Origin of the sequence: Paenibacillus sp. DRB1-1, assembly GCF_052119485.1 — a bacterium.
GTDB lineage: Bacteria > Bacillota > Bacilli > Paenibacillales > Paenibacillaceae > Paenibacillus > Paenibacillus polymyxa_B.
Genome location: NZ_JBODQH010000001.1, coordinates 4,258,358 through 5,181,103 on the forward strand (window position 1 = coordinate 4,258,358; position 922,746 = coordinate 5,181,103).

Here is a 922,746-nt window from a genome sequence, read left to right on the forward strand (position 1 = left end):
CCATAACAAATCATTTGCTAAAGAAAGTTTAACTTCAAATATCCAAATGAATGCATACACAGATATTGATCCAAAAGCATGGATTGTTCAAAATCGTACAGGTTCACATATCTGTTTGAAAGAATATTCGAGAACGGACAGATCTTCTGGTAGTACTATGACTCTTCTCAAAGTAGATTTTTTGTAATTGGATATTCCCGAATGGCGCCTTAGAATGAGGAAAACAACACAGCTATACATTCAAGTACTTTCCGAACAAACTAACAGCAATGGTTAACAGTGGAAGGTGGGAATCCTTGTTCGCTGAAAAGCTTAACGATCTGAAAGAAATCTTGGATTACTAGCCCTTACTTTAGCAGATCCATGGATGGAAGGAAGCGTTCAGTGAGGTGTCCACTGCGAAATGTTGAGTTTAGAGGTTATGGACAAATAGCTGAGGATAACTATTCTAGTTCTTCCATCTCAACCAAATCAATAATCTCCCGAATATCTTCTATTCCCATAGCTTCGGCAATTCTTTCAATATGATTAAAATTGATGCTTTCACGTTTACCTGATTGAAGTTCGCTTAGAGCAGCGTGTCGTACATCAGATAAACGTGATAGTTCTCTCAAGGAGATATTGTGTTTTCTCGTAATTTCGTTTATTTTCACAATTACTTTCTTTGCCATTAGGTTCCCCACCTTATTTTACAAATTTTTCTTGACGATACGCATAAACGTAACATATAATTTTTGTAAAACTGGTACTCATATACGTACCAAAAGGTGGGGGATATTTTGACTTCTCAGAGTGACATGGTAGCGGAGTATGAAAAGTTAGTAGAACTTGAAGAGCAATACACAGAGAGGATTCAAACTTGTATTAAATTACTTGGAGATGCGTTTAACATTATCGCTGCCAAAGCAGGAGCGTTGAGCATGGATGCGGTTAAGGAAGCGGCTTATTATTTACACTCAACGGAGATTGAACTAAACCATGTTTTGTATTATATCCGTTTAGAGAAAAGTATTTTAACTAACAAGTTAGAGATTGAAACAAAATGAAGCAAACCCAAGCATAGCAGCGAAGGGGACGGAATCGTTCTGAAGAAGCGGAGCGTTCGCCTTTGAACCCGGATTTTTACCGTTAAAATATAATCAAAAAAATCTGGGGGCAACAGCGATCGGAAGAATGATCCGTCTACGTAGCGACCTCATATGCACGTACTTGCTCAATCCACCCAGTAATCAAGCAACTCAAGCTAACCCGACAGGGCCCTTCACGGTCTAATCGGGTTTTCTCATTTCAATCCCCACCCATAAATCTTCACGCCCCTCCCAACACCGCCACCCAAATAGTTACACCCACTCCCAACATCATGTATAGTAAAGTTATGGGAAATAAACATGAACCCGCATATTATCTTGAACGTTTAACCGTACAATAAGAAACATGGCAAAAACGAGGAGGAACGTGATGATACATCCAACACAGATTCAGGATATGCTGCAAGCCGCGCTGGAGACGGGCGGAGATTTTGCAGAGGTGTTCGTCGAGGACCGCACCAATGGACAACTGGGCATGACCGGAGGCGTCGTGGATACGGCGCTGTCAGGCCGGGATTTTGGAATTGGTATTCGGATCATGAAGGAGCATTTTTCGGTGTATGCCTACACCAGTGATACGAGCGACCAGAGCCTGATCCGACTGGCCAAATCGGCCGCCAAGGCCATTCGCGGAGGTGGAGCGCCAGGTACACACACCATTACACTCCATCCTCATGCTATACCTAATCACCATCCAATTGCGATCATTCCTGACGGTTCACAGAAACGCGCCAAGATCGACATGATGAGACGGGCGCATGAGGCGGCAAGCCAATACGATCCTTCCATCACGCAAACTTCCATTGGGATTAGTAACTCAATCCAGAACGTGCTGATCGCCAATAGCAACGGGCTACTGGTGGAGGATACTCGTACGTATACACGTATGAGAATAAGCGCGATTGCGACTGATGGGGAGCATAGACAATCTGGTTTTCGCGGGCCGGGAGCGTATGCGGGAACTGAATTCCTGGAGAATCTGAATATCGAAGAAAATGCCAGACACGCCGCCCGTATTGCGACCACGATGGTCAAAGCGGGATATGCGCCTAGCGGCAGACTACCCGTCGTAATTGAGAATGGGTTCGGCGGCGTTCTTTTTCACGAGGCATGTGGACACGGGCTGGAATCTACGGCGGTGGCCCATGGAACCTCCGTGTTTGCGAATAAGATCGGGCAGCAGGTGGCTTCACCGCTTGTCACGGCTATAGATGATGGAACGATTCAGAACGCGTGGGGCTCGCTCAATATCGATGATGAAGGAGCACCGACACAGCGCAACGTACTGATCGAGAACGGCATTTTAAAAGGATACCTGATCGACCGCATGGGCTCGCGCCAGATGGGTGTACCTGCGACAGGATCGGGACGAAGACAGTCCTATAAATTCGCGCCTGCATCCCGTATGAACAATACGTTTATTGCAAACGGGGATTCGACCCGTGAAGAGATCATTGCGAATACGGAGTACGGGATCTATGCCAAATCGCTGGGCGGGGGTTCGGTGAACACCTCGACGAGCGAGTTTAATTTTGCAGTCGAAGAGGCGTATATGATTCGCAACGGTAAAATTGCAGAGCCGGTCAAAGGCGCAACGTTGATCGGCAAAGGCATTGAAACCCTACAAAATATTGATATGGTCGGCAACAATCTGGATCATGGTCAGGGGATGTGCGGCTCGGTCAGTGGAAGTCTTCCGGTGAACTGCGGACAGCCGACAATTCGTGTGTCCGAAATGACCGTCGGTGGACGGAAGGGGGAATAGGCGATGAATATTCAGCAATTTCAGGAAGCGTTGTTCACAAAAGGTCGGGAAATCGGCTACGCGGATATGGAAATCTACTATGTAAATGGACGTTCTACCTCAGTGAAGGTGCTAAAGGGAGAAATTGATCAATATACCATCGTGGAGAACGGTGGACTTTCCTTCCGGGGCGTCATTAACGGGAAAATGGGTTATGCCTCTACGGAGAAACTGGAACCCGACGTGATCGACTTTTTATTGGATGAAGCACGCAGCAATGCGGACATATTGGAGAGCGAGGAACAGGATGAGCTGTTCGCAGGCTCTGAGAGTTACCCTGAGCAGCCTGCCTATGCCGCAGCGTTGGCTGACACGGCTCCTGAGATTCTGATCGAGGCGGCGCTAGAAATGGAACGTACAGCGCTTGCCGCAGATCCACGGATTGTGATGGCTCGGCATTGCTCGGTCAGCATTCGTGAAAATGAGGTCCTGATTGTGAATACCAAAGGACTGCACTGCCATCGTCGCAAAAGTCTGGCGAGCGCTTATGTGTATGTGATTGCAGCAGATCATGACGAGACCGTTACCGGGGGTTGGCATGATTATTCGCTGCGAAGTGTGGAGGAAATCGATATTGCGGATGTGGCGCGTAAAGCCGTACAAGAGGCTGTTTCCAAGCTGGGTGCGCACACGATCCAATCGGATAACTATCCGGTCATTTTCCGTCATGATGCAGCAGCGCAATTGCTGGCTGCGTATACGTCGGTATTTTCAGCGGAGTCGGTGGATAAAGGCTTTTCGCGATTAGCTGGGAAACTGGGGCAAAAGGTGGCAAGCGAGCGCATTACGCTGATTGATGATCCGCTGATGGAGAACGTTCCCGCAGGCAGTACGTTTGATGCCGAAGGCAGCGCAACGCATCGTAATGAGATCATCAAGGACGGAGAACTACGGACGTATTTCCATAACCGCAAGACGGCCCGTAAGGCTGGGGTGGAAAGTACCTCTAATGCTTCCAAGGGAAGCTATAACGGTAAAATCGGTGTGTCGTATCATAATCTGTATGTGGAACCAGGCACGTCTACGTTGGAGGACATGATTCGCGAGACGGATCGCGGGCTGATGATCGTAGAGCTGCAAGGGCTGCATGCGGGTACGAATACGGCGTCCGGTAATTTTTCGCTGGCTTGTCTGGGATACTGGATTGAGCAGGGGCAAGTGGTCAGAGCAGTCAATCAGATCACCGTATCGGGCAACTTCTTTGATGTGTTGCAGCAGGTAGAGGAAGTTGGCAACGATTTGCGTTTTACGGGAAGCTGCACATCGCCTTCGCTCAGGCTGGCTGCACTCTCGATTTCAGGTTCCTAATGACTGAAGTAGCCTTCTTTTTTCAGACTCACGGCCTGTTTCTGACGTTCCGATTGCCCAGCGATTACAGATGCCTGATGCATCAGGGTATGGTAAAGTAGGAGAAAGTCTTTGAAATATGAAAAAAAGGCTTGGTTACAGCACCGCGACAGGGTATTATAGACAATAATATATTCGAAAAAAGGTTCGAATTGAATTTTTATTGGGGGATGTATATGAGATATATAAGCACTAGAGGTCGAGTAGAAGCCAAGGGATTTATTGATACCGTGCTCATGGGATTAGCTGACGATGGAGGTCTGATGGTACCTGAGCAGATTCCGACCGTGTCGGCAGCTACGCTGGAGCAATGGGCTACATTGAGCTACAGAGAGCTGCTGCTGGAAGTTTTTGCACTGTATATCAATGATGAGATTCCTCGTGAAGATTTGGAGCAGCTGGTGGAGCGCAGTTACGCGAGCTTTCGTCACCCGGAAGTTACGCCAGTGAAGAAGATCAATGATTCCCTGTCTATTTTGGAGCTGTTCCACGGGCCTACGTTCGCGTTCAAGGATGTGGCGCTGCAATTTATGGGTGAGTTTTATTCCTATGTGTCCAAAAAGCAGAATGAGATTATCCACATTTTGGGTGCAACCTCGGGCGATACTGGGGCGGCAGCGATTCAGGGCGTGCGTGGCAAGGAAGGCATTAAAATCTGTATTTTGCATCCACACCAAAAGGTGAGCAAGGTACAAGAGCTGCAAATGACGACGGTTGACGATCAAAATGTATTGAATCTGTCCGTAAAAGGGAACTTTGACGATTGTCAGAAGGTCATTAAGGACCTGTTTGCCGATCTGGATTTCAAAGCTAAACATCATTTGCGGGCGATTAACTCGATTAACTTTGTGCGTATTTTGGCGCAAACCGTATATTACTTTTATGCTTATTTCCGGGCGCAGGAGTCTGCGGGTACGAAAAAAATCAATATCAGTGTGCCATCTGGCAACTTCGGCAATATTTTTTCCGGCTTTCTTGCGAAGAAAATGGGCCTGCCGATCCATAAGCTGATCATTGCAACCAATGAAAATAATATTTTGGAGCGCTTCGTGAAGACAGGCGAATACAAGCCAGGCGACTTCAAAAGCACATACAGTCCTTCGATGGACATTCAGGTGGCGAGCAATTTCGAAAGATACCTGTATTACTTCCTCGGAGAAGATGCAGCCAAGGTATCTGAATACATGAATAACCTCAAAACCGAGGGACGGATTGTGATCAGTGCAGAGGATTTGAAACGGGTACAGCAGGATTTTGAAGCGCTCGGTGCTTCGAATGAGCAGTGTCTGGAGCTAATCAAGAAATATAAGGCCGAATACGATTATTTGCTGGACCCCCATACGGCATGCGGTATTGCCGCGTATGAGGCGTATAATGGTGGGGACGAAGTATGTGTGACCTTTGCGACAGCACATCCGGCCAAATTTGATGAAGCCATCCGTCTGGTGGACATCAAGCAGGAGTTCCCGGCGCAAATTGAGCAATTGTTCTCCAAATCGCAGCATCAGCAGGTGGTAGAGCATGACGAGGCAGAAATTGTGCGTCAGCTTGAAGCCTTTTATGTGTAAAAGATCATTTCTGCATGGTGAGTTATTGCACCTTTATAAGATGGGAAAAGAGGCTACGCCCTGCGCGCAGCCTCTTTTCCTTATTTCCATATTCCAGACATAATGTATGTTTTAGTTTCAATTTGTTCACATTATAATGCCATGTAGGGTAAGGTGTTAGGGCCTTAGAAATCGTGAAAAAAGCCCGTGAATCAAGGGATTTAGCTTTAGGAAACTAACAGACAATGAGAGGTTCATAGAGTTATTTAATGAAGGATACAAAAATTTTTTATAGGCGAATTAGATGTATTATTATAAAAAATCATGTATAGTTAACTAAATTTTATGAATACATAAAGTTCCACTCTCGAAGGTGCAGAATAAAGTCGTCGTTCCGTCATTTAACAGAGGGGCTAATTATAAAAGGGGTGTATTAAAAAAATGACCATGATCCGTCCAGAGCAGAGTCAACAAGCAGCAGCCGAATATGTGCAGTCCGTTTTTGAGAAGGTTATCGCGCGCAATCCTCATGAGAATGAATTCCATCAGGCCGTCAAGGAAATATTGGATTCGCTAATTCCGGTATTGGCTAAGCACCCTAAGTATATGCAGCAGGGGCTTCTGGAACGGCTAGTGGAGCCGGAGCGAGTCATTACCTTCCGTGTACCTTGGGTGGATGATGCGGGAGTTGTACAGGTCAACCGTGGCTTCCGTGTGCAGTTTAACAGTGCGATAGGGCCTTATAAAGGTGGACTTCGCTTCCATCCGTCTGTATATCTGGGAATCGTCAAGTTTTTGGGTTTTGAGCAGATTTTCAAAAATGCATTGACGGGTCTTCCCATCGGTGGTGGTAAAGGCGGCTCGGATTTTGATCCCAAAGGGAAATCAGATAACGAAGTGATGCGTTTTACACAAAGCTTCATGACTGAGTTGTACAAATATATTGGTCCAGATGCCGACGTTCCGGCAGGGGATATTGGAGTAGGTGGCCGCGAGATCGGTTACATGTTCGGACAATACAAGCGGATTCGCGGAGGACATGAAGGTGGTGTCCTGACGGGTAAAGGGATTCATTACGGAGGCAGTCTCACACGTACGGAAGCGACTGGATATGGCTGTGTGTATTTTGTAAACGAGATGTTGCAGGCTCAGGGATCGTCCTTTGAAGGAAAACGCGTCGTCGTGTCGGGCACGGGGAACGTATCCATTTATGCGATTGAAAAAGCACAGCAGCTTGGCGCTACCGTCGTGGCATGTAGTGACTCGAATGGCTACATCTATGATCCAGACGGTATCGATCTGAAGCTGGTGAAGCAGCTGAAAGAAGTGAATCGTCTGCGGATTAGTGAGTATACTCAAGAGCGTCCAGGCGCAATCTATACAGAAGGCTGTTCAGGGATCTGGTCGATCCCATGCGACATCGCACTGCCATGCGCCACACAGAATGAAATTGACGAGCAAGCAGCCCAGCTGCTGGTAAGTAATGGCGTAAAAGCTATAGGCGAAGGTGCCAATATGCCATCCTCGCTACAGGCCATTGAAGTGTTTTTGGGCAATGGAGTTCTGTTTGGACCAGCTAAGGCAGCCAATGCAGGCGGAGTAGCGGTCTCGGCGCTTGAAATGTCGCAGAACAGCATGCGTCTGTCATGGACCTTTGAGGAAGTGGATGCCAAGCTGCATGATATTATGAAAAATATCTATGCTAACAGCGTGAAGGCGGCTGAGGAATACGGTGTGCCGGGCAATCTGGTTGTCGGAGCCAATATCGCAGGATTTGTGCGTGTGGCCGACGCAATGCTGTCCCACGGGATTATTTAGCACAACGGAACAGAATAAAGTTAAATTGAAGCTGAGCGGCTCTTGTGCGAGTCGCTCAGCTTTTATTTGCAAAGAGCACTTTATTTTTCTCAGGGACTTGATTTATTTTTAAAGAGGATGTATATTACTTGATAGATCAATAATTGATGGATCAAAGGTTGTATCACGAAGCCCAGCGATATGCTTAAGGGAGGAGAGATTGATATCACCCAGACACCATCCGAGCCTGAGTATATTTTTGACATGCTGTTGTTGCTGAACAAGCAGATTAGCTCTAAGTTTGAGCGTTGCGCAGGAGTCAGCGCATCCAGATTGCAGCTATTGTGCAAGTTGTATCAAGTGGAGGAGATTAGTCAAACTCTGCTGCAAAAAGAGGTTGGCATTGACGCTGCAGCCGTAACGCGCCATTTGAAACAACTGGAAGCGACAGCAATGGTCACACGACGCACGAAGCCAGAGGACAACAGGGTTACCTTGGTAAGCCTGACCGATTATGGGCGTGCACGCATTGTCATCTTTAAGCAGGAGCGCTCACAGTTTGTAGCTCAGCTGCTACAGAGCTTCGACGAAACCCAGCGGCACCAGCTAGCTGATATGCTGCAAGTGATGAATAGTCATATATCCGATATGGACTGACAACATTTTTTTAACAATATTATACCCACAGAGGGACAAGGAGAGATTGGAATGAATAATACGAACACATCCAGTACTGTAAAAACGAATGATTTTAAAGAAATCGCCCTGGGACGCCGTTCTGTAAAAGTATACGATCCGTCCGTGAAGATCAGCCGTGAGGAAATGACTGAGATTTTGACAGAAGCTACACGCGCACCATCTTCCATTAACCTGCAACCTTGGCGTTTCCTCGTCATTGACAGCCCTGAAGGTAAAGCTACACTGGCACCATTGGCACGTTTCAACCAACGTCAAGTAGAAACATCTTCAGCAGTGATCGCTGTGTTTGGAGATTTGAACAACTTTGATAATTTTGAACAAATTTTCGGAGAAGCTGTAGAACTGGGCTATATGCCAAAAGACATTAAAGAAATGCAACAGGAAAAAGTGGCAGCTCATTTTGCAGCGCTTGATCCAGTTGTGAACAAAGAAACGGTCCTGATTGACGGTGGTTTGGTATCCATGCAGCTTATGCTGGTAGCGCGCGCTCATGGTTATGATACTAACGCTATTGGCGGTTTTGAAAAGGATCAAATTGCTGAAGCCTTTGGACTGGAAAAAGACCGTTATGTCCCTGTTATGCTCATTTCCATGGGTAAAGGAATCAACGATGGTCATCCATCCACACGTTTGCCTATTGATCAAATCGCACAGTGGAAATAAGGGAAACGAACTAACATCTTTACGCAACATAAAAAACAGGCGGACAAAGGAAATCCCTTTGCTTCGCCTGTTTTTTTATTTGCTTAGATGCAACGTAGATCACGGGTGCTTATCACGTTCTCAGTCTTTCAGTTATCATTTCAAGGTATTCGCTCCCGATGTTTCTGCCGGGTCAGCGGTGTCATTTTGAGGATGATGATAGTGCTTGGGCCATATAATTTGATGTGAAGTATGGCTAAGCTCTTCATAAAATAACGGGGCTTTCTTGAATAGGCGTATGACCAGATGGAAAAAGAACCATCCGTTGATCACCAACAACAAAAGGCTGATCAGAACACTTACCCATGGAGAGACTTGAGACCACAGCACGGGTCCACCCAGTACGTAATTAAGTCCAAAATACACCCAGTACAAGAGACTGTAACGCTTTATGAGCTCCCATAGGGAAATCCGTTGTCCTGTCCCTGTAAGATGAATACGCACCAGCCATTTCCCTGGCGTTCGTCCATTCGTCAGGTAAGGGACTACCATAAAGTAGACCCCACTGGAAAACCAGAAAGCAGCAGACACATGCAGAGACTCCATGATGCCGAGTAGCCCGATCCATATGATAGAATCCACGAAAAAGGCTACGCCCCGTCGGGTATAGGACACTCGCTTCGTTGCCATGTCCACATGCTTGTCCAGATGTTCCAAGCGGGGCAGGAAGCGTGAAAACCATTCGCCCAATAGAAAGCCTAGCATACCGCCTAATGTATTAGCCATTAGATCGTCTACATCGAACACGCGATAGGCATGGTCAAAAAATCCATACAGTCCTGTCAGCTGCGTCACCTCGAAGAAGAGGGAGAGGATAAAGGACAGAATCAGACACCATCCCCATCGTGCACGGAAATAATAACGTAAGAACATACCGAAAGGCACGGTCATCACAACGTTAAAAACGACTTGCAGAAAAGCGCGCTCCTTCAGCAAATGAACATAGCTGGAGGGATGGGCGGGTGAGACGGATGTTTCTCTTATAATGTCATGAACGAACTGCAAGGGCATCAACTGCAACGCTCCCCCGGCTAATGCAGCATTATGACGCGATGACGGAAGCGGTAGTATGACCAGAAAGAAGGCGTTCATTAAGTATAAAAGCATCAAGTAAAGCAGCCATGCTCTAGCCTTGTGAATATAGCCATGCCTTCGATATTGCACGATTAGGAAAGGCAGTGTGAACAATAACGCAGCAAAAGGAAACGCAAGAAAGGCATACGAAACAGGAAACAGGTAAGATTGAATCATGTGCTGCTTACGCCTGCTTTCTCCGGAACTTCACCAAAGACCAGATGACCAGAAATGCCATGAAAGCCACGCACACGCTAATGCTAATGCGATTTTGCGGGTCAAGCAAGAATAGGAACGCAATTACCCATAGACATCCCACTGTAACCGCCGTTACATAAGGGAATCCCCATATCTTGAAAGTAGGCTCCACTGGATAAGATTTGCGCAATTTCAATTGGGACAGACAAATGCAGCTCCAGACGAGCAGCACAACGAAGCCAGGCACAGCCATCAAAATACGGAACAGCCCGTCCTGAGCGACATAAGCAACCATGGAACCGACAATCAGGACTACAGCACACAATTTGAGACTATTTACCGGAACCCCGTTTGAAGATAAGCGAGCGAGTGATTTGGGACCTTCTCCATTGATAGCCAGCGAATGCAGCATACGTGTAGCTCCGTAAATCCCCGAATTGGCGGCAGACAGTACGGCAGTGATCAGAATAAAGTTCATAACATGAGCCGAGCCTTGAAGCCCTACAGAAGACAATACCTGTACAAACGGGCTGGTATTCGCATCCAGTTGGTTCCAAGGAATCAAGCCACAAATGATGAGAATGGGCAACGTATAGAACAAAACAACGCGAAGAATAAAGCTTTTAACCACTCTAGGCAGTACCTTTTCCGGATTTTCTGTCTCCGTCAACGTCAGTCCAATCAGCTCGGACCCTCCGTATGAAAAGGTAACGACCAGCAGCGCTGAAAAGATAGCCAACCAGCCATTGGGTAGAAATCCGCCGTGCTGCACGTAGTTGCTTAGATAAGGTGGAGTTTCAGTGGGAATAATCCCGAACAGTATACAGCCACCCAAGGCGATGAAGATAATAATCATGGCAATCTTAATACCCGCAAGCCAAAATTCCAGCTCCCCAAAACCGCCGACACTCAGCATGTTGACGACAATAATGAAAGCCGCACTCACTAAACTGAGTACCCATAGAGGCACATCTGGCAACCAATATTGCAGGAAGCTCCCCGCAGCAATGACCTCAATGATACAGACAGCCAGCCACATGAAGCAATACAACCAGCCGATAATAAAGGACAATCGTTCTCCAAAAGCTTTGCGAATAAAATCCTTCATATTCATGTTGGGGTAGACGGTAGCCATCTCGGCAATTGCGCCCATAACGACTAAGAGCAAGAGTCCTGCGAAGACATAGGATAAAATAACTCCAGGTCCCGCCAAGCTAATCGTTTCGGTACTTCCTTTAAAAATTCCCGTTCCGATAACTCCACCCATAGCCATAAAGGTAATGTGCCGTGGGAGCAGCTTTTTGTGCAAATTTGCTTCATTTGATTTCAAAATGAAATCCTCCTTCATATAGTGTATAGCTTCAGCATGGCCCAACAGGGTTACTTCAATTAGACTTATACTACATGAAAATATCCAATTAGGAAATGAAATAAATAGGATCTGGTAGGGAGATTGAAAACGCTAGAGGATAAACTGAAGAAAACCGAGGAAAACAGAGGCAAAATGCTGGCGCTGATGATTGCTCTATCTGCGGTCATTCTGCCTTTATTGTTCTGCTCGGCGGATATTTAAGTGATCATGTAGGAGTATCGCATTGCGGTGAAGAATTAGCTCCGCAATATTCCTTTAGCCCGCACTTGCTTGAGCCAACCAGGAAACTCATTCAGCAGACGGTCGTACAATTCTGCGTCTGTCACGGACTCAATGTCATCCAAGGCAAAGAAATCTGCATTATCCACTACGCGACCGCGCAGATTATCCAACTTTTGAAGGACTCCAAAATCAGCATTACCAAGACCGATAAATTGCCAGAAAATAGGAGTTTTCGAGCACTTGATCAGCAACTTTGATATTTTTTTCGTTTCATATACGCCACCGTCACTGAAAAAGATAATGTAGGTCGGGATTGTTTCATTGGGTACCTCTTTTGTATATTTTAAAATAATATCCTCTATCACTTCAGGCTCATTGTTACCAAATCCAATATTTCCGTATCCGATTTCTGGGAAATTTCGTTTTACGTAATTCTCGTAATCTCGTTCCGTGACGCTTGGAGCACGTTTGGCTTTGTCCGCAAAAAGCCATACATCCATTTCACCGTCATCATCCATGCAGGCCGATACAGCCAGAACACGTTCAAAGGCTTTTTGCACGGTTCCCTTAGAGTACAGTTTCGCCATGGAAGCAGAAGCGTCTAATACAACCGCTACTCGTGCTTTTTCCCGGTCTATCTTCTTCTTTTGGAGTGAAATTTGTACCTTCTGTTTAAGCAGATTAATTCTTCCATTCACAGGAGAAGGCTGCTTCACGCCGGCTTTATCCGCTGACGGTGCTGCTGGCGATTCCGTTTCCTCTACGGTGACACCATGAGCTTCGGCGAGCGGCTTTAGTCCTCCATTGAAACCACGCCCAACTGCGCGAAGCTTGAAGCCAGACGTATGGCGGTATATTTCAGCGAATACGAGTGACGTTTCTTTGGTAGCTTCGGTGATGCTGTAGGTGATATGGGATTGCTTGCCTTGAGAAGTAAGTGAGCAGCCGACCACATCGGCAAAAGTACCCGGGCCGTCCAGTGTGGCCGCAAACACACATTTTTCCACTCCGGTTCGTTCCAGTTCCTGGAGCGCTACAGTAAACTCAGTGGTTCTGTCATTTGGACGCTGTAACCGTACATGGCCGTGCGGGTCAGCGGGTTGATTGTAAAAAATGAAATAGTCATCTGAGGAAACCTTTCCGTCTGCTCCTACCATAAAACAGCTAACATCCAGTTCGGCAGGTGCATGCTTCCATGTAATGGTGACCCGCACCGTATCTTCCTTACCGAATGGTGCATTAGCTCCTGTACTCAATGCAATGTTGGGACCGCTCATGCTGTCAAACCCCCTATGTATTTTAAATCTTATATTTATACAAATTGTACCATGGAAATGGTATATTCACCTTGTTTCGTGCAGGAATATTTGTCTCATGGTAGACGCAGTAAAAGATGATATATAATAAGGTTGGTTTGAAAAAAAGTATGATATTTATGAAGCGGAGGCTTTGATACGTGAAGCAGGATCGACAAAAGCAGGCAGGTTCCCATACCGGGATGAGCAAGGGACATGAAGCTGATGAGTTAAACAAACTGCTGTCCCTATGGCTTCATTCGTCGATCCGTGTCATGGATGTCCGGCATATTCGACTGGAGCCGGAAGAGTTGCTTCAACCGTATCGTCTTCCTGCGCAGGCTTTTGTATTTGTATTGCAGGGTAGCGTGCGTTTGGATGGTGATTGGAGGGATACGCCACATTCAGGGTACGTACTGCATGGCAGCAAAGGCTTTGAACTGAATATGAAACCCTCGCAATACGGGATAGAATATATCCTTGTACTATATAAAGCGACTTCTCTATCGGGACACACGATGTATAATCATCCTTCGATAGCTCATGGTTTTGTACCGCCTTATCCGGTTATACTGTACCAAAAGCTGCAACTACTGGAGTACGCATGGCAGGATCATGAGGCGCTATCCAAGATTCAGGCTCAGGCTCGGTTCTATGATTTTGCATATGAATGTATGCGGCAATTGCAGGAACCGAAGGCTCGAACTTCTGCGCGGGATATCGTGACACAGGCGATTCGATTTATGCAGGATCATTACGCGGAGTCCGTAACGCTGGAACGTTTGGCCGTATTATTGGAATGCAGTCCGAGACATCTGACTCGGTTATTTAAAAAACAAACGGATTGTAGCCCGATTATGTACTTGATTCAACTGCGAATGGACAAGGCGAAGGAGCTTTTGCGGAAGACGGATGCGACTTTACAGGATATCGCTGTCAGTGTGGGGTACCCGGATGTCTATTTCTTTAGCCGGGCATTCAAAAAATATACGGGTGTATCTCCGGTTCATTACCGGGACAGCCTATATTCATCTGCTTTTGTGAGAGATACCAGTCTGGATAATCCATTAAGCATGTCCGAATGTTCCATTGATTCGATAAGTGGCGCCCTGCATACTGTTATTGAGGATAATAATCATTATCAAAATCATGATGAAGGGATTTTACGAATGAATAGAAACGCAAAGCATTCCATGGCATTTATTTTATTGCTTAGTTTTACCCTGCTGCTCAGCGCGTGCTCAGGCACATCCAGTCCTACGGCAACCGATGGCGCTTCGCAAGGGACCAATAATACATCAGCGGAACCAACATCACAGGAAAGGGTGCTGAAGGATGCACTTGGGCATGAGGTGAAAATTCCGGCTCAGCCTCAGCGTGTGATCGCTTCTTATCTGGAGGATCATCTGGTTGCGCTGGGGGTCAAACCTGTAGCCCAATGGTCGGTAGGTAAAAATTCAGTTCAAGGTTACCTGCAAAAAGAACTGAAGGACGTTCCTACCATTGCTTCAGATCTTCCGTTTGAGGCGGTTCTGAACTTCAAGCCTGATTTGATCATTATGGACAGTGCGAGCATGGTGGAAGGCGACAAATATAATCAATACTCTAAAATTGCTCCAACCTACGTGGTAGGCAGTAATATGAACAATGATTGGCGTGAAGAGCTGCTGACCGTGGGTGAGGTGCTGAATAAGAGCAATGAAGCGAAGCAGGCATTGAGCAACTACGACAAAAAAGCAGCAGAGGCTAAAGCCAAGCTGAGTCAGACGGTGGGACAAAAAACTGCGGCGGCTTTATGGGTAACGGATAAAAACGTGTATGTCGTAAACCAGAATCTATCCAGCGGTGATGTATTGTATAAGGATTTGGGATTCAAGATTCCACAAGTCGTACAGGAGATTTCCAAAACGGCTAAGGCGAACTGGAGTAATTTATCGCTGGAGAAGCTGGCCGAGCTGGATGCGGATTATATCTTTATCGTGAACAGCAAAAACGTAAGTAAAGAAGATATTGTAAAAGATCCTGTATGGGCGGGAATTCCAGCCGTTAAAGAAGGCCACGTATACGATTTTGGTAAGGATTCCAGCTGGTTGTATACAGGTACAATTGCAAACAGTCAAATGATTGACGATGTTCTGAAAAATGTAACTAAGTAATCCAAATGGTAATCAAAAAACGCTACTCATCTTGACGACAGCATGTCGCAGGAAGGAGAGCGTTTTTTTATAAAAAGATGTCTGCATAGAACAGACATCTGGTTTATTTTCTAAATTAGGCTTGCGGAGATACCAGGATTTTAACCTGATTTTTCTCTTTCAGGAGACCTTCAAAACCTTGCTCAATCACTTCTTCGAGCTTAATACGTTTGGTAACCAGCTTGTCGGCAGGGAAATAACCTTTTTCCATCAGGCTGATGACAGCTGGGAATACATCACGGTAGCCGATAATACCAGTAAGATTGCGTTCCTTCATAACGATATTGTTAGGCTTGATCGGAGCTTCTTTTTCAAAAATGCTGACGATCATGATTTGTCCGCTAATTTTAGTGGATTCAATAGCTTGAGTCAGTACAGGAGGTACTCCAGTGACTTCATAGGCTACATCTACACCGCCGTTAGTCCGTTTGTGCAGTTCTTCCACTACATCATAAGTCTTAGGATCAAGCACAATAGCACCCAGCTCTTCAGCTTTAGCTTTGCGTTCCTCGGAAAGCTCTACTGCATAAATCTCAGATGCACCCGAAGCTTTCAACGCTTCAATAACTAGCAAGCCGATAGGACCAGCGCCAAATACTACAGCTTTGTCGCCGACTTTCAGTTGGCTTTGGCGAACAGCATACAAAGCAACGGCCGAAGGCTCTACCAATGCGCCTTGCTCGAAAGATACGCTTTCTGGAATTTTGTGAACCATGTGCTCGTCAGCTGCGACATATTCAGAAAATCCACCGCCACCGCCTGCGAGACCGAGGAAGCCCATTTTATCGCAAAGATTATATTTGCCTTGTTTACATGCATCACATTTTCCACATGCAAAAACCGGTTCTACAACGACACGGTCGCCAACCTGAATCTTGGTTACACCTTCACCGATTTCGACGACTTGTCCAGAGAATTCATGTCCCATTACGATCGGCGCTTTTTCGCCAGTCAATGGATGCTGAGCATCTTGGGGAATGAAGATCGGTCCAGCTACATATTCGTGAAGATCACTTCCGCAAATGCCACACCATTCTACTTTGATTTTTACTTTTCCTGCCAGAGCAGCGGGCTGCTCAATATTTTCCAATCTTAAGTCTTTTACTCCATGCCATCTCAATGCTTGCATGTCTGTCATCTCCTTGACGAATATATGATCATTGCCTCTATGAAAGTGAATGAATTAGGAAACGTTTCCGAAAAATAATATGTCACAATTTTTACACATTGTCAAACCAATTTCATACAAAAAGCACTTGATTTTTTTGTGAATATAATCACTTGTGACTACAGTGCTATATTTGGCTCGTTACTTTTATACAAAGAGATTTTGTGAATTTTTCAGGTGAAGCAAAGACAAGAAGAAAACGACTTCAATTTTTAGACACTCATTCTGTGGTATAATATCAACATTAAGACTTTATTTTAGAAAGTCAGAAAACGATTCCGTTCTTGAAAGGATTTTGGGCGTGACAGATCAAAAGAAAGTAACCATAGAGGATGTAGCCAAGCGGGCAGGAGTCGGTATAGCGACTGTCTCCAGAGCTATTAATGATAGTGAGGGCATCAGCCCGAGAACGAAAGCCTTAATTTTGCAAGTGATTGAAGAGATGGGGTTTACGCCCAACACCTCGGCTCAGAGCTTGAAAGTTCGTCAGACACGACAAATCGCACTGGCCGTGCCAGACATTCGTAACGCGATTATTCCAGAGATCGCTTGGTCCGTAGAGCAGGCCGCCAAGCAGCATGGTTACCGGGTCGTGCAAATCAATACCGCCGGGAATGCCAGAATGGAGCTTGAAACAGTTCGTGAGGTCAAGAAGCTGCATGTCGACGGGCTCATCATTATGCCGCTAGCGTATCCCAAAATGTTGGTAGATCTGATTAACAAAGCCAGCGTTCCCGTGTCCATTATTAACTATGGCAAGAAGCTGGGCGAAGATGTCAAAGCGGATATCGTCAGTCTGGCCCGGCAAGAGGGAAGACTCGTGATGGAGCATTTGCTTAAAATCGGCAGAACAAGAATTGCCTATGCAGGTGCTGCGAAGGACAAAATCGAGGAAAGATACTTCGCTTATGAGCAGTCTCTCCAGCATGTGGACCCTTCACTCGTTTATTTTGGCGATGATTTCTCCTTTGAGACAGGGCTGCGCGCAGCCGATTATTTTTACAGCTTGAAACATATGCCGGATGCTATTTATGCGGTTAACGATATGGTGGCGATAGGGATCGTCAATCGATTTAAGGATTTGGGCGTAAAAGTGCCAGATGAGGTTGCTGTAGTCGGTATTGATAACAATCTGTGGGCTATGGTAACGACCCCTCAGATCAGCTCAGTTTCCATCATGGGGGAAGAGGTGGCACGGTTGGCTGCGGAGTTGCTGCTCAAGCGGATTCAGGAACAGACACCTGGGGACTATGAGCGTGTGCAATTCGAGCCTCGCCTGATCGTGAGGGAATCGAGCGTCTCTGTGATCCGTAAGCCTACGGTGGGACGTGACGCGTAGAAGTCTAGATGAAATCTTCCTATCGTTATAACGATAGATGAACGAGGTTATGAGTGGATTTTGGGCAATTATAACGACCACTGTTTGTTCAGACAGGAGAGTGGATTCATGTTAAAAGGTAATGGGTTTGTATCTGTAGCTTGTACTGCACTATTGCTGGTTGTAACCATAGGGTGCACTCCCCATCCAGTGGGACAGGATACTGAAACTGCGGCGCCGTCCGGGGCAAACAATGGAGAGTCCAAGCAAACTGCAGTCAATACGCAGCATACCCAGCAAAGTAAAGAGGAGCTAGTGCTGTCCTTTTATAAGGATTCATCCCTCAGTGATGAAGTAAAAGTCCGTCATATGACGGACCATTTAGCAGGAATTCAATGGGGAAAGATGAACAAAATCAATGAACATCAAAGCCTGGAAATTATCGAATATCTGTATAGGCAGCGTGCTTTTATTCCATCGGAAAGCTTTGCAAATGTGATCCAGGCTTCTGACGGATTGGATGGAGCTTTAAGCGAAAGCTATGCTGGTCTTATGGGAGATTTGTTTACAAGAGATAGAACTGCGATGACTCGAGCATTGGCAAATATGGACAAAACCAACCGCACACAAGGTATAGGAAGCATCGGGTATGCTCTCAGCTATAGAGAACCAAAGGAAGTCAAGAAAGAGATTCAACAATGGCAGGCAGGACAAAAGCTTACTACGGCAGAGAAGGATGTTATCCGAGCCTTGTTCGTCAAGTTGGATAATCCATATTGATGCTCAAATAGTGATGACCACATGCATAGAGGGATATATTGAACAGCCGCGTCTCTACCGGAGGAGCGGCTGTTTTGTGCTGTTTTTTTACATCCTGGCATTTATGGTTGGGATAAACGTTAGTAGAACCATTGGTTTCAGATGTTCATCTAACAATGGGTTCAAGTGGTCGGGTGATCCTGATCTGAGAGCAAGCGTTTGATATCACTAATTGGAGGCAGGCCGAACAAGCGGGCGTATTCGCGGCTGAATTGTGAGGGACTCTCGTAACCTACCTGAAAACCGACATCCGCCGCATCCGCTGATTCGGATAACAACAGGCGGCGGGACTCTTGTAGACGTAATTGTTTTTGATATTGCATTGGGCTCATAGCCGTAACCTCTTTAAAATGACGATGTAGTGACGAAGGACTCATATTCGCTAGTTTGGACAATTCCTCAATACGTAACGGCTTATCATAATCCTGCTTAATCCGCTTTATGACTTCTGCGATTCGGTTGGAATGGCTGCCGGTCATGACCAGTTGTTTTAAGGATTCCCCCTGATTACCCTGTAAAATCCTATACAGTATCTCACGAATGACTAATGGAGCTAGCACCGGAACATCCTGTGGGCTTTGCAAAAGATGCACTAGCCTTACCACGGCATCCAGCAGTAGAGAGTTGGTTTGGCTTACATATAAGCCTCGTCTGGAATCAGGCATTGGGCTTGTGGGAAAAGCAGATTCCTTCATCAGGTCCAAAACCTGATGCGGATCAAAATTGAGCCGGAGGCACAAATAAGGAGCTTCTGCTGACGCTTGGATAACCTGCCCCGAGATCGGCAAATCCACCGACACAACAAGGTAGTCGGATGTGCCGTAATGGTAACTTTCCTCTGCGAGCATCACGACTTTTTTGCCTTGTGCCACAATACATAAAGCAGGTTCATGAACTTGATGTATCGGAACGGTTGTATTTGAACTTCGGACGAAATGAAGCGAAGGTATGGCTGTAGTGAGAACTCCGTCCTGATTTGAAAATCGTTCTATGAGCCTTGCCAACTCGGCTTGTTTTTCCATGGTAGAACCCTCTATTTTGGTTGCCCCCATCATGACACATCCCTTCTTTGCAACGTAGTCCGTTTTCATTTTCAGTAGTTTATTACATATTAAGGGGCTTTGGAGGATTAGGCAATAATTTGCTCTGATTCTTCTACCGGGCTGATGGACATTCCTCTCATAATAAGATGCAGATACAACACCTAATGAGAAATTGAGAAAAAAATAGAAGTGCAAAGGAGTGAGAGTCATGGAGAGTAACAAAGCGGGAAAAAGTGTACACGCTTCGCAGCATCCCTATATAGGGATGTGGGTAACTGAAGACGGAAATATCCGTCACGAACTCTTGCTTAATGACCGTTATGATGAAGCACGGGGTCAGAGACAAAGTGCCTATACAGGCAGCTATATCTTAGAAGATGACTATATCGAATATGTAGACGACACCGGATTTACGGCAGATGGTGTATTCAAAAATGGTGTTTTGTATCATGCAGGGATGGTTTTTTACAGGGAAGTAAAAAAGTAATCTGTTTCAGTGATATTTTTAACTAGAGGAGGAATAAGAATGTTGGATATTAAAGGGAAAGTCGTAGCTATTACGGGGGCAAGTAGTGGGATCGGTGAAGCTACTGCCCGTTTACTTGCTCACCATGGGGCTCATGTAATATTAGGGGCCAGACGCACAGAGCGACTGGAGGCTCTGACATCCGAGATTCGTTCTAAAGGTGGAGCGGCTGAATATCAGCAACTGGATGTGACTAAGAGGGACCAGATGGAAGCGTTCATTAAGTACGCGGAAAAAACATTTGGGCGTGTGGATGTAATTTTGAACAATGCGGGAGTGATGCCTCTTTCAAAATTAGAAGCCCTGAAGGTAGAGGAATGGGATCGCATGATTGATGTAAATATACGGGGCGTTCTGCATGGGATTGCGGCAGGGCTTCCGATTATGAAAAAGCAAGGATTTGGTCAGTTTATCAATATCGCCTCTATTGGCGCGTATAGTGTAACCCCGACTGCAGCGGTGTATTGCGCAACGAAGTATGCGGTTCGGGCGATTTCTGAAGGATTGCGTTTGGAGGTGGGGGGAGATATTCGTGTGACGCTGGTATCGCCGGGAGTAACCGAATCTGAGCTTGCTGACAGTATTTCAGATGAAGAGGCCCGGCAAGGAATGAAAGAGTACCGTCGTATTTCGATTTCGCCTGATGCCATTGCCCGTTCCATTCTGTATGCCATGGAGCAGCCAGCAGATGTAGATGTTAATGAAATTATTGTCAGACCCACGGCAAGCCCGAATTAACGCCATGGCATCCATGATTCTCCCTCTCTACTCAGATCATTTTCCCTCCATCCTTTATGGATGGGGGGTTATTCATCGGATGAGAAAGAACATTATTCACACCACAGAGTGTGAAATAGCTGTACCTTTATAATAAACGGGTTTACTTTTACAAATGTTTGTGATAACTTTATTTCGACAAACATCGAAATTAAGACTGGAACAGAAGGGAGCCGAACAGGGTGAAAGATACAACAGAGATGCAGCAAGCTGTAAAAATATATAAAGCACTTGGAGAACCCACTCGTCTCAAGATAGCACTTCTGCTAAAAGAGGAAAGTGACCAATGCTGCTCTGTGCTGGGCGAGAAGCTGAACAGTGTAGCTATTTCAACACTATCGCACCATCTGAAGCAAATGGCAGAGTCGGGGCTGCTCACATACCGTAAAGAGGGGACGTTTATTTATTACAGCTTGGATGTGGAAGCAGCGCAGAAATATGCCCCGTTCCTGATAACATAAATTTTTTTTAGTCTTAATTTCGATATTTGTAAAAATATGAAAATATAAGAATACCAAAAGAAAAGAGGCGTTATTTAAAAATGCAGAGCACGTGGAAAGTGTATATTTTGGCAATTGTTAGTTTTTTGGTAGGCACATCCGAATACATTATCTCAGGCGTTTTGGATCAGATTGCAACAACCATGGGGATTACGGTGTCCGCAGCGGGTCAGCTGATTACAGTCTTTTCCCTTGCTTACGCGATTGGCACGCCGATTCTGATGGCAGTAACCGCTAAATGGGACAGACGCAAGCTGCTCTTGAGTTCGCTCGGATTATTTGCAGTAGCCAATGTCCTCTCCTTTATTCTGCCGGGTTTTGGAATGTTTATCGCCGCGCGTATTCTTATGGCCCTCGGGGCGGGGATGGTCGTGGTTACAGCACTGAGCATTGCAGCAAAAATTGCCCCAGCCGGCAAGCAGGCCAGTTCTATTGCTACAGTCACTATGGGTTTTACAGCTTCGCTGATTATCGGGGTGCCGCTTGGGAGAATGATATCTTCTGCATATGGCTGGAAAACCGTATTTCTCGGCATCGCGTTGACAGGGATTATTGCCCTAATTGTTATATCTATGACAATTCCCCGCTTAAAAGGAGATCGACCAGTCCCCTTACTACAACAGTTTGCTCTTCTGAAAAAGCCTGAAGTTGCTTTGGGATTAGGTATTACCTTCTTTTGGCTAGGAGGTTATTCACTCGCGTATACGTACATCTCACCGTACTTGCTGAATGTATCAGGTGTAGGAGAGGATATGCTAAGCTCAGTATTGCTCGCCTTCGGAATTGCCAGTCTAATCGGATCAAAAATTGGTGGGTACAGTGCGGATAAAAAGGGTATACCCTTTACATTATTAGGAGGCATGGTGTTGCACGGTATTTCCTTACTCTTACTTCCTTTTGCCGCTCATTCCCTGATCGCAGTATTTGCTTTATTGATCCTTTGGTCGTTCGCAGCCTGGACAACTGGACCTACTCAACAATATAATCTGGTCACACTTGTGCCTGAATCTTCCGGTGTGATGCTGAGTCTCAATCAGTCTACGATGCAGCTTGCTATGGCAGCCGGAGCCGGAATCGGCGGTGTAGTTGTTGGTCAGGTTTCGCTGGCTTCCATCACTTGGTTTGGAGCAGCAGGGGTCGGTATCGCTATTGTGGCTACGTATTTACTTACACGAAGATCCTCAGTTCAAACACAAGTGGGTGTTACGGAGTAAAGTGTATAGATAAGTGAAGAGGAGGCCCAGTGATGAAGGTGACATTGGGGCCTTCTTTGATTTGTATGAGCAATAATATGCTCTCTTGCAGTAGGAGGGCTTATTCAAACGCAATATCAGTGATTTTGCCGCCTTCCTCAAAGCCGATATTTTTATAAACTTGATTGGAAACCGAATTTTTTAAATCTGCATATAGCATGGGTACTAAATGCTCATTTTCCAAAATGAAACATAGCTCGGATACCATTGCGCTGGCAAAACCTTTCTTTCGCAAATTAGGCGGAGTATAGGGTGGTTCCTTTTAAATAACGTAAGAGTTCTTCTATATGGGTCAATTTATGATTATCTGTGATTTGTTGTGAGATCCATAGCCAAGCCTTATGTCCGGGTGATTGAGCAAAGATCATATTTTTATCGGACGTTTTGAGGCATGTTGACCCTTCTGATTCACAAATTAGATGGATCAAATTGTATCGAACTTCATCAGCTAAAAATTGATTTTGATTTGATATATCGTCGTTTGGGACTAGTAGCTCAATCATGACTCTGCCTCCTAAATATGAGTTATGACCAGAACAAAAAGTAGAAATCTATGAAGATTCAGTTGTTATATCTACTAGGATTTAAACTTCCGCGCTATAAGCTTCTTATTTTTTTGTCGCCAAATCCATCTTTCGATAAAGTTTTTTTCTTTTCTTTCCTGAAGTGTTTCTTTCATACCCTTAATAAGAAACTCGGATCTTCGCTTGTCGTTTCTGCTAATTTCACGTAGTTCCTCAATAAATTTATCGTCCATGTCCGCATCTCCGTTAGTTCAAGATTTTCCAAATTGCTTAGCTAGATTATACAGAACATATGTTCCTTTTTCAAGTCTGCATCTGCTCTATTCAATCACATAACTATTTTTAGATGGATGCTGCGAGGCCCGCGCCAATCGGATGGTGAAGCATAAGATGAAGTTGAAAGGAGGAATTACAACATGGACAACAAAGCATATGTATCTCAAACTTATCCACGTCTTACAGTCTACAACGAAGAAAATTTTCGGGGTTCCAGGAGAGTATTCAGAGGAAACCTAGGCATTCGTAATACCGATAACATTCTCAACGGCATCGAAAGTCTGCGTTTCTTTTCTACTAGCAGTAATGCTACACTTGTACTCTTTACTGGCACGCGGTTTAGAGGTAACTTCCGTGTGTTTAGAGGCAATCGCAACATCGCCGACCTGGATGATCTGATTCGCGGGAATGATGTGGAATCTATTATTTCTACCAATCAACGTCTGACGTTGCAGCAAATCCGTAATATCCGCAGTAGCGGTAGACTTCCATCGGGCTATCGAATCATCTAACGGCCTTATTTCGACTTCATAAACCATTTTACAAGACTGTTTCAGGAGCTTGCAACTTTCGGGCTTCCGGGGCAGTCTCTCTATTTGTACACGCGACTTACATACTCGAATGATGAGAGGAACTGTATGGGAGAATGGGACGTTGTCAGCAGTCAACATCAGCTCAATGTTCATGAAAATAGATAAAGGAGGGCATACGATATGTCCTCCTCATGACGTATATTGTATTTACTTCAGTTCCCAATTAGTTGCTTTGATCACAGCTGCATCTGCGTTTTTAAGATCTGTTTCGCCAGAAGCTAAGAGAGAACTCCATTGTTTCACACGATTCTTACCATTGGGAGGTTGGTTATAATCGTTGGTATCGACAACCAATGTACGCTTAGCATAGAAGTTAGTCATGAACTTCTTCTCATTCGTACTACTGCCTGAACGTGAGAGGATTCCTTCAAGACTACCTGAATCACCAGTAGCGCCTTGATTGAGTGCTGTGTCGACAAATGATCCAATCGTCAGAGCAGTATTAAATCCGCGTTTCTGTGCTTGCTGTACACTATACTCGATATAGGTGTCATAGAACGTACGCCACATGGCTTCTCTCCAAGCTTCATTGTTTTGGAGAGCGTTGATTTTCTTCTTGATTACACTATCGCTATCGCTGAGCTTTAGAATCGAACCACTCATTTTTCCCTTCAGACCAGCACGTGTTAATCCACCTGCAATGGAAGGGTTACCAGCTCCACTAGCAGCATCAAAAGCTTTGAATAAGTCCGGACCATCGGGTCCCGTATCATTTGAACCGCCGGTTGTTGCTCCAAATATACCAATGGTGTATCCGCGATTATCGCCGATATCTTCAGCATAGCCATAAAATTCAGTCCATTTCAAAGAATCTTGCTCTGGTTTGTTCACTAGCTTCATAATATTATCCCATTGCTCACCGTCGAGTCCTGTATTAGCCTTCAGAAACTGAAGTGTTGAAGGTGAGAAATTAGCATCATGATCAATAGCTGTAACCGATGCTTGGCTAGTAGCTTCTTCGCTGGTAAGGGATAATGGCTCTATACTAGCTTCATTTGAGTTGTCGAAGCCCTCATTTAAATCGATCGTTTTCTGTACCGGAGTTCCATTCTCTTCAGCAAAAGCCTTGGCAGGTGAAGGGCCGGTCAAGCTAGAGAAAGAAGCGATTACAGTAAAGCTTAGCAAGATCATAAGGAACTTTGTTTTATACATATAACTCCTCCTATAATAATGTAATTGTGAAAGGCTAAAAGCTAAAAGTGTAGATTTGAATCTAACTCGAATTGATTTAGCAAGAGTATAGATAAGAAGGAAATGTTTGAATAGAGCTTAAATAACCGTTTTTTCAGAAATTATGTTTTATATGTGAATAAATGGACCTAGTTGTTCCTAGATTCCTATAGACCATAAGTGCAAGAATGAGGACGAAACAAAGATAGCCTCTTGATAAAATGAGTTACATCACATACCAGGAGGCTATATTTATGAACAAAATTCATCAGTTTCATGCACTTCACACATCAGAGGAACTTTTATTTTTAGGGAACGCCTGGGATATGCTATCTGCGGTGGCTCTGGAGAAGGCAGGCTTTAAGGCGATAGGTACGACGAGCTGGGGAATTGCCAATACGCTTGGATTCTCAGATGGAGAGCTTATTGATTTTGACCAGCATGTAAGCATTATTCGGACGATTGCTGAGCATGTTCAGATTCCAGTGTCGGCAGATATTGAAGCAGGATATGGGGAGGATACGGCAACGATTGTTGAGCATGTTTTAAGGATAGCCGATGTGGGAGTTGCAGGGATTAATATTGAGGATTCTTTGAAAACGAAAAAGGGACTTCGAGAAGTGGGCCTGCACAGTAACCTGTTGTCCAAAATAAGAACAGCATTGGATACGCGTGGGTTTAAAAAGTTTTTTATAAACGCAAGAACGGATACATATTTGCAGATGGATGCCCCACTTTCAGAGACCATAGAGCGGGCCAAAGCGTATGTGGATAGTGGTGCGAACGGAATTTTTGTTCCAGGATTAAAGCGTGATGAAGAGATCAGGGAAGTTGTGTTTCATATACATGCCCCGCTTAATGTTTTATCCCTGCCGGGTCTGACGAATGTCCACCAGCTTCAGCAGTTAGGAGTTAAACGGTTTAGCTTTGGAAATGCATTTTCTGATAAGATAATAGTTGCTTTGCAAAAGAATGCAGAACAGTTGATAGAGCTTCAAGATACATCACATTTGTATGAGGATTTTGCAAAATCCTTGAGCTAGATGAATATGAACTATAGAAAGGACAGAGCATTCGATCATGGCTAACCTTAGTCTTTCTTTTGAAGAAATGTGGGAGAAAATTATAGCGTGTGATCGTAAGTATGACGGGTTGTTTTTTACCGCTGTGAAAACAACCCGCATATACTGCCGACCTTCCTGTCGATCCAAAAAGCCGAAGAAAATAAATGTGGAGTTTTACTTTGATTTGGACAAAGTGGAAAAGGCGGGTTTTCGTGCTTGCAAAAGATGCCAGCCCCATACAGACCATTCGCCGTATATCAGACTTGTGCAGAATGTGGTAACCTTCTTGGTTAATCATTACAAGGAAAAACTTGTATTGCAGGATATTGCGGACCATATCGGAATAAGCTCCTTTTACTTGGATCGGATCTTTAAACAGGAAACCGCCGAAACCCCGCGCACGTATTTGGAAAAAATAAGAGTAGATAAGGCAGCCTATCTTCTTAAAAGTACAAATCTTACGAATCTTGAGATTTGCTATGAGACGGGCTTCCAAAGTCCCTCCCATTTCTATAAGGCGTTTCGTAGCTTGAACCATTGTTCTCCTAGTGAGTATAGAAAGTTGAGTAGGGAATAGAAAAGGAAGGAGGTTGTATCCTTTTATGAGCGAACTATACGTAATGAAGTATGTATCGCCGATTGGAGAGATAGAGATACAGGGCACAAATGAGGCTGTCTATTCTATTATGTTCTCTAATCGGAATGAGCTCTTAACGAGGGCTATAGAAGAGGTTCCAATCCAAGTATTAGCGGAATGCGCTATCCAGCTTGACGAGTATTTTAAAGGTGAGCGCTTTGAGTTTACGTTTCCTTATGCCTTTGAAGGTACGGATTTTCAGCAAAAAGTATGGAATGCTCTGGTGTCCGTGGGGTACGGTAAAACGACAGCTTATAAAGATATTGCTCTTGCTATTGGAAATGAAAAAGCGATCCGAGCCGTAGGCAGTGCTAATGGAAAAAATAAGCTGAGCATTGTGATTCCATGTCACCGAATTATCGGTTCCAATCAGAAACTAACGGGCTATGCAGGAGGGCTATGGAGAAAAGAATGGTTGCTCCAGCATGAAAAGCGTTGTCTGAGGCCCTAAGGAGGGTTCGTAGATGAGAGACATATATTTGAAAGAGTTTAAGCCGGAGAACTGGGCCAACATGGTTCAGGTCTATCAGGAGCAATATGATCAGGTAGATCCGGCTATAAGAGCAAAAGTGGCCGAAAGTAAAATTCCCAAGGAGATTCAGATTGTGCTGCTGCCCGATATGGGGGAGTATTTGCTGACTTGGATGGATCGAGAAGTCCCCGCACTCGGCAACGAAACACCGTCGGATTATTTGAAAAGCGAAGAAGGGACTAAAGCACTGAAGGCGGCCATATTACGTATGCCACGTTGAAGAAGCGGGCCAAGGAGATACATATGAACATTGAACAGATGAACAGAGCGCGAATGATGGAAAAAGTGAGTTCGCATATCCATAACTGTAATCAGATGGCATGAACTTCATCTAACCCTATGCTATGATTTACCGACAAGAATATAGATTCAAAAGGGGAAATAAGAATGAAGCTCAAAAGAATGATGTTCCTACTTTCGTTTTTAACGATACTCGTAGGGTTGTTCACTTTGTGTACAGAAAGTGTTCATGCTGCCAATTCGACAGTATTCAGAGATGGAGATAAGCTTAAGCTTACCCTTGATGATGGTAATGGAGTAAACAGAGTGTTTAAATTCGATCTCCCGTTTACGATTAAGCCTGATACGCCAATTCGCCTGTATAGCAACTATATTGAAATTCCTCCTGGTGACTTTACAATCGATTATGCCAACTCCACAATTTCGATTGCTGATTCACGACCAGCACCTGGGCCAGGATCAGAAAATCATATAGAGTTTCCTATAGCTACAACTATGGAAGGGACTGTGCAGTCAGTCGATGAATCTACAGTAACTCCACTTGCTGAGGAGCCAAAAGTAACGCAGCCTGAGGTAGATACCAATATAAAAGAGACTCCCACTCCAAGTGAACCCGAGGTTGCTCAACCTGTGGGTGAACCGAAAGTAATTGAACCTCAAGTAACCCAGCCCGTCGTGGAGTCTAAAGTGGACCAAGAGGTAGATGAGTCACCGGAAATCCCTTTGTCTATTCCGTCTGGAGAAAGTTTTCCGGGTACACTTACAATTAACTCTTCAGGTACGTCATTTTCGGTTCGTTTGAAAATGAAAAATATTCAACCCACGTACACTTCATACGTTATGGTCAAAAATACGGATGCTCAATTAATTAAACGGATTCAGTTCGATCCGGAAACAACATTTAGCTACCCATTAAGTAACCTGAATTTATCTACGGGTGGATACTACTTTTATATCAAAATGATCGATCAGTCGGGAAATTCAGCAGCGTCTGTCCCCCAATTTGTTCCCATAAATAATAACAAGGCTCAGCAGGTTGAGGTGTTTATAGACGGGAAACTGCAACAATATGAGCAGCCTGCGACCTCTATTAGCGGAAGTATGCTGGTGCCATTTCGTGCCGTGTTTGAGGCGCTTGGGGCGAAAGTGAAATGGGATGGAGCTACCAAGACCGTTACTGCAACCAAGGGAAATACAACGATTAAGTTAACTGTAGGCTCCAGAGATGCCTATATCAACGGTAAATTAGTGCGTCTCAATGCGGCGCCGAGACTCATTAACGGCAAAGTAATGGTTCCTATTCGCTTTGTAAGTGAGGCGCTGGGTGCGAAGGTAAAATGGAATATTGCAGCTCAGAGCGTTGTGATTTTTCATGCTCCACCGCAGGTTTTGACAACCAGTGAAAGTGAACAATTAATGGAGGGAAATGAAGATGCTTCCGAATCACATTCCAATCCAACGATTCTAAAAAAGATATCCACTACCTTCTCCAAATCTACGGATATTGTATTCGTCATAGATGTTACGAGTAGTATGACAGGGACGCTGGATTATGTGAGACAGAAGGTGAAAGGCTTTGTTGATTCCGTTCCAGCAGGCTCCCAATTTGCTGTCGTTGCATTTCGGGATATCAATCTGAAGGCAGATAAAGATTTAGAATTTTTGGAGTTTACGACCGATAAAAACAAGTTAAAAGGTAATTTGAATATGCTGCGCCCTTCCGCTGGCGGGGATTTGAAGGAATCGGGATTAGAGGCTATTCAGTTAGCTATAAGTAAATTTCCCAAAAATTCTAATTCTAAAACAATCATATTCATTACAGATGCACCAGTTCATGATAAAAATACAGCTCTAGGTAAAGCACGTTTTTCAGTAGATGAAATCAACGAGCAATTACAGAAAAATGGTGTTATTTTTAATGCAATCGTGCCTGCAAATGGACTAGCCAACAAACAAATGAAAAAGCTTGTAGATACCAACGAAGGGACTTTGTATGACATCAAGGATGCCAAGCTGAATTTAGCGAAGTAGGTTTGTCTAAACCCAAATAAAGCCGTATAAAGGGAGCCGATGTAAGGCTCCCTTTTGCTATCATAAGCGCCTGTGTTGTAAGAGTTCTAATGAGCTGAAAGCTCACTCTCCGTCACCCATTTATGATTTTTGACAGGCTCTCCTCCTGTAGTAGGCGTATAATCTACCATATATACGGTCGTTGGCTCGGCGGAATCAATGGTAGCCTTAGCCCCATCCATCCCCTTCATATGATCTGCTGCAAGGATAACCTCTGTGCCCGGTGCATAGGGCTCACTACTTGCATCCTTAATTTCTTCATGAATAACCCACTTATGATTATTCACTTTTTCTTCTCCAGTGGTTGGAGTATATGAGACTGTATAAGCAGTAGTCGTATAAGCACCCACAATCGTGGCAGTAGCTCCATTCATGCCTGCCATATGGTCAGCTCGTATAGTCGCTTGACTACCAACTTTGAAGGCTGGATTTTCAGCTTCTTTTAGTCCGGCAGGAAGCTCACTGGAAGTGGAATGGTTCATACCCGATGTGTCGTGCTGTTGACTGCTGTTTGTCGTGTGCTCCTGGTTCGGCATGTTACTGTTCCCGCACCCACTCAAAATAATCATGACTGCACCAGCGAGCAAAGCCCATTGCATTCTCATATTTACAGCTCCTTTAGGGTTTTAATTACATATTTTAAATACCCCTATGGGGTATTTTTAAAACGGAAGTATATGACAAACTTGTGAAGTGTTTTGCTTTCAAGGGGATCTCCTGTTGTGCCCCCTTTTTTGTTATGCAGAAGATGCGTAATTAAATGTTGTTGACAGTGAATAAAAAACCATTGTAATATCTATAAAACGCATCAAATTACTTGGTATTTTGAGCGATTGTAACATTCTAACTCACCAAAAGTAGATGATATCAAGGAGCAGGGGGAGACATTAAAATGAAGAAACCATGGATTTCGTTTATATTGCTGCTAGGAGCAGTCGTGCTTTTTATTTCAGGTTGCGGCAGCAAGAATACGTCGGGCAATGCTGCGGGTGAAGAAAAGAAAACACTGCATATCAGCTTTAATCCCGGTCCATATAGCGATCAGTTTAAGAATGGTGTGGCTCCATATTTGGAGAAGAAAGGCTATAAGATTACATATAAAGAGTTTACAGACGGTGTTCAGCCCAATGTAGCCGTGGCTAATGGGGATATTGATGCTAATGTGTTCCAGCATTCGCTCTACCTGGATTCTATGAATAAGCGGGAGAATATTGATCTGATTGGTGCTGTGCAGGTCCCGACTCCTCCAATGGGATTGTACTCCAGCAAGCACACTAGCCTTGACGAAATCAGCGATGGAGCCCAAATCAACCTGCCCAACGAGCCAGTCAATATGTTGCGTGCGCTGAATATTTTGAAGGAAGTAGGCTGGATTACGTTAAAGGACAAAATCGATCCACTGCAAACCTCGGTGAATGACATCACCTCTAACCCGCATCATCTGCAATTTGTGGCTACCGACCCGGCACAGGGGCCACGTGCACTGGAGGATGTTGATTTTGCGGCTATACAAGGGAACTTTGCTGTATCGAATGGAATAAAGCTGACCTCGGCATTAAAGCTTGAAAATATGACAGATCCGTTCACGAACGTGGTAGCTGTGGACAGCAAGAACAAGGATAAACCCTTCGTCAAAGACATTATTGAAGGATATCATTCAGATGAATTCCAAAAGTACATCCAATCGAATCCTGATTATGAAGGCTACAAGCTGCCAAGCTATTTCAAATAATATGGGGTATTATCTTCTGCGGGCTGACGTTGTCAGCCTGTATCTTATGGATAGAAGGTGGATATGAACGTGATTTTTTCATCCTCTGATCTCGTCAAGGCTCTGCCTGACAACTATTTTAGCGCAATGGATGACAAAGTGAATCTGTATAAAAGCAAAGGAATAGATGTAATCAATTTGGCAGCCGGCAACCCGGATCAGCCAACACCAGCACATATCATCAGCGCTTTGAAAGAAGCGGTCGATCAACCGATCAATCAGGGCTATCCACCTTTTCATGGGAAAAAAAGCACGCTGGAGGCTGTCGCTGCGTTCTATAAACGGGAGTATCAGGTGGAGCTGGATCCTGACCGGGAGATTGCCATATTCAACGGCTCAGCCATAGGTGTAATGGGGATTCCACAGGCGCTGCTGAATCCTGGTGATTGGTTATTGACCACCGATCCGGCATATCCCCAATATTATTCCGCTGCTGGGCTGGCAAGAGCCCATATTCATACGATTCCGCTTGATGAGAAGCATGGCTTCTTGCCTGATTATACAACCGTGCCGGAAGAAATTGCAGAGCAGGTCAAATTGCTCATGATTAATTATCCGAACAATCCGACTGGAGCAGTAGCTACTTCAGATTTTCTGACAAAGACGCTGGATTATGCCGCTCGGTATCAGTTTCCGGTTATGAATGATTTTGCTTACGGTGCTCTTGGGTTTGAAGGACATAAGCCGATTAGTTTACTGCAAATCCCCGGCGGCAAGGAGTATGGCGTCGAGACGTATACGGCTTCCAAAACGTATAACATGGCTGGATGGCGCTTCGGCTTTGCAGTGGGAAATTCGTCCATCATTGGTGCGCTCAAGCATTATCATACGCATGCCTACAGCACTGTTTTTGGAGCGGTACAGGATGCGGGAGCTGTGGCATTGCTGGGCACGCAGGAACCGGTACAGGAGCTCGCGGCGTTATATGAGCGGCGCCGTGATGTTCTCATTGCAGCGTTACGAGGTATTGGCTGGGATGTAGCTGCTCCCCAAGGGTCTTTTTTTGCCTGGTTCAAGGTGCCAGAGGGGTATACATCTGCTTCCTTTGCAGACTTTTTATTGGACGAGGCGCATGTTGCGGTCGCTCCTGGAGAAGGCTTTGGTCGTGCAGGAGCTTCTCATGTGCGGGTCAGTATGGTAAACAGTGAGGAAAGGCTGCTGGAGGCGGTGCAGCGCATCGCAGCAACGGGTATTTTTCAAGTATAAGCTGGAATACAAGGAATTCATGGAGGGAGCGGGAAAAGAACTTTGAGTATAGCGATTATCGGAGCCATGGAGGAAGAAATAGCAGATTTGAAAGCGCAGATCGAAGGGATAAAGATGACCCAGATTGCGAACGGGATTTTTTATACAGGCCAGCTTGAGGGGAAGGAAGTGGTTCTGCTGCAATCAGGAATTGGCAAAGCGAACGCAGCCTCGACTACGGCGCTGCTGATTGAGCGATTTAGCCCGGAGCTTGTCATTAATACCGGGTCTGCGGGTGGGCTTGATCCAGCTCTGCATGTTGGCGATGTCGTAGTGGCGACCGAGCTGGCTTACAGCGATGTGGACGGAACGGCGTTCGGCTATACCTACGGACAGGTACCACAGATGCCGGCAAGTTATCCTGTCGATCCAGCGCTGCTTGCTTTTGCGACAGAAGCGCTGGCGGAGACCAGGATTGAGGGGCAGATCGTCAAGGGTTTGATTACGACGGCAGACTCTTTTATCTCCCAGGCTGAGCGCGCCCATTTTATCCGTAGACAGTTTCCTGAAGCGAAAGTGACGGATATGGAAGGGGCCGCGGTCGTTCAGACTGCGTACCAGTTTGGTGTTCCATTTTTGGCTGTTCGTTCTTTGTCAGATCTTGCCGGTGTAGAAGCGGCGGATTCTTTTGACTCCAATCTTGATTTGGCTGCGGCCAACTCGGCAGCAGTGGTTGTGGCTCTTGTAGCCGCATATGATAGAGACAAGCTTTGATATATTCAATGGCAATATTCAGGAACGTTTTTTCTTCGACTTGCCATGCTGGCTAATGAGAGTTCGAAGTTGTTTCCCGGCATGGTTCAGCTCCATATCGTTTAACACATAATCGGTGCTGACTTCCCAGGTGCTGCGGTCATTCAGATGAAAAATAAAGGCGGGAAAGCGAGGGCGCAGCCATTTGCGGATGGAGGCTCCTTCGAATTCGACTTTAGTGATTGCAGACCATGGGACAGTTCGAATACCATCGGAAATGCTATGCTCGTCAAAGATGAACAGGTAGGTATCCTTACGAAGCGTTCTGCTCAAACAAACCACAAGATAGCTGCCGAAAAAAGGAAGTCCGACAATGGCGGACGTAATAAAGAAGAAGATTTGTAGAGCTGAGATATCTTCGTCGATAAAAATGAGCAGCAGCAAAAACAGACAAATCAGCACAAACATCAAGCTGCCCATGGCCTTCCAAAATGCCAAAGATCTGCGATATACAATTTTATCCACGGAATACCGCCTCGTCGCGTACAAATTCCTGAATGAAATAAGTTATTCGTTCTCTCCAGTCAGATTCGGTTACACTTTCAATACGCAGACATGGGGTGGCCTGCATATCCAGTTCTGTATTTCTTACGATCCACACATCATTCGTTCCTTTAAGAACAAATAGTAGATTTGTAACGGAAGGTCCATCTTCATCCGTATCCGCGTATATCATCTGGCTCAAATTATCTAGGCTACACTGATTACGATCAAAATCCTCTCGCCAGTCTTGTATCATTTGTTGAGCCGACTCATGAAGCTTCCACGTTGTCATTTGCTGCATGCTGAAGCTGGAAGAGGTTAACTCATTCCACCGTTCTTCTGTCAGATCGACGTATCGGCTGTGCGCATTGAAGTTCGAAGCAAGCAGGCCGAACAATTGATCAATGTCGTGATGCCAGTCTTCTCGGGAAGACCAGCGAAAGAAATGGAGTTCATTGTGGCTGGAAAAATGATATAGAAAACGTTCATTTCCATGGTGTATCGTTAATGTATTTTGCTTGTCCTGTTGCTCCTTGTAGCCACGTAGCATCTGACGACTTTGTACCAGATGAGCTAGCATTTCAACAATGAACGCATCAATTTCGAGCTGTTGTTGCCCTTCATCCCGTTGTTCCATCAAACCCTTGGATATCAGGCTATGCGTTGCGGCATGAAAAAGCAGTTCCCAGCGATCTTCGGTCAGTTCCCCGTAATAAGATTGGAGCAGACCAGAAGCCATATCTTCTGCGCCCAGTGCGGTCAAGGCAAAGCCTAGTTCCTCAAGCGTTAAAATTACCGTTTGTTTGTCCATAGTCAGGCTCCTTCTCCATCTGTTAGGTGTATGTCATTTAAATAGTTTGCTGGCCCAACGTATCCCTTTTTCGGCGAATTTGGCGACCTTTCCACCTGCCCAGCTTCCCACCGTACCGCCGACGTAAGCACCGACGGCTGCACCGACCGGACCACCGATAGCGCCGCCTACGGCTCCCAAAGCAACAGCACCGCCATAAGTTGCAGCGGTTTTAATCGCTACGTTAGAAGCAGATACAGCCACATCCGTTCCGGTAAGCTTCCCGCTTTTCCATTTTCCAGCCAGACTGATACCCTCGCCCACAATATTCATGGTGGCATTAATAGGGTATAGCTTTTTGGCAATCATGCCGGGAATTTGGCGGGTGGCTATGCCGTAACGGCCTTTTTCCACCCCGGCGATGACGTTCCGCGTCCACTTAGGAAAGCTATTGGCTTTGTTGAATCCGAGGCCGAGCTTACCCATTTGAAGCTTTCCAGCTAAACGATCAAAGCCCTTTAAACCTTTCATCACAATACCGGGTTTAGCGAATTGGCGGTTTAGGCTTTTGCCCAAATTACGCATAAACGCATTGTTACCCTTGCCATTCACCCATGCCGCATTATGTATAACCGCTCGAGTGGGATTCTTCAGACTTTTCTTGAATTCTACTGTTTTGGTGAGCACAAGTGTGGAAGCCAGACCGCTATAGATAGCTGTTCCGGCAAATCCCAGTTGCCCGCGCCATTTATTGGCTTCTGAAATGCTGTTAATGGCTATATCTGCTGGATCGGGTCCTTTTTTCCCGGAAGTTGCCCCTTCACTGCTGCCGATCTGTCCGCTGTGATCTTCTTTGTTAATACCGGTGTCTGTTTGTGTATCTGTTTCCTTGAATTTTACTGCAATGGAACGCAACTCTGTGCTGACAGAACCGACAGTTTGAGTGAAAGCATCCATTTGTCCACGCGCTTTATGAAAATCCTGATAAAAGCGCTGCTGTGTTGTTCCTGCCCAGCTATTTTCCAACATCTGAATATGCTGTGACAGTTGTCCGCAAATTTGTGCCCCCAGCTCACGGGCCTGTGCGAACTGCCTGGAAACCGCCTCTAGTTTCTCAGGAGGAACCATAATTTTAGCCATGATGTCCACCTCGGATGATTAAAATAATTACTTATATTTTAGTGAATCTAGTGGGGGTTAGCAAAAAAAGGAGGGGATTTAAGTGAAAAATAAGTCATTTGTATGAGTTCATGAGGGTGCATAAGGGAGAATAGTAGGAGGTGTTATGATCCGAAGTTCTTATATGTCATTCATAACGAAACAAAAAAAGCCCCTCTTTTCAAATGGAGCTTTCCATTAGAAAGAGAGGCCTTCTTGCGTAGAGGCTAATACATATTTCGCGTCGTTTTAATTATTTTAGCGGAAGCTGCTTGGACAGCTTTTCAAACTGCTGCAAATAAGGAGTGACCTTGGCAGTAATTCCTTTGAGATACTTGATGGACGCTTGTCTTTGACGTTCTTTGGTAGCAGCCTCTTCAGGGAACATAGAGTATTCCTTTTGGACAGAGCCATTTTTATAATTTACGGAGAAGAGATCTCCTTTTTGCCACCTTTGGACCAGATCTTGATTACTGTGCAAGATATTTAGCATTTCTTTGCTGTTTTTATAAGTGAAGCTGTAGTCTGGATCTGCCACAGCGTGTATCACTTGGTAGCCACTCTGTAATCCATTGTTCTGAAAGGTACCTACTTGGATCTCGTTCGAACGTACGGTTCCGTCCATTTGGGTCACTTTTTCAGTCTGCGTACCCTTGCCACTCATCGTGTCATTGTTCCATGTGCCGTTGTATACGACTTTATGATTTTGTCCATCTGCATCGGTGTATTGATTTATATATTTTCCGGTACCTGAGCGCTTGCCATTCACAAAATCACCCGAATACTGCTTATATTCGCTCCATTTGATCGTACCACGTCCGTTGGGCTGCCCATTCTCGACCTCTCCATAGTAAGTCGTCTGACCGGATAGCTGAAGCAATTCCTTGGTTGCAGCCGCATTCGCCGCAGGTGTACTTACAGACAGCGCTCCAGATATTAGCGATGCGGACACCATAATAGGCAGAGACAGAGCCTTTCCTTTTTGCCAAAGTTTTTGCATCACGAGTTCTCCCCTTTCGAAGCTTTGAATTTCTAAAAGTTAAGTTCAACGACCCAGCACCGTTTTTATACTATTTTGTGCTTGGTGAGTTATAGTTTAATATAGATTGAGAATTATAGGAAACTGTAAAGTGAAAACAGCTAGTTAGGAGAGAGATTCATGAATTTACCTGAACATGGGAGTGAGGATGTATCTATCATCCTTGCCGTGGAGATAGAACATGAGCCTGTGAAGACCATAAAAGGAATCCATCAAGTGGAGCCTGACTCTAATATCTATTGGCTGATTGACGTGGAATTCAGCGGTTTTACGTTATCAGATGAGGATATTTTGCAATTGCTTAAGGGGTATATCGTGTATGGACATGTGCATGATTTGCAGATATGGACTAGTGTGGGGCGCAGACCGGCAGGCGAATGCCATTTTGATAAAATCTGTATTTGTATGGATATATTCGATAATGTAGAGATGCAGGTTCGTTTAGATGAAGCCAAGGTTGCAGACTTTATGAACACACTGCCAGCACGTTTTCAGGAGAAGGGCACTGTTCATGTGCTTCCTCGGGAGGATGCTGCCCATGCACGTGCAAAAGGGGAAAAGCTTAAAGCATTTACAGATCAGGAAGGTGAAAGGGAACATGCTGTCCTGCTTAGGCTGGTAGCGGATCAAGGCCAATCTTACCGTGGAGCGGATATCTGGGATGTCATGCTGAGTCTCGGAATGGAGTGGGGAGATATGGATATTTTCCATGCACACCATCACGGGCCGGGAGGCTATGATGAACTATTTAGCGTACATACGGGAACCGAGCTAGGCTTTTTTTGGTTGAGTACACTCGCTGAGGATCGCTTTGCCGATTTGATTTTCAGTATGGATGGGGTACGAACCGTGCAGCCGCAAACTGTGTTTGAGGCGATGTGGAAAAGTGCCGAATATGCACGCGCCAGACTTGGCGGGACATTAGTGAATGAACAGGGTCTGCCAGCTGTACCGGAAGATTATCTGCGCCAGATTCAAGAGATGGAAGACCGCTTAAGTGAGTTTGGTTTTAAAGCAGGCGAGGATGTTGTTGCGTTTCTATTCTAGATTAGAAAGGAGTGGTTTCGTTGTCCAGCAACGCTATTGAGAAGCTAAGAACGATTCTAAAACGTAAAGCTACTATTTTTCATACAGGGGGTCGTAGACCGTCCGGTTCCCTTGATCAGAGCTGGATTGGTAGAGTTACAGTGGCTTTGCCAACGGAGGAGCAACCCATTGATGTACAGGGGAATGTTATGGCTCCGATCATGCAATTGTATTTGCCTGCCTTGCCCTTTGTTCCTCCGGCTATGCACAGTGTCAAGCTGTTGACGGTCTTTCTGTCTCCCGATGTACTAGATCATGAGGACATGGAAGGATATATGTGTATTCGTGAGTATACGTCGGTAGAGGATTTGGTCGAAAAAGATTTTGGTCCGGCATTTATGCAAATCAAGGCGTCCCCGCTATTCCCTGAGCTCAAAGAGAATGACTATCCGGTCTGGGACGGTGAAGACATTCCTGAGGAATATGGCGATGCCCTCAACCATATGGACGAGGAGGAACCCGACTATTTTGAGGACATTGTAGAGGAAATATATGCGGTTCACAAAATCGGTGGCTATCCCAGCTTTATTCAATCGGGCATTGACTTTGGCGAGGGCTATGAATTTGTGTTTCAGATTACGTCAGACGCCAAAGCCCAATTGAATATTGTGGATGGAGGCAGTTTTTATTTTGCGAAGCATCAGAATGAAGGAGCCTGGCGGGGTTACTTTGATTTTTACTGATAAGCTCACTTAGAGAGCAGTCTGGAACCGATCGTTTTGTAGAGCATGGTTCGAATACTTTTGAGCCTATCAAAGTTTTCCTGAAAAGTAACTCCGGCATGCCGCTGTAAGCCTTCTTCGAAATCCTTTTTATAACGGAGCATGGCTTCCGGGTAAAGGCCAATAAGATTTGATTCCATGTCGGAAAGGCTTCATGATGGGACCACACCTCCAATGTTTCCAAGGCAATCATCATGTAGCACCACTGGATGGCTTGGGAATATGATGGCTTTCAGCCAGGTAGAGTTGGTGATCAACAGACTGCATGCCCAATCCTCCTTCTGTTTAATAATAATAGACCATTATACCTGATTATTGGTTTATAGTCTTCCATACATTGCCATGTTCGGTATGACCCTATATACTCATAAACTAGATACTATTGAAGTGGAGTGAAAAGATATGAATGTTTTAGGTCAGCTGGGATCTGCTATCCAGAGTAGTTTATTTATTCAATCCGAATTGAAGAAAGCTCATGCATTTATTCAGAAGCACGATCTGCCTGTAGAGCAGGTGGAAAATGATTTTCACAAGCAGATCATCGCGCTGGAGCAATATGCTGGAACTCGCGTTTTTCAGCGAGGGCTTGCCAAATACAAAGTAATCAATGCAATGCTTATGATCATATCTGTGATTATATTGCTGGCAGCAGGCATCGTTGCGGCGGTAGAATATTTACAACCCGAACGACATTTGCTGCAAGTGGTGGCGAATGCCATGTTTGACTATTGGGTTCCCTCTATCACTTTGCTCAGTGTTGTATTTGTGGCTGTGATCGTTCTTGCCATCGTTAGAACTGTTTATGCCAAACAATTACATACGCGGGTGCTAGATCGGGCCTGGCAGGCCATTTTCAATCATGTGAACAAATGAGGGCAGAGAGCAACTGTAGGAGATTGGCATACTAGCTGAAGGAGTGGCAGCAATGAATGACTGGGAATCGGGAATCATTCAGGTCGATGGTGATCGTGCGATTTACTCATCTTTAACAGAAGATCAGTTGTTAGAGGCCGATTGGTATTCGAAATATTTTCATTCTGTAAGAAAGCTAGGAAATGAGTATATCTGGTATCATTTCGATCAGGTTTCTTTGCTGCGTCGGCATTTTTTTGTGTCTGTATGCTTTAAGGATACAAGCCTAGTTGTCGTGGAGATTTCGCTCCAGGGCGATGAATTTCCAACTTCGTGGGATAATTGGTCTGAGGAAGGGGAGAGAAAGCGGCAAAGGGAGCATGATCGTTTGTTACAGCAACATTTGTCCGTGAAGCCAAGCTATCGTCAAACCAAACCTTACCCCTATATGGAATATGAACTGAGCTGGGGGAAAATCTCTTCTTATTTTGACCCCCGGTCAGGAAATACGGCCATTGCTTTTAAGTATAAAGATGAATAGCAATCTTACATAAAATGCACTACAACCCTGCGCTTTGTATTGGAGGTGAAGGGGTTGAGATGAGTAAGGGAGATGTTTTGTGGATAAAAAGGCAAAAAAAATACTGATGAACACATTCTGGTCCTCCAGCGGCTGGAAGCAGGAGCGGGGATCTTTTTCGGGTGAGGATTTTGAATATGCCAAAAGTAAGGGCTTGATGTTCGATCCGATCACCATTACACATAACGAGATTATAAACAGGTTACATGAGCTACACCAGCAAAAGGCTACAAAAGAACGAGTGGCAGCAGCATTTTTGCATAGTCTTTCCACGAAAAAGGTTCATTTACGAAGCGCCTTATCGAGCTGGGCATTAACCGCAGGGCTTCCTTTGCACAGCTATGGTGAGCGGCCTGTTGTCTTGCCCAATTACAGTAGCTGTGGGGATTGTAATTTTAATAAAATGATGTCCGATCAGGAATACGTCAATGAAGATTTGAATGTACTGAATTTTGAACGAATCAAATGGGGCGGTATTCGTCTGAACCACCTTCTGTATTGCTGGATGGACCTTGAATTGTTCAGTCAAGAAGAGGATGCTCAGGTTTCCGATGAGGATCTAGCTATACTCCATAACATGCTCGAAGCTGTTCAGAACTGTGATGCTCAAAGTAGTGCGCGTCAATTGGAAAAGCGCTGGAAGGATGTGTTTCCATCCAGCAAAAACGAGCGTGATGTAGTCATGGAGGTGTGGGGATATGCCGGACTGCTGGTCCCACAGGACACGCCTCGTAAACGACAGAACGGCAATCATGATTTTTATTCCGTAGCAGCTTGGCAAGGAGATGACGGATACTCACAAGAGGCGTTGGACTATTTCTTTGGAACGTTTTTATAGAGAAAGTGAATCGTTATGTCCCATCTTGATCATGACGGTTCCTCAAACAACAAACGTTCTTCTTCCCGACTATGAATAGCATTGACAACCAGAAGTGCATGGAACTGCTGTAGAACTTCAGGCGTAAGCCCTTCTTCACGGATCCCGGCTTTGAGCTCTTTTACAATGATTCGGAGCAGGTCATGATCCCGTGTAAGTTTGACGACAGCCTCCTGCAGTTCCGGTTTTTTCTCGACCTTTTCCTGATAGAATCCTTCCTCTTCTGCATCAGCATGGCTGAGAATGCGGGTTTCCCAATATTCGATCAAGTGGTCGGCAGCCTGGCGCGCCACCTTGAATTCTTTTGCTTCGAGTAATTCTTCTACTTCTCTCGTCTTATCTAGAGCGCCAGTTAGCCCGCCTTGATGAATGGCATGATGAGCATGCAGTTGACGTAAAGAAGGTCCTCCCATAATAGTTCATCCTTTCTTTGAGCCCTTTTTTAGTACAGTATAGCATAAGAAAATAGCGTTATTTTTCCGGTTAGGATTTTCCCCCCTAAGGAAAAGGGAACTCCCTAATTGGTTCAATTTCATATAATACTTAGAATGAAGGTAGAAGATAAAACTCAATCTTGGGGGAATGGATGATGAATCGATTAACCAAAATAATAGACATAAAAAAGATTGTGAAAAAAGGATCAAGGGTTTGAAGGGTATGAGCAGATACATACCTAATCAACATGGAGCCTGGGCCATGCTCATTCTTCCATTTTTATTCGGTTTAGCTGCTTCTCGAGGGGAACTCATTCATATACCCCTATTTGTGTGCTGGTTTTTTATCTACTTATTCAGTTTTCCTGTCCTCCAATGGATCAAAACAGGCAGCAGTGCAAGATACCGCAAACCTGCCGTTGTATACGGGGTGATATTACTTCCTTTGTTAATTTCACTGATATGGTTTGAGCCTGGCTTAATCTGGTATGGAGTTCTTCTATTGCTCTTTTTTATGGCTAATATTTATTTTGCAAAAACGAAAAATGAACGGGCTTTACTCAATGATATTGTTGCAATTCTACTCTTTTGTTCTTTTATATACCCCGTTATTTATATGGGGGGAGGAGAGGATTGGGGAGTAGCAACAGAGCTATTCTTGCTTTTGGTGCTTTACTTTATCGGAACTGCTTTGTATGTCAAAACGATCATTCGTGAAAGAAAAAATATACGTTACCATTATGCTTCCATCATCTATCATTTGGTGATTTTGTTGTTTGCTACTTGGTTAAAGTTACCTCTGGTTATTCCTTTTTTGATTTTTTTGATACGAGCCATATGGCTTCCTAAACTCGGATTAAAGGCAAAACAAGTTGGCATGGCGGAAATTGGATTTTCAATGATGCTCTATGTTTTTGTGTTGTTTTTATACTTCTAAAAGGAGAGACATCAATGATATCTTTGAAAACGCCGCGTGATTATCATATAGATCCGTTTATAGTCATCTGGGAGGTTACACGAGCTTGTGCTTTAAAGTGCCTTCACTGTAGAGCGGAAGCTCAGTACAAACCTGATCCTCGCCAGCTGACATTAGAAGAGGGTAAGAAACTGATAGATCAAATTGCTGAAATGAATCATCCGTTGGTTGTATTCACAGGCGGAGATCCTTTAATGCGACCTGATCTGTTTGAACTGGCTCGATATGCAATTGAAGAGAAAAATCTGTCGGTTTCAATGACCCCCAGCGCCACCCCTAAAGTGACACGAGCAGCGGTAGAGAAAGCAAAGCAAGTTGGGTTATCGCGATGGGCGTTTAGTCTGGACGGTTCATGTGCAGACATTCACGATCATTTTCGGGGTACAGCGGGTTCTTACGATACGACCATGCGAGGAATTGGTTATTTAAAGGAACTGAATATCCCTATTCAAGTGAACACTACGGTGTCCCGGTACAATCTTCATGATCTGGAGCAAATTGCAGAAAGGGTAAAGGAAATGCAGGCCGTGTTATGGAGTTTATTTTTCCTTGTTCCAACCGGACGTGGCATGGAGAAAGATATGATTACTCCTGATGAGCATGAAGCCGTAATGAAATGGTTGTATCAAATACAGCAACAGATGCCGTACGGTGTGAAGGCTACGGAAGCTCCTCATTACCGGAGGGTCGTACTGCAGCAAAAGCACAGAGCAGGTGAGAGCAGTGTAGCAGACGGACAAAAGAGGGCAGATGTTTTAGGACGTGCTCCTAAAGGCGTAAATGATGGAGATGGATTTGTTTTTATTAGTCATATCGGCGAAGTATACCCGAGTGGTTTCCTACCTCTTAAGTGTGGGAATGTACGAAAGGATAGCCTGGCAGATATTTATCGCAACTCTCCGATCATGATGAATCTTAGAGATAAGTCCCTACTTAAAGGTAAATGTGGAGTCTGTGAATTCAAGGCCGTCTGTGGGGGCTCCAGAGCAAGAGCTTTTGCAATAACAGGAGACTATTTGGAGAGTGACCCTTATTGTGCTTATATACCCGGGGTTGGAGAGGAAAAGTGTTTTCATGAAAAAAAGTTCTAAAAAAGTCGTTATTCTCGGTGGAGGAATAAGCGGTTTAAGTGCTGCCTTTTATGTGAAAAAGCTGGCTGAGGATCGGCAGCTTGAAGTGGAGATTACACTGGTGGAGAAAAGTGAACGTCTGGGAGGAAAGCTACAAACCGTTCGCCAAAACGATTTTATGATCGAAAAAGGACCGGATGCTTTCTTGGCCAGAAAGACGGCAATATTGGATTTGACTATGGAGTTGGGGCTGGAAGCAGAGCTGGTATCGACAAACCCGAAAGCCAAATCTGCTAGCATTTTGCATAAGGGCAAACTTCATACGATGCCGATGGGCTTCATTCTGGGCATTCCAACAAAGCTCACTCCCTTCATTCGGACAGGACTTATTTCTCCGCTGGGAAAAGCACGGGCGGCCCTGGATTTAATCATTCCGGCAAAGAAAGGTGATGCAGACGAATCTCTAGGTGATTTTATCAAACGGCGTCTCGGCAAAGAAGTTCTGGATCAGATTACAGAACCTCTATTGTCTGGAATTTACGCTGGAGATACACATTCTCTGAGCCTCATGTCAACCTTCCCCCAATTTAAACTAATGGAACAAAAGCATGGAAGTCTGATTAAGGGTATGTCTAAAGGGGCGGGAAGAAAGCCAGCAGTACAAGACAACCTGCCTGATATCGCTAAGAAAAGTATGTTTCTTTCTTATCGGCTAGGATTATCTACAATCGTGGAGCGGCTAAAGGAAAGGCTGGATACCGTACGTTTTGTTATGGGGCAAGGTGTAGTTGAAGTAAGGAAAGAAAACGGTTATCAGGTCATTTTAGAACATGGACAAAAAATAGATGCGGATGCGGTGATTTGCGCTGTTCCAGCTTTTGAAGCGGCTGCATTATTTTCCGGCGTTGCAAGCGCTAGCTGGTTACACAAGATTCATTATGTTTCCGTAGCCAATATTGCCCTTGCTTATAAAAACACAGATCTTAATTTTGCTTTTGAAGGAACGGGATTTCTAGTCCCCCGCAAAGAAGGCAAAAAGATTACAGCATGTACTTGTTCTTCGACGAAATGGAGCCATACTGCTCCTGAAGGATATACACTTTTACGGACCTATATCGGACATGCAGGCGCACAGGAGTGGATTCAGATGACAGACAATCAACTTGTGGATGCCGTGCGCAAAGACTTGAAAGATTTAATGGGCCTGGAAGCGGAACCGGAATTCGCCGAAGTCAGTAGGTGTGATCGATCGATGCCGCAATATCCGATTGGACACAAAGAGCATATGGCGAAGGTGAGGCAGGACTTCGCACAGGATTTACCGGGTGTTTTTCTATGCGGAGCTGGCTATGGGGGCGTTGGAATTCCAGATTGCATCGCTCAAGGGAAAGAAGCGGCTGAACAGTTGCTTTCTGATTTTTTATAATCAGGCTCTTTCCACTAGTGAAAGAGGGAACCCCCTGATTGGTTCAGCTTTAAGGGAGACGTAGAATGAAAGTTGAGCATAAAATCGAAGTAAGATGGAGGAATGGAAGATGAGCCAGTTAACGGAAGAAACATGGGTGGCGGACATTGTGAAAGCAGTACCCAAAACGGGAGATCTGTTCCGCAAACTGAGGATTGATTTCTGCTGTGGAGGGAAAATATCGCTCCGTGAAGCAGCAGCCAATCGAGGCCTCCACGCTGGTGAACTGCTGACGCAGATACATGAAGTGGAAGAAAAGCAGGCACAGCATAAGCAAATGCAACCTCCTTCACTCGAACCGAAAGAACTAATCGCCTATATTCAAAATGAGTATCATACGAAGCTTCGGGAAGAACTATCGGCGTTAACGCCGTATGTAACCAAACTAACGCGGGTTCACGGCGAACGTTATCCGCATCTAAAGCGGGTTAATGAACTGTTCACCTTGCTTAAACAGGAATTATCGGAACATATTCAAAATGAGGAGGACCTTGTGTTTCCGATGATTGAAGCATTTTTACAAGAATCAACAGTGGAACGAGCAGATGCATTAAATCCCACTTTATCCAAGTTGCAAGACGAACATCAAACAGTGGTGGAATTCCTGAAGGAAATGCGTTTGATCACAAACGGCTTTGAGCCAATGCAGGAAGCTTGTGGTACGCACCGACTCGTATTGAAGCGGTTAGAAGACCTGGAAGCAGATATTTTTAATCATATTCTTCTTGAAAATTGTACACTAATCGAACGTACAAGACAGGCACAGCTAATAGCGAAACCCATTAATTGATGATGAACGAACATGAGGAGCCGAACCAAATGCATAAATTAATTAAAAGTAGCACTGTTTTCGTTTTGGTTATTTCCATCATTTTATTATTATCAGGATGCGGTACGAAACAACAACTAGATTCAAATGTTGACAGCGCTGGTAAGAATGGATCTTCCAGCCAGACATCTTCGAAAACGGCTGAAACTATTGAGCTTACCATATCCGCAGCAGCAAGTTTAACGGATGCGCTCAAAGAAATTCAGCATTCATACGAATCAACCCATACAGGCATCAAATTGAATTTTAACTTCGGCGGCTCTGGTGCGCTGGAAAAACAAATTGAGCAAGGAGCGCCGTCGGATTTGTTTCTGTCCGCTTCGACCAAAAACATGAAGTCCCTTGTTGATCAGCAGCTAATAGATACGAAAAAACAAAAAACGTGGCTGACGAACGAATTGGTCGCGGTTATCCCTGCAGACGGGACGATGAACATCGCGAGTGTAACCGATTTAACAAAAAAAGAAGTAAAGAAAGTTGCGATCGGAATTCCTGAAAGTGTCCCTGCGGGCAACTACGCACAGGAAGCGCTGACGAAAGCGAAGCTTTGGGACACGTTACAGAGCAAGCTGGTTCAAGCAAAAGACGTTAGACAAGTGCTGCAATATGTGGAAACTGGGAATGCTGATGTCGGATTTGTATATAAAACAGATGCGTTGACTTCACAGAAGGCAAAAATCGCCTTTGAGGTGGATTCCAAAACCTATTCACCTGTTCAGTATCCAATCGGGATTGTCAAAGCTTCAAAGCACATTCAAGAAGCCGAAGACTTTTATGCATACCTACAATCGCAAGAATCTCTGAATATTATGGCTAAGTATGGATTTACCATACCGAAGTGAGCGTGCAAGATATAGATTGGAATGAATATTGGCCTCCTATCCGATTATCGTTGCAGGTTGCACTGTTATCCAGCGTTCTGGTAATCATATTAGGCTTGCTTGTGGCATGGTCAATGTCGCGGTTAAGATTATTTAAAGGGAAAACGGTCGTTGAAACCGTACTTATGCTGCCTTTGGTACTCCCACCAACGGTTGTTGGTTTTTTACTGCTCATATTACTTGGACGAAAAAGCGGGTTCGGACGTTTTGTGGAGCAATGGTTTGGAGAACCTATTATATTCTCGTGGTGGGCTGGGGTTATAGCAGCGGTGGTAGTGGCTTTTCCTCTTGTCTATCGGACGCTGGGAATGGGATTGTCTTCTGTTGACCGGGACTTGGAAAACGCGGGACGTTCGATGGGTGCAAGTGAATGGCAGGTTTTTCGATATATCACCTTCCCTTTAATTTTCCCTTCTTTTAAGGCTGCCTTTATACTCGGTTTTGCCCGCGGCCTGGGCGAATTTGGTGCTACGCTGATGATTGCCGGAAATATTCCGGGTAAAACACAAACAATTCCGACGGCCATTTATATTGCGGTGGATGCTGGTCATCTTCCTATGGCCTGGGCGTGGACATGCTCTATCATACTCATTTCTTTTATCATGCTCCTGTTAACGAACCAAAAGAACAATTAACTACTTCATACAAGCTTCCCTTTAGCAGAGGGAGGCTTTTTTGTATCTTTCCATAGAACGAGGGATTTCCTGTAGCGCTATAGGACATTCCCTAATGGGAACAGAGATGAATGAATTACATAATGAGAGTAAGCGAATGAGTCTTCCCTTGGAACTTGCGTTGGGATGATTCCTTCTAAAAAGGAGTGTTGGTCATCGATGAAAAAAAAATACAACCTCAACTTTTTTAAACCGATCGAAAGCTATTCGGGAAATTGGTCAATCCTTGAGGAAAAAAATAGAGAATGGGAAAACGTGTACCGTCAGCGTTGGTCTCACGACAAAGTGGTTCGGACGACTCACGGAGTGAACTGCACCGGTTCCTGTAGTTGGAAGGTTTTTGTAAAAAACGGCATCATTACCTGGGAAAATCAACAGATCGATTATCCCTCCTGCGGTGTAGATATGCCAGAATTTGAACCGCGCGGATGCCCGCGTGGGGCTACATTTTCCTGGTATGAATACAGTCCATTACGCGTGAAATATCCTTATATGCGCGGCAAGCTGTTGCGGCTTTGGCAGGCAGCCATCCAGGAACATGCCAATCCGGTGGAAGCATGGGCAAGCATTGTGGAAGATCCGGAGAAAGCCAAGCTCTACAAAGCAGCTCGCGGAAAAGGCGGTCATGTCCGTGTCGCTTGGGACGATGTCCTACGTTTGATCTCGGCGCAACTCATCTATACCATTCGTAAGTATGGTCCCGACCGGATCGCGGGCTTTACGCCAATTCCGGCGATGTCAATGATAAGCTACGCTTCAGGAGCACGATTCATTTCGCTTCTCGGTGGACAGATGTTGAGTTTTTATGACTGGTATGCCGACCTTCCGCCTTCATCTCCTCAAATTTGGGGTGAGCAAACGGATGTACCTGAATCTTCTGATTGGTACAATGCGGGTTACCTGATTATGTGGGGATCGAACGTACCGCTTACCCGGACGCCAGACGCTCATTTTATGACGGAAGTACGATATAAGGGAACAAAAGTCGTATCAGTGGCTCCCGACTTGGCGGAGAATGTGAAGTTCGCTGACAACTGGCTTGCACCACATCCGGGTACAGATGCTGCCATAGCCCAGGCTATGACGCATGTTATTTTGGATGAGTTTTACAGAGAGCGCCAAGAACCGATGTTCATTAACTATGCCAAACAATATACGGATATGCCGTTTATGATTCTGCTTGATCCGCACGAGGGAGCTTGGAAAGGTGGACGTTTTCTACGGGCGAGTGACCTGGGCGATGTTTCGCCGCATGCGGACTGGAAGCCAGTCATATATGACGAAGCGGCGGGGGAAATGCTGGTCCCGAACGGTACGATGGGACAGCGCTGGGAGCAGGATAAGAAATGGAACCTGATTCTGGAACGGGAAGACGGAACAAAGGTTGAGCCCGCGCTCACTGTGGAAGGCCATGGCGAGCAATGGGAAGAAGTCGTATTCCCTTACTTTGATAACGCGGGTAATGGAACGTTCAAACGTGTAATTCCAGCCAAAAAAGTACGCTTGGCAGATGGCTCGGAACGTTACGTAGCAACCGTGTACGATTTGATGATGAGCCAGTACGGTGTCGCACGCAATGACAGCTCTCATAACGCCAAAAATTATTACGACGAAGCTTCGCATTATACCCCTGCCTGGCAGGAGAAGATCACAGGCGTGAAGGCGTCTGTTGTGGTACAGATTGCTCGGGAATTTGCCCAAAATGCTATCGATACTAAAGGGCGCTCCATGATTATTATGGGTGCGGGTATCAACCACTGGTTCAACAGTGACACGATCTATCGGTCCATCTTGAATCTTGTCGTGTTGACTGCTTCCCAAGGCGTAAACGGTGGAGGCTGGGCGCATTATGTTGGTCAAGAAAAGCTTCGCCCAATCGAAGGCTGGTCAACGATTGCCTTTGCAAAAGACTGGCAAGGGGCGGCTCGACAGCAAAATGCTACATCGTTTTTCTACTTTGCAACAGAGCAGTGGCGTTACGAAGAAAGTGGAACAGACACCTTGAAGTCACCGATTGGCGGGGATGTCAGTTACAGACATCCAGCAGACTACAACGTGCTCGCAGCGCGTCTGGGTTGGTTGCCTTCTTATCCACAGTTTAATAAAAACAGTCTACTGTTCGCCGAAGAGGCTGCGCAATTAGGCAAGAAGTCCAACGAGGACATCATTAATCATTCTGTGGAAGAGATTAAATCACGTAAGACACGCTTCGCTGTAGAAGATCCTGGGGCAGCCGAGAACTTCCCGCGTTCACTCTTTGTTTGGCGGTCAAATCTGATTTCCAGTTCGGCAAAGGGACAAGAGTATTTCATGAAACATTTACTTGGAGCATCTGATGCCCTGCTTGCCCGGCCGAATGAAGAACAGAAGCCTGAGGAAATCGTCTGGAGAGAAGATGTAGAAGGAAAGCTTGATTTGATGGTTGCACTTGATTTTCGGATGACAACAACTCCATTGTACGCGGACATCGTGCTTCCGGCGGCAACCTGGTACGAAAAAACAGACTTGTCGTCAACAGACATGCATCCTTTCGTGCATCCGTTTAATCCGGCTGTTAATCCACTGTGGGAATCCCGCGCGGACTGGGATATTTACCGCCAGCTTTCCGAAGTCTTTTCGGATATGGCAAAAGAGTACCTGCCAGGAATATATAAAGACCTTGTGACTGCGCCGCTCGCACACGATAGTATAGGCGAAATTTCACAGCCGATGGGTCTTGTAAAGGATTGGACGAAGGGCGAGATTGAAGCGACTCCGGGTAAAACCATGCCGAATTTCAGCATCATCGAACGCGATTATACTAAAATTCACGATAAATTTATCTCACTCGGTCCTAATTTGACTACTGGGAAAGCAGGTGCGCATGGCGTCAGCTTCTCCGTAGCGGACGAATACGAGGAAATGAAAAAGTTGAACGGAGTTTATTACGATGAGTCCATTAAAGATGGACTGCCCAAAATCCAGACAGCTCGCCAAGTGGCCAATGCAATTCTTCACCTTTCATCCGCGACTAATGGACGGGTGTCGCAAAAGGCTTATGAGCAGGCAGAAGAGCTTCACGGTGTGGAACTCAAAGACATCTCGGCCGATCGGGCAGCGGAAAGGATCACTTTCCAAAGTATCACGGCACAGCCGCGTGAAGTTATACCGACACCGGTATTCACTGGATCGAACAAGAAGGGACGCCGCTATTCACCATTTACAACGAATATTGAACGTCTCGTTCCGTTTCGTACTTTGACGGGAAGACAGCATTTCTATATTGATCATGAGATTTTCCAACAATTTGGGGAATCATTGCCGATCTACAAACCGACGCTGCCGCCGATGGTGTTCGGCCCTCGCGACCGGGAAATAAAAGGCGGGCAAGATTCACTTGTGCTTCGTTATCTGACACCGCACGGTAAATGGAATATTCACTCCACCTATCAGGACAACCAGCACATGCTGACACTGTTTCGCGGAGGTCCTACGGTGTGGATCAACAACGAAGACGCAGAGGCACATGATCTGGCTGACAATGACTGGGTAGAGGTATACAACCGTAATGGCGTCGTAACCGCCAGGGCCGTTGTCAGCCATCGGATGCCGAGAGGAACTATGTTCATGTACCATGCTCAGGATAAGCACATTCAAGTGCCAGGCTCTGAAATCACGGATACACGCGGCGGTAGTCATAACGCACCAACAAGAATTCATCTCAAACCAACCCAGATGGTCGGTGGATATGCTCAGCTTAGTTATGGATTCAACTATTATGGTCCGATCGGCAACCAGCGTGATGTGTACGTTGCGGTACGTAAAATGAAGGAGGTTAACTGGCTTGAAGATTAAAGCTCAAATTGCCATGGTCATGAATCTGGATAAATGTATTGGCTGTCATACGTGCAGCGTGACATGTAAAACAACCTGGACGAACCGCAAAGGTGCGGAATATATGTGGTTTAACAATGTGGAAACCAAACCTGGTATCGGTTATCCGAAGCGCTGGGAAGACCAGGAATTATATAAAGGGGGCTGGCAGCTCCGCAAAGGGAAACTGGAACTGAAGTCAGGCAACAAGCTGTCCAAGATAGCACTGGGTAAGATTTTTTACAATCCAGACATGCCGGAAATGAAAGATTATTATGAGCCCTGGACTTACAATTACGAGCAACTGACCAACGCCGGAGAACAGAAGCATTCACCTGTGGCACGCGCGCATTCTGCGGTAACAGGTGAAAAAATGGATTTGGAGTGGGGTCCAAACTGGGAAGATGACCTGGCGGGTGCTCATGTAACCGGTCCGCTTGATCCAAATATTCAGAAAATCGAAGAAGAGATTAAATTTAACTTTGAGAAGTCGTTCATGGTGTATCTCCCACGGCTTTGCGAACATTGCCTAAATCCAAGCTGTGTCGCGTCATGTCCTTCGGGCGCCATGTACAAACGGGACGAGGACGGAATCGTGCTCGTCGATCAGGAAGCCTGCCGCGGATGGCGATATTGCATGACGGGCTGTCCATACAAAAAAGTGTACTTCAACTGGCAGACGAACAAAGCGGAAAAATGTACCTTCTGTTTCCCACGTGTGGAAGCTGGCCTGCCGACAGTCTGCTCCGAGACATGTACAGGACGAATTCGCTACCTCGGCGTTATGCTGTATGACGCGGATCGGGTGCTTGAGGCCGCTTCTACGCAGGATGAGAAAGAACTTTACAAAGCGCAGTGCGACCTGTTCATGGATCCAAGTGATCCGGCAGTGATTGCTCAAGCGAGAAAAGACGGTATCTCGGAGGACTGGATCGAAGCAGCGCAGAACTCGCCGGTCTACAAGCTTGCCATTGAGCACAAGCTGGCGTTCCCGCTTCATCCGGAATACCGCACATTACCTATGGTCTGGTATGTGCCACCACTTAGTCCGATCATGAATTACTTTGAAGGGAAAGACTCGATTGAGAATCCCGATATGATCTTTCCGGCTATCGAAGAGATGCGTACCCCCATTCAGTACCTTGCCAATATGCTGACGGCGGGCGATACGCAAACCGTGAAGGAATCCTTGCAGCGAATGGCTATGATGCGCTCCTATATGCGTGCCCAGTCCACAGGACAATCTTTCGATGAAAGCCGTCTTGAGCGCATCGGCATGACACCTCGGCAGACCGAGCAAATGTATCGACTTCTGGCGATTGCCAAATATGAGGACCGTTTCGTCATTCCGACATCGCATAAAGAAGGATATTCGAACCCGTACCGAGCTCAAGGATCTGCTGGTTACGGCGATACCATGGGAAACATGGGTTCAGGCTCTGGATGTGACGGCTGTAGTCTGGCAAGTTCAATGGGGATGGAAGAGCCCTTGAAAACGGGCAAAGAAATGTATGAAGAAAACTTCTACGGGGGTATTTGGCGTGATTAATGTAGCGAAGCTGTATGAATGCAAGCCATCATTCGGGTTTTTCGCCCAGCAACTCATGTACCCGGAAAAGCTGGATTTTCATCCGGCTTTTCTGGAAGCATCGTTTGATGCAAACCATCCGGCATATACGTATGCGAACACCTACTGGTCCCTTATGCAAGAGTTCAGTATGGAAGAGATTCAGGAAATGTATACAGAAACCTTTGATTTTCAAAAAAATTGTGCACTATATATGACTTACTTTAAATTCGAAGATGCAAAAGAACGCGGACAAATGTTGGTCAAGTTAAAGGTGCTATACGAGATGTATGGTCTTGAAATGCCAGATGGAGAGCTGCCAGACTACCTTCCGCTCATGTGTGAATTTTTGTATGCCGCCGAATGGTCGCAAGATCCGAAGACGACAGAAAACTTCCGCATGCCAATCGCGATCTTGGAAGACGGCACATATCATTTGCTTAAAGCGCTGGAAAAAATGGAAAGCCCGTATTTTCATTTGGTGAAGGGACTGCGCGAAACGCTTAAAGTTTGCGTAGAACAGGAGGCAGCCGCGCAATGATGATGCTAGAGCAGTTTTTATGGGTTATTTTCCCTTATATGTGCGTGGTGGTCTTTATTGTAGGGCATATTTTCCGCTATAGAAACGACCAGTTCAATTGGACAGCAAAATCAAGTGAGTTTATTGAAAAAAAACAATTGATGATCGGAAGTCTCTTATTCCACCTGGGTATTATCCCGGTTATTATGGGTCATGTATCCGGTCTGGGCATACCAAAAACCTGGATGCATGCACTGGGTGTAAACGATCATCTGTATCATATTGGAGCAGTTTATGTTGGTGGAATATTTGGAGCGATGACATTCCTCGGTATGTTGATTCTTACCTCTCGTCGTTTTACAATGCGCAATGTGCGCCGTTTAAGTACAGCGTCTGATTTGATTGTAAACGTATTGCTTTTGGCCATTGTATGCATGGGGATGTTCGCGACTCTCGTAACGAATGCGGTACAGCCGGAATTCGATTATCGGGAGACGATCTCGATCTGGTTCCGCGGTTTATTCATATTCCGTGTTGACCCGACTCTGATGAGAGACGTACCGATGTCTTTCAGGCTTCATATACTTATGGGCTTTGCGATTTTTGCATTCTGGCCGTTTACCCGGCTTGTACATGTGTGGAGTGTTCCGTTGAATTATGTGCGCAGAAGTTATATCCTTTACAGAAGACATAAATCGAATTAGGAAAGCGGGCTCTGCCTTCTTTCCTAATTCTATTAGGAGAGAGCGATGAATAATAGGATGGATTATCAAAGGGAGCTTGAGCGAATACGCGAACATTTCGGTTATGATTTCATGGCGCTTGCTCTGGTTGAACCGGCCGAATATCAATACGTTATTAAATGGAAAAATGCAGCCGGTAATTTAAATGATCGCTTTAAGCGGATTGTGCTGCAATCCGGTAAGGGCATAGCAGGAATCGTGTTTAAAACCGGGAAATCCGTTTTCATTCCATCTATTTATCAATATGTGGGGGCAGACAACCTGTTTAACTATCCGATCGTTCAATCCGAGAAGCTCAAGAGTCTCGGGGCTGTTCCCCTATGGAATGATGCTCGCGTCGCGGGCGTACTGCTTGGTGGATTTCGGGAAGAACAGCTCATGACCGAAGCCATGATGCGTGATTTGGAAGCCTTGGCGCATAGGGGAATTGGAGAGTTGAACGGGAAGGAAGTGATGTGAATTGACATTGTCTTTAGGGACTGGCTCTTTGAGTGCGCTAATGGTGAAGTTGTTTGAGAACAGTACGGAAGCCATTTTCTTTTTTGATAGGCAAGGGAATACCCTAGCCATGAACCCGGCAGCAGAGGAGATTGTGGGCGATGACGTCCTCATTCAACTCTATGAAGGGAAGGAAAGAGCTTTATGTGGAACATGCAGGGGCTATACAAGCGAAACGGAGCCCCGTACCTGCCTTGACTGTTATTTCAATATGCCAGAATCCAAGGATTTCGCTTCTTTTCAGGTGTATCTGGAAACGAAGAGCAACGGAATGGTTCCCTATGCCGCTTCTTTTCACACCATTGATTCTGAACATGGAACACGGGTGTTGATGTTGAGAGACTTGACTCCGCAATTTCAGACGCAGGAAAAATTGTATCAAAACAAAATGATGAAGCATGTCATTGAAGCGCAGGAAAATGAGCGCAAACGGCTTTCCAGGGAACTGCACGACAGTGTGGCCCAGGAATTGATGAGCGCGGTTGTTGAACTACGGGTGTTAAAATACATGACGAATGATGAACAGCTCATCAAAAACATGAAGCAGACTGAAGCATCCATGACGCGATTGTTGGATGATATCCGCAATCTGTCTGTGGAACTACGCCCCGCCACACTTGATGATTTTGGGCTTGAAGCGGCATTTCGTTCCCACTTTAAGAGGGTTGAACAAAGCTTTGGTCTGGTAGTTGAATTTGTGTCGGATCTTTCCCAAAAGCGATATGGAAGTGAAAAGGAAACGGTCATTTACCGTGTCTGCCAGGAGGCTGTTCTCAATGCCTTGAAGTACGCCCAGGTAGATATGGTTAAAGTTTCTTTGACTGAGCACGATCATACACTTCGTTTGACTGTAGAGGACGATGGAATTGGCTTTGAAAAGGGGAGCAAGCCTATTGGAACGGGATTAGGTTTATATGGCATGCAGGAGCGAGCAGAGCTGGTAGGCGGAAGTTTTGGCGTCCTTTCAAATGTTGGTCAGGGAACCAAAGTCTTTTTACAAATTCCGATTGGCCAAGAGGAGGAATAGAGACTTGATCAAAATTGTGTTAGCGGATGACCATGCTATTGTACGAAGCGGATTTTCCATGATTTTGAACTTCCAATCGGATATGGAGGTTGTCGGAACGGCTGCGGATGGCATTGAAGCGTATACGATGGTAGCTAAATATCGTCCGGATATTCTAATCATGGATCTCAGCATGCCCCCAGGCGAAAGTGGATTGATCGCTACAGGCAAAATTAAAGAGGACCACCCTGATACTAAAATTCTGATTCTGACCATGCATGACGATGAAGAATATCTTTTTCATATTTTAAAGAATGGTGCTTCAGGATACGTTTTGAAAAATGCTCCAGATGAGGAGCTATTGCTTGCTATACGAACCATTCATGGGGGTGGGACTTATATCCATCCTAAAATGGCTACTTCTCTCGTTCGTGAGTTCATCAAAAAAGATACGACGTCACAATCAGAAGATCCTTATGAGATCCTGTCCAAGCGGGAACTGGAGATTCTGCCTCTGGTCGCAAAAGGTTACGGTAACAAGGAAGTTGCGGAAAAGCTGTTCATCTCTGTCAAGACGGTGGAAGCGAACAAAGCGAAAATCATGGAGAAATTGAACTTAAGAAGCCGGCCTGAACTGGTCCAATATGCATTAAAGAAAAAGATGCTGGATTTTTAGCCGATGAATGGAGGAAATCCGCGTGCTGGAAAATGAGAAACTGCGCTTTTCCAAACCTGCCATGCGTATTCTTGAAAATGAGCATCGCTATCTAACCTATCTGATGGATGAATGGCATGTCATTGTATTGTGGTTTGAGCAGCACAGAATACTAGATTTGGAAGAAGGCCGCAAGCAACTGGAAAAGCTGAGAATGCAGATTAACGATTTTAGGGTACCCCTCAAGAAACATACCGAAAAGGAAGAAGAACACTTCTTTTCTCTGCTAGGAGCCTACATTGGTTTTGAACAGGGACCGCTCGTCGGTATACAGGAGGAGCACCGTGAAATAGAGGGCTATATCGATCATTTTCTTTATCAGACGGAGGGCGATCTGAGTTTGCTCACGCTTGATGAGATTCAGGAGGCGACCAAGAACGCGGGGGAGGCCTTCGAAGTCCTGACTGTACATTTTATAAAAGAAGAAGCCGTACTTTTTCCTATGGCAGAGCAACAGATCAATCGGAATGATCTGACCAAGTTATGTGACAAATTAAATACGCTTATCTCTTGAATTGACCAAGCCGCTTCCTATAGAAGCGGCTTTTTATATTTTCAGGGAGTCCCCTGTCAGGTAAAGGGGAGTCCCCTATATTCGAATGGATGGGCTAGCGGCTACAATGGGGACAGAAAATTCAAATCAATAATTCGACAGAAAAAACGTTGAAAAGGTGAGTTAAATGATTAGAAAAATGCAGTTGCCGTTACAAACATTGAACTTGATTCTTGGATTCATGGTATGGGTTATCATTTCTTCTCTTATGCCGTTCATTACGGAGGATATTGCTATTCCACCCGGAAAATTGGCCATGGTCACGGCAATTCCAGTCGTGCTTGGTTCGATTCTGCGCATTCCGCTTGGTTATTATGCCAACATCTTCGGAGCAAGAATCGTTTTTCTCGTTAGCTTTATTTTGCTTTTGTTTCCCGTCTACTATATCAGTGAAGCTTCTACGATGATGGATTTAATTATCGGTGGCTTGTTCCTTGGGATTGGGGGAGCTGTGTTCTCGGTTGGGGTGACTTCGCTGCCGAAGTATTATCCAAAGGAAAAGCATGGGTTTGTAAATGGGATGTATGGCATAGGAAATTTGGGAACAGCCGTCACTACCTTCTCGGCCCCTATTGTGGCTACTCAAATTGGCTGGGCCCCTACAGTGAAGCTGTATCTCATTCTGCTGCTTGTTTTTATCGTTTTGAATTTCTTCTTAGGGGACCGTCATGAAGCTAAAGTAAAGACGCCCATTATGGAACAGATTAAAGGGGTTTACAAAAATGAAAAGCTTTGGTTTTTCTCGCTCTTTTATTTTATTACATTTGGCTCATTTGTAGCGTTCACGGTGTACTTGCCGAATTTCCTGGTATCGAATTTTGAGCTGAGTAAAGTGGATGCAGGGATGCGTACAGCAGGCTTCATAGCGATTGCCACTTTCTTCCGCCCTATCGGTGGCTGGCTGGCAGATCGGTTTCAGCCCCTTTTCCTGCTGGTAGGTACGTTCTCTGTTTATACAGTCGCTGCGATTCTTTTGGCTTTTTCACCAGGGATTACCCTTTATACAGTAGGCTGCTTGGCGATCGCTGTATGTGCTGGAATGGGGAACGGCGTTATTTTCAAGCTAGTTCCATTTTATTTTAATAAACAGGCAGGCATAGTTAACGGAATTGTATCCATGATGGGCGGTCTCGGTGGCTTTTTCCCTCCGATCTTGTTGTCGACGATTCATGCCGCTACTGGCCAATATTCCATTGGATTCATGCTACTCTCCCAAGTGGCGCTGGCTAGCCTGATCCTCGTTATATGGCTGTATTATCAAGGGACACAATCTAATGAATGAACGTTATTCTAGACAGATCTTATTTAGACCTATTGGTGGCGAAGGGCAGCGTAATTTATCCGCTGCTGTCGTCACCATTATCGGTTGCGGGGCACTGGGTTCCGCCATTGCCGAAACACTGGTAAGAGCGGGCGTTGGGGAGCTTCATCTTGTTGACAGGGATTATGTAGAGGTGTCGAATCTGCAACGGCAGCAACTGTTTACGGAGCAGGACGCCGCGGAAATGCAGCCTAAGGTCATGGCAGCCGAAAAAAGGCTGAAAGCCATACGAGAAGACGTGAGGTTGCACACATATCTCGATAACTTGGATGCCGAGCTTGTTCAAGAACTTGCCAGCAAAAGTATATTGCTGATGGATGCTACGGACAATTTCGAAACTCGTCTGCTTATCAACGATGCTGCACTGAAGGCAGGAATTCCATGGATTTACGGAGCCTGTGTTGGAAGCACAGGCGTTGTTTTTCCATTCGTGCCGGGCGAGTCAGCTTGTTTACGCTGCCTTCTGCCATCGCTGCCTGCGATCAATCAGACCTGCGATACGGCTGGAATCATCTCGCCTGCAGTCCAGGTGACAGCAGCCCTCCAATGTGCAGAAGCCATGAAGTGGCTGAGCGGCAGGCGTGATAAGATGCGCCACAAGGTTCATCTATTTGATCTATGGGAGAACACGCAGATGGACATAGGGATTTCCCGCATCCGTAACCAAGAATGTCCAACCTGTGGAGAGCATCCTACGTTTCCTGCACTGACAGCATCACGTCGCTCGGCGTATGCGGCTCTGTGCGGACGGAACGTGGTACAGGTTCTTCCAGACCCACATCGTCCAATCACGCTTGATGATGCAGAGAAAATGGGCAGGCTTATAGCAGATCGTGTAAAAAGAACCCCTTATTTCGTTGAATTTTATGCTTTTAAGCATCGAATGATTTTATTCAAAAACGGAAGGCTTCTCATACACGGTGTACGGAGTGTTGCCAACGGTCAAAAACTATATCATCAGCTGTTCGGTTAAATGAGATGTAGATACAAAAAGCAGAAACATTTAAAAGAGTCTGTCACCGGAGAGTGGTTTGTCCGGTGGCTGGAAGGTGGAAAAGATGAGTGTATTTGAAATCGTAACGGAGCCCATTATCCCGCAGGCTTATGCGGATTATGTCCTAAGGCCGGAAGCAGGAGCGGTGACTATTTTTACAGGGCACGTACGAGAATGGACTCAAGGCGTACGGACCTTATACCTTGCTTATGAGGCCTATGTCCCTATGGCTCAAAAAAAACTCGCAGAGATTGGTCGCGAAATCGAACAGAAGTGGGAAGGAACGCGAGTGGCGATCGCGCACCGCATTGGCGAGCTTCAAATCGGTGATATCGCCGTTGTCATTGCTGTTTCTTCACCTCACCGTTCGGATGCGTATAAGGCGAATGAATACGCGATCGAGCGAATCAAAGAAATAGTTCCTATTTGGAAACGAGAGATTTGGGAAGATGGAACGCAGTGGGTCGGAGATCAAAAGAAAAAGCCAAGGGGAGATCAGTCATGATTAAGCTGTACTATTTTGCGGGACTCTGTGAGGTGACGGGAAAAGCAGAAGAATTGGCAGATTTGGCGGGCCAAACGGTAGGCGATTTATCCAATTGGATAACAGATCAATATCCAGATATGCCGATCAAGTCTGTGCGAATTGCGATAAACGAGGAGTATGCGTTGTCTACGGATGTATTACAGGATGGAGACATTGCAGCTTTCATTCCCCCAGTCAGCGGCGGCTAATGATAACGATGCTAAACAACTAGAAAGGAGGGGGCGTATGAATTTTCATCCACTGAAAGACAAGTTGCAGCGGCCGATTCGTGACCTGCGTATATCGGTTACAGACCGCTGCAATTTCCGCTGTTCCTATTGCATGCCTAAAGAAATTTTCGGTGACGATTACGCCTTTCTTCCCCAAAATGAATGTCTGTCGTTTGAAGAGATTCACCGGCTGACGAAGCTCTTTGTATCCCTGGGTGTAAAAAAGATCCGACTCACGGGCGGCGAACCATTAATGCGCAGGAATCTACCCGACCTGGTCTCCCAAATCCTGTCCATTGACGGAGTGGAAGATGTCGGCTTGACCACCAACGGTGTGCTGCTAGGACAGCAGGCTAAGCCTCTCTATGACGCGGGGCTACGACGGCTTAATGTCAGTCTGGACGCTCTGGACCCCGAGCTATTTGGACGGTTGAATGGGAGGGGGATTAAGCCTGATGTTATTTTGAAGCAGATCGAATATGCAAGAGAAATCGGCTTTGAAATCAAGGTCAATATGGTAGTTCAAAAAGGCGTTAATGACTCGCAGATTTTGCCAATGGCCGCTTATTTTAAGGAGCAGGGAATAACCCTTCGCTTTATCGAGTTTATGGATGTAGGTAATGACAACGGATGGAGCTTCAACAAGGTACTAACCAAAAAACAAATCGTTGAACGGCTTAAGAATGCTTACGAGCTGGAGCCGATGGATCGAGAATACTTTGGAGAAGTGGCAAAGCGTTATCGATATAAAGACAGCGACGCACAGATTGGTTTTATTACTTCGGTTTCTGAATCGTTTTGTTCGTCTTGTACACGTGCCCGCTTATCGTGCGATGGCAAGTTTTATACATGTTTGTTTGCTTCAGGCGGATTTGATCTACGTCAGATGCTTCGTAATGGAGCGAATGACCAGGAATTACTCGATGTGATTACTTCAGTATGGGAGCAACGCACAGACCGGTATTCCGATGAACGTACGGAGCAGACAGCCAACAACAAAAAAAAGATTAACATGTCCTACATTGGTGGCTGACATTTTATACCATGAGAATGTGTTGTATTTGATGTGGTTGCCTCGAAAAAGAAAGCGTAAACATTTTTGTTGGCAAAACTTAAATTCGATGTTATTATGATCTTGGGATTGTTACTGAAAAGGCAAAACCCGAGGCATGGAATTAGATTTCCATGTGTTGGGTTTTGCCTTTTCTTTTTAGAATACAAGCTTTACGATATCCTGCATGATATGAATATCTGGCCAGCCATAACGCAGAAAGGTGAGTGATATAAAGCCTTACAAGTGCTGAACAACAAAGATGATGACGTCGACCAACGAATCGACATCCAAAAAATGATGTCATAGGACGTGGTTAACCGACTATATTCATTTTCAAAACGGAATATCAGATCGGTTTGGAAGCACTCAAGATCATTCAGGGAAAACGTAAGGCTTTGTCTCTTATTATGAATGCGTTTTCATAACACGAAATTGTAAATCAATACATTTGAATTTGATTTACGACGAAGGTTTGATCGGCTATTACCGTCTTGTGACCTATCTGAAATTTCGCCCAGCAACTAAATCCTTTTTTAAATTTGATGGGATAAGGGGGGCAGTTAGATGATCATAACGAAGATATTTAATAACAACGCCATAATAGCCAAAGATCAAAAAAGAGATGAATTTGTTGTTATGGGTCGTGGTATTGCATTCAAAAAGAGTGCAGGTGAACAAGTAGAAGAGCATCTAATTGAAAAGGTCTTTGTGCTTAAACATAAAGATGCTTCAGAGAAATTCAAGTTATTGTTAGAGGATGTTCCATCAGAATATGTTTCGTTATGCTATGACATCATTGAATATGGAAAAAGCATATTAGAAGCACAATTGAGCGATTATATATATGTTTCGCTTACGGATCACATGAACAATGCATTTAAAATGTTTGATGAAGGGTTTAAAAATGCAAATCCATTAATTTGGGAGATTAAAAAATTTTATCCCAAAGAATTTGCGGTTGGATTAAAAGCACTGGAGTTCATTGAAGACGAAACAGGCAAACGATTGTCAGAAGATGAAGCAGGTAATATTGCTCTTCATTTAATAAATGCTCAAGTAAACAGCTCCTACAACAAGGTAGCAGATGTTGCTCAGCAAACTCAAAAAATACACGACATCTTGAATATTATTAAATACTCTTATAATACCACCATAGATGAACACTCGATCAGTTATGAGCGATTTATTACACATTTAAGATTCTTCTTTCAGCGATTAAATAAAAAAGAAAAAGTAGAACTGGAAGACGATTTTTTGTGGAGGCAAGTGAAAACAAAGTACAAAAAGGCTTATGGCTGCATGCTGAAGATTGAGAAATACTTGGATATGGTATTGTCAGATGAGGAAAAGCTGTATATAACGATTCATATTCAGCGTGTGACCCAAAGACAAAATTGAATAACTCTTGGATTGTTACTGGTAATGCAGGCGAAACCAACCTAGATCGAATTTGATCTATTTTGGTTTTGCCTTTTTTTATAAATACAATTAAAGGGGAAGTTACAATGAAGTATGAGACATTAGCAAAAGACATCATCAGAAATGTCGGCGGCAAAGAAAATGTGAATAGTCTAACTCATTGTATTACACGCTTGCGCTTCAAACTAAAAGATGAAAGTAAAGCCAATACAGAGGTTTTGAAAAATATGGATGGTGTTGTCACTGTGGTAAAGAGTGGCGGGCAATACCAGGTTGTTATAGGTAACCATGTACCTGAGGTTTATGCTGATGTTACTGCTGTAGGCGGTTTTCAGACAGGAGATTCAGAAGAAGCATCAGGTGAAAAAATGAGTTTGTTCAATAGGTTCATTGATACCATTTCAGGTGTATTTACACCCACGCTGGGTGTCTTAAGTGCCACAGGTATGATTAAGGGCTTCACCGCCTTATTTGTAGCTTTGGGCTGGCTGGCCACTACATCGGGCACCTATCAAATTCTTAATGCTTTAGGTGATTGTTTGTTTTACTTCTTTCCTATTTTCCTGGGGTATACGTCAGCTAAAAAGTTCAATGCCAACATTTTTATAGGTATGGCTATAGGTGCATCGCTTGTGTACCCAACATTTAGCACGATAACAGCCTCGGGCAAACCACTATACACTCTATTTAGCGGTACTATATTTGAGTCACCGGTATATATCACCTTCTTAGGTATTCCGGTCATTCTGATGAGTTATGCGTCAACCGTTCTTCCGATTATCATATCCACCTATGTAGGCTCAAAAATAGAAAACTTCTTTAAAAAGGTAATCCCTAGCGTAGTGAGAACATTTTTGGTTCCGTTTTTCACATTGTTAGTTATTGTACCCTTAGCGTTGATTGTGATTGGACCTCTCTCGACTTGGGCAGGTCAACTGCTTGGCGCTGGAACCCTCTTTGTGTATAACTTAAGTCCGATTATTGAAGGTATGCTCATGGGCGCTTTCTGGCAAGTGTTTGTTATCTTTGGATTACACTGGGGACTTGTTCCTATCGCTATGAACAATTTAGCAGTGCTTAAATTCGATCCGATTCTTGCGGCTACGCTGGGAGCTTCCTTTGCTCAGACGGGCGTCGTACTGGCGATTTTGTTTAAAACCAAAAATGTAAAGCTGAGATCACTTTCCATTCCAGCTGTCATCTCTGGGATTTTTGGTGTGACAGAACCAGCAATTTACGGGATTACATTACCACGTAAGAAACCATTTATTTTAAGCTGTATAGCATCCGCAGTAGGCGGCGGTATTATAGGAATGATGGGAACTAAAGGTTACATTATTGGTGGATTGGGTATTTTCGCTATCCCGAGCTATATCAGTCCGGCAGGAATAGACAACGGATTTTATGGGGCTGTTATCGGTATCCTGGTAAGCTTTGTATTAGGTTTCTTGCTTATGTTCTTTGGCGGATTTAAAGATGACGAAGTGAAAGAAGCAAAAAAGGAAGATAGTACACTAGGAGCGGCAAAAGGAGAAGTTTTAGTAAAACAAGAGACGGTGATGAGTCCATTAAAAGGTGAAGTGAAGTCTTTATCTGAAGTAACAGATGAAGCCTTTTCGACAGGTGCTCTTGGTAAAGGGATTGCCATTGAACCTTCTGAAGGTAAGGTCGTTTCACCTGTAGATGGTGTATTAACATCATTATTTTCTTCAGGTCATGCGATTGGGATTACAAGTGATCACGGTGTTGAGGTCCTCATCCATGTAGGCAAAGATACGGTCAAATTAAAAGGCAAACATTTTTATCCTAAAGTAAAACAGGGAGATGCTGTTAAAAAAGGCCAGCTGCTTATGGAGTTTGATATGGAAGCTATAAAAGAGGCTGGTTATGTCTTGACCACACCTGTTATCGTTGCCAATACTACGAATTACCTGGATGTCATTGAAACAGAGAAGAAGGCGATTGAGTATCAAGAGGATTTATTGACCGTCGTAGTCTAATCTTAATTAAATGTTGAGGAGGAATTAAACAATGAAAAATACAACTAAATTGGAATTTCCACAAGGATTTTTATGGGGAGGTGCAACGGCTGCCAACCAATTTGAAGGTGGATATAATGAAGAAGGTAAAGGCTTAAGCACTGCTGATGTGATTACGGCTGGAACGCATACGACTTCCCGAAGAATTACACCTATACTGGAAGAAGGAGTGAACTATCCGAGTCACGAGGCTATTGATTTTTTCCACCGCTATCAAGAGGATATCCGCTTATTTGCAGAGATGGGATTCAAGGTCTTTAGAATGTCCATTGCGTGGTCAAGAATATTTCCTAACGGAGATGATGCAGAGCCGAATGAGCAAGGCTTGCAGTTCTATGATCGTGTATTCGCAGAATTGAAAAAGTATAATATTGAGCCTTTGGTTACAATCTCACATTATGAAGCACCGTTTCATTTGACCCAAAAATATAATGGTTGGTCAGATCGCAGAGTCGTAGATTTTTATGTGAGATATTGTGAAGTGCTTTTTAACAGATACAAAGATGTCGTGAAATACTGGTTAACCTTTAATGAAATCAATATTTTAACCTTGTCATTTGGAGCATTCATGGCTGGAGCTATGATGCCGGAGGGGAATGGAGAGCTTGCCCATGCTACAGTGAAGGATGAGCAGGTTCTGTATCAGGCGTTGCATCATCAATTTATTGCCAGTGCAAAGGCTGTAAAGCTGGGTCATGAAATCAATAAGGACTTTAAAATCGGTTGTATGATTGCTTATATGTGTTCCTACCCACTTACATGCCATCCTGATGATATTCTGCTAGCTCAACAAAAGGATAACTTAAGTAATTTCCTATGCTCAGATGTTCAAGTAAGAGGAGCTTATCCGGGATTTGCCAAACGCTATTTTAGAGATCATAACATTCAGATCAAAATGCAAGAAGAGGATGAGGACATCTTAAAGGAAGGTTGCGTAGATTTCTATACTTTCAGCTATTATTCCTCTACTTGTGTCAGTGCCGATCCCAACCAGGAGAAGGTGGGAGGAAATTTATCTATGGGCTTAAAGAATCCTCATTTGAAAGCAAGTGCCTGGGATTGGCAGATCGATCCACAGGGATTGAGATGGTCCCTCAATAACATTTACAACCGATATGAAATCCCGTTAATGGTTGTTGAAAATGGCCTTGGCGCCGTAGATACAGTGGAAGAAGACGGCTCCATTCACGATGATTATCGAATTGATTATCTAAAGCAACACATTGAGCAGATGAAAGAAGCGATTGCTGATGGAGTAGACCTAATAGGGTATACGCCTTGGGGATGTATTGATCTGGTAAGTGCGGGAACCGGTGAAATGAAAAAGCGTTATGGGTTTATATATGTCGATAAGGATAATGAAGGCAAAGGAACACTTGCCAGATCCAGAAAAAAGAGCTTTTATTGGTATAAGAATGTGATTGAAACCAATGGAGAGCAGTTGAATTAAATCTTAGTGCCTGTTTCATAAAAGTCATACCGTCAGCGCGTGCCCATTTTAATCGGTACGCGCTGTTTGAATTTACATTATGAAACGAAAATAATACCTTACATGGATATGCATCCCGGCCGTAACAATGGATTCCCTTCAGGAAACTACGGAGATTGTTTATAGGTAGGGGCTCAACATCATCCATAGTATTTTTAAATTCACTAAACACATGGGATGAAAATGTCGAAATAGAGGATAGGACTTATATCAAAATATAAGGAAGTGGATACATATTATGAATCAAGTAGAAGCTGTTTTGACCGCCATGCCATTTATCAAAGAAGCTGCACGACAAGATGTTTCAATTTCCGTAATGGACAGGGAAAAATTTCTGTTCTTTCAGTCGGGTAAAAGCTTAGTTTGTGACTTCAAAGCTGGCGATCCTCTTCCTGATGTGCACAGAGACTTCAAAATGCTAGTAGGCGGTAAAAAGACCAGAGAGCGTTACGCTGCTGAAGTTTTCGGCATCGCTGCTGATTCTTACTTTCATCCGATTAAGAATGAACAGAATGAAATCGAGGCCGTAATATGTATCACCTATAGTATGGATAATCAAGATCAACTGAAGAAGTTGATGACTCAAGCCGAGGATGTTACAAGCAAGCTAGTTGAAGGGATTCAGCATGTGGCGGCCCATTCGGAGGAGCTTAGTGCGACAGCCGAAGAAATTCTAAGCAATACTAAACAGGCGGTTGAGGACTCCGGTAACGTGACTGAGGTGGCCGGCTACATTAAGGAAATTTCAGAGCAGACGAACTTGCTTGGATTAAATGCAGCAATTGAAGCAGCCCGAGTGGGTGAGGCAGGAGCTGGTTTTGGGGTTGTGGCTACAGAAATCCGAAAAATGTCTACGGGCACCAAGGAAGCAACCGGACGGATTGAACAGTCCTTGCAAGCCGTCAGACAATCGGTTTATAACATGGAACAAGAAATCACACAGATTGCGGTTTCCTCCCAAGAGCAAGCCAAGCTTGTAACGGAATTTATGAATATTATTGATCAATTAAATGTAACCAACCACGGCTTGAGAGGGTTAGTAGAAAAAATTACGGATGATGTTGAAGCAGAATAAAGAATGAAAAAAAGTCTCGGTCTGTGAATTTGTACATTCTGTAATGGAAATGTAGATTACAGGCCGAGACTTTTTCTAATAGTAAATTTTTGCTATAAGATTTAACGCTTATGGAGGAGTGAATGTGACTAAGGACTGGCTTGAGAATGGCATGAAGGAATCTCCAGAGCAATTAGGCGAATTAATATTCTCTGCGATGCCCTTGCCTATAAAAAAACATTTTCATTTAGATGAATAAATGCCGCGTAGAGGATACAGATATGAATTTGAATGAGTTACATGAACAGAGTTACTCCGAACTAGAAGAATATGGAGTACTTGTATTTCTGAAAGAGATTCATTATCCATAATCAAATCTTTTCCGATATAATAATGAAAAGAAGCTAATAGAAGATACTACCTCAGAGAGGTGATTTATAATGGCCGTTAACATCCTCGTACGTAATAATGTAAAAGTGCTGGGCTCAGGCAGCCAAACGATCGTATTTGCTCATGGCTTTGGATGCGATCAGGATATGTGGCGTTATATCGTCCCTAGCTTTATCGACAACTACCAAATCGTCTTATTTGATTACGTAGGTTCTGGAGATTCTCAAATTAAATACTATGATTCAGAAAAATACAGCGACTTACAAGGGTATGCCCAAGATGTGCTAGATATTATGGAAGCGCTAGAATTAAGAAATGTCATATTCGTCGGACACTCCGTTAGTAGTATGATCGGAATGCTTGCTTCTATCCGCAATCCCCAATATTTTGGGCGCATCGTCATGCTCGGTCCCTCTCCTCGTTATGTGAATGACCTCCCCTATTATTATGGAGGCTTCGATAAGAGTGACATCGATGAATTGCTTGATATGATGCAAATGAACTTTATCGGCTGGGCTAGTTACCTGGCACCCATTGTTATGCAGAATCCTGAACGACAGGAATTAACCGAAGAGTTGGAGAAAACCTTTTGCTCAAGAGACCCTCATATTGCACGACAATTTGCGGAAGTGACTTTTTTTTCGGATTGCCGTGTCGATCTCCAGCATGCTTCGGTTCCTACACTGATTCTCCAGTGCTCGGACGATAGCATTGCTCCGATTGAAGTAGGGAATTATTTACATACTCATCTTAAAAACAGCAGGCTTCAACAGATGAGGGCGAAGGGGCATTATCCTCACTTAAGTCAACCTGGAGAAACAAGCGATCTGATTAAAGAGTATTTAGCCAGTGTGTAATATCAGAAGAAAGGCAGTCATGAAATGGATATTCAATTAGATAAAGCTCCCTGTGGATATTTCTCAATCTCAGATTCTGGCTTCATTCAATCGGTGAATCAAACTTTATTGGATATGCTACTTTATGATCGTAATGAATTGCTCGGACGGCCGATTGAATCCACAATGTCTGTTACCAACAAGCTATTTTTTCACACTTATTTTTATCCCTATATTCAGTTGTACGGGCATGTCGATGAGATGTACTTCTCGTTTCGGACAAGTGATCGACAGGATGTGCCTGTACTTCTAAACGGGGTACGCCAGGAACGCAACGGAGAAACTGTTATTGATTGTGTAGTGCTTATGATGCGTAAGCGAATTGAACATGAGAGAGATATTCTGCAGACCAAAACCAAGCTTCAGGAATTATATCAGGCTACGAATGAAGCGAACCAGAAGCTTGAACGGTTGCACGAAGAATATGAAATCAAACAGCAGGAGCTAGAAAGGATTAATCTCCAGCTTGAAACGATGGCATCAACGGACCCGTTAACCGGTCTTAAAAATAGAAGGTATTTCCAAGATCAATTACTAGCTAGCCTCGCGTCCTTTCGTGAGAGTGGAATATCTTTTTCGCTGCTTATCATTGATATTGATCGTTTCAAAAGTATTAACGATACTTATGGTCATCCAGTGGGTGACCTAGTGCTTACGAATCTGGCAGAATTACTGCAATCCATGTCACGGGACAGGGACATTGTCGCTCGGTATGGCGGCGAGGAGTTCGTAATTATTCTTCCGGGCAACGATCAAGAAGAAGCTATTCTTACAGCGGAAAGATACCGCTCCACGACGGCCTCGATGGATTGGGGAGAATATGCTATTACTGTGAGTATTGGTGTGGCAACGGTTATGCAAGAGGATACGGAACAAACGATTGTTCATCAAGCGGATTTAGCTCTGTATGCTTCCAAAAGTGGCGGGAGAAATCGGGTCACTCATTCAGCAAATCTCGTAAAGAGATAGATAAAGTCTTAATAAAGGGAATTAAGAGCTGACGCGCCTTAGAGCTAATTAGCCGAGCCTACCTCTTACGGCGGGCTTTTTATTATAAAAGCCCCGGAATGTCTCCACAGCTTACTCCAATAGGTCTGGTCAAACCATACAAATTCAGCTACTATTATTGATAACGATTCTCATTCGAAGGATCAGGATGAATGAAAACATTTGAGGTGGACGCTTGTGAATTCAAATTCGTTATCATTAATATATCAGCATTATTTGGAAAAGACCCCGTTCAGACAACAGAATGAGCATACGTATATGATTTTACCGGAAGCGGGCCATGGACATATCTACCGAGTTACAACTTATAGCGGAATTGAGATCGTGTATTCGCATATTCAATATCACGAGCCGTATCCGACGAACTTTGCTTCCAGTGGACAAATGATTGAACTCCAATTTGCGCTTTCGGGTCAACGTCATGTGAATGTGGCTGGGTTGGATTATACACTCCCGATGGGACAGGGGGCACTTATTTTTTTACAGGATTTTAAAGCGTGCTTTCATCCTCCGGTTAACGAGCAATACAAATCATTTGCACTTGGCATTCCGATTTCGTTGTTTAATTATGCGGCTTCACAGTTAGCGGCTCGTCGGCAGGTAGCTATTGAATTTAATCAAATTCTTAAGGGAGCTACATTCCATCACTTTAGTTTTGAACTGGATCACAGAAGTATAGTGATGATTGAACATTTGATCAAAGACTTGAAAAGTGTGCATAAATCGCCTTTGTTAATGGAAGCAGCGGCACTTGAGATTTTAAATCGATTTATGATTCAATTATTTGATTTAACACCTATGCCCGAAGGTTTGTCTAAAGAAGATGTCAGAAAGCTGCATATGGCTCGGGAGATACTTGAATCCAGCATGATTGATCCCCCCTCACTGATCACATTATCCAAAAAGGTTGGATTAAACGATTTTAAATTAAAAAAAGGATTCAAAGCCTGCTTTGGAACTACTGTATATGAATATTTGCGCCAAGTTCGCCTCGATTATGCGATGAAACTGCTCCGAAGCCAAGAAAGCAATGTGACTGAAGCTGCGATGGCTGTAGGATATAGCAATGTGAGTGCATTTTCAGAGCAATTTTTCCGGGAATACGGAGTGAAGCCATCGTCCTTAAAGAAGGTATTTTAAAATAAAAATCCGTTTAACCGTAGAATAATCCGTATATAGGCAGTAGAGTGGTGCTGTGACTCGTATACTTCTGCATAGAGAGAATCTATAACAGAGGAGTGTGCGAGGATGAACAGAATAAAAGGGAGCATCTTTTTCAGTGTATTTGTGGCTATGCTAGGGCTCATGCTCATTGCTCCAATTATGCCGCCCCTTATTCGTGAGTTGGGGTTAAGAGAAAGTCATTCTGGGTTAATTATATCGCTTGGCTCCATAACGATGGCCTTAATGGCCCCAATATGGGGAAATCTGAGTGATGCAAAGGGACGCAAGCCTGTGATTCTGCTTGGATTCATAGGGATGTGTGTAAGCTGCTTGCTGTTTACGCTTACTCTTTTTGCAGGATTAAATGGTTGGCTCAGCGGGGGGCTGCTGTTAGTCCTGTTAATTGTTACACGCGGTTTGATCGGCGGGTTTATCCCGGCGGTATTGTCATCCTCCCAAGCTTATATGGGAGATGTGACCGAGGGAGAAGATCGAGGCAGTGGGATGGCTATCATTAGCGCGGCCAATGGACTTGGATTAGTATTTGGGCCTGCTATTGCAGGTGCCTTTACTTTAATAGGCTTGCTGTGGCCTCTATATTTTGGGATTGTGATTGCCGCTGTAGCATTTGTAGTGGCCTTGCTGGCAATTCCGTCTGCCAAACCCGTTATTCAGCAAAAGCCAGCTCGGATTAACCCGTTTCAACTCGGTCTACGAATGTATTTGTTTGCAGGTTTGGTTACGATGATTAGTATTGTGACCATCCAGGTTATAGGCGGATTTTATTTTCAAGATCAATTAGGCCTTTCATCCGAAGAAACAGCAAGAGTGGTTTCCTTTGGACTTATGTTTTCCGGGGCAGCGATGTTGATTGTACAGATCGTTCAGATGAAATGGCTTAAATGGCAGCCCAAGCCGATGATTTTGCTCGGTTCTCTGTTCCTTATTGCTGGTATGCTGATATTCCTCATGTCAGCCAGCATGGTCGTTTACTATTTAGCGTTCTTTATGTTTGGTATAGGTACAGGCTTGCTTATGCCTGGATTTATGGCTGGGGCTTCTCTTTCTGTTAGTAAAGAACAGCAAGGGGGAGCCGCTGGTCTGGTGGCCACTGTCCAAGGCATTTCTGCGATTATTGCTCCTATTTTGACAACGACGCTATATCGGGTGGACAAATATATTCCTTTTGCTCTTATAGCAGCTCTGGTAGCTGTTATGGCCATCATTATGTTGGGGGTAAGAAAGAGAAAAGGGAATAGTGAGCTGGTATCTCAGAAGGCCAAATAAATAATAGAATTGTTTGATAAACCCATAGGCTTCCGTGCTATATTCAAGAGAAGCCTATTTTGTTTGCTGGTTTGAATGATAGTCAAAAGGTCTCAATTTGCTAATTCATAAGCTACATAGTTTAGATATCTATTATAATAAGTTTTAAGAAATAATATGTTTTAAGAAAATTAAGGAAAAGCAGAAGGAAAATGGGAGGATCATGGGAATCCAGCAAAAATGGGTGGTTTTAAACAAAAAAGTACCTCTTATATTCGGACTACGACTGAACTCCTGAGGTGAATGAGAAGGTGAAATCCGATTTAGGGGGGGGCTAGTTAAGGAGGAGTTCATGAAATTGGAGGGATGCAAATGGGTTGGGAGTATGGAATTAAAGTCGCAGATGTTAAGGATATTCAAGTGCTAATGGATCGTTTAGCTGAAGCATTGCCTAGGATTGACGGATATCGGATGCAAAGGGATGAGGATGGCTTTGCCCTGCTTCAGAATGATCTCGATTGGCCTGAGGCGCTCCAAGTTTCAGTGGAAGAGGCAAGGAATATTGAAGGGTTAGAAGATGATGAACCTTATATCTATTGTCTATTTCATATCGGCGGCGGAGATGCTGTGAGGTTGAGGGAAGGAATGTGCAAGGTGCTGGAAGAAGAGAAATGCGCTGCGGATTGGTTCGAGTTGTAGCCGAAGAAAGGAGTGGTGAGATTGAGTAAGAAGGACAAAAAAGAGATTCAGACACTAATCTATCGCTATAGTGGTCCACGAGCCAATATTGGGTATACTTTTGAACCGCTGCGTTATGGGGATACGGATGAACCAAAGCTGGAGGAGATAATCTTTATCTACGCAGATGACTTTGATATCGTGTTGTCTGCGTTAAAGTCCAAATATCCACTTGACGATCCTGATACGGGGGAAACGTATGAGGCTTTTGATCCCTGTTGGGATAATCCGATTCCGGAGTCGATATGGCATGAGATATTAACAGAATTGGATGCTTGGCCTGCCAAGGAGCCGGAATTGCGCATATTTATCGATTCCTTTATAGCTTGGGTCAGAGCACACCTGAAGCGAGCAAATGGTATTATCGTGACTGGAAATCTATAGAGAAAGACAAAGCAATACGTATTTTCGCTCCCCCTCGCTTCAAGGTGCGACCGGACAGCAAGCTGCTGAGTCGAACACCTCGTTCTTTGCAGTGCTCGCGATTATTTCTCCTTTCCTGATCGGCCTAATACTACAATCTATATATAAAAAACAAGCGATTTCCTTTTGAAAGGGGACCGCTTTTTTTGGCATCATGCTGATTTTGATTTCTATATTCAAATAAAACACGACATTTAAATAACATGATGAGTAACTTTAGTGCGCAAACGACAAAATTCGTCATTATTTTTAGTTGTTCAGGACGTGGAAACCGTTCTTGTTCCTTAGTACAATGAATAAAAATAACAAGTGATGAAAAGAAAGGTGACAAAGACACGAGGAATTACGGATAAGGGGGGACAGGCTGTGGCCGTATACACACTACGTAGATTGATACAAATGATTCCGGCACTGCTTGGTATTGTCGTCATTACATTCATGATCTCAAGAGTGCTTCCGGGTGATCCTGCCGTGATGCTTGCGGGGGAACAGGCTACACCCGAGACGATTGAAAATATTCGAAGCAGCATGGGACTGGATCAACCGAAGTACATTCAATTTTTTCACTATGTAGTTGGATTGTTCCAAGGTAATCTGGGTCAGGCTTATCACACCGGACAGTCAGTGGCAAGCGACTTTGCTACCCGGTTTCCAGCAACCATCGAGTTGGCGCTGGCAAGCTTGGTTATTGCGATTCTGGTGGCAATCCCAATCGGCATCCTGGCAGCAACCCGTAAAGAATCGATTGTTGATCACATTTCACGTGTGTTTTCCTTGATCGGTGCATGTATGCCCATTTTCTGGATTGGCCTGTTATTCATTTATATCTTCTATGCTAAATGGGGCATCGCTCCTGCGCCCATGGGTCGAATTAGCGGTGACATCAATCCGCCGACGCACGTTACGGGACTTTATGTACTCGATAGTTTGATGACCGGTGATTTTGTAGCTTTAAAAAGCAGTTTATCCCATTTGGTTCTGCCAGCAGTCTGTCTCAGTACAGGCACTATGGCGATTGTGGCACGGATGATGCGTTCCAGCATGCTGGAAGTGATCGGTCAGGATTTTGTTCGCACAGCCAGAGCCAAAGGTCTGCGCGAAGGAATTGTTATTTATAAGCACGCACTCATTAACGCCTTTATTCCAACACTTACCGTACTTGGTTTGCAGGTCGGTTACCTGATTGGTGGAGCGGTTATTACCGAAACCATTTTTACCTGGCCAGGAGTGGGCAGCTATGTGACGGACTCCATTTTGGCGGCTGACTACGCACCGATTCAAGCATTTACCCTCGTAAGTGCGCTGATTTACAGCTTTATCAATCTTGGAGTCGACTTGGTTTACGGATTGATTGATCCACGTATCCGGTACGAATAATGAACGAAGCACAAAAGTAGGGGGAGGTACTCGGATGAGCACTGCAAGTGATTTGGTGGCAAAAGCGGCTGTACCTCAGCCTAATGCAGCCGCTATACCGAAACGAAAAACCTTTTGGCGATTGTTGTTTGGCAATAAACTCGCTTTAATCGGATTCATCTTTATCGTTGGCTGGACGCTCATTGCCATCCTCTCATCATGGATCGTTCCACATGATCCTTATGTAACCGACCCGGCGAACAAGCTGCTGCCGCCAAGTGCAGAACATTGGTTTGGGACCGATAATTACGGACGTGACATTCTCAGCCGTGTCATTTACGGAGCCAGAATCAGCATATGGACCGGGATGATTGCCGTGTCGATCTCATTTATCATCGGCGTACCGCTTGGAGCCATCGCAGGTTTCTATGGCGGTCGAATGGGCAGCATTATTATGCGCTGTATGGATATTCTGTTGGCTTTCCCGTCGCTGGTACTCGCCATGGCCATTGCTGCAGCGATGGGACCAGGACTGATGAGTGCACTCATCGCCGTGGGCATTGTAGGCATACCCGAATTCGCCAGACTGACTCACGGACAAACCATCTCTCTCCGGGAAAAGGAGTTTGTTGAGGCCAGCCGGGCGATTGGTGTAACGAACGGAACGATCCTGTTTCGCCACATCTTGCCTAATGCACTTGCCCCACTGCTTGTGAATGCAACGCTTGGAATGGGCTTCGCCATCCTCACCTCAGCCAGTCTCAGCTTCCTGGGACTCGGTGTGAAACCCCCGATTGCTGAATGGGGTGCAATGATTTCAGAAGGGCGAGCGTATATCATTTCCGGGGAGTGGTGGATTGTAACCTTCCCGGGTCTTGGAATTGCGACAGCTATTTTGGGCTTCAATTTGCTTGGAGACGGTTTGCGGGATGTTCTTGATCCTAGACTGCGCTCTAGCAAATAAAAATAAATAGATCATTAAAGGGGAGAACGTAAGCCATGTTGAAAAAAAGTCTTTCTCTAATTGTCGTCTTGTCTACGTTGCTATGGACGGCAGGCTGTGCGAGCAATGCTAACAGCCCGTCCGCTTCATCTGGAGAGAAAGGCGCAGATGCCCCATCCCCACCAAAGACGATTACACTTGCTTACTCGGAGGGAGGGTCAACCATGGACCCTGCTGAAGCAAGTGATCTTACATCGGATACCCTTGTACTTGCGCTCTATGATCAGCTTGTGACCTATGGCAAAAAGTCTACGGATAGCGGTGAAGTGGCAGATACGGAAGCAATTAAGCCCATGCTGGCTGAGAAATGGGATGTGTCCGCTGATAACATGACTTATACGCTCCATCTGCGTAAAGACGTTAAATTCCAAAGCGGCAACCCGCTGACCGCCAATTCTGTGTTGTATTCCTTTGAGCGGCTTAAAAATTCCGATTCCGGTAGCTTCCTGTATGGTATGAGCTCCATTAAAACCGCTACAGCGCCTGATGAGCACACCGTTGTCGTTACATTGTCCCAACCCAATCATATGTTTCTGCAAATCCTGTCATTGTACAACTTCTCCATTGTGGATGATGTGCTTGTCAAAGAAAATGGCGATGGCGACTATTTGAAAACACATGCGGCAGGTTCAGGTCCGTTCAAGCTTGAAAAATGGGACCCTGCGACAGAAGCTGTCTTTAATGCTAATGCCAGCTACTGGCAAGGAGCGCCAAATCTGAGCAAAGTAACGATGAAGTTTACCAAGGAAGCTTCCAACCGTGTACTTCTGCTGGATAAAGGCGATGTGGACATGGCGATTGAGATTCCTGCAAAGGACGTTTCGAAGCTGGAAACCAACGCTGATCTGAAGGTTCAATCCAATGCAAGTAACCGGATTCTGTATTTCGCCATGAATAACAAAGTCAAACCTTTTAATGATCCAAAAGTGCGTCAAGCAATTGCTTATGCTATTCCTTACGACCAATTAATCGACGATGTCATGTACGGTCAAGCAAAGCAAATGAAGAGTTCTGTAGCGAGTAACACGCCTGGCTACACCGATGCGGGCTACAGCTACAAGCACGACCTGGACAAAGCAAAACAGCTGCTTACAGAAGCGGGTTATCCTAATGGGTTTAATTTTGACCTGACACTGGGTTCCGGCTTCCAGGACTGGGCAGATGATGCTGTATTGATTCAAGCTGAACTTGCCAAGATTGGCGTAAAGATGAATGTTGTCAATGTAGCCCGTGCACAGTTCCTTGAACAGCAACGAGAAGGCAACCTGACAGCATACATTTCCAAATGGACTTCCTTCGTCAACGACCCTGGTTACCATCTCGGGTTTCTGATGTACAGCGGCGGTTCCTCGAATTATATGCATTATGCTAATGCAGAAGTGGATAAGCTTTGGGAACAAGCAGGCAAAGAGCAAGATGAAAATAAACGTAAAGAGCTGTATGGCAAAGCACAAGAGCTTATAAATCAAGATTCGCCATGGGCGTACCTGTATGAATACAATCGCGTTGTTGGTATGAGCAAAGACGTCACTGGATATGTTTACTACCCAGATGAGGTTATCCGATTCTATTCATTGAATAAAGAGTAAGTTGTGATCTTACCTTATGCCTTCGGTTTTTACAGCCGAAGGCTATCATTTTACACCTGAAGTATGAAGCTGATCCCGATGGATCGTAAAAAATTTAGTTGGCTAAATGAAAAACGTGAAGGGACTGAATGGAAATGACAGATTGGAAAACGTTGGTTCTTGATGAAATAGATAAACGGCAGGACGAATTGCTTGAGCTATGCTCGCGGTTAATTCAGTTTCCTTCGGAAAATCCTCCAGGTGATTCACGCGAAATTAGTCAGTTCATTATGGACTATCTTAAAGAAGCAGGTATAGAAACAACGGTGCATGAATCCGGGCCGAATATGTGGAATCTCATTTCTGATTATGGCGCTGAAACGGCGGACGGAAAAAAACTGATTTTCTGTGGACATACGGACGTTGTGCCAGCAGGGGATCGTACTCGTTGGGATTTTGATCCGTTCTGTGGTGAAATTCGTGATGGCTATCTCCTGGGCCGCGGTGCTTCGGACATGAAAGCAGGACTGGGCGGATTAATATTTACCGTTGCGCTGTTCTCCAAACTAGGCGTACCACTCGAAGGTGCGTTGTCGTTGCTTGTAGTTCCAGACGAGGAAACCGGGGGACATCTTGGAGTACCTTGGGTGCTGGAAAGAAAACTGATTGAAGGAACAGCTGCTGTGATTGCAGAGCCTTCCGGCCCGCAAAACCCGACCATCGGGCAAAAGGGAAGTTGCTGGTTTGAATTTACCGTTGAAGGCACACCGGGTCATGGCAGTTTGCAGCCGATAGCAGGTGAAAGTGCTATTTTGAAGGCAGCAAAAGGGATTGAAGCGCTGCAACAACTGTGGGACATCAAGCCGGACATCCCGGAAGAAGTCAAAGAGATCATTGAAATTTCCAAGCGTTATGCAAGCGAACGGGAGAACCCAAGCTATGGACAAGCGTTTGATCATGTAACAGTGAACATTGGTACGATTCAGGGAGGCACCAAAGTCAATGTGGTTGCAGACCGTTGCACAGTGCAAGTGGATTCCCGTGTTCCATTTGGCGTAGACCACCGCGATGTACTGGCGAAGGCCAAAGAATTGCTTGCAAGTGTTGGCATTGACGCGGAGCCCAAACAATTCGGATTTTATGGGAATGCCAACTGGACCCCTCCAACCGAGCCGATTGTACAGGAGCTTGTGGAATCTATCGCTGAGGTCAGCGGTAAAGAGGCCTATGGCGTATTGCAATGGGCAACCAGCGATGCACGTGCATTCCGCAAATACAACATCCCGGTATTGCAATACGGGCCTGCCGAACTGTCGACCATTCACAATTTTAATGAAAAAGCTCCGGTATGGCAGATCATTCAATCTGCGAAAGTATACGTCTTAACGGCGCTTAAATATCTGAAAACAACACAAAAAGAAGCATAAGGGGATCTGCCGTATGATGAAACAAGTTTTTGAAGTCTATGACCTTTTGGATAGTCCGTTTGCCAGTGGGGCAGAAGTCAAAGCTTATTTGGAACAACTGGGTCAAGCGGAGATTACGGTCTCCACCGTGAAAGGTGAAAAGGGCTCTACGGATTTTATTAAAATTGTTATTGCCGGTAAAACGGGTCGCATTCAGGGAGGCGATTCTCCAACCTTGGGTGTAGTAGGGCGACTTGGTGGACTTGGAGCACGACCGGAGATGATCGGATTTGTATCCGATGGTGACGGTGCAGCAGCGGCAATTTCGGCGGCGGCTAAACTATTGAGCATGGAGTCCAAAGGAGATGTGCTTGATGGAGACGTGATCATCTGTACACATATTTGTCCAGATGCACCCACTCAGCCCCATGATCCGGTTCCATTTATGGATTCACCCGTAGATATTTTGACGATGAACAAATATGAAGTGACACCCGAAATGGAAGCGATCCTGTCCATTGATACGACCAAAGGGAATCGGGTCATTAACCATAAAGGTATTGCCATTTCCCCGACGGTACGTGAAGGCTATGTGCTACGAATTAGTGAAGACCTCGTCGATATTGTTCAGACCGTTACTGGCGAACCGTGTGTCACGTTTGCTGTAACTACGCAGGACATCACACCTTATGGTAACGACCTGTATCACATTAATAGCATTTTGCAGCCAGCAGTAGCAACTTCCGCCCCAGTGGTTGGTGTAGCCATCACGGCTGCTGCTCCTGTCCCAGGCAGTGCAACGGGAGCCAGCCACGAAAGCGATATTGCGCTGGCGGCCAAATTGGCTGTAGAAACAGCCAAAGCTTATGGACGTGGGCAATGCTCTTTTCATTCGGAAAAGGAGTTTCAACATATTACTAAACTGTACGGTACGATGAAGCATCTGCAAACGATGGGCAAGTCTGAATAAGCTTTATTCCCTAAGTTAAAAAGAACATGAAGGTTCAATGATGGACAAGGAGGAGGAAGAGGGCATGGCACAACTGCTTGAAGTAACCAACCTCCGGACGGAGTTCAAGACTGCGGCTGGCACCATCCGGGCTGTGGACGGCGTCGATCTATCGGTTGGCAAAGGCGAAACACTCGGAATCGTTGGAGAATCCGGGTGCGGCAAGAGCATTACCTCCCTTTCCATTATGCAGCTCCTCCCCAAGGGACTTGGGAAAGTAGCCGCTGGTGAAGTCCGGTTTAACGGTGAAAACATGCTGGATTTTTCGGAGCGGAAAATGCGCTCGATTCGTGGCAACGAGATGGCCATGATTTTTCAGGAGCCGATGACTTCGCTAAATCCTGTGTTCAAAATCGGCAAGCAAATTGCGGAGTCTGCCCGATACCACCACGGTGTAAGCAAACACAAAGCGAAAGACATGGCTGTGGAAATGCTGACGAAAGTGGGAATTCCACGTCCAGAAAAAGTAGCCGCTTCTTATCCGCATGAACTCTCGGGCGGGATGCGCCAACGGGTGATGATTGCGATGGCGATGGTGTGCAATCCGAAACTGTTGATCGCCGATGAACCGACAACGGCACTAGATGTAACCATTCAAGCACAGATTCTTGACTTGATGCGTGAGCTGCAGAAGTCCGAAGGAACTTCCATTCTGATGATTACTCATGACCTTGGTGTCGTTGCTGAAATGTGCGATCGGGTCGTGATTATGTACGCCGGACAAGTGGTAGAAGAAACCGATGTAAAAACGCTTTTTAAAGATCCCAAGCATCCGTATACACAAAGTTTGCTTGCCTCACTACCACAGTTGAATAGTGATCAGGAGCGTCTGGCTTCCATTCCGGGCCAGGTTCCCAACCCACTTGATATGCCAAAAGGCTGCCGCTTTGCACCACGTTGTCAGTTTGCCAAGGAAATTTGCCATGCAGAGGCCCCGGAGCTTACAGAAGTGGAACCCGGACACAAAAGCCGCTGCTTGCTACAGCAGGAGGGATATCATGAGTACACTGCTTGAAATACGTAATTTGAAAAAACACTACCCGATCAAAAAAGGACTTTTTTCCAAACAAGTGGGAGCAGTCAAAGCGGTGGATGGTATTAACCTGACTGTACAGCAGGGTGAAACCCTGGCGATCGTGGGAGAATCCGGCTGCGGCAAATCCACAACTGGACGGGCAATTCTCAGATTGATCGAACCGACGGATGGAGAGATTCTGTTTAATGGCACGGATATACGTAAGCTAAACACAGAGCAGCTGCGCAAATTCAGAACGGATATGCAGATGGTGTTTCAAGATCCGTTTGCTTCGCTTGATCCCAGATGGACAGTACAGCAGGTGCTGGAAGAACCGCTCATCACACATGAAAAGCTAAGCAAAACGCAGCTCAAAGAGCGGGTGGAAGAGCTGCTCGAAGTGGTCGGATTGTCTCCTTATCATGCGCATCGTTATCCGCATGAGTTCTCGGGTGGTCAACGCCAGCGGATCGGGATCGCACGGGCACTGGCGCTTCATCCCAAATTTATCGTGTGTGACGAGCCGGTCTCGGCCCTCGATGTGTCGATTCAGGCACAAGTGCTCAATCTGATGAAGGACCTGCAAAAACAATATGACCTGACGTATATGTTCATTTCTCATGATCTGTCGGTCGTTAAATTTATCAGCGACCGCGTGGGTGTGATGTACCTGGGCAAGCTGGTCGAACTCGCACCGACCCAAGAAGTGTTCAGAGAGCCGCTGCATCCGTATACAAAGGCGCTAATGTCTGCGGTACCTGTAGCTGATCCGGAAGCGGAGCGTGATCGGATTGTACTTAAAGGGGATGTGCCCAGTCCAGAAAATCCGCCAAGTGGCTGTGCGTTTCATAATCGCTGCCCGGCAGCCATGGAGATATGCAGCAAAGTACAGCCCATCTTTGCCGAAGCTGCACCAGGGCGGCAGGTAGCCTGTCACTTGTATCCAGCTTCCACGCCCGAACAAGCGCTAGCTGGACAGGCATAGGCTAGCTGAAAAAGAATAGATAAACCTTCTAGCAAGAATCAAGCCTGAATCCATTCAATCGGATTCAGGCTTTTTTATAAGTGTAGCTACTCTACAATCGTACATATTTTTCTAATAGTTCCATTTTAAGATTCAATATAAGGGGTGGAATTTCAACACCTGTAAATCAAGCATATAACATGCAGGGATACAACATTGCGAACAATCAATGGAAGCGTTTTAATTTGAATATAGAAACACAAAAGAAGACCTCAGGGAGGACATAAGAATGCTAAAAGTGAAAGCGCTTAGATGCGAGCATTTAAATAATCCGATTGGATTGGGTTGTCTAAAACCGCGGTTAAGCTGGCAGATCGAATCTGAAAAAATGTATGTTTCTCAAAAACGTTTCCAATTGCAAGTATCCGTTCATCCCACTTTTGAACCGCTGATTTGGAATCATTTTACCTATTCGGACCAATCCATTTTGTTTCCCTATGAAGGCCCCCCACTGGAATCAGGACAAAGATATTATTATCGGGTAAAAGTGTGGGCTCAGGGAGCGGGTGACACAGAACCGGAAGAATCGGAATGGAGTGAGTCCGGCTTTTGGGAGATGGGGCTGCTCCATGAGCAGGACTGGAAGGCACAATGGATCACAGTGAAGGAGCGGAGAATCCATGAACAGTTTCAGACAAGAGCTCCTTTTGCCGCTTCCAAATATTTTTCGGTTGAGGGTAAAGTGAAAAAAGCAGTCATTTATGCTACAAGCCTTGGGCTGTATGAACTGGAGTTCAATGGACAAAGAGTGGGCGACGCCTACTTTACCCCGGGATGGACGGATTATAACGATCGTGTCCAGGTGCAAGCATATGACGTGACTTCTACCATTCGAGAACAACATAATCGAATTACAGCCACGGTGGGAGAAGGCTGGTACAGCGGTTATCTGGGCTGGCAAAAGCGCAAGGACACCTACGGGAACACGAATGCATTGTTATTTCAAATGAAGATTAGTTATGAAGATGGCCGTTCTGAAGTCATTTGCTCTGATTCTTCATGGGAGGAAACGAGCTGTGCCATTTTAATGTCGGATATTTATAACGGCGAAATCTATGATGCCCGACTTGAGCAGCAGGCAGCGGAACATAGCTCCTTAACCGAACGAAAAATGATGCAGGTCGTCTCGTTCCCGTTAAGTCATCTGATTGCTCAGGAGAACGAGCCTGTCCGTGTAATGAACCGATTGAAGCCTGTTGAACTCATTCGAACTCCTAAAGGTGAGCTGGTGCTTAACTTGGGTCAAAATATGGTAGGCTGGCTGGAATTTCAAGTGGAAGCTCCCGAAGGTACGGTTCTGAATCTGGTTCATGGTGAAGTGCTGGATCAGCAAGGGAACTTTTACAGAGATAATATTCGTGATGCAGCGCAGCAGATTACGTACATTTGTAGCGGGAAGGGGACGGAGATATTTAGGCCGCATTTCACTTTTCAAGGCTTTCAATATGTGAAGCTTGAGGGCTTTCCTGATGGCGTTACGATTGAAGATTTTACGGGTGTTGTTCTGCATTCGGACATGGAGACGATCGGGGTGTTTGAGACATCTGATCCAAAGCTGAATCAACTTCAACACAATATCGTGTGGGGGCAGAAGGGGAACTTCCTGGATGTGCCAACCGATTGTCCGCAGCGTGATGAGCGATTAGGCTGGACCGGCGATGCACAGATTTTTGCTAGAACGGCCAGCTTCAATATGAACGCGGCTTCCTTCTTCCGAAAGTGGCTTAGGGATTTGGCTTACAACCAGCTGGAAAATGGGGCAGTGCCTTTTGTAGTGCCGGATGTCCTCAAAGGAACCTTTGCCGATAATATGGACAAAACGACGGCAGCATGGGGAGACGCGGCGGTTATATGTCCGTGGACCCTATATCAATGCTATGGGGATAAGCAAATCTTAGTGCAGCAGTATGACAGTATGAAAGCATGGGTGGATTATATTCGCGCCCAGGGGGACGAAGAATGTCTTTGGGATACCGGTTTGCAGCTGGGAGACTGGCTGGCGCTGGATAGCGAGGAAGGAAGCTATTTTGGGGCGACGGACGGAACGCTGGTGGCTACTGCTTATTTTGCGTATTCGACTCATATATTGGCACAGACGGCCAAACTGCTGAATCGTTATACCGATTACAACACATATAAAAGCTTACATGAGGGGATTAAAACGGCTTTTGCGAACCGCTACTTCGATGACGCGGGCAAACTAACCTCCAATACCCAGACTGCACAGGTTGTGGCTTTGCACTTCGGATTGGTACCAGAAAAGTATAAAACGCAAGTGATCCAAGAGCTCGTACGGCTCATAGAAAAAAATGATATGCATCTGGATACCGGCTTTGTGGGCACCCCCTATCTATGTCTGGTTTTATCCGACCATGGCTATACGGATGTCGCTTATAACATTTTATTTCAAAATGATTATCCTTCATGGCTCTATCAGGTTGAACGGGGAGCAACGACCATGTGGGAGCATTGGGATAGCATCAAAGTGGACGGCTCATTCTGGAGCACCGATATGAACTCGTTCAATCACTATTCGTACGGTTCAGTAGGAGACTTTATGTACCAAAATATTGCCGGAATCGATGTGCTTGAAGCGGGCTATAAAAAATCACGTTTAGCCCCTAAACTGCCTGCCAATCTTACTTCGGCCCATGGCAAGCTGGAGACGCCATATGGCACGCTTGAAGTCCAATGGGAAATCGTGAATAAAGAAATGAAGATGACGGTTCGCGTGCCACATAATACGACGGCTGAGATTACACTTCCGAGCGTTATGGAACCGGATGCACTACAGCAGACCATTGCTATGCAATATCCGTCGATTCAGTATCCTCCTGGAGATGTACCAAAGGAGCTGGCCGGAAAATTAGGTTCTACAGGGGAACAGGCGATTTTCCAAAGGGGCGGAGATCATGAAATGACGTTTACGGTCGGTTCTGGACAGTATACATTCCAATACAGATGCAACTAGAGGCTAAATAACATAGACTAGAGGTGAGAGCTTAATGAATATAAAAAACAAAGTTTTGTTTAAAACGGCGTTGCTATCCATTTCCTTAGTCCTGACGTCAGCGAGTGCCATTTCGGCTGTCATACCGATGATGCTGAACCAATTATCAGGCGTTTCCAGTTCGCTGATTGAAAGCGTAGTCACGATTCCATCTTTCTCGATGATGCTGTTTGTGCTGTTGAGTGGCCCGATTTCTTCCCGATTGGGTAAAAAAAATACAGTCCTGCTAGGGCTTTTGCTTGTAGTCATCGGCGGAATACTTCCCATGTTCACGACGAACATTACATGGATTCTTGCGCTGCGTTTGGTACTAGGTGCAGGTCTCGGGATGTTCAATTCACTGGCCGTCAGTTTAATTAGTGATTTTTTTGAAGGGGATGAACGTGCTCAATTAGTAGGCTTTCAAAGCGCCGTTCAAGGACTCGGAAGCAGCTTGGCTACCTTTGTGGCAGGGCAGCTCGCCCTAATTGACTGGCAGTTCGCTTTTTTATGCTATGGAATCACCATTCCTATTGCGCTATTATTCTTTCTGATCATTCCCGAACCAGAGCGCGGGGAGCCTACAGTAGAGGATTTGACAGAAAAGGGTCACAAGAGCGGGGGAATATCCATACCTGTACTTGGATTAGGGGCTGCACTTTTTCTGTTTATGACTTTTATCATGATTGTATATACCAAAACAGGCATTATGATTGCTGAAAAGAGCATGCCCAATGCTGGTTTTTTAGGAACTGCGTTAACGCTGTTTTCCTTGTCCACCATGATTGCAGGCTTCTTGTTTGGTAGAATCTATAAATGGTTTAGAAATTACGCTCCCTTTATCTCCAGTCTATTAACAGCAAGTGGTTTTGTACTACTATGGTTTGCTCAGAATGTTACCATGGTTACCGTTGCCATGTTGATCATTGGCTTTAGTTTTGCGCTGTTTATTCCTTATATTTTTACCATACTAACTAAAATCGTACCTAAAGGCAGTGAGACGATATCTATTTCAATTGCAATGGTAGGCTCCAATTTGGGAGCGTTTGCTTCGCCTTATGTGATCAAGTTAGTTGGCGTGTTGTCTGGAAATGAAACGGCTTCATTTTCCTTCCTTGTCTCTGCGATTGTATTTACGATTGCAGCACTCCTTTGTCTGGGAATTGCTATTAGAGGAAAGGGAAGCAAAACTCAAGCGGCAGTCCACAGTTAATGGGGAGTCTGAAGGAGGAGTCAGTGTTTATGAACCTTCATGAGTTGGATCAGTTGCTGAGAAACAAAACGGAAATTGAACTTTTACAACAGCAAAACAATCAGGTGATTAATGATCTCTCCAAGGATTCGGAAAATGAGCGATTTTTTGATATGAATCAGAAAATGTATCGAATGCCCGCTTTATTTTTCTTCGGAGAACATGATATTTATATTAGCAAGCACAATAGATTTGCTCCGATGCTGGAGCACATGCATGAATTTATTGAATTAAACTATGTTTACTCAGGTAAGTGCAACCAAATCATAGCAGGCAAAGAAATTCAGCTTTGTGAAGGCCAAGTATGTGTCCTGGATAAGGATGTGCCTCACAGCATCGCTCCTTTGGGAGAAGACGATATACTTATTAATATCTTGCTACAAAGAGAAACGATTTCATCCCTATTTCTGCAGCGGCTATCTAAGAAAAAAAGCCTGATTGGCGAATTTCTAGCCAATTCTGTCCTCCAGCATCAGCACCATAATCACTTTATTATTTTTGAGTCGCAGCATAATGAAAACCTTCAATATATACTGCGTAGGATCTTAATCGAATATTATTCCAGACAAGAGGATTCGATGGAATTGGTGAAGGCTTATTTGCAAATTGTATTTGGAGAATTGGTCCGTGTATTGGAAAGCGAGCATAATATTCACTTAAACCAGCAGGAAAATAATATTACCTCTATTCTGAATTACATGGAAGAGCACTATCAGCATTTAAGCCTACAGCAATTATCTAACCATTTTAATTACAATAGTACGTATTTAAGTAATAAGTTGAAAAAAGTAACCGGTCTTACTTACACTCAGCTTATTGCCAACATTAAACTCAATGCAGCCTATTCTTTGGTAGTGAATACCAATCTGCCGTTCGAAATGATATTTAAGCAGGTGGGATATAACAGCATGAGTTTTTTCTATAAAAAGTTTAAAACAGCGTATGGTTCCACCCCGCAAAATATCCGAAACAAACAGTTGAGGAAATGAAGGATTACAAGGACGTCCAATTCTATTGGACGTCTATATTTGTTATAATATCTGCAAATTCATAAGCTTATGTTTATAAGGGAGGATACATCCTTGGAAGCGATACTACGACGGCATTGGCCGGAGTGGAACGGTACGCTGCAAAAACGAACCGGAGGTTGGAATAATACAACGTATTTTGTTAAGAGTGGTGGGCGAAACGGAGTGCTGCGCGTCTACGATACACACAAGGATCGGGACAAAATTGAATTTGAGCATGCTGTTTTGCAGGAGCTGAGTAAGCATTCACTATCGTTCAGGACACCCATGCCTATTCCGACGGTCACGGGAGAGACGCTCGCTCAACTGGAGCAGGAAAGCGGTAAATATGTGTGTCTGTTCGAATACATAGAAGGCATATCACCCCTGGAGCAGGATTCAAGCTTTGCCTATTCTTTTGGTGAGACTACAGGGGAATTATCGGCAGTGCTTGCGACATTCAATCTTGATATGACTCCAGTCTATCGACCGTATTATGCTTTGCAGCAATCCTATCCATTGTGTAACCGGGAAACGGTTCAAGGCTTTTGTTTACATCCGCCTGAGCCTCTAAAGGATTTGCATGAAGAGCTGCGATTAATAGGAGAAGCTTATGAAGAGATTACAGATTCGCTTCATGCATTGGAAGAGTTGCCGCATCAGCTTGTACATGGAGACTTGAACGCTTCCAATTTGTTAGTAAAGGATTCGGATCGTAGTCTAGTAACTGCACTGCTTGATTTTGAATTTTGCACGCTAGACGTTCGGGTCATGGAGCCGGCGGTCATCTTATCAGGATTTTTAGGACAACCGGAGGAGACGACAGCCATTCGGGATTTTTGCCGGGGCTTCAGCCGCCAGGTTCGTTTAAGCCACAACGAGATTGATGCTTTGCCTATTTTGATGCTACTTAGGAAGGTAGACGTATTTCTTCATTTTTTGAGTCGCTTTCTGGAAGGAACGGATCAGTCACACGTGTTGCAAGAGCAGGTCAAACAGGTCTCTGCCGACTTGCCCCAGCTTTCTACCAGCAGTAGCTGGATTCAGGAGGAGTTGGTCAAAGCTGGAACAGTGTAGGAATAAACGAGCTACATGCTACGTTATGTTATAATCTTTGGGAAAATTGAACCCAGGTGCATTGAGATGTACTTGGAACTGGAGGAACAGATGAATAGTTGGCTAACGAACGCGTTACGACCGTACTTCGGGCTGGAGGTGCTGGAAGAGCATTGGGATGTGGTAGAAATTAAAGAAGGATACTATATTTGTGTGGATGGAGACGTAATTCGCAAGCGAATTTCTTCCACTGAGGATACTTATGGAGAAACCGATGTAGAGATTTTTACTCGTGATCGGGCATTTGTTTTGCCTAAAACGGCTCGTGGCAAAGAGAAAAAGCTGAATTACACAAGTGTTTCGAGTATCAAGGCAGAAGGCGTGACCTTTTCAGCAGGCATTCGAAGGGATCGTCCTCTTAGTTATGTTACTGCTGTGAATAGCAAAACGGGTGTGAAACTCCCTATTACGGGATGTGAGCATTTACATAGTAAAGAAGAAATCATCGATTGGCTTCAGCAATATCCGTCACTTGTGCCCAAGGATTACGATCGCAGGTTGCACCGACTGAAGCATATGAAAAATCAGCGTTATAAAACAATCCCAGGAGATATCTTTCGTGTGGAAATAGACCTATTCACAGATGGATATGTACTGGTTGTTGGAGATTTGCGCCAAATGCAAAAGGATCAGTTGTTTGCAGAGGAGAGCATTTGGAACAGTGTCATGACCATGCCTTTATTTGTGCGTCCATATTTGTTTACGTGTCGTGACCGTTCAACAGCTTTGGAATCTATCACATCCGCCCCGTTATCCGAAACAACCTGGATTGTTATGGATGATTCCTTTATGCGGGGTGCCTACGAGCGGGTTGGACATAAGCTGTTAGTGGAAGAGGATATTGTGTTCCCCATCGGCTATGGCTGTAGTACGGATAGTAGAAAAGAAAAAACATATAGTCTGTCATGGGGAACGGGCACGGTTTTCAAACCGGAAGGGGAGACCGTGTTCAAGTCCTCGCGAAAATTTTCAAATAACGGTGCTTATTCAGGTATCGTTGCCGACTGTTTTGGCTCCTGGGAAGAGCGGGCGTGGCACAAAACGCTGGATAATCCGTTACATCGGGATGAACGTCGAAAAGCACTGGCCGAATTCGGATTCCCGGAAGACATTTCGTATGATGAGTTCAACCGTCAAATGGGAGGACTGACGCGTTCGGAATATCTCGCATATTTGGCAAGAACCTATGGAGGGAAAAAGTGATACAAACGAATTGAATTTTTAATAGGAGGGGCCCATGAAATATCTTAAGGATTGCCCGGAACCAGGCTTGGGAACCTGGTATTTTGAAATAGATTCGGATGGAATAGCTTATCGACAAATTGTTATCCAGGATGACGGCACGTATATCGCCTCTAATCGCAAGCACGAGCAGTATCATTTCTTATTAGCTGAGAAAGCGATTGATGACACGGAGCCCTATTATACGCAAATTACAAAAAAAGAGTTTGAAGAAGTCTGGTCCAATCATCTTCACACCTTCAACCAGGAATGGCATCAAATCAAAAATGCACTGCCCGTTGGGACTAAGGTAAAAGGTTATATTGAAGCATTTTTCCCACATGGCACACTTATTCATATTTTCCAGCACAATGCAGTCGGATTGTCAGACACTCGTACATATGAGGAAAAGACACCATCCGAGTGGATGTATCCGAAGCATGAGGTCACGGCCATTGTAAAAGGATACGACGAAGTGAATCAGTGGGTGATTCTAGAGCAAACGCAAGTTTTCGAAAATCAGTTCACAGGTTGAAAGATGGATATTGGAATACAGGAAGGGGAATGAACAACATGCATACATTAACGGTTGATGAGCTGGTGGATCAGGATAACCATGCATGGGAAGAGGTCAGTAATATCCTGCAAGAAGGGAATAATCCCTATCGCATTATATCGGCAGGATCGGAATCTGCTAGGGGAGATACGCTATACCGTCTGCAGGTGAGTACTAAATCGTACTTGGGAACGGTTGCCTATGAAACAGGCGGGATCATGTTTGATCACGGATGGATCACCTTACTCGGTGCGGGTGGGACTGGAATTTACGGTAGTTTGACTTCGTGGAACGGACTGCAAGAGCCAGCAAGCGTTTCTGCACTTGGAGGAATGCTGATTGTGGCCTATGATGCAGCAGGCGGCTTTTTTGGATTGGATACAGGGAAATTTGGACGCAGCGGCCAAATCTATTATTTTGCACCGGATGCATTGGAATGGGAATCCACAGAGCTGGCCTATTCCGGTTTCTTGAGCTGGTTGGCTGAGGGAGATTTGGGCTTGTTCTACCAGACATTCCGCTGGAATGGTTGGCAGACGGATATGGAGCAACTTCAGCCAGGAGAGGTGTTTTCTTATTATCCGCCGCTATGGACTCAGGAAGGTGGCGGAGAGACCAGCCAAAAATCGCCTATAGCTGTAACAGAAGCGTGGCAGGCGGTAATAGATAGGGGCTAGCCCCGCTAATGGGGAGGAGGAGTAGATCATGAATCATTCCATTCAATCCAAACTGATGCAACTGAATGAAATACTTTCGCGAAATAACATTGACCATTATTACATTTATGATTATACAAGTCGCCCCAAGCTGGTACTAGCAGGTAGTTTTGACTTTAGCTATTATCACAACATAGAGATCACATTTTACGAGGTCTCATTTCTTTCCTGTCCGGGCGGTGTATTTTCAATTGAGTGCTTTAGAATGGCGAATGACAAGGAATTGGAAATATTAAAAACCGTCTCCTATGGATTTGATGAGGGGCCTGTGATTTGTATGGAAGACCAGACGTTTGGCACCCGATTTTTTATCGCTGCTGAAAGCTTGGATTATGAGCTCAAGACCGTTTATTACTATAAGCGTGAAAACCTTCAACCCAACGAAAGCGTGGCTGAATGGGTCGGAGAAGATTGAAAAGGCAGAAACAACAACTCTTAGAGGCATCGAGGGATGGAGGGGCTTGCACATATGTGGAGTATTCAATTTGACCAGCCGTTTGTAAAAAGTCCAGAAGCAACTGAAGACCAAATCACGAATTTTTCAAAAACATGGAACATAAAGCTATCCGAGCAAGAGATTCACGAAATCAAGCAAAGACAAGTGAACCCTTTTCCAAAATCGTCTCCATTGCATGATCAATATAAACCTTTAGATCCTGTGGGCTGGCTTCTGCCCCAAGGGCAATTTCCTGACAGCTATATGGATTTTTTGAAATACTCTAACGGCGGGGAGTTTCAAAATGGTGAACGCTATTTTCAGTTTTTTAATACCGAAGATTTGAGAGAAATGAACCTTGCCTACGAGCTACCGCATTATATGCCGGGTGCCGTGTCATTTGCGATGGATGGGTGCGGTAATCACTATATGTTTGATATGAGAGAGGAACAAAGAAACAACGAGTATCCTGTTCTTTTTGCTCATTCTGGCAGTTTGGGGTATGACGAATGTGAACAGGTTGCCCATTCATTTATAGAGCTGTGTACGGAAAAATCAGCATTGTATTGATACCTGCATGATTTTCCAATATATAACCAATAGGAGATGCCCACTACATTGGACATCTCCTATTGTGCTGTATGCGTGTGTCACGTTTGTAGCGGATATGCGATAAACCATCAGAATCATGGAATTCTTGCATAAAGCTATCTTACATATGTTGTGGCCTGATTGCCGGCATAATCCTCAAGCACGATCTTTAGCGAGCTGGTACGAGAAGTAGGGGTAAAAGTCAGTTCACTTAATTTTGTTCTTCCCCGGACAATGTAAGGAAACTTTTTTGATACATAAGTTACGCCAAATTGTTTGGGCACATCGTTTTCGTATACATATAAACGATGCCAGTCCTTCAAGGTTGGTAGAGCCAGCGTATACGTTGACCCGGTGACTGTCACGTTCTCTTTTGCATAAGGCTCTATCGTCGTGTCTGCGAGATGCCCGGTGTATGCTACAGGCTCATGATTGCCGATGGCGATACGTAGTGTGTAGCGATCACCGTTTGTGGGCAGATCGGTAAACGTAGCCGTTTCAGCGCCAATGTCCGCAGTAATGGTTTTATGGAATACGGTGTCCGTATAGTCGGTGACCAAGGTCAATTTAACCGTTCCGTCCGCTTCTGAGGGATTTTTCCACGTTACTGTAGCCTCACCGTTTTCTTGGGTCTCCACCTTAATGTGACGGACGGCAGCATTCAAATCGTAGCTTAATCGAGCCGGTTCGCTTTCCGTTCCATCAGCCCCAACTGCGGTAAGAATTAATTCACCGGATTTATGGTTTAGGGATTTAATATAATAGGATGAGTCATAAATTCCGCCGATATAGGAGCCGTTCTCATATAGATTGTATTGTTTAACTTTGGCGTAATCCTCAAGATTCCAGCTTACGAGCATTTCGTTCGTATCGGTCAGTGCCTTGGTGATTTTGAAGCCTGTCGGCGCGGCTGGTTTCCGAGCAGAACCGTCCGTTATCTTGATTTGACCGATATTCATCTGATAGTTTTTGATTGTTTTATTCGTGCTATCAAAAGATAAACCGAAAGTTGCAATCTTTTTTCCTTTATAGGCACTCAAATCCAAATTGTGGCTTACCCAGCCCGTGGTTTGTTTGCCAGAGTTAGGGATGCTGAGTTTTACAACTTGGCCGGGGTTATCTTTGAAAATAAGTCCGATACTCAGCACAGAGCTGTCATCGGAGGAAGGCTTATTGTACGTGATGGATAAGTTTGAATTTTTATTTACCGACAGATCCGTTTTATACAGGCGTAAAAAGTTATCTGAATTCAGCTCTCCGTTAACGATGAGGGAGCTGCCACCCTGATAGGCGCCCACAGGCTGATAGGTAAACCGAGTACCTTTGGTGTAATTCGGGCCATAGTCGTAGTCAACCGAGAGCGGTTTACCTTTGGTATCGAGCCACCATTGCCAAGTCACCGGGATATCTTGAATGTTAATGTTGGACCATTCCTTCGGATTGGACACAACTCCATTCACCACATACTGCAAGCCATGCCCGGTATTGAAGCTGCTATTAAAATGGGGGCCACGGATGACAGAACGTTCGGCGATATATGCCGCGATACCGTCCCAGTTTGCGCCCGAAGCTTTTACATCAGACAAATCTACACTTGAGTTTCTTTGTGCACGGACGGGATTCTGATTTGGACCAGACCACCAGACACGGTCGCGGATAAAGGTCATCCATTGATACGCATTGTCAGCTCTGCGATTGGTATCCTGCCCGCCAAACTCTTCATCTAGCGCATTATGTGTGAAATCTGCTCCCAACGTTGCGATACTGTTCATCGGCTGCCCGTTATCACCGATATTCAGACGAAGATCGTATTTTTGCTTCCATCTGCCGAAGTCACCGTTCCCGCCCTCAATACCGGCAAAAACGGTTTTAAGAGGGTCCAGACCCAATTGCTTGGCATGGTCGCGGGAACTTTTCAGCTTCGCTTTGTCCCACCAATAATTCAGAAAAATAGAATCGGATACCTGTCCGTATTGCTTGTCTTTGACAAACGGACTATTCACAGCATTAAACTCATTTTGATAAGCGATTTTACCGGTTTCGTTTACGGTGGAGTCGTACCATTGCACATACATGCCCTGATCCCGTAAATATTTCATAAACTGCTTGTAACGCGGGATGTCCTCCTTAGCTACGCCTTTTGAGGCTTCTTCCTGGTTAATGAAGTAGCCGTCATAGCCATAATATTTCGCCATTTCGATCAATTTTTTGGCTACCGGAAATCCGCCCTGAGCATCCTGCACGAGCATGTGCTTATACGTTTGTGGTCCACGGTCATTATCCGAGAAAAAAATACAGGCGATGGAGAGAACACCGTTTTTGTGCGCCGCATTCGTATAACCCGGATTTGGAATGTTCAGAATGCCAAACTCAAACCACTTTTCCGTCCAATCCTTTTGGGGATCGTATAACTCTTCGGGGACATGGGCGGTAGGCATGCCATGCCAGTAGCCATAATAGTCGGTATACTGCCAATAGTTAAACAAGTATTGACTGAATTTATTGGTATAAGGATAGCTATCGAAAAAAGCGTTTCCATAATCGCCGCTGAGTGTAAACATTTGCGTGTCAGGGCTTAAAGCAGGCTGAGCTTGTGTGGCTGCAAAGGGGCTGTTTCGTTGTTGTAGTGGGACACGGGCGCGAAGCATATCTCCATAGACATCTTGGGTAGGAGTCCAGTCCAAAATATGTGAGCTGGCGTATCCATGCTGATAAGGTTGATTCGGCCCTTTGGCGCTTTCTCCTTCATACGGGAGGGTATCGCCTGCATACACGGATGGAGAGAGGGTTTGACTTAACAGGACAGAAGTCAAAACCAGAGCAGTCCATTTTAAAGCGAACTTGTGAACCTTGTTACGTTTCATAGCTCATCCCCCTAACGAGTATTTATCCCCCTAAAGATAATCAATAAAACGGTTTTAAAATAGAGGCTAAATTAAAGATATGGCGTTTAAATTAAAGAAAATCGCGCTTTTCATGAATGCGCTTACTTTTCTCCTGCGAAGGAATGGTATACTTTATTTACGCATCAATGATTCCGGAGGGCTTATACCATGAAAAGGGGTACTAGATACACTGCTTATTTTAAAAACAACATGTTCCTGAGGATACTAGTGTTGTTCTCCTGTATTGCGATTTTGTCCATAATTACAATTGCATATGTCACGTATTTATCCATTTCGCAATCCATTGTTCGGCGGGAACTGGATACCCAGAAAGCAGCTATGGAAAGTGTTGACCGCTATATCCATCTCCGGCATGAATCCGTCCAGAACATGGTGCGAGATATGTACCGGAATGAGGTTCTCTCGATGAATGTTTCCTTTTTTATGGACCACGCGTATTCCGAATATGTACAGCACCGCATGGACGAAATGTACATGGAGAGCCATGATTATTCAACAGATGTACTCACCTATTTTAAAAATTGGTTGGATGAAAATAGCGATATCAGCAATTTGATTTTGTACAGTGCCGACCAGCAATATCTCTCTACCTTCAATGAAAGCAAGCAATTCAAGCAATTCCCGGTGCATGCGGCGCGTTCCTTTGTACCGGATGTGATGGCTGCCGAAAGCAAAAGCGTCTCTGCTCCGAATTACTGGATTCGGAAGGCGGTCGATCAGTGGAGCCCCTCGTTATATTCGTTACAAGTCCCCATTAACAATAAGCAAACACTCAAAAATACCGGTCAGCTTCTAGTATTTCTAAATTCCAAAAGTATCTCCAATGCACTTGCCAGCTACGGGAACAACCTGAAGGGAGAAATTATCGTTCTGTCCACCCATGGAACCGTTCTGTTCGATTCAAGGAATAACTATTACGGAAAAACGTACCCATATGTGGAAGTGACCCGATCATTATATGACGATGTGGATTCCGATGCCGGGATCATTCAGGCGAAGCAAAATATGTATATTAACAAGCTGATTTCTCCGGACGAAGGGTATGTCGTGATTGGCGCTGTCCCTAATGAGGAAATGGCGGAATCGTATCGGGGTATCCGTAATACGATTTTGACAATCAGTGCCGTTTGTATTCTATTTGCTGTGTTGTTCCCTGCCTTTTTCGTCATTAACTTTGCTAGACGAACGAATCGAATTATTAAATTCACCCGTCAGGTGAAAAATGGCGATCTCACGGCCCGCATCCATGACCCCCAAGAGGATGAGCTGGGACAAATCTCTCGAAGCTTCAACGATATGCTGGACGATCTTAATCTATATATTGAACGGGTGTATAAAGCAGAGATCAAGCAAAAGCAAACGGAGCTTGTTGCCTTGCAGGCACGTATTCATCCACATTTTTTGTATAACACGCTTGAAGTGATACGTATGAGGGCGATTTCCCAGGGAGCCAAGGATGTAGGAGAAATGATCTATAGCTTATCGGTATTGTTCAAAAGCCTGGTTCAGCAGAAAAAAATATACACGCTTAAAGATGAATTGGAGGCTTGCAGATTATATCTTGAGTTGTTCAGAATACGCTACAAGGAAAGGTTCAATTACACGATTACGGTCGACCCCGAGTTGTATACTCGTTCTGTCATGAAGCTGATGCTTCAACCCATTATTGAGAATTATATTGTTCATGGTATCCAAAGCGACCGGAATGATAATGTGCTGACCATTGATGTGTGTGAAATGGGGGAGGTTCTGCTGGTTGAGATCCGTGACAATGGGAAGGGCATTGAAGGGGAGCGTTTGAAACAGATTCTGGAGGAACTGGAACGCCAGGAGGAAGACGGACAAATGTTTGGACTACGCAGTGTGCACACCCGACTTCGGTTTTTACACGGAGCCGATTCCGGGATTGAACTGGAGAGCCGCAGCGGCGAGGGAACGACGATTCGGGTACGATGCCCTAACAGAGAAGGGATGGATGCCATATATGTATAAAGTATTTATTGTAGACGATGAGCCTTTTATCATTGAGGGATTATACGATATTGTGGATTGGACCTCTTTTGGGCTAGAAATTGTCGGACATGCGGAAAATGGATCTTTGGCGCTGGAAGCGCTGGCCTCCAGACCCGTGGACGTACTGATTACGGACATTTCTATGCCGACGATGGATGGTCTCAGGCTGATTCATGAGGCGAGAAAGCTGCATGCCGACTTGAAGGCGATTGTGTTGAGCGGATTTAATGAATTTGACTACTTGAAGGAAGGCATGAAGCTGGGCATCGAAAATTACCTTTTGAAGCCGATTAATGTGGAGGAACTGGAATCCACTTTATGCAATACAACGGAGAAGTTGGACAGGTCCCGGTTGGATCAACAATATGAGACGTTTGGGGTGCAGGTTCTCAAGGAAAATACGTTGTACCGTTGGCTGACAGGACAAATTGCGCCTACAGAATTCAGGGAACGTGCTGAATTGATAGGTTTTTCGTTAAATATCCCCTTCATGGAGGTAGCCGTGTTACGGACGGAAGGGGATTCGGCAGGAATGCATCAACAGTTAAGGCAGTACATTCAACACCAGCCCGATTTAACATTGTTTCGCGATGTTGATGCGGTTAGTGTAATCATTGCCGCACTACCGAATTATGATGAGGGCAGACAGGACTTGTTAACGTTGTTGGAGGATTTTTCTGTTCAGTGGTCGACGGACGGGGAAGAAACGGTGTATATCGGGATAGGCAGCGCCGGTTCGCTTTCTGCAGCTCCACGCAGCTATAATGAAGCTAAAAAATCTTTGGAATATTTTATGATATATAATGACCGCCGGATCATTGACTATACAATGCTGGAGGAGAGCGAGGGCAACGTTGGTGAGACTTGTTCCATCGACTGGAAGGATTATGTGAAGCTGATTATAGCAAGAGACCTAGATGCGCTTACCGCACGAATTCAGAGTGATTTTGAGCAGCTTCAGCATCTTGAAAGTGTTACCCCGGATGAATTGCGGAATATGGCGCTGGAGCTGGTGATCCGGTTCAAGATGGAGCTGGAGAGCATCAAGCATTCCAATGAGTCGGAACGGTTTCAGCAGGGGCTTCACCAGATAAAATGCTGTACGACATTGGCAGAGCTGGTGAGTGCGCTTCAGCATGTGGCGACAGAGACGGTGAATTCACTGCTGCAAGATATGAAAAACCCTATCGTAAGTCAGGTGCTGTCCTATATCCATGTTCATTATGCCAAGGAGCTATCATTAAAAATATTAGGATACCAGTACCACCTTCATCCCGTTTATCTCGGTAAGTTGTTTCATAAGGAAACGGGCGAAACCTTTGCTGAATATATCAATCAGTACCGGATTAAAAAAGCCAAGGAACAGCTTAAAAACACCAATCTCAAGGTACACGAAATTGCGCGGAACGTGGGGTATTGGGAGACGGGATATTTTTATAAGCAGTTCAGAAAATATGTGGGCATTTCCCCGACAGACTATAAAGGATTGGGATAAATACCAGGTGTACATGGATTTCTTTAATTTGTACCTTGGTTTATTAAGTTTATCTTCTTTATGAAAGTGCTTACATTAGTTAAGGTTAACGTAGTTGCTTCATAAATGAGGATTTTGCAAAAATCCCATAAGCGACTTCCAATGAACAAGATAGGGTCAAATTCCAATTCATAAGGGAGGATCATACATGGGTAAAAGCAAAAGAAGCTACTCGCTTGTTCTAGTGATGTGTATGGTGTTGACGCTCATTCTCAGTGCTTGTGGAGGAAGCAGCGGTGGCGGGGAAACGACGAATGGAGGAGCGGAAAAACCGGTAGAACTGATCTGGTACACCATTGGTACGCCTCAAAAAGATGTCGATCGGGTGATGGAAGAGGTTAGCAAGTATACCCAAAAGAAAATAAACGCCACGATCAGAATGAAAATGGTCGATTGGGGCGACTACCCGCAAAAAATGCAGGTGAACGTAGCTTCGGGAGAGCCAATGGATATTGTATTTACGGCTTCCGGTGGCTTTGATTATGTGCAAAATGCCAGAAAGGGCGCATTCATGGAACTGGACGACTTGCTTGACAAGTACGGTCAGGATCTTAAAAAGACAATTGATCCTGCGTTTCTGGAAGGCTCTAAGGTGGATGGACATCATTATGGCATTCCTGCCAACAAGGAGCTTCCGCAGCAAGAGGTATGGCGGTTCAATAACAAATTGCTGATGCAATACAAGCTGGGCCTTTCAAATGTCCGCTCATTGGATAGCCTGGAGCCTCTGCTCAAAACGATTAAAGGAAATGAGCCTGGCGTAACTGCATTCGGCATGGACAAAAACTATGTTCCATATGTTCCATATGACTATATCATTCAAAACCTGCCGATGGCTGTCAAACTGGATACCAAGGATTATAAGATCGTAAACATCTTGGAAACGCCTGAAATGAAGCAGGCGCTGAAGACGATGCATAAGTATTACAAGGCCGGATACGTATCACCGGAAGCTGCAACCACAGGCTCGACCAATGATTTAACTACGTCCGGGAAATGGTTTCTGGATCGTGCGCAAACTCAACCGCTGGCCGATAACCTGTGGTCTGCAAGCTACGGCTATCCGGTGATATCGACACCTGCCAGCGATCCAATTGTGACCAATACGTCTGTACAGGGCTCCATTATGGCGATCTCGGCAAACTCGGCAAACCCTGAAAAGGCGATGCAGTTCCTGAACCTGCTGAATACAGATCCGGTATTACGTAATATGGTTGATTCCGGTATTGAAGGAGTGCATTACAAACAAACAGATGGCCAGTATATCGAAAATCTGGCTAATTCCAAAAACTATGATATGCCTTCGTATTCACTAGGCAACAATATGCTGTTGTATCTGAATCCGAATGATCCGGCTGATAAATGGGAGCAATTCAAGAAGTTCAATTCGGAAGGAAAAAACTCTCCAATCCTAAGCTTCAACTTTGACAGCAGTAAAGTATCTGCGGAGATGGCAGCCATTCAGAACGTCAAAGAGCAATTTTGGGCTTCGCTGATGACAGGCACGCTGGACCCGGACACGAATCTCCCGAAAGTGATTGAGAAATTCAAGCAGGCTGGTCTGGATAAGGTGATGGTGGAAGCGCAATCCCAGCTTGATGCCTGGAAGGAAAAAAACAGCAAATAATACTTTAATTCGTGAAATATAGAAGAGATCGGGCGGGTGTAAGTTACGCCCGGTCTTTTTCCAATAGCTATTTTAGCTGCTTTTCTCTTAACAGATTGGGGGGGATACCTATGGCCGCATTTTTCAAAAATGTGATGAGAAACAAAGTTATGCTGTTCATGGTGCTGCCCGGCGCTATCTGGTTCTTCTTCTTTTCATATCTGCCGCTGGTCGGGACAGTGGCTGCTTTCAAGCAATATCGTTTTAACAGGGAAGGATTCTGGGCCAGTATTTATACGAGCAAGTGGGTGGGTTGGGATAACTTCAAGTTTCTGTTCAATAACAACGATGCCTATGTCATCACGCGAAATACCCTTTTGTATAACCTGGTCTTTATTATTCTCGGACTTGTGTTTTCGGTAGCTATGGCTATTCTGCTCTCCGAACTGATTAATAAACGATTGGCGAAGCTGTACCAGACAGGGATGTTTCTCCCGTATTTCCTGTCATGGGTCATTGTGGGCTACTTTGCCTTCAGCTTTCTGAGCATGGATCGGGGGATGCTGAATCAAATTCTCGCAGGGTTCGGCATCCAGCCGGTTCAGTGGTATTCGGAGGCCGCTTATTGGCCGTACATCTTGATTCTAGTCAGTCTATGGAAGGCGATCGGATATAACAGTGTCGTTTATCTGGCTTCGATTTTGGGGATCGACAAATCCTTGTATGAAGCAGCCATGATAGATGGAGCCAGCAAGTGGCAGCAAATTCGTAATGTGACGCTCCCTTTGCTCTCGCCAATCATTATCATAATGACACTGCTTGCGGTTGGTCGGATTTTTTATGCTGATTTTGGTTTGTTCTATCAGGTTCCAAGAGATTCGGGCACCTTGTATTCGGTAACGAACGTCATCGACACCTATGTATATCGCGGGTTGAAAACGACAGGGGAAATTGGGATGAGCACAGCCGCAGGTTTGTATCAGTCGGTGGTTGGCTTCGTTCTCGTCATCCTATCCAATTATGTTGTGCGAAAAATAGATAAAGATAGCGCTTTGTTCTAAAAAAGAGGAGAGGGGTGTGGACTATGGCTTCCGGAAAAGAAAGAAAAAAACGAGATTTCCATCATATTTCACGGGGCTGGAATGTTGTTCTGAATGTGGTAGCAGGGTTGTTCGCGTTCTTGTGTGTATTTCCCTTTTTGTTCGTCGTCATTATTTCCCTAACCGATGAGAAAACGCTGGCGCGGGACGGATATCGGTTACTCCCAGCCCAATGGAGTCTGGAGGCTTATCGTTTCATATTTCGTACCAGTGATACGCTACTGCGCTCCTATGGGGTGACGATTGCTGTAACGGTCATCGGTACGGTGATCAGTCTCATTCTTATTTCATTATATGCGTATGCTATTTCACGAAAGAGCTTCCGTTATAGAAGATTTTTTTCGATTTTTGCAATTTTAACTATGCTCTTTAATGGCGGAATGATCCCGACCTATATGGTCGTTTCCCAATTGCTCGGGCTTAAGGATACGATTTGGGCTTTGATTTTACCGCTGGCTATGAATGCCTTTTATATTATGATCCTACGCACATTCTATAGCACCAGCGTGCCAGATGCCATCGTCGAATCAGCCAAAATAGATGGAGCAGGCGAGTTTTATACCTTTTTAAAAATTGTGCTTCCGCTCTCTCTGCCTGGACTTGCGACCATTGGTTTATTCAGCACGCTTGGTTACTGGAACGATTGGTTTAATGCCCTGTTGTATATTGACAATCCCAATCTGGTGCCACTTCAGTCCATGCTGATGCGGATTGAATCCAGCATTCAGTTCATCCAGCAAAATTCGCAGAATAGCTCTATGAGCCTGGCTGCGCTTCAATCCATTCCGCAGGATACTTCACGAATGGCGATGGTAGTACTGGCGACGCTACCTATTATATTCGCTTATCCATTTTTCCAGCGTTATTTTGTGCAGGGGCTTACGGTTGGGGCTGTGAAGGAATAACAGGGGAGGAGAGGGCATGACCATGTTGATTTATAAAGATAAAAGCAAACCGATCGAAGAACGGGTGGAGCACTTAATCGGTTTGATGACCATAGAGGAAAAGGTGGGACAGCTTGTGCAGCCCTTTGGCTGGCAAGTGTATGAGCACATAGATGGGGAATTGTCCCTACATCATGATTTCAAGCAGCAGGTGCAAAATGGGGGAGTTGGTTCCTTATACGGGGTACTTCGCGCTGATCCGTGGACCGGGGTGACCTTGGAGAATGGCTTATCTGCCAAGCAAGGGGCGGAGGCTGTGAACTTGATCCAACGCTATGCGGTAGAGCATTCCCGGCTGGGCATCCCGATACTGATCGGTGAGGAATGCTCTCATGGGCATATGGCGATTGACGGCACTGTGTTTCCGGTTCCGCTGTCCATTGGCAGCACATGGAATGTCGATCTGTACCGCGATATGTGCCGTGCGGTTGCGAGTGAAACTCGCGCTCAGGGTGGGGCGGTCACGTACTCGCCCGTGCTTGATGTTGTACGTGATCCGCGCTGGGGACGCACAGAGGAATGCTTCGGCGAAGATCCTTATCTCATCGGTGAATTTGCTGTTGCCGCAGTGGAGGGGCTTCAGGGGAAAAGCTTACTCAGCGAACATAGCGTAGCTGCTACATTAAAGCATTTTGCAGGCTATGGCAGCTCGGAAGGCGGACGTAACGCCGGACCTGTGCACATGGGCTGGCGCGAGCTTTTGGAGGTGGATCTGTATCCATTTCAAAAAGCGGTGGAAGCAGGGGCGCAATCTGTTATGCCAGCCTATAACGAAATCGATGGGGTCCCGTGTACAGTGAATGCTGAGCTATTGGACGATATTCTTCGTCAGGCGTGGGGATTTGACGGTGTGATCATTACGGACTGTGGCGCGATTGAAATGTTGGCGAGCGGGCACGATGTGGCCGAGGATGGATCGGATGCCGCTGTGAGGGCGATTCGCACAGGGATTGATATGGAAATGTCCGGCGAAATGTTCGGAAGTCATTTGGCCGAGGCGGTTCGCATTGGCAAGCTGGAGACGAGTGTGCTGGATCGGGCGGTTCGCAGGGTGCTCACGCTAAAATTCAGGCTGGGTCTGTTTGACAAACCGTATGTGGATGCGAAACGAGCGGAGCAGGTGATTGGTCAGGCGGAGCATATTCGCCTGGCTCGTCAGCTTGCGACCGAAGGGCTCGTGCTGCTTAAAAACGTCGATGGAACTCTCCCGCTGTCAAAAACCTCCAAGCGTATTGCGATCATCGGGCCGAATGCGGATCAGATCTACAATCAGCTGGGAGATTATACATCACCGCAGCCGAGATCCCGCGTGATAACTGTACTTGATGGTATCCGTAGCAAGCTAGGCAAGGATCAGTCTAACGTTCTGTATGCACCTGGCTGCCGGATCAAGGGAGAGTCCCGGGAAGGTTTTGAAAACGCTCTAGCATGTGCCGCTGAGGTCGATACAGTAGTGATGGTGGTTGGAGGGTCCAGCGCCCGTGATTTTGGGGAAGGGACGATTGATCTCAAAACAGGGGCATCGAAAGTATCGGAGCATGACTGGAACGATATGGAATGCGGTGAAGGCATCGACCGGATGACCTTGGGGCTTGCGGGCGTACAGCTCCAACTCATGCAGGAGATCTACAGTCTTGGAAAGGAACTGGTCGTCATTTATATGAACGGTCGACCGATTGCTGAGCCGTGGGTGGAGGAACATGCGCACGCCATTATGGAAGCATGGTATCCCGGTCAGGAGGGGGGGCATGCAATCGCGGATATTTTATTTGGGGATGTAAATCCTTCGGGACGTTTGACCCTCTCCATCCCTAAGCAGGTCGGTCAGTTGCCGGTATATTACAATGGCAAACGTTCCCGGGGCAAGCGGTATCTGGAGGACGATTCCGAGCCGTGCTATCCGTTCGGCTACGGTCTCAGCTACACGACATTTAGCTATGAAAGGCTTACATTAAGCACCAATTCGATCCGAGCGGACGAATCCGTTACGGTTACAGTCGATGTAACCAACACGGGTGAACGGGAAGGGGCTGAGGTGGTACAGCTTTATATCTCGGACATGGTGAGTTTGGTGACCCGCCCAATCAGGGAGCTCAAGGGCTTTTGCAAAGTTGTATTAAAGCCGGGAGAAACACGGACGGTTGAGTTTATTGTAGGCTCCGACAAGCTGCAATATATAGGGTGTGATCTACAGCCAGTCGTTGAGGCAGGGCGATTTTCTATTCAAGTAGGCAGGCACTCCAAAGATACCCTGTGTGCCGAATTGATCGTACGGGAGGATGAATAATGGAGCGTATCAAACGCCTGATTCGGGAATTGTCGGAATGCCAATGGCTGGAGAAGCTGGATTTGCGAAGCTGGAACATTACACGCTCCACTTACCAAACACCAGGTCAATACGAAGACGCCGCACCTTTATCGGAAGGACTGGACCTCAAGCGATTCCCCAGCAGTCAGGGGACGACTTATTTTTTTCAAACGCAGTTGGATGTACCGACAGCGTGGTTGAGAGAGCCTTTTGGATTGGTGTTTGAGTCCGGGGGAGAAGGATTGCTGCGAGTCAATGGTGCTTCCCATCACGGGCTTGATCGCAACCATACCTATGTCACGCTTAATCCGCAGACCATCGGGCCTTCACCGGTATTGGATATAGAACTGTTTGATCCTGTACCCGAACCCGTTGATCCACTTAATCGGCAGGCTGTCATTCAACCTCCGATTTCTTCTATTACAAGCTATCTTGTACGGCCAAACAAGCCTGTGCAGAGTCTGATGTATACCATTACCGTTATTAGCGAAGCCGCTCTACTGCTACCTGAGGGCGATATCCGCAAAATGCGCCTGCTGAAAGCTCTGTATGGGGTGATGGATTGCTTTGCGAATTTGGAGGAAGACGCCATTCGAGAAGGGGGAGCGATCTCAGCGACAGAAAAGGAGCTCATTCAGCAAGTTCAGGAGATCGGCGGAAATGCGCAAGGTTTGGAGCACATGGTAGGACAGTCGCACATTGACATTGCCTGGCTGTGGCCGATGCGCGAGACCGTACGGAAAACAAGCCGAACCTTCTCAACGGTGGATGCGCTGATGGATGAATACCCGGCATATCAATATGCACAGAGCCAGCCGCTGCTGTTCTCTTTTGTAAAGGAAAATGATCCAGAGCTGTATGAACGGGTCAAAGGGAGAGTCGCCGAAGGACGGTGGGAGCTGGTTGGGGGAATGTGGGTAGAGCCTGATTTGAACCTGCCCAGTGGCGAATCACTCATCCGCCAAATGCTGTATGGTCAGCGTTTTTACCAACAGGAATTCGGCAAAACCTCTCATATTGAATGGCTACCGGATACGTTCGGCTACTGTGCGTCCCTGCCGCAGATTTTAAAGCATGGGAAGATAGACTATTTTATGACGACCAAGCTCGGCTGGAATGATACAAATGTGTTTCCTTACGATTTGTTCCACTGGGTGGGCATCGATGGTACTTCGATGTTGTCCTACCTCAATCATGGCGTGAATGAAAATACACGGCCACAGGACATTCATGACCATTGGCAGTCCTATCGTGAAAAATCCGCTCATCCTGAGCACATGTTGCTCTATGGACATGGAGACGGCGGCGGTGGAGTTACGCGTGAAATGCTGGAATATATAGAGCGTTCTCCGCTAATGGTGGGACTACCTGCGAGTCGGTTCAGCACGGCGGGGCAGTTTTTCGCAGGCATAGATCAGGCGCATCCGAAGCTTCCCCAATGGCATGGTGACTTGTACCTTGAGTTGCACCGGGGAACCTACACGACCCATGCTCGCAACAAACGTAATAACCGGAAAGCGGAGGGAGTCTACCGCGAGGCAGAGCTATGGAGCACGTTGGCATTACCAAAGCTGGAGCCGAAGCAGGTGCAGGACATCTGTTCGGCATTGCATGAGGGCTGGAAGTTGATTTTGTTGAATCAGTTCCACGATATTATCCCCGGCTCTGCGATTACCGAGGTTTACGGCACTTCGGATAAGGAGTATCAGCAAATTTTCGAATGGGGACATGTCGGACTTCAACAGGGGATTACGACGCTGGCGGCTCAAGTGAGCACGGAAGGCTCGAGAACAGGAATGCCGTATCTTGTGTTTAACAGCCTGGGCTGGAGCCGTACTGCCGTGATCCATATCGCTATGGAATCGGCAAAGGGATTGTATGCCTACCACTACGCTAATGATGAAGCCGAGCGGCTGGACACCGATGTGGAGGAAGGCGGCATTTCGGTGCGTATTCCGGATATTCCTGCACTGGGCTACAAAACGATTTGGTTGGAGCGAGAACAGGCTCAAACAGGTGAGAAGCCCGAGATAGCTGTGATATCTGGATCGCTGGGGGATATCTGGGAGACGGGATTTTATAAGGTGCAATTTAATGAACGGGGCGAAATGATTCGTCTGCTGGATAAAGCGGCAAACCGTGAAATCTTGAAGCAAGGGGAACGGGCAAACCGTTATTATTTCTTCCATGACCGTCCAACGCTGTGGGATGCATGGGATTTGGATGACCGCTATGAGGAACAGGTAGCAGGAGAAGCCGAGTTGCTGGAAAAACAAGTAGTGCTCCAAGGGAAAACGAAGGATGTGCTGCGCTTCCGATGGCGAATCCATCAATCTGAAATGACACAGGATGTGATCTTTTATCATCATGAACGGCGAATTGATTTCAAGACGCATGTGAGCTGGAATGAAGCGCACAAGTTGCTAAAGGTAGGCTTTCCTATAGATGTGGTTACGGACAAGGCGACATATGAAATTCCTTTTGGTGCTTTGGAGCGGCCGACCCATCGGAATACGAGCTGGGAGCAGGCGCAGTATGAAGTGTGTGGACACCGATTTGCGGATGTTTCCGAGCACGGGTATGGCGTGAGTTTGCTCAATGATTGCAAATATGGCTACGACATTCAAGACAGCACCATGCGTCTGTCTCTGCTGCGTGCACCCAAATGGCCGGATAAAGATGCCGATCTGGGCGAGCACGATTTTACGTATTCGCTATATCCGCATGTGGGAGACTGGCGCAGCGCCCATACTTTGCGTCATGCGGCTGAGCTGAACCAAGATATGCCTGTTGTGCAACAGCAAAAGCACAGCATGGGAGTGCTGCCGAGCAGCGGATCGTTCATTAACTTTGATAGCCGTCACGTTGTGCTGGATACGATCAAGCCGGCCGAAGATGGACTGGGGACGATTCTTCGTTTGTACGAATCTTCTGGAGGACGGGAAACGATCAAGCTGATCTGGCCTTACACGTTCAACGTAGCCTACGTGTCGAATGCGCTGGAGGAACCCCTTCAGCCGCTTGAGCTGGAAGGCAGCTGTCTCAAGCTGTCTTTTACACCTTATGAAATTAAAACGATACGCTTGCAATAGATATGATAAAGGAGCGAAAAAGCTATTGGAACAATTCAGACTTCCCAAAATACCGATGCCCGACCTTGACTTGCCGCAGGCTGTTCAGGACGTACTTAAGGAAGCGGAGCAAGCACTGGCTCACAGGCCGAAGCTGCTGAAGCTGTTTAAAAACTGTTTTCCGAATTCGCTGGAGACGACGACCAAACTAATGGATGATGGGACAACGTTTCTCATTACAGGTGATATTCCGGCTCTTTGGTTGCGGGATTCCGTAGAGCAGGTCATTCATTATGTGCCGTTAGCCAGGGAGGATGCTGATTTACAGCGTATCATTGGTGGTCTGATCAAACGCCATATTCACTATGTCCTCATAGACCCGTATGCGAATGCGTTCAATGAGACGGCGAATGACTGGCACTGGAACGCGTCCGATGAGACGGAAATGTCGCCATGGGTGTGGGAACGAAAATTTGAAATCGACTCGCTTTGCTTTGTCATTCGGCTGACTTATATGTACTGGAAGGAAACAGAGCTTACCGATATTTTTGATTCAAAATTCAAGATGGCTCTGCACAAAATGGTGGATGTGTTCAAAACGGAGCAGCGTCACCAAGAGCAATCTGCGTATCGATTTACGCGTAATAACGGCATTTTCACCGATTCCTTGCGCAATCAGGGACTCGGTATGCCTGTAAATTATACAGGGATGATTTGGTCGGGCTTCCGTTCCAGTGATGATGCTTGCGATTTCCACTACAATATACCCGGTAATATGTTTGCGGTAGTTGCTTTACGGCAGATGCAGGAGTTTGCGGAGTGGGTATTTCGTGATCTGGACTTTCTGAACGAGCTGAAGGAGCTGGAGGCTGAGGTGGAGCACGGCATCCGCTTGTACGGCATTTACCGCCACCCGGTATTCGGGCCTATATATGCTTATGAAACGGACGGATTTGGCAACTACTGCCTGATGGATGACGCAGGTACGCCGGGATTGATGTCCATTCCGTATTTGGGCTATACGACGGCGGACGATCCTATCTATCAAAATACGAGACTCTTCGCTTTAAGCCAGGAGAATCCGTTTTACTATGAAGGCAACGCGGCTAAAGGCATCGGAAGTCCGCACACTCTGCCGGGTTACATCTGGCATATGTCCCTGTCTATGCAAGGGTTAACGGCCCAGACTACAGAAGAAAAGCTGGAGATGATCCGGATGCTGGAAGCGACAGATGGGGACACCGGATATATGCATGAAGGCTTTCATGCAGATGATCCCACGGTTTATACGAGAAAATGGTTCGCCTGGTCCAACAGTCTGTTTGCCCAGCTTGTGTATAAGGCCATGAAGGATGGCTTGTTATGATTGAATCCATAGTAAACCCATCCATCGTTGTTTTCAGTGAGCAAGGCTTTCCCACTATAGGGAGCCTGTTGCCAGACGAGGCATTTCAGGGAGTTGCAGACGTGGTGGTCGTACGAGCCGATGAACTGGCTGAAACGCTAAAGCATATGGACAACGGCTGCTTTGTCAATCTTCATGCACCGTACTTCCCCAAGTCCGCCTGGACCGAAATCGTGGCATTTCTCCACAGGGGAGGGGGGCTGCTTAACGTCGGGGGAGCACCCTTTAAGAATCCGGTCCGCGATCCTGCTGATGAGCATGGAGACTGGGTCATTGAGACTGAGCAGACTGCATATCATCAGGAATTGCATATTCATGAGGTGCTGAGAGTAGACGCGTCGAAGGTGACTTCCCTGGTCGCATCAGAGGATATTCCTGTGCTGTGTGGTCAGGAGTCTCTGTTCCAGGTGGCGGATACGTGGAATCTCGTTCCACATACGACCAAAAGCAGCGATCTGCCGCACCAGATGGGCTCTGCCGGGCCGATGAATACGCGAATTTATCCTTTGCTCAAGGGAGTAAGTAAGGACGGACGGGACATTGCCGCCCCGATGGTGCTATGGGAGCATGCCCGAGGTCTGTTTGCCGGCGCACGCTGGATGTTTGTCCAATTGCCGTTGATAGCTTCCTTTTGGGAACAGGATGGGGAGCAGTTGCTTGCCCAATGGGCACGTTTTTGCGCCAAGGGGATGACGGAGCTATCTATCAAGCCAAACTACGCTACTTATGAGCCTGGGGAACGAGCCGTACTAACACTTCAAACCCAAAGATTGCAGCGAGGAGGAGCCACGCCCAGATATCACGAGATATGGAGCTTTGACCTGACGGTGGAGCAAATATTGGATGATCACAGTCAGCAGGTATGGAGGAAGCGTTTGCAGATTGAAGTTAGCAGAGAACAGGACTTTGTACGTATTCCCCTTTCCTTTTCCAGCCTAAGCGGTTTATATCGGGTCATTTGCCGAGCCGAGTCATCGGATGGTGAAGTGCGTATATTGCGACAGGGCTTTTGGGGGCAGGATGCCGAACTGCTGGCTGAAGGACAGTTCATCATGCGCAGTCGGGACTATTTTATAAAGGATGGACGCCCGTTGCCTGTTGTCGGCATGACCTATATGACCTCAGATGTAGCACGGAAGTTTCTGTTTTTGCCCAATGCAGCAATTTGGGACCGGGATATGGCCCAGATGGCCAAAGCGGGCATCAACTGGATTCGTACAGGGGTATGGACGGCTTATCGCAACATGATGCAGATAGACGGGCACGCCTCGGAAGAGGTGCTTCGCGCAATTGATGCTTTTTTGCTGACAGCCAAAAGGCATGGATTGCAGGTGACGTTCACGTTCTTTTCTTTTACACCGGAAACATGGGAAGGGGTTAACCCTTATCTCGATCCGCAAAGCGTGGAAGCACAAAAGCGGTTCATTCGCAGTATTGTCAGCCGTCACACGGCTACAACCCATGTAGACTGGGATCTGATTAACGAGCCTTCCATGTTTGATCCGTCGCGCATTTTCACGGATGGTCCGCGTTCTGCAAGGAACTTATGGGAACAGGAGGCATTCAGCACATGGCTGGAGCAACGGCACGGCAGCATTGAGGGTTTGCAGGAAGCATGGAATATGACACCACAGCAGCTTCCCTGTTTTGCTTCTGCCACAACTCCCGAGCCGGAGGAGATAAACTTCGACGTTCAGGATATGCATCAGGCTAAAAAGGGAGCCAAGTGGCTGGATTACTGTCTGTTTTCAATGGATATGCACAATCTGTGGGCCGAGCAATTGGCGACTACGATTCGGGAGCTTTGTCCCGGGCATTTGGTAACTGTAGGACAGGACGAGGCACTGGGCGCGCAGCGGCCGTCTCCGTTTTTTTATGAGGCTGTGGTGGATTATACGACGGTGCATTCATGGTGGTTGAATGACCATTTGGTGTGGGACGGTATCTTTGCCAAAACACCAGACAAACCGAATCTCGTGCAGGAAACCGGAATAATGTATGTTGAGACGCCGGATGGTCGAGCCAAGCGTTCAGAGGCGGAGCTGCGCGACATGCTGGAGCGCAAGTATGCGTATGCCTTTTCGACTGGCGGAGCGGGTGCCATTCATTGGATATGGAATACGAACTTTTATATGGATAATGCCAATGAATCTCACATCGGAGCGTTGCGTGCGGATGGGACCGAGAAGCCGGAAGCAGAAGTGTCTTACGATTTTGGGCGTTTTATGAATGATATTCGCGATCTGTTTACAGACCGAAAGCTGGAGGAAACGGCTGTTGTATTCCCGTACTCGAATGATTTCTCCAACCGATCGCTTGCCTTTCATGCCACGACACGGCTTACCCGGGTGATGTCCTATGATCTCAAGCAGCCATTCCGTGCCGTCTCCGAGTATCATCTGGACTCGCTCAAGCGGCAGTTACCGAAACTGATTATGATTCCTAGCGCGCACAATTTCGACAGTACATCGCTGGAACATCTTCTGGAAATGGTACGATCCTTCGGTGTGACTTTACTAGTCACCGGACCGTTGGGCCTTGATCCTTACTGGAAAGTGAGCGACCGAGTCGATGATATTATTGGGCAGCGTACGCTGGGGAACGTCCAACGGGAGGAAGTGATGAGTCTGGAGGGTCAAACCTTCCCTGTCTCATTCGGTCAGCGGCGAATTGCTGAGGTGGCTAAGGAGGAACAACTGTCACCAAAAGTGGACGGAGCGATGGGTGATGAAGTCGTGAACCTGCCGCTTGGCAAGGGGCGCTTGATCTGGAGTCCGCTTCCACTGGAGTTGAATGGCAGGGATGAGCCGATTGCTGAGCTATATCGCTACGCCCTCACTGCCGCCGGGGTGGAGCGAGAACTGGAGTGGATAGACGGTGGCGATCAGCCGGGACTATATGGACGTAAGCTGAATTTCGAGAATGGAGGCTTGTATATTTTCGTATCGGAGTTTTCCCGGGATACCCAAGTGCGTGTTCGAGATAAGGCGACTGGATTATCCTACGCTTTTCTGTTGCCAAGGAGCCGCTCTGTCTTGTTTGCTGTGGATCGAGAAGGTCAGTTGCTAGCGGTATATCGTCCCGAGGAAGTGAATATTGAAGTGATGCAGTGAACAATGGCAGGTCAAGACACACGGTGAGGGGGTATACAATGAGCGAGCAAAGGGATGAATCAACCAACAATCAAGCGATAAGCAGGGAAGTAGACACATACACGGATAGCAAGACGACAGCACATATTATTTCGCATACCCACTGGGATCGGGAGTGGTATTTACCTTATGAGAAGCACCATATGCGCCTGATTAGCCTGATGGATTCTCTGCTGGACAAACTGGAGCAGGACCCGGATTATAAAAGCTTTTATCTGGACGGGCAGACGATCATTCTGGAGGATTATCTACAGGTTCGCCCCGAGCATAAGGAACGGCTGGAGCAGCATATTCGCAATGGTCGTATTTTTATCGGACCCTGGTACATTTTGCAGGATGCTTTTCTGACCAGCGGCGAAGCCAATGTACGTAATATGCAGATCGGGCACCGCGATGCCGAACGTTACGGCAATCCGTCCAAGATTGGATACTTCCCCGATACGTTTGGTCTGGTTGGGCAGACTCCGCAGTTAATGCTACAGTCGAGGATTACGAATGTGTTCTTCGGAAGGGGCGTAAAGCCCACAGGGTTTAACAATACAGTGTCGGATAGAGGCTACGAGTCCTCCTTTTCGGAACTGTTATGGACGGGGCCAGACGGATCGGAGGTACTCGGTATTTTATTCGCCAACTGGTATTCCAACGGCAATGAGGTTCCGGTAGATGAGGCGGAAGCCAAGGTTTATTGGAAGCGTAAACTGGATGATGCACAAAAATATGCTTCAACTGGCGAGCTGCTGTTCATGAACGGATGCGATCATCAGCCTTTACAGCTTGATTTACCGGAAGCAATCCGTACGGCACAGAAGCTTTATCCGGATATCGAGTTTATTCATTCCAATTTCAACGATTATCTGACCTCTCTGAAACGGGCTTCCCAAAGGCAGCTCTCGTCAGTGAAGGGAGAGTTTCGCAGTCAGCGCACGGACGGCTGGGGAACGCTGGTGAATACGGCTTCTGCCCGGGTGTATTTGAAACAGATGAACCAGTTGGGACAAGTGATGCTGGAAAAAGTGGCTGAGCCGCTTGCAACCTTCGCGCATCTGTTGGGGCAGGCTTACCCTCATCATTTGTTCACCTATGCCTGGAAAACACTGATGCAGAACCATCCGCATGACAGTATTTGCGGTTGTAGTGTGGACGAGGTGCACCGTGAGATGGTGACCCGGTTTGATAAGAGCCGTCATGTAGCCGAGAGCATTGTGGATGAAAGCATTGAGGTCATTGCGCAAGCAGTGGATACGACGGGCTTCAGTCGCTTTGGAGAAGATGCGTTGCCACTCGTGATTTTTAATACGTCAGGCTGGGAACGCAGTGGTATAGTGTCGGCAGAACTGGAAGTGGTGCGTCTATACTTCCGTGAAGGATACACGCTTGAGGAGGCCTCTTATCGAGCGAAGAAAGTGGATCTTTCCGGGCGCGTACTGGTGGACAGTGAAGGGTGTCCGGTGGCATGCAAGGTGGAGGACCTCGGGCTACAGTTCGGTTATGATTTGCCGGATGACCGATTCCGCCAGCCTTACATGTCTCGTCGGGTTCGCCTTACCTTTGAGGGAGAACGTGTGCCCCTGCTAGGCTTAAAAACCTATGCTTGGCTGAGAAGCAATGTCGAGACTGACTCCTCTTCACTTTTTCAAGGCAGTCGAAGTATGGAAAATGATCTGCTTCACGTCGAAATTGCGGATAACGGCTCTTTTACCCTGACGGATAAGCGTACAGGCCGCAGCTACAAAGACCTTGGCGTATATGAAAATGTGGGTGATATCGGCAACGAGTATATGTTCAGACAGCCCGAGGGAGAGCAGGCGCTGACCACCGAAGATTTGATCGCTGACATCCATGTGCTTGAAGATACACCTTTTCTCGCATCCATGGAGATTATCCATCATTGGGAAATACCGGCCTCTGCGGATGAAACGCTGGGGCAGGAGCAGCGAGAGCTAGTTTATTATCCGTATCGTCAGGCTCAGCGCTCCCGACAGACCGTTCCGCTGACGATACGGACTGTCATTTCTTTATCTCGGAACAGCAGGGGTGTTTCCATGGAAACCACCTTTAACAACCAAGCCAAGGATCACCGACTACGCGCGCTGTTTCCGACAGAAATAGACTCTGTTGAGCATCGGGTGGACTCCATGTTTGAAATTGCAATCCGGGACAATGAACCCTCACCTGAGTGGGAAAACCCAAGCAACACACAGCATCAGCAGGCGTTTGTGGATGTAAGCGGGGAACAAACCGGTCTGACCGTGGCCAATCTCGGGTTGAATGAATATGAAGTGCTGCGTGATGGACGCAACACGATTGCAGTAACGTTGCTTCGCTCAGTTGGCGAGCTGGGTGATTGGGGATGGTTCCCGACGCCGGAAGCGCAATGTCCAGGTGAGCATAGCACCCGTCTGGAGATCATTCCACATGATGGCGACGGTATTCAGTCCGGCGTGTATGCAGAAGCCTATCAATACCAAATTCCTTGGATTGTAAAACAAACGGGGATTCATGCGGGTACAGTTGCTCCAGATTATGCGCCGTTTGATTGGAAAAGCACGGAGCTTGCCTTTTCCTCTATGAAAATGAATGAGCTGTCGGGGGATGTGCTGTTACGCTGGTACAATATGAGTCATAGTATAGCCGAATTAATTATCAAGCCCCGGCCGCAGCAGTACGATTTTTATAAAAGTAATATCCTCGAAGAACAAGGAGAAGACATCGTAATGGATTCTTCTAATGAGTTACTTCAGTCTGTAAAGCCGCATGAAATTATTACACTAGGTTTTAAATTGAACACTTAACAATAAAGAGAAGAAGGCCATAGCCATATGATAATATACCCCGATGGAATAACTTATCATCGGGGCTTGTTATCATATGGCTAAAAGTAAATAGTAGATAGGTTTAGCAAATTCTTCAAGCCCATGAGTATCTAAAATTTTGAGTTACATAGCAAGTCCGCATATGAATTTGGCTATCAGAGTATTCTTTATTTTTGCATCACTGTTATCTTACTTATAAATTTAAGCGCTTTCTACCGATATATATAAATATATATATCATCACGTTCTGTGATCTGCTTCATTGTGTTGTTTGGAGGGCAATGTCAAGGAGACCGAGCGGAAACTCGTGAAAGTTGAGAGCAGCGTGAACTATTATCCATAGACGATCTGGAGGGGTTTGGATGAGTAACAAGCTATTAGACAGGACTAAAAAAAGGAAGGGTTTTAGAGATTTTAAGGTTACGACAACGATGATCTCCATGATTATGATCAGCTTAGTGGGTTTGCTCATTGTATCGCTGGTTGGGGTTATCGGTATGTATCAAGCTAAAGAGGGTCAAGGTATTTTGTATGTGGATCGCTTTCAACACCAAACGAATATTCTTGAAGTCAAAAGTGATTTCTATAATATGCGGGCTAATTATACAAAAATACTCGACAATAAGGAGTACACAGATAAACAGTATAAGCAGGTGCAGAAAGGAAAAGATAGCGTTACAACCGGACTAAATGAATTCTCACAAAGGAATTTGGATGCTAAGGAACAGAAATTGTACGAGGAACTACGGGGGAGTATAGACACATATTATCAGGATATTGAGCAAATCATGGCAGTCAAAAAAAATAGCGGAACGTATGACACGGAAGAGAGAGGCCGGATTAATAAATCCAGTACGGCAATTGTTACGATGCTGACTACGATTTCAGATTATAACAATGAACAATCCGCCAACTTATATCAAAATACCCAAAATGAGATTAAAATGCGTACAATTGTTTTGATCACAGTTCTGGCCCTCGTGCTGGCTATTCTTATCACCATCTCCTTTGCGGCCATTCGAAATATCCGTTTCCGGATGAGTACAATTACGAAATACTGTGAGGAGATTACCCAAGGAAATTTAACGGCAGCACTTGATCCTGCCTTGCTCAAAGGAAATAATGAGATCGCTGTCATTGCGCGTGCCATTCAACAAATGACAGATTCAACCTCAATGGTCATTACGGGGGTTATCAATGAGTCACGCCAAATTAACCAAGTGAGCGACCAGACGAATCATAATATGACAGATCTCAATGAGCGGATTAGAGATGTATCTGCCACGGTCGAACAGCTGTCAGCAGCTATGGAAGAGACTTCAGCATACACCGAGAACATGAATCATTCTGCGGAAGAAATGCAGCGGGCAGCAGAGTACATTTCGGTTAAAACTCAAGAAAGAGCTCAGTCTGCCAATGATACAAGTGTAAAAGCCGAAACATTGAAGCATGCGGCTAGTGAATCCAATAAAGCGGCCAAGGAGATTTACCGGAAGGCCAATGAAAAGATGAAGGAAGCGCTAGAACGAGCCAAGGCCGTAGACCAAATTCGTTTACTTTCTCAGTCTATCTTAGAAATCACGGCACAAACCAACTTGCTGGCTCTAAATGCATCCATTGAAGCGGCTCGTGCGGGTGAGTCAGGTCGAGGGTTTGCGGTTGTGGCTAACGAGATTCGCAAGTTGGCAGACGGCTCCAAACACGCGGTAGACCAAATTCAGAGTGTTACTCAAGAAGTTGTGCAATCTGTAGAGAATTTAACTACTAATGCCGAAGAATTACTACACTTCCTGCAAGCCCAAGTGGGCAAGGATTATCAGTTGCTTGAGGATACAGCAGGACAATATTACATGGATGCCGTGGAGCACACAAACACGGTCAATGATTTGAACGCCACCTCTAAGCAGGTGAATGCAACCATCCAAACCATGGTTAGGGCGATTCATGAGATTGCAACAGCCAGCGAACAGTCCGCTATATCCACTCAGCACATTGCAGAGAATATGGTTTCATCGACGGAGAAATCTCTTGAAGTGGCACACCAGTCTGATCAGGTGAAGGAAAGTGCGGCCCGACTGAATGAACTGGTCGAAGGTTTTAAAATATAACGAGGCAACACACAAAGACTAGGGAAAACATTACATCGAAGAAAAACAGTTGGGGAGCCGTAAAAAGGCTCCCTTTTTGAGTTTACCCTTCTAAGGTTGCTTTTGGATTACAGTCAAGAACTCGTATCCTGCAACTCTTCCTGTTCAGCCATTTGCATCAGCTTATAAATCTGACGAGTTGTGTTCACATTCCGCACCGTCATTTGCTGATACAGCTTGGTGCCGACTAATTTCGTTAACCCGCTTTTTGTGACCTGTTCTTTGCTGACAGAAAACAGAACGGCCCCGGTCGTATATATTACATGGCCTATTCCCGGTTTCAAAGGAAGCTTGTCCAGAACGGAAATATCGTTAATTTCATCCCACAGAAACATTACATCACTTTTCATCTGTGTATCATTAGACCATTCATTCGGCAGTGCATCTATAATGGTCTGAATCTCCTTCATATTACGAACGATGACACGGATGGGTAAGCTAAAATCCTCCAGAATCGCCTGTTCCAATATGAGTGAAAGCTCCTGGTTAGACTGGGTCTGACTAGAAAAAATAATGTTTCCAGAATTAATGTAAGTCGTCACATGCCCCATACCTGCATTTTCAAACGTTTGCTTGAGCTTCTTCATCTCGATCTTGTTGTTGCCGCCAACATTGATGCCCCGCAGTAATGCGATATAGATCATATAAGCTCCACCTCTCTTCAAAAAAAGGATTTCTAACAAAGGGATAGGTATTCCATTAAATACGTGGTTTGATTTTCGCTCAACAGCGGATGCAGCAATGGTTTTACGTGCTCGATATATTCTGCTTTGGTTTCGTATGTGTCCTCATCTTTCAATTCTCCCTTAAAGGTACAGGCACCTTCGATCAGAATGGAAAGAGCCGTAAAGAAGTTAGCTAAAGAGTCGGCAACCTGCTGCGCTGCCCCACCTTCAAAAGCAGCATATACAGGGGAACCGAGTGCGCTAGTATCGACAATGACTGGATCGTCATTAAAATTGGCAATCACGACATGATGGGGCGGCCACGAAGGAGATTCTTGGACAAGTTCACCAGATGTAATCCAGCGATAGCCCAGCTGTTGGCGATACAGATGTTCTGGTGCGGCAAAAAAGAGAACCGCGGCATCCCCGATTTCAACTGCTGCATTTTTTAATTTGTGTGTTCCCGCTGCCTTGGCATCGATCATTTCATAATGGCTATACAGGTACTCAAGCTCAGGGGATACGGGAATCCGTCTGTCCCAGCAATCTGTTAGGTTCTCCGTCCGGGGCTGGATGTCGTGGTCTTGGAACAGCCCGTAGGCATCATTATATAAGTTTTGCTGTTGTACAAAACGGGCCAAAGCTTCGCTTAACTGTTTCATAGGTGTTCATTCCTTTCTAATTGTAGGCTATGACCTTTGACATCACGTTTTACTTCTATCGTAAAGATATCATAATATAGACATGGAGAACATATGTTTCTGTAATTGTGCCGCCTTGCCAGTCTATCCAGATTAATTTTACAATATAGGAGTTCGAAAATGTTTTGTACTTAGTTTAATATGCTCAGGCTTACTTGTAAGGAGGATAAGCATGTCATTTTCTAAAATATACGATTACAAATTAAGAGCTTATTTTAATGAGCGTATTTCTGATTTAAGTCATGAATATCTATTTTATTCTTATCCCGATCAAGAGCAAAATTTAAGAATATTAACCCTGAATATAAACGAACAGGATTATGTTTCTCTAGTGCGATGGCATGATCTGTTTGACAGGTCGCTATTTACAAAAATGGATGATGTCATTCGAAGCGAACGGGATACTGAACGCCTGATTCGATTGCTTTCGTTCATTTTTAATGTTTTTGATATACATAAAGATGTTGCTTATAGGAGAAAAAACTTATTTTGTTTTTATTATCAATATCAAGTTTCACATCTAAGAGAGAGAGGGAATGAATTCTCGCTTACTCAGGACAGACTATTTTTCCTTCACCATCTCTTATTTGAACTGGGTTTAGGTGACGACATTTATGATCGTCTAACGATTGAAAATAATAGGATTATGTACAGAATGGAAGACGCACAATATTATGATCTGCACATTCTTATTAACATTTTGCATGAGCATATTAACAAAAGTAGGATGGATATGGATACACAAGCAGCACTGGAAAAAATAAAATTTTTACAAGGCCAATGGGTCAACTTTATGCTGGGTAGTCATGATGTATATGATTTTCCATTCGATGATTTCAACGAGCCGTTTGTAGAAGCAACGATGTTTATGCAAGCCTACAAATCTAATAAAAATGGGGTATTAGAGGTGCTGATAGACTGTATCAATGGGCATCAATCTCCAACAGAGCAGTTCATCTCCCATTTGATCCTGATGAATTATTCCTATTTTGTTCTCAAAAGTGATCCTAGCGAAATTACATATCTTAAGTTGTTTTGCAAGAAAAAACCGGGAGTTTTTATGAAAGTATTGACTGTATTGCTTGATATCAGATTTTTTGTTGATAAATCCAGCTTCACAAATGTGGGTATAAATTATTATTTATCAAGAATAAAAGGGGTTTAATGATGCCATTCCACCACGTTTCTTTACCTGATTTACCACCGTCTATCGGACGCCTTACAGCCATTCATCCACTAAAGGGCGACTCTCAGGAAAGCATAACCCTGCTGGCACTAAACACACAAGCAGAACTGTGGAGACTAGAACTTCGCTCAGGCAGCGCAGAATTGTGCACACGTATTTGTATTCCTGATTTTAATCCCATGCAACCTGTCCAAATGGTTACCAGTTCTGACGGCAGATACGTAGCTATCTCCAATCGTTTTGGACGGCATGCGGCAGTGTATGATTTAGTCCATGCTCAAGAAAAAATGAAATTATCACGGGACGAATATCACTACGATAAAAGTATGTTTCCCCTGGCATTTGTACACCAAGACGGTGCATGCATTCTTGTCCATGGGACGGAATGGAACCGGCTTGATCTGACGGATGTAGAAACAGGCATGCTTTTGACAGCAAGACCTACTCCTGTTTATAACAGCGAAAGCAAAAATGAGCACTATCTAGATTATTTTCATGGGAGGCTGCTGATTTCACCAGGGGGAAAGTGGATTGCGGATACGGGATGGGTATGGGCTCCATTAGGAGTGGTCCGAACTTGGTCCTTATCCGATTGGCTGATGAACCCATGGGAATCGGAGAATGGTCCGTCAGTTCGCCATCTTTGGCAAACCATAGATTGGGATGGGCCGGTGTACTGGACAGGACCCGATATATTGGCGGTTTGGGGACAGATGGATGCCGATTTGCTGGAGGAGGAAGATTGGGGAGAGGAAGGAGTTGAACCGGCTGTTGTCCTATTCGATATGACCCAGCCCGGGTACCGGCGTGTGCTTCCAGCGATCCCCTCCCTAAATTGTAAGCCACTTGTAGACGGGACTTTTCCTTACCCCCAAGCGGATATGGCCATTTGCGGTGACCAATTATTCTTATGGGGAAAAGGAGTCCCGCTTCAGGTATGGCGGCTTTCAAGCGGTGTGCGGGAATATGTAGATACGGAGCGGTTTCCACTCGTTTACCATCAAGAGGCAGGAATTTTCATTGAATTGAAAGCGGATAGCCGTTGTAAAGCCTTAAGCTACGAATAAATGGCAGTGTCGGGCTTCCTTCCTGGCAAGATGGGAAAATATGCATTAGTTATTAGATTTGAAAAGGGGCGTAAAACCAAAATGGCACTTATCAAGGATCGTTTTTTGGGATGCCTGGTTGGGCTGGCAGTGGGTGATGCTTTGGGAACCACTGTGGAATTCAGTAGTCCAGGTACATTTGAACCTGTAACGGATATCGTGGGCGGCGGTGTCTTTGGGTTAAAGCCGGGCCAGTGGACGGACGATACGTCGATGGCGCTCTGCTTGGCCGAGAGTATGGTGCGAAAAGATGGCTTTGATCCGGCAGATCAAATGCGCCGATACACCAATTGGTACCACTTGGGGTATATGAGCAGCACAGGAACGTGCTTTGATATCGGTGGTGCAACGAGAGCAGCACTGCATCGCTTCGAAGCTACCGGAGATCCGTACAGTGGGTCCGTCGACCCCATGACTGCCGGCAATGGCTCTATTATGAGGCTTGCACCTGTGGCTATGGCCTATGCGAACCGTCCGAAAGAGGCGGTGATGTACGCTGAGATGAGCTCGCGAACCACCCATGGAGCAGTCGAAAGTGTGGAGGCCTGTGCTGTGCTTGCTTCAATCCTTGTGGCAGGTTTGCGGGGAGCGGACAAAGAATCCATGTTATCGGTGGACGTCTGTTATAAGTGGCGGGTGGACGAGCCCGCTTATTCGGCAGCCATTGAAGAAATAATTCGGGGATCTTACCGGTATAAAGAACCGCCCGAAATACAAGGAACCGGGTATGTCATTCGTTCCCTTGAGGCTGCGTTGTGGGCATTCCACCATTCGACTTCATTTGAAGAGGGAGCACTGTTGGCAGTGAATCTGGGGGATGATGCCGATACGACCGGGGCGGTGTACGGGCAGATTGCAGGAGCTTATTATGGACTAAGCGGGATCCCGAGTCGTTGGCGCGAGAAGCTGGCGATGAAGGAGACGATAGATGAACTGACTGAGGCTTTATGGCAGAAGGTTGAGAAGGACCAAACACTCCAAGGGGAACATCTATAAAGATCAAGCTGGGCTGCTTTTCTTATAAAGCAGAGCCCAGCTTGTTTTTTTTGTTTGCTATATCGCCATACTTCCGCCCTACTCAGCAACATGCCGTTATGACAAAATGAGTTCAATACAAATAACACTTCACTTTATTGACCTTTCAGAGGAGGAACTACCTTGTCACATCCACATAAACAGCTTCATTCATTTGTTGATATTTCCAACGATATGAAAGGATTTGAGATCGTTTCGACCCAATTTGGCCCTGATGGGCGCGTGTATATTTTGCTGATTGATAAAGTCCCAGAACGAGTGCGGGGAATGTTCACGCCTGCCTCATTGAAAGACAGACATACTTACAAGGTACTCATCCTAGACAATCACATCGAAGAAGTGTGTATGGAGGGGCAGCAGTTCAACTATCATTATGTACAGCCTCTAAAAAATCATTTGTTACTCGTCGGAGCACGGTGCCATTATTACGGACCTGGTCAATACGATCTAAATGGTAAAATTATTGATTATGAAGGTCGTACCGTGAATGAACTACTGCTTGGAGACGGTATCCAGAGTGTTCAGGTTACAGAAGAAGGTACGATCTGGACCAGTTATTTTGACGAAGGTATATTCGGGAATTATGGTTGGAATGAGCCTGTGGGGTCCTCCGGCCTTGTCGCCTGGAATAAAGAGGGACACAAAATATATGAGAACCAAGCGGCAGACATTCATGATTGCTATGCTTTGAACGTGGTTAGCGAACAGGAAATCTGGTTTTATTACTATTCAGACTTTTCATTAGGGTGCATTTCCGGTAGCGACCGTACGAATATTACGTTTATGAATCCGAGGATTTCCGGCTGCTCCGGGGTGGCTACAGATGGGTATCACTTTTTGTTCGACGGCGGGTATGGAAGGAATGGACAATATGTCTTGAAAAAGAATGTGAAGCCAGGTAACTTGAGCAAAGGCCAACACATTCGTTTTTTAAATGACGATCAAGAGTTTCTTCAGCCGCACGAACAGGATTTTAGAAAAAACCGCCTGCTGCTCCGTGAAGGTTCTCTGCTGTACCAGGTGGCTGTTGAAGAGTTAGCGTAAAAACCCACGTCAGACGTGGGCTTTTTTGTTGATTGAAAGTAATTTGAGCCTATATTCTTGTTTTAAATTCATGGATATTGCCAAAGAGGGGGTATCGATAAGCAGCATGATAATTTCGTAACCTTACAGTTTTTTTTCCGTATAAAGATAAAAACATGATCCAAGTTCGTTCCCTCAGGGAGAAATACAACCATGTTTAACAAAATGAGAAGTTGAGGTAATGCACCATATGAATGAAAAATTACAAGCCAATACAGGATATCAGCTGGCTGAGCGGCAGGCGATCCAGTATTTTGCATTACTGTATGATCAGGTCTTAGACAAATCTTATGTGACTACCCTGACAGAAGACATTCAAAAGTGGAAAAAAAATCATCTTCAACATTCCTCATGGTTATCCTTTTTTTCGCGGAGAAAGAGAAAACCTGATACTCAGGACTATAATAGATACATTCAATGGCTGAATTATACAGGCAAATTGGATGATTATCTGGACCGAAGTGTCTCCTATATTTATAGTAGGGACCTAGGCAAAGCTCTGGATTCTCCTGACACACATACCCGGATTCAGCGTGTCATTGCAGACGTAAAAGAACACTTGATCCAATCCACCAGTGCAAACGGGGGAGACCAACCGGAATTTATGAATTTGGCCGGGGTGTATCGGTGGGCCCAGAGGGAAGGTATAGAAACCGCGATAATTTGGGTGATCAACAAACTTAGGTCCGTATCCTCCCATATTCCCAAGGAGATGGATGCCGAGCAAGCCCAGCGCAAACTGATTAAGATCATTATCGGGGTTATTCTGCATGTGATGGAAGAAATGGACGATACAGTGTTGTCTGTGGAACGTGCTCGCAGACTTGATGAAGCCATCAGGCTTGGATACTCCTATGGTCTAACCTATCCTTTCATTGATGATCTTCTCGATTCCCAGATTTTGACCGTTCAAGAGAAAGAACAATATTCCCGTATGATACGTGTCGCGCTTCTTAGTGGATCTGTGCCTGAGTTGGGCGATTGGACCGGAAATCATATGGAGTTGATTCAATACATACATTCGGAGCTCTCGGATGCATTTGAGTATATTAAGGAACATCAGCGGCCAGACACACAGCAAACATTTTTCGAGCAGTCCTATGTCTTTTTTCATGCTCAAGATATTGACCGTGTTAAGGACCTAACGCGAGCTACTTATACCAATGAAGAGCTTTATATACCCGTTATTTTGAAGTCTTCTTCATCCCGATTGATTGTCCGTTCCGTGATTAGTGCTCCTGCGGATGAGGGTTTTGAGCAACGAACATTCTTTTATGGTATATATAACCAGCTTGCTGATGATTTTGCGGATATGGTTGACGATATGAGAGACGGTGCGGTAACACCCTATACCTACTATTTAAAATATCATCATCAGAGATCGGATCTTATCAATCCCTTCGAATTATACTGGGCGGTTATTTCCTATTTGATCCATAACGTATATGACTCCGATGCCATGGCTCGTGAGGTGATACTGGATCGGGCAATGAATGGACTCAAACGTTATAAAGAACGTGTAGGTATTGAAAAATATAATGAAACGATGGAGATCTTTGCATCCGGAAATCCGGAATTTAATAATCTCATTCAGAAGATGGTACAAAAAGCTGATGATGTAGATTTCTTAGATAAGCTGCTTCGGGACCAGATGATTACCCATCTGAAAAACGATGCGAGGGAAAAGGAAGACTTTTTCAATACGGTCAAAATGGTCCGTGAGCAGATTAACAACCAATTGAAAATTACCAAGCCCCAAGGGATTCCGGCCATGAAAGAACAGCTTATTGAGGCTGCAAATTACAGTCTCGAAGGGGACGGGAAGCGGATACGGCCTATATTGACTTGGGTCATGGGCGTGAACGAATATGGATTAGATGCATCGGCAATCGTGCCTCTTCTGAGATCACTGGAATATATGCATACCGCATCCCTGATCTTTGATGATTTGCCTTCTCAGGATAATGCGTCTACCCGTAGAGGGCGTCAGACCTTGCATCAGGTGCACAATAGCGCCACCGCGGAACTAACTGGTCTATATCTGATCCAGAAGGCGATTGGGGAACAATCGTCACTTGACCAATTCAATGCTGAGACTGTACTTGCCTTGATTCAATACTCGGCCCAGAAAGCAGAAGATATGTGTATGGGTCAGGCGATGGATCTGGATTCCAAAGGAAAGGCACTGACCTTGGAACAGCTGAATATGGTATGCTTTTACAAAACAGGAGTTGCGTTTGAGGCTTGTCTGGTTATGCCAGCCATGCTTGCACAGGTCAAGGAGTCGGAAATTACTGTTTTGAAGAAATTTGCCTATCATATGGGGATTGCTTTTCAGATTAAAGATGATTTGCTTGATGTGGAAGGAGATATGCTCTTACTCGGAAAACCTGTTGGCCAAGATTCTGATAATAACAATTCGAATTTCGTGTCCATCCTCGGTCTTGAAGGTGCCAGTAAAGAGATGTGGAAACACTATTGCCTCGCGATGGAAGCATTGGAAGAGATCCCACGTAATATTGCTTTTCTGAAGCACTTAATACATTATGTCGTGAACAGGGACCGTTAAAAAACGAGTGTACCCCATTGCTCCACAAGAGTAATGGGGTATTTTTACGTTGAATGTGAATATCTGGTGACTTCAGCACCCCATTTTTCCCATTATGGTGCATTCTCCCTTATAATAATACAAAACAGACGAGGAGATGAACTCCAAATGAAAAAAGGAATCTTAGTCGCTTCAGGGTTGGTTGTTGCCGCATTGGGGACATACCTAATTGCAGGAAATATTCAGAAAGAAGGGGCGGAAAACCACGAGACGACAGACATCAAGCAATTGGTGCATGATATCAGTGCAGGCAAGGCAACACCCCAGTCCGCTTCCATTAATTCCAGTCAGTTGATTGTCACAGGGGATGATACTCAGACCGTGAATTATGATTTGCCTGACAACGAGTTTTTTGTTTCGATTGCGCCATATGTGGAACAGACCCACCCTTGTGCAACTCATAGTCTAACGGGCTGCCAAGGCGAAATAAAAAACGGAGCGTTCAATGTGACCGTTCACGACTCCGAAGGGAATGTCATCATGGAGAATGCCGCCATGAAATCACAATCCAATGGTTTTATTGATCTATGGCTACCGAGGGATAAAACATACCGTATTAGCGTGAATCATGAAGGTAAAACGGCTGAAACTGAATTCTCTACATATGAGAAAAACGATACGTGTATCACAACGATGCAGTTGGGTTAACGACGGAGGATGAGGGGTGAGCTTACGGATTGCTGAAACGCCCTAAATCCGCAAAACCCTGCGTTCTCATATATAGCTTTTAGTAAAGAGCCTACGTCTGACGGAGGCTCTTTGTGCTGCCCTAATCTTTTGCTGGAGTTACCGAACAGGTTGGGAGGGAATCTATGAGGAATCAGATAGCGAAACTTTAAATTGTGTATACTAAAAACCTATTAAAACAGCTGCAAACTTCCGACATATTATCTAAGAGCTTTTCGCTCAATATTCCTCGGGGAGATGGCAGCATGTCACAAAATATTAAGAAGCGCGTATTCAGATCATCTAGCATCGCCAACACATTGGCCATGGTCTTGTTAGTCATTATCGTTGTCGTCTTTGCAACCTTGGGGACGTTCATGTTTGCAAGCACGCAAAGCATACTTGTCAAGCAGCAAGAGGCCATGCTCCAGACCAAGACGCAGGCCGTCGTCACTCAATTCGATGCGTTGTTTAAGGAAAAGGGATCACTTGTCAAACAAATGTCAACGAACAATCTTTTTAAGCAATATTTAGAAACCACCCCATCGGCAGAAATGGTGAAAACTTCTCCTTATGCTGCGGAAACAGTAGCGACTCTGGCAGCCATTGTAAAGGCAGAGCCATCTTTTGCCGACGCCTGGATTGCAGGAATATCTGGTAAAGGCTTCTTTCTTCAGAATGATGGTGTTGCTTCTAAACCGGATTTTGATATCCATACACGCCCATACTTCAAGCCAGCTGTTGAAGCAGACGGTTTATACTACTCAGAACCCTATAAGGACGTCAATTCGGGTAATGTGCTCATGGGCATTTTCTATCCGATTAAAGATAGCAGTAACCAATTAATCGGATTTGCTGCTGTCGATATTGCTTTCAAAGACATCCCTGCCGTTATGCAAAGCTATTCGCTTGGAAGCACAGGTTATTCGATTCTTGCATCCAAAACAGGTGATATTTTGTATCACCCCGATCAAAATAAAGTGCTGAAAGAAAAGATTAACGAAAGCACAGGTGATCTTGGGGAGATCGGAAAGAAAATGATTGCTGGTGAGTCTGGAGTACAGCTAATTAATGATAATGGGGAACCTCGTTATATTGGGTATGCAACCAGTAAAGATACGGGGTGGTCTGTAGGCTTAACCATTTCTGAAGATGAGGTGCTCACAGAATTAAAAACCTTTACCTGGCTTACCATTGGCGGTTTTGCGGCAGCCACCATCCTGCTCGTTGTGATTTGTTATATAACGCTCCGTTATCTGTTGAGATCAATCCCGAAATTGCTTGCAAAAATCAAGCTGATTGAAAATGGAGATTTGACCGTTCAGTTTGATACGCAATCCAACAATGAAATCGGGCAAATTTCTCAAGGAATTTACAATATGGTTCAAAAAATTCAAGGCATGCTCCAAATGGTGGGTGGCTCAGCTCAAGTGTTGAATCAGTCTTCTCATGATTTGCAATCCATTTCTTCCAGAACGGCGATCACGATGAACGATACGGCGACAGCAATTAATGAGATTGCCAATGCAACGAACTACCAATCTATTGAAACGGATAACATTTTACAAAAAACCGGAGCATTATCCGGCCAAATTGACGAAATTGCCAATGATGCCAAAGCCATCGAAACAATGGTGCAAATCTCTGCTGAGCAAAGCGGACAGGGGCTTGCTGTAGTAGATCAGTTATCCAGATGGGCGGAAGAAAATCACAATTCCACACAAGCGATGTCGTCTATTATTCAGGATATTGATCTGAGCCGTCATGAGATTTCCAGCATCGTGGATACGGTCAACCAAATTGCAACGCAGACCAACCTGCTGGCGCTCAATGCTTCCATTGAAGCTGCACGTGCGGGAGAACAGGGCAAAGGGTTTGCTGTTGTTGCCGGGGAGGTTCGCAAGCTGGCTGAGCAGACGGCGCTAGCGACACAGGAAATCTACAAGAAGGTACGTGTCATTGAAGAAAAAACCAGTGTATCGGTTGAGCATACAGTTCATGGGCTGAAAATTGCAGAAGAAAATGCCAGATCGGTGGAGGACACGAAGCAAGTATTCTTTAGCATTAACAAGGATTTGGAAGATTTGAAATTGCGAATGATCCAGATCAGCACCAACACCTCCAAAGTCCACAAGCACAAAGATGAGATTTTGCAGGCGCTAGAGATCATCTCTTCCACCACCGAAGAGAATTCCGCTTCAACCGAAGAGGTCAGCGCCAGCACGCAGGAACAATTGGAGAGCTTCGAACAAGTTGCTGAACTATCCAAACAATTAAACCAATTGTCCAATAAGCTTCAAGACGAATTAAAACAGTTCAAGGTCGAGTAACATGGTAGGTGGCGGCGATGCTATGGGATGAAGTGACGGAGGAACTGGAAAAATAAAGGTAAGACATTTTATGATAATGTAAATTGGACTTAATGGATCAATAATTTACTCTGAAAGAATCAGGGACTTAAGATGAATATCCATCTTAAGTCCCTTTTTTTGTGTAAAATTAGATTTCCAATTTTTTGAACGGTTGATATACTAAGGAGGCAAGTGAGATGAAGATAAACCTACTCTATCGGGATGAAAAAACGATCGGCGGGACGCGCAGGCTGATGCGGTTCCCTCTTCTTCGGAACGAGGTGAATGGAACCCGGATCAGCGGCAAGAAATGCGCGATGCATTGGTGGCAAGGGGACAGCAGCAAGACGATTAAAGCATACATATCGCAAACGGAACGCTTTTTTTGCCGGATTGCAAGGGACCGAAGCAAGCATAAATGATGCGGTGGTGCAAAAATATGCGCTGGTGCTGCTCGAAAAAGGTCTTTCGCACGCTTATGTTAATCAAGCGATCAGTGCGTTGAAATTTTATTTTCGCCATGTGCTAAAGCAGCCCAAATCCTCCGCCTATGTTCGTCCGAAAAAGGAGAGTAAACTACCGGATGTGCTGTCCCTGAATGAGGTCATGCGTCTGTTGGAAGTAGTGAAAAATCTAAAGCATAAGGCTATTCTGTACCTGCGTATACATCCGGGCTGCGGGTAAGCGAAGTGGTGAGGTTGCGTCTTGAAGACTGCGACCGTGAACGGAAAGTACTGAAAGTTCGTCAGGGAAAGGGCAGGAAGGATCGGCAAACGCTGCTATCCGAAGCGGCTTTTGCGGTGGTCGAGCAGTATATAGGGGTGGGGCAGCCAGCAGACTGGCTGTTTCCTGGGCAGAGGGAAGGCCGCCACCTGACGGAACGTTCAGCGCAGAAAGTGTTTGAAAAAGCGCTGGCTGAAGCGGGCATTCGCAAACAGGTGAGTATCCATTCGCTAAGGCATTCCTTTGCGACCCACTTGCTGGAGAATGGGATTGATCTTCGCTATATTCAGGAACTGCTAGGGCATCAGAGTGTGCGAACGACGGAGCGGTATACACATGTGAGCAGACGGGACATTGGGCGGATTCAAAGTCCGTTGGATCGGATGAGCGGGCTGGAGGATTGAAACGCAGAAAGTGCCGGAATAAGGAGAAAAGTGCAGGATTCACGAAGTTCGTGAATATGACGAAGAGAGCAATCTTTCGGAAGTTCGTAAATAATACGTTATGTGAAATCAGCATAAATAAAAGATAGAAAGAGTGGCATGAATGATTAGAAGTAGATATTTATTTCTGTCTAGTGGAGATAGGATTATAAAGATTGCTCGATCCAAGGATCACAAATATAAGTCTGTACCTAAACTGGCAAATGAGGATGTACTTGAGGTGATCTTATATTACAAAAATAAAGATAGGAAGCCACACCAATTGCTTATGGTTGGATTTGATAGATTTCATTTGGATTCCAATGGTAACTATGAAGAGACAGAGGCAGATAGGAAGAGAGCTTTTCATAATTTTTTTCTTTTGGAATACCTAGTATATTCGAAGAAGAAAATGATAGACCGTTATCTATACCTGTTGCTCCAATAATCCCAACCGATGATGAGAAAAGACTGTTATACAGTTACATAAATGAAAAGCTGCCTAACTTAGCAGCTGATGCCCCACATGTAGTAGAAAGTAAAATTAAAGCATCGAAAGAGAAGTATGAAGAGTTTAAAAAAATGGCAAAGAAATCAAAGAACAAGCGTAAGTAACTCGAAGAAGATGCTGACGTCACATAACATAATATTCAAGCTGCGGCTCCTAACGGAGCCTTGGTCTGCTGGTTGGATTTCGAGGAGGTGTTTCAGCAGACACATCCGACTTTGTCGGACGTCATGAATACAAGAACGTTATGTGAAATCAGCTAGGAATAAAAAAATTATATTTAGGAGCAAGTACTATGAAGCGAATTTACAAGCATATTGAAGAATACACAGATCAGGAAATAAAAGATATTTTAACTCGTCAAGAAGTAGAAGAACTTATATATTTACCACTTTCAGTTGGAATGTATCATCACAATTGGAAGTTTGCTCAAGATATATGTCTTAAATCAGCGCAACATGATAATCCAAATGTAAGAGCGAATTCTGTATTGGGATTAGCACATATAGCAAGAACTAAAAAACAGTTAGATAAAAGACTAGTAAAACCAATCATTTTGAAAGAATTAAAAAATAATATAGAACATAAAGGAATAATATTAGATGCTATAAGTGATATAAATTTATTTATGAAGTGGAAACTAGCAAGGAAGCATAATTATTAGTTGACTCGAAGAAGAGCTGACCTCACATAACATCGCATCTACGCTGCGGGCGTTGCCCTTGGTTCGCTAGAAGTGGAAAGCAGAGAAGCCGGGATCAGCTCACAACCCTGCGAGGCTAAGTCCGTTGGACCCGGCGCTTTGCGCCTTAAGCCTCTCGGATTCGTAGATACAAGAACGTTATCTGTAATGCTAAATACAAGAATAGGGAGTGAATGGATTTTGGAAAGTAATTTAGACGAAATTAAAGGAAAAGTTAATAAGGCGCTACTGAAGTTATACGAGAAAGATAAGTACTTAATTAAAAATGATTTGAATGAACGAACAATCGCGCATAAATTTTCTAATTATATTCAAGAAGAATTTAATGAATTTGATGTTGACTGTGAATATAACAAAAATGTTGATGAAGCCGAGGGAAACAAGAATATTTATTTTTTAAAACAGGAGTATTTAGAATTGAATAAAAATTTCAAAGAAACTGTTAGCATAGATAATATAGAATATGTAAGGATGTCAATTTATCCAGATATCATAATACATAAAAGAGGAAGTAACCTACAAAACCTGTTAATCATTGGAATCAAAAAATCTACAAATAGAGAGGATAGAAATTTCGATTTCAGTAAATTAAAGTGTTATACGGATACCTCACGACATAACAAATTGGGTTATGCTTGGGGGTTATTTGTTGAATTCAAAACCAAGTGCTCTACGCCTCCAATGCCTGAACTAATATGGTATAAAAATGGGGAAATAATTTAAGAGGAGGCACTACAGATAACATAATATTCACGCTGCGGACATTCGTCCTTGGTCCAGCGTTCGCCGGACACCCAGCATACGCTGGGTCGTGAATACAGAAACGTTATAGGAAATCAGCGAGTTTGAATAAAAGATGGAGGAATATTTATGAATTCATGGGCAACTCAATATGCTGCTACAATCAGCCTTGTTAATACTTTAGGGATGATTATATTAACAGCTGTATATGTTTTCTTTACAATTAAAATTCAAAGGGCAAATATGAAAGTAGTTGAACAAAATGAAATAGTCAGAAAAGAAAATAATATGCCAGTCATTATTGTTTATTTTGAGATGACTATTTTCAATATGCTAGATCTTCACATTAAGAACATCGGGAAAAGTCCTGCTAAAAATATACTAGTAAAATTAGTATCCCTCAATGACACAAGTAAAGTTAAGTACTTAGATAAGGCTGCATTTATTGATAAAGAAATAGCGTTATTGGCTCCTGAGCAGTATTTAAGATCATCTGTTGGATCATTAATTGAGTTGAAAAATGAAAATGGCGATTATCCAAAATATAGAGTAAGCATTATATATAAAGATTTGGAAAACAATGAATATGAGCAACATTATATAATTGATGCAAATATGTATAAAGGAACAACACAAGCTGTTGTTAAAAACCTACATGATTTAACAAAAGAAGTTGAAAAAATTGAGTCGCATATTGAAAAGATGACTAGATTATAATTAATGAGGTTTTGAATGCAAATTCAAGAAGGTGCTGACATCCTATAACATTATATTCACGCATCGGGCATATGCCCTCGGTCCGGTAGAGGAATTTTGGGAAGGCAGAGGCAACCGGACACACCCAGCATTCGCTGGGCGTCGTGAATACGGGAACGTTAGCTGAAACCATTAAATAAGAGGTGAGTACATGAAAGTTTATAATTATAGCTTTGAGAAAGAGCTGAATAATTTCAAGATGTATTGTAAATTGACTGAAAATCAATTAGAAAATTTAAAACATGAATTGAAGAAAAACAATGTGAGAGAAGAAAACTTTCTAAATTGGTTATTGCTTAATAATAAATATTCAGATGAATTTCCTCAAATATTAAGAAACTCGCTACTTGTTTCATTGTATGCATTCTTTGAGAACCAACTTGCATTAATTTGTGATTACTATAAACAACAAAAAAACATTGTAATTTCAGTTGCTGATTTAAAAGGGGCTGGTATTGAAAGAGCGAAAAATTATATGAAAAAAGTTATTCAGAGTAATTTTCCGGAAACTACTGATGAATGGAAAACAATAAAGAACTGTGCTCTTGTTAGAAATTGCATAGTTCATTGTGGCGGAGATGTTGAACTATTTTCTCGAACCATAGATTTGAGAAAATCAATTAATAGCTTGGGGAAGAGTATTTTCGAAACGGGAAGAAACAAAATATATATATGCAAAGAATTCATAAGTGAAATAATAATTGCAATGGAAAAGATACTAACAGACTTACATATTGACTTAAAGAAGTTTAAGGAAGCTTAGTTAATTCAATAAATAAAATGGCATCAGCTAACATAATATTCACGCATCGGACATTCATCCTTGGTCCGGCAGGAGCCGGACAACCTAGCATTCGCTAGGTTCGTGAATACAGGAACGTTAGGTAAAATTCACAAGAAAACTATATGTTGGAGGCAATTTCATGGGAGAATTATTTAAAAGAAATTCGGACATTAACAAAAATGCTTATCCTAACTGGAGAAGAAGCGATTATTCAAGTTGGGAATTCAAAACTTATTCTGAGATGTATAAAAAATGTGGTGATCTACTAATAAGTTCTATTGGAAGTAATATTACAAAGCAAGCTGATGAAGCGATTATTCCAAGCATTTTTCTGTATCGTCATTCAACGGAGTTGATTTTGAAGGCTATTCTTTTGACACATTATTTAATGGATCAGAGTATGAAAAGAGAGAAAATTCAAGAAAAATTAAAAGGACACAGTTTAAAATCTTTGTGGAATAAAACAGAAAACATACTTCATGAATATTTGAGTAAAGCTATTAAAAAAGATAAATCCCCACTTGTATTGATGAAGACTGTTATTGAAGACTTGGACAGCATTGATTCGTCTTCTATGATGTTTAGATACCCTTTTGATGATAAATATGAGAAAGCACAAATGATAGGAGATAAAGAACACAATTACGGTATTGATTATGAACATCTAAAACTAACTTTTAATGAAGCATATAATTATTATGAAAGCTGTTTTTATACTATTTTTAACAAGTATGAAAATTTAGATACTATACCAATCTTGTAAGTATACCCGTTGGGGGGTGAACATCACCTAACATAATATTCACGCTGCGGGCATACGCCCTTGGCCCGGCATTCGCCGGACACTCAGCATACGCTGAGTCGTGAATACAGGAACGTTATACGACAGAATCACAAAAAAATATAAGATTACTTACAAAATGAACGGAGTAACACAATGAAATTAACAATGTATAATTTACTTAAATGCGGTTTTTTTTCAGATAATCTGCCATCTAAGATATTCACAAGTATAGAGTTAGCAGATTTTATAAAAAGTCATCCAGCTACAGTAAGTTCAAACTTAACTAATTTAAAATCTAAAAAGATTGATTTCACCCCTTGTTTGTTTATTTCAAGTTATAAAAGCGATCTTGAAAGAAGAATCATAGCTCTTCCCCATATAGATTTGTATTCTATATTGTGTGAAAACATTGAAAAGCACAGATTAGTTATAGAAAATAAGTTTAAACAAAATGAACACTCATATTCCAATATTATTTTGCCAAATCAGGTAAAAGGCTACAATGTTTTTTCAAGATTTATGAAAAATTATTATGATAGAACAATTTATTCTGCTGGTTATAAGTATCTTTTGAATATTGATCTAAGCAAATGCTATGAGAATATTTATACACATAGTTTAACTTGGGCCTTGTATGGTAAGGAAGATTCGAAAAACGAACTAAAAAAATCACCGAAACAAAGAGATACTAAGTATTTGGGCTATGATGAATTTGATAAATTAATCAGGTCTATAAATAACAATGAAACTAAGGGCATCCCGACAGGTCCTCTGAGTTCCCGAATAGTGTCGGAGATTATCTTGTCATCTATTGATGAAATATTGGATCAGGAAGGATATCATTTCAAACGTTATGTAGATGATTATAATTTTTATTTTCGTAATGAAAGCGAGATTAATGAGTTTATACCTCATTTTCAGAATATCCTGTATGATTATAAACTGCATATAAATACAGAAAAAACTGAAATTAATAAGTATCCATATCAACTGAATCAGGACTTTGTCAAAGTTTTAAGAGAGCATGATTTCTCTAAAGATGGATATTTGAAATATATTGAAAAAATGATAGAACTACATCAGAATAATAACAAAGGAGTTTTAAAGTATGGACTAAAAATCTTGAGTAGCCATAATATTGCTAATAAAGAGAAAGGACTTGTTTTTTCTCATTTAGTGAATATAATTCTTACATTTCCTAACATGGCGGAATATGTACATAATATAATTCTAAAAAATAATTTTGCTTTTGATAAAAGTATACAACGTAATATAAATGATATATTGGAAAGTTGTCTTAAGTACAAGCATGAACTTGAAACTATATGGTTAATTGCGGTCATGTGTTCTCTCGATATGAATATTGAAATCAATAATCTTGTAAGTATTATCAATTATTCCGAGCCGCTCTCTACGATAATGGCTCTAGATTATATTGAAAAGAAAAAATTAAACAGAGAAAGTAAAATTCAGACTTGTATCAATGATTTGAAAAGAAGATTAAGTAATGAATCTATTTATGGGGATAAGTGGTTATTGATATACGAAATTAATAGAAACAATTGGATTAAAGGGTTGAAGCAGATACTAAATCAAAGTTTACTGTTGAAAGATGCCTTAAATAATGATGTGCGCTTTTACTTAAGTCCTATTAATTGAATAGATCTTATACACGACGTAAGCTCAGTATAGAATAATTCTAAACAACGTACTTATAAGTGTATCTTCTGATGATTTTAATGTATTAATCATATGTTGTTCCTCCACTGGTTAACTATATAGAGTTATTGTATAACCCTATATAGTTAATTTTAAGGTGCATATTTGACTTGATAAAGTTAAAACTTCGCTTTTCGTTGATGATTGCTGGTATGCAAGATAAGATAGAATTATGGAGGGGAAAAGATGAACGTAATCAAGTGCAATATACGAGAACTCATGGCAGAGCATCGAATAGATGATATAACAGAATTGATGGCTAAATCGGGCTTAAGTCGGAATTCAATCAACAAGCTGTATAGGGAAACGAATATAGAAACAACAAAATTGGAAACCTTATTCAAGCTATGCGATACATTTAACTGCAAATTATCAGATTTAATTGAATATGTACCTGAAGAAAACCAATAGTTAAGGCAGATTAGAGAAGCGATGTACAGCGGTAGTAAAGGCGGAACTACTGGTTGTGGAACGAATACCAATGAACATTCTGATTATTGTGTAAACATTAGTGCTAAAAATGGTTGTAAGAACTAGAATAGTTAAAACATCAACTGTCCTTTGGAGAATCTTAGGGCAGTTAATGTTTTTTGAATAATTTTAGATTTGTTTTGTAAGATTTTAAAGTTCTCATGTGTTTAATAGCTTAGTAATAACAAGAGGATCTTACGACCCTCTACATACCAAAATTTTGAAATTCACTAAAGAGTTGCAGAGCATCTTTGAAACCTTGTATGTAGATACTTCGTTCTAGGATGGATTGAAGAGAAATTTGAGCGTCTTCGTAAAGAAAAACCGTATGTTGAAGTTGATCGGGTAAAGCTTCACGAAGTTTTTTAAAATATTGATCTGTCTCCGAAGAAAGCTGATTGTACTCCTTATGATACTCTAGAAGCTCAGTATAGAGTAATTCTAAACGTATTCTTATAAGTGGCTCTGCTAATGATTCTAATGTATTAATCATATGTTATTCCTCCTCTTGTTAACTTTATAGAGTTATTATATAACTCTATAAAGTTAAATGCAAGGTAAATATTTGACTTGATAGAGTTAAAACTTCGCCTTTCGTTGATGATTGCTGGTATGGAAGATAAGATAGAATTATGGAGGGGCAAAAGATGAACGTAATCAAGTGTAATATAAGAGAACTCATGGCAGAATATCGAATAGATGATATAACAGAATTGATGGCTAAATCGGGATTGAGTCGGAATTCAATCAACAAGCTATATAGGGAAACGAATATAGAAACAACAAAGCTGGAAACCTTATTTAAGCTATGCGATACATTTAATTGCAAATTATCTGATTTGATCGAATATGTACCTGAAGAAAACCAATAGTGAAGGCAGATTCGAGAAGTGATACCGTCGTATAACATAATATTCAAGCTGCGGCTCCGTTGGAGCCTGGGTCTGTTGGATAGATTTCGAAGATGAATTTCCGCAGACAACCCCTTTGGGGTTCATGAATACAGAAACGTTATACGACAGTACGGAGAAATTAATAAAACAGGAGGTCATAATGATGGGAATCTTTAAAGAATTTGAGGCGAAGAAGGCTGCAGGAGAAGAATTATCTTTAGACGATCTTACGCAAGAAGATCTCAAAACGATGTTTATAGATGAGCAGAAACCAGATTATATGATATCTCAGCTATTTGATGTAAAAGAATCGAAAATTACATATAGACGAAGAAAATATGGAATTACTATTAGGAACTCGATACTTGATGATTATTTACTTGTTAAAACCGAACATGCAAAAGAAATGAATGATAGAGTAAAAGCTGAACTTTTAGTTGAAGAAAACTTAACAATGATTGCCAAAGCACTTACACATTTTGCTTTTAGAAATGGTCCTGTTGAAGATATGCATGCAAATCCAAATAATCAACTCTCTGAAACTGATATGGAGACTTTAAATAAATTCATGGTGAATAGAATAGCGTACATTTTTAAATTAATTATTGAAGAGCGATGGATTGAACTTGATTTTTTGATAAGGAATACAGATCGATGGTACGGTCACGGGTGGGATAATGCTATACCTGATGACGGGGATACAAGAAAAATAATTGAGTCAATGTTAAAGAAGTAATAAAAGACTTGTGGGTGATTGAAGGCACCGTCGTATAACATAACATTCAAGCTACGGCTCCTACGGAGCCTGGGTCTGCAAGATGGATCTCGGAGAGGCATATCAGCAGACAACCCCTTAGGGGTTCGTGAATACGAGAACGTTAGATGAAAGATCGGCAGTATCCTAAAAACATAAAATGAAATGAAAGAGGAACAAGTATGACATTGATAGGACTTATAAGACATGGAGTAACAGATTGGAATTATGAATACAGGGCACAGGGACAAGTCGATATACCTTTAAATGATGAGGGACGAAGACAAGCTGAATTACTATCTAAGAGAATGGAGAACGAGGAGTGGGATTATATTTATTCAAGTGACTTATCAAGAGCACTCGAAACAGCAGAAATTATAGGAAGGATTAAGAATGTTGAAGTGAAAACTGACCCACGATTAAGAGAAATGAACTGCGGTCTTATTGAGGGAACAACTGAACAAGATAGAGTTAGTAAGTGGGGATACGGATGGTCCAAACTAGATCTTGGTATAGAACCAAACGCTGAGATAATCACAAGAGGAATGAAATGCCTAATGGACATTTCTGAAAGACATCACGACAAAAAAATATTGATAATAAGTCATGGAGCACTAATTGGACTGACTTTAAAGAAACTAATTCCGCACATCGATACAGAAGAACACCTCCATAATACATCGGTAACAATTTTAAATAAAGACCAATTCAGATGGGATTGTGAACTATATAATTGTATTACTCACTTAAACGTTGAATATTATGAATAGCAAATTCGAAGAAGGCCAATCAATCATCTAACATTGTATTCACGCAGCGGGGCTATCGGCCCTTGGTTGACAGATGTATAATCATGGAGGAAGCTCAGTCAACAAACGCCCAAGCCTAAGATAAGAGTTATCTAAGGATTGGGCGTTTCGTGAATATCAGAACGTTAGTCGAAATTATTCTTAAGGAGTGTGAAATATGTATATCAAAGAAGTCGTGAATGAAATGGAGATACGTCACTCAAAATCATTGGAAGCTCACAAATTAATGGTTTAGAGCTAGATAAGTATTTATTAGGTGGTGAAGTGCCAAATAACTTGCTCTCGCATGTATCACTTTATTTTCTTGCGAAATTTCATAAATCAATGCTTTCGTTTCGTCTATTAGTAGTTTCAGGATTTAATGAGGACGCAAGCATCATTTTTAGAACAATGGTCGAAATTGCAATTATTATTACCTACATATCAAACGACCCAGACAAAAGAATAAACAGATTCATTGAATACAAACATATAGCAGAGTATCGGTTACTTCAAACGATTGAGAAACACTATACCAATTCTAATATAGATGAACAACGTCGTAATAAAATTAAAGAGGACTATGAAGCGAATAAAAGCAATTACAAGAATAAAGCTCAATGGTCTGAACTTTCTATTGCAGATATGGCTAAGGACGTAGGGATGGATTTTTGGTATGAAGCAGTTTATAAACTTGATTCAAGTTATGTCCACTCTAATATAACTGCGACTAAAGGTTTTATGTTTGATGACAATGATGAATTGTTGGTGGCCGTAGGACCTTTGAGCTTTTCAGCAACTGATATTTTGTCTAAATCATGTGAACTTTCAAGGATAGTTTTATACATTTCATTAAAAAACATGAATTTAAGTACAGACAGATTGTTGGAACAATGGGAAGAATGCCAAAGATTAATTCGAGAAGAATTTGAAAGTGTACGCAAAGAAGCAGAATAACTTCGACTAACATAATATTCACGCTGCGGGCATACGCCCTGGGTCCGGCATTCGCCGGACACCCAACATTCGTTGGGTCGTGAATACAGGAACGTTATCAGAAAGTCGGGTAAATACTTAATAGTAGGAGTGAGAAGGTATTCAGACGTTTTTATTATACGCCCCATTAATTTCGATGTTTATTACTTTTGCATCCGGTTTTTTAGGAATTATTTATGGATATCAAAGTTATAAAATTCAACGTAGATTTAACTATAAAGAAAGACAATTAAATGAATTATATTCGCCAATCCTAGCTAGTATAAAAGAAATTAACGCAAAATTCTCAGCTATCATTAATGTGCTTGATATTCTTGAAGAAGAAAATAAAGATAAAATTAAAGAATGGAAAAGAACTGGTTCAATTGAAGGTCTTTTGAATGGTATAAAGGGTCAGTATTGTATAATGCAAAAATCGTTGAGGAAGAAATATTACCGATTTATAGGAAAATATTGGATATATTAACGACAAATTATTCTTTAGCTGATGATGATACTATTGAATTCTATGATAAATTGATTGATTACATAGAATTTGAATATAGATGTATTAACACAGAAATACCAAAAGAATTATATATCAAGCTAAAAACTCAAAGTGAAAGGTTACATGTTTTCTCAAGATTTGAATTGCATGTTGAGCAAAAGGTCTCATTACTTAAAAGAAATATTCTAAATAAAAGATAAATTTAAGTGATGCATTTCAGAGAAGACTCGACCTTCTGAAACAAAATATTCCTGCATCGTCGCATTCGCTCCTTGGTCGCCAGAGGAATTTCGAAGAAGTGGAATCAGGCAACACAGTCAACCGGCTAAGTCTGATGACTCGTTCCCTTCGGTCACTTAAGCCGCTTGAACGTCAGGAATGCGCGAACGTTATATGAAATCGGCGGCATATGTTAAAAATGATAAAAAGAAGATTTGGGACGAATTTGTTGGAGGTAGAACACATGAAATGGCAAGAAGTTAGAGAACTGTTCCCTGACCAATTTGTTCTGGTTTCTATAATTAATTATCATGAGGAAGATAACAAAAAAATAGTAGATGAAGTTGCACCGATTCGAATAATATCAAAACAAGATGCGAATAAAGAGGTTTTGCAAGTAAAGCCTGGAAATATGGTGTACCATACATCAAATCAAGACTTTGTGATTCACCTCCGCAGAGATCCATTAATGAGAGTGAGACGTAATACTAATGAAAATTAACTATGATGGTCAGTTAATTACAACGTCACTTACCATTACATTTAGAGGGAGAGCATTGAGAATAGATGATGTAATTATAGATACAGGATCTTCACATACTATAATTAGTCCTGATATTTTAGAGGAAATCGGTGTGACTTGCGAAACAGGGGATTCTTTTGAAAAAGAATAAGTGAAGTAAAATTGAGGATATCGCCGAATCATATAGCAATGCATATAAGCTATGGGCTTTTGCCTCTTGGTTAAAGGTGTCAAGCACAGAAGCATATCCAGATAACATACGACCTGACCTATGATAAGAGCTATCTAAGGTCAGGTCACGTCATAGATGCTGAAACGTTAGATGAAAGCACCCAAATAAATAAAACCATCTAAAAAGGATGCAAAGAAAAAATGATAAAATCTATTAGTATTGATGAATGGAATGGGACCACATTCAATGAAGAAATGGTTATGAATCCTACATGGGCAGACACTTTAAGTTTTTTAAGAAAACTCGACGGAGATAAATTTACATTAGTTTTTTTTGAGGTATCAGACACAGATTCAGCATTAGTTGGAGGCGGACCGCAATATTTCATAGTGTCTATTACAATTGATGATAATATATATACTCTTATGAACGATAAACAGGGAAACAGTGAAATTCTTCTGGTTGCTGGTGGTCAGTTAGGCAATTATTGTGATAACATTTGTATAGAATTAATCCCCATGCTTGAAGTAATAAAGTATTATTATGAAACTGGAAAACTACTCGAAACACATAAATGGAAACAAGAATAATAAATACTTTGAATGTAACTCGAAAAAGTAAGTGACATACATCATCTAACATCGCATTCAACTCAGTGGGCCGGGACAAGCCCGACCCTTGGTCCAAAAAGAGGCATTGGGAGGAGTGGATTCACCGGACACATTTAACCGGCTAAGTGGCAGAGCCATCCAGCATTACGTGCCTTGTCCATTGCCGAAAGTAGATTCTAGAAGTGATTCCGTCGTATAACATAATATTCAAGTGGAGGCTCCGTTGGATGGATTTCGAGGAGGAATTTCAGCAGACAACCCCTGAAAAAATAAAAAGACAATGGAGGTATGTTGGGTGCTGACATTAGAAAAAGCTAGAAAAAATGATGCACAAAGACTTGCTGAAATACAAAAGGCCAGTTTTGAGGATGAATCAAAGCATTTTAAGAATAACGAAACCGTTGGGCCAATAGGATATGACTCCATAAGTTGGCAAGAAGAGATGATGCAAAATTGCGAATATTTCAAGGTACTCTTTAATGGAGAAATAATCGGGGGAGCTATGATATTTGTAGAATGTAATCAAGTGCATAATCTAGGAAGAATCTTTATTGATCCAAATTTTAAAAATCAAGGAATCGGAACGAAGGTGATGGAGAAAATTGAAAGTAAATTTCCAGACAGCACTGAATGGTGGCTGGATACTCCTAGCTGGAGTGTGAAGAATCATCACTTCTATTCAAAGTGTGGGTTTACTAAAGTTAGAGAAGAAGGTGGCTTATACATTTTTAAAAAGACTTTATAAACTTATGTAATGTACAAACGCTATGAGACATCAGTGCTAAGTGTTACCAAGAAGATATTCAATGAAAAGAGTGAAAGGGAGGATTTACAATGAAGATTGATTTTGCGATTGAATCAGATTATGAGTATATCTCGTTAAGAGACAAACACATACATAAGACACTTATAAGACCAAAAATAAAAGAAAATGAAATTCTAATCATTAGAGAATCCAATCAAGAAATAGGTTGGATGAGATACGGATTTTTTTGGGACAACACACCATTTATGAATATGATATGGATAGATGAGGAGTATAGAGGAACAGGTATTGGTAAAAAAGTTGTCCACTATTGGGAAGAATTAATGAAACAAAAAGGATTTGAAATGGTCATGACCTCAACACAGTCAAATGAAGGAGCCCAACATTTTTATAGAAAGCTTGGATATAGAGATGCTGGATGTTTAATGCTTGAGAACGAACCTCTGGAAATAATACTGACAAAGAAGTTGAACCAAAATTAACGTTGAGGAAATCAATGAAGGAAGTGACATTTAAAAAATATAATATTCAAGCTGCGTCTCTAATGGAGCCTTTGCAGACAACCCCTTTGGGTTCAGGAATACAGAAACGTTAGATGAAAACATGCAAAACTAAAACTATGAAATCAAGGTGAATATGATGAGTACCCTAAATCATGTTGTAAAGCTACTAATTCCGCCCCATAACAACTTTTCGGCTACAGATCTTGTGGAACACATGGGTAGTGTTATCTACGGAGAAGAGGCTAGCTCAATAAGAGACATGATTTATGAGGTACCTGAATCTTTGAGGACTATTATTTTATTAATAGATTTTGATACAGAATTATCAATGAATGGAGTCTTCGGGTTTATGGAAAATTCCACTGGAAAGTACTTGAATGAAACAATTGCTGCTTTAAAGCTAATTAAAGCGGAAAAAGATTCGTCTATTATGGAGGAGATAAAAGAGCTTATTGAAGGTGTTAATTTTAATGGGCAAATAAAATTAGAACCATATCAAGTTACAACATTTGAAGAGAGACATGACATTAATGAAAGGCTACTTGAAAGAATTGAAGAGTTGGCTGATGGACTGTATATATATTCAATAGATAGAGATATTTTTGCCTACTTAATTGGTTATCTTTCTGACAACTGGATTGTATTGTTGAAAAAGCTTAAGGATGTCTGTAAGTAACTCGCAGAAGTGCGTGGTATCATCTAACCCGGCATGCGCTGGGCGTCTTGAATACATCCTCGGTCCGGTAAGAAAATAAACAGTTGATAGGAAGATGCGGATTTCATTTAAATTAAATACGGTATGGAAGTGAATTGATGGAGGGACCAATCATAACTTGTATGAGTATAGGCGTTTATGCTCATGCACTTACAAGAGGTAATAAATACATCGTAAAAAAAGAAGATGGGGACAAGTATAGAATTATTGGAAACCATGGAAAAGCAGTTTGGATATCAAAAGCTCATTTTATTGAAGGAAATATAGAAGTGCCCTTTTTAGAAAGATGGAAGTTTGATGATGATCCAAAGGAGTTTGATTTGGTGGAGGTGACCCTTACTTTTTCGGATGGAAGTGAACGATGGAGTTTGGTGACAACCCCTCAAAAATTAGTAAATCACTTTGGAAAAGAAATGGAAATACCAGGATTTAATATTAAACATCTAATTATAACGAAAACAATAGACCACGACGATATTGAAAAAATATTAAAATATTTAGAGGCCAATGATGAATTAACAGAAGCAAGCAGAGCGTTGGAATGTTGATTTGGAGAGAGCAGAGGAACCGCATAACACAATATTCATGCTTCGGCTCTTATGGAAAATATAGAAACGTTAGGTGAAACCTTTGAGAATCTAGAAATGAGGTAACTTCAATGATGCAATACAGAATCCGACCAATAATAGAAGATGATGTATTTTTTTTATGGGAGATGTTATATGAATCATTATTTGTCCCAGAAGGTCAAGAGCCATTCGATAAAGCGATAATAAAAGACCCTTATATATCAAAGTATATTGAAGGTTGGGGAAGAGAGGGGGATTTTGGATTTATAGCAATGAACCATGAGGGTGAACCCGTCGGATCAATAACAGTTCGATATTTTAACGAGGATAATAAGGGATTTGGATTTATTGATAATGATGTACCCGAACTAGGAATGGCTTTGTTAAAAGAATACAGGGGAAGAAAAATCGGAATGGCCTTAATGGATGAATTATTTAAAGAAGCTAGGAAGAGGAATATAAAAAAATTATCCCTCAGTGTTGATCCGAGCAATGCAGCGGCAATGAAACTCTACGAGAGATTCGGATTTAAAGAAGTTGGGAAAGTTGATTCATCAATCACGATGGTTGTCGATTTAAGAAGTTAAAATACAGTAGTAATAGGGATTATTTTAAGGAACTCAAAAGAAATCAAGGGTATCGCCTAACATCATATTCAAGCAGCGGCTCCTTAAGGATTCTGAGTGCACCCAAACAATCTAAAACTCGGGAGTCAAGGGTTGAAAAATGTATGCAGAAAATTCTCAATGGAGAGGGTTTAAATGATCGTTAAAAGTAATTCAGGCAAAGGCTAAATAAACGTATCAGAGGCGATAATTATGATAGATTTAGAGTCAGAAAGATTACTTATAAGAAATTTTCGATCTGATGATTGGAATGATCTACATGATTACTTATCAATAGAAGAAGTATTGAAGTATGAACCTGGGGAAGTTTGTAATGAGGAAGATTGTAAGCAGATGACATTGGAACGATCGCAAAGCAATATTTTTATGGCAGTTGTATTAAGAGAAAACAATAAAATGATAGGACACATTTATTTTAATCAAACCGTACCGTTTGAGTTTTTAACATGGGAAATAGGATACATATTCAACCCAAGATACTATGGAAATGGATATGCTACTGAGGCAAGTAGAAGAGTATTGCAATATGGATTTGAAGAGTTAAAGGCTCATCGGATTATTGCGATGTGTAATCCAGAAAACGCTTCATCGTGGAGATTATTGGAGCGCTTGTTGATGCGAAAAGAAGGTCACCATATGAAGAAAGCATTTTTTTATAAAACGGAAGAAGCACAACCCATTTGGCATAATGCATATCAATATGCGATTTTAGCAGATGAATGGCAAAGGAACAATGAATAATTTGAAAAAAAGGGGTGTGATACCATGAATGAGAAGTCACGGTTACTAGAGGAGTTCAAAGAATGGATCCGTTTTGTTTCTGAGATTCGTGAAATGGATTGGCAAATAACGATTGCTGAAGGTAAATGGTCAGTTCAGGATATCGTAAGTCATATACTACTGTGGGATAAATACTTTTTTGAAGCAGCAATAAGTCCCATATTGAACAATAAACCTTTGACATTAACACATATGGATTTTGTACAATTTAATCAGGATGCTATTGAATATGGAAAAACAAAAACGAAAGAAGAATTAATTAAAATGACTATTCAGTACCGTAACATGATATTGGAGAGTATAGAGAGTTTTGAAGACGACAAGTTTACTAAAGAATATGCTGACGGGAAGTTTACTGTAATATCATATTTAAGAGATTTTATCTGGCATGATCAACATCATATCAGACAGATTGATGAACTTAAAAGAAAAGCTATGTGAGTATATAGGCGGGTGAATCATATGGGGGATTATTGGAACAAAAGATTTACTGAAGAAGGGATGATTTGGGGTTGTGAACCAAGTCAAACTGTAACCCAAGCTATAGATTTGTTCAAAAAGAATCATGTACATGATATTTTGGTTCCTGGTGCTGGATATGGAAGAAATACGAAGGCGTTCTCTTCTTATTTTCAGGTTGATGGAATTGAGATATCTAGTTCAGCTATAGATCTAGCAAAAGAATGGGACTTAAAAACGAATTTTATTCAAGAATCGGTATTAGAGTTTAGTACATGCCAAAGGTATGATGGAATATATTGTTATGATTTATTGCATTTATTTTTGTTAGAAGACCGAAAAAAACTGATACAGAATTGCGTGAAGCATTTGAAGGAATTGGGAGTAATGTATTTCACATGCTTTTCTGATTGTGATTTTAATAATGGTGTGGGTAGGGAAATTGAAGAAGGAACATATGAATACAAGAAAGGTAAATATGCTCACTTCTTTACTGAAGAAGATTTAAAAGGACATTTTAATGATTTGAATATATTAGAAACGGGTTCCATAAGAGAGACTCTGATATATGCAGAAAAACAACAGAAAAAATATGAATTAAGATATATATTTGTTCAAAAGATTGGATAGCTATTCAAAAAAGCAAGCAACTTCAACTACATCGTTTTATTGCTTCACTCAGCTCAAGTTGTTTTTTTAAACAAAGCAAATACACCGCCGTAAGCCTAATCGCTAGGACGGTGTATCTGTCTTTAGAACCACTGTATATCCGTTGAAAACTTTTTATTCCTCTCCGGTCGCCACCGGATTTTCCTCATAACTGATCCAGTCGCTCCAGCTTCCCGGATATAAACGGACCTTACTAAATCCAGCTTCATTTAGGGCCAGTACATTGGGACAGGCGGATACGCCAGAACCGCAATACACGATAATTTCTGCGTTTGGATCAAGGTCGGCAAAGTGCTGCTGCAATTGTTCCGCATTTTTAAAGCTGCCTTTTTCGTCCAATACTTCTTTCCAAAAGTAATTCACCGCACCGGGGATATGCCCCGCAGCTTGATCTATGGGCTCTTCCAGTCCCAGGTAGCGCGGCCGCTCTCTGGAGTCGATCAATATAGGTGAAAAACCGATATAGGAGCCAACAGGAACAGAACCTTCGGATACACGTTGCACTTCTTGCATATTCGTGAGCATTTGTGGCTGTACATTCGGTGTGAATGTACTTGGAATGCGAATTGGCTGGTCTGCCGTAACCGGGAACTTCGCTTCCTTCCAAGCGCTGTAGCCCTCTTCCAGCACATATACCTGCTTATGCCCGAGATAGCGCAGGAGCCACCAGAAGCGGGAAGCCATCATACCGCCTTGGTCATCATAAGCGACGATGCGTGAAGATGCGTTGATCCCGGCACGACTCAGACGTGCGGCAAGTGTATCCGCATCAGGTAATGGATGGCGACCACCATGCTCATCAAGAGGAGCAGTAAGGTCTTCTTCCAAATCGAAGTGAACCGCCCCTGGAATATGGTCTTCATTAAATTGAGTCCGTCCAGCCCCGGCTTGTCCGAGCAGGGAACGGCAGTCGGCAATGATCATGTCCGGCTCATACAATCGGGCCAGCAGCCAGCGTTTGGATACGATGGATTTCATAGAGGATTCCGCCTTCCTTTATTTAACAGTAAATTTAATCCATTGAGTATGGTTTATGAAAATGGGGTAAATAAGTTAAGAGCTGGCCTTCAGGGGATGCTCAGTGTCGGGCAACTCACTTTGGTGGATGACTTTCTTTTTAAAATCCGCTCCGTATCGGATAAAAATCCATACCCCGAACAGGATGAAAAAGCCTGCACCAAATTGTAAAGTAGACAGCCTTTCCCCGAGCAGCATCCAAGCTAGCAGGGAAGAAATAACGGGTTCGCCGAGTACCGCCATTGACACCGCGGTGGCGTTAATGTATTTGAGTAGCCAGTTAAACAGGTAATGTCCGAACAGCGTAGGCACAATGGCAAGCAGCAGGAATAGTCCCCATTCCCGTGGAGCGTATCCGGTAAAAGGAATGGCATTGACCACATTATACAGCGCAAGTGAGGTGGCTGCGATGGCGGAAACCCAAAAATTATACACAAACGCGCTCAAATGCTCGCGCAGATGCTTGCCCATCAGCATATGGATGGACACGGCTACCATACCCAAGAAGGACAGTGCATCCCCGAGCAGGGCTTGTCCCGATACGTGGAAGTCTCCAGCTCCGATGGCCAGTGAGCCGATAAAAGCCATACCCATTCCAATGAGCATAGCGCGGTTCGTGCCCGTCCGGAAAAACAAAAAAGAACCGAGCATGACAAGGATCGGCTCCAATGTCATAATAACGGTAGAGCTTGCAACGGTGGTTAGTCGCAGTGAGCCCATCCAGAGCAAGAAATGTAGCCCTAGCGCAATGCCGGACCAGAGGATCAGCATCCACTGCTTGCGGGTCAGGCTAAACAGCTCAGTGCGGTATTTCCAGACTAAGGGCAGCATGATCAGATTGGTTAGGTACAAACGGTACATAGCGATGACGGACACCTCGGCTTCAGACCATCTTACGAAGATCGAGGAGAACGAAATAGCGATAATACCTATGATGTACAATAATTCAAAGGAAAACGACGGTTTGTGTGCTTGATTCATGTGGCAGCTCCATCCGTATGGAAGAAAGTAAATACGTCTATGTTCCTTCCATCGGTATCTCAAAAAATTAGGTTTAATACTGCCCATTATACCGTACCTGACATTCCCGTGGTATTAGGATTTTGCAAAATCCTGAGAATATTATAAATGGGAGCAGGAGGTAGGATTTTAAGTGAGATGCTGCGTAGAACTTTTGCTACACAAGCTCGTCTATCATAGTGGAGGTGGATTTTATGAAAAAACAAAACACATTTTCAATCATACTACTGACTGTAGTGGCAGTGCTGGCTCTGTCAGCCTGTGGAACGAAACCGCAAACCAATAACAACGCACCTCAAGGGGCAGACCAACCGCAAACGCAACAGCAGCCGCAAGTTAAACCGGAGCCAGTCGCTGAGCCGGAGGTTAAAAAAGGCACAGGTGTATACAATGGAGCTGCTGACCCGCATACGGTAGAGATTGAAACCAATGGCGAAGCCCAATCCTTCCAATTGGGGGAGGGAATGGACACGGTAATAGCTGGACTTAAAGAAGGCGATACAGTAGCGTTTGAATATAACGAGAAAGCAGTAGAGGGCGACGCTACGGCGAAGCAACTGACTTTAACGAAAATACAAAAAGCAGAGGCTGCAACAGATAGCAGTCAAAACGGAAGTTCCAGTCAAGCAGTAGGTGGGGAACGCTCGAAAACTCAAGCTTTTGAGCTTACCCTTGAAGGAAAAAAGGAAAAGCAGACAGCAACATTGGCAAAAGGAGAGGGATATTCACTGTATGTGTTTGATCCGATGTCCCTGTTTCCCGATCAAAACCGTGTTGCCTTGGCTGTAGATGATAACTATTATGCTGAAATTACAAAGCTGCCCTCCGATTTTAATCTGGATGAGCTTCAAAAAGAAGGCGAGAAGGATCTAGCTTCCATCGGCAAGGTGCAAAAGCTGGACAAAGCATCCGTCCCTCAAGAGCTGACCAGCAACCGTCTGTTCTTACAAGCGAGCGGTTCAAAGATGACACAGCAATATATAGTTGTAGAAAATAAAACAGGCGGTTTCATCGTGAAAGTGAACATTCCACAAGGTGAACCTGCTGAAGGATTCGAATCCTTCATTTATACATCGCTGGAGAGCCTGCAAGCTAATAAATAATCCTACTTTGGTGTGGGATGGTCGGCGGCTTACAATCATGAATTTAAGGCAGTTTTGCCGTTGGAAATTGTTATTTTAAGGGTGAGGTTAGAGCTATAAGGGTCTAATCTATAATTGCGAGACCTGCACTTTTGTGCTATAAAGGATGAGAGAATAAGATCATTCCGGCTTGCGAAGTCGTATGAAGCGATGAAGGAGTTGTTAGATTTACTATGTCCATCGAAATGAATACACAAGAAGTCATCAACGTGATTAAAAACAGCAAGAAAAAGACGCCTGTTAAAGTATATGTAAAAGGAGCTTTGGCTTCCGCATCTTTTGGCGAGAATGTTCAAGCCTTTATTTCTGGAGACAGTGGTGTTGTATTTGGTGATTGGGCTGATATCAAGCCTGTACTGGATAGCGCAAACGCAAAAGAAGAAGACTATGTGGTGGAAAATGACCGCCGTAACTCTGCTGTTCCTATGCTCGATCTGAAAGGCATCAATGCCCGCATTGAGCCAGGCGCATATATTCGTGATATGGTTGGCATCGGTAACAACGCCGTCATTATGATGGGTGCAGTAATTAACATCGGTGTCACCATTGGTGAAGGCACGATGATTGATATGAATGCTGTGCTGGGCGGTCGTGTTAAAGTAGGTAACATGTGCCACATCGGTGCAGGCGTTGTCCTGGCAGGTGTCATTGAACCACCATCTGCACAGCCAGTTGTAGTAGAAGACGATGTATTGATCGGTGCGAACTCGGTCGTATTGGAAGGCGTGCGAATTGGTAAAGGTGCAGTTGTTGCAGCTGGAGCTGTCGTAACTGAAGATGTGCCTGAATACTCCGTAGTGGCGGGTACACCTGCACGTGTGATCAAACAGGTCGACGATAAGACCAAATCTAAAACTGAGATTTTGAAAGAACTGCGCGTTCTGTAAGAAGGCAAAAGTTTTTATGTACCAAAGGTGAACGATTCCTTGTCAGAAGCATGATGCACTGACAGCATAACTTAGGGACGAAGCACAACGGACAAGGCTCGGCGGCTGCGCCGGGCTTTTGTCCTTTTGTTCTTTTGCCAGATAAGAGCTGATGAGCTATAAAGAGGAGGCGTAGCGGTAATGAGTACGGTCGACTATCGTTCTTTTGTCCAAATACGAAGAGATTTACACCAAATTCCCGAGCCGGGTTTTGAGGAGTACAAAACACAACAATATTTGCTGGATTATTTGGAAACGCTCCCTCAGGAGCGGTTGGAAATTCGTACATGGCGTACGGGCGTGTTAGTGTTCATTCATGGAACAGCTCCTGAACGCCGCTATGGATATCGTTGTGATATGGATGGTTTGCCGATTGAAGAAGAGACAGGGTACGATTTCCGTTCGACCCATCCCGGCTATATGCATGCTTGTGGACACGATTTACATATGACGATTGGATTGGGGATTGTTACTCACTTTGCAAGCCATCCGATTAAGGATGACCTGGTTGTGTTGTTTCAACCGGCTGAAGAAGGGCCGGGCGGAGCCTTGCCTATGAGGGACAGCACGGAGCTGGCAGACTGGATACCCGATGAAATTGTCGCGCTGCATGTTGCACCTGAATATCCTGTCGGTACAATTGCGACTCGCCCGGGCATCCTATTTGCCAATACGTCGGAGCTTTTCATCGACCTGAAGGGTATGGGCGGGCATGCTGCGTATCCACACAAGGCGAATGATATGGTAGTGGCTGCTTGCCAGCTGGTGGGACAATTACAGACGGTTGTAGCCCGTAATGTGAATCCACTCGATGCAGCGGTCATTACCGTGGGTAAGGTTAGCGGAGGCACGAAGCAAAATATTATCGCGGAAACCGCCCGTTTGGAGGGTACGATCCGAACGTTGTCAGCCGATACGATGATGTTGGTAAAATCACGGATTGAAGCACTGGTGCGTGGTGTGGAGGCTGGATTTGAATGCCATGCCGAGATTCATTATGGCTCAAACTACTTGCAAGTGTACAATGAAGCTCAGGTGACCGAGGAATTTATGAACTGGGTCCGTAATCGGCAGGATGTGCAGCTTATTGAATGCGGAGAAGCGATGACCGGAGAAGACTTTGGGTATTTTCTGGAGCGAATTCCCGGTCTGATGTTCTGGCTTGGTGTTGATACGCCTTATGGTTTGCATCATGCGAAGCTGGAACCTGCGGAGGAAGCGATTGGTGTAGCCATTCGTGTGCTGACAGACTATTTTACATGGAAGTCTCAAGGGTAAATGATACGCCCTGAATAATTATGTTTAATGAGAAGAATGAAATGGAATGAAGTCGAATTTTTGAAGGAGGGTGTTATGGGAGAGCAAACCATCATCCGATTTGAACGGGTGACCAAGCAATATGACAACGATCCCCCAGTGCTGGCGGACGTCAGCTTTGAGATTGAGCGTGGTAAATTTTATACACTGCTGGGGCCTTCCGGCTGTGGTAAAACAACGATTCTGCGTATGATTGCAGGTTTTGCGGAGCCGACAGAAGGCTCTATTTATTTGAACGGAAAACTCATTAATCGTGTTCCAGCCAATGAGCGGCAGGTCAATACGGTTTTTCAAGATTATGCGCTATTTCCGCATCTGAATGTGTTTGAAAATGTAGCCTTTGGTCTGCGAATCAAAAAGATGAACAAAAAGGACATTCAGGAGAAGGTGACACAGGCGTTGTCCTTTGTCAATCTGGAAGGCTACGGCGAGCGGGAAATTTCTGAGATGTCCGGGGGACAGCGTCAGCGTGTAGCCATCGCACGGGCTATCGTCAATGAGCCTGATGTTCTGTTGTTGGATGAACCGTTGTCTGCACTGGATTTAAAGCTGCGTACTGAAATGCAGTACATTTTGCGCGAAATGCAGCAGCGCCTTGGAATTACCTTTATTTTCGTTACGCATGATCAGGAGGAAGCGCTGGCCATGTCGGACGAAATTTTTGTCATGAACAAAGGTAAGATTGAGCAAAGTGGTACCCCTAATGATATTTATGATGAGCCGATCAATCGGTTTGTTGCTGATTTCATCGGTGAATCCAATATTGTCCCAGGACGGATGATTGCCGATTACCAAGTGGAATTTAACGGTCGACAGTTTGAATGTGTCGACGGCGGACTACGTCCGAACGAGCCTATTGAAATTGTGATCCGGCCGGAGGACTTGGAGATTACGAGTGTGGCTGAAGGCAAGCTACGTGTAAAAGTGGATACCCAATTGTTCCGTGGGGTTCACTATGAAATAAGCTGCTATGATGATTCGGGTCAGGAGTGGCTCGTGCATTCTACCAAAAAGGCGGAGCTGGGCAGTGAAATCGGTCTGCGATTTGACCCGGAAGCGATCCATGTGATGCGGTTCGGGGAAACAGAGGAAGAATTTGATCGGCGTCTGGAAGCCTATGAAGAGGTGGATCAGCATGTCCGGTAATACAAGAGCAGCGTATCTGCTGCCTTACTATTTATGGATTGTGCTGTTCGTGGCGGCTCCAGTTGTTCTTGTGTTTTACTATTCGTTATTTGATGTGGATGGTCATCTCACCTTCAACAACTATGCTCAGTTTCTGACACCTGTTTATTTGAGCATGACGCTTAGCTCGTTCTGGTATGCATTTCTGATCACTGTATTTTCACTGTTAGTTGCTTACCCGGCAGCATATTTGCTCACACGCACCAAGCATAAGCAGCTGTGGCTGTTGCTCATTATTTTGCCGACCTGGATTAACTTGCTACTCAAAACGTATGCTTTTATCGGGATCTTTGGTACCTATGGCCCGGTGAATACGGTGTTAGGTATGGTTGGGTTGGGAGGTCAGCAATTATTGTTTACCAGCTCCAGCTTTGTGTTTGTATCGGTTTATATTTTTGTGCCTTTTATGATTTTGCCCATCTATAACGCGTTGGAAGGGTTAAACCCTTCATTGCTGGACGCAGCCCGTGATTTGGGAGCCTCCAGGTGGACTGCGTTTCGCAGGGTTATTTTCCCGTTAACGCTTGCGGGTGTGCGGTCCGGTTGCATGGCTGTGTTTATTCCAGCGTTGTCACTGTTTATGATTACCCGCCTGATTGCAGGTAACCGTGTGATTACACTGGGGACGGCGATAGAGCAGCATTTTCTGGTTACTCAGGATTGGGGTATGGGCTCTACGGTTGCCGTGTTCCTGATTTTGGCGATGGGGATCATTATGCTGCTCACCTCGGGAACGAAACGGAGGGTGCGGCATGGTAAATAAAAACCGATTCGGGAATATTTACTTGGTGATTGTTTTTCTCGTGTTGTACGCGCCTATTTTGTATTTGATGTACTATTCCTTCAACAGCGGCGGGACGATGCATGAGTTTGAAGGTTTTACACTCCAGTATTACAAAGAGGTGTTTGCAGACACCCGTTTGATCATTATTGTCATTAATACCTTGGTGATTGCTTTGCTGTCGTCTGCGTTGGCTACGATTATTGGCATCATGGGTGCGCTGGCTATTCATCAGATGCAGAACCGTCGAGTCAAGAATACGCTGCTGTCGCTCAATAATGTATTGATCGTGAACCCGGACGTCATTATTGGCGCTTCCTTCCTCATTTTGTTCACGATGGTCGGGATTAAGCTGGGTTTCTACTCCGTTTTATTATCCCATATTGCATTTAGTGTGCCGATTGCGGTCATTATGATTTTGCCGAGGTTGCAGGAAATGAGTCCATCTCTGGTCGATGCCGCGCGTGATTTGGGTGCCAGCCGAATGGATGTGCTGACCAAGGTGATTCTACCCTTTATCAAGCCAGGGATTTATGCGGGCTTCTTTATGGCGTTAACATACTCGCTGGATGATTTTGCGGTGACCTTTTTTGTGACAGGTAGTGGCTATTCGACCTTATCGGTGGAAATATACTCACGTGCCCGTCAAGGAGTTTCCTTGTCCATCAATGCGTTATCCACGCTCATTTTCCTGTTTACTGTGTTGCTGGTAGTGGGCTACTACTTTATTATGCGCAAGGCGAATCGTAATGGTAAAAAAGAGCCTGCGGCAGAAATGGGGGTGCCTAGATGAAGTCACTTGTGCGCATGTTTCTGTCCATTTTCATCATCTCGTTTGGTCTGATGGGGGTGGCAGCATGGCTTAATTCCAGCCAAGGCTACTCCGGTGGCAACACACTGACGGTGTACAACTGGGGAGACTACATTGACCCTGAGCTGTTGGAACGGTTTCAGAAGGAGACGGGGATTACTGTCATTTATCAGACCTTTGACTCCAATGAGGCGATGCTGACGAAAATCGAGCAGGGAGGAACTTCATTTGATGTAGCGGTTCCCTCGGAATATGCTTTGGCTAAAATGAAGCAGGAGCACTTGTTGCTCCCGTTGAACCACAGCAAGCTGCCGAATTTGAAGCATGTGGATTCTCATTTTCTAAACCTTTCGTTTGACCCGAATAATGAATACTCGGTACCGTATTTTTGGGGCACAGTCGGGATTGTGTTTAACCCGGAGCTGACGAAAGGCATTGATTTTCATAGCTGGAACGGTCTGTGGAATCCAAAGCTACGTAATAACCTACTGTTGGTTGATGGTGCGAGGGAAGTCGTAGGGATGTCACTGAACAGCCTTCACTATTCCTTGAACGATACGAATGAGGCACATTTGCAGCAGGCTTTGACGAAGTTGGAGAAATTAGCGCCCAATGTTAAAGCGGTTGTTGGTGACGAGATTAAAATGCTGCTGGCAAACGAGGAAGCTGCTGCCGGGGTTGTATGGTCCGGTGATGCGTCTGAAATCATGGATGAGAACGAGAAGCTCGATTACATCGTGCCAGATGAAGGCTCCAACTTGTGGTTTGATAATATGGTTATTCCAAAAACCGCTACCCATGTGGATGCGGCCCATAAGTTCATCAATTTCATGGTGCAGCCCGATGTAGCCGCTCAAAATGCCGAGTTTGTAGGATACTCCACACCTAATGAGGATGGAAAGAAGTTGTTGCCTGAAGATATCTCTGGTGACGAGCGTTTTTATCCTCCGTCGGAAATTACTGACAAGCTGGAAGTATACAACAATCTGGGCAAGCGCATGCTCGCTCATTACAATGAGTTGTTTCTGCAATTCAAAATGCATTTAAAGTAGGGGAGTGGCGTTGGGATTAGGGATTGGTGCTTTAAAGGTCGCTGCGGTGGCGGATGGTGCTTACCATCGCTGTTAAATTCCGATTGTTATGATTGAATATTTAAAGGTAAAAATTGGAATTTAAAGGCGACCGCTTCGCTTGTCCAGCACCATTCCGCCCCCTCCGCTGTACCGTGCTTAAAGGTACGCACCCATGAATCCCACACCAGGTGAGGGAGTAGAGGAAGAGCGAACAGGCCCTTGAACCACCCGTACAGGTGGTTCAAGGGCCTGTTTTGTTTATTCACCGCGCAAAGCGGTGAGTATTTTTTTACCCCTGCGTCTCCCACACACGTTAGAGAATTGTGGGACTTTAAGGTGGGCAGTGAGCGAAGCGGGCCATTTGAATCTGGAGAAGCAACAGCGATCGGAAGATCAAATGGACTGCGTAGCGCCTCCCCCACCTTAACTCCTCACAATTCCCCTAACAAACCTCTCTATTTTATCCAACCCTTGCTCCAGCACATCCTGCCCGTAAGCATAGGACAAGCGAATGTATCCTTCACCATAGGAAGAAAAGGCATCTCCAGGTACGACAGCCACTCCATGCTCTTCCAGCAGCTTCAAGGTAAAATCCATCGAGCTTAATCCAAAATGGGCGATGGAAGGGAAAAGGTAAAAGGCTCCCTCGGGTTTCTCCAGCGGGATACCCATGTCTGTCAGCCTTCCATGTACATAATCACGACGCTTGCGGTATTCCTCACGCATCGGAAGTGCATCATCGACACCAGTGGTCAAGGCTTCCAGGGCAGCATATTGGCTAATTGAGCTAGCGCAGGTCACGTTGTACTGATGGACTTTGACCATGTGCTGTGTAATTTCAGCGGGTGCAAGTGTAAAACCAATACGCCATCCCGTCATGGAATGTGATTTGGACAGACCGTTAATGACGATGGTGCGCTCACGCATACCTGGTAGAGCTGCAATGGACACGTGGGGTGTATCGTAAATCAGTTCGCTGTATATTTCGTCCGAAATGATAAACAGATCGCGCTCCTTCAGTAAATCCGCGACCGCTTCCAGTTCTTCGCGGCTCATCACTCGTCCGGTTGGATTCGAAGGATATCCGAGAATGACTGCTTTTGTCCGTTCGGTCAGATAAGGCTCCAGCACCTCGGCCGTGAGCTTGAAGCCGCTACTGCGGGTATCGGCAAACACAGGAATGCCGCCTGACAAACGGATCAATGGCTCGTACCCTGGGTAGATCGGGACAGGTAGAACAACTTCATCGCCGGGTGACAAAATCGTGCGTAAGGTAATATCCAGCGCTTCACTGGCTCCGTTCGTTACGATAACCTCATCCTGTCCACGGTAATTCAGGCCGTATTTACGAGCTACAAACGCCGCTGCGGCTTCTCTTAATTCCGGCAGTCCCGGATTAGGTGTATAGGAGGTGCGTCCTTCGTTAATCGCCCGATGGGCAGCTTCCATAATATGCGCAGGGGTAGGGAAATCCGGCTGTCCGATCGTTAATGACAGGGTTCCGGGTAATGCGGCAACTTTGTTGGCGATTTTGCGGATGCCGCTGATTTGAATGTTTTTAACCTGATCGTTAAGCAAATGCTCCATAGCGTATGTGCCACCTTTTTCTGTATTAGAACAAGTTTACAATAATTTGATCTGAATATGCTACGGCAAGAAGAATTCATTTTACATAATTAAGGTACTAAATTGACTAATTTATGGTATCTTAAAAGATGAATATATTTGTAAGCGTAATCATAGTAAAAATGGAGAGAGGAGTATCTTCTGATGAAACAAGAATACATAGTAAAAATATTATCCACGAAATTAAAAAGGTTCGGGATCACATGGCTCAGTGCCATACTGGTGCTTTCAGGTGGAGGGCCGGTAGGGTTGTCCAGTGGAAAAGCTTCGGCAGAGCCTGCATCTTTTGCAGGAAAAGAGGTGCAACCTTCACCCGTAACTGTAGGGGCAAGTGTATATGCAGATGTCTATTTTCCTAAAAAGCTTCGCATCCACGATATACAGGGGGTAGCACACCGTTCTCCATATGAAGGACAAAAAGTAGCGGATATTGAAGGCGTTGTCACGATGGTGAAGGGGAGCAGCTTCTATATCCAAGAGTTGGATGATCAAGTGGATCAGGATGAAAAAACATCCGAGGCCATTTTAGTGTACAAGCCTAGTCACGGTGCACAAGTTGGGAATGAGGTAAGGGTTAGCGGTTCGGTGAAGGAATATACGGAAAGAACATATGCAAGTAAGCCAATCGACTTGACGACAACAGAAATTGTGGCTTCTTCGGTTAGGGTAATTGCCAATGACCGTCCATTGCCATCTCCAATTTTGCTAGGTGAACAGGGACGTGTGATGCCGACATCTGTTGTTGATAATGACGGAATGACGGTGTTTGATCCACAGGAGGATGGCTTGGACTTTTTCGAAAGTCTGGAAGGCATGCGTGTAGAGTTGAAGGATGCCACTGTGATTGGTCCTTATGGCTATGAAATTCCAGTCCGAATTGATAACGGTCCAAACACAGGTGAGGTTGTAACGGAGGCAGGCGGACTCATGCTGACAGAAAGAAGTCTGAACCCGCAACGGATTCTGATTGATGCGAAGCCTTCGACACCGTTGAAGACAGGCGATCGTTTTGCGGGTCCTATCACAGGTGTGGTGAGCTATAGCTTTAGCAATTATAAGCTGCTGCCAGAGCGTCTGCCGGATGTTGTACCTGGCGGCCTCCAGCCAGCCAATACGCGTTTGATACGCGATGAACGTAAGCTGACAGTAGCTTCTTTTAATGTGGAAAACTTCGATCCCGGTGATGGAAAACGAATAGATCAGCTGGGGCAGGCTATCGCCGTAAATTTGAATCATCCGGATATCATAGGATTGCTGGAAGTGCAGGATAATAACGGTGAGAAAGATGATGGCACCACAGACGCTTCCGAAAGCTTCCGCGTGCTCATAGAGGCGATTCGAGCTCATGGAGGCCCGGAGTACGCTTTTACAGATATTGCCCCTGAAAATAATAAGGATGGCGGTGCTCCCGGTGGTAACATCCGTGTTGGCTTCTTGTACAATCCGCAACGTGTTACGCTGACCGACAAGCCCAAGGGGGATTCAGTTACGTCTGTCACTTATGGAGTGCAGGGACTCTCTCTCAACCCGGGTCGGATTGATCCCCTGAATGCGTCATTTGAAGACTCGCGCAAGCCGTTGGCCGCTGAATTTGAGTTTGAAGGCCAGCAGGTGATTGTGGTCGCTAACCATTTTAATTCCAAAGGGGGCGATCAAGCGCCATTTGGAGGAATTCAGCCGCCTGTACGAAGCAGCGAAATACAGCGTGCGAAGATTGCAACGATTGTGAATGGCTTTGTAAAGTCGGTACTGCAAGTAAACCCTAAGGCCAATATGGTGGTGCTCGGTGACCTAAATGATTTTCAATTTTCTGAAACGCTGGCTTTGCTACGGGGGCAGGAATTGACCAATCTAATTGACAATTTGGATGAAAAGGAACGGTACTCCTATATTTATGAAGGTAACTCGCAAACATTGGATCATATGCTGGTCAGCCCGTCACTGAGCCAATCATCCGTGCTGGATATCGTTCATATGAATGCGGACTTTAGTGCGGCAGACGGGCGGGTCAGTGATCATGATCCGTTGGTTGCGCAGATAGATTTGCCGCGCAAAACGGAAGAACCACCGACAGAGGGTGGGAGTGGCCGAAATGACGATGATGATGAGGATCAGCAGGATAATGAGGGAAACGGTAACACAGGAAATGGCAGTAGCGGTAATGTGAATGGAACAGTAAATGGGCAGGGTCAGACTGCCAGTAGTGAACCCAATGGAAGCAGCCTGTCTGGTACAAATGTGGTGCAAGTCAAGTCTGTAATGACCGGAGTGGAGCAAAACGAACTGAAGAAGGCAGTTGCTCAAGTAACGGCTGCTGAAATACAAAAGGCCATTCAAAATGGCGCGAAGGGTACGCTTGTGATCCGTGCAGGGGAGCAAGTAGAAGCGAGGAAGTATGAGATTCTTTTAAGCGGGGAAGCTTTGGGAGCCGTTTTGAACGACCGTATTCGTACCCTTCGAGTGGAAACGCCACAAGGTGGATATGAAGTAGCAACAAGTCGTTTGTCTCTTCAGAAACTGGCTGATACCTGGCAGGTGCCTGTAAAACAAATTTCCTTGAATTTTTCCATCACTTCGAACGAAGAACTGGCTAAACGCTTTGATGTTCCGCCAGGGCGCAAACTGTTACAGGCTTTGGATATCGCCGCTGAGCTGAGAAACGAGGATGGACGGAAACAGCTTTTGGCAGGTAACGGAGACTCTGGTAGTGGGTATGAACGTTATCTGTTACGTGCTCCTGCAACGGGCGATGCAGACCAGCTTGCTGTAGTGAAGGTATCGACTAACCAAGCCGGACAGCTATCATATACCCCCGTTCCTTTTCACGCTACGAGTGAGGAAATAACCGTGTATGGACGTTCGGGAGGGACTTACGCTGTGCTTGATGGCGGGGCTTCTGGTGAAGTAAGATCGTTCATGGATATATCCGGCCATTGGGCGCAGCGAGACATTACACGGTTGGCAACTCGCCTGCTTGTGACGGGGACCCATTCAATAGCGTCTACAGCTAGTGCGACTCGTGAAAGGGACTTAGCGAACGTACATTTTGAGCCTGAAGGCCAGGTGCGACGCTCTGAACTGGCAGCGATGCTGGTTCGGGTGCTTGGATTGGAGCATACAGATCGCACGCTGACGAGCTTTGACGACGTTCAAACCGAATCGTGGTATGCGGATTCCGTACGTACCACAGCAGCAGCCGGGCTGATCAACGGCTATGCTGACGGAAGCTTCCGTCCTAATACACCGGTATCGAGGGAGGAACTGGCTGTGATTATAGAGAGAGCCTTGCGCTTCGCTGGGAACACAGAAGAAAATACAAAAGAAGTGAGTGAAAGTATATCCGTATCATTATCGGATGCGCAGGAGATTTCTACATGGGCAGCTCCGGCTGTGAAGACTTTGTCTGGACTAGGTATTATGAAGGGAGACGAGAAAGGCCGTTTTGGCCCGGCTACATCCGTGACGAGGGCAGAAGCAACGGCTGTATTATCACGCACACTGGATAAGCTACATTGGGAATAGGAGACTTCACTATACAAATGTCAGATTGATTGACTTTATACGATAGTTAAGTTATCTTTTGTGGAGAGGTAGTATGATAAAGTAGAATGAATTACGAATGAAGAGGTGAAATGTCGTGGGAGTAAAAGCTAAACAAATTTTTGTGAATTTACCAGTTAAAAACCTGCAACAGTCCATTGATTTTTTCACTACCATCGGATTTGAATTCAGCGCTCAGTTCACTGATGAACATGCAACCTGTATGGTTGTTAGTGAGCATATTTTTGTCATGTTATTGGTTGAAGAACGTTTTAAAGCGTTCACGACAAAAGAAATTTCAGATGCGACAAAAAGTACAGAAGCGATTGTTGCCTTATCGGTGGAGAGCCGAGAAAAGGTAGACGAGATTGTCCACAAGGCTTTGGAAGCGGGCGGCAAACCCTCGAACGAACCTCAAGATCATGGTTTTATGTATGGATGGAGCTTTCAGGATTTGGATGGTCATCTGTGGGAGTTCTTTTATATGGCAGAGCAGTAATGGAAATAAGAATGATGAAGTAAACGAAGTATCATGGAAAGTAAGCTATCCTAAAAGATAGTTTGCTTTCTTTATTGTATGTTATTGAACTCATCGGGAGGAATCACAATGTCTAATGAAATAAGAGTCTACCCTGTTCAAGATCTGAGCGAAGCCCTGGCAGATTCACTGAGTCGACTGTTAATCGACGTGGTTGCAGACGGTGCATCTATAGGTTTCTTACCCCCATTAGGTTATCAGGAAGCAGCAATTTATTGGAACAATGTACTTGAGGACGGTGTAGTTCTGTGGATTGCCGAGAAGGACGGAGTACCTGTAGGGACGGTCCAGCTGCATTTGGCTCAAAAAGCTAACGCTATTCATCGTGCGGAAATTGCAAAGCTTATGGTGCATCCGTCTGGACGCAGACTGGGGATCGCACGACAGTTAATGAAGGTAGCGGAAGAAGAGGCACTAAGTCAGGATAGAACGTTACTGGTGCTCGATACGCGGGTGGGTGACCCGTCCAATGGACTATACGAGTCGATCGGGTTCGTAGAAGCTGGTGTTATTCCGGGTTATGCTCAATCAGCCGATGGTCAGCTGCATGCCACTCGATATTATTATAAGCCATTAAATCTGTATTCTAGTCATAGCTGAGCATTTACCGAATAAGTGTGGTATATACGGGTAATCATAACTTGTCATAGGATTACATAGTTTTTTCCGCGTTTATTCGACTGGAAAAGCACGGGAATAGAAACGTATAATGAAGAGGGGATCAGAATAGGTCTTATGCCAATTTGGCTGTACTGAATTGAAGAACGTAGCAAACACAGCGGAGGAATCAGAGAATATGAGGTTGGAGCATGATTTTTTAGGTACCAAGGAAGTGCCATCAGATGCCTATTACGGTGTACAAACGCTGAGGGCAAAAGAAAATTTTCCAATTACAGGCCAAAGACTGCACCCTGAGTTGATTAAAGCCATGGCGATCGTGAAAAAGGGAGCAGCGACGGTAAATATGGAACTAACCCGTTTACACCGCCCCAAAGCAGAGGCCATTATTCAGGCTGCTGATGAGATTATACAAGGACAGTTGCATGATCATTTCATCGTCGATCCGATTCAGGGCGGCGCAGGCACGTCCATTAATATGAATACAAATGAAGTAATTGCGAACCGTGCGTTGGAGCTGATTGGCAAGCAACGCGGAGATTATCAGGAGATCAGTCCTAATAATCATGTTAATATGGCGCAATCGACGAACGATGCTTTTCCTACTGCCGTACACTTGGCTGTATTAAGTATGATTGATAAGCTGTTAGCTACCATGAGTGAGCTTCAGGAAGCATTTTCCCGCAAGGCAAATGAGTTTGATAGTGTCATTAAAATGGGGCGGACTCACTTGCAGGATGCAGTGCCGATCCGATTAGGACAGGAGTTTCAGGCTTATGCGCGTGTGCTGGGTCGTGATATCGGACGCGTCCGTGCGACTAAGCAGCACCTGCTAACGATTAATATGGGTGCAACTGCGGTGGGTACGGGCCTGAACGCAGACCGTCGTTATATTCAGCGTGTCGCAGAGGTACTGGCAGAAGTCAGTGGCTTCCCTGTGGAAGCTGACGAAAATCTTGTAGATGCTACACAAAATACGGATGCTTATACTGAAGTGTCTGCTGCCTTGAAAATTTGTATGATGAATATGTCTAAGGTGGCAAATGACATCCGGTTAATGGCTTCCGGACCTCGTGCAGGTCTGGGAGAACTGAGTCTGCCTGCTCGTCAGCCAGGGTCATCCATTATGCCAGGCAAGGTAAATCCGGTGATGTGTGAGGTTATTAACCAAATTGCTTTCCAAGTCATTGGTAATGATCATACAATCTGCTTGGCTTCTGAGGCTGGTCAGCTCGAGCTGAATGTGATGGAGCCTGTACTGGTCTACAATCTGCTGCAATCGCTGGAAATTATGAAGCAGGGCTTTCACGTCTTCCGCATTCATTGTGTAGAAGGAATTGAAGCGAATGTGGAGCGGTGTCGTGAATATGTGGAGAACAGTGTAGGCATTATTACAGCGCTTAATCCGCATCTTGGATATGAGGTGGTATCACGCATTGCTCGCGAAGCAATTACGACTGGGAAATCGGTGCGCGAGCTGTGCTTGCTGTACAATGTACTGACCGAGGAGGAGCTGGACATTATATTGGACCCGTACCAAATGACTCAGCCTGGTATTGCCGGAGAATCTTTGCTGAATCGCGAATAATAATGCGGAGTATGGAGTTTAGACAGCTTTGAGGCAAGACGAAGATAGCCCCGTCGAATCTGGCGGGGCTATTGTTATGTGCTAAAGAGAGATATAATACGGGAGCCAGCGTGCATAGGAGGGTTCCCTGTTAGGGATGATACGGCTACGCTTACGGTAGATAAGGGAGAGTTGGATGTTGCTAGAGAAATTATTGGCATACAAGGAATTAGGAATAGGACTCATTGTACTTTTAGTGTTGTTTACGCTCATCATCAGAGGACTGATACGTGGTCGCAGAAATCGGATCTTACGTGATCTGGACCCACGCAAAATTGGAATTCAGGATATAGATCGTATGGAGGATGGGTCGGAATTTGAGTTTTATTTGCAGCGATTATTATCCGCGCTTGGTTATAAGGACATCTATAAAACAACCAGTAGCCGGGATTTTGGAGCGGATCTGGTTTTTACAGACCGTGAAGGCGTCAGAGTTGTCATACAGGCCAAACGTTATGGGGTACAACATCCGGTAGGCTTGAGCGCGGTGCAGGAGATCTATACCTCTATGCGTTATTATGCAGCTGACAAGTCCCTCGTCATCACCTCCGGCCGTTATACGGAATCCTGTAAAACACTGGCTGCTGTCAACGGGGTTAAATTATTAGACCGCAACGACTTGATCGACATGATTAATTTATTCAAGACGAAACGCCGCGAGGAAGTCATGGATCTCATAGAAAGTAAAACCGAAGTGATTGCTTCCAAATGGAGTGAAAGATAATCATAAAAGGGACTGAATTACTGGCGACGAGATCGAAGCCTAGTAATCAGTCCCTTTTATTTTTTAACATGATGCTTGCTCTTATAGTGATATCATTAGATGCCTGTCCAGACATCCTTGGCATAGCGTTTTTTCTGTTGGAGACGATCCAGCCATTGCTGTGCTTCTTCTTTACTGGTATGGTGTGCTTCCGCGTAAGCTGCACAAAGGGTGTTTTCTACATCGGGAGCCATACGGCTACCATCACCGCATACATACAGATGCGCTCCTTCATCAAGCAAGTGAATCAGAGTATCTGCATCTTCCTTCATGACATGCTGCACGTATCTTTTGGATTGACCGGGCAGACGTGAAAAGGCTGTATGAAGCGTAACGATTCCCTCCTGCTCCCAGGCTTGCAGCTCTTGCTTATACAGATAGTCGAGCTTTGGATTACGGCAGCCATAATATAGATGAGCCTCGCCGAGGGGTTCTCCTCTCTCCTTAAGTACATGACGTGTCTGGAGGAATCCGCGGAATGGTGCCACTCCAGTACCCGGACCGATCATGATGACAGGCACGGTTGGATCTTCCGGCAAACGGAAGCCCGACTGAGGCTTACGCACAAAAATGACAATTGGATCATCTGGTTGGAGCTGTGCCAAATAATTAGAGGCAATTCCTAGGTATTCACCTTGTCCGCTACGGGCGGGTCCACGCACGACGCCCACTGTTATACTCGCCGAATTATCCGATTCAAGCGGAGAGCTTGAGATGGAGTAGTACCTAGGCTTGAGTGGTGGTAACAGCTAGATAAAGTTTTCAAATGGCAGCTCGCAGGCTGGATACTTCTCCAGAATATCCAGCATCGTGACGCGCTTCTGTCGTATCTCTCGATCAAAGGTAGTATCCTCCAGCAAAGCTTCAATTTCTTTCTTGTGCGGTGGACACACTGTAAAGGATGCCAGTTGCCGTAGCTGGGCTCTTGTTGCCGGTTCTTGCAGTTCCACACTGAGAGTGAGCAAATCTCCTATACTGACAGGCCGATCTAAGGGGAGATGCGTCGCATCCCGGTCACTGCCTCTCAATACGATGTAATCCTGTTCCTGTAATTTAAAGCGTTGCATCACCCTTTTGACCAGCGAAGCAGGATTACGCGGTAACACACCAAGGTGGTCGCCTTCGCGATAGGACAATCCGGTTGGTAATTTGAGCTGCAGATGTCGTGTACTGCGTTCACTTTCAGCAGCAAGCAGCTCACGATTCGCTGTAACGACGGCGGTAACTGCTCCGTAGTTGTCTGCAAGAGGTGTACTGAGTATGGCGCTGACGAACTCTATGCTCAGGCTGTTGCTGTCCTCCGGTTCTGTATCATTGTGCTCTACCCCGAAAGCATTCAACAAATCCGGCCATAAGCCGTGGTTCCAGGCTTCCCAATCCTTCTCGAAGTCACCGCTGGCATCGCCCTCACCCCGGTCATACAGTCGCTTCGCCCCTTTGGTAGTCATCAACTCGTCGATCAGCCTTGGAATACGCTGATACGTGCTGGCCCAATTGCGGTCGCCGCAGCCGAATACAGCGTACCTTACGCCTGCCAGTTGCCCCTCGTCTGCCTGCTCTAACCATTGTACAAAGGCATCAGCATTATCCGGTGGATGCCCGTTATAAGATGCGGTCGTAATAAGTACCACGCCTTCTTTAGGCAAATTGTCCACACGATCATTCAGAGTTGCTATGCTACTGTTGAAACCCCAATTTCGGCCTAAATCGGCTAGTTCCCCTGCAAGTCCCTCAGCTGTACCCAGATTCGAGCCGTACAAAGACAGCAAAGAAGTATCATGCTTTTCGGCATGAGGGGGTGCAACCTTTTGTTCCTCTTGTTCATGAAGTTCTTGAGCGGCACCTGGCAGCATGACGGCAGTCTGTGTGCTGCGCTGGCGTACTTGAATGGTGAAGCCCTCCGGCTTGAGTGTGAGCGTTTCTTTGACTTTCAACTCATAATGAGTATGATCAATCAGCTCAAAATGTTTCAGTACCATACCCAGCACAAGGGTGGCCTCCTGTAAGGCAAACTGCTGTCCAATACAGGCGCGTTGACCGTTGCCAAACGGTTTGTAGGCATCTTGCGGAATGGCGGATGGGTCCTCGAAGCGTTCCGGTCGAAATTCCTCAACATCTTCGCCCCAAGCCTCGGTATCACGGTGCAGTTTTGGGATGAGTACATTGACGCTGTCACCTTTTTTAAGTGGGTAGGTTCCGTCGAGCAGCGTATCTTCTTTGGCAAAGAGAGAGAAGGCGGGCGCTGTCGGCCATAGTCGCAGAGCTTCATTCAGTATCATCCTTATGTACTTGAGTTCACGAACCTGAGTATAGGAAGGCAGCGAATCGGTGAGCACGCGATCCACTTCTTCATAGGCCTTGGTTAGCGTTCGCGGATTCTTAAGCAAATAGTAAATGGCAAAGGATAAAAGCCCACTAGTCGTTTCATGACCGGCAATGAGAAAGGTGATGATCTGATAGCGGATATTTTCATCATCCAGCGTCTCAGCAGTTTCCGGGTCCTTGCCTTCCAGCATGCGTGCCAGTAAATCCTCTTCTCCTTGGTTACCAAGGGTTTTGCGTTCTTGAATAATGCTGTCTACCAGAGAAAACATCGTTTCGATATCGTGTTTAAACTGCTTTTTCTTCGATAACATCAGCTTGTTTTGCAACTTGAGGCGTTGCAGCTGACCCATCGCTTCATCTAGTGCGCGTGTCATACTGGTCACGAACGGATGGGGCTGATCGCGGTAGAAACTGTTAAAACGATAATTAAAGCCGCATAATCCGATGGTATCCAAAGTCAGCCGGGTCATATCTTCCGGTACCTCTACACTTTCATCGGGATTAAGCCGAGACCATTTCTGTATCAGCTGAACAGCAAGATCAAGCATCATATTGTGGTAACCCTTCATAGCCCTCTGGCTGAAGCTTGGTAGCAAAATTTGGTGGGCCTTGCGCCAGTTCGGTTCCTCAGTCCAGCTTGTGAATAGTCCGTCTCCTGCAAAAGCTCGTACTTTTTGTAACGGAGCCCACACTTGTTTGTCGAAACGGGATTCATCACAAGCATCTGCGACCAGCTTATGACCGGAAATATAAATGTTCGTTCCTTCAGGCAGATCCATGCGGAAAATTGGACCGTACTCATAAGAAAGCTTAACCAGAGACTGGACAGGGGCATGTGTATCGATCAAGGGCAGATTACCTAAGGGACCATAAGTTTTGGGCTGCGGAATTAAATCTGTCGAAGTCATTTTAAATGTTACTCCTTTCGGATTGAAATAGAGTGATGGTTTCAGAGTGCCTATGTTTTCCAAATTACACTTTATTCTTCCGATATAAACGAAAATAAATGAATTTGGACAGTTCGTATAATAAAAGCAGTACGAAAATCTACACTTTTTACATATAGAGAAAAAATCATCTCATTTATCATGCTCTATTTACAATGAATTTACAGAAACTCTTATGAAAAAATATGCTTTTATAACCGATATAAAGATGTTGGGGATTTCCAAATTATGCTGAGGTGATATGTCATGAAGAAGCGAGCAGTATTGTTGAATTTTAGGTGGATTCCCATTGTCACAATCTTTGCATTGTTGCTAAGTGCATGTGGGCATTCGGCAGCACAAACCAAGGCTCAGCCCATTAAGGTGGGAATCGTACTGTCAGATATTGGTCTGGGTGACCAATCTTACAGCGACGCGGCTTTTCGAGGTTTGGTCAAGGCAAGGGATGAGGGGAAGATAGTTTTTGAATACCGGGAAATAACGGAGACCAAGACGTATGATGCGGCTTTTGAGCAGCTTGCTCAAGAAAAAGCGGATTTAATCATTGGGCTGGGTTATATGGTGAAGGACAGCTTGGAATCCATTGCCAAAAAATATCCAGACCGTAAATTCTTAATCGTGGATGAGAAATCAGATTTACCGAATGTGGCCTCTATTAGCTTCAAAGCAGAAGAGGGCAGTTTTATGGCTGGAGTCGTTGCCGGTTTGACGAGTCGCACCGAACAGGTGGGTTTTCTCGGAGGTGCGGAATCTCCTTTGTTGAAAAAATTTGAAATTGGGTATCGCGCAGGGGTGCAATCAGTCAAGCCTAATGCCAAAGTTACTGCAACGTATGCAGGAGATTTTGGAAAGCCGGAACTGGGTACGGAAATTGCAGATGACATGATTAATCAGGATCAGATTGATGTTATCTTTGCAGCCGCAGGTCTCACGGGCGTAGGTGCACTACAGGAAGCGCAAAAGCAGCAAAAATTAGCCATTGGGGTCGATAGTGACCAGTTTTTTATTGCGGAAAAAGCGGTAGTGACCTCGATGTTTAAAAATGTAGACATTGCAATTTATACAGCAGTCAAAGGCTTTGCAGATCATCAAAGAAAATTTACGGAAAAGGATATGGTGTTTGGTCTTGCAGAAGATGGCGTAGGTTTAGCGCCTATTCGTGTCGTGACACTGAATCCGGATCAGCAAAAGTTGTTGGATGATTTAAAGGAAAAAATCAAATCCGGCACACTTACTGTACCCACCCAATAAATTTTCGCAAACGGAGGATGAAGGCTGATGAAACTGCAAGGTAAACTGGTGCTGAACGCGATGATTTCCTTGATCGCTTGCCTGGCTTTAGTGGCATATATCATTTTTGAATTAATTCGTATTAACTCGCAAAGTAGTAATCTGGTTCCGGCTATGTTGAATGTACAGCAGCTCAATGCCTATTTGATTCAGTCAGGGCAGGCACTGCAAAATTATTCAGCTTCCATGACGGAGAGCAACAAAGCCGATGTGCAAAATCAACTGACTCAGTCTGAAAAGACGATTGCTTTGCTTTCACAGGGCATGATGCAAACCGAAGCGCAGCAAAAGCGACTGAATACGATTAAAACAAAATTCAGCCAATTGAAAGTAGCAACGGAGAAAGCAATGAGTACCCAAAACAGCCCGGAGTCCAAGCGGGAGGCCATGCGTGCCCAAGGGATTCAGAACGATGTATTTATGCTGGATCTGCTGACCAAGGCACGTTATGACCAATACACAGAAGATTTGACTAAGAGCATTCGTTTTACTTGGCAATTGGCTTTGACAGGTGCAGTTCTACTTCTTGTGGCGGTTGGGCTATACAATACATATACCTCCAGGCAGCTTGCCCTTAGAACCCGCAAGTTAACGGATGCTGCAAAGCAAATTGCTGAGGGGAACCTGACAGTGCAGCTCGCACAAACGAAGGGACGAGATGAGCTGGACGAGCTCAACGAATCTTTCCGGGTGATGATAGGGAACTTGCGCAGCATTGTACTCTCCATTGATCAGGCGGGTAATCGTGTCGATCTGATGGCTCGGGATATTGATCAGCATAATGAGGCCATGAAGGAAATTGTGACACAAGTCAGCACGTCAACAGAGGAACTGGCGATAGGCAGTCAGAAAATTGCTGAGGATCTGTCGTCGACAGTTGGCGTTGTGGACGAGATGCAGCAAAAGTTTGAATCGAATCTGCTGGAGACCACACAATCGACCGCGTATAGCGAGGATGCTTTGCGTGTCATTAAGCAGGGGACGCGGGTCATGAGCGACCAACTGCGCATTGTTGCAGAAAATCGTTCAGCCATGTCCGAAGTGGAGCAGACGGTCAAGGAGCTGGAGGCTAATGCAGCCGAGATTACAACTATGACTGGATATGTCTCCGAAATTGCCAGCCAAACATCGCTGTTGTCCTTGAATGCTTCTATTGAGGCTGCACGTGCAGGTGAGGCAGGAAAAGGTTTTGCTGTTGTTGCCAATGAAGTGAAAAAGCTAGCGAATCAATCAGAGTCTGCTGTAAAGAAAATTTATACCGCAGTTGACGGTATCACGCAGGCTATGGATAAGGTGAAGACTTCTGTGGCGCAGAGTCAGGAGCTGTTCCGTGAGCAGGAGAAGGCGACCTCCTCGACCGGAGAATCATTTACAGAGATTAGTGGCAAAGTGCAGCAAATTGCCGGCCAAGTCAGCAAGCTATCAACGGACATGAATGTATCGCGTGAACTGAGCGTACAGGTGCAGCAAGCTATCGAAAATATCAGCGCAATCACTCAGCAATCCGCCGCAGGCAGTGAAGAGATTACGGCTTCCACAGTAGAGCAGAAGCGTTCATTTGAGGAATCGGCTGAGAAGGTAAAAGAGCTTCGTCAAATTCGTGAGGAAATGCAGCGGGAACTAGATCGTTTTCAGGTGGAAAAGACAAGCTAAAACCTGTGCAGCGAGTATCTGTTTTTGCTGAATAATGAATACAAGCAGTGCCAAAGAAGAAGTTCTACCTTGTATAGGGAGACTTCTTCTTTTTTATATGAATGTTGTTCCTTATATTAAGTTTGAATTACATAGGCAGGGAATTCCAACTCTTACGTCAAATAGATTTAGGGAGAATATGTCACCACGTATGTTGGCAAGAGGAAGATGGACAACGAAGTCCGGAAGGATGAAGTTACGGGAATGTTGCGACTTAAGCTTCGATTGATACTGAAAAATAAACAGACAAGACTGATTTTACTGCTCACTCTGTGCGTGTCGCTCGTGATTAGCGTGATCGGCTTGCTATCGTATTCAGGATACCGTGAAGGTTTGGATACCGAGCTGAACACACCCAATATAGAATTATTGCAAATCAATCTGGATGTGACCAATCGGGCTTTTCGCGAGTCTGATAACAAGGCGCTGGACGCAGCATATCATCCGGATGTAGAGGCTTTTGTACGTGTCCAAACGGATGGGGAATCGCTGGAAGACAACGCCTCCGTCATAGATCGGCTTCAGAAATACTTGAAAACCCTTTCTTCGCACGAAGAAATTTATTCGGTTGAAGTTATTTCTTTGGACAATCATGCTCTCGTATCCAGCAATTATGGTTACATGCCTGATTGGAAGCAGGCACCGGATACCACATGGGTTCCCTGGATTCAGGACATTCAAAAAAAGCCGTTGTTGATTAAGCGGAGATGGTACGGCACCGATCGTGAGCAGGGGACGGTAGAGTTGCTTTCGCTGGCCAGGCCCATAGTAGAGAATGGTCAGGTCATGGGTGCGGTGCTAATCAATCTGGATTACGACCGTTTTTTCTCCAAACTATATATTCATTTATCCAACTCGCAATACGTGTATGATCTGGAGGGCGAGTTGATCTATCCCAAGCTGAGATCGTCCTTACCCTTAAATGATATGGGCAGGATTTTGAAAGAACTGGATGTGAGTCCCTATGCTTATGTGGAGATAGGGGACATGGAATATATGGCGAACCAAACCTTTTCTGATGTAACGGGCTGGCGTCTAGTATCGCTCGTTCCGATGGACGAGCTGCTGAAAAATGTAAAGCTGGCGCGCAATATGATGCTGTGGCTTGCCTTTATCTCCATACTGGCTGGGTGCTCAGCAGTTTACTATTACAATTATGCAGCTTTTCGCCCCATGAAAAAAATTAATAGCCTATTAAATTCGGGCAATAAGGGAACGCGCCAAGGAGGATTGTATGACCTGGAACCTGTGATTAGCAAACTGGTTGGAGAGTTTCACCGCAAATCATTGGTGGTTGAGCGAAGCTTGCCGGAGTTGCGTTCCAAATATATGGAAGATGTCATCCAGCGTAGAATGGGCATACAGGAAATGCGTATGAAATGGGAACAGTATTTTTCCGATTGGGACGGCCATTCTTTGTTTGTCATGATCGTGTCCATCGACCGGTATTCTACGTGGGCCGCAAGCTTTCCAGAAGAGGATAAAATGCTGCTTAAGTATGCGCTAAACAATATTTTGCTAGAGATGCTCGAACCTCACTGGAAAGCAGTATGCTCGCCGGAGGAGGAAAGTGGTTTTATTGTGCTGTTACAGTTCAGCGAGAGTTCGAATGAAGTTGGTACAGAGACTGACCTCCAAGAGAGCATTTTGCTTCAGAAAAGCGTGGATAGGCTGATTCAGGTTGTCGGTGAGTATCTTCCTTTGACTATTTCTATAGGGATTGGTCATATGGTCACGGATATTCGAGAGGCACGGGCGTCTTTTATAAAAGGAAAAGAGGCCCTTAATTTGCGTTTGTATGAGGGGTATGGACGTTCATATACGAATATAGACAGCAGCATAAGTGTGAAAAAGGATAATACAGTGGATGAACAGTCAAAGGAGCAGATTCAGGATTCAACATTGCTGGACAATCGGCGTCTGGAGATGATTCGTGCCCTGGAGTCACAGGAACCTGGTGCAAGTGTAAAGCTAATCAGCCAATGGGTAGAAGAACTTCGACTCCACAGAACATCCCCAGCCCAGGTCTACTTGTTTGTTCATGAATTGCTGGAAGATTTGCTAAAATGGTGTGCCACTCAGAGTGTGACGCCGCCGGATCAGCTTGCTGATTACCACTGGAATCAGATTCTGACGCTAGACCTTCAAGACATTGAGGTATTGCTGGTCATTATGTTGACTGATATTGAAGAAAAATGGCACGGCCGCATTCAGTCCAAAGATTTTGTGCGTGTACAAGAGATGATTGAATATATGGAACATCATTTGCATTTGAACATCGGGCTTCAGGAAATTGCGGATCATGTTCACATGAGCGTGTCCTCGGTGAGCAGCATGTTCAAGGAGGAAACGGGGACCACCGTTTACGATTATTTGACTGGATTACGCGTAAAAAAGGCATGCACATTACTATGTGAAACTCATTTGAAAATCGGTGAAATTGCAGAACAGGTCGGATACCGAAATGAGAACAGCTTTATTCGGGTATTCCGCAAGCACAAACAAGTGACCCCAGGGAAATTCAGACAAATCAGCAAATCTTCCAATGAATATGCAGATCGGTCAAAAGGTCGATACTTTGGCGAAATAGAAGATAAATACGAAGATTAAGCGATAGCTGTAGCCCTCCACGTTGCGGTACATTGACTTCATGTAAACGCAAACAACAAGACCGAAAACGTTGGAGGTGAAAACGGGCGCATGACGGGCCCAGTTCATTTTTGGAGAAGAGGAAACATAATGAAGAAAAAGCCATGGCAAAAATATGTGCTGGTTGCGGCGGGAGTAGCTATGCTTTCTGCCTTGAGTATCAGTGAATATGTGGATCACCGCACCCTGCAGGATCACAGCCGTATATTTCCTACGAAGCCAATAACACTCGTCGTTCCTTATGCGGCCGGAGGCGGTACAGATATTACCGCGAGAGCGTTGGCGAAAGCCGCCGAGAAGCATCTCGGTCAGCCGATAATCGTCGTTAATCGAACGGGAGGAGGCGGTTCTGTCGGGCTGATGGAAGGGGCTGAGGCGCAGGCGGACGGTTATACCGTAACGTATCTGGTCGCTGAGCTGACTACGTTGCCTCATTTGGGACTGCTACCGCTCACCTATGAGCGATTTAAGCCGCTGCTTCAAACCAATATGGACCCTTCCGCCATTACGGTCCGGGCGGATGCACCATGGAAGACAGCGGAGGCATTTCTGGAGGATGCTGGGGCCCATCCCGGCAAGCTCAAAATGGGGAATGCAGGCACAGGGAGCATATGGCACCTTGCTGCCGCGATGCTGGAGCAGAAAAGCGGAGTCCGCTTTACCCATATCCCTTATGAGGGAGCAGGCCCAGCCGTCTCCGCTTTAATGAGCGGATTTGTGGATGCTGTACCCGTCAGTCCCGCAGAAGTGAAGAAATACGTGGACGAAGGGAAACTTCGCATACTGGCGATCCAGGCAGACACTATTTCGGAAGCGTTTCCAAAAGTGCCGACACTACAGCAAGCCACTGGGCTGCGTGTACATTTTATTGGCACTTGGAGAGGGCTGGCTGTACCCAAGGATACACCGGATGAAGTTGCTCAAACGCTGACGGATGCACTGATCAAGGGGACGAAAGACGAGGAATTCAGGGAGGAAATGCGTAAGCATGGGTTGGGATTACGTGTCCAGGATGCAGAGGCATTCGCGCAGCAACTGAAGGAGAGTCATGATACCTTCGCAAGACTGATTCCCGAGCTCGGCTTGAGCCGCAAGTAATACGGCCTTGTTTTTGCATTGGCAAAAACGAAAGGGTTGAACGAAGTAATGAAAATCAAACAAAACATTGATAAAATTCCAGGGGGCATTATGCTGGTGCCGCTGTTTATTGGCGCACTTTTTCATACATTTACTCCATGGGCAGGCGACTACTTTGGATCTTTTACCAAGGGGCTGATGACAGGTACGGTACCCATTTTAGCAGTGTGGTTTTTTTGTATGGGTGCTTCTATAGATGTGCGAGCGACGGGTACTGTATTACGTAAATCAGGAACGCTCGTATTGACTAAAATCGCGGTTGCGTGGGTAGTGGCGATCATTGCATCCAGATTGCTGCCTGTTGGTGGTGTAGAAAGTGGACTATTTGCAGGTTTGTCGGTGCTGGCGCTGATCTCGGCTATGGATATGACGAACGGTGGGTTATACGCCTCCATTATGCAGCAGTATGGCTCCAAGGAAGAGGCAGGAGCATTTGTACTGATGTCACTGGAATCGGGTCCGTTGGTGACCATGATTATTTTGGGTAGCACTGGGCTGGCCGTTTTTGAACCGCAAACATTTGTGGGGGCGGTATTACCATTTTTGGTCGGCTTTATGTTGGGCAATCTGGATCATGATTTCCGAAAATATTTTGGAAACGCAACGCAAGCTTTGATTCCATTTTTCGGTTTTGCACTTGGTTGTTCCATTGACCTGAGTGTCATTGTCCAGACAGGTATGCTTGGTATTTTATTGGGTATTTTTGTAATTATCGTTACGGGTATTCCACTGATTTTGGCGGACAAATATATCGGTGGTGGCAACGGTACAGCAGGAATTGCAGCCTCTAGTACAGCAGGAGCAGCAGTAGCCAATCCAGTCATTGTTGCCAATATCAAGCCTGAGTTCCTGCCTGTTGCGCAATCTGCAACGGCCTTAGTTGCTGCTTCGGTCATTGTAACCTCGATTTTGGTACCTATTCTGACGGCATACTGGGCCAATTATATGAAGCGTAAGGGGAAATCCCAAGGAGCAGGGCCTGTAAATCCAGGGACGAATGTACCTAAATGAGGATTTTGCAAAAATCCAATAAGCGACTTCCAATAAACAATATATAGATCGAAATGGTCTAGTTCGTCTATATATTGCACTTTGGAGCGATTGGAATCGGATTTTGCAAAATCCTGAAATAAAGTTTGGATGATGATGCTCTCAACTTATGGACCTTTCCATTACCCGGGAAATGCTTTCGCAGTTATACCTTCAATCCTAACATTACAAAACTTGTCCTAAAACGCTTCTGCAAACATACATATGTAAGCAGAGGAGCGTGATGGCATTGGAAAACAAGGTACGTCGCTACTACCAGTTAAAGCAAAAGCAAAAAGAAATTGAAGGTGAACTGACTGACTTGCGTAATGACATTACCGCTCATTGTGCACAGCAGGAAGTATCAGATTGGGAAATTGGAAACTACCGAGTCAAGATTATACAGCAGCACCGCAAGGAATACGATCATACAAAGCTGTATGATTCACTGCCTGATCCGCAGCTATGGCGCTTGTTTTCCAAGCCGGATACGTCGAAGATTGCCAGTTTGCTTAAGCTCAAGGTCATCGCAGAGGAGCAAATAAAAGATGCCGTTTCTCTTAAAACGGTGACGCTATTGCAGGTGGATAAAAAATAATTAAAAAGAGCTGTCCCCGTTTTCGGAGCCAGCTCTTTTTATTGTCTGTTTTTACTAGTCTTCCATCTTCACGCTCTATGAATTATTTATCAGACAAACTTTTTCCCACTCCTTTGAGAAAATGAATACCAAATCCCATTGCCCGGTTTACATCTGGATCATTCATCGCCTTCATAAGATCGCGCAGACGAGTCTTTTTATTCTGCTTTAGATGTTCTTCGGCTTCGTTCAGGCCATTGGTAACGCTATTTGTCAGCTTTTTCACCAGCTCGGGGTCTACCTCAGACAGCATCCCTGCTGCTCCCATGAGATTATTGATGATGTTTGTCACAGGCTTACGCGTCGCTTGTCCTACAGCGATTTTGGCGATGCTTTCTTTGGCTTTTAGCATAGACTGAGCTGCTTCGAGAAGACCACTGTCGTGTAGCTCGCGTACGATTTCAAGCGTCTTCTGCAATGCCGCCCCATTGTCCGCCAGATCAGCAGTAAGCTGATCCAGCGATTGTTTTTGCCGTTCTTCTTCTGTCAGAACGCGTTTTCTCACAATTGAAATAGGCTTAGCCACGGCTTGACCTCCTTATTTTTGATCCACCAAATCGACGTAACCGGGACGATTCCACTTACGGTCCACTTCAACCCCATTTTGCGGATGACGTTTTTTGTAACGCGGATTGATACGTGGTAGTGGATTTTGACCGTCTACCTCCAAAATTTGCATCCGTACTTTGGCTTGTTTATAGGCCGGTGTACGGGTGACCACATCGAACGCTCCACCAGTTAACAGATTGACCGCACCATCATGGCTGGTAGAGTGCATTGGCACATAAATTTCAGTTCCCTGCACGCGGTCTGTAACCAGAACGCGTAGCTTGACCACACCATAAGGGGATTCCAATCGAACCAGCGATCCATTAGTGATTCCGCGCTCCTCAGCCAATTCAGGTGACACTTCCACAAATACTTTTGGAAGTTTGAGCTGAATACCCGCTGATTTGGTCGTCATATTTCCTTCATGAAACTGTTCGAGCAGTCGACCATTATTTAAGGTCAAATCGAATTCAACGGGGTACTCTTTCGGTGGTACATATTCGAAAAGTCCCAAACGCGCTTTTTTATCCGGAAAGTTAAAGCCGTTGGTGTGCAGCAACGGTGTATTGCTACCATCCGGCGATCCCCAGTGGAAGCTGTTCCAGCCTTCCAATACGTCATAATTACATTGGGAGAAAAATGGAGTGAGCGACGCCATTTCTTCAAAAATTTCACTTGGATGGCTGTAATCCCAATCATATCCCATGTGCTTGGCAAATTGGCTGAAAATCCACCAATCTGGTTTGCTGTCTCCTATAGGGCGGAGTGCTTCATATAAACGCTGAACACGACGTTCGGTGTTTGTAAAGGTTCCGTCTTTTTCGAGTGAAGGTACGGCTGGCAAAATAACGTCAGCGAATTCAGCTGTCTTGCTCAGAAATACATCCTGAACGACAAGGAAATCCAAGTTCGCCAGCATTTCTTGGGTATGGTTGGAGTCGGCATCCACCCATGCCATCTCTTCTCCAGCGATATACATCGCTTTGAGCTTACCTGTTTCAATGGCTTCCAGCATCTGAATGTTGTCCAGTCCGCGTTGACCTGGAATTTGTACGCCGTAGGCCGCTTCAAACTTGGCACGAATGACATCGTTCGTCACGGGCTGATAGCCCGGGAAAATATCCGGCATCGTACCCATATCGGCAGCACCCTGCACATTGTTATGTCCGCGAAGCGGATATGCGCCTGCACCCGGACGCATAAAGTTTCCAGTCACCAGCAGCAGGTTGGCAATTGCAATCGAAGTGTAAGAGCCTGCGATGTTTTGCGTCACACCCATGCCCCAGCAAATGGCAGTGCCGTCGGCTTCGTGAATCATAGTCGCTACCTGAATCAGTGTCTCTTTGGAAATACCAGTTTCCTGTTCGGCAAATTCCAGGGAGAAACGTTCTAGCAACTTCAAATATTCAGGATAGAAGTTTACATGCTCTTCAATGAATTTTGCATCATGCCAGTTTTGCTCAATGATGTATTTGGCTACAGCGGATAACCATACATAATCAGTACCTTGCTTCGGACGAATGAACAGATCTGCGCGTTCTGCCATTTCATGCTTGCGCAGGTCGACCGAGATCAACTTTTGACCGTGCAGCTTATGCGCACGTTTGATACGAGTAGCCAGCACTGGATGTCCTTCTCCCGGCGCGCAACCGACCAGCATGACCAAACCTGCTTTGGCAATGTCTTTAATCGTACCGCTGTCCCCACCGATGCCTCCGGTGTATTGCAGCCCCCATGACGCAGGAGATTGGCAATACCGTGAGCAATTATCGACGTTATTCGTTTGGAAGACCTGACGAGCCAACTTCTGCATCAAATAGTTTTCTTCATTGGTGAATTTGGACGAAGAAATAAAGCCGAGTGCTTCGCCACCGTAAGTTTCTTGAATAGCTCCCATTTTGCTGGCCATCAGGCTCAGTGCTTCTTCCCAGGTTGCTTCCACAAATTCGTCACCTTGACGAATTAAAGGGGAGGTCAGACGCTGATCGCTGTTCACAAAATCCCAGCCGAATTTTCCTTTTACGCATGTCGAGATACCGTTAACAGGTCCCTCCGAGGTAGGTTGTACCTTCAAAATTTTGCGGCCTTTGGTCCAAACCTCAAAGCTGCAACCTACACCGCAAAACGTACAGACGGTTTTCGTTTTTTTCGTACGGGTTTCACGCATCGCTGCTTCGGCTTCGGAAATAGCAAAAATCCCACTATAGCCCGGCTCCACTTCCTTTATTAAATCCACCATCGGATTTAATAAATCCTTATTCATGCCACTCATGAAGCCTGCTTCTCCCAGCATGGATTTCTCCATCAAGGCATTGCATGGGCAGACGGTTACACACTGACCGCAGCTGACGCAGGAGGAATCGTTAATCGCAACCCTGTCATCCCATATGACGCGAGGGCGTTCAGCTTCCCAGTCGAGGGACAGCGTTTCATTGACCTGAAGGTTTTGGCATACCTCTACGCATTGGCCGCATGCAATACATTGATTGGGGTCATATCGGTAGAAAGGATGAGACATATCTACTTCTGTCGGGTCAACTTTCGGTCGATACGGATATTTTTGATGTTCAATTTCCATAAGCTCTGCTGTATTATGCAAAGTACAATTACCGTTGTTGTTATCGCACACTGTGCAGTAGAGAAGATGATTTTCCAGCAATCGGTCCATAGCCTCGGTTTGAGCTGCTTTCGCGCGATCCGAATGTAAATGAATATTCATTCCATCGGAAGCCAGTGTCGAGCAGGAACGCATAAGTTTTCCGTCCACTTCCACGATACATGTGTCACAGGTACGAATCGGATCGACTTCGGGAACGTAACACAGCTGGGGATGGGCGATGTTGTTTTCGTTAATCACCTCAAGAATCGTTGCGGTGTTCTTCGTTTTCAGTTCCTGTCCGTTTAATGTAATTTTGATCGCACTATCAGTCACGGTTCAGGCTCCTTTCAGATTTTAAATTTAAAAATTAGGAATAAAAAAACTCCACCATAAACACAAGTGCTCGTGTTTCAGCACTTGTGTTTATGGTGGAGTAGTGACCAAGCTCTAGGTCCTGGAGGCCAATCCGCCATTTGAATATGTATTAATAACAAACAGTACGCACCGTTTGTATATCAATAACTTCTGAATAACTTAGATATGTCATTTTCTGCATGTCATCTCGTGTAACTATAACGTAAAATTTAAGATAGTTCAACGGTACATTATTAATTTTTTAATTGATAATGATTATCGTCTGAGAAATCGAAAAATCATTGACAAACGTTCCAGGATTGCTAACAATAGGAATGTAATCTATTTCAGAGCAATCGTAAATGGAGTGTACGTGGGAATCGCGTATATTTTATTTGTCGCAGCGCTTGTTAGTTTGATTTTTCTATATCACATGATGTGGGATTCGTAAAATCCTGATGTAGATAAATTAACCGGCATTTAGCAGATTCTTCGATATCATAAGCGAAGAAGTTGTTGTGATGCCGGTTTTTTGATTCAGTATAAAATGAATGGAAATACCGTCCCAATTTAGAGTGTAAAGAGTTTTATTAATGAAGACGGATTGAGGTGAACAGGATGGCGAACCGGAGCGACGATCAATGGAATCGTCCGTTACGGGACTTAAGAATATCCGTCATAGACCGATGTAATTTTCGGTGCCGATATTGTATGCCGGAAGAAATATTTGGCCATGACTATCCGTTTCTGCCAAAAGAAAAGATATTGACCTTTGAGGAAATTACGCGTCTTTCTCGTATTTTTGTCTCGCTGGGCGTTACGAAGCTGCGTATTACTGGTGGTGAGCCGTTGCTGAGGAAAAATTTGTCCTTGCTTATTCATTCGTTAACTCAACTCGATGGGGTTGAAGATATTGCAATGACGACAAACGGCGTATTTTTGCCTAAATATGCCGTAGCACTACGAGAGGCGGGACTAAAGAGAGTGACGGTTAGTCTAGATTCGCTCGATGATGATCGGTTCCGCCAAATGAACGGGGGCAGAAGCAGTGTTAAGGCGGTGCTGGATGGTATTGAGGCTGCGGCTCAAGCAGGGATGCAGGTGAAAATAAATATGGTCGTGCAAAAGGGCTTTAACGATCAGGATATTGTTCCCATGGCCGACTATTTCCAAAAGAAAAAGCATATTTTACGTTTTGTTGAGTTTATGGATGTAGGCAACACCAATGGCTGGAAATTGGATCAGGTCGTTTCCAAACAGCAGATCATCGAAGCCATTCACGAGCATATGCCGTTAGAGCCTGTCCCCCCCCAGTACAAAGGTGAGGTGGCGACGCGCTACAGGTATCAGGACAGAGACGGGGAAATCGGCATTATTTCGTCTGTTACGGACGCCTTCTGCTCCACATGTACACGAGCGAGAATTTCTGCTGAAGGCTCCTTGTACACGTGCCTGTTTGCCTCGCAAGGGTACAAGCTTCGCGCGATGCTGCGTTCCGAACAGTCCGATGACGAGATTAGAGCTTACATTGAGCGTGTTTGGAGAGAACGTACCGACCGCTATTCAGAGGATCGGCTGAATCATACACAGCAAGCAACATCTAAAATTGAAATGTCACACATCGGCGGGTGAGCCGAAGAGCCAGCCTGTCAGAAACAAGGGAGTGGAGCACATGGAAAAGCCAGCTGAGGTAAAACGTGAGATTCTACGTTATCGTGACGGTCAGATCAAGCGTTTTGAAGACACTGTGGTGACGGAGCATCCGGTGACCATCAAAATCAATCAGCAGGAATTTGCTACCATGGTTTGTACACCGGAGTATGTGGAGGATATGGCGGTAGGTTTTTTGGCCTCTGAAGGCGTCATTCAACGGTACGATGATATTGAAGATATTTGGGTTCAGGAAAAAGAAGGTTTTGTTCATATTAAAACCCGTCGAATGAATGAGTTTTATCAAAACTTTCATTCCAAACGGTACATTACCTCCTGCTGCGGAAAAAGTAGACAGGGCTTTTATTTTATGAATGATGCCAAAGTGGCAAAAAGAATGAATGACACCCATGTTACGCTGTCTTTTGACGATTGCTTCCGCTTGATGAATTTAATGCAAAGCTCGGCACTTACGTTCCAAGAGACCGGTGGTGTTCATAATGCAGCGCTGTGCGATAAAGACGGGATGATCCTGTCCAGAATAGATATCGGCCGACACAATGCGCTGGATAAAATCTATGGACATTGCTTAAAACATGATATTGTATTACAAGACAAAATCATAGTATTCAGCGGACGCATTTCGTCTGAAATTTTGTTGAAGGTTGCGAAGATTGGCTGTGAAGTTGTTTTGTCCAAGTCAGCTCCCACAGAGCTTGCACTTGAGTTGGCTGAGGATCTGGGAATTACGACCGTCGGCTTTATACGCAGTCGTTCTCTGAATGTATATACGCATACCGAACGGATTGATGAACTGGTTGAATCTAAAATATAATATAAAAATCTTCAATGTACACCGTCATAGTTAACCAGCATGGAATAAAACCTTTCGGGGTATTCATTCATGTTGGTTTTTCTTGGTACATATGTGGTGGACATTCACTGTACTGAAAAGGAGGGCATGTTAAATGAACTATCATATTCAAGTATTTGCCGGACTTGCGGAACAGATGGGAGGGCCTATAGTTATGGTGCCTACTGAGCAAGAAACGATGACCGTTGCCGCATTAAAAGACTTGCTATCCGAGTGTTTCCCTGAATCGGCAGCTCAGTTGCAGGGTTCTTTTGTTGCCAGAAATCAAGCCTACGCCGCTCCTGAGGACCTCGTGAGTATACATGATGAGATTGCGATTATTCCTCCGGTTTCTGGAGGGTAAATTCTACTAATAGAATAGATGAATTCGATAGAATAGGTGCAAGGGGGCAGATCATATGCAATACCGTATTCAGCTATTCGCAGGTATGGCGGAGCAACTTGGTGACGTGATCACGATAGAACTTTCACAGGAAACGGTGACCATGGCAGACATTCGAAAAAGGCTGAATGAGCTGTACCCGGAAGTGACTTCACAACTGCCAGGTTCTTTTTTTACCCATCATAAAAAGCTGGCTTCTCCAGATGAACTTGTGGTTCCATCAGATGCAATTGCTCTTCATCAGTCAGCACCCGGGATGGAGACGGTCGTTTCAAAATGTGGTTTATTTGCCATTACGTACGACCCGATTGATGCCGATGAAGTAACCTCAAAGGTGCTCGACCCTTCTCATGGCGCCTCGCTGACCTTTAATGGTACGACTCGGGAATTCACGCAAGGTCAGCGAACGGTGCTGCTTAAATATGAAGCGTATGTCCCGATGGCCATGAACACGATGAAGCAGATTGGTGACGAAATTGCAGAGCGTTGGCCTTCTACACGTACTGCGATTACACATCGGCTTGGCACGGTCAGAATTGGAGAGACGAGTGTGGTGATTGCTGTCTCTGCTGCACACCGCGATACTTGCTACGAAGCCAGCCGCCATGCCATTGAACGGTTAAAGCAAATCGTACCGATTTGGAAAAAGGAAGTGTGGGAGGACGGCTCAGAATGGAAGGGGCATCAGCTGGGTGGCTGGAATCCTCAAAATACCCCTAAGCTTTCGAATAAGGACGAGGACATCTGAGCTTTTAGCTTGTCTGATCAACTTGTAGCTATCAATGGATAAGTATGGAGGGTAAACCAACGATGTCAGAAATGGACAAAATCCAGGAAATAGAAGTTGCTGCACAAGCACATGCGCATGCGTCTCATGCCCGTTATTCTAGGCAGGAATTATTCTCGAAAATTGGACCGACAGGCCAGCAAAATATCCGTAGTAAGCACGTGCTGATGGTGGGAGCCGGCGCACTGGGCACTGCCAATGCTGACATGCTGGTGCGAGCGGGCATCGGACGGCTGACGTTGGTAGACCGCGATTATGTAGATTGGAGCAATTTGCAGCGCCAACAGCTCTATGACGAAGCGGATGCCCGTGATCAGATCCCCAAGGCAGTGGCTGCGCAGAAGCGATTGCAGCAAATCAATTCGGACGTGGACGTTCGTGCGCTAGTCCGGGACGTCTCGCTGGATGAAATCGACGATATCGCAGCAGGGGTGGATCTCATCGTAGATGCCACCGACAATTTCGATACACGTCTGCTTATGAACGATTATGCGGTCAAGCACCGAATCCCTTGGATTTACGGAGCGTGTGTGGGCAGCTATGGGACAACCTTTACCATCGTGCCAGGGCAGACACCGTGCCTACATTGCCTGCTCGGAACCGTACCGCTCGGCGGTGCGACCTGTGATACGGTCGGTGTGATTAGCCCGGCTGTACAGATGGTGGCGGCTTATCAAAGCGCCGAGGCTTTGAAGCTGCTCACCGGGGACGAATCAGCCTTACAGGGGAAGCTGATATCTTTCGATCTGTGGAACAATCAGCATCAGGCGATCCAAATCAGCGCCATGAAGAAAGCCGATTGTCCAACGTGTGGTGAGCACCCAGTGTATCCTTTTTTACAATCGGAGCATCAGGCTAAAACGGCTGTCTTGTGCGGACGAGATACGGTTCAAATCCGCCCGGTCCCGGGTACTGTACGTGATCTGAATGAAGCGGCACGTTTGTTATCCCGTCAGGGGGGCAAGGTGGAGCATAATCCATATCTGGTATCCGTTGTTATCGGAACGCATCGAATCGTTCTTTTTCAGGATGGACGCGTCTTAATTCATGGGACGAAGGACATCGCTGAGGCGAGATCGATTTATCACAAATATTTGGGTTGACCCAATAGATTCGACCCGTTATGAGATGTACAATGTTTCCTTATTTTCGCTATCACATTTTCGTCATCTCATTTTGGAATTTATAGGATAGGGGAAGAACAAGTTGAAAAAGAAATTTGGGTACATATTCACGTTCGTTGGATTGTTGGCATGGGTTCTGGCGGGCTGCTCGTCTCCGGCTGCTGTACAGTCGGCACAGTCCGCACCCAAGACAGAACTAGTCGTATCTGCCGCTGCAAGTCTTCAAGATAGTCTGAATACGCTCAAGGGCCAGTATGAGAAACAGCACCCAGATATCAAACTTACCTTTAACTACGCTTCATCCGGTACATTACAAAAACAAATTGAGCAAGGCGCACCCGCTGACGTATTTATTTCGGCGGGCATGAAGCAAATGAAGGCATTAACGGATGCTTCATTGGTGGAAAAGGATAACGTGTTGCTTCAAAATAAACTGGTTGTGGTTGTTCCGCAAGATAAGGCGAAAAGCACAGATAACAAAAGCATTACGCTCAATGACTTGATGGGTTCTTCTTTCCTGAAAGTGGCTGTTGGGGAGCCTACTACCGTTCCCGCCGGACAGTATTCCAAAGAATCGTTAACGAAGGCTGGACTATGGGACAAGCTGGAACCTAAGATGGTATTCGCCAAGGACGTAAGACAGGTATTAAATTATGTTGAAACAGGCAACGCCGATGCAGGACTCGTCTATCTGACGGATGCCAAATCATCCGATAAAACGGTCATAGCACTGGAAGTGCCTGAGGAATTGCATGCACCCATCCTGTATCCTGAAGGCATTGTAAAAGCAACCAAACACAGTCAGGAAGCAGGCGAGTTTCTTAATTTCCTACGGACAGATGAAGCTATGAGTGTGTTCAGTAAAGATGGATTTTCAGCCCCTACAATGACGGGAAAATAGAATTCACAGATAAAGGAGGGGGTCCCGTTGGATTGGTCAGCTTTTCTTCCTCCGGTTATCGTATCTGTTAAAGTCGCTGTCGTCGCCAGCATCATCGTCTTTTTATTAGCTACTGTGGTAGCGCGGGTGATGGCGAACTGCACGCCGCGGAGGGGAACCAGCGTGATTGAGACCGTCCTACTTCTTCCGCTCGTTTTGCCTCCCACTGTTGTCGGCTTTATTTTGCTCATCTTGCTGGGAAGGAAAAGCTGGATTGGCACTGCCTTCGAAAGCTTGTTCCAGCAGACAATTGTATTTACATGGGGAGCTGCAGTGGTGGCGGCCGTAGTTGTTGCTTTTCCACTGGCTTACCGTACAATTAAAGCAGGTTTTGAAGCTGTAGACCCTGAGGTAGAGCAGGCTGCACGTGCGCAAGGTGCCAACGAATGGCAAGTGTTTCGCCACATTACGATGCCCCTTGCCTACCGACCACTCATTTCAGGATACATTCTCGGATTTGCCCGAGGGTTAGGGGAATTTGGCGCTACGCTGATGCTTGCAGGTAATATTCCTGAACAGACTCAAACCCTACCTACGGCGATTTATACCGCGTCCGAGGTCGGAAATATGACACTCTCTTGGAGCTGGGTAGCTGTCATCATTTTATTCTCTTTTATCATGTTGATGCTTTCAAATCGACTGGTAAAGGATTAGCCCTTTGGAATAAGAACATGCGCAGTCTGCCGATAGGGTAGGCTGTGTTTTATTTGTAATGAGAAAAAACTCTTACACATCTTCATTCACTCTCCAAATTTGGCATTAGAGGCCCTGGAGGCTCGCGGACGGTCGAGGCTGTACTCCGTTTGCAAGCGTAACAGATCTAGTGAATTCGTGGTATAATTTACAAAAAATAAGTAAAGGGAGATGGGGAACCATGAAGGAATTTGGGAAATTTTTTCTGGTAGGTTTAGCCATGGTGTTGGGGCTTGGTCTGGCGGTAGGAAATGTGGAGCTTCCCGTCGCTTCCGCGGCCGGTACAGAATATTATGTAGCCACGAGCGGTAGCGACTCCAACGCAGGAACGAGCGACGCGCCGTGGAAGACGCTGCAGCACGCGGCCGACGTGGTTCCTGCGGGCAGCACGGTTTACGTCCGGGGCGGTGTGTACAAGCAGAAACTGAAGATCAGCCGCTCTGGCTCCGCTTCGCAGGGTTCCATTGTGTTTACCAACTATGGGACGGAGACCGCCATCATTGACGGCACCGGACTTTTGGTCAGCGGGAACGAAGGGCTGATCGAACTGGCCGATGTCAATCACGTTACCGTTCAGGGGTTTGAAATCCGTAATTTCACCACTGCTTCCAAGAATACGGTGCCTGTAGGTATTTATGTCCACGGTTCGGGCGGTTTCATTAATCTGTCCAACAACAAAATCCATGACATTAAAAACACGGTCACCCCGACCGGCAAAGATCGGCTGGGCCGGGACGCTCACGGTATCGCTGTTTATGGCACGAAAGCTCCGGCTTCGATTCACGACCTTACGATCAGCGGTAATGAGCTGTACAATCTCGTGCTGGGCTCCAGCGAATCGCTCGTTTTAAACGGCAACGTGGATGGCTTTGTGGTGACCAACAACCTCATTCACGATAATGACAATATCGGGATTGATTTGATCGGCTTTGAGGGAACTGCGCCGAATACCGCTTACGATCAGGCGCGGAACGGGTTGGTGAAGGGCAATCGGGTGTATAATAATTCAGTTCAAAATAACCCATCTTACAAGAGAGATGACAACTCGGCCGGCGGCATTTATGTAGATGGAGGCAAGGACAGCATTATTGAGCAGAACTACAGTTACAACAACGACATCGGCGTCGAAATTGCCTCCGAGCACGCCGGTAAAGCAACCAGCAATATTACGGTTCGCAGCAACGCGATATATAACAACCGACTGACTGGCATTGCCATAGGCGGTTACAATGAGGAGCGCGGCTCAACGGTAAACTGCAAGATCGTGAACAATACACTATACAAGAACGATACGTTTGACGACGGAAGCGGTCAGCTTTTGGTTCAATATGATACGCAAAACAACGTGATCAAAAACAATATGTTCGTGGCCAGCTCCACAGATATGCTGATCTCCAATGGATACACCAAAAATTCTGGCAATGTTGTGGATTATAATTTATATTTTGCTCCGAGCGGCAGCTCGGAAGCCAACTGGATATGGAAAAATAAAGAATATACAGGTTTCTCCGCGTACAAATCGGGGACCGGCAACGATACGCATTCTCTGTTTGTCGATCCTAAATTCGTGAATGCCGCGAACGGCGACTTCCATTTGCAGTCTTCGTCACCGGCGATCGATGCTGGGAACACGGACCGTGCCATCATTGGAACACTAGATATTGACGGGAAGGCCAGAGTACAGGGAGCCGCGGTGAACATCGGTGCCTACGAGTAAGCCTTATATTTTATGACCAACACTGCATACTGAAACTATGTGGGGCCATTGATTGTACGTTTTTACAATGTTCCTTGCAATTAAAACTCCTTCAAAGAGAATCCCCATGTCGTAAGATATGAGGATAAACTTTGGAGGTGTTTTTGCGTTGGCAAAAGATTAAGCTATCCTCGGGAAGTGAAAATGGAAGTATACAAATGATATTAGAAAGTAGTTCCTGTTCAAGAGGCTCTGATTAACCTTGTTGTTGTACACCTTTGAACCATACGGATTTGATCGACAAGGTATCCGAGATGTTGGTTGTCGGATCACCGTTTACTAGTATAAGGTCAGCGAGCGCACCTTCGATAATACAGCCGCGATCGTTAAGCCCAAAGCAACGGGCCGGTTTCGCGGTAGCCGACTGAAGCGCTTCTATGGGAGTAAATCCGGCCTCAACCAGCAATTGCATTTCATGATGAACGCTGGCTCCATGAGCAAGGCCGCCAAGATTGGGAACAGGAACGGGGGCGACATCCGTCCCGACCAGAATATCCACACCGGCACGGTGAAGGTCCATCACATTTTTAAAGCTATTCTCCAAATTGCCTTGCGGAAAAGTATGGAAGCTTGAGTTCAAAATATCGATCCATTCCGGACTTAATTTGGAATAAACACGTGGATCATTCGCCAATTCTGATGCCGGATTCCCCAGAATGGATGAGTTCAATACTAAGCACGGTATAACAAATGCGCCTGAATCCGCTATGGATTTCACCAACTCGGATGTGCATTTGGGCCTGTCGAGAAATAAGTGACCCAATCCGTCGACTCCCATATCGATGGCGGTTTGCGAAGAATGAGCCGTCAAGACGTGGGCTATGACAATTTTATCGAATTTATGGGCTTCTGCCACGGCTGCTTTTAAAATCTCGTCGCTTAAAATAGGCAGTCCAGGGGCACCCAAGACCGTCCCTTCTTCAATCATGATTTTAATATAGTCGGCGCCACTCTCCACCTGGGTATGCACATGTTTGATCGCTTCTTCCACTGTCGTCACTTGGGGCACTTTTTCGTGATCGTGAGCGTAGGCGGCTAGCATAGCTTCCCGATCTTCCTTGGGTAACTTCTCCAATTCCTTTAATACGAACTCAGGAATTTCATCCTCATCCTGCAATAATTCATCCGGATGACCACCTGGAGCAGTGATCGCTGTGCCGGCGGAACGGACTTCGGCGATGTCATTCACGTTTTTTAACTGAATCTTGCGCCCTCTTTCTGTAAAACTGCCATTCATTTCGAGTTCTGTCGTGACGCCGAATTTTAAAGCATCTCGTAACCCACCGATTGAAGTGTGGACATGCGCATCAATCAGGCCTGGCAATAATGTCGCATTTTCCCCATCGATGATCGTTGCATGTGTCGGAAGGTCTCCGCCTACCGAAATAATGGTTTCCCCATGGATGACAACATTTCTGGGCTCAATAACTTTTTCCCCATCGAAAATACGTACATTCGTAATCGCTGTAACTTTTTCTACCGTAGAACTTTGAGTTACATTCTTCATGTCGTTCCTCCTTAGTGTTCAGTTTTAAACACTTAGAATTCTAACTATTAGTTTTATAACTGTCAATAAACTAATTTTCATTTGACAAACAGTTTAGAGATTTATATAGTTTATTTACTGACAATTAGACTTCTAATAATTTGAGGAGGTACGATTATGAAAACCCAAAAGGATACGGTTTATCTGGATTTGTTTCAGATTATTGGTCTTAAGTTAAAGAAAAGAGCGGACGAGAGCATAAAAGAGTTGGGATTAAATGCTCAACAAGGAAAAATGATTAGATATATCTATGAGAATCAAGAAAATGATTTAATTCAGAAGGATCTTGCCGATCGGTTTCATCTACGCGGAGCCAGCATTACAAGCATACTTCAAGGTCTTGAGCAAAAAGGATTCATCGAGCGCAAAATTCCGGCCAATAATGAACGGCAAAAAAATATTTATGTTTTACCAAAAGCTATTGAATTGATTGAAGCTTTTAGTGACTCTTTCCAAAAGGTGGAGGACGAAATTGTTCAAGCCCTGACCGAAGAGGAGAAGCGAATTTTAGAGGAAATGTTAATCAAAATTAATGAACGCTTATAATTTTAGATAAAATCATGTTCCAAAAATCACTTTCGCTAGTCTCTGTTTTATATGATAGGAATCGGTTATGATGGAAATAGTAATAGGGATTTTAGTAGATTTTAGGAGAGCGGTGCGATATGAGAAGGGAAACGGGTTTTAACGAAATTATTCGAAAAGTACGTAAAGAGCTGTTTGGGAAAGGCCCGGAACGCATACATACGACCTTTGTAGATAATATGGCCATCACGATGCTGTATGGAAATTTAACCCCATCCGAAAAGTTTCTGGCACAAGAAGAATCCGGGAAAGAGATGGTGCATGCAGCCCGAACCAAAATGGTTCAAAAAATATATCCCACACACTTCAATAAAGAACTGGAGGATTACATGGATTCCCGGCTGCTGCACCTCTTTTCAGATATTAAAGTGGAGGAAGATATAGCCATATCCGTTTTTGTATTTGAAGATAATATTGCTGCAAAATAAAAAGAAGGCGGAACCGACGTAGCACCCATATTGTTGGAGAGTTCGGCTGCACCTTCGATTTAATTAACGATGTCCTAATTGAAATGGAATGAATAGAGGGGCTGTTTCTGTTTACACGTGTTTTCTTCTTCGATATTGATATTGGGACCATTGGTAGAGAACAAAACATCCTATGCAAAAACCAAGGATAGCCACCAAGGCCGCCACCAGGACCATGGCCGAGAATACATAAGCGACAATACTCCACTGGAGCATAAATCCTACCCAAGCGACCAACAGAAAAAAGACGGCAAGAAGCTGATTAAACCTTTGCTGCTCTCGGTCCTCCTGCACATACGAGGAGGGGCTTTTCTTCAAGAAAAGCTTGGCTATCCGCATTACCGGATTGAAGTTAAAAAGGACGCCGAGCAACCCCGCGATAAGAGGAATAACTAGCACCCCATATCCCCCTGTGATCCAAGTGAAAACTACAGATAAAACAATTACCCATTGGTTAGCCCTGACTAACGGACGCGGAATGGAAGATGGAATTTGGCTCATATATATCATCCTTTTCATATCGGAATAAAGTAAAATCTGAAATTATTATAGCCTAACATTTGGGGAATAGATACCAAGAAAAAACGAAAGACTCTGCAAGTCCATCTGCTAAGTTTTTTTGTCTTGCTTAATTCCTAGCGATGTATCAGCCAATTTGTTACAATTCTTATATATGTCAATTGGGGAAGATAGACATTGTTTTACTCTATGCGCAAATCATGGATCATGAAAGGAACCTACATAGTTTATGAAAAAAAATGATTTTGGAAATAGGATGAAGGAATATGAAAATGCCTATAGATTAAGCCTACCACGCCGTTTACCCGTAATCATCAGAATTGATGGTGCGCATTTTCATACCTTTACACGTGTGATGACGAAACCTTTTGATGAGAAACTAATTTTTGCATTATGGGAGACGTGTAAATATTTGGCCTATAACATTATGGGATGTAAACTGGTGTATCATCAGAGCGATGAAATTTCACTGCTTCTTACGAATTATGACAAATTAACGACGCAATCCTGGTTTGAAAATAATCTTCAAAAAATGGTGTCCATATCTGCTTCTCTGGCTACAGCCAAATTTAATGAGGAAATCCAAAAGGTTTACCCAGGTCAGCCTTTAGCCACTTTTGATGCGAGAGCATGGGTCTTGCCCCAGGATGAGGTTACAAACTATTTTCTATGGAGACAGCAAGATGCTACTAAAAACAGCATTTCTATGGTAGCTCAAGCCCATTTTAGGCATTCAGAATTAGAAGGATTGAACGGAAATCAGCTACAAGACAAGCTTTTTGTGGAAAAAGGGCTAAACTGGAACGATCTTCCGGTCTGGCAAAAGCGGGGAATTTGCATTACCAAACAACAATACAACAAAGGCGAAGCCGTCAGAAGCAAGTGGGGTGTTGATCATGAGACACCGATTTTTTCACAGAATAGAGATTATATTAACCAATATGTATACTTGGACAAGGATGTGTAGATTTGGAGTGTGTCATTTTTATAGGAATTCAGGCTTCGGGCAAGTCGACATTTTATAAAGAACATTTCTTCAAAACACATATGCGAATAAACCTTGATATGCTTAAAACACGGAATAGGGAAAATATTTATCTGCAAGCCTCTATCGAAACCATGCAGCGCTTTGTTGTAGACAATACAAATGCCACTGTTATAGAACGGAAGAAATATATCGATTCTTGTAAAAATAAGGGGTTTAAAATTATTGGCTACTATTTTGAGCCCGATTTTGCAGAATCTATTAAGCGTAATGAGCAGCGTACAGGCAAAGAGTATATTCCTGAAATCGGTATTAAAAGTGTAATGAGTAAACTAGAGGTTCCAAGCTATGAGGAAGGATTTGATGAACTCTATAGCGTGATTTCCATTGAAGGAACATTTCAGATCGGAAGGCTGCCGGAAAACCATTCAATATAGGGGGAGTACCATGAACATACCTGAGAGATTCATCAAACGTTTTCCGGCATACGAGGACGTATTTGCCAGCGATCTTGAACATCACCGCAAGCACTTTCTGCCAATCTGCTCGATTAATCTCCAGTTCTTATTTCCAGAGCAGGATGAGTGGCTTCATTTTGTTTCCGTAAAAGAAATCCACGAAGGCTGTGTGGGTGAAAATACTCAGCAATTTCATACCTTATATACCAAGGAAGATATGCTGGGATTCGATGTAATTGACGGCAAATACAAATTCGAAGCAGACTGGAATTATTTTAGTCTTCATCAGAAAGAGCAATTGGAAGCCACCTATGAAGCGCTGAAATCCACCGGGGATAAAGCGTACCTACGTATGAAGAGAGAAGTCATGGCGTTGGACGGACTGGAACAGGTGTACATGGCTAATGAACAAGACTACCAAGCTCGCAAAGCATTTTTCCTGGAAAACAATAAACTTTATCCATATTCCTCCTTTGGGGAGGCCAAAAAGTCTGTGGAAGAGCTCACCCGTGATTTTGAGGAAAAGCAATCTAGTGGTTGGGGACTGAGTTTCCCTGAAGTTAACGGAATTTTGGATGATATCGCTTTTCAGTCTGACAAGGCTCAAAGTTACATGAAGGAATATGACGAATCTCTGGAAGAGATGCTCCAGTTCGAGCAAACCAATCTACTTCATGTGCCTAAATGTCCCAATGGTGAGACTTTTGCCTATATCGGTTCCATTACCGGGTATTATTTTCAAGCGTTTGGGGCGGATACCGTCTATTTATTTTACGACCAAGAATTATGTAAAGCGGTAATTTGCTTCGAATATTCATAAGTGAGGATTTTGCAAAAAATCTAATAAGCGACTTCCAATGAAGAAGATATAGATCAAAATGGTTTAGTTCGTCTATATCTTGCACTTTGGGGCAATTGGAATCGAATTTTGAAAAATCTTTAAATAAAAAAACTCCCATAAAGGGATTTTTTTTATTTATTTCTTTCTTATTCATCTCCACATCATGCTCTTTAGCAAGTGTGTTGACTTGTTCACCAAAATCTCTGAATAGCTTTCTACCTTCGCTGAGCTTGGTGTTACTTTCATTAATTAAGTTCAAATCCTGTTTATCCAACGCATCGAGCATCTTAATGAAGGCTTCCTTTTGAGTAGTAGCGGCCTTGATGTAGGTTTCGTGGACGGCTCTTGCCTCAGGAGTTTCCGTCTTTACAGCTTCTAACTTATCAACAAATTTGGTGTACTCTGGGATGATATCGTCTTTTATAGCATTATATAGTGTAACATCATCTGTAAAGTTATCTCCGGTCACAGCTGCATACTTATCAGTAACTGCTTTTTCATCTTGTGCCAAAGGAAGCATTCCATCATTTACATACGTGATTAAATCTTTTTTTATCGGATCGGTAGAGCAGGCTGCCAAAATGGAGAAGCAACATAATACTAACATAAACACGCTAAGTTTTTTCATCTGTATTACCTTTTTTTATGTATGTTATGGGTAATTCGGTTCATTTAATAGTCAGAAAGGACTATCCATATTATTTGATTATATCGAATGAATAAGAGAATGGTAGGGTTTTTATGGTAAAATAGTGTCAAAATTAAGTTGATTAACCTAAACCTATTCACATAGAATTACAAATAAGAATGTTTTAAGAAGTATATTCCATTTGAACCAGAATTGCTTTATGATAGAGATGGACATCCTAAAATTTTCCTGTATATATTTGGGAAATGTCTGAATTTCTTTAACACATTTGAGAGGAGATTTCAGTATGAAAAGATTCAGAAAGGTGATTTCAGTTACACTAAGCTCAATGCTCCTGCTTTCATTTGGGATGACGGCGAACGCGAGTGCAAGCCCAGAGGTGAAGACGGATCAAGCGATTCAAGCAGTTTCCAATGTGCAGCTAACAACTGATAAGGGAAGTTTTATTGAACAATTAACACGCGCGGACAAGCCTGCCAGTATCACAGATTCGGTGTACAACATTACAGAAAATATCAACTTGGCAACACCACAGAAATCTGAATTGAAAAAGAGAGTTACCCCTTCGCTCAAAGCCGGCGCAAGATCAGTAACAGCTAAAGCCGCAGCGACCGTAGCGACAGCGTCTACTGCTACATATTCCGGCACGATTACAGAAGAGGGAGGCACACAGTTTTTATATCCGATCTATTTACAGCCGGGTGAATTGTTACAGGCTCAGTTGGATGGTCCGTTTTCAGCCCAGCTTGACTATGATTTATACCTGTATGAGTTTGATATGGCGACAGGTGATATTAATTCCAACCCAATAGATGTTTCCAACTACGGGACTTATGTTAACAATTATGAGCAAGGAGCTGCTTCTCTTCCTGAAAACGTAGGGGCTCGCAACTCGAGCGGAGCCGAAAAGGCTTACGCACTTTCAGTTCATGCCAAGAAGGGATATAGCATTAATGACCTTTTCTATTTAACTGTAGCAGTAAGCTCCAACTATGATGCCTATGAGCCGGATGACAGTGCCTTCCATGCTTATAATTTTACTGTTAACGACAAAGGTTCCTCGATTAACTTCCGCACCATCCATTCGTCTATAGACAATGATTGGTATCAAGTTACAGTACCGGCTAGCCGTAATTATGATGCATTAAATGTGAAGCTGGACAGCACTTCGGAAAGCTATGGGTACAAAGCGGAAGTATATGCAGCTCTTACTGGCAATCAAATGGTGCTTCTACCGCAAACCAATCATAATGTTACCCTAAACACAGGGACCTACTATGTACGAGTGTACAGCACAAGTCAGTATTCAGCCGACCATTTGTATACACTATCGATTAAACCAGTGCTTCGAGCTGGCAAAATTGAAATTACCGGCTATAACTCCAATGGCTATTATGATTATCCGACATATTCTTACGGTCGTCATTATCGTATTAACGGAGGCAGCAGTCTGATCGTGAACGGTGTTGTGAAAACAACAGATGGTCAACTGGTTCCCAATGCTCCTGTCACGGTCGTATGGCTGGATAAGAACTGGAGCGAGAGCAGCGGTAACCGTACGAGAACGGCTTCTACGTACACCGATGATAGCGGTAAATTCAGTGTGACCCTTTCTCTTCCACAATCGACAGGAAAAAATGTAGATTATATAAGTGAAATTGGTTCCACACACTACTATGATCTTACAGGAGTTGCCGCTCAGGTCGATGGAACTTCGATTAGTGCGACGGACATTGTTTATCTGTTTGCTTATAGCTTGAGAAATTAAGATATGCTTTAATGTAGTTTTGATTCATGAGAGTCGCTTTTTTTGAATGGTTAGCTGAGACTTTCCATTTCTGAAAGAGCGACTTTTCATGTTTATTCACCAAGAATAAGAAAATGGTCTTGTTTTCATAGATTACAAATAGAAATTGTTTTGCATAATATATTCCAATAGAACCAAAGATGATTTATGATTGAGCCATACAGCCTAGAAATCACCCTGGTTTATCCGGGGATAGCGGGAATTCCTTAAACCATTTGAGAGGGGATTTCAGTATGAAGAGGTTCAAAAAGGCTATTGCAGTGATGTTAAGCATGATGCTCCTGCTTGCTTTCGGAATGACTGCGAATGCGAGTGAAAGCACGGAGGCTGCATCGGACCAAGCGATTAAGGCGGAATCCGAGATTCAGCTAACAACTGTCAATGAAGACATCATTAAGCATTTAACGCGGGCAGACAAACCAGAAAGTATTACGTCTTCGGTTTATGCAATGAAGGAAGACCTCAACTTTAAAACACCAGTAACAGCCTCATTGAAAAGGGAAAATGTTTCTGCGCTGAAGGCAAACCCAATGGCTGCATCAGCCACAGTTTCCTCTGCTACGTATTCCGGTACGATTACGCAAGAGGGAGGCACACAATTTTTATATCCGATCTATTTGCAGCCTGGTGAATTGTTGCAGTCCCAGTTGGATGGTCCATTTTCAGCCCAGCTTGACTATGACTTATACTTATATGAGTTTGATATGACGACAGGTGACATTAATCCTAATGCCATTGACGCATCCACCTATGGTACTTATTTTAACAATTATGAACAGGGGGCTGCCTCACTTCCTGAGAACGTAGGAACCCGTAACGCTACCGGATATGAAAAGGCATATGCGATTGCTGTTCATGCCAAAAAGGGTTCCAGCATCAATGATCCTTTCTATCTAACGGTCGATACAAGCTCCAGCTACGATGCATATGAACCAGATGAGAGTGCTTTCCATGCCTATAACTTTACCTTTAGTACGGGCGGTTCATCGCTTAATTCACGCTCCATTCATTCAGGCATTGATAATGACTGGTACCAAGTTACGATCCCTGCCAGCCGCAATTATGATGCTTTGAACGTAAAGCTCGATAGTGTTTCGGACGGTTATGGCTACAAAGCTGAAGTCTACGGAGCTCTTACAGGAAACCAAATGGCGCTTTTGCCGCAAACGAACCATAATGTCAGCTTAAATACAGGAACCTACTATGTGCGAGTGTACACAACCAATCAGTATTCACCCAATCATTTATACACACTTACACTGAAGCCAGTGCTTCGGGCTGGCAAAATTGAAATTACCGGCTATGATTCTGTTAATGGTCCTAATGATTATCCGAACTACTCATATGGTCGTCATTATCGGGTTAATCAACGCAGCAACCTTACCGTGAAGGGGGTAGTTAAGACAACTGATGGTTATCCAGTGGCAAATGCGCCTGTTGATGTGACTTGGTTGAATCAGAACTGGACTGAAAGCAGCGGAAATCGTACTCGTACAGGCACAGCTTATACGGACCAGAATGGAGCCTTTAGTGTGACTCTTTCCCTGCCATCTTCCACTGGAAGTATAGCGGAATACCTGTCTGGAGCCATCAGTTTTACACACTACTATGATCTATCAGGGGTAGCCGTTCAGGTGTCAGGTACTTCGATTATAGACACAGATATTGTATATCACTTTGCCTATAGTATTTATGGCGGCTGATGGACGGGGTATTAAGCTAACACTTAAGGTAACTTGTTGCTTGAATATTTTATATCTGAAACAAAAGTAGTTCGTTTCAATATTTGTTCAATTTTAGGACAAAGCATATGTTCATTCCATATATGCTTTGTCCGATATATATAGAAACAGGATCACATTACACTATACATACGCCTTAGATTGCCTGTTACAAACATGACAGGAGGAAATAGAATGAATTTTGGACCTCTTAGAGCACAGCAAGCGATTCTTAATGCAAGTAGCTTACGGATCAATCCGACAAGCAAGCAAGCTTCACCACCCCAGCTTCATGAAGAACAGGTCTCCAGAGTGGTAGTTCAAGACTCCGTGGAGATTAGTGAAGCCGGTAGACAGTTGGCGGAAGGAGCTATTGTATCACAGGCTGCCAAGTATTTCGGTACAACACAGATCAATGATTCATTAAACCGGGTTTTGGAAGGTCAGCCAGAAGAAGTGTCTAATGCAGTGTACAGTATGATTCAATCTAATTTTATCGTCGACGGAACAGTAACGGATGAGAGTCAGCGAGCTGTGCTGCTGGAGATGGGAGCTACTCAATCCAAGTATATTGCTGATCATTACATGGAAGGCGACAAGGCCAAAGAGTTTCTGGAAACCATGAACCAGATTGCTAGTATTGCTTTGACACGATCCACTGATCCAGAGACCGGAGATATTAGCTACACGACTCCAATAGATCGTCCGTCAGGTGCTCCTGAGGATTATGTCAAGCTGTCGGAAGTGATGAAGCAGGTTGATCCTCAAAAATATACTGCGTACATGAATGATATTAAAGGTGGAGGAAATGGGCTGAGCCAACTGTTAAATTTTGCGCAAAAGGTTCCTCAACATCCCGATTGGATTGAGAAATACAAGGAACGTATGGGACAGAACGCAGAGTTGCTCAATAACACACCGCTAAACAATCGGTTTGACAAAGCGGATACGACATCAGCTTCTGCTTTTATGAACAGTATGCAAAATCTTCTTAAGGAATCTTCCGCTACTCAGGATTCTTACATGCAGAATATGCGAGGATTTTTTCGGAACTTAGGCGTTCAGGTCCATTAACACTTTCAAATAATTTGTCAGTTCTGTTTACAACCTGCTTGGAACGAAGTATAATAGCTTCAAAACATACTCGTGATATAGAGGAAGCACCTCAAACTTAGGCATTAACGCCTTCGTTTGAGGTGCTTTTTCTATTTTATCCGAGGCGAGTTTGTAAAACTCTTTGAAAATAAAATAAAGTAAGGAGAAGTGTATGTATCGAAAAAATAAGCGAAAGGTAAGGAAGTATAGGAAGTGGGTGCATGGATTTTTGGCTGTAGTCCTACTATTAACGATAATTCCCATATTTCCGGAAAGGGTATCAGCTGCTACTCAGGAGATCATGGGAGGACCTTTTTGCCAAAACAATTTGCCGGGTGGAGGCGACAGTTGGGGCTCTTGGTCAGGAAGTGGGATAGGAGCAACGGAAGTATACACTGGCATGGGTTCGGCCAGATATAAATGTGATGGTACTACGCAGCCGACAAATCGTTTTATTGATATTGGAAGATCAATTAAGACTTCTGATTATAGAATTTTTGTTTACATTGAAGGGTCTTATCATACTGATATATATACATCTAATAACGCAGCAGGCGACAGTTGGAGGCCTAACGGAACGAACTTATACACATGGACTAATGTAACGAAATTCTATGCCGATAGATTTTACCAGGGAAAATGGATAGATATCACCGACTCTATTACATTAAGGGATGTTCGATATTTCAGAGCGATGGGAACTAACCAACAGACAAGCAATGAAATATCCAAGTTTGGAATCCGTGTTATTCCCAAATCGGACCTAATGCCTAAACCACCTCAGATCCATGCAGGTACAGAGGGACAAGCGATCACAGGGTGGACCAAAGAACCCGTAACTGTGTGGATAAATGGGGACGTGGCTCCTGAAGGACTAAAATACTATGAATATAGCCTGAATGGAGGAGCATTCCAGCCATACACAGGTCCCTTTACTGTATATGATCACGGTGTAAATACGATCTATGCCCGGACAGTAGACGTGAATAACCAGTATAGTGGTCTTTCTTCCGGGAATGTCCGAATAGACAAGATGCCACCAACTCCACCCATCCTAAACGCAACGGGAAACAGTAATGACTATACGATTTCATTACAACCGGGAACAGACGATTATTCTGGACTAGCCCATACTCAATTTCGTTTGACGGGCGTTGTGAATCAAGATTGGCAGGACTATGTTGGAGTGTTTCATGTGAATAAAGATGGTAAAAGCACGGTACATGCACGCTCCATTGACGGCGTCGGTAATGTGAGCCAAGAAGTAAGTAAAGAAGTCACCATTGATAAAAAGGGACCGACTGCTCCTGCCATCCGGGCTAGCGAGATAGGGCCAACGATCCGTGATGTAGATATAGCTATTGATTCAGGAAGTGACTATACAAATGGAATTAAGATGACACAATATCGCTTGGGTCCATTAGGGGAATGGCAGACATACAATGGCACTTTTACATTAAACGCAGAAGGGGTTTACGAATTATCAGCGCGGACGATCAATAATCTCGACGTGTCTAGTCCAATCGTGACTCAATCGGTCATGATTGATCGAACCAAGCCAACGCCTCCGAAAGTTACGTTTTCCGAGGTGACGATACCTACCCGATATACCAATAAGCCAGTGCAGTTTACTCTATCGGGTGCGACGGATACTACAGCAGTACATTATGAATATCAATTGGATTCTGGCACCTATGTGTCTGGTTCGTCTGGAATATTAAATGGTTCGGGTATCGTAAAAGTGACTGCTCAAGCTGTAGATGCGGCTGGAAATCGAAGCGAGCCGGTATCCGAGGTGTCTTATATTGATTTGGAACCACCGACGATCCAACTGACGCCAGATTCGCGTGAATGGAAAGATACCCATATTCATGTGAGGATACGATATGCCGATCAGCATTCGGGGATTGAGTCATCCACAATGCAGTATAAAATCACGAACAGCCCTGATTCACCAGAAAACTGGGATGCTTCAGCTGATACAACAATCCAGATGGATCTTTCAGATGAAGGTGAATGGTATGTTCATGCCAAGGTCAAAGACAGGGTGGGCAACATTTATGAAACGGTCAGCAGTGCACTTCGTATTCAAAAGCAGCCCCAGTCGGTTGTGCTCTCTGCGACATCCATACGAAATACAGAAGCTGATTTGCAGTGGACTCTCCCGTCTGGTCTTGATGATGGTTACGTTTATACAGTCCGAAATCTAACAACTAATGAGGTTTGGGATGTTACGCATCCGACAAATTCTTTTACAGATAGAGGGCTACAAGGAGGACGGCAATACGAATATGAAGTGCGTTCTAGTAATCATGTAGGAGGTAATGCGTATTCTAATCGAGTCCATATATTAACGTTACCTGATGCTCCTGAGCATATCCAGTTACGACCTGTCTCTCGTCATTCTACAGAAATCATGGCTGGCTTTACGCCAGTTTCATCAGCTAACAAATATAATATTACAGCAGCAGACGTAAGTACGGGAGAAATCATATTTAAGGATACGGTTACACAGGATGTGTATAATCCAATTACGGGAATGAAGCCTGGTAAATATTACGTTGTTTCTGTATCAGCTATTAATGACACTGGAGAGGGTACAGCAAAGCATGTATCTTTTTTAAGTCTACCAGACAGCCCGAACGGATTCCGAAATGTAACTGTAAGAGAAGATGGAATCGACTTGAAGTGGAATTCTGTAATCACTGCCACCTACTACGCCCTAGAACGTGACGAAGTATCGGTTTATAAAGATGTGTATACAGAATTCAACGACACTGATCTTCAGGCGGGAACAGAGTATGGTTATAACGTTTCCGCTGAAAATGCAACTGGATTCGGAGACTATGCTCATCTGGGAGTCATCACTTTACCTGATCGAGTAGCTACATTATCGAGTGTGACGAAGGATGTGTATGCTATCGGTGTTGCGTGGCAGGATGTGCAGGGGGCTGAAGGTTACATCTTGAATGTTAACGATGAACCGAAGGTGCGGGTTGCGCGTGGTATCCACTCTTATACTTTTGAGGGCTTGCCTGCTGGTACATCTGCCAATATTAAAATACGGGCCTACAATCGAAGTGGCGCGGGTAAAGATACATCTATCAACGCATTAACACTACCTGATTCGGCTGTGCAACTTGCAGCTGAAGATGTTCGCGAGCACGATGCCACATTGATATGGGCCCGGGTTGATGGGGCAACTCAATATAAGGTAACGATCAACAGTCAAAATTATTATAGTACGGAACCACGTGTGGTTGTATCTGGTTTAACAGGTGGGAGAAACTATGATTTTCAAGTGAGCAGTGGGAACAGTAGTGGTTTCAGCCAGCCAGCGTTGGGTGAGCTGCTGACACTTCCTCCTGAAGTACAAAATGTTAATGTTACAGAACTTGAGGGTGGTCAGATTTCACTGAGCTGGGATGAAATCAAGAACTCTTCTCAATATACTGTAACCCGTAAAGATACGGGGGAAGTTTTTAACACCAGAGATGCCCATATTAAGCTTTCAGATATCCAGCCTGGTATGATTTACTCGTTTGGTATACAGGCCGTGAATACAACGGGGGTAGGTAATATAGCTCCCTTCACGCTTCGCGCTTTGCCAGGTCAAATACCAGACAATAGATTGACTGTGAAAGAAGTAACAGATACCGATTTGGTTGTTACGTGGAAAGAAGCTCCGGGTGCAGATACCTACAATGTCTACCAAAACGAGGTGCTTATCGGTCATACGACCACCCATGAATTTAAAGTAGATGGATTGGACAGTTCTACAGTGTATCGTATTACCATTAAGCCAGTGAACACAAGTGGTGAAGGTAAGCAGACAGAAGGTCAGGTCGAGACGCTGCCGTCCCCAGCGTTTGCGTTTTCGAAGACAGAAACAACGGATAGTGAGTTTATCATCCATTGGGAATCAGACCATGAAAATGATATTTTCGTCCTCGTCAGTGAAGGGGGAACAGAGCTATATCGTGGTAAGGATCGAAGCTATATCTGGAGACAACTTAAAGAGAAGCGGTTGTATACAGTTCAACTTTGGGCAGAAAATAGTCAAGGGAAACGCACAGAGGCAAAACAAGCGCATGGAAAAACAACGGGTAATACTGTGGACGTAGGTGGCGGAGCAGGAGGGGCGGAGAGTGTAAAACCGATTCAGCCTGTTATAAAGGAACCGATAGAAACAGAGCACATTCAAGATTCAACCGTTGAGAAGAAGCCAAATCATTTTAGCGACATTGAACGGATATTTAATAAAGAAAAAATAAATGTGCTTGCCGATTTGGGTATAGTAAAGGGAACAACCCACACGCTATTTGAGCCGAATAGACCTGTAACGCGTATGGAGTTCACTTCGATGCTGGTCCGTTCCTTGAAATTACCGCTCGAAACGGATTTGACTTTAGGCTTCGAGGATATTAATCCATCGGCGTGGTACGTTGATCTACTCAAAACGGCGATTAAAGATCAGGTCGCTCGCGGGTTTAGTAATAGAGAATTTGGCCCAGATCGGGTCATTAACCGTGAGCAGGCGGCTAAAATGGTGAATAACATTATTAAAGCTACACCACAGCAAGAAAGCAGTGCATACTCAGATTCCTCTCAAATTGTCGAGTGGGCCAGAAAGGATGTACTTGGTCTAACCGAGATTAATTTAGTACAAGGATATCCAGATGGTAGCTTTCGGGCCAAGCAGGAGGTCACACGTGCGGAAGCGGCTGAGATGATTTATAACATGCTTCAGCTGAAATAGAACGAATCAAGGGGCGGCGTTGGCCAGCCCCTTTTTTTTGTGTGTACTAACTTAACTTATTCCGCAATAGCGGGGTTTATATTGGATGCTCTGTAGGCAGGAACGCCATTAATGAGTGCGGTTTTTAGCTGAATATATCGTATACCATAATAGGAGGTTGTACTACTCATCCCAGATGAAAGTACAGTTATTTTATAATATGAAAAAGGAATCTCATTACTAAATTGATAGGTTGTTTTTGCAGTGGTTGGCAAAGTTTCGACTTCACCTAACCTAAACCAATTTTCTCCGTCATTAGAGCCGTAAAAAGAAAATGAAAGTATAAAAGCTCGAGAAGATGGCTGAGCTAAAAGAATATCATTGATCGTCTTACCTGTATCTAATTTGAAGATGATTTCTCCACCTTTACCGCTTAAACTGCTTTCCCAATAGAGATTATTATCGATTAAAACATTTTTCGGAAAAGTATTTTTAGAATCTCCGTTCGTTGAAACATTTTCCTCTGCTATAACAACAGGATCCACGGAAAAAGTATAGTCGTCTGGATTTTGACTGAATTTTGCCATGTTGAAATTCCTCCTTAAGCTTAATTTTTGAATATTTTGAATATGTTGAAAAGGTTGATTCATATCATTTATATGAAACTCTCTATGAATATATTCCTTGATGATGGAATGCATACTAGTGTTTAAGCGGTCCAACAACATAATAGCAAGTTCATTTGCGAGCGGGGGGTTGCATGTTTAGAATATAAATAACTAATTGAGGTGCGAGAAAGGAAATGGATAGAATATGAAAATATACACTTATTATTTGGGAGATGGCATTTTCCCTTTGGATTGGGAAGTTTGTTTTAGTACTGTTGAGGAATATAAAAGAAAATTATTTGAGAAGTACACCGCTTCCCAAGAATATAATGATTTTGTAATAGGTGGATTTAAGGTGCTCACTGACAAAATAGATGCGATTCTGAATTATGCTTTAGAGAACTTTCGAAAAGAATTTCCTCATAATTATGAGTTGCGTTGTCCGGCTATGATATTACCGTTGCCAAGAGGCGATGAAAGTAATGGTGCTGAGTTTGCTATTATTTTAAAACGAGATGAAGATGGAGATACAATGGTCTATTCGCCACTTCCATTGTCATATTTAGAAAGAAGTTAATACTCTACTGAAAGAAAATGGGGAAACCAAGTGGTGAATAATGTAAAGCTATCCCGGGTTTCCCTCTGGCTATATGGAGTGCGTTGATTTGTGTCGAAGAGATCTCTACGCTTCGAATTAAGTATTGGAGGTTGCTCCAGAAAGATATCCGGCAAATTGTTACGGAGCAGTTTTCGGAGTACAGGCACGGATGGGCACCTGCCTACATACAATAAACAGACCGCAAGCCCGGTAAGTAACAAAGGCCGGTAAGTTCGCAACTACCTCAGGAGGTGTCATCCGTGCCCGGACTATTTAGCGCTATCGCTCTGTTCATCAAGGAATTGACGCTACTCGTTTCCTACGTGAAAAACAACGCCTTTCCGCAGCCATTGACTGAGAAAGAGGAAGCTCGACACCTAAAGCTGTTTGCCGAAGGCAATGCACACTCCCGTAACACACTCATTGAGCATAACCTACGGCTGGTGGCCCATATTGTGAAAAAATTCGATAACACCGGCGAAGATTTGGAGGATCTTATATCCATCGGCACCATTGGACTGATCAAGGCCATCGAAAGCTTTCAGACCGGGAAAGGCACCAAGCTGGCGACATTTGCAGCCCGTTGTATAGAAAATGAGATCCTGATGCATTTGCGATCTCTGAAAAAAACACGCAAAGACGTATCACTCCACGATCCTATAGGGACTGATAAGGAAGGCAACGAGATTACTTTGATTGATATCCTCGGCACCGAGGCGGACGATATTGTAGATAAAGTACAACTCAAAATTGAGAAGAGTAAAATCTATCGCAACCTGGATATTTTGGATGAGCGCGAAAAAGAAGTGGTGATTGGCCGTTTCGGCCTGGAAGCCGGAGGAGAGGAACGAACACAACGGGAAATTGCACGAGAACTGGGAATTTCGCGCTCGTATGTGTCACGAATCGAAAAGCGCGCGCTGATGAAGTTGTACCATGAGTTTTACAAACAGAAGGGATAAATGACAAAGGAGATACGTAGAACTCCGCAGTATTTGAAGGCCCTAATCAGGGCCTTTTTTCATTACTTGTATTTCGAGTAAAGTTCAAAAGGGTATGGGTAGAGTGCAGGATCATGATTATGATTATGGCATCAGCTGGACGAATATCTTACGGAACGCGGACGTAGCGGCGAGTCTAAATTTTCTCACGATGACTCTACGAGAAAATTTGTTTATACTTTAACTACTTAATAGTGAATGCAATGGATATGAGGTGGAACTAATGATTCTGGTAAGTTCGTGTTTGGCGGGCATGAAGGTACGATATAACGGGGCGGATAGCCTGAATGTACATATTCAGAAGTTGGTAGAGGAAAAGAAAGCTATGACGATCTGTCCTGAGCTTTTGGGGGGCTTTGTGACTCCGAGAGAGCCTGCTGAGATTGTTGGAGGGACAGGCGAGGATGTGCTGAACGGCACAGCCAAGGTGGTCGAGTTTTCAGGCAACGATGTCAGCGATATGTACATTAGAGGTGCGTACGAAGCCTTGAATGTAGCCAGAGAGGTTAACGCAACACTTGTTGTTTTAAAAGAAAACAGCCCGTCCTGCGGATCAGCAGCAATATATAATGGGTCATTCGAAAATCATAAAATAGCAGGTAACGGGGTAACTTCGGCTTTGTTAAAAAAGGAAGGCTTTAAGGTCATATCGGAAGGACAAATATCGGATATTTTCTTGGATTAGAATATGTAAGGGTAGATCAAGCGCCTTGCTAGCTTACAGGCTTATACCTGCGAGCGCAAGACGCTTGTTTGTGCTATGTGCCGCTATACGAATAGACATCACATTATTTAAGCTTTAATGCAAGAATTCCTAGGTATTCCTTGAGGGCTGTTCCGGATGTAGACATGGCCCCAGCAGACGGCGAGAGCTTGCCAGCATACAGTGACAGCTTTTCACTTGCCAGATAGTCGGTAGGATAAGCTATGGCCTGCACGCCTGCACGCTGAAATTCCAGTGCAGCACGTGGCATATGGAAAGCGGAGGTCACCAGAACAGGTCTAGTGAGTTGATGTTTTTCTAAAATTTGGGATGTATACACGGCATTTTGCTGTGTGTTCAAAGAACGGTTTTCGATCAGGATGTCCTTTGCCGGAATACCGAGTCCTAGTAGCTGCCTTTGCGCAATATTCGCTTCATTACCACTGTCTCCAAACACTTGCCCGCCGGAGAAAAGAATGGGTAAGCCTGTTGCTTCGTGCAATCTGGCCGCAGTGAGCAGACGATTGGCCGCAGATCCTAGCAGATTGCCTTGTCCATTGATGTCGGGGGTTCCTTCTGTGGCTCCACCCCCAAGTACGACAATGACATCGCCTTGAATAGTACGGGGCTGTGGGTACTGTTTTTCCAGGCTACTGATTAACAAATCTCCAGCCAAATTGGTCGAGGAAACATACAGCAGCAATGTGACAAGAAGCAGTACGACCGCAGGTATACGTGCCCTTTTCCATAGCCAGATCACGAGCCCTGCCATCACCAGGATGAACAAACCGGGAGGGAGCACAAAGCTGTACAAAAATTTGATGATATAAATCAAGTGCAGACAACCTCCTATCCTTATAAGCTTTTAAGTCTTTTTGGTATATTGTAACATAGGCAAATGACTGGATTCCTCTGTCCGAAGACATAGCTCGATGAACAAGCGGGCATGAAAGGTGGAGCTTCCCAATACATATTTTTTGTTTGATAAAGTTGTTCTGCAGGCGTAGTATATAAAGTCTAGTGATTTTTTTCATAGAGGAGCGATAGCGTCATGGGAGAGTTAACGACAGCCAAGCGGATGATGATGATCGCGCTACTGGTTGTATTGTGGGGCATTTCTTGGCCCATTTATAAAGTGGCATTGGAATTCACACCTCCATTGTTGTTTGCAGGGCTACGTACACTGCTGGGCGGTCTGCTATTAGGAGCAATTTTAGTACCGAGATGGAATCGCATTCGTTGGAAAGAAAATTGGCGGGTGTATGCTATTTCAGGTATTTTTAACGTGGTACTGTTTTATGGTCTGCAAACAGTGGGACTGATGTACGTCCCCTCCGGCTTGTTTTCTGTGCTGGTATATCTCCAACCTGTGCTTGTCGGTATTTTTGCATGGATGTGGCTAGGAGAAGCGATGTCCAGACTTAAGGTGATTGGATTGATCATCGGATTTTTGGGCGTTGCAGCTGTCAGTGTGGGCGGATTTTCAGGGCATGTGGCTGTGGCAGGTGTAATCATCGCCATTATTACAGCTGTGAGCTGGGCGTTGGGAACGGTATATGTGAAAAAGGTAAACCAGCGTGTCGATTCGCTGTGGCTGGTTGCATTTCAATGTACTCTGGGAGGCATTGTGCTGACGGGAGCTGGAACGGTGACGGAAAGCTGGTCAGATATCGTATGGAATGTCCCGTATGTATCAGGGCTGATATTCGGCACGGTACTGGGAATTTCTCTTTCCTGGTTGCTGTATTTCACACTTGTTAATTCAGGGGATGCGAGTAAGGTTGCGTCTTATACGTTTTTGGTGCCTGTGATCTCGGTGTTTGTCAGCTCGTTGGTGCTGGGCGAAGCGATTACGGCTTTCCTGCTTATCGGGTTGATCTTAATCGGGCTTAGCATTTATTTGGTTAATCGCAGAGCGAGAGTAGTACGACAAGCTTGAACGTAGTAGTTGAAACCAAGAGATTAAAACATAGAACTTGTAACATAGTAACAACAAGGGACTCTTGCACAGTAGCAGGGTCCCTTTTTATATGCCGACAGGAGACACAGCTAAGTAGGCTTTGACCTGCCTAATTGGAGAGTTTAAGGGGTTTCCTCCCTAGGGAGTTGGTTAAGATTATGATATGGATGGCAGCATACAACCAAGCAAAGAAGGGAGATGCGGACGATGGCACGAAAATTGTTGATTACAGGTGCGGCGGGTACAATTGGGAAAGTATTGTATGAAGGGCTAAAAGCGGAAGGTAAATATGAAATAACCGCCACTGATGTGAAGAGGGAGGAAGAGGCAGGGATTGTGGAAATGGATATACATGATGATGCACGACTGGATGAGCTTACACGCGGAGTGGATACGGTACTGCATTTTGCATGGATCAAGGATGAAGGGGATTTCCTCGGCAAAGTGCTGTCTGGCAATGTTAGTGGAGCCTACAAGCTGTATGAAGCTGCGGTGAAAAATGGAGTAAAACGCATTGTTTTTGCCAGTTCCAATCATGCCACAGGGTTTTATAAAGTAGGCGAAAGCATAGATGTAGAAGATCCCTACCGACCAGACAGTTTTTATGGATTGAGTAAGTGCTACATTGAACTGTTAGGACGGCTGTATGCCGATCAGGGCAAAATATCTTCAATGAATATCCGTATCGGAAATTTTCCTGGAGATGATCGGCCCCATTCGGAGCGCGCCGCTCATATTTGGATTTCCGAGCGTGATATGATCCGTCTGACCGTCTGCTGTATCGAAGCTCGTCCGGAGATGAGCTATCTTAATTTGTACGGTACGTCAGCCAATACGGATAATTATTATGACATTGGCTACTTGGAAGAACAAATCGGATATAAGCCGCAGGATAACGCCGCCGAGCTGCTGGAGCAGGCAAAGAAAATCGGATTTCGGGTAAAACAGGATGAAACCACATTCCAGGGTGGGCAAAAAGGAGTAGAGTAGATCGTTCAAATATGCTTCATGAATAGGCTTAAGGCGTCGATTAGACGCCTCATATTACACAAAACTTCACAAATATCCGAATTGTTCACTCCTCAGGACACTCCTTTGTTCATGAAGCATGAGAGGCTTCACTTTTCATTTTGAATGCGCTTACATAAAATATAGTTATACGGCGGCGGTGCTACAAACCTTGCTGTCGGTAACGTATACAGAGGGGGAGTGACTCACATTGAATCAGCCTATGCCCAAAAATTCTGCAATGCTTACAACGGATTCCCGCCTGAACGGTAAGAGGCTGGGAACGGGTAGGAAACATGGTTTTTTCTATGAACTGTTCCGCAATCGGGTATTATTTCTGATGTTGTTGCCCACTTTAATTTTTTTCTTCATTAATTCCTACATTCCTATGGTGGGTATTTATTATGCATTTACCCAGTTCGACTTTAATACCAGCCTGTTTGATGCCAAGTTCGTCGGACTCCAAAATTTTCGCTTTCTATGGCAATCCGGCACGCTGACAAAACTGACATTGAATACGGTCGGATACAACGCAGCGTTTATTTTACTCGGTAACGTGTTAGCGATTGTTCTCGCTATTTTGCTGAATGAGCTACGAGGCCGCTACTTTAAAAAGATCGCTCAATCCGTGATGTTCCTGCCTTATTTTGTTTCTTTCGTTATTCTAAGTGTCATCGTGTATAACATATTTAATTATGATAATGGGTTCTTGAATACGCTGCTGCTGCAATTTGGTGGTGAACGCGTGGATGTATACAACAAACCATGGGTATGGATTTTCCTGATTATCCTGTTCTATTTATGGAAAAATCTTGGTTACAGTATGGTGATCTATCTGGCAGCGATTACTGGTATCAGTGACGAATATTATGAGGCAGCTAAAATGGATGGGGCCAACATTTTTCAACGAATCTGGTACATTACCGTTCCTATGCTCAAATCGACATTTGTTGTGCTGCTGTTGTTTGCGCTTGGTAGTATTATGAAAGGACAATTTGATCTTTTCTATCAGTTAATCGGAAACAATGGGGTGCTGTATAATACGACGGATATTTTGGACACTTATGTGTACCGTTCGCTGAAAGTGACTTTTGATGTGGGGATGGCTTCGGCGGCAGGCGTATACCAATCATTATTCGGCTTTGTACTGATCATGACCGTGAACTATATCATCCGCAAGTTGAACGACGAGTATGCCTTATTCTAGAAAGGAGGACCCAAACGGATGGCGATCAAAGAGGATGTATACACTCGAATTTTTAAAATGATCTCTTATGTGATTATCATTATTGCTTCCATTGCTTGTTTACTTCCATTTCTACTTATTATTTCGGCTTCACTGACCAGTAACGAATCGATTATCAGGGATGGATATCACTTTATACCACAACAATTTTCACTGGAAGGTTACCGGACGGTGTTCACCTTTCCTGGAGAGGTGTTAAGGGCGTACGGGGTAACGATTTTCACCACGGTTGTAGGTACGACGTTGGGCCTGTTCCTGATGACGATGGCAGGATATGTGCTGGCACGCAAAGATTTTAAATACCGTAATGCGTTTTCATTCTATATTTACTTTACGACGCTGTTCGGAGGCGGTTTGGTACCTTGGTACATTATGCTGACGAAGTATTTAGGATTGCTTGATACGTATACAGTGCTTATTTTCCCGGGATTGATGACTCCGTTTCTGATCATTTTAATGAAAAACTTCATTCGTTCCTCCATGCCGGAAGAGCTGTTCGAGTCCGCTAAAATTGACGGTGCGGGTGATTTTAAAATTTACTATCGAATTGTGCTACCTTTATCTACACCGGGTATTGCCACTGTGGGGCTGTTTCTGGCCTTGGCTTATTGGAATGACTGGTTCTCATCCTCACTCTTTATTAACGATCCGCATAAATACCAGTTGCAATATTATCTGTATAATGTAATTAACTCCATGCAATTTATCGCTCAAATGGGTGCAGGTACTGGCGTAACCCTTTCCAACGATATGCCGACAGAGTCGACCAAAATGGCAATGGCGATTGTGGTTACTGGACCTATTTTGCTGCTGTACCCGTTCGTACAGCGCTATTTTGTTAAGGGATTGACCATTGGTGCGGTAAAAGGCTAAAGTGGCACTCAAGGAATGTGATGGCATGACGTGCTGACGTTGTGCCATCTAAATAAGAAACATTGTAAGCGTTTTAATTAGACTACCATTTCAAAGGGAGGATTCACATGACATTTACAAAGAAAAGAAAACAACGCATGTCCATCCTGATTGCAGTAATGGTCATTATGGCACTATTAGCTGGATGTGGAGGCGGCAGCGGGAACAGCGCTCAAAAGGCAAATGGAGAGGATGATAAATCCCAGAAGGTACAGCTTCAATTTTATATGCTGGGTGATGCTCCTAAGGATCTACCTAGCATCGAGGCGGAGATTAATAAATTAGCGGAAAAGGATCTGAATACTACCGTCAAATTCAACTATACTACATGGACAGATTGGGATCAGAAATATAAACTGTTGCTGTCTTCTGGTCAACCTATTGACCTGATTTTCACTGCTGACTGGACGCAGTATCAAGCTTATGCGAAGAAGGGCGCATTCCTGCCGCTAGACGATTTGCTGCCTAAGGCCGCACCTACCTTGCAAAAATTTGTGCCCCAAGACATGTGGGATGGAGTTAAAATCGGAGGCAAAATTTATACTGTGCCTGGCACGTATAAAGAATATGTCACAAACGGTTTTGTATGGCGTGAGGATTTACGTGAGAAGTACAATTTGCCTAAACCGACAGATATGAAGAGCTACGAAGCTTATATGGATGGGATACGTCAGCATGAGCCCAATATGAAAACCGTATCTCTAAACAGCGATATCAAGGGAAATCTGCATGACCGATATACTGAATTAGTAACAAAAAGCGTGGGCGCACTGCCTTACGGTATCGGTATTAAATACGAAAAACCATCAGAGGTATATAAATATTGGGGCTCGGATGAACAAAAGGAAGAGTTGAACACTTACAAACGATGGGCAGATAAGGGATTCATTCCTAAAAACGTATTGAATGTAAAAGATACACTTCAGGATCAAGTGACGTCTGGTAAAGCAGCGAGTATTTTCGGTGACAATCCAACCCGGTTTAATGATATGGTCATTAAGCTCAAAGCATCTCATCCAGACTGGAAGCTGGATTACTATCCATTCCCTTTGACGACAGGCTATGCAACTCCAGTGCATCCGATTCACAACGGCTTTGCGATTCCAAAAAGCAGTCCGAATCCTGCGCGTGCATTGGCCTTTTATGAAAAGCTGGTGACGGACAAACGCTATAACCTGCTCACTCAATACGGCATTGAAGGCAAAAACTACGAAGTCAAAGATGGTTACTACCAAATGATAGGCAGCGGTAGCACTAATGGATTTTCACGTGAAGGTATGAATAGCTGGGCTTGGCGTAACCCGAAATACATGCTTTTTGATTCAGGATTTGACCGTGTGAAGAAGATTTTTGCCGAGCTGGATAAAATTCAGAAGCCCGATATATTTACTGGCTTTGCAGAGGACTACACGACCTACCAAGCAGAAAAAGCAGCTTTGGAACAGGTTGAGAAGCAATATCTGTATCCGCTTGAGGCTGGACTGATTGACAATGTGGATCAAGGATTACAGACCTTCTTGCAAAAGGCAAACCAAGCTGGTTTGGAGAAAATCCAAGCCGAGTATACAAAACAATGGGAAGCTTACGTAAAGGAGAAGGGTATTAAATAAAACATAATAAATTGTGATCAAGAAAAGCAAGTCTCCAGAAAGTGGGAGGCTTGCTTTTTTAATGTCAGTCTATGTTTTTTAGAGCCATGTTCCGTTCTCAGAGAGATTGTGTAAAGTAGGCTGCTTATTGTGCACTCGCTTTTGAACGACGAAAATCGGTTGGTGTTACTCCTAAGCTACGCTTGAACATGCGATGGAAATAAGAACTGCTCGAAAATCCGGTTTGTTCTGCTATGTCAGCCACGGACCAGTCAGTTTGTTCCAGTAGTTCACATGCCTTGCGAATACGGAGTTGCTGGATGACGTCTACGATGGTGGACATGGTCTGTTGCTTATATAGCCTGCTGATATAGATCGGCGACATATCCAGTTCTTCCGCAATCTGATTGAGACAAAAATTGGGATCCGTATAGGCTTGCTCCATTCGTTCATTAATTTGCCGCACCAATCGTTCTTGCTTCGTGTTTCGTTTTTCCGATAGACTGGAGCGAACATGATTAAAGACCAATTGATAATGATCAATAAGATTCTCAGCGGTCTCTAACCGATCTGCGGATGGTAATTCAGGTTTAGATACTATAGCAAATCCATTGATCTCACTGATATGCCGAACAGCATTATTTACACTCATGATGAGTCGGGATATCGCCACTTGAACAGAGGAAAAAGGATATTTTTCCATATGCATCAATAATTCTTTGAACATACTGTGTGCATCCTCCGTATGACCAGACAGTAGCATATCTAGCATTTTTTTCTCTTTATCGGCTGGATATACGTAAGTATTTTGGATATCCTCGTCTGTAGTGTTTTGCGCATTAATAATGCATCTGTGCCCCTGAAAAAATCGGTGCATAGATGCGTCTTGTACTTGGCGATACAGCAGATGCAGCCGTTCTGGTTGACTTGTGATGGCACTATAAGTCAGTGAAACGCTCAGCTTCAAATATTCAAAGCAAGCTTCACGTATTTGGCGTAATAAGGTTTCTAGCAGTACAGTGTCCGTATGTTCTGCGGGATCGAGAATGTTAAGCATCAGCAGTACACTGTCCTCATCCATATCAACGGTCTCCACATTGTACGTCTGTCCGCATATTTCAGAAGCAATGTTCATGATTGCAAACTTATAGGGTAGCAGATCAGGTCCACGTTCGCTTTGCCATCGGGTATATTCATCTATGCGTAGCAGCGCAAGGCGGTAGTCTTTGTCAAACTGGAACGTAATTCCAAGCTCGCGCAATCGTTCCGGTTCTTCACCGGCAGGAAGATTTCGGATTCCCCGGATCACATTTCTTAAAATGTTTTGCCGGATCGTGTACATACTGTTTCTTTTCTCCGATTCCAGTGAATTCATATGCACAACAATTTGGCCAATAGGCGTATACAGCATTTTGGACAGCAGCCACGAAGCCACGAATCCTGCCAATGCAATGATGGCGGCTATCAGTAACATCGCATTACGAATAACACTCGCCATTTTGATAACGCTTTCATACGGTGTGACACTAATATACTGCCAACCTAGTCCATCCGGAGAGGTGTAGGAAATGAGTGATCTTTTACCATGAAAGTCTTCTACAAAATAGCCTGTTTCTTGTTTTTTGACTCTCGTGTGCAGCCATAGCTGTTCTTTTTCGTTCAAAGTTTCGTCTGTCAGTGTTGTACCAGACAACAGTCTACCCTGATCGTCTAAAATATAAGCGGTCCCGCCTGAGATTGGATTTGCCGCCATTTCCTTGTTCATCCATGCCGCCGACACATTCACAATCACAGCCGAATTTATTGCTTCGTTCGAGTTAATTGCGTCATAACATAAATACGTATAGGCTGCGATATGTGGGCTTGCTTGCTCTACTTCAGCTCTGGAGTCTGAGGCAGACAGCAGCGGATACGTGCGTGGAATAGGCGTAAAGGGTTTATAGTCCTGATAATGATCCAGCACGCGAATGATATCTGTATCAGCTAGTTCATGTTTGCTGAATAACCCGTTTTGACCTTGTGAGGACGCAATGTAGAAGGTGCCGCTTTTAGGGTTAAACACGTAGATGGATTCGATATACGGCATGGAGTTAAGATAATTGTTCAATTCGGTCATGGCAGCGGTTACATCATATACATTAGGTTTTGGATAATACAACAACTTGGACAGGGTACTGCTGCGATACATTTGGAATGCCAACGATTGAGCAATAGATGTCATGTTAATAACCTCTCTGCTTCTCAACGTCAAGCTGTTGTGATTGGCCTCGAATGCCTGCTCCTTTTCCACGCGAATATAGTAAAAATAATACACAGTGGTGGATACCAGCAACGTTAGCGTAATACATAACGTAATGCTGACCAGCAATTTGCTGTGAAGCTTGTGATGCTTTTTGAAATTGCTCATATGAACAGGCCTCCTGTCTGTGTGCACGTAGCTGTAAAGTACACCCTATTTATGTATTCATTATACGTGTGATCTTGTGAACAGGACAGTGAACAAACCGATTCTTTGTGAAAAATAATGATTTTTTCGTAAAAAGGCCAGGAACACTTATACGCATTGGATTTGCGTCGGTTCCCGGCCGGGTTTGTCTATTCAAATAAAAAAAGGAAAGATGACAGTACTGCAATTAGTCAGGAAATTGAACGTTACCTTTAACGATATAGGCTCCGCCTGTACCATTTTCCGCTAGAGCTGGGATTGTATCGTTCAGCACGACACCGCGAATGTCCGTAATCCGTATTTTCAGAGGTTGTTTTCCTAGGTTAGTACCTAGAAAGTGGTTGTAATCCTGTTTTTCGAGATTGAGCCATTGTCCGTTTTGTTGGACTTCCATCTTCAAGACCGGATATTTATGATTGCGTACTTGAATAGCTGCCCACCATTGGCTGCTGCCTTCTTTAATGCGGTAGGAGACATTGCCGTTAACCGGAGCTTTGACAACTTTCCATGAAATATTGATTTTTCCGTCTATTTGATTGCCAATCAGGTTGAACGCGTTTGGGGACAGATCGAGCGCGCCACTTGGACCTTCAGGGTAAAGATCAGTTACATATACGGTTGTTTTCCCTTTGGGACCTTGAACTTCCAAATAGGCTCCAGCTAATGCAGCTTTGATTCCGTTATAATTCAGTTGTGTGCGGTTAAGCGCTGTAATTTTGGCATCCGAAGGGATGGGATCAAGCAGTAATGCCCCTCCAGAGTAACCTGATCCCGTATATGTGGCGTACCCCGTGTATGTATCATTCCAAGCAGCTGAAGCGGGAAGGGCGAATAATATAAGACTTAGCAACGATGTCAGACCGATGGTTTTGAACTTTCGGAACGTCGATTTTTTTTGCATAATCATTTCCTCCTTATTCATTTAATAGATTCATATAGTAAATATAAACACTATATTACCTAATATTTCAAATTGTACAATAGGACTTTGAGGCAAAAAGAAAATATTGAAGATGTTTGTCAACATACTCATATGCCATATGTCTTGTTTTTTGGGAAATGGTTGAACTGCGCTCTTTTTCGCAGAAAGTTTGCAGGGCCGCCGATAAGGTCAGGAAGATTGCAGCCTTATAACAGAGGGAAGGGCTGACTGGAGAGTAAGCACAGAGGAGGGGCGGGAATATGGGGACGAATGTCTTTTATGTACCGCCAGTAAATTTGATGGGAATGCCTGTTAGCGGATAATGTCATGAAAGATGTGTGTGCCCCTGGCAATCCTTTTTAGCCGACCCAAGAGGAAGTTATTACTTTGTTCCAAAAAAATACTTTGGAGCGATTAAACTAGGACTTTTGAATGAAGTCTTTTAAATAGAATAAGCGAACTATTGTTCTCCTTTTGTTTGTCGTATACAATCGAATCATGCTGATTCAAATGGAGTGATGTTGAACTCTGTTGTATGCTGCAACGAAAGGATGTTTTGCACCATGATGGGAAGAGCCCATTTGATTATTGGAACCGGGGTCTCCCTGTCGGTATTAGCTCTAAGTGGATACGAAGTGACCCCGGCTGCCGTGGCAGCTGCTGTGGTCGGTTCACTGTTGCCGGATATTGACGAGCCTAACTCCATGCTCGTGAGCCGAGCGCTACCAACCAAAATGCTTAGGCTCGTACAGCTTCTAATGATTGGGGCTGCTGGTTGGGTATTTTTCACCCGTTTGGCTCCACCTCCATGGAATCTTGTGTTGGCTTTGCTGATGATCAGTGCTTCTTTTATGCCTTCACGATCCATGCGCAAAGTTATTATCTTTTTAATTGGTATCGGCCTAGCCTGGTATGGAGAATCATATGCACCTTGGAATTATATCGCCGGGTGTCTGCTGATCATTTGTACGCTAGTCCCACACCGGGGGTTGACACATACGGTATACGGGACCGTCGCATGGACTGCGCTGCTTTATGGTACGACACGTTTGCACGGTAACAGCATATGGCTGGCTGGAGGTATGGCGTACTTGCTGCATTTACTGGCAGATTCCTTGACGAATAATGGAATTAAACCTTTGCCGCCGTTTAAATGGAAGCTGCGATTTAAATTGATGAGTACTGGAACCCGGAAGGGAGCTAAGGTAGAAAACGTCTGCATTGCTTTAACTACTGTACTTGTAGTGATTGCTTTGCTTCGTTATAAGCATTTGATTTGATATGTTCTATCTTTTGTTTCTATTAAATTAAAAAAACAGTCAATGCACGTTGTACGTGTCTTGACTGTTTTTTTATAGATTGCGATTCTCTGTTACACCTTAAGCTCGTTCAATAATGGTATTCAGCGTTGTACGATCCAGATTTTGAACCAGCTTGATAATCAGCTCTTTGGCTGCATCATAATCATCAGTGTGAATAATGGACGAGGAAGTATGGATGTATCGTCCGCAGATGCCTATGACGGTGGATGGCACGCCAATTCCGCTCAAGTGCACTTGACCTGCATCGGTTCCCCCTGTGGAGATGAAATATTGATACTTGATTTTGTGAGTTTCCGCCATGTCTTGCACGTATTCCACAATCCCGCGATGTGTAATCATACCCGGATCAAATACCCGCAGCAGTGCGCCTTTACCGAGGTGCCCGTAAGCATTCGGGTCGCCGCCCATATCGTTGGCCGCACTGCAATCCAGTGCAAAGAATATATCCGGCTGAATCAGATTGGCCGCTGTGCGTGCACCACGCAGTCCCACTTCCTCTTGAACAGTAGCCCCCGCATACAATGTATTGGGAAGCTTTTCTTTTTCTTTATGTAACGCTTCAAGCAGTTCAATAGCCAAGCCTACACCGTAGCGGTTATCCCACGCTTTAGCCATGATTTTTTTAGGATTTGCCAGTGGAGTGAAATCACAGATCGGCGCAATGGCCGTTCCTGGTACGATCCCCAGATCTTGCGCTTCTTGTCTGCTGTCTACGCCGATATCCAGATACATATGCTTGATGTCCATAGGTTTGCTGCGTTGCGATTCATCCAGCAAATGAGGCGAGACAGAGCCGACTACACCGATAACTGGGCCTTTTGGAGTTAATAATTGAAGACGTTGTGACATAATGGCTTGGCTCCACCAGCCTCCAACCGGCTGAAAACGAATCATTCCATTTTCCGTAATACCATTCACGATAAAACCGACTTCATCCAGATGGCCTGCCACCATTACTCGTGGTCCACTCTCTTGACCTCGTAGCACCCCAAAAAGACTCCCCAATCGATCTTGCACGATTTCATCGGTATAACCGGATATCCGTTCCTTAACCCATGCCCGCAACTCACGCTCATGTCCAGGAATGGAAGGAAACTCCGTTAAGGTTTTAAACAATTCCAATGTTTTTGATTCCATGATGTATACCTCACTCCTTATTAATTAACCAGTGGTCGTCATGTATTCAGTATGAATGGATTTGTATCGAATGTCCACGATATCATTTTCCTGACATAACATTTCTCCAAAAAGCTCATAATGAAAAAGACCCAAGCAATTCGAACCGCCAAGCGCGAAAACTTACAGACAAGGGGTGGTGAATGATGCCAGCTAAATCAGGACAGCGCGGTTTTCGTACCAATACGTCGCCGCTGTCCATAAATGAGAAGGACTATCAGAATATTTCACAAAAGCATGAACCCTCGAGAAAAGTATTTGCCAATTGTGTGCGCGCTTTTCTGGTTGGAGGCGGGATATGTGTGATTGGACAGGCGATTCAAGAGGCTTTTATGGCAGGAATGCACATATCAGCCAAGGAGGCCGCCCCGCCAACCTCATCCATGATGATCTTGCTGGCGGTCATATTAACCTGTATAGGGGTTTACGATAAGGTTGCCCAATGGGCGGGCGCGGGAACCGCTGTGCCAATTACAGGCTTTGCTAACTCCATGTGTTCGGCTGCATTGGAATATCGTTCTGAGGGACTGGTGCTCGGAGTGGGCGCGAATATGTTCAAGCTGGCAGGCTCAGTTATCGTATTCGGGGTGGTGGCCGCATTTATCGTAGGCGTTATATATGCCATCCTTGGTGTGGGAGGCAATCACTTATGAGAAGACAGGGAGGACAAACCTGGAAGTTTGAATCAAGACCGCGCATCATTGGAAGTGCCACTGTTGTGGGCCCGGATGAAGGAGAGGGACCGTTATCCACAGATTTTGATTATATTTATGACAATATAGAAATCAACGAGAAAACCTGGGAAAAAGCGGAACGTAGATTGATTGAGCATTCTACAGAGCTGGCGCTAATTAATGCCAATTTGAACAAAGAAGAAGTGCAGTTTTTTATTAGTGGTGATCTGATGAATCAGATTATCAGTAGCTCCTTCTCGGCTAGCAAGCTGGCCATTCCCTATTTGGGTGTTTTTGGAGCCTGCTCAACATCAATGGAAAGCTTAGCCTTAGCCGCACTTATTGTGGACTCAGAGGCCGGTGACTACGTGATGGCAGGTACGACGAGCCATAACTGTACTGTAGAAAAACAATTCCGCTATCCTAATGAATACGGATCACAGAAGCCCCCTACGGCTCAGTATACTGTTACCGGTTCCGGAGCCGCAATTGTAGGACATGCCAAGTCAGGGACGGTGGTGGATTGTGCTACCATTGGACGTGTAATGGACATGGGCATTAAAGACCCCTTTAATATGGGCGGAGCCATGGCTCCCGCGGCTGCGGATACGCTGTTGTCTCATTTTCGAGATACTGGCCGTGACCCTGGGTACTATGATCTCATTGTAACGGGCGATTTAGCCTCAGTGGGGCTACCGATTGCCAAGGAGCTGCTCAAAAAAGATGGATTCGATATGAATCAGACGGAATTTAATGATTGTGGTTTACTGATTTACGATATTAATAAGCAAAAGAAAGTCATTGCAGGAGGCAGTGGTTGTGGCTGCTCGGCTGTTGTAACCTATGGGCATTTGTTGAAGCGGATCGAAAAAGGAGAGCTGCAAAAGGTACTGGTCGTAGCGACCGGAGCGTTATTATCTCCTTTGACTACACAGCAGGGTGAAAGCATTCCTTGTGTTGCACATGCTGTAGCTTTTGAAGCGGGAGGAACAGTATGATATTTCTATGGGCTTTTTTAGTGGGTGGTGCCATTTGTGTCGTAGGCCAGTTGATGATGGATGTGTTCAAAATGACGCCGGCACATACGATGAGTACATTGGTTGTTGCAGGTGCAATTGCTGATGCTGTTGGGATATACGATCCGCTTATTAAATTTGCAGGGGCGGGAGCGACTATTCCAATTACCAGTTTTGGTAACTCACTTGTACACGGCGCATTAACCGAATTGGAGAAGGACGGATGGCTGGGTGTCATTACAGGGATCTTTAGTCTGACAAGTGCAGGAATTTCCTCTGCGATTATTTTCTCTTTTCTGGCATGCTTGTTTGTTCGTCCAAAAGGAAGCATATAAAAGCAGCGGACTTTAGATTTGACATAGTAAAATAAATAACTGTATACATGTGCCCTTCGGATCTAATGACCGAGGGGTTTTTAATTGTTCTGCATATGAAAAATCGAAAGAAGGATGGAGTCTGAATACTACGGGCAGGGGGTTAAGTGTACTCTGTGCCCACCTTCATGTACAATAATAGGAAACATGTTGCTATCTAGGAGGTTTACAGAGCTATGCCCGTACGTCAAGAATCTGTGCAGATTGTATCTGCAATCCGTTCTAATCTGGAATCATGTATATTAGGTAAATCCTTTGAAATAAAATTACTGCTTACGGCTATGCTGGCGGGTGGACACATTCTGATCGAGGACGTTCCGGGTACGGGGAAAACGCAAATGATCAAGGCTCTTGCCAAATCCATGCGCGGTGATTACCGCCGTGTTCAATGTAATCCTGATATTCTCCCGAGTGATATTACAGGGGTATCCATATTTCATCCACGGGACGAGCGTTTTTATTTCCGTCCGGGTCCTGTGATGACTAATATTTTGCTGGCGGACGAAATTAACCGAGCGACGACGAAAACCCAGTCGGCTCTGCTGGAGGTTATGGAGGAACGCAGTGTGACGGTGGATGGGGACACGCATATGTTGCCTCATCCTTTTATGCTGTGTGCGACACAAAATCCGATTGATTTCGAAGGCACTTATATGCTGCCGGAAGCACAGTTAGATCGTTTTATGCTCAAAATTAGCTTGGGTTACCCTGACATGGAGACGGAGCGAAACATGCTGCTTCACCATCAGGCAGGCCAGCCAGCAGACCGTCTGGAGGCTGTAGCTCATATGGAGCAGGTTGCTGACATCCAGCAGGAAATTAGAGGGATTTATATGGACGAAGCAGTGACGTCCTATTTACTTGATATCGTGCGTGCAACAAGAGAACATCCATCCGTGCTGCTGGGAGCTAGCCCCCGGGCGGCGCTTGCTTTTGTAATGGCTGCGAAGGCATACGCTTTTCTGGACAATCGTGACTATGTGCTGCCTGATGATGTGAAGGCGCTGGCATCTTATGTGCTAACGCATCGTTTGTTGCTGCGTCCCGAGGCGCGTCTGGACAGTTCCAATGCCCAGTCTGTGCTCCAAGCTGTCCTTCGGCAGGTTCATGTACCCGTACGAATGGAGCGTCCTTAGGGAATGAATATGGTCAAAAGGAAGCGCAGGCTTCCCCGGCTGTCAGGCCGCATCTGGCTTCTGGTGGTCATATGGGTGGTGTGCCTGCTATATTTGTTGTTTCAGGGCGGCAAGACGTCGGTCATGCTGTTGTCTATGGTTACGCTGTTAATCGTTTATTTATGGATCGTTGGTCTGAGCGGAGTTCGCCGTGTGCAAGGCTCCCGGCAGCTTTCGCAAGGCTCGGAGTTTGGAGAACTGCTGCATGCGGGAGATCAGGTGCATGTAAAGCTGAGCCTCAGCATTCCTGGTTTTCTTCCGTTACCCTATGTCATTGTCCGTGAGGTCCTCAAGCGGCATACAGGTGAATCCTGGTCGTTTGAGGACAGTGTCATTCCCAGTCTAAAAGGGGGCGGTCAGCTTACATTTCAGACTCCCGCTTTAGAGCGAGGAAGCTACCACTTTGAGGAAACTGAATGTGTGAGTGAGGACATCTTCGGTCTGTTGGAGCACAAAGGCAGCTTGAACGCACGCGGTGAATTTCGGGTGCTGCCCCGAACGGTATTCATTCCGTATTGGCAGATGTATGACCGTCGCTCAAGGATGTCTGGACCGCAGACCGTTCAAACTCGAACGCGGCGTGAAACGACACAAATTAACGGTGTACGAGACTATGTATATGGAGATCGGTTTTCGCGCATCCATTGGAATGCGACGGCTCGTACAGGTAGCTGGAAATCCAAGGAATTTGAGCATGAGACCGTTCCAAAAACGATGCTTGTACTGGACGTACACATGAAGCATTATGTAAACGCCGAACAGTTTGAGCTAGCTGTATCCTCTACCGCTTCATTGCTGGAATATGGTGGACGGGAGCGAATGGGGGTTGGATTGTGCACAGCTGGAGAAAAAGGCACTGTCTATCAGCCAAGTGAGCAGACATTGGAACGACAACGAATGATGCATCACTTGGTAGACATACACACAACTTCACAAGGTAGCTTGAAATCCGCTATAGAAAGCAGTGTGCGCCAGTTTCCGCAAGGCTGTTATTTTATACTGATTAGTCCACTGAAGGATTATCAGGCGATGGAGCTTCTTCGCTGGGCCGATACCCGAGGGATGACTCCGTGCCATGTCTATATCGGAGAAGGTTCTGCTGAGGGAGAAGCTGAAGAATGGATGAGCATGCTTCGTGCAAGGGGAATCAAGGGCTACGATGTTGAGAGCCTTGAAGAGCTCCCGGCTGTAATGGGGGGAGGGACACTATGAAGAGCTGGTTACAATCGTTAAAGGGTTCCTGGGCCCCCGCTTTTACATTTTTATGGATTATTATTATTGCCATGCAATGGGTTTCTTTTGCTTCCGAATTATGGCTGAAAGAGACAAGAGCACTTGTACTGATGACCATTACAATGCTGGCTCTGGTGAAGATTGTACTACCATTTCGTCCTTGGATTGAATTTATTGTTAAGGCGGCGGCGCTGTTTTTTATTTTGTATCGGACATTGGTGTCTTACTCCATCATTATCCCCTTCGGAGGGGTAGCCAATCGCCTGGACCAATTTATATCCAATATGTCTCCTTATATTTGGTTTTCCCTCATCGCTTGGCTAGTTATTGAAATGGTGCCGCTCATCGTTACAACGAAGCAGCGGATTCTTGTTTTTGTGGGTATTAATATCGCCGCGCTGGCAGTGCTTGATTCCTTTACGCCAACTGTGCTGTGGGAGGAGGTTGCCTGGATCGTCTTTGCTGGTATGGGTTGGCTAGTGACACAGCATCTGCAGTATTTTCGGCAGCATTATCCTCAAGGGTGGAAGCATATTCGACGCTATCCATATAAAATAGCAGCCAATATTGCGGTCATTTTTGCGCTCATTATTATGGCTGGTGTCAATATGCCCGAGGTACAGCCAGCTTTGACGGATCCCTATACAGCGTGGACCCAGAGAAATAGCTCAATCACCGCCGGGATTAGCAATGGATCTGGGGCACTGAATCAGCGGATGAACACCGCATCAGGTTATAGTCGCCAGGATAATCGTTTGGGTGGAGGTTTTAATTTTGATTATTCTCCTGTCATGACCATCACGACCACTCAACGAAGCTATTGGCGGGGGGAAACGAAACGAACCTATTCCGGTACAGGCTGGAGTGACGGGGGAAACGATGATCAAACGCTAAATGATGTTCCAATGACCGCAGAGCTTGAAAACACACAAGAAACGCGGCATTCGACTGAGCAGGTCGTTCAGACCATTACGATGCAAAACGACCAGAGCTATCCTGTTTTGTTTGGTGCCTATTCGGTACAGCGTGTTCAATCGGTGGACAGAGATTCACGGGCAGACGGGTTACGGTGGAACCCGGAACAGGCGGAACTGCTTTGGAATCCATCCTCCCGAAGAACTGCTTATCCTAAAACGTATACTCTGGTATCACATGTCCCTGTGATCCCTGAGAAAGAGCTACGCACAAAAACTTTTAATGGGTTGTACGGAAAAAACAAACAGGATGCCTATCTACAAATTCCAGATGAGTTGCCACAGCGGGTTCGTGATTTGGCTCAGAACGTAACGTCAACGGCGAAAACGCCGTATGAAAAAGTCGGATTACTACAGCAGTATTTGCAGCAAAATTATGCATATACGAACAACCCGGACCTCTCACGGAAAAGAAGCAGAGATTTTGTGGATGCCTTTCTGTTTGAGATTCGGGAGGGCTATTGCGATTATTATTCCACCTCATTAGTCATGATGGCTCGCTCTGTTGGGGTTCCAGCCCGTTGGGTTAAAGGGTATGCACCTGGTCAGCAGACGTTTTCAGATGATGCAACAACGGGCGAAGGTGACGAAAATATGTCCTCTTACTCCGTAACAAATGCGGATGCTCATTCCTGGGCGGAAGTATATTTAGGTGAATACGGTTGGGTTCCTGTAGAAGCTACGCCGGGCTTTGATATGCCGCTGCTTACGGAACAGGAGGATTCAAAGACTCCAGAAGCCCCAGAGGTTAAAGATCAATCTGAACCAGAACAGCCTGAGCAGAACCCGCAGACTGATCCGGAGGAAGGTTCAAAGATTCATCCTGTAATTATAGGTTCTGCTGCTGCAATTCTGCTGCTGTGGGCTGCTTATATCGTCTGGCGTAATCGGGCAGACATTCACTTTTACCTGCTGCGATTACGCAGAGGTAAGCCGCTGACCCCGGATGAAAAGGTGGTCGTCGAAACTGAGCACTGGTTAAGGTACATGCGAAGAAAGGGATTTGTCCGTGCCAGTCACGAGACGCTGAGGGAATCAGTTAATAGATGGTCGCTAGAAGTACCAGAACACGCTTCAATTTTACATCAGCTGCTTGGACGATTTGAACAAGCGCGTTATAGTCCCTCATCCGTAACCGCAGAAGATTGGCATATGGTTCGCCAGCAGGCCTCTCTGTTACACAAAGAAGGATGGATAAAACGATGGGCTGGACGAAAAGCTGCGACGGATCAGAAGGATCAAGACTAGTCTATTTTTGATTAGGTTCAATTTGCCGTCTATTTTAATCTTTAGCTATATATTTAGTGAAAAAGCTGTCCGTTTGTTGCGGATAGCTTTTTACTAAGCCATAGTAATATGGTATAGTTTGTCGTATGAAACTGAGGTGACCGACGTTGTTTGAAATGCTGATGCCCAAATTACGGGTGAATACCGTCTTTGATATTGATCTTGAAGGCTTGTATGCTCAAGGATATCGCGGCATTATTACGGATCTGGATAACACGCTGGTCGGCGCAAAAGCGCCGAATGCGACTCCCGAGCTGGTGGCCTGGTTTGAGAAGGTCAAACAGGCGGGTTTTAAGCTTGTCATCGTGTCTAACAACAATATGGACCGTGTATCCGTGTTTGCTACGCCTTTGGACATTGAATTTATACATGCCGCACGGAAGCCTTCCAACTCGTCTTTTCGTAGAGCCATCCGTATGATGGGGCTGACTCCGGAAGAGACTATTATGGTCGGAGACCAAATGTTGACGGACGTATTGGGAGGTAACCGACTGGGATTGCATACGGTGTTGGTGCTACCGATATCCATTCATGATGAAGGAGTCATGACCCGATTTAATCGGCGGTTGGAGCGAATCGCGCTCACAAGGTTACGTAAGAAAGGCTTATGGCTTGAGGAGGAAAAGAAGAATGACTGAAAGACCTGACGGCGGCACTGCCGTCAAATGTAGTGGTTGCGGTATCACCGTGCAGACCACTAGCCCGGAGCTTCCGGGATATATCCCTGAAAAATTGCTTACTCGCGAACCTGTCATCTGTCAGCGTTGCTTCCGGATCAAAAACTATAATGAGACGTCTTCAGTGACGGTGGATCAAGATGAGTTCTTGAAGCTGCTCAGCCAGATTGGGGACAAGAATGCGCTTGTCATCCACATTGTAGATATTTTTGATTTTGAAGGTAGCTTGATTTCCGGTCTGCAACGCTTTGTAGGCTCCAATCCGGTTATACTGGCTGTGAACAAGACCGATTTGCTGCCTAAGGTAACGAATTGGAACAAGGTACGTAACTGGGTACAAAAGCAAGCGAAGGAGCAAGGACTTCGCACGGAAGAAATTGTTCTGTGCTCAGCTAAAAAAAATCAGGGCTTTGACCGTCTGTTGGATGTGGTATCTGAGCTCCGTGGTAACCGCGATGTATATGTGGTCGGAGCGACAAATGTGGGTAAATCCACGCTCATCAACCGCTTGATTCGTGATTATAGCGATATGGAGCAGGAACTTACAACGTCCCGTTACCCGGGGACTACACTCGATATGGTGAATATTCCGCTCGACGACGGCAAGCATATTATTGATACTCCGGGTATTGTATACCCTTGGCGATTCAGTGAGATCGTCTCCCGTCAGGACTTGAGTGCTATTATGCCGGATAAGCCGCTGAAGCCTGCTGCGTATCAGCTTGATGCCGGACAAACATTGTTTTTCGGCGGTATGGCCCGATTTGATTTTGTGGAGGGTCAGCACCAATCATTTACCTGCTACATTAACGGTGGTCTTAAAATACATCGCACGAAGCTGGAGCGGGCTGATCAGTTGTTCGCTGATCATGCCGGGGAATTGTTATCTCCGCCAACACGAGATCAATTGGCAGAAATGCCGGAATGGACAAGACATGAATTCCGCGTTCCACGCAAATCTCCATCGGACATCTACATTTCAGGTTTGGGATGGATCAGAGTGAATAGCGAGAACGGAGCTCTGGTTGCGGTTCATGCTCCTCGGGGAGTCCGTGTGCTTTTGCGGCCTGCGTTGATATAACGTTGCTGTAACCATGTTATAGGGCGGCAAGGAACAGGTACTGGTTCCTGCCGCCATTCATGTATTTGTGCGGCCTAATATTTTGCAATATGGGGGAGAGCAACGATGAACAGCGGGGAGTCTGAAGCGACCGAACAAGGTCTTGTACTATTGGGCGTATTGGGTGATCCGATCAAGCACTCCAAATCGCCTCTTATGCATAAAATAGCTTTACAGGCAGCGGGGATTGAAGGAGATTTTGTACCTCTTCATGTCAAACCGAATCAGCTGGAAGATGCCATGAAGGGGATTCGCGCTATGCATTTCCGCGGAGTCAATGTGACGATTCCCCATAAAGTCGAGGTTATGAAATATCTGGATGAGATTGATGAAGGGGCCAGACTCATTGGCGCTGTCAATACGATAGTGAATGACAATGGACGGCTTAAGGGCTATAACACGGACGGAATTGGCTACGTACGTTCCCTCAAAGAAGAGACTTCTGTCGATTTGAAGGGAGCAAGAATTGCTGTTCTTGGAGCCGGAGGGGCTGCTCGTGGCGTAATTCATGCTCTATTGGAAGAGCGACCGGAATCGGTTATTATTTTGAATCGAACACGTGACAAAGCTGAGCAACTGGCATTAGAGTGGACGACGGAGGCGATCCCAGTAAGGGGGTATTCCAACGAGGAGGCCAAGAGCGTGCTCGCCACAGTGAATGTGTTGATTAACACAACCTCGGTGGGAATGTCTCCTTTATCGGATGAACTTCCACTGGAAACGAGCTTGATTCCGGAGGGAATCATTGTGAGTGATTTGATCTACAATCCGCTGGAAACGAGACTTTTACGGGAAAGCCGTGAACAGCGCGGTTGCACTGTACATGGGGGCTTGGGCATGTTCGTGTACCAGGGGGCTGTGGCTTTTGAGTATTTTACAGGGGTTGTCCCTGCTGTAGAGCAAATGAGAGCGGCTGTGCTGAGTAGCCTGTCGTAGGTAAGATTGTACATTAAAATTATGGAAATGCTGCATTGCATATGTGGCGACGAAGGGGTTAAATATACATGTTAACAGGTAAACAAAAAAGATATTTGCGTTCAATGGCGCATCATTTGGACCCGGTATTTCAAGTAGGCAAAAACGGTACGAATGAGCATCTTATGCGTCACATCAACGATGCGATTGAAAAGCGTGAGCTGATGAAAGTGCAAATTTTGAACAACTGTTTGGACGACAAACATGAAATTGCGGAAGAACTGGCCACGGAGACAGGTTCTGAGCTTGTTCAGATCATCGGGAGCACTATTATTTTGTACAAAGAATCTCGTGATCATAAGGAAATCGAGTTGCCTAGAGGATAACACGCGGGGAGAAAATTATGAAAATCGGTATTATGGGTGGTACATTTGACCCGATTCATATTGGACATCTGCTGGCTGGAGAAGCGGCAAGAGATGCCTATGGGCTGGATCAAGTATGGTTTATGCCTTCTCATATTCCTCCGCACAAGCATCAGGCGGGGGCGAGCGGTAAGGAGCGTCTGGAGATGACGAGTGAAGCGGTAGCGGGTCATCCTGCTTTTGAAGTGCTGGATATTGAAGTGCTTCGCGGAGGAGTATCCTATACCATTGACACGATCAAGGAGCTTCAGGAGTTGCACTCTGCTGTGGATTTTTATTTTATTATTGGTGCGGATATGGTGAACTACTTGCCTCATTGGCAGGGAATTGAGGAACTGGCGCAGCGAATTTGTTTTATTGGTGTTCGGCGCCCGGGGTTCCAGCTTGCGTTGGATGAGTTGCCACATTATTTGCAGGACAAGGTACTGCTGGCGGATATGCCAGTGGTGGACATTTCGTCGACGGATATTCGAGAGCGTGCTGCGGAAGGGCGCACCATCCGTTATCTTGTGCCTGATCGTGTGCATGACTATATTACAAGGGGCGGTTTGTATGAAGTACAGCCGTGAGCAATTAATGGAAGCCGTATCTGGTCAAATGCCTGAAAAGCGCTGGAAGCACACACTAGGTGTTATGCATACCTCAGTGGAGCTTGCGCAGCGATATGGAGCAGATCCGGATAAGGCCGAACTGGCGGCTATTTTGCATGATGTAGCGAAATATTGGCCTGTCCAGCAGATGGAAGAGGTGATTCGCAGTCATCCCGAATGTGATCAGGAGCTTTTGGAACATGACAAGCAGCTCTGGCATTCAGAGGTAGGATACTGCGTTGCAGCAAGAGATTACGGAGTGGATGATCTGGAAATAAGGAATGCGATCCGCTGGCATACGTCAGGACGCGTAGGTATGAGCCTGCTGGATAAAGTCGTGTGTCTTGCTGATTACATCGAACCGGGACGGGATTTTCCCGGGGTGGAGCATATCCGTAAACAGGCAAAGAAAAGCTTGGAGCAGGGCCTTATCGCTGGATTTGACTCCACGATTACATTGTTGCTGGAAAAGAAAAAGGTTATTTTTCCACTGACAGTCTTGTCGCGCAATGACTTGATTCAACAACTAAAACAGAGAAAAACGGAGGTTCATGAATGACCCTAACTAATGAGCAATTAATGCAAACAGCGGTTGATGCTGCAAATGATAAAAAGGCAATGAATATTGTCGCACTGGATTTGCGGGGAATATCACTAGTAGCTGATTATTTTGTCATCTGCCACGGTAATTCGGATACACAGGTACAGGCGATTGCAACAGAAATTCGCAAACGCGCTCATGATGAAGGTGTAACCATCAAAGGAATCGAAGGAATGGATTCCGCCCGTTGGGTTCTAATGGATTTGGGGGATGTCGTAGTGCATGTCTTCCATCGCGACGAGCGCGAATACTATAACATTGAACGACTCTGGTCGGATGCTAAGGTTGTGGAAAAGGTATGAGTTTGATCGCCGGTACTTATGTCACCATTATGGTGGATCGTGAGGTATCTCCTTTCGGTTACTTTCTCACTGTTGGTGAGCAGGATGTGCTGCTGCATTATACGGAGCTGACACGTGAAATTGAAGTTGGTGAACGGTTGGAGGTATTTATTTTTCACGATACAGAGGACCGCTTGGCCGCAACCATGAAAAAGCCGTTCTTGTCGTTGGGCGAAATGGCAAAGCTTGAGGTGGCCGATGTGCATCCGCGTTTGGGTTGTTTCCTGGAGATGGGATTGGGTCGTCAGCTTTTGCTGCCGATTCGTGAGTTGCCAGAAAACCGAGATTTACATCCTCGGGTGGGCGATTACGTGTATGCCATTATGGAGCATGACAAGCAAGGCAGATTGCGAGCTAAGCTGGCAGGGGAACAGGAGCTGGCTCCATTGTGCTTCCACGCCCCTGATTCGTGGTTAAATACATGGGTGCAGGCGACTGTGTACAAGCCGCTTCAGATGGGCACATTCGTCCTGGTGGACGGAGGTGTGCTTGGTTTTGGCGCGATTGGAATGATTCATTCCTCGGAGCGTAATCGGATGCTTCGCTTGGGCGAAGAGGTCAAGGTACGGGTCACGCTTGTTCGGGAAGACGGTCGGGTCAATCTGGCGATGTCACCACGCAAGGAAGTAGGCCGTGATGAGGATGCGGATCGGCTGATTGCTTTTCTGAAAGAGCGTCCGGGCGGCGGCATGCCTTATTCCGACGCAACACCGCCGGATATTATCAAGCAACGGTTCGGTATCAGTAAATCCGCCTTCAAGCGTGCGATGGGCAAGCTGATGAAGGAAGGACTGGTTACACAAAAGGAAAACTGGACCTACCTGGTGGAGAATATACCTGAACCGAAGGACGGGAATGGGGAATAAAAAATGGCTTCTTACCGGAAGTTTGCCTATGTGTATGATGAGCTGATGCAGGACATGCCATACCCGAACTGGTTGCGCTTTGCACGGCAGGCTTGGGATCAGTACGGTATGCCTCATACGGTGGCCGAGCTGGGCTGCGGAACGGGTTCAATTACGATCCCCCTGGTTAATTCGGGCTTCGAGGTGGCTGGAATCGACTTATCCTCTGACATGCTGGCAGTAGCCCGTCGCAAAATGGAAACCACTCCACAGGGACAGCGATTGTTTCGTGAAGGAAGCGTTCGCTGGATACAACAGGATATGAGAGAATGGATTTTACCCGAGCCTGTGGATTCTGTAATTTCTTTTTGCGATTGTCTGAATTACTTGTTGGAGGAAGAAGATATAATTTCTACTTTTCGCAGAACGCATGCTGGTCTGAAGCCTGGCGGAACCTTCTTATTCGATGTACATCATCCCCAGACGTTTTTACGTTATGATGAAGAGCAGCCTTTCGTACTGGACGAACGCTCTATCTCGTATATCTGGACATGTGCGTTGGACACTCCCCGTTGTGAAATTGAGCATCATCTTAGTATCTTTGCGAAAGCAGAACAAGAAGGACGCGATCTATACCAGCGTTTCGAGGAAATACATGTACAACGTGCCTATGACCCAGACTGGATGAAGGCAGAATTGTCCAAAGCGGGTTTTCGTGAGGTGAAGGTATATGCGGATTTTGAATGGGTAGAAGCAGAAGATGACGCGGCGAGACTGTTTTATGTTGCAGTAAAATAGCAAGGCTTCATTTAGCGAGTATGGGAAAAGAAAGACGCTTTTCATGATGACATGAAGGGCGTCTTTTTGCACTTATATATTCACTTTATAGTTCAACTGAAGCTCATCACCCGGTACACCCCGAATGCCCCAGTTATGTTTGGGCGTTTCAAATATAGTAATCTCAAGATCCTGTGGAGAAATACCCAAAAGATCGTTAATTCTTTGGAATAACAGGTTAATGAGTTGCTTCTTAGCTTCTGTCGTTCTGCCTTCAAAGATACTGATTTCAATAATGGTGTACGCCTCAGAGCGACCATCGGCATATATAAAGTCTTCCTGATCCATAGGAAAAAAACGATGAAACCTCTTGTCAGGAGGATATTTGAACGCATCCACCACAGCAGAATGAATCACCTCTGAAAGTTGCTTTTTGATTGGATTTAGAGTTTCTTTTATTCCGTAAATTTTTATCTGTGCCATTTCTCAGCTCACCTTTCTTATCTCAACTCATCTCTACTTGAAGCGATTTAACTCGGAATTATTATAAAACATTCGTATGCATGTGTCATGAACAATTAGTATGAAGAGGGTCTTTAACACCAAAGGTAGTCCTTATTTGACTTTTTTCGCGGTTTTCAATATAATAGTGCCATTATTAACGGTTAAACAATCGCTGATGAGGAATAGTAGCTTTGTCTGGACATGTAGAGAGCCGGCGGGTGGTGCAAGCCGGTTGACAGTGCAAAGTGAACTCGCCTCGGAGATATGCGTCCAACGCAGGAACGCCCTATACAGGTGCTTGTATCCTGTTATTAACCCGCATCGGATCACCTCCGTTATCAGGTGCAAAGGGAGTAGAACGCGAAGAACGCTTTCTGCTAACTAGGGTGGTACCACGGGAATATAACCTCTCGTCCCTAGCGCTGACACGCTACGGGATGCAGAGGTTTTTTTGTTGCATACCGTTTGAGGAGGAAAAGACAATGACAGACACACAGCCGAAGCACGGCTATCAACCGCAAAGTATTGAACCAAAATGGCAGAAATATTGGGATGAGAACAAGACGTTCCGCACCGGGGAAGAGCCGGGCAAACCTAAGTTTTATGCTTTGGATATGTTTCCGTACCCATCTGGAGCCGGCCTGCATGTAGGCCACCCGGAGGGCTACACAGCTACGGATATTGTTTCACGATATAAAAGAATGCGCGGCTACAACGTACTGCATCCGATGGGTTGGGACGCCTTCGGTCTGCCTGCCGAGCAGCATGCGCTAGATACAGGGGAGCACCCACGCGAAATTACGGTGAAAAATGTAAATAACTTCCGCCGCCAAATCAAATCGCTCGGCTTCTCCTACGACTGGGATCGTGAAATCAGCACGACGGATCCTGATTATTACAAATGGACACAGTGGATCTTCATCCAGCTGTACAAGCGCGGCCTTGCATATGTAGCTGAAGTACCCGTGAACTGGTGCCCAGCGCTGGGAACGGTGCTAGCGAATGAAGAAGTTATTGACGGTAAGAGTGAGCGTGGCGGTCATCCGGTCGTCCGTAAACCAATGCGTCAATGGATGCTGAAAATTACGGAATACGCGGATCGTCTGCTGGAGGATCTGGAGGAACTGGATTGGTCTGAGAGTATTAAGGATATGCAGCGGAACTGGATCGGTAAGTCTACCGGGGCAGAGGTTCGTTTTCCAATTGAAGGCTATGACGAGCAACTCACAGTATTTACAACCCGTCCAGATACACTGTTCGGCGCAAGCTACTGTGTGCTGGCACCAGAGCAGGAATTGGTGGATATTATCACTACGCCTGAGCAAAAGGATGCTGTACAACAGTACCGTGAACAAGCTGCTCGTAAAAGCGATCTGGAACGTACAGATCTGGCCAAGGATAAAACAGGCGTATTCACAGGAGCTTATGCAGTGAACCCGGTGAACAACGAAAAGCTGCCGATCTGGATTGCTGACTATGTTCTTGCAGGCTACGGAACTGGAGCGATTATGGCTGTACCTGCTCACGATGCGCGTGACTGGGAATTTGCCAAGCAATTTGGATTGAATATCATTGAGGTTGTCCAAGGTGGAGATGTGGCTAATGAGCCATATACTGAAGATGGACCGCACGTCAATTCCGGCCCGCTGAATGGACTTACCAACGAGGAAGCGATTCCGAAGATGATTGAATGGCTGGAAGCTGAGGGCAAAGGACACGGCAAAGTCACCTATCGCCTGCGTGACTGGTTGTTCAGCCGTCAACGCTATTGGGGCGAGCCGATTCCGGTAATTCATCTGGAGGATGGAACGATCAAAACGGTTCCTGAGGACCAACTTCCGCTCGTACTGCCGGAGATGGACAATATCAAGCCTTCAGGTACAGGTGAATCCCCGCTGGCGAACGCAACAGATTGGGTCGAAACCATTGATCCTGAGACAGGTATGAAAGCACGCCGCGAGACAAATACAATGCCACAATGGGCAGGCAGTTGCTGGTATTACCTGCGCTTTATTGATCCGAAAAATGACAAAGAGCTTGTATCCAAAGAGAAACAACGTGAATGGATGCCTGTTGATTTGTACATTGGCGGAGCGGAACATGCGGTTCTTCACTTGCTGTATGCCCGTTTCTGGCATAAGGTACTGTATGATATCGGCGTAGTGGAAACGAAAGAGCCTTTTTATAAGCTGGTCAACCAGGGTATGATTTTGGGCAATAACAATGAAAAAATGAGTAAATCACGCGGTAATGTCATTAATCCTGATGATATTGTCAATACGTTTGGCGCCGATACGCTGCGTATTTATGAGATGTTTATGGGGCCGCTGGAAGCGACCAAGCCATGGAATGAGAATGGGGTAGAGGGAGCACATCGTTTTCTGTCCCGCGTATGGCGCCTGTTTGTTTCCGAGGATGGTAGCCTGAACGATAAAATTACAAATGACGGCGGTAGCGATGAGTTCAATCGTACTTGGCATAAAACGCTGAAAAAAGTAACCGAAGATCTGGATGCACTGCGCTTCAATACAGCGATCAGCCAGCTGATGATCTTCACCAACGATGCATACAAAGCAGACCTTCTGCCGCGTGCAGCAATGGAAAACTTCGTGCAAATGCTGTCGCCGCTTGCACCCCATCTGGCCGAGGAATTGTGGCAGCTGCTGGGGCACAATGATAGCATTACCTACGCGGCCTGGCCTGCTTATGATGAAGCATGGACGGTGGACACCGAAGTGGAAATTGTTGTGCAAGTGAATGGTAAAATTGTGCAGCGTGCAACGATTGCCAAGGATCTTGATGCTAAAGCGATGGAAGCATTCGCTGTGTCGTTGGACAATGTTCAGCAGGCACTGGCCGGCAAAACGATCCGCAAGGTAATTGCTGTTCCAGGTAAGCTGGTTAATATTGTTGCCGGTTAATTGGCTTTAAGCCGAAGGAGACATCCACCTTTTGCATGTCTTCTTCATACTTGTTGTGCGTGGCTTGTATCAGCTCGGGAAAGACACTATGCAGGCTGATGTCCAACAATGCGAGAGCTTCGGCAGTAATACCTCCGGGAACCGCCACTCTGGCCTGTAACTCGGCTGGTGTCATCCTGCCTTCCGTGAGTAGCTTTCCAGTGCCGATAATCATTTCACCGGCCAGGGCGCATAGCTCCGTACGGTCTATACCTGTAGCTTGCACTGCGGCTTGAATCCACTGGTCCATAAAAAAGGCCAAGAAAGCAGGACCGCAACTCGAAAAATCCGACGTGATCCGAGTATAAGATTCTTTAACCCGAATCGGCCTGCTGATGTGGGACATAAGCTCTTCCAGAAGGGTGCAGTCCTCCTCTGTAATCCGGCTTCCATGGATGCATAGTGAGGCTCCGCTGCCCACTTGGTGGGTGATACTGGGAATAATTTTGGACACTTTGGCTTTCAGTGCATGCTCCAAAATACGAATCTGCACAGGGCTTGTGATAGATACGACGATTTGCTCTTCTGTAATGACGTTGCGTATTTCATCCGTTACGGCTTTTGATTCCAGCGGCTTCACACAGATAAACAGAACATCGCTTTCCGCTGCCGTTTCACGGTTGCTTTGGGCTGCATGCAAACCTGGATAACGACGGGCTAGCTCGGTTACCTTGGAATGCGTTCGATTGCTTGCTGATATTTGCTGCGCCTTGAGTGCTTTAGAATTAATAAAAGACTCAATTAGCAGACTTCCCATGCTGCCAGTCCCGATAAATCCAACTTTCATTGTTCAACGTCCTCCTTTCATACTTTGCGGTATAGACGCTGTGCTGTCAGCTGTCATTCTTCTTAGTGTATGCGCCTGGTCTTGGCCGACATGACGAATTTTATGTCTGAGCATGTTAGATCGTGCCCGAGGTCGTACCACTTTTTTGTAAAAATGCTCACAGCGAGACCGTATGGAGGTTGTTTGCACCCTCCGGTTTAACGGGAATTGGACAGACTTGCTCTGTTTGATTGAGACGGTGTTTTCAGTCGGCTCAATTTCCCGAAATCCATGTGGAGTAGGGGACGATACGGAAATGAAACGCGTATGGACAGGAACAGCGATAACGCTTGCTGTAATCGGGAGTGGACTTATTTTATTTGCCGGAGGACAGCGCTCTGAGCCGCAAGAAGAGTGGACTTTACTTAACCATAAGGTGGAGCAGGCTGTGGCGATGGATTCAGAGCCAAATGAGTCGCAGCGCAGCAGTGACTATGCCCAGGAAAAGCCTGCTGTAAAAGAGAATTCAGACAAAGCTGAAAGCAATACGAATGCCGAAGCCGTTGCCAATGTGAAACGTGATACTGTGCAGATTTCTACTGGTGTATCTGCTGCTGTGAGCGAAAACTCTATTGCGGGAAATTCAAGTACCGTAAGGCAGTCAGGTTTTGCGAATCCGAGCTCAAACACAGGTATTGTTAGTTCGAGTGGTGCAGCGACGAGTAGGATCAATACGGTAAGTGATTCGGTTACTACACCCGTTTCCGGCGAAAAAAAGGTAAACATCAACACGGCGACTGCTGCCGAGTTAATGGAGCTACCAGGGGTTGGGGCTAAAAAAGCCGAGGCTATTTTGAACTACCGTAATCAGCACGGGGCGTTCAAACGTGTGAACGATTTGGATCATGTAAAAGGAATCGGAGCTAAAATGTTGGCGAAAATGAAGCCGTATGTCAGCTTGTAACTTATATAAGATTACAATGTACAGGCTCTGAGAGCGGCGGTAGCGGATATGGTTTACGTTTTAACTTGTTTATACGGGAGAGATGGAAATGAGTGCAGATGTACGCAAGGACTGGGACACCTATTTCATGGATATCGCTTATATGGTATCCACCCGTTCGCGCTGTGCGCGGCGTCATGTTGGAGCCGTACTTGTACAAGGTAAAAAGCTCTTGGGAACGGCCTATAATGGAGCACCATCCGGGGTGCCTGACTGTTCTGAGGCAGGCTGTATGATCTCAGAGGAGTATGAGGTCGTTCACCGTGATGGGCACGAGGAAATGGTTAAGAAGCAGCGTTGTATTCGCACTATTCATGCGGAGCAGAACCTGCTACTGTTTACTGACCGAATTGATCGTGAAGGCTCTTCAGTATATGTCACCGACCAGCCATGCTGGACGTGTGCCAATATGTTGGCGAACAGCGGTATTGTGGAGATTGTATACCACAGACCTTATCCCAAAGATGCCGACAAGGTTCGTGCTATGATGGAGGAAAAGGGAATCGCCTTTCGTATGCTGAAGACCTATCATCCACCGAAAGAAACGCTGATGGATGTAATGAATTAAAAAGTAAACGAGGAAGAACCTCTGACGAATGCTATTTTGTCAGAGGTTCTTTTTGTTTAGTGTTTTTTTGACAGAAAGCAATGTTTGCTACCGGAAGGTGATTGTATTCAAGCTAAACTTGTGTTAACTAGACCTATATTGACCCTTACTGTTTGTTGGATTACAGGAAGTGCAGGAGCATGTCTGTATTCTGGACGGATGCTTTTGTTGCTCTGGGCGGGGGTTACCCTGATCCTTCCGCTTATAGCTTTATTGATGAAAATCCCCATCCGGCATATGGTATTACTTTGGCTTGTATTCAGCGGTGGTGGATTTCATTGGTATTGGCATGATATGTATAATGATAGCAGTATTCCCGATGCTCTTCATGTATCGTCTTCTATGGTGGAAGACATGCCTGTTCAAGCAGCAGGGCTTATCGCTTCTGAAGTACAGGTAGATGGTGATCGAACACAGTTTGAGATGAGAGTCACCTCAATCAATCACTACGGAAGTCATTCGAAAAAGGACGAGAATCGTGCACTAATTTCTGAACAGGTCATTGTTCATATCAAGTTGGCTTCCAAGCAGGAACAGCAACTTGCGGCAGCGTGGCAACGTGGAGATGCAATCCTACTGCGTGGCACCTTAAAGGCTCCTGCAAAAGCGGGGAACTTTGGTGGCTTTGATTACAGTGAATACCTGCACACACAGGAAATCCACTGGCTTTTCAAAGGCGATGGGGCAGCCTCATTACAAAAGCAGGAGGCTTCACTGTGGAACCGCTACACTTTGTTCAGATGGAATGATCAGCTTAGGGAGCAGCTAGGGCAGAGAATGGAATCGGCATTTACATCACTTCATCACGCAGGATATATGAAAGGACTGGTACTTGGGGTAACAGATGAGTTGGACCCAGCAACGTATAACGAGTTTACGCAGCTTGGTTTAACGCATATTTTAGCAATATCGGGCATGCATGTGGCGGTATATGCAGCTACACTATTATATTTACTCAAGCTACTAAGAGTTAGCCGCGAGACATCTCTTACGGTGGTGATGATACTCATTCCGGCTTATGTCCTGCTGACAGGTGCTTCTCCCTCTGTTGTGAGGGCGGGAATTATGGCGATGATCGGCTTGTTTGCAGCCCGACGAGGTATGCTCAAAGACGGACTTAATATTCTAAGTATATCCGCGTTGCTCATGCTGATTTGGAATCCATATTATCTACTTAGCGTCAGCTTTCAGCTTTCCTTTTTGGTGACAGGTGGGTTGCTCATTTATATGCCGCTTATGAAGCCGTTTTTCGCCAAATGGCCTTTCCTAATCGGCGGTGAAGTTGCGATTACAATTACGGCACAGCTTGTTTCGTTTCCAATGACGGTATTCTACTTTAATCAATTTTCGTTGTTATCATTTGCGGCCAATTTTGTGCTTGTACCCCTTATTACATATATCGTGCTTCCATTAGGTACGGTGGCGATGGGGCTTTCCTTTTTGTGGGGGGATGGGGCTCGTATTCTTGCGTGGCCGGCAGAGCAATTGAACGATTTGACCTTTTTAATAGTGAAATGGCTGAATGTAGATGATGCTTATGTGAGTATTTGGCCGTCTTCTTCCATCCTGTGGGTCATGGCGTATTATGCAGCTCTGTACAGTGTTTTGTACTGGCTCAAAAGGTGGCTGACATCCCGCAGGCAAACGAACAACATTACCGTCTTGAATTCTACTGCCATTTCATCACCTATATATACAGGATTAGCAGCTTCTCCAGAATGGGCGGCTATATTGCATACGGCTCCTGAACCTGAGGGAGCAGGGAAATTTGCAAGTCGACAGTGGAATGGTTATCGTCATTTGGCACTGGCTTTAAGTGTTATTGCTTGGCTTGGAATATTGTATACAGGTTACCAATCTCCTGGTGAGGGAAATACGGGAATTGTTCAATATCTGGATGTGGGCCAAGGTGACAGCATTTTAATTACAACGCCGGGCGGGAAACATATCTTGGTTGATGGCGGGGGTACAATGGATTTTGCGACAGGGAAAAATGCTTGGCGCAAGCGTGCAGATCCCTACGAGGTGGGTGAAGATACGATTGTACCCTTGCTAAAGCAACGAGGTGTGCATCGCCTGGACGCTGTCATTTTAACGCATGGAGATCATGATCATGCCGGAGGACTACAGGCTGTGCTTGACCAGATTCCTGTATCTACCTTGTTTTTTAACGGTACCCTGACAGTTAAAACCCCATTCCGTAAGCTGTTGAACACGGCTTTAGACAAGCAGATCAAGCTGTATGGTGCACATCATAGTATGGAATGGGAACCAGACCAGGCTACGAAAATCCGCTTTCTCTATCCGTTTACACTACCGGAGAACGAATCTGAGCAGTTGCCTGTTATGAAGGAACAGAATCATTACTCTGTTGCCATGATATTGGAGATGGAGGGAGCCTCTTTTTTGTTCACAGGAGATATGGATGATGCAGCAGAGTCGTCGTTGCTCTCTGAATTAACTCGTTTTTCATCAAGTGTGAAAGATGAGGGAGCAACGGGGGAAGTAAGGAAAGCTATAGATGTCATGAAAATAGCACATCACGGCAGCAAGTACTCCACCTCGGAAGAGTGGTTATCCTACTGGCGACCGAAAGTATCTGTTATTTCGGTCGGTGCGACCAATACTTACGGACATCCGAATGAAGCGGTATTGGAACGTTTATCGGGAGTTGATTCTGCTATATATCGAACAGATACGATGGGAGAGATACAGATTCGAGCGCAGCAAGGAAAACTGAGTGTGCGGTACCAACGCAAACAGTACAAAACAGATACTAATACAACAACATACTAAAACGGGTGCTCACTCTCAGGAGTGGGCTGTTTGCTTTGAATCCAATCTGCATGGACAGTAGCTGTAGGCTTTGATAGAATCATATGAGTAATGAAAATGAGAATCATTATTAATGGGAGGAATATTGTGAGTTATTTTAAATTTAGGGCATCGGCTTGTTTGTTTATCATTTCGTTAATGCTGGTATTGAGCGCATGCGCTACAAGTGGGGGTGGGACTGTAACAGAAAGCGGTCAATCGACTGCTTCCAAGACCACATCAACTGGATATAAAGCTGCCACGCGTACATATGAAAGTGATAAAGGTACAATTACTCTTCCTAAGCATCCCCAGCGTGTCGTGGTGGCAGTCGGTGATTATGTAGGTGATGTGCTAGCACTTGGTATTACACCTGTAGGGGCTCCAGACACCGTATTTGATGCACCATATTATAAAAAATACTTGAATGGGGTTGAAAATATCGGTGATAGCTCCGCACTGTCCCTTGAAAAAGTGACTGCCCTGAAGCCGGATCTGATCATTACCTATGATGAGAAAGCATATGAAAATCTGAAAAAAATAGCGCCTACAGTATTTATTCCATATGGTAAATATCAATATAAGGACCGTCTGATGGAGCTGGGCAAAGTGTTAAACAAGGAGCAGGAAGCGAAGAATTGCCTGGCTGATTTTGCAACCAAGATTGCTGAGAAGAAACAGGCTTTGTCTGATGTCATGGATTCGGGCAAAAAAATCGCTATTTTTGAGATTACAGGAAAAGAATTATATCTATATGGAAAATCCTATGGACGTGGAGGAGCCATACTTTATGACGAGCTGGGACTTCATGCTCCTGAGAAGGTAGAAAGGGCAGCGTTCGAGAAGGGATGGGCCAGCATTTCAATAGAGGCTTTACCGGAGATGCTGGGCGATGCCGATTATTTAATGTTGGGTATTAGAGGCGACGGAGCAGACCAAGGAAAAGATATTTTATCTAAAAGTGTGTGGAAGAACCTTTCTGCCGTTAAATTAGGTAAAGTATATCAATACTCAATCGACGATTTTTATTTTCAAGATCCGATTGCTCTGACTTATCAATTAGAACTCATATCTGATTTTTTGGTTGCCAAGAAGTAACAATATGATCTTGCAGCTCGATAGGCTAGCATTTAAATGTATGTAGGAGGGAAGGTGACTACCTTCCCTTTTTCTGTTATTCTAAGGGAGGATACGCTGGGGATTCTGGGCTTTTTGGTATAATTTTTTTTGTTAAAAAAATAAAATTAGTGTCAGACGTCTATCCTGCAACAATTTGCAAAATGGATACGTCTGTAATATTGCAGGGAGAGGGGGATCCTTTGTGGTAGAGCAGGGACTCATTCGAGCCGCTCAATCGGGCGATCGCGACGCTCTCATTACCCTATTAAGAGAGATAGAACAGCATGTGTACCGTACGGCATATTACATTCTAAACAATGAGCAGGACGCCATGGATGCTTCACAAGAAGCCCTCATACGGATCTATTCCAAAATTAACTCTTATGAGGAAAAAGCGCAGTTTAAAACCTGGGTCCAACGCATTGTAACGAATATATGCATCGACAAATTCAGAAGAACGAAGCCCTCGGTTTCCATTGACGAGCACGACATGATATTCAACGATCCCCAAAACGTGGAGGTCGAGGTGTTGACCTCTTACATGGCACAGGATGTTCGTGAGGCTATACAACAACTTCCGGAGCACCACCGGACGGTAATTGTCTTAAGATATTTGCAGGATTTCTCCTATAACGAGATTGCAGATTCTCTGGATTTGCCGCTAAATACGGTCAAGTCATACTTATATCGTGCAAGACAGCAATTGCAAGGGCTACTTCAGGAATATCAGAAAGGTGGTGTATCAGGATGAAGTGTGGGGAAGAGGTGATGGATTGGATGCAGCGTTATGTGGATCATGAGCTGGGCGAAGAAGAGACGTCCCAATTAATGAACCATATTGCGACTTGCCCGGACTGTGCGGAAAAATTTCTTATTCTTCAGACACTCTCTCGCGAGCTGGAGGAATTGCCTGCGGTTTCCCCGGCGTTCAGCCTGGTGGATTCCATCATGCCTCAGCTTGATGCCATTGACCGCGCACGTGAAGAGCAGGGAAGTGCGCTTCAGGAAATGCAGCCTGTGGCTGTAGAACCTGGACCAGTGCCTAGACAAAGTACCCAGCCTACACCTTGGTGGAACCGAATGGCTGGTCGCGCTGCCATGGGCGTGGCTGCCGCTGCTGTTGTACTGGGGATTGTAGTGTTTAACTTCGAGCCTAAAACAGTGCAGGATGCGGAAGGCATACTTACAACCCAGACGCCCGAAGTGACGAATCGGCAGAATCAGACGGAAATTCTTCCAGGTACAGCCAATGGCAGTGGAGGCCGTGATGCAGCCATTGGTTCGGATTCTACACAGCAGCCGTCAGAGCAGGGGCAAGGAACGGATGCATCTCAGCTACCTGCGGATAAAGATCCTGACCTGAGCAAACAAGGTGCAACCAATGCAGACGATGAAAAGAACTCTTCCAAACGGGATGCTGGGAAACGTGACGATCAGCGAGCTGGGGAGGAAGATTCGACGAAGTCTGCACCAGCTGAACATTCTTCTCACCAGGATGAAGGGCAGGGACAGCTACGTACGGATCGTCAGGTGACAAAGGAAAATCCTTCTGCTGGAGATGCTCCTAAATCTGAGGACAAACAGTTAAGTCAGGAAAAATCTGATCAATCCACGATTGCTCCTGATGAACAGTTGGAACCGAAAATGGAAAAAGCACCCCTAGCGGGTACGGGTACCGCTCAGGACGATAATAATGGTAACACAAGTACGAATGATTCTTCTTCGTCGCTTAGTCAGGATTTGAAGGTACAGGATCGAATTGCGTCAAATGAAACGTCGAAAGAAACGACTTCCAAAAGCATCACAAAGGATTCGGGCAATGCCTTGGGAACAGATAGCAGCAATACAGCTTCTAATGATCAGCAATCATCCGTGTCGCAAGACCCGGTTCGTAAAGAAGGATTTGTATCTAATTCACTGGTCTCTCCGGACAACGATAATGCTTCCAGCTATAGTGCCCAATCCGCCTCTACAGATCAGCTCAACTCGCCAGATGGTAGCTATGCGGTGGCTATTGAGGGCAAAAAGCTGAAAGTGTATAAGCTTTCCGATAACGGTGTAGACCGAACAACACTGGAAGTCCGTACTCTAAAAGGTGCCTGGGTCAAAGGAAGCTGGTCAGAAGACAGCCAGACCTTTATGTATGAGACGGAGCAGGATGGGACAGCAAGTAAATATACGTACACCGTCCCGCGCAGCACTGGAAAATAGTTTCCGTAAGTTGACACACTTTTAAAAACAGAGAATATACTATATGAACCGACGTCGTATCCCGACGGCCGAAAGTTTCTAGAGCTTTCTGCTGCCGTGTTGATATAGATGGTGGTGAAGGGATCCTGCCTATAGGCAGGGTCCCTTCGTTTGTGTCATGACTTGCCTTCCGGTCGGATGTCGGGTACGATCAGTGGGTGGGGGGAACGGAAAATGGATGTAAAAACAGCCACTAAGGCTATTCGGAAAGGCGACATTTCGCCAGTGTATTTGCTATATGGCAGTGAAAAATATCAAATGAAGCAGTTTGTTGAAATGCTTAAAGAGAAAGTGGTGGAAGAGGAGCATCGTGACTTCGCCATCATTCCTTATGATTTAACCGAAACGCCAATTGAGGTGGTCGTGGAGGAGGCGGAAACAGCGCCTTTTCTGGTGCCAAAGAAGCTGATTATTGTACGGGATACCAGTGTATTTGCAGCAGGCAAAGATAGCGGTAAGATAGAGCACCGGCTTGAGACGCTGTTGACTTATATGGATAACCCGACTGACTATAGCGTCATCGTTTTTACGGTTCAGGCTGAAAAGTTGGATGAGCGGAAAAAGATTGTCAAAAAACTGAAAAGTGATGCTTCGGTTATTGCTTTTGCTCCAATGGGTGGAGATGATCTTATAGCTTGGATCCATAAGCGTGCAGGAGAAAGAGAAGTGCAATTGGCTGCAGGAGCTGCTGAAAGCCTCATTCAATTCACAGGTACCGGGCTGCAATCCTTGGCTGCCGAGATAGACAAGCTCTGCTTGTACGCAGGAGCACAGGGAACGATCTCATCCGCTGATATAGAATCCCTGGTGCCTCGTAACACAGAGCAAAACGTATTTGCGATGGTTGAGGATCTGGCTAATTTGCGGCTGGATAAGGCGCTCAGTATTTTTTATGAGTTGCTTAAGCAAAAAGAGGAACCGATCAAGATTGCCGCTTTGATCACGCGACAGTTCCGTATTATGTTGCAGGTCAAAGAGTTGGCAGGTCAAAGCTATTCCCAGCAACAAATTGCGAGTCAGCTTAGTTTGCATCCTTATGGGGTGAAAGTTGCAGGGGACCAAGCGCGGAGGTTCCGCCCTGAGCAGCTGCGTCAGCTTCTCTACGAATTGGGCGAGCTGGATTATCATATGAAAACAGGTGTCGTTGACAAGGTACTGGGACTGGAACTATTTTTGATGAAAATGGGTGCGGGGGCTTCAATCTAATTCCCCCCATGTGCTGTTATAGAGTCAGCTCATGTAGCGTGGAAAGCTGACTCTATAAATTAACAAAAGTTATAAACTAAAAAAACCTGATCAGCCACGGCTGGTCAGGTTTTTTTCATTAACGTATGAAAGTAGCTCTTGCTTACGCTTGAGCTGTAAGAGCGTTAAGTTTTTTCGCCAAGCGGGATTTCTTGCGAGCAGCTGCATTTTTGTGGATCAGACCTTTAGTTACAGCCTTGTCCAGCTTTTGGGAAGCTACTTTGAAAGCAGCAGCAGCAGTTTCAGCTTCGTTACCTACCAACGCTGTATCGGCAGCTTTTACTGCTGTACGAAGCGCGGATTTTTGGGAAGCGTTCAACGCACGGCGTTTGTCGCTAGTTTTAACGCGTTTGATAGCGGATTTGATGTTTGGCATTACATTCACCTCCTGTAAAGGCATTACTTATGAACACAAACGTTTCACAACTTAAAATATTTTAGCATGCCACACCTCAAATTGCAATAAGAAAACATGCGAATTACAGGATGAAAATGGATGTGCATAAACCTGTTGGGTGTCTCGCACACTATAGTCAAAGATGGTATCCAAGGAGGCTTAAAAGATGGATCTGGATTTGCAGAAGTATGCGGTACGCACGGATTTGGCATTAGAGGCAAGAGAACTGGCAGAACGGGATCAGCCTGTACCTCTGTCGGGCATAAGTGAGAACGTGGAGGAAGATAACGGAATCAAAATCACACGGCTGGACGTACTGAATGAAGAAGGAGCCAACCGTATTGGGCGGGTACAAGGGCATTACGTCACGTTGGAAGTACCCGGCTTGCGTGAAGGCGACACGGGGCTCCAGCAACGTGTAGCTATTGCATTTGCAAAAGAAATGGAGCATTTTATACAAAAAATAGGGATCTCTAATACGGCAAAGGTACTGGTGGTAGGTCTGGGCAACTGGAACGTCACTCCCGATTCGCTGGGTCCGCTTGTCGTTGAAAATTTGATGGTGACTCGTCAATTTTTTGAACTGACACCTGATCAAATCAACCCGGGCTATCGAGATGTGAGCGCAATTGCACCGGGCGTCCTGGGTATTACGGGGATCGAGTCCAGTGAAATCGTTCAAGGCATCGTGGATCGCACAAAGCCAGAACTGATTATTGCCATTGACGCTCTGGCGTCACGTTCACTGGAGCGCGTCAATACGACCATTCAGGTGGCTGATATCGGGATACATCCAGGTTCAGGTATTGGCAACAAGCGGCGCGGTATCACCAAGGATATTATGGGTGTTCCGTGTATCGCTATCGGCGTTCCGACGGTATGCTACGCTTCTACCATTGTCAATAACGTAATCGAACTGATGAAAACACATTTTACCAAAGAAAAGGCTTCTACAAAAGCAATCCTGGGGATGTTGGACGATATTTCAGAACCTGAGAGACTTGGGCTGGTGAGAGAGGTACTGCAACCGCTGGGGCATGATCTGATTGTGACTCCTAAAGAGATCGATGAATTTATTGAAGATATCGCGAACATCATTGCTACTGGATTGAACGCTGCTTTGCACGAAGCTGTTGATCCTGGCAATGTCGCCGCCTATACGCATTAATCAAGGGTTGGTAAAATCGTATTTCATACCAAAAGTCTCTATTTAACAGGAATCTAATCTCTTTCAAAAAGGGAGGTGAAATACCTGTGGTAGAGATTTTTTGTGTTCTAGCAATTGTTCTCCGTTCATAGAGTTGAAGTATAAGAGATTTCCGCAGCAGATAGGAACCCTATGTTCCGAATATAAAGCGGGTTTCGACGGGACGAAGGAGGACAAGGCTCACATGAAAAAAATTCAGACCTGGAACGTCGGAAGATGGAGAAGAAAAGGTATCGAAATTTTGGCGATGGGACATACGCTTGTGCTGCTGATCATGGGCTCGGCGCTTTTATTTGTCGTTTTGGGGCTAGGGGGATTGGCAGAAAATCGTCTACAAACATCTCCTGTTTCTTCGATGAAAGGATTGGCAGGTTCGGTGTCTAGCGGTTTTTTTGCGGATATGCTAGGCATGGAAGTACCTCATTTGGCACAAAAGAAGCAGCAATCTTCGTTGTCGGGTGAACAATGGTCGCCTTTTGTTTTTCAGATGCTTACAGGAATTAATCCGCAGGATCCCAAAAGTCTCATTTCTCGTGAGATTCCTGGCATGTCTGCGGGAGCGCCTGTCTTGCTGCGCAAGGGTTCGGGGAACACAAAGGTAGAGGGTCCTACGGATTATCAGCCCGATCAGGGAACGACGGATGCCCCTGGTGGCTCAGATGCATCTGAGAACCCACCGACTACTACGCCGGATATTCCGACAACACCGCAAACAGATCCGGCACGTGAGGATCATCCAGGTGATACGGCCAAAGGGGACAAGCGTATATTAATCTACCATTCTCATCCCAGAGAAGCATATAACCCACTGCTCAGCAAAACCAGCCCCAACCCCAATTCAGGTTCTAAATCAGCCAATGTGTCAAGGGTAGGAGACTTCGTAAAGAAGAGGCTGGAAAAACAAGGGATATCCACACTGCATGTAAACAAGGATTATGCCACTACAGTTCAAAATTATAACTGGAACTATTCCTATAAATATTCACGCGAAACAGTTAAGGAAGCTTTGGCTGGAAATAAAGGTTTAACTTATCTGCTTGATATTCATCGAGATTCTCAACGTCACGGAAAAACAACAGCAACCATTAATGGACTTTCTTATGCGAAGGTGTATTTTATTATCGGGCATGACAACAAAAATTGGCGCGAAAATGAAGCTTTTGCTGCTCGTATTCATGAAAAGCTGGAAAAATCGTATCATGGCGTATCACGTGGTGTATGGGGGAAAGATGGTGGCAAAGGCAACAACGGTGAATACAATCAAAGCTTATCATCGCATAGCATCTTAATTGAAATCGGGGGTATTGACAACACCGAGGAGGAGTTGAAACGCACCTCAGACGTTTTGGCGGACATGATCGGTGAAGTGTATTGGGAAGATCAGAAAGCTCAGAAAGCGGGCACTAACGTATCGGATACAAAAAAGAGCAACAGTGGCAATTAAATGAGGTAGCGGTAAGGGGGAAAGGTAATGTCTGGACATTTTCGTAAGAAAGCACTTGGATTTGTAATGCTCATGGGGGCAGGCATTCTACTCGGTATGCAACTGGCAGGATCTGGCCTGCGTTCAGTGTATGGACCGGAATGGAACGGGGATACGATTCAATCGGTAAATCAACAGAAAGTCGGATATGAACAGACGGTTATTGAGGATACACCCGCAGCTAACGCTCGTGCATATACCGGTACGTATAGCACAAGTGGAAATGTTAAGGTTGATCCGAAACCGGGAGCGGGTATAAATGAAGCTAGTGGAAGTGAAGAAAATGAGGAGCAGACGGAACTCGGGGCGTCCAGGTGGTATTCGACGACTGCGCAGCATGTCAATACTCAGGACCTGGAGACGCCTCGTGAACTGCTAGCCGTCAAGGGACAACAAGCCTCGGTGGATACCATGGCGGACAAAACGGCTGGGCTGCTGCAAAACCTGTCAAGACAGGGGATTCGATGGGTTGTGTCTGTTTTTGACGGAGTGACAGAATAGAAATATTGCTGACCCCCTATACAACTGCTATAATAAGCTGATTGACACTAGGCATTGTGTGGGGGTAAGGCATGACTGACATATTGGCAAGACAACGTAAAATTCGGAACTTTAGTATCATTGCACATATAGACCACGGTAAATCCACGCTGGCTGACCGGATTTTGGAATACACCGGTGCACTCACATCCCGTGAAATGCAGGAGCAAGTGCTTGATCAGATGGATCTGGAACGGGAGCGCGGGATTACAATCAAGCTCCAGGCAGTGCGACTCACTTATAAGGCCGATGACGGCGAAGAGTACATTTTGAATCTGATTGATACACCGGGACACGTCGATTTTACGTATGAGGTTTCCCGAAGCTTGGCAGCCTGTGAAGGGGCCTTGCTAGTTGTAGACGCGGCACAGGGTATTGAAGCACAGACGTTGGCTAACGTATATTTGGCGTTGGACAACAATCTGGAAATTCTGCCAGTGCTTAACAAAATTGATTTGCCAAGTGCTGATCCTGAACGGGTGAAGCAGGAAATCGAGGATGTTATCGGCTTGGATACGAGCGAGACTGTCCACGCATCGGCCAAAGCTGGAATCGGTATCAAGGAGATTTTGGAACAGGTGGTCAGAAGCGTACCTGCTCCGCAAGGGAATCCGAATAATCCGCTGAAGGCGCTTATTTTCGATTCGCATTATGACCCATATAAAGGCGTTATTGTGTATGTCCGCGTCGTAGATGGTAGCATCAAGGCAGGCTCCAAAATTAAAATGATGGCGACCGATAAAACGTTTGAGGTTATCGAGGTAGGAGCCTTCATGCCACGTATGAGCATCGTGGACGAGCTGAACATCGGTGATGTTGGTTTTATCGTTGCTGGTATCAAGCATGTGGGTGATACGCGTGTCGGGGATACGGTGACAGATGCAAAAAATCCAACATTAGAACCGATGCCAGGCTATCGGAAAATTAATCCGATGGTATATTGCGGTCTGTATCCAATCGAAACATCCGAGTATAACGATCTGCGTGAGGCGCTTGAAAAGCTACAACTGAACGATGCTTCGCTCAGCTTTGAGCCAGAAACATCAAGCGCGTTGGGTTTTGGCTTCCGTTGTGGATTCCTTGGTCTGCTTCATATGGACGTTATTCAGGAACGGATTGAACGTGAATTTAACATTCCACTAATTACAACGGCACCAAGCGTTATTTACCGTATTAAGTTGACGAATGGGGAAACGATCCAGATCGACAACCCATCGAATTATCCGGAAATCGGACGGATTGAACATGTGGAAGAGCCTTATGTTAAAGCAGGCATTATCGTCCCTAATGATTACGTAGGTACAGTGATGGAGCTTTGTCAAACTAAGCGTGGTGAGTACGTAAATATGGAATACCTGGATACGACACGGGTAACCATTACGTATCAAATTCCGCTGTCTGAAATCGTATATGATTTCTTCGATCAACTTAAATCAAGTACCAAAGGCTATGCTTCCTTTGATTATGAAATTTCAGGCTATCGCCAGTCCAATCTGGTGAAAATGGATATTTTGTTGAATGGCGAGCAGGTCGATGCGCTGTCGTTCATCGTGCATAGAGATCGGGCTTATCATCGCGGACGTATTATCTGTGAGAAGCTTCGCGAGCTAATCCCGCGTCAAATGTTCGAGGTGCCGATCCAGGCATCCGTGGGAACAAAGGTCGTGGCGCGTGAAACCGTTAAGGCGATGCGTAAAAACGTCTTGGCCAAATGCTACGGCGGCGATATTTCCCGTAAACGGAAGCTGCTTGAAAAGCAAAAAGAGGGCAAGAAGCGTATGAAGCAGGTCGGTAACGTAGAAGTACCACAGGAAGCATTTATGGCGGTACTGAAAATAGATGAGTAAAGCTGCTTGAATCAGCAGTATCGTATTGAATTCGGTACATCACAAATGTATGTATAGATTGAATACACATAAGCAACAACAGCATGATTCTGTAGTAGCTTAGGTACAATCACTCTGTGAGTACCTCAAGGTATTACAATCCGCTTGATTCCAAGCGGTATTCGTCCATTCTTTCATGGGGCATTTGCCGTGCATGGAGAATGGACGTTATTTATTTGAGCAAGCTATCCAGAGATGGAGTGTTTGTTATCTCAGTTGCAAAAATAGTATAACAACAGCATCTTTAGCGTATTTCTAAAGATGCTTTACTCTTACTGCAACACCTACATCACAAAAAATGAACGATGGTGGTGGGCAGCAGCGGAGTGGATGGAATCGTTCTGAAGAAGCGTTAGCGTTCGCCTTTATCCCCGGATTTTACCCTATTAAGTTTTCAAAGAAAAAATCCGGGGGTAACAGCGATCGGAAGAATGATCCATCCACGGAGCGTTCTCCCCCCTCTTCGCCATTTTTTTCAATCACTACAACCTGAATTGACAAGGAGGATCGGTATGACCGCATCCATACAAAAACATGAACATTCATCCGCGCCTCAAGCGGTTTACCTGCATATACCTTTTTGCACGAATAAATGCTTTTACTGTGATTTCAACTCTTATGTGCTCAAGGATCAACCTGTTATGGAATATCTGTATGCACTGGAACGGGAGATGGAACATACAGTCGAGCTTCACCCGCCAGGAGAGATTAAAACCATTTTTGTTGGGGGCGGAACACCAACTACCCTAAACCCGAAAGAAATGGAATATTTCCTGAAGAGCGTCCGAACCTATTTCCCAAATTGGGCGGAAGATATTGAGTTTTCCATGGAAGCCAATCCGGGTACCACTGATTTTGAAAAACTCTCTGTAATGAAAGAAGGCGGCGTCAATCGACTCAGCTTTGGTGTACAGGCTTTTCAGAATGAGCTACTCACAGGCATAGGTCGTATTCACAGTACAGATGACGTATATCGCAGTTTGGAAAACGCCCGTAAGGTTGGCTTGGACAACCTGTCGATTGACCTGATGTTCGGTTTGCCGAACCAAACGGTGGAGATGCTGCATGAAAGCGTCAGTAGAGCGCTAGAGCTGGAGCTTCCTCATTACTCTATCTACAGCTTGAAGGTTGAAGAAAATACACTCTTCCATACGCTGTACCAGAAAAATCAGCTGCCACTTCCACATGAGGATGACGAACTGGAAATGTATTTACTCCTCATGCGTCGCATGAAAGAAGCGGGGTATGAGCAGTATGAGATTAGTAATTTCGCAAAACCAGGCTTGGGGAGCAAGCACAACATGACCTATTGGCGAAATGAGGACTATTACGGTCTCGGCGCTGGGGCACATGGATATGTTGGCAGAGAGCGTCATATGAACATTAAGGGCATTAATCCTTATGTGGAGGCTAGTCGTAATGGTTTACCACGTCTGGATAGCTTTGAGGTGCCGGCGGCGGAAGCCATGGAGGATTTTCTTATGGTCGGTTTGAGAATGCTGGAGGGCGTTTCCAAGTCCCGTTTTGAAGCTCAATTCGGTCAGGCGTTGGAGGATACGTTTACTGCTCCTCTCGGAAAAATGCTCAATGCGGGGTTAATCGAATCAATTGAGGACGGTTATCGTTTGAGTGAACGCGGCATTTTATTCGGAAATGATGTATTTGCAGAGTTCATCGGTTCAATCACGGTAAATTCATAAGTCGTAAGCTTCAATACAGCACGTTTCAACTTCGTAATCTGGGACAATCATTTTATAACACCATTCTGTCACAGCAGGGTAAATGGAGTATTGCGATTCTATGCGTTATGTTGTATATTTATTCATTATATGCGGCAAGCGGCAGGAGGAGAGCAAGATGGCTTCAGTGTGTAAAGATGTATTGTGCAGAAGTGCGGTTCCTGAGGATGTGGAGCCTTTATATCAAATGATTAGCGGCTATGCAGAGCGGGGGATTATGCTGCCACGTTCGAGGGAAGTGCTTACGCGCCAACTGGAGCTATTTATTGTTGCAGAGGTGGACGGCGAAGTTGTTGGTTGTGGTTCTTTATGCAAATTGGGCGCTGATCTGGTAGAGATTCGCTCCCTTGGCATCTCTGAGGGACATAAAGGAATGGGTATTGGCTCCAAGCTCGTGGAGGGCCTTATTATAGAAGCACGGCGGCAACGTATTCCTAAAATTATGGCATTGACCTACGAGGTCTCCTTTTTTATAAAAAACGGTTTTGATGTAGTAAGTAAAGAGATTTTCCCTGAAAAGGTATGGACCGACTGCATTCACTGTAGTAAACAAAACAATTGTGATGAAATCGCAGTGTTGAAAGTACTGAACTGACCTGTCAATAATGAGGTCAGTTCTTTTTTCATCAGGCCATAATCGTGCGTATGCTATACACCCTACATTGTTTAATCCTGATTCATTTCTCATATGATTGGAGCAACCACCAAATGAATTGATGATGAGGCTCCAGTTCGGAAGGTAATCCATTCAGGCTTCTTATGGGATGGTCCTTATGATAATCAGTATCATTATAAAAGTATGCAGTGCCGTCTAATGGAACTCGGTGTTTATATTTATACAAGGCTACAACATATCTTTCAGACTCACCGGTTCTGCTTGGACTATATGTATATCCTTCCCAATCGCCTAGTGTTAAATCATCGTAATGTTGTATAGCCGATATACTGTATTTTATTTGCTTGGGAATACTTGGATTGAATTCTTGAGGGTAAAATAAAATGGTATTCCACATGCTTAAGAGTATTGTAGGAACCAAGATTAAGGTACAACACAGGGGGCTTAATTTGCGAATTAAATGGATGACTGAAATAATAAGGGCTGCATTGAGGATGAAAACTAATGGCAAAGCAGCTATTGTTCCTAGTCCTGTATACGGAAACAACTTGATTAAAATCTGAAACATACAAATTGTAGGTAAAAGTGCGATCGATGCGTATAAAAGGTTGCGGCGATTAGTTCTCAAATTTAATTCCTCCTCAAGGACTAAAAAGATGTAACGGTATAAAGATATAGTCTCGAACGAATTTTCTGTTTTTGAATCTCTATACATAAATACGGTATTCATACGATGAATAATGAGATTTTCCGTAAAAAAGTGTAAACGGTTTGCATTTGCTGCAGTAAACTAAACTGTTGTAATAAATCTTGTTTATTGAAAATACTGATCTGACTTGACAATGATCAGGTCGGTTTGGTATTTTTGTATTATCGGTTAGCACTCATCGCGAACGAGTGCTAATGATTCCATTTAACAATCATGCTATTATGGATAAACAACAAGGGGGGATTCGCTTGTTAACCGAACGTCAGAGACTCATTCTGAATGCGATTATTGATGACTACATTCGTTCGGCTGAGCCAGTGGGTTCCCGCAGCATATCCAAAAGGCAGGATGTCGGATTCAGCCCGGCCACGATCCGTAATGAAATGTCGGATTTGGAAGAACAGGGCTATCTGGAGCAACCCCATACTTCTGCGGGACGCATCCCGTCTCATAAAGGCTATCGTTATTATGTGGACCATCTGGGGCCACTGAATACACTGAAGCCTATGGAAATGCGGGAACTGAAAGCCTTTTACGCCGAAAAGCTGAATGTAATGGAGCAAGTGATCCAGCATGCGTCAGGCATTTTGTCCCATATGACCAATTATACTTCCATCCTGCTTGGGCCGGAGGTTTTTCATACTTCATTGCGTCATTTTCAGCTGCTGCCGCTCAACGAAACGACGGCTGTAGCGATTATCGTGACCAATACCGGTCAGGTGGAGAATAAAACGGTAGATATTCCACCGGGAATTTCGATTTCCGAGATGGAGAAGGTTGTGAATTTACTGAACAGCAAGCTGGTCGGTGTGCCGATTTATCAGCTTAAATCACGCCTTTACACCGCACTTGGTCAGGAGATGGAGAAGCATGTGTCTCATTTTGAGGACGCTATGAAGGTGCTGGATAAAGCACTGGATAATGAATCGGATCAGCGCTTGTATTTGAGCGGTGCGACGAACATGCTCAATCAACCTGAATTTAAAGATGTAGAAAAGGTTAAACATATTCTCGATCTGCTGGAGGAAACACCAACGCTGCTTAAACTAATGACACCTGTTGCCGGGGCACCTGAAATTCAAGTCCGCATCGGCACTGAAAATGATCATGAGGCGTTTGCCAATTGCAGCCTGATTACTGCTACGTATGCAGTAGACGGAGAAGCGTTGGGCACTATAGGCATACTGGGTCCGACACGGATGGAATATGCGAGAGTTATTAATATTTTGGGTATCCTGTCTAAGGATTTGACCGCAATGCTAACGCAACGGTTTAAATAGAACAAGACCGCATAGGTTGCGGTACTACATGTTCCGCGCCGGGATACGGTTTGTATCCTGCGCGGGTGCATTGTTGCGTGTTTTTGTAAAGGCAGTTATGACTTGAAGGAGGTGAAACATTTTGAAGGAAGAACAAGCGTTCCAAGAAGAAAAACAACAAAATGTAAGCACAGAGGAAGCCGCCGAAACGAGCCAGCAGGAAGAGCCGGTTAATGAAGCGGCAGCACTGGAAGACCAAGAAAGCGAAACAGAGCTGACTAAGCTTCGCGCACAGGCGGAAGAGCATCAACAGCGGTTTTTACGCGCTCAGGCGGATTTTGATAATTTTCGCCGTCGTACGCTGAAAGAAAAAGAAGACCTTGCCAAATATGCATCTATGAAGCTGGTTACCGAGTTGGTGCCTGTTTTGGATAACTTCGAGCGTGCGCTGGCAACAGCACCGCAAGGAGCGGAGTCTGAGTCATTCAGCAAAGGCGTGGAAATGATTTTCCGCCAGTTTGAGAGTGTGCTTCAGTCAGAGGGTGTAACGGCCATGAATTCGGTGGGACAACCGTTTAATCCGGATTTCCATCAGGCTATTATGCAGGTGGAGAGCGAAGAGCATGAGGAAGGCATCGTCGTTGAAGAGGTACAAAAAGGATACATGCTGAAGGACAAGGTGCTTCGTCCAGCGATGGTAAAAGTGAGCATGTAGCTTTTTCAATATACATTAGAAATACATCATTTTGATTCAACCATTCTGGCCTGCGGGCCTCGTATATGCAGAAGGAGGAATTGTCCGATGAGCAAAGTAATCGGTATTGACTTAGGTACAACCAACTCTTGTGTGGCTGTTATGGAGGGCGGCGAAGCGGTCGTTATTCCAAATCCGGAAGGCGCACGCACAACCCCTTCCGTTGTTGGTTTCAAAAAAGATGGAGAACGTACTGTAGGGGAAACAGCAAAACGCCAAGCAATTACGAACCCGGATCGTACAATTATGTCCATCAAACGTCACATGGGTACAAACCATAAAGAAAGCATTGACGGCAAGGAATATTCCGCACAGGAAATTTCCGCTATGATTTTGCAAAAGCTGAAATCCGATGCTGAAGCTTACCTGGGACAAACGGTTACTCAAGCTGTTATTACTGTTCCAGCTTACTTCAATGACGGTCAACGTCAAGCAACCAAGGATGCAGGTAAAATTGCTGGCCTGGAAGTTCTGCGGATTGTCAACGAGCCAACAGCAGCTGCATTGGCATACGGTATGGAAAAATCCGAAGACCAAACGATCCTCGTGTATGACTTGGGTGGCGGTACATTCGACGTATCCATTCTGGAACTGGGCGACGGTTTCTTCGAAGTTAAAGCAACAAGCGGCGATAACAAGCTGGGTGGCGATGACTTTGACCAAGTGATTATTGATTACCTCGTAAATGAGTTCAAAAAAGATCAAGGCATCGACCTGAGCAAAGATAAAGCTGCTGTACAACGTCTGAAAGATGCAGCGGAAAAAGCGAAAAAAGAACTGTCCGGCGTACTGACAACGACGATTTCTTTGCCGTTTATCACAGTAGCTGATGGCGTTCCACAGCATTTGGAGTTGAACCTGACTCGTGCGAAATTTGAAGAATTGTCTGAAGGTCTGGTAGAACGTACATTGGGACCTACTCGTCAAGCAATGAAAGATGCAGGCATGAGTGCCAGCGACATCGACAAAATCGTTCTGGTCGGCGGTTCCACACGTATTCCGGCTGTACAAGAAGCAATCAAAAAGCTGACAGGTAAAGAGCCACACAAAGGCGTAAACCCTGATGAAGTGGTAGCTTTGGGCGCGGCAGTTCAAGCGGGTGTACTGACTGGTGATGTGAAAGACGTCGTTCTCCTTGACGTAACTCCACTGTCCCTCGGTATTGAAACCGCAGGTGGCGTGTTTACTAAAATGATTGATCGTAACACGACGATCCCTACGAGCAAATCGCAGGTATTCTCGACATATGCCGACAATCAGCCTAGCGTAGAAATTCACGTGTTGCAAGGTGAACGTGAAATGGCAGCAGGCAACAAAACACTGGGTCGTTTCCAATTGGGAGATATCCCTCCAGCACCACGTGGTGTACCACAAATTGAAGTTACCTTTGATCTGGATGCGAACGGTATCGTGAACGTATCCGCTACAGATAAAGGCACAGGCAAAAGCCAAAAAATTACGATTACATCTTCCAGCGGCTTGAGCGACGAGGAAGTAGAACGTATGATGAAGGATGCCGAGTTGCATGCGGAAGAAGATAAAAAACGCAAAGATTTGGTAGAAGCGAAAAATGCTGCGGATCAACTGATCTACTCTGTAGACAAAACGATTAAAGATCTGGGCGAAAAAGCGGATGCAGGCGAAGTCGAAAAAGCAAATGCAGCTAAAGAAAATCTGCAAAAAACGCTGGAAACCGACAACCTGGAAGACATCAAAAAAGCTACTGAAGAACTGACTGAAATCGTTCAGCAATTGTCTGTGAAGCTATATGAGCAAGCTGCTCAAGAAGCACAGGCTCAACAAGCTCAAGATGGCGCAGCAGACAGCAAAGGTCGCGACAATGTGGTTGACGCGGACTATGAAGTTGTTGACGAAGACCAGAAGAAAGACTAAGCTACGGATCGGGTAGTGGTAGCTTTACGGTATACCGATGCGTTATGATATACTGATTAGTAATTGCAGCGTAGCTGCCTTGATAAATAACAATTAGCCGAAGGGTAACAGTTATTTCCAAGATAAATAAGCATATTACGGGTTGTACTGCCTTGAAATGATGGGAAGGTCAAAGCCGGGTCATCCCGTGCCTTTGGCTTTCCTTTTATATGTAGTGCAGACACGTTGTAGGCATGGGGGTGGAACATTGGCTGATAAGCGTGATTATTATGAGGTGCTGGGCGTCGCGAAGGGCGCTTCGGATGAAGAAGTCAAAAAGGCTTACCGTAAGCTTGCGCGTCAGTATCATCCGGACGTGAACAAGGCTGCGGACGCGGAAACTAAATTTAAAGAAGTGAAAGAAGCTTACGATGTTCTCAGCGATGGTCAGAAGCGGGCAAGATACGATCAATATGGTCATGTAGACCCGAACCAGGGCATGGGAGGCGGCTTCGGTGGTGGCGCCGACTTCGGTGGCGGGTTTGGCGATATTTTTGATATGTTCTTTGGTGGCGGCGGCAACGGTCGACGTGATCCGAATGCACCGCAGCGTGGGAACGATCTTCAATATACGATGACGATTGAATTTAAGGAAGCGGTGTTCGGTAAAGAAACCGACATTCATATTGAACGTACGGAAACATGTGATACGTGTCACGGTACGGGAGCCAAAGCGGGTACTCAACCACAAACCTGCTCCGTCTGCCACGGCAGCGGACAGGAAGAAGTGGTGCAGAATACACCGTTTGGTCGTATGGTTAATCGACGCGCCTGCTCCAATTGCGGCGGTTCCGGTAAAATCATTAAAGAAAAATGTACGACTTGTAGCGGTTCGGGTCGGGTACGCAAGCAACGTAAAATTCATATCCGCATTCCAGCGGGTGTGGATGACGGCGCACAAATGCGTATTAACGGTGAAGGCGAAGGCGGTGTCAACGGAGGACCGGCAGGTGACTTGTACGTCGTGTTCCGTGTGAAATCGCACGACTTCTTTGAGCGTGAGGGAGACGATATCTACTGTGAAATTCCGCTGACGTTCTCACAGGCAGCATTGGGAGATGAAGTCGAGATCCCGACGTTGACCGAGAAAGTGAAGCTGAAAGTTCCAGCAGGTACGCAAACAGGTACTTACTTCCGTCTTAAAGGAAAAGGTGTGCCAAAACTGCGTGGCGTAGGTCAGGGTGACCAGCATATTAAGGTCGTTGTGGTAACGCCTAGCAAGCTGAGTGAGGAACAAAAGGATTTGCTGCGTCAGTTCTCTTCGCTTAGCGGAGAGCAGACACATGAGAATGAGCAGTCTTTTTTTGACCGTGTGAAGCGCGCCTTCCGAGGCGACTAAGCCCAATTAGGAATCGCGGAGCTTCAACCATGAATCAAAGGAAACTATTCCGCAATTGCGGGATAGTTCCTTTTTTTATATTCACGTAAACACATACATAACCATTTTTGTATAGGCATGTTGAACTATTGAGGCTTAATATCAAGTAGAAAGGGGTGAGCTCCATCGGAAATGTACAGCTCAAGCTACGTCGGGGTAAACCGCTATTAAAGCTCAGAGGCCTAATTACACTGCTAGTATGTCTAGTTATGGCACTTGTGCTTCTGCCTGTAACCCTGTTATTTGCTGAGAGAGTGGAGCATGAAACTGAGAAGGGACTGGAAGAAAAGGCAATGTCCATCGCGCGTACACTCGCTCATACGCCGCTTATTGTCGAGCAATTGCAAGGGACGGGTTCGTCTCCTTCCATGCAGGAGTATGTGAAGAGGGTTTCAGCAGCAAATCACATCCAGTTTATCGTGGCTATGGATATGAAGGGAATTCGTAAAACGCACCCGGATGCTAAGATGATCGGCAAAGCCTTTGTCGGCGGAGACGAGTATACTGCACTTCATGGCCATGAGAGTGTGTCCGTTGCGAAGGGAACATTGGGCCTGTCCATGCGAGCCTTTTCCCCCGTGTTCAGTTTAACGGGGAAACAGGTAGGGGCGATTGTTGTTGGTATATCCATGCAAGATGTACAGATGGCTCAGGAAGGCAACAACCGTCTTATTGCTATCGCCATTGGCACTGGAATGTTAATTGGCACTGGAGGTGCGGTTGTACTGGCTCGTAAAATCAAAAATATGCTAGCCGGACTGGAGCCGGCGGAAATCGCACGCTTGCTAGAGGAACGCAGCGCTATGTTGCAATCCATCAAGGAAGGAGTTATTGCGGTAGATGAATTCGGTCGCGTCATGCTGATGAATGCAGAAGCGATACGTCTGCTTAGGCAAGCGGGGATTGAAGATTTCTCATTCTCCGGACAGGAGATTACCGTTTATTTATCCGCTTTTCGATTGCAAGACGTCTTGGAAGCAAGTACTCCACAGATGGATGAGGAAATGGAGATGGGTGGAATAACCTTGCTGACCACTAGTGTTCCTATACGGGTCAAAGGGGAAATTGTGGGAGCAATTGTAACCTTTCGAGATAAAACGGAGATGAACCAGCTTGCGGAACGTTTGACAGGAGTGTCCCTGTACACGGAAGCACTACGTGCGCAGGCTCATGAGTTTATGAACAAGCTGCATGTCATTATGGGGATGGTACACTTGCGAATGTACGATAAACTGGAGCATTACATTATGGATGCCGTCGAGCATCATCAAGTGGAGATTGGCTCTATCACCCGGCAGATCAGGGACCCAGTTATGGCAGGGTTTGTGTTGGGGAAATTAAGCCGGGCCAGAGAAGTAGGGGTGAATTTTGAACTAACTCCAGGTAGTTACTTGCCCGAATCCAGTCAAACTCAGACGACGCATGAACTGATTACTATTCTTGGCAATCTGTTTGATAATGCGGTGGAGGCGATGGAATCTTTGGAGCACAAGCGGATTACCCTTTCACTTTATTATGAGGAAAGCCAGAAGAACGGCTATCTGACCTGTATCATGTGCGATAATGGTCCGGGTATACCGGAAGGGCTTGTGAAGGCTATATTTGAAAAAGGTTTTTCGACCAAGGGAGAGTCACGAGGGATGGGCCTTTATCTGGTGGCGCAAAGCGTGAAAAGATTACAGGGAAGTATAAAGTTGATCCCAGCCGAGCAAGGGTGCTGTTTTCAGATTACGATTCCATACATTATAGCGGGGAATGATGAACATGATTAATGTCCTGATTGTAGAAGATGATCCGATGGTTGCGGAATTTAACCGCAAATATATGGAGCAGGTGGAAGGTTTTCGATGTGGGGGTTGGGCTTCTTCTGTGGAAGAGGCTAAGAAGTATATAGCTGAACAAGCCATTGATTTGATATTGCTAGATGTGTATATGCAGGAAAGCAATGGCCTCGAGTTACTGTCATTCATACGGGAGACAGGCGCAAATATAGATATCATTGTCATCTCGGCTGCAAGTGACATGAACAGTGTCAAAAAAGCGATGAACTTCGGCGCGGTGGATTACTTGATTAAGCCGTTCCACTTTAACCGTTTTTTGGAGGCCCTCACGGGGTACAGAGAGCACATTAGCATCGTGCGTGAGCGTAGCCTACTTTCTCAGGAGGAGCTGGACCGACTGATTTATCATAAAAGCTTGACTAAAGACTTGGCACGGTTGCCCAAAGGTATAACTAAATCCACGCTGTCTATGATATGGAATTGTATCCAGCGGCATAATAAGGTGCTATTTTCCACCGAGGATATCGCGGAGAGTGCAGGAATATCCAGGGTGTCTATGCGCAAGTACCTGGCTTTTATGACAGAGATTGAGGCTCTTTCCATGGAAACCATATACGGTACGATAGGGCGTCCTGTTTACCAATACCGGATATTGCCACAGGCAGAAGGCATCATGAATAGTTTTATTTAAATCTTCTTTCTGATTACTTTAATTACAAAAGTGAATGATTAGTTTTAAAACCAAATAAAGCGTTTTCCAAGGTGTAGAATGGAAACATGGTCATCATTCTTCACTTTATGGAGGGAGATTTATGGAAAATGCTACGAATCAGCCTGTCATTCAAAAGGGGCAAAGATGGAGTAAAAATTTTGTAGATGGCATCAGAATACTGGGTAGGGTAAAGGTAGGAGTTATTCCTCTTCCACTCTATGCCGTGATCGCGCTGATTGTTTATGCAGCTGCAATTACTGAAAGACTTCCGAACGATCTGTTAGGCGGGTTTGCCGTCATCATGATTTTAGGTATACTGCTCAGTGATCTAGGGGCCAAGCTTCCGTTGCTTAAGCATATTGGCGGACCGGCCATTTTATCTCTAATGGTTCCATCGTTAATGGTATTTTGGAATATGTTCAGTCCATCTGCGATGGGTGCTGTACACACGCTTATGAAAACCTCGAATTTTCTTTACTTCTACATCGCATGTCTAGTAACGGGAAGTATTCTTGGCATGGATCGGAAAATGCTGATGAATGGAATTGTCAAAATTTTTGCCCCCATTATTATAGGATCTATTGCAGCTGTTGCCGTGGGGATGGTGGTGGGGATGGCTTTTGGCTATAGCGCCTATCATACATTTTTTTTCATCATCATTCCGATTATCTCCGGTGGGATTGGGGAAGGCATTTTACCGTTGTCCATTTCGTATGGATTGGTGCTGGGCAAGGATTCCGCAGTATTCGTATCTCAGTTTATCCCGGCTGCAATTATCGGGAACATTGTTGCAATCATAGGTGCGGGTGTTCTGAAGAGATTAGCAGAGAAAAATCCAAAAACTTCAGGTAACGGAAGGTTATTAAAGCTAGAGAAAGATGCGGATAAGTTAGCTCCAGCAAGTTTGGAGCAATCGATTTCTTTTCCATTGATGGGAGGAGGTCTGCTGTTAGCTTGCACTTTCTTTATTGTGGGTAAGTTGCTGGAGCCGTATCTCCATATTCCAGGTCCGATCCTCATGATTCTGGCGGCGGCATTAATTAAGTGTATTCAGATCATGCCGAACACATTGGAGCAGGGAGCTTTTCACTTGTACAAATGTATAACGGCAAGTCTGACGTGGCCCTTGATGGTGGGATTGGGTATTTTGTATGTACCTTTGGATAGTGTAGTTGGGATTTTAACGGTTCCTTATGCCATCACCTGCGCATCTGTTGTAGTTGCATTGATTGTTACCGGATACTTTACAGGAAAATGGATTCACATGTATCCCGTAGAGGCTGCTTTGGTGACTAGCTGTCGCGGTGGATTAGGGGGCACGGGAGATGTAGCCATTCTGTCTGCGTCCAATCGGATGGAGCTGATGCCTTTTGCGCAAATTGCAACACGTATTGGAGGGGCAGGCACGGTCATTTTAGCAACTTTGTTACTCCAATTATGGAGCTGATGAGTTTTATACACAGGACTGAGATTCATATCCAAATAGAGACACTGAAAGGACGGAGAAAAATATGAGCAGTTTAATAGATGAAATTAGAGAATTACACGCAGGTGGAAAAATGGAGACCTTACCAAAGAAGCCAATTGAAACGATGGAGGGGCTGTCCAAAGTTTATACGCCGGGTGTAGCTGAAATCTGTATGGAAATCGCCAATGACCCAGCCAAAGCGTATCAATTAACGATCAAAAAGAATACAGTAGCAGTCGTATCAGACGGAACCGCGGTACTTGGATTAGGAGATATCGGCCCGGAGGCCGCTATGCCTGTGATGGAGGGTAAAGCAGTGTTGTTCAAACAATTTGCAGGTGTCGACGCCTTCCCAATCTGTCTCAACACGAAGGACGCTGATGAAATTGTTCAAATTGTCAAAATGATTGCTCCTGCCTTTGGAGGTATTAATTTGGAAGATATATCTTCGCCACGCTGTTTTGAAATCGAGAGACGGTTGAAGCAGGAACTGGACATTCCAGTATTTCATGATGATCAGCATGGTACGGCAGTCGTTGTATTAGCGGGTCTGGTCAATGCATTAAAGGTATGTGGCAAAAAAATGGAGGATGTCAAAGTTGTATTTGCAGGGATCGGTGCGGCGGGTATGGCCTGCTCCCGTATGCTGCTTAAGGCAGGTGTGCGCAATCTGATTGGCGTTGATCGACAGGGAGCTATTCATCGTGACGTGGAGTACAGTAACCCGCATTGGACAGAGTATGCGAACATGACTAATCCGCACAATTTAAGTGGAAGTTTATCCGATGTGATTGTGGGAGCTGATGTGTTCATCGGTGTGTCAGGCCCGAATATACTGACTGTGGAGGATATACAGAGCATGGCAACTGATCCTATTGTGTTCGCCATGGCGAATCCGAAGCCGGAAATTGATCCGGCTGTAGCCGCACCTCATGTACGTGTGCTTGCTACCGGCCGCTCCGATTTTCCAAATCAGATTAACAATGTGCTGTGCTTCCCGGGAATTTTCCGGGGTGCTCTAGATTGCCATGCTACGACGATTAATGAGGAAATGAAACTGGCTGCCGGACTTGCCATCGCTGATGCCATCTGTCCTGAGGAGCTAAGTGAAACTTATATCATACCGAATGTTTTTAATCCGAAGGTGGTTCAAAAGGTACGGGATGCTGTCATTCGTGCTGCATGGGAGACAGGAGTGGCCAAGTCTGGTGAAGCTCCGGCTGCTACTTTACACCCGTAAAAGTTATATTCTTCACAAACTATGGTTCACAGTCTTGGCCTGATGTTCTCGATACCGCCTGATCCGTCTAGCTTCGTAGGGAATATAAAATCGTGCCAATGAGCAGGATATAACAAAGCGTAACGCTCTATGCTCTTGAAGAGCAGTTGCGCTCAATACTACACAGGGAGATTTTGAGATGGGCGAAAAAAATATTTTGGCGTATTTCAAAAGTCCTGAGGAAGCACAGGGAGCCGCTAGAAAACTGGAAGCTCTCCGGGTAGCCGATGTGTCGATAGACCGATTTAGCCGGTATCCGCGGCAGTCTACTGGCAACGCCGGATTGCCTGTATTTTCAGGACAGATTAGCAGCTTGTCCTCACTGACACAGGGCGTGGACTTTACAGATGCAACTCCAGCAATACTGGCTGCAGCTGATCCGTCCGCCAGTGGCATGAGTGATGGAGGACAGGGCGGACCGACGGGCCGTGATATTTTGTTGACTGCTGTGGTGGATGAATCCATTCATCATCAGGCGATGTCCATCGTGGAACAAGCGGGTGGAATGCTGTGAAAAGTTTGGAAGGAGTAGTGACCGATGTCCAAAAACAAACGGTTTGATAAAGTGCTGACCAAAACGGAGAAAATCAAACGCATGCAATCTGCTAAAAATGAAGATGTAGAGTTCTCGTCAGATCAGGCAGATGCTGAGGATCTAGAAGCGATCCGGCGTAGCGAAGTAGCTGACCGTCGTCAGCAGCGTATCATAATCGACAATGAGTAGAATTTAATAAGACGGGTTATCTCCATTAATAAGGATGATTTGTGGGATAGCCCGTCTTATTTGTGTTCTTTCTTCTTTCTATTCATTATCCGCTGTATGCTGTTGCACTAAAAACAAGAGGACCGGCGACGAAAGCAGTAGTCGCAGGCGTTTGATTTTCAATAATCAGTTGGTAGTTTTGTACGCCCAGAGGCGCAACGTCTACCGTTTCGACATTAAGAATAATATTGTTATCGAAGACATTGGATTCCAGTCCATAATAAATTTCCTTGCCGGCTCTCCAAATCCGTACAAGCACTCTAATATTGCCGGCACCGACAAAACGTAGTCCAATCGAGGCTTTTAACTCTACTCGGTTGTTGACAGCTCCAGGAATAGCAGGATCAATAAATACAGACGTCGTAGCAATTCCAAGTCCGGCTGGAGAAATCGGAACAGGAAGATTTATACCATTAGTGATAGGTGTAATCACACTGGCATTATAATCTAACACCGTCTTTGCCATACTAAATCACTCCTTTTCTAGTATATTGTATTGTATGTACTAGAGTTAAGGGTGCTTGGACTAAAAGAGTGGACAACATATACAAGCTCTACAAAAAATATTTTGAACTCCGATAATATTAGCTTTTTTGAACTCCTGTGCATGTATATAGTACAATGTAATGTATGCATGTGAAATGAGGAGGAAATGAAAACCATGTTGTGGAATGAAATTACAATACATACAACCGAAGAAGCCATCGAAATGATTTCGAATTTTCTGCACGAAGCAGGTGCAGGAGGGGTTTCCATTGAAGAATCCGGTTCGCTCAACAAGCCACGGGATACGTCCTATGGACAGTGGTATGATCGGCCTTTGAACGACATACCTGAAGGACAAGCGATCATCAAAGGCTATTTTGCCGAAGAAGTGGACATGGGTAGTATTCGTTCGCAGATTGAGCCGCGCGTCGAAGAATTGAGAACTTTCGATATTGATCCTGGTGAGGTTCAGTATGAACTGAAAACAGTTGATGAGGATGACTGGGCAAATGCTTGGAAGCAATATTTCAAGCCTTTGCGTGTGTCGGATCGTCTGACGATTAAACCCACTTGGGAGGACTATGAGCCTGCGAGTGAAGAGGAAAAAATCATTGAGCTGGACCCTGGTATGGCCTTTGGGACCGGAACGCATCCTACGACATCCCTTTGTCTGAGAACGCTGGAATCTGTAATTAAGGGCGGGGAAGAAGTCATTGATGTCGGCACGGGTTCCGGTATTTTGGCCATTGGAGCTGTAAAGCTGGGAGCGAAGCATGTACTTGCCTTGGATCTGGACCCGGTGGCAGTATCCAGTGCGCGGGAAAATACGCGTCTGAACGGACTGGAGGAACGCATTACCATTAAAGAAAGTGATTTGCTATCCGTGCTTAATGCAAGCGATCCAACGCTGGGTATCCAGTTACCGGTCAAGCTGGTGGTAGCTAATATATTGGCAGAGATTATTTTGCTGTTCATTGATGATGTATATAAAGCCCTGGAACCAGGTGGTATTTATATTGCTTCAGGGATTTGGAAGAACAAAGAAGAAGTTGTCGAAACTGCATTGAAGGCAGCTGGCTTTGAGATTGCCGAAATAAGCCGGGATGAAGATTGGCTGGCGTTTGTGGCGAGAAAGAGGTAAGTATGGATTTTTTACAAAATATTTTTCGTGTAAATTTAAATGTTCTTCCATTTTATTTACTGGCTGTGATCATATCGTTCACGGTTCATGAGTTTGCACATGCGTATTATGCCAATAAATTTGGCGACCCTACAGCCAAGCTACTTGGGCGCGTGACTTTAAACCCGGCAGTGCATATTGACCTGCTGGGTACGCTGCTGCTGTTGATCGGAGGCTTTGGCTGGGCCAAGCCAGTTCCGGTTAATCGTGACAATTTTAGCCGTCCGCGCCTCATGGGCATTATCGTATCGGCTGCGGGTCCGCTCAGCAATCTGTTGCTTGCATTTGTTACTACTTTGATCTATGCCGTGCTCCTTCATTTTCAAGTATTGCCGGGGATGGAGAACCAACGGGTGGCTCAAGCAATCTATTTGTTTATCAATGCCCTGATCAATTTAAATCTGTTTTTGTTTATCTTTAATTTGATCCCACTGCCTCCACTGGATGGATACCGGATTGTGGAAGATGTGGCTCCCACTCCTGTACGCCGCAAACTCCAGCAGTTTGAACAGTGGTCGATCTTTATTTTTCTACTTATACTGGTCATTCCGCAGGTTCGAGCTGTAACGATTGAACCTCTTTACACGCTGGCCCAGATGATTTATATACAGTTTTTGCAGTTCTCTTTTTATATCACTGGATTATTCGGAGCCTAAGGGCTCCTTTTTTTACGAGAATAGGTAGGTATAACCTGAATGGAAGAGGGAACAGACTGGTCATACAGGCGCAAAAGATGATATGATGTTGCTTGGTGATTTATTCGGATTTTGTACGGAACGTTAGTGGATAATAGTTATTTTTAGAATGAGGATTTTGCAAAAATCCAATAAGCGACTTCCAATGAACAAGATATAGATCGAAATGGTCTAGTTCGTCTAGATATTGCACTTTGGAGCGACTGGAATTGAATTTTGCAAAATCCAGGAATAGGTGTGAGAGAGAATGCAGCGTTATTTTATTCCGGCAGAGCAATTTCTAGAAGATCACGTGATTGTTGCGGGTGAGGACGCGCGACATATCGCTAAAGTCATGCGGGGCCGTAGTGGTGACAAAATTATAGTTAGTGACGGGGTATCTAGGGAAGCGCTGGCTGCATTGGATACGATTGAGCAGGATCATGTTACGGCGACGATTATTGAGCCGCTGAAGATGACCTCTGAACCGCATGTGCAGGTCACCATCGCTCAGAGTCTTCCTAAAGGAGACAAGATGGAGACGGTGATGCAAAAATGTACAGAAATCGGAGCAACCGGTTTTGTACCGTTTTTGTCCGAGCGTACGGTCGTGCAGTATGATGCCAAAAAAGAAGGCAAGCGACTGGAGCGTTGGCGCAAGATTGTGAAGGAAGCGGCTGAACAAAGCCACCGTAACCGGATTCCAGAAATTAGCGCGCCCATGACGTGGAAAGAACTTCTGGCTTCTTTTGCTGGGTATGATTTGATATGTTATTGTTATGAAAAAGAGCAGGGTAAACAGTTACGGGATGTAATCCAGCCTTTGGCAGGACAATGGGCGTCGACGGACATGCCGCGTGTTCTGCTGGTGGTAGGCCCGGAAGGCGGCTTTACTGAAGCGGAAAGCCTGGAGGCCGAGCAGGCTGGGGCCCAGTCTACAGGACTGGGAAGACGTATTTTGCGTGCTGAGACCGCAGGAATGGCTGCATTGGCATGCATTTTATATGAGACAGGAGAAATGGGAGGGGTTTAATATGCCGTCAGTGGCATTTTACACATTGGGCTGTAAGGTAAACTTTTATGATACAGAAGCGATCTGGCAGCTGTTTAAAAATGAAGGTTATGAACAGGTGGACTTTGATGAGCAGACTGCTGATGTCTATCTTATTAATACATGTACCGTTACGAATACTGGTGATAAAAAGAGTCGTCAGATTATTCGCCGCGCGATTCGACGGAATCCAGATGCCATTGTGGCAGTGACGGGCTGCTACGCCCAAACTTCTCCTGCCGAAATTATGGATATTCCTGGCGTTGATCTCGTTATCGGGACTCAGGATCGGGACAAAATCATTCCGTTCGTACAGGAAATTCAAGAAACGCGTCAACCGGTGAACGCCGTGCGCAATATTATGAAGACGCGTGTATTTGAGGAAATGGATGTACCTGATTTTGCTAATCATACTCGGGCCTTTTTGAAAATTCAGGATGGTTGCAATAACTTCTGTACCTTCTGCATCATTCCGTGGTCGCGGGGTCTATCCCGTAGTCGTGATGCTGCGAGTATTATTGCACAGGCGCGTCAACTGGTTCACGCAGGCTACAAGGAAATTGTACTCACAGGCATCCACACTGGCGGTTATGGTGACGACATGGATAATTATGACCTATCTGATCTGTTGTGGGATCTGGAGAAGGTGGAAGGGCTGGAGCGTATCCGTATCAGTTCGATTGAAGCCAGCCAGATTGATGAAAAAATGCTTGATGTACTGAACCGTTCCACCAAGCTGGTTCGTCATTTTCATATACCGCTTCAGGCGGGGGACGACACCGTGTTGAAACGGATGCGTCGCAAGTACACCACAGAAGAGTTTTATAACAAAATGCTTATGATTCGCAAAGCAATGCCAGATGTAGCGATTACAACGGATGTGATTGTCGGCTTCCCTGGGGAGACGGATGAAATGTTCCGCAATGGCTATGAGCTGATGAAAAAAATCGGTTTTTCGGAAATGCACGTGTTCCCGTACTCCAAGCGCAGTGGAACTCCTGCGGCGCGTATGGAGGATCAGGTGGATGAGGACGTGAAAAATGCACGAGTGCATGAGCTGATACAACTGTCAGAGCAAATGCAACTGGCGTATGCTGAGAAGTTTGTAGGTCAGGTGCTGGAGGTCATTCCGGAAGTTGCCCCGAAAGGGACCGAAGATAGCGGCATACTTCATGGATATAGTGACAATTATATTCAACTGGCGTTTGAAGGTACTGAGGATCTGGTTGGCAAGGTATGCCGCGTGAAGCTGACGAAGGCAGGCATTAATGAAAGTGAGGGCCAATTGGTCCGCGTACTGGAGAATGGGCTGCAAACAGCTCTGTAAGAACAAAAAAAAGCCTGAACAGGCAATAGAGATGGCAAACAAGGATTTCGCCTTTCCTTACAGAGAGGACGGAATCCTTGTTGCGCAAGGAAGGGAGATTACAGGATGGCGGCAAAAAAGGAAATTTCCGCAGGCGGCGTTGTGTTTCGCAAACAGGGGGAGCAGCTTGAAATTCAGCTCATTACAGACCGATATGGCAAGGTATCCTTGGCTAAAGGGAAAATGGAGTTGGGAGAAACAATCGAACAGACGGCTTTACGTGAAATTCGTGAGGAAACAGGGTTGAACGGGCGAATTATCCAACATGTAGATATGATTGCCTATACGTATCAGCATCCGGAATTTGGGGAAGTGGATAAAGAAGTACACTATTATCTTGTAGAGGCACTGGATGGGGATTTACAGGCGCAGATCGAAGAAATTAAAGGAGTTGCGTGGCATACACCTGAGGAAGCATGGCGTCTCCAGCGCCAGGGTGGATATGACAATAATGATGTCATTTTAAGCAAGGCGCTGTCCATGCTAGGAATTAACGTTTGATTCTGTGTGGAGATATACGATCCTCTAAACGCATCCACACAGGTAGATAGCAGAGAGGCAAGACCAGCAGAGAGCTAATAACGTTAAACAGGGTTTGGGCATGGGCTACCTTGGCTCCGGGCTCGGTAGATATCCAGGCGGCGGCCATTTCCAGCCCAGGGATCAACGGCATAAAGAGCAATGCTCCGCCTACGTTCAGCAGCACGTGGGACCAGGCCACAAATTTGCCGGACACGCTGCCGCCAACAGCGGCAATCAGAGCGGTTACGCAGGTGCCTACATTGGAGCCGATGACGATGGCGATCCCCACATCGGCTGGCAAGGCACCCGCAGCGGCAAGGCTGATCGCCATGCCAATGACGGCTGCACTACTGTGAATCAGTGCGGTCAGGCAGGCTCCAGCAGCGAAGGCCCACCACATGTTGGCCGCAGCGTGGTCAAGAAACCAGCGGAATAGTCCGGCCTGCTCAATCCAGGGGCCGACCGTTTGCATTACGCGGATACCTGCCAGAATTAGCGAAAATCCAGCAAAGACGAGGCTGATATATTGTACAGCCTGCGGACGGCTAAGCCCATTGGAGCCGGATGAAGCTCCGGCGGACGCATACTGGCGACCGGGGATAGCTTCACCCCACAGGACGGCAGTGCTCCAGCATAGCAGTGAGCCGCAGAGCAGCGGAACAGCCAGCATGCCAAGCTGGAGCCCCATCAGCTCGGTGGTCAGGCAGGTGCCGATATTGGTGCCGAGAATGATGCCGAGCGTGCGGCCGTAGGTCAACAGCCCAGCGTTGACCAGTCCGATCGTCAGCACCGTTACGGCGGTGCTGCTTTGCAGCAAGGCGGTAATGCCTGAGCTGAACAGCATGCCCCGCCAAGGGGAAACTGTGGCGCGGTTCAGCCAGCGGGTGAGGAAGGGACCGGCCAAATGCCGGAGAGCTGCTTCCATCAGCTTCATCCCGCCCAAAAAAATAAACAGCCCGCCGCACAGTGGGAGTATAACATGTATAAACACGGGCATAGCCCCCTTTTCTAGGTGAAAATACTTATGTAACAGCCTATGATCTGTCGGGGACAGCCATGACAAGCATGGCTGAGCTCTTTTTTACGGAACGATAATTTTGTAGTATCTTCGCAAGCTTTAAAAGCGTGACGTCGATATAAAGACGGGCAGTAGCGGAGCGGTTCATTTGAATCTGGAGAAGCGCCAGCGTTCGCCTTTGCAACGGGATTCTTACCTTTAAATGTGTTACCTAATCCCAAGAATCCCGTTGCAACAGCGATCGTAAGATCAAATGAATCGCGGAGCCGCGCCCCATCGAACACCGCACTTTTAAGGGCTTTGAGTAACTTAAGAATAGGAGTGAAGGATTTTGCCTTCAGTAATATTAGAACGCAGCCGTAAAAAAAGACTGGAGCACGCACACCCTTGGGTGTTTAAAAACGAAATAGCCAAGATCGAAGGGGACCCAGAGGCAGGCGATTTGGTCAGTATCGTTAACCATCAGGGGCGTTATTTGGCGACAGGTTACTATAATCCAGCTTCACAAATTACAGTGCGTGTAATGTCCTACGAGCCGCTGGAAGCAATGGATCAAAACTTTTTTGCCCAACGCTTTCGCAAATGTCTGGAGCACCGCGAACGTTTTGTGACCGGGGGAGACGCTTATCGGTTGGTGTACGGCGAGGCTGATTTTTTGCCTGGACTGATAGTAGATCGATTTGGTGATGTGTTAGTCGTGCAGTTGTTAACGCTTGGCATGGATCGGCGCAGGGAAGAAATCAGGGATGCGCTCGTTGAAGTAGTGGGTCCTGTTGGTATATATGAGCGCAGTGATGTATCCATCCGTGAGCTGGAAGGATTGGAACAAACGAAGGGTCCTTTGTACGGTGATTGCCCGCGTCATGTGGTGGTGACGGAAAATGGCCTGCAAATCAAGGTTGATATCGTAGAGGGCCAGAAGACGGGGTATTTCTTTGACCAGCGTGAAAATCGTGCGGCTATAGCACCGTTGATGACAGGTTGGGGAGCACGTAGTGGAATTACGCTACAAGAAGTAGCTGCAGACTCAGGGGATGCGGGCACTACGGTCATGAAGCCAGTGAATAAAAGTGGTAAGGTTGTTGAATTTCCATTCTGGGACGGCGCAACCGTATTGGAATGTTTTTCACATACGGGAAGCTTTACGCTCAATGCCTGTAAACATGGTGCTAAAAAAGTAACTTGTCTTGATATTTCTGAGCATGCGATTGAAAGTGCGCGGGATAATGTCAAGCTGAACGGTTTTGAGGAACGCGTTGAGTTTGTCGTCGACGATGCTTTTCAATATTTGCGCAATCAAGTGAAGGGTGTAGAGGAACGCAATGCACGAGCCGGGGGCAAAGGAGATACATCCAAGCCGCTGACAGCAGGTGGCGGACGCACCTTTGACGTGGTCATTCTTGATCCGCCAGCCTTTGCCAAAACGAAGAACGCTGTCAAAGGAGCTACACGTGGATATAAAGATATCAACCTGCACGGGATGAAGCTGGTCAATGAGGGCGGCTATCTAGTGACAGCGAGCTGCTCGTTCCATATGCGGCCAGAGTTGTTTTTAGATACCATTAAGGAAGCGGCGGCAGATGCCGGCAAAATCCTTCGTCTGGTAGACTGGAGAGCGGCTGGTAAAGACCATCCTCAAATTTTGGGTGTGGAGGAAGGCCATTACTTGAAATTCGCCATCTTTGAGGTGCGCAGCCGGACACAGCTGTAGGTTTCATACAAGGTCAAAGTCAATCGCCTTTTTGGTGATTAAATAGGTAAAATAGACTCGTTTAGATATAAATCAGTCCTGTAGAGAAGGCGTGCACCAAGCCAATCTGCGGGACTGATTTGTTTTTTTTAGAGAGAGGAAGAATTGCTACAACATGGCAAACGTACGTTCTTTTCTCCCTTGCCTGATATGCTATACTGTTTAATAGAATGTTGTTCGTTGGAAAGGAGGCCGCATCATGTCGGTCCGCTTGTTGATTGGCCGCTCTGGGAGTGGTAAAAGTACGTTAATCCGCAATGAAATGACGTCTATGTTACGCGAGGAGCCGCTAGGTAAGCCTATGCTGTTACTTGTACCGGAGCAATCGTCATTTGCTTCTGAGCATGCGTTACTTACAGAAGCCGGAAACGGTATTCAGGGGTCGGTGCGCGCCCAAGTGATGGGATTTCATCGTCTTGCCTATTTAGTTATGCAGGAAACCGGGGGTTCAGCACTGGTGCCTGTAACGGAAGAAGGCAAGAAGATGCTTTTATATAAAATTATTCGTCGTCGCAAGGATGAACTGAGTTTGTTTAAGGATTCGGGAGACCAGCTCGGCTTTGTGGATCGGTTGAATACATTGTTTACGGAGCTAAAGCAGTATGGAAATGATACTCGGTCTGTACCGGAGCAACTGGAGCGAATGAACGCTGCTGGAGAGTCAACTCCGATTTTGCGCGGCAAGCTCAAAGATATCAGTCTAATCTATGAGGATTTTGAACGAGAGCTGACGCTTAAATATATTGACGGTGAAGATACGCTGCGCATGCTGGCAGAACAGATTGCTCAGTCTTCCCTTGTGCGTGGGGCAGATATTTGGATGGATGGCTACCGCAGGTTTACACCACATGAATACAAGGTGGTGGAGCAGCTTATGCTGCACGCTTCTTCGTTGACGGTGGCGCTGACTTGCAGCCGCAGCTACGAGAGCGGGCAGCTTCCGCATGAGCTGGATTTGTTTCATCCTTCAGCGGCTACGTATGTAAAGCTCAAAGGAATGGCAGACGAGCTGATGGTAGAGACGCAGACACAATTACTACGCCCTGATCCGCTGCCGAGATTTAAGGAGCGTCCGGCGTTGGCATATTTGGAGGCTAACTTTGAACATCATACAGGGTTACGGAATCAGGAACAACGGATGCGGCAGCAAAAGCTACGAGAGCAATGGGCAGAAAAGCAGCCAGAGGGAATAAAACTGTACACTGCGGCTAATCGCCGTGCAGAGCTGGAAGGGGCTGTACGCGAAATGCGCCGTCTGGCCCGAGATGAAGGCGCGCGTTATCGGGAGATGGCTCTGTTTGTGCGTCATATTGAAGATTATGAGCCATGGGTGGAACCGATATTCAAACAATATGAGGTTCCAGTATTTCTGGATCAGAGGAGAAGTGTATTGCATCATCCCTTAGTGGAATTGATTCGGGCTTCACTGGATATCGTGCAGCGTCGTTGGCGATATGAGGATGTATTCCGTGCGGTCAAAACAGACCTTCTCCTGCCGCTGGATGGTCGGGTGAGCCGTGAGGAGATGGACCGTTTAGAAAACTATGTACTAGCCTGCGGAATACAAGGCAGCCGTTGGACAGACAGTCGCCCGTGGCAGGCTGTGCCCAGCTTGTCACTGGAGCTGGAGGAGCAGGAACGGAACCGTAGGCGGGATGAAACGTTGGATTTGATGGAACTGTGCCGGGATGTGATCGTGACGCCTTTACGTGCGTTTGAGAAACGTGTGGGCAAGGCACGAACTGCACTTGAGAAGTGTGAAGCGGTATATCTGTTACTGGAGGATGCAGAAATCGGCCACAAGCTGGACGCCTTCATTCATCAGGCAGAGGAATCAGGAAAACCTGAGCAGGCGAAAGAGCATCGTCAAGTATGGGATGCAGTGCTTGAACTACTGGATCAAATCGTCGAAATGATGGGTGACGAGAGGCTGGATACCTCTTTGTTTGCGGGTGTGCTGGAAACGGGATTGGCTGAGTTTCGTATGGGACTTGTTCCGCCAGCTCTGGATCAGGTTCTAGTCGGAAACACGGACCGTACACGTGTGTCCGGTATTCAACATGCTTTTGTGCTAGGTATGAACGAAGGTGTGATGCCGGCTGTGTTCCATGAGGACGGTGTGCTGAATGAGCAGGAGCGTACGGCATTAAACGAACGAGGCGTAGAGCTGGCGCCGGATATGACAAGACGTTTGTTGGACGAACGTTTTCTCGCTTATACAGCCCTTACCTCAGCCGGTAAAAGCCTGTGGATGAGCTATGCAGTGACCGATGAAGAAGGGAAGTCGTTGCTGCCGTCTGAGTTAGTACGACATGTGCGGCACCTGTTTCCTAGTCTGGACGAACGTCCACTGGCTGGATACCCTTTGCCAGGGGATGCTTGGACGACGCAATGGGAGTATGCTTCTCATCCGTCCGAGGCTTTGCCGCAGCTCATTGCGCAATTACGACATTGGCGACGTGGCGGTGACATTTTATCTCCTTGGTGGGAGGTATATAACTGGTATGCAAGCCAGCAAGGGCGTGAGAAGGACAAGCTACGTCAGCTGTTGACGTCACTTTTTTACGAGAACCATGCCGAAATGCAGAAGGAAACGAGCCGCCGTCTGTACGGCAGCAAGCTGCGTACCAGCGTATCTCGTATGGAACGTTTTGTGGCATGTCCATTTTCGCACTTTGCCTCTCACGGTCTTCGTTTGAAGGAACGTCAAATGTATCGCCTGAAAGCCCCGGATATCGGACAATTATTCCATGCCGCGCTTGGAGAGATGGCGATCAATTTGCGTAAACGCAATGTTAGCTGGGGCAGTCTCAGCACGGAGGAATGCCGCCAAGAGGCGGAAAGTACAGTGGAGCGTTTGGCACCTCGTCTGCAAGGCGAGATTTTAATGAGCTCCAAGCGGTATGGCTACATTTTGCGCAAATTGAAAGACATCGTGAGCCGTGCTTCGTTGATTTTAGGTGAACATGCGCGAAGAGGTAGTTTTGAGCCGATTGGGCTGGAGTTAGACTTTGGACCGGGTCAGCAGCTTCCTCCGTTAAGCTTCCGGTTAGATAACGGCGTTGTGATGGAAATTGTCGGACGGATTGACCGTGTAGATGTGGCAGAGGGAGAAAAGGGATTACTTTTGCGTGTCATCGATTACAAATCTAGCCAAAAGGATCTCAAGCTGCATGAAGTGTACTATGGCCTGTCCTTGCAAATGCTCACCTACCTGGATGTGCTGCTGAATGCGGCGGAGGAATGGTTGGGCGAGACAGCTTATCCAGCGGGTACACTGTATTTTCACGTCCACAATCCGATGCTGCAGTCGCTTAACGGTCTTAGTGCAGAACAGGCCCGTCAGGAGCTTTTGAAACGTTTTAAGATGAAGGGATTATTGCTCGCGGATCGGGATGTAGTTGGGCAAATGGATACAGCATTGGACAAGGGATATTCCTCTATTTTACCTGTTGCGGTGAAAGCAGACGGCAGTTTTTATAGCAGTGCTTCGGTTGCTTCGCCGGAACAGTGGGACAGCCTGCTAGCTTCGGTACGTCATAATATTCGGACGATTGGTACACGGATGACAGAGGGCGATGTGGCCATTGAACCTTATCGTATCCAGCAAGAGACGGCATGTACCTTCTGCTCTTTTAAGCCTGTTTGTCAATTTGACGACAGTCTGGAGGGCAGTGGCTACAATCAATGGGGTAAACCAGGGAAAGATCAGATCTGGAATCTGCTGGGTCATACACAGGAAGGGAAAGGAGGAATGGACCAATGATAAGCACGTCAAATACTAAAGGCATGCCGAAGCCGGAAGGCAGTATGTGGAGCGATGACCAGTGGCGTGCAATTTCGGAATCTGGTAACAACATGCTGGTCGCGGCAGCGGCAGGGTCTGGTAAAACTGCGGTACTCGTAGAGCGTATTATTCGTAAAATCGTCGATCCCCAGCTCGGCTTCAGTGTGGATCGGTTACTGGTAGCGACCTTTACGAAGGCTGCAGCCGCCGAAATGCGTCAACGGATACGCGAAGCGTTGGAACGTGTACTGGAACAGGAACCGGAAAGTGAGCATGTACGCCGCCAGCTATCGTTGCTGAATAGGGCCTCGATTACGACGCTTCACTCATTTTGTATGGAGGTCATCCGCAGGCATTATCAGGCCATTCCCCTTGATCCCGGTTTTCGGATTATGAATGAGCATGAGACAGAATTGCTGCGTCAGGAGCTCCTAGAAGAACTGTTTGAGGAGAAATACGAGGCTCATGATGAAGGCAGTACATTCCGCAGACTGGTCGACTGGTTTAGTGGAGAACGCACCGATGATGCAATGTACGTGCTTGTTCAGCGGCTGTATGATTTTTCTCAAAGTCATCCTTGGCCAGAACATTGGCTGCGGGAGACAGCGGCAGCATTTCGTGTACAGGATGTAGCCGCTTTGGGAGAGACTCCCTGGGTTCGCAGCATTTTGGCGGATGCTGCACTTTCATTGCGCGGCGCAGCGAGCTTGCTGGAACAGGCGCATGAAACAGCTATGCAGCCCGGCGGTCCTGCGCCTTATGCCGTGACGTTGCAAGAGGATGCGGCGATGGTGAAGGGATTGCTACAAGAGCTGGAGACACAGCCATGGGCATCTCTATATGATCATTTTCAGACAGCTTCCTTCGGTAAGCTCAAGCCCGTCAAAAAAGATCAGACCGAGCCTGCATTGCAGGAACGGGTTAAAACGCTGCGCGAAGCAGCCAAAAAAATGATTACAGATATGAAGGCTTCCCTGTTTGGCAGGAGAGCAGAAGCCTATTGGGAGGAGTTGCACGCCGCGGCTCCGCTGATGGACGAATTGGTAGAAACCGTGATTGTATTCGGGGAACGATTTCAACAGCACAAGCAGTCAAAAGGGCTGGTGGACTTCGGGGATTTGGAACATTATTGCCTGAAAATATTACGACATCCCGATTCTACTCCGTACAAGCTACTACCTTCCGACGCTGCGCTCGAATACAAGGCGCAATTCGACGAGGTGCTGCTGGATGAGTATCAGGATACGAATACCGTACAGGAAGATATCGTCAGGCTGGTATCACGGGAGGAACCGGGTAACCGTTTTATGGTGGGCGACGTGAAACAGAGTATTTATCGGTTTCGGCTGGCGGAGCCGGGTCTGTTTTTGAATAAGTATCAACGGTACGGCATGCAAGAGCAGGAAGATGGCTTATTAATTGATCTGGCGCGTAATTTCCGCAGTCGGGAGGAAGTTGTCGATGCGGTCAATTTGGTGTTCCGCCAGATTATGAGTGTGGATGTGGCGGAAATTGAGTACGATGAACGAGCATGGCTGGTACACGGCGCATCCTATCCCGACCAGTCGGATCAAGACCCTGCATCTGTATATGCACCTGAGCTGCTGTTAGTTGATAAGGGTGGACATGGTCTTTCTGAGGCTTCGGAGCTGTCCGAAACGGGGGACGAATCTGCTTTACAGGAAAGTGAGCTGGCTGAGCTTGTGGAGTTAGAAACGGCACAGTTAGAGGCTCGTGCGATCGCGCAACGGATTAAAGAACTGACCGGAGATACTGGACAACCACTGTTGATTTACGACAGAGGATTAAAAGCGATGCGTCCGGCAGTCTACGGCGATATCGTCATTTTGCTTCGTTCGGCAAGCGTGTGGGCCCCCCTAATTGTGGAGGAACTGCGGCTTGAGGGCATTCCGGCCTCCGGGGAGCAGACGACAGGCTTTTTTAAAGCAACGGAAGTTGAGGTAATGTTGTCTCTACTGCATATTATTGATAATCCGCAGCAGGACATCCCGCTTGCATCAGTGCTTCGTTCGCCGATTGTCGGCTTGACCGAAGATGAACTGGCACAAATTCGGTTGGAGAAGCCGGATGGATTGTTTTATGGCGCATTGCTGGCGGCGGCTGAGGCTGACCCACTGGAAGAAAGCGAAAAAGGGATTTCAGCTGACATCATGGAGTTGGATCTTTTCCCAGAGGACTCTTTATCTTCATCTGACTTTGGTAATAGAAATGATGGGAATACGTTGTCTGCCCGACTACGTTCATTTTTGCGTAATTTGGAAGCCTGGCGGCAGGAAGCCAGACAAGGCAGCTTAAGTGCATTGATTTGGAATGTGCTGGAGGAAACAGGATATCTGGATTGGGTCGGTGGACTGCCTGGCGGCTCACAGCGTCAAAGCAATTTGCGGGCGCTATATGACCGAGCGAGACAGTATGAGACTTCTACGTCCAACCGAGGATTGTTCCGATTTCTGACCTTCATTTCCCGTCTACGGGAGCGAGGCGGTGATTTAGGATCAATTAGCGGAGGGACTGAACCTGATCAGGCTGTCCGCATTATGACCATTCATAAGAGTAAAGGACTTGAATTCCCTATCGTGTTTATTGCCGGGACAGCAAAAATGTTCAATCAACAGGATCTCAATGCGCCGTTTCTTATGCACAAGGAGTTGGGGTTTGGTCCTAAATATGTGGAGGAACAAAATCGTGTCAGCTACCCTACGCTGCCTAATTTAGCGATCCGCCGACGCTCACAGCTGGAGCTATTGGCTGAGGAAATGCGGGTGTTATACGTGGCGCTTACACGTCCGCGCGAAAAGCTGATTATGACCGGAACTGTGAAGGATCTCGCTTCGCGCGCAGCGGGTTGGGTACGTGCCAAAGAACATACGGAAATTGTCTTACCAGACTATATGCTGGCGGCAGGCCGCAGCTATCTGGACTGGGTAGGTCCCGCTTTGATTCGGCATCCTTCTGCTACTTTGTTGAGGGAAGCGGCAGGTGATCAGGATGGGTACTATCACAGGCTGGAACATATGCCGGGAACAGACTGGTTATTTAAAATCGTGGCCTCGGAAACACTTTCCGGCTCTCGTGTGAACTCGGATCATGAGGAGGAGGTGTCGGGTGAAGAGCGCCAAAAGAAGACAGAAGCACTGAGAAATGCAGAGCTAGTCGACTTGAACGAAGAGAGTGAAACGGATATTGAAGCTGCTCTTTCCTGGACCTATCCGTATGAGCGGGCTGGCAAGACAGCAGCCAATACATCGGTTACTGAGATGAAAAGATGGCTGGAAATGCAGGAGATGGGTTCGGACGATTGGCTCAATCTATCTACCTCCCTACTAGCAGAGTTACCGGAGGATCAGGAGGATTCTCACACTGGGGGAAGTCAATTACACTTGCGCAGACCTAAGTTTATGGGGAATCAGCGACTGACTCCAACGGAACGAGGAACAGTCTATCATACGTTGATGCTGCATTTGCCACTAGATGGGGGGATGAGCGCCGAAGTTATTGAGGAAACCAAGGCTCGTTTGCTCAATCAGCGTATGTTACTGGATGTTCATGCAAAGGCGCTAGATACGGATAAAATATTACGCTTTTTCACTAGTGAGTTGGGTAGCAGAATGCTGGGGGCATCCCATGTTCAACGTGAGCTTCCATTTACTTATACCATGTGGGCAACCGATTACTGGAATCACAGCTTACCATCCGTGCTGCCAGGACAAGAAACAGATTCGGAAGGTGGACAGGACGGAGATAAAGTGCTGATGAATGGGATTATTGACTGTCTATTTGAAACTCCCGATGGATTCGTGCTGGTAGATTATAAAACAGATCGGATATCTGAATACCGTACACTGTCCCATTTAACAGACCAATATCGATTTCAATTGGAGCTGTATGCCCGTGTGATCGAAGAGATTACAGGCAAAAAGGTTGCTGAGAAGTGGTTGTATTTTTTAGAAGCTGGAGAGAGTGTACGGCTGTAGTTATATAGATAGGGAGAGGAGGAATAGCATGCGGATTTTGCATACAGGTGATTGGCATTTGGGCCGCACGTTGGAAGGACGCAGCCGTTTGAAGGAGCAGGAGGCGTTTTTGGAAGAATTGGCGAAAATGGCTGACGATCAGCAGGCCGATTTGATTATGATGGCTGGAGACGTATACGACTCAGTCAATCCTTCGGCCGCAGCCGAGCAATTGTTTTATGAAACGTCTGCCCGTCTTACGGCTGGAGGAAGACCACTAGTCGTCATTGCGGGCAATCATGATCAGCCGGAAAGGGTATCCTCGGTCACACCGCTGGTGAGCGGGCGCGGAATTACATTGCTGGGACTGCCCCATGGGGAAGCGGTACGCGTTCATACACCGCGAACGGGTGAAATGGCATGCATTGCAGCTTTGCCATATCCCTCCGAGTCTCGTCTGAACGAGCTATTGTCTGAAGACGGAGATGAAATAGTATTGCGCGAGGCATACAGCCGCCGTGTGGGCTTGCTGATGTCACAGCTGGGTACAGCATTTCGGCCTGACACCGTTAATTTGTCGATGAGCCATATTTATGTGCTCGGCGGGCTGGAGTCGGACTCGGAACGCCCGATTCAGGTCGGGGGGGCGTATACCGTAGATCCGTCTGCTTTGAGCATTGGGGCTCAGTATACGGCTCTAGGACATTTGCATCGTCCCCAATATGTGAAGGGAGACGGGCTGATGCGTTACAGTGGCTCTCCGCTGGCTTATAGCTTTTCTGAAGCCGGACAAGCCAAATCGGTTACGTTAATTGACGTGGTTGCTGGCAAGCCTGCTCAGGTCGAGGAACTGTACATTACCAGTGGACGCCCATTAGTGAGGTGGCGCGCACGGGGAGGTCTAGAGGAAGTATATCGCTGGCTGGACGAAGGGCTGGATGCCGATGCCTTTATTGATCTGGAAATTACGCTGGATGAAGCGATGTCGATGGGAGATATTCAGCGGCTGCGCAAAAGCCGTGAAGGCATCATTCATATTCGCCCAATGTATCCAGAAATGGCTGCCGCACAGCTGGAGCACCAACGATCAGAACTGCCAGTGCATGAGTTGTTCCGGGCATTCTATCAGCGGCAGACAGGTGGAGCACAGCCGGATGACGGATTAGTGCAGTTGTTTCTGGAACTGGTGGAACAGGATGATGCAAGAGACCACGCTGAGGAGGATGACGCATGAAACCAATCCTTCTAAAACTGGCGGGGTTGCAAAGCTACCGGGAGTCGCAGGAAATTCGTTTTGACGATTTGACCGAAACTGGACTGTTCGGGATATTTGGCCCAACGGGTAGTGGAAAATCAACGCTGCTGGATGCCATTACGTTGGCTATGTACGGTAAAGTGGAGCGGGCAGTTAATGGTACACAAGGCATTATGAACCATGCTGAGGATACGTTGTCTGTTGCATTTACGTTTGAATTAATGTCAGCTCAAGGGCCTCGTCGTTACCGTGTAGAACGACGTTTCAAACGTGCTGGAGGCGTATCGGTTAATAATACGCTTAGCCGTTTTATTGCGTTAACAGAGGATGGCGAAGAAGTGCTTGCCGATAAGGTGCAGGATGTGACGCGCTGTGTGGAGGAGTATATCGGCCTAAAAATGGACGATTTTACACGAGCTGTTGTATTGCCGCAGGGAAAGTTTGCGGAATTCTTGTCCTTAAAGGGCAGTGAACGTAGACAGATGCTACAGCGTTTGTTCCATCTGGAGAAGTACGGAGATCAACTTGCACAGAAGCTAAGCCGTCGTGTGAAAGATAACGATAGCGCACTGAAAGCGTTAGAGGCGGAGCAGCAAGGGTTGGGGGATGCGAGTGCTGAAGCGCTTGAACATGTAGAGTTGCGTCTCAAAGAGGCGATTGCCAATGCAGAAGCTTCGCGTCACGAGCTAGAGCGTGTCTCACGTGAATCGGAGGTGCTAAACAAAACCCGTGAGCTGGTCATCGAGCTCAGCCAAAGATCGAACGAGCTGGAGCAGTTGGCAGCACAGGAGCCGGGCATTACTTTGCTGGAGCGCAAGCTTCGACAAGCAACTGCAGCCGAGGCATTGCTGCCTGCGCTGACGGATTGGAAGGAAGCCATTGCTGAAGCAGAAAAACGGCAAAAGGCTGCCGAAGAAATGGAAGTCCTGGCCGCTACCGCACAGGAGGCTGCGCTTGTGTCTTCGCAAGCAGATGAACAGGCCCGGCAAGCACTCAGTGCCGAAGAACCGAAGCTATTGCTTCGGATCGACCAACTAGAGCAGGCGCTTCAACTGGAGCGTGATACGGAAGCGTTGCGCACCGAACGGGAACGTCTGGCGGCCGAGCTTGTGCAAAGCGAACAAACCCTTGCTGAACATGCAGAAGGACTCGCAAAGGAACAAGAGCTACAGACGCGAGGCTTGAAGCGACAGCAGGAGCTTCAACAAGAGCTAAAGCAAAATGAAGTGCGGGCAGATGAGCGGCGTATGCTGCAAGAGGCCGTGCAACGGTTGCAACAGCTGGAAATCGCGAATGAGCAATTGCGTGAAGCTGAACTGGAGTACGCCACTCAGGAGAAACGGCTTGCGCAAGCTGACGAACGTCTAAAGCTGACGGACCAGGAGACACGGGAGACGGAGGCACGGCGTTCAGCCCTTGCTGCACAGGCAGCTGATGGCATTGAGGCATTGCTGACGCTGGAGGCAGAAATCACCGCCGATATGTCGTCACTGGCCTCCGAGGAAGAGCAACTGCGCCACGAGCTCCGTGCCGAGGAGCTGGGCCGTCTCGCTCAGCATCTCGCTGCCGAGTTGCGCGAAGGCGAGCCGTGCGCAGTGTGCGGCTCGCTGCATCATCCCGCGCCTGCCGTCGTCGCGGCGCATAGCGCGGATGCCGCTGCGCCAGATGAGTTGCACCGCCTGCGGCTCGGTTTGCAGGAGCTGCGCCTCACACTGCGCCAGCAGTTGCACGAGCAGCGCAGCTTGCTGGCGCAGCCTGCCAACGCAGACAGCGGCGCAGCTGCCACGGGCGAGCCTTTCACGCCTGCGGCAGCACCAGCAGAGCCGCGCGGTGCCGCCGCTTGGGCGGAGCGCTGCACGGCGCTGGAGCGTGCTGCGGCAGAGCTAGCCGCACGTGCGCATACGCTGCCTGCCGAGGCACAGGCGCTGCGCGAGGCAGACGCCGCCGGACAGCAGCGGCGTATCCGTGCTGCCGCCGAGCAGGAGGCAGCAGCTGCAGCGCTGACGCAGGCAGGCAGCAAGCGCGAGGCATGCACCACGCGCAGCGAGGGACTGCGCGCCGAATGGGCGGCGCAGCTAACGGATGTCGCTCCGAGCGAAGCTGCGGAGCGTTACCGCGCCATGCAGGAGCGCGACGGGCGTGCGGAAGAGCTGCGGTCCCGGCTGGAGACGAGTGTGACCTTCCTCGAAGGAAAGGCGGAGCGTGTTCAACAGATACAGCAGAGTATCATCGAGGAGGACAAAATCATTATTGCCCGCCGTACAGGGCTCCAAAGCAAAGATGATTCGCTTCGTGAAAAGTTAGCACAGCTCCGAAAGTGGGTTGGAGATGGCCAAGCGGCTTCATTGCTGGAAGAAGCGACCTCGCGACTGTTGGGACTGAAAAACGGAGCCGAAGCCGCGGCACGCCGCCGTACCGAAGCGGAAGAACGCAAGCAGCAAGCCGTTCATGCTTCACTGATTGCCCGGCAGGCCTCCGACTCGGCAGAAGAAAGACGTCAGATGGCAGAGTCCCGTTGGGGCAGCCGTCTGGAAGCATCCTCCTTCGCTACGGAAGCAGAGGTCATGGAATGCTGCCTGGGACCGGAAGAAGCCGCACGCTATGAGCGTGAAGTGAGTTTGCATCGAGAACGGGAAAAAGAGCTGTCTTCCCGCTTAAAACATGTCGAAGAGCAGCTGAATGGAGCAACGGTAACAGAGGAACAGTGGGAAACGGCCACTGCACAGCTACGTGATTGCCGTGCACGCGACGAAGAGGCGCTTCAGAATCGCGCCAAGGCTGAGCGTGATTTAGAGGACTTGCAGCATCGGCACGTCCGCTGGATGAAGCTGGAGTCCAATCGTGTACATTTGCGTAGCGAAGCGGAAAAAATGTCCAAGCTCCAGTCTGTTTTTCGCGGCAATGCCTTTGTTGAATATATTGCCGAGGAGCAGCTCATGCAGGTCAGTCAGTCGGCTTCACGCCGCCTGCGTTTTCTGACCAAGCAACGTTACGCGCTAGAGGTAGATTCCAGCGGTGGATTTGTCATTAGTGACGATGCCAACGGTGGGGTCAAACGTCCGGTATCGACCTTGTCCGGTGGAGAAACGTTCCTGACCTCCTTGTCGCTTGCGCTTGCGCTGTCGGCTCAAATTCAATTGCGGGGCCAATACCCTCTGCAATTTTTCTTTCTGGATGAAGGCTTTGGAACGTTGGACCCTGAGCTGCTTGACACAGTGATCACCTCACTGGAAAAGCTGCACCATGATCAATTGTCTGTTGGTGTGATTAGTCATGTGCCTGAACTACGGGCCCGTCTTCCGCGCAAGCTAGTTGTTCTGCCAGCAGAGCAGGCTGGAGGCGGCTCACGTGTGGTTATGGAAACTTTTTGAAGTAATGTGATACAGGTCACAGATACAGTTTCAAACTATTGTTATAATACAGCCAAGCCGACAAGTTAATCATACAGCACCCCGGCGGACGTATGCTGCGGAAGAAATCTTCCCATCATACGTCCGTTCAGAGGGGCTCTGCCAAGAGCTCCCGGGGTGCTTCTTTTTTTTGCAAGCCGGAATTCGCCCAATTTGATGTAGCAAATAGCCCGTTTTTGAATAACATACGGTATACATGCAAGAGCCTAGGAGGAAACAACCATGGAAAAAAGCATGACAACCGAAAAAGTTACAGCACCAGAACAGACGGATGCTAAAACACTATGTCAAAAGCATATGCATCGTTATGTATGCGTATGGGTGAAGGACGGGACAATGTATGACGGCATTGTAGAGCATGTGGATGATGAAAAGATATACTTAGCCGTTCCTATGGGTGGAGACGAGATGGAGAATGTCAATGTTAATCTCCCATATCCGCCTAATAATTGTGGCTGCGGCTCCCGTGCTTATGGTGGCTATGCGTCTTATCCTCCGTATCCGTATCCGTACCCATACCCGTATCCAGTACCTGCTTATGCATATGGGTTCCCATACGGACGCCGTCGCTTTAATCGTTTGATTCTGCCACTTGCAGCGTTGACAGCGATTAGCTTGCTACCTTATTACTAATCCTATTTCCTTAATCGCCAGACATAGTGAATTCTCTGCTCTCTCCCGCCTACAGTTCTTGTGCAGTACAAGTGACTTTAAGGCGCATCCATACATTATCACCATGCAAGGCTGCTTCTTCCATTATGAAGAAACAGCCTCTTTTTCACGTAAAACATTCTGAATATGATCCAATAATTGAAACTGTATCAGTACAGTTCAAAAATGAGGTATCCTGTTTATCCATAAACCATGGTAACATCTAGCGTGTAAAGAAACATAAGACGGAATAAGCATGTAATGAGTATGTAAAGAGCAGGTGGGAGGATATTGTGAAAAAATACGTTTCAATTTTATTGGATATAGAACTTAAAATTCGCGAGGGACAATATAAATCAGGTTACAAGCTGCCGTCGGTCCGTGAGGCTTCTGAATTATACAGGTGCAGCAAAAGCACGATTCTGCGGGCATATGCTGAACTTGAGAAGAAACACGCCATCTATTCCATACCGCAAAGTGGATACTATGTAGTGGAAAATTCGGGCGATTTACACCATAGCCATATTCAAGACTCCGTTGATTTTGCTTCGGCCTCCCCGGATTTGAATGTATTCCCTTATCTGGATTTCCAACATTGTTTGAATCAGGCTATTGACACCTACAAATATCATCTGTTCACTTATGGCGATTCGCAAGGACTGGAAACACTGCGTCATACGTTGGTTTCCCATTTGGCTGATACTCAGGTGTTTGCAAAAATGGATCGGATTATCGTTACTTCGGGTGTTCAGCAGACATTGGAGATGCTCGCTAAAATGCCGTTTCCCAATGGCAAAGAAAAGGTTTTGGTCGAGCAGCCAAGTTACGATATATATTTGCGTTTTCTGGAGGAAGAGAACATACCCGTCAGTACCATCGTCCGGACAGCGGAAGGTATGGATTTTCACGAATTGGAGAATCAATTTAAGAACGAGAGCATCAAGTTTTTTTATACCATGTCAAGATATCATAATCCATTAGGCGTCTCTTACAACACAGAGGAGCGAAAAGCGATAGCTGCCTTAGCCGCCAAATATGATGTGTACATCGTAGAAGATGACTATATGGCAGATTTGGGGGCCGATCATCTTTTTGATCCCATTTATGCATACGACCAGACGGACCATGTTATTTATTTGAAAAGCTTCTCGAAAATCATTTTCCCCGGCTTACGATTAGGAGTTGCGGTATTTCCCGAAGTCCTATTGAAGACGTTTAACACTTATAAAAGATATGTCGACACATCTATTTTGTCTCAGGCGGCGCTTGATATTTATATTAAAAATGGAATGTATGAACGCCACAAGCACACGATATGTAAACTGTATTCGGAGCGCGTTCGTGCTCTTAACAAGGCTGTGGAACGATACAATCAGGCCGGATACGTTCAGACTTCAGCTGTAACCTCAGGAGTTTATATACAGTTTAAACTGCCTCGGACGGTGAATTTGGAACGCTTGGTACAGTGTCTTTCCGCGAGGAACATTCAGGTTGTAGCTGGCAAAGGCTTTTATTTATCAGGCTATAGGGAACAAGAGAAATTTTTGCGCATAAGTATTTCGCGCGCACAGTTGGATCAAATTGATGCAGGGGTGAAAGCCATTATAGAGGAAGTTAGTAAGGGGAACTGGTATTAAGACCCTTTTTCCGTTATGATACATAAAGAAACATAAGTATAACCAAACATGGCTGTATATGTTTCTATTCAGTGTGGGAAATACATAACTTTGAATGCCGAGAGCAAGGGCTGCTTGTGTCTATTTGCTTATGATCGGCTCACTGCCAAAGGAGGGTTTTGAATGGACGATCTGTTTTTGAAAATTGTGGATGGAACCATCCCCAGCAAGAAGGTGTTGGAAACCGACAATGTGCTCGCATTTCATGACATCCAGCCTGCGGCGCCAGTACACGTGCTCATTATTCCAAAAAAATATATTCCTTCGATGAACGCTGTGACAGAGGAGGATCTTCCTCTTATCGCGGAGATTCATCGTGTTGCGGTTGAGGTTGCGAAAAAGTTAGGAATTGCCGAGTCTGGCTATCGGTTGATTAACAACTGTGGCCCGGATAGTGGACAAGCGGTGGGGCATCTGCATTATCACTTACTGGGCGGCGCCAAATTGGGTGCTTTGACAGGTATTTCGGACTCACATTCTTAAAAAATGACAGAGCTTGTCTTTTCAGTAATACGGATGTGAATGGAGAAAAATGGCCCTTTATGTATTCATTTTTTCTTATAGGTTGACACCTGGTTTCCGTTTCACCTATAATAAAATTTGATGAACCGTGTTATTGCTCTTGGACGGTCTGGTCGGAGGGAGGGAAAACTGGTGTCTGAAACTAAAGTTCGCAAAAACGAGACAATTGATGCTGCACTTCGTCGCTTTAAACGTTCCATTGCTAAGGATGGCGTATTGGCTGAGGTGAAGAAACGCAAGCATTATGAAAAGCCAAGCGTAAAGCGCAAGAAAAAGTCCGAGGCTGCTCGTAAGAGAAAGTTCTAGGAGGATCTAAGCAATCATGAATTTGAGCGAACGATTGAACGAAGATATGAAGCAAGCAATGAAGAGTAAGGACAAGTTCAAACTCTCCACCATTCGAATGGTTCGTTCTACGATTAAAAATCTTGAAATAGATTTGAAACGGGATTTGGACGACAACGAAGTGCTTGATATTCTGAGTCGTGAGATCAAACAGCGAAAAGATGCCCTCCATGAATTTGAAAAAGCCGGTCGTGATGAACTTGCGACAAGCACTAAAGCAGAAATAGAGATCATCGCTCAGTACCTTCCCGAACAACTTTCTGAGGAAGAAATTAAAGTTATTGTACAGCAGACCATCCAGGAAACCGGTGCTTCTTCGAAAGCCGAGATGGGGAAAGTAATGACGGCCTTGATGCCTAAGGTAAAAGGCCGCGCTGACGGTAAGCTCGTGAACCAAGCGGTTCAGCAATTTCTGCAATAAACCTGCGACAAACAGGAAAACACAACACCCTCTGTTTACAGAGGGTGTTATTTCTATATATGCGATGCCTACCATAGAATGTAATGGTGAGAAGATTCCTTTATGTAAGCGCTATTATTAATTGTGTGAAACGTGATGTCCGTTGGGTGCGTAAAGTATCTGACAGCCGTCAGGATTAGCAATATACCCAATAATTTCACATTAAATCCTGAAAACTGTATAGTTTGTCTAACAAAGTTTGGTATGCTGTAACATAGAAAGATCGAAAGGGGGAGAGAAATGCATAGAGAACATCACCACTCCAGTCGCAAATTGATCTTTTTAACGTTGTGGATTATGGTATCCGTTTTGCTGTTACCCTTAGTTCATTCCGAATCAGCGGCGGCCCAAACTAAAGGTGGAGCTGTGTTTGTTATACCAGTTGATCAGGAAATTGAGCAAGGTCTGGGCAAATTTATGGAACGTGGATTTGCAGAAGCAGCAGATTCCAAAGCAGGTCTGATTTTACTGGATATTAACACTCCCGGTGGACGGGTAGATACAGCGGAGAAGCTGGGCAAACTGATTAAAGACAGTCCGATTCCGACCGTAGCCTATATAAGGGGCGAAGCAGCCTCAGCGGGTAGCTATATTGCGTTGAGCGCAAACAAGATTGTTATGAAACCGGGGAGTATTATCGGAGCAGCAGCGTTAGTAGACGGTAGGGGGCAGGCTATCACAGATCCAAAAACGGTAGCTTGGTGGAAGAGTAGCATGGCATCTGCCGCAGAAGCTGGCGGACGTAATCCAGATATTGCCAGAGGTATGGTTGACTCCAAAACAACCGTATCTATTCCAGAGATGAACTTTAATAAGGAAAATGGTCAGATCATTTCTTTAACCAGTGAGGAAGCGCTGAAGTTGGGTTATGCGGATCACATCGCGTCTTCCGAACAAGAAGTTATCCAGTGGATGGGTCACAGCACGGATGATGTAATTCATGTGGAGCGAACATGGGCTGAAAAAGCAGCCGAGATATTGACCAACCCAATTGTGCAGACGTTGCTTTTATTTATCGGTATCGCGGGTGTTGTTATTGAGCTGCTCGTACCCGGTTTTGGTGTACCGGGAATTTTGGGCATACTCGGATTTGGTTTGTATTTTTTCGGCAATTATATCGCTGGTTTTGCAGGTTCAGAGACGTGGCTGTTGTTTATTATCGGTCTGGCTCTGCTTATACTTGAAATGTTCATCCCAAGCTTTGGTATTTTGGGCATTTTGGGTTCAGTCAGCCTTGTCGCCGGAGTTGTTCGGGCAGCATACAACATGCAGCATGCGTTTATATCTTTGGGCATTGCCTTTGCAGCTGCGGTTGCTGTTGTGGCGATTATCGCGGTTGTATTCAAGGACCGAGGGATATGGAACCGTTTTATACTTAAAGAAAGTTTAACGGCTGAACAAGGCTTTTCTTCAGTTGTGAACCGGGAAATGCTATTAGGTCAACGGGGTGTCAGTCTGACACCACTTCGTCCAGCCGGAACGGTGCTGATTTCTGATGAGCGAGTCGATGTTGTAACGAACGGAGAGTTTATTGCTACAGATATGCCGATTATAGTATCCAAAGTAGAAGGTGGGCGAATTGTGGTCAAGGCTGACACTAGCGTCTAAACAAGTAAATAACAAAGAATTAGATTAATGGAGGATGATGCGAGTGTTCGAATCGGGTATTGTCAGCGTTTTGCTGATTGCCGTTGTAGTGATTATTGTATTGAGCGTATTTTTCAGTTTTTTCCCGGTGATGCTGTGGATTTCAGCATTGGCTTCGGGTGTGCGTATTGGCATCATTACGCTGGTAGCTATGCGGTTACGGCGCGTCACGCCAAGCCGAATTGTCAATCCGCTCATTAAGGCAACCAAGGCGGGTCTGGGATTGAACATCAACCAGCTGGAAAGCCATTTTCTCGCAGGAGGGAATGTAGACCGAGTGATCAATGCGTTGATTGCTGCCCAGCGTGCTAACATTCCACTTGAATTTGAACGTGCGGCTGCGATTGACCTTGCGGGACGGGATGTTCTGCAAGCGGTCCAAATGAGTGTTAATCCGCGTGTTATTGAGACACCTACTGTTGCAGCGGTCGCCAAGGATGGTATCGAAGTGAAGGTTAAAGCTCGTGTTACCGTGCGTGCCAACATTGATCGACTCGTCGGGGGTGCCGGAGAAGAAACGATTATTGCACGGGTCGGTGAAGGTATCGTTACAACTGTAGGTTCCAGTAATTCGCATAAGGACGTGCTGGAGAATCCGGATTCAATTTCGAGAACTGTATTGTCCAAAGGTTTGGATGCCGGGACAGCATTTGAAATCCTGTCCATTGATATTGCGGACGTTGATGTAGGTAAAAACATCGGTGCTTTTCTGCAAACAGAGCAGGCGGAAGCCGACAAACGTATTGCGCAGGCAAAAGCAGAAGAGCGGCGTGCGATGGCTGTAGCGCAGGAGCAGGAAATGAAGGCACGTGTCGTAGAAATGAGAGCACGCGTGGTGGAATCCGAATCTGAAGTGCCGCTGGCAATGGCTGAAGCATTGCGTGGCGGGAAACTTGGCGTCATGGACTATATGAATTTGAAAAATATTGAGGCGGATACGCAAATGCGTGGCTCCTTAGGCAAACCGAATGATAACTCGGGGAATGATAACAAGAACCGGGATTAATAACGGGACATAGCCGATGAATTACGGCAGCTAGGTGGTGAGTAATGAACTTTATCAGCTGGATCTTTGAGCATTTGTATATCCTGATCGTGATTGGCTTTGCTTTGGTGTCCTTTTTGGGGAAAAGCATCCAAGGTACAGGGCGGAAATCACCGCCGCGAAAAGGTATGCCTACCTTTGGGGGTGATCATGGTTCTCGCGGGCCCTCGACGTCATCCAGACCCTTCACAACGGAACATGGGCAAGAGCAACGCCAGCAGGATGTTGCTGGTGAGTTGCAACGTCAATTTCCTAATGAACGACGGGCGGTTATGGAAGCTCGTCGTATAGAAGAAGTGGGCGATCGGTCGGAAACAGAAGGACGGATGGACCGGGATTCATTAGATAACGGTTCGACTCTAGAGGATCGGATCCGTGCTATGGAAGAAGAACGCAGGTTGGTTTTAGCCCGTCTCGATCGTATATCCAACGCGAGGGAGTCAGGGGAAATTACAGATGCGCCAGAGATAGCCTCGCAAGATCGTAATACGGTGGATACGGCTGATCTGCGCAGAGGTGTGATTTGGGCAGAAATATTGGGTCCTCCGCGTTCCAAGCGCTATATGGGTGGAGGAAGACGTTAAAATGATAGGGGATCCGTCACAGCTTTGGCTGTGGCGGATCTTTTTTTTGTGAGCTTTAGGAATAATACATAAGCATGCTCAGAATAAAAAATGAATTAACGACAAATGCTCTAATTACCTGACAACGAATGTGATAATCCCTTGTGCGCCCTAGGTTTCTCACATTTGTTGTCATCTAAAATGGTTGCATTTTGTCTAATTTAGAGTCTCATTTATGAAAATATATTCGTGAAAAATGATCAAATGTAACAATATGAATGGAGCTTTCCGAAAGCAGTTTTCATTTTTTCTTTTTTATATATAATGTTCTCAATGATAGATACTTATGAAATTTACTCCAAATTTAGCTAAAATTTGATTTATATCGAGGTGATAAAACAAGATTATAAAAATGGAAAAATAATTTTTAGGAGGATGGGATGGATGGGAAATAGCTTGTTCAGAAAGAAGAGCATTGATCAGTTGATTGCCGCTACGCGGGGGGAAAAAGCACTCAAAAGGGAACTGGGTGCGTTTGATTTAACGATGCTTGGGATTGGAGCCATTATCGGAACGGGGATTTTTGTGTTGACAGGTACGGGAGCAGTTACGGCTGGTCCAAGCTTGGTACTTTCTTTTGTGATTGCGGGACTCGCCTGTTTATTCGCAGCATTGGCTTATGCGGAGTTTGCATCCACCGTTCCAGTATCCGGTTCTGTTTACACTTTTACATATGCTACGATGGGGGAACTATTGGCCTTTATTATTGGATGGGATTTAATTTTGGAATACATGCTGGCAGCCAGCGCTGTTTCCGCAGGTTGGTCGGGTTACTTTGTATCATTTTTGAATGGAATTGGCCTTCACATTCCGCTTGAATTCACTGCTGCACCGGGGACTTTAAAAGACCAAACTACTTATTTTAATTTCCCAGCTTTTTTAATTTTGATGGGTATCACGTTCTTGCTTTATTTTGGGATAAAAGAATCAAAACGGATAAACAACTTCATGGTAATTGTAAAGATTATTGTTATTTTATTATTTATCATCGTTGCTTTTAAATATGTGAAGCCAGATAATTGGACACCATTTATGCCGTTTGGGTTCAGTGGGGTATTTGGAGCCGCAGCTCTTGTGTTTTTTGCTTTTATTGGTTTTGATGCTGTTTCATCAGCGGCTGAAGAAACCAAAAATCCCGCTCGTGATTTACCACGAGGGATCATTTTCTCACTCGTTATTTGTACGTTTTTGTATGTCATTGTTAGCGCGATTATGACTGGTATAGTACCGTTTATGCAATTTGAAGGTATCTCTCATCCAGTTTCATTGGTATTGCAGGTTGCGGGCCAGAACTGGGTTGCGGGTATTGTAGATATAGGAGCTATCTTAGGGATGACAACGGTCATGTTGGTAATGCTCTATGGTCAAACTCGCATTATGTTTGCTATGTCACGTGACGGTTTAGTCCCCAAGGTATTATCCAAGGTTCATTCAAAATATAAAACGCCCTACATTAACACGTTGTTTTTTGGTACTTTATCTGCATTAATGGGTGGGCTGATCCCGCTAGATGAGTTAGCTAGTTTGGTGAACATTGGAACCTTGTCAGCATTTATTCTGATTTCGGTCGCCGTCATCGTTATGAGAAAAACACAACCTGACTTGCCAAGGGCCTTCCGATGTCCTGGAGTTCCGTATATTCCGATCCTGGCTATCGTTTCATGTGGGGTGCTCATTCTTAATTTGAATGGTCAGACATTTATTCGCTTTATTATTTGGCTTGTCATTGGTATGGCTGTTTACTTCTTATATTCTAGAAAAAATTCTCTTTTGAATCGAGATACCGAAAAATAACCGTGTCATCTAATGAAAATCAAAAAAAGACAACCTTGTTTTCGATATGAAAACGAGGCTGTCTTTTTTTGTTTGAATTTTAAAAGGACACATCTTCTTCCTCTGCAATATAGCAGCTGCTGCGAATTGTAAGTTTAGCCTCATAAATGCGGGGACTGGATCATAAAATGTACAGTACAGATATCTGTGGCGCTGGTGTAATGGCGTTCACTGATAATAAGAATATAAGATGAAAAGCCAGCAGCGTAGCTGCCATGAAACATCTATGGGTACCGAATGGCAATAACAGAAGATGAAAAAATAGCAGCGTGCTGTCATCAAAACAACGATTAGCCGTTGGATAACAGATGTTTTGATGACAGGAAAGGAGATTTCGCCGTATGAGCCGGATGAGCCGCAAACTGCGAAAGTGGGCCAGCGAGACGCTGGAGCTTCCGCAGGACATTCTATTTGACCTGCCGCGGTTAACCCTCATCGGCAGCCGCCAGCTTTATGTGGAGAATCACCGGGGCGTGGTGGATTTCACACCGAATCAGCTCGTACTTGCACTTGAGAAAGGCAGGCTGCGGGTGTCCGGCCATGATTTAGTCATTACGTCTATTCTGCCAGAGCAGGTAAGTGTGGAGGGACATATAACAGATATCCAAATGGAAGGAACGGAGGAAGGCTCGTGAAACATCCTGCTTTAGCAATACTGCGTGGCACGGTTACCCTTGCTGTCAAGGGCGAAAGTGTGGAAGTTTTCATTAATTTACTCACCGATCACCATATACCTGTTTGGAACGTGCGGCCGATGGGTACTAGACATGCAGAAATGAACCTTCTGCTGCCGCACGTCTTCCTCCTACGCCCGCTTTTGAGAAGGACAGGCTGTAAAATGCATGTTCTGAAGCGGCAAGGGCTTCCCTTTACTGTTATACGACTTGCCAAACGTAAATTTTTTATGGCTGGATTGGCTTTGTTCTGGATAGGCCTCCTGCTGATGTCTTCGCTTATCTGGGACATTGAAGTGAAGGGGAATGATAAGCTCCCGACGGAATCCGTTCTCAAAGCCGCCCGACAGGAGGGGCTGTATCCGTTTCAATGGAGCTTTCGTCTTTCCAGTCAAGACAAGCTTTCCCGTGCGCTCATGCAGAAGCTTCCAGAGGCATCCTGGATCGGTGTGGAAAAGCAGGGTACTTTGGTAACGATTCAGGTTGTTGAAGCTTCACAGCCTACCCCTGCGCCGCTCTACAGCCCACGTCATATCATCAGTAAGGCAGATGCGGTAGTCACTGAAATTTTTGCCGAGCAGGGTCGTCCTGTCGTGCATAAAAATACGCGTGTCAAAAAAGGAGCCATTCTCATCTCGGGAACGCTTGGAGATGAGGAGAATCAGCAGCAGGTCGTAGCCAAAGGAGAGGTTAAGGGTCTTGTATGGCATGAATACGAAATTAGCAGTCCCACGGTGCAACGCAGCAGCACGTATACAGGTACCAGTCACGACCGCTTGTATCTGGTGTTAGGCAACCGTGCGATACAATTGTGGGGATATGGGAAAATACCTTATTCTACACATAAAACAACAGTTGAACATGATCCGCTAACATGGCGTTCCTACAAACTTCCGATGGGTTGGATGACTGAAAGTATAAGGGAGACAAAGATACAAGAGCAGAAGCTTACGGAAGCAGAAGCGAAAATGTCAGGAATAGAAGGCGCGCGAGCTGATATTTTAGCTAAATACGGCAAAGGAACGAAAATAATGAGCCAAAAAATTTTGCATGAGAAGAGAGAGAATGGTAAAGTTTATATGAAAGTGCTTTTTGAAGTGGAGCAGGATATTGCGGAAGAACTTCCGTTAGTTCATAACCAAGGAGAATGAGGCTATTTGGCAGAACAACAACGCAGCATACAAATTGCATTGAACAATGCGGGAGAAGGACAGGCGTTATTTGGCCCGCAGGATTCCTTTTTAAAATTAATCGAAGCCGCTATTCCAGCAAAAATAGCATCTCGTGAGGCAGAAGTTAATGTTTTTGGTAATGCTCACGAGGTGGAAGTGCTCGAACAATTGTTCGATGTATTACTCCAGTTAATTCGCAATGGGTATATACTGACCGAAAGGGACGTCCATTATGCGATTGAATTGGCAAAAGATTTGCGCGCTGATCAGCTGCTCGATTTGTTCAAGGGTGAAATTACGACGACGTTCCGGGGGAAGCCGATTCGCGTCAAAACGATTGGACAAAAGCACTATGTAACCACGATTAAGAAACGCGATATTGTATTTGGAATTGGCCCGGCGGGTACGGGTAAAACCTATCTGGCTGTAGTGCTGGCCGTAGCTGCCCTGAAGGAAGGTTCAGTCAAGCGCATTGTACTGACTCGTCCTGCGGTCGAAGCAGGGGAGAATTTAGGTTTTTTACCAGGGGATTTGCAGGAAAAGGTTGATCCGTATTTACGCCCATTGTATGATGCCCTATACGATGTGATGGGCCCAGAGCAGACTGCAAAGGCACTGGAGCGCGGGTTAATAGAAATTGCTCCTTTGGCTTATATGCGGGGACGTACGCTGGATGATTCATTTATTATTTTGGACGAAGCGCAAAACACCACACCCGAGCAAATGAAAATGTTTTTGACTCGACTTGGTTTCGGCTCCAAAATGGTCATTACCGGCGATGTTACGCAAATTGATTTGCCTCGTGGCAAAAAATCCGGTCTGATTGAAGCGAATGCGATTTTACAAGGGATTGAAGAAATAGGCTTTGTCCAGTTTGCAGAAGAGGATGTTGTCCGTCATTCCCTAGTTCAAAAAATCATTGTTGCTTATGACCGTATTGCTGAAAATCATGGATAGACATTCAATCACGAGTATGGTGTGTACGATCAGAAAAAGTATAAAATGAGCAGTGTAGCTGCCTTGAAAAAGATGATGGAGAGGGATTGTTTTAGATGACCTCGAAGGAATTATCTAAAGGAAAAACGTTCCAGCATAGAATGAATGGATGGAAGTATAGCGTGGCGACACGCTATCTTCTGTTTTTATTTTTGGTGGTTCTTTTTTATGTAGGCTTTGCGTCCAAGCTGCTTCCCGAGCGTTATGACATTCGGGTAAATCAACCGAGTGAAAAGGAAATTGTCGCCCCGATGCAGCTTCCTAACAGTAAGGCGACCTTGAAGGCTCAAGAGGAATCAGCTGAACGTGTGCAGCCCATGTATACCATTGTGCCAGTTCGCAACGATAACCTGATTACTGGTATTTTGGATCGAATTGAACGGCTCAATCAGGATGATCAGGTTTCCAGAGTAGATAAGATTTTGATTTATAAGGATGAGATTCCGCAACGTGCACGGGAATTTGTGCAAAATTTTGTGAATAACAGCCGTAATGCGGATGCCTACCCAGATAAGTTGCTGGATGAAGTGCTGGAAAAAACGAAAGAGCAAACGTACCGAATTCCAGAGGAGACATTCATTAAAATTCCGCGCCTTACATCTGAGGATATTGCTGAAATGCGGCCTGTCGCCCGTGAGATTGTGACAGGGTTGATGAATGATCAAATTACGGATGCCCAGACAGCCCGAGCGAAGGTAGCGGAGCGGGTTAGTACAAGCTCGCTTACTAAGCGTACTTCACGGGAGGTTGTTCAGGAACTTGCAAGGCTTGTGATTACCGCCAACAAGTTTTATGATGATACAGCTACGAAGGACGCCAAGGTACAGGCTCGTGAAGATACACCGACAGTTTACATTAAACAGGGTGAAGTACTCGTCAAGAAGGGTGAGATTATTACCCAGGAAATCTACACACTGCTTGATGAAAATGAACTGCTCAAGGATAAAATCAATTATTGGCCACAATTTGGACTACTGATGTTGTCTATGATGCTGGCATTGGGCCTGTTTATGTATATTCGTCAATTCCAATCACGAACACGAAACTTCAAGTATAATAATGCGCAGTTGCTCATGCTAGTATTAATCTTTGTGATTACAGTGGGAGCAATGATGTTAATTTCCATACTGCAGAACAGTGAACGGTCCTATCTCGGCTATCTGGCGCCTATCGCGCTTGGAGCTATGCTCGTAACGCTGTTGCTTGATATGTCGTTGGCTTTCGTATGTGCCGTTATATTCAGTATATTGGCAAGTGTTATTTTGAATGTCCGTCAGGGACAAATTTTTGACTTTAATTTTGGTTTTTTTGCTCTTGTGGTCTGTCTGGCAGCGATTTTCTCTACCCATCGAGCCAGCCAGCGTTCAACACTGTTCAAAGGGGCGATCATGGTATGCCTGTTCGGGGCCCTGTCTGTTTTTTCTCTGGCACTGATTGACCAAGGGAATTGGACTCAAACGACGACGCTCTATGGGGTAGCTTTCGCTTTTGCAGGCGGTCTGATAACAGCAATACTTGTTATTGGGCTAATGCCATTTTTTGAGTCTACCTTTGGTATCTTGTCGGCACTGAAGCTTGTTGAGCTGTCGAATCCCAACCATCCATTGCTCCGCAAGCTGCTTACGGAGACACCGGGAACGTATCATCATAGTGTAATGGTGGGTAATCTGTCAGAGGCCGCAGCGGAGGCTATAGGAGCAAACGGCTTGTTGTGCCGGGTTGGTTCGTATTATCATGATATTGGTAAAACCAAGAGGCCTTCGTACTTCATTGAAAATCAAAATGGGTTGGAAAATCCACATGATACAATAGAGCCCAAGCTGAGCAAATCCATCATTATCGCCCATGCTCGTGACGGGGTGGAAATGCAATTGGATTACAAGCTTCCCAAGCCAATTCGCGATATTGCCGAGCAGCACCACGGAACGACATTCTTACACTATTTTTATCACAAGGCGTTGCGTGAGGCTGAAGAGCGGGGGGTAGAGCCTGACTTCACGGAGGATGATTTCCGTTATCCGGGACCGAAGGCTCAGTCTAAAGAGTCTGCTGTAGTGGGAATTGCTGATAGCGTGGAGGCAGCAGTTCGTTCCTTACGGAAGCCGACGGTGGAACAGGTAGAATCCATGATTGAGAAAATTATTAAGAGCCGTCTTGATGATCACCAATTTAACGACTGCGAGCTGACCATGCGGGAGCTTGATATCGTGGCTCAAACCCTCAAGGAAACAGTAATGGGGATTTTCCATTCCCGTATTGAGTATCCAGAGGAAAGGCCCAAGTCTGACAACGGAAAAGCTTAATATAACTTGTGCACGAAGCGCGGTTAGAGCACTAGAATTAAAAGGAGCGGTTGGCATGGGCCTTCAATTAGCTTGGAATAATGAACAAAACGATATGGTAATTAACGAATCCTTGATTACGCTGCTGAACACCTTATTAGAGGGGGCAGGCAAAGTGGAAGGAGTCACAGACGGTGAGGTAGCCCTTACCTTCGTTAATGATGAGCAAATTCATGAGTTGAACAGGGACTATCGGGGAATTGATCGTCCCACCGACGTGTTGTCTTTTGCTATGAAGGAGACACTGGATGAAGAGCTTGAAATTATTTACGAACCGAATGAAGAAAATTCATTGAATGATGTACCGGATGTTCTGGGGGATATTATAATCTCTGTACAGACAGCGCAAGCTCAGAGTGAAGAATACGGACATTCGATTGAGCGTGAAATCGGTTTTTTGTTTGTTCACGGCTTTCTGCATCTGTTAGGCTATGATCATCAGGATGATGCGAGTGAAGCTGAAATGATGGGTAAACAGGAAGCTGTACTGGCTCAAGCGGGGTTGACAAGGTAATGAGACGTCAGCCTTGGAGAATGACCTTTCGCTATGCGGCAGAAGGCGTGATGTATGCTCTGCGTACGCAAGTAAATATGCGGATACATGTGGCCGTGGCGCTCCTTGTCATTGTAGCAGGCTTAACTCTGCACATCTCCCGGCTCGACTGGTTATTCGTCTGCGTGGCTATCGCTATAGTCATTGTAGCCGAACTGTTCAACACCGCTGTTGAAGCAACGGTGGATCTCATCTCGCCTGATATTCATCCGCTGGCCAAAGCGGCTAAAGACACCGCCGCCGGAGCCGTGCTCCTGGCAGCGGTTTTTGCTGTAATTATTGGTATATTTGTGTTTTATAGGCCTATGTTGACGTTAATTGGCTCGCTGTTTTAATGGAAAAACCAAAATAAAATAGGTGCTTAATCGCGCTGGAGGAAATGAAATGGCTAAGAAACACTTTAAATCAGGCTTTGTCGCAATTGTTGGCAGACCCAATGTCGGAAAATCAACACTGATGAACCACGTCATTGGGCAGAAGATCGCCATTATGTCAGACAAGCCACAAACTACACGCAACAAAATTCACGGCGTATTTACTACAGAGGACACACAAATTGTATTTTTAGATACACCCGGGATTCATAAGCGCCAGTCAAAATTAGGCGATTACATGAATCAGACTGCTTTTAATACGTTGGGGGAAGTAGAAGCGGTACTTTTTCTTATTGACGCTGCTGAAGGTCTGGGCGGTGGCGACCGTTTTATTGCGGAACAGCTTAAACAAGTAAAAACGCCAGTTATCTTGGTGCTGAATAAAATTGATCGCATTGAGCCGGAAGCGTTGTTGCCCCTGATTGAGCAGTATCGCAAGTTGTACGACTTTGCAGAAATCATACCGATCTCGGCCAAAATGGGCAACAATGTAAACACCCTGCTGGAGCAGGTGCAAAAATACTTGCCAGAAGGTCCGCAATATTATCCGGACGATCAAATTACCGATCATCCAGAACAGTTTGTCATCTCCGAACTGGTTCGGGAAAAAATTCTGCATATGACACGTGAGGAAGTACCCCATTCTATTGCGGTTATGATTGAAGACATGAAAGTGCAGGATAATGGGGTAGTGCATATTATGGCTGTTATTTTTGTAGAGCGTGACTCCCAGAAGGGGATCATTATCGGCAAACAGGGAGCCATGCTCAAAGAAGTGGGCAAACAGGCTCGCCAGGATATCCAAAACCTGCTAGGCTCCAAGATTTTTCTGGAACTTTGGGTTAAGGTCAAAAAAGACTGGCGCAACCAGGAACGCGTCCTTCGTGACCTTGGCTTCCATCGCGACGTCTAGAAGCACGGCAGGACTCTATAGCCACTTTAGTTTAAAGGGCTTTATTAAGGCTTAAGTCGTTTTTTATTAGATACGTATGTTTTTTTATGAACATTATAAAAAGCCGTGCCGATCCTCCGACAAAAGACGTAAAAGTAACAGTTTTTTGGTCATTCAAAGCGCCGCCCATATGCGGCGCTTAACTCTTGCTTTTTTTACCCTTTTCTTCCAGTGATGAAATAATGAGCGTTTTTACAAAAAAGGTTAACTGTATGCACTAGCGGAGCAGTGTTACAGCCCTCATACAGCAGCCTTTTTTTAACGCAATCCATTTATTTCATCGCATACTTCCCCCCTCTTCGCATCATCCTATTTTTGAGATGCAAACGTCATTTCCGAAGAAAGGATGAATACGATTGCGAGATTTTTCGTGGAAGTATTTTGCGATGACTGGAGATGTCGGTGCGTATCTGTTATATCGGGAGAGCGCCGTGACAAGGGAGCAAGACACGGATGAGGGAGAGTCGGACGAGCATGAAGAAGCCCGTGAATAGTACAAGCCACTGGCTTCTTCGCGAATGTTTGGGGGAAGAGGCATGCTTTACAGGGTGGAAGGAATCGTCATCCGCAGCATGGATTACGGTGAGGGGAACAAAATTATTACGCTTTGCACCGAAAGCGGAGGTAAAGCAGGCGTGCTGGTCAGAGGTGCAAAAAAGTCCAAAAGCCGTCACGCTGCTTTAACGCAGCCGTTTACGTACGGTGAATTCGTTTTTTTTCGAAACACAGGCTTAGGCACGTTGAATGCCGGTGAAATCATCCAATCCCACCATACATTACGCGAGGATATTACTAAAGCTGCTTACGCTTCTTATGCTTGTGAATTACTCGATCGGGTGTTACAGGATGAGGAAACAGGCGCGTTCTGGTTTAAGCAGCTTAAAGCATGTTTGGAGGCGCTGGAGAGTGGCAAAGATCCGCTGATCGTCATGAGTATTTATGAATTTAAAATATTGCAGGCGGCCGGATATGCTCCTCAGCTTGATGCATGTATTTCAAGTGGTCAACAATGTGCCGATGAAGATATGTTTGTCAGTCCGAGGCTGGGCGGAGTTTTGTGTCGGAGCTACAAGCATTATGATCCAGCTGCATTGAGCGTGACTCCACGTACATTGAAGTTGCTGCGCTTGTTCGCCAGAATGGATTTGAATCGGCTCGGCAACATTGACGTAAAGGAATCCACAAAGCTGGAGATCAAACATGTCATGCGTCAGTTCATGGATATGCAGTTGGAGGTCAAGCTGAAATCCCGAAATTTCTTGGATCAGCTCGACAAGTACGATATGTGAAACGCCTTATTCTCTTGACTGTATTGCTGAAAACGTGTAATATCCTACTATATATCTCCTTCGGGAGCAGATGCATTGAACGAGAAAGTAGCGGGATGTATTCTCTGTAATTAGCGAGTTGGGGACGGTGTAAGCCCAACGGGAATTCTTCGTGAACAAGGCACTCGGGAGCGTCTGAATGGACACGGAAAAGAGGATTACGATCTGATTGGTGATGTAGGATCGCAATCAAGTAGGGTGGAACCGCGGGAGTCAGCTCTCGTCCCTACGTCTGTACAGGCGTAGAGGCGGGGGCTTTTTGCTGTCTCTAGCAAGGCTTTTGGGATAAAATAGCCCTGTACATACGAGCTTAATGAGAAGAAATCACCAACATTTGAGGGAATTGGAAAGGGAGCGTGTACCAATGAATTTTCAGCAGATGATTTTAACGCTGCAACAATTTTGGGCTGAACACAACTGTATTATTGTACAGCCGTATGACACGGAAAAAGGGGCAGGCACGATGAACCCGATGACGTATTTACGTTCGATCGGACCTGAGCCGTGGAACGTAGCTTATGTTGAGCCTTCTCGTCGTCCGTCAGACGGACGTTATGGTGAGAACCCGAATCGCCTGTATCAGCATCATCAGTTTCAAGTAGTTTTGAAGCCTTCACCGGATAACATTCAGGAATTGTATTTAGAGAGTTTGAGCCGTTTAGGCATTAACCCTCTGGAGCATGATATTCGTTTCGTTGAAGACAACTGGGAAGCACCAACGCTGGGAGCGTGGGGCTTAGGTTGGGAAGTATGGCTGGACGGTATGGAAATTACCCAATTCACGTATTTCCAGCAAGTGGGCGGTATTGATGCCAGTCCGGTTGCCGTAGAAATCACGTACGGTATGGAGCGTCTTGCTTCCTACATCCAGGACAAGGAGAATGTGTTCGATTTGGAGTGGGTCAATGGAATCACATACGGCGATGTCTTTCACCAGCCTGAATTTGAGCATTCCAAGTATACGTTTGAAGTATCTGACGTCAAAATGCTCTTTACTCTTTTTAATATGTACGAAGAAGAGGCAAATAAAGCGATGGCGCAGCATCTTGTATTTCCAGCCTATGATTATGTGCTGAAATGTTCTCATGCGTTCAACTTGCTGGACGCTCGCGGAGCGATCAGTGTTACGGAACGGACTGGGTTTATTATACGAGTGCGTAATTTGGCACGTCAGGTGGCTGCGACCTATCTGGAGGAGCGCGAGAAGCTGGGCTTCCCGCTGTTGAAGAAAGGAGGTGCGGCAAATGTCTAAGGATTTATTGTTTGAGATCGGGTTGGAAGAAGTCCCTGCACGTTTTATCCCGAATGCAATTCAGCAGTTGAAGCAGCGTATGACGGCGTGGCTTGACAGTTCACGTATTGCTTATGGTGCTGTAGAGGCTTATGCTACACCTCGCCGTTTGGCGGTACTTGTCAAGGAAGTAGCGGAGAAGCAAGAAGATATTAACGAAGAAGTTAAAGGTCCTTCCCGCAAAATCGCACTCGACGAGGCTGGTAACTGGAGCAAGGCCGCACTAGGCTTTGCTCGCAGCCAAGGTGTTGATCCTGAACAGTTCACATTCAAGGAGCTTGGAGGCGTGGAATATATTTACGCAACTAAGAGCAGCATAGGTGTACCAACAGCGGATGTACTGTCCGAAGGTTTATTGCACATTTTACATGCCATGACATTCCCTAAATTCATGCGCTGGGCAAGTTATGACTTTAAATTTGTTCGTCCGATCCGCTGGTTGATTGCCTTGTTTGGTAGCGATATTGTTAATTTGGAGATTGCCGGCGTGCAGTCAGGAAATGTGACAAGAGGGCATCGTTTCTTGGGACAGGATGCCGTAGTAGAAAGTCCAGCTGACTATGTTGAAGTGCTTCGCAAGCAGCATGTCATTGTGGACATTGAGGAACGTCAATCGCTTATTGTAAAGCAGATTGAAGCGCTGGCTGCCGAAAAAGATTGGACGATTGCGGTCAAGGATGATTTGCTGGAAGAAGTGCTGTATTTGGTGGAAACCCCAACTGTACTGTTCGGAGGTTTTGATCCTGCGTTCCTGAACATTCCGAAGGATGTACTCATTACTTCCATGCGCGAACATCAACGCTATTTCCCAGTGCTGGATCGCACAGGAGAGCTATTGCCATACTTTGTTACGGTACGTAACGGAGGAAGTCAATCACTGGAAGTCATTGCTAAAGGGAATGAAAAAGTATTGCGTGCGCGGTTGTCTGATGCCAAATTCTTTTATGAGGAAGATCAGAAGCTGGAAATTAAGGATGCACTCTCCAAATTGGAAAGTATCGTTTTCCACGAAGAGCTGGGAACGGTTGGAGACAAAGTACGCCGTATTCGCCGTATTGCTGATGCTCTGGCAGAGAAGCTTCGCGTTTCCCCAGATACACAGGAATCGGTTAGCCGAGCAGCGGATATTTGTAAATTTGACCTGGTAACACAAATGGTATATGAGTTCCCGGAACTGCAAGGTGTGATGGGTGAGGATTATGCTCGTAAGGCTGGAGAGAAGGAAGAAGTGGCAAGAGCGGTGTTTGAGCATTACCAGCCGCGTTTTGCAGGAGAAACGGTTCCTTCAACGAATGCTGGAGCAATTGTAAGTATCGCAGACAAGATAGATACCATTACAGGCTGCTTCTCCATCGGTATTATTCCAACAGGTTCACAGGACCCTTACGCGCTTCGTCGCCAGGCAGCAGGTATTGTGCAGATATTGTTGGATCGCAAGCTTTCGGCTACGTTGTCTGATGTGTTCAATATCGCGCTCGAGGTGCACGGCAACCTTGGAAATATGAAACGTTCCGCGGATGAAATACGTAAAGAATTACATGAGTTTTTCGGATTACGCGTGAAGAAACTATTGTCCGAGACACTTCGTTATGACGTTGTGGATGCAGTGCTTGCAGCTGGATATGACGATGTTGCTTCCGTGGTTAACCGCGGAACTGCGTTAATGACTGCCGTACAAACAGGTGAGGTATTCAAAGCAACAGTTGAGTCCTTTAATCGTGTAGGTAATCTGGCTGCTAAAGCAGTTCATAAGTCATTTAATACCGGTGAGTTTACGGAGCAAGGCGAAAAAACGCTTTACGAAGCATGGTATAGCGCTTATGAATCTTATAGCGTAGCTTTACAGGAAGATGCGACACGGGCGTTAGCGCTTGCTTCATCCATTACCCCTGCGGTGACGGCGTTCTTTGATTCCGTTATGGTTATGGCTGAGGATGATGCTGTTCGTAATAATCGTTTGGCATTGCTGGCTGCTATTGACTCAGAACTGAAGCGTTTTGCCGATTTTTCCAAGCTTGTAGTTTAAACGTCAGTTGTGGTAGTATGAACAACTTGAAAAAATGGGTATAAATATACGGAACGGTGTAAGAGTAATCTTGCAGCCGTTCCGTATTTTACTCGAATGCGGATGGAGATGGGGGATGCTCATGGAGGGAACCGGAACTTTACTGGATGTGCGGATCGTTGTTGACGGGGACGCTTGTCCTGTTAAAAGTGAAATTGCGGAGATAGCTTCCCGTTTTCATATTGAGGTTATTATGGTATCTTCATATGATCATCTCATTCAGGGCAGCAAAGGCGTAAGCATCGTTAAAGTAGACCGAAGCGACCAAAGTGCCGATCTCTATATTGCCAATCATATCCGTCGCGGCGATATTGTAACCACCAATGATTATGGTCTTGCTGCACTTGCCTTGGCAAAAGGTTGTGAAGTGATGTCTTTTCGCGGAGCTATGTATCGAAACGATTCGATAGATTTCATGCTTGACCGACGTCATACTTCTGCCAAAGAACGGAAAAAAGGACGTTATGGAAAAGGTCCTAAACCGTTTACATTAGAGGATCGTGAAGTTTTTCAACATAAACTGACAAAACTTTTACTTCGCTTGCAGGAGAATGAGTAACGGTATCGAATTATATTTACGTGCTAAAGAGATGAAGGTGGTTAATATGAGTGCCGGACAAGGTAACATACCGGACGATATCATTGAGTCGGTTTTACAACATCATGATATTGTAGATACGGTAAGCAAGTACGTGCATTTGACCAAGCAGGGGAAGTATATGAAAGGCCTCTGTCCTTTTCATTCCGAAAAAACCCCTTCATTCACCGTGACACCGGATCGTCAGATTTTTTACTGCTATGGCTGCGGCGCGGGAGGCAATGCCATCAAGTTTATGATGGAAATCGAAGGACTATCCTTTCCCGAAGCTGTCAGGACAATGGCAGAAGAAAGTCATATCCCGCTCGGCGAATGGCAGGGACGTGATTCATCGCATCAGCATCCTGAGTTGGACAGGCTGTTGCAAGCGTATGAGTTAACTTCTAAGATGTACCATTTTTTGCTTAAAAATACGGAGCACGGCAAACCAGCGATGGAATACTTGCGTTCACGGGGATTCAGTGACAAGATCATTGATCAATTTCAAATTGGCTATGCACCCAACCGATGGGATACGATCGTTCAGTTTCTGGAGAAGCGTTCTTTTGATCCCGTGGAGATGGAAAAGGGAGGGCTTATTTCTCCCCGGCATGAGGGTGATGGATATGTGGATCGATTCAGAGATCGTATCATGTTTCCCATTTGGAATCGCAACGGAAAAGTTATTGCCTTTGCAGGCCGTATACTTGGTGAGGGACAGCCGAAGTATTTGAATTCACCGGAGACCAAGCTATTCAACAAGAGCCGAACGCTGTACAATCTTCATCATGCTAAAACCTCAATTCGCAAGCTCCGCCAGAGTGTTCTTTTTGAAGGCTACGGTGATGTCATCTCGGCATGGGAAGCTGGCGTACAAAATGGGGTGGCCGCCATGGGCACTGCTCTAACGGAGCACCATGCTACGATGTTAAAAGGACTGTGCGACGAGGTCATTATTTGTTATGATGGTGACCGGGCAGGACAAGCTGCTGCGCTTAAAAATTTTCCGCTGTTGGAAAATGCGGGACTTCACGTGAAAGTAGCGCTGGTCAGTGACGGTATGGACCCGGATGATTTTATCCGGCAATACGGCGGCGAACGATTCCAGCGCCAAATTATCGAAAGTGCTGTTTCAACGGTGAAATTTAAGCTTATATATCTGAAAAAAAACCATATACTGCAAGAGGAAGAAGGAAGAATCGCGTATTCCCGCGAAGCATTAAATGTCATTGCACCTCTGTCATCCCCGACCGAGCGGGAAGTGTATCTGCGCGAAGTATCAGCCGAAGTCAAGGTGGATTTTGAAACCTTGAAGCAAGAATGCAATTTACTCCGTCAATCCCTGCAAAAAAAACAGAACTTTGGGGATAATAACGAAAATGGGTGGAATAATGGTAGGCATAAAAAAGGGCAGGTCTCCACACCTAATTTGTTGCCAGCTTACCATGTGGCTGAGCGCAGGCTGCTTCACTGGATGATGCAAGATTTAGAAGCTGCAGAGTATGTAGAAAAGCATCTGGGCGACGCCTTTAATATTGAGGATCATGCAGCAATTGCTGCTTATCTATATGCCTATTACGCGCAAGGGAAGTTACCGGATACAAGCCGTTTTATTTCATCTTTGCAAGACGACCGGCTGGAGAAGAACGTAAGTTCGATCATGATGATGGATGCTCCAGGCGTATGGGCACCGCACATTTTGGATGATTATATTCATCAGGTGCGAAAATTTCCATTGCAGGAGCAACTGGATTTGAAAAGGGAAGAAATGAGAGCCGCTGAGCGCTTAGGTGACTTTTTGCGCGCAGCACAAATTGCAAGTGAGATTATAGCCCTAGAGAGACAATGAACACACAGAGGTCGGATGTTTCTAGGGAGGAGGGAGTCGAAAGATGGCGAATGATCAGCATACTGAACTGGAGACGGAACTAACACTGGATCAGGTCAAAGATCAACTGATTGAGTTGGGTAAAAAAAGTTCTTCTCTGAACTACAAAGATATCATGGAAAAACTGTCGCCGTTTGATCAGGACCCCGAGCAAATGGATGAGTTTTATGAGCAACTGGGTGACTTGGGGATTGAGGTTGTAAATGACAACGACGAAGAAGTTACCAGATTGCGTCAAAATGACGACCCGGAAAACAATGATGGGGATGATTTTAATTTCGATGACGATCTGAGCCTGCCTCCCGGTATTAAAATTAATGACCCGGTCCGGATGTACTTGAAGGAAATCGGTCGTGTACCTTTGCTTTCTGCTGATGATGAGGTGGAGCTTGCCAAACGGATCAATAACGGCGATGAAGAAGCCAAGCGTCGGTTGGCAGAAGCGAACTTGCGTCTGGTTGTAAGTATTGCCAAACGTTATGTTGGTCGCGGAATGCTTTTCCTGGATCTGATTCAGGAAGGTAATATGGGTTTGATTAAGGCAGTAGAAAAATTTGATTACGAAAAAGGCTTTAAATTCAGTACGTATGCAACCTGGTGGATTCGTCAGGCCATTACGCGCGCAATAGCCGATCAGGCGAGAACGATCCGTATTCCGGTGCATATGGTGGAAACGATCAACAAGCTGATTCGTGTATCGCGTCAACTGTTGCAAGAGCTGGGGCGCGAACCTACGCCGGAAGAAGTAGCTGCCGAGATGGAGCTGAGCGTGGAAAAAGTACGGGAAATTATGAAAATTGCCCAAGAACCGGTTTCATTGGAAACACCAATTGGTGAAGAGGATGACTCACATCTGGGGGATTTCATTGAGGATCAAGAAGCATTGGCGCCTGCAGATGCGGCTGCCTATGAACTTCTGAAGGAACAGCTCGAGGATGTACTGGATACGTTAACCGAACGGGAAGAGAATGTTTTGCGTCTCCGCTTTGGTTTGGACGACGGAAGAACCAGAACCCTTGAAGAAGTGGGTAAAGTGTTCGGTGTTACACGTGAACGTATTCGTCAGATTGAGGCCAAAGCGCTGCGTAAGTTGCGCCATCCAAGCCGCAGTAAGCGACTGAAGGATTTCCTCGAATAGAAGCGTAACATTGCGGACCTTCTGCGGCTTGAAGCGCGCAGGAGGTCTTTTTTTATCTCATGGCAGCCTTGGTGGAGGGGAAGAAGCTTGGACCAGGAGAAAAAACGGGCAATACTGTTACATGAAATTGAGCATTGGCGGCGAAGTCGGCTGCTCCCTGAGCAATATTGCGATTTTTTGTCTAACCTGTATCGGGAGGACGAAGATCCGTCGCAGAGCCAGAACCGTAACAACACCGGGCTGCTTACATATCTTAGACACGGGCATGGGATCGCCTGGCTTCTTGGTTTTGTCATTATTTCCTGCATTTGTTTGATCGGTTTTTATTTTACCGCTTTTCCGTTGGCAATGCAAATATTCTCGGCAAGTGCAGTTACTGCGATTTGCTATGGAGTGGCCGCATTTTGGCGGTCTTCCGAAAAGAGTATGAGTGTGATGTTGAGCACTTTAGGCAGTGCGATTATGCTGGGTTCGGGTGTGTGGATCATTCAGCTCCATCAAGGTGATGCTAAGGTTTGGTTTCTTTTGCTCGTAGGCCTATGCGGTGTGGTTTGGTGTCTTGTGGGATTAACTTTGCGGATCAACTTACTTCATTACTGTGGTCTTGCTGGGCTGCTTTTAGTGTACGCGGTCCTTATAGGCCGCTACTGGCCTACAGCAACTTTAGTGATGCTTGAGGCATTTTGGATTTTGCACGCAGTATTGTTGATCTGGCTAAGCTGGTGGGTACATCGCCGCTTTCCGCGTCTTGCTTTGGTTTATTTCGCTATAGGCATGACACTAGCATTTATGGCTGAAGCAGACACGATTATCCTGCGCCATCAAGCGGCGGATGATGTGGTGTTTTACAGCATACTGAAGTTGGCATTTGTTGTAGGAATTTTATTTTGGACTCGAAAAAAATGGATTACGTGGGTGACGTCATGAAACTTTCTCAACGATTACAATATATTATGGAACAAATTCCTGCCGGGAGCAGACTTGCGGATATTGGCTCGGATCATGGACTACTTCCTGTGGCTGCAGTGCGTAGTGGCAGAGTACCGCAAGCCGTGGCGGGTGAGGTCAACGATGGCCCGTTGCGTGCGGCTCAAAAGCAGGTGGCCGAAGCAGGTCTTACTGATCGCATTGCGGTTAGAAAGGGAGATGGATTGGCTGTAATTAAGGCCAATGAGGTTGATGTTATTACGATAGCTGGCATGGGTGGTGCCTTGATCGCCTCCATTTTAGAGCAAGGGAAAGACAAGCTTGTTTCAGTGAAACAACTTGTTCTACAGCCTAACGTAGGCGAGGATATCTTACGCCGTTGGCTCATCGAACATCAATGGGTACTTACAAGTGAACATATTATGGAAGAAGACGGGAAAATATATGAGATTCTGACGGCCGTACCTGATTCGGTAAGCCCACTGAAACAGGATGCGCTGTATCAACCATGGAAACTTCCCGATAGTTCGCTGATACTGACACAGGATTTGTTAATGCAACTCGGACCGCTATTGGTCAAAGCACCGAATAAAATCTTTTTTTATAAATGGAAATTGGAGATTCGCAAGCTTGAGGATGTGCTGGCACAAGTGGCACGATCAGATCAGGAGTCCGCACAGCATAAGCGGGAACAATTGCGCAAGCAAATTGAACAGCTAGAGGAGGTACTTGCATGTTTGCCAAAGGACAGACAGTAATTAGCTATATGGAGCAGCTGGCTCCGAAATACTTGGCAGTTCCGGACGATAGAATCGGGCTTCAGCTGGGTAGTCTGCAAAAGGAAATCAAAAACATATTAGTAGCCCTGGATGTTAATGATGAGGTTGTCGAAGAGGCAATCCGCATAAAAGCTGACCTCATTATTGCGCATCATGCGATTATATTCCGCCCACTTAAAGCTTTGAATACGGATCAGCCTGCTGGCAGATTGTATGAAAAGCTGATCAAGAATGATATTGCTGTCTACATCAGTCATACGAATCTGGATACGGCTGAGGACGGCATGAATGACTGGATGGCGGAAGCTCTGGGTATTCAAAGTGAAGGTACGCTGGAGGATGTTCACACCGAGCAATTATTCAAGCTTGTCGTTTTCGTACCCAAAACACATCATCAACGGGTACTGGATGCCGTATTGGGGGCGGGAGCTGGACATATCGGCAACTACAGTCATTGCAGCTTTAACATTGATGGCTACGGAACTTTTGTACCGGGTGAAGGCACACAGCCGTTTTTGGGTGAGCAGGGTAAAATGGAACGTAGTGAGGAGGTTCGTATTGAGACCATTGTACCGCAGGGTGTACGCAATAAAGTTGTTCAAGTGATGCTGAAGGCTCATCCTTATGAAGAGGTGGCTTATGACCTGTACCATATGGATTTGCAAGGCCGTAGCTTTGGTTTGGGGCGGGTCGGCAAGCTCAAGGAGACCTGCACGTTACGGGAGTTTGTCGATGTTGTAAAAAACGGTCTCAACGTCGAGCATGTACGTGTGGTGGGCGACTTAGATCGTACGATCAAAAAGGCAGCCGTTCTTGGGGGCTCTGGCAGCCGTTATGTGAACAAGTCGCTCTTTAAGGGAGCTGACGTATTAGTCACGGGGGATATTGACTATCACACGGCTCAGGATGCCCTTATGGCGGGGATTGCTATTATTGACCCTGGACATAATGCTGAAAAGATTATGAAGCCTAAAACCGTAGAATGGATGCGCAAACGCTTGGCAGAAGGTCGTTATTCAACGGAAGTACATGTATCTCAGGTAGAAACCGAGCCTTTTCAATTTTTGTAAAATCTCGACATCTATGAGAAAATGAAGATGCTCTATTATTTTTTTTCGTAGGGAGAGGTTCTATGCGGACGCTGATATCTGATTCTGCAATTCATGCCTATCCAGGCATGGTCGCTGTTGTTACTTCCCGCTATGAGGGGGAAAATAATGTAATGGCCTCAGGCTGGCATACCTATATCGGATCATCACCGGGCATGTATGGCATTTCACTGAGGAAGGAAACATATTCTCACGGTCTGATCGAGAAAAGCGGAGGCTTTGGTATTCAGTTTCTGCCTGCACACAGATCGGAATGGATTCAGGCTGTAGGTACCTTTAGTGGTAAAGATGTAGATAAGTTTCAGCAGTTTGGCATTACATATGAGGATGGAATTTCAGTCAATGTGCCTATATTGCTGGAGGCTTATCTTGCTTATGAGTGTAAAGTCGTGGATATTCATACCTATGGAGATCATGATTGGATCGTCGGTGAAATACAGCAGACCTACCGAGATGATGAACTGTTCCTAGATGAGGAGATTCCTGATTTTAGTAAGCTTTCTATCCCGCTATACGTGGGAAGGTCTGCTTATTATGTGGCGGATGATTCATTGCAGAGAAAGGTGCATCCGTTTTATTTGAGCAAGTAAACAGAGATCTGTACGTTTTACAATATTTTCAGGGTTGTATCATGCGCGCGTTCCCTGTATACTATGTAATGTTGTTCGGAAAGTTTGACAGACAATCGCTGGTGGCGTGTGCCACGAGAGGAAAGTCCGGGCTCCATAGGGCAGGATGCTGGATAACGTCCAGTCAGCGCGAGTTGAAGGATAGTGCCACAGAAATGGACCGCCGATGGCCGCTTGCGGCACAGGCAAGGATGGAACCGAGGTGTAAGAGACCCCGAGGAACGCTGGTGACTTCGTTCCTGGTAAACCCCATCTGGAGCAAGACCTAATGGGACACAGCTTCTTCGCGAAGCAGCCTTAGCCCGAGGCGTGTCTAGGTTGGTCGCTGGAGCTGGATAGCAATGTTCGGCCTAGATAGATGATTGTCGCTTGTAGTGGGAGGGTAGTTCCCGTCTGTACCACGAATAGCACAGAACCCGGCTTACGGAAAACTTTCCCCACTGCAACACCTTAAAATGTATAAATTTAACTTTTGTAAATGACCTGTTTGCGTGAAAGCTTTTAATCCAAATGTATTTATTGAATTAAAAAGGGTGTGTCATATTCCAACGGGAATCATGGCACACCCTTTTTAACATACCGTATTTACGCAGAAATAGTGCCTTCTTGGAATGAAGCCCCCAGCATAATTACTGGGGGCTTTCATTTTAATTTTTACTTCCTCTACCGTAAAACCGTTCGAGGATGAGGCACGTAGTTAGCGTATCAACGCATTTGAATCTGTAGAAGCGAGCCTGCACCTTTGTCCCAGATTCCACCATACTATTCAAATTCCAAACGAATCAGGGGGTAACAGCGATCGTAAAATCAAATGATTCGTGAAGCGGCCTCACGTACATATCCTGCCAACTCCATCATCGCACGCTTTTTACCACACTTTCCTCTGTGTACATCTTCAGTGCTCGATCCAATCGGTCAACCGCTTTAGGAAGCAGGGAAGGATCCGTATGCGTGAAGTTGATCCGCATGTGGTTGCTGCCACTTAGGTCAGCATAGAAGACTTGTCCGGGGACAAATGCGACTCCTTCCTGAATTGCGAGTTGCAGCAACCGATCAGAACGGAAGCCCTCGGGTAGGGTAACCCACATAAACATACCGCCAAGTGCATCATTCCAGGTGATTCCTTCCCATTGACGTTCTTTCATCAGCGACGTGAGACGTAGCATACGAGAATGGTACTCAGCGGACACGGTACGAATATGTCCGTCCAAGTCAAAAAACTCCAATAACTCATTCAAAGCACGTTGATCAATACTGCTGGAGTGCAGATCGGCAGATTGTTTGGCATTGGCGACTTTAACGACAATTGCTTGATTAGCTACCAGCCATCCAGAGCGAACACCAGGAGCAACGGTTTTAGAGAATGTAGAAGTGTACATCACATGACCGTCTCCACCTAGTTGTTGATCAATTGAGAAAAGGGATGGAAAGTTAAGGTTTTCGTCAAATTTAAGACGTCCGTAAGGATCATCTTCAAAAATCAAAGTGCCGTATTTACGGCATAGTTCAACAACGCCTGTTCTGCGTTCCATACTCCAAACACTTCCTGCCGGGTTGGAGAAGGTGGGGATGACATACACGAATTTAGGCTGATGTTTTTTGATCTTGGCTTCAAGATCTTCTAATTGCATACCGTTAGAGTCTGTATCTACACTTACAATGTTGGCACCATAGGAATTAAATACCTGAAGAGCTGCCAAATAAGTAGGGGACTCCACCAATACAGTATCCTGCGGATCGAGCAACACACGCGAAACCAGATCAATGGTCTGCTGTGAGCCCGTCGTCATGATGATATTATCTCTGGTGACGGAGATGCCTTGGGATGACATGATTGCTGCAAGACGTTCCCGTAGAGGAATGTAGCCCTCGGTTAGGCCGTATTGAAGAGCGGTAGTACCGCCGAGACGAAATACCCGCTCATAGGCTTTAGCAACAGCTTCGATGGGGAAAAAGGCATCGGCCGGAAGGCCACCTGCCAGAGATAACACATCTGTTCCCTGTGTCAGCTTTAAAATGTCCCTTACCATGGACGAGCCCTGAGTACGAGCCATACCCGAAAATTTGTGTTCCAATCCAATCATCTCCTGTGTTCTATACTGTACTATGAAATTTGTTGTATTATATCGATAATGAAGTATAACAGTAAACGTCTAAATGTAACAGTTGATTTTTGGAGGGGACGGTTCCGATGCATATTGATCTCAGCCGCAATAGCAGTGTCAAATTATATTTACAGATTGCTAAAACATTAGCAGATCGCATCCAGTCTGGATTGCTGCCTCAGGGTACAAAGCTTCCTTCTGTCCGTCATCTGTCCAGTCTGCTTGCGGTAAGTCCCGTAACTGTAAGCAAGGCGTATGCTGAGTTGGAGTCTATTCATTTGGTTACCTGTACACAGGGAAAAGGTTGCTATGTAGCGGAGCCTTCAGTAGCTGTTCAACGTGAGGGAGCACAGGATTTGTCATGGCAAATGTCGCTGATCGATTATTTGCCGCGCGCACAGTTATGGAGAAACTTTAACCATAGCAGACAGTTTCCTTATTCTTTTCATATAGCAGCAATTCAACCGGAGCTTCTTCCTACACGCGAAATCATCGCTGATACTCAACGTCTATCCTCTGGAAATCCCGATGCAATGGCAGCATACGGGACTTTTGAAGGTGATTTAGCGCTGAGGGAAGTGTTTGCAGATCACCTGAACGAACGCGGTATATGCACAGTGGCAGAACAGCTGCTCGTGACCAGTGGTGCCCAACAGGGCATTGACTTGGTGGCACGTACCTTTGTGGGTTCTGGTGATGTTGTCTACATGGAGGCTCCTACATATACGGGGGCCATTGATGTGTTTACCAGTCGTGGTGCCAAAGTAATTATGATTCCGATGGATGAGCAGGGCATGAGGATCGATATCCTCACGCGTCTCTGTGACACTCATCCCCCAAAACTGATCTACACGATACCCACCTTTCATAATCCTACCGGAGTAACTTTAACGATGGCCAGACGCACACAATTACTGGATCTAGCTCAAAGTTATCATTGCCTCATTGTTGAGGATGATCCATTTTCCGACCTATATTATAAAACAAAGCCGCCACTCTCTATCAAGGCGCATGATCAGTCCGGACATGTGATATATATCAAAAGCTTTAGCAAAACCGTTGCTCCCGGCTGCCGTATAGCTTGTGTAGCGGCCACTGGCAGTGTAATGGATCGTTTGGTGGCTGCCAAGTCTACTACGGATTTGGGGAGCCCTCTATTAACGCAAAAAGCGCTACTGCCCTTTATCAGGAATCGACTTAATCAGCATCTTGTTTGGTTGCGGGAACAAATGCGGGATCGGTTGACAGTTGCATTGCATACGCTCCAGCGCTATGCTCCGCCAGAGGTCAGCTGGTATGCTCCCGAAGGCGGCTTAAATGTGTGGATTAAGCTTCCACCTAATGTTGATATTCCAGAATTGGAGCGGCTGGCTGACCGAGAAGGTGTTTCCTTTTTACCTGGTGCAGTATGCTATGCAGGTGGTATGGACAGTAATCATATCCGTATTTCTTTTTCGTATGCGGACAAGGAAACACTTAAAACAGGTCTTCACAAACTGTGCCGTTTGTTGGGCGAACTGCTTGATCATTCGGTCATTGTTGAACGGAAGCCTATTTTATAAGGGATATTTGTATTAGGGGGTAAACATCCAAGCACAGCACACGCCTTCTTAATATGCTGTACTAATTCACCGAAAGGAGTTGCACATTATGAGTCATTGCCCTTACGACCCGATCGTGTGCCCGCCGATCCAATTTGTAAATCATCAATTTTTCCCACAAGTCGTGCCTGTGGTTCATCCGATTGAAATTGTTAATCAGACGCACATTGTACCTGTACCTCATCACGTATTTCCGGTGAGTATAAAGGACCCTGGAGAACCTTGCTGTCATACTCGCAGCCATGGCAAGCGTCCTGTTCGCAGTAGTTCCAAGCGTTAATAAAGCCCAAAAAAGCAGCCATGGAGCAACATGGCTGCTTTTTTCCAATAAGGAATCTTACGTTTCCAGTTTCTTTAATATTGATTTTAACTTGTCACTTAAATGCTGTGGATAGAATTGCAAAGGAACATATGGACGTTGTGCTGCTTTCAACGCTTTATACACGTCAATTTGACCATATCCGAAATATTTGTCATGCCCGGGTGTGCCCAAGTCAATTACGCTGCTTCTCATTAAATCCATAACCTCTTTGTTGGTCAGATCGGGGTTAATGGATCGAATCAGTGCAGCAAGCGCAGATACATGGGGACTGGCCATTGAAGTACCCGACAGTGCAGCATATTGGTTCCCTGGGTACGTACTGGCAATACTTGCACCTGGAGCCATGACGTCTACATAATCTCCATAGTTAGAAAAGGATGCACGGTGCATAGAAGAATCTGTAGCGGAAACGGCAAATACTTCAGGATACGCTGCTGGATAGCCAGGTCGTTCCGTATTGTCATTACCTGTAGCTGCAACTAATACGACATCTTTATCATAGGCGTATTTGATCGCATCATGCAAAAATTCAGCTTGTGCGTAATTGCCCAGACTCAAATTGATGACCTTGGCCCCATGATCAGCTGCCCATATAATACCTTCTGCAACCGAGTAAGTCGTACCGGAGCCGGATTGGTCAAGTACCTTAATCGGCATGACTTTGTTGTACCACGTCATGCCGGCGACCCCCTCACCATTGTTCACGAGGGCAGAAATGATGCCAGCGACGTGCGTTCCGTGACCGACGTCATCATAAGGCTTTTCAGACGGGTTTACCACGTTACGACCTGAAAGGATTTGACCTTTTAGGTCGGGGTGATCCAAATCTACTCCCGTATCTACGACAGCGACAATTACGTCCTTGCTGCCTTTGCTTAATTTCCAACCGCGGTTGGTTTCAGTAGCCGGCAGATTCCATTGATAGCGGGAAAAGAGCAAATCATTGGGGATAGAGCTGTCCGCTTTGATAGGTGTTTTCTCATTGGTTAGATACATGTAGTGAGGCTCAGTATAAAGCGGGTTCCACTTTCTTGAAAAATACTGTTTTAGTTCCTTGAAGTTCATCTTATCCGAATGAAATACATAGGTATAACCAAGCTTGCGGCCTGGCGCACAGTGTAAATCTGCTGCAATTTCCTCCAGTTGTCGTGAATCAGGATTGTGACGGAAGCGAACGACAATTTCGTTTTCGAAATAATGGCTTGCATTTTCGTTGTCGTGGCCCGTCTTGACAGTAATATCGTGCAATGTGTCGGGATGTACGGATTCGATTTTGTAGCTGCCTTCTTTTGGATAGGGAATCAAACGCAAATTCTTCCGCTGATGCTTCTCCACGTCACGCAATACTTGCTGACTGACCAGGGCAGCAACGCCGCATGTTCCGTCAGCCGATGGTTCTGCCATGACAAAAAATTTACCGCCTTCAGCCTGAAATGCAGCAGATTCGTAGGATTTATTTTGCATGACAGAACGGCGAGCCGCAGCCAAGCTGCTTTTGATTTGAGGATGACTGAGCAGACGAGTTTGTACTTTGGTGCCCGTATAGGTGCTCGTGTTCCCGTCGGGTGTGTGAATCCACAGTAACGTATGAAGATGACTGTGCGATTGCTGTAGCCTGCGGGTAAACTGTCTTTTCTGATCAGCAGTTTTACCATCAAGCTCCCGCATCACGTATTGAATATCCTGCCTTGCATCCATGCGTGTGAGGGTATCCGTAGCGGACAGGTCCAAAGCCAACATTCCTTTTTTGAGCTGCTTCTCTTGCTGTGGCACCATCTTGGCCGTATATTCGGGCTGTGGTGTATGGCGGTGATCACGGGAAGGCAGCATCAGTGTGATGAGAAGTACCCCGGCAGCTGCTCCGAGCAGGGGTTTTAACCATTTTCGCCGAGACATGGGACCGTCCTCCTTGAGTATTCATAAATTTATGGTTTAGCGTGAGGAGGTTGGCATGTTTTTATACCTTTCAATGCTCATTTGTGGTAGGATAAATACTGAAAATTACAGCTCTTTCGGTTAGAAGGGACTATTTTCGGGTAACCAAATTGATGAACAAGCAACAAATAAGGGGGAGCTGCCTTGATGTCAGCAGTCAACGTACAAAAATTATGTGAGTCGGCGCAGGAGAGACTGAAAACTGCCGTGAAACGGGTGGAAACATTCCTCAATGAGCATGCTCTGCCGCAACTGGCTACAGATGGCAATGAGGAGTCCGTACTTTTTTACAAAGGCTTTTTGTCGGATCTCCGTCATGTCCTTGTTTTTTCCGAAGTATCTTATGAAAAGCTGGGTGTGGCTTTACGCCGTGCCAATTTTGACGTCGATTTTGCGGAAAAGGCATTGTATAACGTTTACCATGACTGCGTGAACAGCTTTTTTTATCCCAAAAATGAATCTTACGCAGAGGATGGACGCTATGCGTATACGGGACAAGATGCTATCCGCTTCCGTAAAACGCCAGTGCCAGCCGCTCGCGAAGTGATCATGGACATCACGAAAAATTTTGAAGAATTGCGTGATGATCTGACTTATTATGAAAGTGACTATTTGACTCAGCGCCGGATGCAGACTCGACGTACTCATGCCTAAAGCATTCAACGGGGAAGATCATTTCTAATCAAAAACTAAAACAAGACAAGCAAGCCGTTTTCTACTTGCTTCCTGCCATTTTGGAGGAGGTGAAGGAAGCGGCTTTTTTCTTATGTCACCAACTGCCAAATACCATGAACGCATAGGTGCAGGGTAGCGGGGGGACAATGAATCCGAGGTGATGATCATGAGCCAAGAGGCCAAGCCAATCGTTAAGTGTAGCGTAGCCAATTGCCATTATTGGGGAGAAAACAACTTGTGCAAGGCGGATTTGATCATGATTGAAGTTGATGGTCATGCCGGAAAGAAATTTAAAGAAGAATATGCGGGAGAAAGCTTCAGTTCAGAAGAACGTGATAAGGCTGCCACGTCAGCCGCAACCTGTTGCCACACTTTTAAGCCGAAGTCCGTGTGAATTTTATTACGCGATTCATTTCGCATTTGGAGGTGCAGTTTATTATGGAAGATCATGAAAACGACAAGCATCAGAATGAAGAGCATGTTAGCCGCAAACGTGTAGATTACCCCCGTCACATTCATGAACGATCTGCCAAGCGCCGTAATGATCGTGAAGAATATGCAGCAGAGGTTGCTCCCGGCTCAGCTGTGACTCGACATGAGGTCAAGGGTGAAGAGCAGGTTATAAACAATAGTGGCCGTATTTCTGGCTATATTGGTCTGGCTGCAGGAATTGCCTCATTGTTTATGTGGTCCATTGTGCTGGGACCTATTGCTGCAGTTTTAGGTTTTTTTGCTTATGTGAATGGCAGCAAAACGACCGGCATTTGGTCGATTGGTCTTGGGGCGCTGGCGACATTGAGTTATTTTGCTTTTATCCCGTTCGTTCGTTGACCCTACTGGAGGAACAAGCTCAGTTTTCTTTTGTATATCCGAGAAAATTCATCTTAGTGATATAATTACATTAAAGCTGATCTATAAAGCTCCGCTGTCTTTTCGACAGAAACGGAGCTTTTTTTCATTAAAAGGTATGGAAGTACATAGTAAAAAGTTGTATCATAGCAGTAATGACAAGCTATTTGGGATATAACAACTATAGAAAGTTGGGAACACCACATGCAAATTGATCCGCGCGTGTCCAAGTCCATGTTAGACATGCAGCTGTTAAATAATATGAGTGCTACAACCCAGACGGGTACAACTGACGCTTTTTCCGGATTACTGGAACAAGTAGGTCAGTTGGAAACAGATGGTGCTGTGACACGAGAAAATTCAAGTGATGTTACCAGAGACGAAAACGGTTTACTATGGCTTCAATTGGGACCTTCGAGGGGGACGGCTTCGTCATTGTACCCCGCTCCTTCCAGCACAGCAACAGACGGACCCACAACACCTACAGCATATGATGATTTAATTAACGAGGCTAGCCAGAAATACGGCGTTCCAGTAGCGTTGATTAAAGCAGTTATAGATACGGAATCTTCATTCAATCCGTCGATCACTTCTTCGGCAGGAGCCAAAGGGCTCATGCAGCTTATGGATGCTACGGCTCAAGGTCTGGGAGTCAGTGACCCATATGACCCTGTTCAAAATATTGATGCAGGTGTTCGTTATTTGTCTTACCAGATTAAACGGTTTAACGGACAAGAAAATATGGCGCTGGCTGCATATAATGCAGGTCCCGGACGGGTGCAGCGGCTTGGTGTAAATAGTGATGAACAGTTAATGGCTGTACTGGACAAGCTTCCGCTGGAAACGCAAAGATATATTACCAAAATTCAAAATGCACGTGAAAAATATACGATCTAAGCCCTATAGCTTATAACGAAAAAAAGTGCGTAATTTCAATTAGATTAGGTCCGCAGATAGGATCAATATGGGGAAAGGGTGTCGCTATAATATAGCGGCCTTTCCCTGTTTTGGTCTTTTTTTGTTGCAGCAGTTATAGGACAGAAAGGGGAGTGCAATGAGATATTTTGATTATGCGGCGACAACTCCACCTTTTGAAGAGGTGATTACAACAGTTGCCGAGGTCATGAGACGCCACTATGGGAATCCATCTTCGATGCATCGGTATGGAGAGGACGCGGATAAGTTGCTTAAGCGTTCGCGCGAGGTATGTGCTGCGGCTTTGGGAGTGTATCCATCAGAGATTGTCTTCACATCTGGAGCAACGGAAAGCAACAATCTTGCTATTAAGGGAGCAGCTTTGCAGTATCAGACCAGAGGCAAGCATATTGTAACTGTATCGACAGAGCACCCGTCTGTGTACGAAGCTTGCAGACAACTGACAAATCTGGGCTTTGAGGTTACATTTTTACCTGTCGATGCGGAAGGGCATGTGAGCGCCGAACAGGTTTGTGCCGCTGTCCGTAAAGATACGATTTTAGTCAGTATTATGCATGTCAATAATGAGACGGGAAGGGTGCAACCGTTGCATGATATCGGAGCTGCGCTCAAGAAACAGTTCCCCCGTGTGCTATTTCATATTGACGGTGTACAGGGGTTTGGAAAGCTACCGGTTGATATCCGGGGCTGGCAGGCTGATCTGTACAGCCTCTCTGCGCATAAGCTGCGTGGACCCAAAGGTGCTGGACTACTATTCGTTCGGGAAGGTGTGGAGCTTTTCCCACTGCATAGTGGCGGCTCTCAGGAGCAGGGTTTTCGTGCAGGTACGGAAAATGTACCGCTGCTAGTCGGTATGTCTAAGGCGGTAAGGTTGGCGGGCGAACGGCAAGTAGAGACAGCACGCCGTATGACCGAGTGGAGAGAACGGGTGGTCGCAGAAGTGAAGACAATCCGTCAACTGCGGCTGAACAGCGGGGAAGAAGCGCCGCATATTGTCCACTTTTCGTATCCGGGCATGAAGGCCGAGGTAATGCTGCATACGCTGGAACAATTGGGTGTGGTAGTATCCACCAAATCGGCGTGCTCTTCGAAATTGGCTGAACCCAGCCGGGTGCTGCTGGCGATGGGATGCAATGAGGCGGAAGCGTCTGGCGGCATTCGTATCAGCTTCGGTGATGAACATACGGAACAGGATATCGATGAGCTTATACTTGCACTGCGACAGGCTGTAGCCAAGCTGGAATCCCTTGAAAGGTGGAAACGTTAAAATGCACTATGATATGCTGTTACTTCGCTTTGGTGAATTTACATTAAAAGGGAAGAATCGGACTCGTTTTGAAAAGGCAGTACTGAATCACGTGAAGCTGCTGCTCAAACCGTTTCCCGGTGCTTCATTGCGGAAGGAATTTGGACGGATTTATGTGGTTCTCGGAGGAGAGCCTTATGAACAGATCATTCAAGTGTTACAAAAAGTATTTGGCATCACGACAATAAGTCCTGTCAAAATGGCTCCTGTCGAGCTGGGTGCTATAATTGAGACCGCTGTAGCTTTGATGCGTGAGCTGAATGTGGCCGAGGGAACGACTTTCAAGGTAAATGCCCGCAGAGTGTGGAAGGAATTTGCTCATTCTTCACAAGAGATGAACCATTTAATTGGTTCTCCTATTTTGCGAGAGTTTCAAGCTTTGAAGGTCGATGTGCATCAACCAGATATTGAGTTGCGTGTGGAGGTTAGAGAGCAGGCGGCCTATATATTCAGCGATGTTATTATGGCTGTAGGGGGCTTTCCGTTAGGAACGAACGGTAAAGCTATGCTGCTGCTGTCTGGTGGAATTGACAGCCCGGTAGCGGGGTGGTCTTCCATGCGTAGAGGATTGGAAATTGAATGTGTGCATTTTTATAGCTATCCGTTTACAAGTGAGCGTGCGAAAGAAAAGGTCATTGAATTGGCAAGGGTCTTAGCAGGCTATGCGGGTCGGATTAAAATCCACCTTGTGCCGTTTACAGAGGTGCAGACGGCCTTTACGCGCACTGGACAGGATAATCTGATTATTACGCTAATGAGACGGTCTATGTTACGAATTGCGACGATGCTGGCTGAGCGTGAAGGAGCACTGGCACTCGTGACGGGCGACAGTCTGGGGCAAGTCGCTAGTCAAACGTTATCCAGCATGAATGTGATTGGCCGTTCGACAGAATTACCATTGCTGCGACCTCTCGTAATGATGGATAAGCAGGAGATCACGGAAATCGCAAAGCAAATTGGCACCTACGATCTATCCATCCTTCCATATGAGGATTGCTGCACATTGTTTGTTCCCAAATCCCCAACCACCAATCCGAATTTGTGGGTTGTTCAAAAGATTGAAGCCTCTATTCGGGATTTAAATGCCTTGATTGAACAGGCTGTGGCTGCAACGGAGACGCTTGTCCTGGAGGCAGGTGGAGCTATAGAGGGGCGTAAAGAGGAAGTTATACAGGAAGATTGGTTTTAAAATAAAAAGGCAGACCCACCAGCTAATTGGGTCTGCCTTTTTATTTTAGTTAAAACAGTTTTTGAATCATTTTAGACGGCTTTTTCTCGACTGGATACTGCTCTGCGATTTTGAAGATATCCTGTGAGCAAAATACCAGCCATAACTGCGGCAATAAACAAGATACGCAGCGCAGGGTGCTCGGTAAAATAGGGTTCCAGCTTACGTTCTTCAGTAATCATATTAGAGGCTGTATAACCAAGCACAGCCGATCCCAAATAGATAATCCAGGGGAATTTATTGATCAGTTTGATAAAAAGAGTGCTACCCCATACAACGATCGGTACGCTAATTAACAGGCCAAGCACTACAAGTAGCAAATGCTGCTGGGCCGCGCCAGCAACAGCGATCACGTTGTCCAGACCCATAGCTGCATCGGCTACAACAATCGTGCGAATAGCACCCCATAACGTTGTTCCCGCTTTGACTTCGGTATGGTCCTCCTGGTCTACGAGTAACTTGTACGCGATCCAGACTAACATGACACCCCCGATGAGTAACAACCACGGTACTTGAAGCAACCAGAGTACCACAATGGTGGCTGCGATGCGAATAAGCAGGGCACCACCGGTACCATACAGTATCGCTTTTTTTTGCGTGGTAGGAGGCAGCTTTCTGGCGGCAAGTCCAATTACAATCGCATTATCTCCTGCGAGCAGAAGGTCAATAAATATCACATTAAGCAGCAGCCAAAAGAACTGAAGTCCGGACATATCAATCGTTCTCATCTCCCTGATTAAACATCCTAAAATCATTGTATGTTGTTTATTTTAATACCCGTTTTTCGGAAATACGATTCATTATATTGCTGTTTGTTATTGATTTCAAGGTCTTTACTCAATAAATTTGACATCAATTTTTAATAAATGATGACTTATTTGACAAGGCTTATAAGCATAGCCTCGTCCTATTTCGCATACAAGTAGGATGGGGGTGTTTGTACACATGGAGCATATCATTTTGCTGTTGAAAATATTAATGATTAATTTGGTATTAAGCGGTGATAATGCGGTTGTTATAGCCATGGCGAGCAAAAACTTGCCTGCAAGGCAGCGGAGTCAAGCTATATGGTGGGGGGCAGTCGGTGCAGTCCTCCTGCGCTGTGTTTTGACTTTTGTAGCTGTCATTTTGCTGGGCATACCCTTTATTCAGGCGGCAGGCGGTCTACTTCTGTTATGGATTGCGTTTAAGCTGCTTTATGAGAATGAGGATCATGTGGGAGTCAGAGCAGAAACAACCATATGGAAGGCTATACAGGTTATTCTGGTAGCGGACTTTGTGATGAGTCTAGATAACGTATTAGCCATTGCAGCCCTAGCAGATGGGGATATCGCTATTATCGTCATTGGTATTGCAATTAGCATTCCGATTGTCGTCTGGGGCAGCAACGTGATTGCGATCTGGCTTCACCGGTTCCCTGTACTTGTTTTGCTTGGATCTGCAATCCTGGCTTTTACGGCAGGAGAAATGCTACTGCGTGATCCCCGATTGGGTGTGTGGTTAGCAGGTACGGGGGAGCTAATACATGCATGGTTACCGGGACTTTTGGGCGCAGCAGTTGTCATTGTAGGAATATATCGTCAGTTACGAGCTCGCCATATTTGAACGTAGTTTTTTTGGAAAACATCGGCTAAAATATATTTAAAAACAATCACATTAAAAGACCTAAAAACAAATTCAGCAAACAAAGGAGACCACGATGAATTCCGGAAAAGAGCGTATGGTCGGAGTGGGTATTGTTGCCGTAGGACTTATTATTTTGTTGGGGAAACTGGGGACGTTCTCCTTCTTGGGACGAAACCTTTGGCCTTTGCTGTTTTTAATACCTGGAATCGTACTGCATGCAATGTACATGAAGCGTAAAGTTTCACCCTTTATGTTGCTGCCGGCAGGGATTTTGTCGGTTTATGGCTTCTTATTTTTGCTCTGCAATATTTGGGGCTGGCATTTAATGGCCTATTTATGGCCTTTGCTACTTCTAGGTGTGGCGATTGGATTATGGCAGTACGCCATTAATGATATTTCGCTTTCTCGTAATGTTTATACAGGGGGCGTGATATTGGGGTTGATATCGGTGTTTTTACTGGTCATTACCCTGCTAAGAACGGGCATCATATATGTAATTGCAGTTTTACTGATCGGAGCTGGAATCTGGTTGGTCTTAAACAACCGTGGCAAACGGAAAAGGTAAAACGACAAGCTGTGAGATTTTATGGCGGTAAATTACGGAACAGGCAATAATGTCTTGCTTTATGACATATTTCAACTATAATATAATGGATATGATAAGAGCGTCGGAATGATTTCTGACGCTTATTTTAAGGTTTTCACGCGAATCGGAGAGAGAAGCTGTCTGTACAAAGCCTGAAACATATAGAAGGCTGGCAGGGAGTGGGCCTAAAGAACGATTGTTAGCCTTGAATCAGCACTGCTTCAGGATAGAGACACTATTTTGATATACGGAAAGGATATGGATACAAACCATGCATGCAAGAGAAAACATTCGCAATATTGCGATTATTGCCCACGTCGACCACGGAAAAACGACGCTTGTCGACAAGCTGCTTCAACAGTCCGGAACATTTAGAGAACACGAGGCTGTTCAGGAGCGCGCCATGGACTCCAACGATCTGGAGCGTGAACGCGGTATTACGATTTTGGCTAAAAATACAGCAATCACTTACAAAGATTACCTGATTAACATTGTAGATACACCGGGACACGCCGACTTTGGTGGCGAAGTGGAACGGATTATGAAAATGGTTGACGGTGTTTTGCTCGTCGTTGATGCTTACGAAGGTTGCATGCCGCAAACGAAATTCGTACTGCGTAAAGCGCTGGAACAAAATCTGACGCCTATCGTTGTAGTGAACAAAATTGACCGTCCGGCAGCTCGTCCGGCAGAAGTCATTGACGAAGTATTGGATCTGTTCATTGAGCTGGGTGCGAATGATGAGCAATTGGAATTCCCTGTTGTGTACGCTTCGGCGCTGAACGGAACATCCAGCATGGATGCTGAAAAGCAAGACGACAACATGCAAGCATTGTACGAAACAGTTGTAGAGCACATTCCGGCTCCAACTGAGAAAGTAGATGAGCCTCTTCAATTCCTCGTAACACTGATGGACTATAACGAATACCTTGGCCGAATTGCAGTAGGTCGTGTAAACCGCGGTATCATCAAGCAGGGGCAAGCAGTCACAGTTATGCAGCGTGATGGTAGCAGTAAATCAGCGCGTATTGAGAAGCTGTTCGGCTTCCAAGGTCTGAAACGTATTGAAACTGACCAAGCGGGCGCTGGTGACATTGTAGCGATTGCGGGAATTAAAGATATCAACATCGGTGAAACCATTGCCGATCCGAATCATCCTGAAGCATTGCCTGTACTGAAGATTGATGAGCCAACGCTGCAAATGACCTTCCTGGTTAACAACAGCCCATTCGCAGGTCGCGATGGTAAGTGGGTAACATCCCGTAAATTGCGTGAGCGTCTTCTGAAAGAACTTGAAACGGATGTCAGCTTACGTGTTGATGAAACAGATAGCCCGGACGCCTTTATTGTATCCGGACGTGGTGAGTTGCATCTGGGTATCCTGATTGAAAACATGCGTCGTGAAGGTTACGAACTGCAAGTGTCCAAACCAGAAGTTATCGTCAAGGAAATTGATGGTAAGAAAATGGAGCCAATCGAACGTCTCCTCATTGATATTCCGGAAGAAAGCATGGGCGCGGTTATGGAAAGTTTGGGCTCCCGTAAAGCCGAAATGGTTAACATGATTAATAACGGCACCGGACAGGTTCGCTTGGAATTCTTGATCCCTGCACGTGGTCTGATCGGTTACACTACAAACTTCCTGACTTTGACTCGTGGTTACGGCGTAATGAACCATGCGTTTGACAGCTATGGACCATTTGTTGGCGGTCAAGTAGGTGGACGTCATCAGGGTGTTCTCGTGTCAACGGAAAACGGCAGCTCTACATTTTATGGTATGCTGGGCGTAGAAGATCGCGGTATTTTGTTTCTGGAGCCAGGTACTGAAATCTATGAGGGCATGATCGTTGGGGAGCACACACGTGATAACGACATCGTCGTTAACATTTGTAAAGAAAAACAATTGACAAACGTTCGTTCAGCAACAAAAGACGATACAGTTAAACTGAAAACACCTGTTATCTTCTCTCTGGAGCAGGCGCTCGAATATCTGAATGATGATGAGTATTGCGAAATTACACCTAATGCCATCCGTTTGCGTAAAAAGATCTTAAACAAAGGTGAACGCGAGCGTGCGGAGAAGCAACGTAAAACAGCACAAGCAAATACGTAATTGATTGGATTGGTCTTTGGCCACAGCGGCGACGCCCGGGAACGGGATGCGCCGCTGTGTGTGTTTTAGGATTGTAAACTTGGAGAAAGCGATATTTCTCAAAACGCAGGAAAAGGTGTTGAAGCATGAGTAATCTTTCGAACGGATTGCCTCCCCGGACACAAAGCGGGAAAAAATCCGCCAAACCGAAAAAAACGAAAAAGAAAAAAAGCTTTTTCAGATCGTTTATGAAGTTTGTCTTGTTTCTGCTCATTATAGGTATTTTGGCAGCAGCTGGTTATACCTACTATCTTTACAATCAGGTAGAGGAAGTTTTGGATACGGGGATCAACAAGGAAGTACCCAAAACACAATTGGCTGAAGCTAAGCCTTTGACTATCTTATTGCTAGGAACCGATTACCGCCCTGATCATCCGACTTATTTGTCAGATGTTATTATGGTAGCTACCTTAAACCCCAATACCAAATCGTCTACCATCGTGTCCTTACCACGCGATACGCGTCTAGAAATGGATGGATATAAACCACGTAAGTTGAATGAGTATTATCCGGTGTTTAAGGCTAGAGAGAAAGAATCTGGTGAAGTTGCTGAAGAACAAATGAAGAAGATGATCGGCAAATATTTAAACATTGATATCGATTATGTGACGGTTATTAACTTCCAGGGCTTTAGAGATGTAGTAGATAATTTGGGTGGCGTAGATGTGACGGTTGATAAAAACATGTGTTATCGTGACCGTGCAGATGGTACCGATATTAACCTGACAGCTGGAGCCAAGCATTTGAACGGTGATCAGGCTCTTGATTTTGTTCGCTACCGAAAATCGAATTGTCGTCCAAGAACAGCTGAATCTGACGATTTTGATCGCAATCGTCGACAAAATCAGGTGCTTCATTCCCTAATTGACCAAATGCAATCCTTTAACGCTTTGACCAAGTTTAGCGCAATTATTAAATCGGTTGATAAGAATATGATGACAGATATCGAGTCACAGCAAATGAAAAATATCGTACAAACCTATTGGAATATTTCCAAGCAAAATGTGAAATACAATCCGGTGGCGGGAACGTGGCGTAGCCCGTATGTGTACATTGATGAGCAACAGCTCGATTTGGCCAAACAAGCGCTACAAGAGGAATTAGCTAAAAAAGCAAGCGACACTACTGCAGCTTCTTCCAATTCCTGAGTATGTATCTTTCTCCTCTCTTATGTTATACTCGCAGCGAGTAAAGCTCTTATATAACATAAGGGGGTTGAGGTATGTCTAAAGTTATAGTGAACCAAGTCTAGGTCCAGTGAGCAATCACTGGGCCTTTTGTGTCTAATTTTAAAAATGTACAGGCTCATAGCTATCTTCACTACAACTTCTCGTTGCTTTATCTGGTGTGGGGGTTCTTTTTTCAGGGAATCAGCAAGTATTGGGTACCTGGTGAATAGGTATAGGTATGAAACACGAGATTGTCCACGCCGCTTTGGAGGGGATTTAATGAAGAAATTTTTTGTGCTGGATACGAATGTGCTGCTGCATGATCCGAAAGCCATTTTTACCTTCAAAGAACATGAAGTTGTCATTCCAGCTGTTGTTCTGGAAGAAATCGACTCCAAAAAACGCAACGCGGATGAGATTGGACGGAATGCCCGCAATGTATCGCGATTGTTAGACGGGTTGAGAGAAGTAGGTCATCTGCATAGTGGCGTTCCACTTCCCCAAGGTGGGAGGCTTAAGGTTGAATTAAACCACCGAAGCTTTTTGAAAGTTCAGGAGATGTTCGGGGAGGTTTCGAACGATAACCGGATTTTGGCGGTCGCCTTGAATTATCATCTGGAAGAGCAGGAGCAGCCTGAACCACGTTCGGTCGTTTTGGTCAGTAAAGACGTGCTGGTCAGGATCAAGGCAGATGTATTGGGACTGCTGACCGAAGACTACCTATCCGACAGAACAGGCGATCTAAGTGAGCTATATCCCGGATACTCGGCAATACAGGTGCACCCGTCCATCATAGATGAATTTTACTCTAACCGTTTTTTACCAATCAAGCCACTGGAACTACCTTATACGCTGTATCCGCATGAATTTGTTATTCTGAAAGATGAAATGGGAACTGGAAAATCAGCTTTGCTGAAAGTGAATCAGGAGGCAGAGCGATTAGAGCCGCTGTACTTAAGTAACGAATCGGTGTGGGGAATCAGCGCGCGTAATGCTCAACAGCGGATGGCATTGGAGCTTTTGCTTAATGACGATATCCCCCTCGTGACCATTACAGGAAAAGCGGGTACGGGCAAAACGCTGCTGGCGCTGGCGGCAGGTTTGCTTAAGGTAGAGGATGAACATCGCTACAAGAAACTGCTAATTGCTCGGCCTGTTGTTCCTATGGGTAAGGATATTGGTTATTTACCGGGAGAAAAGGATGAAAAACTTCGCCCGTGGATGCAACCAATCTACGACAATCTAGAGTATCTGTTTGATGCCAAAAAATCAGGTGATATCGACAAAATTTTAATGGGCTTGGGCAGTATTCAGGTGGAGGCACTTACTTATATTCGCGGGCGTTCGATACCTGGGCAATTTATTATAGTCGATGAGGCGCAAAACTTATCCCGACATGAGATCAAAACGATTGTGTCCCGGGTGGGTGAGGGGAGCAAGATCATTTTGATGGGAGATCCGGAACAGATTGATCACCCTTACCTGGATGCAGCCAGTAACGGTCTAACCTATGTGGTGGAGCGGTTTAAGCAAGAAGGGATTAGCGGGCATATTATGTTGGAAAAAGGAGAACGCTCCAAGCTCGCGCAGTTGGCAGCCGATCTACTATAAAATCCCTACCGTTATTACAATAATAAAGACCTCGGGAATATCCCGGGGTCTCTTGTTTTGTACACGTAAAAATTCAGAATAATGAAAGGTGAGCAAAATCTTACTTAAAGTTTAATTCGAGCTTAACTTCAAGCATTCCTGCTAAAGTACGTACTTCTGTGGCTTTGACATATGAAATAAGCTGCTGTGGGTAGAAACCCAGATCAAAATCCTTTTCCAGCTTGTTGCGAGTCGTATCAGGTAGTTCCAGGCCATTAAATACCAATCGATCCACATGAAATAAAATTGCATTTTTCGGTTCATTCTCTACCGTGTAGTGACCTTCTACCCTTAATTTCATCGTCCCCTGCTGGCCTTCTACTACAATTCGATCCTGCGTAAATGTAAAGTTGAAGTGATTAAACAATTCATTTTCTGACTTTAAAAAACGGTTAAAGTCCTCTTCACGAATGCTTATCGTAATGACTTTTCCATTTGTAACCATGGCACCTTGTTGTTGTTGAATGAATTGTGGTAAATCCTGCATAGCTTGAGCTAATGCTTTAAAGTGCTTATTTACCTCGTAGACACCTACATTCTCCCAATAAGCTGTCATTTCGCCAATTAGCTTGCGTAGGGTATCCGGATCATTACTGGCGTTAACGCCGTCATTTACACGCGACTGAAGCAGGACAATGCGTTTACGTTGTGCCAGTAAGTTTGTTTTGACAGTCTCCAATTCCATTGAGGCTTGGGTAACTTGTTGTTCTGTTTTTCGCATAGATTGATAATTGGATTCGTATTCTTGAAGCACATCCTGATCGTGACTAATCAATAATAAGTAGTAATCGTACAGAGAGAGAAGTTGCCTTATACTTTTCGCCCCTAGCACCACACTCAACAGCTTGTCCCTTTCCCCCATATAATAAGATCGCAGCACAGAACCTGCACGCTTCCGTTGTATGGTCATTTGCTCTTGCTGAACGGTGAGATTACTTCGCAGTTCCTGCTGACGCTGCAAAAGAGTCTGCTGCTCCTGACTGATTCGCTCAATTTCATGGTCTATCTCTACAATTGAGAGGCTATCTTGTAAAATCTGACTTTCTTCATGGGAGGGAGCGGCCAGGGTAGGACGTACATATATGAAAGTTAGCAACATAATGGTGGTCAGCAGGGTGATGATTGTGATTTTTATTCGTTTGTTCATTTGGTTTCCCCTTTTATGTATTCCCGAAAAAAACTAATGGTAATGTATATGATCCTTTCTGTTTCTTTAACCATTCATTTTATTGTACAGCAGTCTGAGCATGCTTGAAACCCGAAACTGTTTACGTTCACGTATGAGTTCTTGCAGAAATGGAAATACAATTTAGTATCAAATAGATTCTATGAACTCTACGAGAGGCATAGGAATGAATAAACAGCTTTTATACCCTATTCAAATACCGGCAAGATCGGTTCATGAAGACGGTTATTTCAGGATGTTGTTAGGAGGGCTAGAGGCATGACTGCAATAAGACAAGATGCATGGAGTGTGGAAGATGACTTGATATTGGCAGAGGTGACATTGCGGCATATCCGTGAAGGTGGAACGCAGCTCGCAGCGTTTGAGGAGGTTGGACAAAAAATAGGAAGAACCTCTGCAGCATGCGGTTTTCGTTGGAACAGCTGCGTGCGCAAACGTTACGATGAAGCGATTAGTATTGCCAAAGCACAGCGCCAGAAGCGCAGTTATATCCGTAAGCAGAACCCGGTGGGTGTATCACAGGTTGCGGCTTTTGCCTCGCTTGATACAGTAGAAGGTGGATACAGAACGGATGGTGCGAGTGAGGATACATTATCTATTGATGCAGTAATTCGCTTCTTGCGCCAATGGAAGGGATCCGTCCAGGAAACGAATCGGCAGATTAAGATGTTGGAGAAAGATTTACGGGAAAAGGAAGAAGAATTGAATCAGCTTCGCTCCATTAATGACCGGCTGTCCAAAGAAGTGAATGATGTACAAACCGACTATCGTGTTGTGAATGATGATTATAAAGCTCTGATTCAGATTATGGACCGGGCTCGGCGCTTGGCTTTAATCACTGAAGATGAGGAAGAGCTTAAATCCAGATTCAAAATGGACGCCAATGGGAATCTGGAGCGCATTGAGTAACAAGATTACTTCTGTAATATTGAAATAAAACGTCAACTAGCGCTTTGCCGTAGTTGGCGTTTTTTGTATTTCTTTAGAGTGCATATGATATAGTAGAAAAAAAGATGGAAGCGAGACGATACAAAGGTGATTGATATTATTGGAGCGGGTTCGCTGGGATTGTTGTTTGCCGGGAGGTTGTCTGCTTCGGGTACAGAAGTAAGGCTGTGGACGCGTACACTTGAGCAGGCACGCGTCATTGCTCGTGAAGGGATTACTGTGTTTGATAAGGAGGGGCAGACGGCAGTACATGTGTCCGGGGATAAATTGAAGGTAGCGCCATTGGCAGATTGGCAACGGTTAAATTCACAGGCTCCAGCACGATGGATAATGCTTATGACCAAACAGGGGGCGATTGAGGAAGTATTAGAACAGATCCAGCCTGCAGCTCAAATGGATAGAGATACAGGAATTGTTTGCTTGCAGAATGGAATCGGCCATATAGAACGCATTAGACAGGCTTGGCCTAAAGCTGTGGTATACCCTGCTGTGACGACTGAAGGAGCCAAGAGGCAGGGAGTAGCATCTATTGTACATGCAGGATCGGGTGTTACTGAAATTGGTAGTTCGGAGGAAAGGGAGGGGGCGAAGAACAATAATTTTAATCAATGTGTGCTAAATCGGTTGCTTGCAGCAGGATTTGACGCCTGCTTGTCGAAAGAAATCGATAACGGTATGTATCGCAAGTTGTTGATCAATGCTGTAATCAATCCGCTGACGGCGGTATGGCGAGTTCGTAATGGCGAGCTGCTTTCGGACCCTATTCGAATACATATGATGCGCAGGCTATACGATGAAGGCATTCAAGTGTATGATGCTCATGGTATCCACTGGGAAAACGCATGGTGGGAGCAAATTATGAATGTATGCCGGGCAACGGCAGAAAATCACTCGTCCATGCTAGCTGATGTACTTGCACAGTCCATGACGGAAGTTGCTTCGATTAACGGACAACTGGTGCAGATGGCAGATCGGGCTGGAGTTACTGCACCAACTCATGAGGTATTGTGGCAATTAATTGAAGGTATGCGGCTAAAAGAGGGGTGATCAGTTGAGTCTTATACAAGGTACTATTATCACTTTCAGTATTCTTCCCTTTTTTCCGTTTTTGATCGTGTTTGCGGTTTGTCGCTACATTCTTAAAATGGAAAAAAAGAAATCGTTACTTACTTCTATGGATATTACCACGTTTTTTCTGATATTTTCCGTAGCAGCACTCTTTAACGTCATTTTTACATCTCGATTCGGTTTTTATTTGATTCTACTGCTCCTATTACTGGCCTTGGGTTTAATTGGAGGAGCTCAAAATCGAATAAAAGGGAAGGTTGATGGTAAAAGATTATGTAGAGCGGTCTGGAGATTAACTTTTATAGCGATGACATTGGCGTATATTTTGTTAACTGTTGTTGGTATATTTAAGAATATATTCAACATCATGTGATATAAGGTGACATGAAAAGGTGAAAAAATATGAATTAATCATGTTTTTTTGAAAAAAAAGCTCAATTTGAAGAAATGTAATGTAGATTTTTTTGACCGCTGGTTGTATAATCTATAAACATATACCACTTTAGAACTAGGGGGAAAACGCTAGATGAAAAGGAAAAGCTTTTTAGTCCTTTTGACACTCATTCTTGCAGTTGGTGCACTGCTCGCAGGTTGTGGCTCCAGCAAGAACGATAATGGTAAGGGCGCACAAGAAAACACCTCGACTACGCCGGCTCCGGCCGACAAGCAAATTTTGCGCATTAACCTTGCTTCCGAGCCGCCAACCTTCGATCCGGCACAAGCTCAGGATAGTCAAACTAACACGGTTCTGAAAACTTTGTATGAAGGTCTCGTACGTATGGGTCCTGACGGCAAAGAAATCCCTGGCGTAGCTGAATCTTGGAAAATTTCCGATGACGGCAAAACCTATACGTTCAAGCTTCGTGATACTGCAAAATGGAGTAATGGCGACCCAGTCAAAGCAAGCGACTTCGTATTTGCTTGGCAGCGGGTATTGGATCCTTCCACGGCTCCTGCACCTCCATATGCTTACCAATTGTACTATATCAAAAATGCTGAGGGTTACAACCTGAGCACTTCGAAATCTTTTAAAGGCACTAAAGTTACAGACTTTAAAGATGTAGGTGTTAAAGCTGTTGACGACCATACATTGCAAGTAGAGCTGGAGCACCCAACTCCTTACTTCTTGGGATTGACTTCTTTCTACACTTTTTACCCTGTAAATCCTTCCGTTAAAGGTAATGATAAGTGGGCTGTTAAGAAAGATAGCATGATCACTAACGGACCTTACACATTAACGACTTGGGACAGCGGTCAAAAGATCGAAGTAACCAAAAGTGAAAACTATTGGGGTAAAGATGATATCAAGCTGAACAAAATTACGATGTCCCTTGTAAATAGCGGTGCAACAGAGCTGGCTTCTTATAGAAGTGGACAACTCGATTACGCAGGTATGCCAAACGGTGAAATTCCTACCGACCAAATTCCGGCTGTGAAAAAAGAACTGCCTAACGAATTTAAGGCAAAAGGGATTGCAAGTACGTACTACTATCTGTTTAATGTAACTGAAAAACCATTTAATAATGTTAAAATCCGTAAAGCGTTTGCGATGGCTATTGAACGCCAACCAATCGTTGAAAGAGTAACATTGGGCGGTCAAATTCCTGCATACGGCTTTGTACCTCCAGGTATCAAAGGAGTATCTCAAGAATTCCGTACTGAGAATAAAGATGATTACTTCAAAGAAGACTTCACTGAAGCGAAAAAATTGCTTCAAGAAGGTATGAAGGAAGAAGGCGTAACTACACTTCCTCCGGTAACATTGCTGTATAACTCCAGCGAGAGTCACCAAAAGATTGCTTTGGCAGTTGCTGATATGTGGAAGAAAAACCTTGGTGTTGACATCAAAACTCAAAACCAAGAGTGGGGCGTATTTATCCAAACACGTAACAAGCTGAATTTCCAAATCGCTCGTGGTGGATGGTCTGCTGACTATAATGATCCAATGACATTCCTGGATATGTGGACAACAGGCAATGGCAACAACAATGCAGGTTATGCTAACCCAGCATATGATGCTTTGATTGAAGCAGCTAAAAAAGAAACTGATCCAGCAAAACGCATGGAAGATTTTGCGAAAGCGGAGAAAATTCTGGTTCAAGATGATATGGTAATGCTTCCGATCTACTACTACTCAAATGTTTCTTTAACGAAACCGAATGTAAAAGACATTGGGCTTGACTTTAGTGGAGCAGTTGATTTCACAAGAGCGTATATTACACAGTAACTGAAGCTCGATTCTGAAGTTTGATAGTTACTTCGGGATATATATGTGGATAGAACCATATATATCCCGTTTTTTTTGTGTGTCATGGTCTTTTCCATCATCATGTAACCATGCAAATAAGTAGAATGGACAGTCCAATTCTATTTCGATAAAATCGAATGGTGTCGAAAAAAATTTATGGGGGGTGTAAACGGGCAATGACGCGTTATTTGATCAGTAAATTTTTCTATATGCTGCTATCTTTGTTCATTCTGATCTCTGCGACGTTTTTTCTCATGAAAGCAATTCCGGGTAACCCCTTCATGAGTGAAAAAGCGACTTCTCCTGAGATTCAAGCCCGGTTAATGGAGCAATATGGGCTGGATAAGCCTGTATATGTCCAATATTTTAAATACTTAGGTGATATTGCTTCAGGTGATTTTGGTATTTCTATGAAAAAGCTGAATCAAAGTGTAACTGACATTATCGGACAAACTTTTACGGTTTCCCTCAAACTAGGTTTTGTTGCCATAATCGTGTCGATAATTGTCGGTCTCTTGCTAGGTATGCTGGCAGCTTTGTATCATCGTAGGCTAATAGATAACGTTGCAATGGTATTAGCTATCATGGGGATTGCGGTTCCCAGCTTCGTTCTAGCATCGTTGATTCAATTTTTCTTCGCTCAACAGTTAGGTTGGTTTAATGTTATGGGCTTTGACGGTCCGATGGACTACGTTCTGCCTGTTGCAGCTTTATCTGCTTCCCCAATTGCGTTTATCGCTCGACTAACGCGTTCCAGCATGCTGGAAGTGCTTCATGCGGATTATATTAAGACTGCCAAAGCTAAAGGCTTGAAATCCATTACAATTATGTTCAAACACGTTGTACGTAATGCTATTTTGCCGGTCGTTACCTATGTGGGACCCATGACGGCCAATATTATTACGGGTTCAGTTGTTATTGAACGTATCTTCGGGATTGGCGGTATTGGTAAGGTATTCGTAGATAGTATTACAACACGCGATTATACCATGATTATGGGAGTTACTATTTTTTACGGTATTTTGCTGATGGTGGCGCGTTTTATTACAGATATTGCATATGGATTTATTGATCCGCGGATTAAGCTTACTGGCGGGAAGGAGGGATAACTTTATGTCTGTTAAAGATAATGCTGTGAACTTGGATAAGCTTCAGGTGAAACCGGAAGATTTCCAGAAGGTCGGGGCGGATGAAAAGCAGTCTGAAGTTATTCAGCGCGAAAGCCTGTCCGCTTGGCGAGATGCTTGGGAGCGACTTCGTAAAAATAAACTGGCAATGACGAGCTTGAGTGTTTTGGTTCTCATTGTGCTTGCTTCAATTGTTGGTCCGATGCTGTCCCCATATGATGACCGCACGAATGATTTGTTGAGCACCAATCTTCCTCCTTCGGCGGAACATTGGTTCGGAACAGATGATCTGGGGCGTGATATGTTTGTACGTACTTGGATGGGCGCTCGGATTTCCTTGATTATTGGTTTGGCTGCTGCAATGATTGACTTGATGATTGGAGTTATTTATGGTGGAATTATGGGTTACTTTGGTGGCCGCGTTGATGAAATCATGAATAAATTTTCTGAAATCTTGTACTCCATTCCTTACTTGCTTGTTACGATCCTGTTGCTGGTTGTACTGGAGCCAAGTATCACTACAATTATTATTGCGCTCTGTGTAACGGGGTGGATTAACATGTCGTGGATTGTACGTGGTGAGATGTTACAACTTAAAAACCGAGAATTCGTACTCGCTTCCCGTTCAATGGGTGCAGGTGCTGGTCGTCTGCTGTTCCGTCACTTGTTGCCCAATGCGGTAGGACCAATCATTGTCACACTGACTTTGACAGTTCCAAGTGCTATTTTCTCTGAGGCATTCCTGAGCTTTCTTGGATTAGGGGTACAGGCACCTCAGGCGTCACTGGGTTCAATGATTGAATCAGCTCTGACTGGGTGGATGTATTACCCGTGGCGGATGCTTTTCCCAGCAGGTTTGATCAGTTTGATTATGCTTGCGTTCAACCTTTTTGGCGACGGCTTGCGTGATGCGCTTGATCCGAAGTTGAAGAAATAGGAGGTGAGATCATGGTGAGTAGCAACAATTTAATTGAGGTTGAAGGTCTTAAAAAGTATTTTAATGTTGGCAAAAACCGTGTGCTCAAAGCGGTGGACAACCTGAATTTCTATATTCGCGAGGGTGAAACGCTGGGTATGGTTGGTGAATCCGGTTGTGGTAAGTCTACAGCGGGTCGTACGATTTTGCGCTTGTATGAACCTACAGCAGGTAGCGTACGTTTTAACGGTACGGATATTTACAAATTATCACCAAGTAAAATGAAAGCAATGCGCCGTGATATGCAGATGATCTTTCAAGATCCGTATGCATCATTGAACCCGCGTTTTACCGTTTCTGATATTATTGGTGAGGCACTCGATATTCACAATATGGCGGGTAGCCGTGCAGAACGTAAGAAACGGATTGAAGAGTTACTTGATCTGGTTGGTTTGAACCCTGACCATGCAACACGCTATCCGCATGAGTTTTCTGGTGGTCAACGTCAACGGATCGGTATTGCACGCGCACTAGCGGTTAATCCTAAATTCATCATTTGTGATGAGCCGATTTCAGCTCTTGACGTATCTATTCAGGCTCAGGTTGTCAACCTGTTAAAAGAGCTTCAAGAACGTTTGGGTCTGACATACCTGTTCATTGCGCATGATCTGTCGATGGTCAAGCACATCAGTGATCGGGTAGCTGTAATGTATATGGGGAGAATGGTAGAGCTTGCAGAAAGTGCTGAATTGTATGCAAATCCGATCCATCCTTATACGAAAATGCTTTTGTCGGCGATCCCACTTCCTGATCCAGAAGTAGAAGCCAACAAAAAACGGATTATTATGCCAGGCGACCAAGCAGGCCCAATTCATGATGCAGCTGGCAGTAAGACAGGGGCTTATAACCTGGAAAATGCCACGCTCATCGAAGTGTCTAAAGGACATTTTGTAGCTGAGCCTTACGCCTGATCTTGTTTTATGCACCAACCGCCGAGTTATTCGGCGGTTTTTTTTGTAGGAAGCTTTGACGTGGACATGGGCTTTCGGTACAATCAAGCAGTAAGGTTTTGGTGGAGACAGGAGGCAGACCCATGAAAATAATTCCGGAAACGCTTCGCGTAGGGTCGGCTTTGGCAGAAGATTATATACAGGGTATAGGACGCGCAAGCGACTTGTATGAATATAATGTGCTGCACGCCGATGCTTATGCCCAACGGGCGAAGTGGCTGGATAAGACGGGGCATCTGCGATTAAACCGTAAGGATGTCGTAGCATGTCTTCGTATATACAATGAGAAATACAATTCGTATGAGGCGGTGCGTGCTTCATTGGACCGTTTGGAAAGTCCAGATGCCTTAGTAGTAGCTGGCGGGCAGCAAAGCGGATTGTTCACAGGTCCGATGCTGGTCATTTACAAAGCTGCTACCCTAATTAAGGCGGCGAGAGAAGCTGAGGAACGGCTTGGACGTCCGGTTATTCCCGTCTTCTGGATTGCTGGCGAAGATCATGACTGGGACGAGGTCAATCATACATACGTAATGGCAAATGACCCACAAGCCGTCAAAATCAAGCTGAATAAGCAACCTGAACGCCGTTCTTCGGTTAGTGCCATTAAAGTTGACGCTGTTGAGTGGAAGCAAGCGATAGCGGATATAGAGCAAAGCTTGCCAGATTCAGAACATAAGGCTGATATAATGCGCTTGATTGAGAACGGGCTAACGGATTCATATGGACTGAGTGAAGCCTTTGCCAAGTTGCTGGGCCTTTTGTTCGGCACCTATGGATTAGTGCTCTTGGATTCAGCAGATCCTTCGCTACGCAAGCTGGAAGCATCCATTTTTAAGCAACTGGTTCAGCACAATGATGAGTTGGAGCAGGCTTACCGGACGACTGCTGCGCGGATTGTAGATTATGGATATCATTTACAAGCCGATGTGCATGAAGGTGGCGCGAATCTCTTTTATATCCATGAAGATGAACGCTTGCTGCTTTTCAAAAAAGCTGGACTATTCACGGATCGCCACGGGCTGGTGGCGTTTACTGTGGATGAACTGCTTGAAGAGATAGATAGACATCCCGAACGTTTTAGTAACAATGTGCTAACTCGGCCTATAATGCAGGATTCACTGTTTCCGGTGCTGGCATCTGTGCTGGGTCTAGGAGAGATTGCTTACTGGGCGATTACACGGGAGGCTTTCGGGGTGTTGGAGATGCAGATGCCGATACTGCTGCCACGAATGTCTTTTACGTTGGTAGAGCCAGGTGTGGAGAAGCATATGCTTAAGTATGAATTGAGTTTTGGTCAAGTTAGAGACGGACTTGAGAAACGGAAAAAGCAATGGATCGCCACTCAAGATCAGCTTGGAATGCAGGATCAGTTTTCCGGTGCTAAGGAAGCTTTTGTCCGCATGTACGAACCGCTTGTGCAGCAGACAGGTTTGATTGAAAAAGGTTTGCTACCGCTCGGAGAAACCAACCGCGATAAGATTCTGGCACAGATCGCCTATCTGGAGGCAAAAGTTCAAGAAGCATTGCTTCGGCAAAATGAAACAGCACTTCGCCAGTGGGATCGTATTGAATGGTCGATTTTTCCGTTTGGACAGCCGCAGGAGCGGACGTATACGATCTATCATTTTCTCAACCGTCATGGGCTCAGCCTGATTGATATGATTATGAATGTACCATTGGATCTGACGGGTACGCATCGCGTTATTTATGTATGATTTATTATTTTATATAGGATTTATCATGGTTCAAATTTAACCAATATGAAGGAGGAAACAAAGTATGACTTCCCATTCTCTGCAAAATAGCATAGTTCACGATCTTAAATTGGCCCCTGAAGGTCATTTGAAAATTGATTGGGTAGAAGCCCATATGCCGGTATTGAACCGTATACGTCAACAATTCGAGCAAGAGCAGCCTTTTGCTGGTCTGAAGGTAACCATCTGTCTACATCTGGAGGCCAAAACGGCTTATCTGGCTAAAGTGGTACAAGCAGGTGGAGCGCAGGTAACTATTACGGGTAGTAATCCATTGTCCACACAAGATGATGTTTGCGCCGCATTAGTTGAAGATGGCGTTACAGTATTAGCTAAATACAATCCGGACCCAGAAGAATTCAAAAATTTGCAAATCAAGGCACTGGAAACAAAGCCGGATCTCATTATAGATGATGGTGGTGACTTGGTTACTCTGTTGCAATCCGAACGGCCTGATCTGATTTCTACGATCCGTGGGGGAGCAGAGGAGACAACTACTGGGATTATTCGTTTGAAGGCTTTGGAAAAAGAAGGGCAACTTCACTTTCCGATGGTGGCTGTTAATGATGCTTACTGCAAATATTTGTTTGATAACCGCTATGGTACAGGACAGTCAGCTTTCGACGGCATTATTCGTACGACTAATCTGGTTGTAGCCGGAAGTACAGTGGTTGTGGTAGGTTATGGCTGGTGTGGCAAAGGAGTTGCAATGCGTGCGAAAGGACTGGGAGCCAACGTTGTTGTAACCGAAGTTGATCCGATCAAGGCAGTAGAAGCCCATATGGATGGTTTCCATGTCTTGCCGATGGTAGAGGCTGCCAAACTGGGTGACTTCTTTATTACAGTAACTGGAAACAAGGCTGTAATTACAGGAGAACACTTTGATGTGATGAAGGATGGAGCTGTGCTGTGTAACGCAGGGCATTTTGATGTGGAGGTTAGTAAGCCTGAGCTTGCTAAACGTTCCGAATCCATTCGTACGGTGCGTCGTAATATCGAGGAATATCGCTTTAAAGATGGACGTAAAATGTATTTGCTGGCAGAAGGACGCCTCGTGAATCTGGCTGCTGCTGATGGTCATCCTGCGGAAATTATGGATACGACATTTGCGCTTCAGGCGCTTGGCTTGAAATATGTGAATGATCGTTACAATGAGCTAGGCAAAGCCGTTATTAATGTACCTTATGAAATTGATGAGCAGGTAGCTCGATTCAAGCTTGATAGTCTGGGAATCCAAATTGACACGTTAACTGAAGACCAAAAGATCTATTTGGACAGCTGGAACGCGTAATCGGATTATTTTATCACGATTTTCGCTGCAAATGTGTTGCGTTTTTAATGCAAGTGTTTGTTTAGGTTGGCATAATGGACAGAGAGTAAGCCCTTTATTCCGTGTTGTTTCGAAACCTGATGCATATTGTCGGGGGCCGGCTTCATGGGATAAGGGGCTTTTTTGCATCTTGTGACGCAGGGCTACAATAACAGACATAAGGGTATGGATCCGGCTTCTATCACTTTTTGGTAATGAAAAAGAGGTCTTTGATTTTTTAAAGCGAATCTATTATGCTTAGGTGGTGGAAAGTGGGCCAAAGTGGGAGAATGGGGTAAGGGGTGACGAAACCAATGTTTATGGGGGAGTTCCAACATAGCATTGATGAGAAGGGTCGGCTTACTGTACCGGCCAAGTTTCGTGAACTTCTCGGTGCCTCGTTCGTGGTTACCCGCGGGCTGGACCAATGCCTCTTCGTGTATCCCATGGATGAGTGGGCTGTCATGGAGAAAAAACTTAAAGCACTGCCTCTGATGAAGGCCGATGCGCGGGCGTTTACCCGTTTTTTTTTCTCGGGGGCGACTGAATGCGAATTGGACAAACAGGGCAGGGTAAATTTACCGGGGAATTTGTGCGAATACGCCAAGCTTACTAAAGAGTGCGTCGTATTGGGAGTGTCCACCCGTGTAGAGATTTGGAGCAAGCATACTTGGGAGCAATATTTCAACCAATCAGAAGAAGCATTTAACGACATTGCTGAGAAATTGGTTGATTTCAACTTTGAATTGTAATTTAGGAGGTCAGCCGTTTGTTTCACCACATTACCGTACTCAAAGAAGAAGCAACACAGGCACTAAACATCAGGCAGGACGGGATTTATGTGGACTGCACGTTGGGAGGGGCAGGACACAGTTCCGTCATTGCATCACAGCTTGGCCCTGAGGGAAGGCTCATTGCCTTTGATCAGGACGACTGGGCATTGAACAATGCGCGAGAGAAGCTGTCAGCCTATGAAGGAAAGATTTCATTAGTGAAATCCAACTTCCGACACTTGCAGGACAAGCTGACCGAGCTGGGATTGCCCGAAAAAGACGGCGTCCCGCAAGTCCAGGGTATTTTGTTCGATCTGGGTGTATCCTCGCCCCAGTTCGATGAGGGGGAACGGGGATTTAGCTACAATCATGATGCGCCGCTTGATATGCGGATGGATCAGAGTAGCTCGCTTACGGCTTACGAAATTGTCAATGAATGGTCAGAAGCAGAGATTGCGCGTATTTTGTTTCATTACGGAGAAGAGAAGTTTTCAAGGCGGATCGCAAAGATCATGATTGAACGTCGATTGAACAAGCCTATTCACACAACAGGGGAACTTGTCGATATTATCAAAGAAGGAATTCCGGCTGCGGCACGCAGAACCGGGGGACATCCGGCTAAACGCAGTTTCCAGGCTTTGCGGATTGCTGTGAATGATGAGTTGGGTGCACTGGAAGATACTTTGCATCAGGCAATAAGATGTCTGGCTCCAGGAGGCAGAATTTCGGTCATTACATTCCATTCTCTGGAGGATCGGATATGCAAGCATATTTTCAAGGAGTATTTGGCGAAAAGCATCTATCCATCTGATTTGCCTATTCTGGAGGACAAAATGGAAGGCGATCTGAAGCTGGTGAATCGTAAGCCGATTGTGGCGTCAGAGCAGGAACTGGAGCTTAATCCACGGTCCCGGTCAGCGAAGCTGAGAGTTGCCGAGAAATTGTAAATTTAATGGAGAAGGAGAGGCGACATGGCTTATACACGCGGTAATTTGGCTGTAAAAGAAAGAGCCCGTCAGGAACAGGTTCAGCAACAACGGTATCGTGAGACTACCAAAGTCGTTACACGCCGCAGAGAGCTGCCGATTCGAGAAAAGCTGCTGTATCTATTGACACTTGTAGCGTGCATTGTCATTGCTGGTATGTTGATTAGCAGGTACGCTCACATTTATCAAATCAATTATTCGATTAATACGGCAAGCAAGGACATTTCCAAATTACAGACCAATATCGCCCAACTGAAGATTCAAAAGGAGCGTCTGGAAAATCAGATCGTGCCGACTGCAAAGCAACAGGGATATATCGAACCAACAAGAGAGCCCATTCGTGTGGAAAAGCAGGCTGCCAAATAGTTAAGGGCATAGCATCAAGCTATGCTCTGACGTACATTTTTTTGCAGAGAGGTTTGAGCTATGGTCAAAAGAATAAAGCTTCGCACACTGCTAATAGGGGGATGTATTACCCTCTTTTTTCTTGTTCTGCTACTTAAGGTATTTTGGATTCAAGTTGTGAGTGGGGAGTACTGGCATAACCTGGTAGTTAATCAAGTAGAAAGAGATCAGGTGATTCAGCCCAAGCGTGGAACCATTACGGACCGTAAAGGAAACGTATTGGCTACGGATGCACCGGCTTATACGGTAGTTGTCAATCCTAGCATCATTCAGGAGTATGATTTGGAGAATGAGGTTGTAGCTAAGCTGCACCAGTTACTCAAAACGCCTGAGGATGAGCTGAGAGGACATCTTTCTGCAAAGGATAAAAAGGGGAACTACTTAAAAAATCGCGAGATTCGTAATGGGGGCTGGAAGGTAGATCCTGAGGTAAAGGCACAAGTGGATACGTTCAAAGAGTATTTGAAGGATAAGTATGAAGTAATTGGAGCTGTGGACACCGTTCAAGAATCCAAACGCTATTATCCAGAAAATAAGCTGGCTTCCCATGTTCTTGGCTATCAAAGAAAAGATGGCACAGCAGGTATGGGGTTGGAAGCTTATTATAATAAAGAGCTCTCGGGGACGGCTGGAAAGCTTCTGTATCAGCGGGATCGGAAGGGAGTTCCTCTTCAAGGATCGGAAAGTGTCTATGAGCCGGCACAAAATGGTAAAAATTTAAAGCTGACGATTGACGATACGATTCAGTATTATATAGAGGATGCCATGCAGGAAGCTATTGCAAAATACAACCCGAAAACGATGACTGTTGTAGCTGCTGATCCTCAGACGATGGATGTTCTCGGTATGGCAACTTATCCGAATTTTAATCCCAATACATATGGGAGTACACCCTTGGAATATTTCCGTAATAATGCTACTCAATCTATCTACGAGCCTGGCTCCACGTTTAAGATTGTCACCTTGGCAGCTGCGGTCCAAGAAAAGGTGTTCAATCCAAATGAATCTTACCAATCTGGTATGATTCGGGTCGGAGGCTGGGATATTCGTGATGTAAGCCGTAACTGGGGAACGTTAACCTATCTTCAGGGAGTCAAGCGCTCAAGTAACGTCGGTTTCGTTCATCTGGGACTGGATAAGTTGGGTGGCGAGAGACTGAAAAAGTATATTAATAATTTTGGATTCGGCGTGAAAACGGGCATTGATCTTCCGAGTGAGTCTACTGGAGCTATTACATTCCATACCCAGTACAAATCGGAGGTCGCAACGGCTTCATATGGACACGGACGTGTCCAGGTGACGCCAATCCAGCAGGTAGCTGCCATCTCGGCAATTGCTAACGGGGGGAAGCTGATGCAACCTCATCTGGTGAAAGAAATCATGAACCCAGATACAGGCGAAGTTCAGACGATTCAACCGAAGGAAGTCCGCCAAGTGATTACTCGGGAATCGGCAGTCCAGACAAGCAGCTATTTGGAGCAGGTCGTATCTGACCAAGAAATTGGTACGGGACGCCTTGCTTATATTGACGGATATCGTGTAGCTGGAAAAACAGGTACAGCGACGAAGGTCGTCGGAAAAGTATATGACCATTCGAAGGATGTCGTGTCCTTTATAGGTTTTGCACCGGTAAATGATCCGAAAATAGCTGTTTTGGTTGTTATGGACGAACCTAACAAATCAGTAGGCGGCGGTACAGCAGCAGCGCCTGTATTTAAAAAAATCGTATCCCAATCGTTGCAATATATGGGGGTTCCAAAAACAGGAACTAAAACGAATAAATCAGGTGGCGCTGTTGTAAAAACAGTGAATTTGCCAACGGTACCAACATTAACTGGTCAGGTGAAGAAGGATGCGCAAAATGCATTGCTCAAACAGGGAATTGCCTATGAAACGGTAGGCAAAGGCTCCAAAATTGTTCGCCAGTATCCTGAAGCAGGCGTCAAAATGAAACCCGGACAACGCATTTACTTGCTGACTGAGGATAGTGCCAACATGACTATTCCTGATTTTACAGGTGTTTCGTTGCGGGACACACTTCAAGTTCTGACCCTTATGAAGGTTGGTGTGCAGGTAAGCGGCGAAGGTTATGTTGTCTCTCAAAAGGCGCAAATGGTAAATGGAAAGCGGATCGTCAGCGTGACGCTTCAGCCGGCCAAAGAAACGGTGACCGGAGTGAAACCGGAGGAAACACAGGACTCGACCAATGGAGTTGCAGCTAACCAGAACGGCAGCGCAACAAAAACGGAGGCCGATACTAAAACCGAATCCAGTACTACTGCTGATGCTGGAACAGACGCGGGAGCTCCTAAGGGAGGAATATCTGCTGTTGCAGATGAGAAAAGTGCTGCTGCGATTAAAGGCGAGGATAACTGATAGCTTGTTCTAATGTCCGTTCTTTTGAATATTCATGAGGTAAGACATGTCATGAGTATTTGAGGAACGGAGGGAGCGCGTTTGAAAAAATCTAACGTGACCATGCGGCGGAGGCTGGTATGGGGGCTAATGGGATTATTTGTACTGTTTGCGGCCTTGTCGATCCGGCTCGCCTATGTTCAATTGGGTAAAGGAGGCGAGCTCTCGGCCAAGGCTGAGGATTCGTGGCGCCGCAATATTCCATTTGCCGCCAAGCGCGGCGAAATTTTGGATCGGCAGGGTACGGCGCTGACCTACAATGTCAGTTCGCCGACAGTCATGGCGATACCAGTGCAAATTAAGAAGCCGGAAGAAACGGCACGCAGGCTAGCGCCCTTGCTGGATATGAGTGAGGATAAAGTGCTCAAGCTGATTACCAAACGAACAGCAAGCCAAAAACTTCAGCCCGGCGGACGAAAAATTACGATGGAGAAAGCGCAGCAAATTCGTGATTTGAAGCTGCCGGGTATCGTTGTTGCTGAAGACAACAAACGTTATTATCCTTATGGTGATCTAGCGGCTCATATTCTTGGGTTTACAGGAATTGATAATCAAGGGCTGACAGGCGTAGAGAAGCAGCAAAACAGTAAGCTACGGGGAATCGACGGAAGCATTGCGTATTTATCGGATGCAGGTGGTCGTCTAATGCCTGGTTCTTCTGAAAAATACATTGAACCGAAGGATGGACTGAATTTACAATTAACCATTGATAAGTCTGTGCAGTCCATTATGGAACGGGAGCTTGACCAAGCCATGGTCAAATTCCAGGCGAAGTCCGCGTTGTCTATTGCTATGAACCCCAAGACGGGTGAAATATTAGGCATGGCTGGACGACCAAGCTATGAGCCAGCGCTATACAAGCAATATGCTCCTGAAATTTATAATCGAAATCTGCCAATCTGGATGACATATGAACCTGGTTCTACTTTCAAAATTATTACACTGGCTGCTGCCTTGGAAGAAAAGAAGGTCAATCTCAAAAATGACCGTTTTTTTGATCCGGGATATATTGAAGTCGGTGGAGCACGCCTGCGTTGCTGGAAGAAAGGCGGACATGGAAGCCAGACTTTCCTTCAAGTAGTGGAGAATTCTTGCAACCCCGGTTTTGTAACATTGGGGCAGCGATTAGGTAAAGAAACACTGTTCAAATACATTCGCAATTTTGGTTTCGGCAGCAAAACGGGGATCGACATGATTGGTGAGGGCAACGGCATTTTGTTCAAGCTACCTCAGGTCGGTCCTGTAGAGCTGGCGACAACCGCTTTTGGTCAAGGGGTGTCTGTCACTCCGATTCAGCAGGTTACGGCAGTATCAGCGGCAATTAATGGCGGTAATCTTTATAAGCCTCACATTACAAAAGGTTGGGTTCAGCCGGGAACCGGAAAAGTGCTGGAAAAAGTAGAACCAGAACTGGTACGTAGGGTTATTTCAGAGGACACCTCCCGACAGGTAAGGGAAGCGCTGGAAAGCGTCGTTGCTAAAGGTACAGGTCGTCCTGCTTTTATTGAGGGTTACCGGGTGGGAGGTAAAACGGGGACAGCACAAAAGGTGATTAACGGACGTTATTCTTCCTCGGAGCATATTGTATCCTTTATTGGTTTTGCGCCGGCGGATGATCCGCAAATCGTCGTTTATACCGCTGTCGATAACCCGAAGGGCATTCAATTCGGCGGGGTGGTTGCTGCGCCAATCGTGCAAAATATTTTAAAGGACGCGCTGATTGCCTTGAAAATACCGCCCCGCACCAATCAAATTGCCAAAGAGTACAAGTATGGAGAAAATCCGATCGAAACGGTACCTGATCTGGTAGGTGCTACTGCAGCTGATTTGTACGAAGATATGAATATGAACTTTATGCTCGTGAAATCTGGGTCAGGCAAAACGGTCGTGAGTCAGGCGCCGAAGCCGGGCTCCAGATTGGAGCGGGGATCAACGATCCGTATTTACATGGGGGATTGATAGGTTCATTTTATACCATACTATGAATAACGAGAGAGCAATGGAGGAATGAAAGATGCAGCTTCAACAATTGGCTTCACTGCTGGCCGTCTCCCGTGTAGTGGGTGACGGTACAGTGGATTGCCGAGGAATCGGGGCGGATTCACGTCGAGTGCAACCGGGGGATTTATTTCTGTGTTTGCCAGGTTTTACAGTGGACGGACATGACTATGCTGAGCAGGCAATTGCGTCCGGAGCGGCAGCTTTGGTCGTTGAACGGGAGCTGGATGTGCCTGTTCCGCAGCTTGTAGTTAAGGATGCACGACATGCCATGGCGGTTTTGGCGGATTATATGTTTGATTCACCGAGCCGACGCATGCGCATGATCGGCATAACCGGAACCAACGGTAAAACAACGATAACTTATCTGATTGAAAAGATCATGAAGGATGCCGGGGTGAACACCGGACTGATTGGTACGATTCAAATGCGTTACGGTGGTCAGCCTTACCCAATGTCTGGCACTACGCCCGAAGCGGTGGAACTGCAACGTTATCTCGGAAATATGGCAGAGCAGGGGGTTCAATGCTGTGTCATGGAAGTATCCTCACATGCGTTGGAGCAGGGCCGCGTCAAAGGAACTGATTTTCGCACCGCTATATTTACAAACCTGACGCAGGACCACCTGGACTACCACAACACAATGGAGGAGTACCGTGCTGCAAAAGGACTTTTATTCTCTAGGTTGGGAAATGCTTTCTCGCGGGATGCATCAGATAGCAAATATGCTGTTCTGAATGCAGACGATTCGGCTTCTTCCTATTTGCAGGCTCAAACTGCGGCCCAAGTGATTACATACGGCGTGGAAAAGGAGTCTGATGTGCAGGCATCTCGTATCACGATAGGTTCCAAGGGAACCTCCTTCCATGTGTCTACTTTTAAAGGAGATACCGATATTGAGCTTCGAATGGTGGGCAAGTTCAATGTGTACAACGCACTGGCGGCCATTACCGCTGCTTTGCTGGAAGGAATCTCGCTGGTGGATATCAAGCGCAGTCTAGAGTCTATCGCAGGCGTAGATGGGCGAGTAGAGCCTGTAGATGCGGGTCAGCCCTTTGCTGTTATTGTAGATTATGCCCATACACCGGACGGATTGGAAAATGTCCTTCGCACCGTAAAGGAATTTGCGGTCGGTAAAGTATGGTGTGTATTTGGATGCGGCGGTGACCGAGATCGTACGAAACGTCCATTGATGGGGAAAATTGCTGCGCGTTACAGCGATCACTCGTTTATTACTTCCGACAATCCGCGAACAGAGGACCCGAAAGTGATTTTGAAAGACATCGAACAAGGGCTGATTGACGAAGGTGTACCCGCAGAACGATACGAATTGATCGTGGATCGCAGAACTGCAATTCATAAAGCTGTTGAAATGGCAAGCCCTGACGATGTAGTATTGATTGCGGGAAAAGGTCATGAGACTTACCAGTTGATCGGAAAAACGGTGCATGAATTCGATGACCGCATCGTAGCCAAAGAAGCGATAAGGGGTTTATCCAAGTGATGAAAAGAACAATCGGTCAGATTGCATCTATGTGTGGAGGAATACTTCACGGAGAAGCGGACACCGAACAGATGGTCGAAGGCGTTTTTACAGATTCTCGCAGGCCGCAAAGCCAAGGGTTGTTTGTTCCACTCGTGGGCGAACGGTTTGATGGGCATAATTATGTGCAGCAGATCGTAAGCGAGGCTGGTGCAGCTGCGTTTTTATGGCAAAAGGATCATGGAGCACCTCCGGCTGAGAACGCTATTGAGGTAGAGGATACGTTAGAAGCCCTGCAGCATCTAGCAGCTGCATACTTACGCGAAACCGGCGTTTCTGTCGTTGGGATCACGGGAAGCAACGGCAAGACGACAACGAAAGACATCGTAAACGCTCTGCTGGGCACGACTTTTAAAGTACACAAAACCGAAGGGAATTATAACAATCATATCGGTTTGCCTTTAACTGTACTGTCCATGCCGCAGGATACAGATATTCTCATTCTGGAGATGGGCATGAGTGGACGTGGAGAGATTCGTCTGCTGGCTAATATTGCCCAACCAGATGTAGCTATCATAACGAACATAGGCGAATCGCACTTGCTGCAGCTTGGTTCTCGTGCGGAAATCGCTCGTGCAAAGTTGGAGATCACAAGTGGCCTTAAGCCCGGTGGTTTGCTGATCTACAACGGGGATGAACCACTGCTTTCACAAGTGTTGGAGGAGTCTGAAACGGTCAAGCCTGAAGGTTTAAAATTGTTTACGTTCGGGCTAGCTGCAGGCAACGATGACTATCCAACTGAAATCACTTCGGATGGAGAAGGTAGCTTATTTATAACAGCCCAATCTGGCAAAGAGGCTTTCCGGCTTCCCTTGCTTGGACAGCACAATGTTGTAAATGGTTTGGCGGCACTGGCGGTAGCGCGTCATTTCAATGTCGATGCAGACCATATACGTAAAGGGTTGTCGTCTTTAAAGCTGACGGGCATGCGCATTGAGGTCGTGAACTGTCCTAATGGACTTACCGTGCTAAACGACGCTTATAATGCCAGTCCGGCTTCAATGAAGGCTGCGATTCAGACGTTGTCTGCGTATAAAACGGACGGACGTAAAATCGCCGTGCTTGGTGATATGCTGGAGCTGGGACCTGAGGAAAAGCAATTCCATGAGGAAATTGGAATTTTCGCGGCAAAGCACGACCTAGAAGTACTGTTTACTTACGGTGCGTTAGGCACTTCGATTGCGCAGGCTGCGCAAGAGTTGATGCCAACTGCTAACGTTCACGCTTATACAGATAAGCAAGAGCTGATCCAGTATTTGCTGGTTCATCTACACGCCAATGATATTGTGCTGGTTAAGGCATCCAGAGGGATGCGACTAGAAGAAATTGTGGATGCGCTGAAAAACGGTCCGCTACAGAACTGATGTTGACGAGAGGAAGACTCCCATGGATATTCAATTATTACTGCTGACGATCGTCGTATCGTTTATATTGGCGGTCATTGCCGCTCCACTGCTCATTCCGCTGCTGCGGCGAATGAAATTCGGCCAGCAGGTCCGGGATGACGGGCCACAGAGCCATCTTAAAAAAATAGGTACGCCTACAATGGGCGGTATCGTGATTCTGGTGGCTTTTACGCTGACCTTTCTTAAGTTTTCAGCTATCAAAAATACGGACTTTTACGTTCTGCTGGTTGCTACGCTCGGTTTTGGGCTGATCGGCTTTTTGGACGACTACATCAAAATTGTATTTAAACGCTCGTTAGGTCTGACGGCGCGTCAAAAGCTGTTTGGGCAATTATTGTTTGGCGCGATCATGTGCTGGCTTCTGCTTAGCAATGATCATAGTACTGCGATCGGCATCCCTGGAACGTCATGGTCATTTGATTGGGGCGGCTGGTTTTATTATCCATTCATCATTATTATGATGCTGGCGATTAGCAATGCTGTCAATTTCACGGATGGGCTGGACGGGCTGCTGTCCGGTACAAGTGCCATTGCCTTTGCTGCTTATGCCATTGTCGCGATTCAGGCAACCTCGCTTCCGGCAGCAGTATGCTCAGCGGCTATGATTGGCGCTGTACTCGGATTTCTCGTATATAATGCTCATCCTGCCAAGGTGTTTATGGGTGACACAGGCTCGCTGGGAATTGGCGGCGCCATAGGTGCCATTGCCATCGTTACGAAAAGCGAAATTTTGTTCCTCATTATCGGTGGTGTATTCGTAATTGAAATGCTGTCCGTGGTCTTGCAAGTAGCTTCCTTTAAAACACGTGGCAAGCGTATTTTCAAAATGAGCCCGATCCATCATCATTTCGAGCTGTCCGGCTGGTCCGAATGGCGCGTAGTTATTACATTCTGGGCTGTAGGACTGTTGTTGGCAGGACTCGGACTTTATCTCAACAAGGGGTTGTAGACAAATGAACCATCCAGACGCATACAGAGATCAGGAAGTCGTCATTATCGGTCTGGCTAAAAGCGGCGTGCAAGTTGCCAAGGTGCTGCACCAAGCCGGAGCCAAGCTGACAGTCAATGATAAAAAAGATAGGGAACAATGTCCCGAAGCTTCTGAATTAGAGGCTTTGGGAATTTCCGTTTTATGCGGGGGTCACCCAGAGGGGCTAATTCATCCTGGAGTGAAGCTGGTTGTCAAAAATCCAGGGATTCCTTATACGGCCCCTCCCGTACAGAAAGCTGTCGAGCTCGGCATTGAGGTCGTGACCGAGGTTGAGGTCGCCTACCATCTATGTAAAGCTCCGATCATCGGAATTACTGGCTCCAACGGAAAGACGACCACGACAACTTGGGTAGGCAAGCTGTTGGAGGCATCCGGCATGAATCCAATCGTGGCTGGTAATATCGGTACGCCCGTATGTGAGGCGGCTGTGGATGCCAAGTCGGACGAGTGGATGGTTGTGGAGCTGAGCAGCTTTCAGTTAAAAGGAACAAAAGATTTCAAGCCCACTGTGGCCTGCCTGCTCAATGTAGCTGAGACCCATTTGGACTACCACGGAGGCATGGAGGACTACGTTGCATCCAAGGCGCGTCTATTTGCCAATCAAACCGCGGCGAATACTGCAGTAGTGAACTGGGATGACCCCATCTGCCGGGAGCTCGTACCCTATATAAAAGCGAAGCTGCTTCCGTTCTCGATGACAGAACGTTTGCAGGAAGGGGTGTTCGCTGACCCGCCATACATACCGGATGTGACGGACGACATTGAACGTAGCATCGTATATCGCGATGGAAATGGTGTGCTGCATCCCATTATAGGCGTAGCTGAGATTGGACTTCCAGGTCGTTTTAACGTAGAAAATGCTCTTGCTGCTTGCGCAATCGCCATTGCTGCAGGCGCAGAACCAGCGAATTTGGCGGAACCATTAAGTACTTTTCGCGGTGTCGAACATCGGCTTGAATATGTTTTAGAACACGCTGGTGTAGCTTATTACAATAACTCCAAAGCAACCAATTCGAAAGCAACAATGATGGCCTTATCTTCCTTTAAGCAACCCGTTGTACTCATTGCCGGAGGATTGGATCGCGGTTCTGATTACACAGAGCTCGTACCTTCCTTGCAGGAAGGTGTGAAAGCCGTTGTGCTCTTGGGTGAGACACGGCATAAGTTGGCTGAGCGGGCCCAGCAGGCCGGAATAGAGTATGTCAAGGTCGTAGATAATGGGGAGGATGCCGCCGCTACGCTCGTGGAGGCTGTGAACAAGGCTGCTGAAATTGCTGAGACGGGAGATATAGTATTACTCTCACCCGCCTGTGCAAGCTGGGATATGTTCCGATCCTATGAAGAGCGTGGACGTATTTTTAAAGAGGCGGCGCATAAATTGTAAGTAGGGGGGTTGGATAAGCCCCTACTTTTATGCAAGGGGTGGCCTCCTGATGAAGCAATCTCGTCCAGCGCCGGATTTATGGCTTTTCGTTTGTATCATAAGCTTATTAGCCATCGGCATGGTTATGGTATACAGTGCGGGCGCCGTCCTCGCTTTTCACGAGTACGGGGACTCCTACTATTTTGTAAAGCGGCAATTGCTGTTTGCAGGGCTCGGCCTTGTAGCGATGTACTTTACTGCCAGAACGGACTACCGAATCTGGCAGAAATATGCCAAGGTCGTGTTGTTGATCTGTCTAGCGTTGCTGGTTGCCGTATTAATTCCCGGCATTGGTGTAGTAAGAGGCGGGGCACGAAGCTGGCTCGGTATTAGCTCTTTCGGCATTCAGCCTTCCGAGTTTATGAAGCTGGGTATGATTCTTTTTCTCGCTCGTTGGCTCAGTCGTCCTGACTATGATATTAGCTCTTTTACGCGTGGCCTGTTGCCTCCGCTTGGACTCATGGGACTGGCTTTTGGGCTTATTATGCTCCAGCCCGATTTGGGCACTGGTACGGTAATGATGGGAGCGTCCATGCTCATCGTATTTACGGCAGGCGCGCGTATGAAGCATCTCGGTCTGCTGGCTTTGTCGGGAGCAGCAGGATTTGCTGCACTGATTGCAGCAGCGCCTTATCGGCTCCAGCGCATCACCGCTTTTCTGGACCCTTGGTCCGATCCGCTTGGCGCAGGTTATCAAATTATTCAATCGCTATATGCGATTGGTCCTGGCGGCCTGGCAGGCTTGGGGCTTGGCATGAGTCGACAAAAATATAGCTACGTTCCTGAGCCGCAGACTGATTTTATTTTTTCCATTTTGGCGGAGGAGCTTGGCTTTATCGGTGGAATGGCGGTGTTGGGGCTCTTTTTGGTTCTCGTGTGGAGAGGAATGCGTGTCGCTATAACCATTCCGGATACCTATGGTAGTTTGCTTGCGGTGGGTATTGTCGCAATGGTCGCCGTACAGGTCGTCATTAATATTGGTGTCGTCATCGGTTTAATGCCGGTGACAGGAATAACACTGCCCTTAATCAGCTATGGAGGTTCTTCTCTGACCTTAATGTTAACTGCTCTGGGCATTTTACTAAATTTATCACGTTATGCGAGGTGAACGTTTATGCGCGTCGTGTTGAGCGGCGGCGGCACCGGAGGGCATATTTATCCGGCGCTGGCCGTAGCCAGACAGTGCGAAGAGATTGATCCGGACGCTGAATTTTTATACATTGGCGGTCAACGAGGACTCGAAAGCAAGTTGGTTCCTCAGGAAAAAATTCCATTTGAGGCTATTGATATCACAGGATTTCGTCGCAGCTTGTCTGTGGAAAATATAAAAACGATCATGCGCTTTTTCAAAGGGGTTCGCAGATCCAAAGCATTATTAAAGAAATTTAAGCCAGATGTCGTTATTGGCACGGGGGGATATGTATGCGGCCCCGTCGTTTATGCAGCTTCCAAGTTGGGAATTCCCAGCATTATTCATGAGCAAAATGCAATTCCAGGGCTGACTAATACATTTCTGAGTCGCTATGTGGATACAGTGGCTGTTAGCTTTGAAGGCTCAGAAGGAACTTTCCCCAAAGCTAAAAATGTACTGTACACCGGGAATCCGCGTGCTACAACAGTTCGTTTGGCTAACCGGGATCGGGGATTTGCTACTATTGGGGTTCCGATGAACAGTTCGGTCGTTCTTGTGGTCGGTGGCAGCAGGGGAGCGAAGGCCATTAATGACGCCATGATTGCAATGGCTCCGCAACTTTCGCAACTGAAAGACGTCCATTTTGTATATGTAACTGGTGAATCTTATTATGAGCAAACGCTGGATAGCATACGGAATCAGATCGGCTCATTACCCAATCATCTACACGTGCTTCCCTATATTCACAATATGCCAGAGGTGCTGGCTTGTACCTCATTAATTGTTAATCGCGCAGGTGCGTCCTTCTTGGCAGAGATCACATCGTTGGGCATTCCGTCCATTCTGATCCCATCACCTAATGTGACGAATAACCATCAGGAGGCTAATGCTCGTACACTTGAAAAAGCAGGCGCATCCGTCATGATTGTAGAAAAGGAACTGAGTGGCCCGGTCCTGTTTCAATCTATAGCGGGAATTATGAAGGATGAGGCATGGCGGAGTCGCATGGCAGAGTCGGCGTCTGCGCTTGGCAAGCCTGACTCAGCAGATATTTTAGTAAAAGAAATGGAACGTCTTGCCCATAAAAGGTAGTCTGCAGCGCAGAATTGGGCGGTTGTCACACACCGGATGGTATTTACATAGGATACCCTATAGATTGTGACCATCACTCAGGCTGCCGGTTGTCAGGTGAGAGCCTTATAACCATGCGGGGCAAGCAACAAGGAGGTTTCAGTACAATGCAGCAATGGATGCCATTATTAGCGGAACATGATATCGGAAAAGTGCTGGAGCATGAGCCGCTGTCCAAATATACGACATGGAGGATTGGAGGCCCTGCAGATGCACTCGTCATCCCGGATACCAAAGAGCAGCTGGCAAGAGTATTGAAGCTGGCTAGCGAGCACGGAATTCCCTGGATGCAGTTGGGTCGGGGCTCCAACATGCTCGTCTCTGACAAAGGGATACGGGGACTTGTGATCAAGCTGGGGCCAGGATTTGATTATGTTCATTTTGAAGATGAACAGATCGTTGCTGGAGGAGGCGTTTCACTGGTCAAACTGTGCGTTATGGCCAGCAAGCAGGGCCTGTCCGGCCTTGAATTTGCTGGTGGTATCCCAGGATCAGTCGGTGGGGCTGTCTACATGAACGCCGGTGCCCATGGGTCTGATGTGTCACAAATATTCCAGTCCGCTGAGATTGTGCTGGATACAGGGGAATTGGCTGTGTACGATGCCGAGAATATGCATTTCAGCTATCGACACTCCGTGTTGCATGAGCAACGTGGAATGGTGACAGAGGCAGTGTTTCGGATGAAGCGGGGCGACCGCGAGGAAATTTCAGCAGCGCTTGCGGCTTTTAAAGACCGCCGCCGGCTGACCCAGCCGCTACAGTTAGCCTGTGCAGGAAGCGTATTCCGTAATCCTCCAGGAGACTATGCTGCTCGTCTTATTGAGAGCGCAGGTCTCAAGGGCTTGAAGGCGGGAGGCGCAGAGGTATCTGTACAGCATGCCAATTTCATTGTAAATACCGGTCAAGCGACAGCAGAGGACGTGCTTACCCTAATGAAGCATATTCAAAGTACAATATCATCTCAAACCGGCATCAAGCTAGTTCCGGAGGTTTTCGTAGTGGGTGAGCGGTAAACTCGGAGGTGATACATTGGACAAATTGGTGATTGAGGGAGGCCGTCCCCTGTCAGGCACCATACGTATCCATGGGGCAAAAAATGCGGCACTACCTATTCTTGCAGCGAGCTTACTAGCACAAGGTAAGGTAGAAATTCGGAATGTGCCCCATCTTTTAGACATTAAGGTCATGCTGCACATCCTTGAAAGACTCGGTTGTACATGCCGACATGAAGAGGAAACGGTATACGTGGATACGTCGTCCGTCCGAACGTTCCAAATTCCGGAAGATTTGATGAAGCAAATGCGCTCATCTATCTTTCTGATGGGACCGCTGCTCGCCAGATATGGAGAAGTTTCCATTTACCAGCCCGGAGGCTGCGCCATAGGCGAGCGCAAAATTGATCTTCACCTAGAGGGCTTAAAAGCTCTTGGCGCAGAGATAGAGGAAAAAGACGAGCAAATTACATTTCGAGCCCACAAGCTAATCGGCTCGGACATCCACATGGATTTCCCGAGTGTAGGTGCAACGGAAAATATTATGATGGCCGCTGCGTTGGCTGAAGGACGAACAACGATCACTAATGCAGCGAGGGAACCAGAGATTCAGGATCTACAAAACTTCTTGAATGCCATGGGAGCCCGCATTATCGGTGCTGGAACCGACACAATTACAATTACGGGGGTCAGTCGCCTCAATCCGTGTACGTATGAGGTCATTCCTGACCGCATAGTAGCTGGAACGGTTATGATCGCAGCTGCAGCTACACGAGGAAGTGTGTCGCTGACCCACTGCAATCCATCCCACTTGTCTGCTCTGATTCACGTCCTCAGGCGGGCTGGTGTTCAAATCGGCATCTTGAATGATATAATGACCGTAAGTTGTATGAGTCGTCCCAAAGCAGTGGAGAGGATCGTTACCTCCCCTTACCCGTCTTTTCCGACGGATTTGCAATCTCAGGTCATGGTTCTGCTTTCCTTGGCGGACGGATTCAGTGTCATGAAAGAGACCGTCTTCGAAAGTCGATTCAAACATGTGGATGAACTAAATGTAATGGGTGCTGATATTACGGTTGATGCAAATGCTGCTTTTATAAGAGGAGTTTCTCGTCTGTACGGGGCTACGGTAGAGGCTACCGATCTGCGGGCAGGGGCTGCGCTGGTCATAGCGGGCCTAGCGGCTCAAGGGCGTACCATTGTCGAGCAGGTTCATCATATTGACAGAGGGTATGACCGGATCGAACGTCTTTTCCAGGGACTGGGTGCTCGAATGAGCCGTCAGTCTCCGGTGCCGGAGCAGCTGGATTTCGTAAATTAATGCCTGTAATGTCCCTCCGTTAGCGGGGGGACAAAAGGCTTTTGTGGAGAGAAGCTATGCCAAATGCTCAAATACCTGTTCTTAAAAAGAACAGAACGAAAAAAAGAACAAGCCGGAAGATTGCTATTCTTCTCATTTTGTTGTTTATCGTACTGCTCGCTGTTCTCTTTTTCCGTTCTTCGTTGAGTCGGGTTTCTGAAATTCGTTTTGATGGTAATGTATTTTCGACCCGAGATCAGCTTCTTAATCGAAGCGGTCTGGCTGTTGGAGACCAGTATTTCGGAGTCAGTTCATCCGACATCTCTGAGAAGCTGCGGGAAATTCAATCGATACAGCAAGTCACAGTGGACAAGCAGTTTCCGGGGATTATTGCTATTCACATTAAAGAGTTTGCTACGGTCGCTTACGAGTTGCAGAGTGACGGGAGTCTTCGTGCTATTCTAGCGAACGGGACAAGCGTGGGCGTGGGGAGTAGCGGAATAGCCGTTGAGAAGCCTATTTTGACCAAATGGAAATCTGATGATCCGTACAAAGCGAAGCTGTGTGATGCTTTATCGCGCATTCCGGGGGAATGGACAGCCGATATTTCGGAAATCATTCCCGCGCCGATTCCTTCTTTTCCGGACCGCATCAAAATGTACACACGTTCCCAGTTTGAGGTTATTACAACCGTTTCTCTACTGAATTCTAAAATCAGCTATTTGAACCAGGTGCTAGAAACAGAAGATCCAGGTTTGATCACCATGTTGGAGGCGGATTCCTACGTTCCGTTCAAACCGGATACGAGTGAAGAGGGCCAAGAAAAAGATACTACTCAGTGATGTGAAAAAATGCTAGAATTGATTTTATGGGTAATAGACTTGCCTCCTTCTTTTTTCTTCAAATTTTTATGTGACTGCAACCATAAATTGGCTTCTAAAAAATTTGTAGAAAAAAGAGGGAAAGCATGGAGTTTGTTGAATATGTACAGAGTGTGTTTAAAGAACGAAATTCATTTTGGAGTCAGGAGGTGCCACAGACTTGAGCAACAATGACATCATTGTTAGTTTGGACATCGGTACATCCAAAGTTCGGGCTATTATTGGGGAAATGAATAATGGAACCTTTAATATTATTGGAGTTGGATCTGCCGACTCGGAAGGGATTCGCAAAGGTGCAATTGTAGACATTGATCAAACCGTGCAATCAATCCGTAACGCCGTGGATCACGCAGAACGCATGGTTGGTATTCAAATAACAGAAGTGTATGTGGGGATTTCAGGCAATCATATTGGCCTGCAAAATAGTCATGGCGTAGTAGCCGTGTCCAACGAGGACCGTGAAATCGGTGAGGAGGACATTGAGCGTGTACTGAAGGCAGCTGAGGTTATTGCTGTACCACCGGAGAGAGAAATTATTGACGTGGTAGCCAAGCAGTATGTCGTGGATGGCCTTGAAGGCATTCAGGACCCTCGCGGTATGATTGGAGTTCGTCTCGAAGTAGAGGCTACGATTGTTACTGGAGGTAAGACCCCGATACATAATCTGTTGCGCTGCGTTGAGAAAGCTGGCTTGAGGATTAAAGATCTGGTCTTGCTACCTCTTGGAGCCGGACAATTGTCTCTTTCGAAGGATGAAAAGGTGATGGGTTCAGTGCTGGTGGATATTGGTGCAGGATCTACGAATGTTGCCATTTTCCAGGAAGGAACGATTGTTGCCACATCAACACTTCCGATTGGTGGAGAATTTGTAACCAATGATATTGCCTACGGACTGAGAACCCTTACCGATCAAGCCGAAAAAGTAAAGCTTAAATACGGCTGCGCATGGTATGATGATGCGGCAGCCGATGTCGTCTTTAAAGTGACGCGTATCGGTAGTAATGTGGACAAGGAGTTCAACCAGCAGGATTTGGCTGCTATTATTGAGCCGAGAGTGCAGGAAATTTTTCAACTCATTCAGGCGGAAGTTAAGCGCTTGGGTTACACAGAGCTTCCGGGAGGTTATATACTTACCGGAGGCACCGTCTCCATGCCTGGTGTACTTCAGGTGGCACAAAGCGAACTGGCCGCTTCCGTAAGGATCGCCGTACCTGATTTTATCGGTGTAAGGGATCCGGGTTACACGAGCGGAGTTGGAATCTTGCATAATGCTATTCGTTACTATCGCGGAAGATCGACTAGCGTTAGCAACAGTGGCGGAAGTACCAAGAAGCCGACTAACCGAACTAAAAGCAGTAGTCCCGCTGCGGAAGGCGAGCAAAAGCAGGGGTTGATTGAACGCTTAAAAAATATGTTCAGTGAATTTATATAACGTTCATTGCTAATTATGCCAATCATGGACGGGCCATCCATGCACATTGAGGGGGAGATGGAATAGTATGTTGGAATTTGATTTTGAAATGGAGAGCTTGGCTCAAATTAAAGTGATCGGCGTCGGAGGCGGCGGCAGCAATGCGGTTAACCGAATGATCGAAAATGGTGTTCAGGGTGTGGAGTTCATCACAGTCAATACAGATGCCCAGGCACTTCATTTAGCGAAGTCTGAGCATAAGCTTCAAATTGGGGATAAGCTGACCCGCGGTCTGGGTGCCGGCGCTAACCCCGATGTGGGTAAAAAAGCGGCTGAAGAATCGCGTGAGCTCATTATGAATACGCTCAAAGGTGCGGATATGGTATTCGTAACGGCGGGAATGGGTGGCGGTACTGGAACCGGAGCGGCTCCTGTCATTGCTGAAATTGCCAAGGAATGCGGCGCGCTGACTGTAGGCGTGGTAACCCGACCATTCACGTTTGAAGGGCGTAAGCGTTCCAATCAAGCTGAACTTGGTATTGAAGGATTAAAAGAAAAAGTAGACACTTTGATAGTAATCCCTAATGACCGTTTGCTTGAAATTGTGGACAAGAAAACCCCAATGTTGGAAGCATTCCGTGAAGCAGACAATGTTCTGCGTCAGGCGGTACAAGGTATTTCAGATTTGATCGCTGTACCGGGTCTAATCAACCTCGACTTTGCTGATGTTAAGACGATCATGACGGAGCGTGGCTCCGCTTTGATGGGGATTGGCGAAGCAACTGGTGAAAATCGTGCGGCTGAAGCAGCACGCAAGGCTATCATGAGCCCGTTGTTGGAGACCTCCATTGAAGGTGCTCGTGGTGTGATTATGAACATCACTGGTGGCAACAACCTGTCTCTGTATGAGGTTAATGAGGCAGCTGAAATTGTAACATCGGCTTCCGATCCGGAAGTAAACATGATTTTCGGTGCTATCATTGACGAAGAGTTGAAAGAAGAGATCAAGGTTACCGTCATTGCCACTGGCTTTGAAGGCAAGCCAAGTCAACCGGCACCGGGACGTAAACCGGCAGCCAACCCGGCTACTTCCGAATCGGCGGAAAAAGGCTCTCCTAACTTGCGTCCATTTGGTAACACTCAAAGCAGTGACCAATTAGACATTCCTACATTCTTACGTAACCGCTCGCGCAATAATAATAACGATAACTAGTTTCAATTCAGACTGCCCGCGTTCTCCCTGGAGATGCGGGCTTCTTTCTGTTTTCCGTATCCTGCAGTTCAGGCGCTTCTCCTCTTTCCGACAAAATTAGTCGGTCACCGTCCCCACCGTTAGACAGACTTTGAACAGCATGACTACTATACTTAAGCCTATCCTGCAAACGCTGGGCGGGTGAAGCCTTGGTTGTTTATATCGACTTGATTTTTTTGGCCAATTTGTTCATTGATGCTGTGCTGCTGATGGTCACCGCCTGGATGAGAAAAATCCGTCCAGTGTGGTGGAGGTTGATGGCTTCAGCTGGAATCGGCGCAATGTACGTGGTCATGATGTTTGTGCCGGAACTGTCCTTTTTATTTACGTTCCTGATCAAACTGGCATTATCGGTCATAATGCTGCTGGTGGCTTTTGGATTTGGCAGCATGCAAAAGTATCTTCGTACAATGGGTGCTTTTTACATGATCAATTTTGTAGCTGCAGGTGGCATTTTGGGGATGCATTATTTTCTCCAAAGTACGGGGGAATTGTTTAATGGTATCTGGTACACGGCTTCGGGAGGAATGTCTTTTGAACTGAAAATCGCATTCTGGTTTATTTTATGCGCATTTGGCGGAGTGATGCTTTTCTTTCGTATTGTGCAGTCCTCAAAGCAGCGCACAGAAAGGATGAGTGGGTTTCTGGGACAAGTGCAGGTGTGGATTGGGCAGGATCATATTGAGTGTACAGGCTTGTTGGATACAGGTAACCAGCTCTATGATCCTTTGACCCGAACTCCCGTGATGGTCATGGAGGCGGCCTTGTGGGAATCGTATTTGCCCGCCTCCTGGCTCCGAAAATGTTCTGAGGGGAATGCTGACCAACTGGTGATGGAACTGGGGGACGAATCGTTTAGCTGGCAGGATCGTGTTCGTCTCGTCCCTTATCGTGGAATTAACCGCAATCATTCCTTTATGCTGGCCATTAAACCAGACCGGGTAGAGGTGGTGATGAATGGGGTTCATTTTGTACATCATCGAGTGTTGATTGGCTTGGATGGGGGAACATTGTCAGCAGAGGGTAAGTATCGCGCCATCATCCACCCGGATGTGACGGCACAAGAAGAGGGCAGTGCTAATACCAACCAGAAACGAGATGCACATTTTAGTGAGCATTTTACGGAATCAGGATGACGGAGCATAAACACAAAATGATGTTTGAAGACGACGAGAAATATCCAATGGTGAAGTGGGCGGAGCACAGCTGGAATTGCACTATTTTCAAAAGGGGGAGAATGATATGCGGGAACAGATGAACTTGAAGATGAAAATTAGGCTAGCGTTGCAATTGCAATATTATCGTATTTTATTTTTATTTGGGCTGAAAAGTGAAGAAATTTATTATATTGGCGGCAGCGAGGCGCTCCCCCCACCGCTGACGAGAGACGAAGAAGAATATTTGCTGGGGAAACTTTCTTCTGGAGATGCAGCAGTACGGTCGATGCTAATCGAAAGAAATTTGCGGTTAGTCGTATATATTGCCCGTAAATTTGAGAATACGGGCATCAACATTGAGGATCTCGTATCCATCGGTGCTATTGGACTAATCAAAGCGGTTAACACTTTTGATCCGGAGAAGAAAATCAAACTTGCCACATACGCTTCTCGATGCATTGAGAATGAGATTTTGATGTATTTGCGTCGCAATAGTAAAACGAGAACGGAAGTTTCTTTTGATGAGCCTCTGAATATTGATTGGGACGGTAATGAATTATTGCTTTCCGATGTGATGGGGACGGAAAATGATACCATTTACCGTAATATTGAGGAGCAGGTGGACCGTAAATTATTGCATAAGGCACTGGATAAGTTGACGGATCGAGAGCGTTTGATTATGGAGCTGCGCTTCGGCTTACAAGACGGAGAAGAGAAGACACAGAAGGATGTTGCTGACCTGTTGGGTATCTCGCAATCGTATATTTCGCGTCTGGAAAAGCGAATTATAAAGCGCTTACGAAAAGAATTTAATAAAATGGTATAATGCATGGGTATATCCGGAAGCGATGGAAACAGCGAATAAAAAAATGCCCTCAGGAGATAATGTACATTAATGTTGCTCCTTGGGAGGTAAGACACGATGACCCGAAATAAAGTGGAAATTTGCGGTGTGGATACTGCCAAACTGCCGGTATTAACCAATGCAGAAATGCGCGAGTTGTTCACATCACTTCAGCAAAATAATGAACGATCAGCCAGAGAAAAATTGGTCAATGGCAATCTCCGACTCGTCCTGAGTGTGATTCAACGATTTAACAATCGGGGAGAGTTTGTGGACGATTTGTTCCAGGTAGGATGTATCGGCCTAATGAAGGCGATTGATAATTTTGACCTTTCGCAAAACGTAAAGTTCTCCACTTATGCGGTGCCGATGATTATCGGAGAGATCCGCCGTTATTTGCGGGATAACAATCCGATCCGTGTATCTCGTTCGTTACGGGATATTGCATATAAGGCGCTTCAGGTGCGGGACAGTCTGACGAATCTGAACTCGCGAGAACCAACGATTTTTGAAATTTCAGAGGCACTGAATGTGCCTAAAGAAGACGTTGTGTTCGCGTTGGATGCGATTCAGGATCCGGTTTCGCTGTTCGAGCCGATATATCACGACGGGGGCGACCCAATCTATGTGATGGATCAGATCAGTGATGACAGAAATAAAGACGTCTCATGGATTGAGGAAATCGCTCTGCGGGAAGCGATGCATCGCCTGGGCCAGCGTGAAAAGATGATATTGTCTATGCGTTTTTATGAAGGAAAGACGCAAATGGAGGTTGCCGACGAAATCGGTATCTCTCAAGCCCAGGTTTCAAGATTAGAGAAGTCGGCTATACAGCAAATGCAAAAACATGTAAAGTCCTAATGAAATGAATGCTTGAATGATTCAGCGATAAAAACGATCCTACCCGGATCGTTTTTGCGTTTACAGGACATTTTTTGGGCTCTTCCGCTCATATAGTGAAATAAAGGATGTGATGCGTGTGAGTGCACCGGAAACGTCAGTAAGAGCAATGAAAATCTCCGAGTTTCAAACGAAGGATGTCATTAACATTGTAGATGGACGACGTCTGGGACAAATCAGTGATTTGGAGATTGACGTGCGGCAGGGGAAAATTGAAGCCATTGTGGTTCCAGGCAGCAGTCGTTTTATGGGCTGGTTTGGAGGCGGAAGCGAGTTGGTCATTCCGTGGCGCAACATTGTGAAAATAGGTTCGGATGTTGTGCTTGTACGACTGGAAGGATTGCATGAGCCGCCGGTTGAAGAAGAGGAAAAGTTGTATATCGAACGTCAAGAGCGGAGTGACCGACGGGGCTTCTGAACTTGCAGATCTACGTATTTTAGTGTGTTGTGAAGACACGGCGGCGGCTTTTTGGTACACTGGGCAGTAGAGGTGAGAATGAATGGAACCATTTGTAGTGAACACCGAGGCTACGGGGGCTACGCTAATGCAAGATGGCGGACGTCCCGTACCGGAGTTGTTATATATTCAATCTTGGGAGCGGCAGGTTCAGGGATTAACAGCGGGTTTTACAGGTCGTCATGGCGGTGTCAGTGAGGTGCCCTACGCTAGTCTGAACTGTGCATTTCATGTAGGGGATGACCCCGAGCAAGTTATTCGTAACCGTCGGCTCATTGCTGAGCAGCTTGGCTTTGCTGCTGAAGCGTGGACGTGCGGTGAACAGGTTCATAGTCATCATGTTGCTGTGGTCAAGGCTGCTGATCGCGGGCGGGGCTTTATGGATCGTGCATCCGCTTTTCAGGACACAGATGGACTTTTGACGAATGTACCTGGCATTTTGCTGACGTCCTTTTATGCAGACTGTGTACCATTATATTTTTGTGATCCAGTCCGCCGTGTGATTGGGTTGGCTCATGCAGGCTGGAAGGGAACCGTTGCGGAAATCGCATTGAAAATGGTACAGACCATGCAAAACGAATATGGATCTCAGCCGTCTGATATACTAGCAGCTATTGGTCCTTCCATTGGTTCTGAATCCTATGAGGTGGATGAGCATGTGATGAGCCAAATTCGGGTTTTGGAGCATGATTGCCCGGGTAATGATAAATGGGAAGGTTCTGTTTACTTCCCCTTAACCGACGGAAAAACACTACTTGACTTGAAACAATGCAATCGACACATTATGATGAAAGCAGGAATATTGCCGAGCCATATCGAATGTACTACCTTATGCACGAGTAGCCGTAGCGATTTGTTTTTTTCATATCGCAAAGAAGGCGGCGTCACAGGAAGAATGGCGAGTTGGATTGGTCTGGAAGAGAGGTGAGTCCTCCCGTGTCTTTGGAGGAACGAATTAAAGAAGTGAATGCCCGTGTAGAAGCGGCATGTGCCCGAAGCGGACGTTCGCGTGATGAAGTTAATGTGATCGCTGTCACGAAATATGTTTCGGCGGCGACAATGACATCGGTATTGGATAGCGACTTAGAGCATGTGGGCGAAAATCGCTGGCAGGATGCTGCGGATAAATGGAGCAAGTTGGGTGACCGGGGAACGTGGCATTTTATTGGTCATCTCCAAACGAATAAGGTTAAAGATGTGATTGGAAAATTTAAATTTATACATTCGCTTGACCGCTTATCGCTCGCTCAGGAATTGGACAAGAAGGCAGCCGCTCTGGGACTGCGAGTTAAAGCTTTTGTGCAAGTCAATATTTCTGGGGAAATATCCAAATATGGCTTGTCCTCTGAGGCGGTTGTCCCCTTTTTGGAACAGATTCGCGAGTTGGAGCATGTGGACGTGATTGGCTTGATGACAATGGCTCCTCATGAAGAAGACCCGGAAAAAACTCGGCCTGTGTTTCGGGGATTACGTGAATTACGGGATAGGTTAAATGGACAAGCCTTGACCAGAGAACCCATCGTTCACTTGTCAATGGGGATGTCCAATGATTTTGAAGTGGCGGTTGAAGAGGGAGCGACTTGGCTGCGGCTTGGTTCCGTACTGGTCGGACGAGAGGAGGATTTCCATTGGGCGTAATGAATAAGTTCATGAACTTTCTGGGGCTTCAGGAAGAAGAGGAAGTTATAGAGCGAGAGGTTATGAATACGCCGGAAGATCAAGAAATTGAAACCCCAAGCTTTGATAAACGTAAGAACCAGAAGAGCACTAATGTTGTCAGCATCCATTCACAGAAAAATGTGAAAGTTGTCCTGTATGAGCCGCGTTCTTATGATGAAGCACAGGAAATTGCCGACCATATCCGTTCCCATCGCACCGTCGTAGTTAATTTGCAACGAATTCGCAAGGATCAGGCGCTGCGCATTATTGATTTTTTGAGTGGTACTGTGTATGCACTGGGTGGTGGTATTTCCAAGGTCGGGAACAATATTTTTCTGTGTACACCAGATACGGTTGAGATTCAAGGCTCTATTACAGAAATACTGGCTGACACTGAACAAGAACTTAACAGAATGAGGTGAACTTTTCTTGATCGAGGTAATTTACTGGCTATTTCAGATTTATTCGTACATGATCATTGCATATGTTCTGCTGTCATGGCTTCCTAATGCCAGAGAGAGTGTAATTGGTGATTTACTTGCCAAGTTTGTGGAGCCGTATTTGTCTCCTTTTCGCAGGTTTATACCGCCAATCTTCGGGATGATTGATATTTCACCCATCGTTGCGCTGATTGCTCTGCGTTTTGCGTCATACGGTTTGATTTCTTTAATTGGTAATTTCGTCTAGGAGGAGTTATGCGAACTGAGATTTATGAGCATTTTCACCCGGATGAACGGGATTATGTGGATCGCGCTTCCGAATGGATCAGTCATGCGGGAGCTTATCATGAGCAGAAGCTGACTGATTTTTTGGACCCGCGCCAACAGTACATATTGGAGACACTTGCTTCGAAGGAAGACAAGGTCACGATTAGGGTAGATGGCGGATATATGGCTTCAGAACGAAAGCGGGCGCTTATTGCGCCCGATTATTCGTATTTGGACGGTGAGGAGATGGGGATTCAGGTCCTTTCTATCACATCTGACGATCATAAAGTAGGTACCCTTGAGCACGGTGATTATCTAGGTGCCCTACTGGGACTTGGAATCAAACGCGGGAAAATCGGGGACATTCATGTACTTGATGATGGGTGCCATGTATTGGTAGCTTCAGAGATCGGTGATTTTATGACGATGCATTTGCAGCAGGTACATCGTGTTCATGTATGGACAGAACTGTTGCCTGTAGCGAGTCTGCGAACGAAGGAAGTTGCATTAGAGGCGCTAGATCTGACGGTCGCTTCTTTGCGCCTGGATGGTATTGCCAGCGATGTGTACAAGCTAAGCCGCAGTAAAATATTAGCACCGATTCGGGCGGGACGGTGCCGGGTAAATTGGAAGGTGGAGGAGAATCCATCCACTCTACTTAAAGCTGGGGACGTTATTTCCATGCAGGGTTTTGGGCGTTTCAAAGTGCTAGAAACAGACGGGATGACAAAAAAGGGAAGATTCCGTGTCAAAATTGGTAAGTTTGTATAGCTGTAGGCAGGAATCACGAGCTTTCTGTCGAAAGAATTAAGCTATAGCGAAGAACTGGAACGATTTTGCTCTGTACAGTATTCACAAAACGGGGTATGATGACCGATAGATGATAGTGAGCGTCGTGACGCGGAAAATGTATTTTTTGTCAATCTTATAGGAGGTGGACGGCATGCCATTAACGCCATTGGATATACATAACAAGGAATTTGCCCGCCGGCTTCGCGGTTATGATGAGGATCAGGTTAATGAATTTTTGGATCAGGTGATCAAAGATTACGAGGGCGTTATTCGTGAAAATAAAGAACTGAGCACCGAGTTGTTGAACGTACAGGAGAAGCTCGATCATTTCGCGACCATTGAGGATACGCTGAGTAAGACGATTATCGTGGCGCAGGAAGCGGCTGATGAAGTTCGTAACAACGCCAAGAAAGAATCCCAACTGATCGTGAAGGAAGCGGAAAAAAATGCGGACCGTATTGTGAACGAAGCATTGTCTAAATCCCGCAAGATCGCGTTGGAGGTTGAAGAACTGAAGAAGCAGGCATCGATTTACCGAGCACGGTTTCGTACACTGGTGGAAGCACAACTTGACTTGTTAAGCCAAGACGGCTGGGAAGCCCTTGAAAACCGGGAACGCGAAGTACTGGAGCGCGAGCGTGAGATGAAAGAAATTTACTAATTTCATTTCTGACAAGCTTTTATTAGGCTTTGTTAGGGTTGACTTTTATCTTTAAACAGGCTATAACTGTAAATACTATACTGAATTCAATGATTATCCGTCCGTCGGCTGATGATTGTTATTCAAGGCAACGATGTTGCTGATTTAATATTCGATGAATTTAACATGTTTAATTCGTTGATGGGAACGAGTACGTCATGATTTGTCCCTCAGAGAGTTGGCCTTCCGGTGCAAGCCAACGTTCAGAACATGACCGAAGATCCTCCCGGAGAAGTGAGCTGAAGCGCTTAAGATTTTTTATGGTGTGTGTAAGCAATCACCGTTTGCCATGCGTTATAATGGCGCCCTGCTGTAGTTGAGTGGGGCTCAGAGAGCCGTGATGAGACTGTATTTTAGAATGGTCTGTTTTTACGGAATCAGGGTGGTAACGCGAGCACAGTCTCGTCCCTTTACAGGGATGGGGCTTTTTTTGTTGCTTTTTTTAGGAAATGCTAGGGAAATCAATGATGAGCAGAGAGGGAGTATGAAGTATGAACAGAGTGGATGTTAAAGAAAAAGCACGGTCTCGTGACCTGCGCATCCTGAGCAAATGGAAAGAAGAGGACACATTCCGTAAATCCATCACAAATCGTGAAGGAAAGCCCAATTTTGTATTTTATGAGGGTCCGCCAACAGCTAACGGTAAACCGCATATCGGTCACGTGCTGGGCCGTGTAATTAAGGATTTTGTAGGCCGTTATCAGACAATGAAGGGATACCGCGTCGTACGTAAGGCAGGCTGGGACACGCATGGTTTGCCGGTAGAATTGGGTGTACAAAAGCAACTGGGAATCTCCCACAAACCTGAAATTGAAGAATACGGCGTTGAAAAGTTTATTAAAAAATGTAAGGCGAGCGTGTTTGAGTATGAGCAACAATGGCGTGATCTAACCGAAGCGATCGGATACTGGACAGACCTCGATAACCCGTACATTACATTGGATAATAACTATATCGAGAGCGTATGGAACATTTTGGCGACAATTCATGAAAAAGATCTGTTGTATCGTGGTCATCGTGTGAGTCCGTATTGCCCGGATTGTCAGACGACGCTGAGTTCTCATGAAGTAGCGCAGGGCTACAAAGATGTGAAGGATCTAAGTGCCACGGCCAAATTCAAGTTGCACAGCAGTGGTGAATATGTACTGGCTTGGACGACAACACCTTGGACCTTGCCGAGTCACGTGGCGCTCGCCGTCAACCCTGAACTGGAATATGCACGTGTGAAGCAGGAAGACGGTGTATACATCGTTGCTAGAAATCTGGTTGAGGACGTAATTAAAGGCGATCATGAAGTGATTGGCACACTATCTGGTTCAGAACTGGTTGGCCAAACGTATACCCCGCCATTTACGTATTTTCAGGTTGAGAAGGGTAATCAGATTCTGGGTGCGAAGTTCGTAACAGACTCCAGCGGTACAGGTATCGTTCATATGGCTCCGGCGCATGGTGAGGATGATTACCGGGTATGCCGTGAAAATGGTGTTGAATTCATCAACGTAGTGGATCTCCAAGGTAACTATGTAGAGGAAGTCACTGATTTTGCAGGCCGTTTTGTGAAAGACTGTGATATAGATATTGTTAAAATGCTGTCCGAAAAAGGCTTGCTGTACAGCAAGGAAAAATACGAGCATAGCTATCCGTTCTGCTGGCGCTGCGATACTCCATTATTGTACTATGCTATGGACAGCTGGTTTATCAAAACAACTGCGATCAAGGACCAACTGATTGCCAACAACAGTGAAGTCGAATGGTACCCGGGCCATGTACGTGAAGGACGTTTTGGAAAGTTTTTGGAAGAACTGGTGGATTGGAACATCAGTCGCGATCGCTATTGGGGTACACCGCTAAACATCTGGGTTTGTGAGGAAACTGGAGAACAGTTCGCTCCACATAGTATTGCTGAATTGAGGGAACGTGCGATTGGCGATGTACCAGCGGACATCGAGCTGCACAAACCATATGTAGATGACATTAAGGTACGTAGCCAATGCGGTAAATACGAAATGACTCGTACACCGGAAGTAATCGACGTATGGTTCGATAGTGGCTCCATGCCGTTTGCACAGCATCATTATCCTTTTGAAAATAATGAAACGTTCGAGCAGCAATTTCCGGCAGATATGATCTGCGAAGGGATTGACCAGACTCGTGGCTGGTTCTATAGCTTACTTGCGGTTTCGACTATGCTTACTGGCAAAGCTCCTTATAAAGCTGTCATGGCGACAGGCCATGTACTGGATGAGCAGGGACAGAAAATGTCTAAATCCAAGGGTAATGTTATTGATCCGTGGGAAGTGATTGACGAGTACGGTACAGATGCTTTCCGCTGGGCATTGCTGTCAGATAGTGCACCATGGAATAGCAAACGTTTTTCCAAAGGCATTGTAGGTGAGGCTAAATCGAAGCTGGTGGATACGCTTGTCAATACACACGCTTTTCTGACCTTGTATGCGGATATCGACGGATTTGATCCGGCACAGCATCCGTTCAAACCATCGGCTCATAAGTTGGATCGCTGGATTTTGTCCCGTCTGAACAGCCTGATTTTGGTAGTGGACAAAGCGCTGGCTGTAAATGACTTCTTGAACTCATCCAAAGCGATTGAGTCCTTTGTAGATGAGCTGAGCAACTGGTATATCCGTCGTTCACGCGATCGATTCTGGGGCAATGGTCTTACAGAAGATAAGCTGGATGCATACCGTACACTGACCGAAGTGGTGTTAACGACTGCCAAACTACTTGCGCCGTTTACACCACTGCTAGCAGAGGATATTTACCTCAATCTGAGCAACGGGGAAAGTGTTCATCTGGATGATTATCCGACTGCCAATGAGTCCTTGATCGATCTGGAACTGGAACGAGACATGGAAACGGCACGTCGTGTCGTCGAATTGGCGCGTAACGTCCGCAACGAAACGGGTTTGAAAACGCGTCAACCGTTGTCCGAGTTGATTCTGTCCATGGATCAGGATTTTGAACTGAGTGGCTATGAGGAAATCATCAAAGATGAGATTAACGTGAAGCATATTCATGTTGAGACGGACGATAGCGGCTTTGTAGATTTTACACTGAAACTGAATTTGAAAGTAGCAGGCAAGAAATACGGCAAAAATGTCGGTTTCCTACAAAACTTTTTCAAAGGAATGTCTGCTGAGGATACCCGTTCTGTTGTAGAAAAAGGAGTGTTAAACGTCGCTTCTCCAGAAGGTGAAGAACTGCAAGTTACGGCCGAAGAACTGCTGGTGGAGAAAAAAGCGAAAGAAGGCTTCGCTTCTGCTTCCGGTTATGGCTTAACGGTAGCGTTGAACACAGACATTACGCCGGAGCTGGAGCAAGAGGGTTGGGTACGTGAAGTGGTTCGTGCGGTACAGGATTATCGTAAAAAACTGGATCTGCCGATTGAAAAATATGTGGCGTTGACGTTGGATGTAGATAACGAGCTGCGTCAGGCCATCGAAAGCTTCGACTCTGTGTTACGTGAGAACGTACTGGTTACTACTGTGGCATTTGGTCAAGCCGAACCGGCAGAACATGTGGATGTGAACGGTAAAACCATCGGCGTTCATATTGGAGAATAATTACAAGCCCCCTGTCCCATAATACAATAACAGGCAGCATATAAAAACGAGCCTAAGCATCGGAAACGGTTTTTCTCCGTTACGTGCTTCGGCTCGTTTGCTGCGTTCAGGGCAGCCATGGGAAAGGGGGATTGTGCATATGACGGCACGATCAAGGCGTAGACAGGGGAGAAGTCTCCGAGGGATGAACGGAGAAGGAGCTGCCGTAGCCGCAGATAAAAGCAAAACAGGTAATCAGGCAGAGCAATTAAGTCGTGTTGAAAAGCTGATACGTGCTGTGTCAGAGCAGATGGAACGGACACGTATTGCAGATTATGCTTTGCTGCTGAACAAGCCTTGGCGATTACTTTGGCTAAATCTAATATCAGGCGTTTCCCGGGGAATCGGCATCGCGCTAGGTTTTACTTTTTTTGCCGCTACCATTATTTATGTGCTGCAAGTGCTCGGAGCGTTGAATTTGCCGATTATCGGTGATTATATCGCTGATATTGTACGAATTGTACAACGACAATTAGAGCTTACTACCTACTAGGCAGTGATCTCCACTTTGAAGTTCACGATTCGTCTTCGTGCGTATCCGGCTCCAGTAGACCTTCGCCCTCGCCATCTTCGATATAACGCTGATAAATGGAACTACGAATAACGGAAACATTTTGTCCATAAATGTCAGTAGCAACAAAGCTTTCGTATGGTTCTACGAAGCCCATATTATCGTCGCCTGCTTCAATTTCCATATCATCATAACTGTGGATTTCTCGACTTTCGGCCATGGCTGGTGTGTTAGAGGTACCCCAATTTTCGACGATCTGCCAAGCATCTTCACCGTCGAAGCCGTTTTGATCATCCCGCTCATCCAGACTCGTTCTGCCGAACGAGGGAGCGAGAAATTCTTCCTCTACTGGTCGGCGGTTAGACACTTCTGTTTCGGGACTGTACTCTTTGCAGTAAATGGTATAGGGAACAGCCAGTAGGCGCTCATAGGGAATGGGTTTACCGCTGGCGGCACAAATGCCATACGTCCCCTTTTCCATGGCCATCAGAGCTGATTCGATGCGTTCTAATTGGAATTCGTCGTGCTCCAGCAAGGAAATATCCTTGGCTCGCTCGTAGGTTTCGGTAGCCAGATCTCCCGGGTGGTTATCAATAGGAGAAAGCTCGCCGGTTTGATCGCGTTGGGAATCGCCGAGTCCGTAATGGTCGTTGTCCTGCAAACGATGCTCAATTTCTTTTTTGCGTTCCAGCAGTTCGTTACGCAAGCCCTGCAATTGTTGCTCCGTCAATGGGGACATGAAATCCTCTCCTTGTTCTAGGTTTACATGCGCATGCGTTGTGTCGAGTATGCTCCTTGTAGTTTGCACCGGGAAGACCTCTTTTACATAGGAAATTCTAATCAAATGCGAAGGAGTTCATTTTATGGATGATCTGTGCTTGATAGCTTGCGGGTTTCGTGGACGATCTGAGAATGCTTATGCTACAATAAATGGGTTCAACAACGGATATAAGCGGATCGGAGTGACGAAGGACTGTGATTTATTTTGGTATTGCGCTAATTATTTTTTTGATTGATCAGGGAGTTAAATATTTGGTGGCTACGCGGATGGAATTGTACGAGCAAATACCAGTCATCGGCAATTTCTTTTTAATCACCTCCCATCGTAATCGTGGAGCCGCTTTTGGGATTTTGGAAGGTCAACGTTGGCTTTTTATCGTGATTACAATTGTAGTGGTGATTGGTATCGTCTGGTACCTGCGAAAAACAGTCAAGGCTGGACAAAAGCTACTTCCTGTTGCGCTAAGTTTGGTGCTGGGGGGAGCAGTTGGTAACTTTTTGGATCGAGCTATTTCAGGGGAAGTAGTTGATTTTGCGCAATTTAATTTTGGAAGCTATACGTTCCCCATTTTTAATGTGGCAGATTCGGCGATTGTCATCGGTGTAGCACTGATTATTTTGGATACATTGCTGGAATCGCGTCGAGAAAAGTGAAATGGCAATGATAGCATTGAAGGGAAGTCATAGCATGAGCGAAGTGAATGAAAACGGCGAAGCCGCAGGTCTGTCTTATGAGGACGAACTGGAGAGTGAATCTCTGGAATGGACAGCGGATTCCGGGGATGCCAAAACACGTATAGACAAATATATCGCCGAAGAAATGAAGGAAGTGTCTCGTTCTCAGATACAGCTGTGGATCGGAAATGGTCGGGTGCTGGTGAACGGTACGGCGATCAAGGCGAACTACAAGCTGGCTGAAGGAGATCGTATTGTATTATCGGTGCCGGAGCCAGAAAGTGTAGATATTGTACCGGAAAATATTCCGTTGGATGTCGTTTACGAGGACTCGGACGTTATTGTTATTAACAAGCAACGTGGTCTGGTCGTGCATCCTGCACCGGGACACTCTTCGGGAACATTGGTTAACGCACTGATGTACCACTGTCACGATCTTTCCGGCATCAACGGGGAATTACGTCCTGGTATTGTTCACCGTATTGATAAGGATACATCAGGACTGCTGATGGCGGCTAAAAATGATCAGGCTCACGCATCACTTGCAGCACAGCTTAAGGATCATAGTGTGACTCGGAAATATATAGCCTTAGTTCACGGTCATTTGAGCCACGATCAGGGAACGGTAGACGCTCCGATTGGCCGCGATTCGGGTGATCGCAAATTGTTCACAGTGACGGAACGTAACAGCAAGCATGCAGTCACCCATTTTCTCGTCATTGAACGGTTGGGGGATTATACCCTGCTTGAACTTCAATTGGAAACAGGACGCACACACCAAATTCGTGTTCACATGAAATTTATTGGACACCCATTGGTTGGCGACCCTATGTATGGGCGTAGCAAAGGGGTTCGTATGGATGGTCAGGCGCTGCATGCGGCGGTACTGGGCTTTAAGCATCCATCCACTGGAGAATACATGGAATTCAACAGACCGATCCCTCCTGATATGGAGGATGTGTTAGCATCCTTGCGTAGTCGCTAAAACAATGATAATTTGCATTCCTATTCACAAACCTGAATAAATTATTAAGTTGAACCGCCTAAATGGCGGTTTTTTTATTGTGGGATAAGGTATGGGTAAAAACAACTATGGATAATTATACAATAAGGTTGTATAATTATTAGAGTGCTTCCGGTGGTTCCGGTTGAACGGGTGTTGACACACGATTTTCAATCTGTCATACTTCTTGTAGTTGCGATGAACTTTGTCCAAGAGATGGCTAACCATCTCATACTATGAGAAGCAGGACAAAGGAAATCCTGAATAGCACCTTTAAATCAGTCCCGTGAGGCTGGCAAGGTAACGTGAATGGATCACTGATCAGTGCATCCGCTGCGGCGGTATGTCTTCAGTGTGTCCGAGAGATCGGAGAACAGTAGAAGACTGTTCACACGAGACTCCTTGCCAAACTTGGGCAAGGAGTCTTTTTTGTATCCGAACACGGGACCAGGTCTGAAGGGAACATCACCTGAGGAGGCTGGAAGCATGAGTAATGAAACACATGTACTGATGGATGAAATTGCGATTCGTCGGGCATTGACACGGATTGCACATGAAATTTTGGAGAAAAACAAAGGTATTGACGATTGTGTGCTAGTAGGTATTCGAACACGCGGAGTTCATCTGGCGCAACGCCTGGCTGAAAAAATTGCTGAAATTGAAGGCGCACCAATTCCATGGGGAGAGCTGGATGTCACAGCTTACCGGGATGACCGGAGCAGCGTAGCCGAAGCTAAAGGAAATGGAAAAGAGCTTTTGATGAATCCTGCTGACGTATCGGTTCATGATAAGAAAGTCATTCTTTTTGACGATGTGCTGTATACAGGCCGCACCATCCGCGCGGCGATGGATGCATTGATGCACTGCGGACGACCGCAAATGATTCAGCTGGCAGTGCTAGCGGATCGCGGACACCGTGAGCTTCCGATTCGTCCGGATTACATCGGCAAGAACATCCCAACCTCCAAATCTGAGGAAATCGTAGTAGCCCTTCAAGAGACGGACGGTAAGGACGAAGTGACAATCATTCAGAACCGGGGGGAACAGCTATGATCACAACAGCCAGTCAACTTAAAGAACGTAGCCTGCTCGGGTTAAAGGAACTTAGTCGAAATGAAATCGAGTCCATTCTGGATCGCGCTCACTATTGGGAGTCTCAACCAGAAAAACTGGTTCCAGTACTGCAATCACGCTTTGCGGCCAACATGTTTTTTGAAAACAGCACTCGCACCCGCTTTTCTTTTGAAATGGCAGAGAAGCGGCTGGGCGCTCAGGTTTTGAACTTTTCCGCTGCGGCTTCCAGTGTGGAAAAAGGGGAGTCCATTTACGATACAGTACGTACGCTCGAATCCATGGGCATTGATGCAGGAGTCATCCGGTTAAAGCCAGCCGGGGTGCTGCAAGAGCTCGCTGAGAAGGTCAGTGTCCCACTGGTTAATGCGGGGGACGGCAACAATGAGCATCCAACGCAGGCTCTGCTGGACCTGTACACCATGCGCAAAACTTTCGGTGAGCTTAAAGGCTTGAGAGTATCCATCATAGGAGACATTCTGCACAGCCGTGTAGCTCGCTCGAATCTGTGGGCCTTGCAAAAATTCGGAGCCAAGGTTAGCTTCTGCGCTCCTGATAATATGCAAGCACCTGATCTTGCGGCGTACGCGCCTTATGTTCCGATGCAAGAGGCACTACAGGCGGACGTGGTCATGATGCTTCGGGTACAGCTGGAACGGCATGCTGAAGGGATGTTGCGCTCAGCGGATGAGTATCGAGAGCAGTACGGTTTGACAGAGAAAAGAGCAGCGAACCTGAAGCCCGGAACGATTATCATGCATCCAGCTCCAGTGAATCGGAATGTGGAAATTGATAGTGCAGTTGTGGAAAGCGAACAATCGCGAATTTTTCCGCAAATGGCAAACGGAGTTCCGATCCGCATGGCGGTTATGGAACGGGCAATGAAGCTGTAGAAGCTGTCAGTAGGATCGTAGGAAAAAGTTGCAGAAAACTGAGCGGAGGAATATTTCAGATGAAACAATTAATAATGAATGCAAGCGTATTGAACGAGCAGGGCGAGGCTGAATTGAAATCCATCCTAATCGCCGACGGAAAAATTTTGGCTATCGCAAATGCAGATGCTGGAGTCAGCCTACTTATAGAAGAAGGGGCATCTGAGCAGGAGCGCGAAGTTGAAAAAATCGACGCCCAGGGAAAACTGGTCATCCCCGGTTTAATCGACATGCATGTGCATCTGAGAGAACCTGGCTTTGAATATAAAGAAACGATTGAAACGGGCAGCCGAGCGGCGGTGAAAGGCGGATTTACGACGATTGCCTGCATGCCAAACACACGTCCAGTGACTGACAATGTGGACACAGTCCAGCTGGTATTGAAAAAGGGACAGGAAGCCGGGCTTGCCAAGGTTCTTCCTTACGCAGCCATTACGAAAAACGAACTGGGGCGTGAGCTGACAGATTTTGAAGCGCTCAAGGCAGCGGGTGCAATCGGCTTTACTGACGATGGTGTCGGGGTGCAGAGCGCGCAAATGATGAAGGACGCCATGGCGCGGGCCAAAGCACTGGATATGCCGGTTATTGCACACTGTGAAGATAACACGCTTGTTGAAGGAGCGGCAGTGACGGACGGCGAATTTGCCAAGCGCCACGGACTTAAAGGCATTCCGAACGAATCCGAAGCCATTCACGTCGGACGAGACATTTTACTATCCGAGGCAACCGGGGCACACTATCATGTATGCCATGTCAGCACGGAGCAGTCAGTGCGGTTAATCCGCCACGCAAAATCTTTTGGCATCAAGGTAACGGCTGAGGTATGCCCGCACCACTTGGTATTATCAGATGAGGATATCCCTGGGCTGGATGCGAATTGGAAAATGAATCCTCCGCTCCGATCCCCACGTGATGTGCAGGCATGCATCGAGGGACTGGAAGACGGTACGATTGACATCGTCGTAACCGACCATGCAGCGCACAGTGAGGAAGAGAAGGCAAGAGGTATGGAGCTGGCGCCATTCGGAATCGTTGGATTTGAGACGGCCTTCCCGCTGTTGTACACAAAATTCGTAGCTAACGGACAGTGGACACTGGACTTTCTAGTGCGTCGTATGACTGCTGATCCAGCGCGTGTCTTCCGCCTTGATACGGGACGCCTGGAAGAAGGGGCTCCAGCTGACCTGACCATGATTGATCTGGAGCAGGAGCAGTCAGTTGATCCGCAAACGTTTGCCAGCAAAGGGCGCAACACTCCTTTTACAGGCTGGAAGCTCAAAGGCTGGCCCGTGAAAACTTGGGTAGACGGCAAACTGGTATGGTCTGCTGACGAAGCAAAATAAATAGAACCACTAAAAAAATAGAACCTAATAGCAGGAAACAATATAGAGGAGTGAGACGGGATGCAGGCAAGATTGTTACTTCAGGACGGCACGCTGTTTACAGGCACATCATTTGGTGCGGAAGGTGAAAAAACAGGCGAGGTCGTTTTCAACACAGGGATTACAGGCTATCAAGAGGTGCTGACTGATCCCTCTTATTGCGGACAAATCGTAACGATGACTTACCCGCTGATTGGCAATTACGGAATTACTCGGGATGACTTTGAATCGGTACGGCCTTATGTCCATGGCTTTGCTGTTCGACATTACGAGCCGGCGCCAAGCAACTGGCGTGCTCAATACAGCGTGGGCGATTTGCTGAAGGAATATGGCATCATTGGCATTAGCGACATCGACACCCGCATGCTTACCCGGATTATTCGCCATCACGGCACGATGAAGGGCATTTTGACGACTGGTTCCCAGCCGCTGGAAGAACTTAAAGAAATGATGTCTGACCTCACCATTGAAGAATTGCGTAATCAGGTTCCTATGACTTCCACACCTCATCCGTACAGCAGTCCTGGCAACGGAGAGCGGATTGTATTGATTGACTACGGTGCAAAAAGCGGCATTTTGCGCGAACTGAATAAACGGGACTGCGATGTAGTTGTCGTACCACATGATACGACGGCTGAGGAAATTCGCCGCTTGGACCCGGACGGTATCCAGCTGTCTAACGGCCCTGGAGATCCAAAAGACGTACCCCATGCCGTTCGTACGGTAGCTGAACTGTTAGGGGAATACCCGATTTTCGGAATTTGCTTGGGACACCAGTTGTTCGCTTTAGCTTCGGGAGCGGATACGGAAAAGCTGAAATTCGGACATCGCGGTGGTAACCATCCGGTGAAAGAACTGGAGAGCGGACGCTGCTTTATCACTTCGCAAAATCACGGCTACACGGTAAATGAGGATTCGATCCAAGGAACTGAGCTTGAAGTGACGCATATTAATAACAACGATAAAACGATTGAAGGTCTTAAACATACCAAGTATCCCGCGTTTTCGGTTCAATATCATCCAGAAGCTGCACCAGGACCTTACGACAATGGCTACCTGTTTGACCGTTTTCTGGACATGATCCGTGAGCACAAAAGAAATCATCCAAAGCAACCGCGTCAGGCTGCTATCGCCGCCGCAGTGAGAGGAGAGCGCTAATATGCCGAAAAATACAGAACTTAAAAAAATACTTGTGATCGGTTCCGGTCCTATCGTCATTGGTCAGGCAGCAGAATTTGATTACGCTGGTACACAAGCTTGTCAAGCGCTCAAAGAAGAAGGCGTCGAGGTAGTACTGATCAACAGTAATCCGGCAACCATCATGACAGACACCAACATGGCAGACAAAGTATACATCGAGCCGATTACACTTGATTTTGTAACACAGATTATCCGTCAAGAGCGTCCAGATGGTCTGCTTCCTACGCTGGGAGGACAGACAGGTCTGAATATGGCAGTGGAACTGGCTCGCGCCGGAGTGCTGGAGCGTGAAAACGTCAAGCTGCTGGGAACTCAACTGAATTCGATAGAACAAGCCGAAGATCGTGATCTGTTCCGTGATTTGATGCGCGAGTTGGAACAGCCTGTACCGGAGAGTGTAATTGTAACAACCTTAGAAGAATCGTTAGAATTTGCTAATGAAATCGGTTATCCAATTATCGTTCGCCCGGCTTATACACTAGGGGGAACAGGCGGTGGTATCTGCTCTACAGAAGAAGAACTGCGTGAAACCGTCAGCTCTGGCTTGAGATACAGTCCAATCGGACAATGTTTGGTGGAAAAAAGTATCGCAGGTATGAAGGAAGTCGAGTATGAGGTCATGCGTGACGGCAATGATAACTGCATCGTTGTTTGTAATATGGAGAACTTTGATCCAGTCGGCGTGCATACTGGCGACAGTATCGTCGTAGCTCCGAGTCAGACGCTGTCAGATCGCGAGTACCAAATGTTGCGCTCCGCTTCTCTGAAAATTATCCGCGCCCTCAATATCGAAGGCGGCTGTAATGTACAGTTTGCGCTTGATCCGCACAGCTATCAATACTATGTAATTGAAGTAAACCCGCGGGTAAGCCGCTCCTCGGCGCTGGCTTCCAAGGCAACCGGATATCCGATTGCTAAAATGGCTGCCAAAATTGCACTGGGCTATACGTTGGATGAAATTGTGAATCCGGTAACGGGACAAACGTATGCTTGCTTTGAGCCAACACTGGATTATATCGTGAGCAAAATACCACGCTGGCCATTTGACAAATTCATTTCTGCCAACCGCAAGCTGGGCACGCAAATGAAAGCAACAGGTGAAGTCATGGCCATCGGACGCACATTCGAAGAGTCCATCCATAAAGCGGTACGGTCATTGGAAATCGGTGTAAACCGTCTGCATCTTAAGGGAGCCGAACAGCTGTCTGATGATGTGCTCAAGGATCGCCTGATTAAAGCAGATGATGAGCGTTTGTTCTTGGTAGCCGAGGCATTCCGTCGTGGCTGGCAGCAGCAGGAGATTCAAGATTTGACGAAAATTGACTGGTGGTTCCTCGATAAGGTAGAGGGGATCGTCAAGTTCGAAGCCATCATCGCTGGAGAGTCTGAGCTGACCTACGAAACACTCTATCAGGCCAAACGTAAAGGTTTTACCGACCGCTCTATCGCCGAGATTCGCAGTATGGGCCAAAACGACAGTATGACAATCGAGCGTGAGGTACGTGAATTCCGTCTAGCTCAAAACCTGCGTCCGGTCTACAAAATGGTAGATACGTGCGCAGCCGAGTTTGAAGCCACAACTCCGTACTACTACTCCTCTTACGAGGTGGAAAATGAAGTGATTCCATCTAACAAAGAGAAAGTTATCGTACTCGGCTCTGGACCGATTCGGATCGGGCAAGGGATTGAATTTGATTACTCCACCGTACATGCGGTATGGGCTATTCAAAAAGCGGGCTACGAAGCAGTGATTATCAATAACAACCCGGAGACGGTATCTACGGACTTTAACACATCCGACCGCCTCTACTTTGAACCGCTCTTCTTCGAAGATGTAATGAATGTCATCGAGCAGGAAAAACCGATTGGGGTTATCGTCCAGTTCGGTGGTCAAACGGCCATTAATCTTGCAGCTCCGCTGAGTGCGGCAGGAGTGAATATTTTGGGTACGAGTCTGGAAAGTATCGATGAAGCGGAAGACCGGAAAAAGTTCGAGCAACTTTTGTCTCGTCTGGCTATCGCACAGCCTAAAGGCAACACGGTCACATCGGTAGATGAAGCAGTAGGAACCGCACAGGCGCTAGGCTATCCAGTCCTGGTACGTCCATCCTACGTTCTGGGCGGGCGCGCTATGGAAATCGTGTACTCAGATACGGAATTGCTGCGATACATGGAAGAAGCAGTTAAAATCAATCCAGAGCATCCGGTGCTCATCGACCGTTATATGCTGGGTAAAGAAGTTGAGGTCGACGCTATCTGCGACGGCGAGACAGTACTGGTACCAGGCATAATGGAGCATGTAGAACGGGCCGGGGTTCACTCAGGTGACTCTATCGCGGTGTATCCACCACAGCACTTGTCTGCCGAGCTGAAACAAAAAATTGTGGAAATTACAATCAGCATCGCCAAAGAATTAAAAACGATCGGTTTGGTAAATATCCAGTTTGTCATTCATCAAGACCAGGTGTACGTGATCGAGGTTAACCCTCGTTCCTCGCGGACGGTTCCTTTCTTGAGTAAAGTAACAAATATCCCGATGGCGAATCTGGCCACACAGGCTATTTTGGGCGGTAAGCTTAAAGATGTAGGTTATTCAGAAGGTCTATGGCCTGAAAGTAATTATGTCTCGGTTAAGGTTCCGGTATTCTCCTTTGCCAAACTGCGCCGTGTAGAGCCGACGCTGGGTCCGGAAATGAAATCGACAGGTGAAGTCATGGGACGCGATATTCAGTATGCCAAAGCACTGTACAAAGGACTTGTGGGGGCTGGCATGAAAATTCCGTCCACTGGAGCAATCATCATTACAGTGGCAGATAAGGACAAAGAAGAAGCTGTCGAGTTGATGCAGGGCTTTTACAGACTAGGCTATAAAATTATTGCAACAGGTGGAACGGCGGCTGCTATGAAGCAGGCCAATATTCCAGTGAACACGATCAACAAGCTGAGCGAAGGTAACCCGAACATCCTGGATATGATCCGTACGGGTGAAGCCAACTTTGTCTTCAATACGCTGACCAAAGGCAAAACGCCAGAACGTGATGGATTCCGTATTCGCCGCGAAGCGGTTGAGAATGGCATTGTCTGCATGACCTCACTGGATACAGTACGCGCTTTGCTAAGAATGCTGGAAACGATCAATTTCACATCCGAATCCATGCCGGTCCTGAGCAACTAATGCGTTACGAATAGATGTGGGGAAATAAGTAGCACAGGGAAGGACATTCATCAGCTTCGGCTGACGGATGTCCTTTATCACGGGCAAATGTACCCGAATTGACGTGAAAAGGGGATGTAGAACGGTGAATGGAGCATTTCAGCAGATGGCAGGACGGCTGATGGTTGCATTAGATTATCCCAATGCACAACAGGCTGAGCAGTTAATTCGGCAGCTAGAGGGGATTCCCTGTTATATAAAAGTAGGTATGCAACTGTTTTATAATGCAGGGCCAGCTTTTGTAGAACAGCTAAAGTCCAGAGGATACTCCGTATTTTTGGATTTGAAAATGCATGATATCCCTAACACGGTGCGGGGAGGGGCAGAGAGCATTACCCGCCTAGGTGTGGATATGTTCAACGTACATGCTGCTGGGGGCGTTAATATGATGTCAGCCGCTAAAGCAGGTGCAGAAGCAGCTATTTCCGCAGACAGCTCGCTTTCCATGCCGCTCATTATTGCAGTCACACAACTGACCAGCACGGATCAGACGACCATGAATAAGGAGTTGGGTATTCCTGGCACGGTACAGGATGCAGTGGTTCGTTACGCACAACTGACCCGTGAGGCGGGACTGGATGGTGTGGTAGCATCCCCTTTGGAAGTGCCTGCTATTCGTGCTGTCTGTGGATCAGACTTTAAGACGATAACTCCTGGCATACGCCCGGCAGGTAGCGCTGCAGGCGATCAGTCGCGTGTGCTTACACCTGGGCAAGCCATTGCCCAAGGCAGCAGCTACATTGTCGTTGGACGTCCTATCACCGCAGCAACAGACCCACGCGCCGCAGCGGAACACATTATTAAGGAGATGATACAAGTATGACCACATTCAATAATATACCAGAACAAATTGCATCCCATCTGTTACGTATTCAGGCGGTGGCATTGCGCCCGCAGCAGCCTTTTACATGGACATCCGGCATTAAATCGCCAATCTACTGTGACAATCGCCTGACCATGTCCTACCCGGAGGTACGCGAGCTGATCGCAGACTCATTTGCTGCCCTCATTCGTGAGCAATATCCCGAAACGGAAGTCATTGCAGGGACAGCTACAGCGGGGATTCCTCATGCGGCCTGGGTGGCGCAAAAGCTAAATCTGCCAATGGCCTATGTGAGGGACAAAGCCAAAGGACATGGGAAAGAGAACCAAATTGAAGGCCGCATCAGCGCAGGACAAAAGGTTATGGTCATCGAGGATCTCATTTCTACAGGAGGCAGCTCCATTAAAGCAGCACAGGCCGTAGCACAAGCAGGCGCTCAGCCGTTAGCCGTACTAGCTATTTTCAGCTACCAGCTAGACAAAGCGACTCAAGCCTTTGAAGAAGCAGGTGTGGAGCTGCAAAGCCTGTCCAATTATACAGCCCTGATGAACGTTGCTTTGCGTGAAGGAACCATTCAGGAAGAAGAGATGGAACTGCTGCGTTCCTGGCGTCAGGACCCGGCTTCCTTTGGCAAATAAGATGAGCTATAGGGGCCAACAGAGCTAATGATTAGAGCGATTCGTACTCGTTGCTAACCATTGTAGATTGTTATGGCCCAGGCCGTGTAAATCGAATTCGATCCGGTTACACTAACTCCTACCATCATGTGAAAAGAGGGAGCTCGGATGTATTGGATTTACTATGGCAGACTGTACACGACTAAATTTCAGGCAGGATGTCTGGCAAAAAGGTTGGAGCACGACGGCTGGATGTATGGCTACAATGATCCCCGCGCAGTGGAGGTGTACCGCTCGCGCAAAGGTCGTTATGGTGTCCGATTTATTCCGTAAGTCCACGGAAATAATTTTTAAAAAGAAAATTTTTGAGAAACTATTGACTAAACACAAGAAAATGTTGTATATTAATTAACGTTGCTGTTATGAATATGTAACGCGAATATACATATTTTTTTGAGGGCCCTTAGCTCAGTTGGTTAGAGCGGTCGGCTCATAACCGATTGGTCGGGGGTTCGAGTCCCTCAGGGCCCATTTCCTCAAAAACCCTTGCGTAGCAAGGGTTTTTTGTTGTTTATATTTGCTTTCTTCATCGGATTTGTTTTAGAGAGGTACATCGTTTATCCTAGTAAAAGGAAAATCAAGGAGTGAGGTAATGAAAACATTGGTTGGTCTCTAGCTTCCCATAAGGAGGTTAGAGGCAATTTGAGTAGAAGTGTGAAAAAGTCACCTATTAAGAAAGATCAAGCAACACATTGGGTAAAGCGACAAGCAAGTAAGGCAGTACGGAGATATACCCAAGGAGTATCATCAGGAAGTTGGTACAAAAAAGTTTATTGTTCTTGGAATATTTGCGATTTTAAAATTCTTGAAACGTATCAGCAAGCGATGGATGATTGGGTAATCAATCATACTTTATGGAACAAGCAAATGAGTTATCAAGAGGCTGCTAAAAAGTGGGCTAAACATCATAAGTGGAAATAAAAAGATCACTGGTCATGGGAAGCACCAGTGATCTTTTTGCTTATCCTAGTGTTTAAATAGGGCTTGGTGAAAGTGTTGGATCATCTAGTAGCTATATTTAAAACTAATAATCTCAATCTTAACTTAAATCTCACTTTTATTATAATAATAAATTGTTCATTACATATCGCAAGAGGATGGCTACGGTGGTTGAAAAAAGAACAACAACACGTTAATATTATGTATCCGAAATTTCAATTAATGGAGGCACATTCATGAATGACTTACTAGCTTTTGTGGTATTACTTATTTTCATAGTCATGTCACCCGGGATTGATTTCGCATTAATCACAAAGCGAACACTCACCGATGGCAAAAAAGATGGTATCAAAATTGCACTAGGTATAACTACTGGTGTTCTTATTCATACGGCTGCTGCTGCATTGGGACTTTCCTTGCTCTTAATGAAATCAGCATTTGCATTTGAAATTGTTAAGTACATTGGGGCTATTTATTTGATTTATATGGGTCTATTATCTTTCATCAAACGGCGTAAACCCACAGAGAATTATGATCAGACAGTACCCTCGAAGAAGTCACCCTTTATGCAAGGGCTTATAACTAATACCTTAAATCCAAAAGTGGCTATATTCTTTCTAACGTTTTTACCGCAATTTATTATGCCGGACTACAATCCAAGTCTACAATTTTTACTTATGGGGTCCTTTTATGCAGCAGTTTCCATTGTATGGTTTGCCACAATCGTATTATTGTTGAGTTATGTAAGAAAATGGTTAATGTCTCCGAGAGTACAAAATATTATTGATAAAGCTACGGGTCTCGTTTTAATTGGATTCGGTTTAAATATGATCTTTAAAGTTCAAAGAACAGGACATTGATTATCTATGAGGATGGGGTAACATCAGCCCGTCCATAAAAATAGCACTGCCCGAATAAACGGACAGTGCTATTTATACTGCTTTTATCTTAGGACACCTTAACTGTGTATACCATTCTCAATTTACCGTTACCGCCGTAGATCTCAACTCTTGCATTCGTTGCAGTAGTGGTAGTTACCACCCCGGAAGCGGAGACGGTGACATTTCCGCTCGCCACTTTATAAGTATCCCCTGGGTAATTTGACAACGCATAGGAATAATTACGTGGCAACGTAGCCGTTCTGTAGTATACTCCGTTAACTTCTACGACAGGCGTAATTACCGGAGAAGGGCCTACAGATGCGGACGCGCTAGGGACGATAATACTCCCAATAAGCCCCAGAGACATAGCTGTTGATAATAATATTTTCTTAGTATTCATAAAAAAATCCTCCTTATGTATGATATGAGCTCCTAAAATATACCATGTAAAGTTATGGATTTCACTTTATTCGACAAATGTTGTCAAAATAATACAACAAAACAATTCTAAAGTCCTATAAAATACAAAAGAATTAAAATATAACAATTTAAGTATTTACTTTTTAACTTACCATACTTTTGAACCATTCTCCTAGTTGTATAGTCTTTGATCCACACGGAATAAAAAACGGACGTCAGAGTAATTAGCTCCAAGTCCGTTTTGTGTTTGTATCTATTTAGTTCTTGATATCAGTTGACAAGTTGGTGTGCAAGCCTCTCATCGCTGTCTAGATTCTTTTCTACGATACGCTGTTTTAATGCAGACAGTTCCGCACACTGACGAATTGCTTCCGCTATAAGCTGGGCGACCTGTTTGGCTCCTTCGTCAGAAAAATGGGTATTATCCGTTACACCAGCGGGGTAATTAGGATGCGCTTTTTCAGGCAAATGCATAAATAGCTGCTGTGACCCTTTTTCACCCATTGAACGATACAGCTGCTGAGAAGCTTCAAAAATATCGAGCAGGGGTGTCTTAGTTTCCGCGGCTACTTGTCTCATGGCAGCAGGATAGGCTCCTACAGCCAGCGGATCAGGTTCACCTTCTGTGGTGAATCGGCGGCGACTTACAGAGGTCAATAGCACTGGAATTGCACCATGCTCCCGAGCGGACTGAATGTATTGAATTAAGTTTTGACGATACTCTCCATCAGGATCGGTATAGCGAGTGGGGTCTTCTTTTTTCTCATCGTTGTGTCCAAATTGAATAAACAGATAATCTCCAGCTTGAATATCTTTTTCAATATCAGCTAACCGGCCTTCTGCTATAAAAGATTTGGTGCTTCGTCCATTGACAGCACGATTGTCCACATGAACAGACGGTGCCAAGTAGCTTTGCAAGTGTTCGCCCCAGCCTGTCATCGGTTTTTCGGTAGCCCCTTTTTGAGCTGCAGTGGAGTCCCCAGCGATAAACAGTCGAGTTGTCATCTGTTGCCTTGCCTGAGCATATCCATGTTTTTGAAGCCAAGTTTCCGTTAGATCAAGCCATTGATGGCATTCATGGTTGTCCTCTGACAGTCCCAAGCCGTGTCGCCCTTCCTCAAATACATGCAGTTCAAACGGAATACGTTCTCTGGATAATGAAAAAGCGAACAACAGACTATTTTCTACCGGTACAGCGCCATCATTGGCTGTAGTCCACATCAAAGTTGGAGGTGTCTGTGAAGTTACTTGCCGATCGGATGAAAAGGCTTGAAGCTGCTCCAGCGTCGGCTGTTCCCCTAAAAAATGTGTACGGCTTCCGATATGTGTATAAGGCTCATGAAATGAAATTACAGGGTATCCCAACAACAGAAGATCTGGCTTTACCGTCCCTATAGTGGAGACAATGGAGGCCAAGTGACCGCCTGCTGAAAAACCGATGAGTCCCACTTGATCAGGAATGACTAGCCAGTCATGCGGTGTTTGGCGAATCCATTGCAGAGCATGTTCTACATCCTCCAACAAGGAAGTAATCTCGAAATCGCCGACTTGATACTCCAGCACACCCGCATGAATACCTAGATCATTCAACCACCGGGCTATAGGTTCTCCTTCATGTGAGGCCAAATGCTCGTAGCCACCGCCAGGTAATACCAATATAAAAGGACGAGCTTCACGAACTGCTACGGGATAGAGGGAGAGAAAGGAAGTGTCTGACGGAAAATCTTCTTTTACAATCGGTTGTTTAGGACTAACAACATGTAACATAAGTAACTCCTCCAAATTTCTTTTTAACTGCCGCAAACCAAACAAAATCGACTTAAATTGGAATGATACGGATGTAAAAAATAATGCACACGTGAAAAAAATGATTTAAACCTTGTTATGAAAGCGCTATAATTTTGTTGTGATGCAAAGAGCCAGAGGGGGAGCGCAATGAAAAAAGGAAGAATGTTCTATACTATTTTTATTACGATTCTGGTTTTGGGAATAGGATTGGTGGCCAGTTTTGGCAGCTACATCTATTTTACAACAATTAGCTCCGTTGTGGAGAGAGTTTCCAATACCAAGCAAAGCTACATGGCACAGATCAGAAATAGTCTGGAGCAGAAAATTCAAACGATTGAATATGCTTTTAATACGTATAGCACGACCAGTTCCTTTAATGATGTTGTGAAAAATCCCATTACAGAAAAAGATTTTATAGCGTATCGGAATGTGAATACTCAGCTCAATTATATTGCTACGATGGGATTAGAGGGAACGGAATATTCGCTAATCAGTCTGGATCAGAATTGGAGAATCTCCAATGGAAGCCTGTCCTATTTGACGAAAACGGAACGAGAAAAGCTGATTAGTACCTATATCGACCACCAAGAGAAGGGACTATTCTGGGTTAAAACAGATAAAGGAATTCGTTTTGTTAATACCTTGCCTGTATTCTCTAAGAAGAAGCAAGCCATTGCTTTGTCGGATATTTCGCTGCAAACGTTAAATCATACGATTCAAACCGAGGATCATATGGCTGTTTTTATTTTGAATAAACAAGGCGATTTAATGTATGAAACCCAGCCTGCTGAACAATTATTGTCCACCCAACAGCTTCAGCACATTTCAGAAGCTGCAGTGAAGCCGAACAACACAGGTATGTTAACTTTGGAGAAAACGGATCAGCAGCCTGCACGACAAGTCATTTATGCCAAATCTGCCTATAATAATTGGACTTATTTAACGGTATTAGATAAGAAAGAAATTGCGGATGCCTTTCAAACGACCAAATTTGGGATCATCATGATGGGACTTGTATTAACGTTCTTAATGGTGGTAGTGGCGTACTTCATTGCCATTTACTTTACAAAGCCATTTCAGCAAATAAAACGCAGCTTGCCTAAAAATCCTAATTTCGCTTTCAAAAATGAACCTTCTAAAAATGAAATTGAATGGATTATTAGTTCCATCGACAACATTGTAACCGAGAAGGAAAGCTTGGAAAGTCTCATTCAGTCCGAAATGCCACAGTTGGAAACCCAATTGATTCTCAACCTGTTCCGCAAACGTATTTCTGCAGAGGAATTGGCACGAAAAATGCCACGCTTGGGTTATCCGCAGCTCGAGAATCAAATGTATATCACCTTGTTAGTCCAACTGGATAATCTGGGAGATCGAGAGCCCTCGGATAAAGATGTTTTGCTGCTGGCTATTAATAAAATCGTAGAAGAAACGATTCCAGAGCAGCAGCGAATGCTTCCCATCATTTTGAACGATAACACTCAGGCCACCATATTAATTTTGACAGGTAAGAGCGAACAGGAAATGAGAAAGCAAGTCCTAGATGATGCGACCCTTTTGGTTCGAAACGTAAAAGAGTATTTGAATGTATCCATCAGCATCGGCATTAGTACAGCGTATGATAACTTATTAGAAAGTAAAGAAGCCTGTGAGATGAGTAAGCAAGCTTTGCATCACCGTTTAAATTTAGGCAAAGAGTCGATTATTTTTTATGAAGATATTTCCATGGTCATTTCAGGTCCGGTGCTGCTTCATTATCCTACGGAATTGGAATCAAAACTGTTTGATGCCATCCGAATAGGGGACGAAGAGCAGGTATACCATACCGTGCACTCTTTATTGGAGGAAATGATGATAAAAAACAATCATTCCATGAACTTTGAAGTGCTGTTGGTACGGTTTGTGAATAACCTCATCCAATTGGAGCAGCTATTAGGGATTGAAGTGCTGCTGACGCAAGACAATCATGCCTTGTATCATCGTTTGCTGGACATCCGTAACCCGGAAGAGATAGAACGTATGCTGATAGAGCAAGTTATTTTCCCCATGGTAAAAAGCATGAAGGAGAAGACCAACCAGCAATTCCGCTGTCTCTCGGAGAAAATTGCTGCTATTATCCGTGCTGAATATGACCAGGAATTATCATTAGAACTCATTGGAGACCGACTTCATTACAATCCGAATTATTTAAGCAGTATTTTCAAAAAAGAATACGGAACGACGTTTAGTGAATATCTAATGGGCTACCGGTTACAAATGGGCAAGAAATGGCTCGTTGAGACCGATATGACGATTAAAGAAATCGCTGAGCGACTGCAATATCATAATTCGCAAAACTTTATCCGCTCTTTTCGGAAAAAGGAACAGGTTACACCGGGAGCTTACCGAAAGATGAAGCAAGCCAATTAGCCTTTAACCGCTCCTAATAAAGCTCCTTTGACAAAGTGTTTTTGCACAAATGGATACACGATTAACATCGGAACGGTCGCAATGACAATGACCGCCATCTTAATCGTCTGCGCAGGCGGGATGACATCCACAGCAGTTCCTTCTGCCTGCATACCACTGGAAACGATTACAATTTGACGTAGCAAGACTTGAATCGGCCATTTGGCAGAATCATTAATATAGAGAATGGCGTGCATATACGTATTCCAATAGGCAACAGCGTAGAATAGAGAGATGGTTGCAATAGAAGGCAGGGCTAACGGCAACATAATTTTGAAGAAGATACCAAAATCGTTGCACCCGTCCATCTTGGCTGATTCCTCCAAATCATCTGGCAGCGCCTGAAAGAAGTTACGCATGATAATCAGGTTAAACGCATTAATGGCCACGGGAAGAATCAAGGACCAATACGAATTGATAAGCCCCATGCTTTTTACAACCAGGAATGTCGGAATCATCCCCCCACTAAACAACATAGAGAACACTACAATGAAGTTAATCGTATTGCGGCCGAGTAGATATCTTCGGGATAATCCATAAGCCATAAAAGCAGTAAATATCATACTTACAACTGTACCGACGATCGTTACTCCGACCGAAACCCCGAGACCTCTAAAAATGGTGGGAGTCGACAGAATATAGCGGTAGGCATCCAAGGAAAAAGTAACTGGGAATAAAATAAACTTCTTGGCTATCACTTCTTCAGTTGAGGCAAAAGAGCTGGCGATGATATTCAAAAAAGGTAAGAGACAAGTGAGGGCAATGAGAATCAATAGTGTACTGTTTACAATGTTGAAAATACGGCTGCCCAGCGATTCTTTTTTTCGTAACTTTTGTTTTCGTAATGGTTGTGTCAATGTGGTTGACCTCCTCGTAATCGTTTACATGTCAACCTTATCAAGAGGAAAGAATTCCGTATATAATCAAATCTTGAGGTGTTCTCTAATCATGGAGAAAAGCGGATGATCATTAGGTTGTGTTGTAATCATTAGCTAAGGTGAAAAGGTTGAAAAGTAGGCTGTGTACCTGATTTTGTAAACGCTATCATTTGATGATTATATGCGGAATGCCGAAAATCGCGTACTCTTGAAAACGTATACAGGAACGTTTGAAGGAGGTCGAACTAATGAAAGTTTCAAGTGTCCCCGCACCAAACATGAAAATGAAAAAGAACAAAAGAACGACGGAAAGCCTTTTACGAATGCAGAAACACAAGTTGCTCTATCTAATGGTTTTACCCGGACTGGTGTACTTCATTATTTTTAAGTACTTTCCTATGGGAGGATTGGTGATTGCGTTTCAGGATTATCAAGCTTTTCAGGGAATCACAGGCAGCCCATGGGTAGGAATGAAGCATTTTATTCGTTTGTTTACCGAGCCTACGTTTTTTATGCTGCTTCGAAATACGCTGGTTTTGTTTGCGCTGAACATTGTAATCTTTTTTCCATTGCCCATCATTTTGGCACTCATGCTAAACGAGGTTAGGAAGATGTTTTTTAAAAACATTATTCAAACCATCATCTACATTCCGCACTTTATGTCATGGGTTATCATTGTTTCGATTTCCTATGTATTCCTAACCGTAGACGGTGGGGTGCTGAATGAAATGATTGCCGCGCTGGGCGGTGAGAAGATCAGCTTTTTAACTTCTCCGCAATGGCTGCGAACGGTCTACATCGGGCAAGTGATTTGGAAGGAACTCGGCTGGTCTACTATCATTTATCTATCTGCGATTACAGTGGTAGATACGCAATTGTATGAGGCAGCAGAGATGGACGGTGCTGGACGCCTGAGAAAGACATGGCACGTTACCTTGCCTGCGATTCGCCCGGTCATTATTACATTGTTAATTTTGAAAATCGGTAGCACGTTGGATTTGGGCTTTGAGCATATGTACCTGTTATTGAACTCATTAAACCGCGAGGTTGCCGAAATCTTTGACACCTACATTTATACTGCGGGCTTAAAGAATGGACAATTAAGTTTCAGTACGACGGTAGGACTTTTTAAAGGTGTAGTAGGTTTAATCCTGATTATGGGCTCCAATCGACTGGCCAAGAAATTTGGTGAAGACGGCGTTTACTAATGACGACGGGAAGGATGCAAAATGGTACGGTTTGTAGAAAACATGAACAAATGGTGCATGCGCCTGCTGCGCCTGGTCTACCTTAACTTGCTTTGGACGGTTGCGACGATTCTGGGCTTGGGTTTTATAGGCGTTGGGCCTGCAACCGTTGCTATGCTTAGTATTTTAAGGCAGTGGATTCGGGGCAATGAGGAAGTCGCCATTTTCTCGACGTTTGTACGTTACTTTAGAGAAAGCTTTAAAGAAGCAGCAATCATTGGCGGGCTTTACAGCCTTGTGGGTTACGTGCTCTACGTGGATATAGTCAACGTCTCGTCCTGGTATGTTCGTGTGGTGACGCTTATTGGAGCCTTTTTGTATCTCATCTCTTTGGCCTACATTTTCCCGCTGCTGGCTCACTATGATTGGAAAGGTATCGGACTGAAGGTCAAAATGTCGATAGTGATTGGATTTTCGTATTTACAATATACGCTTGTTCTTTTTGTAGCCATTGTCGTGCTTTTTGCATTGATTCTAGGCTTGTACCCAGGAATTCTAACTTTTGCCGGAGCAAGTATTATTGGTTATCTCGTGATGTGGATGACGCATCAGGTGTTCAGCAAAATAGAGCGAGAGGTTCTGGTGAAAGAGGAAGATATGGCATAAATATATAAACAGAAAAGGAGCAAACACGATGAAAAAGGGAATCACGACGAAAAAGGGAGTATCAGGCCTTCTTGCTGTACTAATGGTCATGAGTGTTTTTTTAGCTGCTTGCGGTGATAAGGGTGCTGAGGATCAAAGCGGCCAAACCTATGATCCGAAGTCCAAACTGGAATTTACCTGGTTAAACGTATTGCACACAGCTTCTCCGCCTACAGAAACGATCAAAAGTAAAATTGAAGAATACACCAATTCTAAAATTACGTTCAATTGGGTGCCTGACGCTTCCAAAGAAGAGAGAATCACTACTGCGCTTGCATCCGGCGAATTGGCCGATATGGTGACCCTGACGATGATGACAAATTCTTCAGTACGAAGCTCTTTGAAATCAGGGCTATTCTGGGATGTAGGAAAGTATTTGGATGACTATGAAAATTTGAAAAAAATCCCACCTGAAGTTCGGGAAGCCGCATCCATTGAAGGAGTACTGTATGGCGTTCCGTTCCAGAAGAATCTGGCTCGGGCGGGTCTGGTCATTCGCCAGGATTGGCTGGATCGCTTAGGACTGAAGGTACCGACGACACTGGATGAGTTGTATGAAGTTGCGAGAGCGTTTACAGAAAATGATCCAGATGGGAATGGAAAAAATGATACGACTGGGTTTGTTGACAGATCGGATCTACGCTATAGCAGCTTCAAAACTTTAAGTTCCTATTTTGGCACACCTAATGGCTGGAAAGTAGATGAAAGCGGAAAGTTTACGCCGGAATTTGATACTCCTCAATATTTGGAGACCTTGAAGTATTCCAATAAATTATACAAAAACGGATATCTCTCTAAAGACTTTGCTGTAACCGCTAAAACGGACCAGCAGCAACAATTTGCACAAGGTAAAGCAGGTATTTATACAGGCATGATCGATATCTCTAACCTCAGAACCTTGTCCCAAGGCTTACAAAAGGGTCTGAAGCTGGTACCGGTTAACAAGATTTCGAATGGAGATGGCAAATACCACGTATGGTCTGAAGGAAGCGGGGTTGGAGGTTTGCTGGCATTCCCGAAATCTGAAGTAAAAACGGAAGCTGAGTTGAAGAGACTGCTGCAATTTGTAGATGATTTAATTGACAAAGATGTATATATGTACATGACCGGCGGTATTGAAGGCACTCATTATACAATCGAAAAAGATGGAGCCTTCAAAATTACGAATACAGATTTGTGGCAAGCAGATGTTCAGCCGTTTTCAAGCTCCAGACCAAGTGAAGTGACCTACAACTTAAAAGATGCCAATCCAGAAAAGGAACTGGCTAATGAATTAGTCCGAGAAAATAATGAATTTGCTGTTCTGGACCCGACCGTGCCACTGGATTCAGTCACCGCTAATGAGCAAGGAACAGAGCTGGAGAAAATCATTACCGACGCCTCCTTCAAATTTATTATGGGTGAGCTTGACGAAGCCGGGTTTAAAGCAGCCGTAGAAAACTGGAAAAACTCTGGTGGATCACGGATTACTGCTGAGTACGAGGAAGCGTATAAGAAAACGAAAAAATAATAGTTGAGTATGGCTGTTGCCCCCTGACTCCTTGAATGATTTCTTGGATGTTGAAATCCGGGGGCAGCTTATGCTTTCCCAATGCAAAATGGATCTAACATTCACAAAATATAAAGACAGGAGAGAACGAAATGCAATTGTATAACATTGTAGATTATGGAGCAGTTCAGGATGGCACGACGCTGGCTACGGGAGCGATTGCGGCTGCCATTGAAGCGGCCAGCAATGCTGGAGGAGGAACCGTTTTTGTTCCGTCTGGGACGTATCTGACAGGTGCTATCTTTCTGAAAAGTAACATTGAGCTGCATGTAAGCCCTGGCGCAACTCTGTCCTTCAGTACGGAACTGGCTGATTACCCTGTAGTAGAATCCAGATGGGAAGGCGTTCAGCGGGAAGTGCATGCGTCATGCATTTATGGGCAGAACCTTGAGAATATTTCAGTTACAGGTAGCGGAACGCTGGATGGAAATGGTCAGCCGTGGTGGGAAAAGCACCGCAATCATCCAGAGGAGTTGCAGTATCCGAGACCCAAATTAATCAGCTTTGACCGTTGTCAGCGGGTTACCATTAAAGATGTTATGTTAAAAAATTCCCCCAGTTGGACTGTAAACCCCATCGCTTGCTATAACGTTACGATTGATAATTTGTCCATTCTTAACCCGGCGGACTCCCCCAATACGGATGGCATTAATCCTGAATCCTGTTCCAATGTTCGTATTAGCAACTGCAATATAGATGTGGGCGATGATTGTATTGCGATCAAAGCAGGAACCGAAGATACACAAGAGCGAATTCCATGTGAAAATATTACGATTACCAACTGTACGATGGTGCATGGACATGGCGCAGTCGTACTGGGAAGCGAAATGAGTGGTGACATTCGTAATGTTACGATCAGCAATTGCGTGTTCAAGCAAACGGATCGGGGCATACGTCTGAAATCCAGACGAGGACGTGGCGGAACCATCGAGGATATTCGCGTTAGCAACATTGTGATGGAAGATGTAATTTGTCCATTTATTCTGAATCTTTATTATTTCTGCGGCCCTCGGGGCAAAGACAAATATGTGTGGGACAAAAATCCCTATCCGATTACCGATGAAACCCCGTGCTTTAGACGAATCCATTTTTCCGATATTACGGCACGACAGGTTCATGCGGCTGCTGGATTCTTATACGGACTTGCAGAACAATATATTGCTGAAATTACATTTTCCAATATTGATATTTCTATGGCTAAAAATGCAATTCCCGGTCGTCCAGCCATGATGACAGGGATAGAAGATATGAATAACCGTGGTTTTTATCTAGGTAACGTGAAGGATATTCGTTTTCAACATGTGACGATTGAGAATCATGAAGGTCCTGCCTTTTATATTGAAAATGGGGAAGACGTTGAAATCAATCGTTGCCATTCGAAGAATACAGCTCAGCCCGAAAAGCTGATAGAACAAGTAACAATACAACCTTCTGAACAAAATATGATGAATTAGGAGGCCATGAAAGGAGGTACAACGTGGATAAGTTGCAAGCATTGTTGGGAGACCTTCCGGCAGATCGCCCTGTAACGGCAACTCTGCTGAATCAAGAAGAGCGTGAGGGATATCGACTGGAGTGTCTCCTGCTGGACTTGAACGGGATCGAGTCTGTACCCGCTTATGTAGCTACACCCTTACAAGGGAACGGTCCGTTCCCATTGGTCGTTTTTAACCATTCGCATGGAGGCAATTATACGAACGGGCGCAAGGAACTGATCCATAGCAGCTCTTACTTGCAGCAGCCCTCGTTTGCTACAACCCTGACAGACATGGGGTACTGCGTATGCTGCATTGACATGTGGGGCTTCAATGAACGTGGGGGCAAAACCGAGAGCGAGCTGGTAAAAGAAATGCTCTGGCAGGGCCAAGTGCTGTGGGGCATGATGCTGTATGATAACCGTCGTTTGGTGGATTATATGTGCCAGCGTGAAGACATTGATGCTTCCCGTATCGCAACAATCGGTATGTCGATGGGCGGACTCATGGCATGGTGGATGGCTGCGTTAGATGAACGGATACAGGTCACGGTTGATATTTGTGGACAGGTAGATGCCCATACGCTAATCGCTAAAAGGGGATTGGATCATCATGGCTTTTATTCCTATGTCCCCGGCTTGCTGAAGCATTTTACCACCTTGGATATTCAAAAGCGGATCGTACCTCGTCCACGGATGAGTATAACAGGTCAAAATGACCGGATGTGTCCTATTGAAGGAGTCGAGCATTTGGCAAAAGGGCTGCTGGAAGCTTACCAGGAGGCAGGTCACCCTGAGCATTGGCAGCCTGTGATTGCGGGCGGTGGACATATGGAGACGTTGGAAATGCGAACGGCGTGGCAGTCATTTTTGGCCGAACACCTGTAAATCAAATGAAGGGATCGGGGTAACCATGCTAGTTGGAAAAGAATCCTTTTGTGATTTCCATACGATTCAGGAGGCGATTGCTGTATTGGAGCAGTCGGCTTCCAATGAAATGGAAACGCTAACTATTTTATCAGGTACTTATGAGGAAGAGGTACGAATTTACCGTTCATATCTTCATATTATAGGCATCGGGCAGGTAGAGATTCGAATGGATCGGTATGCCAAGGAGCGGGATGAAGCAGGTGAGGAAATAGGGACCTTTGCGACACCTACTTTATTTTTAGGCGGTAGCCATCTGATCTTGGAAAATCTCACGATTTCCAACACGGCAGGACAGGGAGAAGCCATTGGGCAGGCCGTTGCGGTATACGCTCATTGTGATGAAACAGTCTTTAGAAACTGTACCTTTAAAGGGCACCAGGATACTTTATTTACAGGCCCTCTACCTCCTGCACCGAAAGAACGACTCCAGTTTGGTGGAATCCATTTGAAGGAGCATCATAAGCACTATCGGCAGCTCTATCAGCATTGTTATATAGAGGGTACGGTGGACTTTATTTTTGGTGGGGCTACCGCGTATTTTGAAGATTGCGAAATTCGCAGTTTACGCCATCATAAGAACCAAACGAGCTACGTTACAGCTGCCTCGACGCCGCAAGGACAAGCGTATGGTTATGTATTCAACCATTGCTACCTAACTGCAGAGCCTGATATTACCCCGGTTTTTTTGGGGCGTCCGTGGCGGGAATATGCCAAGACCGTATTTGTCAATTGTAAAATGGGCGACCATATTGACCCACGTGGCTGGGACAATTGGAACAACGTTGCGAACGAGAAAACGGTCTGTTATCAGGAATATAACGAACACGATGAAGTTGCTACGTTACGTAAGCAGCGTGTTCCATGGGCGGATTGTTTTGAAGCGGGAACAGAAGCATGGAGCAAGGAACAGGTTTTTGCTGAAGTTACATTTTGGAAGTAAGGAGAAGTGAGGTTTCATGATGATCCAAAATCCCATATTAAAAGGCTTTAATCCCGATCCGTGTATTACACGTGTCGAAGATACTTACTTTATTGTGGTGTCATCGTTTGAGTGGCTGCCTGGAGTGCGGGTGTACCAGTCCAAAGATTTGGCAAATTGGGAGCATTGCACAGATATTTTGACCGATCAGGTTGACTTAAGAGGTAATCCTAAAAATTGTAGCATTTGGGCACCGCAGCTTAGCTATGCGGATGACCTTTTTTATCTGCTCTATACGGATGTGAAAAGCACCAAGCGTCCGTTCAAGGATGTTCATAATTTTGTGATAACGGCGCCTACGATCCAAGGACCGTGGTCGGACCCCGTTTATCTTAACAGTAGCGGATTTGATCCGTCTTTATTTCATGATGAGGACGGACGCAAATGGCTGTTGAACGCATTGTGGGATTACCGCATGTTGGAAAGCAATAAATCTTCCGGTATAGTCATGCAGGAGTATGACAGCAAGCAACAACAGCTCATTGGCGAGCCTGTTAAAATCTTTGATTGTACTCCTTTGAAGAAAACAGAAGCGCCTCACATCTACAAGCAAAACGGTTATTACTATCTTGTTACAGCGGAAGGCGGAACGGGTACGGGGCATGCCGTTACCGTAGCACGCTCCAAGCAGATATCCGGGCCATATGAAGTGGACCCGCACAACCCAATGCTAACGTCACGTGATCAACTTGATTTCCCGTTACAATGCGCAGGACATGGCAGTCTTGTACAAACACCAGACGGCGAATGGTACATGGCTCATTTATGCACACGTCCAGTAGAGGGGAAATATGCCATTTTAGGACGGGAAACAGCCTTGCAGCAAGTGTACTGGAATGATGAAGGCTGGCTGCGATTAACTGCTGGGGGCCATACACCTCAATTGGAGGTACCCGCACCTCAAGGGATGTTCTCGGTTAAGCAAGAGCAGCAGAGTTATATTTTCGAGGATTTTTTCGAGCGAACCACATTAGATAAAACGTGGAACACATTGCGTATCCTGGCGGACGATAGCTGGTGTTCATTAAGCCAGCGCCCCGGCTACCTTCGGATTATGGCTGGAGAATCCATTCAAAGTCTGTTCCAGCATCACGTGCTGGCCATTCGGCAAACGGATCATCATTTCCGGGTAGAAACAGCATTGGAGTATCAGCCAACAAGCTATTTACAAATGGCGGGGCTTCTACTGTACCTTAATGAAGAAGATTATTTGTACGCCTATATTAGCTATGAGGAGGGACAAGGGAAGGTACTGCGCATGATGCGATGTGAAGCCAATACATTTACCTTAGTTCCTCAAGCAATTACGCTTCAGGACGATCTCCCTATACATTTAGCTGTGGAAGTCCATGCATCCCACGGGCAATTTTATTATGGAGTCGGAGACAAACCTGCTTGGAAGCGGCTTTTTGAAATGCAGGATATCAGCTTTTTATCCGGTGGTTTTACAGGAAATTTTGTAGGTATTGCTGCTCATGATATGCAACAATTCCAAGGAAGCTACGCTGATTTTTCTCATTTCTTTTATCATGGTAAGGATCATCTTTCCTCATAAAAAAACATGATAATGATTATGTTGAAAGCACCTTAATGGGTGCTTTTTTCGTTGTTTCTGTACTTTACCTTTTCACATTATAACTTCGCAAAATCTCCAAAAAAGCGGTGCTTGCTTTCGTTTCAAATGTCGAAGCAGGAGTTAGGAAAGAAAATTTTCGAATAACCGGAAGATTACGAATATCCAGTACTTTTAATGTTCCCAGAGCAAGTTCCTTCTGAATGACCCATTGGGACAGCAAAGAAATCCCCAAACCTGCTTCTACAGACTCTTTGATGATCTGTGTACTGCCAAAATTCATCATATGAGAAGGGGAGAACTGAAACCGTGCAAACATTTTTTCAGCCGCTTCCCGGGTTCCAGAACCTTCTTCCCGTAGAATCCAGATGTCCTCTTGCAGCTCACTTACATCCACTTGAGATTTACCAGCCAAACGGTGATTTTGCGGAACGACAATATACATTCTATCATCAGCAAAAGATTCGATATGTAAATGGTCATGCTGAAATTCTCCTTCGATAATTCCTACATCGAGTTGATTATGGATCATGAGTTTTTCAATTTCTTGGGTGTTGCCGATGGTAATGGAGGGCTGAATGAGTGGATACCGGACCCTCATTTGCGCGATCACATGTGGCAGCACATATTCGCCATACGTGTAGCTTGCGCCGATCGACAGGTTTCCTTTTGCTGTATGCATCAGCTCGTCCACCAAATACTGCATCCGTGTATGAAGACGGATAATCTCCTGAGCATGATGATACACAATTTCACCTGCTTTGGTTAAGCGTACGTACTTATTGCTACGCTCCAGGAGGCGGGTTCCTACGCTACGTTCCAGCGTTTGAATATATTGACTTACCGCAGGTTGGGTCATGTGTAACACCTCGGCAGCTCGTGTGAAGTTTTGTTTCTCCGCGACCATAACAAATACGATTAAAGATTGGTCCAAAGCCCATTCCTCCAAATTTATCATATCTATTCACTTATTATCATTATTATAATGATTTATTTTTCTTATGACAAAAAAGATATTAAGCTGGATGCATGTAGAATTGGAGGGGTTCACCATGAACAGTCATACACAACACACCAAATTATTTTCGAACAGAGGGCGATTATTCCAGCGTATATTTGGCATTGTCCTCACGATGTTATTTGCTTTGGCAGGCTATGGCCTGAACGAATTGCCAGGCTTTCATTATGTAGGTCCATTGGCTTGTGCCATGTTTCTCGCTATTCTGTACCGACAGTTGTGGGGATACCCTGAAGCTGTGCGCTTGGGGGTTGAGTTTTCAGCAAAGAAAATACTACGTGGAGCTATTGTGTTATTTGGGCTGAAGTTGAACATGGATGTTGTCATTCATCATGGACTTGGTTTACTTTTGCGTGATGTGGGCACTGTTGTATTTTCCATCTTTTTTACGGTTTGGCTGGCAAAACGTTTCAAGGCAGATGCTTCGCTTTCGCTTCTTCTTGGTATTGGAACAGGAGTTTGCGGTGCAGCAGCGATTGCAGCGGTTTCTCCCTTGTTAAAATCCAAAGATGAGGATACAGCCATAGGGGTAGGACTCATTGCCTTGGTTGGAACGGTATTTGCCATTTTGTTTACTGTGCTTCGGCCCTGGCTTCCTTTGACGGATATGCAATATGGAATCTGGTCGGGTATCAGTTTACATGAAATTGCACATGTGGCCTTAGCTGCAGCGCCTGCCGGACAGGATGCACTTGCAATGGGCTTATTAGCCAAACTGGGGCGTGTTTTCTTACTCATACCGCTCAGCTTTGTTTTAATGTATTGGATGAAACGAACTGGAAAAATTCATACAGACGCTAAAGTGGAGTTCCCCTGGTTCCTCATCGGCTTTATGGCTACAAGTATTATGGGCAGCTATGTTTTTGGAAAATATATTGTAGTTCCATCTAGTCTGACGAACGGAATTTCTCAAGTTACCACCTTTATGTTAACGATGGCTATGGTAGGCATGGGGCTGAATGTGAGCTTTAAGGCTTTGCGGGAGAAAGCAATGCTACCCTTACTGGTACTATCTGTTACCTCGATCATTCTTATAGGGTTAACATTTTTAACAGTGTGAACATGAAGTATTCGTTTGTGATAAGATTGCTAGTAAACTGGATTAATAAAACTGGAAAAAGCTCTGCTTGCTGTATAGCTGGCAGAGTTTTTTAGTGCTTTTGTATGATAAGACTGAAATATATACTGAATCAATCGTAACTTTTTACATATGATTCGCGTCTATCAAAATGGAGGTCCTAAGAATCATAGATTGCAAGAATTTCATAAGCGAAAATTTAGAGAATGGTAGGGTACATAATGAAGAAAATTTGTTTATTTGCTTTTTTGTTTCTGTTTCTACTAGCATTTCCAAGAGAAGGTCATGCTGCATCTTCGAGCTCACATCTTCAGTTGGATGGTAAAGATATAAGTGTTGGCAAAGGTGTTCAGATTCAAGAAGTAAAGGGGAATGTACTGGTTCCACTCCGTCTCATTGTAGAAGAATTGGGTTACAGTGTGAATTGGGAGTCCAAGACAGGGACCATAACTATACATAAGCAAAATCTTAACCTCATTCTTCAGGTCAACAATCCCATAGCCTCTGTCAATGATCATCAAATGGGATTGGCTGTAGCCCCTTTGCTTAGAGAGGGGACGACTTATGTTCCGCTTCGCTTTGTGTCCGAACAGACAGGGATTGATGTGGCCTGGAACAACGAGCTTAAAACTGTGTTCCTGACGACTCCGCCTACTTCAAGCGGCAATAGCGAGTCCACTCATGATCATTCTGCTACTCCAGCTGTAAGTAATCCTAAAGAGAGTGCGCGTACAGCTATAAACCAAATTAGCTTCGCTAATCACCAATTGACTATAGCTGTTAATGGAAAAGCAACCCCCAAAGTAACTACGTTGACTCATGCAGACCGTATTGTTGTAGACATACCTAGTTCAACGTTTTCTGAGGAATTTCTAGCATCGCAATCATTTGACAGTAGTGGACAAGGAAGTTTTCCAGTCACTGAAGATCCAGATGTTTCCCAAGTAAGATACTCCATGTTTAGTACAACCCCCGCATCGGTACGTATTGTGGTTGATCTTAATCACAGCACACCCTTTCATGTACTCAATGCGGATGATGGTAAGGTTGTTATAGCGTTGGATCAGAAAACAGAGGAGCCATCAACTACCGAGGACGTTATACCTACTATACCTACTATACCTGTTGTACCTGCGATTTCTTCTGATGGACACGCGCAAGGAATTGACGTCTCACACTATAATGGCAATATTGATTGGCAGCAAGTGGCAGCAGCAGGCAAGACATTTGCTTTTATTAAGGCTACAGAGGGCACAAAATATCAAGATAATCAATTTTTGATAAATGTACAGGGTGCCAGAGATGCTAACATCTTGGTCGGCGCTTACCACTTTTTGAACGCTACTACCGCGGATGGAGCTCGTCAGGAAGCCGCTAATTTTGCCAGGGCTATAGATTCAGCAGGAGGAAGGCTGGATCTGCCTCCTGTGATGGATTATGAAAATAACCCCAAAGGCCTTACTCCTGCGCAAATTAGTGAAGTGGCTCGTGCCTTTTTGGATGAAATGGAGAGACTTACCGGGCGTCAGCCGATCGTATACACGGGTAATGTTTTTGCTTCCCAGTTTGATCCTACATTTTCTATGTATAAACTGTGGGTAGCCCGATACAGCACTACGCAAAAGCCGACCGCGGTTCCAGCTTGGAATAACTGGTGGGCTTGGCAGTACAGTAGTACAGGCAGTGTTCCGGGTATTCGAGGCCAGGTCGATTTGGATGAATACAACGGAACGATAGATGAACTCCGGGCTTCACTAACAGGAGAGCTCGATTAGCATAATCATGTCTTGATCAATCCTCGCGAATCCAGAACGGATCTGCGAGGATTTTTAATGTCTGATTTGTTTAGTTGGGCATGATCCATACGATTTCGCTGATTCGAACAAAGAATTTTTTTCCGTATACATCTAAAATGACATGGTCGGGCTTACAATCGACTACGCATCCATCAATTCTGCCACGTGTTGTCTCAAGTACAACGTACTTGCCGATCACCGATTTTAATGTTTCTACGACGTATGGATCTACAGGGTGAACCACGACGTGGTGAGAGGTAGGATGGTGAGGAAAAGGTTGATTAACGTTGTAATTGAGCATTTGATTTGAATTCAATTGCTTCACTCCTTCAAGATTAGTTGTGTTATCCTATGCTCCTGCCTAGGAAAGGTGTAGGCTAATGCCCATCAGCGAAAACATTCATAACATTGCCGAAAAGCCCGGTCCATAGGAAAGCTCAATACATAAGCTATGTTGTACCTTGAATTGAAGGAGGCAATGACCATGAGTGAATGTGAAAGAGGTTGTGGCGGCGGTTCAGTAGGGGGCTACCCAGGAGTATGGACATCGACAGGAGCTATCCTGGTACTGTTCATTTTGCTTGTTATCATTACGAAGTCTTTATGGATTTAAATTGAAATGAGTAGCTTAACCCCCCATTGGTATATAACCAATGGGGGGTTAAGTGTTTTAAAGGATGAAACATATGATAAAACACCCCAAATAACAGCGTACAAGCCCTACACAATCTGTGCCGGGCTGGGCAGCTGTCATTTGAGGTACATTGGCATCTATAGACAGGAACGGACAATGGCTCAGGGATTAAATTAACGCAATCGCCAGCAGGGTAAACAGGCTTAAAGTTAAGATTTGATTCCCATACCCGTAGCCAGGATAAAAGGCAGACGTTTGTACACGTCCGTTCCGTTCTGTTTTTAAGTACACATTATTACGATCCACATCCATAATGGTTCCTTCGTACTGTTTTCCGTCAACGGTGAGAACACGCACCCTTTTATTCATACAGTTCAAACAGTTGTAATAAGCGTCCATTCCATCACCCCCTCTTATACATTGGCATTTTATGAGAGGGAAGGTCTTATGGTAACGGCGAACATACAGGGAAAAGGTATTCCCTCGAACTTAAAGCCTGACCAGAGTTAGCCTAATCTTGATAGGGATTAAAAGAAAAGCCAGGATATCCATGGGTATGGGCGTAACCGCTTTGGGAGGCGATCTGAGGGTGTGCTGAAGTATCGGCAAGCCTTACATGTATCCCGGGTTTTCGAGGAGGCTGCTGCTTGCAGTCATTGGGAGGACCGATGATGACAGGCTTTTTAATAGGGGAGAGTGCTTCCTGAATCTTATTCTCATTCAGGCAGTAAGTATGAGCCAGAATGTTACTTGGCGTTAGCCGCAAAATGTCGGAGCCCAGTATGAAATCAGGGGTCGGAGCATTAAAAATGGCCAACAAATGAGTGTTGTCCATCGTAGCGACCAGATAATGCCACCATCCCTGGGGAACGTTAGCCACTTGGCCAGGTGTGATCGGAAAATGTCGTAACTCGAGGGTGAAGGGATTAATCAGTGACACGGTTACTGCCCCAGAGATGCAGTATATCAGTTCTGTGGCATTTTGGTGATAGTGAGGCTCCACTACATTAGCTGTGCTAAGGCGAATATCCAGCAGCGATACATTTGCCAATGTATTCAGCTGCTGGATCGACAGCTCGTTGATCGAGTTTTGAGCATCCTTCTGAAACAAAACATTGTCTCTTAAATCATAGGTGAATTGTACAGTAGGGGAGGTGTAATCCATATATGAATCCACGCGTCGTTTCCTGCCTTTCTATTATTCGAAATTTGATGATCGTACGCTACCCTATGCATACGCCCATGTATGTGTGCGCGGATATGTGATTTGAATTAGTAGAAATCAGGCTCCGGTCCCGGGCAAGTTGAAGCGAAAAATAGCGAAAAAAGTCACGTATTCAAGTGTGGTCAGAACATGATCCATTGTTCTTAATACACGTCATCCCTTTAGGGATGGCGTTTTATTTGCTTGGGTAGTCTTAGGACCAGAGCCGGATGATACGTAAATGCGGCTTATGGTATACTGCAACGGACGTGTGAAAGCATGATTGTCCCATTCCGTATGTAGCCACGCGTCATTTCTGCAGCTAGGCATAAGTTATGTCATAAGAAACATCATCGGATAAACGTCCCTGAGTTGTACAGGCCGGAATGGTTGCACCGGACAGAACATGAAAGAGGAGGTTGTCTGGAATATGAAAAAGTTATCTATTTTAATCCTGTCCTGCGCATGTATGTTAGGTACTGTATTGTCAGTCGCACCAGGACAAGCACAAGCACAAACGTCAGCTTTGAAGAAAGGGGTTCAAAGCGAACGGGTGCTGGAGCTTCAACAGCAGCTTCATTCGCTCGGTTATTTCAAGGCTGGGTTTACTGGGTACTATGGTTCTCTGACCAGTAAAGCGGTGGCTCGTTTTCAACGGGATAACGGTCTGACACCTGATGGAGTAGCCGGAGCGGCTACACAAGCCAAGCTGGAATCCTTCGGAGAGGTGCGCGTAACCGCGCTGGATCAACTGGCTCGTATCATTTATTCTGAGGCTCGCGGGGAATCGTTTGAAGGTCAAGTGGCTGTCGGCGCTGTCGTATTAAACCGTGTTCAGTCCGGCGAGTTTCCAAGCTCGATCCCGGACGTTATTTTGCAGCCTGGCCAATTCACCGCTGTACAGGATGGTCAATACCGTCTGAAACCAAACAAGACTGCGTATCGTGCAGCCAGACAGGCACTTAATGGTGCTGATCCGACCAATGGGTCCTTGTTTTATTACAACCCGGCCATTGCCACAGCCAAATGGAGTAAAAGTCGTCCGGCTGTCATCTCACTCGGTCGCCATACGTTTACGAATTAATTTCATATGAGAATACGCAAATTTCCAGCCGTCAGGTGCTTCTTCTAGGAGCAGTGACGGTTTTTTTATATTCACAAATTTGTAATATTTTAGTGGCGGTTTATCTGATTTAATATTAAAAATTCTACCTATTATTCCGATACTCTTAATAGACAAAAAAATGAAATTAAAGGAGTCTTTCTAAAATGAGTCAACATCCTTACACTATCGAAGTAGATCAAGCCATGAAAACGGTACATATGGCGGTGAATGGAGTTTTTAGCCAGGAAGAGTATGATAGCTTTGTAAAAGATTATGTAGCCAAAACCTCATCCATTCAGGCGTCCAACTTTACACTCAAGGTAGATTGTACCCAGATGGCACTTTTGGGTCCGGGAGAAGTGGAAAAATTGAAGGGCTCATTTGTACGTTATAAAGAAACTGGATTTACCAAAGTAATCTTTGGCATCAGCCTTCAACAAACCATTATTAAAATGCAGCTTGGTCGAGTAGCACGCGAAGCAGGATTAAACAACGTAGATATTGTTGTACAATAATGCGCTGACGTATGTGTAAGGGGGAAGCCTGATGAGCCATATCAAAATAAAAGCACTGGGTGTGTACCATCCGTCCCATTCGTTGGATAACGAATACTATGTTCGCCATTTTGACGAGCGGGACAAAGATATTCGACGCTTCATGGAGCATATGGGTAGAAAACAGCGTTATATCATTGATGATCCGAACGAAAACGGTCTAACAATGGGAATTGCGGCTGCGCAAAAAGCTCTGGAACAGGCTGGTATCACAGGCCGTGACGTGGATATGATCGTGTTCTCCACTCAAGTTCCTGAGTCACTGTTTCCGATGAATGCATTGTTTGTTCACCAGGCGATTGGGGCCAGACATGATGTGGCCGTGATGGATTCCAACGCGAATTGTGCAGGGATGACAGTCGTTGTCGATCAAGTCAGTCGGTCGATGTTATCTAATTCTGACGTGCGGACAGCGCTTATTATCGGTTCGGATTATAATTCACTCATTTCCGGTCCAGAGGATGAGATTACTTATGCGAACTATGGAGATGCTGCATGTGCGGCTATTTTGGAGCGTACAGAAGAAGACACCGGATTTATAGATTCTATGTATTTTACGGACCCAGTCAATATAGATAAAATTTTGTACCCGGCTCAGGGGTTAGCGGCAACACTCCAAAGGAACGCCCCCGGAAAATATATTCAGTGGCTTCCGTTCGACGCCAATATGGCCTTGCCTCCAACATTTGATCTGCTTGAACGCATTTTAAAAAAGAATGGGCTGACGCCTCGGGATGTACGGGCTTATTGTCTGTCTCAGTTCTCGTTAGCAAATGTATTGAAGATTCAGGATCACTTGGAGCTAGAGGACGCCCAAATGATTTATGTGGGAGATCGATATGGTTACACAGGTACCAGTAGCCCGTTCATTGCTCTATATGAAGGTATTGAATCGGGTCGTATCCGGCGCGGTGATTATGTACTGTTCTGGACGATTGGAGCTGGATATCAACTGGTTGCTATGTTATTTAAATACTAGGAATATGAAGGCCTTGCAACTGCAAGGTCTTTTTGTGTATCACAAATTGACAATTGTAATGATTTGGTTGTGTTATGTTTGATTGTTTTGTAAAATTTAAACATTGAGTACATAAGGGAGAGCTTATATTGCGGACATTGGATAGCATGACAATTATGACAGAAAACAAGCACACAATTCATAATTAGGAGCTGAAGGGTCATTAAGATCGAAAAGTTATTTTATGGAGAACGAATAAAACTAGCCGCAGTCAGGGAAGAAGATGCCGAAGTGATGTTCAAATGGGGGGAGGATGCGAAGTATCTGCGAAATGTAGATACGGATTTGGCGCTCCCTTACACGTTGAAACAGATGGAGTCAGAAGGATCTCCCAGCTCTAACGAGGTCTATTTTCGATTAAGAACATTGGCAGATGATGTCTTGATCGGATTTGTTGCTATCCACGGAATTGAGTGGAATAATCGCAGCGGGCAGCTGGCAATAGGTATAGGTAATACGGACTACCGTGGCAAGGGTTTTGGGGCAGAAGCTGTAGGTCTCATTCTTCGTTATGCGTTTTATGAACTCAATTTAAATCGGGTCGGCTTGGATGTGATTGAGTACAATACACAAGCGATACGAACTTATGAGAAGGCGGGGTTCCAGCTTGAGGGTAGAGTTCGTTCCGCTGTTCTTCGTGATGGTAATAGTTATGATCGTATCATGATGGGTATCCTGTATTCTGAATGGAGCTCGACTGCTCAAGTATAATAGATACACAATTTGTTCATAAAATATTCCATAATAAGCCTTTTAATAACGTGAAAAGAGGTTTATAGTTAAGGGGTCACATGCCCAAATCATTATTAATTTGAGTATGAGTCAAAGCTGAGGAGGAATTTACATGGCAAACGTTGTAAGGTCCGTCACTTCACCCAAGAAATTTATTTCTGGGCAAAATCTGCTCTCGTCGTTAAATGACTATATTAAGGATTATGGCGATAAAGCCTTTGTTATTTGTGATGAGTTCATACTTGAAAGGGCCCAAAAGGAGGCAGGTGCTTCGATTGAAGCAGCTGGTAACCAGGTGGTCTTCGAGAAATTTCAATATGAATGTACAAAAGAAGAGATTGATCGTAACCGTGAATTGGTGCGTAAACATGGTTCGAACATTATCATAGGAATTGGCGGGGGAAAAACGTTGGATACCGCCAAGGCAACAGCTTATTATGAAAAGCTGCCTGTTGTTATTTTCCCAACGATTGCTTCTACAGATGCTCCATGTACCGCGCTTGCGGTTATATACAAAAAAGATGGCTCTTTTGATGAATATCTGTTCCTGCCTACTAATCCAGACGTTGTACTGGCGGATACAGGCATTCTGGCAGCAGCGCCTGCACGTTTCTTTGCAGCTGGAATCGGTGACGCACTGGCCACTTATTTTGAAGCTCGTGCTTGCTATCAGGCTAACGGGGATAACCTGGTTCTGAACAAGCCTTCCACTACAGGACTGGGACTTGCTCGTCTTTGTTATGATACGTTGCTGGAAAATGCTGTGAAGGCCAAACGTGCTGTAGATCGTAAAGTATATACTCGTGCGGTGGAGGATACGATTGAAGCTACCATTTATCTGAGCGGTGTTGGTGCAGAATCAGGTGGGTTGGCAGCAGCACACGCCATTCATAACGGCATGACGGCTGTTCCTTCGCTTCATAAAGCACAGCATGGTGAGAAAGTTACATTCGGTTTGTTAACCCAGCTAGTGCTGGAAAATGCACCGAAGGAAGAACTGGAAACCGTGATTAAACTGGTTAAGGATGTAGGTCTTCCATTGACGCTTCGTGACTTGGGTGTAGAGGAATTTGTTGAGGCTGAATGGCGCCAAGTGGCTGAAGCTGCTTGTGCATCGAATGATACAATGGTCAACATGCCGTTCCCGGTTAGTCCTGCTGACGTGTACAATGCAATCATTGCAGCGAATGCAATAGCAGAATCCTATCAAGAATAGTTTCTTCCTAAATCACGAAAATGGGTTTACAAAAACGGGTCTGTCACATCACTGGCAGACCCGTTTCGTCTACGTGCACTAACATGTGAAACGAAAGAGGCTACCAGGGACTTATATCCTATCTTGTTCTGACCGATATACATGTAACAGGGAAATTAGGTTGGTTACACAGCAGGAGGAGATTTGATGTTGGTGCATGGTAAAACACGTAGGGGCAACTTGTACATCCATATGTCCAGCGGTTTTCACAAAATTGGAGATTATCGGGAAGAATATTCTGTAGCACCGGGTGATCGGCTGATGTCTAGACTGTCCAAGCGGATCTACACCATTGTATCCGTACATCTTGGTGAAGAGGCGTATGCCGATATTGATCTAGAAGAGGTTATTAGAAATAGTTAGAGTGCTTTATTTGGATTTGGTATAAAAAAGCTTCCACTTTGCTCCTAGAGCGAAGTGGAAGCTTTTTTCTTTCAGCGGAGGGACTCATGAAGAAGGTCTCGTGTGATGATATTATTTTGGTTCATAAAATGTCTGATTGCTGCTTGTGAATTGGTTGCAGACAGCTCCTTTCCCCATGTCATGGCATAGGCCCAGGCTGGCTGGTTTTGCAGCACCTTCGCACTTGGCAGAATATCACTTTCTCCGATTCCCATAGGCTTGCCCTGCGCAAGCTTTAGTAATTCGGTGTAGTAGGAGGGTTTGTAATCATTGTTATAGATATCAGCTGCAAGAATATCTACACGGTTAATACCTGGGAAGGACAGATTATAGGGAGTGCTATATGCGTTTGGGGCATTGGGACTCCACACCCACAACAGGTTATCTAGATGATGGACATGAGTGAACCGATCATACATTAGATTCCACAACTTAGCGTAATTTTGCTTGTTCCCCCACCAAAACCAGTTGCCGTTCATTTCATGATAGGGCCTCCATAAAACAGGTACATCCGCGTCTCGTAAGGTCTTAAGGGACAGAGCCACCTCATCCAGATCGGCGATCAGTTGTTTATATTGCGGGGTACCCGGCGTGATGTAACGATTAAATTCAGCTTGAGTAATTTTTGCTTGTACGTTTTTCCACGTTTTGGGTTTGCCCGGTAGCGCCTGATGGAAGGTAACAGCTACGATTCCGCCGTCCTGACTCCATTGGATAGCACTATTCACAACATGCTGACGTTGCTCTCGTAGGGCCGTACGGGACTGGTTAGCCAATCCTCCAAACTCATAGCCGTGAAGTCCTGCGTATTGTCCGCTGATTTGTTGTAGCTTGTTATTTTGTTCATCCGGTGCCTCTAAGTAATCATGCTGCCCGGAAATTAGCATATCATCCGGTACATTAGATAGGTAGGCAAGTAATTGCTTGGCTTTGGCAGAGGCCTGAACATTAATTGGCGGGGCGGCATCGGCAACAATGAATGATTGCTGAGAGCCGCTGAAGAGTAAAACAAGCATTAGCAGTAGCACCCTCTGTAACCAAAAGCGTGTTGAGTGAGATTTCATGGCGCTCCTCCTTTGATGCATGGTAATGGGATTAGTATTTTTCTTTTTGCTTTCTAAGCTGTATATAGGCGCTAATAATAATCACCAGCAGACTAATCGTGGCCCATCCATTGAATTCCTGTGAGTGTATCCAGTTGTCCCATACAAGGAAGCCTAAAATTACAACGAGCAAACCCATTGCAGGATACATTTTGGTTTGTGCTGGACGTTGGGTTCGTTTTGAAATCCAATGTATGATGCCGAGAACGATGGCTGCCTGAAATAAAAATATGCCCATCATCATTAAACTTGCTATAAAGATTGGGGACATCGGTATCCTCCTCCTGGGTTTACAAACAGAATATGCAGGTTGTAACGGGGATGTGGATTCTTAGATGTCAATTTAATTACAAGTTGAGTAAACAAATGAGCGCTGGTTACGATCTTGAACAAGTTGACTAAATTATACCATAACTACCGTCCTGCAATGAAAGACGTCTAAATACCCACTCTACCTTGATTCGACATCATACTTTATATTCAGCGAAATATTGACATATGGATGTACACTTCACATATATGAAGATGCAATCTGAAATATATGGTAAGTATATGCATAAGAGCAATGCGAAATCGACGGAAAAGTTTGGTATGATTAAAGTGGATTGAAAAGGAGGTGCTCTTATGAATGAAGAAAACAGACCATTCTCTAGATCAGCAGATGCTGAAGGAGCCAAAGCGAACTTTGATGCCAATCAGCGGAAGCTTCACTCCGAGGGAGTGCCTAGCTTATGGCGTCAGGTCAGCAACCTGCTGATTCTGGTTGGCGTGATTGCATTGATTATCCTTTTAGGTCGAGTGCTCTAATGAGATATCCAAAAAAATCGAAAAGAATTTGAAGAATTAGGGATGTGAAATGGTGTTAAAGGCAGCTTTACTTTTTATATTGGCTGGTATCGCTGAAATTGGAGGAGGATATTTGATTTGGCAGTGGCTGCGTGAAGGAAAGACATGGTATGTCGGACTTTGCGGCGGAGTAATTTTGGCTGTGTATGGAATCATTGCTACCTTTCAGGTTTTTTCCTCCTTTGGGCGTGTATATGCAGCATATGGTGGTGTCTTTATTGTTCTTTCCATTGCATGGGGCTGGTGGATTGATAAAAAGACACCCGACTTGTACGATTTCATTGGTGGATTGATTTGTTTGGTCGGTATAGCTGTAATCCTGTTTCCGCGACCAGGGTGATAGGACGAAAAACCCTATTTTTATTTTTAAAAACATGACTATAGGTCTACAATAATAAGCTTCATATTCCGAAATAGAACTTAAGGAGGGGGTTCTATGAACTGGAATCAAATGAAGCTTAGATTGAAATTTGGTAGTGCTGTACCGAAGAGTGAAGGTAATTTCTCTTTTGGTATCATATGTGGACTCTTAATCAGCATCGTGCTGTGGATATCAATCATTGGCTGGATCATGCTGATTTTTAAGTGATTTTACGAAATCACTGTACATATCAAAACAAATGAATTAAGGACTGCTCACAAACCTGTGTCCTATTACCCATGCTTTATTTTGTGAAATCCTTACGTAACTTGTCTATCCCGCGACCTATGGCTTCATCAATCATATCAGTAGCAGCAGGTGTATCTTCATCGGTGTCAGGAATGCGATTAAATCCTGGCTCGCGCTTGCCCAGGGATTGTTTATATTCGATTTGATCGTCAGTACGATTCTTTTCAGAGTTATTATCTCTCATAGCACATCACAGCTCCTTTTATTAGGTACATTCAGCTTCTATACTTTACATAAACGTTTGTGCTTCAGACTAAACGTTGATAAAAATAAAACCGGGGGGAGTAAATCCCGCCCGGCACTTCCCAAACAACTAGCGATGCTCAATCAGATCAATCGCTCCCAGAACTACATGAGCCAGTCCGAAACCGAGAATGCCTGTAGCTGCAAGTTTGTACTTACTGCTCAGCAACACAGCGCCTGAAGCCGATACTACCGTTCCAAGAACAGCTGGAATCATACCTTCACGCATTCGTAACACCCCTTCTGGTAGTTTGGAAAGACGTTTATTAGTGTAATTCAAATGTGCACAAGTTATACAAAAAGATAATTTTATTATTTTTTTTGAAAAACACTTTACAATTCGATAAAATTATCGTATTATATGTTGGTGCCCAATTGAACGACATTTACATAACGAGAACACTTTTTAATCAAATGTGTGTTTCTTAGATACTTGTAAGACAAGTAAGTGTAAAGATTAGCGTTCCTAAATTTATGCCGGGGTGGCGGAATTGGCAGACGCACAGGACTTAAAATCCTGCGGTAGGTGACTACCGTACCGGTTCGATCCCGGTCCTCGGCATTCTTGAAATATAACGGCCACATCAAAGTTAAATGAATGAAAATAACGCGAGGTTCTGTGTAGCTGCGGAATACTCCGTAACAGGTATACAGAACCAACAAAAACGTCTCACCGTTAACATACGGAGAGGCGTTTTTTGTTTTGGTAAAATTAAGCGATCTTGTAACAGAGAGTTGGAGCCTTTCTATTGCATAAATTGTTATAATCATAGGACAACGAAATTAGGTCTTTATAATTAAATGGTAAGTAATTCCAAAAAAATGAAGGGGTCCAAAACCTTAAATCAGAATGTTGTTGTTTTTAATTAACCATTGGGAAGGTGGTTCGGTGAAGCTGATATGAATCTGACTTTTCATATGGAACAGTTAAGAGTCTGTTTTATGAATTTCATCAATTATGTATATTTTGTAATGGATGAGAAAACAAGAGACATAGCTATTGTTGACCCATCATGGGATTTATTAAAGGTAGAGTCCTATCTTCAACAATTGAATGGCGATCTCAAAGCGATACTATTAACTCACTCACATTGGGATCATATTAATTTGGTAAATCCACTCTTGGAAAAATATAACCCGCAGGTATTCATGTCAACAAACGAAATCGATTTTTATCATTTTAGATGTAGAAATTTACATTCAATTAAAGACAAGGATTCAATCCAGGTCGGTGAAACGGAAATCAAAAGTCTTTTGACCCCTGGACATACCGTGGGAAGTGTATGCTATCTTTTATCAGATCGCTTATTTACTGGGGATACAATATTCATTGAAGGTTGTGGCTTTTGTGACCCAAATGGAGGAGATCCGGTAGAATTATATAATAGCGTTCAAAAAATAAAGCGAGAAATTGATGACTCTATTCAAATTTATCCTGCTCATTCATTTGGTAAAGCGCCTGGTTTTACACTCAATCACCTTATGGATGAAAATATTTATTTTCAATTTACGAGTAAGGAATCTTTTATTAAATTTAGAATGCGTCCGAACCAAAAGGGCCTGTTCGATTTCAAATGAGTCTGTATTGTGGCCCAGTTCTAATGGTGAGAGAAAATCTTGAATATAAAAAATAATACATAACGATCTATCACTTATTTGTGCCCGAGATGCTCAAGTCAACTAGAGTAAAACACTCGGATCAGTTTTTTTATGAGCCGCCAGAAACGTTGAAGTTGTATTCGAAAGATAATAAGGACTTCAAATTGAGCATTTTCAGAAAGGTTTGCGAATCCAATCATGAACTTGGCCGTTTCCAATCAACTGTGAATTGACAGGGTTTGAGTAGAGGATTATAATGGAAAAACATTATTCCAATTATATGATTATATGAAAAATAAAGGAACTTGTCTGTGGTTAATCGCTGGCGGGTCACGTTAACCATCAATGAGGGATATATCGTGAGAGATTGTAGCTTATCAAGTAGGATAAGTGAAAGGGCGAAGCTATGTATATGGGTAGTAGACATTTTAGGAGATGATTTGGCAGTACGTTTTAATAGGAGATGAGTTAAGTGAGCTGGTACGTGTTTTTTGTGCGAACGGGTAGGGAAGAACAGGTCAAGCAGCTTATTAATGAGTGGTTGGATTCTGAAGTCTACAAACCCTTTATACCACTCCAAGAGAGACTCTTTAAAGTAGCAGGAATAGTAAAGAAAGAATGGGCTCCTTTGTTCCCAAGCTATGTATTTATTGAGTCGAATTTACCTGACTTGCAGTTCGTAACCAGTACAAATTCAATGATTTGCACTTCTAGTGATATCATTCGTTTATTGAGATACTCGAAGTTTGAAGCTTCAATGAGAGATTCGGAGAAACAAATGTTAGAAAGTCTATGCAATGATAGCTATTGTATAGAATCATCAACTGGAATTATTGAAGGAGACAATATACGTATCCTAGATGGCCCACTTAAAGGAAGGGGGAGTATAGTTAAGAAAATAGATAGACATAAACGACAAGCGGTCATTCAGTTAGAATTTATGGGTGATATTAGGTTAGTGAGAGTAGCTTTGGAAATTATAAGTAAGGTTTAAAGTGGAGAACTCGTGACGAGTTCATACTCCATGAGGAAGCTTTCAGAACCCTTAAGGGATTTGAAGGCCTTTTTTGATTTGGACTGTTAAGTTAGTAGTTTACTAGGAGGGGATATGCGTAGCCTCGTATGCAGAAAAACTAGTGTTGAAGCGGGAAGATGCCGTGATGAGGGCGGCCGTCAGTTTTGTCCATGCAGATTATAACGCGGACGCTCCCCTTGATCGGGAAGTTTTTCATTCGGATGAGTGTAGTTACTTCGAGAGTTTGGTATTCCATCGGCGGAAATCCAACTTTGTGCTTGGCAGGCTAAGTGCCAAACAAGCAGTTTCGGTGCTGTTAAGCGAGCCAGACCTGCGCAACGTAAGTGTGGAGTCAGGTGTCTTCGGCCAGCCCATGCTTCGAATCAAGGGTGTCCACAGCTATCAGGTGAGCATTGCCCACTGCGACTATATCGGAGCAGCTGTTGTTTTTCCCGAAGCACATCCCATGGGCATTGATATTGAGAGGATTGATTCAAAGCGAAATAAGACAATTGAAAGCCAACTGACGGCGGAAGAAAAGGAAAGAATCTCTGTCGTGCGGGGAATAGAGGAGTACTCAGCTTTATTGACGGTTTTTTGGACAGTGAAGGAGGCCCTGTCGAAAATATTGCGCACAGGTTTTACAACATCGCTGCATGTACTTGAAATGAATGAGACCAGATCTATGGATGGATACTTCCAAAGTACATTTTCACATTTTCCACAATATGCTGCCCAGTCTTACCGGTTAGGTGACTATATCTGCACGATTGTAGCACCGAGGAAGACGGAATGGAGTATGAATATTTCTCGGCTTTATGAGGAATTCATTGCAAGTTTTCATCGAAATACGTTTGTAGGTCATGCTTACTGAATACCAGGTTTGTTGAGTTTTAAATCATTTATTTTTTAGGAGGATACCCATGCATAAGGAAGAAGTATTCGATATTGTTAAACGTTGTATTTGCGAAGTGCTTCCCGAATTACAGGATCACACGTTCGAGTATGGCGATCGATTAGTGGATTTGGGTGCAGATTCAGTAGATCGGGCCGAAATTGTAAACAAGACGATGGAAACATTATCTCTTAATATTCCGCGTGTCGAATTGTCCGGCGTGAAAAATATAGGGGAATTGACAGATGCACTTTATGCGAAATTATGAAAAATTATGAAGAGTCTGAATTAGTCGTTACGGGGATTGGCGTGACTTCGGCGATTGGGCAGGGGAAGGCTGCTTTTGCCTCGGCGTTGTTCAAAGGGCAGCATGCATTTGGCGTCATGCAACGCCCCGGCAGAAGGGGGGAAGCTTCATTTATAGGTGCGGAACTGCTACCCTTGTCTTATCCGAAGGCATTATCCAAACGAATGTTACGTACAGCATCATTTTCGGGGCAGGTGGCCATGGTAACCCTTCAAGAAGCCTGGGATGATGCCCAATTGGATAACGTTGATCCTAGCCGTATTGGACTGGTGGTTGGAGGCTCCAATTTTCAGCAACGGGAGCTATTTCAGACCTATGAGGCCTACCGGGAAAAAATGTGCTTTGTACCGCCGACCTATGGGCTTTCCTTTATGGATACTGATTTGTGCGGGCTATGTACCGAACAGTTCGGCATTCAGGGGTTAGCTTATACCGTCGGTGGTGCATCCGCGAGTGGACAAGTCGCAATCATTCAAGCAATTGAGGCCATTCAAGCAAATCGTGTTGATGTTTGCATTGCAATGGGGGCATTGATGGATATTTCGTATATGGAATGCCAGGCATTGCGATCCTTGGGAGCGATGGGAAGCGACCGATATGCCGATGAACCTGCAATGGCGTGTCGTCCATTTGATCAGTCGCGGGACGGGTTCATCTATGGGGAATCTTGCGGGGTTGTAGTCATAGAACGGGCCGATTCTGCCGTGAGGCGTCGGGAAAAACCTTATGCCAAACTTGCAGGATGGGATATGGGAATGGATCGAAACCGGAATCCCAATCCCTCCTACGAAGGCGAAGCCCGAGTGATTAGAAGAGCTTTGGAGAAAGCAAAGCTGCTACCGGAAGAGATTGATTATATTAATCCCCATGGGACAGGCTCGGTCGTTGGAGACGAGATAGAAATAAAGGCATTACAGGATTGCAAATTGTCACATGCCTATATCAATGCAACCAAATCCATTATCGGTCATGGCTTGAGCGCGGCAGGAACTGTTGAAATTATTGCTACTCTTTTACAAATGTCGGAGTCGAGACTTCACCCTACCCGTAATTTGGAGGAGCCTATCCAATTGGACTGCAATTGGGTGAAGAATGAGTCCGTACCAGCAATTATTCACAATACTATGAATCTGAGCATGGGGTTTGGTGGAATCAATACGGCCATTTGTATGCAAAAATGTGAGTCGCGTATTTGAGAGAGGGGAACGATTATGGTTGTCGTGGGAATTGAGGCAATGAACGTTTTTGGTGGCTCTGCCTATCTGGATGTTATGGAATTAGCCCAACACAGGCAATTGGATCCTGCAAGGTTCGAAAATTTATTAATGAAAGAAAAGGCGGTTGCCCTGCCTTATGAAGATCCAGTTACCTTTGGAGTAAATGCGGCAAAACCGCTGGTGGACGCTCTTTCAGAAGCGGAAAAAAACAGAATCGAAATGCTTATCACGTGTACGGAATCAGGTATTGATTTTGGGAAATCAATCAGTACATATATTCACCACTATTTGGGGTTGAATCGGAATTGCAGATTATTCGAGCTCAAGCAAGCATGCTATTCCGGTACTGCTGGACTCCAAATGGCGGTGAATTTTATTCTTTCTCAGGTCTCGCCAGGAGCAAAAGCGCTTGTAATTGCCAGTGATATTTCACGGTTTATTGCTGCTGAAGGCGGGGATGTCTTGAGTGAGGATTGGTCTTATGCTGAGCCAAGTGGAGGCGCAGGGGCCGTGGCAATGCTCATTAGTGAAAATCCTCATATTTTTCAAATCGATGCAGGCGCTAATGGATATTACGGCTATGAGGTGATGGATACTTGCCGGCCGATTCCAGATAGCGAGGCTGGGGATGCAGATTTGTCTTTAATGTCCTATCTGGACTGTTGCGAGCAAGCGTTTTTGGAATATCAAAAACGGGTGAAAGGAGTGGATTATAAAGATACCTTTCAGTATCTTGCCTTTCATACTCCTTTTGGCGGAATGGTAAAAGGGGCGCATCGCACGATGATGCGAAGGTTGACTCAATCCAAACCAAATGAGATTGAGGCAGATTATTTACAACGTGTTAAGCCCGGATTGGCGTATTGCCAACGGGTTGGAAATATTATGGGGGCGACTTTGTACCTCTCCTTGGCAGGTACGATTGATCAGGGTACATTCGATGCTCCAAAGAGAATCGGCTGTTTTTCCTACGGCTCAGGCTGCTGCTCTGAATTTTATAGCGGGGTTGCTATGCCGCAAAGCCAGGAACATCTGCGGCGTTTTGAAATTGAGCGTAATTTGAATGATCGCTATCAGTTAACTATGGATGAATATGAATCCCTGCTAAAAGGCAGTGGCGCCGTACGGTTCGGAACCCGCAACGCCAAGCTGGATTTTCAATTGATTCCGGGGGTGATAGCTTCCGGGAAAGGTAGACAGCGGTTGTATTTGGAAGAAATCTATGAATTCCACCGTAAATACAGGTGGGAATCATGAGTTATCAAACGATTCAGGTTCGTTTTCAAGAATCGATTTGTTATATTCGCTTTTACCGACCGGAGGCAAATAATACGATTAATAATACCCTCATCGAGGAGTGCTTGCATGTACTTGCACTGTGTGAGGAGTCAGTTACGATCGTAGTTTTGGAAGGTTTGCCGGAGGTGTTCTGTTTTGGTGCGGATTTTGAGGGAATGCGTGAGAAAGTGGAAAGTGGACAAGAACATGCAATGAGTCCAGAGCCTATGTATGATCTGTGGTTAAAACTAGCAACTGGGCCCTATATCACGATTTCTCATGTGCGAGGAAAAGCAAACGCTGGCGGTATCGGATTTATTGCTGCCAGCGATATTGTGATAGCCGACGAGACGGCACAGTTCAGCTTGTCAGAACTGCTATTCGGACTTTTTCCTGCTTGTGTTCTACCGTTTTTAGTCCGCAGGATTGGATTCCAAAAAGCGCATTATTTAACACTAATGACGCAGCCCGTTTCGGTTCAACAGGCCCATGTATGGGGGTTGGTTGATGCGTACGATGCTCAGAGTGAGATGGTGCTACGCAAGCATTTATTACGCCTCAGACGATTGAGCAAGCATGGGATTTTACGCTACAAGCGCTTTATGGATGAACTCAACGATTTGCGTCAGTGTAAACCACTAGCGTTGGCGTCCAATCAAGAGGTGTTTTCAGACGCTCAAAATCTTAAGGGCATTTTCCGGTACGTCGAAACGGGGCAATTTCCGTGGATGGATTGATGGCGTACGCCACAAGATGGGAATGCAGGAGGGAAGAAGATCATAATGTCACAATCCGTGGTTGAATTACTTGAAATCGAACGAGGTATTTTTCAAGTGAAAATGCAAGATAGAGTTCATAAAAATACATTTACGCTTGAAATGACCCATGGACTAAGACAAGCGTTCAAGACGATCCAAGAAGATTCAACCTGCAAAGTCGTAATTCTAACAGGATACGATAATTACTTTGCCACGGGTGGGACGCAAGAGGGACTGTTGGCTTTACATGAAGGAATCTCGAAGTTTACCGATGAAAATATTTACTCACTTGCATTGGGCTGCAAAGTTCCAGTGATAGCTGCCATGCAGGGACATGCGGTGGGCGGAGGCTTTGTAATGGGGCTATTTGCTGATTTTGTAGTCCTAAGCAGGGAAAGTGTGTACACGACTAATTTTATGAGATACGGATTCACACCGGGAATGGGTGCCACGTATATTATTCCTAAAAAACTAGGGTTCAGCTTGGGAGAAGAGTTATTGTTAAATGGGAGCAATTATCGAGGCGTTGAACTGGAAAAACGGGGAGTTCCATTTCCGACCCTGCCCCGCAAAGAAGTGATGGGCTATGTAATGGATCTTGCCCGGCAGCTAGCCGAGAAACCCAGATTTTCTTTAATCACGCTAAAGGATCATTTGGTTGCTCCACTCCGGGAACAGCTTCCCAAAATCGTAGAACAAGAGCTTATCATGCATGAGAAGACCTTTCATCAAGCGGAGGTTAAAGAACGAATTATCAACTTGTTTGGAAAATAACCAAATTTTATATACAAGAGCATGCAATTACGGTCTTGAAAAAGATCGTACTTGTATGCCTCAATCCATAGAGATTCGTTGAACGCCTTTGCGGTTGTTCATGCGAACCAGCAACGAGTGTGAAAGAGGCATATAGCCTTCCTCATCACTCGTTTTTTCTTTGATATATTTTAGCAGGCAACTCCTGGCAATGCTTCAAACGTGAATAATAGCTCAAAATGGACAGGGTGATAAGCCTTTAGCTCATGTTATATAAACTTTGTGTTTTGAGGAGTTGGTGGAGAATGATGCGAAAACATGACCAAACATGGAACCTTGATATTCCGATCGCTTCTTTTATTGAAACTTGCCGGAAATTTCCTGAAAAAGAGTTATTTACGTTTGAGAAAGAAGGCCAGAGTCCTCAAATTCTTTCCGGAAATACGCTTCTACATCAAATACAGGCTTTGGGCAATATCCTATTGAAAGAACTGGCTGAGCAGGAACGGGCACTTCTTGTATTTCCTCAGGGTCTGGAATATATCAGCAGCATGCTGGCATGTTTTTATGCAAATATCGTGGCCATACCTACACCTATTACAGATTCGGAGCCGGATGAAAAAATCTTTGAGAAGATGATGCCTATCTATAGGGATTCCCAAGCCGTATGTATCATAACTAATACGGACTTCAAAGCATTTCTCCAAACACGGAGGGAGTTTAATTCAATCCGTATCCTGAATATTGATGAAATCTTTCAAGAAGACACCGTTGACGTTGAGATAGAGATGAGAATGCCAGCGCCGCAGGATACTGCTCTTTTGATGTATACATCGGGCTCAACCTCCTTGCCAAAAGGCGTAATCCTTAGTCACAGCTGCTTGATGAATCAGGCCAAGGCCGAGCAATGGAGAATTGACCGGAATAGTCGTGTCGTTTCCTGGACGCCGCAATTTCATGCTTTTGGACTGCATAACAATATTTTAGTCCCACTTTTAAACGGGGCGTCGAGCATTATTCTCCCGCCAGAAAGCTTCGCTAAAAATCCGGAAAATTGGATTCATATGATTGACAAGTATCAGGCTACCCATACGGCAGCGCCAAATTTTGCGTTCGATTATTGCTGCTCCACACTGGACATAGCTTCAATTAAGCAATATTCACTTCGCCATCTCCAAGCGATTATATGTGCAGGTGAGCCCATCCGGAAGGAAACTTACGAGAACTTCATCCATAAATTCCGGGAATTAGGGCTACAAGAGGATATATTTTGTCCCCTCCTTGGCTTATCGGAGCTGTGCCCTGTCGCCAGTATAAAACCAGGTCAGTCGATGAGATTCCTTAACTTGGATATCCCTAGCTTGGAGCAACGAAGAGTCCAATACACGGATGAAAAGAATAAATCGAAGTCCGTAGTGAGCTGTGGGGAGATCGAGGATCCGACGCAAATACGAATTGTTCATCCTGAAAGGCATACACAATGCTTACCGGAGGAAGTCGGCGAGATTTGGATTAAATCCGCACGGATGGCAGAGGGATATTTAAACAGGAAGGAAGAAACGAATAGCACTTTTGAGGTAGCCCTTTCTGATACAAAAGAAGGCGGCTTTTTTCGTTCCGGGGACCTTGGCTTTATTGCGGATAATCATATCTATGTCATCGGTAGAGAGAAGGAAGTCATCATTATTCGCGGCAAAAACCATCATCCCGTCGATATTGAATGGACCATCCAAAAGAATATGCCAGAGTTGACCTTGCCCATCGCTGTATTTTCCTCTGAAATCAATGGTCAGGAAAAAGTAATCGTCGTACAGGAAATTGAAGCGCCCCTTCATGAGCAGGAATATAAACGTCTGGTCGAAAACATATTGAATGCCGTATCCAATACGCATCAACTTGAAATTTACGATATTTATTTGCTGCTTAAGGGAAGTATACCCAAAACAGGAAGTGGGAAAATCCAAAGAAAGATCTGCCGCAATGCTTACATCAAACAAGAGCTTCAAGCACTTTATCAATATCGGAGTGCGTTCTCACCATCACATTCGAATATGGAAGAAACCGCCGCAGAAAACCATGACAGTACGATTAATGCCGTTTCGTTGGTTCAGTCGAAGATTCAGGAGTATATAGTGCAATTTTTGTGTTGGGAACTGAATCTCAAGCACGAGGAAATGAATTTGAATAACAATCTTCATGGTTATGGCATCGATTCTATTCTTGTCATGAAGCTTATACGCGGCCTTGAGAAGTCCTATCCGATCAAGGTTAAAGCAAGAGAAATTTTAGAGAACCCGACGATTCAACTATTATCGGCATATTTAGCCCAAAAGGTGGAAGAAGATAAATCCACTGTACAGGTCAATACTGAGAAAAATTCGCTCAGTTTCCGAAGGAATCCGCTTTCTGAAGTGCAGAAAGGGTTGTGGCTATTACATAAAATGTCCCCTGAGATGAATGCTTACAATATACCAATATGCCTCCGGTTTAATACGAAGATTGAGATTGAGAGCATTAAACGGGCTTTTCACATCGTTTTAGAACAGTACCCTATTTTAAAAAGTGTGATTGAAGAGGAAAATGGGATACCTTATCAAAAGCTGCAGCCCACGCAGCCGCTTCATGTGCAAGTGGAGGATATTTCAGCCTTGGAAGCAGATGAGATTATTCCATTTATTAGGAATAAAGCAAAGCAACCATTCATGCTGGAACAGGATCCTTTGATGCGTATTTATGTTATGTCCAGATCTGAACAGGAACATTTCATACTGGTTGTCATCCACCATATTATTTTTGATGGAAGTTCTTTCGGCATGTTTACACAAAGCTTTTTAGATGCCTATAAAAATGTGGTACAGGGAAAGTCATCGACGGTGTTGCCACCCGCAGCGAGCTACGGCGATTTTGTTAAATGGGAGCAGACGATGTTAGCAAGTGCAGAAGGGGAGAAGTATCGTTCCTACTGGACACAACAGCTGTCAGGTGCTTTACCGACCCTGGAGCTGCCATATGACCGCTCTAGTTTTCCGGCTCAAAGTATGGAAGCACAAACATATTCCAAGCCGCTTCCGCTTAAATGGGTCAAACGGGTAAAGTCTTTTGCCCAAGCGCAATATACGAGCTTGTCCACAGTCTTGTTAGGCATGTATACGGTATTGCTTAACCAGTATTCGGGACAGGAAGATATCATTGTTGGAATGCCTGTTATGGTGCGCCCGGAGCAGCGTTTTGATAAGTTAATCGGCTACTTTGTCAATATGCTTCCAATACGGAGTCAGATATCGGAAACAGAGACATTCCTGGATTTCATGAAAAAATTGCAGCTGACAGTAATCGATGGAATGGATCATGCCTCGTATCCTTTTCCGGCTCTGGTCCGAGAATTGAATGTGCCGCGGATGCAGATGAGCTCACCTATTTTCCAAGCAGCCTTTTCATATCAAAACTTCCTTCCAACTTCAAGCTTTCAGCAACTTTGCAAGCCATATAAAGATATCTTTTTCGTCGAATTGGTTGAAGAAATTCACCAGGAAGGCGAATATGAGTTGGTATTGGAACTGCAAGAGCAGGAAGAGGAAATGATATTAAATATCAAATATCGCTCCAATTTGTTCGATCATTCAACCATCATACAGATGGCAGAGCGTTATATAGAATTAGCGGAAGCACTTATGGAGAATCCCGCTTGGCCCTTGGAGGAGCATTCATTACTCTTACCAGAGGAAAAGGACATCATCCTTAATGACTGGAATGCTACCGGAACAAGTTATTCTGATAAGTGCTTCCCTGAATTATTCGCAAAACAGGCAAGAAAAACACCTGAAGCTATTGCAGTTGTATATGAAAAGGAATCGCTTACCTATGGGGAACTAAAAGAAAAGAGCACTTTGCTGGCCTTATATTTGCAGAAACATGGGGTAACTCCTGATACTCTTGTGGGGATTTGCATGGAACGTTCTTTAGATATGGTGATTGGGCTATTAGGAATCCTGATGGCCGGTGGAGCCTACGTGCCGCTCGATCCGGAATATCCGGAGGACCGATTGGAGTATATGCTTCAGGATTCCAATGTTTCACTGGTTATTACGCAATCGGGGTTGTTGGAGAAAGTGTCACGCTTGGAAGGGAACAACGTTAGCTGTATTGTCCTTGATAAAGACTGGGATCATCTGAAAAGTGATGTGAAGGGTAGAAAGACAATCAAACGGGAAGTGCAACCTCACCATTTGGCATATGTGATATATACCTCTGGAAGTACAGGGAAACCCAAGGGGGTCATGATTCCACATAAAGCGTTGACCAACTTTCTTATGTCCATGGGAGAGCAGCCCGGTTTAACAGAGCAGGACAAGCTACTTGCAGTGACAACGTATTGCTTTGATATAGCGGGACTGGAATTATATCTGCCTTTGATTAAGGGGGCTCAATGCTATATTTGCAGCTCCAAAAACATAAAGGATGCCGAAAGACTTAAGCGGGAAATTCAAAGAATAAAACCGACAATTATGCAAGCTACTCCTGTGACTTGGACCCTGCTCTTTCAAGCCGGCTGGAAGAACGAAGAGAACATAAAAGTTCTCTGCGGAGGGGAAGCCCTTTCGGAAACGTTGAAATCTTATTTTGTTCATAACAGCTGTGACGCATGGAATATGTTCGGTCCGACTGAAACCACAATTTGGTCTACAATTCAAAAGATCGACACAGATAAGCCTATTTCGATCGGTAAGCCTATCGCAAACACCCAGATTTACATTTTGGACAAACATCTTAGACCTGTGCCTGTCGGTCTTCCGGGAGAGCTTTTTATTTCGGGCAGCGGATTGGCCAGAGGCTATTGGAACCAGCCAGAGCTTACGGCTGAAAAGTTCATAGACAACCCATTCAATCCGGAAACCAAGCTCTACAGAACTGGAGATTTATGCAGGTGGCTTTCGGACGGCTCTATTGAGTATGTGGGACGGATGGATTATCAAGTGAAAATTCGCGGGTTTCGGATCGAGCTGAGTGAAGTTGAAGGTCAGGTCAGAACATATCCAGGAATCGATGATTGTGTTGTGATTGCCAAGGAACAGGGGGGGAATAAGCAGCTTGTTGCCTACTGTTTGCTGAACAATTCCGAGTCCGGTAAGCCTCCTCTCGATCCGAAGGAAGTGCGAAACTATTTAAAAACTTTCTTGCCCTATTATATGATACCAGCATTTTTTATAGAGCTAGATAAGCTGCCTTTGACCCCAAATGGGAAAATAGATCGAAAAGAATTAATGAGTCGCAGGATAGAGTTAGCAACAACAAGAAAGATCCATTTACCACAATCGGATGTCGAACATCAAGTTCTAACGGTATGGAAAAAACTTCTAAATATTGATGATCTAAGTACAGATGATGCTTTCTTTGACGTAGGCGGGAATTCTTTTTCAGCAGCAGAGATGATCGGAAGGGTCAAGGAATTGTTGGAATGCGATATTTCGGTGACAGCATTGTTCAAGTATCCGACAGTTAAGGAACTCAGTGCCTACATTACAGAAACAAGAAGCGAGAATGTTGATTTTCAAACAGAACAGTCACATACACCGGAACAAACAGATACAGCTGAAAATACAGCCTTACCGAAAATGGATTCAGGCGAAGATGACCTCAAGCCACCCTACCCAGATTATTTTGAGGATAGTCTCGCAATTATAGGGATTTCATGTCATTTTCCGGGGGCCAAAAACCATGCCGAGTTTTGGAACAATTTGAGGGCAGGGGTAGAGAGTGTCCGCTTCTTTTCCGAGGAAGAATTGGTTGGATTAGGGTTGGAAAAAGAAATCGTCGGGAATCGAGGCTATGTTCCCGGACGATGCACAATTGAAGGAAAAGAGTATTTCGACCCTGAGTTTTTCAGCTTATCACAGAAAAATGCAGAGTTTATGGACCCTCAAATGAAATTGCTGTTGCAGCATTCATGGAAAGCCGTTGAGGATGCTGGCTATATTAGCAAAGAAATTCCTGAAACCAGTGTGTATATGTCGGCTAGCAGCAGTTTCTATCAAGCATTTATCCCAAATTTGGCGTCGCAATCACCTAATGTCCTGAAGAACGCGGATGAATATGTAACCTGGATTTTAGCACAGGGTGGGACAATTCCTACCATGATCTCTCACAAATTGGGATTTAAAGGTCCGAGTTTGTTTGTGCACTCGAACTGCTCTTCCTCATTAGTCGGATTGCGTCTGGCTTCGCAAAGCCTGTTATCCGGTGAGGCCAAATACGCTTTAGTCGGAGCATCGACGATCTTTCCTTTCACTAGTTTAGGCTATGTGCATCAACCTGGCTTGAATTTCTCCAGTGATGGACATATTAAAGCCTTTGACGAGTCAGCAGATGGAATGATTGGCGGAGAAGGGGTTGGGGTTGTTCTACTGAAGAAAGCGCCAGATGCCATTAGAGACGGTGACCATATTTATGCGCTTTTACGGGGAGTAGGTGTGAACAACGATGGAACCGACAAATTGGGCTTTTATGCCCCAAGTGTCAAAGGTCAGGCTGAGGTTATTCAAAAGACGATAGAATCAACCCGAATTCATCCCGAATCCATCAGTTATATCGAAACGCATGGAACCGGAACAAAATTGGGTGATCCTGTTGAATTTGCCGCCTTAAATGAAACGTACAGGCAGTATACAACCAAAAAACAATTTTGCGGTATTGGATCGGTCAAAACCAATATCGGGCATCTGGATACTGCAGCAGGTTTGGCGGGGTGCATTAAAGTTGCTTTAAGCTTATACCATAATGAGATTCCTCCTTCACTTAATTACGAAAAACCGAATTCTGATATCAATTTTCCTGATTCACCCTTTTATGTTGTTGATAGTCTCCAAAAATGGGAGAATGCGTCGGCTCCTCATCGGGCGGCGTTAAGCTCCTTTGGAATAGGCGGAACTAATGCTCATGCCATTTTTGAACAATTTGTAGTCAATGCTGAATCAGAACGATTTAAAGATAGTTCTGTGAACGAAGAAGCTGTCTATCTGATTCCATTATCTGCAAGGAATCATCATCGTCTTAAAGTGTATGCACAAGAGCTTTCAGATTTTTTGATAGCTTCTGAAGACATTAATTTGTCGGATGTATCCTTTACGCTTCAGACAGGACGAATGGTAATGAAAAACCGGGTAGCTTTTATCGTAAAGAATACGAGCGAGCTGGTACAAAAGCTCAAATCGTTCACGAGTGAACAAGAACCTATCGAGAACTGCTGGAGGGGAGAAAACAATCAGTCAAAAGATTCAGTGCAATTATTTGAACAGGAAGAAGTTTTCAAGGAATTAATGAGCAAATGGATTGCAAATCGTGAAATGAACAAGCTGGCAGAGTTGTGGGCCAAAGGCTTCTATATAGATTGGCGATTGCTATATTCCAATGTCATACCAAAAAGAATAAGTTTACCTACGTATCCTTTTGCTCAGGAGCGTTGTTGGGCTCCTGAGGTTGAGGCCGGAGTAGTTAGAACCGGAACAGCGGAAGCGCCTGTCGTTACGAGTAGCCGTACACTGCTATTTGAGCCTGCCTGGAAGGAGCAGGACGTACCGCTGGAAGCCGAAGCCCCTGCCTATGATTGGCGAATGGTCTTGCTTTGTGAGCCGGAAGATGCTTTGCACGAGCGACTCGAAGCGAGCTTGATTGGAGCTGCGCAGGTGCTTGCCTTTCAATCCGGAAAGAGCCGGGTCGATGAGCGGTTCCAGGCCTATGCTGTTCAGGCCTTTGAGAGCATCCAAAGTATGCTCAAAGACAAGCCGAAGGGAAGAGTACTGGTCCAAATTGTGGTGTGGAACGCCGGGGAAGGGCGGCTCTATTCGGGACTTTCGGGACTGTTGAAGACAGCCCGGCTGGAAAACCCGAAATTCATCGGGCAGCTGATTGAAGTGGATCAGGGAGAACAGGCGGAAGGCATCCTGGCGAAGCTGGAGGACAACAGTCGAAGCCCGATGGATGGCTGGATTCGCTATGAGGAAGGTCAACGGAAAACCGCTTTCTGGAGCAGGCTTGAAACATCTGGGCAAGAAGAGGGGCTTCCATGGAGAGATGGTGGGGTCTATCTGATTACCGGCGGCTCCGGCAGTCTGGGGCTGCTGGTTGCAGAAGAGATTGCCCGACAGACGCGAGCAGCGACCTTCATTTTGACGGGGCGGTCGCCGCTGGACCGAGACAAGCAGACGAGGCTACAGGAGCTGGAGTCTTCAGGAGCCAGCGTGGTGTACAGGCAAGGCGATATCACCGACAGGAAGACGGTTATCGATTTACTGAACAGCATCAAGCAGGAATATGGGCGTGTCCATGGGATCATCCACTGCGCAGGGGTGATTCAAGATAACTTCATCATCAAAAAAACAAGGAAAGAATTTATAGAGGTGCTGGGACCGAAGGTGAGCGGACTGATCCATCTGGATGAGGCGAGTAGCGGTCAGGACCTGGACTTCTTTGTGCTCTTTTCTTCCATATCGGGTAGCCTGGGCAATCCGGGACAGGCTGACTATTCGACCGCCAATGCCTTTATGGATGCATACGCCGAATACCGGAACGCGCTGGTAGGGGCCAAGCAACGGCGGGGACAGACGTTATCCATCCGCTGGCCGCTGTGGAAAGAGGGCGGAATGCGGATCGATGCGGATTCGGAACAGATCATGACGCAAAACATGGGCATTACAGCCATGCAGACTCGGTCGGGAATGAGGGCGTTGTACCAAAGCTTGGCCTCCGGCAAGGAGCAGGTGATGGTCATGGAGGGGGAACCTGAGAAAATTGAGGCCTACCTGGCGAAAGCCGTTTCACAAGCCAGTGTCCGTGCCATTCAGGCAGTACCTAACCAGGCAAGCGTACCTATGCTGGATGCAGGCTTGCTCTACGACAAAACCTTGCATTGTCTCAAGGTGCTGTTTGGAGAGGTAACCCGGCTGAGCGTCGGCAGCATTGAAACCAATGAACCGCTGGAAACCTATGGAATCGACTCGATTATAATTACCCAGCTCAATGCCAAGCTGGCGGGCTTCTTTGGAGAACTGTCCCAGACGCTGTTTTATGAGTACCAAACTTTGCGTGCTTTGACGGAATATTTTGTGGCGGAATACCCGCAGGAATGTATGCAGTGGGCCGGGATGAGCCATGACATGCATTCTGTAGAGGAAATACTTGCGGCACCGTTGTACGCCGAGGAAGAAGCCGTGCCGGCTCCGGTAAAGGCGGAAGCGAAGCCCGTCCAAAGCTTGGTCGGGTCTGCTCCTGCGGAAATGCGTGAACCGATAGCGATCATTGGAATGGCTGGAAAGTATCCCTGGTCCAGGGATATGAACGAATATTGGGAAAATCTAAAAGCAGGGAAGGACTGTGTCACCGAAATCCCGCGTGTCCGCTGGACGCTGGAAGGGTTCTTCCATCCTGATCCACAGGAAGCGGTGGTGAATGCAAAAAGCTACAGCAAATGGGGGAGCTTTATTGAAGGTTTTGCAGAATTCGATCCACTGTTTTTCAATATTTCGCCACGGGAAGCACTCGGTATGGACCCGCAGGAAAGGTTGTTCATTGAAGCCTGCTGGGAAGCACTGGAGGACGCGGGCTATACTAGGGAACAGCTTGCGGTGCGGCATAACCGCCGGGTAGGCGTATTTGCTGGAATTACTAAGACGGGCTACGAACTTTATGGGCCGGAATTATGGAAGAAGGGAGCGCAAATATTTCCCCAAATATCCTTTAGTTCAGTAGCAAATAGGATTTCGTACCTCTTTAATTTGCAAGGGCCAAGCATGCCGATCGATACGATGTGTTCATCCTCGTTGACCGCGATTCATGAAGCCTGTGAGCATCTGTACCGCGGAGAATGCGAAATGGCTATTGCTGGCGGAGTAAATCTGTATCTCCATCCGCTCAGCTATGTCGGACTTTGCGCCAACCACATGCTGTCGATAGACGGGCAGTGCAAGAGCTTCGGCAAAGGAGGCAACGGGTTTGTCCCTGGAGAAGGCGCGGGGGTCGTCCTATTAAAGCCGCTGTCCAAGGCGATCGCTGATGGGGACCTCATCCATGCGGTGATCCGGGGGACGAGTATCAACCATGGAGGCAAGACCAACGGCTATACGGTGCCGAACCCGACAGCCCAAGGGGAACTGATCCGGTCGGCACTGGAGCGAGCGGGGGTCCATGCGCGGACGGTCAGCTATATTGAAGCTCACGGGACAGGTACAGAGCTGGGAGACCCGATTGAAGTGACGGGTCTGACCCAGGCATTCAAGAAGGATACACCGGATACTGGATTCTGCGCCATAGGCTCTGTGAAGTCCAACATCGGACACTTGGAGGCGGCAGCGGGCATCGCCGGGGTTGGGAAAATCATCTTGCAGATGAAAAACCAGACGCTGGTTCCTAGCCTGCATGCCCAAGAATTGAATCCGAACATCCATTTCGGTCAGACGCCGTTCGTCGTCCAGCAGGAGCTGGGGGAATGGAAGCGGCCGGTGGTTGAGATCGATGGAGAGATGCGGGAATATCCGAGGATTGCTGGGATTTCATCGTTTGGAGCGGGAGGCTCCAATGCGCATGTCATCATCGAAGAGTACATTGCGGAAGAGAAGGTGCCGATGAGCGTTACGGCTCAAAAGCCTGCAATCATCGTATTGTCGGCCAAAAATGAAGAACGACTGAAAAAGCAGGCCGAGAGATTGCTAGCTGTTATGCGGGAAGGACAGCTCAGCGAAAGCAGTCTGGCCGATGTGGCATACACGCTGCAGGTGGGACGCGAAGCCATGGAAGAGCGGCTGGCAGTGATTGCAGGGTCTATGCAGGAGCTGGTGGACAAGCTGGAAGGATTCCTGGAAGGACGGGACGGAATCCCTGAGTTGTACCGGGGCCAGGTCAAACGGAATAAGGAGGCGCTGACGGCGCTGATCGAAGATGAAGACATGGAGAAAATGATTGCTGCCTGGATAGGGAAAAGGAAATATTCGAAGGTAGTTGATCTCTGGGTCAAGGGACTGGCGATGGATTGGAACATGCTTTATGGGGATGCCAAGCCGCGGCGAATCAGCCTGCCAGCCTATCCTTTTGCGAGGGAGCGGTACTGGATCACGGATATTAAAACTAAATCGGCTTCCATTGAATCTGCCGATGCTGTAAAGCCAATAGATTCGTTCATTGCCCAAAAGACACTTGCCAAAACGGCAAATGTTTCGGAAATGAATAAGGAAGACATCGCTGCTTCAAATCCCGAAGCTATTCCTTCGTATATCCAAAACATCCAGAGTTATATTTCTGCCAGTGTAAAAATAAAGAAGATGCCAGATCTTTCTTATCTAGCGGCTGCATACGAGACAATGTCCTCGACTACAGTCGACAGCAAAGCTTACTCGGAACAGGACGGAGCGACACGAGGGGCTGAACGGGAATGGAGGCTTACAGATGAAGGAAATGAATGATATCTTATGCAGGCTGTTATGGAGCCATTTGCGCTTGATGGGATTATGTCCATATGCGCAAATGGAAAAGAAAGCTATGATCTCAGATTTTAAAACAAAAACCGCCTTACTGAATTTATACGATCGTTGGCTTGAAGAAAGCATAGAGATTTTGGTACGGAATCAGTATTTGTACTGTAATGGAGAGTCATATAGCGTAGCGGGTACCGCTCCGGTCGATCTGCAGGCTGTATGGAAGGAGTGGGAATGGAAAAAAGGGGCATGGCTGAAAAATCCGGATCTCTCAGCCTGGGTATTTTTGGTGGAATCAACCTTGCGCAAGCTGCCGGAAATTTTAACCGGGAAAATACCAGCCACCGATATCATTTTTCCTAATTCCTCTATGAAACTGGTAGAGGGTATATATAAGAACAGTCCTGCAGCGGATTACTTTAATGAAGTGTTGGGAGATATCGTAGTTTCCTATCTGAATGAGCGGATTAAGCATGACCCGTCGGTACCGATTCGAATCATTGAAATTGGTGCAGGCACTGGAGGTACTAGCGCTTTGGTCTTCCAGAAGCTCGAACCTTATCGGGAGTATATTCAAGAATATTGCTATACCGACAAATCCAGAGCATTTTTATTACATGCACAAAAAGAATACGGTCCGAAAAATCCTTACCTGACTTATCAAATTTTTAATGTGGAAGAGTCGGCTCAGGGACAAGATATTGATACAGGTGGATATGATATTGCGATTGCCACCAATGTATTGCACGCCACACGGAACATTCGCCAAACGTTACGCAATGTCAAAGCGGCGCTGCGAGAAAACGGTCTGATTCTTATAAATGAAATCAGCGGTAACTCTCTGTTAAACCATCTATCCTTTGGCCTTTTAGAGGGATGGTGGCTTTATAATGACCCGGAGCTGCGCATTCCAGGCTCTCCCGGGTTATATCCCGAAAGTTGGCAAAGGGTATTGGAAATGGAGGGTTTCCGGTCCGTTTTCTTCCCTGCTCAGGAAGCGCATGATATAGGTCAACAAATTATTGTGGCGGAAAGCGATGGTATGATTCTGAACAAACAGGAGCCTGAACACTACAAATCTCAAATGAAACAGCGTGACGAAGGAATTCGATCAGATATTGATGTAACAAGCGAGATGGCTGAAGAGTATGTCCAGGAGCTTATCGTAGGGAAGCTGGTAGAGGCTTTAAATGTGGACTTTACTATGATTGATATTCATGAGTCATTCGCAGATTATGGGCTGGACTCCATTCTTGGCGTCAACTTTGTGCAGGCTGTCAATCAGGGGCTGGGGATTCATTTGCAAACTACCGACATCTTCGATTACAGTTCGGTAAAACAACTGACGCTATACATTTTAAGCCAATATGGAGATAAAGTTTCACAAGTCTTGGACCAGAGCGCTAATCCAATAGACAACATGGAAGATGCAAGTCGCGACATCCAAAAACCTAAAGACACGGATCATATTCTTCATCCCGTTGAAACGGCAAATATATCCTTTGAGCAGGACAGACCCAATAAGAAGGATAAAGAGAAAGCTTTAACACCAAGGGAGCCCATTGCGATTATTGGAATGAGCGGGCGGTTTGCTGGATCTGATAATGTACATGAGCTTTGGAATCACCTTAAGAACGGTGACGATTTAGTGGAAGAGGTAACCCGGTGGGATCTTTCGAAATACCAGGAAAAACATGCAAGCTACTGCAATCACGGCAGTTTTTTGGGGGATATTGATAAGTTTGATCCACTTTTTTTCAATATCTCAGGATTGGAAGCGACCTATATGGATCCGCAGCAGCGATTGTTCCTGGAGGAAGCGTGGCATGCTCTGGAAGATGCTGGCTATGCGGGGACAGGGATGGAGGGTCGCCGTTGTGGAGTGTATGTGGGCTGTGCCGAGGGAGATTACCAACAATTGCTGGGTGAAGACCTGCCTCCACAAGCGCTTTGGGGTCATATGGGTTCCGTGATTCCGGCTAGAATCTCCTACTACTTGAATCTTCACGGACCAGCAATAGCTGTAGATACAGCTTGTTCCAGTTCGTTAGTTGCAGTTCATCTGGCCTGCCAAAGCTTATGGACCGGAGAAACGGATATGGCTTTAGCTGGTGGTGTCTATATTCATACGACTCCTCGCTGCTTTTTATATGGTGACCGGGCAGGAATGCTGTCTCGCTCGGGACGCTGCTATACCTTTGATGACAGGGCAGATGGAATGGTTCCGGGAGAGGCGCTTGGCGCGATTGTGCTCAAGCGTCTTCATGAAGCTGTTGCTGATGGAGACCACATCTATGGAGTGATTTCAGGCTCAGCGATCAACCAGGACGGTACCACGAATGGACTTACTGCGCCAAGCCAGAAATCTCAGGAGCGACTCGAGCAAAATGTATACGATACATTTCATATCCACCCAGAGCAAATCCAGATGGTCGAAGCACATGGAACTGGCACCAAATTGGGAGATCCCATTGAATATCAGGCACTGACTCGAACCTTTAGAAAGTATACCGACAAGAAGGAATATTGCGCCATAGGGTCCATTAAGACGAATATTGGCCATACGCAAATTGCGGCAGGAATTACGGGAATGATCAAACTGTTATTGTCATTAAAGAATAAGCAAATTCCTCCTACACTTCATTTCCGGTCGGGCAATTCAAATATTCAGTTTGCGGATAGTCCTTTTTATGTCAATACGTATCTGCAGGACTGGGAGGTTGAGCCTGGAGCCAGACGCTGTGCTGCGGTCAGCTCCTTTGGTGCCAGCGGTACGAATGCTCATATGGTTATAGAAGAGGCTCCACAGACGGAACGGAGACATTCCGAAAAGCCAGGTTATTTCATTCCGCTGTCGGCACGGACTTCAAAACAATTGCGCCAGCAGGTAGAGCAACTGCTTGCTTATTGTGAACAGGAGCCTAAGGCGGATTGCGGTAATATGAGTTATACATTATTGCTTGGGAGAAAGCACTGTAATCATCGTCTTGCCTGTGTTGCCCGTAATCAAGGCGAGCTTGTTATGTCCCTTAAAAAGTGGCTGGAAAAAGGCAGTGCTTCTCAAGTTTATCATTCTGAACTGCACGAAAAAGATCAACGCATACAAACATCTTTGAAAAGATACGGGGATGAATGTATTTACAATTGTCAAAACGCAAGCGATACCCGCGAGTATTTGGAGCTTTTGACTACGATTGCAGATTTGTATGTTCAGGGATATTCGTTAGACTTTGAGTGTTTGTTTTCAAATGAACAGTACTCTAGGATTCCGTTGCCAACTTATCCTTTTGCAAAAGAGCAGTATTGGGCGCCTAGGAGTGAGGACAAAATTACAGGCGGCAGAGCGGCAGAGCGTGAACCAAAATTTACGGTCGCCAGAGCTGCGGAAGCGCCTGCCGTTACGAGTAGCCGTACACTGCTATTTGAACCTACATGGAAAAAGAAGAATGTACCGCTGGAAGCCGAAGTCCCTGCCTATGATCGGCGAATGGTCTTGCTTTGTGAGCCAGACGAAGCTTTGCACGAGCGACTCGAAGCGAGTTTGAACGGAGCTGTGCAGGTGCTTGCCTTTCAATCCGGGAAGAGCCGGGTTGATGAACGGTTCCAGGCCTATGCTATTCAGGCCTTTGAGAGCATCCAGAGCATACTCAAAGACAAGTCTGAGGGGAGGGTGCTGGTCCAAATTTTGGTGCGGAACGCCGGGGAAGAACGGCTCTTTTCGGGACTTTCGGGACTGTTGAAGACAGCCCGGCTGGAAAACCCGAAATTCATCGGGCAGCTGATCGAAGTGGATCAGGGAGAACGGGCGGAAGGCATCCTGGCGAAGCTGGAGGACAACAGCCGTAGCCCGATGAATAGCTGGATTCGCTATGAGAACGAACAACGGACAATCGCTTGCTGGAGCAGGCTTGAAACATCTGGGCAAGAAGAGGGGCTTCCATGGAGAGATGGTGGGGTCTATCTGATTACCGGCGGCTCCGGCAGTCTGGGGCTGCTGGTTGCAGAAGAGATTGCCCGGCAGACGCAAGCAGCGACCTGTATTTTGACGGGGCGGTCGCCGCTGGACCGAGACAAGCAGACGAGGCTACAGGAGCTGGAGTCTTTAGGAGCCAGCGTGGTGTACAGGCAAGCGGATATCACCCATAGAAACACCGTTATCGATTTATTGAACAGCATTCAGCAGGAATTTGGACGTGTTCATGGGATTATCCACTGTGCAGGGGTGATTCACGATAATTTCATCATTAAAAAAACTAGTGAAGAATTTATGGAGGTGCTGGGACCGAAGGTAAGCGGACTGGTCCATCTGGATGAGGCAAGCGGTGGCCAGAACCTGGACTTCTTTGTGCTCTTTTCTTCCATATCGGGTAGCCTGGGCAATCCGGGACAGGCTGACTATTCGACCGCCAATGCCTTTATGGATGCTTACGCCGAATACCGGAATGCCCTGGTAGGGGCCAAGCAACGGCGGGGACAGACGTTATCCATCCGTTGGCCACTATGGAAAGAGGGCGGAATGCGGATTGATGCGGACACGGAACAGATCATGACGCAAAACATGGGTATTACTGCCATGCAGACCTGGTCGGGAATGAGGGCGTTGTACCAAAGCTTGGCCTCTGGCAAGAAGCAGGTGATGGTCATGGAAGGAGAACCTGAGAAAATTGAGGCCTACCTGGCAAAAGCTGTTTCACAGCCCGATGTCCATGCTATCCAGGCAGCTGTCCCTAGCCAGGCAACTGCACCTAAGCTGGATTCGAACTTGCTCTACGATAAAACCTTATATCGACTCAAGGTGCTATTGGGAGAGGTGACTCGGCTGAGCGTCAGCAGCATCGAAGCCCATGAGCCGCTGGAGAGGTATGGAATCGACTCGATCATGATTACCCAGCTCAATGCCAAGTTGGCGGGCTTCTTTGGAGAGCTGTCCCAGACGCTGTTTTATGAGTACCAGACCTTGCGCGCCTTGACGGAATATTTTGTAGCGGAATATCCGCAGGAGTGCATGCAGTGGACCGGGATGAGCCATGACATACAGCCTGTGGAGGAAACACTTGCGGCACCGCTGTATGTCGAAGAAGAAGCCGTGCCATCTGCGGCAAAGGCGGCAGCGAAGCCCGTTCGAAGCTTGGCCGGGTCTGCCCCTGCGGAAATGCGTGAACCAATAGCGATCATTGGGATGGCTGGAAAGTATCCCTGGTCCAGGGACATGAACGAATATTGGGAAAATCTAAAAGCAGGGAAGGACTGTGTCACCGAAATCCCGCGTGAGCGTTGGACGATGGAAGGGTTCTTCGATCCTGATTCACAGGAAGCGGTGGCGAATGGAAAAAGCTACAGCAAGTGGGGGGGCTTTATCGAAGGATTTGCGGATTTCGATCCGCGCTTTTTCAATATTGCGCCACGGGAAGCACTTGGTATGGACCCGCAGGAAAGGCTGTTCATTGAAGCTTGCTGGGAAGCGTTGGAGGACGCGGGCTACACCCGGGAACAGCTTGCGGTGCGGCATAACCGCCGGGTAGGCGTATTTGCCGGAATTACCAAAACGGGCTTTGATCTATACGGACTTGATTTATGGAGAAAAGGAACACAAATATACCCTCACACATCCTTTAGTTCAGTGGCTAACAGGATTTCGTACCTCTTTAATTTGCAAGGGCCAAGCATGCCGATCGACACGATGTGTTCGTCTTCGTTGACCGCGATTCATGAAGCCTGTGAGCATCTGTACCGTGGAGAATGCGAAATGGCTATTGCTGGCGGAGTAAATCTGTATCTCCATCCGCTCAGCTATGTCGGACTTTGCGCCAACCACATGCTGTCGATAGACGGGCAGTGCAAGAGCTTCGGCAAAGGAGGCAACGGGTTTGTCCCTGGAGAAGGCGCGGGGGTTGTCCTATTAAAGCCGCTGTCCAAGGCGATCGCTGATGGGGACCTCATCCATGCGGTGATCCGGGGGACGAGTATCAACCATGGAGGCAAGACCAACGGCTATACGGTGCCGAACCCGACAGCCCAAGGGGAACTGATCCGGTCGGCACTGGAGCGAGCGGGGGTCCATGCGCGGACGGTCAGCTATATTGAAGCCCACGGGACAGGTACAGAGCTGGGAGACCCGATTGAAGTGACGGGTCTGACTCAGGCATTCAGGAAGGATACACCGGATACGGGATTCTGCGCCATAGGCTCTGTGAAGTCCAACATCGGGCACTTAGAGGCGGCAGCGGGCATCGCCGGGGTTGGGAAAATCATCTTGCAGATGAAAAACCAGACGCTGGTTCCCAGCCTGCATGCCCAAGAATTGAATCCGAACATCCATTTCGGTCAGACGCCGTTCGTCGTCCAGCAGGAGCTGGGGGAATGGAAGCGGCCGGTGGTTGAGATCGATGGAGAGACGCGGGAATATCCGAGGATTGCTGGGATTTCATCGTTTGGAGCGGGAGGCTCCAATGCACATGTCATCATCGAAGAGTACATTGCGGAAGAGAAGGTGCCGATGAGCGTTACGGCTCAAAAGCCTGCAATCATCGTATTGTCGGCCAGAAATGAAGAACGACTGAAAAAGCAGACCGAGAGATTGCTAGCTGTTATGCGGGAAGGACAGCTAAGCGAAAGCAGTCTGGCCGATGTGGCATACACGCTGCAGGTGGGACGCGAGGCCATGGAAGAGCGGCTGGCAGTGATTGCAGGGTCTATGCAGGAGCTGGTGGACAAGTTGGAAGGATTCGTGGAAGGACGGGACGGAATCCCTGAGTTGTACCGGGGTCAGGTCAAACGGAATAAGGAGGCGCTGACGGCGCTGGTAGAAGATGAAGACATGGACAAAACGATCGCTGCCTGGATAGGGAAAAGGAAATATTCGAAGGTAGTTGATCTTTGGGTCAAGGGATTGTCGATGGATTGGGACATGCTTTATGGGGATGCCAAGCCGCGGCGAATCAGCCTGCCGGCCTATCCTTTTGCGAGGGAGCGGTACTGGATAACGGATATTATGAGTCCATCTGTAGAAAGAGTCTCTTCTGTAGAAAGAGCTGTTACGGAAGCTCAGGAAAAGGCAATTCCCGGCCAGACTCATGCGATGCAGCCAACAGCCCTAATACAACCCGTTTTTTTGAATAGTTCTGAAAAACCAAGCGCCATATCCTTACCGAATTTGTTGGACCGTCAGCCGCACCTAAGCAAGTCTGCCAACCAGGAGGGGACGACGATCATGTTAACTTCACTGGAGGAGACATCGCACACATTAGAGGATGAGAAGAAGACGGAAGCGCTGTCGTCTGTTCCATCTGCAATATCGGCGGAAATATTGCAGGAGGAGCTGACAACAAGCCTGGCGCAGGCTTTATATATAGATCGGAGCGATATCGATTCGGATAGAAATTTTGTTGATCTTGGATTGGATTCCATTATAGGCGTAGAGTGGGTTCGTAGCATTAATAAGCATTACAATACAGCCATAACAGCAACAAAAGTCTACGATTATCCAACCATCCGGGATTTTAGCAAATTTGTAGAGAAGGAATTGTTTAGCAAATCAATTGCGCCATTCTCTGCCCAGTCTATTTCGGATCATTCTCCAGCAGAGTATTCACTGTCATCCGTTGCATTAGAGCCAGAGAAATCGCCAGAGTCTTCCATTCAGGTGAATTTGATGCCGATTTCGTTTGAAAAGCAGGCGCAGGCCAGCATGGCTGAGTGCAGCGCCTCTGCAGAGCTGTTACAGGAAGAACTGACGGTAAGCCTGGCTGAGGCTTTGTATATGGAACGGAGCGAGATTGAGGCGGATAAAAACTTTATAGATACCGGACTAGATTCCATTATAGGCGTAGAGTGGGTTCGAAACATTAATAAACGATATGGTACATCTATAGCAGCGACCAAGGTCTACGACTATCCGACCATTCGCCAATTCGCTACATTTTTGGCACAAGAAATCAATAAGCGTGGAGGAAGCTCCAATCAACAGTCCTTGAGCACAGTCCCGGACATGGACAAACCTATTGCGAAAGTCCATTCGAAGGGACCTGACACGCTGCATTGCTCTCCAAGGCTATCGCCTAAGGAGGATTCCGAGCCATTCCACCTGGTAAAGGTAGCAGAAGATTCATCGCCTATGCCTTCGGAAAATAAAGAATTAATTGCAATTGTCGGGATTTCGGGAAGATATCCTGGTGCGGAAGATGTGCAGCAATATTGGGATAATCTCGCTCTAGGCAAAAATTCCATTATTGAAATCCCGAAGGACCGTTGGGATGTAAGCCAATATTATGATCCTCGTCCAGCGCAAGAGGGGAAAATCAATTGCAAGTGGCTGGGTGTTTTAGAGGATATGGAATATTTTGATCCGTTATTTTTCAATATTTCTCCTACCGAGGCGGAAGGGATGGATCCCCAGCAACGCATTTTTATGCAGGAAGCATATAAGGCAATTGAGGATGCAGGCTATAGTGGCTCACAGTTGGGAAATAAAAAATGCGGGGTTTACCTTGGAATTTTAAATAATGAATATAGTATGCTGCGGTACAAGCATCAAGCGCAGTTCACCAATACTACTGGGAACAGCAACGCTATTGCAGCGGCTCGCATCTCTTATTTCCTCAATCTGAAAGGTCCAGCCATATCCGTAGATACGGCATGCTCCTCATCGCTGGTGGCAACCCATCTGGCATGCCAAGCGTTATCTAACGGAGAGATAGAAATGGCGTTGGTTGGCGGGGTGTCGTTATATCTGACTCCTGAATCATATGTAGGCATGTCTGCATCTGGAATGTTGTCGCCAGATGGCCGCTGTAAAACGTTTGACAATAGCGCCAACGGCTTTGTTCCGGGGGAAGGAGTAGGGGCGCTAGTTCTGAAGCGGCTGAAGGATGCTGAAGCTGATCGGGATCATATATACGGAGTTATTATCGGGTCCGGAATCAATCAAGATGGAAAAACCAACGGGATTACCGCTCCAAGCACAAACAGCCAAATTGAGCTGGAGCGGGAAATATACAACAAATATCAGATTGAGCCTGAAAGCATTAGCTATGTTGAAATGCATGGGACAGGAACCAAGCTGGGCGACCCTATTGAATTGGAAGCTTTATCAACCGCCTTTAAAGAGAAAACCGATCAGAAGAACTACTGTGCCATAGGTTCGGTAAAAAGCAATATCGGGCATACTTCTGCAGCAGCGGGCATAGCAAGCGTGCAAAAGGTGTTGCTATGCATGAAGCATAGAAAACTAGTACCGACACTGAATTTCAAGAACCCGAATGAGCATTTTGATTTTGATAATTCTCCTTTTTATGTCAATACAGAATTGAACGCCTGGGAACCTTCCCACGGGAACAAAAGGCGCGCCGCTGTGAGCTCTTTCGGATTTAGCGGTACGAACGCCCATCTTATTATTGAAGAATATCGCCCCGGGACTGGAACATCTGCGACATCACCAGCCGCCTCCGATATTCATAATCCCGTTCTCTTCGTTTTGTCTGCTAAAGGTGAAAAGCAACTAAAAACGTATGCCGAAAGAATGAGGAGCTTTATTGCATCCCGGGAAAATCTTAACCTCACGGATATGGGGTATACGCTGCAAGTGAGCCGCGAGCCGATGGATTACCGGCTGGCTTTTGTGGCAGATTCAAAAGAGGCATTGCTAAAAGCGCTCGAAGGATTTGCGAATCATGATCTGCTTTCTGGCGTCCTAACGGCGCAGGTGAAAAAGAGCAAAGGCGGGATTGTGATGTTTGAGGCGGATGAAGATGCCAAATCGTTGTTTGAAACCTGGATCAAGAAGAGAAAACTGAAAAAAATAGCGGAGTTGTGGGTAAAGGGGCTAACTATTGACTGGAACAAGCTGTATGGGGACATCAAACCTTACCGGATCAGTCTACCTACCTATCCTTTTGCGAGAGAACGCTGCTGGGCGCCTGAGCTTGACAGCAAGGCAGGCAAAGGCATGACTTCTGTCATTGCTGCTTCGCTCCATCCTTTACTGCATCAAAACACCTCCGATTTCTCGGAGCAGCGGTTCAGTTCGACTTTTACAGGCCAGGAGTTTTTCTTGAAGGATCATGTGGTGAATGGACGCAAGGTTCTATCCGGGGCTGCTTGCCTTGAAATGGTCCGGGCGGCCGTGGATCATGCAACAGGTCCTGATGAGGGCGGGCCAACCGGAATTTGCCTTAAAAACGTGGTTTGGGCACGGCCTATTATCGTAGAAGATGGGCCACTACAGCTACACATCGGACTTTTCCTGGATGATCATCAAGAGATTTCCTATGAAATATATGGGGAGAGCGCAGAAGCTGATGCAGGGATTGTGATATATAGCTACGGCAGTGCTACACGAAGATTGGCTGCGGAGGTCCCAGCACTGAATATTAAAGACTTGCAGAATGTATGCAGTCGGAACTTCGACCCCACACAATTGTATGGAGTTTTCAGGGATATGGGAATTGATTATGGCCCTGGACATCAAGGGATTGAGATGGTGTATGCGGGAGAGGGTCAAGTGCTGGCTAAGTTATGCTTGCCGGCTTCCATTTCTGATAACCAAAGCCAATTTGTCCTACATCCAAGTATGATAGATTCGGCCTTGCAGGCAACCATAGGCTTGACGCTGGGGTCTGGCGAGATCAAACCTTCTCTGCCTTACGCCATTCAAGAAGTTGAAATTATAAAAAATTGCAGCTCCATCATGTGGGCGTTGATTCGCTACAATGCAGACGGTCTAGCTGAGGAAAAGGCACAGAAGCTGGATATTGACCTGAGCGACGAGACCGGAGCCATCTGTGTCAGGATAAAAGGATATTCATCAAGAATTCTGAATAGGGACTCGATTTCTTCGGATGTTCAGTCAAATTCCAGTAACTTGATGCTTGAACCCGTATGGAAAGAGCAAGGGATTGCTCTAGTGGCCGAAAGGCCTGTATATGATCGCCATGTCGTGTTACTCTGCCAGCCGTCCGGGATTTCCCGTGAACAAGTTGAAGCTCGAATGGACGGCGTGCAATGCATTGTACTGCAACCCGACCGAAACGGAATCGCGGAACAGTTCCAGCGTTACGCCGTCCAGGTGGTTGAAGAGATTAAAAGCATTTTCAGGGAAAAACCCAATGGTAAGGTGCTGATCCAGATTGCCATAAGCGGACAGGAGGAGGAGCAGCTTTTCTCGGGACTTTCCGGTCTTTTAAAAACGGCCCGGCTTGAGCATTCAAAACTGGTAGGTCAGTTAATAGAATTGGGACAGGATGAGGACTGGGGAGCAATCATAGACATTTTAAAAGAAAACAGCCGTAGCCTCGAGGATATCCAGATTCGGTACGAGAAAGGCACACGGTGGGTTTCCTGTTGGAACGAAGTTCACATCTTTCAGGAAGCAGCGGGTAACCCGTGGAAGGATGGCGGAGTGTACCTGATTACCGGCGGTGCTGGTGGATTGGGACTCATTTTTGCCAAAGAGATTACGGATAAAGTCCATAAAGCCGTCTTGATTTTAACGGGGCGTTCCGCGCTGGATGAGGGCAAACGGGCTGAGATAAAGAAAATGGAGGCATTAGGGGCACGAATAATATACAGACAGGTCGATGTGACTCAGGAGCAGGCGGTGACCGATTTAATCCAGGAAATTCAGGAGGAATTCGGAAACATCAATGGCATCATTCACAGTGCAGGAGTCATTCGTGACAACCGCATACTCCAAAAAAATAGCGAGGAAATGCTGGAGGTTCTCGCACCCAAAGTAATAGGGACAGTGAATCTGGATCAGGCAAGCAAGAACCTGCCGCTTGATTTCTTTGTTCTATTTTCGTCTGTAGCCGGAGGATTAGGTAATCAGGGACAGGCCGACTATTCTGCAGCTAATGCGTTTATGGATGCTTATGCCGGATACCGGAACACTCTGATAGCATCAAAGCAGCGCCAGGGTCAAACGCTATCCATCAATTGGCCGCTATGGAAAGAGGGCGGGATGCGTATTGATGAGGAAACGGAGAAGCTGGTAAGGCAGCGTACAGGCATGAGCGGCATGTCAACCTCTTCCGGCATTCAGGCCTTGTATCGTGGCATGATCGCGGGCGTTGATCAGGTTATGGTGATGGAAGGCAATCTCGCAAAAATGAAGAAAACCATGGGTTTAATCACGACTCCAGAGATTAGGCAGCCTGAAAAGATGACGGGAATTTCAGATGCTTCCCCTGAAAGCAATGCCGTACCGGATCTGCTGGACAAGGTACAGGCCGCTATGATACAGGCCGTGTCAAAATTGCTGAAAGTCAAACTTGAAGATATTGATGAACATGTAGAACTGAGTGAGTATGGCTTCGATTCCATCCTACTTACACAATTTACCAATAACATCAATCACTTATACCAGCTTGAACTGACGCCGGACATATTTTTTGAATACACAACGATTCATGACTTCACCAGGTATTTGGTGGACGAATATGATGCCGTGCTTGGCGAGCAGTTTGCCGTGAATGCCCGGACTGAGCCTGCTGTCCAGGCCGTGGAGGATGATAGGGAAGACAGTACCCACGTTAGACGGCAGCGTTTCCGGTTTGCAGGCGGGAATGTGTTGTCCATGCCGCAACAGACTCAGGCTGTTCCTGAACCCATTGCCATTGTGGGAATGAGCGGTGTATTTCCCATGGCTCGGGATGTGGATGAGTTTTGGAAAAATCTTGAGGAAGGCAGGGACTGTATCACTGAAATCCCTGAAGATCGCTGGGATTGGAAGACGTATTACGGTGACCCTGAGCAGGAGGCCAATAAAACAAACATCAAGTGGGGCGGGTTTATTGACGGGATCTATGAGTTTGACCCGCTATTCTTTGGAATTTCACCACGGGAAGCCGCACTCATGGACCCGCAGCAGCGTCTGTTGATGACCTATATCTGGAAGGCGATTGAAGATGCAGGCATTCAGGCAGGGAGTCTGTCGGGGACCCGCACAGGAATCTTTGTAGGTACCGCGAACAGTGGCTACAGCGGTATGATCTATCAGGGAAATGTGGGTGTTGAGGCGTATTCCTCCAGCGGTATGGCACCGTCTGTTGGGCCCAATCGAATGAGCTATTTCCTTAATATTCATGGTCCGAGCGAGCCTATCGAAACGGCGTGCTCCAGTTCGCTGGTCGCCATTCACCGAGCCGTTAGAGCCATAGAGGATGGAAGCTGTGAGATGGCGATTGCAGGCGGTGTCAATGTGATTATCACACCTGAACTCCATATCAGCTTCAACAAAGCAGGGATGCTGTGTGAGGACGGTCGGTGCAAAACCTTCTCCGATAAGGCTAATGGCTACGTGCGTGGTGAAGGGGCTGGCATGCTTTTCCTGAAAAAGCTGAAGGATGCAGAGAAGGATGGAGACCATATTTATGGTGTAATTCGGGGTACTGCCGTCAATCACGGAGGCCGGGCCAATTCCCTGACAGCGCCTAATCCGAGGGCTCAGGCGGATGTGTTGGTAAATGCATATACAAAGGCCGGAATCGATCCAAGGACTGTCTCTTACATTGAGGCCCACGGGACAGGCACCGAGCTGGGCGATCCGATTGAAATTAACGGACTGAAAGCAGCTTTCAAAGAGCTTTATGAGAATACAGAGGGACCCGGGATCACAGAATCCCATTGCGGATTGGGCTCGGTGAAGACCAATATCGGACATCTGGAACTGGCTTCTGGAATCGCGGGCGTCATAAAAGTACTGCTTCAGTTAAAGCATAAAAAGCTGGTCAAAAGCCTTCATTGCGAGGCAATTAATCCCTATATAAAACTTGAAGGTAGTCCGTTCTATATCGTTCAGGAGGCGCGGGAGTGGAAGTCACAGCGGGATACTCAAGGGAAAAATATTCCTCGGAGAACGGGTGTTAGCTCCTTTGGATTCGGGGGTGCCAATGCCCATTTGATAATCGAAGAATATATTCCTGGAAAGCAGGAGCAGAATTCTATTACCCTTACCACCCCAAAATCGGCTATTGTGGTGCTGTCAGCCAAGAGTGAAGGGCAACTGAAAGAGCAGGCGCAGCTATTACTAGCTGCAATCGGGGAGCATCCGTTCACAGACAGTAGTCTGGTAGATATAGCGTATACCCTTCAGGTGGGGCGCGAAGCGATGGAAGAACGTTTGGCCTTCGTTGCAGGCTCTCTCCGGGAGCTTGAAGAGAAATTGAAAGGATTTGTGGAAGGCCGGGATGGTATCCACGGCTTACACGTGGGACACGCCAAACGCCATAAAGAAGAAAATAGAGCTCGTGAAGACGGAGAGGGTGCGGGCACGACGATTGATGTTTTGGTTAGCGAAGGCAGCTATGGCAAAATCGCAGACCTTTGGGTAAAAGGAGTCGTTATTGACTGGGCCCTGTTGTACGGAGAGGCTAAACCAAACCGTATCAGTCTGCCAACCTATCCCTTTGCCAAAGAACGATATTGTATAACCGATATCAATAAACGGACGGGAGCAAGCGGTGTTGTGTTGGAACGGGAGACAGCAGTCGGCATTCATCCCTTACTTCAGCGTAATACGTCCGATATTTATGGATTGCAGTTCAGCTCCACTTTTACGGGGAAGGAATTTTTCCTGTATGACCATGTGATAAGGGGGCAGAAGCTCTTGCCTGGAGTGGCCTACCTTGAAATGGCGCGGGCGGCAGTAGAGCAGGTCGCAGGATCTCCAGAAGACAAGTGGACGTCCATCCGGTTAAAAGATGTGGATTGGATCCGTCCAGTTGTGGTTGGGGAGGAGTCGGTTGATGTCAGTATTGGGCTCTATCCGCAAGATGGCGGGGAGATCGCCTATGAAATTTACAGCAAGTCTGGAGCAACGGAGCCCGAGCTGGTGGTGCATAGTGAAGGCAGGGCAGTAATTGTTCCGGTGGCAGAGGTCCCTGCTTTAGATATTAAAACCTTGCTGGAGCAGTGCAGTCTGGGCTCCGTTTCATCCCGTCAGTGCTATGAGGCGTTTGCGGCGATGCGAATTTCCTATGGGCCGGGACATCAGGGAATTGAGAAAATATATATTGGGGTGGGTCAAGCGCTTGCCAAGTTGTCCTTGCCTTCTTCCGTTTACCATACGATGGAACGTTTTGTGATGCACCCCAGTTTGATGGATTCCTCTCTTCAGGCGACGATAGGCTTGATTATGAGTGCAGGTGATCGCAAAGCTTCCATTAAGCCAGCTTTACCATTTGCATTGGAAGAGTTAGAGGTATTTAACAAATGTACATCAGAGATGTGGGCCTGGATTCGTAATAGTGAAGACAGCAGGCAAGATGGCCCGCTGCAAAAGTTAGATATCGATTTGTGTGACGAGCAGGGGAATGTTTGTGTGAGGATGAAGGGATTCTTATCACGAGTTGCTGAGGGAGGAACAGGGGGTCCAGATGAATGGACTGCACCTGAGACTTTGATGCTTGAGCCTGTGTGGGAAGAACAAGCGATTGCTCTGGAAGGAACAACACCTGACTATCAACAGCATCTGGTAATTTTATGCGAACCGGGATATATTTCCGGGGAAATTATTGAATCGCAGATGAACGGGGTGCAGTGCCTCGTTCTCCAATCCGAAGAGAAGAGCATTGATGCACGGTTTAGGACTTATGCGACACAGGTGTTTGCGGCAATTCAACATATTCTTAAAACGGAATCCAAAGGCAAAACATTGGTTCAGCTTGTCGTTCCGGTGCAGGATCACCAACAGGTATTCTCGGGACTTTCCGGACTCTTAAAAACGGCATGGCTGGAGAATCCAGCACTGGTTGGCCAACTGATAGAAATGGATGTGGAGCAGAATTCAGCAGGTATGATAAATATCCTGCAAGAAAACAGTCGCAGTTCTATAGAACCACATATTCGCTATCAATCAGGTAGACGGCATGTTGCCGTATGGACGGAAATTAAAGCCTACGGGGAAGCGATTAGCATTCCGTGGAAGGACAGGGGAGTATATTTGATTACCGGCGGAACCGGAAGTCTCGGTTTGATTTTTGCCGAAGAAATTACACGACAGGCCAGAGATACTACTTTAATTCTTGTTGGACGCTCCCCGCTTCGTGGTGACACCAAAGCAAGGATTGAGGAGATAGAGGCTTTAGGTGCAAGAGTAGTATTCCGACAAGCCGATGTCGCCGATAAAAGGGCGGTTGAAGTTTTGATTCGGGATATTCAGGAAGAGTTTGGGAAGCTGGACGGAATTGTGCACAGCGCAGGAATAGTTAGCGATAATTTCATTATTAAAAAAACACGGGAGGAATTGCAAAACGTTTTGGCACCAAAGGTTACGGGATTGGTGAATCTAGATCAGGCTTGCAAGGAAATCCCGCTGGACTTCTTCATCCTTTTTTCATCCGTTGCAGGGAGCCTCGGGAATATAGGGCAGGCTGACTATGCTGCTGCCAATGCCTTTATGGACGCCTATGCCAAGTACCGTAATACGCTGGTAGAGCGAGAACAACGCCAGGGGCGGACGATTTCAGTCAATTGGCCACTCTGGAAAGAAGGCGGAATGCGTATTGATGGAGAAACAGAAAAGATCATGGAAGGGATGGGGATGTTTGCAATGGAGACTGGTGCAGGAATTCGGGCTTTGTATCAGAGCCTGGCTTCCGAAAAGAATCAAGTCATGGTGTTGGAAGGGCATGCCAGTCAGCTAAGAGAAACGCTCTTGCAGCAACCGTCCCTGAATCGGGCTGGAGATGCCTCCTCTATGATAAGGGAAAGCGAGGTAGATTCGGTTATCGGACATGACCAGCTTGCCGAAAAAGCGGCAAATTATTTAAAGCAATTGCTCGCTACATCCATCAGGCTGCCAGCAAGGCAGATTGAAACCGATGCCCCTATGGAGAAGTATGGCATCGATTCCATTATGATTAAACAGCTAACCCGTGAGTTGGAGAAAACATTTGGAACACTGCCCAAAACTTTATTTTTTGAATACCAGAATATCCGGGAATTGACTCAATATTTCCTTAAAGTCCACCAGAAGCAGCTGATTAAATTGCTTGGAATCGAGACGGAGGTCAACGCTGCGAAAGAATTCAAGCCTTCTACGATGGAAAACGACCCGGGAAGGTCACTTTCTGATAATCGGAAGCAATCGCGTTTCATGCCAGTTCAGGCAAGTTTCCAACCGCAACCGGAAAGAGCAGGCGGATCGGAGGAAATTGCCATTATCGGTTTGTCAGGCATGTATCCCGATGCAGAAAACATTCGGGAATTCTGGAACAATCTGCGCGATGGGAAGGATTGTATTACGGAAATTCCCAAAGATCGCTGGGATCACAGCATGCACTTTGACGAGGACCAGAACCAGTCCGGAAAAGCTTACAGCAAGTGGGGAGGCTTTATCAAGGGTGTGGATCAGTTTGACCCCATGTTTTTCAATATCTCTCCTAGAGAAGCACAGATAATCGATCCTCAGGAGCGTCTATTCCTGAAATGCGTCTACGAAACGATAGAGGATGCAGGCTATACCCGGGAAGCGCTTGGACTGGAGCGGGGCCTTGGGCAGGATAGGAATGTGGGTGTTTTTGTCGGGGTCATGTATGAAGAATACCAGCTTTATGGGGCACAGGAACAAGCTAGGGGCAGAATGATTGCCGTTCCTGGCAATCCAGCTTCCATCGCAAACCGGGTATCTTATTTCTGTAACTTCCACGGTCCGAGCATGGCTGTGGACACCATGTGCTCTTCTTCATTGACGACCATTCATCTGGCCTGCCAAAGCTTGCAACAAGGCGAGTGTGAGCTTGCCATTGCTGGCGGCGTGAATGTATCCATTCATCCGAACAAATACCTGATGCTTGGGCAAGGCAGGTTTGTATCGAGTAAAGGACGGTGCGAAAGCTTTGGACAAGGCGGAGATGGATATGTGCCGGGAGAAGGCGTAGGAGCCGTACTTCTCAAACCACTGGCCAAAGCTATTGCAGATGGCGACCATATATATGGGGTCGTAAAAGGGACCTCGGTGAATCATGGAGGGAAGACAAACGGATTCTCCGTTCCGAATCCGAATGCGCAGGCCAGTGTAATTGGAAGGGCCTTTAAGAAAGCAGGAGTTAACCCCAGAACCATTAGTTACATCGAAGCGCATGGCACCGGGACATCTTTAGGTGACCCTATTGAAATCGCCGGATTGCAAAAAGTGTTCCAGGAATATACGGAGGATAAGCAATTTTGCGCAATCGGATCGGCAAAATCAAATATTGGGCATTGTGAGAGCGCGGCTGGGATTGCCGGAGTTACAAAGGTGCTCCTTCAGCTCAAATACGGACAAATCGTGCCTTCATTGCATTCAAAAACACTAAACCCGAATATCGATTTTAGCGATAGTCCTTTTATAGTTCAGCAGGAGCTGGGAGAGTGGAAAAGACCCGTCGTCACAATGAATGGGAAGACAGTTGAATACCCAAGAGTGGCAGGTATTTCCTCCTTTGGCGCCGGAGGCTCCAACGCACATGTGCTCATTGAGGAATATATCCCTGAGGAGCAGGAGACTAGACAAGTTACCATTCCACTGCAAAATCCTTTAATGATCGTGCTGTCGGCGAGGAATAAAGATCGACTGGATGAACAGGTGCAAAGACTGCTTGCTGAACTCAAAGAGCCGGAATACTCGCAAACCAGCCTGGAGGATATAGCATTTACTCTGCAGGTGGGACGGGAAGCCATGGAAGAACGGTTAGCAGTCATAGTTAAGTCTACCCGTGAGCTTACAGAAAAGCTGGAGAGTTTTTTAGCTGGGAATGAGGATATTGACGGGCTGTATTTGGGTCAGGCAAAGAAGAATAAAGACATCCTAGCTGTTCTTGAGGCAGACGAAGACATGGCAAAAATGGTGGATAGTTGGATAAGTAAGGGTAAGTATACAAAGCTGGCGGAGCTTTGGGTGAAGGGGCTGCTCTTCGATTGGACTAGACTTTATGAGAATACCAGCCCTCGTCGGATTAGTCTGCCAACTTATCCATTCGCCAAGGAGAGCTATTGGATCTTCGCGCGTGGGGGCGAATCCCGGGACGTCGAGGCGGAAACTCCTGTAGTCGATGTGTCGGTACAAGAGTTCGTTTCCAGCCCTCCTGCAGTTAACCATAGCAACGATAATATGCAGAGACAGACTTTGGCGAAAGTACCTGAAAAACCGCAGGGCATTTTGCTAAGCTCCGTTTCCAACATCCAGATGGTAGCAGATAAGCCAGAAAAGTCAGCCGTGCTGGCAGAATCCAAGCCTGCCCCGCCGCAACCTGAGGCCAAGCCTTCTTCGCCGCCGCCCGTTGTTGCCAGGGATGAGGCAAAGTGGTCGACATATGCGCCAACGGCTGTACGGGTAGAAACATTGGAGAAGGAACTGGTAGAAAGTCTTGCGAAATCCTTGAGTATGAATGAAAAGGATATTGGCCGGGATGATCAATTTATTGATATGGGACTGGACTCCATTATAGGTGTAGAGTGGGTGCAGGCTGTGAATAAACGTTTTGGAACAGCTATTCCAGCAACCAGGGTGTACGACTATCCTAACATTAAGGAATTCTCCAAATTTTTGGCAAATGAATTGAACAAGTCGGCGGGAGATACAAACCAGGCTCCTACAGAGCCGAACCCTAAGCAGCCCATGCAAGCCTTGTTACAGAAAGTACTGCAGGGTGAGTTAGATTTTGAACAGGCCGACCAGTTATTCAACCAATTACACTCGTAGACAGCCAACACGATATTTGTCCTATTTCATACAGCTAGGAGGACATGTTTATGGATTCAAAAGATATTTTTCGTGCAGTGCAAGCAGGGGAAATAAATTATGAAGATGCTGAAAAACAATTGCTTCAATTTATTGACGAGCGCCCGGATGAATCATTGGAAGCCAGTCCACAGGAATTATCAGAAGGACGGGCTTTCACGTTGCAACCATTGGACAGCTTCCACACGCCGGAGGATGGGCAGGAGATAAGCGCCCCCCAAATAAAGGTACAGTCTGTGGTTGAATTGCAGGAATTTGAGCACGGGATTGTCCTGTTGAAAATGAAGGACACGGAGCACAAAAATACATTTTCCGATGAACTGATCATTGGCCTGAATCAAGCATTCGAAACGGTCCAGGCTAACGAGAATTATAAAGTTGTGATTCTGACGGGATATGACACCTACTTTGCCACAGGAGGCACCCAAGAGGGGTTGCTGGCTATCCATGAGGGAAAGGCGAAATATAGCGATACCAATGTTTACAAGATTGCATTGGATTGCAAGCTACCCGTCATCGCTGCTATGCAGGGACATGGGATTGGTGCTGGCTGGTGCATGGGGATGTTTTGCGATTTTATCGTGATGAGTCGGGAAAGCATCTATACCACTAACTTTATGAAGTACGGCTTTACTCCCGGAGCGGGTTCGACCCTGATTTTCCCTGAGAAATTCGGGGTTAGTATGGCACAGGAAATTCTATTTACAGGTACTAGATATAGTGGTTCGGAACTGGAAACCAAGGGGGTTCCTTTTCCAGTTGTACCGAGGAATGAAGTGGTGCCGTACGCCATGCAGCTGGCAAGAAAACTGTCTGAGTCTCCCAGGGAGTCATTAATTGAGCTGAAAAACCATATGGCCCAATCGATAAGAGAAAAGCTGGCGGCTACTATTGAAAAAGAAATAAAAATGCAGGATAAAACGTTTGTGAATCAGCAAGAGGTTAAAGAACGGATTCAATTCGCCTATGGACAGCTGCCGAATAGCAATGATTCCCACAAACCGGTCAAGCATGCTGATTCTAAAAAAGCTATGCCAGATATGCCGCGCGGTCAGGAACATAAGGAGTCTATCGCAATTATTGGTATGGCAGGGCAATTCCCCGAATCCAGGACTTTGGCTGAATTTTGGGACAATCTGGCTCAGGGCAGGGATTGTATATCGGAAATCCCTTCAACGCGATGGTCAATCGATGAATATTACAATACTGATCCCAAGGCTCAGGGAAAAACCTATAGCAAATGGATGGGTGTTTTGGAGGATGTAGATAAATTTGATCCGTTGTTCTTTAATATATCCCCTGCAGAAGCAGAGATGATGGACCCTCAACAGCGCCTGTTTCTTGAAAGCAGCTGGAAATGCATTGAAGATGCCGGATTAAATCCAGCTTCACTGTCGGAGAGCCGCTGCGGTGTTTTTGTAGGTTGTGCAGCCAGTGATTATGGGAGGTCCATGAGTGGGCAGGGGTTAAATGCGCAGGTTCTTATGGGAGGATCGCCTTCAATTCTATCCGCTCGGATTTCTTATCTGCTAAATTTGAAAGGTCCTTCTTTGGCTATTGATACCGCATGCTCTTCCTCTCTGGTGGCTATTGCTGAAGCCTGCAACAGTCTCCTTTTAGAAACAAGTGACCTTGCTTTGGCAGGCGGAGTTATGATTATGGCTGGTCCGGGGATGCATGTTATGACTAGTAAGGCAGGAATGCTGTCCAAGGATGGACGGTGCTTTACCTTTGATGCCCGTGCAAACGGGTTTGTCCCCGGAGAAGGAGTGGGGGTCATTTTATTAAAACGGCTCTCTGATGCAGTCAGAGACAAGGACTCCATATATGGAGTTATTCGGGGATGGGGAATGAACCAGGATGGAAAAACCAACGGAATAACTGCCCCAAGTGTAAATTCACAAATCTCGCTGGAAAAAGACGTATATCGACGGTTTAACATTCATCCCGAAACCATCTCCATGATCGAGGCCCACGGGACAGGAACAAAGCTGGGTGATCCTATCGAGGTGGAGGGACTTACGGAATCATTCCGATCCTATACAAGCAAGAAGGGCTATTGCGCATTGGGGTCACTGAAAAGCAATATGGGTCATATGATGACTGCGGCCGGAGTGGCTAGTGTGATGAAAGTGCTGCTGGCCATGAAGCACCACCAATTGCCGCCTACCATTCATTTCGAATCCTTAAATGAGCATATTTCTCTGGAGGATAGCCCGTTCTATATTAACACCAGCCTGCAAAGCTGGGAGCCCGAACCGGGAGTACCCCGGCGTGCGGGCGTAAGTTCCTTCGGATTTAGCGGCACTAACGCTCATATGGTTATTGAAGAATATGTTCCTGTAGTCTCTGCGGTGAATCTACCCCCAGTGGGTAAAGACAACCCGGGACTATTTGTGCTGTCCGCTAAAAGTGAACAATCCTTGAAAACCTATGCAGCAGATATGATGAATTTTGTTAAGTTGCACGAAAGCGTTAATCTCACGGACCTGACCTATACCTTGCAAGTGGGAAGAGAGGCTATGGACTGGCGTCTCGCGTTTTTGACGGATTCAAGAGAAAATCTGCTAGATGAACTTGAATATTTTATTAACGGAAACTCGTCGGAAAAAGTGCTGATCGGCCGTGTGAACTATGCAGGTGGCGGAATCGAACTCTTGGATTCGGACGAAGACACCGGAACCCTGGTTCGGGCCTGGACTGAGAAGAAAAGACTTGATAAGGTAGCCAAATTGTGGGCCAATGGCGCAAGCATTGAATGGGACGCACTGTATGGAGATATCAAGCCCAGACGAATCAGTCTGCCGACCTATCCTTTCGAAAGGGCACCCTATTGGTTATCCGAAACAGACACTGGACAAGGCAGTGTAAATCTGGCGATGACTGCCCAAATTCATCCTTTATTGCATCAGAATATTTCCGATCTCTCCGGACAACGTTATAGCTCTACTTTTACAGGCCGGGAATTTTTCCTGTCAGACCACAGAATCAAGGGTCAACAAACATTACCCGGGGTGGCTTACCTCGAAATGGTGCGAGCAGCTGTAGAAGAGGCAGTGGGGGCCGTAGTAGAAGGCGAGACCCATATTCAGCTGAAAAATATCGTATGGGCTCGGCCTGTGGTTGTAGCAGACGGACCGGTCAGGGTACTCATCAGTCTATATCCCCAGGACAATGGAGAGATTGCGTTTGAAATATGCAGCGGGATGGAAGGAGCCGACGCTGAAGGTATTATACACAGTCAGGGAGTGGCTGTGTTGGAGAGGGTTGGGGAGATACAGTATCTGGACCTGAATGTCTTACGGGCAGACTGTACCCGCACACCACTTTCTTCGAGCCAATGCTATGAAGCTTTCAAAGCCATGGGGATAGACTATGGACCCGCACACCGTGGCATTGAGGCAATCTTTCGAGGAAAGGATTACGTGTTGGCCAAGCTGTCCCTACCATCCGCTGTACTCCATACTCAAAGTGAATTTGTACTGCATCCAGCTTTGATGGATTCAACTTTGCAGGCCACAATCGGCTTGGTAATGGGTTCGGAAGAAAATTTGCCTGTAGGCAAGCCTGCGTTACCCTTTGCTTTGGAGGAACTGAAGATATCCGAAAAATGCACTCCAGTGATGTGGGCCCGGATCTCGCAACATGGGAGTGAAGAGACGTCGAAAGGATTAAGCAAGGTGGATATTGATCTGTGCGATGAGACCGGGAAGATTTGCGTGCAGCTCAAAGGGCTTTTATCCAGAGCTTTGGAAGGAGATGTGGGGCAAGCCAGCATCACTGAGGATATGGGTACACTAATGCTTGAGCCTATCTGGCAGGAGATGCCTGTCACCACAGGGGTGAACGCTAACGACGATATCCGGCATGTTGTGATCCTGTGTGAGTTTGATGGTATCGCCAGGGAGGATATTGAAGCCCGCATGGATGGTACTCGCTGCCTTGTTTTACAGTCCTCCAGCGTGGATATGGACAGTCGGTTTGAAGATTATACCATTCAGATATTTGAAGAATTGCAAAGCATCCTGCTAGACATCCCCAAACAGAAAGTTTTGATACAGCTTGCAACCCATGCTCGGAAGGACCAACAGGTTTATTCCGGGCTCTTTGCAATGCTGAAAACCGCTCAAAAAGAAAATCCGAATGTCATGGGTCAGTTGCTTGAGCTTGATGTGGAAGATGATGTCGAAGGAATCATTGAGAAACTACAAGGGAACCGAAGTGACCGGCATAACGAACGGATACGGTACCAAGGGGACAAACGACAGGCTTTAATGTGGCAAGAAATTGAAGCCTTACGTGAAGATGCAGACCTGCCGTGGATAGATGGTGGGATCTATCTCATTACTGGTGGCTTAGGTGGCCTGGGGCTTATTTTTGCCAGAGACATCGTGCACAATGTGAAAAACTCCACCGTCGTATTGGTGGGTCGGTCATCACTTTCTGCGGACCAAAAGGCTCTGTTAAGCGAACTGAGAGCGCTGGGCGGTCATATAGAGTATCAACAGGCGGATGTGGGCCACAACGAATCGGTTACCGGGTTAATTCATGGCATCGTCGAGCAATTTGGCGGCCTTAACGGTATTTTGCACACAGCCGGAGTGATTCGGGACAACTTCATCATCAAGAAGACTAAAGAAGAAGTTAGAGAAGTGCTGACTCCGAAGGTCTCAGGGGTGATGAATCTGGACCAGGCCAGCAGAGACCTGCCTCTAGACTTCTTTATCTTATTTTCCTCGGGCGCAGGAAGCCTTGGCAATGTAGGACAGGTTGACTACTCCGCTGCCAATGGCTTTATGGATGCGTATGCCTCCTATCGAAATGTTTTGGTAACAGCAAAGCAGCGCCAGGGGCAAACGCTGTCGATAAACTGGCCTCTGTGGAAGGATGGAGGCATGCATGTCGACCTGGAAACGGAAAGGGCGATGCAAGGCTTGGGCATGATTGCCTTGCAAACGGAGAATGGAATCAAAGCTTTGTATCAAAGCCTGTCTTCCGGCAGAAGTCAGGTTATGGTGATCGAAGGGTATCCCCAAAGGATTAAAGCGGCAATTTTAGGCCAGCTCTCGGAAACTGATGTCTCAGGCCGATCTGTAATGGAAAGCGGGGGAGCACCGCTTATCGGAGAAGAATGGCTAAGGGAAAAAGCGGAGGGTTATTTGAAAACGGTACTTTCAACCGTGATCAAGCTGCCCGCTGAAAGTATAGATGTAAATGCACCAATGGACAGGTATGGGATTGACTCCATACTGGTTATGCAGCTTACCAATGAATTGGAAAAGACTTTCGGCTCATTACCGAAAACATTATTTTTTGAATACCAGAATCTCCGGTCATTGACAGGTTATTTCCTTGAATCGTATCGCGGTCGGCTGATTGATGCTGTAGAAGCGACAGAGAAGAATGCAGCTCCTGATGCAGGCCCGAAAGTACCTATAAAAGCAACCATAGAGCCTTTAGCCTCGATATCGGCTAATCGTAGGCGTCCATGGCTTCTCCCTACAGGTATACAGCCACATCAGGAGAAGAAGGCATTAGACATTGCAATTATCGGCGTGTCAGGAAGATATCCGGGAGCATTAGGTATCCGAGAGTTCTGGGAAAACCTAAGGGATGGAAAGGATTGTATTACAGAGATTCCCAAGGAACGCTGGGATCACAGTCTATACTTTAATGAAAACAGAGGCAAGTCCGGAAAAACCTACAGCAAGTGGGGAGGGTTCATCGATGGAGTGGACTGGTTTGACCCGTTGTTTTTCAATATATCGCCAAGGGAAGCGGAAACGATGGACCCGCAGGAGCGCTTATTCCTGGAATGCGTTTATGAAACGATAGAGGATGCAGGTTATACGAGAGAAACCCTTTGTGCAGAGCGGGAGCTTGGCGGCATAGAAGGCAATGTCGGGGTTTACGTCGGAGTGATGTACCATGAGTATCAACTCTATGGAGCCCAGGAACAAGCCAAGGGAAGGATGATTGGACTTCTCGGGAATGCCTCGGCGGTTGCCAACCGGGTATCGTATTTTTGTAATTTTCAAGGGCCAAGTATCGCTGTAGATACCATGTGCTCCTCGTCACTGACATCAATTCATATGGCCTGTCATGGATTACAGCATGGAGAATGTGAACTGGCAGTAGCAGGAGGGGTCAACGTCTCCATCCATCCTAACAAATACCTATTGTTGGGACAGGGAAATTTTGCATCAAGCAATGGGAGATGTGAAAGCTTCGGACAGGGAGACGGATATGTACCGGGAGAAGGAGTCGGGGCTTTGCTGCTCAAGCCATTAGCCAAAGCTATAGCAGACGGAGACCGGATATATGGAGTTATCAAAGGAACTGCAGTGAACCACGGGGGGAAAACGAACGGCTATACCGTACCTAACCCCAACGCACAGGCCCGTGTGATTGGTCAGGCAATGAAGGAGGCAGGAATCAACCCCAGAACCATCAGCTATATAGAAGCCCATGGAACAGGTACTCCACTGGGAGACCCGATTGAAATTGCAGGCTTACAAAAGGCCTTCCGAAAATATACCGGCGATAAGCAGTTCTGTTCAATCGGGTCGGCGAAGTCTAATATCGGGCATTGTGAGAGTGCAGCTGGTATCGCCGCGGTGACAAAGGTGCTTATGCAGTTGAAATATAAACAAATAGTGCCTTCGCTACATGCAAGCACCTTAAATCCCAATATCGACTTCAGCGATAGTCCCTTCAAAGTTCAGCAGGGGTTAGAAGAGTGGAAAAGACCAGTAATTGCTATCAACGGTGAAACCAGAGAATACCCAAGGGCAGCAGGAGTATCGGCCTTTGGTGCTGGGGGCTCTAACGCTCATGTGGTCATCGAAGAATATATTCCAGAAGAAGCTAGTCAGCAGCAAGCTGCGCCTGCATCCCTGAATCCTGTCATAGTCGTGTTGTCGGCCAAAAATAAGGAAAGGCTGGACGAGCAGGTGCAAAGATTGCTGTCTGCAATCAGAGAGCTGAATGACCCGCATACAAGTCTCTCAGATATCGCCTACACGCTGCAAATCGGGCGAGATGCGATGGACGAACGTCTGGCGATCATTGCAAAATCCATCCAAGAGCTTGACTGGAAATTGGAAGGCTTCCTACAAAAAAAGGAAGGCGTAGAAGAACTGTATAGAGGACAGGTAAAGCGTAATAAAGGAGGGCTTGTCACTCAGGAAGTCGATGAAGATATGGCTAAAATGATTGATGCATGGGTGGACAAAGGGAAGTATGGAAAGCTCGCTGAACTTTGGGTTACGGGACTGGTTTTGGATTGGAACAAGCTTTATGAGGATGTGAAGCCTCGCAGGATGAGTCTGCCAACCTATCCTTTTGCCAGAGAAAGCTATTGGATACCCGTACATGAGGGGAAGAGCGCCGCAATAACAGAAGCTGCTTCGTCCCAATCATCCTTTTTGACACCTTTACTGCATCAGAACACTTCAGACTTTCTGGAGCAGCGGTTCAGTTCAACATTTACAGGCGAGGAATTTTTCCTCAAGGATCATGTTGTGAAAGGTCAAAAGGTTCTGCCTGGCGTAGCCTATCTTGAGATGGTACGGGCCGCTGTAGAACGTTCCACAGGAGATATGGACAACAGCACAACAGGAATCCGTTTGAAAAATGTAAACTGGATTCGGCCCATTGTGGTGGACAACCAGCCAGTTCCTGTACACACCAGGCTCTCCCTGCAAGACACCGGAAAAATCAGCTTTGAAGTGTATAGCGGGCAAGCAGGAAACGAAAGAGGGCATACCGTGCATAGCCAAGGTGATGCAGTGCAGGTTTGCGTAGAGCAAAAACCGACACTAAACCTTAAGGCGTTACAGGCAGACTTTGGTCAACACAGGTTTAACGGATCGCAATGTTATGAAATCTTCGAGGAAATGGGAATGGATTATGGCCCGGCATACAGATGTGTGGAGAAGGTATACACACATCCGGGCAGGGTGCTAGCCAAGCTGGCAATGCCTTCCTTCATTTCTAATATGGCGGACAGCTTAGTCCTTCACCCTAGCTTGCTGGATTCGGCCTTGCATGCATCCATCGGGCTAATCATGGGCCAAGAGAACGGAGGGCTACCGGGCAGCACTGTACCAGCTACGCCTCATATGCCGTTTGCCCTCCAAGAGATTGAGATTTATGGGGCATGCACCCCGACCATGTGGTCGTTGATTCAATACAGCGAGGGCAGCAAGAAAGAAGACAAGGTACAGAAGCTTAATATTGACTTGTGTGATGAGGAAGGAACTATTTGCGTCAGAATAACAGGATTATCCACCCGGGCGCTGGACGGAGAAGTCGGCATTGAAAATGCACAAGGCGCAGCGGCAGGAGAAAGTGCCGCCGACCCGCTTGTAGGATCCGTAATGCTCATTCCAAAATGGGACCCGGCTGCTGTAAAAAAAGATGTCGTTTCCCCGTCACCGACAGACCGATTGGTCATTGCAGGTGGCACTGACAAAGACAGACAGGCCATCCGGGAGTATTATCCTAGGGCGCATTTCTTGGAGCTTCAAGCGCACGATTCCATTGAAACAGTTGCCTCAAAGGTAGAAGAATATGGAGCCGTTGACCATATTCTGTGGATTGCACCCTGTGCTTCCGTCGAATCGGTGACTGCCGAATCCTTGATCAAGGAACAGGAGCAGGGAGTCCTTCTCTTCTTTAGAATGGTCAAAGCGATGCTTCTATTGGGATATGGAACGAAAAAGCTAGGCTGGACAACGATAACCAATCAAGCTCAGCCGATGGATCAGAACGATACAGTCAACCCGACTCATACAAGTCTTCATGGGCTGGTAGGCACCATGGCCAAAGAATATCCGAACTGGAAAATCCGTATCCTTGACCTGCAATCCGATGCTGACTGGCCGCTATCCGATATGTTTACGCTGCCTTCGGACCGGCAAGGACGGATGTGGCTTTTCAGGAATGGGCAGTGGTACCGGCAGCACTTGATCCCATTCAAACAGACTTCAGGTTTAAAAGGACAGACGCTATACAAAACCGGAGGCGTCTATGTGGTCATCGGGGGCGCTGGCACTATCGGAGAGGCTTGGAGCAAGTATATGGCCTGTACCTACCAGGCCCAGATGGTGTGGCTAGGCAGAAGGCAAAAGGATGCCTCTATCCAGGCCAAACTGGACAGATTTGAAGGCCTGGGACCTGTTCCATGCTATATCACGGCGGATGTAGCAGACGAAAGGGAGCTGCAGCGGGCATATGAGGAAATAAAACAGCGGTACTCCAACATAAACGGAGTGGTCCACTCAGCCATTTCATTTTTGGAGAAGGGCTTGGAAGATTTGACGGAGGAAGAGTTCCGGTCAGGGCTTTCAGCAAAGGTTGATGTAAGTGTACGCATGGCTCAGGTCTTCCAAAATGAGCCGTTGGATTTCGTATTGTTCTTCTCTTCCATTATTACCTATGTAAAGAATCCGGGACAAAGTAGCTATGCTGCCGGAAGTACCTTTAAAGACGCGTTTGCGCATCGTCTTTCGCAGGAATGGCGTTGTCCGGTGAAGGTCATGAACTGGGGATACTGGGGGAGCGGCGAAAACAATGCCTCTCAAAATGGAGGGCAGGAGGTAGAAAATTACTCCAGACTGGCGCAAATAGGTGTTGGGCTCATTGACCCGCAGGAGGGGATGGAGGCGCTTGAGACGCTTCTTGCCTCACCGGTGGACCAAATGGGGCTTATGAAAACAACAAGACATTTGGAGATGGAAGGGACTAATCCGACGGAAGAGATTGATCTCTACCCGTCTAATTCGGATCCGAATCTCAGGGATATACAGGAAAATATTGCTACAGCAATACAATCAAGAAGCCATTTTATCGAAAACTATGCCGCAGACGATATGGGCGACCTCCAGGAAAGGGAGATGGAACATCTCCTACGCAAGTTGTTGCAGGAGCAGCTCTTGTCCATGGGGTTATCAGGGACAGATCGTCAGTCTGTCGACGAGTTCAAAAATAGACTCGGACTACCTGAGCTATATGGCAAATGGTTGAAAGAGAGCATGGCGATTTTGACACAGATGGATTACGACCTATCAGGTAGACATTCCAGCTTGACGGATCGAGATGATGTCTGGCAGGAATGGGAAGAGCGTAAGCGTACTTGGCTGCAATATCCGCAGATGAGAGCAAGGGTCAATTTGGTTGAGACAACGCTACGGGCTTTACCGGAAGTGCTTACCGGAAAATCGCCTGCGACTGAAGTCATCTTTCCCAATTCCTCAATGGAACTAGTGGAAGGAATTTATAAGAACAATCTGGTGGTGGACTACTTTAATGAAGTACTTGCCGATACTACTGCCGCTTATATTCAGGAGAGGATTATGGCCGACTCCACTGCGAAAATCAGAATTCTGGAAATCGGCGCAGGCACCGGAGGGACCAGTGCTACGCTTTTCCTGAAATTACGCCCATACCGCAAACACATTGAGGAATATTGCTATACCGATATTTCCAAAGCCTTTTTGATGCACGCGGAAAAAGAGTATGGGCCAGATAATCCGTATCTCAGCTATCAGATTTTTAATGTTGAAGAACCTATTGCCGGGCAAGGTATTGAGACGGGTAAATATGATATTGTCATTGCCGCTAATGTACTTCATACCGCAAAAGACATCCGTCAGGCGTTACGTAATGCAAAAGCGGTTTTGAAAAGCAACGGCTTGCTCCTGCTCAATGAAATCACAGGTAGTAGCGTGTTTACCCACCTTACCTTCGGATTGCTAGATGGCTGGTGGGCGTATGAGGATCCGGAATGGCGTATTCCTGGATGCCCAGGGCTTCACCCTCAAATATGGAAAACCGTATTGGACAAAGAAGGTTTCCATGCAGCGTTCTTCCCGGCGCAAGAGGCGCATGATTGGGGCCAGCAGATTGTTGCAGCCCAAAGCGATGGCTTGGTTCGGCAAAAGCGACAGCACAAACGAAGAACAATATCGGTGGAGAAAAGAAACGTAGAGACGATATCAGTGAAACAACAATCTCAACCCAAAATAGAGGTAGCACAAGCAGAGGTAGAACATGTGCTGCGTGAAAAAAGTACGGCGTACTTTAAACATTTGCTTGGTGAGACGCTAAAAATGGAACCAGGAAGTATCGACTCAACGGTTGCCCTGGAAGAGTATGGGATCGACTCGATATTGGTTGTGCAAATCACAAATGTTTTGCGTGAAGTCATCGAGGATTTTGCCAGCACGCTGTTTTTTGAGTACAACACCATAGATGATCTAGTAGCATACCTTCTTCAAACGCAAAAGGACTCGTTGAAGAAGCTGGTAGGAATGAAGGAACAGGAGTTGACCGAAGAGACTTCCAGAGTTGAAGAGGTTTCTGCTTCACAATTACTCGCTACTGTCCCAACGAAGTTTGACCGGGGAGGGCGTTTCTTTAAGCCTTCTGACAGCACAATGGAAAAGCCAACGACACGATCCTCCACTATCAGGGATGTTGCGATTGTTGGGATGTCAGGACGCTATCCGGGAGCTCGTAATATAGAGGAATATTGGAACAATCTAAGAGAAGGTAAAAATTGCATAACTGAAATTCCGAAAGACCGTTGGGATTGGAAGACCTACTTTGACCAAGAAAAAGGGAAAAGGGGCACAATCTATACGAAATCGGGCGGTTTTATCGAAGGTATTGATTTATTCGATCCGCTATTTTTCAAGATTTCTCCCGCAGAAGCCGAAACAATGGATCCGCAGGAAAGACTTTTCCTGGAAGCAGCATATGCAAGCATAGAGGATGCTGGGTATACCCCTGCCAATCTTTGTGAGAGTAGAAGAGTCGGTGTATTTGCAGGCGTTATGAACGGAAATTACGGTTTGGGACCTCAATATAATTCCATCTCGAACCGGGTTTCCTATCATTTGGATTTCCAAGGTCCGAGTATGTCCTTAGATACCGCTTGCTCTTCCTCATTGACGGCGATCCATTTGGCTTTGGAAAGTCTGTATAGCGGTACAAGCGAGTGTGCCATTGCCGGGGGAGTCAACTTGATTGTAGACCCTATCCACTATATCAAGCTGTCGGCTATGACGATGCTTTCTAAAACGGGTGAATGTAAGTCATTCGGAGATCAGGCAGATGGATTCGTCGACGGAGAGGGTGTCGGCGCGATCGTGTTGAAGCCGTTGGAGAAGGCCATTGCAGATGGCGACCATATTTATGGAGTAATCAAAGGGAGCATGCTTAATGCTTCAGGTAAAACCAGCGGTTATACAGTACCTAGCCCTCAAGCTCAATCCTGGTTGATTGAAGAAGCGCTCCAGCGTGCGGATGTCGATGCAAGGACAGTTAGTTATATTGAAGCCCACGGAACCGGAACAGCTCTGGGAGATCCTATTGAAATTGCAGGATTGACAAGGGCATTCGAAAAATTCACAAAGGATAAGCAGTTCTGCGCCATAGGGGCGGTCAAATCCAATATAGGCCATTGTGAGAGTGCAGCAGGCATTGCAGGAGTGACTAAAATATTGTTGCAGCTTAAGTACAGTCAGCTAGTACCATCCTTACATTCAAGGAAGTTGAACCCTGAGATTAATTTCAACAATACTCCTTTTGTCGTTCAGCAAAGCCTGGAGGAATGGAAGAGACCGGTAATTACAACCGATGGAATCACAAAAGAATATCCAAGACGGGCTGGAATATCGTCTTTTGGTGCAGGCGGGGCAAACGCCCATATCGTGATTGAAGAGTATATTCCCGAGTATCAGGAACGGTCTGAAACAGAATCCGCTTCTCAGGGACCTGTCATGATCGTGTTGTCAGCCAAGAGCGAGGAGCAGCTTAAGGAAAAGGGACGGCAGCTGCTGAATGCTCTTCAGGGTCAGCTATCCTCCGCAAGCCTATCGGATATTGCCTACACGCTTCAGGTGGGGCGCGAAGCGATGGAGGAGCGTTTAGCCGTACTTGTGGAATCTACCGCAGAGCTTGAGGAAAAATTAAAGAGTTTTGTGGATGGACGTCATAACATGCTCAACCTATATAGGGGACAGGCTAAACGCAACAGAGAATCGTTGTCTATTTTTTCGGGGGACGAAGACTTGCAACAAATGATCGATCTTTGGATTTCCAAAAAGAAATATACCAAGCTTTTGGAGCTGTGGGCCAAAGGGATAAATTTGGATTGGAAAAAACTTTACACAGGGAAGATGCCTCACCGTATCAGCCTGCCTACCTACCCTTTTGCTAAAGAGCATTACTGGACTTCTGAAAGCAAGGATCAAGTAAAAGCCTATGCATTATTTTCGCAAGATGAGAGCGATGTAGACTTTGATGATATATTGTGCGGCAGACTCTTGGATGAAATGATGAACGATACCCTGTCTGTTGATGAGGCTGCCAGTGAAATCCTCAATATATGTATACGTAAATGAGAAGTTTCTACGTGCTGGGAGGCAATAGAAGATGAAGGACTTTTTTCAATATATTCTAGGCGAGGTAAAAAGCGGACGGATACAGAAAGAGGATGCCATTGTAAAAATACGCCAATTTCAAGCTCAATTGGCTTCACATGAGGCCCCGCAAAGCGGAACAAGGACTGCTGGGCCCTTGGCGGATACGGGAGTCCTTATGCTTGAGCCTTTCTGGAAAGAGCAAGTTGCTCTCCAGAAAATGGCACGCCCTAAATTTAGCCAGCAACTAGTGGTGCTTTGCGAACTGGATCATTTCGCGGAGCGCAGCATTGAATCGCTCATGAAAGGAACCCGCTGCATCAAGCTGCATGCCAGCCAAAGCAGCATGGATGAACGCTTTCAGGCGTATGCCCTCCAGCTGCTTACGGAAGTGCAAATGGTTCTCAAAGAGGACTCCAAGGGCAGCGTACTGATACAGATTGCAGTTTCTGCACAAAGCGCTCAGCAACCTTTCGCAGGACTGTTGGGATTACTGCAGACAGCTGAGAAAGAAAACCCGAAAATCGTAGGGCAATTCGTAGAATTGGAATCAGCTGGTCTGGAAGAAATGATTGAGAATTTAAAAGAGAACAGTCAATATCCAGAGGATAAAAGGATACGGTATGAGGATGGCAAACGTTTGGTTCTCGGCTGGAACGAGATGAAACCCACCGAGACAACGGGAAGAGTACCCTGGAAGGATCGGGGGACTTATTTGATTACGGGTGGTGCAGGAGGTTTAGGACTTATTTTTGCGGAGGATATCGCCCAGCGAGTCAGGGAAGCCACGCTAGTTCTTGTAGGCCGTTCAAATCCGGACGAAGGCAAACAGGCCATATTGGAGAAGCTGAAGGCGCTGGGGGCCCGCGTTGAGTACAAACAGGTAGATGTAGCACAGAAGGAAGAGGTCTCCAAACTGATCCTTGAGATCAGGGAAGAGTATGGAGGCCTTGATGGTATCCTTCATAGTGCTGGAGTAATACAGGATCGTTTTATTATGAATAAATCACAGGAAGAGTTCGCGGAAGTAATGGCACCAAAGGTTGCCGGACTGGTGAACTTAGATCAGGCGACCAAGGAGCTACATCTGGATTTCTTTATTCTCTTCTCCTCAATAGCTGGGATTATGGGCAACCCCGGTCAAGCCGACTATTCTTCCGCAAATGCCTTTATGGATGCCTATGCCGCGTATCGAAACAGCCTTGTATCCTCAAAGGAGCGCAAAGGGCAGTCGCTATCTGTCAATTGGCCTCTCTGGAAGGATGGAGGGATGCATGTGGACGATGACACAGAGAGGGCTTGGCAAAGTATTGGCATGGTAGCCATGCAAGCTTCAAACGGTATTCAGGCTTTATATAACGGCCTGGCCTCTGGTCTGAATCAGTTATTAGTAATAGAAGGCGAGCAATCCAGATTGCGTAAGTATTTTCTGGAGTCCCGACCGCAGGAGAAAGAATATGTTGAAGAGTCAGCTTCTTCAGAGGTGAATCTTGAACTGCTTCTGGAAAAAACCTTATATCAGCTAAAACTATTGTTTGGAGAAGTTACCAAGCTGAGCATTGACAAGATTGATGTCAGCGAGCCTTTGGAGAGCTATGGCATAGACTCCATCATGATTACAAGGCTTAATCAAAAGCTGCAGGGCATTTTTGGAGAAATATCAATGACCTTGTTTTATGAATATCAGACGTTGGAGGCAGTGGCCGAATATTTTATTGCTGATTATCACAAGGAATGCGTACGGTGGACAGGACTCGGAAGCCCGATAAAGATGGAAGAGAAATCCGTCTCCATTTCCGCAACTGTGCATGCTGCCAGCGAGTTTTCTTTGTCACCCCTGCCAGAGGAAGAAAACAATCGTATCCGCAACACGGCTACTAACAGAGATCGTGTGAAACACGAGCAAATAGCCATTATTGGTATAAGCGGACGATATCCGCAGGCCAAAAATATGGAAGAGTACTGGAGCAATCTGGAACAGGGAAAAGACTGTATAACAGAAATCCCTGCGGAACGCTGGAAGAGGGAAGGGTTCTACTGTTCTGACATCAAAGAAGCTGTTGAGAAGGGCAAAAGCTATAGTAAATATGGAGGATTTGTGGAGGATTTTGCAGATTTTGATCCTCTCTTCTTTAATATATCTCCCCGGGAAGCGATGAGTATGGATCCTCAGGAACGAATATTCCTGGAAGAATGCTGGAAGGTTTTCGAGGATGCAGGATATAGCAGGGAACAGCTCGCCGAACAGTATAATGGCCGGATTGGCGTCTTTGCAGGGATTACCGGAACGGGGTTCAATTTATACGGGCCAAAGCTGTGGGAACAAGGACAACCCGTCTTTCCGCGAACCTCCTTCAGCTCGGTAGCCAACAGAATATCCTATTTCTTGAACTTAAAGGGGCCCAGTATCCCGGTTGATACCATGTGCTCTTCCTCATTAACTGCAATTCACGAGGCCTGTGAGCATATCTATAACGGTGAATGCGAGATGGCTGTTGCTGGAGGAGTCAACTTATATCTTCATCCTTCAAGCTATATCTTTCTCAGTACGATGAGAATGCTATCGCCTGACGGGCGGTGTAAAAGCTTTGGGGAAGGCGGGAATGGATTTGTCCCTGGCGAAGGTGCAGGGGTCGTACTGCTCAAACCTTTGTCACGAGCCATTGCAGACAAGGACCATATCTATGCCGTTATTCGGGGAACCCGTATCAACCATGGAGGAAAAACAAACGGGTATACCGTGCCTAACCCGGTAGCACAGGGTGAACTGATTAGAGAGGTTTTTGATAAAGCAGGCGTAAATGCCCGGTCAGTCAGTTATATTGAGGCCCACGGTACTGGAACGGAGCTCGGCGATCCTATTGAAATCACCGGGCTTACCCAGGCATTTAAGAAAGATACGCAGGACACGGGGTTTTGCGCTATCGGCTCGGTAAAATCAAACATAGGCCATTTAGAGGCGGCCGCAGGGATTGCAGGCATTGCTAAAATCATCTTGCAAATGAAAAACCGGAAAATTGCCCCTAGCCTGCATTCCCAAAAACTGAACCCTAATATAAACTTTTCCAAAACGCCATTTGTAGTCCAACAGGGTCTTTCTGAATGGGAGCGTCCGATAGTGGAGGAGGACGGCGAACAACGGGTATACCCGAGGATCGCCGGGATATCTTCCTTTGGAGCCGGTGGGGCTAATGCCCATATCGTCCTTGAGGAATACCTCCCTTCGGAACAGGATGATGACTTTCAAAATCCCTTTACTCCTCCAAGACCGGTCGTCATAGCTCTGTCGGCAAAAAGTGATGGAGCATTGAAGGAGCAGGTAAGCCAATTGGCTGCTGCAATGGATCGGAATGAGTTTTCCGATCACGATCTGGTGAATGTGGCTTATACCTTGCAGACAGGACGTGAGGCGATGGAAGAGCGCCTCGCTGTGGTCGTTGAATCAGTGGAGGAACTTAAAAACAAGTTGCGGGACTTTATTGGAGGAAGACAGAGTATTGCACAGCTTTACCGGGGACAGGCCAAGCGAGACAAGGAGAGCTTGAACATGGCCTCAGAGGAGAAAACGCTCGATGAAACGGTTGATTTACAGATTCTAGCGGAAAAGTATGAAAGAATCTCAGACTTGTGGGTTAAGGGAGTCCATATGGACTGGATCAGACTTTACGGTGATGTCCAGCCCCGCCGTATCCCTTTACCCACATATCCTTTTGCTAGAGAACGCTATTGGATACATGTAGATGAAGAAAAGCCTGTCGCCAATACGGCTGCACATTTACATCCATTACTGCATCAAAACACCTCCGTACTTTCTGAGCAAAGATTTAGTTCAACCTTTAGCAGCCAGGAGTTTTATCTGAAGGACTCCGTTGTTGACGGAAAGCTTGTCCTGTCAGAAGCGGCATACCTTGAAATGGTGCGGGCAGCGGTTGAGCAGTCGTTAACAGTACAGGAGAAGGGTCAGTCAAACATCACTATTAAAGATATTGTATGGACACATGCTCCCGCTATAGGAGATCAGCCGTTAGAAATACATATAGGGCTCTTTCCGGGAGATCAAGGAGCGATTGGCTTCAAAATCTACAGCAGATTAACAGAAGCCGGGGACCCTGTCTTACACAGCCAGGGTAGTGCCGAACTGAAGATGTTAAATGAAGCGGAAACGTGGGATATACAGGCTTTGCAGATGGAGTGCTTTCAGCATGTTTCGCCTGGGATAGACGATGAAGCAGTGTGGGGCATGGGAGCCGACTACAGTCCGGGACATCAGGCCAATGAACAAGTGCATATAGGACAGGGGTTAGTGCTGACCAAGCTATCGTTGCCTTCCGGTATTAGGAATACTGAGGGCTTATTTGTTTTGCATCCCTTTATAATAAACGCTGCTTTGCAAATGCCGCCGGCATACTTGTTTTCGAATGATGAAAATATCATGCGGCCTTCAGGCATCGACCCTCTACAGAAAATACGGCCGACTGCCATTGAGGGACTCGAAATATTTCGGGAATGTCCCTGTGAAATGTGGGCGTTGATTCGGTATAGCAAAGGAAGCGGGGCTGGTCATAATACGCAGAAGTATGACATTGATTTGTGTGATGAGGCAGGCCAGGTCTGCGTGCGCATAAAAGGATGCTCCTACAAGGAAGTGGGCGCATGTGAGCAAACACTTGGTGTAATGATGCTCCAACCCTTCTGGAAAGAACAGGCGGTTGCGGAGGACACGATGGTTCCCATCTACGAACGACATGTGGTAATGCTCTGCGAAACAGATACCATTGCTGCTGGAGATATCGAGTCCTCCTTGGCAGGAGTGGAATGTATCACTCTGCAATCCGGTATGGAGGAGGTCGATCGCCGCTTCGAAATGTATGCTGTCCAGGTTTTTGAAAAAATAAAAAGTATCCTGAATGACAAACCCAAAGGCAAGGTGCTGGTGCAGATTGTAACGATGCCTCAACATGAAAAGCTGCTCTTCGCTGGGCTGTGCGGCATACTCAAAACTGCGCAAAAGGAAAATCCAAAGATCCATGGTCAGTTAATTGAAGTTGAGGGTACAGAAAAAATGGAAGGGCTCATCGAAATACTAAAGATGAACAGCCGACACCCTGCGGATAGCCGCATCCGGTTTGCAGAAGGCAAACGTTGGATTCCTGTCTGGAGTAAAGCAGAAATGCCGTCAGAGACACCGGATATTCCATGGAAAGACCGCGGGGTTTATTTGATTACTGGAGGAGCAAAGGGTTTAGGTCTTATTTTTGCTAAAGAGATTGCGCGTCATGCCAAGGAAGTGACTTTGATTCTTAGTGGACGTTCCCTATTGGACCAGGACAAGCAGACCTCATTGGAGGAATTGAAGGTATTGGGCGCCCGGGTGGAATACAGGCAGGTGGATGTCACGCGGAAGGCAGCTGTGGTTGGCTTATTTGAAGATATCAAACAGACATACGGCGGAATCAACGGCATCCTGCACAGTGCTGGAATAATCCAGGATAACTACATGATTAAAAAGACTAGCCTGGAATTCAGGGCAGTGCTGGCGCCCAAGGTTGCGGGACTGGTAAATCTGGACCAAGCCAGTAAAGACATTGCTCTTGACTTCTTTATCCTGTTTTCGTCAGGTTCGGGAGTGGGTGGTAATGCAGGTCAGTCTGACTATGCTGCCGCGAATGCTTTTATGGATGCATATGCCTGGTACCGCAATACCTTGGTATCCTCCATGGAGCGTGCAGGCAAAACGCTGTCCATCAATTGGCCGTTATGGAAAGATGGCGGAATGCGGCCTGACCAGGAGACGGAGAAGGCCATGCAGAAGGTGGGTATGCATGCAATGAGGACAGAGACAGGAATGAGTGCTCTGTACCAAAGTATAGCCTGTATACCGGATCAGGTCATGGTGATTGAAGGAGACGTAGAGCTAATCAGTAAAATGATGATCATGGAGGGACAGCTTGAAGAAAGCGGCAAAGCATCCCGGGATCAGGCGCTCGGGTCAGAAGCTAACATCGTTCTCTCCACAGCAAACAAGACAGAGTCCGGCCAGGAAGAAGACCTGTTGCGTGAAAAGACGGCCCATTACTTGAAGACTCTGCTATCATCGTCCATTAGCCTGCCCGTATATCGAATCGAAGAGGATACACCTTTTGAAAATTATGGGGTTGATTCTATAAAGTCTATGGAGTTGACCGACCAGCTGGAGAAAACGTTCTATCAGGTGTCGAGGACTCTATTTTTTGAATATCCAGATATTCGGAGTTTGACGGAATATTTTATGGAGGCCTATCGAGACCAATTAATCGCTTTGTTTGGCATAGATCAGGTAGCGGTTGCAGGCGCGAAAGCCGACACAACTTTTGCAGCAAACAAGGAAGTGTTCGGCAGAGAAGGGGACCTGCTGCGTGAAAAGACGGTCCATTACTTGAAGACTCTGCTATCATCGTCCATTAGTCTGCCCGTATATCGAATCGAAGAGGATACACCTTTTGAAAATTATGGGGTGGATTCTATAAAGTCTATGGAGTTGACCGACCAGCTTGAGAAAACATTCGATCAGGTGTCGAGGACTCTATTTTTTGAATATCCAGATATTCGGAGTTTGACGGAATATTTTGTGGAAGCCTATCGAGACGAGTTGATCGCTTTGTTTGGCATAGGTCAGGCAGCAGCAGTAGCGGGTGCAAAAGCCGACACAACTTCTATAACAAATAAGGTAGTGTCCAGCCAGGAAGATGAGCTGCTGCGTGAAAAAATGACAAGTTACCTAAAGAGCCTGCTCTCTTCGTCCACTGGACTGCCGGAACATCGCATTGAAGAGGACAAAAATCTGGAAAACTACGGTGTTGACTCCATAAAGTCAATGGAATTAACCGATGAGCTGGAAAAAAACTTCGGACCGCTATCGAGGACCTTACTTTTTGAATATCCGAATATCCAGAGTTTAATAGAATATTTTCTGGAATCGCATCGAGGCGAATTGATTGAATGGTTTGGTATGGAGCAGGTAAAAGCCCCTTCTCCGATATTCCGTCGTCCCCAATTTTCGGCAACCGAGGTAGAGCCTCAGGAGGAGAAGAAACAAGAAACAGGGGCGATGGACATTGCTGTCATCGGGGTGTCCGGGAAATATCCAGGTGCGGAAAATCTTCAGGAGTTCTGGAGCAATCTCCAAGAAAGCAAGGATTGCATTACCGAAGTTCCAAAAGATCGTTGGGAGCACGATCTTTATTTTGACAAGGAGAGAAACAAGCCGGGAAAAACCTACTGCAAGTGGGGCGGTTTCATGGAAAGAATAAGCCTGTCAGAGCCAGCATTCTTTCATCTCACCCCTTATGAGATCAGTTTAATGGACCCGATGGAGCAACTCTTCCTGGGAATAATATGGAATTTGCTTGAAAGTGCAGGGTATACGAGAGAGGCAATACAGAAGAAGCACCAGAACAAGGTTGGCGTCTATGTGGGCGCTACGTATCACAAATACTGCTCCTGTGATATCGAACCGGACTCTGCCCAACGGGTAACATCATTTGGGTCTGTTGCAGTTGCAAACCCCATGTCGCATTATTTCAATTTCCAGGGACCGAGCATATCCATTGATACGATGAGCTCTTCCTCAGCTGTAGCTGTCCATATGGCATGTGAAAGCCTGATCAGAGGAGAGTGTCAAATAGCGGTAGCTGGCGGGGGGAATCTATTGACCAGCCCCAAAAAGTATATTGAATCCAGTCAAAATCAGTTGATTGGAAGTCATGAAGATAGCAGAAGCTTTGCAGATGGGGATGGGTACCTTCCAGCGGAAGGAGTCGGAGCGGTACTCTTAAAACCGCTTCATAGGGCTGTACAGGATGGAGATTGCATTTTAGCGGTTATTAAATCCACGGCAACCAATCATGGGGGACATAGCAATGGATATACAATCCCTAACCCAAATGCGCAGGCGCAACTAGTCGAAGAAAACTTTTTGAAAGCCGGTATAGACCCCCGGACGATCAGTTATGTAGAGGCAGCCGCAAATGGTTCTACATTGGGAGATCCTATTGAACTTGCTGCTTTGAATAAAGCATTCCAGAAATTTACGACTGAGCAGCAATTTTGTGCCATTGGCTCAGTCAAATCCAATATAGGGCATGCAGAAGCGGCTTCGGGAATATCACAGCTAACCAAGGTCATATTGCAATTGTGGCATCGAAAACTGGTTCCTACCATTAAGGCCGAGAAGCTTAACCCTAATATTAATTTCAGTAATACTCCATTTTATTTGCAGCGGGAGGTTCAGGAATGGGAGCGGCCTGTAATTGAGATTCAGGGAGAAGAACGGGAATTCCCGTTGCGGGCAACCGTAAGCTCCTTTGGTGCGGGAGGCTCCAATGTGCATTTCATTCTGGAAGAATATATCCCTTCAGAAAAAGATAACATTCATTTACGAGTGGCAGATCAGCCCCAAGTGGTGATTCTCTCGGACATAAACCGGGAGAGACTGATGGTGCTTGCCAATCAATTACTGGGATATCTGGAGCAGCAGAGCGATGATGCCTTACAAGATATTGCCTTTACACTTCAGACAGGCCGCGAAGCAATGACATGCCGGGCGGCAATCGTAGCGAGTACGCGGCAGGATCTACTCACAGGTCTTAGGGAACTTCTCGAAATAGCCGATAGCGGCAACGGGCCCGAAGGGGCATCCATTCCTTTATTTATAGGAGAAAGCGCAGAAGACTCAAACACGAGTGCGCTTCTCTCAGGAAAAATAGGAGAGACCGTTTCTCAATTGCTGCTAGAGGAGAAAAATATGGAAAATATAGCGATGTATTGGAGCCAGGGGGGCAGGATTTCATGGGAGGCACTCCATGAGGATAAAAATGCCCGCAGAATCCCCCTACCGATAACCCTGTTTTAAACATAAACAGGGAACCGATCACTATCAGATGGAAAATACAAAATATTCTGGAGGTAAATCATGAGGGAATTTAAAGATAAGATAGCCGTAGTTACGGGAGCTGCCAGTGGGATTGGCCGCGCTATTGCGGACCGATGTGTAAATGAGGGCATGAAAGTCGTCCTCGCGGATATTGAGGAAGAGGCCCTTCTAAGGGCCGAAAAACAATTGAAAGACATGGGTGCAGAAACGTTATCCGTGGTGACGGATATTTCCAAAGAAGCTGATATACGTGCATTAGCGCAAAAAACGGTTCAGACATTTGGAGCTGTGCATCTTTTGTTCAACAATGCAGGAGTGGACGCCGGTACGGGCTGCTTATTGTGGGAAAATACGGTGGCGGATTGGCAGTGGGTAATAAACGTAAACATATGGGGGATTCTCTTTGCAACTGAAATTTTTGTTCCTATTATGCTGAAACAGAAAACCGCATGTCATATTGTGAATACAGCTTCCATCGCCGGGCTATTGTCCGGCCCTGGTAATGGCATATATAGCGCGTCAAAACATGCCGTTTTAAGCTTGTCTGAAACGCTACACCAAGAACTCAGATTGATAGGTTCCAATGTAGGGGTTTCAGTTGTCTGCCCCGGGTTCGTACGCACCCAAATTATGGATGCTGAACGGAACCGACCGACGGAGCTGAGTAAGCAGACCGGACTAGGAAATCTTCCCCCGGAAAGACAAGTCATTAATCAATTGGCCCGCAAGGCTGTCCAGAATGGAATACTTCCAGAGGATGTAGCAAATCAGATGTTTGAGGGAATCAAAAAAGGGCAGCTATATATCATAACAGAGCCGAAATTCAAACCTGCAATAAGACAACATATGGAGAATGTCCTTAACGAAAGCAATCCCACACCTTCCCAAATGCAATTAGTTCGCAATTTACTGTGAAATATTTGTTTTAAATCGTTTTAATGGGATTTTATCAATGAGTATGTTGTGGAGGTTAGAATGGACAGATCTGTGATTTTTATGTTTTCAGGCCAAGGCTCACAATACTACGGCATGGGAAGAGAATTATTTAAGTTAAATCCAGTTTTCCGAAAATGGATGACCAAGCTGGATGAGATTCATACGGATATTACAGGCAGGTCCGTATTAAAAATGCTGTACGACGACAACCGTGGGAGAGGAGACGTGTTTGATAGCCTGTTATATACTCACCCTGCAATTTTCATGGTGGAGTATGCCCTCACACAGGTATTACTGGAAAAGGGGATTTATCCTGATTATGTTTTGGGTTCCAGCCTCGGTGAGTTTGCATCTGTTGCTGCGGCTGGTTGTATGAGTTATGAAGATACTCTTCAATGCCTTGTCAAGCAAGCAGAAATGGTAGAAACCTACTGTCCAAAGGGTGGCATGCTGGCCGTAATTGGCGACCTCAGTCTGTATGACCAAATATCCGTATTGAATGCCAACTCAGAGTTAGCATCAATCAACTATGACTCGCATTTTGTCATTTCTGGCAGCTGTGAGGAACTGGAAGAAATTGAACGCTACTTGATAGCAAATGAGGTTATATGTCAAAGATTACCGGTCCAGTTTGCTTTTCACTCTTCCTTAATGGACCCTATAGCCTTGGAATATACAGCGTATTTAAAGCTTAAAACCCTAAGGAATCCGACTATAAATATGGTTTCATCTATGTACGGAGGAAAGGCGGCATCCCTTGACAACCGTTTTCTTTGGGATGTTGCTAGAAAACCTATCCGTTTTCGGAACGCTTTAAAATGTCTGGGAGACGGGGACGAGGTTATCTATATTGACCTTGGCCCCTCTGGCACTCTTGCTAATTTTGTGAAGTACAATTTTGGTAGCAAGAAAATGGCAAGTATTTGTTCTATTCTTTCACCTTTTCAAAACGATATGAAAAATTTGGATCGTCTATTTGAAATATTCAACTAATATGCATTCACTAGCAAAAAGGAGGACACAAATGATCGCATATCTGTTCCCTGGACAAGGGGCTCAAGCCAAAGGCATGGGAGTAGGGCTGTTTGACGAATTTCAGGAAATGGTTGCAAAAGCAGATGCTATTCTTGGTTATTCTATTAAGAAACTGTGTCTTGAAGATCCTGCCAATCAACTAGGACAAACGGATTTTACCCAACCGGCGCTATTTGTCGTAAACGCTTTGAGTTATCTAAATAAATTAAAAGAGACTGGAAGAAAACCCGATTATGTTGCAGGACATAGCCTGGGTGAATACAATGCCTTATTTGCCGCAGAGGCATTTGACTTTGAAACTGGCTTGAAGCTGGTTAAAAAAAGAGGAGAACTGATGGTCAAGGCTACCGGTGGTGGTATGGCAGCGGTCATAGGCTTGAACGAGGAAGTATTTAGAGAAGTTATCGGGAAAAATAATTTAAGGGAGATTGATGTTGCCAATTTTAATTCGCCCAGCCAGATTGTCATCTCAGGACCGAAGGACATGATTGAGCAGGCGCAGCCAATTTTTGAGGATGCAGGAGCCACAAACTATGTGATTTTAAATGTAAGCGGAGCATTTCACTCCAGGTATTTGGAAGATGCCAGACAGAGATTTGAGGCCTATGCGTCACAGTTCGAATTCTCAAAATTGAAAATACCGGTCATTTCAAATATCTATGCCAGACCCTACAGGCAGCAAGATGTAAGGAGTACGCTGATCAACCAGATCGTAAGTCCAGTCAAGTGGTCGGAAAGTATAAGATATCTAATGGGTAAAAATGTAACCCAGTTCATACAGGTTGGGCCTGGAAAAGTCATAACAGGGTTGGTTAACGCAATACAACGAGAAGCAGAACCGCTGATTGTGAGGGAGGATGAGGAACGTAGCGAGCAGGCACAGGAAGTAAAGTCGAAGAATGGTATAGCCGGCCAACGATTTACGGCGGAGTCTCTTGGTCATGGCGAATTCAAACAATATTATGGACTTAAATACGCGTATCTTATGGGTTCGATGTATAAGGGGATATCTTCAAAAGAAATGGTCGTAAAGGCTGGTAAGGCAGGAATGATGGGATTCTTTGGGGCAGGGGGAGTCAAGATTGAGGCCCTTGAAGAAGCTATAAAGTATATTCAGAAAGAATTGAACCAAGGCGAAGCCTATGGAATGAATCTTATTCATGTTCCCGATCACCTGGAAATAGAAAATAACATCGTTGATTTGTACATAAAATACGGTGTTAGAACTATTGAAGCCTCTGCGTTCATGAGTATAACGCCTTCTTTGGTAAGGTACAGATTGAAGGGGTTGAAACGAAATGAAAAGGGGATCGTAACACCGCAGAACAGGATTATAGCGAAGGTATCAAGACCCGAGGTTGTGGAGGCATTCTTGAGTCCTGCGCCTCAGAATATCGTAAATAAACTGCTCGAGGAAAATAGGATAAGCCGGGATGAGGCACGGATGGCGATGGAAATTCCTATGGTAGACGATCTGTGTGTCGAGGCTGATTCAGGCGGGCATACTGATCATGCGGTTGCATATGTACTGGTTCCGTTAATGCTTAAAATGAGGGATGAAGCGTTACTTAAGTATCAATACAATAAAAGTATAAGGGTAGGGGCAGCCGGAGGGATAGGGACTCCACAAGCAGCTGCGGCAGCGTTTATACTGGGTGCGGATTTTATCATGACAGGCTCAATCAACCAATGTACGGTTGAAGCAGGGACAAGTGATGATGTAAAGGATTTGCTCCAGCAGTTAAATATACAGGATACAGACTACGCTCCCGCAGGGGATATGTTTGAAATGGGAGCGAAAATTCAGGTTATGAAAAAAGGAGTTTTTTTCCCGGCTAGGGCAAATAAATTATATGATCTTTACCGTAATTATAACTCCATAGATGAAATTGATAGCGGAACCAAAAAATATATCGAAGAAAAGTATTTTAAGAAGAGTATTGAACAAGTATATGAAGATATTAAAGCTTATTACCCGGCTGAGATCATTGAAAAAGCTGAAAGAATTCCTAAACGTAAGATGGCGTTGATATTTAGATGGTACTTTACTTATTCTACACGACTTGCAATGAATGGAGACAAACACAGTAAGGTTGATTATCAAGTACACTGCGGACCAGCCCTCGGCGCTTTTAACCAATGGGTCAAGGGAACAATCTTTGAGAATTGGAAGAACAGGCATGTTGATGAAATAGGACAAAAAATAATGGTTGAAACTGCGGAATACCTGAATGAAAGGTATAAAGCTTTAACGATAATGTGAGTATATGTGTGGAGAAAAATAGAAATCATTAAAGATGATAGGGATAAAAGAAAGTGGGGTTTTTCATGCATAGTTATAGGACTCATAACTGTGGAGAATTGGATCAAAAACATGTCGGCGAAGTAGTGAGAATTGCAGGATGGATAAAAAATATGCGTGACCATGGCGGGGTTATTTTTATTGACCTTAGGGATCATTATGGAGTAACGCAGATTGTTGTTTCTGATAATAACGAATTGAAAGATTTTGTATCAAAGATCACCAGAGAGTCAACCATTTCTGCTATAGGTACTGTATGTAACAGATCTGAAAATACGATTAGTCCCACTATGAAAACCGGGCATATTGAGTTAGCTGCTAATGAGATAAAAGTTTTAGGGAAGGTAGTGAATCCATTACCTTTTGAAGTATCTTTAGCAAATGAAGCTCGGGAGGATTTAAGATTAAAGTATCGTTTCTTGGATCTACGAAATGAAAAAATACACAATAATATTATACTTCGTTCTAAAGTAATTCAAAGTATCAGAAGAAAGATGATCGATTTGAATTTTTTAGAGATCCAGACACCTATCCTGACAAGTTCATCTCCAGAAGGCGCCAGAGACTATTTAGTTCCTAGTAGAGTGCATCCAGGCCAATTTTATGCTTTGCCTCAAGCACCTCAACAATTTAAACAATTGTTAATGGTTTCGGGCTTTGATAAATATTTTCAAATTGCTCCTTGCTTTAGAGATGAGGATGCAAGAGCAGACAGATCACCCGGCGAGTTTTATCAGCTGGATTTGGAAATGGCTTTTGCAACACAGGAAGATGTCTTTAATGTAGTTGAAAATATGCTATATGAAGTTTTCTCTGAATTTACAAATTTTAAAATTTCAAAGCCTTTTAGCAGGATTCCATATCAAGAAGCCATGCTCAAATACGGGAGCGATAAACCTGATTTAAGAAATCCATTAATTATCCATGATGTGACAGAGCTGTTTACAGAGACTGATTTTAAAGTATTTAAAAATAAAACGATAAGAGTTATTGCTGTTCCTGATTGTGGAACACAGCCAAGAAGCTTTTATGATGATATAGTAAACTTTGCTGTTGAGGCTGGAGCGAAAGGCCTCTCATGGATTAAGTTCAATGATGATATGTCTCTTAGTGGCTCTATTGCAAAATTCATCTCTGAAGAGGTGAAAAACGAATTAATACATGTTACGCAAGCTAGTTCAGGATATGCACTGTTTTTTGCTGCTGACCAACTTAAAAATGTCGAAAAAATAGCCGGTGCTGTCAGAAATCAATTAGGAAAAAGACTGGATTTGCTGGAAAAGGATATATATAAATTTTGCTGGATAGTTGATTTTCCTATGTTTGAATTGGATCCTGATACTCATAAAATTGGGTTTAGCCATAATCCTTTTTCAATGCCACAAGGTGGTATGGATGCGCTGCTGAATATGAATCCTCTTGATATCCTTGCGTACCAATATGATATTGTATGTAATGGGATTGAACTGTCCTCGGGTGCTGTCCGTAACCATGATACGGAGATTATGGTAAAGGCCTTTGAGATTGCAGGTTATACATATGGAGATATCAAGAGTAAATTTCCTGCACTCTTTAATGCTTTTCAATTTGGGCCGCCGCCTCATGCAGGTATAGCACCTGGAATTGATAGGATTGTTATGATCATTGCAAATGAATCGAATATCCGAGAGGTTATTGCTTTTCCAATGAATAGCAAAGCGCAGGATCTATTAATGGGAGCACCTTCGGAGGTTACTGAGAAACAATTGAGTGATGTTCATATAAAATTGGTAAATACTCAGCCAGAAACAGAATAAACAGATTCAATCACATACTGAAAGCAAAGGCTGAATTCGGCACGTATTTGAATCTCATTGAGTGTGTTAAAAACTCTCCCTGCTAGATGCAGAGGAGAGTTTTTTTATTTAGCTCAGATTGGGTTTGTTCACGATGACAATTTTCATCGGTATACTGGATGGTATGGCAGGCTTATCGAGTAGATCTATGCCAAAAAGTAGAAATTATAGGAATACAGGAAAATCGAAATAGCTAGAAACGAAAGAATCAGCGTTGCGTTGTATACCTTTCTTAACAATGGAGTTTTGGTAACATTGCATCTTCTCACAGCAAGATAGGCAGCCGGTACAAAGGCAAGCCCAAGTACCCAGAAAAAGATAATATTCAAATTGAAATTGGACATAGGCTGAAAGGGGTCGCCTATCAATTGGATGCTGGAAGCAATGAGATTGACGATCACAAGCAGACCCAGCAATGGTATTACGGTTACACTGTCAGGCAAGGGAAACCGCGAAGTACTCTTTTGCTTTCTTGCGTCCTTGAGCTTCCGCAGCCATCCAATAATACCGAAAATAGACCCAAACGCAAACCCAATACCGCATCCTCCGACCAGAATATAACTGAAAATGGATGTTTGTAGGAAGGATATCGGCAATTGGTCATCGATGACTCCATATGACAACTGCGTCACTTTGCCATCGGCATTGGTTAAGAAAAAAAGACGACTGATGTTTAAGCCTGCGTAATCATAAGGAGTGCTCCCGGGAGTCACGCGTTCAAAAAAATAGGGTTTGGTTTCTACATAATCAACATGAATATTCATGGATGGAATACTCAGAGTGATTCCGCCATTGCCGTTGGCTGTGACCACTTCTTCCGCATTAGATAATACGGGTATAAGCTTCAATATATCAGATGATACTGCACGAGCAGAGCGGTATTTTCCCGCCACATCCGCGCTATGCTTCAACGTGCTGTCCGCTTGCGGAGTAGCGTGGGAATCCCCGACAAACAGGTCAATGAGTTCGCTTCTCGCCCCGGACATTTCATTTTCCACATTGGTCAGGATACTGATCCCAAAGTTTTGATCCGGTACGATAGAGACCAGAGAGGAGAATGAATCTGTATTTCCACCGTGCTCGATAACACGATAATCCCCCGCGAACCGTTCCCAAAAGCCATGGGCATTCCCCGGAAGCTCAGGATAGTGGGTATATGAAGCCTCATGCATTTCTCGCAGGGTTTCATTCTTATTGAACAGCGAATATTTTAAGGAATGGTCCATGTTCAGATGAGCAAGCATAAAATGAGCCATGTCCTCCGAAGTAATGTTTAACGCACCAGCCGGCACATCATTAAAGAAAACATTCGGCTTTGCTACCCAGTTTCCATCCTTCTTGGAGTAGCCTGTTGCTTTATGTTCGATAACCTCCGGGATAAGATCATATCGTTGTGTAAAGTAAGAATGTTTCATGTCTAGAGGCTCAAATATATGTTTCTGAATATAGGTTTCAAAAGGCATTCCGGATACACGTTCTATAATATAACCGGCCAGGTTGGTCCCATAGTTGGAATAAGCAATCACTGTTCCAGGCTCATAAATCTGTTCAGGCTGATTTCCGGGTGCGATATGATCCTTGAGAGGTCTAAGATCAGCAGGATCATGAACCAAAAGTTTTTCCAGGCGCTCCTCAAAACCCGCCGTGTGGCTCATCAGTGATTTCAGGGTAATAGGCTTATCAAAAGAAGGCTTGAGAAAGCCGTCAGGCAAGTATGTGCGGATGTCCGTATTCAAATCCAGCTTTCCTTGCTCAACCAGTTGCATTACCGCCGTCCAGGTGAACAATTTCGATACGGAACCAGCCTCCATATAGGTTGTTTCCGTACTCATGGGTGTTTGTTTCTCAATGTTTGAGTATCCGTAACCTTTTGAAAAAACAATTTTCCCGTCCTTTACTATGGAAACGGCAGCACCAGGAATCGCTGTTCCTATATATTTCTTCATAATTTGATCTGTTCTGTTTTCGATTTCGGAAATCGGAATTCCAGAGGGAGTGGTTGGAACGGACCCAGAAGCATACGCCTGGACCGGGATAAATGCCATCAATGCCAACAGGAACAAAGAGGCAAATCGTTTTTTCAATTTCATATCAAGTCTCCTTTGCTGCGCTTGAATCTTTAAGGGCAGTCTGTTTTTTGGAACATTTTTAGTGTAGCAATCAAGTCTTTCTTATTTCTCTCCTGTTCCTTACTTTTTTCTTTCTCGAATTAAGCTTCAACTCTCAAGTAATTTACCAAAAAAAGCTATATTTACGTTGGAACAGCTTTATATGTATGTTGCCAACCTATAAAATAAAGACAAGAAGAATCCTCATAGTTGAAAAAAATAGGAGATGACAATAAATGAAAGCCTGTGAACCTCTAACTATTTCATCTGAAAGCGGATACAATCTTCAAACCGATGAAAGTGTGCCAATTGCCCACGCTTGGAACATGATTGCGCGAGATCATAAGCGAGTGTTTGGCCGCGAGCCATTGCAAACAGAAGTAGAGCCCTCGATCATTATCCGTTATGCGCAGGAAGGAGATAGCTGTCCGCATTGGCCAGAGGGCTATTGTCTGCGTTTTGTTGCTGGTAGCAAGGGAACGGTACTCCATATTATTGGCCGTGATGAATTAGGAATTATTTATGGACTGCTTCATTACAGCCGATTCGCTCTGGGTGTGGAGCCGTTCTGGTTCTGGGCGGAGCTTATCCCGCCTAAGCGGGATACCATCGTTTTGCCGAGTCAGAATGTTGACAGTATACCGTCCAAGGTCCGATATCGGGGATGGTTTGTCAATGATGAGGTATGCTTGATTGGCTGGAAGGATGATTATCCACCGACGGAGCAGGTGTGGCAGCCCGTTTTTGAAGCGTTACTGCGCTGCGGTGGAAATATGGTGATTCCCGGAACCGATTTACCACGCACAGGTATCCATCATAGGCTTGCAGCAGACATGGGCTTATGGATTACACATCATCATGCTGAACCGTTGGGGGCGGAGATGTTTTTGCGCGCCTTTCCGGGTAAACAAGCTAGTTACAGAGAGCATCCCGAGTTGTTTGAACAGCTTTGGCAGGAAGCGATTGAACGGCAGAAGAAAGAGAAAATTGTATGGGTACTGTCTTTTCGCGGGCAGGGTGACAAGCCTTTTTGGGAAGATGATCCTTCCTTTAATACGCCGGACAAACGCGGACAATTAATCTCATATGTGGTTCGCAAGCAGTACCATATGATCTCTAAATTTGTGGAGCATCCCGTGTGCTGTATGGCGATGTATGGTGAGATTGCTGAGTTATACAAGCAGGGGCATATTGAGGTACCCGAAGGGGTGATTAAAATATGGGCGGACAATGGTTACGGTAAAATGGTATCTCGGCGCCATGGGAATCTTAATTATCGTGTACCAGCATTGCCTGAGGCGCAGGATGGGGGAAAAAATGGAGTATATTACCATGTGACCTTCCACGACTTGCAAGCGTCGAACCATCTTACCCAATTTCCCTCCTCAGCCAGCTTGATTGTAGAGGAATTGACAGCAGCGTTTACTACAGGGGCGGACGAGTACCTGCTGGTCAATTCAGGAAATATTTTGCCACATCTATATACGCTGGATTTAGTAGCAAATTTATGGACGAAGGGTAACGTGGATGCCGAAGAGCAGCTTATTGATTTTATCGGGCGGCTGTACAGTAGTCAGCTTCAAGAGATTTCCCAATTATACCGGGATTATTCCCGCTGCACTATCGTGTATGGCCCGCATAAGGATGATCGAGCAGGGGAGGAATTCTATCACCATCCGGCTCGGCAAATTATGGGGTATTGGCTACAAGGCAAAGAAGGCAGTGATGAACGGCTGTACTGGGCTACTGGAGAAAGGCCTTTTCCTGAACAGGTACGCTGGTTCAAGGAAAAAGCCGAGTCGGCAATCCCGGACTGGGTTGAACTGCGAGAGCGGTGTCTACGAATCATGAAGCAGTTGTCTGAAGATGAATGTCAAAGGCTGTATAATCAACTGCTTGTGCAGATTGAACTGCATCTGAGTGGTTCACGTGGACTGGCAAGCTTATGTAGCGCTTATGGGCTGTTCCTTGAAAAAGATTATCCACGGGCTTTTATACAAGCTTCTCATGCCGTTTGGAGCTACCGGATGGGTAAAGAAGCGCTCTCGCTCGCAGGAACTGGAAGATGGGAGCATTTCTACCGGGCAGATTGGTTAACCAATCTAGATAACACTATTTCTCATGCGGACACTGTGCGGGGATTTCTTCGTCTTCAGGGTGACAGTCCAGATATGTTCCTGTGGTCCAAACAATATTTAATGCCAGAAACAGAGAAATATATCTACCTAGAGAATACGCATCGCAAGCCCCTTCCTGATGATGAGTTGGCACGCTGTCTGGAGAAGGTATTATATTAAAAAGGAAGATATGTAGCATCAGAATCAACAGGTCTGCCTGCAACCTTTCCAGCTTATACTACGTCAATGAAGTTGTTAATGGCCAAGCGGCCTAATTCAACTACAAGGTGGAACTTACATGAATATGAGAAAAAGTGCATTTGCAGCCATTACAACTGTAGCCATTTTGTCCTTCTCCGTTGGAGGTCAAATGTCTGCGGCAGACCGTCAATTCAAGGATTTGGACAATGTAAGCGGCAAAGAAAAAATTATATCCCTTAAAGATCAGGGTCTGCTCAAAGGTGCCTCTGACACGCAGTTTCTCCCGTCATCTAAAGTCACCGCTGCTCAGGGCATTCAGTTGATCTCCGGCGGACTCCAGCTTAGTTTGGCCGCTATTGATTTTAATAAGGCGCCACAGGCCAGCGGACTGTTTACCCATGTTAAGGATACTGCATGGTATGCCGAAGCCTTTATCAACGCGCATTATAATGGTGTAGAGATTCCAAAAGATATCGTTCCTTCAAAAACCCTGACTAAGGAAGAGTTCACCCACATGTTGATTCAGGGCATGGAAAAAGCAGGCGCTCTTCCGATGATTAAAATCGCACCTGCGAATATAGCGGATGACAGCGAACTGGAGCCTTCTTACCAAGGTAGTATTCAACGCTCGCTAGTCTACAAGGTCAATACCTTGGATGCAAGTGAAAAGTTTCATCCAAAAAGCGAGATTACACGTGCCGAAGCTGCTGTTATGTTATATAATGCATTGGAATACCTGAATGCTCATACAAAATCGTAATAAATACAGCAATAAAGAGCTTTTCTTCTGAGGGAATTAAGCTTTCAGTTACTTGACATCATTATCGTTAATGTTATAATAAGGAAATCGAATTTAGACCTGCGGTAGCTGATTACCGTAAGGATATTTTCCTGGTCCTTCGGCATATAACACAGGTAACGAATAAATAAGCTGGCTCCGGATGAGGAGTTCAGCTTATTTTTTTGGATCAAAAAGCTTACCGTTTTCACAGATCTACATATTGAGAGGAGACAGGGGTATGTTTGAGAATGACTGGGATGATGTACTACGAGAAGAGGTCGAAAAGCCATACTTTAATGAATTAAGGTATACGTTAGCCCGAGAGTACAAGTTACATAAGGTATATCCTCCAAAAGAAGACTTGTTTTCCGCACTCAAATTAACGCCATTTCATCTGACCAAAGCGGTTATATTGGGACAGGATCCATATCATGGAGAGGGACAAGCTCACGGTTTGAGCTTTTCTGTTAGACCTGGTGTGCGAACACCGCCATCTTTACTAAATATATACAAGGAGCTTCGCGATGATATCGGCACTCCCATTCCGAATCAGGGATACCTCGTGCCTTGGGCTGAGCAAGGTGTGCTGCTGCTAAACAACGTGTTAACCGTGCGTGAAGGACAACCGCAATCTCACCAGGGAATAGGTTGGGAACGTTTCACGGATGCTGTCATTGAAGCGATTAATGAGCGCGAGCAGCCAGCAGTGTTTATTTTGTGGGGGAGCCATGCTCAGAAAAAAGCAAGCTTCGTGAATACCAGCAAGCATTTGGTGCTGAAATCCGTTCATCCGAGTCCATTGGCGGCTCACAGAGGCTTTTTTGGCAGCAAGCCTTTTTCGCGTACCAATGCATTTTTGCAGGAGCATGGAATGGAGCCGATTCGGTGGGAGATTCCTAACCGCTAGCACTGGAGGTGAGGACATGCGTCAGTGGAAGGGACGTCAGGTCATTTTATATCACGGCAACAACGGTCATACCCAGAAGGTGCGCGGCACGCTTGAAAAATGGGATGATATACGAAAGTGTGTTATTTTAGGCCCGAAAATGCTGGCTATTCCTTTTGAAAATATTACGCATATTACCATGCTTCCTCCGGGGCGTGAGCGTAGAAGCCGCCATCCGGCGAAGCTGAACGCTATCGGTTATGTAATGAGCGTTCCGTTACAGTTTGATAATGCCATTCATTTTCAGTCGGCGGTGACGATTTGGAGAGAGGATCATCTGATCGCTTATAATGTAAAGCTGGTTAGTCACTCGGCACACGATGTAATTCTTGAAGATGGACAAGCCTTATCTAAAGAAGAGCATCTGTTTGTGGTAAGGTCACTGCGTGGAGAACTTTAACTGTAATTATTCACCTTTTTTTGATGAAGGGTTCAATTTAGTTAGCTACTAACCGATAAAAGTAATGGGATTGTTAATTATATCCTATTTTATAGAGATGAAACTAAGGGAGAGAAACGAATGGAGCGTATGAAACGTATGAGCAAACGGAGTACCTTCTTACTTGCTTTGCTGATGTTTGTATTTGCAGCATGGCCAGCGGGTTTGATCCGGGCTGAGGAGAGCACGACCTCCACGGTACAGTGGGACAGTCAAAATCCGACTACATTGAATCTGGGTGGAAGCCCCGCTCAATTAAAAGTGTGGTCATTGACAGAAAAGGGCAAAGAAGATGTTACACAAAAGGCAGAATGGATCTCTGGGGATTCAAGCATTTTAAAGGTAGATAAGGGACTTATTACTCCTGTGTCAAAAGGGCAAATTAAGATTGTTGCCACATATGAACAGCAAACGGTAAGTACAACGATTACAGTAAAATCGCCTTACAGCAAGCTGCAATTAAATCCGTCTAGTCCCATTAATTTGACGATTGGTGGAGAATCAAAGCAACTAACTGCTCAAGGTGTACTTACTGGAGGTGGGACGGAAAATGTATCCGGTGTCGAATGGACTTCTTCGAATGCGGCTGTTGCTACCGTTGAAGATGGTCTGGTTCGTCCACTTGCCAAAGGCGTGACTTACATTAAAGCAAGCAAAGATGAACTCAAAGCACAAACGATTGTGTATGTGCGTTCTTCTTCTCAGGCATTAGTATTGAATGCAACTGGGTCCAAATCGGTCTTTCTGGGTAGCTCCCCAATTCAGGTTAGTGCAACCGATGTCAACCTGACTGGTGGCAAGACAGATGTGACCAACACGGCAGAATGGACTTCCTCCAATCCGTTGGTTGCCACAGTCGAGCAAGGTAAAATCACACCGATGGATGCAGGCAATTCGACGATTACAGCGTCCTATCACGGTTTGAGCAAGACTCTGAAGATTAATGTACTTCCAACGGTTGAAAAACTGGTTTCAAGCAAAGCCAGTCTGACTCTCGAAACAGGAGGCAAAACTTCTCTTCCGAGTATATCTGCTTATTTGGTCAATGGAGCAAAAAAAGCAGTTCAATCCGATGTAAAATGGAGCTTAAGCAGTGAAAGTGCAGTTAAAATAGCAAATGATAAGCTGATTGCAGTGAACCCAGGCAGTGCAACATTGACAGCAACGGTAGGTGCGCTCAAACTGGATATTCCAGTGACTGTGCAATACAAAGTGCTCAAGCTGACAGCTTCTGAGAAAAAATATGTATTGGTTGCAGGCCAAGAAGCAAGTATTCCGACAGTAAAAGCACACATGGCTGGTGGCGGAATCCTGGATGTTACCAGTCAGGTAAGCTGGGTAGGTACAACAGCCGCAGTAACAGTAGCAAATGGTAAAGTAAAAGCGGTGAGTGGCGGTAACTCTGGAATCAAGGCTATGTATATGAACAAATATGTGAAAGTACCTGTCATTGTGGAAGGAGCCATGTCTACATTGACACCAAGCTTTTCGAGTGCTGATATGAATTTGAAAGGAAGTAAGTCCATCAAAGTCATCGGCATATATACGGATGGTAAAAAAGCTACGCTGAGCAGTAAAGTGAAATGGACATCATCGAATGCTTCCGTAGCGATCGTAAAAGGCTCTTCCATTAAAGCCGTTGGAATTGGAACAGCAACGATTACGGGCACATATCAGGATAAGTCGTTTAACGTTGAGATCAAGGTCACACCTAAGCTGCTCAAACTGGTATTGAGCAATAAAAACCTGAAGCTGCCTAAAGGCTCCTCTCAAGTGCTTAGTGTGAATGCAGTTTATGATTCAGGCGCTACTACTAATGTGACAAGCTCAGCGGTATGGACATCTTCCAAACCGTCGATCGTACAGGTTACTGGCGGTCAGGTGAAGGCGATTGATACCGGAAGTTCCAGTATCAAAGTAGTCTATGGTGGTAAGACTGTAGCGACATCGGCCAGAGTGTTAAAATAGTCTACGCATATTGCCACATCCACTTATACAAAATAACCCCCGGTCCAAAGACCGGGGGTTATTTTCAGCTTATTCTACGCCGTCCTGATAATGATTTTTCCAGTGCTTATCGCCTTTGTGTGCGAAGTCTTCAACTGTCTTTTCCAAAGTAGCTACCAGTTGGGCTTTAATCTCAGAAATTGTGTCTCGGAACAGTCTTTCTTCCGTACCATTGATTTTTTCACCGTATAGAGCCTGAGCGGCTATAAATTGACGATGTTGCTCCACAAAACTGTCAATCGAATGCAATGCATGCTCCACGTATTGGGAAATGCTATGATGCTCGTTAGGCAGTTGCAATTTTAATTCATGAACTCTGTTTAATAATGCCATGATGATCACCTCGTGCGTTTTGTTATGTCAATAATTATACATCATTTTCGGAAAACTTTCATTAAATTTTGATTAAAATGTGACTTTTATTATGTCATGATTGCATTTTCACTGGTGATCAGGCCTAATTTTCGGAATTATTTCATTTTTTTCTTTGTGTCGTGATTTTAAAAATTAATATATATGGTACGAAGATGATATAAGAGCAAGCTGCGACAGCTGTCTTTCTGACATGTTATAATGGGGAAAAAGCCCAGTCGGAAAGGTTGTCAGTATGGTATGAAGCTTTTTAAAGGTTTATTTTGGGGGATTCTGATCAGTCTTCTCCTGTGGTGTGCCTTGTTTGGGCTTGTCCGCTGGATGTCTCATTAAGTCGCTTCCTGTATCTTATACAATAACTCTTGCGACTGTATCCACGTCATTAACGGAAATCGTATATACGTGTTCGTCATCATAGAGCTTGAATTGCTGAGTTTCTTGGTCAGATAGGAGCTTAGGCCAGCCAATTACGGTACTTCCATTCAGTAACCGGATTACAACGGCTTGCATTTGGCTCACGGCCAGTTTGATCTCATCGTTCATTCGTACAACCTCCTCTCTATACTATTTGTCGTCGAATATTCAACCTTTTTTTATAGTCAGTAAGGGGTTACAAAAAATAAAATCCGGGGATTAACTTAATTGAAGGCATCTACTGGAATAGCTTGAAGGGAAGAGGAAAATTGAAGAAAAAATTGCTAAGTTTTATAGCTTTACTGCTGCTAGCTTTGGGCGCGTATTGGTTTGAAGGAGGCAATCTTCTTACGAAAATGACAGGAGAGAACCCGCCTTCATCGGCTCAGGTTACGCTGCAATTCCCGTCAGGTCGTTACCCTGAAACGGCGCAGCATATAAAGGAAGCCATTCAGGCGGGAAAATCTCCGGTATGCACAATTGACCGTGAAGGAGCCGAGCAAAATCGCAAGCATTCGCTTGCAGGTGTTCCCACTCGTAAAGGATACGATCGTGACGAATGGCCGATGGCTATGTGCTTAGAAGGTGGCAAAGGTGCAAATATCAAATACATAGCTCCTAAGGATAATCGTGGGGCAGGATCATGGGTCAGTCACCAATTGGATGAGTATGAGGATGGAACTCGTGTGAAATTTGTTGTGAAATAGTGCTATTACTTTTTATTACCTTGGGCTGTTTCCTGTCTGGCCTTAATCAACGCCAGAAAATCAAAAAAATCACCTAGTGTATTGAAGCCGGCACCTAAAATGGCCAAGTCTTCAGCGGATAGTTGGTTAAACCATTCCATTTGCTTAGCATCAAACATATTATCACCGCCAACCATTGATAATGTATAGTATGTACTGACGGCAACGAAGGTCAGGGCTCTGGCATACCATTTAAGTATGCCTGTTTTATGTGCAGAGGATGTGTAGAACTCATGTTTAAATTTAATTTTTATACTAAAATCGTCTCCATCGTTATCGTATTGCTTATACCTATGCTGATCCTGTATGTCTATTCTAATCAGACAACGACAGGTGTATTACGTGAGGAGCTGAATCAATCTAATTATAATCAGCTGACTTTTTTTCAAAACCAGGTGAATACGAATATTGAAATGATTTCCTCCTGGCCGCATCTGCTGATTCATGATCCCGATGTAGCCAGTTTTCAAGCGATTTTTTTGAAGGACAAGGTTCTCAATCTGGATGGAATTAACCTTGTCAAACGGATTCAAACCAAGCTCGGGCTTCAGGAAAGCTCTTCTAATTGGAGAACCGGGCTGAGTATCTATTCTCCTTCGCTTGGACGGGTTGTATCGGAGAATGGAGCAGGTTTATATGACCAGAAAAAACTAAATCAGCTGATAAAAGACGGCTGGCAGGTATCCAAAAAAAGATCATACGGGAAAGACCAATTTATATTTTCATTGTATACATTATCCCCGTTTTCTTCACTTGGTAATCCAGAAACCGCTAACACGATTATTAAGGTTGAATTTGACAGCAGTAATATTCAGGACATGCTTGACCGCTTCAAAGGTGATGGACGAAAGGAGCCTTTTTATTATAAAAAAGGCGTAGGAGTGATCTTTAATCGTACTGCAAATGAAGAGCTGTCTGGAAAGCTGATTTCTAAATTGGAAAAAATGGGACTCCATGAAGTTGATAATCTGACCGTGAAAATTGGAGAAGAAAGCTACCTGGTTCATGCCGTTCTTTCGCAAACGACTGGTTGGTATTTGATTGATTACATGCCTTTGTCCGATATGATGTCTCCGATTTACTCATCGAATCGACTGTTTTATATAACGGTTGTTGGCTCGCTGCTGGTAGGCTTGATTGGCGCTTACTTGCTTCATTCACAGGTACAAGTGCCGATTCTTCAGCTTGTGCGGGCATTTCGGAGCCTAAAGGATGGAGACTATGCTGTTCGATTAAGTCTAAGGGGGAGTCACGAATTTGCTTTCCTGTCTAGTCAATTTAATCTGATGGTCGAACAGATTCAGGAGCTGTTTGAGAAGGTGTATGTTGAGCAGCTACATGTCAAGGAAGCGCGACTAAAGCAGCTCCAGTCACAAATCAATCCGCATTTTTTTTATAATTGTTTTTCATTTATTACAAGTATGGCAAAGCTGCGCAATCATGAGGCGGTTGTTGCCATGGCTCATAATTTATCCAGGTATTATCGGTATACGACAAGACAGGAGCGGGATTTGGTTCCATTGTCAGAAGAAGTCGAGTTTGTTCAATATTATCTGAACATACAGCAGATGCGTATGCCGAGGCTAACGTTCTTAATTCATGTTTCTTCACAAGCCAGCAATCTACTGATTCCGCCGCTTGTAGTGCAGCCACTGGTGGAAAATGCGGTGCTGCACGGGATAGAGCCTCAAGCGGAGGATGGTATAATTCATATTTTAACCGAGCGTGTTGGCTCGTATATGTACCTGATTGTGGATGATAACGGGCTCGGTTTGAGTAGAGAGGCTATAACTGCCCTGACGTCAACGCTTGACAAGCCTGTGGAAGAGGATCATGGATACGGTTTGTGGAATGTGCATCAACGCATGCGATTACATTTTGGGGAGGATGCAGGGCTGGAATTCTCTTTGTCTCCATTGGGAGGATTACGTGCAGTTTTAAAATGGTCGATCTCAACAGAAGAAGAGCATGCGAATGGTTTAATTGAGCCTTCGCCAAATTCGAATATAGTTAAAACGGAGGGTCCAGATGGTTCAGATATTACTAGTAGATGATGAGAGTTATGTAACAGAAAGTCTGGCAGCTACCATTCCGTGGGAGACGCTAGGCATCGAGAGGGTTCATCAAGCGGCTTCCGCACTAGCAGCGGTGGATGTGCTGGAAGCGTACGATATTGATATTCTGGTTACGGATATTCGTATGCCTGGCATGACGGGACTGGAGTTGATTGTTGAGGTAAACGAACGATGGCCACATATCCGAAGTTTGTTACTGACAGGCTATGCCGATTTTGAATATGCTAAAAAAGCGCTCCAGCTTAAGGCTTTTGATTACATTTTAAAGCCGGTGGATGATGAAGAATTTATCAAATGTGTGTCAGCCGCCATGGATTCGCTAAAGGAAGAATGGGAAGCATTTGACAAGGTTCATCAATTACAATATAGCCGCAGAAACGATTTTGGTGTACTGCGGACCCATTTGATGCATGATTTGCTACTCGGGCGTGATTTTCCAGTACCAAAAGTAGAGAGCAAAATGTCCGAGTACGAAATCAAGCTACGCACGGGACATCCTGCCAGTATGCTGCTTATTCAGCTAGGGAAGCATTTTTCTGATATGGACTATCATTCAGTCTCCTTAATTGAATATGCGATTGGAAATATTGCCGAAGAAGTATTCGCACCTGATTTTCACGTATGGCATTGCAAAGCGCCGCATGACTGCTTAATTGTATTAATAGAAGGGAATTGGAATTCATTTCCTGAACGGAGTGTGGATGAGCAGAATCGTTTTCTGAGTGCGGCGATTGAGAATTTTCAAAAAAATGTGAGCAATTACTTGAAAGGGGAAATTTACGTTGCATTAACCGGATGGTTTAATTTTCCAGAGGAGCTGCCTAAGCTATATCAGACAGCGATTAGATCCTTATACTGGAACCATCAGGAGGAGACGGATACACTGCTATTCATAGAAGAACAGACAGAACAGCCACACAGCTCAGTTAAGTCACTGGAGGGGCTTTATATGCATCCTACGCTTACTCATCTGCTAGAGTCCAGGCAATGGGAAGAGGCCGAAGCGAAAGTGAACCGTGTATTTGGAAAAATGGAAGAGGTGGGATATACACGCGAGCATTTATATGAGCTGTTTATTTCGGTGACGAGCGCCTTTATGTATACAGCGCACAAACAAGGACGTTTTATTACACAGATGGATCAAGTAGGCTTCGATCCGTTACATGCGCAGAAAATGGTTCATTCGTTTCTCCACCTCAAAGAGTGGATACTTTCCATGATGAACAAACTTAAATCTGAATGGTCCGCAAGCGAGCAAAGCGCTAAAAGCTATGTGGTCAAGCAGGTTCAGGAGCTCATCTCCCAGGATAAAGGTCAGGAGCTGTCTGTTAAGACGATTGCTGATCAGGTTTATCTTCATCCAGTCTATCTGTCTAAAATTTATAAAGCTGAAACCGGAGAAGGTCTGGGTGACTATATTATCCGAATGAGAATGGAGCGGGCTCTTTATTTGCTTAAATATTCCAACAAAAAAATATACGAAATTACGACGGAACTGGGCTATCAGAATCCCCAATATTTCAGTAAGATGTTCAAAAAGCATTACGGAATGACTCCGCATGAATTTCGGGACCAGTAAAATGAGATGAGTAAAGATCAGTTGGGAAAGGTGCAGAAATATTTATTTTGTGACATAGGCTGCGAAGAAAAGCCCTCTTATAATAAAAGAGTAGAAAATGATTTTTAGAGGGGGAACAATATGCGAGTTCATTCGAAAAAAAAGTTGTTGTCGTTGCTCGCCGCAACTATGGTATTAGGAGTTGGCCTTGTGGGCTGCTCAGGATCGGGAAATGATGGGATTGCGGACAGCGCAGCTAAAACTGAAAACGTATACAAAGAAAAATACAATCCAGAAGTCACAATTTCCACGGTATGGGGTGTAGATCCCGCCTTGAAATTTAAAAATGGTGAATCTATCGAAAATAACATTGCGACAAAATGGGCTAAAGAGAAATTCGGTATTAATATCAAATCACTCTGGTCCGTCACAGATACGAATGGCGCATTTGCTACGAAGCTGCGATTGGCTATGTCCTCCGGTCAGGAGATGCCGGACGTCGTTGTATTGGGGACGGAGAATGAGCAACTGGCACAGGACATGATCGATTCTGGTATGTTTGCAGAGGCTGGTCCGTTGTTTGACAAGTACGCTTCGGATACCTGGAAGCAGGCGATGAATCAAGATACGAACGTATGGAATCAGTATAGCCGAGATGGCAAAAAAATGGGTATTCCTGTGCTTGATTTTGCCTATAACCATGATTATGTATTGTGGGTACGACAAGATTGGTTGGATAAGCTGGGTATGAAGGCTCCAGAGACGATGGATGATCTGGAAAAAGTGATGGATGCCTTTAAAAATAAAAATCCGGACGGACTGGCTCCGAACAAAGTGATTCCGCTCAGCATCGGTTTCAAAACATCCATGAACACTTGGATGGGTGACCCGTCCTGGATTTTCGGGGCATATGGCACTCTACCTCAGCAATGGAACAAAGGCACGAATGGCAGTTTGGAATATGGCTCCGTGCAGCCTGGCATGAAGCCGGGTTTGCAAAAGCTGAGCGAGTGGCTCAAAAAGGGATACATCCCTCAGGAAGCAGCATTGTGGGATGAAAATAAAACGTCAGAACCTACAATCGCAGGCATAGCCGGTATGATTCCTGGGCCATATTGGATGAGCGGCTGGCCGCTTAAGGATACAGTCAAAAATGCGCCGGGTGCCGTATGGAAGCCGATCAAGATTCCAGCGGGTCCTGACAACAAAGCCATGCGTCACGGAACGCAATACACCAATGGTGTTGTACTAATCAACAAACAAATGCAGCATCCTGAAGCTTTTTTCACTTATCAAAATTATTTGTTTGACCATTATGCTAATGCTAAACCGGACGGTGATTTGTCGAATGGGCTGTTTAAGGGCTACGATTATGATTTGGATGCGGGCGGAAAGCTAATGTCTATCGATAAAATACCAGGCGGTTATGTAAACTCTTTTCGTTATTTGCTAGTTCGTGATGGTGCGCGTATACCTGATGCCCAAATGAAGGCTTTATTAAGTTTGGCTAACGGCGCAGAACCCAAGACCCGTCTGGAGAAAGATGTAATGGTGAATTACGGGAAAGATACTCCCGCAGCTGCCAAAGTGCTTATGGAACAAAAGGATATCTCCATGAAAGATCAGTTCACGGGCCCTACTACTCCAACCATGAAGGCTAAAAAGGACTATCTGGATAAGATTGAAAGTCAGACTTTCAATGAAATTATTTATGGCAAGCAGCCGATCTCTGCTTTTGATACCTTTGTACAGACGTGGAAAACAGCTGGTGGCGAACAAATTACAAATGAAGTAAACGAATGGTATAAAAGCGTCGAAAAGTAAAATCATGATGTTGTAATAGACTAGGAGGGCTGTCCCAAGGTGGACAGCCTTTTTACTACAGCTTTATCAGGATTGAGTGGAAATGAATGCGCTATTATGATGTGTGTGAAAAAAGTTTCATTCGTTTGGCGTGCTTAAAAAATGATTGCTTTTGTGCCATGTATGTTGGTTTTTTGAACTGTTGGGACAGCGAAAACGCTTTTATAATTGAAGTATACCATGAGAGTTACAGGAGGAACTGCAATGAGAAGTCTGCAACGTACGTGGCCATTTCATATCATGCTGCTGCCAGCCATCATTTTCTTAATTGTATTCAGCTACATTCCGATGGGCGGCATCGTGATGGCCTTTCAAAATTACAAACCTTGGCTAGGCATAACTGGTTCCGAGTGGGTTGGACTGGATAACTTCCGCTTTTTGTTTCAACGGGAGGACAGTCTTCAAGTTGTCTGGAATACACTAATTATTGCTGTGTTAAAGATGTTTTTCAATCTGGTGGTTCCGTTTGTTTTTGCTATACTGCTGAATGAAATTCGCAAGGTCGGCCTTCAGCGATCCATTCAGACACTGGTTTATCTGCCACACTTTCTTTCGTGGGTCATCTTGGGCGGAATTCTGATTGACCTGTTGGCTACAGATGGATTTATGAATCGTATTCTCGGTAGTTTCGGGATTCAGCCTATCTTTTTTCTGGGAGAAAATAACTGGTTTAGGTTTACTGTCATTGTATCGGATATATGGAAGGAGTTCGGATACAACACCATCGTATTTCTTGCTGCACTGGCGGGTATTAATCCTTCGTTGTATGAGGCTTCTGAAATGGATGGAGCGAGCCGCTGGAGACAGACGCTGCACATCACGGTACCTTCGTTAATTCCGATGGTAGTTGTTGTTGGAACACTTGCACTTGGCAATGTACTGAATGCCGGTTTTGACCAGATTTTCAACCTTTATAATCCGCTGGTTTACCAAAAAGGCGATATTATTGATACATTCGTCTACCGGACAGCGTTAATCAATGGGGAAATGGGCTTTGCCACCGCAATCGGCTTGTTCAAATCCGTTATTAGTATGATTCTCATTCTGATATCTTATCGACTTGCTTACAAATGGGCAGGTTATCGCATATTTTGATTCCACGAGGCTGAAAGAGGGAGAGTCATGTATCATAAAACAACGCCATATCGCATCTTCAATGTGTTCAACATTTGCTTGCTTGTGATTTTGTCCATCATGTGTATCGTTCCGCTGATTCATGTGTTGGCGGTATCATTTAGTGCTAAATCAGCAGCAGATGCCAATCTGGTTGGACTGTGGCCGGTGCAATTTTCATTAGAAGCCTATAAGAAGACGATGAATAACCCGATTTTTCTGCACTCCATCTGGATTTCTGTCTGTCGGACTGTATTGGGAACCGGCTTGACACTGCTTATTACCTTTTTAGCTGCTTATCCACTTTCAAAGGAAACATCTGTGTTCCGTAGCAGAAACGTATATTCATGGTTGTTCGTATTCAGCATGATTTTTAACGGTGGTCTGGTTCCATTCTATATGGTTATTCAAAAGATCCATCTTATGGACAGCTTCTGGGTACTTGTTTTGCCAGGAGCGGTCAACACATTTCTGGTCATCCTTATGTTGAACTTTTTTAGAGGAATTCCTAAAGAGATGGAAGAGGCCGCATTGATCGACGGAGCAGGACATTTTCGGACATTGTTTAGTATCTTTTTACCGATATCCCTGCCTTCCATTGCCACGATTGCGCTGTTTAGTATGGTATTTCATTGGAACTCCTGGTTTGACGGTCTGCTCTATTTGAGCAATGCAAAGGACTATCCGCTGGCGACGTTCCTGCAAACTGTAATTATTCAGAAGGACATGAGTTCCATGAGCATGAGTCCCAAAGAGATGGAATTACTTTCTCAAACGACCGTTAATGCTGCGCAAATTTTCATTGGTGCAGCGCCTATTCTCATTGTATATCCATTTTTACAAAAGTATTTTGTTAAAGGTATGACGTTAGGTTCCGTCAAAGAGTAACAGAATTAATAGAAGGAGATGATTTGTAGTGACGAAGCAACACATAATCAAGTACCCTCCCATTAGTGAGCGAGTTCCACGTATGCTGCATGGAGCGGACTATAACCCGGAGCAATGGCAGCATTATCCTGAGGTGTTAGCGGAGGATATCCGTCTAATGAAACTAGCCAAATGCAACGTGATGTCTGTCGGCATTTTCTCATGGGTTTCATTGGAGCCTGAGGAAGGTGTATTTACGTTTGATTGGCTGGATCGTATTCTGGATTCGTTTGCTGAGAACGGAATCTATGCATTTTTGGCCACTCCTAGTGGAGCAAGACCAGCCTGGATGTCACAAAAATATCCTGAGGTGCTGCGTGTGGAGGCTAACCGTGTCCGTAACCTGCATGGGTTTCGCCATAATCACTGTGCTACATCGCCTGTTTACCGGGAAAAAGTACGTATCATGAACACGAAGCTAGCCGAGCGTTATGCTAACCATCCTGCTGTGATTGGCTGGCATATTTCCAATGAATTTGGTGGAGATTGCCACTGTGATTATTGTCAGGAGGCATTTCGTGCTTGGGTCAAGGATAAATACGGTACGCTGGACAAGCTTAATCACGCATGGTGGACGACCTTTTGGAGTCATACGATTACGGATTGGAGTCAAGTTGAGTCCCCGGCACCTCACGGTGAAACACAGGTCCATGCCCTGAATTTGGACTGGAGACGGTTTGTGACCGATCAGACGGCAGATTTTATCAAACATGAGATTGTGCCGCTCAAGGCTGCAAATCCAGCAATTCCGGTCACAACCAATTTAATGGAGTTTTTTGAAGGGTTGAATTACTGGAAGTTTGCTGATCTGCTCGATGTTATATCCTGGGATAGTTACCCAACGTGGCATGACCGTGAGGGAGATGATAGCCGTCAGGCTGCTAAAGTGGCCATGATGCACGATATTATTCGTTCAATCAAGGGAGGCAAGCCTTGGATGCTCATGGAGAGTACACCGAGTTTGACGAACTGGCAAGACGTAAGCAAGCTGAAGCGACCAGGAATGCATCTGCTATCGTCTTTACAGGCTGTGGCACACGGGTCAGACACCGTTCAATATTTTCAGTGGCGGAAAAGCCGCGGTTCGAGTGAAAAGCTGCATGGTGCGGTTGTCGATCATGTCGGACATGAGCACACCCGTGTATTTGGAGATGTGACAGAGGTCGGCAATGCGCTGGAAAAACTGGAGGAGGTTATCGGTACATCGGTACCGGCGGAGGCCGCAGTCATTTTTGACTGGGAGAACCGTTGGGGAATCAACGATTCACAGGGACCACGCAACAAAGGTGTGAAATATGAAGAGACAGCTGAAGCGCATTATTTGGCACTTTGGGAGCAGGGTGTACCTGTAGATGTCATTCATATGGATGCAGATTTCTCCAAATACAAACTTTTGGTAGCTCCGATGTTGTATATGGTCCGCAGCGGTGTGGGGGAGCGTATACAGAAGTTTGTTGAAAACGGTGGCGTTTTCGTAGCAACCTATTGGTCTGGTATCGTAGATGAACATGATTTGTGCTTCCTTGGAGGCTTTCCGGGGCCGCTTCGTAAGACGCTGGGGATCTGGTCGGAAGAGATTGACGGGTTGCATGATCATGACCGTAATCACATTTTGCCGGTTGAAGGCAATGAGCTGGATCTGCAAGGGGAGTATGAAGCTGTAGAATTGTGTGATCTCATTCATACGGAGGGTGCAGAGGTACTGGCTGTGTACGGCTCAGACTTTTATGCAGGACGCCCGGCTTTGACGGTGAACCGTTTGGGAGAGGGAAAGGCTTATTACATCGCATCACGCAACACCGGACTGTTTCACAGTCATTTTTACAGAAGTTTAATTGATGATGCAGGAATCAGTAAAGCGCTCAATGTGAAGTTGCCTCATGGAGTGAATACGGGGATTCGTACCGATGGGGTTCATGATTATATTTTTATACTGAATTTCACGCATGAGTCGCAAAAGATTACGTTGGATGGACGAACTTATGCGGATATGCTTGAAAATCATGCGATAGAAGATGGTAGCGTTCAATTGGATGCCTACACTGTTAAGGTTTTAAAGACAGAGCGCAATAAATAGAACATGATATTAAAGTGTGGTCTCTGTCGTTTTCCCGAGTGAGGGAAATGGTAGATGGGTCAGAGGCAATGAGCAGTATACAATTCGGATGGGAGATGACTTATGAAAACAGGTAACCGCACGATGGTATTTGCGATGTTGATCTTGCTGTCCAGCTTATTGTATCCGTTCGGCTCTGTAGGGTTGGGTGCGGCTTCGGCCGCCCCTGCTTTCGCCAAAGGAGCAGATATAAGCTGGGTAGCAGGAATGGAAGCGCAAGGTATGACTTGGAAGGATAAAAAGGGTGTTCGTCGAGATATACTGCAAATTTTGCGAGATGACTATCAGATCAACTCGGTACGTATCCGTGTGTGGGTAAACCCTGACATGAAAGATTATGCAAGCGGATACATGAATGCCGAAAAGGCAGCAGAACTGGCGCAGCGAGCTAAAAAATTGGGTATGAGCGTGATGCTGACTCTACATTATAGTGATTCCTGGGCAGATCCAGGGCAACAGAACAAACCTTATGCGTGGCGCAATTTCACTTTTACACAACTCATGGATGCAGTCTGGTCTCATACGGTCTATGTTATGAACACGATGAAAAGCAAGGGGGTAACACCGGACTGGGTGCAGATCGGTAATGAGACGAACAACGGAATGCTCTGGGAAGACGGCAAAGCTTCGGTGAACATGAAAAACTATGCCTGGCTCGTTAATACAGGTAATAATGCTGTAAAATCGGTAAGCAGCAGTACTAAAACGATAGTACATTTAGCCAACGGGGATAACGGTTCCGTGTTGAACTGGAATATCGGCGGGCTGATTGATAATGGAGCTCAGTTTGATCTCATCGGGCTGTCTCTGTATCCGTCTCCTTCTGACTGGCAGGGCAAGGTGGATCAGACGATTACCAATGCCAATAACCTCATTGCAAAATACGGCAAAGGCATTGTCATCAGTGAAATCGGGATGGAATATAATGAACCAGCAGCTTCCAAGGCATTTATTTCTGCAATCAAAACGAAGGTTCGGAACATCGGAGGCAAAGGCACAGGGGTATTTTATTGGGAGCCGGCTGCAACTCCAGGTTACAATCAAGGTTATAACAAAGGTGCTTGGCAGGCTGACGGTAAGCCAACCTCAGCTTTGGAAGGATTTCTAAACTAAAGAAGTATGTAAGAACATATCAAAGAACCTCTAGTTCGCATTCTATGCAGACTAGAGGTTCTTTATTGTTATCTAGAGTTACTTGAAGGCTATAGGATTAGGCTTCCCGGTTCACCTTGAAGAACGAAATGAGCTCTTCCAGCTCCCCGGACATCAATGTAAGCTTGTCAGAAGCTTGGACAATAGAAGCCATAGACTCAGCCTGTTCTCCAATGGTATGCTCGATTTGTTTGCTGCTGCCGACTGTTTTGCTAACTGTCGAAGACAGCTCTTCAGAGGTAGCTGACATTTCCTGTGTGCTGGCCGAGATCTGCTCCGTTGCGCTGGATACTTCCTGAATTTGTGACGACACTTTATTAGACGCATCTAAAATTTCAGAAAACATTTCGCCTGTCTGCTTCGTGACTTCCAGCCCAATGTGAACTTCTTTTGTACCAAGGCTGATGCCTTTTACAGTCTGCTCAATTTCTCTTTGGATTTCTTCAATGAGCTCTGCAATTTGTTTAGCAGACTCTTGAGACTGCTCAGCCAAATTACGCACTTCTCCCGCTACGACTGCAAAACCTTTGCCCTCTTCACCGACTCTGGCAGCTTCGATAGAAGCGTTCAGTGCAAGCAGATTCGTTTGACTGGCAATGCCTGTAATGATACTGACGATATTACTGATTTCGTTAGAACGGTTCTGCAGCGCATTAACGGAATCAGCTGTACTTTCCATTGTAGTGGAGATGGAGTCCATTTGAGCGGAAAGCTTTTGGGCTACCTGATTGCCTTCAACGGAGCGTTTTTCCATAGAATAAGCTTGATCGGCTACGGAAGAGGAGCTTTCGGCAATCGTTTGGATAACTGTCGACATTTCATTCATAGATCTGGAGCTTTCAAGTGCTGCGTGATCCTGAGCTTCAAGTCCCTGGGTTATTTCTTGAATATTGCTGTTAATGACGTTCGTATTCGTACTGTTTTTCTCGCTAATGCTTAACAATTCTTGGGCAGATCCCGTAACTTCTTGTGTCGTATCCTGTACTTTCACCATTGTATCGTTAAGGCGTTTGATCATAGAATTGAATTTTTGATTGATAATGCCAAGGTCGTCCTCGCCTGTCTTGATTTTTACATTCAGATTACCCTCGCTGACTTCCTCAATTCCCTTCATCAAGCTACGAATCGGGGATAGGGTCCGTTTTACCAATAAATATTGGATCGTTAAGAAGATTGCAAGGAACAGAATGAGCAATGACACACCATATACAAGCAATTTATGAAGTCCAGTAGGTACAGAGCTCGCGTCTACGTCAAAGTATATCGCACTTGTGATTTTACCGCTTTCATCTGTAATTGGGTAAACAATGGTAGTCCATGTACCATATTCGTCCGAGTAAAAGCTGCTCAATGATGAATTATTGGATTGAAGCATTTCATTTACAGCTTGTGCGTTTTCGTCAGGAAGAGTGTACATATCCCCAATATCCAACTTCGCGTTTTGGAAAGCTTGGACTAAATTTGTGGGAACGCCAATAATGGAAGTTTGATTTCCTTCTGTTAGTTCTGTGCCAAATATGTAAGCTTGGGCAACATTAGGATAAAAGGTGTGGATAGAATCTAGGAATTTGCGTAAATCCTGTTGAGCAGAACCGTTATAATCTTTTTCGCTTAATGCTTGTTGTACTTTTGTTTTGTCAACATCTTCTGCCCATTTTTTAGTCAATACTTTAACTTGGTCTTGCAGCTGCGTGGTGAGGATGTTCTTTTGAAGTATATAGCTGGATGTGATGAGAATAGCACCTATTAATACGATGTTAAGAAAAGAGATTAATAGATTTTTACCAAAAAAGGACATAGTTCTCCACTTCAAGTTTTTCACGTTTTCTTCTCCTTTGAATTAGCAATTTAGTTTCATATACAACCTACCCCATATATATTTCGACAATTTGCTTTCTAAATGTTAGGTATTTATTAAAAGGGAGAGAAGAAGGTTATTCAAAAAGAACGGCGGCCCCCTAGTGAATGAAACGATGGGACCGCCGCTTGTCGGCAAAACTGGATTTTATATTGTTTTTCCAAATAATCTTACTAAATCACTTTATTGTTCAAACAATATTTAAAAAATAAGATAAATCAGAGCGGACGGGTATGCTTTATATCTATAAATACCTGGATTGCATTAAGGGTTCTTAAGTTTCTGTCCCTTATAAAAGAAGTGAAATGAGCAAGGGTAGTGAAATGAGCGATAAGACTGAGCTAATGACAAATGCAGATGCAGCTTCCGTTTCCAGTGTTTCATAACGGGTAGCAATCATAGCGGCCACAGCCGAGCCGGGAAAAGCGACAAGCAGTACAGCTTTGGTTACATCCTCATGGGATAGTCCTATCAGAACAGCAATACCGAGCATAACAATAGGCATCACGATGGCTTTCAGTACAGCGATGCTAAGTGCTTTTGGACTGAACGTAATCTTTTTGATACCAATGGTTACCCCAATGGCAAATAGGGCTGTACCAGCAGTAATATTGCCGATTTGATCAAACATGGATTGCAAAAGTTTCGGAGCGTGGAATCCACATAGAGTCAATACGACACCAAACAAGGGTACGCAGGCAAGCGGCTCGCTGAGTCCATGAAGGACTGATTTCATAGTGACTTTAAATAAGTTGCCTTTAGTACCGTCGGATTCTGTTGTTTTGCGCTGGCCGACCGTTCCCAAAATACTTGCAAGCGGATCAAGAATGGCATTAACGACGATCCCAGTAATCGCAATCGGGATGGCGACTGCCGCACTTCCGAACAAGCTTCCCAGAACCGGAATTCCCATGAATGCAAAAGAAGGCTGTGTTGAATTCAATGCGAACATGGAGGATTCAGTCAGGCCTTTTTTGGCAATTAAGCGATAAACAATGAGCAATACAATATAAAAGCCGATTACACCAAGTAGCAAAGCCACAAGAAAGGGCCACTTTTGAATCAATGTCTCTCTTGGTGTCGTCGTAATACCAATAAACAAGTGTGCAGGTAGAGCAAACTTCGTCACGAGTGTATTTAATCCCTTAGAAGAAGCAGGGTTAAAAGCTTTAAACAATCCTGCGAAATAACCAATTAAAATGACAAAGAAAATAGGAATTAAGATAATAAAAATATGACCTGTAGCCATGATGTCGCCTCCAATGAAGATGTCCGCCAAAAATGGCGGACATCAGTTAAATAATCACTTTGCGTATGCAAGTACAAATTTGATGTTGTCGCTATTTTTTAAACCAGGACCGCTTCCTGACCATATTGTTTGATTGGTTTATATTTGCAGTCCCACATCGCATCTCGAACCGCTTGTGCGATATCGTCCGGTTGATGACGCGCTACTCTATCCTGAACTGCAGCCTTAGCTACAGCCAAGGCTACCGCTTCAGATACTTCTCGTAGCTCGCTGATTTTTGGCAACAGGGAAGCACCAGGCTGTGACAAATCAACCATTTGAGCTACTGCATGGGCAGCTGCTGCAAACATGCTATCTGTTATAATTTTGGATTTCACCACGATTGCGCCAAGACCAAGACCCGGGAACACGAAAGCATTGTTAGATTGCCCAATTTCAAACTTAATATTGTTATAGATCACCGGCTCAAAAGGACTTCCTGTTGCAATGAGGGCTTTTCCTTCGGTCCAGTGGATCAAATCTTGCGGAGTTGCTTCTGCCAGTGGAGTCGGGTTGGACATAGGCATAATAATAGGACGTTCTGTATGCTTGGCCATTTCTTTAACGATTTCCTCACTAAATGCCCCAGTAACACCAGAAGTACCGATCATAATCGTCGGTTTTACGCGGCGAATGACTTCAAGCAGTGAGATTTTGCCATCCTCAGCATGTTCCCAGTCACGGCATTCTGCAACATCACGCACATAAGGGACTTGGAATGGAAAAAGTCCTTCTGTTTCATTGGTAAGCAGGCCGCGGTAATCATAAGCCCAGAAGTTACGTCTTGCTTCTGCTTCTGACAGTCCTTCCAGCATCATGGCTGCGCTAATTTGGTCTGCATTGCCGATTCCAGCAGCTCCTGGGCCAAAAACTAGAACCCGATGCTTGCTCAGTGGGATTCCAGACAATTGAACACCGGACATCACACCTGCGAGTGTAACCGCTCCAGTACCTTGAATATCGTCATTAAAAGTCAAAATACTATCTCCATATTTATTGATAATGTTCCGTGCGTTGACATTGCCGAGATCTTCCCAGTGCAGCAGGGCATTCGGGAAAAAGGAAAGTGCAGCTTGAACATAAGTGTCAATAAATTGGTCATATTGTTCTCCGCGTACACGTTTATGACGATTCCCCATATATAAAGGATCTTCCAATAGCTTCTCGTTGTTTGTACCTGCATCAAGAACAACTGCCAGTACTCGGCTAGGATCTATACCAGCAGCAGCTGTATACACAGCAAGCTTACCAATAGAGATATTAATACCTCCGACTCCCCAGTCCCCAATTCCCAAAATACTCTCGGAATCTGTGGCTACGATCAGGTCGATATCATCAGGGCCTAGGTTCAAATTCTTAAAAGCCTCTTCAACACCCGCCAGATTATCAATAGATAAATACATACCGCCTGGCTTGTGATATTCATGACTGTATTCCTGTATAGCCTGGCCTACTGTTGGTGTATAAACAATCGGGAGCATTTCGCTTAGGTGCTCAGAGAGCAAACGATAATAAAGGACCGTATTCCGATTAAAAAGATCATTTAACGCAACATTTTTACGCAAATTATCCGGTTGGCTCTGAAATTGCTCGTAAACCCGTTGAACCTGCTCCTCAATAGTTAATATCGTAGGAGGAAGGAGACCGTCAAGTCCAAGCTGTTTCCGTTCTTCCAGGGTAAAAGCCACTCCTTTATTCAGCAGCGGGTTGGCAAGTAGATCTTTTCCGGTTAATTTAGTTTCGATAGATCCGTCTTCCGTAAAATGAAAAGCACGCATTTCCAATTCCTTCTTTCTAAAAAATTACATTTAATTAATCCTTGAACAATTCGTGACAAGTATACGCCTTATTTTAAACCAAGTGAACAAGTATGTTGTGTGAAAAATGGTTATATAAGTGTTTACATAAGAAAAAATATGAAAATGAAAGCGATTTTCAATGTTTTTTGAATGAAAATTTCATTTAATTTTCATAATATTTTCGGAAAATATTGATTTAATGTGATAATTATCATAGTTTTTATAGGTGCGATTCGATTGAGTGCGCATGGAAAATAGCTTAACTTCATTTTATATAAACGAAGTTAAGCTATTTTTTTGGCTATAGGGATGGTTAAGGGACAATTCAATGCTTCGCAGCTCTATGTTTAATGAACATCAGGCATTTAATTCTCCGATGCGATTGACGGCTTCATCAGTAACTGTAGCAGAGCGTCGCATCCAGCTGTTACGCCATTTCAATTGCATTATGATGACGAGGGTAAAGGCACAGAACGTGATTAGGCTCAGAGAGATGAAGCCTGGCATATAGGAACCCGTTAATTTGTACAGATGACCCAGTATAAGGGGAAGAAAGTACCCGCCTATGCCACCAGCAGCGCCGACGATACCGGTCATGAGCCCGATTTCGTTGCCGAACCGCTGCGGAACGAGCTGAAATACGGAGCCGTTGCCAGCGCCAAGGCACATCATGCCTACGAACAGCAGCACAACTACCACGGTAAGTGGCGGTAAAAACGCAATGCCGGCGAGCATAATCCCGGCTCCCGCATACAAGTACATTAACATGCGTGAACCACCAATCCGATCAGACAAAAAGCCACCTACAGGACGAAAGAAGCTTCCGGCAATCACACAAACGGTCGCAAAATCGGCAGCATGTACCGCGGAGAGGCCATATTGGGTATTGAAGAAAATAGTCAAATAATTAGAAAGGCCAACGAATCCACCAAACGTCACGCAGTAAAAGGCACACAATACCCAAGCATCCCTCTGTTTGAGCACCGAAGCATATTGCGACAGACTTTTTGGTGCCGGGCGGTGAGGGCTGTTGCGGGCAAAAATACTGAACAGAATGAAGACGGTTAAGATGGGGAGGATAGCCAATCCGAAAACGGCTTCCCAACTGCCAAAATGTTGAGCAATGCGGTTGGCGAACAAAGTCGCAAGGACGGTACCGCTATTACCAGCACCGGCAATTCCCATAGCCAAGCCTTGATGCTCTTTGGGGTACCATTGACTGGCCAACGGCAGCGCAGCTGCAAATGATGCTCCGGCTACGCCCAGGAGCAGGGCAACAACGTACAAGTGCTCCAGCGAATCAACCCACAGCCAGCCGAGCAAGAGGGGGATTATCGTAACAAGCATACCAATCTGTCCCGTGAGCTTCGGACCGATATAATCCGACATGAATCCGAGCACGAGCCGCAGCAGGGAACCACCGAGTATGGGTAGGGCGACAAGATTGGCTTTTTGTACAGGGTCCATTGGATAATCATTGGCAATTACAACGGCTAACGGTCCGATCATTCCCCATATCATAAAACTGATATCAAAATACAGAAAGGAGCCAAATAGGGTGGGCTTGTGTCCGCTTTTCCAAAAACTTTTTTTGTTCATTCTCCATCTCTCCTGTTCTAATTGTTGTTCTTTGTCTGCAAAATGTAATTTGAACATGAAAAAGCCGCAAATCGCCCCTACATGGTATCTAGGAAACGGTTTGCGGCTTCATTGCCGTGGTTGACACACCTCATTGTGAGTCGACTTGGTATGATCACGTTGGAGTGATTTTAATCAAATTATAAAAAAGGATCTGTTTTATGTCAATATACATAACACAAAATCACAAAAAATTAAATATAAGGTGAAAAATATAGCTTTCATGTATTGAATATTGACATGACATTCACAATTCAGTAATCTTAGATACATATCGGCACAACGATGTGCCGACATTTACGGCAACGGTGCCCTTTTCCATTGAATGGAGAAGGGCTTTTTCTGTCTTATTTTATTCGGAGAATGGGGCTGGTTTAATATGATGAAAAAACTGGTCGTTGTCGGCAACGGTATGGCAGGCATCAAATGTGTGGAGGAAATACTCGATTTGGAGCCAGAGCGGTTCCAAATCACGATATTTGGTGCAGAGCCCCGTCCCGGGTACAACCGAGTGCTCCTGTCCAAAATGCTTCAGGAGGCGAGCTCATTTAAACATATCGTTACCCATGACTGGGACTGGTATGAAGAGAACGGGGTAAAGCTGTACGCGGGTGAACGCGTCTGTCGTATTGATGTTGCAGCCGGGATGGTGGAAACGGAATCCGGCATGAAAGAACCTTATGACATGCTCATATTGGCAACGGGCTCATTGCCTTTCATGCCGCCCATTCCCGGAGCTCGAAAACAGGGAGTAATCGCTTTTCGTGATGTGAATGATTGTGAAACCATGGCGAGATATGCCAAAACATACCGTAAGGCCACGGTTATCGGAGGGGGGCTGTTAGGACTTGAAGCCGCTCAAGGCCTGCTGAATCTAGGGATGGAAACTGAGGTTGTTCATAATGCGCAGTATCTTATGAACCGTCAGATTGACCGGACGGCGGCTGTGCTTCTGCAGCGAAAGCTGGAGCAACAGGGCATGAGGTTTCATTTGGCGAAGGAAACGGTCAACATCATAGGCAGAAACAGAGCGCAAGGATTGATGTTTGCGGACGGGGGCAGGTTGGAAACGGATTTGGTTGTGCTGGCGGTTGGTATCCGACCGAATATCGAATTAGCTCAGGACAGCGGTCTGACCGTAAACCGTGCCATTGTCGTGGATGATTATATGCGCACGAGTATTCCCGGTATTTATGCCGTCGGCGAATGTGCTGAGCACCGCGGGATTTCATACGGACTAGTGGCGCCGCTATATGAGCAGGGCAAAGTGCTGGCAAAAGTTATTTGTGGTCGTGAAACGGCTCCCTATGAAGGGACGGTTCCGTATGCGCAGCTCAAGGTAGCGGGGATCCATGTGTTTTCCGCAGGAGACATTCGTGATGAGGGAAACGAGACAGCAGTCATGGAATATAACGGGATGCTGGAAGTTTATAAAAAAGTGATGATGCACGGCGGTGCTGTCACTGGCGCCATTTTGTTCGGAGATACGGCGGAAAGCACCTCGCTCCTAGCAATGGTACGGCGCGGCGCGCACGCTACAGAGCTTACATCCCGGGATAACGGCGGAAGCAAAGCGGAGGATGCGGCAGCCGCACTGCCGGAAGAGGAAACGGTGTGTGCGTGCAACGGCGTGAGTAAGGGGGCTATTTTGCGAGCGATTGCCACGGATAAGCTGAAGACGGTGGAAGAGGTGAAGAGCCGGACCAAAGCATCCGGTTCCTGTGGAGGCTGTCGGCCGCTGGTGGCTGCACTGGTCAAAAATAGTTTGTCCCGATCGACAGTTTCCGGGCCTGTAGTTACTCCGACCTTCCAAGAAGTTATCCCTGTGTGTGGATGTACGCATTACGATCATGATTCGCTTAAAACTGCTATGGTGGAGGCAGTCTGTCAGACTCCAGATGAAGTAGTGTCCCGTCTCGGTTGGACTAGACAGCAGGGGTGTGAATTATGTCGTCCGGCTGTACTTTATTACTTAGAATCCCTTGGGTTGCGCGACAGATCTGCGACAAATCCATTAGGGGCTGGCGTTGCGGTTCAGGTCATACCGCAGTACGGAGGAGAAGCGCCCTCTGCGGGTCTGCGCTTTACGAACCTAAATGCCGAGAATCGGGCTTTTGTTGAGTCGAACCTGATGGATCAGGCATTTGTAGAAGTAGCCTGGCTCAGAGAACGGTTGGCAACTTTATGGGGAAGTCTCGCATTGCCCGCGTTGGTTACAGTTGCTATTTGTCCTGGATCGGCGTATCCCGGAGGTGTACTTGTCCACGATATTGGAATATCCCGATCTCCAGCAGGCTGGGAGGTTTATGCCGGTGGCCATGCAGAGCATCCGGTTCGTCAGGGGCAACTGCTTGGATTGGAGGAAGACCCGGCAGAAGCGGTCCTGCTGGTTGCAGCCTGCTTGCAAATATACCGACATAGTGCCCAGTATGGGGAAAAAATGTGGGAGTGGATTGAAAGGACTGGCGTTCTGGCATTACGGGAAAGTGTGCTTGATGCTGCTCTTCGAAGTGAACTGGCGGGCAGCCTACGGACCACAATGCTGACAGGATGACGGGTTGAGTTGGAGTTGTGGCGATATATCTGGCGTGTGCAGACAATAAAATTTCGAAAAATGGCGAAGGGGAGGTGACTTTGATGTGTCAGTCAGGAGAAAGCAAACCGGAAGCTGGGCTACATGTAGCGTCAGTAATGGATACGCAGTGCCCGTTTTGCAGTGTGCAATGTAAGATGACCGTTAGCACGGGCACAGAGACACTCGCAGGTATCATCCGTACAGTGTATAAGGCGGAAGGAAAACCTAATGCAGCCTCGCAGGGTAGGCTGTGCATCAAGGGGATGAATGCGCATCAGCATGCGACTCATGCGGAAAGGCTGGTACAGCCTCTCATACGCAAAGAGGGCAAACTTGTTCCCGTCAAGTGGGAGGAGGCATTGGATACTATAGCTAGCAGTTTCTCTACGCTACTGTCTACACAGGGTGCCGATACAATCGGAATTTACGGTGGAGGTTCACTCTCCAATGAAACGGCTTATTTACTCGGCAAATTTGCAAGAGTGGCTGTAGGTACGCGATATATCGATTATAACGGGCGCTTCTGCATGTCGGCAGCGGCATCCGCTGGCAGTAAAGTGTTTGGCGTTGATCGCGGACTGACCTGCAGACTGGCTGATATTCCATTAGCTCGTTGTATTGTACTCGCAGGTACAAATATCGCAGAATGCCAGCCGACGTTAATGCCTTATTTTCACGAGGCGAAGGAAAACGGCGCGTTTATCATCGTGATTGACCCGCGCGCGACACCAACGGCGGCGGCCGCCGATTTGCACCTGCAAATCAAGCCAGGTACGGATGCTGTGCTGGCCAATGCCTTGCTAAAGGTCATCGTGGACGAAGGATTTGCGAATGAAGAGTTTATCCGCAAGCGCACCAACGGCTATGACCAGCTGTTGACTCATTTGAAAGGTGTAGATCTGAGCGAATCGGCTGCGTTGTGCGGAATTGAGGTAGAAATGATCCGGCAGGCAGCACGTACCTTTGGCGGTGCGGAGACCGGCATCGTTTTTACGGCCAGAGGTGTCGAACAGCAGACAGATGGACATATGGCGGTGCGTGCATTTCTTAATCTGGTGCTGGCCACTGGCAAGATTGGAAGGGAAGGGTGCGGTTATGGAGCTATTACAGGTCAGGGAAACGGGCAAGGGGGGCGAGAGCACGGTCAAAAGGCTGACCAGCTTCCTGGTTACAGATCAATTGAGAATGAAGAGGATCGAGCCTATGTGGCGTCCGTGTGGGGAGTAAAACCAAGCAGTTTGCCGGGTAAGGGAGTGTCCGCCTATGAAATGATGGAGCTTGTCCATCAGAGAGAAATCCAAGCTTTGTTTGTGATGGGCTCTAATCCTGTTGTATCTAATCCGAATGTCCGGCTGGTGGAGGAAGCCCTCAAAAAGCTGAATCTGCTGGTTGTGGCGGATATGTTTCTCACTGAAACCGCGCGGATGGCCGACGTTGTTTTGCCTGTGACGTCTTATTTGGAGAATACGGGGACGATGACCAATCTGGAGGGCCGCGTTCTGCTACGGGAAGCGGTGAGGCCCGCGCCGGGCGAGGCTAGAGATGACTGGAGCATTTTGTGTCAGGTGGCTGCAAGGCTGAACAAGGGTATCTACTTTTCGTACAGGGATGCCGAGCATATTTTTGAAGAACTGCGGCTTGCCAGCCGGGGCGGTCCTGCTGATTATTACGGGATCACATACGACAGGCTACGTCGTGAAGAAGGAGTATATTGGCCATGCCCGTCTACGGATAGAGCAGGTATGGATACGATGTTTCGGGAAACCTTTGCCCATTCCGATCAAAAGGCTGTTTTTACGGTGGCTGAAAGCTGTGGAGCAGGAGAGGAGATATCAGAGGAGTACCCGCTTATTTTGACGAACGGCCGCGTGCTGGCTCACTATTTGACCGGTGCACAAACGCGTAGAAGTCCGTCGCTGGCCGCACGAGAGATTGAAAATTATGTGGAGATTCATCCGCGGACAGCGCGACGCTGGCACATCAGGGACGGGGAGTGGGTAGAAATAGCATCACAGCGCGGTAGCTTCACTGTCCGCAGCCGGATCAGATCACATATCCGCGAAGATACGCTCTTTGTGCCCATGCATTGGGGTGGGATACAAAATGTAAATCGGGCGACCCGCCCCGATCTTGATCCGTTCTGCCGGATGCCTGGCTTCAAAACGGCTGCTGTGTGCGTCCGTCCCCTTCACCTGGCTGTAACGGCAACCAGTGCAGTCAACGGGGAGTGGTCTGAATTCTAGAGCAGGACTGAATAAGCGGCTTTTACTTTGCATAAAAGGCCAGCCCCCTTTGTATGAGTGAGGAAGCTGGCCTTTTTGGGTTGGGCAGTTTAGTTTAGGGCCCACAATCGCTAGACTGCGTAACGCCAATAATTATAAATGCAATCGGGTTTCGGATCTGCTTGCTCCTGTTTTTATTTCTGTTCTGAGCATAGCTTCCCGCCATTGTTTATACAAATCCCAGGCGTCCCCGTTTTCTAGCAGCGGTTTGCAGGTGTACAAACCTTCCTCTATGGAGTCGACTCGCCCTGCAACGAACAGTCGGACCGCACTGTTGAGTAACACCTGATTCGAAAAGGCTATAGAAGCTGTGCCTTGTAGCACTTCCTCCGTAATGCGTAGTTGTTCAGCGGGGGTCCAGTTATGCTCGGGTACCACCGAATCCAGCCCGTACATTTCCGGATCGATAACCTGTAGTGATACCTCGTCGTTAGCAAGCAGGTAAGTCCGGGTCGGCCGATCGATGAACAGATCCTCCGATCCTTCGCTCCCCTGGACGATCAGAGCCCTGCGGTAATTCAGATTTTGCATGAGTTTCGCCGTCTTCTCGAACACAGTATTGTGGAAAACGCCGAATACAATATACGGTGAAGAACCGTAATCAACCAGTTTCTCGGCAGTATTCAGCACTGTGCGAAGCCCCAGTTCTTCGCGAATGGGCCGCATATCTCGCAGGGGCGCGTACCACTGTTCGGAGGCTACGAACAGTACACCAGTCAGCTTCGCGGCATGAATGGCGGTTTCACGTGTCATGTTCCGGGTCGTTACCCCCATTTCCTGCAGTAAAAGCGGGAGCGTAACACCCCATTTAGGAGGGAGAGGTGCACTGCCATGCATCGTTACAGGAATCCCGCATGAGGCGAGTAGAAAGGCCGTTGCGAAGGTGGCGATAAATGAAGACTTCCTGCCATCGTACGGACCAGCGAAATCAATACCTTCCTGCATCGAAAAGCGATGGGTGTATTTACGGCAGATGTTTACGAATGCTTCCAGCTCGGCAACACTCTCCATTTTAATGCGCTCCGCGGCAAAGAAAGCTCCGATTTGAGCAGGGGTTGCTGACTGGGTCATAATAAGTTCGGCAGCAGCTTCGGCTTCGGCGTAATTCAGATCCCGGGCGCCCCTTTTGCCGCGACCCACTTCTTTTAATATTTCAATGATATTCATGTTCAGGCCCCCTTCAGATTTATGCTTTTAGCATTTGCTGTGCTTTGACGATGGAGATGGCTACATCAACGATACGTTTGCGTTCGTTCATTGCTTTTTTGCGTAGCACATCATATGCTTCCGCTTCCGGGATACCGTTTACTTCCCCAAGTATTCCTTTCGCCATATCAATCCATTTTCGTTCTTCCAGCCGAGCGGTTAGTTGCTTGCGTTCACTTTGCCAGTGCTGGCGTTCAAAAAAGCGTTTGGCACTAAAATGAAGAGCCCAATTCAGCTCATGGGCTGCCATAGAAGGGGTTAGAATGCCATCGACAGTAACATCAGCTTCACAGGCCTCTGTCGATGATAGCGCTGATTCTGCGCTGCACCACCAGAGCAACGGGACCGCTTTGGCTTGCTCCAGCCTGCCACCCCACATGCTGATAGTGCCGACAGGTATGTTTAGTACTGCCGCGTCTGCATTAAGGATTAGCTGTTTGATTTCAGATTCATTGCGGCAGGGTAGAGTTAGGTATCCGTTGGACTCTAAAAGGTGCTCAGGTCCTGCCTGCCATGAGGAAACGGCGTGTGTCTGCTCAGATACATGGTCAGAATGTAAGTGAATTACCAACAAGGAACGCAAGCGGGCTCCTCCTCTCTGTAACATGAAGGGTAGTTAGCGATGGGGATAGTAATCATTGATAACAAATATGACATAAGATTTTGTCTACCTGCTTATTTTTTTCATCATCATCAAGTTAAAACGGACTTTTAAACCATTTTGGCGTGTTTTGGACTGAAAATCAATCCTAATTTTGTAGGGGAGTGATATTTTATACGTCATAGATATGTTACATGGTGATAAAATATTATTTTTTATAAGTTTATGCGTAAGGAATGTTGACATATCATTTGAACCATTATATATTAGCTACAATACTTTTTAATTCCATACTCTGATGGATACAACGGCGTATTCGATGAAACGGCAATGGAGCCTGTTTTCTCATGTGGAGGGATATTTTGAATCCCCATATGTGAAGCAGGCTTTTTATGTTTTGAGGATACAAATGGAAGGAGAGTGACCTGATGAACGATATTCAAAAGTTAGTGTTGATCGGCAACGGAATGGCAGGGATACGCACTCTCGAACATTTGCTGAAGCTTGCACCAGGTAGCTATGAGATTACGGTATTCGGGGCCGAGCCCCATCCAAACTATAACCGGATCATGCTGTCCTCCGTTCTGGCGGGAGGGGCTGGTTTGCAGGATATTGTCATCAACGACTGGAGTTGGTATGAAGACAACAATATTCGATTGTATACCGATGATCCTGTCACAGCCATCGATACGGAAAAACAGCAGGTGACGTCGCGCTCCGGCGTATGCATCTCTTATGATTTGTTGTTGTTGGCAACAGGTTCTAAAGCCTTTATTCTGCCACTTCCAGGGGCCGACAAGGAGGGTGTTATCGGTTTTCGGGATATTCGTGACTGTGAAACGATGATGGAGACGGCAAAGACGCACAAAAAAGCAGCTGTTATCGGCGGCGGATTGCTTGGACTAGAGGCAGCTAGGGGGCTGCTTAACTTGGGGATGGACGTCACGGTTATTCATATTAACGGATATATTATGGATCGGCAGCTGGATGAGGCTGCTTCCCTTATGCTACGGCGCGAGCTGGAGGAGCAGGGAATGACTTTTCTGGTCAATAAGCGGACGGCGGCTATTACGGGCCGTCGTCGCGTGGAAGGATTAAAATTTGCTGATGGCAGTGAGTTGGAAGCAGACCTGATCGTTATGGCGGTAGGCATCAGACCAGACATTGAACTGGCGGTGTCGGCGGGAATCCCTGTAAACCGCGGCATCATCGTAAATGATTACATGGAAACGAATATCCCTGGCATATACGCCGTTGGCGAATGTGCAGAACACCAGGGAATCACTTACGGACTGGTAGCTCCATTATATGAGCAGGGTGGTGTGCTGGCTCAGCAGCTCGCGGGAATGGAGACTCCCGGCTACAGTGGTTCCGTCACTTCTACAAGGTTGAAGGTTTCGGGCGTAGACGTGTTTTCAGCAGGGAGTTACAAGGACGAGCCGGAAACACGTTCCTTGCGGTATCAGGATGATATTGGCGGCGTCTACAAAAAAATCGTGATCAAGGACGAAAAACTGATCGGAGCTGTTCTGTTTGGGGACACGTCTGACGGAGCCATGCTGTTTTCTTTGATCAAAAGCGGCGAGTCGGTGGTTGGCCGAGAGAAAGAGTTATTACTTGGCTTGAATCCCGGTCAACCTGAAGCTAGTGGCGCCATGATGCTGGAGCAGATGCCTGATGACGAAATTGTATGCGGATGTAATGGTGTATCCAAGGGTGACATTGGAGAGGCGGTTGCCGCTGGCTGCCGGAGTGTCGGGGAGATTAAGACATGCACGAAGGCATCGGCATCATGTGGCGGCTGCAAGCCATTAGTGGAGGGACTCTTACAGCTATACGCAGGCGCAGAAGCCGGAGAAACGATGAAAGAGGGAATTTGTAGTTGTACGACGCTTGACCGGGAAGCGATCATTGATGGCATTCGGGAGATGGGATTGAAGAGCGTCAAAGAAGTGATGAATGTGCTGGGATGGAACGAACCGGAAGGTTGCACTAAATGTCGGCCGGCCCTCAATTATTATCTAGGTATGGTATGGCCACTGGATTATGAGGATGAGAAGGAATCCAGATTCACGAATGAACGGTACCATGCCAATATACAGAAAGATGGCACCTATTCTGTCGTGCCCCGCATTTATGGAGGAGTTACTTCACCTGCCGACCTGAAGAAAATTGCTGCTGTCGCAGAGAAATACAATGTGCCTCTGGTTAAATTTACGGGTGGTCAACGTCTTGACCTGCTTGGTGTGAAAAAGGAGGATTTGCCGGGGATCTGGGCCGAGTTGGATATGCCGTCTGGATATGCCTATGGAAAGACGCTGCGAACGGTTAAGACGTGCGTAGGTAACACCTTTTGTCGCTTTGGCACCCAGGATGCTATGGGTATGGGCATTCGGTTGGAAAAGGCATTTGAACGTCTGAATGCGCCATCCAAAGTCAAACTGGCTGTATCTGGTTGCCCGCGTAACTGCGCTGAAGCGACGATCAAGGATTTAGGCGTCGTTGCTATTGACGGTGGCTGGGGGATCTACGTTGGAGGTAACGGCGGTATTAAGGTTCGGGCAGCTGAACTGCTTTGTACCGTTAAAACTGAAGATGAAGTGATGGAATGGACCGGTGCCTATCTGCAGTATTATCGCGAGCAGGCCAATTGGAACGAACGCACAGCCCATTGGGTGGAACGGGTCGGAGTTGAATCCATCAAACAGGCACTCGCGAATGCAGAGACGAGGAAGCAACTGGTGACCAAAATTGAGGAGACATTAAGCGCGACGACTGATCCGTGGCACGAAATTATTCACAACGAAGAGCTGCGCAAAAATTTTGTGCAGTTGCCGGAACTTAAGCCAGTAATGGAATAGGGGGCTGACAAAATGGAGACCAATACGACAACCAACAGAGTCAGAATAGCTGATCTGAACGAAATTGACCGACGTGGAGCAAGGACAGTTCGCATTCATAATACAGAGATAGCTGTATTCCGTCTGAGCGATGGCAGCGTGCATGCGCTTGAGAATCGTTGTCCGCACAAAGGGGGGCGGTTATCCGAAGGAATGATATGTGGCTCAGCGGTCCATTGTCCGCTCCATGACTGGAAAGTCGACCTTTCCACTGGTCGGGTGCAAGAGCCGGATACTGGATGTGTGACCGCTTACCCCACGGAGATTGATAGTGAGAGCGGGGCGGTTTATATCGTAATCTAAGAGTCTTATACGTATTGTGCTGATGGTTCTGCTTTTTTTCTTCTATATAATAGAAGAATCAAGGTGAAAGGCTTTGTTGAAGAAGTGGTGCTGTTAAAGTGCAATGATCTGAGTATACAGAAAGTCGACCCTATTTTTCCGGGCGGCTTTTTTATTTTATAAGTATGATTTTAATTAAAAAATTTTCTTGATTAAATCTTAGTGAATGACCTGTTTTCTTTTCTCAGGATAACTCGCTTTATCTCTAGACAAATAAAAAAAGCCTTGAGAATCAAGGCTTTTGACGAATAGGACGGATGGGGATCGAACCCATGACCCTTACCCTGTCAAGATAATGCTCTCCCGCTGAGCTACCGTCCTGCGGTTACTAGATAATATCATGTATTAACCATATATGTAAAGTGAAAAAATAGAAGTCAGCCTGTACTTCATGACCATTTATATATATAATTCGAATTTAGCGAGTTTGCAATTTGGAATTAATGATAGGGGGAACAGATGATGGCCGCAGAAATTATAAGTGTAACAACAGAGGAACAGCTACAGGAGGCAATATCGATCCGTACCAAAGTGTTTGTCGAAGAGCAAAAGGTTCCTCTCGATTTAGAAATTGACCATTATGACAAGCTGGGAGATACGGCCCATCATTTGCTAATTTGTGAACATGGTGAAATGGTGGCTACTGGTCGATTGACATACTATGAGGAAGATACAGCTAAAATGCAACGTATTGCCGTTCTCAAGGAGCATCGTGCCGCAGGCTATGGACGTGTATTACTGCTAGCACTGGAGGAACGTGCACGTGAATTGGGGTTAAGATACTCGCTGCTAGATGCCCAATGTCAAGCCGAGAAGTTTTACGAAAAGCTCGGCTACGAGACGATCTCCGATGAACCTTTTGACGATGCGGGAATACCGCATGTACGTATGCGCAAAAAGTTGTAGTCGACAGCGTAAGGTGCATACAAATCTGTACAATGTGCATGCTAGTAAAAGTTCCTCCACTATACTATGGATAAGGAGCGATACAGTATGGCTGATACAGAACGGGAGCAAATTACAGCAGTACGTAAAAACGGGGATGGCGACCTTACGTCTTTTCAGACATCTACTGGTCGGGTTTTAGATTATAGCCAAGCATTGAACGAGATTGAAGCAGGCTCAATTGCAGGCGTTAACGTTTTCAAGGCCAAGGATGGAAGCAAACGAATTCGGGGAGATGCCGATGGAGATCCATCTAATAACCTGGATCAACTGCCATTGTTCTGACCTTAACTCGCAACATTAGAATGCAAGTTCATCATTATATTCAAGAACAGCAAGCCGCCTGGCTATCCTTTGTAGGAAAGCCAGGCGGCTTTTTGTTAATTGTTCAAACTGTATTTAGCATGCTACTCTGCACGTTCCAACTCTGTAAGTTGATATACTCGTTGCTGCTCCAGAAAGGACATGACTCCTGCTTTCTCCCTGAACTGTTCCATATCATCACTATAGTGCATCAGATGAATCCGCTCTTGAAGAGATGGCGCCAAGCTTAGCAGCTCGTCCAACGTCGTATGGACTTCTCCAGCGCCTTGTAATTGAACCTCATGCAGAATACCCCGACATCCTCGTTCATGCACCAGATGATGAAGCAAATCAGGGTCAAAAACCATATCTGCACTATAAAAAAGGCGGTCATTAATGAATATGGAATAACTGTTTTTACCCGGAATATGCCTTGTAGGGATTAGCTCCACCTGGATACCTGATACTAATGTAGTGGGTACACCAGGCGTTATTACGTTTACCTCGAATACATCTTCAAGCTTGTCAATCATACCTTGCTGTGACATTCCGCCCTTGAGCGTATGTTCCCACAAAGGGTGGATTAGTGGTTCGGCGATATAAAGTAGAGGCTTGCGACGATGGAGAATGTTCATTTGAAAACCGAATTCCTCCAAACCTCCGACATGATCTGCGTGAATATGTGTGATTAAAATTGCGTCAATATCAGGCAAAGGGACGCCCATTTCGTGTAATGCTAAAGAAGCGGTTGTACCGCAATCGATCAGCAGTTTGCCTTCTCCGCTGTCCAGCAGCGCGTTGTTGTTGTAATAATGCTTGGCAAAGGCACTGCCTGTGCCAAGCATTTGTATCGTTAGACTCATTATGGATTTTTCCCTCCGGACTTTGTGTACTAGGACATTCTACAGTCGTATTTTATCACCTATGCTGCTGGAACTAAAGATTTGGCTCCTTATGTAAAAACTTTGGACAATTTGTGAAACACAGCGCAACTTGTGCGGCTGAGCTAGGTATAAATGTACGACAGAAGGTTTTAAACAGATAACGATGGAGGGATTAGTAGTGATGAAATGGAGAAAAGTGATGGCCCTAGTGATGGCCTTTTCAATAATGGGAGGGACCGCCATTTCGGCGGAATCCGCCAAGGACCAAGTGCAGTTGATTATTAATGGAGAAGTGTCAAAAGATGGCGCAGTTGTCATTGATGGGAAAACCTATGTGCCCATCCGTGATTTTAACGGACTTGTAAATTTTGATCCATCCGGTGGAAAAGTTGTTTTCGACCAGCCTAACGTGCATATGTTCCTGTTCAAGGGAGATACGGTGTTTGGTAACGTGAATAAAGGCAATAAAGTGAAATTTAATGTATTCAGTCAAATTGATACCTTGAAAACAGATATCTCCGGAGTGAAGGTAGCGATCACCGACCCTTCGGGCAACGTGAAGGATATTCAGTCTCAAGATATCAAAGGAGCGCAAAAGGATAACTTCTGGTTCCGTACGAACGACTTTACGTATGATTTCAAAACAGCAGGGAATTACCGGGTTGGTTTCTACATTAAAGAGAGCAAAGACGGCAGCTATACCCTGGTGTCCGAAAAAGTCATTACAGCGATAAATTAGGCATACCACAAATTGACCTGCACCCTTGATCATGTTACGATACGGGGGAAAATAAAACAATTTGAAGGTAGGTATTTCCATGAGTGATCACAAACATGAACACGGTGAAGCCTGCAACCACGATCATGACCACGAACATGAAGAAATGGTTCTTACGCTAACTGATGAAAATGGTAAAGATGTAGAAATGGTGCTGGTAGAGACCTTTGACGTAGAAGATCACGTTTATGCTCTTCTGCTTGAGCGAGGCAATCCCGAAGCGGATGGCATTATTCTTCGTATGGAAGAAGAAAACGAAGAAATGGTGCTTTACAATATTGAGGACGAAGATGAGTGGAAACGTGTAGAAGCCGCATATAGCGAGCTTGTTGCCCAATACGAATAGAATTGGATGTAGCAGCTGCATAGCTCTTCAAGAAAAAAAGCCCCCAAATGGGGGCTTTTTTTGTTGGCTATCAACATATTTTGTAAGCATGTGTTGACAGTTCAATATTATGAAATAGCGTCAGTCTCGACGATAACCTTCACCTGATGTACTGTTCGGTCCTCAGGTCCTTTAACAGGCAGGCCTACTTCTACATGATCAACAATATAATCAATATTGTCCTGCGAAATAACTTCTCCTGGCAGTAAGATCGGAATACCAGGTGGATACACATAAATGAATTCTGCAATAATGCGGCCAGCAGATTCCTTGAAAGGCACGATTTCCGTATCTCCATAAAAAGCGTCTCTTGGAATAAGGGAGAGCTGAGGGATATCCGGTATCTTTACAACCAGCTCATGCTCCTGACCTGTGGAATAGTGCAGAGAAGCCAGCTCACGCAGAGCTTTTAATAAAATTTCAATTTCCTCTTTGGTATCACCAGGCGTCACCAAACAGAGAATATTGTACATATCGCTAAGCTCAACCTCGATATTGTAGTGATCTCTCAGCCAATTTTCCACATCGTATCCAGTAAGACCTAAATGGCGGATATGAACCGTAATTTTGGTTGGATCATAATCGTAAGTAGCTTCCGTGCCGAGAATTTCACTACCAAAGCAATATAGCCCTTCAATCTTGTTAACCTCTGAGCGGCAATATTCAGCCAAATCAAGGGCTCGTTGTGCTATTTCATGACCGTTAAGTGCTAGGTTGCGTCGGGATGTGTCCAAGGAAGCCAACAGGAGATACGAAGTGGATGTTGTTGTCAGCATACTGAAAATCGTTTGTACACGTTGTGGGTTAACGTATCCGTTTTTCGTATTTACATTCAAGATCGAGCTTTGTGTCAAGGAACCGCCCAGCTTGTGGACACTTGTAGCTGACATGTCTGCTCCCGCCTCCATGGCGGACATCGGTAGATCAGGATGAAAATGAATCAGTACCCCGTGAGCCTCATCGACCAGGACCGGCACATTATAGCTGTGAGCGAGATCTACAATTTCTTTTAAGTCGGCGCACACACCGTAATATGTCGGGTTGATAACAAGGACGCCCTTGGCGTCAGGGTGGCGTTCCAATGCCCGGCGTACGGACTTGGTTGTAACCCCGTGGTGAATACCGAGATTCTCATCACTGACTGGAGAAATGAATACTGGTTTTGCACCAGCAAAGATAATGGCAGACATTATAGATTTGTGTACGTTTCTGGGTACAATAATTTTATCACCTGGCAAGCAAATGGACATAATCATGGTGATGATGGCTCCGCTTGTCCCCTGTACACTGTAGTAAGTATAATCTGCTCCGAAGGCATCTGCTGCAAGCTTTTGGGCTTCTTCGATGACACCTGTTGGTTGATGCAGATCGTCCAATGGAGCGATGTTGATCATATCTATGGAAAAGGCATTATCCCCCATAAATTCGCGAAATTCCGGATCTGCTCCGACTCCCTTTTTATGACCTGGGATGTGAAATTGAACCGGGTTGCTCTGAGCGTGCTTCTTCAAAGCAGTAAAAAGCGGGGTGTTGCTTTGATTCATTAGTGTTGTCACAACCTTTCGTGCAGGATTTCGACAATCCTGTGCAAGTGATAATAGAACAAAATTGAGTATAGCAGTTTGAAGTAGGAATGCAAGCGATTGAGGGCGCATTTATTTGCGAAAGAGTGGAGTAGGCGGAGAACCCGGTCTTTATAGCCAAAAAACGAAGGTGGAGGATGTGGATTAGATGTGGCAAAAAGGACGAAAAAAAGCTCGGCAGCGGCTGTGGACTCCTTTTTTTAGCAAATTGTGGATTCTGGTATTTCTCGTCGAATTTATGAAAGGATCTCTTCTGGTATCCATCCTGCCGGTATATATGGGAGAAACGCTTGGTTTGTCAGCCGGGATTATTGGTTTAGCCTTTTCACTTCAATATTTTGGAGACAATGCGTTCCGGGCACCGGCGGGCTGGATGGCTGAACGGCTTGGCTACCGTGGAACGATGTCGACCGCACTGTTGTTTACGCTTGTAGCTATTATTATGCTGAGCGTACTGACAGAGCCCGTGTGGCTCGTCGTCGCGTGTCTGCTGCTCGGTCTGGGTACTTCTCCGCTCTGGCCTTGTGTTATGACCGGAACGACCGAAATGTCCGGGCCTAATAACAGCAATGGCGCGGCGATGGGCACACTGGAAATTGCGTCTATGGGCGGAACGGGATTGGGTCCGCTCATTATGAACTTCGCCATATCCCACTATGGGCATTCTTACGGCATGGTGTTCATGATTTTGATAGGATGCAGTGTTGTATTGTTGTTGGTTGCTCTCATGCTGCCAGGACCGAAAAGGTCTGCTGACAAAGGTGACCTCAAACAGAGCGCTCTAGTGTCGTCTGATGGGCACATAAAGCAAAAGCGGGGAGTTCTGAAAGGAATCCAGGAGACGATCGGCGTGCTCAAAACAAAGCTTAACGTCAACCCGTTAATTTACCCGGCGCTGTTTTTGCAGTCTTTTGTTATCGGTTTAATCAGCCCGGTACTGACGCTATACGCTCGAACGGACCTCGGGATTTCACCAAACCTGTACAGCGTGCTCCTGATTGCAGGCGGTGGGGTGACTGTGCTGGCACTGATCCCTTGCGGCAAGTTGGTCGACCGACTTGGAACGGAGTATTTTCTACATGTTGGCTTTTTGCTAGCCGGAATTACGCTGTTTCTCTTTTCAATCGTTCGATCTATTCCGCTGGTGTTTGTATCCGTAGCGCTTATTGGTTTGGGATATGCGCTCATTTTGCCTGCATGGAACACATTTCTTGCCCGACTGATTCCGGAAAGCGAGCGAGCAACGGTATGGGGCTTTTTTTTAACACTTCAAGGCTCCGGCATGGTTATAGGCCCGCTCGTTTCAGGAGTGCTATGGGACCGTGCCGGACACACAGCTCCATTTATCATCAGTGGGGTCGTGATGCTGCTCATGTTTGGCTGCCACCTGGCTCTGGCACGTAATCCACGCAGGAAGACTGTGGAGGCCTGAACAGCACCTTGAAAAGCGGCGAGGGCTACTCTTTCGAGAAAGACATTCGGTACAGCGGCAGCAAATGCTCAAAGGTAGAACGCACTGCCTGTAATAGTGCAGCCCCGTCACTGGCGAGTGGATCTTCTCGGTCAATACGGATTCCACACATGACCTCCGCTTTTTTTACCTGTTGCAGCTTGTGGATGATCGTTTGAAAATCTTCATTATCCATGTGTTGTTGTTCTGTGCCTTCTGGAGCCATATGATCCATGGACCAGTAAAAATGATCCGGTAGGTTAGAACGTACATCACTCAGGTTGGCTTCGAGCGCCTGGGCAAATGTAGCTTTGTTCGGGCTTTCATAAATAATTGCGAAGATGACGAAAAGATGGGAAGCGAACATGCCTACCTCAAAATGCGGCAGCGCCTTGTATCCGCGCTTGTTTGCCGCCCAGGCAACCCAAGTATCTTTGGGGGGATTGACTTTGCGTCGTGCATGCTTGGCAACGTGAACGTGCATAGGCTCCCCACATAAGTCTGTCAGGAACGGGGCCAATTCCTCGCCAATTGCCTCCAGCTTGGGCCGAACCTGCTGAATCAGCACTTCCATACGAGGCTCCAACCCCGGTATTTCAAAAACATCGAAGTCCTTTGCAGTAAATCCACTAAATGTCATTCCTTTTCCTCCTGTAACTGGGTTAAGCCATGTCGTGTGGCGTAATATGTCCGATTATAGCATAATGCCGCCGGGCTTGGCCGACTTTAGACCAGGTTTGAAACAAGCATATAAGGCAAAAGTAGGATTGTGCGCTGTTACTCATAAAAATAGGTCAAATAACCAAGTACCCTTACATAAAATGAAGTATAAAATAGAGCAAGGGAAGATCAAGCGGGAAAGCCGCAGGCTTGCTGTAGCCGGACTTCTTGAATCGGACTTGAAAAAGGAGGGAATGCCGTGAACAAGGGCTGTGAGGTAGAATATTGCAATCTAGAGCTCCGGTTTAGCCGTCGGCATATCCATAATCTGATCAAGGATTTGATATCGGAAGGGTATTCGCTGTACTGGAGCGAGGATGAGTCGTACCTGGTTTTGTCGGTGAGAACCGGGCGCAAGCTGGTGAAGCTCCGTTTTCAACAGCTGCGCACAGGACACTACAAGTTGGCTGGAGATTATGTAATCCGCGATGCCAAGCTGGCTGAGTGGTTGGAGAAGCTGATTGGAAGCACCCGAGGTCATGCCATTGTCAAAAGAGTTAAGGATCATCATATTTTAGTAGAAAATATTTTGTTCGGTGAGGTCATTCGTCTGGTCGAGGTTACAGGCTTTAAACAGCGTGTCATTTATCAGAAAGGACCGGTGCTGTCCGCACAGGAAATGGAGGATATGTACGCTTCCAATGAAGGGGAAACCCGGCTGCTGCTGCTTAAAATGGAAGTGGACGATGAATTGGAGAAACTGTTCACAGCGATGACAGCGGGAGATACAGCTAAAATCGGGAATTGCCATGAACGCCTGCAAACGCTATCCCACCAACTGCTGATGATGGAAGCGTAGTACATCTGAACACCTCATGAAAATGAGGTGTTTTGGTCTGTGAATAGACAGGGGTTCACTTCTTACACCAAAAACGTTAAAATAGAAGTGCACGTGTTCCGATTCACATAAAGTGTAATGCGGTAAAGCGGCGATATAGAAGACAAAATATGTTGCAAAGGATGAGGAACCAGATGGCAAAACAGCAAATTGGTGTGATCGGCCTGGCGGTAATGGGTAAGAATTTAGCCCTTAATATTGAGAGCAGAGGCTTCACTGTCTCGGTTTTTAATCGCTCTCCAGAAAAAACGCACGATCTTATCAAAGAAGCAGAAGGTAAAAAACTGACGGGTACTTTCTCTATTGAAGAATTTGTGAACTCACTGGAATCACCCCGTAAAATCCTGATCATGGTTCAAGCTGGTAAAGCAACAGATGCCACGATTGAACAGCTTGTGCCTCATCTGGACAAGGGCGACATTATTATAGACGGAGGCAATGCCTACTTCCCTGATACACAGCGCCGCAGCAAGGAGCTGGAGGAAAAAGGACTTCGCTTTATTGGTACAGGCGTATCCGGTGGTGAAGAAGGTGCCTTGAATGGTCCTGCCATCATGCCGGGTGGACAAGAAAGTGCCTATAAACTGGTAGAGCCAATTCTGACGGCAATCTCTGCTAAAGTAGAAGGCGACCCATGCTGTACATATATCGGTCCCGACGGTGCTGGTCACTATGTAAAAATGGTGCATAACGGTATCGAGTACGGCGACATGCAATTGATCGGTGAAGCTTATCACCTGTTAAAATCAGTCCTGAACGTGAATGCGGAAGAGCTTCATGAAATCTTCACGGAATGGAATAAAGGGGAACTGGACAGCTACCTGATCGAAATTACAGCTGACATCTTCTCCCAATACGATGCTGAAACAGGCAAGCCAATGGTAGACGTTATCTTGGATGCTGCTGGTCAAAAAGGTACAGGTAAATGGACAAGCCAAAGCGCTTTGGATCTGGGTGTGCCATTGTCCATGATTACCGAATCCGTATTCTCCCGCTTCTTGTCTGCTATGAAAGACGAGCGCATTGCGGCAAGCAAAGTGCTGAGCGGTCCTAATGCTGAGTCCTTCAGCGGCGACAAAAAAGAATTTATCGAGAGCGTACGTAAAGCACTGTTTGCAAGTAAAATTGTGTCCTATGCTCAAGGTTTCGCTCAAATGCGTGCAGCTTCCGATGAATATGATTGGGATTTGAAATACGGAAAAATCGCTATGATCTTCCGCGGCGGTTGCATTATCCGCTCGCAATTCCTGCAAAACATCAAGGATGCATATGACCGCGACCCTGCCTTGAAAAACCTGTTACTGGATTCTTACTTCAAAAATGTAGTTGAAACGTATCAAGATGCATGGCGTCAAGTGATTTCCGTGGCTGTATCTCAAGGTATTCCAGTGCCTGGCTTCTCCAGCGCGCTTGCATACTATGACAGCTACCGCACTGAGCGTTTGCCAGCAAATCTGCTGCAAGCACAACGTGACTATTTCGGTGCCCATACGTTCAAACGTGTGGACAAAGAAGGCGTATTCCATCATCAATGGTTCTAATGACGGACGGATATGCATGAATAGCATTATGTAATACAACGGAAGCTTTTTTGCCCTATGGGTAGAAGAAGCTTCCGTTTTTTAATTTTTAATTATGGATATCATTCTAGGGTAGTAGAGGATTGTGTAATCTTTTGAGGCTATGGTATGATAGGGACAGAACGTTTTAATGCATTACCGCGTCTAAGCTTTGAGTTAAAACAAAAGAGACGGGAAGTTCCCGTCTCTTTTGTTAAGTAGGTTTTCTATTGCTCCTGTGACCATTGCAGCATGCCGCCGGTCATGTTAGTACAGCCTTCATAACCTAGCTGCTGTAGATATTCGCAGGCTCGTTCACTGCGATAACCGCTCCGGCAAATAAATATAATTTCACCGGTGCGTTCAATTTCTTCAAGACGACCCGGAAGCTGTCCGAGCGGAATGTGCTTGGCACCTTCAATCATGCCTTCCGCTACTTCTTCCGCTTCGCGGACGTCGATTAATTGCGATTGCTCTCCTGCTTGCAGACGTGCGCGCAACTCAGAAGGTTCAATCAGGGCGATTTGCGTCATGGCCGGACCTCTTTTCTGATAAATAATGGGTGCTACGTATGTTTTTGACGTGTGCAAAATGTCACACACACTCTATGTATGATAGCTAAGCTATCTCTAGGCTGTCAATCGGCTTAATCCTAAAGGCAGGTATAGATTAATTAGCCGACGGGATTCACTCGGGCGACCTAGATTAATATTTCTTATTTTTTGGGTGGAGAAATGAATGCTACAACTTGTATAATTAACGTAAAATAGGATGGTTTGAACCGAAAAGGAGCATGTACATTATGGATGTTATCGTTAGACCTACCCCTTCCTTGCAAGGAGAGATTGGGGCCCTGTCCTCCAAAAACTACACTACTCGTTATCTGCTCACTGCGGCACTTGCTGAGGGACAAAGTACCATTTATTATCCAGCCCATAGTGAAGACAGTGATGCTATGCGTCGTTGTATCGCCGATCTGGGCGCAGTACTGGAAGAGGATGATGAAAAAATAGTTATTACAGGTTTTGGTAGCCATCCTCAAGCTGTGAAGGAATTGAATGTGGGAAACGCAGGAGCGGTGCTCCGTTTTTTGATGGGTATTGCATCTCTATGTCCGGATGTTACATTTGTTAATACATATCCCGACTCATTGGGTAAGAGACCACATGATGATCTAATCGATGCACTGGGGCAACTGGGTGTGAAAGTAGATCATCGTGAAGGTAAGTTGCCAATTCGTATTCAGGGTGGTCAGGCGAAAGGCGGTAAAATTCAGGTGTCCGGCTCGGTTAGCTCACAATATTTGAGCGCCTTGCTATTCCTTACGCCTTTACTAGAGGAAGACAGTGAAATCGAAGTGCTGCATGATTTGAAATCCAAGGTGGTCATTGGGCAGACCCTGGAGGTATTGCAAGAGGCTGGTATTATCATTCATGCAAGCGATGATTACATGTCTTTCCGTGTCCCGGGGCGGCAATCCTATCAGCCACGTACGTATACTGTACAGGGAGACTATCCAGGGAGTGCAGCGGTGCTAGCGGCTGCTGCAGTAACGAATTCTGATGTTACCATCCATCGTCTTAAAGAGCAGAGCAAACAGGGAGAACGCGCTATTGTAGATGTGTTGCGCATGATGGAAGTGCCACTGACACATGAGAACGATACCGTTGTCGTGAAGGGCAATGGCCGATTGAAAGCTGTCGAGTTTGACGGTGATGCTGCAACAGACGCTGTGCTTGCAATGGTGGCTGCGGCTGTATTTGCTGAAGGCACGTCCCGCTTTTATAACGTGGAGAATTTACGGTATAAGGAATGTGACCGCATTACCGATTATTTGAATGAGCTGACCAAGGCTGGAGCTCGGGTAGAAGAACGCCAGGCGGAAATTATCGTACATGGCAGACCGGAGGGTGTCGAAGGTGGCGTGGAAATTAACGCGCATTTTGATCACCGTGTTATTATGGCCTTGACGATTGTAGGTTTGCGCGCACAGAAGCCGTTAGTGATCAAGGATGCACATCATGTCGCCAAATCGTATCCGCAGTATTTTGACCATCTAACGACGCTTGGTGCTTCTGTAGAATGGGTAAAATAAAAGCAAACGAAGATGCGAATAGGAGGGAACGGGATGGCTTTTGAAAATCCGTCGAGAGAAGAGATTAAAACCATTTTGGAACAAGTAGGCAATATTGCGGTTGTTGGTTTGTCTGATAAATCAGATCGAACCTCTTATATGGTTTCTTATGCCATGCAGAAGCGGGGATACCGGATTATTCCGGTTAACCCTGCGGCGGCAGGGCAAACGATTCTTGGGGAGACTTGTTATGCCAGTCTTGCTGAAGTACCTGAGCCTGTGGAGCTGGTCAATGTATTTCGCCGCAGTGAATACTGTGCAGAGGTTGCGCGTGAAGCAGCAACTATTGGAGCTAAGATTTTGTGGCTTCAACAGGGAATTATAAGCCAGGAAGCCGCTGACATTGCGCAGGAGCATGGAATGACGGCTATTATGGATCGTTGTATTAAGGTGGAGGACTCAGTGACCCAGGCTGTACGTAAAGGATAAACAAGGATCAGTGACTCGTGCTATATGCACATGAAAACCTTCTTCCCTTGCTTCACAGGGTTGAAGGTTTTTGGTGCGAAATGAGGAATATGGTAAAGTATATTATACTTTTAGCAATCCATATAATGTATGTATGCCTTAATGATGAAAATGGTCTAGACGGATTCATAGTGTTATCTGTTGTGGTGATAAAGTTTTTTGACCTGTAGAAGCGTAAATAAATATTTTGGCAGATGGAATCATTGCTTTGACAAAAGTATTTATTCGGCTTACCATCAGGGATAGAAAGGAGAGGAATGCCATGAATTGGCTCGGATCCTTACAACAGCTCGGTCGTGCTGTCATGCTCCCGACGATGGTGCTACCAGCCGCTGCAATATTGCTAAGTCTCGGCAGCCTTCCTTGGTCCACATGGGGGTTCCCTATGGTGTCTGATATGGCAAATGCGGCGGGACACGGGATTTTTTATTTTTTGCCATATTTATTTGCGGTTGGTGTTGCACTGGGTATGTCGAATCAGGCAGGTCAGGCGGGACTGGCAGCATTAGCTGGTATGGCTATATATGATCAGGTCACATTGAGATTTGGAAACGGACTCATTCAACCGGCGACGCTCATTGGTATCATTTTGGGGGTCATTTCAGGGGTGGCCTATAATCGCTTCAAAAGCATCAAATTGCCCGAGGTGCTTCAGTTTTTTGGGGGTACCCGATTTGTTCTGCTGCTTATTGGCCTCTTCTCGGCTGTGTTTGCAGGACTCATGCTAATTATTGCCCCACTCATACAGAGAGGGCTGCAATTTATAGTAGGTCTGGAATCGAGCTTGGGCGGCTTTGGACTGTTTATCTACGGTATTCTATATCGGTTGCTGGCGGCCTTTGGTCTGCACCATCTGCTTAATAATATTTTTTGGTTCCAACTGGGTACATATAAAACGCCGTCTGGCAACGTTGTGCAGGGAGATTTACCCCGGTTTTTTGCTGGCGATCCGACAGCGGGCTATTTCATGTCCGGATTGTTCCCCATTATGATGTTTGCGATCCCTGCCATTGCGCTGGCGATCATTCAGGAAGCACGTGAAGACTTGAAGCCAAAGGTGCAAAAAACATTTTTGACGGCTGCGCTTGTCTGCTTTTTTACCGGAGTGTCGGAACAGATCGAGTTCGCCTTTTTGTTTGCAGCACCTTATTTGTTCCTCGTTCATGCGGTTATGTCTGGGCTGGCCATGTGGCTTACCTTTGAGTTGGATATTCATCACGGATTTTCCTATTCGGCGGGTTTTATAGATTATGTCCTTAATTTTCATCTCTCACATAACGCCTGGTTGTTAATTCCAGTGGGAGTGGCGTACGGGCTTGTGTATTATGTACTGTTTCGATGGGCTATCCGGCGGTTCCGTATTCCAACTCCTGGGCGCGAGGAAGGTTCGGTTCTGGAGGATTGGGCCGGCAATATTCCTTATAGTGCTCCGCTTATTTTGGAAGCACTTGGCGGGAAGGAAAATATTGTGCAGGTTGAGGCCTGCATCACACGTTTGCGGCTGACCGTCCACAATGACAGACTGATCGATACCGGAGCGATGAAGGCTTTGGGATCGGCCGGGCTTATCAATCTGGGTGGAGGTAATTTGCAGGTTGTATTCGGAACGTATTCAGAACTGATTCGTGAGGAAATCGCGAAGCTGATGGAGCGTGATCTCCCTCAAATTTTGTTCAACGCTCCTGTACATGGAAAAATGCTCCCGATTCATGAAGTGCCTGACAAAATTTTTGCGACAAAGCTGGTCGGGGACGGTGTTGCTTTTGTTCCTGAACGTGGTGAACTTGTGTCTCCAGTGTATGGTACTGTGATGCACTTGTATCCGACTATGCACGCTTTAGGCATCTCCACACGAGAGGGACTTGAGGTTCTGCTCCACATAGGGATTGATACTTCACAGCTAAAAGGGAATTTTACTGCTATGGTAGAAGCAGGCGATACGGTGGAACCGGGGCAATTGCTAATCAAATTTGATTTGCAGGCGCTGCGAGAGCAAGCTCCATCACTGGTGACTCCTATGGTCATCACGAATCCGGATCGCGTCAAGTCGTGGAGCTTTGCTCCGTTTAAAACAGTGAAAAAAGGTCAGGCCTCGGTAATGTCCGTTGTGCTGCATGACAGGAATGTTGGAGGGGTAGAAACATGATAGAAGGCATCGGCGCCGCAGCAGGTGTGGCAATCGGGAAGGCATTTGTCCTGCCGAGCTGGGAGTGGGATTTACCTGATCAAAAAATGGATGCGGTAGATCTTGCGAAGGAATTTGAACGGTTGTATGAAGGGATACGCACATCCAAAAGTGAGATCCAGTTTATTAAGGATGAGTTTCGAGAGATGGTGGGGCCGGAGGAATCCAGCATCTTTGATGCTCATCTTGCGATATTGGAAGATCCGGAATTCATGAATGAAATTCGCGGAATTATTGAGCGTCAGTACAAGGCGGCCGAGGTGGCCGTGAAGGAAGCCATTGATCATTTTGTAACAATGTTTGATTTACTGGATGATGAATATATGAAGGAGCGGGCAATCGATATCAAAGATGTGGGAAACCGGCTGCTCAAGCATTTGCTGGGTGCACCGGAAGTGACTCTTCCCAAGGATACACAGCCCTATATTCTGGTAGCCAAGGAGCTCTCACCCTCCCAATCGGCACACTTGAATCCTAGCTATGTTTTAGGGATTGTAACTATGAATGGTGGGAAAACATCACATTCTGCGATCATGGCCCGCGCACTTGGTATTCCACTCGTTTCAGGACTGGAGAGCAATCTGAATTTGCCCGTTCAAACGGGAGATATGATGGTTGTGGACGGAGACCTGGGCAAAGTTTATGTGAATCCGGAAAAAACTGTAACTGATCATTATAAAATTTTGCGCGACGAGCAGCGACGCAGAAAAGAGCAGCTTCAGGTACTTGCTTCTGTAGATGCCGTGACCAAGGATGGAACCACCCTGAGGCTGGCGGCTAATATTAGTTCGATTAAAGAGCTGGAGGCAGCTTTGAAGCATGGCGCTCAAGGTGTAGGACTGTTCCGCACGGAATTTTTATACATGGATCGCAAATCTGCTCCAGATGAAGAGGAGCAGTATGAAGTATATCGGCTGATAGCGGAAAAGGCAGGGAACCACTCTGTAGTCATCCGTACATTGGATATCGGTGGAGATAAGCCGTTGGACTATCTTCAACTACCAGAGGAAGAAAATCCTTTTCTAGGTTACCGTGCTATACGGATCAGTCTGGATTGGAAGGAATTGTTTAAAACCCAGTTGACTGCAATTTTGCGAGCCAGTGCAACGGGAAATATCAAGGTAATGTATCCGATGATCTCATCCGTGGAGGAGGTCCGCCAGGCAGATGTTCTTTTGAAGGAGGCTATGGCGGATTTGGATGCAAGAGGGCTTGCCTATAATCCGAACATTCAGCGAGGAATTATGATTGAGGTACCGGCTGCAGCGATGATCGCTGATCTATTGGCAGCTGAAACAGATTTTTTTAGTATCGGAACGAATGATCTGGTTCAGTATGTGCTGGCTGTAGACCGTATGAATGAGCAGATTGCACATATGTACCATCCATACCATCCAGCTGTACTTCGAATGCTGCGCATGACTGCACAAGCGGCACATCAAGCAGGAATTGATGTGAGTGTATGTGGTGAGATGGCTGGAGATGAACGTTCCGTTCCTCTTTGGCTAGAACTGGGGATACATCAACTCAGCATGTCTCCCCAATCTTTATTGCGGGTCAAGCATCGTGTGCTGAATACGACTGCATCTGAGGCAACGACAGTCGCTCAGGTTTGCTTTGGCATGTCCACTGGTGCAGCAATCGAAGACAAGCTGACTGCAGCTAATGTCAGCTGCACTCCGGCCGGGCCTGGACGGCAGTAATATGTAATGTCCGCAAAGCTTTGCACAGCCAATACCCCGTACTGTTGAGCTTGTCGTAGCAAACCTTAATGTCGTAGCACGGCTTGGACGAAAAAGAACCTTCAAAACCACTTATTCATGGTTTTGAAGGTTCTTTTTTTCATCTTGTTGACAGCCTTTTGAGATTACGGAAAATTAACTTAATCTCTTATTTCCGGGTGTTATCTGCTAACAAATCGCAGAACGCTTTTCCGTAAGGTGGAAGATCAGGCGGCCGACGAGCAGATACAATATGTCCGTCCGTCACAACTGCCTCATCCTTCCAAATAGCTCCTGCATTCTCCATATCATCACGAATACCTGGTGTGGAGGTTACCGTAACACCATCCAAAATTTTAGCAGAGATCAGTACCCAGCCTGCATGGCAGATCTGTCCAATCGGCTTATGAGCAGCATGAAACTCCTGTACGAGTTGAATTACCTTGGGATAGCGGCGCAGCTTATCAGGTGCCCAACCGCCAGGGACGAGAATTCCGTCATAATTACTGCTATTCAGTTCCTCAAAGGCATATTCCACTTCCGCAGGTACGCCATATTTTCCAATATATTTCTTACCCTTTTCCGCACCGGCTAAATGCACCTCTGCGCCTTCTTCACGAACACGGTAAATCGGATACCACAGCTCCAGATCCTCGAATTCCTCATCCACTAGGGCGATAACCTTTTTTCCAGCAAGTCTTGACATCCAACCATCCTTTCGTGCGTCACATGATGACACCTCTGTTTTGTAATCTGTACTTTTACATCTTAAGAAAAAGAACGCTCGAAGTCCATTCCTTCGCAGATTCTTATGTTAGTAGTCTGCTCTTTGACAGCAATTGTCGTCATTTTCTGACCCTCCAAAGCTTTGGTAATTTGTTCATAGCTGCAATCTGTGGAAGGATTTGAGGTCCCATAGTCGAAATAAAACAAGGTATGATAGATTTAATGGAGTTAACAAATATTTATTAGACTAGTAAATAGATATATTTGGATTCTGATGAGATCCTCGTATAGTTTGATCCTACGTAATGAGGTGGTTAAATGCATAAGCAATGTCAATGTGGCAAACCGATGGGACTGGAACTGCGAAAGGTAATCTATGCGGACAAGGTTGAAATTTTGCACGTCCCTGTATTCTCATGCTCGTCATGCTTTTCCAGTGAGGTTTTGCAGCATGTGACAAAGGATATTAAGGCACTATTACAAAGTTTAGGGAGCAAACCTACGGCACGGAGAATATCTTTTGCTCGCAACAATGAACTGGCAGAAATAATTCGCAAGCTTGTATTGGAGGAAACGGACAATCCCAATGTGGATTGGCAATCTGCTTTGGAGGAGCGCATGGAGCTTCGAATTAATCTCTTACTGGATCTTTATCGCTATGCGAGAAGTCTGGGAGACGAAGATTGGATGAATGATGTAGAGAAAAAATTGGTTCAATTATCCGGTTTTACCAGTGAATCGGTATTTACGAATACAAAAAACTAAAAAATATGAAAATTTTCATGGTCACCATTGGATTTTACATGTTCTTTTTGTTACGATGTGAATAGGCCATACGACAAGACACAGAAAGGAATGTATATCCAATGGCGACGATGACAAAAATGACTACTGTTCAACAATTAAATACGGCTCTGGAAGCGTCATCAGACAAGCCGTTGCTTCTCTTTAAACATAGCACACGTTGTCCGATAAGTGCAGGCGCATATCAGGAAGTGGAGTCCTATTTGCATGGCGCTCCCAACGAAAATATTGAATACGGTATCATTTATGTAGTAGAAGATCGGCTGGTGTCCAATGAAACCGCGGACAGGCTTCAGGTAAAGCATGAATCCCCGCAGGCCATTTTAATCAAGGGCGGAGAGGCTGTTTGGCATACATCCCATTCGAATATTACAGCCCGTGCACTCCACGATCATCTCACATAGATAGAATGTGTGCTGTCGTTGCATAAAGTAGTATTTTGTCGTATCATGGTTCTAATTAGTTGATCTAGGATTCGGTTGAAAATTTATTGGCAATGGAGAGAAGGAATGTGACGGTAACGATCTATGATGTAGCTCGCGAAGCTGGTGTCTCAATGGCCACAGTGTCCCGCGTAGTTAACAATAATCCTAATGTGAAACCTCAGACCCGCAAGAAAGTGTACGAAGCGATTGAACAATTGGGATATCGCCCAAATGCGGTTGCTAGAGGTCTGGCCAGCAAGAAGACAACGACCGTCGGCGTGGTTATACCGGATATATCGAACTCAATTTTTGCAGAAATTGCGCGCGGTATTGAGGATATAGCGAATATGTATCACTATAATATTATTTTGTGTAATGCCGACAAGCGAAAAGAAAAAGAGATTCGTGTCATCAACACATTGCTTGAAAAGCAAGTGGATGGTCTTCTGTTCATGGGTGGTACAGTAACGGACGAGCATATTCAGGCGTTCCATACAGCTGCGGTCCCTATCGTTCTATGTGCAACGAGTGATGAAAAAGGAAGCTATCCTTCGGTCGATATCGACCATGAAGCCGCTGCTTTTGATGCAGTAAACACGTTGATCCGCCATGGACACCGTCAAATCGCAATGATCAGTGGTACGCTTCAAGACCCTGCAAACGGCTATGCACGTTTCCAAGGTTACAAGAGAGCACTGGAAACAGCCGGGATTGATTATCAGGAGGATCTCGTGCGAATCGGGAACTACCGTTATGAATCCGGTGTCGAAGCAATGAAATATTTTCTCGGCCTGAAGAAGAAGCCAAGTGCGATTTTTGCTGCTACGGATGAAATGGCAATTGGTGCGATCCACAGTATTCAGGATGAGGGATTGAAAGTTCCTGATGATTTTTCGGTAATCAGTGTTGACAATATTCGTATGGCTTCTATGGTTCGTCCTCAGCTGACAACCGTCGCGCAACCGATGTACGATTTGGGTGCGGTAGCGATGCGTTTGCTGACCAAGCTGATGAAAAAGGAAAACGTGGAGAATCCTCGCGTTATTTTGCCGCATGAAACAATTTTGCGGTTGTCAGTTAATTATTTAGACTAGACGCAGTGCTGAATAGGATATACCTCGATGAAAGCTCCTTTGATGGAGCTTTTTTCGCGGATATAAAGCTTCTTATGGACATCATCATCAAACCAAGAATAGAGGGATGCGTAATGAGCCGACTTTATGGATTAATGGGTGCTATGGATGAAGAAATTGAATTGCTGCTGGCAGCGATGACGGAAGCGAGCAAGACGGTCAAGGCTGGAATCACGTACACTACAGGAATCATTCACGGGCAAAGAGTCGTTGTCTGCAAATCCGGTGTAGGCAAGGTTAATGCTGCGGTAACAACACAAATCCTGATTGATCATTTTGGTGTAGAACAGATTATATTTACGGGAGTGGCAGGGGCAGTTCATCCCGATTTAAACATTGGGGATATTGTCATCTCATCAACATGTATGCAGCATGATATGGATGTAACGCCTTTGGGTTATGCCAGAGGGGTCATTCCTTATCAGGACACCTCAGAGTTTGTGGCTGATCCCAAGCTTGTAAGTCTAGCTGAGCAAGCCTGCAAATCGTTTGGCGATCGGTATATTGTCGGCAAGGTACTTTCTGGCGATCAATTTGTTGCAAATCGTGAGTTAGTGACTGCATTACATCAGGAAATGGACGGTGCTTGTACCGAAATGGAGGGTGCAGCTGTGGCTCAGACAGCTCATATGAACGCTGTGCCTTATGTTGTCCTACGATCTATGTCAGATAAGGCTGATGGATCGGCTCGCGTTAATTATGCTGAATTTACGGTAGAAGCTTCACATCGTTCGCATCGTATTGTGGAGTTCATGCTCAAGCATTTGGGCTAAGGGTATAATTTTTTAATACATGAATCTTCGGACAAACCGGATATGGTCAAACTGCTCCTGTGATGCGAGGGGCACATCCTTTCCCATTCGTACCATCAGACAGTTAGCAGGATGTGAGCATATTTCAGGATCATCCGTGGCGTACCAGACCATATCTACAGTTTTCATCAGACGTTCCATCATGCGGCGGTATTCCCATACGGAGAGACCGCTGCCTTTTAAATCCCAATGCCAATAGTATTCGGTCGTAAAAATAATATAGGATTCAAGCTGTCCGTCCTCAAAGGCAATCCGAATCATTCGGCTACCCAGGCCCAGACCACGATAGTCATCGGCTACCTCAACAGCTCCAAGTTCCAGTAAATCCTTCATGCCAGCTTCCGACCAGCGCTCCATCTCATCTGGGTAATGAAAAGTAACATATCCCAGAAGGGTTTCCCCGTTGTGGGCAATGATAATTCTGCCTTCTGGCAGTTCCGAAATATCCACCAACGCGTCGAACTGTTCCTTTGGTTTGCGAAAGGCATCTAATTGCTTGTGCATTTGAAATGAACGCAGATGATCCGCGGATACGGGGCCTTCTACATAGATTGTTTGTCCCTTATGATCCAGCGTGTCCAAGTGGTACAGTTTTAAATGCTGCATGTGTACGCCCTCCTTGTTCGCCATGAGCTCGTTCCTCATATCCCCTACTTATAGCAAAAAAACAATTAAATGAAAAGGATGGTCGTCACATCCTGACCTATGATATACTGTTTTAGACATAAAATGTTCACAATTAAGTGCTTAAATCAACCAGTACACCAAAGGACTTCATCTGCTTTATTGGTTTTGTAAGCGTTATCTTGTTCTGTGTGATTCTCATTAATCCATTGTGAGGAGGCTTAACGCATGAAGATTGAAGAACTCCAGACTGTAGTTCCCACATCCAACATGGGCCCGTATGAACAAGCTTACAACAACTTTCAGTGGGAGGATGCAGAGCGTCATTTTACGTGGTATGAAACAGGCAGGGTGAATATGGCACATGAAGCCATTGATCGACATGTACAGGAAGGACGAGGTGAGAAAGCGGCACTATTGTATTGTGACGCAAACCGTCACGAAACCTACACCTTCTCTCAGCTTCGTGCTAGCTCTAACAGGTTCGGAAATGTGCTGCGGAAATACGGTATTGGTAAAGGGGAGCGGGTATTTATTTTCATGCCACGTTCACCCGAGCTGGTTATTAGTTTACTTGGTGTTCTAAAGGTAGGGGCTGTTGTCGGTCCATTGTTTGAGGCGTTTATGGAAACTGCGGTTAAAGATCGATTGGAGGATAGTGGGGCGGTGGCATTAGTGACCACACCTGCGCTTCTGCCACGGGTAAAACGTGAGGAGCTTCCTGAGCTGCGACATATTTTTGTGGTTGGTGATATGGATGCACGCGAGCAGGGAATTATCGATTTCGAGACAGAAATGCTTATGTCCTCAGAGGAACTTGAGCCAGAATGGTTGAATCGTGAAGATGGATTAATTATTCACTATACATCAGGCTCAACAGGCAAGCCCAAAGGCGTGTATCATGTGCAAAATGCAATGATTCAGCATTACTATACTGGCAAAATGGTACTGGATTTGCGGGAAGATGATGTGTATTGGTGTACTGCTGATCCTGGCTGGGTCACGGGAACATCATACGGTATTTTTGCTCCATGGCTAAATGGAGCGACGAATGTCATTCGTGGGGGGCGTTTCAGCCCGGAAGACTGGTACCGCACGATTGAGCGTCACGAAGTGACCATATGGTATAGTGCTCCTACAGCGTTTCGAATGCTGATGAGCGCAGGAGAGCAGGTTGTTTCCAAATATGATCTCAGCAGCCTGCGGCATGTATTATCCGTCGGGGAACCGTTGAATCCAGAAGTGGTGCGATGGGGATGGCAAGTGTATACACAGCGCATTCATGATACTTGGTGGATGACGGAAACAGGAGCACAGTTGATCTGTAATTACCCTGAGCTGCCAATTAAGCCGGGTTCGATGGGAAAGCCACTCCCAGGTATTCAGGCTGCTATTTTGGACGACAGAGGGCAGGTGTTGCCTCCTAACCGGATGGGCCACTTGGCGATCCGTACACCATGGCCATCCATGATGAATCGTATATGGAACAATCCGAACAAGTTTCAGGAATATTTCCGCTTTCCCGGTTGGTATGTATCGGGTGATTCAGCTTACATGGATGAGGACGGATATTTCTGGTTTCAGGGTAGGATTGATGATGTCATTAACTCCTCCGGGGAGCGAATCGGCCCTTTTGAGGTGGAGAGCAAGCTTCTGGAGCATCCTGCTGTAGCGGAAGCCGGAGTCATTGGAAAACCAGATATTGTGCGGGGAGAGATTATCAAGGCTTTTGTTGCACTGCGTGAAGGCTATGCACCGTCTGAAGCTTTACAGCAGGACATCTATCGCTTCGTTAAGGAAGGGCTGTCTGCTCATGCTGCTCCACGCGAAATTGAGTTTAAGGAAAAGCTACCCAAAACCCGTTCCGGTAAAATTATGAGACGCGTGTTGAAAGCCTGGGAGCTTAACCTTCCTACAGGTGACTTATCTACCATAGAGGATTGAAGTGCTGTGCATATTAGAATTAAAAAAGGGAGTCTCCAAAGCCTTAACGGCTAAGGGGACTCCCTTTTTGTTAGGGTGAATCTCATATTCACCCAACCTATCACTTTCTGCTTTTGTCTTCAGTTATGGACGGACGGCTCCGGAAGGAGCCGATTCCCCCATGGCATTCATGGAAGTGACACGAAACCAGCCTTTTGGCTTTTTCCCCGACTTATATTCAAAGCTGGTAGATGCGGTAGAGCCTATGTTTGTAAAAGGCTCCGCACCGCTTTCGCTGTAATACACGTTATAGCCTGTAATAGCGTCCGCAGACTTACCTGCGCTCCATTGGAGCGCTACGGATGAGCCAGCGGCTTTAGCTTGGGGCTGTCCAGGGGCAGTAGGAACCTCTGTAGGTTGCACACCTGTTCCATCTCCCTCGCCCGGAACGTCTGGAGACTCAGAATCTGCAGGTGGCACCACAGGTGCTGCGCTTGCTTTCGGGCTTGGACCGGACTCATGGCCGCCTACATCAACGGCGGTCACGTAGTAGCTGGAGCTGCTGCCCCCAGGGCTGTCAGAGAACACCTTGGAGCCGTCAGCCATAACAACCTTGCCAAGCCGTTGGAAGCTACCCCCATCTGTAGAACGATACAGACGGTATCCTACGACGTCGCTGTTTCCGCTTGGGCTAAAGCTGATTATGGCTTTGCCGTCATTATAGCTTACGTTGACGCTAGATGGAGCGTTAGGGGCTGCTCCATCGTCCTTGCGTGGATCAATCTGAGTAGGAGCTTCCTTATCTGCATCCTGAGGCAGATAGTAGGACAACGAATTATGTCGTCTCATCACCTTAAAAGCTTGCTGAAGCTCTTTAATCAATTCTGAGATGGGCTTTTCCCGTTTCCTAACGGTCCGTTCATATAACATATCATCCGGTGTACCCTCACGTGGAATATAATTCACACCTTGATAGGTAATATATTTCGCACGGCTCACACCATTTTCACTGTTTTTAGGTGGATACTTACTGTTATAAATGTCCGAACCATACGCGGATGCTGTACGGCTTACAATGCCGTCAGGTCTCTTGAAGCTGTCCGTTTGAAACAGCTGAGCATCTTTAGCTGTTACTTCATTCATGATTAGAGCCCATAGGCGACGAGCCCGCTCTTTTTGGACTTTCGTTTCAAGCTTATTGACAGGTTGCTTGTAACCAACCCATACACCCAGCGTGACGTCAGGCGTAAAGCCCTCGAACCAAACATCAGTGTAGGATTGCGTAGTGCCTGTCTTGCCGGCAATCGGAATCTTGCCGGATTGATCAAAGTTCCGCTTCACCAGTCTGCCTGTGCCTTCCGACACGGCTGTACGCAACATATCTGTCATAAGGTAGGCGGTTTGCGGTGAGAAGGCCTGCACAGGATTAGCCTGATGCTTATATACAATATTGCCTTGCGAATCCACAATCTTTTCGATCATATAGGCGTCATTAAACACACCGCCGTTTGGAATGGCTCCATATGCATTCGTGAGTTCCTCGACGGTCACCCCATGGGCCAAGCCGCCAAGTACACCCGTTTGGGCGTTGTTATCACTGGATTCCAAGGTGGTGATACCCAGTTTTTTAGCAAAAGCCCAAGCATTGCTAATCCCTACTTTTTCGTTAAACAGCTTGAGTGCTATCGTATTTAGCGATTGATTCAGTGCATAACGCGCCGTAACCAATCCTTGATAGCGGTTGTTAGAATTTTTCGGAATATGATATCCATTACTGCCATCTTTCAAAATAATAGGGGCATCATCCACGATACTACCAGGCTGCACAAGACCGCTGTCCAATGCAGGGAGATAGGCAGCAATCGGTTTCATTGCCGAACCTGGTTGACGTACCATCTGCGTGGCATAATTCATCTGCTCCTTTTGGAAGTCCCGCCCTTCCATCATTCCAAGAATGGCGCCTGTTTTATGCTGAATCAGAATAGCCGCTGCTTGTTCGTCACCCTTGGTTTTACTAGTGGCAGAGAAGTTGTTTTTATTTTCTGCAATTTGACGCATAGATTTGTAGACGCTCTTATCAATGGTGGTATACACCATATAACCGCCTGTGCGAAGCTGCTGTTCGGCTTCTTTGAGTATATCGTTATCGTCCTTGGTCTTGGCATCTGCACTGGCATTAGCTGCTTGGCCCGGATTGGTGACAGACATGAGTGCCTGCGCAGCCTGTCGTTCTGTTTCCATCATAAGGTATGGATAGGTGTTATAAGCTTTAACAGTGCGTGGTGCGAGAGATTTTTTGATATCAAAAGCCATCGCTTCATCATACTGTGCTTTATTGATTTTATTCTCCTCCAGCATTCGACTGAGCACCAGGTGCTGGCGGTTGATGGCTCTTTTAAAGCCAGCTTCATTAAACTCGCCCTTACCGTTGTAAGCAGAATAAGAAGAAGGAAGCTGTGGCAAACCTGCCAGATAGGCGGCCTGGGCTACATTAATCTCATTCAGATCATTCTCATTAAAAATACCTTTGGCCGCTGCTTTAATGCCAAAGACGTTGTAACCGCTTGAACCGTTACCAAAAGGTACTTTATTGAGATAGGCTGTAATAATTTGTTGCTTGCTCAGGAAGCGCTCAAGGCGCAGAGACAGCAAAATTTCTTTGACCTTGCGGTCATCCGTGCGATCGAGATTTAGAAAGACACGACGCGCAAGCTGCTGGGTGAGGGTACTACCCCCGGTTTGTACGGATTCATGCAGCGCCTTTTGCTTCACAGCACGCAGCGTTCCCGACAGATCGACACCTTTATGCTCATAAAAATGATTATCTTCAATGGCAATGACTGCGTCAATGACGAGTTGTGGAATCTCCTTAAACGTGACAGGTCTTCGATCTTCTTCTGTCCGAAGTTGTCCGATGGGAGAGCCATCATTGAAATAAGCGAAGCCTGTAATTGCATTCTTATCTACTTCCTGTAAGATCATGGATCTGGAACGCACGGGTTCGCTTTTTACAATAGAAGCAACATAGCCGGCGGCGGCCCCTCCTGCAAATAGTGCCCCCATAAAACCGATGATGATGACCCACTTTATGACACGGCCGAGCCTTCGCATGGTTGTCCTCAAGCGGGAAGGCTTTGGCGCTGATACATTGTTTTTTTCTTCAACCATTAAGTCTTCCTCCTTTATAACAGCCATTATTATAGCATAAAATTACAAAATGAACCCATATGCTAAAAAGCCTGTCTTTTGGTGTCGTTGACTACATAAAAGCAGTGTGTTATAAATAGGTCAAAGTAAATATCGTGAAAAGCAGAGAAAGACTTCAGTAGAAGGCGGAATCACGTTGTGCAGAGAGCCGATGGGTGGTGTGAATCGGTAGCGTCCCTCCTTTGAATTACCGTCTGGAGCTGTCTGGATGAATGGTAAGCATTTGCAGGTTTGCGAAGCTACCATAGTAATCCAGTACCGGGTGTAGGCCCGTTATAGGAATGAAGTGAAAGAAATGTCTGTCTTTGACATGCGTTTCTTTAATTAGGGTGGTAACGCGAGTAGCTCCTTCTCGTCCCTTGGGATGAAAGGGGCTTTTTGGTTTGTCTAATATGTAATATTTTGGATGAAAAATAGGAGGTATACAGGATGAAGTGGGAAGAATTGAAGCCGGAGCAACAGGTAGAGGTCGAGCGACAGCTAGAGGTGATACAGCGGGGTGTGGCGGAGATTGTACCGGAGGATGAGCTGAAGCGTAAGGTAATTAAGTCGGTCGTTAGCGGCGAGCCGCTCAAAATTAAGCTGGGTCTTGATCCATCTGCGCCAGACATTCACATCGGACATACGGTTGTTATGCACAAACTGCGCCAGTTCCAGGAATTAGGCCATCAAGTGCAACTGATTATCGGAGATTTTACAGGCAGAATTGGTGATCCGACAGGTAAATCGGAGACTCGTAAGCAACTGACTGAGGAAGATGTACAGCGTAATGCACAAACGTACAAGGAACAAATTTTTAAAATTCTCGATCCTGAAAAAACAAAGGTATTCTACAATTCCGAATGGTTAGGGCCAATGTCTTTTGCTGATGTAGTAACCCTGTCGGCCAAAGTAACGGTTGCCCGTATGTTGGAACGAGATGATTTTACAAAAAGGTACCAAAACGGATTGCCGATCAGCATCCATGAGTTCTTTTACCCGCTGATGCAGGGCATGGATTCCGTGGCTCTCCAAAGCGATATTGAATTGGGGGGGACGGATCAGAAGTTTAATCTGCTGATGGGCAGAACCCTGCAAAAAGAATACGGAGTTGAGCCGCAGGCTACTATTACATTACCATTGCTTGAAGGGCTGGATGGCGTCCAGAAGATGAGCAAAAGTTTGGGGAACTACATTGGTGTTGATGAGGAGCCGAACGAAATATACGGGAAATCCATGTCCGTTCCTGACGAGCTGATGCTGAAATATTTTGAGCTTGCAACGGATATCAACAACGAGGAGCTGGCAGAGCTGGCGAAAGGTGTTAAGGACGGCTCAGTACATCCACGTGATGCCAAAATGAAGCTGGCTGGAACGTTAGTGCGCATGTACCACGGCGAAGAAGCAGAGGAAGCAGCGAAGCAGCATTTTGTGACCGTATTCCAGCAACGTGCGCTGCCTGACGATATTGAAGAGTTCACCTTGACGGCTGATCAGTTAGAAGAAGGTGGCATTCGTGTGATCCAGTTGCTGACTCATCTGGGCTTTGCAGCATCAAATGGTGAAGCCAAGCGCAGTATTCAGCAGGGTTCGGTCAAAATTAACGAAGAGAAATGGACCGATGTGAATGAAGCATACACGCCGAAGGAAGGCGACATTGTGCAGGTAGGTAAACGGAAATTTGCTAAAATCAAGCTTGGATAATGAAAATATATTCAAAAGCAGCACTGAGATTGTATCGATCTCAGCGTTGCTTTTTTTTCTGATAAGTGAAAAGTCATGGTAAACTTAGCACAAATAATCAAACATGTAGGTAAAGAGTTATACATAATGAAAACGTAGGTTGCACAATTTGGGTGTAGGATTGATAACCAAAACAATTACAAGTGCGGGGAAGGATTATATGGACTACTTTAAACGAATTCAGTGTGCGATTGAGTTTATTGAATTGAATCTCCGGGAGGATTTAAAAATTGCCGAGATTGCTTCACAGGCATGCTTTTCAGCTTTTCATTTCCAACGGGTTTTTCAGGCCATTTCGGGTTTTACGGTTCAACAATATATAAGAAGGAGAAGATTGTCCGAGGCGGCTGAACAGCTAAAACAATCCAATCAAAAAGTGTTGGACATTGCTATTGAGTATCAGTACAACTCACAAGAAGCTTTTACCCGCGCTTTTGAAAAGAACTTTGGGATCACTCCTGGGAAGTATCGTAACGGTAATATTGAGCTTCCTGCGCAAAGTAAAATCAATTTTCTGGATTACCAAAAAAATACGATGGGGGATTTGGATGTGAATAAGCCGGTGATATTGCAGCTCGAAACGGTCAAAATTGTAGGATATGAATATAAAACAAATCTGAACAATGAGCAGCACTATAAAGAAATCCCAGGGTTTTATGGGCACTTTGGAGCAAATGAATATTTTATGTATATCCCGAACAAAATTGCACCGGGAATGTCATATGGGGTTGCCTGTCGATTTGAAGACAACGGTGCATTTTCATTTGTGGTAGGCGAGGCAGTTGAAAAAGAGTCAAAAGAACTGGCAGAGGGTTTTATATATATGGAGATTCCAGCAGGGAAGTATGCTGAGTTTGACGCTTCGGGTTCAGATGGACGGGTTCAGAATATACGAGATTTTATCTATGGCACATGGCTTCCTAATTCTAATTTTGAACGGAGGGAGGGGCCTGATTTTGAAATTACGGACGTGATGAATTCCTCCTATCCAGATCATTTGAGTATGAAGGTATACATCCCCATTGAATAATACCCTCAGGCTCGATGCATAGGGAATATAAAAAAGCACCCGAATAAATTCGAGTGCTTTTTGGTGCTAATGCAAGGATTAGCGGTTGTAGAATTCGACGATTTGTTTTTCATCGATATCTTGGGACAATTCGCCACGCTCAGGCAAACGAATGAATTTACCTTCCAGAGCTGCGTCATTGTACTCCAGGTAAGCTGCCAAGTGGTTGCGGTTTTCCAAAGCTTCTTTAATGGAAGACAGGGAACGACTTCTTTCACGAAGACCGATCACGTCGCCAAGACTTACTTGGTAAGAAGCGATGTCAACTTTTTTACCGTTCACAGTAACGTGACCGTGAGCTACCAATTGACGTGCGCCTGCACGGGAATTAGCAAAGCCAAGACGGAACACAAGGTTGTCCAGGCGGCTTTCCAGCAAGAACATAAAGTTTTCACCAGCGATACCGTGCATGTGTTGAGCTTTGTTGAACAGGGTACGGAATTGTTTTTCACCCAAGCCGTACATGTGACGCAGCTTTTGTTTCTCTTGAAGCTGCATACCGTAGTTGCTGATTTTTCTCCGTTGGTTTGCACCATGTTGTCCCGGAGGGAAAGGGCGTTTCAATTCTTTACCTGTGCCGCTCAGGGAAATACCGAGACGACGGCTCAATTTAAATTTAGGACCAGTGTAACGTGCCATTATAGAGTTAACTCCTTCATAATTAAAATTTGAGTTGGGGCTCTCTTTGCGCTCCAATTTGTTCGGCGCTACCAATTAAGGTAAGACGCACTACTGACAGAAAAGTTCAGCCGCTGTCCTGTCAGCAACAAAAAAGATGAGGGTGACACAAACTGTTACGCCCAAAATTTAAGATCCGCACAGTAGATAGTTCTGCCGTACAGTCTTTTTCATTAATATATACTATATGTAAAAGTGGGTCAATGTCAAGAAAAGAAAAAGAATGAAAACGTCAGATTTTGTCGATAGGGCTTAAGAACTAAAAAAGTGGGACGAATTTCTGAAAAATGGATGCAAATTTCTAGAGTTGAGAGTAAAATAGATCATATTATGAGCTATAGTGGTGTATAGCCGCTGTCTTGGTACAGCTAATTTTGCTGTGAAGGAGCGCCTTAATATGTCGGAATTTTCAACAACGGATCAGCAAATGCTTGACAGTAAAACAGTCCAGGCTGGCGGTGCTCCGCTGTTTGATGATAAAGGATATACGTCTTTTGCCTGGCTCCAGAACATGGATATGACACCCTATGATTTCCCCTATATTAACCAGCTGCTTGTCCAAGGATATCGGAGTTGGTTACAGCAGAGCAATGGTATATCCTGGATTAACGAAGAATATACTGCTGTTTTTAATTTTATAGGTGTTCGTGTTGCTGGTAGGCAAGAAGATGATGACGAGGATTTGGATTTGGTCGAACGTTGTTGCATATCTAGAGAGATGGAAGTGAGTCAGCGCAAACTTCGTGATGGAAGCCTTGCGGTTGTGTATATGGTTCCCATACTATGTCGTAATTACAAGAGGGAGCCCTTTGCCGCTCTTCGTTTTACACGGCCTGCTCAACATTCTATCTCAAATCAGGACACATTGTTAGCAGCTGCTTTACATTTTAAATCCTGCTTTTACTCGAAGTTTGAGTATATATTTATGGAAGATATCCTTGGGATGCAGAATCGAAGCGATCGTGAAGGTAGACGGCGTTCTATTTTATTTCAGATTGTAAAACGGATGCATGACAAAATTGACGTGGAAGGCGTGCTGGATGAGGTATTCGGGAGCATCGCCTATTTGTTTCCCCATGTAGATATCACCTTGTATATGAGTCAGGATCGACACAGTCGCAATCCGCAGGTCAAACCTTTGCTGCTGCATGAACGGGACGAAGATGTATGCGTCCGTGCATTTATGAAAGGGCAAATGGCTGTGAATGAGCCTGTCGGTACACAAGATGAAATGACTGAAATTGCCATCCCATTACGTGGCAAGCAGGGTGTATACGGTGTTTTCCATATGATCCTTCCATCGGGTGCGGATAGTATGAAAAAAGTGGATGTAGAGCTGATTGCCATGATGGCGGATACGGCTGGCACTGCATTTGAAAATGCGAAGCTGCTTGAGCAATCGAATGTACTTATCCATGAATTGCGTCTCATTAATGAACTGGTTCAGCGCTTGAATCAGAGCCTGAAGTTAAATGAAATATTTGAATTTGCCGTGCAGGAGTTATTAAAAATGTTCATGGCGGACTTTTGTTGTATTGTACAGCTTGATCAGGATGGAGACTGTTTTAAGGTCATGTCGAGCAATGTGGAAAGCTTAAGATTGGAAAGTTACCCTCTTGAAGATGGATTTGCTGGACTGATACGCTTAACAGGAGAACCAGTGATTGTGTCGGACTATAGAAAGGATGGGAAGATAACCTCTCATTTTATGGATGCGACGGACTCCCAGTCTTTGATGGCTGTACCTATGAAGACCAGCGGTACTCCTAAAGGGGTTATACTATTGTCCAGCAAGCTTCCACACTTTTTCTCTTACGATAATTACAAAATGCTGCAAATGCTAGCCCCTCATATCGGGTTGGCGGTAACCAATGCTATGCTGCACGCTGAGGTGCGGCGGCTGGCTAATATGGATATGTTAACAGGTCTGTATGTACGTCATTATGTGGACCAAATCATTCAGCAACATCAGGAAAAGGATTTCTGTGGATCTCTTATTTTGGTTGATATTGATCAATTCAAACAGGTGAATGATACGCATGGGCATCAGACGGGTGACGAAATTTTAAAAAGCGTCAGCAATATTGTTCGTTCGGCGACTCGCGATGAGGATGTATGTGCCAGATGGGGCGGCGAGGAGCTTGCCATTTATTTACCGCAGCTGGGGGTGCAGCAGGCGCTCGGATATGCCGAAAAAATACGTTACCGTGTACAGCATGAAACCGAGCCTCAGGTGACTGTTTCTTGCGGGATTGCTGAATGGAACTGGCTGGACGAGCAGATCAGTATTGAATCTTTATTTTATAGGGCTGATATGGCCTTGTACGAAGCGAAAAATGAAGGACGCAATCGAATAGTTGTTGATCATGTAGCCAATGTGTAGAGAATATTCCTTAGGGAATGTTCTCTTTTTGTCTTGCATAACCCATTGCAGACAGGTAATCCTAAACGTAGCTATACATCGTGTGTATGATTGAACTATAGGGATAACACGATGAAGTGAACCAGGTAGCATAACTGCCTTAAAGCAGGATTTTGCTTATGAGTACAGTTATGTTCAGGATAGGATGGATGATGGGATGCATTGGAGAAAGCAATGGGTGATGCAGGTTTGTGGTGTGTTCCTTGTAATAGGTGTGTTAAGTGGTTGTGCACTGGATCGACAATATACTCCTGAACAGATTTTTAAGAGATCTGTTGCAGGAATGGCCGGCAAAGAGATGGTAACGTTTACTGGACGGACTGCAATTAGAGCTGACAGTGGTCTGCCAACGAATAAGCAGTTTGAATATCGCGGCAGGCTAAGAAATCACGATGAATTGATCATGCATTGGGGCTCTACAGAAGCTTTTCGTAAGCAAGGTGGCTACGTAGCCCTGCAACAAGGTAAGTCCGAGCATGATGTTACACAAGAGCGTTTTCTTCGTCAGAGTGGAAAATGGGTTGCACTGACATCCGGTTACCTCCCTCTGGTTGGAAATGGTATGTTAAATCGCTTCAATCCGATTCAGGAGCTTGAGGAATTAAATACACTGAATAAGAGCATTCGAATGGAAACAGGAGCTGCCCGGGGAACTTGGGTATTGAGGATTGAACCGGAATCTGCTTCGGCAAAGCGCTGGTTGAAAGATCGTTTAATAAAAGAAATGAATACTTTAAACCCTCAAATCGGGATATTAAAAACGCAGCATACAGGAACGAATCGAGAACTGCAAAAGAAGCTGACTCAAATATGGGCACAAAGTTGTGAGGATATGAGCAACCAGCTGGAGCAATCTATTGTGCGTACTGTGTATCATCTGACCATAGATCGCCAAACGGGTTTACCCTTAAAGCTTTCATCGGAATGCCGAATTTCCCGACAGGGAGTAAATGAAGAGCTACATCAAGAGGCTTTGATAACCCGAGTTACTTTTGAGGACTACAAGTAACGGAGCGGGCGTGATACAATGAATTTTGAATTAACCATTGTTCAAAAAGAATGAAATAGAGAAGGAGAGACACTACATGAAAGATCCTAGAATACTTAAGCTGGCGGAAAATTTGGTAGGTTACTCTGTTGAAGTGCAGCCTGGAGAAAATGTATTGATCGAAATGATCGGTACAGAGCGCGACTTGCTTAACGCTATCATTCATGAAGTTGGTAAAAAAGGTGGAAATGTTTTTGTGCAGCTTACAGACCGTAAGGTACAGAGCGCCATGCTTCGTCACGCGACAAAGGAGATGCTGGAGACCTGGGCTGAGATTGACCTTAACCGAATGAAGCAAATGCACTGCTACATCGGAATTCGTGCAGGTGAAAATGTAAATGATCTATCAGATGTGCCGGAAGATAAAATGAAAATGTATAATTCCATTTATCAGCATGCGGTACATAGTGAACAACGGGTGAAACACACCAAATGGGTAGTGCTGCGTTATCCGAATGACAGCATGGCTCAATTGGCGAATATCAGCACAGAAGCATTCGAAGACTTTTATTTCGATGTGTGTAATCTGGATTATGCAAAAATGGACAAAGCTCAAGATGCATTGGCAGACCTGATGAATCGGACGGACAAGGTACGGATCAGCGGACCGGGTACGGATTTGAATTTCTCTATTAAGCAAATCGGAGCTATCAAGTGTTCAGGTCAATGCAATATCCCGGATGGCGAAGTATACAGCGCGCCTGTACGTGATTCCGTTAACGGAACTATCAGCTACAATGCACAAACCCTGTATAATGGTATTACTTTTGAAAATGTTAAATTCCGTTTTGAAAATGGTAAGATCGTGGAAGCGACGAGTAACGATACGAAGCGGCTGAATGATATTCTCGATTCTGACGAGGGAGCACGTTATATTGGCGAGTTTGCCATCGGCTTTAATCCGCACATTTTACATCCAATGAAGGATATTTTGTTTGACGAGAAAATCGCCGGCAGCTTACATTTTACACCAGGTCAAGCTTATGAAACAGCGGATAACGGTAATCGTTCATCCATCCACTGGGATTTGGTGTTGATTCAGCGTCCAGAATATGGCGGTGGTGAAATTTATTTTGACGATGTTTTGATTCGTAAAGACGGCATCTTTGTACTGCCTGAGCTGGAGCCATTAAACCCAGAAAATTTAAAATAACGATATCCGTTCTTGATGAGAAAGCGATTTCAATGTATTATTATGGATGAGTACCGATACATGACAATTCAGTAAAGCGAGGGATCTCTATGTCCAATAATAACGCGGCTGTTGTTGAAATTGCACAGACGGCGAGCAAGTTCACCTCTTCCATCGTCCTTCATTCCGAAAATAAGTATATTGATGTGAAAAGTATACTGGGCTTGTTTACGACCCTAGTCAGCAGCCATAGCTATGAACTACACGTTCATGGACCAGATGCGGAGGAAGCTAAGAAAGCGATCATCGAGGTGTTCGAGAAGCACGGACTTCATATTTCAGTAGCCAGCTAACTTTATTCTTAAAGCAAAAGCATCCCTACCTGTAACTGTAGGGATGCTTTTTTTGTCAGGTTCTTGTATTAGCCTGCAATTTGGTCTAATATTAAGGATAGGACGTCTTGTGCGACATTGAGACATAGGGGGGAAGAATCCATGACTTCATCTGATTTGCAGGAACAATTGAATATCAAGGCTATTAATCTGCTTCAGGAAGATGCAGATAAAATAAAGAAGCTTATTGAAGTACAGATGGAGAATCTGGCAACCCGTTATTGCCCTCTCTATGAGGAAGTGCTGGATACTCAGATGTACGGATTTTCCAAGGAAGTGGATTTTGCGGTTCGCGCTGGACTTCTTCCGGAAATGGTAGGTAAACAGCTGGTCAGTGAGCTGGAACGCAATCTGGCTATTCTATATGAGGCCATGAATAATAAGGCCAATTAGGAAGACGGTTGAATTGATGAGAGCATGCGGAGTTTGAGAGCATGCTTTTTTTGATGCCTTTTTTTGAAAAAATGTTCTTTTAGGATGGTAAAAGCGCATCGTCCTTCCACCATCCTAACGCACATTTTAAAACCTTAAAAGCTACACAAGGAAGAAGGATACACCTAACAATACATACACTACCAGTAGCATGAGTCCCTCATACCAGTTGGTTGAGCCGTCCTGGGTGATGGATTTGGCGATAAATACAGCGACAGCAATGGCGACCAGCTCAATTGTGGTGAAAACAATATTCATCGTGTTTCCCATAAAGTAACTGACAAAAATCAGCACAGGGGCAACAAATAGTGCAATTTGTAAACTGCTGCCGATAGCTATTTCGACAGATGCACCGATTTTGTTCTTCATCGCCAGTAAAATAGCAGCGCTGTGTTCGGCTGCATTACCAATAATAGCGACGAGGAAGGCACCTACAAACAATTCGCTGAGCCCAAATTGGGTCGTAAATACCTCCAGTGTACCTACCAGCCATTCGCTGACAAAAGCGACCATGACAGTAGCGAGTACCAAATAGGCAATGGATTTGTTTCTGGACCACACAGGGGCATGCTCATGTGGCAATTCTTCATCTTTTTGTTCGGTCACATCAGCTAAATAGTCCTTATGCGTAATCATAGAAAAAATAAGCCACGCAATATACGCGACAATGAGCGTGCCTGCGACAATGAGGCTGAGCGTATCTGATTCGCCATCCGTGATAACGTGTGTGTTCAGAAAGACAGCTGGAACGAACAAGGCAATAACAGCCACAATCATCAGAGAACCACTTAATCCAGCCAGCGATATATTGAAGTTTTGCACTTTGTACTTCAAACCGCCAGCGAACAGACTTGCTCCGAGCACCAGCAGCAGATTACCGATGATGGAACCGGTAAGACTGGCCTTTACCATATCGTAAAGACCTTCTTTAACAAGAAAGATGGCGATGATCAGTTCGGCTGCGTTACCAAAGGTGGCATTTAAGAACCCACCTAAACGTTGGCCAGCATAATGCGCGACATTTTCGGTCGCCCTGCCGAGAAAACCGGCTACGAATACAACAGAAATTGCGCAAATGACAAATTGGGCTATAGCGTTCCAATGCGTGTAATGAGCGACTGCACTAAGAGCAAATGTCGCTATAAGCAAAGCGGGAGATAACCATTTTTTCAATGAAGAGCACCTCGATATCAATAGATGTGTACAAGTTTGTTGAAAGCTGTCACTTGTATGGATTTTCTAAATTAATATACCCAAAATGATATAGGTTGTAAACGAAAGTTGTTTTTCATACGTAGGGTTTGCATTTGGAGTGGCTGAGGCTTTACAATACAAATAAAGGATGGATGAAGGGGGACATAGGTCATGGCAGAGCAAATTCAACAACTGGAAGCAGGAAACATCAAGATTTCCAACGATGTCGTAGGTAAAATTGCCGGGATGGCCGCATTAGAGACACCGGGCATTGCTGCAATGTCAGGCGGTTTATCGGAAGGCTGGGCCAAAAGGCTGAGCGGTAAAAATGTGCAAAAAGGCGTATCAGTGGAGGTTGGACAGCTGGAAGCTGCCATTGATCTACGTATTATCGTGCTCTACGAAACACCTATTCATGAGGTGTCCCGAATTCTTCAGCAAAATGTGCGAGAAGCCGTCGAAAGTATGACGGGTTTGCGGGTCGTGGAAGTGAACGTAAAAGTGGAAGGTGTCGCGTTCAAGGACGACGCAGTGTAAAAGAATCAGGAACCGATAAATTGACGTTTTTCACCATTGTATACACGCCGGGAATTCCGTGGGATAACCCGAATAAAAACACGAAAACTGGTGGTTATAGAATCGCCAGTTTTCGTTTTGTGAATCAACAGTATAGCCATTTTTGCAGAGGGTTCCCGTATTTTATACATAACCAAAAGAACTTCCAAAGCCACCGTTGTAAGTGGTCCATGGAAGTTCTTTTTTTAACGAAAACGGTTGGTTCTACGCGTTTGAAAGCGATTGGGTACTTCATTACGGACAGCTACCCCTGTGGTGCGTTCCTGCACCGCTTGTTTGGTGTTCTCACGTGAAATACTGAGCATAATGCCCATGGAAAACATCATGACAAGTAGGGAGGAGCCACCAAAGCTGATAAATGGAAGCGTTACGCCAGTGATTGGAATCGTTTGGGTTACACCGCCGATATTAATGAAGGCCTGAATGGCGATCAAACCCATGATGCCAGTGCCTACCAACGTTCCGAACGGATCATGGCAACGCAGAGCAATGATCATGCCTCGCCAAATGAAATACAAATATAGCATCAGGAATATGGCTGTTCCGACAAATCCGAATTCTTCACCAATTACAGAAAAGATAAAATCATTAAATGAATTAGGAAGATAGTGAAGCTTGATAATACCTTTACCAAATCCTGACCCGTTTAAGCCGCCTTCACCTATAGCTTGCAAGGACTGTACCAGATTGTATCCTGTTCCTTGTCTATATTTCTCGGGATTAAGAAAGGCTTGAAAGCGTCCGATTTTGTAATCTTGCTTGGCAGCAGCTTGTCCATCTGTGGTTCCAGAATCTCCTCCAAACAACGACCCAATGCCAAATACGATGGAAGCGCCTAGCACGAGCAGAACAATTGATGCTGTAATATGCTTTACACTGGCTCCACCGGCATAAATAATCAGACCACTTGTAGCAACCAAAATGAAGCAGGAGCCTAAATCAGGTTGAAGCATGATGAGTCCTGCAACACAGCCTACAATGACTGTTACAGGTATGTAGCCAGTCCGCAGATCTCTAAAGCGATCTCCTTTTTTGACAATAAGTGCGGATAAGTAAAGAATGATGGAAATTTTCGCAAGCTCCGTTGGCTGGAAGCCAACACTACCAAACCTGAGCCAACTTTTTGCACCGTTAAGTGAGCCTGTAAAAAGAACGATGATTAGCAGTAATATAGTTATGAAAAATAAAGGTACAAAAAGTTTTTTATATTTTTCCATCTTAATATTCATAGCTACCAACATAATAAAAAGTCCAAGTACAGCAAATGCAGATTGGCGCTTCACAAAATATAAAGAGTCAAAATTGTATTCTTTATTCAGCAGAGCTACGCTGGAGCTGGAGCTAAATACCATAATTACACCGAATCCAACCAGTAACAAAGTGAGGATCAGCAATTGGAAATCCGGTGTGCCTCTTCTTCGAGTCTCCGGCTTCGTATTTCTCATATCAGCTTCCCCCGGTATTCGCCACAAGGTATATTCCTCGCAGACGGTTATCATTTTATCGTTTATCCATTTTATCATATTATGTTTGTTGGGCTTCTGCAACCTCCCTGGAGCAACAGATATCGCAACAATTCCATATCTGCTACAATAGGATAAAAATGAAGACTTGAAAGCAGCGGTGCATACGTGGTGACGCTGCATGATTAATTCGGGAACTTGCCCGGTGCTTTAAAAGGAGAGGTGGAGCAGAATGACGCAACATGCGATAGATAAGATCTGGTTTGATCGTTTGCAAGAAAACATGGTGGAGTGGCGTAGACATTTACATAAGAATCCCGAAATTTCCTTTCAAGAAAGCAAAACCGCAGCTTTTGTAGCGGATAAGTTGGAGAGTTGGGGAATCGAGATTCGCCGTCAGGTAGGGGGACACGGTGTTGTAGGCACCATTCGTGGTGCTAAACCCGGGCCTGTCGTCATGTTACGCGCCGATATGGATGCTCTTCCTATTCAGGATGAAAAGGAATGTGAATATCGCTCCAGCGTGGACGGAGCCATGCATGCTTGCGGCCATGACGGACATACATCCGCGTTGCTTGGAACGGCTTACTATTTCAGTCTGAACCGGGACGAGCTGCAAGGAGAAATTCGGTTGTTGTTCCAACCTGCGGAGGAATTGCTACCTGGCGGAGCGGTCAGTGTAATAAAGGATGGTATATTGGAAGGTGTGGATGTCATTTATGGCATCCATTTATGGACACCTTTTCCGGTCGGGACGGCCGCGAGTTGCGCAGGTCCGTTGATGGCGGCGGCAGATGATTTTTATATTGAAATTACAGGTAAGGGTGGGCATGGTGGGATGCCCCAGTCCACTAATGATAGTGTCGTGGCGGGTTCAGCTCTTGTTATGCAACTGCAAAGTGTTGTAAGCCGTTCAGTCGACCCATTACGACCTGCCGTGCTGACGGTGGGAACCATCCAAGGGGGCTCTGCGCAAAATGTGATCGCAGAAACGTGTCGCCTGAGTGGAACGATTCGTACGTTTGATGAGGAGACACGAACGGTAATGAAGGAGCGACTGCATGAGGTGACCGAGCTTACAGCCGCAACATACGGTACAACAGCACAGGTTCGCTATATTATGGGATACCCACCAGTTGTCAATGACGCACATGAAGCATCTCGTTTCTTTAATGAAGCAAAGTCTGTTTTCGGCGAGGAGAATGTACAGGAAGCGTCGAAGCTGATGCCTGCTGAAGATTTTGCATATTATTTGGAACGTGTGCCAGGTTGCTTCATGTTCGTAGGAGCGGGTAACCCAGTTAAAGGAGCAGTTTATCCACACCATCATCCGAAATTTGATTTTGATGAGGATGCAATGATTAACGCGGTCCGTTTGTTTATTGCGATGTCTACGGGATACGCTGCGGAACGAAAAGCAGGGGCAATTAAGGGCTAAAATGAGTTGGATTGGGAACGGTTCAATCTGGAGTATGAGCTGAATGAAATGGGGTACCCTACTGTTGAAAAGGAGGGAGTACCCATGAAAAAGGTTCAGGAAGTTATGACTAAAAAATGCGTAACGGTTACCCCGCAGGACAATATTTATGAAATTGCGGTCAAAATGAAGGACAATGATACTGGTTTTATTCCGGTTGTGGAAAGCGAAGGCAGTGATAAGTTGATCGGTGTAGTAACGGACCGTGATCTTGTCGTTCGCGGTTATGCGGCTAAAAATTCGGGTTCGGGTTCGGTCGATACGGTTATGACGACAGGTATTCGTACAGCTAGTGCGGACATGTCGGTGGACCAAGCAGCTGAACTGATGGCAGAGCAGCAAATCCGTCGTTTGCCCGTAACGGAAGGAGACCGTCTGATCGGGATTGTCTCGATCGGTGATTTGGCTGTTCGTAATATTTTTGCAGACAACGCTGGAGAGGCGCTTAGTCATATTTCCGAGCAGGTCCACTAGAAGAATAATTAAGGTAGGCATTAGTTTGGGGAGGTCTTTACCCCGAGCTTCTAATCAGGAGTTCAACCCGAATATGGGTTGGGCTCCTTGCTATTCTGGTTGATATGCCAATAATCGGATAAGCTATTTATTATATAAGTTTAAAATGAGTATTGTTAGATTATCAGGAGGTAGTTATGAATCCAGATCACCCTTGTATTGTACAACGTGATTTTACCGTTCTGCTGGAAATAGGCTTGCCCGGTTCAGAATGGGCTCGTTCACAGTTGCAGATTTATGCGGAGCTGGTTAAAAGCCCGTCCGCTTTTCATACATACCACATCACTCCATTGTCTTTGTGGAACGCAGCTGCCCTCGGATGGAGTGCTGAGGAAATTCAAAATAGTTTGCACTCCATGTCCCGTTGGGATATTCCACGTGATTTGTTGAAGGATATTGAACAGCTCGTTTCTCGTTATGGGACGTTGACGCTTTCACGGGAGGGTACGGAAGAAAAGCGAACTTATAGCACAGATACGATTGGCGCATACCGTGCTGAGCATGAGCCAGACGGAGGTATAAAGACAGGGAAAGCCAACAGCTATACAATAGGTGATCGCTTGATCTTGGCAGCAGAGACCCCCGCTTTACTGGGTGAGCTACTGACCAAGCAAGAGCTCAAACAGCTTGGTTTACTTTGCGTTGATGAGGTAAGCGCATCGGTCCCGCCCGAAAATCGGGGCTTACTCAAGCAGGAATTAACGCGCTTGGGTTATCCCGTTGTGGATACGGCAGGCTATCTTGAAGGGAATCAGCTTAGTTTTACCTTGGGAAAGGGACAAACGAAGTTGCAGCTTCGTGATTATCAAGTAAAGGCCGCTGATGCGTTTGAAGGAGCGAACGGCTTAGGGGGGAGTGGTGTACTGGTACTTCCATGCGGAGCCGGAAAAACAGTGATAGGTATGGCGGTAATGAATCGGTTTCAGTGCGAAGTGCTTATTTTAACTTCTAATACTACTTCTGTACGGCAATGGGTAGAAGAGTTAAAGCGAAAGACGGATATTCCTGCCGATTCCATAGGGGAATATAGCGGTCAGAAAAAAGAGGTGCGCCCGATTACGGTGGCAACCTACCAAATTTTGACACACCGTCGCACCAAAGATGGGGATTTTGAGCATATGAAACTACTGAGTGAGCGGAAGTGGGGACTCATTATATATGATGAGGTTCATTTGCTGCCCGCACCAGTATTCCGGGCGACGGCTGACATTCAGGCTACCCGTCGTTTGGGGTTAACAGCTACGCTGGTTCGAGAGGATGGTTGTGAACGAGATGTGTTCTCTTTAATTGGACCCAAACGGTATGATATGCCGTGGAAGGAACTGGAGCGACAGGGCTGGATCGCTCAGGTGGATTGTGTGGAGCTACGGCTTCCAATGACAGCTGAACTTTTGGAGCGCAGTATGCGTGCCGAGGGTAGACAGCAGTACCGAATTGCAGCCGAAAATCCGGTCAAACTGGAGGCGGTACGTAGTCTGATGCAGCAGCACAGCGGCTTGCCCACGCTTATTATTGGTCAATATTTGGACCAATTGCGTATATTGGCTCAGGAGCTCGGTGTCCCACTGATTACGGGTTCAATGAGCCAGACGGAGCGGGTGCGTTGGTTTGATGCGTTCCGCAAGGGTACAATTCGGACCCTATTGGTATCCAAGGTTGCAAACTTTGCGGTGGATCTGCCGGATGCTGCAGTAGCCATAGAGGTATCGGGTAGCTTTGGCTCTCGTCAGGAAGAAGCGCAGCGACTGGGCCGCATTTTGCGACCAAAGTCGGGCGAGAATAAAGCTTATTTTTATGCGCTAGTGACGGAGAATAGCAAGGAGACGGATTTTGCAGCTCGTCGTCAGCTGTTTCTGATTGAGCAAGGCTATGAATATGCGGTTCGCCGATTTAGTGTGACAGAGGCTATCGAAGGCCGTGATGATAAGCCTGGAGATCGTGGAAAGAAAAAGGAGGCCTAATCAAGAATGGGCGTAACGAACACGCAAGACAGCTGGAATGAGCTTTCATCAGATGAGCTGCTGGTGCTTAGACGATGCTTTATCCGGTGCGCGGGACAGCCCCTGAAGGAAGAAGAACTAATACAGCTTACCCGGGGAGCGTTAAGCGGAGTCGAAACGAAGCTGGCACTACGTGGATTACGTCTACGGGGCTGGCTGGAGGCTGTTACCAAATCGTGGGGCGAACGAATTTTATATATTCCGGTTCATCGGCTACCGGATTTGTACGATATGTTGTTAGAGCAAAATCCAATGAACATGATGCATTCGGATCATCCGATAACGGTACATGAATCAATGACAGGGCTGGAGTCGGAATTGCTGCATGCGTTGTCACGTATTGCGGTACAGGGCGTTCCTTTGACAGCCAAAGGAACTATACATAAGCGGTCATTGCAAAAATTGAATGAACTGACCCCCTTTCGCCCAGAGGACCTGATGGGTCTTGGGTTGCATTATGCGCATGCAGAGCTGTATCCAGTGCAAACGGTGGTATTGATGGATTTGCTACTCAGTTTGGGTCTGTTAGTGAAAGAAACTGTGTCTTTTCGCATTCAGGAAACGGAACTGGCGACTTGGATTCGTTTGTCTGCTTGGCAAATGCGCAAGCATATTTTTGCTACACTCATGGAAAGATACGGCAAGGCCGAAGCGTCTATGCAGCATTTTCGCTATATGCTGTGTGCCGTCTCCCAGTATGTAGGAACAGAAGGGTGGATATCTATCAAGTGTCTGCTGCAATGGATGCTTCAGGTAGGCCTAATCCAGCAGGAGAGTACGAGCGGAGCTGATTCCAAGAATGGTGCCCTTTTAGACCTTGTTCCTACAATCTCAAATACGGAAGGGTTTGTGGGAGAAACGGTATCTAATTTTAATTTCATTGGACCTTTCATGGAGGAATTTAAGGGTTGGCTGAAGGCCCTGACTGCTTTTGGAATGGGCGATTGGGGCCAGACTGCTTCGGGCGAACTGTGTTTTCGCTGGGATGTATCTGTGATAGATATGCTTCGTCCCAATAATTACGAGGATACACATCAAGAACAAGGTGCTTTTTATGTACAACCTGATTTTGAAATATTGGTTCCACCAGATGTGGCATATGATGTGCGCTGGCGACTGGAATGCTGCTGTGAACGTGTGACAGGAGATCGGATGGTAGTATACCGGATCACCAGAGAAAGTGTTACAGAGGCAATCGAGTTAGGAATAGAAGCCAAAGCAATTCCTGCTCTTCTGGACAAGTTCAGCCGGACAGGTGTGCCTGATCATGTACGTATGGCGGTAGAACAGTGGGCAGGCGATGTCGGACGGACGGCTTTTGCAACGGTAACACTTTTGCGATGTGGCACACAGGAGGATGCAGACATGGTTGCACACCATCCCGCGTTGGAAGGATTGCTGGAACGGCTCGGTGACAGGGACTTTATTATTCCGGCGAGCTCTGCTGTCAAAATACGAAAAACGCTTGCTGCAATTGGATTAGGTCCACGTCGTGAACTGGAAGGTGTGGACGATCCGACTCATCGTTATCCATTGATTTTGGAACCAGAGAACATAAGTTCAGGCAGCCCCAACAGTGAAATGGAGTCCGACCCTACTCAAGCTCATTCTATATTTTCCCAAGAGGGAAGAGCTGGTTTTGTTTATACTGGGCGCACGCTGCATTTTTATGAACAAGAGCACACGCTGCCTGATCCGTCTGACTATTTTCCAGAAAGATCTACAGTCCCCTCCTCATGGACAAAAGAATGGAGGAGTTACCATACTTCCACTGCCCGGCAGTTGATCGAGCAAGCGATTCGTTGGCAGGCTGCTGTGGGACTGCGAATCGGTGGAAAAGAGGTTAAATGGATACCGGAGGCGGTGGTTCCCGGTGCACCATGGAGTGTCACAGGCTGGTACGCCTCAGGAATGGATGACGAAGCACCTTCTCCTGCGACTTTACAGCCAAGTGAATGGTCAGACATGCGGCTGCTGGTTCCTTTTACATAGTAGAGCCAGGAAGTGCATGAAACTCCTTCTTCTCAAAAGAAGGATGTGGTATGATAAATGAGTCTACTTTTACAGGGTAGAACTTTATATAAAGTGAGATGAACATTCATGAGCGTAGCCGAATTGAATACGGTCAATATGGCAGAAGTGCTTATTAACGCCTATGAATTGGGCGATATGGTCAACCGATCCTTTGAGGTATCGGATTATTTATATTGGAAACAGCGTGTGGAATTGAACCCGTCTATTCAGGCGTGTGTACGCAAGCTGGATGCCAAAAAGGAGCTATTCGCGGAAACGGAGCGTTTTGGGCATTTTCATCCGAACTATCATGAAGCGAAGGATGCAGTGCAGGTCGTTGAGCTGGAACTGGAACAATTCGTGGATGTTAAGGAGTTCAAGCGAGCCGAAAAGGCGCTGGATGATATGCTTCATGCCATGTCTGAAACGATTGCATATTCCGTGTCCGAGACCATTAAGGTGCCGAGCAATGATCCGAATGTGAAAAAGGGCGGATGTGGCAGCGGAGGGAAATGCTCCTGTGGATAGGTCATAGGAATGATACCGAGTGGAGGGGAGATGAAGCGAATGTTTGCCGAGCGGACAGGGTACATCATTTGGGTAAGCGATATCAAGGCTGCCCGCAATCTGGAGAAATACGGAAATATCCACTTTATTTCAAAGCGTATGCATTATGTAGTTATATATATGAATGCGGATCGGGCAGAAGACACCGTTAAAAATATTCGCAGACTTTCCTATGTGCGTAAGGTCGAGCGCTCTTTTCGAAATGAGATTAGGACGGAGTACAACGACGATAAGGAAAAGATGAAAGAATATGAAATATAAGATTCAAATGTATATAAATGTAATATATTTTTAAAAGGTCAGCCTACGGGCTGACTTTTTTTTGTAAAGTCAGGACTTTTGCATAATGGTCTTAATGCTGTTAGACCTAAAAAATCATTAAAAATCACCCATAAACTTCAATTTTGTAACTTGTAGTCCCGGGTCTGTTGAGGTAACATATGAATATATTGGTAGATATAAAGACCTATCTGGTGGGGAGAGTGATCCCGTGCGTGACAAAGCAATGCAGCGATGGAGTACATACGAACCGTTCTACGTGGAGATGGGCGATAAAAAAGTCGCCGATATCGTGATTACAAATCATGCGAAAACTCGCTACTTAGATCGGATAGAGCAGAAACAGTCCGAGACGAATCATATCGCCGCCTGGCTTTGGGAATGCCTGAAGCAAAACAGGATGGAGTCCTACTATCATAACGAAGAGGATGTATATTTAATTGATGGTGATCTGGTCGTCGTGGCCGAATTTGGAGAGTTGCCTGGTGAGATGGATATTGCGGGGAATCCGCTGCACAAGATGATTGTCATTACCTTTTTGGGCCGGATGTCGGAGACCATTGAATTAAGGGATTTGAAGTCATACTATTCATGGCTACGCCATTCGCGGCGCATGACACTGATGAAAAGCACTCGTAAGCAAAAATAGACGGTGATTGGGCGGTCGGCCCTAGATGAAAAAATCTCCGAACTTATGATTACCGTCAACTTTAAGTAGAAAGTATGCAGTTATTAGCTGCATACTTTTTTTATTTCCAATAATATAACTCTCCAATTCGGTAAGTTTACTTGGAAATGCTTCGACAGATGTTTTTCTTATGTTAAAATAGGGAGATCAGAGGGGAGAGGGCTGTCAGTATGAACTTTCATCAGTTGCACATTTTTTATACCGTAGCGGAGCGCGGAAGCTTCTCGGCGGCGGCACAAGCGCTGCATATGACACAACCTGCGGTGACGATGCAAATTCAGTCTTTGGAAGATTATTTCGGCACGAAGCTGCTGCAACGTTCGACTAAAAAAATCGAGCTTTCAGAGGCGGGAGCGACACTACTGCCTTTTGCGAAAAAAAGCATGCAACTGATCAGAGAAGCTGACGAGGCGATGTCTGCTTTTACTCACATGCTGGAGGGAAGATTGCATATTGGCGCCAGCCTAACGATTGGTGAGTATATTGTACCAAGAATGTTGGGGCCGTTTGGCCAGGAATACCCTCATATACGCATGGCGATGAATGTGATGAATACGACTCAAATTATGGATGATATACTAAAACATCAGTTGAATTTAGGACTGATTGAGGCCCCAATCCAGCATCCAGATATCGTGGTGGAACCTGTGATGCAGGACGAACTGAAACTGATTGTGCCTTCAGGACATGCGCTGGCCAAGGCTAAAAAAGTGGTTCTGGAAGATGTGTTTAAGCATCCTTTTGTAGCCAGAGAAAAGGGATCTGGTACACGTCAAGTGATAGAAGATGAGCTGAAAAGTCGTGGTGTGGATGCCTCCCGACTTGGTATTGTAATGGAGATGGGGAGCACTGGAGCGGTCAAATCGGCGGTGGAGGCTGGACTGGGTATTACAATGCTATCACCTTCTTCAGTGAAGCATGAAGTTGCGCTCGGTTTGTTGAAAATTGTAAACATTTCAGATATCACGTTCAAACGAGAATTTTATGCAATTCATTTGAAGTCGGCATTATTGCCGATTCCGGTAGTAACCTTCCTGTCTTACTTGCGTCGTCATGATCAGGGAACGGACGTGCAGAGGGACTCGCAGGACGAGCTTGCAAAGGTGAAAGAGAAGGAGGATGAACAATGAAGGAGCAGATTAACGTAAAACGATATGATTTACATACACACACCCAAGCATCTGACGGTATGCAGCCACCTGCAGATAATGTGCGCTGGGCCAAGGAAAAAGGATTGGCAGGTGTGGCCATTACAGATCATGATACGGTAGCTGGCCTGGAAGAAGCTCTGGAGGAGGGAAAACGCATAGGAATTACTGTGGTGCCAGGAGTGGAAATTAGTACTCGAGCTGGCGGTAAGGATATTCATATACTCGGTTATTTTATGGATTACCGCAATAAAGTGTTTTTGGAGCGGTTGGAAAAGCTTCGCCAGGCGCGGGATACCCGTAATGATTTGATTTTAAGTCAATTGCGTAGTCTGGGCGTGGAAATCACACTGGATGAAGTGATGGCTACGATGGGTAGACCGCTGGCACCAGATGAAAGCATTGGACGTCCGCATATGGCGGATACGCTGGTTCAAAAGGGATATGCGAAGGATATGCGAGACGCGTTTGACCGTTACTTGGCGGAAGGAGCGCCCGGATATGTGTCTGTACCCCGTGTAGAGCCTGCGGAGGCCATAAACTGGATTCGTGAAGCAGGAGGGGCACCTGTGGTGGCCCACCCTGGCTTGTACGGAAATGATGAGATGGTTCGCTCTATTATTGAGGAGGCGAAGCCTGTGGGCTTGGAGGTGCGACATTCGGACCATGATGATGAGGCTGAGAGCCGATATACTGTGATGGCGGCGGAATATGGGCTTATTGCAACTGGCGGCTCGGATTTTCACGGCGCACGCCAAGGTGTTATTTTCCACGGTGATCTGGGTAGCCGTAGTGTAGAAGGTCAAGTTGTCGAGGAATTGAGGAAGGCTGCTGTTGGACAAAAGTAAATAAAAAGCCCCTTGCCTTATGCATGGAACACAAGAAGTGTACCGTGCAAAGAACAAAGGGCTTTTTTGTGGTTTCAATAGGCTAGTGAGACTTAGCCATTTTTGATGCGATTCGGCAGCTTTTTGATCAGCTCCTCATCGGGTGTAATGAAGAGCGTACGCTGATGGTCGTAGATGACAAAGCCGGGTTTGGCTCCGCTGGGCTTACGTACATGCCGAATCAGGGTGGCGTCCACAGGTACGCTGCTGGATTGCTTGGCCTGGCTAAAATAGGCAGCGAGTTGAGCTGCTTCCTCCAGCGTCGTATCCCCGAATTGCTCAGCACGTATAACGACGTGTGACCCCGGAATATCCTTTGTGTGCAACCAGGTGTCATTTGGTCCGGCCAGTCGATTTGTCACATATTCATTTTGCAAGTTGTTTTTGCCGACTAGTAACTCAATACCTTCGGATGATGTATAGACGTGCAGGGTTGGACGGTCGTTTTTCTTCTTTTTCTTTCCTTTTTTGACCCGATCTCTGAGATAGCCCTGCTGAACCAGTTCTTCACGTATTTCCTCAATGTCATTCATAGAGGCATGGGCTAGCTGCTGAAGAAGATTGTCCATATAACGGATTTCTTCGTGCGTTTTCTCCAGTTGTTCATCAATGACAGCCAAGCTGTTTTTATATTTGTTGTATTTTTTAAAATACCGTTGTGCATTATCCGACGGGTTGAGTAGTGGGTCCAGTGGGATGGTTATTGGTCGCTGTTCCTCATCATAAAAGTTGATGAGCGTCACTTCTTTGTCACCTTTTTTCACCTCATGCAGCGAAGCGAACAGCAACTCTCCATAAATACGAAATTGATCGGCATCTTCCGCCTCGGCCAAATCCTGATGGAGATAGTCGAGCTTTTTTAGGTTTTTACTCCGTTCGTTTTGCAGAAACCGCAGTAGGTCACTGACCTTTTGCTTAACCGTATCCCTTTCTGCTTTTTCACCGAAGAAGTCCTCCATACACTCACTGATAGTAGCATACTCCTTACGTCCTTCTTGGATTAACGTCAGTGGAATGGCTGAGAATATCACTTTATCTTGTGCGTTTAGTCCAGATACCGGCTGAAAACGATGATTCCTCACGTCATCCATGATGTGACTGAATGTACTCCATAGTGAACGCTCACTATCACCAGATACTTCATTAGTTACTCGAGCTAATATCTCCTCAGCAATGAGGGGACTGAGTCCAGTAAAAGTGTTCACGATCCAGCGTTTGGGAGCTTCTTCGGCCTCGATCGCTGTTTGATACGAGGATATGAAGGCTGCCTCTTCCGTTTCTAGTGGATTCAGCTTGTTTTGTTCAGGAGGCTCCGTGTATTGAAAGCCAGGCATAATGACCCTATAGCTACTGATAGACGGTGTGACATGATGAATGCCATCCAGCATCACGCCTGTTTCCGGGTCAAGCAAAATAATGTTGCTGTGTCTACCCATCAGTTCAATGATAATTCGTTTGAGTGAAATATCTCCCAGTTCATCACGTTGACGTATATCCATGTGAATAATACGCTCCATGCCCACCTGCGTGATTTTCTCAATAACGCCTCCTTCGCAATGCTTGCGAAGTAGCATACAAAACATAGGGGCTTCTGTCGGATTAAGAAAGCTTTGTTCTGTAAAATGTACACGCGGGAAGGTCGGATTAGCCGACAGCAGCAGCTTTACGCTTCCGCCTTGTGCCCGCAGATTCAGCACGATATCGCGATCATTTGGCTGATGTATTTTATTAATGCGCCCGCCCCGGATGCCTTGCAGTTCGTGTACGATAGCGCGGGTTACGATTCCGTCCAATGCCATAATTATGTTCTCCTTTGAAGCAAATGTATTTTCGCCTTCCTTCTATGATACATAACTTTGGGACAAAACTTAAGCGGCTTTGTGATATTTCAGGTCCTGTCCGAATAGATTGAATCTAGAAAGTCTGTCCAGCTTATCAGCAATCGCGGCACAAAAATATAATAACGGGCAGCCATCCTACGCACAACCGACGGAAACGGACTATCTGACCGGGAGGGAATTGGGGAGAATGGAACAAGCACACTGGCACCAATTAAGCAATGAACAGCTTTCAACAAGTCTGGAAGTCGACCCGAAGCAGGGTCTTTCGGAGGAACAGCTTGCGGAACGAAGAGAAAGGTCAGGATGGAATGAGCTGAGTGAGGGGAAGCGAGTTTCGGCAATCTTGCTGCTGCTCAACCAGTTCAAGGATTTTATGATGCTCGTATTGATGGGAGCAACCCTGATATCCGGCCTGCTTGGCGAATATTTGGACGCGATTACCATTATTGCTATTGTTGTACTGAATGGAATTCTCGGCTTTGTACAGGAATTCAGAGCTGAGCGTTCATTGCGAGCTTTGAGACAACTGTCGGCTCCAACCGCCAAAGTGTTGCGGGGCGGCAAACGAATTCAAGTTCAGGCCAGAGAGCTGGTTCCGGGTGATATTGTGCTGCTGGAAAGTGGTGATCGCATTCCCGCAGATGTAAGGTGGTTGAGTACGAACGGCTGTGATGTAGAGGAGTCCGCCTTGACAGGTGAATCAGTTCCGGTGAGTAAGCATTCCCGTCCTATTCATGCCGCCGAAGTACCACTCGGGGATCAAAAAAACATCGGTTTTATGGGCACGATGATGACTAGAGGAACCGCACAAGGAATGGTTATACGTACAGGTATGAGTACCGAAATGGGTAAGATCGCAGACTTGATTGAAAATACGGAGTCGCAGGAGACACCGTTGCAGCACAGATTGGAGCAATTGGGCAAAATTTTGATTATCGTAGCGTTGGCGCTAACGGTGCTCGTTGTGGTAGCAGGCATTTTACATGGACAGCCAGCGATGAGCATGTTTTTGGCCGGAGTGAGCTTGGCTGTGGCGGCTATACCGGAAGGGTTGCCGGCTATTGTGACGATTGCGCTCGCATTGGGTGTGCAGCGTATGATTAAACGAAAGGCGATTGTGCGTAAGCTGCCTTCTGTTGAAACGCTCGGCTGTGCATCTATCATATGTTCCGACAAAACGGGCACCCTGACCCAAAATAAAATGACAGTCACCAAGCTATGGCTGGACGGTCGCTTCTGGGGAGTTACGGGAGAGGGCTACGACCCACACGGGCATATTATGGATAGAGACCTTCCTGCTGACCTTAAAAACGGACAATCTCTGCGTAGACTGTTACAAGCCAGTGTACTTTGCAACAATGCTGAAATTGTTCAAGCTGATACAGAGGAGTTGCGTTCGAAAAAGAAGACCAAAGAGCCGACGCCGTCCGCCGTTTGGGAGTTGAAGGGTGACCCGACGGAAGGAGCACTGGTCACGTTAGCTGCCAAGGGCGGAGTCACACGACAAGGGCTATATGAGCTGTACACAAGGGAGCGAGAATTCCCTTTTGACTCGGATCGGAAGCGAATGTCGGTACTCGTGCGCCATCAGGGAGGACACATCGTCTTTGCCAAAGGTGCGCCGGATGTGTTGCTGGGTCAGTGCTCCTACATTTTATGGGAAGGGAATGTCGTTCCGTTAACGGGCACGCTGCGCCAAAAGGTACTGGCAGCTAACGAAGGAATGGCCTCAGAGGCGCTGCGTGTACTTGGTGTCGCTTACCGTGACATCCGCTCGCATGAGCGTGTCTCCACGGTTGAGGAGGCTGAAGCACAGCTGATCTTTATCGGGCTGACAGGGATGATTGATCCGCCACGTCGCGAGGTTCGCGAAGCCATTGGCAAGTGCCGTCGTGCTGGAATTCGCACTGTGATGATTACAGGAGATCACGGTACAACTGCAGAGGCCATTGCACAGCAGCTGGGTATTCTTCAGCGCGGCTCCCATGTGTTGACAGGACAGGAGTTGTCTGTGATGGATGATGCGGCGCTGGACAAAGCCGTTGATACCGTCTCTGTGTATGCACGGGTTTCGCCGGAGCACAAGCTACGGATCGTCAAGTCACTGCAAAGACGCGGACATGTCGTAGCCATGACCGGAGATGGCGTCAATGATGCTCCGGCGATAAAGGCGTCGGACATCGGTATTGCGATGGGCATTACGGGGACGGACGTGACCAAAGAAGCGGCTGCGCTTGTACTGAGTGATGATAATTTCTCAACGATTGTAGCCGCAATTGAGGAAGGACGGAATATTTACGAGAATATCCGTAAATTTATTCGTTATCTACTCGCCTCCAATGTTGGTGAGATTTTAACGATGTTCTTTGCCATGATGGCCGGGCTACCATTACCTTTGTTACCGATTCAGATTTTATGGGTGAATCTGGTGACTGATGGCCTACCAGCGATGGCTCTGGGCGTGGACCAGCCAGAAAAGGATCTCATGGAGCACAAACCTCGTGGCGCAAAGGAAAATATTTTTGCTCGTCGACTGGGCTGGAAAATCATTAGTCGTGGCTTGTTGATTGGTTTATGTACGCTAGCGGCCTTCTGGCTGACATTACGTATTGCACCGGATGACGCAGGACAATTGATCAAAGCACAGTCCGTTGCCTTTGCTACGCTAGTTCTGGCACAGTTAATTCATGTATTTGATTGCCGTAGTTCCCGTTCTATTTTCCATCGTAATCCGTTTCAAAATAGTTATCTCGTGCTTGCCGTGCTCTCTTCCGTAGTGTTAATGCTAGTGGTTATGTACGTGCCTGTGCTGCAACCTATTTTCAAAACGGTACCGCTCGGTTTGCGTGAGTGGGCGCTATCCATTGTGGCAGCCGGGATTCCCACGTTTCTGATGGGAGCGGGAAGTGTATGGGGCGGTCGACGCAACCGTCGTCGCGGCGGAAATACACACTTTTCAGCGGGACGTACGAAGTTTTCAGCCTAGAAATCGGGTCATTTATACCGCATCGCTTTCCCACTATTGCCCTGTATGATATCATGGGATCAAAGCTTCATGAGGAACATGATATCAGCAGCAACGGCGGAGGTAAGCTATGGAATTCACAAAAATGAACGGTCTAGGTAATGATTTTATCGTTTGGTTTGGGCATCAGGATTTGCCGTCTGACGCCTCGAAATTAGCTGTTCGGCTATGTGATCGACATTTTGGTGTTGGTGCCGATGGGTTGGTATATATATTGCCGTCAGAAAAAGCGGATTTCTGCATGCGTATCATTAACTCGGACGGCTCGGAGGCCGAGCAATGCGGCAATGCTATCCGTTGTGCTGCTAAATACGTATATGACCGTAAGCATATCAACCGTGAACAGATCACGATCGAGACACTGGGTGCAGGGGTACAGCAGGTCGAACTAACTGTAGAGAACGGACTTGTTCGTATGGTGAAGGTGGATATGGGAGAGCCGATTCTTGAGGGCTTGAAGATTCCAACTACACTGGATCTGTCTAGCGTAATTAATGAGCCCATTGAAGCTGGCGGAAGTGGTTTTCGCTTTACGGCTGTATCTATGGGGAATCCGCACTGTGTCATTTATGTGGAGGATGCGCCAAGCTTTGATCTAGAAGCCTGGGGACCGAAGCTGGAATGCCATCCGCTGTTCCCTAAAAAAACAAATGTTGAGTTCGCCACGGTACGTAGCCGGAAGCATATAGATATGAGAGTATGGGAGAGGGGAGCCGGACCAACGCTAGCTTGTGGAACCGGAGCCTGTGCTACACTTGTTGCTTCTGTACTAAACGGGTACAGCGACCGCCACGCCATTGTAAGCCTGAAGGGCGGCGATCTGGATATCGAATGGAGCGAGGACGATAATCACATATATATGACGGGCCCGGCTGAGATCGTGTACGAAGGTCGTCTGTTCTAAATGATGTGAACTTTAAAAATAGCGTGCAACTGGCCTATGAATCGTATAGAAGTGAGTGAAAAGAAGACCTTAGTAGGTCTTCTTTTTTTGGACTTACATGCCACTATATACAAGGAATACGATGAACAAAGCAAACAAAGCAACATTCTGTCTTTTTTTGGCGCCTGAACGATGTATAATATAGAAAATGAGAAAACAATAAGGAGGCCGTTCATAGTGCGGAAATTTCGTTGGATTTCAGCAGTTACAGTCCTCATATTTGTAGCCACCGCGCTTCCGGTTCAGGCGGCGACCATTCCTGCTGGCGCGGAAACGACGGACAAGCAGGTTGGCTCGCTAACTCCGACAGTGGTAAGCCGTTTAGAAAAAGCGGTGCAAGAACTCATCGGTTCAAAGACAGCATTTCAATTTGACGATGTGACAGATATGGGGAAAACTTGGATTGTAGAGGGCGAACTGGAAGATGGAACTGCTACATTGCAGACAGAATATAATAAAGAAAAAAACAGAGTGGATTCTACAACCATACGATATAAAATAAGCAGCCTGGGAAAGGCGATGAATGCGTCACTCAAGACGAAAGTGCTAAACAGCGCCAAAGCGTTTGACAGCAAGCGTCCTTTGCAATTTGAAGCATTCTGGCGGGTCAAATCCCCTTATCAGTCCAACAAGCCTTCAAATTACTGGGTATTTTGGGGCGCAGGAGAACAAGCATCCTCGTTGTATGTGGATGTGGATCGAGGTAACGCTATTACCATCAACGCGGACTATGCGCTGAAGCAGGTGGACCCTCTGTTACTGAATCGTGCAATGAACACATTTAAGCGTGTGAGTGGACAGCGAATTAAGGTACGGCACGCTTCACGGTACAAGGATGAGACGAAGGGACTTTCATATTGGTCGTTCGAGGATGCAAACGAGGCGAGTGAGGTCAAAATTAGTGTGGTAACCGGCAAAGTGCTGGCCGTATCCACCTATGGGGTGGACTGGAATGATGACGCAGATTTCAAAAAAACATTTGCAAGCCCGAAATATACTCCCTCAGAAGCTTTGAAGCTAGTCAAGCCCAAGGTTCAGATGTTGTTTAATATCAATTTGTCGGGCTATAAAGTGAATGTTCAAGGGAATCAATATACGTTCTTCAAGCAGCAAAAGGGAACGGATTCTATTGTGGCTAAAGTGAATAAAAAAGGGACTTTTTACGCTTACTCTCTCCATTCTTCCGATGGGAAAATGTAGTAGAAAATAGAAAAGATAAATCAAGCCGCTACACTCCTGAGATCATATTGTCGGGGAGTGGGGCGGCTTTTTTTGTTTTTGGCTTATGTTTGTAGTCTCTTTATGTTACATTAGTATGAAAATAAAGAGCGGGGTGGAGCAGAGGACATGAAACCGGATTTGCGTACTGTGCTGAATCGTGAAATTATTGTCGGAGACGGCGCAATGGGGACTTTTTTATATCAGCTAGGATTTCCAGTCAATACGTCTTTCGAAGAACTGAACATCACTTCGCCTGACGTTATATCAGACGTGCATGGTCAATATTTAAGTGCAGGAGCTCGATTGCTGGAGACTAATACATTTTCTGCAAATGATTATAAGTTAGCCCGGTTTGGACTGGAATCTAAGGTAGAAGAGATCAATCGTGCCGGTGTGAGAATTGCCAGAGCTGCGGCCGGACCTGAACATTATGTGGTAGGTGCGGTGGGTTCCATATGTGGGGGCAAACGGCTTAACATATCAAAGCTGGAGCTGGCAAGAAACTATGAGCAGCAAATTGATGCCCTTCTCTCCGAAGGAGTCGACGGTATTTTGTGCGAAACGTTTTATTCACTGGATGAAATACGAATTGCGCTTCACAGTGTACGTAAATACAGTGACATTTCGGTAATTTGTCAGTTTGCAGTTGATCAGGTTGGTCGTACCCAGGATGGTTTTTTAGTTGCGGAAGCTTTTTCCGTGCTGCGTAATGAGGGGGCAGACATCCTTGGATTTAACTGTCACTCGGGTCCACAGGGAATTATGAGTGTAATGGAACAGCTGGATGGTCCTTTGTCTGTACCGCTGTCCGTATATCCGAATGCGGGACTAGCAGATTATGTGGACGGTCACTATGTATACGGTGCATCACCTGAATATTTTGGGGAATGTGCCAAGTCCTTTGTAGACCTGGGGACGAGGCTGCTCGGTGGTTGCTGCGGAACTACACCGGACCATATTGCAGCTATCTCAAAAGCTTTGAACCGTTTGCAACCGCCTCCGCTGGCTTCAAAAGAAGCTTTGTCGAAAGAGTCCTTTCAAGTGGCAGAGCAGATTGCAGATGAAGGGGAACGAGGAAATGGCAGACATACCAGCGAGCCCAATATTGTGGATCTGGTTAAGGAACGACATACGGTCATTGTAGAACTGGATCCTCCGCGCGATCTGGACATTACGAGGTTTATGCAAGGTGCTCATGCGTTGAAGAAAGCCGGGGCCGACGCACTTACACTGGCTGACAACTCGCTTGCAGTTACTCGCATGAGCAACATGGCGCTTGGACATTTGGTCAGTATTGAAACAGGCTTGCGCCCATTAATTCATATAGCATGTCGTGATCGCAATCTGATTGGTACTCAATCCCACATGATGGGTTTTGACGCGCTCGGTATTGACCATGTACTGGCGGTTACTGGAGATCCGGCGCGGTTCGGTGATTTGCCAGGCGCCAGTTCGGTGTATGATATGACCTCTTTTGAAATCATACGCATGATCAAGCAATTAAATGATGGTGTTGCATTTTCCGGTAAGCCACTGAAGCAGAAGGCTAATTTTGTGGTAGGTGCCGCATTTAATCCTAACGTCAAGCATTTGGGTAAAGCCGTGCAGCGATTAGAGAAGAAAATTGCCTCCGGAGCTGATTATGTTATGACTCAGCCCGTTTACGACCACGAGCTCATTGCAGCCATCGCGGAAGCGACACGACATTTGGAAGTACCGATTTTTATCGGTATTATGCCGCTGGCTAGTGGGCGCAATGCAGAATACTTGCACAATGAAGTACCAGGGATTCAGTTATCCGATGAGGTACGTGCACGTATGTCTGGTCTTGAGGGGCCGGAAGGACGAGCAATGGGCGTGTCTATTGCCAAGGAGTTACTCGATACGGCAATGGAACATTTTAATGGTATCTATTTTATGACTCCATTTATGTTCTATGAAATGACAGCTGAATTGACTTCTTACGTATGGCAAAAATCAGGCCGCGTACAGGCCCCCTTGTTTCGACTATAATAATCAATTACAATAGTATAATGGATGTGATGCCGATGTCATTGAGTATGACCGGATACGGTCAAGCCATCCTTCATTATGAGGGCTATAAAGTGCGCTTGGAATTGAAGTCGGTGAATCACCGCTATTGCGAAGTGATGATGAGAATTCCGCGCGAATGGACTCGTTACGAAGATGGCTTGAGAAGAACGGTTCAACAGCAGATTAAACGCGGTCGTATCGATGTCTTCATCCACAGAGAACGTGATGAAGAACAGATGCCCGCCGCGCGGTTAAATGACACTGTGGTGCAGGCTTACCTGCATGCAGCGGAGCAGCTGGCGGATCGTTATGGAGTAAAAGGAACGTTAGGGATAAGCGATATTCTTGCTTTGCCTGACGTTCTGGGTGATCCTGGAGAGGCTTGCCATGGAGACGAAGAGGACTGGGAAGAGCAACTACAGCGAGCTTTGAATGAAGCTTTGCAAGGTTTACTGGAGATGAGAAGGCGAGAAGGCGGGCATTTGGCGCAAGATGTGGAATCCCGTATTTTACGTCTGGAATCCCTGCATCATGAAATGACGGTGCTGGCTCCTCATGTTGTGAGCGACTACCGTAACAGGCTGAAACACAGGCTTAAAGAGCTTCAGGACGGTTCATTTACGCTTGATGAACATAAGTTCGGAATGGAGATTGCGTTATTCGCGGATCGCAGCAATATTGATGAGGAACTTACCCGGCTTCAAAGTCACTTTGGGCAGTGCAAGGGGTTGCTGCTGTCGGACGAGCCGGCCGGTCGCAAATTAGATTTTTTAATCCAGGAAATGAACAGGGAAGTCAACACGATCGGCTCCAAGGCTAATCATCTCACATTGGTTAATTTGGTCGTTGAGATGAAAGCAGAGCTCGAGAAAATTCGTGAGCAGGCTGCAAATATTGAGTAGCTACCTGGTAGCGGCACGGCTGCAAGAGTCACATGTATAGGGGGAAAGACCTGAATATGGCAATCAAATTGATCAATATTGGTTTCGGCAATATCGTGTCGGCCAACCGAATTATCTCCATCGTCAGTCCGGAGTCTGCTCCGATCAAGCGGATTATACAGGAAGCCAGGGACCGTCATATGCTAATTGATGCTACCTATGGCCGCCGGACGCGGGCTGTTATTATTACAGACAGTGATCATGTAATCCTGTCTGCGGTGCAGCCGGAGACGGTCGCTCATCGCCTATCCACTAAAGATGATGACAATGACGAATAAAAATGGAGTGTACTATGGCTAAGGGATTATTATTTGTAATATCCGGACCTTCGGGTGTCGGTAAAGGGACGGTAGGCAACGCATTGCGTGACAAGCTACCAGAGATAACATACTCCGTTTCTGCTACAACTCGAACACCTCGTTCAGGTGAACAGGATGGAGTGACCTACTTTTTTAAAACGCGTGAAGAATTTTTGGGTATGATTGAACGAGACGAAATGCTGGAGTATGCTGAGTATGTAGGAAACTATTATGGTACTCCACGTGATTTTGTAGATCAGACGCTTGCGCAAGGAAAAGATATTTTTCTGGAGATTGAAGTTCAGGGAGCCTTAAAGGTTAAAGAAAAATTCCCAGAAGGCATATTCATTTTTCTGCTTCCGCCTTCGCTAGACGAATTAAAGGATAGAATCCGGGGACGGGGCACAGAAACTCAAGCGACCATAGACCACCGTATGTCGGTAGCTGTGGATGAAATGAATTTGTTGCGTCACTATGATTATGCGGTCGTCAATGATGAGATTGATTTCGCTTGTAAACGAATAGAATCCATTATTATCGCCGAACATTGTAAGGTTCATCCTTAAACGAGGGCTTTACATATGCCAAGCGTACCTAAAGAGAAATAATACTGTATAAGCTGAGCTTGAAGGTGTACACTGGAGTTCAGCTTATACAGTCCCAAAACTACATGAAGAGGTGTCTATTCGTGCTGTATCCTTCCATTGATGAAATGATGAAAAAGGCAGATAGTAAGTATTCGTTGGTTGTAGCGGCTTCACGCCGTGCCAGACAGTTGCGCGAGGGTGAAAAGACGACTCTCAAGAATCCTAAATCCCACAAACAGGTTGGAGTGGCGTTGGAAGAGATTTACGCAGATCATCTGCGTCTTGAAAGCGGCGAAGACGAGTAAGAATTATACACAACTATTATAACCGGGCGCAATGCCAATTCCTTTGACAACCGCAAGGTTGTTATTTTTTTAGGTCAGGGGGAGTTAACGATGTTGAAGGGGAAAGTTATTATTCTTGGTATAACTGGCGGAATTGCTGCTTACAAAGGGGCTGCGCTGTGCAGCAGGTTGACGCAAAAGGGAGCCGATGTTCATGTGATTATGACGGCCTCTGCCAAGGAGTTTATTACCGAACTTACGTTGCAGTCGCTCTCTCGTAATCCGGTGTACAGTGACACATTTGATGAAAGAGAGCCGTCAGTCGTATCCCATATTCATCTGGCGGATGCGGCTGATTTGGTGCTTGTTGCTCCTGCAACTGCGAATATTATCGGGAAAATGGCGCATGGTCTAGCTGATGATATGCTGTCTACAACGCTGCTGGCTACAACAGCGCCTATTATGGTGGCCCCTGCGATGAACGTACATATGTACACTCATCCGGCAGTCATGCAAAATATGGAGACGCTTGTATCACGTGGCGTGAAGATGATTGAGCCTGGTGAAGGATTACTGGCTTGCGGTTACGTTGGCAAAGGACGTTTGGAAGAGCCGGACACAATTGTGCAAACCATAGAGCGCTTTTTTGATCAGCAAGCTCAGGAACAAGAAACCAACATCAAGTCTGAACCACGATGGTTTGGTGGCGAATCTATGGAGGCTCAAGTGCCTGAGTCACTTGTGAATGAGAATGAATCGGTGCTTTCAGGCAAAAAAATCATTGTAACGGCTGGAGGCACGATCGAGCGAATTGATCCAGTGCGTTATATCACAAATGATTCATCTGGCAAAATGGGCTTTGCTCTTGCAAAAGTGGCTCAGGAGATGGGGGCAGAGGTGCACTTGATTGCTGCCAATACTAGTGCGGAACCGCCTGCTGGTATTATGCTTGAAAGAGTCCAGTCAGCTGAAGACATGTACGCCGCTGTATTAAAACAATGGGAAACAAGCGATATGGTCGTTATGGCTGCTGCAGTTGCAGATTATCGACCACGTGAGATAGCACAGACCAAGATCAAGAAAAAAGATAGTGTATTTACACTAGAGCTAGTGAAGAACGTCGATATTCTAGAATCACTCGGGCGGAGTAAGAAACATCAATTTTTAATTGGCTTTGCAGCTGAAACCGAACATTTGGAGACGTATGCGATAGATAAATTAGAACGTAAAAATTGTGATTTGATCGCGGCAAACGATGTAACTGTGAATGGTGCTGGTTTTGGCGTCGATACGAATGCTGTTCAAATTTATGACCGAAGCGGGATCGTAGATCGTATTCCTGTACAGTCAAAGGAAGAAGTTGCGCGTAAGTTGCTTACTATAGCTGCGGAACGCATGGGTGGGGTGCTGCATTAATGGAGACGGGCAATTTAGTTGCCAAGGTCATTGTCGATGTACCTGCCAAGGATACGGACCGCACCTTCGATTATCTGATACCAGACTCAATGAGACCTTGGATTGAGCCGGGTAGCCGGGTAGCTGTGCCATTTGGCAAGCGGACGGTGCAGGCTTTTGTCATCTCGGTAGTCCCAGCTGATGATCCACCGAAATACAGGATGAGAGCGATCCAGGAGTTACTGGATTTGGTACCAACCTTATCTGCTGACCTAGTCGAACTGGGCAAATGGATGAGCGAACGTTATGCTTGTAATCAAATTATGGCACTGCAAGTGATGATTCCTACCGCGCTCAAGGGGAAAGCAGAACGTTATATCTCAATTGCGGAGCAGCATGAGTTAACGCATCCACAGCGTACTATACAACCGAATCAGGGCGATGAACTCGAATGGGCACTTCTGACCGACGATGGTATGAGTGATCCGACGGAACGTCGGATTGTTAGCTTCATTCAGGAGAAGGAGCAAGTCCCATTGCAGCAACTCAGTCGACGTTTCCCTGAGGAAGCAGAGGTTATTAAATCACTGTTACGCCGGGGTGTGCTTCAGGAAAGTCAAGTTATTAAAGACAAACTTGGCAAAAAGACCATGAAATCCGTTGATCTGGCTATCGGCATAGACGAGGCATCAACGGCGCTGGAGCAATTTTCTGCGAAAGCGCAGCGTCAGCGGGAGGTACTTGCTTTTTTGCTGGAACGTAGCGAGTTTCTGCCTCTGTCGCTGAAGGAAGTCATGACCTCACTGAGTGTGTCTGCTGCAACGGTTAAGGCGCTGGAAGATAAGGGTTATGTGTTGCTGGAGGATGTCGAAGTGTTCCGCGACCCGTACCGGGGCAGACACTTCAAGCCTACAGAGCCACTCCCTCTCACAGCAGAGCAGCAGTCGGTATATGAACGGATTATTCGCCAACTGGATACGCGTGAGCAGGGAGCTTATTTGTTGCATGGAGTCACAGGGAGCGGTAAGACGGAAATCTATCTGCAGACGATTCAGCGTTGTATTGAGCAGAATCGGCAGGCCATTGTGCTGGTACCTGAAATATCGTTAACCCCACAAATGGTTGAGCGTTTTAAAGGCCGGTTTGGCGATCAGGTAGCAGTGATGCACAGTAGGTTGTCCGGGGGAGAACGGTACGATGAGTGGCGCAAAATACGCGAAGGCCGTGTGAAAGTGGCGATTGGTGCTCGCTCGGCAGTATTTGCGCCTTTTCGTGAGTTAGGTCTCATTATTATGGATGAGGAGCACGAAACGTCCTATAAGCAGGAAGAGACACCTAAATACCATGCACGTGATGTTGCCATTCGCAGAGCCCATCAGCATGGGGCTGTCGTTATTCTCGGCTCTGCTACACCGTCGCTGGAAAGCTACTATGCGGCTCGCTCACAAAGCAACGACGAGTTTGCTCCGTTACTGCTTGAAATGCCAACTCGCGCATTGGGGAACATGTTACCCGAGGTACATATCATGGATATGCGTGAGGAACTGCGTGCTGGCAACCGCTCTATGTTCAGCCGTGCGTTGCATAATGGAATTGCAGAGCGGTTAGAGCGTAAGGAGCAGACGGTACTCCTGTTGAATCGGCGTGGGCACTCCACGTTCGTCATGTGCCGTAGCTGTGGCTATGTCGCGGGTTGTCCACATTGTGATATTTCGCTTACGTATCATCAGCGGTCGAACAATTTACGTTGCCATTACTGTGGTTATTCCGAGCCTGTGCCTCAGACTTGCCCTGAGTGCGGTAGTGAGCATATTCGCTATTTCGGTACAGGTACCCAGCGAGTGGAAGAAGAACTGGCGAAGCTATTCCCCGGTATACGTGTTGTTCGAATGGATGTTGATACAACGACAGAAAAAAATGCCCACGAAAAGCTTCTCAAGCAATTTCGTGATAAAAAAGCGGACGTGCTGCTCGGTACTCAAATGGTTGCCAAAGGCCTGGACTTTCCCGATGTGACACTGGTTGGTGTCATTACTGCGGATTCGGCTCTCAATTTACCGGATTTTCGGGCTGCGGAAAAGACATTTCAGCTGTTAACACAAGTAGCTGGACGGGCTGGGAGACATCAATTGCCAGGGGAAGTATTCGTACAAACCTATACTCCAGAGCATTATTCGGTGATTCACGCAAGTCGCCATGATTATGCTTCTTTTGTGAGGGAAGAATTGAAACACCGCCGCAATTTGCACTATCCACCATATTGTCGTCTTATTTTGGTGACCTTTTCTCATGAACAGCTCCCAGTGCTGGTTCGACTGGCTGAGAATTATTCAGCAACACTACAGGGACGGGCCAGACAACGGGGCTGGTTCGGGAATATGGATCGTCTTACATCGGATGTACTCGACATTTTGGGGCCAGTAGCTTCACCCATTTCGAGAATCAAGAATAGATACCGATTTCAATGTATGATAAAATGGCGTGGAAATATCGATGCGATTAGTTTGGCTCAGCAAGTAGCTGATGAAATGGCCGAATCCGCACAGGCACAAAAGTTGCTGATTAGTCTGGATGTTGATCCGCAAATGCTTATGTAGAGTGTTGCCACAAAAGTTATTATCACAATTAATGCGGACAAGCCGTCCGTACATAGGATAATGTAGCAGTCGCGTTTGTGATGAATACAGTTAAGCCTAAATGAAGCATAAAGAGGAAGGTGTTCTGTTGTCATGTCAATTAGAATTATAGTGTTGGAGCCGGATGACGTATTGCACAAAGTAGCAAAGGAAGTCACTAAAATTACGCCTAATGTGCAAAAGCTGCTCGACGATATGGCAGATACGATGTATGAAGCGGAGGGAGTAGGCCTTGCTGCTACGCAAGTAGGTATTTTGAAACGTCTCATCGTTGTAGATGCTGGAGATGAGCATGGATTGATTAAAATGATCAATCCAGAAATTGTGGCCGAAGAAGGGGAGGAATTGGGTCCTGAAGGCTGCCTGAGTATACCAGGGTTGAATGGGGATGTGCGTCGTGCCGAGAAGGTTACAGTCAAGGGACTGGACCGCGAGGGTAAGGCCATTACCGTTACAGCGACTGGATTGCTCTCTCGTGCTTTTCAGCATGAAATTGACCATTTAAATGGAATTTTGTTCACGGATATTGCAGAAAAAGTATATGAGGTTGCGCTGGAACAGCCAGGACCGAACCGTCAGATAGGAGAGTGAGGTTCGATGACTCAAGACATTCGTATTATCTTTATGGGTACGCCTGAGTTTGCAGTGCCATCGCTGAACATGTTACTGGACAACGGTTATAACGTGGTCGGTGTGATTACACAGCCCGATAAGCCACAGGGACGGAAAAAAATATTGACACCTACACCAGTCAAGGAAGCAGCAGAGAAACGCGGATTACCTGTGCTGCAACCGACTCGCCTGCGCCAACCAGAAGCGGTGGCTCAGGTGGCGGAGCTGCGTCCTGATCTGATCGTAACCGCAGCTTATGGGCAAATTTTGCCTAAGTCCATACTAGACCTGCCTCGGTTCGGCTGTCTGAATGTGCATGGTTCGCTACTTCCCCGTTATCGGGGAGGTGCACCGATCCAGCGTGCAATTATTAACGGTGAAACCGTGACGGGTGTGACGCTGATGTATATGGCGGAAGGATTGGACACTGGCGATATGATATCGCGAGTTGAGGTTGCTATAGAGCCGGAGGATACCTCCGGTACGATTTTTGAGAAGCTAAGCGTAGCTGGGGCAAAGCTTTTGCAGGACGAGCTGCCTAAGTTGCTGACAGGGCAATCAGACCGTACGCCGCAAAACGAGGACGAGGCAACTTATGCCCCGAACCTGAACCGCGACGATGAGCGTATTTCGTGGAGTGACAATGCACAGCAGATATACAACCGGATTCGCGGCCTTGTTCCTTTTTCCGGCGCGTTTACGCTTTGGGAGGGAAATGTTTTTAAAATATGGGCTGCTGAGCAGCCTTTCATAAATAATGAAGTGAGTGGCTCAAATGCTCCAGTACCCGGGACGGTTCTTCAATTGACCGCTCGTGGCATTGAGGTGCAGACAGGCGAAGGAACTCTCTGGCTGACTCAGGTTCAACCGGCTGGCAAAAAAGTTATGGATGCCGGAACCTTTGCACGCGGCGGACAGATGAAGCCAGGCATGGTGCTCGGATGAGCGGGAGTCACTCCCGCCAGGGAGGCCAAGGCAAGGGAGTGGGTGCCAGAACCGGCAAGACTCGCAATCAGACGGCGCGGGAAGTTGCACTTGATGTGTTGATTGGTGTGGAGCAAGAGGGTGCGTATAGCAATCTTGAGCTAAATCGTCGGCTTCAGCAGGCAGGTTTATCTGCAAGTGACGCTGGTTTGGCGACGGAACTTGTATACGGTACAGTCGCACGCCGAAATACACTAGATTATTTTTTGAATAAATTTGTTCAAAAAGGAACGGCCAAGCTTCAGGCTTGGGTACGTTCGTTGCTGCGGATGAGTGTGTACCAGGTGGTGTATCTGGATCGAGTTCCGGATCATGCAGTCGTTAGTGAAGCGGTGACCATAGCTAAGCGGCGCGGACATCAGGGGATTTCCGGTATGGTCAACGGCGTGCTCCGCAGCATGCTACGTGAGCCGGACAAGCTGCGTATTCCTGACGATTTGTCACCTGAGGAACGGATTTCATTAGAACATTCCCATCCACAGTGGCTGGTTAAGCGCTGGATTAAGCAATACGGTGCAGATACTGCTGAGGCTATCTGTCAGGCTAATAATGAACCCCCTGCGGTCAGCGTACGGGTGAATACGACAATGACCAGCCGTGATCAGCTGCTGGACGAGATGCGCTCAAAAGGGCTTGATGCCGTTCCTTCGGCAGTTAGTTCCTATGGGATTGTTGTTCGTAGCGGTGGAAATATGGCGCTTACCTCGTGGTATACGGACGGCTTGCTGTCCGTACAGGATGAAAGCTCCATGCTCGTTGCTGAAGCAGTCGCTCCTGAGCCTGGCATGCTGGTACTGGATTGCTGTGCCGCTCCAGGTGGCAAAACAGCTCATATGGCTGAGCTGATGAAGGATCACGGACGGATAGTTGCGAATGATCTGCATGCCCATAAGCATCAATTAATTCGTGAACAGGCTAATCGACTTGGCCTGGATGCCGTGGAAACAGTTACTGGTGATGCGCTAGAACTGAAGGAACGATATGCTCCAGCTTCTTTTGACCGTATTTTGCTGGATGCGCCATGCTCTGGCTTTGGAGTGATTCGTCGTAAACCGGACCTGCGTTGGAGCAAAACTGCGCAGGATGTTCGCGACATTATACAGCTTCAGCATGAGCTGCTGGATAGTGTGGCGGGACTGTTGAAGCCAGGTGGCATTCTGGTATACAGCACATGCACGATTGAACCGGACGAAAATGAAGGACAATTGACTCAATTTTTAAGCGAACATCCAGAGTATGAATTGGCGGAGGGTCATTCCTTCCCGGACGTGAGCCGCGAAAAGGATAGTGTACAGGGAGGCTCGGTACAGCTGTTACCGCAGCATTTCCACAGCGACGGATTTTATATCGCGCGCCTGCGTCGGGTGAAATAGCACGGAAGAGAATTCTAGGCAGCTTTCCACCAGTATTTCCACATTCCGCCGGAACATTTCCGGCGGTTTTTTGCATGAAGACGAAAAATTTTTACCCCCTCAGGGATTTGTGCTAAAATAGGAAGAATGAAAAATACTATCTGCGATCAAACAGAACTTAATGAAGAAGGAACGGGTGCAAACATTGATGAAACCTTTTATATATGATTTAACTCTGGAGGAGCTTCAGGACTGGGCCAAGAACAATGGCGAGCCTGCTTTTCGTGGAGGACAAATTTTTGACTGGCTGTATGTGAAGCGGGTCAATGATTTCAGCGAGATGACGAATTTGTCCAAGGCGCTGAGAGAGAAGCTTGAGGAGCAATTTAGTTTTGTGACGCTTAGTGAAATTACAAAGTTGGAATCGAAGGATGGGACAGTAAAATTCCTGTTCGGCTTGCACGATGATCATGCCATTGAAACGGTCATTATGAGACACAATTACGGAAACAGCATTTGTGTAACAACTCAAGTGGGTTGCCGGATTGGTTGTACTTTCTGTGCTTCGACGCTTGGAGGCCTCAAACGGAACCTGACGGCTGGTGAAATTACTGCACAGGTGGTGCAGGCTCAGAAAATTTTGGATAAAACCAATGAACGAGTGAGCAGCATCGTGATTATGGGCTCGGGCGAGCCTTTTGAAAACTATGAAGCGACCATGACGTTTTTACGTACAATGGTTCATGAAAAAGGTCTGAATATTGGTCAACGTCATATCACAGTGTCGACCAGCGGTATTGTACCAAATATTTATAAATTTGCCGACGAGGATACCCAGATTAATCTGGCAATATCCATTCATGCGCCTAATGATGCGCTTCGTTCGAAGCTGATGCCTGTAAATCGGCGTTATCCCTTTAAGGATGTTATGGATTCTCTACGTTACTATCTTGCTAAGACGGGGCGGAGAATTTCGTTTGAATATGCCCTGATTGGTGGGGTAAACGATCAGGCAGAACATGCTGAAGAGCTAGCGGATGTGTTAAAGGACATGCTGTGTCACGTCAATTTGATTCCAGTCAATCATGTGCCTGAGCGCAAGTATGTACGCACATTACGCAGCGATATTTTTAATTTCCAACGTATTCTTGCCGAAAAAGGCGTCAATGTGACGATTCGGCGTGAACAGGGTCACGATATTGCCGCTGCTTGCGGTCAGTTGCGTGCAAAGCATATGGAGTTGGGGTGAAACCATTTGATCAAAACAGTTCATGTCAGCCATGTCGGACGTGTACGTTCGGTGAATGAGGATTCTGCCTGGATCAGGCACTTGGAGCAAGGCTATATTCTTGGGATTGTTGCCGATGGTATGGGGGGGCATTTGGCCGGTGATACGGCCAGCCGCCTTGCGGTAGAGACACTTGCCGCTGATTTGGCGACGCTGGAGAGCGGATTATCCGCACATTCTTTGACGGCGGCGCTCAGCGACGCTATTTTGCATGCCAATGATGTCATCTTCCAGACGGCAGCACGCGATGAAAAGTATCATAATATGGGAACGACAGTTGTTGCGGTTTTATTAAACGACGCATCCGGAATTATCGGACATATCGGTGACAGTCGTGCCTATGTTATTTCCAAAGGAGCGGTACGTCAGCTTACAGAAGACCATACTTTGGTTAATGAGCTGTTCAAAAACGGTCAGATCAGTAAGGAAGAACGGGAGAACCATCCTCGTCGCAATGTACTGACACGGGCGCTGGGCACTGATTCCGAGGTGAAAGTGGATATTGACTCCATTGCGCTGGAAAAAGGCGATGTACTGTTACTGTGTAGCGACGGATTAAGCAATCTGGTAACGGAAGAACAAATCAGCAAAGTAGTAGGTGCCGCAGAGAATCCTTTGGAGGAGCGCGCGGATCGTCTGCTACATCTGGCGTTGCTTGCCGGAGGAGACGATAACATTACTGTAGCTTTGTTTGAATTGCCCGACGACACGGTTTCATTGAGTGAAAAGGGGTGTGACGCATGATCGGGCACCTGCTAGGGGGAAGATACGAAATTATTGAGCGTATCGGTGGCGGCGGTATGGCGCTGGTGTATAAGGCTCAAGACATTTTGCTGAATCGCAATGTCGCAGTTAAAGTGTTGCGCCAGCAATTTGTTCATGATGAGGAATTTATTCGCCGATTTCGGCGTGAGGCGCAGTCTGCGGCCTCGCTTTCGCATTCGAATGTGGTCAGTATTTATGATGTCGGCCAAGAGGATGAAATCCATTATATTGTAATGGAGTGCATCGAAGGTAAAAATTTGAATGAGATTATTAAAGAACGTGCGCCATTGCAAGTGGATGAAGCAGTACGGATTGCTTCCCAGATTTGTGATGCGCTGGAGCATGCCCATCAAAATCAGATCATTCACCGAGACATTAAGCCTCATAATATATTAATTGGACGTAATGGACGGGTTAAGGTAACTGATTTTGGGATTGCTAGAGCTGTTACGTCAACGACCATTACCCAGACGGGTTCTGTTGTGGGTTCTGTTCATTATTTTTCACCTGAGCATGCAAAGGGTGTCGTCACCGGCGAAAAATCGGACTTATATTCTTTAGGTATTGTCTTATATCAAATGCTGACGGCGCAGCTCCCTTTCCTGGGAGAAAGTCCAATTAGTGTAGCGCTCAAGCATTTGCAAGAGGAATTTGAGGAACCGCGTAAAATCAATCCGTTGATTCCGCAAAGTGTGGAAAATGTCATTCTAAAATCCATGCGCAAAAATCCAGAAGAGCGTTATCAATCGGCAGACGAAATGCTAAAAGATCTGGAAACCTGTTTGCTGCCGGGACGGCGTAATGAATCCAAGCTGGAGTTTACACATTTGGATGATGAGGATCAAACACGGGTTATTCCGGCTATTAAGCCTCAACAATTAGGGATGTCTTCTAGTGGCGATGATGTACCTGCCCAACCGCGTGAGTCTGAACAGCTTTCGAGCAAGCAATCGTCCAAAAAAAGTAGAAAAAAAGCGATCTTGTGGGTAACACTAGTATTGGTGTTACTTCTGTGCATGGGCGGAGTGGTGTACTATGTGCAAAGTGTACTCGTCGTGCCTGAGGTAAAAGTACCGAGCGTATTGACACAAACAGAAGACCAAGCGAAGGTTAACCTCAGTAAAGCGGGATTACTCATTGAGGAGCCAATCCAGCATGAATACAAAGAAGGAATCGCGCCTGGAGTTGTGTTTTATCAAAGCTATCCTGCAGATTCTTTAGTCAAGGAAGGAACTAAGATTAGTCTGAAAGTCGGGATTGCCAAGCCGCTCACCCCGATGCCTGATGTCAAAGGCCAAAGCTACGAGAATGCTGTTAAGCTGCTGACCGCCCAGCAAATTAAGGAAACGCAGATTCAGCAAAATGAGCAGTTTAGTGATCAGGCCGCAGGGACTGTCCTTAGTCAGACACCCGCTGCAAATGAGCCATTTGATAAGGATTCAGTCCAGGTTGTGCTCACAGTCAGCAAGGGCGCTGACACTGTGAAAATGCCAAGTCTCGTAGGGAAGACGCAGAATCAAGCGGAAAATGAGGTCAAAAAGGCAGGGCTGAAGGTTGGCTCGATTAAAGAAGAATTTAGCTATGAACAGGAAAAAGGAAGGGTAACCAAACAGTGGCCGTCAGAGGCAGGCAGTGAGTTGCCACCAAATACGGAAATTACGTTTTATGTAAGCACTGGTTATCCACCAGAAGCGATTACGCTGCCATTTAATGTGCCTGTTGCGCCGAAGGAAGAGGGTAAAAACAGCAAAATTCGTATCACTTATACGGATGCACGTGGAGAAAATCAGGAATGGGGAAGCCGTACAATTAATACGACACAGGTGTTCACTATCAACCTGTTAATGGCTCCGAACAAAGACAGTGTCGTCTCAGTATTTAGAGATGGTGACTTTATTGATACGTATCCAGTCTCTTATATTGAGGCGAAAAATGGAACGGTGACGATGCCTCAAATTGCTCCGCCTGCCGGAACTTCACCAACGGATACACCTGATGGTACTTCCTCGCAGAATGGAAGTGGAAACGGCGAGGAAGGTGATAGCGGGGGTTCTTCTAATGATAGTGGTAATAGTGGGGGCGACTCGAACAATCAGGAGGGCACAGGAGGTAATGGTGACCCTTCCGCCTTTGTTCCTGGAACAAATTCCACGGGGGGTACGCGCAGTGAGTTGGCAGTTAGTCATAAAAACAACCCAGGCCACGCTTCCCACAAAAAGAAGGAAAAAGTGATTGAGGCTGTTCAGCATCAGTAAACTTGCAATAGGAAGATGCTCAACCTGTTATACGCAATGAAACTTGAACATTATGAAGGAGGACATCTTACACATGCCTGAAGGTCTGATCGTCAAGGCGCTTAGCGGATATTATTATGTCTCCAGCCTGGATCAGGATGGGCGTCCGGTATCTGGCGAAGCTACGGTACAATGCAGAGCACGCGGCATTTTTAAGAAAAAAGAGATTACGCCTCTTGTCGGTGATCGGGTCGTTTACGAACTGACTGAGAACGGGGAAGGTATGGTCGAGGAGATTAGAAAGCGTACGACAGAGCTAATTCGTCCTCCGGTAGCTAATACCACGCTTGCCGTGCTACTGTTTTCCTTGCGTGAGCCGGATTTAAACCTGCCTTTACTGGACAAATTTTTAGTCCATATTGAGCACGCCGGACTGGATACGATTATCTGTCTGACTAAGCGCGATTTGTATGAAGGCAGCCCTTCAGAGGATGACACCGTGCTGGCCGTTCAGGAAATGTACCGGAAGATCGGTTATGAGGTGCTGGTAACCAGTGCCCGTACCGGAGAAGGGACGGCTGAGCTTAAGAAGCTGTTGGCTGGTCAAATCAGCGTGTTTTCCGGGCAGTCAGGTGTAGGAAAGTCTTCCATGCTTAATGCTCTGGAGCCTGGATTAACGCTGGAGACGAGCGCCATAAGCAATAAGCTGGGCCGAGGAAAACATACAACTCGTCATGTGGAGCTGATTCCTCTAGACAACGGAGGGTTTGTAGCAGATACACCAGGGTTTAGCCAGCTGGATTTTCTGGAGCTAGGTGTGGATGAGTTATCTCCCTGTTTTCGTGAATTCCAGAAGTATGCGGAAGGATGTAAATTTCGGGGGTGTACCCATATTCACGAGCCTAGCTGTAAAGTAAGAGAGGCCCTGGAAGAAGGCCGTATTTCACAGGGACGATATGATAGCTATTTGCAGTTCTATCAGGAACTAAAAGAAAAAAAGCGGAGGTACTGAGTATATGTTAAAAATAGCACCGTCGATTTTATCCGCTGATTTTGCTCGCTTGGGCAGTGAAGTTGCGGAAGCTGAGGCAGGAGGGGCAGACTGGATTCATGTGGATGTAATGGATGGACATTTTGTATCCAATATTACACTGGGCCCACCTATCGTTCAGGCTATTCGTCCGCATACGACTCTTCCCTTGGATGTTCATCTGATGATTGAGCATCCTGAACGCTATATTGGCGATTTCGTAAAAGCAGGAGCCAATATCATCACTGTTCATGCTGAGGCTTGTGTTCATTTGCATGGTGTCCTTCACTTGATCAAGCAGCAAGGCGCTCTGGCTGGAGTGGCTCTCAATCCGGGTACTTCACCATACGCGATCAAGGAAGTGCTGCCAAATGTGGATATGATTCTGGTGATGACGGTCAATCCTGGCTTTGGAGGTCAGTCCTTCATTCCAGAGACGTTAAATAAAATCAGACAAATTCGTGCTTGGCTGAACGAATTGGGTCGTCCAGACGTACATATCGAGGTAGACGGAGGTATTGCGGAGGAGACGGCACCAGCCGTATTTGAAGCGGGGGCTGACGTGTTGGTGGCTGGTAGTGCGGTATTCGGCAGAGCAGACCGCGCAGCGGCTATTACTGCGATTCGGGACAGTGCAGCTCGTTTGTCCAAGTGAAGCTGACTGAAGCATTGTGGATGACTGTAGCGAGCATGGCGACGGGGTTGACCCTTAGCTGTTTCTCGCTAGTGAAGGCTCCTTGGAATGCCGTTCTTTCACTTTTGGCTGTTCTAATTGTACTGTTTTATTTTCGAAAAAATGAACGGCGTGGTTTACGAATAGGTTTTGTGGTGTGCAGCGTACTTTATTATATCCTGTTTATTTTCATACTCTCAGCATATCTCTATGTTCGCGGACTTGTCTGATGGTATAGCCTGGGATGGTTGCGCATAAATATGGTTACATGAGCGGGATTCTCATGTAGCCTTTTTTTGTGGGGCAACAACCCTTGACAGGTTGCATAAACTACAGAGAACGGATGCAGGAGGATGATGGGGAGGGTGAGGCATGAAGTTTTACACAATCAAGCTGCCAAAGTTTCTGGGTGGATTCGTTAAAGCCATTTTGAATACATTCCAGAAAAACTGAATTCAACGTAATGTAAACACAGGATGTAGGATGAAAGCTGGAGGTACACAGTACACAGGGCACGCTTCCCGGGCACAACAGATAGGTAGCTCGGCAGTAAAAGATAGGAACGCACGGGAAGGTGCCTGACATTTTGTTCTCCTGAACCAGATGGATATTACTTTTCGAATAACCAAAAAAGCACCCGTTTAAAACGAGGTGCCTTTTGTTTATAACGATATTTTTTTACGACTACACGCGAGTCACTTTACCGGCTTTCAATGCACGAGTGCTGACATAAACGCGTTTCGGTTTACCGTTAACGAGAATGCGAACTTTTTGTACGTTGACGCCCCAAGTACGGCGATTACGGTTGTTAGCGTGAGATACGTGGTTACCGCTGCCAGGCTTTTTGCCTGTTACAGAACATTTACGAGACATGATTCCACCTCCTATTCTGAAAATAACCAAATTCCATACGGAACGGGTCTCTCTTCAGGCCGACTGGGTCAGCCGGACTTTGTAAGTCACTAACCTGAACAAAACAATACTTAAATATAATATCATAGTCAAAAAAGCTCCGTCAACTGATTCAAAAACTTTATTTATTTCTCTTTCGCATTATAGTACAATATGGGATAGTTATTGCTGCGATTATTTTGTATTTAAATGGAATGTGAATTCTTATTCCAGTCATGCCGGCAGTTCAGAGGCGGGACTATAGTCATCATTCCAGCCGATGATTTATTGTTAGGCAGTTGACTGGTTTTTCATTTTATATGACCTGTAGAAGAACGACCAGACGTGAGTACAAAAGTGTGACATTCGTATTCGTCGTCTGGCTTTAGTATAATTCAATTGAACCTGTACGCACAGTTGAATAAGGTGTTGTGAAGGTTGATAGTAAAACAAGTGTATTAAGCTAGGAAGGGGAATTCTCTTGAGTAATCGTTCTTTGAATGGAACAGATTTTACCGCAATGGTTTTAGCCGGGGCGGAACAATTACAGCAGCATGCGGAACATGTCAATTCACTAAATGTATTCCCAGTGCCAGACGGTGATACGGGAACCAACATGAATTTGACGATGAGCGCGGGCGTAACGGAATTAAAGAGGGGGGACTCTTCCTCCATCGGTGTCATGTCCGGCATATTATCCAAAGGTTTGCTGATGGGAGCCCGCGGCAATTCAGGGGTTATCCTGTCTCAGTTGTTTCGTGGCTTCAGCCGTTACGCTGCCCCATACGAGGAATTGAATACCCTTCAGTTCGCATCGGCATTGCAGAGCGGGGTGGATGCGGCCTACAAGGCGGTTGTTAAGCCGGTGGAGGGTACAATTCTTACCGTGGCGAAGGAAGCGGCCAGGCATGCTGTGTTTTTCTCGCGCCGGACGAACGACATCACGGAACTGATGGAAGAAGTGCTTGCCAAAGCGAAGGAAACGCTTGCCATGACGCAGGACATGCTCCCTGTATTGAAGCAAGTAGGAGTTGTAGATTCGGGTGGGCAAGGTCTTGTGTACATTTATGAAGGTTTTATGCAGCATCTTGGAAGCGGCCTGGTGACGTCTTCAACTGCAAAAAGTGATAATGTACGCACGGTTTTTGCTCCTCACGTATCGGAGAGACCTACTGCTACTGCAGTTGTTCCTTCCCCAGATGCGCCGATTTCTGCGCAAGCGAAGCTCGAAACGGATAATATTGAATTTTTGTATGATATGGAGTTTTTTATTAATCGACAATTGGGCGAAGCGCAGGGTACCGATTTTGATGAGGAAGCCTTCCGGAAAGCGTTATCAGTAGATGGTGATTCTATTATCGTAATTTCAGACGATGATGTCATCAAGGTTCACGTGCATTCTAAGGCTCCTGGTGAAGTGCTGAATTTGGCACTGCGCTACGGAGAAATTACACAGATTCGTATTTTAAATATGCGCGAGCAGCATCGTGATTTGTTGTCTGCGGGTATGGATGTTGCTCCTGAGCCTGAGTGGTTTGCTGAAATACCAACAGAGCCTGCACGTGAGGAAGAGCCGTCTGAGCCCCCCGCTCATGAACTGGCATCCTTTGGTTTTATAGCTGTGGCTTCCGGTGAAGGAATTGCTGATATTTTCAGAAGTTTAGGCGTCGATGTTGTCCTTTCTGGCGGCCAGACAATGAATCCGAGCACAGAGGACTTCGTTAATGCGGCGCGCTCGATTGCGGCTCAACATATTTTTATTCTTCCGAATAATTCCAATATTATTTTGGCGGCAGAACAAGCACGTGAACTGCTAGAGATGGAACGTATGGTGTCGGTTATTCCGAGCAAAACAATTCCTCAGGGGATTGCGGCGGCATTTGCCTTCCAGGAGGAAGAGGCTTTTGAGGTAAATCAGGACAATATGCGTGACGCAGTCACCCGGGTGAAGTCTGGGCAAGTGACCTACGCGGTACGGGATACGACGCTTGATGACCTGCATATTACAGCCGGGCACTACATCGGTATTCAGGATTCCAAGATTGTAGCGACCGAGGAACACTTAATGGCAACGTCTCGTCTTTTGCTAGCGAAAATGCTGGTGAATGGCGATGAAATTGTTACGATTCTCACAGGTTCAGACGCGAATCAAGAAGACACAGATCAGCTTGTTGCATGGCTTGAAGAAAATTATGCGGATGCTGAAGTGGAAGTTCATGAAGGTGGTCAGCCGATTTATCCTTATTTGTTCTCAGTGGAAACCTGATGTGCTTTAGCACGCCCATGGAAGTCCACAACAAAAGGAGGTCTGACTGATGAGCAGTACCATCATTTTGACGGATAGCACGGCTGATATTCCACCGGAATTAGCAGACCGTCTCGGTATAGTTGTTGTACCATTGACAGTGATGTTCGGCAGCACAGCTTACCTGGACGGCATTGAGATGTCAGCGTTGCAGTTTTACAGCGAACTAGTACGGGCTGATGAGCTACCTACGACATCACAGCCTTCACCAGCCCGTTTTTTGGAGACATACACGACGCTGTTGGAGCAATACCCCGAGAGCCAGGTTATCTCTATCCATTTATCCTCGGGTGTGAGCGGAACGTATCAGTCTGCTCTGCTGGGCAAATCCATGCTGGAGAAGCATGAACATAGAGTGACTGTGGTGGATTCCAAATCAGCTTCATACGGATACGGCATGCTAGTGGTTTATGCGGCAGAGCTGGCGGCTGCCGGGCATTCCCCGGCTGATATCGTTCGGGCTGTGGAACGTCGTGGGGAGCGCCGTCGTTTGTATTTCCTGGTGGATACCCTGGAATACTTACAAAAAGGCGGACGTATTGGCAAGGCAGCGGCAATGGTTGGTACGTTACTTAACATTAAGCCGATTCTTTCGATTGACAAAGAAGGTATTATTTATTCGGTCGATAAGGCGAGAGGGCATAAAAAAGCGACAGCACGTATAATTGAACTACTGGAGCGGGATTTAAAAGGCCAAAAAATTAATATTGCTGTGGGTCATACGGCAGATCGCTCAGCGGCAGAAGCGTTCGTGGCTCAGCTGGCAGAGCATTTTGAGCTGGGAGATCGAATATATACTGAACTTGGCGCTGTGATTGGGACCCATGTAGGGCCAGGAACGATTGGCATTTTTGTATGGCCGGCCGGAGATGAGAGGTAATATGCTGCAATTGGATCAAATACCTTTAAAACAAATACATGGCGTGAGTGCTCTCAAAGAGGGAGAGCTTCACGCTTTTGGCATTTCTAACATACAGGACATGCTGGAATATTATCCGTTTCGGTATGAAGATTACCGACTGCGCTCGCTAAGCGAAGTGAAGGATGGAGATAAGATTACAGTACAGGCCAAAATTATGGGCATTCCGGTGCTTCAGCGTTACGGGCGCAAATCAAGGTTGACTTGTAAATTGATGGCCGAGGATTGGATGTTTACCGCGACGTGGTTTAATCGGCATTTCATGAAGGAGCAGCTAACCTCAGGTCGTGAAATTGTGGTGACTGGTAAATGGGATCTCAAACGGATGCAGATGACTGTTGCAGATTCTGAGTTTCCTGATAAAGGAGTAGCCCGCTCGGGGACACTTCAACCTGTGTACTCTATAGGCGGCAAGATTACGCAAAGCTGGATGCGAAAAACAATGAGCCAGACACTTCAGCAGTTTGGTGAAATGATCCCCGAAATATTGCCTGAGTTGCTTGTGCGTAAATATAGTATGATGCCGCGCAAGCAGGCTATTGCAGGTATACACCAGCCTCAGGACAACCGCGAGGGGCAAGAGGCTCGTCGGCGGATGGTGTATGAGGAGCTATTTTTATTTCAGCTGAAAATGCAGGCATTCCGGGCGCTAAATCGTGGTCGAGCGGACGGGGTGGTACATACCGTGGATAACGCCACGATTCGTGAATTTGTAAGGGCTTTGCCTTTTGAATTAACGGATGCACAGAAGAAGGTAGAGCTTGAAATACTGCACGATCTACGCTCACCTTATTGTATGAACCGTCTGCTTCAGGGAGATGTTGGGTCAGGTAAAACAGTTGTTGCTGCCATCGGTTTATTTGCCACAGTACGTTCCGGTTTTCAGGGAGCGCTGATGGTGCCAACCGAAATATTGGCCGAGCAGCATATGCGATCGCTTCACAAGCTATTTGAGCCCTTTGGAATCAGTGTGGGCCTACTGACTGGGAGTACAACCGGGAAGAAGCGTAAGGAGCTGCTAGCTGCTCTCCAAATGGGTCTGCTGGACATTGTAGTAGGCACCCATGCTCTCATTCAGGAGGATGTATATTTTCGCCAGCTTGGGCTTGTTGTAACGGATGAGCAGCATAGATTCGGAGTGAATCAGCGTAGTGTACTGCGTCGCAAAGGCTATAATCCCGATGTGCTGACGATGACGGCCACACCGATCCCCCGTACGCTGGCCATCACTGCGTTTGGCGATATGGATGTTTCTACGTTGTCAGAGCGGCCGAAGGGGCGTATTCCAATTTCCACCTATTGGGTGAAGCACGAACTGATGGATCGGGTACTTGGTTTTATTTCCCGCGAGGTAGATCAGGGACGGCAGGCTTATCTGATTTGCCCGTTGATTGAAGAGTCGGAGAAGCTGGACGTACAGAATGCCATCGATTTGCATATTCAAATGCAACAGGCTTTTCCACATTACCGCGTTGGGCTATTACATGGACGAATGACTCCCGCAGAAAAGGAAGAAGTTATGCGTTCTTTCTATGCGAATGAGGTTCAGTTGCTCGTTTCAACGACGGTTGTGGAGGTGGGGGTAGACGTCCCAAATGCGACGCTAATGATCATTATGGATGCGGATCGTTTTGGATTATCCCAGTTACATCAATTACGTGGACGAGTCGGACGGGGAGCACATGCCTCGTATTGTGTACTGATCGCTGATCCTAAGTCGGAGGTTGGTCAGGAGCGGATGAAGGTTATGACCGATACGGACGATGGTTTTGAGGTTGCTAGACGCGATCTGGATTTGAGAGGGCCAGGTGACTTTTTTGGCACCAAGCAGAGTGGGCTACCCGAGTTTCGTTTAGCAGATATGGTAGCGGATTTTGAGGTGCTGGAAAAGGCGCGTGAGGATGCAACTGATCTGATCAAGGATGCGTCCTTTTGGACATCTCCGCAGTATGAAGCACTGCGCGGTTATTTGCAAAAAGAACAGATTTTCCAGGGGGATCTCATCGACTAATCCACCATGAATCATGAGGTTGTTCTAAACGTTTTAAACAGATAGGCACAATAGACAGGCTGGCCGTCATATATTTGGGAATGACCGAATGATATGGGAGGTGTGGCAACATTGAGCTATCAGCAATATGGAATCAGTCCGCAACTGGTGGAGCGGATTAAGTTGAAAATGAAGAATCGTGCGCTCAAGGAGCGGGTTAAGCAGCAGATTGAAGGGGTGACTAAAGCGGACCTGCAAAATAAAGCTAAGGTGCGTCATCTTGTGAAGTCCACTTCTGCTATTTTAAACGAGCGTTTGACAGCTGCGCAGGAGGAGCAATTGACCGCCTTCGTATTGGCACAAAAAATTGATCCGTCCAATACATTCCATCTAATCAAGCTGTGGGGAATGTTCCGTTGATTGCTATTTGAAGAGGTGCTTCAAAGCGCTCTCCATGTTTTTTTTGTGAAGCGCAGATAAAAAAAGGATTGCCTGATATCAGGCGATCCTTTTTGGTTTGTATTAGTTCATTCCCCGGGCAATAGCTAGTGTGTGCTTATCATGAGACTTTCATTTGTAATGACCGCCAATTTTAATAGACCGTTCCATGGCCTGCCCGGCATCTGTTAACGACGATGCGCGCATGATGATGGACTGACCGTACCGATCCTTTAAAGTGTCCGTCACCTTTTCCAAAGCACGGGATCGCTCCTGATCCTCAAAAAAATCCAGCTGATACAGTTGATCATCCACCAATCCGCTTAAAGTAACCCCTGCGCGCTTCACGGGCATATGATTCCAAAAAGCATAAAAGATTTTTTTAACGGTTTCATATACCTTTTGGGTATGGTTTGTAGGATCGGGTATCTTCATTTGTCGGGAAAATCCGGTTGGTGCCTCGTAGGGACTGCATATACAATGAACAGTCACAACCGAGCCCATATATCCTTTGCGGCGAGCGTCCCGACACACCTCCTCTGTTAGTTCAAGCAGGATGGTTTCCACTTCCGCGGGCTGGAGATAGTCGCGGGGAAGAGTCATCATATGACCGATGGATTTGGGAGGTGTATTAAATGTTTCCGGCTTGACCGGGCTGTGATCGATCCCGTTAGCAGTTCGCCATATCACCTCTGCCTGAATATCGGACTGCTTGCCGAAATGAGACCGGAATCTGTCTTGTAGCCGGGGTAAGGGAGTACGTGCGATATCTCCAATGGTGTGTAGTCCAAGCTTCTCCAAATGCCGTTCCATGCGCGAACCGATGCCGAACATAAGGCGTACTGGCTGAGGCCACAGCAATGCTGCAATATCGGATGTAGGCAACAAGAAAATGCCACTGTCATTTTTTTTAGCCCATATATCTGTTGCGGTTTTAGCCAGCATTTTGTTGGAGCCGATGCCAATTCGAATCCATACTCCTGTTTGTGCCAGTACCTTTTGCTGAATTTCACTTGCAATACTCACCGGATCCCCGAACAGGGAGAGGCTTCCGCTCATATCCAGAAACTGTTCATCAATGCTGAAAACCTCAACCAAATCCGTATATTCATTATAGATTTCTGTTATTTTTAATGAGACATCGATATAATGCTGCATACGTGGGCGTACAATGATAAGGTCAGGACATTTTTTCACCGCTTCTCCCAGACGTTCTGCTGTAGATATACCGTATTTTTTTGCCAGCGGACACGCAGCTAAAATAATGCCTGAACGAAGTGCAGGGTCACCGGCCACAACGAGTGGCTTATGTTGGTATTTGGGATCATCTGCTTTTTCAATGCTGGTATAAAAACTTTGGCAGTCCGATAAGAATATGGTTCTATTTCTGCGTTCCTTCAAAAATCCGACCTCCTCTCCTGATATGTGTGGATCATCCTTCCAAAATATTCTTGAATGTATACTCTTATAGTAGTATTATATACAGAACAAGTGTTCCTAATACAAATGTATTTTTTGGAACGTTACAGTTTACGTAAAACCTAACATGGCGTATCATAATATCTTGAGCAAAAACAAGTGGAAATGAATGCATATTGAGGGGAGAAACCATTTTTATGAACCCAAAACGTCGACCATCATCTCAAAAACGCAGTAGGTGGCGTATTTTTGGCAGAGTTTTGCTTATTAATATCAAGTGGTTCTCGTTTGCGGGTGTACTTGGAGTGCTGTTTGCTGGAGGTCTTATATCCGGTTATGTAGCGGCACTGGTTCATGATGAACCTGTACGATCACGTCAGTTGATATATGAAAAGGTAAATGAGAACGCTCTGACCAGCTTTGTATTTTTTAATGACCAGGTAACTCCGGTTGGAAGAATGCGCATGGAGGAGGATCGACAGCTCGTTGATCTGAAGGATGTTCCTCAGTCTATTGTGGACGCCCTCATTTCAACGGAAGACAGCCAATTTTATGAGCATAGTGGTGTGGATTTAAAGGGAACAGCTCGTGCCGTTAAGCAGAAGCTTTTGAATGAAAACCGCCAAACAGGCGGCAGCACACTGACGCAGCAGGTAGCCCGAAGGGTTTTTCTTAGTCTGGATAAGACGGACAGTCGCAAGGTGAAGGAAATGCTGCTGGCACTGCGTATGGAGCGGTTTATGGGCAAGGATAAAATATTAACGGCTTACTTAAACAAAATGCCTTTTGGTAATGGTTCCGCTGGTTACAATTTATATGGAATCAAGTCTGCTTCGTTAGGGATTTTCAATGTAAGTGATCTACATAAGCTTCATATTGCTCAGGCGGCTTATTTGGCAGGTCTCCCGCAACTGCCATCTGTTTATTCCGCTTTTGATGGTAAAGGGAACTTTGATGAAGAAGGCTTCAATAAAGCGATGGAGCGCCAACGTGTCGTGTTGGGAAGAATGCTGGCAACAGGTAAACTTACGCTATCCGAATATAACGAGGCGCTTCAATTTGATGTGAAAGCCACTCTTGCGCCACATCGCGAAAAAAGTTATAACACATTTCCTTATTTGATGCTGGAGACAGAGCGGGAGGCCGCCCAATTGTTAGCGCTCCAGCAAAATCCCGATATCACGGCAGCCGAGATTTCCAAGCCTGAGCATGCCGAGCTTCTTCAAAATACGCGAGAAGAGTTGCAACGGTCCGGATATCGAATTTATACAACGATAAATAAGAAAATTTATAACAATATGCGGCAGATTGCAGCCAATCCACAAAATTTTTCTCCATACAGCAAGAAGAAGGGATTAGAGCAGATTGCAGCAATCATGATTGATCATAAAACAGGGGCTATACTCGGTATGATCGAGGGCAGGGATTTTAATACCGAGCAAATGAACTATGCAACTCAAATGACACGTCAGCCCGGTTCTGCCATGAAGCCTATTGCTGCTTATTTACCTGCTTTGGAAAAGGGCTACACTCAGCCAGCCGGTCTTATTGATGATTCACAAATCATATTGAAAGACGGGCGTAAAGGCTATCATATTCCTAAAAATTATAACAGACGGTACGAGGGGCTTATGACAGCCCGTGAAGCACTCAATCGGTCAATCAACATCCCTGCGCTGAGGCTGTTCTTATATGAAGTTAAAATTCCAAACGCTTGGAATTTTGTGCGTTCTCTTGGAATTACGACGATTCAGCCGCAGGATGAACATGCTCAGACAGGGGTTTTGGGTGGACTAAGCAAAGGGGTATCCGTGGAGGAACTGACCGCAGCATATGGAACGATTCCCAATATGGGTGTATATAATGCACCTCATCTGATCAGCAAAATTACGGATGCCAACGGGAAGATCGTGTATGAATTTAAACCACAGACGAAGCGTGTATATTCGCAGCAAACCGCATTTTTGATGACGGATATGCTCAAAACGGTTATATCAGATCCGAGGGGAACTGGTAAACGCCTGCAAAATGCTTTTAAAAGCTACGGTGCCATTGATATCGCCGGTAAAACCGGTACGACACAAAACTTTGGTGATGTGTGGTTTATGGGGTACACACCTGACGTTACACTAGGCGTCTGGGCTGGTTACCGTCAACAGGTTAATACATTATCTCAAGAAGGCCATTCCAGAGCACAGTCAGTGTGGGCACTGATCATGAATGAGGCGGTCAAGGACCAGCCTGAGCTTTTTAAGAATAAGCATTTTATACGGCCGGAAGGTGTTGTAAGAGTTACGGTTTCTAGCCTTACAGGTAAGCTGCCAGGGCATTATTCCCGCCAATCGGGTCAACTCGTGACTGACTGGTTTAATCAAAAGTATGTGCCTACCGAAGTTGGAAGAGAACAGCTTCCGCGTTCTGCTAGACCAGTGGCCCCTTCCAAACCAGATATCAAAGAAAAAGAAGTCCCAGAGGTTGAGGTACCTGCAATAGATCAAGAGAAAATTCCAGCAGAGGAAACGGATCCTGCTGTTCCTGATGCAGACACAGAGATAAATATGCCTAATGAGAATAACGATGTACCATCAACAGATACTTCGCAACCTTCTGTTGAAAACGAACAGGGGACTCCTTCTGAATCGGAAAGCCAGAGTGAGACTCCAAAAACCCAATCTGATGAAGTTATTTATCCAGAAATAATATCTGATCAACCCAAAAACTAAACGACAGGAACGGTTTAGTTTAAAATGCCGTTCCCGACAATGTCTACAGTGACCTGCGGATGAAAACGGACATTGGGGTATTCTTTATTCCAATCCACACTTTTCCATACTGCTGGATGATGGGCGATCAACTGTCTGCCTACGCCAAAGGCATCACATCCATTTTTCTGAAGTGTACGGATAATTTGTTCCGCATCCTGGGTCATGATTTCGGAAAGCTGACGGTTCAGACGCTGTACGTTAGCTTTATCTTGAAGATGGTTTCGTGCATATTCAACAATATTGATTGGCAATTTCAGGTTAAGATCCACATCAATTTGTCCATCGCGCTGAACTTTCACTTTAAGGCTACGTTTGAGATTCTGAATGTTAGCCTGATACGTAATAAAGTTTTGCACATCACCGACAGGTCCTGGATGTATCCTTTTTACAAAGCGAGCTGTATTTTTCCACTTTCCAGTCATCAGGACATATAAAACACCTTGCTCACTACTTAGGCTTCCTGTGAACTTTTGTCCGTGAAATAAGGCAATTCCACGTGCTGTAATATCTTCTCCTTCTTTGGAAAGATAGGGAAGCACAAAATCTTGACCCGGATCTAGCATTGGGGGGAGCAGGGTCTCCAGTGTCATTTCCGGGAACATACACATTTCCTCAAGGCTTCTGATTTTTTTGGTTATAAATTCGCCAATCAAGAGGCTACCTATGCTTTTTTGATCTATTATTTCTCCAGCTAATCCATCTACAATAGCTACCTTGACATGGGAAGTCGGATGGTCAGGCTCACGATACAGCACATCCAGATAGGGATATAGATCTTTTCGGGCCAAGCTTGTACCGTACAAAATAACTCCGTATTTGAAAAAGCGGATATCCCCGGTTACTTTGGCCCGGATTTTGTCTGTACTTTGCCGAACGGAATAGCCGGTGCCTGAATGAATTTCATTGGTGCTTTTACCTTGAGTGTTTTGAGAATCGTCTACTACTTCTAGCGTTTGCAACAACACGCCTTCAGGAGTGAGATCATAAGCCGATGCATTTGCCAATCGGGCATCCTTCAAACTGTCCTGATCCCAGCAGCCTGTTATAAAAATGAGTAGAGTCAGCATTCCAAGCGCTCTGCTCTTTTTTTTCATGTTTCAGGTCCCTCCTTTTTTTTGAAGAGATAGGATAGGATCAGCAGCAGAAAAGGGAGTACAATTAGGAAAATATAAGCAGAATTATTGGCTATGGAACCAATAAGCTCGAAATCTTCTCTTCGTTGAGGCAAATAGGCAATACAACATGAGGCGAGCACAACAAAGGGAACCGCTTTTTTGTGACTTTTCTGCTTGAATAGATAGCTTATTCCGTAAGACGCCGCATAATAATAACCACTTATAGCGCCAAAGATCGAAATGAGCCAAATCGGCAGAAAAATAAAATCGACCCGATCCATCGTTCCCAGCGGAATGGACCTGAGCAAATAAATGACTGGCTCCGGCATTAATTCAAGCTGTTGGGGGCTGAATACGGTTGTACAGGTAAATACGGTAAAACAATACAATAGTACCACGATCGCGTTAGCTGCCAGGATTGACTTGAGCTTGCCTATACTTTTTCCCTCAACCATGGGAAAGACGACAAGAATGAACTCAAAACCAAACATTGCTAGGAGCGTTTCTTTTGAACCGGCAATAATACGGGGCCATCCCGCCTCAGTCAGAGGTAGCAGATAAAGTGGGTTGGACTGCTTTATACCATAGCTAATTAACAGTATCATGGGCAAAATCAGAAATGAGATTAAAACAAGTACTCGGGCAATCGTTCTTAAATTTTCGCGAACCAGGTATATACTGCTAAACAAAAACAGGGCGAGTATAGCCCAACGGGGAGTATATTGCAGCATCCAGCGGTTAATGACGTCATAAGCGTTCACAAGAACCGAGGTACCCATGAGCAGATAGTAAGCAATGTAAGCCACAGTCAATCCTTTTCCAATCCAGGAACCAGTAATCTGGGTTAATATTTGATAAATCGAAGACGAGGGAAAACGTCTTAGCAGGAGCCAGCACATTAAAATAATGAGTTGAATCAGAAGGCCGCCAATAATGACAGATATCCAACCTCCTCCTTTAGCTGAAAGGTGCATCTGGTAAGGAAGTGACAAAATGTCTACGCCAATCTCAAACTTGATAATGAGAAAAAACAGTTGACCCGATGCAATGGTACTTTCTTTATTCACGTCGTTTCCAGCTCCTAGAGTCGTTCTGCTGCTTCAATTTTTGGGCTTGGGAATCATATGGTCGCTGATGGAATGTCCAAATCGGAAAGCGGATAAAAACATCTTTCATATCACCGAGCCGGAATGGTGCAAGAGGAGCAAAATAGGGCGTACCAAAGGTCTCCAGCTTGCAAAGGTGGATGGTAAGAAAAAGTAAACCGAAAGCAATGCCAATGTATCCAAACAAGGCTGCAGCAATCATCATCGGAAAACGAAGGATACGAACCGCTGAGCTCATTTCATGAGAAGGCACTAAAAAAGAAGAAATGGCTGTTAACGAGACGACGATGATCATCGTATATGACACGAGACCTGCCCGAACGATAGCATCTCCGATGACGAGACCGCCAACGATTCCAATAGTTTGACCAACCCGACTGGGTAGACGAACCCCAGCTTCGCGCAGTACCTCAAAGATCAATTCAAGTAGCATAGCCTCCACAATCGCTGGAAATGGAACGTTTTCCAGTGATTTTTTGATGGTATGCGCCAGCTCTAATGGCAAAATAGCTGAATGAAAAGCAATGGTCGCAATGTAAACGGCAGGCAGCGTAAAAGCGATCAAAAAGCTCATCATTCGAATCGTTCTTAGAAATGAACTAATAATCCAACGACCGTGATAATCATCTGGGCTTTGGTAAAATGCAAAAAAAGAAACGGGAGCTATTAAAGCAGTAGGGCTGCCTTCGGCCAAGATCGCTATTCGTCCCTCCATTAGATTGGCGGTCACACGATCCGGTCGTTCCGTGCTGAGCTGTTGAGGGAAGAGGGAAAAAGGGTTGTCCTCAATAAACTCTTGAATAAAACCGGGGGGAAGCACCATATCGGAGGAGATCGCTTTAATTCTCGTTTTCACTGCTTCCACTAGCTCAGGATTAGCCAAGTCTTGAACATAGACAATAGCGATTTTAGTCCGGGTTTTAGATCCCACATAAAAGTAGCGTACAACCAGTGACGGTGTGACAATTTGTTTGCGAATCAGATTCAGATTAATGGATAACTGCTCAATGAATCCATTGTGCGGTCCGCGAATAACCCCTTCGTTTTCTGGTTCGTCCGTACTGCGAGCATACGTTTTTTCGGAAGAAAGGATAAAAAATTCCTCCGCTCCATTTATCATAAAAATGCAATATCCCTGAATAAGCGAATCAGCAGCATTTTGAAGGTCGGTGTCTTTTTGACTGCTCAAGGTGGTGAACATTTGATGAGAGACTGAATCGATTTTCTCATATAAGGCACTCAGGATATGAGTTTGAACCATCTCCTGATCTACGAGCGAATCCATATAGAGCAGCATACCGTCTTTGCCGTCAACGGAAATCGCCTGCTTTTTTAAATCATCCGTGTAAAAAAGTGCTTGCTCAATAAAGGAAACATTCCTACTTAATTCACCGGAAGCTGCGTCATGTCCAGCCAAGAGAGCACCTCCTTTTTGGATGAGATAGGCATAATGTGTGTCAAATGGATTGAGTTTATCCATGATCTGGTGACTTATCCATTCTCGAATCAACTTCACTTCACGTAACGCAATAGTTTTATACTAGAATTTAGGTTGATAAATGGGAGGTGGGTTGGTTGTTTTGCAGGGATTGAAGATTAATCGTGCAAGAACTAGAGACGAGATTACAAGGGGGCTTAATCTTGAGTGGGGTCAATTCCCAGATAATGTCCCAATTTCCGTCGGACCTCGCTGCGAGCAAAGGATGAAAGCATGAAAAATCGCCTTTGATAGCCGCGACACACATACAAAACCTCTATGCCTTCATGATTTCGGATTTCGCTGTAAATTTTAACCCCTAGTGTTTTCATTTGCGCCTTTGTCTCTGCTAATTGAACAGCTACGCGCTGTTGTACTCCAGTCAGGCTACGAACATACAAATCGGGCATTTTTAGAGGAGAGGTATTTATAATATGAATGTCTCGTTCCAGCACATCCAGCACAAGAGTTAGAAGTACACAGATCTTGATCAGCCCTGCGTCTTCTTCAGAAGGCAAAGGAGCTTTATTCTTGTGGTTTAGTGTCTTTTGGTTTGGCATAAAAATCTCCTTTACTCCGAGTAAGAATACAATATATAATCAGTATATAGAACGTATGTTCTGTTTATACCTCCCTCATCATAGGAATTTTTCCATTACTAAAGCAATCATCAATTATTGGAAAAGTGGTAGGGAGCGATATCCTATGTGCCATTGTGTAAAGAATTCATGCGTTTATCGCCAATGACAGTCAAACAGAGTTCATGTTAAGCTATTGGATAAAAACTTACATAAAAGGAGAGATCGTTCTGGCTGCGGTCAGCCTTTACTATTTAACTTAAGAAAGTGGAGAAAGAAGGTATACATATTGTCACGTTCGTTATATGCAGCTTTATTATTGTTGAGCCTCATTTGGGGCGGTTCGTTTATGTTTATCAAGGTGTTGTTGCTACATCAAGTAGGGCCGTGGACGATTGTATTTCTCAGATCCAGCTTTGGATTTATTTTTATCGTCTTATTAATGCTACTTATGCGCAGGCCGTTTGAAATCAAAAGCATTCCGTGGAAATCGGTTGTTCTGGTAGCTTTGGTCAACATGGTTTTGCCATGGACACTGATCGGTTTTAGCGAGACCAGAATAGCTAGCAGCATGGCTTCTGTATTGAATGCCACCACGCCAATATGGACCATGTTGGTGGGGCTTGTTTTTTTCGGGGCTATTTTTCATCGAATGCAGTGGTTAGGAATGGGTCTCGCTTTTGTAGGAATCATTATTTTATTGGGTATTAATCCTGCATCTATTATTTCTGTTGATCCTGTGGGTTTTGGATGTATGCTGCTTGCGACTCTCTGCTACGGATTTGGAACACAGCTCTCCAAACGTTTTCTCTCCAATCTTTCCATGTATCAGGCTACTTTTTCGACACTGTTTGGTGCTGCGGTAGGGGGTGGCATTATGATGGCAATTGTGGAGAGACCTGATTTGTCGATTGTTTCTGACCCAGGTGTATTGGGTTCTCTTATAGGACTGGGAGTTTTGGGATCAGGAGTAGCATATATTTTGTTCAACTACATGATTTTGCGGGGGAGTGCGGAATTTGCTTCTTCGGTGACGTATTTTGTACCAGTAAGTGCCATTGTATGGGGCTTTTTGCTCCTGAATGAACATATCGGCTGGAACGTTCTGACCGGGCTGGTCCTTATACTTGGAGGCGTGTTTATGGCCAACCAGCGTAGAACCGCCAAATTAAGTGAATAATAATCTAAACAGAAATAAAATACGCTTTGGTTATTATATTAAATGTGCATTCGCCAAACCTTCGGTATAATGCGTTAATTCGCACATACAATAAAGCATGCTCACACATAAAATAAAATATGGTGCAGCAAAAAAGCAAGCTGTTTAGCAGGTGACAAGGTGTGGTATAATAAATTATAGAATTATATGCACCACAGAAATGTCGGAGTTTTATTCCACAAAAGAAAGGATCAGGATACCATGTGTCCCCGAAGGATACTTCCCCAAAGGACGATTTGGAAACGATTTGATCTGTCTTATACTTAGCTTTTCCGCGGAGTAACGTCAAGTTGCGAAAGCCAACTCTGCGGAAGAGGGGATTGTACATGCGAAGGACCAAGTCCTCCAGGCACATCTTACCCGGTAGCTTCCGTAAGAGTGGGTTCATCCACATCAAACTTACGAGAAACCGAGGGAGCCTGTATGAGGAAAACTTACGAATCTATCGTGAACAATGGAGCACTGAGACAGATTGCTGTCATGTTGCTCGGAACATGCATTTTAGCTTTTACGTACTATCACATTAATGCTCAAAATCATTTGTCAGAAGGCGGATTTGCAGGCTTGGCCCTGCTGGGACATTACGCGTTTGGCATATCTCCAGCATGGAGTATGTTGCTGCTTGATATTCCCGTCATATTGCTGGCATGGGTACTGAAGGGCAGAAGATTTATGCTGCTTGCGTTAATCGGAGCCGTCGCTTTTTCACTGTTTTATGCAGGATTTGAGAAGTATTCGACTCTGGTTATAGATCTACATGGAAATCTGCTGATAGCTGCTCTACTTTGTGGGGTGCTTACAGGTTTGGGAGCCGGAATCGTACTGCGATTCGGTGGAGCAACCGGGGGCGATGATATCTTATCTCTGCTGATCAGTGAGTGGCGCGGGTGGAAAATCGGCAACGTGTTTATTGTCAGTGACATCATCGTACTGGGATTATCATTGTTGTATCTGCCTATGAAGGAAACAATGTTTACAATACTGGCTGTGTGGCTTGCCGGAAAAATAATTACATGGACGACCACGTTCCAACTGCACCGACCTGTGAAAAAGGTACTGCCAGCGGCTATTCCCGCTAAAAAGGTGGTTGCCAAAACAGTGCCGGTCGTCCACAGCCTTCGTCAATAAGGAAAGGGTGTTACGTCAGGAGAGAAATCTTCTTACGTAACACCCTTTCGCTGTATTCAGCTTCTATCAGGAAGGCTTTAAAGTTGAATGAATGCGTCCATTCCGGTCATGAATAATTGCAGAAATCTGTTGGCGTTCTACAAAACTTTGAGCTTCGTCAATCGCCTCATTTTTGTGTTTAAAGGTTGAAATGGACTGATTGTGTCCCTCTTCTTTGATTGCCCAGTGATCCTCGTGCGGCACCACATGAATGGGTTCCTTTGCATCGGAAGAAGCGGAATGATGGTTGTGCAGATTTTCGCTTGAATGCTGTTTTTCATGTTTTGTCGGTTTCTTATCTTGCTCGGCTGGATGATTATCGTTCCATTCCTCGGCTTGGGAAGTAGCAATCGCAATCGAGCGCCCTTCTTCATAGCCGTCACGGAGTAGGGCGTTAGCAATATCGACGGCTTTTTCTCGCACACGAGGCTCTAGGTTTTTCATGGACGGAGGGTAATCATGTTTGTTCCAAGGCATAGTTGCACACTCCTTATAACAGATGATGTATTATGTATTACCCGTTGTCTGCTTAAACAAACGGAAATCAAAGAAATGAATATATTGTAAAATGTATCTTGAGAAAAAGCGTATAATGGTGTGCAGAATACCAGAAAAAGGAGTGAAGCATTTGCTTGCCTGGGGTTTTGTTTTTTTGCTGACTATCATCATTCATACTACAGATAGCTTGTCCTATGCTCTTCGGCTTGGTGGCTTGCGAGCGCGTCGGATTGGATTGGCGTTAACCGTTGCGGGAATGCTGCTGTTGGTATCACGCACCTCTAACATGGCGCAGGGGCCTTTACTCGGAGGGATGGTCGATCAGGCTAAAGCTGCAGCACAAGTGGGCGGAACGGATATTAGACTGGAACTATATATGCATGGGGTACTGCTGGCAACAACCGTTGGAACCGTGCTTGCTATATTACTGTATCCAACAGTGGTACGCATGTCAGCCAGATGGATTGTGCATTTGGAGCATACCGGATCTATTCCGGCTTTGATGCGTCATTTAATGCTGCGAAGTCGCTGGAAACATGCAGGCTACTACATAAAGCGCCCCACCTGGTCAATGCTTACTTCACTGATTAGCGGAGCGATACCCAAGCGTCTAATTATTCTGAATATAGCTGTCACTGCGATTTATACAACAGGAGTAGTATCCGCTTTATATGCATCATTTCTGTGGCCTGCTCAAGGTACAGCAATGTCAATGTCGTCAGGTCTAATCAATGGCGTCGCAACGGTATTACTGACCTTGTTAATTGATCCAAGATTGGCGGTTCTGTCGGAGAAAACACTACGAGGGGAGCTACCCTTAACTCGGATGAACAGCATGTACGGCTGGATGATCATCTCGCGCTTGGCAGGTACTTTATTAGCCCAGCTATTGCTAGTACCGCTAGCAATTTGGCTTGGATGGGTAATGAGTTAAATGGCTAGCTTACGTAATGATGTGCTGCCACATCCCAAAAAAGGCTGGCCCGTGATCATCTATTAAAGATAGATGATCACGGGCCAGCCCCAATGATTCTATGGCTATTTACTGTTCAAATAATGACTTATATGCTCCGTATCCTTCACGTTCCAAGTCTTCTTGAGGCACAAAACGGAGCGCGGCGGAATTTATGCAATAACGCAAACCATCTGGACCAGGACCATCATCGAATACATGCCCTAAATGGGAGTCAGCTTCACGACTTCGCACCTCGGTACGGATCATAAAATGGCTGAGATCAGTTTTTTCTTTGACATTGTAGCTGCGCAATGGACGGGTAAAGCTGGGCCAACCGCAACCTGCGTCAAATTTGTCCAATGAACTGAACAAAGGCTCTCCTGATACGATATCCACGTAAATACCTTCACCCTCATGATCCCAAAACTCATTTTGAAAAGGGCGCTCGGTCGCGTTTTTTTGTGTTACTTCGTATTGAATAGGCGTCAGCCGATCTTTAAGATCGGATTTATCAATCTTGCCGGACCAATTTTGCTCGATAAAATCTTCACGTCCCGAACCTTTGCGGTAGCGCTTATAATGAGCGGGGTTCTTCTTATGATAGTCCTGATGATATTCTTCTGCTTCATAAAAAGTGGCCGCAGGCAGGATCGGTGTAGCAATGGGCTTGTCGAAGCGGCCACTTTGAGCCAAAGCTTCTTTAGAAGCTTCTGCCTTGATTCGCTGCTCTTCATTATGATAGAAAATAGCCGTTTGGTAAGACGAACCTCTATCGTGAAACTGTCCACCTTCATCCGTCGGGTCAATCTGCTGCCAGAATAGCTCCAACAGTTTTTCATACGGGAAAACTTGCGGATCAAATGTAATCTGTACGGCTTCCACATGCCCCGTTGTTTCAGAACACACCTCTTCATAGGTTGGATTTTCGGTATGTCCCCCTGTGTATCCAGATCTAACCTTCAAAATACCGGGTAATTCCTCAAAAGGGGAAACCATGCACCAGAAACAGCCACCTGCAAAAGTTGCTTTTTCTACTGTGTGTGGATTGTTGGTGCTCATATTTGTCACTCCAATCTGAGAATATTTAATTAGTTGTTATTTAAATAGCTTACAATTAAATTATATACGAGATTTTTGCAAAATCCAACGAAACGTCAGAAACCAAACAGCAGTGTAACTGGCTCTGTCCTCAAAAATCGCAACGAAACATCCTACAGAGACGGTGGCAAACTATCGCATTATATTCTATTGGCGCGTTGAAGCCTTTTTCGGTAGAGTATAAAGCCGCCGCCCACCAGTGCAGTATATAGCACCAAAATGAGCAAACCGGTGATTGGATGTTCTGCAAAGGTGCCGCCTGCATAAGCATACACCGCAATTGCGGGAAGCTTGCCAATAGCTGTACCTAGGATAAAACTCCAGAACGGAAACTCTGCTACTCCAGCGTATACATTTACCGCTGCCTGGGGGATGACCGGAATCAGGCGAGCCAGCAGCACAGCAGCAAAAGGCTCTTTCTCCATGACCCGATTGAAGCGCTCCAATGCGGGAACCCGCTCCAAATAGGCACGTCCTTTGTCACGGAACAGGGTACGTACGGCACTATAAACGACCAGCGCAGCCAAGGTAGTGCCCAGCCAGCAGATCAGAGCACCTTGCCAGGGGCCTGCGGCATAAGCAATAGAAGCGATAATCAGCTTGTACGGCACAAACGGTATTAACGCGAATAAAAATGCGAGCAGTAGCAGAACTGGAAAGGAGGTTTGCTTGTCCGCCCAGGCGAGCCAATCATACCTGTAGATAAACGCGATGCAAAGCAGCGAAACATAAGCCGCGACGAGTAGCCATTTTTTCATTTACATACCTCTTTCAATATCCCTGTTCGGCTTATCGCTTATACAGAAAAAAATAGGGTTCACATTCCCAATAATGTGTGCTATACTGCCACTAATAGAATAGTTCCCAAAGGGGAGTAGCTCAACGAGTAAAGTCGTCATTACGGGATTTTTAATCCCCGGCTTTATTGGCAACGTAATGTTGTAAGCGAGACCTTTGCCAGGATTTTAGGAATCCGGGTAAATGGTCTTTTTTTGATGCCAAATTTGGGTCAAGCGCCGTTTCCGGATTCCGTGAAATGGCGCTTTTTTAGTATAAAGCGCTGAACTATGTACAGTATAACAAATAAATAAAAAAGGTGGGAGAAACGTATGGATTTTTTGTCAATTGAGTTTTTAACCGCATTAGTATCCATCATTATCATTGATCTGGTGCTAGCTGGTGACAATGCCATCGTAATCGGTTTGGCGGCTCGCAATGTTGATAAGGCCAATCAAAAGAAGGTCATTATTTGGGGGACGGTCGGAGCGGTCATCATTCGTGTGATTGCTACAGTGCTGGTCACGTATTTATTGCAAATTTATGGATTGCGTTTGATTGGGGGACTCGCACTTATCTATATTGCCTATAAGCTGCTGGTCGAAGAGAAAAAACATGAAATTTCAGCTACGAATCAAATGTGGGCAGCGATCCGCACGATTATAATCGCGGATACGATGATGGGCCTCGACAATGTACTTGCTGTTGCGGGAGCAGCTCATGGAAACATGCTGCTTGTTATACTGGGTCTGGCAATCTCCGTTCCAATCATGGTGTGGGGAAGTACGATTATCTTGAAGCTGACTGAACGTTACCCAGTAGTTATTACGATTGGTGCTGCTGTACTGGCTTATACTGCCGCGAAAATGGTGGTGGCGGAACCGCTGATTGCACACTGGTTTATGAACGGGGTCGTTAAATACGGCTTTGAGGTTCTGGTTGTGGTTCTGGTTGTAGCCATTGGGATGCGTGTTAAAAAAATTAAAAGTGAAAAAACAAGAAAGCAAGCGCAGCACGCCTAAGCTAACTTACAATAAGTAAACTTAGCTGAAGCTGAGCGTTCATGCCGTAGAGGCTGTTCTGTTAGGTCCAACTGGACCCGGAGCAGTCTCTTTTCTTTGCTTGTCAGCAGACTTCCATGTAAACTAGACAACAGATGAATGAGTGATTAAAGGTGGGAGCGAAATGGACAAGCAAACGAAGACAAGAGTAGCTATTGCAGGACTGGGTGGTATTGCTCGAAAAGTATACTTACCGTTACTGGCAGCACACCAAGGTATAGACATTGTAGGTGTCATGAACCGTTCACAGGAGCCGGTGAGTTCCATTATGGAGCAATATAGGTTGCCAAGAGGAACGACTGATGTGAAGGAGATGCTAGCATGGGAACCGGAAGCTGTATTTATACATGCCGCGACCGAAGCTCATTTTGATCTAGTTATGGCGTGTATTGAAAAAGGGATTGCTGTGTATGTGGATAAACCGTTGTCCTATGATGTTCGTCAGAATCTGGAAATGACCGCTTTTGCGGAAGCGCAGGCCGTGCTGCTGGCGGTAGGCTTTAATCGACGTTTTGCCCCGCATTATGTAGCTGCTAAAGCATGGTTAGAGGAAGCAGGTGGATTCAGTCAATGTGCGGCCATTAAACACCGTACTGGATATGATCGAAGACCGGCGGCACAGACGGTTTATGATGATTTAATTCACATGCTTGATTTGCTTTTGTGGCTGGGTGGCGATGATTATGAGCTGCTGCATAGTAGTCTGAATACGACGAGTGATGGATATATGGATGCTGCGTTCGGGACCGTACGTTTGGGGAATGCTACCGGAAGCTACAGTATGAGTAGACAGGCAGGGGCTGACATAGAGAAGCTGGAGCTTCACGGGGCAGGACGGTCTGTTGAAGTAATAAATATGGAACAGGCTGTCTTTATGCAAAAAAATCATTCACCACTAACGCAAGCTTTTGGAAGCTGGGATACGATTTTGGAAAGACGAGGATTCACCGGAGTCGTGAATCATTTTCTGGAGCATATTCATCGTCCGGAGGAGTGTGCTGTACGGGCTGGAAAAGTATTGGAAAGCCATATGCTAGCTGACGAACTGATCAGCCGTTTGAGTGTTTAATATGGAACGTCCGAACGTGATATTAACAGTCCAGACAGACATCAAGAATTAGGTTGAAGGAGAAATGAATGAATGGAAGAAGATAACCGTGGTAAACAGCTAGAAGAAGCCATCATTGAGAATTATAAGCAAGAAGAAGATATGATGATCCTTGTATTTGCGCAATGGTGTATTAATCACGGGTTGGAGCCAGAGGAATTATATCGGGTAGCGTATCCGCATCAGGATAGCAACGAGCGTCTGCTACGAGTACGCAAGTTGACTGTATCGCGTGAAGAAGCTGGTGATATTCCGCTGGATACGGTATTAGGGGTACTGTCCATGTTCGGAAATGAGGACTTGGCGATGGTCGTATCTGAGGCGGCTGCCAGCCTTCCGTCGGAACGGAAATAGGGCTAGCCAGAATAAAGAATATACTGTTATCATTTATGGCATCATGGACTCACTGTATTTACTTAAGACATTGTTGATGAGGAGGGTAAGCTTACGATGGAAGATATACCTATGCCAAGTACCTGTAAAGGCTGTGAAAGAGATATCTCGATATCGGAAGAGCAGATTACCAGAATTCTAACCAACATGAGACCCAAAATGGAATGTGTAAACGATGAAGTGTACGAAGCCAGACTGTTGGCCTGCTCACAATGTGAAGAGTTGATGTCCGGGCATACATGTGGCATCAGCGGAAGTATTGTTCGTGTACGTGCTTTGGCGGCAGCTCAAAATTGTCCCAGTTATCATGGTTCACGCTGGATAGGAACAGCCTAAAAGATACAATGCTCTGGCTCGGCTGAACCTAGATTACGGGTTAAAGTAGTCAACCTTGGTCTGCCTTAATGGCAGGCTTTTTGGTTTGATTGGCCCTTTTCTTAACGATTGACAAAAAGTAGGCAATAAAATATATTAAACACGTGAAATGTTTTTATTTAATCATTAATATTTATATTAATGTTTGCTAGATGTGATGATGCGTAAAAATTAAGATCCAAAGAAGATCGGTGGTATGAGTAATATTTAGACCAAAATGAAAGCGCAAACATTCGTGCGGGTGTTCCAACAATCTTAATATTTTCGGGGAGGGTTTGTTGTGAAGGGTTCTATTGTTGTTAATACCGATTGGAAACAAGGCATTATTAATAAAAATATTTATGGGCAATTTGCTGAGCATCTTGGACGTTGCATTTATGAAGGTATATGGGTTGGAGAGGACTCACCGATTCCAAACACAGACGGAATTCGAAATGATGTGGTGGAAGCCCTGAAAAAGCTGAACATTCCTGTGCTGCGCTGGCCGGGAGGTTGTTTTGCCGATGAATACCATTGGAAAGATGGTATCGGACCAAAAGAAAACCGTAAGAGAATGGTAAATACGCATTGGGGCGGTGTGGTTGAAAATAATCATTTTGGCACACATGAGTTTTTTCAATTGTGCGAACTGTTAGATGCAGAGCCTTATATTTGTGGAAATGTCGGCAGTGGTACAGTTCAGGAAATGTCGGAATGGGTAGAGTACATGACCTTCGATGGAGAGTCCCCTATGGCTAGATGGCGTCAGGAAAACGGTCGTGAGAAACCATGGAAGCTCAAATATTTTGGAGTGGGTAACGAAAACTGGGGTTGTGGCGGTAACATGCGCCCAGAATATTATGCCGACCTGTATCGCCGCTATCAGACATATGTCCGTAACTTTGGCGAGAACCGCATATATCGCATCGCAGGTGGGGCGAATGTGGATGATTATCGTTGGACCGAAGTGTTGATGCGCGAAGCTGGGCATCTTATGGACGGTTTGAGCCTGCATAACTATACGATCCCGGGAAACTGGGAAGGGAAAAGGCAAGCAATCGGTTTTGATGAAGCGGAATGGTTCGAGACGATGAAAAAATCATTGCACATGGATGAATTGATTACTCGTCATTCAGCCATTATGGACCAATATGATCCTAACAAAAGGGTCGGACTGATCGTCGATGAATGGGGAACCTGGTTCCTGACTGAGCCGGGGACCAATCCGGGCTTCCTGTATCAGCAAAACACGATGCGCGATGCGCTGGTAGCTGGGCTTCACCTACACATTTTCCATAATCACCATGACCGAGTACAGATGACGAATATCGCTCAAATGGTCAATGTTTTACAGGCAATGATTCTGACCGAAGGCCCTGCTATGCTGTTGACGCCGACATACCATATATTTGAAATGTTTAAAGTGCATCAGGATGCGCAAGCACTGGCTGTTCATGTAAAGGTGGACGATTATGAATATGATGGGGATTCCATCCCACAAGTAAGCGTGTCCGCCTCCAAGGCGCAGGATGACAATATTCATATTAGCTTTTGCAACGTCCATCCGGGCAAGTCGGCAAACTTAAATTTGGAGCTAAGAGGACTGGAAGAGGTTAAAAAGATCAGCGGTGTTGTTCTTGCCAGTGACGATATGCAGGCACATAATACGTTTGATCAGCCAGAGCGTGTGAAAAAGGAAGCTTTCACATCCTATCAGCTGCAAGGTCAGCATTTGGATGTTACACTGCCACCAATGTCGGTAGTGATGCTGACAATTGCTCCGTAAAAAAGCTGGGTCGTAGTATGTAAGCAGTATCCACTATTATTGGTTATGACAAAGAGAGCGTTCAGGTGAACGCTCTCTTTTACCTACAGTTGCTCGCGGTGAATCACCCTGAATTCCTTGGGCGACATACCGAAGCGGGAACGAAATACACGGTGAAAATACGTGTAATTTGCAAATCCTGAAGATTCGGCGGCTTGTTCGAGTGACATGGGACTGAAAATGATTCGTTCTCTCGCCATGTTAAGCCTGATGTCCAGCGTGTACTGCATAATACTCGTATCGAATGTTTCCTTAAACAGATGTACTGCTCGGGATACGCTGATACCTACGTGTGAAGACACGTCATCTAGCTTGAAGTTAGAGGATGCATTTTCTTCAATATAATTTTTAATCTGATAAGCAAGATAGTTATGATGGGTAGCGATAGGATGATCGGATAGCATACGGTCAAACTCCAAACATAAAATGCGCATATAATAACTTGATATTTCCGGGTAAGGATTAGAAATACGTCGTTGCTCCATCACAAGCTGACGAAATAGGCCAAGCAGGGCTTCTGTGAGCTGAACCTTAATTCTGTTGGGGCGTTTATGATGGTTCCACCACTCATCTACCCAGGAACCACCGAAAAAAATGTGATAATCTCCACTTTCCACGACCAGATCTCCCATGGGATTTAACTCACTATGAATATCCAGTTCATAAGGCTCGGTAGGATTGAATAGCAGTAGGTCACCCGCCTCAATCCGTGTCATTTCACCGTTAATGCGGGCCTGGCAGCGTCCATCTGTTTGCAAACGGAATAAATAATTTTTAATCCCATCAGGCTGGTTCGAATAAAAGGGCTTTCGATGGAAGGAATAGCCTGCGGTAAGAACCTGACAAGGCTCGACGATAGACATGATGATGACTCCTTTGGGCATATGGCTGTTTCAAATATTGACCAGATTGTTCATGTTTTAATCATATTATTCATTTTAAACGAAACAGAAATAGAATACTATGTGAACTGTAAAGCTTACATGTTAGATGAGAAAGTACATGTTGGAGGCCAAGGAGTGTGACGACGTGGAACGAATGAAGGCCGGGATTATCGGATGCGGTACTATTAGCTCGGTATATCTTGAAAATCTCCAAAAGAGCCCACTTATTGAAGTGGTGGCCGTCGCTGATTTACTAGATGAGAGGGCCAAGGAGAGGGCCGATGAATTCAACATTGAAAACGTATACAAGGTGGATGAATTGCTTCGTCAGCCTGAGATTGAGCTTGTATTTAATCTGACCGTGCCTGGCAGCCATGCACTGACAGATGTGGCGATACTAGAGGCAGGTAAGCATGTGTACAGTGAAAAGCCTTTGGCGGTTTCTTTGGAGGACGGAAAACGCGTTCTGGATTTAGCCAAAGAAAGAAATCTGCGTGTCGGCTGTGCTCCTGATACTTTTCTTGGGGCGGCTATTCAGACCGCACGTCATGCCATACAGACTGGAATGATTGGTCAGCCAGTAGCCGCTACTGCCTTTTTAATGAGTAGAGGCCCTGAATGGTGGCATGAGAATCCGGAATTTTTCTATGCAGCTGGAGGAGGACCGATGTTTGACATGGGACCTTACTATTTGGCCTCGTTGATCCAAGTGCTGGGGCCGATCCGGCGAATTAGCGGCTCCGTAGGAATTCAGATTCCAGAACGTCATATACATTTCGGTCCCAAAAGCGGCACGCCATTACGGGTGCAAACACCAACGCACTTGGCCGGGACCATGGATTTTCATAACGGAGCCATCGCAACCTTGATTACCAGCTTTGATATTCAGGGAGCATCAGACCTGCCACGTATTGAAATTTACGGAACGGAAGGGACTTTGAACTTGCCGGACCCGAACTTTTTTTAACGGAGATGTCAAAATGCGCCGACCTGGCGAGGAAAACGCAGAGCTGTTAAAGCCCCTTTTTGAATGCGGGAAAAACGAACGTGGAATAGGCGCGGGCGAGATGGTGAGAGCCATACGCAGTGAAAAGAACCATCGTGCTAATGCTGAGCTGGCCTACCATGTGTTAGAAGCCATGCATGCTTTTCAGCGCTCATCATTGGAAGGCAATCACATTACGATGGAAAGCACGTTTAAGCCGGACGAGGATTTGTATTATGGAACAGATATAATGGAAAATTCATCCTAATTAAAGAGGTGAAGGGTAGTGGCTAAAGTAGGATTGCAATTGTACACAGTAAGGGAAGAGCTTGAACAGGATTTTGAAGGTACATTGCGCAAGGTAGCTGAGCTTGGCTATAAAGGGGTAGAATTTCATACCTTTTTCGGACGCAATGCCAAGGATGTCAGAGCGCTTTTGGATGAGCTAAATCTGGAAGTTGTCGGAACTCATATACAGTATTCTCGATTGTTGGATCATTTGGATGAGGAGATTGCATACCACAAAGAATTGGGCAATAAGTACCTAATCGTTCCTTATTTAACCGAAGAACAGCGACAGTGGGATGAAATTTTTGCTAATTTGAATCGTATTGGTGAAAAAGTGAAAGAACAGGGCTTGATACTGGCTTATCATAATCATGATTTTGAATTGACAGAAAAAATCAATGATCGCCCGGTATTCGATGCTTTATATGATGCGGTTTCCGATGATTTGTTACAGGTCGAAATGGATACTTGTTGGGTATACTATGGGGGCTATGATCCAGTGGAATACATCGGACGTTATAATGGACGCCTGCCTATCATTCACTTAAAGGATATGGCACGTGACGAGCAACAAAAAGCAGTGACTGTAGAGCTTGGCAAAGGCGAAGTGCAGCTTCAGGCCATTACAGACGCCGCTATTCAGGCAGGTGTGGATTGGGTCGTCGTGGAACAGGATTTCTGCTCAAACCCTCCAATCGAAAGCATTGAAACCAGCATTAAATGGCTCCAACAATACGCAGCTCAGGGAGGAAATATTCATGTCTAAAACACTCAAAATCGGGATTATTGGTTGTGGAGGCATTGCCAACGGCAAACACTTACCGAGTCTTGCCAAGCAGAAGCGTGCAGAAATCGTTGCATTCTGTGACATCATTCAGGAGCGAGCTGAAGAGGCAGCAGAAAAATTTGGAGTTGAAGGGTCGCAAGTTTATAGTGATTACCGCCAGTTGCTAGAAAATAAAGACATTGAAGTCGTACATGTGTGTACACCTAATGACTCGCACTCAGAAATTACCGTAGCGGCGCTTGAGGCAGGTAAGCATGTGCTGTGTGAAAAGCCGATGGCTAAAACTGCTGAGCAAGCACGGGAGATGCTCGATGCAGCCAACCGCACAGGTAAGAAGCTGTCTATTGCGTATCAAAACCGTTATCGTGATGACAGTTTGTATCTGAAACAATTGGTTGAGCAAGGAGAGCTTGGAGACATTTATCTGGGCAAAGCCATTGCTCTACGCCGTCGCGCGGTTCCGACTTGGGGAGTATTCTTGGATGAAGAGAAGCAGGGTGGTGGTCCTCTTATTGATATTGGCACGCATGCACTCGACCTGACACTCTGGCTGATGGATAATTACAAGCCTAAAAGTGTACTAGGTTCAACCTTCCATAAGCTAGGGGATCGTAAAGATGCGGCAAATGCCTTTGGGCCTTGGAATCCTGAGGAATTTAAGGTAGAGGACTCAGCTTTTGGTTTTATTACGATGCAAAATGGAGCTACGATTGTACTGGAATCCAGCTGGGCATTGAACGTTGTAGAGTTTGGCGAAGCGAAGACGCTGTTATGCGGAACCGAAGGCGGAGCCGATATGCAGGATGGATTGCGCATTAACGGGGAAAAGAACAGCCGCTTGTTTGATACGAAAATAGATCTGGATGCAGGCGGTGTTGCCTTTTACTCTGGAGAAACGGAAAATGAAGCAGACCGCGAAGCCCGTCTGTGGATCGAATCTATTCTGGACGACAAAGAACCTCTTGTGAAGCCGGAACAGGCACTGGTTGTTACTGAAATTTTGGAAGCTATCTATGAATCGGCCCGTACCGGGAAAGCTGTCTATTTTGACTAAGCCCGTAATTATCCCGAATAGACCATCATTATAATGAAAGCAGCTTTTTTCACATATGATATAGGGAGGGATTTCTTTTGAAACTTGGAGTATTTATGGTGTTGTTTGGCGGACGTTCGCTGGAGGAGGCGCTGGATTATGTGGCTTCTCAAGGATTGGATGCTGTAGAAATCGGTACAGGCGGCAACCCAGGAGATAAGCATTGTAAGCCGGATGAGTTGCTGGAGAATGATACAGCGCTCAAAAATTTTAAAAAGGCAGTAGAGTCCCGCGGACTAACGATTAGTGCGCTTAGCTGTCACGGCAATCCTCTTCATCCGCAAAAGCATTTGGCCCAAGCTGATCATGAAACGTTTCTTAAAACCGTTCGATTGGCAGAAAAGCTGGAAGTTCCAGTTGTGAACACTTTCTCTGGCTGTCCGGGTGATCATGAGGATGCGAAATATCCAAACTGGCCTGTGGCTCCGTGGCCTAATGATTTTCAGGAAGTGTTGAAGTGGCAATGGGAGAATAAAATTATTCCTTACTGGACTGAGACGGGAAAATTTGCAGCAGATCATCATGTTAAAATTGGGCTGGAGCTACACGGAGGCTTCTCCGTTCATACACCAGCGACCTTGCTTCGTTTGCGTGAAGCTGCGGGAGAGGTCATTGGTGCTAATCTGGATCCGAGCCATATGTGGTGGCAGGGAATTGACCCAGTGCAGGCGGTTCAAATTTTGGGCCGAGAGGGAGCCATTCACCATTTTCATGCCAAGGATACGACGATTGATCCGGTCAATGTAAATAAATATGGACTTACCGATATGCAGGAATATACGAAAATGCTAGATCGCGCTTGGCAGTTCCGTACTGTGGGTTATGGACATGATGTAAAAACCTGGGCAGATATTATCAGTGCTCTGCGTCTGGTGGGATACGATTATGTAGTGAGTATTGAGCATGAAGATGGTCTGATGTCCGTGGAGGAAGGCTTTACTAAGGCTGTCCACAATCTTCGCCAGGTATTGATTGAAGAACCGCTGAGCGAGATGTGGTGGGTCTAACTTAATAGGGGGAAATGTTGATGATTAACGTCACCATTTGGAATGAATTTTTGAACGAAAAGTTGAATGATGAAGCCAAACAGATATATCCTGACGGGATACACAAAGCGTTGGCTGACGGCCTGGCAGGAGAGGGATTTGCCATTCGAACAGCTACTCTTCGTGATGATGCCGAGCATGGTTTGGGAGAAGAGATCCTGAATTCCACAGATGTGCTGCTGTGGTGGGGGCATAAAGCCCACGATCAGGTGAGCGATGAAGTTACAGCGCGTGTTGTAAAGCGAGTGCAGGAAGGAATGGGCTTGATCGTGCTGCACTCGGGCCATTTTTCAAAACCATTCAAAGCTCTAATGGGCACTAGCTGTGATCTGAAATGGAGGGTGGCAGGTGAACAGGAGATTATTTGGTCGGTGAATCCGTCACATCCTATTGCAGAAGGCATAGACGCCAAAATTTTGTTGAAGCAGGAAGAGATGTATGGCGAGTTCTTTGATATACCAGCGCCGGATGAATTGGTATTTATTAGTAACTTTGAAGGCGGCGAAGTATTTAGAACCGGATGTACTTTCCGCCGAGGTAGCGGTAAGATATTCTATTTCCGCCCAGGTCATGAGACCTATCCGACTTATTACCAGCCTGATATTTTGAAAGTTATCGCCAATAGCATTCGTTGGACTTCTCCGACAAGTATTAACAAACCAATATATGGTAGAAGCGAACCTGTAAGACCTCTCGGTGGAGTGTTGGTATAATGACAATCATCACATTTTGATGAGCTGTATAATGAACAGATTGATAGGCGGAACCTCTTGGGATTCCGCCTTTTTGTATTTAACGATTTAGACATATACCTGCTGTGTTGGTTTGTTGTATAATCAGTTTTGGTCATGGCAACTTTATCAGCGCAGGTATTTAATTTAAGAAGAAAGTGTTTTCTTTCGGGATAAAGTATGCTAAAATGATATATACTAACAAAAGGAAAGCTTTATCAAACCGAAATGCAAAAGAAGGTGAAAAATTTGGAGAGTCAACCGCAATGTGCAAAAATGTGTCCGCGTTTTGAAACCGCCTTTTCATGTTTGGGTAAGCGTTGGAATGGATTAATTATTCAATCCATGATGAGCGGTCCTAAGCGGTTTAAGGATATTTCCAATCTAATTCCCACAATGAGTGACAAAATGTTATCAGAGCGGATGAAAGATTTGGAAAATGAAGGAATTCTTACACGTCATGTATATCCGGAAACTCCTGTCCGCATTGAATACGAGCTAACAACCAAAGGCCGTGCACTTCAGCCGGTTATGGAACAGATTCAATTTTGGGCTGAGGAATGGATTAGATGAGCACCAAACTAAATAAGCGTTTCTCATAGCAAAACAGCCTTTTCCTAGGAAAAAGGCTGTTTTTTTATTTTGTGTATAGGACTACTTATCCATTTTACAGAAATGATGTGCATAGGCAGCACGGCTTAATAGCCTTTGATGCGCCCTGCAACTGAGAACAATCCTGCTGTTGCACGGCGGGGCACACGGGTTTGAATATCCAGCGCGGCCGAACGAAATGTACCCAAGCATGAATGGCATAGTCTTCCTGCATAAATGGGGGAACGGCAGGATTCACAAGGATAATCAAGCTGACTGTAGGTGGAGGGAAATTTGCCTGCTCTTACCCAATCTGTAAGCAATTCTATAGGTGTGCCGGTTACGTCACTGAGCTGGCGAGTATGAGTAGAAGGATGCTTCCATAGATAGTTAGAACAGCGGTCCAAGAATATATTTTCTTCCTGAATACAAGAACTACACAGGTTTCTAAGGTTTTGACGAAAAACGGAACCACATTTTGGGCAATTAGAAGTATGTATCTCCATAGAAACCAGTCCTTTGTATCGAAATATAGTGAAATCTTAAAATTTATTAGTTACATATTACTATGACCTTATACCTATATCAATCTTTATTTATGGAACCTCTGATCTTTAAGTGTATGTTGAAATCTGTGTTGACATTACTCTGTTACTTATGTATTATAACTTACATAAAGTTACTTAATGAATAAAATAAACTAATGATGATAAGGGGATCTTTATATGATGCCATCTTTATTTTTGGCCCACGGCTCACCGATGCTTGCTATTGAACAGACGGACTATACTTCATTTTTAGAGCAACTGGGGAAAAGCATTCGCCCTAAAGCGGTTGTTATCTTTACTGCTCATTGGGAAGCGCAAACGTTGACGATCAGTTCGATGGATGACGTGTACGATACCATTTATGATTTTGGCGGTTTCCCACCGGAACTGTACACGGTGAAATATCCAGCACATGGTTCTGTGGAACTGGCCAATAAGCTAGAAAAATTATATGAACAAAAGGGCATTGACGTACAAACTGACCGGGTGAGGGGACTGGATCATGGATCCTGGACATTGTTGCATCGTATGTATCCTGAGGCAGACATTCCGGTAGTTCAGATCTCTGTAAATCCATATCTTTCGCCCAAAGCACAATATGCCATTGGTGAAGTGCTGCGTGGACTGGGAGAACAGGATATTCTGGTCATTGGCAGTGGAGTGACTGTTCATAATCTGCGTATCGTCAAATGGGGGGAAACGAAAACAGAACCTTGGGCTATAGATTTTGATGATTGGATTATTGAAAAAGTGCAAAGTAGAGATATAGAGGCTTTGGATCACTATGAAAGCGAAGCACCGTATGCTCGCCAGGCCGTACCAAGAGCAGAGCACTTTGTACCGTTGTTTATTGCAATGGGGAGTGGCAATCCTGCAAACAAAGCCAAGGTCATCCATAGAAGCTATGAGATGGGGAATTTAAGTTATTTATGCTTACAGTTTTAAAAAGTGTGTTGCCAGAAGAAAGACTAGTGTTAAAATGCTTCGCAACTGCTTCTGTATAAGTAGAGGAGTAGAAATAAATTAGGGAGTGTTATAAGCTATAATGGCTTATAACACTCCCTTTTACATAAAAAACGATTTATTATATCCGGCAAATCTCACGAGGACACAATTCACAATGACATACGCCTTGCAGCATTTCCAAATCCTTGACAACAATCATGCCATTATCGTATTCTACTGCATTTTTCTTACGTAGATCACTAAGCATCCGGTTTACGCTTTCCCGGGTCGCACCGATCATATTAGATAAGTCAGTATGAGTAATTTTCTTATGAATCAGGATATGTTCGCCGTGAGGCTCACCATAGGTATTGCATAGACGGATGAGTGTTGAACATAAAGCGCCAGGCTTGCCGTACATCATCAAATCGCGGAACTTAGTCTGAGTAATGCGATGATGCGAACCCATCCATTTCATAAAATCAATCGCAAAATCACAATGCTGGCAAATAAGCAATTCCAGATCCGTATGATCGATTACGCCAATATCACTGTCTTCCAGAACCTCAGCAGAAAAGGAATGCTTAGTCCCAAAAAATGGATCGGCTTGACCAACAAGATCGCCGCTTTGATACATATATAGAATAAGTTCCTTACCCTCATCCGTTGTTTTGGTTACTTTCACGCGTCCGCGCTTAATATAAAACAGCTTATCCGCTGTATCTCCTTCCCAGAACAGATGCGAGCTTTCAGGCATAACTCGATCTTTCATCATCACTTGCAACCGGTTGAAGCTGGCCTCCGAGAAGCAACAGGTGTTGCCGCGGGCTTCCATTACATTTGTAGGGTTTCTCATCGTCCATTTCCCCTTTGTATCCTATGTTTTTTATCTGCAACTTGATCAATTCAAATTCATTATATACCTGCGCAATGCGTTTTTGGGGCAAGAAGAGGGGGTAAAAGTGGCAGAATTCCAAACTTTGTGATTTAATTCACTTCATAAAATAAAATTTTAAATAGATTGTGAAAAAAATCACAATATATCTTGAAAAGCTGTGTTACGATCAGTGCGTGAACAAGAGATAGTACACGAGATAACAGGAGGATGAGGGAAATGGCTGTTAAAAACGAGGTTATCCAAAAAGAGCAAAGCGCAGAGCAGTATATTCAAACGCTGATTGACCGGGGGAACCGGGCACAGCAAGCTTTCATGAGTATGAATCAGGAACAGATTGACGAAATCGTACAAGCTATGGCACTCGCAGGGATGGATAAACACATGTACCTGGCGAAGTTGGCTGTTGAAGAAACAGGACGCGGTGTGTACGAGGACAAAATCACCAAAAACATGTTTGCAACAGAATATATCTATCATAGTATCAAAAATGAAAAAACCGTCGGTGTCATTGAAGACAATGATTTTGACAGTTTTCAAAAGATAGCAGAGCCAGTCGGCATTATCATGGGGATCACTCCAGTGACAAACCCGACTTCGACTACGATGTTCAAAGCGTTGATTGCCATTAAAACACGTAACCCAATCATTTTCGGTTTCCATCCATCTGCTCAATCGTGTAGTGCGGAAGCAGCCCGCGTCTTGCTCGAAGCAGCCGTCAAACATGGTGCTCCAGCTGATTGTATTCAATGGATTGAAGCTCCATCGATGGATAAAACAAATTCACTCATGAATCACCCGGATGTGGCTCTGATTCTGGCAACTGGTGGATCAGGCATGGTTAAGGCGGCATATAGCTGCGGTAAACCTGCTCTGGGTGTAGGCCCAGGTAACGTGCCTTGCTTCATTGAAAAAACAGCAGACATCAAGCAGGCCGTGAACGATCTCATCCTCTCTAAATCTTTTGACAACGGTATGATTTGTGCTTCCGAGCAAGCGGTTATTATCGAAGAGCCAATCTTCGAACAAGTGAAAAAATTGATGATCGCTAACGGCTGCTATTTTGTAAATAAAGAAGAAGCAGCTAAGCTCACTCAAGGAGCTATGAATGTCGAGAAATGTGCAGTGAACCCAGCAATCGTCGGGCAGTCTGCTGTGAAAATTGCTGAAATGAGTGGTATCACAGTACCAGCAGGAACTAAAATTTTAGTCGCTGAGATTGAAGGGGTAGGAACAAAATTCCCATTGTCTGCGGAAAAATTGAGTCCTGTATTGGCTTGCTATAAAGTAAAAAATGCGGAACAAGGTATTCAACGCGCTGCTGAAGTCGTGGAATTCGGGGGCATGGGTCACTCGTCCGCTATTCATTCGAACGATGAGGACGTTATCGCTCGGTTTGCAAACCGTTTGCAAACAGGACGTATCATTGTAAATGCACCTTCCACACATGGTGCGATTGGCGACATTTACAACACCAACCTTCCTTCGTTGACACTCGGTTGCGGTTCGTACGGTCGTAACTCGACTTCGTCGAACGTATCGGCAGTCAATTTGATTAATGTGAAAAGGGTGGCGAAACGGACGGTGAATATGCAATGGTTCAAAGTACCTTCCAAAATCTATTTTGAGAAAAATTCGACACAGTATCTTGCTAAAATGCCTGATATCACACGTGTAGCCATTATCACGGACCCTATGATGGTACAACTGGGATATGTAGATCGTGTTATTCATTATCTGCATCAACGCCAAACACCAGTAGCTATCGAAGTGTTCTCTGAAGTAGAGCCAGATCCATCGACAGTTACTGTAGAACGTGGTACTGAAATGATGAGACGTTTCCAACCGGATTGCATCATCGCACTGGGCGGCGGTTCGCCAATGGATGCCGCTAAAGGCATGTGGATGTTCTATGAATATCCAGATACTGATTTCAATAACTTAAAACAAAAATTCATGGATATCCGTAAACGGATTTACAAGTATCCACGTTTGGGCCAAAAAGCACAATTTGTAGCTATCCCTACAACCTCGGGTACAGGTTCCGAAGTTACATCGTTTGCAGTAATTACGGACAAAAACCTGGGTAACACGAAGTATCCGCTGGCTGACTATGAGCTGACTCCTGATGTGGCAATTATTGACCCAGTGTTTGTATATTCGCTGCCTAAAACAGCTGTAGCGGACACAGGTATGGATGTTCTGACACATGCTATCGAAGCTTACGTGTCCGTAATGGCTAATGACTACACAGATGGTCTGGCAATTAAAGCCATTCAATTGGTATTCCAATACCTAGAACAATCGGCTCTGACTGGTGATAAACTGGCTCGTGAGAAAATGCATAATGCTTCTACACTTGCTGGTATGGCTTTTGCTAATGCATTCTTGGGTATTAACCACAGTCTTGCACATAAATGGGGTGGACAATACCATACAGCGCATGGTCGCACGAATGCCATTTTATTGCCGCACGTCATTCGCTATAATGCGAAAAAACCGACAAAATTTGCTTCGTTCCCTAAATATTCGCACTTTGTTGCGGATGAGCGTTATGCAGAAATTGCACGCATACTGGGACTGCCTGCACGCACCACCGAAGAAGGGGTTAACAGCTTGATCGAAGCGATCCGTAAGATGAACAAAACACTTGGTATCGAGGAATCGTTCCAACAAATCGGTTTCGATGCGAAGGATTTCGAATCACGTGTAGACTATCTGGCTGACCGCGCATTTGAAGATCAATGTACAACTGCGAATCCGAAACTGCCACTGGTTACTGAGTTGGCTGATGTCTATCGCAATGCCTTCTACGGACGTTTTGATCAATAATATAATAGGTACGAAGAGGCTTGTGAAAAAGCATTTTCTCGTTCAATACCGATGCAGGCTCTCTATATAGAGGGCCTGTTGGTTTGGGAAGGGAGGTGAACGGCAAGGCTAAGGATAGGCGCGCAGCTAGGGAAAATAAAGTGATAAAAATCACTCATATTGTGATTTTTATCACATACTACACTCTATCATTATTCTACAATAAGGGTGTAAGAAAGGTCCCGACACTGAGCGTAAGGCATCGGTGAACAGGCCGGGCTCAAGAAATAGTTTTATCGTGAAAAAAATCACAAGTCCGGAAGACCAAACAATTTGGAGGGATTTACATGTCGGTGATTGAGAGAGAATTACAAGAGCAACAATCTGGCTGGAGAGGTTTTAAAAAAGGCAAATGGACTAAAGAAGTCAACGTCAACGATTTTATTGAAACCAATATCTTACCTTATGTTGGCAATGAAGAATTTTTGGTTGGTCCTACCGCCAACACAACCGCATTGTGGGATATTGTATCCGATCTTACCAAAAAAGAGTTGGCAAACGGCGGCGTGCTTGATGTAGACGTGAATACGCCATCCACTATTATTTCACATAAGCCGGGTTATCTGGACCGGGATAAAGAGCAAATTGTCGGTGTACAAACAGATGCTCCATTCAAACGCTCTTTGCAGCCGTTTGGTGGAATTCGGATGATGATCGACGCTTGCAAAGCCTATGGTTTTGAAGTACCAGAAAGTATCATTGATATCTTCACTCATATTCGTAAAACTCACAACCAAGGTGTATTTGACGCTTATACAGATGAAATGAGAGCAGCTCGTAAAGCTGGTATCATTACTGGTCTGCCAGATGCATACGGTCGTGGTCGTATTATCGGTGACTATCGTCGTGTAGCTTTGTATGGTGCAGACTTCTTGATCCAAGATAAAAAAATGCAACTGAAAAGCCTTGAAGTTGATTCCATGGAAGAAGACGTAATTCGTCTGCGTGAGGAAATTTCCGAACAAATTCGTGCTTTGAATGAACTGAAACAAATGGCTGCTGAACACGGTTTTGATATCTCAAAACCTGCTAACAATGCGAAAGAAGCTTTCCAATGGGTATATTTTGGATATCTTGCAGCAATCAAAGAACAAAATGGTGCAGCAATGTCCTTAGGACGTGTATCTTCCTTCCTTGATATTTACTCTCAACGTGATATGGAAGAGGGTACAATGACAGAAGAACAAGCTCAAGAACTGGTCGATCATTTTGTTATGAAATTGCGTATTGTTAAGTTCTTGCGCACACCTGACTATAATGAACTGTTCAGTGGAGATCCAACATGGGTTACTGAGTCCATTGGTGGTATGTCCGTAACTGGAGAAACTCGGGTAACTAAAAACAGCTTCCGTTTCCTGCATACCCTCTACAATCTGGGACCTGCACCGGAGCCGAATCTGACTGTACTGTGGTCGGAAAAATTGCCTGAAGGCTTCAAAAAATATTGTGCGAAAGTTTCTATTGAAACTAGCTCCATTCAGTACGAGAATGACGATCTGATGCGTCCGATTTATGGAGACGATTATGGTATTGCTTGTTGTGTATCGGCAATGAAAATCGGTAAACAAATGCAATTCTTTGGTGCTCGTGCCAACTTGGCTAAAGCTCTGCTGTATGCAATTAACGGTGGTAAAGATGAAAAATCTGGCGTCCAAGTAGGGCCTGAATTCCCAGCCATTACAGGTGAAGTTCTGGAATATGAAGAAGTGTTGAGCCGCTTCAAACCTATGATGGAATGGTTGGCAAAACTGTACATGAACACTTTGAATGTTATTCACTACATGCATGATAAATATAGCTACGAACGCATTGAAATGGCGTTGCATGATCGTGATATTCTCCGCACCATGGCATGTGGTATTGCGGGTCTGTCAGTTGCTACCGACTCCTTGAGTGCCATTAAATTTGCAAAAGTTAAACCAATCCGTAACGAAAAAGGGATTGCTGTTGACTTTGAAATCGAAGGCGAATACCCTTGCTACGGTAACAACGATGACCGTGTAGATAACATCGCTGTGGAACTGGTAGAAAGCTTCATGAGCATGATTCGCAAGCATAAAGCTTATCGTAATGCGGTTCCTACTCAATCTGTACTGACTATTACTTCCAACGTGGTTTACGGTAAGAAAACAGGTACAACACCGGATGGACGTAAAGCAGGCGAACCGTTTGCACCAGGGGCAAACCCAATGCACGGTCGTGATAAAAAAGGTGCTTTGGCATCTCTGAGTTCCGTAGCCAAATTGCCATATGAACACAGTCTGGATGGTATCTCGAACACCTTCTCCATCGTGCCTAAAGCACTGGGTAAAGAAGAAGAAACACGCAAAACAAACCTTGTTTCGATGATGGATGGCTACTTTGGAAGCCACGCACATCATCTGAATGTCAATGTGTTTGCTCGCGAACAACTGTTGGATGCAATGGAACACCCAGAAAACTATCCACAGCTGACGATTCGTGTTTCCGGCTATGCCGTTAACTTTATCAAGCTGACTCGTGAACAACAATTGGATGTTATTAACCGTACTTTCCACGGTACAATGTAAATAAGTATTACAATGACGCACGCATAGCGGATGCGGGAAGGATGATGCAACATGTTGAAAGGTCACATACACTCATTGGAAACCTTCGGGACCGTCGATGGTCCCGGCATCCGCTTCGTGCTCTTTATGCAAGGATGCTTGTTGAAATGTCAATATTGCCATAACCCGGACACTTGGGCCTTGAATGAAGGTAATCCGATGACGTTGGAGGAGGTATTGGCTGAGATTGAGCCGTATTTAGCCTATTACCGTTCTTCAGGAGGCGGATTAACCGTATCTGGTGGAGAACCGACGCTGCAAGCTCATTTTGTCGCAGAGCTGTTCAAAGAAGTGAAACGTCGGTGGAATTTGCACACGACACTGGACAGTAACGGCTTTAATGACGCGGGCCGTATCCATGAACTGCTGGACGTAACAGACTTGGTGCTATTGGATATTAAGCATATTGACAATGACAAGCATATTAAGCTTACAGGCAAGTCTAACGACCGTATGCTAAGTACGGCTCGCTGGTTGTCTGAGCAAGGGCGCAAAATGTGGATTAGACACGTATTTGTACCGGGTATTCATGATGACGAGCAAGATTTATTGAATTTGGGACGGTTTATCGGAACGTTGAACGGAGTCGAGAAATTCGAAATCTTGCCTTACCATCAAATGGGTGTTTACAAGTGGGAAATGCTCGGTAAGGAGTATCCGCTGGAGGGAGTTCCATCTCCTACAGATGAAGAAGTTCAACGTGCTTACCGACTCATTGAAGAGGGTCGTCTGGAGACTGCAGGAAAGAATGCTGTCTGTCGTCCATCATAATGTAAATGGTTCAAAAGCTATTTCCTAGTAATGAAGCCGCCGCCACATCAGGTCAGATGGGCGGCGGTTTTTTGTTGTTGAATTTTTTGCAGTCACAGGAGAAAGTTCCCTTTTTTTCATGATCAGCAAAATTTCCAGAAACTTTTTAACAACTGACGCGTCTAATAGTATGACTTTTTACGGGAATGATAATAATTTGGTGATAGAAGGAGACAGACAATGAATTTCAAGAAATGGACCATGCTCACCGCCCTTGCGGTGGCTCAGGTGGCTGCAGTAGCCCCTGTAGGAGCAGAAGCAGCATCAACAACCGTTCAATCCACCGATTCGGTTAGCGCACAGCAGGCTCAAACCAATGTTGCTGATTCCAGCGTTCAGAATAGTATCGGAGATCAAGAGGGAACAGGCACACAAAACAACACAGGCGTATCTAATGATCCATTGACTGGTCTGCCTACAGATACCAACAACGGATCGAACGTGTCCAATGATGTATACGGTGGAGACGGAACGATCACCAATCCTGGTGGAGCTCCAACAACTATGGGTGCTAATCAACTGATTTTGTATTTAAACAGTGCGAAAATGGAACAAAACGGACAGGTGTATACGGCAACTCAGCCGATGACTGTTAAGGACGGAGTCTCCTATGTAGCTATTCGTTCTCTTGTCAGCCGTGTCGGATTGCAGTTTAGTTATGACACTGCTACCAAAGAAACCGTAATCACACAAGGAACAAATGTCATGCGCTTCAAAACAGACAGCAAGGTTTATACGGTTAACGGTGAAGCCAGACAAATGAAGGGACCGGCTTTTCAGCAAAAGAACGTATTTATGGTGCCATTGACCTCGATTACACAGGCCTTAAATATTCCTTATACTGTGAATAATACGACTAAACAAGTTATCATGGATTTGAATCAGAAGCCTAAAGCTTCCTTTACGGTTCAACAAAAAGATATCTATGCAGGCGAAACCCAGGTTACGTATTTGACAAAGGAATCCTCTCCTACAGGTCTACCGATTGTGAACCAACGTTGGGAAGGGAAGCAGGACGTATTCCAGGAGCCGGGTACATATGTAGTTACCTATTCTGTTCTTGACTCTGCTGGGAACTGGAGTGATCCTTACTCAGTTACACTTACAGTAAGACCACCAAATCAGCCGCCAGTGGCTCTGTTTACAACTGATAAAAAAGAGTACAAGATGGGTGAGAAAATCACCATTACCGACCTGAGTACAGATGATGAGAATGCTATCACTAAACGTGATTGGGAGAATAAGAAACTTGCTTTCTTCCAACCAGGTGATGTAACAATTACGCTCACCGTGACTGATAAGCACGGCGCAACAGATACCAAAAGTGAAACGATTAAAATTACGAATGAACTGCTGTATAACGAAGATGATTTTAATAAAATCTTCACACCATATGGTGATAAATATACAGTAGACGGCAGTCAGGTGCCTACCATGGCTACCATTCCATTAACTAGCACGTCTTCACCACGTCTTTTGATTCGTGCTAACAGTCCGGAACGTGTGTTCCAGGATGGTATCGTGTATCAGGAAACCGGATCAGGCAGCACACGCATACTCGTCCATCATGTTAATGAAACGGGTAGAGATGTGAAGATGTACGTGATTGCGACTAACAACAATATCACTCCTGCCAATATAAATGTCGAAAATTCCGGTTTTGCCGGACCATCTGAATTTGCCACGGCTGCAGGTAAAGTTTCGATTCAACGATACTTCCAATCCATGCAAGATGGAAGCAAGCGTTCTAGTACAGTTCTAAATCCTGGCGAAAGCCGCATTGTTTTACAGGATCTGAACGCACAAAAAATCAAACAAAAACAAGTCATTTCTCTGTTATCCGATTTATATACGGATCAACCTATTCAATACACGGTTATTGTGTTAGATGCAAATGCAGATCCGTTGACCGTATTGCCTACTTTGGCAAAACTGCCTAAGGACGGTATTCATAACCGTGGAACGTACGCTAATGCGGATATCTCGCTCAATTATACCGAAGAGGTTGGTAAAACAGCTCAACGTATCGTTCTTGGTGATAATAAGGTAGACCCGAACCTGATTGGTACGGACGGTCTGGACGGCTCTTCTGCTTCCAATGCTGGTAATTTTGGTGTTGTATATAAAGTTAAGTTGGATCATGTAGCGCCGTATTCACTGATTACGTTCAACCCGCGTGGGGGCGAATATTCTGGCTATGCGATGGTAAACAATCAGGTTGTGGGTATCCCGACGAACGGCGCAGTATGGGCTCCAAATGAGATGAGTGTGCTGTATCGCACAGGGCATATCGAGGAAAGTGTAGAGATGTATTTCACTGCTGCAGCAGGAAGTAACTTGCCGGTTTCCGTAGTAGTTATGCCTTTACCAGCTATTAAAAATTAATATGAATTAACCGGTGCTGTTTACCGGCTTAGACCTTGGGTCTCGTCATTCACCGTTTAAAAGTCGATGTCACTTGCAGAATATAGGCGTTCTCCTGCTGCGAATTTAATCGTAGCGCCGGAGAGCGTCTTTTTCTTATGTATTGATACGAATATCTCTTATAATATTGACTTTAATCGTGGTATAATAAATAGATGCAAGCCTAAGCCTGCATCAGAAAACCTGAAACTACAGACAGGGGAGGGTGAAACGCATGCTGACAAAGGATGAAATTATTGCAACAATGTCCGCTCAGGGACTTCGTATTACAGATCAGCGCAAGACGTTGGCCACGTTATTTTCCGAGAATGAAGGGTATCTGTCCCCCAAAGACGTTTATGAATATATGGGTAAGAAGTACAGTGGACTTAGTTTTGATACGGTTTATCGTAATCTGCGTGTAATGCAGGAATTGGGTGTGCTGGAACAGGTATCTTTTGAGGATGGGATGAAGTTCAAGGTGAGCTGTAATGAGCATCATCACCATCACCATATGATTTGCTTGAGCTGTCAGAAAACATTACCGATTTCTTTTTGCCCAATGCAAATGACGGATACAACGGATCAATTCCAAATCGTCGAGCACAAGTTTGAAATTTTTGGTTATTGCAAAGATTGTCAACAGAAGAATGGGCATACTGACAGTAATTCGGATGGGGGATTCAGACAGACGAGCAGTCACACTCACAGCCACGGGGGCTACTGAAATGAAAATCACCACACGCAGAGTGGTACAGGCTCCGATTAAGTTTTATCGTTCCTATATTTCACCGTTAAAGCCGGCTACCTGCCGATTCTATCCAACGTGTTCGGCGTACGCGTTGGAAGCGGTAGAGGTGCATGGTGCGCTCAAAGGTTCATGGCTTGCTGCTAAGCGTATAGCCAAGTGCCATCCCTTTCATCCGGGCGGCGTAGATTTGGTCCCTCCTGTAAAAAAGGGAACAGATAAGTCTAGCGAAGATCGTTTGGTTACCCACTCTGAAAAGGGTCTGACTTGACAGCGCTATGCGGATTTGGTTATATTTTGGTTAATATTGTTTTCCTGCGAAGGGATGAGTAGGGTAAATTGTCCAGTACAGAGAGCCGGGGTTAGCTGCAAACCGGTCTGGAGCGAAGCCTGAATATGGTCCTGGAGGAACCTTTTTCGAGCGTATTTGCCACAGTTATTAGTGTTTGGGAGGCAAGCGTAAGGGGGAGGCGTGTTCCAGCGTTAATGGGCGGTCAGATGTGACCGGTGAAGCCTGTAGTCTGCGAGGATACAGGAAAATTGGGTGGTAACGCGTGAGGTGACTCTCGTCCCATAGGGGCGGGGGTCTTTTTTGTGCCCAATTTGTGCCAAATACATGAATTGGAGTACCATCATGTCAGCAGGTCTTATAGCTGCCGTGAACAAAACAGGAGGCAACACACATGTCCAATGAGAACACATTTTACATTACGACACCGATCTATTATCCGAGCGACAAGCTACATATAGGTCATGCTTACACGACGGTTGCGGGAGATGCAATGGCCCGTTACAAGCGGCTACGCGGTTATGAAGTGCGCTATTTGACAGGAACGGATGAGCATGGTCAGAAGATTGAGCAGAAAGCGAGTGCAGCAGGCAAAACGCCGCAACGTTTCGTAGATGATATTGTGGCAGGTATTCAAGAACTGTGGCGGAAGCTCGACATTTCCAATGATGATTTTATCCGTACTACGGAAGAACGCCATAAGGCTGTCGTACAAGAAATTTTTGATCGTTTGCTTAAGCAAGGCGATATTTACAAGGGAGAATACGAAGGCTGGTACAGCATCCCTGACGAGACGTACTACACAGAAACTCAGCTGGTTGACGTGGTGAAGGACGCCGAAGGCAATGTGGCTGGAGGAAAAAGCCCGGATAGTGGACACCCTGTAGAACTGGTTAAGGAAGAGTGTTACTTTTTCCGTATGAGCAAGTATGCTGATCGGTTGCTGCAATTTTATGAAGAGAATCCGCAGTTTATCCAGCCAGAATCACGTAAAAAAGAGATGATCAATAACTTCATCAAGCCGGGTCTGGAGGATTTGGCTGTATCTCGTACTACCTTCGATTGGGGCATTAAGGTGAAGGGGGATCCGAAGCATGTCGTGTATGTGTGGATTGACGCACTTTCCAACTACATCACAGCCTTGGGTTATGGCTCTTCCAATACCGAGCTGTATGATAAATTCTGGCCTGCAAATGTGCATATCGTAGGTAAAGAGATTGTAAGGTTCCATACGATATATTGGCCGATCATGCTGATGGCGCTGGATCTTCCGTTGCCTAAAAAAGTATTTGCACATGGTTGGCTGCTCATGAAAGACGGTAAAATGTCGAAATCTAAAGGCAATGTTGTAGACCCAGTGACGTTGATTGACCGTTATGGTCTGGACCAACTTCGATACTACTTGCTGCGCGAGGTGCCTTTTGGGGCAGACGGAACCTTTACACCAGAAAGCTTTGTAGATCGAGTTAATTCGGATTTGGCAAATGATCTGGGCAACTTGTTGAATCGTACCGTGGCGATGGTAGATAAATATTTTGATGGCAAGGTTCCGGCTTATGAAGCGAATGTAACAGCATTCGACGGAGCTTTGGAAGACATGGCAACATCGACTTATAGTAAAGTAGAAGAAGCCATGGAAAACATGGAGTTTTCCGTGGCATTAACGGCGATTAGCCAATTTATTAGCCGTAGCAACAAGTATATTGACGAGACGCAACCATGGAATTTGGCTAAGGATGAGGCAAAACGTCGCGAATTGTCATCTGTTATGTTGCATTTGGTAGAAAGCTTGCGCATCGCTTCCATCTTACTCCAGCCATTCTTAACCCGTGCTCCTCATAAAATTTGGGAACAGCTCGGTATTAGCCAAGGTGAGTTGACTACATGGGATAGCGGCAAGCAATTTGGTCGTATTCCGGAAGGAACGCAGCTGGTCAAAGGTAATCCGATCTTCCCGCGTCTGGATTCAGAGCAAGAGGTTGCTTTTATCGTGGAAGCAATGACTGGGGGTAAGAAACAGGAAGAAGCTACAGCACAAGTTCAACCGCAGAATGCATCTGAGGCGAGCCAGGAAGCGTCGGAGGTAAAGGAAGAGATTGGCATTGAGGATTTTGCCAAGGTAGAACTGCGCGTTGCTCAGGTCGTCGCCTGCGAGCCTGTGAAGAAGGCCGATAAACTGTTGAAGCTCCAACTTGATCTTGGTTATGAGCAGCGGCAGGTAGTATCAGGGATTGCGAAGTTTTATACACCTGAAGATATCATTGGGCGCAAGGTGATCTGTGTGACCAATCTGAAGCCAGTAAAACTTCGGGGAGAGTTGTCGCAAGGTATGATTTTGGCAGCATCACATGGAGATCAGCTTACGCTGGCCACCGTACCGGAAGGTATGCCGAATGGTGCAGTTGTAAAGTAGAACGCTATGTAGAAATAAAAAGAACGTAATGAGCGTATGTCCGGGAATCATTCTTCCTGGGCATACGCTTTTTGGCTTGCATCATATTTTGCTCCCGCTATACGTATGTTTTAGTAGGTAGGGCTTGTTTGCTCGTGTTTACTTAAGACAGGTGGGAGGAAATGATGATGACAAATATCAACGCCGGGTTGGCGATCATAGCCGGACTGGTTTCTTTTTTTTCACCGTGTTGTTTACCGCTGTATCCATCTTATTTATCGTATATGACAGGGAAGTCTGCGCGTGAACTGGCTGAAGGACGGCACAAGGCTGAGGTTCGTTATCGTACGATGGGACATACGCTTGCTTTTGTATTGGGCTTTTCGGTCGTTTTCTATTCACTGGGTGCAAGTGTCGGGTTGCTTGGAGACTGGTTTGCCAATTATGGGGATGCGCTAAGAGTGGTAGCGGGGTTACTTATTTTACTAATGGGGCTGGTATCTCTTGGTGTGGTGCGTCCTTTGATTTTAATGAGGGAGCATAAGCTTCGCTGGACATGGAAGCCTGCCGGGTACGCCGGTTCCTTTGTAATCGGAATTGGGTTTGCGGCAGGCTGGTCGCCCTGTATCGGTCCCATGCTAACAGCTATTATCGCTTTGGCGGCAGTAGAGCATCACATTTGGTTCAAACTGATTACAGGCTATGCACTTGGCTTTGCGATTCCATTTTTTGTATTAGCTTTGCTGGTAGGTTCTGTTCGACTATCCTCTCGCTATACCTCCATCCTCATCAAAACAGGTGGCATACTACTAGTTATTACGGGCATTTTACTGGTAACGGATCATATGACCGATGTAACGCTATTTTTACAACGGATTACCCCAGATTGGATGCTAGTTATGTGAAATATTCAATACGACTTAAAGGGAAATGTTCAAAAATGCGCTCTGTGATAAACTCTCGCAGTGCATTTTGCTGTTCATCGGGATAAACATATTTGTTTTGTCCCCAGCGGCCCCATTTTTTCTTTCGTTTCTCTATGTCCATCTCCAGCTTGGTTTTCGGATAACGTTTCTCGATGACAGCTTTGGATGTTTTGGTGAACCGATGCTGAATTAATTCGAACGTCAAATCTTTTGTAGCATGCTGTGGCAAGGTTTCTCCCAATTTGCGCAGCAACTCGCCGTAACCTTCTTCCCAGCCGTCATACCAGATGATGGGTGCGATGATGAAACCCAGTGGATAACCGGCTCGTGCGATTTTGCCAGCGGCTTCAATACGTTCCTCGAAGCGTGAGGTTGCAGGTTCAAACTGTTTAATAACATAATCGGAATTAATGCTAAAGCGGATGCGAGTATGACCATTATGTTTAATATCTAGCAATGGATCAACATGATGATATTTAGTAACAAAACGCAGACGACCAAATTCTTCATCTGCCATGAAACGAATCAAGTCTCCAAGCGTTCCGGTGATATGCTCCAAACCAACCGGATCGGAGGTGCAAGCTGCTTCAAAACGGGTAATTTCAGGCGCACGCTCCTCGATATAAGCTTTAGCTGCTGATAAGATATCGTCAGTGTTGACATATACACGAATATACGGCTTTGCTCCCAAGGTTGTTTGTAAATAACAGTAGTGACAATGCCCCATACAACCAGTCGAAATGGGGATGGCGTATTCGGCAGAGGGCTTGGATTGGTCAAAAGTTAACGTTTTACGGATACCGACTACCAAAGTTTTTTTTGCCATTCGGTACTTTTCAACTTCAGTTTCACCTGGTAAATTGGTAATTCGATTGTGAGAGGTAGTCATCCGATACGGAATATCCTTGGCTTTAACCCAATCCATAATACGCTGGCCCTTGGGATAATTCAGTGCGTCTGGCTCAAAAAACACCAGGTCAGGCAAAAATGGCTTGGTTCCTCTGGTTTGGACAGGAGTACGCTCAAGCGTAGACATGGCTAACGCTCCTTTCGAAATAAATCCACAGTGCTCTGGTGTCCAACTTTAACATATTGCCGCAGAAATAAACGATACAGGGACGACGATATTAGTGTGCCCCGCTTAAATTGAACAAATCGTGGCAATAGCTGTGAGTGGAGGGATGAGACTTGCCAATGGGCAATGATAACATGTATCATTACATAGTAGGTTTAACGCAGGAAATGAAGGCGGTAAGCGCCCGTTCAATAACAGAAAAGAGGGAAACAAGTGCCAACGCCAAGCATGGAAGATTATTTGGAACGCATTTACCAACTGATTGATGAGAAGGGATATGCTCGTGTCTCGGATATCGCAGAGGGTTTAGAGGTGCATCCTTCGTCCGTCACCAAAATGATTCAGAAGTTGGATAAGGACGATTATCTTGTATATGAGAAGTATCGGGGACTGATTTTGACACCGAAAGGGAAAAAGGTCGGCAAACGGTTGGTTGATCGCCATCAGTTATTAGAGCAATTTCTGGATATGATTGGGGTTGACAAGGACCTAATATATAAAGATGTGGAAGGTATTGAGCATCATTTGAGCTGGGATTCCATCACCCGTATCGAAACATTGGTTGAGTATTTTCGTCGGGATGAAGATCGCTTGCGCCAGCTTCATGACATACACAAGGAATTGAGTGGAGATTCCTAAAAGCATCTGTCCTTACGGACGATGCTTTTTTATTTGTACCGACCGCAACAAATATCCGGTTATTAGCGTCTATCCATTATATAGCAGGACAAGATAGGGGTTAAAATTAACAGGGTTAGCGGAGGATTGTAATAATATGAATCGAAAGAAAATAGTGGCATTGGCTGCAGGCCTACTCCTAGCAGTGCAGACTGCCATCGTTCCTGGAGTCCAAGCAGCTCCAACTGGTGATATTGAAATTATATTGGACGGACAGTCCCTGCAAAGTGACGCGTCACCGTATATTGTACAGGGAGCCAATGTTACGATGGTTCCTTTGCGAGTGATTAGTGAGGGATTGGGCGCTCAGGTCAACTGGTCGGAATCGTCCGGTACGGTAACGATTACAGCACAGAACAAAAATATATCTATGGAGAACGGTGCACAAAGCGCTACGGTGGATGGCAAGTCAGTTCGACTGGATGCATCTGCCCGTATGACAAGCGGGAGAGTCATGGTGCCTCTGCGTTTTGTTGGGGAAGAGTTGGGATTAAAAGTGGATTGGCAAGCTTCAGAGCGAGTCATTACGTTAAGCAGTGTTAAGGAAGGTGTCTCTACTGGCGGCAACACTTCTTCGGGAAGCAGCGGCTCTATATCAGATACGTCTTCATCTGGCAATCAGGACAGTGTAAGTACAGATCAGGGAGCCATCGATGATGAGCAGGCGGTTGTCGCTTCACCGTCAACGTCTACTAGTGAGAACGGTTCAAGTTCTTCACAGGCAAATGTGGTTCAGGTAAAGGCTTCAACTTCCATGCGTGGAGCATGGATTTCTACCATTAACGGAGATTGGCCTTCTTCCGCTGCCCGAAGCAGCTCCGAGAAGCAAAAGCAGGAGTTTACTAAAATGCTCGATGATTTGCAGGGGATGGGCATCAATGCGGTATTTGTTCAGGTTCGTGCCAGCGGTGATGCGCTCTATCCATCGAGTCTTGTACCATGGAGCAAGTATTTGACCAACACGCAAGGAAAAAATCCAGGCTATGATCCCTTGAAATTTATGATTATCGAATCGCATAAGCGAGGGATGGAATTCCATGCCTGGTTTAATCCGTTCCGTGCGAATTCTACAGGAACAACCAGCGGTTTGGCTGCAAACCATGTGGCTAATCAACATCCGGACTGGATTGTTAAGAATGGTAGCCAATTGTACATCAATCCAGGAATTCCGGCTGCACGTCAGCATGTCATTGCGGCGATTATGGAGGTCGTGAACGGATATGATATTGACGGCGTCCATTTGGACGATTATTTTTATCCTTACAGCGGGACTTTTGATGATGATGCGACCTTCAAAGCATATAATGCCAACAAAATCTCTAACAAGGGCGACTGGCGTAGAGATAATGTGAACAGTTTTGTTCGCGATTTGGGCAAAAGCATTCATGCCAGCAAGTCTAAAGTTCAATTCGGAATTAGTCCTTTTGGGGTATGGCGTAACAAATCTCAGGACTTAACGGGTTCAGACACGAAGGCAGGCGTTACAGCGTATGATACGACGTTTGCGGATGTAAGAACCTGGATTAACAAAGAGTGGATTGATTATGTAGCCCCACAAATTTACTGGAGTATCGGTTTCCCAGCGGCGGGATATGACAAGCTTGTCGCATGGTGGTCCAATGAGGTCAAAAACTCAGATGTTAAGCTGTATATCGGTCATTCTCCTTATAAGATAGGCACCCCTGAAAAGGGCTGGCAAACGGCTCAAGAGCTAATTAAGCAGCTTGAACTGAACGAAGATTATAAACAGGTTAAAGGGGATATTTACTTTAGTGCACAGCATTTGCGTAAAAATCCATACGGACTCATTCAGCTTCTTCAAAATTATTATCAAATGTGATATAAATTGGATCATATAGGTTCTATTTGGGCCTCCGTTCTCATACATAAGCAGTAGAACTGCTTACTCCCAAGAGAACGGAGGTTTTTTGATCTATGCTGATCAATGCTGTGTTCCAGGGTGGAGGGGTTAAGGGAATTTCGCTGGCGGGTGCAGTTAAGGCTGCGGAGGAGCATGGAATTGTATTCAATCGTTTGGCAGGTACATCATCAGGTGCTATTGTAGCTGCTTTATTGGCTGCGGGATACTCTGCGGATGAAATGAAAGCTGTAATTGAGAAAACCCCTCTGGTCAAGTTGTTACGACGTTCTCCAGTGTTCAATATTAAGTGGGTTGGACCAGCAGCTCGTATCTTTCTTAAAAAAGGGCTCTACTCAGGGGAGGCACTGGAGCACTGGGTACGTGAGCTGTTACGAGCTAAGGGAGTGCGTACGTTCGCGGATTTACCTCCTGGCAAACTGCGCATTATTGCATCAGATATTACGAATGGACGCATTCTGGTGCTTCCTGAGGATATCAAACGTTTTGGTATCAATCCCTCTTCACTGGAGGTAGCTAAAGCCATTCGCATGAGCACAAGTATCCCTTATTTTTTTGATCCCGTTATGTTAAGGCTTGATTCTGCACTTGCCAAGGGAAAGACTTTTTCTCAGCAATTTGTATTTGTAGTTGATGGGGCTTTACTAAGCAATTTGCCGTTGTGGCTTTTTGATGAGCCTGTAAATGAACGTGAGGCCAAAACGATTCCAACGGTAGGGTTTCAAATGGTGGGCAAAACGGGGACGGAGACCAAAGTTTCTTATATACGGGGTCCATTGACCATGCTGCAGGCTATTTTTGATACCATGCTATCAGCACACGATGAACGATATATTGAGCAGGAGAATCGGTATCGGACGATTAAAATTCCAACATTGGGTATCCGCACTGCACAATTCAACATTTCTACAGAGCAAAGTGATTTGTTGTATGCTTCCGGTGTGCAGGCAGGGGATGCTTTTTTCCACAAATGGAGCATCACTTCTTACCAGCAGCAGTATAGCAAGTACCAATTGATGAAGGATACCATGTACGCTATGAAATAAACACTAACTCGCAGTTAAAGTTAATTTAAAAGGGTGTAAAAAAGGAGCCTCTTCCCGGTCATATTTGAATACGCGGGTGACGGCTCCTTTGTGCTACATTTTAAAGGATGATTATCATTAATGATATTTAGGTTGTTCTTCTTCATTTTTGCCCTTGGAACCTTCAATCACATGAAAAGGATACGCTTTGCGCTTGCCTGTAGTCTGCTGCTTACGTGCGTTGGCTGTTTTGGCCATGGTGCGCACAGAGGGTTTGATTTTGGGAGTACGGTTGCGTTGCCCTGGCAGGTATTTGTATAGCAGAAATATAACTGCAAAAACAAGGACGGGAATTAGTAAACTCATGAGAAAGCCCCAGCTTCCTCTCCATAGCATATCCACAATCCCATATGCACCCAAAGCAAGGGTAAGCCAGAAAATAACGGCATGTCTGTTCATTATTCACTCATCCTTTCACAGGATCAAGGACCGGACTGTTGAAGGTCTCCTTTACAGGTACGTTTTCCAACTCAGCATCCAATTCAAGCATACGCTTAAATGAGGCAATGGATACCTCCACTTGATCATCAGTCGGTTCTTTGGTGGTAAGTAGTTGCAGCCACAGACCGGGGTAACCTAAATAACGAAGTACCGGAATTTCGCGAAGAGCATTGGTCAGCTTGAGAAATTCAAAAGAAAGCCCCAGTACGATCGGAAGCAGTAGAAGCCGTTGCCCCATGCGTTCCCACAGATTATCGTAGGTAAATAAGGAATAGACAAGCACCCCGATGATCACAGTCAACATAATAAAGCTACTACCGCAGCGGTAATGTAGACGGCTGTATTTTTGTACATTGGCCGGAGTTAGTTCTTCCCCAGCTTCGAATGCTGTAATTACTTTATGCTCTGCGCCGTGATATTGAAACAGTCGTTTGATCAATGGAGTTTGGGAAATGCCCCATAAATAAGCCAGCAGCAGAATCAGCTTAATGGCTCCTTCGGCGAGGTTATGCAAAATTTGACTGTGAAACAAGCTTCCGAACAGGAAATTCTCTACAATTACCGGAACGAGAGTCAATACAATTTTGCCAAACAGGAATGACAAAATACCGACTGCCGCCACACCGATCATCATACTCAGACTCCAGCGAGATTCTTCTTTTTTCTTTTGCTCAGCGCGTTCTTCCGGATCTACTTCATCATCAGCATACGCATCGGCTGAATAGTTCAAATGCTTGGTACCCTTGGCGCTGGAGTCGATGATGCTTACAATCCCCCGCAATAAAGGAATTCTGCGGAATTTGGATACCCAGGATTGCTCCTTGCGTGGTACTTCCAAATATGTGATTTCGCCAGTTTTGCGGCGAACTGCCGTGACATTGACACGCTTGCCGCCGAACATGACACCTTCAATGACTGCCTGACCGCCGTAGCTCACAGGCTTGGATGCTTGTGACAACCGTCTCACCTCTCTTAATACATGCTTTTTTGTATATTGTATCGAATTTGGAAGGGAATATCTAGTTAGATGAAACTGAGTGTAGTAATTAGGCCGCTCCAAGCTAAGATTCTGCTTTTAACGGAGAGGGTAGAAATTCTTATTGTAGAGAAAGCTCATGCCACAGGCTTATAAAAAAAGCATTTATGGAGCTTAGACTGCTCACATAAATGCTACTCATTATAAAACCGAATGAATATTCGGAGACAACTTATTGCGTAATTGCCCCGACAACCTGGTCAATCAGCCCTTTTGAAGAGAGAGGGCCGCCAAATGTCCATGTCGTACCGCTCAGTGAATAGGTACGTTTTTCTTTAACGAAATTCAGACCATTCCAGACCGAATTATTTTTCATGGGTGCGCCGAAAACATTATCGTCCGGCTGAACAATATAGATAAAGTTGCTGTCCTGAACGGCAGACAGAGCTTCAATGCCTACGGTTGAAAAGCCATACTGTTCAACTTTGCTCGGTTTCCAATCGTTAATCATGCCGATCTTCGCCAGTGTTGCCACGACGACTGAATTATCTGAAAACATACGAAGGCTGGCCGCATTTTGCGAAGTGAAAGCCTGTGTCAGTATATAATGATAATCCGACTTGCCAGCAGCGGCGAGCTTTTCTTTGGCTTCAGCATAATGCTGATCCAGTTCGGCAAGCACCTGCTTAGCTTTGTCTTCTTTTCCAAGAGCAACTGCGATGCTATTAAAAATTTCTACCATTTTATCATGATCGTAGCCGTTACCATCGTTCAGATTAAATTCGATCGTCGGAGCGATGGCCTTGAGTTGCTCATAGATAGCTTCATTCCCATCAACATTGGAAATGATCAGATCCGGCTTCAATGCAGCAATCGCTTCCAGATTCGGCTCGTTACGCGTGCCGACATCGACCACGCTACTATCGAGAGCCGCCTCCGGTGTCACGTACACCTTGTAGTTGGCATTGTCTGCATTACCAACTGGCTGAACGTCCAGCGCAATCAAATCCTCTGTAAATGTCCATTCCAGCACTACAACACGCTGTGCGGGCTTGTTGAGCGTGACCTCACCACGATTATGCTTTACCGTCACAGGACCAGTCGCTGTATCAGTCGGTTTGCTACCCGACGTGGCTGCCTGATCTTTATCCGATGCTTTGTCGGCTGCTCCGCAACCTGCCAGAGTGAGCGTAAAAACCATTAACAATAAAATCCCGATTAATCCCTTTTTCATAGAAGCGTTCTCCCGTATATAGGTTTTTATAAAATGATAATGATTATCATTTTCATCATTATATTATGATAGAGCATTGAAATTTTGTCAATGTATAAAACGGGTCCGTACCCTCAATTGGAAAGCTGCCATTATTCAGCATTCCTGTTCATTGTTAAACTATTCTCCCTTGGAGCATACTACCTAGCAAAATGGAATGCAGAATCCGGTGGACGTACATGCATTTCCGTTTGCAATTGTCTTTACGATGGGAAAAAGTTTGCATTTTGAAAGGGGATTAAACAACATGAGTGAAACCTACTCTATACCTAAGATAGGACATGAACAGGAGCAGTCTCGCGGATCTCAGGATCAACGTAATCATAACGACAGTGGTAGAGGCAGGCAGCAATCAGGCAAAATACATACGCCTCTCATTCCTTTTGCACTTGAGTTGGGTTTTTTTGCGGGTTTGCTCTGGGGATTGCTGCGCTGGCTGTTTTATAAGTTGCACTTTACGGTAATAGCGCCTGGCTTTCTCGCAGAGCCTTTTTTCAAGCATTCGTTTATGAACACCATGGCGGGACATCTGGTAGGGCTACTTTTTTTTATTGGATTATCCGTCGTAGCTTCACTGGTGTACACTCTGTTGCTGCGCAGATTTAAGGGTCCTATACCCGGAATTGTGTATGGTCTGATTTGGTGGGTTGTTTTATTTGTATTAACAGGTCCTAAGCTAGGGATGATGAATGCTCCTGATCGGTTAACATGGAATTCCTTATATACGGAAATTTGTGTGTTTATACTGTGGGGACTATTTATCGGATATACCGTTGCTGTCGAGTATACGGATGAAAGAAAGCGCGAGCCTGAGAAAGCTTAGGGCTGAACGTAACAAAAACTTCTCAAGCGCCTATCCCCTGTGTTAAAATAGCATTTGGTTATTTGACAGAGGGGAGCGGAATGAAAGATGAAGAATGACCGGGTGTTAAAGCTGCGGCAGGCGCTGGGCGAGCATAATCTGCGGGCTATGCTGATTACTAGCCCTGTCAATCGTCGATATTTGACAGGCTTCACAGGTTCGGCGGGTTATGTGCTGATTACGGAATCCCATAGCTATTTGCTGACTGACTTTCGCTATATGACACAAGCGACCGAACAAACCGAAGGCTTCACGGTGGTGCAGCACGCTGCACAGGTCATGGAAACGGTGAAAGAATTGCTGTCTTCCCATCAGATCAGCGAAACAGGCTTCGAGCAAGATGCTGTAACTGTTGCGACGCATAAAGCTTATAGCGAAGATTTGTCACCTATTTCACTGGTTCCGGTGTCGGGCATTGTGGAGAAGCTACGGGTGTACAAGGATGCAGAAGAGCTGGAAGTGATGCAGCGGGCAGCGGATTTGGCAGATGCTACATTTGCACACATTTTACCTTACATCAAGCCAGGTGTCAGCGAGCGTGAGCTGGATCTGGAAATGGAATTCTTCATGCGCAAGCAGGGAGCTACATCCTCTTCATTTGACACAATTGTGGCTTCCGGGGTTCGTTCGGCATTGCCTCATGGCGTAGCCAGTGCTAAGTTAGTACAAGCAGGCGAGCTAATTACGTTTGATTTTGGTGCGTTGCTGGATGGCTACTGCTCCGATTTGACACGTACAGTGGCTACACAAGGGGATTTAGCGCCTCAGTTGCGTGAGATCTACGATATTGTACTTAAGGCGCAGCTTCACGCACTCGAACATATTAAGCCGGGCATGACAGGCCGTGAAGCGGATGCACTGACCCGGGATATTATTGCTGGTCATGGCTATGGAGACAATTTCGGTCACAGCACAGGTCATGGTCTGGGTCTGGAAGTACATGAATCTACCCGCCTGTCGAAGGCAAGCGATGATATTCTGGAGCCGGGCATGGTTGTAACGGTCGAGCCAGGTATTTATGTGCCTGGATTGGGCGGTGTACGGATCGAGGATGATATCGTTATTACAGATAGCGGCATCAAGGTATTAACACATTCGAGCAAAGAATTTACAGTCGTTTAATAACGATAACAGTCCTGTAGGAGGGGTATTTTAGTGATTAATGTTAATGATTTTAAAACAGGATTGACCGTCGAGGTAGACGGAGATATTTTTACGGTGCTGGATTTCCAACACGTAAAACCGGGTAAAGGTGCGGCATTCGTGCGCTCCAAGCTTAAAAACCTGCGTAACGGCAACACTGTTGAACGTACATTCCGTGCGGGTGAAACGATCGGCCGCGCGCAAATTGAAAACCGTGGTGTGTCTTACCTCTATGCGAGCGCAGACGAGCATACATTCATGGACAACGAAACCTACGATCAATTCACACTTTCCAGCGATCAACTGAAATGGGAACTTAACTTCCTGCAAGAAAACATGAATGTAAACATCATTAGTTATAATGGTGAAATTCTCGGGATTAACCTGCCTAACAGCGTAGAGCTGAAGGTTATTGACACTGAGCCGGGTATTAAAGGTAACACCGCTACAGGTGCTACTAAAAATGCAAAAGTTGAAACAGGACTGAATGTTCAGGTTCCATTGTTTATCAACCAGGACGATGTATTGCTGATTGATACACGCGATGGTAAATACATTTCCCGCGCATAAATTTTGCAGCTTTTAGATATCCTCTGTCCTTGTTAAGGGCAGGGGATATTTTTATAAACATTAATATTAAAAAACAATGGCTCCGCACAGCACTTTCGTATTATACTGTACTAAAGTTATGCCGCAGGATGTCACGTTCAAGTCGTTTGGTGCCATCTCAAGGTTACATACTGTTGAGTCTGAAGGAGTGAATATCGTTGTCATTGTATGTCATGAAATTCGGAGGCAGTTCCGTCGGTGACACGGAGCGCATGAAACGCGTGGCAAAACGCGTTGTGGAGAAACAGAGTGAAGGGCATCAATGTGTAGTGGTCGTTTCCGCAATGGGAGACACGACAGACGAACTGATTGACCAGGCCAAATTGTTGAATGAGCAGTTGCCTGCACGTGAGTTGGATATGTTGATGACGACAGGTGAGCAAATTTCAATCGCCTTGTTGTCGATGGCTATTCAGCAGTTGGGTCATGAAGCGGTATCGTTTACGGGATGGCAGGCTGGTTTCCGTACTGAATCTGACTTTGGTCGAGCACGGATTACGGATATTCAACCTCAGCGTGTGCTGGATGCACTGAGCAGCAACAAGATCGTTGTTGTAGCTGGTTTCCAGGGGATGTCTGCAGAGGGAGACATTACGACGCTGGGACGTGGTGGATCTGACACGACGGCGGTTGCGCTGGCGGCAGCGATTCAAGCAGATGCCTGTGAAATTTACACGGATGTGGACGGCATATATTCAACAGATCCACGGATCGTGAAGGTTGCTCGTAAGCTAAAAGAAATTTCTTATGATGAAATGCTGGAATTAGCTAATCTGGGTGCCGCTGTATTGCATCCTCGTGCGGTAGAATATGCCAAACATAACCGGGTACCGCTGATTGTGCGGTCCAGTTTTAACCATAATGAAGGAACGGTCGTAAAGGAGGATGCAGTAATGGAACAAGGCGTTGTAGTCAGTGGGATTGCATATGATAAAAATGTAGCAAGAATCAGTATTTTGGGCGTCGCCGATATCCCCGGTGTACTGGCGAAAGTATTTGGAACACTGGCGGCAGCCAAAATTGATGTAGACATTATTGTACAGAGCGGGGTTGAAGCTGGTAAAGCGGATTTCTCCTTTACAGTAGCTCTGACGGATCGTGAAGCAGCACTGAAGACGCTGGAAGGTATTCGTGGAGAGCTTCCGTACCGTGAAGTAACGTCTGAGGAAAACCTGGTGAAGGTATCCATTGTAGGTGCAGGAATGGTTAGCCATCCGGGTGTTGCTGCGCAAATGTTTGCCGTACTGGCAGAGCAAGGCGTTAGCATTAAAATGGTAAGCACATCGGAAATCAAAGTATCGTGTGTAATTGAAGCGGGTAAACTTCATGAGGTTATTCAGGCGTTGCATACAGCTTATAACCTGGACACCGAGGAGCAAGCGTTTGTGGGTGGACCGCAGGATCGTCGTTAATAACTGCAACGTGAGATCTAGACACTGAATATGTCTAATGTGAACGATGCTTATGATAGGTAAAGGTTGATACAGGCCCTCTATTTATAGTTTGATATATCATAGAATACAGCAGTAGGTTAAGAGGTTGTTCCATCAGTGAGAGTTAGACTGAGGGGCAGCCTCTTTTTTTGCTGAATCTATCTTTTCTACCCAAGGGTATCCCTTAGCCGAAAAGGCTTTGAGAGGCCCTTTTTTATTTGTGCGAATTAGAGAATGGTGCGTAAACAAGCGGGAGAAAGGTCTGTTGAGTGTTGATAGGAGTTAGCAAAAGTTTGCCTAGGTTTTCAATATATTTTCGGCATAAAAAGCGAGAGTCAACCATAGACTTGTCTTAAAGAAAAGGACAACTGTGAGGGGGCGGCATCGGTATGGAATGGCTGGAATTATTTCCCGAACCGTTGCACGGTATACTCGGAAGGCTTCCAGAAACGGTATTTAAGCAACTGGAAGAAGTCCGGGTCAGGGAAGGAAGGCCGTTGGAAATTAATGCAAATGGTGATCATCATTTTGTAACGTCTGCTGGTCGGCTGACTTTGAACCATGTGGAAGCCTATAAGCCTGACCGTGAGGATGCCCACCGACTGCTGGATTTTATCAGCAATCATTCCCTGTATACCATGGAAGAGGAGCTTCGTAAAGGGTTTATTACGATCCCTGGCGGTCATCGTATTGGCTTGGCAGGAAGAACCGTGCTCAACCGAGGACGAGTGGAGCATTTGAGGGATATAAGCAGCTTTAATGTAAGAATTGCTCGTGCAATTCCCGGTATAGCTGATCGGATATTGCCTTATGTAGCAGATCGAATGTCCGGGAAAATCCGGCACACCCTCATTTTGTCCCCTCCTCAGCATGGCAAAACGACACTGCTTAGGGACTTGGCTCGGCAACTCAGTTACGGAGGGATGGAAAGCAATGGGGGGCGACGGAATGGACTCAAGGTAGGCATTATAGATGAACGCTCTGAGATCGCTGGTAGTCACAAAGGTATCCCCGGTTTTGATGTCGGGCCTCGCACCGATGTATTGGACGGATGTCCAAAAGCAGAAGGCATGATGATGATGATCCGCTCGATGTCACCGGATGTCCTCATTGTTGATGAAATCGGACGACCGGAAGATGCGGAGGCGGTGCGCGAAGCGCTTCATGCAGGCATTGCAGTCATTGCTTCCGCACATGGTCGCGATGTGGCTGAAATGGCGACCCGGTCTGCGTTTGCTGGATTAACTACAGGACAAGAGCTGTTTCAACTATACGTCATGCTGGAGCGGACGAGCCGGGGCGTCTCATTTCGACTGGCAGATGCCAAGCAGCGCAGGCTTACACTGCCTGGAGAAGGGCAGAATGGGGGCATCTCCTATGCTTAAGCTGCTGGGTGCAGCCTTGGTTATACTGGCCGCTACGCTGGCAGGCTGGCAGCGGGCAAGGCAGTTTGCGATGAGGCCACGGCAAATCAGGGAGTTGATTCTTGCGCTGCAAAGATTGACCACCGAGGTTTCCTACGGGGTGTCTCCGCTACCAGATGCTTTCGCCAAGACAGGAGAGCCCTTGCGAGAGCCGCTGCGCACTTTGTTTCAGCAAGCCTCACGCTGGATGCACCCCTCTTTTGGCCTGACTGCCAGAGAAAGCTTGCATAAAGCCATTGAAGACTCGTGGAGCCGTTCCTCTATGAAGCAAGCCGAGAAGGAAGCGATGCGGCAGCTTGCCTACAGTCTTGGAACCAGCGACCGTGAAGACCAGATCAAGCACATTGCGCTGACCATCCAGCAGTTATCCCATGAGGAAGCGCAGGCGCAGGCAGATCAGGTGAGGTACGAGCGTATGAGCAGGAGCCTGGGACTGCTGATCGGAGCATTGATCGTCATTTTGATCTATTAGCGGGGTGCTCGAATGAATTTAGAAGTGAACGCAATTTTCCAGATTGCCGGAATTGGCATTATTATCGCTATGATTCATACCGTATTAAAGCAAATGGGCAAAGAAGACATGGCCCACTGGGTAACGGTCATTGGTTTCGTCGTGGTCCTGTTCATGGTGGTGCGAATGCTGGATAACCTTCTGCAAGAGATCAAATCTATCTTTCTTTTTCAGTAGGTGGACACATGGAAATCATTCAGGTGGTGGGCTTCGCCCTCATTGCCACAGTCCTCATTTTAGTCATTAAGGAACAGAAGCCAATGTTTGCCTTTTTGATTGCAACAGCTGCTGGAATCGTCATTTTTTTGCTGCTGATTGGCAAGATCGGATCTGTGGTTGCTGTACTGGAGCGACTGGCCCGGTCTTCAGGCATGGATATGATCTATTTTAAAACCGTATTGAAAATAATTGGTATTGCTTATATTGCTGAATTTGGAGCGCAAATCGTTCGGGATGCAGGACAAGACGGGATTGCTTCCAAAATTGAGCTTACCGGAAAGGTACTCATTATGGTGCTCGCAATCCCGATTATCAGCATTATTATTGATACCATTCTGAAGCTGATGCCCGCCTGAGGGGGTGATGCCATGAAAAGGCTAGGGGGCATGCCGAATCTCAAAGTAATTGCAATGTTGTTGCTATGCCTCTGGTGTGCCTCAGCTGCGGTCCTCTTTGCAGATACACCGACAAACGAATGGATCAGACAGCAGGCAGAGCAAATGCCCAAAGATGAAGTAGAACATTATTGGGACGGGCTCATGCAGCAATACGGCGGATTTTTCCCTGATCAGAAAACGCCTTCCTTCATGGACATGCTGCTTCCAGGCGGTGAAGGGTTCAGCATAAAGGGTGTATTGAGCGCTATAGCTGATTTTTTCATCCATGAAATCCGGGTAAATGCCAAGTTGCTCGTCACCATCGTCATGCTCAGCATTATGAGTATGGTGCTGGAAACGCTGCAAAGCGCTTTTGAAAGCAAACAGGTCAGCAAAGTGGCCTACGCTATCGTATACATGGTCATTATCATTCTGGCGATTAATAGCTTTAGTGTAGCGATTGGTTATGCCAAAGAAGCGATTGATAGCATGATTCACTTCATGATGGCAATGTTGCCTTTGTTGTTTACCATGTTAGCCTCGATGGGCAACGTCGTAACAGTTTCGGTGACCCACCCGCTGATTGTATTTATGATCAACACGGTTGGAACAGTCATTCATACGCTGGTTTTCCCGCTGCTGTTCTTCTCGGCTGTGCTGTACTTGGTCAACTCGCTGACGGGCAAATACAAGCTGACCCAGCTAGCCGATCTGTTGCGGAACGCTGGAGTAGCAGTGCTGGGAGTGTTGCTGACCATATTTCTAGGAGTCATTTCGGTACAAGGCTTGACATCGTCAGTTACTGACGGATTAACGATCCGCACAGCCAAATATATTACAGGTAGCTTTGTTCCGGTGGTCGGCAAGGCGTTGGCAGATGCGACAGATACAGTCATTTCGGCTTCGCTGCTCGTTAAAAATGCCATTGGTCTGGTAGGAGTCATTATTATTTTGTTCCTATGCGCATTTCCTGCTCTCAAGATTCTGACACTGGCTCTCATTTATAAAGTGACAGCAGCGATCATGCAGCCTTTGGGTGATACGCCTATCGTGGAATGTCTGGATGCGATCGGCAAGAGCATGATTTATGTTTTCGCGGCACTGGCGGCAGTGGGATTAATGTCCTTCCTTGCGATTACAATCATGCTCGCAGCAGGCAATATGACGGTCATGATGAGGTGAACCATTGCACGTAAACCAACAAGGGGGAGGGGAGTGACGTGACCTGGCTGGGAGGTTGGCTTAAGGAACTGGTGCTAATCGTGTTGCTGGCTTCTTTTGTCGATATGATCTTACCGAGCCGATCTATGGAAAGGTATGTCAAACTCGTTCTCAGCCTGCTTATTCTGCTGACGTTGCTGTCTCCGGTCGTGCGCTTACTGAGCAGCAGCCCCTCCGAGGTTTTAGGGCGAGCATTGGATCTTCAACGTCAGGCTGAGACAGGCAAGAGGGAACCGACATTGGAAGAGATTTTGGCAAAAGGCAGCCAGTTAAAGCAACAGCAAGAGAAAAGCTCCATGCAATGGGCTGGCAAAGAGGTAGCTAAGGAAATGAAAGGACAATTGGAACAGTATACTGGGTTAGCAATTCAGTCGGTCCAGGTTACCCTTGCAAAGATTCAACAGAAGGAATCGGGGCTGGAGGCAGGAACGGGTGTCCAGTCGGTAGTGGTCAAATTGGCGGAGCAGCAGCAAGAAAAAGAAAAGAAAAACACAGACGTCTCGCCTGGTGCAGATGCCAAGCCGATTATGGTGGAGCCTGTGGCCGAAAAGACAGTGAATATTCTTGTGGAGCCGACACATACAAAAACTTCAGATTTTAATGAAGGAACACGAGAAGATGATCGTAATCCTGATATAACTGCTGAGGACGGAAAGCCAACGGATACGAAAGCTTTTGGCTTAATTACAGGACTTCTACGTGAAAAATGGGGGATAGACAGCAAAAATGTTCAGGTGGTTTCTTCGCAGGATAGAACACATGAATGGTAACAGGAGGTGAGCAGAAATGAGCAAATGGCTGAAAAAGCTGGAGCAATTGCTGGGTGGAGGGGCGGATGGGGCGAAAAGATTCAACTCATTTCGTTGGCTGCTTATTCTTGGCCTTATTGGTGTAGCGATCATGCTTTTTAATTCATTCGTTAATGTGAAAAAGGTCGATCCAGAAAACGTAGGGCGTGAGCCGCCTGGTGTGATGAAAAATGAGCCTACGTTAGAGACATCAACAGGTGAAGAAAGTTCCTTTGCCGGGATCGAGAAGGTTTTTGAGGACAATATGAAACAGATGCTGGAGCAGATTGTTGGCGTAGGAACCGTCGATGTCATGGTTACGGTAGATTCCACCGAAGAAGTTATCGTTCAACGCAATGTAAAAGATATGCAGGAAGAAAACAACGAAACAGACGCCAATGGTGGACAACGGCACACTACTCAATATACACGTGATGGCGAGATTGTCACCTATGAGTCATCAGGTGGTCAGCATACCCCGATTGTGACAAAAAAAGTAAAACCGCAGGTGAGGGGAGTGCTTGTTGTGGCTATGGGGGCAGAAAACCCTACAGTGAAGCAGCTAATTGTCGATGCTGTACAGAAGGGACTAAATGTACCTTCCTACAAAATTTCAGTCGTACCGCGCAAACAGGGATAATTTAGAATTTATGAACAAAGAAGTTTATATTTTAAACCATTAATGAATATGGAGGACGGAACATGAATAATAAAAGACAAACCGTTTGGCTGGTGTCCATGCTGAGTTTAATGGTCGTGCTGTCTGCGTATTATTTGTTTACGGAGGACTCGAGCCCTGCAAATCCACCAGTAGCCGATAGTGAGCAAGTGAGCAAGGTTAAGCAGGATGCCGCACAGGAAGCAACGACGAAGGCAGAGGAACAATTGAACGAACTGAAGGTAAATGAAGTAGTGACGAATGGAGAAGTAACTGATGGAGCATCAGCAACTTCCACAAAATCGGATACGGCTTCCACAACTGACCCAGCAACGGAAAACTCAAAAGGCGATAAAGATACGGCAGCTGCCCCTACTACTGAACCGGCGACATCCGATCAAAACACAACTGCGACGAAGACGGACGCGACAGCACAAAGTGACGACAAAGCAGCCTCTGCAGCCAAAACCGATCAGCAGGTACTGGATAAAGTGGCAACCGATCAAGCTGCCCAACCTACAGCAGCAGCTGTGATTGACAACTATTTGCTGGAACGGGATGTGGAAAATCAGAAGAAAAATGATGAACTGACTACCGCAATGAATGACAGCACACCAAAGAAAGCTGCGGAGGCTCAAAAGGAATTACATGTACTTGAAGATAAGCAGGCTAAAATTACTGGAATTGAAGAAGAGCTTCAGCAGCAGTTCGCCAATGCGGTCGTCCGTGAGGAAGATGCTGATAAATACAAAGTGGTAGTTCTGAGTGAAAAATTGGATGCTAAGCAAGCGGTAACAATTGTCGATAAAGTCATGAAGGAACTGAATGTAACGCAGGATAAGATCAGTGTCCAATATGTTACACAATAAGACAAAAAACGCGAAAAAGCCCGGATTTCTGCATTATTCCGGGCTCTTTCTATTTTTAATGATTGTGATATAATACATAAAGCTGTTTCAACAATGTTATCAGCAACCGGCAAAATGCTGAAGGAGTGATTAATAAAGATGTTTAAATTAAGCGAGATTAAGGAATTGATCAAGCTGGTGGATGAAACGTCTGTGCATGAGCTTGAAATTGAAAATGAAGGAACTCGCCTGTTGATCCGGAAACCGGGCAAAAGCGAGATCGTTACGGTACAGGCTCCTGTGGCAACACCTGCTTATGCAGTGGCACCACAAGCTGTTATTCCAAATCCACAAGTACAGTCCGATGTTGGATTTGCAACTGCTGGGGAATCGAGGGAATATGCAAGCAATCTACATAAAATCGTATCTCCGATGGTAGGCACTTTCTATAGTTCTTCATCTCCGGATACGGCTCCGTATGTGAGTATCGGCAGCAAAGTGGGCGAAAAAACAACGGTATGTATCATTGAAGCGATGAAGCTGATGAACGAGCTGGAAGCTGAAGTGAAGGGCGAAATTGTGGAAATTTTGGCCGAAAACGGACAGTTGGTCGAGTATGGCCAGCCATTGTTCCTTGTGAAACCGGAGTAAAAAGCTTGTTTGAACCCTCTTTCGAGGGTTCGGCAAGACTGCTCCCAGGGAGGATAAAGTCATGACATTTCAAAAAGTATTGATTGCGAATCGTGGAGAAATTGCGGTTCGTATCATTCGCGCTTGCCGCGAAATGAATATTTCGACAGTTGCCGTATATTCGGAAGCTGACAAGGATTCGTTACATGTGCGTCTCGCAGATGAGGCTTACTGTATCGGACCGACGCTGTCTAAGGACAGCTACCTTAATTTTACGAATCTGATGAGCGTTGCTACATTGACTGAATGTGATGCCATTCATCCAGGTTACGGATTTTTGGCGGAAAACGCAGACTTCGCTGAAATTTGCGAATCGTGTAATATTACGTTTATTGGTCCTTCTCCTGAAGCCATTAACAAAATGGGAGATAAGGCGGTAGCCAAGCAGACCATGAAGGATGCCGGAGTTCCGGTTATTCCGGGTTCAGACGGGCTGGTTGAGGATTTGCAGGATGCAATCAGCATCGCACGTGATATCGGATATCCGGTAATTATCAAGGCCACAGCAGGTGGCGGAGGTAAAGGTATTCGTATCGCCGAAGATGAGGATAACCTCATTCAGCAAATCACTACTGCTCAGCAGGAGGCGCAAAAAGCATTTGGCAATGCGGGTGTGTACCTGGAAAAATACTTGACCGGTATGAAACATGTGGAAATACAGATCATAGCGGACAAGCATGGTAATGTTGCCCATTTGGGCGAACGGGACTGCTCTGTGCAGCGTCGTCGTCAGAAGTTATTGGAGGAAGCACCATGTCCTGTACTATCGCAGGATGTTCGTGAAGAAATGGGTCAGGCAGCTGTTCGTGCAGCTTTGGCCGTTCAATACTCTGGTGCAGGTACTCTCGAATTTTTGCTTGGCCCGGACAATAATTTCTATTTCATGGAAATGAATACACGTATTCAGGTAGAACATCCAGTAACAGAAATGATTACCGGTGTAGACCTGATTAAGGAAATGATTTCTGTCGCTGAAGGACATCCGCTTTCCTTTACGCAGGAAGAAGTCACCATCAATGGTTGGGCGATAGAGTGCCGTATTAACGCTGAGGATCCGGATCGTAATTTTATGCCTGCACCGGGTAAAATCGGATTTTATCTGCCTCCAGGAGGTCCTGGAGTACGGGTAGACAGCGCAGCATATCCAGGTTATAGCATTCCTCCTTATTATGACTCTATGATCGCCAAGCTGATTGTGTGGGCACCTACACGGCAAGATGCAATTGCCAAAATGAAGCGGGCTTTGTCTGAGTTTGCTATTGAGGGCATACCCACAACGATTTCTTTTCATCAGCGCTTGCTAGAGCATCCGACCTTTATTAAAGGCGATTTTGATATTAAATTTTTGGAGGAAAACGAAGTTTAATCGGTATATTTCCTCAGTTTGTCATAATGAACGCCAAATGATATAGTATGGATAATAAGTGAGCATGTCTGCTTTGAAATCCAAAGCTGGAATGAAACTTATTTTGACCGAAAGGTGTTGAAGGTATGAGCACAGTGCCAACCGAATTCGAACGTACAGAAATTGGGGAGATTCAAATTGCCCCAGAAGTTATTGAAGTCATTGCCGGACTGGCTACCGTTGAGGTACCGGGCGTTGCGGGAATGAGTGGCGGATTTGCTGGTGGGTTTGCCGAATTGCTAGGCCGCAAAAATTTATCTAAAGGTGTAAAAGTGGAAGTCGGACAGCGTGAAGCTGCTGTAGACGTCTCCGTCATTATTGAGTACGGTAACCGTCTGCCTGAGGTGGCTGCTGCTATTCAGCATAATGTTAAGCGTTCGATTGAGAACATGACAGGTCTTAACGTTGTTGAAGTGAACGTGCAAATTCATGATGTTCAATTCAAAAATGCCGAAAAAGTAGAAGAGCCGGAAGTGCTGGGCGCCGGACGGGTTAAATAGAGCGATACTTTGTACAAACCCCCGACCCTTATGGGTCGAGGGTTTACTCTAATTTAAGGAGGCTGTGCGTTTCGTGGCTAAAGTTATGGACAGACTTCTGCTGTTCTTGTACAGCTTAAGTATCGGAATTATTTCCATTCTCGCCATCCTCCTCCTGAGCGGGGCCATTCCGTATGTTTTAAGTATTGAGGATGAGCGAGTGGTGTGGTTTACCAGCCTGATTATTGCAGGGGTTCTGTTGTTATTGAGTCTTCGTTTTTTTTATATCTCTATTCGACGGAACCAAACCGTACAGCATTCTATTGATCAACGAACGGAATATGGTGACATTCAGATTTCAGTGGACACCATTGAAAATCTGTGCCTCAAAGCAGCTTCCCGATTTCGCGGGATGCAGGATTTGAAAGCACGCGTTCGCGTGTTGGAATCGGGACTTGATATTACGATTCGGGCGGTTGTAGACGGGGAAAGCTCCATTCCGGTGTTAACCTCTGACGTACAAAAGGGGGTACACGATCATGTGGAAGAAATTACAGGAATTCCTGTGTCCAATGTGTCGGTGTACATCGCTAATGTTTCTCAGTCACCCAGCTTTAAGAGTCGTGTGGAATAGAGGTGATTTTCCCTGATGCCCTGGAAAGAAATATGGGGAAGTTACAAGGGCCGGATCATGGGGATCACGGCTGGTATTTTTTTCGGTTTTATTTATTTGTGGGCAGGCTTTTGGAATATGTTGTTCTTTGCATTGATGGTGTTCATCGGATATACGCTAGGAAGACGTAGCGATTCAGCGCTTGGTTCATTCCTCCCTTGGAAGGAATGGGGCGATTGGTTGTCGCAACGTTGGCGTCCTTTTAAATGAACCCTGTGATACGTGTTCTCCAAAATAGAGCTGTAGCTTCTTTGCGCCCAACGTTTTGGAGGATGCGTTCACAGGTTTTTTTGTGGAAATTGGTTAGAATGAAAAATAGATATAGGCAAGCGTAGGAGGCAGGGCATGAAAAGACGTCTGGCGAGGGAATTAGCGGTACAGAGTATGTACCATATGGAAATGAATGAAGTGGATGCGGCAGCAGCCGTAGACATGTTGCTTCAGGAAGCCGCTGAGGAAAACGAAGCGGAAGTTGTCGTTAAAAACGCGGCAGTGTTAAGAGCTTATGTTTTGGAGCATGTGCGGGGTACGTGGGAGCACAAGGAAGCTATTGATGGGCTGTTGGTGGATTATCTTAAAGGCTGGCAGATCAGCAGACTTTCACGTGTAGATCGTCAAATTTTGAGACTTGCGGCATATGAGATGATTTTCCGTGAGGATGTTCCAGCTAAGGTAGCTGTTAATGAAGCGATTGAGTTGTCGAAGCACTTTGGTACCGAGGAATCCGGTAAATTTGTTAATGGTGTACTGGGACGAGTGATTCAAGAACTGGATCAATTGAAAGCACGTTTTTAAGTAGAGACTACTGAATCAGGTTGGAGAGTGGTTAAACATGTCAGCACCGATCATTGATGGTAAACAAATCTCTCAGGATATTCGCGCAAACATTCAGCAAGAGGTCATTCGTCTGAAAGAGCACAGCTTTCAACCCGGACTGGCTGTTGTATTGGTTGGCGAAGATCCCGCTTCGCAAGTGTATGTTAAAAACAAGGAAAAGGCGTGCCATGATCTCGGCTATTACTCAGAGGTTCACCGGTTGGCAGCAGATACTTCGCAGGAAGCATTACTGGAACTAGTGGACAAGCTGAACCATCAAAGTACTATCCATGGGATTTTGGTTCAACTGCCGTTGCCAAAGCATATTCATGAAAAAGCTGTCATTGACGCGATTGCAGTGGAGAAGGATGTGGATGGATTCCACCCGGTGAACGTAGGGAATTTGGTCATCGGTGACGATAGTCTATTGCCTTGTACTCCTGCTGGAGTTATTGAGTTAATCAAGCGTGCTGGAGTGGAGATAGCTGGTAAACATGCGGTAGTTATTGGTCGCAGTAATATCGTAGGCAAGCCAGTGTCTTTATTGTTGCAGCGTGAAAATGCTACGGTTACGATGTGCCACTCCCGTACAGCGAATATCGCGGAACTAAGTCAACAAGCGGATATCTTAGTCGTTGCGATCGGCAAAGCCAACTTTATTGATGCTTCGTTCGTGAAGCCCGGAGCGGTAGTAATAGATGTGGGGATGAACCGTCTGGACAACGGAAAGTTGGCGGGGGACGTTGATTTTGAGAGCGTGAAGCAAGTGTCTGGTCCGATTACGCCTGTTCCCGGCGGAGTAGGCCCGATGACAATTACGATGCTGATGCAAAATACGCTTGTAGCGGCCAAGCGGTCGCACGGTTTGGCATAAGGGCAGCTGCCTGTGGCTGAACAACGTATTTACTCTATAAAGGACCTGAATCGTTATATCCGGATGAAACTGGAATCGGATCAGGTGCTGTCTGATGTATGGATACGCGGGGAAATTTCTAATTTTACGCATCATTCGAGTGGTCACATGTACTTTACGCTCAAGGATGAGGGGAGCCGCATACGTTCGATTATGTTTGCAACCCATAATCAGCGGCTCCCTTTCGTACCGAAAGAAGGTACGCGTGTTATTGCCCGGGGAAACGTATCCGTGTACGAACGAGATGGACAATATCAGTTTTATGCAACTCAAATGCAGCCTGACGGCATAGGAAGTCTTTATCTGGCTTACGAACAGCTCAAGCAAAAGCTGGATGCAGAAGGACTGTTTGATACTGCTCGTAAGCGTAATCTCCCTGCCCATCCGGCAACCATAGGCGTGATTACGTCACCGACCGGAGCGGCTGTGCGTGATATTATTACGACACTTCAACGGCGATACCCGCAGGCTGGAATTGTGTTGTATCCTGTGCTTGTACAAGGAAAAGGTGCCGCACCCTCGATAATCAAGGCAATTGAAACTATGAATCGTATGCAAGAGGTTCAGGTGATGATCGTCGGACGGGGAGGTGGCTCGTTGGAAGAACTGTGGGCGTTTAATGAGGAAGCGGTTGCGCGCGCCATTTACGCATCGGTCATTCCGGTTATTTCGGCAGTTGGACACGAAACGGATTTTACCATTGCCGATTTTGTGGCTGACTTGCGTGCGGCAACGCCAACCGCAGCAGCCGAGTTGGCTGTGCCTAATCAGGCAGAGCTACGGGATCAGCTACTCCAGCGTGAGCAACGGTTGCGCAACGCCCTCCGGCAGCGGCTGGAAACCAGCCGTGAACGCTTGGCGAGGCTTCAGCGTTCACCGGTCCTGCTGCATCCACGCCGCTATATGTTACAGCATGCAGAGCGAATGGACATGTTGCATCAGCGGCTAATCCGCGCAGCGGGTAACCGTTCGCGTTTGAACGCAGAAAAGAACGCACGTATGCGTCAGGTACTAGAGCGGTTTAATCCGCGTGAACAAATTCGTTCGGCACGCAAGCAGACGGATATGGCGCAACGTCAGCTGGAGTCTGCGATGCGTGCTATTACGAAAACGGGACGGCAGCAGTTGCACACGGGAATTCGTCAGCTGGATGCGCTGAGCCCACTCAAAGTCATGGCCCGAGGCTATAGCTTGGTATACGATGAGCAGGAGAAACGGCTGATTAAGTCGCTCAAAGACGTACAGCCGGGAGATTCCATCAAGATTAAAGTAAGTGATGGGCAGTTGGACTGCCAAGTATGGGGAATGAAGGAGGACGCGAAGCACGGTGGCGAATGAAACGGAATTGAATTTTGAAGCGGCTATGGCCGCTCTTGAAGAAATTGTCGGACAACTGGAGCATGGAGACGTTCCTCTGGAGCAAGCCATTGATTTGTTCCAGCGGGGGATGAAGCTGTCTCAGCTTTGTAGTCAGAAGCTGGAGCAGGTTGAACGTAAAATTGAAATGATCGTGGAAGAGGATGGAGATTTGCGCAAGAAGCCTTTTGGCGGTGGATTGGATGAAAACGGCGGTGAAGGGCTTGAATAGACCGTCGTTCAAGGAATATTTGACCGGGACGACGGATGCAGTTTCATCCGCACTGATCGATCAGTTCCCGGCCGATTGGAACATTCCCGCTGTTCTTCGAGAATCCATGAATTACTCACTCACCGCAGGCGGAAAACGGCTGCGGCCTCTACTTGTGATCGCTGCTGCTGAAGCATTCGGTGGAAGCAGGGAAGCTGCGCTGCCAGTGGCATGTGCGGTAGAAATGGTACATACGTACTCCCTCATTCATGACGACTTGCCAGCCATGGATGATGATGATTATCGGCGAGGTAAGCTGACGAATCATAAGGTATACGGCGAGGCGGTTGCCGTCCTTGCGGGTGATGCTTTGTTGACCCATGCCTTTTACAGTATTGTGCAAGCAGGACGGCGTCACGGTGTTTCATCCGATGCGCTATTGTCCATTGTTGAGGATTTGTCCGAAATGAGTGGCGCGCGGGGCATGGTAGGCGGACAGGTCGCCGATATGTCAGGCGAGCAAGGAATGACGGGGATCGAGGAACTGGAATATATCCATCTTCATAAAACTGCTGATTTGATTATTTTCTCGCTCTTGGCAGGTGGACGGATTGGCGGGGCGGACAAGAGTCAATTAGAGGCGCTTAGCAACTTTGGACGAGACTTGGGGCTGGCTTTTCAGATACAGGACGATATACTGGACCTCATAGGCGATGAGAGCAAAATGGGTAAGAAAACGCAAAGTGATGTTGAACAGGAGAAGGTTACCTATCCGTATTTTATTGGTATGGACGCATCTTTGCAGCAGGTGGAGGAACTCACCGCATCTGCTAAAAAAGTGATAACAGAGAGCGGTATTCCCGATTCTTCTCGTTTGTTGGAGATAGCTGATTACCTGATGAAGCGTGATCATTAGTTGCGTTAGAGCTGTTTTGACTTGTCTGCGTTTAAGCACAGTCAAAAAGTGTGATATAATACTTGTTAACTTTACACACAAACTTGAAGGAAAGCGGGGAGATATGCGTGCTGCTTCCACACATAAAGCAACCAGGCGATCTGAAATCACTGTCGGTTGAGGAGTTGGCTTCTCTAGCCGAGGAAATCAGGAGCTTTTTGATTGAGAAGCTGTCCGTGACTGGGGGGCATCTGGCATCGAATCTGGGAGTGGTTGAGCTCACGATCGCCCTGCATTATTGCTATAACAGTCCGAAGGACAAGATGATTTATGACGTTGGGCACCAAGCCTACGTACACAAAATATTGACAGGGCGAATGGACCGTTTTGATACACTTCGTCAGCGTGATGGACTTTGTGGTTTTGTAAAAAGAAGTGAGAGTGAGCATGATGTTTGGGAAGCCGGTCATAGCAGCACTTCTCTGTCGGCCGCAATGGGAATGGCTTTGGCTCGAGATTTGAAGGGCGAGGACAATAAAGTCATTGCAATGATCGGAGACGGCGCGTTGACTGGGGGAATGGCCTTCGAAGCGTTGAATCATATCGGACATGAGCGCAAAAATTTAATGGTCATTCTGAATGACAACGAAATGTCCATAGCGCCTAATGTAGGGGCCATGCATAATTATTTGAGTAAAATCCGCTCGGACCGCCATTATTTACGAGCAAAAGATGAGCTGGAAGTTTTGCTGAAAAAAATACCCGCGATCGGCGGTAAACTTGCCAAATCGGCTGGCCGTGTCAAGGACAGTCTTAAATATATGATGGTGCCTGGTGTACTGTTTGAGGAGCTGGGACTTACGTATCTCGGTCCAGTGGACGGACATGATTTGCCGAAGCTAATCGAAACCTTCCAGCAGGCTGATAATGTCACTGGCCCTGTATTGGTGCATGTTGTAACCACCAAGGGCAAGGGCTATAAACCTGCAGAGGCAGATTCACACAAATGGCACGGAATCAGCCCTTACAAGATTGAATCGGGTCAGGTACTCAAAGCTGTAGGTAATCCGATGTATACGGAAATTTTCGGCCGAACGCTGATTGAGCTGGCTGAGCAGGATGAGCGCATCGTTGCAGTCACGCCTGCTATGCCTGGTGGATCAGGACTGGTACCGTTTAGTAAAGAGTTTCCTAGCCGTATGATTGACGTCGGCATTGCTGAACAGCATGCAGCTACCATGTGTGCTGCGTTGGCAATGGAAGGGCTGAAGCCGGTGTTTGCGGTGTATTCGACTTTTATGCAGCGTGCTTATGACCAGATTGTGCATGATATTTGTCGTCATAATGCGAACGTAATGTTCGCGATTGACCGTGCAGGTTTTGTTGGGGCTGACGGAGAAACTCATCATGGCGTGTTTGATGTGGCATTCTTACGTCATATCCCGAATCTTGTGCTTATGATGCCAAAGGATGAGAACGAGCTACGCCATATGATGAAAACAGCGCTCGACTATGATGACGGTCCAATTGCTTATCGTTACCCACGTGTTAATGTGGTTGGCGTGCCGTTGGATAAAGAATTAAAGGCGATTACCATCGGCAGTTGGGAGCTCCTGCGTAAGGGTGAGGGCTTTGCTGTAATTGCATCAGGACCGATGCTCCAGGTGGCGACAGAGGCTGCGGAGGCGATGAAACGTGAAGGGTTGCAAGTGGGCGTCGTGAATGCCCGTTTCCTGAAACCTTTGGACGAGGATATGTTGCGTGAGCTGGCTCGTCAGCATACGAAGCTGATCGTATTGGAAGAAGCTTCTGAAGCAGGAAGCTTGGGCAGCGCTGTACTGGAATTTTACGCCAAAGCCGAAATCCAAGAGGCGCAGGTGCGCTTAATGGGGATTCCCGATCTCTTTGTGGAGCATGGCTCTATCAAAGAGCAGCGTGCTGAAGTAGGTCTTACCATTGAAGATGTATGCTTAAAGCTGCGTAAATGGGCTGCTGAACCAGCATATGGCATGGGACAATCCGTATAGGGTAACTTGAAGCGAAGACCATGACATTTATAAAAAGTATGACAAGAGCAGCCTGGCTGCCTAAAGGGAGATTAACATGTCTGTTCCGAAGGAACGCATTGATGTATTACTTGTAGAACAAGGCTTTTTTGAAAGCCGTGAAAAAGCTAAAGCTGCGATTATGGCTGGTCTAGTGCTGGCGGACAGCGAACGGATCGAGAAAGCGGGCATGAAGGTACCACGCGCCAGCGAGCTTAAAGTTAAGGGTTCGGTGCATCCGTATGTAAGCCGTGGAGGATTAAAGCTGGAGAAGGCCATCCGTCAATTTGAGCTGAATATGAAGGGCAGGACAATGCTGGATATCGGCTCGTCCACTGGAGGTTTTACGGATTGTGCACTTCAGCATGGAGCGGAATACGTATACGCCATTGATGTGGGTTATAATCAGCTGGATTGGTCGCTTCGTAATGATGAACGAGTATGCGTAATGGAGAAAACGAATTTCAGATATATGACACCTGCGGATTTGAATGGTTCTGTCCCGAATTTCGCAAGTATCGACGTTTCGTTTATTTCATTACGTATTATTTTGCCCCCGTTGCTTGCCTTGTTGCATCAACCTGCTGATATTGTAGCTCTAATCAAGCCGCAATTCGAAGCTGGACGCGAAAAGGTCGGAAAATCCGGTGTGGTCCGTGATCCTGCTACGCATAAAGAAGTGTTGCAGACCATTCTGATGTTTGCGCATGAGCTTGGACTTACGCTGCAAGGTTTGGCTTATTCGCCTATTACAGGTGGAGAAGGCAATATTGAATTTTTAGCGCATTGGCGTTTGGATGGGCTTCCTGCTGCAGAATCGCAGCTGGAGAAGATGGATTTCAGACCACTAATTGAACGTACCGTTCAGGAAGCAGGTCAGACTTTTAATAATGGTCCATCGCGTAAGTAACATTCAGGGGTTCTCCATGAGTTCTGTGAACTTAAGGGAACCTCTTTTTGGTGTGAGGGATTGATTATAGAACTCACGTTCGCCTATAATGAGATGTACAAAGGAAAAGGAATTTTACATCTTGTCCTAGAATATGTCCATGAGGTGATCGGTCCATGGACACAAGATATGATACGATTATCATCGCTGTAATCGGGGTGATATTAGGGATATGGGCTTTATATAGCCTGCGTGCCTGGTTGAAGGAACCAGAGCCGCTTGTGCTAAAGACGATACCGATTAACGAGGATTTGGATGAAGGGCCTGCTATAGACATACTCGAAGAAGCAGGATATGAAGTAGTGGGTGGGAAAATGAAAATACCGCTTGCTTTTAAAGTGAATGCACATACCGTGTATAGCCGTTTGTTTATAGACTACGTGGCTGTACGAAACGGTTCGACATATATGGTCAAAACGTCACGCCGCAAGAAACCAATGGAGTGGAGTGGTCCTGATTTACGGGACAGGCTCATGCTGTATTTGTTGCTCTATCCGGGTTGCGCGGGTGTATTGTACGTTGATACGGACGAGCGAAGTATTCGCCTTATTACATTAATGGAAGACCTCGAAGAAGAGGAATATGAAGGTTAATCCATAGGAGGATTATATGAAGGGTCAACGACATATTAAAATTAGGGAAATTATTTCACAACATGAGATTGAGACGCAGGATGATCTGGTTGAAGCATTGCGTAAGGCTGGTTTTCAGGTCACACAGGCGACCGTATCGCGTGATATCAAGGAGCTGCTGCTGATCAAGGTTCCAATGGACGATGGCAGATATAAATATTCAATGCCTTCAGATCAGCGCTACAATCCGGCCCAGAAACTGAAACGTACGTTGGTCGATAACTTTTTGCATATTGACTATACAACCAATCTGATTGTGATGAAGTGTCTGCCGGGAACAGCCAACTCGATTGCTGCTTTATTGGACAATATTGAATGGTCCGAGATTATGGGTACGATTAGCGGAGATGACACCATTTTGATTATTTGCCGATCGGAAGAAAACAGCGAAGCTATCGTGAATCGTCTTATGGGCTACATTTCCTAATTATAATGGCTGCATATTAGGCGTTTTAATTTGTACATCATAGAGGTGAAAGAACGATGCTGGTCACTTTGTCTATACGGAATTTGGCGGTCGTAGAGGCCGTCGATGTTCATTTTTATAAAGGGTTTCATGTCTTGAGCGGGGAAACAGGTGCTGGTAAATCCATTATTATCGATGCGCTTGGGCTGATTGCAGGCGGTAGGGGCTCTGCTGATCTAGTACGTTACGGTTGTGATAAAGCAGAGATGGAAGCCTTGTTTGAGCTGCCGGTGAAACATCCAGTTTGGAATACACTTGAGGAACAAGGGATTAAGGCTAATGCGGAGGAGCATTTGCTGATTCGTCGTGAACTTACGGTTCAGGGGAAAAGCTCTTCTCGAATTAACGGTCAGATGGTTAATTTAACGATGCTGCGTGAGGTAGGTGAGCAACTCGTCAATATCCACGGGCAACATGAGCATCAAAGCCTGCTACGTGCAGATCGCCATCTGGCGCTGCTGGATACGTTCGGTGATTCGGTGATCGGTCCAGTCAAAACGCTTTACCGTGAGCGTTACAATGCTTTTGTCAAAGCGGAAAAAGAAGTAAGAGAACTGCAAAGCTCCAGTCAAAAGGCTTATCAGCTTTTGGATATGTACCGATTTCAATTAGAAGAGATCGCTGCGGCGGAGTTGAAATTGGGAGAAGATGAATTATTGGCAGAGGAACGGGTCAAGCTATCCCATAGTGAGAAAATGATGGATGGGATATCAGGAGCATACGAACTGCTAAGCGGCAGAGGTGGGCTGGATACGATCAATAACGTATTGTCCAGATTGAACGATGTCCAAAGTTATGACAGCAAAAGCCTTCAGCCCATTGCGGAGCAGATTCAGTCTGCTTTTTACCAGTTAGAGGACGCAGCATTCCAATTACGTTCTTATCGTGAGGATATTGAATTTAATCCAGGCAAGCTTCATGAAGTGGAGCAACGTTTGAATCAAATTACTGGATTACAGCGAAAATATGGTGATAGTATAGAGCAGATTTTGGAATACTATAGCCGTATTGAGCAGGAAACCGATCTGCTGGAAAATAAAGATGAGCGGCTGGAGCAGCTCATTGCAAAACGGGATGAGTTACTTTCCGATTTGCTGGAGATTTCGGAAGAGCTTACAGAAGCACGTGAAATTTGTGCAGAAGAGCTTGCAGAGCAAGTGGAGCAGGAGTTAAAAGACCTGCAGATGGAAAGAACGTCACTCAAGGTGCGCATTGATCCAATTGAAGATCCACGCGGATATGAGTATAAAGGTCTGAAGGTAAGACCTACCAAGCAAGGCATTGATAATGCGGAATTTCTTATCTCCCCCAATCCAGGTGAGCCACTACGTCCACTTGGTAAGATCGCTTCAGGCGGTGAGCTATCACGTATCATGTTGGCGATGAAAAGTATTTTTGCGCGTCATGATCAAATTCCAGTACTCATTTTTGACGAGGTGGATACCGGGGTGAGTGGCCGTGCAGCTCAATCCATTGCCGAGAAGCTATATCGTTTATCTTCCGTTTGTCAGGTGTTTTCCATTACTCATTTGCCACAGGTGGCATGTATGGCAGATCATCAGTACCTTATTGAGAAAAATGTTCATGATGGACGGACCATGACTCAAATTGAGGGACTTACGGAGGACGGGCGTGTCAAGGAATTGGCACGGATGCTGGGCGGCGTGGAAATTACCGAAAAAACATTGCATCACGCACAGGAAATGCTGAATTTGGCGGAAGGAAAGAAAGCCTGAAAAGAGCGGCTGGCGTAATGTTTAACAGTTATAAAAGCCTGGGGGCAAGGTTACCTTATAGGTACGCAATTGGCGACCACCTTTACTCGTCAAGCGAAAGAAGCAAAGGGAGCGTGACAGCCATTGAATTTTTACTCCAGGATCAAATTGCTCGGTCTTTTGCTTGTTTTTCTTATGTGTTCTATCGGTAACGCTCAGTATGTGCAAGCAGCGCTGCCTCCACAAGCTTCTTTGGATTTGTTCGGCTCTAAAAGCATGAGGACAACCCAAGAAAGTGTAGTTCCCGATTTAAAAGTATACCCGGGGGGGCAGACGATTGGGGTCAAAGTAAAATCTTCAGGAGTGCTTGTCGTCGGTCACCATATCATTCAGGAAAGTAATGATCGTAAGGTGTCGCCTGGTGAAACAGCAGGGATTCGCCTTGGGGATCGAATTACACACATGAACGGCAAGCCACTCAATAGCCTGGCAAGGGTCGCTGAGGCAGTAGACGAAGCAGGTAAGAATAAAAAACCGCTCGACATCACGCTTTGTCGAGGGGAGCAGACCATTTCCACCAAGTTAACACCAGCATATGATCAAGATGATAAAGCGTGGCGGCTTGGGTTGTATATTAGGGACTCGGCTGCAGGTGTAGGTACATTAACGTTTTATGCACCGGACCAGGGTGTATACGGGGCCTTGGGTCACGTAATTACCGATATGAATACCCAAACCCCTATTGTCGTGGGGAGCGGAGAGATTGTGCAGTCCAATGTGACGTCAATTGCGAAAAGCCAAAGTGGGGAACCAGGAGAAAAACGTGCTCATTTTCTCAAAGATCATCGGGTATTAGGAAATATTGAACGAAATACGAATTTCGGAATTTTTGGGAAAATGTCAGATGAGCCGCAATATGGATTGTATTCGACTCCTATTCCGGTGGCGCTTGCGAATGAAGTAAAAGAAGGACCTGCAGAAATTTTGACTGTGCTGGAAGGTCAACAAATTCAGCGGTTTCAGGCGGAAATTGTACACATCTCTCAGCAGGACAAACCAGCAACCAAAGGACTTGTGATACGCATTGTAGATCCAAAGCTGCTGGATAAGACCGGGGGAATCGTGCAAGGAATGAGCGGTAGTCCGATTATTCAAAATGGTAAGCTTATCGGGGCTGTGACACATGTATTTGTGAATGATCCTAAATCAGGTTACGGTTGTTTTATCGAATGGATGCTGCGCGATGCAGGAATCATGCAGAATAACGTAAGCTTGAAATCATCTTCTAATCTTAAGGCGAGCTAGTGGCCTTAAGATTTTTTTGTCGAAAAGCAGGGGAATGACTCATAATTGCAAGATAAAGAATCAATTATAATAGAAACTCTAAAAAAAATAAATAAAAATAATTTTCGACAGAAGGAATTCATAATTCGATGTCGAAATCATATACTCCGACAAGAAATATTTATATACTGTAAACAGATATCACAATGGAATATCACTCAATGAGGAGGAAGTACATTGCAAAAAATTGAGGTATTGTTGGCTGATGACAACCGGGAATTTACGAATTTGCTTGCTGAATATATTTCCGATCAGGAGGATATGGAAGTTACAGGAATCGCCTATAACGGCGAAGAAGTGCTCCAACGCATCGCAGAATCCCGCAACATACCTGATGTACTTATTTTAGATATTATTATGCCTCACCTGGATGGTCTCGGTGTGTTGGAGCGTTTGAGAGAAATGAACCTGACTCCACAGCCGAAAATCATTATGCTGACTGCATTCGGTCAAGAAAATATTACACAGAGGGCCGTACAGCTCGGGGCATCTTATTATATTTTGAAGCCGTTTGACATGGAAGTGCTGGCTAACCGTGTTCGCCAATTGGTGGGACCGCAGTTAGTTAGCAGCAGTCCGGTGACCATTTCATCCATGCGGTCCAACGTAGTACCTATGGGTAAGACGAAAAACCTGGATGCCAGTATCACGGCCATCATACATGAAATTGGTGTACCCGCTCACATCAAGGGATATCAATATTTACGCGAAGCCATTACGATGGTGTACAATAATATCGAAATTTTGGGAGCCATCACCAAAACATTATATCCGGCAATCGCCGAAAAGTTCAAAACGACGGCATCTCGCGTAGAACGCGCCATTCGCCATGCTATCGAGGTAGCATGGACCCGTGGAAATATCGACAGCATTTCACACCTGTTCGGTTACACCATTAATATCAGCAAGTCCAAACCAACCAATAGTGAATTCATAGCGATGGTGGCAGATAAGCTGCGGATTGAGAATAAGGTGTCCTGAAAGGGTAAGAATGATTGATAAGTAGACAACTAATACCGCCTTTTTATTGGTTCTTCCAAGAACCAGTAAAGGGGCGGTATTTTTTATGAACGATTTTCAATTTCAACTGGACAATTTAAAGTGTTCTTCAATTATCGCCATTTCATTGCTATCAGTCGTCGTTCTACCAAGGGAGAGAGTTGGAATTATTATTGAAATATTGCTTGATCGACAAGCTCTATAAGAAATATAATTAAAACAATCTTTCAAATGAGGTGAATCGGATGTCATTCCGTATTGTTCGAAGTATTTAGTTTCCGGGCTGGAAAAAACGCGTACCAGCCGTCAAGGGGGGAGGTCTATCCTTTTGACTACAAAAACTAAAATTCTGAATGATATCGGTCTGCTAACCCGTAGTTTTTATCCTTAATTGGAAGGTGGAAGAAAAATGAATTCAATAGAGTATAAAGAGTTTTATGATAAGGTTGGAAAAATCAATGGATGGGATTTCAGCAAGGTGAAATGTATCTCCAAAGGAGTAAAATGGGACTTCTACAATGAAGTAGCGAAGACATGCAAGAAGTCTAATATATTGCTTGATATCGGTACTGGCGGCGGGGAAGCAATTTTATCAATAGCATATTCTGCATTACTTCTAGTTGGGATTGACCATTCCACCGGAATGATTGAAACAGCAACCAAGAATTCTGCTGAATCAGACATAGCAAATGTTCGCTTTCTCCAGATGGATGCTGGAAATCTAAATTTTCCTGAGAACTTCTTTAATGTAATCTCTTCTCGACATTCATGTTTTTATGCAAAAGAAATAGCAAAGGTGTTAGCAAAGGGTGGAATATTCCTGACACAGCAAGTAAGCGAAAACGACAAATTAAATATTAAAGAAGCGTTTGGAAGAGGACAGGCATGGGGTGCTAAGAAAGACTCGTTAAAAGCTAAATATATTACCGAATTAAGTGATGCGGGCTTTAACGATATACAGTCATTTGAATTCAATGCAAACGAATATTATCAGACTCCTGAAGACTTAATATTCCTCTTGAAACACACTCCAATTATTCCTAACTTCGGAGAAAAAGAAATTGATTTTCAAATAATCCAACAATTTATTGTGGACAATCAAACCGAAATAGGAATAAGAACAAATTCAGAACGATTTATGGTGATTGCTAGGAAGTAAAACATAAAGGGATACCCGTTTCTGGGTATCCTTTTTTTAGAACTTATAAGTTTTATGGAATAAGTGAATAAAGATTTTCAGCATCTCCCTCGCTATATGACGATACAATTGTTGGGGATTCTAAAACATAATGCTCTCCACGAGGTTATAAAATAGACCCTGAATCAGTTGCAACATCCATCACGAAGAAAAATTTTCCTTTTGTAAACAGTTCTGAAATTCTCTTTAATTTTGATATAAACAATGTGTCGTTTCTTGTCGATATAGTATCTAATATAAAGAGAACTGAGGAGCGAATATATGAAATTTAACATCCGAACAAAATTGATATTGGGTTTTCTTGCGGTAATAGTCCTGTTGATCGTAATTAGTACAGTATCTATCTCAAAAATGAAAAACCTAGGCGACACTTCGATGGAAATTGATAGCCATTGGATGCCTAGTGTGACCATCCTGGGAACACTAAATGGTGATGTATCTGATGTTGAACGGCTCTCATTAAATATTATTGTAGAACGTGACCCAGAGGAAATGAAGAAGGTTCAGGCCGAATATGATAAGGTTTTAAAAAAGATTGAGGACGGCCGAAAAACATACGAAAAATTAATTGCTACCCCTAAAGAACGCGAAATGTACGAAGAATTCTCCAAAAATTATACGGAGTATTTGGCTAAGTTGCCAGAAGTGATTGAAGCGGGGAAAGCTAATGATTACACTCAATCAAGCATCCTTCATCAAGAGTCCTATAAGTTGTGGTATAGTTCAAACGATATGATCAGTCAGCTCATTAAATTGAATGCAGATGGATCTAAACAGACTACGAAAGAAGCTGTTGACAACTTTATTTCAGGGAGACAATTGGTCATCTTTTTGAGTATAGCAGCCGTTATATTAGCATTGATCATGGCAATCATCATAGCTCAAATTATTTCTAAACCTATCTTGCGAATCAGTCGTGCGGCTGAAAGTATCGCATCGGGTGATCTTACAAGTGAAGCTATCATTGTGAAGGGCAAGGATGAGATCAGTACGTTGGCACATTCCTTCAATGTTATGGTTGAGAACCTTCGCCAACTGATTCAATCAGTGAGTAAAACGACTGAGTTGGTAACCACTTCCTCAGAAGAATTGACGGCAAGCGCAGAGCAAAATAGCCAAGCTTCTGCACAAATAACTGAAACGGTGCAAGAAGTAGCTACTGGAACGGGAGACCAGGTAGATATGGTGACGAAATCGTCCCAAGCTATTGAAGAAATGTCTATCGGTGTTGAGCAAATCGCCATCCGCGCGCAAAATGTATTCGCATCTGCGCAAGATGCGGCCCATAAATCGGCTGAAGGTAACCAGATGATTCAACAGGCAGTTACGCAGATGAATGCCGTGAATGATTCGATGAATGGATTGGCAAATCTCATGGCTGGATTGGGAGAGCGCTCAGACGAAATTGGCAAGATCATTGATGTTATCACCAATATTTCTAGTCAGACCAACCTTCTTGCCTTGAACGCTGCGATTGAAGCGGCCCGCGCAGGGGAACATGGTCGCGGATTTGCTGTGGTTGCAGGCGAAGTTCGCAAGTTGGCCGAACAATCGGCTCATTCTGCCCAACAAATTACGGAGCTTGTGGGATTGATTCAAAAGGATACTACCCATGCTATTGAGGCGGTAGCGTCCAACGGGAAGGATGTCATGACAGGTCGTGAAGTTGTACAAAATGCAGGCGCATCCTTTGAACTAATTCAGGAAACCGTAAATAAAGTGGCCAGTGAAATTGAAGAGGTTTCTGCAGGATCAGAACAAATGTCTGCAAGTACAGATGAGATTGTTGGTTTTGTCAGACAAATTTCAGCGATTGCTGAGGAAGCCGCAGCAGGGACACAACACGTATCTGCCGCAACTCAGGAACAGCTGGCGTCCATGGAGGAAATTGCTTCGTCTGCAAGAAACCTGTCTACGATGGCAGAGGACCTGCAAGGGCAAATTGGTAAATTCAAAGTATAATTCGTATACTGTTTTTTATGTTTCAGAGGAACTAGCTGCTCTATTGTGAGCGGCTTTTTTCTTTTTTTTATTAATATATTGTGATTAGAGGGTGGAGATATGAGGAATCTGTAATTGGAAAGATATGATATAATGGTGGGAAATTCTTTGGGTTGGAGTGACATCATGGACAATAAGACTGAACTTAAAGCAAGTGACCTACGTCAGTTAGCGATAGACAAAATCATAGCTACACCATTTTTGAATGATTTTAAATATCTGAAAAGCAGAAAAGTTTTGAAAAAAGAAACCAAGGAATTTATATTTGAAATTTGTTTTGGTGCGACGAAATATGGTGCATTAAAAGTATATATTATCGTGGAATCCAAAAGAATAAAAAAGAAGTATAGTACTGGGGCTTGTTTTCACAGTGAGTTGATTGCTCTGACCAAGAAATATACGGGAAACAGGGATTACCTTGTGTCCACAGAAGCAGAAAGAGAACGGGTGATCGAAGAGATTATTGAAGATATCTACACTTTCGCGTTACCCTTTTTCAAGCGTTTTGAACACGTAGAAACACTAGCAGAACAAGTACATAAGTCAGGCTTTTTACCGCATCGCAAACGCTTTGATAAGTTTAATCCGTTGACGAAAAGATTCATTGATTTTTATTATCAAGGGGAGTAATGTAGCCATCTGGGACATTTTTGTTCTCACCATTGGCAGTAGATAAGCATTTTGATAAGGAGAACGAATTCCATAGAGGGGATATTATCGTTTTTCAAAAGGATGATGTACAATTTGTAAAACGGGTCAATGTACCCCTCAGGAAAAGATGATTTACCTAACATGCTCAATTTCTTGCTTAGAGGCGAGTCGGATGTTGCACTGGAGGGTACGGTTTTTATATGGGTAGACAATTGGATGAACAGCACAGAGGCTGTATAACGGGTATATTTCAATGAATAAAGCTATAGGCTAAGTCATCGCATTGAACGGGCTAGTGGTATTAACCCAATTGATTCTAAAGCAAAGGCAGGGATGAGAGCATGTGGAATAGTCTGACTTGGGTGTTCTTTGGCGTGTTGTTGGTGACGTTGGGTTGGATTGTTAAAGCAAGGCGTAGTCGCAGCAGCAACAAACAAGTGAATGAACAGCGGGGCAGTAATGTGGTTGAATTTCGTCCTCGTAAGTCCGCTCGACAATCTCGCACCGGAAATGAATCTAAGTCTAAAGTGTCTTCTGGCTCACGCGCGAATGCAAAAGCAGCAGGTATTCAGGCCCAAGCTGGATTTGGACTGTCTGACTCTATCCAGGGCACAGGCAAGCAAAAATGCTCCTTTTGTAAAAAAGAAGACAAATTAACCTTCTATGCGGATGACAATGGATCGCTGTATGGGGTATGCAAAGAGTGTAAGCATAAGGCGGAAAGACAGGATATGTTGCCACTTTAGTTTATACAGACGAGTGAGGACCATCATAAAAGAATTCTTATAGTTAATAAAAACTCCCAACCGTATGTAAGTAAATTGGTTAGGAGTTTTTTGTTTGTGTTTTACAGTGCTATCTAATTTGCCTGTCAATCAGTTCCTCGAGCGCATCCGCTATGTGATCTGGTCCATAGGATAGCTCTTCCCGGCTTAAGCTCAACCAGGCATGACGCTCATCCATATCAAAGGCAGTCTCAAGCCAACCAGATAACCCTCTGCCCCTGCGGTCTACTTCTACAAGCACATGCACACCCTCGGGTTCCAACTGCATAATCAGCTCCAGCTCCTCGATATCACGTGCATATTCTGATCCGGGCGTAAATTCAAATTCCTGTACATACGGAACACCGCGTCCCAGCTTAGGGTGACGTTCGCAGGTGGAGGAGCGGAATCGGAAGCCCAACAGGTGAACCGCCTCAAACACTGTATTCATATAGGGATGTGGCTCGATTTTTAGTGAATCACGATCGGTCGGGTCCAAAGCCATGCCAATATCTAATGCTGTTTCCAGCCAGACGGGCTGTTTGGCGTGAGTAACAGGAGTTTCCAACGGCAATCTGAAGGAAAAAGGAATTTCAAGCTCCTGTCCTTGCTCTAGATGAAAGCCGTCAGATACCTTGATCCGTGCAATGCAGCAGGTGGTGGTAGTTTTTTTATCGTCGTGCTCCACGATATATTCAGTCTTAAGCTCAATGTCAATTTTGCCGATTTCCTGATCAATTTTGCCGCCTTTGATGCGCATGATGCCACTAAGTTCTTCCCCAGGCACATATACGGCTTGATCTACCAGCGTATCGACTTTAGCTGAACCGATTCCTGCGCTTGCTAAGATTTTGTTAAAAAAACTCATTATTCCGTCCCCCCAGATAACCTCATGGTCATGATATACAAACGAAAACTAAAAACTTGTACAGCTTAACCGGATATACGGGGCAATGGTTCAAATCGTTCCAAAAAAATGCAAGAAAAAAGTCACTGGTACTCACGTAGGTATATTGCAGCTTGTCGATCTATCTGTCTACTAATCGCAGTTCACTTTATGAGGAGGTATAAAGCAATTTCGACAGCGAGGCTCATAAGCCTCAGAGTCACCGATCATCACAATAGGTCCTACAGTGGAAGGTTTACCATTTACCATACGTTGCGTAAATACTGCTTCCGAGCTACCGCATACAGCGCAAAAGGAAGTCAGCTTCTCGATGTCATCCGCCATGGCGAGCAGACCACCGACATAGCCGAACTCTTTGCCTCGATAATCCAGATTCAGCCCATCGGCAATTACATGCTTGCCGCAATAAGCTAACTCTTGTACGAGCGACATAATATGACGACTGAAAAACTGGACTTCGTCAAAGGCAACCACGTCGGCATCTTTTGTTTCTTGCAAAATACGCTGAACGAGCTCATCCGTGAGTTTTCTGGGGATAGAGATAGCGGGCAGCCGATATCCGATCCGGCTTACTATTTCGTCCTCGGCATAGCGGTTATCTTCAGCGGGTTTGTAAGCGACCACTTTACGATGCCCGTATTGGATTAGTTTTTGACAGCGGCGAATCAATTCGCCGGATTTTTCACTGAACATGGGGCCTGTAATAATCGTAATTCGTCCTGTAGGCAAAGCGAATTCCCCTCTCTGTAACATGTACATAACACTGTAAATCTTCTTCTCCGAAAGAAAACGCCATTATAGATTACCATAACCAGCCGCATACAGACTAGAGAAAATATATTGTTTTTTCGACATGTTGTTGTATGTCTATTCCTAAAACGTAAATGTGGTCGTCATTGCTCTGCCGCCTCTGGCATGATATGGTGAAGCGTAGTGGAATGAAGGGAAGAGTGAAAGGCATGGACGAAAAAAATACGGATTATAGTGCCGAAAAAGGAGCATTACTGGAGCAAGGGCTGATCAGTCCGCAAGCTCTAGAACTCATCACTGAGCTGGAGACAGAGCTGAACTTTCTGCGCAAGCAAAATGAATCATTTCGCAAGGCGCTGCGAGCCAAATCAGTGCAAAATCCCAGGATGTCTACCAAATTACGAGATGCGCTATATGAATGATATGGAAAGATATTTGGATTGAAGGATTAGCTTTTTTGCAGCCTATGCCTAAATGCTATATTTTGTACAGTGAAATAAAGAGAGTACAATAAGCTATATATAATCAATTGTTAATGGAGGAGAAACATGACTATACATTGTGATGTCGCTATTTTGGGTGGAGGAACCGGGGGGTATGTAGCAGCCATTCGTGCCGCCCAGCTAGGCAAGGAAGTGGTTATCATCGAAAAGGACAAGCTTGGTGGAACCTGTCTGCACCGTGGTTGCATTCCGAGTAAAGCCTTGCTGCGCAGTGCGGAAGTATATGCGGCGATTAAGGAAAGTGCACAATACGGTATTGAGACATCGGGAGCACAACTTGTATTTCCTAAGGTTCAGGAGCGTAAGGAAGCCGTTGTGGAGCAGCTGCATCAGGGCGTTCAATTTTTGATGCGTAAAAATAAAATTACGGTGCTGAGTGGTAAGGGACGCGTGATTGGGCCGTCTATATTTTCTCCAAAAAGCGGGGCAGTTGCTGTGGAACTAGAAGATGGTGAGATGGAGACGATTGTTCCTGCACATCTCATTATTGCAACGGGATCACGCCCGCGTGTGCTGTCCGGACTAGAGCCAGATGGCGAATTTATTCTAAGCAGTGACGAAGCGTTAACCATGGAGGAGCTACCAGCATCCCTGATTATCGTGGGCGGTGGTGTTATTGGCGTAGAGTGGGCTTCCATGCTAAATGATTTTGGCGTGGAGGTTACGGTAGTTGAAGCCGCGAATCGGCTTATTCCCACGGAAGACGAAGACGTTTCACGTGAAATGCAGCGCTTGTTAACCAAGCGTGGTGTCAAGGTGCTGACGGGTTCACAAGTGCTGGCTAAAACATACGGCAAAGATGAGGAAGGCGTACAGATTGACGTGCAAAAAGGGGAAGAAACCGAAACCCTCAGCGCTTCCAAACTGCTCATTTCTGTAGGGCGTCAGGCAAATGTGGAAAATATCGGGCTGGAAAATACGGATATCCGCGTAGAGCGTGGCTTTATCTCGGTTAATGATCATTTGCAGACGAATGAACCACATATTTACGCCATTGGAGATTGCATCGGCGGCTTACAACTGGCGCATGCGGCGAGCCATGAAGGTTTGCAGGCGGTTCATCATATGGCGGGCGAAGAGTTTCACAGTGTACCTAACCATCTGATTCCGCGGTGTATTTATACACGACCTGAAGCCGCGAGCGTCGGCTTAACGGAGCAAGAAGCCCGTGAGCGTGGACATCAGGTGAAGACAGGAAAATTCCCTTTTCAAGCTATCGGAAAATCGCTAGTATACGGTAGTCGGGACGGCTTCGTCAAAGTAGTGGCCGACGAGAAGACCAATGATATTCTCGGTGTACATATGATCGGTACGCATGTGACGGATCTGATCAGCGAGGCCGCTCTTGCGCAACTACTGGATGCTACGCCGTGGGAAGTCGGACAGCTTATTCATCCGCATCCGACGTTGTCGGAGATTTTGGGAGAAGCGATGCTGGCCGTTGATGGACAAGCGATTGGCATATAAACGTTTCAAATAAATCGGTGCTTTTCTTTTTGGGGAGAAAAGGATTATAATGGGGTTAGCCAGAGTTTAGTACCAGGTTTTAAGACAAGATGGTACTAGGTACTGGAAGTAGGATGTTTGACACTTAAGGAGGTGCCTCAATGAGTTCTAAAGGCGCTGTAGACGCTGGCTTCAGACATGAACAGCTGGGACTTACTCACGGACAAGTTATTGATATGTACAGATATATGTTGCTCGCAAGAAGATTTGACGAGCGCAACATGCTCCTGCAACGGGCAGGGAAAATTAATTTCCACGTTTCTGGCATTGGACAGGAGGCGGCACAAGTAGGTGCAGCTTTTGGCCTTGACCGGGAAAAGGACTATTTTCTTCCCTATTATCGGGATTATGGATTCGTGCTTGCGGTAGGAATGACGCCGCGCGAACTGATGTTGTCGGCATTTGCCAAGGCAGATGATCCCAATAGCGGTGGTCGCCAGATGCCAGGACATTTTGGTAGTAAACGGTTGCGTATTGTGACTGGCTCCAGCCCAGTAACGACACAGGTTCCGCATGCAGTAGGTGTAGCTTTGGCTGCCAAAATGCAGAAAAAGGATTTTGTTTCGTTTGTTACGTTTGGGGAAGGCTCCAGCAACCAGGGAGATTTTCACGAAGGCTGTAACTTTGCTGGTGTACAGAAGCTGCCCGTCATCATTATGTGCGAGAACAATCAATATGCGATATCGGTTCCGATTCATAAACAGTTGGCAGGCAAGGTAAGCGACCGTGCTTTGGGATATGGTTTTCCAGGGATTCGAGTCGATGGTAATGATGCGTTAGCGGTATATGCGGCGGTGAAGGAAGCACGGGAACGTGCTGTTCGCGGTGATGGTCCTACGCTGATCGAAGCTATGATGTACCGTCTGTCTCCTCACTCCACCTCGGATAATGATCTGGCTTACCGGACCAAGGAGGAAGTGGATGAGAACTGGGCCAAGGATGGCGTAGCCCGTATGAAAAACTACTTGATTGAATGCGGCATTTGGGATGAGGCCAAGGATGCGGATCTGTCGGCTGAGCTGCTGCTCGAAGTCAAGGAAGCGATTGAATATGCAGATAAAGCGCCTTTTCCAAAGCCCGAAGATACGCTGCTGCATGTGTATGCGGATAGCGATGGGGAGGGCCGGTAACGATGGCGATTATGGAATATATTGATGCGATTCGTCTTGCCATGAAAGAAGAGATGGAGCGGGATGAAACGGTTTTTGTATTAGGTGAGGATGTCGGGGTGAAGGGGGGCGTCTTTACAACGACAAAAGGGCTTATGGACCAATTCGGTGAGCAACGTGTCATGGATACGCCATTGGCTGAGTCGGCTATTGCCGGGGTTGCGATTGGTGCAGCCATGTACGGAATGAAGCCGATTGCCGAAATGCAATATTCGGACTTCATGCTTCCGGCTACGAATCAGATTATTAGTGAAGCAGCTAAAATCCGTTACCGCTCTAACAACGATTGGAACTGTCCTGTGGTAATCCGCGCGCCAATCGGTGGTGGTATCTTTGGTGGTTTGTATCACTCTCAGTGTCCAGAATCTATCTTTTTTGGTACGCCGGGTTTGAAAATTGTTGCTCCATTTACACCTTATGACGCAAAAGGATTGTTGAAAGCAGCCATTCGTGACCCTGATCCAGTGCTGTTTTTTGAAAATAAAAAATCCTACAAGCTGATCAAGGGTGAAGTGCCTGAGGATGATTATATCGTTCCGATTGGCAAGGCTAATCTATTACGTGAGGGTGACGATATTACGGTCATCGGATATAGCCAGCCTTTGCATTTTGTTATGCAGGCTGCTGAGGAATTGGAGAAGGAAGAGGGCATTACCGCACATGTTGTGGATTTGCGCACACTCCAACCGCTGGATCGCGAAGCCATTATTGAGGCTGCACGACATACAGGTAAGGTATTAATCGTGCATGAGGACAACAAAACGGGCGGCATCGGTGCCGAGGTATCGGCAATTATTAACGAGGAGTGTCTGTTCGAGCTGGATGCGCCGATTGAGCGTCTATGTGCTCCTGATGTACCAGCCATGCCGATCAGTCCACCGATGGAGAAGTTTTATATGTTAAACAAGGATAAAGTTAAGGAAGCCATGCGCCGTCTTGCAATGTATTAATATAGGGCAGATTGGACGAAAGCATTCCAAAAGTATAGCGGGGGCAGCGGTAAAACGCGCCCTCCTATAATGTTAAGGAGTTGAAAAAATGTCAGACCAAACACAATGGAACGACGTGACCATGCCACAATTGGCAGAATCGCTCGTATCAGCGACAATTGCCAAATGGCTCAAACAACCTGGTGAAACGGTAGAGCAATTCGAGCCGATTTGCGAGGTTATTACAGATAAAGTGAATGCAGAAATCCCATCCACATTGGACGGCATTATGGGTGATCTGTTGGCAGAGGAAGGTCAGACAGTAGCGGTAGGCGAGTTAATTTGCCGTATCCAGACGAAGTCGGCTGCACCTGCGTCGGCATCAGGAGCGACACCTGCTGCACCAGCATCTCAAAGTACCGTGCAAACACAATCTCAGCAGAGTGCTGGGTCGGACCAGTCCATGAGAGGACGTTTTTCCCCAGCGGTGCAAACCCTGGCTGCTGAGCATAATGTCGACTTAAGCCAAGTACCAGGCACGGGCATGGCGGGAAGAATTACCCGCAAAGACGTGCTGAATTATGTGCAGCAGGGCGGTTCTGCTCCCACTGGAGTATCTGGACAGCCGACTGCGACAACATCAGGACAAGGCTCTCCTTTTGCAGGAAGACAGCAGTCTGCCACTCAGCACAATACACCCATTCAAAATATGGACCCTGCTATTCCGGTTCGTAACAGTGGGATTCATTTGACGGAGGCTCCAAAAGCTCCTGTGATCGAAGTTGAGGGTGGCAACAACAGATCCGAGTATTTTATTGATGTTACACCCATTCGCAGTGCAATTGCTCGCAATATGCGACAAAGCGTTTCCGAAATTCCACATGCATGGACGACAATTGAGGTGGATGTGACCAACCTGGTAATGCTCCGCAACAAGATCAAAAACGAGTTCAAGCAAAAAGAAGGCATCAATATTACGTATCTGGCTTTCCTCATGAAAGCAGTCGTGAATGCAATCAAGGAATATCCGATCATGAATTCGGTGTGGGCTGTGGACAAAATTATCGTCAAAAGAGATATCAATATTTCACTAGCCGTGGGTACAGAGGACTCCGTTCTTACTCCTGTTATTAAAAAAGCGGACCAGAAAAATATTGCTGGATTAGCTCGTGAAATTGACGATTTGGCACGTAAAACCCGGGAAGGCACGCTCAAACTGGACGACATGCAAGGCGGAACGTTCACTGTAAACAACACAGGCTCCTTTGGTTCGATTTTATCTTATCCGGTAATTAACTATCCGCAGGCTGCAATTCTTACCTTTGAATCCATTGTCAAAAGACCAGTGGTTATTGATGATATGATTGCGGTTCGCTCGATGGCTAATCTGTGCTTGTCGCTGGATCATCGCATTTTGGACGGAGTGATTTGCGGACGATTCTTGCAACGGGTTAAAGAAAATCTAGAAGGCTACACCTTGGATACGAAGCTGTACTAATCATCCGAACAGTGGGGGAAATGTACGAAGAGGAAGTGACAGGCCGTGAACAGACGACCGCTTGATGTAACCTATACGAATAGGATGGAATATGCCCATGCATGGGATGTCCAGAAGGAGATTGTGGGAAAGCTGGATGCGGGAGAGGCAAGAGAAACGCTTATGCTTCTCCAGCATCCGCCGACCTATACGATTGGTTCTCAGCGGCATCCTGAACATTTGCTCCTTACACCAGAGCAACTGAAGGAGCAGGGAATCAGCGTTTTTCAGATTGACCGTGGGGGAGACATTACATATCATGGGCCGGGGCAGCTTGTCGGATATCCTCTACTTATGCTCGGCAACCGGGAGGCGCTGAATCTGCACGGATACCTTCGAAGTCTGGAAGAAGTGATCATTCGGTTGTTGGCATCTTATGGGATTGAGGGAAGTCGTAAGCCTGAATATACGGGGGTATGGATCGGGAATCTTAAAATTGCGGCCATTGGCGTCAAATTCAACAAGTGTAAGCACCGTCGGGGCTTCGTAACCAGCCATGGCTTTGCCTTTAACATCAAATCAGGAATACAGCATGAGGGCTTTGAGGGCATTGTCCCGTGCGGAATTCAGGAATACGGTGTGACATCATTGGAGGACTGCATACAGAATCCTATGTCGGTGGAGCAGATTGCGAAGGAAATTGTACCGTTCTTTGAACAGCAATTTTCATTTGCCGCGCAATGGCAAACGCATTCTTTCCAATAAAGGTAAGGCGGGCTATTGTGTATCTACACGGAAGCCCGCCTGTTTGCTTTACGTAACAGCTCGTCCACTTAAGGCTTCAACAGTGCCTTAGAGCAGCCGGATACCTTGAGCGGTATAGTTATTATAGTGGCATAATAAACGGCTCAATTACCATGAACAGCGTAGAACCAATCATAGCTGCGAGCATAATGTAGACGAAAAAACGAACCCATTTTTTGTTCGACATGTGTAACTCCTTTAGGATAGGTTTAAGTCATAGATAAGAACATCTATCCGTATTGTAGCGTAATCGGGAAAGAGAGGAAAGTTTAATGACAGTAAAAGTAGTAAAAGACCGAATTGTACAGGAATTTATGGAACTCGTACAGGTGGATAGTGAAACGAAAAATGAGCAGGAAATATCACGTGTTTTAAAAGAAAAGTTTAATGCACTCGGGCTGGAAGTAATGGAAGACGATTCTCGTGAAAGAACCGGACATGGTTCAGGCAATCTGATCGTCACCTGGAAAGCGGAAGGTGTGGAGCAAGCACCTAAATTATTTTTTACCTGCCACATGGATACCGTTACTCCAGGTAAAGGCATTAAGCCACAGTTGGGCGAGGATGGCTGGATTCGTAGTGACGGTTCAACGATTCTGGGGTCTGACGACAAGGCGGGAATTGCTGCTTTGTTCGAGGCGATCCGTGTCGTGCGCGAGCAGAATATTCCCCATGGTCAAATCCAGTTCGTGATTACGGCTGGCGAGGAATCTGGTTTGATGGGTGCACGGGCGATGAAGCCTGAAGTGCTAGATTCTGATTTCGGATATGCTTTGGATTCGAATGGTGAAGTTGGCTCTATTTGTATAGCTGCCCCAACGCAGGCACGTATTGAAATGAAGATAACTGGGAAGTCCGCTCATGCGGGGGTAAATCCCGAAGATGGCATTAGTGCCATTCAGGTCGCTTCTAAAGCCATTTCTAAAATGAAACTAGGACGGATTGATAAGGAAACGACCGCTAACATCGGCAGTTTCGAGGGCGGCGGCGCGACGAATGTGGTATGCGATTTTGTATTAATCCGTGCAGAGGCACGTAGTATTGTGCAGGAAAAGGTTAATCATCAAATCCAGCATATGCGTGAAGCGCTGGAAACCACCACACGCGAATTTGGTGCACAGGGAGAGTTCCGCAGTGAAGTCATCTATCCGGCATTCAGCTTTACGGAGCATGACGAAGTTGTACAGGTTGCACAGCGTGCAATTCAAGGACTGGGACTGGCAACGTCCACCTTCCATTCCGGTGGTGGCTCAGATGCTAATGTATTCAACGGGCTTGGAATTCCAACGGTGAATTTGGCTGTGGGCTACCAGAACATCCATACAACAGAGGAAAAAATCAAGGCCGATGACCTGGTGAAGGTTGCTGAAGTTGTCATAGCTCTGATTCAAGAAACCACAAAATAAACTTGTATCATACACTTGCAACATACTGAAAAAAGGTTCAGGTTAAAGACAGGAACAGCGTTCCTTCGTCTTTAGACCTGAACCTTTTTTGAAACAGCTAGCGAAGCGATGGTGGCGGTAGGTCCGTGTTCCTTTTGCCACTGACGCAAGAGTGCTTGAATCTGCCAGGCTTTACCAACGATATGGAGGGTGCTTTCAGTACGGTAGCTTTTCATTTCTGCATCTCCTCATGACAGGAAGTTTGTTATCCTACCACCAGCATATGTACAAAGTGGACAAGTTAGACTAACTTTGGTGATAATTAATAAAGAAAGATAGATATGAAGGAGGAAACTTACCGATGAACGAGCAAACGAACGGACAATTAAACAAACCAACAAACGATGCACATCGCAAGCCTTATTCCAATCCTGCGCTGGAGGAAAAGACCGTGTCTACACAGCCTATCTTTGAGGGGAAGGTCATTACATTACAGGTAGACACGGTAGAGCTTCCCGACGGCTCCACTGGAAAGCGTGAGATCGTAAAGCATCCAGGGGCGGTGGCTGTTTTGGCTCTACATGAAGGGAAAATGCTGGTCGTGGACCAGTACAGACAGGCGATGGGGCGCTGTGAGGTAGAAATTCCTGCAGGTAAGCTAGAGCGGGGTGAAGACCCGATGGAAGCAGCGGGGCGTGAGCTGAGAGAAGAGACAGGTTATACTGCCAAGTCGTTGAAGCTGCTGCACTCCTTTTATACCTCTCCTGGCTTTGCGGATGAAATCATTCATCTGTATGTGGCCGAAGAACTGGAGTTAGGTGAGATGGAACCGGATGAGGATGAATTTCTGGAGTTGTTTGAGGTGACGCTGGAAGAAGCACAGACGCTCATTCGTGAAGGACGGATTAGTGATGCTAAAACGATTCTGGCCGTCTATGCATGGCAACTCCGCCAACATACAGGGAGCTTCTAAGCGGATGGATGAAAATATAGTAGAACTTAACGACTACTTTGCAGACTTGCATATTCATATTGGCAGAACAGAGAAGGGAAATCCGGTCAAAATTAGTGGCAGCCGCGATCTGACCTTTGCCAACATAGCTAAGGAAGCCTCCGGTCGTAAAGGAATTGGGCTGATCGGTATCATTGACTGCCATGCACCTAATGTACAGGAGGATATTCGTACCTATTTACATACGGGTGAAATGAAGGAAATCAGCGGCGGCGGTATCGCTTACCGGGATACGGTTATTCTCCTTGGCACGGAGTTGGAAATACGTGCTGAAGGTCGCCCTGAGGCGCACGTACTGGCCTATTTTCCAGATCTGGCGGAGATGGAGGATTTTACCCAATGGCTGGCCCGGCATATGAAAAATGTTAATCTTAGCTCACAACGAATCTATGCGCCGCCACGCGAGTTGCAGCAGCAAATTTACGGACGTGGAGGCATTATGGTGCCTGCACACGTGTTTACTCCTCATAAGGGCATATACGGCAGCTCAGCGGCCCGTATGGAGGAACTGCTGGATATGGAGCTCGTTAGCGGGGTGGAGCTGGGGCTGAGCGCAGATTCATCTATGGCCGGTTTGATTTCGGAACTGGATCGCTTCAGCTTTCTCACGAATTCAGATGCCCATTCACTTGGGAAAATCGGACGAGAATACAACAAATTATCACTGGCAAAGCCGTGTTTTGATGAATTCAGAATGGCTTTGGAGCGGCGGGAAGGACGACGGGTGCGTGCCAACTACGGATTAAATCCGAAACTGGGCAAATACCATCGTTCTTACTGTCAAAGCTGCGGTACGATTATTGACGAGCAACAGATGTCGGATGAACGTTGTCCTGACTGTGGTCATACCAAGCTGGTGCGAGGTGTGCTGGATCGAATATGGAGCATTGCCGACCGTGAACAGCCCATGATTCCTTCCCATCGTCCGCCGTACATTTACCAGATTCCACTGGAGTTTATTCCAGGTCTGGGCAAAGCCAAGCTGAACCAGCTATTGGCTGCATTTGGAACAGAAATGAATATTTTACATGAGGTTACACAGGAGGAGTTAGCAGCAGTCGTCGGAAAAGTGCTGGCAGAGCAAATTGTGCTTTCACGCGAAGGGCGACTGTCGCTTGTATCCGGTGGTGGTGGAACATACGGCAAAATAGCTAAGTCCTAGTAAAGTCTTGTCCCTCTAAAGGCATATCAGTGTCTGCTTGTTCATAACCATAAATTATCTATGCCGCTGGCTTGGCACATCATTCGTGATGCTTGATCTGCAGTGAAAGCTGCCCCATTTCTAGCCATCAGCCGTCGGATTACGGTTGTTTTTTGGACAAACAAGCAGATGAAAGGGGCAGACGCCGATGCAATGGTTTCGTCATACGTTAAAAGATCAGACGCCGTATTATGTTTTCTTGGCTGTGCTGTTTCTGGTGGGAGTCGTCTTTGGCGCACTTATGGTAAACGCGCTCTCGCTGGAGCAGTTACAGGATTTGTCCCGTTACCTGAAGGATTTTTTTGTAACGGTCAATCAAAACGAACAGGGCTTCGCTGATTCGCAAGCGGCTTCGACCTTTTGGGATAGCGTATCTTTACATCTGAAATGGGTCGGCCTAATTTGGGTGTGTGGCCTTTCGGTTATCGGTCTGCCGGGCATTCTTGTATTGAATTTCCTCAAGGGTGTGCTAATCGGATTTTCAGTAGGTTATATGGTGGGGCAATATTCGTGGAAAGGACTGCTATTTTCTTTGGTTTCAGTTGCTCCCCATAACCTGCTCGTCATTCCGGTACTGCTCGTCTGCAGCGTGGCTGCGATGACTTTTTCCATCCATATGATCAAAACCAAAATACTCGCTACCCGGCCTTCAGACGGGATGCTGCGTCCGTTGCTGTCTTATGCAGGATTGACTGCTGTGATGATGGTGCTTCTTATCGGTAGCGCGTCCTTTGAAACTTGGATCACACCGGTTATGATGCAATGGGTCACTCCTATGCTGACAGCTTCCGTATCATCTTGATCCGTTTCAAAATGTTTGACTTTATTTGTATAGACCCCCTATAATAATAGGAGTGAAAAAAGTGCAGTAGGCAGTAGCTTTGCAGGGGGAGGGAGACACATGGAAGCACGGATCGAAAAAATTAAGCAGCAGCTGCAATCCCAGGGCTACAAACTAACGCCTCAGCGGGAAGCCACCGTCAGAGTTTTACTTGAGAACGAAGATGATCATCTGAGTGCGGAAGATGTATTTATGCTCGTCAAAGAGAAAGCTCCCGAAATCGGTCTGGCAACCGTATACCGTACCCTAGAACTGCTAAGTGAACTGCATGTCGTGGAGAAAATTAATTTTGGTGATGGCGTTGCGCGTTATGATTTGCGCGGCGATACAACCAAACATCACCATCACCATTTGATATGTGTGCAGTGTGGCAGTGTAGATGAAATACTGGAAGATTGGCTTGGACCATTGGAGGAGCGTCTGGAACGGGAATATAATTTTACCGTTGTGGATCATCGTTTGGACTTCCACGGTATTTGTTACCGTTGTAAGGCGAAGAACGATACAACGGCTCAGAAATCTTTGGGCAAATCCAGAAAAAACAAATCTCAGGACTAAAAGCTGACTACCCAAGCTCTCACCGACGAAGATGCGTTCGGGAGAGCTTTTTTGGTTCGGAATCTGTTGTTCGGGATTAAGCGGTATAAAAAGGAATAGCTTGTCATACCCTTCCATAGAGAGTCCTATTAGAGACTATATTCTGGGGAAAAGGCGGCTGATCCACATGGTACTATCGTTGCGGAGAGGACTAAAATGGCTGCGTTTGGTAATATTGTTCGGGGTGCTGGCATGTATGTTCTTTTATAGCCTCAGGCTGTTTACAGATTGGATAACACCTGTAGATCATTACCGAATACCGGAAGGACATGCAGTTAAGGTATTTGGCGGACAAAAAGTAAATGAAGGGTCCGAGCATCGAATAGCAGTGTTGGAACGTTTACGTTTCTTTTACTGGTATGGTGAATAGTCTAAGTAATCGGTCTTGATGAGCTTATGATATGAACGCAGCACACGAAGAAGCAGACGCTGAGACTGAACCGCTGTATGCAGAACAAGGAGACTTTTGGAACTCATGAAAATGTACATTCAACCTTTCGTTCAATATATGGATGAGGAAAAGGGCTTGTCGCGCAGCACATTGGAAGCGTACCAACGGGACGTACAGCAGTTTACCGAGTTCGCAGAAAGCTGTGGTATTGAGCAGCCGGATAACGTCCAACGGTCACATCTGGTACTGTATTTGAGCCGTTTGAAGGAACAGGGAAAAGCTGCGGCGACGATATCACGTAGCGTCGCCTCCATTCGCTCCTTTTTTCATTTTCTTATTCGGGAGGGAATTACGATCCATGATCCGTCCGTTCTACTGGAGCTGCCCAAAGCGACTAAAAAGAAGCCCTCGGTGCTAACGCAGGATGAGATAGAGCGTTTGCTGGACGCGCCGGATGTGACTGCCCCGCAAGGGGTGCGAGACAAGGCGATGCTGGAGTTGCTATATGCGACGGGCATTCGTGTATCGGAGCTGATTGCCCTAAACGTGCGTGATGTCCGCACCGATCTGCGCTTTGTGCACTGTGGCGGCGAGGCAGGCAAGGAGCGTGTTGTACCGATCAGCCGTGAGGCATCCCAGTGGGCACAAGCCTACATGGACGAGCAGCGTCTATTATTGCTGAGATCCGGGCAGGGTGAAGAAGCTCAGGTAGAGCAGGAAGCCATGTTCCTGAACGTATCTGGTCAGCGTCTCAGTAGACAGGGCTTCTGGAAAATGATTAAGAAGTACGGCCAGGAAGCAGGCATAAGCGAGGATATCACGCCCCATACGTTGCGGCATTCCTTTGCGGTACATATGCTGGAGGGCGGAGCGGACTTACGCTCTGTACAGGAAATGCTGGGTCATGCTGATCTGTCAACGACGCAGGTATATGCGCAGACAGCCAGACGGAATATGAAGGAAGTATATGAAAAGCATCACCCGCACGGCGGCAACCGCACTTCTCATGAAAGCAAAGATCGAACGTAACGATACTTTGCTTTCATAGAAAATGTGATAATGACTATAACTTTACGATTGTACAAGTCAGGAGAGATATTAATGTCAACAGCTAACCAAGCTACAATTCAGGAAGCAGCAGATTATATCCGTGCCAAGAGCGGAATACGTCCAGAGATTGGTCTTATTCTGGGATCAGGTCTCGGTATTCTAGCCGATTTAATTCAGGATGGAATTAGTATTCCTTATCAGGATATTCCCCATTTTCCTGTATCGACAGTAGAAGGTCACGAGGGAGAATTACTGTTAGGCACGATTGAAGGTCGCGCTGTCGTCATGATGAAAGGGCGCTTTCATATGTATGAGGGCTATGTCCCGCAGCTGACGGCTTTCCCAGTTCGGGTGATGAAGCAATTGGGGATTCAAAGTCTGCTGGTGACGAATGCAGCAGGTGGTGTAAACACTTCTTACGAAGCAGGCGATCTGATGGTCATCTCCGATCATCTTAATCTGACAGGACAAAATCCATTGATCGGACCGAACGATGCTGGTCTGGGCGTTCGTTTTCCAGACATGTCGGAGGCGTACAGCCGCCGCTTGCGTGAAATTGCCAAGCAAACGGCTAACCAACAGGGCTTCAGTCTGCAAGAAGGTGTATATGCTGGATTGCTGGGACCTAACTATGAAACGCCTGCTGAAATCGTTATGCTGCGTACACTGGGTGCAGATGCGGTGGGTATGTCGACCGTATCTGAGGTTATTGTAGCCCGTCATGCAGGTATTGAGGTACTGGGCTTCTCCTGTATCACGAATATGGCCGCAGGCATTCTGGATCAGCCTTTGTCCCATGGTGAAGTGATGGAGACGGCAGAGAAAGTACGTGAGCAATTTTTAAAACTTGTGCTAGCGATTATTCCACAAATGTAGATTGGGGATCATGTTCAACCGAAGCGGTGGACATATATCCCAAGAACCCCATATCCGATCGCCTTTTGATGGCGTGGGTATGGGGTTCTTTTTTACATCAGCGGTTGAGCTGAGTATGATCTCCTAATGAAGAGGGGGCGTGCTCAATGCAGTTGATTTCGCTTTTTCTGCTACAGCCAGTTTATGTCGTTCTTGCACCTTGATCACAATAACCATAAAAATGATCCAGTAAATGGCTAGCGAGTTCAGGAAACGGCTGTCCGTTATATTGTTCAATACAATAAATAGGAAAAAAACTGCTGCCGTCAGCCATGTATACATATCTGCTTTGCCAATTCTGAATTTAAATAAAGTTGTTATGGCGAGTGTAATTGTTGCCAGTAGTCCTGTAAGGCCCACATCGATCCACAGATCACGGAAACCGCTATGGCTGCTTGTCAGATCAAATCGAATTCCGTTCGCATAGATGCTGGGTCGGGCTGCCCAGTAGGAGCCGTAACCATGTCCGAACCAGTAATGGCTCTGAATAGCACCACCAATCCCCTGCCAGATTTCCGTTCTTCCAGTTAAGGTCGTTGTTTTTCCGAATTCCGACGCAATTGCATCTCCATAAGTAAAGGTGAATACCAAACCCAAAAGAACGAGCAAGCAGGAACCGCTAATGAAGAAACCGCGCAACGCAATGCTTCGGATTCTCTTGAATAGCAGTATAAACAATATAAATACGAAGAGCGAAGATGTCAGTACCAAAGAGGTGGTAGATTGGCACTCGATAAGCAATAGGGCATTGAGTAAGATAAAGCCGATATGCAAAACTTTACGTTTACCCCTGAAAAAATAAATGACATGTGAAACAAAACTTAACAGAGAGAGAGTTCCAAGTGTATTTTTATGACCAGAGATGCCCTTCCATAGCCCAGTATGTTCTACTCCACCATGAATGGCAAAGGAGGGAACGAGCAAAACGGCGAGTAGATTGAGTATGCTCAAAATACTTAACGTAACGACTAAGAGGCGAATGCAGCCCTGAGTTGTATAATGGGTGACCAAATAGAGCCCAAAGGTAGAGAAGGCAAGGAATTTGAGAACCATCAGCAAGGAAGAGGTCTGTTCTTGTTCAGCCCATAAACAGGAGGCAGCGATGTACAGCGTGAGTAAAGTCAGTAACGGATTGTCGGCTAAGGTTGCGATCAATGACTTGAGTGAAGGTAGTAGCATGGTATAGCTGAACAACAGGATAAGCACGGAAATCGTGATAACTCTGGGGGACAAACCCTGACAAGCATAAGGAATCGAAAAAGCCAGTAAACCAGCTACTGTAAGTACATGTTTCACGATTTCACCGCCTAGATACATTATGTATCTATAATATACAAAACGTATCTTCTTGTACAATAATAATAATATATTTATTTTCATTTTTCTCAAGCCTAGAGCAAGCCCTCTTGTGCATATACTCAGTCCATGCTAAGAAAATGAAGAATTCTTCGGCTTGGTCAAAAAAGGAACTTTTTATGTTTTTAAACATGGGGGTGTTCGGGTGGCGGATCATTTTACAGACCGTTTGAAGTTGAATTTGAGTGGTACGGGCAAAGAGTTAACGCCGCAGCAATTAAATGAAAATTTTAAAACCATTGAAAAAGAATTCATTGAACGCAGTGTAAACGTGAGCTGGTTTGGAGCTGCTGGTGATGGTATTCAGGATGACACGGCAGCTTTGCAGGAATTGATTAATAAGACCCCCGATTATTCCATTCTTCACATCCCCAGTGGACGATACAAAATAACCTCTACCTTACAGATTCGCAAGCAGGGTGTGCGCATTTTTGGCATTCATAAGGGCAGATACCGACAAGGCAAAGGTGTTACGTCGATTGAATATTATGGTACGGGTCCTTGTTTTCAAATTGGAGATGAAAGTCTACCATCGTTTAGCGGATATCAAAATGTGCAGTTTCATGACTTATCGATCCGGTACGAGGGGGCTGACAGAGCTACATTAAATAATCCGTTTTCGCAGTCAGTGAAGCGTGGATATTATGGCAAAGGTACTTTGGGTATCCAGGATTGGAAGGGTGGCGGAGTTGTCCTGGATAACGTCCTAATTGAGCATTTTGAAACGGCTTTTTGGGGCTACGAAAGTGATGTGAATTTCTTTAAATGCACGGAGATTAATTACAATAAAACAGGGATTCACTTGCAGAACAGAAGTTCACAGTTTACTAGCATAGCGCTTTTTACATTGGGGAACGATACGGCATTGGATCTGAATAGCTCCAATGGGGCCAGATTTTTGGCTAGCCAGCATATTAAGGATGGAAGTTCCAATGATATTCCCATTCTAATTAATGATTTTATGAACGCTGAATTTATAGGCTGCTGGTTTGAGGGACTAAGCAGAGAGCATAAGATGACAGTGCCTTCTTTTATTCAAATTGGTGCTACCAAAGAAACAAAAAATGTGGCCTTGCGTGACTCCATTTTAGCGATAGCGGACAAATTCGATGACACCCAATCCGTATGTAACTATTTTGTGGATGTGGTCATTGGCAAAAAAGTTTTGGTGGACGAGGTGGGAGGGTATCCCCGTAATCTAAAGCAGCTTATTTCTTTCTCTGGTAGCTCTTCCACACAGCAGGTGACACTTCGCTCACATTTGGATTTTAGCTATAGCAACAATCGTTATGACGAGAATAATGGGACAGGGCAGGCTTTGCTGCTTGTCGAGAAATACTCGAACAACGGGATTGAGCATTTGGACGAAACCTTTGTTAAAGCCTACCTGGGAGCAAGGCAAAATCTTCCCGCAGGTAGCTGGCAGAAGGTGAAGTTCAATCAAATCAACCATGATGAGCTGATCGAATTCGATGCGGTGAATAGCCGATGGCGAGCCAAGCGAGCTGGGAAATACAGAATACAAGTCTACATTTCGACCGATCCTCAAGTGGCTGGCAATCGCACACGGCTGGCACTTCACCTGAATGATGAGCAGCTTGCCGGGAGTTCCGCCTATGCTTATCTCGATGATAGGGTCATTGGCGGACTGAACTATAGTGCATTGAGTGGAGCAATGGAACTTAGACTGGAAGCGAATTCTTTTATTGATATACGGGTGTTCAGTCAAAATACAATGGATATTCTACCGGGTGGAGGAATCACATATTTCACCGTAAGCCGAATTTAAACAATTATTTCACAGACGATAGATGTTCTGTCATTTTATATATTGGAAAATGCGCACCATGCTGACTCAGCTTGGTGCTATTTGATGTTTTTATTCATATGGAATATTTTTCTTTCATTCTGACGACAATGGTTAGCAGCACGCGAATAGGCCGGAGGGGTAAGTAAATGGGCTCCGGTGCTTTACGCCAATATGTTGAGGAGGGAACCGATTGTGAAGAAAAAAGTGGTGGCGTTCATCCTGGCTTGCCTGGTAGCCTTGACTGCCGTCCCTGTCGGCGGTTGGGCCGAAGAAAGCAGACCTGAAAACAAAACCAAAGAGGGATCAGCGGCTGAGCTGGCTCCCGAGGCTCTCTCGGCGATCCTGATGGACGCAGATACGGGCACAGTCATCTATGAAAAAAACAGTCGTGAAAAGCTTCCTCCAGCGAGCATCACCAAAATTATGACGATGTTGCTGACAATGGAGTCCATTCAAGATGGCAAGCTCAAGCTGACCGATAAAGTTCGGGCCAGCGAATATGCGTCTTCAATGGGAGGCTCGCAAATTTTCTTGGAGCCCGGAGAAGAAATGACGGTCGATGAGATGCTGAAGGGAATTGCAATGGCTTCCGGCAACGACGCCTCTGTGGCGATGGCTGAGAAAATTGCAGGATCTGAACAGGCTTTTGTCGAGATGATGAATGCGAAGGTGCAGCAGCTCGGGCTCAAGGATACGCATTTTGCCAATTGCAACGGTTTACCCGTAGAGAATCACTATTCTTCTGCGCATGATATTGCGGTTATGAGCCGGGAGTTGTTGAAATACCCGCAAATTACGAAATATACGGGAGCCTATCAGGACTATTTGCGCAAATCCTCAGTCAAACCCTTTTGGCTGGTGAATACGAATAAACTTGTCCGTTTCTATACTGGAGCAGACGGGCTGAAAACAGGCTATACGGCAGAAGCAAAGTTCTGTCTTTCCGCTACTGCGAAGCGTGATGGCTTGCGTGTCGTAGCTGTCGTGCTCGGGGAGCCCAATACGAAGATACGCAACAATGAAGTATCTTCCATGTTCGACTATGCATTTTCTCAATATACAATGAAATCCATATACAAGCCGGGTGAATTGCTGGGCAGCGTAAAAGTTGAAAAAGGCGTATTGCCAGAGCTGAAAATTCAGGCTGACCGTTCTTACAGTGTGCTGGTGAAAAAAGGTGGCAACAAACAAACGTTGCGTCATGAATTGCAACTGGCCCCAAGCCTCAAAGCTCCTGTCCGGGCTGGTGACCCAATCGGTAAGTTGGTCGTCTATCAGGATGGACAACGGCTTAAGGAATTTAATATCACTTCGCCTGTGGCTATCGAAAAGGCCGGATGGTGGAAATTGTTTAAACGTACCATGTCGAACCTATTTTCTTTGTAGATTTTACGGGGTTTTCTTCTAGTTTTGTCGGAGGGCAGGAATCGTCTGCGGCTACGTAGAAATCCTTGTCCAAGACCGGGAGGAGAGTGAGTAAGCATGAACCTGCAAATTGAAATGGAGCATCACCGGGGGGTACTGATTGTAAGGCTGTCTGGTGAGCTTGATCACCATACGTCGGACATGGTCCGTATGCAAATGGACGAGGCGATTCAGCGCCGGCAATGCGAGCATATTGTGCTCAGTCTGAAGAATCTTCAGTTTATGGATAGCTCCGGCCTTGGCGTTATCTTGGGACGGTACAAACTGATCAAGCAAAAGGGCGGAAAAATGGCAGTCTGTGATGTCAATCCGCCAGTACACCGACTGCTGGATATGTCAGGGCTGTTCAAAATCATGCCCATATATGACAACGAGGGAAATGCGCTCACGGAACTGGAGGTTGTGTCATGAGAGAAGGCACGGGAAACAATTTCATGAGCTTGCAGTTTGCTGCCAAATCGGAGAATGAAGCATTTGCTCGTGTGGCTGTCGCTGCCTTTATTTCCAGGCTTGATCCCACAATGGATGAGCTAAGCGATTTGAAAACCGTGGTGTCTGAAGCGGTGACAAACAGTATTATTCACGGTTATGACAGCGACCCGTCAGGTGTCGTAACGATCAAAGTCGGGATTGAAGCGGACGTGATCACGTTGGTTGTTGAGGACGCAGGCCGAGGAATTGAGGATCTAGAGCTGGCCAAGCAACCTCTATACACGTCCAAACCTGAATTGGAACGCTCCGGCATGGGTTTTACGATTATGGAAAATTTTATGGATGAGTTTGAAGCAGTCAGTGAGCCGGGCGGAGGCACGTCGGTCCGGATGAAGAAAAGGATTGAATCCAAGAAAGCTTTATATAATTAGGAGTTGATCCTATGGAAGCAGGAGGAAAAAAAACTTCGCACAGCTATTTGGAGGATGCGGAAGTCAAGCGGCTTATTGCACTGAGTCAATCCGGTGATAATGAGGCTCGTGAGACACTGGTCAATAGTAATATCCGGCTCGTCTGGTCTGTCGTGCAGCGCTTTATGAACCGGGGGTATGAACCTGACGATCTGTTTCAAATTGGTTGCATCGGCTTGTTAAAATCGGTGGATAAATTCGATCTCAGCTACGAAGTCAAATTTTCAACATATGCAGTACCGATGATTATCGGTGAGATTCAACGGTTTCTGCGTGATGATGGTACACTCAAGGTTAGCCGTTCCTTGAAGGAAACGGCCAATAAGGTCCGTAAAATGAAGGACGAGCTATCCAAACGGCTCAACCGCCTGCCTACAGTCAAGGAAGTTGCTGATGAGCTAGGAGTGACACCGGAGGATGTTGTTTTTGCGCAGGAGGCCAATAAGCCGCCTACTTCAATTCACGAAACGGTGTTCGAAAATGACGGTGATCCGATTACACTTATGGATCAGATTGCTGACGAATCACAGGAAAGATGGTTCGACAAGCTGGCACTCAATGAGGCCATTGGCGGACTATCTGAGCGTGAGCGGTTGATTGTGTACCTGCGCTACTACCGGGATCAGACTCAATCAGAGGTTGCAAGTCGGCTTGGTATTTCTCAGGTGCAGGTATCACGGCTGGAAAAAAAGATTTTACAACTGATCCGCGATCAGATTGCCCAATAATAACAGTCAGGATCTTAGTGAAATCCTTATGCTTACGTATTTATAAAGGGTATTCCAAAGCCATTTTAATGGCCAGGGGTACTCTTTTTTTCGTGGAATAAAAGACAATACACAGAATAGGTTTCCTTGCTTCGTTCCATACTAACCGATAATTACGAGGATAAGGAGGGGATCGGATGACTCAAAGTCCGGCTCCTACAGTAGCTCCTATTGTCTACTTGCGGCTCCGCAGCCGTGTCCGCATGATACAAGGGCAGGATTTACATTTGGGTGATGTAGCCCATCTGCTGACTAATCCTGAATGGGAAAAGGATTTGCTTGAGCTTGTTCTCAAGCGGCCGCAGCACCAGGACGGTAATCTGATACTAATAGACATGCTACAGATCATAGCAAAAATTAGAGATCATATTCCGGGGGTCGTAGTTGAATCTCTCGGGAAGCCGCATGTACTTGTTGAACTCGTGGAGAAACCACGTAAGCCGTCCAAAATACTGTTTGTTTTGGTATGGGTGCTTCTGTTTTTTGGCTCTGCGCTGACAATTATGAATTTTCATGCCGACGTTAGCATGATGGAGGTACAGGTTCGGATTGTAGAGATGATTACGGGACGTAAGGATGAGCATCCGTACCTGTTTCAAATTGCTTACTCGATTGGCATCGGCTTTGGCATGATCGTTTTTTTTAATCACTTGTTCAAGAAAAATTGGAACGAGGAGCCGACGCCGCTGGAGGTGGAGATGTATCTGTACCAGGAAAATGTGGATCAGTATGTTGTGGCAGAGGAATATGAAAAGATGGCCCGTCTGCAGACAAAGGATAAGAAACCATGATATTTGTACAGGCTGCACTTCAGATTATTTTAGGTATTGCTGGGGGCCTTGCGGTGGGTAGCGGTGTAATTGCTTTTTTTATTGTGCTGGATATCATGCCGCGATTAGCACAACTCACCCGTACGTATAAAAAATCACGTGCATACGAAAAGGCAATGATTGTAGGTTCAGTACTGGGAACTGTGGTCGATTTTTGGAACATTTGCTTGCCACTACCGGGCATATTTACATGGATACCTGGGTTATTTTGCGGAGTGTTTATTGGCTTGCTCGCCGCGGCTCTAACGGAGGTATTGAATCTCCTGCCCATACTCGCCAAGCGACTCCACATGACCGTGTATATGCTCGGTCTGTTAATGGCAATGGTGCTTGGGAAGGTGACGGGTTCCTTATTTGACTGGTTTGTATATAACCGTTAACAACGAAAGTGAAGGGGGCAAGGAATATGGATCACAGAGCGGATCAAGAGCATCAGGGGCAGCACCAAGAAGATGGATGTATTGGAAATGAAAACCATGCTGGCGGAGAAGAGTTGAGTCCATGGCAGGAAAAGCAGGCGCAGGAATCTGCACGTTTTAAACACAAAAAAGAGAGTGAGCGGTCTGATAACGTAGAGGAGTCCGTTCGCTACTGGCAGGCCGAAGATGATATATCGCCGAGGATGAAGGATAATAAGAATACACTTGAAACAGTATTAGGTTTGGGGGAGACCTTTGATGTAGTATTCAGGGAAATGACACTGGGTGGGCGTCATACCGGATATCTGTTCCTAAATTCCTTTGCGAAGGATCAGATCATGCTTGAAGTGCTAAAGCGGCTTACCTATCTGACGCCGGATGATCTCTCTTCGGATGGACTACAAGCGTATTTTGAAAATTTTATTCCACATATTCAGGTGGAGAAGACGGATAAGATGTCTGTGGTCATTAACAAGGTGCTGACGGGACTGAGTGCCTTTTTCATGGAAGGCGAGCGTTTTTCCCTTATTCTGGATACTCGTAATTACCCGGTGCGTAATCCGGAGGAACCTTCTTTGGAGCGGGTTGTGCGCGGTGCTCGCGACGGGTTTACTGAAACAATGCTTACAAATGTAGGTCTAGTGCGCCGGCGTTTGCGGGACCCAGGGCTTAAATTTGAGGCTATGCAGGTCGGACGTCGAACCCGAACAGACGTATGTTTGGGTTACATTGACGATATTGTGGATAAGGTGATGGTGGATACTGTACGAGACAAAATTAAAAATGTTAATTTGGATGGTATTCCGCTGGCCGACAAGCAATTAGAGGAGACGATTATCAATAAAGGTTGGAATCCATATCCATTAGTACGATATTCGGAGCGACCAGATGTCGTGGCATCGCATATCATGGAAGGAAGGCTCGTTATTTTCGTCGATACCTCACCCAGCGTGATGATTTTGCCTACCACTTTTTTTGACTTGTGTCAGCATGCAGAAGAGAATCGGCAAACCGCTTTTATGGGAAGTTATTTGCGCTGGGTACGTTTTATAGGTATATTCGCCTCGATGTTTTTGCTTCCGATGTGGCTGCTAATGGTCATCAATCCCGAATTAAAACCGGCGTTTCTTGATTTTATTGGTCCTCAAAAGGAAGCACATCTTCCGCTGATTGCCCAGTTTATCATTGTAGAACTAGGGGTTGATCTTATGCGAATGGCGGCTGTGCATACTCCGACACCACTGGCTTCCGCTATGGGCTTGATCGCAGCGATTCTGGTCGGTGATATAGCGGTTAAGACGGGACTTTTCGTGAATGAGGTCGTGCTGTATATGGCTGTCGCTGCCATAGGAATGTTCGCAACACCGAGCTATGAGCTGGGGTTGGCGAATAGACTGATTCGACTATTCCTGCTGGTTGCTGTTGCAATTTTTCACGTACCGGGCTTTGTCGTGGGTACGACACTGATCATTTTGATGCTGACGCTGCATCGGTCATATAATTCTTCGTATTTGTGGCCGTTCATTCCTTTTAATGCCAAAGCGTTAGCTTCCATCTTGTTCCGTATGCCTGTACTAGATGCGCCTAACCGCCCGTCATCTAACAAAACGAGGGACAATACGCGTATGCCCCATACGGATGCCGACACAGATTCGAACTCAGGCAATGGACAGGAGCATTAATATAAATGATCTGCATAAAAATCCATTGTTCTTGATGTTTTTTTTGCTATACTGGTGTAAACATTCGATGGAATATGACTAGCTTGTTCCAGAAAGAGAGGCGCCAGAACATGTATTTGCATGGAAGCAGTAAAATTAACAGCAATGGACATTTGGAGATCGGTGGTTGTGATACAACGCTTTTGAAAGAGCGTTTTGGCACGCCGCTATATATTGTTGACGAACAGTTAGTCCGCCGGCGCTGCCGGGAATTCATAGAAGCTTTTCGTGAAACCGGATTGAAGTTTCAGGTTGCTTATGCAAGCAAAGCGTTTTGTGTTATGGCGATGTGTGCTTTAGCTGCTGAAGAAGGGATGTCGCTTGACGTAGTTTCCAGTGGAGAATTGTTTACTGCGCTACAAGCAGGGTTCCCGGCAGAGCGAATCCATTTTCACGGCAATAACAAAACACCGGAAGAAATTGAAATGGCGTTAGATGCGCAAATTGGCTGCTTCGTCGTCGATAGCGAAATGGAGTTGCATTTGTTGCAGGCCCTTGCCTCCGAGAAAGAACAGCAGGTGAATATCTTACTGCGTGTTACACCAGGGGTTGAGGCGCATACGCATGAATATATGGCCACAGGTCAAGAAGATTCGAAATTTGGCTTTGACATTGGGAATGGTACAGCACGCCAAGCTGTGGAACAGGCTATCGAGCTGGACCATCTTAACCTGTTAGGGGTACATTCTCATATTGGTTCGCAAATTTTCGAAGTGAATGGCTTTCAAATGGCTGCTGAACGAGTTGCAGCTTTTTCCAGAGAAATTAAAGAACAGCTTCAGTTTTCTTTCAAAGTGATTAATCTGGGTGGGGGATTTGGCATTCGCTACACAGAGGAGGACACACCGCTGAAAGTATCCACCTATGTGCAGGCTATCGGCGAAGCGGTGAAAACCTATTTTTCAGGACTTTACAATGAACTTCCAGAAATTTGGATTGAGCCGGGACGCAGTATTGTAGGCGATTCAGGCACGACCTTATATACGGTAGGAAGCATCAAGAATATTCCGCAGGTACGTAAATATGTCTCGGTAGATGGCGGGATGACAGATAATCCACGCCCTGCACTGTATCAGGCCAAGTATGAAGCGATGCTGGCTAATCGAGCGCAGGATACGAACGAAGAGACGGTGTCCATTGCAGGCAAATGCTGCGAAAGTGGCGATATGCTTATTTGGGATGTAGAGCTGCCTCGTATAAATAGCGGCGACTTGCTCGCTGTTGCCTCAACCGGAGCCTACAATTACTCCATGGCGAGTAATTATAACCGAATACGTCGACCAGCAGTTGTATTTGTCAACAACGGTGAGGCCGAGTTGGTGGTGCGTCGGGAAACCTACGAGGATATCGTACGCAACGATGTGGTGCCACAGCGCTTGATTCGTGATCAAGCCAGTCCGGCGGTTCAGCCTAACGCCAAGATTACGGTTTCGTCCTGATTTTAGCATTGTAAGATCAAGCAGGCCATTGAGTCGGTAATAATATACCGGGGACAATGGCCCTTTTTTTTGGACAAGACTTTGCTAAGCGCGGCAATTCATAGTAAACTGGAACTTGATGTTATTTAGTTCTCAAAACAGGTTGAAAAGGAGATACAAACAATGAAAAAAGGTAGAATAGATCTTGAAAACGGCGGTATCGTCGAAATTGACTTTTTCCCAGAAGAAGCTCCAAACACCGTTGCTAACTTTGAAAAGCTGGCAAACAGCGGTTATTACAACGGTTTGAGCTTCCACCGTGTCATTCCGGGTTTTGTGGCTCAAGGTGGTTGTCCAATCGGTAACGGTACAGGCGGTCCTGGTTACACGATTGACTGTGAAACAGCTACGAATACAACAAAGCATGCCAAAGGCGTTCTGTCCATGGCTCATGCAGGTCGCAACACAGGTGGCAGCCAATTCTTTATCTGCTACGCTCCACAACCACATTTAGATGGAGTACATACTGTATTTGGTAAAGTGACCAAAGGTATGGAATTCATTGATGCTGTAAAACAAGGTGACAAAATGAAAGAGGTTAAAGTATTTGACGTGTAATTTTACCGTTAATTACATGATCTTTTTTAAATAGCGTTGCACCTAAGCCGTTCTGTCTTTGGACAGGGCGGCTTTTGTTGTCTTTTGTTTGACGGTTTATTGATTTTCGCAATCACGTAGGCATTACAGTGCGTAAGATCACATTCGAAAAGTAAGTGTTGTGATAGCCTTTTCATAAGAATGCATTTTCCATTTATTTTATATGAGTATTGAAACTCAGTAGGGATTGGAAAAGAAGGGGGCTTATCACATTGTCTATTTTAACGCGCACAAATCGACTCGGATTTTTTGAAATCCGGCTGGAATCCATTGGTGGACTCGGCGCTAATCTGGCTGGCAAAATGTTGGCCGAAACCGGGGTGCTTGGTCTGGGGCTGAATGCTTCAAATTTTTCGTCCTACGGTTCGGAAAAAAAGGGAACTCCGGTTAAAAGCTTCGTCCGCTTCTGTGAGCCGGAGGTCGATATTCGGGATCACAGTCCGATTGAGCAACCGCATGTGGTAGGCATTTTCCATGAAACGTTATACAAAACGGTAAATGTAATCAGCGGACTGCCAGCGGATGGGATTGTAGTGGTTAATTCCACGCGTCCAGCAGAAGAAATACGGGCTGATTTGGGCCTGGTATCCGGTACATTAGCGGTGGTGGATGCGATGGGCATCGCACTGGAAGAGCGAACCAAACTAAATACGTCCATGCTCGGTGCCTTGTTCCGTGTCTGTGATTTCCTGGACCCGGAAGCGATGAGATCGGTTATTCGCAGTACCTTTGAAAAGAAAAATCCACTGTTAGTGGAACCTAATCTGCGTACGTTTAACCGTGGTTATGATGAAATGGAACTGCACGTATATCCAGTTACTGATGACGCAGAGGATCGGGTTTTTGAACGTCCGCAACCATTGCTGGGATACGAAACCCAACTACTGGGGGGCGTTATTGCAACTCAGGGAAACAGCATGACGAGAGATGTTAGTGGTTCACGTCAGGGGTATGTGCCTGAATACGAAGCTGATAAATGTACCCATTGTGCCAAGTGTGATTCGATTTGCCCGGATTACTGTTTTGTATGGGAAGAGCAAGCAGACAAACGCGGAAGAATGATGCCATTTTTGCAAGGGATTGATTACCAGTATTGCAAAGGATGTCTGAAATGTGTAGATATTTGCCCGTCGGGGGCATTAAGCTCGCGTCGCGAACAATGGGGATGGGCGGAACAGAATAGAGTTGCCCACCAATTTCCGGCATATGAAGGAGGGCGTGCGTAATGGCAAAGCTGGAGGAAGAACTCAAACAGACAGGCGCCGCGCAAGTGACAACGTTCGAATCCGGTAATGAAATGGCAGCTACGGCGGCTGCGCAGATTAATTATCATATGATGGGATATTTCCCGATTACTCCATCTACCGAGGTAGCGCAGTATCTGGATCAGATGAGAACGAGAGGCCAGCATAATATTAAGCTGGTTGCAGCAGACGGAGAACACGGATCGGCAGGGATTTGTTATGGAGCTGCCGCATCGGGAGCGAGGGTTGTGAACGCCACCAGTTCGCAAGGTTTCCTGTACATGCTGGAGCAGTTACCTGTTCAGTCAGGTACCCGTTTTCCTATGGTTATGAATCTAGTGACACGAGCTGTTAGTGGTCCCCTGGATATTCGCGGGGATCATTCGGACCTGTACTATGGTTTGAATACAGGCTGGGTCATTTTGACGGCAAGTACACCACAGGCTGTGTATGATATGAACATCATGGCACTCAAAATCGCAGAGCATAGCGATGTTCGGCTGCCTGTAATGGTCGCATATGACGGATTTTATACGTCCCATCAAAAACGTAAAGTGCAATATTTTGCCGATGCTGAGACCGTGCGCGGTTTTGTAGGTCCTAACCCGAACTTAAATTATCCGAATATTACGGATTTTGATCATCCTGTTACCGTGGGTGCGCATATGAACGGTGATGACCTGACGAATAATCATGTTCAGCTATCCGAAGCACTGAAGCTGTCAGAAGGAGTATATGAGCAGGTAGCAGCAGAATATGCCGCTTTATCCGGTCGGGAATATCCGATTTTGGATCTGTATCATATGGAGGATGCTGAGGTTGCGGTCTTCCTGTTGAATTCTGCGGCTGAATCGGCCAAGGATGTGGCGGATCAACTCCGTGCGCGCGGGATTAAAGCTGGTGTGATACGTCCGAATATTATCCGACCGTTCCCAGCCGCACAACTGCGGGAAGCATTACGCGATGTCAAGGCGCTGCTGGTAGGTGAACGTGCAGATTCGTATGGAGCAGACGGCGGTAATTTAACGCATGAAATTAAAGCGGCCTTACAGGAGGACCCGCTGAACCGGACACTCGTGTTGAGCCGTATCTTTGGCTTGGGCGGCAAGGATTTTTATGCGGAAGATGCAGAGGCGTTCTTCCAGCTTGCGATTGAGGCGGCAGAGGCCGGACGAGCCGAGAAGCCCTTTGATTATTACGGAATTAATCCGGGTTCACCGGACAAGGTGATGCCGCAAGTTATGCAACCGCCACGTGGCAATGCATACCGTACGGGTCTGATTCAGGTTACGCCGGACGAGGCGACCGGGAAGCTCAAAGTCAAGGTACCACCCCTGCGGTCGTTGACGACCAAACCACGCCGTCTTACACCAGGTCACGGGGCTTGCCCAGGATGTGGGGCATTGTCTGCGCTGGAACTGTTTTTTAAAGGTATTGAAGGGGATATTGTCGTGCTGTTCCAGACTGGCTGCGTATATGTGACGACGACAGGGTATCCATATACATCACACAAACAACCGATGATCCACAATCTTTTTCAAAACGGGGCCGCTACACTTTCGGGAGCGCTGGAAGCTTATATGGAAATGAAGCGCCGCAATGAAATTGAGATGTCGGACGATCCGACCTTCATCATGATCAGTGGTGACGGTGGGATGGATATTGGTATGGGTTCTGCGATTGGTGCGGCTCTGCGTAATCATAAGCTGATCATGCTGGAATATGATAACGAAGGGTACATGAATACAGGTTCACAGCAATCGTACTCCACTCCGCTCGGTCACATGACCAGTACGTCGGGTGTAGGGAAAATGCAAAAAGGAAAGCAAGGGCATCACAAGGATACCGTACAAATCATGGCTGCTTGTAACATTCCGTATGCTTTTACGGCAGCTGAAAGTCATCCGCAGGATATGCTGCGCAAAGCAGCCAAGGCTCAATGGTATGCAAACAACGTGGGTACGGCCTATGGTAAGATCCTGTGCGCCTGCCCGCTGAATTGGAAATCTGAAGACAGACTGGGCACCAGCATTGTGGGCGCCGCAGTCGAGTCCTGTTTCTTTCCTTTGTACGAAATAGAGCAAGGCAGTACGACGATTACGTATAATCCGGAAGATAAGGGAAAACGGATTCCAGCTGCAGAATGGTTGAAATTAATGGGTAAAACGAAGCATCTTCTCAAGGAGGAGGCTACGCTGGCTACCTTTGAGCAGGAGATTGAGCGTCGCTGGACTACCCTGAAAAAGAAACATGAAATTTCAGAGCTATAATTCTGTTTTTTGCATAATCATCGATTAGCATTGTTAGCCGCTGTTACTGTAGTGGTTCGATCAAGATTCTTTGCGCTTATTGCGCAAAGAATCTTTTTTGTTGTTTATGGGTTGAAGCATAAAAAAACAGGTAATGATTTCCGATATAGGAGTGGAGGCCTATAAGAGGCACGTTAAAAAGTTTTCTTCTGAATTTAAGATGCAATGAGGTGCAGGTAATGATTAAGCTGAATACAGTTGAAATAATCGAAATTATAAAGAAGCAGATCCCTAAGGTTATGAACATCAAGCCCGTAGAACTAAAGTTTACGGACGATTTTGGACGGGCATCGCTAGCAACGACAGAACACAAATTCACGCTGACGAACCAGCACTATTCTGCGAAGGTGATGGATTGCGTGTTAGAAACACAGGTACGCCCCATTTTAATGTGCGAAATTATTTATTTTCTGAAATGCGAGTTTATTGACGGACATGTTGATGTACGACTGGATTATGAAGCATGTTCTGAGGAAGGGCGGGGACCTGTTGCTTCAGCCGTAATTACCTTTGATCATGCAACAGAGTTGGGAGTCGAGGAACTGGCTGATCTGATTGACTTGGCGCTTCATATGAATGATAAAACCTGGTTTGAAGAACTCTCCAGCCAATATGTCAAAACTAAAGCAGGCGCTTCTATTAGATAACTTGCTTTTTTTAGAAGTCGGTGCTAATATACGTAACAAGTTTAATGTTAATTCAATTAAATAAGAGCAAGATCCTTCGGGGCGGGGCGAAATTCCCCACCGGCGGTGATGACATGTTTGTGGATCGTTTTTGTGAGAAACAGCATGGCTTAGTCCGTGACCCGGATGCTGAATGATCGGCAGAAGGTGGACCTGGTGCAAATCCGGGACCGACAGTATAGTCTGGATGGGAGAAGGATACGAAGCGCATGTGCATGACGTGACATGTGCCGATTTTTAGCATACCCAATTGTGCGTACGGCTTATTTCGTTGTAGGATAACATCGGGCGATAGCTTTCTTAAGCTTTCTTTTTGATGGGTGTTCTGAGCGTATTTGGCTGTATCCTCAGTCATGCTTTCTATTGGCAAGACTATGATTTCATGTCGTCTTAAGATGCATATGAACTGCGCTTGTATACTACAAATGTGACTCTCATCACCCCCATGACGGATTGAATCCGAACTGGGGGTTTTTTGCGCTTATAGCTGATGAATTAGGGATAAACTGAAATGTAGTGGAAAGGAGTGAAGGCATGTTTACCGGATTAGTTGAGGAAGTGGGTCGCATTCAAACTATTTCCAAAAGCAGTGAAGCGATGGTGCTGGGGATTTCGGGTTCCGTGGTGTTGGGCGATTTGAAAATAGGAGACAGTGTCTCGGTGAATGGCGTTTGCTTGACCGCGATACGGATTGGTTCGAAAGACTTTAAGGTTGATGTGATGCCGGAAACCTTTCGCAGCACTAATCTGAAAGAGTTGAGATCCGGCAGCCGAGTCAATCTGGAGCGAGCAATGGCGGCGAGCGGAAGGTTCGGAGGACACATCGTGCAAGGACATGTGGACGGGACGGGAACGATTCGCGGGGTGACATCAGACCAGAATGCAGTTGTGTTCGAAATTGAGCCTAAAAATCAAACATTATTTAAATATATTCTTCTCAAAGGGTCAATCACAATTGATGGTATCAGCCTCACAGTCGCACAGCGTACGGGAGCTACCTTTGCCGTATCCATTATTCCCCACACCTTATCCGAAACGGCCTTACAAGCCAAACGTGAGGGGGATACCGTCAATATCGAATGTGATATTTTGGGCAAATATGTAGAACAGCTTTTAAATTACAAAGGTGCAGCGGAGGCGGAGAGAGTAGAAAAAGCTCCTCTCAGTTTGGACTATTTGGCGAAACACGGCTTTGCCTGATATTGAATGGTAAACCTGTTTAGGAGCATTCGTGGCACAAGACATAAGGAGGAAAGTGTTATGGATAGAGGTAGCCAAACAAGTGCAATGGCAAACGTCATAGAGCATGGCGAGTTGGAACATGACGAAGAGATTCGTTTGGATTCCATCGAAGAAGCGTTGGAGGACTTAAAAAACGGTAAAGTCGTTATTGTAGTGGATGATGAACAGCGCGAAAATGAAGGCGATTTTATCGCTTTGGCTGAAAAAGCGTCGCCTGAGGTCATTAATTTCATGATTACAGAAGGTCGCGGGTTGGTCTGTGTGCCAATCACACGACAAAGAGCCGAGACCTTGGAATTGCATCCTATGGTAGAGCAAAATACAGAATTCCACGGTACTGCCTTTACGGTATCGGTAGATCATATGGAGACAACAACGGGGATTTCAGCGGCCGAGCGCTCCTTGACTGTACGCGCCTTGGCAGACGAAGCAGTCACAGGAAGTGATTTCCGCAAGCCTGGTCACATGTTCCCACTGATTGCTCGCGATGGTGGTGTCTTGCAGCGTGCTGGTCACACTGAAGCGGCTGTTGATCTGGCCCGACTCAGTGGCTTCAAGCCTGCTGGGGTCATTTGCGAAATTATAAAGGAAGATGGCTCAATGGCCCGCCTGCCTGATCTGGCAGTGGTCGCCAAGCGACATCAATTGAAGCTGATCAGTATTCAGCATTTGGTGGACTACCGTCGTCGTTTGTCATTGTAAATACATCTCGGTTCCAAGTAAATCTGAAGTATTATCCAAAGTACCTAAATAATTAAACAAAGAGAGGTTGATTAAACATGGCACGTTTTCTAGAAGGTAATCTCGTATCGAATGGTTTAAAATATGGTATTGTGGTGGGCAGATTTAATGAGTTTATTACGAGCAAGCTGTTAAGCGGCGCAATTGATGCCCTTCAACGACATGGTGCGCAGGAAAATGAAATTGATGTAGCCTGGGTTCCGGGTGCATTTGAAATTTCATTGATTGCACAAAAAATGGCTGCAAGCGGCAAATATGATGCCGTAATTACGCTGGGTACGGTCATCCGTGGTTCTACTTCACATTATGATATCGTCTGCAATGAAGTGGCCAAGGGTGTGGCAGCAAGTAGCCTGAAAACGGGCGTGCCTGTTATTTTTGGGGTAGTGACGACAGAAAACATTGAACAGGCTATTGAACGAGCAGGTACGAAGGCTGGTAATAAAGGTTGGGATTCTGCATTGGCTGCGATTGAAATGGCCAATCTCGGCAAGCAATTTTAATTGTATGAATAACTGAATAGAACGGTATAAACTGCAAGGTGAAAAGGGATTGGATTGTTAAGCAAGGCGATGACGTATATACTACAGAAAGAGGGATTGATAACGTAGAGCATAAGTGCTATAGGGAAAGGTATTGTTGAATGATGATTGGAGTAAGGCAGGGGGAAGCACATTGACAGTCGTAAACTACAAGCTGGAAACATTCGAGGGTCCGCTGGATCTACTATTGCATCTGATTGATAAAGCCGAGATCGACATTCAGGATATCCCGATTAGCGATATTACTGATCAGTATATGGCTTTTTTGCACAGTATGCAGGAGCTGGAACTGGACATTACGAGCGAGTTTCTGGTGATGGCAGCGACGCTCTTATCTATTAAGAGTAAATTGTTGCTTCCCAAGCCACCTGTGATGGAATATGACGATTTGGATTTTTATGAGGAAGAGGATTATGATCCACGTGAGGAACTGGTCCGCAAGCTGGTGGAGTATCGTAAATATAAAGGGATTGCTCGCCATCTAAGTGAACGTGAATGGGAGCGGAGTCTAATTTATGGCAAGGAGCCAGAAGATCTAAGCGCATTCCTGCCCACTGAACCCGCAAATCCGGTGCATGGGCTGCATGCAAGCGATTTGGTCGCGGCCTTTCAGCGTGCTTTGCGCAAAGCAGAACGACGTACGACGGTAACCCGTGTTCATCGAGACGAAATTTCAGTCAAGGACCGTATCCGGCAAGTTATCGGGGCGTTAGAGATGCTGGGGAACGGAGGACGGCTGCTGTTCTCCAAGCTGATGCATGAGGATATGTATCGGCATGAGGTGGTTGTGACCTTTTTGGCTATCCTTGAACTGATGAAAATGAAACAAATTTTCTGTTATCAGGAGAAGCTTTTCGATGATATTGTAATGGAGTGGAGAGGGGATTTACGGGTTAATGGATTATCTGAAGCTGAAATCAATTATTGAGGGACTGCTGTTTCTCGCAGGAGAGGAAGGGTTGTCCACCAAGCAGATCGCCGACATTGTAGAGCAGCAGCAAGAGCTGGTTGAACAGTGCTTGGAAGATATGAAGCAGGACATGGAGCAGGGGGGAAGGGGCTTGCAACTTGTCCGTATTGCCGGTCATTATCAGCTTGCAACTTTATCCGAACATGCACCTTACTTTGAAAAGCTCGCATACTCTCCGGCACGTGCCTCACTGTCTCAAGCTGCTTTGGAGACGCTGGCCATTGTTGCCTACCGCCAGCCCATTACAAGAGTTGAAATCGAAGAGATTCGGGGTGTCAAATCCGAGCGGGCCATACATACACTGGTCAACAAGGAGCTCATTGAAGAGAAAGGTCGAGCTGAAGCCATCGGACGGCCAATATTGTACGGAACGACGAAATCATTTTTGGATTATTTCGGTCTGGGCTCTTTGGCAGATCTACCGCAACCGGAGTTGTTCGAGGATTCGGACAATTTGGAGGAAGAGACTCAATTATTGTTCGAGCGTCTGGAGAGCAGCCAGCCTGCGGCCAACGATTTGGATCTTGAATCCCAATAAAGTTGCTCCGGATCTTGCGGCTCACTTATGTAAAAGCTCAAACATACAGCCAGTCCTCATGTAGTTGGGGTCTGGCTGTTGGTATTTTTAGATGCATGATTTTCCGGCGAACGGTCATACTATTTTTGCCATGATATCTATAGCAAAAAGGTAGGGAGGGCTCGCCAGTGTGGAAATGGATCAGTATCGCCATCATCGTCTTTATATTACTTGTGCTGGCTATTCTGCTCTCTCGTATTCGATTGAAGCTGGATATTGCCAAACATGACAATGATGATCGGGCGCATCTAGAGATCAGATTTCTATACGGGATGATTAAAATGAATTACGATATTCCGGCCATTCTCATAACAGGTTTAAAAAAAGGGCTTCTCTATCGGCTTGACCGCAATAAAAATATACATAAAACGGATGCTTCCGTGGATAGCGGTAATATTGATGCAGAAAAAATAAAGCAATTTATACATGATATACGAGTTTTGCTCAAAGGAACGAATGCCTTACATCGATGGTTGCGGCATACATTGGCGCATGTGACGATGTCCAAAATGGAATGGTCTACCAATATTAGCCTTGCTGACGCGGCTTACACAGCTACCTCAACCGGAATTCTTTGGGGTTTGAAAACGACCTTGATCGGTTTTGCTACCAGTTTTGTACGTGTGGACTGTATCCCGAAGCTGTTTGTCGTGCCCTATTGGGTGGATCGCTTGCGTTTTACTACCACCTTGACCTGTGAAGCAAATATGTCGCTCGGTTATTTAATTTTCTCCATGCTCACGTTAGCTTATCGCATATGGCGCGTTCCGGGTGGACCGGAGGCGTGGAAACGGGTTTTTTCCAAAAAAACCGAGGATCCTCAAGCTACCAGTGAAAGTTAAACAGTGGAGTGAGGTGAGACTCAATCCTTTCTGAACTATCGAATGACATACATATTTCCTTGAACCCCTGCGCACAATAGCGAAAGAAAAGGCAGTCTACGCTTGAGATAAGCAGAGGAGGAATAAATCATGTCAGATCACCCGATTCAAGGGCTCATGCAAACCGCAATGGAAAACATCAAAGCCATGGTAGATGTGAATACGATTGTAGGAGACGCAGTGGAAACACCCGATGGTTCCGTTATTTTGCCAATCAGTAAGGTAGGATTTGGTTTTGCTGCCGGAGGAAGTGATTTTAACGTAGACGAAGAGGCACTTCATACTTCCTCGGCGTCGGGTAATCATAGCGGGAAGGAAGGGCATCCTTTTGGAGGGGGTAGCGGTGGTGGTGTATCTATTCATCCCATTGCTTTTCTGGTTGTTGGCAAACAGGGGGCACAAATCGTTCCATTGGACAATCAAACGCATCTGATTGAGAAGCTCATTGACTCCACGCCATACCTGATTGATAAGGTTCAGTCTATCTTCCAGAACGCAGGCGGCAACTTGCAGACTCCCCCCCCACAGGTACCTGTAGATGTTGCTACGGATCACAGTCATTCTGGCCCGGCTTACTTGTAAAAGTTATTGAAATTAAAAGCGTTCTCTCAGGAAGGTATCCCAAAGCCGAGTATAGGCTAAGGAATACCTTCTTTTCTGCTTGTACTTGGCCCTATCCCCGAATATACTGCCTTCCCCCAATGACAGCATGTATATGGTGACTGTATTCCTGTTGATACAAAGTATGCAGCGAGATTTCATTTTTTCGATTTCCTTCGGCAGCAAACTGCGATAGGTAGATGAAGTCCGGATAGATTACTTCATTCGTCAAATAAGCAGATACCGTGGCATCCGGTCGACGATGTTGATTCAGGGAATCGATAATACCCTTCGCCGGCAAGATGCCAATCCCATGTCCATAAAACAAGTCTTCCTTCAGCTTAACGACATTTTCTCCTTTCCATTCCAATGTTTCAGATGACACATCCGGATTGTTGAAATACAAAATATCGCCAGGAGCCGCTTTATGACTTCCTTGCTCCTGTATGAGTCTGAGGTCGCTGTCATAGTGCCAGTCATACAGCAGCATATCTGCAAAAACCCGATTAAACTCACTTTCCAGAATGGAATCCAGCACTCCTTTGTACAGCACAATAACCATAGCTGTTGCACATTCAAAAGCGTATTGATGTCCGTTTAAAAAGATATCTCTGATCCCCTGTGCCGGTGTGACACCTGCTTTGATCTGAAAGCCACCTTTTTCCGTTAAATCCCAAAATTGCTGGTTGCAACGTGCGGTAGAAAATGTGGCAAAGGATACACCACTACGGTGTAATGCTTCTGCGGACTCTACAATCCGCGATCTTAAAATCATTTCAAACTGTAGTCGCTGCATGTTATAACCCCTCGATCCATATTTAACGTTTAGTAACTAATATATATGTGTTCAGGGGAGCATGTTGCTTAGTTTGTGTAGAAAGAAAGCGAAAAGGGAGCAGCTAATGGCTGTCCTGTAAAGGAATTTTCTGTTATAAAGGTGGACATACTTTGAACAGCTTGGACATAGAATGGTACAAGACTTGCTCAAAACCGGAGGAATCCAAATGTTTAAAAAAAAGCAACACATCCACGCGGACCACAGCCATTTCTTGAATAAGGCACGCGCATTTGTTTTGCCGCTGGTACTTCTGCTTATTTTGTCATTGCCGCTTACGTTGCTAAGTCCGCAGCCCGTTCGGGGAGCGATAAAAACAGAAGCAGCGCCGCCCGCATTAGGAACCCATGCACAGGCTGCTTCTTTAATTGATGTCACATCAGGAAGAATCATTTATTCTACCGAGGGTGACCGGGAGCTACGTATTGCCAGCCTGACCAAAATTATGACAGCGATCGTGGCCATTGAACATGGACGCTTGCAGGACCGGGTAAAGGTGAGTCCAACGGCGTATGCCAAAGAAGGGTCCTCGCTTTTTCTGCAAATGGGTGAACAAATGTCGCTGGAAAATATGCTGTACGGCTTAATGCTCCGTTCTGGTAATGATGCCGCTTCTGCCATTGCTGAGCATGTGGGGGGGACAGAAGAGGGATTTGTCCATTTGATGAATGACAAGGCGGTTCAGCTTGGGCTAAGCCATACACATTTTGCTAATCCGCACGGGCTGGATACCGAGGGACATTATTCCTCAGCCAATGATATGGCCCGGCTTACTGCTTATGCGCTGCATAATCCAACTTTTGCCCGTATCGTAAAAACAGAACTGAAAAAAGCACCGAATCCCAACGATTCTTGGGACTACTCATGGCACAACAAAAACAAAATGCTGCGGCTATATGAGGGAGCTGACGGGGTAAAAACAGGCTTTACCAAAAAAGCATTTCGCTGTCTGGTCAGTTCGGCCACACGGGACGGTCGCCAGCTCGCTGCTGTTACCTTGAATGACGGGGACGATTGGAACGATCATGCCCGTATGCTTGATTACGGATTTCGATATTATCCGCTCATTCCGATTACGGACAAGCAGCAACCTATCGATGGTTACCCACTATTAACAGGTACAAGCTTTGCATATCCTTTACATGATAGTGAGAAGACCCAGTTGCACAAAAGACTAGTGTTGTATAAAAATTCCGCCTCTGCAGACAGAGCGGACGTATCTTTTGGCTTACGAGGACGGGTCGAATTCCTATTGGATGGTAAACTTATTGGTTCCGTTCCTGTGTATGAAAAAGGGAGTAAGCTGCCTGCTCAAAGTACCGTACGGCCACAGCAGGAGGCTCCAACTGCACAAGATCCTGCGAACAATACTCAACAACGAGGTTGGACGAGCAGATGGAACGAAATTCTTAAAAATCTGTTTGGAGCCTAGGGCAAGCAGGAAATAGAGCTGTACGTGTCACATCATTGGGAAAAGGGGGAATCAGTCATGATTCATCTCATATGGGTGGCTTTGATTTGTATTGGATTTGTATTTGCTGCCGCGCAGGGAAATATTGAGGTGGTGACGAAAGCGGCTTTTGACGGGGCAACTACGGGGGTTACAGTGTGCTTTGGACTGATAAGTGTGCTGGTGTTTTGGATGGGCATGATGAGGCTGGCTGAAGATGGCGGACTCTTACAGAAAATATCCAAGCTGCTTTCTCCTTTGGTTGCCTTTCTCTTCCCTGATGTTCCGCGTAATCATCCCGCTATGGGTTACATTTTGTCCAATATGAGCGCCAATCTGCTGGGTTTGGGGAATGCAGCTACACCGATGGGAATCAAGGCGATGCAAGAGTTGCAGACGCTCAATCCAGATAAGCAAACCGCCACACCAGCCATGTGTACGCTGCTCGCCCTGAATACAGCCAGTATTACGCTTATTCCTACGACGTTGATCGCGATACGGCTTAATTTTCATTCCGCACATCCGGCAGAAATCGTCGGTACAACACTGGTAGCGACCGCAATAGCCACCTTTGCCGCAATTGCGGCGGACCGTTGGTACCGTAGTCGAGAATTGCGCCGCCGTCCTCCAGCGATTCCGCCGTCCCAGACATCCTTGGCGCCACTCACCCCACCAGGACCAACATCTGCCTCTTCAACAACGTCGTCCGTATCTTCACCTGCCGTTCCGCGAACGGGAATCACGGCTGCCAAGGGCAGGGACACTACTTGGAAAGGATGAGGGAGGCATGCTTTATTTTATTAACCTCGTATCAACTTGGGCTATCCCGGTTATTCTCGCTTTTATTCCTTTATATGCATATGCCAAAAAGGTGCCTGTCTACGATTCTTTTGTGGATGGAGCTAAAGACGGATTTTCTACCGCCATCAGCATTATTCCTCATCTTGTAGGCATGATGGTGGCGATTAGCATATTTCGAGCATCCGGCGCTTTGGACTATTTGATCTCCTGGGTAACGCCATGGATTAAGGACTGGGGCGTACCCGGTGAGGTATTGCCTTTAGGCTTGCTTCGTCCATTGACGGGCACGGGTTCACTTGCGTTCACGACGGATCTAATTCGCACCTATGGCCCGGATTCCATGATCGGTCGGATCGCTTCAACGATTCAGGGCAGCACAGACACGACGCTTTATGTGCTAACTGTATATTTTGGTGCGGTAGGTATCCGCAATGGACGGTATGCTTTGAAGGTAGGACTATTTTCAGATGTGGTTGGTTTTGTGGCAGCCATTGCGATTTGCCTGCTTATATTTTAATTTCTGTATCGTTTTTTGAACGGGGGTTGTGATTTTGCTCATGGATGGGTATCATTAGCATGAGGTGAATTAGCGAACATGGAAAGATTGCAGAAAATATTGGCCCAAGCTGGTGTAGCTTCCAGACGTAAATGTGAGGAGCTTATTCAGGCGGGTAGCGTGGAAGTGAACGGGGTTATCGTAACTGAACTGGGAACGAAGGCAGACCCTGATCAAGATATGATTACGGTAAAGGGACGCCCAATCAAAACCGAGAAAAAAATCTATCTGATGATGAACAAACCTAAAGGAGTTATTACGAGTGCTTCCGATCCGGAAGGCCGTAAAATCGTGTCAGACTATCTGAAAGGCGTTAAGGAACGCGTATATCCGGTAGGACGTCTCGATTACGACACCGAAGGACTGCTGTTGCTTACCAATGATGGCGAGTTCGCCAATCTGCTCACCCATCCCAAGCATCATGTGCCCAAGACATATGTGGCAACAGTCAAAGGCGTTCCGCATGGTACTGAGCTGGACAAGCTGAAAAAAGGAATCGTGCTGGAGGATGGCATTACTGCACCAGCCGAGGTAGAATATAAAGATGTAGATCCGAATGGTAAGGAGTCTGTGATCCAGATTACCATTTATGAAGGCAGAAATCGCCAAGTTAGACGGATGTTTGAGGCCATTTCACATCCAGTCATCAGACTCAAGCGGATTGCCTTCGGAGATCTTCTGCTACAAAACTTGAAGCGCGGTCTGACCAGACCCCTAACTAAGGATGAAATCAACCGTCTCATTCAACTTGCCCAATCAGACAACACGAAAAAGAAACGGACAGGACGGGGGTCATAACCCCGGCCTTTTTGGTGTAAAGAGACTGTTGGATGAGAGTAAAGTTTGACCAAGCACAGGAAAATAGTAAAATAGAGAGAATGCTTTTTTTAGCGAAGGGGCTGGGAATATGTCAGAACAAAGCAACCGCATATTAATTGTAGACGATGAAGAACGCATTCGCCGCCTTCTGCGGATGTATCTGGAAAAAGAAGGATATGTAATTGACGAAGCTGAGGATGGTGAGATTGCCCTCCAAAAAGCGACTGCAAGCGATTACAGCATTATTTTGCTCGATGTAATGCTTCCGGGGATGGATGGAATTGAGGTATGTACACGGCTGCGTCAGACCAAAGCTACACCTGTGATTATGCTGACTGCCAAAGGTGAGGAAGTGAACCGTGTACAAGGCTTTGAAGTCGGAGCCGATGATTATGTGGTTAAGCCCTTTAGCCCGCGAGAAGTCATTTACCGGGTGAAGGCGATTTTACGCCGTTCGTCGGAAACTGCCTTTTTAACGAAAGAGGCGGTACCAAGCAATAGTATTGTTTTTCCGAATCTTATCATTGAGCATGATGCGCACCGGGTAACTGCGGGCGGGATTGAAATCAGTCTCACGCCTAAAGAGTACGAGCTGTTGCATTATTTGGCGGTGTCACCAGATAAAGTCTTCTCGCGCGAAGAACTGCTGAAAGACGTGTGGAATTACGAATTTTTTGGTGATCTGCGCACTGTGGATACACATGTGAAACGGCTTCGTGAAAAACTGAATAAGGTATCGCCAGAGGCAGCGGCTATGATTACGACCGTGTGGGGCGTAGGTTATAAGCTGGAGGTTCCAAAATAACGTGAACTTCTGGAGATCGCTGGTAGGCAAGCTGTGGATCACCATCATTTGTCTTGTAGGCTCTGTGCTTATTTTTCTAGGGCTTTTTTTATTGCCGTACATCAACAGAAATTTTGCGGCGTATGAATCGACGGAAATCAAGCATTTGTTCACCTATACATGTATTGTCGGATTTTTATTGACGACCTTTTTTGCCCTATTCCTTTTTACTAAAATCACACAGCCTATGCAGCTGTTGATTCAGGCGGCGAATGCGATTCGTGAGGGAAGGTATGATACTCGGCTTTCGCTGGTAACCAGTGATGAAATTGGAGAACTGGCGAAAACTTTTAATCATATGTCTACGGAACTGGAAGCAACGATCCGCAGTCTGAATGAGGAGAAAAACCATTTATCCAGCGTACTGCGAAGCATGTCTGATGCAGTAATCACCTTCGACAGAAGCGGACAAATCATCTTGACGAACCCGCCGGCACAAAGTCTGTTGGATATATGGAAAAAGCTGGAGTGGCAGGAGCGTGATCTGGAGGAGTTTGGAGCTTCTGTACCTGAGCCTTTGCAGTCTCTGTTCCATACCGTTATGGACAGGGGGGAGGATGTCGGAGACTATATCCATGTCAAGAAGGGCTCCTGGTCGGTACAGATGGCGCCTCTGTATACGGATAATGCAATCCGCGGTGCAGTAGCTGTGCTTAGAGATATTACGGAAGAAGTGAAGCTTGAGAAGATGCGGAGTGATTTTGTGGCCAACGTCTCTCATGAAATCCGTACACCTTTATCTATGATGCAGGGCTACAGCGAGGCGTTGCTGGATGGTATGGCGGGTTCACCTGAAGAATCTGAGGAGCTGGTACAGGTCATCCATGATGAATCATTACGCATGGGAAGATTAGTCAAGGATCTGCTTGATTTGGCCCGAATGGAGGCTGGTCATACAGACATGCACCGACAGGAAGTGGATGTGAATGAGCTGATCGAGCGTGTTCATCGTAAATTTACGGTACGTTCGAAGGAACAGGGACTGACACTCGATTACCATGAGCAAGGCCAACGTTTGCTGCTGCCTGAGGCAGATGAAGACCGACTGGAGCAGGTATTGACCAATTTGCTGGATAATGCATTCAGACATACACCTGGCGGGAAAAAGGTTACTATTGCGGCGGATCGAATTTTGGGAGAACGGCATGAGTTAATCCGTATTCGGATTAAGGATGAAGGTGTAGGCATTGCCAGCGAGGATCTACCTTATATTTTCGACCGCTTCTACAAGGCAGATAAGGCCAGAGTACGTGGTGAGGATAAAGGGACTGGTTTGGGGCTTGCTATTGTCAAGAATATTGTAGAGGCTCACGGAGGCTCTGTCTCTGCTGCCAGCGTATTGGGGGAAGGAACGGAATTTACTATTTTGCTGCCGATCTCCAACAAAACAAAGCTGGGTCTGTAACAGGCTTATAAGCCCCCACTGATATACCCCGGTTTGCAGGCATCCTCGGAAGAGGGTGCTTTTTGTTGAAAAATCAACATTTATCTTGTTCAACGTGGAACATCCTGTTTTAAGATAATTGCTCTCATGATAGATAACGGTATAAGAAAAAGACGCCTGGGTAGCCAGGCGCCTCTCTTTATTATAAAACCTTGGACATCTCAATACTGTCTGGGACTAATCTAGCACTACTTCTTGGGCAGTATTTAGTTCTGGCAAACCAACGAGTTGAATCAACACATCTTTAGGCACGGCTTTATCGACGGTCAAGATCATGATGGCTTCTCCGCCGACAATTTTACGCCCTACTTGCATGGAAGCGATATTGACGCCGTTCTCCCCAAGCAAGGTGCCGACACGACCGATAATGCCTGGCTTATCATTGTGGGAGATGAGCAGGAAATGAGCTTCCGGTGCCACATCTACTGGGAACTGGTTCAACCGAACAATACGTTCGCCATAGCCTGCCAGCAGGGTGCCAGATACACGTTGCTCTTCGCCGCTCTGGGTTTTGAGTGTAACGGTAATCAGGTTGGTAAAACCCTTGGTGGCGGGCGCCTGAGATACGACTAGATGGATGTCACGTGTTTTGGCCAGATGTACAGAGTTTACAATGTTCACATCGCTGCCCAGATGACGGCTAAGTACACCTTTCAAAATATAACGTGTCAGAGGCTGTGTATCCACAGAGGACAAATCGCCAGCGTAATCTACCTGAATTTCACGTACAGCCTGATTCGTGATCTGAGCGGCAAAGCTGCCCAGCTTTTCTCCAAGCGAGAAATATGGCTGCAATTGCGTCATGACGTTGGATGGTACTGGAGGCATGTTGACCGCATTTTTAAAAGGCTCATCACGCAAAATATGCAGCACTTGCTCGGACACATCGATAGCTACATTCTCCTGAGCTTCGACAGTTGAGGCCCCCAGATGTGGTGTCACGATAATTTTCGGATGACTCAGGAATGGGTGATCCTGTGCTGGCGGCTCTGACTCGAATACGTCAAAGGCTGCACCGGCAACGATACCTTCATCAATGGCTTCAACAAGAGCCATTTCATCGATAACTCCGCCCCGGGCACAGTTGATGATGCGCATTCCTTTTTTCATCACTTCAAACTGTGGACGAGCAATCATATGTTTCGTTTCCGGTGTTAATGGTGTGTGTACGGTCATAAAATCTGCGTTGCGGATAATTTCGTCCACGCTCGCCAGCTTAATGCCCAGCTTCTCAGCGCGTTCTTCCGTTAGAAATGGATCATAGCCGAGGATGCTCATGCCAAATGCTTTAGCACGTTTAGCCACCTCGCTGCCGATACGTCCCATGCCGAGGACTCCAAGTGTTTTGTTACGCAGTTCGACACCGAGGAATGTTTTACGATCCCATGTACCGCCAATGGTTTTGGCATATGCCTGTGGAATATGACGTGCTAGAGCCATCATCATCGCAAAAGTGTGCTCACATGTCGTAATCGTGTTGCCGTCAGGAGCATTAATAACGATAATCCCGCGCTGTGTTGCTGCTTCTAGGTCGATGTTGTCCACTCCGACCCCAGCTCGCCCTACAACCTTGAGGTTCTTACCTGCCGTCATGATGCGTTCGGTTACCCGAGTTTGGCTTCGAACGAGTAATGCGTCATAGTCACCAATAATTTGAACCAATTCATCCTCGCTGAGACCTGTGTTCTTGTCCACCGTGACATCGTCTGCATCCATCAGTTGCTGGATGCCCAGGTCACTGATCGGATCGGATACTAACACTTTAAACATTTGGTTTCCTCCTCAAAGTTAACTTCTTTTATGGACAGGATGTACTTCAAACTGAAATACATTCCATAAAGAACATGAAAAAACTTGAAATGCTTCTAAAAGTACAGGAGAGCGGTGTGAAATACTAGTGTGATAACGCATTGACGCAGAAAAGGGATGGAATAGCATTATGCACCAAACTAACGACCAAAAGTCTTATGCGGAGACACTTTGCAGTTTTCGGGCATCAAAAAAACTCCCGAATCACATACTATCTCCATAGTAAGGGACGAGAGTTATCGTGGTACCACCCTAATTCGCAGCCATTTCGCAATGGACTGCCTTCAGCGGTCATAAAATGACCGAAAGGATAACGGTTTTCTGCCGATTGCATCTAATGCCGGGAGATATTCCCCAGACCTCGGTGCAATAACTCAGGAGCGCTGAAAGTAGTTACTTCGTCACCGGCTTCCACCCAAGCACCGGTTCTCTGAGGACGAAATCAATACCTTTTCTCCATCATTGTTGTTGTCGCTAATAATTTTTTCATAATGTATCATGGCTTACATGGGCATGTCAATAGGACATGCGACATGTGTGGATAGCCGGCTAGATATATAGCTACAGAATGCGGAAAATTAAGATTTAAGTCTTCTTGAATCCGTCCGACTTTTTGGCTATGATGCTAAAGAAGACTATGTAGAGGACTAACTAACTATGAAAAAGCTTAAAGTGAAATGGAAAAGAGCGCAAATTCATGAATTGAATGACCGCTTGCTGCTTTACAATTTGTATCTAACTCAGGGGCTGACCCTGCTGATTGGCGCAATCTGGATTATTTTTCAGAAAAGAAATGTGTTAGAACTATTTGCATTGCCGAACACTCTGCACGTCTTATGGTGGGGATTGGGATTGGCCGCCGCTATGTTACTTGTGGATCTGTTGCTATCCCGGATTATGCCTGAGGATGCCATGGATGACGGTGGTATTAACCAAATGCTGTTTCAAAATCGTCCGGTTTGGCATATTATTTGTATAGCAGCTATCGTCTCCATCTGTGAGGAACTCTTGTTCAGAGGCGCGATTCAGTACAGCTTTGGTCCTTATTGGACAAGCATTTTGTTTGCGGTGATTCATATCCGATATTTACGGCATTGGATTCCCACTGGCTGGGTTTTTCTTAGCAGTTATGGATTGGGTTACATATATGTGCAGACCGGTAGTCTGTGGGCACCGATCATTTGTCATTTTGTGATTGACCTTATATCTGGTTTAGCGTTACGTTTTCGGAGGTATGAAGAATGAATCAGGAACTTAGCAGAGTGCAGACCTATGGTAGCCGTCGAAATGGTCGCAAAGGCAAGGAGGAGGACAGGTCAAAATCTAAACCAGTTCGCTCCCGTGCTTCACGGCCCGTGCCAGAATTGGCTCACGTTGCCGCTGCACCAGAAGTTGCTGTAACGATGGAGGATGACACTCCTGCCAGTGAGTACCGAACGCGGGCAGAAATGTTTCCGTCCCGCCGTATTCGGGTAAGCAAGTGGTTTTTGAATTTTTTGAGCACTCTTTTTGTGCTGATTACTGCAGCGTTACTGTGGTGGGGCATCAAGGGTGCACCACCCATCAGTGAAATGCTTTGGTAATATAAAGTTATTATGGACGTCTGTGCTTAGGTCAAGGCGCGTAATGATACGGTAAAAAGGCCTCCATCTCCGCATAAATAGCGGAGAATGTAGGCCTTTATTGCATCATCTATAGTTAATCCGGAGTATACGCAAGTCTCTATTAGCTGGCAGGAACCTCAATGCCTTGCGGATCGACAAATTGGTAACCCTTTTGCTCAAGGCGCGTCAACAGACTGTCCAGAGCCTCAGCTGTCCATGGCAGTTCATGCATCAAAATATTGCTGCCTGGATGAAGTTGTTCCGTTACGTTTTTGAGAAGAGCCTCCGTTTTATTAGGCTGATTCTTTTTCATTGTCCAGTCCAGAGAACCGACGGACCATGTCATGTATAGGAGACCGTTTTCCTTAGCGACCTTGCGACCTACGTCTCCGCCTGCACCATGAGGGGGGCGGAAGAATACGGGAGCTTGTCCTGTAATGTCCTTAACAGCTTTTTGTACCGTTTCAATCTGTTTTTTGACCTCGGACTCAGATTTATTCTTCAGCACGATGTGATCCCAGCTATGGTTGCCGATGGGCTGTCCACGGTCATGGATAAGCTTGAGCAACTCAGGATGCTCTTTTACACGGTAACCGTTCACGAAGAAAATTGCTTTCGCTTTGTGTTTGTCCAGTACATCTATGATTTTGTTAATCATGGTTGCTTCCTTAGGACCATCATCAAAGGTCAGTAACACGACTTTTTTTTCGGTACCTTGTTGGTTAGGGATTACATTGTAGGCTTTATCCAAGTGATACATTTTGTTATTGATAGTTGCAGATGTCGCAGCTCCTGTTTCGTTGCTTTCGCTGGTTTTATCATTTTGTGCATTGGTTTTACCCGCTGAGTTATGATCATCACTGCCTGCTTGCTTACTGCTGCTTTTTGGGGAAGAGACGTTGCTCTGATCTTTGGCGCTGTTACTTGAGTCAGACGCTACCGAATCCTGTTGGTTGCTTGTTGCCGCAGATTCCGGCTTGGTTGCAGTGCAAGCACTAAGCAGCAGACATGCGGTGAACAAAATGGCTGCTGTTTTTGTACCCATTATTTCATCTCACCTTCCTGTATTTTATACCGTATGAGTTTGTCACTACTGACGAACACTATGCTTGATTCTACCACAAAGGGAGGTTCTAATTGTGAAAACATCTTCATTTTTCCTGGGAATCGTCTTGGGCGCTGTCGCAAGCTCTTTGATCTCCCGCAACCGCAACATGTTGGGCTTATCTATGGACATGGGTGGAAAAAAAGGCGGCAATTTAGTGCAGAAAGCCCGTACTAAAATGATGGACGCGGCATTCCCCGGAATGGGCGAGATAACGCTCAATAAAGAAGACACCCATAAGGATCAAGACCATCATTCACAAACAGATAAAACCGCTCATAACGCCCATACTGCCAAGAACAAAGAAGAGAATATGAAGTTGATTAAAGACTTCATCAGCACAAGTCCCGATGTTAAACGTGAGGTCGAGCAAATTTTGAAAGAAACTCATACAGCCGTACCGGGATTGTAACCCAGAAACCTTTATTCCGAATCATTTTGCGGCTTTTTTGTAAAAGCCGTTCAAATGATTCTTTTTTTTATCTTTTTATTGCGTGCATTTACGATTATAAAATGATAACATGATTACATAGAACCATTTTCATCACAGGCATCATAATTGCATCATAATCTGTTAATAACACTCGGCTGCCAGGAGGAGGGTCCAGTATGAAAATAGAAAGATTAAGTCAGGACAAGATACGGATTTTCCTTACCTTTGACGATTTGAGCGAACGCGGTATTCAAAAAGACGATATGTGGCAAGAAATTCCAAGAGTTCATGAGCTGTTTACCGAAATGATGGATCAGGCATACAGCGAACTGGGCTTCGACGCCACGGGACCGTTAGCTGTCGAAGTCTTTGCGCTTCCTGCTCAAGGAATGGTTGTTATCGTCACCCGGGGAAAATATGACCATCAGCAGTATGGTTCGGGTCCCGATGAGGAGCTTCCAGAGGAAGTCTACGAAATGGAAGTCACGCTGGAGCATAGCGATTCCATCGTTTACGCGTTTAGCGATTTCGAAGTACTCATAGAAGCGGCTCATATGCTTCGTAGCAACACTACGGAAGCAGGTAAGCTGTATCATTATAGAGGAAAATGGATTCTGCATTTGGAACCAGAAGAAGTAGAGGAGTCCAAGCTTGCGGCTTTAATCGCGGTTCTTGCTGAATTTGGAGAAGGCTCATCCGTTACACCAGCTATGTTGGAAGAGTATGGTAAGCTGGTCATACCTGAACAGGCAGTTGCTGTCATCTGCACTCATTTTGACAGCCGTTCTTGATTCTTTTATTGAAAGTGATATCGAAGTGAATTTGTCGGCTCTGCGCTGAAAGCAGAGCCGACTCATTTTTATGGAGGGATGATCGGTGCTTCTGTTTTCGGTTTTAGCGGCAGCCACAGCGCCGGGTCTCGCCTTATTGATGTATTTTTACTTGAAGGACAGGTATGATTCGGAGCCACTGCACATGGTTATTAAAGTGTTTTTGCTCGGCTTTTTGGTGGTTCTTCCTGTCATGATTTTTCAACGCGGGCTGCTGCTTTGGCTAGGGGATCACACGTTAATCCAGGTGTTCGGCATTTCAGCCGGAGTGGAAGAGTTTTTTAAATGGTTTCTGTTGTATCACATCATCTATAATCATACCGAGTTCGACGAGCCTTATGATGGTATTTTGTATGCGGCCGCAGTCTCACTCGGATTTGCAACGGTTGAAAATCTGTTATATGCCTGGGCGGGCCATGCTTCGGTTAGCATGATGCTGATGAGATCATTGCTACCGGTATCCGGTCATGCGATGTTTGGCGTAATGATGGGCTACTACATGGGGAAGGCTAAGTTTTCAGAGGGCTTGAGGAGCAAATACATGTTGCTGCTGTCATTGGTGCTTCCATGGTTCTGGCACGGAGTATACGATTTGATTTTAACGAAATTTTCGCATGACTGGATCTGGTTTATCATTCCACTTATGGCATTTCTGTGGTATGGAGGAATGGCGAAGATCAGTCGAGCTAATAAACGCTCTCCTTTTCGTTTGTTGAAACGGGAAGAAAAGGTTAATATGTAACGAAATGGGACACACTGATCTGACAAACCTGTTAGAGAAAGAGGTGTCTTTTTTTGCGTATAAAAGTAAGAATTCATTGTAAAAGATGCGGTGAACGCTTTGTACTAAGAGGACGCATAGAGCAAGGACAGATTCAGACCGGCTTTAAACGCTGCATTTGCGATAACTGTGAGTTTATTATTGAAGTCATGGAAAACCATGCATAAGAGAGCATTCTTCTTGTCACACTATCGGTAGTGTACTTGAAGAAAGGAGACTCCCAATATGTATAAGCGACTTAGTGCCGTATTGTTCCCGGTGGTTACCCTGATGATGATAGGAGCATTTGTGTGGGGTTATCAGCAAAGCCAGATGAGAAATGAGGTATCTCTTCAGGCGAATAGCATGTCGATGAAAGCGGAAAATCAATACCAGCGTGCGTTTCACGATTTGTCGTTTCATATGGATCAGCTACATTCTCAACTCGGTAATGCGGTTGCTGTCCATAATACTTCCCACTCGATGCACCGCAAATGTTTGATAAACGTGTGGAGGATTGCAAGTGAGGCCCAAAATGAGGTTAATCAGTTGCCTCTTAATGTAATGCCTTTTAATCATGCTAAGGATTTGCTGTCACATTTATCCTCATTTTCGTATCAGACCGCTATTCGTGATCTGGATCACGAGCCTTTAAACGAGAAAGAAATTTCGAATCTGAAAACGTTATATAATAATTCCAAAGAAATTTCGAAAAATATGCACGAAGTGCGGCAAAAAGTCCTTAGCAAAAATTTGCGATGGATGGATGTGGATATGGCGGCAGGTTCTCAAACTGGGCCGAAGGACAATACCATTATCGATGGCTTCAAAACCGTGGACAAAAAGGTAGAAAACTACAAGGAACTGGATTGGGGACCGTCTGTAGCCAGCATCTATGACAAGCGCTCTGTGAAAAAGTTGAGTCTACCTGCAGTGGATGCAGGACAAATTAAACGAAATGCCGCTGAATTTACAGGAAAACCGGAAAGTCAGATCCGTGTGAACGAAAACGGTAAAGGAACGGAATGGGCATCTTATACAGCTACCCTGCTGAATAAGAAGCAGCCTGTGGCCAGTATGGATTTTACGAAAAAAGGCGGCAAGCTTATTTCTTATCATGACATGAGGGCAGTAGGTCCTAAAAAGGCAACCCGCAATGAAGCGATTCGCTATGCTAGTGAATACCTTGAACAAAAGGGTTACAAAGGAATGAAGCCAGTTGCATATGATGAAAGCGGGAATTTAGCTAACATTACATTTGCAAGCCAACAAGGGGACGTGATTGTCTATCCAGAAAAAATCACAGTCAGATCAGGCCTTGATAACGGACAAGTGATTGGTTTTCAATCCAGTGATTATGTGTATGAGCACAGTCATCTGCGCCGTATTCCGCAGGCGAAACTGAATTTGAATGCAGCACGAGCGAAGTTGAATCCTGAGTTTCGTGAAACTTACCACCGTAAAGCCTTAATTGAAAATGAACTGTCGAATGAAGTTCTGTGTTATGAATTTGGTGGTAAAATCAATGGTTCCGTTTACCGGATTTACATTAACGCCAATACGGGGATGGAAGAAACGATTGAAGAGGTAAAAGATTCAGATGAACCTCAGGTTACTGCAAGTAATGCGTAGTTGATTACATGAAATGAATCAATAGTCACTCTAAACCTCCTTCATAAAGGAGGTTTTTTGTGCTTTAGTCATAGTTCGAACAAATATAATGCTTAATATAGGCATAAAGTCGTGGTATTATATACCTTAATTAGAGCTTTTAATGGACAAGGATGGTGGATCATTTGTTTCCTAAAATTAATGATGTGTTATACATACAAGTGGCTGGTACTGACCATAAGGACGAGATTTTTGAATTTAAGTCTCGTATTGCGGAAGAGGAGTCACAGAACTTTCTAATTGAAATTCCTATGTCACAAACAAGTGGGCACTTAAAAAAATTGTTTCTAGGGGAAGAGCTGTCTATATTTTTTATGAGCGAGGGTGGGATTAAAAATTATTTCAATACCCACGTTACGGGTTTTAAAGAGGATATCCTCCGGATGGTTCGCATCCACAAACCTGCTCCAGACAGCATCAGCAAAATTCAGCGCCGAAACTTTCTTCGGGTTAAGGCCAACTTGGAAATTGCAGTAAAGCATGGTGAGAACGAGTCCAGATTTGTAGCAGAGACGCATGATGTGGGAGGCGGAGGCGTTTCTTTTCAGACCCAGGGAACTCATCATCTTGAAGAAGGAGAATCATTATCTTGCTGGATTTTGGTCCCTTATAAAAACGGCACTCAAGAGCATGTTCCGTTCCAATCTGAAATTGTACGTATTCAGCAGATGGAAAACGGCCGCAGACTCATTATGCTGAAATATGAGAAAATTGCTGATCAGGAGCGCCAAAAACTGATTAAATATTGTTTTGAACGACAGCTGGAATTCCGGGAAAAATCTTAATCATCCGAAATTTTTCTTTTTTAGTAAACCTGTCGCTTATTTTGCATCGCCTATAAATGTGTGGTATAATTTTCACGTCGCAGGCAATGCCTGCTTTTTTCTTGAGGTTAGGTTAGGAGGAATTCCCTGTTGGCAAGGCAACATGTATCTTCAAGTAACAAAATAAATGTAGCCATTGATGGACCTGCTGGTGCAGGGAAAAGTACAGTGGCCCGCCTGGTGGCGAAAGCACTTTCTTATGTATATGTAGATACCGGCGCCATGTATCGAGCAGCAACGTGGTACATGATGTGTAAGGAAATTCCTGCAGAAAATGTACAAAAAGTGCTTCAGCATGTACCTGAGCTGGTGATTGAATTAGTACCGGACCCCACAGGCCAAAAGGTTTATTGTAACGGGGAAGATGTAACCACTGTGATCCGTTCGATGGAAGTGACTAGCAACGTGTCACAGTATTCAAGTATTGCTGGTTTACGTACACGTTTGACTGAAAACCAGCGTGAAATGGCTGCACGCAAGGGTGTCGTTATGGATGGTCGCGATATTGGAACAACTGTACTTCCCGATGCGGAAGTCAAGGTGTTCATGACCGCAAGTGTTCAGGAACGTGCCTCTCGCCGCTTTAAAGAACTGAGCGAAACTGATAATATCACTCTGGAGCAGCTAGAACGTGACATTGCGGCACGTGACAAGCTTGACGAGGAGAGGGAGGTATCCCCGCTTCGTTGCAGTGAGGACGCCATCGTGCTCGATACGACCCATATGGGCATTCAGGATGTCGTTGATACGATCGTATCTTATTGTTTAACGGAGAAGGATGGAGAGATCAGCCAATGATATATACTGTATGCGTCAGTATTTTGCGTCTCATTTACCGCGTTCTGTTTAGACTTGAGGCGGTAGGCAGTGAAAACGTTCCTGCCGAGGGCGGAGTGCTGTTGTGTTCTAATCATATTAGTAATCTTGACCCTCCTACAGTCGGTATTTTGCTGAAGCGAAAGGTTCACTTTATGGCAAAAGCTGAGCTGTTTAATGTTCCTATACTAGGTCCACTCATTGGGAAACTGGGAGCTTTTCCAGTCAAACGCGGTGGTGTAAGTAAGGAATCCATTAAGCTGGCATTGAACATTTTGCGTGACGGTAAGGTTATGGGGATCTTTCCCGAAGGCTCCAGAGGAGCTGGGGGAATCGGTAAAAAGGGTGCTGCAAGCTTTGCGCTACGCAGTGGAGCGGCTGCCGTTCCGGTCGCCATTATTGGTGATTACAAGCTTTTCCGTAAAACGAAAGTGTTATACGGTAAACCTGTCAATTTGGACGCTTACCAAAAGGGTGCCGATATCGAAGGAGATCCGCTTGAACTGGCAACAGAAGCAATTATGTCTCGTATTCGCACGATGAAGGAAACGGGTAAGCCTACGAATAACTGAAAGGCTTGCATGAATTGTGTCTAAGCTCGGAAAACTAGAACAAAAGTTTATTTATGTTTTGAACTCTGCCATGCGCAGGTTTAAATAAATGGTTTTTTTTGAATTGAGGAGGGTATTGACATGTCGGAAGAAATTAAAAATCAAGAAGCTGCTGAAGCGGCAAATCAAGACGAGCTCGATCAAATCGTCTCCCTGAAAAAAGGTGACACCGTTAAAGGTACAATCGTGAAATTGGAAGATAACCAAGCGGTAGTAAGCATTGGATATAAATACGATGGAGTTATTCCAATTCGCGAGTTGTCTTCTGGTCTGGATAACGCAGAAGAAGCAGTACAAGTAGGCCAAGAGGTTGAAGCTAGAATTATCAGCATTGACGATGGCAAGGAAAAACTTGTTCTGTCCAAACGTGCAATTGACAGTGAAAATGCTTGGGAAAAGTTGGAGCAACTGTTCGAAAGCAAAGAAGTATTTGAAGTCGTTGTAAATGATGTCGTTAAAGGTGGCATCGTGGTAGACGTGGGTCTGCGCGGATTCATCCCTGCATCCATGGTAGAACGTCACTTCGTTGAAGATTTCAGTGATTACAAAGGCCGCACATTGCGTGTTGTTGTAAAAGAACTGGATCGTGAAAATAACAAAGTGATCCTTTCTCAAAAAGACGTTCTGGAAGCAGAATTCGAAGCTAACAAGCTTAAAGTAATGGCTGAGCTGAAAGAAGGCCAAGAAATCGTAGGTACGGTTCAACGTCTTACTCAGTTCGGTGCTTTCGTAGATGTTGGCGGCGTGGACGGTCTGGTTCACGTATCTGAAATTGCTTGGACTCATGTCGATAAGCCTTCTGATGCAGTTTCTGAAGGAGATCAAGTGAAAGTGAAAGTCTTGAAGGTAGATCCTGAAAAAGGAAAAATCAGCCTGAGCATGAAAGCTGCACAGCCTGGTCCTTGGGAATCGGCTGCTGGACAATTCAACAACAATGACATCGTAACAGGTGTTGTAAAACGTCTGGTTAACTTCGGCGCATTCGTTGAAATCGCTCCTGGCGTGGAAGGTTTGGTTCATATTTCCCAAATTTCCCACAAACACATTGGAACTCCACAAGAAGTTCTGGAAGAAGGACAAGAAGTGAAAGTTAAAATTCTTGAAATGAATCCTTCCGAAAAACGTGTTAGCCTGAGCATTAAAGAAACTGAGGAAGCTCCTGAAGCTGCTCCTAAAGCAGAAAGAGCTCCACGTGCATCTCGTGCACCTCGTGAGGAACTGAATAATCCTAACGTTTCCCTCAATAATTCCGGTCTGAGCATTACGCTCGGCGAGCGTTTTGGCGATAAGCTGAACAAATTTAAATGAGTTTAAATCAATACATTTTATAATAAGCATAACGTACACCATCGGCGGACCCAGAGGGTTCGCCGATTGTTGTTACGTGACCATATCGCCAATAGGTATGTTTTTTGCTATGATGATAGCGGAAGAATTGACAGGAGGAGTGAATTTATGGCAAGACCCGTTGTGGCTATCGTTGGTCGTCCGAATGTGGGTAAGTCCACTATTTTTAATCGGATTATCGGGGATCGTTTGTCCATCGTGGAAGATAAACCCGGAATCACTCGTGACCGTATATACGGTATATCGGAGTGGAATGGTAAATCCTTCAGTATTATTGACACCGGCGGCATTGAGATTGATGGTGAAGATGTCATTTTAAAATCCATCCGTATGCAGGCCGAACTTGCAATAGAAGAAGCAGATGTAATTGTATTCATGAGTGATGCGAAAGCAGGAATTACACAGTCAGATGAAGAGGTAGCTCAAATGCTATATCGTTCGGGTAAACCGATCATCGTAGCTGTCAACAAGGTGGACAACCTCAGTCGCGCCGATCTGATTTATGAGTTTTATTCTTATGGATTTGGTGATCCAATCGCTGTTTCTGGTAGTCATGGCACAGGGATAGGCGACCTGCTAGATGCCATTACGTCCAATTTGCCTGAGCTGGAAGAAGATCACTATGATGAAGACGTTATTCGTGTTGCCTTGATCGGCCGCCCGAATGTAGGTAAATCTTCACTGGTTAACGCCATTCTGGGAGAAGAACGGGTTATCGTTAGTGACATTGCAGGCACGACGCGTGATGCAATTGATACACCTTTTGAAAAAGACGGTCAAAAGTATGTACTGATTGATACGGCAGGTATGCGTAAACGTGGTAAGGTATATGAAACGACCGAAAAATATAGTGTAATGCGTGCGATGCGTGCCATTGAGCGTGCAGATGTTGTACTGGTCGTTATTAACGGCGAGGAAGGCATTATTGAGCAGGATAAGCACATTGCTGGCTATGCTTATGAAGCGGGTAAAGCATCGCTGTTTGTCGTTAACAAATGGGATGTCGTGGACAAGGACGATAAAACGATGCACCAGTTTGAAACGAAAATTCGCGATCACTTTCTGTTTATGACATATGCTCCGATTGTGTTCTTGTCTGCAAAAACGAAGCAACGCCTACAAAAGCTGCTTCCTGTTGTACAGCATGTGGCACAGCAGCATGTGTTGCGTATTCAGACACATTTGCTGAATGATGTAATTTCCGATGCGGTTGCCATCAATCCTCCGCCAACAGACAAGGGACGTCGTCTGCGCATTAACTATGTGACCCAGGTTGCTGTTAAGCCGCCTACGATGGTTGTATTCGTAAACGATCCAGAAATAATGCACTTCTCTTATGAGCGTTATCTGGAGAACAAAATTCGCGCCGCCTTCAATTTTGAAGGAACTCCAATTCGTATCTTTACACGGCGCAAGTCTGACGAAAGTTAGGAGCGAATAGGTTGATTTTACAAATCGTTGCCATCGTACTCAGTTACTTGCTTGGCTCTGTCAGCTTTAGTTTGCTGTATGGAAAATTAAAAGGAATCGACATTCGCCAGCATGGAAGCGGCAATGCCGGTGCGACGAATACGCTGCGTGTGCTTGGAAAAGGCCCAGCTATTCTGGTACTGCTGCTGGACGTACTTAAAGGGGTTATTGCAGTGCTAATAGGGCACTGGTTAGGTGGACAATCATCCTGGGTACCGGGTTTGTGCGGCATTGCGGCGATTGCGGGCCATAACTGGCCGGTATATTTTCACTTCCGTGGAGGAAAAGGGATTGCGACTGCTATTGGTGTATTGGCATCGCTTGCCTTACTGCCCGCTCTATATGCCGGAATCATTGCGATACTTGCAATCGTAATGACGCGTTACGTATCCTTGGGATCGCTCATTTTTGTCATTTTGACCCCCTGGATATTACTCGTGCTTGGTTATGCATGGCCGTTATTCTGGACGGCTCTAATCATTTGTCTGTTCGCTGTGTGGAGACACCGTACCAACATAGTCAAGCTGGTACGGGGGAATGAGAATAAGCTTGGCTCCAAAGGAGGAGATCGTCTTGTCTGAGAAAATAGCTGTGCTGGTCGCGGGAAGTTGGGGAACAGCCCTGGCTTCCGTTCTTGCGGCCAATAACAACGATGTCTCTGTCTGGACGAGAAACGAGCAGCAAGCAGCTGAAATCAATGAGAAGCATACGAATGAGCATTATTTACCAGGCTCCATTTTGTCTGATCGCATTTCAGCTACAACTGATATGCAGACTGCGGTGTCTGGTGCTAAAGCAGTGATTATCGTATCTCCTTCGGCTGCTGCTCGTCAGGTAGCACGTAGTCTGAAAGCTTATTTTAGCAAGGATATGCTGGTAGTGCATGCTATTAAAGGTTTTGAAACTGAAACGCTTAAACGTATGTCCACGGTGATCTCGGAAGAACTGGAAGTCGCAGAGGGCGATATTGCCGTGCTGTCTGGTCCGAGTCATGCGGAAGAAGTGGTGAAGAAGTGTCCTACAACGGTCGTTGTAGCTTCCTCCAATGAGAAGGCTGCACAGGCCGCACAGGGGCTGTTCATGAACTCCTATTTCCGCGTCTATACAAACCGTGATTTGCTCGGCGTGGAGCTGTCGGGGGCGCTAAAAAACATTATCGCATTGGGTGCGGGAATGTCAGACGGACTTGGTTTCGGTGATAATGCCAAAGCGGCTTTATTGACCCGTGGATTGGCTGAAATTACCCGTGCCGGAGTTGAGATGGGCGCTAACCCACTAACCTTTGCCGGCCTGGCTGGTATTGGCGATCTAGTGGTCACTGCAACGAGTCGTCACAGTCGCAACTGGCGTGCAGGGTCACTATTGGGACAGGGCCAACAGCTTGATGCTGTGCTGGAATCGATGGGCATGGTCGTAGAAGGTATTCGAACGACAAAAGCGGCATACGCCATCTCTCAAAAATTAGGTGTTCAGATGCCTATTACAGAGGTACTGTATGGAGTACTGTTTGAAGGACGGGACGTCCGTAAGGCCGTTGAGGCGCTGATGGGTCGCGATCCTAAGACCGAGATGGAAGTCATGCCACTTCAAACTTGGGAGCAATGGCATTCTTAAGGGCTCGGATGAGCTTTAATAATATAAAGGCTGTCTCATGGTAGATTTTTTCTATAATGAGATAGCCTTTTTTAGTTAGGCGTTTGGCATGTCTTATGTACGCTTAATCACCTTTTGTCTCCGCCACTCATAGACTGAGTTGAGCAATGGCGGAGGAGGGGAGATTGTGAATAAAAACTTTCCGAAAGATGCATTGAAGGCCATTAACAAAAAAGGCGGCAAAAACATATCCGAAAATGCAGTGAAAAAGCTGGCAGGCACGGTAAAGGCGGACACGCTTCAAAGCGAAGCGCAACTGCGTCAGCTTATCAAGCAGGTGTCTGCGATGGCCAACATTCCGGTGTCGGAAGATACAGTAAGGGATATCGTTGGTGCCGTCAAAAAGAGCGGAATGAATCCTTCCAATATGGAAGCGTTGATGAAAATGATGATGAAAAAATAGACCGCTGGCCGCACGCCGGTTAGTAATATTCACCGTGAACCGGGAAGGTTCGCGGTTTTTTTTATATTTTGGAGCAGCTAACCTCTTTTTCAGTACACAAAATATCGAACTGCCCTGTCGAACATGTTATAATGATGCCCATCAGGAAACGGAAGGAAAGACAGCAAAGGAGGAGACGATGTTGAAGGAGGCAATATCATCAGTGTTAGTAGACAGGCTTCCTCACAATCTGGCAGTTGCGCTGAGTAGCTTGGCTGAGAGCTGGTCAATAGTGTCGGTTCCGTGGATGCTGGGCGGGAGCTGTTCACTACTTGTGCAAGAAGTTGAACTAGATCGCCTGCCTCGGGACATTGATATTTATGCGGATATTCATGCCGCAAAGCAGCTTCATGCGCACCCCCTGGGTATGAGTATAGATCGACAGCAGGTTGACCGTAGCGGCTCTTACGTTTCATTGCTGAGCCACTATGACTTGGAGGGATTTCCAGTCGAGTTGGTGGGAGGATTTGAGGTATTATGTGGCGGAGCGTTATATCGCTTAGAGATCGAGCGACTACTTTGGTCGGCAGGGGTTCAGCTTGAGTTGGGGAGTGCTTCGCTGCGTCTGATGCCGCTCAGTCATGAACTTTTATTCAATATATTACGAAATCGACCCGACCGATATAAAGCGATTGCAGATGTTATGAAGCGCGACCCGCGACGTCATATAATTGTACTGAAGCAGTTACTAGTCAGTAATATTTGGAATGAGGAGCAATTGGACAAGCTTACAGAACTTCTGCCTTGGCCAGAGTTGCACTCCGTCATCCAGATGGGCAATGAAGTATAAGCTGTATGTGTTAGGAGAAAGACGACTGGAGGACCGTTCATGAATGTGCAGATTACGTTCAAACCATCAGGCAGGCGCGTACAGGTCGGTCAGGGTACGTCATTGCTTCAGGCTGCTCGTAAAGTGGGTGTATATATTCCCACTCGTTGTGACGGAAAAGCAGCCTGTCTGATGTGTAAGGTACAAATATCACCGGAATGGGCTGAATTCGCAGGCCAACCCAGTGATGCAGAGCAGCGTAAGCTGGGACCTTTACTGGATGAAGGAATACGCTTATCCTGCCAGGCGCGTGTCCAAGGCGATATGCAGGTAACCGTACCAGAGGATAGGCTCAAGGCGGCTATCAGGCTGCAACTGGAGCGTCAGGCGATGGATGATGAACTGTGGTAATGCCGATTATATCAGGAGAATAAAAAAGGATGGTTTCCGACGACTCTAAACGGTCAGGAGAAACATCCTTTTTTTATTTAGTCTAGCGATGAAGTCATGGCAGAGTCTTGCCCCGCATATATTAGGTGAGTGGACCCAAACGTAAAATATCGTTTCTGCAATGATCGCTGTGTCGTAATCTATTTTTTAAAAAACTAAACATATTTTACGGAGGGGATACATATGATGGTATCAGTCCAAATGCATGTACGAGTTTACGCCGTTTCGCCGATTCCATCAGTCTCCTGAATCTCGGCGGCGGACGACTTCCGGGCATTTTAAAGGCTGTTCTGCCGCATCTGGGATCAAGCAGTTGGTTGAACACGAAGCGGATGCTCTTTAAGCATTTTTCCTTCGGAGACTTTTGAGGAGGGGATTTCATTGGAGAAAGTGGACATTTTTAAAGACATTGCCGAACGCACCGGAGGAGACATTTATCTTGGGGTCGTCGGCGCAGTCCGAACAGGAAAATCAACATTTATCAAGCGGTTTATGGAGACGATTGTTCTGCCAAACATTACAAGTGAGGCGGACCGTGCCCGTGCCGTAGACGAGTTGCCGCAAAGTGCGGCAGGCAAGACGATCATGACGACGGAGCCTAAATTCGTACCGAATAATGCCGTCCAGATCAAAGTAACGGAAGGACTGGACGTGAATGTACGTCTGGTTGACTGTGTAGGATATGCAGTAGAAGGAGCAAAAGGGTACGAGGATGAAAATGGTCCGAGGATGATTTCCACACCATGGTTCGAAGAACCCATTCCTTTTCAGGAAGCGGCGGAGATTGGTACACGCAAGGTTATTCAGGAGCATTCGACGCTCGGTGTGGTAGTCACTACAGACGGCACGATTGCGGAAATCCCGCGCAGCTCTTATGTAGAGTCGGAGGAACGCGTCATTGAGGAGTTGAAGGAAGTTGGCAAGCCATTTGTTCTGGTTATCAACTCCACGCATCCGCGCAGTGATGAAACACTCCAGCTTCGCAGTGAGCTGGCTGCCAAGTACGATATACCAGTTATGACACTCAGCGCGGCGACTATGACTGAAGATGATGTTACAGGCGTACTTCGTGAAGTATTGTATGAATTTCCGGTGCATGAGGTGAATGTAAACCTGCCGAGCTGGGTCATGGTACTGAACGAAGAGCACTGGCTGCGTAGCAATTATGAAAATTCCGTTCGCGATACGGTTAAAGATATTCGACGTCTGCGTGATGTAGATCGAGTGGTCGGCCAGTTTATGGAATATGAATTCATCGACAGGGCCGGATTGAGCGGGATGAATATGGGGCAGGGCGTAGCTGAAATTGATCTGTATGCTCCCGATGAGCTATATGACCAGATTTTGGTCGAAGTCGTCGGGGTAGAGATTCGCGGCAAGGATCATTTGCTGCAAATGATGCAGGATTTTGCCCATGCCAAACGGGAGTACGACCGCTTCGCCGAGGCGCTGGAAATGGTCAAGACAACGGGATATGGCATTGCAGCGCCGTCATTGTCCGAAATGGCACTAGACGATCCGCAGTTGATTCGTCAGGGCACAAGGTTTGGTGTGCGGCTCAAGGCAACAGCACCTTCCATACACATGATCCGTGTCGATGTGGAATCGGAATTTGCTCCGATTATCGGAACAGAGAAGCAAAGTGAGGAGCTTATGCGCTATCTGATGCAGGATTTTGAGAATGACCCAATCAAAATTTGGGAGTCAGACATTTTCGGACGTTCGCTGCATTCTATTGTACGGGAAGGCATTCAGGGTAAAATTGCTATGATGCCGGACAATGCACGCTATAAGCTGCAGGAAACGCTGGGTCGTATCATTAATGAAGGCTCCGGCGGTCTCATTGCTATTATTCTTTAAGGCTAAGCCACACCCCAAAAAATGTATAAGAGAAATACCGTGGAGAGCAATTGGCTCTCTATGAATCGCAAAAACAAAATATTAGACTGACTTCTAAAACCAGACAGGGGTAGCCATGGACGAGAAAATAAAGTCCTAGACTACCTCTGTTTTTATTGAGCTTTTCGTTTCTCCTAGCGGGATTTAGGTTCAAATGTAACAATCCGATTAATGAGTTTCACAACGTGATTACCTTGGTAGTCATCTTCACATTTGGTCTCTTCCAACGTAGCCGAGGCTGATTTAATTTGCAATGAACGATTCTTATAATCGATATAGCAATTGACTGGCTATTTATTAAAAGCGTAGTTCTGGCATTCGGCAGGACACCCCAAATATTCAAATACTCTGCGTGCAGGTTCGTCAATCGGTAAGTACACTTCAATTCCAGGATACATGTGACTGCTTACAGAAAGATGAATTAGCTTGTAGCGAATGGGGACTAAATCGGCCATGGCTCCCATTCTGGCCAAAATGATTTTGGAGTGCTCAACTTCATTTGATGAGTCCTTTGGCTGCATACTCCAATATTTATTAAGATCGTCATATTTTCGAAATTTGTCAATTAACTTTTTATACCAATCGTCGTATCGGGAAAACATGTTATATCTTTTGAAAGCTTGTATCCCATAAATAGCATGAGACTCCCACTGTTCAAACGACTCAGCATCGAAGGTAGAACGGGGACGAATGGAAAAATCAGAGTTAAAATGAAAATCAACTTTATTCAGTTTGCCATTCATAAAAGAATCGGAGGGGACATCAAATAAATGGCGAAACGGCTCATTTAACCCCTTGATATCTAAGGTATGAGTAACGATCATTGCCGGAAATGGCAAGTTACTCATGATCTGCTGTGCTTGCTCCAGCGCCAGTTCCAGAGACCGTCCTTCCAATTCGTAATGGATCGGAAGATAATCAGCGGCGAGGAGAAGATCATTGCGCTCATCTGAAGTGCACTCCAGATACTCAGCAATATGAATCATCGTTTGCCGATCCGGTATTCGACGAGACCGTCCAACCAATAGATTTTTATACGTAGGACATGCCTCATCATTAAGCTCCTGCTGAGTAAATCGTTTCAATAACGGGTGAGATAGCTCAGTATATTCCCGTTGACGTTTCATGCGAACAGCTTCAATCTCTCCCAATACGATTTTTAATGTTTTATATTGGAAGTCCTCGTCCTTGTGCATGGTCATCCTTTTTCAATCCTTTTCATAATGAGGTGTAGTTCTACACTTGGTGCAGATGATTCCCTACAGTATACTACATTGTGAAAAAGGTGAGCTATTTACAAGAGGTTCTCAATGATAATCATGGAGGAGATCGTATGGTTCGTGCAATTGTAACAGATCCGTTTGCTTCAGGATATTTCGCGATAAAGGAAGTTGCCACCCCACAGGCCCAGCCTTGGGAAGCGATCGTTCAAGTACAGGCCTTCTCTCTTAATCGGGGTGAAGTTGTAGATGCAAGGAATAATGGAAAACAGATCAGACCAGGCTGGGATTTTGCTGGGATCGTCATCGAGCAGGCCAAAGATGGCACGGGTCCGAAACAAGGAAGCCGTGTGGTAGGCCTTCTCCCAATGGGAGCATGGGCCGAACAAGTTGCTGCCCCTACTTCATTACTGGCTGAATTTCCCGATGATATTACCTTCGCCCAGGCTGCTACTTTACCGGTAGCCGGTCTGTCAGCGCTCTATACGCTTAGAAAAGGAGGAATGCTGCTCGGTAAGCGAATATTGATAACTGGCTCGACTGGCGGAGTTGGGATTTTTGCACACCAGCTAGCAGCGCAATCAGGAGCTTTTACAGTAGGTGTAGCCAGAACAAAGGAAAAAGCTCTACTTGTTCAAGAGGCTGGTGCTAATGAGGTTATCGTTGGAGATACGGCGATTTCATCGGTTGATATATTTGGACCTTATCATCTAATTTTGGATTCAGTAGGGGGTGATACGCTAGCTGCATTACTACCTCAGCTTGTGCCAGAGGGGATATGTGTATCCATGGGACATTCGTCCTCACCTTACGCAACGATTAATATCAGGGGCTTAGGTGGTAGGACCTTATATAGCTTCTTTCTAGGAGAGGAGATAAATCGCTATCCGCCAGCGGAAGATCTGAAATTACTAGGTGAGCTTGTTTCAAAAGGCCAGTTAGTACCAAGGATCGAAGTGGAGGCATCGTGGAAGGAAATTGGAACTATTGCCCAACAATTGATAGATCGGAAGTTTTCCGGTAAAGCAGTGCTCCAAATAAGTTAGATGGGAGCGCCCTTATATTGAAAATGACAAGGAGATTGTATCTCCAGACTAGTCTCCGCTCATGATGTTCACATTTTAAGCATAAGCAAAAATCGACCCTGTGGCGTACCCTGTCAAGTAGAGAACTAAAAAGATGCCTCTATACAGCAACCGTTCCTCGTTATTCAAACGGGGGCGGTTGTTTAATTTTTTTATGGAATTGTCGTATTTTGTCAGATGTAGTCGGAATTTTTTCTATATTTCATAAAACCTATTTACATACTTGGTTTAACGCGATATATTAAGTATCAAATTTGAATCATTTTGTGGATTGAACGAGGGGGAAATGAAATCATGAATATCCAAAAAGAGCTCCAAAGAAACAAAAAGCTAGGGCTGGGGGCTATCATGCTACTGGTGCTGGTTTTGCTGGTCACTGCATGTGGCGTGCCGAAAACAGAGAGCGGCACTCAAGGGACAAGCACTGCAGGATCGAATACAACAAACGGAAAAACGGACAATTTAAATCTAAAGGGTAAACGGGTTGCGTTGATCATGGAGTTTAACACGGGCACATTTTCGCAACAGTATGTTCAAGGTGTGGAAGAGGAAGTTAAGAAATTCGGCGGTACGCTGACTAAGTTTGTGGCAGATAACGATAAGGCTAAAATGGCTTCTCTGCTTGATAGTGCGATTAACCAGCAGTTTGATGTCATTTTGACTGATCACGGTGATGCATTGCTGGAGACAGGGCTGAAAAAAGCAATTTCCCGCAATATTCCGGTTATCGTGTTCGATGCTGCCGTCAATGTTCCGGGTGCGGTAGTGCTCTCACAGGATGACCAAAGCATGGCTGAGCTGACGCTGGAGCAAATGAAAAAGGATATCGGTGGCAAAGGCAACATTGTGAAAGTATGGGTTGCCGGATTTGCACCGATGGAACGTCGTCAGGTTGCTTATGGTGCATTTTTGAAATCTAATCCGGATATTAAAGAAATTGCGACTTTTGGTTCGGCTCAGAATCCTGCGTTGGATACGCAAGCCAAAATGGAAGCTGTATTAAAGCAATATCCTAAGGGCGAAATTACAGCCGTCTGGGCGGCGTGGGATGAGTTTGCCAAAGGCGCAGCCCGTGCCATCCAACAAGCGGGACGTACGGAAATTAAAGTCTACGGCATTGACATGAGCGACGAGGACTTGCAAATGATCCAGGACCCGAAAAATCCTTGGGTGGCCTCGGCAGCCGTAGATCCAACAGATATCGGGCGCGTACAAGTGCGCTATGCATATCAGAAGCTGCATGGGGATAATCCGGAGGAGAAAGTCGTACTGAAGGCTGTATATGTGCAACGCGAAGCACTGCCAGATAAGCAAATTTCCACATCCGAGCTGTCCCAATATGTGAAGGGATGGGGCCAAAGCGAGCAGGGCTATAAGGATTGGATGAAGGAATATGAAACATCCAAATAAAATGTTTGCATAACGCAAAGGCGCGCTTCGGCGCGCTTTTATCATAAGCAGACGTGAGGGGGCACCATGAGTTCACAAGTATATACATTGGAAATGAAAAAAATCAGCAAACAGTTTGCTGGTGTAGATGCGCTGCGAGCTGTGGATTTTACGGTGCAGGGTGGCGAAATACACGCTCTGCTGGGCGCCAACGGGGCAGGGAAAAGCACATTGATGAAGATTTTGTCCGGTGCGTATCGTTCCGATCAGGGAGCTATCGTAGTTGGTGGCAAGGAACTGAACATTAGTTCACCGTGGGAGGCTAAAAGAGCGGGAATTCACTGTGTGTATCAAGAGGTCGATTCAGCGCTTGTACCTCAGTTAACTGTCGCTGAAAATATTGTAATGGACGATTTGTCTGCACCTGATGGTCGATGGTGGGCTGCACCGGGTTCTATGCGAAGACGAGCGCGTGAGGCATTAGCACGTCTGGAGGTAGATATTGACGTACGACGATATGTGTCTGAATTGACGTTGGCAGAAAAACAGCTTGTGCTTATCGCACGCATTTTGACACAGCAAGCAAATACCATCATTTTTGATGAGCCTACGGCGCCGCTCAGCGAGGAAGAAACGCGACGTTTGTTCCGCACAATCCATACACTCAAGGATGAGGGAGTTGCATGTATCCTCATCACACACCGATTGCCGGAGGTTATCGAACACAGTGACCATGTTACGGTGATGCGTGATGGTGAGCGCGTGTTCACGGGGTCTGCCTCTGATTTAAGTGTAGGAGACATCGTTACGCATATGCTTGGGAAAACATTTGAAGAGGAGTTCCCAAAAACAGAGGTACCGATTGGTGAAACGGTATTGGAAGCAAAAGGGCTTCACAAAGGATTACGAGTGCACGGCGTTGATTTACAAGTCCGATGTGGTGAAATTCTCTCTATTGTGGGTTTGGTTGGTGCAGGCAAGACAGAACTGTCACGACTTCTTACAGGAGCAGACAAGCCGGATAAGGGAGAGCTGACCTTTAAAGGTCGCTCCATTCGATTGAGAGAGCCAGCGGACGCGGTAGCTCAAGGAATTGTGTCCATACCCGAGGAGCGGCGTAAGCAGGGGGTGTTGATTGAGGAGAGTGTGGAAAGAAATCTCAGCCTTCCGCTTTTGGGCAAGCTGAGTGTCCTTGGTTTCATTAGTCGGCATAAAGAACGAAATAACGGTAATGGGATTGTCGCCTCTCTCGGTATTAAGACGCCATCGCTCCGCCAGAATGTTAAATATTTAAGTGGTGGGAATCAGCAAAAAGTTGCGATTGGGAAATGGTTGCATTCTGGAGCGGATGTATTTGTTTTTGACGAGCCAACCAAGGGTGTAGATATAGGGGCAAAAAGTGATATTTTCCGTATCATTGGCGAGTTGGCGGAACAAGGAAAAGCGATCATTTATCTAACCTGTGAATTTGCTGAAGGGATTGGCATTGGTGATCGGATTGCAGTGATGTATGATGGCAAAATTATAAAGGAATTTGCGCGGGGCGAAGCGGAACAGGAACAGCTTCTGTTGTATGCCAGCGGCGCTGAAGAGGTGCATTCATGAAGGAAAAATGGTTAAACGTCTCATTTCGTTACGGTGCCGTAGTTGTCATTATAGGTGTGTTGGCGTTTTTTTCATCTACATTACCTTATTTCTGGACGTATGATAATTTAATGGACATTCTTGGCTCAATTGCCATTGTGACTTTCGTTGCCATTGGTGTGACGTTGTCACTTATTGTGGACGGTTTTGACCTGTCGGTGGGAGCTACAGTATCTTTGACAACGGTCGTTTCAGCTTCTTTGATGGTCTGGTATGAGCAGCCTGTTGCGGTGGTCATTATTGTGTCTCTGGTTGTCGGTGCTTTGGTAGGACTGTTGAATTCATTACTGATCATTAAACTGCGTATTCCTGATTTGCTCGCGACCCTTGCAATCATGTATATTGTAAGCGGGATTCACAAAACGTACGCCCAAGGCTATACCATATACAATCATATGCAGTTTCCCGATGGCAGCAAGGCGCCGGGGGAGATATCTCCTGCATTTCTTTTGCTGGGGCAAGGTAAATGGTTGGGTATCCCGATTTCAGTTATTTTACTGTTGCTGGCAGTGGCAGCGGTGCATGTCTTCTTGACCTATACAAAGCATGGGCGTCAAATGTATGTAACGGGTGGAAATGAGGAAGCTGCTCGTCTGTCGGGCATACGGGTAAAAAAAGTCCGTACTCTAGCCTATGTTGCTTCAGGGGTATTTGCGGCGATTGCCGGTATTTTGTATGCCTCGCGAGTAGGCTCAGGCCAAATTGACGCGGGGTCCCCCTTGCTCATGGAGGCGGTAGCTGCAGTATTCGTCGGTTTTTCGGTCTTTGGTGCTGGTAAACCCAATGTCATTGGTACATTTATTGGTGCGGTTTTGATCGGCGTGTTGGTTAATGGACTAACGATGATGAATGTGCAATATTTTGCCCATGATATTGTCAAGGGAGTAGTGCTGGTGCTTGCGCTGGCCGTTACTTTTTACGTGTTAAACCGTCGTCGTACTTGAAATTGTCTGTGGACTGTATTACTATAAACCTTGTTCCACGCAAGAAGGGTGCCATAAAACGCCAGTTTCGGCCTATATTGCGGAGGTTAGGTATATTCTATGTATATTTAACGACGAAACGGAAACAGATGATAACATTATGGAAGGCAGTACGCCGCCCGGGTTATTTTATACAGGCGACCTCATATCGGTCATTAACACCGATAACCTTAATGCTGGACTACACTTGAATTGGGAGGTGAATATTATGAATAAAACGGATTTGATCAATCAGGTTTCTGAAAGCACTGAATTGTCCAAAAAGGACGTAACCAAAGCAATCGATGCAGTATTTGAGGCGATCTCTGGAGCGCTGCAAAGCGGAGATAAGGTGCAACTGGTAGGTTTCGGGAACTTTGAGGTTCGTGAACGTTCCGCACGTAAAGGACGTAACCCGCAAACAGGAGAAGAAATCGAAATCCCTGCGAGCAAAATTCCGGCATTTAAACCGGGTAAAGCGCTCAAAGACGGAATTAAATAAGATTTCTTACATATTCCCAATGCGCTGAAAAGACCGTGAATTTGATTCACGGCCTTTTCTTTTTGTCCTGTTTACTTCGTGGTAGAGGTGCTATGGACTGAAGAAGAGGAAGCTGTTCTGCCGTTTCGCGAGGCATAAGCGATCAGCACTAGGGGTTCACCTGTTAGCTCGGCAAATTCATGCTCCAGCTGTTGAAGTCGTTCGATTTGGGCAGGACTGAGATTGGCGGGAAGATAGTTTTTCATCAGATCCGTTCCTTTCTTTAATAGATGGGACTGCACAGATAGTATGGCTCGGGACACGCTAATTGTTGCAGGTAGCGAAGGAAGCATGTAGTTGACAAAACAAGCTTGAATCTCCATCATAAAAAGTATAGCTTCGGCTCTCAGGGAGGAAAAGGACATGGAAGATAACGTGACGGGTAGCAGTGAGTACGTCGTAATTAAAGCGAAAAGCAACGGATGTCAGGTTTTTGGTCTGACCAGAGGTCAGGATACACGCTTGCATCATTCAGAAAAATTGGACAAGGGCGAGGTGCTGATCGTCCAATTTACGGATCATACTTCTGCTATTAAAATTCGCGGCAAAGCCGTTGTGATGACTAAGCACGGGGTAGTAGATACGGAGGATTAAAATGCAGGCATAGCCTGCTTTTTTTTGTTGTAGAATGAGAGTGAGGACCTTTACCGTAGCAAACCCACATTATGAGGTAGAGGTCAGGGGAGGCTCTGATGAAACCTTGGATTGTATTCGGTGGCTCCATTCTCATAACCATCGCAGCAGCTGTGTTGCTGCCGTCCTTACAGGTGCTGGACTCAGGAACCGCAGCAGTTCGCGAGACACAGGCGACGATTTCGCCTCAGCAACGGGTGCTGCTGTCGGATGACAATCTGGTGGATACGCTGAACGAGCTACCGTTGACCACACCGATTGCAAGCGCAAGCTGGGAACATTCAGTCCTGACCCTGGATGTCAAGCTGTCCAAGGAAGAAACTGCCCCACTAGAGATTTATCAAAACATGGCGGAGCTTGCCGCCTTTAGCTTTTACGGAACGACGAATGTACGGCAATTGCTGCTTCGGGTGGTGACGCAGGACGAATGGTCAGGAGAACGTCATTTGCTGCTTGCATCCGATATACGTCGGAACGAGTGGACGAACGAGGCATTGGAACAGCTGAGAAGCCGGGAAGGCGCGGAATTGCCAGAGGATTTGAAATCCCGTTTCCGCATTACAGTAACGCCCATGTGGCAAAACAGGTTTAACGGTGTATATACAGATTAGATGTTTCTGCCGGTGGACCTACAGTACTTTAGTCGCGAATCATTTTAAATTGTGATATAATATAAGGCATTGCAATTATTTGAGTATAGCAGAAAGTCATGTCTCGGAGGCTTAGGATGAAACCGTATCGCGTACCCCAATTAGCAAGGAAATATGTGGAATACGACATGATTCAACAACATACGGAAATGCCGGCTTTTCCTGACAGCCGTACCCGTTTGATGTTTGTGTTTTTGAACCGGAATGCGCAGGAGCTGCATGCCAGTGAGGACGAACTGTACGCATTGGTAACCTCACTTGTGCAGATGGGGCTGGATACGCATGATATGATTGATACTTTATCCGGTATACGGAGCCCGGAGGAGATGCGTTCCAGACAGCTGAAAGTGTTAGCTGGGGACTATTTTAGCAGTCGTTTTTATCAGCTGCTTGCACTGGCAGGCCGCATCACGGCCATTTCGAAGCTGAGTGATGCTGTATGTGAAGTGAACGCAGGGAAAATGAGTCTGTACTGGGGGATGAAGCAATTCCGATTGGATGCAACTCAGTATTTAACTCAGATGGTTCGTTTCAAAAAGGAGCTTTTTTTATCATTCACTTCACTTGTAGCAGAACAGGATCAGGAAATTTGGAAGCAGCTTCTCAACAAATTTGCCCTCTGTGACACCTTGGTGGAGGAATGGGGCAAGCGGACAGAACCAGACAAGTCCCGTTTCGGATATATGTTCTGGCATATTTATGGTAACGGGGATCGGAACGAGCAGGCATTGCTTTCAGAGAGTGGTACTGACACTGAAGCATGGCGTAAGCTTGTTATGAAATACAAAGCCGAGGATGCGATACTGGACAAGCTTCGCACGGCTGTTACACACATCCGGCAGATCCTGTCAGATGATCAAAATACGGGGATCGAGGAATTTGAACGCATGCTTGAGCCTTTCCTGAAGCTGCTAAATAGTCCGCACCCAGTTGTGAGGGAAGGTTAGGTGAACGTGATGGGATCAAGCGACACCAAGCCGAAAGAGCAATTCGTTCATGGCGTGTTTGAAAGCATAGCAGGTAAATACGATTTGATGAACGATATACTGAGCTTTCGCAGACATAAGGCTTGGCGGAAATTTACTATGAAAAAAATGAACATGCATCGCGGCGATACGGCAATTGATCTTTGCTGTGGTACATGTGACTGGACGCTTGCGATGGCGCGAGCAAGTGAAAGTGGTCACATCGTAGGACTCGATTTTAGTCAGAACATGCTCAATGTTGGCGAGCGTAAGATTACATCAGAATCCCGTGAAAAGCAAATTAAGCTTGTTCAGGGCAACGCGATGGAACTACCTTTTGAAGATAATTCATTTGATTATGCGACGATTGGTTTCGGTCTGCGCAACGTGCCTGATCTGCGCCACGTGTTACAGGAGATGCAACGAGTCGTCAAACCTGGCGGGCAGGTCGTATGTCTGGAATTGTCCAAACCTACTTGGCAGCCGTTCAAGGGAATTTACTACACATATTTTCAACACATCTTGCCCATGCTCGGCAAATTGTTCGCCAAACGTTATGAGCAGTATAAATGGCTCCCTGATTCGTTGGCGCTTTTTCCAGGAAGGGATGAGTTGGCTGGCATCTTCCGTGAAGTCGGATTGAAGGATGTTCAGGCTCATTCTCTCACCGGAGGCATTGCGGCATTGCACATTGGAATCAAGGAGAGTCAGCATGTTTAAGAAAATTGCTATTTTTTTGGAAATGATTAAAATTGAACATACGTTATTTGCGCTCCCATTTGCATTCATGGGGGCTGTATTGGGGTCTGTTATCGTGACAGGCAACCTTCCCTCCTGGCCGCAGATCGGCTGGATCCTGCTAGCTATGGTTGGCGCACGTAGCGCGGCTTTTGGCTTCAATCGAATGATTGACCGGGTGATTGACGGGAAAAATCCGCGCACAGCAGGACGCGCTATCCCGGCGGGGTTGCTCAAATCGAGCGAAGTGGTGATTTTCATTATCGTCAGTTTGGTGTTGTTATTCTGGGCATCATTCAAGTTAAGTCCGCTGGCGTTCAAGCTGTTCCCGCTGGCCTTTTTTATGCTCGTTTTTTATTCTTACACCAAGCGTTTCACTTGGCTTTGCCATATTGTACTTGGTCTGACCATTGGTTTGGCGCCACTCGGCGCGTGGGTTGCAGTAACGGGACAAATAGATTTGACCGCTATCGTACTATATCTCACGATTGCATTTTGGACGGCGGGATTTGATGTAATTTATGCTTGTCAGGATATAGATTTTGACCAAAACGAAGGAGTTTATTCTATTCCTGCCCGTTTTGGTGTAGCAGGTGCGTTGAACATCGCTCGGGCATTCCACGTCATTACGGCAATCGGATTTATTGTACTGTTCTTTATTGCAGATTTAAGCTGGTGGTATCTGGCGGGCATGATTATTTCGTACATTATTTTATTTTATGAACACTATATCGTATCTCCAAAAGATTTGAGTCGCTTGCAGACGGCATTCTTTACTATGAACGGTGTACTTAGCACTGTCGTGTTTGCCTTTACACTGATTGATTTGGTGGTGCGTCAATACTAATGAATAATCAGGTGAGCGGACATCAAGGCAAACGAATCGTTATTGGCATTACAGGCGCGAGCGGAAGCATTTATGGTGTGCGACTGGTAGAGACTCTGCTGGACTTGCAATACACAGTTCACCTGATCGTTTCCAATGCTGGCTGGCGGGTTTTGAAAGAGGAGTTGGGCTGGAATGTGACTGACCGGGAAGGGGCTTTGAATGAACAATTCGGAGGCCGTCCCGGTTCTCTTGTATACCATCAATTCACAGATATTGGAGCTTCGATTGCGAGCGGCTCTTATTTGGTGGATGCGATGATTATTATGCCATGCTCGATGGGGACGTTGTCAGCAGTAGCACACGGTTCGTCCGATAACCTCATGGCGAGGGCAGCGGACGTGATGATGAAGGAAGGTCGTCCGCTGATCCTTGTGCCTCGTGAAACGCCTCTACATGCCATTCATTTGGAAAACATGCTTAAGCTTGCGAGACTCGGCGTCAAAATGATTCCGGCTATGCCGGCTTTTTACTTTCATCCGAAGACGCTGGATGATATTGTGCTGTTCCTCGTAGGCAAAGTATTGGACAGCTTGCGTATAGAACATCAACTGTTTACGAGATGGGGGGATTCCGATGCCGACACCGGACACCAAGACAATCACAATCGGAAAAATTAAATATACGAACGCTTGGCCTATTTTTCATTATTTTAATCCTTCTAAGCTTCTCCATTCGGCGGAGATGGTTTCTAAAGTTCCGGCTGAATTGAATCGAGGTATGCTGAATGGGAGTTTGGATATCAGTGCGATGTCCTCCTTTGCGTATGCATCGGGTGCTGAGGAAATGCTATTGTTGCCGGATTTATCCGTCAGTGCAGATGGTCCTGTGCAATCCATTTTGCTATTTTCACGCAAGCCGCTGGACGAAATCAAAAACGGAACCATTGCACTAACGAATACGTCTGCTACATCCGTGAATTTGTTGAAAATTTTGATGCAAAAGGCATGGGAAGGTCAGCCTTCCTATTTTGACTGTGAACCGGATCTTGACTTGATGCTGGAACTGGCAGATGCAGGGCTGCTGATTGGAGATCACGCGATTAAGGCATCTTGGCGAAGCGAAGGTCTGTATGTTACGGACCTCGGAGAAGAGTGGAAGCGCTGGACAGGCTACAGTATGACTTTTGCTGTATGGGCAGTACGACGTGCTGTTGCTGCTCAAAATCCCGCGGCGGTGGCTGAAATTGCAAGTGCGTTCCGCGCAAGCAAGCAGCTTAGTCTGTCGGACCTGACGCCTGTTATTTCTGAAGCATGCGAGGAAATTGGAGGTCTGCGAGATTATTGGGAGCGCTACTTTACTAATCTGTGTTATGATTTTGGAGAGAAGCAACAACAAGGTTTAGAGCTTTATTTTCAGTATGCGCATGAACTGGGGCTGCTTGACCGACAAGTGAAGCCGCTTCTCTGGAGTGACAATACGCTGACACGGGTGAAAGAATGAAACGATTGGATTTGTTCGGTTTATTAAAGAAGGATATGAACTTTATAGAAGAAGAGTTGTATCGCAGTATCGACAGTTCGGAGCCGCTGATTAACGATACGTCGCTTCATCTGCTTAAAGCAGGGGGCAAGCGTTTGCGTCCCGTATTTGTATTGCTGGGAGGCAAGTTTGGAGAATATGATCTGGACAAGCTCAAGCGTATAGCGGTACCTCTGGAACTGATTCATTCTGCCTCTCTCGTTCACGACGATGTGATTGACGATGCGGAAATGAGACGCGGTCAACCCACCGTGAAGTCCAAATGGGACAATCGGGTGGCTATGTACACCGGAGACTACATATATGCACGTGCGCTGTCTATTGCTGCTGGACTGCCGAATCCCGACATTCACCGGGTACTGTCTAAAGCGCTGGTGCAGATGTCCATTGGTGAAATGGAACAAATTCGTGATTTTTTTAATGTGGATCAGAGTGTGCGTAATTATTTACTTCGCATACGGCGCAAAACGGCATTGTTGATTGCGGTTAGTTGCCAGCTGGGAGCTATGGCTGCAGGGGCACGAGAAAGTGTCAATTCCCTGCTGTATAGCTACGGTTATAACGTAGGTATGGCTTTTCAAATTCAGGATGATCTGCTTGATCTTTGTGGCACGGAAAAAAAGATTGGCAAGCCGCCGGGCAGCGATATGAGACAGGGGAATATTACGCTTCCGGTGATTTATGCGCTTGAACAGCCTGAGTTGCGTGCCGATCTACTGGCTGAAATCCGCCGCATTCAGGATGGAGATGGGCAAGGAGACGCACGCAAAGCGGTGGATATGATCAAAAAAAGTGAAGGAATCGCTAAAGCTGAAATTCTCGCCGACCGATATATTAATAAAGCGCTAAACGCGCTGGACTTACTACCAGATGTCAAAACAAAAAAGACGCTACGCGATATTGCTCATTTTGTAACACGCCGCTCCTACTAAAGTTGTGTTTTGGGTTTGCTGTGACAAAATGCTTTAACCGGTTCCAAGCTTTCTGTTACAATACAGTTTAGTACTGTATAAATACATTAGATTGGATTGGGAGTGAGCCGATGGATCGTACTTTTTTGATGGTTAAACCGGATGGTGTACAACGTGGATTGATTGGACGCATTATCAGTCGACTGGAAGACAAAGGCTTCAAAATGGCGGCTGGCAAGCTTGTGCAAGTGTCTAGAGAACAGGCAGAACGGCATTATGCGGAGCATGTGGGCAAGCCCTTTTTTGAAGAGCTTGTAGGTTTTATCACATCAGGCCCTGTGTTTGCTATGGTATGGGAAGGGGATAACATCGTTACGCTTTCCCGCTTGTTGATTGGTAAAACACAAGTAACTGAAGCTCTTCCGGGCACAATTCGTGGAGACTTTGCAGCACATACACCGTTTAACCTCATTCATGGTTCAGATTCACCGGAGAGCGCAGAGCGCGAGATTGCAAATTTTTTCATGCCGGAAGAATCCGTTCGGTATGAAAAAAGTGTGGCGACCTGGATGTAAGTTAAATTACGTATGAAGAAGGATGGTAGCATGACAGATATGGAACTGGGTCAGACGGACCCCGATTACACAGCGTTTATCCGCAAAATCAAGGACAGCACAGGTATTGATCTTGCACAATACAAAGAAGCACAGATGAAAAGGCGGTTAACTACGCTTCGCAACAAAAACGGGTTTCCCAGTTTTGTTTCTTTTTATGATGCCATGATGAAGGAAAAACCTCTATTCTATGAATTTCTAGATCGGATGACGATCAATGTTTCGGAATTTTGGCGAAATCCCAATCGGTGGGAAGTACTACGGGATACAATCTTGCCACAACTGCTTGTGGGGAAGCAGAAGCTTAAGCTGTGGAGTGCGGCCTGCTCGACTGGTGAAGAGCCTTATAGCCTGGCTATGGTTCTCGACGGTAAAGGGATTTTGGGGAATTGTTCCATTACAGCTTCCGACATTGATGACGGTGCATTGGCAAAAGCCAAGGAAGGCAAATATTTGGAGCGTTCGCTCAAGGATGTACCTGAGCAGGTAGCTAGTAAATATTTTAAGCCGGATGGTGCGATGTATCGAATTGATGACCGTTTGAAACAAGCCGTGAAATTTCAAAAGCAAAACTTGCTGCTGGATCGGTTTGAGGATGGTTATGATCTCATTATCTGTCGAAATGTAATGATTTATTTTACAGAAGAGGCCAAACATACGTTGTATCAAAAGTTTGCAGCCAGTCTTCGTCCCGGCGGTGTGTTATTTGTCGGTAGTACAGAGCAAATCTTTTCTCCTAACCAATATGGTCTGGAATCGACGGAAACCTTTTTTTATCGCAAAAAAGCATAAGCTTGCACATATTATCCAAAGTTTTGTAGGAACTTATTTATATCCTTGAGTAATTGATGGTTGCTTATCAGCAAAGCACGTCCTTTAGCCCCTTTGGCTAAGAGGCGTGTTTTTGTTTATCTGCATACACGTGGCTTTTCTTGTCAAAGAAAGGTGCGTATACTATAATGAAGCACAGTTAAAGATTTTAGCGATGCACAGTTTAACAGTTTAAAGGGGGAACGCGTCATGAGTTTACGTTATTTAACCGCGGGGGAAACGCATGGTCCCCAGCTAACTGCTATTGTAGAGGGTATGCCGAGCAATTTAAAATTGGATTTTGAGGAATTGAATTTTCAGCTGCACCGTCGTCAGAAAGGGTATGGACGGGGTCGGCGTATGCAGATTGAAAAAGATACGGCGAAGATTGCCGGAGGCGTACGTCACGGTTATACCACAGGTGCACCGATTGCGCTGGTTGTGGAAAATAACGATTGGAAGCACTGGCAGAACATTATGAATATTGAGCCTATTGAAGGCAGTGATGAAGACAAGCGTCGGGTTCACCGGCCACGTCCGGGTCATGCAGATTTGAATGGCGGAATGAAATACAACCTGAAGGACCTTCGTAACGTGCTGGAGCGCTCCAGTGCACGTGAAACAGCAATTCGTGTGGCATGCGGCGGTTTGGCCCGTCAATTGCTGGCTGAGTTCGGAATCAAGGTGGCAGGTCAGGTCATCCGTATTGGGGAAATCGAAGCTCCTTACCGTGATTTGCCGATTGATGAGCTGATTGCCGTGACAGAAGCCTCCTCGGTGAGAGTAACCGATCCAGAAACCGAAAAGAAAATGGAAGCATACATTGATCTGATCAAGCAAGAAGGTGATTCAGTCGGTGGGGTAGTGGAATGTATTGTAGAAGGTGTTCCGATTGGTCTGGGCAGTCATGTACAGTATGATCGGAAACTGGATGCACGTATCGCACAAGGCGTCATGTCGATTAATGCATTTAAAGGCGTGGAAATTGGCATCGGCTTTGAAGCAGGGGAATTGCGCGGTTCACAGGTGCATGATGAGATTCTATATGATGAGGAACGTGGATATCACCGTCGTACCAATCGTTTGGGTGGTTTTGAGGGTGGTATGACGAATGGAATGCCAGTTGTGGTTCGTGGCGTAATGAAGCCGATTCCCACACTCTACAAGCCGTTGCAAAGCGTCGACATTGATACAAAGGAAGCGTTCACCGCACAGGTTGAGCGTTCGGATGCATGTGCAGTGCCAGCGGCAAGCGTAGTTATGGAGCATGTCGTAGCTTGGGAGATTGCGAAAGCTTTGCTAGAAAAATTCGGTGGGGATTCGATTGAAGAGATTCGCGCGAATATTGCATCCTACGAAGAACAACTGGGGCGGTACTAAGATGAGTACGCTGACGGTACAGCTTGGCGAACGTTCTTATCCTATTCATATCGGACGAGGGCTGTTACATCGAGCCGGAGAGTTGTTGAAGGAACGAGGAATTGCGCAAAAAAGCCCGTTGTTGATTGTTTCTGACGAAAATGTAGCGGGATTCTACTTGGCAACATTGGAGAGCAATCTTCAGGCATCTGGCTACAAGACAGTGTCCTTTGTCGTTAAGCCAGGTGAAACCTCCAAGTCGCTTGCTGTATTTGAGCAGGTCATAACAGCAGCCATTGAGGGCGGTTTAGATCGCAATTCAGCCGTTATTGCACTTGGTGGTGGTGTGGTGGGTGATTTGGCTGGATTTGTGGCAGCTTCTTATATGAGAGGTGTCAAGTTTGTACAGATCCCCACTACGATCCTTGCCCATGATAGTAGCGTGGGCGGTAAGGTCGGCATCAACCATCCTTTGGCGAAGAATATGATAGGAGCCTTCCATCAACCGGAACTTGTGTTATATGACGTAGATACGTTGTCTACCTTGCCTCCTCGTGAGGTATCTGCGGGGCTTGCTGAAATGATCAAGCATGGTTTGATCTGGGATGCTGATTTCGCCCAGTGGTGCCGTGACCATGCGACTGATTTGCTTGCGCTGGATGCGACAGCTCTGGAGTACGGTCTGGAAAAGGGATGTTCCGTAAAAGCCGAAGTGGTGTCGCGCGATGAACGAGAAAATAATTTACGCGCTATTCTAAACCTAGGTCATACGATTGGCCATGCCATTGAAGCCATTGCGGGATATGGTGAGTTTTTACACGGGGAAGCCATTTCTATTGGTATGGTCGGCTCCGCACTTTTGGGCGTGAAGCTGGGGGCAGATCCTTCTTTGGTAGATGAAACGAAGGATATGTTGTCTTCGCTACGGCTACCGACCTCCCTTCCGTCACATCTCGATACAGATCGGCTGCTGGACGCGATGATGCATGACAAAAAGTTCAAAGAAGGCAGCATTACTTTTGTCGTCCCACGTAGCATCGGGCACGTGGAGGTTGTGAAGGATATTTCCGTCTCTTACATCCGACAAGTTATTGAACAGTTAAAAGAGGGGGCGTAACGATGTACAATCGGGGAATTCGTGGCGCGACGACCGTAGTGAATAATGAAGAAAACGAAATTTTGGAAGCAACATGCCAACTACTGGAGGAAATTGTATCCTACAATGAAATTCAGCCGGAGGATATTAGTAACGTATGGATTACGGTGACCCATGACCTGGATACTGCCTTTCCAGCCAAGGCCATTCGTCAGCTTGATGGCTGGGATATGGTTCCGCTCATGTGTGCATTAGAAATTCCTGTGGCAGGCAGTTTACCCAATTGCATCCGTTTGATGGTACAGGTAAACACCGATAAATCCCAGCGGGAAATTAAACATGTATATTTGAACGGAGCACAGGCGTTAAGACCGGACCTGGCTTCCCAAGGGAAATAAGTGCCCGTTTTTAAAGTTGATGGTTGCCAAAGTAACATTCCATGAGATATAGTGTGTGTAGCAGAGTTAAGTAGAGTAGAGTTAGCCAGAGACAGAGTTGAGATGAGAAGAGTGCAGCCTTAGCCAATTCCATATGAGATTACAGAGATCGGCGGTAGCGGATAAGCTTTTGTCCATGAAGAGATATTCTTCTACAGAGAAGCTTATTTGAGGCAACCTGCGCGGTTATACAAAGGGATGAGTGTATACTTATCTATTTGCTGTAGTCATTTTACATATGGAGCATTCTTATAATTTCAATAACTGACAGCCTCTACCTTACTGGTAGAGGCTTTTTTATATTCTCTCCTTTGGTTCTGCGCCAATTTGGAAAGGAAGTGATCTCATGTTAACGCCGCATGTGGAGCAAGTGATAACGATGGCGAGTGAATTTAACCTGATTCCTGTGTACAAAAAAGTGCTGGCTGATATGGAGACGCCGATTCGGATTTTCCGTCGGTATGCCGAGCGGGACCGTGCCTTTCTGCTAGAGAGTGTAGAGGGAGGCGAACAGTGGGCGCGACATTCATTCATCGGTACAGACCCGTTTCTAATGGTCTCGGGTAAAAAAGGACGTTTAATATTGGAACAACACGGTAAACGGCAAATATTAAACGACAAGCCGATTGAAGCGCTCAAAGCATTGCTTCGTAAATACCGTAGTCCGAAACTGAAAGAAATGCCTCCATTTACAGGCGGGGCTATTGGATTTTTTGGATATGACTTGCTTCAATACTATGAAAAGCTGCCAGAGCATTCGGTAGATGATTTGAATATGGATGATATTCGTTTTATGTTCTGCGATCAAGTCATTGTCTTTGATCATGTGAAACAGCAAATTTTGCTGGTCGGCAATGTTCATGTAGGTGAAGGGTTCCGCGATGAGGACATTCGTGCTGCTTATGCTGATGTGGAACGCAGGTTGGAGGAAACGGCGCAGTATCTGCGCAAGCAGACCCCGCCTGAGCGATTAGGATCGGCTTCCATTCCTGATGATGTGGAACTAGGTGAGATCCAATCCAATATGACGAAGGAACAATTTATATCAAACGTAGAGCAGGCGAAGGAGTATATCCGCTCCGGTGATATTTTTCAGGTTGTACTATCCCAGCGTTTTCACATTGATACAGAGGCCTCTCCTTTACAGGTATACCGCGTGCTGCGCACGATGAACCCGTCGCCATATATGTATTATTTGAAAATGGATGACGAGATCATCGTAGGCACTTCGCCTGAGGCACTCGTCAAGGTGGAAAACGGCCGGGTAGAAACTCGTCCTATTGCAGGAACGAGACCGCGTGGGGTAACGGAGACAGAAGATGCGGCACTTGCTGAAGAACTTTTAAACGATGAAAAAGAGCGTGCAGAACATCTGATGCTGGTCGATTTGGGAAGGAATGATTTGGGCCGTGTATCACAGTTTGGCACAGTCAAATGCGATACGTTTATGGAGATTGAACGCTATTCCCATGTCATGCACATTGTTTCCAATGTGTCGGGTGAGCTACGTGAGGACAAAGATTTCTTCGATGCCTTCCTGTCTTGTCTGCCAGCCGGCACTGTATCGGGGGCTCCGAAGCTACGGGCCATGGAGATTATTGCTGAGTTGGAGCGGGAAGCACGCGGACCCTATGCAGGGGCGATTGGATATTTAGGCTTCTCGGGCAATATGGACGCTTGCATTACGATTCGCACGATTGTGTTTAAAAAGAACCGGGCCTATGTCCAGGCAGGCGCTGGAATTGTGTGGGACTCGGTTCCGGAAAGCGAGTATCAGGAGACGGTAAACAAAGCAAAGGCATTGCTGAAGGCAATCCGCACAGCAGAAGTGATGTTCCCGGCAACGACACAGCCCTATAACAGCGTCATCAACCAGGATTACTTGTACACTCCGTAACACACAAAAATCTGATTTTGAGGAGGAGACGACAATGGAACGACATGACATGATGCAAGTGGGGTTAAGCCGGATCATTGAGGGACAGCATCTTTCGCGTACGGAGGCCCGTGGCGTAATGGAACAAATCATGAGTGGAAATGCTACACAGGCGCAAATTGGCGGGCTACTGACGGCTCTTCGCCTCAAAGGGGAAACGGTAGATGAAATCACTGGTTTTGCCGAGGCTATGCGTAGCTACGCTAGTCCAGTGCAAGCTGAAGAAGGCAGTGGTCGTCTGCTGGACACATGTGGCACTGGAGGTTCGGGTATTCACAAGTTTAATATTTCTACGATATCCGCGATCATCGCAGCTTCGGTGTCAGTACGGGTAGCAAAGCATGGCAATCGTTCTGCAAGTGGCCGTGCCGGGAGCGCTGATGTCCTGGAGGCGTTGGGAGTCAACATTCATTTGACGAGTGATCAGGCTAGGTCTTGTCTGGACCGAATCGGCATCTGCTTTTTATTCGCACAGCTGTATCATCCGTCTATGAAGCATGCCGCTGCGCCGCGCCGCGAGCTGGGTGTGCGGACGGTATTCAATATGCTTGGTCCTTTGACGAATCCGGCTGGTGCGGATCGGCAGCTGTTAGGCATTTATGACGCCAATAAAACGGAAGTCATTGCCGAGGTATTGAACCAGCTAGGCTCCAAACGGGCCATGGTTGTCAGTAGTCTGGATGGACTAGATGAAATTAGTATTTCAGCTGCGACACGAGTATCCGAGCTGAAGGACGGCAAGGTTCACACGTTCGAGCTTCATCCGTCGGATCTGGGCTTGCAGACGCATTCTCTCGATCAGGTGCTGGGCGGCGACGCACAGGTTAACGCAGATATCATACGACGAATTTTGAACGGAGAGCATGGATCTTATCGGGATGTTGTGTTAGCGAATGCAGGAGCGTGCATTTATGTATCAGGCGCAGCAGCCACCTTGACGGACGGAGTAGCACGAGCGGCAGAAGCCATTGACTCGGGATTGGCACTTTCCAAGCTGGATCAATTAATACAGGCAACGGGGGAATATCAATATGTATCTTGATAAAATTGTGGTGACGAAGCGACAAGAAGTGGAGCAGCTTAAGAAGCATTTTCAAATAAGTGAAGCTGAACGATTAATTGCTGATTTATCTGCGACGAGAGGATTTGAAAATGCGATCGCGAGCGGACGCAACCGTCCGCTCGGACTGATTGCTGAGGTGAAGAAGGCTTCCCCATCCAAAGGGTTAATTCGACCGGATTTCCATCCTGTGGAAATTGCACGTGCATATGAGGGAGCAGGAGCGGATTGCATTTCTGTACTGACAGATGTGACGTATTTTCAGGGGAGCCCTGAATATTTACAGCAAATTCGCGATCAGGTGAAGATTCCGCTGCTGCGAAAGGATTTTATCATTGATGAACGGCAAATATATGAAGCTCGTCTGCTGGGAGCGGATGCGGTGCTGTTGATTGCCGCTATCCTGGAACCGCGTGTATTAGGGTCCTTTTTACAGATCGCCAAGGACCTCGGGCTGGACGCATTGGTAGAGGTGCATGACCGTGAGGAGCTTAAAGCGGTGCTGGAGCTGGGGATAGCAACCTTAATTGGTGTAAATAACCGAAATCTGCGGACATTCGAGACTCGTCTCCAGACGACAGAGGAGCTGATCTCACTAATTCCTAAAGGGGTTACGTTCATCAGTGAGAGCGGAATTGCGGGACCGGAAGATGTAAAGTATCTGCATTCGGTAGGTGCACACGGTATCCTGGTCGGGGAGCATCTGATGCGCAAGGAAGATGTAGGACAGGCTGTAGCCGAATTGATGGACGGGATTAAAGCATGAACAAAACGGGCATAAAAATTTGTGGACTTCAAAGCGTTGAAGTGCTAAAATCTATGGTAAACTTACCGGTCGATTATATAGGTTTTGTGTTTGCCGACAGCAAGCGCCGGATTGACGGCGTACAGGCTGGAGAGCTGCTTCGCGTATTGGATGAATGGACCTCAGGCAGCAGACCGCGCAGCGTGGGTGTATTTGTGAACCCTGGTGATGCACTGTTAATTGATGTGATGGAGAAAGCACCCTTGGATGTCATACAGCTGCATGGACAGGAGAGTCCGCAGCGCTGTCGGGAGATCAGGGAGCATTTTGGTATACAGGTATTCAAGGCATGGTCTGTGGACAGTCAAGGACAGATAGAACGCTCGGCGGACGAATTGGATGCCTATGTCGGGACAATTGACGCTTTACTGCTGGATACATACGATCCCCTGTATGGTGGCGGCTCCGGAAAAACGTTTGCGTGGGATCGAATTCCTGCCTATCAGGCTTGGACTCATCAACATGGAATTCCTTTGTTTGTAGCCGGCGGGCTGACTGCCGATAATGCGGAAAAGCTAGTTCATGAGTATCATCCCGATGGGCTGGATGTATCCAGCGGTGTAGAGACGAACGGAGTCAAGGACATTGCAAAAATCACAGCATTCGTAGAAAGGGTGAAGCAGGCATGACACAATTACCTGATAACAACGGACGTTTTGGAACATTTGGAGGACGTTTTGTACCGGAAACGTTGATGAACGCACTGATTGAATTGGAGGAATCCTACCGTAAGTACGCGGATGATCCCGAGTTTAAAGCAGAGTTGAACGGGCTCCTAAAGGACTATTCTGGTCGGGAAACGCCGCTTTATCATGCGGAGCGTCTGAGCCAGCATTTGGACGGGGCTAAAATTTACTTGAAGCGCGAAGATTTAAATCATACCGGTGCCCACAAAATCAATAATGCATTAGCTCAGGGTTTGTTGGCGAAGCGTATGGGTAAACAGAAGGTCATTGCTGAGACAGGCGCAGGACAGCATGGTGTCGCGACAGCGACTGTGGCTGCGTTGCTCGGATTGGAATGCAAGGTGTTTATGGGCGAAGAGGATACAGTGCGCCAGCAGCTAAACGTCTTTCGGATGCAGCTTTTGGGTGCAGAGGTCATTCCGGTGACATCGGGTACACGTACACTTAAGGATGCCGGGAATGAAGCTTTGCGTTACTGGGTCAGCCATGTCCATGATACGTTCTATATTTTGGGTTCAGCTGTCGGCCCGCATCCGTATCCGATGATGGTGCGGGACTTCCAACGTGTGATTGGTGATGAAACACGTCGTCAGATCCTAGAGAAGGAAGGCAGACTTCCGGATGTCATCGTGGCAGCGATCGGTGGTGGAAGCAATGCCATCGGCATGTTTTATCCTTTTATTGAGGATCAGGGTGTCGCTTTGATTGGCGTGGAGGCCGCTGGAAAAGGTGTCGAAACGGAATTCCATGCAGCTACGATGACCAAGGGAACACAAGGGGTCTTCCAAGGCTCTATGAGCTATCTGCTTCAGGATGAGTACGGACAAGTGCAACCTGCGCATTCCATCTCGGCTGGACTGGATTATCCAGGTGTTGGACCGGAGCATTCATACCTGAAAGATATTGAGCGGGCCAAGTATGTTCCGATTACCGATCAGGAAGCGCTGGATGCGCTTCAGCTTCTCTGCCGTACCGAAGGAATACTTCCTGCACTAGAGTCGGCACATGCAGTTGCACAGGTCGTCAAGCTGGCACCTACGTTGACGGCAGATGATATTATCGTTATTTGTTTGTCTGGACGCGGGGATAAAGATGTGGACTCCATTATCAAGTATTTGGGAGGAAATCCGTCATGAATTTAATTGATCAGGCGTTTGATCGCCTAAAAAATGAAGGCAAAACGGCATTAATTCCTTTTCTGACGGTAGGCGACCCGGATGTGGATACTACAATAGAGATCATTCGCCAGTTAGAGTCGGCCGGAGCTGACATATTGGAACTGGGAGTACCCTATTCCGACCCGCTGGCTGACGGTCCTGTAATTCAGCGCGCGTCTGAGCGTGCACTGAAACGGCAAATTTCCATCCGCACGTGTATGGAGACAGCTTCTCTGGCTAGGGCGGCAGGTTCAAGCCTGCCTTTTATTCTGTTCACGTATTATAACCCTGTATTACAGATGGGTATGGATGCTTTCTTCGCAGGCTTGCAGGAGCACGGTATCAGCGGTCTGATTATTCCGGACCTTCCGCTTGAGGAAGCGGAAGAGCTGGGAGGACGGGCAGCAGAGGTGGGTGTGCATCTGATTCCTCTGGTGGCTCCAACTTCTGAACAGCGGATCGAGCGAATTGTCCGTCGGGCCCGAGGATTTGTATACTGTGTATCCTCGCTGGGTGTAACCGGGGAAAGAGCTTCCTTTTTTGAAGGTATAGAGGGCTTTATCGCGCAGGTCAAACGGCATACGGATATTCCGGTAGCGGTCGGCTTTGGGATCTCTACTCAAGAGCAGGTAGCCCGGTTTTCAAACATTTGCGATGGAGTTGTGGTCGGCAGTGCTATTGTACGTCAGGTGGAAGAAGCCATTCCATTGCTGAATGATTCTGCGCGCAGGCAAGAAGGTCTTTTGCAAATTCATAATTTTGTGGCACAATTAAAGCAGTAATGGCTATCAAAATAGAAAGTAATAAATATGTTCTGATTGGATAGAGGAGGTAGGGGCATGCAACCTAAACCGCATATTGTACATTTGCCAGTATATCAGCCCGGTAAACCGATTGAAGACGTAAAACGTGAGCTGGGACTCGATGAAGTCATCAAGCTCGCCTCGAACGAGAATCCGTATGGTAGCTCTCCCAAAGTATTGCAGGCCATTCAGCAGGAGTTTGCTAACATTAGTGTATATCCTGACGGAAGTGCCGTAGCTTTGACACAGGCACTAGCTAAACGGACGGGTTTAAAAGAGGAACAGTTTATCTATGGCTGCGGATCTGACGAAATAATTGCGTTGATTACGCGTGCTTTTCTCCTTCCCGGGGAAGAAAGCATTATTGCCGATCAGACATTTTCCGTATACAAAAGTAATGTGGAAATTGAGGGAGCGGTTGCAGTTGAGGTGCCTTTGCGTGACGGTGTACATGATCTGGATGCTATGCTGTCCCACATCAATGACCGTACGAAAATTATTTGGATCTGTAATCCAAATAACCCGACGGGCACGATTGTACCCGAAGCAGAGCTGACTGCTTTTTTGGACCAAGTACCAAAGCATATCATGGTTGTACTGGATGAAGCCTACGCCGAGTTTGTGACGGATCGCTCGTATCCCGACGGCATTCGTTTGTTGCCAGCGTATGAAAACCTGGTTGTACTACGGACCTTCTCCAAAATCTATGGGCTTGCTTCGCTGCGCATTGGTTATGGTATGGGAGCCGAGTCAATCATTCGGTTGATAAATCAGGTTCGTGAACCGTTTAATACATCACGGGTAGCACAGGCTGCGGCCATTGCTGCCTTGGAAGATCAGGAATTTGTTCAAGAATGCCGGGATCGTAATGCAGAGGGCAGAGTTTATTTGCAAAATGAGCTGAAGCGTCTGGGACTAGAGTCTTTCCCAGCACATGGTAATTTTATTATGCTGGATGTACGTCGTCCATCTGGTGAGGTATTCCAGGAGTTGCTTCGTAAAGGTGTGATTATTCGCGCAGGTCATCACAAATATCCGACATATATTAGGGTGTCGGTTGGATCACAGCCGCAAAATGAGTTGTTTATTCGTGCGCTGGAACAGGTCCTGGGGGCGGAAGCGGCGAAAGTACGCCTATAATTTCCGCAGATGGGATTTGATAATTGATGAAGATTGCCATTTTCGGCGTGGGACTGATTGGTGGGTCCCTCGCACTTTGTTTTAAAGGGAAGCCGGATATTACTGTTGTCGGCCATGCTCATCTCCCTGAACTGATGGAACCGATGTTAAGCCGTGGTGTCGTGGACACCGCGACTCTCTCGGTTGAAGAAGCGGCAGCGGATGCCGATTTTATTTTTTTATGCGTACCTGTGGGCTTACTGGAGCATTATCTTGAACTGTTAAGCAAGCTACCGCTTAAAGCGGGTTGTATTATCACTGATGTAGGCAGCACGAAATCGGCAATTGCCAAAAAAGCATCAGAAATTTCTTTGCGCAACGCTTACTTTATCGGTGGTCATCCGATGGCCGGTTCAGAGCGTTCCGGTGTAAAGGCTGCTTCTGCGTTGTTGTTTGAAAACGCATATTATGTGCTTTCCCCGGCAGAGGGTGTGCCTGAAGAAGCATACAGTTCACTGGAACGTTTGTTAAAATATACTAGTGCTCATGTTGTGCGTGTCCAACCTGATATGCACGATGACATTGTCGGTGCGATTAGCCATCTTCCGCATATTATTGCAGCGGCGCTGGTGAATCAGGTGCGAAAGCACAATGATGAAAATCCGTTGTACCGTACATTGGCTGCCGGTGGGTTCCGTGATATTACACGGATAGCCTCTAGTGATCCCGTTGTGTGGCGGGACATCTTATTGAGCAATCGTGAAGTTTTACTAGGTCTGTTGGAAGAATGGAACGGACAGATTGAGCGTTTTACCCATTTACTGAGAATACAAGACGGTGAGGGAATCGCTGACGAGTTTTTGACAGCTGGGCACTTCCGTAGTGAACTGCCAGAGCGTCGCAAAGGAGTCATCGTCTCCACGTTTGATCTGTATATTGATGTACCGGATACCCCAGGGATTATCGGGCGAATTGCTATGGAACTCGGTAATCACAGCATTAATCTGAGCAATATGCAAATCATTGAAAGCCGGGAGGATGTCCCAGGCATCATGCGACTTTCCTTCCGTCAAGAGCAGGATTGGGAGCGTGCCAAGATTCTGCTGGATTCGATGGGGTATAAAGTAGTGGTGTGACGAGTGAGAAAGTATGAGTGTTCGTTAAGGAGATACACCGCTCCGCGATTCATTTGATGTTACGATCGCTGTTGCCTGCAGATTTTCTGAATATATGTTCAAAGGTGAAAATCCGCAGGCAAAGGCGAACGCTACGCTTCTCCAGATTCAAATGAATCGCTGCGCTACGACCATCTATAAAAAACACACACTTTCTGGGAGTGAAGTAGTAGAAAAGATTTAGAGCGGACGAAGGTTTCTTCGTCCGCTTTTTTTAAAGCTCCTTTTTTTGAACAAAAAAAAGACCACCCGGGTAAAGCCCCGGGTGGTAGCTACTTTTAGTGAAGTAGCTGAGTAGGATAGGAGTGGAGAGAAACCATACTGTACTTTTATTATATGTATACGTTTTCATTTTGTCAATAATTTTTTAAAGCGTTTTCTTTTTGTGTATTTATCCTTATTGGTGCATTTGAAAAGAACACTTTCAATTGGTTAGTCATTTAATCTTGAAAAAATTTAAAATCCATTGAAAAGCTTTATAAATGAATTAGTTGCCAGCGTTAGGGAGGCATTGATGGAAATCGTGGGGATTTTGGACTTTTTTACTGGCGGTCATTTTGTGGTACAATGGGTAAGTCCATTTTGGATGTTGAATATTGTTGGGGATAGCACCGTTAATGTTGGCACTACATAGGGTAAGAAAATAACAAATGTTCCATGATGCTGTTTCATCCATTTGCGCAGAGGGCGCAACTTTTTTTGACCTGTTCGGTATATATAGACAGAATCGAACGGGAAAACAGCACATGTATGGGCGAGGAGGGTCTCACTCGGATGATGACAGATTCCCAGATGATTCAGGAAATCAAACAAGGTAATGTTGAGGTTTATTCAGAATTAATGAGGCGGCACCAACGTAAAATTTTAGCTTTTGTTTATCATATGCTGAAAAGTTCGAACCTGGAAATGATTGCTGAGGACTTATGCTCAGAGACGTTTTATAAAGCGTATCGGAGCCTGCACTCTTTTCGCGAGGTAGACGCATCGTTCTCCACTTGGTTATATACAATTGCACGCAATACGGTGCTAAGTGAGCTTCGCAAGCACCGTAGCGGTCAGGTTCCATTGGAGGAGAGCGGTTATGTACCGGTAGCTCCATCGGATGTAATTCCAGAGCAGGCCGTCCTTCGCGGTGAGAAGGTAGAGATGGTTCGTGAAGCGATCAATAGATTGCCTGAGAAGCAGCGATCTGCGCTGATTTTGCGTGAATATGAGCAATTAGATTATCAGGAGATTGCGACTATTTTAGGACAGACGGTCAGTGCGGTGAAGTCATTGCTTTTCCGGGCAAGAACCAGTGTGAAGACGCAGTTGGAGCCTTATTTTTTTGAGCCTCTCTATGAGGAAAACGAAGGGATGAGCAGCCAATGAAATCCAGGGACACTGAGGATTTGTTCGCTACAGGCAAAAATGTATCGAAACAAGACTCGGAGCGCAGACGGGCCAAAAGCTCGTCTGCTGGGTGGGAGCATGGTTCGGAAGAAAAAGAGTGGGATTTGTCAAAAGAAAATCGATCCGCCATTCGTGATATTTCCTTTGAAATAACAGATGATAAGCTAGAGGCAATGAATCGCAGGGTCATGGATCGAATTTATGAAGAATCACCGTGGCTTGTTCCGGGCGAGCATCGACGTGCGCGTGTGAACCCAGCAGCCCGTAAGTATATGTCTGTATGGATCGCCGGCTTCTTGGCCGTGTTTTTATGCAGCTTTTTGTTTTTGAACTGGAATGGAAGCTCCTCTCAGGAAAATCCCCCTCAAGCAGCTCCTGTCATGGACACTGGTATTTTACCGACAGGTCTGTTGGAAACTACAAGTACATCTCCACAATATCAATACCACATTAAAGATGTGAATAGTGGCATTATGGACCCGCTGGTTGCTAGCATTGTTCCTACTTATCCGCAATACTGGATGCTGTTGTCTGTATTGGCACTTGCGCTTGCTTTATTTTCTCTGGGCTGGATCCATCGGGCGAGAAGGGTCAGAAGTTAGCAGGACAGCTGGGCTCCAATATGAATTCATAACAATGACTGAATAACAAAACAGCGGAGGAAACGACACGATGCTTATTGGCTTGATCAGACATGGCTTGACGGATTGGAATGCGGTAGGGAAAATCCAGGGCCACAGTGATATTCCGTTGAATGAGGAAGGGCGCCGACAGGCACGTTTGCTGGCAGCACGATTAAAGGAAGAGCCTTATCATTGGGACGGGCTTATTACAAGTAGTCTCTCCAGAGCGAAAGAGACTGGGGAGATTATTGCTTCTGCTCTGTATCTCCCGTTGTTAGAGCCTGATGATCGACTAAGAGAACGTGCTTATGGTCAGGTCGAGGGCATGACACAGGCCGAGCGTGAAGAAAAGTGGGGAGTCGACTGGCATCTGCTGGATCTCGGGCAGGAAAGCGATGCGGATCTTCAGCTTCGTGGGCTAGCTTTTATGGAGGCCATTTGGACGGAAAATCGGGACAAGAATCTGCTGGTCGTTTCCCACGGCGGTTTTTTGGCTAATTTGTATAAGGCTTTGTATCAGGAAAAATTCACGGAACGAATCGGCAATTTGTCACTTAGTGTACTCCAGCGTGAGGATATGGATTGGGCACCACTTTTATATAATTGCACGAAGCATTTGCAAGAGAAAAGTGACTGTAACTCCAAAAGTTAGTAAAAGACCAAGGCTTCTACTTATCGTAGGAGTCGTGGTCTTTTTTGTTTTTTAATTATACCTTTGCAAAAAAGAGGTTTAGAGTCTGAACAATCCGTCAAAGCTGTGGGTACAACAGGTAAGAATCAATTCCGGATGACAGTCCAGTGACGAGGCGATGGAACAATGAATCTGGCGGATATGCTGACATTTGCGGATATTGTGCATTTGAACAGAATCGCGGTGTATTACGATTGTGACTGTAAACCTAATTCCAAGCATGAGTTGATCCAGGGGATTTTGACGAAGCTCGGCAGCAGTAGTTTTTTTGAGACGCAGGTCAAGGAGCTGAGGTTGTCAGAGGTAAGGTTTTTGAACGCGATGCTGTTCGATGACCGACCATATTTCAGCATGGAGGAATTGATTGCAATAGCCAAACAGTCTGTTGAGGAGGACGAGAATCCTGGTGAGCGGCCAAGGGATATTGTGACCCGTCTGCGTTCTAGTGGCTGGTTGTTCAACGGTTCGACGCACAATACGAGGTATTTGTTCCAAATTCCGTTGGATATGAAGGAGCGCTTTCGACGTGTTATGGTACATGACTTCCAAAGCGGAATGACAAGGGTAAGCGAACCGTCGTCGTACCGGGATGAAGGGCATCTGCTGGCAGAGGATTTACGGCTTTTCCTTCAATACATGGGGCAGCATGAGGTTCCGCTAAATCCCGAGGGAGCTTGGTATCGTCGCAATCAGCAGCAGCTGATGGAGCATTTGCACATTGCGGAGCCGCTTTTGGGTAAGGGAGGATGGCGTTTCGGGTATGGCTCCTCTTTTAAGTTTTATCCAGACCGAATGGCACTACTGTATGATTATGCCCGTCACTCCAAGTACATTGAGGAGAAAGGGGACCAAGTTGTGCTGACGGCAAAGGGAGAAGCGCATCAGGAGCATACAATTGAGCAAGAAATGATACAGCTATTCAGGTTTTGGTTAAGATTGTATAAAGGAGCCGTTCCTAATTTGCTCTCTCTAGTCTACTGGATTGGAGAATGTGCCAGGCCTTGGACGTCCTCAGAGTCGCTTTTTGTACATATCGGCCCACTGATTCGACCGTTTTACTATGATACGCCCCGTTCGGTCTTTGATCAGAGGATTATACGAATGATGCTTCACTTGGGTATGCTTCGTCAGGGTGAACATTCGACGGGACCATCTGTACAGATGACGGCCTGGGGGCTGAAGTTGGCGGGAGAGTGCCGCATTGGGCGGAACGACTCGGGTATACGGCTCCATTGACAAGCAGCACACATGTTGATAGAATTTCACCCAAAATGAGAGGGTGAAATTGATGCTGATTCACTATAACGGAAACATGCCACAGCTCCATTCATCTGTCTATGTGGCAGAAGGAGCAAAAATTGTCGGAAAAGTAACGATCGGTCAAGATTCCTCTGTATGGTTTAATGCCGTACTACGCGGAGATATGGCGCCTATCATCATCGGTGAACGCTGCAATATTCAGGACGGAGTCGTGGGACATGTGAACACGGATCAGCCCCTGTTGCTGGCGGATGACATTTCGGTAGGTCATGCTGCAATAATCCACGGTTGTACGGTAGGCAAAGGCACTTTAATCGGTATGGGGGCCATTGTACTCAACGGAGCGGAGCTTGGTGAATATGCTTTAATAGGAGCAGGGTCGGTCGTTACGGAAAATACCAAAATACCACCCTATACTCTTTCTCTCGGTACACCTGCCAAAGTGGTGCGCGAATTGACAGATGCAGATTTGCAGCGGATGTCACGAACGGCACTCAGCTATGTGGCGAAAGGAAAAGAATATAGGATCTCTTAAACTCATGTTGGAGGTGCATCCTATGGATAAAATGAAGGTTACTTATGAAGTAATGTTGGGCCTGTCTGCTGAGATGGTTTTGGACGAGGCATTACGTAAACACCGGAGTGAAAAACTCTACAAGGATATTGATGAGGCGCTAGCCTCCGGAGATGAAGTAGCTTTTCGTCATCTTACGGATGAGCTGAAAGCAATGAGTTAGAACAATTTTAGGAACCCTAAGTTGGATTTCAGACAAATCGTTAGTTCGAGATTATAATCATCAAACCTGACTGTAGCGGCGGTCAGGTTTTTTTGATACGCTTGGATATGATATAGTCTTTGTAGGATGGTGCCTGTACAAGGCAACTGTCGTATGAACGGAGGATGAAGGACGTGTCGTTATCTTATTTGTGGAGCCGGTCGTTCTTGACGAGCCGGCCTTTTTTGTGGCTGCTGTTCTGGTGTAATTTGCTGGGAACAGTGTATGGGTACATATGGTATGGGGGGCAGTTGGAATATACACTAAATTATCATCCGTTGTGGCAGATTGTATTTGTGCCTGATAGTCCGACGGCGAGTCTGTTTTTTACGATCTCTATAGCATTTTTGCTCTATCCTCCGCGTCTTAAGAGCTTGAAGGTCATTCGGCAGATCATGGAGGCGTTGGCTGTTGTCACGAGTGTAAAATATGGCATCTGGGCTTCAGCTATTATTTTTTGGGGAGTCGCGCAGGGGGGACATATGATATGGCAGGATTGGATGCTGGTGGCATCTCACACGGCAATGGCGGTCGAAGCGTTACTGTTCGTGCGTTTTTTCACCTGCAAATGGACTGCTTTATGCCTAGCTGCACTCTGGACATTGTTAAATGATACGATGGATTATACATTTGGCATTTATCCGTATCTTCCGAAGACGCTAACGGATGATGTACCGCAAGTGCGTGCTTTTACCTATATGCTGACCCTTGTCAGTATCATAGCGGCATGGCTTGCCATGTTTGCGCGCAATCGAATGGGAGTAGAAGTGGAGAAATAGAGATGAACATTGTTTTAAACCAAAAAGAATATATATTTAAAAAAGGAATCCGTGATAATCATAAAATAAGAAATAGCTTTAATCAATTAGCTAAACAAAGTTTTGGTTTTGATTTTGAAGCATGGTATCAATTGGGCTTTTGGAATGATAAATATATCCCTTACGTACTTTTAGATGGGGAGGTTGTTGTGGCTAATGTATCTATAAGTCTGATGGATTTTTGTTTGTCGGGTGAAATGAGAAAGTATATCCAAATCGGAACTGTAATGACGGATACCAACTATAGAAATCAAGGGTTGAGCCGGTTTTTAATAGAACGTGTATTAGAAGATTGGCAGGGCAAATATGATGCTATATATTTGTTCGCTAATGATAGTGTGAAGAATTTTTACCCTAAATTCGGGTTTGTTTTGGCACAAGAATATCAATCAAACCGGAAAGTAATCGCAAACAATGTAGACATCAAAGTTGAGAAGTTGAACATGGAAGAGCAGTCGGATTTAAATTTACTGAAAAATAAAAGTGCTAGATTAAATCCGTATTCACTTTTTGCTGCGAAAAGTAGTGAATGGCTGGTCTTATTCTATGCCATCTCGTTTTTTAAAGATAAAATTTGGTATATACCTCAATACGATACGATTGTGGTTGCAGATTTTGAAGGGGATACGATGAATTGTTACGATATTTATGGAACGGGCGAAATTCCTATGGATATCGTACTGTCAGCGGTAACGAAACAAGAAACGAAGAAGGTTGTTTTTGGCTTTACACCAAGAGAACAGTAAGGCTGCAATATTTCTCTGTTGAAACAGGAAGATACGACGCTATTTTATAAAACTAAAGATCAAAACACATGTAAAGAAAACCAACGAATGTTTCCTATTTTGTCCCGGGCATAACCCGGCTTCAAACGATTCGGTCTAAAGCAAGTTCTAGTCCCGGTAACCTTGCCATACAGTAAGGTGAGGAGGGATGTCCCATGTTTAGGGGTCAGGCGTTTCAAATGATGATACGTATTATTTCGAGTGTTGTTTTATCTATGGTCCTGCTGCTGTCTGTCTGCGTCCCTCCAGGTGTGGCAGAAGCGCGTGATCAGTCAAAACCCATAGTAAACACAAAAGAGATTGAGGAACTGGATCATGCAGCTGCGATACTGTACCGGGATGTGATGGACGGGAACATTGAAAAAGCACGCGCGGATGTAGCCGAGGTGAGTCGATGGTTTGGCACCGGACAGGTGCAGGCAGCGTTATCTGTAGAGGCCATTCATGCTTTGTCTGGCAGCATCCTTGAGGTGCAGCAAGCTACACAGTCCGTCCAAGCATCACCGGATGAGTGGGTGAAGGCTGCGGCCAATTTACGACTTGCGACAGATGCGCTTGCACATCCGCGTCAGCCCTTATGGCAGCAGTATTATAAGATTTTAAAAGAAGATGTTAGTGGCTTGAACAGCCAGTTTGCTAAAGGTAACATGAAGGGTTTCAAAGCTGGAGCCGCAGTGCTGGAGGACCACTATGAGACGATCCGTACAGCAGCATTGATTCATGGCAGAACAAGTGAAGTTGTCCGGGCTGATTCATGGATTTCCTATGTCAAAGGTTTGGGGGATCAGCAAAATGCAGATGCCTCAGCGATTAGAGGGGCGTTGGATCAGGGAAATCCGACGTTTAATGCCTTGTTTGGACGTGAAAAAGACGCCACTGCCCTGGCGCCATTTATCCCGCGTGAAAGTGAGCGCCGGGCAGAATTGGCAATCGGCATGATTGTTCTGCTGGCGCTGGTCTATGCAGGTTATCGTAAATATCGAGCTGGTTTCTCTGGATGACGATGCAAAATTCGAATATTCGCGTCGTTGGCTGCTGAGCCATCCATATAGGTTAGCCCATCGCCCGGATTTCCGGGCTATTCCTCTTTGAACCCCTCTCCATGTACATCATGCACATCCTGTATGATAATAAACGCCCGTGGATCAACCGATTTAACAATTTGGTGCAAACGTCGTATTTCCTGACGAGGCACGACACAATAGGCAACATGCTTAGCCTGCTTGGAAAATGCACCTACAGCCGGAATAATAGTAACTCCGCGATCCATGTCCCTAATAATAATATCCGCAATGTCCATCGTGTGGTCGCTGATAATCATAAAGGCTCTGGCGGAATAGGCCCCTTCTTGTATAAAATCAATAATCTTGGACGCGATGAACACGGCGACTAACGTATATAGAATTTTTTCTTTTGGTATGTAAAGTAGTGAAGCACCGATAATGACAATATCAATGACCAGCAGAATCCTTCCCATACTCCAGCCAAACTTCCGGTTTAGAATACGAGCGATAATATCCGAGCCGCCCGTAGTGCCGCCAAAGCGGAACACAATACCTAATCCGGCCCCAAGCGTAACTCCCGCATATAATGAAGAAAGTATAAAATCGTGTTCAGTCTGAAACGTTCCCATCCATCCGAAATGAATCATTTTTTCAAACAACCACAGAAAAAAAGTGAGCGACCCGATACCTACCCCTGTATATAGAATTTGCTTGCCCCCAAGCATTTTCCATCCAATTAAAAATAAAGGAATGTTCAGAAGTAATGTGGAGAGAGAGGGTGAAATTGAAAAAGCATAATTGAGCAACAGGGTGATCCCTGTAATACCTCCTTCCATCAGTTTACTGGGTATAATAAAATAAAGCAGACCGAATGCATAAATGGCGGTCCCGAGCACAATGGATAAAATCATTTTAAGCTGTTCCATGGACTTGGATATCTTCATATAATCCCTCGCAGTAGTAGTTTAAGGAAGAACGACTTCATGCTGATTTTGCTAAATCGCAACTCCTTATATGTAGTATACCTTTTTACGGTAGCTTTAAAAGACTGATGACTGTAAGTTGGGATCATAAGTACACAATTAAAAAAAATTTGTTTTAAAATGTGCTTTACGATAACATATGAATAAACCTGCACATGGGGGGATTGCGTGTTTCATGAAAAAATCATTAGATGAAATTCAACGTGAGGTAGACCAGTATATATCTCAATTTAAGGAAGGGTATTTTAGCCCTTTGGCGATGTTAGCCCGGATGTCTGAGGAAGTCGGAGAACTGGCAAGGGAAGTCAATCACTCCTTTGGCGAGAAACCGAAAAAAACGGATGAGGCGGACAATTCCATTGAGCTGGAGCTGGGGGACATTTTGTTCATCACAGTTTGCTTTGCGAACTCACTAGGTATAAATTTGACCGAGGCTCATGATAAGGTCATGCAAAAATTTAACACGCGTGACGCGAATCGCTGGACCAAAAAGGACACCGATTAGGCGTTTTGTACATATGCTGTACCAAACCGGTTACCCGGAGGTGCAGTGTCATGAAGGCGGAGGAATACGTTCAGAAAGCTTATCAGTGCATTTTGCAGAACGATTTTGAGCAGGCCGTGGAATGGTTTGAAAAAGCAATTTCAGCCCAGCCTGATCATGCGGAGCATTATTTCCGGTGCTCGGTTACCTATGCTCGCAGTGGTCGTTTGGAGCAGGCTCTCGCATATGCAGAGCATGCGGTTCGTCTCGCTCCACAGCAGGATGAATATGTTCTCCATCTGCATGCGCAGGAAGCCAGGCAGCATACGGAGAAGGCCAGAAAAATGCTGGATGTTGACAGAGCTACGCCACAGGTGCGTCAGGATGCGATTTTACTACTGGAACGAGCAATAGCCCTCGATCCGTTATGTGGGGATGCTTTTTTGCTGCTCGCATTGATTTATGACGAATTGAATGAGTATAAGCTGGCTGTGCAGGCTGCTCGTGAGGCGGCTGCACTGTTTCCTCACAATGTGCAGCTTGCCAACCTCATGAAGAAGTTATGCCAGCAGATGAATGAACAGATCTAACACAAATGGATGCATAAGGAGTTGTAGGGATATGTCAGAACCAATAAAAGTGGCTGTTGTAGGAGCAGCAGGGCGTATGGGCCGTGAAGTTATCAAATTGGTTCTTCAGGATGAGGAACTACAGCTTGTGGCCGCAGTGAACAGAACACATGCCGGCAGTGATGCCGGCCTTCTCGTCGGACTACCGGAAGCGGGTATCGCTATTGTGGAGGATGTGGAGCAGGCATTACTGGATAGTCGAGTGGATGTCATGGTCGATTTTACGGGGCCGCGTTTTGCGTACGCACATACAGCGCTTGCTATCAAGCATGGAGTTCGTCCGGTTATCGGAACGACAGGGTTTACCCCCGAACAGATTGATGAACTGGACAAGCAGTGTCGTGAGCAGCAGATTGGCGGTCTGATCGCGCCAAACTTTTCGATTGGAGTCATTTTGATGATGCGATTTGCGGCTCAGGCAGCGAAATACTTCCCGCATCTGGAAATCATTGAATATCATGGTGACCAAAAATTGGACGCGCCATCGGGTACAGCCATTAAGACCGCAGAGCTGATCGCCGAGCAGCGTCAGGAGTTACGACAGGGCAACCCGGAAGAGGAAGAAACGTTAGAAGGATCACGTGGCGGTTACTATCAAGGTTTTCGTATCCATAGTGTCCGTCTTCCTGGTGTGTTCGCGCAGCAGGAAGTAATCTTCGGAGGGTTTGGACAATCTCTGAAAATTCGCCAGGACTCTTATGAACGGGCTGGCTATATGCCGGGTGTTAAAATCGGTATTCAGAAGGTCATGGAGCAGCCAGGGCTTGTATATGGATTTGAGCATTACATCGATTAAGAATACGCGAATGATTTGACGAATGAAATTATAGAATGAGGCAGGAGGAACTTTGAATGTTAAAGATTGCATTTATAGCGCATGATCGAAAAAAGGATGAAATGGTGAATTTCATAACGGCTTATGAGCATGTTTTTATAGATCACCAGTTATTTTCAACAGGTACAACAGGTCTGCGCATTATGGAGCAAACCAAGCTTCAAATTCACCGTTTCATGTCCGGGCCGCTTGGAGGAGATCAGCAAATCGGGGCTATGGTTGCGCAAAATGACATGGACTTGATTATATTCTTGCGTGATCCGCTCATGGCACAACCGCATGAGCCGGACATTAGCGCCTTGTTACGTTTGTGTGACGTGCAGGGGATCCCTTTGGCAACTAACGTTGCAACTGCTGAAATACTGGTCAAAGCGCTAGACCGTGGCGATTTTGCTTGGCGTGAGCTGGTACATAAATATAAACCGGGCATTGACCAGCAGGGTGATGTAAAATGACGCTGGACATCCTGATTTTCGGAGCCCATGCCGACGATGCAGAAATAGGAATGGGAGGCACGATTGCCAAGCATACAGCCGCTGGTTTAAAGGTGGGCGTGTGCGATTTGACGCGGGCTGAAATGTCATCCAATGGTGATGTGGATACTCGTATGTCAGAAGCTGAACATGCTTCGAAAGTGCTCGGGCTTGCTGTGCGTACGAATTTGGGTCTGCCTGATCGTGGATTAAATGTGACTCCTGAACATGTAGCTGCAGTTACAGCAGAAATTCGACGCCATGCACCGAAAGTTGTATTCGCTCCTTATTGGGAGGATCGGCATCCAGACCATGTCATGTGCAGCAAGTTGGTGGAGGAAGCGGTATTTAACGCCAAGTTGCGACGTTTTATGCCAGAAAATCCTGGGGTACAGGTAGAGCAATTATATTTTTATTTTATTAATGATATTGGCAGAACGGATTTGATTGTGGATATCACCGAGCATTATGAAGTCAAGGAACAGTCGTTGCTGAGTTATGCTTCGCAATTTCAGGCAGCGCCTGGAAAGGATACAGTATCCACACCATTAAATCAGGGATATGTGGAACGCGTAAAAGCTCGTGACTCGTTGTTGGGTCAACGCAAACTGATTTCGTATGCAGAAGGCTTTGCGTCCAAAACGCCATATCTGGTTAAGCTATTCACATAAGAATTCTATACTTGAGCATTTTGCAGAATGTTAAAATAAATCGGCAGAAAAAAGTTATCACTGATGGGCGGAAGGAGGAAGCTTAGCTTGAATGACAAACTGAAAATTGGAATTACCTGTTATCCGTCGCTGGGTGGTTCAGGCGTAGTGGCTACTGAACTGGGCAAGTTGCTGGCAGAAAAAGGGCATGAGGTTCATTTTATTGCCAATAGCATTCCGTTTAGATTAGGCGGGGCGTTTCAGAAAAATATTTTTTATCATGAGGTTGAAGTTAACGATTACTACGTGTTTAGATATCCGCCATATGATTTGTCACTGGCGACCAAAATGGCCCAAGTCGCACAAATGAAGAATTTGGACGTACTCCATGTTCATTATGCGGTACCACATGCAGTATGCGCTTACTTGGCGAAGGAAATGGTGGGTGATCATCTGAAGGTGGTAACCACCTTGCACGGTACGGACATTACAGTGTTGGCACAGGATGAGTCGTTGAAGGACCTGATTCGGCTGGCTATTAACAAAAGTGACGCTGTGACAGCAGTTTCCAAGGATTTGATTCGGGAGACGATAGATGCGTTGGAAATTACACGGCCTATTGATTTAACCTACAATTTTGTAGATAAACGGGTATATTATCCACGAGATGCCGCTGCGCTTAGAAGTGATTTTGCCCAACCGCATGAAAAAATAATGATGCATATTTCCAATTTCCGTCCTGTCAAAAGGGTGGGAGATGTGTTGGATATATTTGAAAGAGTGCAACGTAAAGTACCTGCGAAGCTTCTGTTGGTGGGGGAAGGACCGGATCTTCCAAAAATCCGTTGCAAAATCGAGACTTTAGGTCTGCAAGATAAGGTCTTCTTTTTAGGTAAGCAGGATCAGATCGCAGAGGTGATTTCTATGGCGGATGTACTGCTGCTTCCCTCGGAAAAAGAAAGTTTTGGTCTGGTTGCGCTGGAAGCAATGGCCTGTGGAGTGCCGACAATCGGTTCTCAGGCAGGGGGAGTACCTGAACTCGTTGTGCATGGAAGTACGGGGTATCTTGCTGAAATCGGTAATACGGAGGCAATGGCTGATTATGCAGTAGAGCTATTGTCCGATGAAGCCATGGCGGAACGTTTCCGTGAAGCGTGTCTGACCCGCGCCCGTACCGTTTTTTGTGATAAGCTGATTACCCGTCAATATGAAGAAATATATTACCGTGTGTTGGGACGCGAGGTGCCGGATCTTAAACCGATCAGCGTTTAAGGGGGCGGACTCGCGTCCGTTTTTTATATTGAATACTTGCAAAGGGGGAAACCCTATGAATACAAACACTTGGCAATATGCTGACCAAGAGATGGCACTTCATGGCAGAGAGGTCATACATAAACTAACAGCAGCAGGCCACGAAGCTTACTGGGTCGGTGGCTGTGTGCGGGATGAACTATTAGGAAGAGCCATTCATGATATGGATTTGACTACTTCGGCTGAGCCTGAACAGGTCATAGCGCTGTTCCCTCACGTCATTCCGACAGGAATTCAGCATGGGACGGTTACGGTTATGCAGGGTGGCCATGCGTTCGAGGTGACCACTTTTCGTACGGAAAGCGGTTATGCAGATCACCGCCGTCCAACGGAGGTTGCCTTCGTGAAGGATATCCGTGAGGATCTGATGCGACGGGATTTTACTATGAATGCGATTGCGATGGCAGAACACGGAGAGCGGGTGGACCCGTTTGGGGGAGAAGCCGATTTACGAGCCGCTCTCGTTCGTTGTGTAGGTCGAGCCGAGGAACGTTTTGAGGAGGACGGGTTGCGGATGCTGCGTTGCATCCGTTTTGCCTCTGTATTTCGGTTCCGCGTTGCATTCAACACCTGGAAAGGTATGATTCGGCGCAGAGAGAAACTTCGTTACATAGCCATGGAACGTGTGCGGGTCGAACTGGAAAAGATGCTGGCGGGCCCTGACCCTTTACGTGGGTTGGAGATGCTGGGGCGTAGCGGATTGCTCGGCTGTACGAAGGTTCCGGTTCCCTGGGAGCAATGTGAAGCACGAGCGCTCAAGGGGATCGTTCAATTGCAAGAAGAACTGCGGTGGGGCCTGCTCTTAATGTCTTGTAGACTTACCTCAGAGGCAGCGGACGAGCTACTAAGAGCTTGGACCTTTTCCAACGCGGTACGACTTCGGTTGGTTCATTTGCTGGAATGGGAGACCGAATTAATCTACAGTACTGGTGTCATAGCTGGCGGCTCCGTTCCAGAGGAGTCTGACATTATCAACGTTGAGGCACTGCGTCGTAGCTGGATTCGACTGCTAATTAGACTAGGAAAGGATACAGCTTCAGACTGGCTTGATCTTTACAATACACTGCCTGCTTCATTCCGCGGATTACCGCCATGGGTAGAAAAGCATGTGGCGAAAACAGCCGAACTGGCAAGCTTGTGGACAAAGCAGGCTGTAGTCGTTCGTATCAAAGATTTAAATATTACAGGAAATGAACTGGTTCAGGCGATGAATCGACCAGGCGGACCTTGGCTGGGTCAGATGATGGAACAGCTTTTACAAGCTGTTGCCTGTGGAGATATTCCGAATGAAACAGAAACATTGCTTCAGGAAGCGAAACGGGTGATGAGTAGTGAATAATCATGAAAGATTGTTAGGCATACTGGAGGAGGTTACATCTGATTACGTATCAGGTGAGGAAATCAGCCGACGGCTCTCGGTTAGCCGAACAGCAGTATGGAAGCAGATCAACAAACTGCGTGAGTTGGGCTACAACATCGATGCCTCCTCGCGTCGGGGCTATCGGTTGATATCCCGACCGGATCGGCTAGAAGTCTCCAAATTGGCCGATATATTAAATACCCAATCGTTTGGCCAGCGTATCGTTGTACTGGATTCCACGGTATCCACTCAGCAGGATGCCATGCGTTTGGCAGAAGAGGGCGCGCCAGAGGGGGCAGTAGTGCTTGCAGAGGAACAAACGGCAGGTAGGGGACGTCTGGGGCGGAAGTGGTATTCACCTCGTGGCAAAGGAGTCTGGATGAGCATTGTGTTGCGCCCTACCCAGCCCTTGGCTTTTACCCCCCAGCTAACGCTACTTACAGGTGTAGCAGTGTGTAGAGCCATTCGTCGGCTGACGGGTGTGGAGGCTGGTATCAAATGGCCAAACGATTTGCTGATTCATGGTCGCAAAGTATCCGGTATTCTGTTGGAATCTGCAACAGAGGATCAACGGGTTCGCTATTGTATTGCAGGGATCGGTATTGACGTAAATTTGAATAAAGAAGATTACCCGGAAGAGTTATCACAGGTGGGAACGTCATTGAAAATAGAAGCAGGGCGTGAAATTGACCGTACTGTGCTGATTGCCTCAGTGCTGGAAGAGATGGAACAGCTAAGTAAGTTGTATGCCGAGCAGGGGTTCCAGCCTATAGCCATGCTGTGGGAGGCTTTGTCCGTGACTATGAACCGTAGTGTACGGGCACATACCGGACAAGGGATAACTGTAGAAGGTACAGCTGTTGGCTTGGACCCTTCCGGGGCACTCGTGATAGAAACGGATCAGGGAGAGCGAATTCAGGTCATTTCAGGGGATATACAATTATAGAAGCGACCTTAGCTAAGAAAACGACCGAAATCGTTCTATTCCCTGTGCAAAACTTCACGTGAAAAAGCTGATGTTTTTTGTTATACTGTGCAGGAGGCGGCATCGGACGGTCCGAGCTGCACTCCAGGGGCACATGCTCTACTTTAGCAAGTTTGTAAGACCATCATAACTTCATTTGAAGGTTACGTTGGATTCTGCTCTGAGCCGAACAGGACCGAGACAGAAGGGACGATCTCAAAATGAGTGTCTTTTTTGGCTGTTCGGACCTTTTGATGACGCAGATGTACAGGCGTTCATAAAAGGTTATTTTTTGTGCCAAAAAAAGATGGAAGGGAGCCATTCGCAATGGCAGGAAAACAAGCACTGAATATTGTAAAAATGAAAAAAATGAAGCAAGAGGGCATTCCGCTCAGTATGCTGACCGCCTATGATTATCCATCGGCTAAAATAGCCGAGGAGGCGGGGATTGACATGATTCTCGTAGGTGACTCGCTGGGTAACGTAGTTCTTGGTTACGATTCAACCATCCCTGTAACCTTGGATGATATCGTGTACCATTCCCGGGCAGTCGCAAGAGGCGCGGAACATACATTTATCGTAGCGGACATGCCTTTTATGACATATCACAGCAGCGTATCAGAAAGTCTTCAGGGCATCCGCCGTCTGATGCAGGAAGGACATGTGCATGCTGTTAAATTGGAGGGCGGAGCTGAAATTGCCGATGTCGTAAAAGCAACTGTTCAGGCAGGTGTGCCTGTACTGGGACATATCGGGCTTACTCCGCAATCGGTTAATCAAATTGGCGGCTATCGCATTCAAGGCAAGGACGAAGTGGACGCACGCCGGTTGATGGCGGACGCCAAGGCACTGGAGCAGGCGGGTGCTTTTGGCGTTGTACTGGAATTGGTAACTGAGGAAGTCGCAACAGCGATTTCTAAAGAGCTTTCCATTCCAACCATTGGAATTGGTGCTGGACGTGGATGTGACGGTCAGGTACTTGTTTATCACGATCTGATTCAGTACGCATCGCCTTATTTCAGCAAACGCTTTGTTAAAACCTATGCCGATGTAGGCGGCTTGATCCGCAGCAGCATTGAGCAGTATGTGAGTGATGTGAAAGGGCGGGCATTTCCGGCCGCAGAGCATGTGTTCAGCGCGGATGACCGCGTTGTAGAATCCCTATACGGTAAGGCAAAAGGACAGACACAGGAACAAGCTAAGGAAAAGGTGGAATCTCGGTCATGATCATCGTAAGAGAAGTGGCTCAGCTACGCAAGATTATTGCTGAACGTCGGCAGCTTGGGACAAACGGAGCAAAAATAGTAAACGATTCTGCTTCTTTACAGCAACATAAAGTCGGCTTTGTACCAACAATGGGATACCTGCATGAAGGACATGCGAGTTTGATGCACAAGGCGCGTAAAATGGCAGATACGGTGGTGCTTAGCATTTTCGTAAATCCGATTCAATTTGGACCGAATGAAGATCTGGAAAGCTACCCCCGCGATGAAGCTCGTGATTTAGAGGTAGCACGGCGCGAGGGCGTGGATATTGTATTTTTGCCAACTGTAGCAGAAATGTATCCACAACCAACCCAAACCAAAATTCGTGTATCCGCTTTGACAGATCGTCTGTGCGGTGCCTCCCGTCCCGGCCATTTTGATGGTGTGACTACGGTGGTAGCCAAGCTTTTTAACATGATAGGTCCTGATTTGGCCTTTTTTGGAATGAAGGACGCACAGCAGGTTGCAGTGCTCCAGCAGATGGTGACTGATCTCAATATGAACGTGACTATCGTACCTTGTCCCATCGTCAGAGAGGTGGATGGTTTGGCCCTCAGCTCCCGTAATGTGTATTTAAGTGCAGAACAGCGCGAGCAGGCGTTGGTGCTGTCCCAGTCACTGCGTAAGGTGCAAGAAGTGAGCGAAGATATTGTAACAAACACAATTACGATTCGTCAGCTACATCAAATGGTGGAGTCCACCATTACTTCCTCTCCTTTAGCAGACATTGATTACATTGAAATATTAACTTTTCCCGGTCTGGAGCCCCTTCTTCCCGAGCAGCGTCTATGTGATGTTCAGGAAGACGTCATCGTAGCGCTGGCTGTGAAATTTGGCAATACCCGACTGATTGACAATATAAGAATACAGAAGGCGGAGGTGCTTTCCCATGTTTAGAACCATGATGAAATCCAAAATTCACCGCGCTACCGTTACGGAAGCTAACCTGAACTATGTGGGGAGTATCACTATAGATGAAGATCTCATGGATACATCGGATCTGTTGGAGAATGAAAAGGTTCAAATTGTAAACAATAACAATGGAGCTCGACTGGAAACCTATGTTATCCCCGGACCGCGTGGGAGCGGAGTGATCTGTCTCAACGGTGCGGCAGCTCGTTTGGTGCAGCCTGGTGATACAGTCATTATTATTTCCTATGCTTCCATGTCGAATGAAGAGGCCAAAACATACAAACCTACAGTGGTATTTGTTGATGAACATAATAAACCAGCCCAAACGATGAACAAAGAAGTACACGCAACGATCATGTAATGAATGGGAGTGCGGATGAAACCCGTCTTTTAAGCGAAAAATGTGAGTGTATTAATCCATCTTTCATAAGGGCGGGATGCACATGTTCCAGCATGTATTCGCAGAAATGAACAGCATGTTAGATGATATCGTGAAGCATTACCCATCAGCCCAGGGCTCCCGCAGGCAGGAGCTGCTACAGCACTGGAGTCTGCTGCGGAGAATGAGTGACGGAATTATGGATGAGTGGCTGGCCTTTGAGGAAAAAATGGTTTGCTTGCGTGCGGCCGGGTTTTCCGCAGAGACCGATATGTCTGACACTGAGCTGCCTGAAAAAGAGCTACCAGCTTTTAATCGGGGGCAAGGGTATTATCGATTACTTATGTACCCTGAGGCGATCCAACAATTTGAGCAGGTACTACAGCATTTTCCGAACAGCTGGCAGAGTCGTATGTACATGGGAATGTCCTATTTTCAACTAGATGATCCAGCAGAGGCTGTATGCCATTTTCAGAAGGTGCTGGACCTGACTGAGCAGGCAGGACTAAAGGCGGTCATCTATAATGCGCTAGGCTGTCTGTTGGCAAAGCAGGCTGACGTAGAGGAGGCGCAAAAATGTTTTGCTCTCGCACATCAGTTCGATCCTGCGTTACCCGAGCCGCTGCACAATATGGAAGCCTGTTTGTCCGGTACCGAAATGCTTCGATACGACAGCTCCATGATGACCTGGATGTAGTTGTCAGTCACCGAGTAAGACGATGCATGCCCACCTCCTCAGGCGGCGTGTGCATCGTCTTTTTTGGCTGTCTTAATTTCCAAACAGGCGATCTTCTGCTATGCTAATATACAGAGTTATTATTTTTGTAAGTGTCATAAGAAAGGATTAAGCCCGAATGAAATTTGCGGTATTGGATTTTGAAACGACAGGCACCCAGTCCGCGGATGACATCATTCAAGTCGGACTTGCAATTATAGATCATGATAACAGCATTTCCCGTGTTTACGGCTCTTATGTGAACCCTGGCAGATCTATTCCACCTTTTATCACTGGATTGACCGGAATTACAGACGATGACGTCAAGGATGCTCCTGCACTTGAAGAAATGATGATGGAGCTCGTGCCTATGCTGGACGATGTTGTGCTGGTCGGTCATAATGTGGCGTTTGATTTTAATTTTTTGCAAAACGCTCTGGATCGGTGCGGATATTTACCGTTTAGCGGAAGAATCTTGGATACAATGGATTTTCTGAAAATTATGTTTCCATCGCTTTCTTCGTATCAGTTGGGTTTTGTGTCTTCTGAGTTCGGGCTGGCGCATGATCGCCCTCACCAAGCAGACAGCGACGCGTTGGCTACGGCTGAGGTGTTTTTAAAGTGTCTGGGTGAGCTTCAAGCATTACCTCTGATAACGATACAGCGGCTTAGCGATTTGTTCGCAGAGGAAGACAGTGACCTCGGATGGTTTCTTGATGGGGTGCGTGAAGAGAAAGAGCTTGATCCTATTCAGGATTTGGAGGGACATCAGTTTTTTCGTCAGCTTGCGCTAAAAGTGGAAGATTGGACGGAGCTAGCTGCACCGCGTAGAGAAGACGACCCGAATCCACTTTCAGGTGTTTCCTTTGAGGAGTACATGGATGATGTGCGGGACAATTTGCGTTCATCCTTGAGCCAATATGAGGAGCGCGAGGCGCAGATACAGATGATTGAGGGTGTAAATCAGGCACTGAGTGAAGACAAGCATCTGCTGATCGAAGCAGGTACAGGAACAGGAAAGTCCCTCGGTTATTTGCTCCCATCCCTGTATCACAGTGTAAAAAAAGGACAGCGCGTTATGGTAAGTACACATACGATCAACCTGCAGGAGCAATTACGCGAGCGCGACATTCCGATGCTGACCAAGGTGATTCCGTTTCCGTTCCGGGCTGCTATTTTCAAGGGTCGGGGACATTATTTGTGTCTGCGTAAGTTTGAACATAAAATAAACAGAAGAGACTTCGCGACACCGAAGGAAGATTTAATTACAGCGGCTCAAATGATCGTCTGGTTGACGCTAACAGAAACCGGTGATGATGAAGAACTGAATCTGAGCAACCGTGGAGGGGATTTCTGGGAAACGGTGGCGAGTGATTCAGAGTCCTGTCTTGGTCGTTCTTGTCCATGGTTCCGCAAATGCTATTATCATCGTGCACGCCATGAAGCAGGGATAGCGGATGTTGTTATTACGAATCACTCTAAGTTGTTCACAGACGTCAAAGCCAGTCACCAGTTGTTGCCGAGCTATGAACACCTGGTGATTGATGAAGCCCATCACCTGGAGGAAGTAGCTGGTAAGCACCTAGGTATGCATATGAAATATTTCACACTCGTGCATACACTGACGCGACTGTTCAAAGACAGCAAGAATGGACAACTGCCTTCACTTCGTCAACAGTTGGCAAAATCGGGGCACGAGAAGTCGGCGGATTGGGCCTCAACCATCGACCAGATGTATCCGCTCGTGTTAGAGGTTAAGGAAACTTGGGACCTGCTAAGCGACAAGCTGTTTGGCATGTTGCCAGAGCGAAGCGATGCGACACCGGGCGAAACAGGACAGTTTTCTTCCCGTCTCAAACCTTCAGCCAAGCCTGCAAAGTGGGATCAGGCGGGGGCTTTGGAAAATCAGCTATATGTAACGATGAGTGAAATTTTGCGCAAGGGCGACAAGCTGATGCTGGACGTCAAGGAAGAGCATGACGATTATGCGGCGGATAGCCTTATTACAGATATCACGGGTCTGCTCAAGGATTTGGCGGGGATTAGAGAAAATTTGCGATTTTTTATGCGACTCGATGATGAAACAACCGTATACTGGCTCGAAGCGAGTGGGCAATTCCGTAGTAAATCATTGCAATTTTATGCGGTGCCCGTCGATGTGAGCCGCCAGTTGAAAGAAATGTTTTTTGACAAAAAAAGAAGCATTATTCTGACGTCTGCTACCTTATCGGTAGATAAGTCGTTTCAGTACATGATCGATCAGCTCGGCTTGCAGGAGGCCGCAGATCAAGAGCGGCTGATGACTTCGCAGCTCCCGTCACCCTTTAATTACAGGGATCAGGTGTTGCTGGTCATTCCACGGGATTTTCCAAGTGTGAAGGGCAGTGTAGGAGATGCACATTTTGTAGATATGCTCGTTAGCTCTCTAGGAGCGACTGCTCAGGCGACGCGGGGGAGAATGCTCGTTCTGTTTACTTCCTATCGGATGCTCCGGCAAGTGTATGAGCCGCTCAAAGAGGCCTTAGCAGCCAGCGAAATTACTGTGCTGGGACAAGGTGTGGACAGTGGGAGTCGCAGCAAGCTAACCCGCCGTTTTCAGGAAGCTAAAGCTTCTGTATTGCTGGGAACCAGCAGCTTCTGGGAAGGCGTCGATATTCCAGGAAAGGCTCTGACTTGTCTGGCCATTGTTCGCTTGCCGTTTCAACCGCCGAATCACCCGTTGCTGGAGGCAAAAAGCGAGCTGCTTCAGCAGCAGAAGAAGAATCCATTTATGAAGCTGTCTGTACCACAAGCGGTCATTCGCTTCAAACAGGGATTTGGTCGGTTGGTACGTACAGCGAGCGACCACGGGGTCGTTATCGTTTACGATACGCGTGTGATCGAATCCTATTACGGAAAGCACTTTTTGTACTCGTTACCGGGACCAAAAATGGAGCATATGCCATCGGAGCAAATGGTGCCCCGCATCGCCGAATGGCTCCAATCCGCCCCGGAGACAGAGGCATAACGGACGGACACTAAGTATGTTCGTTACAATTAGGGGGAGCAAGTATGAAATCAGATAAAATTTCAGAGGCTGTCGTACGGAGGTTACCCGTATATTTACGTTATCTGAATGCACTTCACAAACGGGAGGTGGCTACGGTCTCTTCTCAAGAGTTGGGACAGAGGCTAGATTTGAACCCGGCCCAAATCCGTAAAGATCTCGCCTATTTCGGAGATTTTGGCCGGAAGGGTATCGGTTATGATGTTTCTTATCTAATCGAGAAAATACGCCATATCCTGAAAATTGACCAGCAAATTAATGTCGTATTGGTCGGTGCCGGTAATCTGGGGCAAGCCCTTTCGAATTATAACGCTTATTTAAAAGACAATATGAAGATTGTCGCAGTATTTGATGCGTTTCCGGATAAGGTAGGGACCAAGATCAATACATTGGTCGTTCAACCGATGGATGAACTGGAAGCGACTGTGAGAGAAAAAAACATTCGAATCGGGATTATTACCGTACCTGATTTTGAAGCACAGCACGTGGCTGACAGGCTTATTGAGAGCGGAATTGGAGCGATCCTGAACTTTGCACCGACTACTCTCAAGGCACCGGCCAACATTCGGATTCATGCCACAGACTTTACAACTGATTTGCTTAGCCTCGCTTATTATTTGGAGGACGGAAAGGAAGAAACACAATATGACAGTGAATAAATGGATGATTAAAAATGGCTCTTTTGCCGTAAATGGACCAGAAGCTGGGGTAGTCAATGGTTTTATGATTGTGGAGGATAGCCGTATTACTTATATTGGCGAAACTTTGCCTGCGGGTGAGGAAGAAACGGAAGCGATTGATGGTAAAGGGCTATTGTTTTTACCTGGTCTGATTAATACCCATGGTCATGCGGCGATGTCTCTGCTGCGTGGGCATGGAGATGACTTGGCACTTCAAGTATGGCTTCAGGAAAAAATGTGGCCTATGGAAGCCAAGTTTACATCTACGGACGTGTACTGGGGTACGTCCTTGTCTGTGCTGGAAATGCTGAAAGGTGGAACAACGACCTTCCTGGACATGTACGATCATATGGATGAGGTAGCTCGTGTAGCTGAAGAGTCAGGTATTCGTGCAAGTCTGATGCGTGGAGCAATTGGACTATGCTCGGAAGAAGAACAGCGAATCAAGCTGGCTGAGGCCGTGACTTTTGCGCGTAACTGGCATGGTAAAGCAGACGGGCGTATTACAACGATGATGTCTCCGCACGCGCCATACACATGTCCACCTGCGTTTATTGAAAAATTCGTACAAGCTGCGCATGATCTGGACTTGCCACTGCATACGCACATGTCTGAGACGATCGCCGAAGTGGAGCAAAACGTACGCGACTACGGTTTGCGTCCAGTTGCACACTTGGATAAGCTTGGCTTTTTCTCCCGTCCTTCGCTTGTTGCCCATGGCGTTCATTTGAACGACGAAGAAATAGCTTTACTGGCTGAACGTGGTGTAGCGGTTTCGCATAATCCTGGTAGCAATTTGAAGCTGGCAAGTGGTGTGGCAAGAGTGCCTGAATTGCTGCGTGCAGGGGTTACTGTTTCTCTCGGAACGGATGGTCCTGCCAGCAATAATAACCTGGATATGTTCGAGGAAATGCGTCTGGCGGCACTTATTCACAAGGGTGTATCCGGTGACCCTACGGCAGTTCCTGCAAGTGAAGCGCTGCGTCTTGCAACAGAATACGGTGCAAAGTCGATTGGTTTAAAAGAAGTAGGAGCGTTGGCAGCAGGCAACAAGGCTGACTTTATCGCGTTGGATCTGAATCAGGCACATTTCTTGCCGCGTACAGATCTTATTTCCCATGCGGTATACTCTGCAAGCGCCAAGGACGTGGCTCATGTGTGGGTAGACGGTCGCCAGGTTGTGAAAAACGGCGAATGCCTGACTATGGACGAGGAACGTATCAAACATGAGGCACAAGCCGCCTTTGAAGGGCTGCTGTCGCGCTAATTTAGGTGTCACATCCCCTTAGAGAGGAAGCACAGGTTTGAAAAATAAGAAAAAATGGATAGCGGTCGCCATTTTGGCCGTGATACTGATCCTGGTCAGCATTTTCTGGTATTATTCCTATGTTACTCAAGACCAGGTGGCTGAGAAAAATGCCGCTATCATTAAGGCCAAGCAATCAGGTGGTCTGGTTAGCACGACTCAAACATGGAAGTCTGTGTGGGATCAGGTATATTGGGTAGTTCAAGGGAAAAATGCACAGAATGAAAATATAATGGTGTGGGTTCCTTTTCAAAAAGTGGAGGGACAACCTAACGTACCTGCCGCAGATAATAGCGGTGTTCATACCGAGCTGCTGAAGAACGGAGTCGATGAGCAAAAAATGATGGCGCTAATTCAGCAGCAGCTTCCAGGTGTAAAAATTGTAAGCCTCCGGCCGAGTGTGTTCAATGGCGAATATGTGTGGCAGCTGTTTTACGATGATGGAAGCCATCATTACTATACCTTTTACCGTTTTTCAGATGGGGGAGCGACGGGTGTAAAGTATACTTTGCCCAATAACTGAGCTGGTGTAAGGATTGGCAGATGTGGAATGAATGACTAGTAAATAATTGAAAGTTCAAGAAAAAGACGTAAATGCGAAAAAAATCGTATTTACGTCTTTTAGTTTTGCTATGCCGCAACTCCTCCACACATTGCCTTCGATATTAGATATACGTTATGATATACTATATTTTATAAGTGATAGACAAAAATGATAGAAAAAAGAATTGCTGATCACTATAAGATCATGCAATTTGGTTGTTTGTTGACATTCGTCCCGTTTCTTCTGGGTTTTACATTTTGAGAGGAGGATGTTGTTTGAAATTGCGTGCAGTTCCTATCGTTGTGGCGGCAGTATTGGCAGCTTTGCTGCTATTTGGGGGATGGTTCATTTACCGTCAGGTTACAATGCAAAGTCCTCTGGAAAAACTGGTATCTCAATATCCAGGCGTGACAAGCGCTCAAATAGATATTAAACAGGATCAGGTTGTATTGAAACTAGATCTCAAACCGCAGGCAGATGTGGCCAAATTGGTCGATGTGGTTAAGCAAAAAGGACAATCCATCATTGGTAGCCGCACTATTAAGTTGGATATCACAGATCGTTCCAATTCAGCACTGAATCAATGGTGGTCTGAGGCTATGTTTCCTGTGGCTGAAGCGATGGAAAATAAAAAGTATACTCAAATTTCATCTACAGTTGAGCAGATGAAAAAGAAAAAGACGGGTATCAAAGCTGATACCGACATGGATTCGAACAATGTCTATATCCGACTCAGCGAAGGTAAAGCGACCAAGTTTATCGTTTTGCCACGTCAATCTCAGCAAATGGGGGTATGGCCTAATGCCTAGATGGATCAAGGAAATATTAATCGGCATTGTGCCGGTAACCATTATATTTCTCGTTTTTATTGGGGTAAATATTATCCCTCTTCTGGTTGCTGGCGTGATGCTTAGCGGCTTGTTAATGCTTATGCATGCGCGTGGCGGTTTGGCCGTAGGTGCTGGGCAAGAGCGTAAACGTAAAAAAAATGGTCCGGACAAGCTGACTTTTGAGGAAATCGGTGGGCAAGAAAGCGCCAAGCAGGAACTGCGCGAGGCCCTGGATTTTTTGAATCGACATGATGAAATTTCCAAATTTGGTATCCGTCCATTAAAAGGCGTTTTGCTCACAGGTCCTCCGGGAACCGGAAAAACGCTGATGGCGAAGGCAGCGGCACACTACACTAATTCTGTATTTGTTGCAGCCTCAGGTAGTGAATTTGTTGAAATGTACGTTGGTGTTGGAGCGGGTCGCGTCCGTGAGTTGTTTCGGGAGGCGCGTACTCGTGCAGCCAAGGAAAAGAAGGAAAATGCAATTATTTTTATTGACGAAATCGATGTAATTGGTGGTAAACGTGAGGGTGGACAGCAACGAGAATATGATCAGACTTTGAATCAGTTACTGACAGAAATGGATGGTATTTATTCGGCAGATACACCGCGGATTTTGATCATTGCGGCAACAAACCGTAAAGAAATGCTGGATAGCGCCTTAACGCGTCCAGGGCGTTTTGACCGTCATATTCAAGTGGATCTGCCTGACAAGAAGGGCCGTCTTCATATTCTAAAAATTCATGCCAAAAACAAACCGATTCAGGAAGATGCGAATCTGGACAAAATTGCTGAGGAATCTTACGGGTTTTCTGGTGCACAGCTGGAGAGCGTGATGAATGAAGCGGCAATCTATGCGATGAGACAGGATCAGAAAATGATTGCGCAGAAGCATCTGTCGATGGCAATTGACAAAGTGATGATGGGTGAAAAGACAGACCGAGAATCGACCTTGGAAGAGAAAAAACGTGTAGCGATTCATGAACTAGGACATGCTATTATGGCCGAAATTGTTCGTCCCGGTAGCGTAAGCCAGGTAGCACTTAGCCCTCGTGGGAAAGCGCTTGGCTATGTGCGCCACAATCCACAGCAAGAGCATTATTTATACACCAAGCAGTTCCTGGAGGAGCAAATTATGATCTCGCTCGCAGGGGCTACAGCGGAAGAAATGTACTATGGCGGTCGCAGTACCGGCTCAAGTAATGATTTTGAGCAGGCGCTGAACATTGTTCACACGATGATGACTTCTGGTTTGACTTCACTTGGCATTATTAACATGGAAATGGTAACCAAAGAAGAACTCATGCGGGAAAATGGTGAGATTATGGCTGACCTGCATACCCGAACTTTGGAGCTGCTGGAAAAGCATCGTCCTGTGTTCGACAACTCACTTGACATCCTGATGAAGGAAGAAACTCTGTCTGGAGACCAATTTAGATGTCAATTTAGTGAAAATGCTTTATTACCAGCATAATTTTTTATGCTGGTTATTTTTTTTTACTTTTAGTCCGTGCTAAGATATTATTATCTATTGGGACATAAACATGTATTTTTCGACAAAGAAGGATACAATATATGAGAGTGACCAGGAAAGGGTGGAGTAAAGAATCATGCAATTTAAAAAAATCGGCGTCATCGGCGGCGGCACCATGGGACAGGGGATTTCTGAAATGCTCGCGTCCAAAGGAATCGATGTGCTGCTGGTAGAGCAGACACCAGAGAAACTAGACTACGCCTACAATATGATTGAAACGAGTCTGGACAAACAACTGGAAAAGTGGGCAATTACTCAAGCTGAGAAAAAATTGATCTTATCCCGTATTCAAAAAGTAATCCATTTGGCGGAGCTCGGCAGCTGTGATATGGTCATTGAGACTATTACAGAGAATCTGGACGAGAAGAAAGCAGTGTTCCAAGAGCTAGACCATGTGTGTCCAAGCAATATTATTCTTGCAAGTAATACATCCACGCTGAGCCTGACCGAGCTTGCTAGCTCGACCAAGTATCCTGAGCGTGTTATTGGTATGCACTTTATTTATCCAGTATCCCGCATTGATCTCGTAGAAATTATTCGTGGTTTGAAAACTTCGGACGATACATTTGAACACACTAAAATGTTCGTGGAAGAAATAGTGGAGAAAAAAGGAGTCATGATTTATGAATCTCCTGGATTCGTAACAAGCCGGATTATCTGTCTGCTGATTAACGAAGCGGCCCATGTACTTCAAGAAGGCGTGGCTTCTGCTGAAGATATCGATGACGCTATGCGAATCGGCTATAATTTCCAAAGCGGTCCTTTGGAAATGGCTGACCGCTTTGGTCTGGATTCCGTTTTGGCTGCTCTGGAGCGTATGTTCCGTGAATTCGGCGAATTGAAATATCGTCCGTCCATCGTACTGAAAAAAATGGTGCGTGCAGGTAATCTGGGCGTGAAATCGGGCGAAGGCTTCTTTAAGTACGACAAGGATGGTGACCGGATATGAAAATTCTCGTAATCAATGCAGGGAGTTCTTCCCTGAAATACCAATTGTATGATATGACGGACGAGTCCGTTCTGGCAAAAGGTTTGGTGGAGCGCATCGGTATGGATTCCTCCATCCTGACGCATAAGCCAACTAATAAAGAAGAATACACTGAAGTTAGCGAAATTTTGGAGCATACTACAGCCATCCGTAAAGTGCTGAATTCACTCACAGATGCTGAACATGGTGTAATCTCCAGTACTAGCGAAATTCAGGCTGTGGGCCACCGTGTGGTTCATGGAGGCGAAATCTTCAAACAGTCAGCAGTTGTAACGCCTGAAGCGAAGAGTGAAATCCGTCGCTTGTTTGACCTGGCGCCACTGCATAACCCTGCTTCCATGATGGGGATTAAAGCGGCTGAATTGAATATGCCAGATGTACCGCAGGTTGTGGTATTTGATACTTCGTTCCATCAAACCATGCCTGAAAAAGCTTATATGTACGCCATTCCAAGAGTATTGTACAATAAGTATAAGGTTCGTCGTTACGGTGCCCACGGCACTTCCCATGATTTTGTAAGTAAGGAAGCCGCCAAATTCCTTGGTCGTCCTTTGGAAGACCTGAAGATTATCACTTGTCATATCGGTAATGGTGGTAGTGTAACAGCAGTTCAAGGCGGTTTGTCTGTTGATACTTCCATGGGTATGACTCCACTGGAAGGACTTATGATGGGCACTCGTAGTGGTGATTTGGACCCAGCAATCGTACCTTATGTCATGAACAAAGAAGAATTGACTGTCAATGAAGTCAATTCCATGCTGAACAAGCATAGTGGACTTTTAGCTATCTCCGGTATCAGCAGTGACATGCGTGAAATCACAGAAGGTATGGAAAAAGGCGAAGCTAATTCTACATTGGCATTCGAAATGTATGAATACCGTCTGCGCAAATACATTGGATCGTATGCTGCCGCAATGAACGGGGTAGACGTAATTGCATTTACAGCAGGTGTAGGCGAGAACTCCATCGTTCTGCGTAAGAGAGTGTTGGAGCAATTGACATTCCTCGGTATCGAGCTGGATGAATCGTTGAATGCTATTCGTTCTGGCGAGCCTCGCCGGATTACAACTGCAAATTCAAAGGTAGAAGTACTGATCATTCCAACGAACGAAGAACTGGTTATTGCCCGTGACACGTTCCGTCTGGTTCAATAGATCGGTTCGAAAGTGTAAACTTTATGCATGCGGACTATTGTTTGAGTTCCGCATGCACCAAACAGCGAGAGCAAACAGCCTGACCCAGGGGGAAGGGCTGTTTGATTTTCGGTTAAGAGGAGAGAGACGGTCATGACGAATAAAAGTACGATTGCCCAAGTGGGCCGCCATGTAGGGGAAACGGTTACAATCGGCGCTTGGGTAAACAATAAACGATCTAGTGGTAAAATTCAGTTCCTGCAACTGCGCGATGGTAGCGGGTATATTCAAGGGGTTATCGTGAAAAGCGAAGTGTCCGAGGTTATTTGGAATGACGCCAAATCCTTGACTCAAGAGAGCTCCCTTTACGTTACTGGAGTGGTGCGTGAAGAACCGCGTAGCCAATCGGGCTTTGAATTAACGGTTACAGGCATTGAAATTATTCATTTAACCGAAAACTACCCGATTACACCCAAAGAGCATGGTGTAGATTTCCTGATGGATCATCGTCACTTGTGGCTGCGTTCCGCCAAGCAACGTGCTGTTCTGATCGTACGGGCGGAAATTATCCGTGCTGTACAGGAATTCTTTAACGGTAACGGCTTTACGAAGGTGGACCCACCTATTTTGACTCCTTCCTCTGCAGAAGGCACAACAGAATTGTTCCACATTAAATATTTTGATGAAGATGCGTATTTGACACAAAGCGGACAGTTATATATGGAAGCCGCGGCAATGGCGCTGGGCAAAGTGTATTCCTTTGGTCCAACTTTCCGTGCGGAAAAGTCCAAAACACGTCGTCACCTGATTGAGTTCTGGATGATCGAGCCTGAGATGGCTTTTGTGGATCATGAAGAATCCTTGCGCGTTCAGGAGCAGTTTGTAAGCCATATCGTGCAATCTGTTCTGAAAAACTGTGCGAAGGAGCTTGAAACAATCGGTCGCGATGTTTCGAAGCTGGAGCAAATTCAAGGCGAATTCCCACGTATTACGTATGATGAGGCGATTGCCTTCCTTCAAGGTGAAGGTTTCGATATCCCATGGGGAGAAGACTTTGGTGCTCCTCATGAAACGGCTATTGCCGGAAGATATAACAAGCCTGTGTTCATTACACATTGGCCAACTCACATTAAGGCATTCTATATGAAACCTGACCCGACCCGTCCAGAGGTTGTTCTGTGTGCCGATATGATCGCTCCTGAAGGCTATGGCGAAATTATCGGGGGTTCCCAACGGATTGATGATCCAGCATTGATGGAAGAACGTTTTAACGAGCATAACTTGGCTCGTGAAGCCTACCAATGGTATATGGATCTGCGTACCTATGGTACCGTTCCGCATTCCGGCTTTGGACTGGGCCTGGAGCGCACAGTAGCATGGATTTGTGGACTCGATCATGTACGTGAAACAATTCCGTTCCCACGTATGCTGTATCGTTTGTATCCGTAACCGATGACCGGATCATTCGACAAGACATCAGCGGCAGAATGGGCGGAGGGAGTAGCCTTTGCTATGGAAGCCGGAATGGTCCAGATTCCCTATGCCCTGCTCAAGCATTATCGGACACTTCGGCTGACAGATGGTGAAATGCTGCTACTGATGCAGTTGCTTGCCTTTAAACAAGCGGAACGTAATGAATTTCCGACATGGGAACAATTGCAGACCCGTATCGGATGTACTGCGAACGAAATCGCACTCTATTTCAGTAAGCTCATGAAAGAAGGATTTTTGAGAATCGATTCCGTAGAAGACCGCAGTTCATCCGTACAATTCGAACGTTACAATTTGACGGGGCTGTATCGTAAGTTGGCAGAATGTATGATCGCCGAGCGTAACGAGCAGCAAGATGAAGATGATATTTTGTTTGCCGGAAAGCCGGATTTACTGAATGGAATATCAGAATCCCCGCTTACAGAAGAACGAAATTTGTTTACGATTTTTGAGAAAGAATTCGGGCGACCATTATCACCGATGGAATACGAGACGATCACCAGCTGGGTGGATCAGGATCGGTATCCCGAGGAGCTGATTTTGCTGGCTTTGAAGGAAGCAGTATTTGCAGGGAAGGTACATTTCCGGTATATAGACCGCATTTTGCTGGAGTGGAGCCGAAACCGTGTTCGTAATGCACAGGATGCCAAAGAATACGCCCAGCGATTCCGTGGTGGCGGACGCAATTGATATATCGGTCTAAGCCTTTTAGGCTAGGCAGTAGACTTATGTATCAAGGCTGTCACTGCAAATTGGCTAATGTGCAATGAGGACAATATGGAATATCGCCTGTGCGCGTGAACTAAGCCGAAATGAAAGCGAGTAATAGGCTTTAATGATAGAGGACACACCATTCCGTCAGGAGGGTGTGTCCTTTTTAAATATTTTTTTCGAAATATGCAGGGGAAGGAAATTTCTTGGCGTCTATAGTATTGGGAAGGGGGAGAGCGTCATTGATATAGAGAGAATCATTGAACGAATACGGTCCGGTGACCGGCAGGCGTTCCGTGAGATCGTAGAGCTGTACAGCAAGCATGTATTTCATGTCGCCTATTCGGTACTGCATGACAGCAAGGAAGCAGAAGATGCCGCGCAGGAGGCATTCGTTCAGGTGTACAAGTCTCTCCCCCAGTACCGGAACGAAGGATTTAAAACGTGGCTGAGCCGAATTGCGCTCCACAAAGCGCTGGATATTAAGCGCAAACAGGACAGACGACCCGCAGAGCTTATAGACGTCGCACAATCCCTTGTACAGCTCCCTTCCCGGGATGAGGATGTGCTGGCTCGTCTCATTCGCGAGGAGCAAATTGAAGAACTATCGCAAAAAATCGCCCAGTTGCCCCAGCAACATCGGGATATTATTCAAGCCTATTATATGCAGGGCAAAACCTACGACCAAATTGCAGAAGAGACGCAGGTAGCTTTAAAAACAGTAGAGTCGAGACTCTATCGGGCGCGGCTATGGATTCGAAACCACTGGAAGGAGGAGGAATGGCAATGACTGACCAACAGGATAAACCGTGGATTGAAGGGAAATCGAATGACTGGCATGCTTACATTGCAGGAACTTGCACGATAGAGGAATCTGCCCGGCTGGAAAAGCTCCTGCTGGAAGATGAGCAGGCGCTGATGTTATATCTTGTTGCACTGGAGCAAATGGAGTCAACTATGAAAGATTATTCTGCCTGGATGGATACGGAGCGCTTCACAGATCAGGTAATGGCCGTTCTTCCCGAGATAGAAGCTGAACCGAATCAAGTTGTGTTCAAAAAACGCCGCTGGTTTGAAAAACCTGTGTTTCACTACGTTGTCGCCGCAAGCCTGACGTTGATCTTGTTGTCCAGTGGAGCCTTTGACAAAATGATGCCGCAAACAGACGGAAAGCCGATTCCTCCAAAAGAACGCGTTTCTTACAGTGAAGAGGTCATGCGAGCTACAACAACTTGGCTCGATAAATTAAAGCCCTAAATCATCGGATAAAGGGTGAGACGAAAAAACTCAAAACAACAACCTTCAAATGGGGACTTTATCAAAATCCCATAAATAGAAAGGAAGTGTAGCGATGCCTTATGCGGAAAGAAGCAAGCTCTTGGCATTTCTATTGAACATCATTCCCGGTGTGGGACACTACTACTGGACCAGAAAAGCCAATGCGTTTGTATACACCATTTTGTTTTTCGGATGTCTGGCGGGAGGATTATTTTTTTCAGTGGTATCAAGAGACGAATTACCTTTATTGGCCAGTATGTTTGTTGCCGCTCTTTTTTGGGGGCTGAGTATGCTGCATATCATTATTAGCTTGTTGCGTTATGATCCTCGTGCAGCTGCTGTTCCATATCCCCCACATGCAGGACCCAATCCATATGGTTATTACTCGCAAAGTGGGCCTTATGGACATGCAGGTTCAACGGGAGAGGTACCGGAGGGGGCAACAGACGCGGATACGGATGCACCGGGAGCAGGAATGGGATATGGCCCGGGCTATAACCATTATCAACAAGGACACTATGGTATGGCAGGAGCACCTGCTTTTCAAAAAGGATCGGAGAATGAACGCTTTTTTACGATTTTGCTGTCGTTCATTCCTGGATTGGGACACCTTCATTTGGGGCTGATGCAGCGTGGTTTGTCTTTTCTGCTATCTTTCTTTGGCTTTGGAGCGATCCTCGTTTTTATTACCAGCATTACAAACGAATCCGGATTTTTGGCGTTTGCCGGCGTGCTGCCAATCATTTGGCTGTATTGCATGTTTGATGCGGTGCAGCATGTACATCGCAAACAAGCGGGAGAAATGCTTCAGGACCGGACTTTGTTTGAGGAACTGGAGCATGGAAGAGTAGAGGGACGGCGGAGTAAAATGCTGGCTACCATTTTATCGGTATTTCCCGGTGCTGGACATATGTATATCGGTTTGCAAAAGCGTGGACTTCAGCTCATGCTCCTGTTTTTAGGAGGCATCTATGTACTGGACGTGCTACATCTTTCACTCTTTTTGTTCCTGATTCCGGTGGTTTGGTTTTACAGCTTTTTTGATGCGTTGCAGCAAGTAAGCCGCTATGGACGGGAGCCGCTGATCGACAAGCCTGTGATCGGTATGTTTGCACAATATCACCGCTGGGTAGGCTTGGGGCTGCTATTGTTGGGCGCCTATTACATCTTAATCAACGTACTAGTTCCTACTTTGGATCGTCTGTTTCCGAATGGAGAGATTTATAATCTGGTTGACATGTATCTACGGACGATTATCGTATCCTTATTGTTGATTGGCGGTGGTATTTGGATGATGATCGGGAATTCCAAATCTAAACGAGTAAAGGAGAAGTAATAGAATGGATACTGAGTTTTCAAAGAGTGAGGCTCCCTTTAAGGGAGCCCATCATCCTCATAGCGATGGAGGAGGCTCCACAGGTATATTTGGTACATCATCTAACAAAAATAGTTCCTCTAAAGCGTCAAACGCTCCGGCAGGGGTGTGGAAAGTCGGAAGGCTGTCAATGGGACTTTTCCTCGTCCTGCTGGGGGGCATAACGTTTGCCTCCAAGTTTTGGGGAGCGGGCATACTGGACCAGGCTTTGACCTGGTGGCCTGTCGTTTTTGTTTTGCTGGGATTGGAAATTTTAATGTATACAGCTTGGAAAGGGACGCGTGAGCGCATTCGTTATGATTTATTCAGTATGTTTATTACGGCGGTATTGGTTTTTTGCTGTATCGGATTTGCTTTGGTCAGTTCATTGGGGATCACTCCGCAAGTCAGAGAAATAATGAGTTCGGTTCAGGAAACAAGGGTTCTCCCAGACTGGCATGAAAAACTGCCTGCCGGAGTGACCAAGGTGATTGTACAGGGAGAAGATCCTTATGCGGTCAAAATTGATGCAACCACCTCACCGGAGGTGCATGTGTTCGGGAGTTATGTATACACAGGCAAAGAGGACGAAATAAAGGGGCAAGATTTATATCAGACCAAGCAAATCGGTGATACCTTGTATGTATTACTGGGTCAAATTCCGACACGTTTTATGCAGACTCAGCAGCAGCTTGATGTTACGATTGCTGTACCTGAGGGAATTACGGTTACTGTGCGCGATAGCAGAGGAAATATAATTGAAAAATAGGGAGATCTTCCGGCTCCAACTTTACATTTCGTATCATTCACGCGATACTGAAAGGGAAGCCTGAGATGTCATCCATGTCGCTAGCTAATGGTGTATTTGCTTGTCAGGCGAAACTTGATGATGTGCAGTCGAATAGCGATTGTGATCGGAAATGAGGGAGAAAAATGATTTCGTTGAATCCTGACACGCTTACAGGGCGTGAAAATTATAAGCTGTTGACCGGAAGTATCATCCCAAGGCCGGTAGCCTTTGTAACGACTTTGAGCAGTGAAGGGATGCTGAATGGTGCGCCATTCAGTTATTTTTCCATCGTAGCTTCTGAACCGCCACTGCTGTCTGTATCCGTACAACGTGTTGATGGAGTACCCAAAGATACAGCACGTAATGCGATGGAGCATAAGGCTTTTGTCGTACATATCACAGACGAGGACAATGTGGGAGCGGTGAATGTGACGGCTTCCCGTCTGTTGCCGCAGGAGAGTGAGGTTACACTGGCAGGCCTTACCCCGGTCAAAAGTACAAAAATCGAAGTTCCCGGTGTGGCAGAAGCGAAAATACGTATGGAATGTATTCTGGAACAGGTAATACCGTTGGGAGGCAAGGAGGACACACCTGCCTGTGATCTGTTAATCGGACGCGTAGTGCAGTATCATTTGTCCGAGGAAGCGTATCAAAATACGTATGTGATTGCTAAGGAGTTGCGTCCAGTAAGTCGCTTGGCTGGGAACAACTATGCGAAGCTAGGAGAGCAATTCACGCTGGAGCGTCCCCAATAGGGGGCGTTTTTTTTACAGCATATCCAAAATTATATCAGAAGGATTCTTATTCATCATATTTCCTTTTATGTCGCTAGTAGAATAGAAATACCCTTATTATAAAAAAAGAGAACGTTCCTGTGCTATCGCTTAGGCTCCGTTCTCGATATTCAATGACCACTTTTACAAATAAGGATACGCATCTTTGATATTTATGAGTTTATTTACTTCAAAGTTTTCAGCAGCAGGGAGCGATAGGTCGTTTCAAACAAAAATTCAAACGCCTCCAAATGCTTTTTGGCCTCAAATATATCACTGCCCCACGCATAAATGCCGTGGTTACGCAATAAAATTCCAGGCACCTGATTATTCAGCACACCGGGCACCAGCTTGGCAATCGAAGCAATATCTGCGTAATTAGGCAGCACAGGAATATCAATCGCAGCATTTTCTTCCCAAATGTTAAAAGCCTTGATCAGCTCAATACCTTGGATAGGTACAGCACCTTGCTCACCGTAATATTCGGAAATCAGATTGTTAAACACGGTATGCACATGAAAAACGGCTCCGCAGCCTGTCAGGCGGTAAATTTCGCAATGTATAAGCGTCTCTGCGCTTGGCTTGAGGTTTGTCGCTTCTGCCGCTTTTCCGTACTGGTCTACGAACAGAAAATCTTCCGGAGTACGCTTGGTTTTATCCTTGCCGCTGGCGGTGACTGCAAAATAAAATTGTTCGGGATGAAAGTCACCGATTCGGATCGACAAATTGCCGCTCGTGCCTGGGAACCAGTTGCGAGATGCGAATAGTTCTTTGACATCAGCGAGTTCTTCAAGTGCGTGGCGTTTTTCTTCCAATGAAATGTCTGCCAAGTTAAAACTCATTTACAGCACCCCTTGCTCCTGTTTTTGCTTTAAATCCTCGACAATGTCATCAAATGTTTCAAAGGGTACATGTGGTACGCCAAGCTCTTGACACTTTAAAGTCAGATGCGAACGGGAGTACACAAGATCGGCAATTTTAGCTCCTTCAAAATCGGTCAGGCTGTCGCCGATCAAAATCCGTTCGTATTGTTCGGAAGGGTATTGACGAATCACAGTCGTTTTACACATGCCACAATCATTTGTACACGGTTCCTCACAAGGATGCGGCCACGTAATCTGGATGCGATCCCCGGAAAAATCCGCTCCGTTGCAATAGATGTGGTCGTGTGGAATATCGAAGGGTTTTAACAATGGATCAATAAAAAAATCAATGCCGCCACTGGTGACGAAAAATTGAATCTGCTGCTCTCGTACATAGTCCAAAAAGCGTGCAAAGCCCTCGCGTATACCAGCTTGTCCAAGTACATATGAGATAATTTCGTCCTTTTGCTCCGAAGACATGAGGGCAAACATCGCACCTACGCCTTCACGAATAGATGTATGCCCATTTACGATCTGATGCATGATGGGCTCACAGCCTGCAGGCTGAAAATGCTTCATAATGGCAACAATATTGTCGCTGTTCGTAATTGTCCCGTCAAAATCGCAAAAAATGACGGGCTTCTTTGCTATGCTCATCGTTCGCCTCCCCATGTGTCGAGCGCAGATTGCAGCTCGGGGTGAGTGCGGGCGTATTCTGCCAGCGGGACATTTTGCTGTACCGCTTCAATCGCCTGCACAAAGGCGCGCCCACCAGCTTCTGTACCCAGCGGATGACCGTGAATTCCGCCCCCGGCGTTGACAACCACGTCAGTACCAAAGTCACGTACAATTAACGGCACGAGGCCCGGGTGAATCCCTGCGGAAGGGACCGGCATACTGGCCTTCAGCGGTAGATCAGGGGTGATCAGCTCATCGCGGATCGCCATGTTTTCCTCACGCGGCATTGTCACTGAGCCGTAGGGAGAAGGGAAGAGGACGAGGTCAGCGCCAGCCAGCCGCATAAGCTGACCGAGTAGGACGGACGCCGAAATACCATAATACGGCGATGGATAAGCAGCTCCCGCCAACGAAGGATGGGCTGCAATCGGCACCGAGACGGCAGGATCGCTGCTAAGTTCATGCAGCACATCGTAACCGTAGGCCAACACGTTAAACAGTAACGCGTTGGCACCCGCATCAATGGCCTTGAGAGCTTGCGCCTTAAGCTGCGAGGTTGGCCCCGTTAAATTAGCGGCATACAGCAGCTTTTTACCGGTTTCACGCTCAGCCGCTTCGGCGGCTTTGATGCAGGCTTCAACACGTTTTTCAATCGGCGTCAGCGCGTTTTCAAACAAGATCTCGTCGTCCTTGATCAGATCAACGCCACCGAGAGCCTGCCGGGTAAACTGTTCACGAAGTTCGTCCAAATTGAGTCCAATCACAGATTTGAAAATGCTCATGAGCAGAGGGCGATCATGCACGCCAAGCTGCTCGCGCAAGCCGCTGATACCGAATTTCGGTCCCGGAAAAGCAGAGCGGAATGCTTCCGAAAAACCGAGCTTCGTTAGCTTAATTCGGCCGTCCATCGAAATTTTGCCGAAGACCGTGACCAGCAGTGCGGGAATATCCCGGCTGAAGTTGACATCCGGGTAAGCGATGGTCAGGTCGGCGTACCGTTCACCAGGACCTCCATCGTGAATATCCACAAAATGAACCGAGCCAAGATGCTTTTGCATCGCGTCCCGTTTGGCTTGCGGGAGCTCAGTCCAGCTGCCCACCGTCATGCCGATGGCAATAGATTGGGCCTTTTGGTTAAAATCGGCTTTGTCATCGTATACCCGGTAGGTCGCCAAGCAATAGCTCATTCAATTCCCTCCTTGAGTACAGCTCCCATCTCGCGGGATCGTTCAGCGCACCGCTGCACCGCCGCAATCACCGTTTCGTAGAAGTCACCTTTGTCTAGCATTTCCAATGCAGCTACCGTAGAGCCATTAGGAGACATGATTTTGTGGCGAAGGGCAGAAGGCTCCTCTCCGGTTTGCTGCACCATGCGTGCCGCTCCAAGCGCGGTTTGCACCGTTAGTTCGTGCGCTTGCTCAGGGGTCAAGCCACCACGGATTCCCCCGGCAATCATGGCTTCCATCAGGTAGTAGACATAGGCAGGGCCGCTTCCAGATATCCCGGTCAAAACATCCATTTTCTCTTCTTCTATAACCGTTACCGTACCTACAGATTCGAACATCGTAAGCACGTTTTTACGCTGGTTTTCGCTGATCTCCTTGGAAAAGCTAATGCCTGTGGCTCCCAGCCCAATTGAGCTGGATGTATTGGGCATCGTCCGTGCGATCGGCTGCTTGCGACCCAGCAACGTTTGCATCGTACGAATGGACAATCCGGCGATTACCGAAATGATCAGCTGCTCATCAGACAGCAGTGGGCCGAGCTGTCCAAGTGCTTGTGCAGCATCCTTGGGCTTCATGGCAAGCACAATGACCGGAGAACGACGCAGAAGCTCGGTTTTGGCGGCATCCTCGGTTTGGAACAAGACTCCATATTGCTTTTGAAGTTCTTCAAGGCGAGCCTGATTACTGCGGTTGATGACGGTAATACCACTACGTTTGACGACAGAACGAGCCGTCATTCCGCGAATAATAGCCTCTGCCATTGATCCTGCCCCGAAAAATGTAATTTGCTCATTAATTAAAACCTTTGATTGTGATTCACACATAGATTCATAACCTCCAAGGATACAGATTGATTTATGTTATTATTCCCTGATTTGTCCAGTACCGTACACGCGATATTTGGTTGAAGTCAAGGCAGGCAATCCCATTGGGCCGCGGGCATGTAATTTTTGTGTGCTGATTCCGATCTCGGCACCAAACCCAAACTCGAAACCATCCGTGAAGCGAGTGGATGCATTGTGATACACGGCTGCCGCGTCCACTTCTTGCAGAAAACGCTCGACATGGGCTTTGTCCTCGGTGACAATGCACTCTGAATGCATCGTGCCGTAACGGGCAATATGCTCCAGTACTTCGTCCAAATTGTTTACGACCTTGACGTTCATAATGTAATCATTATACTCGGTGCCATAATCCTCTTCAGTGGCAGAAACAGCCCAAGGAGCCAATTCTCGTGTGCGTGCGCAGCCGCGCAGCTCAACCCCCGCATCCCGAAAGCGTTCTGCCAATCCTGTTAAGTGTACTTGTGCAAAATCCGAGTGTACGAGCAATGTTTCCATCGAGTTGCACACGGACGGTCTTTGCACCTTGGCATTGAGTGTAATCGCTTCGGCCATTGCTGCATCCGCTGTAGCGTCCAAAAAGGTATGGCATACACCAGCCCCGGTTTCGATGACAGGTACGGTAGCGTTCTGAACAACGTTTTGAATGAGTGAACGCCCGCCGCGTGGAATAATTACATCCAGCAAGCCGTTCAAGGTGAGCATTTCGTTGACCGAGGCACGGTCTGAATCTTCAATAAGTTGAAGTGCCTCGCGTGGCACGGCTGTTGCGTCTAGCGCCTGCTGGAGTACTTCGATAATCTTGCGGTTGGAGAAGAGGGCTGCCGAACCACCGCGCAGCACAACCGGATTGCCTGTTTTCAAGCACAGGCCCGCCGCATCTACGGTTACATTTGGACGCGCTTCATATATGATGCCGATGACACCCAGCGGTACACGTATCTTCTCAATTCGTAGACCGTTTGGGCGTTCAATTTGCTCAAGCGTGTCGCCGACCGGGTCAGGCAGTGCCACAATTTGGCGTAGTCCTTCGGCAATAGCCCCGATTCGATCCTCGGTCAGCTTGAGGCGGTCGAGCAGCGACTCGGATGTTCCCTGTTCCCGTCCACGTTTCAGGTCATTATGGTTTGCTGCAATCAGCTCTTCAGTATGATTTACTAGAGCTTCAGCCATAGCAAGCAATGCTTCGTTTTTCTGTGCTGTAGTTAGGCGGTTCATGACCCCGGCACTTTTTTTGGCAAGATTGGCTTTGGTTCGTACTTCGCTAAACTTATTCTCCTCGGTTGCAGCTGTGTTAGTCGTTAAATCACTCATATTACGGCCTCCCTACATACATAATGTAATCCATTCATCCCTGTGGATCACCTCAAGCCGGTGAATGGGACCAATTTTGCCCACAACCTCGCCGCTGGGTAATCCTTGTACAATTCGGAGCTGTTCATCGTCATAATTGACGATGCCGCGTCCTAACACTTTATTTTCCGGTCCGAGCACCTCAACGACATCTCCGGCATGAAAGCTGCCTTCGACACGTCGTACGCCAACCGGAAGTAGACTGTGTCCTCCGTGAACCAACGCTTCCTCGGCCCCTTCGTCTACATGCACCGCGCCCAGAGGGGTGGACATAAATCCAAGCCATTGTTTTTTCATCGGAAGTGAAGAGAGGTGAGTGTCAAAATAAGTTCCCGGTCCGTGTCCTTCGACGGCTGCTTCTAGATCGCCATTCGCGCTTACACGTCCCACATATACAGGCACACCGCCGCGTGTAGCGACTTTGGCAGCTTCGATCTTGGATCGCATGCCGCCAGTACCTACAGATGATCCAGAACCTCCAGCTAATGCATAAATCTCCTCTGTAATTTCTTCGATACGTTCAAAACGTACGGCATTCGGATGCTTGCGCGGATCTGCCGTGTATACGCCATCGGTGTCCGTAATGATAATTAGATGCTGCGCTTTGACCAGATTGGCAACCAGCGCGGACAGCATATCGTTATCGCCGAATTTCAATTCGTCAATCGATACAGTATCATTTTCGTTAAAGATCGGGATAACCTGCTGGCGCAGCAATTCTTCTACGGTCATTCCGGCATTATTCATCCGTTTGCGGCTCAAAAAGTCACTACGGGTCAGTAGAACCTGCGCGATCACTAGGCCAAAATCTTTAAAAGCCTGCTCATAGGCCTGCATGAGAAGAGCTTGACCCACAGCCGCTGCCGCCTGCTTTTCATGCAGTAGCTTAGGGCGAAACGGGTACCCAATCTCTCTGAATCCGGCGGCTACTGCGCCTGATGTAACCAGCAGCACTTCATGACCTTTTGCACGAAGCAAGCTGATTTCCCGGGCAAAATAAGCGATGGCTTCCCGATTCAAGCCACCTTCCACTCCAGTTAGAGAGCTGCTTCCGATTTTAATGACGATTCGTGTTGACAAGACGTCCACTTCCTTAATTTTACTCTTTTTAATGCAAAAAAACTTCCATCCTTTGTATGCAAAGGACGAAAGTTTGTGCTTCCGCGGTACCACCTTCATTGATGATTCATGATCATCCCACTTGAAACCTGTTAACGGCAGGGACCGCCTGATTGCGCAGGGCGCTCGGGGATAGGAGTTGGGAGAGAGTCCAGGTAAATTCTTGCAGCCTATCGGAATTTACTCTCTGAACAGGACCGAGTCTCTCTTAATAGTCCCTTCAACGCGCTAAATGATATTGGATACAGAATACCACGAAAAGACCAGGTTTGGCAAAGAAGTTGTAGCTGGAAAATACGGCTTAACCAAACAGGTTTAGCTTGCCAATTCGATCAGCCGCCTCGGTCAGTCGAGCTTCTGAGCTCAGCAGTCCCACTCGCACATATCCTTCGCCGCCACTCCCGAAGCCGATCCCTGGAGCGACAGCCACCTTGGCTTCCCGCAACAACAGATCAGCAAAAGAAGTGGAAGTATAGCCCTGCGGCACAGGCAACCAACTGAAAAAGGAGCCGCTTGGGCGCGTCGCCTTCCAGCCTATTTGCCCAAGTGCATCATAAAAAGCGTTACGGCGTGATTCATAGCGGGCTACCAGCTCGCCTACGCAGTTCTGCGAGGCCGTCAAGGCTGTCGCCGCCGCTGCCTGAATGCCGCCAAACAAGCTTACATAAATATGATCCTGCAGCAGATTAATCATCGAGATGATTTCGGCATTACCGAGCGCGAAACCAACACGCCAGCCTGCCATATTGTACGTTTTGGACAAGGTATAGAACTCAATCCCCACGTCTTTAGCACCCTCAGCCTGTAGGAAGCTTACCGGACGTTCGCCATCAAATCCAATAGCGCCATAGGCGAAATCACTGGCAACTACAATACCGTTACGTTGCGCGAATTCAACCGTATCCTTGTAAAAGGAAAGTGGAGCCGTTGCCGAGGTTGGATTATTCGGATAGTTAAGGAACATTAACTTGGCGCGGCGGCGGTCTTCCTCGGAAATGGCTTCATAGTCGGGCAGAAAACGGTTCTCTTCTTTTAATGGGAGAAAAGACATTTCCGCTTTAGCCAAGGCTACACCAGACCAGTAGTCCGGGTAGCCGGGATCAGGGACGAGACACACATCGCCGGGATTGAGTAAGACTTGCGGCAGCTGAACCAAACCCGTTTTTCCGCCAAACAGGATGGTGACCTCGGTTTCAGGGTTGAGCGTCACACCGTAATCCTCCTGATAGCGCTGGGCAACGGCTTCCTTGAGAAAGCTGTAACCGCGAAATGGCGAATATTTATGATACAGCGGATTATCCGCTGATTCCTGCAAAGCTTTTACAATATGAGAAGGAGTGGGAGTGTCGGGGTTCCCCTGTCCGAGATTAATGACATCATGCCCCGCCGCGATTTCACGGTTTACATTTTGTACAAGTGTGGCAAAAAATTGAGTGGGTAACTGTTTCATGACGTCAGCGGAGGGAATAGAAAAATGAGTCATCAATTCACACGACCTTTTGGAATGTTTTAAGAAATAATCTATCACGATTTTACCGAGTTGTATAGGGGGGATTAAGCTTGCATGGTTGCGTAATCCAGACTGATCGGGCTATGATGGGAGAAAATACCGGACAATGGGCCACGGGAAGCTCTGGCTCACAAGGAGGATGAAGGATTTTGACGTATCAGGAAGCTCAGCCGTTCAGTGTTGCACTCATACAAGCTCACATAGAGATAGGAAATCCCCCGGAAAACCGCAGTCATATCCGAGCTTTAATGGAACAAGCGATGAAAGTCGAACTGAAGCCGGATCTGATTGTCCTGCCGGAAATGTGGAACACAGGCTATGCCTTAGATCGCATTCATGAGCTGGCGGACAAGGAAGGGACGGAGACTCGGGCATGGATAGCAGCATTCGCTGCCACCCATGAAGTGAACGTAGTAGCTGGGTCGATCGCAGAGAAAAAAAGCGACGGTCATGTGTATAATACGATGCTCGTTTTTGACCGAACAGGCAGAGAGGTTGCTTCGTATTCCAAGATTCATCTATTCCGACTTATGGATGAAGAAAAATATTTGCAGCCTGGCGAAGAAAAGATTTTATTTGCACTGGATGGCGGGATTCGAGCAGGTGCGTCGATCTGCTATGATATTCGTTTTCCTGAACTAGCCCGTAGTTTGGCCCTGTCGGGCGCAAATTTGCTGATCGTACCCGCAGAATGGCCTCATCCCCGACTTCATCACTGGCGCACCTTGCTAACCGCACGTGCAATAGAAAATCAAATGTATGTCATTGCTTGTAACCGGGTAGGTCGCAGCGGAGATACTGATTTCTTCGGGCATTCGCTTATTATTGATCCATGGGGAGAAATCATTGCGGAGGGCGGAGAGCAGGAGGAGATCATCACAGGAACGATTGAGTCTGCCTTAGTGCAGGACGTACGTGGTCGTATTCCGGTGTTTGAAGATCGGCGTCCCTCACTGTATGACCGATAATCAGTGTAGAAAGGAATACTCCATGCTTAAGGAACGCATTGAATTTTTGTGTAAAAAGAAAAATCTGTCCCGTAAAGAGCTGGTAGACGGGCTAGTGACACCCGCACATTTTGCAAATATACTGGCTGACCGTTACCCGTTGGCAGAGGATTTGGCCGAGCAAATTGCTGGGCGTTTAGGTGTAAACCCATCCTACCTTTTGCGTGTAGCGGCAGAGGATGAGGAGACGCTGGCTACAGCGGATAAGATTTTCACAGAGCTGTCCAAGCTGGCTAATCCTGCCACGGAAAGCTATGTGGATCTACTGGAGGATCGCAACGATTCGCTTGTGGTGGAAATGACGACTTACTTGATGAAGGCCGTTTATTACCAGCAATTAAATGACCCAACGGCCTATGAATATTTACATCAAACCTATTTGAATTTTTATTTGGAGAAGTTTGGTCGTTCGGATGAGGTAGAGCTGCCCGCACCGCTAAAAAAAGCAATTTTATTTTATAAAATCCAGTATTTCCGCTCGAAAAATCATTATTATGATGTGCTGAATAACGTTACGCAGCTAAGCCGTCTGGTGGAAGAGGGGACGGAAAACTGGCTGAATGCGCAAAACATTATGATGGAGGCCTGTATTCAGGTTAAGCAATTTGATCAGGCGAAGCAGGTATTCGAGCAGACGATGCGCAGGGTATATGATGATCGGCTTTTTCACCGATTGACGGGCCTGTATGTGGCTTACAGCGGATATTGTTTTGCTATGGGTTCTGTACAGGAAGCACTGTTAACGTTGTCTATGGCTGAGGCCAATTTGGTGTATTTGGAAAATGCGGCAGATATGCTCACGACCATCTTGAACAACCGGATTATAATGCTGACATCGATTGGCGAGCTGGATAAGGCTTTGGAGGAAGTAGCGCGTTTTGAAGCGCTGGTGAGCCGGGAGCGGGAGGAAATGCAGCAGATGATGCTGCCCGTTACGCTAATTTATCGCTGTGAGATTGCCTTTTCGCGAAAAAATTGGGGGCTTCTCTCACAGCATTTGGATCAACTGCGTAAAACAAATCTGACAACAGATCAGCAAATGGGGCTTGATTTTTATGAGAGCCAACTGGCGCTTGCCCAAGGGAATCAGGACACCTTTTGGATGCATGCCTTGCAATGCTTGCCTTATTTTGAAGCTATCCAGCATCCAACGCGGCTTGAACAGTTATATGAAACGCTGGCAGTTGTGTCCGAGGACAGTCGTCGTTATAAAGAATCATCGGCGTATTATCGCAAATTGGTCTATCTTTTGCGTAAAAAATAGCCTGAATTCACTGGTTTTTCACAAAACTATCGGATGATCGTGCGAATGAATACTTCGAAGTGCGCAAAATTTTGTGCAAACCGTGCCAAAGTTCAAAAATAAACCGACAAAATACAGGTTAAAGCTCCTGTTTTTCCGGTTTTTTTGTATGCGCCAAAACGTATTGTGATGTCAGATACCGTCTTCTATACTGAATTCATAAGGTACGACAATACAAAATACGAGGTGCAACCACATGATGAACTTTTTCGGTAAGAAGAAAAAACAGCAGGATGCGATAGAACATGCAGATCAACTGATGAATAAAGGTTTGTCCGGATTATTTATGAAAGGTTTAGTACCCAAAGAGCATCGGGAACAGATTAACCAAAGCCTAAACTCGGCAAGACAAGCTCAAACGGCGGCTAACGGTGGTTTGGCAATGGCAGCGACTGCGGTTGTTATTTCGGTAACAGATACCGGGAAGCTCGTGAATTTTGATCCGATCGTGGTGCTAGTGCTAGATGTGACGGAAGTAAACGGTAATCGATATCCAAAAACGTTGGAAACGCTCGTATCCAAGCTGCAAATTCCGCGGCCTGGAGATACGGTGGGTCTGGGGAGCAATCCGGTAAATTCATCGGAGCTGATTTATATGGGTCTGGTGACAGCATAAATGAGTAGGTCGTTTCACCTTTCTGGCTGACATATAATTTGAACAGATGATTGAAAAAGGGGTTTTGGAGGATGAAAGGATTTTTAAGTATGATCGGGGTACTTTTGGTGTTTGGTGTAGGCTTCTCACCATTTTTGGCAAACTATTTATGGGATGATCCATTTGTGATTATGGATGCCCCGTGGTATAGACCGTTAATTTATATAGGCTTTGCGCTTATTTTTCTACCTGGCATTTTAGGTGTGTTTTTTGGAGGTGGTAAGGTCAAGAAGGGTGTTCCTGGGGTTGGGATTATTACAAGTGTTCAGCAAACAGGGACTTATGTAAACAATCAGCCGCAGGTAAAGCTCGGGTTGACTGTAACCAAACATGGAGAAGAGAAATATGATACTGCTTTGACGACGATTGTTCCTTTGACTTCCATGGCTCAATTTCAACCAGGCTCGATCATTCCGTTGGTCGTATCGGAGATAGATAAATTGAAAGTAGGACTTGACCTGAAAGGGCAGGTGTCGCAGACGGATTTGCAAGCGTTAATGAATGAGCAAATGGTCAAGCAGGGCGTATCGTCTGAGCTGATGGAAATTGCCAAAACCGGTGAGCAGGCATATGCGAAGGTGCTGGATGTCACACCCATGGGGGAAGCAGGACCTAATAAAATTAAGCTTCAATTTACGCTGAGTGTTACGAAAAACAACGGCGATACATTTAATGTAACCACGCAAAAGGATGTTTTTTCTTCCCAACTATCCAAGCTGCAGCAAGGAAGTATTATAGAGGTCATTTATTCACCTCAAGATCCTTCGAAATTGGTCTTTAAAACACAAGTGAGTGAAGCCGAGGTACAGCAAGCATTTGGTTCTTCTCGATAATAAAAAAATTTTTCGATACCTGTTTCAGTTACAGCCCATAGGTGTATTATAATAGTATCCCGACACCAGGAGGTTGATAACGATGGATAACCAAAGTAGATCCGAACTGGCGAATAGGGATGGCCTGTCACGGCCGAGAGGCTTAAATAGACAGGTTGTCGGAAACAATTATGAAATGGGCTATGATCAGGATAAAAGTCCACCAAATTTAGGGAGACCCTGATCACAAAAAGGCGAGGACAGGCACTTGGATCACACAGCACATTGGAACTGAGGTAGGACATTCTTGGGAGACCAAGGCTAGAGACCTTAAGGAAAGAAGTGATGCGGGATGGATAAAGTGGAGTTTCCGAGCAAGCGTAAAGTAATCAGGCGAGGCTGACATGAAATTCAAATGAACATGAAATGTGGTTCGTTAAGGACAGATGGAAGCAACATCGCAACAGTGTAATCGAACCCGTAAAGTAAATGAAGTATTGAAAGTATAGGGGCGAAGCCCCGGGACCATCTTCTTCTCTGGCTTTGGCTGGGGAGGAAGACGGTCCTTTTTACATTCGAAGCTACTTTTGAGAAAGTTGCTCGACCGTTTCTCGGAAGGTATCAATAAAGGCTTCGGCAGCTTTAGACAAATAACGTCCGTTTCGGTAGGCAATGGCCAGGGTACGGCTAGGGGTAGGTTCGGCGAGTGGCAATAGTGCTGGAACAAACTCGCTGCTGGCGGCCCGGGCGATAAAACGGGGGACGAGTGTCACCCCCATACCTGTCGCTACGAGCGATTGGAGCGTCTCCATATTAGTACTCTCAAACACCACATTGGGTTCAAAGCCAGCTTGATGACACAAGTCCATCGTCAGCTTGCGAAAGCCTTGCCCTTTTTTCAGAACGACAAAAGGCTCATCTTTCAGTTCTTTCATATGCACAGGCTGCGGATGGTCTCCGCTTTTACGCAGGGCTAGGGGGTGACCCGGAGGAACGGCAAGATCAATCCACTCTTCACCGATCGGCACATAGGAAAGTGTAGGTTCTACTAATGGAAGAGATAGCAGGCTGAGATCTGTATCCCCACTGGCAGTTTTTTTCTCCAAATTCATGGATGAATCCTCGACCAACACGATTTCAATGTCCGGATGAGCTTTCTTGAATACAGGCAGCACATGCGGCAGCAAATGGGAACCTGTGATGGGCATACTGCCAACCACAACCTTCCCTTTTCGCAGTTGAGAAATGTCGTCCATTTCCTGCCGGAGCTGCTCGACTGCATCGACTATTTTTTTTGCCTTTTCCACAAAATTTGCTCCTGCATGTGTTAATTCCACCGTGCTGGTGTTACGTTGAAATAAAAGTACCCCAAGTTCTTTTTCCAGTTTGGACAATTGTTGGCTCAAAGAGGGCTGAGCAATATGCAGTTTTTCTGCTGCGCGTGAGAAGTTTTTTTCCGCTGCAATTTGCAGGGTGTATTGAAGTTGTCTGAATTCCATCGAGTTTTAAACCCCTTTTATACGCTTTTATTATGGTTGTCGGCTTATAAGCTTTACCTATTACTTCATAGACTGATTATACAATAATATAATGAAATTCCCAATCCCATATGAACTCCATGTGTTCACAAGCTGGAAAATCCCTATGTTTACTTTTATCTTTGATTTTATAAATTATGGTATTTAATTCTGTTTGACATGGCAAATGGGTTCATCCATAATATTATTCATATTAAAACAATATGTTTTATTGGGGAAAAGGGGGAAATGGGATGTCCAAACTTATTGTATCTTTTAGGAAACCGTTTTTGGTTGGATCTTTAGCATTTCTTTTATTGGTTCTCGTGGCAGGATGCTCCGGCTCCAAAAATGATGCAGATAAAAATACAAACGCAACTAACCCAAGCACAACCGCTGATCAACCTGCGGAAGGGGGAACCTTTACATATGGCCGCCCGGCTTCCGTAACCTCGTTTGATTTGCATAATCAGATTACATCAAATAATGCTTTTGCTATCGACAAAGTATTTGAGCCACTAGTCGCCTTTAACAGTGATGGAAAAATTGTGGATTGGCTTTCAGCGTCGCACAATATTAGCGCGAATGGATTAACCTATACTTTTGTTTTACGCGATGGCTTGAAATTTTCAGACGGTAAAGGAGTTACTGCCGAGGACGTGGTTTTTTCAATTCAGCGTCATTTGAATGTAGGAGGTCCTCTTGCAATAGCGGCACAGGTGGCTTCGCTTTCGGCTCAAGATGAAAAAACACTTGTAATTAAGCTTAAGGCGCCGTATACGCCGTTTATTTCTGAACTCTCAAACTTTTCCAACGGCATCCTTCCAAAGGATTTCGGCGGTGTCTCGGAAAAAGAATTCTTTAAGAATCCGGTCGGTACCGGTCCCTTCGTCGTTAAGAAATGGGATTCTGCCGGTGATCTTACTTTCAGCAAAAATAAATACTATTGGCAGAAAGGCAAGCCATATATCGATGAACTTGTCTACAAGCTCATTGAAGATGACAGCCAAGCGATTAACCAGCTGAAGGCTGGCGCGATAGATGCTATTGAGTCTGTAGCTCTTGAAAATGTAAATGAATTAAAACAAGGAACTGATACCAAGGTGGCGACCAATGGAAGCTGGGTGACAGAGCAATTGTTCTTCAATACCCTGGACGAGCATTTTTCGGATGTGCACGTTCGCCGTGCGCTGGCGTTGGCACTTGACCGTAATGGATTGACCAATGCGGTTACCTTTGGTTTCGCAAAGCCAGCCAATTCGCTTTTGCCGCCAGCCATTCCCTACAATACGAACGATACGATTAAAGCGCTCAGCTTTGATACGAACGCTGCCAAAGCAGAGCTTGCAAAATCAAAGTTCCCTAATGGGTTTTCTACAAAATTGCTCATTGCCTCTGGTAACAACTCAAGAACTCAGGAGGCACAGATTATTCAGGCGGCTGCCAAAACGATCGGCATAGACATTCAAATCGAGTCTGTTGAGTTGGCCTCATTCCGCGAGCGTTTCTTTGCCTATGATTTTTCGGCAATGATCAACAGCGGACAGGCGGATTCTCCAGAAGCCAACTCGATCCTCGCTTTCCAGACAGACCCGGAAGGCTTTAGCAAGTCGTACTGGACTCATTACACGAACAATGAAGTTACCAAGCTCCTGCACGAGGGGCAAAAAACACCTGATGGGGAAGAACGTGCGGGAATTTACGCCAAGCTTCAACAAATCCTTGCAGATGAGGTACCTTACATCCCGCTTTATTATCCGGATATTCTGAAAGGTGTTCGTTCTTCCATTGATGGCCTGGTCGTGCTTCCCAATAACAGCGTTCGTTTTGAAGATGTACGTGTGAAAGGTAATTAGATCCTTGACGGCCCACAATTTATTTAAAAAGTCTGCCGGATTGTCTGCAAATCTAACTTCCCCACACAAATGGCTTGTGCGCGCTATGATAAGAGCGGCATCAGTAGTCATCTGTGTGGTGGTGACAGTCTTCTTCATCATAAGGCTGGTGCCGGGAGACCCCGCCAAAATGATTCTGGGGGAATACGCCACAGCTGAGGCTATTGAGAGTATGCGTCATAGGTTGGGGCTGGATCGTTCTCTTTGGGAGCAGTTTATAGGCTTTGTGCACAATTTCTTTACACACGGTGATACCGGCGTTTCGATTGTTTTTGAGACTTCTTCAAGAGAGTTGATTGCTGAGCGGGCCCCTGTGACGCTGCTGCTCATTGCAATGACCTGTCTTTTTTCCATCATTGTTTCGCTGGTGCTGGCCACCCTTGCGGCAACACATAAAGACGGACTGCTTGACCACATTATACGCATCTTGCCTGCTGTAACGCTCGGTATGCCGATTTTTTGGGTTGGACTGCTACTGATTCTGGTATTTAGCGTTCGGCTTCGCTGGTTTCCCGTTGGGGGAGTCGGCGAGGGCTGGCTTGGAATCTTGTACAGTCTCGCCCTTCCAGCGATCACTGTCGGATTGTCGCAAATTCCCTCGCTCGTTCGTTCTTTAAGAGCGCAGATGCTGGAAGTGCTGGAATCTGATTTTGTTGTAACCTTGAAGGCGGCGGGAATCCCAGACCGGGTTATATTGGTAAAGCATGTCCTGCGCAATTCCGCTCTTCCCGCTCTTATGCTGCTTGGCGTAAACATTGCCTACCTGATGGGCGGCACGTTGGTAATTGAACAGGTTTTTGGTCTCAAGGGTATCGGAAGCCTGTTATTTTCAGCCATTTCAAACCGAGATTTTCCTGTTATACAGGGGATTGCTCTTTATTGTGCGATATCTGTGGTCATCATCGGCTTCGTGATTGAGGTTGCTTCTGGGTATCTTGATCCCAGGACGAAAGGAGAACAATGAAACGCACGCAATTAGATCTTCAGATTCAGAAGGCGGGGCATAGCAACCGCTCTTGGGGAAAAATACTAAATACTCCATCTCTTTTATGGGGCAGTATTATGTTTGCGTTACTCATAGGTATTGCAGTGTTCGCACCGGTTATTAGCCCCTACCAGCCTTCTGACCAAAATATTTCGGCAACTTTACAACCTCCGTCCTTCGAACACTGGCTGGGAACCGATCAACTGGGGCGTGATTTGTTTACACGGCTGATCTATGCCGCACGGACTGATTTGAAGATTATGGTGCTGGCGGAGATCATCCCTTTTTGTATGGGGGTGTTTCTGGGAATGCTTGCCGGGTATTATGGTAAATGGGTAGACACGGTTATCACGCTTTTGACCCATACGTTTATTGCGTTCCCTTTTTATTTGATTGTAATTATAGTGGCGTTTGCAAGCGGTACGGGTGAACAGGGAATATACATTACATTTATCCTGGTTGGCTGGATTGTATACGCGCGCGTGGTCAAGGGTCTTAGCGCATCATTTCGCAAGCAGGAATGGATAGCCGCTGCAAAAACTCTGGGAATCCCGGATATTAAAATCATACTGCGCCATCTTCTTCCGAATGTGTTACCGCAAGCGGTGGTAGTGCTTATGACGGACATGGCTGTTCTGCTTGTGGCCATTGTTACGCTAGGTTATCTAGGTATCGGCATTGCGCCGCCAACTCCGGATTGGGGAACTATGATTTCTGATGGACAGCCCTTTATATCTACTAAGTGGTGGCTTTCAGCAATCCCGGGTTTTGCGGTAGTATATACAGGGATAGCCTTATCCCTTGTGGGCGATGGGCTAGCAGATATATGGAGAAGAAAATGAATGCTATGAATCCAATTTTAGAAGTGGAAAATTTGTCGCTCGCGACGCAATCGAATCATAAATTGGTCACCGATGTGAGTCTCAAAGTTGAAGCGGGCGAAAGTATAGGACTTGTGGGGGAATCCGGATCTGGAAAATCGCTCACGCTTCGCTCCATCATAGGGTTGCTTCCCTCCGGTATTGAACAAGTTGGCGGGAATATTAGGAGCAATGGCAGATGCGCAATGATTTTTCAAGACCCGATAAGGGCACTTGACCCTCTTTGCCCGGTGGCCCGGCAGCTTGCCGAGGTTGTGTACTACAGGCAGAAGGTGAGCCGGAAGGTCGCGCGTACAATAGCTTTGGAACTGCTTGAAATGCTCGGTCTTCCCGATTCCTTAAAGCATACTGACCGTTACCCCCGCCAGCTTTCAGGCGGCCAGTGCCAACGTATTGTTATTGCGATGGCTTTGGCGTGCAAGCCGGGCATCCTTCTTTGTGATGAGCCAACAACTGCGCTTGACGTAACGGTTCAACGGCAAATACTTGACGTTATTTCACGTCTTCAAAAGGAGCTGGGTTTTGCCATGGTGTTTGTTACGCACAATCTTGCCGTAGCTGCTTCGATGTGCTCAAAGCTTTGCGTTATGAAAGAGGGAAGAATCATAGAGTGGGGAGACACTTTGCCCCTTTTACAGAACCCGCAAAATCCGTATACACAGTTGCTGATAAGCTCAGTGCTTCCTCTCCCGGATCTTGAAAGGAGCACGGATTTATGAAAACAGCCTTGCGGATAGAAAATATAACGGTTGCTTATGGTAAGTTCACCGCGCTTGATCAAGTAAGCCTAGAGCTGCAGGAGCGTACCACGCTTGGTCTTGTGGGAGAATCGGGTTCAGGAAAGTCTACCCTCGCGCGGGTAATAGCCGGGCTGATCGCCCCGGATGAGGGCCGGATCATGCTGGGTTCTCAGGTACTGGGCAAGCGACGGAGCCGGGAGCAGCATAAAAGAATACAAATGGTTTTTCAAAACCCGGATTCCTCGCTAAATCCAAAGCATACGATCAGGCAAATTCTTGCCGAAGCCTTACTTTTTCACAAGATTGTTGACCGCGCTCAAGTGGACAAGAGATGTAGGGAACTGCTTACACGTGTTCACATCGATGAAAGCGCCCTTGGCAGATTCCCTCACGAATTTTCCGGCGGTCAGCGTCAGCGGATAGCAATTGCCCGCGCATTAAGCGTTGAGCCAAGCATACTTATCGCAGATGAACCAACGAGCGCACTGGATGTTTCGGTACAACGGAGTATGCTTGAACTGTTGAGCACACTCAAATCGGAGCTTAATCTTACGATGCTTTTTATCTCTCATGACTTGGGAGTTATAAATGCTATAAGCGATATTGTTGCTGTAATGCGGCAGGGGAAGCTGGTTGAGATCAACTCCAAGGAGAAATTCTTTTCTCGTCCTGAAACGCCTTATAGCCGTGAGCTTTTGTCCGCTGTTCCCAAAATGCCAATATCCCAATCTGCAGGAGGTATTTATGAGTCAAAATAATAAAGGATTTGTACCTCTTACAATATCGGAGTTTGATACGCTAACTAACTTGCTCTCCAAACTCCTGTCCACCCAAGAATCCCCGGTAATCATACCGGGCGAGGCGATCCTGGGAATTGAAGCCATAGCAGCAGGCATATCTGCGCCCGACCGTAAAATTCTAAACATTGTGACAGGTCCATATGGAACGATTTTTGGTAACTGGCTTGCGCGTGGCGGAGCAGAAGTCATCGAACTCAAAACATCTTTTGATGAAGTGGTAACTGTAGATGAAGTCGCCGCAGCGATTGAGCGATATAACCCATGTGCGCTTTCTTTTGTGCAGGCGGAAGTGGTCACAGGAGGCTCTAATCCAACAAGGGAAATCATGGAGCTTGCGCGTCAATCAAACATTATAACCGTGATAGATTCAGTTTCTGCAATCGGGGGCGAACCGGTGCTTATGGACGAGTGGGGAATTGATTTTGTAGCTGTAGGGGCGCAAAAAGCACTATCCGGGCCTAACGGGATCAGCGCTGTGGGGATTTCTCCCCGTGGCTGGGAGTTTCTGGCCTCCAACGACAATGCGCCGCGCAATTCCATACTGTCTTTGCTTGACTTAAAGCGTTCCCCTAATCATGTGACGCCCGTGCGAGTTCCTGCCAACATCCCTGTTTTGGAAGCCCGTGCGCTTATAGAGGCATTAAAGCTTATTGAAGAAGAAGGTCTGGAAGCGGTCAACCGCCGCCATCGTTTAACTACATCTGCTGCAATTGCTGGCATTAAAGCCTTGGGCCTTGAACCGTGGCAGCGGAATAAAGATAGCTACTCAACGTTGACTACAACGGTTCGAATTCCTCAAGGCGGTAATTTCAATATCGAACAGCCCATAGGCATTGTCGCACCCGGAGATGGAGAATTACATAATAAACTCTTACGCATTAACCATTTTGGGGCAAAGGCAAATCAACAAAGCGTTGAAGAAGCTATCCAAACGCTTGCTGAGTTTGTACATCAAGACCCTTATCATGCGCTTGCCGCCCAAAGGTTAATTTGGGGGAATGAATATGGAAAATAAAATTCCAAAAGAGTTAATCTACAAAAATATATTTGTGGCGGGGATTGATGGGAAACGATTCGATATAACAATCACCAATGGTCGTTTTTCGTCCATTGCAGAGTCCTTATCCTCGCATACTCAACAAAATGGCCCAGATGGCGATTTATGGATTAGCCCCGGCGTAATTGATCTTCATACGCATTTGGCATGGACGGATTTTAATCATACTGACCAAGAGAAGCGCGATGAACTGGAGATCGAAGTGATGCAGGCGCAAGCCTTTGAGGCTACTTTCCAGGCTGGAGTGACTTCAGTGCGTGATGCAGGTGGGCTTTTTCCAAGTACGGTGAAGCATATAGGTCAGCATTATAGCCAGCCTTTAAGAGTTTATACCAGTGGTGATATGCTTGGAGCCGGAGACGCACGAGGTCTTAGGTATTTGGAACGGCGGGTAACAAAAATTATTGATTCGGGGGCAAGTTGGATTAAAATTCTTGCAACGGGGGGACTAGGCTCGTCGCCAGATACAGTGCTGAACCCGATTTTTTCTGAGAAAGAATTCTCTTTTATTGTGCGTAGCGCCCATGCACGCAACATAAAAGTCATGGTTCACACCTGGGGCGGACCTACTGTGGATTGGTCTATTGACGCTGGAGTGGAATCTATAGAGCATGGAATGTATTTGACCGAGGATCAAGCCAACCGGCTTGCGCAATCCAGAACAGCCTTTGTGCCTACTGCTTCCATCTATCGTATTGCTGCAGACCCTGCTGGAGTTCTTTCACTCGACAGGGAAATTTGTGATCGCGCCGCCCGCGCCGCCGAAGCCCACCCTAAAGCCGTTAGCTATGCCAAAAGAGCAGGCGTACGAATTGCGTTCGGTACAGATTTTGCCACACCTTCGTTACATGGACGTAACCTTGAGGAATTAGACACACTCATAGACTGTGGATTAACTCGAAAAGAGGCCTGGCAGGCTGCCACGGAGTTCGCCGCTGAAATTTTGGGATATGGGGACAGATTGGGACGTATAAAAGAAAACTACACAGCAGATACAATCCTTTTTAATGCTGATCCGTATAAGTCACAAAACGCCAAAGCACTCCGTGAAAGTATCGTATCGGTAATTCAGGGACGATTTGAGTGAGACCAATACTCCAGAGAGCATCTTTAATATAGTTAGGCAATCCCCTTAACATTCTCCTGACAAAGTATGATTAGACTTAGTTCTGATTGTACAATAAAGTGTCTGGGAGGAAATTGAATGCTAAAATGTTGGGGGATACATACGAAAAAATCGGTGGCTGCACTCGTAGCGACTATGATGCTAGCAGTAAGCGGTGGGACGGCGATGGCAGTCGAAAAGGACACGTCGATTAAAAACGTAATTATTTTGATTCCAGACGGTATGGCTAATGACGCCACTGCACTGGCTAGATGGTACAAAGGATCTTCCTTAACGTTAGACAGCATGGCAAGCGGCATGGTGCGTACGCATTCTGCGGATGCTCCGATTGCCGATTCTGCTCCAGCGGGTACTGCTTTTGCCACAGGACATAAATCTCATACTGGGTATGTAGGTGTCCTTCCTGATGAAGCGACAATGCCTGGACAACAACCCATTGCAGCGGGTGACGCCAAAAAGCCTGTAGCTTCGATTCTTGAGGCTTCCAAGCTGGCAGGGAAATCGACTGGAATTATTGCGACTTCGGAGATTATGCATGCGACACCAGCTGATTTTACCGCACATTATCCTGATCGTAAAAATTATGATGCACTCAGCATGCAGCAAGCCTACAACGGGGTTGATGTAGTGTTAGGTGGAGGCGGCAAGTTTTTGGAGGCAGCAGGGCGTAAAGATGGCCAAGATTTGGTAGCCCAAATTAAAGACCAGGGTTATGACTTTGTCACGACTCCTGAAGGGCTGAAAAATTCGACCTCCAGCAAGCTCTGGGGCAGCTTTTCTCCCGAAGCCCTTGCGTATAACCTGGATCGCGATGCATCCAAGGAACCTAGTCTGGCAGAAATGACATCGAAAGCCATTGATGTGTTGTCCAAAAACGATAAAGGCTTCTTCTTAATGGTAGAAGGCAGTAAGGTGGACTGGGCCGCCCATGCAAATGATCCAACCGGAATTATTAGTGACGTGCTTTCGTTTGACGATGCAGTGAAAGTTGCTGTGGATTACGCCAAACAAAACCAAAATACAGTCGTCGTAGCAGTGACAGACCACGGAAACGGTGGATTGACGATTGGTAGCAGCGATACAACTAGCAATTATGACAAAACACCTTTAGCTTCTTTTATAGATCCACTGAAAAAAGCGAAGCTGACAGGTGAAGGCTTGGAAGCCAAGCTGAATGCAGATCGCAGCAATATTAAAGAAGTGCTTTCCACGTATTTTGGCATCACCGATTTGACAGACGAAGAAGTGAAAACCATTAAAGATGCCAAAGAAGGCAGCATGAACTATGCTGTCGGACCAATCATTAGCAAACGTGCGAATATTGGCTGGACTACAGGCGGACATACAGGAGGCGATGTCGTGTTGTACACGTATGCGCCGAACGGAGACCGTCCAACCGGTGTAATCGACAATACTGATGTCAATAAATATATGACACGTGTACTTGGACTGGATTTGGATACGGTCAGCAAGCAGCTTTTTGTTCCTGCAAAAGCCGCTTTTGAAGCTAAAGGAGCCAAGTTTACTGCGGACACGAAAGTCATTACGGTGACCAAAGGCAGTAACAAGCTGGAGCTTCCGGTATACAAAAATGTCGCTACGCTGAATGGTAAAAACACCACGCTCAACGGTGTAGTTGTATTTAACGGTGTTGATTATTTTGTACCCCAGCAGGCGATTGATTTGATTCAGTAATAAGAGAACCATCAACAAAAGCTGTTTCTTCCCTTATTAGGAGGAGACAGCTTTTTTGTGTGTTGATATAAATGTGTATTTTTTGGGGCAGAAGTTGGGGGAGGTTTTTATAAAATGGGATTTTTTGTGAAACTAATCACGTTACATCTTCTCCGATATTGCTAGAATAATACATGTACGGTACAAGCCGCTGATGATGTGAAGTCCGGATGGACGAGGGAAGAAGGGATGAGTCACGGACGAATTATTACTGCGTCTGGCTGACGGCAAGGAATGGACGCATACGGAAATGATGGAGTTGCTGACACGTCTGGATGATGAGCCAACGCTTCGGGCTCAACTGCGCCACCTGGCAGCTCGCACCAAATTGGAGCGCTATGGCAAAGGTGTTTTTTTACGGGGATTAATTGAATTCTCCAGTATATGTCGTCAGGACTGCATGTACTGTGGGCTGCGCGCTTCGAATAAACAGGCAGATCGTTACCGTTTGCAGCCAGAAGAAATTCTGGCCTGTTGTGCGGAGGGGTATGAACTCGGTTATCGGACCTTTGTGCTGCAAAGTGGGGAAGATTACTGGTTTACAGCAGCACGGCTGACGAAATTGATTCGCGAAATTAAAAGCCGTTTTGCGGATGTGGCGGTTACACTGTCCATCGGTGAACGGGATGATGAAACTTATGAGCAATTATACGAAGCGGGCGCGGACCGTTTTTTGCTGAGGCATGAGACAGCTTCCCCCCGTTTGTACGCCAAGCTTCATCCGACGATGACGATGGAAAGCAGGCGCAGCCGTCTGCTGGCTTTGCAACGAATCGGCTTTCAGATCGGGGCCGGATGTATGGTGGGGTTACCAGGACAAACGAATAGTGAATTAGCAGACGATTTGGTCTATTTACACAGCCTATCACCAGATATGATCGGGATTGGCCCTTTTTTACCGCATAGCAACACGCCGCTTCGGGATGCCAGTCAGGGGAGCATGGAAAAGGCACTCGATATTATTTCGTTATCCCGATTGGTCGTTCCAGATGCACTTATTCCGGCGTCCACGGCAATGGGAACGATTCATCCCCAAGGCAGGGAGAAGGCGCTTCAGGCAGGGGCAAATGTGGTGATGCCCAATTTGTCGCCACTGGCGGTGAGACCTAAGTATGCGATTTATGAGAACAAAATATGTTTGGGCGATGAGTCTGCCCAATGTCGACATTGCCTGGAGCTGCGGATTCGCGGAGCGGGATTTGAAGTCGATATGGGGCGCGGCGATAGTTTGAGGGTGCAACGACAACTTATGAGACAGGAAACTTTGTGAGGCCACAACGGAAACATTGCAGTAACCATAAATAAGGAGATGGGTATACGTGAGTGGAGTACGGGAGAAAGTGTCGGCGGATTTTATTAATGAAGCAGAGATTATGGCAGCAGTGGAGCAGGGGAAACAAGAGGCAACAGATCGACACCGTATTTTAGAAATTTTAGAAAAGGGGAGAGCCTGCCGGGGACTGAGTGCGAGTGAAGCGGCGGCTCTTTTGCATGTGGATGATCCTGAATTATTGGAAGAGATGTTCAAATCTTCGAGGGCAGTCAAAGAACAAATTTATGGCAACCGGATTGTGCTGTTCGCCCCTTTATATGTAAGCAACCACTGCGTGAATAACTGCGAATATTGTGGTTATAAACATACCAATGACAGCTTTACTCGTAGCCGTCTGACACCGGAGGAATTGGTGGAGGAGGTTAGAGTGCTTCAAGAACTGGGACACAAGCGGCTCGTACTGGAAGCTGGGGAAGACCCAGTCCATTGTCCCATTGACTATATCGTCGATTGTCTGCGCCAGATCTATGAGGTCAAGGTAGATAACGGCAGCATTCGGCGGATCAATGTGAATATTGCATCCACAACCGAGGATGACTATCGGAAGCTGGCAGAGGTGGGCATTGGTACGTATATTTTATTTCAGGAAACGTATCATCGGGAAAGCTATCGTAAATTCCACCTGCAGGGACCAAAGCGGGACTTTGATTGGCACACCACCGCAATGGACAGAGCCATGCGTGCGGGTATAGATGATGTGGGGATTGGTGTATTGTACGGTCTGTATGATTTCCGCTATGAAACCGTAGCGATGCTGAAACATGCCGAGCACTTGGAAGAAGCTTTTGGGTGTGGTCCTCATACGGTTTCAGTTCCACGATTGCGTCCGGCTGAAAATGTAGACCTGGAGCGATATCCGTACCTGGTCAACGATGAGGATTTTATGAAAATTGTATCCGTTCTTCGACTGGCTGTCCCTTATGCTGGTATGATCCTGTCCACACGCGAGGAGCCGGAATACAGGGATCGTGTCATTGGTCTAGGCGTGTCGCAGATTAGTGCAGGTTCAGCTACAGGCGTAGGGGCATATGCAAAACAGGAAACTGATGATAAGCCTCAATTTGAGGTAGGGGATCATCGCTCACCATCGGAAATTATTAAAAGTCTGTGCCGTGGTGGATATATGCCGAGCTACTGCACAGCTTGCTACCGTGAGGGGCGAACTGGAGATCGTTTCATGGAGCTTGCCAAATCAGGACAAATTCATAATGTGTGCCAGCCGAATTCGCTGCTGACCTTCCAAGAATATCTGCTGGATTATGGGGATGAGGAGGCGCGTGAACTGGGAGCTGCCGCTCTGCGAGAGAATTTGGAGCGTATACCACGTGAATCGACGCGCCGTTTGACGCTTGACAGACTGGAGCGACTGGAAGCAGGCGAGCGTGATTTGTATTTTTAGCAATTTATATTATTCGTAGTATCATTTCACGCTATGAAAATTCTCATGATTTATAATAGAACTTGAAAATAAAAAGCAGTCGCGTTGGAATCAGCGCGACTGCTTTTGTGTATCTGGAAAAAAATATTAATGACGAGATAAGGTCTTTTAGGAATAACTGCCGGCTTCTACAGCTTGCTCCCATGCCAGCATAGCAGATGGGAAGCATTCAATAGCACGGGGAAAGACCCCCTGTACATAAGCGATGAAAATACCATAGTTCACAATCGGCACTCCGGCAGCTTTCGTTTCAGACATTCGATGAAGCATCGTACGCCGATTGAGCATGCATGCACCGCAATGAATAACCAGTGCATATTCGCTCAGATCATCAGGGAAGCTGGAGCCGGATGCATGCTCGATGATGAGACGTTTGCCTATCGTTTGGCGGAGCCAGCGGGGGATTTTCACTCGACCAATATCGTCAGATTGGCATTGGTGAGTGCAGGCTTCGGCAATGAGTACACGGTCTCCATCCTTGAGGCGATCAATGGCTCTTGCACCTCGTACCAGTTCGTCCAGATCGCCTTTATGACGGGCAAACAGGATGGAAAAAGAGGTAAGAGGCACATCATTGGGCGTGTCGGCCGCTACTTTCATAAAAACCTGTGAATCGGTAATGACCAAGCGAGGCTTACGTCCCAATCTCTCCAGCGTCAATCGTAGTTCATGTTCTTTGGTTACTACGGCGATGGCATCGCTCTCTAGTGTATCGCGGATTGTTTGCTGCTGTGGCAGGATCAATCGGCCTTTTGGTGCAGCTTTGTCGATTGGGACGACCAGCACAACAACATCGCCGGGTGACAACAGGTCACCGACGATACGGAAACGATCCTCGTTTTGGGGGAGAGTATTCGTGATAGCCTTTTTCAGTTCCGTGTCTCCCCGGAGCAAAGATGCACTGAAAGGAATTAGGGTGAGATCCAATTCAGTTGCCAGCTTTGTAGCCGTTTTATCTGATTCAGTAAGGGTATCTACCTTATTCAATACCCCAATAACAGGAATCTTTTTGGTGCGGAGCTTTTCGAGTAGCTCATGCTCGAATGGTCCGACTCCAACGGTGGCGTCGATAACGAGCAAGGCCAAGTCTGTACTATTAAGTATTTCTAGCGTTTTGTTGCGGCGCAGCTCCCCGACCTCACCCTCATCGTCCAGTCCGGCGGTATCCACCAGAACAATGGGACCCGCTGGGAGCAGCTCCATCGGTTTGAAAACTGGGTCCGTGGTCGTTCCTCCTACAGGAGATACCACAGCGACGGGCTGACCAGTCAGGGTGTTCAGAATGCTGGATTTGCCTGCATTACGGCGACCGAGCAGGACAATATGTGGTCGGTTGCTACGAGGGGTATCATTCATTCCCATGGTGAGTTCCTTCTTCCTGCCCCGGAATTCCGGGTTTGGTTACTGTATAGGGATGGCATAATTGGTCAATCCTCGAACGGGTCAGTAGGCCGCGATCTTCTGCAATATCCTCTGGTGTGCGACCTTGCACAATGGCTGCAGATGCAATGGAGGCAGCTTCATCATAGCCAAGCTCCGCGACCAGCGCAGAAGCCATCACGGCTGAGTTACGCAAATTTGTAGTACAGCGTTCCTCACGCACGATCAGGCCGCGCACACATCGTTCCTCGAATAGTCGAACCGCGCTGTTCAGAATATGTAGCGACTCCAGCAGCGATTCGGCAATGAGCGGCAGGAATGCGTTTAGTTCCAACTGACCGGAGGCAGCGGCCATAGTGATAGCCGCATCTTCGGCTATCACACGCATGGCTGTTAGTCCTGCCATTTCAGCTATTACCGGATTGACCTTGCCAGGCATAATAGAGGATCCGGCCTGAACTGGAGGCAGCGTGTATTCGCCAATACCACCGAAAGGACCAGAGGCCAGTAGGCGAAAATCGCCAGATATTTTGTACAGATTCACGGCGGCTGATTTGAGTAGACCGGACACCTCCACAAATACATCCATATTTTGAATCGGGTCCATCGGGTGGTCGCTGCGACTCAGTCCAAAGCCAGTCTCATCCGCCAGCTTTTCGACCATCCGATAGCTGTAAGCACGGGGTGCGTTCATACCTGTGCCAATCGCCGTGCCTCCAATAGGGATTTCCCGCAGCCGCTCTTCGGCTTTATAGAGACGCCAGCGATCGCGCGCTACAGCCTTTGCGTAGGCGCCAAAGCCCTGCCCGGCCATCATGGGCAGGGCATCCATTAGCTGAGTGCGACCTAGCTTGAGCAGGTCGGCATATTCTGTTTCTTTATGCTGTAAAGCATCCTGTAATGAAGACATCGTGTCACATAAAGGCCGAAGCAGCCGTATCGCTGCAATTCGTAGCGCTGTCGGATAGACATCATTCGTAGACTGGCAGCAGTTCACATCATCCAGAGGATGTATAATCTCATACTGCCCTGGTCTGCCTCCTAGCTGTACGATGGCCAAATTAGCAATGACCTCATTTACATTCATATGGGTACTGGTGCCTGCGCCGCCTTGCATGGCATCCACGGTAAACATATGTTGGTGCCTCCCGGCGAGTATTTCGTCGCAGGCATTTACAATGGCAGAGGCCCGTTGGGCAGGAAGCCGTTTCTGCTCACCATTCACTTGAGCGGCTACTTTTTTTACCAACACAAGAGCGTGGATCAAGTTTTGGTTCACGGGCCTGCCACTGACCACAAAATTGTTCATCGCGCGTGCGGTGTGAATACCGTATAAGGCATCTGCGGGAATTTCCATCTCTCCTAGCGCATCCCGCTCGGTTCGCGTATTTGTAGGCAGAGGGAAATCTTCGGTCATAGACCCGTTGCCGGAATGCGTGTCATATGCAGTAGCTGACGTGCACTTGCAGCGCGTTTTTCTTCAACCCGGGCATGAACCAGATCTGGCTCGACCAGCTTGAGGGCTTGTGTTGGACATTTACCAATACAGGCCGGACCGCCGTCCACGCCTTCGCATAAATCACATTTGCTGGCAATCATGCGCTCTTTGGGTTGCAAGCGTCCTGACATATTGGTATACAATCCATCCTGCACGACAGGCTGCCCGTTTCGATACTCGGGTACCATGTTAATCGCGCCGTAAGGGCAGGCGATCATGCAGGTTTTACAGCCAATGCAGCTTTCGCTATTAATGAGAATGCAGCCATCTGCATTCGTAATAGAGCCGTTCGGGCAAGCGTTGGCGCATGGAGCATCCTCACAGTGACGACACTGAACGGGTGCAGTGACCCCAAATGATTTGATAACCTTCAGACGAGGGTGAAAATGAAACTCATCATCCGGCGAGATAAAAGGGTTCTCCGCTGAATGTGCGATGACACATGCGATTTCACAGGTACGACAGCCGATACATTGATCGGGATCAGCTAAAACAAAACGGTTCATACAATTCGACTCCTCTCTAACTAACAACAAAAATAATGTATACAGCATAAAAATAACTTAATGTATTAATGAATGGAGTAATCCGCATCCCCTTTGGTGGAAATAGTGTTGCTGCGGCTTTGCTTGCCGGGCCCCCGTTGTTGGAAGGTGGTGTGCAGCAGATGATGCGACACATGACCCAGCGGCTCACCTAGAAATTCATCATAAAGTTTGATGATGTGAGGGTTCTCATGCGATTTTCGTACCTGGTGTGCAGCATCATGTCCATAGATGGAGGATTTACGTGCCCGATAAGCTTCAATTCGTTGCTTTTCTAACATGAGCTTGGGTTGTCCCCCTCCGCTGATACATCCAGCAGGGCAGCCCATCACCTCAATAAAATGATAATCACATTCGCCCGCCTGGACACGATCCAGTAGCTGATAGGCATGTTGTAGCCCGGCGACGACCGCTACCTTGAGCTGCAGCTTGCCTACCTGAACCTCAGCTACTCGAATGCCTTCCTCACCACGTACAAAATCGAGCTGGAGCTTCGGCAGTTTTTCATTTGTCAGCAGCTCGTAACCTGTACGGATGGCAGCTTCCATGACTCCTCCGGTGACTCCAAAAATGGAGCCTGCACCTGAATATTGCCCTAACGGTGAATCGAATTCTTCATCAGGCAGGTTTGCAAAATCAATTCCGCGCTGCTTGATCCAATATGCAAGTTCACGTGTGGTCAGTACCTCATCCACATCACGGTAACCGTCAGATTCCATTTCGGGACGATCGCATTCAAATTGTTTACAGGTACAGGGCATGATGGCAACGCTGTATATATTCGCAGGTTCCACCTCGTCCAGTTGTGCGCCATAAGATTTGATTAGCGCTCCTAACATTTGCATCGGAGATTTGCAGCTGGATAGATGGTCTAGCAGATCGGGATATTCTATTTCTGCAAATCGGACCCATGCTGGACAGCAGGATGTGAACATGGGTAAGGGACCGCCTTCGGTCACGCGACGAATCAATTCAGTGCCTTCCTCCATGATGGTCACGTCAGCTCCAAAGTTGGTGTCGTATACTCGATCGAAGCCAAGGCGGCGCAAAGCAGCAGCCATTTTCCCAGGCGTCAAGGTGCCGAACGGCATTCCAAATTCCTCCGCGAGTGAAACACGAATGGCAGGAGCACACTGGACGATCCGAAACTGTCCAGGTTTGGTCATCATATCGGCTACCTTATTCAAGTTGTAGCTATAATAGGCAGCGAATAGCGGCTCTCTGATGTCGACAGGCATATCGCGTTCTTGGATACGTTCCAGCCGTCTAGCGGCGCCTTCCTGTGGAGATGAACCTGCCCAGTCAGATGCGTATACGCTGCATATTTGTACACATTGACCGCAAATAACACATCGGTCTGCATTAACGGTTTGCGGTTCTCCGGGCAATCCCTCTATGGCATCAACTGGACAAACCCCAGCACAACGTCTGCATCCTGTGCAGAGCGTAGGGTCAATATGAATGACAGGGTCTGTGCAATCAGTCGTCTTCATACAAGGAGGCGAAGAGATCTTGTCTATTGTGGTTGACATGGTTTTCTACCTTTCTGCGGCTGATTTTGACCTTATAGGCGTGGGAAAAAGACTTCCCGCCGGGGCTCTGGAGGTGAGTCGGATATACCTTTGGCCAGCCGTAGGACATGATTCGGGCAGGCCTCTACACATGCAGGCTGTCCGTTCTCTGTTTCCGCGCACAGATCGCATTTGCTTGCTGCGGTGCGGGGAAGGGCGACTCGATTTGCACGGTGAGTCAGGCCGGACTGCGTTACAACGTGTCCTGCCCGGTAGACCGGAGACACCTCAATTGCCCCGAAGGGGCAGGCCAAAACACAGGAGGTACAGCCGATACATCGTTCCTCATCAATCATAACGACGCCGTCCTCCTGACGAATGGCTTGCACCGGACAGGCATGTGCGCAGGGGGCATTTTCGCAATGCCGGCATTGCACCGGCACATACATATTCCCTGTACGTACAACATACACCTTGGGTACAACAGGTACGCTGACGGTTCCGACCGAAGCTCCTATGCCGTTAGCCTGACTGTGAACGGCGAAGCACGCCAGTTCACAGGCTTTGCAGCCGATGCACTGTCCGGCGTCCGCGACTACAAAAGAAGAAGCAACAGCGCTTGTTCTACTGGCTGCTCCCATTCTACTCGTCGAAGCTAACCGGGTATCTGTCGGACGGTGCATCATATTCCCTGTGCCGCTCATCTCGTCACCTTATCAGCCAAAACAGCTTCCTGGACGTTCATCTGTCTGCGAATCCGTTGGTACGATTCATGTACATCACGTTCGGCCTGCGCTTGGTCGGCGATCCGCTCCAGACGGATGGCACAGTATTTTAATTCCGGGGTTTTGGATACCGGATCGAGAAAATCAGCGGTCAGCTCGTTGCATGCTCCAACCCACCAGTGATAGGTCATGTAGGTCGCACCTTGTTGCACACGGTCACTGATTTGTGCCCGTGCCATGATGCGTCCCCGACGGGAGGATATGGCAACAATTTCGCCATCCAGAATATTCAGATCTGCTCCGTCTTCTGGGCTAATCTGAATAAAGCCAGGCTCATCAGACAACTGGCGCAGCGCGCGGCAATTGCCAGTCATGGTACGAACGGAATAGTGACCTACCTCACGGACTGTGGACAAGACAAGCGGGTATTTTGCATCCGGTTGTTCTTGTGGTGGACGCCATTCGCAGGCGAATAATCTGCCTTTGCCACTAGGTGTCGAAAATTGATTTCCTTTATATAAATACGGTGTACCTGGATGATCCTCAGTAGGGCAGGGCCATTGCACGCCGCCTTGCTGCTCCATTTTTTGGTAGCTGGCACCGGAGAATAATGGGCTGAGGCTGCGCATTTCATCCCAAATTTCTTCTGTGTTTGCATAGGACATAGGATAGCCCATGGCGGTAGCAACCTCGCTAATAATGGCCCAGTCTGGCTTAACATCACCCTGTGGCTCAACGGCCTTACGGATGCGCTGAAAGCCCCGATCTGCCGAAGAATATACACCGTCATGCTCGCCCCAGGCAGTAGAAGGGAGGATGACATCGGCGTGTAGCGCTGTTTTATTCATGAAAATATCCTGGACGACGACAAATTCCAATTGGTCTAGGGCTTCACGCAACTCGGCGGCGTTCGGATCACTTTGTACAGGGTCCTCGCCGAAAATGTAATAAGCTTTCAGCTTGTTCTCCTTCAGAATGAGGTGTGGTACCTCCGTAAGTGGATATCCTTTTTTACGCGGCAGCTCAACACCCCATGCTTTTTCAAACTTTTTGCGGACTGTGTTGTCTGTTACATCCTGATAACCAGGATACACATTCGGCAATGCGCCCATGTCGCAGGAACCCTGTACATTGTTTTGTCCCCGTACAGGTCCGATTCCCACATTCGGCTTGCCCAGATTTCCAGTCAACAGTGCAAGGGAAGCAAGCCCCTTTACCACATCAACGGCCTGTGAAAATTGACATACGCCCATTCCGTACAAAATTGTAGCGGTAGGGGCCTTTGCATATTCCCTCATAGCCGCCCGGATATCGGCCGCCTTGACCCCCGTAATGCCTTCCGCATATTCGGGAGTATATTTTTTAATGCTGTCTACGTATTCGGCAAAGCCTTCTGTGTTTGCTTCAACATATCGTTTGTCGTACAGTTCTTCATGCACAAGTACATGACCAAAAGCGTTCACCAAAGCCATGTTCGAACCGCCCTTTAAGGGTAGCCACATATTCGAAATACGAGCTGTTTCGGTCATGCGCGGATCGCATACAATAATTTTGGCGCCTCTTTGCTTGGCAGCTACAATGCGTCTTGCGACGATCGGATGTGTTTCGGGTGCATTATATCCAAACACGAAAATGAGATCAGAGTGTTCAATTTCAGGAATAGAGTTGGACATAGCTCCATCTCCGAGGGAGTAAGTCAAACCTGCCACAGAAGGGCCGTGGCATACACGAGCGCAATGGTCAATATTGTTCGTGCCAATGACCGCTCGCATGAACTTTTGCATGACATAATTGGCTTCATTACCCGGACCGCGTGCGGAGCCCGTTCCCATAATGGAGTCGGGTCCGTATTTTTCCTTAATTGCTGATAGCCGTTCGGCAGTATATTGAATGGCTTCCTTCCACTCCACTTCCTCCATAACTCCATTTTTGCGAATCATAGGCTTGCGCAAGCGTGCAGTCAGAATTTGCGGGTCATTCAAAAAATCCCATCCATAGTGTCCTTTCAGACACAGCGTTCCTTCATTCGTACGACCACCAGCCGGCTCTGCGCCAATTACCTGTCCTTTTTCCACCAGCAAATGAAGCTGACAACCGCTCCCGCAGTAGGGACATACGGTCAATACCTTGTCTGCCATAAGTGCAGCACCTCTTTTATATGAAATAGATGAAACTCGTAACATAAAAAAAGCCAATACAAAAATGCCGCTTTACGCTGCATCCTGTACTGGCTTATCCGCGAGCGAGGAGACAAGCTCCTTCCCGCTAATCCAACCGGTGTATGTGTTGTAGTTCTAGAGTAATGATAATGTGTCCGTCTCCATGGACGGAGGGGCAGACCTCCCAAGTATAAGTGAAGGGACTGCCGAGTGTTTTTTCGGCTTCGTTCATAAACTCCTTTTCTAGATAGGGACGAAGGACGTCCCAATATTCCCTGACCTTGTCCTCAGCCCCTTCATGAACGAGAATTTCGGACAAATTAGACAATGTACCTCGAATTTCTACCGTAATCCGGAGCGGCGAATCCAGTGAAACCTTGACGTTGTCCGGTCCTTTTCCCCGGTAGTGCTTGACAATACACACGGCCAACTTCCTGATGCGCTCACGGTATTCCAATTCAGTATTCAACATCTGGACACTCCGCTTCGAATCAAAGTAAAGGCGTACTTGCCGCGCATGCCAGACAGCCTGTGTAGCTGGTTTAGAACAAGACGTAACCGTCCCGACCAAGGTGGTCTGCCCAGCACGGCGTATCACCCTTCTATGGTAGAACAGGTTGACCCGGAAAGATGTGAAATTCATTACACTGAACCAAAATTTTACATGGATTAGACCGCTTTTCAAGCAACTATACCTCTATGGTTTGTATGATGCTTCTCGTTCCATCGCGTTGTTTGTCCAGATCCAATACAAAAGCAGTTGAATGACAAACTATGGGCTGAGATTAGTAAATGTCATTCTCAAAGCCCTTTATACTAAAACAGCACAGTACGAATCTCAGAGATTTTAGTAAATTATTCATTTATATGATTTGCAATATCAATTCTTTATTATTATATTGGGCGGAAATGCTAGTCGAACACCAGAAGGCATAGATATGTTATTTAAAATGGTGGTAAGGTGCGGACTCAAGATGTAGTATCTTTGCGAAATTCAATTGTAGAAGGGCAACTTCAAGGCCGCCAAATGAAGGCTTTGAAAGAATTACTGCCACGTGTGGCTGAACATGAAGCCGCAAGTCAAGCCACGTTAAAATAAAGAGAAGAGGTCCGTGCTAGAATGCATGGACCTCTTTAAACCATTATCAATTGATTTTTTATAAAGCTTTACTGTTTAACCAGAACGGATAAATCGCCTTCAAAAACTTTCTCCTCTTTGTTATTGAAAGTCGACAGCAATACAGTAACGAGTCCTGTTTCATTCCGCTTCTCTTTTACTCCAATCACTTCAACAATGGTGTACAATTCGTCGCCTGGATATACTGGTTTAATAAATTTAATATTATTCATAGCCGTTCCAGCAATAACCTCATCACCGTAACTGCCTGTTTCAACCCAAAGCTTAAAAGAAACAGCTAATGTTTGAATTCCTGAAGCGATAATTCCATTAAATCTGCCTTGCAATGCTTTCTCTTCATCTAAGTGCATATATTGAGGGTCAAATTCCCTTGCAAATTTGGTAATGTCCTCTTTAGTTAACATTAAAGACTTGGTTTTAAATACTTGTCCGATATAAAATTCATGAAACCGCATTATTACACCTCTTGATTAATTATTTTCTTATTTATATTAGAGTAGCATAATATCACCAATCAAGTTAAACTGCCCGTTAGCTTAATGGCGTATTGTCAGTCTACAACTTAATATTTCCCTTTAAAATCCGTAGCGTTATAGCAACAAAACTAATTTAAAGTATAAGCATGAAAAGCCTCTGTTAATTCAGCGGATTTTTATAGTCCATCTCAGCAAGTAACCCTCCGTACTTTTGTACAGTCAGATCAATGTAAGTGTTGCAAATCAATAAAAATTATTGACAACTGTTAAATTATGGACAACAATAGTATGCAATAATATATAAATATTGGTACTTCTGTATGGAGGGTGGTTTATCCATGGGAATTACACCCACGATTAGAGCGGAATTGGAACAATATCTAAAACAAGAAGGCTTGAGCATGATGGAGTTTGGACATATAGCAGGCATGAATAGGGGGATAGTAAGTAGCATAGTGTCAGGCAATAAATCTATGTCTGTTAACCAGATAGATCGCATTACCGAAGCTATGGGTTTACCAGAAGGCTACTTTTACGACCTATTTATAGAAAACTACATCATCGATACCCCCCCGAATATGAGACGAATAGAGCCATTTTTGTATCGTTGTGCGGAATTGGACAAGCTGGATGCGATCCGTCGAGTGGTGGGAACCATTATGGACAACCTACTCTATTCGCCTAAACTATTTGATATGGCAGAAGTGCTAATAGCACAGGGACGACATGATGCTGCGTTGCTGTTCTATAAGGGTGTAGCTGAAACGGAGAAGTACCAACATTCTGAACGATTGGCGACCTGTCAGTATCGAATGTTCACGATTCAGGTTGGTGACGATCAAAGTCGTAATCTTAAGGCAGCTACGTTGTTCGAGCCTTACATTGAACGTCTGGATGAAATGGACCAACTTGACGCATTGAAGGATTTGGCGAACGTGTACAGGTCTTTGCGTAAGTGGGATAAGGTTGAGGAAATGGCAGGGCAGATGAGAAGGAAAGCGGAAGTACAATATTCCATAAAACATCAACAGAAGAATCGAAAGAACAGCGAGCATGAAAAGGAAACCAGAGGGCCGTTATTTGGATACATTGCTTACGCCGATTTGTTGTGTGCTAGTGTTTGTGAAGCCCAAGGCGATTATCAACAAGCTCTACAGTATACATACGCCTATGCAGATTTGGATTGGGTCAAAGAGACTGACGAAGATACTCAACACTGGGTAAACTTGTTCAGTCAGTGGGCAGAAGGTAACACGTACGTTAATAAGCTCCTGTCTGGAGATGTTAGCGTGCTGCCAGACTATGTTGAATATATAGCAGCAACATCAACAGCTAACGAAAATGAGAAACTCTCAAAGCTGTTAAACGTTATGATAGCGGCTAACCGATATGAAATAGATGTGGATGATGTCCTTTCACGTTTTGAAACGAATATTAATTCATTTGCTCAACTCCCAACATCATCTGATATATATACCCAACAAGTAATACCAGACTATTTCGCATGGTTTGGTTATGAAATGGCTCATTATTATTTACATCGGGTGAAATACAGTGATGGCTTTAAATACTTGATGTATGCAATGGTAAAGTCACATATAATAAGTAATGAAACTTACTTTATAAATTGTATTGGTCTGTTTATGCGTTTCCAAGTCCATGCGACTCCTGAAATCAAAACAGAGTTCTCCAATCTAATTGAAAAGGTGTGGTTAAGTAATGTTGAAAAAAATGGAACTGTTAATCGTTGCGAGTAGCTTTTTGTTTTTTATAACCGTACCCGCTCACAATCATGATCAGCTTATTCAGACCCTTGTACAAATTGGGGGATTCTAAAGCAAAAGAAAGCTCTGCCGACCATAAGGTTAGCAGAGCTTTCTTCAGTGCAGGAATTACCGCAGAATTCACCGAATAATTATCTTGATGTGATCAGCATAAACTATACATATAAAGTGTTCGGATCTTATTTCTTTCGTAAGCAGATTGAATTTAGAGTAGATATGAAAGGAACTACCAGATTGTAGCCGGAACTCTCTTTCAGGTAGACCAAATCAAAAAATAGGAGGGGAAATTATGAAGAAAAGAATATTTCTTTTCTCGATTTTATCTTTAGCTATAGCAACTACGGTAGGGGTTGCTTCAGCTTCACCAAGTATAATTAGCAAAAAAAACATAATTAATCAGAGATCGGGGGGGAGCGCAACTGTAAAAGAATCCTTTAGTGTCCCTAAAGGATGGGGTCATATTAAACTTCGTATGAAGAATCACTCTGAACATCCTGTAAAGGTAAGTTTAACTCACAGCGGTTCAAACAAACTATATATTGAAGGTTTAGTAATCGCTCCTCACGACACAGTGACTTGGAAATCTACTGACCAAGGTTTCAGCGACGGTTTGCGTTCTGGAGACTACATACTTCAGTGGAGAGGCAGCGATTATAAAGTTAATGGGGAAACATGGGGAGTAGCTGATTCACAGCCTGGAAACCTCTAAATTACCGTGGCTTTACAACTTGTCCTTCTAGCCATTTGGTGAGGAAGGTTAATTATGGGGTTGTTCAAGCCAACAAGTGAATTAATCCCCTTAATTGGTCGGGAGAGCTTTTTTTCATGGATCAGTTTGAATTTAGAGTAAATGTGAAAAAGGACTCCGCTGGTATGTAGCCAGTATGGAGTCCTTTGTTGATTTATTATTTAGTTGAATACTCACTTACTTCAAACGTGAGTATTTTATTGAATATTACATAGTCTTTACGATTACTAAATGGACCTTTGTTGTTATTGTGCTTATCAATGGCAAAGAATGAAGCGCCTCTACCAGCATCCTTTGCGTCATACCAAGCAATGAAGGCATTCAATTCTTTTTTACTCAGATCGAATTCTTTATCAAACCCATTGTCCATCGTTACAGTTAGAATAGCACGGTCTCCAGTTGGTTGTGAGGAACCATCTGTATCCGATGGATCAGGCTTTGTAGACGGATCAGGTGTTGTAGATGGATCAGGCTTTGTAGACGGATCAGGTGTTGTAGATGGATCGGTCTTTGTAGATGGGTCAGGTGTTGTGGACGGATCAGGTGCTGTAGATCCACCCGTAGCTTGATAAGGTAAAAATCCTTCAGGAACTGGATACTTAAACTCACTTGCTCCGAAATTAGCAGTATACGTAGCAGGTGGTGTTTGAGGGTTTCTTATATAAGGATATACAGTCTTTCCTAGTGAAGAAGGAGTATATTTCGAGACCCCTTGTGTAATACCGTTTTTATAAAAGGTTAGTGTGTCATTTTCTAAATCTAAAGCAATCGAGATAACATCATTTACTTTATAATCGTCCCCGTAATCATAAACCCCAGCATTAGTAGAAGAATTTGGAGGACCATAGTTCGACCCTGAGTATCCTTCATACCTAATTGGTTGTTTGGTATCTGGACTGAATAAGCCCACTTCACCAAAACCACTTTCGAGCTTTATTTCCCAGTACCATTTTCCTGAGTTTTTACCTACATTAGCAACATCGGTTTGATTCCATTGAGGAATTGTTTTTGTTAGAGACCCATCTGACCAGGTCACATTGGCAGTTTCTGCTTTTGTAACTGTAGGAAATAATGAGAACACGGAAACTCCAATAAATAATGCTAACAAGATACTCCCAAACTTTTTGAACATTTTATTATTCATGACTTCCTCCTAAAATTATGTAATAACAAAATGAATTATAAATTTTGATTTCAGGAATGTCTAAACATTTATGTCTATATATTCAAAATAAAGTTTAATAGTGGATTTAAATTTTTAGTGTAGTAATTACTCTCTCTAGTACTACATAAATGCTAGGTCTTTTTTTGTTTTGCGACAACATGCGCGATACTTCAACACGTCTCACAATATAGTATTGAGAAGATTTAAAATACTATGGAAATCAGTCAACAAGCAGCAGCTAATATTCGATACATAAGCCCTAGTAATAACCGGGGAGCAGGATCATGGGTAAGTCATCAATTAGATAAGTATGTTGATGGAACACAGGTAAGATTCATATTGAAATAAAGACAAGGACTCGACCAGTATAGAAGCTGGTATGAGACCTTTTTTTATACCCAATAAAAGATAAATATGAAAATATATAGATTATATTTATAGATCATCAAGTTTATGTTTAGACTCTTTAGATGGAATTAAGTAATCTTATGCCTACAAAAGCACATAGGGAAGAAATTGTTTTGAAAAGAATCTTTATATTTTTTATTATTTGCATAGTTTTTTTCTCAACAGAAACACAAATATTTGCTGAACAAAATGTTTGGACAAGCGAGACCGATTTAACCAAAAAAATCGACAGGGTAAGCCTGGTAACCGTTAATGGAAAGATATATTCAATTGGGGGACATGATCCAAATAAATTTTATGACACAATTGATGTTTATGATCCTGAAACTAAAACATGGACGCAAAAGGGGAAACTCCCAACAGCAAGAGGAACGGTAAGCGCTGCTGTATATGATGGGAAAATATATATTACAGGTGGCGAGCCTATTAATGACAAACTGGATATCTACGACCCCATGACAAATGAGTGGAAGAAGGGTAAATCGCTTCCTAAGGTTGTAGCTGGTTACGCCTCTCAATTTGTAAATGGAAAGCTTCTTGTCATAGGTGGTTATGATGAATCGAAAGGCTTGCTTTCTTCTATAGAAGAATATGATCCTCAGAATAATACCCGGACAACAAAGTCACCGATGTCCACCAAACGTATGGGGCTGACTTCTGCAGTGTTAAAACAATGAAATATATGTTATTGGAGGCAATACTGCAACTGCTACATTAAGTGGACCAGTCACAGCTGAAGTTGAAAAATACAATCCCAAGACAGACACTTGGTCTACTGTAACTAGCATGCCAACTGCAAGGGGGCTTTTGTCGGCAGTGAGCTTGAATAATGCAATATATGTTGCGGGCGGATCCAATAGCTCCAATTACTATTCAGTCTTTGAGAAATATACACCTGGCGATAATGGAACCTCTCCGAGTCAACCGGGAGATCCAGGCACCTCTCAACCCGATAACCCGGTGGGAGATCTTGCAATCATGGTAGTTACCATGACAACTGGCTTAGAGAAAGAGTTTGACCTGAGCATGAAAGAGGTTAACGACTTTATCTCATGGTATGAGGGCAAGCAGGCTGGTTCTGGATCGGCTTCATACGCCATTAACAAGCACGATAACAATAAAGGACCATTCAGCAGCCGCAAGGACTACATGCTGTTTGATCGTATCCTTACGTTCGAAGTAAGTGAATACACTAAATAAATCAAAAAGCTCAACTGACCTTAATTGGTCGGCGGAGCTTTTTTTTGTTAAGAAGCCCTTCCTTTAACCAAGACCTCGCATAGCCTATGGAGTATAGTACCCTAAAGTAAAGGAGGCGTTACGTGTGGGGGAAATGAAAAGAGACTACGAGGGAATCACCGGAAGAGTTTGGACATCGATAGCAGCTGTATTGGCATTGTTCATTTTGCTGGTAATCATCTTGAAATTAATTCATTTATAAAGATTCTTAAGCTCCACCGGCATTTTTTCGAATTGCTGTTTAGCCCTGTGCTTTTTATCCTTTTGGTCATAATGACTAAAGCGTGCTGAATTTAATTTTTTAAGCATAGCCACATTAGTTCCTGAGGAATCTATAAGGTTCGCCGTTCGGCCCTAGGCTAATCCATGAGGGTCGCCTCTTTTTGAAATGGTTGCGTGGTGCTTTCCATTAGCTGAAAAGGCGACTCTTTTTATCCTATTTTTGGTTAATCAACAAGCCTGACTTTGCTTCAAGATCTTCTATAATTTCCATTGCAACAAAATATCCAAAAGACAATGTTAAAATATCCTCGTATCGTTTTCCGGATCCTCTTGCTCTACTTAATATGATGTTTTGACTTTCTTGTATTTTTTTTCTAAGGAATGATAGAGAAACCACGGGTGGATTGGAAGCGATCAAATCCATCATTAGAGTTGACAACTTTTTCTGAAACTCTTCAATCGGAAAGTCATTATTTTCTTTCGAATAAAGCTGCATCGTATCAGGTGGATCTTTAAATGAAGTTTGATAGTGAGTATTGAAAACACCTTCTTTAGCTATTTTGTCCGCAATTAATTTACCAAAAACGATCCCCGATGCGAATGCTTGCCCAGGGATCCTTCCTATACCAAGATCACCATTAAATTGAGCTTCTCCAGTAGCAAAAACACGATTCAAGTTTATAGCCTCAGCATTAGCATTGATTTCGATTCCTCCTGAAGAATAGTGCATCGTTGGTGTAATTTTAATTCTTTTATTTTTAACTACCTTAGGACTAAATCCATATTTTTTGAATTTTTCATTTAAAACATTTTCATCAGCATGGCTCATATCCAAGTACATGTCTTTTTTTTGTTTGATACATTCAAGTTGGAATTTTAAAATCTCATCAATCATTTCGTGGTAATCATCTCGAGCAATTGCATCACAAATATACTTATCTTTTAATAATTGAACTCCATCCTCATCTATTATTTTCCCTTGACTCAAAGATACAACCCCGCCCAATAAAATTTGCCTTCCGTTATATATAGACCAAGGATGACACATTACTGTAGACATTCCCTTTAATCTTGCACCTATTTTTTTAGCTAAGATAAGCGTTTCACCAGTTGAACCCGGCGAATTATCATTGAAACAGAATTGTCCTGCATATCCTCCCGTAGCTAATACCAAATAATTAGTAAATATTCTGATAAATTGATCTGATTGTATGTCGTAAAATATTGCGATAATTCCTTGATCGTACTTTTCCAAATGAATCAAAATTTTATTACACATCGGTTGTTCAATATGTTGTAACAAACAATTGATTAATTTCTTTCCCCCATGTGATTTAATCAAACATTCAGGCATGATACCAAAGGATGTTTTCTCATAAGGAATCCCTAATTCTTCGAAGAAATTTATAATTATGTTGGAATTCCTATATAGCGCTTCAATTACTGATCGATCTGCTCCACATTTATCAATAGTAAGATTAATAATATTATTAATTTCATTCTCTGATGGAACCCGAGTATTTGCTGCTGAAAGAAAGGAATTGCTTTGTTTGGGTGCATTCTTTTTTGTTACAATCGTGTACTTAATATTGTTTTTTGACAAATAATAAGCAGCAGTAAGCCCTGAGATCCCCGTACCGACAATCAAAATTGGAGTGTAGTATTCAACGGATATTCCAATTTGTTTCATCATTCCAACTCCCTTTTAGGATGTGAATGTTATCTTCGGCTGAATCTCGTAGTCGGTTTTCTATTTTGTTGCAACAAAACGCATCATGATAAAGTTCATAAAATTCTTGCTCCGTTGTTAATTCCCTGTAATTTATATCAAATTATATAACTATATTTCGTTTCATACTTTATATAGTTATTAAGAGCTAACAAAATCAAATACGAACAGTTTTGCAAAAGTAGAGGAAAAAAAGAACCATTATAGCAATCGCTAAGATGATTCTTATTACGATTTCCAATATCCTTGTTACCAACGAAGAATGGAATCCAAAAAATATTTTCCTAATTGTACAAGTTTATTCCTTATATTGTCAACATTATCTGAGAATATATAATTGACTCAGCTTTCGCAGCATGAATATTCAAACAAATCCTTATGTAATAACTGGCAGTATCTTAGAAAAGGCGACAGAGTTCATTGTATTCATCCGTTTGTATAACCCTTTTTTTAAATCTTCGAATTTTAGTCGAGTGTTTTTACTAATTAAGAGCTGATAGAGAAATCAGTGCAAAGAACCGCTTATATCCACCTTATCCATCCTTATAGCCTTAACCTATCACTTCTATAGATATCATATCTTAGACCAATCAAACATCCCGTGGTATATTGTTGACATTCAAGAGAGAGCCGTTAGCTTCTCTCCACTAGGTTCGAAAAACACAGGGGTGAATAATGATGAGTAAAAAGACCATGTTCGAGAAAATTTGGGATAACCATGTCATCTATCAGGAAGCTGGAAAGCCGAGTATTTTGTACATTGATCTTCACCTCGTACATGAGGTAACATCGCCGCAGGCGTTTGAGGGATTACGTCTTAGCGGACGCCAAGTGCGTCGTCCAGAGCTTACGTTTGCAACGATGGATCATAACGTGCCGACTAAGGACCGTTACAATATTACGGACCCGATTTCCAAGCAGCAGATCGATACATTAACTCAAAATTGCCGTGATTTCGGTGTCAAACTGTATGATCTGGATACGGTGGATCAAGGTGTCGTTCACGTTATGGGGCCTGAACTTGGTCTGACTCATCCGGGCAAAACGATTGTTTGTGGTGATAGCCATACTTCCACACACGGGGCATTCGGAGCGCTCGCTTTTGGTATCGGAACCAGTGAGGTAGAGCACGTAATGGCAACACAATGTCTCCAGCAAGCCAAAGCCAAAACGATGGAAGTTCGCTTTGTAGGCCGCCGCAAACCTGGTGTGACAGCAAAGGACATGATTTTGGGTGTCATCGCCAAATACGGTACAGATTTCGCTACAGGTTATGTTATTGAGTACACAGGTGAATCTATCCGCGAATTGAGCATGGAAGAGCGCATGACTGTGTGTAACATGTCCATTGAAGGCGGAGCCAGAGCAGGAATGATTGCACCGGACGAAACCACCTTCAATTACTTGCGTGGACGTCAACATGTAGCACAAGGAGCTGCTTTCGAGCAAGCGGTTGCTGAGTGGAAAGAGCTTGTCACAGATGAAGGCGCTGAGTTTGATGTCGTGCTGGAGTTTGACGTAGATGCTTTAATTCCGCAAGTAACCTGGGGCACCAGCCCGGGGATGGGTACAGATATTTCCTCAACCGTACCGATTCCGGCAGAACTGCCAACCGAAAATGAACGTAAAGCAGCTGAAAAAGCGCTTGAATATATGGATTTGAAGCCAGGTACTCCGATCACGGATATTGCAATTGATTATGTGTTTATCGGCTCCTGCACCAATGGGCGGATTGAAGATTTGCGCGCAGCCGCTGAGGTTGCCAAAGGTTACAAGGTTTCTGACAAAGTAACGGCCATCGTCGTACCAGGTTCGGGGCGTGTGAAAATTCAGGCTGAAGAAGAAGGGCTGGACGTCATTTTTAAAGAAGCAGGATTTGAGTGGCGTGAAGCGGGATGCAGTATGTGTCTTGCGATGAATCCAGACGTACTGCAACCGGGACAGCGTTGTGCTTCGACTTCTAATCGTAACTTTGAAGGTCGTCAGGGACGCGGAGGACGGACTCATCTGGTATCTCCAGCAATGGCAGCCGCTGCGGCGATTCATGGACATTTTGTTGATGTACGGGATTGGAAATTCAAGCAGGAAGAAGTAGTCCGCTAGGATACAGAGGAGGAATTACGATGGAAGCTTTCACAACATTGAAAGGAATTGTAGCACCTGTGGATCGGGTGAATGTGGATACAGATGCTATTATTCCTAAGCAGTTTTTGAAACGAATTGAACGTACGGGCTTTGGACAGTTTCTGTTCTACGAGTGGCGGTTTGATGAAGCGGGCAATATCAATCCTGAATTTGAACCGAACAAGCCTCGTTATGCAGGGGCGTCTGTGCTGATCTCTCGCGCTAACTTTGGCTGTGGCTCCTCACGTGAGCATGCGCCGTGGGCGATTATGGACTATGGGTTTCGTTGCGTAATTGCTCCGTCTTATGCGGATATCTTCTATAATAACTGTTTTAAAAACGGTATATTGCCGATCAAGCTGTCTGAAGAGCAAGTAGAGGAATTGTTTCAGCGCACGGCGCAGCATGATAACTACCAATTAAACATCGACCTGAATGATAAAACGATCACTGACGATTATGGTCTGAAAATTGAATTCGATTTGGATGAACATCGCCGCCAGTTCCTGCTGCAAGGCTTGGACGATATTGGCCTGACACTCCAGCATGAATCTGAAATTCTGGCTTATGAACAAAAACGTGCTGCGAAACAAGGCGCATAGGGTTAATTCCCAGTTCAGTTTCAATACGTAGTCATATAGCTAGCTCATTTGTTAGACAGAAAGCCCGTACTGGCATTACTTTTGCCTGCGGGCTTTTATCATGCTCAAAAAATAAATTGGAAAATAAGGGGTTGACGGTTCGACTCAGCATGGTATTGTAAATGTAAAATGGTTGAAGGACTGTGTCTGTGGGAAATACCAAAAAATACATATATAAGTTAGGGGAATGAGAATGAAGAAATATGGTTGGGTGATACTAGCGGCTATCTTGATTTGGTTGTGGCCGTCCTCCCCTCATGCGAATGCGGCTGGAGCAGATTTATTTTTAGATGGCAAAAGGGTGGAAGCGCCTGCAGATGCCAAGCCTGAAATGGTCAATGGAAAAATCATGGTACCGCTAAGGGTGGTTGGGGAGCAGCTTGGATATCAATTCAAGTGGGAACCACAATCCTATAAAATCTCAATTCAAAAAAATAGTACCGATATGTCCATGTATGTAGGCCGTACATCCGCTGATGTGAATGGAAAAACAGTTAGTCTGGATGCACCTCCTGTGCTTCGGGGCAGCTCGACCATGGTCCCATTGCGTTTTGTTGGGGAGCAAATGGGGCTAAAAGTAGATTGGAATAATAAAAGTAAATCCGTAAATCTCAGTCAAAAGGCTGTAACTCAACAAGCGAGTAAACAGTCTCAATCCCAACCATCGTCGCAAACGTCAACACAGAGTACAACAAGCACCAATAAAACGTCTTCAGCAACAGCGACGACAATAAATCCAGTTGAAGCAGACAAGCATACTGAAGCCGCATCCTCACCAGCCAAGCAGCAAAATACAGAACAGACCACAGCAAATGCGTTGCTTGTACAAAATATTAATTTTGAGGGTGAAACGTTAAAGATTTCTCTGAACAAAGATGTTACCCCTAAAGTATCCAAAATGACGGGGAATGATCGTATTGTTGTAGATTTACCCGGGGCTTCACTGGCGACTGATTTTCTTCAGCCGTTCCCGATTCGCACCGATGGCACGCGGGCGTTGACGAATAGTGACAGTGAGGATGTGCAGGAAATTAGATTTGCTCCCACAGATGGACAAAATGGGGGCGTACGCATTGTCATTGCTTTAAATCAAGCACGTGATTACGACCTTTCAACCAATGGCCTTGGCGATATCACCCTTCAATTGCGTGAGCGTAGTGTGAATCCGGTAGTGGTAACACCAACGAATGTCGAAGGACGGCGAATCGTCGTCATTGATCCCGGACATGGTGGTAAGGACCCTGGGGCAGGTAGTGTGACTGGGCGACATGAGAAGGAATTTACATTGGCGGTAGCGTTAAAGGTTGAGCAGCTTCTACAAAATGATCCTGACATTCAAGTCGTATTGACTCGCAACGGAGATACGTATCCCACGTTGGATGAACGACCACAACTGGCTAATAGTCAACAGGCAAGCGTGTTTGTATCCATTCACGGTAATAGTATGCTAGCTTCAGATAAAGGGAAAACCAATGGCTCTGAAACCTATTATGCACGCCAGGACAGTTTGGCACTGGCAAAGGCGATGCATAAATATCTTGTAGCGGCTACCGGATTTAAGGATAATGGCATCAGGGTGGCAAACCATGTGGTGACGAGAAAATCACAAATGCCCGCTGTATTGCTGGAATGTGGCTACCTTAGTAATCTATCAAATGAAGCAGCCATGTTCACAGAAGAAACACAGGAGAAGATCGCCGAAGGTATTGTCGATGGGTTGAAGGAGTATCTTGGAACAGGCACAGGAGCAACTGAATCACTTAACTAAGGATGTTTACAATAAAAGCTACTTTCCACCTTTTAATGAAAATTCATGGGGGTGAAAGTAGCTTTTTTAGTTTTTTTGGCTGTGACTTTTGACGGAAAGCGAATGATCTATATTTTTAGTCAAAATTCGACAAAAATAGTTCTTTGGCACGTATATTTCTGTTATGATGGAATATATTCGCAACTTTTGGTGTGAGATAACGTCTATAAGGTTGTCTGATATTACATAAGCGCGTATATCAGGTCGCCGCACCGGAGCATGTGGCAAAAAAATTATGAATGGAAGGGTGACGAATGAAGAAATTTGGTTTTTTGTTGTTATTATTTGTCTTCATGTGGGCGGTTCCGGGTTATGGACATGCGGCTTCGAGTGGAACACAAATCTATCTCGACGATCAACAGTTAAGTGTCCCTAGTGGTGCTAAGGCACAAGTAATTGGCGGAAGTACAATGGTCCCGCTACGCGTAATTTCTGAAAATTTGGGATATGACGTGACATGGAAGCAGCAGGCGCGAACCATAACGATTGAGAAAGACAGTACCTCGATCCGAATGATAATCGGAAGTAAGACGGCGACTGTCAATGGAAGCGACATTAGTCTGGATGCTTCGCCTCTGCTGCGTTCCAATTATGCCCTTGTACCGCTTCGTTTTATCGGCGAGCAAATGGGACTGGACGTAAAATGGGACAGCAGCTCCAAGTCCGTAAAATTATATACCCGCAGTAGCGGGTCTGGAAACGGGGAATTCACACCTCCCAAGTCCGGAAATAACAGTACAGGTACTGGTAGTGTTACTGCACCAACGAATAACGCGAACTCAGGTGTTACACAGGTGCAGGGAGTTAGTTTCAGCCAAAACCGTTTAACCATCACAACAGCCAGTGCCGTCAAGCCGAAAGCGTTTACGATGGCAGGCCCTGATCGGGTAGTGGTGGATTTGCCAGCGACTGCGTTTGCTGACAATTTCGGAGAGCAGCAAAAGCTGGATAGCAACTTAAATGGTTCGCTGGACATTGAGAATGAAGCGGATGTGTCCGGTATCCGTTATGCTTTATTTCAAAAGGAACCTTCAACGGTGCGCGTTGTTATTGATTTAAAACATGCCATGAATTATACCGCATATAATGATGGTTCGAATCGTGTTATCGTCGATCTGGCTTCCAAAGATTCAGTGAATACCACGCCAGACGCAGCATTACCAGATGGCTCACAGCCGGATGACACGCAGACATCACCAACTAACAGCAATGGTAAAAAGGTCGTTGTTATTGATGCTGGTCATGGAGCAAAAGATTCCGGAGCAGTTGGTGTTTCAAGAAAAAATTATGAAAAGACCTTCAACTTAGCTATGGCTCTGAAAGTAGAAAGCATATTAAAGCAGAACCCCAAGCTTGAGGTTGTGCTGACACGCAGTGATGATACATTCTTGGAGCTTAAACAGCGCGTAAAAGTAGCTGAAAACCTTAATGCTAACGTGTTCGTGTCCATTCATGCTAACAGCAGCGGTAGCTCAGCTTCCAACGGTACAGAGACGTATTACCAGCGTAGTGCAAGCAAAGCGTTCGCTAACGTTATGCATAAGTACTTTGCTCCTGCGACGGGTCTGACAGACCGAGGCATTCGTTATGGCAATTTCCATGTAATTCGGGAAACGACTATGCCAGCCGTATTGCTTGAAGTAGGATATCTGAGTAATGCAAAAGAGGAAGCCACACTGTTTGATGAAGATTTTCAAAACCGGGTAGCTCAAGGGATTGCAGATGGAATCACAGAGTATCTCGACTTAAAATAAATCTTCAACAAATCGCTTGTCAACGTCAAGCAAGGAGGGGGACATATGAACAAGAAAATCGTAATTGCAGGTCTGCTGGCACTGTTTGCCATTGCAGGTGCAGGGTGTGCCTCTAAGCAAACAACGGCTCCTGCGACTCCATCTCAGGAAACACAAACTTCGAATGCACAAAATAGTACACCTGAACAGACGACCCCTGAACCATCGGCTCAATCTGCTGAAAATAATGGGGCGAGTCAAACACCTGCATCTCCGTCAACAGAGCCTACAAAAACCAAGACGGACACGGAAAATTCAGGAGATCGACAAACACAGCAGATTACGGTGTACTATACGGATACACAAGAGAACGGCTTGAAAGAACAGAAAAAGGAAATTACCTATCCAAGCGAGCTGGAAAAATTGCAAAAAGCGTTTGAAGCTCTGCAAAAGAGTGGGGATTCTGCTCTTATCCCGTTGTGGTCCGAGAAAATTTCCGTGCATAAGATCAAATTGGATAACGGTGCATTGACTTTTGATATTTCCCTGCCGGACGAGGCTCGATTGGGAGCTGGCGGCGAGGAATTGGCTATCGATGCCTTGAAGAAAACAATGTTCCAATTCAAGGAAGTTAAAACGCTGGATTTGCTCGTAGATGGTCAATCTTTAGAGTCCTTAATGGGACATGTAGATTTGGATCATCCCATGAGCCGCTAACCGATCAGACGGTATGAAAATTTCTTGGGGATTTACACACTTTTCACGTGCAATCTGTGACAGATAATGATAATATAGGAGTGTATTTCTCGCCTATGCAGGCGGTCATGCACAAATAGTATTCGTTTCTTTCCGGATGATTATTTAGAGTGACCGTCTTGATGCGGGCTATACCGTATCAAGACGTTTTTTTTGGTAGGAGGTAGGATTTCCGTGAATGCAGCAACCGCACGTCATATATTGGACACCATCGGTACGATGTTTCCGGATGCCCATTGTGAGTTGAACCATGACAATGCTTTTGAATTAACGATCGCCGTGTTATTGTCTGCTCAATGCTCCGATCAGATGGTCAATAAAGTAACGGCAGACCTGTTTCAAAAATATAAGTCACCTGAGGATTATTTGGCTGTTCCTCTTGAGGAACTGGAGCAGGATATTCGCAGAATTGGCTTGTACCGAAACAAGGCCAAGCATATTCATAACCTCTGTCGTATTTTAATAGACCAGTACGGGGGAGAGATACCTTCGGAGCACGATCAACTGGTTAAGCTACCCGGTGTTGGCCGTAAGACGGCTAACGTGGTAGTATCTACTGCTTTCAATGTACCAGCTATTGCGGTAGATACGCATGTAGAGCGTATTTCCAAACGGCTCGGTTTTGCAGGGTGGGATGATTCAGTGCTTGAGGTGGAAAAAAAGCTGATGAAGAGGGTACCTAGGGATGAATGGTCTTTGACCCACCACAGGCTTATTTTTTTCGGACGCTACCATTGTAAAGCTCAAAATCCTCAATGTCAGGTATGTCCGTTACTTGATGTGTGCAGGGAAGGCAAGAAACGTATGAAAACGTCTCTTATCAGAAAAGATAAGGAACGTAGAGCTTAAAGACCCACAGAGTAACAGAGGGTTTAACCATTTATGTGTAGAAAAGGATGAAGAGTATGAAGTGCATTTCGGTATATACAGACAATTTTGAAGCGTTCTCTGATATTTTTGAGCAAATTGTAACAACAGAATTTGCTGAAAACGAAGAGCGCGAGCTTGAGGGAATCACAGTTAGTCATTCCGGTGATGTACCTGAACATTATCTGGAGCGTATGTCACAAAAGCCAGAAGTGGTCGTAATGAAGGACAAATCCCGTGGGATTACGATTTTACAGCATGGTCAAGTATTTGAAATTTTGCTGCCAGTGCTTGAGACTGCAGCCAATTAAGTTCAATTCGCGGACGACATGCGTTGCATGTTCCGGTGTAGGCGGCTCGGCTGGTTTAACCAGCCCGAAGGCGCATATATACACGAACCTTGCAGACCATCCTGATATGGATAGAGCCTCGTTCCAATGAAGTGTGCATACATTTTGACCCTGAATTATGGTGTCGCGTTCCCCATGTTCTAAAAGGTGAATGTATGTGATGAGCAGGCTCACCCGTTGTATACATATCTTGCTTCGTCGGTGCTCTTTGAGGGCTTTGATGAATTGCATTCGGTTGCCTAAATATTTATTTTTAATGATCCGTTTTGAACAGAATAAAATGAACTTATTATTATCATGTACGAAAACAGCGTTCCCTAAAGCCAGGTACTGGCGGGGAGCGCTGTTTAGTTTTTTTGATGTGATGATTCTCACAACGGCTTAGGAATGCTACAATATAGCTATTTGGTGCAGACAAGTGATAAGGAGTGGAACCGTAGCTTATGATGCAAACGATTACAGGAGATGCGGGAAAGTGGTTGGATACGATAGAACAGATACAGAATACATTGCGTAAAGCCGGGGATGAAGCGGGAGCAAAGGCGATAGGTGATCTGCTGGAAAAAGCATATGCGCAGGAGCTGACCATTGCCTTTTGTGGACATTTTTCAGCGGGTAAATCGAGCTTGATTAACAGCCTGTGTGGTAAAACTGTACTGCCGTCTGGACCGGTGCCTACGAGCGCTAATGTAGTGTCCATCCGTTATGGACGTCCTAGAGCGCTCATTCATCCAGCCAAATCAGCGGAAAACCCAGAGCCGGAAAGCATGGAAGCCTCCCTGTCCGAGCTTGCTGAGTATTGTAAAAATGGTGGAGCCTATGAATCGGTTCAAGTGTGGGAGGATGTTCCGATATTATCTAGCGGAGGAGTGCTGCTGGATACACCAGGCGTAGATTCCACAGACCACGGACATGCGCTGGCGACACATTCTGCTTTACATTGGGCAGATATTGTTTTTTATGTGATGGATTACAATCATGTCCAATCTGAAAATAATTTGTCCTTTGCCAAAAGTTTGTCGGATTGGGGCAAGCCGTTATATTTGATCATCAATCAAATCGATAAACACCGGGAGCGAGAGCTTTCATTTACACGTTATCGTAATGAGGTAGAGACCAGCTTCCATGCCTGGCAGGTTCATTATACGGATATCCTTTTTACTTCCTTGAAGGAACAGAATCATCCATGGAACCAGTGGAAACAGTTGACGCACCTGATTCCGAAATTGCTGGAGCGAAAAACAGAGCTTTTGGCATACAGTTTAGTGTCCTCTATGCATCATTTGGTAGAGCAACATGTGGAGACTGTGCAGGCAGCTGAAGAAGAGGAACTGAACACACTGTTAAAAGATGCAGGTGGAGAAGAAGCCATTTTGCGCCTGGATTTAGAGCAGAAAACCTTGCAGCAAGAAGATGAACACTGGAAGATGCTTCCGGAGCAGGAGCGTAAACGACTGCGTCAAGAGCTGGATCATTTACTGGAACACGCACATTTGACGCCAGCGGAGCTACGTGAAGCCGCAGGCGAATACTTAGAGAGCCGCAAGGCGGGCTTCAAAACAGGGCTATGGTTTTCAGGAGGAAAGACTGAACGAGAAAAGGAAAGCCGTTTGGAACGGCTGACAGGAATGCTGACTGATCAGGTGGAGGGACAATTGCTTCCTCATATACGTGAGCTACTGAGGTCTTGGGGTGACAGTCAGGGTTTGTGGTCCGCTGCGATGGAGCAGGAGCTGGATGATATCCGCCCTGTGACGGACCGGCAACTGGTGGAGCAGACGGTGAAGGAAAATGCGTTGTCTCCCGAGTATACGTTGAACTATTGCAAGGATCTACGCGCTGCTGTGACCGCCGATTGTCGCCGTAAGGCGCTAATGCTGGTAGACCAGCTGCTGGCCCAGCTTGCAGTGCGAGCCGAAACCCGCCGCGCGGCTCTCGCGGATGCACGCACTGCGCTGCTGGCGCAGGCGGACGCGGCGAGCCGCTACAGCACCCGCGTGCAGGCCTCGGCTTCGCACGCCAGCCTGCTGCGCAGCTTGCTGCCGCAGGCTTCCGCGCCAGGCGGCTTGCCCCGTGCGGACGCGCCTGCACCGGCGTCCGATACCGCCGCTACTGCCCCGCCAGCTGCGGCACCAACGGGCATTGCGCGTCCTGGCATCGCTGGCCCGCGCAACGCATCGGCGCAGCCGCTAGCAGGAACGGCGGCAGCACAGCCTGCCGCCGGAGGCCGCCGCACGCGGCTGGATGCAGCAGCGGCCCGATTGAAGGCCGCCGCTGCCCTGGTAAGCCCGTACCCTGCCATGCAAGCGGCGGTACGGGATTTACATGCCCGCGCCGCTGCGCTGGAGGGCGGGCAGTTTACATTGGCGCTGTTCGGAGCGTTCAGCGCTGGGAAATCCAGCTTCGCCAACGCTTTGCTGGGTGAAGCTGTGTTGCCCGTATCGCCGCATCCGACGACAGCGGCGATTAACCGCATAATGGCGCCTGCAAGTGCTGAGCGCCATGCCACGGCTGACGTCCATATGAAATCAGTGGACGCGCTGCGGGAAGATCTTAAATACTCATTTCGCTTATTAGGTTTGGGGGAACCAGCGGCAGCGGGCTGGCAAGAAGCCGTTCATGCTTTATCTCCGGAAGGCATCCATCCTGCGGGTAGGCCTCATTATAGTTTTTTGAAGGCTGCCGCAGCCGGATGGGAAGAAGCTGAAAGCTTGCTGGGAGAACAGATTCAGGTGGATTTAGAGCAGTATCGGGATTTTGTTGCGTCTGAGCACAAATCATGCTTTGTGGAGCATATCGACCTTTATTATGATTGCGCCCTGACCCGTCAGGGCATCGTACTAGTGGATACGCCAGGAGCGGATTCTGTGAATGCACGACACACAGGCGTGACTTTCAACTATATGAAGCATGCGGACGCTCTTGTATTTGTCACCTATTATAACCATGCGTTTACGCAAGGTGATCGCCAGTTCCTGAACCAACTAGGTCGAGTTAAAGAGACCTTGGCGCTGGATCAGACGTTTTTTATAGTTAATGCATCAGATCTGGCTTCTTCTGAAGAAGAACTGCATTCTGTTACCCAGCATGTACAGGAACAACTACAGGCGAATGGAATCCGAAAACCACGTATTTATCCGCTTTCCAGTATGCTGGCGTTGGAAGCTGCCGAACAGGGAGAGGCGTCGCTGCGTTCAGCTTCACGTTTTGATGCATTTGAAGATGATTTTTCAGCATTCGCAGCCGAAGAGCTGGCAGGTTTGTCCATTGCTTCTGCTATGCAGGAACTGGGCCGGCTGCGGAACCGCATAGAGCAACATGCAACCGATGCCCGGTATAGTGTGGAAGAACGTGAGATCCGATTAGAGCGATTAACTCGCATCCGTGGGGAATTGGAGCATACGCTCCTAGGCCTGACTGACAGCAACGGTGCATCTGTGTTATCGGGCGAAACCGATGAATTGCTGTATCATGTACGTCAAAGGCTATCCTATCGGACTGGAGAATTTATGGCAGAGGCTTTTCATCCATCTGTTCTGCGTGAAGGAGTAGGTGATCTTCGTTCGGCTTTTGCATCTTGTGGTCGTGAGCTGATGCGTTTAATCGAACTGGAGCTGTCTCAGGAATTACTGGCAACCACACTCCGGTTGGAAAAAACGGGCCAAATTTTGGTGCACAAGGCTATACAACAGTGCGTAGAACACATGAATCACCAGTTGCAAGGACTAGATTGCACGATTCCTGAATCCAGAAACTGGGCTGTTCCCGAGCTGAATGAAATTTCTCTGCAGGAGTCTATTCATTGGAAGGATTATTGGAATAGCTTTAAAAATCCAAAGCTATTTTTTGAAGGAACTGGGCGTGCGAATCTACAAACCAAACTGGAGCCGATATTACGCGAGCGAATCGGGGAAGCTGTGGATCAGCAACGAGAACGAATGTCTTCTTTTTACGTTAGGCTGATGCAGGAGGAACAAATGTGGCAGAAAGCTCAGCTTCGAGAGCAAATGCTGGAGACGACTCGTGGCATGGAGCATGCCCTTATGGGCGGTGAGCAGCCACAGGTTTGGGAAGAGCTTGCTGGCAAGATTGCGGCTTTGGAGTAAAGATAAATAAGTACACCATTTATTAAAGTTCAGGACACCGGGTTGTGGGACAACCCGGTGTTTTATGCATGCTCCAAAAAGAAAGCAATACTGAGTAAATAGCCATATTCAATAATAAGAAAGCGATTTAATTTGTCTAATCACCCACCAATTGATAACCTGCCTGAATACGGCTTGTTATCCTCTTTGCCGCCTTGGAACGCGAATGGTAAACTTCACTAAGCCATATAACAACGTCGTGCAACTAATGGAGGGACATTGACATGGAAGTGCTCAGGCAACTGCAAGTTTTTTTTCGCGAGAGGAGACACTATCTGTTTCTTTCTATTTTATGCCTTGCGATAGCGACGGCCCTGGGACTGGTGTATCCGAACCTGCTCCAAAGGCTAATTGATAACGCTATCATTCCCGGTGACTTCGGGAAAGTCCCGGCGCTGGCTCTGACTGTGCTGGGAGTAGTCATCATCAAAGGGTTCATGCAATTTTTACATGGTTTTTTTGGTGGAAGGCTAGGTAACTACTTGGCGTACCGACTCCGCAATGCTTGTTACGAAAAGCTGCAATTTCTGTCTTTCAGATATTATGACACTGCCAAAACGGGGGATCTCATGTCCCGACTGACTGGTGATTTGGAGGCAATTCGTAACTTTATTGGGTTTGGTTTTGCCCAACTCCTCAATGTGCTACTGATGGTCGTATTCGGCTCTATGATGATGCTGTATATTAACTGGCAGCTCACCCTCATTACGATGATCAGCATGCCATTGCTGCTCTTCGTCACATTCAAGTTTGAATCCCGGATTCATCCCACCTTTCAGGAAATGCGGATTGCCCTTAGCGCCTTGACGACAGCGGTCCAAGAAAATATAACAGGTGTGCGAACCGTCAAATCTTTTGCCCGCGAATCATATGAAGTTGAGAAATTTTCAGTACGTAATGAGCAATACAAAAGTAATCAAATTCAGGCTGCTTCCTTATGGAGTCGGTTTTTCCCTGCTATGGAACTGATTGCTTCTGTCAGTGTGGTCCTTCTGTTGGGCATGGGCGGGTATCTGGTCATTCAGAAGTCAATGACCTTGGGGCAGCTCGTCGCTTTCTTTAGCTTAATTTGGTATATTATCGGCCCCATCTGGAGCATTGGCTTTCATATCAATAACTATACGCAGTCCAAAGCTTCTGGTGAAAGGGTTTTGGAACTGCTAAATCAGTCCATAGATGTAACCGATGAAGCTGGAGCACTTACACTCGATGTCGATCAGGTGGCAGGACATGTTACGTTTGAGCATGTTACCTTTGCTTACGGAAATAAGCTCCCTGCTGTTGTTGACATCAATTTAGACGCACCACCGGGATCAGTCATTGGAATTTTAGGAGGAACGGGGTCAGGGAAGTCTACCATTATTCAATTACTCATGCGCGCTTATAATGTGAATTCAGGAAGTATCAAGTTGGATGGCAAGGATATACGTCACTTGAAGATTCGCGATTTGCGTGCTCAAATTTCTTCCGTGTTTCAGGAGACGTTTTTGTTTTCGTCCTCTATACGCAACAATATTTCATATGGTTTAAGTCATGTCAGTATGGATGACATCATACGCGTTTCCAAACTGGCTCAGGCGCATGAATTCATAACTGAACTACCGCTGGGATATGACACTGTCGTCGGAGAACGTGGATTGGGACTGTCTGGAGGACAGAAACAACGAATCGCCATCGCGCGCGCACTACTCAAAAATCCGAAAATACTGGTACTGGATGATGCTACCAGTGCGGTTGATATGGAGACAGAGCATGTAATACAGACCGGTTTTCAAGAGGTTATGCGTGGTCGAACAACATTTATAATCGCTCATCGAATCTCTTCGCTTCGTCATGCCAATGAAATTGTGGTGCTTGAGGAAGGACGAATCGTCCAGCGTGGAACACATGAACAGCTCATTGCTACTCCAGGTCCATATCAGGATGTGTATCATATTCAATACGCCGATTACATAGCTCAGGCTCCAGACGGTGTATCCGAAGGGCAGGTGAGACCATGAATATACCCGCAGAAAAAGTCAAACCGTTAAAAAAGCCAACGAATGAACGCTTTGTCTATCAAGATGATGATGTCATTGACAAACCGTTTAACTGGTCAGAATTCAAACGTTTGCTGGCATACATGAAGCCTTATGCCCGTCAGATTCTGCCGATCCTTCTGGTCATGATGATTCTCGGCACTATTACCAAGCTGACCGTTCCTTATTTGATCAGTCTAGCCATTGATAGAGCAATTGCTCCCGCATGGCCTGCACTGCCCAGCGTAAAGTTGCTGCTGCTCATCACGGGTGCCGTGCTCTTGTTATATTTGATTCAATGGGCAGCCAGCACGTACCGTATTAAATTCACCAATATTATCGGTCAACGGGTTATTTACGATTTGCGTGAAGATTTGTTCAAGCATATTCAAAAGCTATCTTTTAACTTTTTTGATAAGAGACCGGCAGGTTCTGTATTAGTGCGCGTGACGAATGACATTAACTCGTTACAGGATCTATTTACGAACGGTGCAGTGAATGTCCTGATTGACTGCGTACAGCTTATCGGAATTATTGTCATTTTGCTGCTTATTAACTGGAAGCTCGGTTTAGCGGTAATTGTGACCGTTCCAATCATGTTTTTGATCTCGACCAAGCTGCGCGTTCGCATCCGTCGCGCTTGGCAAGAAGTGCGTATGAAGAACTCGCGTATCAACTCTCATTTGAATGAGTCTATTCAGGGAATTCGTGTTACACAAGCGTATACGCAGGAGCAGGAAAACATGGCTTATTTCGACGACATGAATAGCTCTAGCAAAAAATCGTGGGATAAGGCTTCTGCCATGAATCAGGTTTTTGGCCCACTTATTGATATTACCGGAGGATTTGGTACGCTTGTGCTGTTTTGGTTTGGAGCGCATTTAATTCAGACAGATCAGCTTACGGTGGGATTACTGGTCGCGTTTGCTAACTATGTAGGGAACTTTTGGGAGCCGATTAATCGGCTGGGCCAAATGTATAATCAGCTACTGGTTGCGATGGCTTCGTCAGAACGAATTTTTGAGTTTATGGATGAACAGCCGAACATTGCGAACAAACCGGGAGCAAAAGATTTACCGCCCATACGGGGCGATATCCAATTTGAAAAGGTCATTTTTGAATATGAAAAGGGACGTCAGGCGCTTAAAGGTATCAATCTTTCTGTTGAAGCGGGTCAATCTATAGCGCTTGTGGGTCATACCGGATCAGGAAAAAGTACAATCATTAATCTGCTTAGCCGTTTTTATGACATAACGTCAGGACGGCTTACGATTGACGGTCAAGATGTGCGTGATGTCACGGTAGAGAGCTTGCGTAGGCAGATTAGCATCGTACTTCAGGATACATTTATTTTTTCGGGGACGATTCGCGATAATATTCGATTTGGCCGTTTGGATGCAACGGATGAGGAAATTGAAGCGGCTGCGAAGGCGGTCAATGCTCATGAATTCATTGTTCACTTGCCAGCTGGCTATGAAACAGAGGTAGAGGAGCGGGGGGGAATGTTGTCCATGGGCCAGCGACAGCTCTTATCCTTTGCCCGTGCCTTGCTGGCAAATCCAAGAATTCTTATCCTAGATGAGGCCACAGCCAGTATTGATACGGAAACGGAGTTGAAAATTCAGGAGGCTCTTCAGGTTTTACTGGAAGGTAGAACTTCGTTTATGGTCGCTCACCGTTTGTCCACCATCCGGAATGCTGATCATATTGTTGTACTGGATCATGGGGAAATCCAAGAAAGTGGTAATCATGAACAATTGATGAAAAAACATGGAATATATCGGGGGCTGGTGGAAGCACAGTTCAGATTTTTGTAAAAAAAAGATCAAAAAATCGCGTTTTTTGTAAATTTAAATGCCGAGCACTATTGCATTCTTGGAGCTAAACCCTGAAAATAAAGATGAAAAGAGATCAGAGCAATATCGTCAGAGGGGGAAGAGTTCAAGATGTGGGGTGCTCCTTTTTCTGCCAAGGCTAAGAAAATGCTGCTGCTGGGTAGCGGTGAATTGGGAAAAGAAGTCATTATTGAAGCTCAGCGGCTTGGCGTGGAATGTATTGCTGTAGATCGCTATGAACTGGCTCCAGCAATGCAGGTGGCCCATCGCTCTCACTGTCTGGATATGCAGGATGCTGAGGCGTTGAAGGCACTAATTCGTAAGGAAAAGCCCGACATAATTGTACCTGAAATCGAAGCTATTGCTACGGGTGCTTTGGAAGAATTAGAGCAAGAAGGATTTCACGTAGTACCAACGGCCCGTGCCGCCCGTCTTACGATGGACCGGGAAGGAATCCGCAGGCTAGCTGCCGAGAAATTACAGCTTCCGACTGCTGCCTATCGGTTTGCAGATAACTTTGAGCAATTGCGGTCGGCGGTTCATGAGCTGGGCACGCCATGTGTGGTCAAGCCTTTGATGAGTTCGTCGGGTAAAGGGCAGTCTGTATGCCGGGCACTCGAAGATGCAGAATCCTGCTGGAATACGGCGCTGGAAGGCGCGCGTGCCAAAACAACACGTGTCATTGTTGAAGCTTTTGTCCCGTTTGAGAGCGAAATTACCTTATTGACCGTCAGATCGGTTTCGGGTACGACTTTTTGCCCACCGATTGGCCACATTCAGAAAGATGGGGATTATGTCGAATCCTGGCAGCCTCATGGCATGACGGACAAGCAGCTTTCGGAGGCGGAGAACATTGCCCGTACGATTACGGATGAACTGGGTGGTTACGGATTGTTTGGCGTAGAGCTGTTTTTAACAGCTGATGGCGTCATATTCAGTGAAGTATCCCCTCGTCCGCATGATACAGGAATGGTGACCATGATCACGCAGGATTTGTCGGAATTTGCGCTTCATGTGCGGGCCATTCTCGGATTCCCGGTGCCATCCGTCACGCTGCTTACACCAGGAGCTTCAGCTACTTTGAAGGCAGAAGTGGCTACGCGGGATTTTGTAATAAGCGGTCTGCATGATGCATTATTGCTACCCCGGACACAGGTGCGAGTGTTCGGGAAGCCTGAAACCAAGCCGGGACGCCGGATGGCTGTAGCGCTTAGCGCTGCAGAAGATGTGGAAACAGCACGGAAGACGGCCAAAGAAGCTGCTAATATGCTGAAAGTGGAGGTAAATCATGTCTAACAATGTGATGATTCCAGTACTGACAATTCGTTCCGTAGAGCTTGGCGATTGCGAAGCCGTAACTGGACTACTAAGAGAAGTCGGATACCCGATGACTTGTGGTGTAATGAAAGAAGTTATGGGAACAACGCGGGAGGACAGTCAAGCGAATATGATGGTTGCAGAAATGGATGGTCGTGTTGTCGGAGTAATCGGCATGCATACGGCTCAAAGCTTGGCTTATCCTGATCCTGCCGTACAAATCACCATGCTGGTCGTGAGCGGGGAGTATCGCGGCGAGGGCATTGGCAAGCGCCTGGTGGCTTGTGGTGAGGAGTGGGGACGTGCGCAAGGATGCTATCATTTATTCATTACCGGAGCGAATAACCGCATCAAACAAGTAGAGGCCCGAGCTTTCTACAACCGAATCGGCTTTGAAAAGCAAGGCTACCGTTTCAGCAAAAAGCTTAGATAATCAGCCTATAACAAGACAATCTAATACTTAAAGCCTCACTACTTTTAACTTAGTTCCGCATGGGTCAATTCCGAGCGGGGCTTTTTTTTTCCAACTTTTATACCATTGATCCTGCTATAAAACATGATATACTGCTAGAGTAAAGATTACAAAGTTGTAACCGGACGCGTTCACACCAAGGCATTTATGCAACAAGGAGATGACGAAATGAAGAATATGTTGAAAAAAACACTGGTGATGGGAAGTCTAAGCGCCATTTTATCCGCAGGATTCATCGTTCCGGCATCAGCTTCACCAGCTGACGATTTGACTGCCCAACTGCAACAATGGTTTCAAAATAACGGATATACCGTCAATATGTCCAACGGGACGACTACGATAACAAAGACCGTAATTAAGGATGTTTCTGAAAAGGACAAGGCTAAAAACAAAACAGCAAATCCTTCATCCGGCAAACAAACAACAACCAAACAGGGTAGCCAAAAGGCTTCGCAGTCTAATAACAAGCAACAGACCCAAAAACAAAACACAAACTCAGGTGCGGGTCAGTCTGCAGGATCGGATGCACAACTTAGCAAGTCCCAATTTGCAGCTGAGGTTGTAAAGCTTGTAAATAACGAGCGCAGCCAAAAAGGTCTGAAGCCCCTCGCATCGAATGCGAAGCTTACAGAAGTTGCCTTAGTCAAGGCGAAGGATATGAGTACGAACAATTACTTTTCCCATACATCTCCGACCTATGGTTCACCATTTGATATGATGAAAAAATTCGGTGTAACTTATACGTATGCGGGTGAGAATATTGCTATGGGACAACAAACGCCACAAGAAGTGATGAAAGCTTGGATGAACAGCCAAGGACATCGTGAGAATATTTTGAAGGCAGAATTTACACAAATCGGTGTGGCTTACTACAATGGATATTGGGTACAAGAGTTCACACGTAACTAAGATGTATTAAATACGTTCCCAACATTATGTCGCTGCTAAGAAAAGATAGTGATGTGACGTTAATCTGGAGACCCGCTGACACGTTCAGCGGGTCTTTTGGTGTCTCTTATTCCTCCAGTGGGTAACCATTGCTTTATACCAGAAAAGACATAAGGGACGTATTTATAGTATGATAGCAGCAAGTTGAATGGATAGCAGACTACTTATGGAAAGCCAGGTGAACGAATGGGCTACGAAATCGTGCATGAAGGTGCCTTTGCTATGCTCAAGGTGCAGTTGAACCCCGGAGAAATGATTAAAGCGGAAATGGGAGCGATGGTTTCCATGTCTTCCAGTGTAGATATAAAGGGGACGGTAGACGGTGGACTGTTACGTGGTTTAGGCAGAATGCTGAGCGGAGAAAAATTCTTTTTTCAAGAACTGAAGGCAGCCCGGGGACCGGCTGAAGTGTTGTTAGCCCCTGCCAGTATAGGTGATGTACAAGCGGTGGAACTGGATGGCACGTATAGGCTGTTGGTCCAAAAGGACGGTTTTTTGGCTTGTACGGAAGGCATTGAGGTCAGCACCAAAATGCAAAACCTGATGAAAGGTTTATTCTCCGGTGAAGGTTTTTTTATCGTAGAAATCAGTGGTCGAGGTACGGTATTCCTGTCCTCTTATGGAGCCATTCATCCCATTTATATCGCGCCAGGAGAGGAGCGTATTATTGATAATGCTCATCTGGTGGCATGGCCGGATTATATGGATTATAAAATTGAAAAAGCATCAAAAGGCTGGCTGTCCAGCGTAACGAGTGGAGAAGCGCTTGTATGCCGCTTTCGCGGTGAAGGGACGGTACTGATTCAAAGTCGAAATCCGGGCAGTTTTGGACAATGGATCAAAAGTTTCATCCCAGATAGCAAATAGTTTGGTTCATCTGATTAGAGTTGAGAGGATAAACTATTCGCACAAGAAAGTAAAATATAAGGGTGGCCATTTGCCATCCTTTTTTTGCATGTTCATGGGAAATTATATGTGACTCTAAGCATTTATTGCGCTTTTATTCAGAACGGTTTATTTGCAAAATGATATGAGAAGCTTTATGTTTATTTCACTAAGCTATCAGGAGGGAACACGAGTGAATTCATCAAAATGGATTTGGCGGTCTGTCGGTTCCGTTTCCATTGCCGCCACATTGCTATTATTGTACGGATTTATTACAGCAGTACAAAGTATCACGGCTCCAGAGCCAATGGTTAGCACTCAACCTGTACATTCCGGTTCATCGCAGGCACAAACTGCGCCATCAGCTACTACTCAGACGGGAGAGTTTCGGGTAGCTGCCATTGGAGATTCGCTAGCCAAAGGCACAGGGGATGACTCCGGAAGTGGCTTTGTGCGTCGGTCGGTGAGCTTGTTAAATAATCAGGAAGGCCATAAGGCACAGCTCATAAATAATATGGGGATTAATGGACTGACGACTCAAGGACTATTGACCAAGCTGGATGAGCCTGGTGTTTCTTATGTGTTGAAAAAGGCTAACGTCATTATTGTCTCGATTGGCGGAAATGATTTATTTCAGGGGGCTCAGGCTGCCCAAACGGGCAAAGAGCCACCTACACTCAGTGGTTTGCGTAAAGCTGTGCCTGATTCCGCCAAACGTCTGCAAAAAGTGCTGACAAAGGTAGGGAAAATCAATCCGAATGCTAAAATTATCTATGTCGGATTATATAATCCATTCAGTGATCTGCAGGAAATGAAAATTCCCGGTAATCTTGTGGTCACAGAATGGAATCTGGCTGCCATGGCAATTACCAACCAAAACAGCAATATGACTCTGGTTCCAACTTTCGATTTATTCCAGCAAAATTTGCCCGTCTATTTATCATCTGATCATTTTCATCCAAACGGACAGGGCTATCAGGCAATCGCTGAACGTATCGCGCAAGGGTTTGCAGTTGCAACCACGAAGGATGCCGATAATGTGGATAATGAACAACAGTCTACAAGTAGCCAACCCGCTGAAGTGAAAAAGGGAGGGAACAAGTAATGAGCATCCAATCTGCTGACAAGACCGGGGCTGGAATAACCCAAAATCCGACATCAAGGGATGCAGCAGTGTCCAGTTTCCATTCCGCCAATCTGGTTGGCAGCGCAGGCAGAGACAGAAGCAATAACGAAACAGTTCTCTCTGTTCAGCACGTTAAGAAACGTATCAAACGCAAAATGATCATTCATGATGTAACATTCGACGTTCGTGCAGGTGAAATTTTCGGATTTCTCGGTCCTAATGGGGCTGGAAAAACGACGACTATTCGTATGCTAGTGGATTTAATTAAGCCTACAGAAGGGACGATTACCGTCTGTGGACATAATGTAAATCGTGACCCTGAGCAAGCTTTACGGCATATTGGTTCTATTGTGGAAAATCCAGAGGTGTACAGCTATCTGACAGGGTGGGAGAATTTAGAGCATTTTGCCCGTATGCAGTCTGGTGTAGACGAGCAGCGTATCCGCGAAGTCGTTGAGCTGGTTCGGCTCGATCGCCGTATCCATGATAAAGTAAGTACGTATTCTCTCGGAATGCGCCAGCGTCTTGGTATTGCCCAAGCCTTGCTTGGTAGACCGAAATTACTCATTTTGGATGAACCGACGAACGGGTTAGACCCCAAGGGGATCAAGGAAATGAGAGCTTTTATCCGTTTGCTAGCGGCAGAAGGCATGGCTGTATTTGTTTCCAGCCATTTGCTCAGCGAAATCCAGCTGCTATGTGATCGGGTGGCAATTATAAGTCGGGGAAAGGTGCTAGCTGTAGGTGGTGTGCGAGAACTGGTTGAAACGCACTCACACATGGCCGTATGGCAACTGGAGCCTCGTGATCAGGGTCTTGCCTTATTGCAAAATTCTCCGCATGTGCAAATAATTACGAACGCCGATGAATTAATTGATGACAGCATTGTGGCAGGCAGCGGAGCCAATGCAATTTTTACAGAAATGGATGAAGAGCATATTGCGGAGCTGGTGACACAAATGACGGCTTCCGGTATTTCCGTTAAAGGTGTAACCAAAATCAACCCTACACTGGAGCAGCTATTCCTGAAAATGACGGAAGGTGAGATACTTGAATAACATTTTACCGCTCGTACAAAATGAAACACTCAAAATTATCAAGAAGAAACGATTTTATGTCATTTTGCTTGTTTTACTTGTGCTTGTGCCGATTTTTACGTACGCTCAGATGAAAGTGGCAGAAAACAATCGCGAAAAATTCGGCAATGATTGGCGGCTCGAACTGCGTCAGGCGATTACCGATAATCAAAACTCGCTGGGAAGTGACCGGGTTCCCGAAGAATGGAAGACCTACCGTCGGGTCTTTGTGCAGCAGATGCAATATTATTTGGAAAATGATGTGAATCCTAATGAGCCGAGTGGTGTCACCTTTACCAGAGAGTTTATGGATAATTCCATAAATCTGTTCGTTCCGCTGTTGATTATGGCCATTGCTTCCGATCTGGTTTCAGGAGAACGGACAACAGGCACGATAAAAATGTTGCTGACCCGCCCCGTCAGGCGGTGGAAAATACTGCTGAGCAAGCTGCTGACATTGTATATGTTCGTCTCGCTCATTATTTTGGCTGTATTTGTGATTAGTTATCTCATATCAGGCTTGTTTTTTGGTTTTCGCGGTTTTAATGTTCCGGTATTTACCGGATTTCAAATTGTTGGATCGACGGTGGATTTGTCTGCTGTACACGCGATTCCACAATGGCATTATCTGATGCTGCAAGCCGGATTGATCTGGTTTGTCAGTCTTGTGGTAGCTTCGTTAGCCTTTATGGTATCTGTCCTGGTAAGAAGTACGGCGGCAAGTATCGTGGTCATGATGGCTACACTTATTTCGGGCACTATTTTGACAAACATGGCTTCATCTTGGCAGAGTGCTAAATATTTATTTATGGTTAACCTCGAATTAACCGATTATTTATCTGGAAGCCCCGCCCCGATTGAGGGAATGACCTTACCCTTTTCTTTAGCTGTACTGGGCATTTGGGGGGCTGCGGCATTGATTGTTTCATTCGCCGTCTTTACGAAACGGGATATATTGAATTAAAATGGACAAGGTAAAAGAAAACATCTGTTTGCATTTTTGGTGAAAATCATCAAGAATAAGGCAAAACACGGTTACGATTAGACAAAGGGGGAGCATGAATGGTCGACAAAATCGACTTGTCTGCGGGAGTGTCCGGCACACAAAGCGGAGCTTCGGAATATGGCGCGGACGACATTCAAGTGCTCGAAGGGCTTGTGGCAGTTCGCAAACGGCCGGGCATGTACATCGGGAGCACCAGTTCTTCGGGGCTGCATCATTTGGTATGGGAAATTGTAGACAACGCGGTGGATGAACATCTCGCCAAGTTTTGCTCTCGCATTGATATTACAATGCATAAGGACGGTTCCGTTACAGTATCAGACAACGGGCGCGGTATTCCTACGGGAATGCACAAAACGGGAATTCCTACGCCTCAGGTTGTATTCACCATTTTGCACGCCGGAGGTAAGTTTGGCGGTTCGGGATATAAAAAGTCCGGGGGTCTGCACGGTGTAGGTGCGTCTGTAACGAACGCTCTTTCGGAATGGCTTGAAGTAGAAATTTACCGGGACGGCAAGATTCACCGTCAGCGGTTTGAATATTGGCAGGACAAGAAAGGCGTGGAGCATGTCGGGGAACCGACCACAGGCCTTGAAGTGCTGGGCAATACTAACAAGACGGGCTCGAAAATTACATTTAAACCGGATATTCGTGTTTTTCAGGCAGGCATTCATTTTAACTACGATACGTTGGCTGAGCGCCTTCAGGAAATTGCTTTTCTAAATTCGGGCCTTCGTATTCAACTTAAAGACGAACGCAGCGGAAAGTCCGATGAGTATTTTTATGAGGGCGGCGCAAGTCAGTTTGTTGCTTTTCTGAATGAGGGCAAGGATGTGCTGCATGATGTTATTCACTTTAATGCCGAGAAAGAAGACATTGAAGTAGAGATTGCCATCCAGTACAATGCGGGTTATACAGAGACGATTGCTTCGTTCGTTAACTCCATTCCGACACGTGGCGGAGGTACGCATGAAACGGGATTCAAAACCGCTTACACTCGTGTCATGAACGACTATGCCCGGAAAACAGTGATGTTGAAAGAAAAGGATAAAAACTTGGAGGGCAACGATCTACGTGAGGGCATGATGGCTGTAATCAGTGTCAAGATGGCTGAAGTTGAATTTGTCGGCCAGACAAAGGATCAGCTGGGTAGTGCTTCGGCACGGAGTACAGTAGATGCCATCGTATCTGAGCAGATGCAGCGTTTTTTGGAAGAAAATCCGCAGATAGCACAAACTTTAATCAAGAAGGCAGTTCAAGCATCCAGAGCGCGTGAAGCTGCACGTAAAGCTCGGGATGAAATGCGTTCCGGCAAAAAGCGCAGTGAAAGTTCCAATTTGAATGGTAAATTGTCGCCTGCGCAGTCCAAGGATTTTACACGTAATGAGTTGTTTATTGTGGAAGGCGATTCGGCTGGAGGATCAGCTAAGCAGGGACGGGATTCCAAAATTCAGGCCATATTGCCGCTAAAGGGCAAGCCGATGAATCCGGAAAAATCCAAACTGGCGGATATTATGAAGAATGATGAGTACCGTGCTATTACAGCAGCTATTGGTGCGGGAGTAGGAACAGAGTTTTCGTTGGAAGACAGCAATTATTCCAAAATCATCATTATGACCGATGCAGATACAGATGGTGCGCACATTCAAGTGCTGTTGTTGACGTTCTTTTATCGATACATGAAAGAGCTTATTGATGCAGGACGCATATTTATTGCTCAACCGCCATTGTATAAAATAACTCGAAAGTCGGGTAAGCTCGAAACGGTGCGTTATGCTTGGACTGACGAGCAGCTTGATAATTATTTAAAAGAATTTGGACGAAATTTTGAGCTTCAGCGCTATAAAGGACTTGGGGAAATGAACCCTGATCAGTTATGGGAAACAACGATGAATCCCGATTCACGCACCTTGCTACGCGTTCAGATAGAGGATGCAGCCAAGGCTGAACGCAGGGTGTCCACTTTGATGGGTGATAAGGTGGATCCGCGCAAGCGCTGGATCGTGGAAAACGTAGATTTTACGGAATACGAAGAGTAGTGCTATCAAAAGAGGTGTATACATGAGCTTATCGGAGCAGTTTTTGCCAGCTTTTCTGGAGGAAGTGGTCGGTGACCGCTTTGGCCGATATTCCAAATATATTATTCAGGATCGGGCGATACCCGATGTACGGGACGGATTAAAACCCGTACAACGTCGTATTCTTTATGCAATGTACGATTCGGGCAATACGCCGGATAAAGCATATCGTAAATCGGCCAAAACCGTTGGGGACGTTATGGGTAATTACCACCCCCACGGTGACTCGTCGATTTACGACGGCATGGTACGGATGGCGCAGCCTTGGAAAATGAGTCACGTGCTGGTGGACGGTCACGGTAACTGGGGCTCCCAGGATGATGATCCGGCGGCAGCTATGCGTTATACGGAGGCTCGCTTGTCTCCGATCGCAATGGAAATGCTGCGCGATATTGAAAAGCGTACGGTTTTGTTCAAGGACAATTTTGATAACTCGGCCAAAGAGCCCGTTGTGTTGCCGTCTCGTTATCCAAATTTGTTGGTGAACGGTTCCAGTGGGATCTCGGCGGGATTTGCGACAGAGATTCCTACACATAGTTTACGCGAAGTTATTGATGCCAGCATTGCGGTGATGGAAAAGCCCGAGATTGAACTGGAAGAGATTATGACCTTTATCAAAGGTCCTGATTTCCCGACGGGCGGACTCATTATGGGTGGCGAAGGCATCAAGGACGCTTACCGCACGGGAAAAGGACGCATTTATATTCGTTCCAAAACGGAAATTCAGTCCTTGCGCGGAGGTAAGCAGCAGCTAGTCATTACCGAAATCCCATACCAGATCGTCAAATCAAGGCTCGTAACCGCCATGGAAAATATCCGTCTGGAGAAAAAGGTGGAAGGGATTGCCGAGGTTCGTGACGAAAGCGGACGAAATGGTTTGCGCATTGTTGTGGAGCTGAAGAAGGAAGCCGATGCGGAAGGGATTTTAGCTTATTTGCTGAAAAAAACCGACCTACAGGTGGCATATAACTTCAACATGGTAGCTATTGTGAACAAAGCGCCACATCAGCTTGGGCTAAAGTCCATTTTGGAAGCGTATATCGCCCATCAACGCGAAGTTGTCACTCACCGTATCCAGTATGAACTGGAAAAGGCAGAGGATCGTGCCCATGTGCTGGAAGGTTTGGTCAAGGCGCTGAACATTCTGGATGAGGTCATCGCAGCCATTAAAGCTTCCAAAAATCGCCAGGACGCGCAAAATAATTTGCAATGGATGTTTGGTTTTAGCGAACGGCAGGCAGATTCTATTTTGACTTTGCAGTTGTACCGTCTCACCAATCTGGAAATCACCACGCTTGAAAAAGAACTGGGTGACATCCAGAAAAAAATCGCGCAATATCGTTCTATTCTGGAAAGCGATCGCAAGCTGATCAGCCTGATTCGCAAGGAACTTTTGGAAATTCGTGAAAAGTACGGCATTGACCGTCGTTCAGATATCCAGGGCGAGGTAGAAGAGATTAAGGTGAACCTGGAAGTTATGGTGGGAGCAGAGGATGTGCTGCTGACACTCTCAAAAGATGGCTATGTGAAACGTACAAGTATGTTGTCATTCACTCGTTCAGGCGGGGAACGTTCAAGTTCCGGTGTTAAGGAAGGGGATTACGTTACCCAATTGCTTGATGTGAATACGCTGGACATATTGCTCGTCTTCACCCAGCGCGGACAATACTTTTTATTACCTGTACATCAGGTGCCAGAGTATAAGTGGAAAGAGCCAGGCACACCAATTGTCAACGTTATTCCGTTATCGAAGGAAGATCGTATCGTAAGTGTTATTCCGCTCAAAAACATCGAGGAAATCGGCAAAAGTCTGGTATTTGTAACAAAGAAGGGCCAAGTAAAGCGTACAGAATTAAAAGAATATGCTACAAAACGTTCCAGTGCCGTAGCCGCCTGCAAAGTAGCAGGAGACGATGAGGTGTTATCGGTAACGTTAAGCGAGGGTACCCGGGATATTATGCTGATTACCCGCGCGGGTATGAGTATACGCTTCAAGGAGCAAGAGGTTAATGCGATGGGCCGCGTCTCGGCTGGTGTCAAAGGTATACAGCTGGCGGAAGGCGATGAAATTATCGCGGCGTTATGGGTAGAAGAGGATGAAGGAGAAGTGTTGGTGTTGACCGAGTCTGGCTATGGTAAGCGTACGCTTCTGTTGGACTATCCTATACAAGGAAGAGGCGGCAAAGGTATCACCACCTTTGAGTTCAAGGAAGGCAAACGAGTACGTTCGAATGGAACTCGAATCGTGGCTGCCTTCTATTGCCGTGAAGCCGTTCAATTATTTGCAATCACAGCAGAAGGACAAACGATGTCCTTCCTTTCGGAAAAGGCTCCATTAACCGACCGAAAAGATACAGGCAAGCTGCTGGCTCCAGCGGAGAAGAAGGACGAAATTGTGAATGTGTTGCTGCGTAGTGAGCCGCAAGCTTCTCAGTCCATAGAATAATAGGAAAGTCAAGCGCTTTTTAGCTCGAAAAAGAGAGGTCCTCTCGTGCCATTCCGGCACGAATGAGGACCTTTTTGCCGTCATGCTGTCGAACCCTGACCAGCCTTCAAAACTCAGGTGAGACTTCCTTCCCCTTTTCATTTTGTGCTCCAAAAACGGCAGGAAACCGAGGCTTAATGGCGAAAATTTAATGTGATGAAATACAATCCGGACGGTGGCCCATACGTTAACTTTGATGCTTTTACTGACCCTGTTATTTAAAGGAGTGAGGCAAAATGCAAACGACCGAATTTGCGAAAATCTGGTCCAGAATGGCTAAGGATTATAAGGTTCATATGGAGCAGCAGCTGGCTCCATCACTAACGGAAGCTCAACTTACGGTGCTGGAGGTTTTGAACGAATACGGCCGTATGAAACCGTCTCAACTAATCCCATATCTCGCCACCACACCAGCCGCGGTTACGATGCTGCTGGATCGGATGGAGCGGAATCGACTGGTCACCCGTTTCAGAGACGTAAAGGACCGTAGAATTGTATGGATTGTTATCTCGGATCAAGGGAGAGAAGAAGTAGAGCGTGGATTGCAAATCCGGGATGATTTTCTGGGTTCTGCACTAAACCGAATTTCTCAGCACAATCAAAATTTGCTGGTTTATTTGTTGGGGAAAATTACAACGAAGGCGAAAACTTCAGTAATGACAAGTGAGGGTGAGGGAGTAAAGGAACAAATAGAGCGAGCAGAATAATTAGAATGGTGGCTACATGAAAAGTGCTGTATGCAGCAGATTATCATTTTAAGGTAAGTAGGAGTGCGCGGATGTAAATACCTATCGTGGTATTCATACCGCGCTTTTTTGTGTTGAAGTATAGGTGATATTTGGGTGAATGTTGACATTTACATAAGAGATGATAAAATAATAGTTATAAATAAATAACATTTCGTATGCAAATAGTCTCTAGTTTGTGTATATGTATATGGATTGTCAATTGGATATTAGAAAGAAGGATGGTTCCAGTGAGTGACAGAGAGGAAGACAGACTTGAGGTGTACCGGATTATTCAATCGGTAAGGGAGGTTAACAAAACGATATTTTATGCCTTCTGGAATGAGGAGCAGCATTTGGATCTGACGGCCATTCAGCATATGGCTTTAGCAATTCTGAATAAACGCCCCAACATCGGGTTATCCGAGCTGGCAGACATAGCACATGTGGGAAGCAGCTCTATGAGTGGGGTGGTTGACCGCTTGACCAAGGCGGGATATATTGCTCGCGGACGGCATGAGCATGACCGTAGATCCTTAGTGCTGACGCTTACGCCGGAAGGAAAAGATATCATGCAAAAAGTAGACGCCATGTGGATGGAGCGCGTCTTGCCCATTCTGGACATCCCGAAGGAGCAGCTAGAGATGGTCCTGGATATCCATAAACAAATGATCATGAAATTAACACCGAAGGGAATGAATCAACTTGAGCAGTCCTCAAATGACACTACCAGGTAATGTACGCAGAGCACCCATTGTGGCCGCTCTGTTGATTGGCGCGATTGTAGCGATATTAAATCAGACGTTGATCAGTGTGGCTTTACCGAAAATGATGAGTGATCTGAATATAGATGCCAATATAGCTCAGTGGCTCAGCACGGGCTTTATGCTCGTGAATGGGGTATTGATCCCGGTGACCGCGTTCTTGATTGCCCGTTTCTCCACTCGTAAATTGTTTATTAGCGCGATGACTATTTTTTCAATAGGCACGTTGTTATGTGCTATAGCGCCAAGCTTCAGCATATTGCTGATCGGTCGGCTTATTCAGGCCGCGGGAGCAGGTATCATGATGCCCTTAATGATGGTCGTTATCTTGAACATCTACCCAATAGAGCGTCGTGGCCGGGCGATGGGAACCTTGGGGATTGCGATGGGTTTTGCTCCAGCCATTGGGCCAACCTTATCCGGTTATATAGTACAGCATTATGACTGGCGGGTTTTGTTCTGGATCATCCTTCCGATTTCAGTGATTTCGATTGTGATCGGATTTATTTTTCTGAAAAATGTAACGGAGCAGTCCAAGCCAAAGCTGGACATTCCCGGCATCATTTTGTCTACGCTCGGTTTCGGTGGACTATTATACGGCTTTAGTGATGCAGGAACATCGGGTTGGGGAAGTATTCCTGTCCTGTCTACGCTTATCGTTGGGACAATTGCGCTTATTTTGTTTATTGTCCGCCAACTGAAGGCAGATGAGCCTATGCTGGAGTTCCGTATCTTTAAATACGATGTGTACAGCTTGACGACAATCATTAACGTGATTGTGACGATGGCTTTGTACGCCGGTATGATATTGCTCCCGATTTATTTGCAAAATATTCGGGGTTTTACACCGCTCCAGTCCGGTATGCTAATGTTACCGGGAGCGATTCTGATGGGGCTCATGTCTCCTGTAACGGGGGCTATTTTTGACCGAATCGGAGCACGCTGGTTGTCTGTAATTGGCTTGCTGATCATGGCTATAACGACTTGGGAATTTACACGGTTGACCGAAACAACCACCTATATGACACTGTTAATTAATTATACGGTGCGGATGTTCGGGATGTCGTTGCTGATGATGCCGATCCAAACAGCCGGGTTGAATCAGCTTCCGCAACGATTGAATGCACATGGTACGGCGATGAGTAACACGCTGCGTATGATTTCCGGCTCGATTGGGACGGCAATTCTGGTGACAGTGATGTCAACACAAAGCAGCAACCGATTGACATCGATTGTTACATCTGAGGGACTAAACGTGACGGATAAAGCGGGGATGCTGGCTGCAGGCAATCAAGCTACAATTTATGGGATTAACTCGGCTTTTATCATTGCAACAGTGTTGAGTGTGGCCGCTCTGATCTTAGCGTTTTTCATCAAAAATACGAATGCACAAAACGCCCATCCCCGTCAACAGCTGGTAAACAGCAAGAAGGGGCAGTCCGTGGCTTCCTCGTCGTAAAAGGATGAGATGACGCATTAATTTAATTTCTGCAAAAAAGAACCTGCAATGCATGTTTGTTCACATGCGTTGCAGGTTCTTTGTGCAGATGGGGTTGAAGATGTCGATATCCAGATAGAGCAGGGCTTTCTGGTTCAAATTTCAGACGTAATCATGTTCTCATAAAGCGACCTGGGCCATTCATTCCATGGAAATTGCACAGGAGGTAACGAGTGAAAGCTCATATCTTCTTTGCTAACCGGATGCGGCGCTCCAGCCAGTAAAGACCAGAGCGCCAGCTGTTGACCGGGCCGGCTCAGATTACCGCCATATTTTTGGTCACCGTAAAGGGGACAGCCGATCGCCTGCATTTGCACACGAATTTGGTGTGAGCGTCCGGTGTGCAACTTAATCTGCACGAGACTGAGTCCATCTGCTTGTCCGATCACGCGGTACTCCAAAATGGCTTCCTTCGCACCAGCCGTGCCAGGCCGAACCGCTTGAACCGTGTTGGTACGGCTATCCTTTAGCAGATAATGGGTTAGACGGCCCTGTGGGGCCGTAGGAACGCCATTCAGAACTGCTGTATACAGTTTGTGAAAATGACGACTTCGAACCGACTCTGACAGGCGAGAAGCAGCTTTGGACGTCTTAGCAAAAATCATGGCTCCACCTACAGGCCGATCCAGTCTGTGAACTAAACCCAAAAAAACGTTACCAGGCTTATTGTGTCTAATTTTTAAATCTTCCTTGAGTAAAGACAACAGATCAGGATCACCACTGGCATCCTCTTGCGTTGGAACATTGACAGGCTTTACAACCGCCAAAACATGATTGTCCTCATACAGGACAGGAATGTTCGGCTGTGCATGCTCATGCCGGGTAAGTTCATTTTGAGTCATAAGAGGAATTTAAGCCTCCCAGCGTCCGAGAATACCACAAGGCAAATTCAATCCCGAGCGTGTGATCGGTAATCCGATTTCACCAGCGCTAATTTGGCCGCCGTACTTTTGTTGCATGGTCATGCTCAGCATGTTGCGCAATACAGTAGGCGAAATACCTGTAGTATAAGAGTTAATCAGCATGAACAGCGGTTGATCTGAAATGATGCTCATGCAGGATTCAAGAAACGGGTATAAGCTTTCTTCAAGCTTCCAAGTTTCTCCGTTTGGTCCGCGTCCGTAAGAAGGAGGGTCCATAATAATGGCATCATAACGGTTGCCCCGACGTTGTTCCCGTTGCACGAACTTGAATACGTCGTCCGTAATGAAGCGTACCGGACGGTCAGCCAGACCGGACAATTGAACGTTTTCCTTTGCCCACTGCACCATGCCTTTGGCGGCATCCACGTGAACTACACTGGCTCCGGCATACGCAGCAGCAGTCGTGGCTCCTCCCGTGTATGCAAACAGGTTCAGTACGGAAATCGGTCTGCCTGCGCCTTTGATTTTATCCATCATCCAGCTCCAGTTCGCTGCTTGCTCTGGGAAAAGACCAGTATGCTTAAAGCTGGTCGGCTTAATGTGGAATTTAAGCGGTCCATAACTAATTGTCCAGCGCTCGGGGATAGGTTTTTTCATATCCCAGTTGCCGCCTCCGGAAGAACTACGGTGGTAATGTCCATGAACATTACGCCATTCGGCTGTTTCCTGGGCCAAAGGCCATATGATTTGCGGATCGGGACGACGCAGGACAATATCGCCCCAACGTTCCAGTTTTTCACCACCGCCTGTATCCATTACTTCATAGTCTTTCCATTCTTGTGCTACATACATGTACAATCCATCCTTCAGCAGTCAATTCAGGATTCAGGCAGCAAGCTGCACAGAAATCCCCATATGGAGTCTATTGTACAACAAACCTCAGCAACAATCGAATGATTACATAAATAAGTAAGTAGTCAAATGGTCCAAAATATTTTTTCTAGGATGTACTTGTAATTATAGCGCTTCCATATTAAAATGAAATCAATCCCACTTGTACGTACAACCATCCGTTTTTTATCATAATAATGAAAAACGGATTGGATTGTACGTACATAATTTTTTTATCAACACAGCTGAAATTCTACTTAATTAAACACAAGCTGCCTAAACTGCTTGTAGCCAGCGTTTTGTGGTAGACGGAGCTTTCGTTCAAAGCTTCTGTCGAAGTGTGGATTCATGTTGGCGGAGCGTATTATATATGGTAATGTCCTATGTTGTAACTAATAATTTGTTTATCCATAGAGTTTATCTGCCAACAGCCGCATGTAATGTGGCTGTTTTGCGTATATTTCCCCAAGATTAAACCTAGTTTTTAAAATTAATATTTGACAATGAGAATCATTATCAAATATTATTTGAGTAACAGGGAGTGAAAGCATCCCATATTTCAAATAAAGGTGAGGGATGAACTTGGGTAAAATCATGATTGCTTATGCCAGTTTGACCGGTAATACAGAGGAAATCGCGGAATTGATCGCCGAGGGCGTCCGTCAGGCAGGGCATGAGGCGGAGTTGAAGGCTTCGTATGATTGCAGCGCGCAAGAACTGCTCGCATATGACGGGTTCCTACTGGGTGTATATACATGGGGAGATGGTGAGCTTCCTGATGAATTTTTGGATTTTTACGAGGAACTAGACGAGCTTGATTTGTCTGGTAAAAAGACCGCAGTATTTGGCAGTGGAGATACATCTTATACGCAATTCTGTGGCGCAGTGGACTTGGTAGAGGAAAAAGTCAAAGAACGCGGCGCATTGGTCATTCAGGAGAGTCTGAAGATTGAATTTAATCCATTGGATGATGATAAGGAGAATTGCCGAGCTTACGGAAGACAATTTGCACAGGCTGGTATTGGGGTGTCCTGAGAAGAGAGTGAGGGATAGGTATGCGCAATAGCGATGGCTTAAGCGCCTTTCCTCTTCTGCACGACTATCAGCTTGAGGAGATGTGGAGAACTCCACAGCCAATTCGTCAATCACAGAGGAAAAGAGGGCGTGAGGGTTGGAATTGGCGGCAACGGGTTCAATATGCAATAGGGCATGCGCTGAACGAATACTTTGGAATGGAAGTAGAGGTGCGGCGGGAAGTCCCTGTCCAGTATGTGCTGGAGAAATGGTGGCCCAAGCAGTCAGAATGCTTTGAATCTTTGTTCCATTATTGGGATGTCAAAAATAAAGTGTCAGGTGAGTTGTCAAAAATTTGTGGCTCAAATAATGACTTGCTGGTACCTGTAATGCTGTATGAACAATTTTGTACATCTGTGCCTGAGTTAGAGGTCAATATTTCGCTTATTGTTCAGGCTGCTTGGCAACTATCAGCAGAAGCAGATTCCCTGCTCATTCAAAAGTACATCGTTGACTATAACCCTAACGTTATTAGTACGTTCCAACATATGACAAATGTATTTTGTTATTATGCATTTGGAGCTCTTCCTCAGCTTATTGAGGTATATTGTCTGCTGGAAGGCAAGAAGGTCCGTTTCATTCCTGGACCTGCTTCTTTACAGCAATCTCTGGATTACGTGCGGCTATTACGGGATTCCAAAGAGGATGTACATGGAATGACAGAACGCTGCCGTTGCGGGGGTTGCATGGAAAAGCAAGCTTCTCAAGGGAATAGAATGAATAGGAACACGAAGGAAGGGTAGGAGGCGAAAAACTGCAAACAACGGTCAGCTGTACCTACGCCTTTCTCTTAACGTACTGTGTAACCCTTTAATTGTAAACTATCCCTTTTCGTGAAAGAGCCTTGGAAACAAGGTTCTTTTTTATGAAAAAAAATATGAAAAAACTGAAAATTTATGTTGCCTGAATAGATAAATATATCTATAATATTTCAATGTACAATAGTTATATGAAAATATTTAAATATAAAAGATGACTTGTGCACCATGGATCAGATTGTCCTATGTACATAAAGTTAGTCCTGTCTTTTGCATGGAATGTCGCCATGTGTTTATTTACGTTCTCTGTTTGGTTTAATGGCCTAATATTTCAATTTTAAAATATTAGCGTTGAATAATAAAATTTTTTGGACAACAGGGGTGGAAGAAGTGAGTAAGAAAACTGTATTGCCAATCCTCATTGTACTGCTCATTCTGAGCGGTGGAGCTATTGGCTACTATTATTGGTATCAAGCAACACACTTTGTTAAAAGTGACGATGCGCGCATTCAAGCCGATCAATATAAGGTAATGCCGCAAATCTCCGGAGAAATTAGCCACATTGATGTGGAAGAAGGAGATGTTGTTCAGCGTAATGAACCGATTGCCGAGCAGGATGTATCGGGGCTGGATGCGAGTATGATCAGCAAGTCCGTACTGCGCGCGCCGATCAACGGAACCGTCATTAAGATTTATTCGAAAGAGCATGAAATAGGATCGCCGGGTAGTGCTGTTGCAACTATGGTGGATATGAACAGCTTGTACGTATCCACGAATATTGAAGAAAACGATATTAACCGTATTAAACCAGGACAGCTTGTTGATATTACGCTTGATGCAGCAGGTGACCAGATAATTCAGGGTAAAGTTCGTAAAGTGGGCGAAGCCTCCAACGCCGTGTTCTCACTCGTTCCTGCAGTGAACACAAGTGGTAACTTTAACAAGGTGACTCAGCGTGTGCCTGTAGAGATTGCCGTGAACAAGCCGAAGGATCTGAAGCTTATTCCTGGAACGAACGTGGAAGTAAAAATTCATACACCTTAAAAAGGAGGGGTCCATGTGGCTGCCAATGATATTGCTGCTGCTCCTTCGACAGATTCTTCCAAAGAACGCTGGCTTGCCTTTTTCGCTATCGTTTTAGGCGCCTTTGTCGCCATTCTGAACAACAGTCTGATCAATGTCGCCATTCCTAGATTGACGACGGATTTAGGATCTACGACGACACGTATTCAGTGGGTTATTACAGGTTACACGCTTGCATCTGGTGTAATCGTACCGATTACCGGATATATGGAGCAGCGCCTCGGATACAAAAAGTTTTTGATTCTTGCGCTCAGTGTATTTTCGTTGGGAACGGGAATATGTATTTTTGCATGGAGTGATTCTTCCCTGATCGCAGCACGGGTGCTGGCTGGTCTGGGCGGTGGTGTTATTATGCCGCTGAGTATGACGATTATTTACAAAATTATGCCGCGTGAACAAATCGGTATGTCCCTTGGTATATGGGGGATCGCCGCAATGGCAGCGCCGGCTGTTGGGCCTACGCTCAGCGGATATTTGATTGAGTGGTTTAACTGGCGGTTCTTGTTTATTGTCAGTGTGCCAGTTGCTTTATTTGCAATTTTAATGGTTATCCTTCTAATCAAAGAACCGCCTAAAGTAGAGCCGAAGCCGTTTGATCTACCGGGCTTTTTGCTGGCCGCAACTTGTGCCGGAACACTTTTGTACGCACTGACAAACGGACAGCGTGATGGCTGGACTTCTTTTGGAATTGTATCCTTGCTGTTTGTTGCTTTCTGGGCACTTGTTTTTCTAATCTATGTAGAAAGCGGCAAGGATAATGCGGTAATTGAAATCTCATTATTCAAGAATTCAAAATATACGATTAGTGTTATTGCTTCCAGTCTGGTCATGATGGGGATGTACGGAGGAACGTTCCTAACACCGTTGTTTTTGCAAAATATCCAGCGTGTGTCACCGATTGATACTGGTATTATCCTCATTCCACAGGCCATTGCCATGGCGGCTATGATGCCTATTGCCGGGAAGCTATTCGATAAGTTCGGCATTGTGCCACTGGGACTTGTCGGTCTGACGTTGACCAGCTTTATGACCTATCATCTTCATCAGCTTACGCCGGATACGCCGCATATTTGGCTGGAAACCGTAATGGCATTTCGGGGACTGGGAATTGGTATTTGTATGATGCCACTGTCTACGGTCGGGATGAACGCTGTTCATCCGAGCAAGGTAGCCAATGCGTCTACAGCGTCCAATCTGGTACGTACTGTGGCTGCATCTATGGCGATTGCGGTGTTAACCGCCATTATGCAAAGCCGTTCGGCAGCTCATGCCCAGCAAATTTCGGAGTCCATTACACCAGACTCGGCTCATGCGCTTCAAGCGACGCTCGGCAGCTCATGGGTGTCATCCGTAAGTAGTTTAATCACACTAGATGCCACATCAAGAGGGATTGGGGATACGTTCCTCATTTCATCCATACCGCTGTTTTGCACGATTCCACTAATCTTTTTGTTTATTCAGAGGAAGAAAGCAAAGACACAGCCGGAAGCATAACCAAAGAACTATAAAATACGACTGGATGGCTTACATTATTTCCACGGACAGAAAGAAAGGGAATTATCATGAAAATATTGAGAGTAGAAAGTACATTAGCGGCTTTAGTGCTCGGCGGCGCAGTGCTGGCAGGCTGCTCCAGTAATAGCGGGGCGGCTCAGGATATGGTCGTTCCGGTTAAAATCAGCCAAGCACAGCAGGGAATTATCGGACAGGGAAATATTTATACAGGAACCGTAACACCATCGGAGACGGTGAACATCGTGCCTAAAGTGGGCGGCAAAGTGGTTGAACTGCCTGTGGATATTGGCTCCGAGGTTAAAAAGGGTCAAGTACTGTTCAAGCTTGATGATAAGGACATGCGGAATAATGTTGCGAAAGCCCGCGCCGCAGCAGCTGCGGCAGCAGCCGGAGTAAGCACCGCTCAAGCATCCCACGAATCTACGATGGTTCAAGCAAACTCGGGCTTAGTGCAGTCCAAGAGCGGCGTAATTCAATCCCAAAGCGCAATCAATCAGGCACAGGGGGCTATTAATCAAGCCACTACAGCCGTAGAACAAGCAACACATGGTGTCTCCTCAGCAGCCAATACGGTGAAACAAACGCAGCAAGCTTTGGCAGATGCACAGAAAAATGTAACACGTACACAAAGTCTATTTGATGCAGGTGCGAGTACCCAAGCACAATTAGAACAAGCCAAAACAGCAGTTGTGAATGCGGAAGCGGCTTACAACAATGCACAAAATGCTCAGGCTAATGCGCAAGATCAGTTGGTAGCTGCGCAGAAGGCCTTAACTACAGCTCGCAATAGCTATGATTCAGCAAAAAATAGCTACAGTAATGCCAATAGCGGTTACAGTAATGCGCAAAATCAGCTCAAAGTATCTCAAAATACTGCGGTTGTCGAGTCCAGCCAACAATCTCTTAAGCAGGCTCAGCTGAATGTGAACATTGCACAGGATGCATTGGATGACACCGTTGTTACATCACCGATCAATGGTATTGTGGGTACGAAAAATGCAGAAGTGGGCGAAATGGTATCCGCTCAGTCTCCTGCACTGGTCATCGCTAATCTGAGTACAGTCAATACTTTGATCTATGTTCCAGCGGAACAGATCAACAATGTAAAAGCAGGCGACAAGGTACAGGTTCGTGTTGCAGCTTCCAACATTGTAACAACAGGTACAGTTAAAAATGTAAGCCCGTTGGATGCAAGTGGAAAAGGCTATCCTGTAAAAATCTCAGTAGCGAATCCAGACACGAAACTGAAATCCGGCATGTTGGCTGATATCAGCTTTGTTGCTGCCAATGCGCAAGAAGGCATTGTGGTCCCTACTGCGGCAGTTCAAAAAGATCAAGGTAAAGAATATGTATATGTTGTAAACGGAGACCATGCGAAACGTAAGGAAGTGAAGACTGTTCAGACGGCAGGTTCACAAACACTCGTTACCAGTGGCTTGAGCAATGAGGAGAATGTGATCGTGAATAATCTGGCATTGCTGTCCGATAACTCACCGATTACAATTAGCCAATAATTTGGCTCTAAACTCACGTACTATATAATAGTAGAAGTTTATTGTGAATATGCAAGACAGTCTGCTTAGCGGGCTGTCTTGTTTTTATTTCATTGAGCATATTTTACATAGGATTGATGTCGATGAGGGACTATTTTTGACGAACATTGGTAGAATAGGATAGACTAAATTGGAAATAGATAGTTTACGAGATCTCAGACAAGCGATCGGAGGAATTGTAAGATGGAAGTGAAATTGGTAGTGGATTATGAAGCTTATGAGAATGGCCAAACGATGGCTAAATCTATTGAGGAACTGGCAGCCAAGCCGGAGAGCGCGCAAATTACAGATCTCATCATTGGAGATTGGGGCGGCGCCTATGAAAGTTCACCAGAGGATTTTATCCCAGTGTTAGTGAAGCTCAAAGACCAATTCCCTAAAATACGCAAACTGTTTATTGGTGATATGGAATATGATGAGTGTGAGGTTTCATGGATTAACCAGACGAATCTATCCCCGTTGTTAGAAGCGTTTCCAGCATTGGAGTCCTTTCATATCAAAGGAAGCCAGGACCTGAGCTTGGAGCCGCTTCGTCATAACCGTCTTCAGGAATTGGTTATTATCTGTGGTGGCCTGCCTGTGAGCGTTCTTGAGCAAATACGTAATGCCGAACTACCGGAACTGCGCAAGCTGGAACTGTATTTGGGTGTCGAGGACTATGGTTTTGACGGTAACTTGAAAGATGTTTTGCCGTTTTTAGACAGCAATCCTTTTCCCAAACTTACATACTTGGGACTCAAAGATAGTGAAATACAGGATGAAATTGCAATTGCAGCAGCTAATGCCCCTGTGATTGGACAACTGGAAGTGCTGGATCTCTCACAAGGTACGTTGTCTGATAAAGGTGCAGAAGCGTTGCTGGCTAGTGAAAGTATAAAAGGGCTGAAGCATCTGGATTTGAGCTATCATTATATGTCTACTGAAATGATGCAACGTTGGAAAAGCTCGGGTCTATCTGTGAACGTGGAAGATCAACAAGAAGCGGATGAGGAAGATGATTGGCGCTATCCATCACTGACTGAGTAATTTGTACAACTGGATTTCTAAAACGAACTGTTTTCAAAATTAAAATGATCTAAAGTGAGGCGGCTCTATGGTTAGGATGTCAGACTGTAATGTCAGCGAGCCGTTTATCTTGTTCGGTAATCCGGGGAATCGTCGAACTACCGGGCTGCAGGAGGCGCGAAGCAGATTAATGCTTCCGCCCGCTCTAGAAGTTTCCTATAAGAATGTGCTGGAAGCTATTCGGCAGAAGCAAGGTCTGGGCGAGCTGATGTTGCGAATAGCTGCACGAGCTACGCAAGATAGCGTGAATGGCAGTTCTTTTGTGCAAGAGAGCATTGATCAGTTACTGGCGGGGCAGATGGACAGTGGTCCGCTGCTTCGTCTGGATGCACCGGGCGAAAGCTTTGAGGTAGAGCGTGAGTTGATTGCACTAGGTGCCTCGGATGGTGAGGGAGACGATTCTCTGTTGCCATGGCCCGAATGGACACAAGGCACAGGTATATCGGCGGCAGAAGCGCGACGTCTGCAGGAGCAGCACGGTCGTATTTGGCACCAGGCACAATGGTTCCGGGGCTATTGCCGTCTGCTGGCCTGGCTGCGGGAGGAAGTGGCTCTGCTCTGGCCCTCGTCACACTGGATGAACGATCCGGCGGAAGTAGCCGTGATGTTCGATAAACGGCGTTGTAGCGCCGATTTAGGCAAGGCAGGTATAAGGGTCCCGCCCGTGCTTGCATCTTCAGGAGGTGCATTTCGTGATGTTGTCGATCTGCACACGGCAATGAAGGAGAGCGGGTTTCACCGCGTATTTGTAAAAATATTTTGCGGATCCGGTGCTTCTGGTGTCATGGCCTATCAGGTACATCCCCACACACACGCGGAACTGGCGGTGACCACGATTGGAACGGAAATCATACGCGGACAGCGCGTGTATTATAATGCCGGACGATTGCGTCGTTATACGAATAAGCAGGACATTCATGCTATCCTTAACTGGCTATGCCTGGAAGGGGTACATGTGGAGCGCTGGATTCCTAAAGCGACCCTGAATGGGCGTGTTTATGATGTGCGCCAACTCGTGTGCGGATCAGAAGCTTGCCATGCGGTTTTACGTTTGAGCCATAGCCCCATTACCAATTTGCATTTGCGTAATGAGCGGCTTTCGCTGAAGGAAGCCGGATTACCACAGAATACGGTGGAAACGGTCCAGCTTACTGCGAAAGCCGCTATGAGTGTTTTTCCAGCCTCTATGGTTGCTGGACTGGATGTGCTGGTTCCGGCTCATGGGGGGCGTCCCTATGTGTTGGATGTTAATCCGTTCGGTGATTTGCTTTACCGGGTTGAACATCAGGGTTGGAATCCGTATGAATGGGAAATGCAGCACCTCGCTAATAGGAGCGTGGTTAGGGAAAGGAAAGACAGATATGACTGATATGAACCAAATTGTCGGCTCTCATGATATTGTCATGATTACGCTGGATACCTTGCGTTATGATGTAGCAAAGCTGGAGGAAGAGAACTGTCCGAATTTGTGTGGCTCCGGGTCGTGGGAAAAGCGCCATACACCTGGTAGCTTTACCTATGCTGCACATCATGCTTTTTTTGGCGGATTTTTGCCAACTCCAGCGAATACGGATAAGACTTCACATATCCGTCTGTTTCACACAAAGGATACGGGACTGCGTACGCATCCACATACCTGGCTGTTCGATGCCCCGGATATTGTGTCCGGGCTAGAGGGTGAAGGTTATCGGACCATCTGTATCGGCGGCGTTATTTTTTTTACGAAGAAAAATAAGCTTGCCAAGGTGCTGCCTGGATATTTTCAAGAAAGCTACTGGCGTATGAACTTTGGCGTTACCAACCCCCGTTCGACGGAGAATCAGGTGAATCATGCTCTGAAACTGTTGGGGAATACAGACCCGTCGCAGCGCTTGTTTTTGTTTCTGAATGTATCTGCGATTCATGGGCCTAATCATTATTTTGTGAAGGGCTCTGCTAAAGATTCAGTGGAGTCTCAACGCGCAGCCTTGCGGTATGTGGATGGTGAACTTGGACGTTTGTTTGATGCCTTACGAAATCGGAGCAAAACGTTTTGTATGGTTTTTTCCGATCATGGTACAGCTTATGGGGAAGACGGCTATGAAGGACATCGTCTGGCGCATGAGGTAGTCTGGAATGTGCCTTACCGCGAATTTATATTATAGAGCAAATAGAAATATAGATTGCACTGGTAGAATATCAAGAAATCAATCCAGCGCGAGGAAGGAGCAGAAATGAAAGCCATGAATCTGAATCACTCGCATCCAACGGGTGCGGCAGCCCCGGAGATAGATACAAACGTAACACCGTCTAGGTTTCAGTGGCCCGAAACTCCTGTTGAATGGGCACGCACGATCCGTGAAGCTCCCTATCGCTCCTATCTGTACTCTTACCCACATAAAACGGCCTATCGTCCGTTTGATACACCGCTCTCGTTGCAGGAGTTGTGGGAGAAGGAGGAGTTAGAAAGCTATTTTTTGTATATGCATATTCCATTTTGCGCGGCTCGCTGTGGATTTTGTAACCTCTTCACTTTGCCGGACAAGCGTCTGGATGTACATAAGGAGTATGTGGATGCGCTAGAAAGACAAGCCAAGCAATGGGCACCAATTATGGGCCGTCGGCCTTTTTCGCGTTTTGCGATCGGCGGCGGTACACCGACCTTACTGGAGTCTCCTTTGGTGGAGCGTTTGTTTGACATTGCGGAAAATATGATGGGACTGGACCCTAAACGAGCTTCTATTTCGGTGGAAACCTCTCCCGATACTGTGACTGAGGATAGGTTGGAGGTGCTCAAGCGCCGCGGGACAGATCGTGTAAGTATGGGAATTCAGAGCTTTGTGGAATCAGAAAGTGCCGCCATATACCGACCTCAGAAGCCAAAACTTGTTAGAGAAGCACTTGAGCGGTTGGTGGAATACAACTTTCCTTTGCTGAACGTGGATCTGATCTATGGCCTGCCTGGTCAAACGGTGGAAACCTGGTTGTATTCTTTAGAGGAAGCACTGTCTTACTCGCCAGGAGAGATTTTTCTTTACCCGTTATATATTCGAGAAAATACGATTTTAAAGCCAGGCTATACCGGGCTGGATCATGATATTCGCCTTACTTTGTATGAAGTGGCGCGTGAACGGCTCAAACAGGCAGGATATGTACAATATTCCATGCGCCGTTTTGCTAAAAATGATGGTATATCCAGCAAAGAGCTTTTGCCCTACAGTTGTCAGGAGGAAGGTATGGCCGGTCTGGGGTGTGGTGCACGCTCCTATACACGCAATGTCCACTATGCCAGCCGTTATGGTGTTAGTGCAGCAGCTACGCGTAGTATTATCGCAGATTATGTTGCTGCGGAACGTCATGATCTGGCTGACTACGGTTTTATTTTAAATGTGGATGAGAGTAAGCGACGCTTTATCTTAAAGGCGCTTCTTCATCGGGAAGGTTTGGAGCTATCGGCCTACGCAGAGCGCTTCGGTGTATCCCTGTCGGACGATTTTACAGGAATGTCGTTGCTGCTGGAATCCGGTATGGCTGTCGTCGAGGAGGGTACGCTGCGACTTACAGAGGAAGGAATGGCCTATTCCGATGCGATTGGGGACTGGATGATCTCCACGTCTGTACGTGAGCGCATGGAAGGATATGTAGGCGCATGAGAGCGACCTTATATTATCGTGGTTCGTTGACCTCTTGCAACTATGCTTGTCCTTACTGCCCATTCAGTAAAAACGTTGATAGTCGGGAAACGTTGAACAAGGATCGTGCCCAATTGGAACGTTTTGCTGATTGGGTACGGGAACAGGGCGCTTTGGGGCATCGTCTCTCTATTTTTTTTAATCCGTATGGAGAAGCCTTGATTCATTCCTGGTATCGCAAGACCATGATTGACTTTTCCCACATGGCGCATGTGGAAAAAGTAGCGGTACAGACGAATCTATCGACTAAGCTGGATTGGACGCAAGAACTGAACCCGGAGACTGCTGCGCTGTGGGCTACATATCACCCTGGAGAGACGAAAGAGCAAGTCTTTATATCGCAGGCTATAAAGCTATATGAACTTGGTATTTCCTATAGTGTCGGTACTGTCGGGTTAAGACAGGCATTTCCGGCTATTCGTTCCTTGCGATCGCAACTTCCAAGGGATGTTTATTTGTGGATCAACGCCTACAAGGATCGTCCACATTATTATACAGATGCTGAGGTTACTGAGTTAACTGCGATAGACCCCTATTTTCAATGGAATTTAAAGGATTATAGCAGTCAGGGGCGGGGATGTCGCGCCGGTGAAGATGTATTTTATGTCCAGGGTGACGGAAGAGTAAAACACTGCTATCAGGATCGACGGGTGCTAGGACACTTATACAGGGATGGTCTTGAGGGTCTGAGTGGCAAACGTCCGTGCCGAATGAAAGAATGCGGCTGCTATATCGGCTATATTCATATGGAAGAGCAGCCGTTTCGGGAAATGTACGGTAGTGGCTTACTCGAAAGGGTGCCACGGGTACAGATAGCTCCGGTTCCATCATTTAGCAGACAGGCTATTCATAGAGCAAATGAATCCATATAGCAAGGGACGTCCACGTCTATATGTAATACTATAGCACCTTGATCTATTAGAGAAACGAGCAACAAAAAAGAACCGACCCTTGCCCTCAAGCAAAGGTCGGTTCTTCTGTTTTATAATAAGTTTGGGCAACGATCTTATACGAAATAATCAAGTTTGGACAATAGCAGTAATTTCTTCATCCAGATCCAATCTAATTTGTTCGCGATAGGCACGAATATTGTATTCGGAATATAGGTATCTCAGAATTGCTTCAATCATATTGGCTTCCACTAGATATTGACTGCGGCCCTGTACATGGACTTCTGCTGAATAACCTGTATCCTCTTCCCAGCTTAATTCTACTGTCACATCAGTGGGCTGGACACCTTTGCGTTCAGCCATATGCAAGCAAATAGCGTTGACAATCTCATCCATACTCAAAATCATAGCTTAGTAACGTCCTCCGCGGGAATCATCTGGTTTGCGACGATTTTTAATAGCACGATAGATACCTACTCCGGCCATGATCAGGACATAAATGGCGAGAACGTTAACGGCAAGGCCAAGCAAGCTGCCCAATGCGCCCATGTTGCCGAACAATCCACCGAAGAGCATACCTGCCAAACCGCCCAGCATCATACCTTTCAGGAATCCACCGCCACCGCCAAGGAATCCACCAGTTCTGCTTGTATTACCAGCAGTTGCCCCTGACTTGGTTCCGCTATCTGACTTATTAATGCCATTGCTGTCATTCGCCTTGCTTGGTGTAGATTGGTATGATTTGGGTCCGGATTTAAACCCGCCGCCTCGCCTTGCATCAGCTGTAGATGGTGCGATCATAGCAATGAGTAGGGTAAAAGCCATCATCAGCATCATCATATTTTTCAAAGTGAATGTTTTTTTCATGTAAATATAATCCCCTTTTAGTAAATTGTTTTATAGGTCAAACAACCGCTTACCAGTAATACGAATGGCATGGAAAAGGGTTTCAAAGAATTTTAATTTTTAAAAAAATAAATAATAACTTTCCTTAAATCCTATGCATGGATTAGCAAAAGCATTCAGCTTTGCGGCTTAAGTGAAAACGGATTAGTGTCCGCATTGACATCACCGGCAAGCAGCATACGCAGAACCATTTGGCACCATTCCAGACCTGCTTTAGCATTCAAAAGTCCTTTTTGTACTAAAATATAGTCACCAAAGTTTTTACTTCCAAAATGTAAATTCTCTGCGGGAATGTTGTTCAGAATATCCTCTAGATGCTGGATTTTCTGAATAAAATGACGTTTGCGTTCCTCCAGCATACGATTGGCACTACTTTTGTCTGTCAACCAAAGACAGAACAGTCGAAGACTTAATTCATCCCGTGTAACCGGAGCAGCTAACGCTTCCTGGGACCATTGCTGAAGCATATGGATTCCCTTGTCGGTAATGGTATACATTTTCTTATCAGGCTTGTCGGACTGCTGAATCCAGCGGGAGGCTAGCAGTTCCTTACCCTCCATACGGGCCAGTAGCGGATAGATCTGACTGTGCTTGGCCTGCCAAAAAGGCTGGATACGCAACATCAGATCATAGCCGGAGGATTCCTCTCTTGCGAGAAGTCCCAACAGACCATACGATAGTAAATTCATAGATCTTATCTCCTTCATCCATCATAGTAACGGTTGTAACAGCACTGCGGCAGGTATTCTGCAGCTTCATGAAAAGTGTACACTGAAACTGTATGGTTTGACAACTTTCAGGCAGGTCGTTCACAGGTTAGCCAAAATTGGCTCCTGTCATTCTCCACGTATATGCGCTTTTTTTCATAAAAAAGGGTAGTTTAAGCTCGTATGTGCGAGTTTAAACTACCTGGTAACTTTCTGCCGAAGCATATCCTATTTACTGTTCATTCCCGTCAACGACAAGCGTTAACGCTCCTGTATCTGGATGAATAACCATGCCGTGAACGGGGGCATTAGGGGGGAGAAGCGGGTGATTTTTAATAAGCTTCACGGTAGTTTTTACCCCTTCTTCAATGTTGTCAAAACCTTTCAACCACTTATTTAGCTTAATTCCTGAATTTTCTAATGTATTCAGCACTTCCTGAGAAATTCCGCGATCGAGCATTTCATTGACCATGTGGTCTGCATTTAATGCAGCCATGCCGCATTCATAATGGCCCACGACCACTACTTCGTCTGCTCCCAGCTCATACAGGGCGACTAGTACACTGCGCATTACGCTTCCAAAGGGCTGTGAAATAATCGCACCCGCATTTTTGATGATTTTCACATCACCATTACGCAGGTTCATGGCTTTAGGGAGTAGCTCTGTTAGCCGTGTATCCATACAGGTGATAATGACCATTTTTTTATTGGGGAACTTGCCCGTTCTATAGGCCTCGTATTCTTTGTTTTCTACGAAAACACGATTGTACTCTAAAATGTCTTTGATGTGATCCACGATTGTTCCCTCCAGGTTCTTATAAAGTTTGATATGTACAGCCCAACGTTTATTTCAGGTCTTAGGAGCTGGTCGTACATGTTGTGTGTTGATTATACTTTTTAATATAAGTATCATCAAGTATAGGTATTGTAAAGTTTTAACCATTTTAAGTTAAAGAGGTGACCTCAAATATGGCGCAACAGACGTTGGATCAATTGACGGCTTTAAAGGAGCTTGCACACAAAATCAGTAGTTATGGCGAAGCAGTAGGTCTGCTGCACTGGGATTTACGGACTGGTGCTCCGCGAAAGGGCGTTGACATTCGGTCGGAGACGTTAGGTATGCTGTCCACTGAAATGTTCAAGCTGATGATCTCGGATGAAATGGGACAATTGCTGCAATTTTTTGCCGCAGAAGACAAGCTGAAGCAACTGGAGGACAATGATCGCAGATTGGTGGAGGAATGCCGTAAAAATTATGAACTGAATCGTTCGGTTCCGGCAGACCGATATCGGGAGTATAGCATTCTTGCAGCACAGGCAGAGAGCAAGTGGGAGGACGCAAAGGAACATAGCGATTTTGCCGGATTTGAACCGTACTTGTCTAAAATCGTAGACATGAAGCGTGAGTTTATCGGCTACTGGGGTGTTAAGGATACAGAGTATGACACGCTTTTGGATCAATATGAGCCGGGGATGACGGTTGAAAAGCTGGATGCTGTGTTTGATCGTCTCAAAAAGCGCCTTGTGCCCCTATTGTCTAAAATTCAGGCTTCATCGAACCAGCCGGATAAGAGCTTTTTAGATGGTGTGTTTGATGTGAAGCAGCAAGAGAAGTTCAGCCTGTTCATTTTAGGACAGATGGGGTATGACTTTGACGCAGGTCGTTTGGATGAGAGTGTACATCCTTTCGCAACAGGATTAAATCCAGGTGATGTGCGTATAACAACTCATTATCTGCAAGATGATGTAACCAGTGCTATTTTCAGTTCGTTGCATGAAGGAGGCCATGCACTGTACGAACAAAATATTGCTCCAGAGCTGGCAGGATCACTACTGTCTGGAGGAACCTCTATGGGGATTCATGAATCCCAGTCGCGCTTGTGGGAAAATAAAATCGGACGCAGTCGTGCTTTTTGGGATCGGTATTACGATGATTTGCAACAGCATTTTCCTGATCGTTTGGCGAAGGTTACGGCAGAGCAATTCTACCAGGCAGTCAACCGTGTAGAAAATTCACTGATTCGTATTGAAGCGGATGAGCTAACATATAATTTACATATCATTATCCGTTATGAAATTGAAAAAATGCTGTTTAATGAAAAGCTGGATGTGAAGCGTCTCCCCGAGGTATGGAATGCGAAATATAAGGAATACCTGGGGCTTCTACCACCGAATGACGGACTGGGCGTACTTCAAGACGTTCACTGGTCCGGTGGTGATTTTGGTTATTTTGCTTCCTACTCGCTTGGCAATATGTATGCAGCGCAAATTTTGGCGACATTACGCAAAGAGTTGCCCAATCTGGATGAATTAATTGCTGCTGGGGAACTTGAGCCGATCAAGCAATGGCTGACCGAACGTATTTACCGTTACGGCAAGAGTCGGACGCCATCCGAGTTGATTGTAGCCATTACAGGTGAAGAGCTGAACCCGGATTATCTCGCCGACTATCTGGAAGAGAAGTATACCTCTATATACAAGCTGTGATTTAGAAACTATAAAATAATCATATATGCATCTAACCCGCGTTCCTAGGCGAACGCGGGTTTTTTTTGTGCGATTAACCAATATATCGACAGTCGCATAACAATATATGAAGTCAACCGATGTAAAAAAGTGGGGAGGGAACAAGGATGAAAAACGGCGCTCGTTTCAAAGCAGTGGTGGCTGCGGCACTACTCGGATTACTGTTGCTCAGTGGATGCACTCCCAAAGGAGGGGAGCAGACGATTGAGATCAGACTAGGAGAGGTAGCCCGTACGGTCTTTTATGCGCCGCAGTATGTAGCCTTGAGTCAGGGAATGTTTGCTCAGGAGGGACTGGATGTCCAATTGGCAACGATTCCCGGGGGTGACAAGGCGATGACGGCGTTGTTGTCCAATCAGGCGGATATCGCGCTGATCGGCGCGGAAACATCTATTTATGTGTATCAGCAAGGAGCAGAGGACCCCATCATTAATTTTGCTCAACTGACACAGAAGGATGGTACCTTTTTGTTTGCCCGTCAAACGAAGGATAGCTTTGAGTGGGAAAAGCTGAAAGGACAAAATTTTTTGGGGCAACGCAAGGGCGGAATGCCGCAAATGTCACTTGAATTTACGCTTCGCAAACACGGCATTGATCCTCATAAGGATCTGGAGCTGATTCAAAATATTGATTTTGCTAATGTTGCCTCTGCTTTCGGCTCTGGTACAGGGGATTATGTGCAGCTGTTTGAGCCACAGGCATCTATTTTTGAAAAGGAAGGCCGTGGACGGGTAGTTGCCTCTATCGGTGTGGAGAGCGGCGAGTTGCCGTATACGGTATATATGGCTAAGCAAAGCTACCTGAACACAAATAGCGAGGCTGCACAGAAATTTACAAATGCTGTATATCGGGCACAACAGTGGATTGCTACGCATTCACCTGAACAGATTGCTGAAGCAATCACGCCCTATTTTAAAGATACAGATTTAGCTGTTTTGACAAGTAGTATCAAACGATATAAGGAACAGAGTACCTATGCTTTGAACCCGATGATTGAGGAAAAGGAATGGAAGAACTTACAGGATGTCATGACCTCGGCAGGGGAGCTTAAAAGTCCGGTTGTACTAGATAAGCTAGTGAACCCAAGCTTTGCACAACAAGCGATTTCGTCAAACTCTTCCAGGAATACTGAACCGCCTGTGAAAAAGAACACAACTGAATCTACGGATGCAGGTGTCGGTGCTGGAGGTTCGTCATGATGGAGGAACGGAGTGGCCTAACTTCAGACGCGACCATCCCGATGGTGAGACTGGAGCAAGTGACGCATGTCTATGTAACGGATCGTGAAGCTTCGCTGGCGGTTGAGAACATTGATTTTTCCGTAGAGACAGGGGAGTTTGTCAGTTTGGTTGGTCCAAGCGGCTGCGGCAAAACGACAATCCTGTCCATGATCGCGGGGCTGCTGCGTCCAGCGGCAGGCCAAGTCATGTTGCAAGGTCAGCCGGTAAGTGGTCCGAGTCCAGAGGTCGGTTACATGCTGCAGCAGGATTATCTGTTCCCATGGCGGACGATAATGGATAACGCATTGTTGGGTCTGGAACTAGGCAACAGAGTGGATGAAGCTGCGCGTGAGCGGACACGGCTGTTGCTGGAAGGCATGGGTCTGGGAGGGAAGGAGCATCTGCATCCGTCCCAGTTGTCTGGGGGAATGCGCCAGCGCGTGGCGCTGGTACGGACGCTGGCGACCAATCCGGGACTGCTGCTGCTGGATGAGCCGTTCTCCGCGCTAGATTATCAAACCAAGCTACAGCTGGAAGATCTGATTGCGGAAACCTTGCGCGAGCGGAGAAAGACGGCTATTTTAGTCACACATGATTTGGCCGAGGCCATTGCGGTCAGTGACCGGATTATAGTGATGGGTCGAAATCCTGGTCATGTCCGACGTACCTTCGAGATTCCGGATTGCATCCGAAAAGCTCAGCCTTTTTATGCACGCGAGCAGCCGGGTTTTAATGAGCTTTTTCATGAAATATGGGGTGAACTGGAGGCTTCGGGAGCAAAGGAGTGAGTTAACGTATGAAGGACGAAGCGGATCAGCTTGAGCAACGTTGGATTCAAGGACTACATCAGGCGTATTTACGTAGTAGGCGTTCGCAACGATGGTTAGTGACAGGTGTACAGACAGCTATTTTACTGCTTTTGTTTGTCTTATGGGAAATTGCAGGCCGTTTGAAGTGGATTGATGTGCTGTTGTTCAGCTATCCGAGCAAAATTTTCACCCAGATCGGTAAGGATGCGGTCAGTGGTGAATTATGGGGACATGTAGGTGTCACCGTGGGAGAGACGATGGCGGGGTTTTTACTCGGTACACTGTTAGGTACGTTGCTCGCTGTACTTATTTGGTGGTCACCGTTTTTGTCGAGGGTGCTTGATCCCTATATGGTCGTGTTCAACAGTATGCCTAAGGTGGCGCTAGGTCCAATTTTTATCGTCATGTTTGGGGCGGGATTTACTGCTATCCTAATGACAACCCTCTCCATTACGGTCATTATTACGACACTAGTCGTATACAACAGCTTTCAAGAAGTCGATTCGAATCTGATCAAAGTGGTTCGCACGTTTGGCGGATCACGCCGGGATACGTTTCAAAAGGTGATTTTACCTGCATCCTTTCCTGCAATCGTCTCTACGCTGAAAGTGAATGTCGGTATGGCATGGGTTGGCGTGATAGTTGGTGAATTTCTGGTGGCCAAAAACGGCTTAGGCTATTTGATTATCTATGGTTTTCAGGTGTTCAATTTCACGCTGGTTATGTCCAGCTTGTTGATCATTGCTGTCGTAGCTACACTGATGTATCAGGCGGTCGTGTATGTGGAGCATCGTCTGCTTTCCGGTCGTCCTCATCGGTAACAATAAAATTTCTGAACATTTGTGTAAAACATGAAAATAAAGTACCATGAAAATGAAATACTTAATATTTATGAAAATGTGAAAACAGATTTCATCTAGAGAGGACAGAACTTTTTCATGGGCTTTCGTACGATTAAAACGGCTATTGCCGCATTAATGGCCGTACTTATTGCGGAGGGTTTTGGCATTCATGGAGCCACCTCAGCAGGGCTTTTAGCGATTTTGGGGGTGGATGTCACACGCAAGAGAAGTCTCCGTACCATTTCGGCGAGATTTTTTGCATCCGTCGTGGGGCTTCTTTTTGCTTGTGTTTTGTTTGTGGTATTCGGATTTCATGATTGGGTACTAGCATTATATATTTTAACGGCGTTTCCAGTCATTGTACGGGTGGGTTTTAAAGAAGGGATCGTCACCGGCTCGGTCGTGGTTTTCCGCGTATTCAGCGGCGGCGTGATTGATATGGAGGTACTGCTGACCCAGCTAGCTCTGCTAGTGATTGGACTGGGTTCCGCGATGATTGTCAATTTAGCCTATATGCCGGGTTCTGATAATACAATGCAACAGATTCGGCAGGAAGTGGATCGGACATTTTCTGTTATATTCAGAAATATGGCCAATACGCTGCGTAGTCCAGCATACATATGGGATGGCAAGGAAGTTATTGAAGCGAACAGTGTGATAGCCAAAGGGGTCACGGAGGCGGGGCGTTCCTTGGAAAATCAGATGCTTCGTCCCCAAGAGGGCTGGAATGTGTATTTTTATATGCGAAAAGAACAGCTGGATTCGATCCAAAACATGATGCAGTTGATCGCACAAATGTATCAGCATATGCCGCAGGCCAAGCTTCTGGCCGAGCTGTTCGACCAGCTTAGCAATGACGTTTTGGCTGGACATTATACGGGACAGACTGAGAAGCTGCTGGAGCAGGTTCGTGAAGAATTTAAAGCAATGGAGCTTCCCGCAACCCGGGAGGAATTTGAGATTCGTTCGGCATTATTGCAGCTTACACATGAGCTTCATCAGTATTTGAAAATTGCGAAAAAGGACAAGGCCCCTACTCCAGTGAAAAATTAGAGTAAAGGCCTTGAGGGGCTACTATCCATGACGGACAGTAGCCTTTTCTTGTTCAGTGATGGTAGAAGCCGGATGACTGAAAGTCCGTTTGTGCCGAATTCGGTCTGTGATCCATAAGACAGCGGTGATCAGGCAAGGGTACAGCATAGCCCATCCGACAAAGGGGAAAACGATCGCCGTAGAGATGAACGATATCCAACTAATGGAAACCCCCCAGCGACTACCACGCAGAAGCTTAATTCCTGCTGCACAACCTCCGAGATAGGTCAGAATAAAGGTGGCGTTCGGGAACTGGATCAGGTTAGTGAGTGAAACAGTACCACTACCGTACAACACCATAATGATCACGAAGCAGACGCTAAGAAAAGCAATGCCACCGATAGGGGTATGGAATCGTTGGGATAACATGCCCATCCAGCGAAAGGCCTGTCCTTGCCGGGATAAAGCATAAGCGACACGTGAAGCGGCACCAACATAAGCAATAATAGTAGCGGTACAAATGAAGATACCCGTCAAGCCTGCAATTATCGCGCCCCATGGCCCGATAGCCCGACTAATCACCCATACGAGCGAAGCATCCGAATCCCCTGCAAGGTAACTTTGTGTGCCCACAGTAGCCAGCGCAGTTAAGAAATAAAGCAAACCAACAATGACGGCTGCAATGGTCACGCCTTTAACGGCTGCTCTCTGGGGATTAGTGAATTCCTCTGACATATGGGACACAGCCTCCCAACCGATAAAACACCAAAACAGAATCGCGGCCGCTTGACCGACGGAGAGCCAGCCATGTGGAACAAACGGGGTGAAGTGGACTGTTTCCATTTGAGGAAGTGCTGCGGCAATGGCGAATATAAGGACGGCAACGATAGCCATGACGACAGCGATCTGAATACGTCCCGCGACCTTCATGCCGATCCAGTTGATGATCAGGCCCACCGCCAGCATAGCAGCGGCTAACATCATGCGGCTTTCCTCTCCCCAGCCCATGGCTGCGGTCATATAGCCGGCTCCGGTGAGTGCGGCAACAGGTGCCCCAATCGGAACCGACATGAGAAAAAACCACCCGATATAAGCACCAGCACGTGGTGAAAAGGCCAACGTGACAAAATGCGATACCCCTCCCGCATTCGGAAATTTGGCGGATAGAAGACCCATGGAAAGCGCCATTGGCAGGATGAGCAAGGTCATAAAGCCCCATGCCAGCAGCGATGCCGGTCCCGCCATTTGGGCGGCAAGTCCAGGCACAATCAATATCCCCGAACCCAGTACAGCTCCGATATAGAGTGCAATGGCCTGTGGAAGACCAATGGTGGATTGAAGTTTACTTTCATTTGTCATGCAGAAAATCCTTCTTTCTCTTGTTATTTTCTCCAGCTTATCAGATAATCAATCTATCGGAAAAACGGAATATAACGATTGCTTGCATCGGAAAAACCGATTGAAGGAGCGGATTATGGAATCGCGGCATTTGTTTACCTTTTTAAATGTAGTTGAGGCAGGCAGTTTTACGCGAGCAGCGCGTATACTGGATTATGCACAGTCGAGTATCACTGCTCAAATTCAAACGCTGGAGGCAGAGTTGGGTACGCCGCTTTTTGATCGCATTGGCAAGAAAATCATGCTGACGGATGCCGGACGACGTCTACTACCCTATGCGCAGGAGATTTCCAAGATGCATGCTATGGCTAAGGATGCACTTCGTTCAGAAACGGAATTGGCGGGCACGCTGAAGATAGGAGCACCAGAGTCTCTGGCCGCATTTCGTCTACCGAGTCTGATCCGTGAGTACAGGGAACGGTATCCGAAGGTTAAAATTGTCCTTAAACCCGGCGAATGCTGGGAATTGCGCGATTTGATCCGCTCCGGTGAGCTGGATTTGGCTTTTTTGCTTCAGCCTGAGACGGAGGATAGAGAACTGAATGTCACCACGCTTATTCATGAGCCGATGGCCTTGGTTGCTCCACTTAAGCATTCGCTGGTTACCTATACCCGGGTAGAGCCTGCTGACTTGAAGGACGAAACCATTTTGCATACGGAGGCAGGATGTACGTACCGTATCCTTTTTGAGCAGTATTTGAATAAACACGGTATTTTTTCAGACCCTAGCCTGGAATTTTGGAGTATTGAAGCCATCAAGCAGTGTGTCATGGCTGGATTGGGTATTGCGCTGCTTCCGCTGGTTACGGTACAAAATGAGCTGCGAGAAGGTAAAATGGCGCGTTTAGCCTGGGATGACAGTGAACAGCAGGTGGCTACTCAGGTCGCCTATCACACGAAAAAGTGGAAATCCCCGGCTCTTAGTGAATTTTTACAGATCGTTGATCAGCATGTAACACATTGGCGTGCATGAGTTCAAGCCATCGCGGCATATGCTTATACAAATAATATTTTTTCCTTTTCGCCTATTCACTCAACATTCGCCTACAACCTGCATACATATGTATGGAATGATTGATTGTATGGAGGAGGTTCAAGAATGGCATTAAGTCATAAAAATCGTAGAGAGATTATTACCAAAGCGATCTGTGGTAAAGGTCGCAGATTCTCTACCGTAACCCATACCGTAACTCCGCCGAATAATCCGACGAGCATTTTAGGGGCATGGATTATTAACCACCAGTATGAAGCTGTGGCGGCGGGGGACGGCATTGAGGTCGTCGGGACGTATGATATCAATATTTGGTACTCATACGATAAAAACTCGCAGACCGATGTGGCCAAGGAAACGGTGTCGTACGTGGAAAATGTGCCGCTCTCGTATCTTGATCCGAAGCACCGGGCGTCTACAGTGGAAGTATCCGCCGAAGCTACACAGGAGCCGAGTTGCGTCGAGGCCAGTGTGTCTTCTGGAGGTGGCAGCGTAATGATCCGGGTCGAGCGGGAATTTGCGGTGGAGCTGGTGGCGGAAACGAAGATTGTTGTAGAAGTATTCCCGAATGGTAGCAGCGATGATTTTGACAAAGACTTTGATTTTGGAGCGGAAGAGGGGGACTATGAGGAGCTCGACCCCGACCTCATTGACGACGAGCTCTGACAGAAGTAACCAAAAAGAGGGCCGCTTTACTCTTTGCGCCGGCTGATTCTGCGCAGGGGGCAAAGGCCCTCCTTTTTTGTTGTTGTGGGTTGAAATCCGTACGTAGTCCGTAGGGGGGAATATGATGCAGCAGCCGGGACAGGCGCTCATACGCTTCAGACAGATGCCAAATGATGAAAAAAAGCGTAGACTGGAGCGTTCAGGCATAGCGGTGCAGTGGATGGATAGCAGTATAGCAGATTTTACGATAGGTTACGCGGTGCAAATCCATCAACTGCGAGTGTTGGAAATTCGTAGACGTGCCATCGAAGGGCCTTCCAAAGTCCGCGCATACGATCTGTCTGAACTGGATCAACATTCACCGCTTTATGTCCGGATGGAGCGGCTGGCTGTACGAGCGTTGTACACACTGGGTTTGGACAGTGGTGAGGTAGTACTGACGCCGCTGGGGGAGCGCAGCTGTCAGGTGCGCGAAATCTCGGCACAGCCATGGCTGAACGATAGACGTTTGGCCACATTATATGAAATTGCTGCGCGCGAAGGGGATGTTGAGGGTGAGAATCTTTCAGCGCAACGAGGAAGAGATCGACTGCTCATCGGAATGGACCCTGAATTTGTGCTGGTTCGTATGCCCGAGGGACGGGTCGTTCCGGCCTCAAGATATTTGGGTCGTCTCGGCATAGCCGGCTGCGATGCTGTTACTCGTCGAGGACGAACACTGTATCCAGTCGCTGAGCTTCGTCCTGCGCCGAGTGGAGATCCGGCCCGTCTGTTGAAGCACCTGCGTCAAGCTTTTGCAACAGCAGCCCGGCGCATTGCCGACCGCACACTCATCTGGCAGGCAGGGGGGATGCCGCAACCGGGTTTTCCGCTAGGCGGACATCTTCATTTCAGCGGGGTTTCGCTAAATGGTGCCTTGCTCCGGGCACTGGATAACTATTTGGCACTGCCTTTGGCGCTACTGGAAGACAAGCGTGCGGCTCGGCGCAGACCGCATTATGGCAATTTAGGTGATTTTCGCCGTCAGTCGTATGGAGGCTTTGAATATCGTACACTGCCCAGTTTTCTTATCTCACCACAGCTGGCGAAAGGTGTGATTGGCATGGCGTTTCTCATTGCCTCTCAATACCCGCGTTTGCAACGTAGGCCGCTAGGTGAGGAGGAGGCTCACAGAGCCTTTTATGAAGGAAATCAACTTGTCCTTAAGGAGTATATGGAACCTCTTATTTTGGACATGGTTTCACTGGAAATATACTCGCAATATGAAGCTTATGTAGCGCCATTGCTGGACAGCCTCCGCAAGGGGAAACAGTGGGATGAATCACGGGATTTGCGCCCGTATTGGAAGCTTATGTAAAACCAAGTGTCGACACCAGGAATGGTTTCATGTTATCGACTGTCATTTTTGATATAATGAGAGATAATTATAAGTTTAAACGGAACAAAGTGTGGGGGTTAGTAAACGGTATGTCCAAATATACACCGATGATAGAGCAATATTTATCCATAAAAGAGCAGGCCAAAGATGCATTTTTGTTTTTCCGCCTGGGAGATTTTTACGAGATGTTTTTCGATGATGCAATTCTTGCATCCAAGGAGCTGGAAATTACACTTACGGGTCGTGAGGGTGGTGCCACGGAGAAAATTCCGATGTGCGGCGTACCTTATCATTCAGCGGAAAATTACATACAGCGCCTCATTGAGAAGGGTTATAAAGTGGCCATATGTGAGCAAATGGAGGAAGCCTCAGCTACGAAGGGGATGGTGCGGCGGGATATTGTCCGCGTTGTGACCCCGGGTACGGTAATGGAAGGCAAGGTGCTGGGTGACAAATCCAACAACTACATGGTATGTGTCACAGAGACGGACGGGATGCTGGCGCTGGCGGCGTGCGACTTGTCAACAGGTGAATTGTATGTGACCTCTGTGCCTGATTCGAAAGAATGGCTACTAGATGAAATTAACATTTATGAGCCGTCCGAAATGTTGGGGGATGGTCATCTGCTCGATTTTGTGACATCCCGTATGTCCCCCGTTGGACGGCGCGTTGTGTATACGTCTTGGGACAAATCCAAGGATGATCTGGTTCGGGATCAATTTGGGGAACCCACGTGGGCAAGGCTTACGGAGGAACGCAGACGGTGCGTGTCACGTCTAATTTCCTATTTGAATGAAACGCAAAGAAGATCGTTAGGCCAATTGACCCAAATTTCGGTATATGAGCCAAACCATTTTATGATCCTGGATCCATTTACCCGCCGGAATCTGGAACTGGTGGAGACGGTACGTGAACGCGCCAAGAAAGGCTCGCTGCTGTGGCTGTTGGATCGCACAGAGACTTCCATGGGAGCGCGTCTGTTGCGTCGTTGGATTGACAAGCCGCTGTTGAGCAGCAATCTTATTGAGGAGCGCTTGGAGGCGGTGGACAAGCTATACCACCAGTTTATTTTCCGAGAGGATGTACGTGCTCAGCTTAAAGAGATTTATGATCTGGAGCGTCTGGTTGGACGGATCGCCTTTGGTAGTGCTAATGCACGTGATCTGATCGCCCTCAAGCTGTCGCTGGCCCGAATTCCGTCTTTACGCGAGCTGTGCGCTGAATCTCCTTCGAAGACGCTGAGACGAATTGCACAAACGTTGGATAGCTGTACAGACCTGTGCACGTTAATTGAGGAAGCGGTGGCGGATGAACCGCCGATTTCCGTAAGGGACGGAGGTCTTATTAAGGAAGGCTACCATCAGCGTCTGGACGAACTGCGCGAGGCGAGTGTGAACGGTAAGCGTTGGATCGCTGAGCTAGAGGCCAAGGAACGCGTAGCAACCGGCATTCGGTCACTTAAAATTGGATACAACAAAATATTTGGTTATTATATCGAAGTGACCAAATCCAATTTGGCTTCATTACCGGAAGGTCGATATGAACGCAAACAGACGTTGGCGAATGCGGAACGGTATATTACACCGGAGTTGAAGGAAAAGGAATCTCTAATTCTGGAAGCCGAGGATAAAATGGTTGATCTGGAGTACACGCTTTTCTCCGAGCTTCGCAGTAAACTGAACGCTGAAATTCCACGTTTGCAAAAGCTGGCAGAGCAAGTGGCTGAAATTGACGTGTATCAGTCGCTGGCTTCGGTTAGCTCGGAACGGGGATTCGTGAAACCTGAGCTGACTACAGGATATGATTTCGTAGTGGAGCAGGGTCGCCATCCCGTGGTGGAAGCCGTAATGAAAGATGGCGGTTTTATCGCAAACAGCACGGTGTTGGAGGAAGCCGATGCACATATTCTACTTATCACTGGGCCGAACATGGCTGGGAAAAGTACGTATATGCGTCAGGTTGCACTTATTGCGATTATGGCTCAAATTGGCTGCTTTGTCCCTGCTGCACGTGCCAAGGTGCCAATGCTGGATCGCATTTTCACACGGATCGGCGCGGCGGATGATCTCATCGGCGGGCAGAGTACGTTTATGGTCGAAATGGCAGATATCCAAGTAATGACGGACAAGGCAACTCCGCGAAGCTTGATCATTATTGATGAACTGGGACGAGGTACGTCCACCAGTGAAGGAATGGCAATTGCACAGGCAGTCATCGAATTTGTCCATGACACGATCGGCTGTAAGGCGCTGGTATCCACGCATTTCCATGAGCTGGCGCATTTGGAGCAAGGCCTGTCTTCACTGCGAAATTACTCTATGGCCGTGCAGGAAAGCGGCGACAAGGTGAATTTCTTGCGCAAGCTCATACCGGGAGCGGCTAGCAGTAGCTATGGTATTTATTGTGCTCGGCTTGCAGGCTTGCCCAATAACATTATTGAGCGAGCGAATGGACTGCTGAATGGTTTTGAACAGGCAGCGGCTCAAGTAACGGCAGGTACGGAGACAGTAGTAGGAGGGAAGGAAGGGACTGATCTTCGTACAGTTTCAGGGACAGAGGATATTTCTTCTTTGACCGAATTTAATTCAGGCCAGACATTGCGAGAAAGCGGAGAAACTGCACCATCAGCTCAGTCTTTATCACAGCAGGCCACCCTGGTAAAAGAAGATACTCTGCAGACGGTGGAAACTTCCAGCACGTTGGAGCAAGGAGCAACCGAAGTAGTACAGCTGTCCATTTTCGGAGAGCAGGAGCTTGCCGCCTCCAAGCCACACGCAGAGACAGTAGAGGCTAATCCGATTGTGCGCCAAATTTTGCGCAAGGTGAAAAATGCTGATGTCATGAATATGACTCCTTTACAGGCAATGCAGCTATTAAATGATCTAAAAAACAAGGCCAATGGCCTGTAGTTAAAATAAGTGACATTATTCTTATTTTTCATCACACTTTGAAGTCAGGAGGAGGTTAAAAGGATGTCTAAAATTCGGGTACTGGATGAACATATTGCGAACCAGATTGCTGCCGGTGAGGTCGTGGAACGTCCAGCCTCCGTCGTGAAGGAGCTGGTGGAAAATGCGATTGATGCAGGCGGTACGCGGGTGGACGTATGGGTAGAAGAGGGCGGCCTGCAAAGTATCCGGGTGACGGATAATGGAAGTGGCATTGAGCCCGAAGATGTGGAAACGGCATTCTATCGGCACGCGACAAGCAAAATTGGACATGGTCGCGACCTGTTTCAGATCACAAGTCTCGGCTTCCGAGGAGAGGCGTTGCCAAGTATTGCGGCTGTATCAAAAGTAGAGTTGCTTACAGCAGCCGGAGATGATGGACGTGCCCGTAGATTGGTGATTGAGGGCGGTAAGTTGTTGCTTCACGAGGATGCTGCTAGTAGACAAGGGACGGATTTTACCGTGCGGGAGCTGTTTTATAATACACCTGCACGGCTGAAATATATGAAAACAATCCAGACCGAGCTGGGTCACATTTCGGATGTATTGTATCGAATGGCGCTTTCGCATCCAGAAGTAGCCTTCACATTGCGGCATAATGGCAATACATTGCTGCAAACGCTGGGTAATGGTGATTTGCTGCAGGTGATTGCCGCTATTTACGGAACTTCTGCGGCGAAATCCATGCTGCTGCTGGCAGGAGAGAGCCTCGATTACCGAATTAGCGGCTATGTCAGCCGTCCAGAGTGGACGAGATCAAATCGAAATGCGATCTCGACGGTAGTGAATGGACGTTTTGTGCGAAGCTACGGGCTTAATCAGGCGTTGCTCAAGGCGTATCATACCTTGTTGCCAATCAATCGTTTTCCGCTGGCTGTGATCCAACTGGAAATGCATCCTTCTTTGGTGGATGTTAACGTTCATCCTGCCAAGCTGGAGGTAAGGTTCAGCAAAGAAGCTGAACTGTTTCAGCTGGTTGAAGATTCGGTAAAAGCTGTCTTAGGGCAACAAGTGCTGATTCCGAAGGCAGTCAAGCGCGAGATCGGTGGCAAGAACAGTGGCTCGTTTGTGCAGGAACAGTTTCACTTCTCGAAGGGAAATGGTGCGGAAGGGGATGCTCCTTCCGGCAAAGACCGAGGGGGAGCACTACCACTTTCCGTGACTTCGCCGGAGAGCCAGGTACCGCGCCAATCCAATTACTTGAACAGAAACGAAGAGAATAATAGAGGTAGCCAGGAGCGTGAGCAACGTCCGAGCAGGGATAGCCTCTCAGCCATTGGACGGGCAAACAACCTTTCAGGTAAAAGTATTAGTGATGATGAACTGGATGCAGATTTTATAGAAGAAAACAACGGGAGTGAAGTTAGAGGGGACGTGCCGCTCCCTGATGGAGCGACTGTACAGTCGTCCGAAGGAGATAATGCCGCAATAGGCACATCCTCCTTATACAGCGGGGGGATACAGGAAACGGCTGCTTCTGCTGCTTACCCATCTTCTATGCCGCCGATTGCGGGACACGCTACGGATTCCCGTCATTTCGCAGATCAGAAGCCGCGCCAGCAACGTCTAGATGCCGAGCAATTGGCAGCGGTGTCGGGAGAAGTTCCAGAGTTGCCTACTTTTCCTGAACTGAATTTAATCGGTCAGCATCATGGGACATATCTGATTGCACAGAACGATCAGGGTTTGTATTTAATTGATCAACATGCCGCACATGAACGAGTCAATTATGAATTTTATTATGAAAAATTCGGCAATCCCGAGTCAGTATCGCAGGAACTGCTACTGCCAATTACACTGGATTTTACGCCTTCCGAGACGGAAAAATTGAAAACAAGGCTGCACTGGTTTGAACAGGCGGGGGTGTATTTGGAGCATTTTGGCGGTCAAACCTTCCGTGTCAGCTCTTACCCGTACTGGCTTCCCCAAGGGGAAGAAGCGGATGTCATTGAGGAAATGGCCGGATGGGTGCTGGAGGAAAGAGCCATTGATCTTGCTAAGCTGCGGGAAGCGGCCTCGATCATGTGCTCCTGCCGGGCTTCGATTAAGGCAAACCAGAAGCTGACTGACCAACAGGCTATCGTGCTGCTAGAGCGTTTGGCAGCGTGCAAACAACCATATACTTGCCCTCATGGGCGACCTATTGTGGTTTCCTTTTCCACATATGATTTAGAGAAGCTGTTTAAAAGAGTAATGTAAGGGAGTATATATATGTTGCAGGATCGGGAAAACCGTGAAGAAGAGCAGTCGAGCCTATGGGAGAAGCAAGTCGAATTACTAGTCACGACAGGGGATTCCCCCTCGGCTGAGGTTATGGAGCGAGCGAAGCTGCTTGCAGCCGAGTTAGGGGTGCTGTATGCCCCTCGTCGTGGCATATCGGTAGCTAAGCTAATCGCGGCTCACAAAGTCCGCCAGGCATTGGTACTGGTGCAGGGCGGAGTGAGACTGATTAGCCCAGAACAACCACCGATGGTTTTTCACCCGAGTATGGGCTTTATTCGTGCCAAACGGGTATTAAAGGGTGAGCCTGACCCGATGTTGACGGCTGCCCGACTCATCCAGGGTGATACTGTGCTGGATTGCACCGCAGGACTTGGTACGGATTCTCTTCTATTTTCAATTGGAACGGGAAGCTCTGGACAAGTTACGGCTGTGGAGAGTTCTTTCCCCGTCTACGCTTTAATCAAGGATGGAATGAGGCATTACCGTTCCGGCAACGCTGAAGTAGATCAGGCCTTTTCCAACATTGACGTTCGTTTTGGTCATCATTTGGACTATTTGCGTAGTTTGCCGGATCGCAGTATAGATATTATTTATTTTGACCCCATGTTCCGTGATCCGTTGCTCGATTCCAGCGCAATTGGTCCATTGAGAGGGTTGGCTAACCCAGACGCGTTGATTGAGGAAAGTATTATTCATGCGAGACGGATTGCACGAAAAACAATTGTATTAAAAGAAAAGCGGGGAAGCGGGGAATTTGCCCGCCTCGGCTTCCGTGTGGAGCAGCGGGGCACAACGAAAACAGTGTACGGAGTGATTGATATTGACAGTAGCACCTAAGCCTAAACTACTTGTTCTTGTTGGCCCGACTGCGGTTGGCAAGACGAAACTAAGCATCGAGATGGCTCGACAATTTGACGCAGAAATTATTTCCGGGGATTCCATGCAGGTATACCGTCATATGGACGTTGGAACCGCCAAAATTTCCAAACAGGAAATGGAAGGAATCAAGCACCATTTAATTGATATTCATGAGCCTGAATACCCATATTCAGTAGCCCAATTTCAGGAAGACTGTCGTCGTCTCATACCTGATATACAATCTAGAGGAAAGCTACCGTTTATCGTAGGCGGAACAGGTTTATATGTAGAATCAGTCTGCTATGAATACCAGTTTTCCGAGGTAGGGGCTGACGAAGCTTTTCGTCAGGAACAGCTTGACTATGCCGAACAGTTTGGAGCTGAGGCGCTTCATGCGCGACTACAGGCGGTTGATCCCGAAAGTGCACTTCGTCTGCATCCTAATGATCGTCGTCGTGTCGTTCGGGCACTGGAAATTTACCATGTTAGCGGAACGACACTTAGCTCTCAACTTGCCAGTCAAAAAAAGGAATCTCCCTACCAACTCTGCATTGTAGGTTTGACAATGGATAGGCAAATGCTATATAAACGTATTGAAGACCGAATTGACGGGATGCTCGATCAAGGGCTTGTTGCTGAGGTAACCTCCTTAATGGAACGGGGAGTGCGAAGCGATGCCATCTCCATGCAAGGTCTAGGCTATAAAGAGATATCCTCCTACCTGCGGGGAGAGGTGTCTTTGGAAGAGGCGGTGACTTGGCTAAAACGGGATACGCGTCATTTTGCGAAGCGACAGCTCTCGTGGTTTCGCCATATGAAGGATATCCAGTGGGTAGATGTCACTGATTTCGGAAATTTTTCTGCTCATGCAGCCCGAATACACGAAATTATAGCAGGAAAGTTCCGGACAGACCTTGAATATACTTCAAAACAATCCAAATGATTATTGGGGGTACGGCTAAAATGAACAAGTCCATTAATATCCAAGATACGTTTCTGAATCAATTGCGCAAGGATTCTATACCTGTAACGGTATACCTCATCAATGGATTTCAGGTGCGAGGGACGATTAAAGCATTTGACAATTTTACGATTGTTATCGACTCGGATGGAAAGCAACAGCTGATTTACAAGCATGCCATCTCCACCTTTACACCGCAACGCAATGTATCGCTTGTACAGCAACAGGATAACGCTAGCGATAACTGATTACGGCTTGACGGTCGCCCGGGTTCATGAAACTTTTCAGGCGTCCGTCTCGTCTAACTGTATAGGAATGTGACCGGGAGCAACCTGATCAGGGTTGTTCTTTTCATTCCGTTTACTTTCATGCTGCCGACAGCAAGCTTTAAGCTATGTTAGGTATCATATGATTATTCGCGAAAGGGAGTCAGGGGAATGCCAAACGATTCATTGTCCAGATCCGGCAATCGCAATAGAAACACATCTAAAGAGAAGCCGAAGGGCAAGAAAAAGAAAATAACAGGTAAGCGAGTGGGGTGGACGCTATTTATTACAGCGGCGTTAGCCATATTTTGCGCACTTGGTGGATATTTATTTGTTATGGTTAATGGCGAAAAAATTTACAAAGCCAACAAGGACAAAATTACAGTGAACGAGACATCGAAGGTTTATGACCGCAACGGTGTGCTCATGGGTGAGTTGTCTGTGCAAAAAAGCGATCCTGTCAAAAGTGAAGAAATTCCACCGTTGCTCAAAAAAGCATTTATTGCAACCGAGGATAAGCGTTTTATGGAGCATCAAGGGGTTGATATTTGGTCTATCGGCCGGGCAGCCGTTAAGGATATCGTGGCCCGTTCGGCGGTGGAGGGCGGCAGTACGCTGACTCAGCAGCTGGCCAAAAACTTGTTTTTGACACGTGACAAAACCTTTTTCCGTAAAGCGACAGAGGTATCCATCGCAATGGCGTTGGAGCGGAATTTGACTAAAGATGAAATTATTACACTCTACCTGAACCGGATTTGGTTTGGACGCTCGTATTCTGGAATTAAGGCAGCGTCGGAAGGCTATTTTGGGCAAACGGATTTGAATAAATTAAAATTGTGGCAGGTCGCTACACTGGCAGCTATTCCGAAAGGGCCATCCAAGTATAATCCGATTAGTAACCCGGAAAATTCAAAGGCCCGGCGTGCTGTGGTTCTCCAGCTGATGTTTGAGCAGGGAATGATTGGAAAGCAGGAGATGGAAGAAGCCAAGGCTGTAAATTACGATTACAAACAGCCGGAAAAAGTTCAAAAGTATCAAAATTTTATGGAATACGTCATGGATGAGGCAGAGGATGCACTGCCAGGAGTTAGCGGCAATGATCTGATTATTGGCGGTTACAAAATTCATACCACAATGGATGCCCAGGCTCAAAATGCGCTGGATCAGGCGATGGCAGATGATGACATGTTCGAAAAAAGTCCTGACGATCAGCCTGTTCAAGCCTCGATGGTCATTATTAACAACCAGACAGGTGGAATTGCCGCAATGGCACCCGGACGGGATTACAAAAAGGGAACCTTCAATCGTGCGACACAGAGCCGCAGACAGCCAGGATCGGCCTTTAAGCCGATTGTAGCCTATGCGCCAGCTCTTGAATCCGGTAAGTTTACGATGGATACCCCTTTGAGTAACGAACGCCAGAGTTTTAACGGATACAGTCCGAAAAACTTGCATGGTTACTCGTCGACCATCAGCATGCTCGACGCCATTACGAAGTCTGAAAATATTCCGCCTGTATGGTTGCTGAACCAAATTGGTGTGGAAAAAGGGGTTCAATTTGCCGAGAGCGTAGGCATTCCGATGGACAAAAATGATCACTCACTTGCTATCGCATTGGGTGGATTAAGCAGAGGAACGAATACCCTTGAAATGGCCCAGGCGTACAGCGCTTTTGCTAATAAAGGACAATTCCAAAAAGCTTATTCTATTAAGCAAATTAACAATAGTGATGATCAAGTTGTTTATACTCATGAAGAGGAAACTAAATCTGTAATGAGTGAAAAAACGGCTTATGAAATGACACAAATGATGCAAAATGTAGTCAATAGCGGTACAGGTCGTAAAGCACGTATTGACTGGCCTGTAGCTGGTAAAACGGGTACGACCCAAAGTGGAATTAGCGGTAACAGTGGTAACCGGGACATCTGGTTTGTCGGTTATACACCGGAATATACCGGAGCGGTATGGATGGGGTATGACAAGCCGGACAGCAAGCATATGCTGAGAAACTACAGTGGGCAGTCGGCAGCCTTTTTCGGAAGGGTCATGGGTGAAGCTCTCAAGGGACACCCGGTTACGAAATTCAGCGAGCCGAAGGGATATGAACCACCAGTTGAGCAGAAGCCAGAAGAGCCGGTTCAGGCTACCGCTCCAAGCGGACTGAGCGGGTCTTATAGTCAGGACACCCAAATTGTATCGTTGTCATGGACTGCGGCTACGGGGGATAATGTACAATACCGTGTGTATCGCAAAGGGACTTCCGATACAGGCTTTGCGGCAATCATGGAGGCAATGAAGGGCACGAGTGGTGAAGACACGTCTCCTATAGCTGGAAACACGTATGAATATTATGTAGTAGCTTATGGGGCGGATGGTAAAGAATCCGAGGCTTCTAATACGATCCGTGTGGAAATTCCGGCAGAGACTACTCCGGTTGATCCACAGCCAGGGACTGCTCCAAACGAGAATGGAACCTTACCGGATAATGGCGGGGCTACAGACGGACAAAACGGTACAGATCAGGGAAATACATCTCCTGGCGGTACCAATAACAATAATGGCTCAGGTCAGGTTCCGGTATCTCCTGGAGATACTAATGGGAATGGTGCTGGAGGCACAGGTAACATTAGTGGCAATTCCGGCAATGGAAACGATACTAATCAGGGAAATGGTCAGACTACTACGCCGGATGCAGGTATTTCTAATGAAGATACTATGGTAAATCCAGAAAACACGGATGCATCTACGCCTGAAGGCACAACCGATGGAACTCAGGAAGGCAATTCTAACGGTCATTCGAACTCCAATCGTGGACGTCACAATCGGAATTAGCAAGTATTGCTTTATGCAAGTTGGATTTGCTTCAAATCAAAGGTATTCTCGGATCAGTTCACGGTCTGAGAATACCTTTTTTGCTGTTATAAAGGGGTTCTTTTTGAGTGTACAGTTTAAATATGGTAAGCTGGTTTTACCAATGTTGGAGAGGAACATCATTTATGAAGCGCAAATTCGGAGACCGGGCCAACTGGCGCAGAATCACCAATCGCAAGTTTGCTTGCCGGTATGTAGAAAGTGATGCGTTTACAGGATATGTGACCCTGTATACAATTTTGAGTCTCAAGGAGCCGTTATGGAAAAGTTACGGTGGTCATACGTTTTGCATAGCCGATAAAGGATATTCCTGGCTGCAATATTATCCAAAAGGTGAGCACTATGTGGTGACTGCTATGTTTGACAATCGGGAGCAAATCGTTGAATGGTATATTGATACCTGCCGAAATCAGGGTGTGACCGATCAAGGGGTCCCATGGTTTGACGATTTGTATTTGGATGTTGTGGTGCTTAAAAACGGTGAAATCTTCCTAGTGGATGAGGATGAATTGGAGGAGGCGTTACAGCGGGGGCATATCTCAACGCAAGAGGCAGAATTGGCTAACCGTACAGCGGCTGATGTATTACATCAGATAGATGCCCACGTGTTCCCCTATTTTAAAATGTCGCTGAAACACCGGGCAGAATGGTTTCACAACGGTGATTTCAAGAGAGAACGGTGAAAGTTTTGCAGTGGATTAAAGACACTGGGCCCAAACGTCCTGAGTTGAAAAGAAGGCAGAGTCGCCTTAAGAAAATATCTATGGTTTCCAAGCGTCTTGTACTTTGTTTGATGATTTTCATTTTGGTCGGATTGGTATGGGCAGGTATCCGAGTGTGGAACATGAATACGGCCGCCTCTACCACTCCGCTCAAGCAAGTGCAAATTGGTATCGTACTAGGTGCTTCTATGTGGGGGGCTGAGCCCAGTCCTGGATTGAAGGAAAGGCTAGAAGAAGCCTTGCGCTTATACCGCAACGGGACGGTACAGCGTCTAATTGTAAGTGGGGGACTAGATAAACCAGATTTTCCGTATACGGAGGCTGAGGGCATGCAACGCTATTTGGTAGATAAAGGGGTCCCTGTACAGCATATTGTGTTGGAAAACCATGCGACCAGTACTTACGAAAATCTGCTCTATAGCCAGCGCATCATGAAGGAATATGGATGGACCTCCACCGTGATCATTACACATAGCTATCATGGACCTCGGGCGATGGAGATTGCTCAATTCTTGAATTTTGATCATCCCCAGATGGCTCTGACGGAATCCAAAGTGCTGAATATGCCAATTCATCAATCAAGAGAAGTATTGGCATACGCTAAATGGACGCTGCAACGGTGGTGGATCAGCGCTCAAACTTGGGTTGCCTGAATTTAAGAAAAGGCTTTGTGCACGTTCCCGTTGCTTTTATGCTAATAAGGACATGCCAGACCGAATACATTAATAGGGTAAGCTGTGCCTGAAGAAATGTTGAGGTGATGGATGCATGAACGGACGGGGAATCGCCGCGGGCAAGCGGTCGGAGGAGAGACCTTCTAGACAAATTAATGTCGTGCTGCGTAGCCCGGAGCCGATAGCTTCGGTGACTGTGGACGAGACGGAAGCAGTGGCTTCAACCAAGTCACAGGCGCTACCGCAGTATCTCAGTCTTTATCAGGAAATTCAGAAAGAACTCGATCATCTCGTCGGCTTGGATAACATCAAAGACCTGGTATTTGAGGTATATGCCTTTTTGCAAATCGCCCATATGCGCACGGATGTGGGATTGTTGAGCAATGCACACGTATATCACATGATTTTCAAAGGAAATCCAGGTACGGGGAAAACGACAGTAGCCCGCATTATCGCTAAAATGCTGCAAAAAATGGGGGTACTGAGCAAAGGTCATCTGATTGAGGTGGAGAGGGCTGATCTGGTCGGTGAGTATATTGGGCACACTGCACAGAAAACGCGAGATCTGGTAAAGAAATCTCTTGGCGGCGTGTTGTTCATTGATGAGGCTTACAGTTTGGCACGCGGAGGGGAAAAGGATTTTGGAAAAGAAGCGATTGATACCTTGGTAAAGTCCATGGAAGATCAAAAAAATCAATTTATTTTGATTCTCGCTGGATACTCGGGGGAAATGGACTTTTTTTTACGAACGAATCCTGGTCTTCCTTCTCGCTTTCCAATCCAGTTGGATTTTCCTGATTATACTGTGGATCAGCTTATCCAAATTTCCGAGATGATGGCCAAGGAGCGGGACTATATTCTCATGCCTCAGTCCATAATTAAAATGAAGGAGCATTTGCTAAACGAGCGTAATGACAGTCTTCATGCATTTAGTAATGCACGCTATGTTCGTAACGTGATTGAAAAAGCGATTCGGCACCAAGCTGTCAGGTTGCTCAATCAGTACCGGAGCGGGCAACCCGGCAAGCAGGAATTGATGACGCTGCGTCCAGAGGATTTGAAAATGGACAAAAGATAGGCGATAATAGGAATCTGAATCACATCGAATTTTATGACATCGAACGGGGGCCGGCCTGAACATCAGGTCGGTCTCTGTTCGAGAGTTGACATGAAAATAAAGGAGCAAACAATATGGCGAACTCCACTCATGATACACAAACTGAAATGCAGGACAAGGCGGTACTGGTCAGTCTGATTACGGATGAAGTCAAACGATCTGGCATCAATACGGAATACTCGTTGGATGAGCTGGTGAAACTGGCTGAGACAGCGGGAGTTGAAGTACTGAGCGTCCTGACACAGAATAAGGAAGCCAAGGATTCAAAATGGTTTATTGGCAAAGGAAAAGTAGAGGAATTGCGTGCAGTTGCTGAAGAATTGGGAGCGAATACAGCTATTTTTGATCAGGAGCTCTCGGGAGCTCAGGTACGAAATCTGGAAGAAAGTCTGGATCTCAAAATTATTGACCGAACACAGTTGATTCTGGACATTTTTGCTCAACGTGCAAAAACACGGGAAGGTATTATTCAGGTTGAACTGGCGCAGTTGTCATATTTACTCCCCCGTTTGTCTGGACATGGCAAAAATCTCTCGCGTCTCGGTGGCGGAATCGGAACACGTGGTCCTGGTGAAAGCAAGCTGGAGACAGACCGTCGTCATATTCGTGACCGAATCAGTGATCTGAAACGTCAACTGGAGGAAGTGACCCGTCACCGGTATTTGCACAGGGAGCGCAGACAAAAGAGTGGTATTGTTCAGGTCGCACTTGTTGGCTATACCAATGCGGGCAAATCGACGCTGTTGAAGCAACTGACAGCAGCCGATGTATATATAGAGAACCAACTGTTTGCGACGCTGGATCCTACCTCCAGAACAATGGAGCTACCGAGTGGAAAAGAAGTTATTCTTACGGATACGGTCGGTTTTATTCAAAATCTTCCTCATGATTTGGTTGCTTCCTTCCGGGCTACTTTGGAGGAGGCGAATGAGGCTCATCTCATTTTGCATGTCGTGGACGCTTCCTCGGATATGCGAGACGAGCAGATGAAAGTTGTAGAGACGATCTTGCAGCAGCTAGGGGCTGCGGACAAGCCTCAGATCGTATTATTTAACAAGAAAGATGCCTGTACCCCTGAGCAACTGGAAATGCTTCCTTCTGGGGAGGGCTATTTGAAAATTAGTGCTTTTGATGAAGGGGATTTGATGCGCATTCGTGAACTGATTCAAGAGCATCTGAGTGGGGATACGTTGAGATTTCGGATTCCCGCGGAACGTGGAGATTTAACCTCGGTGCTTTATCGAATCGGAGATGTACTGCTGACAGAGTATGATGGCAATGATGTCATTTATGAGGTTGAGATTCAAAGAGGCGAGTACGAAAAGTACGGTCATGCACTCAGCGAGTTCACAGAAGGTTAACATCTAATGATGTTTTTGGGTCAATAAAATGATAATACTCATCGTTCAAAGTGAACAATAATATAACATGAATAGCCTAAGGCTGCGTAAGAGAGAGGGTCAAGAAGGTAAATGGTAGTTTTTAGTCCAGAAATCCAGCAAATTCAGGAAACGGCAGAACATAAAATACAAGAACGTATACAGCACATAGATCATATTGTAGATTCAAATCAGTGGAAGGTAATTCAGGCATTTCAGCGGAAGCAAGTGAGCGATTTTCACTTTGCGGGTTCTACGGGATATGCTTACAATGACCGGGGACGTGAGGTGCTGGAAGAAGTCTATGCGGATGTGTTCGGTGCGGAGGCAGCGTTGGTGCGTCCGCATTTTGCCTCGGGTACTCATACAATTGCCACTGCTTTATTTGGTGTGCTGCGTCCAGGGGATGAACTGTTGTACATTACAGGGAGACCTTATGATACCCTTCATAAAGTGATTGGTAAGCCCGGCGATGGAACAGGATCATTGCAGGATTTTGGCGTTACTTATGGAGAAACCGCACTGACAGTGGAAGGTAAAGTGGACTGGGAAGCGGTGGAGGCTGCGATTCATGCCAATACCAAAGTGATCGGTATTCAGCGTTCACGCGGTTATGATTGGAGAGCTTCGTTTAGTGTAGCAGATATTGAAGAAATGACAGCACGTGTGAAGGAAATAAAACCTGACGTCATTGTCTTTGTTGACAATTGCTACGGTGAATTTACCGAGAAGCTGGAACCTACTCAGGTAGGTGTCGATTTGATGGCAGGTTCGTTGATTAAAAATCCCGGTGGTGGCATTGCAGAAACGGGTGGATATATCTGCGGCAAACAAAAGTATGTAGAGCTAGCATCCTACCGATTAACTGCACCTGGAATCGGTGGAGAAGTAGGTGCCATGCTAGGTACTACACGAGGCATATTTCAGGGACTATTCCTTGCTCCAACACTGGTTGGGCAAGCGGTTAAAGGGAGCGTATTCGCCGCTGCGGTCTTTGAGGAGATGGGATTTGAGACCAAACCTGCCTGGCATGAAGAGCGTACGGATTTGATTCAGGCTATTTCTTTTAGAGGACCAGAGCATCTAATAGCTTTTGTACAGGGCATTCAGCGTGCAGCTGCTGTGGATAGCCATGTGGTGCCGGAGCCGTGGGATATGCCGGGTTATGAGCATCCAGTTATCATGGCTGCAGGTACGTTCATACAAGGGGGAAGTTTGGAACTATCCGCAGATGCTCCGATTCGTGAGCCTTATATTGGTTACATGCAAGGGGGCTTAACCTACTCTCATGTTAAATTTGGAGTGCTTATGGCTCTGCAAACGATGAAAGAACGTAAATTATTGTGAGTTTTTCTAACATGTCATTGACACTTTGCATCAGCTAAATGTACAATAAGGTGAATAATAGATCACTGGAAGGTTGATGACAAATGGGCGACGAAATTCGCAGAAATATGGCCTTATTTCCAATAGGTATTGTCATGAAGCTAACGGACTTGTCAGCACGTCAGATTCGTTATTATGAACAGCATAACTTGATAGTTCCTGCCCGTACATCGGGAAACCAACGTCTTTTTTCTTTTAATGACGTAGAGCGTCTGCTTGAAATTAAGGCGTTGATCGAGAAGGGTGTTAACATTGCGGGAATTAAACAAGTCATGAATCCGGTTACCAAGGAATCGGAGGAAGCTACGGTTATTACTGCAGATACGGAAGTCAAACGCCGTGAAATGTCCGATACTCAGCTTCACCGCTTGCTGAAACAACAACTTGTTGCAGGCAAAAGACCAGGACAGGTATCCTTGATCCAAGGCGAGTTATCACGGTTCTTCAATAAGAGATAATGCTTCTTACCTCTTGGCATAAGGTCGCTTTACTTTAAAACCCGGTCTCATCATTTAAGTAATTTATACAACAACCGATTCGTATATAGTCGTTACAGAAAGGGAGAGGTTAGAGTGAGTTATAGCAGAGAAGATATCCTTCGGATTGCGAAAGAAGAAAATGTTCGTTTTATTCGTTTGCAATTTACAGATTTGCTGGGTACTATTAAGAACGTTGAAATTCCGGTTAGTCAACTGGAAAAAGCATTGGATAATAAAATGATGTTTGACGGATCTTCCATAGAAGGTTATGTGCGTATTGAAGAATCTGATATGTATTTATATCCGGATTTGGACACCTGGGTTGTATTCCCTTGGGTAACCTCGGATCGTGTAGCTCGTTTGATCTGCGATATTTATAAGCCGGACGGAGTTCCGTTTGCAGGCGACCCGCGGGGTATCTTGAAACGTGTACTTAAGGAAGCAGAAGAGTTGGGATACACTTCGATGAATGTCGGACCAGAGCCTGAATTCTTCTTATTCAAAACGGATGAAAAAGGCGAGCCGACTACAGAACTGAATGACCAAGGCGGGTATTTTGACCTGGCTCCGATGGATCTGGGTGAAAACTGCCGTCGTGAAATTGTACTTAAGCTTGAAGAGATGGGCTTCGAAATTGAAGCATCTCATCATGAAGTTGCACCTGGTCAGCATGAGATTGACTTTAAATATGCAGATGCAATTAAAGCTGCCGACCAGATTCAAACGTTTAAGCTCGTTGTTAAGACGATTGCTCGTCAGCATGGTTTGCATGCTACCTTTATGCCAAAACCTTTGTTTGGTGTAAATGGCTCCGGTATGCACTGCAATCAATCGTTGTTTAAGGACAATGAAAACGTATTTTATGATGAAACGGACGAACTCGGATTAAGCCAGACGGCCCGCCACTATATGGCTGGTATTCTTAAACATGCACGTGCAATGGCAGCGATCACGAATCCAACGGTAAATTCCTACAAACGTCTCGTACCAGGTTATGAAGCGCCTTGTTATGTGGCTTGGTCTGCAAGCAATCGCAGTCCAATGATTCGAATTCCCGCGTCTCGTGGTCTGAGCACTCGTGTCGAAGTTCGTAACCCTGACCCGGCGGCGAATCCTTATTTGGCCTTGGCAGTGATGCTGAGAGCAGGTTTGGATGGTATCAAACGTCAGTTGGCTCTGCCAGCTCCGATTGATCGTAACATTTACGTGATGTCTGAGGAAGAGCGGATTGAAGAAGGCATTCCAAGTCTGCCTGCAGACTTGAAAGAAGCTTTGTCTGAACTTATTCGGAGCGAAGTCATCTCTGACGCACTGGGCGACCATGCTCTGGCCTACTTCTATGAGCTTAAGGAAATTGAATGGGATATGTACAGAACCCAAGTGCATCAATGGGAACGTGATCAATATCTGACTCTTTACTAAAATGTGAAATCCCTTGGCGCTCTAAGCGTTGAGGGATTTTTTTGTGTGTGGGTAATCCATCCGTCATTTGAGACTAATTAGTTCTCCCCCATAATCTCCCCACAAAAAATATTATTGAAATAGACCCTCGGTAAAAGACTCATATTTCTCCATGCTATTCATCTCTATTTTTTTGGAAATGTGTGCATAAACGTCGGCTGTGAAAAAATTTCAAACTAACGTTGAATGCAAAATATGTGTTGGATGCCTTGAAAGTCTTAGAAAACGAAGTCATTACACTCGGGTATACTGGCTCTTCTAAGCTACTCACACTCCAAAGTGATGAGTCGAGTTTCTACATTGTTCTTCCTTAAAGGGGGCTGGTTAGATGAGTAAATACTATGCGAGAAAAATGATTTTTACTACTTACTACAGCGGCAGGCCGGTCTTTGAAGATTAAGGGAGTTCGATTGCTGGAAGCTATGGATGAGAGACAGATTTCTGTTTTTGAAAACGTGAGCAGTGACGTTTTGGGAGTCAGCGCCAAACAGCAAGTGCCTTATGGATGTGGGTAATTTGAGAATTGAAAACATATAGTAGAACTTACAGAAATATAACCAAAAGTCCACATGTTAAAAAGAAGAACCCAAAGAGAATCGATACAGAGCCTCTAAATTTCATGTCATCGATGTAAGCATCACTTGGTTCTGAGTCACCTTTGATCTTCCAGGCTTCGTTTGCACGCCATCCCCAGGTGGGATTTCGTTTACTTAAAATACCAAGCGAGAAAAAAATAATCGCAATAAGAATAAGCATGAATCCCATTGGATCAACTCCTTTAAGTAAACTATACCAAAAAAGAACGACAGATGGAAAGTATCGTCCCTCAAGGACAGATAGAAGAAAAATAAGAGGGCTTTGCCCTCCATGTGACGGTGTAATTTTAATCTGAGTAGGCAACCGCATTAAAACTTTCTATTCCTATTCGGGTGGCATCCGCTGTGCAAAATAGATATAAGGTATACACCAATTCATTTGATGGTGGTAGAGGGACATCGTAATCGGAAGCATTAATGGTGACGACCTGTACAGCGTTGGGATTTGCTTCGGAGACACTAACAGAGTAAAGAGCGTAAGCAACAGGAGAGTCGAGAGTGCCTCTAACAATAGAAATAGCAATAACGGAATCAAATGGTGGAGTAGTGGGAAATGAAAGCTCAGCAATTCCTGATAATTGTACACGCATATTTCCCCCAGCGCCCGTCACGTCTAAGCCAAGCTCTGCGATGGCAACAGGAGTATTGGCTGGCAAGGGAATTGAGATTGTATTACCATAACTTGCATTTTGAGATGTTCGAGCATCTAACAATCTAGTCATTATCTCATCTCCTTTTTGATAGTTTATGCACAAGATATTCAGTGTTGAGGGCTTGATGGAGATGCCTCTAAGCTAATACGGTGTATTGCGTCATTAATGGACTCGAAGGGCAGAGAGGAAGGATACAAGATGGAACTTAGAAGCCGACAAAAACAATTTTTACTGTGATACGGTCAATCGGTTTGGAATGATCTTGTTGCTAAAGGGTTAGCTACAAAACGAGGTGGATGGGATGAGAAAAGTACATATTTCCGCCTGACATATGAAGATGCGAAGACCGTTTATACAAAGCCAATGCCACGAAAGTATTCTGAAGCATTGCATTAAAAGATTTTAAACTCATAGGGGACAAGAAGGAGGGACAACCCTCCATAAGGGAGAGAGACACAATGCATCCCCTATACCAAAGGAGAGATAACCCGTGAGTAAATACAAAGTGTATGGAACAGTAACGGTGAGACAGTTGGTATATCTAGGAGAATACGAAGGGAATAGCATGCGTGAGATCGGAGCGCAGATTCGGTCTGAAGAGCCCAAATGATCCTAACCCCACAAGAAATAGAAGAATTAGGGGGATAAGAACTGATTGACATAGATATTAGACAAATCTAAGAGGATTGAGGCTTAACATCCTCTTAGCCTATACCCCTATATACCTATAATGAGCGATAAGCACAGTGGGATAATCCACCTCAAACGATGCATAGAGCGGTTTTATGTGGATGAGGAGGGAGTAACCACCAATCAAATACGCTCACCCAGGAGCGTTGGAAGGATGATAGATATGAATATGTGGCCGATATCAGCTATTAAACGAGATGGTAAGTCCAGATGTGCCAACTGCGGAAAGCCAATAAGCGAAGTCAGAGAAATACTTACAGGCAGGTTATACGATGGGGAGTTTGCTTGCTGTTGGGAATGTGATGATGAACATGAAGAATTAGGCAGCCTCATTGAACATGGGATAAGATATCGTGATTTGAAATATTAAGCCTATACAGGGTGTCGGTCACACGGCACCAAAGGGAGGATATATAGATGAAAATCGTAGTGAATAATGAGCAGGAAGCGGACTTAATGCGTTGCTTCTTCCAAGACGGACACGAATATTCGGTCATGGACTTGATCAAATCAGAAAAGGAAAAACAAGAAGACACAGAAGACTTGCAATGAGAGTATTTTCGCATTTTGGCAGAAGAACTTTTTTGGTCAGAACCGCATATAGAGATTGATCGAAAAGAAGAAGAACTGAAATTCGAAGACGAGGAATGCAAGGTGTGCATAGGGGAGGAACAACAATGACAGATAAACCACGTAACTGGCAAGAGGATATGAAACTATGCCAGGAGGCTACGGGCGAGTTAGATATGATTCGTGGAGAAAAACAGGTGTTTACACAATGTGGATTTGAAGATCAGCGAGTGGCAGATTTTGAAAAAGAAGAAGATGCGATTTTTATGATAGAGGCATGTGAAGCCCTTCCATACTGGATAAAACAATCTCAGAAGGAGAAGGAACGGGCAGACCAAGCTAGAGAACGGCATGCTGCTGCTTCCCGAGATCGAGACGCTGTATATAAGAAATTGGAAGAGGCTGAATCCCTTATACAACAAAAGGATGCAGAGATATACCACCTCAAAAAGTCAATTGAGGCATTACTGATGCATAAAGGAGCTCATGTTCACGATGAACCAGACCTAACGCATGTGCAACTGGAACACGCGTCTCTCCTGCAAGATAAAGGAGACACCCCATGATAAGAGCCTATACCTCTATATTATGCGCATTACTGTTATATGTGGGTGTAGTCAGTATAGATAGGTATACCCTTATAGAGACTGTGCCGGCAAGCGAGGTGAGCATAAAATATGGCAGATAACAACGATGAAAAAAGTAAGCACTTATGAGAAAAGTGCTTACTTTAAGGTTGACTTAATTATCTGTGATAAATAAAGCCTTGATATAATGGGTATACTTCATTTTTGTTTTTTTGGCGCCAACTATATCTAGTAATTTCTCCTTCATAGTCTCCTTGTCTGTACCATATTGAAAGTGGAGCCAACACTTTCAAAAACTCTGGAACCGCCGCACCTCTGATACCAGTGACCCGTTTTGAGTTCTCTAGGTGAGCATTTGATGTTTGAGAAGAAATGTTTGCTGAAGTTTTGGTTTGCTCTGCAAAACCTAAAGACGGTACAGACAATGCCCCAAGAAGAACTGCGCCAGCAACCAAAGCAATAATAGATTTTTTCAAAAGTAAAGCCTCCTTAGTTTGTTTATCTCCGTGTGCAAACTATGGTGTAAGGTTATTATAGTGTTTCTATTTACATTTAACTACCAGATATAACGATTTCACCAAATTATCACATTATACAAAGGAATGATAAATGATGAATGACAATCAAATGTGTATAGTTAATAGTCTTGAAGAAGAGTCTTCTGATACGCAAAAGATAATCCAGGTAAACTTTTTTTCGGACATTGAGCAGGAAGATATTCTAAAAACAAAGTGGCTTCTCAGTAAGTATGTCGATATGATTGACGTGATCAAAAACTATGAATTTGCTCTTCAACAGATTGAAAACGGAATGTCCGTGTATGAGTTGCTTTCCGCCGAGGGAGCAATTGCAAAACGAGAGTCAGGGCGGGAGTTAACGGCAGATGTAACAGTCAATGCTGTAATACTAAAGGACAAACGGCATACAAATTATAAATTCTATCAATTCATCACTAAAAATATCCGTTTCGCCATAAATAATATGAGAGATCCGCATGAGGGACTTGCTGCCAAGCTGCTGTTCATAGATGGAAAAAAATACCTCATGGCCCAGCAGTATATGGAGAAAGGATACAGAAAAGATGTGCCTGGTATCTCAGCTACGACATTTGCAGATAAACGGCGTAGGGTTATTGTTAATATAGCAAACAGCCTAAAAACAAACCGTACATTGGATTTTGTCACCATCGACTATGGTCGGGGACGAAACAAAGAGGGTGAAATTGGACTAAGGATGCCAGAAGTAAATTAGACAGTAAGGGCTTAAGCCTTTGCAGTCTTTATTGTAGGTGTCTAAAGTTCCAGACTGAGAAATAAATTATCCTCATTAAGCTAACGTGCAGATTTGCTCAATCATCGGGCATTATCGGACTATATTTATGGGGAGCGATGGTGCGGCTAATCCGAGTCGTTATGCAAAAGAAGATAATAATTGGTTGAATCTATCGCGCTCCTCTAAAAAAGCGCAATGACCGCTGTATTGGAACGGAACTAGCTTCGAATTTTTGATCAGCTTATTTGTTTCCTCAGCTTGGGTAAACGGAACGACTTTATCATGAATTCCGTGAATAATTAATGTGGGTACATCGATCTGACCGAGATCGTTGTAAACATTTTCATCTCTAAGCGTGACCATAATGGCGGAAGTCGCCCAATTCGCCGCTTGTAATCCCATTAAAACGAACCAATCGGATTTCGGTTCGGAAATATACTGAAAGAAAAAAATTCCCGTTTGGTCTTGCAGCATTTGCGGTCGGTCATGATTTGTATCTTCGATGATTTTATTTGTAAATTCTTTTGGAACGCTAGATGGAGAGGCAGCGTCGATCAGGACGAGTTTAGATACCCCATACCCTTTGTAACGAGCCATATAACGAATCGATATCGCGCCTCCGGTAGAGTGTCCTGCCAGTGTTATGTTTCTTAACTGTAACGCCTCGATGACCATGCGGACATCATCCGCTAATCTATCGAAATTGTACCCGTCGAATGGTTTATCCGAATTGCCGTATCCTCTCCAGTCCATTCCGATACAACGATATCCGAGCTTAGGAAGGAAATTGAACTGATATTCGAACTGGTTATGGTTTAGCGGCCATCCATGAATAAAAAGTATCGTTTTATTTCCCTTCGGATTGATGTCCTCTATAAATACTTTTACGCCCGGTTCCACAGTAACGAAATATCCCAAGTGTATCGCCTCATTTTTTTAAAATGTACTTCCCCATTAAGATATTCGCCCTAGGCAAGGTGAATGCCTAATTTCGGCGTCAAATTGGGTTTAGATAGTACGTAGAGATTTCTGAGGAATAGCTTGAGTGAAACAATTTCTTCAGATCATTGAGCTAACGGGAAACGTTAGTCGAATGGAACAGCGACAGTTTAGGACTCTATTTTCTCGTCCTTGGTTGTCGCTGTTTCAATTTCTAGGCTCAGTCTAATACTTTATTTTCTGCTGAAAGTAGGAACTATGCAAATCCGTAGTAGGTACGGAGTAGAAAGGATTTACACTTTATTCAGGAACAAATTAAAACTATTTTAAGAGGAACTCGAATTATGTCTACACAACCACGTTTCGCATTTCTCAGCTCTGACGGTATTTTACACTTACACGATGAAGAACATGCAGCTCAACACGGAAAGCATGTACAGACATCCTTGACGGATGATGAGAGTGGATATCCAGTCATTGAGGGTGAGGGTGTTGTCTACTACCCGCGAGAAGACAAATCTTATATCAAGGGAAATAAGGGTGACGGTAAACTCATTCCTACGCCGCCAGTGCTCAAACAGCCTGCAGCAGAACTTATGTAGGTCAATAGATTATCCGAAAGAAGGCGGCGGCCAATTTAAGGGTAGCGACCGTCTATAGTGGGAACCACGCTGCAAGTATACTGGAGCGGTCACGGCAAGCGCATGACGGAGGGTTAGGGCGCATTCAAAACTAAATCGGAGACAGGACTCAGAGGGTAATATAAACCCGGAGAAAGAAGGATGTCCATATAAAGCCCATTCCGGGCAAGGCGGATTAGCGGTAGCCGCATGTTATAAATTACCGCTAAAAACAACCGGCAGTGCTCACCGATAAATGGGCGCCTCATAAAAACAGTCGATGGCCTTCTGCGGGGGCTCGTGCTGGGTACACGCCTAATGAAGCGTGTTGAAACCTAAGCATCATCGGGTGTTTTTATGATTTTAATGACTGCAAAGCAATGATCTGTTAATCTTGAGTTTAGAGGTGATTTGATGAAAACAACTGAGTATATAGCAATATATGCTGCGATAATTGCAACTTCAACGTTTATTTGGAATATTGTTATCTGGAGGCTCAATAAGCGAAAATTGAAACTGGAATGCAGATATGTTGTTATGAGAGGGACGAACGAAAGCCCATATGCAGGGGAATTTATTGAATATAAGATTTTAAATTTATCAGATAAACCCTTGCGTGTGGATAGTATTTCAGGGACTATCAACACACCTGAAGGGAAAGGTTTCTTTTCATTAGCCAGTACTGAAATTCCTCAGACAATTAATTCAATGGACTCTTACTCCATATTTAGACCAGCACCGGATATTTTTAATAAATGGTTGAGATCGTTGTATATTGTGGATTCAGTAGGAAGAACGTATAAAATAAAAACTTATACATTGAAACAGTTAAAGAGAAAGGGGGAAACTTACCCTTGCACCTATGGAGATTCTGAAAATGCTCTAGCTTATAACCCTCCTTTGCAAGAGATTGATTAATTACACGACTTAAACAGAAATCGTAGCTGAATGATAGTGGAATGGTGTTATATTATACATATAAAAAAATCTATCTATAACCACAAGCGCTCACTGAAGCGCTTTTTATTTTGTTCAGGAAACTTTTCCTTAAGCTTCAGATAAATTATCAAAAAGGGGTGAATAACAAGACATGGGACGAAAAAGAGACCCAAAACGGGACGAAGCATTTGATCTGTACAAGGCCAGTTCTGGTAACATACGTCTCACAGATATAGCCTCTCAACTTAGTGTATCTGAAGGTACGGTAAGAGGATGGAAGGCAAAAGATAGGTGGGAGGACATGCTTGTTGACGAAACGGAACATAGGGAACGTTCTAATAAAAATAGAACTGATCAAAATAACAAAACTTCGAATGAAGATGAAGATCCAACAGCATATCCTGATGAGCTTTTTCTAAAAGCTGTTCAATTTGTAGCCGAGGCCAAACAAGCCTCGGTTTCTTTATTGCAGAGAAGGATGAGGATAGGTTACAGCAGAGCAGCCAGACTGATTGATGAAATGGAGCGGCGCAAACTCGTCGGTACATATAAAGGTGATAAACTGAGAGAAGTATATGCTACCCCACTTACAGTTGATGAGTTCTCTAAAGAACTAAAAGTTACTACTCCAGAAATACGGAACGCTCCGAAAAAGGTATTGGAACGCTCCGAAAATATGGAACGTTCCAAAAAAGTACAGAACATTCCAGTGGTTGTTGAAGAACCTGAACCTGAAATTCCTGATGAGGATGGATTAACGCCTAAGCAAAGGAACTTCACTTATGAATACCTTCGAGACTTCAACGCTACCAGGTCAGCCATTGCGGCGGGATACAGCAAGAAAACTGCCTACCAGATTGGTTTCGCTCTGTTGAGAAAGTTGAAATTCAAAACATAATTCGACAGCATAAGGAATCCATGATCGGCGAGGTGGGGTTGAATGCTCAACGCGTGCTGATGGAATATATGAAGATTGCTTTTGCAGACATTACTGATTACGTAGAGTTTGGTCAAAAGGAAGAAGATGTTCTTGGACTGGAAGGTGAGCTGGTCTTTGACCCAGACACTGGAGACGCGAAGAAGTATAGATATAATTTTGTTGCTTTTAAAAACAGTGATGAAATTGACGGAACGCTAGTTTCAGAAGTAAAGCAGGGCAAGGATGGCGTAAGTGTTAAGCTTCACGATAAAACAAAGGCTTTGGACGTGCTGACTAAATACATGGATTTGCTGCCAGATAAACATAAACGGATGCTTGAAGACGAAAAACTCAAAATGCAGCGTGAGAAACTTGAGCTTGAAAGGGCAAAGGTCACAGGAGAAGGCAATACAGAAGACGATTTAATTGACGATTGGGTAGAGGCGGTGGTTGGCGATGAAGACGAAGGACTCACCGGAGACGAAACGGAGGCTGCAAGCATTCAAGAAACGGATTCCTGAGTATCGCAAGAATCCCACATTGTTCTGCCAAGAGATGCTAAAATTTTATCCTGACGATTGGCAAGCAAATACTCTTATGGATTTAGCCAATAATCCGCGCGTTTCTGTCCGCTCAGGTCAGGGCGTAGGAAAAACTGGACTGGAAGCTGCAACGGCCCTCTGGTTCCTATCCTGCTTCCCTTATCCTAAAGTGATTTGTACAGCTCCTACAAGGCAGCAACTACACGACGTGTTATGGGCTGAGATTAATAAATGGCAATCTAAAAGTCCTGTATTAAAAAGAATTCTGAAATGGACTAAGACCAAAATCTACATGAAGAATTATGAGGAACGCTGGTTTGCTACAGCTCGGACAACTACCAAGCCT

797 protein-coding genes, 3 tRNA genes, 1 other RNA gene, 7 pseudogenes, 1 riboswitch and 4 other annotated features (2 of these 813 only partly in view) are annotated in these 922,746 nt (G+C 45.8%); of the genes and pseudogenes, 673 read left to right on the top strand and 135 right to left on the bottom strand.

Annotation, left to right across the window (positions count from 1 at the left end; translation table 11 throughout):
- A protein-coding gene (locus ACQW03_RS19145; protein WP_328800524.1) for an ImmA/IrrE family metallo-endopeptidase crosses the window boundary here: on the top strand, window positions 1–187 show its 3' portion. 584 nt of this gene lie to the left of the window's left edge; the window shows 187 of its 771 coding nt (coding positions 585–771); its start codon lies beyond the left edge, outside the window; its stop codon occupies window positions 185–187.
- Window positions 188–443: 256 nt separating this feature from the next.
- Here the strand turns inward: ACQW03_RS19145 and ACQW03_RS19150 are convergent, their stop codons facing one another.
- Window positions 444–671, bottom strand: coding sequence for a helix-turn-helix domain-containing protein (locus tag ACQW03_RS19150; RefSeq protein WP_328800523.1), 228 nt, complete (start codon window positions 669–671; stop codon window positions 444–446).
- Window positions 672–779: 108 nt separating this feature from the next.
- Between ACQW03_RS19150 and ACQW03_RS19155 the strand changes: the two genes are divergently transcribed.
- From ACQW03_RS19155 to ACQW03_RS19185, 7 genes are all read left to right on the top strand, one after another.
- On the top strand, window positions 780–1,046 hold the full coding sequence (locus ACQW03_RS19155; protein WP_328800522.1) for a hypothetical protein: 267 nt from the start codon (window positions 780–782) through the stop codon (window positions 1,044–1,046).
- A gap of 412 nt (window positions 1,047–1,458) precedes the next feature.
- Entirely contained in the window at window positions 1,459–2,853 is a 1,395-nt protein-coding gene (locus tag ACQW03_RS19160) for a TldD/PmbA family protein (RefSeq protein ID WP_441951206.1), read from the top strand.
- A 3-nt stretch (window positions 2,854–2,856) separates the two neighbouring features.
- Window positions 2,857–4,200, top strand: coding sequence for a TldD/PmbA family protein (locus tag ACQW03_RS19165; protein WP_441951208.1), 1,344 nt, complete (start codon window positions 2,857–2,859; stop codon window positions 4,198–4,200).
- A 215-nt stretch (window positions 4,201–4,415) separates the two neighbouring features.
- Window positions 4,416–5,807: a threonine synthase gene (thrC, locus tag ACQW03_RS19170; RefSeq protein ID WP_441951210.1), complete on the top strand. Its 1,392-nt coding sequence runs from the start codon at window positions 4,416–4,418 to the stop codon at window positions 5,805–5,807.
- 420 nt (window positions 5,808–6,227) lie between these two features.
- Window positions 6,228–7,604 (top strand): NADP-specific glutamate dehydrogenase, encoded by a 1,377-nt coding sequence (gene gdhA, locus ACQW03_RS19175; protein WP_441951212.1) that lies wholly within the window; start codon window positions 6,228–6,230, stop codon window positions 7,602–7,604.
- A 243-nt stretch (window positions 7,605–7,847) separates the two neighbouring features.
- Window positions 7,848–8,240 carry a MarR family winged helix-turn-helix transcriptional regulator gene (locus ACQW03_RS19180; protein ID WP_025718154.1) on the top strand — a complete coding sequence of 131 codons (393 nt, stop codon included), beginning with the start codon at window positions 7,848–7,850 and terminating at the stop codon, window positions 8,238–8,240.
- A gap of 51 nt (window positions 8,241–8,291) precedes the next feature.
- Window positions 8,292–8,945 carry a nitroreductase family protein gene (locus tag ACQW03_RS19185; RefSeq protein WP_023989745.1) on the top strand — a complete coding sequence of 218 codons (654 nt, stop codon included), beginning with the start codon at window positions 8,292–8,294 and terminating at the stop codon, window positions 8,943–8,945.
- A 135-nt stretch (window positions 8,946–9,080) separates the two neighbouring features.
- Here the strand turns inward: ACQW03_RS19185 and ACQW03_RS19190 are convergent, their stop codons facing one another.
- From ACQW03_RS19190 to ACQW03_RS19200, 3 genes are all read right to left on the bottom strand, one after another.
- Window positions 9,081–10,235 (bottom strand): VanZ family protein, encoded by a 1,155-nt coding sequence (locus ACQW03_RS19190; RefSeq protein WP_441951215.1) that lies wholly within the window; start codon window positions 10,233–10,235, stop codon window positions 9,081–9,083.
- 7 nt (window positions 10,236–10,242) lie between these two features.
- Complete coding sequence (locus ACQW03_RS19195; protein ID WP_441951217.1) at window positions 10,243–11,586, bottom strand: amino acid permease; 1,344 nt, start codon at window positions 11,584–11,586, stop codon at window positions 10,243–10,245.
- Window positions 11,587–11,864: 278 nt separating this feature from the next.
- Window positions 11,865–13,127 (bottom strand): VWA domain-containing protein, encoded by a 1,263-nt coding sequence (locus ACQW03_RS19200; protein WP_441951219.1) that lies wholly within the window; start codon window positions 13,125–13,127, stop codon window positions 11,865–11,867.
- Between the two features lie 179 nt (window positions 13,128–13,306).
- Here ACQW03_RS19200 and ACQW03_RS19205 point away from each other — a divergent pair, with 179 nt between their 5' ends.
- Complete coding sequence (locus ACQW03_RS19205) at window positions 13,307–15,301, top strand: ABC transporter substrate-binding protein (RefSeq protein ID WP_441951221.1); 1,995 nt, start codon at window positions 13,307–13,309, stop codon at window positions 15,299–15,301.
- 115 nt (window positions 15,302–15,416) lie between these two features.
- Here the strand turns inward: ACQW03_RS19205 and ACQW03_RS19210 are convergent, their stop codons facing one another.
- Entirely contained in the window at window positions 15,417–16,469 is a 1,053-nt protein-coding gene (locus ACQW03_RS19210; RefSeq protein WP_220029999.1) for a 2,3-butanediol dehydrogenase, read from the bottom strand.
- Between the two features lie 340 nt (window positions 16,470–16,809).
- Here ACQW03_RS19210 and ACQW03_RS19215 point away from each other — a divergent pair, with 340 nt between their 5' ends.
- Both ACQW03_RS19215 and ACQW03_RS19220 read left to right on the top strand, forming a co-directional pair.
- Entirely contained in the window at window positions 16,810–17,847 is a 1,038-nt protein-coding gene (locus ACQW03_RS19215; RefSeq protein ID WP_013311372.1) for a LacI family DNA-binding transcriptional regulator, read from the top strand.
- A 108-nt stretch (window positions 17,848–17,955) separates the two neighbouring features.
- Window positions 17,956–18,606, top strand: coding sequence for a hypothetical protein (locus tag ACQW03_RS19220; protein WP_441951224.1), 651 nt, complete (start codon window positions 17,956–17,958; stop codon window positions 18,604–18,606).
- Between the two features lie 161 nt (window positions 18,607–18,767).
- Here the strand turns inward: ACQW03_RS19220 and ACQW03_RS19225 are convergent, their stop codons facing one another.
- Entirely contained in the window at window positions 18,768–19,697 is a 930-nt protein-coding gene (locus ACQW03_RS19225; protein ID WP_441952432.1) for an AraC family transcriptional regulator N-terminal domain-containing protein, read from the bottom strand.
- Between the two features lie 199 nt (window positions 19,698–19,896).
- Here ACQW03_RS19225 and ACQW03_RS19230 point away from each other — a divergent pair, with 199 nt between their 5' ends.
- The 4 genes from ACQW03_RS19230 (at window position 19,897) to ACQW03_RS19245 (ending at window position 22,705) form a co-directional block, all read left to right on the top strand.
- The gene (locus tag ACQW03_RS19230; RefSeq protein ID WP_441951226.1) at window positions 19,897–20,175 is read left to right on the top strand and encodes an Atu4866 domain-containing protein; all 279 of its coding nucleotides are present in this window, start codon (window positions 19,897–19,899) and stop codon (window positions 20,173–20,175) included.
- A 39-nt stretch (window positions 20,176–20,214) separates the two neighbouring features.
- Window positions 20,215–20,952 (top strand): SDR family oxidoreductase, encoded by a 738-nt coding sequence (locus ACQW03_RS19235; protein WP_441951228.1) that lies wholly within the window; start codon window positions 20,215–20,217, stop codon window positions 20,950–20,952.
- A gap of 221 nt (window positions 20,953–21,173) precedes the next feature.
- A complete protein-coding gene (locus ACQW03_RS19240; RefSeq protein WP_013311367.1) occupies window positions 21,174–21,452 on the top strand; it encodes an ArsR/SmtB family transcription factor in 279 nt (92 codons plus the stop codon).
- Window positions 21,453–21,532: 80 nt separating this feature from the next.
- Window positions 21,533–22,705 (top strand): MFS transporter, encoded by a 1,173-nt coding sequence (locus ACQW03_RS19245; RefSeq protein WP_441951230.1) that lies wholly within the window; start codon window positions 21,533–21,535, stop codon window positions 22,703–22,705.
- Between the two features lie 100 nt (window positions 22,706–22,805).
- Here ACQW03_RS19245 and ACQW03_RS19250 read toward each other — a convergent pair whose 3' ends face one another.
- The 3 genes from ACQW03_RS19250 to ACQW03_RS19260 all read right to left on the bottom strand — a co-directional run bounded on the left by ACQW03_RS19250 (window position 22,806) and on the right by ACQW03_RS19260 (window position 23,501).
- Window positions 22,806–22,952: a GNAT family N-acetyltransferase gene (locus ACQW03_RS19250; protein ID WP_233901757.1), complete on the bottom strand. Its 147-nt coding sequence runs from the start codon at window positions 22,950–22,952 to the stop codon at window positions 22,806–22,808.
- Between the two features lie 28 nt (window positions 22,953–22,980).
- Window positions 22,981–23,247: a hypothetical protein gene (locus ACQW03_RS19255; RefSeq protein ID WP_441951233.1), complete on the bottom strand. Its 267-nt coding sequence runs from the start codon at window positions 23,245–23,247 to the stop codon at window positions 22,981–22,983.
- Window positions 23,248–23,321: 74 nt separating this feature from the next.
- Window positions 23,322–23,501 carry a hypothetical protein gene (locus tag ACQW03_RS19260; protein WP_013311365.1) on the bottom strand — a complete coding sequence of 60 codons (180 nt, stop codon included), beginning with the start codon at window positions 23,499–23,501 and terminating at the stop codon, window positions 23,322–23,324.
- Between the two features lie 183 nt (window positions 23,502–23,684).
- On the opposite strand from ACQW03_RS19260, the gene ACQW03_RS19265 reads away from it, so the two are divergent.
- Window positions 23,685–24,056 (top strand): hypothetical protein, encoded by a 372-nt coding sequence (locus tag ACQW03_RS19265; RefSeq protein ID WP_023989731.1) that lies wholly within the window; start codon window positions 23,685–23,687, stop codon window positions 24,054–24,056.
- 228 nt (window positions 24,057–24,284) lie between these two features.
- Here ACQW03_RS19265 and ACQW03_RS19270 read toward each other — a convergent pair whose 3' ends face one another.
- On the bottom strand, window positions 24,285–25,289 hold the full coding sequence (locus tag ACQW03_RS19270; protein ID WP_220029995.1) for a chitosanase: 1,005 nt from the start codon (window positions 25,287–25,289) through the stop codon (window positions 24,285–24,287).
- Window positions 25,290–25,561: 272 nt separating this feature from the next.
- On the opposite strand from ACQW03_RS19270, the gene ACQW03_RS19275 reads away from it, so the two are divergent.
- The 5 genes from ACQW03_RS19275 to ACQW03_RS19295 all read left to right on the top strand — a co-directional run bounded on the left by ACQW03_RS19275 (window position 25,562) and on the right by ACQW03_RS19295 (window position 29,811).
- On the top strand, window positions 25,562–26,350 hold the full coding sequence (locus tag ACQW03_RS19275) for an isocitrate lyase/PEP mutase family protein (protein ID WP_071642262.1): 789 nt from the start codon (window positions 25,562–25,564) through the stop codon (window positions 26,348–26,350).
- Between the two features lie 37 nt (window positions 26,351–26,387).
- A complete protein-coding gene (locus ACQW03_RS19280; protein WP_039274368.1) occupies window positions 26,388–26,948 on the top strand; it encodes a bifunctional transcriptional activator/DNA repair enzyme AdaA in 561 nt (186 codons plus the stop codon).
- A 25-nt stretch (window positions 26,949–26,973) separates the two neighbouring features.
- The gene (locus ACQW03_RS19285; protein ID WP_071642260.1) at window positions 26,974–27,459 is read left to right on the top strand and encodes a methylated-DNA--[protein]-cysteine S-methyltransferase; all 486 of its coding nucleotides are present in this window, start codon (window positions 26,974–26,976) and stop codon (window positions 27,457–27,459) included.
- Between the two features lie 13 nt (window positions 27,460–27,472).
- A complete protein-coding gene (locus ACQW03_RS19290; protein WP_071642169.1) occupies window positions 27,473–27,760 on the top strand; it encodes an antitoxin Xre/MbcA/ParS toxin-binding domain-containing protein in 288 nt (95 codons plus the stop codon).
- A 167-nt stretch (window positions 27,761–27,927) separates the two neighbouring features.
- Window positions 27,928–29,811, top strand: coding sequence for a stalk domain-containing protein (locus ACQW03_RS19295; RefSeq protein ID WP_441951237.1), 1,884 nt, complete (start codon window positions 27,928–27,930; stop codon window positions 29,809–29,811).
- Window positions 29,812–29,897: 86 nt separating this feature from the next.
- On the opposite strand, the gene ACQW03_RS19300 is transcribed toward ACQW03_RS19295, so the two are convergent.
- Window positions 29,898–30,455, bottom strand: a complete 558-nt coding sequence (locus ACQW03_RS19300; RefSeq protein WP_441951239.1) for a YdhK family protein — start codon at window positions 30,453–30,455, stop codon at window positions 29,898–29,900.
- 287 nt (window positions 30,456–30,742) lie between these two features.
- Here ACQW03_RS19300 and ACQW03_RS19305 point away from each other — a divergent pair, with 287 nt between their 5' ends.
- From ACQW03_RS19305 to ACQW03_RS19315, 3 genes are all read left to right on the top strand, one after another.
- Window positions 30,743–31,582 carry a MetQ/NlpA family ABC transporter substrate-binding protein gene (locus ACQW03_RS19305; protein ID WP_441951241.1) on the top strand — a complete coding sequence of 280 codons (840 nt, stop codon included), beginning with the start codon at window positions 30,743–30,745 and terminating at the stop codon, window positions 31,580–31,582.
- 69 nt (window positions 31,583–31,651) lie between these two features.
- Window positions 31,652–32,827, top strand: a complete 1,176-nt coding sequence (locus tag ACQW03_RS19310; RefSeq protein WP_441952434.1) for an aminotransferase class I/II-fold pyridoxal phosphate-dependent enzyme — start codon at window positions 31,652–31,654, stop codon at window positions 32,825–32,827.
- 42 nt (window positions 32,828–32,869) lie between these two features.
- Window positions 32,870–33,580 (top strand): 5'-methylthioadenosine/adenosylhomocysteine nucleosidase, encoded by a 711-nt coding sequence (locus ACQW03_RS19315; RefSeq protein ID WP_441951243.1) that lies wholly within the window; start codon window positions 32,870–32,872, stop codon window positions 33,578–33,580.
- Between the two features lie 18 nt (window positions 33,581–33,598).
- Here the strand turns inward: ACQW03_RS19315 and ACQW03_RS19320 are convergent, their stop codons facing one another.
- The 4 genes from ACQW03_RS19320 to ACQW03_RS19335 form a co-directional block, all read right to left on the bottom strand.
- On the bottom strand, window positions 33,599–34,084 hold the full coding sequence (locus tag ACQW03_RS19320; protein WP_441951245.1) for a DUF5381 family protein: 486 nt from the start codon (window positions 34,082–34,084) through the stop codon (window positions 33,599–33,601).
- Window positions 34,077–34,913 carry a hypothetical protein gene (locus ACQW03_RS19325; protein WP_441951247.1) on the bottom strand — a complete coding sequence of 279 codons (837 nt, stop codon included), beginning with the start codon at window positions 34,911–34,913 and terminating at the stop codon, window positions 34,077–34,079. The genes ACQW03_RS19320 and ACQW03_RS19325 overlap by 8 nt, the downstream gene beginning before the upstream one ends.
- A 33-nt stretch (window positions 34,914–34,946) precedes the next feature.
- Window positions 34,947–36,032, bottom strand: coding sequence for a WXG100 family type VII secretion target (locus ACQW03_RS19330; RefSeq protein WP_441951248.1), 1,086 nt, complete (start codon window positions 36,030–36,032; stop codon window positions 34,947–34,949).
- 271 nt (window positions 36,033–36,303) lie between these two features.
- Window positions 36,304–37,050: a hypothetical protein gene (locus ACQW03_RS19335; protein WP_441951250.1), complete on the bottom strand. Its 747-nt coding sequence runs from the start codon at window positions 37,048–37,050 to the stop codon at window positions 36,304–36,306.
- A 159-nt stretch (window positions 37,051–37,209) separates the two neighbouring features.
- On the opposite strand from ACQW03_RS19335, the gene ACQW03_RS19340 reads away from it, so the two are divergent.
- Window positions 37,210–38,136 carry a cell division protein ZipA C-terminal FtsZ-binding domain-containing protein gene (locus ACQW03_RS19340; protein ID WP_441951252.1) on the top strand — a complete coding sequence of 309 codons (927 nt, stop codon included), beginning with the start codon at window positions 37,210–37,212 and terminating at the stop codon, window positions 38,134–38,136.
- Window positions 38,137–38,147: 11 nt separating this feature from the next.
- A complete protein-coding gene (locus ACQW03_RS19345; RefSeq protein WP_441951254.1) occupies window positions 38,148–38,858 on the top strand; it encodes a DUF1963 domain-containing protein in 711 nt (236 codons plus the stop codon).
- A 5-nt stretch (window positions 38,859–38,863) separates the two neighbouring features.
- Here ACQW03_RS19345 and ACQW03_RS19350 read toward each other — a convergent pair whose 3' ends face one another.
- The gene (locus tag ACQW03_RS19350) at window positions 38,864–39,037 is read right to left on the bottom strand and encodes a hypothetical protein (protein WP_233901755.1); all 174 of its coding nucleotides are present in this window, start codon (window positions 39,035–39,037) and stop codon (window positions 38,864–38,866) included.
- A 262-nt stretch (window positions 39,038–39,299) separates the two neighbouring features.
- On the opposite strand from ACQW03_RS19350, the gene ACQW03_RS19355 reads away from it, so the two are divergent.
- The 3 genes from ACQW03_RS19355 to ACQW03_RS19365 all read left to right on the top strand — a co-directional run bounded on the left by ACQW03_RS19355 (window position 39,300) and on the right by ACQW03_RS19365 (window position 41,167).
- Window positions 39,300–39,770 carry a DUF6097 family protein gene (locus ACQW03_RS19355; RefSeq protein WP_441951256.1) on the top strand — a complete coding sequence of 157 codons (471 nt, stop codon included), beginning with the start codon at window positions 39,300–39,302 and terminating at the stop codon, window positions 39,768–39,770.
- 52 nt (window positions 39,771–39,822) lie between these two features.
- Entirely contained in the window at window positions 39,823–40,290 is a 468-nt protein-coding gene (locus tag ACQW03_RS19360) for a hypothetical protein (RefSeq protein WP_076293944.1), read from the top strand.
- A 79-nt stretch (window positions 40,291–40,369) separates the two neighbouring features.
- Window positions 40,370–41,167 carry a hypothetical protein gene (locus tag ACQW03_RS19365; protein WP_071642149.1) on the top strand — a complete coding sequence of 266 codons (798 nt, stop codon included), beginning with the start codon at window positions 40,370–40,372 and terminating at the stop codon, window positions 41,165–41,167.
- A 29-nt stretch (window positions 41,168–41,196) separates the two neighbouring features.
- Here the strand turns inward: ACQW03_RS19365 and ACQW03_RS19370 are convergent, their stop codons facing one another.
- Window positions 41,197–41,619, bottom strand: a complete 423-nt coding sequence (locus ACQW03_RS19370; protein ID WP_023989712.1) for a hypothetical protein — start codon at window positions 41,617–41,619, stop codon at window positions 41,197–41,199.
- A gap of 169 nt (window positions 41,620–41,788) precedes the next feature.
- Here ACQW03_RS19370 and ACQW03_RS19375 point away from each other — a divergent pair, with 169 nt between their 5' ends.
- The 46 genes from ACQW03_RS19375 to ACQW03_RS19600 all read left to right on the top strand — a co-directional run bounded on the left by ACQW03_RS19375 (window position 41,789) and on the right by ACQW03_RS19600 (window position 91,244).
- The gene (locus ACQW03_RS19375) at window positions 41,789–42,577 is read left to right on the top strand and encodes a YwiC-like family protein (protein ID WP_441951259.1); all 789 of its coding nucleotides are present in this window, start codon (window positions 41,789–41,791) and stop codon (window positions 42,575–42,577) included.
- Window positions 42,578–42,591: 14 nt separating this feature from the next.
- Window positions 42,592–43,707, top strand: coding sequence for a TIGR04053 family radical SAM/SPASM domain-containing protein (locus ACQW03_RS19380; RefSeq protein ID WP_441951261.1), 1,116 nt, complete (start codon window positions 42,592–42,594; stop codon window positions 43,705–43,707).
- Window positions 43,691–45,112, top strand: a complete 1,422-nt coding sequence (gene hemG, locus ACQW03_RS19385; protein ID WP_441951263.1) for a protoporphyrinogen oxidase — start codon at window positions 43,691–43,693, stop codon at window positions 45,110–45,112. The genes ACQW03_RS19380 and hemG overlap by 17 nt, the downstream gene beginning before the upstream one ends.
- 109 nt (window positions 45,113–45,221) lie before the next feature.
- Entirely contained in the window at window positions 45,222–45,941 is a 720-nt protein-coding gene (ric, locus tag ACQW03_RS19390) for an iron-sulfur cluster repair di-iron protein (protein WP_071642142.1), read from the top strand.
- Window positions 45,942–45,970: 29 nt separating this feature from the next.
- Window positions 45,971–46,822, top strand: coding sequence for a molybdate ABC transporter substrate-binding protein (modA, locus tag ACQW03_RS19395; RefSeq protein ID WP_071642140.1), 852 nt, complete (start codon window positions 45,971–45,973; stop codon window positions 46,820–46,822).
- The gene (gene modB / locus ACQW03_RS19400; RefSeq protein ID WP_441951266.1) at window positions 46,819–47,496 is read left to right on the top strand and encodes a molybdate ABC transporter permease subunit; all 678 of its coding nucleotides are present in this window, start codon (window positions 46,819–46,821) and stop codon (window positions 47,494–47,496) included. Before modA (ACQW03_RS19395) ends, modB (ACQW03_RS19400) begins: the two co-directional genes overlap by 4 nt.
- 198 nt (window positions 47,497–47,694) lie before the next feature.
- Window positions 47,695–51,369 carry a nitrate reductase subunit alpha gene (locus ACQW03_RS19405; protein WP_076293948.1) on the top strand — a complete coding sequence of 1,225 codons (3,675 nt, stop codon included), beginning with the start codon at window positions 47,695–47,697 and terminating at the stop codon, window positions 51,367–51,369.
- Complete coding sequence (gene narH, locus ACQW03_RS19410) at window positions 51,359–52,936, top strand: nitrate reductase subunit beta (protein WP_023989704.1); 1,578 nt, start codon at window positions 51,359–51,361, stop codon at window positions 52,934–52,936. The genes ACQW03_RS19405 and narH overlap by 11 nt, the downstream gene beginning before the upstream one ends.
- Entirely contained in the window at window positions 52,929–53,495 is a 567-nt protein-coding gene (gene narJ / locus ACQW03_RS19415; protein WP_025718076.1) for a nitrate reductase molybdenum cofactor assembly chaperone, read from the top strand. Before narH ends, narJ begins: the two co-directional genes overlap by 8 nt.
- Entirely contained in the window at window positions 53,495–54,178 is a 684-nt protein-coding gene (gene narI, locus ACQW03_RS19420) for a respiratory nitrate reductase subunit gamma (protein WP_028542277.1), read from the top strand. The genes narJ and narI overlap by 1 nt, the downstream gene beginning before the upstream one ends.
- 45 nt (window positions 54,179–54,223) lie before the next feature.
- The gene (locus tag ACQW03_RS19425; RefSeq protein WP_023989701.1) at window positions 54,224–54,676 is read left to right on the top strand and encodes a GAF domain-containing protein; all 453 of its coding nucleotides are present in this window, start codon (window positions 54,224–54,226) and stop codon (window positions 54,674–54,676) included.
- 1 nt (window position 54,677) lies between these two features.
- The gene (locus ACQW03_RS19430; RefSeq protein WP_025718072.1) at window positions 54,678–55,742 is read left to right on the top strand and encodes a PAS domain-containing sensor histidine kinase; all 1,065 of its coding nucleotides are present in this window, start codon (window positions 54,678–54,680) and stop codon (window positions 55,740–55,742) included.
- 7 nt (window positions 55,743–55,749) lie between these two features.
- A complete protein-coding gene (locus ACQW03_RS19435) occupies window positions 55,750–56,397 on the top strand; it encodes a response regulator transcription factor (protein ID WP_023989699.1) in 648 nt (215 codons plus the stop codon).
- 22 nt (window positions 56,398–56,419) lie between these two features.
- A complete protein-coding gene (locus tag ACQW03_RS19440; protein WP_441951270.1) occupies window positions 56,420–56,950 on the top strand; it encodes a hemerythrin domain-containing protein in 531 nt (176 codons plus the stop codon).
- Window positions 56,951–57,116: 166 nt separating this feature from the next.
- Window positions 57,117–58,271 carry a nitrate/nitrite transporter gene (locus tag ACQW03_RS19445; protein ID WP_076293951.1) on the top strand — a complete coding sequence of 385 codons (1,155 nt, stop codon included), beginning with the start codon at window positions 57,117–57,119 and terminating at the stop codon, window positions 58,269–58,271.
- Window positions 58,264–59,283 (top strand): ThiF family adenylyltransferase, encoded by a 1,020-nt coding sequence (locus ACQW03_RS19450; protein ID WP_071642130.1) that lies wholly within the window; start codon window positions 58,264–58,266, stop codon window positions 59,281–59,283. Before ACQW03_RS19445 ends, ACQW03_RS19450 begins: the two co-directional genes overlap by 8 nt.
- Window positions 59,284–59,368: 85 nt before the next feature.
- Window positions 59,369–59,809 carry a molybdenum cofactor biosynthesis protein MoaE gene (locus ACQW03_RS19455; protein WP_104496230.1) on the top strand — a complete coding sequence of 147 codons (441 nt, stop codon included), beginning with the start codon at window positions 59,369–59,371 and terminating at the stop codon, window positions 59,807–59,809.
- Window positions 59,806–60,039, top strand: coding sequence for a MoaD/ThiS family protein (locus ACQW03_RS19460; RefSeq protein WP_441951273.1), 234 nt, complete (start codon window positions 59,806–59,808; stop codon window positions 60,037–60,039). The genes ACQW03_RS19455 and ACQW03_RS19460 overlap by 4 nt, the downstream gene beginning before the upstream one ends.
- Before the next feature lie 37 nt (window positions 60,040–60,076).
- On the top strand, window positions 60,077–61,093 hold the full coding sequence (gene moaA / locus ACQW03_RS19465) for a GTP 3',8-cyclase MoaA (protein WP_441951275.1): 1,017 nt from the start codon (window positions 60,077–60,079) through the stop codon (window positions 61,091–61,093).
- Window positions 61,094–61,678: 585 nt separating this feature from the next.
- Window positions 61,679–62,512, top strand: a complete 834-nt coding sequence (gene licT / locus ACQW03_RS19470) for a BglG family transcription antiterminator LicT (protein WP_013311326.1) — start codon at window positions 61,679–61,681, stop codon at window positions 62,510–62,512.
- 107 nt (window positions 62,513–62,619) lie between these two features.
- The gene (locus ACQW03_RS19475; RefSeq protein ID WP_071642119.1) at window positions 62,620–64,533 is read left to right on the top strand and encodes a beta-glucoside-specific PTS transporter subunit IIABC; all 1,914 of its coding nucleotides are present in this window, start codon (window positions 62,620–62,622) and stop codon (window positions 64,531–64,533) included.
- A 31-nt stretch (window positions 64,534–64,564) separates the two neighbouring features.
- Entirely contained in the window at window positions 64,565–66,022 is a 1,458-nt protein-coding gene (locus tag ACQW03_RS19480; RefSeq protein ID WP_071642117.1) for a glycoside hydrolase family 1 protein, read from the top strand.
- 277 nt (window positions 66,023–66,299) lie between these two features.
- Window positions 66,300–67,136, top strand: a complete 837-nt coding sequence (locus ACQW03_RS19485; protein WP_071642115.1) for a methyl-accepting chemotaxis protein — start codon at window positions 66,300–66,302, stop codon at window positions 67,134–67,136.
- 94 nt (window positions 67,137–67,230) lie between these two features.
- The gene (locus tag ACQW03_RS19490) at window positions 67,231–67,374 is read left to right on the top strand and encodes a TetR-like C-terminal domain-containing protein (protein WP_256703357.1); all 144 of its coding nucleotides are present in this window, start codon (window positions 67,231–67,233) and stop codon (window positions 67,372–67,374) included.
- Window positions 67,375–67,555: 181 nt separating this feature from the next.
- Window positions 67,556–68,362 (top strand): alpha/beta fold hydrolase, encoded by an 807-nt coding sequence (locus ACQW03_RS19495; RefSeq protein ID WP_441951279.1) that lies wholly within the window; start codon window positions 67,556–67,558, stop codon window positions 68,360–68,362.
- A 24-nt stretch (window positions 68,363–68,386) separates the two neighbouring features.
- Window positions 68,387–69,370, top strand: coding sequence for a sensor domain-containing diguanylate cyclase (locus tag ACQW03_RS19500; RefSeq protein ID WP_025718041.1), 984 nt, complete (start codon window positions 68,387–68,389; stop codon window positions 69,368–69,370).
- A 216-nt stretch (window positions 69,371–69,586) separates the two neighbouring features.
- Window positions 69,587–70,549 (top strand): helix-turn-helix domain-containing protein, encoded by a 963-nt coding sequence (locus ACQW03_RS19505; protein ID WP_441951281.1) that lies wholly within the window; start codon window positions 69,587–69,589, stop codon window positions 70,547–70,549.
- A gap of 108 nt (window positions 70,550–70,657) precedes the next feature.
- Window positions 70,658–71,860: an MFS transporter gene (locus ACQW03_RS19510; protein ID WP_441951283.1), complete on the top strand. Its 1,203-nt coding sequence runs from the start codon at window positions 70,658–70,660 to the stop codon at window positions 71,858–71,860.
- A gap of 351 nt (window positions 71,861–72,211) precedes the next feature.
- Window positions 72,212–72,538, top strand: a complete 327-nt coding sequence (locus ACQW03_RS19515) for a hypothetical protein (RefSeq protein ID WP_441951285.1) — start codon at window positions 72,212–72,214, stop codon at window positions 72,536–72,538.
- A gap of 15 nt (window positions 72,539–72,553) precedes the next feature.
- Window positions 72,554–72,961 carry a hypothetical protein gene (locus ACQW03_RS19520; RefSeq protein ID WP_231517239.1) on the top strand — a complete coding sequence of 136 codons (408 nt, stop codon included), beginning with the start codon at window positions 72,554–72,556 and terminating at the stop codon, window positions 72,959–72,961.
- 405 nt (window positions 72,962–73,366) lie between these two features.
- Complete coding sequence (locus ACQW03_RS19525; protein WP_181016545.1) at window positions 73,367–74,377, top strand: ABC transporter permease; 1,011 nt, start codon at window positions 73,367–73,369, stop codon at window positions 74,375–74,377.
- 34 nt (window positions 74,378–74,411) lie between these two features.
- The gene (locus tag ACQW03_RS19530) at window positions 74,412–75,320 is read left to right on the top strand and encodes an ABC transporter permease (protein ID WP_258296649.1); all 909 of its coding nucleotides are present in this window, start codon (window positions 74,412–74,414) and stop codon (window positions 75,318–75,320) included.
- Window positions 75,321–75,355: 35 nt separating this feature from the next.
- Window positions 75,356–76,948, top strand: a complete 1,593-nt coding sequence (locus ACQW03_RS19535) for an ABC transporter substrate-binding protein (RefSeq protein WP_023989678.1) — start codon at window positions 75,356–75,358, stop codon at window positions 76,946–76,948.
- Between the two features lie 134 nt (window positions 76,949–77,082).
- The gene (locus ACQW03_RS19540; RefSeq protein WP_441952439.1) at window positions 77,083–78,354 is read left to right on the top strand and encodes a M20 family metallopeptidase; all 1,272 of its coding nucleotides are present in this window, start codon (window positions 77,083–77,085) and stop codon (window positions 78,352–78,354) included.
- Between the two features lie 13 nt (window positions 78,355–78,367).
- Complete coding sequence (locus ACQW03_RS19545) at window positions 78,368–79,303, top strand: DUF1177 domain-containing protein (RefSeq protein ID WP_441951289.1); 936 nt, start codon at window positions 78,368–78,370, stop codon at window positions 79,301–79,303.
- Window positions 79,304–79,367: 64 nt separating this feature from the next.
- Window positions 79,368–80,357, top strand: coding sequence for an ABC transporter ATP-binding protein (locus ACQW03_RS19550; protein ID WP_071644357.1), 990 nt, complete (start codon window positions 79,368–79,370; stop codon window positions 80,355–80,357).
- Complete coding sequence (locus ACQW03_RS19555) at window positions 80,341–81,342, top strand: ABC transporter ATP-binding protein (protein ID WP_071642096.1); 1,002 nt, start codon at window positions 80,341–80,343, stop codon at window positions 81,340–81,342. The genes ACQW03_RS19550 and ACQW03_RS19555 overlap by 17 nt, the downstream gene beginning before the upstream one ends.
- A gap of 268 nt (window positions 81,343–81,610) precedes the next feature.
- Window positions 81,611–84,352 carry a family 78 glycoside hydrolase catalytic domain gene (locus tag ACQW03_RS19560; RefSeq protein WP_441951292.1) on the top strand — a complete coding sequence of 914 codons (2,742 nt, stop codon included), beginning with the start codon at window positions 81,611–81,613 and terminating at the stop codon, window positions 84,350–84,352.
- 34 nt (window positions 84,353–84,386) lie between these two features.
- Entirely contained in the window at window positions 84,387–85,583 is a 1,197-nt protein-coding gene (locus ACQW03_RS19565) for an MFS transporter (protein ID WP_441951294.1), read from the top strand.
- Window positions 85,584–85,612: 29 nt separating this feature from the next.
- Window positions 85,613–86,611, top strand: a complete 999-nt coding sequence (locus ACQW03_RS19570) for an AraC family transcriptional regulator (RefSeq protein WP_071642089.1) — start codon at window positions 85,613–85,615, stop codon at window positions 86,609–86,611.
- Window positions 86,612–86,704: 93 nt separating this feature from the next.
- Entirely contained in the window at window positions 86,705–87,706 is a 1,002-nt protein-coding gene (locus tag ACQW03_RS19575) for a phosphotransferase (RefSeq protein ID WP_441951296.1), read from the top strand.
- Window positions 87,707–87,796: 90 nt separating this feature from the next.
- Window positions 87,797–88,948 carry an Imm26 family immunity protein gene (locus ACQW03_RS19580; RefSeq protein ID WP_071644355.1) on the top strand — a complete coding sequence of 384 codons (1,152 nt, stop codon included), beginning with the start codon at window positions 87,797–87,799 and terminating at the stop codon, window positions 88,946–88,948.
- Between the two features lie 34 nt (window positions 88,949–88,982).
- Window positions 88,983–89,501, top strand: a complete 519-nt coding sequence (locus ACQW03_RS19585) for a hypothetical protein (protein ID WP_071642085.1) — start codon at window positions 88,983–88,985, stop codon at window positions 89,499–89,501.
- Window positions 89,502–89,539: 38 nt separating this feature from the next.
- Window positions 89,540–90,199: a DUF2625 domain-containing protein gene (locus tag ACQW03_RS19590; RefSeq protein WP_076293963.1), complete on the top strand. Its 660-nt coding sequence runs from the start codon at window positions 89,540–89,542 to the stop codon at window positions 90,197–90,199.
- 28 nt (window positions 90,200–90,227) lie between these two features.
- Window positions 90,228–90,653, top strand: coding sequence for a hypothetical protein (locus tag ACQW03_RS19595; RefSeq protein ID WP_076293964.1), 426 nt, complete (start codon window positions 90,228–90,230; stop codon window positions 90,651–90,653).
- 54 nt (window positions 90,654–90,707) lie between these two features.
- Window positions 90,708–91,244, top strand: coding sequence for an SMI1/KNR4 family protein (locus ACQW03_RS19600; protein ID WP_441951300.1), 537 nt, complete (start codon window positions 90,708–90,710; stop codon window positions 91,242–91,244).
- Window positions 91,245–91,381: 137 nt separating this feature from the next.
- Here the strand turns inward: ACQW03_RS19600 and ACQW03_RS19605 are convergent, their stop codons facing one another.
- Entirely contained in the window at window positions 91,382–94,129 is a 2,748-nt protein-coding gene (locus ACQW03_RS19605) for an endo-beta-N-acetylglucosaminidase (RefSeq protein ID WP_441951302.1), read from the bottom strand.
- 189 nt (window positions 94,130–94,318) lie between these two features.
- Between ACQW03_RS19605 and ACQW03_RS19610 the strand changes: the two genes are divergently transcribed.
- From ACQW03_RS19610 to ACQW03_RS19660, 11 genes are all read left to right on the top strand, one after another.
- On the top strand, window positions 94,319–96,163 hold the full coding sequence (locus ACQW03_RS19610) for a sensor histidine kinase (RefSeq protein ID WP_441951304.1): 1,845 nt from the start codon (window positions 94,319–94,321) through the stop codon (window positions 96,161–96,163).
- Complete coding sequence (locus ACQW03_RS19615) at window positions 96,156–97,679, top strand: response regulator (protein WP_441951306.1); 1,524 nt, start codon at window positions 96,156–96,158, stop codon at window positions 97,677–97,679. The genes ACQW03_RS19610 and ACQW03_RS19615 overlap by 8 nt, the downstream gene beginning before the upstream one ends.
- Before the next feature lie 187 nt (window positions 97,680–97,866).
- Window positions 97,867–99,345, top strand: a complete 1,479-nt coding sequence (locus tag ACQW03_RS19620; protein ID WP_441951308.1) for an ABC transporter substrate-binding protein — start codon at window positions 97,867–97,869, stop codon at window positions 99,343–99,345.
- A gap of 110 nt (window positions 99,346–99,455) precedes the next feature.
- Complete coding sequence (locus ACQW03_RS19625) at window positions 99,456–100,385, top strand: ABC transporter permease (protein WP_220029967.1); 930 nt, start codon at window positions 99,456–99,458, stop codon at window positions 100,383–100,385.
- A 23-nt stretch (window positions 100,386–100,408) separates the two neighbouring features.
- Window positions 100,409–101,329 (top strand): carbohydrate ABC transporter permease, encoded by a 921-nt coding sequence (locus ACQW03_RS19630; protein WP_071642073.1) that lies wholly within the window; start codon window positions 100,409–100,411, stop codon window positions 101,327–101,329.
- Between the two features lie 22 nt (window positions 101,330–101,351).
- Window positions 101,352–103,655, top strand: coding sequence for a glycoside hydrolase family 3 N-terminal domain-containing protein (locus ACQW03_RS19635; RefSeq protein WP_441952441.1), 2,304 nt, complete (start codon window positions 101,352–101,354; stop codon window positions 103,653–103,655).
- Window positions 103,655–106,768 (top strand): alpha-mannosidase, encoded by a 3,114-nt coding sequence (locus ACQW03_RS19640; protein ID WP_441951311.1) that lies wholly within the window; start codon window positions 103,655–103,657, stop codon window positions 106,766–106,768. The genes ACQW03_RS19635 and ACQW03_RS19640 overlap by 1 nt, the downstream gene beginning before the upstream one ends.
- Before the next feature lie 25 nt (window positions 106,769–106,793).
- Window positions 106,794–108,113, top strand: a complete 1,320-nt coding sequence (locus ACQW03_RS19645; protein WP_441951313.1) for a glycoside hydrolase family 125 protein — start codon at window positions 106,794–106,796, stop codon at window positions 108,111–108,113.
- Window positions 108,110–111,265 carry a beta-galactosidase gene (locus tag ACQW03_RS19650; RefSeq protein WP_441951315.1) on the top strand — a complete coding sequence of 1,052 codons (3,156 nt, stop codon included), beginning with the start codon at window positions 108,110–108,112 and terminating at the stop codon, window positions 111,263–111,265. Before ACQW03_RS19645 ends, ACQW03_RS19650 begins: the two co-directional genes overlap by 4 nt.
- Window positions 111,266–111,303: 38 nt before the next feature.
- Complete coding sequence (locus ACQW03_RS19655) at window positions 111,304–114,096, top strand: alpha-mannosidase (RefSeq protein ID WP_441951317.1); 2,793 nt, start codon at window positions 111,304–111,306, stop codon at window positions 114,094–114,096.
- A gap of 383 nt (window positions 114,097–114,479) precedes the next feature.
- Entirely contained in the window at window positions 114,480–116,225 is a 1,746-nt protein-coding gene (locus tag ACQW03_RS19660; RefSeq protein WP_441951319.1) for a methyl-accepting chemotaxis protein, read from the top strand.
- A 113-nt stretch (window positions 116,226–116,338) separates the two neighbouring features.
- On the opposite strand, the gene ACQW03_RS19665 is transcribed toward ACQW03_RS19660, so the two are convergent.
- Both ACQW03_RS19665 and ACQW03_RS19670 read right to left on the bottom strand, forming a co-directional pair.
- Window positions 116,339–116,908 (bottom strand): DUF1697 domain-containing protein, encoded by a 570-nt coding sequence (locus ACQW03_RS19665; protein ID WP_441951321.1) that lies wholly within the window; start codon window positions 116,906–116,908, stop codon window positions 116,339–116,341.
- A 32-nt stretch (window positions 116,909–116,940) separates the two neighbouring features.
- Window positions 116,941–117,591, bottom strand: a complete 651-nt coding sequence (locus ACQW03_RS19670) for a hypothetical protein (RefSeq protein WP_071642061.1) — start codon at window positions 117,589–117,591, stop codon at window positions 116,941–116,943.
- Between the two features lie 211 nt (window positions 117,592–117,802).
- Between ACQW03_RS19670 and ACQW03_RS19675 the strand changes: the two genes are divergently transcribed.
- The 16 genes from ACQW03_RS19675 to ACQW03_RS19750 all read left to right on the top strand — a co-directional run bounded on the left by ACQW03_RS19675 (window position 117,803) and on the right by ACQW03_RS19750 (window position 135,216).
- Window positions 117,803–118,795, top strand: a complete 993-nt coding sequence (locus ACQW03_RS19675) for a hypothetical protein (RefSeq protein WP_441951323.1) — start codon at window positions 117,803–117,805, stop codon at window positions 118,793–118,795.
- Window positions 118,795–119,883 carry a hypothetical protein gene (locus ACQW03_RS19680; RefSeq protein WP_441951325.1) on the top strand — a complete coding sequence of 363 codons (1,089 nt, stop codon included), beginning with the start codon at window positions 118,795–118,797 and terminating at the stop codon, window positions 119,881–119,883. Before ACQW03_RS19675 ends, ACQW03_RS19680 begins: the two co-directional genes overlap by 1 nt.
- A gap of 81 nt (window positions 119,884–119,964) precedes the next feature.
- Window positions 119,965–120,918 (top strand): ADP-ribosylglycohydrolase family protein, encoded by a 954-nt coding sequence (locus ACQW03_RS19685; protein ID WP_441951327.1) that lies wholly within the window; start codon window positions 119,965–119,967, stop codon window positions 120,916–120,918.
- Between the two features lie 162 nt (window positions 120,919–121,080).
- On the top strand, window positions 121,081–122,001 hold the full coding sequence (locus tag ACQW03_RS19690; RefSeq protein WP_441951329.1) for a hypothetical protein: 921 nt from the start codon (window positions 121,081–121,083) through the stop codon (window positions 121,999–122,001).
- 220 nt (window positions 122,002–122,221) lie between these two features.
- A complete protein-coding gene (locus ACQW03_RS19695; protein ID WP_441951331.1) occupies window positions 122,222–124,609 on the top strand; it encodes a polyprenyl synthetase family protein in 2,388 nt (795 codons plus the stop codon).
- Window positions 124,610–124,756: 147 nt separating this feature from the next.
- Window positions 124,757–125,296 (top strand): CueP family metal-binding protein, encoded by a 540-nt coding sequence (locus ACQW03_RS19700; RefSeq protein WP_104496213.1) that lies wholly within the window; start codon window positions 124,757–124,759, stop codon window positions 125,294–125,296.
- A gap of 284 nt (window positions 125,297–125,580) precedes the next feature.
- On the top strand, window positions 125,581–127,644 hold the full coding sequence (locus tag ACQW03_RS19705) for a methyl-accepting chemotaxis protein (protein WP_441951334.1): 2,064 nt from the start codon (window positions 125,581–125,583) through the stop codon (window positions 127,642–127,644).
- A 306-nt stretch (window positions 127,645–127,950) separates the two neighbouring features.
- Entirely contained in the window at window positions 127,951–128,349 is a 399-nt protein-coding gene (locus ACQW03_RS19710) for a hypothetical protein (RefSeq protein ID WP_441951336.1), read from the top strand.
- Between the two features lie 5 nt (window positions 128,350–128,354).
- Window positions 128,355–128,792, top strand: coding sequence for a tyrosine-type recombinase/integrase (locus ACQW03_RS19715; RefSeq protein ID WP_441951338.1), 438 nt, complete (start codon window positions 128,355–128,357; stop codon window positions 128,790–128,792).
- 821 nt (window positions 128,793–129,613) lie between these two features.
- Window positions 129,614–129,982, top strand: coding sequence for a hypothetical protein (locus ACQW03_RS19720; RefSeq protein ID WP_165149845.1), 369 nt, complete (start codon window positions 129,614–129,616; stop codon window positions 129,980–129,982).
- A 72-nt stretch (window positions 129,983–130,054) separates the two neighbouring features.
- On the top strand, window positions 130,055–130,744 hold the full coding sequence (locus ACQW03_RS19725; RefSeq protein WP_441951341.1) for a hypothetical protein: 690 nt from the start codon (window positions 130,055–130,057) through the stop codon (window positions 130,742–130,744).
- 147 nt (window positions 130,745–130,891) lie between these two features.
- Window positions 130,892–131,479, top strand: coding sequence for a hypothetical protein (locus ACQW03_RS19730; protein ID WP_441951343.1), 588 nt, complete (start codon window positions 130,892–130,894; stop codon window positions 131,477–131,479).
- Between the two features lie 190 nt (window positions 131,480–131,669).
- On the top strand, window positions 131,670–132,281 hold the full coding sequence (locus ACQW03_RS19735) for a hypothetical protein (RefSeq protein ID WP_441951345.1): 612 nt from the start codon (window positions 131,670–131,672) through the stop codon (window positions 132,279–132,281).
- Window positions 132,282–132,441: 160 nt separating this feature from the next.
- Window positions 132,442–133,065 (top strand): hypothetical protein, encoded by a 624-nt coding sequence (locus tag ACQW03_RS19740; RefSeq protein WP_076157320.1) that lies wholly within the window; start codon window positions 132,442–132,444, stop codon window positions 133,063–133,065.
- A 174-nt stretch (window positions 133,066–133,239) separates the two neighbouring features.
- Entirely contained in the window at window positions 133,240–134,745 is a 1,506-nt protein-coding gene (locus ACQW03_RS19745; protein WP_010345207.1) for an RNA-directed DNA polymerase, read from the top strand.
- A gap of 246 nt (window positions 134,746–134,991) precedes the next feature.
- Window positions 134,992–135,216 carry a helix-turn-helix domain-containing protein gene (locus ACQW03_RS19750; protein WP_010345209.1) on the top strand — a complete coding sequence of 75 codons (225 nt, stop codon included), beginning with the start codon at window positions 134,992–134,994 and terminating at the stop codon, window positions 135,214–135,216.
- A 265-nt stretch (window positions 135,217–135,481) separates the two neighbouring features.
- On the opposite strand, the gene ACQW03_RS19755 is transcribed toward ACQW03_RS19750, so the two are convergent.
- Entirely contained in the window at window positions 135,482–135,769 is a 288-nt protein-coding gene (locus tag ACQW03_RS19755; protein ID WP_404580601.1) for a DUF6809 family protein, read from the bottom strand.
- A 154-nt stretch (window positions 135,770–135,923) separates the two neighbouring features.
- On the opposite strand from ACQW03_RS19755, the gene ACQW03_RS19760 reads away from it, so the two are divergent.
- The 15 genes from ACQW03_RS19760 to ACQW03_RS19830 all read left to right on the top strand — a co-directional run bounded on the left by ACQW03_RS19760 (window position 135,924) and on the right by ACQW03_RS19830 (window position 145,767).
- A complete protein-coding gene (locus tag ACQW03_RS19760; RefSeq protein ID WP_010345211.1) occupies window positions 135,924–136,148 on the top strand; it encodes a helix-turn-helix domain-containing protein in 225 nt (74 codons plus the stop codon).
- Window positions 136,149–136,329: 181 nt separating this feature from the next.
- Complete coding sequence (locus ACQW03_RS19765) at window positions 136,330–136,905, top strand: hypothetical protein (RefSeq protein WP_441951349.1); 576 nt, start codon at window positions 136,330–136,332, stop codon at window positions 136,903–136,905.
- Between the two features lie 200 nt (window positions 136,906–137,105).
- Window positions 137,106–137,693, top strand: coding sequence for a histidine phosphatase family protein (locus ACQW03_RS19770; RefSeq protein WP_441951351.1), 588 nt, complete (start codon window positions 137,106–137,108; stop codon window positions 137,691–137,693).
- Between the two features lie 303 nt (window positions 137,694–137,996).
- Window positions 137,997–138,668 (top strand): DUF5677 domain-containing protein, encoded by a 672-nt coding sequence (locus ACQW03_RS19775; RefSeq protein ID WP_441951353.1) that lies wholly within the window; start codon window positions 137,997–137,999, stop codon window positions 138,666–138,668.
- 989 nt (window positions 138,669–139,657) lie between these two features.
- A complete protein-coding gene (locus tag ACQW03_RS19780; RefSeq protein ID WP_441951355.1) occupies window positions 139,658–139,915 on the top strand; it encodes a hypothetical protein in 258 nt (85 codons plus the stop codon).
- The gene (locus tag ACQW03_RS19785; protein WP_441951356.1) at window positions 139,905–140,087 is read left to right on the top strand and encodes a hypothetical protein; all 183 of its coding nucleotides are present in this window, start codon (window positions 139,905–139,907) and stop codon (window positions 140,085–140,087) included. The genes ACQW03_RS19780 and ACQW03_RS19785 overlap by 11 nt, the downstream gene beginning before the upstream one ends.
- Before the next feature lie 221 nt (window positions 140,088–140,308).
- On the top strand, window positions 140,309–140,698 hold the full coding sequence (locus tag ACQW03_RS19790; protein ID WP_441951358.1) for a hypothetical protein: 390 nt from the start codon (window positions 140,309–140,311) through the stop codon (window positions 140,696–140,698).
- 316 nt (window positions 140,699–141,014) lie between these two features.
- Window positions 141,015–141,464: a GNAT family N-acetyltransferase gene (locus tag ACQW03_RS19795; RefSeq protein ID WP_441951360.1), complete on the top strand. Its 450-nt coding sequence runs from the start codon at window positions 141,015–141,017 to the stop codon at window positions 141,462–141,464.
- An 89-nt stretch (window positions 141,465–141,553) separates the two neighbouring features.
- Window positions 141,554–141,967, top strand: coding sequence for a GNAT family N-acetyltransferase (locus tag ACQW03_RS19800; RefSeq protein WP_220029930.1), 414 nt, complete (start codon window positions 141,554–141,556; stop codon window positions 141,965–141,967).
- Between the two features lie 157 nt (window positions 141,968–142,124).
- Window positions 142,125–142,664, top strand: a complete 540-nt coding sequence (locus ACQW03_RS19805; protein ID WP_441951362.1) for a DMP19 family protein — start codon at window positions 142,125–142,127, stop codon at window positions 142,662–142,664.
- A gap of 137 nt (window positions 142,665–142,801) precedes the next feature.
- The gene (locus tag ACQW03_RS19810) at window positions 142,802–143,251 is read left to right on the top strand and encodes a hypothetical protein (protein ID WP_441951364.1); all 450 of its coding nucleotides are present in this window, start codon (window positions 142,802–142,804) and stop codon (window positions 143,249–143,251) included.
- Window positions 143,252–143,361: 110 nt separating this feature from the next.
- Window positions 143,362–143,859 carry a GNAT family N-acetyltransferase gene (locus tag ACQW03_RS19815; RefSeq protein ID WP_028542549.1) on the top strand — a complete coding sequence of 166 codons (498 nt, stop codon included), beginning with the start codon at window positions 143,362–143,364 and terminating at the stop codon, window positions 143,857–143,859.
- 231 nt (window positions 143,860–144,090) lie between these two features.
- Window positions 144,091–144,639: a GNAT family N-acetyltransferase gene (locus ACQW03_RS19820; RefSeq protein WP_220029927.1), complete on the top strand. Its 549-nt coding sequence runs from the start codon at window positions 144,091–144,093 to the stop codon at window positions 144,637–144,639.
- A 24-nt stretch (window positions 144,640–144,663) separates the two neighbouring features.
- A complete protein-coding gene (locus tag ACQW03_RS19825; RefSeq protein ID WP_441951369.1) occupies window positions 144,664–145,119 on the top strand; it encodes a DinB family protein in 456 nt (151 codons plus the stop codon).
- 21 nt (window positions 145,120–145,140) lie between these two features.
- Window positions 145,141–145,767, top strand: a complete 627-nt coding sequence (locus ACQW03_RS19830) for a class I SAM-dependent methyltransferase (RefSeq protein WP_071641967.1) — start codon at window positions 145,141–145,143, stop codon at window positions 145,765–145,767.
- Between the two features lie 153 nt (window positions 145,768–145,920).
- On the opposite strand, the gene ACQW03_RS19835 is transcribed toward ACQW03_RS19830, so the two are convergent.
- On the bottom strand, window positions 145,921–146,784 hold the full coding sequence (locus tag ACQW03_RS19835; protein WP_104497131.1) for a sulfurtransferase: 864 nt from the start codon (window positions 146,782–146,784) through the stop codon (window positions 145,921–145,923).
- A 75-nt stretch (window positions 146,785–146,859) separates the two neighbouring features.
- On the bottom strand, window positions 146,860–147,804 hold the full coding sequence (locus ACQW03_RS19840; RefSeq protein ID WP_441951371.1) for a DMT family transporter: 945 nt from the start codon (window positions 147,802–147,804) through the stop codon (window positions 146,860–146,862).
- A 233-nt stretch (window positions 147,805–148,037) separates the two neighbouring features.
- Between ACQW03_RS19840 and ACQW03_RS19845 the strand changes: the two genes are divergently transcribed.
- The 7 genes from ACQW03_RS19845 to ACQW03_RS19875 all read left to right on the top strand — a co-directional run bounded on the left by ACQW03_RS19845 (window position 148,038) and on the right by ACQW03_RS19875 (window position 155,057).
- A complete protein-coding gene (locus ACQW03_RS19845) occupies window positions 148,038–148,946 on the top strand; it encodes a hypothetical protein (protein ID WP_441951373.1) in 909 nt (302 codons plus the stop codon).
- A 212-nt stretch (window positions 148,947–149,158) separates the two neighbouring features.
- The gene (dapD, locus tag ACQW03_RS19850; RefSeq protein WP_013311259.1) at window positions 149,159–149,872 is read left to right on the top strand and encodes a 2,3,4,5-tetrahydropyridine-2,6-dicarboxylate N-acetyltransferase; all 714 of its coding nucleotides are present in this window, start codon (window positions 149,159–149,161) and stop codon (window positions 149,870–149,872) included.
- Between the two features lie 180 nt (window positions 149,873–150,052).
- Entirely contained in the window at window positions 150,053–151,189 is a 1,137-nt protein-coding gene (locus ACQW03_RS19855) for an N-acetyldiaminopimelate deacetylase (protein WP_068942451.1), read from the top strand.
- 75 nt (window positions 151,190–151,264) lie between these two features.
- Window positions 151,265–152,374 (top strand): ABC transporter ATP-binding protein, encoded by a 1,110-nt coding sequence (locus tag ACQW03_RS19860; RefSeq protein WP_028542542.1) that lies wholly within the window; start codon window positions 151,265–151,267, stop codon window positions 152,372–152,374.
- Window positions 152,364–153,176, top strand: coding sequence for an ABC transporter permease (locus tag ACQW03_RS19865; protein WP_441951376.1), 813 nt, complete (start codon window positions 152,364–152,366; stop codon window positions 153,174–153,176). The genes ACQW03_RS19860 and ACQW03_RS19865 overlap by 11 nt, the downstream gene beginning before the upstream one ends.
- On the top strand, window positions 153,166–153,987 hold the full coding sequence (locus ACQW03_RS19870) for an ABC transporter permease (protein WP_013311255.1): 822 nt from the start codon (window positions 153,166–153,168) through the stop codon (window positions 153,985–153,987). Before ACQW03_RS19865 ends, ACQW03_RS19870 begins: the two co-directional genes overlap by 11 nt.
- A complete protein-coding gene (locus tag ACQW03_RS19875) occupies window positions 153,984–155,057 on the top strand; it encodes an ABC transporter substrate-binding protein (protein WP_441951379.1) in 1,074 nt (357 codons plus the stop codon). Before ACQW03_RS19870 ends, ACQW03_RS19875 begins: the two co-directional genes overlap by 4 nt.
- A gap of 444 nt (window positions 155,058–155,501) precedes the next feature.
- On the opposite strand, the gene ACQW03_RS19880 is transcribed toward ACQW03_RS19875, so the two are convergent.
- Complete coding sequence (locus ACQW03_RS19880; protein WP_071641956.1) at window positions 155,502–156,665, bottom strand: aminotransferase A; 1,164 nt, start codon at window positions 156,663–156,665, stop codon at window positions 155,502–155,504.
- Window positions 156,666–156,848: 183 nt separating this feature from the next.
- Here ACQW03_RS19880 and ACQW03_RS19885 point away from each other — a divergent pair, with 183 nt between their 5' ends.
- The 5 genes from ACQW03_RS19885 (at window position 156,849) to ACQW03_RS19905 (ending at window position 163,751) form a co-directional block, all read left to right on the top strand.
- Window positions 156,849–160,226, top strand: coding sequence for an S-layer homology domain-containing protein (locus tag ACQW03_RS19885; RefSeq protein WP_441951381.1), 3,378 nt, complete (start codon window positions 156,849–156,851; stop codon window positions 160,224–160,226).
- Between the two features lie 115 nt (window positions 160,227–160,341).
- A complete protein-coding gene (locus ACQW03_RS19890) occupies window positions 160,342–160,743 on the top strand; it encodes a VOC family protein (protein ID WP_061829696.1) in 402 nt (133 codons plus the stop codon).
- Window positions 160,744–160,851: 108 nt separating this feature from the next.
- Complete coding sequence (locus tag ACQW03_RS19895) at window positions 160,852–161,382, top strand: GNAT family N-acetyltransferase (protein WP_071641950.1); 531 nt, start codon at window positions 160,852–160,854, stop codon at window positions 161,380–161,382.
- A gap of 196 nt (window positions 161,383–161,578) precedes the next feature.
- Window positions 161,579–162,988 (top strand): aspartate ammonia-lyase, encoded by a 1,410-nt coding sequence (gene aspA / locus ACQW03_RS19900; protein WP_013311251.1) that lies wholly within the window; start codon window positions 161,579–161,581, stop codon window positions 162,986–162,988.
- A gap of 175 nt (window positions 162,989–163,163) precedes the next feature.
- A complete protein-coding gene (locus ACQW03_RS19905; RefSeq protein ID WP_441951384.1) occupies window positions 163,164–163,751 on the top strand; it encodes a restriction endonuclease in 588 nt (195 codons plus the stop codon).
- Window positions 163,752–163,846: 95 nt separating this feature from the next.
- On the opposite strand, the pseudogene ACQW03_RS19910 reads toward ACQW03_RS19905, so the two are convergent.
- Window positions 163,847–167,023 (bottom strand): annotated as a pseudogene (locus ACQW03_RS19910) (bifunctional cytochrome P450/NADPH--P450 reductase).
- 285 nt (window positions 167,024–167,308) lie between these two features.
- On the opposite strand from ACQW03_RS19910, the gene ACQW03_RS19915 reads away from it, so the two are divergent.
- From ACQW03_RS19915 to ACQW03_RS19940, 6 genes are all read left to right on the top strand, one after another.
- Entirely contained in the window at window positions 167,309–168,313 is a 1,005-nt protein-coding gene (locus tag ACQW03_RS19915; RefSeq protein WP_071641942.1) for a BMP family lipoprotein, read from the top strand.
- A 27-nt stretch (window positions 168,314–168,340) separates the two neighbouring features.
- Window positions 168,341–170,005 (top strand): methyl-accepting chemotaxis protein, encoded by a 1,665-nt coding sequence (locus tag ACQW03_RS19920; RefSeq protein ID WP_076293552.1) that lies wholly within the window; start codon window positions 168,341–168,343, stop codon window positions 170,003–170,005.
- A 207-nt stretch (window positions 170,006–170,212) separates the two neighbouring features.
- Entirely contained in the window at window positions 170,213–172,654 is a 2,442-nt protein-coding gene (locus tag ACQW03_RS19925) for an AraC family transcriptional regulator (protein ID WP_441951387.1), read from the top strand.
- Between the two features lie 129 nt (window positions 172,655–172,783).
- Window positions 172,784–173,791, top strand: a complete 1,008-nt coding sequence (locus ACQW03_RS19930; RefSeq protein ID WP_023989574.1) for a tripartite tricarboxylate transporter substrate binding protein — start codon at window positions 172,784–172,786, stop codon at window positions 173,789–173,791.
- A 48-nt stretch (window positions 173,792–173,839) separates the two neighbouring features.
- Complete coding sequence (gene kdgT / locus ACQW03_RS19935; RefSeq protein WP_209942994.1) at window positions 173,840–174,841, top strand: 2-keto-3-deoxygluconate transporter; 1,002 nt, start codon at window positions 173,840–173,842, stop codon at window positions 174,839–174,841.
- A 262-nt stretch (window positions 174,842–175,103) separates the two neighbouring features.
- The gene (locus ACQW03_RS19940; protein WP_071641931.1) at window positions 175,104–175,457 is read left to right on the top strand and encodes a hypothetical protein; all 354 of its coding nucleotides are present in this window, start codon (window positions 175,104–175,106) and stop codon (window positions 175,455–175,457) included.
- A gap of 82 nt (window positions 175,458–175,539) precedes the next feature.
- On the opposite strand, the gene ACQW03_RS19945 is transcribed toward ACQW03_RS19940, so the two are convergent.
- Together ACQW03_RS19945 and fdhF (ACQW03_RS19950) are read right to left on the bottom strand one after the other, a co-directional pair.
- The gene (locus tag ACQW03_RS19945) at window positions 175,540–176,022 is read right to left on the bottom strand and encodes a DUF1641 domain-containing protein (protein WP_025720263.1); all 483 of its coding nucleotides are present in this window, start codon (window positions 176,020–176,022) and stop codon (window positions 175,540–175,542) included.
- Between the two features lie 12 nt (window positions 176,023–176,034).
- Complete coding sequence (fdhF, locus tag ACQW03_RS19950) at window positions 176,035–178,977, bottom strand: formate dehydrogenase subunit alpha (RefSeq protein WP_441951391.1); 2,943 nt, start codon at window positions 178,975–178,977, stop codon at window positions 176,035–176,037.
- 639 nt (window positions 178,978–179,616) lie between these two features.
- Here fdhF (ACQW03_RS19950) and moaA (ACQW03_RS19955) point away from each other — a divergent pair.
- From moaA (ACQW03_RS19955) to ACQW03_RS19990, 8 genes are all read left to right on the top strand, one after another.
- A complete protein-coding gene (gene moaA, locus ACQW03_RS19955) occupies window positions 179,617–180,630 on the top strand; it encodes a GTP 3',8-cyclase MoaA (RefSeq protein ID WP_076293547.1) in 1,014 nt (337 codons plus the stop codon).
- A gap of 40 nt (window positions 180,631–180,670) precedes the next feature.
- Window positions 180,671–181,483, top strand: a complete 813-nt coding sequence (gene fdhD / locus ACQW03_RS19960) for a formate dehydrogenase accessory sulfurtransferase FdhD (RefSeq protein ID WP_071641927.1) — start codon at window positions 180,671–180,673, stop codon at window positions 181,481–181,483.
- 133 nt (window positions 181,484–181,616) lie between these two features.
- Entirely contained in the window at window positions 181,617–181,865 is a 249-nt protein-coding gene (locus ACQW03_RS19965; protein WP_071641926.1) for a MoaD/ThiS family protein, read from the top strand.
- 55 nt (window positions 181,866–181,920) lie between these two features.
- Window positions 181,921–182,652 (top strand): molybdenum cofactor biosynthesis protein MoaE, encoded by a 732-nt coding sequence (locus tag ACQW03_RS19970; protein WP_441951394.1) that lies wholly within the window; start codon window positions 181,921–181,923, stop codon window positions 182,650–182,652.
- A gap of 62 nt (window positions 182,653–182,714) precedes the next feature.
- Window positions 182,715–183,794, top strand: a complete 1,080-nt coding sequence (locus ACQW03_RS19975) for a thiazole biosynthesis adenylyltransferase ThiF (protein WP_275955739.1) — start codon at window positions 182,715–182,717, stop codon at window positions 183,792–183,794.
- Window positions 183,795–183,897: 103 nt separating this feature from the next.
- Complete coding sequence (modA, locus tag ACQW03_RS19980; protein ID WP_071641924.1) at window positions 183,898–184,716, top strand: molybdate ABC transporter substrate-binding protein; 819 nt, start codon at window positions 183,898–183,900, stop codon at window positions 184,714–184,716.
- 27 nt (window positions 184,717–184,743) lie between these two features.
- Window positions 184,744–185,409, top strand: a complete 666-nt coding sequence (modB, locus tag ACQW03_RS19985; protein ID WP_071641923.1) for a molybdate ABC transporter permease subunit — start codon at window positions 184,744–184,746, stop codon at window positions 185,407–185,409.
- Between the two features lie 220 nt (window positions 185,410–185,629).
- Window positions 185,630–187,165, top strand: coding sequence for a choice-of-anchor Q domain-containing protein (locus ACQW03_RS19990; protein WP_441951397.1), 1,536 nt, complete (start codon window positions 185,630–185,632; stop codon window positions 187,163–187,165).
- Between the two features lie 235 nt (window positions 187,166–187,400).
- Here the strand turns inward: ACQW03_RS19990 and ACQW03_RS19995 are convergent, their stop codons facing one another.
- Window positions 187,401–188,711, bottom strand: a complete 1,311-nt coding sequence (locus ACQW03_RS19995; protein WP_220029915.1) for an amidohydrolase family protein — start codon at window positions 188,709–188,711, stop codon at window positions 187,401–187,403.
- A 156-nt stretch (window positions 188,712–188,867) separates the two neighbouring features.
- Here ACQW03_RS19995 and ACQW03_RS20000 point away from each other — a divergent pair, with 156 nt between their 5' ends.
- The gene (locus tag ACQW03_RS20000) at window positions 188,868–189,296 is read left to right on the top strand and encodes a MarR family winged helix-turn-helix transcriptional regulator (RefSeq protein ID WP_053325819.1); all 429 of its coding nucleotides are present in this window, start codon (window positions 188,868–188,870) and stop codon (window positions 189,294–189,296) included.
- 119 nt (window positions 189,297–189,415) lie between these two features.
- A complete protein-coding gene (locus ACQW03_RS20005; protein WP_025718210.1) occupies window positions 189,416–189,763 on the top strand; it encodes a DUF2294 domain-containing protein in 348 nt (115 codons plus the stop codon).
- Window positions 189,764–189,874: 111 nt separating this feature from the next.
- Here ACQW03_RS20005 and ACQW03_RS20010 read toward each other — a convergent pair whose 3' ends face one another.
- Window positions 189,875–190,303, bottom strand: a complete 429-nt coding sequence (locus ACQW03_RS20010) for a DUF4395 domain-containing protein (RefSeq protein WP_025718212.1) — start codon at window positions 190,301–190,303, stop codon at window positions 189,875–189,877.
- Window positions 190,304–190,550: 247 nt separating this feature from the next.
- On the opposite strand from ACQW03_RS20010, the gene ACQW03_RS20015 reads away from it, so the two are divergent.
- Genes ACQW03_RS20015 through ACQW03_RS20025 form a run of 3 tightly spaced genes read left to right on the top strand, consistent with a single transcriptional unit; the run spans window position 190,551 to window position 192,584 of the window.
- On the top strand, window positions 190,551–191,288 hold the full coding sequence (locus tag ACQW03_RS20015) for a tRNA(His) guanylyltransferase Thg1 family protein (protein WP_076293541.1): 738 nt from the start codon (window positions 190,551–190,553) through the stop codon (window positions 191,286–191,288).
- Window positions 191,289–191,290: 2 nt separating this feature from the next.
- A complete protein-coding gene (locus tag ACQW03_RS20020; RefSeq protein ID WP_441951400.1) occupies window positions 191,291–191,743 on the top strand; it encodes an AAA family ATPase in 453 nt (150 codons plus the stop codon).
- 10 nt (window positions 191,744–191,753) lie between these two features.
- Entirely contained in the window at window positions 191,754–192,584 is an 831-nt protein-coding gene (locus ACQW03_RS20025; RefSeq protein ID WP_441951402.1) for a siderophore biosynthesis protein, read from the top strand.
- Here ACQW03_RS20025 and ACQW03_RS20030 read toward each other — a convergent pair.
- Window positions 192,487–193,233, bottom strand: a complete 747-nt coding sequence (locus tag ACQW03_RS20030) for a hypothetical protein (protein WP_441951404.1) — start codon at window positions 193,231–193,233, stop codon at window positions 192,487–192,489. The genes ACQW03_RS20025 and ACQW03_RS20030 overlap by 98 nt on opposite strands.
- Window positions 193,234–193,540: 307 nt before the next feature.
- Here ACQW03_RS20030 and ACQW03_RS20035 point away from each other — a divergent pair, with 307 nt between their 5' ends.
- The 4 genes from ACQW03_RS20035 (at window position 193,541) to ACQW03_RS20050 (ending at window position 202,636) form a co-directional block, all read left to right on the top strand.
- On the top strand, window positions 193,541–195,022 hold the full coding sequence (locus ACQW03_RS20035; protein ID WP_441951406.1) for an Ig-like domain-containing protein: 1,482 nt from the start codon (window positions 193,541–193,543) through the stop codon (window positions 195,020–195,022).
- Window positions 195,023–195,294: 272 nt separating this feature from the next.
- Window positions 195,295–196,764 (top strand): hypothetical protein, encoded by a 1,470-nt coding sequence (locus ACQW03_RS20040; RefSeq protein WP_441951408.1) that lies wholly within the window; start codon window positions 195,295–195,297, stop codon window positions 196,762–196,764.
- A gap of 213 nt (window positions 196,765–196,977) precedes the next feature.
- Window positions 196,978–197,856, top strand: a complete 879-nt coding sequence (locus tag ACQW03_RS20045; RefSeq protein WP_441951410.1) for a hypothetical protein — start codon at window positions 196,978–196,980, stop codon at window positions 197,854–197,856.
- Window positions 197,857–198,049: 193 nt separating this feature from the next.
- Window positions 198,050–202,636, top strand: a complete 4,587-nt coding sequence (locus ACQW03_RS20050; protein ID WP_441951412.1) for a fibronectin type III domain-containing protein — start codon at window positions 198,050–198,052, stop codon at window positions 202,634–202,636.
- A gap of 56 nt (window positions 202,637–202,692) precedes the next feature.
- Here the strand turns inward: ACQW03_RS20050 and ACQW03_RS20055 are convergent, their stop codons facing one another.
- Window positions 202,693–203,202 (bottom strand): discoidin domain-containing protein, encoded by a 510-nt coding sequence (locus ACQW03_RS20055; RefSeq protein ID WP_025718229.1) that lies wholly within the window; start codon window positions 203,200–203,202, stop codon window positions 202,693–202,695.
- A gap of 226 nt (window positions 203,203–203,428) precedes the next feature.
- Here ACQW03_RS20055 and ACQW03_RS20060 point away from each other — a divergent pair, with 226 nt between their 5' ends.
- The 3 genes from ACQW03_RS20060 to ACQW03_RS20070 all read left to right on the top strand — a co-directional run bounded on the left by ACQW03_RS20060 (window position 203,429) and on the right by ACQW03_RS20070 (window position 205,507).
- Complete coding sequence (locus ACQW03_RS20060) at window positions 203,429–203,800, top strand: hypothetical protein (RefSeq protein ID WP_441951414.1); 372 nt, start codon at window positions 203,429–203,431, stop codon at window positions 203,798–203,800.
- Between the two features lie 281 nt (window positions 203,801–204,081).
- Window positions 204,082–204,783, top strand: coding sequence for an RNA polymerase sporulation sigma factor SigK (sigK, locus tag ACQW03_RS20065; protein ID WP_013311218.1), 702 nt, complete (start codon window positions 204,082–204,084; stop codon window positions 204,781–204,783).
- A 262-nt stretch (window positions 204,784–205,045) separates the two neighbouring features.
- Window positions 205,046–205,507 (top strand): DUF523 domain-containing protein, encoded by a 462-nt coding sequence (locus ACQW03_RS20070; protein ID WP_441951416.1) that lies wholly within the window; start codon window positions 205,046–205,048, stop codon window positions 205,505–205,507.
- Between the two features lie 103 nt (window positions 205,508–205,610).
- On the opposite strand, the gene ACQW03_RS20075 is transcribed toward ACQW03_RS20070, so the two are convergent.
- Window positions 205,611–206,360, bottom strand: coding sequence for a YdcF family protein (locus tag ACQW03_RS20075; protein WP_441951418.1), 750 nt, complete (start codon window positions 206,358–206,360; stop codon window positions 205,611–205,613).
- Window positions 206,361–206,576: 216 nt separating this feature from the next.
- On the opposite strand from ACQW03_RS20075, the gene ACQW03_RS20080 reads away from it, so the two are divergent.
- From ACQW03_RS20080 to ACQW03_RS20100, 5 genes are all read left to right on the top strand, one after another.
- Entirely contained in the window at window positions 206,577–207,464 is an 888-nt protein-coding gene (locus tag ACQW03_RS20080) for a DMT family transporter (protein ID WP_104497103.1), read from the top strand.
- Between the two features lie 228 nt (window positions 207,465–207,692).
- Window positions 207,693–208,475: an NAD-dependent epimerase/dehydratase family protein gene (locus ACQW03_RS20085; protein ID WP_441951421.1), complete on the top strand. Its 783-nt coding sequence runs from the start codon at window positions 207,693–207,695 to the stop codon at window positions 208,473–208,475.
- A gap of 229 nt (window positions 208,476–208,704) precedes the next feature.
- Window positions 208,705–209,700: an ABC transporter permease gene (locus tag ACQW03_RS20090; RefSeq protein ID WP_023989544.1), complete on the top strand. Its 996-nt coding sequence runs from the start codon at window positions 208,705–208,707 to the stop codon at window positions 209,698–209,700.
- 18 nt (window positions 209,701–209,718) lie between these two features.
- The gene (locus tag ACQW03_RS20095) at window positions 209,719–210,612 is read left to right on the top strand and encodes a carbohydrate ABC transporter permease (protein ID WP_104497101.1); all 894 of its coding nucleotides are present in this window, start codon (window positions 209,719–209,721) and stop codon (window positions 210,610–210,612) included.
- Window positions 210,613–210,719: 107 nt separating this feature from the next.
- Window positions 210,720–212,261 carry an extracellular solute-binding protein gene (locus ACQW03_RS20100; RefSeq protein ID WP_076293531.1) on the top strand — a complete coding sequence of 514 codons (1,542 nt, stop codon included), beginning with the start codon at window positions 210,720–210,722 and terminating at the stop codon, window positions 212,259–212,261.
- Between the two features lie 124 nt (window positions 212,262–212,385).
- Here the strand turns inward: ACQW03_RS20100 and ACQW03_RS20105 are convergent, their stop codons facing one another.
- The gene (locus ACQW03_RS20105) at window positions 212,386–214,647 is read right to left on the bottom strand and encodes an AraC family transcriptional regulator (RefSeq protein ID WP_441951424.1); all 2,262 of its coding nucleotides are present in this window, start codon (window positions 214,645–214,647) and stop codon (window positions 212,386–212,388) included.
- Window positions 214,648–214,873: 226 nt separating this feature from the next.
- The gene (locus tag ACQW03_RS20110; RefSeq protein WP_071641895.1) at window positions 214,874–215,587 is read right to left on the bottom strand and encodes an expansin EXLX1 family cellulose-binding protein; all 714 of its coding nucleotides are present in this window, start codon (window positions 215,585–215,587) and stop codon (window positions 214,874–214,876) included.
- A gap of 584 nt (window positions 215,588–216,171) precedes the next feature.
- Here ACQW03_RS20110 and ACQW03_RS20115 point away from each other — a divergent pair.
- Window positions 216,172–216,888, top strand: coding sequence for a metal-dependent hydrolase (locus ACQW03_RS20115; RefSeq protein WP_441951427.1), 717 nt, complete (start codon window positions 216,172–216,174; stop codon window positions 216,886–216,888).
- 99 nt (window positions 216,889–216,987) lie between these two features.
- Here the strand turns inward: ACQW03_RS20115 and ACQW03_RS20120 are convergent, their stop codons facing one another.
- A complete protein-coding gene (locus ACQW03_RS20120; RefSeq protein ID WP_441951429.1) occupies window positions 216,988–218,067 on the bottom strand; it encodes a M42 family metallopeptidase in 1,080 nt (359 codons plus the stop codon).
- A 185-nt stretch (window positions 218,068–218,252) separates the two neighbouring features.
- Between ACQW03_RS20120 and spoVAC the strand changes: the two genes are divergently transcribed.
- From spoVAC to ACQW03_RS20195, 15 genes are all read left to right on the top strand, one after another.
- The gene (gene spoVAC / locus ACQW03_RS20125) at window positions 218,253–218,759 is read left to right on the top strand and encodes a stage V sporulation protein AC (RefSeq protein WP_023989538.1); all 507 of its coding nucleotides are present in this window, start codon (window positions 218,253–218,255) and stop codon (window positions 218,757–218,759) included.
- Window positions 218,756–219,778: a stage V sporulation protein AD gene (gene spoVAD, locus ACQW03_RS20130; protein WP_023989537.1), complete on the top strand. Its 1,023-nt coding sequence runs from the start codon at window positions 218,756–218,758 to the stop codon at window positions 219,776–219,778. Before spoVAC ends, spoVAD begins: the two co-directional genes overlap by 4 nt.
- Window positions 219,775–220,131 carry a stage V sporulation protein AE gene (gene spoVAE / locus ACQW03_RS20135; RefSeq protein ID WP_013311204.1) on the top strand — a complete coding sequence of 119 codons (357 nt, stop codon included), beginning with the start codon at window positions 219,775–219,777 and terminating at the stop codon, window positions 220,129–220,131. The genes spoVAD and spoVAE overlap by 4 nt, the downstream gene beginning before the upstream one ends.
- A 215-nt stretch (window positions 220,132–220,346) precedes the next feature.
- On the top strand, window positions 220,347–221,306 hold the full coding sequence (locus ACQW03_RS20140) for an AAA family ATPase (protein ID WP_441951431.1): 960 nt from the start codon (window positions 220,347–220,349) through the stop codon (window positions 221,304–221,306).
- Window positions 221,307–221,309: 3 nt separating this feature from the next.
- The gene (locus tag ACQW03_RS20145) at window positions 221,310–222,557 is read left to right on the top strand and encodes a DUF58 domain-containing protein (protein ID WP_071641891.1); all 1,248 of its coding nucleotides are present in this window, start codon (window positions 221,310–221,312) and stop codon (window positions 222,555–222,557) included.
- Window positions 222,554–224,800, top strand: a complete 2,247-nt coding sequence (locus tag ACQW03_RS20150) for a transglutaminase TgpA family protein (protein ID WP_071641889.1) — start codon at window positions 222,554–222,556, stop codon at window positions 224,798–224,800. Before ACQW03_RS20145 ends, ACQW03_RS20150 begins: the two co-directional genes overlap by 4 nt.
- Window positions 224,801–224,946: 146 nt before the next feature.
- Window positions 224,947–225,477 carry a YqeG family HAD IIIA-type phosphatase gene (locus tag ACQW03_RS20155; protein WP_013311200.1) on the top strand — a complete coding sequence of 177 codons (531 nt, stop codon included), beginning with the start codon at window positions 224,947–224,949 and terminating at the stop codon, window positions 225,475–225,477.
- Complete coding sequence (gene yqeH / locus ACQW03_RS20160) at window positions 225,470–226,597, top strand: ribosome biogenesis GTPase YqeH (protein ID WP_023989533.1); 1,128 nt, start codon at window positions 225,470–225,472, stop codon at window positions 226,595–226,597. Before ACQW03_RS20155 ends, yqeH begins: the two co-directional genes overlap by 8 nt.
- Before the next feature lie 105 nt (window positions 226,598–226,702).
- Window positions 226,703–227,572: a shikimate dehydrogenase gene (gene aroE, locus ACQW03_RS20165; protein WP_071641888.1), complete on the top strand. Its 870-nt coding sequence runs from the start codon at window positions 226,703–226,705 to the stop codon at window positions 227,570–227,572.
- 68 nt (window positions 227,573–227,640) lie between these two features.
- The gene (gene yhbY, locus ACQW03_RS20170; protein WP_071641887.1) at window positions 227,641–227,937 is read left to right on the top strand and encodes a ribosome assembly RNA-binding protein YhbY; all 297 of its coding nucleotides are present in this window, start codon (window positions 227,641–227,643) and stop codon (window positions 227,935–227,937) included.
- Between the two features lie 17 nt (window positions 227,938–227,954).
- Window positions 227,955–228,545: a nicotinate-nucleotide adenylyltransferase gene (gene nadD / locus ACQW03_RS20175; RefSeq protein ID WP_071641885.1), complete on the top strand. Its 591-nt coding sequence runs from the start codon at window positions 227,955–227,957 to the stop codon at window positions 228,543–228,545.
- The gene (gene yqeK, locus ACQW03_RS20180; protein WP_071641883.1) at window positions 228,529–229,125 is read left to right on the top strand and encodes a bis(5'-nucleosyl)-tetraphosphatase (symmetrical) YqeK; all 597 of its coding nucleotides are present in this window, start codon (window positions 228,529–228,531) and stop codon (window positions 229,123–229,125) included. The genes nadD and yqeK overlap by 17 nt, the downstream gene beginning before the upstream one ends.
- Window positions 229,122–229,469 (top strand): ribosome silencing factor, encoded by a 348-nt coding sequence (rsfS, locus tag ACQW03_RS20185; RefSeq protein WP_013311194.1) that lies wholly within the window; start codon window positions 229,122–229,124, stop codon window positions 229,467–229,469. The genes yqeK and rsfS overlap by 4 nt, the downstream gene beginning before the upstream one ends.
- Window positions 229,466–230,374 carry a CvfB family protein gene (locus tag ACQW03_RS20190; RefSeq protein WP_076293525.1) on the top strand — a complete coding sequence of 303 codons (909 nt, stop codon included), beginning with the start codon at window positions 229,466–229,468 and terminating at the stop codon, window positions 230,372–230,374. Before rsfS ends, ACQW03_RS20190 begins: the two co-directional genes overlap by 4 nt.
- 3 nt (window positions 230,375–230,377) lie before the next feature.
- Window positions 230,378–231,151, top strand: coding sequence for a class I SAM-dependent DNA methyltransferase (locus ACQW03_RS20195; RefSeq protein WP_441951437.1), 774 nt, complete (start codon window positions 230,378–230,380; stop codon window positions 231,149–231,151).
- A gap of 72 nt (window positions 231,152–231,223) precedes the next feature.
- Here ACQW03_RS20195 and ACQW03_RS20200 read toward each other — a convergent pair whose 3' ends face one another.
- On the bottom strand, window positions 231,224–231,613 hold the full coding sequence (locus ACQW03_RS20200; RefSeq protein WP_071641877.1) for a tautomerase family protein: 390 nt from the start codon (window positions 231,611–231,613) through the stop codon (window positions 231,224–231,226).
- Between the two features lie 184 nt (window positions 231,614–231,797).
- Window positions 231,798–232,055: a binding site (T-box leader), on the top strand.
- Between the two features lie 61 nt (window positions 232,056–232,116).
- Between ACQW03_RS20200 and leuS the strand changes: the two genes are divergently transcribed.
- Window positions 232,117–234,555, top strand: coding sequence for a leucine--tRNA ligase (gene leuS, locus ACQW03_RS20205; protein ID WP_441951439.1), 2,439 nt, complete (start codon window positions 232,117–232,119; stop codon window positions 234,553–234,555).
- Here the strand turns inward: leuS and comER are convergent.
- Complete coding sequence (gene comER, locus ACQW03_RS20210) at window positions 234,536–235,381, bottom strand: late competence protein ComER (RefSeq protein WP_441951441.1); 846 nt, start codon at window positions 235,379–235,381, stop codon at window positions 234,536–234,538. The two genes, leuS and comER, sit on opposite strands and share 20 nt — an antisense overlap.
- Before the next feature lie 295 nt (window positions 235,382–235,676).
- On the opposite strand from comER, the gene ACQW03_RS20215 reads away from it, so the two are divergent.
- The 8 genes from ACQW03_RS20215 (at window position 235,677) to holA (ending at window position 244,359) form a co-directional block, all read left to right on the top strand.
- Window positions 235,677–236,324 carry a ComEA family DNA-binding protein gene (locus tag ACQW03_RS20215; protein ID WP_441951443.1) on the top strand — a complete coding sequence of 216 codons (648 nt, stop codon included), beginning with the start codon at window positions 235,677–235,679 and terminating at the stop codon, window positions 236,322–236,324.
- Window positions 236,325–236,412: 88 nt separating this feature from the next.
- Window positions 236,413–236,931 carry a deoxycytidylate deaminase gene (locus tag ACQW03_RS20220; protein WP_069010453.1) on the top strand — a complete coding sequence of 173 codons (519 nt, stop codon included), beginning with the start codon at window positions 236,413–236,415 and terminating at the stop codon, window positions 236,929–236,931.
- A 179-nt stretch (window positions 236,932–237,110) separates the two neighbouring features.
- Window positions 237,111–237,263 carry a hypothetical protein gene (locus ACQW03_RS20225; protein ID WP_258383107.1) on the top strand — a complete coding sequence of 51 codons (153 nt, stop codon included), beginning with the start codon at window positions 237,111–237,113 and terminating at the stop codon, window positions 237,261–237,263.
- Complete coding sequence (locus ACQW03_RS20230) at window positions 237,193–239,766, top strand: DNA internalization-related competence protein ComEC/Rec2 (RefSeq protein WP_441952443.1); 2,574 nt, start codon at window positions 237,193–237,195, stop codon at window positions 239,764–239,766. The genes ACQW03_RS20225 and ACQW03_RS20230 overlap by 71 nt, the downstream gene beginning before the upstream one ends.
- A gap of 126 nt (window positions 239,767–239,892) precedes the next feature.
- Window positions 239,893–240,882, top strand: coding sequence for an iron-hydroxamate ABC transporter substrate-binding protein (locus ACQW03_RS20235; protein ID WP_441951445.1), 990 nt, complete (start codon window positions 239,893–239,895; stop codon window positions 240,880–240,882).
- A gap of 223 nt (window positions 240,883–241,105) precedes the next feature.
- Window positions 241,106–241,654 carry an RNA polymerase sigma factor gene (locus tag ACQW03_RS20240; RefSeq protein WP_013311184.1) on the top strand — a complete coding sequence of 183 codons (549 nt, stop codon included), beginning with the start codon at window positions 241,106–241,108 and terminating at the stop codon, window positions 241,652–241,654.
- Window positions 241,651–243,114, top strand: coding sequence for a zf-HC2 domain-containing protein (locus tag ACQW03_RS20245; protein WP_025723417.1), 1,464 nt, complete (start codon window positions 241,651–241,653; stop codon window positions 243,112–243,114). The genes ACQW03_RS20240 and ACQW03_RS20245 overlap by 4 nt, the downstream gene beginning before the upstream one ends.
- Before the next feature lie 213 nt (window positions 243,115–243,327).
- Window positions 243,328–244,359 carry a DNA polymerase III subunit delta gene (gene holA / locus ACQW03_RS20250; RefSeq protein WP_076293523.1) on the top strand — a complete coding sequence of 344 codons (1,032 nt, stop codon included), beginning with the start codon at window positions 243,328–243,330 and terminating at the stop codon, window positions 244,357–244,359.
- A gap of 142 nt (window positions 244,360–244,501) precedes the next feature.
- Here holA and rpsT read toward each other — a convergent pair whose 3' ends face one another.
- On the bottom strand, window positions 244,502–244,774 hold the full coding sequence (gene rpsT / locus ACQW03_RS20255; RefSeq protein ID WP_013311181.1) for a 30S ribosomal protein S20: 273 nt from the start codon (window positions 244,772–244,774) through the stop codon (window positions 244,502–244,504).
- 187 nt (window positions 244,775–244,961) lie between these two features.
- Between rpsT and gpr the strand changes: the two genes are divergently transcribed.
- The 6 genes from gpr (at window position 244,962) to ACQW03_RS20285 (ending at window position 252,245) form a co-directional block, all read left to right on the top strand.
- Window positions 244,962–245,963, top strand: a complete 1,002-nt coding sequence (gene gpr, locus ACQW03_RS20260; RefSeq protein ID WP_023989518.1) for a GPR endopeptidase — start codon at window positions 244,962–244,964, stop codon at window positions 245,961–245,963.
- Between the two features lie 223 nt (window positions 245,964–246,186).
- On the top strand, window positions 246,187–247,446 hold the full coding sequence (locus tag ACQW03_RS20265; protein WP_104497085.1) for a stage II sporulation protein P: 1,260 nt from the start codon (window positions 246,187–246,189) through the stop codon (window positions 247,444–247,446).
- 27 nt (window positions 247,447–247,473) lie between these two features.
- The gene (locus ACQW03_RS20270) at window positions 247,474–247,986 is read left to right on the top strand and encodes a hypothetical protein (RefSeq protein WP_220029900.1); all 513 of its coding nucleotides are present in this window, start codon (window positions 247,474–247,476) and stop codon (window positions 247,984–247,986) included.
- 71 nt (window positions 247,987–248,057) lie between these two features.
- Window positions 248,058–249,872 carry a translation elongation factor 4 gene (lepA, locus tag ACQW03_RS20275; RefSeq protein WP_025723342.1) on the top strand — a complete coding sequence of 605 codons (1,815 nt, stop codon included), beginning with the start codon at window positions 248,058–248,060 and terminating at the stop codon, window positions 249,870–249,872.
- Between the two features lie 551 nt (window positions 249,873–250,423).
- The gene (hemW, locus tag ACQW03_RS20280; protein ID WP_441951450.1) at window positions 250,424–251,611 is read left to right on the top strand and encodes a radical SAM family heme chaperone HemW; all 1,188 of its coding nucleotides are present in this window, start codon (window positions 250,424–250,426) and stop codon (window positions 251,609–251,611) included.
- A gap of 157 nt (window positions 251,612–251,768) precedes the next feature.
- The gene (locus ACQW03_RS20285; protein ID WP_013311174.1) at window positions 251,769–252,245 is read left to right on the top strand and encodes an N-acetyltransferase; all 477 of its coding nucleotides are present in this window, start codon (window positions 251,769–251,771) and stop codon (window positions 252,243–252,245) included.
- Window positions 252,246–252,327: 82 nt separating this feature from the next.
- Here the strand turns inward: ACQW03_RS20285 and ACQW03_RS20290 are convergent, their stop codons facing one another.
- The gene (locus tag ACQW03_RS20290) at window positions 252,328–252,894 is read right to left on the bottom strand and encodes a hypothetical protein (protein WP_441951452.1); all 567 of its coding nucleotides are present in this window, start codon (window positions 252,892–252,894) and stop codon (window positions 252,328–252,330) included.
- A gap of 329 nt (window positions 252,895–253,223) precedes the next feature.
- Between ACQW03_RS20290 and hrcA the strand changes: the two genes are divergently transcribed.
- The 10 genes from hrcA to ACQW03_RS20340 all read left to right on the top strand — a co-directional run bounded on the left by hrcA (window position 253,224) and on the right by ACQW03_RS20340 (window position 264,262).
- The gene (hrcA, locus tag ACQW03_RS20295; protein WP_071641859.1) at window positions 253,224–254,255 is read left to right on the top strand and encodes a heat-inducible transcriptional repressor HrcA; all 1,032 of its coding nucleotides are present in this window, start codon (window positions 253,224–253,226) and stop codon (window positions 254,253–254,255) included.
- Between the two features lie 121 nt (window positions 254,256–254,376).
- On the top strand, window positions 254,377–254,949 hold the full coding sequence (gene grpE / locus ACQW03_RS20300) for a nucleotide exchange factor GrpE (protein WP_441951455.1): 573 nt from the start codon (window positions 254,377–254,379) through the stop codon (window positions 254,947–254,949).
- 87 nt (window positions 254,950–255,036) lie between these two features.
- Window positions 255,037–256,881 (top strand): molecular chaperone DnaK, encoded by a 1,845-nt coding sequence (gene dnaK / locus ACQW03_RS20305; protein ID WP_023989512.1) that lies wholly within the window; start codon window positions 255,037–255,039, stop codon window positions 256,879–256,881.
- A gap of 247 nt (window positions 256,882–257,128) precedes the next feature.
- Window positions 257,129–258,259, top strand: coding sequence for a molecular chaperone DnaJ (gene dnaJ / locus ACQW03_RS20310; RefSeq protein WP_023989511.1), 1,131 nt, complete (start codon window positions 257,129–257,131; stop codon window positions 258,257–258,259).
- Window positions 258,260–258,414: 155 nt separating this feature from the next.
- The gene (dcuS, locus tag ACQW03_RS20315; protein WP_220029898.1) at window positions 258,415–260,070 is read left to right on the top strand and encodes a DcuS/MalK family sensor histidine kinase; all 1,656 of its coding nucleotides are present in this window, start codon (window positions 258,415–258,417) and stop codon (window positions 260,068–260,070) included.
- Window positions 260,063–260,770, top strand: coding sequence for a two-component system response regulator DcuR (gene dcuR / locus ACQW03_RS20320; RefSeq protein ID WP_220029897.1), 708 nt, complete (start codon window positions 260,063–260,065; stop codon window positions 260,768–260,770). The genes dcuS and dcuR overlap by 8 nt, the downstream gene beginning before the upstream one ends.
- 121 nt (window positions 260,771–260,891) lie before the next feature.
- A complete protein-coding gene (locus ACQW03_RS20325) occupies window positions 260,892–262,238 on the top strand; it encodes a 2-hydroxycarboxylate transporter family protein (RefSeq protein ID WP_025723347.1) in 1,347 nt (448 codons plus the stop codon).
- A gap of 64 nt (window positions 262,239–262,302) precedes the next feature.
- Window positions 262,303–263,499 (top strand): NAD(P)-dependent malic enzyme, encoded by a 1,197-nt coding sequence (locus ACQW03_RS20330; RefSeq protein WP_025723348.1) that lies wholly within the window; start codon window positions 262,303–262,305, stop codon window positions 263,497–263,499.
- Window positions 263,500–263,677: 178 nt separating this feature from the next.
- Window positions 263,678–264,052, top strand: a complete 375-nt coding sequence (locus ACQW03_RS20335; protein ID WP_013311164.1) for a hypothetical protein — start codon at window positions 263,678–263,680, stop codon at window positions 264,050–264,052.
- A 24-nt stretch (window positions 264,053–264,076) separates the two neighbouring features.
- On the top strand, window positions 264,077–264,262 hold the full coding sequence (locus tag ACQW03_RS20340; protein ID WP_071641848.1) for a YfhD family protein: 186 nt from the start codon (window positions 264,077–264,079) through the stop codon (window positions 264,260–264,262).
- A gap of 85 nt (window positions 264,263–264,347) precedes the next feature.
- Here the strand turns inward: ACQW03_RS20340 and ACQW03_RS20345 are convergent, their stop codons facing one another.
- Window positions 264,348–264,767: a hypothetical protein gene (locus ACQW03_RS20345; RefSeq protein WP_025723349.1), complete on the bottom strand. Its 420-nt coding sequence runs from the start codon at window positions 264,765–264,767 to the stop codon at window positions 264,348–264,350.
- A 195-nt stretch (window positions 264,768–264,962) separates the two neighbouring features.
- Between ACQW03_RS20345 and prmA the strand changes: the two genes are divergently transcribed.
- From prmA to ACQW03_RS20370, 5 genes are all read left to right on the top strand, one after another.
- Complete coding sequence (gene prmA, locus ACQW03_RS20350; RefSeq protein WP_441951460.1) at window positions 264,963–265,928, top strand: 50S ribosomal protein L11 methyltransferase; 966 nt, start codon at window positions 264,963–264,965, stop codon at window positions 265,926–265,928.
- Between the two features lie 2 nt (window positions 265,929–265,930).
- Window positions 265,931–266,623, top strand: coding sequence for a site-2 protease family protein (locus tag ACQW03_RS20355; protein WP_023989504.1), 693 nt, complete (start codon window positions 265,931–265,933; stop codon window positions 266,621–266,623).
- 286 nt (window positions 266,624–266,909) lie between these two features.
- Entirely contained in the window at window positions 266,910–267,674 is a 765-nt protein-coding gene (locus tag ACQW03_RS20360) for a 16S rRNA (uracil(1498)-N(3))-methyltransferase (protein ID WP_103049600.1), read from the top strand.
- Between the two features lies 1 nt (window position 267,675).
- Window positions 267,676–269,019: a tRNA (N(6)-L-threonylcarbamoyladenosine(37)-C(2))-methylthiotransferase MtaB gene (gene mtaB, locus ACQW03_RS20365; RefSeq protein WP_053325795.1), complete on the top strand. Its 1,344-nt coding sequence runs from the start codon at window positions 267,676–267,678 to the stop codon at window positions 269,017–269,019.
- Window positions 269,020–269,124: 105 nt separating this feature from the next.
- The gene (locus tag ACQW03_RS20370; protein WP_013311157.1) at window positions 269,125–269,559 is read left to right on the top strand and encodes an NUDIX hydrolase; all 435 of its coding nucleotides are present in this window, start codon (window positions 269,125–269,127) and stop codon (window positions 269,557–269,559) included.
- Here the strand turns inward: ACQW03_RS20370 and ACQW03_RS20375 are convergent.
- Window positions 269,549–270,571, bottom strand: coding sequence for a Na/Pi cotransporter family protein (locus ACQW03_RS20375; protein ID WP_441952446.1), 1,023 nt, complete (start codon window positions 270,569–270,571; stop codon window positions 269,549–269,551). The two genes, ACQW03_RS20370 and ACQW03_RS20375, sit on opposite strands and share 11 nt — an antisense overlap.
- Before the next feature lie 358 nt (window positions 270,572–270,929).
- On the opposite strand from ACQW03_RS20375, the gene ACQW03_RS20380 reads away from it, so the two are divergent.
- The 33 genes from ACQW03_RS20380 to rnpB all read left to right on the top strand — a co-directional run bounded on the left by ACQW03_RS20380 (window position 270,930) and on the right by rnpB (window position 312,809).
- The gene (locus ACQW03_RS20380) at window positions 270,930–272,309 is read left to right on the top strand and encodes a class I SAM-dependent rRNA methyltransferase (protein WP_071641840.1); all 1,380 of its coding nucleotides are present in this window, start codon (window positions 270,930–270,932) and stop codon (window positions 272,307–272,309) included.
- Window positions 272,310–272,547: 238 nt separating this feature from the next.
- A complete protein-coding gene (gene addB / locus ACQW03_RS20385; RefSeq protein ID WP_441951464.1) occupies window positions 272,548–276,114 on the top strand; it encodes a helicase-exonuclease AddAB subunit AddB in 3,567 nt (1,188 codons plus the stop codon).
- On the top strand, window positions 276,111–280,130 hold the full coding sequence (gene addA, locus ACQW03_RS20390) for a helicase-exonuclease AddAB subunit AddA (protein ID WP_441951466.1): 4,020 nt from the start codon (window positions 276,111–276,113) through the stop codon (window positions 280,128–280,130). Before addB ends, addA begins: the two co-directional genes overlap by 4 nt.
- A 28-nt stretch (window positions 280,131–280,158) precedes the next feature.
- Window positions 280,159–281,343: an exonuclease SbcCD subunit D gene (locus tag ACQW03_RS20395; protein WP_441951468.1), complete on the top strand. Its 1,185-nt coding sequence runs from the start codon at window positions 280,159–280,161 to the stop codon at window positions 281,341–281,343.
- Window positions 281,340–284,735: an AAA family ATPase gene (locus ACQW03_RS20400; RefSeq protein WP_441951470.1), complete on the top strand. Its 3,396-nt coding sequence runs from the start codon at window positions 281,340–281,342 to the stop codon at window positions 284,733–284,735. The genes ACQW03_RS20395 and ACQW03_RS20400 overlap by 4 nt, the downstream gene beginning before the upstream one ends.
- A 261-nt stretch (window positions 284,736–284,996) precedes the next feature.
- Window positions 284,997–285,407 carry a hypothetical protein gene (locus ACQW03_RS20405; RefSeq protein WP_025722133.1) on the top strand — a complete coding sequence of 137 codons (411 nt, stop codon included), beginning with the start codon at window positions 284,997–284,999 and terminating at the stop codon, window positions 285,405–285,407.
- Between the two features lie 311 nt (window positions 285,408–285,718).
- Window positions 285,719–287,062 (top strand): aminotransferase-like domain-containing protein, encoded by a 1,344-nt coding sequence (locus ACQW03_RS20410; protein WP_441951472.1) that lies wholly within the window; start codon window positions 285,719–285,721, stop codon window positions 287,060–287,062.
- Between the two features lie 162 nt (window positions 287,063–287,224).
- Window positions 287,225–287,584 carry a histidine triad nucleotide-binding protein gene (locus ACQW03_RS20415; protein ID WP_025722131.1) on the top strand — a complete coding sequence of 120 codons (360 nt, stop codon included), beginning with the start codon at window positions 287,225–287,227 and terminating at the stop codon, window positions 287,582–287,584.
- A 171-nt stretch (window positions 287,585–287,755) separates the two neighbouring features.
- Window positions 287,756–287,929, top strand: coding sequence for a 30S ribosomal protein S21 (gene rpsU, locus ACQW03_RS20420; RefSeq protein WP_005547957.1), 174 nt, complete (start codon window positions 287,756–287,758; stop codon window positions 287,927–287,929).
- A 16-nt stretch (window positions 287,930–287,945) separates the two neighbouring features.
- Window positions 287,946–288,389 (top strand): GatB/YqeY domain-containing protein, encoded by a 444-nt coding sequence (locus ACQW03_RS20425; RefSeq protein ID WP_013311146.1) that lies wholly within the window; start codon window positions 287,946–287,948, stop codon window positions 288,387–288,389.
- Window positions 288,390–288,668: 279 nt separating this feature from the next.
- The gene (locus tag ACQW03_RS20430; protein WP_441951474.1) at window positions 288,669–290,036 is read left to right on the top strand and encodes an NfeD family protein; all 1,368 of its coding nucleotides are present in this window, start codon (window positions 288,669–288,671) and stop codon (window positions 290,034–290,036) included.
- A gap of 43 nt (window positions 290,037–290,079) precedes the next feature.
- On the top strand, window positions 290,080–291,081 hold the full coding sequence (floA, locus tag ACQW03_RS20435; RefSeq protein WP_269467284.1) for a flotillin-like protein FloA: 1,002 nt from the start codon (window positions 290,080–290,082) through the stop codon (window positions 291,079–291,081).
- Window positions 291,082–291,125: 44 nt separating this feature from the next.
- Window positions 291,126–291,704: a hypothetical protein gene (locus ACQW03_RS20440; RefSeq protein ID WP_071641825.1), complete on the top strand. Its 579-nt coding sequence runs from the start codon at window positions 291,126–291,128 to the stop codon at window positions 291,702–291,704.
- 423 nt (window positions 291,705–292,127) lie between these two features.
- Window positions 292,128–293,537 (top strand): amino acid permease, encoded by a 1,410-nt coding sequence (locus tag ACQW03_RS20445; protein ID WP_441951477.1) that lies wholly within the window; start codon window positions 292,128–292,130, stop codon window positions 293,535–293,537.
- Between the two features lie 380 nt (window positions 293,538–293,917).
- Window positions 293,918–294,211, top strand: a complete 294-nt coding sequence (gene yqfC / locus ACQW03_RS20450) for a sporulation protein YqfC (protein ID WP_023989488.1) — start codon at window positions 293,918–293,920, stop codon at window positions 294,209–294,211.
- Complete coding sequence (yqfD, locus tag ACQW03_RS20455; protein ID WP_441951479.1) at window positions 294,208–295,401, top strand: sporulation protein YqfD; 1,194 nt, start codon at window positions 294,208–294,210, stop codon at window positions 295,399–295,401. Before yqfC ends, yqfD begins: the two co-directional genes overlap by 4 nt.
- A 6-nt stretch (window positions 295,402–295,407) precedes the next feature.
- Window positions 295,408–296,379 (top strand): PhoH family protein, encoded by a 972-nt coding sequence (locus tag ACQW03_RS20460; protein ID WP_013311138.1) that lies wholly within the window; start codon window positions 295,408–295,410, stop codon window positions 296,377–296,379.
- A 95-nt stretch (window positions 296,380–296,474) separates the two neighbouring features.
- Window positions 296,475–298,721: an HD family phosphohydrolase gene (locus ACQW03_RS20465; protein ID WP_441951481.1), complete on the top strand. Its 2,247-nt coding sequence runs from the start codon at window positions 296,475–296,477 to the stop codon at window positions 298,719–298,721.
- Window positions 298,722–298,776: 55 nt separating this feature from the next.
- The gene (gene ybeY / locus ACQW03_RS20470) at window positions 298,777–299,274 is read left to right on the top strand and encodes an rRNA maturation RNase YbeY (protein ID WP_220029889.1); all 498 of its coding nucleotides are present in this window, start codon (window positions 298,777–298,779) and stop codon (window positions 299,272–299,274) included.
- Window positions 299,274–299,648, top strand: coding sequence for a diacylglycerol kinase family protein (locus tag ACQW03_RS20475; RefSeq protein WP_071641809.1), 375 nt, complete (start codon window positions 299,274–299,276; stop codon window positions 299,646–299,648). Before ybeY ends, ACQW03_RS20475 begins: the two co-directional genes overlap by 1 nt.
- 49 nt (window positions 299,649–299,697) lie before the next feature.
- Window positions 299,698–300,600: a GTPase Era gene (gene era, locus ACQW03_RS20480; RefSeq protein ID WP_071641807.1), complete on the top strand. Its 903-nt coding sequence runs from the start codon at window positions 299,698–299,700 to the stop codon at window positions 300,598–300,600.
- A gap of 395 nt (window positions 300,601–300,995) precedes the next feature.
- Window positions 300,996–301,133 carry a YqzL family protein gene (locus ACQW03_RS20485; RefSeq protein WP_013372137.1) on the top strand — a complete coding sequence of 46 codons (138 nt, stop codon included), beginning with the start codon at window positions 300,996–300,998 and terminating at the stop codon, window positions 301,131–301,133.
- Window positions 301,134–301,175: 42 nt separating this feature from the next.
- Window positions 301,176–301,928 carry a DNA repair protein RecO gene (gene recO / locus ACQW03_RS20490; protein ID WP_025722121.1) on the top strand — a complete coding sequence of 251 codons (753 nt, stop codon included), beginning with the start codon at window positions 301,176–301,178 and terminating at the stop codon, window positions 301,926–301,928.
- A gap of 403 nt (window positions 301,929–302,331) precedes the next feature.
- On the top strand, window positions 302,332–303,219 hold the full coding sequence (gene glyQ, locus ACQW03_RS20495) for a glycine--tRNA ligase subunit alpha (protein ID WP_023989480.1): 888 nt from the start codon (window positions 302,332–302,334) through the stop codon (window positions 303,217–303,219).
- Window positions 303,212–305,284: a glycine--tRNA ligase subunit beta gene (gene glyS, locus ACQW03_RS20500; RefSeq protein ID WP_441951485.1), complete on the top strand. Its 2,073-nt coding sequence runs from the start codon at window positions 303,212–303,214 to the stop codon at window positions 305,282–305,284. The genes glyQ and glyS overlap by 8 nt, the downstream gene beginning before the upstream one ends.
- Window positions 305,285–305,405: 121 nt before the next feature.
- Window positions 305,406–305,882, top strand: a complete 477-nt coding sequence (locus ACQW03_RS20505) for a YaiI/YqxD family protein (RefSeq protein WP_013311130.1) — start codon at window positions 305,406–305,408, stop codon at window positions 305,880–305,882.
- The gene (gene dnaG / locus ACQW03_RS20510; protein ID WP_025722118.1) at window positions 305,875–307,749 is read left to right on the top strand and encodes a DNA primase; all 1,875 of its coding nucleotides are present in this window, start codon (window positions 305,875–305,877) and stop codon (window positions 307,747–307,749) included. The genes ACQW03_RS20505 and dnaG overlap by 8 nt, the downstream gene beginning before the upstream one ends.
- Window positions 307,750–307,792: 43 nt before the next feature.
- The gene (rpoD, locus tag ACQW03_RS20515) at window positions 307,793–308,926 is read left to right on the top strand and encodes an RNA polymerase sigma factor RpoD (protein ID WP_007431230.1); all 1,134 of its coding nucleotides are present in this window, start codon (window positions 307,793–307,795) and stop codon (window positions 308,924–308,926) included.
- An 87-nt stretch (window positions 308,927–309,013) separates the two neighbouring features.
- Window positions 309,014–309,853 (top strand): hypothetical protein, encoded by an 840-nt coding sequence (locus ACQW03_RS20520; protein WP_076293507.1) that lies wholly within the window; start codon window positions 309,014–309,016, stop codon window positions 309,851–309,853.
- Entirely contained in the window at window positions 309,850–310,611 is a 762-nt protein-coding gene (locus ACQW03_RS20525; protein WP_071641801.1) for a tRNA (adenine(22)-N(1))-methyltransferase, read from the top strand. The genes ACQW03_RS20520 and ACQW03_RS20525 overlap by 4 nt, the downstream gene beginning before the upstream one ends.
- On the top strand, window positions 310,587–311,702 hold the full coding sequence (locus ACQW03_RS20530) for a Nif3-like dinuclear metal center hexameric protein (protein ID WP_441951489.1): 1,116 nt from the start codon (window positions 310,587–310,589) through the stop codon (window positions 311,700–311,702). The genes ACQW03_RS20525 and ACQW03_RS20530 overlap by 25 nt, the downstream gene beginning before the upstream one ends.
- 62 nt (window positions 311,703–311,764) lie before the next feature.
- Complete coding sequence (locus tag ACQW03_RS20535) at window positions 311,765–312,331, top strand: flavin reductase family protein (RefSeq protein ID WP_441951491.1); 567 nt, start codon at window positions 311,765–311,767, stop codon at window positions 312,329–312,331.
- Window positions 312,332–312,410: 79 nt separating this feature from the next.
- Window positions 312,411–312,809, top strand: an RNA gene (rnpB, locus tag ACQW03_RS20540) — RNase P RNA component class A.
- A gap of 415 nt (window positions 312,810–313,224) precedes the next feature.
- On the opposite strand, the gene ACQW03_RS20545 is transcribed toward rnpB, so the two are convergent.
- Window positions 313,225–314,445, bottom strand: coding sequence for an aminotransferase-like domain-containing protein (locus ACQW03_RS20545; protein ID WP_441951493.1), 1,221 nt, complete (start codon window positions 314,443–314,445; stop codon window positions 313,225–313,227).
- 116 nt (window positions 314,446–314,561) lie between these two features.
- On the opposite strand from ACQW03_RS20545, the gene pdxR reads away from it, so the two are divergent.
- Together pdxR and ACQW03_RS20555 are read left to right on the top strand one after the other, a co-directional pair.
- Window positions 314,562–316,037 (top strand): MocR-like pyridoxine biosynthesis transcription factor PdxR, encoded by a 1,476-nt coding sequence (gene pdxR, locus ACQW03_RS20550; protein ID WP_071641794.1) that lies wholly within the window; start codon window positions 314,562–314,564, stop codon window positions 316,035–316,037.
- A gap of 88 nt (window positions 316,038–316,125) precedes the next feature.
- Window positions 316,126–316,356, top strand: coding sequence for a hypothetical protein (locus ACQW03_RS20555; RefSeq protein ID WP_071558470.1), 231 nt, complete (start codon window positions 316,126–316,128; stop codon window positions 316,354–316,356).
- Between the two features lie 57 nt (window positions 316,357–316,413).
- Here the strand turns inward: ACQW03_RS20555 and ACQW03_RS20560 are convergent, their stop codons facing one another.
- On the bottom strand, window positions 316,414–318,294 hold the full coding sequence (locus ACQW03_RS20560) for a S8 family peptidase (RefSeq protein ID WP_071641792.1): 1,881 nt from the start codon (window positions 318,292–318,294) through the stop codon (window positions 316,414–316,416).
- Between the two features lie 186 nt (window positions 318,295–318,480).
- Here ACQW03_RS20560 and ACQW03_RS20565 point away from each other — a divergent pair, with 186 nt between their 5' ends.
- From ACQW03_RS20565 to thiI, 6 genes are all read left to right on the top strand, one after another.
- Window positions 318,481–318,987 (top strand): YpuI family protein, encoded by a 507-nt coding sequence (locus tag ACQW03_RS20565; protein WP_023989471.1) that lies wholly within the window; start codon window positions 318,481–318,483, stop codon window positions 318,985–318,987.
- 187 nt (window positions 318,988–319,174) lie between these two features.
- On the top strand, window positions 319,175–319,402 hold the full coding sequence (locus ACQW03_RS20570) for a DUF1540 domain-containing protein (protein ID WP_013311120.1): 228 nt from the start codon (window positions 319,175–319,177) through the stop codon (window positions 319,400–319,402).
- A 44-nt stretch (window positions 319,403–319,446) separates the two neighbouring features.
- Complete coding sequence (locus ACQW03_RS20575) at window positions 319,447–319,839, top strand: hypothetical protein (RefSeq protein ID WP_076293501.1); 393 nt, start codon at window positions 319,447–319,449, stop codon at window positions 319,837–319,839.
- Window positions 319,840–320,061: 222 nt separating this feature from the next.
- On the top strand, window positions 320,062–320,754 hold the full coding sequence (locus ACQW03_RS20580) for a lytic transglycosylase domain-containing protein (RefSeq protein WP_071641790.1): 693 nt from the start codon (window positions 320,062–320,064) through the stop codon (window positions 320,752–320,754).
- Window positions 320,755–320,911: 157 nt separating this feature from the next.
- Window positions 320,912–322,060 (top strand): cysteine desulfurase family protein, encoded by a 1,149-nt coding sequence (locus ACQW03_RS20585; protein WP_441951497.1) that lies wholly within the window; start codon window positions 320,912–320,914, stop codon window positions 322,058–322,060.
- Between the two features lies 1 nt (window position 322,061).
- Window positions 322,062–323,288, top strand: coding sequence for a tRNA uracil 4-sulfurtransferase ThiI (thiI, locus tag ACQW03_RS20590; RefSeq protein WP_071641786.1), 1,227 nt, complete (start codon window positions 322,062–322,064; stop codon window positions 323,286–323,288).
- A 71-nt stretch (window positions 323,289–323,359) separates the two neighbouring features.
- On the opposite strand, the gene ACQW03_RS20595 is transcribed toward thiI, so the two are convergent.
- Entirely contained in the window at window positions 323,360–324,055 is a 696-nt protein-coding gene (locus ACQW03_RS20595) for a TerC family protein (protein ID WP_220029883.1), read from the bottom strand.
- Window positions 324,056–324,272: 217 nt separating this feature from the next.
- On the opposite strand from ACQW03_RS20595, the gene ACQW03_RS20600 reads away from it, so the two are divergent.
- The 5 genes from ACQW03_RS20600 (at window position 324,273) to ACQW03_RS20620 (ending at window position 330,471) form a co-directional block, all read left to right on the top strand.
- Window positions 324,273–324,932, top strand: a complete 660-nt coding sequence (locus ACQW03_RS20600; protein ID WP_071641784.1) for a TerC family protein — start codon at window positions 324,273–324,275, stop codon at window positions 324,930–324,932.
- A 94-nt stretch (window positions 324,933–325,026) separates the two neighbouring features.
- Window positions 325,027–325,518, top strand: a complete 492-nt coding sequence (locus tag ACQW03_RS20605; protein ID WP_071641782.1) for a hypothetical protein — start codon at window positions 325,027–325,029, stop codon at window positions 325,516–325,518.
- Window positions 325,519–325,810: 292 nt separating this feature from the next.
- A complete protein-coding gene (gene typA / locus ACQW03_RS20610; protein ID WP_013311112.1) occupies window positions 325,811–327,652 on the top strand; it encodes a translational GTPase TypA in 1,842 nt (613 codons plus the stop codon).
- Between the two features lie 125 nt (window positions 327,653–327,777).
- Entirely contained in the window at window positions 327,778–328,839 is a 1,062-nt protein-coding gene (locus ACQW03_RS20615) for an LCP family protein (protein ID WP_441951501.1), read from the top strand.
- Between the two features lie 300 nt (window positions 328,840–329,139).
- On the top strand, window positions 329,140–330,471 hold the full coding sequence (locus ACQW03_RS20620; protein WP_441951503.1) for a PhoH family protein: 1,332 nt from the start codon (window positions 329,140–329,142) through the stop codon (window positions 330,469–330,471).
- A 100-nt stretch (window positions 330,472–330,571) separates the two neighbouring features.
- On the opposite strand, the gene ACQW03_RS20625 is transcribed toward ACQW03_RS20620, so the two are convergent.
- On the bottom strand, window positions 330,572–331,657 hold the full coding sequence (locus ACQW03_RS20625; RefSeq protein ID WP_441951505.1) for a coiled-coil domain-containing protein: 1,086 nt from the start codon (window positions 331,655–331,657) through the stop codon (window positions 330,572–330,574).
- A gap of 297 nt (window positions 331,658–331,954) precedes the next feature.
- Between ACQW03_RS20625 and ACQW03_RS20630 the strand changes: the two genes are divergently transcribed.
- The 37 genes from ACQW03_RS20630 (at window position 331,955) to ACQW03_RS20810 (ending at window position 373,444) form a co-directional block, all read left to right on the top strand.
- Window positions 331,955–332,605, top strand: coding sequence for an RsfA family transcriptional regulator (locus ACQW03_RS20630; protein WP_013311108.1), 651 nt, complete (start codon window positions 331,955–331,957; stop codon window positions 332,603–332,605).
- Between the two features lie 126 nt (window positions 332,606–332,731).
- Window positions 332,732–333,691 (top strand): ketopantoate reductase family protein, encoded by a 960-nt coding sequence (locus ACQW03_RS20635; RefSeq protein WP_441951507.1) that lies wholly within the window; start codon window positions 332,732–332,734, stop codon window positions 333,689–333,691.
- A gap of 4 nt (window positions 333,692–333,695) precedes the next feature.
- Window positions 333,696–334,085: a DUF3397 domain-containing protein gene (locus ACQW03_RS20640; protein WP_013311106.1), complete on the top strand. Its 390-nt coding sequence runs from the start codon at window positions 333,696–333,698 to the stop codon at window positions 334,083–334,085.
- Between the two features lie 153 nt (window positions 334,086–334,238).
- Entirely contained in the window at window positions 334,239–335,939 is a 1,701-nt protein-coding gene (locus ACQW03_RS20645; RefSeq protein WP_023989459.1) for a peptide ABC transporter substrate-binding protein, read from the top strand.
- A gap of 197 nt (window positions 335,940–336,136) precedes the next feature.
- Window positions 336,137–337,069 (top strand): ABC transporter permease, encoded by a 933-nt coding sequence (locus ACQW03_RS20650; protein WP_023989458.1) that lies wholly within the window; start codon window positions 336,137–336,139, stop codon window positions 337,067–337,069.
- Window positions 337,070–337,073: 4 nt separating this feature from the next.
- Window positions 337,074–338,024 carry an ABC transporter permease gene (locus ACQW03_RS20655; protein ID WP_013311103.1) on the top strand — a complete coding sequence of 317 codons (951 nt, stop codon included), beginning with the start codon at window positions 337,074–337,076 and terminating at the stop codon, window positions 338,022–338,024.
- A gap of 11 nt (window positions 338,025–338,035) precedes the next feature.
- Window positions 338,036–338,974 (top strand): ABC transporter ATP-binding protein, encoded by a 939-nt coding sequence (locus tag ACQW03_RS20660; protein WP_076293496.1) that lies wholly within the window; start codon window positions 338,036–338,038, stop codon window positions 338,972–338,974.
- Window positions 338,975–339,096: 122 nt separating this feature from the next.
- Complete coding sequence (gene bshC / locus ACQW03_RS20665; RefSeq protein WP_441951511.1) at window positions 339,097–340,728, top strand: bacillithiol biosynthesis cysteine-adding enzyme BshC; 1,632 nt, start codon at window positions 339,097–339,099, stop codon at window positions 340,726–340,728.
- 64 nt (window positions 340,729–340,792) lie between these two features.
- A complete protein-coding gene (locus ACQW03_RS20670; protein ID WP_013311100.1) occupies window positions 340,793–342,058 on the top strand; it encodes an adenosylhomocysteinase in 1,266 nt (421 codons plus the stop codon).
- A 332-nt stretch (window positions 342,059–342,390) separates the two neighbouring features.
- Entirely contained in the window at window positions 342,391–342,828 is a 438-nt protein-coding gene (mraZ, locus tag ACQW03_RS20675; protein WP_013311099.1) for a division/cell wall cluster transcriptional repressor MraZ, read from the top strand.
- A gap of 17 nt (window positions 342,829–342,845) precedes the next feature.
- Window positions 342,846–343,796: a 16S rRNA (cytosine(1402)-N(4))-methyltransferase RsmH gene (rsmH, locus tag ACQW03_RS20680; RefSeq protein WP_441951514.1), complete on the top strand. Its 951-nt coding sequence runs from the start codon at window positions 342,846–342,848 to the stop codon at window positions 343,794–343,796.
- A gap of 24 nt (window positions 343,797–343,820) precedes the next feature.
- Entirely contained in the window at window positions 343,821–344,201 is a 381-nt protein-coding gene (locus tag ACQW03_RS20685) for a hypothetical protein (RefSeq protein ID WP_025721604.1), read from the top strand.
- A 60-nt stretch (window positions 344,202–344,261) separates the two neighbouring features.
- Entirely contained in the window at window positions 344,262–346,616 is a 2,355-nt protein-coding gene (locus ACQW03_RS20690; protein WP_220029878.1) for a penicillin-binding transpeptidase domain-containing protein, read from the top strand.
- An 81-nt stretch (window positions 346,617–346,697) separates the two neighbouring features.
- Window positions 346,698–348,614, top strand: coding sequence for a stage V sporulation protein D (locus ACQW03_RS20695; protein ID WP_025721601.1), 1,917 nt, complete (start codon window positions 346,698–346,700; stop codon window positions 348,612–348,614).
- Between the two features lie 55 nt (window positions 348,615–348,669).
- Window positions 348,670–350,157 carry a UDP-N-acetylmuramoyl-L-alanyl-D-glutamate--2,6-diaminopimelate ligase gene (locus ACQW03_RS20700; RefSeq protein WP_220029877.1) on the top strand — a complete coding sequence of 496 codons (1,488 nt, stop codon included), beginning with the start codon at window positions 348,670–348,672 and terminating at the stop codon, window positions 350,155–350,157.
- Window positions 350,157–351,560, top strand: a complete 1,404-nt coding sequence (locus ACQW03_RS20705) for a UDP-N-acetylmuramoyl-tripeptide--D-alanyl-D-alanine ligase (protein ID WP_441952448.1) — start codon at window positions 350,157–350,159, stop codon at window positions 351,558–351,560. The genes ACQW03_RS20700 and ACQW03_RS20705 overlap by 1 nt, the downstream gene beginning before the upstream one ends.
- Window positions 351,561–351,582: 22 nt before the next feature.
- Window positions 351,583–352,551 (top strand): phospho-N-acetylmuramoyl-pentapeptide-transferase, encoded by a 969-nt coding sequence (gene mraY / locus ACQW03_RS20710; protein ID WP_013311092.1) that lies wholly within the window; start codon window positions 351,583–351,585, stop codon window positions 352,549–352,551.
- A 4-nt stretch (window positions 352,552–352,555) separates the two neighbouring features.
- Window positions 352,556–353,977, top strand: a complete 1,422-nt coding sequence (gene murD, locus ACQW03_RS20715; RefSeq protein WP_441951518.1) for a UDP-N-acetylmuramoyl-L-alanine--D-glutamate ligase — start codon at window positions 352,556–352,558, stop codon at window positions 353,975–353,977.
- A 49-nt stretch (window positions 353,978–354,026) separates the two neighbouring features.
- Window positions 354,027–355,124 (top strand): stage V sporulation protein E, encoded by a 1,098-nt coding sequence (spoVE, locus tag ACQW03_RS20720; protein ID WP_013311090.1) that lies wholly within the window; start codon window positions 354,027–354,029, stop codon window positions 355,122–355,124.
- 6 nt (window positions 355,125–355,130) lie between these two features.
- Window positions 355,131–356,240 carry an undecaprenyldiphospho-muramoylpentapeptide beta-N-acetylglucosaminyltransferase gene (gene murG / locus ACQW03_RS20725; RefSeq protein WP_441951520.1) on the top strand — a complete coding sequence of 370 codons (1,110 nt, stop codon included), beginning with the start codon at window positions 355,131–355,133 and terminating at the stop codon, window positions 356,238–356,240.
- 146 nt (window positions 356,241–356,386) lie between these two features.
- On the top strand, window positions 356,387–357,292 hold the full coding sequence (gene murB / locus ACQW03_RS20730) for a UDP-N-acetylmuramate dehydrogenase (protein WP_025721591.1): 906 nt from the start codon (window positions 356,387–356,389) through the stop codon (window positions 357,290–357,292).
- Window positions 357,282–358,592 carry a UDP-N-acetylglucosamine 1-carboxyvinyltransferase gene (murA, locus tag ACQW03_RS20735; protein WP_177235814.1) on the top strand — a complete coding sequence of 437 codons (1,311 nt, stop codon included), beginning with the start codon at window positions 357,282–357,284 and terminating at the stop codon, window positions 358,590–358,592. Before murB ends, murA begins: the two co-directional genes overlap by 11 nt.
- A 56-nt stretch (window positions 358,593–358,648) precedes the next feature.
- Complete coding sequence (locus tag ACQW03_RS20740) at window positions 358,649–359,413, top strand: cell division protein FtsQ/DivIB (RefSeq protein WP_071641754.1); 765 nt, start codon at window positions 358,649–358,651, stop codon at window positions 359,411–359,413.
- Window positions 359,414–359,612: 199 nt separating this feature from the next.
- Entirely contained in the window at window positions 359,613–360,884 is a 1,272-nt protein-coding gene (gene ftsA, locus ACQW03_RS20745) for a cell division protein FtsA (RefSeq protein WP_013311085.1), read from the top strand.
- Between the two features lie 67 nt (window positions 360,885–360,951).
- Window positions 360,952–362,076 carry a cell division protein FtsZ gene (gene ftsZ, locus ACQW03_RS20750; RefSeq protein ID WP_013311084.1) on the top strand — a complete coding sequence of 375 codons (1,125 nt, stop codon included), beginning with the start codon at window positions 360,952–360,954 and terminating at the stop codon, window positions 362,074–362,076.
- Window positions 362,077–362,264: 188 nt separating this feature from the next.
- Window positions 362,265–363,251 (top strand): sigma-E processing peptidase SpoIIGA, encoded by a 987-nt coding sequence (gene spoIIGA / locus ACQW03_RS20755; RefSeq protein ID WP_071641752.1) that lies wholly within the window; start codon window positions 362,265–362,267, stop codon window positions 363,249–363,251.
- Window positions 363,252–363,357: 106 nt separating this feature from the next.
- Complete coding sequence (sigE, locus tag ACQW03_RS20760) at window positions 363,358–364,098, top strand: RNA polymerase sporulation sigma factor SigE (RefSeq protein WP_199767818.1); 741 nt, start codon at window positions 363,358–363,360, stop codon at window positions 364,096–364,098.
- A gap of 96 nt (window positions 364,099–364,194) precedes the next feature.
- On the top strand, window positions 364,195–364,977 hold the full coding sequence (sigG, locus tag ACQW03_RS20765; protein WP_007431182.1) for an RNA polymerase sporulation sigma factor SigG: 783 nt from the start codon (window positions 364,195–364,197) through the stop codon (window positions 364,975–364,977).
- A gap of 118 nt (window positions 364,978–365,095) precedes the next feature.
- A complete protein-coding gene (locus tag ACQW03_RS20770; protein ID WP_071641750.1) occupies window positions 365,096–365,434 on the top strand; it encodes a YlmC/YmxH family sporulation protein in 339 nt (112 codons plus the stop codon).
- An 82-nt stretch (window positions 365,435–365,516) separates the two neighbouring features.
- On the top strand, window positions 365,517–366,401 hold the full coding sequence (pgeF, locus tag ACQW03_RS20775; RefSeq protein ID WP_071641748.1) for a peptidoglycan editing factor PgeF: 885 nt from the start codon (window positions 365,517–365,519) through the stop codon (window positions 366,399–366,401).
- An 8-nt stretch (window positions 366,402–366,409) separates the two neighbouring features.
- Window positions 366,410–367,111: a YggS family pyridoxal phosphate-dependent enzyme gene (locus ACQW03_RS20780; protein ID WP_025718637.1), complete on the top strand. Its 702-nt coding sequence runs from the start codon at window positions 366,410–366,412 to the stop codon at window positions 367,109–367,111.
- The gene (locus ACQW03_RS20785; protein WP_023989437.1) at window positions 367,102–367,554 is read left to right on the top strand and encodes a cell division protein SepF; all 453 of its coding nucleotides are present in this window, start codon (window positions 367,102–367,104) and stop codon (window positions 367,552–367,554) included. The genes ACQW03_RS20780 and ACQW03_RS20785 overlap by 10 nt, the downstream gene beginning before the upstream one ends.
- A gap of 7 nt (window positions 367,555–367,561) precedes the next feature.
- Window positions 367,562–367,819, top strand: a complete 258-nt coding sequence (locus ACQW03_RS20790; RefSeq protein ID WP_023989436.1) for a YggT family protein — start codon at window positions 367,562–367,564, stop codon at window positions 367,817–367,819.
- A gap of 8 nt (window positions 367,820–367,827) precedes the next feature.
- Complete coding sequence (locus ACQW03_RS20795) at window positions 367,828–368,610, top strand: RNA-binding protein (protein WP_441951526.1); 783 nt, start codon at window positions 367,828–367,830, stop codon at window positions 368,608–368,610.
- A 172-nt stretch (window positions 368,611–368,782) separates the two neighbouring features.
- On the top strand, window positions 368,783–369,292 hold the full coding sequence (locus ACQW03_RS20800) for a DivIVA domain-containing protein (protein WP_023989434.1): 510 nt from the start codon (window positions 368,783–368,785) through the stop codon (window positions 369,290–369,292).
- A gap of 168 nt (window positions 369,293–369,460) precedes the next feature.
- Window positions 369,461–369,744, top strand: a binding site (T-box leader).
- A 78-nt stretch (window positions 369,745–369,822) separates the two neighbouring features.
- On the top strand, window positions 369,823–372,912 hold the full coding sequence (gene ileS, locus ACQW03_RS20805) for an isoleucine--tRNA ligase (protein WP_076293488.1): 3,090 nt from the start codon (window positions 369,823–369,825) through the stop codon (window positions 372,910–372,912).
- 139 nt (window positions 372,913–373,051) lie between these two features.
- The gene (locus ACQW03_RS20810) at window positions 373,052–373,444 is read left to right on the top strand and encodes a DUF5665 domain-containing protein (protein ID WP_230486204.1); all 393 of its coding nucleotides are present in this window, start codon (window positions 373,052–373,054) and stop codon (window positions 373,442–373,444) included.
- 22 nt (window positions 373,445–373,466) lie between these two features.
- Here the strand turns inward: ACQW03_RS20810 and ACQW03_RS20815 are convergent, their stop codons facing one another.
- Window positions 373,467–374,201 carry a TraR/DksA C4-type zinc finger protein gene (locus ACQW03_RS20815; RefSeq protein WP_071641742.1) on the bottom strand — a complete coding sequence of 245 codons (735 nt, stop codon included), beginning with the start codon at window positions 374,199–374,201 and terminating at the stop codon, window positions 373,467–373,469.
- 236 nt (window positions 374,202–374,437) lie between these two features.
- Between ACQW03_RS20815 and lspA the strand changes: the two genes are divergently transcribed.
- The 13 genes from lspA (at window position 374,438) to ACQW03_RS20880 (ending at window position 387,018) form a co-directional block, all read left to right on the top strand.
- The gene (lspA, locus tag ACQW03_RS20820) at window positions 374,438–374,896 is read left to right on the top strand and encodes a signal peptidase II (protein WP_441951530.1); all 459 of its coding nucleotides are present in this window, start codon (window positions 374,438–374,440) and stop codon (window positions 374,894–374,896) included.
- 34 nt (window positions 374,897–374,930) lie between these two features.
- Window positions 374,931–375,902, top strand: a complete 972-nt coding sequence (locus ACQW03_RS20825; RefSeq protein WP_071641740.1) for an RluA family pseudouridine synthase — start codon at window positions 374,931–374,933, stop codon at window positions 375,900–375,902.
- 504 nt (window positions 375,903–376,406) lie between these two features.
- A complete protein-coding gene (gene pyrR, locus ACQW03_RS20830) occupies window positions 376,407–376,973 on the top strand; it encodes a bifunctional pyr operon transcriptional regulator/uracil phosphoribosyltransferase PyrR (RefSeq protein ID WP_043882258.1) in 567 nt (188 codons plus the stop codon).
- A complete protein-coding gene (locus ACQW03_RS20835; RefSeq protein WP_023989427.1) occupies window positions 376,970–377,884 on the top strand; it encodes an aspartate carbamoyltransferase catalytic subunit in 915 nt (304 codons plus the stop codon). Before pyrR ends, ACQW03_RS20835 begins: the two co-directional genes overlap by 4 nt.
- Before the next feature lie 59 nt (window positions 377,885–377,943).
- A complete protein-coding gene (locus ACQW03_RS20840) occupies window positions 377,944–379,266 on the top strand; it encodes a dihydroorotase (protein ID WP_441951533.1) in 1,323 nt (440 codons plus the stop codon).
- A gap of 60 nt (window positions 379,267–379,326) precedes the next feature.
- Entirely contained in the window at window positions 379,327–380,463 is a 1,137-nt protein-coding gene (carA, locus tag ACQW03_RS20845; protein ID WP_071641736.1) for a glutamine-hydrolyzing carbamoyl-phosphate synthase small subunit, read from the top strand.
- A gap of 1 nt (window position 380,464) precedes the next feature.
- Window positions 380,465–383,680, top strand: coding sequence for a carbamoyl-phosphate synthase large subunit (carB, locus tag ACQW03_RS20850; protein WP_441951536.1), 3,216 nt, complete (start codon window positions 380,465–380,467; stop codon window positions 383,678–383,680).
- 67 nt (window positions 383,681–383,747) lie between these two features.
- Window positions 383,748–384,542 (top strand): orotidine-5'-phosphate decarboxylase, encoded by a 795-nt coding sequence (gene pyrF, locus ACQW03_RS20855; RefSeq protein ID WP_441951538.1) that lies wholly within the window; start codon window positions 383,748–383,750, stop codon window positions 384,540–384,542.
- Window positions 384,539–385,180 (top strand): orotate phosphoribosyltransferase, encoded by a 642-nt coding sequence (gene pyrE / locus ACQW03_RS20860; RefSeq protein ID WP_071641730.1) that lies wholly within the window; start codon window positions 384,539–384,541, stop codon window positions 385,178–385,180. Before pyrF ends, pyrE begins: the two co-directional genes overlap by 4 nt.
- A gap of 147 nt (window positions 385,181–385,327) precedes the next feature.
- Window positions 385,328–385,492, top strand: a complete 165-nt coding sequence (locus tag ACQW03_RS20865; RefSeq protein ID WP_014282411.1) for a hypothetical protein — start codon at window positions 385,328–385,330, stop codon at window positions 385,490–385,492.
- Between the two features lie 124 nt (window positions 385,493–385,616).
- Window positions 385,617–385,690, top strand: a tRNA-Ile gene (locus ACQW03_RS20870).
- Window positions 385,691–385,861: 171 nt separating this feature from the next.
- Window positions 385,862–386,140, top strand: a complete 279-nt coding sequence (locus ACQW03_RS20875) for a hypothetical protein (RefSeq protein ID WP_076293484.1) — start codon at window positions 385,862–385,864, stop codon at window positions 386,138–386,140.
- A 254-nt stretch (window positions 386,141–386,394) separates the two neighbouring features.
- Window positions 386,395–387,018, top strand: a complete 624-nt coding sequence (locus ACQW03_RS20880; protein WP_071641726.1) for a LysE family translocator — start codon at window positions 386,395–386,397, stop codon at window positions 387,016–387,018.
- A gap of 88 nt (window positions 387,019–387,106) precedes the next feature.
- Here ACQW03_RS20880 and ACQW03_RS20885 read toward each other — a convergent pair whose 3' ends face one another.
- Window positions 387,107–387,439 (bottom strand): hypothetical protein, encoded by a 333-nt coding sequence (locus ACQW03_RS20885; RefSeq protein WP_013311060.1) that lies wholly within the window; start codon window positions 387,437–387,439, stop codon window positions 387,107–387,109.
- A 290-nt stretch (window positions 387,440–387,729) separates the two neighbouring features.
- Window positions 387,730–389,226, bottom strand: a complete 1,497-nt coding sequence (locus tag ACQW03_RS20890; RefSeq protein WP_441951542.1) for a GDSL-type esterase/lipase family protein — start codon at window positions 389,224–389,226, stop codon at window positions 387,730–387,732.
- Window positions 389,227–389,394: 168 nt separating this feature from the next.
- On the opposite strand from ACQW03_RS20890, the gene ACQW03_RS20895 reads away from it, so the two are divergent.
- Window positions 389,395–391,656, top strand: a complete 2,262-nt coding sequence (locus ACQW03_RS20895) for a helix-turn-helix domain-containing protein (protein WP_441951544.1) — start codon at window positions 389,395–389,397, stop codon at window positions 391,654–391,656.
- Here the strand turns inward: ACQW03_RS20895 and ACQW03_RS20900 are convergent.
- Window positions 391,653–392,552, bottom strand: coding sequence for a carbohydrate ABC transporter permease (locus tag ACQW03_RS20900; RefSeq protein WP_013311057.1), 900 nt, complete (start codon window positions 392,550–392,552; stop codon window positions 391,653–391,655). The two genes, ACQW03_RS20895 and ACQW03_RS20900, sit on opposite strands and share 4 nt — an antisense overlap.
- A gap of 269 nt (window positions 392,553–392,821) precedes the next feature.
- On the opposite strand from ACQW03_RS20900, the gene ACQW03_RS20905 reads away from it, so the two are divergent.
- The 7 genes from ACQW03_RS20905 (at window position 392,822) to ACQW03_RS20935 (ending at window position 400,952) form a co-directional block, all read left to right on the top strand.
- Window positions 392,822–393,781 carry an ABC transporter permease gene (locus tag ACQW03_RS20905; RefSeq protein WP_023989418.1) on the top strand — a complete coding sequence of 320 codons (960 nt, stop codon included), beginning with the start codon at window positions 392,822–392,824 and terminating at the stop codon, window positions 393,779–393,781.
- A gap of 21 nt (window positions 393,782–393,802) precedes the next feature.
- A complete protein-coding gene (locus ACQW03_RS20910; protein WP_071641716.1) occupies window positions 393,803–394,426 on the top strand; it encodes a YesL family protein in 624 nt (207 codons plus the stop codon).
- 28 nt (window positions 394,427–394,454) lie between these two features.
- Window positions 394,455–395,975 (top strand): extracellular solute-binding protein, encoded by a 1,521-nt coding sequence (locus tag ACQW03_RS20915; RefSeq protein WP_076293479.1) that lies wholly within the window; start codon window positions 394,455–394,457, stop codon window positions 395,973–395,975.
- Window positions 395,976–396,106: 131 nt separating this feature from the next.
- Window positions 396,107–397,468, top strand: coding sequence for a glycoside hydrolase family 28 protein (locus tag ACQW03_RS20920; RefSeq protein WP_028540500.1), 1,362 nt, complete (start codon window positions 396,107–396,109; stop codon window positions 397,466–397,468).
- 23 nt (window positions 397,469–397,491) lie between these two features.
- Window positions 397,492–398,376: a dienelactone hydrolase family protein gene (locus tag ACQW03_RS20925; RefSeq protein WP_220025567.1), complete on the top strand. Its 885-nt coding sequence runs from the start codon at window positions 397,492–397,494 to the stop codon at window positions 398,374–398,376.
- Window positions 398,377–398,401: 25 nt separating this feature from the next.
- Window positions 398,402–399,358, top strand: coding sequence for a pectinesterase family protein (locus ACQW03_RS20930; RefSeq protein WP_441951549.1), 957 nt, complete (start codon window positions 398,402–398,404; stop codon window positions 399,356–399,358).
- Window positions 399,359–399,374: 16 nt separating this feature from the next.
- Window positions 399,375–400,952, top strand: a complete 1,578-nt coding sequence (locus ACQW03_RS20935; RefSeq protein WP_071641710.1) for a glycoside hydrolase family 43 protein — start codon at window positions 399,375–399,377, stop codon at window positions 400,950–400,952.
- 64 nt (window positions 400,953–401,016) lie between these two features.
- On the opposite strand, the gene ACQW03_RS20940 is transcribed toward ACQW03_RS20935, so the two are convergent.
- The gene (locus ACQW03_RS20940; RefSeq protein ID WP_071641708.1) at window positions 401,017–401,904 is read right to left on the bottom strand and encodes a LysR family transcriptional regulator; all 888 of its coding nucleotides are present in this window, start codon (window positions 401,902–401,904) and stop codon (window positions 401,017–401,019) included.
- A gap of 118 nt (window positions 401,905–402,022) precedes the next feature.
- Between ACQW03_RS20940 and ACQW03_RS20945 the strand changes: the two genes are divergently transcribed.
- Window positions 402,023–403,048: a YeiH family protein gene (locus tag ACQW03_RS20945; RefSeq protein WP_441951552.1), complete on the top strand. Its 1,026-nt coding sequence runs from the start codon at window positions 402,023–402,025 to the stop codon at window positions 403,046–403,048.
- 239 nt (window positions 403,049–403,287) lie between these two features.
- Window positions 403,288–404,841 carry a GH25 family lysozyme gene (locus ACQW03_RS20950; protein WP_441951554.1) on the top strand — a complete coding sequence of 518 codons (1,554 nt, stop codon included), beginning with the start codon at window positions 403,288–403,290 and terminating at the stop codon, window positions 404,839–404,841.
- Between the two features lie 70 nt (window positions 404,842–404,911).
- Here ACQW03_RS20950 and ACQW03_RS20955 read toward each other — a convergent pair whose 3' ends face one another.
- Complete coding sequence (locus tag ACQW03_RS20955; RefSeq protein ID WP_025719729.1) at window positions 404,912–405,178, bottom strand: DUF2642 domain-containing protein; 267 nt, start codon at window positions 405,176–405,178, stop codon at window positions 404,912–404,914.
- A 168-nt stretch (window positions 405,179–405,346) separates the two neighbouring features.
- Between ACQW03_RS20955 and ACQW03_RS20960 the strand changes: the two genes are divergently transcribed.
- Window positions 405,347–405,475 carry a hypothetical protein gene (locus tag ACQW03_RS20960; protein ID WP_256703311.1) on the top strand — a complete coding sequence of 43 codons (129 nt, stop codon included), beginning with the start codon at window positions 405,347–405,349 and terminating at the stop codon, window positions 405,473–405,475.
- 189 nt (window positions 405,476–405,664) lie between these two features.
- Here the strand turns inward: ACQW03_RS20960 and ACQW03_RS20965 are convergent, their stop codons facing one another.
- Together ACQW03_RS20965 and ACQW03_RS20970 are read right to left on the bottom strand one after the other, a co-directional pair.
- Window positions 405,665–405,895: a hypothetical protein gene (locus tag ACQW03_RS20965; protein ID WP_071641702.1), complete on the bottom strand. Its 231-nt coding sequence runs from the start codon at window positions 405,893–405,895 to the stop codon at window positions 405,665–405,667.
- A gap of 112 nt (window positions 405,896–406,007) precedes the next feature.
- Window positions 406,008–406,673 carry a cupin domain-containing protein gene (locus ACQW03_RS20970; protein ID WP_441951557.1) on the bottom strand — a complete coding sequence of 222 codons (666 nt, stop codon included), beginning with the start codon at window positions 406,671–406,673 and terminating at the stop codon, window positions 406,008–406,010.
- 457 nt (window positions 406,674–407,130) lie between these two features.
- On the opposite strand from ACQW03_RS20970, the gene ACQW03_RS20975 reads away from it, so the two are divergent.
- From ACQW03_RS20975 to ACQW03_RS21000, 6 genes are all read left to right on the top strand, one after another.
- Complete coding sequence (locus ACQW03_RS20975; RefSeq protein WP_023989405.1) at window positions 407,131–407,784, top strand: cell wall hydrolase; 654 nt, start codon at window positions 407,131–407,133, stop codon at window positions 407,782–407,784.
- 185 nt (window positions 407,785–407,969) lie between these two features.
- Complete coding sequence (locus ACQW03_RS20980; protein ID WP_071641694.1) at window positions 407,970–408,320, top strand: hypothetical protein; 351 nt, start codon at window positions 407,970–407,972, stop codon at window positions 408,318–408,320.
- A gap of 31 nt (window positions 408,321–408,351) precedes the next feature.
- Window positions 408,352–409,338, top strand: a complete 987-nt coding sequence (locus ACQW03_RS20985) for a ketoacyl-ACP synthase III (RefSeq protein WP_441951560.1) — start codon at window positions 408,352–408,354, stop codon at window positions 409,336–409,338.
- A gap of 201 nt (window positions 409,339–409,539) precedes the next feature.
- Window positions 409,540–410,088 (top strand): GNAT family N-acetyltransferase, encoded by a 549-nt coding sequence (locus ACQW03_RS20990; RefSeq protein WP_441952450.1) that lies wholly within the window; start codon window positions 409,540–409,542, stop codon window positions 410,086–410,088.
- A 133-nt stretch (window positions 410,089–410,221) separates the two neighbouring features.
- Window positions 410,222–411,325 (top strand): glycerol dehydrogenase, encoded by a 1,104-nt coding sequence (locus tag ACQW03_RS20995; RefSeq protein ID WP_023989402.1) that lies wholly within the window; start codon window positions 410,222–410,224, stop codon window positions 411,323–411,325.
- Between the two features lie 186 nt (window positions 411,326–411,511).
- Entirely contained in the window at window positions 411,512–411,727 is a 216-nt protein-coding gene (locus tag ACQW03_RS21000; RefSeq protein ID WP_013311038.1) for a hypothetical protein, read from the top strand.
- Window positions 411,728–411,798: 71 nt separating this feature from the next.
- Here the strand turns inward: ACQW03_RS21000 and ACQW03_RS21005 are convergent, their stop codons facing one another.
- Complete coding sequence (locus tag ACQW03_RS21005; protein WP_023989401.1) at window positions 411,799–412,830, bottom strand: glycosyl hydrolase; 1,032 nt, start codon at window positions 412,828–412,830, stop codon at window positions 411,799–411,801.
- A gap of 31 nt (window positions 412,831–412,861) precedes the next feature.
- Entirely contained in the window at window positions 412,862–413,140 is a 279-nt protein-coding gene (locus ACQW03_RS21010; protein ID WP_441951563.1) for a hypothetical protein, read from the bottom strand.
- A 353-nt stretch (window positions 413,141–413,493) separates the two neighbouring features.
- On the opposite strand from ACQW03_RS21010, the gene ACQW03_RS21015 reads away from it, so the two are divergent.
- The 3 genes from ACQW03_RS21015 to ACQW03_RS21025 all read left to right on the top strand — a co-directional run bounded on the left by ACQW03_RS21015 (window position 413,494) and on the right by ACQW03_RS21025 (window position 414,304).
- A complete protein-coding gene (locus ACQW03_RS21015; RefSeq protein ID WP_025723548.1) occupies window positions 413,494–413,676 on the top strand; it encodes a hypothetical protein in 183 nt (60 codons plus the stop codon).
- Window positions 413,677–413,728: 52 nt separating this feature from the next.
- Entirely contained in the window at window positions 413,729–414,055 is a 327-nt protein-coding gene (locus ACQW03_RS21020; protein ID WP_025723546.1) for a YnfA family protein, read from the top strand.
- Window positions 414,056–414,151: 96 nt separating this feature from the next.
- Complete coding sequence (locus tag ACQW03_RS21025) at window positions 414,152–414,304, top strand: hypothetical protein (RefSeq protein ID WP_179085923.1); 153 nt, start codon at window positions 414,152–414,154, stop codon at window positions 414,302–414,304.
- Between the two features lie 76 nt (window positions 414,305–414,380).
- On the opposite strand, the gene ACQW03_RS21030 is transcribed toward ACQW03_RS21025, so the two are convergent.
- Window positions 414,381–414,569: a hypothetical protein gene (locus ACQW03_RS21030; protein WP_076293475.1), complete on the bottom strand. Its 189-nt coding sequence runs from the start codon at window positions 414,567–414,569 to the stop codon at window positions 414,381–414,383.
- A gap of 129 nt (window positions 414,570–414,698) precedes the next feature.
- Window positions 414,699–414,857, bottom strand: a complete 159-nt coding sequence (locus tag ACQW03_RS21035) for a hypothetical protein (RefSeq protein WP_013311032.1) — start codon at window positions 414,855–414,857, stop codon at window positions 414,699–414,701.
- Between the two features lie 247 nt (window positions 414,858–415,104).
- Here ACQW03_RS21035 and ACQW03_RS21040 point away from each other — a divergent pair.
- The 17 genes from ACQW03_RS21040 to aspS all read left to right on the top strand — a co-directional run bounded on the left by ACQW03_RS21040 (window position 415,105) and on the right by aspS (window position 482,036).
- A tRNA-Leu gene (locus ACQW03_RS21040) sits at window positions 415,105–415,190 on the top strand.
- Between the two features lie 380 nt (window positions 415,191–415,570).
- Complete coding sequence (locus tag ACQW03_RS21045) at window positions 415,571–416,206, top strand: MBL fold metallo-hydrolase (RefSeq protein ID WP_441951566.1); 636 nt, start codon at window positions 415,571–415,573, stop codon at window positions 416,204–416,206.
- Window positions 416,207–416,699: 493 nt separating this feature from the next.
- Complete coding sequence (gene loaP, locus ACQW03_RS21050; protein ID WP_061828474.1) at window positions 416,700–417,221, top strand: antiterminator LoaP; 522 nt, start codon at window positions 416,700–416,702, stop codon at window positions 417,219–417,221.
- Between the two features lie 142 nt (window positions 417,222–417,363).
- Window positions 417,364–418,116 (top strand): 4'-phosphopantetheinyl transferase family protein, encoded by a 753-nt coding sequence (locus ACQW03_RS21055; protein ID WP_441951568.1) that lies wholly within the window; start codon window positions 417,364–417,366, stop codon window positions 418,114–418,116.
- A gap of 49 nt (window positions 418,117–418,165) precedes the next feature.
- The gene (locus ACQW03_RS21060; RefSeq protein ID WP_025723541.1) at window positions 418,166–418,405 is read left to right on the top strand and encodes an acyl carrier protein; all 240 of its coding nucleotides are present in this window, start codon (window positions 418,166–418,168) and stop codon (window positions 418,403–418,405) included.
- On the top strand, window positions 418,402–419,640 hold the full coding sequence (locus ACQW03_RS21065) for a beta-ketoacyl synthase N-terminal-like domain-containing protein (protein ID WP_441951570.1): 1,239 nt from the start codon (window positions 418,402–418,404) through the stop codon (window positions 419,638–419,640). Before ACQW03_RS21060 ends, ACQW03_RS21065 begins: the two co-directional genes overlap by 4 nt.
- 15 nt (window positions 419,641–419,655) lie before the next feature.
- Entirely contained in the window at window positions 419,656–420,918 is a 1,263-nt protein-coding gene (locus ACQW03_RS21070; protein ID WP_441951572.1) for a hydroxymethylglutaryl-CoA synthase family protein, read from the top strand.
- Window positions 420,915–421,676 carry an enoyl-CoA hydratase/isomerase gene (locus ACQW03_RS21075; protein WP_441951574.1) on the top strand — a complete coding sequence of 254 codons (762 nt, stop codon included), beginning with the start codon at window positions 420,915–420,917 and terminating at the stop codon, window positions 421,674–421,676. The genes ACQW03_RS21070 and ACQW03_RS21075 overlap by 4 nt, the downstream gene beginning before the upstream one ends.
- Before the next feature lie 45 nt (window positions 421,677–421,721).
- Window positions 421,722–422,471 carry a polyketide synthase gene (locus tag ACQW03_RS21080; RefSeq protein ID WP_441951575.1) on the top strand — a complete coding sequence of 250 codons (750 nt, stop codon included), beginning with the start codon at window positions 421,722–421,724 and terminating at the stop codon, window positions 422,469–422,471.
- 284 nt (window positions 422,472–422,755) lie between these two features.
- Window positions 422,756–433,897, top strand: a complete 11,142-nt coding sequence (locus ACQW03_RS21085) for an amino acid adenylation domain-containing protein (RefSeq protein ID WP_441951577.1) — start codon at window positions 422,756–422,758, stop codon at window positions 433,895–433,897.
- Complete coding sequence (locus ACQW03_RS21090) at window positions 433,881–453,587, top strand: SDR family NAD(P)-dependent oxidoreductase (RefSeq protein ID WP_441951579.1); 19,707 nt, start codon at window positions 433,881–433,883, stop codon at window positions 453,585–453,587. Before ACQW03_RS21085 ends, ACQW03_RS21090 begins: the two co-directional genes overlap by 17 nt.
- 50 nt (window positions 453,588–453,637) lie before the next feature.
- Window positions 453,638–467,038 (top strand): SDR family NAD(P)-dependent oxidoreductase, encoded by a 13,401-nt coding sequence (locus tag ACQW03_RS21095; protein ID WP_441951581.1) that lies wholly within the window; start codon window positions 453,638–453,640, stop codon window positions 467,036–467,038.
- A 31-nt stretch (window positions 467,039–467,069) separates the two neighbouring features.
- Window positions 467,070–475,946 carry an SDR family NAD(P)-dependent oxidoreductase gene (locus ACQW03_RS21100; protein ID WP_441951583.1) on the top strand — a complete coding sequence of 2,959 codons (8,877 nt, stop codon included), beginning with the start codon at window positions 467,070–467,072 and terminating at the stop codon, window positions 475,944–475,946.
- A gap of 60 nt (window positions 475,947–476,006) precedes the next feature.
- Window positions 476,007–476,882: an SDR family NAD(P)-dependent oxidoreductase gene (locus ACQW03_RS21105; protein ID WP_025718361.1), complete on the top strand. Its 876-nt coding sequence runs from the start codon at window positions 476,007–476,009 to the stop codon at window positions 476,880–476,882.
- Between the two features lie 60 nt (window positions 476,883–476,942).
- Entirely contained in the window at window positions 476,943–477,896 is a 954-nt protein-coding gene (locus ACQW03_RS21110; RefSeq protein WP_220029847.1) for an acyltransferase domain-containing protein, read from the top strand.
- A gap of 31 nt (window positions 477,897–477,927) precedes the next feature.
- Window positions 477,928–480,201 (top strand): ACP S-malonyltransferase, encoded by a 2,274-nt coding sequence (gene fabD / locus ACQW03_RS21115; protein WP_441951586.1) that lies wholly within the window; start codon window positions 477,928–477,930, stop codon window positions 480,199–480,201.
- Window positions 480,202–480,266: 65 nt separating this feature from the next.
- Window positions 480,267–482,036: an aspartate--tRNA ligase gene (gene aspS / locus ACQW03_RS21120; protein ID WP_441951588.1), complete on the top strand. Its 1,770-nt coding sequence runs from the start codon at window positions 480,267–480,269 to the stop codon at window positions 482,034–482,036.
- A gap of 185 nt (window positions 482,037–482,221) precedes the next feature.
- Here the strand turns inward: aspS and ACQW03_RS21125 are convergent, their stop codons facing one another.
- Window positions 482,222–484,165, bottom strand: coding sequence for a serine hydrolase domain-containing protein (locus ACQW03_RS21125; RefSeq protein WP_441951590.1), 1,944 nt, complete (start codon window positions 484,163–484,165; stop codon window positions 482,222–482,224).
- 254 nt (window positions 484,166–484,419) lie between these two features.
- Here ACQW03_RS21125 and ACQW03_RS21130 point away from each other — a divergent pair, with 254 nt between their 5' ends.
- The 5 genes from ACQW03_RS21130 to ACQW03_RS21150 all read left to right on the top strand — a co-directional run bounded on the left by ACQW03_RS21130 (window position 484,420) and on the right by ACQW03_RS21150 (window position 490,635).
- Window positions 484,420–486,480: a glycosyl hydrolase 115 family protein gene (locus tag ACQW03_RS21130; protein WP_441951591.1), complete on the top strand. Its 2,061-nt coding sequence runs from the start codon at window positions 484,420–484,422 to the stop codon at window positions 486,478–486,480.
- A 118-nt stretch (window positions 486,481–486,598) separates the two neighbouring features.
- The gene (locus ACQW03_RS21135) at window positions 486,599–487,261 is read left to right on the top strand and encodes an S-layer homology domain-containing protein (protein WP_025718398.1); all 663 of its coding nucleotides are present in this window, start codon (window positions 486,599–486,601) and stop codon (window positions 487,259–487,261) included.
- Between the two features lie 259 nt (window positions 487,262–487,520).
- On the top strand, window positions 487,521–488,189 hold the full coding sequence (locus tag ACQW03_RS21140) for a uracil-DNA glycosylase (protein WP_071641636.1): 669 nt from the start codon (window positions 487,521–487,523) through the stop codon (window positions 488,187–488,189).
- Window positions 488,190–488,205: 16 nt separating this feature from the next.
- Complete coding sequence (locus ACQW03_RS21145; RefSeq protein WP_076292945.1) at window positions 488,206–488,628, top strand: hypothetical protein; 423 nt, start codon at window positions 488,206–488,208, stop codon at window positions 488,626–488,628.
- A 120-nt stretch (window positions 488,629–488,748) separates the two neighbouring features.
- The gene (locus ACQW03_RS21150) at window positions 488,749–490,635 is read left to right on the top strand and encodes an Ig-like domain-containing protein (RefSeq protein ID WP_441951594.1); all 1,887 of its coding nucleotides are present in this window, start codon (window positions 488,749–488,751) and stop codon (window positions 490,633–490,635) included.
- A gap of 69 nt (window positions 490,636–490,704) precedes the next feature.
- On the opposite strand, the gene ACQW03_RS21155 is transcribed toward ACQW03_RS21150, so the two are convergent.
- Entirely contained in the window at window positions 490,705–491,007 is a 303-nt protein-coding gene (locus tag ACQW03_RS21155) for a hypothetical protein (RefSeq protein WP_013310964.1), read from the bottom strand.
- Between the two features lie 387 nt (window positions 491,008–491,394).
- The gene (locus ACQW03_RS21160; RefSeq protein WP_013310963.1) at window positions 491,395–491,589 is read right to left on the bottom strand and encodes a hypothetical protein; all 195 of its coding nucleotides are present in this window, start codon (window positions 491,587–491,589) and stop codon (window positions 491,395–491,397) included.
- A 140-nt stretch (window positions 491,590–491,729) separates the two neighbouring features.
- Between ACQW03_RS21160 and ACQW03_RS21165 the strand changes: the two genes are divergently transcribed.
- Window positions 491,730–492,167, top strand: a complete 438-nt coding sequence (locus ACQW03_RS21165; RefSeq protein WP_071641631.1) for a NucA/NucB deoxyribonuclease domain-containing protein — start codon at window positions 491,730–491,732, stop codon at window positions 492,165–492,167.
- Between the two features lie 5 nt (window positions 492,168–492,172).
- Here ACQW03_RS21165 and ACQW03_RS21170 read toward each other — a convergent pair whose 3' ends face one another.
- On the bottom strand, window positions 492,173–492,325 hold the full coding sequence (locus tag ACQW03_RS21170) for a hypothetical protein (RefSeq protein ID WP_023989363.1): 153 nt from the start codon (window positions 492,323–492,325) through the stop codon (window positions 492,173–492,175).
- Window positions 492,326–492,439: 114 nt separating this feature from the next.
- On the opposite strand from ACQW03_RS21170, the gene ACQW03_RS21175 reads away from it, so the two are divergent.
- From ACQW03_RS21175 to ACQW03_RS21205, 7 genes are all read left to right on the top strand, one after another.
- Window positions 492,440–494,260 carry a sensor histidine kinase gene (locus ACQW03_RS21175; protein WP_441951597.1) on the top strand — a complete coding sequence of 607 codons (1,821 nt, stop codon included), beginning with the start codon at window positions 492,440–492,442 and terminating at the stop codon, window positions 494,258–494,260.
- A complete protein-coding gene (locus ACQW03_RS21180; protein ID WP_441951599.1) occupies window positions 494,235–495,860 on the top strand; it encodes a response regulator transcription factor in 1,626 nt (541 codons plus the stop codon). Before ACQW03_RS21175 ends, ACQW03_RS21180 begins: the two co-directional genes overlap by 26 nt.
- A 120-nt stretch (window positions 495,861–495,980) precedes the next feature.
- Window positions 495,981–497,663, top strand: a complete 1,683-nt coding sequence (locus ACQW03_RS21185; protein ID WP_441951601.1) for a sugar ABC transporter — start codon at window positions 495,981–495,983, stop codon at window positions 497,661–497,663.
- Between the two features lie 243 nt (window positions 497,664–497,906).
- On the top strand, window positions 497,907–498,797 hold the full coding sequence (locus ACQW03_RS21190; RefSeq protein WP_025718416.1) for an ABC transporter permease: 891 nt from the start codon (window positions 497,907–497,909) through the stop codon (window positions 498,795–498,797).
- Window positions 498,798–498,824: 27 nt separating this feature from the next.
- Window positions 498,825–499,703, top strand: coding sequence for a carbohydrate ABC transporter permease (locus ACQW03_RS21195; protein WP_023989359.1), 879 nt, complete (start codon window positions 498,825–498,827; stop codon window positions 499,701–499,703).
- Window positions 499,704–499,785: 82 nt separating this feature from the next.
- Window positions 499,786–501,819 (top strand): beta-galactosidase, encoded by a 2,034-nt coding sequence (locus ACQW03_RS21200; protein ID WP_441952453.1) that lies wholly within the window; start codon window positions 499,786–499,788, stop codon window positions 501,817–501,819.
- A 102-nt stretch (window positions 501,820–501,921) separates the two neighbouring features.
- Window positions 501,922–502,971: a glycoside hydrolase family 53 protein gene (locus ACQW03_RS21205; RefSeq protein ID WP_071641623.1), complete on the top strand. Its 1,050-nt coding sequence runs from the start codon at window positions 501,922–501,924 to the stop codon at window positions 502,969–502,971.
- Between the two features lie 97 nt (window positions 502,972–503,068).
- On the opposite strand, the gene ACQW03_RS21210 is transcribed toward ACQW03_RS21205, so the two are convergent.
- The 4 genes from ACQW03_RS21210 to ACQW03_RS21225 all read right to left on the bottom strand — a co-directional run bounded on the left by ACQW03_RS21210 (window position 503,069) and on the right by ACQW03_RS21225 (window position 509,554).
- A complete protein-coding gene (locus tag ACQW03_RS21210; protein ID WP_076292951.1) occupies window positions 503,069–504,832 on the bottom strand; it encodes a methyl-accepting chemotaxis protein in 1,764 nt (587 codons plus the stop codon).
- 325 nt (window positions 504,833–505,157) lie between these two features.
- A complete protein-coding gene (locus tag ACQW03_RS21215) occupies window positions 505,158–506,117 on the bottom strand; it encodes an AEC family transporter (RefSeq protein WP_025718424.1) in 960 nt (319 codons plus the stop codon).
- Window positions 506,118–506,215: 98 nt separating this feature from the next.
- The gene (locus tag ACQW03_RS21220) at window positions 506,216–507,934 is read right to left on the bottom strand and encodes an NAD-dependent malic enzyme (RefSeq protein WP_220029839.1); all 1,719 of its coding nucleotides are present in this window, start codon (window positions 507,932–507,934) and stop codon (window positions 506,216–506,218) included.
- Between the two features lie 378 nt (window positions 507,935–508,312).
- Complete coding sequence (locus ACQW03_RS21225) at window positions 508,313–509,554, bottom strand: nitrate/nitrite transporter (RefSeq protein ID WP_071641616.1); 1,242 nt, start codon at window positions 509,552–509,554, stop codon at window positions 508,313–508,315.
- A 418-nt stretch (window positions 509,555–509,972) separates the two neighbouring features.
- Between ACQW03_RS21225 and nirB (ACQW03_RS21230) the strand changes: the two genes are divergently transcribed.
- Window positions 509,973–512,147, top strand: a complete 2,175-nt coding sequence (nirB, locus tag ACQW03_RS21230; protein WP_441951606.1) for a nitrite reductase large subunit NirB — start codon at window positions 509,973–509,975, stop codon at window positions 512,145–512,147.
- Between the two features lie 83 nt (window positions 512,148–512,230).
- Window positions 512,231–514,411: an assimilatory nitrate reductase catalytic subunit NasC gene (gene nasC / locus ACQW03_RS21235; protein ID WP_441951608.1), complete on the top strand. Its 2,181-nt coding sequence runs from the start codon at window positions 512,231–512,233 to the stop codon at window positions 514,409–514,411.
- A 132-nt stretch (window positions 514,412–514,543) separates the two neighbouring features.
- On the opposite strand, the gene ACQW03_RS21240 is transcribed toward nasC, so the two are convergent.
- Together ACQW03_RS21240 and ACQW03_RS21245 are read right to left on the bottom strand one after the other, a co-directional pair.
- Window positions 514,544–515,617: an anthranilate phosphoribosyltransferase gene (locus ACQW03_RS21240; protein WP_441951610.1), complete on the bottom strand. Its 1,074-nt coding sequence runs from the start codon at window positions 515,615–515,617 to the stop codon at window positions 514,544–514,546.
- A gap of 19 nt (window positions 515,618–515,636) precedes the next feature.
- Window positions 515,637–516,239, bottom strand: a complete 603-nt coding sequence (locus ACQW03_RS21245) for an ANTAR domain-containing response regulator (protein WP_025718435.1) — start codon at window positions 516,237–516,239, stop codon at window positions 515,637–515,639.
- A 446-nt stretch (window positions 516,240–516,685) separates the two neighbouring features.
- On the opposite strand from ACQW03_RS21245, the gene nirB (ACQW03_RS21250) reads away from it, so the two are divergent.
- Window positions 516,686–519,118 (top strand): nitrite reductase large subunit NirB, encoded by a 2,433-nt coding sequence (gene nirB / locus ACQW03_RS21250; protein ID WP_071641608.1) that lies wholly within the window; start codon window positions 516,686–516,688, stop codon window positions 519,116–519,118.
- Window positions 519,119–519,130: 12 nt separating this feature from the next.
- Window positions 519,131–519,460, top strand: coding sequence for a nitrite reductase small subunit NirD (gene nirD, locus ACQW03_RS21255; RefSeq protein ID WP_025724005.1), 330 nt, complete (start codon window positions 519,131–519,133; stop codon window positions 519,458–519,460).
- 288 nt (window positions 519,461–519,748) lie between these two features.
- Here nirD and ACQW03_RS21260 read toward each other — a convergent pair.
- Window positions 519,749–519,820: transfer RNA gene (locus ACQW03_RS21260), tRNA-Val, on the bottom strand.
- A gap of 141 nt (window positions 519,821–519,961) precedes the next feature.
- Here ACQW03_RS21260 and ACQW03_RS21265 point away from each other — a divergent pair.
- Window positions 519,962–520,405 carry a GNAT family N-acetyltransferase gene (locus ACQW03_RS21265; RefSeq protein WP_025724006.1) on the top strand — a complete coding sequence of 148 codons (444 nt, stop codon included), beginning with the start codon at window positions 519,962–519,964 and terminating at the stop codon, window positions 520,403–520,405.
- A gap of 87 nt (window positions 520,406–520,492) precedes the next feature.
- Window positions 520,493–520,729 carry a DUF3892 domain-containing protein gene (locus tag ACQW03_RS21270; protein ID WP_025724007.1) on the top strand — a complete coding sequence of 79 codons (237 nt, stop codon included), beginning with the start codon at window positions 520,493–520,495 and terminating at the stop codon, window positions 520,727–520,729.
- Between the two features lie 122 nt (window positions 520,730–520,851).
- Here ACQW03_RS21270 and ACQW03_RS21275 read toward each other — a convergent pair whose 3' ends face one another.
- Window positions 520,852–521,610, bottom strand: coding sequence for an MBL fold metallo-hydrolase (locus ACQW03_RS21275; protein ID WP_071641606.1), 759 nt, complete (start codon window positions 521,608–521,610; stop codon window positions 520,852–520,854).
- A gap of 202 nt (window positions 521,611–521,812) precedes the next feature.
- Here ACQW03_RS21275 and ACQW03_RS21280 point away from each other — a divergent pair, with 202 nt between their 5' ends.
- Together ACQW03_RS21280 and ACQW03_RS21285 are read left to right on the top strand one after the other, a co-directional pair.
- Window positions 521,813–522,370, top strand: a complete 558-nt coding sequence (locus tag ACQW03_RS21280; protein ID WP_023989343.1) for a hypothetical protein — start codon at window positions 521,813–521,815, stop codon at window positions 522,368–522,370.
- A gap of 79 nt (window positions 522,371–522,449) precedes the next feature.
- Window positions 522,450–522,755 (top strand): DUF1292 domain-containing protein, encoded by a 306-nt coding sequence (locus tag ACQW03_RS21285; RefSeq protein ID WP_007431055.1) that lies wholly within the window; start codon window positions 522,450–522,452, stop codon window positions 522,753–522,755.
- A 107-nt stretch (window positions 522,756–522,862) separates the two neighbouring features.
- On the opposite strand, the gene ACQW03_RS21290 is transcribed toward ACQW03_RS21285, so the two are convergent.
- Window positions 522,863–524,338, bottom strand: coding sequence for an aminotransferase class I/II-fold pyridoxal phosphate-dependent enzyme (locus ACQW03_RS21290; RefSeq protein WP_013310938.1), 1,476 nt, complete (start codon window positions 524,336–524,338; stop codon window positions 522,863–522,865).
- Between the two features lie 187 nt (window positions 524,339–524,525).
- On the opposite strand from ACQW03_RS21290, the gene ACQW03_RS21295 reads away from it, so the two are divergent.
- Complete coding sequence (locus ACQW03_RS21295; protein WP_071641604.1) at window positions 524,526–525,809, top strand: MFS transporter; 1,284 nt, start codon at window positions 524,526–524,528, stop codon at window positions 525,807–525,809.
- A 25-nt stretch (window positions 525,810–525,834) separates the two neighbouring features.
- On the opposite strand, the gene ACQW03_RS21300 is transcribed toward ACQW03_RS21295, so the two are convergent.
- Window positions 525,835–526,467 carry a YktB family protein gene (locus ACQW03_RS21300; protein ID WP_025724011.1) on the bottom strand — a complete coding sequence of 211 codons (633 nt, stop codon included), beginning with the start codon at window positions 526,465–526,467 and terminating at the stop codon, window positions 525,835–525,837.
- A gap of 279 nt (window positions 526,468–526,746) precedes the next feature.
- Between ACQW03_RS21300 and ACQW03_RS21305 the strand changes: the two genes are divergently transcribed.
- Complete coding sequence (locus ACQW03_RS21305; protein ID WP_025724013.1) at window positions 526,747–527,346, top strand: hypothetical protein; 600 nt, start codon at window positions 526,747–526,749, stop codon at window positions 527,344–527,346.
- 173 nt (window positions 527,347–527,519) lie between these two features.
- Window positions 527,520–528,926 carry an NADP-dependent phosphogluconate dehydrogenase gene (gndA, locus tag ACQW03_RS21310; protein WP_013310934.1) on the top strand — a complete coding sequence of 469 codons (1,407 nt, stop codon included), beginning with the start codon at window positions 527,520–527,522 and terminating at the stop codon, window positions 528,924–528,926.
- Window positions 528,927–529,171: 245 nt separating this feature from the next.
- Here the strand turns inward: gndA and ACQW03_RS21315 are convergent, their stop codons facing one another.
- Window positions 529,172–529,477 (bottom strand): rhodanese-like domain-containing protein, encoded by a 306-nt coding sequence (locus ACQW03_RS21315; protein ID WP_441951615.1) that lies wholly within the window; start codon window positions 529,475–529,477, stop codon window positions 529,172–529,174.
- Window positions 529,478–529,746: 269 nt separating this feature from the next.
- Here ACQW03_RS21315 and aroA point away from each other — a divergent pair, with 269 nt between their 5' ends.
- From aroA to ptsP, 4 genes are all read left to right on the top strand, one after another.
- A complete protein-coding gene (aroA, locus tag ACQW03_RS21320; protein ID WP_061828990.1) occupies window positions 529,747–531,039 on the top strand; it encodes a 3-phosphoshikimate 1-carboxyvinyltransferase in 1,293 nt (430 codons plus the stop codon).
- A 33-nt stretch (window positions 531,040–531,072) separates the two neighbouring features.
- Window positions 531,073–531,507, top strand: a complete 435-nt coding sequence (locus ACQW03_RS21325; protein WP_441951617.1) for a CoA-binding protein — start codon at window positions 531,073–531,075, stop codon at window positions 531,505–531,507.
- Between the two features lie 301 nt (window positions 531,508–531,808).
- Window positions 531,809–533,692, top strand: coding sequence for a glucose PTS transporter subunit IIA (locus ACQW03_RS21330; protein ID WP_023989337.1), 1,884 nt, complete (start codon window positions 531,809–531,811; stop codon window positions 533,690–533,692).
- Window positions 533,689–535,434: a phosphoenolpyruvate--protein phosphotransferase gene (ptsP, locus tag ACQW03_RS21335; RefSeq protein ID WP_071641601.1), complete on the top strand. Its 1,746-nt coding sequence runs from the start codon at window positions 533,689–533,691 to the stop codon at window positions 535,432–535,434. The genes ACQW03_RS21330 and ptsP overlap by 4 nt, the downstream gene beginning before the upstream one ends.
- Before the next feature lie 187 nt (window positions 535,435–535,621).
- Here ptsP and ACQW03_RS21340 read toward each other — a convergent pair whose 3' ends face one another.
- Window positions 535,622–536,158, bottom strand: coding sequence for a type 1 glutamine amidotransferase domain-containing protein (locus tag ACQW03_RS21340; RefSeq protein WP_441951620.1), 537 nt, complete (start codon window positions 536,156–536,158; stop codon window positions 535,622–535,624).
- Window positions 536,159–536,496: 338 nt separating this feature from the next.
- On the opposite strand from ACQW03_RS21340, the gene ACQW03_RS21345 reads away from it, so the two are divergent.
- From ACQW03_RS21345 to ACQW03_RS21360, 4 genes are all read left to right on the top strand, one after another.
- Window positions 536,497–536,943 carry a hypothetical protein gene (locus ACQW03_RS21345; protein WP_104496765.1) on the top strand — a complete coding sequence of 149 codons (447 nt, stop codon included), beginning with the start codon at window positions 536,497–536,499 and terminating at the stop codon, window positions 536,941–536,943.
- 101 nt (window positions 536,944–537,044) lie between these two features.
- Complete coding sequence (gene ytxJ, locus ACQW03_RS21350) at window positions 537,045–537,386, top strand: bacillithiol system redox-active protein YtxJ (RefSeq protein ID WP_071641598.1); 342 nt, start codon at window positions 537,045–537,047, stop codon at window positions 537,384–537,386.
- A 107-nt stretch (window positions 537,387–537,493) separates the two neighbouring features.
- Window positions 537,494–538,501 carry a catabolite control protein A gene (gene ccpA, locus ACQW03_RS21355; protein WP_023989333.1) on the top strand — a complete coding sequence of 336 codons (1,008 nt, stop codon included), beginning with the start codon at window positions 537,494–537,496 and terminating at the stop codon, window positions 538,499–538,501.
- Window positions 538,502–538,614: 113 nt separating this feature from the next.
- Window positions 538,615–539,313 (top strand): 5'-methylthioadenosine/adenosylhomocysteine nucleosidase, encoded by a 699-nt coding sequence (locus ACQW03_RS21360; protein ID WP_441951623.1) that lies wholly within the window; start codon window positions 538,615–538,617, stop codon window positions 539,311–539,313.
- 12 nt (window positions 539,314–539,325) lie between these two features.
- Here ACQW03_RS21360 and ACQW03_RS21365 read toward each other — a convergent pair whose 3' ends face one another.
- Window positions 539,326–539,958 (bottom strand): GNAT family N-acetyltransferase, encoded by a 633-nt coding sequence (locus ACQW03_RS21365; RefSeq protein ID WP_441951625.1) that lies wholly within the window; start codon window positions 539,956–539,958, stop codon window positions 539,326–539,328.
- A gap of 246 nt (window positions 539,959–540,204) precedes the next feature.
- Here ACQW03_RS21365 and acsA point away from each other — a divergent pair, with 246 nt between their 5' ends.
- Entirely contained in the window at window positions 540,205–541,920 is a 1,716-nt protein-coding gene (gene acsA / locus ACQW03_RS21370) for an acetate--CoA ligase (RefSeq protein WP_071641596.1), read from the top strand.
- Window positions 541,921–542,043: 123 nt separating this feature from the next.
- Here the strand turns inward: acsA and ACQW03_RS21375 are convergent, their stop codons facing one another.
- A complete protein-coding gene (locus ACQW03_RS21375) occupies window positions 542,044–545,067 on the bottom strand; it encodes a transglycosylase domain-containing protein (protein ID WP_441951628.1) in 3,024 nt (1,007 codons plus the stop codon).
- A 135-nt stretch (window positions 545,068–545,202) separates the two neighbouring features.
- Window positions 545,203–545,469, top strand: a binding site (T-box leader).
- A gap of 66 nt (window positions 545,470–545,535) precedes the next feature.
- Between ACQW03_RS21375 and tyrS the strand changes: the two genes are divergently transcribed.
- Both tyrS and ACQW03_RS21385 read left to right on the top strand, forming a co-directional pair.
- Complete coding sequence (gene tyrS / locus ACQW03_RS21380; RefSeq protein ID WP_013310921.1) at window positions 545,536–546,789, top strand: tyrosine--tRNA ligase; 1,254 nt, start codon at window positions 545,536–545,538, stop codon at window positions 546,787–546,789.
- Window positions 546,790–546,988: 199 nt separating this feature from the next.
- Window positions 546,989–547,858: an AraC family transcriptional regulator gene (locus ACQW03_RS21385; RefSeq protein WP_441951630.1), complete on the top strand. Its 870-nt coding sequence runs from the start codon at window positions 546,989–546,991 to the stop codon at window positions 547,856–547,858.
- A 78-nt stretch (window positions 547,859–547,936) separates the two neighbouring features.
- Here the strand turns inward: ACQW03_RS21385 and rpsD are convergent, their stop codons facing one another.
- Window positions 547,937–548,536 (bottom strand): 30S ribosomal protein S4, encoded by a 600-nt coding sequence (rpsD, locus tag ACQW03_RS21390; protein WP_025723468.1) that lies wholly within the window; start codon window positions 548,534–548,536, stop codon window positions 547,937–547,939.
- Window positions 548,537–548,972: 436 nt separating this feature from the next.
- Here rpsD and ACQW03_RS21395 point away from each other — a divergent pair, with 436 nt between their 5' ends.
- The 5 genes from ACQW03_RS21395 to ACQW03_RS21415 all read left to right on the top strand — a co-directional run bounded on the left by ACQW03_RS21395 (window position 548,973) and on the right by ACQW03_RS21415 (window position 553,962).
- Window positions 548,973–550,958 (top strand): sensor domain-containing diguanylate cyclase, encoded by a 1,986-nt coding sequence (locus ACQW03_RS21395; protein ID WP_071641590.1) that lies wholly within the window; start codon window positions 548,973–548,975, stop codon window positions 550,956–550,958.
- A 196-nt stretch (window positions 550,959–551,154) separates the two neighbouring features.
- On the top strand, window positions 551,155–552,006 hold the full coding sequence (locus tag ACQW03_RS21400) for a hypothetical protein (RefSeq protein ID WP_441951633.1): 852 nt from the start codon (window positions 551,155–551,157) through the stop codon (window positions 552,004–552,006).
- 76 nt (window positions 552,007–552,082) lie between these two features.
- Entirely contained in the window at window positions 552,083–553,198 is a 1,116-nt protein-coding gene (locus tag ACQW03_RS21405) for an aminopeptidase (protein WP_013310916.1), read from the top strand.
- Window positions 553,199–553,287: 89 nt separating this feature from the next.
- A complete protein-coding gene (locus tag ACQW03_RS21410) occupies window positions 553,288–553,530 on the top strand; it encodes an HPr family phosphocarrier protein (protein WP_013310915.1) in 243 nt (80 codons plus the stop codon).
- Window positions 553,531–553,671: 141 nt separating this feature from the next.
- Entirely contained in the window at window positions 553,672–553,962 is a 291-nt protein-coding gene (locus ACQW03_RS21415; RefSeq protein WP_007431028.1) for a YlaN family protein, read from the top strand.
- A 141-nt stretch (window positions 553,963–554,103) separates the two neighbouring features.
- On the opposite strand, the gene cax is transcribed toward ACQW03_RS21415, so the two are convergent.
- Window positions 554,104–555,174, bottom strand: a complete 1,071-nt coding sequence (gene cax, locus ACQW03_RS21420; RefSeq protein ID WP_220029831.1) for a calcium/proton exchanger — start codon at window positions 555,172–555,174, stop codon at window positions 554,104–554,106.
- 192 nt (window positions 555,175–555,366) lie between these two features.
- Here cax and ACQW03_RS21425 point away from each other — a divergent pair, with 192 nt between their 5' ends.
- Entirely contained in the window at window positions 555,367–555,732 is a 366-nt protein-coding gene (locus ACQW03_RS21425) for an Asp23/Gls24 family envelope stress response protein (RefSeq protein ID WP_013310912.1), read from the top strand.
- A 224-nt stretch (window positions 555,733–555,956) separates the two neighbouring features.
- On the opposite strand, the gene ftsW is transcribed toward ACQW03_RS21425, so the two are convergent.
- Window positions 555,957–557,216: a putative lipid II flippase FtsW gene (ftsW, locus tag ACQW03_RS21430; protein ID WP_025723472.1), complete on the bottom strand. Its 1,260-nt coding sequence runs from the start codon at window positions 557,214–557,216 to the stop codon at window positions 555,957–555,959.
- A 250-nt stretch (window positions 557,217–557,466) separates the two neighbouring features.
- Between ftsW and ACQW03_RS21435 the strand changes: the two genes are divergently transcribed.
- The 9 genes from ACQW03_RS21435 to ACQW03_RS21475 all read left to right on the top strand — a co-directional run bounded on the left by ACQW03_RS21435 (window position 557,467) and on the right by ACQW03_RS21475 (window position 566,767).
- The gene (locus ACQW03_RS21435) at window positions 557,467–558,672 is read left to right on the top strand and encodes a M20 metallopeptidase family protein (RefSeq protein ID WP_220029830.1); all 1,206 of its coding nucleotides are present in this window, start codon (window positions 557,467–557,469) and stop codon (window positions 558,670–558,672) included.
- Between the two features lie 84 nt (window positions 558,673–558,756).
- Entirely contained in the window at window positions 558,757–559,185 is a 429-nt protein-coding gene (locus ACQW03_RS21440) for a CBS domain-containing protein (RefSeq protein WP_023989320.1), read from the top strand.
- Between the two features lie 176 nt (window positions 559,186–559,361).
- Window positions 559,362–561,185, top strand: a complete 1,824-nt coding sequence (locus tag ACQW03_RS21445; protein ID WP_441951638.1) for a DNA repair helicase XPB — start codon at window positions 559,362–559,364, stop codon at window positions 561,183–561,185.
- A gap of 6 nt (window positions 561,186–561,191) precedes the next feature.
- Entirely contained in the window at window positions 561,192–563,216 is a 2,025-nt protein-coding gene (locus ACQW03_RS21450; RefSeq protein ID WP_441951640.1) for a helicase-associated domain-containing protein, read from the top strand.
- Window positions 563,217–563,324: 108 nt separating this feature from the next.
- On the top strand, window positions 563,325–563,765 hold the full coding sequence (locus ACQW03_RS21455) for a YlbF family regulator (RefSeq protein WP_013310906.1): 441 nt from the start codon (window positions 563,325–563,327) through the stop codon (window positions 563,763–563,765).
- A gap of 39 nt (window positions 563,766–563,804) precedes the next feature.
- Window positions 563,805–564,065: a YlbG family protein gene (locus ACQW03_RS21460; protein WP_071641580.1), complete on the top strand. Its 261-nt coding sequence runs from the start codon at window positions 563,805–563,807 to the stop codon at window positions 564,063–564,065.
- Window positions 564,066–564,294: 229 nt separating this feature from the next.
- A complete protein-coding gene (locus ACQW03_RS21465) occupies window positions 564,295–564,732 on the top strand; it encodes a hypothetical protein (RefSeq protein WP_023989315.1) in 438 nt (145 codons plus the stop codon).
- Between the two features lie 209 nt (window positions 564,733–564,941).
- Window positions 564,942–565,901, top strand: coding sequence for a selenium metabolism-associated LysR family transcriptional regulator (locus ACQW03_RS21470; RefSeq protein WP_076292969.1), 960 nt, complete (start codon window positions 564,942–564,944; stop codon window positions 565,899–565,901).
- Window positions 565,898–566,767 carry a PHP domain-containing protein gene (locus ACQW03_RS21475; RefSeq protein ID WP_441951643.1) on the top strand — a complete coding sequence of 290 codons (870 nt, stop codon included), beginning with the start codon at window positions 565,898–565,900 and terminating at the stop codon, window positions 566,765–566,767. Before ACQW03_RS21470 ends, ACQW03_RS21475 begins: the two co-directional genes overlap by 4 nt.
- Window positions 566,768–566,859: 92 nt before the next feature.
- On the opposite strand, the gene ACQW03_RS21480 is transcribed toward ACQW03_RS21475, so the two are convergent.
- Window positions 566,860–568,605, bottom strand: coding sequence for an Rqc2 family fibronectin-binding protein (locus ACQW03_RS21480; RefSeq protein ID WP_441951645.1), 1,746 nt, complete (start codon window positions 568,603–568,605; stop codon window positions 566,860–566,862).
- Between the two features lie 229 nt (window positions 568,606–568,834).
- Between ACQW03_RS21480 and ACQW03_RS21485 the strand changes: the two genes are divergently transcribed.
- The 19 genes from ACQW03_RS21485 to spoVM all read left to right on the top strand — a co-directional run bounded on the left by ACQW03_RS21485 (window position 568,835) and on the right by spoVM (window position 591,403).
- The gene (locus ACQW03_RS21485; RefSeq protein WP_441951647.1) at window positions 568,835–571,633 is read left to right on the top strand and encodes a calcium-translocating P-type ATPase, SERCA-type; all 2,799 of its coding nucleotides are present in this window, start codon (window positions 568,835–568,837) and stop codon (window positions 571,631–571,633) included.
- 109 nt (window positions 571,634–571,742) lie between these two features.
- Window positions 571,743–572,576, top strand: a complete 834-nt coding sequence (gene dapF, locus ACQW03_RS21490; RefSeq protein WP_071641570.1) for a diaminopimelate epimerase — start codon at window positions 571,743–571,745, stop codon at window positions 572,574–572,576.
- Between the two features lie 216 nt (window positions 572,577–572,792).
- Window positions 572,793–573,815 (top strand): hypothetical protein, encoded by a 1,023-nt coding sequence (locus ACQW03_RS21495; protein ID WP_441951650.1) that lies wholly within the window; start codon window positions 572,793–572,795, stop codon window positions 573,813–573,815.
- Window positions 573,816–573,962: 147 nt separating this feature from the next.
- Window positions 573,963–575,849, top strand: coding sequence for a bifunctional homocysteine S-methyltransferase/methylenetetrahydrofolate reductase (locus ACQW03_RS21500; protein ID WP_441951652.1), 1,887 nt, complete (start codon window positions 573,963–573,965; stop codon window positions 575,847–575,849).
- Window positions 575,850–575,884: 35 nt separating this feature from the next.
- On the top strand, window positions 575,885–576,772 hold the full coding sequence (locus ACQW03_RS21505) for a YicC/YloC family endoribonuclease (RefSeq protein WP_441951654.1): 888 nt from the start codon (window positions 575,885–575,887) through the stop codon (window positions 576,770–576,772).
- Between the two features lie 56 nt (window positions 576,773–576,828).
- Complete coding sequence (remA, locus tag ACQW03_RS21510; protein WP_005548256.1) at window positions 576,829–577,089, top strand: extracellular matrix/biofilm regulator RemA; 261 nt, start codon at window positions 576,829–576,831, stop codon at window positions 577,087–577,089.
- Window positions 577,090–577,103: 14 nt separating this feature from the next.
- Entirely contained in the window at window positions 577,104–577,676 is a 573-nt protein-coding gene (gene gmk / locus ACQW03_RS21515) for a guanylate kinase (RefSeq protein WP_013310894.1), read from the top strand.
- Between the two features lie 122 nt (window positions 577,677–577,798).
- Window positions 577,799–578,002 (top strand): DNA-directed RNA polymerase subunit omega, encoded by a 204-nt coding sequence (rpoZ, locus tag ACQW03_RS21520; RefSeq protein ID WP_013310893.1) that lies wholly within the window; start codon window positions 577,799–577,801, stop codon window positions 578,000–578,002.
- 90 nt (window positions 578,003–578,092) lie between these two features.
- Window positions 578,093–579,397, top strand: coding sequence for a bifunctional phosphopantothenoylcysteine decarboxylase/phosphopantothenate--cysteine ligase CoaBC (gene coaBC / locus ACQW03_RS21525; protein WP_441951657.1), 1,305 nt, complete (start codon window positions 578,093–578,095; stop codon window positions 579,395–579,397).
- A complete protein-coding gene (gene priA / locus ACQW03_RS21530; RefSeq protein ID WP_441951659.1) occupies window positions 579,397–581,973 on the top strand; it encodes a primosomal protein N' in 2,577 nt (858 codons plus the stop codon). The genes coaBC and priA overlap by 1 nt, the downstream gene beginning before the upstream one ends.
- Window positions 581,974–582,105: 132 nt before the next feature.
- Complete coding sequence (gene def / locus ACQW03_RS21535) at window positions 582,106–582,603, top strand: peptide deformylase (RefSeq protein ID WP_441951661.1); 498 nt, start codon at window positions 582,106–582,108, stop codon at window positions 582,601–582,603.
- 6 nt (window positions 582,604–582,609) lie between these two features.
- Window positions 582,610–583,569, top strand: a complete 960-nt coding sequence (fmt, locus tag ACQW03_RS21540) for a methionyl-tRNA formyltransferase (protein WP_220029823.1) — start codon at window positions 582,610–582,612, stop codon at window positions 583,567–583,569.
- On the top strand, window positions 583,566–584,981 hold the full coding sequence (rsmB, locus tag ACQW03_RS21545) for a 16S rRNA (cytosine(967)-C(5))-methyltransferase RsmB (protein WP_441951664.1): 1,416 nt from the start codon (window positions 583,566–583,568) through the stop codon (window positions 584,979–584,981). The genes fmt and rsmB overlap by 4 nt, the downstream gene beginning before the upstream one ends.
- A 187-nt stretch (window positions 584,982–585,168) precedes the next feature.
- On the top strand, window positions 585,169–586,209 hold the full coding sequence (rlmN, locus tag ACQW03_RS21550; RefSeq protein ID WP_441951666.1) for a 23S rRNA (adenine(2503)-C(2))-methyltransferase RlmN: 1,041 nt from the start codon (window positions 585,169–585,171) through the stop codon (window positions 586,207–586,209).
- 6 nt (window positions 586,210–586,215) lie between these two features.
- Window positions 586,216–586,992: a Stp1/IreP family PP2C-type Ser/Thr phosphatase gene (locus ACQW03_RS21555; RefSeq protein ID WP_441951668.1), complete on the top strand. Its 777-nt coding sequence runs from the start codon at window positions 586,216–586,218 to the stop codon at window positions 586,990–586,992.
- Entirely contained in the window at window positions 586,989–589,268 is a 2,280-nt protein-coding gene (gene pknB, locus ACQW03_RS21560; RefSeq protein ID WP_076292977.1) for a Stk1 family PASTA domain-containing Ser/Thr kinase, read from the top strand. Before ACQW03_RS21555 ends, pknB begins: the two co-directional genes overlap by 4 nt.
- Window positions 589,269–589,341: 73 nt before the next feature.
- Entirely contained in the window at window positions 589,342–590,259 is a 918-nt protein-coding gene (gene rsgA, locus ACQW03_RS21565) for a ribosome small subunit-dependent GTPase A (protein ID WP_441951670.1), read from the top strand.
- 4 nt (window positions 590,260–590,263) lie between these two features.
- The gene (gene rpe, locus ACQW03_RS21570) at window positions 590,264–590,932 is read left to right on the top strand and encodes a ribulose-phosphate 3-epimerase (protein WP_441951672.1); all 669 of its coding nucleotides are present in this window, start codon (window positions 590,264–590,266) and stop codon (window positions 590,930–590,932) included.
- Between the two features lie 390 nt (window positions 590,933–591,322).
- A complete protein-coding gene (gene spoVM, locus ACQW03_RS21575; RefSeq protein WP_010345573.1) occupies window positions 591,323–591,403 on the top strand; it encodes a stage V sporulation protein SpoVM in 81 nt (26 codons plus the stop codon).
- Between the two features lie 231 nt (window positions 591,404–591,634).
- On the opposite strand, the gene rpmB is transcribed toward spoVM, so the two are convergent.
- Window positions 591,635–591,823, bottom strand: coding sequence for a 50S ribosomal protein L28 (gene rpmB / locus ACQW03_RS21580; protein WP_013310881.1), 189 nt, complete (start codon window positions 591,821–591,823; stop codon window positions 591,635–591,637).
- A 499-nt stretch (window positions 591,824–592,322) separates the two neighbouring features.
- On the opposite strand from rpmB, the gene ACQW03_RS21585 reads away from it, so the two are divergent.
- From ACQW03_RS21585 to ACQW03_RS21600, 4 genes are all read left to right on the top strand, one after another.
- Window positions 592,323–594,107 (top strand): DAK2 domain-containing protein, encoded by a 1,785-nt coding sequence (locus ACQW03_RS21585; protein WP_220025412.1) that lies wholly within the window; start codon window positions 592,323–592,325, stop codon window positions 594,105–594,107.
- A 49-nt stretch (window positions 594,108–594,156) separates the two neighbouring features.
- A complete protein-coding gene (locus ACQW03_RS21590) occupies window positions 594,157–595,026 on the top strand; it encodes a DegV family protein (RefSeq protein WP_076292980.1) in 870 nt (289 codons plus the stop codon).
- Window position 595,027: 1 nt separating this feature from the next.
- Window positions 595,028–597,076 (top strand): ATP-dependent DNA helicase RecG, encoded by a 2,049-nt coding sequence (gene recG / locus ACQW03_RS21595; protein WP_071641550.1) that lies wholly within the window; start codon window positions 595,028–595,030, stop codon window positions 597,074–597,076.
- 111 nt (window positions 597,077–597,187) lie between these two features.
- Window positions 597,188–597,475: a stage VI sporulation protein F gene (locus tag ACQW03_RS21600; RefSeq protein WP_013310877.1), complete on the top strand. Its 288-nt coding sequence runs from the start codon at window positions 597,188–597,190 to the stop codon at window positions 597,473–597,475.
- Between the two features lie 150 nt (window positions 597,476–597,625).
- Here ACQW03_RS21600 and ACQW03_RS21605 read toward each other — a convergent pair whose 3' ends face one another.
- A complete protein-coding gene (locus ACQW03_RS21605) occupies window positions 597,626–598,894 on the bottom strand; it encodes a DNA polymerase IV (protein WP_071641548.1) in 1,269 nt (422 codons plus the stop codon).
- A gap of 215 nt (window positions 598,895–599,109) precedes the next feature.
- Here ACQW03_RS21605 and ACQW03_RS21610 point away from each other — a divergent pair, with 215 nt between their 5' ends.
- Window positions 599,110–601,635, top strand: a complete 2,526-nt coding sequence (locus ACQW03_RS21610; protein ID WP_441951676.1) for a transglycosylase domain-containing protein — start codon at window positions 599,110–599,112, stop codon at window positions 601,633–601,635.
- 14 nt (window positions 601,636–601,649) lie between these two features.
- On the opposite strand, the gene ACQW03_RS21615 is transcribed toward ACQW03_RS21610, so the two are convergent.
- The 4 genes from ACQW03_RS21615 to ACQW03_RS21630 all read right to left on the bottom strand — a co-directional run bounded on the left by ACQW03_RS21615 (window position 601,650) and on the right by ACQW03_RS21630 (window position 605,935).
- Window positions 601,650–602,771, bottom strand: coding sequence for a Ger(x)C family spore germination protein (locus ACQW03_RS21615; RefSeq protein ID WP_071641545.1), 1,122 nt, complete (start codon window positions 602,769–602,771; stop codon window positions 601,650–601,652).
- Window positions 602,768–603,859 (bottom strand): GerAB/ArcD/ProY family transporter, encoded by a 1,092-nt coding sequence (locus ACQW03_RS21620; RefSeq protein ID WP_071641544.1) that lies wholly within the window; start codon window positions 603,857–603,859, stop codon window positions 602,768–602,770. Before ACQW03_RS21620 ends, ACQW03_RS21615 begins: the two co-directional genes overlap by 4 nt.
- A complete protein-coding gene (locus tag ACQW03_RS21625) occupies window positions 603,852–605,315 on the bottom strand; it encodes a spore germination protein (protein WP_076292983.1) in 1,464 nt (487 codons plus the stop codon). Before ACQW03_RS21625 ends, ACQW03_RS21620 begins: the two co-directional genes overlap by 8 nt.
- 218 nt (window positions 605,316–605,533) lie before the next feature.
- The gene (locus ACQW03_RS21630) at window positions 605,534–605,935 is read right to left on the bottom strand and encodes a hypothetical protein (RefSeq protein ID WP_441951680.1); all 402 of its coding nucleotides are present in this window, start codon (window positions 605,933–605,935) and stop codon (window positions 605,534–605,536) included.
- A gap of 307 nt (window positions 605,936–606,242) precedes the next feature.
- Here ACQW03_RS21630 and ACQW03_RS21635 point away from each other — a divergent pair, with 307 nt between their 5' ends.
- The gene (locus ACQW03_RS21635; RefSeq protein ID WP_069079999.1) at window positions 606,243–607,133 is read left to right on the top strand and encodes a DMT family transporter; all 891 of its coding nucleotides are present in this window, start codon (window positions 606,243–606,245) and stop codon (window positions 607,131–607,133) included.
- A gap of 462 nt (window positions 607,134–607,595) precedes the next feature.
- Window positions 607,596–608,300, top strand: coding sequence for a YitT family protein (locus ACQW03_RS21640; RefSeq protein ID WP_013310869.1), 705 nt, complete (start codon window positions 607,596–607,598; stop codon window positions 608,298–608,300).
- A gap of 66 nt (window positions 608,301–608,366) precedes the next feature.
- Here ACQW03_RS21640 and ACQW03_RS21645 read toward each other — a convergent pair whose 3' ends face one another.
- Window positions 608,367–608,816 (bottom strand): DUF2188 domain-containing protein, encoded by a 450-nt coding sequence (locus ACQW03_RS21645; protein ID WP_076292986.1) that lies wholly within the window; start codon window positions 608,814–608,816, stop codon window positions 608,367–608,369.
- A 151-nt stretch (window positions 608,817–608,967) separates the two neighbouring features.
- On the opposite strand from ACQW03_RS21645, the gene ACQW03_RS21650 reads away from it, so the two are divergent.
- The gene (locus ACQW03_RS21650; RefSeq protein WP_441951683.1) at window positions 608,968–609,771 is read left to right on the top strand and encodes a lipid II flippase Amj family protein; all 804 of its coding nucleotides are present in this window, start codon (window positions 608,968–608,970) and stop codon (window positions 609,769–609,771) included.
- A gap of 108 nt (window positions 609,772–609,879) precedes the next feature.
- On the opposite strand, the gene msrA is transcribed toward ACQW03_RS21650, so the two are convergent.
- Complete coding sequence (gene msrA, locus ACQW03_RS21655) at window positions 609,880–610,851, bottom strand: peptide-methionine (S)-S-oxide reductase MsrA (RefSeq protein ID WP_028540577.1); 972 nt, start codon at window positions 610,849–610,851, stop codon at window positions 609,880–609,882.
- Window positions 610,852–611,030: 179 nt separating this feature from the next.
- On the bottom strand, window positions 611,031–611,648 hold the full coding sequence (locus tag ACQW03_RS21660; RefSeq protein WP_104496815.1) for a TVP38/TMEM64 family protein: 618 nt from the start codon (window positions 611,646–611,648) through the stop codon (window positions 611,031–611,033).
- Between the two features lie 351 nt (window positions 611,649–611,999).
- Here ACQW03_RS21660 and ACQW03_RS21665 point away from each other — a divergent pair, with 351 nt between their 5' ends.
- From ACQW03_RS21665 to ACQW03_RS21685, 5 genes are all read left to right on the top strand, one after another.
- Window positions 612,000–612,689, top strand: a complete 690-nt coding sequence (locus ACQW03_RS21665; RefSeq protein ID WP_025722249.1) for a TerC family protein — start codon at window positions 612,000–612,002, stop codon at window positions 612,687–612,689.
- 163 nt (window positions 612,690–612,852) lie between these two features.
- Window positions 612,853–613,797, top strand: coding sequence for a Gfo/Idh/MocA family protein (locus ACQW03_RS21670; RefSeq protein ID WP_076292988.1), 945 nt, complete (start codon window positions 612,853–612,855; stop codon window positions 613,795–613,797).
- 72 nt (window positions 613,798–613,869) lie between these two features.
- Window positions 613,870–614,190, top strand: coding sequence for a hypothetical protein (locus ACQW03_RS21675; RefSeq protein ID WP_013310862.1), 321 nt, complete (start codon window positions 613,870–613,872; stop codon window positions 614,188–614,190).
- Between the two features lie 96 nt (window positions 614,191–614,286).
- Window positions 614,287–614,565 (top strand): hypothetical protein, encoded by a 279-nt coding sequence (locus ACQW03_RS21680; protein WP_023989282.1) that lies wholly within the window; start codon window positions 614,287–614,289, stop codon window positions 614,563–614,565.
- A 319-nt stretch (window positions 614,566–614,884) separates the two neighbouring features.
- Window positions 614,885–616,369, top strand: a complete 1,485-nt coding sequence (locus tag ACQW03_RS21685; protein ID WP_441951688.1) for an alpha-N-arabinofuranosidase — start codon at window positions 614,885–614,887, stop codon at window positions 616,367–616,369.
- 83 nt (window positions 616,370–616,452) lie between these two features.
- Here ACQW03_RS21685 and ACQW03_RS21690 read toward each other — a convergent pair whose 3' ends face one another.
- Window positions 616,453–617,271 carry an AraC family transcriptional regulator gene (locus tag ACQW03_RS21690; protein WP_023989280.1) on the bottom strand — a complete coding sequence of 273 codons (819 nt, stop codon included), beginning with the start codon at window positions 617,269–617,271 and terminating at the stop codon, window positions 616,453–616,455.
- Window positions 617,272–617,437: 166 nt separating this feature from the next.
- Between ACQW03_RS21690 and ACQW03_RS21695 the strand changes: the two are divergent.
- The 6 genes and pseudogenes from ACQW03_RS21695 to ACQW03_RS21720 all read left to right on the top strand — a co-directional run bounded on the left by ACQW03_RS21695 (window position 617,438) and on the right by ACQW03_RS21720 (window position 622,795).
- Window positions 617,438–618,545, top strand: a pseudogene (locus tag ACQW03_RS21695) (Gfo/Idh/MocA family protein).
- Window positions 618,546–618,563: 18 nt separating this feature from the next.
- Window positions 618,564–619,331, top strand: a complete 768-nt coding sequence (locus ACQW03_RS21700; protein ID WP_013310856.1) for a sugar phosphate isomerase/epimerase family protein — start codon at window positions 618,564–618,566, stop codon at window positions 619,329–619,331.
- Window positions 619,324–620,406, top strand: coding sequence for a Gfo/Idh/MocA family protein (locus ACQW03_RS21705; RefSeq protein WP_013310855.1), 1,083 nt, complete (start codon window positions 619,324–619,326; stop codon window positions 620,404–620,406). The genes ACQW03_RS21700 and ACQW03_RS21705 overlap by 8 nt, the downstream gene beginning before the upstream one ends.
- Before the next feature lie 77 nt (window positions 620,407–620,483).
- On the top strand, window positions 620,484–621,452 hold the full coding sequence (locus ACQW03_RS21710) for a sugar phosphate isomerase/epimerase family protein (protein WP_013310854.1): 969 nt from the start codon (window positions 620,484–620,486) through the stop codon (window positions 621,450–621,452).
- A 20-nt stretch (window positions 621,453–621,472) separates the two neighbouring features.
- A complete protein-coding gene (locus tag ACQW03_RS21715) occupies window positions 621,473–622,204 on the top strand; it encodes a ThuA domain-containing protein (protein ID WP_076292991.1) in 732 nt (243 codons plus the stop codon).
- 246 nt (window positions 622,205–622,450) lie between these two features.
- Window positions 622,451–622,795, top strand: coding sequence for a winged helix-turn-helix transcriptional regulator (locus ACQW03_RS21720; protein ID WP_071641521.1), 345 nt, complete (start codon window positions 622,451–622,453; stop codon window positions 622,793–622,795).
- A gap of 125 nt (window positions 622,796–622,920) precedes the next feature.
- Here the strand turns inward: ACQW03_RS21720 and ACQW03_RS21725 are convergent, their stop codons facing one another.
- Complete coding sequence (locus ACQW03_RS21725) at window positions 622,921–623,220, bottom strand: hypothetical protein (RefSeq protein ID WP_233901737.1); 300 nt, start codon at window positions 623,218–623,220, stop codon at window positions 622,921–622,923.
- Between the two features lie 318 nt (window positions 623,221–623,538).
- Here ACQW03_RS21725 and ACQW03_RS21730 point away from each other — a divergent pair, with 318 nt between their 5' ends.
- Entirely contained in the window at window positions 623,539–624,306 is a 768-nt protein-coding gene (locus ACQW03_RS21730; RefSeq protein ID WP_071641517.1) for a DODA-type extradiol aromatic ring-opening family dioxygenase, read from the top strand.
- 139 nt (window positions 624,307–624,445) lie between these two features.
- Here the strand turns inward: ACQW03_RS21730 and ACQW03_RS21735 are convergent, their stop codons facing one another.
- Window positions 624,446–625,162, bottom strand: coding sequence for a Crp/Fnr family transcriptional regulator (locus ACQW03_RS21735; protein WP_013310849.1), 717 nt, complete (start codon window positions 625,160–625,162; stop codon window positions 624,446–624,448).
- Window positions 625,163–625,420: 258 nt separating this feature from the next.
- Between ACQW03_RS21735 and adhE the strand changes: the two genes are divergently transcribed.
- The 8 genes from adhE to ACQW03_RS21775 all read left to right on the top strand — a co-directional run bounded on the left by adhE (window position 625,421) and on the right by ACQW03_RS21775 (window position 638,207).
- Window positions 625,421–628,033 carry a bifunctional acetaldehyde-CoA/alcohol dehydrogenase gene (gene adhE, locus ACQW03_RS21740; RefSeq protein WP_071641515.1) on the top strand — a complete coding sequence of 871 codons (2,613 nt, stop codon included), beginning with the start codon at window positions 625,421–625,423 and terminating at the stop codon, window positions 628,031–628,033.
- 326 nt (window positions 628,034–628,359) lie between these two features.
- Window positions 628,360–630,621: a formate C-acetyltransferase gene (gene pflB, locus ACQW03_RS21745; RefSeq protein WP_071641513.1), complete on the top strand. Its 2,262-nt coding sequence runs from the start codon at window positions 628,360–628,362 to the stop codon at window positions 630,619–630,621.
- Between the two features lie 51 nt (window positions 630,622–630,672).
- Complete coding sequence (gene pflA / locus ACQW03_RS21750; RefSeq protein ID WP_013310845.1) at window positions 630,673–631,431, top strand: pyruvate formate-lyase-activating protein; 759 nt, start codon at window positions 630,673–630,675, stop codon at window positions 631,429–631,431.
- Between the two features lie 219 nt (window positions 631,432–631,650).
- Complete coding sequence (locus ACQW03_RS21755) at window positions 631,651–633,855, top strand: copper amine oxidase N-terminal domain-containing protein (protein ID WP_441951695.1); 2,205 nt, start codon at window positions 631,651–631,653, stop codon at window positions 633,853–633,855.
- Between the two features lie 253 nt (window positions 633,856–634,108).
- A complete protein-coding gene (locus ACQW03_RS21760; protein ID WP_013310843.1) occupies window positions 634,109–634,600 on the top strand; it encodes a Fur family transcriptional regulator in 492 nt (163 codons plus the stop codon).
- 1 nt (window position 634,601) lies between these two features.
- Window positions 634,602–634,892, top strand: coding sequence for a membrane protein insertion efficiency factor YidD (gene yidD / locus ACQW03_RS21765; protein WP_441951698.1), 291 nt, complete (start codon window positions 634,602–634,604; stop codon window positions 634,890–634,892).
- Between the two features lie 412 nt (window positions 634,893–635,304).
- Entirely contained in the window at window positions 635,305–637,323 is a 2,019-nt protein-coding gene (gene metG / locus ACQW03_RS21770; protein ID WP_071641507.1) for a methionine--tRNA ligase, read from the top strand.
- Window positions 637,324–637,490: 167 nt separating this feature from the next.
- A complete protein-coding gene (locus tag ACQW03_RS21775) occupies window positions 637,491–638,207 on the top strand; it encodes a cytochrome c biogenesis CcdA family protein (protein ID WP_441952456.1) in 717 nt (238 codons plus the stop codon).
- Here ACQW03_RS21775 and splB read toward each other — a convergent pair.
- Window positions 638,200–639,264 (bottom strand): spore photoproduct lyase, encoded by a 1,065-nt coding sequence (splB, locus tag ACQW03_RS21780; RefSeq protein WP_023989268.1) that lies wholly within the window; start codon window positions 639,262–639,264, stop codon window positions 638,200–638,202. The two genes, ACQW03_RS21775 and splB, sit on opposite strands and share 8 nt — an antisense overlap.
- 252 nt (window positions 639,265–639,516) lie before the next feature.
- Between splB and mntR the strand changes: the two genes are divergently transcribed.
- From mntR to ACQW03_RS21795, 3 genes are all read left to right on the top strand, one after another.
- A complete protein-coding gene (gene mntR / locus ACQW03_RS21785) occupies window positions 639,517–639,942 on the top strand; it encodes a transcriptional regulator MntR (protein ID WP_007430946.1) in 426 nt (141 codons plus the stop codon).
- Between the two features lie 136 nt (window positions 639,943–640,078).
- On the top strand, window positions 640,079–641,821 hold the full coding sequence (locus tag ACQW03_RS21790) for a family 10 glycosylhydrolase (RefSeq protein WP_441951702.1): 1,743 nt from the start codon (window positions 640,079–640,081) through the stop codon (window positions 641,819–641,821).
- 95 nt (window positions 641,822–641,916) lie between these two features.
- On the top strand, window positions 641,917–642,906 hold the full coding sequence (locus ACQW03_RS21795; RefSeq protein WP_023989266.1) for a patatin-like phospholipase family protein: 990 nt from the start codon (window positions 641,917–641,919) through the stop codon (window positions 642,904–642,906).
- 117 nt (window positions 642,907–643,023) lie between these two features.
- Here the strand turns inward: ACQW03_RS21795 and ACQW03_RS21800 are convergent, their stop codons facing one another.
- From ACQW03_RS21800 to ACQW03_RS21810, 3 genes are all read right to left on the bottom strand, one after another.
- The gene (locus ACQW03_RS21800; protein ID WP_023989265.1) at window positions 643,024–643,344 is read right to left on the bottom strand and encodes a hypothetical protein; all 321 of its coding nucleotides are present in this window, start codon (window positions 643,342–643,344) and stop codon (window positions 643,024–643,026) included.
- A 7-nt stretch (window positions 643,345–643,351) separates the two neighbouring features.
- Complete coding sequence (locus ACQW03_RS21805) at window positions 643,352–644,344, bottom strand: DUF1385 domain-containing protein (RefSeq protein ID WP_071641501.1); 993 nt, start codon at window positions 644,342–644,344, stop codon at window positions 643,352–643,354.
- A gap of 250 nt (window positions 644,345–644,594) precedes the next feature.
- Window positions 644,595–645,596: an ABC transporter substrate-binding protein gene (locus tag ACQW03_RS21810; protein WP_441951705.1), complete on the bottom strand. Its 1,002-nt coding sequence runs from the start codon at window positions 645,594–645,596 to the stop codon at window positions 644,595–644,597.
- 286 nt (window positions 645,597–645,882) lie between these two features.
- Here ACQW03_RS21810 and ACQW03_RS21815 point away from each other — a divergent pair, with 286 nt between their 5' ends.
- From ACQW03_RS21815 to ACQW03_RS21975, 33 genes are all read left to right on the top strand, one after another.
- Entirely contained in the window at window positions 645,883–646,458 is a 576-nt protein-coding gene (locus tag ACQW03_RS21815; protein ID WP_441951707.1) for a YqhR family membrane protein, read from the top strand.
- Between the two features lie 87 nt (window positions 646,459–646,545).
- Window positions 646,546–647,619, top strand: coding sequence for a M24 family metallopeptidase (locus ACQW03_RS21820; protein ID WP_441951709.1), 1,074 nt, complete (start codon window positions 646,546–646,548; stop codon window positions 647,617–647,619).
- Between the two features lie 33 nt (window positions 647,620–647,652).
- Complete coding sequence (gene efp / locus ACQW03_RS21825) at window positions 647,653–648,210, top strand: elongation factor P (RefSeq protein ID WP_023989259.1); 558 nt, start codon at window positions 647,653–647,655, stop codon at window positions 648,208–648,210.
- 197 nt (window positions 648,211–648,407) lie between these two features.
- The gene (locus ACQW03_RS21830; RefSeq protein ID WP_028540593.1) at window positions 648,408–649,661 is read left to right on the top strand and encodes an aspartate kinase; all 1,254 of its coding nucleotides are present in this window, start codon (window positions 648,408–648,410) and stop codon (window positions 649,659–649,661) included.
- A gap of 410 nt (window positions 649,662–650,071) precedes the next feature.
- On the top strand, window positions 650,072–651,067 hold the full coding sequence (spoIIIAA, locus tag ACQW03_RS21835; RefSeq protein ID WP_071641498.1) for a stage III sporulation protein AA: 996 nt from the start codon (window positions 650,072–650,074) through the stop codon (window positions 651,065–651,067).
- Window positions 651,060–651,578, top strand: coding sequence for a stage III sporulation protein SpoIIIAB (spoIIIAB, locus tag ACQW03_RS21840; RefSeq protein WP_029517252.1), 519 nt, complete (start codon window positions 651,060–651,062; stop codon window positions 651,576–651,578). The genes spoIIIAA and spoIIIAB overlap by 8 nt, the downstream gene beginning before the upstream one ends.
- 12 nt (window positions 651,579–651,590) lie before the next feature.
- Entirely contained in the window at window positions 651,591–651,794 is a 204-nt protein-coding gene (gene spoIIIAC, locus ACQW03_RS21845; RefSeq protein WP_010345636.1) for a stage III sporulation protein AC, read from the top strand.
- A gap of 8 nt (window positions 651,795–651,802) precedes the next feature.
- The gene (gene spoIIIAD / locus ACQW03_RS21850; RefSeq protein ID WP_013310826.1) at window positions 651,803–652,192 is read left to right on the top strand and encodes a stage III sporulation protein AD; all 390 of its coding nucleotides are present in this window, start codon (window positions 651,803–651,805) and stop codon (window positions 652,190–652,192) included.
- A gap of 12 nt (window positions 652,193–652,204) precedes the next feature.
- Complete coding sequence (gene spoIIIAE / locus ACQW03_RS21855; RefSeq protein ID WP_023989255.1) at window positions 652,205–653,395, top strand: stage III sporulation protein AE; 1,191 nt, start codon at window positions 652,205–652,207, stop codon at window positions 653,393–653,395.
- Window positions 653,396–653,433: 38 nt separating this feature from the next.
- Window positions 653,434–654,204 (top strand): stage III sporulation protein AF, encoded by a 771-nt coding sequence (spoIIIAF, locus tag ACQW03_RS21860; RefSeq protein WP_076292998.1) that lies wholly within the window; start codon window positions 653,434–653,436, stop codon window positions 654,202–654,204.
- 16 nt (window positions 654,205–654,220) lie between these two features.
- Window positions 654,221–654,862 carry a stage III sporulation protein AG gene (spoIIIAG, locus tag ACQW03_RS21865; protein ID WP_071641494.1) on the top strand — a complete coding sequence of 214 codons (642 nt, stop codon included), beginning with the start codon at window positions 654,221–654,223 and terminating at the stop codon, window positions 654,860–654,862.
- A 62-nt stretch (window positions 654,863–654,924) separates the two neighbouring features.
- Complete coding sequence (locus tag ACQW03_RS21870) at window positions 654,925–655,749, top strand: SpoIIIAH-like family protein (protein WP_071641492.1); 825 nt, start codon at window positions 654,925–654,927, stop codon at window positions 655,747–655,749.
- A 138-nt stretch (window positions 655,750–655,887) separates the two neighbouring features.
- On the top strand, window positions 655,888–656,379 hold the full coding sequence (accB, locus tag ACQW03_RS21875) for an acetyl-CoA carboxylase biotin carboxyl carrier protein (RefSeq protein ID WP_071641490.1): 492 nt from the start codon (window positions 655,888–655,890) through the stop codon (window positions 656,377–656,379).
- Window positions 656,380–656,440: 61 nt separating this feature from the next.
- On the top strand, window positions 656,441–657,784 hold the full coding sequence (gene accC, locus ACQW03_RS21880; RefSeq protein WP_023989250.1) for an acetyl-CoA carboxylase biotin carboxylase subunit: 1,344 nt from the start codon (window positions 656,441–656,443) through the stop codon (window positions 657,782–657,784).
- A 125-nt stretch (window positions 657,785–657,909) separates the two neighbouring features.
- Complete coding sequence (locus ACQW03_RS21885; RefSeq protein ID WP_013310820.1) at window positions 657,910–658,323, top strand: Asp23/Gls24 family envelope stress response protein; 414 nt, start codon at window positions 657,910–657,912, stop codon at window positions 658,321–658,323.
- A gap of 73 nt (window positions 658,324–658,396) precedes the next feature.
- Complete coding sequence (gene amaP, locus ACQW03_RS21890) at window positions 658,397–658,936, top strand: alkaline shock response membrane anchor protein AmaP (protein ID WP_071641488.1); 540 nt, start codon at window positions 658,397–658,399, stop codon at window positions 658,934–658,936.
- A 15-nt stretch (window positions 658,937–658,951) separates the two neighbouring features.
- Entirely contained in the window at window positions 658,952–659,185 is a 234-nt protein-coding gene (locus ACQW03_RS21895) for a DUF2273 domain-containing protein (protein WP_023989248.1), read from the top strand.
- Between the two features lie 135 nt (window positions 659,186–659,320).
- Window positions 659,321–659,770 carry a transcription antitermination factor NusB gene (gene nusB, locus ACQW03_RS21900; RefSeq protein WP_441951717.1) on the top strand — a complete coding sequence of 150 codons (450 nt, stop codon included), beginning with the start codon at window positions 659,321–659,323 and terminating at the stop codon, window positions 659,768–659,770.
- A gap of 37 nt (window positions 659,771–659,807) precedes the next feature.
- Window positions 659,808–660,665, top strand: a complete 858-nt coding sequence (folD, locus tag ACQW03_RS21905) for a bifunctional methylenetetrahydrofolate dehydrogenase/methenyltetrahydrofolate cyclohydrolase FolD (RefSeq protein WP_071641486.1) — start codon at window positions 659,808–659,810, stop codon at window positions 660,663–660,665.
- Window positions 660,666–660,677: 12 nt separating this feature from the next.
- Window positions 660,678–662,042 (top strand): exodeoxyribonuclease VII large subunit, encoded by a 1,365-nt coding sequence (xseA, locus tag ACQW03_RS21910; protein ID WP_441951720.1) that lies wholly within the window; start codon window positions 660,678–660,680, stop codon window positions 662,040–662,042.
- Window positions 662,032–662,292 (top strand): exodeoxyribonuclease VII small subunit, encoded by a 261-nt coding sequence (gene xseB / locus ACQW03_RS21915; protein WP_013310814.1) that lies wholly within the window; start codon window positions 662,032–662,034, stop codon window positions 662,290–662,292. The genes xseA and xseB overlap by 11 nt, the downstream gene beginning before the upstream one ends.
- A complete protein-coding gene (locus ACQW03_RS21920; protein ID WP_441952458.1) occupies window positions 662,264–663,187 on the top strand; it encodes a polyprenyl synthetase family protein in 924 nt (307 codons plus the stop codon). The genes xseB and ACQW03_RS21920 overlap by 29 nt, the downstream gene beginning before the upstream one ends.
- A 107-nt stretch (window positions 663,188–663,294) precedes the next feature.
- On the top strand, window positions 663,295–665,193 hold the full coding sequence (gene dxs / locus ACQW03_RS21925; protein ID WP_104496836.1) for a 1-deoxy-D-xylulose-5-phosphate synthase: 1,899 nt from the start codon (window positions 663,295–663,297) through the stop codon (window positions 665,191–665,193).
- Between the two features lie 76 nt (window positions 665,194–665,269).
- Entirely contained in the window at window positions 665,270–666,121 is an 852-nt protein-coding gene (locus ACQW03_RS21930) for a TlyA family RNA methyltransferase (protein WP_025723025.1), read from the top strand.
- 155 nt (window positions 666,122–666,276) lie between these two features.
- On the top strand, window positions 666,277–666,753 hold the full coding sequence (locus ACQW03_RS21935) for a hypothetical protein (protein WP_220029804.1): 477 nt from the start codon (window positions 666,277–666,279) through the stop codon (window positions 666,751–666,753).
- Between the two features lie 16 nt (window positions 666,754–666,769).
- Entirely contained in the window at window positions 666,770–667,219 is a 450-nt protein-coding gene (gene ahrC, locus ACQW03_RS21940; protein WP_013310809.1) for a transcriptional regulator AhrC/ArgR, read from the top strand.
- 56 nt (window positions 667,220–667,275) lie between these two features.
- Entirely contained in the window at window positions 667,276–668,994 is a 1,719-nt protein-coding gene (gene recN / locus ACQW03_RS21945; protein ID WP_028540598.1) for a DNA repair protein RecN, read from the top strand.
- Window positions 668,995–669,117: 123 nt separating this feature from the next.
- Window positions 669,118–670,278: a SpoIVB peptidase gene (spoIVB, locus tag ACQW03_RS21950; protein ID WP_023989240.1), complete on the top strand. Its 1,161-nt coding sequence runs from the start codon at window positions 669,118–669,120 to the stop codon at window positions 670,276–670,278.
- Window positions 670,279–670,494: 216 nt separating this feature from the next.
- Window positions 670,495–671,298, top strand: a complete 804-nt coding sequence (spo0A, locus tag ACQW03_RS21955) for a sporulation transcription factor Spo0A (RefSeq protein WP_023989239.1) — start codon at window positions 670,495–670,497, stop codon at window positions 671,296–671,298.
- 427 nt (window positions 671,299–671,725) lie between these two features.
- Complete coding sequence (locus ACQW03_RS21960; RefSeq protein ID WP_441951725.1) at window positions 671,726–672,475, top strand: class I SAM-dependent methyltransferase; 750 nt, start codon at window positions 671,726–671,728, stop codon at window positions 672,473–672,475.
- Between the two features lie 300 nt (window positions 672,476–672,775).
- Window positions 672,776–674,476, top strand: coding sequence for a methyl-accepting chemotaxis protein (locus tag ACQW03_RS21965; protein WP_441951727.1), 1,701 nt, complete (start codon window positions 672,776–672,778; stop codon window positions 674,474–674,476).
- A 114-nt stretch (window positions 674,477–674,590) separates the two neighbouring features.
- Complete coding sequence (locus ACQW03_RS21970; RefSeq protein WP_272638339.1) at window positions 674,591–675,145, top strand: hypothetical protein; 555 nt, start codon at window positions 674,591–674,593, stop codon at window positions 675,143–675,145.
- A gap of 362 nt (window positions 675,146–675,507) precedes the next feature.
- Window positions 675,508–675,912, top strand: a complete 405-nt coding sequence (locus tag ACQW03_RS21975; RefSeq protein WP_071641474.1) for a hypothetical protein — start codon at window positions 675,508–675,510, stop codon at window positions 675,910–675,912.
- Between the two features lie 109 nt (window positions 675,913–676,021).
- Here the strand turns inward: ACQW03_RS21975 and ACQW03_RS21980 are convergent, their stop codons facing one another.
- Together ACQW03_RS21980 and ACQW03_RS21985 are read right to left on the bottom strand one after the other, a co-directional pair.
- A complete protein-coding gene (locus ACQW03_RS21980) occupies window positions 676,022–676,798 on the bottom strand; it encodes a sporulation protein (RefSeq protein ID WP_071641472.1) in 777 nt (258 codons plus the stop codon).
- A 171-nt stretch (window positions 676,799–676,969) separates the two neighbouring features.
- Window positions 676,970–677,566, bottom strand: coding sequence for a thymidine kinase (locus tag ACQW03_RS21985; protein ID WP_023989232.1), 597 nt, complete (start codon window positions 677,564–677,566; stop codon window positions 676,970–676,972).
- Window positions 677,567–677,775: 209 nt separating this feature from the next.
- Here ACQW03_RS21985 and ACQW03_RS21990 point away from each other — a divergent pair, with 209 nt between their 5' ends.
- From ACQW03_RS21990 to lipB, 6 genes are all read left to right on the top strand, one after another.
- Window positions 677,776–678,009: a hypothetical protein gene (locus ACQW03_RS21990; protein WP_441951730.1), complete on the top strand. Its 234-nt coding sequence runs from the start codon at window positions 677,776–677,778 to the stop codon at window positions 678,007–678,009.
- Window positions 678,010–678,135: 126 nt separating this feature from the next.
- Window positions 678,136–679,557: a dihydrolipoyl dehydrogenase gene (lpdA, locus tag ACQW03_RS21995; RefSeq protein ID WP_441951732.1), complete on the top strand. Its 1,422-nt coding sequence runs from the start codon at window positions 678,136–678,138 to the stop codon at window positions 679,555–679,557.
- A 140-nt stretch (window positions 679,558–679,697) separates the two neighbouring features.
- Window positions 679,698–680,726, top strand: coding sequence for a thiamine pyrophosphate-dependent dehydrogenase E1 component subunit alpha (locus ACQW03_RS22000; protein WP_220029800.1), 1,029 nt, complete (start codon window positions 679,698–679,700; stop codon window positions 680,724–680,726).
- Window positions 680,727–680,728: 2 nt separating this feature from the next.
- Window positions 680,729–681,715 carry an alpha-ketoacid dehydrogenase subunit beta gene (locus ACQW03_RS22005; RefSeq protein WP_076293007.1) on the top strand — a complete coding sequence of 329 codons (987 nt, stop codon included), beginning with the start codon at window positions 680,729–680,731 and terminating at the stop codon, window positions 681,713–681,715.
- Between the two features lie 88 nt (window positions 681,716–681,803).
- On the top strand, window positions 681,804–683,192 hold the full coding sequence (locus ACQW03_RS22010) for a dihydrolipoamide acetyltransferase family protein (RefSeq protein WP_071641464.1): 1,389 nt from the start codon (window positions 681,804–681,806) through the stop codon (window positions 683,190–683,192).
- A gap of 45 nt (window positions 683,193–683,237) precedes the next feature.
- A complete protein-coding gene (gene lipB / locus ACQW03_RS22015) occupies window positions 683,238–683,936 on the top strand; it encodes a lipoyl(octanoyl) transferase LipB (RefSeq protein ID WP_071641462.1) in 699 nt (232 codons plus the stop codon).
- Between the two features lie 121 nt (window positions 683,937–684,057).
- On the opposite strand, the gene prli42 is transcribed toward lipB, so the two are convergent.
- Entirely contained in the window at window positions 684,058–684,162 is a 105-nt protein-coding gene (gene prli42, locus ACQW03_RS22020; protein WP_023989226.1) for a stressosome-associated protein Prli42, read from the bottom strand.
- Between the two features lie 85 nt (window positions 684,163–684,247).
- Between prli42 and ACQW03_RS22025 the strand changes: the two genes are divergently transcribed.
- Complete coding sequence (locus ACQW03_RS22025; protein ID WP_025723037.1) at window positions 684,248–685,381, top strand: tripeptidase T; 1,134 nt, start codon at window positions 684,248–684,250, stop codon at window positions 685,379–685,381.
- 71 nt (window positions 685,382–685,452) lie between these two features.
- On the opposite strand, the gene mciZ is transcribed toward ACQW03_RS22025, so the two are convergent.
- The gene (gene mciZ, locus ACQW03_RS22030; RefSeq protein ID WP_071641458.1) at window positions 685,453–685,596 is read right to left on the bottom strand and encodes a Z-ring formation inhibitor MciZ; all 144 of its coding nucleotides are present in this window, start codon (window positions 685,594–685,596) and stop codon (window positions 685,453–685,455) included.
- Between the two features lie 125 nt (window positions 685,597–685,721).
- On the opposite strand from mciZ, the gene ACQW03_RS22035 reads away from it, so the two are divergent.
- The 7 genes from ACQW03_RS22035 (at window position 685,722) to ACQW03_RS22065 (ending at window position 691,328) form a co-directional block, all read left to right on the top strand.
- Window positions 685,722–686,333: an NUDIX domain-containing protein gene (locus ACQW03_RS22035; protein ID WP_071641456.1), complete on the top strand. Its 612-nt coding sequence runs from the start codon at window positions 685,722–685,724 to the stop codon at window positions 686,331–686,333.
- A gap of 4 nt (window positions 686,334–686,337) precedes the next feature.
- Complete coding sequence (locus ACQW03_RS22040) at window positions 686,338–687,534, top strand: endonuclease Q family protein (protein ID WP_441951737.1); 1,197 nt, start codon at window positions 686,338–686,340, stop codon at window positions 687,532–687,534.
- Between the two features lie 187 nt (window positions 687,535–687,721).
- Window positions 687,722–688,375, top strand: a complete 654-nt coding sequence (gene spoIIM / locus ACQW03_RS22045) for a stage II sporulation protein M (protein WP_023989222.1) — start codon at window positions 687,722–687,724, stop codon at window positions 688,373–688,375.
- Window positions 688,376–688,474: 99 nt separating this feature from the next.
- Window positions 688,475–688,972 carry a ferric iron uptake transcriptional regulator gene (gene fur / locus ACQW03_RS22050; RefSeq protein WP_013310789.1) on the top strand — a complete coding sequence of 166 codons (498 nt, stop codon included), beginning with the start codon at window positions 688,475–688,477 and terminating at the stop codon, window positions 688,970–688,972.
- Window positions 688,973–689,138: 166 nt separating this feature from the next.
- Complete coding sequence (locus tag ACQW03_RS22055) at window positions 689,139–689,381, top strand: YqzK family protein (protein ID WP_023989220.1); 243 nt, start codon at window positions 689,139–689,141, stop codon at window positions 689,379–689,381.
- Between the two features lie 105 nt (window positions 689,382–689,486).
- Window positions 689,487–690,431, top strand: coding sequence for a site-specific tyrosine recombinase XerD (xerD, locus tag ACQW03_RS22060; RefSeq protein WP_071641452.1), 945 nt, complete (start codon window positions 689,487–689,489; stop codon window positions 690,429–690,431).
- A gap of 72 nt (window positions 690,432–690,503) precedes the next feature.
- The gene (locus ACQW03_RS22065) at window positions 690,504–691,328 is read left to right on the top strand and encodes a purine-nucleoside phosphorylase (protein WP_441951740.1); all 825 of its coding nucleotides are present in this window, start codon (window positions 690,504–690,506) and stop codon (window positions 691,326–691,328) included.
- 123 nt (window positions 691,329–691,451) lie between these two features.
- Here the strand turns inward: ACQW03_RS22065 and ACQW03_RS22070 are convergent, their stop codons facing one another.
- Window positions 691,452–692,663, bottom strand: a complete 1,212-nt coding sequence (locus tag ACQW03_RS22070) for an O-antigen ligase family protein (RefSeq protein WP_071644326.1) — start codon at window positions 692,661–692,663, stop codon at window positions 691,452–691,454.
- Window positions 692,664–692,868: 205 nt separating this feature from the next.
- On the opposite strand from ACQW03_RS22070, the gene ACQW03_RS22075 reads away from it, so the two are divergent.
- From ACQW03_RS22075 to ytfJ, 20 genes are all read left to right on the top strand, one after another.
- Window positions 692,869–694,512, top strand: a complete 1,644-nt coding sequence (locus tag ACQW03_RS22075; protein WP_441951742.1) for a glycosyl hydrolase family 28-related protein — start codon at window positions 692,869–692,871, stop codon at window positions 694,510–694,512.
- 213 nt (window positions 694,513–694,725) lie between these two features.
- A complete protein-coding gene (locus ACQW03_RS22080) occupies window positions 694,726–695,919 on the top strand; it encodes a D-alanyl-D-alanine carboxypeptidase family protein (RefSeq protein ID WP_441951744.1) in 1,194 nt (397 codons plus the stop codon).
- A 96-nt stretch (window positions 695,920–696,015) separates the two neighbouring features.
- A complete protein-coding gene (spoIIAA, locus tag ACQW03_RS22085; protein ID WP_013310782.1) occupies window positions 696,016–696,369 on the top strand; it encodes an anti-sigma F factor antagonist in 354 nt (117 codons plus the stop codon).
- A complete protein-coding gene (gene spoIIAB, locus ACQW03_RS22090; RefSeq protein ID WP_013310781.1) occupies window positions 696,366–696,821 on the top strand; it encodes an anti-sigma F factor in 456 nt (151 codons plus the stop codon). Before spoIIAA ends, spoIIAB begins: the two co-directional genes overlap by 4 nt.
- A gap of 11 nt (window positions 696,822–696,832) precedes the next feature.
- A complete protein-coding gene (gene sigF, locus ACQW03_RS22095; RefSeq protein WP_023989213.1) occupies window positions 696,833–697,588 on the top strand; it encodes an RNA polymerase sporulation sigma factor SigF in 756 nt (251 codons plus the stop codon).
- 176 nt (window positions 697,589–697,764) lie between these two features.
- Window positions 697,765–698,418, top strand: coding sequence for a stage V sporulation protein AA (locus tag ACQW03_RS22100; protein ID WP_441951747.1), 654 nt, complete (start codon window positions 697,765–697,767; stop codon window positions 698,416–698,418).
- The gene (locus ACQW03_RS22105) at window positions 698,415–698,837 is read left to right on the top strand and encodes a stage V sporulation protein AB (RefSeq protein WP_023989211.1); all 423 of its coding nucleotides are present in this window, start codon (window positions 698,415–698,417) and stop codon (window positions 698,835–698,837) included. Before ACQW03_RS22100 ends, ACQW03_RS22105 begins: the two co-directional genes overlap by 4 nt.
- 26 nt (window positions 698,838–698,863) lie before the next feature.
- The gene (locus ACQW03_RS22110) at window positions 698,864–700,558 is read left to right on the top strand and encodes a spore germination protein (protein WP_441951749.1); all 1,695 of its coding nucleotides are present in this window, start codon (window positions 698,864–698,866) and stop codon (window positions 700,556–700,558) included.
- A gap of 110 nt (window positions 700,559–700,668) precedes the next feature.
- Window positions 700,669–702,036, top strand: coding sequence for a diaminopimelate decarboxylase (gene lysA / locus ACQW03_RS22115; protein ID WP_441951751.1), 1,368 nt, complete (start codon window positions 700,669–700,671; stop codon window positions 702,034–702,036).
- Window positions 702,037–702,198: 162 nt separating this feature from the next.
- Window positions 702,199–702,633, top strand: a complete 435-nt coding sequence (locus ACQW03_RS22120; protein ID WP_013310775.1) for a peptidylprolyl isomerase — start codon at window positions 702,199–702,201, stop codon at window positions 702,631–702,633.
- 251 nt (window positions 702,634–702,884) lie between these two features.
- Window positions 702,885–703,898: a 2-oxoacid:acceptor oxidoreductase family protein gene (locus ACQW03_RS22125; RefSeq protein ID WP_023989209.1), complete on the top strand. Its 1,014-nt coding sequence runs from the start codon at window positions 702,885–702,887 to the stop codon at window positions 703,896–703,898.
- The gene (locus ACQW03_RS22130) at window positions 703,898–706,186 is read left to right on the top strand and encodes a thiamine pyrophosphate-dependent enzyme (RefSeq protein ID WP_441951754.1); all 2,289 of its coding nucleotides are present in this window, start codon (window positions 703,898–703,900) and stop codon (window positions 706,184–706,186) included. The genes ACQW03_RS22125 and ACQW03_RS22130 overlap by 1 nt, the downstream gene beginning before the upstream one ends.
- A 218-nt stretch (window positions 706,187–706,404) precedes the next feature.
- The gene (locus ACQW03_RS22135; RefSeq protein ID WP_104496853.1) at window positions 706,405–706,872 is read left to right on the top strand and encodes an IDEAL domain-containing protein; all 468 of its coding nucleotides are present in this window, start codon (window positions 706,405–706,407) and stop codon (window positions 706,870–706,872) included.
- Window positions 706,873–706,940: 68 nt separating this feature from the next.
- Window positions 706,941–707,114, top strand: a riboswitch (FMN riboswitch).
- A 331-nt stretch (window positions 707,115–707,445) separates the two neighbouring features.
- Window positions 707,446–708,111, top strand: coding sequence for a riboflavin synthase (ribE, locus tag ACQW03_RS22140; protein ID WP_220029796.1), 666 nt, complete (start codon window positions 707,446–707,448; stop codon window positions 708,109–708,111).
- 60 nt (window positions 708,112–708,171) lie between these two features.
- Window positions 708,172–708,855 carry a 3,4-dihydroxy-2-butanone-4-phosphate synthase gene (gene ribB, locus ACQW03_RS22145; protein ID WP_441951757.1) on the top strand — a complete coding sequence of 228 codons (684 nt, stop codon included), beginning with the start codon at window positions 708,172–708,174 and terminating at the stop codon, window positions 708,853–708,855.
- Window positions 708,856–708,932: 77 nt separating this feature from the next.
- Entirely contained in the window at window positions 708,933–709,397 is a 465-nt protein-coding gene (ribH, locus tag ACQW03_RS22150) for a 6,7-dimethyl-8-ribityllumazine synthase (RefSeq protein WP_071641437.1), read from the top strand.
- 172 nt (window positions 709,398–709,569) lie between these two features.
- Window positions 709,570–710,364 (top strand): segregation and condensation protein A, encoded by a 795-nt coding sequence (locus ACQW03_RS22155; protein WP_034095057.1) that lies wholly within the window; start codon window positions 709,570–709,572, stop codon window positions 710,362–710,364.
- Complete coding sequence (gene scpB, locus ACQW03_RS22160; RefSeq protein WP_013310766.1) at window positions 710,333–710,944, top strand: SMC-Scp complex subunit ScpB; 612 nt, start codon at window positions 710,333–710,335, stop codon at window positions 710,942–710,944. Before ACQW03_RS22155 ends, scpB begins: the two co-directional genes overlap by 32 nt.
- Window positions 710,945–711,111: 167 nt before the next feature.
- Window positions 711,112–711,825, top strand: coding sequence for a DUF2953 domain-containing protein (locus ACQW03_RS22165; protein WP_071641435.1), 714 nt, complete (start codon window positions 711,112–711,114; stop codon window positions 711,823–711,825).
- Window positions 711,826–711,954: 129 nt separating this feature from the next.
- A complete protein-coding gene (ytfJ, locus tag ACQW03_RS22170) occupies window positions 711,955–712,446 on the top strand; it encodes a GerW family sporulation protein (RefSeq protein WP_071641433.1) in 492 nt (163 codons plus the stop codon).
- Between the two features lie 91 nt (window positions 712,447–712,537).
- On the opposite strand, the gene ACQW03_RS22175 is transcribed toward ytfJ, so the two are convergent.
- Window positions 712,538–713,260, bottom strand: coding sequence for a protein-glutamine gamma-glutamyltransferase (locus tag ACQW03_RS22175; protein WP_220029795.1), 723 nt, complete (start codon window positions 713,258–713,260; stop codon window positions 712,538–712,540).
- Between the two features lie 208 nt (window positions 713,261–713,468).
- Between ACQW03_RS22175 and ACQW03_RS22180 the strand changes: the two genes are divergently transcribed.
- From ACQW03_RS22180 to ACQW03_RS22205, 6 genes are all read left to right on the top strand, one after another.
- Window positions 713,469–714,731, top strand: coding sequence for a D-alanyl-D-alanine carboxypeptidase family protein (locus ACQW03_RS22180; protein ID WP_220029794.1), 1,263 nt, complete (start codon window positions 713,469–713,471; stop codon window positions 714,729–714,731).
- A gap of 57 nt (window positions 714,732–714,788) precedes the next feature.
- Window positions 714,789–715,529: a nucleoside recognition domain-containing protein gene (locus tag ACQW03_RS22185; protein WP_220029793.1), complete on the top strand. Its 741-nt coding sequence runs from the start codon at window positions 714,789–714,791 to the stop codon at window positions 715,527–715,529.
- Window positions 715,530–715,536: 7 nt separating this feature from the next.
- Window positions 715,537–716,067 carry a spore maturation protein gene (locus ACQW03_RS22190; RefSeq protein ID WP_076293023.1) on the top strand — a complete coding sequence of 177 codons (531 nt, stop codon included), beginning with the start codon at window positions 715,537–715,539 and terminating at the stop codon, window positions 716,065–716,067.
- Between the two features lie 78 nt (window positions 716,068–716,145).
- On the top strand, window positions 716,146–716,904 hold the full coding sequence (locus ACQW03_RS22195; protein ID WP_071641426.1) for a pseudouridine synthase: 759 nt from the start codon (window positions 716,146–716,148) through the stop codon (window positions 716,902–716,904).
- Between the two features lie 109 nt (window positions 716,905–717,013).
- A complete protein-coding gene (locus tag ACQW03_RS22200) occupies window positions 717,014–717,730 on the top strand; it encodes a response regulator transcription factor (RefSeq protein ID WP_013310758.1) in 717 nt (238 codons plus the stop codon).
- A 1-nt stretch (window position 717,731) separates the two neighbouring features.
- The gene (locus tag ACQW03_RS22205; protein ID WP_071641423.1) at window positions 717,732–719,174 is read left to right on the top strand and encodes an ATP-binding protein; all 1,443 of its coding nucleotides are present in this window, start codon (window positions 717,732–717,734) and stop codon (window positions 719,172–719,174) included.
- A 216-nt stretch (window positions 719,175–719,390) separates the two neighbouring features.
- On the opposite strand, the gene serA is transcribed toward ACQW03_RS22205, so the two are convergent.
- Window positions 719,391–720,983 (bottom strand): phosphoglycerate dehydrogenase, encoded by a 1,593-nt coding sequence (serA, locus tag ACQW03_RS22210; RefSeq protein WP_013310756.1) that lies wholly within the window; start codon window positions 720,981–720,983, stop codon window positions 719,391–719,393.
- Window positions 720,984–721,244: 261 nt separating this feature from the next.
- Window positions 721,245–721,494: a binding site (T-box leader), on the bottom strand.
- Window positions 721,495–721,679: 185 nt separating this feature from the next.
- Here serA and ACQW03_RS22215 point away from each other — a divergent pair.
- Window positions 721,680–722,267, top strand: a complete 588-nt coding sequence (locus ACQW03_RS22215; protein WP_025723057.1) for a type II CAAX endopeptidase family protein — start codon at window positions 721,680–721,682, stop codon at window positions 722,265–722,267.
- The gene (locus ACQW03_RS22220) at window positions 722,264–722,605 is read left to right on the top strand and encodes a hypothetical protein (protein ID WP_025723058.1); all 342 of its coding nucleotides are present in this window, start codon (window positions 722,264–722,266) and stop codon (window positions 722,603–722,605) included. The genes ACQW03_RS22215 and ACQW03_RS22220 overlap by 4 nt, the downstream gene beginning before the upstream one ends.
- A gap of 142 nt (window positions 722,606–722,747) precedes the next feature.
- On the opposite strand, the gene ACQW03_RS22225 is transcribed toward ACQW03_RS22220, so the two are convergent.
- Complete coding sequence (locus ACQW03_RS22225) at window positions 722,748–723,671, bottom strand: polysaccharide deacetylase family protein (RefSeq protein ID WP_441951764.1); 924 nt, start codon at window positions 723,669–723,671, stop codon at window positions 722,748–722,750.
- Between the two features lie 94 nt (window positions 723,672–723,765).
- Between ACQW03_RS22225 and ACQW03_RS22230 the strand changes: the two genes are divergently transcribed.
- From ACQW03_RS22230 to spoIVA, 15 genes are all read left to right on the top strand, one after another.
- Complete coding sequence (locus ACQW03_RS22230) at window positions 723,766–724,143, top strand: hypothetical protein (RefSeq protein ID WP_013310752.1); 378 nt, start codon at window positions 723,766–723,768, stop codon at window positions 724,141–724,143.
- Window positions 724,144–724,340: 197 nt separating this feature from the next.
- Window positions 724,341–724,955 (top strand): genetic competence negative regulator, encoded by a 615-nt coding sequence (locus ACQW03_RS22235; RefSeq protein WP_013310751.1) that lies wholly within the window; start codon window positions 724,341–724,343, stop codon window positions 724,953–724,955.
- Window positions 724,956–725,040: 85 nt separating this feature from the next.
- On the top strand, window positions 725,041–725,736 hold the full coding sequence (gene prsW, locus ACQW03_RS22240) for a glutamic-type intramembrane protease PrsW (RefSeq protein WP_441951767.1): 696 nt from the start codon (window positions 725,041–725,043) through the stop codon (window positions 725,734–725,736).
- 264 nt (window positions 725,737–726,000) lie between these two features.
- Complete coding sequence (gene ypeB / locus ACQW03_RS22245; RefSeq protein WP_441951769.1) at window positions 726,001–727,386, top strand: germination protein YpeB; 1,386 nt, start codon at window positions 726,001–726,003, stop codon at window positions 727,384–727,386.
- A 164-nt stretch (window positions 727,387–727,550) separates the two neighbouring features.
- The gene (locus ACQW03_RS22250; RefSeq protein ID WP_258296801.1) at window positions 727,551–728,210 is read left to right on the top strand and encodes a flagellar brake protein; all 660 of its coding nucleotides are present in this window, start codon (window positions 727,551–727,553) and stop codon (window positions 728,208–728,210) included.
- Between the two features lie 129 nt (window positions 728,211–728,339).
- Entirely contained in the window at window positions 728,340–729,047 is a 708-nt protein-coding gene (gene cmk / locus ACQW03_RS22255; RefSeq protein ID WP_441951771.1) for a (d)CMP kinase, read from the top strand.
- Window positions 729,044–729,637, top strand: coding sequence for a lysophospholipid acyltransferase family protein (locus ACQW03_RS22260; protein WP_441951773.1), 594 nt, complete (start codon window positions 729,044–729,046; stop codon window positions 729,635–729,637). Before cmk ends, ACQW03_RS22260 begins: the two co-directional genes overlap by 4 nt.
- Window positions 729,638–729,757: 120 nt before the next feature.
- Window positions 729,758–730,984 (top strand): 30S ribosomal protein S1, encoded by a 1,227-nt coding sequence (rpsA, locus tag ACQW03_RS22265; protein WP_013371699.1) that lies wholly within the window; start codon window positions 729,758–729,760, stop codon window positions 730,982–730,984.
- A 147-nt stretch (window positions 730,985–731,131) separates the two neighbouring features.
- The gene (gene der / locus ACQW03_RS22270; protein WP_013310744.1) at window positions 731,132–732,454 is read left to right on the top strand and encodes a ribosome biogenesis GTPase Der; all 1,323 of its coding nucleotides are present in this window, start codon (window positions 731,132–731,134) and stop codon (window positions 732,452–732,454) included.
- Between the two features lie 11 nt (window positions 732,455–732,465).
- Window positions 732,466–733,074: a glycerol-3-phosphate 1-O-acyltransferase PlsY gene (plsY, locus tag ACQW03_RS22275; RefSeq protein ID WP_025723065.1), complete on the top strand. Its 609-nt coding sequence runs from the start codon at window positions 732,466–732,468 to the stop codon at window positions 733,072–733,074.
- Window positions 733,067–734,107 carry an NAD(P)H-dependent glycerol-3-phosphate dehydrogenase gene (locus ACQW03_RS22280; RefSeq protein ID WP_071641409.1) on the top strand — a complete coding sequence of 347 codons (1,041 nt, stop codon included), beginning with the start codon at window positions 733,067–733,069 and terminating at the stop codon, window positions 734,105–734,107. Before plsY ends, ACQW03_RS22280 begins: the two co-directional genes overlap by 8 nt.
- A 166-nt stretch (window positions 734,108–734,273) precedes the next feature.
- The gene (locus ACQW03_RS22285; protein ID WP_013310741.1) at window positions 734,274–734,549 is read left to right on the top strand and encodes a stage VI sporulation protein F; all 276 of its coding nucleotides are present in this window, start codon (window positions 734,274–734,276) and stop codon (window positions 734,547–734,549) included.
- A gap of 178 nt (window positions 734,550–734,727) precedes the next feature.
- Window positions 734,728–735,378, top strand: a complete 651-nt coding sequence (locus ACQW03_RS22290; protein WP_076293028.1) for a hypothetical protein — start codon at window positions 734,728–734,730, stop codon at window positions 735,376–735,378.
- A 39-nt stretch (window positions 735,379–735,417) separates the two neighbouring features.
- Entirely contained in the window at window positions 735,418–735,768 is a 351-nt protein-coding gene (locus ACQW03_RS22295; RefSeq protein ID WP_104496866.1) for a 2Fe-2S iron-sulfur cluster-binding protein, read from the top strand.
- 420 nt (window positions 735,769–736,188) lie between these two features.
- Window positions 736,189–737,667 (top strand): stage IV sporulation protein A, encoded by a 1,479-nt coding sequence (gene spoIVA / locus ACQW03_RS22300; protein ID WP_023989182.1) that lies wholly within the window; start codon window positions 736,189–736,191, stop codon window positions 737,665–737,667.
- A gap of 329 nt (window positions 737,668–737,996) precedes the next feature.
- Here the strand turns inward: spoIVA and ACQW03_RS22305 are convergent, their stop codons facing one another.
- A complete protein-coding gene (locus ACQW03_RS22305) occupies window positions 737,997–738,908 on the bottom strand; it encodes an MmyB family transcriptional regulator (protein WP_071641402.1) in 912 nt (303 codons plus the stop codon).
- 131 nt (window positions 738,909–739,039) lie between these two features.
- Here ACQW03_RS22305 and ACQW03_RS22310 point away from each other — a divergent pair, with 131 nt between their 5' ends.
- The 5 genes from ACQW03_RS22310 (at window position 739,040) to ACQW03_RS22330 (ending at window position 744,508) form a co-directional block, all read left to right on the top strand.
- A complete protein-coding gene (locus ACQW03_RS22310) occupies window positions 739,040–739,972 on the top strand; it encodes a zinc-binding dehydrogenase (RefSeq protein WP_441951778.1) in 933 nt (310 codons plus the stop codon).
- A 333-nt stretch (window positions 739,973–740,305) separates the two neighbouring features.
- Window positions 740,306–741,421: a sugar ABC transporter substrate-binding protein gene (locus ACQW03_RS22315; RefSeq protein WP_013310735.1), complete on the top strand. Its 1,116-nt coding sequence runs from the start codon at window positions 740,306–740,308 to the stop codon at window positions 741,419–741,421.
- A gap of 66 nt (window positions 741,422–741,487) precedes the next feature.
- On the top strand, window positions 741,488–743,005 hold the full coding sequence (locus ACQW03_RS22320; RefSeq protein WP_441951780.1) for a sugar ABC transporter ATP-binding protein: 1,518 nt from the start codon (window positions 741,488–741,490) through the stop codon (window positions 743,003–743,005).
- Entirely contained in the window at window positions 743,002–743,988 is a 987-nt protein-coding gene (locus tag ACQW03_RS22325) for an ABC transporter permease (RefSeq protein WP_013310733.1), read from the top strand. Before ACQW03_RS22320 ends, ACQW03_RS22325 begins: the two co-directional genes overlap by 4 nt.
- A gap of 247 nt (window positions 743,989–744,235) precedes the next feature.
- Complete coding sequence (locus tag ACQW03_RS22330) at window positions 744,236–744,508, top strand: HU family DNA-binding protein (protein ID WP_013310732.1); 273 nt, start codon at window positions 744,236–744,238, stop codon at window positions 744,506–744,508.
- 71 nt (window positions 744,509–744,579) lie between these two features.
- On the opposite strand, the gene ACQW03_RS22335 is transcribed toward ACQW03_RS22330, so the two are convergent.
- Window positions 744,580–744,873 carry a hypothetical protein gene (locus ACQW03_RS22335; RefSeq protein ID WP_104496870.1) on the bottom strand — a complete coding sequence of 98 codons (294 nt, stop codon included), beginning with the start codon at window positions 744,871–744,873 and terminating at the stop codon, window positions 744,580–744,582.
- A gap of 37 nt (window positions 744,874–744,910) precedes the next feature.
- On the opposite strand from ACQW03_RS22335, the gene mtrB reads away from it, so the two are divergent.
- The 30 genes from mtrB (at window position 744,911) to ACQW03_RS22485 (ending at window position 771,215) form a co-directional block, all read left to right on the top strand.
- Window positions 744,911–745,141: a trp RNA-binding attenuation protein MtrB gene (mtrB, locus tag ACQW03_RS22340; RefSeq protein WP_013310730.1), complete on the top strand. Its 231-nt coding sequence runs from the start codon at window positions 744,911–744,913 to the stop codon at window positions 745,139–745,141.
- 98 nt (window positions 745,142–745,239) lie between these two features.
- Window positions 745,240–745,791: a hypothetical protein gene (locus ACQW03_RS22345; protein WP_023989175.1), complete on the top strand. Its 552-nt coding sequence runs from the start codon at window positions 745,240–745,242 to the stop codon at window positions 745,789–745,791.
- Window positions 745,792–745,907: 116 nt separating this feature from the next.
- Window positions 745,908–746,777, top strand: a complete 870-nt coding sequence (locus tag ACQW03_RS22350; RefSeq protein ID WP_076293035.1) for a heptaprenyl diphosphate synthase component 1 — start codon at window positions 745,908–745,910, stop codon at window positions 746,775–746,777.
- 9 nt (window positions 746,778–746,786) lie between these two features.
- Window positions 746,787–747,515 (top strand): demethylmenaquinone methyltransferase, encoded by a 729-nt coding sequence (locus ACQW03_RS22355; protein ID WP_023989173.1) that lies wholly within the window; start codon window positions 746,787–746,789, stop codon window positions 747,513–747,515.
- Window positions 747,508–748,380: a UbiA-like polyprenyltransferase gene (locus tag ACQW03_RS22360; protein WP_028540635.1), complete on the top strand. Its 873-nt coding sequence runs from the start codon at window positions 747,508–747,510 to the stop codon at window positions 748,378–748,380. Before ACQW03_RS22355 ends, ACQW03_RS22360 begins: the two co-directional genes overlap by 8 nt.
- Window positions 748,380–749,039, top strand: a complete 660-nt coding sequence (locus tag ACQW03_RS22365; protein WP_441951785.1) for a UbiX family flavin prenyltransferase — start codon at window positions 748,380–748,382, stop codon at window positions 749,037–749,039. The genes ACQW03_RS22360 and ACQW03_RS22365 overlap by 1 nt, the downstream gene beginning before the upstream one ends.
- The gene (locus tag ACQW03_RS22370) at window positions 748,996–749,862 is read left to right on the top strand and encodes a menaquinone biosynthetic enzyme MqnA/MqnD family protein (protein WP_104496872.1); all 867 of its coding nucleotides are present in this window, start codon (window positions 748,996–748,998) and stop codon (window positions 749,860–749,862) included. Before ACQW03_RS22365 ends, ACQW03_RS22370 begins: the two co-directional genes overlap by 44 nt.
- A complete protein-coding gene (locus ACQW03_RS22375) occupies window positions 749,859–750,833 on the top strand; it encodes a polyprenyl synthetase family protein (protein WP_441951787.1) in 975 nt (324 codons plus the stop codon). Before ACQW03_RS22370 ends, ACQW03_RS22375 begins: the two co-directional genes overlap by 4 nt.
- Before the next feature lie 110 nt (window positions 750,834–750,943).
- Complete coding sequence (gene ndk, locus ACQW03_RS22380; protein WP_039271067.1) at window positions 750,944–751,387, top strand: nucleoside-diphosphate kinase; 444 nt, start codon at window positions 750,944–750,946, stop codon at window positions 751,385–751,387.
- A 30-nt stretch (window positions 751,388–751,417) separates the two neighbouring features.
- On the top strand, window positions 751,418–752,218 hold the full coding sequence (locus ACQW03_RS22385) for a CheR family methyltransferase (protein ID WP_023989169.1): 801 nt from the start codon (window positions 751,418–751,420) through the stop codon (window positions 752,216–752,218).
- Window positions 752,219–752,446: 228 nt separating this feature from the next.
- Complete coding sequence (aroC, locus tag ACQW03_RS22390) at window positions 752,447–753,616, top strand: chorismate synthase (RefSeq protein WP_028540638.1); 1,170 nt, start codon at window positions 752,447–752,449, stop codon at window positions 753,614–753,616.
- A 1-nt stretch (window position 753,617) separates the two neighbouring features.
- Window positions 753,618–754,712 carry a 3-dehydroquinate synthase gene (gene aroB / locus ACQW03_RS22395; protein ID WP_071641386.1) on the top strand — a complete coding sequence of 365 codons (1,095 nt, stop codon included), beginning with the start codon at window positions 753,618–753,620 and terminating at the stop codon, window positions 754,710–754,712.
- Window positions 754,713–754,714: 2 nt separating this feature from the next.
- Window positions 754,715–755,089, top strand: coding sequence for a chorismate mutase (gene aroH, locus ACQW03_RS22400; protein WP_071641384.1), 375 nt, complete (start codon window positions 754,715–754,717; stop codon window positions 755,087–755,089).
- Between the two features lie 385 nt (window positions 755,090–755,474).
- On the top strand, window positions 755,475–757,025 hold the full coding sequence (trpE, locus tag ACQW03_RS22405) for an anthranilate synthase component I (RefSeq protein WP_071641382.1): 1,551 nt from the start codon (window positions 755,475–755,477) through the stop codon (window positions 757,023–757,025).
- A gap of 34 nt (window positions 757,026–757,059) precedes the next feature.
- Window positions 757,060–758,106, top strand: a complete 1,047-nt coding sequence (trpD, locus tag ACQW03_RS22410; RefSeq protein WP_071641381.1) for an anthranilate phosphoribosyltransferase — start codon at window positions 757,060–757,062, stop codon at window positions 758,104–758,106.
- Entirely contained in the window at window positions 758,096–758,890 is a 795-nt protein-coding gene (trpC, locus tag ACQW03_RS22415) for an indole-3-glycerol phosphate synthase TrpC (RefSeq protein WP_441951791.1), read from the top strand. The genes trpD and trpC overlap by 11 nt, the downstream gene beginning before the upstream one ends.
- Window positions 758,887–759,558, top strand: coding sequence for a phosphoribosylanthranilate isomerase (locus tag ACQW03_RS22420; protein WP_220029784.1), 672 nt, complete (start codon window positions 758,887–758,889; stop codon window positions 759,556–759,558). Before trpC ends, ACQW03_RS22420 begins: the two co-directional genes overlap by 4 nt.
- Window positions 759,555–760,751, top strand: a complete 1,197-nt coding sequence (gene trpB / locus ACQW03_RS22425) for a tryptophan synthase subunit beta (RefSeq protein WP_071641375.1) — start codon at window positions 759,555–759,557, stop codon at window positions 760,749–760,751. Before ACQW03_RS22420 ends, trpB begins: the two co-directional genes overlap by 4 nt.
- Window positions 760,748–761,554: a tryptophan synthase subunit alpha gene (gene trpA, locus ACQW03_RS22430; RefSeq protein WP_441951794.1), complete on the top strand. Its 807-nt coding sequence runs from the start codon at window positions 760,748–760,750 to the stop codon at window positions 761,552–761,554. Before trpB ends, trpA begins: the two co-directional genes overlap by 4 nt.
- Window positions 761,555–761,611: 57 nt before the next feature.
- Window positions 761,612–762,715 (top strand): histidinol-phosphate transaminase, encoded by a 1,104-nt coding sequence (gene hisC, locus ACQW03_RS22435; protein ID WP_441951795.1) that lies wholly within the window; start codon window positions 761,612–761,614, stop codon window positions 762,713–762,715.
- A 26-nt stretch (window positions 762,716–762,741) separates the two neighbouring features.
- Complete coding sequence (locus ACQW03_RS22440) at window positions 762,742–763,830, top strand: prephenate dehydrogenase (RefSeq protein WP_013310710.1); 1,089 nt, start codon at window positions 762,742–762,744, stop codon at window positions 763,828–763,830.
- A gap of 813 nt (window positions 763,831–764,643) precedes the next feature.
- Window positions 764,644–765,240: an RNA polymerase sigma factor gene (locus tag ACQW03_RS22445; RefSeq protein WP_013310707.1), complete on the top strand. Its 597-nt coding sequence runs from the start codon at window positions 764,644–764,646 to the stop codon at window positions 765,238–765,240.
- Complete coding sequence (locus ACQW03_RS22450) at window positions 765,237–765,863, top strand: anti-sigma factor (protein WP_220025335.1); 627 nt, start codon at window positions 765,237–765,239, stop codon at window positions 765,861–765,863. Before ACQW03_RS22445 ends, ACQW03_RS22450 begins: the two co-directional genes overlap by 4 nt.
- Before the next feature lie 70 nt (window positions 765,864–765,933).
- Complete coding sequence (locus ACQW03_RS22455; RefSeq protein ID WP_441951798.1) at window positions 765,934–766,536, top strand: histidine phosphatase family protein; 603 nt, start codon at window positions 765,934–765,936, stop codon at window positions 766,534–766,536.
- Window positions 766,537–766,701: 165 nt separating this feature from the next.
- A complete protein-coding gene (locus ACQW03_RS22460) occupies window positions 766,702–767,811 on the top strand; it encodes a hypothetical protein (protein WP_071641370.1) in 1,110 nt (369 codons plus the stop codon).
- 52 nt (window positions 767,812–767,863) lie between these two features.
- Window positions 767,864–768,370, top strand: a complete 507-nt coding sequence (locus ACQW03_RS22465) for a gamma carbonic anhydrase family protein (protein WP_025723088.1) — start codon at window positions 767,864–767,866, stop codon at window positions 768,368–768,370.
- 22 nt (window positions 768,371–768,392) lie between these two features.
- Window positions 768,393–768,572 (top strand): IDEAL domain-containing protein, encoded by a 180-nt coding sequence (locus tag ACQW03_RS22470; RefSeq protein WP_013371655.1) that lies wholly within the window; start codon window positions 768,393–768,395, stop codon window positions 768,570–768,572.
- 173 nt (window positions 768,573–768,745) lie between these two features.
- A complete protein-coding gene (locus ACQW03_RS22475; protein WP_071641368.1) occupies window positions 768,746–769,390 on the top strand; it encodes a DUF1405 domain-containing protein in 645 nt (214 codons plus the stop codon).
- Between the two features lie 2 nt (window positions 769,391–769,392).
- Entirely contained in the window at window positions 769,393–770,175 is a 783-nt protein-coding gene (locus ACQW03_RS22480) for a GNAT family N-acetyltransferase (RefSeq protein WP_441951800.1), read from the top strand.
- A gap of 194 nt (window positions 770,176–770,369) precedes the next feature.
- Complete coding sequence (locus ACQW03_RS22485) at window positions 770,370–771,215, top strand: sporulation protein YpjB (protein WP_441951801.1); 846 nt, start codon at window positions 770,370–770,372, stop codon at window positions 771,213–771,215.
- A gap of 77 nt (window positions 771,216–771,292) precedes the next feature.
- Here ACQW03_RS22485 and ACQW03_RS22490 read toward each other — a convergent pair whose 3' ends face one another.
- Window positions 771,293–772,162, bottom strand: a complete 870-nt coding sequence (locus ACQW03_RS22490) for a YitT family protein (protein ID WP_023989149.1) — start codon at window positions 772,160–772,162, stop codon at window positions 771,293–771,295.
- A 214-nt stretch (window positions 772,163–772,376) separates the two neighbouring features.
- Between ACQW03_RS22490 and ACQW03_RS22495 the strand changes: the two genes are divergently transcribed.
- From ACQW03_RS22495 to ACQW03_RS22625, 27 genes are all read left to right on the top strand, one after another.
- Window positions 772,377–772,706 carry a nucleotide pyrophosphohydrolase gene (locus ACQW03_RS22495; protein ID WP_340958751.1) on the top strand — a complete coding sequence of 110 codons (330 nt, stop codon included), beginning with the start codon at window positions 772,377–772,379 and terminating at the stop codon, window positions 772,704–772,706.
- 50 nt (window positions 772,707–772,756) lie between these two features.
- Window positions 772,757–773,275 carry a tetratricopeptide repeat protein gene (locus ACQW03_RS22500; RefSeq protein ID WP_013310696.1) on the top strand — a complete coding sequence of 173 codons (519 nt, stop codon included), beginning with the start codon at window positions 772,757–772,759 and terminating at the stop codon, window positions 773,273–773,275.
- A 31-nt stretch (window positions 773,276–773,306) separates the two neighbouring features.
- Window positions 773,307–774,110, top strand: a complete 804-nt coding sequence (gene dapB / locus ACQW03_RS22505) for a 4-hydroxy-tetrahydrodipicolinate reductase (RefSeq protein ID WP_071641364.1) — start codon at window positions 773,307–773,309, stop codon at window positions 774,108–774,110.
- A 56-nt stretch (window positions 774,111–774,166) separates the two neighbouring features.
- The gene (mgsA, locus tag ACQW03_RS22510; protein ID WP_220029779.1) at window positions 774,167–774,604 is read left to right on the top strand and encodes a methylglyoxal synthase; all 438 of its coding nucleotides are present in this window, start codon (window positions 774,167–774,169) and stop codon (window positions 774,602–774,604) included.
- The gene (bshB1, locus tag ACQW03_RS22515) at window positions 774,601–775,293 is read left to right on the top strand and encodes a bacillithiol biosynthesis deacetylase BshB1 (RefSeq protein ID WP_071641363.1); all 693 of its coding nucleotides are present in this window, start codon (window positions 774,601–774,603) and stop codon (window positions 775,291–775,293) included. Before mgsA ends, bshB1 begins: the two co-directional genes overlap by 4 nt.
- Before the next feature lie 87 nt (window positions 775,294–775,380).
- Complete coding sequence (bshA, locus tag ACQW03_RS22520; protein ID WP_025723095.1) at window positions 775,381–776,544, top strand: N-acetyl-alpha-D-glucosaminyl L-malate synthase BshA; 1,164 nt, start codon at window positions 775,381–775,383, stop codon at window positions 776,542–776,544.
- Window positions 776,545–776,599: 55 nt separating this feature from the next.
- Window positions 776,600–777,922: a CCA tRNA nucleotidyltransferase gene (locus ACQW03_RS22525; protein ID WP_220029778.1), complete on the top strand. Its 1,323-nt coding sequence runs from the start codon at window positions 776,600–776,602 to the stop codon at window positions 777,920–777,922.
- Window positions 777,915–778,889, top strand: coding sequence for a biotin--[acetyl-CoA-carboxylase] ligase (locus ACQW03_RS22530; protein WP_220029777.1), 975 nt, complete (start codon window positions 777,915–777,917; stop codon window positions 778,887–778,889). Before ACQW03_RS22525 ends, ACQW03_RS22530 begins: the two co-directional genes overlap by 8 nt.
- Window positions 778,890–779,234: 345 nt before the next feature.
- Entirely contained in the window at window positions 779,235–780,134 is a 900-nt protein-coding gene (gene panB / locus ACQW03_RS22535; protein ID WP_025723098.1) for a 3-methyl-2-oxobutanoate hydroxymethyltransferase, read from the top strand.
- Window positions 780,131–781,069, top strand: coding sequence for a pantoate--beta-alanine ligase (gene panC / locus ACQW03_RS22540; RefSeq protein WP_441951806.1), 939 nt, complete (start codon window positions 780,131–780,133; stop codon window positions 781,067–781,069). The genes panB and panC overlap by 4 nt, the downstream gene beginning before the upstream one ends.
- Window positions 781,062–781,445 carry an aspartate 1-decarboxylase gene (gene panD / locus ACQW03_RS22545; protein ID WP_076293055.1) on the top strand — a complete coding sequence of 128 codons (384 nt, stop codon included), beginning with the start codon at window positions 781,062–781,064 and terminating at the stop codon, window positions 781,443–781,445. The genes panC and panD overlap by 8 nt, the downstream gene beginning before the upstream one ends.
- Window positions 781,446–781,527: 82 nt before the next feature.
- A complete protein-coding gene (locus tag ACQW03_RS22550; protein WP_025723100.1) occupies window positions 781,528–782,160 on the top strand; it encodes a tetratricopeptide repeat protein in 633 nt (210 codons plus the stop codon).
- 157 nt (window positions 782,161–782,317) lie between these two features.
- Window positions 782,318–785,185 carry an ATP-dependent DNA helicase DinG gene (gene dinG / locus ACQW03_RS22555; protein ID WP_441951809.1) on the top strand — a complete coding sequence of 956 codons (2,868 nt, stop codon included), beginning with the start codon at window positions 782,318–782,320 and terminating at the stop codon, window positions 785,183–785,185.
- 44 nt (window positions 785,186–785,229) lie between these two features.
- The gene (locus tag ACQW03_RS22560; RefSeq protein WP_023989135.1) at window positions 785,230–785,883 is read left to right on the top strand and encodes a redox-sensing transcriptional repressor Rex; all 654 of its coding nucleotides are present in this window, start codon (window positions 785,230–785,232) and stop codon (window positions 785,881–785,883) included.
- Entirely contained in the window at window positions 785,870–787,171 is a 1,302-nt protein-coding gene (locus tag ACQW03_RS22565; RefSeq protein ID WP_104496887.1) for an amidohydrolase, read from the top strand. Before ACQW03_RS22560 ends, ACQW03_RS22565 begins: the two co-directional genes overlap by 14 nt.
- Window positions 787,172–787,208: 37 nt before the next feature.
- Window positions 787,209–787,733 (top strand): cell wall elongation regulator TseB-like domain-containing protein, encoded by a 525-nt coding sequence (locus tag ACQW03_RS22570; RefSeq protein ID WP_071641357.1) that lies wholly within the window; start codon window positions 787,209–787,211, stop codon window positions 787,731–787,733.
- A gap of 296 nt (window positions 787,734–788,029) precedes the next feature.
- Entirely contained in the window at window positions 788,030–788,563 is a 534-nt protein-coding gene (locus tag ACQW03_RS22575; RefSeq protein ID WP_071641356.1) for a hypothetical protein, read from the top strand.
- Window positions 788,556–790,058 carry an AAA family ATPase gene (locus tag ACQW03_RS22580; protein WP_025723104.1) on the top strand — a complete coding sequence of 501 codons (1,503 nt, stop codon included), beginning with the start codon at window positions 788,556–788,558 and terminating at the stop codon, window positions 790,056–790,058. Before ACQW03_RS22575 ends, ACQW03_RS22580 begins: the two co-directional genes overlap by 8 nt.
- A gap of 136 nt (window positions 790,059–790,194) precedes the next feature.
- Window positions 790,195–791,067, top strand: a complete 873-nt coding sequence (locus ACQW03_RS22585; RefSeq protein ID WP_025723105.1) for a 3-hydroxyacyl-CoA dehydrogenase family protein — start codon at window positions 790,195–790,197, stop codon at window positions 791,065–791,067.
- On the top strand, window positions 791,064–792,260 hold the full coding sequence (locus ACQW03_RS22590) for an acetate/propionate family kinase (protein WP_076293056.1): 1,197 nt from the start codon (window positions 791,064–791,066) through the stop codon (window positions 792,258–792,260). The genes ACQW03_RS22585 and ACQW03_RS22590 overlap by 4 nt, the downstream gene beginning before the upstream one ends.
- A gap of 132 nt (window positions 792,261–792,392) precedes the next feature.
- Window positions 792,393–793,688 (top strand): asparagine--tRNA ligase, encoded by a 1,296-nt coding sequence (gene asnS / locus ACQW03_RS22595; RefSeq protein WP_441951814.1) that lies wholly within the window; start codon window positions 792,393–792,395, stop codon window positions 793,686–793,688.
- A 3-nt stretch (window positions 793,689–793,691) separates the two neighbouring features.
- Entirely contained in the window at window positions 793,692–794,420 is a 729-nt protein-coding gene (locus ACQW03_RS22600) for a DnaD domain protein (protein WP_441951816.1), read from the top strand.
- Window positions 794,421–794,565: 145 nt separating this feature from the next.
- Window positions 794,566–795,231 (top strand): RNA polymerase sigma factor, encoded by a 666-nt coding sequence (locus ACQW03_RS22605; RefSeq protein WP_441951818.1) that lies wholly within the window; start codon window positions 794,566–794,568, stop codon window positions 795,229–795,231.
- Window positions 795,228–795,698 carry a hypothetical protein gene (locus ACQW03_RS22610; protein ID WP_025723109.1) on the top strand — a complete coding sequence of 157 codons (471 nt, stop codon included), beginning with the start codon at window positions 795,228–795,230 and terminating at the stop codon, window positions 795,696–795,698. Before ACQW03_RS22605 ends, ACQW03_RS22610 begins: the two co-directional genes overlap by 4 nt.
- Before the next feature lie 94 nt (window positions 795,699–795,792).
- Window positions 795,793–797,055 (top strand): multi-tm2 domain protein, encoded by a 1,263-nt coding sequence (locus tag ACQW03_RS22615; protein ID WP_220029773.1) that lies wholly within the window; start codon window positions 795,793–795,795, stop codon window positions 797,053–797,055.
- A gap of 4 nt (window positions 797,056–797,059) precedes the next feature.
- Entirely contained in the window at window positions 797,060–797,842 is a 783-nt protein-coding gene (locus ACQW03_RS22620; RefSeq protein ID WP_220029772.1) for a hypothetical protein, read from the top strand.
- Window positions 797,843–798,006: 164 nt separating this feature from the next.
- Window positions 798,007–798,618 (top strand): flavin reductase family protein, encoded by a 612-nt coding sequence (locus tag ACQW03_RS22625; protein ID WP_441951820.1) that lies wholly within the window; start codon window positions 798,007–798,009, stop codon window positions 798,616–798,618.
- A gap of 203 nt (window positions 798,619–798,821) precedes the next feature.
- Here ACQW03_RS22625 and ACQW03_RS22630 read toward each other — a convergent pair whose 3' ends face one another.
- The 7 genes from ACQW03_RS22630 to ACQW03_RS22660 form a co-directional block, all read right to left on the bottom strand.
- Window positions 798,822–799,478, bottom strand: coding sequence for a methylthioribulose 1-phosphate dehydratase (locus ACQW03_RS22630; protein ID WP_441951822.1), 657 nt, complete (start codon window positions 799,476–799,478; stop codon window positions 798,822–798,824).
- Window positions 799,479–800,156: a 2-hydroxy-3-keto-5-methylthiopentenyl-1-phosphate phosphatase gene (locus ACQW03_RS22635; protein WP_441951824.1), complete on the bottom strand. Its 678-nt coding sequence runs from the start codon at window positions 800,154–800,156 to the stop codon at window positions 799,479–799,481.
- Complete coding sequence (locus ACQW03_RS22640; RefSeq protein WP_441951826.1) at window positions 800,153–801,364, bottom strand: 2,3-diketo-5-methylthiopentyl-1-phosphate enolase; 1,212 nt, start codon at window positions 801,362–801,364, stop codon at window positions 800,153–800,155. The genes ACQW03_RS22635 and ACQW03_RS22640 overlap by 4 nt, the downstream gene beginning before the upstream one ends.
- Complete coding sequence (gene proC, locus ACQW03_RS22645; protein ID WP_071641343.1) at window positions 801,361–802,227, bottom strand: pyrroline-5-carboxylate reductase; 867 nt, start codon at window positions 802,225–802,227, stop codon at window positions 801,361–801,363. Before proC ends, ACQW03_RS22640 begins: the two co-directional genes overlap by 4 nt.
- 39 nt (window positions 802,228–802,266) lie before the next feature.
- A complete protein-coding gene (locus tag ACQW03_RS22650) occupies window positions 802,267–803,559 on the bottom strand; it encodes a glutamate-5-semialdehyde dehydrogenase (RefSeq protein WP_076293063.1) in 1,293 nt (430 codons plus the stop codon).
- A gap of 12 nt (window positions 803,560–803,571) precedes the next feature.
- The gene (gene proB / locus ACQW03_RS22655) at window positions 803,572–804,777 is read right to left on the bottom strand and encodes a glutamate 5-kinase (RefSeq protein WP_220029766.1); all 1,206 of its coding nucleotides are present in this window, start codon (window positions 804,775–804,777) and stop codon (window positions 803,572–803,574) included.
- A gap of 241 nt (window positions 804,778–805,018) precedes the next feature.
- Window positions 805,019–806,200, bottom strand: a complete 1,182-nt coding sequence (locus ACQW03_RS22660) for a pyridoxal phosphate-dependent aminotransferase (protein ID WP_441951830.1) — start codon at window positions 806,198–806,200, stop codon at window positions 805,019–805,021.
- A gap of 176 nt (window positions 806,201–806,376) precedes the next feature.
- Between ACQW03_RS22660 and ACQW03_RS22665 the strand changes: the two genes are divergently transcribed.
- The 5 genes from ACQW03_RS22665 (at window position 806,377) to ACQW03_RS22685 (ending at window position 810,248) form a co-directional block, all read left to right on the top strand.
- Complete coding sequence (locus ACQW03_RS22665; protein ID WP_076293066.1) at window positions 806,377–807,195, top strand: carbon-nitrogen family hydrolase; 819 nt, start codon at window positions 806,377–806,379, stop codon at window positions 807,193–807,195.
- Between the two features lie 22 nt (window positions 807,196–807,217).
- Entirely contained in the window at window positions 807,218–808,498 is a 1,281-nt protein-coding gene (locus ACQW03_RS22670) for an XRE family transcriptional regulator (protein ID WP_441951832.1), read from the top strand.
- A gap of 235 nt (window positions 808,499–808,733) precedes the next feature.
- Complete coding sequence (locus tag ACQW03_RS22675; RefSeq protein ID WP_071641335.1) at window positions 808,734–809,153, top strand: hypothetical protein; 420 nt, start codon at window positions 808,734–808,736, stop codon at window positions 809,151–809,153.
- A gap of 71 nt (window positions 809,154–809,224) precedes the next feature.
- Window positions 809,225–810,025, top strand: coding sequence for a hypothetical protein (locus ACQW03_RS22680; protein ID WP_441951834.1), 801 nt, complete (start codon window positions 809,225–809,227; stop codon window positions 810,023–810,025).
- Window positions 810,026–810,107: 82 nt separating this feature from the next.
- Window positions 810,108–810,248: a hypothetical protein gene (locus ACQW03_RS22685; protein ID WP_179085902.1), complete on the top strand. Its 141-nt coding sequence runs from the start codon at window positions 810,108–810,110 to the stop codon at window positions 810,246–810,248.
- A 337-nt stretch (window positions 810,249–810,585) separates the two neighbouring features.
- Here ACQW03_RS22685 and ACQW03_RS22690 read toward each other — a convergent pair whose 3' ends face one another.
- Window positions 810,586–811,503 carry a LysR family transcriptional regulator gene (locus tag ACQW03_RS22690; RefSeq protein ID WP_076293069.1) on the bottom strand — a complete coding sequence of 306 codons (918 nt, stop codon included), beginning with the start codon at window positions 811,501–811,503 and terminating at the stop codon, window positions 810,586–810,588.
- 272 nt (window positions 811,504–811,775) lie between these two features.
- On the opposite strand from ACQW03_RS22690, the gene ACQW03_RS22695 reads away from it, so the two are divergent.
- From ACQW03_RS22695 to hydG, 10 genes are all read left to right on the top strand, one after another.
- A complete protein-coding gene (locus tag ACQW03_RS22695; protein WP_441951837.1) occupies window positions 811,776–813,377 on the top strand; it encodes an ABC transporter substrate-binding protein in 1,602 nt (533 codons plus the stop codon).
- A gap of 40 nt (window positions 813,378–813,417) precedes the next feature.
- Complete coding sequence (locus ACQW03_RS22700; RefSeq protein WP_441952461.1) at window positions 813,418–814,380, top strand: ABC transporter permease; 963 nt, start codon at window positions 813,418–813,420, stop codon at window positions 814,378–814,380.
- Window positions 814,377–815,243 (top strand): ABC transporter permease, encoded by an 867-nt coding sequence (locus tag ACQW03_RS22705; RefSeq protein WP_441951839.1) that lies wholly within the window; start codon window positions 814,377–814,379, stop codon window positions 815,241–815,243. Before ACQW03_RS22700 ends, ACQW03_RS22705 begins: the two co-directional genes overlap by 4 nt.
- The gene (locus ACQW03_RS22710) at window positions 815,228–816,001 is read left to right on the top strand and encodes an ABC transporter ATP-binding protein (protein WP_441951841.1); all 774 of its coding nucleotides are present in this window, start codon (window positions 815,228–815,230) and stop codon (window positions 815,999–816,001) included. Before ACQW03_RS22705 ends, ACQW03_RS22710 begins: the two co-directional genes overlap by 16 nt.
- The gene (locus ACQW03_RS22715) at window positions 815,998–816,780 is read left to right on the top strand and encodes an ABC transporter ATP-binding protein (RefSeq protein ID WP_441951843.1); all 783 of its coding nucleotides are present in this window, start codon (window positions 815,998–816,000) and stop codon (window positions 816,778–816,780) included. The genes ACQW03_RS22710 and ACQW03_RS22715 overlap by 4 nt, the downstream gene beginning before the upstream one ends.
- The gene (locus ACQW03_RS22720; RefSeq protein WP_441951845.1) at window positions 816,767–817,837 is read left to right on the top strand and encodes a pyridoxal-phosphate-dependent aminotransferase family protein; all 1,071 of its coding nucleotides are present in this window, start codon (window positions 816,767–816,769) and stop codon (window positions 817,835–817,837) included. Before ACQW03_RS22715 ends, ACQW03_RS22720 begins: the two co-directional genes overlap by 14 nt.
- Window positions 817,827–818,966 (top strand): amidohydrolase family protein, encoded by a 1,140-nt coding sequence (locus ACQW03_RS22725; protein ID WP_441951847.1) that lies wholly within the window; start codon window positions 817,827–817,829, stop codon window positions 818,964–818,966. Before ACQW03_RS22720 ends, ACQW03_RS22725 begins: the two co-directional genes overlap by 11 nt.
- A 117-nt stretch (window positions 818,967–819,083) precedes the next feature.
- Window positions 819,084–820,700 (top strand): alkaline phosphatase, encoded by a 1,617-nt coding sequence (locus tag ACQW03_RS22730; RefSeq protein ID WP_220029757.1) that lies wholly within the window; start codon window positions 819,084–819,086, stop codon window positions 820,698–820,700.
- 256 nt (window positions 820,701–820,956) lie between these two features.
- Window positions 820,957–822,009 carry a [FeFe] hydrogenase H-cluster radical SAM maturase HydE gene (hydE, locus tag ACQW03_RS22735; protein ID WP_257791715.1) on the top strand — a complete coding sequence of 351 codons (1,053 nt, stop codon included), beginning with the start codon at window positions 820,957–820,959 and terminating at the stop codon, window positions 822,007–822,009.
- A gap of 49 nt (window positions 822,010–822,058) precedes the next feature.
- Window positions 822,059–823,471, top strand: a complete 1,413-nt coding sequence (gene hydG, locus ACQW03_RS22740) for a [FeFe] hydrogenase H-cluster radical SAM maturase HydG (RefSeq protein WP_441951849.1) — start codon at window positions 822,059–822,061, stop codon at window positions 823,469–823,471.
- Window positions 823,472–823,618: 147 nt separating this feature from the next.
- Here hydG and hydF read toward each other — a convergent pair whose 3' ends face one another.
- The 8 genes from hydF to ACQW03_RS22780 form a co-directional block, all read right to left on the bottom strand.
- Window positions 823,619–824,872 carry a [FeFe] hydrogenase H-cluster maturation GTPase HydF gene (gene hydF / locus ACQW03_RS22745; RefSeq protein WP_441951851.1) on the bottom strand — a complete coding sequence of 418 codons (1,254 nt, stop codon included), beginning with the start codon at window positions 824,870–824,872 and terminating at the stop codon, window positions 823,619–823,621.
- Window positions 824,859–826,307 (bottom strand): aspartate ammonia-lyase, encoded by a 1,449-nt coding sequence (locus ACQW03_RS22750; RefSeq protein ID WP_441951853.1) that lies wholly within the window; start codon window positions 826,305–826,307, stop codon window positions 824,859–824,861. Before ACQW03_RS22750 ends, hydF begins: the two co-directional genes overlap by 14 nt.
- Window positions 826,304–826,894, bottom strand: coding sequence for a 4Fe-4S dicluster domain-containing protein (locus tag ACQW03_RS22755; RefSeq protein WP_028540676.1), 591 nt, complete (start codon window positions 826,892–826,894; stop codon window positions 826,304–826,306). Before ACQW03_RS22755 ends, ACQW03_RS22750 begins: the two co-directional genes overlap by 4 nt.
- A gap of 65 nt (window positions 826,895–826,959) precedes the next feature.
- The gene (locus ACQW03_RS22760) at window positions 826,960–828,465 is read right to left on the bottom strand and encodes a [FeFe] hydrogenase, group A (RefSeq protein WP_441951855.1); all 1,506 of its coding nucleotides are present in this window, start codon (window positions 828,463–828,465) and stop codon (window positions 826,960–826,962) included.
- A 32-nt stretch (window positions 828,466–828,497) separates the two neighbouring features.
- Window positions 828,498–829,148, bottom strand: a complete 651-nt coding sequence (locus ACQW03_RS22765; RefSeq protein ID WP_076293074.1) for a 4Fe-4S dicluster domain-containing protein — start codon at window positions 829,146–829,148, stop codon at window positions 828,498–828,500.
- Window positions 829,145–831,307: a formate dehydrogenase subunit alpha gene (gene fdhF / locus ACQW03_RS22770; protein ID WP_071641308.1), complete on the bottom strand. Its 2,163-nt coding sequence runs from the start codon at window positions 831,305–831,307 to the stop codon at window positions 829,145–829,147. Before fdhF (ACQW03_RS22770) ends, ACQW03_RS22765 begins: the two co-directional genes overlap by 4 nt.
- 127 nt (window positions 831,308–831,434) lie before the next feature.
- Window positions 831,435–831,800, bottom strand: a complete 366-nt coding sequence (locus tag ACQW03_RS22775) for a hypothetical protein (RefSeq protein ID WP_013310644.1) — start codon at window positions 831,798–831,800, stop codon at window positions 831,435–831,437.
- Between the two features lie 695 nt (window positions 831,801–832,495).
- Window positions 832,496–832,921, bottom strand: coding sequence for a MaoC family dehydratase (locus tag ACQW03_RS22780; RefSeq protein ID WP_104496913.1), 426 nt, complete (start codon window positions 832,919–832,921; stop codon window positions 832,496–832,498).
- Between the two features lie 359 nt (window positions 832,922–833,280).
- Here ACQW03_RS22780 and ACQW03_RS22785 point away from each other — a divergent pair, with 359 nt between their 5' ends.
- Window positions 833,281–834,699 carry a helix-turn-helix domain-containing protein gene (locus ACQW03_RS22785; RefSeq protein ID WP_441951858.1) on the top strand — a complete coding sequence of 473 codons (1,419 nt, stop codon included), beginning with the start codon at window positions 833,281–833,283 and terminating at the stop codon, window positions 834,697–834,699.
- Window positions 834,700–835,015: 316 nt separating this feature from the next.
- Window positions 835,016–835,435, top strand: coding sequence for a hypothetical protein (locus tag ACQW03_RS22790; RefSeq protein ID WP_441951860.1), 420 nt, complete (start codon window positions 835,016–835,018; stop codon window positions 835,433–835,435).
- 196 nt (window positions 835,436–835,631) lie between these two features.
- On the opposite strand, the gene ACQW03_RS22795 is transcribed toward ACQW03_RS22790, so the two are convergent.
- Window positions 835,632–836,618, bottom strand: a complete 987-nt coding sequence (locus tag ACQW03_RS22795; RefSeq protein ID WP_441951862.1) for an SPRY domain-containing protein — start codon at window positions 836,616–836,618, stop codon at window positions 835,632–835,634.
- Between the two features lie 258 nt (window positions 836,619–836,876).
- On the opposite strand from ACQW03_RS22795, the pseudogene ACQW03_RS22800 reads away from it, so the two are divergent.
- From ACQW03_RS22800 to ACQW03_RS22810, 3 genes and pseudogenes are all read left to right on the top strand, one after another.
- Window positions 836,877–836,987, top strand: a pseudogene (locus ACQW03_RS22800) (NucA/NucB deoxyribonuclease domain-containing protein); the annotation flags it as partial.
- Window positions 836,988–837,160: 173 nt separating this feature from the next.
- Window positions 837,161–838,247, top strand: a pseudogene (locus tag ACQW03_RS22805) (Kelch repeat-containing protein).
- Between the two features lie 133 nt (window positions 838,248–838,380).
- Window positions 838,381–838,488, top strand: a complete 108-nt coding sequence (locus ACQW03_RS22810) for a sporulation protein YjcZ (protein WP_196233322.1) — start codon at window positions 838,381–838,383, stop codon at window positions 838,486–838,488.
- A 234-nt stretch (window positions 838,489–838,722) separates the two neighbouring features.
- On the opposite strand, the gene ACQW03_RS22815 is transcribed toward ACQW03_RS22810, so the two are convergent.
- A complete protein-coding gene (locus ACQW03_RS22815; RefSeq protein WP_441951864.1) occupies window positions 838,723–840,201 on the bottom strand; it encodes an FAD-binding protein in 1,479 nt (492 codons plus the stop codon).
- 714 nt (window positions 840,202–840,915) lie between these two features.
- On the opposite strand from ACQW03_RS22815, the gene leuC reads away from it, so the two are divergent.
- The 22 genes from leuC to ACQW03_RS22925 all read left to right on the top strand — a co-directional run bounded on the left by leuC (window position 840,916) and on the right by ACQW03_RS22925 (window position 870,851).
- Window positions 840,916–842,340: a 3-isopropylmalate dehydratase large subunit gene (leuC, locus tag ACQW03_RS22820; protein ID WP_071641285.1), complete on the top strand. Its 1,425-nt coding sequence runs from the start codon at window positions 840,916–840,918 to the stop codon at window positions 842,338–842,340.
- A 20-nt stretch (window positions 842,341–842,360) separates the two neighbouring features.
- A complete protein-coding gene (gene leuD, locus ACQW03_RS22825; protein WP_013310633.1) occupies window positions 842,361–842,963 on the top strand; it encodes a 3-isopropylmalate dehydratase small subunit in 603 nt (200 codons plus the stop codon).
- 232 nt (window positions 842,964–843,195) lie between these two features.
- Window positions 843,196–844,770, top strand: coding sequence for an N-acetylmuramoyl-L-alanine amidase family protein (locus ACQW03_RS22830; RefSeq protein ID WP_071641283.1), 1,575 nt, complete (start codon window positions 843,196–843,198; stop codon window positions 844,768–844,770).
- Window positions 844,771–845,063: 293 nt separating this feature from the next.
- Window positions 845,064–846,563, top strand: a complete 1,500-nt coding sequence (locus ACQW03_RS22835; RefSeq protein WP_071641281.1) for an N-acetylmuramoyl-L-alanine amidase family protein — start codon at window positions 845,064–845,066, stop codon at window positions 846,561–846,563.
- A 45-nt stretch (window positions 846,564–846,608) separates the two neighbouring features.
- Window positions 846,609–847,259, top strand: coding sequence for a GerMN domain-containing protein (locus ACQW03_RS22840; RefSeq protein WP_023989082.1), 651 nt, complete (start codon window positions 846,609–846,611; stop codon window positions 847,257–847,259).
- 213 nt (window positions 847,260–847,472) lie between these two features.
- A complete protein-coding gene (nth, locus tag ACQW03_RS22845; RefSeq protein WP_023989081.1) occupies window positions 847,473–848,147 on the top strand; it encodes an endonuclease III in 675 nt (224 codons plus the stop codon).
- Window positions 848,148–848,203: 56 nt separating this feature from the next.
- Window positions 848,204–848,476 (top strand): hypothetical protein, encoded by a 273-nt coding sequence (locus ACQW03_RS22850; RefSeq protein WP_013310628.1) that lies wholly within the window; start codon window positions 848,204–848,206, stop codon window positions 848,474–848,476.
- 482 nt (window positions 848,477–848,958) lie between these two features.
- Entirely contained in the window at window positions 848,959–852,621 is a 3,663-nt protein-coding gene (locus ACQW03_RS22855; RefSeq protein WP_441951868.1) for a dynamin family protein, read from the top strand.
- 263 nt (window positions 852,622–852,884) lie between these two features.
- Complete coding sequence (locus ACQW03_RS22860) at window positions 852,885–854,660, top strand: ABC transporter ATP-binding protein (RefSeq protein ID WP_441951870.1); 1,776 nt, start codon at window positions 852,885–852,887, stop codon at window positions 854,658–854,660.
- Window positions 854,657–856,495: an ABC transporter ATP-binding protein gene (locus ACQW03_RS22865; RefSeq protein WP_071641275.1), complete on the top strand. Its 1,839-nt coding sequence runs from the start codon at window positions 854,657–854,659 to the stop codon at window positions 856,493–856,495. Before ACQW03_RS22860 ends, ACQW03_RS22865 begins: the two co-directional genes overlap by 4 nt.
- 129 nt (window positions 856,496–856,624) lie before the next feature.
- The gene (gene purT, locus ACQW03_RS22870; RefSeq protein ID WP_071641273.1) at window positions 856,625–857,809 is read left to right on the top strand and encodes a formate-dependent phosphoribosylglycinamide formyltransferase; all 1,185 of its coding nucleotides are present in this window, start codon (window positions 856,625–856,627) and stop codon (window positions 857,807–857,809) included.
- Complete coding sequence (locus ACQW03_RS22875; protein ID WP_013310623.1) at window positions 857,802–858,263, top strand: GNAT family N-acetyltransferase; 462 nt, start codon at window positions 857,802–857,804, stop codon at window positions 858,261–858,263. The genes purT and ACQW03_RS22875 overlap by 8 nt, the downstream gene beginning before the upstream one ends.
- 207 nt (window positions 858,264–858,470) lie before the next feature.
- Window positions 858,471–859,211, top strand: coding sequence for a CAP domain-containing protein (locus ACQW03_RS22880; RefSeq protein WP_071641271.1), 741 nt, complete (start codon window positions 858,471–858,473; stop codon window positions 859,209–859,211).
- Window positions 859,212–859,436: 225 nt separating this feature from the next.
- Window positions 859,437–860,117, top strand: a complete 681-nt coding sequence (locus ACQW03_RS22885; RefSeq protein WP_076293080.1) for a TIGR00266 family protein — start codon at window positions 859,437–859,439, stop codon at window positions 860,115–860,117.
- A gap of 175 nt (window positions 860,118–860,292) precedes the next feature.
- Window positions 860,293–861,240, top strand: a complete 948-nt coding sequence (locus ACQW03_RS22890; protein WP_441951873.1) for a GDSL-type esterase/lipase family protein — start codon at window positions 860,293–860,295, stop codon at window positions 861,238–861,240.
- On the top strand, window positions 861,240–862,319 hold the full coding sequence (locus tag ACQW03_RS22895) for an ABC transporter ATP-binding protein (protein ID WP_220029748.1): 1,080 nt from the start codon (window positions 861,240–861,242) through the stop codon (window positions 862,317–862,319). The genes ACQW03_RS22890 and ACQW03_RS22895 overlap by 1 nt, the downstream gene beginning before the upstream one ends.
- Window positions 862,312–863,301, top strand: coding sequence for an ABC transporter permease (locus ACQW03_RS22900; RefSeq protein WP_076293083.1), 990 nt, complete (start codon window positions 862,312–862,314; stop codon window positions 863,299–863,301). Before ACQW03_RS22895 ends, ACQW03_RS22900 begins: the two co-directional genes overlap by 8 nt.
- Before the next feature lie 98 nt (window positions 863,302–863,399).
- The gene (gene parE / locus ACQW03_RS22905) at window positions 863,400–865,379 is read left to right on the top strand and encodes a DNA topoisomerase IV subunit B (protein WP_441951876.1); all 1,980 of its coding nucleotides are present in this window, start codon (window positions 863,400–863,402) and stop codon (window positions 865,377–865,379) included.
- Between the two features lie 22 nt (window positions 865,380–865,401).
- Window positions 865,402–867,864: a DNA gyrase subunit A gene (gene gyrA, locus ACQW03_RS22910; RefSeq protein ID WP_071641261.1), complete on the top strand. Its 2,463-nt coding sequence runs from the start codon at window positions 865,402–865,404 to the stop codon at window positions 867,862–867,864.
- Window positions 867,865–868,139: 275 nt separating this feature from the next.
- Window positions 868,140–868,610, top strand: a complete 471-nt coding sequence (locus ACQW03_RS22915) for a MarR family winged helix-turn-helix transcriptional regulator (protein WP_071641259.1) — start codon at window positions 868,140–868,142, stop codon at window positions 868,608–868,610.
- A 269-nt stretch (window positions 868,611–868,879) separates the two neighbouring features.
- On the top strand, window positions 868,880–869,365 hold the full coding sequence (locus tag ACQW03_RS22920; RefSeq protein WP_025722031.1) for a MarR family winged helix-turn-helix transcriptional regulator: 486 nt from the start codon (window positions 868,880–868,882) through the stop codon (window positions 869,363–869,365).
- Entirely contained in the window at window positions 869,349–870,851 is a 1,503-nt protein-coding gene (locus ACQW03_RS22925; protein WP_441952464.1) for a DHA2 family efflux MFS transporter permease subunit, read from the top strand. Before ACQW03_RS22920 ends, ACQW03_RS22925 begins: the two co-directional genes overlap by 17 nt.
- A 134-nt stretch (window positions 870,852–870,985) precedes the next feature.
- On the opposite strand, the gene ACQW03_RS22930 is transcribed toward ACQW03_RS22925, so the two are convergent.
- Together ACQW03_RS22930 and ACQW03_RS22935 are read right to left on the bottom strand one after the other, a co-directional pair.
- Window positions 870,986–871,732: an RluA family pseudouridine synthase gene (locus tag ACQW03_RS22930; protein ID WP_071641255.1), complete on the bottom strand. Its 747-nt coding sequence runs from the start codon at window positions 871,730–871,732 to the stop codon at window positions 870,986–870,988.
- A gap of 9 nt (window positions 871,733–871,741) precedes the next feature.
- On the bottom strand, window positions 871,742–872,605 hold the full coding sequence (locus tag ACQW03_RS22935; RefSeq protein ID WP_028540694.1) for a class I SAM-dependent methyltransferase: 864 nt from the start codon (window positions 872,603–872,605) through the stop codon (window positions 871,742–871,744).
- A gap of 615 nt (window positions 872,606–873,220) precedes the next feature.
- On the opposite strand from ACQW03_RS22935, the gene ACQW03_RS22940 reads away from it, so the two are divergent.
- The 10 genes from ACQW03_RS22940 (at window position 873,221) to ACQW03_RS22985 (ending at window position 884,235) form a co-directional block, all read left to right on the top strand.
- A complete protein-coding gene (locus ACQW03_RS22940; protein WP_071641253.1) occupies window positions 873,221–873,679 on the top strand; it encodes a flavodoxin in 459 nt (152 codons plus the stop codon).
- A 20-nt stretch (window positions 873,680–873,699) separates the two neighbouring features.
- On the top strand, window positions 873,700–874,461 hold the full coding sequence (locus tag ACQW03_RS22945; RefSeq protein WP_071641251.1) for a hypothetical protein: 762 nt from the start codon (window positions 873,700–873,702) through the stop codon (window positions 874,459–874,461).
- A 405-nt stretch (window positions 874,462–874,866) separates the two neighbouring features.
- Window positions 874,867–875,520, top strand: coding sequence for an HlyD family secretion protein (locus ACQW03_RS22950; protein ID WP_071641249.1), 654 nt, complete (start codon window positions 874,867–874,869; stop codon window positions 875,518–875,520).
- A gap of 15 nt (window positions 875,521–875,535) precedes the next feature.
- Window positions 875,536–877,053: a DHA2 family efflux MFS transporter permease subunit gene (locus ACQW03_RS22955; protein WP_071641248.1), complete on the top strand. Its 1,518-nt coding sequence runs from the start codon at window positions 875,536–875,538 to the stop codon at window positions 877,051–877,053.
- 68 nt (window positions 877,054–877,121) lie between these two features.
- The gene (locus tag ACQW03_RS22960) at window positions 877,122–878,588 is read left to right on the top strand and encodes an efflux RND transporter periplasmic adaptor subunit (protein WP_071641247.1); all 1,467 of its coding nucleotides are present in this window, start codon (window positions 877,122–877,124) and stop codon (window positions 878,586–878,588) included.
- Between the two features lie 222 nt (window positions 878,589–878,810).
- Complete coding sequence (locus ACQW03_RS22965) at window positions 878,811–879,653, top strand: STM4015 family protein (RefSeq protein ID WP_071641246.1); 843 nt, start codon at window positions 878,811–878,813, stop codon at window positions 879,651–879,653.
- Window positions 879,654–879,720: 67 nt separating this feature from the next.
- Window positions 879,721–881,061 carry an STM4014 family protein gene (locus ACQW03_RS22970; protein WP_441951882.1) on the top strand — a complete coding sequence of 447 codons (1,341 nt, stop codon included), beginning with the start codon at window positions 879,721–879,723 and terminating at the stop codon, window positions 881,059–881,061.
- Window positions 881,054–881,836, top strand: a complete 783-nt coding sequence (locus tag ACQW03_RS22975) for an STM4013/SEN3800 family hydrolase (RefSeq protein ID WP_071641243.1) — start codon at window positions 881,054–881,056, stop codon at window positions 881,834–881,836. The genes ACQW03_RS22970 and ACQW03_RS22975 overlap by 8 nt, the downstream gene beginning before the upstream one ends.
- Window positions 881,837–881,905: 69 nt before the next feature.
- The gene (locus ACQW03_RS22980) at window positions 881,906–883,324 is read left to right on the top strand and encodes an STM4012 family radical SAM protein (RefSeq protein WP_071641241.1); all 1,419 of its coding nucleotides are present in this window, start codon (window positions 881,906–881,908) and stop codon (window positions 883,322–883,324) included.
- Window positions 883,321–884,235, top strand: a complete 915-nt coding sequence (locus tag ACQW03_RS22985; RefSeq protein ID WP_441951884.1) for an STM4011 family radical SAM protein — start codon at window positions 883,321–883,323, stop codon at window positions 884,233–884,235. Before ACQW03_RS22980 ends, ACQW03_RS22985 begins: the two co-directional genes overlap by 4 nt.
- A 147-nt stretch (window positions 884,236–884,382) precedes the next feature.
- On the opposite strand, the gene ACQW03_RS22990 is transcribed toward ACQW03_RS22985, so the two are convergent.
- The 4 genes from ACQW03_RS22990 to ACQW03_RS23005 all read right to left on the bottom strand — a co-directional run bounded on the left by ACQW03_RS22990 (window position 884,383) and on the right by ACQW03_RS23005 (window position 886,662).
- A complete protein-coding gene (locus ACQW03_RS22990) occupies window positions 884,383–884,661 on the bottom strand; it encodes a YxcD family protein (RefSeq protein WP_013310599.1) in 279 nt (92 codons plus the stop codon).
- 3 nt (window positions 884,662–884,664) lie between these two features.
- A complete protein-coding gene (locus ACQW03_RS22995; RefSeq protein ID WP_025722043.1) occupies window positions 884,665–885,120 on the bottom strand; it encodes a hypothetical protein in 456 nt (151 codons plus the stop codon).
- Between the two features lie 155 nt (window positions 885,121–885,275).
- Window positions 885,276–885,848 carry a PadR family transcriptional regulator gene (locus tag ACQW03_RS23000; RefSeq protein WP_025722044.1) on the bottom strand — a complete coding sequence of 191 codons (573 nt, stop codon included), beginning with the start codon at window positions 885,846–885,848 and terminating at the stop codon, window positions 885,276–885,278.
- Window positions 885,849–886,098: 250 nt separating this feature from the next.
- Window positions 886,099–886,662 carry a beta-class carbonic anhydrase gene (locus ACQW03_RS23005; RefSeq protein ID WP_023989055.1) on the bottom strand — a complete coding sequence of 188 codons (564 nt, stop codon included), beginning with the start codon at window positions 886,660–886,662 and terminating at the stop codon, window positions 886,099–886,101.
- 173 nt (window positions 886,663–886,835) lie between these two features.
- Between ACQW03_RS23005 and ACQW03_RS23010 the strand changes: the two genes are divergently transcribed.
- The 5 genes from ACQW03_RS23010 to ACQW03_RS23030 all read left to right on the top strand — a co-directional run bounded on the left by ACQW03_RS23010 (window position 886,836) and on the right by ACQW03_RS23030 (window position 892,316).
- The gene (locus ACQW03_RS23010) at window positions 886,836–888,353 is read left to right on the top strand and encodes a carboxypeptidase M32 (protein ID WP_220029745.1); all 1,518 of its coding nucleotides are present in this window, start codon (window positions 886,836–886,838) and stop codon (window positions 888,351–888,353) included.
- Between the two features lie 146 nt (window positions 888,354–888,499).
- Complete coding sequence (locus ACQW03_RS23015; RefSeq protein WP_220029744.1) at window positions 888,500–889,591, top strand: ABC transporter substrate-binding protein; 1,092 nt, start codon at window positions 888,500–888,502, stop codon at window positions 889,589–889,591.
- Entirely contained in the window at window positions 889,588–890,400 is an 813-nt protein-coding gene (locus tag ACQW03_RS23020; RefSeq protein ID WP_104496943.1) for an ABC transporter ATP-binding protein, read from the top strand. The genes ACQW03_RS23015 and ACQW03_RS23020 overlap by 4 nt, the downstream gene beginning before the upstream one ends.
- An 8-nt stretch (window positions 890,401–890,408) precedes the next feature.
- Window positions 890,409–891,242 carry an ABC transporter permease gene (locus ACQW03_RS23025; RefSeq protein WP_013310592.1) on the top strand — a complete coding sequence of 278 codons (834 nt, stop codon included), beginning with the start codon at window positions 890,409–890,411 and terminating at the stop codon, window positions 891,240–891,242.
- A gap of 117 nt (window positions 891,243–891,359) precedes the next feature.
- Window positions 891,360–892,316: an aromatic acid exporter family protein gene (locus tag ACQW03_RS23030; protein WP_023989050.1), complete on the top strand. Its 957-nt coding sequence runs from the start codon at window positions 891,360–891,362 to the stop codon at window positions 892,314–892,316.
- A 21-nt stretch (window positions 892,317–892,337) separates the two neighbouring features.
- Here the strand turns inward: ACQW03_RS23030 and ACQW03_RS23035 are convergent, their stop codons facing one another.
- Complete coding sequence (locus ACQW03_RS23035) at window positions 892,338–893,654, bottom strand: amino acid permease (protein ID WP_441951890.1); 1,317 nt, start codon at window positions 893,652–893,654, stop codon at window positions 892,338–892,340.
- 115 nt (window positions 893,655–893,769) lie between these two features.
- On the opposite strand from ACQW03_RS23035, the gene ACQW03_RS23040 reads away from it, so the two are divergent.
- From ACQW03_RS23040 to ACQW03_RS23125, 18 genes and pseudogenes are all read left to right on the top strand, one after another.
- Entirely contained in the window at window positions 893,770–894,666 is an 897-nt protein-coding gene (locus ACQW03_RS23040) for a LysR family transcriptional regulator (protein WP_025722048.1), read from the top strand.
- Between the two features lie 126 nt (window positions 894,667–894,792).
- Entirely contained in the window at window positions 894,793–895,350 is a 558-nt protein-coding gene (locus ACQW03_RS23045; RefSeq protein ID WP_013310588.1) for an outer spore coat protein CotE, read from the top strand.
- Between the two features lie 121 nt (window positions 895,351–895,471).
- Window positions 895,472–896,707: a putative amidoligase domain-containing protein gene (locus ACQW03_RS23050; protein ID WP_441951893.1), complete on the top strand. Its 1,236-nt coding sequence runs from the start codon at window positions 895,472–895,474 to the stop codon at window positions 896,705–896,707.
- Window positions 896,708–896,817: 110 nt separating this feature from the next.
- Window positions 896,818–899,637, top strand: coding sequence for a DNA mismatch repair protein MutS (gene mutS / locus ACQW03_RS23055; protein WP_441951895.1), 2,820 nt, complete (start codon window positions 896,818–896,820; stop codon window positions 899,635–899,637).
- A 63-nt stretch (window positions 899,638–899,700) separates the two neighbouring features.
- A complete protein-coding gene (mutL, locus tag ACQW03_RS23060; RefSeq protein ID WP_076293088.1) occupies window positions 899,701–901,875 on the top strand; it encodes a DNA mismatch repair endonuclease MutL in 2,175 nt (724 codons plus the stop codon).
- Window positions 901,876–901,887: 12 nt separating this feature from the next.
- Window positions 901,888–902,736 carry a class I SAM-dependent methyltransferase gene (locus ACQW03_RS23065; protein ID WP_441951898.1) on the top strand — a complete coding sequence of 283 codons (849 nt, stop codon included), beginning with the start codon at window positions 901,888–901,890 and terminating at the stop codon, window positions 902,734–902,736.
- Window positions 902,720–903,700, top strand: a complete 981-nt coding sequence (gene miaA, locus ACQW03_RS23070; RefSeq protein WP_013310583.1) for a tRNA (adenosine(37)-N6)-dimethylallyltransferase MiaA — start codon at window positions 902,720–902,722, stop codon at window positions 903,698–903,700. The genes ACQW03_RS23065 and miaA overlap by 17 nt, the downstream gene beginning before the upstream one ends.
- Before the next feature lie 20 nt (window positions 903,701–903,720).
- On the top strand, window positions 903,721–903,966 hold the full coding sequence (gene hfq / locus ACQW03_RS23075) for an RNA chaperone Hfq (protein ID WP_023989043.1): 246 nt from the start codon (window positions 903,721–903,723) through the stop codon (window positions 903,964–903,966).
- A gap of 189 nt (window positions 903,967–904,155) precedes the next feature.
- A complete protein-coding gene (locus tag ACQW03_RS23080) occupies window positions 904,156–906,816 on the top strand; it encodes a PBP1A family penicillin-binding protein (protein WP_441951901.1) in 2,661 nt (886 codons plus the stop codon).
- A 164-nt stretch (window positions 906,817–906,980) separates the two neighbouring features.
- Window positions 906,981–907,538 (top strand): DUF402 domain-containing protein, encoded by a 558-nt coding sequence (locus tag ACQW03_RS23085; protein WP_013310580.1) that lies wholly within the window; start codon window positions 906,981–906,983, stop codon window positions 907,536–907,538.
- Window positions 907,535–908,230 (top strand): YdcF family protein, encoded by a 696-nt coding sequence (locus tag ACQW03_RS23090; RefSeq protein ID WP_441951903.1) that lies wholly within the window; start codon window positions 907,535–907,537, stop codon window positions 908,228–908,230. Before ACQW03_RS23085 ends, ACQW03_RS23090 begins: the two co-directional genes overlap by 4 nt.
- A 115-nt stretch (window positions 908,231–908,345) precedes the next feature.
- Window positions 908,346–909,329, top strand: a complete 984-nt coding sequence (locus ACQW03_RS23095) for an AAA family ATPase (RefSeq protein WP_071641223.1) — start codon at window positions 908,346–908,348, stop codon at window positions 909,327–909,329.
- A 113-nt stretch (window positions 909,330–909,442) separates the two neighbouring features.
- The gene (gene hflX / locus ACQW03_RS23100; protein WP_441951905.1) at window positions 909,443–910,729 is read left to right on the top strand and encodes a GTPase HflX; all 1,287 of its coding nucleotides are present in this window, start codon (window positions 909,443–909,445) and stop codon (window positions 910,727–910,729) included.
- Window positions 910,730–910,840: 111 nt separating this feature from the next.
- Window positions 910,841–912,094, top strand: a complete 1,254-nt coding sequence (locus tag ACQW03_RS23105) for a methionine gamma-lyase family protein (protein WP_441951907.1) — start codon at window positions 910,841–910,843, stop codon at window positions 912,092–912,094.
- 83 nt (window positions 912,095–912,177) lie between these two features.
- Window positions 912,178–912,591: a MerR family transcriptional regulator gene (locus ACQW03_RS23110; RefSeq protein ID WP_007430683.1), complete on the top strand. Its 414-nt coding sequence runs from the start codon at window positions 912,178–912,180 to the stop codon at window positions 912,589–912,591.
- 114 nt (window positions 912,592–912,705) lie between these two features.
- Complete coding sequence (gene glnA, locus ACQW03_RS23115; protein WP_013310575.1) at window positions 912,706–914,034, top strand: type I glutamate--ammonia ligase; 1,329 nt, start codon at window positions 912,706–912,708, stop codon at window positions 914,032–914,034.
- Between the two features lie 218 nt (window positions 914,035–914,252).
- Window positions 914,253–914,387, top strand: a pseudogene (locus ACQW03_RS23120) (DNA polymerase III subunit beta); the annotation flags it as partial.
- Window positions 914,388–914,462: 75 nt separating this feature from the next.
- The gene (locus ACQW03_RS23125; protein WP_441951910.1) at window positions 914,463–914,588 is read left to right on the top strand and encodes a hypothetical protein; all 126 of its coding nucleotides are present in this window, start codon (window positions 914,463–914,465) and stop codon (window positions 914,586–914,588) included.
- A 28-nt stretch (window positions 914,589–914,616) separates the two neighbouring features.
- Here ACQW03_RS23125 and ACQW03_RS23130 read toward each other — a convergent pair whose 3' ends face one another.
- Both ACQW03_RS23130 and ACQW03_RS23135 read right to left on the bottom strand, forming a co-directional pair.
- Complete coding sequence (locus ACQW03_RS23130) at window positions 914,617–914,838, bottom strand: DUF6199 family natural product biosynthesis protein (protein ID WP_053325617.1); 222 nt, start codon at window positions 914,836–914,838, stop codon at window positions 914,617–914,619.
- A 118-nt stretch (window positions 914,839–914,956) separates the two neighbouring features.
- Window positions 914,957–915,391 carry a hypothetical protein gene (locus ACQW03_RS23135; RefSeq protein ID WP_076293093.1) on the bottom strand — a complete coding sequence of 145 codons (435 nt, stop codon included), beginning with the start codon at window positions 915,389–915,391 and terminating at the stop codon, window positions 914,957–914,959.
- Between the two features lie 1,038 nt (window positions 915,392–916,429).
- On the opposite strand from ACQW03_RS23135, the gene ACQW03_RS23140 reads away from it, so the two are divergent.
- Both ACQW03_RS23140 and ACQW03_RS23145 read left to right on the top strand, forming a co-directional pair.
- The gene (locus ACQW03_RS23140; RefSeq protein WP_258382978.1) at window positions 916,430–916,564 is read left to right on the top strand and encodes a hypothetical protein; all 135 of its coding nucleotides are present in this window, start codon (window positions 916,430–916,432) and stop codon (window positions 916,562–916,564) included.
- Between the two features lie 125 nt (window positions 916,565–916,689).
- Window positions 916,690–917,148: a hypothetical protein gene (locus ACQW03_RS23145; RefSeq protein WP_441951913.1), complete on the top strand. Its 459-nt coding sequence runs from the start codon at window positions 916,690–916,692 to the stop codon at window positions 917,146–917,148.
- 179 nt (window positions 917,149–917,327) lie between these two features.
- Here the strand turns inward: ACQW03_RS23145 and ACQW03_RS23150 are convergent, their stop codons facing one another.
- The gene (locus tag ACQW03_RS23150; RefSeq protein WP_441951915.1) at window positions 917,328–917,645 is read right to left on the bottom strand and encodes a hypothetical protein; all 318 of its coding nucleotides are present in this window, start codon (window positions 917,643–917,645) and stop codon (window positions 917,328–917,330) included.
- A 133-nt stretch (window positions 917,646–917,778) separates the two neighbouring features.
- Between ACQW03_RS23150 and ACQW03_RS23155 the strand changes: the two genes are divergently transcribed.
- Window positions 917,779–918,420, top strand: coding sequence for a hypothetical protein (locus ACQW03_RS23155; protein WP_441951917.1), 642 nt, complete (start codon window positions 917,779–917,781; stop codon window positions 918,418–918,420).
- Between the two features lie 159 nt (window positions 918,421–918,579).
- On the opposite strand, the gene ACQW03_RS23160 is transcribed toward ACQW03_RS23155, so the two are convergent.
- Window positions 918,580–919,359, bottom strand: coding sequence for an alpha/beta fold hydrolase (locus tag ACQW03_RS23160; protein WP_018759933.1), 780 nt, complete (start codon window positions 919,357–919,359; stop codon window positions 918,580–918,582).
- A 365-nt stretch (window positions 919,360–919,724) separates the two neighbouring features.
- On the opposite strand from ACQW03_RS23160, the gene ACQW03_RS23165 reads away from it, so the two are divergent.
- From ACQW03_RS23165 to ACQW03_RS23180, 4 genes and pseudogenes are all read left to right on the top strand, one after another.
- A complete protein-coding gene (locus ACQW03_RS23165) occupies window positions 919,725–919,982 on the top strand; it encodes a hypothetical protein (protein ID WP_279832261.1) in 258 nt (85 codons plus the stop codon).
- A gap of 432 nt (window positions 919,983–920,414) precedes the next feature.
- The gene (locus ACQW03_RS23170) at window positions 920,415–920,918 is read left to right on the top strand and encodes a hypothetical protein (RefSeq protein WP_441951920.1); all 504 of its coding nucleotides are present in this window, start codon (window positions 920,415–920,417) and stop codon (window positions 920,916–920,918) included.
- 172 nt (window positions 920,919–921,090) lie between these two features.
- Window positions 921,091–922,379: pseudogene (locus tag ACQW03_RS23175) on the top strand (terminase small subunit).
- Window positions 922,315–922,746: pseudogene (locus tag ACQW03_RS23180) on the top strand (DEAD/DEAH box helicase family protein) (it continues 1,026 nt past the right edge of the window). Before ACQW03_RS23175 ends, ACQW03_RS23180 begins: the two co-directional pseudogenes overlap by 65 nt.

Coding starts and splice junctions, on each gene's coding strand:
- ACQW03_RS19635 (WP_441952441.1), top strand. CDS start 101,352: ATGTTGATTTATAAAGATAAAAGCAAACCGATCGAAGAACGGGTGGAG.
- moaA (WP_441951275.1), top strand. CDS start 60,077: ATGAATTTTCATCCACTGAAAGACAAGTTGCAGCGGCCGATTCGTGAC.
- mtaB (WP_053325795.1), top strand. CDS start 267,676: ATGCCGTCAGTGGCATTTTACACATTGGGCTGTAAGGTAAACTTTTAT.
- ACQW03_RS22120 (WP_013310775.1), top strand. CDS start 702,199: ATGAAAAAAGGTAGAATAGATCTTGAAAACGGCGGTATCGTCGAAATT.
- ACQW03_RS19800 (WP_220029930.1), top strand. CDS start 141,554: ATGAAGATTGATTTTGCGATTGAATCAGATTATGAGTATATCTCGTTA.
- ACQW03_RS19865 (WP_441951376.1), top strand. CDS start 152,364: ATGTCCGGTAATACAAGAGCAGCGTATCTGCTGCCTTACTATTTATGG.
- spoIIIAE (WP_023989255.1), top strand. CDS start 652,205: ATGAAAAGGCTAGGGGGCATGCCGAATCTCAAAGTAATTGCAATGTTG.
- ACQW03_RS21090 (WP_441951579.1), top strand. CDS start 433,881: ATGAAGGAAATGAATGATATCTTATGCAGGCTGTTATGGAGCCATTTG.
- der (WP_013310744.1), top strand. CDS start 731,132: ATGGCAAGACCCGTTGTGGCTATCGTTGGTCGTCCGAATGTGGGTAAG.
- ACQW03_RS19255 (WP_441951233.1), bottom strand. CDS start 23,247: ATGATTGAGCTACTAGTCCCAAACGACGATATATCAAATCAAAATCAA.
- panD (WP_076293055.1), top strand. CDS start 781,062: ATGTTTAGAACCATGATGAAATCCAAAATTCACCGCGCTACCGTTACG.
- ACQW03_RS21665 (WP_025722249.1), top strand. CDS start 612,000: ATGGATTTTTTGTCAATTGAGTTTTTAACCGCATTAGTATCCATCATT.
- ACQW03_RS23030 (WP_023989050.1), top strand. CDS start 891,360: ATGGGCTTTCGTACGATTAAAACGGCTATTGCCGCATTAATGGCCGTA.
- pflA (WP_013310845.1), top strand. CDS start 630,673: ATGTTGAAAGGTCACATACACTCATTGGAAACCTTCGGGACCGTCGAT.
- ACQW03_RS21110 (WP_220029847.1), top strand. CDS start 476,943: ATGGACAGATCTGTGATTTTTATGTTTTCAGGCCAAGGCTCACAATAC.
- ACQW03_RS21095 (WP_441951581.1), top strand. CDS start 453,638: ATGGATTCAAAAGATATTTTTCGTGCAGTGCAAGCAGGGGAAATAAAT.
- ACQW03_RS21130 (WP_441951591.1), top strand. CDS start 484,420: ATGAAAGCCTGTGAACCTCTAACTATTTCATCTGAAAGCGGATACAAT.
- ACQW03_RS20630 (WP_013311108.1), top strand. CDS start 331,955: ATGACTGCAATAAGACAAGATGCATGGAGTGTGGAAGATGACTTGATA.
- ACQW03_RS21505 (WP_441951654.1), top strand. CDS start 575,885: ATGTCATTGAGTATGACCGGATACGGTCAAGCCATCCTTCATTATGAG.
- ACQW03_RS21730 (WP_071641517.1), top strand. CDS start 623,539: ATGATGCCATCTTTATTTTTGGCCCACGGCTCACCGATGCTTGCTATT.
- ACQW03_RS20475 (WP_071641809.1), top strand. CDS start 299,274: ATGAGACGTCAGCCTTGGAGAATGACCTTTCGCTATGCGGCAGAAGGC.
- ACQW03_RS22305 (WP_071641402.1), bottom strand. CDS start 738,908: ATGACCATGCACAAGGACGAGGACTTCCAATATAAAACATTAAAAATC.
- ACQW03_RS20430 (WP_441951474.1), top strand. CDS start 288,669: ATGCATAGAGAACATCACCACTCCAGTCGCAAATTGATCTTTTTAACG.
- ACQW03_RS19625 (WP_220029967.1), top strand. CDS start 99,456: ATGGCCGCATTTTTCAAAAATGTGATGAGAAACAAAGTTATGCTGTTC.
- ahrC (WP_013310809.1), top strand. CDS start 666,770: ATGAAGGGTCAACGACATATTAAAATTAGGGAAATTATTTCACAACAT.
- ACQW03_RS21895 (WP_023989248.1), top strand. CDS start 658,952: ATGCCCTGGAAAGAAATATGGGGAAGTTACAAGGGCCGGATCATGGGG.
- trpA (WP_441951794.1), top strand. CDS start 760,748: ATGAATTTAATTGATCAGGCGTTTGATCGCCTAAAAAATGAAGGCAAA.
- ACQW03_RS23050 (WP_441951893.1), top strand. CDS start 895,472: ATGATGCAGCAGCCGGGACAGGCGCTCATACGCTTCAGACAGATGCCA.
- ACQW03_RS22860 (WP_441951870.1), top strand. CDS start 852,885: ATGGAAGTGCTCAGGCAACTGCAAGTTTTTTTTCGCGAGAGGAGACAC.
- ACQW03_RS20100 (WP_076293531.1), top strand. CDS start 210,720: ATGACATTTACAAAGAAAAGAAAACAACGCATGTCCATCCTGATTGCA.
- ACQW03_RS20945 (WP_441951552.1), top strand. CDS start 402,023: ATGAACAGTCATACACAACACACCAAATTATTTTCGAACAGAGGGCGA.
- panB (WP_025723098.1), top strand. CDS start 779,235: ATGGCAGGAAAACAAGCACTGAATATTGTAAAAATGAAAAAAATGAAG.
- ACQW03_RS20890 (WP_441951542.1), bottom strand. CDS start 389,226: ATGTTACATGTTGTTAGTCCTAAACAACCGATTGTAAAAGAAGATTTT.
- ACQW03_RS21280 (WP_023989343.1), top strand. CDS start 521,813: ATGAAATGGAGAAAAGTGATGGCCCTAGTGATGGCCTTTTCAATAATG.
- ACQW03_RS19755 (WP_404580601.1), bottom strand. CDS start 135,769: ATGATTAATACATTAGAATCATTAGCAGAGCCACTTATAAGAATACGT.
- recO (WP_025722121.1), top strand. CDS start 301,176: ATGCTTTACAGGGTGGAAGGAATCGTCATCCGCAGCATGGATTACGGT.
- ACQW03_RS22995 (WP_025722043.1), bottom strand. CDS start 885,120: ATGAAAAAAACATTCACTTTGAAAAATATGATGATGCTGATGATGGCT.
- ACQW03_RS21480 (WP_441951645.1), bottom strand. CDS start 568,605: ATGGCATTGGACGGAATCGTAACCCGCGCTATCGTACACGAACTGCAA.
- serA (WP_013310756.1), bottom strand. CDS start 720,983: ATGTTTAAAGTGTTAGTATCCGATCCGATCAGTGACCTGGGCATCCAG.
- ACQW03_RS22025 (WP_025723037.1), top strand. CDS start 684,248: ATGACAGTAAAAGTAGTAAAAGACCGAATTGTACAGGAATTTATGGAA.
- ACQW03_RS19340 (WP_441951252.1), top strand. CDS start 37,210: ATGAATTTACCTGAACATGGGAGTGAGGATGTATCTATCATCCTTGCC.
- ACQW03_RS22135 (WP_104496853.1), top strand. CDS start 706,405: ATGATTAAGCTGAATACAGTTGAAATAATCGAAATTATAAAGAAGCAG.
- prli42 (WP_023989226.1), bottom strand. CDS start 684,162: ATGTCGAACAAAAAATGGGTTCGTTTTTTCGTCTACATTATGCTCGCA.
- hflX (WP_441951905.1), top strand. CDS start 909,443: ATGGCGAACTCCACTCATGATACACAAACTGAAATGCAGGACAAGGCG.
- ACQW03_RS19855 (WP_068942451.1), top strand. CDS start 150,053: ATGAGTACGGTCGACTATCGTTCTTTTGTCCAAATACGAAGAGATTTA.
- ACQW03_RS21790 (WP_441951702.1), top strand. CDS start 640,079: ATGAATCGAAAGAAAATAGTGGCATTGGCTGCAGGCCTACTCCTAGCA.
- fabD (WP_441951586.1), top strand. CDS start 477,928: ATGATCGCATATCTGTTCCCTGGACAAGGGGCTCAAGCCAAAGGCATG.
- ACQW03_RS23035 (WP_441951890.1), bottom strand. CDS start 893,654: ATGACAAATGAAAGTAAACTTCAATCCACCATTGGTCTTCCACAGGCC.
- accC (WP_023989250.1), top strand. CDS start 656,441: ATGACATTTCAAAAAGTATTGATTGCGAATCGTGGAGAAATTGCGGTT.
- recN (WP_028540598.1), top strand. CDS start 667,276: ATGCTGGTCACTTTGTCTATACGGAATTTGGCGGTCGTAGAGGCCGTC.
- ACQW03_RS22750 (WP_441951853.1), bottom strand. CDS start 826,307: ATGACCGAAGATTTCCCTCTGCCTACAAATACGCGAACCGAGCGGGAT.
- ACQW03_RS22930 (WP_071641255.1), bottom strand. CDS start 871,732: ATGACTCAAAATGAACTTACCCGGCATGAGCATGCACAGCCGAACATT.
- ACQW03_RS20670 (WP_013311100.1), top strand. CDS start 340,793: ATGACTTCCCATTCTCTGCAAAATAGCATAGTTCACGATCTTAAATTG.
- ACQW03_RS21630 (WP_441951680.1), bottom strand. CDS start 605,935: ATGCCAAACCAAAAGACACTAAACCACAAGAATAAAGCTCCTTTGCCT.
- ytfJ (WP_071641433.1), top strand. CDS start 711,955: ATGTCAGATCACCCGATTCAAGGGCTCATGCAAACCGCAATGGAAAAC.
- ACQW03_RS22215 (WP_025723057.1), top strand. CDS start 721,680: ATGAAAAAGCTTAAAGTGAAATGGAAAAGAGCGCAAATTCATGAATTG.
- trpB (WP_071641375.1), top strand. CDS start 759,555: ATGACACAATTACCTGATAACAACGGACGTTTTGGAACATTTGGAGGA.
- ACQW03_RS22615 (WP_220029773.1), top strand. CDS start 795,793: ATGCCTTATGCGGAAAGAAGCAAGCTCTTGGCATTTCTATTGAACATC.
- ACQW03_RS19530 (WP_258296649.1), top strand. CDS start 74,412: ATGAGCACTGCAAGTGATTTGGTGGCAAAAGCGGCTGTACCTCAGCCT.
- ftsW (WP_025723472.1), bottom strand. CDS start 557,216: ATGAGAAATACGAAGCCGGAGACTCGAAGAAGAGGCACACCGGATTTC.
- ACQW03_RS19820 (WP_220029927.1), top strand. CDS start 144,091: ATGATAGATTTAGAGTCAGAAAGATTACTTATAAGAAATTTTCGATCT.
- glyQ (WP_023989480.1), top strand. CDS start 302,332: ATGAATTTTCAGCAGATGATTTTAACGCTGCAACAATTTTGGGCTGAA.
- ACQW03_RS22765 (WP_076293074.1), bottom strand. CDS start 829,148: ATGAGCGGCACAGGGAATATGATGCACCGTCCGACAGATACCCGGTTA.
- ACQW03_RS19540 (WP_441952439.1), top strand. CDS start 77,083: ATGACAGATTGGAAAACGTTGGTTCTTGATGAAATAGATAAACGGCAG.
- ACQW03_RS20595 (WP_220029883.1), bottom strand. CDS start 324,055: ATGAGAACGATTGATATGTCCGGACTTCAGTTCTTTTGGCTGCTGCTT.
- ACQW03_RS22650 (WP_076293063.1), bottom strand. CDS start 803,559: ATGAGTGATTTAACGACTAACACAGCTGCAACCGAGGAGAATAAGTTT.
- rpsA (WP_013371699.1), top strand. CDS start 729,758: ATGTCGGAAGAAATTAAAAATCAAGAAGCTGCTGAAGCGGCAAATCAA.
- ACQW03_RS21010 (WP_441951563.1), bottom strand. CDS start 413,140: ATGTCCCCAATCTTTATAGCAAGTTTAATGATGATGGGCATATTTTTA.
- ACQW03_RS21270 (WP_025724007.1), top strand. CDS start 520,493: ATGGCTGATACAGAACGGGAGCAAATTACAGCAGTACGTAAAAACGGG.
- ACQW03_RS21485 (WP_441951647.1), top strand. CDS start 568,835: ATGGAACAAGCACACTGGCACCAATTAAGCAATGAACAGCTTTCAACA.
- ACQW03_RS20935 (WP_071641710.1), top strand. CDS start 399,375: ATGATGATCCAAAATCCCATATTAAAAGGCTTTAATCCCGATCCGTGT.
- ACQW03_RS21795 (WP_023989266.1), top strand. CDS start 641,917: ATGCTGATCAATGCTGTGTTCCAGGGTGGAGGGGTTAAGGGAATTTCG.
- ACQW03_RS22965 (WP_071641246.1), top strand. CDS start 878,811: ATGGAAGTGAAATTGGTAGTGGATTATGAAGCTTATGAGAATGGCCAA.
- ACQW03_RS22470 (WP_013371655.1), top strand. CDS start 768,393: ATGGATAAAATGAAGGTTACTTATGAAGTAATGTTGGGCCTGTCTGCT.
- ftsZ (WP_013311084.1), top strand. CDS start 360,952: ATGTTGGAATTTGATTTTGAAATGGAGAGCTTGGCTCAAATTAAAGTG.
- ACQW03_RS22325 (WP_013310733.1), top strand. CDS start 743,002: ATGAAGGAAAAATGGTTAAACGTCTCATTTCGTTACGGTGCCGTAGTT.
- ACQW03_RS19550 (WP_071644357.1), top strand. CDS start 79,368: ATGGCACAACTGCTTGAAGTAACCAACCTCCGGACGGAGTTCAAGACT.
- ACQW03_RS19840 (WP_441951371.1), bottom strand. CDS start 147,804: ATGAATCAAGCACACAAACCGTCGTTTTCCTTTGAATTATTGTACATC.
- ACQW03_RS19190 (WP_441951215.1), bottom strand. CDS start 10,235: ATGATTCAATCTTACCTGTTTCCTGTTTCGTATGCCTTTCTTGCGTTT.
- ACQW03_RS21035 (WP_013311032.1), bottom strand. CDS start 414,857: ATGCGTGAAGGTATGATTCCAGCTGTTCTTGGAACGGTAGTATCGGCT.
- ACQW03_RS20355 (WP_023989504.1), top strand. CDS start 265,931: ATGGATTTTTTACAAAATATTTTTCGTGTAAATTTAAATGTTCTTCCA.
- gdhA (WP_441951212.1), top strand. CDS start 6,228: ATGACCATGATCCGTCCAGAGCAGAGTCAACAAGCAGCAGCCGAATAT.
- ACQW03_RS20445 (WP_441951477.1), top strand. CDS start 292,128: ATGGGAAATAGCTTGTTCAGAAAGAAGAGCATTGATCAGTTGATTGCC.
- ACQW03_RS19650 (WP_441951315.1), top strand. CDS start 108,110: ATGATTGAATCCATAGTAAACCCATCCATCGTTGTTTTCAGTGAGCAA.
- ACQW03_RS20840 (WP_441951533.1), top strand. CDS start 377,944: ATGAAACAATTAATAATGAATGCAAGCGTATTGAACGAGCAGGGCGAG.
- ACQW03_RS20620 (WP_441951503.1), top strand. CDS start 329,140: ATGAAGAAATTTTTTGTGCTGGATACGAATGTGCTGCTGCATGATCCG.
- ACQW03_RS22925 (WP_441952464.1), top strand. CDS start 869,349: ATGACACTACCAGGTAATGTACGCAGAGCACCCATTGTGGCCGCTCTG.
- ACQW03_RS22660 (WP_441951830.1), bottom strand. CDS start 806,200: ATGACTCATTTTTCTATTCCCTCCGCTGACGTCATGAAACAGTTACCC.
- ACQW03_RS21240 (WP_441951610.1), bottom strand. CDS start 515,617: ATGAATATCATTGAAATATTAAAAGAAGTGGGTCGCGGCAAAAGGGGC.
- ACQW03_RS20905 (WP_023989418.1), top strand. CDS start 392,822: ATGAAAGTTTCAAGTGTCCCCGCACCAAACATGAAAATGAAAAAGAAC.
- ACQW03_RS22695 (WP_441951837.1), top strand. CDS start 811,776: ATGTCCAAACTTATTGTATCTTTTAGGAAACCGTTTTTGGTTGGATCT.
- aspA (WP_013311251.1), top strand. CDS start 161,579: ATGAGGTTGGAGCATGATTTTTTAGGTACCAAGGAAGTGCCATCAGAT.
- ACQW03_RS19225 (WP_441952432.1), bottom strand. CDS start 19,697: ATGGGGGCAACCAAAATAGAGGGTTCTACCATGGAAAAACAAGCCGAG.
- nirD (WP_025724005.1), top strand. CDS start 519,131: ATGGAGACCAATACGACAACCAACAGAGTCAGAATAGCTGATCTGAAC.
- ACQW03_RS22725 (WP_441951847.1), top strand. CDS start 817,827: ATGGAAAATAAAATTCCAAAAGAGTTAATCTACAAAAATATATTTGTG.
- ACQW03_RS20330 (WP_025723348.1), top strand. CDS start 262,303: ATGAGCAGTTTAATAGATGAAATTAGAGAATTACACGCAGGTGGAAAA.
- ACQW03_RS19305 (WP_441951241.1), top strand. CDS start 30,743: ATGAAGAAACCATGGATTTCGTTTATATTGCTGCTAGGAGCAGTCGTG.
- ACQW03_RS19285 (WP_071642260.1), top strand. CDS start 26,974: ATGAGCGAACTATACGTAATGAAGTATGTATCGCCGATTGGAGAGATA.
- ACQW03_RS22960 (WP_071641247.1), top strand. CDS start 877,122: ATGAAAATATTGAGAGTAGAAAGTACATTAGCGGCTTTAGTGCTCGGC.
- ACQW03_RS21440 (WP_023989320.1), top strand. CDS start 558,757: ATGAAAAAGGTTCAGGAAGTTATGACTAAAAAATGCGTAACGGTTACC.
- mutS (WP_441951895.1), top strand. CDS start 896,818: ATGTCCAAATATACACCGATGATAGAGCAATATTTATCCATAAAAGAG.
- ACQW03_RS19970 (WP_441951394.1), top strand. CDS start 181,921: ATGCAATACCGTATTCAGCTATTCGCAGGTATGGCGGAGCAACTTGGT.
- ACQW03_RS23025 (WP_013310592.1), top strand. CDS start 890,409: ATGAAGGACGAAGCGGATCAGCTTGAGCAACGTTGGATTCAAGGACTA.
- ACQW03_RS20655 (WP_013311103.1), top strand. CDS start 337,074: ATGTCTGTTAAAGATAATGCTGTGAACTTGGATAAGCTTCAGGTGAAA.
- ACQW03_RS21990 (WP_441951730.1), top strand. CDS start 677,776: ATGAAGGGAAGAGTGAAAGGCATGGACGAAAAAAATACGGATTATAGT.
- asnS (WP_441951814.1), top strand. CDS start 792,393: ATGACGAATAAAAGTACGATTGCCCAAGTGGGCCGCCATGTAGGGGAA.
- rsfS (WP_013311194.1), top strand. CDS start 229,122: ATGACCCTAACTAATGAGCAATTAATGCAAACAGCGGTTGATGCTGCA.
- ACQW03_RS19680 (WP_441951325.1), top strand. CDS start 118,795: ATGATGCCATTCCACCACGTTTCTTTACCTGATTTACCACCGTCTATC.
- ACQW03_RS22625 (WP_441951820.1), top strand. CDS start 798,007: ATGATTTCGTTGAATCCTGACACGCTTACAGGGCGTGAAAATTATAAG.
- ACQW03_RS21325 (WP_441951617.1), top strand. CDS start 531,073: ATGGCTTTTGAAAATCCGTCGAGAGAAGAGATTAAAACCATTTTGGAA.
- spoIIAB (WP_013310781.1), top strand. CDS start 696,366: ATGAGAGAAGGCACGGGAAACAATTTCATGAGCTTGCAGTTTGCTGCC.
- ACQW03_RS21180 (WP_441951599.1), top strand. CDS start 494,235: ATGGTTCAGATATTACTAGTAGATGATGAGAGTTATGTAACAGAAAGT.
- typA (WP_013311112.1), top strand. CDS start 325,811: ATGCATGCAAGAGAAAACATTCGCAATATTGCGATTATTGCCCACGTC.
- ACQW03_RS19610 (WP_441951304.1), top strand. CDS start 94,319: ATGAAAAGGGGTACTAGATACACTGCTTATTTTAAAAACAACATGTTC.
- carA (WP_071641736.1), top strand. CDS start 379,327: ATGCAGGCAAGATTGTTACTTCAGGACGGCACGCTGTTTACAGGCACA.
- ACQW03_RS19570 (WP_071642089.1), top strand. CDS start 85,613: ATGAACCTTCATGAGTTGGATCAGTTGCTGAGAAACAAAACGGAAATT.
- ACQW03_RS21070 (WP_441951572.1), top strand. CDS start 419,656: ATGGTTGTCGTGGGAATTGAGGCAATGAACGTTTTTGGTGGCTCTGCC.
- ACQW03_RS19275 (WP_071642262.1), top strand. CDS start 25,562: ATGAACAAAATTCATCAGTTTCATGCACTTCACACATCAGAGGAACTT.
- mraY (WP_013311092.1), top strand. CDS start 351,583: ATGGATATTCAATTATTACTGCTGACGATCGTCGTATCGTTTATATTG.
- ACQW03_RS20190 (WP_076293525.1), top strand. CDS start 229,466: ATGAGTTTGATCGCCGGTACTTATGTCACCATTATGGTGGATCGTGAG.
- ACQW03_RS19670 (WP_071642061.1), bottom strand. CDS start 117,591: ATGAAACAGTTAAGCGAAGCTTTGGCCCGTTTTGTACAACAGCAAAAC.
- ACQW03_RS21265 (WP_025724006.1), top strand. CDS start 519,962: ATGGCCGCAGAAATTATAAGTGTAACAACAGAGGAACAGCTACAGGAG.
- ACQW03_RS19720 (WP_165149845.1), top strand. CDS start 129,614: ATGAAGCGAATTTACAAGCATATTGAAGAATACACAGATCAGGAAATA.
- spoVAD (WP_023989537.1), top strand. CDS start 218,756: ATGAGAAGACAGGGAGGACAAACCTGGAAGTTTGAATCAAGACCGCGC.
- priA (WP_441951659.1), top strand. CDS start 579,397: ATGGAGACGGGCAATTTAGTTGCCAAGGTCATTGTCGATGTACCTGCC.
- yhbY (WP_071641887.1), top strand. CDS start 227,641: ATGTTAACAGGTAAACAAAAAAGATATTTGCGTTCAATGGCGCATCAT.
- ACQW03_RS19585 (WP_071642085.1), top strand. CDS start 88,983: ATGAAATATCTTAAGGATTGCCCGGAACCAGGCTTGGGAACCTGGTAT.
- ACQW03_RS20985 (WP_441951560.1), top strand. CDS start 408,352: ATGAGCCATATCAAAATAAAAGCACTGGGTGTGTACCATCCGTCCCAT.
- murB (WP_025721591.1), top strand. CDS start 356,387: ATGCAGCAATGGATGCCATTATTAGCGGAACATGATATCGGAAAAGTG.
- ACQW03_RS19760 (WP_010345211.1), top strand. CDS start 135,924: ATGAACGTAATCAAGTGTAATATAAGAGAACTCATGGCAGAATATCGA.
- ACQW03_RS22675 (WP_071641335.1), top strand. CDS start 808,734: ATGATGAACTTTTTCGGTAAGAAGAAAAAACAGCAGGATGCGATAGAA.
- ACQW03_RS21450 (WP_441951640.1), top strand. CDS start 561,192: ATGGGCGTAACGAACACGCAAGACAGCTGGAATGAGCTTTCATCAGAT.
- ACQW03_RS21190 (WP_025718416.1), top strand. CDS start 497,907: ATGAGAAGTCTGCAACGTACGTGGCCATTTCATATCATGCTGCTGCCA.
- ACQW03_RS21920 (WP_441952458.1), top strand. CDS start 662,264: ATGAAAACGGCGGTGAAGGGCTTGAATAGACCGTCGTTCAAGGAATAT.
- pyrE (WP_071641730.1), top strand. CDS start 384,539: ATGACCACATTCAATAATATACCAGAACAAATTGCATCCCATCTGTTA.
- rpoD (WP_007431230.1), top strand. CDS start 307,793: ATGGCGAATGATCAGCATACTGAACTGGAGACGGAACTAACACTGGAT.
- ACQW03_RS20835 (WP_023989427.1), top strand. CDS start 376,970: ATGATCACAACAGCCAGTCAACTTAAAGAACGTAGCCTGCTCGGGTTA.
- ndk (WP_039271067.1), top strand. CDS start 750,944: ATGGATCGTACTTTTTTGATGGTTAAACCGGATGGTGTACAACGTGGA.
- ACQW03_RS20910 (WP_071641716.1), top strand. CDS start 393,803: ATGGTACGGTTTGTAGAAAACATGAACAAATGGTGCATGCGCCTGCTG.
- ACQW03_RS22465 (WP_025723088.1), top strand. CDS start 767,864: ATGCTGATTCACTATAACGGAAACATGCCACAGCTCCATTCATCTGTC.
- ACQW03_RS22580 (WP_025723104.1), top strand. CDS start 788,556: ATGCCTAGATGGATCAAGGAAATATTAATCGGCATTGTGCCGGTAACC.
- ACQW03_RS23020 (WP_104496943.1), top strand. CDS start 889,588: ATGATGGAGGAACGGAGTGGCCTAACTTCAGACGCGACCATCCCGATG.
- ACQW03_RS19705 (WP_441951334.1), top strand. CDS start 125,581: ATGTCACAAAATATTAAGAAGCGCGTATTCAGATCATCTAGCATCGCC.
- ACQW03_RS20915 (WP_076293479.1), top strand. CDS start 394,455: ATGAAAAAGGGAATCACGACGAAAAAGGGAGTATCAGGCCTTCTTGCT.
- ACQW03_RS20340 (WP_071641848.1), top strand. CDS start 264,077: ATGTCCAAAAACAAACGGTTTGATAAAGTGCTGACCAAAACGGAGAAA.
- ACQW03_RS19235 (WP_441951228.1), top strand. CDS start 20,215: ATGTTGGATATTAAAGGGAAAGTCGTAGCTATTACGGGGGCAAGTAGT.
- ACQW03_RS20335 (WP_013311164.1), top strand. CDS start 263,678: ATGGGCGAAAAAAATATTTTGGCGTATTTCAAAAGTCCTGAGGAAGCA.
- ACQW03_RS22760 (WP_441951855.1), bottom strand. CDS start 828,465: ATGTCAACCACAATAGACAAGATCTCTTCGCCTCCTTGTATGAAGACG.
- ACQW03_RS21965 (WP_441951727.1), top strand. CDS start 672,776: ATGAAATTTAACATCCGAACAAAATTGATATTGGGTTTTCTTGCGGTA.
- ACQW03_RS20050 (WP_441951412.1), top strand. CDS start 198,050: ATGTATCGAAAAAATAAGCGAAAGGTAAGGAAGTATAGGAAGTGGGTG.
- ACQW03_RS22485 (WP_441951801.1), top strand. CDS start 770,370: ATGTTTAGGGGTCAGGCGTTTCAAATGATGATACGTATTATTTCGAGT.
- ACQW03_RS21675 (WP_013310862.1), top strand. CDS start 613,870: ATGGAAGAAGATAACCGTGGTAAACAGCTAGAAGAAGCCATCATTGAG.
- ACQW03_RS19295 (WP_441951237.1), top strand. CDS start 27,928: ATGAAGCTCAAAAGAATGATGTTCCTACTTTCGTTTTTAACGATACTC.
- hydF (WP_441951851.1), bottom strand. CDS start 824,872: ATGGGAATGAATGATACCCCTCGTAGCAACCGACCACATATTGTCCTG.
- ACQW03_RS21670 (WP_076292988.1), top strand. CDS start 612,853: ATGGACAAGCAAACGAAGACAAGAGTAGCTATTGCAGGACTGGGTGGT.
- ACQW03_RS21935 (WP_220029804.1), top strand. CDS start 666,277: ATGGACACAAGATATGATACGATTATCATCGCTGTAATCGGGGTGATA.
- ACQW03_RS21415 (WP_007431028.1), top strand. CDS start 553,672: ATGACTTCATCTGATTTGCAGGAACAATTGAATATCAAGGCTATTAAT.
- ACQW03_RS20035 (WP_441951406.1), top strand. CDS start 193,541: ATGAAAAGATTCAGAAAGGTGATTTCAGTTACACTAAGCTCAATGCTC.
- ACQW03_RS19885 (WP_441951381.1), top strand. CDS start 156,849: ATGAAACAAGAATACATAGTAAAAATATTATCCACGAAATTAAAAAGG.
- ACQW03_RS22620 (WP_220029772.1), top strand. CDS start 797,060: ATGGATACTGAGTTTTCAAAGAGTGAGGCTCCCTTTAAGGGAGCCCAT.
- ACQW03_RS22295 (WP_104496866.1), top strand. CDS start 735,418: ATGAATGTGCAGATTACGTTCAAACCATCAGGCAGGCGCGTACAGGTC.
- ACQW03_RS20080 (WP_104497103.1), top strand. CDS start 206,577: ATGGGAGAGTTAACGACAGCCAAGCGGATGATGATGATCGCGCTACTG.
- ACQW03_RS23105 (WP_441951907.1), top strand. CDS start 910,841: ATGGTAGTTTTTAGTCCAGAAATCCAGCAAATTCAGGAAACGGCAGAA.
- ACQW03_RS21030 (WP_076293475.1), bottom strand. CDS start 414,569: ATGAGAGATAATAACTCTGAAAAGAATCGTACTGACGATCAAATCGAA.
- ACQW03_RS20040 (WP_441951408.1), top strand. CDS start 195,295: ATGAAGAGGTTCAAAAAGGCTATTGCAGTGATGTTAAGCATGATGCTC.
- ACQW03_RS19495 (WP_441951279.1), top strand. CDS start 67,556: ATGGCCGTTAACATCCTCGTACGTAATAATGTAAAAGTGCTGGGCTCA.
- ACQW03_RS20960 (WP_256703311.1), top strand. CDS start 405,347: ATGAGTGAATGTGAAAGAGGTTGTGGCGGCGGTTCAGTAGGGGGCTAC.
- ACQW03_RS21610 (WP_441951676.1), top strand. CDS start 599,110: ATGAACCCAAAACGTCGACCATCATCTCAAAAACGCAGTAGGTGGCGT.
- ACQW03_RS19545 (WP_441951289.1), top strand. CDS start 78,368: ATGATGAAACAAGTTTTTGAAGTCTATGACCTTTTGGATAGTCCGTTT.
- ric (WP_071642142.1), top strand. CDS start 45,222: ATGAGCCAGTTAACGGAAGAAACATGGGTGGCGGACATTGTGAAAGCA.
- ACQW03_RS22895 (WP_220029748.1), top strand. CDS start 861,240: ATGAGCATCCAATCTGCTGACAAGACCGGGGCTGGAATAACCCAAAAT.
- ACQW03_RS19630 (WP_071642073.1), top strand. CDS start 100,409: ATGGCTTCCGGAAAAGAAAGAAAAAAACGAGATTTCCATCATATTTCA.
- ACQW03_RS21215 (WP_025718424.1), bottom strand. CDS start 506,117: ATGGCTACAGGTCATATTTTTATTATCTTAATTCCTATTTTCTTTGTC.
- ypeB (WP_441951769.1), top strand. CDS start 726,001: ATGTATAAGCGACTTAGTGCCGTATTGTTCCCGGTGGTTACCCTGATG.
- ACQW03_RS19380 (WP_441951261.1), top strand. CDS start 42,592: ATGATATCTTTGAAAACGCCGCGTGATTATCATATAGATCCGTTTATA.
- rsmB (WP_441951664.1), top strand. CDS start 583,566: ATGAGCGGGAGTCACTCCCGCCAGGGAGGCCAAGGCAAGGGAGTGGGT.
- ACQW03_RS22875 (WP_013310623.1), top strand. CDS start 857,802: ATGTCTAACAATGTGATGATTCCAGTACTGACAATTCGTTCCGTAGAG.
- ACQW03_RS20580 (WP_071641790.1), top strand. CDS start 320,062: ATGCAAATTGATCCGCGCGTGTCCAAGTCCATGTTAGACATGCAGCTG.
- ACQW03_RS22600 (WP_441951816.1), top strand. CDS start 793,692: ATGACCGGATCATTCGACAAGACATCAGCGGCAGAATGGGCGGAGGGA.
- ACQW03_RS20690 (WP_220029878.1), top strand. CDS start 344,262: ATGGTCAAAAGAATAAAGCTTCGCACACTGCTAATAGGGGGATGTATT.
- ACQW03_RS19965 (WP_071641926.1), top strand. CDS start 181,617: ATGAACTATCATATTCAAGTATTTGCCGGACTTGCGGAACAGATGGGA.
- moaA (WP_076293547.1), top strand. CDS start 179,617: ATGGCGAACCGGAGCGACGATCAATGGAATCGTCCGTTACGGGACTTA.
- dinG (WP_441951809.1), top strand. CDS start 782,318: ATGAAATTTGCGGTATTGGATTTTGAAACGACAGGCACCCAGTCCGCG.
- pflB (WP_071641513.1), top strand. CDS start 628,360: ATGTCGGTGATTGAGAGAGAATTACAAGAGCAACAATCTGGCTGGAGA.
- spoVE (WP_013311090.1), top strand. CDS start 354,027: ATGAAGCAATCTCGTCCAGCGCCGGATTTATGGCTTTTCGTTTGTATC.
- ACQW03_RS21160 (WP_013310963.1), bottom strand. CDS start 491,589: ATGAACGATGAGATCAAACTGGCCGTGAGCCAAATGCAAGCCGTTGTA.
- ACQW03_RS22785 (WP_441951858.1), top strand. CDS start 833,281: ATGGGAATTACACCCACGATTAGAGCGGAATTGGAACAATATCTAAAA.
- ACQW03_RS21025 (WP_179085923.1), top strand. CDS start 414,152: ATGAACTGGAATCAAATGAAGCTTAGATTGAAATTTGGTAGTGCTGTA.
- ACQW03_RS19485 (WP_071642115.1), top strand. CDS start 66,300: ATGAATCAAGTAGAAGCTGTTTTGACCGCCATGCCATTTATCAAAGAA.
- ACQW03_RS21720 (WP_071641521.1), top strand. CDS start 622,451: ATGCAAAAGAAGGTGAAAAATTTGGAGAGTCAACCGCAATGTGCAAAA.
- ACQW03_RS19860 (WP_028542542.1), top strand. CDS start 151,265: ATGGGAGAGCAAACCATCATCCGATTTGAACGGGTGACCAAGCAATAT.
- mtrB (WP_013310730.1), top strand. CDS start 744,911: ATGGAAGATAACGTGACGGGTAGCAGTGAGTACGTCGTAATTAAAGCG.
- spoIIIAC (WP_010345636.1), top strand. CDS start 651,591: ATGAATTTAGAAGTGAACGCAATTTTCCAGATTGCCGGAATTGGCATT.
- ACQW03_RS22755 (WP_028540676.1), bottom strand. CDS start 826,894: ATGAACCGTTTTGTTTTAGCTGATCCCGATCAATGTATCGGCTGTCGT.
- dcuR (WP_220029897.1), top strand. CDS start 260,063: ATGATTAATGTCCTGATTGTAGAAGATGATCCGATGGTTGCGGAATTT.
- aspS (WP_441951588.1), top strand. CDS start 480,267: ATGCATAGTTATAGGACTCATAACTGTGGAGAATTGGATCAAAAACAT.
- ACQW03_RS20345 (WP_025723349.1), bottom strand. CDS start 264,767: ATGGCAAAGACGGTGTTAGATTATAATGCCAGTGTGATTACACCTATC.
- ACQW03_RS19930 (WP_023989574.1), top strand. CDS start 172,784: ATGAAGAAAAAGCCATGGCAAAAATATGTGCTGGTTGCGGCGGGAGTA.
- rlmN (WP_441951666.1), top strand. CDS start 585,169: ATGAAACCTTTTATATATGATTTAACTCTGGAGGAGCTTCAGGACTGG.
- addA (WP_441951466.1), top strand. CDS start 276,111: ATGATAAGCACGTCAAATACTAAAGGCATGCCGAAGCCGGAAGGCAGT.
- ACQW03_RS21615 (WP_071641545.1), bottom strand. CDS start 602,771: ATGAAAAAAAAGAGCAGAGCGCTTGGAATGCTGACTCTACTCATTTTT.
- ACQW03_RS20575 (WP_076293501.1), top strand. CDS start 319,447: ATGGAAGATCATGAAAACGACAAGCATCAGAATGAAGAGCATGTTAGC.
- ileS (WP_076293488.1), top strand. CDS start 369,823: ATGAACAGAGTGGATGTTAAAGAAAAAGCACGGTCTCGTGACCTGCGC.
- ACQW03_RS20505 (WP_013311130.1), top strand. CDS start 305,406: ATGGAGGGAACCGGAACTTTACTGGATGTGCGGATCGTTGTTGACGGG.
- ACQW03_RS20685 (WP_025721604.1), top strand. CDS start 343,821: ATGGCTTATACACGCGGTAATTTGGCTGTAAAAGAAAGAGCCCGTCAG.
- ACQW03_RS20645 (WP_023989459.1), top strand. CDS start 334,239: ATGAAAAGGAAAAGCTTTTTAGTCCTTTTGACACTCATTCTTGCAGTT.
- ACQW03_RS21045 (WP_441951566.1), top strand. CDS start 415,571: ATGAATTTCATCAATTATGTATATTTTGTAATGGATGAGAAAACAAGA.
- ACQW03_RS19845 (WP_441951373.1), top strand. CDS start 148,038: ATGAAAAAACAAAACACATTTTCAATCATACTACTGACTGTAGTGGCA.
- ACQW03_RS21660 (WP_104496815.1), bottom strand. CDS start 611,648: ATGAAAAAATGGCTACTCGTCGCGGCTTATGTTTCGCTGCTTTGCATC.
- ACQW03_RS19250 (WP_233901757.1), bottom strand. CDS start 22,952: ATGGTATCCGAGCTATGTTTCATTTTGGAAAATGAGCATTTAGTACCC.
- ACQW03_RS22705 (WP_441951839.1), top strand. CDS start 814,377: ATGAAACGCACGCAATTAGATCTTCAGATTCAGAAGGCGGGGCATAGC.
- leuD (WP_013310633.1), top strand. CDS start 842,361: ATGGAAGCTTTCACAACATTGAAAGGAATTGTAGCACCTGTGGATCGG.
- ACQW03_RS21135 (WP_025718398.1), top strand. CDS start 486,599: ATGAATATGAGAAAAAGTGCATTTGCAGCCATTACAACTGTAGCCATT.
- ACQW03_RS21400 (WP_441951633.1), top strand. CDS start 551,155: ATGCATTGGAGAAAGCAATGGGTGATGCAGGTTTGTGGTGTGTTCCTT.
- ACQW03_RS22455 (WP_441951798.1), top strand. CDS start 765,934: ATGCTTATTGGCTTGATCAGACATGGCTTGACGGATTGGAATGCGGTA.
- ACQW03_RS20285 (WP_013311174.1), top strand. CDS start 251,769: ATGGCTTCAGTGTGTAAAGATGTATTGTGCAGAAGTGCGGTTCCTGAG.
- ACQW03_RS19770 (WP_441951351.1), top strand. CDS start 137,106: ATGACATTGATAGGACTTATAAGACATGGAGTAACAGATTGGAATTAT.
- ACQW03_RS22730 (WP_220029757.1), top strand. CDS start 819,084: ATGCTAAAATGTTGGGGGATACATACGAAAAAATCGGTGGCTGCACTC.
- hemG (WP_441951263.1), top strand. CDS start 43,691: ATGAAAAAAAGTTCTAAAAAAGTCGTTATTCTCGGTGGAGGAATAAGC.
- ACQW03_RS20095 (WP_104497101.1), top strand. CDS start 209,719: ATGGCGATCAAAGAGGATGTATACACTCGAATTTTTAAAATGATCTCT.
- ACQW03_RS20060 (WP_441951414.1), top strand. CDS start 203,429: ATGAAAATATACACTTATTATTTGGGAGATGGCATTTTCCCTTTGGAT.
- sigG (WP_007431182.1), top strand. CDS start 364,195: ATGACCCGAAATAAAGTGGAAATTTGCGGTGTGGATACTGCCAAACTG.
- ACQW03_RS21150 (WP_441951594.1), top strand. CDS start 488,749: ATGGAGCGTATGAAACGTATGAGCAAACGGAGTACCTTCTTACTTGCT.
- dapD (WP_013311259.1), top strand. CDS start 149,159: ATGTCCATCGAAATGAATACACAAGAAGTCATCAACGTGATTAAAAAC.
- dnaK (WP_023989512.1), top strand. CDS start 255,037: ATGAGCAAAGTAATCGGTATTGACTTAGGTACAACCAACTCTTGTGTG.
- ACQW03_RS20000 (WP_053325819.1), top strand. CDS start 188,868: ATGAAAACCCAAAAGGATACGGTTTATCTGGATTTGTTTCAGATTATT.
- ACQW03_RS19790 (WP_441951358.1), top strand. CDS start 140,309: ATGATAAAATCTATTAGTATTGATGAATGGAATGGGACCACATTCAAT.
- ACQW03_RS19445 (WP_076293951.1), top strand. CDS start 57,117: ATGATTAGAAAAATGCAGTTGCCGTTACAAACATTGAACTTGATTCTT.
- ACQW03_RS22310 (WP_441951778.1), top strand. CDS start 739,040: ATGGTTCGTGCAATTGTAACAGATCCGTTTGCTTCAGGATATTTCGCG.
- ACQW03_RS21590 (WP_076292980.1), top strand. CDS start 594,157: ATGAGCAGTACCATCATTTTGACGGATAGCACGGCTGATATTCCACCG.
- ACQW03_RS21800 (WP_023989265.1), bottom strand. CDS start 643,344: ATGAACAGACATGCCGTTATTTTCTGGCTTACCCTTGCTTTGGGTGCA.
- yqeH (WP_023989533.1), top strand. CDS start 225,470: ATGACTGAAAGACCTGACGGCGGCACTGCCGTCAAATGTAGTGGTTGC.
- ACQW03_RS21360 (WP_441951623.1), top strand. CDS start 538,615: ATGAGCCGACTTTATGGATTAATGGGTGCTATGGATGAAGAAATTGAA.
- ACQW03_RS23110 (WP_007430683.1), top strand. CDS start 912,178: ATGGGCGACGAAATTCGCAGAAATATGGCCTTATTTCCAATAGGTATT.
- mciZ (WP_071641458.1), bottom strand. CDS start 685,596: ATGAAAAGCTACCGTACTGAAAGCACCCTCCATATCGTTGGTAAAGCC.
- mraZ (WP_013311099.1), top strand. CDS start 342,391: ATGTTTATGGGGGAGTTCCAACATAGCATTGATGAGAAGGGTCGGCTT.
- ACQW03_RS21000 (WP_013311038.1), top strand. CDS start 411,512: ATGTTGGTGCATGGTAAAACACGTAGGGGCAACTTGTACATCCATATG.
- purT (WP_071641273.1), top strand. CDS start 856,625: ATGTGGGGTGCTCCTTTTTCTGCCAAGGCTAAGAAAATGCTGCTGCTG.
- ACQW03_RS19665 (WP_441951321.1), bottom strand. CDS start 116,908: ATGATCTATATCGCATTACTGCGGGGCATCAATGTTGGCGGCAACAAC.
- hfq (WP_023989043.1), top strand. CDS start 903,721: ATGAACAAGTCCATTAATATCCAAGATACGTTTCTGAATCAATTGCGC.
- ACQW03_RS19535 (WP_023989678.1), top strand. CDS start 75,356: ATGTTGAAAAAAAGTCTTTCTCTAATTGTCGTCTTGTCTACGTTGCTA.
- ACQW03_RS19810 (WP_441951364.1), top strand. CDS start 142,802: ATGGAGGGACCAATCATAACTTGTATGAGTATAGGCGTTTATGCTCAT.
- ACQW03_RS20530 (WP_441951489.1), top strand. CDS start 310,587: ATGTTTGCCAAAGGACAGACAGTAATTAGCTATATGGAGCAGCTGGCT.
- ACQW03_RS19925 (WP_441951387.1), top strand. CDS start 170,213: ATGGACAACGAAGTCCGGAAGGATGAAGTTACGGGAATGTTGCGACTT.
- ACQW03_RS21295 (WP_071641604.1), top strand. CDS start 524,526: ATGTGGCAAAAAGGACGAAAAAAAGCTCGGCAGCGGCTGTGGACTCCT.
- ACQW03_RS21065 (WP_441951570.1), top strand. CDS start 418,402: ATGAAAAATTATGAAGAGTCTGAATTAGTCGTTACGGGGATTGGCGTG.
- ACQW03_RS22185 (WP_220029793.1), top strand. CDS start 714,789: ATGATTCATCTCATATGGGTGGCTTTGATTTGTATTGGATTTGTATTT.
- ACQW03_RS19555 (WP_071642096.1), top strand. CDS start 80,341: ATGAGTACACTGCTTGAAATACGTAATTTGAAAAAACACTACCCGATC.
- ACQW03_RS21290 (WP_013310938.1), bottom strand. CDS start 524,338: ATGAATCAAAGCAACACCCCGCTTTTTACTGCTTTGAAGAAGCACGCT.
- ACQW03_RS20885 (WP_013311060.1), bottom strand. CDS start 387,439: ATGAATACTAAGAAAATATTATTATCAACAGCTATGTCTCTGGGGCTT.
- ACQW03_RS19335 (WP_441951250.1), bottom strand. CDS start 37,050: ATGCAAAAACTTTGGCAAAAAGGAAAGGCTCTGTCTCTGCCTATTATG.
- ACQW03_RS22790 (WP_441951860.1), top strand. CDS start 835,016: ATGAAGAAAAGAATATTTCTTTTCTCGATTTTATCTTTAGCTATAGCA.
- nusB (WP_441951717.1), top strand. CDS start 659,321: ATGAAAAGACGTCTGGCGAGGGAATTAGCGGTACAGAGTATGTACCAT.
- ACQW03_RS22385 (WP_023989169.1), top strand. CDS start 751,418: ATGACAGATATGGAACTGGGTCAGACGGACCCCGATTACACAGCGTTT.
- ACQW03_RS23095 (WP_071641223.1), top strand. CDS start 908,346: ATGAACGGACGGGGAATCGCCGCGGGCAAGCGGTCGGAGGAGAGACCT.
- aroC (WP_028540638.1), top strand. CDS start 752,447: ATGAGTTTACGTTATTTAACCGCGGGGGAAACGCATGGTCCCCAGCTA.
- ACQW03_RS23165 (WP_279832261.1), top strand. CDS start 919,725: ATGTCTACACAACCACGTTTCGCATTTCTCAGCTCTGACGGTATTTTA.
- ACQW03_RS22330 (WP_013310732.1), top strand. CDS start 744,236: ATGAATAAAACGGATTTGATCAATCAGGTTTCTGAAAGCACTGAATTG.
- ACQW03_RS21715 (WP_076292991.1), top strand. CDS start 621,473: ATGATTAACGTCACCATTTGGAATGAATTTTTGAACGAAAAGTTGAAT.
- ACQW03_RS20025 (WP_441951402.1), top strand. CDS start 191,754: ATGAACATACCTGAGAGATTCATCAAACGTTTTCCGGCATACGAGGAC.
- dapF (WP_071641570.1), top strand. CDS start 571,743: ATGGAATTCACAAAAATGAACGGTCTAGGTAATGATTTTATCGTTTGG.
- bshC (WP_441951511.1), top strand. CDS start 339,097: ATGAAAATAATTCCGGAAACGCTTCGCGTAGGGTCGGCTTTGGCAGAA.
- ACQW03_RS19735 (WP_441951345.1), top strand. CDS start 131,670: ATGAAAGTTTATAATTATAGCTTTGAGAAAGAGCTGAATAATTTCAAG.
- ACQW03_RS19740 (WP_076157320.1), top strand. CDS start 132,442: ATGGGAGAATTATTTAAAAGAAATTCGGACATTAACAAAAATGCTTAT.
- ACQW03_RS22710 (WP_441951841.1), top strand. CDS start 815,228: ATGGAGAAGAAAATGAATGCTATGAATCCAATTTTAGAAGTGGAAAAT.
- ACQW03_RS19590 (WP_076293963.1), top strand. CDS start 89,540: ATGCATACATTAACGGTTGATGAGCTGGTGGATCAGGATAACCATGCA.
- ACQW03_RS21105 (WP_025718361.1), top strand. CDS start 476,007: ATGAGGGAATTTAAAGATAAGATAGCCGTAGTTACGGGAGCTGCCAGT.
- mutL (WP_076293088.1), top strand. CDS start 899,701: ATGTCTAAAATTCGGGTACTGGATGAACATATTGCGAACCAGATTGCT.
- ACQW03_RS19180 (WP_025718154.1), top strand. CDS start 7,848: ATGCTGTTGTTGCTGAACAAGCAGATTAGCTCTAAGTTTGAGCGTTGC.
- ACQW03_RS23145 (WP_441951913.1), top strand. CDS start 916,690: ATGACAGATAAACCACGTAACTGGCAAGAGGATATGAAACTATGCCAG.
- ACQW03_RS19150 (WP_328800523.1), bottom strand. CDS start 671: ATGGCAAAGAAAGTAATTGTGAAAATAAACGAAATTACGAGAAAACAC.
- ACQW03_RS19160 (WP_441951206.1), top strand. CDS start 1,459: ATGATACATCCAACACAGATTCAGGATATGCTGCAAGCCGCGCTGGAG.
- ACQW03_RS20105 (WP_441951424.1), bottom strand. CDS start 214,647: ATGAGCAATTTCAAAAAGCATCACAAGCTTCACAGCAAATTGCTGGTC.
- yidD (WP_441951698.1), top strand. CDS start 634,602: ATGAAAATCACCACACGCAGAGTGGTACAGGCTCCGATTAAGTTTTAT.
- ACQW03_RS22260 (WP_441951773.1), top strand. CDS start 729,044: ATGATATATACTGTATGCGTCAGTATTTTGCGTCTCATTTACCGCGTT.
- spoIIIAD (WP_013310826.1), top strand. CDS start 651,803: ATGGAAATCATTCAGGTGGTGGGCTTCGCCCTCATTGCCACAGTCCTC.
- proC (WP_071641343.1), bottom strand. CDS start 802,227: ATGTGTGAATCACAATCAAAGGTTTTAATTAATGAGCAAATTACATTT.
- ACQW03_RS20615 (WP_441951501.1), top strand. CDS start 327,778: ATGAGTAATCTTTCGAACGGATTGCCTCCCCGGACACAAAGCGGGAAA.
- ACQW03_RS21705 (WP_013310855.1), top strand. CDS start 619,324: ATGTCTAAAACACTCAAAATCGGGATTATTGGTTGTGGAGGCATTGCC.
- ACQW03_RS20010 (WP_025718212.1), bottom strand. CDS start 190,303: ATGAGCCAAATTCCATCTTCCATTCCGCGTCCGTTAGTCAGGGCTAAC.
- ACQW03_RS19500 (WP_025718041.1), top strand. CDS start 68,387: ATGGATATTCAATTAGATAAAGCTCCCTGTGGATATTTCTCAATCTCA.
- ACQW03_RS19695 (WP_441951331.1), top strand. CDS start 122,222: ATGCACCATATGAATGAAAAATTACAAGCCAATACAGGATATCAGCTG.
- ACQW03_RS22690 (WP_076293069.1), bottom strand. CDS start 811,503: ATGGAATTCAGACAACTTCAATACACCCTGCAAATTGCAGCGGAAAAA.
- ACQW03_RS21060 (WP_025723541.1), top strand. CDS start 418,166: ATGCATAAGGAAGAAGTATTCGATATTGTTAAACGTTGTATTTGCGAA.
- ACQW03_RS22630 (WP_441951822.1), bottom strand. CDS start 799,478: ATGAGTTTTAACTTGGCAGACATTTCATTGGAAGAAAAACGCCACGCA.
- ACQW03_RS19425 (WP_023989701.1), top strand. CDS start 54,224: ATGAATAATAGGATGGATTATCAAAGGGAGCTTGAGCGAATACGCGAA.
- leuS (WP_441951439.1), top strand. CDS start 232,117: ATGACAGACACACAGCCGAAGCACGGCTATCAACCGCAAAGTATTGAA.
- ACQW03_RS21315 (WP_441951615.1), bottom strand. CDS start 529,477: ATGACGCAAATCGCCCTGATTGAACCTTCTGAGTTGCGCGCACGTCTG.
- ACQW03_RS21385 (WP_441951630.1), top strand. CDS start 546,989: ATGGACTACTTTAAACGAATTCAGTGTGCGATTGAGTTTATTGAATTG.
- ACQW03_RS20705 (WP_441952448.1), top strand. CDS start 350,157: ATGAAAAGAACAATCGGTCAGATTGCATCTATGTGTGGAGGAATACTT.
- ACQW03_RS20110 (WP_071641895.1), bottom strand. CDS start 215,587: ATGCAAAAAAAATCGACGTTCCGAAAGTTCAAAACCATCGGTCTGACA.
- ACQW03_RS22550 (WP_025723100.1), top strand. CDS start 781,528: ATGTTCCAGCATGTATTCGCAGAAATGAACAGCATGTTAGATGATATC.
- ACQW03_RS22855 (WP_441951868.1), top strand. CDS start 848,959: ATGATGCAAACGATTACAGGAGATGCGGGAAAGTGGTTGGATACGATA.
- ACQW03_RS19655 (WP_441951317.1), top strand. CDS start 111,304: ATGAGCGAGCAAAGGGATGAATCAACCAACAATCAAGCGATAAGCAGG.
- ACQW03_RS22590 (WP_076293056.1), top strand. CDS start 791,064: ATGAAAATTCTCGTAATCAATGCAGGGAGTTCTTCCCTGAAATACCAA.
- ACQW03_RS19780 (WP_441951355.1), top strand. CDS start 139,658: ATGAAATGGCAAGAAGTTAGAGAACTGTTCCCTGACCAATTTGTTCTG.
- ACQW03_RS19995 (WP_220029915.1), bottom strand. CDS start 188,711: ATGAAGAATGTAACTCAAAGTTCTACGGTAGAAAAAGTTACAGCGATT.
- ACQW03_RS19265 (WP_023989731.1), top strand. CDS start 23,685: ATGGACAACAAAGCATATGTATCTCAAACTTATCCACGTCTTACAGTC.
- ACQW03_RS23000 (WP_025722044.1), bottom strand. CDS start 885,848: ATGAATTTACTATCGTATGGTCTGTTGGGACTTCTCGCAAGAGAGGAA.
- ACQW03_RS22355 (WP_023989173.1), top strand. CDS start 746,787: ATGGGATCAAGCGACACCAAGCCGAAAGAGCAATTCGTTCATGGCGTG.
- ACQW03_RS20920 (WP_028540500.1), top strand. CDS start 396,107: ATGCAATTGTATAACATTGTAGATTATGGAGCAGTTCAGGATGGCACG.
- recG (WP_071641550.1), top strand. CDS start 595,028: ATGCTGCAATTGGATCAAATACCTTTAAAACAAATACATGGCGTGAGT.
- pdxR (WP_071641794.1), top strand. CDS start 314,562: ATGCATATTGATCTCAGCCGCAATAGCAGTGTCAAATTATATTTACAG.
- ACQW03_RS19730 (WP_441951343.1), top strand. CDS start 130,892: ATGAATTCATGGGCAACTCAATATGCTGCTACAATCAGCCTTGTTAAT.
- ACQW03_RS22890 (WP_441951873.1), top strand. CDS start 860,293: ATGTTTATTTCACTAAGCTATCAGGAGGGAACACGAGTGAATTCATCA.
- ACQW03_RS20950 (WP_441951554.1), top strand. CDS start 403,288: ATGAAGAAAATTTGTTTATTTGCTTTTTTGTTTCTGTTTCTACTAGCA.
- spoIIM (WP_023989222.1), top strand. CDS start 687,722: ATGCAATGGTTTCGTCATACGTTAAAAGATCAGACGCCGTATTATGTT.
- aroB (WP_071641386.1), top strand. CDS start 753,618: ATGAGTACGCTGACGGTACAGCTTGGCGAACGTTCTTATCCTATTCAT.
- ACQW03_RS19565 (WP_441951294.1), top strand. CDS start 84,387: ATGAATATAAAAAACAAAGTTTTGTTTAAAACGGCGTTGCTATCCATT.
- ACQW03_RS20660 (WP_076293496.1), top strand. CDS start 338,036: ATGGTGAGTAGCAACAATTTAATTGAGGTTGAAGGTCTTAAAAAGTAT.
- ACQW03_RS21015 (WP_025723548.1), top strand. CDS start 413,494: ATGAATGAAGAAAACAGACCATTCTCTAGATCAGCAGATGCTGAAGGA.
- ACQW03_RS19300 (WP_441951239.1), bottom strand. CDS start 30,455: ATGAGAATGCAATGGGCTTTGCTCGCTGGTGCAGTCATGATTATTTTG.
- spoIIIAG (WP_071641494.1), top strand. CDS start 654,221: ATGAGCAAATGGCTGAAAAAGCTGGAGCAATTGCTGGGTGGAGGGGCG.
- ACQW03_RS20605 (WP_071641782.1), top strand. CDS start 325,027: ATGAATTCCGGAAAAGAGCGTATGGTCGGAGTGGGTATTGTTGCCGTA.
- folD (WP_071641486.1), top strand. CDS start 659,808: ATGTCAGCACCGATCATTGATGGTAAACAAATCTCTCAGGATATTCGC.
- ACQW03_RS19765 (WP_441951349.1), top strand. CDS start 136,330: ATGATGGGAATCTTTAAAGAATTTGAGGCGAAGAAGGCTGCAGGAGAA.
- ACQW03_RS19870 (WP_013311255.1), top strand. CDS start 153,166: ATGGTAAATAAAAACCGATTCGGGAATATTTACTTGGTGATTGTTTTT.
- ACQW03_RS20465 (WP_441951481.1), top strand. CDS start 296,475: ATGACCTCGAAGGAATTATCTAAAGGAAAAACGTTCCAGCATAGAATG.
- ACQW03_RS19710 (WP_441951336.1), top strand. CDS start 127,951: ATGGAACCCGGATCAGCGGCAAGAAATGCGCGATGCATTGGTGGCAAG.
- ACQW03_RS19640 (WP_441951311.1), top strand. CDS start 103,655: ATGGAGCGTATCAAACGCCTGATTCGGGAATTGTCGGAATGCCAATGG.
- fmt (WP_220029823.1), top strand. CDS start 582,610: ATGACTCAAGACATTCGTATTATCTTTATGGGTACGCCTGAGTTTGCA.
- ACQW03_RS19325 (WP_441951247.1), bottom strand. CDS start 34,913: ATGGACAAACAAACGGTAATTTTAACGCTTGAGGAACTAGGCTTTGCC.
- gpr (WP_023989518.1), top strand. CDS start 244,962: ATGGATCTGGATTTGCAGAAGTATGCGGTACGCACGGATTTGGCATTA.
- ybeY (WP_220029889.1), top strand. CDS start 298,777: ATGGGCCTTCAATTAGCTTGGAATAATGAACAAAACGATATGGTAATT.
- ACQW03_RS21285 (WP_007431055.1), top strand. CDS start 522,450: ATGAGTGATCACAAACATGAACACGGTGAAGCCTGCAACCACGATCAT.
- ACQW03_RS22460 (WP_071641370.1), top strand. CDS start 766,702: ATGAATCTGGCGGATATGCTGACATTTGCGGATATTGTGCATTTGAAC.
- ribB (WP_441951757.1), top strand. CDS start 708,172: ATGGATAGAGGTAGCCAAACAAGTGCAATGGCAAACGTCATAGAGCAT.
- accB (WP_071641490.1), top strand. CDS start 655,888: ATGTTTAAATTAAGCGAGATTAAGGAATTGATCAAGCTGGTGGATGAA.
- lpdA (WP_441951732.1), top strand. CDS start 678,136: ATGACTATACATTGTGATGTCGCTATTTTGGGTGGAGGAACCGGGGGG.
- murG (WP_441951520.1), top strand. CDS start 355,131: ATGCGCGTCGTGTTGAGCGGCGGCGGCACCGGAGGGCATATTTATCCG.
- ACQW03_RS20400 (WP_441951470.1), top strand. CDS start 281,340: ATGAAACCAATCCTTCTAAAACTGGCGGGGTTGCAAAGCTACCGGGAG.
- ACQW03_RS20865 (WP_014282411.1), top strand. CDS start 385,328: ATGTATTGGATTTACTATGGCAGACTGTACACGACTAAATTTCAGGCA.
- ACQW03_RS19620 (WP_441951308.1), top strand. CDS start 97,867: ATGGGTAAAAGCAAAAGAAGCTACTCGCTTGTTCTAGTGATGTGTATG.
- ACQW03_RS21375 (WP_441951628.1), bottom strand. CDS start 545,067: ATGGTTGAAGAAAAAAACAATGTATCAGCGCCAAAGCCTTCCCGCTTG.
- rpe (WP_441951672.1), top strand. CDS start 590,264: ATGTTAAAAATAGCACCGTCGATTTTATCCGCTGATTTTGCTCGCTTG.
- ACQW03_RS23155 (WP_441951917.1), top strand. CDS start 917,779: ATGATGAATGACAATCAAATGTGTATAGTTAATAGTCTTGAAGAAGAG.
- ACQW03_RS20815 (WP_071641742.1), bottom strand. CDS start 374,201: ATGTCCCCATTGACGGAGCAACAATTGCAGGGCTTGCGTAACGAACTG.
- ACQW03_RS21885 (WP_013310820.1), top strand. CDS start 657,910: ATGAGCACAGTGCCAACCGAATTCGAACGTACAGAAATTGGGGAGATT.
- ACQW03_RS20965 (WP_071641702.1), bottom strand. CDS start 405,895: ATGGACGCTTATTACAACTGTTTGAACTGTATGAATAAAAGGGTGCGT.
- ACQW03_RS21300 (WP_025724011.1), bottom strand. CDS start 526,467: ATGACATTTAGTGGATTTACTGCAAAGGACTTCGATGTTTTTGAAATA.
- ACQW03_RS20115 (WP_441951427.1), top strand. CDS start 216,172: ATGATGGGAAGAGCCCATTTGATTATTGGAACCGGGGTCTCCCTGTCG.
- ACQW03_RS20555 (WP_071558470.1), top strand. CDS start 316,126: ATGAGTCATTGCCCTTACGACCCGATCGTGTGCCCGCCGATCCAATTT.
- ACQW03_RS20795 (WP_441951526.1), top strand. CDS start 367,828: ATGCGAACTGAGATTTATGAGCATTTTCACCCGGATGAACGGGATTAT.
- ACQW03_RS20150 (WP_071641889.1), top strand. CDS start 222,554: ATGAAGAGCTGGTTACAATCGTTAAAGGGTTCCTGGGCCCCCGCTTTT.
- bshB1 (WP_071641363.1), top strand. CDS start 774,601: ATGACGCTGGACATCCTGATTTTCGGAGCCCATGCCGACGATGCAGAA.
- ACQW03_RS22835 (WP_071641281.1), top strand. CDS start 845,064: ATGAAGAAATTTGGTTTTTTGTTGTTATTATTTGTCTTCATGTGGGCG.
- ACQW03_RS20525 (WP_071641801.1), top strand. CDS start 309,850: ATGAAACTTTCTCAACGATTACAATATATTATGGAACAAATTCCTGCC.
- ACQW03_RS22985 (WP_441951884.1), top strand. CDS start 883,321: ATGAGAGCGACCTTATATTATCGTGGTTCGTTGACCTCTTGCAACTAT.
- ACQW03_RS19475 (WP_071642119.1), top strand. CDS start 62,620: ATGAAGTATGAGACATTAGCAAAAGACATCATCAGAAATGTCGGCGGC.
- ACQW03_RS22935 (WP_028540694.1), bottom strand. CDS start 872,605: ATGTATGTAGCACAAGAATGGAAAGACTATGAAGTAATGGATACAGGC.
- ACQW03_RS22480 (WP_441951800.1), top strand. CDS start 769,393: ATGAACATTGTTTTAAACCAAAAAGAATATATATTTAAAAAAGGAATC.
- comER (WP_441951441.1), bottom strand. CDS start 235,381: ATGAAAGTTGGATTTATCGGGACTGGCAGCATGGGAAGTCTGCTAATT.
- coaBC (WP_441951657.1), top strand. CDS start 578,093: ATGTTGAAGGGGAAAGTTATTATTCTTGGTATAACTGGCGGAATTGCT.
- ACQW03_RS21100 (WP_441951583.1), top strand. CDS start 467,070: ATGAAGGACTTTTTTCAATATATTCTAGGCGAGGTAAAAAGCGGACGG.
- ACQW03_RS20220 (WP_069010453.1), top strand. CDS start 236,413: ATGAGTGCAGATGTACGCAAGGACTGGGACACCTATTTCATGGATATC.
- spoVAC (WP_023989538.1), top strand. CDS start 218,253: ATGCCAGCTAAATCAGGACAGCGCGGTTTTCGTACCAATACGTCGCCG.
- pyrF (WP_441951538.1), top strand. CDS start 383,748: ATGTCCTTTATCACGGGCAAATGTACCCGAATTGACGTGAAAAGGGGA.
- ACQW03_RS19825 (WP_441951369.1), top strand. CDS start 144,664: ATGAATGAGAAGTCACGGTTACTAGAGGAGTTCAAAGAATGGATCCGT.
- ACQW03_RS22320 (WP_441951780.1), top strand. CDS start 741,488: ATGAGTTCACAAGTATATACATTGGAAATGAAAAAAATCAGCAAACAG.
- ACQW03_RS19990 (WP_441951397.1), top strand. CDS start 185,630: ATGAAGGAATTTGGGAAATTTTTTCTGGTAGGTTTAGCCATGGTGTTG.
- ACQW03_RS19940 (WP_071641931.1), top strand. CDS start 175,104: ATGGCATTGGAAAACAAGGTACGTCGCTACTACCAGTTAAAGCAAAAG.
- ACQW03_RS21185 (WP_441951601.1), top strand. CDS start 495,981: ATGCGAGTTCATTCGAAAAAAAAGTTGTTGTCGTTGCTCGCCGCAACT.
- fur (WP_013310789.1), top strand. CDS start 688,475: ATGGAAGCACGGATCGAAAAAATTAAGCAGCAGCTGCAATCCCAGGGC.
- yqeK (WP_071641883.1), top strand. CDS start 228,529: ATGAAGTACAGCCGTGAGCAATTAATGGAAGCCGTATCTGGTCAAATG.
- ACQW03_RS21145 (WP_076292945.1), top strand. CDS start 488,206: ATGCGTCAGTGGAAGGGACGTCAGGTCATTTTATATCACGGCAACAAC.
- ACQW03_RS21960 (WP_441951725.1), top strand. CDS start 671,726: ATGAATTCAATAGAGTATAAAGAGTTTTATGATAAGGTTGGAAAAATC.
- spoIIAA (WP_013310782.1), top strand. CDS start 696,016: ATGAACCTGCAAATTGAAATGGAGCATCACCGGGGGGTACTGATTGTA.
- ACQW03_RS22175 (WP_220029795.1), bottom strand. CDS start 713,260: ATGCAGCGACTACAGTTTGAAATGATTTTAAGATCGCGGATTGTAGAG.
- ACQW03_RS19975 (WP_275955739.1), top strand. CDS start 182,715: ATGTCAGAAATGGACAAAATCCAGGAAATAGAAGTTGCTGCACAAGCA.
- nirB (WP_441951606.1), top strand. CDS start 509,973: ATGATGAAAAAACTGGTCGTTGTCGGCAACGGTATGGCAGGCATCAAA.
- ACQW03_RS23130 (WP_053325617.1), bottom strand. CDS start 914,838: ATGGGATTCATGCTTATTCTTATTGCGATTATTTTTTTCTCGCTTGGT.
- ACQW03_RS20015 (WP_076293541.1), top strand. CDS start 190,551: ATGAAAAAAAATGATTTTGGAAATAGGATGAAGGAATATGAAAATGCC.
- ACQW03_RS22810 (WP_196233322.1), top strand. CDS start 838,381: ATGAAAAGAGACTACGAGGGAATCACCGGAAGAGTTTGGACATCGATA.
- msrA (WP_028540577.1), bottom strand. CDS start 610,851: ATGAGCACCAACAATCCACACACAGTAGAAAAAGCAACTTTTGCAGGT.
- spoVM (WP_010345573.1), top strand. CDS start 591,323: ATGAAGTTTTACACAATCAAGCTGCCAAAGTTTCTGGGTGGATTCGTT.
- kdgT (WP_209942994.1), top strand. CDS start 173,840: ATGAAAATCAAACAAAACATTGATAAAATTCCAGGGGGCATTATGCTG.
- ACQW03_RS19880 (WP_071641956.1), bottom strand. CDS start 156,665: ATGGAGCATTTGCTTAACGATCAGGTTAAAAACATTCAAATCAGCGGC.
- ACQW03_RS22440 (WP_013310710.1), top strand. CDS start 762,742: ATGAAGATTGCCATTTTCGGCGTGGGACTGATTGGTGGGTCCCTCGCA.
- ACQW03_RS19245 (WP_441951230.1), top strand. CDS start 21,533: ATGCAGAGCACGTGGAAAGTGTATATTTTGGCAATTGTTAGTTTTTTG.
- ACQW03_RS19915 (WP_071641942.1), top strand. CDS start 167,309: ATGAAGAAGCGAGCAGTATTGTTGAATTTTAGGTGGATTCCCATTGTC.
- ACQW03_RS22585 (WP_025723105.1), top strand. CDS start 790,195: ATGCAATTTAAAAAAATCGGCGTCATCGGCGGCGGCACCATGGGACAG.
- panC (WP_441951806.1), top strand. CDS start 780,131: ATGATCATCGTAAGAGAAGTGGCTCAGCTACGCAAGATTATTGCTGAA.
- ACQW03_RS21775 (WP_441952456.1), top strand. CDS start 637,491: ATGACAAATATCAACGCCGGGTTGGCGATCATAGCCGGACTGGTTTCT.
- acsA (WP_071641596.1), top strand. CDS start 540,205: ATGAAGATTGAAGAACTCCAGACTGTAGTTCCCACATCCAACATGGGC.
- ACQW03_RS22830 (WP_071641283.1), top strand. CDS start 843,196: ATGAAGAAATATGGTTGGGTGATACTAGCGGCTATCTTGATTTGGTTG.
- ribH (WP_071641437.1), top strand. CDS start 708,933: ATGGCACGTTTTCTAGAAGGTAATCTCGTATCGAATGGTTTAAAATAT.
- ytxJ (WP_071641598.1), top strand. CDS start 537,045: ATGGCGACGATGACAAAAATGACTACTGTTCAACAATTAAATACGGCT.
- ACQW03_RS21820 (WP_441951709.1), top strand. CDS start 646,546: ATGAAGAATGACCGGGTGTTAAAGCTGCGGCAGGCGCTGGGCGAGCAT.
- ACQW03_RS22850 (WP_013310628.1), top strand. CDS start 848,204: ATGAAGTGCATTTCGGTATATACAGACAATTTTGAAGCGTTCTCTGAT.
- ACQW03_RS22780 (WP_104496913.1), bottom strand. CDS start 832,921: ATGCGGTTTCATGAATTTTATATCGGACAAGTATTTAAAACCAAGTCT.
- ACQW03_RS22500 (WP_013310696.1), top strand. CDS start 772,757: ATGAAGGCGGAGGAATACGTTCAGAAAGCTTATCAGTGCATTTTGCAG.
- ACQW03_RS20200 (WP_071641877.1), bottom strand. CDS start 231,613: ATGGCACAGATAAAAATTTACGGAATAAAAGAAACTCTAAATCCAATC.
- ACQW03_RS22065 (WP_441951740.1), top strand. CDS start 690,504: ATGTCAACAGCTAACCAAGCTACAATTCAGGAAGCAGCAGATTATATC.
- ACQW03_RS19260 (WP_013311365.1), bottom strand. CDS start 23,501: ATGGACGATAAATTTATTGAGGAACTACGTGAAATTAGCAGAAACGAC.
- ACQW03_RS20145 (WP_071641891.1), top strand. CDS start 221,310: ATGAATATGGTCAAAAGGAAGCGCAGGCTTCCCCGGCTGTCAGGCCGC.
- ACQW03_RS19290 (WP_071642169.1), top strand. CDS start 27,473: ATGAGAGACATATATTTGAAAGAGTTTAAGCCGGAGAACTGGGCCAAC.
- remA (WP_005548256.1), top strand. CDS start 576,829: ATGGCAATCAAATTGATCAATATTGGTTTCGGCAATATCGTGTCGGCC.
- ACQW03_RS21680 (WP_023989282.1), top strand. CDS start 614,287: ATGGAAGATATACCTATGCCAAGTACCTGTAAAGGCTGTGAAAGAGAT.
- ACQW03_RS20895 (WP_441951544.1), top strand. CDS start 389,395: ATGAAAAAAGGAAGAATGTTCTATACTATTTTTATTACGATTCTGGTT.
- ACQW03_RS19700 (WP_104496213.1), top strand. CDS start 124,757: ATGAAAAAAGGAATCTTAGTCGCTTCAGGGTTGGTTGTTGCCGCATTG.
- ACQW03_RS19460 (WP_441951273.1), top strand. CDS start 59,806: ATGATTAAGCTGTACTATTTTGCGGGACTCTGTGAGGTGACGGGAAAA.
- ACQW03_RS19510 (WP_441951283.1), top strand. CDS start 70,658: ATGAACAGAATAAAAGGGAGCATCTTTTTCAGTGTATTTGTGGCTATG.
- ACQW03_RS19270 (WP_220029995.1), bottom strand. CDS start 25,289: ATGTATAAAACAAAGTTCCTTATGATCTTGCTAAGCTTTACTGTAATC.
- ACQW03_RS20800 (WP_023989434.1), top strand. CDS start 368,783: ATGCCATTAACGCCATTGGATATACATAACAAGGAATTTGCCCGCCGG.
- def (WP_441951661.1), top strand. CDS start 582,106: ATGTCAATTAGAATTATAGTGTTGGAGCCGGATGACGTATTGCACAAA.
- ACQW03_RS21435 (WP_220029830.1), top strand. CDS start 557,467: ATGACGCAACATGCGATAGATAAGATCTGGTTTGATCGTTTGCAAGAA.
- rpsD (WP_025723468.1), bottom strand. CDS start 548,536: ATGGCACGTTACACTGGTCCTAAATTTAAATTGAGCCGTCGTCTCGGT.
- ribE (WP_220029796.1), top strand. CDS start 707,446: ATGTTTACCGGATTAGTTGAGGAAGTGGGTCGCATTCAAACTATTTCC.
- ACQW03_RS19375 (WP_441951259.1), top strand. CDS start 41,789: ATGGATGATGAATCGATTAACCAAAATAATAGACATAAAAAAGATTGT.
- dapB (WP_071641364.1), top strand. CDS start 773,307: ATGTCAGAACCAATAAAAGTGGCTGTTGTAGGAGCAGCAGGGCGTATG.
- holA (WP_076293523.1), top strand. CDS start 243,328: ATGGATGTAAAAACAGCCACTAAGGCTATTCGGAAAGGCGACATTTCG.
- carB (WP_441951536.1), top strand. CDS start 380,465: ATGCCGAAAAATACAGAACTTAAAAAAATACTTGTGATCGGTTCCGGT.
- ACQW03_RS22970 (WP_441951882.1), top strand. CDS start 879,721: ATGGTTAGGATGTCAGACTGTAATGTCAGCGAGCCGTTTATCTTGTTC.
- ACQW03_RS21330 (WP_023989337.1), top strand. CDS start 531,809: ATGAATTGGCTCGGATCCTTACAACAGCTCGGTCGTGCTGTCATGCTC.
- ACQW03_RS23010 (WP_220029745.1), top strand. CDS start 886,836: ATGGCGCAACAGACGTTGGATCAATTGACGGCTTTAAAGGAGCTTGCA.
- ACQW03_RS19480 (WP_071642117.1), top strand. CDS start 64,565: ATGAAAAATACAACTAAATTGGAATTTCCACAAGGATTTTTATGGGGA.
- ACQW03_RS22000 (WP_220029800.1), top strand. CDS start 679,698: ATGAGTTCTAAAGGCGCTGTAGACGCTGGCTTCAGACATGAACAGCTG.
- ACQW03_RS19815 (WP_028542549.1), top strand. CDS start 143,362: ATGATGCAATACAGAATCCGACCAATAATAGAAGATGATGTATTTTTT.
- thiI (WP_071641786.1), top strand. CDS start 322,062: ATGCACTATGATATGCTGTTACTTCGCTTTGGTGAATTTACATTAAAA.
- ACQW03_RS19450 (WP_071642130.1), top strand. CDS start 58,264: ATGAATGAACGTTATTCTAGACAGATCTTATTTAGACCTATTGGTGGC.
- ACQW03_RS21080 (WP_441951575.1), top strand. CDS start 421,722: ATGTCACAATCCGTGGTTGAATTACTTGAAATCGAACGAGGTATTTTT.
- ACQW03_RS21815 (WP_441951707.1), top strand. CDS start 645,883: ATGAGTGAAACCTACTCTATACCTAAGATAGGACATGAACAGGAGCAG.
- ACQW03_RS19920 (WP_076293552.1), top strand. CDS start 168,341: ATGAAACTGCAAGGTAAACTGGTGCTGAACGCGATGATTTCCTTGATC.
- ACQW03_RS22560 (WP_023989135.1), top strand. CDS start 785,230: ATGAAATCAGATAAAATTTCAGAGGCTGTCGTACGGAGGTTACCCGTA.
- ACQW03_RS20975 (WP_023989405.1), top strand. CDS start 407,131: ATGAAAAAGTTATCTATTTTAATCCTGTCCTGCGCATGTATGTTAGGT.
- ACQW03_RS20425 (WP_013311146.1), top strand. CDS start 287,946: ATGAATTTGAGCGAACGATTGAACGAAGATATGAAGCAAGCAATGAAG.
- ACQW03_RS19405 (WP_076293948.1), top strand. CDS start 47,695: ATGAAAAAAAAATACAACCTCAACTTTTTTAAACCGATCGAAAGCTAT.
- ACQW03_RS21640 (WP_013310869.1), top strand. CDS start 607,596: ATGAGGAAAACTTACGAATCTATCGTGAACAATGGAGCACTGAGACAG.
- ACQW03_RS20625 (WP_441951505.1), bottom strand. CDS start 331,657: ATGAACAAACGAATAAAAATCACAATCATCACCCTGCTGACCACCATT.
- ACQW03_RS21275 (WP_071641606.1), bottom strand. CDS start 521,610: ATGAGTCTAACGATACAAATGCTTGGCACAGGCAGTGCCTTTGCCAAG.
- ACQW03_RS22345 (WP_023989175.1), top strand. CDS start 745,240: ATGAAACCTTGGATTGTATTCGGTGGCTCCATTCTCATAACCATCGCA.
- tyrS (WP_013310921.1), top strand. CDS start 545,536: ATGAAGTGGGAAGAATTGAAGCCGGAGCAACAGGTAGAGGTCGAGCGA.
- ACQW03_RS22055 (WP_023989220.1), top strand. CDS start 689,139: ATGGTACTATCGTTGCGGAGAGGACTAAAATGGCTGCGTTTGGTAATA.
- parE (WP_441951876.1), top strand. CDS start 863,400: ATGGTCGACAAAATCGACTTGTCTGCGGGAGTGTCCGGCACACAAAGC.
- ACQW03_RS21690 (WP_023989280.1), bottom strand. CDS start 617,271: ATGTCTATCGTCGAGCCTTGTCAGGTTCTTACCGCAGGCTATTCCTTC.
- aroE (WP_071641888.1), top strand. CDS start 226,703: ATGAACAGCGGGGAGTCTGAAGCGACCGAACAAGGTCTTGTACTATTG.
- ACQW03_RS22100 (WP_441951747.1), top strand. CDS start 697,765: ATGACTCAAAGTCCGGCTCCTACAGTAGCTCCTATTGTCTACTTGCGG.
- ACQW03_RS22720 (WP_441951845.1), top strand. CDS start 816,767: ATGAGTCAAAATAATAAAGGATTTGTACCTCTTACAATATCGGAGTTT.
- ACQW03_RS21195 (WP_023989359.1), top strand. CDS start 498,825: ATGTATCATAAAACAACGCCATATCGCATCTTCAATGTGTTCAACATT.
- ACQW03_RS21460 (WP_071641580.1), top strand. CDS start 563,805: ATGTTTGCCGAGCGGACAGGGTACATCATTTGGGTAAGCGATATCAAG.
- spoIIIAB (WP_029517252.1), top strand. CDS start 651,060: ATGCTTAAGCTGCTGGGTGCAGCCTTGGTTATACTGGCCGCTACGCTG.
- adhE (WP_071641515.1), top strand. CDS start 625,421: ATGGCTGTTAAAAACGAGGTTATCCAAAAAGAGCAAAGCGCAGAGCAG.
- ACQW03_RS21475 (WP_441951643.1), top strand. CDS start 565,898: ATGAAGGAGCAGATTAACGTAAAACGATATGATTTACATACACACACC.
- ACQW03_RS22350 (WP_076293035.1), top strand. CDS start 745,908: ATGAAACCGTATCGCGTACCCCAATTAGCAAGGAAATATGTGGAATAC.
- ACQW03_RS22565 (WP_104496887.1), top strand. CDS start 785,870: ATGACAGTGAATAAATGGATGATTAAAAATGGCTCTTTTGCCGTAAAT.
- ACQW03_RS21735 (WP_013310849.1), bottom strand. CDS start 625,162: ATGAGAAACCCTACAAATGTAATGGAAGCCCGCGGCAACACCTGTTGC.
- dnaG (WP_025722118.1), top strand. CDS start 305,875: ATGAGTAACGGTATCGAATTATATTTACGTGCTAAAGAGATGAAGGTG.
- ACQW03_RS22370 (WP_104496872.1), top strand. CDS start 748,996: ATGCCGACACCGGACACCAAGACAATCACAATCGGAAAAATTAAATAT.
- ACQW03_RS21125 (WP_441951590.1), bottom strand. CDS start 484,165: ATGAAATTGAAAAAACGATTTGCCTCTTTGTTCCTGTTGGCATTGATG.
- ACQW03_RS19875 (WP_441951379.1), top strand. CDS start 153,984: ATGAAGTCACTTGTGCGCATGTTTCTGTCCATTTTCATCATCTCGTTT.
- ACQW03_RS20560 (WP_071641792.1), bottom strand. CDS start 318,294: ATGTCTCGGCGAAAATGGTTAAAACCCCTGCTCGGAGCAGCTGCCGGG.
- ACQW03_RS21410 (WP_013310915.1), top strand. CDS start 553,288: ATGTCCAATAATAACGCGGCTGTTGTTGAAATTGCACAGACGGCGAGC.
- ACQW03_RS20045 (WP_441951410.1), top strand. CDS start 196,978: ATGAATTTTGGACCTCTTAGAGCACAGCAAGCGATTCTTAATGCAAGT.
- ACQW03_RS21455 (WP_013310906.1), top strand. CDS start 563,325: ATGAGCGTAGCCGAATTGAATACGGTCAATATGGCAGAAGTGCTTATT.
- ACQW03_RS19830 (WP_071641967.1), top strand. CDS start 145,141: ATGGGGGATTATTGGAACAAAAGATTTACTGAAGAAGGGATGATTTGG.
- ACQW03_RS19660 (WP_441951319.1), top strand. CDS start 114,480: ATGAGTAACAAGCTATTAGACAGGACTAAAAAAAGGAAGGGTTTTAGA.
- ACQW03_RS19220 (WP_441951224.1), top strand. CDS start 17,956: ATGTTAAAAGGTAATGGGTTTGTATCTGTAGCTTGTACTGCACTATTG.
- ACQW03_RS21365 (WP_441951625.1), bottom strand. CDS start 539,958: ATGCAGCATTTAAAACTGTACCACTTGGACACGCTGGATCATAAGGGA.
- ACQW03_RS23045 (WP_013310588.1), top strand. CDS start 894,793: ATGGCATTAAGTCATAAAAATCGTAGAGAGATTATTACCAAAGCGATC.
- ACQW03_RS19360 (WP_076293944.1), top strand. CDS start 39,823: ATGAATGACTGGGAATCGGGAATCATTCAGGTCGATGGTGATCGTGCG.
- spoIIIAA (WP_071641498.1), top strand. CDS start 650,072: ATGGAATGGCTGGAATTATTTCCCGAACCGTTGCACGGTATACTCGGA.
- ACQW03_RS19560 (WP_441951292.1), top strand. CDS start 81,611: ATGCTAAAAGTGAAAGCGCTTAGATGCGAGCATTTAAATAATCCGATT.
- trpC (WP_441951791.1), top strand. CDS start 758,096: ATGTATCTTGATAAAATTGTGGTGACGAAGCGACAAGAAGTGGAGCAG.
- ACQW03_RS22980 (WP_071641241.1), top strand. CDS start 881,906: ATGAAAGCCATGAATCTGAATCACTCGCATCCAACGGGTGCGGCAGCC.
- ptsP (WP_071641601.1), top strand. CDS start 533,689: ATGATAGAAGGCATCGGCGCCGCAGCAGGTGTGGCAATCGGGAAGGCA.
- leuC (WP_071641285.1), top strand. CDS start 840,916: ATGAGTAAAAAGACCATGTTCGAGAAAATTTGGGATAACCATGTCATC.
- ACQW03_RS20535 (WP_441951491.1), top strand. CDS start 311,765: ATGCGGACGCTGATATCTGATTCTGCAATTCATGCCTATCCAGGCATG.
- ACQW03_RS21645 (WP_076292986.1), bottom strand. CDS start 608,816: ATGCCTTGGAACAAACATGATTACCCTCCGTCCATGAAAAACCTAGAG.
- ACQW03_RS22105 (WP_023989211.1), top strand. CDS start 698,415: ATGATATTTGTACAGGCTGCACTTCAGATTATTTTAGGTATTGCTGGG.
- ACQW03_RS21395 (WP_071641590.1), top strand. CDS start 548,973: ATGTCGGAATTTTCAACAACGGATCAGCAAATGCTTGACAGTAAAACA.
- ACQW03_RS20825 (WP_071641740.1), top strand. CDS start 374,931: ATGAGCGAAGTGAATGAAAACGGCGAAGCCGCAGGTCTGTCTTATGAG.
- mgsA (WP_220029779.1), top strand. CDS start 774,167: ATGTTAAAGATTGCATTTATAGCGCATGATCGAAAAAAGGATGAAATG.
- trpE (WP_071641382.1), top strand. CDS start 755,475: ATGTTAACGCCGCATGTGGAGCAAGTGATAACGATGGCGAGTGAATTT.
- ACQW03_RS22525 (WP_220029778.1), top strand. CDS start 776,600: ATGAATACAAACACTTGGCAATATGCTGACCAAGAGATGGCACTTCAT.
- ACQW03_RS20120 (WP_441951429.1), bottom strand. CDS start 218,067: ATGGAATCAAAAACATTGGAATTGTTTAAAACCTTAACGGAGTTTCCT.
- ACQW03_RS21975 (WP_071641474.1), top strand. CDS start 675,508: ATGTGGAATAGTCTGACTTGGGTGTTCTTTGGCGTGTTGTTGGTGACG.
- ACQW03_RS22195 (WP_071641426.1), top strand. CDS start 716,146: ATGGAAAGATTGCAGAAAATATTGGCCCAAGCTGGTGTAGCTTCCAGA.
- murD (WP_441951518.1), top strand. CDS start 352,556: ATGAACCATCCAGACGCATACAGAGATCAGGAAGTCGTCATTATCGGT.
- ACQW03_RS22865 (WP_071641275.1), top strand. CDS start 854,657: ATGAATATACCCGCAGAAAAAGTCAAACCGTTAAAAAAGCCAACGAAT.
- ACQW03_RS20930 (WP_441951549.1), top strand. CDS start 398,402: ATGCTAGTTGGAAAAGAATCCTTTTGTGATTTCCATACGATTCAGGAG.
- ACQW03_RS22840 (WP_023989082.1), top strand. CDS start 846,609: ATGAACAAGAAAATCGTAATTGCAGGTCTGCTGGCACTGTTTGCCATT.
- hemW (WP_441951450.1), top strand. CDS start 250,424: ATGACCGCATCCATACAAAAACATGAACATTCATCCGCGCCTCAAGCG.
- licT (WP_013311326.1), top strand. CDS start 61,679: ATGATCATAACGAAGATATTTAATAACAACGCCATAATAGCCAAAGAT.
- ACQW03_RS23170 (WP_441951920.1), top strand. CDS start 920,415: ATGAAAACAACTGAGTATATAGCAATATATGCTGCGATAATTGCAACT.
- yqfC (WP_023989488.1), top strand. CDS start 293,918: ATGAGCCGGATGAGCCGCAAACTGCGAAAGTGGGCCAGCGAGACGCTG.
- ACQW03_RS20995 (WP_023989402.1), top strand. CDS start 410,222: ATGGCAAACGTTGTAAGGTCCGTCACTTCACCCAAGAAATTTATTTCT.
- ACQW03_RS22445 (WP_013310707.1), top strand. CDS start 764,644: ATGATGACAGATTCCCAGATGATTCAGGAAATCAAACAAGGTAATGTT.
- ACQW03_RS23015 (WP_220029744.1), top strand. CDS start 888,500: ATGAAAAACGGCGCTCGTTTCAAAGCAGTGGTGGCTGCGGCACTACTC.
- sigF (WP_023989213.1), top strand. CDS start 696,833: ATGGAAGCAGGAGGAAAAAAAACTTCGCACAGCTATTTGGAGGATGCG.
- ACQW03_RS22775 (WP_013310644.1), bottom strand. CDS start 831,800: ATGTTGAATACTGAATTGGAATACCGTGAGCGCATCAGGAAGTTGGCC.
- ACQW03_RS21200 (WP_441952453.1), top strand. CDS start 499,786: ATGCTGCATGGAGCGGACTATAACCCGGAGCAATGGCAGCATTATCCT.
- xerD (WP_071641452.1), top strand. CDS start 689,487: ATGAAAATGTACATTCAACCTTTCGTTCAATATATGGATGAGGAAAAG.
- rpsT (WP_013311181.1), bottom strand. CDS start 244,774: ATGCCAAACATCAAATCCGCTATCAAACGCGTTAAAACTAGCGACAAA.
- ACQW03_RS19280 (WP_039274368.1), top strand. CDS start 26,388: ATGGCTAACCTTAGTCTTTCTTTTGAAGAAATGTGGGAGAAAATTATA.
- ACQW03_RS23135 (WP_076293093.1), bottom strand. CDS start 915,391: ATGACTAGATTGTTAGATGCTCGAACATCTCAAAATGCAAGTTATGGT.
- ACQW03_RS19835 (WP_104497131.1), bottom strand. CDS start 146,784: ATGAAATCCATCGTATCCAAACGCTGGCTGCTGGCCCGATTGTATGAG.
- thrC (WP_441951210.1), top strand. CDS start 4,416: ATGAGATATATAAGCACTAGAGGTCGAGTAGAAGCCAAGGGATTTATT.
- ACQW03_RS20325 (WP_025723347.1), top strand. CDS start 260,892: ATGGAAAATGCTACGAATCAGCCTGTCATTCAAAAGGGGCAAAGATGG.
- ACQW03_RS19355 (WP_441951256.1), top strand. CDS start 39,300: ATGAATGTTTTAGGTCAGCTGGGATCTGCTATCCAGAGTAGTTTATTT.
- gndA (WP_013310934.1), top strand. CDS start 527,520: ATGGCAAAACAGCAAATTGGTGTGATCGGCCTGGCGGTAATGGGTAAG.
- ACQW03_RS21085 (WP_441951577.1), top strand. CDS start 422,756: ATGATGCGAAAACATGACCAAACATGGAACCTTGATATTCCGATCGCT.
- ACQW03_RS22180 (WP_220029794.1), top strand. CDS start 713,469: ATGTTTAAAAAAAAGCAACACATCCACGCGGACCACAGCCATTTCTTG.
- ACQW03_RS22815 (WP_441951864.1), bottom strand. CDS start 840,201: ATGATGAAACAAATTGGAATATCCGTTGAATACTACACTCCAATTTTG.
- ACQW03_RS23140 (WP_258382978.1), top strand. CDS start 916,430: ATGAAAATCGTAGTGAATAATGAGCAGGAAGCGGACTTAATGCGTTGC.
- scpB (WP_013310766.1), top strand. CDS start 710,333: ATGGATTATCTGAAGCTGAAATCAATTATTGAGGGACTGCTGTTTCTC.
- ACQW03_RS20700 (WP_220029877.1), top strand. CDS start 348,670: ATGCAGCTTCAACAATTGGCTTCACTGCTGGCCGTCTCCCGTGTAGTG.
- addB (WP_441951464.1), top strand. CDS start 272,548: ATGTCGGTCCGCTTGTTGATTGGCCGCTCTGGGAGTGGTAAAAGTACG.
- gmk (WP_013310894.1), top strand. CDS start 577,104: ATGGCTAAGGGATTATTATTTGTAATATCCGGACCTTCGGGTGTCGGT.
- modA (WP_071642140.1), top strand. CDS start 45,971: ATGCATAAATTAATTAAAAGTAGCACTGTTTTCGTTTTGGTTATTTCC.
- ACQW03_RS20600 (WP_071641784.1), top strand. CDS start 324,273: ATGGAGCATATCATTTTGCTGTTGAAAATATTAATGATTAATTTGGTA.
- ACQW03_RS20440 (WP_071641825.1), top strand. CDS start 291,126: ATGAACTTTATCAGCTGGATCTTTGAGCATTTGTATATCCTGATCGTG.
- ACQW03_RS21445 (WP_441951638.1), top strand. CDS start 559,362: ATGAATCCAGATCACCCTTGTATTGTACAACGTGATTTTACCGTTCTG.
- ACQW03_RS20415 (WP_025722131.1), top strand. CDS start 287,225: ATGGACGATCTGTTTTTGAAAATTGTGGATGGAACCATCCCCAGCAAG.
- ACQW03_RS19895 (WP_071641950.1), top strand. CDS start 160,852: ATGTCTAATGAAATAAGAGTCTACCCTGTTCAAGATCTGAGCGAAGCC.
- ACQW03_RS22040 (WP_441951737.1), top strand. CDS start 686,338: ATGGATGAAAATATAGTAGAACTTAACGACTACTTTGCAGACTTGCAT.
- ACQW03_RS22635 (WP_441951824.1), bottom strand. CDS start 800,156: ATGAGCATAGCAAAGAAGCCCGTCATTTTTTGCGATTTTGACGGGACA.
- ACQW03_RS22220 (WP_025723058.1), top strand. CDS start 722,264: ATGAATCAGGAACTTAGCAGAGTGCAGACCTATGGTAGCCGTCGAAAT.
- ACQW03_RS21175 (WP_441951597.1), top strand. CDS start 492,440: ATGTTTAAATTTAATTTTTATACTAAAATCGTCTCCATCGTTATCGTA.
- ACQW03_RS22990 (WP_013310599.1), bottom strand. CDS start 884,661: ATGATTTTGAGTATGGATGAGATTGTCAACGCTATTTGCTTGCATATG.
- ACQW03_RS20225 (WP_258383107.1), top strand. CDS start 237,111: ATGTCTGTATTCTGGACGGATGCTTTTGTTGCTCTGGGCGGGGGTTAC.
- ACQW03_RS21220 (WP_220029839.1), bottom strand. CDS start 507,934: ATGCGTGCTTTTCATTTTACGGAAGACGGATCTATCGAAACTAAATTA.
- ACQW03_RS22610 (WP_025723109.1), top strand. CDS start 795,228: ATGACTGACCAACAGGATAAACCGTGGATTGAAGGGAAATCGAATGAC.
- ACQW03_RS20030 (WP_441951404.1), bottom strand. CDS start 193,233: ATGAAAAAACTTAGCGTGTTTATGTTAGTATTATGTTGCTTCTCCATT.
- ACQW03_RS20055 (WP_025718229.1), bottom strand. CDS start 203,202: ATGGCAAAATTCAGTCAAAATCCAGACGACTATACTTTTTCCGTGGAT.
- ACQW03_RS23040 (WP_025722048.1), top strand. CDS start 893,770: ATGGAATCGCGGCATTTGTTTACCTTTTTAAATGTAGTTGAGGCAGGC.
- ACQW03_RS19675 (WP_441951323.1), top strand. CDS start 117,803: ATGTCATTTTCTAAAATATACGATTACAAATTAAGAGCTTATTTTAAT.
- ACQW03_RS20195 (WP_441951437.1), top strand. CDS start 230,378: ATGGCTTCTTACCGGAAGTTTGCCTATGTGTATGATGAGCTGATGCAG.
- ACQW03_RS21005 (WP_023989401.1), bottom strand. CDS start 412,830: ATGAAATCTCACTCAACACGCTTTTGGTTACAGAGGGTGCTACTGCTA.
- aroA (WP_061828990.1), top strand. CDS start 529,747: ATGGATGTTATCGTTAGACCTACCCCTTCCTTGCAAGGAGAGATTGGG.
- hisC (WP_441951795.1), top strand. CDS start 761,612: ATGCAACCTAAACCGCATATTGTACATTTGCCAGTATATCAGCCCGGT.
- ACQW03_RS19370 (WP_023989712.1), bottom strand. CDS start 41,619: ATGGGAGGACCTTCTTTACGTCAACTGCATGCTCATCATGCCATTCAT.
- ACQW03_RS21345 (WP_104496765.1), top strand. CDS start 536,497: ATGCATAAGCAATGTCAATGTGGCAAACCGATGGGACTGGAACTGCGA.
- ACQW03_RS22110 (WP_441951749.1), top strand. CDS start 698,864: ATGGATCACAGAGCGGATCAAGAGCATCAGGGGCAGCACCAAGAAGAT.
- ACQW03_RS22225 (WP_441951764.1), bottom strand. CDS start 723,671: ATGGGTACAAAAACAGCAGCCATTTTGTTCACCGCATGTCTGCTGCTT.
- ACQW03_RS20570 (WP_013311120.1), top strand. CDS start 319,175: ATGAGCCAAGAGGCCAAGCCAATCGTTAAGTGTAGCGTAGCCAATTGC.
- ACQW03_RS22420 (WP_220029784.1), top strand. CDS start 758,887: ATGAACAAAACGGGCATAAAAATTTGTGGACTTCAAAGCGTTGAAGTG.
- ACQW03_RS19745 (WP_010345207.1), top strand. CDS start 133,240: ATGAAATTAACAATGTATAATTTACTTAAATGCGGTTTTTTTTCAGAT.
- ACQW03_RS20140 (WP_441951431.1), top strand. CDS start 220,347: ATGCCCGTACGTCAAGAATCTGTGCAGATTGTATCTGCAATCCGTTCT.
- ACQW03_RS22335 (WP_104496870.1), bottom strand. CDS start 744,873: ATGATGGAGATTCAAGCTTGTTTTGTCAACTACATGCTTCCTTCGCTA.
- ACQW03_RS19685 (WP_441951327.1), top strand. CDS start 119,965: ATGGCACTTATCAAGGATCGTTTTTTGGGATGCCTGGTTGGGCTGGCA.
- ACQW03_RS20245 (WP_025723417.1), top strand. CDS start 241,651: ATGAAGTGTGGGGAAGAGGTGATGGATTGGATGCAGCGTTATGTGGAT.
- ACQW03_RS19785 (WP_441951356.1), top strand. CDS start 139,905: ATGAAAATTAACTATGATGGTCAGTTAATTACAACGTCACTTACCATT.
- metG (WP_071641507.1), top strand. CDS start 635,305: ATGTCCAATGAGAACACATTTTACATTACGACACCGATCTATTATCCG.
- ACQW03_RS19580 (WP_071644355.1), top strand. CDS start 87,797: ATGAATAGTTGGCTAACGAACGCGTTACGACCGTACTTCGGGCTGGAG.
- ACQW03_RS20565 (WP_023989471.1), top strand. CDS start 318,481: ATGTCAGCAGTCAACGTACAAAAATTATGTGAGTCGGCGCAGGAGAGA.
- ACQW03_RS22235 (WP_013310751.1), top strand. CDS start 724,341: ATGAAAATAGAAAGATTAAGTCAGGACAAGATACGGATTTTCCTTACC.
- prmA (WP_441951460.1), top strand. CDS start 264,963: ATGTTGTGGAATGAAATTACAATACATACAACCGAAGAAGCCATCGAA.
- ACQW03_RS21075 (WP_441951574.1), top strand. CDS start 420,915: ATGAGTTATCAAACGATTCAGGTTCGTTTTCAAGAATCGATTTGTTAT.
- ACQW03_RS21205 (WP_071641623.1), top strand. CDS start 501,922: ATGAAAACAGGTAACCGCACGATGGTATTTGCGATGTTGATCTTGCTG.
- ACQW03_RS19805 (WP_441951362.1), top strand. CDS start 142,125: ATGAGTACCCTAAATCATGTTGTAAAGCTACTAATTCCGCCCCATAAC.
- ACQW03_RS19230 (WP_441951226.1), top strand. CDS start 19,897: ATGGAGAGTAACAAAGCGGGAAAAAGTGTACACGCTTCGCAGCATCCC.
- nirB (WP_071641608.1), top strand. CDS start 516,686: ATGAACGATATTCAAAAGTTAGTGTTGATCGGCAACGGAATGGCAGGG.
- ACQW03_RS21930 (WP_025723025.1), top strand. CDS start 665,270: ATGTCTGTTCCGAAGGAACGCATTGATGTATTACTTGTAGAACAAGGC.
- ACQW03_RS22360 (WP_028540635.1), top strand. CDS start 747,508: ATGTTTAAGAAAATTGCTATTTTTTTGGAAATGATTAAAATTGAACAT.
- pknB (WP_076292977.1), top strand. CDS start 586,989: ATGATCGGGCACCTGCTAGGGGGAAGATACGAAATTATTGAGCGTATC.
- ACQW03_RS19350 (WP_233901755.1), bottom strand. CDS start 39,037: ATGGAATCAAATCTTATTGGCCTTTACCCGGAAGCCATGCTCCGTTAT.
- ACQW03_RS22885 (WP_076293080.1), top strand. CDS start 859,437: ATGGGCTACGAAATCGTGCATGAAGGTGCCTTTGCTATGCTCAAGGTG.
- ACQW03_RS20070 (WP_441951416.1), top strand. CDS start 205,046: ATGATTCTGGTAAGTTCGTGTTTGGCGGGCATGAAGGTACGATATAAC.
- ACQW03_RS19455 (WP_104496230.1), top strand. CDS start 59,369: ATGAGTGTATTTGAAATCGTAACGGAGCCCATTATCCCGCAGGCTTAT.
- nasC (WP_441951608.1), top strand. CDS start 512,231: ATGTGTCAGTCAGGAGAAAGCAAACCGGAAGCTGGGCTACATGTAGCG.
- ACQW03_RS21870 (WP_071641492.1), top strand. CDS start 654,925: ATGAATAATAAAAGACAAACCGTTTGGCTGGTGTCCATGCTGAGTTTA.
- ACQW03_RS21155 (WP_013310964.1), bottom strand. CDS start 491,007: ATGGCATTATTAAACAGAGTTCATGAATTAAAATTGCAACTGCCTAAC.
- ACQW03_RS21405 (WP_013310916.1), top strand. CDS start 552,083: ATGAAAGATCCTAGAATACTTAAGCTGGCGGAAAATTTGGTAGGTTAC.
- ACQW03_RS22715 (WP_441951843.1), top strand. CDS start 815,998: ATGAAAACAGCCTTGCGGATAGAAAATATAACGGTTGCTTATGGTAAG.
- ACQW03_RS20005 (WP_025718210.1), top strand. CDS start 189,416: ATGAGAAGGGAAACGGGTTTTAACGAAATTATTCGAAAAGTACGTAAA.
- ACQW03_RS22605 (WP_441951818.1), top strand. CDS start 794,566: ATGATAGAGGACACACCATTCCGTCAGGAGGGTGTGTCCTTTTTAAAT.
- ACQW03_RS22035 (WP_071641456.1), top strand. CDS start 685,722: ATGAACGAGCAAACGAACGGACAATTAAACAAACCAACAAACGATGCA.
- ACQW03_RS20405 (WP_025722133.1), top strand. CDS start 284,997: ATGGAAAAAAGCATGACAACCGAAAAAGTTACAGCACCAGAACAGACG.
- ACQW03_RS19615 (WP_441951306.1), top strand. CDS start 96,156: ATGTATAAAGTATTTATTGTAGACGATGAGCCTTTTATCATTGAGGGA.
- pgeF (WP_071641748.1), top strand. CDS start 365,517: ATGGAACCATTTGTAGTGAACACCGAGGCTACGGGGGCTACGCTAATG.
- ACQW03_RS23085 (WP_013310580.1), top strand. CDS start 906,981: ATGAAGCGCAAATTCGGAGACCGGGCCAACTGGCGCAGAATCACCAAT.
- ACQW03_RS22495 (WP_340958751.1), top strand. CDS start 772,377: ATGAAAAAATCATTAGATGAAATTCAACGTGAGGTAGACCAGTATATA.
- ACQW03_RS19165 (WP_441951208.1), top strand. CDS start 2,857: ATGAATATTCAGCAATTTCAGGAAGCGTTGTTCACAAAAGGTCGGGAA.
- ACQW03_RS21810 (WP_441951705.1), bottom strand. CDS start 645,596: ATGAAAAAGGGATTAATCGGGATTTTATTGTTAATGGTTTTTACGCTC.
- ACQW03_RS21500 (WP_441951652.1), top strand. CDS start 573,963: ATGAAACCGGATTTGCGTACTGTGCTGAATCGTGAAATTATTGTCGGA.
- rsgA (WP_441951670.1), top strand. CDS start 589,342: ATGCCTGAAGGTCTGATCGTCAAGGCGCTTAGCGGATATTATTATGTC.
- lysA (WP_441951751.1), top strand. CDS start 700,669: ATGTATTTGCATGGAAGCAGTAAAATTAACAGCAATGGACATTTGGAG.
- ACQW03_RS20650 (WP_023989458.1), top strand. CDS start 336,137: ATGACGCGTTATTTGATCAGTAAATTTTTCTATATGCTGCTATCTTTG.
- ACQW03_RS21425 (WP_013310912.1), top strand. CDS start 555,367: ATGGCAGAGCAAATTCAACAACTGGAAGCAGGAAACATCAAGATTTCC.
- ACQW03_RS20085 (WP_441951421.1), top strand. CDS start 207,693: ATGGCACGAAAATTGTTGATTACAGGTGCGGCGGGTACAATTGGGAAA.
- sigE (WP_199767818.1), top strand. CDS start 363,358: ATGCGGGAACAGATGAACTTGAAGATGAAAATTAGGCTAGCGTTGCAA.
- fdhF (WP_071641308.1), bottom strand. CDS start 831,307: ATGGCAGACAAGGTATTGACCGTATGTCCCTACTGCGGGAGCGGTTGT.
- ACQW03_RS20370 (WP_013311157.1), top strand. CDS start 269,125: ATGGCGGCAAAAAAGGAAATTTCCGCAGGCGGCGTTGTGTTTCGCAAA.
- ACQW03_RS22375 (WP_441951787.1), top strand. CDS start 749,859: ATGAAACGATTGGATTTGTTCGGTTTATTAAAGAAGGATATGAACTTT.
- ACQW03_RS22010 (WP_071641464.1), top strand. CDS start 681,804: ATGTCAGACCAAACACAATGGAACGACGTGACCATGCCACAATTGGCA.
- ACQW03_RS22130 (WP_441951754.1), top strand. CDS start 703,898: ATGGCAAAGCTGGAGGAAGAACTCAAACAGACAGGCGCCGCGCAAGTG.
- ACQW03_RS20265 (WP_104497085.1), top strand. CDS start 246,187: ATGAAAAAAATTCAGACCTGGAACGTCGGAAGATGGAGAAGAAAAGGT.
- ACQW03_RS23065 (WP_441951898.1), top strand. CDS start 901,888: ATGTTGCAGGATCGGGAAAACCGTGAAGAAGAGCAGTCGAGCCTATGG.
- rpmB (WP_013310881.1), bottom strand. CDS start 591,823: ATGTCTCGTAAATGTTCTGTAACAGGCAAAAAGCCTGGCAGCGGTAAC.
- ACQW03_RS22290 (WP_076293028.1), top strand. CDS start 734,728: ATGTTGAAGGAGGCAATATCATCAGTGTTAGTAGACAGGCTTCCTCAC.
- ACQW03_RS22915 (WP_071641259.1), top strand. CDS start 868,140: ATGCAAACGACCGAATTTGCGAAAATCTGGTCCAGAATGGCTAAGGAT.
- ACQW03_RS21340 (WP_441951620.1), bottom strand. CDS start 536,158: ATGTCAAGACTTGCTGGAAAAAAGGTTATCGCCCTAGTGGATGAGGAA.
- ACQW03_RS22450 (WP_220025335.1), top strand. CDS start 765,237: ATGAAATCCAGGGACACTGAGGATTTGTTCGCTACAGGCAAAAATGTA.
- ACQW03_RS22795 (WP_441951862.1), bottom strand. CDS start 836,618: ATGAATAATAAAATGTTCAAAAAGTTTGGGAGTATCTTGTTAGCATTA.
- ACQW03_RS22200 (WP_013310758.1), top strand. CDS start 717,014: ATGTCAGAACAAAGCAACCGCATATTAATTGTAGACGATGAAGAACGC.
- ACQW03_RS19905 (WP_441951384.1), top strand. CDS start 163,164: ATGTTGCTAGAGAAATTATTGGCATACAAGGAATTAGGAATAGGACTC.
- aroH (WP_071641384.1), top strand. CDS start 754,715: ATGTACAATCGGGGAATTCGTGGCGCGACGACCGTAGTGAATAATGAA.
- ACQW03_RS22190 (WP_076293023.1), top strand. CDS start 715,537: ATGCTTTATTTTATTAACCTCGTATCAACTTGGGCTATCCCGGTTATT.
- ACQW03_RS19595 (WP_076293964.1), top strand. CDS start 90,228: ATGAATCATTCCATTCAATCCAAACTGATGCAACTGAATGAAATACTT.
- ACQW03_RS19605 (WP_441951302.1), bottom strand. CDS start 94,129: ATGAAACGTAACAAGGTTCACAAGTTCGCTTTAAAATGGACTGCTCTG.
- ACQW03_RS22975 (WP_071641243.1), top strand. CDS start 881,054: ATGACTGATATGAACCAAATTGTCGGCTCTCATGATATTGTCATGATT.
- narI (WP_028542277.1), top strand. CDS start 53,495: ATGATGCTAGAGCAGTTTTTATGGGTTATTTTCCCTTATATGTGCGTG.
- era (WP_071641807.1), top strand. CDS start 299,698: ATGGCTAAGAAACACTTTAAATCAGGCTTTGTCGCAATTGTTGGCAGA.
- ACQW03_RS20215 (WP_441951443.1), top strand. CDS start 235,677: ATGAAACGCGTATGGACAGGAACAGCGATAACGCTTGCTGTAATCGGG.
- trpD (WP_071641381.1), top strand. CDS start 757,060: ATGGAACGACATGACATGATGCAAGTGGGGTTAAGCCGGATCATTGAG.
- ACQW03_RS22945 (WP_071641251.1), top strand. CDS start 873,700: ATGCGCAATAGCGATGGCTTAAGCGCCTTTCCTCTTCTGCACGACTAT.
- ACQW03_RS19515 (WP_441951285.1), top strand. CDS start 72,212: ATGGGTTGGGAGTATGGAATTAAAGTCGCAGATGTTAAGGATATTCAA.
- pyrR (WP_043882258.1), top strand. CDS start 376,407: ATGAGTAATGAAACACATGTACTGATGGATGAAATTGCGATTCGTCGG.
- ACQW03_RS22670 (WP_441951832.1), top strand. CDS start 807,218: ATGCTTAAGGAACGCATTGAATTTTTGTGTAAAAAGAAAAATCTGTCC.
- fdhD (WP_071641927.1), top strand. CDS start 180,671: ATGGAAAAGCCAGCTGAGGTAAAACGTGAGATTCTACGTTATCGTGAC.
- ACQW03_RS19330 (WP_441951248.1), bottom strand. CDS start 36,032: ATGGCTAAAATTATGGTTCCTCCTGAGAAACTAGAGGCGGTTTCCAGG.
- nadD (WP_071641885.1), top strand. CDS start 227,955: ATGAAAATCGGTATTATGGGTGGTACATTTGACCCGATTCATATTGGA.
- splB (WP_023989268.1), bottom strand. CDS start 639,264: ATGTCTACGCTTGAGCGTACTCCTGTCCAAACCAGAGGAACCAAGCCA.
- lepA (WP_025723342.1), top strand. CDS start 248,058: ATGACTGACATATTGGCAAGACAACGTAAAATTCGGAACTTTAGTATC.
- ACQW03_RS21755 (WP_441951695.1), top strand. CDS start 631,651: ATGAATTTCAAGAAATGGACCATGCTCACCGCCCTTGCGGTGGCTCAG.
- ACQW03_RS22880 (WP_071641271.1), top strand. CDS start 858,471: ATGAAGAATATGTTGAAAAAAACACTGGTGATGGGAAGTCTAAGCGCC.
- ACQW03_RS22005 (WP_076293007.1), top strand. CDS start 680,729: ATGGCGATTATGGAATATATTGATGCGATTCGTCTTGCCATGAAAGAA.
- ACQW03_RS21470 (WP_076292969.1), top strand. CDS start 564,942: ATGAACTTTCATCAGTTGCACATTTTTTATACCGTAGCGGAGCGCGGA.
- ACQW03_RS21140 (WP_071641636.1), top strand. CDS start 487,521: ATGTTTGAGAATGACTGGGATGATGTACTACGAGAAGAGGTCGAAAAG.
- ACQW03_RS20585 (WP_441951497.1), top strand. CDS start 320,912: ATGAGATATTTTGATTATGCGGCGACAACTCCACCTTTTGAAGAGGTG.
- ACQW03_RS20360 (WP_103049600.1), top strand. CDS start 266,910: ATGCAGCGTTATTTTATTCCGGCAGAGCAATTTCTAGAAGATCACGTG.
- ACQW03_RS19210 (WP_220029999.1), bottom strand. CDS start 16,469: ATGCAAGCATTGAGATGGCATGGAGTAAAAGACTTAAGATTGGAAAAT.
- ACQW03_RS20395 (WP_441951468.1), top strand. CDS start 280,159: ATGCGGATTTTGCATACAGGTGATTGGCATTTGGGCCGCACGTTGGAA.
- ACQW03_RS20980 (WP_071641694.1), top strand. CDS start 407,970: ATGAGTCAACATCCTTACACTATCGAAGTAGATCAAGCCATGAAAACG.
- spoVAE (WP_013311204.1), top strand. CDS start 219,775: ATGATATTTCTATGGGCTTTTTTAGTGGGTGGTGCCATTTGTGTCGTA.
- ACQW03_RS22490 (WP_023989149.1), bottom strand. CDS start 772,162: ATGAAGATATCCAAGTCCATGGAACAGCTTAAAATGATTTTATCCATT.
- ACQW03_RS19185 (WP_023989745.1), top strand. CDS start 8,292: ATGAATAATACGAACACATCCAGTACTGTAAAAACGAATGATTTTAAA.
- glyS (WP_441951485.1), top strand. CDS start 303,212: ATGTCTAAGGATTTATTGTTTGAGATCGGGTTGGAAGAAGTCCCTGCA.
- ACQW03_RS21760 (WP_013310843.1), top strand. CDS start 634,109: ATGCTGACAAAGGATGAAATTATTGCAACAATGTCCGCTCAGGGACTT.
- ACQW03_RS19200 (WP_441951219.1), bottom strand. CDS start 13,127: ATGAGCGGTCCCAACATTGCATTGAGTACAGGAGCTAATGCACCATTC.
- ACQW03_RS22680 (WP_441951834.1), top strand. CDS start 809,225: ATGAAAGGATTTTTAAGTATGATCGGGGTACTTTTGGTGTTTGGTGTA.
- ACQW03_RS19750 (WP_010345209.1), top strand. CDS start 134,992: ATGAACGTAATCAAGTGCAATATACGAGAACTCATGGCAGAGCATCGA.
- ACQW03_RS21225 (WP_071641616.1), bottom strand. CDS start 509,554: ATGAACAAAAAAAGTTTTTGGAAAAGCGGACACAAGCCCACCCTATTT.
- ACQW03_RS22685 (WP_179085902.1), top strand. CDS start 810,108: ATGGATAACCAAAGTAGATCCGAACTGGCGAATAGGGATGGCCTGTCA.
- ACQW03_RS22940 (WP_071641253.1), top strand. CDS start 873,221: ATGAACTTGGGTAAAATCATGATTGCTTATGCCAGTTTGACCGGTAAT.
- ACQW03_RS20880 (WP_071641726.1), top strand. CDS start 386,395: ATGAATGACTTACTAGCTTTTGTGGTATTACTTATTTTCATAGTCATG.
- ACQW03_RS20810 (WP_230486204.1), top strand. CDS start 373,052: ATGACGGCACGATCAAGGCGTAGACAGGGGAGAAGTCTCCGAGGGATG.
- proB (WP_220029766.1), bottom strand. CDS start 804,777: ATGAAGGTGGTACCGCGGAAGCACAAACTTTCGTCCTTTGCATACAAA.
- ACQW03_RS22315 (WP_013310735.1), top strand. CDS start 740,306: ATGAATATCCAAAAAGAGCTCCAAAGAAACAAAAAGCTAGGGCTGGGG.
- gyrA (WP_071641261.1), top strand. CDS start 865,402: ATGAGCTTATCGGAGCAGTTTTTGCCAGCTTTTCTGGAGGAAGTGGTC.
- ACQW03_RS20740 (WP_071641754.1), top strand. CDS start 358,649: ATGCCAAATGCTCAAATACCTGTTCTTAAAAAGAACAGAACGAAAAAA.
- ACQW03_RS20270 (WP_220029900.1), top strand. CDS start 247,474: ATGTCTGGACATTTTCGTAAGAAAGCACTTGGATTTGTAATGCTCATG.
- ACQW03_RS22640 (WP_441951826.1), bottom strand. CDS start 801,364: ATGAGCTATTGCTTGGCGACCTACCGGGTATACGATGACAAAGCCGAT.
- ACQW03_RS19600 (WP_441951300.1), top strand. CDS start 90,708: ATGTGGAGTATTCAATTTGACCAGCCGTTTGTAAAAAGTCCAGAAGCA.
- ACQW03_RS22365 (WP_441951785.1), top strand. CDS start 748,380: ATGAATAATCAGGTGAGCGGACATCAAGGCAAACGAATCGTTATTGGC.
- ACQW03_RS21980 (WP_071641472.1), bottom strand. CDS start 676,798: ATGAGTTTTTTTAACAAAATCTTAGCAAGCGCAGGAATCGGTTCAGCT.
- ACQW03_RS23080 (WP_441951901.1), top strand. CDS start 904,156: ATGCCAAACGATTCATTGTCCAGATCCGGCAATCGCAATAGAAACACA.
- ACQW03_RS21170 (WP_023989363.1), bottom strand. CDS start 492,325: ATGTTTGATGCTAAGCAAATGGAATGGTTTAACCAACTATCCGCTGAA.